The organism is Lawsonibacter sp. JLR.KK007 (assembly GCF_036941135.1).
Lineage (GTDB): Bacteria > Bacillota > Clostridia > Oscillospirales > Oscillospiraceae > Lawsonibacter.
This window is the reverse complement of record NZ_JAYWSY010000001.1, coordinates 54,993-959,132: the sequence shown is the minus strand read 5'-3', so window position 1 is coordinate 959,132 and position 904,140 is coordinate 54,993. Positions and strand designations below refer to the sequence as shown.

The 904,140-nt window shown below is 55.5% G+C and carries 969 protein-coding genes, 23 tRNA genes, 2 other RNA genes, 15 pseudogenes, 1 riboswitch and 1 other annotated feature (2 of these 1011 running past the window's edge); of the genes and pseudogenes, 369 read left to right on the top strand and 640 right to left on the bottom strand.

From position 1 onward, the window contains the following. Nucleotides 1–142, top strand: the final stretch of a protein-coding gene (gene istA, locus VV088_RS05400; protein ID WP_334599537.1) for an IS21 family transposase. The gene continues 1,082 nt to the left of window position 1, outside the view; 142 of the gene's 1,224 nt are visible here — the last part of the coding sequence; its start codon lies off the left edge, out of view; the stop codon is at nt 140–142. Further along, complete coding sequence (gene istB / locus VV088_RS05395) at nt 135–932, top strand: IS21-like element helper ATPase IstB (RefSeq protein ID WP_334599536.1); 798 nt, start codon at nt 135–137, stop codon at nt 930–932. The genes istA (VV088_RS05400) and istB (VV088_RS05395) overlap by 8 nt, the downstream gene beginning before the upstream one ends. A gap of 50 nt (nt 933–982) precedes the next feature. Here the strand turns inward: istB (VV088_RS05395) and VV088_RS05390 are convergent, their stop codons facing one another. From VV088_RS05390 to VV088_RS05330, 13 genes are all read right to left on the bottom strand, one after another. Then, nucleotides 983–1,261, bottom strand: coding sequence for a hypothetical protein (locus tag VV088_RS05390; RefSeq protein ID WP_334599744.1), 279 nt, complete (start codon nt 1,259–1,261; stop codon nt 983–985). Continuing rightward, nucleotides 1,242–1,400: a hypothetical protein gene (locus tag VV088_RS05385; protein ID WP_334599743.1), complete on the bottom strand. Its 159-nt coding sequence runs from the start codon at nt 1,398–1,400 to the stop codon at nt 1,242–1,244. The genes VV088_RS05390 and VV088_RS05385 overlap by 20 nt, the downstream gene beginning before the upstream one ends. 120 nt (nt 1,401–1,520) lie before the next feature. Further along, nucleotides 1,521–3,344, bottom strand: a complete 1,824-nt coding sequence (locus VV088_RS05380; RefSeq protein WP_334599742.1) for a ParB/RepB/Spo0J family partition protein — start codon at nt 3,342–3,344, stop codon at nt 1,521–1,523. Nucleotides 3,345–3,346: 2 nt separating this feature from the next. Next, entirely contained in the window at nt 3,347–4,102 is a 756-nt protein-coding gene (locus VV088_RS05375; protein ID WP_334599741.1) for a ParA family protein, read from the bottom strand. 30 nt (nt 4,103–4,132) lie between these two features. Next, on the bottom strand, nt 4,133–5,506 hold the full coding sequence (locus tag VV088_RS05370) for a replicative DNA helicase (protein ID WP_334599740.1): 1,374 nt from the start codon (nt 5,504–5,506) through the stop codon (nt 4,133–4,135). Next, nucleotides 5,493–6,287: a helix-turn-helix domain-containing protein gene (locus VV088_RS05365; RefSeq protein WP_334599739.1), complete on the bottom strand. Its 795-nt coding sequence runs from the start codon at nt 6,285–6,287 to the stop codon at nt 5,493–5,495. Before VV088_RS05365 ends, VV088_RS05370 begins: the two co-directional genes overlap by 14 nt. Further along, entirely contained in the window at nt 6,284–6,589 is a 306-nt protein-coding gene (locus tag VV088_RS05360) for a hypothetical protein (RefSeq protein ID WP_334599738.1), read from the bottom strand. The genes VV088_RS05365 and VV088_RS05360 overlap by 4 nt, the downstream gene beginning before the upstream one ends. A gap of 111 nt (nt 6,590–6,700) precedes the next feature. Then, nucleotides 6,701–6,967 carry a hypothetical protein gene (locus VV088_RS05355; protein ID WP_334599737.1) on the bottom strand — a complete coding sequence of 89 codons (267 nt, stop codon included), beginning with the start codon at nt 6,965–6,967 and terminating at the stop codon, nt 6,701–6,703. Continuing rightward, the gene (locus VV088_RS05350; protein WP_334599736.1) at nt 6,968–7,234 is read right to left on the bottom strand and encodes a hypothetical protein; all 267 of its coding nucleotides are present in this window, start codon (nt 7,232–7,234) and stop codon (nt 6,968–6,970) included. Between the two features lie 2 nt (nt 7,235–7,236). Then, nucleotides 7,237–7,383 carry a hypothetical protein gene (locus VV088_RS05345; RefSeq protein WP_334599735.1) on the bottom strand — a complete coding sequence of 49 codons (147 nt, stop codon included), beginning with the start codon at nt 7,381–7,383 and terminating at the stop codon, nt 7,237–7,239. Further along, a complete protein-coding gene (locus VV088_RS05340; RefSeq protein WP_334599734.1) occupies nt 7,383–7,577 on the bottom strand; it encodes a hypothetical protein in 195 nt (64 codons plus the stop codon). Before VV088_RS05340 ends, VV088_RS05345 begins: the two co-directional genes overlap by 1 nt. Nucleotides 7,578–7,579: 2 nt before the next feature. Then, nucleotides 7,580–8,188, bottom strand: a complete 609-nt coding sequence (locus tag VV088_RS05335; protein ID WP_334599733.1) for a transglycosylase SLT domain-containing protein — start codon at nt 8,186–8,188, stop codon at nt 7,580–7,582. Next, nucleotides 8,148–8,564, bottom strand: a complete 417-nt coding sequence (locus VV088_RS05330) for a hypothetical protein (protein ID WP_334599732.1) — start codon at nt 8,562–8,564, stop codon at nt 8,148–8,150. Before VV088_RS05330 ends, VV088_RS05335 begins: the two co-directional genes overlap by 41 nt. Before the next feature lie 359 nt (nt 8,565–8,923). Here VV088_RS05330 and VV088_RS05325 point away from each other — a divergent pair, with 359 nt between their 5' ends. From VV088_RS05325 to VV088_RS05315, 3 genes are all read left to right on the top strand, one after another. Then, nucleotides 8,924–9,121 (top strand): type II toxin-antitoxin system HicA family toxin, encoded by a 198-nt coding sequence (locus VV088_RS05325; RefSeq protein WP_249283307.1) that lies wholly within the window; start codon nt 8,924–8,926, stop codon nt 9,119–9,121. Between the two features lie 42 nt (nt 9,122–9,163). After that, on the top strand, nt 9,164–9,574 hold the full coding sequence (locus tag VV088_RS05320; RefSeq protein ID WP_334599731.1) for a type II toxin-antitoxin system HicB family antitoxin: 411 nt from the start codon (nt 9,164–9,166) through the stop codon (nt 9,572–9,574). A 192-nt stretch (nt 9,575–9,766) separates the two neighbouring features. After that, nucleotides 9,767–10,141, top strand: coding sequence for a hypothetical protein (locus VV088_RS05315; protein ID WP_334599730.1), 375 nt, complete (start codon nt 9,767–9,769; stop codon nt 10,139–10,141). A gap of 87 nt (nt 10,142–10,228) precedes the next feature. Here the strand turns inward: VV088_RS05315 and VV088_RS05310 are convergent, their stop codons facing one another. Then, nucleotides 10,229–10,600 carry a helix-turn-helix transcriptional regulator gene (locus tag VV088_RS05310; RefSeq protein WP_334599729.1) on the bottom strand — a complete coding sequence of 124 codons (372 nt, stop codon included), beginning with the start codon at nt 10,598–10,600 and terminating at the stop codon, nt 10,229–10,231. Between the two features lie 62 nt (nt 10,601–10,662). Here VV088_RS05310 and VV088_RS05305 point away from each other — a divergent pair, with 62 nt between their 5' ends. The 6 genes from VV088_RS05305 to VV088_RS05280 all read left to right on the top strand — a co-directional run bounded on the left by VV088_RS05305 (nt 10,663) and on the right by VV088_RS05280 (nt 16,335). Further along, complete coding sequence (locus VV088_RS05305) at nt 10,663–11,298, top strand: LexA family protein (RefSeq protein ID WP_334599728.1); 636 nt, start codon at nt 10,663–10,665, stop codon at nt 11,296–11,298. A gap of 62 nt (nt 11,299–11,360) precedes the next feature. Continuing rightward, nucleotides 11,361–12,863: a GIY-YIG nuclease family protein gene (locus VV088_RS05300; RefSeq protein WP_334599727.1), complete on the top strand. Its 1,503-nt coding sequence runs from the start codon at nt 11,361–11,363 to the stop codon at nt 12,861–12,863. A gap of 33 nt (nt 12,864–12,896) precedes the next feature. Then, a complete protein-coding gene (locus VV088_RS05295; protein ID WP_334599726.1) occupies nt 12,897–13,466 on the top strand; it encodes a Uma2 family endonuclease in 570 nt (189 codons plus the stop codon). Between the two features lie 35 nt (nt 13,467–13,501). Beyond that, nucleotides 13,502–15,010: a recombinase family protein gene (locus tag VV088_RS05290; protein WP_334599725.1), complete on the top strand. Its 1,509-nt coding sequence runs from the start codon at nt 13,502–13,504 to the stop codon at nt 15,008–15,010. A gap of 319 nt (nt 15,011–15,329) precedes the next feature. Continuing rightward, nucleotides 15,330–15,875, top strand: coding sequence for a DUF4364 family protein (locus VV088_RS05285; RefSeq protein ID WP_334599724.1), 546 nt, complete (start codon nt 15,330–15,332; stop codon nt 15,873–15,875). Beyond that, nucleotides 15,862–16,335, top strand: coding sequence for a pyridoxamine 5'-phosphate oxidase family protein (locus tag VV088_RS05280; RefSeq protein WP_334599723.1), 474 nt, complete (start codon nt 15,862–15,864; stop codon nt 16,333–16,335). The genes VV088_RS05285 and VV088_RS05280 overlap by 14 nt, the downstream gene beginning before the upstream one ends. A 35-nt stretch (nt 16,336–16,370) precedes the next feature. Here the strand turns inward: VV088_RS05280 and VV088_RS05275 are convergent, their stop codons facing one another. From VV088_RS05275 to leuC, 6 genes are all read right to left on the bottom strand, one after another. Continuing rightward, a complete protein-coding gene (locus VV088_RS05275; RefSeq protein WP_334599722.1) occupies nt 16,371–17,639 on the bottom strand; it encodes an AI-2E family transporter in 1,269 nt (422 codons plus the stop codon). A 19-nt stretch (nt 17,640–17,658) separates the two neighbouring features. Continuing rightward, nucleotides 17,659–19,095, bottom strand: coding sequence for an adenylosuccinate lyase (gene purB, locus VV088_RS05270; protein ID WP_334599721.1), 1,437 nt, complete (start codon nt 19,093–19,095; stop codon nt 17,659–17,661). 137 nt (nt 19,096–19,232) lie between these two features. Continuing rightward, entirely contained in the window at nt 19,233–20,309 is a 1,077-nt protein-coding gene (leuB, locus tag VV088_RS05265; protein WP_334599720.1) for a 3-isopropylmalate dehydrogenase, read from the bottom strand. 18 nt (nt 20,310–20,327) lie between these two features. Then, the gene (locus tag VV088_RS05260) at nt 20,328–20,975 is read right to left on the bottom strand and encodes a hypothetical protein (RefSeq protein ID WP_334599719.1); all 648 of its coding nucleotides are present in this window, start codon (nt 20,973–20,975) and stop codon (nt 20,328–20,330) included. Continuing rightward, complete coding sequence (locus tag VV088_RS05255; RefSeq protein ID WP_334599718.1) at nt 20,972–21,457, bottom strand: 3-isopropylmalate dehydratase small subunit; 486 nt, start codon at nt 21,455–21,457, stop codon at nt 20,972–20,974. Before VV088_RS05255 ends, VV088_RS05260 begins: the two co-directional genes overlap by 4 nt. An 18-nt stretch (nt 21,458–21,475) precedes the next feature. Then, nucleotides 21,476–22,732, bottom strand: a complete 1,257-nt coding sequence (gene leuC, locus VV088_RS05250; protein ID WP_334599717.1) for a 3-isopropylmalate dehydratase large subunit — start codon at nt 22,730–22,732, stop codon at nt 21,476–21,478. A gap of 365 nt (nt 22,733–23,097) precedes the next feature. On the opposite strand from leuC, the gene VV088_RS05245 reads away from it, so the two are divergent. From VV088_RS05245 to VV088_RS05235, 3 genes are all read left to right on the top strand, one after another. Further along, the gene (locus tag VV088_RS05245; protein ID WP_334599162.1) at nt 23,098–24,321 is read left to right on the top strand and encodes an IS110 family transposase; all 1,224 of its coding nucleotides are present in this window, start codon (nt 23,098–23,100) and stop codon (nt 24,319–24,321) included. 249 nt (nt 24,322–24,570) lie between these two features. Continuing rightward, on the top strand, nt 24,571–25,008 hold the full coding sequence (locus tag VV088_RS05240; protein WP_334599715.1) for a hypothetical protein: 438 nt from the start codon (nt 24,571–24,573) through the stop codon (nt 25,006–25,008). Continuing rightward, nucleotides 25,005–25,634, top strand: a complete 630-nt coding sequence (locus VV088_RS05235) for a Crp/Fnr family transcriptional regulator (protein WP_334599714.1) — start codon at nt 25,005–25,007, stop codon at nt 25,632–25,634. The genes VV088_RS05240 and VV088_RS05235 overlap by 4 nt, the downstream gene beginning before the upstream one ends. A gap of 29 nt (nt 25,635–25,663) precedes the next feature. Here VV088_RS05235 and VV088_RS05230 read toward each other — a convergent pair whose 3' ends face one another. Both VV088_RS05230 and spoIVA read right to left on the bottom strand, forming a co-directional pair. Further along, the gene (locus tag VV088_RS05230) at nt 25,664–27,307 is read right to left on the bottom strand and encodes a SulP family inorganic anion transporter (protein WP_334599713.1); all 1,644 of its coding nucleotides are present in this window, start codon (nt 27,305–27,307) and stop codon (nt 25,664–25,666) included. 79 nt (nt 27,308–27,386) lie between these two features. Beyond that, nucleotides 27,387–28,865, bottom strand: a complete 1,479-nt coding sequence (gene spoIVA / locus VV088_RS05225; protein ID WP_334599712.1) for a stage IV sporulation protein A — start codon at nt 28,863–28,865, stop codon at nt 27,387–27,389. 178 nt (nt 28,866–29,043) lie between these two features. Between spoIVA and VV088_RS05220 the strand changes: the two genes are divergently transcribed. Then, a complete protein-coding gene (locus VV088_RS05220) occupies nt 29,044–29,178 on the top strand; it encodes a hypothetical protein (protein ID WP_334599711.1) in 135 nt (44 codons plus the stop codon). Nucleotides 29,179–29,227: 49 nt separating this feature from the next. After that, nucleotides 29,228–29,377, top strand: a complete 150-nt coding sequence (locus VV088_RS05215) for a hypothetical protein (protein ID WP_334599710.1) — start codon at nt 29,228–29,230, stop codon at nt 29,375–29,377. A 51-nt stretch (nt 29,378–29,428) separates the two neighbouring features. On the opposite strand, the gene VV088_RS05210 is transcribed toward VV088_RS05215, so the two are convergent. From VV088_RS05210 to VV088_RS05175, 8 genes are all read right to left on the bottom strand, one after another. Then, nucleotides 29,429–30,946 (bottom strand): DUF3794 and LysM peptidoglycan-binding domain-containing protein, encoded by a 1,518-nt coding sequence (locus tag VV088_RS05210; RefSeq protein ID WP_334599708.1) that lies wholly within the window; start codon nt 30,944–30,946, stop codon nt 29,429–29,431. A 421-nt stretch (nt 30,947–31,367) separates the two neighbouring features. Next, nucleotides 31,368–32,288 (bottom strand): hypothetical protein, encoded by a 921-nt coding sequence (locus tag VV088_RS05205; protein WP_334599706.1) that lies wholly within the window; start codon nt 32,286–32,288, stop codon nt 31,368–31,370. Continuing rightward, complete coding sequence (locus VV088_RS05200; protein ID WP_334599705.1) at nt 32,285–32,764, bottom strand: RNA polymerase sigma factor; 480 nt, start codon at nt 32,762–32,764, stop codon at nt 32,285–32,287. The genes VV088_RS05205 and VV088_RS05200 overlap by 4 nt, the downstream gene beginning before the upstream one ends. A gap of 124 nt (nt 32,765–32,888) precedes the next feature. Continuing rightward, nucleotides 32,889–33,419: a hypothetical protein gene (locus VV088_RS05195; protein WP_334599704.1), complete on the bottom strand. Its 531-nt coding sequence runs from the start codon at nt 33,417–33,419 to the stop codon at nt 32,889–32,891. A 4-nt stretch (nt 33,420–33,423) separates the two neighbouring features. Then, nucleotides 33,424–33,921 (bottom strand): pantetheine-phosphate adenylyltransferase, encoded by a 498-nt coding sequence (gene coaD / locus VV088_RS05190; protein WP_334599703.1) that lies wholly within the window; start codon nt 33,919–33,921, stop codon nt 33,424–33,426. After that, entirely contained in the window at nt 33,918–34,475 is a 558-nt protein-coding gene (gene rsmD, locus VV088_RS05185; protein ID WP_334599702.1) for a 16S rRNA (guanine(966)-N(2))-methyltransferase RsmD, read from the bottom strand. Before rsmD ends, coaD begins: the two co-directional genes overlap by 4 nt. Nucleotide 34,476: 1 nt before the next feature. Continuing rightward, the gene (gene uvrC / locus VV088_RS05180; RefSeq protein WP_334599701.1) at nt 34,477–36,309 is read right to left on the bottom strand and encodes an excinuclease ABC subunit UvrC; all 1,833 of its coding nucleotides are present in this window, start codon (nt 36,307–36,309) and stop codon (nt 34,477–34,479) included. A gap of 65 nt (nt 36,310–36,374) precedes the next feature. Next, a complete protein-coding gene (locus VV088_RS05175) occupies nt 36,375–36,638 on the bottom strand; it encodes an HPr family phosphocarrier protein (protein WP_023347782.1) in 264 nt (87 codons plus the stop codon). Between the two features lie 418 nt (nt 36,639–37,056). Between VV088_RS05175 and VV088_RS05170 the strand changes: the two genes are divergently transcribed. Together VV088_RS05170 and VV088_RS05165 are read left to right on the top strand one after the other, a co-directional pair. Next, entirely contained in the window at nt 37,057–37,533 is a 477-nt protein-coding gene (locus VV088_RS05170) for an RNA polymerase sigma factor (protein ID WP_334599700.1), read from the top strand. Beyond that, entirely contained in the window at nt 37,530–38,957 is a 1,428-nt protein-coding gene (locus VV088_RS05165) for a hypothetical protein (RefSeq protein ID WP_334599699.1), read from the top strand. The genes VV088_RS05170 and VV088_RS05165 overlap by 4 nt, the downstream gene beginning before the upstream one ends. 28 nt (nt 38,958–38,985) lie before the next feature. Here the strand turns inward: VV088_RS05165 and VV088_RS05160 are convergent, their stop codons facing one another. From VV088_RS05160 to VV088_RS05150, 3 genes are read right to left on the bottom strand one after another with little or no spacing between them, the layout of a single operon-like run. Then, nucleotides 38,986–41,352, bottom strand: coding sequence for an endonuclease MutS2 (locus tag VV088_RS05160; RefSeq protein ID WP_334599698.1), 2,367 nt, complete (start codon nt 41,350–41,352; stop codon nt 38,986–38,988). Continuing rightward, complete coding sequence (locus tag VV088_RS05155; RefSeq protein WP_334599697.1) at nt 41,336–41,815, bottom strand: DUF6194 family protein; 480 nt, start codon at nt 41,813–41,815, stop codon at nt 41,336–41,338. The genes VV088_RS05160 and VV088_RS05155 overlap by 17 nt, the downstream gene beginning before the upstream one ends. 2 nt (nt 41,816–41,817) lie before the next feature. After that, nucleotides 41,818–42,264, bottom strand: a complete 447-nt coding sequence (locus VV088_RS05150) for a MerR family transcriptional regulator (protein WP_334599696.1) — start codon at nt 42,262–42,264, stop codon at nt 41,818–41,820. A 121-nt stretch (nt 42,265–42,385) separates the two neighbouring features. On the opposite strand from VV088_RS05150, the gene VV088_RS05145 reads away from it, so the two are divergent. Next, nucleotides 42,386–43,519 carry an aldo/keto reductase gene (locus VV088_RS05145; RefSeq protein WP_334599695.1) on the top strand — a complete coding sequence of 378 codons (1,134 nt, stop codon included), beginning with the start codon at nt 42,386–42,388 and terminating at the stop codon, nt 43,517–43,519. Nucleotides 43,520–43,852: 333 nt separating this feature from the next. Here VV088_RS05145 and VV088_RS05140 read toward each other — a convergent pair. Further along, a pseudogene (locus tag VV088_RS05140) lies at nt 43,853–43,939 on the bottom strand (plasmid mobilization protein); the annotation flags it as partial. Nucleotides 43,940–44,517: 578 nt separating this feature from the next. Further along, nucleotides 44,518–45,039 carry a GNAT family N-acetyltransferase gene (locus tag VV088_RS05135; RefSeq protein ID WP_251316562.1) on the bottom strand — a complete coding sequence of 174 codons (522 nt, stop codon included), beginning with the start codon at nt 45,037–45,039 and terminating at the stop codon, nt 44,518–44,520. A 233-nt stretch (nt 45,040–45,272) separates the two neighbouring features. Here VV088_RS05135 and VV088_RS05130 point away from each other — a divergent pair, with 233 nt between their 5' ends. Further along, entirely contained in the window at nt 45,273–45,479 is a 207-nt protein-coding gene (locus VV088_RS05130) for a MerR family DNA-binding transcriptional regulator (RefSeq protein ID WP_334599694.1), read from the top strand. Between the two features lie 15 nt (nt 45,480–45,494). After that, a complete protein-coding gene (locus VV088_RS05125; RefSeq protein ID WP_334599693.1) occupies nt 45,495–46,088 on the top strand; it encodes a hypothetical protein in 594 nt (197 codons plus the stop codon). Nucleotides 46,089–46,368: 280 nt separating this feature from the next. Here VV088_RS05125 and VV088_RS05120 read toward each other — a convergent pair whose 3' ends face one another. Continuing rightward, nucleotides 46,369–47,757, bottom strand: coding sequence for a DUF4340 domain-containing protein (locus tag VV088_RS05120; RefSeq protein ID WP_334599692.1), 1,389 nt, complete (start codon nt 47,755–47,757; stop codon nt 46,369–46,371). After that, on the bottom strand, nt 47,744–48,847 hold the full coding sequence (locus VV088_RS05115) for a Gldg family protein (RefSeq protein ID WP_334599691.1): 1,104 nt from the start codon (nt 48,845–48,847) through the stop codon (nt 47,744–47,746). The genes VV088_RS05120 and VV088_RS05115 overlap by 14 nt, the downstream gene beginning before the upstream one ends. A gap of 711 nt (nt 48,848–49,558) precedes the next feature. On the opposite strand from VV088_RS05115, the gene ltrA (VV088_RS05110) reads away from it, so the two are divergent. Next, on the top strand, nt 49,559–51,439 hold the full coding sequence (ltrA, locus tag VV088_RS05110; RefSeq protein ID WP_334599178.1) for a group II intron reverse transcriptase/maturase: 1,881 nt from the start codon (nt 49,559–49,561) through the stop codon (nt 51,437–51,439). An 83-nt stretch (nt 51,440–51,522) separates the two neighbouring features. Here the strand turns inward: ltrA (VV088_RS05110) and VV088_RS05105 are convergent, their stop codons facing one another. From VV088_RS05105 to VV088_RS05095, 3 genes are read right to left on the bottom strand one after another with little or no spacing between them, the layout of a single operon-like run. Further along, the gene (locus tag VV088_RS05105) at nt 51,523–51,888 is read right to left on the bottom strand and encodes a DUF7088 domain-containing protein (protein WP_334599690.1); all 366 of its coding nucleotides are present in this window, start codon (nt 51,886–51,888) and stop codon (nt 51,523–51,525) included. After that, on the bottom strand, nt 51,888–52,751 hold the full coding sequence (locus VV088_RS05100; protein WP_334599689.1) for an ABC transporter permease: 864 nt from the start codon (nt 52,749–52,751) through the stop codon (nt 51,888–51,890). The genes VV088_RS05105 and VV088_RS05100 overlap by 1 nt, the downstream gene beginning before the upstream one ends. After that, nucleotides 52,748–53,749 (bottom strand): ABC transporter ATP-binding protein, encoded by a 1,002-nt coding sequence (locus tag VV088_RS05095; protein WP_334599688.1) that lies wholly within the window; start codon nt 53,747–53,749, stop codon nt 52,748–52,750. Before VV088_RS05095 ends, VV088_RS05100 begins: the two co-directional genes overlap by 4 nt. A gap of 159 nt (nt 53,750–53,908) precedes the next feature. Between VV088_RS05095 and VV088_RS05090 the strand changes: the two genes are divergently transcribed. The 6 genes from VV088_RS05090 (at nt 53,909) to VV088_RS05065 (ending at nt 61,014) form a co-directional block, all read left to right on the top strand. Beyond that, complete coding sequence (locus VV088_RS05090) at nt 53,909–54,403, top strand: hypothetical protein (protein WP_334599687.1); 495 nt, start codon at nt 53,909–53,911, stop codon at nt 54,401–54,403. A gap of 26 nt (nt 54,404–54,429) precedes the next feature. After that, nucleotides 54,430–55,104, top strand: coding sequence for a response regulator transcription factor (locus VV088_RS05085; protein WP_334599685.1), 675 nt, complete (start codon nt 54,430–54,432; stop codon nt 55,102–55,104). Beyond that, nucleotides 55,101–56,327 carry a sensor histidine kinase gene (locus VV088_RS05080; RefSeq protein WP_334599684.1) on the top strand — a complete coding sequence of 409 codons (1,227 nt, stop codon included), beginning with the start codon at nt 55,101–55,103 and terminating at the stop codon, nt 56,325–56,327. Before VV088_RS05085 ends, VV088_RS05080 begins: the two co-directional genes overlap by 4 nt. 408 nt (nt 56,328–56,735) lie before the next feature. After that, nucleotides 56,736–57,197 (top strand): MarR family winged helix-turn-helix transcriptional regulator, encoded by a 462-nt coding sequence (locus VV088_RS05075; RefSeq protein WP_334599683.1) that lies wholly within the window; start codon nt 56,736–56,738, stop codon nt 57,195–57,197. An 8-nt stretch (nt 57,198–57,205) separates the two neighbouring features. Continuing rightward, a complete protein-coding gene (locus VV088_RS05070) occupies nt 57,206–58,939 on the top strand; it encodes an ABC transporter ATP-binding protein (RefSeq protein ID WP_334599682.1) in 1,734 nt (577 codons plus the stop codon). After that, nucleotides 58,939–61,014 carry an ABC transporter ATP-binding protein gene (locus VV088_RS05065; protein ID WP_334599680.1) on the top strand — a complete coding sequence of 692 codons (2,076 nt, stop codon included), beginning with the start codon at nt 58,939–58,941 and terminating at the stop codon, nt 61,012–61,014. Before VV088_RS05070 ends, VV088_RS05065 begins: the two co-directional genes overlap by 1 nt. Nucleotides 61,015–61,196: 182 nt before the next feature. Here VV088_RS05065 and VV088_RS05060 read toward each other — a convergent pair whose 3' ends face one another. The 4 genes from VV088_RS05060 to VV088_RS05045 all read right to left on the bottom strand — a co-directional run bounded on the left by VV088_RS05060 (nt 61,197) and on the right by VV088_RS05045 (nt 64,319). Beyond that, nucleotides 61,197–61,949, bottom strand: coding sequence for a DUF3021 family protein (locus tag VV088_RS05060; protein ID WP_334599678.1), 753 nt, complete (start codon nt 61,947–61,949; stop codon nt 61,197–61,199). Next, nucleotides 61,936–62,403, bottom strand: coding sequence for a LytTR family DNA-binding domain-containing protein (locus VV088_RS05055; protein WP_334599677.1), 468 nt, complete (start codon nt 62,401–62,403; stop codon nt 61,936–61,938). Before VV088_RS05055 ends, VV088_RS05060 begins: the two co-directional genes overlap by 14 nt. 279 nt (nt 62,404–62,682) lie before the next feature. Beyond that, a complete protein-coding gene (locus tag VV088_RS05050; RefSeq protein ID WP_334599676.1) occupies nt 62,683–63,732 on the bottom strand; it encodes an IS30 family transposase in 1,050 nt (349 codons plus the stop codon). Between the two features lie 440 nt (nt 63,733–64,172). Further along, a complete protein-coding gene (locus VV088_RS05045; RefSeq protein WP_297301644.1) occupies nt 64,173–64,319 on the bottom strand; it encodes an Arc family DNA-binding protein in 147 nt (48 codons plus the stop codon). Nucleotides 64,320–64,530: 211 nt separating this feature from the next. Here VV088_RS05045 and VV088_RS05040 point away from each other — a divergent pair, with 211 nt between their 5' ends. From VV088_RS05040 to VV088_RS05030, 3 genes are all read left to right on the top strand, one after another. After that, complete coding sequence (locus tag VV088_RS05040) at nt 64,531–64,671, top strand: hypothetical protein (protein ID WP_297301642.1); 141 nt, start codon at nt 64,531–64,533, stop codon at nt 64,669–64,671. 123 nt (nt 64,672–64,794) lie between these two features. Next, nucleotides 64,795–65,016: a hypothetical protein gene (locus VV088_RS05035; RefSeq protein WP_202620926.1), complete on the top strand. Its 222-nt coding sequence runs from the start codon at nt 64,795–64,797 to the stop codon at nt 65,014–65,016. A 92-nt stretch (nt 65,017–65,108) separates the two neighbouring features. After that, the gene (locus VV088_RS05030) at nt 65,109–65,288 is read left to right on the top strand and encodes a hypothetical protein (protein ID WP_161844537.1); all 180 of its coding nucleotides are present in this window, start codon (nt 65,109–65,111) and stop codon (nt 65,286–65,288) included. A 132-nt stretch (nt 65,289–65,420) separates the two neighbouring features. Here VV088_RS05030 and VV088_RS05025 read toward each other — a convergent pair whose 3' ends face one another. From VV088_RS05025 to VV088_RS04935, 19 genes are all read right to left on the bottom strand, one after another. Then, nucleotides 65,421–65,711, bottom strand: a complete 291-nt coding sequence (locus VV088_RS05025; protein ID WP_334599675.1) for a hypothetical protein — start codon at nt 65,709–65,711, stop codon at nt 65,421–65,423. Nucleotides 65,712–65,713: 2 nt separating this feature from the next. Beyond that, nucleotides 65,714–66,049 carry a hypothetical protein gene (locus VV088_RS05020; RefSeq protein WP_334599674.1) on the bottom strand — a complete coding sequence of 112 codons (336 nt, stop codon included), beginning with the start codon at nt 66,047–66,049 and terminating at the stop codon, nt 65,714–65,716. 21 nt (nt 66,050–66,070) lie between these two features. Then, a complete protein-coding gene (locus VV088_RS05015) occupies nt 66,071–67,072 on the bottom strand; it encodes a LysM peptidoglycan-binding domain-containing protein (RefSeq protein ID WP_334599673.1) in 1,002 nt (333 codons plus the stop codon). 16 nt (nt 67,073–67,088) lie between these two features. Further along, nucleotides 67,089–67,325, bottom strand: a complete 237-nt coding sequence (locus VV088_RS05010; RefSeq protein ID WP_334599671.1) for a hypothetical protein — start codon at nt 67,323–67,325, stop codon at nt 67,089–67,091. After that, nucleotides 67,322–67,657: a hypothetical protein gene (locus VV088_RS05005; protein WP_334599670.1), complete on the bottom strand. Its 336-nt coding sequence runs from the start codon at nt 67,655–67,657 to the stop codon at nt 67,322–67,324. The genes VV088_RS05010 and VV088_RS05005 overlap by 4 nt, the downstream gene beginning before the upstream one ends. 3 nt (nt 67,658–67,660) lie before the next feature. Beyond that, nucleotides 67,661–67,843 carry a hypothetical protein gene (locus VV088_RS05000; RefSeq protein WP_334599669.1) on the bottom strand — a complete coding sequence of 61 codons (183 nt, stop codon included), beginning with the start codon at nt 67,841–67,843 and terminating at the stop codon, nt 67,661–67,663. Further along, on the bottom strand, nt 67,840–68,262 hold the full coding sequence (locus tag VV088_RS04995) for an isoaspartyl peptidase (RefSeq protein WP_334599668.1): 423 nt from the start codon (nt 68,260–68,262) through the stop codon (nt 67,840–67,842). Before VV088_RS04995 ends, VV088_RS05000 begins: the two co-directional genes overlap by 4 nt. A 3-nt stretch (nt 68,263–68,265) precedes the next feature. Beyond that, a complete protein-coding gene (locus tag VV088_RS04990; RefSeq protein ID WP_334599667.1) occupies nt 68,266–68,886 on the bottom strand; it encodes a carbohydrate-binding protein in 621 nt (206 codons plus the stop codon). Continuing rightward, nucleotides 68,879–70,012 (bottom strand): reverse transcriptase domain-containing protein, encoded by a 1,134-nt coding sequence (locus VV088_RS04985; protein WP_334599666.1) that lies wholly within the window; start codon nt 70,010–70,012, stop codon nt 68,879–68,881. The genes VV088_RS04990 and VV088_RS04985 overlap by 8 nt, the downstream gene beginning before the upstream one ends. A gap of 400 nt (nt 70,013–70,412) precedes the next feature. Beyond that, nucleotides 70,413–70,886 (bottom strand): hypothetical protein, encoded by a 474-nt coding sequence (locus VV088_RS04980; RefSeq protein ID WP_334599665.1) that lies wholly within the window; start codon nt 70,884–70,886, stop codon nt 70,413–70,415. An 88-nt stretch (nt 70,887–70,974) separates the two neighbouring features. Further along, the gene (locus VV088_RS04975; RefSeq protein ID WP_334599664.1) at nt 70,975–73,452 is read right to left on the bottom strand and encodes a hypothetical protein; all 2,478 of its coding nucleotides are present in this window, start codon (nt 73,450–73,452) and stop codon (nt 70,975–70,977) included. Nucleotides 73,453–73,462: 10 nt separating this feature from the next. After that, nucleotides 73,463–74,191 (bottom strand): phage tail protein, encoded by a 729-nt coding sequence (locus tag VV088_RS04970; protein WP_334599663.1) that lies wholly within the window; start codon nt 74,189–74,191, stop codon nt 73,463–73,465. Beyond that, a complete protein-coding gene (locus tag VV088_RS04965; RefSeq protein WP_334599661.1) occupies nt 74,184–75,338 on the bottom strand; it encodes a baseplate assembly protein in 1,155 nt (384 codons plus the stop codon). Before VV088_RS04965 ends, VV088_RS04970 begins: the two co-directional genes overlap by 8 nt. Beyond that, nucleotides 75,331–75,645: a hypothetical protein gene (locus tag VV088_RS04960; RefSeq protein ID WP_334599660.1), complete on the bottom strand. Its 315-nt coding sequence runs from the start codon at nt 75,643–75,645 to the stop codon at nt 75,331–75,333. Before VV088_RS04960 ends, VV088_RS04965 begins: the two co-directional genes overlap by 8 nt. Next, entirely contained in the window at nt 75,642–76,034 is a 393-nt protein-coding gene (locus VV088_RS04955) for a phage tail protein (protein ID WP_243413931.1), read from the bottom strand. Before VV088_RS04955 ends, VV088_RS04960 begins: the two co-directional genes overlap by 4 nt. Nucleotides 76,035–76,037: 3 nt before the next feature. Then, nucleotides 76,038–76,328: a PAAR domain-containing protein gene (locus VV088_RS04950; RefSeq protein ID WP_334599659.1), complete on the bottom strand. Its 291-nt coding sequence runs from the start codon at nt 76,326–76,328 to the stop codon at nt 76,038–76,040. Nucleotides 76,329–76,458: 130 nt separating this feature from the next. Beyond that, entirely contained in the window at nt 76,459–76,869 is a 411-nt protein-coding gene (locus VV088_RS04945; RefSeq protein WP_160583904.1) for a phage baseplate assembly protein V, read from the bottom strand. 125 nt (nt 76,870–76,994) lie between these two features. Continuing rightward, complete coding sequence (locus VV088_RS04940; RefSeq protein WP_334599658.1) at nt 76,995–77,582, bottom strand: XkdQ/YqbQ family protein; 588 nt, start codon at nt 77,580–77,582, stop codon at nt 76,995–76,997. Next, complete coding sequence (locus tag VV088_RS04935) at nt 77,579–77,791, bottom strand: tail protein X (protein ID WP_300416141.1); 213 nt, start codon at nt 77,789–77,791, stop codon at nt 77,579–77,581. The genes VV088_RS04940 and VV088_RS04935 overlap by 4 nt, the downstream gene beginning before the upstream one ends. Before the next feature lie 98 nt (nt 77,792–77,889). Here VV088_RS04935 and VV088_RS04930 point away from each other — a divergent pair, with 98 nt between their 5' ends. Both VV088_RS04930 and VV088_RS04925 read left to right on the top strand, forming a co-directional pair. Next, nucleotides 77,890–78,072: a type II toxin-antitoxin system HicA family toxin gene (locus VV088_RS04930; RefSeq protein ID WP_334599656.1), complete on the top strand. Its 183-nt coding sequence runs from the start codon at nt 77,890–77,892 to the stop codon at nt 78,070–78,072. 43 nt (nt 78,073–78,115) lie between these two features. Continuing rightward, nucleotides 78,116–78,517: a type II toxin-antitoxin system HicB family antitoxin gene (locus VV088_RS04925; RefSeq protein WP_334599655.1), complete on the top strand. Its 402-nt coding sequence runs from the start codon at nt 78,116–78,118 to the stop codon at nt 78,515–78,517. 43 nt (nt 78,518–78,560) lie between these two features. Here VV088_RS04925 and VV088_RS04920 read toward each other — a convergent pair whose 3' ends face one another. From VV088_RS04920 to VV088_RS04905, 4 genes and pseudogenes are all read right to left on the bottom strand, one after another. Continuing rightward, nucleotides 78,561–80,525 (bottom strand): phage tail protein, encoded by a 1,965-nt coding sequence (locus VV088_RS04920; protein ID WP_334599653.1) that lies wholly within the window; start codon nt 80,523–80,525, stop codon nt 78,561–78,563. Nucleotides 80,526–80,606: 81 nt separating this feature from the next. Then, nucleotides 80,607–81,460 (bottom strand): annotated as a pseudogene (gene istB / locus VV088_RS04915) (IS21-like element helper ATPase IstB). After that, a complete protein-coding gene (locus VV088_RS22705) occupies nt 81,453–82,085 on the bottom strand; it encodes a Mu transposase domain-containing protein (RefSeq protein WP_442913114.1) in 633 nt (210 codons plus the stop codon). The pseudogene istB (VV088_RS04915) and the gene VV088_RS22705 overlap by 8 nt, the downstream one beginning before the upstream one ends. A 35-nt stretch (nt 82,086–82,120) precedes the next feature. Continuing rightward, entirely contained in the window at nt 82,121–82,486 is a 366-nt protein-coding gene (locus VV088_RS04905) for a DDE-type integrase/transposase/recombinase (RefSeq protein WP_334599652.1), read from the bottom strand. A gap of 394 nt (nt 82,487–82,880) precedes the next feature. Here VV088_RS04905 and VV088_RS04900 point away from each other — a divergent pair. From VV088_RS04900 to VV088_RS04835, 14 genes and pseudogenes are all read left to right on the top strand, one after another. Then, nucleotides 82,881–82,957: transfer RNA gene (locus VV088_RS04900), tRNA-Arg, on the top strand. A gap of 1,113 nt (nt 82,958–84,070) precedes the next feature. After that, complete coding sequence (locus VV088_RS04895) at nt 84,071–84,898, top strand: ParA family protein (RefSeq protein ID WP_334599651.1); 828 nt, start codon at nt 84,071–84,073, stop codon at nt 84,896–84,898. Then, nucleotides 84,852–85,814, top strand: a complete 963-nt coding sequence (locus VV088_RS04890) for a ParB/RepB/Spo0J family partition protein (RefSeq protein ID WP_334599650.1) — start codon at nt 84,852–84,854, stop codon at nt 85,812–85,814. The genes VV088_RS04895 and VV088_RS04890 overlap by 47 nt, the downstream gene beginning before the upstream one ends. 570 nt (nt 85,815–86,384) lie before the next feature. After that, nucleotides 86,385–86,714 (top strand): hypothetical protein, encoded by a 330-nt coding sequence (locus VV088_RS04885; RefSeq protein WP_334599649.1) that lies wholly within the window; start codon nt 86,385–86,387, stop codon nt 86,712–86,714. 72 nt (nt 86,715–86,786) lie between these two features. Beyond that, complete coding sequence (locus VV088_RS04880; protein WP_334599648.1) at nt 86,787–91,022, top strand: SpaA isopeptide-forming pilin-related protein; 4,236 nt, start codon at nt 86,787–86,789, stop codon at nt 91,020–91,022. A 132-nt stretch (nt 91,023–91,154) separates the two neighbouring features. Continuing rightward, the gene (locus VV088_RS04875; RefSeq protein ID WP_334599647.1) at nt 91,155–91,310 is read left to right on the top strand and encodes a hypothetical protein; all 156 of its coding nucleotides are present in this window, start codon (nt 91,155–91,157) and stop codon (nt 91,308–91,310) included. Nucleotides 91,311–91,402: 92 nt separating this feature from the next. After that, the gene (locus VV088_RS04870; RefSeq protein WP_334599646.1) at nt 91,403–92,026 is read left to right on the top strand and encodes a hypothetical protein; all 624 of its coding nucleotides are present in this window, start codon (nt 91,403–91,405) and stop codon (nt 92,024–92,026) included. A gap of 1 nt (nt 92,027) precedes the next feature. Then, nucleotides 92,028–92,309 (top strand): hypothetical protein, encoded by a 282-nt coding sequence (locus VV088_RS04865; RefSeq protein ID WP_334599645.1) that lies wholly within the window; start codon nt 92,028–92,030, stop codon nt 92,307–92,309. After that, on the top strand, nt 92,309–93,256 hold the full coding sequence (locus tag VV088_RS04860) for a hypothetical protein (RefSeq protein WP_334599644.1): 948 nt from the start codon (nt 92,309–92,311) through the stop codon (nt 93,254–93,256). The genes VV088_RS04865 and VV088_RS04860 overlap by 1 nt, the downstream gene beginning before the upstream one ends. 85 nt (nt 93,257–93,341) lie before the next feature. Beyond that, nucleotides 93,342–94,295, top strand: coding sequence for a hypothetical protein (locus VV088_RS04855; protein WP_334599643.1), 954 nt, complete (start codon nt 93,342–93,344; stop codon nt 94,293–94,295). Beyond that, nucleotides 94,292–94,597 carry a hypothetical protein gene (locus VV088_RS04850; RefSeq protein ID WP_334599642.1) on the top strand — a complete coding sequence of 102 codons (306 nt, stop codon included), beginning with the start codon at nt 94,292–94,294 and terminating at the stop codon, nt 94,595–94,597. Before VV088_RS04855 ends, VV088_RS04850 begins: the two co-directional genes overlap by 4 nt. Before the next feature lie 799 nt (nt 94,598–95,396). Continuing rightward, nucleotides 95,397–95,780 (top strand): TnpV protein, encoded by a 384-nt coding sequence (locus VV088_RS04845; RefSeq protein WP_334599641.1) that lies wholly within the window; start codon nt 95,397–95,399, stop codon nt 95,778–95,780. Between the two features lie 53 nt (nt 95,781–95,833). Further along, nucleotides 95,834–97,771 (top strand): annotated as a pseudogene (locus tag VV088_RS04840) (hypothetical protein); the annotation flags it as partial. Between the two features lie 522 nt (nt 97,772–98,293). After that, a pseudogene (locus VV088_RS04835) lies at nt 98,294–102,777 on the top strand (DEAD/DEAH box helicase family protein); the annotation flags it as partial. Here the strand turns inward: VV088_RS04835 and VV088_RS04830 are convergent. Further along, nucleotides 102,719–104,125: an IS5 family transposase gene (locus VV088_RS04830; protein WP_442913113.1), complete on the bottom strand. Its 1,407-nt coding sequence runs from the start codon at nt 104,123–104,125 to the stop codon at nt 102,719–102,721. The pseudogene VV088_RS04835 and the gene VV088_RS04830 sit on opposite strands and share 59 nt — an antisense overlap. A gap of 431 nt (nt 104,126–104,556) precedes the next feature. Between VV088_RS04830 and VV088_RS04825 the strand changes: the two genes are divergently transcribed. Then, nucleotides 104,557–105,246: a hypothetical protein gene (locus VV088_RS04825; RefSeq protein WP_334599640.1), complete on the top strand. Its 690-nt coding sequence runs from the start codon at nt 104,557–104,559 to the stop codon at nt 105,244–105,246. 51 nt (nt 105,247–105,297) lie between these two features. Here VV088_RS04825 and VV088_RS04820 read toward each other — a convergent pair whose 3' ends face one another. Further along, on the bottom strand, nt 105,298–105,654 hold the full coding sequence (locus VV088_RS04820; protein ID WP_334599639.1) for a helix-turn-helix domain-containing protein: 357 nt from the start codon (nt 105,652–105,654) through the stop codon (nt 105,298–105,300). A 181-nt stretch (nt 105,655–105,835) separates the two neighbouring features. On the opposite strand from VV088_RS04820, the gene VV088_RS04815 reads away from it, so the two are divergent. From VV088_RS04815 to VV088_RS04690, 26 genes and pseudogenes are all read left to right on the top strand, one after another. Beyond that, a complete protein-coding gene (locus VV088_RS04815; RefSeq protein WP_334599638.1) occupies nt 105,836–106,165 on the top strand; it encodes a DUF6664 family protein in 330 nt (109 codons plus the stop codon). A gap of 309 nt (nt 106,166–106,474) precedes the next feature. Further along, nucleotides 106,475–107,326, top strand: coding sequence for a hypothetical protein (locus VV088_RS04810; protein WP_334599637.1), 852 nt, complete (start codon nt 106,475–106,477; stop codon nt 107,324–107,326). 234 nt (nt 107,327–107,560) lie between these two features. After that, a complete protein-coding gene (locus VV088_RS04805; RefSeq protein ID WP_334599636.1) occupies nt 107,561–108,508 on the top strand; it encodes a DUF3991 and TOPRIM domain-containing protein in 948 nt (315 codons plus the stop codon). Further along, a complete protein-coding gene (locus VV088_RS04800; protein WP_442913112.1) occupies nt 108,505–109,437 on the top strand; it encodes a ParM/StbA family protein in 933 nt (310 codons plus the stop codon). Before VV088_RS04805 ends, VV088_RS04800 begins: the two co-directional genes overlap by 4 nt. After that, nucleotides 109,427–109,714, top strand: coding sequence for a hypothetical protein (locus VV088_RS04795; protein WP_334599634.1), 288 nt, complete (start codon nt 109,427–109,429; stop codon nt 109,712–109,714). The genes VV088_RS04800 and VV088_RS04795 overlap by 11 nt, the downstream gene beginning before the upstream one ends. A gap of 86 nt (nt 109,715–109,800) precedes the next feature. Continuing rightward, on the top strand, nt 109,801–109,980 hold the full coding sequence (locus tag VV088_RS04790; RefSeq protein WP_334599633.1) for a hypothetical protein: 180 nt from the start codon (nt 109,801–109,803) through the stop codon (nt 109,978–109,980). A gap of 138 nt (nt 109,981–110,118) precedes the next feature. After that, nucleotides 110,119–110,439: a plasmid mobilization protein gene (locus tag VV088_RS04785; protein WP_334599632.1), complete on the top strand. Its 321-nt coding sequence runs from the start codon at nt 110,119–110,121 to the stop codon at nt 110,437–110,439. Then, nucleotides 110,408–111,865 carry a relaxase/mobilization nuclease domain-containing protein gene (locus VV088_RS04780; RefSeq protein WP_334599631.1) on the top strand — a complete coding sequence of 486 codons (1,458 nt, stop codon included), beginning with the start codon at nt 110,408–110,410 and terminating at the stop codon, nt 111,863–111,865. Before VV088_RS04785 ends, VV088_RS04780 begins: the two co-directional genes overlap by 32 nt. Beyond that, the gene (locus VV088_RS04775; protein ID WP_334599629.1) at nt 111,807–112,679 is read left to right on the top strand and encodes a PcfB family protein; all 873 of its coding nucleotides are present in this window, start codon (nt 111,807–111,809) and stop codon (nt 112,677–112,679) included. Before VV088_RS04780 ends, VV088_RS04775 begins: the two co-directional genes overlap by 59 nt. Before the next feature lie 2 nt (nt 112,680–112,681). Beyond that, nucleotides 112,682–113,683: a hypothetical protein gene (locus VV088_RS04770; RefSeq protein WP_334599628.1), complete on the top strand. Its 1,002-nt coding sequence runs from the start codon at nt 112,682–112,684 to the stop codon at nt 113,681–113,683. Nucleotides 113,684–113,695: 12 nt separating this feature from the next. Next, nucleotides 113,696–113,887 (top strand): hypothetical protein, encoded by a 192-nt coding sequence (locus tag VV088_RS04765; protein WP_334599627.1) that lies wholly within the window; start codon nt 113,696–113,698, stop codon nt 113,885–113,887. Then, nucleotides 113,874–114,389 (top strand): annotated as a pseudogene (locus VV088_RS04760) (type IV secretory system conjugative DNA transfer family protein); the annotation flags it as partial. The gene VV088_RS04765 and the pseudogene VV088_RS04760, both read left to right, overlap by 14 nt. A gap of 774 nt (nt 114,390–115,163) precedes the next feature. Then, on the top strand, nt 115,164–116,978 hold the full coding sequence (ltrA, locus tag VV088_RS04755; RefSeq protein ID WP_334599169.1) for a group II intron reverse transcriptase/maturase: 1,815 nt from the start codon (nt 115,164–115,166) through the stop codon (nt 116,976–116,978). A gap of 93 nt (nt 116,979–117,071) precedes the next feature. Further along, a pseudogene (locus tag VV088_RS04750) lies at nt 117,072–118,388 on the top strand (VirD4-like conjugal transfer protein, CD1115 family); the annotation flags it as partial. Next, on the top strand, nt 118,385–118,738 hold the full coding sequence (locus tag VV088_RS04745; protein ID WP_334599626.1) for a glutamyl-tRNA amidotransferase: 354 nt from the start codon (nt 118,385–118,387) through the stop codon (nt 118,736–118,738). The pseudogene VV088_RS04750 and the gene VV088_RS04745, both read left to right, overlap by 4 nt. Before the next feature lie 70 nt (nt 118,739–118,808). Next, on the top strand, nt 118,809–119,645 hold the full coding sequence (locus tag VV088_RS04740; protein WP_334599625.1) for a hypothetical protein: 837 nt from the start codon (nt 118,809–118,811) through the stop codon (nt 119,643–119,645). Nucleotides 119,646–119,657: 12 nt separating this feature from the next. After that, entirely contained in the window at nt 119,658–120,011 is a 354-nt protein-coding gene (locus tag VV088_RS04735) for a PrgI family protein (RefSeq protein WP_334599624.1), read from the top strand. Then, nucleotides 120,008–122,347, top strand: a complete 2,340-nt coding sequence (locus VV088_RS04730) for a VirB4-like conjugal transfer ATPase, CD1110 family (protein ID WP_334599623.1) — start codon at nt 120,008–120,010, stop codon at nt 122,345–122,347. Before VV088_RS04735 ends, VV088_RS04730 begins: the two co-directional genes overlap by 4 nt. A 17-nt stretch (nt 122,348–122,364) precedes the next feature. Further along, complete coding sequence (locus tag VV088_RS04725) at nt 122,365–123,183, top strand: class B sortase (protein WP_334599622.1); 819 nt, start codon at nt 122,365–122,367, stop codon at nt 123,181–123,183. Continuing rightward, nucleotides 123,176–124,915 carry a CHAP domain-containing protein gene (locus VV088_RS04720; RefSeq protein WP_334599621.1) on the top strand — a complete coding sequence of 580 codons (1,740 nt, stop codon included), beginning with the start codon at nt 123,176–123,178 and terminating at the stop codon, nt 124,913–124,915. The genes VV088_RS04725 and VV088_RS04720 overlap by 8 nt, the downstream gene beginning before the upstream one ends. Nucleotides 124,916–125,102: 187 nt before the next feature. Further along, a complete protein-coding gene (locus tag VV088_RS04715; protein ID WP_334599620.1) occupies nt 125,103–127,748 on the top strand; it encodes an AAA family ATPase in 2,646 nt (881 codons plus the stop codon). A gap of 166 nt (nt 127,749–127,914) precedes the next feature. Further along, nucleotides 127,915–128,259: a GIY-YIG nuclease family protein gene (locus VV088_RS04710; RefSeq protein WP_334599619.1), complete on the top strand. Its 345-nt coding sequence runs from the start codon at nt 127,915–127,917 to the stop codon at nt 128,257–128,259. Beyond that, nucleotides 128,256–128,720, top strand: coding sequence for a DUF6530 family protein (locus tag VV088_RS04705; RefSeq protein ID WP_334599618.1), 465 nt, complete (start codon nt 128,256–128,258; stop codon nt 128,718–128,720). The genes VV088_RS04710 and VV088_RS04705 overlap by 4 nt, the downstream gene beginning before the upstream one ends. Before the next feature lie 2 nt (nt 128,721–128,722). Continuing rightward, nucleotides 128,723–130,756 carry an AAA family ATPase gene (locus tag VV088_RS04700; RefSeq protein WP_334599617.1) on the top strand — a complete coding sequence of 678 codons (2,034 nt, stop codon included), beginning with the start codon at nt 128,723–128,725 and terminating at the stop codon, nt 130,754–130,756. An 18-nt stretch (nt 130,757–130,774) separates the two neighbouring features. Then, nucleotides 130,775–131,422 carry a helix-turn-helix domain-containing protein gene (locus VV088_RS04695; protein ID WP_334599616.1) on the top strand — a complete coding sequence of 216 codons (648 nt, stop codon included), beginning with the start codon at nt 130,775–130,777 and terminating at the stop codon, nt 131,420–131,422. Next, on the top strand, nt 131,412–131,591 hold the full coding sequence (locus VV088_RS04690; protein WP_334599615.1) for a cysteine-rich KTR domain-containing protein: 180 nt from the start codon (nt 131,412–131,414) through the stop codon (nt 131,589–131,591). The genes VV088_RS04695 and VV088_RS04690 overlap by 11 nt, the downstream gene beginning before the upstream one ends. 83 nt (nt 131,592–131,674) lie before the next feature. On the opposite strand, the gene VV088_RS04685 is transcribed toward VV088_RS04690, so the two are convergent. Beyond that, entirely contained in the window at nt 131,675–132,037 is a 363-nt protein-coding gene (locus VV088_RS04685; protein ID WP_334599614.1) for a helix-turn-helix transcriptional regulator, read from the bottom strand. Nucleotides 132,038–132,555: 518 nt separating this feature from the next. Here VV088_RS04685 and VV088_RS04680 point away from each other — a divergent pair. The 9 genes from VV088_RS04680 (at nt 132,556) to VV088_RS04640 (ending at nt 138,883) form a co-directional block, all read left to right on the top strand. Next, nucleotides 132,556–133,053: an RNA polymerase subunit sigma-24 gene (locus tag VV088_RS04680; RefSeq protein WP_334599613.1), complete on the top strand. Its 498-nt coding sequence runs from the start codon at nt 132,556–132,558 to the stop codon at nt 133,051–133,053. A gap of 177 nt (nt 133,054–133,230) precedes the next feature. Beyond that, nucleotides 133,231–133,713, top strand: a complete 483-nt coding sequence (locus VV088_RS04675) for a type II toxin-antitoxin system PemK/MazF family toxin (protein ID WP_334599611.1) — start codon at nt 133,231–133,233, stop codon at nt 133,711–133,713. Further along, entirely contained in the window at nt 133,706–133,948 is a 243-nt protein-coding gene (locus tag VV088_RS04670) for a helix-turn-helix domain-containing protein (RefSeq protein WP_442913111.1), read from the top strand. The genes VV088_RS04675 and VV088_RS04670 overlap by 8 nt, the downstream gene beginning before the upstream one ends. Nucleotides 133,949–134,119: 171 nt before the next feature. Then, on the top strand, nt 134,120–134,686 hold the full coding sequence (locus tag VV088_RS04665) for a helix-turn-helix domain-containing protein (protein ID WP_334599609.1): 567 nt from the start codon (nt 134,120–134,122) through the stop codon (nt 134,684–134,686). Between the two features lie 2 nt (nt 134,687–134,688). After that, nucleotides 134,689–135,753, top strand: a complete 1,065-nt coding sequence (locus tag VV088_RS04660) for a site-specific integrase (RefSeq protein WP_442913110.1) — start codon at nt 134,689–134,691, stop codon at nt 135,751–135,753. Between the two features lie 105 nt (nt 135,754–135,858). Further along, nucleotides 135,859–137,409, top strand: coding sequence for an IS21 family transposase (istA, locus tag VV088_RS04655; protein ID WP_161845261.1), 1,551 nt, complete (start codon nt 135,859–135,861; stop codon nt 137,407–137,409). Beyond that, on the top strand, nt 137,409–138,194 hold the full coding sequence (locus VV088_RS04650) for an ATP-binding protein (RefSeq protein WP_334598923.1): 786 nt from the start codon (nt 137,409–137,411) through the stop codon (nt 138,192–138,194). Before istA (VV088_RS04655) ends, VV088_RS04650 begins: the two co-directional genes overlap by 1 nt. Continuing rightward, entirely contained in the window at nt 138,187–138,387 is a 201-nt protein-coding gene (locus tag VV088_RS04645; protein ID WP_334598924.1) for a hypothetical protein, read from the top strand. Before VV088_RS04650 ends, VV088_RS04645 begins: the two co-directional genes overlap by 8 nt. Before the next feature lie 166 nt (nt 138,388–138,553). Continuing rightward, entirely contained in the window at nt 138,554–138,883 is a 330-nt protein-coding gene (locus VV088_RS04640) for a hypothetical protein (RefSeq protein WP_334599608.1), read from the top strand. Between the two features lie 131 nt (nt 138,884–139,014). On the opposite strand, the gene VV088_RS04635 is transcribed toward VV088_RS04640, so the two are convergent. Beyond that, nucleotides 139,015–141,570: an SIR2 family protein gene (locus VV088_RS04635; protein WP_334599607.1), complete on the bottom strand. Its 2,556-nt coding sequence runs from the start codon at nt 141,568–141,570 to the stop codon at nt 139,015–139,017. 799 nt (nt 141,571–142,369) lie between these two features. Here VV088_RS04635 and VV088_RS04630 point away from each other — a divergent pair. Then, the gene (locus VV088_RS04630; RefSeq protein ID WP_289964698.1) at nt 142,370–143,764 is read left to right on the top strand and encodes an IS5 family transposase; all 1,395 of its coding nucleotides are present in this window, start codon (nt 142,370–142,372) and stop codon (nt 143,762–143,764) included. Nucleotides 143,765–144,208: 444 nt separating this feature from the next. Here VV088_RS04630 and VV088_RS04625 read toward each other — a convergent pair. Both VV088_RS04625 and VV088_RS04620 read right to left on the bottom strand, forming a co-directional pair. Next, nucleotides 144,209–144,985, bottom strand: a pseudogene (locus tag VV088_RS04625) (IS256 family transposase); the annotation flags it as partial. A gap of 212 nt (nt 144,986–145,197) precedes the next feature. Then, complete coding sequence (locus VV088_RS04620; protein ID WP_334599606.1) at nt 145,198–145,722, bottom strand: PadR family transcriptional regulator; 525 nt, start codon at nt 145,720–145,722, stop codon at nt 145,198–145,200. Nucleotides 145,723–145,842: 120 nt separating this feature from the next. Between VV088_RS04620 and VV088_RS04615 the strand changes: the two genes are divergently transcribed. Next, the gene (locus tag VV088_RS04615; RefSeq protein WP_334599605.1) at nt 145,843–147,219 is read left to right on the top strand and encodes an MATE family efflux transporter; all 1,377 of its coding nucleotides are present in this window, start codon (nt 145,843–145,845) and stop codon (nt 147,217–147,219) included. Here the strand turns inward: VV088_RS04615 and VV088_RS04610 are convergent. From VV088_RS04610 to VV088_RS04600, 3 genes are all read right to left on the bottom strand, one after another. Next, entirely contained in the window at nt 147,146–147,712 is a 567-nt protein-coding gene (locus tag VV088_RS04610; protein ID WP_334599604.1) for a hypothetical protein, read from the bottom strand. The two genes, VV088_RS04615 and VV088_RS04610, sit on opposite strands and share 74 nt — an antisense overlap. A 121-nt stretch (nt 147,713–147,833) precedes the next feature. After that, nucleotides 147,834–148,067: a hypothetical protein gene (locus VV088_RS04605; protein WP_334599603.1), complete on the bottom strand. Its 234-nt coding sequence runs from the start codon at nt 148,065–148,067 to the stop codon at nt 147,834–147,836. Next, entirely contained in the window at nt 148,064–148,501 is a 438-nt protein-coding gene (locus tag VV088_RS04600; protein ID WP_334599602.1) for a hypothetical protein, read from the bottom strand. The genes VV088_RS04605 and VV088_RS04600 overlap by 4 nt, the downstream gene beginning before the upstream one ends. Before the next feature lie 636 nt (nt 148,502–149,137). Here VV088_RS04600 and VV088_RS04595 point away from each other — a divergent pair. From VV088_RS04595 to VV088_RS04580, 4 genes are all read left to right on the top strand, one after another. Further along, a complete protein-coding gene (locus VV088_RS04595; RefSeq protein WP_334599601.1) occupies nt 149,138–149,836 on the top strand; it encodes a response regulator transcription factor in 699 nt (232 codons plus the stop codon). After that, nucleotides 149,833–151,062 carry a sensor histidine kinase gene (locus VV088_RS04590; protein WP_334599600.1) on the top strand — a complete coding sequence of 410 codons (1,230 nt, stop codon included), beginning with the start codon at nt 149,833–149,835 and terminating at the stop codon, nt 151,060–151,062. The genes VV088_RS04595 and VV088_RS04590 overlap by 4 nt, the downstream gene beginning before the upstream one ends. A 63-nt stretch (nt 151,063–151,125) precedes the next feature. Next, nucleotides 151,126–151,821 carry an ABC transporter ATP-binding protein gene (locus VV088_RS04585; RefSeq protein WP_334599599.1) on the top strand — a complete coding sequence of 232 codons (696 nt, stop codon included), beginning with the start codon at nt 151,126–151,128 and terminating at the stop codon, nt 151,819–151,821. Beyond that, entirely contained in the window at nt 151,805–154,165 is a 2,361-nt protein-coding gene (locus tag VV088_RS04580) for an ABC transporter permease (RefSeq protein ID WP_334599598.1), read from the top strand. Before VV088_RS04585 ends, VV088_RS04580 begins: the two co-directional genes overlap by 17 nt. A 162-nt stretch (nt 154,166–154,327) precedes the next feature. On the opposite strand, the pseudogene VV088_RS04575 reads toward VV088_RS04580, so the two are convergent. Continuing rightward, nucleotides 154,328–154,543 (bottom strand): annotated as a pseudogene (locus VV088_RS04575) (hypothetical protein); the annotation flags it as partial. Nucleotides 154,544–154,964: 421 nt separating this feature from the next. Here VV088_RS04575 and VV088_RS04570 point away from each other — a divergent pair. After that, on the top strand, nt 154,965–155,678 hold the full coding sequence (locus VV088_RS04570) for an ABC transporter ATP-binding protein (RefSeq protein WP_334599597.1): 714 nt from the start codon (nt 154,965–154,967) through the stop codon (nt 155,676–155,678). Beyond that, nucleotides 155,675–157,261: a hypothetical protein gene (locus tag VV088_RS04565; protein ID WP_334599596.1), complete on the top strand. Its 1,587-nt coding sequence runs from the start codon at nt 155,675–155,677 to the stop codon at nt 157,259–157,261. The genes VV088_RS04570 and VV088_RS04565 overlap by 4 nt, the downstream gene beginning before the upstream one ends. 380 nt (nt 157,262–157,641) lie before the next feature. On the opposite strand, the gene VV088_RS04560 is transcribed toward VV088_RS04565, so the two are convergent. After that, complete coding sequence (locus VV088_RS04560; protein WP_334599594.1) at nt 157,642–158,379, bottom strand: hypothetical protein; 738 nt, start codon at nt 158,377–158,379, stop codon at nt 157,642–157,644. A 17-nt stretch (nt 158,380–158,396) separates the two neighbouring features. Next, on the bottom strand, nt 158,397–158,894 hold the full coding sequence (locus tag VV088_RS04555) for an LptM family lipoprotein (RefSeq protein WP_334599593.1): 498 nt from the start codon (nt 158,892–158,894) through the stop codon (nt 158,397–158,399). 363 nt (nt 158,895–159,257) lie between these two features. On the opposite strand from VV088_RS04555, the gene VV088_RS04550 reads away from it, so the two are divergent. Continuing rightward, nucleotides 159,258–160,481, top strand: a complete 1,224-nt coding sequence (locus VV088_RS04550) for an IS110 family transposase (RefSeq protein WP_334599162.1) — start codon at nt 159,258–159,260, stop codon at nt 160,479–160,481. 174 nt (nt 160,482–160,655) lie between these two features. Here the strand turns inward: VV088_RS04550 and VV088_RS04545 are convergent, their stop codons facing one another. The 14 genes from VV088_RS04545 to VV088_RS04480 form a co-directional block, all read right to left on the bottom strand. Continuing rightward, on the bottom strand, nt 160,656–161,474 hold the full coding sequence (locus VV088_RS04545; protein ID WP_334599592.1) for a hypothetical protein: 819 nt from the start codon (nt 161,472–161,474) through the stop codon (nt 160,656–160,658). A 17-nt stretch (nt 161,475–161,491) separates the two neighbouring features. Beyond that, on the bottom strand, nt 161,492–161,998 hold the full coding sequence (locus tag VV088_RS04540) for an RNA polymerase sigma factor (protein ID WP_334599590.1): 507 nt from the start codon (nt 161,996–161,998) through the stop codon (nt 161,492–161,494). Between the two features lie 151 nt (nt 161,999–162,149). Then, entirely contained in the window at nt 162,150–162,308 is a 159-nt protein-coding gene (locus tag VV088_RS04535; RefSeq protein WP_334599589.1) for a hypothetical protein, read from the bottom strand. A 593-nt stretch (nt 162,309–162,901) separates the two neighbouring features. Beyond that, nucleotides 162,902–163,348 (bottom strand): DUF3795 domain-containing protein, encoded by a 447-nt coding sequence (locus VV088_RS04530; RefSeq protein ID WP_334599588.1) that lies wholly within the window; start codon nt 163,346–163,348, stop codon nt 162,902–162,904. A 165-nt stretch (nt 163,349–163,513) separates the two neighbouring features. Further along, complete coding sequence (locus VV088_RS04525; protein ID WP_334599587.1) at nt 163,514–164,413, bottom strand: M15 family metallopeptidase; 900 nt, start codon at nt 164,411–164,413, stop codon at nt 163,514–163,516. A gap of 90 nt (nt 164,414–164,503) precedes the next feature. Next, the gene (locus tag VV088_RS04520) at nt 164,504–165,214 is read right to left on the bottom strand and encodes a hypothetical protein (RefSeq protein ID WP_334599585.1); all 711 of its coding nucleotides are present in this window, start codon (nt 165,212–165,214) and stop codon (nt 164,504–164,506) included. Continuing rightward, entirely contained in the window at nt 165,211–166,644 is a 1,434-nt protein-coding gene (locus tag VV088_RS04515) for a sensor histidine kinase (protein WP_334599584.1), read from the bottom strand. Before VV088_RS04515 ends, VV088_RS04520 begins: the two co-directional genes overlap by 4 nt. Continuing rightward, nucleotides 166,641–167,300, bottom strand: coding sequence for a response regulator transcription factor (locus tag VV088_RS04510; RefSeq protein WP_334599583.1), 660 nt, complete (start codon nt 167,298–167,300; stop codon nt 166,641–166,643). Before VV088_RS04510 ends, VV088_RS04515 begins: the two co-directional genes overlap by 4 nt. A gap of 135 nt (nt 167,301–167,435) precedes the next feature. Next, nucleotides 167,436–168,431, bottom strand: coding sequence for an ABC transporter permease (locus VV088_RS04505; protein ID WP_334599582.1), 996 nt, complete (start codon nt 168,429–168,431; stop codon nt 167,436–167,438). Between the two features lie 3 nt (nt 168,432–168,434). Then, the gene (locus VV088_RS04500; protein WP_334599581.1) at nt 168,435–169,427 is read right to left on the bottom strand and encodes an ABC transporter permease; all 993 of its coding nucleotides are present in this window, start codon (nt 169,425–169,427) and stop codon (nt 168,435–168,437) included. Continuing rightward, complete coding sequence (locus VV088_RS04495) at nt 169,427–170,275, bottom strand: ABC transporter ATP-binding protein (protein ID WP_334599580.1); 849 nt, start codon at nt 170,273–170,275, stop codon at nt 169,427–169,429. Before VV088_RS04495 ends, VV088_RS04500 begins: the two co-directional genes overlap by 1 nt. Beyond that, on the bottom strand, nt 170,272–170,418 hold the full coding sequence (locus tag VV088_RS04490; protein ID WP_334599579.1) for a hypothetical protein: 147 nt from the start codon (nt 170,416–170,418) through the stop codon (nt 170,272–170,274). Before VV088_RS04490 ends, VV088_RS04495 begins: the two co-directional genes overlap by 4 nt. A gap of 158 nt (nt 170,419–170,576) precedes the next feature. Further along, nucleotides 170,577–171,647: a sensor histidine kinase gene (locus tag VV088_RS04485; protein ID WP_334599578.1), complete on the bottom strand. Its 1,071-nt coding sequence runs from the start codon at nt 171,645–171,647 to the stop codon at nt 170,577–170,579. After that, nucleotides 171,644–172,312, bottom strand: a complete 669-nt coding sequence (locus VV088_RS04480; protein ID WP_334599577.1) for a response regulator transcription factor — start codon at nt 172,310–172,312, stop codon at nt 171,644–171,646. Before VV088_RS04480 ends, VV088_RS04485 begins: the two co-directional genes overlap by 4 nt. Nucleotides 172,313–172,503: 191 nt before the next feature. On the opposite strand from VV088_RS04480, the gene VV088_RS04475 reads away from it, so the two are divergent. After that, the gene (locus VV088_RS04475) at nt 172,504–172,764 is read left to right on the top strand and encodes a hypothetical protein (RefSeq protein WP_334599576.1); all 261 of its coding nucleotides are present in this window, start codon (nt 172,504–172,506) and stop codon (nt 172,762–172,764) included. 167 nt (nt 172,765–172,931) lie between these two features. Here the strand turns inward: VV088_RS04475 and VV088_RS04470 are convergent, their stop codons facing one another. Beyond that, complete coding sequence (locus VV088_RS04470) at nt 172,932–173,135, bottom strand: HU family DNA-binding protein (RefSeq protein WP_334599575.1); 204 nt, start codon at nt 173,133–173,135, stop codon at nt 172,932–172,934. An 83-nt stretch (nt 173,136–173,218) separates the two neighbouring features. Further along, complete coding sequence (locus VV088_RS04465; protein ID WP_334600464.1) at nt 173,219–173,983, bottom strand: EFR1 family ferrodoxin; 765 nt, start codon at nt 173,981–173,983, stop codon at nt 173,219–173,221. 298 nt (nt 173,984–174,281) lie between these two features. Between VV088_RS04465 and VV088_RS04460 the strand changes: the two genes are divergently transcribed. Continuing rightward, on the top strand, nt 174,282–174,641 hold the full coding sequence (locus VV088_RS04460) for a BlaI/MecI/CopY family transcriptional regulator (RefSeq protein WP_334599574.1): 360 nt from the start codon (nt 174,282–174,284) through the stop codon (nt 174,639–174,641). Nucleotides 174,642–174,651: 10 nt separating this feature from the next. Then, on the top strand, nt 174,652–176,274 hold the full coding sequence (locus VV088_RS04455) for a M56 family metallopeptidase (protein ID WP_334599573.1): 1,623 nt from the start codon (nt 174,652–174,654) through the stop codon (nt 176,272–176,274). A gap of 180 nt (nt 176,275–176,454) precedes the next feature. Here the strand turns inward: VV088_RS04455 and istB (VV088_RS04450) are convergent, their stop codons facing one another. From istB (VV088_RS04450) to istA (VV088_RS04440), 3 genes are read right to left on the bottom strand one after another with little or no spacing between them, the layout of a single operon-like run. Then, complete coding sequence (istB, locus tag VV088_RS04450) at nt 176,455–177,252, bottom strand: IS21-like element helper ATPase IstB (protein ID WP_334599572.1); 798 nt, start codon at nt 177,250–177,252, stop codon at nt 176,455–176,457. Then, nucleotides 177,245–177,877 (bottom strand): Mu transposase domain-containing protein, encoded by a 633-nt coding sequence (locus VV088_RS22700; protein ID WP_442913109.1) that lies wholly within the window; start codon nt 177,875–177,877, stop codon nt 177,245–177,247. Before VV088_RS22700 ends, istB (VV088_RS04450) begins: the two co-directional genes overlap by 8 nt. Nucleotides 177,878–177,912: 35 nt before the next feature. Then, nucleotides 177,913–178,524, bottom strand: coding sequence for an IS21 family transposase (gene istA, locus VV088_RS04440; RefSeq protein ID WP_334598916.1), 612 nt, complete (start codon nt 178,522–178,524; stop codon nt 177,913–177,915). 140 nt (nt 178,525–178,664) lie between these two features. Here istA (VV088_RS04440) and VV088_RS04435 point away from each other — a divergent pair. After that, nucleotides 178,665–179,888: pseudogene (locus VV088_RS04435) on the top strand (alanine/glycine:cation symporter family protein); the annotation flags it as partial. Between the two features lie 186 nt (nt 179,889–180,074). On the opposite strand, the gene VV088_RS04430 reads toward VV088_RS04435, so the two are convergent. The 4 genes from VV088_RS04430 to VV088_RS04415 form a co-directional block, all read right to left on the bottom strand. Continuing rightward, complete coding sequence (locus VV088_RS04430; protein WP_334599571.1) at nt 180,075–181,349, bottom strand: MerR family transcriptional regulator; 1,275 nt, start codon at nt 181,347–181,349, stop codon at nt 180,075–180,077. An 899-nt stretch (nt 181,350–182,248) separates the two neighbouring features. Continuing rightward, a complete protein-coding gene (locus VV088_RS04425; protein WP_334599570.1) occupies nt 182,249–184,825 on the bottom strand; it encodes a hybrid sensor histidine kinase/response regulator in 2,577 nt (858 codons plus the stop codon). 522 nt (nt 184,826–185,347) lie between these two features. Continuing rightward, the gene (locus VV088_RS04420; protein ID WP_334599569.1) at nt 185,348–185,869 is read right to left on the bottom strand and encodes a DUF4358 domain-containing protein; all 522 of its coding nucleotides are present in this window, start codon (nt 185,867–185,869) and stop codon (nt 185,348–185,350) included. 325 nt (nt 185,870–186,194) lie between these two features. Further along, nucleotides 186,195–186,605 (bottom strand): peptide deformylase, encoded by a 411-nt coding sequence (locus VV088_RS04415; protein ID WP_334599568.1) that lies wholly within the window; start codon nt 186,603–186,605, stop codon nt 186,195–186,197. A gap of 180 nt (nt 186,606–186,785) precedes the next feature. Between VV088_RS04415 and VV088_RS04410 the strand changes: the two genes are divergently transcribed. After that, the gene (locus VV088_RS04410) at nt 186,786–187,142 is read left to right on the top strand and encodes an arsenate reductase family protein (RefSeq protein ID WP_334599567.1); all 357 of its coding nucleotides are present in this window, start codon (nt 186,786–186,788) and stop codon (nt 187,140–187,142) included. A 112-nt stretch (nt 187,143–187,254) separates the two neighbouring features. Here VV088_RS04410 and VV088_RS04405 read toward each other — a convergent pair whose 3' ends face one another. The 3 genes from VV088_RS04405 to VV088_RS04395 form a co-directional block, all read right to left on the bottom strand. Then, on the bottom strand, nt 187,255–187,614 hold the full coding sequence (locus VV088_RS04405) for a hypothetical protein (RefSeq protein ID WP_334599566.1): 360 nt from the start codon (nt 187,612–187,614) through the stop codon (nt 187,255–187,257). A 449-nt stretch (nt 187,615–188,063) separates the two neighbouring features. Then, the gene (locus VV088_RS04400) at nt 188,064–188,702 is read right to left on the bottom strand and encodes a hypothetical protein (protein WP_334599565.1); all 639 of its coding nucleotides are present in this window, start codon (nt 188,700–188,702) and stop codon (nt 188,064–188,066) included. A 161-nt stretch (nt 188,703–188,863) separates the two neighbouring features. Next, nucleotides 188,864–189,376 (bottom strand): cob(I)yrinic acid a,c-diamide adenosyltransferase, encoded by a 513-nt coding sequence (locus VV088_RS04395; RefSeq protein ID WP_334599564.1) that lies wholly within the window; start codon nt 189,374–189,376, stop codon nt 188,864–188,866. Nucleotides 189,377–189,605: 229 nt separating this feature from the next. Here VV088_RS04395 and VV088_RS04390 point away from each other — a divergent pair, with 229 nt between their 5' ends. Then, nucleotides 189,606–190,556, top strand: coding sequence for an ABC transporter substrate-binding protein (locus tag VV088_RS04390; protein ID WP_334599563.1), 951 nt, complete (start codon nt 189,606–189,608; stop codon nt 190,554–190,556). Nucleotides 190,557–190,646: 90 nt separating this feature from the next. On the opposite strand, the gene VV088_RS04385 is transcribed toward VV088_RS04390, so the two are convergent. The 6 genes from VV088_RS04385 to VV088_RS04360 all read right to left on the bottom strand — a co-directional run bounded on the left by VV088_RS04385 (nt 190,647) and on the right by VV088_RS04360 (nt 196,325). Then, entirely contained in the window at nt 190,647–191,588 is a 942-nt protein-coding gene (locus tag VV088_RS04385) for a methyl-accepting chemotaxis protein (protein ID WP_334599562.1), read from the bottom strand. Nucleotides 191,589–191,602: 14 nt separating this feature from the next. Next, nucleotides 191,603–192,658, bottom strand: coding sequence for an FIST N-terminal domain-containing protein (locus VV088_RS04380; RefSeq protein ID WP_334599561.1), 1,056 nt, complete (start codon nt 192,656–192,658; stop codon nt 191,603–191,605). 163 nt (nt 192,659–192,821) lie between these two features. Further along, nucleotides 192,822–193,472 carry a nucleotidyltransferase family protein gene (locus tag VV088_RS04375; protein WP_334599560.1) on the bottom strand — a complete coding sequence of 217 codons (651 nt, stop codon included), beginning with the start codon at nt 193,470–193,472 and terminating at the stop codon, nt 192,822–192,824. 6 nt (nt 193,473–193,478) lie between these two features. After that, complete coding sequence (locus tag VV088_RS04370; protein ID WP_334599559.1) at nt 193,479–194,303, bottom strand: ABC transporter ATP-binding protein; 825 nt, start codon at nt 194,301–194,303, stop codon at nt 193,479–193,481. Next, complete coding sequence (locus VV088_RS04365) at nt 194,300–195,298, bottom strand: FecCD family ABC transporter permease (RefSeq protein ID WP_334599558.1); 999 nt, start codon at nt 195,296–195,298, stop codon at nt 194,300–194,302. The genes VV088_RS04370 and VV088_RS04365 overlap by 4 nt, the downstream gene beginning before the upstream one ends. Then, nucleotides 195,261–196,325 carry an ABC transporter substrate-binding protein gene (locus tag VV088_RS04360; protein ID WP_334599557.1) on the bottom strand — a complete coding sequence of 355 codons (1,065 nt, stop codon included), beginning with the start codon at nt 196,323–196,325 and terminating at the stop codon, nt 195,261–195,263. Before VV088_RS04360 ends, VV088_RS04365 begins: the two co-directional genes overlap by 38 nt. Nucleotides 196,326–196,464: 139 nt before the next feature. Here VV088_RS04360 and VV088_RS04355 point away from each other — a divergent pair, with 139 nt between their 5' ends. Genes VV088_RS04355 through VV088_RS04345 form a run of 3 tightly spaced genes read left to right on the top strand, consistent with a single transcriptional unit; the run spans nt 196,465 to nt 200,018 of the window. Then, complete coding sequence (locus VV088_RS04355) at nt 196,465–197,265, top strand: FAD binding domain-containing protein (RefSeq protein ID WP_334599556.1); 801 nt, start codon at nt 196,465–196,467, stop codon at nt 197,263–197,265. After that, nucleotides 197,255–197,731: a (2Fe-2S)-binding protein gene (locus VV088_RS04350; protein WP_334599555.1), complete on the top strand. Its 477-nt coding sequence runs from the start codon at nt 197,255–197,257 to the stop codon at nt 197,729–197,731. The genes VV088_RS04355 and VV088_RS04350 overlap by 11 nt, the downstream gene beginning before the upstream one ends. Beyond that, entirely contained in the window at nt 197,721–200,018 is a 2,298-nt protein-coding gene (locus VV088_RS04345; RefSeq protein WP_334599554.1) for a xanthine dehydrogenase family protein molybdopterin-binding subunit, read from the top strand. The genes VV088_RS04350 and VV088_RS04345 overlap by 11 nt, the downstream gene beginning before the upstream one ends. A 90-nt stretch (nt 200,019–200,108) precedes the next feature. On the opposite strand, the gene VV088_RS04340 is transcribed toward VV088_RS04345, so the two are convergent. The 12 genes from VV088_RS04340 to VV088_RS04285 all read right to left on the bottom strand — a co-directional run bounded on the left by VV088_RS04340 (nt 200,109) and on the right by VV088_RS04285 (nt 211,777). Continuing rightward, a complete protein-coding gene (locus tag VV088_RS04340) occupies nt 200,109–200,816 on the bottom strand; it encodes an ABC transporter ATP-binding protein (protein WP_334600463.1) in 708 nt (235 codons plus the stop codon). A gap of 1 nt (nt 200,817) precedes the next feature. Then, complete coding sequence (locus tag VV088_RS04335) at nt 200,818–201,612, bottom strand: ABC transporter ATP-binding protein (protein WP_334599553.1); 795 nt, start codon at nt 201,610–201,612, stop codon at nt 200,818–200,820. After that, a complete protein-coding gene (locus VV088_RS04330; RefSeq protein ID WP_334599552.1) occupies nt 201,605–202,519 on the bottom strand; it encodes a branched-chain amino acid ABC transporter permease in 915 nt (304 codons plus the stop codon). The genes VV088_RS04335 and VV088_RS04330 overlap by 8 nt, the downstream gene beginning before the upstream one ends. A gap of 13 nt (nt 202,520–202,532) precedes the next feature. Then, complete coding sequence (locus VV088_RS04325) at nt 202,533–203,219, bottom strand: branched-chain amino acid ABC transporter permease (RefSeq protein WP_334599551.1); 687 nt, start codon at nt 203,217–203,219, stop codon at nt 202,533–202,535. Between the two features lie 987 nt (nt 203,220–204,206). After that, a complete protein-coding gene (locus tag VV088_RS04320) occupies nt 204,207–204,947 on the bottom strand; it encodes an ABC transporter substrate-binding protein (protein WP_334599550.1) in 741 nt (246 codons plus the stop codon). A 201-nt stretch (nt 204,948–205,148) separates the two neighbouring features. Continuing rightward, entirely contained in the window at nt 205,149–206,342 is a 1,194-nt protein-coding gene (locus VV088_RS04315; RefSeq protein ID WP_334599549.1) for a tyrosine-type recombinase/integrase, read from the bottom strand. 89 nt (nt 206,343–206,431) lie between these two features. Then, on the bottom strand, nt 206,432–206,635 hold the full coding sequence (locus VV088_RS04310; RefSeq protein WP_334599547.1) for an excisionase: 204 nt from the start codon (nt 206,633–206,635) through the stop codon (nt 206,432–206,434). Between the two features lie 417 nt (nt 206,636–207,052). Next, nucleotides 207,053–207,304: a helix-turn-helix domain-containing protein gene (locus tag VV088_RS04305; RefSeq protein WP_160238216.1), complete on the bottom strand. Its 252-nt coding sequence runs from the start codon at nt 207,302–207,304 to the stop codon at nt 207,053–207,055. Next, complete coding sequence (locus tag VV088_RS04300; protein WP_160238217.1) at nt 207,285–207,728, bottom strand: RNA polymerase sigma factor; 444 nt, start codon at nt 207,726–207,728, stop codon at nt 207,285–207,287. Before VV088_RS04300 ends, VV088_RS04305 begins: the two co-directional genes overlap by 20 nt. Nucleotides 207,729–208,225: 497 nt before the next feature. Beyond that, nucleotides 208,226–209,569: an LptM family lipoprotein gene (locus VV088_RS04295; RefSeq protein ID WP_334599546.1), complete on the bottom strand. Its 1,344-nt coding sequence runs from the start codon at nt 209,567–209,569 to the stop codon at nt 208,226–208,228. Between the two features lie 149 nt (nt 209,570–209,718). Then, entirely contained in the window at nt 209,719–211,122 is a 1,404-nt protein-coding gene (locus VV088_RS04290; protein ID WP_334599545.1) for a sensor histidine kinase, read from the bottom strand. Beyond that, on the bottom strand, nt 211,106–211,777 hold the full coding sequence (locus tag VV088_RS04285; RefSeq protein WP_334599544.1) for a response regulator transcription factor: 672 nt from the start codon (nt 211,775–211,777) through the stop codon (nt 211,106–211,108). The genes VV088_RS04290 and VV088_RS04285 overlap by 17 nt, the downstream gene beginning before the upstream one ends. A 381-nt stretch (nt 211,778–212,158) precedes the next feature. On the opposite strand from VV088_RS04285, the gene VV088_RS04275 reads away from it, so the two are divergent. The 5 genes from VV088_RS04275 to VV088_RS04255 all read left to right on the top strand — a co-directional run bounded on the left by VV088_RS04275 (nt 212,159) and on the right by VV088_RS04255 (nt 215,238). Then, complete coding sequence (locus VV088_RS04275; RefSeq protein ID WP_326210262.1) at nt 212,159–212,512, top strand: helix-turn-helix transcriptional regulator; 354 nt, start codon at nt 212,159–212,161, stop codon at nt 212,510–212,512. Between the two features lie 233 nt (nt 212,513–212,745). Continuing rightward, entirely contained in the window at nt 212,746–213,075 is a 330-nt protein-coding gene (locus VV088_RS04270) for a MobC family plasmid mobilization relaxosome protein (RefSeq protein WP_160234915.1), read from the top strand. Further along, nucleotides 213,036–214,388: a relaxase/mobilization nuclease domain-containing protein gene (locus VV088_RS04265; RefSeq protein ID WP_334599542.1), complete on the top strand. Its 1,353-nt coding sequence runs from the start codon at nt 213,036–213,038 to the stop codon at nt 214,386–214,388. Before VV088_RS04270 ends, VV088_RS04265 begins: the two co-directional genes overlap by 40 nt. 74 nt (nt 214,389–214,462) lie before the next feature. Continuing rightward, nucleotides 214,463–214,696, top strand: coding sequence for a helix-turn-helix domain-containing protein (locus VV088_RS04260; RefSeq protein WP_334599541.1), 234 nt, complete (start codon nt 214,463–214,465; stop codon nt 214,694–214,696). A gap of 128 nt (nt 214,697–214,824) precedes the next feature. Further along, on the top strand, nt 214,825–215,238 hold the full coding sequence (locus VV088_RS04255; protein ID WP_334599540.1) for a GNAT family N-acetyltransferase: 414 nt from the start codon (nt 214,825–214,827) through the stop codon (nt 215,236–215,238). Nucleotides 215,239–215,411: 173 nt separating this feature from the next. On the opposite strand, the gene VV088_RS04250 is transcribed toward VV088_RS04255, so the two are convergent. The 3 genes from VV088_RS04250 to VV088_RS04240 are packed head-to-tail and all read right to left on the bottom strand — an operon-like array spanning nt 215,412 to nt 216,411. After that, the gene (locus VV088_RS04250; RefSeq protein WP_334599539.1) at nt 215,412–215,777 is read right to left on the bottom strand and encodes a cysteine-rich VLP domain-containing protein; all 366 of its coding nucleotides are present in this window, start codon (nt 215,775–215,777) and stop codon (nt 215,412–215,414) included. Continuing rightward, nucleotides 215,774–215,980 (bottom strand): transposon-transfer assisting family protein, encoded by a 207-nt coding sequence (locus VV088_RS04245; protein WP_334599538.1) that lies wholly within the window; start codon nt 215,978–215,980, stop codon nt 215,774–215,776. Before VV088_RS04245 ends, VV088_RS04250 begins: the two co-directional genes overlap by 4 nt. 2 nt (nt 215,981–215,982) lie before the next feature. Next, on the bottom strand, nt 215,983–216,411 hold the full coding sequence (locus tag VV088_RS04240; protein WP_442913108.1) for a hypothetical protein: 429 nt from the start codon (nt 216,409–216,411) through the stop codon (nt 215,983–215,985). Nucleotides 216,412–216,627: 216 nt separating this feature from the next. Here VV088_RS04240 and istA (VV088_RS04235) point away from each other — a divergent pair, with 216 nt between their 5' ends. Further along, nucleotides 216,628–217,851, top strand: a complete 1,224-nt coding sequence (istA, locus tag VV088_RS04235) for an IS21 family transposase (protein ID WP_334599537.1) — start codon at nt 216,628–216,630, stop codon at nt 217,849–217,851. Next, nucleotides 217,844–218,641 (top strand): IS21-like element helper ATPase IstB, encoded by a 798-nt coding sequence (istB, locus tag VV088_RS04230; RefSeq protein ID WP_334599536.1) that lies wholly within the window; start codon nt 217,844–217,846, stop codon nt 218,639–218,641. The genes istA (VV088_RS04235) and istB (VV088_RS04230) overlap by 8 nt, the downstream gene beginning before the upstream one ends. Nucleotides 218,642–218,653: 12 nt before the next feature. On the opposite strand, the gene VV088_RS04225 is transcribed toward istB (VV088_RS04230), so the two are convergent. From VV088_RS04225 to VV088_RS04115, 22 genes and pseudogenes are all read right to left on the bottom strand, one after another. After that, complete coding sequence (locus VV088_RS04225) at nt 218,654–219,145, bottom strand: hypothetical protein (protein ID WP_442913107.1); 492 nt, start codon at nt 219,143–219,145, stop codon at nt 218,654–218,656. A gap of 3 nt (nt 219,146–219,148) precedes the next feature. Further along, a pseudogene (locus tag VV088_RS22695) lies at nt 219,149–224,188 on the bottom strand (YodL domain-containing protein); the annotation flags it as partial. Between the two features lie 122 nt (nt 224,189–224,310). Continuing rightward, nucleotides 224,311–226,425 carry a DNA topoisomerase 3 gene (locus tag VV088_RS04210; protein ID WP_334599535.1) on the bottom strand — a complete coding sequence of 705 codons (2,115 nt, stop codon included), beginning with the start codon at nt 226,423–226,425 and terminating at the stop codon, nt 224,311–224,313. Continuing rightward, a complete protein-coding gene (locus VV088_RS04205; protein WP_334599534.1) occupies nt 226,422–227,111 on the bottom strand; it encodes a DUF4366 domain-containing protein in 690 nt (229 codons plus the stop codon). Before VV088_RS04205 ends, VV088_RS04210 begins: the two co-directional genes overlap by 4 nt. Then, nucleotides 227,101–227,355: a DUF4315 family protein gene (locus VV088_RS04200; RefSeq protein ID WP_334599533.1), complete on the bottom strand. Its 255-nt coding sequence runs from the start codon at nt 227,353–227,355 to the stop codon at nt 227,101–227,103. Before VV088_RS04200 ends, VV088_RS04205 begins: the two co-directional genes overlap by 11 nt. Before the next feature lie 7 nt (nt 227,356–227,362). Beyond that, nucleotides 227,363–228,079, bottom strand: coding sequence for a phosphoadenosine phosphosulfate reductase (locus VV088_RS04195; protein ID WP_442913132.1), 717 nt, complete (start codon nt 228,077–228,079; stop codon nt 227,363–227,365). A 6-nt stretch (nt 228,080–228,085) separates the two neighbouring features. Further along, on the bottom strand, nt 228,086–228,541 hold the full coding sequence (locus tag VV088_RS04190; RefSeq protein ID WP_334599532.1) for an XF1762 family protein: 456 nt from the start codon (nt 228,539–228,541) through the stop codon (nt 228,086–228,088). Nucleotides 228,542–228,556: 15 nt separating this feature from the next. Next, nucleotides 228,557–230,608, bottom strand: a complete 2,052-nt coding sequence (locus VV088_RS04185; protein WP_334599531.1) for a C40 family peptidase — start codon at nt 230,606–230,608, stop codon at nt 228,557–228,559. Nucleotides 230,609–230,643: 35 nt separating this feature from the next. Next, the gene (locus tag VV088_RS04180; protein ID WP_334599530.1) at nt 230,644–231,594 is read right to left on the bottom strand and encodes a DNA-methyltransferase; all 951 of its coding nucleotides are present in this window, start codon (nt 231,592–231,594) and stop codon (nt 230,644–230,646) included. Continuing rightward, entirely contained in the window at nt 231,591–233,999 is a 2,409-nt protein-coding gene (locus VV088_RS04175; protein ID WP_442913106.1) for a VirB4-like conjugal transfer ATPase, CD1110 family, read from the bottom strand. The genes VV088_RS04180 and VV088_RS04175 overlap by 4 nt, the downstream gene beginning before the upstream one ends. Continuing rightward, complete coding sequence (locus tag VV088_RS04170) at nt 233,956–234,351, bottom strand: PrgI family protein (RefSeq protein WP_334599529.1); 396 nt, start codon at nt 234,349–234,351, stop codon at nt 233,956–233,958. Before VV088_RS04170 ends, VV088_RS04175 begins: the two co-directional genes overlap by 44 nt. A 21-nt stretch (nt 234,352–234,372) precedes the next feature. Next, nucleotides 234,373–235,242: a VirB6/TrbL-like conjugal transfer protein, CD1112 family gene (locus tag VV088_RS04165; RefSeq protein WP_160234885.1), complete on the bottom strand. Its 870-nt coding sequence runs from the start codon at nt 235,240–235,242 to the stop codon at nt 234,373–234,375. An 18-nt stretch (nt 235,243–235,260) separates the two neighbouring features. Next, nucleotides 235,261–235,476, bottom strand: a complete 216-nt coding sequence (locus VV088_RS04160) for a Maff2 family mobile element protein (protein WP_005928550.1) — start codon at nt 235,474–235,476, stop codon at nt 235,261–235,263. A gap of 213 nt (nt 235,477–235,689) precedes the next feature. Beyond that, the gene (locus VV088_RS04155; protein ID WP_160234883.1) at nt 235,690–235,965 is read right to left on the bottom strand and encodes a hypothetical protein; all 276 of its coding nucleotides are present in this window, start codon (nt 235,963–235,965) and stop codon (nt 235,690–235,692) included. Further along, complete coding sequence (locus VV088_RS04150) at nt 235,958–237,805, bottom strand: VirD4-like conjugal transfer protein, CD1115 family (protein ID WP_334599528.1); 1,848 nt, start codon at nt 237,803–237,805, stop codon at nt 235,958–235,960. The genes VV088_RS04155 and VV088_RS04150 overlap by 8 nt, the downstream gene beginning before the upstream one ends. Then, nucleotides 237,802–238,284 (bottom strand): PcfB family protein, encoded by a 483-nt coding sequence (locus VV088_RS04145; protein WP_066537568.1) that lies wholly within the window; start codon nt 238,282–238,284, stop codon nt 237,802–237,804. Before VV088_RS04145 ends, VV088_RS04150 begins: the two co-directional genes overlap by 4 nt. Nucleotides 238,285–238,397: 113 nt before the next feature. Further along, nucleotides 238,398–238,610: a DUF5348 domain-containing protein gene (locus VV088_RS04140; RefSeq protein ID WP_160238785.1), complete on the bottom strand. Its 213-nt coding sequence runs from the start codon at nt 238,608–238,610 to the stop codon at nt 238,398–238,400. Between the two features lie 14 nt (nt 238,611–238,624). Further along, on the bottom strand, nt 238,625–239,548 hold the full coding sequence (locus VV088_RS04135) for a DUF6017 domain-containing protein (protein ID WP_334599527.1): 924 nt from the start codon (nt 239,546–239,548) through the stop codon (nt 238,625–238,627). 438 nt (nt 239,549–239,986) lie between these two features. Beyond that, nucleotides 239,987–241,414 carry an amidohydrolase family protein gene (locus tag VV088_RS04130; RefSeq protein WP_334599526.1) on the bottom strand — a complete coding sequence of 476 codons (1,428 nt, stop codon included), beginning with the start codon at nt 241,412–241,414 and terminating at the stop codon, nt 239,987–239,989. 18 nt (nt 241,415–241,432) lie between these two features. Beyond that, nucleotides 241,433–242,800 carry an allantoinase AllB gene (allB, locus tag VV088_RS04125; RefSeq protein ID WP_334599525.1) on the bottom strand — a complete coding sequence of 456 codons (1,368 nt, stop codon included), beginning with the start codon at nt 242,798–242,800 and terminating at the stop codon, nt 241,433–241,435. A 19-nt stretch (nt 242,801–242,819) separates the two neighbouring features. Continuing rightward, entirely contained in the window at nt 242,820–243,608 is a 789-nt protein-coding gene (locus VV088_RS04120; RefSeq protein ID WP_334599524.1) for a sugar phosphate isomerase/epimerase family protein, read from the bottom strand. Nucleotides 243,609–244,085: 477 nt separating this feature from the next. After that, nucleotides 244,086–244,799: a GntR family transcriptional regulator gene (locus VV088_RS04115; protein ID WP_334599523.1), complete on the bottom strand. Its 714-nt coding sequence runs from the start codon at nt 244,797–244,799 to the stop codon at nt 244,086–244,088. 156 nt (nt 244,800–244,955) lie between these two features. Between VV088_RS04115 and VV088_RS04110 the strand changes: the two genes are divergently transcribed. The 8 genes from VV088_RS04110 (at nt 244,956) to VV088_RS04075 (ending at nt 254,603) form a co-directional block, all read left to right on the top strand. Beyond that, nucleotides 244,956–245,948 carry an NAD(P)-dependent oxidoreductase gene (locus VV088_RS04110; protein ID WP_334599522.1) on the top strand — a complete coding sequence of 331 codons (993 nt, stop codon included), beginning with the start codon at nt 244,956–244,958 and terminating at the stop codon, nt 245,946–245,948. Nucleotides 245,949–245,980: 32 nt separating this feature from the next. After that, the gene (locus VV088_RS04105; protein WP_334599520.1) at nt 245,981–247,492 is read left to right on the top strand and encodes an FGGY-family carbohydrate kinase; all 1,512 of its coding nucleotides are present in this window, start codon (nt 245,981–245,983) and stop codon (nt 247,490–247,492) included. A 149-nt stretch (nt 247,493–247,641) separates the two neighbouring features. After that, nucleotides 247,642–248,679, top strand: a complete 1,038-nt coding sequence (locus VV088_RS04100; RefSeq protein WP_334599518.1) for a hypothetical protein — start codon at nt 247,642–247,644, stop codon at nt 248,677–248,679. After that, a complete protein-coding gene (locus VV088_RS04095; RefSeq protein WP_334599517.1) occupies nt 248,676–249,530 on the top strand; it encodes an L-ribulose-5-phosphate 3-epimerase in 855 nt (284 codons plus the stop codon). The genes VV088_RS04100 and VV088_RS04095 overlap by 4 nt, the downstream gene beginning before the upstream one ends. 24 nt (nt 249,531–249,554) lie before the next feature. Next, a complete protein-coding gene (locus VV088_RS04090; protein ID WP_334599516.1) occupies nt 249,555–250,565 on the top strand; it encodes a hypothetical protein in 1,011 nt (336 codons plus the stop codon). Between the two features lie 183 nt (nt 250,566–250,748). After that, entirely contained in the window at nt 250,749–251,108 is a 360-nt protein-coding gene (locus tag VV088_RS04085) for a BlaI/MecI/CopY family transcriptional regulator (RefSeq protein WP_334599515.1), read from the top strand. Between the two features lie 4 nt (nt 251,109–251,112). Then, entirely contained in the window at nt 251,113–253,593 is a 2,481-nt protein-coding gene (locus VV088_RS04080) for a M56 family metallopeptidase (RefSeq protein ID WP_334599514.1), read from the top strand. 56 nt (nt 253,594–253,649) lie between these two features. Continuing rightward, complete coding sequence (locus VV088_RS04075; RefSeq protein WP_334599513.1) at nt 253,650–254,603, top strand: DUF3658 domain-containing protein; 954 nt, start codon at nt 253,650–253,652, stop codon at nt 254,601–254,603. 51 nt (nt 254,604–254,654) lie between these two features. Here the strand turns inward: VV088_RS04075 and VV088_RS04070 are convergent, their stop codons facing one another. The 9 genes from VV088_RS04070 to abc-f form a co-directional block, all read right to left on the bottom strand. After that, entirely contained in the window at nt 254,655–256,070 is a 1,416-nt protein-coding gene (locus VV088_RS04070) for an aminopeptidase (RefSeq protein ID WP_334599512.1), read from the bottom strand. Then, nucleotides 256,067–256,690, bottom strand: a complete 624-nt coding sequence (gene coaE, locus VV088_RS04065; RefSeq protein WP_334599510.1) for a dephospho-CoA kinase — start codon at nt 256,688–256,690, stop codon at nt 256,067–256,069. Before coaE ends, VV088_RS04070 begins: the two co-directional genes overlap by 4 nt. Next, nucleotides 256,677–257,414, bottom strand: a complete 738-nt coding sequence (locus tag VV088_RS04060; protein WP_334599509.1) for a hypothetical protein — start codon at nt 257,412–257,414, stop codon at nt 256,677–256,679. The genes coaE and VV088_RS04060 overlap by 14 nt, the downstream gene beginning before the upstream one ends. A gap of 96 nt (nt 257,415–257,510) precedes the next feature. Continuing rightward, the gene (locus VV088_RS04055; protein ID WP_334599508.1) at nt 257,511–258,599 is read right to left on the bottom strand and encodes an L-threonylcarbamoyladenylate synthase; all 1,089 of its coding nucleotides are present in this window, start codon (nt 258,597–258,599) and stop codon (nt 257,511–257,513) included. A 34-nt stretch (nt 258,600–258,633) separates the two neighbouring features. Continuing rightward, nucleotides 258,634–259,287, bottom strand: coding sequence for an HAD family hydrolase (locus tag VV088_RS04050; protein WP_334599507.1), 654 nt, complete (start codon nt 259,285–259,287; stop codon nt 258,634–258,636). A 12-nt stretch (nt 259,288–259,299) separates the two neighbouring features. Continuing rightward, complete coding sequence (locus VV088_RS04045; RefSeq protein ID WP_334599506.1) at nt 259,300–259,557, bottom strand: hypothetical protein; 258 nt, start codon at nt 259,555–259,557, stop codon at nt 259,300–259,302. An 18-nt stretch (nt 259,558–259,575) separates the two neighbouring features. Further along, nucleotides 259,576–260,634 (bottom strand): peptide chain release factor 1, encoded by a 1,059-nt coding sequence (gene prfA, locus VV088_RS04040; protein ID WP_334599505.1) that lies wholly within the window; start codon nt 260,632–260,634, stop codon nt 259,576–259,578. A 98-nt stretch (nt 260,635–260,732) separates the two neighbouring features. After that, nucleotides 260,733–261,380 carry a YdcF family protein gene (locus VV088_RS04035; RefSeq protein WP_334599503.1) on the bottom strand — a complete coding sequence of 216 codons (648 nt, stop codon included), beginning with the start codon at nt 261,378–261,380 and terminating at the stop codon, nt 260,733–260,735. Continuing rightward, on the bottom strand, nt 261,377–263,275 hold the full coding sequence (gene abc-f / locus VV088_RS04030; RefSeq protein ID WP_334599502.1) for a ribosomal protection-like ABC-F family protein: 1,899 nt from the start codon (nt 263,273–263,275) through the stop codon (nt 261,377–261,379). Before abc-f ends, VV088_RS04035 begins: the two co-directional genes overlap by 4 nt. Nucleotides 263,276–263,354: 79 nt before the next feature. On the opposite strand from abc-f, the gene mtnA reads away from it, so the two are divergent. Further along, nucleotides 263,355–264,371, top strand: coding sequence for an S-methyl-5-thioribose-1-phosphate isomerase (gene mtnA / locus VV088_RS04025; protein WP_334599501.1), 1,017 nt, complete (start codon nt 263,355–263,357; stop codon nt 264,369–264,371). A 9-nt stretch (nt 264,372–264,380) separates the two neighbouring features. Here mtnA and VV088_RS04020 read toward each other — a convergent pair whose 3' ends face one another. After that, nucleotides 264,381–265,772: a UDP-N-acetylmuramoyl-tripeptide--D-alanyl-D-alanine ligase gene (locus VV088_RS04020; RefSeq protein WP_334599500.1), complete on the bottom strand. Its 1,392-nt coding sequence runs from the start codon at nt 265,770–265,772 to the stop codon at nt 264,381–264,383. After that, a complete protein-coding gene (locus VV088_RS04015; RefSeq protein WP_334599499.1) occupies nt 265,772–266,818 on the bottom strand; it encodes a D-alanine--D-alanine ligase in 1,047 nt (348 codons plus the stop codon). Before VV088_RS04015 ends, VV088_RS04020 begins: the two co-directional genes overlap by 1 nt. 190 nt (nt 266,819–267,008) lie before the next feature. Here VV088_RS04015 and rnpB point away from each other — a divergent pair. Further along, an RNA gene (gene rnpB, locus VV088_RS04010) (RNase P RNA component class A) lies at nt 267,009–267,376 on the top strand. 35 nt (nt 267,377–267,411) lie between these two features. Here the strand turns inward: rnpB and VV088_RS04005 are convergent. From VV088_RS04005 to trmD, 6 genes are all read right to left on the bottom strand, one after another. Further along, nucleotides 267,412–268,155, bottom strand: a complete 744-nt coding sequence (locus tag VV088_RS04005) for a hypothetical protein (protein ID WP_334599498.1) — start codon at nt 268,153–268,155, stop codon at nt 267,412–267,414. 79 nt (nt 268,156–268,234) lie between these two features. Next, a complete protein-coding gene (locus tag VV088_RS04000) occupies nt 268,235–268,840 on the bottom strand; it encodes a YitT family protein (RefSeq protein WP_334599497.1) in 606 nt (201 codons plus the stop codon). 68 nt (nt 268,841–268,908) lie between these two features. After that, complete coding sequence (locus VV088_RS03995; protein WP_334599496.1) at nt 268,909–269,637, bottom strand: YebC/PmpR family DNA-binding transcriptional regulator; 729 nt, start codon at nt 269,635–269,637, stop codon at nt 268,909–268,911. Nucleotides 269,638–269,718: 81 nt separating this feature from the next. Further along, entirely contained in the window at nt 269,719–270,300 is a 582-nt protein-coding gene (locus tag VV088_RS03990; RefSeq protein WP_334599495.1) for a hydrolase, read from the bottom strand. Between the two features lie 77 nt (nt 270,301–270,377). Then, nucleotides 270,378–271,211, bottom strand: a complete 834-nt coding sequence (locus VV088_RS03985; protein ID WP_334599494.1) for a DegV family protein — start codon at nt 271,209–271,211, stop codon at nt 270,378–270,380. Nucleotides 271,212–271,400: 189 nt separating this feature from the next. Continuing rightward, on the bottom strand, nt 271,401–272,153 hold the full coding sequence (trmD, locus tag VV088_RS03980) for a tRNA (guanosine(37)-N1)-methyltransferase TrmD (RefSeq protein ID WP_334599493.1): 753 nt from the start codon (nt 272,151–272,153) through the stop codon (nt 271,401–271,403). Nucleotides 272,154–272,329: 176 nt separating this feature from the next. On the opposite strand from trmD, the gene VV088_RS03975 reads away from it, so the two are divergent. After that, the gene (locus VV088_RS03975; protein WP_334599492.1) at nt 272,330–273,679 is read left to right on the top strand and encodes an MBL fold metallo-hydrolase; all 1,350 of its coding nucleotides are present in this window, start codon (nt 272,330–272,332) and stop codon (nt 273,677–273,679) included. Between the two features lie 42 nt (nt 273,680–273,721). On the opposite strand, the gene VV088_RS03970 is transcribed toward VV088_RS03975, so the two are convergent. Next, nucleotides 273,722–274,966 (bottom strand): glycosyltransferase family 2 protein, encoded by a 1,245-nt coding sequence (locus tag VV088_RS03970; RefSeq protein ID WP_334599491.1) that lies wholly within the window; start codon nt 274,964–274,966, stop codon nt 273,722–273,724. 312 nt (nt 274,967–275,278) lie between these two features. Here VV088_RS03970 and VV088_RS03965 point away from each other — a divergent pair, with 312 nt between their 5' ends. The 4 genes from VV088_RS03965 to VV088_RS03950 are packed head-to-tail and all read left to right on the top strand — an operon-like array spanning nt 275,279 to nt 278,845. Next, nucleotides 275,279–276,391 (top strand): betaine/proline/choline family ABC transporter ATP-binding protein, encoded by a 1,113-nt coding sequence (locus VV088_RS03965; protein ID WP_334599490.1) that lies wholly within the window; start codon nt 275,279–275,281, stop codon nt 276,389–276,391. A 4-nt stretch (nt 276,392–276,395) separates the two neighbouring features. Continuing rightward, entirely contained in the window at nt 276,396–277,028 is a 633-nt protein-coding gene (locus VV088_RS03960; RefSeq protein ID WP_334599489.1) for an ABC transporter permease, read from the top strand. Beyond that, nucleotides 277,025–278,557 (top strand): glycine betaine ABC transporter substrate-binding protein, encoded by a 1,533-nt coding sequence (locus tag VV088_RS03955; RefSeq protein WP_334599488.1) that lies wholly within the window; start codon nt 277,025–277,027, stop codon nt 278,555–278,557. Before VV088_RS03960 ends, VV088_RS03955 begins: the two co-directional genes overlap by 4 nt. Nucleotides 278,558–278,611: 54 nt before the next feature. Then, nucleotides 278,612–278,845, top strand: coding sequence for a YlmC/YmxH family sporulation protein (locus VV088_RS03950; protein WP_334599487.1), 234 nt, complete (start codon nt 278,612–278,614; stop codon nt 278,843–278,845). A gap of 27 nt (nt 278,846–278,872) precedes the next feature. Here VV088_RS03950 and addA read toward each other — a convergent pair whose 3' ends face one another. The 35 genes and pseudogenes from addA to VV088_RS03775 all read right to left on the bottom strand — a co-directional run bounded on the left by addA (nt 278,873) and on the right by VV088_RS03775 (nt 317,704). Continuing rightward, on the bottom strand, nt 278,873–282,481 hold the full coding sequence (gene addA / locus VV088_RS03945) for a helicase-exonuclease AddAB subunit AddA (RefSeq protein WP_334599486.1): 3,609 nt from the start codon (nt 282,479–282,481) through the stop codon (nt 278,873–278,875). Between the two features lie 108 nt (nt 282,482–282,589). Further along, nucleotides 282,590–282,736: a hypothetical protein gene (locus VV088_RS03940; RefSeq protein WP_334599485.1), complete on the bottom strand. Its 147-nt coding sequence runs from the start codon at nt 282,734–282,736 to the stop codon at nt 282,590–282,592. Next, on the bottom strand, nt 282,729–282,860 hold the full coding sequence (locus VV088_RS03935) for a hypothetical protein (protein WP_334599484.1): 132 nt from the start codon (nt 282,858–282,860) through the stop codon (nt 282,729–282,731). Before VV088_RS03935 ends, VV088_RS03940 begins: the two co-directional genes overlap by 8 nt. A gap of 40 nt (nt 282,861–282,900) precedes the next feature. Then, on the bottom strand, nt 282,901–283,734 hold the full coding sequence (locus tag VV088_RS03930) for a pyridoxamine kinase (protein ID WP_334599483.1): 834 nt from the start codon (nt 283,732–283,734) through the stop codon (nt 282,901–282,903). 56 nt (nt 283,735–283,790) lie between these two features. Further along, nucleotides 283,791–284,879, bottom strand: a complete 1,089-nt coding sequence (locus VV088_RS03925; RefSeq protein WP_334600459.1) for a PD-(D/E)XK nuclease family protein — start codon at nt 284,877–284,879, stop codon at nt 283,791–283,793. 1,094 nt (nt 284,880–285,973) lie between these two features. Continuing rightward, a complete protein-coding gene (locus VV088_RS03920) occupies nt 285,974–287,149 on the bottom strand; it encodes a PD-(D/E)XK nuclease family protein (protein ID WP_334599482.1) in 1,176 nt (391 codons plus the stop codon). A gap of 21 nt (nt 287,150–287,170) precedes the next feature. Next, entirely contained in the window at nt 287,171–288,319 is a 1,149-nt protein-coding gene (locus VV088_RS03915) for a DUF4317 domain-containing protein (RefSeq protein WP_334599481.1), read from the bottom strand. A gap of 81 nt (nt 288,320–288,400) precedes the next feature. Beyond that, nucleotides 288,401–289,876, bottom strand: a complete 1,476-nt coding sequence (gene guaB / locus VV088_RS03910) for an IMP dehydrogenase (RefSeq protein ID WP_334599480.1) — start codon at nt 289,874–289,876, stop codon at nt 288,401–288,403. A gap of 56 nt (nt 289,877–289,932) precedes the next feature. Then, nucleotides 289,933–290,061: a hypothetical protein gene (locus VV088_RS03905; protein WP_334599479.1), complete on the bottom strand. Its 129-nt coding sequence runs from the start codon at nt 290,059–290,061 to the stop codon at nt 289,933–289,935. 39 nt (nt 290,062–290,100) lie between these two features. After that, nucleotides 290,101–290,496, bottom strand: coding sequence for a hypothetical protein (locus VV088_RS03900; RefSeq protein WP_334599478.1), 396 nt, complete (start codon nt 290,494–290,496; stop codon nt 290,101–290,103). Between the two features lie 189 nt (nt 290,497–290,685). Then, entirely contained in the window at nt 290,686–291,132 is a 447-nt protein-coding gene (locus VV088_RS03895) for a DUF6985 domain-containing protein (protein WP_334599477.1), read from the bottom strand. A gap of 30 nt (nt 291,133–291,162) precedes the next feature. After that, entirely contained in the window at nt 291,163–291,906 is a 744-nt protein-coding gene (locus VV088_RS03890) for an acyl-[acyl-carrier-protein] thioesterase (protein ID WP_334599476.1), read from the bottom strand. Next, nucleotides 291,903–292,514 (bottom strand): hypothetical protein, encoded by a 612-nt coding sequence (locus tag VV088_RS03885; RefSeq protein WP_334599475.1) that lies wholly within the window; start codon nt 292,512–292,514, stop codon nt 291,903–291,905. The genes VV088_RS03890 and VV088_RS03885 overlap by 4 nt, the downstream gene beginning before the upstream one ends. A 225-nt stretch (nt 292,515–292,739) precedes the next feature. Continuing rightward, nucleotides 292,740–294,224 carry a glycerol kinase GlpK gene (gene glpK / locus VV088_RS03880; protein WP_334599474.1) on the bottom strand — a complete coding sequence of 495 codons (1,485 nt, stop codon included), beginning with the start codon at nt 294,222–294,224 and terminating at the stop codon, nt 292,740–292,742. Between the two features lie 109 nt (nt 294,225–294,333). Continuing rightward, nucleotides 294,334–295,119 carry a hypothetical protein gene (locus tag VV088_RS03875; RefSeq protein WP_334599473.1) on the bottom strand — a complete coding sequence of 262 codons (786 nt, stop codon included), beginning with the start codon at nt 295,117–295,119 and terminating at the stop codon, nt 294,334–294,336. 469 nt (nt 295,120–295,588) lie between these two features. Beyond that, nucleotides 295,589–297,217, bottom strand: coding sequence for a gamma-glutamyltransferase family protein (locus VV088_RS03870; protein WP_334599472.1), 1,629 nt, complete (start codon nt 297,215–297,217; stop codon nt 295,589–295,591). Between the two features lie 247 nt (nt 297,218–297,464). Beyond that, complete coding sequence (gene gdhA, locus VV088_RS03865) at nt 297,465–298,808, bottom strand: NADP-specific glutamate dehydrogenase (protein ID WP_334599471.1); 1,344 nt, start codon at nt 298,806–298,808, stop codon at nt 297,465–297,467. Between the two features lie 12 nt (nt 298,809–298,820). Further along, nucleotides 298,821–300,167: an NADP-specific glutamate dehydrogenase gene (gene gdhA / locus VV088_RS03860; RefSeq protein ID WP_334599470.1), complete on the bottom strand. Its 1,347-nt coding sequence runs from the start codon at nt 300,165–300,167 to the stop codon at nt 298,821–298,823. Between the two features lie 274 nt (nt 300,168–300,441). Continuing rightward, nucleotides 300,442–300,765: a helix-turn-helix domain-containing protein gene (locus VV088_RS03855; RefSeq protein WP_334599469.1), complete on the bottom strand. Its 324-nt coding sequence runs from the start codon at nt 300,763–300,765 to the stop codon at nt 300,442–300,444. A 119-nt stretch (nt 300,766–300,884) separates the two neighbouring features. Next, the gene (locus VV088_RS03850; protein ID WP_334599468.1) at nt 300,885–302,966 is read right to left on the bottom strand and encodes a hypothetical protein; all 2,082 of its coding nucleotides are present in this window, start codon (nt 302,964–302,966) and stop codon (nt 300,885–300,887) included. Continuing rightward, nucleotides 302,963–304,711 carry an Hsp70 family protein gene (locus VV088_RS03845; RefSeq protein WP_334599467.1) on the bottom strand — a complete coding sequence of 583 codons (1,749 nt, stop codon included), beginning with the start codon at nt 304,709–304,711 and terminating at the stop codon, nt 302,963–302,965. Before VV088_RS03845 ends, VV088_RS03850 begins: the two co-directional genes overlap by 4 nt. Before the next feature lie 120 nt (nt 304,712–304,831). Then, on the bottom strand, nt 304,832–305,590 hold the full coding sequence (locus tag VV088_RS03840) for a copper homeostasis protein CutC (protein WP_334599466.1): 759 nt from the start codon (nt 305,588–305,590) through the stop codon (nt 304,832–304,834). Between the two features lie 237 nt (nt 305,591–305,827). After that, nucleotides 305,828–306,778 (bottom strand): bacteriohemerythrin, encoded by a 951-nt coding sequence (locus tag VV088_RS03835; RefSeq protein ID WP_334599465.1) that lies wholly within the window; start codon nt 306,776–306,778, stop codon nt 305,828–305,830. Between the two features lie 257 nt (nt 306,779–307,035). Beyond that, complete coding sequence (locus VV088_RS03830) at nt 307,036–308,100, bottom strand: ROK family transcriptional regulator (protein WP_334599464.1); 1,065 nt, start codon at nt 308,098–308,100, stop codon at nt 307,036–307,038. 80 nt (nt 308,101–308,180) lie between these two features. Then, nucleotides 308,181–308,546: a PTS glucitol/sorbitol transporter subunit IIA gene (locus tag VV088_RS03825; RefSeq protein ID WP_334599463.1), complete on the bottom strand. Its 366-nt coding sequence runs from the start codon at nt 308,544–308,546 to the stop codon at nt 308,181–308,183. Nucleotides 308,547–308,565: 19 nt separating this feature from the next. After that, complete coding sequence (gene srlE / locus VV088_RS03820) at nt 308,566–309,567, bottom strand: PTS glucitol/sorbitol transporter subunit IIB (protein ID WP_334599462.1); 1,002 nt, start codon at nt 309,565–309,567, stop codon at nt 308,566–308,568. A 13-nt stretch (nt 309,568–309,580) separates the two neighbouring features. Next, on the bottom strand, nt 309,581–310,132 hold the full coding sequence (gene srlA, locus VV088_RS03815; RefSeq protein WP_334599461.1) for a PTS glucitol/sorbitol transporter subunit IIC: 552 nt from the start codon (nt 310,130–310,132) through the stop codon (nt 309,581–309,583). 13 nt (nt 310,133–310,145) lie between these two features. Then, the gene (locus VV088_RS03810; protein WP_334599460.1) at nt 310,146–310,598 is read right to left on the bottom strand and encodes a transcriptional regulator GutM; all 453 of its coding nucleotides are present in this window, start codon (nt 310,596–310,598) and stop codon (nt 310,146–310,148) included. 16 nt (nt 310,599–310,614) lie between these two features. Then, nucleotides 310,615–312,522, bottom strand: a complete 1,908-nt coding sequence (locus VV088_RS03805; RefSeq protein ID WP_334599459.1) for a BglG family transcription antiterminator — start codon at nt 312,520–312,522, stop codon at nt 310,615–310,617. 22 nt (nt 312,523–312,544) lie between these two features. Further along, on the bottom strand, nt 312,545–313,345 hold the full coding sequence (locus VV088_RS03800; RefSeq protein WP_334599458.1) for an SDR family oxidoreductase: 801 nt from the start codon (nt 313,343–313,345) through the stop codon (nt 312,545–312,547). A 768-nt stretch (nt 313,346–314,113) separates the two neighbouring features. Next, nucleotides 314,114–314,938: a CFI-box-CTERM domain-containing protein gene (locus VV088_RS03795; RefSeq protein WP_334599457.1), complete on the bottom strand. Its 825-nt coding sequence runs from the start codon at nt 314,936–314,938 to the stop codon at nt 314,114–314,116. Then, a complete protein-coding gene (locus VV088_RS03790) occupies nt 314,928–315,221 on the bottom strand; it encodes a hypothetical protein (RefSeq protein WP_334599456.1) in 294 nt (97 codons plus the stop codon). Before VV088_RS03790 ends, VV088_RS03795 begins: the two co-directional genes overlap by 11 nt. A 24-nt stretch (nt 315,222–315,245) precedes the next feature. Then, nucleotides 315,246–316,073 (bottom strand): annotated as a pseudogene (locus VV088_RS03785) (phosphoenolpyruvate hydrolase family protein). Nucleotides 316,074–316,076: 3 nt separating this feature from the next. Next, nucleotides 316,077–317,312 (bottom strand): Tm-1-like ATP-binding domain-containing protein, encoded by a 1,236-nt coding sequence (locus VV088_RS03780; RefSeq protein WP_334599455.1) that lies wholly within the window; start codon nt 317,310–317,312, stop codon nt 316,077–316,079. A 77-nt stretch (nt 317,313–317,389) separates the two neighbouring features. Next, nucleotides 317,390–317,704, bottom strand: coding sequence for a hypothetical protein (locus VV088_RS03775; protein WP_334599454.1), 315 nt, complete (start codon nt 317,702–317,704; stop codon nt 317,390–317,392). A 149-nt stretch (nt 317,705–317,853) separates the two neighbouring features. On the opposite strand from VV088_RS03775, the gene istA (VV088_RS03770) reads away from it, so the two are divergent. The 3 genes and pseudogenes from istA (VV088_RS03770) to istB (VV088_RS03760) all read left to right on the top strand — a co-directional run bounded on the left by istA (VV088_RS03770) (nt 317,854) and on the right by istB (VV088_RS03760) (nt 319,961). Continuing rightward, nucleotides 317,854–318,447 (top strand): IS21 family transposase, encoded by a 594-nt coding sequence (istA, locus tag VV088_RS03770; protein WP_334599453.1) that lies wholly within the window; start codon nt 317,854–317,856, stop codon nt 318,445–318,447. Nucleotides 318,448–318,602: 155 nt separating this feature from the next. Further along, nucleotides 318,603–319,115: a Mu transposase domain-containing protein gene (locus tag VV088_RS22690; protein WP_442913105.1), complete on the top strand. Its 513-nt coding sequence runs from the start codon at nt 318,603–318,605 to the stop codon at nt 319,113–319,115. After that, a pseudogene (gene istB, locus VV088_RS03760) lies at nt 319,108–319,961 on the top strand (IS21-like element helper ATPase IstB). The gene VV088_RS22690 and the pseudogene istB (VV088_RS03760) overlap by 8 nt, the downstream one beginning before the upstream one ends. A gap of 52 nt (nt 319,962–320,013) precedes the next feature. Here the strand turns inward: istB (VV088_RS03760) and terS are convergent. The 25 genes from terS to VV088_RS03635 form a co-directional block, all read right to left on the bottom strand. Continuing rightward, nucleotides 320,014–320,706 (bottom strand): phage terminase small subunit, encoded by a 693-nt coding sequence (terS, locus tag VV088_RS03755; RefSeq protein WP_334599452.1) that lies wholly within the window; start codon nt 320,704–320,706, stop codon nt 320,014–320,016. Between the two features lie 199 nt (nt 320,707–320,905). Then, complete coding sequence (locus VV088_RS03750; protein ID WP_334599451.1) at nt 320,906–321,379, bottom strand: hypothetical protein; 474 nt, start codon at nt 321,377–321,379, stop codon at nt 320,906–320,908. Nucleotides 321,380–321,401: 22 nt separating this feature from the next. Next, nucleotides 321,402–321,734 carry a hypothetical protein gene (locus VV088_RS03745; protein ID WP_334599450.1) on the bottom strand — a complete coding sequence of 111 codons (333 nt, stop codon included), beginning with the start codon at nt 321,732–321,734 and terminating at the stop codon, nt 321,402–321,404. A gap of 11 nt (nt 321,735–321,745) precedes the next feature. After that, nucleotides 321,746–323,002 carry a ParB/RepB/Spo0J family partition protein gene (locus VV088_RS03740; RefSeq protein ID WP_334599449.1) on the bottom strand — a complete coding sequence of 419 codons (1,257 nt, stop codon included), beginning with the start codon at nt 323,000–323,002 and terminating at the stop codon, nt 321,746–321,748. 218 nt (nt 323,003–323,220) lie between these two features. Beyond that, nucleotides 323,221–324,000 (bottom strand): ParA family protein, encoded by a 780-nt coding sequence (locus tag VV088_RS03735; protein ID WP_334599448.1) that lies wholly within the window; start codon nt 323,998–324,000, stop codon nt 323,221–323,223. 45 nt (nt 324,001–324,045) lie between these two features. Next, nucleotides 324,046–324,282: a hypothetical protein gene (locus tag VV088_RS03730; RefSeq protein WP_334599447.1), complete on the bottom strand. Its 237-nt coding sequence runs from the start codon at nt 324,280–324,282 to the stop codon at nt 324,046–324,048. Beyond that, nucleotides 324,272–324,481: a hypothetical protein gene (locus tag VV088_RS03725; protein ID WP_334599446.1), complete on the bottom strand. Its 210-nt coding sequence runs from the start codon at nt 324,479–324,481 to the stop codon at nt 324,272–324,274. The genes VV088_RS03730 and VV088_RS03725 overlap by 11 nt, the downstream gene beginning before the upstream one ends. Then, nucleotides 324,481–325,224 (bottom strand): DUF5131 family protein, encoded by a 744-nt coding sequence (locus tag VV088_RS03720; RefSeq protein WP_334599445.1) that lies wholly within the window; start codon nt 325,222–325,224, stop codon nt 324,481–324,483. Before VV088_RS03720 ends, VV088_RS03725 begins: the two co-directional genes overlap by 1 nt. A gap of 323 nt (nt 325,225–325,547) precedes the next feature. Next, a complete protein-coding gene (locus VV088_RS03715; protein WP_334599444.1) occupies nt 325,548–326,036 on the bottom strand; it encodes a hypothetical protein in 489 nt (162 codons plus the stop codon). Nucleotides 326,037–326,040: 4 nt separating this feature from the next. Then, on the bottom strand, nt 326,041–326,298 hold the full coding sequence (locus tag VV088_RS03710; protein WP_334599443.1) for a hypothetical protein: 258 nt from the start codon (nt 326,296–326,298) through the stop codon (nt 326,041–326,043). A 20-nt stretch (nt 326,299–326,318) separates the two neighbouring features. Further along, nucleotides 326,319–326,927 (bottom strand): hypothetical protein, encoded by a 609-nt coding sequence (locus VV088_RS03705; protein ID WP_334599442.1) that lies wholly within the window; start codon nt 326,925–326,927, stop codon nt 326,319–326,321. Further along, the gene (locus VV088_RS03700; protein WP_334599441.1) at nt 326,924–327,373 is read right to left on the bottom strand and encodes a hypothetical protein; all 450 of its coding nucleotides are present in this window, start codon (nt 327,371–327,373) and stop codon (nt 326,924–326,926) included. The genes VV088_RS03705 and VV088_RS03700 overlap by 4 nt, the downstream gene beginning before the upstream one ends. A 248-nt stretch (nt 327,374–327,621) precedes the next feature. Continuing rightward, on the bottom strand, nt 327,622–327,801 hold the full coding sequence (locus VV088_RS03695) for a hypothetical protein (protein ID WP_302619457.1): 180 nt from the start codon (nt 327,799–327,801) through the stop codon (nt 327,622–327,624). Next, on the bottom strand, nt 327,798–328,397 hold the full coding sequence (locus tag VV088_RS03690; RefSeq protein WP_334599440.1) for a Holliday junction resolvase RecU: 600 nt from the start codon (nt 328,395–328,397) through the stop codon (nt 327,798–327,800). Before VV088_RS03690 ends, VV088_RS03695 begins: the two co-directional genes overlap by 4 nt. Beyond that, nucleotides 328,397–328,951 carry a DUF2786 domain-containing protein gene (locus VV088_RS03685; RefSeq protein WP_334599439.1) on the bottom strand — a complete coding sequence of 185 codons (555 nt, stop codon included), beginning with the start codon at nt 328,949–328,951 and terminating at the stop codon, nt 328,397–328,399. Before VV088_RS03685 ends, VV088_RS03690 begins: the two co-directional genes overlap by 1 nt. Then, nucleotides 328,948–329,115 (bottom strand): hypothetical protein, encoded by a 168-nt coding sequence (locus VV088_RS03680; RefSeq protein WP_334599438.1) that lies wholly within the window; start codon nt 329,113–329,115, stop codon nt 328,948–328,950. Before VV088_RS03680 ends, VV088_RS03685 begins: the two co-directional genes overlap by 4 nt. Nucleotides 329,116–329,128: 13 nt before the next feature. Continuing rightward, nucleotides 329,129–329,494, bottom strand: a complete 366-nt coding sequence (locus VV088_RS03675; RefSeq protein ID WP_334599437.1) for a hypothetical protein — start codon at nt 329,492–329,494, stop codon at nt 329,129–329,131. Nucleotides 329,495–329,509: 15 nt separating this feature from the next. Continuing rightward, the gene (locus VV088_RS03670; RefSeq protein ID WP_334599436.1) at nt 329,510–330,334 is read right to left on the bottom strand and encodes a rolling circle replication-associated protein; all 825 of its coding nucleotides are present in this window, start codon (nt 330,332–330,334) and stop codon (nt 329,510–329,512) included. A 340-nt stretch (nt 330,335–330,674) separates the two neighbouring features. Next, nucleotides 330,675–331,448, bottom strand: a complete 774-nt coding sequence (locus VV088_RS03665) for a hypothetical protein (RefSeq protein ID WP_334599435.1) — start codon at nt 331,446–331,448, stop codon at nt 330,675–330,677. Then, entirely contained in the window at nt 331,445–331,735 is a 291-nt protein-coding gene (locus VV088_RS03660) for a hypothetical protein (protein WP_334599434.1), read from the bottom strand. The genes VV088_RS03665 and VV088_RS03660 overlap by 4 nt, the downstream gene beginning before the upstream one ends. Then, the gene (locus tag VV088_RS03655; RefSeq protein ID WP_334599433.1) at nt 331,722–331,892 is read right to left on the bottom strand and encodes a hypothetical protein; all 171 of its coding nucleotides are present in this window, start codon (nt 331,890–331,892) and stop codon (nt 331,722–331,724) included. The genes VV088_RS03660 and VV088_RS03655 overlap by 14 nt, the downstream gene beginning before the upstream one ends. Nucleotides 331,893–331,923: 31 nt before the next feature. After that, nucleotides 331,924–332,103, bottom strand: a complete 180-nt coding sequence (locus VV088_RS03650; RefSeq protein WP_334599432.1) for a hypothetical protein — start codon at nt 332,101–332,103, stop codon at nt 331,924–331,926. Between the two features lie 4 nt (nt 332,104–332,107). Beyond that, on the bottom strand, nt 332,108–332,338 hold the full coding sequence (locus tag VV088_RS03645; RefSeq protein WP_334599431.1) for a hypothetical protein: 231 nt from the start codon (nt 332,336–332,338) through the stop codon (nt 332,108–332,110). Beyond that, the gene (locus VV088_RS03640) at nt 332,335–332,730 is read right to left on the bottom strand and encodes a hypothetical protein (protein ID WP_334599430.1); all 396 of its coding nucleotides are present in this window, start codon (nt 332,728–332,730) and stop codon (nt 332,335–332,337) included. The genes VV088_RS03645 and VV088_RS03640 overlap by 4 nt, the downstream gene beginning before the upstream one ends. A 58-nt stretch (nt 332,731–332,788) precedes the next feature. Then, nucleotides 332,789–333,118 (bottom strand): hypothetical protein, encoded by a 330-nt coding sequence (locus tag VV088_RS03635; protein ID WP_334599429.1) that lies wholly within the window; start codon nt 333,116–333,118, stop codon nt 332,789–332,791. A gap of 72 nt (nt 333,119–333,190) precedes the next feature. On the opposite strand from VV088_RS03635, the gene VV088_RS03630 reads away from it, so the two are divergent. Continuing rightward, entirely contained in the window at nt 333,191–333,412 is a 222-nt protein-coding gene (locus VV088_RS03630; protein WP_334599428.1) for a hypothetical protein, read from the top strand. A 1-nt stretch (nt 333,413) separates the two neighbouring features. On the opposite strand, the gene VV088_RS03625 is transcribed toward VV088_RS03630, so the two are convergent. The 3 genes from VV088_RS03625 to VV088_RS03615 are packed head-to-tail and all read right to left on the bottom strand — an operon-like array spanning nt 333,414 to nt 335,077. Continuing rightward, complete coding sequence (locus VV088_RS03625; RefSeq protein ID WP_334599427.1) at nt 333,414–333,812, bottom strand: hypothetical protein; 399 nt, start codon at nt 333,810–333,812, stop codon at nt 333,414–333,416. Beyond that, entirely contained in the window at nt 333,799–334,098 is a 300-nt protein-coding gene (locus VV088_RS03620) for a helix-turn-helix domain-containing protein (RefSeq protein WP_334599426.1), read from the bottom strand. Before VV088_RS03620 ends, VV088_RS03625 begins: the two co-directional genes overlap by 14 nt. Nucleotides 334,099–334,102: 4 nt before the next feature. Beyond that, nucleotides 334,103–335,077, bottom strand: a complete 975-nt coding sequence (locus VV088_RS03615) for a hypothetical protein (protein ID WP_334599425.1) — start codon at nt 335,075–335,077, stop codon at nt 334,103–334,105. A gap of 208 nt (nt 335,078–335,285) precedes the next feature. Here VV088_RS03615 and VV088_RS03610 point away from each other — a divergent pair, with 208 nt between their 5' ends. After that, nucleotides 335,286–335,921, top strand: a complete 636-nt coding sequence (locus VV088_RS03610) for a YoaK family protein (RefSeq protein ID WP_334599424.1) — start codon at nt 335,286–335,288, stop codon at nt 335,919–335,921. Between the two features lie 252 nt (nt 335,922–336,173). Here VV088_RS03610 and VV088_RS03605 read toward each other — a convergent pair whose 3' ends face one another. The 4 genes from VV088_RS03605 to VV088_RS03590 all read right to left on the bottom strand — a co-directional run bounded on the left by VV088_RS03605 (nt 336,174) and on the right by VV088_RS03590 (nt 338,828). Beyond that, nucleotides 336,174–336,455 carry a zinc-ribbon domain containing protein gene (locus VV088_RS03605; RefSeq protein ID WP_160571009.1) on the bottom strand — a complete coding sequence of 94 codons (282 nt, stop codon included), beginning with the start codon at nt 336,453–336,455 and terminating at the stop codon, nt 336,174–336,176. Nucleotides 336,456–336,514: 59 nt separating this feature from the next. Then, nucleotides 336,515–337,126 (bottom strand): sigma-70 family RNA polymerase sigma factor, encoded by a 612-nt coding sequence (locus VV088_RS03600; protein ID WP_334599423.1) that lies wholly within the window; start codon nt 337,124–337,126, stop codon nt 336,515–336,517. A 111-nt stretch (nt 337,127–337,237) separates the two neighbouring features. Next, nucleotides 337,238–338,590: a phosphoglucosamine mutase gene (gene glmM / locus VV088_RS03595; RefSeq protein ID WP_334599422.1), complete on the bottom strand. Its 1,353-nt coding sequence runs from the start codon at nt 338,588–338,590 to the stop codon at nt 337,238–337,240. 16 nt (nt 338,591–338,606) lie between these two features. Continuing rightward, entirely contained in the window at nt 338,607–338,828 is a 222-nt protein-coding gene (locus VV088_RS03590) for a helix-turn-helix domain-containing protein (protein ID WP_334599421.1), read from the bottom strand. 100 nt (nt 338,829–338,928) lie between these two features. Between VV088_RS03590 and VV088_RS03585 the strand changes: the two genes are divergently transcribed. Continuing rightward, entirely contained in the window at nt 338,929–339,186 is a 258-nt protein-coding gene (locus VV088_RS03585; RefSeq protein WP_334599420.1) for a hypothetical protein, read from the top strand. Here the strand turns inward: VV088_RS03585 and VV088_RS03580 are convergent, their stop codons facing one another. The 6 genes from VV088_RS03580 to ruvC are packed head-to-tail and all read right to left on the bottom strand — an operon-like array spanning nt 339,187 to nt 342,597. Next, complete coding sequence (locus VV088_RS03580) at nt 339,187–339,567, bottom strand: DUF5655 domain-containing protein (protein WP_334599419.1); 381 nt, start codon at nt 339,565–339,567, stop codon at nt 339,187–339,189. Between the two features lie 3 nt (nt 339,568–339,570). Continuing rightward, nucleotides 339,571–340,035 carry a GNAT family N-acetyltransferase gene (locus VV088_RS03575; protein WP_334599418.1) on the bottom strand — a complete coding sequence of 155 codons (465 nt, stop codon included), beginning with the start codon at nt 340,033–340,035 and terminating at the stop codon, nt 339,571–339,573. Nucleotides 340,036–340,044: 9 nt separating this feature from the next. Continuing rightward, complete coding sequence (gene ruvB / locus VV088_RS03570) at nt 340,045–341,109, bottom strand: Holliday junction branch migration DNA helicase RuvB (protein ID WP_334599417.1); 1,065 nt, start codon at nt 341,107–341,109, stop codon at nt 340,045–340,047. A 15-nt stretch (nt 341,110–341,124) separates the two neighbouring features. Further along, entirely contained in the window at nt 341,125–341,457 is a 333-nt protein-coding gene (locus VV088_RS03565) for a DUF6054 family protein (RefSeq protein WP_334599416.1), read from the bottom strand. Nucleotides 341,458–341,461: 4 nt separating this feature from the next. After that, entirely contained in the window at nt 341,462–342,070 is a 609-nt protein-coding gene (ruvA, locus tag VV088_RS03560; protein WP_334599415.1) for a Holliday junction branch migration protein RuvA, read from the bottom strand. Between the two features lie 5 nt (nt 342,071–342,075). Further along, a complete protein-coding gene (gene ruvC, locus VV088_RS03555) occupies nt 342,076–342,597 on the bottom strand; it encodes a crossover junction endodeoxyribonuclease RuvC (protein WP_334599414.1) in 522 nt (173 codons plus the stop codon). A 130-nt stretch (nt 342,598–342,727) separates the two neighbouring features. On the opposite strand from ruvC, the gene VV088_RS03550 reads away from it, so the two are divergent. Continuing rightward, entirely contained in the window at nt 342,728–343,231 is a 504-nt protein-coding gene (locus VV088_RS03550; protein ID WP_334599413.1) for an RNA polymerase sigma factor, read from the top strand. Further along, nucleotides 343,224–344,453 (top strand): hypothetical protein, encoded by a 1,230-nt coding sequence (locus VV088_RS03545; RefSeq protein ID WP_334599412.1) that lies wholly within the window; start codon nt 343,224–343,226, stop codon nt 344,451–344,453. Before VV088_RS03550 ends, VV088_RS03545 begins: the two co-directional genes overlap by 8 nt. Before the next feature lie 50 nt (nt 344,454–344,503). Here the strand turns inward: VV088_RS03545 and VV088_RS03540 are convergent, their stop codons facing one another. The 11 genes from VV088_RS03540 to pyrH all read right to left on the bottom strand — a co-directional run bounded on the left by VV088_RS03540 (nt 344,504) and on the right by pyrH (nt 358,519). Next, the gene (locus VV088_RS03540) at nt 344,504–345,220 is read right to left on the bottom strand and encodes a Bax inhibitor-1/YccA family protein (RefSeq protein ID WP_334599411.1); all 717 of its coding nucleotides are present in this window, start codon (nt 345,218–345,220) and stop codon (nt 344,504–344,506) included. Between the two features lie 87 nt (nt 345,221–345,307). After that, nucleotides 345,308–347,494, bottom strand: a complete 2,187-nt coding sequence (locus tag VV088_RS03535; RefSeq protein ID WP_334599410.1) for an LTA synthase family protein — start codon at nt 347,492–347,494, stop codon at nt 345,308–345,310. Between the two features lie 137 nt (nt 347,495–347,631). Further along, nucleotides 347,632–351,753, bottom strand: coding sequence for a PolC-type DNA polymerase III (locus VV088_RS03530; protein WP_334599409.1), 4,122 nt, complete (start codon nt 351,751–351,753; stop codon nt 347,632–347,634). A 16-nt stretch (nt 351,754–351,769) separates the two neighbouring features. Further along, nucleotides 351,770–352,204, bottom strand: a complete 435-nt coding sequence (locus tag VV088_RS03525; protein WP_334599408.1) for a DUF7674 family protein — start codon at nt 352,202–352,204, stop codon at nt 351,770–351,772. After that, on the bottom strand, nt 352,204–353,238 hold the full coding sequence (gene ispG / locus VV088_RS03520) for a flavodoxin-dependent (E)-4-hydroxy-3-methylbut-2-enyl-diphosphate synthase (RefSeq protein ID WP_334599407.1): 1,035 nt from the start codon (nt 353,236–353,238) through the stop codon (nt 352,204–352,206). Before ispG ends, VV088_RS03525 begins: the two co-directional genes overlap by 1 nt. Before the next feature lie 2 nt (nt 353,239–353,240). Continuing rightward, complete coding sequence (locus VV088_RS03515; RefSeq protein ID WP_334599406.1) at nt 353,241–354,329, bottom strand: M50 family metallopeptidase; 1,089 nt, start codon at nt 354,327–354,329, stop codon at nt 353,241–353,243. Nucleotides 354,330–354,350: 21 nt separating this feature from the next. Next, nucleotides 354,351–355,487, bottom strand: coding sequence for a 1-deoxy-D-xylulose-5-phosphate reductoisomerase (locus VV088_RS03510; protein ID WP_334599405.1), 1,137 nt, complete (start codon nt 355,485–355,487; stop codon nt 354,351–354,353). A 100-nt stretch (nt 355,488–355,587) separates the two neighbouring features. Next, nucleotides 355,588–356,406 carry a phosphatidate cytidylyltransferase gene (locus tag VV088_RS03505; RefSeq protein ID WP_334599404.1) on the bottom strand — a complete coding sequence of 273 codons (819 nt, stop codon included), beginning with the start codon at nt 356,404–356,406 and terminating at the stop codon, nt 355,588–355,590. Between the two features lie 2 nt (nt 356,407–356,408). After that, on the bottom strand, nt 356,409–357,155 hold the full coding sequence (locus VV088_RS03500; RefSeq protein ID WP_334599403.1) for an isoprenyl transferase: 747 nt from the start codon (nt 357,153–357,155) through the stop codon (nt 356,409–356,411). 72 nt (nt 357,156–357,227) lie between these two features. Beyond that, the gene (gene frr, locus VV088_RS03495) at nt 357,228–357,782 is read right to left on the bottom strand and encodes a ribosome recycling factor (RefSeq protein ID WP_334599402.1); all 555 of its coding nucleotides are present in this window, start codon (nt 357,780–357,782) and stop codon (nt 357,228–357,230) included. A gap of 23 nt (nt 357,783–357,805) precedes the next feature. Next, nucleotides 357,806–358,519: a UMP kinase gene (gene pyrH, locus VV088_RS03490; protein ID WP_334599401.1), complete on the bottom strand. Its 714-nt coding sequence runs from the start codon at nt 358,517–358,519 to the stop codon at nt 357,806–357,808. 168 nt (nt 358,520–358,687) lie between these two features. Continuing rightward, nucleotides 358,688–358,814, top strand: a riboswitch (FMN riboswitch). 111 nt (nt 358,815–358,925) lie between these two features. Between pyrH and VV088_RS03485 the strand changes: the two genes are divergently transcribed. Then, nucleotides 358,926–359,552 carry an ECF transporter S component gene (locus VV088_RS03485; RefSeq protein WP_334599400.1) on the top strand — a complete coding sequence of 209 codons (627 nt, stop codon included), beginning with the start codon at nt 358,926–358,928 and terminating at the stop codon, nt 359,550–359,552. Nucleotides 359,553–359,598: 46 nt separating this feature from the next. On the opposite strand, the gene VV088_RS03480 is transcribed toward VV088_RS03485, so the two are convergent. The 27 genes from VV088_RS03480 to VV088_RS03350 form a co-directional block, all read right to left on the bottom strand. After that, on the bottom strand, nt 359,599–360,018 hold the full coding sequence (locus VV088_RS03480) for a YjdF family protein (protein ID WP_334599399.1): 420 nt from the start codon (nt 360,016–360,018) through the stop codon (nt 359,599–359,601). 214 nt (nt 360,019–360,232) lie between these two features. Continuing rightward, on the bottom strand, nt 360,233–360,922 hold the full coding sequence (locus VV088_RS03475) for an MgtC/SapB family protein (RefSeq protein WP_334599398.1): 690 nt from the start codon (nt 360,920–360,922) through the stop codon (nt 360,233–360,235). Nucleotides 360,923–360,933: 11 nt separating this feature from the next. Further along, on the bottom strand, nt 360,934–361,647 hold the full coding sequence (locus tag VV088_RS03470) for an MgtC/SapB family protein (RefSeq protein ID WP_334599397.1): 714 nt from the start codon (nt 361,645–361,647) through the stop codon (nt 360,934–360,936). A 126-nt stretch (nt 361,648–361,773) separates the two neighbouring features. Next, entirely contained in the window at nt 361,774–365,232 is a 3,459-nt protein-coding gene (locus VV088_RS03465; protein ID WP_334599396.1) for a DNA polymerase III subunit alpha, read from the bottom strand. Nucleotides 365,233–365,354: 122 nt separating this feature from the next. Further along, nucleotides 365,355–365,849, bottom strand: a complete 495-nt coding sequence (locus VV088_RS03460) for a GNAT family N-acetyltransferase (RefSeq protein WP_334599395.1) — start codon at nt 365,847–365,849, stop codon at nt 365,355–365,357. A gap of 3 nt (nt 365,850–365,852) precedes the next feature. Beyond that, nucleotides 365,853–366,740, bottom strand: coding sequence for a DNA-binding protein WhiA (gene whiA, locus VV088_RS03455; protein ID WP_334599394.1), 888 nt, complete (start codon nt 366,738–366,740; stop codon nt 365,853–365,855). Between the two features lie 2 nt (nt 366,741–366,742). Continuing rightward, nucleotides 366,743–367,783, bottom strand: a complete 1,041-nt coding sequence (locus VV088_RS03450) for a gluconeogenesis factor YvcK family protein (RefSeq protein ID WP_334599393.1) — start codon at nt 367,781–367,783, stop codon at nt 366,743–366,745. Nucleotides 367,784–367,884: 101 nt separating this feature from the next. Continuing rightward, entirely contained in the window at nt 367,885–368,748 is an 864-nt protein-coding gene (gene rapZ / locus VV088_RS03445) for an RNase adapter RapZ (protein ID WP_334599392.1), read from the bottom strand. A 25-nt stretch (nt 368,749–368,773) separates the two neighbouring features. Next, a complete protein-coding gene (locus VV088_RS03440) occupies nt 368,774–369,229 on the bottom strand; it encodes a hypothetical protein (RefSeq protein ID WP_334599391.1) in 456 nt (151 codons plus the stop codon). After that, complete coding sequence (gene murB, locus VV088_RS03435) at nt 369,226–370,155, bottom strand: UDP-N-acetylmuramate dehydrogenase (RefSeq protein WP_334599390.1); 930 nt, start codon at nt 370,153–370,155, stop codon at nt 369,226–369,228. Before murB ends, VV088_RS03440 begins: the two co-directional genes overlap by 4 nt. A 111-nt stretch (nt 370,156–370,266) precedes the next feature. Beyond that, entirely contained in the window at nt 370,267–370,464 is a 198-nt protein-coding gene (locus VV088_RS03430; RefSeq protein WP_334599389.1) for a hypothetical protein, read from the bottom strand. 107 nt (nt 370,465–370,571) lie between these two features. Further along, on the bottom strand, nt 370,572–370,754 hold the full coding sequence (locus VV088_RS03425) for a hypothetical protein (protein ID WP_334599388.1): 183 nt from the start codon (nt 370,752–370,754) through the stop codon (nt 370,572–370,574). Between the two features lie 198 nt (nt 370,755–370,952). Further along, nucleotides 370,953–371,909: an ROK family protein gene (locus tag VV088_RS03420; RefSeq protein WP_334599387.1), complete on the bottom strand. Its 957-nt coding sequence runs from the start codon at nt 371,907–371,909 to the stop codon at nt 370,953–370,955. Beyond that, the gene (hprK, locus tag VV088_RS03415; protein WP_334599386.1) at nt 371,909–372,862 is read right to left on the bottom strand and encodes an HPr(Ser) kinase/phosphatase; all 954 of its coding nucleotides are present in this window, start codon (nt 372,860–372,862) and stop codon (nt 371,909–371,911) included. The genes VV088_RS03420 and hprK overlap by 1 nt, the downstream gene beginning before the upstream one ends. A gap of 316 nt (nt 372,863–373,178) precedes the next feature. After that, nucleotides 373,179–373,367, bottom strand: a complete 189-nt coding sequence (gene rpmB / locus VV088_RS03410) for a 50S ribosomal protein L28 (RefSeq protein WP_008981056.1) — start codon at nt 373,365–373,367, stop codon at nt 373,179–373,181. A 114-nt stretch (nt 373,368–373,481) separates the two neighbouring features. After that, a complete protein-coding gene (locus tag VV088_RS03405; RefSeq protein WP_334599385.1) occupies nt 373,482–374,702 on the bottom strand; it encodes an LL-diaminopimelate aminotransferase in 1,221 nt (406 codons plus the stop codon). Nucleotides 374,703–374,762: 60 nt separating this feature from the next. Further along, a tRNA-Arg gene (locus VV088_RS03400) sits at nt 374,763–374,839 on the bottom strand. Between the two features lie 154 nt (nt 374,840–374,993). Further along, nucleotides 374,994–376,202, bottom strand: coding sequence for a sodium ion-translocating decarboxylase subunit beta (locus VV088_RS03395; protein WP_334599384.1), 1,209 nt, complete (start codon nt 376,200–376,202; stop codon nt 374,994–374,996). 15 nt (nt 376,203–376,217) lie between these two features. Beyond that, a complete protein-coding gene (locus VV088_RS03390) occupies nt 376,218–376,904 on the bottom strand; it encodes an OadG family transporter subunit (RefSeq protein ID WP_334599383.1) in 687 nt (228 codons plus the stop codon). Between the two features lie 18 nt (nt 376,905–376,922). After that, nucleotides 376,923–377,324, bottom strand: a complete 402-nt coding sequence (locus tag VV088_RS03385) for a biotin/lipoyl-containing protein (protein WP_334599382.1) — start codon at nt 377,322–377,324, stop codon at nt 376,923–376,925. Nucleotides 377,325–377,507: 183 nt separating this feature from the next. Continuing rightward, the gene (hgdB, locus tag VV088_RS03380) at nt 377,508–378,644 is read right to left on the bottom strand and encodes a (R)-2-hydroxyglutaryl-CoA dehydratase subunit beta (RefSeq protein WP_334599381.1); all 1,137 of its coding nucleotides are present in this window, start codon (nt 378,642–378,644) and stop codon (nt 377,508–377,510) included. Nucleotides 378,645–378,647: 3 nt separating this feature from the next. Next, on the bottom strand, nt 378,648–380,087 hold the full coding sequence (gene hgdA, locus VV088_RS03375; protein WP_334599380.1) for a (R)-2-hydroxyglutaryl-CoA dehydratase subunit alpha: 1,440 nt from the start codon (nt 380,085–380,087) through the stop codon (nt 378,648–378,650). Between the two features lie 16 nt (nt 380,088–380,103). Beyond that, on the bottom strand, nt 380,104–380,274 hold the full coding sequence (locus tag VV088_RS03370; protein ID WP_334599379.1) for a DUF6440 family protein: 171 nt from the start codon (nt 380,272–380,274) through the stop codon (nt 380,104–380,106). Between the two features lie 14 nt (nt 380,275–380,288). Then, complete coding sequence (gene hgdC / locus VV088_RS03365; RefSeq protein WP_334599378.1) at nt 380,289–381,080, bottom strand: (R)-2-hydroxyglutaryl-CoA dehydratase activase HgdC; 792 nt, start codon at nt 381,078–381,080, stop codon at nt 380,289–380,291. Between the two features lie 17 nt (nt 381,081–381,097). Continuing rightward, nucleotides 381,098–382,846, bottom strand: coding sequence for an acyl-CoA carboxylase subunit beta (locus tag VV088_RS03360; protein ID WP_334600458.1), 1,749 nt, complete (start codon nt 382,844–382,846; stop codon nt 381,098–381,100). 246 nt (nt 382,847–383,092) lie between these two features. Continuing rightward, complete coding sequence (gene gctB, locus VV088_RS03355) at nt 383,093–383,893, bottom strand: glutaconate CoA-transferase subunit B (protein WP_334599377.1); 801 nt, start codon at nt 383,891–383,893, stop codon at nt 383,093–383,095. A gap of 21 nt (nt 383,894–383,914) precedes the next feature. After that, a complete protein-coding gene (locus tag VV088_RS03350; protein WP_334599376.1) occupies nt 383,915–385,012 on the bottom strand; it encodes a CoA transferase subunit A in 1,098 nt (365 codons plus the stop codon). 199 nt (nt 385,013–385,211) lie between these two features. Here VV088_RS03350 and VV088_RS03345 point away from each other — a divergent pair, with 199 nt between their 5' ends. Then, a complete protein-coding gene (locus VV088_RS03345; RefSeq protein ID WP_334599375.1) occupies nt 385,212–386,054 on the top strand; it encodes a helix-turn-helix transcriptional regulator in 843 nt (280 codons plus the stop codon). 105 nt (nt 386,055–386,159) lie between these two features. On the opposite strand, the gene VV088_RS03340 is transcribed toward VV088_RS03345, so the two are convergent. Genes VV088_RS03340 through VV088_RS03325 form a run of 4 tightly spaced genes read right to left on the bottom strand, consistent with a single transcriptional unit; the run spans nt 386,160 to nt 389,163 of the window. Next, a complete protein-coding gene (locus tag VV088_RS03340) occupies nt 386,160–387,038 on the bottom strand; it encodes a YitT family protein (RefSeq protein ID WP_334599374.1) in 879 nt (292 codons plus the stop codon). Nucleotides 387,039–387,050: 12 nt separating this feature from the next. Beyond that, complete coding sequence (pgsA, locus tag VV088_RS03335) at nt 387,051–387,575, bottom strand: CDP-diacylglycerol--glycerol-3-phosphate 3-phosphatidyltransferase (RefSeq protein ID WP_334600457.1); 525 nt, start codon at nt 387,573–387,575, stop codon at nt 387,051–387,053. A gap of 11 nt (nt 387,576–387,586) precedes the next feature. After that, nucleotides 387,587–388,912 (bottom strand): 30S ribosomal protein S12 methylthiotransferase RimO, encoded by a 1,326-nt coding sequence (gene rimO, locus VV088_RS03330; RefSeq protein ID WP_334599373.1) that lies wholly within the window; start codon nt 388,910–388,912, stop codon nt 387,587–387,589. Nucleotides 388,913–388,929: 17 nt separating this feature from the next. Continuing rightward, entirely contained in the window at nt 388,930–389,163 is a 234-nt protein-coding gene (locus VV088_RS03325; RefSeq protein ID WP_334599372.1) for a helix-turn-helix domain-containing protein, read from the bottom strand. A gap of 75 nt (nt 389,164–389,238) precedes the next feature. On the opposite strand from VV088_RS03325, the gene VV088_RS03320 reads away from it, so the two are divergent. Continuing rightward, the gene (locus VV088_RS03320; protein ID WP_334599371.1) at nt 389,239–389,490 is read left to right on the top strand and encodes a hypothetical protein; all 252 of its coding nucleotides are present in this window, start codon (nt 389,239–389,241) and stop codon (nt 389,488–389,490) included. Here the strand turns inward: VV088_RS03320 and VV088_RS03315 are convergent. The 22 genes from VV088_RS03315 to VV088_RS03210 form a co-directional block, all read right to left on the bottom strand. Further along, on the bottom strand, nt 389,487–390,107 hold the full coding sequence (locus tag VV088_RS03315; protein ID WP_334599370.1) for a regulatory protein RecX: 621 nt from the start codon (nt 390,105–390,107) through the stop codon (nt 389,487–389,489). The genes VV088_RS03320 and VV088_RS03315 overlap by 4 nt on opposite strands. Further along, nucleotides 390,108–391,238, bottom strand: a complete 1,131-nt coding sequence (recA, locus tag VV088_RS03310; protein ID WP_334599369.1) for a recombinase RecA — start codon at nt 391,236–391,238, stop codon at nt 390,108–390,110. A gap of 76 nt (nt 391,239–391,314) precedes the next feature. Further along, on the bottom strand, nt 391,315–391,797 hold the full coding sequence (locus tag VV088_RS03305) for a hypothetical protein (protein WP_334599368.1): 483 nt from the start codon (nt 391,795–391,797) through the stop codon (nt 391,315–391,317). A gap of 16 nt (nt 391,798–391,813) precedes the next feature. Beyond that, complete coding sequence (prmC, locus tag VV088_RS03300; RefSeq protein WP_334599367.1) at nt 391,814–392,677, bottom strand: peptide chain release factor N(5)-glutamine methyltransferase; 864 nt, start codon at nt 392,675–392,677, stop codon at nt 391,814–391,816. Between the two features lie 37 nt (nt 392,678–392,714). After that, a complete protein-coding gene (locus VV088_RS03295) occupies nt 392,715–393,686 on the bottom strand; it encodes a DUF1385 domain-containing protein (protein WP_334599366.1) in 972 nt (323 codons plus the stop codon). A 48-nt stretch (nt 393,687–393,734) separates the two neighbouring features. Next, on the bottom strand, nt 393,735–395,162 hold the full coding sequence (locus VV088_RS03290) for a sensor histidine kinase (RefSeq protein WP_334599365.1): 1,428 nt from the start codon (nt 395,160–395,162) through the stop codon (nt 393,735–393,737). A 3-nt stretch (nt 395,163–395,165) separates the two neighbouring features. Then, nucleotides 395,166–395,855 carry a response regulator transcription factor gene (locus VV088_RS03285; RefSeq protein ID WP_334599364.1) on the bottom strand — a complete coding sequence of 230 codons (690 nt, stop codon included), beginning with the start codon at nt 395,853–395,855 and terminating at the stop codon, nt 395,166–395,168. Nucleotides 395,856–395,870: 15 nt separating this feature from the next. Further along, nucleotides 395,871–397,319 carry a hypothetical protein gene (locus tag VV088_RS03280; protein ID WP_334599363.1) on the bottom strand — a complete coding sequence of 483 codons (1,449 nt, stop codon included), beginning with the start codon at nt 397,317–397,319 and terminating at the stop codon, nt 395,871–395,873. Nucleotides 397,320–397,471: 152 nt separating this feature from the next. Beyond that, on the bottom strand, nt 397,472–399,556 hold the full coding sequence (locus VV088_RS03275) for a sensor histidine kinase (protein ID WP_334599362.1): 2,085 nt from the start codon (nt 399,554–399,556) through the stop codon (nt 397,472–397,474). A gap of 2 nt (nt 399,557–399,558) precedes the next feature. After that, nucleotides 399,559–400,251, bottom strand: coding sequence for a response regulator transcription factor (locus VV088_RS03270; RefSeq protein WP_334599361.1), 693 nt, complete (start codon nt 400,249–400,251; stop codon nt 399,559–399,561). A gap of 138 nt (nt 400,252–400,389) precedes the next feature. Beyond that, on the bottom strand, nt 400,390–401,763 hold the full coding sequence (locus VV088_RS03265) for an MATE family efflux transporter (protein WP_334599360.1): 1,374 nt from the start codon (nt 401,761–401,763) through the stop codon (nt 400,390–400,392). Between the two features lie 12 nt (nt 401,764–401,775). Beyond that, nucleotides 401,776–402,795 (bottom strand): leucine-rich repeat domain-containing protein, encoded by a 1,020-nt coding sequence (locus tag VV088_RS03260; protein WP_334599359.1) that lies wholly within the window; start codon nt 402,793–402,795, stop codon nt 401,776–401,778. Nucleotides 402,796–402,861: 66 nt separating this feature from the next. Beyond that, entirely contained in the window at nt 402,862–403,212 is a 351-nt protein-coding gene (locus tag VV088_RS03255; RefSeq protein WP_334599358.1) for a YbaB/EbfC family nucleoid-associated protein, read from the bottom strand. A gap of 24 nt (nt 403,213–403,236) precedes the next feature. Continuing rightward, nucleotides 403,237–405,018 carry a DNA polymerase III subunit gamma/tau gene (gene dnaX / locus VV088_RS03250; RefSeq protein WP_334599357.1) on the bottom strand — a complete coding sequence of 594 codons (1,782 nt, stop codon included), beginning with the start codon at nt 405,016–405,018 and terminating at the stop codon, nt 403,237–403,239. A gap of 44 nt (nt 405,019–405,062) precedes the next feature. After that, an RNA gene (gene ffs / locus VV088_RS03245) (signal recognition particle sRNA large type) lies at nt 405,063–405,329 on the bottom strand. Between the two features lie 134 nt (nt 405,330–405,463). Beyond that, nucleotides 405,464–406,909, bottom strand: a complete 1,446-nt coding sequence (locus tag VV088_RS03240) for a leucine-rich repeat protein (protein WP_334599356.1) — start codon at nt 406,907–406,909, stop codon at nt 405,464–405,466. A gap of 170 nt (nt 406,910–407,079) precedes the next feature. Then, on the bottom strand, nt 407,080–408,105 hold the full coding sequence (locus tag VV088_RS03235; protein ID WP_334599355.1) for a polysaccharide deacetylase family protein: 1,026 nt from the start codon (nt 408,103–408,105) through the stop codon (nt 407,080–407,082). Between the two features lie 134 nt (nt 408,106–408,239). Beyond that, on the bottom strand, nt 408,240–409,502 hold the full coding sequence (locus VV088_RS03230; protein ID WP_334599354.1) for a murein hydrolase activator EnvC family protein: 1,263 nt from the start codon (nt 409,500–409,502) through the stop codon (nt 408,240–408,242). A 143-nt stretch (nt 409,503–409,645) separates the two neighbouring features. Then, a complete protein-coding gene (gene ftsX / locus VV088_RS03225; RefSeq protein ID WP_334599353.1) occupies nt 409,646–410,539 on the bottom strand; it encodes a permease-like cell division protein FtsX in 894 nt (297 codons plus the stop codon). Further along, nucleotides 410,523–411,212: a cell division ATP-binding protein FtsE gene (gene ftsE / locus VV088_RS03220; protein ID WP_334599352.1), complete on the bottom strand. Its 690-nt coding sequence runs from the start codon at nt 411,210–411,212 to the stop codon at nt 410,523–410,525. The genes ftsX and ftsE overlap by 17 nt, the downstream gene beginning before the upstream one ends. Before the next feature lie 254 nt (nt 411,213–411,466). Then, on the bottom strand, nt 411,467–412,558 hold the full coding sequence (locus VV088_RS03215) for a PucR family transcriptional regulator (protein ID WP_334599351.1): 1,092 nt from the start codon (nt 412,556–412,558) through the stop codon (nt 411,467–411,469). Between the two features lie 108 nt (nt 412,559–412,666). Next, nucleotides 412,667–413,386 (bottom strand): pseudouridine synthase, encoded by a 720-nt coding sequence (locus VV088_RS03210; protein WP_334599350.1) that lies wholly within the window; start codon nt 413,384–413,386, stop codon nt 412,667–412,669. Between the two features lie 80 nt (nt 413,387–413,466). Here VV088_RS03210 and VV088_RS03205 point away from each other — a divergent pair, with 80 nt between their 5' ends. Further along, nucleotides 413,467–413,946: a DUF4830 domain-containing protein gene (locus VV088_RS03205; protein WP_334599349.1), complete on the top strand. Its 480-nt coding sequence runs from the start codon at nt 413,467–413,469 to the stop codon at nt 413,944–413,946. A 40-nt stretch (nt 413,947–413,986) separates the two neighbouring features. On the opposite strand, the gene VV088_RS03200 is transcribed toward VV088_RS03205, so the two are convergent. The 5 genes from VV088_RS03200 to VV088_RS03180 all read right to left on the bottom strand — a co-directional run bounded on the left by VV088_RS03200 (nt 413,987) and on the right by VV088_RS03180 (nt 418,029). Then, nucleotides 413,987–414,811 (bottom strand): mechanosensitive ion channel family protein, encoded by an 825-nt coding sequence (locus VV088_RS03200; RefSeq protein WP_334599348.1) that lies wholly within the window; start codon nt 414,809–414,811, stop codon nt 413,987–413,989. Nucleotides 414,812–414,864: 53 nt separating this feature from the next. Beyond that, complete coding sequence (locus VV088_RS03195) at nt 414,865–415,896, bottom strand: rod shape-determining protein (RefSeq protein WP_251318766.1); 1,032 nt, start codon at nt 415,894–415,896, stop codon at nt 414,865–414,867. A gap of 147 nt (nt 415,897–416,043) precedes the next feature. Then, the gene (locus VV088_RS03190; RefSeq protein ID WP_334599347.1) at nt 416,044–416,703 is read right to left on the bottom strand and encodes a ComF family protein; all 660 of its coding nucleotides are present in this window, start codon (nt 416,701–416,703) and stop codon (nt 416,044–416,046) included. Further along, nucleotides 416,700–416,876: a hypothetical protein gene (locus VV088_RS03185; protein ID WP_334599346.1), complete on the bottom strand. Its 177-nt coding sequence runs from the start codon at nt 416,874–416,876 to the stop codon at nt 416,700–416,702. The genes VV088_RS03190 and VV088_RS03185 overlap by 4 nt, the downstream gene beginning before the upstream one ends. 439 nt (nt 416,877–417,315) lie before the next feature. After that, on the bottom strand, nt 417,316–418,029 hold the full coding sequence (locus VV088_RS03180; RefSeq protein ID WP_334599345.1) for a hypothetical protein: 714 nt from the start codon (nt 418,027–418,029) through the stop codon (nt 417,316–417,318). Between the two features lie 143 nt (nt 418,030–418,172). Here VV088_RS03180 and VV088_RS03175 point away from each other — a divergent pair, with 143 nt between their 5' ends. From VV088_RS03175 to VV088_RS03130, 10 genes are all read left to right on the top strand, one after another. Continuing rightward, nucleotides 418,173–419,036 carry a class I SAM-dependent methyltransferase gene (locus VV088_RS03175; RefSeq protein ID WP_334599344.1) on the top strand — a complete coding sequence of 288 codons (864 nt, stop codon included), beginning with the start codon at nt 418,173–418,175 and terminating at the stop codon, nt 419,034–419,036. A 12-nt stretch (nt 419,037–419,048) separates the two neighbouring features. Beyond that, nucleotides 419,049–419,552 (top strand): rod shape-determining protein, encoded by a 504-nt coding sequence (locus tag VV088_RS03170; protein ID WP_334599343.1) that lies wholly within the window; start codon nt 419,049–419,051, stop codon nt 419,550–419,552. Between the two features lie 111 nt (nt 419,553–419,663). Next, entirely contained in the window at nt 419,664–420,506 is an 843-nt protein-coding gene (locus VV088_RS03165) for an energy-coupling factor transporter ATPase (RefSeq protein ID WP_334599342.1), read from the top strand. Nucleotides 420,507–420,553: 47 nt separating this feature from the next. Beyond that, nucleotides 420,554–421,417, top strand: a complete 864-nt coding sequence (locus VV088_RS03160; RefSeq protein ID WP_334599341.1) for an energy-coupling factor transporter ATPase — start codon at nt 420,554–420,556, stop codon at nt 421,415–421,417. Next, nucleotides 421,418–422,227 (top strand): energy-coupling factor transporter transmembrane component T family protein, encoded by an 810-nt coding sequence (locus VV088_RS03155; RefSeq protein WP_334599340.1) that lies wholly within the window; start codon nt 421,418–421,420, stop codon nt 422,225–422,227. 60 nt (nt 422,228–422,287) lie between these two features. After that, nucleotides 422,288–422,509, top strand: coding sequence for a helix-turn-helix domain-containing protein (locus tag VV088_RS03150; RefSeq protein ID WP_334599339.1), 222 nt, complete (start codon nt 422,288–422,290; stop codon nt 422,507–422,509). Between the two features lie 4 nt (nt 422,510–422,513). Beyond that, nucleotides 422,514–423,266: a tRNA pseudouridine(38-40) synthase TruA gene (gene truA / locus VV088_RS03145; RefSeq protein WP_334599338.1), complete on the top strand. Its 753-nt coding sequence runs from the start codon at nt 422,514–422,516 to the stop codon at nt 423,264–423,266. Nucleotides 423,267–423,272: 6 nt separating this feature from the next. Further along, nucleotides 423,273–424,460 (top strand): DUF5711 family protein, encoded by a 1,188-nt coding sequence (locus tag VV088_RS03140; RefSeq protein ID WP_334599337.1) that lies wholly within the window; start codon nt 423,273–423,275, stop codon nt 424,458–424,460. A gap of 18 nt (nt 424,461–424,478) precedes the next feature. Then, a complete protein-coding gene (locus VV088_RS03135) occupies nt 424,479–425,174 on the top strand; it encodes a CvpA family protein (protein ID WP_334599336.1) in 696 nt (231 codons plus the stop codon). Nucleotides 425,175–425,270: 96 nt separating this feature from the next. Next, complete coding sequence (locus tag VV088_RS03130; RefSeq protein ID WP_334599335.1) at nt 425,271–427,589, top strand: ATP-dependent Clp protease ATP-binding subunit; 2,319 nt, start codon at nt 425,271–425,273, stop codon at nt 427,587–427,589. A gap of 139 nt (nt 427,590–427,728) precedes the next feature. On the opposite strand, the gene VV088_RS03125 is transcribed toward VV088_RS03130, so the two are convergent. The 6 genes from VV088_RS03125 to VV088_RS03100 all read right to left on the bottom strand — a co-directional run bounded on the left by VV088_RS03125 (nt 427,729) and on the right by VV088_RS03100 (nt 434,536). Beyond that, nucleotides 427,729–428,253, bottom strand: coding sequence for a stage V sporulation T C-terminal domain-containing protein (locus VV088_RS03125; protein ID WP_334599334.1), 525 nt, complete (start codon nt 428,251–428,253; stop codon nt 427,729–427,731). 19 nt (nt 428,254–428,272) lie between these two features. Further along, nucleotides 428,273–429,859 carry a recombinase family protein gene (locus VV088_RS03120; RefSeq protein WP_334599333.1) on the bottom strand — a complete coding sequence of 529 codons (1,587 nt, stop codon included), beginning with the start codon at nt 429,857–429,859 and terminating at the stop codon, nt 428,273–428,275. Then, nucleotides 429,859–431,553: a recombinase family protein gene (locus VV088_RS03115; protein ID WP_334599332.1), complete on the bottom strand. Its 1,695-nt coding sequence runs from the start codon at nt 431,551–431,553 to the stop codon at nt 429,859–429,861. Before VV088_RS03115 ends, VV088_RS03120 begins: the two co-directional genes overlap by 1 nt. A 1-nt stretch (nt 431,554) precedes the next feature. Continuing rightward, entirely contained in the window at nt 431,555–433,243 is a 1,689-nt protein-coding gene (locus VV088_RS03110) for a recombinase family protein (RefSeq protein ID WP_334599331.1), read from the bottom strand. 164 nt (nt 433,244–433,407) lie between these two features. Further along, a complete protein-coding gene (locus tag VV088_RS03105; RefSeq protein WP_334599330.1) occupies nt 433,408–433,632 on the bottom strand; it encodes a DUF6870 family protein in 225 nt (74 codons plus the stop codon). Between the two features lie 586 nt (nt 433,633–434,218). Beyond that, entirely contained in the window at nt 434,219–434,536 is a 318-nt protein-coding gene (locus tag VV088_RS03100) for a DeoR family transcriptional regulator (protein WP_293279676.1), read from the bottom strand. A 1,430-nt stretch (nt 434,537–435,966) separates the two neighbouring features. Between VV088_RS03100 and VV088_RS03095 the strand changes: the two genes are divergently transcribed. The 26 genes from VV088_RS03095 (at nt 435,967) to VV088_RS02970 (ending at nt 456,820) form a co-directional block, all read left to right on the top strand. Beyond that, nucleotides 435,967–437,010, top strand: a complete 1,044-nt coding sequence (locus VV088_RS03095) for a YqaJ viral recombinase family nuclease (protein WP_334599329.1) — start codon at nt 435,967–435,969, stop codon at nt 437,008–437,010. Nucleotides 437,011–437,028: 18 nt separating this feature from the next. After that, nucleotides 437,029–439,302 (top strand): SF1B family DNA helicase RecD2, encoded by a 2,274-nt coding sequence (gene recD2 / locus VV088_RS03090; RefSeq protein ID WP_334599328.1) that lies wholly within the window; start codon nt 437,029–437,031, stop codon nt 439,300–439,302. 97 nt (nt 439,303–439,399) lie between these two features. Continuing rightward, nucleotides 439,400–440,566: a hypothetical protein gene (locus VV088_RS03085; protein WP_334599327.1), complete on the top strand. Its 1,167-nt coding sequence runs from the start codon at nt 439,400–439,402 to the stop codon at nt 440,564–440,566. A gap of 127 nt (nt 440,567–440,693) precedes the next feature. Continuing rightward, nucleotides 440,694–442,316, top strand: a complete 1,623-nt coding sequence (locus VV088_RS03080) for a YodL domain-containing protein (RefSeq protein WP_334599326.1) — start codon at nt 440,694–440,696, stop codon at nt 442,314–442,316. Continuing rightward, the gene (locus VV088_RS03075) at nt 442,313–442,540 is read left to right on the top strand and encodes a hypothetical protein (RefSeq protein ID WP_334599325.1); all 228 of its coding nucleotides are present in this window, start codon (nt 442,313–442,315) and stop codon (nt 442,538–442,540) included. The genes VV088_RS03080 and VV088_RS03075 overlap by 4 nt, the downstream gene beginning before the upstream one ends. Nucleotides 442,541–442,594: 54 nt before the next feature. Beyond that, nucleotides 442,595–443,533, top strand: a complete 939-nt coding sequence (locus tag VV088_RS03070; protein ID WP_334599324.1) for a PcfK-like family protein — start codon at nt 442,595–442,597, stop codon at nt 443,531–443,533. Beyond that, a complete protein-coding gene (locus tag VV088_RS03065) occupies nt 443,533–445,527 on the top strand; it encodes a PcfJ domain-containing protein (RefSeq protein WP_334599323.1) in 1,995 nt (664 codons plus the stop codon). Before VV088_RS03070 ends, VV088_RS03065 begins: the two co-directional genes overlap by 1 nt. 67 nt (nt 445,528–445,594) lie before the next feature. After that, nucleotides 445,595–445,954, top strand: a complete 360-nt coding sequence (locus VV088_RS03060) for a hypothetical protein (protein ID WP_334599322.1) — start codon at nt 445,595–445,597, stop codon at nt 445,952–445,954. Between the two features lie 11 nt (nt 445,955–445,965). Beyond that, nucleotides 445,966–446,454, top strand: a complete 489-nt coding sequence (locus VV088_RS03055; RefSeq protein ID WP_334599321.1) for a hypothetical protein — start codon at nt 445,966–445,968, stop codon at nt 446,452–446,454. Nucleotides 446,455–446,464: 10 nt separating this feature from the next. Beyond that, complete coding sequence (locus VV088_RS03050; protein WP_334599320.1) at nt 446,465–447,592, top strand: DNA polymerase III subunit beta; 1,128 nt, start codon at nt 446,465–446,467, stop codon at nt 447,590–447,592. Between the two features lie 15 nt (nt 447,593–447,607). Beyond that, on the top strand, nt 447,608–447,829 hold the full coding sequence (locus VV088_RS03045; protein ID WP_334599319.1) for a hypothetical protein: 222 nt from the start codon (nt 447,608–447,610) through the stop codon (nt 447,827–447,829). 5 nt (nt 447,830–447,834) lie between these two features. Continuing rightward, a complete protein-coding gene (locus tag VV088_RS03040; RefSeq protein WP_334599318.1) occupies nt 447,835–448,197 on the top strand; it encodes a hypothetical protein in 363 nt (120 codons plus the stop codon). Between the two features lie 10 nt (nt 448,198–448,207). Then, nucleotides 448,208–448,387: a hypothetical protein gene (locus VV088_RS03035; RefSeq protein WP_334599317.1), complete on the top strand. Its 180-nt coding sequence runs from the start codon at nt 448,208–448,210 to the stop codon at nt 448,385–448,387. Nucleotides 448,388–448,507: 120 nt separating this feature from the next. Continuing rightward, nucleotides 448,508–450,496, top strand: a complete 1,989-nt coding sequence (gene ligA, locus VV088_RS03030; RefSeq protein ID WP_334599316.1) for an NAD-dependent DNA ligase LigA — start codon at nt 448,508–448,510, stop codon at nt 450,494–450,496. Nucleotides 450,497–450,555: 59 nt separating this feature from the next. Then, nucleotides 450,556–450,789, top strand: a complete 234-nt coding sequence (locus tag VV088_RS03025; RefSeq protein ID WP_334599315.1) for a hypothetical protein — start codon at nt 450,556–450,558, stop codon at nt 450,787–450,789. A gap of 232 nt (nt 450,790–451,021) precedes the next feature. Next, nucleotides 451,022–451,456: a DUF7659 family protein gene (locus VV088_RS03020; RefSeq protein ID WP_334599314.1), complete on the top strand. Its 435-nt coding sequence runs from the start codon at nt 451,022–451,024 to the stop codon at nt 451,454–451,456. Then, nucleotides 451,456–451,995: a hypothetical protein gene (locus VV088_RS03015; protein WP_334599313.1), complete on the top strand. Its 540-nt coding sequence runs from the start codon at nt 451,456–451,458 to the stop codon at nt 451,993–451,995. Before VV088_RS03020 ends, VV088_RS03015 begins: the two co-directional genes overlap by 1 nt. A 13-nt stretch (nt 451,996–452,008) precedes the next feature. After that, complete coding sequence (locus tag VV088_RS03010; protein ID WP_334599312.1) at nt 452,009–452,458, top strand: hypothetical protein; 450 nt, start codon at nt 452,009–452,011, stop codon at nt 452,456–452,458. 14 nt (nt 452,459–452,472) lie between these two features. Then, the gene (locus VV088_RS03005) at nt 452,473–452,688 is read left to right on the top strand and encodes a hypothetical protein (protein WP_334599311.1); all 216 of its coding nucleotides are present in this window, start codon (nt 452,473–452,475) and stop codon (nt 452,686–452,688) included. Between the two features lie 11 nt (nt 452,689–452,699). Further along, nucleotides 452,700–453,323 carry a hypothetical protein gene (locus VV088_RS03000; protein WP_334599310.1) on the top strand — a complete coding sequence of 208 codons (624 nt, stop codon included), beginning with the start codon at nt 452,700–452,702 and terminating at the stop codon, nt 453,321–453,323. Continuing rightward, nucleotides 453,316–453,930, top strand: coding sequence for a hypothetical protein (locus VV088_RS02995; RefSeq protein ID WP_334599309.1), 615 nt, complete (start codon nt 453,316–453,318; stop codon nt 453,928–453,930). Before VV088_RS03000 ends, VV088_RS02995 begins: the two co-directional genes overlap by 8 nt. Before the next feature lie 32 nt (nt 453,931–453,962). After that, the gene (locus VV088_RS02990; RefSeq protein ID WP_334599308.1) at nt 453,963–454,286 is read left to right on the top strand and encodes a hypothetical protein; all 324 of its coding nucleotides are present in this window, start codon (nt 453,963–453,965) and stop codon (nt 454,284–454,286) included. Between the two features lie 64 nt (nt 454,287–454,350). Continuing rightward, entirely contained in the window at nt 454,351–454,899 is a 549-nt protein-coding gene (locus VV088_RS02985) for a hypothetical protein (RefSeq protein WP_334599307.1), read from the top strand. 64 nt (nt 454,900–454,963) lie between these two features. Beyond that, nucleotides 454,964–455,407: a hypothetical protein gene (locus VV088_RS02980; protein WP_334599306.1), complete on the top strand. Its 444-nt coding sequence runs from the start codon at nt 454,964–454,966 to the stop codon at nt 455,405–455,407. A gap of 109 nt (nt 455,408–455,516) precedes the next feature. Then, nucleotides 455,517–456,431: a ParM/StbA family protein gene (locus tag VV088_RS02975; protein WP_334599305.1), complete on the top strand. Its 915-nt coding sequence runs from the start codon at nt 455,517–455,519 to the stop codon at nt 456,429–456,431. Between the two features lie 5 nt (nt 456,432–456,436). Continuing rightward, nucleotides 456,437–456,820 (top strand): hypothetical protein, encoded by a 384-nt coding sequence (locus tag VV088_RS02970; protein WP_334599304.1) that lies wholly within the window; start codon nt 456,437–456,439, stop codon nt 456,818–456,820. Between the two features lie 348 nt (nt 456,821–457,168). On the opposite strand, the gene VV088_RS02965 is transcribed toward VV088_RS02970, so the two are convergent. From VV088_RS02965 to VV088_RS02920, 10 genes are all read right to left on the bottom strand, one after another. Continuing rightward, the gene (locus VV088_RS02965) at nt 457,169–458,014 is read right to left on the bottom strand and encodes a hypothetical protein (protein WP_334599303.1); all 846 of its coding nucleotides are present in this window, start codon (nt 458,012–458,014) and stop codon (nt 457,169–457,171) included. Nucleotides 458,015–458,279: 265 nt separating this feature from the next. Beyond that, a complete protein-coding gene (locus tag VV088_RS02960) occupies nt 458,280–459,500 on the bottom strand; it encodes a hypothetical protein (RefSeq protein WP_334599302.1) in 1,221 nt (406 codons plus the stop codon). An 80-nt stretch (nt 459,501–459,580) separates the two neighbouring features. Beyond that, complete coding sequence (gene istB, locus VV088_RS02955) at nt 459,581–460,378, bottom strand: IS21-like element helper ATPase IstB (RefSeq protein WP_334599301.1); 798 nt, start codon at nt 460,376–460,378, stop codon at nt 459,581–459,583. Further along, a complete protein-coding gene (gene istA / locus VV088_RS02950) occupies nt 460,371–461,594 on the bottom strand; it encodes an IS21 family transposase (protein ID WP_334599300.1) in 1,224 nt (407 codons plus the stop codon). Before istA (VV088_RS02950) ends, istB (VV088_RS02955) begins: the two co-directional genes overlap by 8 nt. Before the next feature lie 142 nt (nt 461,595–461,736). Then, nucleotides 461,737–462,270: a hypothetical protein gene (locus tag VV088_RS02945; RefSeq protein ID WP_334599299.1), complete on the bottom strand. Its 534-nt coding sequence runs from the start codon at nt 462,268–462,270 to the stop codon at nt 461,737–461,739. A 21-nt stretch (nt 462,271–462,291) separates the two neighbouring features. Further along, nucleotides 462,292–462,726, bottom strand: coding sequence for a hypothetical protein (locus tag VV088_RS02940; protein WP_334599298.1), 435 nt, complete (start codon nt 462,724–462,726; stop codon nt 462,292–462,294). Between the two features lie 682 nt (nt 462,727–463,408). Continuing rightward, nucleotides 463,409–463,852 carry a hypothetical protein gene (locus VV088_RS02935; RefSeq protein WP_016304742.1) on the bottom strand — a complete coding sequence of 148 codons (444 nt, stop codon included), beginning with the start codon at nt 463,850–463,852 and terminating at the stop codon, nt 463,409–463,411. Nucleotides 463,853–463,879: 27 nt separating this feature from the next. Further along, nucleotides 463,880–464,428, bottom strand: a complete 549-nt coding sequence (locus VV088_RS02930) for an SMI1/KNR4 family protein (RefSeq protein WP_016304741.1) — start codon at nt 464,426–464,428, stop codon at nt 463,880–463,882. Nucleotides 464,429–464,463: 35 nt separating this feature from the next. Then, on the bottom strand, nt 464,464–465,264 hold the full coding sequence (locus VV088_RS02925) for a helix-turn-helix domain-containing protein (protein ID WP_120408066.1): 801 nt from the start codon (nt 465,262–465,264) through the stop codon (nt 464,464–464,466). A gap of 36 nt (nt 465,265–465,300) precedes the next feature. After that, nucleotides 465,301–466,020: an MBL fold metallo-hydrolase gene (locus VV088_RS02920; protein WP_016304739.1), complete on the bottom strand. Its 720-nt coding sequence runs from the start codon at nt 466,018–466,020 to the stop codon at nt 465,301–465,303. A 370-nt stretch (nt 466,021–466,390) separates the two neighbouring features. On the opposite strand from VV088_RS02920, the gene VV088_RS02915 reads away from it, so the two are divergent. The 5 genes from VV088_RS02915 to VV088_RS02895 all read left to right on the top strand — a co-directional run bounded on the left by VV088_RS02915 (nt 466,391) and on the right by VV088_RS02895 (nt 470,228). Next, complete coding sequence (locus VV088_RS02915; protein WP_016304738.1) at nt 466,391–466,804, top strand: cysteine-rich VLP domain-containing protein; 414 nt, start codon at nt 466,391–466,393, stop codon at nt 466,802–466,804. A 111-nt stretch (nt 466,805–466,915) separates the two neighbouring features. After that, nucleotides 466,916–467,311 carry a replication initiator protein A gene (locus VV088_RS02910; RefSeq protein WP_160203196.1) on the top strand — a complete coding sequence of 132 codons (396 nt, stop codon included), beginning with the start codon at nt 466,916–466,918 and terminating at the stop codon, nt 467,309–467,311. Between the two features lie 173 nt (nt 467,312–467,484). Continuing rightward, entirely contained in the window at nt 467,485–468,426 is a 942-nt protein-coding gene (gene mobV, locus VV088_RS02905; protein ID WP_334599297.1) for a MobV family relaxase, read from the top strand. A gap of 4 nt (nt 468,427–468,430) precedes the next feature. Further along, nucleotides 468,431–468,622, top strand: a complete 192-nt coding sequence (locus VV088_RS02900) for a hypothetical protein (RefSeq protein ID WP_430981912.1) — start codon at nt 468,431–468,433, stop codon at nt 468,620–468,622. Nucleotides 468,623–468,716: 94 nt separating this feature from the next. After that, complete coding sequence (locus tag VV088_RS02895) at nt 468,717–470,228, top strand: recombinase family protein (protein WP_160203198.1); 1,512 nt, start codon at nt 468,717–468,719, stop codon at nt 470,226–470,228. On the opposite strand, the gene VV088_RS02890 is transcribed toward VV088_RS02895, so the two are convergent. The 30 genes from VV088_RS02890 to VV088_RS02745 form a co-directional block, all read right to left on the bottom strand. Continuing rightward, the gene (locus VV088_RS02890) at nt 470,212–470,640 is read right to left on the bottom strand and encodes an SMI1/KNR4 family protein (RefSeq protein WP_334599296.1); all 429 of its coding nucleotides are present in this window, start codon (nt 470,638–470,640) and stop codon (nt 470,212–470,214) included. The genes VV088_RS02895 and VV088_RS02890 overlap by 17 nt on opposite strands. Before the next feature lie 97 nt (nt 470,641–470,737). Beyond that, on the bottom strand, nt 470,738–471,535 hold the full coding sequence (locus tag VV088_RS02885; protein WP_334599295.1) for a hypothetical protein: 798 nt from the start codon (nt 471,533–471,535) through the stop codon (nt 470,738–470,740). 43 nt (nt 471,536–471,578) lie between these two features. Continuing rightward, nucleotides 471,579–472,313, bottom strand: a complete 735-nt coding sequence (locus VV088_RS02880; RefSeq protein ID WP_334599294.1) for a hypothetical protein — start codon at nt 472,311–472,313, stop codon at nt 471,579–471,581. Between the two features lie 66 nt (nt 472,314–472,379). Next, the gene (locus VV088_RS02875) at nt 472,380–472,787 is read right to left on the bottom strand and encodes an ankyrin repeat domain-containing protein (protein WP_334599293.1); all 408 of its coding nucleotides are present in this window, start codon (nt 472,785–472,787) and stop codon (nt 472,380–472,382) included. A gap of 195 nt (nt 472,788–472,982) precedes the next feature. Beyond that, nucleotides 472,983–473,657: a hypothetical protein gene (locus tag VV088_RS02870; protein WP_251319624.1), complete on the bottom strand. Its 675-nt coding sequence runs from the start codon at nt 473,655–473,657 to the stop codon at nt 472,983–472,985. Further along, nucleotides 473,651–474,184, bottom strand: coding sequence for a hypothetical protein (locus VV088_RS02865; protein ID WP_334599292.1), 534 nt, complete (start codon nt 474,182–474,184; stop codon nt 473,651–473,653). The genes VV088_RS02870 and VV088_RS02865 overlap by 7 nt, the downstream gene beginning before the upstream one ends. 96 nt (nt 474,185–474,280) lie before the next feature. Continuing rightward, nucleotides 474,281–474,784, bottom strand: a complete 504-nt coding sequence (locus VV088_RS02860; protein ID WP_023348413.1) for a hypothetical protein — start codon at nt 474,782–474,784, stop codon at nt 474,281–474,283. Between the two features lie 113 nt (nt 474,785–474,897). After that, nucleotides 474,898–475,851 carry a hypothetical protein gene (locus VV088_RS02855; protein WP_334599291.1) on the bottom strand — a complete coding sequence of 318 codons (954 nt, stop codon included), beginning with the start codon at nt 475,849–475,851 and terminating at the stop codon, nt 474,898–474,900. Between the two features lie 28 nt (nt 475,852–475,879). Continuing rightward, the gene (locus VV088_RS02850; protein ID WP_334599290.1) at nt 475,880–476,965 is read right to left on the bottom strand and encodes a hypothetical protein; all 1,086 of its coding nucleotides are present in this window, start codon (nt 476,963–476,965) and stop codon (nt 475,880–475,882) included. Nucleotides 476,966–477,201: 236 nt separating this feature from the next. Continuing rightward, complete coding sequence (locus tag VV088_RS02845; RefSeq protein ID WP_334599289.1) at nt 477,202–477,651, bottom strand: DUF4176 domain-containing protein; 450 nt, start codon at nt 477,649–477,651, stop codon at nt 477,202–477,204. Nucleotides 477,652–477,707: 56 nt separating this feature from the next. After that, a complete protein-coding gene (locus VV088_RS02840) occupies nt 477,708–479,213 on the bottom strand; it encodes a hypothetical protein (protein ID WP_334599288.1) in 1,506 nt (501 codons plus the stop codon). 617 nt (nt 479,214–479,830) lie between these two features. Then, nucleotides 479,831–480,667, bottom strand: coding sequence for a hypothetical protein (locus tag VV088_RS02835; protein WP_334599287.1), 837 nt, complete (start codon nt 480,665–480,667; stop codon nt 479,831–479,833). Between the two features lie 41 nt (nt 480,668–480,708). Then, nucleotides 480,709–480,888: a hypothetical protein gene (locus tag VV088_RS02830; protein WP_334599286.1), complete on the bottom strand. Its 180-nt coding sequence runs from the start codon at nt 480,886–480,888 to the stop codon at nt 480,709–480,711. Nucleotides 480,889–481,095: 207 nt separating this feature from the next. Continuing rightward, nucleotides 481,096–481,218, bottom strand: coding sequence for a hypothetical protein (locus VV088_RS02825; protein WP_334599285.1), 123 nt, complete (start codon nt 481,216–481,218; stop codon nt 481,096–481,098). 37 nt (nt 481,219–481,255) lie between these two features. Next, the gene (locus VV088_RS02820; RefSeq protein ID WP_334599284.1) at nt 481,256–481,435 is read right to left on the bottom strand and encodes a hypothetical protein; all 180 of its coding nucleotides are present in this window, start codon (nt 481,433–481,435) and stop codon (nt 481,256–481,258) included. 42 nt (nt 481,436–481,477) lie between these two features. After that, the gene (locus VV088_RS02815) at nt 481,478–482,407 is read right to left on the bottom strand and encodes a hypothetical protein (protein ID WP_334599283.1); all 930 of its coding nucleotides are present in this window, start codon (nt 482,405–482,407) and stop codon (nt 481,478–481,480) included. A 19-nt stretch (nt 482,408–482,426) separates the two neighbouring features. Beyond that, entirely contained in the window at nt 482,427–482,612 is a 186-nt protein-coding gene (locus VV088_RS02810; protein WP_334599282.1) for a hypothetical protein, read from the bottom strand. Nucleotides 482,613–482,636: 24 nt separating this feature from the next. Beyond that, entirely contained in the window at nt 482,637–483,227 is a 591-nt protein-coding gene (locus tag VV088_RS02805) for a hypothetical protein (RefSeq protein ID WP_334599281.1), read from the bottom strand. Between the two features lie 19 nt (nt 483,228–483,246). After that, nucleotides 483,247–483,684 carry a DUF3879 family protein gene (locus VV088_RS02800; protein ID WP_334599280.1) on the bottom strand — a complete coding sequence of 146 codons (438 nt, stop codon included), beginning with the start codon at nt 483,682–483,684 and terminating at the stop codon, nt 483,247–483,249. A 50-nt stretch (nt 483,685–483,734) separates the two neighbouring features. Next, nucleotides 483,735–484,496, bottom strand: a complete 762-nt coding sequence (locus VV088_RS02795; RefSeq protein ID WP_334599279.1) for a DUF4367 domain-containing protein — start codon at nt 484,494–484,496, stop codon at nt 483,735–483,737. A gap of 158 nt (nt 484,497–484,654) precedes the next feature. Continuing rightward, nucleotides 484,655–484,966, bottom strand: coding sequence for a hypothetical protein (locus tag VV088_RS02790; protein ID WP_334599278.1), 312 nt, complete (start codon nt 484,964–484,966; stop codon nt 484,655–484,657). Nucleotides 484,967–485,095: 129 nt separating this feature from the next. Next, nucleotides 485,096–485,626: an RNA polymerase sigma factor gene (locus tag VV088_RS02785; protein WP_334599277.1), complete on the bottom strand. Its 531-nt coding sequence runs from the start codon at nt 485,624–485,626 to the stop codon at nt 485,096–485,098. A 137-nt stretch (nt 485,627–485,763) separates the two neighbouring features. Continuing rightward, nucleotides 485,764–486,399, bottom strand: a complete 636-nt coding sequence (locus VV088_RS02780; RefSeq protein WP_334599276.1) for a hypothetical protein — start codon at nt 486,397–486,399, stop codon at nt 485,764–485,766. Then, nucleotides 486,396–486,956 carry an RNA polymerase sigma factor gene (locus tag VV088_RS02775; RefSeq protein WP_334599275.1) on the bottom strand — a complete coding sequence of 187 codons (561 nt, stop codon included), beginning with the start codon at nt 486,954–486,956 and terminating at the stop codon, nt 486,396–486,398. Before VV088_RS02775 ends, VV088_RS02780 begins: the two co-directional genes overlap by 4 nt. Before the next feature lie 193 nt (nt 486,957–487,149). Then, nucleotides 487,150–488,256: a hypothetical protein gene (locus tag VV088_RS02770; protein ID WP_334599274.1), complete on the bottom strand. Its 1,107-nt coding sequence runs from the start codon at nt 488,254–488,256 to the stop codon at nt 487,150–487,152. Continuing rightward, on the bottom strand, nt 488,237–488,728 hold the full coding sequence (locus VV088_RS02765) for an RNA polymerase sigma factor (protein ID WP_334599273.1): 492 nt from the start codon (nt 488,726–488,728) through the stop codon (nt 488,237–488,239). Before VV088_RS02765 ends, VV088_RS02770 begins: the two co-directional genes overlap by 20 nt. Nucleotides 488,729–489,231: 503 nt before the next feature. Then, nucleotides 489,232–489,579 (bottom strand): helix-turn-helix domain-containing protein, encoded by a 348-nt coding sequence (locus VV088_RS02760; RefSeq protein WP_334599272.1) that lies wholly within the window; start codon nt 489,577–489,579, stop codon nt 489,232–489,234. Between the two features lie 318 nt (nt 489,580–489,897). Continuing rightward, the gene (locus VV088_RS02755; protein WP_160238807.1) at nt 489,898–490,197 is read right to left on the bottom strand and encodes a hypothetical protein; all 300 of its coding nucleotides are present in this window, start codon (nt 490,195–490,197) and stop codon (nt 489,898–489,900) included. Nucleotides 490,198–490,450: 253 nt separating this feature from the next. Beyond that, nucleotides 490,451–491,092, bottom strand: a complete 642-nt coding sequence (locus tag VV088_RS02750) for a hypothetical protein (RefSeq protein WP_334599271.1) — start codon at nt 491,090–491,092, stop codon at nt 490,451–490,453. Nucleotides 491,093–491,144: 52 nt separating this feature from the next. Continuing rightward, the gene (locus VV088_RS02745) at nt 491,145–492,515 is read right to left on the bottom strand and encodes an esterase/lipase family protein (RefSeq protein WP_334599270.1); all 1,371 of its coding nucleotides are present in this window, start codon (nt 492,513–492,515) and stop codon (nt 491,145–491,147) included. Nucleotides 492,516–492,693: 178 nt separating this feature from the next. Here VV088_RS02745 and VV088_RS02740 point away from each other — a divergent pair, with 178 nt between their 5' ends. The 3 genes from VV088_RS02740 to VV088_RS02730 are packed head-to-tail and all read left to right on the top strand — an operon-like array spanning nt 492,694 to nt 494,628. After that, nucleotides 492,694–493,284 carry a hypothetical protein gene (locus VV088_RS02740; RefSeq protein ID WP_300562291.1) on the top strand — a complete coding sequence of 197 codons (591 nt, stop codon included), beginning with the start codon at nt 492,694–492,696 and terminating at the stop codon, nt 493,282–493,284. Nucleotides 493,285–493,342: 58 nt separating this feature from the next. Further along, nucleotides 493,343–494,059 carry a DUF434 domain-containing protein gene (locus VV088_RS02735; protein ID WP_334599269.1) on the top strand — a complete coding sequence of 239 codons (717 nt, stop codon included), beginning with the start codon at nt 493,343–493,345 and terminating at the stop codon, nt 494,057–494,059. A gap of 11 nt (nt 494,060–494,070) precedes the next feature. Further along, on the top strand, nt 494,071–494,628 hold the full coding sequence (locus tag VV088_RS02730; RefSeq protein WP_334599268.1) for an SMI1/KNR4 family protein: 558 nt from the start codon (nt 494,071–494,073) through the stop codon (nt 494,626–494,628). Between the two features lie 128 nt (nt 494,629–494,756). On the opposite strand, the gene VV088_RS02725 is transcribed toward VV088_RS02730, so the two are convergent. The 32 genes from VV088_RS02725 to VV088_RS02570 form a co-directional block, all read right to left on the bottom strand. Further along, nucleotides 494,757–494,981 (bottom strand): hypothetical protein, encoded by a 225-nt coding sequence (locus VV088_RS02725; protein ID WP_334599267.1) that lies wholly within the window; start codon nt 494,979–494,981, stop codon nt 494,757–494,759. 116 nt (nt 494,982–495,097) lie between these two features. Beyond that, nucleotides 495,098–495,664 carry an SMI1/KNR4 family protein gene (locus VV088_RS02720; RefSeq protein WP_334599266.1) on the bottom strand — a complete coding sequence of 189 codons (567 nt, stop codon included), beginning with the start codon at nt 495,662–495,664 and terminating at the stop codon, nt 495,098–495,100. 250 nt (nt 495,665–495,914) lie between these two features. Then, the gene (locus VV088_RS02715; protein WP_334599265.1) at nt 495,915–496,214 is read right to left on the bottom strand and encodes an aminotransferase class V-fold PLP-dependent enzyme; all 300 of its coding nucleotides are present in this window, start codon (nt 496,212–496,214) and stop codon (nt 495,915–495,917) included. Beyond that, entirely contained in the window at nt 496,186–496,728 is a 543-nt protein-coding gene (locus tag VV088_RS02710) for a cysteine desulfurase family protein (RefSeq protein ID WP_334599264.1), read from the bottom strand. Before VV088_RS02710 ends, VV088_RS02715 begins: the two co-directional genes overlap by 29 nt. A gap of 134 nt (nt 496,729–496,862) precedes the next feature. Next, nucleotides 496,863–497,036 carry a hypothetical protein gene (locus VV088_RS02705; protein ID WP_334599263.1) on the bottom strand — a complete coding sequence of 58 codons (174 nt, stop codon included), beginning with the start codon at nt 497,034–497,036 and terminating at the stop codon, nt 496,863–496,865. After that, a complete protein-coding gene (locus VV088_RS02700; protein WP_334599262.1) occupies nt 497,030–499,903 on the bottom strand; it encodes an N-6 DNA methylase in 2,874 nt (957 codons plus the stop codon). The genes VV088_RS02705 and VV088_RS02700 overlap by 7 nt, the downstream gene beginning before the upstream one ends. A gap of 14 nt (nt 499,904–499,917) precedes the next feature. Next, nucleotides 499,918–500,817 (bottom strand): hypothetical protein, encoded by a 900-nt coding sequence (locus tag VV088_RS02695; protein ID WP_334599261.1) that lies wholly within the window; start codon nt 500,815–500,817, stop codon nt 499,918–499,920. Between the two features lie 104 nt (nt 500,818–500,921). Beyond that, nucleotides 500,922–501,095 (bottom strand): hypothetical protein, encoded by a 174-nt coding sequence (locus VV088_RS02690; RefSeq protein ID WP_334599260.1) that lies wholly within the window; start codon nt 501,093–501,095, stop codon nt 500,922–500,924. An 18-nt stretch (nt 501,096–501,113) separates the two neighbouring features. After that, a complete protein-coding gene (locus VV088_RS02685; RefSeq protein WP_334599259.1) occupies nt 501,114–502,157 on the bottom strand; it encodes a hypothetical protein in 1,044 nt (347 codons plus the stop codon). Nucleotides 502,158–502,274: 117 nt separating this feature from the next. Continuing rightward, nucleotides 502,275–503,174 (bottom strand): hypothetical protein, encoded by a 900-nt coding sequence (locus tag VV088_RS02680; RefSeq protein WP_334599258.1) that lies wholly within the window; start codon nt 503,172–503,174, stop codon nt 502,275–502,277. An 85-nt stretch (nt 503,175–503,259) separates the two neighbouring features. After that, on the bottom strand, nt 503,260–503,511 hold the full coding sequence (locus tag VV088_RS02675) for a hypothetical protein (RefSeq protein WP_334599257.1): 252 nt from the start codon (nt 503,509–503,511) through the stop codon (nt 503,260–503,262). Nucleotides 503,512–503,526: 15 nt separating this feature from the next. Continuing rightward, nucleotides 503,527–503,835, bottom strand: a complete 309-nt coding sequence (locus tag VV088_RS02670; protein ID WP_334599256.1) for a hypothetical protein — start codon at nt 503,833–503,835, stop codon at nt 503,527–503,529. A gap of 89 nt (nt 503,836–503,924) precedes the next feature. After that, a complete protein-coding gene (locus VV088_RS02665) occupies nt 503,925–504,173 on the bottom strand; it encodes a hypothetical protein (protein WP_334599255.1) in 249 nt (82 codons plus the stop codon). 18 nt (nt 504,174–504,191) lie between these two features. Further along, nucleotides 504,192–505,040, bottom strand: coding sequence for an XF1762 family protein (locus VV088_RS02660; RefSeq protein ID WP_334599254.1), 849 nt, complete (start codon nt 505,038–505,040; stop codon nt 504,192–504,194). 44 nt (nt 505,041–505,084) lie between these two features. Further along, nucleotides 505,085–505,543 (bottom strand): hypothetical protein, encoded by a 459-nt coding sequence (locus tag VV088_RS02655; protein WP_334599253.1) that lies wholly within the window; start codon nt 505,541–505,543, stop codon nt 505,085–505,087. 97 nt (nt 505,544–505,640) lie between these two features. Then, complete coding sequence (locus VV088_RS02650; protein WP_334599252.1) at nt 505,641–506,054, bottom strand: hypothetical protein; 414 nt, start codon at nt 506,052–506,054, stop codon at nt 505,641–505,643. 54 nt (nt 506,055–506,108) lie between these two features. After that, nucleotides 506,109–506,600 (bottom strand): hypothetical protein, encoded by a 492-nt coding sequence (locus VV088_RS02645; protein WP_334599251.1) that lies wholly within the window; start codon nt 506,598–506,600, stop codon nt 506,109–506,111. 93 nt (nt 506,601–506,693) lie between these two features. Next, complete coding sequence (locus VV088_RS02640) at nt 506,694–506,900, bottom strand: hypothetical protein (RefSeq protein WP_334599250.1); 207 nt, start codon at nt 506,898–506,900, stop codon at nt 506,694–506,696. Nucleotides 506,901–506,909: 9 nt separating this feature from the next. Then, nucleotides 506,910–507,875 (bottom strand): hypothetical protein, encoded by a 966-nt coding sequence (locus VV088_RS02635; RefSeq protein ID WP_334599249.1) that lies wholly within the window; start codon nt 507,873–507,875, stop codon nt 506,910–506,912. 10 nt (nt 507,876–507,885) lie between these two features. Further along, nucleotides 507,886–508,368: a hypothetical protein gene (locus VV088_RS02630; RefSeq protein ID WP_334599248.1), complete on the bottom strand. Its 483-nt coding sequence runs from the start codon at nt 508,366–508,368 to the stop codon at nt 507,886–507,888. 83 nt (nt 508,369–508,451) lie between these two features. Beyond that, nucleotides 508,452–509,651, bottom strand: a complete 1,200-nt coding sequence (locus tag VV088_RS02625; RefSeq protein WP_334599247.1) for a hypothetical protein — start codon at nt 509,649–509,651, stop codon at nt 508,452–508,454. Then, complete coding sequence (locus tag VV088_RS02620; RefSeq protein ID WP_334599246.1) at nt 509,648–509,878, bottom strand: hypothetical protein; 231 nt, start codon at nt 509,876–509,878, stop codon at nt 509,648–509,650. Before VV088_RS02620 ends, VV088_RS02625 begins: the two co-directional genes overlap by 4 nt. Further along, nucleotides 509,865–510,083 carry a hypothetical protein gene (locus tag VV088_RS02615; RefSeq protein ID WP_334599245.1) on the bottom strand — a complete coding sequence of 73 codons (219 nt, stop codon included), beginning with the start codon at nt 510,081–510,083 and terminating at the stop codon, nt 509,865–509,867. Before VV088_RS02615 ends, VV088_RS02620 begins: the two co-directional genes overlap by 14 nt. A 261-nt stretch (nt 510,084–510,344) precedes the next feature. Next, entirely contained in the window at nt 510,345–510,872 is a 528-nt protein-coding gene (locus tag VV088_RS02610; protein ID WP_334599244.1) for a hypothetical protein, read from the bottom strand. 183 nt (nt 510,873–511,055) lie between these two features. Beyond that, the gene (locus VV088_RS02605; protein WP_334599243.1) at nt 511,056–511,253 is read right to left on the bottom strand and encodes a hypothetical protein; all 198 of its coding nucleotides are present in this window, start codon (nt 511,251–511,253) and stop codon (nt 511,056–511,058) included. Nucleotides 511,254–511,255: 2 nt separating this feature from the next. Next, on the bottom strand, nt 511,256–511,903 hold the full coding sequence (locus tag VV088_RS02600) for a YkgJ family cysteine cluster protein (RefSeq protein WP_334599242.1): 648 nt from the start codon (nt 511,901–511,903) through the stop codon (nt 511,256–511,258). Between the two features lie 78 nt (nt 511,904–511,981). After that, nucleotides 511,982–512,218, bottom strand: coding sequence for a hypothetical protein (locus VV088_RS02595; protein WP_334599241.1), 237 nt, complete (start codon nt 512,216–512,218; stop codon nt 511,982–511,984). Nucleotides 512,219–512,250: 32 nt separating this feature from the next. Beyond that, nucleotides 512,251–512,544: a hypothetical protein gene (locus VV088_RS02590; RefSeq protein ID WP_334599240.1), complete on the bottom strand. Its 294-nt coding sequence runs from the start codon at nt 512,542–512,544 to the stop codon at nt 512,251–512,253. Nucleotides 512,545–512,747: 203 nt separating this feature from the next. Further along, nucleotides 512,748–513,587 carry a hypothetical protein gene (locus tag VV088_RS02585; protein WP_334599239.1) on the bottom strand — a complete coding sequence of 280 codons (840 nt, stop codon included), beginning with the start codon at nt 513,585–513,587 and terminating at the stop codon, nt 512,748–512,750. Between the two features lie 106 nt (nt 513,588–513,693). Next, the gene (locus VV088_RS02580) at nt 513,694–513,978 is read right to left on the bottom strand and encodes a hypothetical protein (protein WP_334599238.1); all 285 of its coding nucleotides are present in this window, start codon (nt 513,976–513,978) and stop codon (nt 513,694–513,696) included. 18 nt (nt 513,979–513,996) lie between these two features. Then, nucleotides 513,997–515,079, bottom strand: a complete 1,083-nt coding sequence (locus VV088_RS02575) for a DUF932 domain-containing protein (RefSeq protein ID WP_334599237.1) — start codon at nt 515,077–515,079, stop codon at nt 513,997–513,999. 19 nt (nt 515,080–515,098) lie between these two features. Next, entirely contained in the window at nt 515,099–515,848 is a 750-nt protein-coding gene (locus VV088_RS02570; RefSeq protein WP_334599236.1) for a hypothetical protein, read from the bottom strand. Nucleotides 515,849–516,258: 410 nt separating this feature from the next. Here VV088_RS02570 and VV088_RS02565 point away from each other — a divergent pair, with 410 nt between their 5' ends. Beyond that, complete coding sequence (locus VV088_RS02565) at nt 516,259–516,615, top strand: hypothetical protein (protein ID WP_334599235.1); 357 nt, start codon at nt 516,259–516,261, stop codon at nt 516,613–516,615. Between the two features lie 19 nt (nt 516,616–516,634). On the opposite strand, the gene VV088_RS02560 is transcribed toward VV088_RS02565, so the two are convergent. Further along, nucleotides 516,635–517,111, bottom strand: a complete 477-nt coding sequence (locus VV088_RS02560) for an immunity protein YezG family protein (RefSeq protein WP_334599234.1) — start codon at nt 517,109–517,111, stop codon at nt 516,635–516,637. Between the two features lie 201 nt (nt 517,112–517,312). On the opposite strand from VV088_RS02560, the gene VV088_RS02555 reads away from it, so the two are divergent. Then, the gene (locus VV088_RS02555) at nt 517,313–517,519 is read left to right on the top strand and encodes a hypothetical protein (protein WP_334599233.1); all 207 of its coding nucleotides are present in this window, start codon (nt 517,313–517,315) and stop codon (nt 517,517–517,519) included. Nucleotides 517,520–517,644: 125 nt separating this feature from the next. On the opposite strand, the gene VV088_RS02550 is transcribed toward VV088_RS02555, so the two are convergent. The 4 genes from VV088_RS02550 to VV088_RS02535 all read right to left on the bottom strand — a co-directional run bounded on the left by VV088_RS02550 (nt 517,645) and on the right by VV088_RS02535 (nt 520,796). After that, on the bottom strand, nt 517,645–518,043 hold the full coding sequence (locus VV088_RS02550) for a hypothetical protein (protein ID WP_155958807.1): 399 nt from the start codon (nt 518,041–518,043) through the stop codon (nt 517,645–517,647). Between the two features lie 330 nt (nt 518,044–518,373). Next, nucleotides 518,374–519,255 carry a hypothetical protein gene (locus tag VV088_RS02545; RefSeq protein WP_334599232.1) on the bottom strand — a complete coding sequence of 294 codons (882 nt, stop codon included), beginning with the start codon at nt 519,253–519,255 and terminating at the stop codon, nt 518,374–518,376. A gap of 4 nt (nt 519,256–519,259) precedes the next feature. After that, nucleotides 519,260–520,186 (bottom strand): SMI1/KNR4 family protein, encoded by a 927-nt coding sequence (locus tag VV088_RS02540; protein WP_334599231.1) that lies wholly within the window; start codon nt 520,184–520,186, stop codon nt 519,260–519,262. Between the two features lie 139 nt (nt 520,187–520,325). Next, nucleotides 520,326–520,796: an SLOG family protein gene (locus tag VV088_RS02535; RefSeq protein WP_334599230.1), complete on the bottom strand. Its 471-nt coding sequence runs from the start codon at nt 520,794–520,796 to the stop codon at nt 520,326–520,328. Nucleotides 520,797–520,960: 164 nt separating this feature from the next. Between VV088_RS02535 and VV088_RS02530 the strand changes: the two genes are divergently transcribed. From VV088_RS02530 to VV088_RS02490, 9 genes are all read left to right on the top strand, one after another. Next, nucleotides 520,961–521,287, top strand: coding sequence for a helix-turn-helix domain-containing protein (locus VV088_RS02530; RefSeq protein WP_334599229.1), 327 nt, complete (start codon nt 520,961–520,963; stop codon nt 521,285–521,287). Between the two features lie 434 nt (nt 521,288–521,721). Continuing rightward, nucleotides 521,722–522,399: a PoNe immunity protein domain-containing protein gene (locus tag VV088_RS02525; RefSeq protein ID WP_334599228.1), complete on the top strand. Its 678-nt coding sequence runs from the start codon at nt 521,722–521,724 to the stop codon at nt 522,397–522,399. 34 nt (nt 522,400–522,433) lie between these two features. Then, on the top strand, nt 522,434–523,027 hold the full coding sequence (locus tag VV088_RS02520; RefSeq protein WP_334599227.1) for a hypothetical protein: 594 nt from the start codon (nt 522,434–522,436) through the stop codon (nt 523,025–523,027). A gap of 24 nt (nt 523,028–523,051) precedes the next feature. Next, nucleotides 523,052–523,621 carry a hypothetical protein gene (locus VV088_RS02515; RefSeq protein ID WP_334599226.1) on the top strand — a complete coding sequence of 190 codons (570 nt, stop codon included), beginning with the start codon at nt 523,052–523,054 and terminating at the stop codon, nt 523,619–523,621. Between the two features lie 75 nt (nt 523,622–523,696). Beyond that, nucleotides 523,697–524,020, top strand: coding sequence for a hypothetical protein (locus VV088_RS02510; protein WP_334599225.1), 324 nt, complete (start codon nt 523,697–523,699; stop codon nt 524,018–524,020). A 4-nt stretch (nt 524,021–524,024) separates the two neighbouring features. Further along, nucleotides 524,025–524,330, top strand: coding sequence for a hypothetical protein (locus VV088_RS02505; protein WP_334599224.1), 306 nt, complete (start codon nt 524,025–524,027; stop codon nt 524,328–524,330). Between the two features lie 60 nt (nt 524,331–524,390). Continuing rightward, complete coding sequence (locus tag VV088_RS02500; protein ID WP_334599223.1) at nt 524,391–524,975, top strand: hypothetical protein; 585 nt, start codon at nt 524,391–524,393, stop codon at nt 524,973–524,975. Nucleotides 524,976–525,043: 68 nt separating this feature from the next. After that, entirely contained in the window at nt 525,044–525,508 is a 465-nt protein-coding gene (locus tag VV088_RS02495) for a hypothetical protein (protein ID WP_334599222.1), read from the top strand. A 46-nt stretch (nt 525,509–525,554) separates the two neighbouring features. Continuing rightward, nucleotides 525,555–526,874 (top strand): hypothetical protein, encoded by a 1,320-nt coding sequence (locus VV088_RS02490; protein ID WP_334599221.1) that lies wholly within the window; start codon nt 525,555–525,557, stop codon nt 526,872–526,874. A 353-nt stretch (nt 526,875–527,227) separates the two neighbouring features. On the opposite strand, the gene VV088_RS02485 is transcribed toward VV088_RS02490, so the two are convergent. Continuing rightward, nucleotides 527,228–527,542 carry a hypothetical protein gene (locus VV088_RS02485; protein WP_334599220.1) on the bottom strand — a complete coding sequence of 105 codons (315 nt, stop codon included), beginning with the start codon at nt 527,540–527,542 and terminating at the stop codon, nt 527,228–527,230. 98 nt (nt 527,543–527,640) lie between these two features. On the opposite strand from VV088_RS02485, the gene VV088_RS02480 reads away from it, so the two are divergent. Together VV088_RS02480 and VV088_RS02475 are read left to right on the top strand one after the other, a co-directional pair. Next, on the top strand, nt 527,641–527,910 hold the full coding sequence (locus tag VV088_RS02480; RefSeq protein ID WP_334599219.1) for a type II toxin-antitoxin system Phd/YefM family antitoxin: 270 nt from the start codon (nt 527,641–527,643) through the stop codon (nt 527,908–527,910). Continuing rightward, nucleotides 527,894–528,220 (top strand): type II toxin-antitoxin system RelE/ParE family toxin, encoded by a 327-nt coding sequence (locus VV088_RS02475; protein ID WP_334599218.1) that lies wholly within the window; start codon nt 527,894–527,896, stop codon nt 528,218–528,220. The genes VV088_RS02480 and VV088_RS02475 overlap by 17 nt, the downstream gene beginning before the upstream one ends. A gap of 77 nt (nt 528,221–528,297) precedes the next feature. Here the strand turns inward: VV088_RS02475 and VV088_RS02470 are convergent, their stop codons facing one another. The 16 genes from VV088_RS02470 to VV088_RS02395 form a co-directional block, all read right to left on the bottom strand. Further along, nucleotides 528,298–528,810, bottom strand: a complete 513-nt coding sequence (locus VV088_RS02470) for a hypothetical protein (protein WP_334599217.1) — start codon at nt 528,808–528,810, stop codon at nt 528,298–528,300. A gap of 75 nt (nt 528,811–528,885) precedes the next feature. Beyond that, on the bottom strand, nt 528,886–529,605 hold the full coding sequence (locus VV088_RS02465; protein ID WP_334599216.1) for a hypothetical protein: 720 nt from the start codon (nt 529,603–529,605) through the stop codon (nt 528,886–528,888). Between the two features lie 15 nt (nt 529,606–529,620). Then, nucleotides 529,621–530,916 (bottom strand): RHS repeat-associated core domain-containing protein, encoded by a 1,296-nt coding sequence (locus VV088_RS02460; protein ID WP_334599215.1) that lies wholly within the window; start codon nt 530,914–530,916, stop codon nt 529,621–529,623. A 559-nt stretch (nt 530,917–531,475) separates the two neighbouring features. Further along, nucleotides 531,476–532,876 (bottom strand): M56 family metallopeptidase, encoded by a 1,401-nt coding sequence (locus tag VV088_RS02455; RefSeq protein WP_334599214.1) that lies wholly within the window; start codon nt 532,874–532,876, stop codon nt 531,476–531,478. Between the two features lie 8 nt (nt 532,877–532,884). Continuing rightward, a complete protein-coding gene (locus tag VV088_RS02450) occupies nt 532,885–533,244 on the bottom strand; it encodes a BlaI/MecI/CopY family transcriptional regulator (RefSeq protein WP_334599213.1) in 360 nt (119 codons plus the stop codon). 227 nt (nt 533,245–533,471) lie between these two features. After that, nucleotides 533,472–534,479: an NTF2 fold immunity protein gene (locus VV088_RS02445; RefSeq protein ID WP_334599212.1), complete on the bottom strand. Its 1,008-nt coding sequence runs from the start codon at nt 534,477–534,479 to the stop codon at nt 533,472–533,474. Nucleotides 534,480–534,688: 209 nt separating this feature from the next. Then, on the bottom strand, nt 534,689–535,324 hold the full coding sequence (locus VV088_RS02440; RefSeq protein WP_334599211.1) for an ABC transporter ATP-binding protein: 636 nt from the start codon (nt 535,322–535,324) through the stop codon (nt 534,689–534,691). Between the two features lies 1 nt (nt 535,325). After that, nucleotides 535,326–536,189 carry a hypothetical protein gene (locus VV088_RS02435; protein WP_334599210.1) on the bottom strand — a complete coding sequence of 288 codons (864 nt, stop codon included), beginning with the start codon at nt 536,187–536,189 and terminating at the stop codon, nt 535,326–535,328. A gap of 2 nt (nt 536,190–536,191) precedes the next feature. Beyond that, entirely contained in the window at nt 536,192–537,022 is an 831-nt protein-coding gene (locus tag VV088_RS02430) for a hypothetical protein (RefSeq protein ID WP_334599209.1), read from the bottom strand. Nucleotides 537,023–537,027: 5 nt separating this feature from the next. Beyond that, nucleotides 537,028–538,200: a hypothetical protein gene (locus tag VV088_RS02425; RefSeq protein WP_300764890.1), complete on the bottom strand. Its 1,173-nt coding sequence runs from the start codon at nt 538,198–538,200 to the stop codon at nt 537,028–537,030. A 2-nt stretch (nt 538,201–538,202) separates the two neighbouring features. Then, the gene (locus VV088_RS02420; protein ID WP_334599208.1) at nt 538,203–539,261 is read right to left on the bottom strand and encodes a DUF4825 domain-containing protein; all 1,059 of its coding nucleotides are present in this window, start codon (nt 539,259–539,261) and stop codon (nt 538,203–538,205) included. Continuing rightward, nucleotides 539,251–539,739 carry an RNA polymerase sigma factor gene (locus VV088_RS02415; protein WP_334599207.1) on the bottom strand — a complete coding sequence of 163 codons (489 nt, stop codon included), beginning with the start codon at nt 539,737–539,739 and terminating at the stop codon, nt 539,251–539,253. Before VV088_RS02415 ends, VV088_RS02420 begins: the two co-directional genes overlap by 11 nt. 179 nt (nt 539,740–539,918) lie before the next feature. Continuing rightward, nucleotides 539,919–540,158 (bottom strand): hypothetical protein, encoded by a 240-nt coding sequence (locus tag VV088_RS02410; protein ID WP_300764896.1) that lies wholly within the window; start codon nt 540,156–540,158, stop codon nt 539,919–539,921. 79 nt (nt 540,159–540,237) lie between these two features. Beyond that, nucleotides 540,238–540,933 (bottom strand): hypothetical protein, encoded by a 696-nt coding sequence (locus VV088_RS02405; RefSeq protein ID WP_334599206.1) that lies wholly within the window; start codon nt 540,931–540,933, stop codon nt 540,238–540,240. A gap of 35 nt (nt 540,934–540,968) precedes the next feature. Next, the gene (locus VV088_RS02400; RefSeq protein ID WP_334599205.1) at nt 540,969–541,511 is read right to left on the bottom strand and encodes a sigma-70 family RNA polymerase sigma factor; all 543 of its coding nucleotides are present in this window, start codon (nt 541,509–541,511) and stop codon (nt 540,969–540,971) included. After that, a complete protein-coding gene (locus tag VV088_RS02395; RefSeq protein ID WP_334599204.1) occupies nt 541,508–541,915 on the bottom strand; it encodes a zinc-finger-containing protein in 408 nt (135 codons plus the stop codon). Before VV088_RS02395 ends, VV088_RS02400 begins: the two co-directional genes overlap by 4 nt. 311 nt (nt 541,916–542,226) lie before the next feature. Here VV088_RS02395 and VV088_RS02390 point away from each other — a divergent pair, with 311 nt between their 5' ends. From VV088_RS02390 to VV088_RS02355, 8 genes are all read left to right on the top strand, one after another. After that, nucleotides 542,227–542,577, top strand: coding sequence for a DUF2200 domain-containing protein (locus tag VV088_RS02390; protein ID WP_334599203.1), 351 nt, complete (start codon nt 542,227–542,229; stop codon nt 542,575–542,577). 36 nt (nt 542,578–542,613) lie between these two features. Beyond that, entirely contained in the window at nt 542,614–542,781 is a 168-nt protein-coding gene (locus VV088_RS02385) for a hypothetical protein (RefSeq protein ID WP_334599202.1), read from the top strand. A 26-nt stretch (nt 542,782–542,807) separates the two neighbouring features. Further along, nucleotides 542,808–543,209 carry an iron chaperone gene (locus VV088_RS02380; RefSeq protein ID WP_334599201.1) on the top strand — a complete coding sequence of 134 codons (402 nt, stop codon included), beginning with the start codon at nt 542,808–542,810 and terminating at the stop codon, nt 543,207–543,209. Then, on the top strand, nt 543,206–544,228 hold the full coding sequence (locus tag VV088_RS02375) for a hypothetical protein (RefSeq protein ID WP_334599200.1): 1,023 nt from the start codon (nt 543,206–543,208) through the stop codon (nt 544,226–544,228). The genes VV088_RS02380 and VV088_RS02375 overlap by 4 nt, the downstream gene beginning before the upstream one ends. A gap of 144 nt (nt 544,229–544,372) precedes the next feature. Then, on the top strand, nt 544,373–544,867 hold the full coding sequence (locus VV088_RS02370) for an RNA polymerase sigma factor (protein ID WP_334599199.1): 495 nt from the start codon (nt 544,373–544,375) through the stop codon (nt 544,865–544,867). Further along, complete coding sequence (locus VV088_RS02365) at nt 544,857–545,594, top strand: zf-HC2 domain-containing protein (RefSeq protein ID WP_334599198.1); 738 nt, start codon at nt 544,857–544,859, stop codon at nt 545,592–545,594. The genes VV088_RS02370 and VV088_RS02365 overlap by 11 nt, the downstream gene beginning before the upstream one ends. Nucleotides 545,595–545,765: 171 nt before the next feature. Beyond that, nucleotides 545,766–546,308 carry an RNA polymerase sigma factor gene (locus VV088_RS02360; RefSeq protein ID WP_334599197.1) on the top strand — a complete coding sequence of 181 codons (543 nt, stop codon included), beginning with the start codon at nt 545,766–545,768 and terminating at the stop codon, nt 546,306–546,308. Further along, nucleotides 546,301–547,779 (top strand): hypothetical protein, encoded by a 1,479-nt coding sequence (locus tag VV088_RS02355; RefSeq protein ID WP_334599196.1) that lies wholly within the window; start codon nt 546,301–546,303, stop codon nt 547,777–547,779. The genes VV088_RS02360 and VV088_RS02355 overlap by 8 nt, the downstream gene beginning before the upstream one ends. Nucleotides 547,780–548,100: 321 nt before the next feature. Here the strand turns inward: VV088_RS02355 and VV088_RS02350 are convergent, their stop codons facing one another. Together VV088_RS02350 and VV088_RS02345 are read right to left on the bottom strand one after the other, a co-directional pair. Beyond that, entirely contained in the window at nt 548,101–549,171 is a 1,071-nt protein-coding gene (locus VV088_RS02350; protein ID WP_334599195.1) for an SMI1/KNR4 family protein, read from the bottom strand. 234 nt (nt 549,172–549,405) lie between these two features. Next, the gene (locus tag VV088_RS02345; protein ID WP_334599194.1) at nt 549,406–549,732 is read right to left on the bottom strand and encodes a hypothetical protein; all 327 of its coding nucleotides are present in this window, start codon (nt 549,730–549,732) and stop codon (nt 549,406–549,408) included. A gap of 154 nt (nt 549,733–549,886) precedes the next feature. On the opposite strand from VV088_RS02345, the gene VV088_RS02340 reads away from it, so the two are divergent. The 3 genes from VV088_RS02340 to VV088_RS02330 all read left to right on the top strand — a co-directional run bounded on the left by VV088_RS02340 (nt 549,887) and on the right by VV088_RS02330 (nt 551,496). Continuing rightward, nucleotides 549,887–550,741: a hypothetical protein gene (locus tag VV088_RS02340; protein WP_334599193.1), complete on the top strand. Its 855-nt coding sequence runs from the start codon at nt 549,887–549,889 to the stop codon at nt 550,739–550,741. A 154-nt stretch (nt 550,742–550,895) separates the two neighbouring features. Further along, nucleotides 550,896–551,192: a type II toxin-antitoxin system RelB/DinJ family antitoxin gene (locus tag VV088_RS02335; protein ID WP_334599192.1), complete on the top strand. Its 297-nt coding sequence runs from the start codon at nt 550,896–550,898 to the stop codon at nt 551,190–551,192. After that, nucleotides 551,185–551,496 (top strand): type II toxin-antitoxin system RelE/ParE family toxin, encoded by a 312-nt coding sequence (locus VV088_RS02330; protein WP_334599191.1) that lies wholly within the window; start codon nt 551,185–551,187, stop codon nt 551,494–551,496. Before VV088_RS02335 ends, VV088_RS02330 begins: the two co-directional genes overlap by 8 nt. Before the next feature lie 34 nt (nt 551,497–551,530). Here VV088_RS02330 and VV088_RS02325 read toward each other — a convergent pair whose 3' ends face one another. Further along, complete coding sequence (locus VV088_RS02325) at nt 551,531–552,778, bottom strand: C39 family peptidase (RefSeq protein WP_334599190.1); 1,248 nt, start codon at nt 552,776–552,778, stop codon at nt 551,531–551,533. 244 nt (nt 552,779–553,022) lie between these two features. Here VV088_RS02325 and VV088_RS02320 point away from each other — a divergent pair, with 244 nt between their 5' ends. From VV088_RS02320 to VV088_RS02270, 11 genes are all read left to right on the top strand, one after another. Further along, complete coding sequence (locus VV088_RS02320; RefSeq protein ID WP_334599189.1) at nt 553,023–553,520, top strand: RNA polymerase sigma factor; 498 nt, start codon at nt 553,023–553,025, stop codon at nt 553,518–553,520. Then, a complete protein-coding gene (locus tag VV088_RS02315) occupies nt 553,504–553,806 on the top strand; it encodes a hypothetical protein (protein ID WP_334599188.1) in 303 nt (100 codons plus the stop codon). The genes VV088_RS02320 and VV088_RS02315 overlap by 17 nt, the downstream gene beginning before the upstream one ends. Beyond that, on the top strand, nt 553,775–555,115 hold the full coding sequence (locus VV088_RS02310) for a zinc ribbon domain-containing protein (protein WP_334599187.1): 1,341 nt from the start codon (nt 553,775–553,777) through the stop codon (nt 555,113–555,115). Before VV088_RS02315 ends, VV088_RS02310 begins: the two co-directional genes overlap by 32 nt. A 153-nt stretch (nt 555,116–555,268) precedes the next feature. After that, nucleotides 555,269–556,297: a virulence RhuM family protein gene (locus VV088_RS02305; RefSeq protein ID WP_334599186.1), complete on the top strand. Its 1,029-nt coding sequence runs from the start codon at nt 555,269–555,271 to the stop codon at nt 556,295–556,297. 23 nt (nt 556,298–556,320) lie between these two features. Further along, complete coding sequence (locus VV088_RS02300; protein ID WP_334599185.1) at nt 556,321–556,473, top strand: hypothetical protein; 153 nt, start codon at nt 556,321–556,323, stop codon at nt 556,471–556,473. 1 nt (nt 556,474) lies between these two features. Beyond that, a complete protein-coding gene (locus VV088_RS02295; RefSeq protein ID WP_334599184.1) occupies nt 556,475–556,879 on the top strand; it encodes an MmcQ/YjbR family DNA-binding protein in 405 nt (134 codons plus the stop codon). Between the two features lie 41 nt (nt 556,880–556,920). After that, on the top strand, nt 556,921–558,213 hold the full coding sequence (locus VV088_RS02290) for a hypothetical protein (RefSeq protein WP_334599183.1): 1,293 nt from the start codon (nt 556,921–556,923) through the stop codon (nt 558,211–558,213). 116 nt (nt 558,214–558,329) lie between these two features. Beyond that, nucleotides 558,330–559,253: a hypothetical protein gene (locus VV088_RS02285; RefSeq protein ID WP_334599182.1), complete on the top strand. Its 924-nt coding sequence runs from the start codon at nt 558,330–558,332 to the stop codon at nt 559,251–559,253. Nucleotides 559,254–559,389: 136 nt separating this feature from the next. Next, a complete protein-coding gene (locus tag VV088_RS02280; RefSeq protein WP_334599181.1) occupies nt 559,390–560,031 on the top strand; it encodes a hypothetical protein in 642 nt (213 codons plus the stop codon). Between the two features lie 145 nt (nt 560,032–560,176). Continuing rightward, a complete protein-coding gene (locus VV088_RS02275) occupies nt 560,177–560,638 on the top strand; it encodes a sigma-70 family RNA polymerase sigma factor (RefSeq protein WP_160636533.1) in 462 nt (153 codons plus the stop codon). A gap of 14 nt (nt 560,639–560,652) precedes the next feature. After that, the gene (locus VV088_RS02270; protein ID WP_334599180.1) at nt 560,653–562,014 is read left to right on the top strand and encodes a DUF4179 domain-containing protein; all 1,362 of its coding nucleotides are present in this window, start codon (nt 560,653–560,655) and stop codon (nt 562,012–562,014) included. A gap of 80 nt (nt 562,015–562,094) precedes the next feature. On the opposite strand, the gene VV088_RS02265 is transcribed toward VV088_RS02270, so the two are convergent. The 21 genes from VV088_RS02265 to VV088_RS02165 form a co-directional block, all read right to left on the bottom strand. Continuing rightward, complete coding sequence (locus VV088_RS02265) at nt 562,095–562,703, bottom strand: HD-GYP domain-containing protein (RefSeq protein ID WP_334599179.1); 609 nt, start codon at nt 562,701–562,703, stop codon at nt 562,095–562,097. A gap of 68 nt (nt 562,704–562,771) precedes the next feature. Beyond that, entirely contained in the window at nt 562,772–563,764 is a 993-nt protein-coding gene (locus VV088_RS02260; RefSeq protein ID WP_334600456.1) for an MSCRAMM family protein, read from the bottom strand. 182 nt (nt 563,765–563,946) lie between these two features. Then, nucleotides 563,947–565,827, bottom strand: coding sequence for a group II intron reverse transcriptase/maturase (ltrA, locus tag VV088_RS02255; protein ID WP_334599178.1), 1,881 nt, complete (start codon nt 565,825–565,827; stop codon nt 563,947–563,949). A 714-nt stretch (nt 565,828–566,541) separates the two neighbouring features. Next, the gene (locus tag VV088_RS02250; RefSeq protein ID WP_334599177.1) at nt 566,542–573,306 is read right to left on the bottom strand and encodes a SpaA isopeptide-forming pilin-related protein; all 6,765 of its coding nucleotides are present in this window, start codon (nt 573,304–573,306) and stop codon (nt 566,542–566,544) included. Further along, nucleotides 573,248–573,457 carry a hypothetical protein gene (locus tag VV088_RS02245; protein ID WP_334599176.1) on the bottom strand — a complete coding sequence of 70 codons (210 nt, stop codon included), beginning with the start codon at nt 573,455–573,457 and terminating at the stop codon, nt 573,248–573,250. Before VV088_RS02245 ends, VV088_RS02250 begins: the two co-directional genes overlap by 59 nt. A gap of 26 nt (nt 573,458–573,483) precedes the next feature. Continuing rightward, nucleotides 573,484–575,493 (bottom strand): M15 family metallopeptidase, encoded by a 2,010-nt coding sequence (locus tag VV088_RS02240; RefSeq protein WP_334599175.1) that lies wholly within the window; start codon nt 575,491–575,493, stop codon nt 573,484–573,486. A 162-nt stretch (nt 575,494–575,655) separates the two neighbouring features. Next, nucleotides 575,656–576,279, bottom strand: coding sequence for a hypothetical protein (locus VV088_RS02235; protein WP_334599174.1), 624 nt, complete (start codon nt 576,277–576,279; stop codon nt 575,656–575,658). 161 nt (nt 576,280–576,440) lie between these two features. Then, nucleotides 576,441–576,812, bottom strand: coding sequence for a hypothetical protein (locus VV088_RS02230; RefSeq protein ID WP_334599173.1), 372 nt, complete (start codon nt 576,810–576,812; stop codon nt 576,441–576,443). Nucleotides 576,813–576,883: 71 nt separating this feature from the next. After that, nucleotides 576,884–577,720 (bottom strand): class D sortase, encoded by an 837-nt coding sequence (locus VV088_RS02225; protein WP_334599172.1) that lies wholly within the window; start codon nt 577,718–577,720, stop codon nt 576,884–576,886. Further along, entirely contained in the window at nt 577,717–578,880 is a 1,164-nt protein-coding gene (locus tag VV088_RS02220; protein ID WP_334599171.1) for a hypothetical protein, read from the bottom strand. The genes VV088_RS02225 and VV088_RS02220 overlap by 4 nt, the downstream gene beginning before the upstream one ends. A 12-nt stretch (nt 578,881–578,892) precedes the next feature. Beyond that, entirely contained in the window at nt 578,893–580,473 is a 1,581-nt protein-coding gene (locus tag VV088_RS02215) for a S1 RNA-binding domain-containing protein (RefSeq protein ID WP_334599170.1), read from the bottom strand. Nucleotides 580,474–580,479: 6 nt separating this feature from the next. After that, nucleotides 580,480–581,946 (bottom strand): VirD4-like conjugal transfer protein, CD1115 family, encoded by a 1,467-nt coding sequence (locus VV088_RS02210; RefSeq protein WP_334600455.1) that lies wholly within the window; start codon nt 581,944–581,946, stop codon nt 580,480–580,482. 66 nt (nt 581,947–582,012) lie between these two features. Next, nucleotides 582,013–583,827 (bottom strand): group II intron reverse transcriptase/maturase, encoded by a 1,815-nt coding sequence (gene ltrA / locus VV088_RS02205; protein ID WP_334599169.1) that lies wholly within the window; start codon nt 583,825–583,827, stop codon nt 582,013–582,015. Nucleotides 583,828–584,595: 768 nt separating this feature from the next. Then, nucleotides 584,596–585,216 (bottom strand): hypothetical protein, encoded by a 621-nt coding sequence (locus tag VV088_RS02200; RefSeq protein ID WP_334599168.1) that lies wholly within the window; start codon nt 585,214–585,216, stop codon nt 584,596–584,598. A gap of 274 nt (nt 585,217–585,490) precedes the next feature. After that, nucleotides 585,491–586,627, bottom strand: a complete 1,137-nt coding sequence (locus VV088_RS02195) for a hypothetical protein (protein ID WP_334599167.1) — start codon at nt 586,625–586,627, stop codon at nt 585,491–585,493. Between the two features lie 200 nt (nt 586,628–586,827). Next, entirely contained in the window at nt 586,828–587,490 is a 663-nt protein-coding gene (locus VV088_RS02190; protein WP_334599166.1) for a DUF6100 family protein, read from the bottom strand. Nucleotides 587,491–587,492: 2 nt separating this feature from the next. Next, complete coding sequence (locus VV088_RS02185) at nt 587,493–588,020, bottom strand: DUF5697 family protein (RefSeq protein ID WP_300765538.1); 528 nt, start codon at nt 588,018–588,020, stop codon at nt 587,493–587,495. Between the two features lie 233 nt (nt 588,021–588,253). Next, nucleotides 588,254–591,154, bottom strand: a complete 2,901-nt coding sequence (locus tag VV088_RS02180; RefSeq protein ID WP_334599165.1) for a VirB4 family type IV secretion system protein — start codon at nt 591,152–591,154, stop codon at nt 588,254–588,256. 9 nt (nt 591,155–591,163) lie between these two features. Next, nucleotides 591,164–592,834, bottom strand: coding sequence for a hypothetical protein (locus VV088_RS02175; RefSeq protein WP_334599164.1), 1,671 nt, complete (start codon nt 592,832–592,834; stop codon nt 591,164–591,166). A gap of 14 nt (nt 592,835–592,848) precedes the next feature. Further along, nucleotides 592,849–593,559, bottom strand: coding sequence for a hypothetical protein (locus tag VV088_RS02170; RefSeq protein WP_334599163.1), 711 nt, complete (start codon nt 593,557–593,559; stop codon nt 592,849–592,851). A 6-nt stretch (nt 593,560–593,565) separates the two neighbouring features. Beyond that, nucleotides 593,566–593,946: a fimbrial protein gene (locus VV088_RS02165; protein WP_442913103.1), complete on the bottom strand. Its 381-nt coding sequence runs from the start codon at nt 593,944–593,946 to the stop codon at nt 593,566–593,568. A gap of 361 nt (nt 593,947–594,307) precedes the next feature. On the opposite strand from VV088_RS02165, the gene VV088_RS02160 reads away from it, so the two are divergent. Further along, nucleotides 594,308–595,531 carry an IS110 family transposase gene (locus VV088_RS02160; protein WP_334599162.1) on the top strand — a complete coding sequence of 408 codons (1,224 nt, stop codon included), beginning with the start codon at nt 594,308–594,310 and terminating at the stop codon, nt 595,529–595,531. 386 nt (nt 595,532–595,917) lie between these two features. Here VV088_RS02160 and VV088_RS02155 read toward each other — a convergent pair whose 3' ends face one another. From VV088_RS02155 to VV088_RS02145, 3 genes are read right to left on the bottom strand one after another with little or no spacing between them, the layout of a single operon-like run. Then, a complete protein-coding gene (locus VV088_RS02155; protein ID WP_334599161.1) occupies nt 595,918–596,457 on the bottom strand; it encodes a hypothetical protein in 540 nt (179 codons plus the stop codon). Continuing rightward, complete coding sequence (locus VV088_RS02150; RefSeq protein WP_334599160.1) at nt 596,447–597,349, bottom strand: radical SAM protein; 903 nt, start codon at nt 597,347–597,349, stop codon at nt 596,447–596,449. The genes VV088_RS02155 and VV088_RS02150 overlap by 11 nt, the downstream gene beginning before the upstream one ends. Then, nucleotides 597,346–597,804: a DUF6017 domain-containing protein gene (locus VV088_RS02145; RefSeq protein ID WP_334599159.1), complete on the bottom strand. Its 459-nt coding sequence runs from the start codon at nt 597,802–597,804 to the stop codon at nt 597,346–597,348. The genes VV088_RS02150 and VV088_RS02145 overlap by 4 nt, the downstream gene beginning before the upstream one ends. A gap of 296 nt (nt 597,805–598,100) precedes the next feature. On the opposite strand from VV088_RS02145, the gene VV088_RS02140 reads away from it, so the two are divergent. Together VV088_RS02140 and VV088_RS02135 are read left to right on the top strand one after the other, a co-directional pair. Next, nucleotides 598,101–598,526 (top strand): HTH domain-containing protein, encoded by a 426-nt coding sequence (locus VV088_RS02140; protein WP_334599158.1) that lies wholly within the window; start codon nt 598,101–598,103, stop codon nt 598,524–598,526. Continuing rightward, a complete protein-coding gene (locus tag VV088_RS02135) occupies nt 598,523–599,545 on the top strand; it encodes an IS3 family transposase (RefSeq protein WP_334599157.1) in 1,023 nt (340 codons plus the stop codon). Before VV088_RS02140 ends, VV088_RS02135 begins: the two co-directional genes overlap by 4 nt. Before the next feature lie 69 nt (nt 599,546–599,614). On the opposite strand, the gene VV088_RS02130 is transcribed toward VV088_RS02135, so the two are convergent. From VV088_RS02130 to VV088_RS02070, 13 genes are all read right to left on the bottom strand, one after another. Further along, the gene (locus VV088_RS02130; protein ID WP_334599156.1) at nt 599,615–600,097 is read right to left on the bottom strand and encodes a replication initiator protein A; all 483 of its coding nucleotides are present in this window, start codon (nt 600,095–600,097) and stop codon (nt 599,615–599,617) included. Nucleotides 600,098–600,610: 513 nt separating this feature from the next. Beyond that, nucleotides 600,611–602,686 (bottom strand): flagellin N-terminal helical domain-containing protein, encoded by a 2,076-nt coding sequence (locus tag VV088_RS02125; protein ID WP_334599155.1) that lies wholly within the window; start codon nt 602,684–602,686, stop codon nt 600,611–600,613. 171 nt (nt 602,687–602,857) lie between these two features. Beyond that, nucleotides 602,858–603,262, bottom strand: a complete 405-nt coding sequence (locus tag VV088_RS02120; protein WP_334599154.1) for a hypothetical protein — start codon at nt 603,260–603,262, stop codon at nt 602,858–602,860. A 203-nt stretch (nt 603,263–603,465) separates the two neighbouring features. Next, a complete protein-coding gene (locus VV088_RS02115; RefSeq protein ID WP_334599153.1) occupies nt 603,466–604,074 on the bottom strand; it encodes a recombinase family protein in 609 nt (202 codons plus the stop codon). Between the two features lie 76 nt (nt 604,075–604,150). Then, nucleotides 604,151–605,839, bottom strand: coding sequence for a DNA/RNA helicase domain-containing protein (locus tag VV088_RS02110; protein ID WP_334599152.1), 1,689 nt, complete (start codon nt 605,837–605,839; stop codon nt 604,151–604,153). A 1-nt stretch (nt 605,840) separates the two neighbouring features. Further along, complete coding sequence (locus VV088_RS02105; protein WP_334599151.1) at nt 605,841–607,754, bottom strand: DNA/RNA helicase domain-containing protein; 1,914 nt, start codon at nt 607,752–607,754, stop codon at nt 605,841–605,843. Between the two features lie 100 nt (nt 607,755–607,854). Next, nucleotides 607,855–608,949 (bottom strand): type IV pilus twitching motility protein PilT, encoded by a 1,095-nt coding sequence (locus tag VV088_RS02100; protein WP_334599150.1) that lies wholly within the window; start codon nt 608,947–608,949, stop codon nt 607,855–607,857. 16 nt (nt 608,950–608,965) lie between these two features. Beyond that, nucleotides 608,966–609,415 (bottom strand): hypothetical protein, encoded by a 450-nt coding sequence (locus VV088_RS02095; RefSeq protein WP_334599149.1) that lies wholly within the window; start codon nt 609,413–609,415, stop codon nt 608,966–608,968. Then, on the bottom strand, nt 609,408–609,848 hold the full coding sequence (locus VV088_RS02090; RefSeq protein ID WP_334599148.1) for a hypothetical protein: 441 nt from the start codon (nt 609,846–609,848) through the stop codon (nt 609,408–609,410). The genes VV088_RS02095 and VV088_RS02090 overlap by 8 nt, the downstream gene beginning before the upstream one ends. After that, entirely contained in the window at nt 609,845–610,327 is a 483-nt protein-coding gene (locus VV088_RS02085) for a DUF4860 domain-containing protein (RefSeq protein ID WP_334599147.1), read from the bottom strand. Before VV088_RS02085 ends, VV088_RS02090 begins: the two co-directional genes overlap by 4 nt. Next, nucleotides 610,324–610,644: a hypothetical protein gene (locus VV088_RS02080; protein WP_334599146.1), complete on the bottom strand. Its 321-nt coding sequence runs from the start codon at nt 610,642–610,644 to the stop codon at nt 610,324–610,326. The genes VV088_RS02085 and VV088_RS02080 overlap by 4 nt, the downstream gene beginning before the upstream one ends. Nucleotides 610,645–610,650: 6 nt before the next feature. Continuing rightward, complete coding sequence (locus VV088_RS02075; protein WP_334599145.1) at nt 610,651–611,694, bottom strand: type II secretion system F family protein; 1,044 nt, start codon at nt 611,692–611,694, stop codon at nt 610,651–610,653. Nucleotides 611,695–611,802: 108 nt separating this feature from the next. Continuing rightward, on the bottom strand, nt 611,803–612,945 hold the full coding sequence (locus VV088_RS02070; RefSeq protein WP_334599144.1) for a transglutaminase-like domain-containing protein: 1,143 nt from the start codon (nt 612,943–612,945) through the stop codon (nt 611,803–611,805). Nucleotides 612,946–613,179: 234 nt separating this feature from the next. Between VV088_RS02070 and VV088_RS02065 the strand changes: the two genes are divergently transcribed. Then, nucleotides 613,180–614,379: a BTAD domain-containing putative transcriptional regulator gene (locus tag VV088_RS02065; RefSeq protein ID WP_334599143.1), complete on the top strand. Its 1,200-nt coding sequence runs from the start codon at nt 613,180–613,182 to the stop codon at nt 614,377–614,379. A 75-nt stretch (nt 614,380–614,454) separates the two neighbouring features. On the opposite strand, the gene VV088_RS02060 is transcribed toward VV088_RS02065, so the two are convergent. From VV088_RS02060 to VV088_RS02005, 12 genes are all read right to left on the bottom strand, one after another. Then, complete coding sequence (locus VV088_RS02060; protein WP_334599142.1) at nt 614,455–614,883, bottom strand: VanZ family protein; 429 nt, start codon at nt 614,881–614,883, stop codon at nt 614,455–614,457. 53 nt (nt 614,884–614,936) lie between these two features. Next, nucleotides 614,937–615,986, bottom strand: coding sequence for a glycosyltransferase family 2 protein (locus tag VV088_RS02055; protein ID WP_334599141.1), 1,050 nt, complete (start codon nt 615,984–615,986; stop codon nt 614,937–614,939). 50 nt (nt 615,987–616,036) lie between these two features. After that, nucleotides 616,037–617,269 carry an O-antigen ligase family protein gene (locus VV088_RS02050; protein WP_334599140.1) on the bottom strand — a complete coding sequence of 411 codons (1,233 nt, stop codon included), beginning with the start codon at nt 617,267–617,269 and terminating at the stop codon, nt 616,037–616,039. A 76-nt stretch (nt 617,270–617,345) separates the two neighbouring features. Continuing rightward, on the bottom strand, nt 617,346–618,440 hold the full coding sequence (locus VV088_RS02045) for a glycosyltransferase family 1 protein (RefSeq protein ID WP_334599139.1): 1,095 nt from the start codon (nt 618,438–618,440) through the stop codon (nt 617,346–617,348). A gap of 18 nt (nt 618,441–618,458) precedes the next feature. Further along, a complete protein-coding gene (locus VV088_RS02040; protein ID WP_334599138.1) occupies nt 618,459–619,577 on the bottom strand; it encodes a glycosyltransferase family 1 protein in 1,119 nt (372 codons plus the stop codon). A 22-nt stretch (nt 619,578–619,599) separates the two neighbouring features. After that, complete coding sequence (locus tag VV088_RS02035) at nt 619,600–620,250, bottom strand: sugar transferase (RefSeq protein WP_334599137.1); 651 nt, start codon at nt 620,248–620,250, stop codon at nt 619,600–619,602. A 44-nt stretch (nt 620,251–620,294) separates the two neighbouring features. Continuing rightward, the gene (locus tag VV088_RS02030) at nt 620,295–621,314 is read right to left on the bottom strand and encodes an LCP family protein (RefSeq protein WP_334599136.1); all 1,020 of its coding nucleotides are present in this window, start codon (nt 621,312–621,314) and stop codon (nt 620,295–620,297) included. Nucleotide 621,315: 1 nt separating this feature from the next. Beyond that, nucleotides 621,316–621,705 (bottom strand): hypothetical protein, encoded by a 390-nt coding sequence (locus VV088_RS02025; RefSeq protein WP_334599135.1) that lies wholly within the window; start codon nt 621,703–621,705, stop codon nt 621,316–621,318. A 44-nt stretch (nt 621,706–621,749) separates the two neighbouring features. After that, nucleotides 621,750–622,511: a class B sortase gene (locus VV088_RS02020; protein WP_334599134.1), complete on the bottom strand. Its 762-nt coding sequence runs from the start codon at nt 622,509–622,511 to the stop codon at nt 621,750–621,752. After that, nucleotides 622,508–623,206, bottom strand: coding sequence for a CpsB/CapC family capsule biosynthesis tyrosine phosphatase (locus tag VV088_RS02015; RefSeq protein WP_334599133.1), 699 nt, complete (start codon nt 623,204–623,206; stop codon nt 622,508–622,510). The genes VV088_RS02020 and VV088_RS02015 overlap by 4 nt, the downstream gene beginning before the upstream one ends. Next, nucleotides 623,203–623,967 carry a tyrosine-protein kinase family protein gene (locus tag VV088_RS02010; protein WP_334599132.1) on the bottom strand — a complete coding sequence of 255 codons (765 nt, stop codon included), beginning with the start codon at nt 623,965–623,967 and terminating at the stop codon, nt 623,203–623,205. Before VV088_RS02010 ends, VV088_RS02015 begins: the two co-directional genes overlap by 4 nt. A gap of 67 nt (nt 623,968–624,034) precedes the next feature. After that, nucleotides 624,035–624,784 (bottom strand): YveK family protein, encoded by a 750-nt coding sequence (locus VV088_RS02005; protein ID WP_334599131.1) that lies wholly within the window; start codon nt 624,782–624,784, stop codon nt 624,035–624,037. Between the two features lie 359 nt (nt 624,785–625,143). On the opposite strand from VV088_RS02005, the gene ppk1 reads away from it, so the two are divergent. Together ppk1 and VV088_RS01995 are read left to right on the top strand one after the other, a co-directional pair. Further along, on the top strand, nt 625,144–627,378 hold the full coding sequence (gene ppk1, locus VV088_RS02000) for a polyphosphate kinase 1 (RefSeq protein WP_334599130.1): 2,235 nt from the start codon (nt 625,144–625,146) through the stop codon (nt 627,376–627,378). A 56-nt stretch (nt 627,379–627,434) separates the two neighbouring features. Beyond that, a complete protein-coding gene (locus VV088_RS01995) occupies nt 627,435–628,520 on the top strand; it encodes a 6-phosphofructokinase (protein ID WP_334599129.1) in 1,086 nt (361 codons plus the stop codon). Between the two features lie 51 nt (nt 628,521–628,571). On the opposite strand, the gene VV088_RS01990 is transcribed toward VV088_RS01995, so the two are convergent. Then, nucleotides 628,572–629,030 (bottom strand): hypothetical protein, encoded by a 459-nt coding sequence (locus VV088_RS01990; protein WP_334599128.1) that lies wholly within the window; start codon nt 629,028–629,030, stop codon nt 628,572–628,574. 144 nt (nt 629,031–629,174) lie between these two features. On the opposite strand from VV088_RS01990, the gene VV088_RS01985 reads away from it, so the two are divergent. The 12 genes from VV088_RS01985 (at nt 629,175) to VV088_RS01930 (ending at nt 640,410) form a co-directional block, all read left to right on the top strand. Beyond that, on the top strand, nt 629,175–631,157 hold the full coding sequence (locus VV088_RS01985) for a DNA gyrase/topoisomerase IV subunit B (protein WP_334599127.1): 1,983 nt from the start codon (nt 629,175–629,177) through the stop codon (nt 631,155–631,157). A gap of 9 nt (nt 631,158–631,166) precedes the next feature. Then, nucleotides 631,167–631,301: a hypothetical protein gene (locus VV088_RS01980; protein WP_334599126.1), complete on the top strand. Its 135-nt coding sequence runs from the start codon at nt 631,167–631,169 to the stop codon at nt 631,299–631,301. Between the two features lie 37 nt (nt 631,302–631,338). Then, nucleotides 631,339–633,582, top strand: coding sequence for a DNA topoisomerase (ATP-hydrolyzing) subunit A (locus VV088_RS01975; protein WP_334599125.1), 2,244 nt, complete (start codon nt 631,339–631,341; stop codon nt 633,580–633,582). 13 nt (nt 633,583–633,595) lie between these two features. Next, on the top strand, nt 633,596–634,468 hold the full coding sequence (locus VV088_RS01970) for a YitT family protein (RefSeq protein WP_334599124.1): 873 nt from the start codon (nt 633,596–633,598) through the stop codon (nt 634,466–634,468). An 18-nt stretch (nt 634,469–634,486) separates the two neighbouring features. Next, nucleotides 634,487–635,077 carry a lactate utilization protein gene (locus VV088_RS01965; protein WP_334599123.1) on the top strand — a complete coding sequence of 197 codons (591 nt, stop codon included), beginning with the start codon at nt 634,487–634,489 and terminating at the stop codon, nt 635,075–635,077. Further along, entirely contained in the window at nt 635,058–636,182 is a 1,125-nt protein-coding gene (locus VV088_RS01960) for a transglutaminase domain-containing protein (protein WP_334599122.1), read from the top strand. The genes VV088_RS01965 and VV088_RS01960 overlap by 20 nt, the downstream gene beginning before the upstream one ends. Nucleotides 636,183–636,336: 154 nt before the next feature. Next, nucleotides 636,337–637,506, top strand: a complete 1,170-nt coding sequence (locus tag VV088_RS01955; protein ID WP_334599121.1) for an S-layer homology domain-containing protein — start codon at nt 636,337–636,339, stop codon at nt 637,504–637,506. Nucleotides 637,507–637,620: 114 nt separating this feature from the next. After that, complete coding sequence (locus VV088_RS01950) at nt 637,621–637,860, top strand: DUF2508 family protein (protein WP_334599120.1); 240 nt, start codon at nt 637,621–637,623, stop codon at nt 637,858–637,860. Beyond that, nucleotides 637,857–638,123, top strand: a complete 267-nt coding sequence (locus VV088_RS01945) for a pro-sigmaK processing inhibitor BofA family protein (protein ID WP_334599119.1) — start codon at nt 637,857–637,859, stop codon at nt 638,121–638,123. Before VV088_RS01950 ends, VV088_RS01945 begins: the two co-directional genes overlap by 4 nt. Nucleotides 638,124–638,285: 162 nt before the next feature. After that, nucleotides 638,286–638,372: transfer RNA gene (locus VV088_RS01940), tRNA-Ser, on the top strand. Nucleotides 638,373–638,420: 48 nt separating this feature from the next. Then, nucleotides 638,421–638,512 (top strand) — tRNA-Ser (locus VV088_RS01935). A gap of 230 nt (nt 638,513–638,742) precedes the next feature. Next, nucleotides 638,743–640,410, top strand: coding sequence for a methyl-accepting chemotaxis protein (locus VV088_RS01930; RefSeq protein ID WP_334599118.1), 1,668 nt, complete (start codon nt 638,743–638,745; stop codon nt 640,408–640,410). 86 nt (nt 640,411–640,496) lie between these two features. Here VV088_RS01930 and VV088_RS01925 read toward each other — a convergent pair whose 3' ends face one another. Further along, a complete protein-coding gene (locus VV088_RS01925; RefSeq protein WP_334599117.1) occupies nt 640,497–641,447 on the bottom strand; it encodes an RluA family pseudouridine synthase in 951 nt (316 codons plus the stop codon). A 173-nt stretch (nt 641,448–641,620) separates the two neighbouring features. Between VV088_RS01925 and VV088_RS01920 the strand changes: the two genes are divergently transcribed. Together VV088_RS01920 and rpmF are read left to right on the top strand one after the other, a co-directional pair. After that, nucleotides 641,621–642,124, top strand: a complete 504-nt coding sequence (locus tag VV088_RS01920) for a YceD family protein (protein WP_334599116.1) — start codon at nt 641,621–641,623, stop codon at nt 642,122–642,124. A 46-nt stretch (nt 642,125–642,170) separates the two neighbouring features. After that, nucleotides 642,171–642,359 carry a 50S ribosomal protein L32 gene (gene rpmF / locus VV088_RS01915; protein WP_023345708.1) on the top strand — a complete coding sequence of 63 codons (189 nt, stop codon included), beginning with the start codon at nt 642,171–642,173 and terminating at the stop codon, nt 642,357–642,359. A gap of 38 nt (nt 642,360–642,397) precedes the next feature. Here the strand turns inward: rpmF and VV088_RS01910 are convergent, their stop codons facing one another. From VV088_RS01910 to ybeY, 8 genes are read right to left on the bottom strand one after another with little or no spacing between them, the layout of a single operon-like run. Next, a complete protein-coding gene (locus VV088_RS01910) occupies nt 642,398–642,781 on the bottom strand; it encodes an SdpI family protein (RefSeq protein ID WP_334600452.1) in 384 nt (127 codons plus the stop codon). A gap of 21 nt (nt 642,782–642,802) precedes the next feature. Beyond that, nucleotides 642,803–643,558, bottom strand: coding sequence for a DNA repair protein RecO (gene recO, locus VV088_RS01905; RefSeq protein WP_334599115.1), 756 nt, complete (start codon nt 643,556–643,558; stop codon nt 642,803–642,805). A 33-nt stretch (nt 643,559–643,591) separates the two neighbouring features. After that, nucleotides 643,592–643,738 carry a hypothetical protein gene (locus VV088_RS01900; protein WP_334599114.1) on the bottom strand — a complete coding sequence of 49 codons (147 nt, stop codon included), beginning with the start codon at nt 643,736–643,738 and terminating at the stop codon, nt 643,592–643,594. 52 nt (nt 643,739–643,790) lie between these two features. After that, complete coding sequence (locus tag VV088_RS01895) at nt 643,791–643,997, bottom strand: hypothetical protein (RefSeq protein WP_334599113.1); 207 nt, start codon at nt 643,995–643,997, stop codon at nt 643,791–643,793. A 1-nt stretch (nt 643,998) separates the two neighbouring features. Continuing rightward, on the bottom strand, nt 643,999–644,892 hold the full coding sequence (gene era / locus VV088_RS01890; protein WP_334599112.1) for a GTPase Era: 894 nt from the start codon (nt 644,890–644,892) through the stop codon (nt 643,999–644,001). A gap of 52 nt (nt 644,893–644,944) precedes the next feature. Continuing rightward, nucleotides 644,945–645,148: a hypothetical protein gene (locus VV088_RS01885; protein WP_334599111.1), complete on the bottom strand. Its 204-nt coding sequence runs from the start codon at nt 645,146–645,148 to the stop codon at nt 644,945–644,947. Between the two features lie 56 nt (nt 645,149–645,204). Then, complete coding sequence (locus VV088_RS01880) at nt 645,205–645,984, bottom strand: XAC2610-related protein (RefSeq protein WP_334599110.1); 780 nt, start codon at nt 645,982–645,984, stop codon at nt 645,205–645,207. Continuing rightward, a complete protein-coding gene (gene ybeY, locus VV088_RS01875) occupies nt 645,974–646,444 on the bottom strand; it encodes an rRNA maturation RNase YbeY (protein WP_334599109.1) in 471 nt (156 codons plus the stop codon). Before ybeY ends, VV088_RS01880 begins: the two co-directional genes overlap by 11 nt. A 133-nt stretch (nt 646,445–646,577) precedes the next feature. Between ybeY and spoVAD the strand changes: the two genes are divergently transcribed. Both spoVAD and spoVAE read left to right on the top strand, forming a co-directional pair. Next, nucleotides 646,578–647,591: a stage V sporulation protein AD gene (gene spoVAD, locus VV088_RS01870; RefSeq protein WP_334599108.1), complete on the top strand. Its 1,014-nt coding sequence runs from the start codon at nt 646,578–646,580 to the stop codon at nt 647,589–647,591. A gap of 9 nt (nt 647,592–647,600) precedes the next feature. Then, nucleotides 647,601–647,957, top strand: coding sequence for a stage V sporulation protein AE (spoVAE, locus tag VV088_RS01865; RefSeq protein WP_334599107.1), 357 nt, complete (start codon nt 647,601–647,603; stop codon nt 647,955–647,957). Between the two features lie 107 nt (nt 647,958–648,064). Here spoVAE and plsX read toward each other — a convergent pair whose 3' ends face one another. Further along, nucleotides 648,065–649,105, bottom strand: a complete 1,041-nt coding sequence (gene plsX / locus VV088_RS01860; protein WP_334599106.1) for a phosphate acyltransferase PlsX — start codon at nt 649,103–649,105, stop codon at nt 648,065–648,067. Next, entirely contained in the window at nt 649,102–649,347 is a 246-nt protein-coding gene (locus VV088_RS01855; RefSeq protein WP_334599105.1) for a helix-turn-helix domain-containing protein, read from the bottom strand. Before VV088_RS01855 ends, plsX begins: the two co-directional genes overlap by 4 nt. 72 nt (nt 649,348–649,419) lie before the next feature. Between VV088_RS01855 and VV088_RS01850 the strand changes: the two genes are divergently transcribed. Next, a complete protein-coding gene (locus tag VV088_RS01850; protein ID WP_334599104.1) occupies nt 649,420–649,644 on the top strand; it encodes a hypothetical protein in 225 nt (74 codons plus the stop codon). On the opposite strand, the gene trmFO is transcribed toward VV088_RS01850, so the two are convergent. The 3 genes from trmFO to VV088_RS01835 form a co-directional block, all read right to left on the bottom strand. Then, complete coding sequence (gene trmFO / locus VV088_RS01845) at nt 649,615–650,940, bottom strand: methylenetetrahydrofolate--tRNA-(uracil(54)-C(5))-methyltransferase (FADH(2)-oxidizing) TrmFO (RefSeq protein ID WP_334599103.1); 1,326 nt, start codon at nt 650,938–650,940, stop codon at nt 649,615–649,617. The two genes, VV088_RS01850 and trmFO, sit on opposite strands and share 30 nt — an antisense overlap. A 73-nt stretch (nt 650,941–651,013) precedes the next feature. After that, nucleotides 651,014–653,356: a type I DNA topoisomerase gene (topA, locus tag VV088_RS01840; protein ID WP_334599102.1), complete on the bottom strand. Its 2,343-nt coding sequence runs from the start codon at nt 653,354–653,356 to the stop codon at nt 651,014–651,016. A 24-nt stretch (nt 653,357–653,380) separates the two neighbouring features. Beyond that, the gene (locus VV088_RS01835; RefSeq protein ID WP_334599101.1) at nt 653,381–654,601 is read right to left on the bottom strand and encodes a DNA-processing protein DprA; all 1,221 of its coding nucleotides are present in this window, start codon (nt 654,599–654,601) and stop codon (nt 653,381–653,383) included. A gap of 111 nt (nt 654,602–654,712) precedes the next feature. Between VV088_RS01835 and VV088_RS01830 the strand changes: the two genes are divergently transcribed. Further along, nucleotides 654,713–655,948, top strand: coding sequence for an MFS transporter (locus VV088_RS01830; protein ID WP_334599100.1), 1,236 nt, complete (start codon nt 654,713–654,715; stop codon nt 655,946–655,948). Here the strand turns inward: VV088_RS01830 and VV088_RS01825 are convergent. The 3 genes from VV088_RS01825 to VV088_RS01815 all read right to left on the bottom strand — a co-directional run bounded on the left by VV088_RS01825 (nt 655,893) and on the right by VV088_RS01815 (nt 658,957). After that, the gene (locus VV088_RS01825; protein ID WP_334599099.1) at nt 655,893–656,681 is read right to left on the bottom strand and encodes a TrmH family RNA methyltransferase; all 789 of its coding nucleotides are present in this window, start codon (nt 656,679–656,681) and stop codon (nt 655,893–655,895) included. The two genes, VV088_RS01830 and VV088_RS01825, sit on opposite strands and share 56 nt — an antisense overlap. Nucleotides 656,682–656,734: 53 nt before the next feature. After that, nucleotides 656,735–657,541 carry a diaminopimelate epimerase gene (gene dapF, locus VV088_RS01820; RefSeq protein WP_334599098.1) on the bottom strand — a complete coding sequence of 269 codons (807 nt, stop codon included), beginning with the start codon at nt 657,539–657,541 and terminating at the stop codon, nt 656,735–656,737. Nucleotides 657,542–657,625: 84 nt separating this feature from the next. Further along, nucleotides 657,626–658,957: a glutamine synthetase family protein gene (locus VV088_RS01815; protein ID WP_334599097.1), complete on the bottom strand. Its 1,332-nt coding sequence runs from the start codon at nt 658,955–658,957 to the stop codon at nt 657,626–657,628. 143 nt (nt 658,958–659,100) lie between these two features. Between VV088_RS01815 and VV088_RS01810 the strand changes: the two genes are divergently transcribed. Next, nucleotides 659,101–660,360 (top strand): diaminopimelate decarboxylase, encoded by a 1,260-nt coding sequence (locus VV088_RS01810; protein ID WP_334599096.1) that lies wholly within the window; start codon nt 659,101–659,103, stop codon nt 660,358–660,360. Here the strand turns inward: VV088_RS01810 and VV088_RS01805 are convergent. Beyond that, complete coding sequence (locus VV088_RS01805; RefSeq protein WP_334599095.1) at nt 660,357–660,617, bottom strand: hypothetical protein; 261 nt, start codon at nt 660,615–660,617, stop codon at nt 660,357–660,359. The two genes, VV088_RS01810 and VV088_RS01805, sit on opposite strands and share 4 nt — an antisense overlap. Nucleotides 660,618–660,707: 90 nt before the next feature. Here VV088_RS01805 and VV088_RS01800 point away from each other — a divergent pair, with 90 nt between their 5' ends. Genes VV088_RS01800 through VV088_RS01790 form a run of 3 tightly spaced genes read left to right on the top strand, consistent with a single transcriptional unit; the run spans nt 660,708 to nt 661,972 of the window. Then, nucleotides 660,708–660,923, top strand: coding sequence for a helix-turn-helix domain-containing protein (locus VV088_RS01800; RefSeq protein WP_334599094.1), 216 nt, complete (start codon nt 660,708–660,710; stop codon nt 660,921–660,923). Between the two features lie 4 nt (nt 660,924–660,927). Continuing rightward, nucleotides 660,928–661,299: a CidA/LrgA family protein gene (locus VV088_RS01795; RefSeq protein WP_334599093.1), complete on the top strand. Its 372-nt coding sequence runs from the start codon at nt 660,928–660,930 to the stop codon at nt 661,297–661,299. Then, nucleotides 661,292–661,972: an LrgB family protein gene (locus VV088_RS01790; RefSeq protein WP_334599092.1), complete on the top strand. Its 681-nt coding sequence runs from the start codon at nt 661,292–661,294 to the stop codon at nt 661,970–661,972. Before VV088_RS01795 ends, VV088_RS01790 begins: the two co-directional genes overlap by 8 nt. A 38-nt stretch (nt 661,973–662,010) precedes the next feature. Here the strand turns inward: VV088_RS01790 and ftsZ are convergent, their stop codons facing one another. The 12 genes from ftsZ to VV088_RS01730 all read right to left on the bottom strand — a co-directional run bounded on the left by ftsZ (nt 662,011) and on the right by VV088_RS01730 (nt 675,227). After that, nucleotides 662,011–663,171, bottom strand: a complete 1,161-nt coding sequence (ftsZ, locus tag VV088_RS01785) for a cell division protein FtsZ (RefSeq protein ID WP_334599091.1) — start codon at nt 663,169–663,171, stop codon at nt 662,011–662,013. 210 nt (nt 663,172–663,381) lie between these two features. Beyond that, a complete protein-coding gene (locus tag VV088_RS01780) occupies nt 663,382–664,230 on the bottom strand; it encodes a cell division protein FtsQ/DivIB (protein ID WP_334599090.1) in 849 nt (282 codons plus the stop codon). 28 nt (nt 664,231–664,258) lie between these two features. Next, nucleotides 664,259–665,512, bottom strand: a complete 1,254-nt coding sequence (murA, locus tag VV088_RS01775; protein WP_334599089.1) for a UDP-N-acetylglucosamine 1-carboxyvinyltransferase — start codon at nt 665,510–665,512, stop codon at nt 664,259–664,261. 58 nt (nt 665,513–665,570) lie between these two features. Beyond that, nucleotides 665,571–666,689, bottom strand: a complete 1,119-nt coding sequence (gene murG, locus VV088_RS01770) for an undecaprenyldiphospho-muramoylpentapeptide beta-N-acetylglucosaminyltransferase (RefSeq protein ID WP_334599088.1) — start codon at nt 666,687–666,689, stop codon at nt 665,571–665,573. 11 nt (nt 666,690–666,700) lie between these two features. Continuing rightward, entirely contained in the window at nt 666,701–667,927 is a 1,227-nt protein-coding gene (locus tag VV088_RS01765) for an FtsW/RodA/SpoVE family cell cycle protein (protein WP_334599087.1), read from the bottom strand. A gap of 18 nt (nt 667,928–667,945) precedes the next feature. Next, complete coding sequence (mraY, locus tag VV088_RS01760; protein ID WP_334599086.1) at nt 667,946–668,932, bottom strand: phospho-N-acetylmuramoyl-pentapeptide-transferase; 987 nt, start codon at nt 668,930–668,932, stop codon at nt 667,946–667,948. Nucleotides 668,933–668,981: 49 nt separating this feature from the next. Beyond that, nucleotides 668,982–670,472: a UDP-N-acetylmuramoyl-L-alanyl-D-glutamate--2,6-diaminopimelate ligase gene (locus VV088_RS01755; RefSeq protein WP_334599085.1), complete on the bottom strand. Its 1,491-nt coding sequence runs from the start codon at nt 670,470–670,472 to the stop codon at nt 668,982–668,984. Between the two features lie 43 nt (nt 670,473–670,515). Further along, nucleotides 670,516–672,990 carry a penicillin-binding transpeptidase domain-containing protein gene (locus VV088_RS01750; protein WP_334599084.1) on the bottom strand — a complete coding sequence of 825 codons (2,475 nt, stop codon included), beginning with the start codon at nt 672,988–672,990 and terminating at the stop codon, nt 670,516–670,518. Between the two features lie 105 nt (nt 672,991–673,095). Continuing rightward, nucleotides 673,096–673,659, bottom strand: coding sequence for a hypothetical protein (locus VV088_RS01745; protein WP_334599083.1), 564 nt, complete (start codon nt 673,657–673,659; stop codon nt 673,096–673,098). Nucleotides 673,660–673,691: 32 nt separating this feature from the next. After that, nucleotides 673,692–674,627, bottom strand: a complete 936-nt coding sequence (gene rsmH, locus VV088_RS01740) for a 16S rRNA (cytosine(1402)-N(4))-methyltransferase RsmH (RefSeq protein WP_334599082.1) — start codon at nt 674,625–674,627, stop codon at nt 673,692–673,694. A gap of 3 nt (nt 674,628–674,630) precedes the next feature. Then, nucleotides 674,631–675,047: a division/cell wall cluster transcriptional repressor MraZ gene (gene mraZ / locus VV088_RS01735; RefSeq protein WP_334599081.1), complete on the bottom strand. Its 417-nt coding sequence runs from the start codon at nt 675,045–675,047 to the stop codon at nt 674,631–674,633. Nucleotides 675,048–675,053: 6 nt separating this feature from the next. Then, nucleotides 675,054–675,227: a hypothetical protein gene (locus tag VV088_RS01730; protein ID WP_334599080.1), complete on the bottom strand. Its 174-nt coding sequence runs from the start codon at nt 675,225–675,227 to the stop codon at nt 675,054–675,056. A 273-nt stretch (nt 675,228–675,500) separates the two neighbouring features. Between VV088_RS01730 and VV088_RS01725 the strand changes: the two genes are divergently transcribed. Together VV088_RS01725 and VV088_RS01720 are read left to right on the top strand one after the other, a co-directional pair. Then, on the top strand, nt 675,501–676,076 hold the full coding sequence (locus tag VV088_RS01725; RefSeq protein WP_334599079.1) for a uracil-DNA glycosylase: 576 nt from the start codon (nt 675,501–675,503) through the stop codon (nt 676,074–676,076). A 154-nt stretch (nt 676,077–676,230) separates the two neighbouring features. Next, the gene (locus tag VV088_RS01720) at nt 676,231–676,416 is read left to right on the top strand and encodes a hypothetical protein (RefSeq protein WP_334599078.1); all 186 of its coding nucleotides are present in this window, start codon (nt 676,231–676,233) and stop codon (nt 676,414–676,416) included. A 40-nt stretch (nt 676,417–676,456) separates the two neighbouring features. Here the strand turns inward: VV088_RS01720 and VV088_RS01715 are convergent, their stop codons facing one another. From VV088_RS01715 to VV088_RS01705, 3 genes are read right to left on the bottom strand one after another with little or no spacing between them, the layout of a single operon-like run. Beyond that, nucleotides 676,457–677,035, bottom strand: coding sequence for a peptidoglycan-binding domain-containing protein (locus tag VV088_RS01715; protein WP_334599077.1), 579 nt, complete (start codon nt 677,033–677,035; stop codon nt 676,457–676,459). Then, entirely contained in the window at nt 677,032–678,288 is a 1,257-nt protein-coding gene (locus VV088_RS01710) for a peptidoglycan-binding protein (RefSeq protein WP_334599076.1), read from the bottom strand. The genes VV088_RS01715 and VV088_RS01710 overlap by 4 nt, the downstream gene beginning before the upstream one ends. Before the next feature lie 10 nt (nt 678,289–678,298). Beyond that, entirely contained in the window at nt 678,299–678,700 is a 402-nt protein-coding gene (locus VV088_RS01705) for a spore cortex-lytic protein (protein WP_334599075.1), read from the bottom strand. A gap of 160 nt (nt 678,701–678,860) precedes the next feature. On the opposite strand from VV088_RS01705, the gene VV088_RS01700 reads away from it, so the two are divergent. From VV088_RS01700 to VV088_RS01665, 8 genes are all read left to right on the top strand, one after another. Continuing rightward, the gene (locus tag VV088_RS01700; RefSeq protein WP_334599074.1) at nt 678,861–679,013 is read left to right on the top strand and encodes a hypothetical protein; all 153 of its coding nucleotides are present in this window, start codon (nt 678,861–678,863) and stop codon (nt 679,011–679,013) included. After that, nucleotides 679,010–680,386 carry a DUF512 domain-containing protein gene (locus tag VV088_RS01695; RefSeq protein ID WP_334599073.1) on the top strand — a complete coding sequence of 459 codons (1,377 nt, stop codon included), beginning with the start codon at nt 679,010–679,012 and terminating at the stop codon, nt 680,384–680,386. Before VV088_RS01700 ends, VV088_RS01695 begins: the two co-directional genes overlap by 4 nt. Nucleotides 680,387–680,400: 14 nt before the next feature. Then, the gene (gene der / locus VV088_RS01690; RefSeq protein WP_334599072.1) at nt 680,401–681,726 is read left to right on the top strand and encodes a ribosome biogenesis GTPase Der; all 1,326 of its coding nucleotides are present in this window, start codon (nt 680,401–680,403) and stop codon (nt 681,724–681,726) included. 2 nt (nt 681,727–681,728) lie between these two features. Beyond that, entirely contained in the window at nt 681,729–682,370 is a 642-nt protein-coding gene (locus VV088_RS01685) for a glycerol-3-phosphate acyltransferase (RefSeq protein ID WP_334599071.1), read from the top strand. 89 nt (nt 682,371–682,459) lie between these two features. Beyond that, a complete protein-coding gene (locus VV088_RS01680; RefSeq protein WP_334599070.1) occupies nt 682,460–683,461 on the top strand; it encodes an NAD(P)H-dependent glycerol-3-phosphate dehydrogenase in 1,002 nt (333 codons plus the stop codon). After that, nucleotides 683,458–684,645: an alanyl-tRNA editing protein gene (locus VV088_RS01675; protein WP_334599069.1), complete on the top strand. Its 1,188-nt coding sequence runs from the start codon at nt 683,458–683,460 to the stop codon at nt 684,643–684,645. Before VV088_RS01680 ends, VV088_RS01675 begins: the two co-directional genes overlap by 4 nt. Further along, nucleotides 684,642–685,214 (top strand): guanylate kinase, encoded by a 573-nt coding sequence (locus tag VV088_RS01670; protein WP_334599068.1) that lies wholly within the window; start codon nt 684,642–684,644, stop codon nt 685,212–685,214. Before VV088_RS01675 ends, VV088_RS01670 begins: the two co-directional genes overlap by 4 nt. Before the next feature lie 64 nt (nt 685,215–685,278). Beyond that, nucleotides 685,279–685,494, top strand: a complete 216-nt coding sequence (locus VV088_RS01665; protein WP_334599067.1) for a DUF3221 domain-containing protein — start codon at nt 685,279–685,281, stop codon at nt 685,492–685,494. A 44-nt stretch (nt 685,495–685,538) separates the two neighbouring features. Here VV088_RS01665 and VV088_RS01660 read toward each other — a convergent pair whose 3' ends face one another. The 8 genes from VV088_RS01660 to VV088_RS01625 form a co-directional block, all read right to left on the bottom strand. Then, entirely contained in the window at nt 685,539–686,546 is a 1,008-nt protein-coding gene (locus VV088_RS01660) for an aldo/keto reductase (protein WP_334599066.1), read from the bottom strand. Nucleotides 686,547–686,555: 9 nt separating this feature from the next. Beyond that, nucleotides 686,556–688,544, bottom strand: coding sequence for an S-layer homology domain-containing protein (locus VV088_RS01655; protein ID WP_334599065.1), 1,989 nt, complete (start codon nt 688,542–688,544; stop codon nt 686,556–686,558). Nucleotides 688,545–688,548: 4 nt separating this feature from the next. Then, nucleotides 688,549–691,194 carry a valine--tRNA ligase gene (locus VV088_RS01650; protein ID WP_334599064.1) on the bottom strand — a complete coding sequence of 882 codons (2,646 nt, stop codon included), beginning with the start codon at nt 691,192–691,194 and terminating at the stop codon, nt 688,549–688,551. A gap of 24 nt (nt 691,195–691,218) precedes the next feature. After that, nucleotides 691,219–691,770 (bottom strand): YcxB family protein, encoded by a 552-nt coding sequence (locus VV088_RS01645; protein ID WP_334599063.1) that lies wholly within the window; start codon nt 691,768–691,770, stop codon nt 691,219–691,221. Further along, the gene (locus VV088_RS01640; RefSeq protein ID WP_334599062.1) at nt 691,770–692,384 is read right to left on the bottom strand and encodes a hypothetical protein; all 615 of its coding nucleotides are present in this window, start codon (nt 692,382–692,384) and stop codon (nt 691,770–691,772) included. The genes VV088_RS01645 and VV088_RS01640 overlap by 1 nt, the downstream gene beginning before the upstream one ends. A gap of 10 nt (nt 692,385–692,394) precedes the next feature. Beyond that, entirely contained in the window at nt 692,395–692,913 is a 519-nt protein-coding gene (locus VV088_RS01635) for a YcxB family protein (RefSeq protein WP_442913101.1), read from the bottom strand. Nucleotides 692,914–692,952: 39 nt separating this feature from the next. Next, nucleotides 692,953–693,163 (bottom strand) — a binding site (T-box leader). A 30-nt stretch (nt 693,164–693,193) separates the two neighbouring features. Beyond that, nucleotides 693,194–693,964: a type III pantothenate kinase gene (locus VV088_RS01630; RefSeq protein WP_334599061.1), complete on the bottom strand. Its 771-nt coding sequence runs from the start codon at nt 693,962–693,964 to the stop codon at nt 693,194–693,196. A gap of 23 nt (nt 693,965–693,987) precedes the next feature. Next, the gene (locus tag VV088_RS01625; RefSeq protein WP_334599060.1) at nt 693,988–694,635 is read right to left on the bottom strand and encodes an ECF transporter S component; all 648 of its coding nucleotides are present in this window, start codon (nt 694,633–694,635) and stop codon (nt 693,988–693,990) included. A 191-nt stretch (nt 694,636–694,826) separates the two neighbouring features. On the opposite strand from VV088_RS01625, the gene coaBC reads away from it, so the two are divergent. The 8 genes from coaBC to VV088_RS01585 all read left to right on the top strand — a co-directional run bounded on the left by coaBC (nt 694,827) and on the right by VV088_RS01585 (nt 704,031). Continuing rightward, a complete protein-coding gene (gene coaBC / locus VV088_RS01620; protein WP_334599059.1) occupies nt 694,827–696,020 on the top strand; it encodes a bifunctional phosphopantothenoylcysteine decarboxylase/phosphopantothenate--cysteine ligase CoaBC in 1,194 nt (397 codons plus the stop codon). Nucleotides 696,021–696,179: 159 nt separating this feature from the next. Further along, complete coding sequence (locus VV088_RS01615; RefSeq protein ID WP_334599058.1) at nt 696,180–696,632, top strand: MarR family winged helix-turn-helix transcriptional regulator; 453 nt, start codon at nt 696,180–696,182, stop codon at nt 696,630–696,632. A gap of 6 nt (nt 696,633–696,638) precedes the next feature. Then, on the top strand, nt 696,639–697,970 hold the full coding sequence (locus VV088_RS01610) for an MATE family efflux transporter (RefSeq protein ID WP_334599057.1): 1,332 nt from the start codon (nt 696,639–696,641) through the stop codon (nt 697,968–697,970). A 91-nt stretch (nt 697,971–698,061) separates the two neighbouring features. Then, complete coding sequence (gene rbr, locus VV088_RS01605) at nt 698,062–698,598, top strand: rubrerythrin (RefSeq protein WP_334599056.1); 537 nt, start codon at nt 698,062–698,064, stop codon at nt 698,596–698,598. Between the two features lie 198 nt (nt 698,599–698,796). Then, entirely contained in the window at nt 698,797–700,089 is a 1,293-nt protein-coding gene (locus VV088_RS01600) for an adenylosuccinate synthase (RefSeq protein WP_334599055.1), read from the top strand. 10 nt (nt 700,090–700,099) lie between these two features. Continuing rightward, the gene (locus VV088_RS01595) at nt 700,100–701,950 is read left to right on the top strand and encodes a S41 family peptidase (protein WP_334599054.1); all 1,851 of its coding nucleotides are present in this window, start codon (nt 700,100–700,102) and stop codon (nt 701,948–701,950) included. A 16-nt stretch (nt 701,951–701,966) separates the two neighbouring features. Further along, entirely contained in the window at nt 701,967–703,073 is a 1,107-nt protein-coding gene (locus tag VV088_RS01590; protein ID WP_334599053.1) for a CobW family GTP-binding protein, read from the top strand. 10 nt (nt 703,074–703,083) lie between these two features. Continuing rightward, nucleotides 703,084–704,031 carry a TIGR03943 family putative permease subunit gene (locus tag VV088_RS01585; protein WP_334599052.1) on the top strand — a complete coding sequence of 316 codons (948 nt, stop codon included), beginning with the start codon at nt 703,084–703,086 and terminating at the stop codon, nt 704,029–704,031. A gap of 86 nt (nt 704,032–704,117) precedes the next feature. On the opposite strand, the gene VV088_RS01580 is transcribed toward VV088_RS01585, so the two are convergent. Then, complete coding sequence (locus VV088_RS01580; protein WP_334599051.1) at nt 704,118–705,503, bottom strand: sodium-dependent transporter; 1,386 nt, start codon at nt 705,501–705,503, stop codon at nt 704,118–704,120. A 393-nt stretch (nt 705,504–705,896) separates the two neighbouring features. Here VV088_RS01580 and VV088_RS01575 point away from each other — a divergent pair, with 393 nt between their 5' ends. The 3 genes from VV088_RS01575 (at nt 705,897) to nrdR (ending at nt 708,590) form a co-directional block, all read left to right on the top strand. After that, the gene (locus VV088_RS01575; RefSeq protein WP_334599050.1) at nt 705,897–707,162 is read left to right on the top strand and encodes a putative DNA modification/repair radical SAM protein; all 1,266 of its coding nucleotides are present in this window, start codon (nt 705,897–705,899) and stop codon (nt 707,160–707,162) included. 11 nt (nt 707,163–707,173) lie between these two features. Beyond that, complete coding sequence (locus VV088_RS01570; protein ID WP_334599049.1) at nt 707,174–708,010, top strand: TIGR03915 family putative DNA repair protein; 837 nt, start codon at nt 707,174–707,176, stop codon at nt 708,008–708,010. Nucleotides 708,011–708,134: 124 nt separating this feature from the next. Next, entirely contained in the window at nt 708,135–708,590 is a 456-nt protein-coding gene (gene nrdR / locus VV088_RS01565; protein WP_334599048.1) for a transcriptional regulator NrdR, read from the top strand. A 25-nt stretch (nt 708,591–708,615) separates the two neighbouring features. Here the strand turns inward: nrdR and gluQRS are convergent, their stop codons facing one another. The 10 genes from gluQRS to VV088_RS01515 all read right to left on the bottom strand — a co-directional run bounded on the left by gluQRS (nt 708,616) and on the right by VV088_RS01515 (nt 722,869). Further along, nucleotides 708,616–709,524, bottom strand: coding sequence for a tRNA glutamyl-Q(34) synthetase GluQRS (gene gluQRS, locus VV088_RS01560; protein WP_334599047.1), 909 nt, complete (start codon nt 709,522–709,524; stop codon nt 708,616–708,618). A gap of 18 nt (nt 709,525–709,542) precedes the next feature. Beyond that, nucleotides 709,543–709,926, bottom strand: a complete 384-nt coding sequence (locus VV088_RS01555) for a metallopeptidase family protein (protein ID WP_334599046.1) — start codon at nt 709,924–709,926, stop codon at nt 709,543–709,545. Continuing rightward, entirely contained in the window at nt 709,923–712,580 is a 2,658-nt protein-coding gene (locus VV088_RS01550) for a hybrid sensor histidine kinase/response regulator (protein WP_334599045.1), read from the bottom strand. The genes VV088_RS01555 and VV088_RS01550 overlap by 4 nt, the downstream gene beginning before the upstream one ends. A 51-nt stretch (nt 712,581–712,631) precedes the next feature. Then, nucleotides 712,632–714,413 (bottom strand): ABC transporter substrate-binding protein, encoded by a 1,782-nt coding sequence (locus tag VV088_RS01545; RefSeq protein ID WP_334599044.1) that lies wholly within the window; start codon nt 714,411–714,413, stop codon nt 712,632–712,634. 256 nt (nt 714,414–714,669) lie between these two features. After that, the gene (locus VV088_RS01540) at nt 714,670–716,880 is read right to left on the bottom strand and encodes a helicase-related protein (RefSeq protein WP_334599043.1); all 2,211 of its coding nucleotides are present in this window, start codon (nt 716,878–716,880) and stop codon (nt 714,670–714,672) included. A 123-nt stretch (nt 716,881–717,003) separates the two neighbouring features. Continuing rightward, on the bottom strand, nt 717,004–717,945 hold the full coding sequence (locus tag VV088_RS01535) for a glycosyltransferase family A protein (RefSeq protein ID WP_334599042.1): 942 nt from the start codon (nt 717,943–717,945) through the stop codon (nt 717,004–717,006). A 3-nt stretch (nt 717,946–717,948) separates the two neighbouring features. Then, a complete protein-coding gene (locus tag VV088_RS01530; protein WP_334599041.1) occupies nt 717,949–719,646 on the bottom strand; it encodes an ABC transporter ATP-binding protein in 1,698 nt (565 codons plus the stop codon). An 11-nt stretch (nt 719,647–719,657) separates the two neighbouring features. After that, complete coding sequence (locus VV088_RS01525) at nt 719,658–720,731, bottom strand: Coenzyme F420 hydrogenase/dehydrogenase, beta subunit C-terminal domain (RefSeq protein WP_334599040.1); 1,074 nt, start codon at nt 720,729–720,731, stop codon at nt 719,658–719,660. 1 nt (nt 720,732) lies between these two features. Further along, a complete protein-coding gene (locus VV088_RS01520) occupies nt 720,733–721,737 on the bottom strand; it encodes a glycosyltransferase family 2 protein (RefSeq protein ID WP_334599039.1) in 1,005 nt (334 codons plus the stop codon). Then, the gene (locus tag VV088_RS01515; RefSeq protein WP_334599038.1) at nt 721,700–722,869 is read right to left on the bottom strand and encodes a polysaccharide pyruvyl transferase family protein; all 1,170 of its coding nucleotides are present in this window, start codon (nt 722,867–722,869) and stop codon (nt 721,700–721,702) included. Before VV088_RS01515 ends, VV088_RS01520 begins: the two co-directional genes overlap by 38 nt. Nucleotides 722,870–723,063: 194 nt before the next feature. Here VV088_RS01515 and hisD point away from each other — a divergent pair, with 194 nt between their 5' ends. Further along, the gene (hisD, locus tag VV088_RS01510) at nt 723,064–724,329 is read left to right on the top strand and encodes a histidinol dehydrogenase (RefSeq protein ID WP_334599037.1); all 1,266 of its coding nucleotides are present in this window, start codon (nt 723,064–723,066) and stop codon (nt 724,327–724,329) included. 21 nt (nt 724,330–724,350) lie between these two features. Here the strand turns inward: hisD and VV088_RS01505 are convergent, their stop codons facing one another. After that, complete coding sequence (locus tag VV088_RS01505) at nt 724,351–726,213, bottom strand: alpha-amylase family glycosyl hydrolase (RefSeq protein ID WP_334599036.1); 1,863 nt, start codon at nt 726,211–726,213, stop codon at nt 724,351–724,353. Nucleotides 726,214–726,622: 409 nt separating this feature from the next. Between VV088_RS01505 and VV088_RS01500 the strand changes: the two genes are divergently transcribed. The 4 genes from VV088_RS01500 to VV088_RS01485 all read left to right on the top strand — a co-directional run bounded on the left by VV088_RS01500 (nt 726,623) and on the right by VV088_RS01485 (nt 732,036). Then, nucleotides 726,623–727,906 carry an ABC transporter substrate-binding protein gene (locus VV088_RS01500; protein WP_334599035.1) on the top strand — a complete coding sequence of 428 codons (1,284 nt, stop codon included), beginning with the start codon at nt 726,623–726,625 and terminating at the stop codon, nt 727,904–727,906. A 20-nt stretch (nt 727,907–727,926) separates the two neighbouring features. Continuing rightward, entirely contained in the window at nt 727,927–728,814 is an 888-nt protein-coding gene (locus tag VV088_RS01495) for a carbohydrate ABC transporter permease (RefSeq protein ID WP_334599034.1), read from the top strand. A gap of 12 nt (nt 728,815–728,826) precedes the next feature. Next, nucleotides 728,827–729,669, top strand: a complete 843-nt coding sequence (locus VV088_RS01490; protein ID WP_334599033.1) for a carbohydrate ABC transporter permease — start codon at nt 728,827–728,829, stop codon at nt 729,667–729,669. 183 nt (nt 729,670–729,852) lie between these two features. After that, nucleotides 729,853–732,036, top strand: coding sequence for an alpha-galactosidase (locus tag VV088_RS01485; RefSeq protein WP_334599032.1), 2,184 nt, complete (start codon nt 729,853–729,855; stop codon nt 732,034–732,036). A 37-nt stretch (nt 732,037–732,073) separates the two neighbouring features. On the opposite strand, the gene VV088_RS01480 is transcribed toward VV088_RS01485, so the two are convergent. The 4 genes from VV088_RS01480 to glsA form a co-directional block, all read right to left on the bottom strand. Then, on the bottom strand, nt 732,074–732,934 hold the full coding sequence (locus VV088_RS01480) for an AraC family transcriptional regulator (RefSeq protein WP_334599031.1): 861 nt from the start codon (nt 732,932–732,934) through the stop codon (nt 732,074–732,076). Between the two features lie 16 nt (nt 732,935–732,950). Then, nucleotides 732,951–734,780 (bottom strand): DNA helicase RecQ, encoded by a 1,830-nt coding sequence (gene recQ, locus VV088_RS01475; RefSeq protein ID WP_334599030.1) that lies wholly within the window; start codon nt 734,778–734,780, stop codon nt 732,951–732,953. Between the two features lie 129 nt (nt 734,781–734,909). Further along, on the bottom strand, nt 734,910–735,458 hold the full coding sequence (locus VV088_RS01470) for an MATE family efflux transporter (RefSeq protein ID WP_334600450.1): 549 nt from the start codon (nt 735,456–735,458) through the stop codon (nt 734,910–734,912). 256 nt (nt 735,459–735,714) lie between these two features. Further along, a complete protein-coding gene (gene glsA, locus VV088_RS01465; RefSeq protein WP_334599029.1) occupies nt 735,715–736,635 on the bottom strand; it encodes a glutaminase A in 921 nt (306 codons plus the stop codon). Between the two features lie 204 nt (nt 736,636–736,839). Here glsA and VV088_RS01460 point away from each other — a divergent pair, with 204 nt between their 5' ends. Then, nucleotides 736,840–737,667, top strand: coding sequence for a hypothetical protein (locus VV088_RS01460; RefSeq protein ID WP_334599028.1), 828 nt, complete (start codon nt 736,840–736,842; stop codon nt 737,665–737,667). Next, nucleotides 737,664–738,257 carry a metallophosphoesterase family protein gene (locus VV088_RS01455; RefSeq protein ID WP_334599027.1) on the top strand — a complete coding sequence of 198 codons (594 nt, stop codon included), beginning with the start codon at nt 737,664–737,666 and terminating at the stop codon, nt 738,255–738,257. Before VV088_RS01460 ends, VV088_RS01455 begins: the two co-directional genes overlap by 4 nt. A 41-nt stretch (nt 738,258–738,298) precedes the next feature. Here the strand turns inward: VV088_RS01455 and VV088_RS01450 are convergent, their stop codons facing one another. The 4 genes from VV088_RS01450 to VV088_RS01435 all read right to left on the bottom strand — a co-directional run bounded on the left by VV088_RS01450 (nt 738,299) and on the right by VV088_RS01435 (nt 742,137). After that, complete coding sequence (locus VV088_RS01450) at nt 738,299–739,948, bottom strand: methyl-accepting chemotaxis protein (protein ID WP_334599026.1); 1,650 nt, start codon at nt 739,946–739,948, stop codon at nt 738,299–738,301. Between the two features lie 132 nt (nt 739,949–740,080). After that, on the bottom strand, nt 740,081–740,467 hold the full coding sequence (locus VV088_RS01445; RefSeq protein ID WP_334600449.1) for an RrF2 family transcriptional regulator: 387 nt from the start codon (nt 740,465–740,467) through the stop codon (nt 740,081–740,083). A 30-nt stretch (nt 740,468–740,497) separates the two neighbouring features. Next, nucleotides 740,498–741,187 carry a PilZ domain-containing protein gene (locus VV088_RS01440; RefSeq protein WP_334599025.1) on the bottom strand — a complete coding sequence of 230 codons (690 nt, stop codon included), beginning with the start codon at nt 741,185–741,187 and terminating at the stop codon, nt 740,498–740,500. A 20-nt stretch (nt 741,188–741,207) separates the two neighbouring features. Further along, nucleotides 741,208–742,137, bottom strand: coding sequence for a GGDEF domain-containing protein (locus VV088_RS01435; protein WP_334599024.1), 930 nt, complete (start codon nt 742,135–742,137; stop codon nt 741,208–741,210). 286 nt (nt 742,138–742,423) lie between these two features. Between VV088_RS01435 and VV088_RS01430 the strand changes: the two genes are divergently transcribed. The 6 genes from VV088_RS01430 to pckA all read left to right on the top strand — a co-directional run bounded on the left by VV088_RS01430 (nt 742,424) and on the right by pckA (nt 749,922). Then, complete coding sequence (locus VV088_RS01430) at nt 742,424–743,005, top strand: hypothetical protein (protein ID WP_334599023.1); 582 nt, start codon at nt 742,424–742,426, stop codon at nt 743,003–743,005. Nucleotides 743,006–743,238: 233 nt separating this feature from the next. Next, nucleotides 743,239–744,411, top strand: a complete 1,173-nt coding sequence (locus VV088_RS01425; RefSeq protein WP_334599022.1) for an ABC transporter substrate-binding protein — start codon at nt 743,239–743,241, stop codon at nt 744,409–744,411. A gap of 76 nt (nt 744,412–744,487) precedes the next feature. Next, nucleotides 744,488–746,197 (top strand): ABC transporter permease, encoded by a 1,710-nt coding sequence (locus VV088_RS01420; RefSeq protein WP_334599021.1) that lies wholly within the window; start codon nt 744,488–744,490, stop codon nt 746,195–746,197. 3 nt (nt 746,198–746,200) lie between these two features. Then, nucleotides 746,201–747,277 (top strand): ABC transporter ATP-binding protein, encoded by a 1,077-nt coding sequence (locus tag VV088_RS01415; RefSeq protein ID WP_334599020.1) that lies wholly within the window; start codon nt 746,201–746,203, stop codon nt 747,275–747,277. Between the two features lie 65 nt (nt 747,278–747,342). Further along, nucleotides 747,343–748,194 carry a 16S rRNA (adenine(1518)-N(6)/adenine(1519)-N(6))-dimethyltransferase RsmA gene (gene rsmA, locus VV088_RS01410; protein WP_334599019.1) on the top strand — a complete coding sequence of 284 codons (852 nt, stop codon included), beginning with the start codon at nt 747,343–747,345 and terminating at the stop codon, nt 748,192–748,194. 120 nt (nt 748,195–748,314) lie between these two features. After that, nucleotides 748,315–749,922, top strand: a complete 1,608-nt coding sequence (gene pckA / locus VV088_RS01405; RefSeq protein ID WP_334599018.1) for a phosphoenolpyruvate carboxykinase (ATP) — start codon at nt 748,315–748,317, stop codon at nt 749,920–749,922. 50 nt (nt 749,923–749,972) lie between these two features. Here the strand turns inward: pckA and VV088_RS22685 are convergent, their stop codons facing one another. Beyond that, nucleotides 749,973–750,056 (bottom strand): helix-turn-helix domain-containing protein, encoded by an 84-nt coding sequence (locus VV088_RS22685; RefSeq protein WP_442913131.1) that lies wholly within the window; start codon nt 750,054–750,056, stop codon nt 749,973–749,975. A gap of 214 nt (nt 750,057–750,270) precedes the next feature. Further along, nucleotides 750,271–750,927, bottom strand: a complete 657-nt coding sequence (locus tag VV088_RS01400) for a hypothetical protein (protein ID WP_334599017.1) — start codon at nt 750,925–750,927, stop codon at nt 750,271–750,273. A gap of 137 nt (nt 750,928–751,064) precedes the next feature. Here VV088_RS01400 and VV088_RS01395 point away from each other — a divergent pair, with 137 nt between their 5' ends. The 3 genes from VV088_RS01395 to hslO are packed head-to-tail and all read left to right on the top strand — an operon-like array spanning nt 751,065 to nt 752,992. Continuing rightward, nucleotides 751,065–751,361 (top strand): YerC/YecD family TrpR-related protein, encoded by a 297-nt coding sequence (locus VV088_RS01395; RefSeq protein ID WP_334599016.1) that lies wholly within the window; start codon nt 751,065–751,067, stop codon nt 751,359–751,361. Beyond that, a complete protein-coding gene (locus tag VV088_RS01390; RefSeq protein WP_334599015.1) occupies nt 751,358–752,110 on the top strand; it encodes a class I SAM-dependent DNA methyltransferase in 753 nt (250 codons plus the stop codon). Before VV088_RS01395 ends, VV088_RS01390 begins: the two co-directional genes overlap by 4 nt. A gap of 3 nt (nt 752,111–752,113) precedes the next feature. Next, entirely contained in the window at nt 752,114–752,992 is an 879-nt protein-coding gene (gene hslO / locus VV088_RS01385; RefSeq protein ID WP_334599014.1) for an Hsp33 family molecular chaperone HslO, read from the top strand. Nucleotides 752,993–753,031: 39 nt separating this feature from the next. Here the strand turns inward: hslO and VV088_RS01380 are convergent, their stop codons facing one another. Next, a complete protein-coding gene (locus VV088_RS01380) occupies nt 753,032–754,042 on the bottom strand; it encodes an ATP-dependent 6-phosphofructokinase (protein WP_334599013.1) in 1,011 nt (336 codons plus the stop codon). Nucleotides 754,043–754,285: 243 nt separating this feature from the next. Between VV088_RS01380 and VV088_RS01375 the strand changes: the two genes are divergently transcribed. The 5 genes from VV088_RS01375 (at nt 754,286) to VV088_RS01355 (ending at nt 754,806) form a co-directional block, all read left to right on the top strand. Continuing rightward, nucleotides 754,286–754,361, top strand: a tRNA-Val gene (locus tag VV088_RS01375). A 28-nt stretch (nt 754,362–754,389) separates the two neighbouring features. Beyond that, nucleotides 754,390–754,466: transfer RNA gene (locus tag VV088_RS01370), tRNA-Asp, on the top strand. Nucleotides 754,467–754,471: 5 nt separating this feature from the next. Continuing rightward, a tRNA-Phe gene (locus VV088_RS01365) sits at nt 754,472–754,547 on the top strand. Nucleotides 754,548–754,580: 33 nt separating this feature from the next. Then, a tRNA-Gly gene (locus tag VV088_RS01360) sits at nt 754,581–754,656 on the top strand. A 75-nt stretch (nt 754,657–754,731) separates the two neighbouring features. Continuing rightward, nucleotides 754,732–754,806 (top strand) — tRNA-Cys (locus VV088_RS01355). Nucleotides 754,807–755,035: 229 nt separating this feature from the next. Here VV088_RS01355 and nhaC read toward each other — a convergent pair. From nhaC to argC, 5 genes are all read right to left on the bottom strand, one after another. After that, nucleotides 755,036–756,487: a Na+/H+ antiporter NhaC gene (gene nhaC, locus VV088_RS01350; RefSeq protein ID WP_334599012.1), complete on the bottom strand. Its 1,452-nt coding sequence runs from the start codon at nt 756,485–756,487 to the stop codon at nt 755,036–755,038. Between the two features lie 510 nt (nt 756,488–756,997). Continuing rightward, nucleotides 756,998–758,224: an aspartate aminotransferase family protein gene (locus VV088_RS01345; RefSeq protein ID WP_334599011.1), complete on the bottom strand. Its 1,227-nt coding sequence runs from the start codon at nt 758,222–758,224 to the stop codon at nt 756,998–757,000. A gap of 61 nt (nt 758,225–758,285) precedes the next feature. Further along, nucleotides 758,286–759,167 carry an acetylglutamate kinase gene (gene argB / locus VV088_RS01340; protein ID WP_334599010.1) on the bottom strand — a complete coding sequence of 294 codons (882 nt, stop codon included), beginning with the start codon at nt 759,165–759,167 and terminating at the stop codon, nt 758,286–758,288. A 15-nt stretch (nt 759,168–759,182) separates the two neighbouring features. Then, on the bottom strand, nt 759,183–760,406 hold the full coding sequence (gene argJ, locus VV088_RS01335; protein WP_334599009.1) for a bifunctional glutamate N-acetyltransferase/amino-acid acetyltransferase ArgJ: 1,224 nt from the start codon (nt 760,404–760,406) through the stop codon (nt 759,183–759,185). A gap of 66 nt (nt 760,407–760,472) precedes the next feature. Then, nucleotides 760,473–761,546: an N-acetyl-gamma-glutamyl-phosphate reductase gene (gene argC / locus VV088_RS01330; RefSeq protein WP_334599008.1), complete on the bottom strand. Its 1,074-nt coding sequence runs from the start codon at nt 761,544–761,546 to the stop codon at nt 760,473–760,475. A 266-nt stretch (nt 761,547–761,812) separates the two neighbouring features. On the opposite strand from argC, the gene VV088_RS01325 reads away from it, so the two are divergent. From VV088_RS01325 to VV088_RS01270, 12 genes are all read left to right on the top strand, one after another. Next, nucleotides 761,813–762,718 (top strand): LysR family transcriptional regulator, encoded by a 906-nt coding sequence (locus VV088_RS01325; RefSeq protein ID WP_334599007.1) that lies wholly within the window; start codon nt 761,813–761,815, stop codon nt 762,716–762,718. A gap of 214 nt (nt 762,719–762,932) precedes the next feature. Further along, complete coding sequence (gene gdhA / locus VV088_RS01320) at nt 762,933–764,285, top strand: NADP-specific glutamate dehydrogenase (RefSeq protein WP_334599006.1); 1,353 nt, start codon at nt 762,933–762,935, stop codon at nt 764,283–764,285. 155 nt (nt 764,286–764,440) lie between these two features. Continuing rightward, a complete protein-coding gene (locus VV088_RS01315; protein WP_334599005.1) occupies nt 764,441–765,433 on the top strand; it encodes a DUF4397 domain-containing protein in 993 nt (330 codons plus the stop codon). 138 nt (nt 765,434–765,571) lie between these two features. Beyond that, nucleotides 765,572–766,645, top strand: a complete 1,074-nt coding sequence (locus VV088_RS01310) for an ATP phosphoribosyltransferase regulatory subunit (protein ID WP_334599004.1) — start codon at nt 765,572–765,574, stop codon at nt 766,643–766,645. Beyond that, a complete protein-coding gene (gene hisG / locus VV088_RS01305; RefSeq protein ID WP_334599003.1) occupies nt 766,642–767,280 on the top strand; it encodes an ATP phosphoribosyltransferase in 639 nt (212 codons plus the stop codon). Before VV088_RS01310 ends, hisG begins: the two co-directional genes overlap by 4 nt. Then, entirely contained in the window at nt 767,277–768,353 is a 1,077-nt protein-coding gene (hisC, locus tag VV088_RS01300) for a histidinol-phosphate transaminase (RefSeq protein ID WP_334599002.1), read from the top strand. The genes hisG and hisC overlap by 4 nt, the downstream gene beginning before the upstream one ends. Continuing rightward, nucleotides 768,346–768,933 carry an imidazoleglycerol-phosphate dehydratase HisB gene (hisB, locus tag VV088_RS01295; protein WP_334599001.1) on the top strand — a complete coding sequence of 196 codons (588 nt, stop codon included), beginning with the start codon at nt 768,346–768,348 and terminating at the stop codon, nt 768,931–768,933. The genes hisC and hisB overlap by 8 nt, the downstream gene beginning before the upstream one ends. After that, the gene (hisH, locus tag VV088_RS01290; RefSeq protein WP_334599000.1) at nt 768,933–769,550 is read left to right on the top strand and encodes an imidazole glycerol phosphate synthase subunit HisH; all 618 of its coding nucleotides are present in this window, start codon (nt 768,933–768,935) and stop codon (nt 769,548–769,550) included. Before hisB ends, hisH begins: the two co-directional genes overlap by 1 nt. A 13-nt stretch (nt 769,551–769,563) precedes the next feature. Next, nucleotides 769,564–770,283: a 1-(5-phosphoribosyl)-5-[(5-phosphoribosylamino)methylideneamino]imidazole-4-carboxamide isomerase gene (gene hisA / locus VV088_RS01285; protein ID WP_334598999.1), complete on the top strand. Its 720-nt coding sequence runs from the start codon at nt 769,564–769,566 to the stop codon at nt 770,281–770,283. After that, complete coding sequence (gene hisF / locus VV088_RS01280; protein ID WP_334598998.1) at nt 770,280–771,038, top strand: imidazole glycerol phosphate synthase subunit HisF; 759 nt, start codon at nt 770,280–770,282, stop codon at nt 771,036–771,038. The genes hisA and hisF overlap by 4 nt, the downstream gene beginning before the upstream one ends. Nucleotides 771,039–771,052: 14 nt before the next feature. Next, the gene (gene hisIE, locus VV088_RS01275) at nt 771,053–771,700 is read left to right on the top strand and encodes a bifunctional phosphoribosyl-AMP cyclohydrolase/phosphoribosyl-ATP diphosphatase HisIE (RefSeq protein WP_334598997.1); all 648 of its coding nucleotides are present in this window, start codon (nt 771,053–771,055) and stop codon (nt 771,698–771,700) included. Beyond that, complete coding sequence (locus VV088_RS01270) at nt 771,697–772,506, top strand: histidinol-phosphatase (RefSeq protein WP_334598996.1); 810 nt, start codon at nt 771,697–771,699, stop codon at nt 772,504–772,506. Before hisIE ends, VV088_RS01270 begins: the two co-directional genes overlap by 4 nt. Before the next feature lie 39 nt (nt 772,507–772,545). Here the strand turns inward: VV088_RS01270 and VV088_RS01265 are convergent, their stop codons facing one another. The 7 genes and pseudogenes from VV088_RS01265 to VV088_RS01235 form a co-directional block, all read right to left on the bottom strand. Next, a complete protein-coding gene (locus VV088_RS01265; protein ID WP_334598995.1) occupies nt 772,546–774,303 on the bottom strand; it encodes a hypothetical protein in 1,758 nt (585 codons plus the stop codon). 4 nt (nt 774,304–774,307) lie between these two features. Continuing rightward, on the bottom strand, nt 774,308–775,516 hold the full coding sequence (gene dpaL / locus VV088_RS01260) for a diaminopropionate ammonia-lyase (protein WP_334598994.1): 1,209 nt from the start codon (nt 775,514–775,516) through the stop codon (nt 774,308–774,310). Between the two features lie 78 nt (nt 775,517–775,594). Next, nucleotides 775,595–775,969, bottom strand: a complete 375-nt coding sequence (locus tag VV088_RS01255; RefSeq protein WP_334598993.1) for a RidA family protein — start codon at nt 775,967–775,969, stop codon at nt 775,595–775,597. A gap of 299 nt (nt 775,970–776,268) precedes the next feature. After that, nucleotides 776,269–776,694, bottom strand: a pseudogene (locus VV088_RS01250) (IS30 family transposase); the annotation flags it as partial. A gap of 78 nt (nt 776,695–776,772) precedes the next feature. After that, nucleotides 776,773–777,626 (bottom strand): annotated as a pseudogene (gene istB, locus VV088_RS01245) (IS21-like element helper ATPase IstB). Beyond that, nucleotides 777,619–778,149 (bottom strand): Mu transposase domain-containing protein, encoded by a 531-nt coding sequence (locus VV088_RS01240; protein WP_334598991.1) that lies wholly within the window; start codon nt 778,147–778,149, stop codon nt 777,619–777,621. Before VV088_RS01240 ends, istB (VV088_RS01245) begins: the two are co-directional and overlap by 8 nt. 10 nt (nt 778,150–778,159) lie before the next feature. After that, complete coding sequence (locus tag VV088_RS01235) at nt 778,160–779,497, bottom strand: recombinase family protein (RefSeq protein ID WP_334598990.1); 1,338 nt, start codon at nt 779,495–779,497, stop codon at nt 778,160–778,162. Between VV088_RS01235 and VV088_RS01230 the strand changes: the two are divergent. Next, nucleotides 779,385–780,195, top strand: a pseudogene (locus VV088_RS01230) (IS5 family transposase). The gene VV088_RS01235 and the pseudogene VV088_RS01230 sit on opposite strands and share 113 nt — an antisense overlap. Here the strand turns inward: VV088_RS01230 and VV088_RS01225 are convergent. The 16 genes from VV088_RS01225 to VV088_RS01150 all read right to left on the bottom strand — a co-directional run bounded on the left by VV088_RS01225 (nt 780,085) and on the right by VV088_RS01150 (nt 792,512). Beyond that, nucleotides 780,085–781,023, bottom strand: coding sequence for a transposase (locus tag VV088_RS01225; protein WP_334598989.1), 939 nt, complete (start codon nt 781,021–781,023; stop codon nt 780,085–780,087). The pseudogene VV088_RS01230 and the gene VV088_RS01225 overlap by 111 nt on opposite strands. 169 nt (nt 781,024–781,192) lie before the next feature. Continuing rightward, on the bottom strand, nt 781,193–782,479 hold the full coding sequence (locus tag VV088_RS01220; RefSeq protein WP_285829753.1) for an integrase DNA-binding domain-containing protein: 1,287 nt from the start codon (nt 782,477–782,479) through the stop codon (nt 781,193–781,195). A gap of 82 nt (nt 782,480–782,561) precedes the next feature. Next, nucleotides 782,562–782,750 (bottom strand): excisionase, encoded by a 189-nt coding sequence (locus VV088_RS01215; protein WP_255317386.1) that lies wholly within the window; start codon nt 782,748–782,750, stop codon nt 782,562–782,564. A gap of 68 nt (nt 782,751–782,818) precedes the next feature. Next, nucleotides 782,819–783,163 (bottom strand): hypothetical protein, encoded by a 345-nt coding sequence (locus VV088_RS01210; protein WP_217959246.1) that lies wholly within the window; start codon nt 783,161–783,163, stop codon nt 782,819–782,821. Between the two features lie 301 nt (nt 783,164–783,464). Continuing rightward, nucleotides 783,465–783,971 (bottom strand): deoxyuridine 5'-triphosphate nucleotidohydrolase, encoded by a 507-nt coding sequence (locus tag VV088_RS01205; RefSeq protein WP_217959247.1) that lies wholly within the window; start codon nt 783,969–783,971, stop codon nt 783,465–783,467. After that, nucleotides 783,968–784,789, bottom strand: coding sequence for a bifunctional 5,10-methylenetetrahydrofolate dehydrogenase/5,10-methenyltetrahydrofolate cyclohydrolase (locus tag VV088_RS01200; protein ID WP_217959248.1), 822 nt, complete (start codon nt 784,787–784,789; stop codon nt 783,968–783,970). Before VV088_RS01200 ends, VV088_RS01205 begins: the two co-directional genes overlap by 4 nt. Before the next feature lie 26 nt (nt 784,790–784,815). Beyond that, nucleotides 784,816–785,361, bottom strand: coding sequence for an AAA family ATPase (locus VV088_RS01195; RefSeq protein ID WP_217959249.1), 546 nt, complete (start codon nt 785,359–785,361; stop codon nt 784,816–784,818). A 3-nt stretch (nt 785,362–785,364) separates the two neighbouring features. Continuing rightward, complete coding sequence (locus tag VV088_RS01190) at nt 785,365–785,514, bottom strand: hypothetical protein (RefSeq protein ID WP_217959250.1); 150 nt, start codon at nt 785,512–785,514, stop codon at nt 785,365–785,367. Next, nucleotides 785,511–786,062 carry an anaerobic ribonucleoside-triphosphate reductase activating protein gene (gene nrdG / locus VV088_RS01185; protein WP_217959251.1) on the bottom strand — a complete coding sequence of 184 codons (552 nt, stop codon included), beginning with the start codon at nt 786,060–786,062 and terminating at the stop codon, nt 785,511–785,513. Before nrdG ends, VV088_RS01190 begins: the two co-directional genes overlap by 4 nt. Continuing rightward, complete coding sequence (nrdD, locus tag VV088_RS01180) at nt 786,052–788,316, bottom strand: anaerobic ribonucleoside-triphosphate reductase (protein WP_217959252.1); 2,265 nt, start codon at nt 788,314–788,316, stop codon at nt 786,052–786,054. The genes nrdG and nrdD overlap by 11 nt, the downstream gene beginning before the upstream one ends. A gap of 21 nt (nt 788,317–788,337) precedes the next feature. Continuing rightward, nucleotides 788,338–788,877 (bottom strand): 5' nucleotidase, NT5C type, encoded by a 540-nt coding sequence (locus tag VV088_RS01175; RefSeq protein WP_285829757.1) that lies wholly within the window; start codon nt 788,875–788,877, stop codon nt 788,338–788,340. Next, nucleotides 788,867–789,406 carry a deoxynucleotide monophosphate kinase family protein gene (locus tag VV088_RS01170; RefSeq protein WP_285829758.1) on the bottom strand — a complete coding sequence of 180 codons (540 nt, stop codon included), beginning with the start codon at nt 789,404–789,406 and terminating at the stop codon, nt 788,867–788,869. Before VV088_RS01170 ends, VV088_RS01175 begins: the two co-directional genes overlap by 11 nt. A gap of 1 nt (nt 789,407) precedes the next feature. Beyond that, the gene (locus tag VV088_RS01165; RefSeq protein ID WP_217959257.1) at nt 789,408–789,929 is read right to left on the bottom strand and encodes an HNH endonuclease; all 522 of its coding nucleotides are present in this window, start codon (nt 789,927–789,929) and stop codon (nt 789,408–789,410) included. Next, nucleotides 789,913–790,599, bottom strand: a complete 687-nt coding sequence (gene thyX / locus VV088_RS01160; protein ID WP_334598988.1) for an FAD-dependent thymidylate synthase — start codon at nt 790,597–790,599, stop codon at nt 789,913–789,915. The genes VV088_RS01165 and thyX overlap by 17 nt, the downstream gene beginning before the upstream one ends. A 228-nt stretch (nt 790,600–790,827) precedes the next feature. Beyond that, complete coding sequence (locus VV088_RS01155) at nt 790,828–791,394, bottom strand: cell wall hydrolase (RefSeq protein ID WP_285829761.1); 567 nt, start codon at nt 791,392–791,394, stop codon at nt 790,828–790,830. Beyond that, complete coding sequence (locus VV088_RS01150) at nt 791,391–792,512, bottom strand: hypothetical protein (protein WP_334598987.1); 1,122 nt, start codon at nt 792,510–792,512, stop codon at nt 791,391–791,393. The genes VV088_RS01155 and VV088_RS01150 overlap by 4 nt, the downstream gene beginning before the upstream one ends. Before the next feature lie 85 nt (nt 792,513–792,597). On the opposite strand from VV088_RS01150, the gene VV088_RS01145 reads away from it, so the two are divergent. Then, nucleotides 792,598–792,891, top strand: a complete 294-nt coding sequence (locus VV088_RS01145) for a hypothetical protein (RefSeq protein ID WP_334462061.1) — start codon at nt 792,598–792,600, stop codon at nt 792,889–792,891. Nucleotides 792,892–793,136: 245 nt separating this feature from the next. Here the strand turns inward: VV088_RS01145 and ligA (VV088_RS01140) are convergent, their stop codons facing one another. From ligA (VV088_RS01140) to VV088_RS00940, 41 genes are all read right to left on the bottom strand, one after another. Next, entirely contained in the window at nt 793,137–795,119 is a 1,983-nt protein-coding gene (gene ligA, locus VV088_RS01140) for an NAD-dependent DNA ligase LigA (RefSeq protein ID WP_285829544.1), read from the bottom strand. Nucleotides 795,120–795,232: 113 nt separating this feature from the next. Then, nucleotides 795,233–795,772, bottom strand: coding sequence for an ERCC4 domain-containing protein (locus VV088_RS01135; RefSeq protein ID WP_255202682.1), 540 nt, complete (start codon nt 795,770–795,772; stop codon nt 795,233–795,235). Next, entirely contained in the window at nt 795,769–796,083 is a 315-nt protein-coding gene (locus VV088_RS01130) for a hypothetical protein (protein WP_285829543.1), read from the bottom strand. Before VV088_RS01130 ends, VV088_RS01135 begins: the two co-directional genes overlap by 4 nt. Beyond that, complete coding sequence (locus VV088_RS01125; protein ID WP_217959264.1) at nt 796,084–796,446, bottom strand: DUF488 family protein, N3 subclade; 363 nt, start codon at nt 796,444–796,446, stop codon at nt 796,084–796,086. It abuts the gene before it with no gap. A gap of 276 nt (nt 796,447–796,722) precedes the next feature. Then, complete coding sequence (locus VV088_RS01120) at nt 796,723–797,055, bottom strand: hypothetical protein (protein WP_217959265.1); 333 nt, start codon at nt 797,053–797,055, stop codon at nt 796,723–796,725. A 162-nt stretch (nt 797,056–797,217) separates the two neighbouring features. Then, nucleotides 797,218–800,511 (bottom strand): PHP domain-containing protein, encoded by a 3,294-nt coding sequence (locus VV088_RS01115; protein WP_334598986.1) that lies wholly within the window; start codon nt 800,509–800,511, stop codon nt 797,218–797,220. Nucleotides 800,512–800,524: 13 nt separating this feature from the next. Further along, complete coding sequence (locus VV088_RS01110; RefSeq protein ID WP_334598985.1) at nt 800,525–800,830, bottom strand: hypothetical protein; 306 nt, start codon at nt 800,828–800,830, stop codon at nt 800,525–800,527. 14 nt (nt 800,831–800,844) lie between these two features. Further along, the gene (locus VV088_RS01105) at nt 800,845–801,024 is read right to left on the bottom strand and encodes a hypothetical protein (RefSeq protein ID WP_160265828.1); all 180 of its coding nucleotides are present in this window, start codon (nt 801,022–801,024) and stop codon (nt 800,845–800,847) included. A gap of 16 nt (nt 801,025–801,040) precedes the next feature. Further along, the gene (locus tag VV088_RS01100; protein WP_334598984.1) at nt 801,041–801,334 is read right to left on the bottom strand and encodes an SLOG family protein; all 294 of its coding nucleotides are present in this window, start codon (nt 801,332–801,334) and stop codon (nt 801,041–801,043) included. Nucleotides 801,335–801,384: 50 nt separating this feature from the next. Next, nucleotides 801,385–801,795 (bottom strand): hypothetical protein, encoded by a 411-nt coding sequence (locus tag VV088_RS01095; protein WP_160265830.1) that lies wholly within the window; start codon nt 801,793–801,795, stop codon nt 801,385–801,387. 10 nt (nt 801,796–801,805) lie between these two features. Then, nucleotides 801,806–802,927, bottom strand: coding sequence for a PD-(D/E)XK nuclease family protein (locus tag VV088_RS01090; RefSeq protein WP_334598983.1), 1,122 nt, complete (start codon nt 802,925–802,927; stop codon nt 801,806–801,808). A 35-nt stretch (nt 802,928–802,962) separates the two neighbouring features. Beyond that, nucleotides 802,963–803,919 carry a hypothetical protein gene (locus VV088_RS01085; protein WP_334598982.1) on the bottom strand — a complete coding sequence of 319 codons (957 nt, stop codon included), beginning with the start codon at nt 803,917–803,919 and terminating at the stop codon, nt 802,963–802,965. 100 nt (nt 803,920–804,019) lie between these two features. Then, nucleotides 804,020–804,451 carry a hypothetical protein gene (locus tag VV088_RS01080; protein WP_160265833.1) on the bottom strand — a complete coding sequence of 144 codons (432 nt, stop codon included), beginning with the start codon at nt 804,449–804,451 and terminating at the stop codon, nt 804,020–804,022. Between the two features lie 8 nt (nt 804,452–804,459). Next, complete coding sequence (locus tag VV088_RS01075) at nt 804,460–805,188, bottom strand: hypothetical protein (protein WP_160265834.1); 729 nt, start codon at nt 805,186–805,188, stop codon at nt 804,460–804,462. Nucleotides 805,189–805,199: 11 nt separating this feature from the next. Beyond that, a complete protein-coding gene (locus VV088_RS01070; RefSeq protein ID WP_160265835.1) occupies nt 805,200–805,745 on the bottom strand; it encodes a LemA family protein in 546 nt (181 codons plus the stop codon). Nucleotides 805,746–805,772: 27 nt separating this feature from the next. Beyond that, nucleotides 805,773–805,985, bottom strand: coding sequence for a hypothetical protein (locus VV088_RS01065; RefSeq protein WP_160265836.1), 213 nt, complete (start codon nt 805,983–805,985; stop codon nt 805,773–805,775). Then, nucleotides 805,982–806,518: a sigma-70 family RNA polymerase sigma factor gene (locus VV088_RS01060; protein ID WP_160265837.1), complete on the bottom strand. Its 537-nt coding sequence runs from the start codon at nt 806,516–806,518 to the stop codon at nt 805,982–805,984. Before VV088_RS01060 ends, VV088_RS01065 begins: the two co-directional genes overlap by 4 nt. An 18-nt stretch (nt 806,519–806,536) precedes the next feature. Then, the gene (locus tag VV088_RS01055; protein ID WP_160265838.1) at nt 806,537–808,015 is read right to left on the bottom strand and encodes a DnaB-like helicase C-terminal domain-containing protein; all 1,479 of its coding nucleotides are present in this window, start codon (nt 808,013–808,015) and stop codon (nt 806,537–806,539) included. Then, nucleotides 807,993–808,250 (bottom strand): DUF7446 family protein, encoded by a 258-nt coding sequence (locus VV088_RS01050; RefSeq protein WP_160265839.1) that lies wholly within the window; start codon nt 808,248–808,250, stop codon nt 807,993–807,995. Before VV088_RS01050 ends, VV088_RS01055 begins: the two co-directional genes overlap by 23 nt. A 119-nt stretch (nt 808,251–808,369) precedes the next feature. Then, on the bottom strand, nt 808,370–808,876 hold the full coding sequence (locus VV088_RS01045) for a hypothetical protein (protein ID WP_160265840.1): 507 nt from the start codon (nt 808,874–808,876) through the stop codon (nt 808,370–808,372). 21 nt (nt 808,877–808,897) lie between these two features. After that, nucleotides 808,898–809,161 (bottom strand): hypothetical protein, encoded by a 264-nt coding sequence (locus tag VV088_RS01040; protein WP_160265841.1) that lies wholly within the window; start codon nt 809,159–809,161, stop codon nt 808,898–808,900. Between the two features lies 1 nt (nt 809,162). Next, a complete protein-coding gene (locus tag VV088_RS01035) occupies nt 809,163–810,302 on the bottom strand; it encodes an AAA family ATPase (RefSeq protein ID WP_160265842.1) in 1,140 nt (379 codons plus the stop codon). A 16-nt stretch (nt 810,303–810,318) separates the two neighbouring features. After that, a complete protein-coding gene (locus tag VV088_RS01030; RefSeq protein ID WP_160265843.1) occupies nt 810,319–811,530 on the bottom strand; it encodes a hypothetical protein in 1,212 nt (403 codons plus the stop codon). A gap of 35 nt (nt 811,531–811,565) precedes the next feature. Further along, on the bottom strand, nt 811,566–812,126 hold the full coding sequence (locus VV088_RS01025) for an HD domain-containing protein (RefSeq protein ID WP_160265844.1): 561 nt from the start codon (nt 812,124–812,126) through the stop codon (nt 811,566–811,568). Then, entirely contained in the window at nt 812,126–812,392 is a 267-nt protein-coding gene (locus tag VV088_RS01020; RefSeq protein WP_160265845.1) for a hypothetical protein, read from the bottom strand. Before VV088_RS01020 ends, VV088_RS01025 begins: the two co-directional genes overlap by 1 nt. Beyond that, the gene (locus VV088_RS01015; RefSeq protein ID WP_160265846.1) at nt 812,382–812,729 is read right to left on the bottom strand and encodes a hypothetical protein; all 348 of its coding nucleotides are present in this window, start codon (nt 812,727–812,729) and stop codon (nt 812,382–812,384) included. The genes VV088_RS01020 and VV088_RS01015 overlap by 11 nt, the downstream gene beginning before the upstream one ends. A gap of 30 nt (nt 812,730–812,759) precedes the next feature. Then, on the bottom strand, nt 812,760–813,170 hold the full coding sequence (locus VV088_RS01010) for a DNA cytosine methyltransferase (RefSeq protein WP_334598981.1): 411 nt from the start codon (nt 813,168–813,170) through the stop codon (nt 812,760–812,762). Beyond that, nucleotides 813,133–813,633 carry a DNA cytosine methyltransferase gene (locus VV088_RS01005; protein ID WP_285829547.1) on the bottom strand — a complete coding sequence of 167 codons (501 nt, stop codon included), beginning with the start codon at nt 813,631–813,633 and terminating at the stop codon, nt 813,133–813,135. The genes VV088_RS01010 and VV088_RS01005 overlap by 38 nt, the downstream gene beginning before the upstream one ends. Before the next feature lie 4 nt (nt 813,634–813,637). Further along, entirely contained in the window at nt 813,638–814,036 is a 399-nt protein-coding gene (locus tag VV088_RS01000) for a hypothetical protein (RefSeq protein WP_217959283.1), read from the bottom strand. A gap of 18 nt (nt 814,037–814,054) precedes the next feature. Beyond that, nucleotides 814,055–815,062 (bottom strand): phosphoadenosine phosphosulfate reductase family protein, encoded by a 1,008-nt coding sequence (locus VV088_RS00995; protein ID WP_217959284.1) that lies wholly within the window; start codon nt 815,060–815,062, stop codon nt 814,055–814,057. A 284-nt stretch (nt 815,063–815,346) separates the two neighbouring features. Continuing rightward, a complete protein-coding gene (locus VV088_RS00990) occupies nt 815,347–815,988 on the bottom strand; it encodes a DNA-methyltransferase (RefSeq protein ID WP_334598980.1) in 642 nt (213 codons plus the stop codon). Nucleotides 815,989–816,267: 279 nt separating this feature from the next. Next, nucleotides 816,268–816,999, bottom strand: a complete 732-nt coding sequence (locus VV088_RS00985) for a DNA adenine methylase (protein ID WP_334600448.1) — start codon at nt 816,997–816,999, stop codon at nt 816,268–816,270. 6 nt (nt 817,000–817,005) lie between these two features. Then, entirely contained in the window at nt 817,006–817,350 is a 345-nt protein-coding gene (locus VV088_RS00980) for a DNA N-6-adenine-methyltransferase (protein WP_334598979.1), read from the bottom strand. Continuing rightward, the gene (locus VV088_RS00975; RefSeq protein ID WP_334598978.1) at nt 817,329–817,517 is read right to left on the bottom strand and encodes a DNA N-6-adenine-methyltransferase; all 189 of its coding nucleotides are present in this window, start codon (nt 817,515–817,517) and stop codon (nt 817,329–817,331) included. The genes VV088_RS00980 and VV088_RS00975 overlap by 22 nt, the downstream gene beginning before the upstream one ends. 27 nt (nt 817,518–817,544) lie before the next feature. Then, nucleotides 817,545–819,737, bottom strand: coding sequence for an RNA ligase (locus tag VV088_RS00970; protein WP_334598977.1), 2,193 nt, complete (start codon nt 819,735–819,737; stop codon nt 817,545–817,547). A 108-nt stretch (nt 819,738–819,845) separates the two neighbouring features. After that, a complete protein-coding gene (locus tag VV088_RS00965; protein WP_334598976.1) occupies nt 819,846–820,628 on the bottom strand; it encodes a DUF6273 domain-containing protein in 783 nt (260 codons plus the stop codon). A gap of 16 nt (nt 820,629–820,644) precedes the next feature. Continuing rightward, nucleotides 820,645–820,932, bottom strand: coding sequence for a hypothetical protein (locus VV088_RS00960; protein ID WP_334598975.1), 288 nt, complete (start codon nt 820,930–820,932; stop codon nt 820,645–820,647). 700 nt (nt 820,933–821,632) lie between these two features. Then, nucleotides 821,633–822,271, bottom strand: a complete 639-nt coding sequence (locus tag VV088_RS00955) for a hypothetical protein (RefSeq protein WP_334598974.1) — start codon at nt 822,269–822,271, stop codon at nt 821,633–821,635. Nucleotides 822,272–822,315: 44 nt separating this feature from the next. Beyond that, nucleotides 822,316–822,377 (bottom strand) — tRNA-OTHER (locus VV088_RS00950). A 60-nt stretch (nt 822,378–822,437) separates the two neighbouring features. Further along, nucleotides 822,438–823,376 carry a hypothetical protein gene (locus VV088_RS00945; RefSeq protein ID WP_334598973.1) on the bottom strand — a complete coding sequence of 313 codons (939 nt, stop codon included), beginning with the start codon at nt 823,374–823,376 and terminating at the stop codon, nt 822,438–822,440. Between the two features lie 215 nt (nt 823,377–823,591). Beyond that, nucleotides 823,592–824,302 (bottom strand): hypothetical protein, encoded by a 711-nt coding sequence (locus tag VV088_RS00940; RefSeq protein WP_334598972.1) that lies wholly within the window; start codon nt 824,300–824,302, stop codon nt 823,592–823,594. 158 nt (nt 824,303–824,460) lie between these two features. Here VV088_RS00940 and VV088_RS00935 point away from each other — a divergent pair, with 158 nt between their 5' ends. After that, nucleotides 824,461–824,811, top strand: a complete 351-nt coding sequence (locus VV088_RS00935) for a helix-turn-helix domain-containing protein (protein ID WP_160265855.1) — start codon at nt 824,461–824,463, stop codon at nt 824,809–824,811. A gap of 51 nt (nt 824,812–824,862) precedes the next feature. Further along, nucleotides 824,863–825,477 carry an ImmA/IrrE family metallo-endopeptidase gene (locus tag VV088_RS00930; protein ID WP_334598971.1) on the top strand — a complete coding sequence of 205 codons (615 nt, stop codon included), beginning with the start codon at nt 824,863–824,865 and terminating at the stop codon, nt 825,475–825,477. A 3-nt stretch (nt 825,478–825,480) separates the two neighbouring features. Here the strand turns inward: VV088_RS00930 and VV088_RS00925 are convergent. The 46 genes from VV088_RS00925 to VV088_RS00700 form a co-directional block, all read right to left on the bottom strand. Next, nucleotides 825,481–825,573 (bottom strand) — tRNA-OTHER (locus VV088_RS00925). A gap of 3 nt (nt 825,574–825,576) precedes the next feature. Then, nucleotides 825,577–825,667: transfer RNA gene (locus VV088_RS00920), tRNA-Ser, on the bottom strand. Between the two features lie 43 nt (nt 825,668–825,710). Then, the gene (locus VV088_RS00915) at nt 825,711–825,983 is read right to left on the bottom strand and encodes a hypothetical protein (protein ID WP_334598970.1); all 273 of its coding nucleotides are present in this window, start codon (nt 825,981–825,983) and stop codon (nt 825,711–825,713) included. A 208-nt stretch (nt 825,984–826,191) separates the two neighbouring features. Then, a complete protein-coding gene (locus VV088_RS00910; RefSeq protein WP_334598969.1) occupies nt 826,192–826,587 on the bottom strand; it encodes a beta-sandwich lipoprotein in 396 nt (131 codons plus the stop codon). Between the two features lie 26 nt (nt 826,588–826,613). Then, nucleotides 826,614–826,982 (bottom strand): hypothetical protein, encoded by a 369-nt coding sequence (locus VV088_RS00905; protein ID WP_334598968.1) that lies wholly within the window; start codon nt 826,980–826,982, stop codon nt 826,614–826,616. Nucleotides 826,983–827,030: 48 nt separating this feature from the next. Next, complete coding sequence (locus tag VV088_RS00900) at nt 827,031–827,153, bottom strand: hypothetical protein (protein ID WP_334598967.1); 123 nt, start codon at nt 827,151–827,153, stop codon at nt 827,031–827,033. 19 nt (nt 827,154–827,172) lie between these two features. Beyond that, nucleotides 827,173–827,496, bottom strand: a complete 324-nt coding sequence (locus VV088_RS00895) for a hypothetical protein (protein ID WP_334598966.1) — start codon at nt 827,494–827,496, stop codon at nt 827,173–827,175. 4 nt (nt 827,497–827,500) lie between these two features. Continuing rightward, on the bottom strand, nt 827,501–827,680 hold the full coding sequence (locus tag VV088_RS00890; RefSeq protein ID WP_334598965.1) for a hypothetical protein: 180 nt from the start codon (nt 827,678–827,680) through the stop codon (nt 827,501–827,503). Further along, nucleotides 827,680–828,372, bottom strand: a complete 693-nt coding sequence (locus tag VV088_RS00885; RefSeq protein ID WP_285829510.1) for a hypothetical protein — start codon at nt 828,370–828,372, stop codon at nt 827,680–827,682. The genes VV088_RS00890 and VV088_RS00885 overlap by 1 nt, the downstream gene beginning before the upstream one ends. 105 nt (nt 828,373–828,477) lie before the next feature. After that, nucleotides 828,478–828,819, bottom strand: a complete 342-nt coding sequence (locus VV088_RS00880; RefSeq protein ID WP_217959302.1) for a hypothetical protein — start codon at nt 828,817–828,819, stop codon at nt 828,478–828,480. Nucleotides 828,820–828,830: 11 nt separating this feature from the next. Further along, complete coding sequence (locus tag VV088_RS00875; protein WP_217959303.1) at nt 828,831–829,223, bottom strand: hypothetical protein; 393 nt, start codon at nt 829,221–829,223, stop codon at nt 828,831–828,833. 205 nt (nt 829,224–829,428) lie between these two features. After that, nucleotides 829,429–829,818 carry a hypothetical protein gene (locus tag VV088_RS00870; RefSeq protein WP_285829509.1) on the bottom strand — a complete coding sequence of 130 codons (390 nt, stop codon included), beginning with the start codon at nt 829,816–829,818 and terminating at the stop codon, nt 829,429–829,431. Nucleotides 829,819–829,822: 4 nt separating this feature from the next. Further along, the gene (locus tag VV088_RS00865) at nt 829,823–830,365 is read right to left on the bottom strand and encodes a metallophosphoesterase (RefSeq protein WP_334598964.1); all 543 of its coding nucleotides are present in this window, start codon (nt 830,363–830,365) and stop codon (nt 829,823–829,825) included. A gap of 142 nt (nt 830,366–830,507) precedes the next feature. Further along, entirely contained in the window at nt 830,508–830,942 is a 435-nt protein-coding gene (locus tag VV088_RS00860) for a hypothetical protein (protein WP_285829499.1), read from the bottom strand. Nucleotides 830,943–830,952: 10 nt separating this feature from the next. Continuing rightward, nucleotides 830,953–831,222, bottom strand: a complete 270-nt coding sequence (locus VV088_RS00855; RefSeq protein ID WP_334598963.1) for a hypothetical protein — start codon at nt 831,220–831,222, stop codon at nt 830,953–830,955. Nucleotides 831,223–831,232: 10 nt separating this feature from the next. Then, entirely contained in the window at nt 831,233–831,391 is a 159-nt protein-coding gene (locus tag VV088_RS00850) for a hypothetical protein (RefSeq protein ID WP_334598962.1), read from the bottom strand. A gap of 4 nt (nt 831,392–831,395) precedes the next feature. Then, nucleotides 831,396–832,418 carry a nucleotidyltransferase domain-containing protein gene (locus VV088_RS00845; protein ID WP_334598961.1) on the bottom strand — a complete coding sequence of 341 codons (1,023 nt, stop codon included), beginning with the start codon at nt 832,416–832,418 and terminating at the stop codon, nt 831,396–831,398. Continuing rightward, a complete protein-coding gene (locus VV088_RS00840; RefSeq protein ID WP_334598960.1) occupies nt 832,418–833,083 on the bottom strand; it encodes a histidine phosphatase family protein in 666 nt (221 codons plus the stop codon). The genes VV088_RS00845 and VV088_RS00840 overlap by 1 nt, the downstream gene beginning before the upstream one ends. 12 nt (nt 833,084–833,095) lie before the next feature. Beyond that, nucleotides 833,096–833,266, bottom strand: coding sequence for a hypothetical protein (locus tag VV088_RS00835; protein WP_285829495.1), 171 nt, complete (start codon nt 833,264–833,266; stop codon nt 833,096–833,098). Next, nucleotides 833,259–833,651, bottom strand: coding sequence for a hypothetical protein (locus tag VV088_RS00830; protein ID WP_285829494.1), 393 nt, complete (start codon nt 833,649–833,651; stop codon nt 833,259–833,261). The genes VV088_RS00835 and VV088_RS00830 overlap by 8 nt, the downstream gene beginning before the upstream one ends. Before the next feature lie 381 nt (nt 833,652–834,032). Beyond that, the gene (locus tag VV088_RS00825) at nt 834,033–834,551 is read right to left on the bottom strand and encodes a hypothetical protein (protein WP_217959320.1); all 519 of its coding nucleotides are present in this window, start codon (nt 834,549–834,551) and stop codon (nt 834,033–834,035) included. 275 nt (nt 834,552–834,826) lie between these two features. After that, entirely contained in the window at nt 834,827–835,189 is a 363-nt protein-coding gene (locus tag VV088_RS00820; protein ID WP_285829493.1) for a hypothetical protein, read from the bottom strand. Nucleotide 835,190: 1 nt separating this feature from the next. Next, nucleotides 835,191–835,922 (bottom strand): N-6 DNA methylase, encoded by a 732-nt coding sequence (locus VV088_RS00815; protein ID WP_285829492.1) that lies wholly within the window; start codon nt 835,920–835,922, stop codon nt 835,191–835,193. Between the two features lie 21 nt (nt 835,923–835,943). Continuing rightward, complete coding sequence (locus tag VV088_RS00810; RefSeq protein ID WP_285829491.1) at nt 835,944–836,126, bottom strand: hypothetical protein; 183 nt, start codon at nt 836,124–836,126, stop codon at nt 835,944–835,946. Between the two features lie 59 nt (nt 836,127–836,185). Next, nucleotides 836,186–837,265, bottom strand: a complete 1,080-nt coding sequence (locus VV088_RS00805; protein ID WP_285829490.1) for a GmrSD restriction endonuclease domain-containing protein — start codon at nt 837,263–837,265, stop codon at nt 836,186–836,188. A 63-nt stretch (nt 837,266–837,328) separates the two neighbouring features. After that, nucleotides 837,329–838,153: a hypothetical protein gene (locus VV088_RS00800; protein ID WP_285829489.1), complete on the bottom strand. Its 825-nt coding sequence runs from the start codon at nt 838,151–838,153 to the stop codon at nt 837,329–837,331. A 38-nt stretch (nt 838,154–838,191) separates the two neighbouring features. Beyond that, nucleotides 838,192–838,443: a hypothetical protein gene (locus VV088_RS00795; protein WP_285829488.1), complete on the bottom strand. Its 252-nt coding sequence runs from the start codon at nt 838,441–838,443 to the stop codon at nt 838,192–838,194. Nucleotides 838,444–838,466: 23 nt separating this feature from the next. After that, nucleotides 838,467–838,670 carry a hypothetical protein gene (locus VV088_RS00790; protein WP_334598959.1) on the bottom strand — a complete coding sequence of 68 codons (204 nt, stop codon included), beginning with the start codon at nt 838,668–838,670 and terminating at the stop codon, nt 838,467–838,469. Between the two features lie 8 nt (nt 838,671–838,678). Continuing rightward, a complete protein-coding gene (locus VV088_RS00785) occupies nt 838,679–839,125 on the bottom strand; it encodes a hypothetical protein (RefSeq protein WP_285829486.1) in 447 nt (148 codons plus the stop codon). Between the two features lie 225 nt (nt 839,126–839,350). Then, nucleotides 839,351–839,650, bottom strand: coding sequence for a hypothetical protein (locus tag VV088_RS00780; protein WP_217959328.1), 300 nt, complete (start codon nt 839,648–839,650; stop codon nt 839,351–839,353). Nucleotides 839,651–839,676: 26 nt separating this feature from the next. Then, on the bottom strand, nt 839,677–839,958 hold the full coding sequence (locus tag VV088_RS00775; protein WP_217959329.1) for a hypothetical protein: 282 nt from the start codon (nt 839,956–839,958) through the stop codon (nt 839,677–839,679). A 13-nt stretch (nt 839,959–839,971) separates the two neighbouring features. Then, nucleotides 839,972–840,193, bottom strand: a complete 222-nt coding sequence (locus tag VV088_RS00770) for a hypothetical protein (RefSeq protein ID WP_217959330.1) — start codon at nt 840,191–840,193, stop codon at nt 839,972–839,974. Between the two features lie 132 nt (nt 840,194–840,325). Beyond that, nucleotides 840,326–840,643: a hypothetical protein gene (locus VV088_RS00765; RefSeq protein WP_285829485.1), complete on the bottom strand. Its 318-nt coding sequence runs from the start codon at nt 840,641–840,643 to the stop codon at nt 840,326–840,328. A gap of 22 nt (nt 840,644–840,665) precedes the next feature. Continuing rightward, a complete protein-coding gene (locus VV088_RS00760; protein ID WP_217959332.1) occupies nt 840,666–840,905 on the bottom strand; it encodes a hypothetical protein in 240 nt (79 codons plus the stop codon). A 110-nt stretch (nt 840,906–841,015) separates the two neighbouring features. Next, nucleotides 841,016–841,348 (bottom strand): hypothetical protein, encoded by a 333-nt coding sequence (locus VV088_RS00755; protein WP_217959333.1) that lies wholly within the window; start codon nt 841,346–841,348, stop codon nt 841,016–841,018. Between the two features lie 16 nt (nt 841,349–841,364). Then, entirely contained in the window at nt 841,365–842,072 is a 708-nt protein-coding gene (locus VV088_RS00750) for a hypothetical protein (protein WP_217959334.1), read from the bottom strand. 203 nt (nt 842,073–842,275) lie between these two features. Next, complete coding sequence (locus VV088_RS00745) at nt 842,276–842,458, bottom strand: hypothetical protein (protein ID WP_217959335.1); 183 nt, start codon at nt 842,456–842,458, stop codon at nt 842,276–842,278. A 14-nt stretch (nt 842,459–842,472) separates the two neighbouring features. Beyond that, nucleotides 842,473–842,664 (bottom strand): hypothetical protein, encoded by a 192-nt coding sequence (locus tag VV088_RS00740; protein ID WP_217959336.1) that lies wholly within the window; start codon nt 842,662–842,664, stop codon nt 842,473–842,475. Between the two features lie 23 nt (nt 842,665–842,687). Further along, on the bottom strand, nt 842,688–842,969 hold the full coding sequence (locus tag VV088_RS00735; protein ID WP_217959337.1) for a hypothetical protein: 282 nt from the start codon (nt 842,967–842,969) through the stop codon (nt 842,688–842,690). A gap of 132 nt (nt 842,970–843,101) precedes the next feature. Further along, nucleotides 843,102–843,350 (bottom strand): hypothetical protein, encoded by a 249-nt coding sequence (locus VV088_RS00730; protein WP_217959338.1) that lies wholly within the window; start codon nt 843,348–843,350, stop codon nt 843,102–843,104. Nucleotide 843,351: 1 nt separating this feature from the next. Beyond that, on the bottom strand, nt 843,352–843,513 hold the full coding sequence (locus VV088_RS00725) for a hypothetical protein (RefSeq protein ID WP_217959339.1): 162 nt from the start codon (nt 843,511–843,513) through the stop codon (nt 843,352–843,354). A gap of 18 nt (nt 843,514–843,531) precedes the next feature. Next, complete coding sequence (locus tag VV088_RS00720) at nt 843,532–843,726, bottom strand: hypothetical protein (protein WP_217959340.1); 195 nt, start codon at nt 843,724–843,726, stop codon at nt 843,532–843,534. After that, entirely contained in the window at nt 843,727–844,119 is a 393-nt protein-coding gene (locus VV088_RS00715; protein ID WP_285829483.1) for a hypothetical protein, read from the bottom strand. It abuts the gene before it with no gap. Between the two features lie 110 nt (nt 844,120–844,229). Then, nucleotides 844,230–844,559, bottom strand: coding sequence for a hypothetical protein (locus VV088_RS00710; protein WP_285829482.1), 330 nt, complete (start codon nt 844,557–844,559; stop codon nt 844,230–844,232). Between the two features lie 90 nt (nt 844,560–844,649). After that, nucleotides 844,650–845,291 carry a hypothetical protein gene (locus VV088_RS00705; RefSeq protein ID WP_334598958.1) on the bottom strand — a complete coding sequence of 214 codons (642 nt, stop codon included), beginning with the start codon at nt 845,289–845,291 and terminating at the stop codon, nt 844,650–844,652. Nucleotides 845,292–845,581: 290 nt separating this feature from the next. Next, entirely contained in the window at nt 845,582–845,761 is a 180-nt protein-coding gene (locus VV088_RS00700) for a hypothetical protein (RefSeq protein WP_334598957.1), read from the bottom strand. A 303-nt stretch (nt 845,762–846,064) separates the two neighbouring features. On the opposite strand from VV088_RS00700, the gene VV088_RS00695 reads away from it, so the two are divergent. From VV088_RS00695 to VV088_RS00360, 69 genes are all read left to right on the top strand, one after another. Continuing rightward, nucleotides 846,065–846,289 carry a hypothetical protein gene (locus tag VV088_RS00695; RefSeq protein WP_334598956.1) on the top strand — a complete coding sequence of 75 codons (225 nt, stop codon included), beginning with the start codon at nt 846,065–846,067 and terminating at the stop codon, nt 846,287–846,289. 13 nt (nt 846,290–846,302) lie between these two features. After that, nucleotides 846,303–846,542, top strand: a complete 240-nt coding sequence (locus VV088_RS00690) for a hypothetical protein (protein WP_334598955.1) — start codon at nt 846,303–846,305, stop codon at nt 846,540–846,542. An 841-nt stretch (nt 846,543–847,383) separates the two neighbouring features. Next, complete coding sequence (locus VV088_RS00685; protein ID WP_217959348.1) at nt 847,384–848,148, top strand: tyrosine-type recombinase/integrase; 765 nt, start codon at nt 847,384–847,386, stop codon at nt 848,146–848,148. A 320-nt stretch (nt 848,149–848,468) separates the two neighbouring features. Further along, nucleotides 848,469–849,611 (top strand): hypothetical protein, encoded by a 1,143-nt coding sequence (locus VV088_RS00680; protein WP_217959349.1) that lies wholly within the window; start codon nt 848,469–848,471, stop codon nt 849,609–849,611. Further along, complete coding sequence (locus VV088_RS00675) at nt 849,598–851,400, top strand: ATP-dependent helicase (protein WP_334598954.1); 1,803 nt, start codon at nt 849,598–849,600, stop codon at nt 851,398–851,400. The genes VV088_RS00680 and VV088_RS00675 overlap by 14 nt, the downstream gene beginning before the upstream one ends. Nucleotides 851,401–851,457: 57 nt before the next feature. Further along, complete coding sequence (locus tag VV088_RS00670; protein WP_334598953.1) at nt 851,458–851,673, top strand: hypothetical protein; 216 nt, start codon at nt 851,458–851,460, stop codon at nt 851,671–851,673. 12 nt (nt 851,674–851,685) lie between these two features. After that, complete coding sequence (locus tag VV088_RS00665) at nt 851,686–852,837, top strand: cysteine desulfurase family protein (protein ID WP_334598952.1); 1,152 nt, start codon at nt 851,686–851,688, stop codon at nt 852,835–852,837. Between the two features lie 21 nt (nt 852,838–852,858). Further along, nucleotides 852,859–853,425, top strand: coding sequence for an HNH endonuclease signature motif containing protein (locus VV088_RS00660; protein ID WP_217959353.1), 567 nt, complete (start codon nt 852,859–852,861; stop codon nt 853,423–853,425). 14 nt (nt 853,426–853,439) lie between these two features. Continuing rightward, a complete protein-coding gene (locus tag VV088_RS00655) occupies nt 853,440–853,934 on the top strand; it encodes a hypothetical protein (protein WP_217959354.1) in 495 nt (164 codons plus the stop codon). Further along, a complete protein-coding gene (locus VV088_RS00650; protein WP_217959355.1) occupies nt 853,918–854,361 on the top strand; it encodes a macro domain-containing protein in 444 nt (147 codons plus the stop codon). Before VV088_RS00655 ends, VV088_RS00650 begins: the two co-directional genes overlap by 17 nt. A 137-nt stretch (nt 854,362–854,498) precedes the next feature. Further along, the gene (locus tag VV088_RS00645; RefSeq protein ID WP_255202686.1) at nt 854,499–855,032 is read left to right on the top strand and encodes a DNA cytosine methyltransferase; all 534 of its coding nucleotides are present in this window, start codon (nt 854,499–854,501) and stop codon (nt 855,030–855,032) included. Continuing rightward, nucleotides 855,033–855,392 (top strand): hypothetical protein, encoded by a 360-nt coding sequence (locus VV088_RS00640; RefSeq protein WP_217959356.1) that lies wholly within the window; start codon nt 855,033–855,035, stop codon nt 855,390–855,392. Between the two features lie 13 nt (nt 855,393–855,405). Continuing rightward, nucleotides 855,406–858,564, top strand: a complete 3,159-nt coding sequence (locus tag VV088_RS00635) for a hypothetical protein (protein WP_217959357.1) — start codon at nt 855,406–855,408, stop codon at nt 858,562–858,564. 166 nt (nt 858,565–858,730) lie between these two features. Beyond that, the gene (locus VV088_RS00630; RefSeq protein ID WP_217959358.1) at nt 858,731–858,949 is read left to right on the top strand and encodes a hypothetical protein; all 219 of its coding nucleotides are present in this window, start codon (nt 858,731–858,733) and stop codon (nt 858,947–858,949) included. Between the two features lie 13 nt (nt 858,950–858,962). Further along, a complete protein-coding gene (locus tag VV088_RS00625) occupies nt 858,963–859,598 on the top strand; it encodes an ATP-dependent Clp protease proteolytic subunit (RefSeq protein WP_217959359.1) in 636 nt (211 codons plus the stop codon). A gap of 14 nt (nt 859,599–859,612) precedes the next feature. Next, nucleotides 859,613–860,440, top strand: coding sequence for a PhoH family protein (locus tag VV088_RS00620; protein WP_217959360.1), 828 nt, complete (start codon nt 859,613–859,615; stop codon nt 860,438–860,440). Nucleotides 860,441–860,478: 38 nt separating this feature from the next. Further along, entirely contained in the window at nt 860,479–860,661 is a 183-nt protein-coding gene (locus tag VV088_RS00615; RefSeq protein WP_217959361.1) for a hypothetical protein, read from the top strand. A 31-nt stretch (nt 860,662–860,692) separates the two neighbouring features. Next, entirely contained in the window at nt 860,693–861,889 is a 1,197-nt protein-coding gene (locus VV088_RS00610) for a hypothetical protein (RefSeq protein ID WP_217959362.1), read from the top strand. A gap of 8 nt (nt 861,890–861,897) precedes the next feature. After that, a complete protein-coding gene (locus tag VV088_RS00605) occupies nt 861,898–862,167 on the top strand; it encodes an HU family DNA-binding protein (protein ID WP_217959363.1) in 270 nt (89 codons plus the stop codon). A 33-nt stretch (nt 862,168–862,200) separates the two neighbouring features. Next, nucleotides 862,201–862,275 (top strand) — tRNA-Phe (locus VV088_RS00600). 121 nt (nt 862,276–862,396) lie between these two features. Continuing rightward, nucleotides 862,397–862,471 (top strand) — tRNA-Glu (locus tag VV088_RS00595). A 183-nt stretch (nt 862,472–862,654) separates the two neighbouring features. Continuing rightward, nucleotides 862,655–863,404: a class I SAM-dependent methyltransferase gene (locus VV088_RS00590; RefSeq protein WP_217959364.1), complete on the top strand. Its 750-nt coding sequence runs from the start codon at nt 862,655–862,657 to the stop codon at nt 863,402–863,404. Between the two features lie 87 nt (nt 863,405–863,491). Then, nucleotides 863,492–863,568 (top strand) — tRNA-Met (locus VV088_RS00585). A gap of 210 nt (nt 863,569–863,778) precedes the next feature. After that, nucleotides 863,779–863,854: transfer RNA gene (locus VV088_RS00580), tRNA-Thr, on the top strand. Nucleotides 863,855–863,938: 84 nt separating this feature from the next. Further along, nucleotides 863,939–864,014 (top strand) — tRNA-Ala (locus VV088_RS00575). A 5-nt stretch (nt 864,015–864,019) separates the two neighbouring features. Beyond that, nucleotides 864,020–864,095: transfer RNA gene (locus VV088_RS00570), tRNA-Lys, on the top strand. 43 nt (nt 864,096–864,138) lie between these two features. Further along, nucleotides 864,139–864,225: transfer RNA gene (locus VV088_RS00565), tRNA-Leu, on the top strand. A gap of 178 nt (nt 864,226–864,403) precedes the next feature. After that, a tRNA-Cys gene (locus tag VV088_RS00560) sits at nt 864,404–864,479 on the top strand. Between the two features lie 73 nt (nt 864,480–864,552). Further along, nucleotides 864,553–864,626: transfer RNA gene (locus VV088_RS00555), tRNA-Gln, on the top strand. Nucleotides 864,627–864,647: 21 nt separating this feature from the next. Then, on the top strand, nt 864,648–864,878 hold the full coding sequence (locus VV088_RS00550; RefSeq protein ID WP_217959365.1) for a hypothetical protein: 231 nt from the start codon (nt 864,648–864,650) through the stop codon (nt 864,876–864,878). Nucleotides 864,879–864,887: 9 nt separating this feature from the next. After that, nucleotides 864,888–864,972 (top strand) — tRNA-Leu (locus tag VV088_RS00545). 99 nt (nt 864,973–865,071) lie between these two features. Beyond that, nucleotides 865,072–865,141 (top strand) — tRNA-Pro (locus VV088_RS00540). 76 nt (nt 865,142–865,217) lie between these two features. Then, nucleotides 865,218–865,640 carry a group I intron-associated PD-(D/E)XK endonuclease gene (locus tag VV088_RS00535; RefSeq protein WP_217959366.1) on the top strand — a complete coding sequence of 141 codons (423 nt, stop codon included), beginning with the start codon at nt 865,218–865,220 and terminating at the stop codon, nt 865,638–865,640. A gap of 20 nt (nt 865,641–865,660) precedes the next feature. Next, on the top strand, nt 865,661–866,716 hold the full coding sequence (locus tag VV088_RS00530; protein ID WP_217959367.1) for a hypothetical protein: 1,056 nt from the start codon (nt 865,661–865,663) through the stop codon (nt 866,714–866,716). Continuing rightward, a complete protein-coding gene (locus VV088_RS00525; protein ID WP_217959368.1) occupies nt 866,713–868,353 on the top strand; it encodes a hypothetical protein in 1,641 nt (546 codons plus the stop codon). Before VV088_RS00530 ends, VV088_RS00525 begins: the two co-directional genes overlap by 4 nt. 17 nt (nt 868,354–868,370) lie before the next feature. Then, the gene (locus VV088_RS00520) at nt 868,371–869,906 is read left to right on the top strand and encodes a hypothetical protein (RefSeq protein WP_217959369.1); all 1,536 of its coding nucleotides are present in this window, start codon (nt 868,371–868,373) and stop codon (nt 869,904–869,906) included. Between the two features lie 102 nt (nt 869,907–870,008). After that, nucleotides 870,009–871,406 carry a hypothetical protein gene (locus VV088_RS00515; protein ID WP_334598949.1) on the top strand — a complete coding sequence of 466 codons (1,398 nt, stop codon included), beginning with the start codon at nt 870,009–870,011 and terminating at the stop codon, nt 871,404–871,406. A 22-nt stretch (nt 871,407–871,428) separates the two neighbouring features. Then, a complete protein-coding gene (locus VV088_RS00510) occupies nt 871,429–872,007 on the top strand; it encodes a hypothetical protein (protein ID WP_217959371.1) in 579 nt (192 codons plus the stop codon). A 35-nt stretch (nt 872,008–872,042) separates the two neighbouring features. Beyond that, nucleotides 872,043–873,116 (top strand): hypothetical protein, encoded by a 1,074-nt coding sequence (locus VV088_RS00505; protein WP_217959372.1) that lies wholly within the window; start codon nt 872,043–872,045, stop codon nt 873,114–873,116. A 33-nt stretch (nt 873,117–873,149) separates the two neighbouring features. Then, complete coding sequence (locus VV088_RS00500) at nt 873,150–873,674, top strand: hypothetical protein (RefSeq protein WP_217959373.1); 525 nt, start codon at nt 873,150–873,152, stop codon at nt 873,672–873,674. 13 nt (nt 873,675–873,687) lie between these two features. Then, the gene (locus VV088_RS00495) at nt 873,688–874,104 is read left to right on the top strand and encodes a hypothetical protein (protein ID WP_217959374.1); all 417 of its coding nucleotides are present in this window, start codon (nt 873,688–873,690) and stop codon (nt 874,102–874,104) included. A gap of 14 nt (nt 874,105–874,118) precedes the next feature. After that, the gene (locus VV088_RS00490; RefSeq protein ID WP_217959375.1) at nt 874,119–874,886 is read left to right on the top strand and encodes a hypothetical protein; all 768 of its coding nucleotides are present in this window, start codon (nt 874,119–874,121) and stop codon (nt 874,884–874,886) included. Between the two features lie 11 nt (nt 874,887–874,897). Further along, entirely contained in the window at nt 874,898–875,389 is a 492-nt protein-coding gene (locus VV088_RS00485) for a hypothetical protein (RefSeq protein ID WP_217959376.1), read from the top strand. Continuing rightward, on the top strand, nt 875,389–876,117 hold the full coding sequence (locus VV088_RS00480) for a hypothetical protein (protein WP_217959377.1): 729 nt from the start codon (nt 875,389–875,391) through the stop codon (nt 876,115–876,117). The genes VV088_RS00485 and VV088_RS00480 overlap by 1 nt, the downstream gene beginning before the upstream one ends. Before the next feature lie 43 nt (nt 876,118–876,160). Beyond that, the gene (locus tag VV088_RS00475; protein ID WP_285829473.1) at nt 876,161–876,964 is read left to right on the top strand and encodes a hypothetical protein; all 804 of its coding nucleotides are present in this window, start codon (nt 876,161–876,163) and stop codon (nt 876,962–876,964) included. A 23-nt stretch (nt 876,965–876,987) separates the two neighbouring features. Beyond that, nucleotides 876,988–877,326 (top strand): hypothetical protein, encoded by a 339-nt coding sequence (locus tag VV088_RS00470; RefSeq protein ID WP_285829472.1) that lies wholly within the window; start codon nt 876,988–876,990, stop codon nt 877,324–877,326. Between the two features lie 56 nt (nt 877,327–877,382). After that, nucleotides 877,383–877,952, top strand: coding sequence for a RusA family crossover junction endodeoxyribonuclease (locus VV088_RS00465; RefSeq protein WP_285829471.1), 570 nt, complete (start codon nt 877,383–877,385; stop codon nt 877,950–877,952). Nucleotide 877,953: 1 nt separating this feature from the next. Next, complete coding sequence (locus VV088_RS00460; RefSeq protein WP_285829470.1) at nt 877,954–878,598, top strand: hypothetical protein; 645 nt, start codon at nt 877,954–877,956, stop codon at nt 878,596–878,598. A gap of 69 nt (nt 878,599–878,667) precedes the next feature. Continuing rightward, the gene (locus VV088_RS00455; RefSeq protein WP_217959381.1) at nt 878,668–879,075 is read left to right on the top strand and encodes a hypothetical protein; all 408 of its coding nucleotides are present in this window, start codon (nt 878,668–878,670) and stop codon (nt 879,073–879,075) included. Between the two features lie 57 nt (nt 879,076–879,132). After that, complete coding sequence (locus VV088_RS00450) at nt 879,133–879,582, top strand: hypothetical protein (RefSeq protein WP_334598947.1); 450 nt, start codon at nt 879,133–879,135, stop codon at nt 879,580–879,582. 74 nt (nt 879,583–879,656) lie between these two features. Beyond that, nucleotides 879,657–888,611, top strand: a complete 8,955-nt coding sequence (locus VV088_RS00445; RefSeq protein WP_334598946.1) for a phage tail tape measure protein — start codon at nt 879,657–879,659, stop codon at nt 888,609–888,611. Nucleotides 888,612–888,662: 51 nt separating this feature from the next. Continuing rightward, nucleotides 888,663–892,148, top strand: coding sequence for a phage tail protein (locus VV088_RS00440; RefSeq protein WP_285829467.1), 3,486 nt, complete (start codon nt 888,663–888,665; stop codon nt 892,146–892,148). Between the two features lie 12 nt (nt 892,149–892,160). Further along, entirely contained in the window at nt 892,161–892,367 is a 207-nt protein-coding gene (locus VV088_RS00435; RefSeq protein WP_217959385.1) for a hypothetical protein, read from the top strand. A 24-nt stretch (nt 892,368–892,391) separates the two neighbouring features. Continuing rightward, nucleotides 892,392–893,204: a phage tail domain-containing protein gene (locus VV088_RS00430; RefSeq protein WP_217959386.1), complete on the top strand. Its 813-nt coding sequence runs from the start codon at nt 892,392–892,394 to the stop codon at nt 893,202–893,204. Nucleotides 893,205–893,207: 3 nt separating this feature from the next. Then, nucleotides 893,208–893,582 carry a hypothetical protein gene (locus VV088_RS00425; protein WP_334598944.1) on the top strand — a complete coding sequence of 125 codons (375 nt, stop codon included), beginning with the start codon at nt 893,208–893,210 and terminating at the stop codon, nt 893,580–893,582. 35 nt (nt 893,583–893,617) lie between these two features. Then, the gene (locus VV088_RS00420) at nt 893,618–894,028 is read left to right on the top strand and encodes a phage tail fiber protein (RefSeq protein WP_334598943.1); all 411 of its coding nucleotides are present in this window, start codon (nt 893,618–893,620) and stop codon (nt 894,026–894,028) included. 18 nt (nt 894,029–894,046) lie between these two features. Further along, a complete protein-coding gene (locus VV088_RS00415; protein ID WP_285829464.1) occupies nt 894,047–894,988 on the top strand; it encodes a hypothetical protein in 942 nt (313 codons plus the stop codon). Between the two features lie 35 nt (nt 894,989–895,023). Beyond that, nucleotides 895,024–895,320 carry a hypothetical protein gene (locus VV088_RS00410; protein WP_285829463.1) on the top strand — a complete coding sequence of 99 codons (297 nt, stop codon included), beginning with the start codon at nt 895,024–895,026 and terminating at the stop codon, nt 895,318–895,320. A gap of 229 nt (nt 895,321–895,549) precedes the next feature. Next, on the top strand, nt 895,550–895,867 hold the full coding sequence (locus VV088_RS00405; protein WP_334598942.1) for a hypothetical protein: 318 nt from the start codon (nt 895,550–895,552) through the stop codon (nt 895,865–895,867). 22 nt (nt 895,868–895,889) lie between these two features. After that, nucleotides 895,890–897,029 (top strand): hypothetical protein, encoded by a 1,140-nt coding sequence (locus tag VV088_RS00400; protein ID WP_334598941.1) that lies wholly within the window; start codon nt 895,890–895,892, stop codon nt 897,027–897,029. Between the two features lie 64 nt (nt 897,030–897,093). Then, the gene (locus VV088_RS00395) at nt 897,094–897,546 is read left to right on the top strand and encodes a hypothetical protein (RefSeq protein WP_334598940.1); all 453 of its coding nucleotides are present in this window, start codon (nt 897,094–897,096) and stop codon (nt 897,544–897,546) included. 24 nt (nt 897,547–897,570) lie between these two features. Next, nucleotides 897,571–897,972: a hypothetical protein gene (locus VV088_RS00390; protein WP_334598939.1), complete on the top strand. Its 402-nt coding sequence runs from the start codon at nt 897,571–897,573 to the stop codon at nt 897,970–897,972. Between the two features lie 12 nt (nt 897,973–897,984). Next, nucleotides 897,985–900,006, top strand: coding sequence for a DUF6273 domain-containing protein (locus VV088_RS00385; RefSeq protein ID WP_334598937.1), 2,022 nt, complete (start codon nt 897,985–897,987; stop codon nt 900,004–900,006). A 213-nt stretch (nt 900,007–900,219) separates the two neighbouring features. Then, nucleotides 900,220–900,864: a hypothetical protein gene (locus VV088_RS00380; protein ID WP_334598935.1), complete on the top strand. Its 645-nt coding sequence runs from the start codon at nt 900,220–900,222 to the stop codon at nt 900,862–900,864. Next, nucleotides 900,861–901,022 carry a DUF6273 domain-containing protein gene (locus tag VV088_RS22680; RefSeq protein ID WP_442913130.1) on the top strand — a complete coding sequence of 54 codons (162 nt, stop codon included), beginning with the start codon at nt 900,861–900,863 and terminating at the stop codon, nt 901,020–901,022. Before VV088_RS00380 ends, VV088_RS22680 begins: the two co-directional genes overlap by 4 nt. A gap of 436 nt (nt 901,023–901,458) precedes the next feature. After that, nucleotides 901,459–902,868 (top strand): reverse transcriptase domain-containing protein, encoded by a 1,410-nt coding sequence (locus tag VV088_RS00375; RefSeq protein WP_334598934.1) that lies wholly within the window; start codon nt 901,459–901,461, stop codon nt 902,866–902,868. Further along, nucleotides 902,868–903,128 carry a hypothetical protein gene (locus VV088_RS00370; RefSeq protein WP_217959398.1) on the top strand — a complete coding sequence of 87 codons (261 nt, stop codon included), beginning with the start codon at nt 902,868–902,870 and terminating at the stop codon, nt 903,126–903,128. Before VV088_RS00375 ends, VV088_RS00370 begins: the two co-directional genes overlap by 1 nt. Nucleotides 903,129–903,141: 13 nt before the next feature. Next, entirely contained in the window at nt 903,142–903,765 is a 624-nt protein-coding gene (locus VV088_RS00365) for a hypothetical protein (protein WP_334598933.1), read from the top strand. Between the two features lie 22 nt (nt 903,766–903,787). Further along, nucleotides 903,788–904,140, top strand: partial view of an isoaspartyl peptidase gene (locus VV088_RS00360; protein ID WP_334598932.1) — the 5' portion only. The gene runs 58 nt beyond the window's last position; 353 of the gene's 411 nt are visible here — the first part of the coding sequence; the start codon lies at nt 903,788–903,790; its stop codon lies off the right edge, out of view.

The following is a 904,140-nucleotide window of genomic DNA, read 5'->3' as shown; positions in this document are numbered from 1 at the left end:
TGTCAATCCTCAGCATTACCGAAGGCTTACGTTGAAGCAGACGATGGACGCAGAAAATGTTCTGCTGGAACAGGGCAAAGTGATAGATTTCCCCTTGAAGCCCTCCGATTTGTCCAGATATGACGAGGTGCTGTATGACTGAATTTACTATGGACAGGCTGAGGGAAAACCTGGAAGCCCTGAAAATGAAAAACACCCTGGAGATTCTGGATAACTACCTGGAACGGGCCGTGGCTGAAAACCTCAACATTGTGGAGGTTTTGGATCACATTTTTTCAGAAGAAGCCAAATCCAAACGGAGACGGGCCTATGAGAAGCAGATCCAGATGTCCGGCTTTCCCATCAAGAAGACCCTGGACGATTTCGATTTCTCCTTCCAGCCCTCCATCGACAAGCGCCAGATCGATGAGTTAGCTACCATGCGCTTCCTGGAAAACGGGGAGAATGTGGTCTTCCTTGGCCCGCCCGGCGTGGGCAAGACCCATCTGGCCTCCGCTCTGGGCCTTGTGGCGGCACAGCACCGCTTTTCCACCTACTACATCAACTGCCATCAGCTTATTGAGCAGCTCAAGAAGGCCCATTTTGAGAACCGTCTGCCAGACAAGCTCAAGGTTCTCGCCAAGTACAGGATGCTCATCATTGACGAGATCGGCTACCTCCCCATGGACATCCAGGGCGCAAACCTGTTCTTCCAGCTGATTGCCAGAAGGTATGAAAAAACGTCTACCGTCTTTACCTCCAACAAGACCTTCTCCCAGTGGAACGAGGTCTTTGCCGACGTCACCATCGCCTCCGCCATCCTGGACCGCGTCCTGCATCACTGCACTGTCATTAACATCAAGGGCGAGTCTTACCGCCTGAAAGAACGCAAGGAATTTATGCGCCAGAAGCAGCAAATCGTGAACACTCTTTTTGAGCAAGGAAACGCTTGATTTTGTCCCCCCTTACCGCCGAAAAACTACAAAATTTCTTCGGCGTTTTCTTACAATTTCAAATTGGCGTTGACATAAGCCAGGGCAATGGGACAATCGGGGAAATCCATCATCAAGCAGTCGGAAATCTCCTCGTCGATCTCCTGGGGCGTCTCGGAGGAGAACTCCCCGCAACCGTGGAGAATACACTGGGCCTTGGCCCATTGCGTGAGGGGGACGGCCCCCTCCTCGCTGTCATGCCTGATGTGCGCCCAGCCGTCCTTGCCAAATACCAGATTGAGCATGGTCTCAAAATTCCCATCCGGGGTATCAGTTGTCAGTCGTTTCATTGTTGACTCCTTTCATTACCGCCAACAGGTCTTTTCCCTCCTGAAGCCAGCTGAGAAGCATAATTGTCTCGGAAGGCAGGCCCTCCTTGATGGGCTGCCCGCAGCAGGGGCAGAGATCTCCGGATTTCAATATCCGCATTGTCGGTCCTCCTCGGTGCCCAAGTGTCCAAGTTGGACACATCTCGCTTAATCGCCTTTTGTGTCCAACTTGAGCACAATTTACTCTTTGTTCTCTTTGTTCTCCGCCTGCCAGACTGTCTCACTCCTCTGGCGGAAGCCGCATCCAGCGGATAAGCTCAGCATCTATCTTAGCGCCCTTCCTCCCCTGGGCCCGGAAGTAAAAGTCTCCACCGTCGTAGATACACACCTGGCGGATCTGTGTCCCCTCGCCTACTTGAAAATCCGCAACTACCTCACAAGACTCTGTGGGGAACGTTCCGCCGGGCATCCAGCCGCAGATTACCAGCTGCCCTTCTGCCTGCTCCGGCGGGGCAACCTCGCAGCTCTCGCCGCTGCCAGGAGGAGGAACCTCCAGCCAGTGGGTATATTGCAGGCCGGTCAGCTCTTTCAGACGGTTCGGGGATTTGAATTTACTGCCGGTCCACACCGCCGGCAGGTACTCCGGCCCGTCGTTGGTCATCTTGTAAGTGAGGATTGTCTTGTTCATCGGCGGCGTCGCCCCTCGGCTCTCCCAACGGATACGGCGGGTGGGCTCCGGCGCGGCCACCTGGTCCAAGGTCTCTGAAATATCATCCCAGGAATCCGCCGAAGCGGTTTCTTCCTCCAGGATTTCCATAGGATCTTCCGGCTCCTCCTGGGTCGGCATCGGGTGAATATCATCGGTGAGCCCCATGAGGAAGTCGGTGGAGCAGTTCAGCAGCTTGGATACCTCTGCCAGGTGGTCGTTGCTACATCTGCCCGGAACCAATCGCGGGCCATACCAGCCAGCCGGGTCATCAAACTCGCCGGCGGCCCATTGACGGATGGTCGAAACAGGGAACCCGTCGTAATAGCTCCAGTTGATTTTGGAATCATCCGACACTCCAGCGGCGTCGATGGCCCGCAGGAGCCGCTTGGCATAATCTTGGGTCTCCTTCTGATGTTTCCGACCCTGTTTCTGCTTGCGCTTGTACTCCTCCTCTTTTTTCTTGTCGCTGGCCTCTTTCCGCTGGGCCTTGGCCTTGCTGCACATCCTCTCACAAGGAGAATAGCTGGCCTTTGCCTGATCGCATTCCAGACAGCAGGTATTTCCGCCGCAGAAGCTCCGCCAGGAGGTCTCGCAGTCCCGACGCAGGAACACGTCGCCCCGTTTACAGGCTTTGCCGTCGGGACAGGTCAGCTGCGGCTCCCACCGCCAGCCCTCGTTGTATTTGCTCAGTACCTTCTCAACGGTGGCCCCGCTGGGAATCGTGGCTTGCAGGGCGGTAAGCATTCGGTGTTGGAAGTCCCCGGGCAGACGGGCCAGGGCGTAGGCGGTCTGCTCCGGCAACTTGTCCTTTTCAAACAGGTTCATGTACTCCGGAATCAGATTTTCCCGGATCACCTTGAGCCGGGACAGCTTGGGTGCGGAGATTTTACAAGCCTGGGCCACATGGTCCCGCATACGACCTGGGAACTCAAAGCCCTCCTCTTTCAGCTGGTACAGCAGCATTTCCACCCGCTCCGCCTGTTTGGCCAGTTCGGCGGAGGAGAGCACCCGGGTGTCACTGTTGCCGTATATGAGCCGCAGCTCCTGGAGGGCGGCGGAGCCTGTGACATGCTCCCGGATACAGGGGACTTCCCGCAGGTCCTCGCGTCCCTCCTTGATCAGCAGCTTCAGTGCCGCCTGGCGGCGGTGGCCTGACACAACGACTACTTTCTCCGGGTCCGTTTCCGAGGTGCGCACCCGAAGGGGTTGCTGGAGGCCCACCACAGCAATGTTGGAGGCCAACTCCTCCAGCTGAACCAGATTGTAGAAATTGCCGGGATCGCTCTCAATCTGGCCTATGTCGATGTACTCGATCTGCTCCCGTCCGTCGGCGGTGTCCAACTTGGGCACATCTTTCAGCAGGTTGGCCAGGTCAAAGCCCTTTTTGTCGGCCATATTCAGCTCCTCCTCTCCATGTACTCCCGGACAAACTCACGGTAATCAATTCCTGCGGCGCTTCTGGGGCTGGTGAGCAGCAGCGGCTCCTGGGCAAAGGTCATAGCGTCCACCTTGTTGGTGCGCCGGATGTGGGGATACATCGGCAGGCCGCTGTCTCTCAGCGTTTTCTCCGCCTCCACAATCAGGGGACTGTTGTACCACATGGTGGGCAGGCAGCCGGACAGCCGCAGGGATGGGTTGATTTTCCGCATATTGGTAATTTGCCGCATGAGATTCCCCATCCCCCGCAGAGCAAAAGCGTCCAGCTTGATGGGGATAACCACGTCGTCCGCTGCGATCAGTGCCGCGGTGCTGGCCGCATTGAACGCCGGCGGGCAGTCCACGATACAGTAATCGTACTGGTCCTTGGCGGCCAGCTGCTGGACCATTTCCCGGAGCACCAGCGCCCGCACGCCCTGGAGCTCCACCTTGGTCAGGTCCAGGTCCATCAGTTCATCCGACCCGCACAGCAGGTCTACCCCAAGAAAATTGCTGGTTTGGATACTGGCCGCCGCGAACAGGCCTTCGTCGGCCTCATGCCGGAGCACATCCGCCAGATTGCCTTTGTTCGGGTCGCCGCCAAAAAATTCTGTGGCATTGCACTGGCTGTCAGCGTCTACCAGGAGTATTCGCTTTCGGTAACCCCTGGCCAGGATGGCCGCCATGTTTACCGCAGTGGCCGTCTTGGCTACTCCGCCCTTTAAGTTGAGTATCACGGTTGTCCTCATTGTACTCGTCCTCTCGTTTTATGTGTTCGGCGCTGCGCCGATGTGGTCGTACTCCTCCTCCCAGGGCAGCGGCTCGCCGTCTGGGAGCGGATAGAATGACTGCTGTTTATATTCCGGCTCTTTCCGCTTCGCCACTGGCCGGTCTGTAGTCAACTCTGGCAGGAATTTCTGCGTGGGGCCGTTGAAGGTGATACCCCACTGTCCCAGCAGACCCAGCTTGTTTTTGGCTAAGGTAAGGTGGCGGGGCGTTTTGCTGCTGGTTTCATCTTCTCTCCAGACGAACAGGATCACGTTGGCGTCCTGTTCGATCTGGCCGCTCTCCTTCAGGTCGGCCATGAGGGGTGCTTCCCGCTTTCCCTTCTGTGCCGGGCGGGAGAGCTGGGCCAGGGCAACAACCACAATGCCGCTGTTGCGGGCCATGTCAGCCAGAGACCGGGAGATGTCGGCCACCTCGTCCTGCCGGGTACCCCGGCCGCGGATTGCGGGGCGAACCATCTGGAGATAATCGACATAGATGACATCAAACTTTTTGGCGTGGGTCCGGGTGATGATGTCGTTGACCGTCATACCGGCGGCGTCAATGATGGTGAGCTTGCGCTTTACGATCTCGTCATTACCATCGGCCAGGAGTTTATAGTCCCGCTCATTCAGCTTTCGCCGCAGAATGTTCCGTAGAGGCACTCCAGAGACCGAGGCCTTGAGACGGGAAAACAAAGTGTTCCGGTCATCCTCCAGGGTGAAGTAACCCACGTTTTTCTGCTCCGCCTGGGCGTAGGCCATGTGGAGGGCCAGGGCGGTCTTGCCGTCTGAGGGCCGGCCGCCCAGCACCACCAGCATACCGGGTGAGACGTCCAGATTTTCGTCCAGCAGGGGGAAGCCCCAGGGGAGATAGTCGGGCGTGTGGTCCAGAAAGTCGTTGAACTCCAGAGCGGCCTTCGCCATGTCCGCCTCGTCATCCCGGCCTCGGTCAGAGAAAAGCTCCAGACCCTGTTGAAACAGACGGCACATTTCTTCTTCGGTCAGACTGGCCGCTATCTCCGGGCCGAGACTGCGGCCTTTGGTCATCCGGGTGTTTTCCCGAACCAGCTCTATGTATTCCTCCACGTTGGCCGCTGTGGGGGTGGTGTCCAAGAGCTGGAGCGCATAGGTCCGCAGCGTTTCATCTCCCGGCCCTGCTTCCTGACAGATTAAAACCGGGTCCAGCGTCTGGTCTTTGGCAAAGCGGGTCTGGAAGGCCCGAAACAGCCGCCGGTCCGCTTCCAGGAGAAAATCGGTCTCCGTGAGGCTGGCCATCACCAGACCTACCACACGGGCGTCAATGAGCATGGAGCCGACCACCGACTGCTCCGCCCAGATATTTCGGCCGTAGGCCGCGGTCTCAGCGGAATCCACAGTCTCCACCTCCCTCCCGGGCCGGGGCCGACATAGCTGCCCGGTCCGGCTGAGCTTCGTCCTCCCAGCGCCGGCCATTGAGCCAGGTGGCGGGGTAGGGGATGCCCTGGCCGCCCTCCTCCCGAATTTTTCGCTGCCACTCCGGGCTGGCCAGCTGGCGCTGGAGGGCATGTCCCATCATCGCCAGCAGCCTGTCGTCCGGACGCAGTGAGTCCCAGGCGCGTATCGCTGCCTGTTTGGACTTCTTGACGGGGTACATCCGCCAGAAGCCCTCAAACCGCTCCGGCTTCCAATCGGGCGCCGCTTTCGGTTCCCGACGCCTGCGCTGCTTTTTTGCTGACGTGCCCCCCGCCGGGGGGCTTTGGGGGGTATCTTTACTTGTATTATTTAATCTTATATTATTCTCTCCCTCAATTTTGAGGGGAGGGTCCCCTTGATTTTGAGGAGACCTCCCCTTATTTTTAAGGGGAGGGGGTACACTGCTTCCAGGCGGTCCGCAGATCCAAATTTTCCGCCGCAGGACCTCGTTGGTTTCCGGGTCCCGCTCCACCTCCAGCTGAATATGTCCCCGGTCCTTCAACTGCTTCAGAAGTCCTTCCACCGTCTTGCCCGCTACCCCCAACTGCTCAGCCAGGTAAGCATTAAAAGCCCAGCAATAGCCCTCAGCCTGGGCCAGAGCGGACAACTCCCCATACAGCAGCTTTGCGTTGGGGCGCAGAGAATGGTCATCCCGCACCCGGGCAGGGATAACAGAATAAAGGCTGCGATAGACCTCGCTCATTTTCTCCGCCTCCTCTCCGAGGGGGAGCGGCTGACAATCCCGTCCACCAGGAACACCGCTACGCCGTTGGTCAGCCGTACCCAGGGCCACCGGACGGGGTTGTCCCAGTCCTTGGGGTCGGGCATATCGTACTCCTCCGCCACCCGGAAGCCCATGCGCCGCAGGATCACACGGCGAGCCGCTGGAGTCAGACCATCCCCGGTCAGGCAGTCCGGGTATCCGCCGCCGTGGTCCGCCAGGAACAGCACTTCGGTTCTGGCTTGGACCAGCTCCCACTGTTCCCGTAAATTTTCCGGAATCACCCGCATACCCCCTTGTCAAATCCATTTTGCTGTGTTATCATAAGCATGTCCTTATTGTACTCTTTGAGTACGGGTCCCGCGTGGCTGCGCTCACAGTCATGCGGGATTTTTTTATTTCTCCTCATACAGGCCAAAATGAATCACCTCCGCCATTGTGAGGTCGAGCCACGTTTTATCGACCTGCAGGACCGGCCGCCCGCCCGCACCGGAATAGTACGCTGAATGGGGAATTTTCCCCTTGTCCACCCAACGCAGCCAGAAAGCACGACCATGCCGCTCGAAAATAGCCTGATAGATAGAGGGAACATCATAGCCCTTGGAGCGGATCAGCTTCACCATGCTGGACTTGGTGGCCTTGGGCAAAATCTTCTTTGACACCTATCCCACCTCCGAATCAAGAACAATCTGCACCAACATAATCCCATCCAGGATCGCCATGCGCTGGGTACAGTGTTCATCCTCATAGCGGCGCTCTTTAATCTCCAGAGCGTAAACGGCCGCCACCGAATCCAGTCCGCTGGTCAGCAGTAGCTCGGGGCCGCCGTGTGAGCTAGACCTTGCAGTGTTGATCTCCACCTCAACCGGCAGACGCTCTATCAGGTCTACCAGCCTCAGCAGCTCCTCTTTGCGTTGCTTTGTCTTCACGTTCATCCTATTGTCCTCCCTAAGTACACAGCCAGCGCCAGCAGGAACGCCAGCCCCGAAATGGTAAGCAAGCCCCAGTTGAAAAGGTCCTCCAGCCAGGGGTAGGCCTCAAGCAGACTGGTGCGGGTCACATGCGCAAGTATGTCCATCAGCACACCGCCTCCCGCTCCTGGATGGTGATGGAGCCGTCCTCCTCTAAGGTGGCGAAGGCCAGGCCGCCGTCGATCAAGCGGGCCCGGAACGCACCGGGCTCCACCAGCTCCACCTGGGCCACCTTGCCACGGCCGAACCGCTCCCTCAGCTTGTCTTGTACCCGCCGTTCGGTGATGATCTCCTGATACATGCTCATTCCTCCCATCTCTCCGCCGCCGCCAGGACGGCGTCAGCAAATACCCGGTCCCCGTCGTCCCAGCCCAGGTTGTAGGCCCGCAGGGCTGCCGCTGTGTCCCCGTGCCGCTCCAGCAGCTCACCCAGCCAAGCCACCCCGGCGGCAATGTTCTCCGCAGGCGTGAGGTCTGACGGGAAATACTTGGGGTTGAGCTGGCAAAGACCATAGGCGCCCTTGCTGCTGACCGCATCCAGGTGAAAATGACTCTCCTCCTGAATGAGCCCCAGGGCCAGGGAAACCGGCACACTGTGCTCCTCACAGGCTTCCCTCAGGGCCGCCTGAAGCTCCCAGGACAGCGGGACGTCCTCCCGGTAGGGAGCAGGCTCCAGCTGGAGGATGATGGCCTCCAGTAGCCGTGGCTGCTCCAGGGGAGCCTCCCAGGTGAGTTCTACTGGAGGCTTGTCCACTTTGGCAGCCCGGTATGCTGCCTCGTCCATCTCCCAGACGATCAGGTGGGCCGCCAGGAAGAGCACGATGGCTGCCGTCAGCCACTGCCCTTCCGACCATGACATCGGGGGCATAGCTTCATCCGGCTCTGACCGCCGTTTCTTTTGCATCGCCCACATCGGGGCCACCTCCTTCGTCTTTCCAATAGCAGCGGCATCCGTAGATGCGCTCCACCGCCAGCCTGATCTGCTCCCGGCCGGCTGCCCGCTCCTCCGGGGTGTAGGGCACCTCCGGCGCTCGCTCCGTCACAACCGATATCCCCAGCTTAGGCCCGGCGTCACTGACCATGGAACCCAGGGACTTCTGCTCTGGCTGATCTCCATACTTGGTGAGGTGCAGCCCGGTCCACCGAATACAGCGGGTGGGATAATCCTTGTGACGGTATGGAGTGGTCCGCTGCGTCTCCTCCACTTCCACCGGCTGATCCTCCAGCTCCCAGCGGGTAAAATAGATTTGCTGCCGTTCGTCGATGCAATAAACCTCTCTGCGTCCCATGTGTCCGCACCTCCCTTCTGTCAAGGTATGGCTTTTGGTTTGTCCACTATGTCTCCGACTCCTCCGCTGGGCTGTACTGCTCCATCAAATCCAGCACACCACGCACAAAAGCCCGCATCTCAGGCTCTGCTGAAGCAGGGAGCCTGACCACATACTCAACATGATACATAGCCCACAGAAGTGCGCCGATCCCATCCTTGACCTTGTATCCCCACCTCCTGCTCTGACGACCCGACACGGCATTAGATGTCCTGACTTACGGGCGGTTCTCCTATGTCTGACACATATAAAAATATTTGTTCTCCCTGTTGACAAATATTTTTATATGTGTTATTATAATATTGCCGGGAGGGAAGTACATGAAAAGCTATTCATCAAGGGAAGTTATAGCGATACTGAAAGCGGATGGATGGTATGAAGTGGACGTGACCGGGAGTCACCACCAGTTCAAGCACCCGACCAAAAAAGGGCGGACAACGGTAAAACATCCGGACAAGGACATCCCTCGAAAAACACTTGACAGTATCGAACGGCAGTCGGGGCTTAAATTCAGGTAAGCCCCGGCTCCCTCCCCCTAATTTCAACAGGAGGCTTTGTTTATGAAGAAAACCGAACGCTATATTTATCCCGCTGTATTCACCTATGAAGCTGGTCAGGAAATTGCGGTTGTCTTTCCTGACCTGGATGTTGCTACCAGCGGCGCAGATGACAATGACGCGCTGTTATCTGCAAGAGAACTGCTGGGCTGTGCCCTCTACGGCATGGAAGAGGATAACGAGGAAATCCCCGCGCCTACGCCGCTGTCTGATATAACAACCGCCGAGAACGAACGGGCTGTGTTGGTCGATGTATATATGCCCTCTATCCGCATGGCGAAAGTTAACCGGGCTGTTAATCGCACTGTGACATTACCCGCATGGCTCAATGCTGCGGCGCTGGAACGCAATATCAACTTTTCCCAGGTTTTGCAGGAAGCCCTCATGACGAAGATCCAGGCAAACAAAATGTAATGGCAAACAGAATGTAATGGCAAGCAATGCGCCGGTATATACCCGACGCGTGCTTGTTGGTGGCCTCCACCTCTCCTCACCCCCCTCCCCCACCACCCCTCCGGGCGGCTTTTTCACGCGCCGTCCTGCTCCCCCGCCTTGCCCCCTCCCGCCGCCTGTGCTATAATGGCGGCGGAAGGAGGTGTTTATCACATGGGTAAAAGTCTAAAAAAGCATTTGATCGAATCATTTGCTAAAGCAGCAAACATTAATGGGATCGATCAAAATCAAGTCATACTTACAACTGCTATTGGCTTGATTTCAGGAAAACTCGCATCAGTCAGCCCCATAACTGCGGATGAACTACTCGAAGAAAAAGGAAACATATCACAAGATAAAACCGCAAAGCTCTATGAAATGTTCCTAACATCCGTAAATGAGACTTATGAAGATGAAGTCGAAGGAAACGATGGATACATTTTATTGACAGACGTATCCATCCGAACTCAAAATAACACGATAAATCTCGGCACCCATGTCGTGTTTTTTGACCAAATCATTGGAATATCCATCGGCCAAATCAATTAAGACGTTTCTAGCCTGCCGCTCTTGTGTTGCCCGCACAAGGGCGGCGATTTCTTCAGGCGCTCCTCTGATGGTGACCTCCACCGCTTCTCACCCCCTCCCCCCTGCTGCCTCGGGCAGCTTTTGTGCGCTGTCCTCCTCCGCCCCGTCGCTTTGCTCCAGCGCAATCATTTCCGCTAAAGTAATTCCAAAGTGTGTGGCAAGAGATGTTGCCAAAATAATGTCCATCTTCTTTTGACGGTTTCCTGATTCGATCATTGCATAATACTGTCTGCTAAGCCCAACGGCATCAGCTACGTTTTGTTGTGTTTCATTTCGCTCATTTCTGAGCTTGACAAGGTAGTCTCTCAAATAGCTCACCCCCAAACTGCAACGCCTTGTTGCTATTAAAATAGCATACTCAAATTCAGTTGTCAACAATACGTTGCTTTTTCTCTGTTTTGCACAAAATAATGTATTCATATCGTTGCTCACATTGCAGCCGCAACGGATAGTTGCTATAATGTCAACAAGGTGGTGATTCTATGGAATATTTGAAAGAACTCCGAACCAAAAAAAGGGATTCGCAACAAGCCGTAGCTGATTATTTAGAAATCACTCGGCAGGCTTACAGTAATTATGAAAACGGAAATCGACAGCCAGACAACGAAACTCTGTTAAAACTGGCTGAGTATTTCAACATATCTGTAGATGAACTCCTGCGGGGACCAAAAAAAACGCCCGCTCCGAAGAGCGGACACGCCAGTCCGGGGGGAATATGGATACCTGTCCTTGGCTCCGTTCCCCCTGGAATTCCCATAGAGGCCGTGGAGGACATTTTAGATTGGGAGGAAATCCCCGCCTCCATGTGCAGCGGAGGCAGAGAATATTTTGCCCTCCAGGTGCAGGGCGACAGCATGTGGCCCGACTACCTCACTGGCGACGTGGTCATCATCAGGAAAACGCCCTGTTGCGAATCTGGAGAGGACTGCGTGGTTTATATCAATGGCTACGACGCCACCTTGAAACAGGTCAAGCTGGGTGAGGATGGCTCCTTGTCCATTATTCCCAGAAACCCTAATTACCCCCCCAAGACTTACACCGCTGAAGAGGTCCATGATCTTCCCGTTTCCATCGCTGGTGTGGTGGTGGAGCTCCGGCGCAAAGTAGGCCGGGGGTAACCATAAACTCATTTGTACTATTATGATAAGAGGATTTTTTAGAGAGAAAGAGAGGGACTGTTATGGATTTGTTTGGGAAAAAGGCTGCAAAAGAAAAAGAGGAACTTCAAAAAAAATATGAGGGACTACAACAAACAAGTCTATCTCTTCAAAAAAGGAACCAAGAATTACAGTCTTTATTGACTGATTGCCAACAAAAGCTAGATTCTTTAGGATATAGCGAATACGAACAAATAAGAGCAGAAATAAACCGCACTAAAGACGAAATTGCCTCTCTACGTCAAAAAGCCAAAGATGAAATAGAACAAGATAATGCAGCTATTGCTACTTTGCGCCTGCAAATAGAAGAACTGTCCCAGGTTGAGCAAAAGCTCCAGAAGCAAACCAAGACTGCTACAAATAAGCTCGCCAAATCAAAAGAATTATATAAAAGTGTTGAATATGCGATATCCTGTTTCTTCAATAGCAGTCCTCAAATGGAGGGATATAAACTTTCGGCCTCGGACTCTACTATCTATGATGAACTAGCCCCATCAGTTATTCTCAAATTACACTCAATGGATATAAAATCCTTGAGAAAAGCCTATAAGGACAACGACAAGCAAATTGAAAACATTCTGTCGAAATACGCTTCAAGATATACAACAAAAGCAAATCAAACAATATATAAACTTATGGTTATTGCTTTGCGTGCAGAACTTCAAAATATCTTGTATAACCTAAAATATGAAAAATTAGATGTGGCAATAGAACAAGTCAAAAATATGACAGCAAAATATCTATCAATCGCATCTGAAGGAAACCAGAGTATAGCTGGAACATTAACAAAATTCATTGGCGAGATTGAATATCTATTTATTAACGCTGTAAAAATTGAGTATAACTATTATGTTAAAAAGGAACAGGCACGCCAAGAGCAACTAGCAATCCGCGAACAGATGAGACAAGAAGCCGCAGAACGAAAAGCACTGGAAGCCGAGCGCAAAAAAATCGAAGCAGAAGAATCAAAGTATACCGAAGAAATAAACCGCATCAAACAGCAATTAGAAGAAGCCGCTGAAAATGATGCTGCTTCATTAAATAAAAGAATCTTAGAATTAGAGGCTATGCTCTCTGATGTAACCCTTAAAAAAGAAGAAATTGTTAATCTTCAAAACGGTAGAGCTGGCAATGTTTATGTTATTAGTAATCTGGGTTCCTTTGGAGAAAATATGTTCAAAATAGGTATGACAAGACGTCTTGACCCTCAAGATCGAATAGATGAATTGGGAAGTGCCAGTGTTCCATTCAAATTTGACGTTCATTGTTTTATATTTTCTGAAGATGCTGTTTCGCTAGAAAATCGTTTACATCAAGCACTAAATGACAAACGTGTTAATAAAGTCAACTTGCGTAAAGAGTTCTTTTTCTCAAATATAGATGAATTGGAATCTTTAGTCGCAAGTATTGACCCTACAGCAGCTTTTAATCGAACAATGTTAGCCGAAGAATTTAGGCAGTCCCAATCCGTTGATACAGCCTATACAACAGAATACACTATGGTTGAAGAAGATGATGATGAGTAAGTGTCCAATTTGGACACCAGAAAGGAGCGCCTTATGAGTAACAACTTGGCCTATCAAGAAGACTTCCGCGAAGAACTGATCGGCGGCAAGGCGGTATCAATGTCCCCCGCCTCAACCAATCACAACCGGATCAGCGGCAATATCTTCTACCTGTTCCGCACCCATCTCAAAGGCCGTAGCTGTGAACCCTTTGGTGATGGTGAAAAGGTTTTTCTCTCCAAGGCAGATCACTTCGTCCCTGACTTTATGATTGTCTGTGATCCGGACAAGATCAAACAGGACGGCGTCCACGGCGCTCCTGATCTGGTGGCGGAAGTCCTCTCCCCCGGCACGGCCAAGAATGACCGAGGCCATAAGAAGAATGTCTACGAGGCCTGTGGTGTCCCGGAGTACTGGATCGTCAGTCCCAGCGACAAGACGGTGGAGCAGTACCTCCTGAAGGACGGCCGCTATGATCTGCACGCCGTTTACGTGCTCCACCCCGACTGGGTTCTGGAGAGGATGTCTGAAAAGGAGCGGGCCGAGGTGGCCACAGAGTTCCAGTGCAGCCTGTACGATGATTTGACCATCAGGCTGGAGGATGTTTTTTACCGGACAGTGTAAATGTGTCCAAGTTGGACACCGGAAAGGAGTACCCCATGAATGGTAAGCTGGCCGGCCTGGATGCCGGCCTCTACCTCCGCAAGTCCCGCATGGAAGAAGGTCTGGACACCGACGAGGTGCTGGCCCGGCACCAAAAGGCCCTGCTGGACTACGCCAGAGACCACGGGATCCATATCATTGAGACCTACCCCGAGGTGGTCAGCGGCGAATCCCTTTACGCCCGGCCCCAAATGCTCCGGCTGCTCCAGGACGTGGAGGATGGCCGGTATGACTGCGTCCTGTGCATGGACCTGGACCGGCTCTCCCGCGGCCGGATGAAGGACCAGGGGATCATCCTGGACGCCTTCAAGGACTCCGACACGCTGATCGTCACCCCCGAGAAGGTCTACAACCTGGCCGACGAGATCGACGAGGAGTATGCGGAGCTGAAGACTTTTATGTCCCGCCGGGAGTACAAGATCATCAACAAGCGGCTGCGGCGGGGACTCCAGCAGTCCATTGAGGACGGTTGCTATGTGGCCAACGCACCCTACGGCTACAAAAAGGTCACCATCGACCGCAAGCCTACCCTGGAGATCTACGAACCCGAGGCTAAATTCGTCCGCATGATGTTCCAGCTCTACACCCAGGGCTACGGCTGCGTCTCCATCGCCCGGCATATCAACGCCCTGGGCGCTCGCCCCCATCGCTCCGCCGAGTTCAACCGGAGCAGTGTGGCCAGGATTCTGCGCAGTCCGACCTATATTGGAAAAATCGTCTGGAACCAGAAGAAGCATATCAAAAAGGGCGTCAAGGGCAGCAGCAAAAATGTCGTCATCTACCAGCCCAAAGAGAAATGGACCATCACCGACGGCCGCCATCCCCCAATCGTCGACAAGGAGCTCTTTGACCAGGTACAGGCCATATTGGACAAGCGGTATATCCCCTCCAAAAACGACGGGACCATCAAAAGCCCGCTGGCCGGACTGGTGAAGTGCGCCAACTGCGGAATGAACATGCAGCGCATGGTCATGAAGGGAACCCCTTACTTGCTCTGCACTCGGCCCGGCTGCTGCGCCTCCACCCGTTTTGCTCTGGTAGAGGAACGGGTACTGGAGTACCTGGAACGGACGTTGGAGCAGTTAACCCTTTCCCCTGCCGCTGCTCTGGCCGGACGGGATACCTCTGTCCTGGAAACTTCCTTGGAAACGGTCCGCAAGGAGCTGGCCGCCACCCAGCGGCAGAAGTCCCGCCTCTATGAGCTGCTGGAGCTGAACGAGTATGATATCCCCACCTTCCGAGAACGGATGGAGGCCGTTCGCACCAAGCAAGCCACCCTGGAACGCAAAGAGGCCGATACCCTTCGTATCCTTCAGGATGCCAAGACCGCTGATCCCGCTGCGCTCGCCGCAAAAATCAAATATGTGCTGGATCACTACTCCACCTCGGACGCGGCTCAAAAGAATGCGCTTCTCCACTCTGTGATTCAAACTGTCCTCTATCATAAAGAAAAAAAGACAAAACCCACCACATTTTACCTGGATTTTGTCCTTGTTCCCAACTAACTTTTATTTTGTAAAAAAGTATATAGAACGCTATATCTTCCTCCCGGCATGAGTCAAAGATTTTTTTCGTGTGTATGCACACGGCCTCCCGGATACTGCGATCGTCGCTGACGGGGCCGGGCACGACCTTTTCTGGCATAGAATTCCCTCCTAGATTTGGATGGTCATGGGCGGGTAAACGCCCATTAGGGGTTTTGCTTACAACTCATCTTATGTGCCCGGCGGCTTTTGGTGCGGAGCGGACGGTTTTTCTCTTGCCCTTTTTCCCCTTTGCGTCTATAATATTGGGTGTTACCTACTGTGAGAAAGGAGTCCCGCCATGCCACCCATCGGATTTATTCAGGATGATCTGGATCTGAAATTGCTGATCCTCTACATTATGGACCGAGCCGCAGGCCCCATCACCTTTCTTCAGCTGTTTGAGCTGGCCCTGTGCGACGCGGGGGTGGATTACTTCTCCCTCAACCAGGCGGTGAACCACATGGTGGCCACCGGCCAGCTCACCTTTGAGGAGGACCGCTACGCCATCACCGACAAGGGCCGGCGCAACAGCCGGATCTGCGAGAGCAGCCTGCCCCCCTCGGTGCGCTGGCACTGTGACCAGAACCTGATCCAGGTCAACGACGCCCTGCGGCGGGAGGCCCAGGTCCGGGCGCAGATCCTGGACAAGGAGGACGGCACCGCCACCCTCTGCCTGACACTGGAGGACGGCTCCTCTCCCCTGTTCCACCTGGCGCTGCTCTCCTCCAGCCGGGAGCAGGCGGAGCGATGGGGACAGGTCTTTCAGGCGGACCCCTCCGCCCTCTATTTGAGCATCATCAAGCTGCTGGACCAACCAAAGGAGGACCATCATGAGACGCAATGACCGTGCCCAGGACCGAGACTTCGCTCTGTCCCTCATCGACCGCTGCACCCACGGGGTGCTCGCTGTCTCTACCGGGGAGTCCGTCCCCTACTGCCTGCCCCTGTCCCTTGTGCGGGTGGGGGACGATCTCTACTTCCACTGCGCCCGGGAGGGCCGCAAAATCGATCTCCTGCGCCGTTTTCCCCAGGTGTGCGTCACCTTTGTGGGGGACGACCAGCCCGCCTTTGTGCCTCCCGCCATGTACACCACCTATTTCCAGTCCGTGATCGTCACCGGAACGGCCAGCGAGGTGGACAATCCCGCCGAACGGACTGAGGCTCTCCGGGCCCTGTGCCAAAAGCTCACGCCGGAGCATATGGACGGCTTCCTGTCCGCCGCGGAAAAGAGCCTGGCAGTCACCGCCGTATGGAGGGTCCGCATGGAGGACATCTCCGCCAAGGCAAAGCTGAAAACGACCTGAAAAACGCCGCTCCCGTTGGGAGCGGCGTTTTTCGTTTAATGGGAAAACGGACCGGTTTTGCCCAAATAGTCCTCCGTCTCCTGGGGCAGTCCCCGGGAGCGCAGGCCGTAAGCCGTCAGGCGGCTAATCACGCTGTAGATCATGGCGAACACCGGCACCCCCAGCACCATCCCGGCAAAGCCGAACAGTCCGCCAAACAACAGGATGGAAAACAGCACCCAGAAGGAGGCCAGACCGGTGGAGTCGCCCAAAATCTTGGGGCCCAGAATGTTGCCGTCAAACTGCTGAAGGACCAGAATGAAGATGGCGAAATACACCGCCTGAATGGGGCTGGACAGAAAGATCAGCAGTCCGCAGGGAATCGCCCCGATGAAGGGGCCGAAAAAGGGAATGATATTGGTCACACCGATGATGACCGCAATGAGGGCCGGGTAGGGAAACTGGAACAGATTGCAGCAGATCAGACAAATGATGCCAATGATCAGGGAATCCAGCAGCTTGCCGTTGATAAAGCCGCTCATGATCCTGTAGGCGCTGCGGATCTCCCCCACCAGCAGATCCGCGACGTCGGTGCGGAAGATGCTGTACACGATCTTCTTGCTCTGGGCGGCAAAAATGTCCTTCCGGGCCAGCAGGTAGACCGAGACGATCACCGCGATCAGCAGGTCCTTCACCAGCACCAGGAAGCCCACCACCACGCCGGACACCCCGGCCATCATGCCAGTGAGGTTGGGCCAAATGGTGGTGCGCAGCCACTGGAATGTGGTGGACACCGACTCCAGGTTGGGCAGAATATCGGAGTTCAGCCACTGCTCCAGGGAGGTCGCCGCAGAGCTGTAGAGGGACATAACAGAGGCCTGAATCTCCGGATTGTCCTCAAAAAAGGTCTGGAGCCAGACTTGAATCACCTCAATATAATCGGGGATGGACTGAACCAGCCCCACCAGGCTGTCATACACCTGGGGGAGCACCATGGCCAGCAGCAGATAGAACAGGAAAAACGCCAGCAGCAGACTGAGCACAATGGCCGAAAAATTGAGGAAGGCGTGGCTGTGGCGCTCGTTGCTCCGTTTATCCGGAGTAATCGCCAAAAGGAAGCGGAAAATATTCCGGTGAATGGGCAGCAGCAGAAAGGCGATTACCATCCCCATAAAGATGGGGCGCAGGATGGTTGCCAGCCGGGACAGGAAGCGGGCCACCTCTCCCAGCTGGAACAGCAGGAAAAAGAGACACAGCGACGCCGCAATCACCGCGAAGGCCGTCAGACCGGCGGCCATATAGGAGTGCTTATCCTTGCGATTCACGCGCTCCTGCCTCCTTTCCTTACACCTTCAGCTCCGTGTCGCTCCTGTTCAGGGCGCCGGCGTACTCCTTCAGCACCGGGTCGATCTCCGTCCGCAGAAACTCCTCCACCTGCTCCGGACAGCGGCCAATGTAGGCGCCGGGGTCCAGATGGGCGGACAACTCCTCCTTGGTCATCCCAAAGGCCGGGTCGGCGGCCATCAGATCGATGAGGTTGTTGGCCAGGCCCAGCTCCTTCACGTGATAGCCCGCCTCCTGGGACAGCACCCGGATGCGCTCGTGGAGTTCCTGCCGGTCCCCGCCCCGCTTGACCGCGTCCATCATGATGTTCTCGCTGGCCATAAAGGGCAGCTCCTCCAGAACGTGCTTCTCGATCACCTTGGGGTGGACCACCAGCCCGGAGGCCACGTTGGCCCAGATGTTCAGGATGGCGTCCACCGCCAGAAACGCCTCGGGGACGGACAGCCGCTTGTTGGCGGAGTCGTCCAGGGTGCGCTCGAACCACTGGGTGGCGGTGGTGACGGCGGGGTTGCCCGCGTCCACGATGACGTACCGGGCCAGGGAACAGATGCGCTCGCACCGCATGGGGTTGCGCTTGTAGGGCATAGCCGAGGAGCCAATCTGGTTCTTCTCAAAGGGCTCCTCCACCTCCTTCAGGTGGCACAGCAGCCGCAGGTCGGTGGCAAATTTGCTGGCTGACTGGGCGATCCCGGCCAGGGTAGACACCACATTGTAGTCCATTTTCCGGGAGTAGGTCTGTCCGCTGACCGGCACAACCGCTGAAAAGCCCATCTCCCTTGCGATCTTCTCCTCCAGCTGCTTCACCTTCCCGTGGTCTCCCTCGAACAGCTCCAGGAAGGAGGCCTGGGTGCCGGTGGTGCCCTTGGAGCCCAGCAGCTTCAGGGTGGAGAGGCGGTAGTTGACCTCCTCCAGGTCCATAAGCAGCTCGTTCATCCACAGGCTGGCCCGCTTGCCCACGGTGACCAGCTGGGCGGCTTGGAAGTGGGTGAAGCCCAGGGTGGGCAGGGCCTTGTACTCCTCCGCAAAGTTTGCCAGATGGGCCAGCACCCGGACGATCTTGTCCCGGACCAGCTCCAGCCCCTCCCGCATGAGGATCACGTCGGTGTTGTCCCCCACGTAGCAGCTGGTGGCCCCCAGGTGGATGATGGGCATGGCCTTGGGGCACAGCTCGCCATAGGTGTGGACGTGGGCCATCACGTCGTGGCGCAGCTTCTTTTCCCACTGGGCGGCCTTGTCGTAGTCGATATCCTCTACATGGGCCTCCAGCTCCTCCACCTGCTCCCGGGTGACGGGCAGGCCCAGCTCCATCTCCGCCCGGGCCAGGGCCACCCACAGGCGGCGCCAAGTGGAAAACTTCTTGTCAGGGGAAAAGATGTACTGCATCTCGTCGCTGGCGTAGCGGGAGGACAGGGGGCTTTCATAGCGGTTGGTAGACATAATATCGACCTCTCATCTTTTGGTTTGTTCAATCCATTATAGCGCATTTTTCCGCCCTTTGCCACCCTTGGGGGAAATTTTTACAAAACTTTAAGGAAATAAAAAGGCGCCCTCTTGGAGGGAGCCTTTTTGTCAGTCTACAACTTAGCCCGGATCAGCTCGCCCATTTTGACGGTGCTGATCACGTCCTCGCCGGGCTTGGCGATGTCGGCGGTGCGCCAGCCCTCGTTGAGGATGGCGTCCACTGCGTCCTCAATGGTTTTGGCTTCAGCGGGCAGGTTGAAGGAGTAGCGGAACATCATGGCCACCGACAGGATGGTAGCGATGGGGTTGGCCCTGTCCTGGCCGGCGATGTCGGGAGCGGAGCCGTGGATGGGCTCGTACAGCCCCGGTGCGGTGTCGCCAATGGATGCAGAGGGCAGCAGCCCGATGGAGCCGGTGATCATGGACGCCTCATCGGAGAGGATGTCACCGAACATATTTTCGGTGACCACCACGTCAAACTGGCCGGGGTCCCGGACCAGCTGCATGGCGGCGTTGTCCACCAGCACGTCCTCGTATTGGACGTCGGAATACTCCTCCGCCAGCTTGTGCATCACCTTCCGCCACAGACGGGAGGTCTCCAGCACGTTGGCCTTGTCCACACTGGCCAGCTTCTTTCCCCGCAGGCGGGCCAGCTCAAAGGCCCGGCGGCCGATGCGCTCGATCTCCTTTTCCGAGTAGGCCATCCGGTCGGCGGCCTCCTCGCCCCGGTCCTCGGTGGCGTACCGCTCCCGCTTGCCGAAGTAGATGCCGCCGGTCAGCTCCCGGACAATCATCAGGTCAATCCCTCTGTCGGCTGTCTCCTTTTTCAGGGGGCAAGCCTCCGCCAGGGCGGGCCGCAGAGCGGCGGGGCGCAGGTTGGCGTACAGCCCCAGGTCCTTGCGGATGGACAGCAGGGCGGTCTCGGGCCGCTTCTCCGCCTCAGTGGAGTGGCCCCACTTAGGTCCGCCCACCGCCCCCAGCAGGACGGCGTCGCACTCCTTGCACTTTTCGGCGGTACCCTCGGGATAGCTCTTGCCCACCGCGTCGATGGCGCAGCCTCCCATGAGGACGTCCACATATTCAAATGTGTGACCAAACTTCGCGCCAATGGCGTCCATCACCTTGACGGCCTCCCCCACCACCTCGGGGCCGATGCCGTCGCCCCGGATGAGGGCAATTTTATAATTCATACTGTTCTCTCCTTATCGTTACTCTGGCCAGACCTGGCGGCAGTCAGCCTGTTCGGCGTTGGGCTTTTCGGATACCAGTACTTGAACAGACTGAGACAGGTCGTTGCCCTCAAATTTCTCGGTTTTCAGAAGCTCCAAAATCTTAGGCCACCAGCCCTCCGCGTCCTCGGTCTTGAGCCAGACGGCCAGGATATGGCCTTCCTCGTCCACATAGTCATAACCGTTATCCTGGACCGCCCCCTGGGACCACTCCTCAATCCGGTCGGGCAGGGTGTAGCGGATATCCAGGTCCGGGTTTTCCATCGTCCGGGAGTCCATGCTGATTACGATGGACTGCATCTTCTGGAACCGCAGGCGGATCAGGCGGTTTTCCTCCAGAAAATCCTGGCGGAGCTCACAGGAAAATCCAAGGGGCTCCAACGCCCCCACCAGAGCCTGGACGGTGACTGCGCTGCCCGGGAAAAAACAGGACAGGGCCTTCAGCTCCTCCCCCACCGCAGTATCCCGAACCTGCGCGCAGAGGGACCGGTCGTCCCCCTTCAGGGCACAACCTGACAGTATCTCCGCCAGCTCAACATGCGCCCGAACAGCGGCTTCGTCAATGCCCAGGAAAACTACCTTCTCCCCCGGTTCAAAGGTCAGCGGTGTTCGTTTGGGCGTTTTCATTTCGCCACTCCCCGCTCCTTCAGGGAGTTGAGCAGGCCGCCGCTTTTGATAATGCCGTCGATAAACTCCGGGAAGGGGGCGGCCTGGTAGGTCTTTCCAGTGGTGGTGTCGGTGATGGTGCCGCTGGCGAAATCCACCTCCACCTGGTCCCCGGCCTGGATTTCCTCCGCCGCCTGGGGGCATTCCACGATGGGGAAGCCAATGTTGATGGCGTTGCGGTAGAAGATGCGGGCAAAGGAGGGGGCGATGACGCACTTCACCCCGCAGGACTTGATGGCCAGGGGGGCGTGTTCCCGGCTGGAGCCGCAGCCGAAGTTCGGACCGGCTACAATGATATCCCCCGCCTCCACGGTGGAGGCAAATTGTTCGTCGATGTCCTCCATGCAGTGGCTGGCCAGAGCCGCCGGGGAGGGGTCGTTCAGGTGCCGCGCCGGGATGATCACGTCGGTGTCCACATTGGCGCCATATTTGTAAACTTTCATCTTACTCTCTCCTTTCAGTTACGCTCTGGGGTCGGCCACGCATCCAGCAACAGCGGAGGCGGCGGCCACGGCGGGAGAAGCCAGGATAATCTCAGAGGTGGTGTGGCCCATGCGGCCCACAAAGTTGCGGTTGGTGGTGGAGACAGTGCGCTCCCCCTCGGCCATGACACCCATGTGGCCGCCCAGACAAGGGCCGCAGGTGGGGGTGGACACCGCCGCGCCTGCCTGGAGGAAAATCTCCATCAGCCCCTCCTTCATGGCCTGGAGGGTGATCTCCTGGGTGGCGGGGATGACGATGCACCGCACGCTGGAGGCCACCTTCTTACCCTTCAGAATGGCGGCGGCGATGCGCAGGTCGCTGATGCGGCCGTTGGTGCAGGAGCCGATGACCACCTGGTTGATGGGCATGCCCGCCACCTCAGACACCACCTTGGTGTTCTCCGGCAGATGGGGCAGGGCCACGGTGGGTTCCAGCTTGTCCAAGTCGATGACCACCTCCCGCTCGTAGACGGCGTCCGGGTCGGCGGTGAAGGCCTCGCAGGGGCGGGACACCCGGCCGTTGATGTACTCCATGGTCTTCTCATCCACGGGGAAGATGCCGTTTTTGCCCCCCGCCTCGATGGCCATATTGGAGATGGTAAACCGGTCGTCCATGGACAGAGAGGCGACCCCCTCCCCCACGAACTCCAGGGACTGGTACAGCGCCCCGTCCACCCCGATCTGGCCGATGAGGTGGAGGATCACGTCCTTGCCGGACACGTGGGGCTGGAGCTTGCCCTTCAGAGTCACCTTGATGGCGGAGGGCACCTTGAACCACAGCAGGCCGGTGGCCATACCGGCGGCCATGTCGGTGGAGCCCACGCCGGTGGAGAATGCCCCCAGCGCGCCGTAGGTGCAGGTGTGGGAGTCGGCGCCGATGATGACCTCGCCGGGGGCGGCCAGCCCCTTCTCAGGGATGAGGGCGTGTTCCACGCCCATGTGGCCCACGTCAAAGAAGTTGGTGATCTTGTGCTTGAGGGCAAACTCCCGGGCCTGTTTGCACAGCCGGGCGGACTGGATGTCCTTGCAGGGGGTGTAGTGGTCCAGGACGATGGCGATCTTGTCCCTGTCAAAGACCTGGGTAAAGCCCGCCTTCTCAAACTCGGTGATGGCCACAGGGGTGGTGATGTCGTTGCCCAGCACCAGGTCCAGCCTGGCCTCAATGAGCTGGCCAGCCTCCACCTTGTCCAGCCCGGCGGCCTTGGCTAAAATTTTCTGCGTCATTGTCATTCCCATAGGATAAATTACCTCGTATAATAAGATTTGCAGATGAATTTAAAGTGAATCTGCATGGTTCACTCCAATTGGCCAACAGGCTATGAGATGCCCGTGATACAATAGCTGTAGGACAGCAGGGTCAAGTTCTCAATTACCTTGTCGAGCTGAAAGGCTGCTTCAGATGGAGTCCGTTCCCCTGAACCGGAAGTTAGCTGCAAACTCATTAGCTGTTTACCGGGAGCAGGGCCGCCCTTCCAGCAGTGAGGGCTATCGCATTGGCCCGCCCCGGAATGATTCTGATAAGCGAGGTTGCGGATGCTCCGGATATCATGGGTATCTCAAAGCCTGCTGGCCTGAAATCTCCACGCGGGGAAGTGAAAATCATGAACCCACTTTTTGTAGGCATTGACGTGAGCAGTAAGAACAATGTGACCTACCTGATGAAGCCTGACGGCAGCAAGCACAGCAGTTTTTCCGTGCAAAACAACCTGGGCGGTGCTAAACTGATGTCAGAGAAGATCGTGTTAGCAATGGAGACTATGGGGCTCAACGATGTGGTGATCGGCCTGGAGGCCACATCCATCTACGGGGACAGCCTGGTCTACGCGCTCCGCGAGGACAGGCGGCTGGGCCGGTATCAGAGGAAACTCCATGTACTCAACCCCAAGCAGGTCAGGAAGTTCAAGGAATCCTACCCGGACCTGCCCAAGAACGATTGGGTAGACGCCTTTGTAATCGCCGACCATCTCCGTTTCGGCAGGATCGGCAAGGAGGTCTACATGGACGACTATCGCTATAAATCCCTGCAAACCCTCACCAGGGCCAGATTTGATGTCGTACAAAACCTGACACGGGAGAAGCAGCACTTCGCCAATTACCTGTTCCTAAAATGCTGCGGCATGGCCCAGGACAAGGATATCGCCAACTCCAGCGCCACCACCATCGCCTTGATGGAGCGGTTTGAAACGGTGGACGAGCTGGCCTACGCCGACCTGGACGAACTCACCAAATTCATTGATGAAACCGGGCGTAACTTCGCGGACCCGGCGGCCAAGGCCAAAGCAATCCAGACCGCCGCCAGAAACTCCTACCGTCTGCCCATCACTGTGAATAACTCAGTCAATCAGGCGATGGCCGTTTCTATCGCCACCATGCGGGCTTTGGGGAAGCAGATCAAGGTCTTGGACAAGGCCATTGAGCAGCAGTTTCAGATCATCCCCAACACGCTTACCTCCATCCCCGGTATCGGCAAGGTCTACTCCGCTGGTATCATTGCCGAGATCGGCGATGTCCACCGCTTCAACTCCCAAGCATCCGTTGCCAAGTATGCCGGTCTTGTCTGGACGCAGCACCAGTCCGGCGACTTTGAGGCTCAGCATACCAAGCTCATTAAGTCCGGTAACCGCTATCTACGTTATTACCTGCTGGAAGCCGCCAACTCCGTGAGAAGATGCGACTCCGAGTTCCGGCGCTACTATGACCTTAAATTCAAAGAGGTCAATCAGTTCCAGCATAAACGCGCCCTCGCTTTAACTGCCAGAAAGCTGGTTCGGTTGGTCTATCGGCTGCTGATGGACAACCGCCTGTATATCCCGCCGGAGAGTTAGGCCGATGCCTGCCGCTCTGACGTAATAGGCCCTGTTTCAAAAATTTGCAGGGACAGGGCTTGGGTTGGTGTTGCCTTTTTACCGCCAACATAGCCTTTTGTCCCCTATTTCCCTTGAAATTTTCTTGCATCACCTACTTGACTTCATACCATTAGACTCCTTGCGGTTTATGGAGAGAATGTTACCACAAGGCTTGCCAGAAGAATGTAACGTATGTTACAATGTAGAAAATTTGCGGAGGAAACGAGTATGATCGCCGTTCCTGACACCGGAGGGCAATGTTCTGCCTGGAACTATCAAGAGCAGTTTACCTACCGGGGCCGCTCCCTGGAGCTGCACTACCAGACCGAGCCGCCTCATGGGGACTTTATCTATTCTCTCTCCCTGTCCCTGGATGGGACCAGGTACCGCCTGCCCCTGTGGGTTTACGGTCGGAGTTTGTTTTTCTTCGGTGCCTCCTGCCTGCTGGCGGAGAGCGTTCCTGTCGGGCGCATCAGCGCGTTGAACAGCGTTGTGATCGAGTTGTCCCGCCCCCGATATGCCCTTCTGGACAGCTGGTATCATCAGCCGCGAATGACGGGCCAGGGGCTTCTGCTGACCCGCTTCCACGGCGGCGCGCCCCTGCTGCTGACCCGCGCCGCCGCCCTTGTCTGGGAAAACTTCGAGATCGAGGGGGCGTGCCTGTGAACCACGAGCTGGACTTTCCCGCCGGGATATGGGAGACCTTTGCCAAAAGCCGTCCGCCGGTGCGGTGCTCAACGGGCTATCTCATTTATCTCCAGGATACTGAGGCCACCTGCTTTTACTACCTCAAGTCCGGCAGGGTAAAGAGCTTTATCCAGTCTGAGGACGGGGCGGAGCGGGTCTTGAACGTCTACACCGCCGGGAACCTCTTCGGGGAGGCCTCCTTTTTTGACGAGCTGCCCCGGGTGTCCTCCGCCCTGGCGCTGACCCTCTGCGAAATCGTCCCCATCGACCGGGAGCTGGTGACCCAGGAGTTTGCCCGCAATCCGGAGCTGGCCCTGGCCATGATGAAGTATCTGGCCCGGACGGTGCGGCTGCTGTCGGAACAGGTGGACCAGATGGCCTTCCGTCCCGCCCGGTGGCGGGTGGCCAACTGCCTGCTCACCCTGGCCTCCGGAGCTGGGGCCGTCTCCTGCACCCAGGATGACATCGCCGCCGCCGTCTCCGCCAGCCGGGTAACGGTGAGCCGGGTGCTCAATGAGTTCGCCCAGAGGGGTTGGGTGGAGCTGGGCTACCGGACCATCCGTCTGGCGGAGCCGGAGCCGCTGAAAAGATTATGTCAACTATAAAAGCCATCCGGAAACCCGGATGGCTTTGCTTATACTTTTGCCTGGTCCAGCTCCATTGCCCGTTCCAGGGCGGCGTCGATGTTGGGGACAAAGCTGTCCTCCCCCACCAGATCATACAGGCCGGACTTCTGAAACACCGTCATAGGCTGCTCGTTCACGTGGGAGAACAGCACCTGGATATCTTTGGACCTGCACTCCTCATAGAACCGCCGCAGGCTGTTCAGAGCGGTGATGTCCATGGCGGGGACGGCGCGCATCCGCAGGATGAGCACATTCCGTCCGGTATTCCGCTCAATGTGGGGAATCTTATCCGCCGCGCCGAAGAACAGAGGGCCGGTAAACTCGTAGACCATCACGTGGGAAGGCACCTTTTTCAGCCGGCCCTGGTCGTCGCCGCTGTCCTCCACGTACTCCCACTCCTTGACCGTGGAGACATCGGCCATCCGCTTCATGAACAGCAGGCAGGCCAGAGACAGACCCACCAGAATGGCCACCACCAGATCGAAGACCACCGTGAGGAGGAAGGTGACCACCAGCACAGCCACGTCGCTTTTCGGGGAGTGGTTGACCACCTTCACCACCGTCCGCCAGCCGCTCATGTTGTAGGCCACCTGGAAGAGGATGGCGGCGATGCAGGGCATGGGGATCAGGGCGGCGTAGGGCATGAGCAGCACCAGCACCAGCAGCAGGACCACCGCGTGGACCATGCCGGCAACGGGCGACTTGCCGCCGTTTTTGATGTTGGCCGCCGTCCGGGCGATGGCGCCGGTAGCGGGGATGCCGCCGAACAGAGCGGAGGCCGCGTTGCCCACCCCCTGGGCCACCAGTTCCATGTTGGAGTTGTGCCGTGCGCCGATCATCTCGTCGGCCACCACGGCGGACAGCAGCGACTCGATAGCCGCCAGTACCGCGATGGTGAAGGCGTCGGGCAGCACTGCGGAGACGGTGCCGTAGGAGATTGCGGGCAGCGTGAACTTGGGAAGGGCGCTGGAGATGGTGTACAGGTCACCGATGGTGTTTACCGGCAGGCTGAGCAGCTGCACCGCCCCCGCGGTGACAATGACCGCAATCAGGGAGGCGGGGATCTTCTTAAAAAACCTGGGCCAAACGATCAGGATGGCCAGGGCCAGACAGCCCACCCCCACCGCCGTCAGGTTGACGGTGTGGAAGGTGTGAACCACCTCCTCCACCTTCTCCATGGTCTCCACCGGGGAGCGGGTAAAGGTGAGGCCGAAGAAATCCTTGATCTGACCGACCACAATGGTCACGGCGATGCCGGCGGTGAAGCCGGTGGTGATGGTGTAGGGGATGAATTTGATCATGCTCCCCATACGCAGCACACCCATCAGGACCAGCATGATCCCCGCCAGGATGGTGGCGGTGGCCAGGCCCTCCATACCGCTTCGGGCCACGATGCCCGCCACGATGGTGGCAAAGGCGGCGGTGGGACCGGCAATCTGCACCTTGCTCCCGCCCAGGGCGGAGATGAGGAAGCCGGCCACAATGGCGGTGTACAGTCCCTGCTCCGGGGACACCCCCGAGGCCAGGGCCAGGGCAATGGACAGGGGCAGGGCGATGATCGCCACGATCACGCCGGAGATCAGGTCCTTGGAAAAATCCTCCTTGGAATAGTGCTTGAGGGAATATACCAGCTGGGGTGTCAATTCTCGCATGAAGCTCTCTCCTTCCGCATATCAAAACACACCCCTATGATACTGGAAGAAGGAAAGAATTGCAAGCCCCTTTTCTCGTTTACAGGATGATGCAGATCAGCCCGCCGGAGCCCTCGTTGATGATGCGCTGAAGGGTCTCCCGCAGCTTGGTGCGGGCATCCTCGGGCATGCGGTTGATCTTAGAGTTCAGGTCCTCGTTCACTAGCTCGTGAAGGGATTTTCCAAAAATGTTGGCCTCCCAGATGCGGCTGGAGTCCCCCTCATACTCCTGGAGCAGGTAGTGGATCATATCCTCGCTCTGCTTCTCCCCGCCCACAATGGGAGAGACCTCCGTCTCAATATCGGCACGGATCATGTGGATGGAGGGGGCGCTGGCCTTCAGCCGGACGCCGTACCGGCCTCCCTGCTTCATGATTTCTGGCTCCTCCAGCACCAGGGAGTCGATGGGTGGCACCACGATGCCGTAGCCCGTCTCCTCCACCTGCTGGAGGGCGTCGGCCACCTTGTCATAGGCCCGCTTCACCCCGGCCAGCTCGGTGAGCAGGGCCATCAGGTCGCCGTCATCCCCGATGGTAAAGCCAGACTGCTGGGACAGAGTGTTGTAAAACAACCCCCGGGGCAGCTCCAGACAGGCGGCGGACACCCCCGTGCCCAGGTCGATGTTGGAGATGCGGGCGTCGCTGACCACCTCGCAGTCCCGGAAGGAGTTCACCGCGCTGTCCACATCCCGCACCCGGCGCAGCTGGGCGGTCCCCTCTCGGATGGCGCCGTACAGCGCCGCCTTGATGGGGTGCTCCTGGGGCAGGGCGTCCACCCAGGGGGGCAGGAACAGGTCCAGCTCCTTTACCGGGAACTCGTAGAGAACGCTCTTCAGCACGGCGTTGATCTCCTCCTGATCCAGCTCCAGGCAGTTGGCCGCCACACAGGTCACATCGTACCGCTGAGCGATGTCCGACCGGATGGCCCGGGCCCGCTCCGAGGCGGGGCTGGCCGAGTTGAGCAGCACCACGAAGGGCTTGCCCAGCTCCTTCAGCTCGGAGATCACCCGCTCCTCCGCCTCCAGGTAGTCCTCCCGGGGGATGTCGGTGATGGTACCGTCGGTGGTGACCACCACCCCGATGGTGGAGTGCTCGGAGATCACCTTCCGGGTTCCGATCTCCGCCGCCTCCGCCATGGGAATCTCGTGGTCAAACCAGGGGGTGGTAACCATCCGCTCCGTCTCCCCCTCCAGCTGGCCCACCGCGCTGGGCACCAGATAGCCCACGCAGTCGATCATCCGCATCTGAAAGGCCGCACCGCCGTCCACCTGGACCGCAACCGCCTCCTCGGGGACAAACTTGGGCTCCGCCGTCATGATAGTCCGGCCCGAGCCGCTCTGGGGCAGCTCGTCACGGGCCCGCTCCCGGCGGTAGACGTTCTCGATGTTGGGGATGACCAGGGTCTCCATAAAACGCTTGATAAAGGTGGATTTTCCTGTCCGGACCGGCCCAACCACGCCGATGTAGATATCGCCCTCGGTACGGAGCGCAATATCCTCGTAGATTTTGCGATCTTCCACTGCAATTCCTCCTTCGGCTGTGTGAGCCGGTATTTGTTCCTTACAGTGTATGAGACAGGCTGGGGAATATGACAGGAAAAGGGCGCGCTTTTGTCTGTCAGATGTACCTTGACTTTTTGAACGACCGATAATATAATTTATGATATAAATTGAGAATTAGGAAGCGAGGAATATTGTTTTGAAAGACTGGCAGAAATTAATTAGCGCAGTCATCATTGCGCTGGCAATTATAGGAGCGGCTTTGATTTTTGCGGATGCTATTCGCTATTCAGGTGAGGCAATCAATGCGGGATTAATAAGTTTAGGGGTATAGCGTAAGAAATGCTAAACAATATGCTTATACAACAAGGGAGGTAGCGCATATGGGAACGGAAAAGGACCGCAAGGACACCCAGCAAGCCATTCTTTATGAACTGCGCCGTTTGATTAAAAAGAGCGGCAAGGATTACACCAATCAAGAGTTGTGCGATTTGATCGACACCATCGCGGAGGCAAAGGACCAGGAAACCTGATACCGGATTCGAAAACCAAGAGGCAGGCCCAAACGGGTCTGCCTCTTAGCTTTATCGCGTGCTGGGAATCAGGAGCATCCGCCCGAAGGGCAGGGCGTCCTCCTCCAGCTCGTTGGCCTGGAGGATCTGCTCCATGGTGGTGCCGTGGGCCTTGGCGATGTCCCACAGCTCCTCTCCGGGGGAGGGCATCCGCAGCACCACCGAGGGTCGCTGGCCCTCCCCGGCATTCCGGGCCTCTCCCAGCTGGGCGCTGGTCACCGTTGGGACGGCGGTGGTCTCGGTGGTCATGCAGTGGAACTCCACTGTAAAGCGCACCTCCACACCTCCGGCGGCGGGGGCGGCGAAGACCTCCCCAGGACAGGCGCAGAAGCAGGAGCATTTGGCCCCCTCGGGGCACTCCAGCCGGCAGGTCACCGGAAGGGACCGCCGGACACACTGGACCAGCTCATTCTCGTCCAGGTAGAGCACCGTGACGCAGGCTTCTGTGGTGAGGACCAACTCCTTCCCCTCCCGGCTCTGGCGCACCTGGCCCAGGGCGAGCCGGGCGTCCACGATGGAACGGACCATCTCCCCCGTCTCCAGCAGCTCCCGGACGGCCTGGGGCCGCACCGACTGGTCGGTCAGGCTGCACAGGGGCTGGTTCTCCCGCTCCACCTCCATCAGGCTGCTGGTGCTGTACAGGTCCTGGAGGAGAGTCACCGGCCGGCGGCTGTACACCTGGGCCTGAGCCAGCAGCTCCAACGTAACGTCCAGCTCACGGCCGTCTCCTGGGATCTGGTCGCACTGGAGGGAGGCTACCTCCACCTCCACCAGACAGTCCCCCTCCTCTCCGGCGCCCGTCACCTCAATGATCTGGGAGAAGGGCATGGATTCGTGGGCCGCCGACAGCCCGCCCTCCATCTCCTGAAGGAGGAGGTACAGCTCCACCATCCCCTTAAAGATGAGCTTGGAGCCGATGAGCTTGCTCTCGGTACACACCGGCTGGGCCCGGACGGCCAGCAGCACCGGGGACTCTCCGGTCCCCTGGAGCCGCACCTGGTCGGAGAAGGTGAAGGGCTTCTCCTGCACGGCGCACAGCTGGTAGTGCTCCCCCCGGAACTGGCGCTGGCACAGGCCCTCCTCCTCGCTCCCGGTCACGCCGCCGCAAATGGGCCGTTCCACCGGCTGGCAGGCGGTGATGTCCACCGCCAGGTCCACCCGCAGCAGCACCTTCCGGGGGTTGAGGGCCCGTGCCTCGGCAGAGCGTAGCCGGGGCCGGGCAAAGACCGTCCCCCGCTCGGTGAGGCCGGGGGCCTCCGCCTGACAGGTGAAGGGCAGGCCCGCCTCCATCCGGCGCAGGCCGCCGCCCCCCTCGGGCTGGTACAGGATGGAGGCCCGCACCATGCCGGTGACCTGGGCGGAGCCCTCCCTGGCCTGCTTGCCGCTGATGGTGGCCTGTCCGCAGACGTCCACAATGCGCAGAATGTCTGGGCAGGCGTCGGGAACGATGCTCTCCAGGGTCTCCTCCTGGCACAAGGTGACCTCCGCCACCGTGTCATAGCTGATGATGGTATCACGTTCAAATTCCATGGTGTCCTCTCCCTTGTCATAATGTCAGCCTGGCTTTGTTGACACTATATGCCCGGGAATTCCTATGTATGCCCCTTATTTCACCTTAAAGATCCTGCGCAGCAGCCCCCGCAGGCACCGGGGGGAACGTACCACCACGATACCCATGAAAACGCCTCCCCTCCCTGTTGGATTTGCCTTTGACGGCTGTTTCATCCTATGTAGCTCTTGGGAAAGTGTTCCTTGCAAAACGGGAGAAAGGTACGATACGAACTGCAGGATACAAACGGAGGGGGATTGCGGAACATCCGAACAAGAGGGTTGACGGCTTTTAGGACAAGGTGCTGGAGCATGCTTTCAGGCTAAACTCATTCAACAACAGGAAAAAGCCGCCCGGCCGGGCGGCTTTTTCACGATTTGGGGCGCTGGGCTCCATTTCCTGTCAGGACTGGCTCCCGCTGCTGTCCTTTTCGCCGGGCAGAATCCCGACATGCAAACCGTCCTTTGTCTCAGTCTCGATCATCTGGACATCATGGGTCTCCCCGTCATCCGGCTGGACGGTGGTGAACCACTCCCGGTCAAAGCCGCTCTCGTCCATAAACCGCTCCACGGCGGCGGGGTCGGCCTTGCCGGCATCCAGGGGCAGAGTGAACAGGGCACGGGGGCCCTCAAAGCCATTCACAAAGGAAATCGTTCCGTCCTCCGCCATGGTAAAGGTGTCCCTGTCAGGTGCGGTGCCCTGATAGAAGGCCAGGTATACTGTGTGGTCCGCGAACATCTCCACGCTCCGGGTGTCCAGCAGGTAGTAGAGCACCCCGTCCTGTTCCAGGAGGGAGACGCCGGCGCCCAGGGTCCAGTTGTTCACCGACCAGGGGGTGAAATCGGCCACCAGCGGCGTGAAGGTGTAGTCTGTGAGCGGGAAATCCTCCCTGTTCAGCGGGGTCCCGTCCAGGCTCTCCAAAATCATCACCGCGTAGGTGCGGGCCTGATCCGCCTGGCTGGTCCAGCTGGACAGGTTCTCCCCTGACACCAGCCCCGCCAGGGTAACACAGAAGTTCTCCGTCTGCACCGACTGGTCCAGCCGGATGGCGTCCTCGCTCTCAAAAGCCTGGGCCAGCATGGGGTCCCTGTGCTGCTCCGCCACCTGGGCGGGACTGAGCCAGCGGGAGGCGGCGTAGGCGGAAACGGTAAACAGGGCCACCGCAGCGGCGATGGCAACGGCTCTGACAAGACCTCTCTTTTTCATAACAATACACTCCTTTTTTGATTGTGCCTGTTGGCGTACCAGCGCCTCCGTCCGCTCCTGGAAATCGGTGGAAAAAGGAAGGGCGTCCACAGCGCGGCGGTAATCGTCTCGGTTCATTCGATCTCCTCCTTCAGCAGCTCCCGCAGCCGGTCCCGGCCGCGGGCCAGCCGGGTGCCCACCGTGGCGGCGGGCAGACCCAGCAGCGTTCCAATCTCCTTGATGGAATATCCCTCGTAGTAGTACAGGTGGATCACCGCTCCATATTTCTCCGGAAGGCTCTGCACCGCCTGAAGCAGACCAGGCTCCGGTTCCGGGGCGGCCTGCTGGGCCGCCTCCTCCAGCGGAAGATTCCCCCGGTCCCTGCGGCGGCGGATGTCGCTGGCTCGGTGAAGGGTAGCGCGGATCAGCCACGCCTTCTCATGTCCGGCGTCCCGGAATGAGACGGGAGCGGTCAGCAGCCGCAGGAACACCTCCTGCACCGCGTCCTCCGCGTCACTGACGGAGGGCAGACGGGTGCAGGCCAGGCGCAGCAGCATATCGCTGTACTCCCGCACAAGGCGGCATATGGTCTCTTCGGTACCGGTCGGGACCATGGTCCTCAACTCCCTTCACCCTTAACACGGGACACGGGAGGGAAATTTTTCATCCCAGTCAAATTTTTAAAAAAACGGCCTGCCGCAGGCGTGTCCGCCCGCGATAGGCCGTTCGGCTGTTGGGTCAATTTCTGTCCGCATCAAATACGGTCCTGCCCCCCTGGGGCTGGCTGCCCGGGTTGTTATTGATGGTGGCCGCCGCCGCCGCCCGGAACCGGGAGCGGGACTGCTTGATCTCGTCGTAGGCCTCAGCCACCGCCTCCTCGGTGCGGCGCAGGGCGTCCTCGCAGTACTCGTTGGCCGACCGCTTCAGGGCACGGCTGCGCTCCTCCGCCTGACGGATCATGTCGTTGGCCCGCTGCTTGGCCTGGAGGGCCACCGCATCCGCCGCCAGCATCTGCTTGGCCCGCTCCTCGGCGGAGCGGACGATGGACTCCGCCTTCCGCTTGGCGTCCGCCTCCATCTCGGCCCGGCGGGCCATCATCTTCCGGGCCTCGGTCAGCTCCATGGGGAACTGGCTGCGGATATCGTCGATCAGGTCCAGCGCCCGGTCCCGCTCGATCACGCACTTATCTCCGCCGGACAGAGGGGCGTTCTTCGCCTCATCAATCATCTCAAACAGCATATCCAACAGTTCTTCCACACCGCTTGCCATGTGCTCAGCCTTCCTTTCCTTCCATCTCTCTCATGCGCCGGTTCACATCGTCCACGATCTCCCGGGGGACCAGGCCGGTCAGGTCCGTCCCATACCGGGCCATCTCCTTGACGATGGTGGAACTGAGATAGGTATACTTTTCACTGGACGCCAGAAACATCGTCTCCAGCTTGGGGTTCAGGTGCCGGTTGATGACCGCCATCTGAACCTCCTGCTCGAAGTCGGACACCGCCCGCAGGCCCTTGACCACCACATGGGCCCGCCGCCGCTTGGCGTAGGCCGCCAGCAGCTCGTTGGAGAAGTCCACCTCCACATTTGGGAACCGGGCGGTGGACTTTTTCAGCAGCTCTACCCGCTCCTCCGGGGTGAACATCCCCGTCTTTTTGGAGTTTACCATAACGCACACGATCACCTTGTCGAAACAGGCGGCGGCCCGCTTGATGATGTTCAGGTGTCCTAACGTCACCGGGTCGAAGCTGCCCGGATAGATGGCTGCGCTCATCGGTTCACGCTCCCCGCCCGGCGGCAGACGGTCAGCTTGATCTGCCCATACCGGTACTCCCGGCCCGCCTCGTAGGGGGGCTCCAGGGTGGGCGCGGACCAGTCCGTCCCACTTTCGCAGACTATTATACCATGTTCCCGCAAAATGTCAAACCTCGCTATGTTTTCTACGCACTGCTGGAGCAAGTCAGTTTGATAGGGCGGGTCCAGAAAGATCACGTCAAACCGCTCCCCACAGGAGCGGAGGAATGTCTGGGCCTCGCCCTGGACCACCCGGGAGCGGTCCTCAAAGCGGCACAGCTTGATGTTCTCCCGCACCAGACCGGCCGCCTCCGTCCGCTGGTCCACAAAGGTACAGTGCTCCGCCCCGCGGGACAGGGCCTCCAGCCCCAGCTGGCCGGTGCCGGCGAAGAGGTCCAGCACCCGCCGGCCCTCCAGCTCGAACTGGATGATGTTGAACAGGCCCTCCTTCACCTTGTCGGTGGTGGGCCGGGTGTCCATGCCCTTGGGCTCCTTCAGTTTCCGCCCGCGGGCGGAGCCGGTAATGATGCGCATATCAATTCTTCCTTTCCTGGCCAGTGTGAAAGTAGTCATACACCGCCTGGGCGGTATTTTTGGGCACAACCTCCTGGAGCTGCTCCAGGGAGGCGGCCTTGACGGCCTTCACCGTCTTGAAGTGCTTCAGCAGCTGCTGGCGGCGCTTCTCCCCCACTCCGGGTATCTTGTCCAGAACGGAGGTTTTTACGTGCCCCGCCTGGAGCTGGCGGTGGTACTCGATGGCAAAGCGGTGGGTCTCCTCCTGGATCTGGCCGATGAGGGCGAACACCGCCGGGATGGACTGGATGCCGATCTCCCGGCCGTCAGGGTGGACCAGGGCCCGAGTGCGGTGGCGGTCGTCCTTCACCATGCCGTAGGCGGGGATGGACAGATTCAGCATCTCCAGCACCCGGGCGGCCACCTTCACATGCTCGTGGCCGCCGTCAATGAGGAGCAGGTCGGGCTTGTCCCCGAACTTCTCGTCGCCGTCCAGATACCGGCGGAAGCGGCGGGTGAGCACCTGTTCCATGGAGGCATAGTCGTCGGGGCCGTCCATGTCCTTCAGCTTGAAGCGGCGGTAGTCCCGCTTGAATGGCCTGCCGTCCACATAGACCACCATGGAGGCCACTATGTCGCTGGCCCCGGTGTTGGAGATGTCGTAGGACTCCATCCGCCGGGGCGGACCCTCCAGGCTGAGCATTTTGCCCAGGGCCTCCAGCAGCTTGTTCCGCCGCTCTTCGTGGGTGGTGGCCCGCTCCACCTCCTCCCGGGCGTTCTGGTTGGCCAGCTTGATCAGGTCCATCTTGGCCCCCCGCTGGGGGGTGACCAGCTCCACCCGGTACCCCACCTGCTCGGACAGCATCCGGGTGAGGGGCACCTGGTCGGGCAGCTCGCAGGGCACCAGGATCTGCTTGGGGAGCCGGGTGCGGCCCACATAATACTCCCGCATCAGGGAGGACAGCACCGCTCCCTCCTCCTCCTCCATGGGGGTCTCCAGCAGGTCGAAGTCCTTGGCGGCCAGCTCCCCCTCCACAAAGTGGAGCACCACAAAGCAGCTCTTGGCCGTCCCCCGGAAGAAACCGGCTACGTCGGTGTCCGCCAGAGAGGCGGCGATCACCTTCTGCCGCTTGCCCAGCAGCTCGATGGCCCGGAGCCGGTCCCGGAGCTGGGCGGCCTGCTCAAAGCGCAGCTCCTCCGCCGCCCGCTCCATCTCCGCAGTCAGGTCCCGCTGCACGTCCTTGAACCGACCCTCCAGCAGAGACACCGCCTGGGCGACGGCCTGACTGTGCTGCTCCTGCAGCTCGTCCCCCCGGCAGTAGCCGTCGCACTTGCCCATGTGGTAGTTAAGACAGGGCCGCTCCTTGCCGATATCTCTGGGGAACTTCTTACTGCAGGAGGGCAGCCGCAGGGCGGTGCGCAGGGCGTCGATGATCCCCTGGGTGCTGTGGCGGCTGGCGTAGGGTCCGAAGTACCGGGCGCCGTCCTCCGCCGCCTTGGCGGCCAGAGAGAACCTGGGGTACGCCTCCTTGGACAGCCGGATATAGGGGTAGCCCTTGCTGTCCTTCAGCAGGATGTTGTACCGGGGCTGATGCCGCTTGATGAGGGAACACTCCAGCACCAGGGCCTCAAACTCGCTGTCTGCGATGATCACGTCGAAGTGGTCGATCTGAGCCACCATGGCACGGGTCTTCTCGGTGTGGCTGGCGGAGTCCTGAAAATACTGGCTCACCCGGTTTTTCAGCGCCTTGGCCTTGCCTACGTAGATGACGGTGCTCTGGACGTCCTGCATGATATAGACGCCCGGCTTCAGCGGCAGGCTGTGGGCCTTGTCTTTCAATTCGTCAAAGGTCATAGCATCCTCCTTAACATCAAAAAAGGCGCCGCAGCGCGGCGCCTTTCATGATGATGTTGCGGTGCTTACTCGGAAAAATCGGAAGAGATCATCTTGTACAGAGCTTCAACCGCTTCCTTCTCGTCGGGACCATCAGCGATCAGCTTGATAGGAGTGCCCTTCACGATGCCAAGAGACAGAACGCCCAGCAGACTCTTTGCGTTGACCTTGCGCTCCTCCTTCTCCACCCAGATGGAACTCTTGAACTCGTTGGCCTTCTGGATGAAAAATGTAGCGGGTCTGGCATGGAGACCGACCTGGTTGTTTACGACGGCTTCCTGACTATACATATCGCGTACCTCCGCCCTATTCATTAGGATGTGTGCTAAGCATAGCAGATTTATCCCGGTTTCGTCAATGGATATTTGCACAAATATTACCGCAATTTTTGCCCGCTTTTACGGGATAAATTATCGTTTTTACCCCATTTTTCCTTCACAATGCAGGGAAAACGCGATTTTTTTCTATTTTAGCTCCATTTTCGAAACAATTCCACATTTGTTACAAATATGAAATTTTTTGACGGTTTTTACTCCCTTTCTGGCATGATCCAAACAACAAATCGTCTTGTTTTCCAGTTTCATCCAATCCCGCCTCCCTCTGAGCGCCCCTGCATGCGGAAGCGGAATGGATCGCATCAACATATTTCCCGCGCCCTGTGACCATTTTCCCTCGGGGATCGTTTTATCTGTGAAAGGAGGTCAAAGCATGAACCAAACGATCAGCGCCCACCAGTTTGAGGCGGCCTATGATACTTACAGCGGCGCGGTCTTCCGGCTGGCCATGGTCTACCTGGGCCAGCAAGCCGACGCCGAGGATGTAACCCAGGAGACCTTTCTCCGCCTGCTGTACCGCGCTCCCATCTTCGCGGACCAGACCCACGAAAAGCGGTGGCTCCTTCAGGTGACGGCCAACCTGTGCCGGGACCAGCTCCGGGGCTTCTGGCGCAAACGAATCACCGAGCTGGAGGACACTCTCCCCGCCGCCGCCCAAGAGGAGCGGGACGCCCTTGACGCAGTGATACGTCTGCCGGAGAAGTACAGGCTGCCCATTCATCTCCACTATTACGAGGGCTACTCGGTGGCCGAAATTGCCGAGATTCTGAAGCTGGGCCAGTCAGCGGTGAAGATGCGCCTGAAACGGGGCCGGGAGCTGCTGAAGATCGAATTGGAGGGTTCCATATGAACATCAACGACTATCGCCGGGCGATGGATCAGCTTGTTCCAGACCCGGAGCTTAAGGAGCGTATTATGATGCAGAAACGCACAAGAAACTATGTCCCGGTCCGCCGGGCGGTCAAGGGCATTCTGGCGGCGGCCCTGGCAGTGGCCTGCCTGCTCACCGCAGCTCTGGCGGCCAGCCCGGAGCTGCGCACGGCGGTGCTGTCCTTCTTCCGCATGGAGGAGCGGGAACAGGTGCCCAGCAGCAGCGTCAGCCCGGGCGGTCCCGACATCAGCAACGCAGAGATCGGCAATCTGGTCAAGGCCCAGTACATCAAAATGGACAGCCGCCGGTACGGCTTCTCCAACGGCCTGCTCACCGACCTGACCTGGGACGAGGACTGGAAAACCCTCCTGGACGCCAGGTTCTGGGAGCCCCGGGACGGGGAGCTGATCCCGGTGGAGGTGGACATGCACACCGCCCAAGTGGATGTCACCTTCCGGGATATCCGCTACCAAGGGGAGTTCTGGTGGTTTATCTACGACGGGAGGCTGGACTTCTTTACCGGCGACAACCGCGCCTGGGACGAGGAGGGTGAGCACGCGTGGGACTGGAATCTTTCCTCCGTCCCCGGCCGCACCGATGTGCTGTTGCTCCGCCTGTCCACAGGGACACAGATGGATTATACCGAGTACCCCTTCCTCTACCATCTGGACACCGGCGAGGCGGAGGACATCCTGGCGGGCACCGGAGTGGACAAGCTGGAGTACGCCTACGGATGGGATTGGTCGGAGAACATGCGCCGAGCCATCATTCTGTGCGACAACCGGCTGGGGATGTCCCAGACCTGGTTCTGCGACCTGGACGCTAAAACCCTGGTCCAGGTGGATGAGTTGGCGGACATCGAGATTTACACCGCCGCCTTCGCAGACAATGACACCTTGATCCTCCACAGCAGCACCATAGACGAGAGTGGAGTGGCACAGGATGTTGCCTGTTATTCCTATGATATTCCAACTGGCCGTATAATTCAAACGCTGGGCCGGACCCCCTACTATCGCAGCTGGGAGGAGGGCTCCAGCGGCGTGGAGATGTCAGGAAGTCGCTGTGTACTGATCTCTGAAGACGGGCAGGCCCGGGCAGTGGACCTGAAGACCGGAGCGCAGACCCTTCTGGAGGGTCTGACCTTCCATCAAAATGACAACCTCCAGTTCAACCTCTCCGGAAACAGGCTGCTGTACTTTTCCATGGATTCCAAAACGGACGGCCTGGGTATCTCCCAGATTGGAGTGGCCGACCTGGAAAAGGGGGTTTTCTTCGCCTTCGACCGGGAGGGCTATGAGAACCTCCACGAGGGCGGCATCGGCTGGGATGACGACAGCACCGTGAGCATCCGCGCCAGCACTCTGGACGATCAGACACAGTATTTGCTTTTGTATCAGTTTTAATGAAAAAAGCGGCCAAACGGCCGCTTTTTTATTTCAGCTCCGCCACGGTGACGCCGTCCTCCCCCTCGCCGTAGCGTCCGGGGCGGAAGGTCTTCACATAGCGGCTGCGCTTGAGATAAGTCCGCACCGCGGACCGCACCGCGCCGGTACCCTTGCCGTGGACGATGGTGACCGTCTCCAGCTTGCCCATCATGGCGGTGTCCAAAAAACGCTCCAGCACGATGAGGGCCTCGTCGGTCATCATGCCCCGCAGGTCCACCTGGGAGGGGACGGCGGCGGTCCGGAGCGTGTGCTCCGCCCGGGCGATGACCCGGCGGGTCTCCTTTTGGGACTGGGTCTCCCCCTCCACCACCCGGACCTCCTCCTGCTTGGCAGAAATTTTCAAAATCCCCGCCTGGAGCTGGAGGGTACCGTCCTTGCTGACAGACAGCACGGTGGCCCTTGTCCCCATGGACAGCAGTTCCACCGTGTCCCCCTTCTTCGCTGGACGGGTGGGGGGCGGCGGCTCCACCTGGGGGGCGCTGCCTCCGATGCTCCGCTCCGCCTCATTCAGCAGGCGGCGGGCCTCCGCCCGGCCGTCGTTCACCTGCTGCCAGTCCAGGTCCTGGCGTTTTTTCAGCTCCTTCAGCTCCGAGATGGCCAGGTCGCTGGCCACCCTCGCCTCCTCGATGATGGCCCGGGCCTCGGCGTTGGCCTTCTCCACCACCTTGGCCCGCTCGGCCTCCAGCTTCTCCCGGTACTCACGAGCCTTCTCCGCCGACTGCTCCATGTCCAGCTTGAGGCGGCGAGCCTCCTCCCGCTCCCGCTCCATCTCCTGCCGCTGCTGGTCCAGACGGGTGAGCACATCCTCAAACCGGACGTTCTCCGCATCCAGCCGGGCGGCGGCCTTTTCAATGATATACTCGGGGAGTCCCAGCCGCCGGGAGATGGCGAAGGCATTGGATTTTCCCGGGATACCCAGCACCAAGCGGTAGGTGGGGGCCAGGGTCTCCACGTTGAACTCGCAGGAGGCGTTCTCCACCCCTGGGGTGGTCATGGCGTACACCTTCAGCTCGGCGTAGTGGGTGGTGGCCGCCACCTGAGCGCCGATGCCCCGGGCGCTCTCGATGATGGCGGCGGCCAGGGCCGCCCCCTCCACCGGGTCGGTGCCCGCCCCCAGCTCGTCAAAGAGGATCAGCGTCTCGTCGTCCGCCTCGTCCAAGATGCCCACGATGTTGGTCATGTGGGAGGAGAAGGTGGACAGAGACTGGGCAATGGACTGCTCGTCACCGATGTCGGCCAGCACCCTGGAAAACACTCGGACGGTGGAGTCGTCCCTGGCCGGAATGTGCAGGCCGCACTGGGCCATGAGGGTGATGAGGCCCAGCGTCTTTAAGGTGACCGTCTTGCCGCCGGTGTTGGGGCCGGTGATGACCAGGGTGTCGAAATGCTCCCCCAGCTCCAGGTCGTTGGGGACGGCCTTTTTCTGGTCCAGCAGGGGGTGCCGGGCCCCCCGCAGGTGCAAATACTTGTCGGACAGCTTGGGCTCGGTGCACTCCAGCTTGCAGGACAGCTTGGCCCGGGCAAAGATGGCGTCCAGCCAGATGAGCAGCTGATAGTCCTCGGAAATGTCCTCCTTGTGGGCGGCGCACTGGGCGGACAGCTCGGCCAGGATGCGCTCGATCTCCTTCTTCTCCTTGGCCAGTAGCTCCCGCAGCTCGTTGTTGGCCTTCACCACCCCCATGGGCTCGATAAAGAAGGTGGAGCCGGAGGAGGACACATCGTGGACCAGGCCGGGAATGGCGTTCTTGTGCTCCGACTTTACCGGCACCACGTACCGGTCGGAGCGGATGGTGATGATGCTCTCCTGCAGATATTTGGACTGGTTGGAGGAGATCAGCTTTTGCAGAATATCCCGCACCTTGGCCTCGGTGGCCCGCATGTGCCGGCGGATGGAGGCCAGCTCCGGGCTGGCGGAATCGGCCAGCTCGTCCTCCCCCACAATGGAGTTGGTGATGGTGTCCTCCAGAAAGCGGTTGGTGGTCAGCGCCTGGAACAGGTGGGAGATGGGAGTCTTCTCCTCCCCCGCCCCGTAGTCGGAGGCGGTGCGGGCCGCCCGGAGGACGGCAGCGATCTCCAGCAGCTCACGGGTGTTCAGGCTGCCCCCCATGTCCGCCCGCTGGAGGCTGGCGGCCACCGGCTTGATGCCCGCAAAGCCGGGCGTTCCCCGGAGGACCAGCAGCTTTACCGCCGCAGTCGTCTCCGCCTGTGCCCGTTTCACGTCGTCGATATCGTCCATAGGCCGTAGCTCCAGCGCCTGCTCCCGGCCCTCGTCGGTAACGGCGCACCCGGACAGCAGCTCCAGCACACGGGGCAGCTCCAGAGTGGCCATGGATTTTTCAAATAAGTCGCTCATATTCAAACTCCTGTTTTTTCACTCGTTTCTCAAATTTTTCTTTTGCAAACATATAACTCTCCCGAATGAGAAGTTTCATGCTTTCAAAGGTTTGCGCAGAAGGGTTCAGAACGCACACCCAGCCCATCCAGGCGTAAACCGGATGAGGCAGCAGGGTATCCGTCTGGGTAAAGTCCATATCCCCCTCCACTACGCCGCCTTTCGGCGGACGCTTGGGAGCCGGGCCAAACAGGTTGACATAAGTTTGCTTTCTCGGTCCCAGGTTCACCCGGTATACACCAGGGCGGTCCAACTGGGACGCCCGGTCGTTGTCCCCGTCCTTCTCTTTGACCGTGAGGACATAGACGCCCCGTTTCAAAACCTTTCCCGGGTTATAAAAGACGCCTGTCTCTCCCCAGCTGTTCACCAGAACAGTGCCCTCCAGATCAGCCAGGCACCAGTCCAGAATTTGTTTTGGTTCCATCGTCATCCCTTCTCCCACTCCGCCATCAGTGCCCGGAACCGCTCCGGGACCTGCTCCGGAGTGAGGCTGTCATGGACAGCGCAGGTGCCCGCCTCCCGGGCCGTCTGATAGTACCAGCGCTTGTAGTCCAGCATGAGGAGGGTGTCCTCCAGCTGCTTCTGCTGGTCCAGCACCGACTGGCGCTGCTTTTCCAGCAGCTCCAGCCGCTGGCTGATGGTGGCGTCCCCCTGGCGGGACCAGTCCAGAAAGCTACGGATCTCCTTCAGGGGCATCCCCGCCTTTTTCAGGCAGCCCAGCAGCCGCAGCCACTCCATATCCTCCTCCTTGAACATGCGGATTCCCCCGCTGGACCGCTCCACAAAGGGGAGCAGGCCCTCCTTGTCGTAGTACCGCAGGGTGGACGGGGCCACGTCCAGCTTCTGGGCCATCTCTCCTATGGTATAAAACATGGCGATCTCTCCCCAAAAAAAGTCTTGACTTGAAGTTAGCTTCAAGTTGTATAATCTCTTCATACTTATACCGCTATTATAGCGCCTTCCCCCCGATTCGTCAATGAAAGGATGGTCAACCATGATCTACAAGCAGTTCCAGGACCTGAAGCTGTCCGCCCTGGGCTTTGGCTGCATGCGCCTGCCCACCGTGGACGGAAACGACGCCAACCCCAACGAGGAGGAGGCCGCCCGTCTGGTGGCCAAAGCCATGGAGGCGGGAATCAACTACTACGACACCGCCTGGGGCTACCACGCCGGCAATTCCGAGCTGGTCATGGGCCGGATTCTGAAGCAGTACCCCCGGGACAGCTTCTTTCTGGCCACCAAATTCCCCGGCTACGATCTGTCTAACATGGACAAGGTGGAGGAAATCTTTGACCGGCAGCTGGAAAAGCTCCAGGTGGACTACTTCGACTTCTACCTCTTCCACAACATCTGCGAGATGAACATCGACGCCTACCTGGACCCCAAGCACCACATCTGCGAGTCCCTCATGGCCAGGAAGCGGGCGGGACAGATCAAACACCTGGGCTTCTCCGCCCATGGCGATCTGAACACCATGAAGCGTTTTCTGGACGCCTGCGGCAAGGACATGGAGTTCTGCCAGATCCAGCTCAACTGGCTGGACTGGGACTTTCAGGACGCCAAGAGCAAAGTGGATCTGCTCCGCGAGTGGGACATCCCCGTCTGGGTGATGGAGCCGCTCCGGGGCGGCAAGCTGGCCAGCCTGCCCGAGGAGTACGCCGCCAGACTGAAGGAGCTGCGGCCCAGCGAGGGAGTCCCGGCCTGGGCCTTCCGGTTCCTCCAGTCCCTGCCCTCCGTGGTGGTCACCCTGTCCGGCATGAGCACCATGGAGCAGGTGGAGGACAACCTGAACACCTTCCAGGCGGAAGCACCGCTCTCTCCTGCGGAGTTGGAGGCGCTGCTGTCCATCGCCGGCGAAATGACCAGGCGGACCAGCGTCCCCTGCACCGCCTGCCGCTACTGCACCACCCACTGCCCCCAGGAGCTGGACATCCCCCAGCTGCTGGAGCTGTACAATGAGCACGTCTTTACTGGCGGCGGCTTCATTGCCCCCATGCGCATCGCCCAGATGCCCGCTGAAAAGAAGCCCTCCGCCTGCCTGGGCTGCCGCAGCTGCGAGGCGGTGTGCCCCCAGCAGATCCGGATCTCCGAGGCTCTGGCCGACTTCTCCGCCCGGCTGGGCGGCTGAAATCAGCCGCAAAAAAGCCCCCGTCAGGGAGTGCGGATAAAAAACCTTAGAACCCTGCAAAAACGTTGAGCAGTGACCGAAACAATCCAGACTTTGCGGCAAAAACAACACTCCCGAAAAGCACGATTGCAAGATCGTGCTTTTTTACGTTCAGATGGTAAAGGGGATGCCTTTTCCGACCGCCTGACAGTAAGCTGCGAGTGCAGGAACCAGCGTTTTGATTTCTCTGCCGGATGTGTTGATGCAGAGATCATACCCTTCTTTCGCTCCCCAGGGGATCCTTGCCGTCAGCTCATGCTTTTTGGCCCGGTTCTTGTCGATCTGCCGCATCCGGCGCTCCATGAAGTCGGCGTGTTCTTCCTCGGTGACACGGGTCTTGATGATGCGGGTGCGGTGGGGCGTGTTGTAGCGTTTGGACAATCATTTTACCTCCTGTTTCAAAATTCCCTTTAGGGTATAATTCGCCCATTATACACCTTTCAAATTTTCCATATTCAGTTGTCATGGGCGATGTGTTACGCGATGGAAAAGGGAACATCAGGCTTTGGAAAACACAATGCACCCAGGTGGTCAAGACCACTTGGGTGCAGAGAATTTTACTGATATTCACTTTTTATATCGCTCATCGTTAAAGCTATTATAGAGCGAACGCAAAGTATTGTCAATGCGTTTTGGTGTCTACTTTTGTCGAATTGGCCCGATGGAACAGTACAGCCGGGTCGCGGGTGTACTGTTCCGGCGGGTGCGCCGCCCTGCGGCGATTGCGGAAACGGCTTCCGATTTCCGCCCGGTCAGGCGAGAGCGCAACGGGCAAGGCTGACGGATTTTTGTGGCGCGGCTGCGCCACAACACCGGCGCGGAGCGCTGGTCAGCAGGGTTTGGGGAAGGCACTCCCCAACAAGTAGCAGACCAGGGGAACAAACGAGCGGAGCGAAATTTGGGCCACGGGTCGATACTTGCTCTTACGTTACAGGAAGCACCGATAAACTAGAATTTTATCACTTTAATTTTTCCCATTCTTCACGCTTTATGGCATATGCATATGATATCCCATTCTTTTCATCGGGATATTCTTTCACTTTCCTCATACCGATTGCAATAGCAACAGAATACGAACCAATATTTGTATATTTCATGTAAGAATATAGACAATCGTATTCTGTATTCATAAATGCCCAATTTCTAACTGCGCTTGCGGCCTCACTTCCAAAACCTTTCCTCCAATGATTTTTATGAATGTGATACCCTATTTCAGGCAGGAATTCTCCATCAATATTCTGTATTGTCAGCCCGCAGTCGCCGATAAATTCACCCGTTTCTCTTAAAACAACAGCCCACAAACCGAATCCATATTCCTCGTAGTTTTGGAGATTCCATTCAATCCAATCCTTTGTACGTTTCTCATCAAAAGGTTTGGGATAGTGTCGCATGGTTTCTGGATCTGAAAAGATTTCAAATAATGCCGGAAAATCCTCATGAGTAAATTCTCTTAACAGTAGTCTTTCCGTTTCAATTATCATTATTGTTTCTCCTTAAATCCCGATTTATCGGTTTGTTCTGAAAAGTATAGCATAATAGAAACCAGCTTTCAAGAGGCATATTTCTTAATTCGGAATAGCGAGGGCGGCTGTCAATTCGACAAAGTTTTCTTGTGATACTTTACCGCACATGAGCATTTCCGCAGGGTTTCTTGTTTGACAGGTTTTTCAGATGATGATAGAATGAAGCATCCTATTTTGGGAGAGTTTTCGCCATGAAGAAAGAAAATCTGCTGTCCATCGGCGCTCTGTCAAAGCAGACTGGCGTTCATATCAAATCCCTCCGTTACTATGATTCTTTAGGCATTCTCCGTCCTGCCTACGTTGACCCCAGCAGCGGCTACCGCTATTACAGCTTGCAGCAAATACCGGTAGTAGACGCCATCCAGCTGTGTGTTGATCTGGATATTCCTCTCAAGTAGTTTACGGATTATTGCATGGACGGCGGCAGCCGGATTCACTACGGCAAGCTGGTTGAGCGCGGCACGATACTGGCCAAGGAGAAAATTCAAGCCATACAAGACCGGCTGGCTAAGCTGGAGAACATGCGCGCTGAAATCCAACGCAGCGAATTGATTCAAAAAAGCGATGCTATGGTGCGGTGCAGATTTCCCACTATGAATCTTTTGCTTGCTCCATATCCGGAAAATGATGCGGAAATGAAAGTCCTTGCTCTGTTCCACAGCTTAGTGCGGACAGCTGAACGCAGCGGTCTGACGATCAATTATTTTTCCGGGCGGCTGCTTCATTGCCAAGGAAGCCGGAGCGAATTGCTTTTTTACATCGGCGCAGACGTTCCGGAGGGAGTGCGGGAGCTTCCCGAAAATCTTTTGCGGCTTCCGGCGGGCGAGTATCTCTGCTGCAAACAGGCAGCGCCCGCGATTGAACATGCCGAAACTATTTTCCCGGAACAATTTGCGTTGGATTATGAAAAGTATGTGATCGAATCTGAACTATCTCTTGGAGAGTATGACTGTGCCGCACCTCCTTTTGAACTTTGCTGCTCACTCCCTAATGACCTCGCTCCCTGACAGGATATTGGACTGAAAAGGTTCATTCACCAATACGCAGGGACATCGCATTCATGATCAGCACCCAGAGCTTTAGAAGCGGTATCTGGTAGGATAGGAACAGATTAGCATCATCTTCCACCCGCTCAGCGGTTCCTTGGCGGAAATGCATTATAGGCTATCCCATTGTGGGAGAGTCAATAGGTTTTCTGATGTTTCTCTGCTTTTTTGAAACATGCAGCAGGATGAAAACAGCAGCGGCATTGAATCGTCAGATTCAATGCCGCTGTTTGCTTGTCGATCAGTTTAACACAATTTCATGAATCGCCTCGATCAGATCAACGACCTCTCCACGGTTTACCAAAGCCACGCTCTCTCCGTCTACCACCGCGAGACAATGGGTTCCATCATACCGGTACAGCCGAATCAAAACCGTCTGGAACTGCTCATTGTCAAGGTGGATGGTCAGGCCGATCTCTTCTTTCTGAGAGGGCTTTTCACCGGTGAACTCGTCCGCGCGCAGAGCCTCCAAAGTCGCTTTGAGGTCATCAATTTCCAATTCCTCCTCTTGGAAAGACCAAGTACGCTCCTTTCCCTTTTCCTCCGAAGTCAGGGTATAGGAGTCCCCTTCCAGAGAAATGTCGATTTGCCGGACATCCGCAAAGTCCGCGGTGAATATCTCCAGATGCCGGAAGTCGTCATAGGATGCGGCCATCAGATCCTTGTACTGGTCGGAGGAAATTTGATAGATGATGGGGGACTGGTCTACCCGCAGATAGGCCGTGACCGTCTCATCCTCACTGTCATCCTCATCGGACGGTTTCTTGATCTCCTCTGGATCACGGCTGATATGGAGAACAAATACTCCTGCCCTTTCCTCGTCTTTTGGCGTATACTCCACAGTGACCGTCAGCTCCGGTGTATCCAGACCGTAGGTGGTCAGCTCCTCGTCCGTCACCTTGTAGGTGACATAGTTGGTCGGATTCAAATTTGAGATTTTACGCAGATAACCATTCACCCGATCCGTATCCAGAGGCAGGGATTTTTCGCCGCGCCGGGTAAAATAGACATCCTCGGCGCAGTAGGTATTGGAGCTGTCCTCCTCGTAGGAAACGGCGTAATCCTGCGCGCCGGAGAATTGGATACTGGTTACCTGATCGAAGTCCGGCATTTCATCATGGGCAATCAAATCGCTGAGAACGGCGTCAAACTGATCCAGCGGGTCGTTCTGAACCAGGTAGACGTTGCCGTCTCCGATGGAGGCGTACCGCTGGGAATCCATCTTGCTGAAATCTCCCAGCTTGATCTCATAGGACTGTTCCTCCGTGGTCAGGTGAATGGTACACACGGGGTTGTCCAGCCCATACTGCCCATAGTCCTCCACACCCTCAATGACAAAAGCCGCGCTGAGGGGCTGGAATTGCTCCAGCAGTTCGTTGATTTTGTCCTCGCTCACCGGAAACTTCTCGTCCTCGTCATAAAGCCATGTCTCATCCCTGTGGAACGCCAGAGTTTCTCCCTTGTGTTCCCAGGAGAGGGCTTGAACGGAGTCGCTGGACAGCTCCAGGATAGGTTCGCCGCTGTTCTTGATCTGTTCCTTGCGCCCCGCTATCTGAGTAACCGCAAGGGTGGCGACACAGGCTACAACCAAAACACCCAGCAGAATATAAAGTTTTTTAGACCGGCTCATTTTGCAGCCTCCTTCTTCTCAATGCAACCACAACACCGATACCCAGGTACGCCAGCGGGAATACGCCAATCATCAGCACCTTCAGCAGAGAAGCGGTGGAATCACTGATCGTGAGGTAGTTGTAATTCAGCGACTTGCTGCGGATGGCCATGGCCTCCGTCTCGCCAATCAGGGAGGACAGGGCGTTCATGCTCAGGTTGGCGTTGGCCCCGGAGGAAACTGCGTTGTGCATATCGTCCAGGAAATGGGACGATGTGAACCAAACGATCTGCCCTTCACCGGCAGTGTCGATGGAAACGGCCAGGGCAAAGGGGCCGTCAATGTCCCCATCTTCCTTCTCGTAATCCGTCATGTCGTAGCCATCTAACTTGCTGAACGCGGATTCGGAAGTGGTCAGCAGAGCGGTCACACTCTCGGAGTCCTGGGGAACCGTCAGGCCCAGAGAGATGAACATAGTGGGGTAATAGTTTTCTTCAATCAGGGAATCTGTAATGGCATGGCTGTTCATATCAGGCAGCAGAGAGAGCGGGCCTTGGAAGGAGTAGTGTTCCCGGTTCGGCTCTACCACCACACCCTCATTGGCCTCTATGCCGTAGTCTGCCAGCAGGCTATAGAGATTGTCCAGATTACTGTCAGGCACAGGTCCGGCTGCTACAAACAGCTTGCCGCCCTCCGAGGTATAGTCCGCCAGCAGATCCCGTTCATCTTGGGAGATGTCGCTGGACGGAGCGTAGATCATGACACAGTCCGCGTCCTCTGGGATGGCGTCCACCGTCAGCAGGGAGAGGGATTCCGTTTCCATGTTTTCCTTTTCGATCTGATCCCGGAAGGAGGCGGGAAGCTCGGCCTCCCCGTGGCCCTCCAGAATGTAGATCTTGGGCAGCTCCTCGGTGGTCACGTAGTCGATAGCGGAGGTGATAGCGCCCTCGCCGTCAAAGGAGGTGCTGTAAGAGTAGGAGTAAATATCCGGTTCCTGCACAAAGATGTCGCCATAGCCGATAAAGCGGCTGCGTTCACCGCACTCCACAATGAGGCTGTTGTTCTGGACGGTTTCATCGGTGTATTGTTCGCGCGCTTTGTTCCTTGACAATCTGCGTAGAAATACGCAATAAAACAAGGCAGATTTCGCAAGAAATCTGAACTCTATGCTTGATTCGGCAGGGGCAGAACCTGCCTGACCCGGTGTGACGGGTGACCAAAACTCTGATGCTCCGACGTGCGTCCATAGTGTCATATGGAACGTGCGAAGCTCGGTAAAGAGCGGAGGCGATATCTGAGACGGTATCGCGCCGCAGGAGGCTATAAATCGGTCATGTCCAGTATGTTTTGTTGCAACCGACATATGTCCTGAGAGTACGGCTCGTAAACGCCAGGATGATTATACAGCCATCCGCCCCCATGAGGGGTGCTGCCGCCGTTGAAATTTGAATTTGTGGAAAACGGCAGAAAACCATTAAGGTCGAATGTCTTTGGCAGAATATCACACAAGTCAAAGATGGCAGCCGGGTTAGAGGGACGGGCTAAAACCGATATGTAAAGCTAAAGCATAGGGAACAAAGGAACCATGGACGGCACTTCATCTTTTTGAAGTAAGTGGAGTGGCACCTCCGCCGCGCGGGTAGGAAATGACCCGCTAATCCATGGGGCAGCAGCCCGTAGTAGCGAGGATGTCCGCAATAATAAGGCGGACGGAGCGAAGGGGCATAGTCAGTGCAGATTCGTATGTGAACAGAAGGTCGAGGAAGCCGTAGGCATACCTGACTAAAACCAGAAACACCAATTCCGAAGGGAGGCGGTGCGTATGGCACAACAATTCGACTACCCGAAAACCGAAACGGAATTACGCAAGCTCCAAGATAAACTGTATCAGCACAGCAAAAAGGTCTATGACGAGGGCGGAAGGCCAGCGCTCAAGGGACTTCTGGAAATTATGTCAGCAGAAGCAACCATCATCACAGCAATTCACAACATCAAAAGTAACCACGGCAGTGAAACCCCCGGTGTGGACTCCAAAACCATGCGCGATTACCTGCAACACTCCCATTCGTGGGTCATTCGAGATATTCAAAGCGCGTTCAAGCACTTTGAGCCGCAGAAAATACGCCGGGTGTATATCGACAAACCAGGAAAAGCCGAAAAACGTCCGCTGGGCATTCCTACCATACGGGACAGAATCGTACAAGAGTGCATGAGGATTGTGTTAGAACCCATATTCGAAGCACAGTTCTTTGCCCATTCCTACGGTTTTCGGCCCATGCGGGACGCACCTATGGCATTGGAACGCGCAAAATTGCTTGTTCATCATACTGGCTACCATTGGATTGTCGAGGGTGATATCAGCAAATGCTTTGACCGTATTGACCACGCTATTCTCCTGAAACGTCTTTATCACATGGGGATAAGGGACAGACGGGTACTGCAAATCATCAAGGCAATGCTGAAAACCGGGGTCATGGATGAATGTGAGGTAAATGAGGAAGGTACGCCACAGGGAGGGTTAATTAGTCCCCTATTGGCAAATGTCTACTTGGACATCATGGATGAATGGATTACCAAGCAGTGGGAAATAAAGAAAACAGAATATCCATTCTCAAAACCCTACCGCAAGTACAAAGGTCTGCGTAGAACGGCCTTGATTCCAGGATTCCTCGTCCGATACGCAGACGACTTCATAATCATCACAGACACACGCGCTCATGCCGAGGACTGGAAAAAACGACTGCAAATATTTCTCCACAGCAAAATGAAGCTGACACTATCCCCAGAGAAAACGCTGATAACAGATATCCGAAAAAAGTACATCAAATTCCTTGGCTATGAATACAAGGTGGTTCCGGGAAAAGCGCGAAAAGGCTATATTCCAAGAACGATTCCAGAAAGAGACAGATTAAGGCGGAAAACTGACAAGATTGCTCATGACATCAAGAAAATCCCGCACTATTACAGCCGGGAACAAATGGTGGACGCAATCAATCGCATCAACAGCCAAATCAGGGGAATTATCCAATATGATCAATGCTGTACCTGGGTGAACATTTCCATGAAGAAGTATAGCAGGAGGCTACAATTCGTTGCCAGACGCCGCCTGACGCAGTACAAGGGAAAGTGGATTCCTGCAAATCAAACGCAAAATCTTCCCCGTGTTCATCAGCAGTATAAGCAAAAGATACCCTCCATGAAATATCGCGATATTTATATCGGTTTTACCGCACTTTCCTTTTGCAAATGGGAGAAAACTATCCCCAAAAAGGAGGAAGAGACGCCCTACACTGAAGCTGGCAGGCAACTTTTCTTTGAGCGCACGAAAAAGAAGCGTATACACGCTCGCCTTGATGAAATGTACTCGGAAAAATCGGCCAGAGCAACCAGATATGGGCAATGGGGAAAACTTAACAACTTTGAGTTTATTATGAATCGGGCCTACGCGCTCAACCGTGACAAACTCAAGTGCCGGGTTTGCGGCGGCTGGCTTATTTCCAGTATGCCATGGGCACACCGGGTCAACCCAAATCTCCCATTGAATAAGGTAAATCGTGTCAACAATCTGATATCCCTGCACAAGAAATGCCTCGACGCAGTTAATAACCCGAACTATGATATAAGCGAGTTTGATGCAAAAGCACAGAAGAAAATTATCGGTTATAGGGAAAAACTGGTTCCTTCACATACACGCAACAAATAATCTGCATTGATGGAGCGCCGTGTGCGGTGAAAGTCGCACGCACGGTGCGAAGCGGGGGAAAATCCGCTCTGACTGCTGTCCTCTTATGAGGGCAGTAAAAGCGGCGGATTACCTATCGCTATCGCAAAGGCGGGATAGACGTCCGGGTTCTTTTTCACCACTGTAATATGGTCGGAGAGGCTGTCATATTTGCTCAACAGATTTTCGATGACCTGGTTCTCCTCGCCGGACTGCACCACCCAATAGATGGTCACATCCTGATCCAAGGCATTGACCACCACCTTGGTGTTGCTGGTGATGGAGTAGAGCTTGGCGGCGCTGATGTCATACCTGGTGGCGGCAGGAGGCAGAGCGGAGGCGAAGATGTTGACCACCACCAGAATGGCCAGCACCACCGCGGAGATCGCCAGAGCATAGGAGCCGCCGCGAAAAGCGTTTCGGTTTTTCATCAGTTGTACCTCCGTTTCTCCAGCGATTGGACAGACAGGAACAGGAAAAACACGGCCACGCTGGCATAGTAGACAACGGAGGTCAGATCAAAAACACCGTTGACAAAGCCGGTAAAGCGGTCAAACAGGGACAGCTTGGTCATCACGGCAGGCAGCAGGCCCTCGAATTTCGTATTGTCCATAAAGGCAGCGATGGCAATGGCCGCGATCAAGACGAAGCAGACAGCGTAAGCCAGATTTTCGTTTTTGGTCAAATATTTGATCACCGCGCCCAAGGCCAGAACGAGTACGCACAGCGCGGCAACAGAACCGAAAACCGTAGAGGAAACGTACTCCGATAGGCTCACGCTGTAATAGTTCAGCAGGATCACCGCAATCCCGATCCCGGCGGCGAAGCCCTGGTTGTCCGTCAAGGAGGAAATGAACACCCCCAACGCGATCAGCGCCGCACCCATGAGAAAGAACGCCAGAATGGAGCCGTACGAGGTCAGCAGATACACGTCCCCGAATCGGGAGAAGATCAGGGGATAGACCGCAATCACGCACAGCGGAATCAGGTAAACCGTCAGCAGCGCCAGATATTTGCCCACAATCACCTGGGTGGTGGTAATGGGAAGGGCGTATAAAAGCTGGTCGGTCCTCTGCTTGCGCTCCTCCGCAATGACCCGCATGGTCAGGATGGGAACGATGACAGCAAGGACAATGCTGAAATAGCTGAGGGCAAATTCAAAGTTGCTCACCGCCGCCTGGAGATTGTAGCGCAGCGCGCCCAGGCCAACCGCCAGGAGCAGCCCTGCGCCGAATACATAGGCCGTCAGGGAGTGAAAATAGTTCTTCAGTTCATGCTTCAATACGGCGGTCATTCCTCCGGCACCTCACTTTCCACTGGTTCTCCTTCCACCACAGGCAGTTCTGGGGCGGCGGCATCGTTGTCCGCCAGCTCCAGGAAGATGTCCTCCAGGTTGGCCTTCTTCACAGCCAGCTCCAGCAGGGTATTCCCGCTGGCGGCAAAGGCTGAAAATGCAGCGCGGGAGAGCTGGTAGACATCGCTGAGGCCGGTTTTGATGCGTGCGGTCACAAGGCCGGAATCTTGTTCCTCCAATGACAGTTCTGTGACATTGCTGATGCCCTGCAAAAGTGTCTGCACCTCGCTGGCGGAAGCATCTGTAGTCAAAATCACTTCATTGGGGGTGAGCAGGTGCTGTTCCAGATTCTCCGGCGTGTCAAAGGCCACCAGCTTTCCTTTGGCGATCATGATGATCTGGTCACAGATGGTCTGCACTTCGGAGAGAATGTGGGAGCTAAAAATAACAGTGTGGGTCTGCCCCAGTTCTTTGATCAGGTCCCGTATCTCAATGATCTGGATGGGGTCCAGGCCCACGGTAGGTTCATCCAGGATGATGACCCTGGGATTGCCCAGCAGGGCCTGGGCGATCCCCACCCGCTGCTTATAGCCCTTGGACAAGGCGGAGATGCGGCGGCGGGCCACGCCCTCGATCCCGGTCTGGCGGATGACCTCGTCGATCTGCCGCTCCAGTTCCGCCCCGCGCAGGCCCTTGGCCTCGCCCACAAACCGCAGGTACTCCTCCGGCGACTCGTTCATGTAAAGCGGAGGCTGTTCCGGGAGATAGCCGATCAGCCGCTTGGCCTGCTCCGGCTCTTCAAAAATGTCGTGGCCGTCAATACGGACGGCCCCCTCCGTGGCGGACAGGCAGCCGGTCATGATGTTCATGGTGGTAGATTTCCCCGCTCCGTTGGGACCAAGGAAGCCATAGATCTGTCCGCTGTCCACAGTGAAGCTCAGGTCGGAAACCGCTGTGTGGCCGCCATATCGCTTGGTCAAATGCTCGATTTCAATCAAGGTTGACCCCTCCTTTTTATCTTGATGGGGCCATTATAAAACAGCTACTTAAAACCAAGTTTAAAAGAAAATTCTTTTTTTCAATACAGTTTTTTTAAGTTCTTTTTGAGTTGCGGTTTTATACTTCTATAAAGACCTATGCCAAAAGGAGAATTTGCGATGGAGACTCGAAAAAAATATGTACGCGCCTTTGGCCTGCTCCTGATTCTATTGGCACTGGGCAGTTTCATCGGTACAAAAGAAAGCAAGGCCGCATTACCAGCGGAACCAGAAAACACGCTCACGATCATGGCCGAGCTTTCATGGCCGGAGGGTTCTCCTCTCCGCAGCGACATGGTGCAGCTGTCCTTCGGCGATATCGGCTCAAATTACCAGCTGGGGGCTGCCGAAGTATTTCAGATTTCTGGCCTGCCTCGCTCCGGTGAAGTGCTGATGTCGGTGCTGGACCGGCAGAAACGGCCCCTGGGGACAATGACGCTTTCCCTGTCGGAAGGCGCGGTCATCGACGCTGTGACGGGAGAGGATGGGATTGGCCACATCATGCTGCGGAAAGATACTGAGGTGCTGCCCCTGTCATTCTCTCTGACAGACAGCGGTTCCATTCAATGCGGTCTCTGGCTGACAAAACCTGGATTTATGGGCCAACCGTGGTAAAAACAGCAGAAGGTGGGGAATAACAGATGCGAATTCTGGTAGCGGACGATGAGCCGGAGATGGTCATGGCGCTGGAAGCGCTTTTGAAACGCGAGCATTATTCCATAGACGCGGTTTACAATGGTCAGGACGCGCTGGATTACGGGCTGGAGGGAAATTACGCCTGTATTGTTCTGGACATTATGATGCCAAAGCTGGACGGAATCCAGGTCCTGCAAGCCCTTCGAGCCAAACAGATCGCCACTCCGGTGCTTCTCCTGACCGCGAAGAGCCAAGTGGAGGACCGGGTGGCCGGTTTGGAAAACGGAGCGGACGATTACCTGCCAAAGCCCTTTGACAGCCGGGAGTTTGTGGCGCGGGTCCGCGCCTTGACCCGCCGGGGCGGGACATACACTCCCAGCGTCATTTCTGTTGGAAATGTTACATTAGACCGTTCCTCCTTTGAACTGAGATGCGGAGACGCCTGCATCCGGTTGGGCAATAAGGAGTTTCAGATGCTGGAGCTGCTGATGCGGCAGAAGGGGCGGCCCATTTCAACGGAGCAGTTTATGGAATCCATCTGGGGCTATGACAGCGAGGCTGAGATCAACGTGGTCTGGGCCTACATCTCCTATCTGAGACGGAAGCTGGAAGCGGCGGGCGCTGATGTCCGCATTTCCGCCCGCCGGGGCCAGGGCTATGTGCTGGAGGGATTTTCATGATTCGGTCTCTGCGCTGGAAATTTATCTGGATCGCCATGCTGTCGCTGCTGGGAACCATGACGGTTCTCTGCGTCTCCATCGGCGTGGGAAACCATTGGATCACAACCTGGCGGGCAGACCGGGCTATTTCGCTGCTGCATCAGAACGGCGGAACCTTTCTTCCCCCCGGCGCGGCCTTCGACCCCTCTGACTTCGAGTTTCAGGTTACACCGGAAACCGCCTTTGAGACCCGGTATTTCATTGTGGAGCTGACGGAACAGCGGGAAGTAAAAGCCGTAGATCTTGAGCATATCGCGGCGTTTGACCGCCACTCTGTTACGGAGACCGTCAGCAAGGTCATACAAGCGGGTGGCAACCGGGGATATGTAGATTACTACCGCTTCGGCCTGTTTCCAAGCGCGGACGGCGGCAGCACTATGATCGTTATGGACTGTTTTCTGATGCTCCAGGCGGCAGACAATATGCTGCGCATCACTGTGATTATATTTTTAGTGTGCGCGCTGATTGTGTTCCTCCTGCTGCTGTACTGTTCCGGCCGCGCCATTCGTCCCTTTGCGGAAAACCTGGAACGGCAGCGGCAGTTTGTAACCGATGCCTCCCATGAGCTGAAAACGCCCCTTTCCATTTTGTCGGCGGATCTGGATTTGCTGTCGGATTCCTGCGGGGAAAGCCAGTGGCTGGAGAGCGCCCGCACACAGATTACACGGCTGGACAGGTTAATTAAAAATCTGGTGGAACTTGCCCGCACAGAGGAGACCATCGAAGGGGATACAATAGAAGAATTTTCCGTTACAGAAATTGCACAGGCCAGTGTGGATGCCTTCCAGCCGGCAGCAGAAGCTGTTGGCAAAACATTGGTTGCAGAACTTGCAGCTGACATAAACGCCAAAGGGGTGCGGGATAACTTCTTCTGCCTGTTTTCCATTTTGCTTGACAATGCTGTCAAATACTGTGACCCGGAGGGGACGATCTGCCTGTCGCTATCCCAACACGGGAGAACTATTTGTATCTCTGTATCCAATCCATGTAAAGGGATTGACACCTCCCAGCTCTCTCGCTACTTTGATCGCTTCTACCGGGTGGATTCCTCTCGTTCCAGGTCAACTGGTGGGTATGGCATTGGGCTGTCTACTGCAAACGCAATTGTGATCCGGCATCACGGGCATATGACAAACAGCTATGCAGATGGAGTAATTACTTTCACAGCAAAGATTCCAAAGTAGGACCCGCTGCCATCATCCATTTTACATTTTATCTATGTAGATAAAGCCATACCGATTTCTCATTTCGCCAATGGTAAAGGACACAGAATCCATGCAGCCCCATATATAATAGTCTGTTGACAGACTTTTGTTCAGATAGATGATAACACATTACATCCGTCCCTAAATTTCGGGCGGCGGTCCGTGCGGCCGTCAGCTCCCGGTCCTCTGTTTGTATCATCTTTTAGCGGTTGACTTTGACACTGCGTCAGGGAGTAGAATCCCTTATGAGACCGGTCTCCTCCATCCAACTGTAAACAATTTTTGAACCCGCAGAAAACCGCTTGACAATTCCTGCCGCCCTGCTATAATAGTCAACACGTTAATCGTTAACAGGTTAACGATTTTTCCTGAAAGGAGGTTTTCCTCGTGAAAGACACATTTCACGAGATGGAACTGCTGTCCCGCCAGCTCAACCACACCCACCGCGCGGCAGTACAGTGGGAGCTGAACGCCGCTGGTCTCAGCGAGGTCAATCACCCCATGCTGCTCACCATTTTGGAGAGCGGGCGGGAGGACAAGGACCAGGCATGCCCTGCCCAGCGGGAGCTGGCGGATCTGCTGCACATCTCCCCTGCTGCGGTGGCCAATTCCTTGAAATCGCTGGAGAAAAGCGGCTACATCCGCCGGGAGCCCGGCCAGCGGGACGCCCGGCGCAACCGGGTAAGCCTCACCGACAAGGGCGTACAGGCGGTATCCGGCTGCCGGGAGGCGTTCCAGCGGGTGGCCGCCCGCATGTTGTCCGGCTTTTCTGAGGAGGAATATCAGCAGCTGGCTCAGTTTCAGCGGCGGATGCTCTGCAATCTTCTTGATTCTCAACCAAAGGAGTGATAATTACCTTGCTTTCCCTGTTTTTGACCCATTTGGAGGGGTACAAAAAAGACGCCATCAAATCCCCTATCCTGATCATTTTGGAGGTCATCTGTGAGCTCCTCCTCCCCCTGGTCATGGCGGAAATCGTGGACGTGGCCATCCCCTCGGGGGATACGGGATATATTTTCCAGCTTGGCGCGTTGATGCTGGTGCTGGCAGGCTTTTCCATGGCCTGCGGCGTGCTGGCCGCCAAATACGCCGCCTTCGCCAGCCAAGGCTTCGGCGGCAACCTGCGCCAATGCCTGTTTGACAAGGTGCAGGAGTTCTCCTTCGCCGATATTGACCGCTTCTCCTCCGCTTCCCTGATCACCCGCATGACCAACGACGTCAACGCCATGACCATGATGCTGGCCATGGGCCTGCGGATGCTGGTCCGGGCCCCGGTGATGCTCATCGCCGCACTGGGCGTCAGCCTGTACCTGAATGCCCGGCTGGCCATCATCCTGCTGGTCATCATCCCGGTCATGGCGGCCGCCATTGCGCTTTTGATGAAGGTCTGTACCAGGCTCTTCGACCTGATGCAGCAAAAAATCGACGGACTGAACAACGTGCTCCAGGAGAATCTGGTGGCCATCCGTGTGGTAAAGGCCTTTGTCCGGGAGGACCACGAGCGGAAGAAGTTCAACCGCTCCAGCGACGAGCTGATGACCGCCGCTTTGAAGGTGGGCGTACGGGTCATCGCCATAATGCCCATTATGATGCTGTGCCTTAACGGCGCCACCCTGGCCGTCCTCTATTTCGGCGGAAGGATGGTCATGGATGCCGCCTTCGACCTGGGCGACCTTCAGGCCTTTCTGACCTATATCATGCAGGTGCTGATGAGTGTCATGATGGTTGCCATGTCTCTGCTTCAGCTGTCCCGGGCCCAGGCCTGTGCCCGGCGCATTGATGAGGTGCTGGACGCCGTCCCCTCGGTCCAGGATAAACCGGAGTCCGCCTCCCTCCCCGCCCCCCAGGGCCGGGTGGAGTTTCAGGACGTCTCCTTCAAGTACGCCGCCGCCGGCTCCGGGGATGATGTGCTGTCCCATATCAGCTTTACCGTAGAGCCCGGCCGGTTTGTGGCCATTGTGGGGGGCACCGGTACCGGCAAGTCCTCCCTGGTCAACCTGATCCCCCGGTTTTACGACGTCACCGGCGGCTCTGTGCTGGTGGACGGCGTGGATGTCCGGAACTACCCCCTGGAGGAGCTTCGTTCCCGCATCGGCATGGTGCTCCAGACCAATATTCTGTTCACCGGCACCATCCGGGAAAACCTGCTGTGGGGCCGCCCCGGCGCCACCGAGGAGGAGATGATCCAGGCGGCAAAAGACGCCCAGGCCTACGATTTCATCATGAACCTGCCTGAGGGCTTCGACACCCGGCTCACCCAGGGCGGCACCAACGTCTCCGGCGGGCAGAAGCAGCGGCTGTGTATTGCCCGGGCCATGCTCCGCAAGCCGGCCATCCTTATCCTGGACGACTCCACCTCCGCCGTGGACTCGGCCACTGAGGCGGCCATACGGGAATCCTTCCATAAAAATCAGGCGGATACGACGGTCATCATTATTGCCCAGCGCATCTCCTCCGTGCAATACGCCGATGAGATCCTCATTCTGGACGACGACCACATCGCCGGCCGGGGCACCCATGACGAGCTGCTGGCCAACAACAGGATTTACCAGGAAATTTATCAATCTCAGCAAGAGGGGGTGGGCGGATAATGCCAGGACCCAATCAAGCCTTTAAGGCCGGGGCGGTAAAGCCCAAAAATCTGAAGAAGACCATCTTGCGCCTGGTGGGCTACCTCACCCGGAGCAGGCTGCCGCTGCTGTTTGTGCTGCTGTGTCTGCTGACCTCTGTGGCCACCAATCTGGGCGGGTCATATATGGTGCGGCCCATCGCCAACCTGCTGATCGACCCGAACCGGACACTGCAAGAGAAACTTTCCGGACTGGCGGTTCTGATCGCCCTGCTGGCCGGCATCTACCTGCTGGGCTGTCTGGCCACCTATGGCCAGTCCGCCACCATGGTCCGGCTGGCAGAACGGGGCGTCAACCGGCTGCGCAGGGACCTGTTTGACAGCCTGCAAAGTCTCCCCCTCTCCTACTTTGACCAACACCCCCACGGCGAGCTGATGAGCCGCTTTACCAACGATGCCGACAACGTTGAGCTGGCCCTCCAGCAGAGCGTGGTCTCCCTGCTGTCCAGCTGCCTGATGTTTGTGGGACTGGTGGGACTGATGCTGTTCATCAACTGGAAGCTGTTCTTTGTCACCGCCGTGGTTTTGGTCCTCACCATGACCCTGTTTCGGAAGCTGGGCGGCCGCAGCCGCCAGTTCTACCAAAAGCAGCAAAAGGCGCTGGGCGCTGTCAACGGCGAGATCCAGGAGGTCATCGAGGGCCTGAAGGTGGTCAAAGCCTTCACCCACGAGGAGGAAGCCAAGGCCAAGTTCCGGGAGCTGAACAACGCCTACCGGGACTCCGCGCAGAAGGCCAACTTCTACTCCACTATGATCATGCCCATGGCGGGCAACCTGATGAACATCAGCTACGCCCTCACCGCCGCCTTTGGCGGGCTGCTCTCCGTCCTCCAGGGCTTCGACCTGGGCGGGCTGGCGACGTACCTCAATTATTCTCGTCAGGTGGGCCAGCCCCTGAACCAGATCTCCCAGCAGATGACCACCCTCCTGTCCGCCATGGCGGGGGCGGAGCGCATCTTTGAGGTGATGGACACCGCCGCCGAGCTGGACGAGGGTTCCGTCACCCTGATCCCTGCTGAAAAGGACGCCAACGGCACCCTCTCCCCCTTCACCGGCCAGGGCCGTCCCCGCACCTGGGCCTGGAAGACCCCCCGGAGCAACGGCATGGAGCTGGTCCCCGTCTTTGTGGGCGAGGACGAAACGCTCACCGAGATCATTGATCCGGAAGCGGTCCCCGACCCGGCGATGCTGGCCAACCACGGCTGGGCCTGGAAGTACCCCGGTCCCGACGGGGTCGTGGGCCTCCATTTGATCCGCGGAACCGTGCGCAATGTCCCCGGCGAGGACTTTTACCTCACCGAGCTGCGGGGTGCGGTACGGTTCAGCCATGTGGACTTCTCCTACGTTCCCGGCAAACGGATCTTGAAGGACGTGTCGGTCTACGCCGATCCGGGCCAGAAGATTGCCTTTGTGGGTTCCACCGGCGCGGGCAAGACCACCATCACCAACCTGATCAACCGCTTCTACGAGATCGAGGGCGGCATGATCACCTACGACGGCATCCGGGTAAAGGCCATCCGCAAGGACGACCTGCGGCGCTCCCTGGGGGCGGTGCTTCAAGACACCCATCTGTTCACCGGCACCATTATGGACAACATCCGCTATGGCCGGCTGGACGCCACCGACGAGGAGTGTATCGCCGCCGCCAAAAGCGCCAACGCCCACTCCTTCATCCGCCGCCTGCCCGAGGGCTATCAGACCATGGTCACCGGCGATGGAGCCAATCTGTCCCAGGGCCAGCGGCAGCTGCTGGCTATTGCCCGGGCCGCCGTGGCTGACCCGCCAGTGATGATCCTGGACGAGGCCACCTCCTCCATCGACACCCGCACCGAGGCTCTGATCCAGCAGGGCATGGATACCCTGATGGAGGGCCGGACGGTGTTCGTCATCGCCCACCGGCTGTCCACCGTGCGCAATTCCAACTGCATCGTGGTCATCGAGCATGGCGAGATCGAGGAAAAGGGCAGCCACGAGGAGCTTCTGAAGGATAAAGGCCGGTACTACCGGCTGTACACCGGACAGTTCCAGCTGTCCTGAGCATAAGAAGGCCCCGCCGACCGGCGGGGCCCTCTGCGTTTATTTTTTCCATAGTTCTCGGATACATTTCATCACAATAAAGATGAGCGCTGTTAAAAAGAAGATGCCGCATGGGGCCAGTACAAGCCAAATGATAACGGAAGCGCAGATATTATAAAATGCCTGTTCCACAATGCTCCCCATTATGCATCTCCCCTTTTCGGCACCGCCCGGCGGTACATCCACCCGATCACGTTGCCCGCCAGAGCGGGGACGGCTACCATAAAGCAGTGGAACATCGCCGTATCGTTGAACAGCAGATAGACCATAGGCAGGTAGCACACAAAGCAGGCCACCGGGTACAGCGGGCACACCCCCTGCCGTTTGCCCAGGGACAGTCCGGAGGAGAACCCCGCCACTGGCAGCATCAGGTAGGGCAGGAGCAGACCGGACAGGACGGGCACATCTGGCGCGTCCAGCCAGCGCAGAGCCAGAGGCAGACCGTCGCACAGCAGTAGGACAAAGGGCAGGTAGGGCAGCGTCTCCTGCCACTTCAAGGGGGACGGTCCTGGAGTCAGCCCCAGCAGGGTACGCAGCTGCATCACCTCCACGTACCAGCCGATCCACCGGCCCAGCCAGACCACGGCGTACAGCAGAAACAGGATGGCCTCCCAGGCCAGCAGCTGTACGCCCCTCGCTCCCAGCTGGACCGCCAGCAGGAGAAACAGGGCCGCCGTCACCCCAAGGTGGGCCGCAGAGCGGAGCATCAGCGCCCTGCCGTCGTCAGCGAAGGGCAGCGTAGCCGCCCCAGCCGCCGCTCCCAGGGCCGAACACAGCAGGCAGACCACCGGCGACGGCCCCCTCGTTCCCACAGCATACGATACCAGCACCACGCTGAACACCAGTCCCAGCGCCGCCCCACCCAGGACCCGCCAGGCCCATTTAAGCTTTTTCACGGCCGTTCCTCCTTCCCCCATTCAGGGTATCCTTGATTTTTTTCACATACCGCCGGGACACGTAAGCCTTTACCGTGCCATCCAGTGTCATGCAGATGGTACCGGTCAGGGACAGATCCACCGCAGTGACCCGGTCCAGGTTGATGATCTCCCCGTTGGAGATACGGACAAACTGGGTTGGGTCCAGCCGCTCCTCCAGCTCATAGAGTCGGAGGTGGACTGTGTAGGTCTCCCCCGCCGTCTGGGCGGACACCCCCTTGCCGTCGGTGTAAAACCGGAGAAATTCCCTCTGGGGCAGAAGCAGCTTCTCATCTCCCCGGCTCACCGGGACCGGTCCCACCGTCAGCTTGGACAGACTCTCCGCCAAGCGGCGCAGCTCCTCGCTTTCCTCCCCGGCCAGAATCACGATTTTGGGCTCCTGACGGCCTGGTTCGGTCTTGATCTCTACCTCCATGGGTCTCCCCCTCTCTCGTCTTCAGTATAGCCCCTCTCCCCCGCCCTGTCTACCGTTTTGGGACAGTCGGTCATTTTTCCGGGATAGCCGGGCAAAATGTCAAGACTAAATTACAAAAAATTATAAAAAGTTTTTAATAGCCCTAAAAACGGGGGTCCCGCTCCAGGTGGGATCCCCGTTTTCCTCGCCTCCACGGCGCTGGCGGTGCAAAAATGGCGCAAAGAATTGGCCGGCTCCCCTGGGCGGTTCCGGCATGGTCGTTTTCCCGTGTTCAGCTGGTCAGGCCGCCACGGTCATGTATTCGTCATAAAGCATTTGCGGCGTTTTCCACCCCAGGATCCGGCGCGGATAGTTTGCCAGCCACTCCTCCACCTCCGCCACCTCCGCCGCGCTCACATTGTCGAAGTTGGTCCCCTTTGGAAAAAACCGCCTTATGATCCGGTTCATGTTTTCGTTGCTGCCCCGCTCATAGGCAGAATATGGGTGGCAATAAAAAATCTTTGTGCGCGGTTTCCTGGCCCGCTTGGATCGCTCCATCCCCTCGCAGTCCTGGAACTCGCACCCATTATCCACGGTGATGGAGCGGAAAACCTCCCGGAACTTTGCCCCCATGCGGCGCTCCATGCGGTCCAGCGCCCGGACCACGCTTTCCATGGTATGATCAGGCACCCGGACGATCACGGGGTAACGGGTCAGCCGCTCGGTCAGCACCACCAGGGCCGCCTTGCTACCCTTGCACCCCATAACGCTGTCCATTTCCCAGTTTCCGAAAGTTTCCCGGCTGTTGATCTCCTCCGGGCGCTGTTCGATGGTGTCCCCCTTGACCGGTCTGGCCCGGTTATTGTCGCCCGCTTTCCGCCCCTCGTTCCGCCGCTCCCCCTTATACAGCAGATCCGCCTCGGTCAAGTTCAGGAAAATGTCCCCCCGATAAATCCAGTTGTAAAGGGTGGTTTCACAGATTTCTGTATCAAACTTTTTCCCGTCGATCTGGATCTGTGCCAGGGCCGCGCCGGGGGATCGCCTTTTATTTATGATCTGGTCCTCGATGTACTCCACAAAAGCAAAGTCTTTCCCCAGCTTAATGTCCGGCCCTTTTGCCTTCAAATTCTCCTGGTATTTCCGCTCCGCCACGTCCACGCAGTATCTTTCCACAAATTCGTATTCGCTGGTCTGCTGAACGCACATTCCCCGCGCAATCTCATTATAGATCGTTTTCTTGCATACCCCTAATTCCTGCGCAATCGCCGCTGGTTTCGCCCCGGTCCGCAGGGCGCCCTCTATTTTCAGCCGTTGCTCCCACCTGATATGTTTATATCCCTTGTAATTCATAGCGGCCTCCTTTTGGCATGACAAAACCGGCGCGGTGCAATACCACGCCGGTTTCACTCTCTCCCCAGCAGCCACAACACGGAAACCTCCAAAATATCCGCTATGGTGGTCACTTCATAATCTGCCACATACCTGCTGCCGCTCTCGATCCCGCTTATGCTGTCCCGCTCCATCGGGATCCCGATCAGTTGTAATTGTCTGCATAAATCAGACTGTGAAAAGCGTTTCGCCAGGCGGGCCAGTCTTATGCGATCACCGCAAATATTCCTTTTCCCGTGAAATGTGTATGCCCTCATAGTCGCCTCCAGCCGCCGAAATAATCAAAATTTTTCTTAATATTACCACGGTTCCGTTTTCCGGCCCGTTGGAATATCCAGCAATCAAAAATTTTGTTGTTTCGGCTCTGGAGGCTGGGCCGAAAGTGTCCCGGCCCCTTTTCTTTACTCCTCGGACAGTTTGCCCATGTCCGCCTCGATCAGCGCAATAATATAGGCGTTCAGGCTTTTGCCGCTTTCCATGGCATGGGCCTTGATTTTTTCCAGCCCTCCCTTTGGAACATAGAACACGCCCCTATCCAGTTTTGCCATATACCGCTTGTTTCCCTCTAAATGTGCCTTTGTGGCCATGCTTATCACCTCGCCATTACTATACCACAATTTTATTCATGTGTATATGTAAAAAGTAAACAAATTCATGTGTATATGTTTGTAGGCTTTGCCTATTGAAATTCATGTGTATATGTACTATGATTCTTATTGTAAGGCAGAGGTAAAACCTCTTACGAAAGGAAGTGAGGAAATGGACGAAATGACAACGGCTGAACTTAACCAGTACCTTGAAAATATCGCCCAGCTTGTTGAGGAGCGGACGAAAGACAAGGACAGGGAAACCGCCGAGATTGCCATTCAGGCAATCAGAAACAGCAAAATCAAGGCATAAAAAGTGAGCGGCCCGCCCTGACAAGACAGCCGCTCACAAGCCCAAAAGGCAGGCCGGTAGCCTTACACCGGCCCGCCTCCATAATAACAAAGCAAAGATAAAAAAACAAGGGGGCAAATAAAAATGGCACAATTTGAAGTTGGCAAGGAATACAAAACCCGCAGCATTGGTGATTATGATTGCATTTTTACCATTCAGGTCACCGGGCGCACAGCGAAAACCGTTTCTTATAACTACCTGGGCCGGTCCCGCCGCTCCATGGTCCACGTTGACCAGGATGGCGAATGGATCCAGCCGGACCGGTACAGCATGGCCCCCACGTTCCGGGCCAGCCGCACAGCATGACGCAAAAGGCCCCCGGCAATTGCCGGGGGCCTCGCTGTTGCCCCCGCTGCCGCCATGTGGTAGAATTTTGGCGGGAAAGGGGGGGGATAAAATTGGATCGGGAACGTTTGATTTATGACTTGTCTCTTGCATACTCCCAGGAATGTCTCCGCCGTTTTGACGATCAGCAGCTACACAGTATCGCAGAACACGGCGAAAAAGTTTATGGCGCTTTTGAAACGGCCTGGGAATATTTTCAGGAGATAGTCCCGGCTGACGTGTTCGACAGATAGGCGGATCTCCTGACAATCCCCAGGACCTCCTCGAAGTCTGCCCACGTCAACCGCAGTTCGGCGGATATTTCCAATATCCGCCGGGCTGCGGTCTTTTTCTGTTCACATTCTTCCCGCATTTCTTTGGCAAAATTATTTTCTTTCATCTTTTCCGCCCCTTTCCTCTTGGAAGAACTTAATCCTATCTGCCGCCGGGTCGTACTCCATTACGGCCCGGCACTTTTTTTCTGGCAGCAGAAAACTTACCAGCCAGGGCAGCAGGGCCTCAAATTCCGTATAAGATGGATCCCCGGTCCTTTCGATCCGGTCTTTCCGCTCCGCCTCTATCCTGCGGTAAAACTCCCGCATAGTGGTTTCATATACTGCCCGTTTAACGCTGATATTTGTAATGGGTCTTATTCTTTCTTCCTTGCTACCCTCCATATCTATTTCCCCCGGCTCTCCAGGCGGGTGATCTGCTCCAGCATTTGCCGGAATTTATCCCACCCAAACATGGCCGCAAAGGCCACGAAAAAGCCCAGGCCGATGGCGGCGGCCACCATGTACCAGACAATGGGGACGGCCAGGATCCGGCACACGGCGAAGAACGCCAGCAGGGTCACGGCCATGGCCACGATAAAGGCCAGCAGGTTGGTGGGCACCTTGTCCCAGGTCAGTTTCTTGACCACCTCCACAATGATATTGGTGATCACCATAAGGATCAGCACCGCCAGCAGGATGGCCGAAAGAACGGCGGGAATGTACTGCAGAATGGTTTCCATGGTTATGTCCTCCCTAAATTTTTATTTCACAGCCCCGCCCAGGGCGCACAGCAGCGCGTCCAGGTGGGGGAATGTGTTGTAATTGGCCAGCCAATAGTCCGGCGTGTCAATCACGCCGGCGGCCACCAGGGCGCCCACGGCGTTGGCCACGGTGCTGGAGCGCGGCCCGGCCTTGGTGATCTTCCCCGTCGCCTTGACCAGCAGGCGGTCCAAATACTTGACCTTGCCGGACGCGGCGGCCTGCTGCCAGTAGTCCGTGGAGTTGATCACGCCCAGCCGGGCCAGCTTGGCCACAGCTGCCGCCGCCTCGGTCAAATAGATCACCTGCCCCACCCGGATCAGGTTCTTGTTTTTGATCCCGTTGATAGCCGCCAGGGCGTCCACAGTGGTGCCATAGCGGGCCGCGATCTTGCCCAGGGTATCACCCGCCACAACGGTGTGGGCGGTGCCTTTGGCCGCGCTGGAGGCCCCCGTGGTGCCCGGTGTGGTTCCGGTGGTGGTTCCGCCCATTTTCTTGGCGATTGCCGCAAAGTCAGGGCAGATAAACCCGCGAATATACCGGCCATTGATGGCCATGGTCCGCTTGCCCACCTTGCCGCCGCTCATGTTTCCCTCTGTGACCACAAAGGACCCGGCGGAAACTTTGGTCACGATCCCGATATGGTCCCCGGCCCCGGTGCAATCGCCCACACCGTTGTCCTGCCAGTCATACACGCAGGCGTCCCCGATCTTGGGCGTGTGGGCGTCGTTCTCCACCCAAATTCCCAGCTTTTGGGCCACAACGGTGTATTTCTCCACGCCGCACTCGGTCCCGGTGTACTTTGCGATCCCGGCCCGGATATAGGCCGCGCTCACCGTGGTGGCACAATAGGCGTCTTTCACCTGGACCTTGTACCCCCGCGCCAGGGGACGGTAATTGTTGTATACCTCCAAAATGTCCAGGTGCTTGGCGCTGCCCTTGGTGGCCCCCACCCATGCGTTGATGGTGTCCGCCACTTTCTGGCGCAGTTGGTTCTCTGTCATTTGTATGCTGCCTCCCTTACAGGCCCACGTCCGGGGGTTCCTCCCGCTCGGTGGGCGGGTCCATGGGCGCGGCCTGGTGGCCGCTCCCGTTTGTTTTGGCGGCCTCCGCCGCCTTTTCCTTGCTGGTCTTGATCCAGCCCATGACACCGTTTTCAATCCCGCAGACGCCGAACACGCAGGCGGTCAGGGTGGCCGGTTCGCTCCCTGTATGCCAGAACACGGCCAGCGCAGCCACCATCACGGTGCCGGTCATGCCGCCACCGTCAGCAGGTAGATCAGGCCGGCGGCCAGCGCGGTGGCCAGCGCCCCCACCAGGCCATAAAGGAACTTGTCCACCATGCCGTCCCACCGCTTTCCTGGTTTCTTTTCGATGGCGTCCACCTTTGTCCCCAGGGCGGTCACGTCGTTTTTGATCTCCGTCATGGTTTCGGTCTGGTGCCGCTGCTCCGTCGCCATGACCTCCACGGCGGTGGCCAGCCGGTTCAGGGTGTCCACCTTTTCGTCCATTTCATCCAGGCGGTGGGTGTTGGATTTGCTCCGGGCGTCCACCTCCGCCAGCTTTACCGCCATTTCCTGCTCATTCATGCCTCACACCTCCAATTTGTCAACGGGGCCGCCGGTGGCCTCCGCGTATTTCTGCCGCAGGGTGGCGATCTCCCCCGCACGGGTCAGGGCGTCATACTGGGCCAGCTGTGTGGCCTGGTCCTGAATGATCACATTCTGCTGGTCAATGATGGCGCACAGGGCCGCGATCATTTCTACCTGGTTCACCGCCGCCGCGCCCCCTTTGCGCCCACGCCGATCAGCCCGGCAATATGCCGCAGGTCCTCCACGGGGGCCTCGAAAAAGTCATGGGACCACACCCAAAAATCCGCATGATCCGCCCGCCTGTACCGGCAGGCCATGGGATCCGCCCACAGCTTTGCCCACCGCGCCCCGTGGCCCTTGTCCCGCTTGGACACGGCGGCGATAATGGCGGCGGTCAGCTTGCCGCGCTCCAGCCCGTTGCCGTCGCTGTCTCTGGCGAAATATTTATGGGCGCTTTCGCTGGTGGCGGCACACAGGCGCAGGCCGTCCCGCTCCAGGAAACCGTCCACGGCCTCCACGGTGGCGCCATAGGGGATATTTACCGGGCCGCAGATGGCATTAAACCGCGCCCGCCGGGCCGCTATGTATTGCACCCGCTCCACGGCTTACACCTCCGCCGCCTCGGTCCAGCCGTACACGCCAGGCTCCCACACGTTGCTGTCCACGGTGCTGGTCCAGTGTTTCCCGCCGTGGCTCACCTTGTCCCCGGCGTTGTAGGCGTCATGTGAGCCCACCGGCTGGGACCACTCCGGCCACTCCTCCGCCGGGTCCGCCACCCGTTTCCACAGGCTGGGGGCGGCGTCCGGGGTCCAGTCCGCCTGCGACGTGTGATCCTGCAGGCATTGGTACAGCTGGCCGTCCGTATACCGGCGAATATTCCCGGCCTTATAGGCCACCGGCACCGCCCAGGGGGCGAAAAGGTCCGCGTGTTCCGCCGCCGTGGTGGCGTCAATGCTCCCGGCCTCCGCCAGCGTAACAAACATGATCCCGCCGGTTTCCGCCGCCCTGGTGATCTCGCTGCCCGCGTCGGTTTCCTCCAGCATGACGGTGGCCACCGCGCCCTCCATATCCGGGCGGCCCAGCAGGTGGAAAACCTGGCCATTGTGGACGATCCCCGCCGCCTCCGCCTCCTGGCACAAGGTAAAGCACCCGTTTTCAGCCCTGCGGACATAGCTGGGGGCCTCGGTCATGGCCACGGTTTCCCCGTCCCTGGTGATCTTATACATGGTTTTCTCCTCCTTTGAATGTGGCATGAATGATCCGGCGCAGGTGCATGACCCGCCCGTGGTCGTCGAAATTTTCATAATAGGCGATATGCCCCTGCAGCTGGTCCTCCGCCTGCTGGACGGTCATTTCCCCGGCGTCCACCCGCTTTTTGTAAAGCCTGATTTTCCGCCGTGCCGCTTTCATTCCGTCCCTGGCCCCGTGGGTGATCACCCGCCCGGTTTCAGTCAGATAAAACTTGCATTTGCAAAAGCGGAAAGGCTTATCCAGCGGCACAATATGGCATTTGTTCCGGTTGACCTGTAGGCCCATGGCCTCCGCCCGGCGGATCGTTTCCTCCATGATCTCCTCCGCCTGGTCTATGCTGTCCAGCACCGTGGCATAGTCGTCCATGTAATGCCCCGCGCCGTGAATGGACTTTTGACATTTCAGCCAGTTGTCCAGGCTGGAGGGCAGGGCCACCATTTCCTGCTGGGACGGCTCCACGCCCAGGGGCATACCCACGCCGCCCGGAACAGACCCCACCACGGCGTCCGCTATGGCGCGGATCTGTTCGTTCAGGATCAGGTCCCGGTGCCGTTGGTAGATTAGGGCGTGGGGCGCGGACGGGAAAAAGTGGTGAAAATCCATCAGGAACACGGCGCCCTCCCGCCCGTTCTTTCTGAACTGTTTCCGCAGCTGGTCCTCCAGCAGTTTGTAATGGAAATGCAGGCCCTTTCCCCTTTGGCTGGCCCCGTTTGCATAGATCATGCTGGGGCCGTACAGCGGGATCAAGACGTTATTGCAAAGGGTCTTGTGGATCTGTCGGTCATTGATGTGGGGCGCGTCTATGGGCCGGACCTTGCCGCGCTCCCGCAGGGTGAAGTGGACATATTTGCCCGGTTTCCATTGGCCGGAAAGAACTTCCCGCCGCCGGCGGGCGGTGCCGGAAAACAGGTGGCGCTCAAAGTTTTGGGTGGACTGTTTCCACCTCACGCCGTTGCAGCATTTCAGCCCATACCGGAACATATCCCGAAAACTGAAAACCTCCGCCAGTGTGCCCAGACTGTCATTTCTGGCCTGTTTCCTGGCTTGCCTGGCCGCTTTCCGGCGTTGGTATCGCGCCTCCCGGCGCTCCTCGCTTGTCATATATTTTTATTCGCTCCCCGGATAGTTGTCTTGTCGGTGTGCGTCTAAACTACTTTGACCCGGCACATGAAACGGGTTAGCACAATAGCCCGCCATGCAAGCAGCGTCCGTGTCAGGCCGCCAGGGGCAGTTTCAGGCTTTCGCCAGGGCAGTATTTCTCCTTTTATACGGGTCCGGTTCACCGCATTGGTTACTGCATTTGACCCATGGTATAAAATCCGGGCGCCTCACCCCAGGAATTGTTCGCGTTGTTGTTGTTGGCGTTGCCGCCGTTGTTGACAAGGCAGAAATTGTTGCTGTTGCTGGAATTGACAGAACGGCACCAGTGATTGGCAGCAGTCCCGTCAAAGGCCGCCCTGCCAAACGGCACGTTTTCAGAAATACACCCAAACAAGCGATTTTACTTTTTTCTTTTCCTCCGCAGGTCCGTGTCGCTTTTCATGGTCCCTTTCAGCAGTTCGTCCTCCGCGTCGATCAGGTCCCCCAGGGTTTGGGACATGGTTTCCAGGCGCTCCTCCGCCTCCTTTTTGGGGACCTTGTTTCCTTTGGCGTCCGTAAAGCACCCCTGCGGGTTCTTCATCATGACCATGTAACAGTGACACAGCTGCACGTCCAGGGCCATTAAAGCGCCCCGCGCCAGTAAAAGGTGCTGTTTCCGCAGGTCCAGGCGCATATCGTCCGATGTAAAGAAACTTTGCGCCTTTTCCGCGTTGTCCACCACCTCCGCCGCCAGTTTGGCGGTGGGGTCCGCCAGCAGGCGGGAGTATCTGGCGGAAAGACGGCTCAAAAAATTTATCGTTTCCGTGTAAATCTCATTGGCCGTATTTACAAACTCCGCCTTGCTGGTGGTTCGCTTATTTTTCAGGACGGACACGGTTTTCTCCTCCTCTGGCTTTCTGCTCCGTGCCCCCCTCTCCGCCCATTTTCATGGGCGGGATGGGGGCGGGATACGCTGCGGCGGATTAGACGGTAAAGCCGGGCGCCTCACCCCAGGAATTGCCCGCGTTGCCGTCGCTGGCGCTGCCGCCGCCGGAGACAAGGCAGAAAGTGGTGCTGTAGCTGGAATAGACAGAACGGCACCAGTGATCGGCAGCAGTCCCGGTTTCCCCGTGCTTATACTTCACCTTGCTATTGCCGGCCTTGTAGTAGGAATATTGCAGCTGGAAATTCTTTTCCGCGCTGTTGGCGTAGGACCTGGTCCCGTGGTATTCAAACTCCGCCAGGTTGAAAAGATAGTCCGTGGTAGCCGTGACATAGCTGGCATTATCGGACCCGCCGCCGGTGTTGTCGCTGTACTTGGTAACGGGTTTCATAACGGCCCGCAGGTCGGACGGCAGGGCGGCCAGCAGGGAGTTGGCCGGGGGGCTGGAGGGGGTCCCGCTGTTGCCCAGCAGGGTCTTTCTCATATAGCTGCCATTCCACCCGCCGCTGTTGCTGTTGTTGGGGTTCATGTTGAAATAGCCGTTGCTGCCTTGGCTGGTGCCGTACTGGTTATCACACAGGCAAACGTCTTTCCCGCCGATCTTTCCGATCTGGAAATGGATCCGGTTGGTGCCCTCCCGGCTGCTGTTGTGGTTAAAGCCGATAATAAAGGCGTCAATGGCCAGATTGGAAAAAGTGAAATTCCCCACCTTGCCGTTGATGGTGATCCGCTTGGTGTCGCCCACGCTCCAGTAGTTTTCACCCTGGCCGGCGTCGGAAACTTCCTTGATGGTGGCCCATGTATTATCATTCAGGGAGGTGGTGGGCAGGGTCACGGTCACGGTGCAGGTCTTGTCCGCCGGGGCGGTGTGGTTGGTGCCCGCCGCCACCTTGATGGTAATGGTAGCGGTGCCCTTGGCCTTGGCGGTCACGGTCACGGTGGTGCCGGACACGCTCACCGCTGCCACGTTGGTGTTGCTGGAGGAGGCGGACACGGCCCCGTTGCCCTCCCGCGTCACGGAAATGGTGCCGGACATGGTGCCCGTACTCAACGCCAGGCTGGACTTGTTCAGGCTGGAGGATCCCGCCGCCTTGCCGATGGACCAGGCCACCGTCTTGGCCGCCGTGGTGCCGTCGCTCCACTGGTAATTGGAAACCGGGGTAAAGGTGGCGTTATAGTTGCCCGCGTTGGTGCCGCTGGTGGTGCCGCCCGGGGTCAGCTTGGCGGCGTCGTAGCCGTTCCAGACGGGGGACTGTTCCGCCCCGTTATAGGTCAGGCTCCCCTTTTGGCTGGGGACGCCCACAGACGCCCGCCCGATGGACCAGGCCACCGTCTTGGCCACCGTGGTGCCGTCGTTCCACTGGTAATTTGCGCCGGGGGTAAAGGTGGCGTTATAGCTGCCCGCGTTGGTGCCGCTGGTGGTGCCGCCCATGGTCAGCTTGGCGGCGTCGTAGCCGCTCCAGACGGGGGACTGGGCCGATCCGTTATAGGTCAGGGTCCCGCTCTGTTCCGGGATCCCCATGATAACGGCCCGCCCGATGGTCCAGGTCACGCTCTTGGCGTCCGTGGTGCCGTCCCGCCACTTGTAGCCCTCCACGGGGGTGAAGATGGCCGTATAGGTCCCGGCGTTGGTCCCCGTGGTCTGCCCGCTGATAGTCAGGGCGGTGGGGTTGTAGTTGTTCCAGACGGGGGCCTGCTCCGCTCCTGTAAAGGTCAACACACCGCTTTGGCTGGGCACCACGTCAATGGTGCTGGTCAGGTCTGTAACGGCTTTCTGCGCCGTTTCTGCGGCCTCCTGGGCCGCTCTGGCCGCCGCCATGGCCGCCTCCGCGTCCTCCAACGCTTTCTGGGCCGCCGCCAGCGCGGTGTCCGCCTTGCCGTCCGTTGCCTGCGCCGCCTCCAGGGCCTCCCTGGCGATCCGCAGGGCCTCCGCCACCGCCGCCGCCAGGTCCGGGTGGGCGTTTTCGTCGGTGTTGTGGGCCTCGATCAGCCCGGCCAGGGACGCCTCCAGTTCCGGCTTGATGGTTTCATTGAAGTACAGCAGCACGTCCTCCGCAGTCATCCACGCCCCCGCCGGATAGGTCAGGGTGGCGTCCACCCCGGACGTGACACGGATGGAAATGGGGAAATTCCGCACGTCCGGCGCGGTCCCCTCCACATAGGCCGCTATGGGCTGGCGCTGGTGGCCCAGGCTGGCGTAGTAGATCATAACGGGGTCCCCGGTGTCCGGGTCCTCCGCGTAAACGCCGAAACCGCCGATCCACTTGTCCTCTTTCAGCCCGCCGTCCAGGTCGCTGCGGAACTGGACGATCATGCCCACCTGGTTGCCCTTGACGGTGGGGACCGTACTGGTGCCCGCCGGTCCCGGCTCCAGGGGGGCGGTCAGCTGGCGGGCGGTTTCTTTGTCCTCCACCGTCCCCAGGTCCATGAACACGCCGGACAGTTTCAGCGTTTGCCCCGCCACCATTTTGGCCAGCAGTTGGTTTCCGGCCTCGGTGATCACAAAACCGTAAAACATTTTTTCCTCCTTACTCCGCCGCCGGTATGGTGGTGGCGGTAAATGTACTAAATGCGCCGCAGGCCACGGCGTCCGTGTCCAGGTCCACGGCCCCCTCCGGCAGCGTGGTGGTGTTGATGGACCCCACCGCGCCGATCAGGACGGCCACGGCGTTGTGGTCGTAGTCCATTGGCGCCTCCGGCAGCGTGGTCACGGAATAGCCCGGATCCAGATAGCCGGCAAAGGTCATGATCTCCTCCTCAAAGGTGGAAATGGTGATCACTTCATCCAGCCAGCTGGACAGGCGTTTCACGTTGGCCAGGACCCGCCGGAACTCCGCCAGGTCCGTGGGATCCACCTGCCCGCCGTCGCCCACATACGCCCGGAAATGGTGGGGGCCGCCGTCATAGTCAAACCATTCTTCTATGTAGCCGCTGCCGAAAATGGTTTCTATGATCTGGTTACAGGCCGCCGGGGTGCCCATGCGGGCGTAAAAGGTCAGGGTCCCCTCGATCAGCGCCCGCTTGACCTCAATGGAAAAATCCTGATTATAGGCCGGGGTCCGCAATTCCACCGCCAGCACGTCCAGGATCTTCTCCGGCATGGAGGCCACGGCGGCGTAAATATGCACCCCGTCCGCGTAGGCGCACAGCTTTTCGATCTGCCGCCCCAGGGCATAGGCAAAAGCCTGGGTTTCCAGTTGGCTGGCCAGGTTCTCCGGCATAATGTCCGTGAAACGGCTGCCCCGTAGGTCAATCATCCTCCAGCCCTCCATAGCGGACGGCCTGGCCGGTCAGCAGCGCCACGGACTTGGCGCCCACGATCTGGTGGACGGGGGCGGCCATTTCCACCCGCTTGGCCCCCGCCGCCATGACCATTTCCCCCAGCTTGGAGGGGTTAATGTCCCGGCCTATGGCCCGCTGCCATGCGGTATATTTGCCCACAGCGGCGGCCACGGCGGTCTGAATGTCCACGGCCCGGTTGCTGTCGCTCCGGTTGATGTAATAGGTCAGGTCGATGGAGTATTCCACCTCCGCCGGGGCGGCCACCCGCACCAGGTCCGTCATGGGTCTAATGTTGTTGTCCCGCAGGTAGTTTTCCAGGCCGGTGATCATTTCCTCCGGCGGTTTGCTCCCGTCCGTCATAAGGAAATAAAGATCCACGGTGCCCGCCGCCTGGTCGCTCACCACCACCACGTCGCCCACGTTCACGTTGAACTTTTTGGCGTGGTATTTGTAATTTGCCTCCGGTCCGGCGGTGGAGTAGGATCCGGGGAACAGGTAGACCCGCTCCGCCAGGTGGTCGTCGCTCTCCACCTCCGCGCAGCCGGCGGTCACGGTGATATTGGACACGCTGGCCATGTAGGGGATCGGGTCCACCAGCTTGGACAGTTCCCCCACGGCCAGGCGGTTGCCCGCCTCTCCGGTCATGGTACAGGCCGCCGGCACGTCCACCGACATGGCCCCCGCCGGGATCTCCATGTATTGGGTGGTTGTGAAGTACACGGACCAGTCCGGCACCGCCGCCCTGGTGCCCACCGGGATCCCCGTGGCCGCCTCCCGCTCCGCCGAAAGAGTAAAGCGCAGGGTGGTGGTGGCCGCCGCCTCCGGCTCCCGTGTCAGCCCCTTAAAGGCCGCCAGGTGGTCCAGGAAATTGGAATAGCTGTATTTCAAAAGGTTCTGCTTGCCCGCTCGGTCAATGTACTGCAGGGCGTGGTAGATTTGCGCCGCCGCCGCGTATAACTCCATACGGTGGGGGCTGGCCCGGTCCAGGGTCAGCGGGCGCCCGGTGGCCTGGGACATATATGCCTCATAGTCCGCCACCATTTCCCCGCGTATGTCCTCCACGGTTTTCCCGTCAATGAAACTAACGTCCGGCAGGTTCTTCACCGCCGAAATTTCAGGCACGGGTGATCACCACCTTTGGCTTGATGTGCCCTTGTTCTCCATAAATCCATGTGACTTCATAGACACGCACCCACGGAATGAACTGCGGGACCTTTTTTGTTACCTCCGCCGTGTAGAGGCTCTTTACTACCTCCGGGGGCTTGTCCACATAGTTCTGTTGGATCCCAAACTCCCGATCCAGCGGCATGGTGCCCACCTGGGTGGACAGCAGCAGGGCCAGCTGCCGGTCCAGTTCCGCCATGGCGTTGTCCTGGAACGTGTATTCCAGCTTGAAGTCATACAGCTGCAAGTTGGTCCCGTGTGTCATGTGTATTCCTCCAGGGTAATGGTCAGGTTTGCCTTGGCCAGTTCGCCGTGGCCGTACATATCCCCCCATGTTTCACTGGAGGCGGTCAGGCGGAACGGGTGGCGGCCCACCGGCCTGCCCTTTATGATCAAATATTCCGCGTCGCCGCTCTCCACCATGCGCTCCACCAGTTCCAGCATTTTGCGGGGTTTGACGCCCAGGCCGGCGGACAGGGTAATGGGCAGGGTGATCTTTTGATTGCCTGCCCCTAAAAATTCCGGTTTCGGCTTTACGCCCATGACCTCATGCTCCACCCACCGGCTGGAAACCTCGCGGGTCATTCCCTTAAAGGTCAAAACGGCGCTGTCGCTCACCTGAAAGACGATCCCGCCCAGCGATCCAATGGCCACAGCTTACCCCCCTATCCTCACATTCCCGCTGCCGTCCTGGACCGTCCCGCCGATGGAAACGGCGTCCCCGATCCTGGCGGCGGGCTTTTTGTTAATGAATACCGTGGAACTCCCGGCGGCGATCACGTCCTGGTGTCCGGGGTGTGCGACACAGCTGTGGGTTGCGTAGTGGTCCCCCACGCGGCCAGCGCCCCGTCCGTTTATGTTCACGTCCGGGCTATACTCCACCAGGGGAACAGGTGGGCAGGCGTCGTGTCCGGTGCATTGGTCCCCTTTGCGTGTTGCTGCCGGCATGGCCTCCGCCTCCTTTCGTCGTTGCAAAGTCCGCTATACTCGGAACGGCCTGCGGCCATTCCTCGCACCGCTCCCTTGCGCCTCCTCTCCCCACGCAACCCGCTGGCGCTGGGCTTGCGCGGGGACCCCGTTAGTTCAGGTCAATGGTTTTCCCGTTGATGGTGATGGCGCCGCCCGCCGTAATGTTCAGGGTCCCGTCACAGTGAATCGTCAGGTCCTTGGCCTTGCCGTCATAGCGGACCATGGCCACGCCGGGGGCGCGGTCCATGTCCAGGCGGTACAGCTTTTCCGCCCCCTCCGGGGGCTTGGTCTTTTCGCTCCAGGGGCGGCCCAGGACCACCCCGGCCTCGGTGCCATTGGACAGATGGAGGACCAAAACCTGATCCCCCACCTCCGGCATACTGTAAACCCCGGAAAAAACCGTGGACAGAATGGGGATCATGCGGGTCACGTCGTCGTCTTTTTCGTGGTACACCACCCGCACCATGCCGGCGGGGTGGTCCACGGCTGAAACCTTGCCCAGCCGGATCTCGTTTCCCATGGCGTCGTCCTCACAAACTCCTTTCCGCTCCGCCCGGCTGTTCGCCGGGCATACGCTCCATTCCGTTGCTCGTCCTCTCCCACCCGGGAACGCTGCGCTGGTTCCCGGGTGGAGTCCCGTTTTCCTCATTCCACCAGGGACAGGTCCAAGTCCATGGTGTAGCCGCTGCCGCCGATGTGGTGGGTGATCTGGTCAATGTAATATTTCCCGGACAGTTTCCCCAGGCCCACCATGGCCACGCATTGGGAGGCCACCAGAGAGGCGGTGCCCATGATGGTCACGGACATTTTGCTGGCGCCATGGTTGGCGTTGGCCACCGCCGCCTTGATCTTGCGCTCCGCGTCGGCTTTGTTGTCCGCCTTGCCGGAAACTTTCAGGATCCGGGGACCCTCTCCCACGTTGACCTTTATTTCCTCCTCGGTTCCGGGGTCCGTGTATGTGTACTCTCCGCCGGTGTAGGTGCCGGCCAGTTTCCGGTCCCAGTTCCAGGACTGGATCATGTCCGGGGTGATGGTGGCCGCCAGGGTGTCCCCGGTTTCGGGAAACCAGGGTCCGATCCACTTTCCGCCCCGGTCATGGATCGAAACGTCTATACTGTCCGCCTCTCCGCTGGCCGGGTCTGTATAGGTCACGTCTTTTTGGTAGCCGCTCATTTTCCCGGCCACGGCTGCGCCGTTCCAGGTCAGATCCACATACGCCCGCCGTGTCCTCATGCCTCGGTCCTCCATATCGGCATATTATCCGCCAGACTGTCCGCCGGCGGGTCCGGCGTCTGGAGGACCACCCCGGCCTGAAACCGGAACGTGTCCAGGTGGGGGTGGTTGTTCTCCATCAGCCAGCCGGTATATTTCACGCTGCCATAAACCCGGTGGGCGATAGCGTCCCAGGCGTCCCCCTGCCGGGTGGTATATGTGCCTGCCATGGTCCGCTCCTCCTTAAAAACTTTTTATAACTTATTGTAACTTTGTCTTGACTTTTGTGCGCATTATGCGTATAATAAAAGCATAGGGAGGAAACGCTATGACAGCACAGGAAATAGAAAAGGAAGTCAAGGCAGACGGCTGGTATTACCACAACACAAAAGGCTCGCACAAGCATTTCAAGCACCCGACAAAATCCGGAAAAGTCACAATTCCACAGCACAAAGGTGATATTCACCCGAAAACGATTGAAACAATCCGGAAACAGGCGGGGTTGAAATAAGCCCCGCCCTCCGGGGCAATATAGAGTGAATGGAGGTATTTCTGTGAAACTTGTATATCCTGCTATCTTTTCCCCGTGGGAAGATGGCGACGGCTACACCGTAGAGGTTCCCGATCTTCCCGGCTGTGTCACAGAGGGGGCCACCCTGGCCGACGCCATTTTAATGGCGCAGGACGCCGCCAGCGGTTGGGTCCTTGACGAACTGGAGGAGGGACGGCCCGCCCCTGCGGCCAGCGCCATGGAAGATATTCACGCGGACGCCGGCGGGCTTGTCAGCCTTGTTTCCCTGGATATGGACGCCTATGCCGAAAAATACGGTGATACCGCTGTGCGTAAAAACTGCACGATCCCCGCATGGCTGAATACCTTTGCGGAAACGCGGCATATCAATTTTTCTAAAGTGCTTACCGATGGATTGACTGCCCTTTATCAAGCTGCCACCTAAATTTCCTCCCGGCGCCGCCCCGTAAAAGGGGCGGCGCTTTTCCTTACCGCGTGGGCGCCCTCAAACTCTTGCGGCGCTCCTCCGCTTTCAGTTGGTTATACAGGCGCTTGAACTCCGCAAAACTCACTTTCCCGGCCTCCACGGCCTCCTCTTTGGTAACTCCCCCGTAGAAGTTGAACACGGGGGCAAAGGTGATCGTGTCCACGCCGCCGCCCGGCGGGTTTTGGCCGCCCGCCGGGGGCGGGGCGTCGTTTGCTCCGGTTGGCTGCGGCTCCGGGAAGTCCCAGCCACCGCCGCCGCCCTGGCCTGGCCCATGTGGATCCGGTTTGTTGTTCTTGGTCCAGTCGTCCAGCATTTTGGCCAGTTGGGCCAGTGGTGCCTCCTCCTGGCCGTCCTCTCGGTTCCCCAGGTCCGGGATCTCCGGCGCGTTGGCCACGCTTTGGAGCATGGCGGCCAGCTTGGACAGGGGCAGGATCGCCTCCGCCTCGCCGCCCTCGCCCGCCTCCAGGATGGTGGGGGCGGTGACAATGCCGCCGGTGGCCAGCTGGGGAATGGTTGGAATGTTAAAGCCCAGGGTGGTCCCGCCCACGCCCGGCACCCAGTCCGGGATCGTGACAGAAATGCCGTTGATCTTCTCCAGCACAAAGTTGATGGCGGAAATGACCCCGTTAATAGGGGCTTTTGCCAGGTTGACGATCATGCCGAATAGGTTCCCGAAAATGTCCACGATATTCTGCCAGGCGGCGGACCAGTTCCCGGAAAATACGTTCTGGACAAAATCAATAATTCCGCTGAAAATTGCCTTTATGTTCTCGATGGCGGCGGAAATACTGGCGGCCCAGCCGGAAAAGAGGGCGCCCAAAAACGGGAATTTTTCTTGCAGGAAAGCGGCCACGGAATTGATGGCGGCCTGCACCCCGTTGGCCAGCATATTCATGGGGGCCATGGCTATGGAGGCCACGGTGCTGAAAATCGTGCTGAAAATATTGACTATGTTCTGCCAGGCGCCGGACCAGTTGCCCGCAAAAACATTTTGGACAAACTGGATCGCGTTCTGGAGGATCACCTGGATATTGGACCACACTTTTTGAACAGTGGCCCACAGGGACCCCAGGACAGCGCCCAGCACCGGGAAACGGCTGGAAATGGCGGCGATCCCCGCCTGTACTGCGTTATCAATGGCGGGCCAGATGGAGGTGCCGATCTCCAGAATGGCGGTAAATCCGGCCACGGCCAGGTTGCCCAGCCCGGACAGTGCATTTCCAAAAATATTTTGGAGGCCCTGCAGGGCTTTGTCCCAGTCGCCCGTAAACACGCCGGTGATAAAATCGGCTATCCCGGTAAATATGCTCAGGATATTCCCGGCCACGGGGGCCAGCAGGTCCACCGCCCGCTCCAGGCCGTTCAGCAGGGCATTTCCCAGCATTTCCAGCAGAGGGGCGGCCTTTGCCCATATAGCGCCCGCCATATCGGCCAGGGCGCCGCCCAGGGCTTGCAGCTGGCCCCACAGGACCATGACGGTTTCCCGGAATTTCTCGCTTTTGTTCCACAGCAGGACAAACCCCGCCGCCACCGCCGCAATCACTCCAGCGATCAGCGCCAGCTTGACGTTTCCTATACTCGTGACTTTGTTTAACAGCCCACCGCCCTGCGCCGCCGCCTTAAAGATGGTGGACAGGTTTTTCACCGCACCCACAGCGGCAGACGCCACTTGCAGGCCCTTAAAAGCCCCCACAGCGGTCACGACCGCGCTGCCCAGGGCCAAAATAGTGCCCCGGTTTTCCCACGGTGCTTTTCCCGCATCTATCACAACTGGGACAATTTCCTCCAGCTTGCTGGACACGACGGGCAGGACATTATTGGCCAGGTACTCCAGCCCCTCCTTGGCATAGGGGGCCAGCTGTTCCCCAATACGCACCAGAACAGCCTCCGCCTGTCTCTTGACGCCCTCCATGGCGCTATCCAGGTCATTGTATTTTATGGCGTTGATCTGTTCCAACGCGTCCATGGTGTCAACGCCGATTTGAAATTGTAAGAAAACGCCGAAGAAATTTTGTAGTTTTTCGGCGGAGGGGGGGGGGTAACAAAACTAAGCGTTTCCTTGTTCAAAAAGAGTGTTCACGATTTGCTGTTTCTGGCGCATAAATTCCTTGCGTTCCTTCAGGCGGTAAGACTCACCCTTGATGTTGATAACGGTGCAGTGATGCAGGACACGGTCCAGGATGGCGGAGGCGATGGTGACGTCGGCAAAGACCTCGTTCCACTGGGAGAAGGTCTTGTTGGAGGTAAAGACGGTAGACGTTTTTTCATACCTTCTGGCAATCAACTGGAAGAACAGGTTTGCGCCCTGGATGTCCATGGGGAGGTAGCCGATCTCGTCGATGATAAGCATCCTGTACTTGGCGAGAACCTTGAACTTGTCCGGCAGACGGTTCTCAAAATGGGCCTTCTTGAGCTGCTCAATAAGCTGATGGCAGTTGATGTAGTAGGTGGAAAAGCGATGCTGTGCCGCCACAAGGCCCAGGGCGGAGGCCAGATGGGTCTTGCCCACGCCGGGCGGGCCAAGGAAGACCACATTCTCCCCGTTTTCCAGGAAGCGCATGGTGGCCAGTTCATCGATTTGGCGTTTATCGATGGAGGGCTGGAAAGAGAAATCGAAGTCGTCCAGGGTCTTCTTAATGGGGAAGCCGGACATCTCCCCGCAAGGGGGACGCGATAGCTCTAAGCGGCAAAGCCGCTAAGAGCTATCCAGTGGATCTGCTTCTCATAGGCCCGTCTCCGCTTGGATTTGGCTTCTTCTGAGAAAATGTGATCCAAAACCTCCACAATGTTGAGCTTGTCCGCCACCGCCCGTTCCAGGTAGTTGTCCAGAATCTCCAGGGTGTTTTTCATTTTAAGGGCTTCCAGGTTTTCCCTCAGCCTGTCCATAGTAAATTCACTCATACAGCACCTCGTCATATCTGGACAAATCCGATGGCTTCAAGGGGAAATCTATCACTTTGCCCTGTTCCAGCAGAACATTTTCCGCATCTATTGTCTGTTTCAGCGTAAGCCTTCTATAATGCTGAGGATTGACAACCATGTCCTTCCTTTGGTACGATATTCGGTGCAGAGCGATCTGCTTCCCCTCGTAATACGCAGCCAGCATACTGTCGAGGGCCACGACTGCAACATCTTTGCCGACATACTCCGCTGGCACGGAGTACTGATTTCCGGCATAGGAAATGAGGCAGTCTTTTTGTACCCGCCTAAGGTTGATCTTGTCGATGATGTACTCACGGGTAAGAGGGCTCAGTCTCTCTTTTTTCAGCCGCTCAAAGGGAATCTCGTTGGTGGTGGCGTGTACTTTCCCGTTCACCTTGTTGCACCAGGCCAGGGCCTGTCCGTTCAAGTCCGCCAGACTGTTGTACTGGATCCCCACCATAAAATTATCTCTGACAAACTGCACCGTCCGCTCTACTTTCCCCTTCGTCTGACCCCGATATGGCCGGCACAGAATTGGCTTGAACCCATAGAATCCCGCGAAGTCCTCAAACTGCCGGTTTAGCGTGGAGTCCTCCTGCTTCAAAAGCCGCTTGATGACTACCTGCTTTTGGATGGCTCTTAGCGGCTTTGCCGCTTAGAGCCATCGCATCCCCCTTGCGGGGACATATTGTCATACAGAATCTCCTCCGGGTAGCCTCCGAAATACCGAAACGCGTTCTGATGGCACCGAATCAGTGTATTTGTGCTCATATCTGTGACAAATTCGATGTACCGCATCCTTGAGTACCCCAGAATCATGAGAAAGCAGTACAGCTTCTTCCACTTTCCGTCCTCGTACACCAGGTGATCCTCGAAGAATCCCCAGTCCATCTGCCCTTGCTTTCCGGGCATCGTCTCAAACCGCACCGTTGCTTTCTCATTCAAATCCATCTTCCGGCTGCTCACATACGCCTTGACAATACTGTAACCTCCGTCAAACCCCATCTCCCGCTCCTGACTCCCTTTCCGGGCTCTTTTTCGCCCTGATTGGGAGTCTATCTTTTTTCCCTCCTCTCCGCCACAAAACTACATTTTTTCCTCGGCGTTTTCTTTCATTTTATCATTGGCGCTGACAGTCGTTTTTTCGTTGACAGATGGACCAAGTTAGGCTAAAATAGCATAGGCGCTTGTGCAATTCCATTTGCTCGCGCAGCTCAGTTGGATAGAGCGTCCGCCGCCTAAGTCTGCGTAGTTCGTCCGCCAGTGGCACCAAAAATTCCATATGCGTCCGTAGCTCAGCAGGATAGAGCGTCCGCCTCCTAAGCACACATAGGTTCATCCGCTTTTTTCCTTTGATGCGGATGGCACATCGTTCAAGTAAACTCGCACAAGTCAATAGGCCCCGATAGCTCAGATGGATAGAGCGACCGCCTCCTAAGCGGTAGGCCGCTGGTTCGAATCCAGTTCGGGGTGCCACGGAGAGCGTCAATTTCATTCGATTTTCGGTTTGAAAATCAAGAAATTGGCGCTTTTCTCTTCCTAAAAATCTATTGGCATTTTGGAGATAACCTGCACTTTGACGATAAGGCTTATTAGCAAGCCTATTAGCAGACCTCACCCAACCCATAAACGCATCAAAAAGGGGCAAGTCCTCTCTGTTTTGCCACAAATATCTGTTTCCGGCTCCCTGCTAATAAAATTAGCAGGGATTTTGCTTTTTCAGGGCCAAAAACCATCCTCCTGCTAATTCGAGAAAAAAGCACCCCCTTAATTTTGCTAATATCAAATGCGGACGATTTGAGTTCAACATTAGTGGGCGAATGTATCCGTAGTGCGGCAGACAAGTTCTGCACTTATTTCAAAGAGATCAAAATAATCACAAGGGAGCTGTCAGCGATGGCAGCTCTCTTTTTGCGCCTTGTAAAATTTTTTGAAAAATTTTGATTTTAACCCCTACACCCCCCTGTTTTCAGTGCATTAGGTGAAAGGCGACGGAAAGCCCTTCACCTGTTCTCCGCTTCTGCGGCGAATGGGTTTGATCTTTGAAAACTTCATACCCATTTATCAGACACATTCCCATTGCTGCAAGCTGCTTTAGCCGCTGCGCCAGGATGTGCCGGACAAGGCAGAGAACTGGAAGGCCACCCTTTATCGATTTTGGCCTGAAGTCTACTTGTCCGGCGCGGAGCGAGAACCAGCGGCTATCAATTCCGGGCGGCTCCCGGTAGGCCATGACCGGCAATGGGGCGATACTCCTGTTCAGTCACAGTCCGAGCGTGATAGCGTTTTCCAGCGTGAAGCCGTCGCAGGCAATGAGAGCAGCCGACAGAGAACCTGCCGGGGGTGAAAGTCCCGTGGAGCTGGTATGCCGCCAGCCGTCTGATGATTTCCCGATAGCAGGCCGGGGTGTCGAGGACAAATAGGCTTGCTTTGAATATAGGCCGGACAGCGTGAAGATTTTATTGAAACGGAGAGCGTTTATGCTTCGCCAACCTCAATTATAGAACCATGCTGTCCGGCCCTTTACATAGCCGTCCTTATCGTAAGATATGGGCGGCTATCACTATTTAAGGAAGGAGGAAGAACCCCATGGATAAGTGCAAAGTCATTGCCGTCACCAATCAGAAGGGCGGCGTCGGCAAGACCACTACCACGGTCAACTTGGGCGTGGGACTGGCGCAACAAGGGAAAAAGGTGCTGCTGGTGGACGCAGACCCCCAGGGGAGCCTTACGGTGAGCCTGGGCGTAAAGAACCCGGACGAACTGGACACGACCATCTCTGACCTGATGCAAGTCGTTGTGGACAATGGAAATCTTTCACCACGGGACAACGGCATCTTGAAGGACATAGAGGGTGTCGATCTTGTCCCATCCAACATTGGCCTGTCCAGTTTTGAGGTCAGCCTTGTGAACACCATGAGCCGGGAGTTTGTGCTGCGCAGCTACCTGGGCGCAGTCAAACGGGACTATGACTATGTTCTTATTGACTGTATGCCCTCGCTGGGTATGCTGACCATCAACGCACTGTCAGCGGCGGACAGCGTTCTCATTCCCTGCCAAGCCAACTACCTCTCCACCAAGGGCCTGAAGCTGCTGATGGGATCAGTTGCCAAGGTCAGACGGCAGATCAACCCGGCCCTCAAAATTGATGGCATCCTGCTGACCATGGTGGACAACCGCACCAACAACGCCAAAAGCATCATCGCCGCCCTACGGCAGACCGGGAGCAATCTCCAGGTGCTGAACACAGAGATACCCTTTTCTGTCCGGGCGGCGGAGTGTAGCGTGGAGGGCAAGAGCATCTTTGCCCACGATGGCAAGGGAAAAGTAGCAGCGGCATATACCGCGCTGGTGGAGGAGGTGAGCGCCCTTGAGCAAAGGAACCGCAATCGACCTGGGACTGAACGAGGCTTATAATGACCTGTTCTCGACTCAGGCAGAACGGGACAACGCCCAGCGCAGCTATGTGATCGACCTTGACCCCGCAGAGATCAGCGACTTTCCCGACCATCCGTTTAAGGTGCGGATGGACGAGGAAATGGAGCGTTTGGTGGAGAGCGTAAGGGAACGGGGCGTCCTCTCCCCTGTGCTGGTGCGGCCCATACCGGACGGCGGTTATCAGATGGTGTCAGGCCACCGGCGTAAAATGGCGGCGGAATTGGCGGAGTTACCCACCGTGTCGTGTATCGTCCGGGAACTGACCGATGATGAAGCCGTTATTATCATGGTGGACAGCAACCTCCAACGTGAGCAAGTCCTACCTTCAGAGAAAGCCTTTGCTTATCGGATGAAGCTGGACGCTATGAAACGGCAGGGACAGCGGACGGATTTAACTTCTTCTCCACTGGATAAGAAGTTAAAAGGAATAACAGCAGCGCAACAAATAGGAAAGGATAGCGGTGATAGTCAACCCCAAATTTACCGCTATATCCGCTTAACCAACCTTGTCCCGGAGCTGTTGGAGATGGTAGACAATTCTGTGCTGAAAGAGAAAGACAAGTTGCAGATGGCGCTACGTCCTGCCGTGGAACTGTCCTATCTGACCGAGGACGAGCAAAAGGCTTTGCTGGAAACCATGACCATTGATGATTGCACTCCCTCTCACGCCCAAGCTATCAAAATGCGTAACTTCTCCGAGAAAGGCAAACTGAACGCAGATGTGATCCTGTCCATCATGCAGGAGGAAAAGCCCAACCAGGTAGAACAATTCAAAATGCCCAAAGACCGCATCAGCAAATTTTTCTCGCCGGGGACGCCCGCGCAGAAGATTGAGGATACCATTGTGAAAGCTTTGGAGATGTACCGCAGGCGGCAGAGGGAGGTGGAGCGATGAACTTTACACCTGGGGGGCAGTATGCCCTTTTGCGGCCTTGGCACTTTCCACGCCCTCCCCCTCTCACACTCTCCCCCTCAAAACCTGCTGTACCGGCTGAAAAAAGGCACTCCATGATACTTGCAGCTTGTACCTTTGCGAAAATTGGCCCCATACTCTAAAATGGGGCCAAAGGAGGCAAAAGCCATGAAAAGAGTATTGTGGAGCATCGCAGCGGCAACGCTCATCCTAACCCTGGCTGGCTGTTCAAATGCAGTTGCACCGGCCCAATCAGAAGATTGCCCACTCCGGCCAGTGTTGGAAACGGTGCTGGAGGACGCTGAGCCTGTTGAGAATGAAACTGTTGCTTTGTCAGCCGGTAATGACCAACTTGTGGATAACGCAACGGTCAAAGAGGACACAGAGAGCAGTGCGGAGCCTGAATCCCAGGCAGAGCCGCCCGCAGTCTCTCAACCGCAGGAACCCCAAGCGACTGTAAAGGCATCCGTAACATTTGCACTGGATAATCAGAAAGAAACCGCAAAACCCTCTACGCCCAACACACCCGCACAGCCCTCGGAGCCGGAACCCGTGCCAACCCCCACTCCCCCTACGGAATCGAAGCCGACGGTGGAGCCTGCGCCGCCTGCCGCCAGTGAACCCGCTGAACCAGCGTTCAGCATCGACCACTGGATCAGCTATGCGCAGGAGTACGCCAAGACCGTAGGGCTGAATCTGGACTCCACCGCTGTTGACTGCTGGGACAACCCCATCACCGCAGGCGCACATTGCACCTGCCTGGAACGAGATATTCAAAGCCGTTTGAACCGCTATGCCAAGGACGAAACCATCCTGGATGTGTGGGTATGGGCGGAAAGCCGCTCCGACGGGAGCTATGATCTGTATATCGGTTATGCGTAAAATTCAATATTCTGATTGGACGCACCTATAAAACGGTGCGTCCTTTTTATGTCAAAAAGGAGGAAACATCCCATGAAAAAAAGCATTTTTAAGCGTGGGCTGTCGATGCTTATGGCAATGCTGCTGTGCTTCTCCGGCCTTGTCAACATCGGCACTACTACGGCCTTTGCCGCAGGAACAGAAACGGAGGTCTACCTGATCGCTTTCCCCCGCGATGGCGATGAGAACTACCACAAGGGCACCTGGGGCCATGAGAACTTGACCTATATGAACGGCTGGTCATCCAGCTCGTCCCGCCAGACCATCGTGCGCACCGTGGGAACCTATAACGGGCCTATTTGCTACTGCATCGAACCCGGCGTTCCCCTCAATATCGGCGACAAGCTGACCCAGCGGGATGAGGGCTTTTGGGACAACTACCCGTCCAGCTACAACAAAACGATCACGCCCGATGACATTAAGCTGCTGATCGGACGCATCATGCAGTATGGCTACACGGGAACAGTCTCTACAGGTTGGCGCACTCAGAAAAGCGAGGACGCGGATAAGCTGTCCCACGCCATGGCGACACAGCTTTTGATTTGGGAAACGGTGGTTGGTGAGCGTGACGCCGATTTCAACAAGGTCAACACCGGCGGTTATGCCGCAGTCCTTGACCAGATCAGTTCCGATCACCCTCTGCGCAGCCAGATCATGAGCTACTACAACAGTATCGTTGCCAGCGTTCAGGCCCACTCCAAGCTGCCCAGCTTTTTTGCCCGCAGCACAAACAGAGCGCAGGACATTGAACTGACCTGGGACGGCACAAAGTATACCGCTACCCTGACCGACACCAACAACGTCCTGGCCGACTACACCTTTGCCGCGAACAATCCCAGCATTCGCGTCTCCGTCAACGGCAATCAGCTTACGATCACCACCGACAACGCGCCGGACGGCCCCGCTGCCATCACCGCCTCCAAGAACAACTCCCAGCGCCGGGGCATCGTCACCTGGACGGATGGCCACATTGGGCCTGACAGTACGCTGCAAGACCTTGTGACCTACGCGCAGTCCGTTACCGACCCCATCAAGGGCTATATGAACATCAAGGTCAGCTACGGCAGCGTGAAGATCGTCAAAACCGCCGAGGACGGCAAGATTGCGGGAATCCCCTTTACCATTACCGGCAACGGCGTCAACGAAACAGTCCAGACCAACAGCGCGGGCGAAATTCAGATCGACAACCTTGCCCCTGGCGTCTACACCGTTTCCGAGCAGTCTTTCAACGAATATGCGCCCCAGGAAAGCCAGCAGGTCACAGTTGTTTCGGGGCAGACGGCGACCGTGACCTTCAATAACACCCTGCGCCGGGGCGATCTGGCTGTCACCAAGACCGCCGAGGATGGTCTGGTGGAGGGCGTGAAATTCCACCTTTATGGTACGTCCTTGTCCAGCGCTCCTGTGGACGAGTACGCTGTGACCGACCGCACGGGTCGCGCCTATTTCCGTAATGTGCTGATCGGCACTGGCTATACCCTGGAGGAAATGGACGTGCCGGTGCGGTACGTTGTTCCCGACAGCCAGAGCGCAGCCATTGAGTGGAACACCGTCACCCGCAAGACCTTTGAGAACCGGCTGAAGAAATGGAACGCCACTGTGACCAAGCGGGACGGTGAAACCGGCAACGCCCAGGGCGACGGCTCCCTCGCCGGTGCTGTCTATGGCGTGTATCAGGGCGACAAGCTGATCGACACCTATACCACCAATGCCACAGGCCAATTTACTACCGACTACTACCCCTGCGGCGATAATTGGAGCATCCGCGAAGTCACACCCTCCGAGGGCTATCTGTTGGACACCACCAGCCACCGCATCGGTGCGGAACCCCGCCGCTACACCGCTGAATATAACAGCACCTCTCTGGATGTGACCGAGCAGGTCATCAATGGCAACATTGCCCTTATCAAGCACACCGACAACGGCGACACGCAGTTGGAAACCCCGGAGGTCGGAGCGGAGTTTGTCGTATATCTGAAATCCGCTGGCAGCTACGAAGCGGCCAGGAAATCCGAACGCGATCACCTTGTTTGTGACGAGAACGGTTTTGCGCAGACCAAAGACCTGCCCTATGGCGTTTACACCGTCCATCAGGTGTCTGGCTGGGAGGGCCGGGAGCTGCTGGCCGACTTTGATGTTTATATTGCCAAGGATGGGCAGACCTACCGCTATCTCGCAAACAACGCCCTGTTTGAAAGCTATATCAAAATCGTCAAGGTGGACGCAGAAACCGGCAAGACTATCCCCTACGCCGGGGCGGGATTCCAGATCTTCCGCCCGGACGGTTCCAAGGTGTCGCAGACCTTCACCTACCCCACTATGACTACCATCGACACGTTCTACACCAACAGCGAGGGCTACCTCATCACCCCCGAACCCCTGGAATATGGTACGGGCTATTACCTGGTCGAAGTGGCCGCACCCTTTGGCTACGTTTTGGACAGCACCCCCGTCTATTTTGACGTGACCGAGGACAATGCCATCAAGGATGATGGCCTGATCGTGGTGGAAGTGACCAAGGCGAATATGGCGCAGAAGGGCGTCATCAAGATCAGTAAGACCGGCGAGGTGTTCTCTACCGTGACCGAGAACAGCGGCATTTACCAGCCTGTCTACGAGGTGCAGGGACTTCCCGGCGCTGTGTTTGAGATCACCGCCGCCGAGGACATCTACACGCCCGACGGCACTCTGCGCTATTCTGCTGGTCAGGTGGTGGACACCGTGACCTCCGATAAGACGGGCAGCGCGGTGAGCAAGGCCCTCTATCTGGGAAAATTCATGATCCGGGAAGTCACCGCGCCTGCTGGTATGCTGGCAAGCAAGGAGATTCACTCCGTAGAACTGACCTATGCGGGCCAGGAGGTCAAGATCACCGAAACTGCATCCAGCATCTACAATGAGCGTCAGAAGGTCGCCGTCACGCTGGAAAAGGTTATGGAGCAGAATGAGTTGTTCGGCATCGGCATGAACGGCGAGATTACCGCTGTCACCTTTGGTTTGTACGCTGCCGAGAAGCTGACCGCCGCAGACGGCACGACCATTCCTGCGGACGGTCTGATTGAGATCGTATCCGTCAACGAGAAGGGCCAGGGTGATGTCACCACTGACCTTCCTTTGGGCAGCTACTACCTGAAGGAACAGGCTACCGACAATCACTATATTCTCTCTGATGAGAAATACCCTGTTGTCTTTGAGGGAGCTGGTCAGGACGCTGCTTTGGTGGAGATCAAAGCCAACAACGGCACTTCTATCAGCAACCGCCTGATCTACGGTGAGATTCACGGGCTGAAAAAGGATGATGACGGTAAGTCGCTGGCCGGAGCCGTCATTGGCCTGTTCCGCGCTGACACCACCGAATTTACCACCGACAATGCCCTGATGACCGCCACCTCCGCAGAGGACGGCAGTTTCCGCTTTGACCACGTTCCTTACGGAAATTGGCTGGTGCGGGAGATCGAAAGCCCCACAGGTTTTGTGCTGTCCGAAACCTCCTATCCGGTGAACATTGCCAAAGATGCCGCGGTGGTCGAGGTCGAGGTGGAGAACACCCGGATTCGCGGCACGGTGCAGCTTACCAAGGTGGATGAAAACTACCCGGATAACAAGTTGTCCGGCGCAGAGTTTGATGTATACCGGGACAGCAATGGCAACAAGGAATTTGATGCCGAGGATAAGCTGATAGGTACGCTCACCGAGGTCAGCACCGGCATCTATGAGATGGCCGGTGTGGAGTACGGCGGTCATTTCGTGAAAGAGCGCACCGCACCCAATGGCTTCCGTCTGGATGAAAACGCCTACTATTTTGAGATCAACGAGCATGGCAAGACGGTCATTGTGGAGAACAAGGCCGGTGTTGGCTTTGTGAACGATGCCCAGGCGGGCAGTTTGAAGATCGTCAAGACTTCCTCTGACGGCAAGGTGGAGGGATTCTCCTTCCGTGTCACCGGGCCGAATGGCTACGAACAGGTATTTACCACTAATGCGTCGGGCGAAATCGTGATTGAGGGCCTGCGCGTGGGTGAGTACCATGTGAGCGAGGTGCTGGACGAGAAATCTTCCCCCTACGTCCTGCCTGCGGATAAGACCGCAGAAGTCCGCGACAACTCCGTCACCACGGTGAAGATGCACAACGAACTGCGGGACACGCCCAAGACCGGGGATGACAGTAATCCTATGTTGTGGGCGGCGTTGATAGGCGTTTCTGTCCTGGGGGCTGCGGCCTGCGGTGTGGCCTATTTCAAGAATAAGAAGAAGGAGGATATTGAGTAAATCTCCCGAACCGGGAAGGGACGGCCGAAAAGCCGTCCTTACATAGCGCCAGCGATCTATATCTCTGCTTGTTTGCACATTTGAAACCGCTTGTTTTTTTCTGTACTATGGTGGTGAAAGGAGCTGTTTCAAATGTTCAAACAGGAAAAGAAGGTGTACCTCAAATTGACCGGCGCGGAATATCGCCTTGTGCGGAAATATCTGCTGGACTGGTGGAACAAGCTGACCGCCCAGGGCCGCGACGCCGCGCCGGTGAATGAGCTTCTGGCAAAGCTGATAGCCTGCTGAAAATAAAATGGTTTTTTCTATATTACTTACATACACCGCCCTTTGCCTACGGAACGCAGGGCGGTGTAAATTTTGAATAAGGAGGGAATCAAATGAGCGTAGATCAGGAGAAACGCATGGCCGGTGATTATGTTATCATCCATGCGTTTCACATTGGTAACCGGGAAATCGTGCTGGGTGAAAACCCGTTAGGCGTTGATGGTGAGCGGTATATGTGCGCGTTCTGCCAGAGCAACGGCCTGATGGCGGGCTACACGGAGGTCATGGTCAGCGATGATTACCCGGAACTTGCGAAGCTGTTTGGGGAGCGCGTGGCGGAGCAGGCGGAGAAAACCCGCATCGACCTGAACGGCCCGAAAATCCAGGGCATCCCCAACACCCCCATCACCGCCGAGGGCTGTGAGGTCATCGGCTATCAGCACGACCTCCATGGGAAAATCGTTGTCATCAAACAGGAGGTGCTGCGCCCGGAATACCGCCGAGCCACCAGCCAGCTTCAGCTATGTACCGGGGGCTTTGGCGCTTCCCCCAACAGCCGGGGCACCGCCTGTTACTGCACGGAGCTGTACTCCGGCAAGACTTCCTATTTTCAGCGGAGTGATATTCTCGGCGTTATTGAGCCTGAAAAGCTGCCCAAATGGGCGAAGCATTATCTGGAAATTCTCCGGCAGGAACAACAGGCTGAAAAGAAAGCCAGGGACAGGGAGGAACGCTGATATGGCTGACAGGATCAACGAGGGCTACACCATCACCGACTCCATCCAGGTCGGGCAAACGGAATTTGTGTTCGGCAAGAGGGACGGCAAACTCCCCATGTATGTGACCTGGGCCTGCAAGGGCGGGAACAACTATTTTTGGGGCCACTACTTCTCCGACCTGCTGGAAGCGAAAAAGGACTTGCTGGGCCGCGCCAATGATGAAGTGAGGTATCAGATGGAGTGGAGGGCGAGGGCTGCTGAAAGACAGCCCAAAGAGCCGGATAAGGAGTGTGAGCGGTAATGGATATGACCCTGCGGCCCGCCACCCCCGCCGAGCGGCTTTACGCCTATGAACAGTATTCGCAGATCAGTGAACGGTGCGGAAATCCGGGCTGCTTGTGGGGTGAGTTGGATAACAGCGGCTCAATATTTCTACACCATTGGGACACTTATGTGCGTTCTCAACACACGCCGGAGTTTAAGACGGAGTTCAATATTGTGCTTGATATGCTCCGCTTTGACGAGCGGTACGGCCTTGTGCTGCAAAACCGCTCCACGATGGTTGCCTATTGCCTTGACCACCCGGAAAGCCGTTTCGGGACTGGATATGAATATGCGTTCCGGGCTGATACCCAAGACTACTCTTACCTGCTTCGCTGCTCCCCGGACGAAAGGGATATTCACGCTCATGTTTATGCGTATCGTCGGGACTTGCTTGACCAGCACATGAAACAGGCTGAAAAGGGTATCCGTTTCATCACCCCGGACGGCAAGGAGAAATTCAGGGTGGCCGATGGTGATATGGTGCGGATCACCACCAGCGAGGGCGCAAGCCTTGACCGCATGGCCCGGTATATCGACGATTGCCACGCTGAAATTGGCGGCAGCTTTTACCATATCCGTGAGTTTGCGGAATGGGTGAAAGAGAGCAGCAGCAAGGTGATCCCCCTGCGTCCAGGTTTGCCGGAAAAATGCTATGCTGTGCTGCCCAGCGGTGACGAGATCATCATTGTTAAGAAGGGTGAGAGTGGCTATTACCATACCGACAAATATGGTCACGACCGGGCGGAGGCCCTGGCGATTGTGGATGAGTGCAACGAGAGTGGCGGCGTGAGCAAGGCGCAGGCGGCGGCGATGCTGGCCGGCTCCATGTTCGGCTGGGAAGTTCCCGCCGCCGACCCGAAAAACTATGACGAGCAGGGTCAGCCCATCAAGCCCAAGCACTATGACCGGGGCGATACCCGGTAAAGGTTATAAAATCTAATAAAGCATGAAAAGCGGCTTCCAGAAAACCAACTGGAAGCTGTTTTTTCGTTAAAGGAGTGTGACATTGATGGAATTGACGTTTCAGACCGCGGCCCCAACGGAGCGGCTTTACTCCGCCCGCCAGAGTATGCAGATCGAAGGCCAGACCGGGTGCATCGGCCACCTGCGGGCCGACATGGGCGAGGACGGCAAGGGCTTTTTCAAAACGTGGAAAGGCCACCGTGAAAACCTGTCCACCGAGGAATTTCAGCAGGAGTTTGAGAGCGTCCTGAACGCCCTGGTGGGCGATGAGCAGTACGGCGGCTTTTTGAAAAGCCGTGACGCCATGCGGGACTTCTGCCAGGAATGCCCGGAGAGCAGCTTCAACGATGGCTTTGCGTTCGGTTTCCGGGCGGACACGGCGCAGTATGCCTACCTGATAAGGCTGCAACCCTACAAGGGGGAGGAAAACCTGTTCATCTACTGCTACCGCCGGGACTGGCTGGACAGCCACATGAAACAGGCTGAAAAGGGCATCCGCTTTATCACCCCGCACTATGAGGAAAAGTTCAGAATTGCGGACGGTGACAGTGTGCGGATCAGGTGTCAGGACGGGCGGGTGCTTGACCGGGTATGCCGGTATATCGACGACTGCCATGTGGAGGTGGGCACCGGCTGGGACAACCTCTACCATATCTGCCAGTTTGCCGAGATGATGGAGCGCAACGGCAACTCTGTGATCCCCCTCAGAAATTCGCTTCCGCTGATATGCTATGGCAAGGTGCCGGAGAAGCGGGCCATCGTCATGTTTGAGCGGGGCTTTGACGGCTACCGCTCCGCATCCTATGTGACAAAGGGCCGCACCAGCCAGAAGCTGGTGGACGAGCTGAACAGCGAGATGGGCGTAAGCAAGGCACAGGCAGCGGCGATGCTGGCCGGGGCCACCCAGGGCTGGGCCACCCCTGCCGCCGACCCGAAGAACTATGACGAACAGGGCCGGCCCATTAAGCCCAGGAACCAGGACAGGGGTGATGCCCGGTGAAGGGCGTACCTATTGACAAAACCCTGTGTGAGTACCTGAAAAAATACCGCCGTGGGCAAGAGAGCGCGGCCTCCAGCAAAGAGTTGGAGGCCGCGTTTCACGTCAAGGGGACGGAACTGCGGCGGGCTGTCAACCGCCTGCGCTGTGACGGCTGGCCCATTTGCAGCGACACCACCGGCTACTTCTATGCAGCGCGGCAGTCGGAGGTACAGGCCACCGTCGCCCAGCTCACCGGGCGTATCTCCAAAATTGCTGCCGCCAGAAAAGGGCTGCTTAAATCTTATGAGGAAAAGGATGGATAAATCGTGGCAAAGAAACCTGAACCCATTGTCCGGCTTGCGGCACAGACGGCCCGCCAGATTTTTGCCAACAGCGGGAACTATATGGCGTTCCTGACCACCGCCGCCCACAATTTCAAATACAGTTTCCGCGACCAGCTTTTGATTTACGCCCAAAAGCCGGACGCTACCGCCTGCGCTGAAACCGACTTCTGGAATAAGCATGGCCGGTGGGTGAACAAGGGCACCACGGGGATCGCCCTGCTGGTAGACACCGACAAGGGCTACAAGCTGCGGCACGTCTTTGATATGTCCGACACCAACAGCCGTGCGGGGCGCACCGTCCCCGTCTGGCAGATGAGGCCGCAGTACGAGGGGCCGGTGGTGGAGGCGTTGGAAAACAGCTATGGCGAGTTTTCCGACAAGTCCGACTTTGCTGCCTGTTTGCTGGAAACGGCAAAGATCATCGTAGAGGACAACTTTGGCGACTACTACGCCGACCTTTGCCGCGTCAAAGAAGGCAGTCTGCTGGAAGAACTGGACGATCTCAATACCGAAGTGTGGTTTAAGGGGCTACTGGAAAACAGCGTGGCCTATATCATGCTGACCCGGTGCGGCATCGACCCCCAGGAGTATTTCAGCGGCGAGGACTTTGCCCGCATCTACGATTTTAATACCTTGAAAACCCTTGTCATCCTGGGGGCTGCGGCCAGCGATATAGCCGAGATGCCCCTGCGGGAGATCGCCAGCACCGTGCTGCCCTTATATTGGGAGGAAGAAAAACAAAATCGCACATTTGCCCAGCGGCCCACAGCACGGTATAATGATGGCAGAACGAAACCTGAAAGGAGCATTGAACATGGAGCTGACATACAGAACCGAGGGCGATTATCAACTGCCCAACCTGGACGTGCCGGAGGCACCGCAGGTCGGAAAATATGGGATGCTGCGGCGCAGTTTCCTCGCCAATCACCGACACGGGATTTACACGGGGATGCTGCTGACCGGGGAGCTGAACAGCCATCTGGCGGAGATCGACCGGCAGGCCACCGAGATGGTGGAGCGGCTGACGGAGCAAATGGCGCGGGAACAGGGCGTGACCGAGAGCCTGAAAGCGTCCGATCAGATGAAGTGGGTCGGTCTGATGAACAACATCAAGGCATCGGCGGAGGAAATGGTGCTGGCGGAGCTGGTGTACGCCAACTGACCGACCCCCTCCCCGCAGCAGAAGAACCACCGCAGGCCCCTACCGCCCCGTCAATGGCTGGCTCTATCAGGCTTGAAGTCAAACATCACGACTTTAGCGCCCATTCTGACGTGGATTACTATTACCAGGACAGCGAGAAAAACGAATTACTCCGCACCTGCGATGCCCTGAAAGACCACCGAACTGAAATCGCCGCATTCTTTGCCGGACATTCGGACAGCAAGGAGCGCGGCGATTTTATCAAGTCCTTTTTCAACAATACCTACGTTGAGAAAATCCTGAGTAACGGACAGCGGGCCGGGTATCGGGCATGGGACGATGTGCTGACCTTCTGGCGCGGAGCCTATCTCTCCCGCGAAAAAGAGGTGTTCATGCGGTGGACGGGCGTTGCCGACACCATCTATGGGATGATCCTGCTTAACCAATGGCTTGACCCGGACGAGCGTCCTCTCCCCAGCGAAGCGGAGCAAATCTCCTTTATCGAACAGGCCGAAGCGGAAAAGGCTTCGGCTTTTACCATTCCCCAGGAGGCCATTGACTATATCCTGTGTGGGGGGAGCGGCATATCCGAGGGCAAGTACCGCATATATGAACAATTCCAGAAAAAAGAGGGCAAACAGGAAAACATCAAATTTTTGCGGGATGAATACGGTATTGGCGGGCATTCTGACGCCATCCCCGGCAGCGGTTATTGGGAGGATCACGACGGCAAGGGCATCACTATTTCCCGCGATTATGGCGATCCTGACGGCAAGTTTCTGTTGACCTGGGCCAAGGTAGAAAAGCGTATCGGGGAACTGATTGCAGCCGACCGCTATCTGAACCGGGCTGAAAAAGAACATTACCCAGTATATCAGGCCCAGGTAGAGGAACGGAAAGCGCGGTGGGCCATCGCAAAGGAAATCAGCTCCATCATCGACGATTATGTGGACTTCAAGACCCAGCTCGGTGAAAAAGAGCAATGCTCGGAAATCCTGCTTGCCAAAAGGTGCGCGGACAGCTTTGGTGTAGGAGACAAGAAATGCTATGTCCTGACGATGGAGGGCAGCTTTGTTCTCCCCACCCTGCGGGACGCCATGCAGACCATCATCAAAGACAACACCCACCTGACGGAGCGGTGCGAGGCCATGCTTGCCCAGCTCTCCGGCCCTCTGGCCGCGCCGCTGGAACCCACCTATGACGAACTGAACCCGCCGCCCCCGCCGAAGAAGGAATACCGCTTTGCTTTGGGCGACACGGTGTACCTGGGGATGCAGGAGTATGAGCTGCTGGCCTATGACGAGCAGACCGTCCGGCTCTTTGACCCGGCGTTCCCCATCATCAACAAGGAACTGCCCCGCGCCGAATTTGACCGTATGCTGGCGGAGAATCCGCTGAATGACCGTTTGCTTCAGGTGGTGGAGGATGTATCGCCCGCCGCCGAACAGGGGGAGCCGGACACCCCGCAGACCGTAGAGCAGCATCAAGAGGAACGCACCGACACACCCGGCTATGAGTTGGGCTTTGGGCACCTGGGCAACGGCGTGACGGTGTGGAACCGGCTGGAACTGTGGGACGGTGACTATAAGACAATCGCCCATATTGCACCTGACCGAACCGTGACCTATCACGAGGGCGGTCTGCCGGAGGATGTGCGGGCACGGATCGAAGAATTTGCCGCCACCTCCACCATGACTATCTCCGCCGTCCAGGACACCCCCGTGTTTTCTACCCCGCCGTTGGTGCGGGAGCCTGCCAGCGGCAGGTTTTGGGACGACTACAACTCCACCAAGGAACGTTACCACGACAGTCTTGTACTGTATCAGGTGGGCGACTTCTTTGAGTTGTATGGCGGGAGTGCGGGAGAGGACGCGCAGATTGCGGCATCCGAACTCGGCCTTGCGCTGACCACCCGCACCATCTCCGACATAGGCCGTGTCTCCATGTGCGGTTTTCCCGCCCATGCGCTGGAGGACAACGTGGTGCGGCTGACCGCTGCGGGGCATGACGTGATCGTGGCGTCGCTGGAGGATAACCGGCACAAGATCACCGCTATTCCCGCCGCGCCCACGGAGAGAGCAAAGCGTCTTATCAATGAGTTTTGCGAAAAGGAGTATAACAGCCCCGCCGATTTTTCCAATCTGCGCGATGTTGCCCTGGCTCACAGCGCCACCGGCGACGGCGAACACTTTGTTGATGTGAGCGCCGACCTTACGGTGTTTCGTCTGACTTATCAGGTGGACGGCGAATCGGTTGCTTCCATCCAATGTCACGACCTGGACGATTTGAACGGGCTTCTCGCCAACCTGGATTTTGATGAAATGATTGCCTTTGCCGAGGAACGATACGGCAAACAGCAAGAGCAGCTCCGCCAGCAGGAACAGGAAACCGATGACTTCTCTGATATTGACCCCGCTGCCATCCGCGCCGCCCTTGCGGAGAACGGTATTGTAGACGGCCATGTTGTTGACCCGGACAAGCTGGACGCCAACCCCTTTATTCAGCAGGTCATGGCCGATGTGGAGCAGATTGCCGCCAACGAATCCCCGTCCCCGGAACGCTTTTCTGTCATTGAAACGGAGGGCGGCTACGCCGTTTGGGACGATATTCGGGACGAGATATATGTGGACGGCGAGGGTGTCCGGGAGGAATTTACCAGCGAATGGCAGGCCGAGGACTATCTGAAGCAGGTTAAAAAGGCCGTGGCGGACAAGGAGATCGCTGAATGGCTGGCGGTGGAGCGGGCGAAACAGGAACCTGCTGAAAAAGCAGCGGATACGGAAAAGGGCGCGGAAAGTTTAGCAGATGGGCACGGCCATGAGGGTGAGGGGCCAGCCCCGGCCCCGCCCGCGCCCCGGCGCAGGGCCAAGGTGTCCCCCTTTGTCCTCCATCCCGAAGTCTCCAATGCAGACCGGCACGAGTACTGTATCACCGATGATGCCATCGGCGCGGGAACGCCGGGAGAACGATTTAACAACAACGTCCGGGCCATCCGCCTGCTGAAAAAGCTGGAACGAGAAGATCGTTTTGCCACGCCGGAGGAACAGGCGGTATTGGCGCAGTATGTGGGTTGGGGCGGTCTGGCCGACTGCTTTGACGAGCGCCACAGCAAGTACGCCGAGCTGAAAGCCCTACTTGACGAGGACGAATACGCCGCCGCCAGGGAATCCACTCTCACCGCCTTTTACACCCCGCCCGTGGTCATTCGCTCCATTTATCAGGCATTAGAGAACATGGGCTTCAAGACCGGCAATCTGCTGGAACCGTCCTGCGGTATTGGCAACTTCATTGGTATGCGCCCGGAAAATCTGGCGGACTCCAAAGTCTACGGCATAGAGTTGGACGGAATCAGCGGGCGCATCGCCCAGCAGCTCTACCAAAAATCCTCCATTGCTGTCCAGGGGTTTGAGAAAACAGACCTCCCGGACAGCTTTTTTGACGCCGCCATCGGCAACGTGCCCTTTGGCAGCTTCAAGGTATCGGACAAGCGGTACGACAAGCACAACTTTCTCATTCACGACTACTTCTTTGCACGGACGCTGGATAAGGTCAGACCGGGCGGCATCATCGCCTTTGTTACCAGCAAGGGCACCATGGACAAGGAAACACCCACCGTGCGGAAGTATATCGCACAGCGGGCCGATCTGCTGGGGGCTATCCGTCTGCCCAATAATGCGTTCAAGGACGCCGCTGGCACGGAAGTGACCAGCGACATTCTGTTTTTGCAGAAGCGGGACGCCCTCTCCAGCGAGGAACCGGCCTGGGTACACCTGAACACCGATGAAAACGGGCTGAAAATGAATCAGTATTTCATCGACCACCCGGAAATGGTGATGGGCGAAATGCGGGAGGTCAGCGGCCCCTACGGGCCGGAAACCGCCTGCCTGCCCCGTGAGGGGCAAAACCTGGGCGAACAGCTCACCGCTGCCATCCAAAACATCCAAGGCTCTATCACCGAGTATGTGCTGGACGACCCGGAAGCGGAGGGCGAGGACAAATCCATTCCCGCCGACCCGGAGGTGCGGAATTTCAGCTACACCGTGGTGGACGGTCAGGTGTACTACCGGGAAAACAGTCGGATGAACCCGGTGGAGGTATCGGTGACAGCGGCGAACCGCATCAAGGGGCTGATCGGCATCCGGGACTGTGTGCGGACGCTCATTGAGTATCAGACCGAGGACTGGCCCGCCGAGGATATTCAGGCCCAGCAAAAAAAGCTCAATGCTCTTTATGACGCTTTTGCGGCGAAATACGGGCGTATCAACTCCCGCGCCAATAGCGCCGCGTTCAGCATGGACAGCGCCTATTTCCTGCTATCCTCCCTGGAAGTGCTGGACGATGAGCGGAACTTTGTCCGCAAAGCGGATATGTTCACCAAGCGCACCATCAAGCAGAAGGTAGTCGTCACCAGCGTAGACACCGCGTCCGAGGCCCTGGCTGTGTCACTGGCTGAAAAGGCCAGGGTGGATATGCCCTTTATGATGGGGCTGACCGGCAAGACGGAACAGGAGGTTTTTGCCGACCTGACTGGCGTGATCTTCCTGAACCCCATGCACGGATATGGCGGCAGCACAGAGGAAAAATACCTCACCGCCGATGAATACCTCTCCGGCAATGTGCGGGAGAAGCTGCAATGGGCAAAGCGGAGCGCCGAACAGTACCCGGAGGACTATACCGCCAATGTGGAAGCCCTGGAACGGGTGCAGCCGGTTGACCTGACCGCCAGCGAGATTTCCGTGCGGCTGGGAGCCGACTGGCTTCCCGTCGAGGTCGTCCAGCAATTCATGTACGAGCTGTTTGACACACCCAATTACGCACAGTGGAATATCAAAGTCCACCATTCCCGTATGACCCGTGACTGGAACATTGAGGGCAAATCCTACGACAAGAGCAACATCAGGGCGCACAACACCTACGGCACCAGCCGGATCAACGGCTACAAGATCATTGAGGAAACCCTGAACCTGCGGGACGTGCGGATTTTTGATTACGTTGAAGATGCCGACGGAAAGAACACCCCCGTCCTGAACAAGAAAGAAACCGCCATCGCCCAGGGCAAACAGGAGCTTATCAAGCAGGCGTTCCAGGACTGGATTTGGAAAGACCCGGCCCGGAGAGAACGCCTGACGCGGCTCTATAACGACAAGTTCAACAGCACCCGGCCCCGCGAGTACGACGGGAGCCACCTGAACTTTGTGGGCATGAACCCGGAGATCACCCTGCGGCCCCATCAGGTGAACGCCATCGCCCATATCCTCTACGGCGGGAATACCCTGCTGGCCCATGTGGTGGGGGCGGGCAAGACCTTTGAAATGGTGGCAGCGGCACAGGAGAGCAAACGGCTGGGCCTGTGCCAAAAGAGCCTGTTCGTTGTCCCCAACCACCTGACGGAGCAGTGGGCGGCGGAGTATTTGCAGCTCTATCCCTCCGCCAACATCCTTGTCGCTACAAAAAAAGATTTTGAAACCAAAAATCGAAAGCGGTTTTGTGGCCGAATTGCCACCGGGGACTATGACGCCATCATCATCGGGCACTCGCAGTTTGAGAAAATCCCGGTGAGCATAGAGCGCCAGCGGTATCTTCTGGAGCAGCAGCGGCGGGACGTTTTGGACGGTATTGCGGAGCTGAAAGCCAACCACGGGGAACGGTTTTCCATCAAGCAGATGGAACGCACCAGGAAATCCATTGACGCCAAGCTGGAAAAGCTGAACAACCAAAGCCGTAAGGATGATGTGGTCACGTTTGAGGAATTGGGCGTTGACCGCATCTTCATTGACGAGGCACATTATTACAAAAACCTCGCGTCCTTTTCTAAAATGCGGAACGTGGGCGGCATCAGCCAGACCGAAGCGCAGAAGTCCAGCGACCTCTATATGAAGTGCCGCTATCTGGACGAGTTGACCGGGGGCCGGGGTGTGATTTTCGCCACGGGCACCCCTATCTCCAACACAATGGTGGAGATGTATACCATGCAGAAATACTTGCAGTACGGATTGCTGGAGCAAAAGGAACTGCTTCATTTTGACGCATGGGCGTCCACGTTTGGGGAAACTGTCACCGCTATGGAGCTGGCCCCGGAGGGCACCGGCTACCGGGCCAAGACCCGCTTCTCCCGCTTCTATAATCTCCCGGAGCTGATGAATATGTTCAAGGAAGTGGCGGACATCCAGACGGCGGATATGCTCAACCTCCCCGTGCCCAAGCCAACTACCACAACATCGTTTTGAAGCCATCGGAACAGCAGAAGGAGATGGTGGCGGCGCTGGGAGAGCGGGCCGAGCGCGTCCGCAATAAGATGGTGGACAGCACCGTGGACAATATGCTGCTCATTACCAACGACGGGCGCAAGCTGGCCCTCGACCAGCGGCTCCTTAACCCCATGCTCCCGGACAGCGACACCGGCAAGGTGAGCGCCTGCGCTGAAAATGTCTTTGAGATATGGCAGCGCACGGCGGATCAGCGGTCTACGCAAATGGTGTTCTGCGACCTGTCCACCCCCAAGGGAAACGGGGATTTTAACGTCTACGACGACCTGCGGGACAAGCTGATTGCCAAGGGCATACCAGCCGAAGAAATAGCGTATATCCACACCGCCAATACAGAGGTACAGAAGAAAGAGCTGTTCGGCAAAGTGCGTTCCGGCCAGATACGGGTGCTGCTCGACTCCACACAGAAGATGGGGGCAGGCACCAACGTACAGAAGAAATTGATCGCGCTTCACCATTTAGACTGCCCGTGGCGTCCCTCCGATTTACAGCAACGGGAGGGGCGCATCATCCGGCAAGGTAACGAAAATGACGAGGTGGACATTTACACTTACGTCACTGAGAACACCTTTGACAGCTACCTCTATCAGTTGGTAGAGGGCAAACAGAAGTTTATCGGGCAGATCATGACCAGCAAAAGCCCGGTGCGCTCTGCGGAGGACATTGACGAAACCGCCCTGTCCTACGCCGAAATCAAGGCCCTATGTAGGCTCTGCTCCGCAACGTCAGCAAAACAAACAGCAGAAGCATAAGGCAAAACAGAGCGAGAGCGGCCCTCAGGGATAAGGAAAGGTTTGAGAGCAGCAGTGTAACGCCAATCACACAGACAGCGGTTTCCTGTAGGCGTGCCATGACGCGGTCCAGGCCGTAAGCGGTCTTGACCGTCCCGAAAAGACCCTCCACAGCATTGCGGTCGCAGTTGTCCTGATACTCCAGTTTCTTTGCTTGACGGGACAGGCCGGGAGCTTTTGGCGGCTTTCCCAGGGCCGGACCGGACAGACGAATACCATGCTCTTTGCAAAAAGCCAGTGTCTGGCGGCTGCGGTAGATTTTGTCCGCCAGGATACGTTCCGGGTAACAGCCATAGCGCTCCCGATACCGAGCCACCGCCCGCCAGAGGTCTTCCGATTCGTTGAAGGGCTCGAAGTCCAGCCGTTCGATCCTGGCATAGCCATCCACCAGACTGATATGCAGTTTTGAGCCAAACTCGGTATTGGCGTGGGCTTTTCCCCGAACGATGGGCCGGACCCAGGGCTGGGCCAGACTGACGATGCGCCGGGGAATGCTGTGGGTCCCGGATTCAAACATGAGGCGCTGCTGCTCGTAGACAGTAGTCATGATATTCAGGTGGTCCGCCTGCTTTGAAGACAATTTTGCACCTTTTTGAACCAATTCAGCTATGTACCTGATATCCCGGCGGATGTATTGCAGCTGTTTGCGTATCGCGGAACGGATTGCTTTCCCACTGCGCTTCTTGCTTTTGGACAGACGGAGATAGTCCTTCCGGGCGCGCTTGCGGTACATCCGGGGCTTCTTCTGTCCTGCCGCTTTACACAGCTCGTCCACCGTTTTCTCCGCTTTCTCCCGCACTTGGTTGAGTAAATCGATGTCCTGAGGATAGGCGATGTCCGCGGGGCAGCATGTGGCGTCCAGAATCAGTGTCCCGCTGTTAGGCGGATCGTTCCCGTCATCCGAGTCATCCTGTTTCCCTGTCTCCGCTTTTGGGACAGACGCCTCCAGAATTGCTGCCAGGTCCTCCTCGCTGAACCGTTTCCGGAACGCCACCAGCGTGGACGCTCCGAACGGACACGGCCCGTACTCCTTCATGCCGATGAAATATTGCAGATACGGGTTTTCTCCAATGTGCTTCACCAGCCATTGGTCGCTGCATTTCAGCCGCCGCTGAATCAGCAGCGCCCCTAATGCCATCCGTGCCGGATGGGCCGGGTGACCATTGTTCACGAATCGCGCTGCATACCGTTCCTCCGCTATCTCCCACGGAACCAGCGCCGCCAGTTTCACCCAATCGTTTTCTGGGTCCAGTTTCCCATATGGAAAGATGAAATCTTCCATCCGAAGCTGACTGTTGTCCTTATACATCCACTCCGCCCCCTATAAGTGCACGCTTTTTCCTTGCTTTTTCCCAATTCCCTTGCACCTATTCTACCATATTTCATCCCATATTGCTTGTCTTCCAAGCTGTTTGAGGTTATGAAGCAGGCCCTATGTAAAGTGGCTATTTAGGGGGTACTCCGCAACCCCGTTCAAAAGGAAGTTGAGGGCAAAAGCGTGGAAAAGAGCCAAAAACAGGTTTTATAGCCTTATCGAAACAAGGAAATATGGGGAAAGCATGGTCCATTCCTGCCCGCATATAGAGGTGACTATAAGTCAAGTGCAAGGGTTTTGATATACTTTCTGCAAAAAACCTTGCACTTTAAACTCCCATTTTTGCCTCCTAACCCTTGCAGGGCAATGGCTTTGAGGTTGCGGAGTACCCCCTATGTACGGGCAATCCCCATATCAAGGAGAAGATGGATCTGGATATTGACGTGCAGCGGCTCAAACTGCTGAAAGCCAACCATCTCAGCCAGCGGTATGCTCTGGAGGATCAGATTATCAAGTATCTGCCGCAAAAAATAGTGTCCCTGGAACAGCGCATTGAGGGCTACACCGCTGATATGAACCGGCTGAAAGAAAACACCCATCCCAATGAGGATGGCTTTTCCCCCATGGAGGTGGAGGGCACCGTCTACACCAACAAGAAAGCGGCGGGCAGCGCCATCCTCGCCGCCTGCCATGCCATGACCAGCCCCGATCCTGTCCCCCTGGGCCAGTACCGGGGATTTGCTATGGAGTTGTCCTTTGAGAGCTTCAGCAAAGAGTTCCGAATCACGCTGAAAGGGGCGCTCACCCATACCACCGGCCTGGGCACAGACATTTTCGGTAATATTCTGCGGCTGGACAATCTGCTGGGCGGTATGGAGGAACGGCTGATTGCCTGCCGGGAGGAACTTGCAAACGTCAACGTCCAGTTGGACAACGCTAAGCAGGAGGTGGAAAAGCCCTTCCCCCAGGAGGACGAGCAGAAAACGAAGTCGGCCCGTCTGGACGAGTTGAACATTCTGCTGAACATGGACAAGCGGGAAAGCGAGATCGTGGACGGGGAACCGGGTGAGGACGCACCCGCCGCTGGCCGGGATGAGCCAGCCCCGGAACGCTGAACACAAAACGGGGACAAGCCGCAGACTTGCCCCCGTACATATTCCAAGGTATTATTGCCGCAGGTGGGCGTCCCGCCGAAGGGTGGCGATTAGCGCCTCAGTTATGTCTTTCACCATGCGGATTTCATAATCATCGCAGTCCTCAATTAGCTCGGCAATGTCCTGTTCAAACTGCGGCCTTGCGTGTATCAGGCTGTCACAAAGAAGATCGTCAACCGTGACGCCAATGGCGTTGGCTACGTTGACTATGGCCGAAAGGCTGGCCTTTGTAGTGCCGGTTTCAATGTTACTGATGTGGGTAGGGGACAGCCCCGATTTTTCCGCAACGTGTTCCTGCTTCATATCGGCTTTGATCCGGGCGATCTTGACCCGTTTGCCGATTGCCTTGTAATCAAGTTCTCGCTCCATGAGGCCCCTCCACCGCAACAAGTTTTTATCATGCCTATTGTAATCATTGTGGAGGGATATTATAATAATCTATAACCGTGGAATACGGATATAGTTCAGACGGTAGAAAAATAATTCGCACATTTGAGCTGACAGGCATGGCGGCATATAATAAGACCAACGCTTGAAGGAGGGAATCGTTATGAGTGAGCGATTTAATTTTGAAGCCTTTGCGGAGGCCCAGGGTGTGGACTTCCGGGAATATTTGAGTATGATTGCCGCAAAGCTGCCCAAGGTGGATGAAAACTCCCGCGCCATCCAGGAGCGTATCAATGCGATCTATGAGCAGTATCCCAGGGTGATGGGTCTGTTCGACCGGGAGGCTGTGTCGGCGCTGACCGAGGCGGAGTGCGCGGCGGTGATTGAGATCGCCAGCCTGCGGAACCAGCGGACGGAGATTGAAATGGAGGCGGCATATTTCCGTGGCTGCTATGATAGCGTAGGCTACCTCAGAAAAGCGGGTATTTTATGATGAAGGGCGACGCTGGCCAGCGTCGCCCTTTACGATTACGATAATTAAAGGTGTTGCATATAAAGAAAAACTATGTTACGATATAAAAAATTCTCAAAAAACATAAAGCAAGGGGATAAATATGGATAAAACTATCATTGAAGCACGCAAACAATTTTCTAAACTTATGAACATGAGCAAGCAACAGGCAAAAAAAGTGAGTGCTTATGGTGTGGAAGAAAGATAACGCGGTTTTGTAATTCGCATTCAGTTCCTCAATGTATATTAAGAAACATTGACACAGAAGGCAAACTTGATTATTTTAATTCGATGGTCGAAATTCCCATAATAAATGCTGATAAAGGAATTGGTGAGGCAGGGACATTCAAATTATTGTGCAGAGAGTGTGATGGAAAAATATTTCAGGACTATGAAAATTTAGAATCACTATGTGTTAAGCCCACCGAAACAATGCTTGAAGAAATAGCGTTAAAGAATGTTTTAATGATGCTCAACAAAAGGTATTTTGAAATCAAATTGTTCGACAATATGAAAAAAGAATCCAATATGCCATATCCATATGAAACAAAGCAAGCAGTTAATTCGTTAGATGAACGAGATTTTTGGTGGGATTTCATTCGGATAAAAAACATGATGAATTCCTCCGATAAAGAGAAAAGTAAATTCCGATTGTTTTATTGGAGAAAATTAGATTACGTAATTCCCATAGCATTTCAGGGGTTAGTAACTTTATATGGTGATTTGGATGGCAACATGGTTACAGATATATATAACACTTCGGAAGATCTAATTGTAAAACATATGCATATTTGTATGTTTCCGTTAGAAGCTTCCTCTGTAGTATTTGCATTTTATCACGAAGATGACAGCGAATATAATAACTTTGCTAATCAATTTGAGAAACTCGAAGATGATGAGAAATTGACCGTATTGAGTTACATAGTTTATGAGTACTGTGAAGATATGCTTTTTTCTAAAAAATTTCCTCATAGAACGTGGATAATTAACAAATTAGCAGAAACATTTTGTGATTTGCCAGAAATATTGGCGTTTAGTAAAGATCACGCGGAACTACAAAAAAAGTCTAATTTGAATAAATTGAAATGCAGGGATAAAAATTTTCCTTGTATTTTATTTGAAAAATATTCGGTACAAAAATAGTGGAGGCCAAATACGCATTTTGATAGATACAAATGAATTTTGCCTTTCAAAAAGGTGTTGACTGCAAAAGAATTCACCGTACATAGCCGGGGAGATTTTCAATCCGAAAGTCCCCCGGCTATTACTATCTGAAAAAGGAGCTGATACACCATGACAGGCGAAGAACTGTGTACCATGCTGCATGACTGGCAGCGATACCGGCTTTGGCCTCCGGGCCAGCGGGAGGGACGGTAGATGGGCTACGTCACGCCGGAACAGATCACCCAGGCAAAGGAGCTTGACCTGCTGACCTACCTTCAACGGTACGACCCCCATGAGCTGGTACACGTCAGCGGGAACACTTACTGCACCCGTGAGCATGACAGCCTGAAAATCAGCAACGGCAAATGGAATTGGTTTTCCCGCGGGATCGGCGGCAAGACGGCCCTGGACTATCTTATCAAAGTCCAGGGCTTTTCCTTTACCCAGGCGGTGGAGGCCCTGGTGGGCCAGAACTTCTCCCCCTTGCCCCGTGCGCCCCAGGCCCAGCCGAAAAAGCAGGAACCCAGGGCGCTGTCCCTGCCCAAGTCCAGCCGGTGCGCCACCCACATGGTCAGCTATCTCCACGGGCGGGGCATCGACTATGACGTGATCGACTACTGCATCCAGACCGGGCGCTTGTACGAAAGCCTGCCCTATCACAACTGCGTGTTCGTGGGCCGTGACCTGAAAAACCAGCCCCGGTACGCAGCCCTGCGGGGCACCGTGGGGGACTTCAAGGGCGAGGCCCCCGGCAGTGATAAGCGGTACTCGTTCACGATTGCCGAAAACCCCAGCGCCCCCGACGTCCACCTGTTTGAATCGGCCATCGACCTGTTGAGCTATGCCACTCTGCTGAAAATGAATGGCCGGGGCTGGCGGCAGGACGCTCTACTCTCCCTGGGCGGGGTGTTCAAGCGGAAACAGGAGTTTGTTATCCCCCTGGCTCTCAGCCAGTACCTCAAAGACCACCCCGGCACCAACACGCTCTATCTCCACCTGGACAACGACGAAGTGGGCCGGGACGCGGCGGTGGGCATCATGGAGGGCCTGGGAGCCAAGTACACGGTGCAGGACAGGCCCCCGCCCTACGGCAAAGACGTGAACGACCTGCTTCAGCGAAAGCTGGGGCTGGTGCAGAGAAAGGAGGAATGGAGCCGGTGAAGGACTATCAGGGCATAAAGATCATCGGCATCGACAACGGCTACGGCAACATCAAGACCGCAAACTGCTGTTTCCCCGCAGGGCTGACCGCCCATGACACCGAGCCGGTATTCAAAGACGAACTGCTGGTGTACGGCGGGCAGTACTTCCTGATCGGGGCGGGCCACAAGGAGTTCACCGCCGACAAGACCGGGGACGACGACTATTATATCCTGACCCTGGCGGCTATCGCCCGTGAGCTGAATGTGCATGGGCTGACCGACGCCACGGTGCGCCTTGCCGTGGGCCTGCCCCTGACCTGGGTGAGCCAGCAACGGGAGGACTTCAAAGCCTACCTCTTGCGGAGCCGGGAGGTGCGCTTTACGTTCCGGGGAAAGCCCTACCGGGTGGAGATCGCCGGGGCCGATGTGTTCCCCCAGGGCTTCGCGGCGGTAGCCAGCCAGATCAGGGACTTTCAGGGCGTGAATATGCTGTGTGACATTGGCAATGGCACCATGAACATCATGTTCATCAACGACCGCAGGCCCGCTGCTGACCGAATGTTCACGGAGAAGTACGGCACCCATCAATGTATGCTGGCCGTCCGGGAGAACGTCATGCGAACCCACCACGCCACGGTGGACGACTCCATCATCAACCGTGTGCTGCGGTTTGGCACGGCGGACATCCAAGCGGACTACCTGACCACCATCCGGGAAACCGCCGCAGGGTATGTGCGCGAGATTTTCCGTATCCTGCGGGAGCGTGAGTACAACCCGGCCCTCATGCGGCTCCATGTGCTGGGCGGCGGGAGCTGCCTGATCCGCAACTTTGGGGAGTATGACGCCGACCGTGTGACCATCTACGATGATATTTGCGCCACGGCCAAGGGCTACGAATACCTGTGCGAAATGGCGCTCCGCAAGGGCGGCGGTGTCCATGCAACGTAAAAAGATGACCCTCCGCTTTGACCTTGACCACCCGGAGGACAGGCAGGCGTGGGAATACCTGCAAGGGCTTCATGCGGTGTCCCTGAACAGGACTATGGTAGCCATCATCAATCAGGCGGAGCGTATCAGTCTGATGAAAGACGAGTTCCGCAGTATTATCCGGGAAGAACTCGCCGCCGCCCTTCGCCAAGTCCCTGTTCAGCCTGTGCTGGCGGAGCCGGAGGGCGACGATGGGATGGACGATACCATCATGGACTTCCTGGACAGCTTTTCGTGACGGCATTTTGCCGTCATTATTTTTGACCTCAACCGACCATGACGGCGTTTTGCCGTCACCCGCTGAAAAAAGGAGGTGCTTTTCCCATGCAGGGCAAACCGCCGCAGAGCAAGCCCCCTCCCAGGCCCGCCCGCCGTGTTTCCCCAGCGGAGTGGGCGTGGCTTGACCGCATCAACCGTCAGCTTGCCTACGACGAATATATGCAGGCCAAGCGGGAGTATTGGCTTGCGGCCCGCCCCGCCAAGGGGGAATCCGACCGGGCTTGAACCTACCCCGCACGTTCTCCCGCGCCGCAGGCGCAGAGGGCGGTATTGTCTTAACAAGCAACGAATTGTGGGGCCACAATTCAGCTTGACAGGGGCTTGCCGCCCCTATGACCCCGCATTTAGAAAGGATGATGATTTTTGAAACGAACGCTTGAAATGAAGATACGTTTTACCAGGGCCGAGCTGGACGCCCTCACCAAGAAATCCCGCAAGGCGGGCCTGTCCCGTGAGGGCTACTGCCGCCGCATCCTCAACGGCGCGGTGGTGAAGGAGGCCCCGCCCGCCGAGCTGCCGCTGCTGATCCGGGAGGTGCGGCGTGTGGGCTATAACATCGACCAGCTTTTGATGATTGCCCGCACGAAGAACTGGCTGATTGCGAAGGAGCTGGAAAAGGCCCTGGAGAGCAACCGGGCCGTGGAGAAGCTGATTGTGGACACCTACACCACCCCCTCCGACTGATATGGCCGTGACCTCCATCTGGCCCATCAAGGGGCGTGTGGACAGGGTGATAAACTACGCCCGGAACCCGGAAAAGACCACCGAGGGAAGCTTGCAGGAACAGGCGTCCCTCCACGCTATCGACAATGTGGTGGAGTACGCCGCCGATGAGATCAAAACCGAGCGCCGCTCCTATGTGTCCTGCCTGAACTGCCGGGAGGATACCGCCGCCGCTCAATTCATGGAAACAAAGCGGTTATGGGGCAAGCTGGGGGGCCGGGTGTGCTACCACGCCTATCAGTCCTTTAAGACTGATGAAGTCACGGCGGAAACCGCCCATGAGATCGGCGTCAAGCTGGCCCAGGGGCTATGGGGCGACCGCTTTGAGGTGGTGGTGGCGACCCACTGTAACACCGGCCATTATCATAATCATTTTGTGATAAATTCTGTGTCCTGCGTAGACGGCTATAAATTCTACAATTCCCCCGCCGACTATGCCCGTATGCGGGAGGTGTCCGACCGGCTTTGCCGGGAGTACGCCATTTCCGTGATAGAGAACCCAGGCGGGCGGGCCAAGCACTACGCCGAATGGCAGGCCGAGCAGAACGGCAAACCCACCCACCGGGGCACCATCCGGGCCGACATTGACCGGGCCATCCTCGCCTCCACCACCGAGCGCGACTTCCTGCGGGTGATGGGCGAGATGGGCTACCAGCTCAAAACAAGGGGCAAGGGCGGCAAGCCGTTGAAATATCCGGCGCTGAAACCGCCCGACGCTGGCGGCTATTTCCGCTTCCACAAGCTGGGCGAGGGCTACTCCCTGGACGAGATCAAGGAGCGTATTCTGCACAACCTCCAAAAGCAAGTGTCATTCCCGGAGGTAGTGCATCGCCCGCCCCGGCGTTACCGGGTGCGGGGAAAGCCCCGGAAGAAAGTTACCGGCCTGCGGGCGCTGTACTTCCGTTACTGCTATGAATTGCACATCATCGTCAAAAGACCGGCATCCGTCAAGCGGGTGTCTTTTTTGTTGCGGGAGGACATCGCCAAGCTGGACAGGCTGGACGCGGAAACCCGGTTTTTGGGGAAACACCGCATCAGCACCATCGGGGAGCTGACCGCCCACCGGGAAACAGCGTCGGCGGAGATCGACGCCCTGACCGCCCAGCGGCAGGAACTCCGTAAGGAGCTGCGGCGGCTTGACCGGCAGGGCGACCCCAAAGCCGTGGACGAGGTAAAGGGCAAAATCAGCGCCCTGTCCAGCCGGATCAGGACGGCACGAAAGGAGGTGGTCTTATGTGACGGCATCGCCCAGCGTTCCGGGCAGGTCAAGGAGAACCTGGGACGGCTGGTGAAGCAAAAGGAAACCGAAAGAAAGGAGCTGACACAGCATGAGCTATTCAGGCGACGCGGCGGAGCAGGTCGTGAGGCTGTCCCTGGAAACAGGTGAGGTGGCGGTGAAGTTGGCCGGTGAGGGTGCCAAGCAGCTTGCCATCCTCTTGTACGCCATTCTGCGAGAGCAGAAAAAAACCAAGGGCAAGACCCGGCTGACCAATATGCTCCGCAGCGGTAAGGAGCTGAAGGTGTTCGCCGTAAAGGACAGCGACCTCCAGCTCTTTTGCCGGGAGGCCAAGAAGTACGGCGTCCTCTACTGCGTCCTGAAAGATCGGGACGCCACGGACGGGCTGACCGACATCATGGTACGGGCCGAGGACGCCAGCAAGATCAACCGTATCTTTGAGCGTTTCAACCTGGCTACGGTGGATATGGCCGAGGTCAGGCGGGAGATCGAACAGAGCCGGGAGGCCCAGCAGAGCGACGCCCCGGAAGCGCCAGCGGCGGAGCCGATGACCGAGCAGGAGGTGGACGATCTGCTGGACGCCATGTTCTCCCCGCCCCCGGAGCCGGGGGAAGAACTGCCCGCCCCGGAGCGCACCGCCCCCGAACAGGACAAGGACGAGTTTTTGGAGGCGGTGCTGGGTGCTTCCCCCACCAGGGAGGAAGGACAGACCGAAAACCCCACCGAAGCCCGGAACGAGAAATCCCGTCAGTCCGGGCCTACCTCAAAGCCCAAAGAGCCAACCGCACCGGGTACTTCTGATCCGCAGGAGCGTTCCCGCCCCTCCGTCCGGCAGGAGCTGAAGGAGATTGCAGCGGAGCAGAGGGAAAAGGCGGCAAAGGGTAAGGATCAGTCCAAGCCCACCAAGGGGCCGAAACACAAGGCTCCACGAAAATATAAACCCAAACGGTTAAAGGAGCGATAACGATGCCGAACTATGATGATCTGTTTACCAGCCAGCCCGCCCAGCGGGAGGAAACGCCCTTTGATAAGGACGCATGGGCGGCGAAAAAGCAGGCGGAGCGCGAGGGCGTCTACGCCATGATCGACAGCCACGTTCACGACATGGGTGTGGACGGTGGCGTGTTTCAAGGCTATCTGGACGTACAGGCCCGCTTTGACCTCTACTCCGTGAGCAACGCCATCCTGATCGCTGCCCAATGCCCGGAGGCTACCAAGCTGGCCGACTTCGACACCTGGAAGGCCGACGGCGTGTACGTCAAGCGGGGCCAGGACGCCATCACCATCCTGGAACCGGGCAAGGAGTACAAAAAGGACGATGGCAGCAGGGGCGTGTCTTACAATGTCAAGAAGGTCTTTGACATTTCTCAGACCAGGGCCGAACAGCGGCCCGCCCCCGCCGTGGCCCGTGATGAGCGGCTTCTGCTGAAAGCCCTGATGAACAACGCCCCCTGCCGTTTCGCTATCTCCAATGAACTGCCGGAGGGCGTCAACGTGGCCTATCACGCCGAGAACAGTGTGATCTATGTGCAGCAAGGGCTGGACGCCCCCACCATCTTCCGGGGGGTGGCCCAGGAGCTGGCCCGCGCCCACATGGACAAGGGCGGTATCGCCTGTGAAAGCCCCGACTTCACGGCGTACAGCGTGTCCTATATGCTGTGCAGGCGCAACGGCGTGTCGGTGGAGGGCTTCTCCTTTGACCGCCTGCCGGAGAGCTACGCCATGATGGACGCCAAGGCGCTCCGGGCCGAGGCGGGCGTCATGCGGGACGTGGCTGGCACCATCACCGCCGATATGAACCGGCTCTTTGCCGCCCAGGAGAAAGCGCAGAGCGTCGTCGCACGCTCCACATCCCTCGCTTCGCCGCAAGCGGCAAAGCTCACTCGTTCCGCTGCTCCTCCTTCCCCCACCGAACCCGCTTCGCTGGGCTTCGGCGGAGACCCCAATAGGGACGGCGGCGCAAGGTAAGGAGGGCGCTCTATGCGTGATGAAAAACGTGTGGTCACGCTGAACGGCTTCGAGCAGCGGCTTATGGTGGCGGGTTTGGCCGACTTCCGCAACGACGCCATCCGGGACGGCAAGCCCACCGAGGACGTGGACGACCTGATATTAAAGGTGATAGACGCCCCCACCAAGCGCCAAAAAAGGAGGGCTGACCGTGAGGCAAGATAAGTTCTCCAAGGCCCACCTGACCCTCTACGCCTGCGGCATCATCCCCGTGGTGTGGCTGGCCCTGCTGCTGGCCCCCTATGTGGGCGGCGGTCTGCTGGGGCTGGTACAGTACGGCGGGGCGGCGCTGAACGATCCGTTCCACATCGTACTGTGCGGGGACAGCCTGAAAACTGTCCTCATTTTTCTGCTGTGCTATGGGCTGGGCATCGGTATCTACCTCTCCACCGACCGCAACTACCGCAGGCGGGAGGAACACGGCTCCGCCAAGTGGGGCACCGCCCAAGCCGTCAGGAAGAAGTACGCCGACAGGAAAGTGACCGAGAACAAGATACTGACGCAGAACGTAGCCATAGGGCTGGACGGACGCAAACACCGGCGCAACCTCAACATTTTGGTGTGCGGCGGCTCCGGCGCTGGCAAGACGAGATTTTTCGCTAAACCCAACATTATGAACGCCAACACCAGCTTTGTGTGCCTCGATCCCAAGGGGGGTGCGACACGTTCCTAACTGAAAAGGTTAGGCGTGGAGCCAAAAGAAGGACAGGAGATTGAAAGGAGCTTCTGGAAAGGTTTCATAGAACTGATTGTCCGACAGGTGGAATGAAGGGGTAACGCCTGGAAACGCCTGCTCTGATCCTCCGAATGGCATGGACGCTGTCAGGAGCGGAAATGTCATAAGCTCGGTGAAGTCGGCTGAGAGCGCACCCTAAAGACGCAGGAATGCGGTACAGGAACAGCGAACCAGAGGTGGTCGAGTACGTGATAGGCCGGGAGTCCAAGTAAGCATCTATGGTTAGAATCCTCCATGTTACAGCATGGCGGAGGCGTATTCTCGATTGTACGGGTCTAAATAGGGTATTGGCCGAATGGGCCAATCTCACCATCGTGTGAGGTCTGTGGGGATGAGTAAAACTCGGCTTTTATGAAAGTCCCTGCGCTGTTACAGGCGGCGGCAAGCAGACAGGCTTATAGAGAAGACCTACGGATGCTGAAAACAGGATAGGACAATCGGAACGTGGTAAGCCAGCGACGCGGAGAGCTTGACCTCTGTGAAGCGGCGGCAGGGAAAAATCTTCGGAAACAACCTGCCTTGCGCTGGTGAATGTGGCGGCACAGTACCAATGAAACGGAGCTAATAAAGCCGTGGAGGGATAGCCGCCAGTCAGTGTTTTACAATAAATCGAAGTTACAGTTCAAATGAGCAAAATCATTCTGCATAAGGTTCGAGTATGACTAAGAGAGGCAAACCCTTCAAGAAATTGGAGTGAGCCGACTTATGGCAGCCAACAAACCAAAGAAAAAGCAAGCACTCAGAAATAATGAGTATTACAGTACCCAAGCACTATTTGACGATTTATATGAGAGAAGTCAGCGCGGCGAAATCTTCACGCACCTGATGGAGCTGATTGCCAGTGAGCAGAATATCCTGCTGGCCTACCGCGCCATCAAAAAGAACAAGGGCAGTAAGACCAAAGGCGTAAACTCGACCACCATCGTTGAAATGGGAGAGAAACAGCCGGAGGAACTGATTGCCTATGTGCGAAAACGACTGCAAAATTTTCACCCTCATGCAGTCCGCCGGGTGGAAATCCCCAAACCAGATGGACGTATGCGCCCGCTGGGCATCCCCACTATGGAAGACCGTATCGTTCAGCAGTGTATCAAGCAAGTGCTGGAGCCAATCTGTGAAGCAAAATTCTACAAACACAGCTATGGTTTCCGTCCAAACCGAAGCGCCCACCATGCGGTAGCCAGGGCAATGTTCCTGGTGAATATCTCGAAATACCGCTATGTGGTGGACGTGGACATCAAGGGCTTCTTTGACAATGTGAACCATGGGAAGCTGCTGAAACAGCTTTGGACACTGGGCATACGGGACAAGCAGTTGTTGTGCGTCCTGTCCAAAATGCTGAAAGCGCCCATCCAAGGTGAGGGCGTTCCGGCAAAGGGGGTGCCGCAGGGCGGTATTCTCAGCCCGCTGTTATCCAATGTGGTACTGAATGAGCTGGACTGGTGGATTGCCAGCCAGTGGGAGGAATTTCCCCAACTGCAACGGTATCGAAGCCGGCCCCATTACAAAGGAAATGGCACGCTGAAGCAGGTGTATTTGGTACGGTATGCGGATGACTTCAAGCTGTTCTGCAAATGCCGCAGTGACGCAGTGAAAATATTTGAAGCAACGACAATGTGGCTGAAAGAACGGCTGGGGCTGGAAATCAGCCTGGAAAAATCTAAAATCGTCAATTTGAAAAAGAGATACTCAGACTTTCTCGGCTTCAAGCTGAAGCTCCGCCCCAAAAGCGGAAAATGGGTGCTGAAATCGCACATGGCAGACAAGGCGCAGAAAAAGTGCAGGGAAAACATACGCTCAGCCATTGGACGAATCGGCAGAGAGCCAAACCAATGGAGCGTGATGCAGTTCAACGCTATGGTGCTGGGCCTGCATGAATACTACAAAATCGCAACCAACGTATACCTCGACTTTGACCGCATCGCCTTTGATGTCAGAAAGACACTTTTATGCAGAACGAAAAGCCATCGAAGCAAGACCGGCCTGCGAAGCCAGGCATTTCAGCAATTCTATGGCGATTTTACCGGGAAAATATTCAATGTGGCTGGGCTGGCGCTCTTTCCAATCAACGGAGTGAAAACTACGCCGCCTATGTGCTTCTCTCCCGACATCTGCAATTACTCCGAAAAGGGACGGGCTAAAATCCATGAGCTGCAGAAGGCAATCAGCCCTGTTATCCTGCAAAAACTCATGGAGCATCCCATACAGGGGCAGAGTACCGAGTTGAACGACAACCGCATTTCTCTCTACATCGCTCAGCGGGGAAAATGTGCCATTTGCAAAGAGCCCCTGCTGTCGGGGGATATGGAAGTCCACCACATCACGCCAAAATCCAGCGGCGGAAAGGACAACTACTCCAATCTGGCGCTGGTAACGGGGGATGTTCATAAGCTCATCCACGCAACCGACCCGGTAATCATCCAAAAATATCTCGATAAGCTGAAACACTGCAAGCTCAACATGGCGAAACTCAATAAATTCCGGCTGTTGGCTGGCAACTGTAAAATCGAATATAGGTAAACATTGATGGGGCGCCGTGTGATGGGAAACTATCACGCACGGTGCTAAGCGGGGGAAAAGCCGGAGATTACTTCAAACGCTTACCTATCGCAAAAACTGCTGCGGGACACCGGGAACCTGTTGAAAGCCAAGGGGTATGACATTAAGGTGATCGACCTTATCAACATGGAAAAAAGCTACTGCTACAACCCGTTTGTTTATCTCCGCAGTGACAACGACATCCAGCGTTTGGTCACGAATTTGTTTAAGAACACCACACCAAAGGGCAGTCAGAGCCAAGACCCGTTTTGGGATCAGGCGGCGCAAATGCTCCTGCTGGCGCTGGTGTTCTATCTCCACTATGAGGCCCCGCCCGATGAACAGAACTTCCCCATGGTCATGGAAATGATACGGGCCGGGGAAGTCAGGGAGGACAACGATGAGTTTCAATCGCCGCTGGATGAACTCTTTGACCGTCTGGAAATGAGGAACCCGGAGCATATCGCCCTGAAATACTACCGCAATTACCGCTCCGGCAGCGGCAAGACCCTGAAATCCATCCAGATCACGCTGGTGTCCCGGCTGGAAAAGTTCAACCTGGAATCCCTGGCCGGTATGACGCAGACAGACGAGATGGAGCTATGGAGCCTGGGCGAGAAAAAGACGGCCATTTTTGCCGTCATTCCAGATAATGATAGCTCATTTAACTTCATCGTGGGGCTTCTCTACACCCAGCTTTTCCAGCAGCTCTACTATCAGGCGGACGTGGTACACGGCGGGCGTCTGCCCGTCCACGTCCACTTCGTCATGGACGAGTTCGCCAACGTCGCCCTGCCCGATGAATTTGACAAGCTGCTGGCTACCATGCGGAGCCGGGAGATCTCCGTGAGCATCATCATCCAGAACCTCGCCCAGCTAAAGGCCCTCTTTGAGAAACAGTGGGAGAGCATCGTGGGCAACTGCGACGAGTTTATCTATTTGGGTGGAAATGAGCAGGCAACCCACGAGTACGTTTCCAAACTGCTGGGGAAAGAGACAATCGACACGAACACCTACGGACAGTCCAGGGGGCGGAGCGGCAGCTACTCCACCAACTGGCAATTAGCGGGCCGCGAATTGCTTATGCCGGATGAAGTGCGTATGCTGGACAACCAGTATGCGCTTCTTTTTATCCGTGGGGAGCGGCCCATCCAGGACTTCAAGTACGACATCCTGAAACACCCCAATGTGAAGCTGACCACAGACGGCGGGGCCGAACCGTACCGGCACGGCGAGGACACCCACAGCATCGCGTCCATCCAATTCGACGAGGAACTGCTGAAGCAGGCGGCGAAAGCGGATGAACAAGACGCCGGACAACACCGCTTCATTCTTCTCACCGAGGAAGAATTGGAGGAATATATCAACAGTCATGGAGGTAACACACAATGAACATTTTCAAGAAGAACGAGAACCGTCTGCCCACGCCTGACAAGGTGAAAAAGGGCTTCCGTTACTACTGTTCCCTGGTGGCGACCGTGGCCCTGATGGGCTGCTGCACCATGACGGCCTTTGCCGCCGAGGGCGGCGACCCCCTCACCGTTATCAACAACCTGTCCACGTTCATCTTCGGCCTGATCCGGGCCGTGGGCCTCATTCTGCTGGGCTGGGGCATCGTCCAGGTGGGCCTCTCCCTCCAGAGCCACGACCCCTCCCAGCGGTCTAACGGCTTCCTGACCCTGGCGGGCGGCGTAATTATAACTTTTGCCAAGGAGATTTTGACCCTTATCACCGGCGCGTAAGCTCCCACTATCCACTGACACAGGGGCAGGCTCACAGGATGGGCCTGCCCCTAAAAAGGAGGTGCTTTGCGTGTCGGATAATTGGGTAGTCCAGAATTTGGAGAACGCTTTGGAGGTCTGGAACGGTAAGTTGAGCGAGATATGGCAGCTCATTACGCAGTCCCCCCAGGACTTCAAGGGCGGCGCGATCTGGAATGTGGTGTCGGACATCCACGGGGCGCTCCAAGCTATCGGCTACGCCCTGCTGGTGCTGTTCTTTGTGGTGGGCGTGGTCAAGACCTGCGGCAGCTTTGTGGAGGTCAAAAAGCCGGAACACGCCGTTAAACTGTTCGTCCGCTTTGCTTTGGCAAAGGCCCTTATCACCTATGGCATGGAGCTGATGCTGGCCCTGTTGAGTATCATCCAGGGCGTAGTGTCGTCCATTATGAACTCGGCGGGCTTCGGCGCTCCCAACTCCACCGTCCTGCCCGACGAGATCGTGACGGCCATTGAGGACTGCGGCTTTTTTGAGAGCATCCCCCTATGGGCGGTGACGCTGATCGGCGGGCTGTTCATTTGGGTGCTGTCCTTTGTCATGATTTTGAGCGTCTACGGGCGCTTTTTCAAAATGTATATGTACGCTGCGCTGGCTCCCATCCCCCTGTCCAGCTTTGCCGGGGAACCCAGCCAGAACGTGGGCAAGAGCTTTTTAAAAAGCTACGCCGCCGTCTGTCTGGAGGGGGCCGTCATCGTGCTGGCCTGCATCATCTTCTCCGTGTTTGCCAGTTCCCCGCCCGCTGTTGACCCGGACGCGGCGGCGGCTTCTATGGTGTGGAGCTATATCGGGGAATTGGTGTTTCATATGCTCATTTTGGTGGGCAGCGTCAAAATGTCCGACCATGTTGTGCGGGAAATGATGGGCTTATAGGAGGTGCTTTGATTGGAAGTCAAAATCAACCGTGAAATCCGCAATTACACGGAGAGTATGTTTTTCGGGCTGTCCCTGCGGCAGCTCGTTTTTTCTGCCCTGGCGGTAGCCGTGGCCGTGGGGCTGTACTTTCTGCTGAAACCCTACGTCGGCACGGAAACCGTGTCCTGGATGTGCATTGTGGGCGCGGCCCCCTTTGCCGCCCTGGGCTTCTTCACCTACCACGGCATGACGGCGGAGCAGTTCATTTGGGCGTGGCTGCGCTCGGAACTGCTGGAACCGAAGCAATTTCACTTTGAAGCGTCCCCTCTCTACTACGAGGCGCTGAAAGACACCATCAAAAAGGAGGGCAAGCAAAAAGCATGATGAAATCTGTCAAATCCATGCTGCGGGAGGACAAAGAGCGGTACACTGTCCCCCGCAGGGTGCAGGATGTGATCCCCGTCCGCCGTATCTGGAACGATGGCATTTTTATGGTGGGCAGCAGATTTGCAAAGACCTATCAATTTACCGACATCAATTATCTGGTAGCCAGCCGGGAGGACAAAGAATCCATGTTCCTGATCTACTCTGAACTGCTCAACAGCCTGGACTCCGGCGCGGCCACCAAGATCACCATCAACAACCGCCGCATGAACCGGGCCAACTTTGAACAGTCCATCCTCATGCCCATGCGGGGCGATGAACGGGACGTGTACCGGCAGGAGTACAATCAAATGCTGCTGGACAAGGCCACCGGCGCAAACGGCATCATGCAGGAAAAGTATATCACCATCACTGTAGCGAAAAAGGACATTGAAGAAGCCCGCGCCTATTTCGCCCGCGTGGGTGCTGACCTGACCTCCCACTTTGCCGCCCTTGGCTCCAAGTGCGTGGAGTTGGACGCCGCTGATCGGTTGCGTATCCTCCATGATTTCTACCGCGCCGGCGAGGAAGGTAATTTCCACTTTGACGCAAGGGACATGATGCGCAAGGGCCACGACTTCCGGGACTATATCTGCCCGGACAGTATCGAGAAGAACAGCGACCACCTTAAATTGGGTGAAAAGTATTGCCGGGTGCTGTTCCTGAAGGACTACGCCAGCTATATTAAGGACAGCATGGTGACGGAGTTGACCGACTTCAACCGCAATATGACGTTGTCCATCGACGTTATTCCCATCCCCACCGATGAAGCGGTAAAGGAGGTGGAGAACCGTCTGCTGGGTGTTGAGACAAATATCACAAACTGGCAGCGCCGCCAGAACGCCAACAACAACTTCACTGCGGTCATTCCCTACGACATGGAATTGCAGCGGAAAGAAGCCAAGGAGTTCCTGGATGATCTGACCACCCGTGACCAGCGCATGATGTTCGCCGTCATGACGATGGTGCTGACAGCAGACAGCAAGGAACAGTTGGACAGCGACACCGAAGCTGTCCAAGCCGTGGCCCGAAAGCATATGTGCCAGCTTTCTGTTTTGAAATTCCAGCAGTTAGATGGCCTGAATACGGCCCTGCCCATTGGTGTGCGGAAGATCAACGCCTTCCGCACTCTGACCACAGAGAGCCTTGCGGTGTTCATGCCCTTTAAGGTGCAGGAGATTCAGGACAAGGGCGGCATCTATTTCGGAGAAAACGCCATTTCCCATAACCTTATCATGTGCAACAAGGAAAATCTGTTGAACCAGTCCGCATTTCTGCTGGGCGTCCCCGGCTCCGGTAAGTCCTTTTCCGCTAAAGAATTGATCGCCTTTCTGATGCTGAACACGGACGATGACATTCTGATCTGCGACCCGGAGGGAGAATTTGCTCCTCTGGTAGAAGCTATGGGCGATTTAGGCTCCGTTGTCCGCGTGGCGGCGGGCGGCAAAGACCGGCTCAACGCGATGTATATGGTAGATGGCTACGGTGAGAACAACCCCATCGTGGAAAAATCGCAGTTTATCATGTCCCTCATTGAACAGATCGACAAGAACAGCGTCGGCCCCCAGCACAAGTCAATCATCGACCGCTGCACCGCTGCTGTGTATCAGGAGGCGTTACAGACGGGCGTTGTTCCCACCCTCTGTACTTTGCGGGAGAAACTTTTGGAGCAGCCGGAGGACAAAGCGAAGGAGATCGCCCTGTCCCTGGAGTTGTTCACCACTGGCTCCCTGGATGTGTTCGGTCATGTTGGGACGGTTGACCTGGACAGGCGTATTCTGGTGTTTGACATTCACGACCTGGGGACGCAGTTGAAGCCCACCGGCCTGCTGGTCATTACCGACACCATCCTGAACCGGGTAACGCTGAATTGGAGGAAGGGCAAGCGCACCCATGTTTTCATTGACGAGTTCCATGTGGTCTTTGAAAATGAGTACAGTGGTGCGTTTTTCAACTCCGCGTGGCGGCAGTTCCGCAAGCGCAACGCCTACCCAACGGCCATCACGCAAAACGTGGAGTATCTTCTGGACTCCGTTCAGGCCAGCACCATGCTGTCCAACTCCGAGTTTGTGGTCATGCTCAACCAAGCGGCCAGCGACCGGGAGAAGCTGGCGCGGCTGCTGAATATTTCTTCTGAACAGATGAGCTATATCACCAACGCTGACGCCGGGTGCGGCCTTATCAAATATGGCAGCGCCCTGGTGCCGTTTGTAAACCGATTCCCCCGCGACACAAAACTCTACCAACTGATGACCACCAAGCCCGGTGAGGGCGTATTTGGCGGCGAGAAAAACTAAAGGAGGACTTGAAAACCATGAATAAAAAGCAGAAGATTTTGATCATTGGGGCGGCGCTGTTTGCCGCCCTTTTCCTTTTCTCCGGCGCTATGCTGGCGTGGCAGTATGCGGACGGCAAGCAGAGTGCGGACGCCTTTGACGCGGTGGCCGACCTGATCCAGCCAGTGGAAACGCCCCAGCCCGGAACTACCCCCGGAATCGGAGACAGTACGGAAGAACCCGACCCGGAATTGATTGCCCTGGAGAAATACGCGGCAGTCCACGAGCAGAACAGCGACTTTGTGGGCTGGGTCAGCATTGACGGTACAAACATCAATTATCCCGTCATGCAGACTATTGACAACCCCAACTTCTACCTGAAGCGAGGATTTGAAAAGCAGTATAGCAACTATGGCGTTCCCTATGTGCAGGAAAATTGTGCGTTGGGTATTTCCGATAATGTGGTGATCTACGGCCACCACATGAATAACGGCTCCATGTTTGCCGACCTGTGTAAGTATGAGCGCGAGGACTTCTATCAGGAGCATCCCACCATCCACTTTGATACTCTGTCCAGCCTGGGCGAGTATGAGATCGTGGCCGTGTTCAAAACAGTGGCCTACTCCGAGGACGGCTTCAAGTATTACCACTTCGTGGATGCAGAGGATGAAACGGCTTTTGACGCTTTTATCAGCCAGTGCAAGGATTTGGCCCTCTATGATACTGGTGTAGATGCAGAATACGGGGACAAGCTGCTGACCCTCTCCACCTGCGAATACAGCCGTACCAACGGCAGAATGGTCGTTGTGGCCAAGCTGATTGCGCCGCCCTCCGTGGAGGTGGGCGGCGATGCCTGACATTAAAACCAGGGCTGTGGCGGAAAAAGCGGTTAAAACCATTGACAAGTCCGCTATAGCCGCCCAGCGCATGAAAAACGCCTATGTGCAGACCAAGGAGAAAACGGAACGCAACAGTTCCTATACCGGGGAACCCCCGGAGGAATATGCGGCGGATCATGTTTCGGATGGAACCTCCATCGCCGCCTATGAAAGCGCCCACTTGTTTGACCGGCAGGGCCGAAAAAGCGTTGAGGTCACCAAGGAGAATATCGCCAAGGCCAAAGAGTATTTTCAGCGCAAACGACTGACCAGCCAGCCGAAAAAGCAGGCTACGGAGCAGGGCGGTCATGCCCTCTCCCCTGTTGAACAAGGGCGAACCAACATGAAAACCGTTGACCGGGGCCAGAAAACAGTTAAGCAGAAAGTTAAGCCCAGCGGTAAAGCTGCGGCGAAAACCGCTAAAGGGACTATCAAGGCAGCGTCAAAATCTGTAAAAACTTCCGGGACAACAGGTAGGGCCGCTGTTAAAACATCCCAGCAGACCGAAAAGGCCGCTCGGCAAACGGCGCAAGCTGCGGTCAAAACTGCCCGCACTGCTGCACAGGCAACTCGTGTGGCGGTGCGGGCGACTGTGACCACCGCAAAGAAAGCGGCGCAGGCGACTGTTACGGCAGTAAAAGCGATTATTGCCGTAACAAAGGCCCTGATTGCCGCCATTGTTGCAGGCGGCTGGGTGGCTGCGGTTGTGATAATCGTGATCTGCCTGATTGGACTGATTGCCAGCTCTGCCTTTGGGATTTTCTTTTCTGGTGAGGACACCGGCACAGGCCAGACCATGCAGACGGTTGTGCGGGAGATCAATCAGGAGTATGAGGACAAGCTGGATGAAATTAAAAACAGCAACGCCCATGATGTGCTGGAAATGTCCGGCTCCCGTGTTATCTGGCCGGAGGTGCTGGCGGTCTATGCAATAAAGACTGCCACTGACCCGGATGCTCCCCAGGAAGTCGCAACCATAGACGATGCCAAGAAGGAACTGCTCAAAGAAATATTTTGGGCAATGAATGAAGTGAGCTATTCCACTGACACCGCGACCCATACCAATGTGACCGAAACAGACGATGGATACGGAAACATTGTAGAAACCACTGTAACCGTGACGGAAACTACGCTCTATATCACGGTCAGCCATAAGACTGCTGATGAAATGGCGGATATTTACCATTTTACCGCAGACCAGCGGCAGCAGCTTGCGGAATTACTGGCTGAAGAAAACCGCAGTATATGGAGCGCCGTTCTCTATGGCATTGGTACTGGCGATGGGGAGATCGTCACCGTGGCTCTCTCGCAGATTGGGAATGTGGGCGGTCAACCCTATTGGTCGTGGTACGGCTTTGGCTCCCGTGTGGAGTGGTGCGCCTGCTTTGTCAGTTGGTGCGCCAATGAGTGCGGGTATCTGGACGCTGGCGTGATCCCGAAATTCGCCGGATGTGTCAATGGCGTACAGTGGTTCAAAGACCGAGGACTCTGGCAGGATAACAGCTATGAGCCGCGTCCTGGCGATATTATTTTCTTTGACTGGAACGATGAGAATGGTCAGGACGGTTTGACAGATCATGTAGGCATCGTGGAGAAGGTAGAGAACGGTTTTGTCTACACTGTAGAGGGTAATTCTGGCGATAGCTGCCGGGAACGGCGGTATTCCATTGGTCATTATGAAATCTACGGGTACGGAACACCGGCCTACTAAAAACCAGCCGCCAAGCGGCGGCTGGTACATACTCTGCTATGCCAATTTCAAAAATCGGTCAGGGTAAAATAGTTGCTTTTGCTAAAACAGGAAACATCAAATATAGAACCGATTGAAATAGTGCATTATCTGTGGTATAATCAGGAAAAATGTTGCATTTCATCTGCTTTTGACGGGAGGCACAAAAATGTATCGTCTTTACAAAATTAAAGACCTTCGAGGATATAGATTCTTTCAAAATTTCAGGTGGGACGAAGCAAATTGCCGTCTCTTTAATCAAAATAATTTGATTTATGGATGGAACGGCAGTGGAAAAACTACGCTCTGTGATTTTTTCAAGGAAATTGAAGAGGGTCAACTGTCAAATGCAGACACTAAATTTTCTCTGCTTTTTGAGGATACATCATCCAATGCTCACAGCATTGTAACACAGAATACGATGCTCTCGATTCCTTATATATTCAAGGTATTTCACCAGAATTATATTCAGGACAACATTTCTACTGTTGATAGCGTAAAGCATATTTTTTCTGTGGGCAAGGAGCAGATTGAGAAAATCGAAACGATTAAAGGACTGAGAGAAAATTCTCGACATCAAAAAGAACTGGTGAAGAAACTAAAAGGCGAATTAGCGGAGAGGGAAAGTGCGTTTGACAAAGCAAAAATCGCCTGTGCAAAAACAATAAAAGATGCCGCTCAATATTCGAGCGCCTATAACAAGAATAAATTTTATAGTGAATATCGTCACCTTACCATTAGAAAATCTCTAACCGAGGACGAATATCAAAAAGCACTCACAGCTATTCGTGCAGAGCGGCTTGACAGCATTGCACTTTTCAAGAATAGTTTTATCCAGCCGTCTGTTAAAGAATATCTAAGCAATATTCTTAACCAGACTCCTGTAAATATAACGATAGAGTCGCTGAAGCAAAATGCCCGTGTAAACAACTGGGCGGAGCAGGGATTGTCAATTCATGAGCAGATGAGTTCCAAAATTTGTTTTTTCTGTGGTAGTTCAATATCTGAAGATCGTTTTGAGAAACTGCGGGCGCATTTTAACAAATCATACAAGGAATTATCTGATAAGATAGATTCTGCAATTCGATTATTACATGAAAGAGGTCAGCAATTTAGCGATACAAAGGTCGCCCTTCCCAATGCGGGATTATTGTATCCTGAATTACGGGAGCAATATAGTTCATTACAAACTGCTGCAAAATCTATATGCGATGATTATATAAGAGCAATTGATAATATCATCGAAATCCTTACCAAGAAGAAAAGTGATATGATAAATCAGCAGTATACAGATGAATTTATAGAATTAGTTGATGCATTGTCATTTGACTATACCGTTTTTGACGCAATATTAGAAATTTTTCAAAACCATAATCAAAAGACTGAAAATTTTAATCGTAGCATCAGTGAGGCTCAGAAATTGGTTGAACATCATCTTATATCGGAAAATGCCAATACGATTGCTAACTGTGAAAAGGCTGTAGAAGCAAAGAAACAGGAATTAGGCGAAAGTGAAAAATATCTCAATCAGTTGACGCAGCAAATTAATGATTTAGAACAGGAAATCAAAAATTCACAAATACCCGCAGATGCAATCAATAAAGATATAGAGTTTATAATGGGAAGGAATGAATTGGTTTTTAGCAACTCTGCCCTCGGATACCAAATCACCAGAAAGGGAAAACGAGCGAAAAACTTGAGTAAAGGGGAAGAAAACGCAATTGCATTGATTTATTTTTTCAACACTTTTTTAGATGTTGACGCTGACGCACAAAATACGATTGTCATATTGGATGATCCTATCTCAAGTTTTGATTCTAATTTCTACTACAATGCAATCAGCTATATTCGAGAAAAAACTTCTCAAGTGGGTCAAACCTTTATCTTCACACATAAGTTTTCACTTCTTAAAGATTATTCGTTGATGTATAAAGGGAATACAAATCGATATACAATGCAACGTGTTCAAGATGGCCCACAGTTGGTGGATGAGGATAAATTAATTTCTCAATACCACGATGAATACGCTTACTTATTCAAAAGGGTATATACTTTTGTAAAACAGCCCCCAAGTGATACGAGTGAATATTTGCAATATCCCAATATGGCCCGGCGTCTATTAGAAGGATTTTTAACCTTTAAGCTCCCCCTCCCAAACGATCAATGCTCCATGATCGATAAGGTCTTGGCATTAGAAGGGAACAAAAATACTGCTGAGGGCAGGGCGATGTTAAGGCTACTAAATAATCGGTCACATTTGCGTGTAATACAAGATTCTCAATTTGCGGATGACATCGACAACATTACCATTTTGCCTAACACGCTGAAATATCTTCTGGAATTTATGCGGAAGCACGATGAACGACATTATAACACTTTAGCTGTCTTGTGTGATCCTCAATATGATGAGGACGGCGATGCCGTAGAAGTAGAACAAGTTGTTGAACATACGGTTAAGCTGTATGAGATGCCAGCATCAGCCGGCCCAGGAAATTTCTTGGAAGATAATATTGATACACAGGAAATAGCTGTAACAAATCCTGATTGCTCTTTTGCTGTTAAGATTTCAGGTGATAGTATGGAGCCTAACATCATTGATGGAAGTGTAGCTTTAGTCAAAAAATGTGAGAATGTTCCCAACGCCCATGTTGGAATAGTTTGGTATCAGGGGAAATCCTATTGCAAAAAGATTGTGCAAAAGGAAGATGGATTGTTACTTGTTTCTATCAATAAAGCATATACTCCAATTGAGGTCACTTCTTACGAGGATTGGCGAGTGTTTGGTGAAGTAATAGAGGTAATTCCTCCTAATTAGGTGAAGATAAGTACGGGTGCTTGTGAACGCAGGCACCCGTGCTTGTTTTCTAACTCGATTGAGCGACGAATATATAAAGGCCATCATATATCGATTGCTGAAGTCTACGGAGCGTGGATTGCTTTCGCAGACTTTATACGATAGAATGTGACCCGAGGTGAAAAACATGGATATGAAAAGAAAACTCGAACTTTTAGAAGCATGGGAAAACCGTCACCCGGAAATGGGCGTGATTTCCTTCCGATGCAGCGCAACGGACGAAATGTTTTTGGCGACCGCCACGGACATCCCCGCAAAATTCAATCGGATTCGCTTTCAACTCTCTGCCGGGAACTGCCCCAATAAGAGATTGCAGGAACTCTGGGAGCAATACGGCGAGGACGCCTTTGAACTCCAGGTTGTGAAACGCCTGGAATATGACGACCCCAAGGAAAATCACCAGGAAGAACTGGAAACGCTCTGTGAGTTGTGCCTACTCGAAAATCCGAACGCAAGGAGGTTTTGGAAATGAACGAAAAAATTGTTGTGGCCGCAAACGGTTACGACCGATTGGATGGCCGCAATGCCTATTACTCTGACCTGAAGCGCATGACGCTGGGCGCTCCCGCCTTAAAAGAGAATCAGGCCATGCAGATCGCGGCGCAGTTGTGGACGGCCCAGGAGGACGGCACACTGAAAATGAGTGCTGAACTTCCCATCCATCAGGTTTTTGACCTGATGATCGTTCTCAGCCGCACATTGCTGTACTTCAAGGAGGCATACCGGCTCCCGCTGTTGTATGACCCTGACAATCCCACCATTGAGCGGATCGGCTTGCAGGGTGAGGCGCTGCCGGTGTCCATCTGCGCAGAGAACCCGAACATCAACAAAGATATACAAGACTTCTCCCAGGCGCTGAACGACCTGGGGGAACTGACTGGAGAGCGGCTCAGAACGCTGACCAGAATACTGAAAGAATTGGAGTGTTATTGAAAATGGAACGGAACTATCTTCTGTCACCGGCCAGACAGTTGACAGAAGATGAACAGTCCCTTGTCTGGCAAAAACCCGCATCCCATGTAGAGAGTGAGGCGGAACGGCGTATCTGCGAAGCCGTCAAACGCAACTGGAACCGGGGCGAAATGAAAATCTCCACCATTCTTCTGGAAGGTGACGCCGGTTCCGGCAAAACACAGCTTGCGAAAGCATTGTCCGCCGACTTTGGCCTTCCTTACACAAAAGTGACCTGTTTCGCAGATATGGACAAGTCTGATGTGCTGGGAGCAATCCTGCCAGTGCTGTCTGAAAAGGACAATCAAGCGGGCGGCGTAGAATATCAGTATTACCCCTCTGAAATTGTGCGGGCCTATGAAAACGGCTGGCTTCTGGAGATCCAGGAGCCGACCGTGATCCGGGATGCGGCTGTTTTAATGGCGCTCAACTCCGCATTGGAGCCGGACGGCAGTATCAACCTGCCCACCCGTATTGTCCACCGCCACCCGGACTTTATCGCCGTCATTACCACCAACCGCAGCTATAACGGGTGCCGACCGCTGAATGAAGCCTTGCGTGACCGGGTGCAGCACTCTGAAAAGATGGACTTGCCCCCGATTGAAGTGATGATGGAACGTGCTTCTGAAAAGACGGCGTTCCGGGATACTGATGTACTGCGCACCTGCGCCGAAACGATTGTCCTGCTTGACCAGATCGCCAAAGCGAACGCAATCAAAGGCGTGGCTGGTATGAGATCGTACTTCTTTTGGATCGATGCCATTTCTCAAGGAACAAGCGCCGCAGAATCTCTATATCACAAGGTTATCTATAAAATGACCACCGACACGGATGAGATCGCCATTTTGGAGCAGGCGCTGACGAAATCGGGATTGAAAATGGCGCTTGAGGGGATTGAATGCCACCACGGCCAGAGCAACGGCGAGGAATTAGAAATTCCCGCCGATGGCTCTGACAATATATCTCCTGCATCCGCAACAGATACCCCTCCAGCGGTTGCCTTGAAGAAAACAGCCGATAGCGAGGGCCACACCAACGGCCAGTCAGAATCTGCGCTTGAAACACATAGCACCGATACCGGCGATGATGGAACCCCTATGTACCACGAGTTATCCCCGGAAGATCAGGCCCGCTTGGAGGAACAAAAGCAAGCCTTCCGCAAGCGGTTGAACCAGGAGGCCCGCGAGGCGGTAAAAGGTTCTGCCCATGAAAAAGTTGGTATGATTGTCCGCCGCCCCGAATCGACCCCGGAACAGCAGCGGGAATACCGGGAGATTGCATCCGCGCTTATGCCGGTCATTCAAGAATTGACCAGAAAAACAGAGCCGCTGCTGGAACATGAAATCGCCGCGGAGTTTGCAAAAAACCGTGTTTATGGTTCCAGATTCCATGCTGAAAAAGCCGCTATGCCGGACTTTCGGTATTTTTCAAAGAAGAATCCGCCTGACGAAAATCCTTCGTTGGCCGTTGCGCTGCGTGTTGACCAGTCTGCTTCTATGAACGCCTTTGGGCGGCTGGAAGCGGCAAAAGAAGCCGCTATTGCCGTCTGTGAGTTCTGTGAAGCCTGCGGTATCCCTGTGCTAATCTATGGCGATACCGCCGACCGCTCTCCACGGGAAAAGATGTCGATGTATGCTTACTTGGATTGGGAAGAACCTGCGCTAAACGACAAATACGCGATCATGTCCATGCAGGGTATCAGCAACAACCGTGATGGAATGGCGCTCAGAGTATTGTCCGAAAAGCTGACCAAAGCACCGCAGACAACCAAGCTGCTGATCAGTCTCAGCGACGGCCAGCCAAAGGCGATGCCGGACTATACCAGCAATTCTGCGGCGGAGGATATGAAACAGACAATAAACGAGTACAGCCGCAAGGGTATTATCTTCCTGGCTGCTGCGATTGGGCAGGATAAGGATGCCATCTGTGAAATCTACGGTCAGGATCGTTTTATCGACATGAGTGACCTCAAACAATTACCTATGCGGCTGGTTCAGATCATCGCACGATACTTGTAATGGGAAGGAGGCCAGCAAATGGATTGCATGAAAGTAGGAAAACTCATTCTCCAACTTCGCACAGAAAAAGGGCTGACACAAAAACAGGTTGCAGATCAGTTAAATATCAGCAATAAGACGATCTCAAAATGGGAGTGCGGCCTGGGGTGTCCTGATGTTTCCCTTTGGGAAGAACTGGCGAATGTGCTGGGAGCAGATATCCTCAAATTGCTTCAGGGAGAACTGACACCCAACCGCCCTGATGTGGGAAAAATGGATCGGATACAATTTTATGTCTGTCCTGTCTGCGGAAATATCCTCACCAGCACAGGGGCCGCTTCTATTGCCTGTTGCGGGCGTCAGCTTCAACCGCTGATTCCGAACATAGACGCCCCAAAACACACCCCGCAGGTAGAGGAAGTCGATGCCGAGTATTACGCCACTGTACAGCACGAAATGCGGCGGGAGCATTATCTCCTTTTCGCAGCCTGTGTAAATGATGACCGCGTTTGGCTAAATAGGTTTTATCCTGAACAAAGTCCCAATTTCCGATTTCCCAATATGCGAGGTGGCGGAAGTCTATATCTGTACTGCACGGAACACGGATTGATTAAGTATGAACTTGATGTTCTGCTGAATAAGGATAGGCGGCTCCCCGAAAAGCGCAGGGATTCCTATGAGCGGTAGAGGTTTTGAATGGATATTATGTCCCACTTGTGGATGTAAAACACGAACCAGGGTCAATAAAGACACAGAATTGCGTAACTTTCCTCTTTTTTGTCCAAAATGCAAAAGTGAGAGCCTTATCAACGTGAGCAAACTGAATATCACCGTTGTCAAAGAGCCAGTCGCGTAGACGCAGAGCCGATGAACTTGTGAGATTTCTCATAGTGCATCGGCTCTTTTTCTATGTGTCTGGACAAAGCTGGGGTACAAGCATTACCCCTCTGGCAATTCCTTTGCCTGATGTATCCCTTTCACGACTGCTTCAACGATAACAAGGTCTTTGTCACTCAGCCCGTCCAGCAGCGTATCCACGCGCCGCCGCATAGAACTTTTCACATTGTCCCTGTCCTTGAATATGTGCCGGTCAAGAGAAACGTCAAACATTTCTGCAAGCTGGAACAGCAAATCCACACTGGGGGTCTGCCCCTCGTTTTCAAGGGCCTGGATGTGCCGGGGAACGTAGTCGATGATCTCTGAAAGCTGTTCCCTGGTCACTTCCCTTGCTTCACGAGCCTGTTTGATGTCCTGTCCTATTGGCATGAAATCAAGTTTGAACTTCTTGCTTCGAGTTTCCATAAGCTCACCTCTGTATATTAGAAATGTCATCACTATTTTACAGATATGTAAGCACCAGTGAAACGAGTTATAATATCCTACTACAAGAGGTTAAATTTCTTGTTTGACTCGGCTAAAAAGAAAATAGCAAGCCCACCGAATAAAAAAAACGATGTTTTGGTGGGCCGTATTGCCATACCCTGAAATCTCTCCAACGTCGTTTGGACGTTTGGAGGGATTTTTATGTGCTGTCCACGATGGCGGCACCGCTCCACAATAGAAAAAGCGACCTCGCATAGAGTGTCATGGGCCAGCAAGGATGAATCGTCAAAAAAAGCCTTGCTTGCGCATGGCACTTTTCTACTTGTGAGGTAGCTGTTACTTCTCCGCTTTGGGGAGATATATTTTCCGGCAAGTGCAAAGGGCATAGTCTCTTTGCGCCTGCACATTTATGTTCGAGTGAACCGCCCACTGGCGCAGGGTGTCGAGGCCCGCCCTCCGATCTGAATTTCCACAAAATTCAGATCGGAGGTTAAACAGTGAAGAATTATCGCAAAAGCGATTATGCCCTTAATAAATTTAGCGAGGGCATTGTGTACCAATTTTCTGACGGGACTCTGGAAATCTCAATGGAGGATTATCTGCGGGATAACCCTGACAAAACGGAGGCGGACTTTTTGGAGCTGAAAGCCCTATCCGACGAGATTTATCTGGAACAGGTACGCCTTGAAACAGCCCAGGGGAACAAAACAGTCTCTATGACCGAGTTGGAGGATACTATCGCACATCCCGCCCCATCCCTGGATGATAGTTATATTATGGCCGATGAGAACCGCCGTATCAAATTGGCGGTGGACAAGCTGTTTCAGTATGGCAAGCTGACCCCAAAGCAGAAAGAGCGATTTGTCCGGCACTTTTTCGCCGGAGTATCCCTGCGGAAGATTGCCAGCGACGAAGGGGTACATTTTACATCGGTGGATGAGTGCATCCGCAGAGCGGTAGATAAACTCCGAACATATTTTCAGGAGATCAAATAGCCTTAAAGGGGGCTGCCGGCAATGGCAGCTCCCTTTTCACTTTGAAAGGTTTTTATAGAATTTTCAAATTTTACCCCTACACCTCCTTGTTTTGGGTGCATTAGGTGAAAGGCAACGAAAAGCCTTTCACCACAGTCGGCGCAGGCCGTCTAAGTTTGCACAAGGGGGTTAAGCATTATGAGCAGGACATACCTGCGGGGTGATATGTACTATGCCGACCTGGGTCGGGGCATCGGCTCGGAGCAAGAGGGGTATCGCCCCGTCGTTATCATCCAGAACAATAAGGGGAATAAACACAGTCCCACAGTAATCGTCGCAGCCATTTCCAGTAAGGTGGGGGTAAAGCCTAAGCTGCCCACCCACTACTTTATCGACGTTGAGTGCGGTCTTGAACGACCCTCCATCGTTTTGATGGAGCAGATACGAACCCTTGATAAGCGGCGGTTGACAAAATACATTGGTCGGTTGACCAAAGAGCATATCCAGGGTATGAACCACGCCCTGGCCGTCAGCGTTGACCTAATCTACACCCCGTTCCAATCCTTGAATATGGGCCTTTGCAGCCCCTGTGCAGATGCTCTTTCTTTAAGCGGGACTGGATTGGAGCATGATACTTGTTGCAATCATCCGACAGAACATGGGGGTGCGATCAATGCCTGACAAATTGCTGAAGCAAAGGATCGCGGAACTGAACGCCAACAACAGCGCACTCCCAGCAGTATCAGATGATAAAGAGAAGCGGACTTATTCAATCGAAGAAATCCAACAAATTCTTGATATAAGCCGGTCTACTGCCTATCTGCTTATCAAGCGCAAGCTATTCAAAAGCGTAAAAGTCGGAAAGCAAATTCGCATCTCAAAAAAGAGTTTTGACGAGTGGTTAGACACTTTTTAACTGTCAATGGTGCAAATCTGGCATATCTGTGGGAGTTGCACCTTTGAGAGTTTTGCATTTCTCCACTAAACTGTACCCATGGCAAACGCCTTGGGTGCAGTTGGCGGGGGACAAATACGGGCCTGCCCAAAGCAAGGTAGCCAAATCAATGAACAGGAGGTTGCTTACATAATGGATAAGACAAGCATCTCAGTCCCAACATTACAGCGAATGCTCGGCTTGAAAAAGGGAGCCGCTTACTGGCTGATAAAGCAGGGACATTTTGAAATCATCATTGTCGGAAAGAAAATGCGGGTCATGCTGGACAGCTTTGAGAAGTGGTACGCATCCCAATTCCATTACAAGAAAGTTGACGGCCCCGCACCGGGACAGAACTACGCCAACACTCTTTCAGCCGGTGAGGTCGGAGCCGTCCTCGGCATAGAGGGCAGTCGGCTATATGAGTTTCTGAAAACGGAACCTTTTCATATTACCTGGGTTGACGGCCACCCTCGTATTGACAAGCACAGTTTTGAGGAATGGGATAGGCAGCGGGCTATTCTCGAAACAACCTTTTCTGCAACGGAGGTTGCCGCTATGCTGGGCGTTCACCGCAACACGGTATATGGCTTGATTGCAAAAGGGCTGTTCAAAACCGAGCGATACAATGACCGTCCCCGCATTGACAAAGAGAGTTTCGAGGCATGGTATCAGGGCCAGAAGCGTTATCTGAAGGTCAAGGCCCAGAAGGAGGTCTGAAAATGGCAACGATCATCAAACGCAAGAGCAAATACTCAGTTGTCTACTATGTTGTAGACGAGAACGGCGTCAAGCGGCAAAAGTGGGAAAGTTTTGATACAAATGCCGCCGCCAGAAAGCGCAAGGCCGAAATTGAGCATCAACAGGACACCAACACCTTCATTGCCCCCTCTGCCCTGACGCTTTCAGACCTGTTAGATCAGTACGTCACCATCTATGGCGTCAACACCTGGGCACCCTCTACCTATGAGGGCCACAAGTCGCTGATCGACAACTACATCCGGCCCCTTATTGGGGATAGGAAATTGGATGACATCAATCCCCGGATGATGGATCACTTCTACAAGCAGCTCAAAACGGTCAAGGCCAAAGCCCGCCCCTACGGGGTAGCCAAAGATGGCTTCATCACGCCCCGGACGATACGGGAGATTCACAAGCTGCTCCGCAACGCCTTTAATCAGGCGATTAAGTGGGAGCTGATGGCCCGTAACCCCGTTCAAAACGCCACGCTCCCGAAATGCGAAGAACACAAACGGGAGATATGGGATGCCGAAACGCTGTTCCAGGCGATTGACCTCTGCGACGATGATCTTCTCAAACTGGCAATCCATCTTTCCTTTGCTTGTTCCCTGCGACTGGGTGAATTGCTCGGCCTCACATGGGACTGCATAGACATTTCGCCGAAGAGCATTGAAAGCGGCAAAGCCTATGTTTATATCGACAAGGAGTTGCAGCGTGTTTCCAGAGAGGCTTTGAGCCAGACGGAGGAACACGGTGTTAAGCTGAAATTTCCGTCTATCCTCGCTTGTCGTCATACCGTCCTCGTTTTGAAAGAGCCTAAGACAAAGACGAGTGTACGGAAGGTCTTTCTTCCCCGTGCGGTGGCGGAAATGCTGGTTGAGCGAAAAAAGGATATAGAGGAACTGAAAGAACTCCTTGGCGATGAGTACACGGACTACAATCTGGTCTTTGCGTCCACTTCCGGGACGCCCACCGAAGGCTCCACCATTAACCGGCTGTTCAATTGCATACACCGGACCAGCAGCTCCATCTGCACGGAATTTTAGCCCCACCCTGCCGGAAGGGAGCCCCACTCCACGAAAGTAAAGAAAGGGACCTGTATAATTGGCGTAGCACAGGAAACTGTGACTATATCAATTGGAGGTCCCACCATGCCAAACTATCTGGAGATCTTGAGACTGGATAGCCTCAACCACAGCCAACGAACAATCGAATCAACGGTACATTGTTCGCGGCACACCGTCCGCAGCGTTCTGCAAGCAGCAAAGGAGAAGCAAATCGCGTGGCCGCTGGATGATGACATCACCAACGCAGAGCTGGAGGAGATTCTGTTCCCTGGTAAGTATAAGAGCGGGTGCCGGTATGTGGAGCCGGACTATCCGTACATTCACCGGGAGCTGGCGAAGCCTGGGGTGACCATGGCGCTTTTGTGGGAGGAATACTGCCGGAAGTGCCATGAGGCTGGGGAAACGCCGTACATGAGCACGCAGTTTGGGGACAAGTACCGGAGGTGGGCGCGGGTGACGAAGGCCACCATGCGCATCCAGCACAAGCCGGGAGACGCCATGCAGGTGGACTGGGCGGGCGATACCCTTCCGGTATATGATCTGGTAACCGGTAAACAGAGCCCGGCGTACTTGTTCATGGCCGTGCTGCCGTGCAGCTGCTACACCTATGCGGAGGTCTGTGAGGACATGAAGACAGAGAACTGGCTGTCCTGCCACGTCCATGCCTTCCAGTATTTTGGCGGTGTGACACGGCTGCTGATTCCGGACAACTGCAAGACAGCCACTACGGCTAACACCCGATACGAGACTGTGCTCAACCGCAGCTACCAGGAGCTGGCCGAATACTACGGCACGGCAATCGTTCCGGCTCGCGTCCGCAAGCCCCAGGACAAGAGCGCAGCGGAAGCATCTGTGCGTTTTGCCCAGACATGGATCATTGCGGCGCTGCGTGAGCGGAAGTTCTTCTCCATCCGCGAGATGAACGAGGCCATAGCGGAAAAGCTGGAGGAACTGAACAACCGCCCGTTCCAGCGGATGGCGGGCACACGCCGCAGCGCCTGGCTGGAGGAAGAGAAACCGTACATGCTGCCATTGCCTGCTGTGCCCTTTGAAGCGGCTGTCTGGTCCGTTGCCAAGGTCCCCAACGATTATCTGGTATCTGACGGCAGGAACAAGTACTCTGTGCCGTACAACCTGATTGGCGAAAAAGTGGATATTCGTGTGACAAAGACTGCGGTGGAGGTATTCTACCATGGCAGTCGTGTCGCCAGCCACCGCCGCTTGCAGACGATCCAGCGCGAGCCGCTGGTAAAGCTGGAGCATATGCCGCTGGCGCACCAGAAGTATCTGACATATAACGCCGGCGATTTCAGCCGCTGGGCCATGTCTGTGGGACCCATGACGGAGAAGGTGATCCAACACTTCCTGACCTCCGGGACAGCCCCGGAGCAGGGCTACAAAGCCTGTGCCAGCCTGACAAAGCTGGGAGAGCGCTATGGCAGAGAGCGTCTGGAAAACGCCTGTGGGCGGATCCTTGCGTACAGCGCAGCGCCCTCTGTCCGCAACATTAGCAGCCTCTTGAAAAACGGCCAGGACCGGCCCGCGAAAGCAGCCCCGCAGGACAAGCCCAACGATTCCAACCGCTTCGGCATTACACGCGGAGCCTCCTATTTCCGGAAGGGAGGCGAGGGCTGATGGTACTCCAGGCAACCATTGACATGCTGGTTGGAATGAAGATGACCGCCATGGCGGCGGAGCTGTCCAGCCAATTACAGGACTCCTCATTCAATGAACTCGGCTTTGAGGACCGGCTGGGGCTGCTGGTGACTGCCGAGTGGAACCGCCGCCAGACCAACACGGTGAAGCGGCTCATTCACAACGCCCACTTCGCCGCCCCGTTCGCTGCGGTGGAAGAGATTTCGTACTACGAGGACAGAAAGCTGGACAAGGCTCAGATGCTGCGCTTCTCCACCTGCAAATTTGTGGACGAGGGCCACCACATCATCCTCAAAGGCGCTTCCGGCAACGGCAAGACATACATTGCCTGCGCCTTGGGCAACGCCGCCTGCCGCCGGTTCAAGAAGGTCCGCTATGTCCGTATGCCGGAGCTCCTCGACGAGCTGAGCATTGCCCGCAGCGGCGGCGAATTGAAGAAGTGTCTGGCCTCCTACAAGAAGGTGGATCTACTCATTCTGGACGAGTGGCTCATCCGGCCGCTCTCCCCCCAGGAGTCCTATGACCTGCTGGAAATCGTGGAGGCCCGCTGCCAGCGCTCCATGATTTTCTGCACCCAGTACCAGTCTGAGGGCTGGTATACACGCATTGATCCCAATCCTGACTCCGGCAGCCCCGTTTCCGAGGCAATCATGGACCGCATCATCCACAACGCCTATGAGGTCCTGGTTGAAGGCCGCGTCTCCATGCGGGAACGTAATGGCCTGAAGTCTTCCCGCGCCAAAGGCGCTGAGCAGGATGCCTGACTGCCCCTTCAATCCCTCCGATTCCCCCTGTGACCTTGAATTGGATTTGATGATCCTGCGTGAAGCGGAACGGGAATCCTTGGAAATCTTCTATGCCATGCGGGAGGAATTACACTTTTACCTGAATCGCACTCAATTACTGGAGACTGTTTTGACTGCCAACGGTATCCCCATCCCCGACTGCGATCACTGATCCCTGGCTCTGCCCGCCGCCTCGGCTGGCAGGGCCTTTCCTCTAAAACTGCTCGTGGAATAGTGGGGCTCCTTTCCGGCAGGGTGGGGCTAATACTCCGTGCAGACGGGGCTCTCGGTCCGGTATATGCATCAATAAGCTGATTTCCGAAAATGATCTGCCCAAAGTGGTATTTCACAGTATCCGTCACACCAGCACCACCTATAAACTGATGCTCAGTGGCGGTGACATCAAGGGCGTTCAGGGCGATACTGGCCACGCCCAGGCATCTATGGTAACGGAGCGGTATGCACACATCCTGGACGATAGCCGCCGCATGAACGCTGAGAGATTCCAGCAGCAGTTTTACTCTGGCCCGGTGAGTGAAGAACAGGCCGCACAGCCTGACCCTCTCCAGCAGCTTGACGCTGGCGAGAAACAGGCGCTCCTTATCAAACTCCTTGCCGAATCCCCGGAGATGGCAACTATGCTAAAATCGCTTGCACAAGTTATGTAATACAAAATTGGCATAAGAGGAGATCAGAAATGGGCTTTGCCATTCCTGATCTCCTCTTATATAACTTCAATATTCCTTCCTCTGCAAAGAGTAGGCTTGGAGTTATTAAATTGATACTGGAATATAAAAGGTTACTCTTCTATATCAATATAATCCTCCTCCATAATAATGCGTGGCTTAATCTTCCAAACTTTCTCTAAACCTTCGCAATATTGGGGGATATTAAGGTGTTGGCAGTAACGCAAAAACTCAATGATGGCATTCTGAACTCTGGAGTCTATCTGCATTTCAAGCAGAGGTCTAAAAAAACTATGCAATTTCTCGCATTTCTCAATCGGAATAACCTGACCCTTCACCTGATAAAATTTCTTTACCATATCAAAGTAAGAGTGAACTGAATAACTGTAACCGCGACTGTAGTTAGGGCTGCTAATGATATTTTCCATCTCCACGCAACCTAACTGAAAGTTGTCATCAGCAGAAATTCTTCTGTGCCTTAAATCATCCAATCCAATCTCCATACGATTTTTTGCAAGTGCGTGTGCGACTTGATAAGAATTTGGTCGAATATTTTGGGCATATAAAAACTGATTATTTGCCTCTGAAAACCTTCCTACAAGTTGGAAAGATAGACCATACTGAACTCGAAAATAGCTAATATCTGTGCAATATTTTTCAAGAGACACGAACAAGTGCTCTGTTTGATCGGGGGAAAGTAATGAATAATGGCGAATACGTTTTACACGTAAAGCTTTTTGAAATATTTCGTAAGCCTCACTCTTATCCCCTTCAGTGAATAAACCAATCGTATATCTCACAAGTTGATGAAGTCCTGTTTGTAAAGTATCGCTGGAGTGGAGGGTTAGAACTTCACCCATTAAACGGCTCCTAAGCAACTTTACATAGCCGTTTTGAACTTCCAAAATATCCGGGTAGCATTCAAGAAAGTCATCAGTCCTAAAGTTAGCGGCTTTTAGGGGAACCAATTGGGGAAGGACGTGTAAGGGAACAGCAGATATTCCGAGTTTTCCCAAACCAGCTAAGACATATAAATAATCATCATAAAAAGCGCTCCGATGCCTTTTGAACCAATCAGCATAGTATTCTCGGAAAAATTTCCCTTCAGAGCTGAAGTATAGAACGTTGATAATATCTTCTGCCTTTAGCATTTCATCTAATATCCGGTACATATTATTTGTCTCAGTCGGGTGTGTCATTGGACGACAACATTTCAAATAGTTATTCAACCTCTTCTTCACGCATAGCTTGTAAAAAATCTTAGCAGCGAATTCAGGAGTAATTCTTTCAGAAACTTTGAAATCCAGCCATTCGATTTGTTCTGGCAAGTTGAGAAGATTGTGGCTGCGTCCCATGTGGTTCTGCGAAGAATCTGTAGTAATAATAACCAGATGGTTAACAATGCTAAAATGCTCATTAGCGAATATAACAATATGCTCATATTGGTAAGCGGCGTTTTCTATAAGGAGTGCAACGTTCGATTCCTCAGGTAATCTGGATAAATACAGTGAAAGACTCTCATAGACATTATGCTCCATGTGAGGTATCTCAATAGTGATATAGCCGTTTTCTTTCAAATCCATTAAACATCTTTTGGCAACTACAGTTTTTCCGTTATATGGTTTCCCAAATAATGTAATAATAGTGACAGGCGCATGGCGTTTCAATGCATTTTGAATTAGCACTTTTTGGTTTGGATATATAATGTCCCACTCTCCAAAAAAGTCATCATATTGAACCGATTTCCCAGAATATATCTCACTCATGTAGTTTTCTTGGACTGGAAGCTCATCAACAAAAACTGCACCGCGTTCTTTTAGAAGATTCCGGTCATTTGTGGTTTGTACAATCTCTTCCGATACAAATGTGAGGAACATCTCTGTATCCATTTCAACCCAATGAAAATTATCTATATTTTCAATCTTATTTCTAAGGACAATATCATTGATTCTGGGAACCACAAAAAAGTAATGACAATCGCTGTTTTTATATCCTGCTGATTCATAAAGATTAAGAACAAAAGAAATATCACTTTCTTGGAATTCAGAGCCAAGGATTACCATATCCTTGCTCAAAAAGACATGAGCGAATTCTTTTAGCAAACAGTTGTTGTCGGATGCAAATTTTGAATACTCTTCATCATCGAAAACAAAACCATCTTGGGGAGAATGTATATCGCCGTGCAGCTTAATAAGCGTTTGTGTATGGGGCCTCCGTTCTCCGTTTTCCCTGTAATTCCAAACGCAAAGCGAAGTACCTGCATCAGCAAAAATATTCTCAACTAAGTCATCAATATTCAATGTAAAAATAGTGTCCCATGCGTAACTCCTTATTTTACATTGATATTGCTTCCCGCTAAGATGGCAACCAGAGAAGATATTGGACAAATATGTGTCACGAATTTCTTGACGATTTTCAGAACGAAGAATCGAGCATATTTTCCTTAAATCTTTTTTGTAATGAGAGACATTTTCTATATAAGCAGCATCCCTTGCTGGAGGGCACTCAACATAAAAATGGTTATACAGTTTTTCTGCTAATCCTGTTCCCAAGGGTAAATCATTGCCGCCCAAATTTTTCGCACCAAACGAAAAACCTGCACCTAACAGCAATGCAGCTGATCGCTGCAATAGACGTGTCTTTAAGAATTTTGAATCTTGGATAGACATTGTAACCTCCATTAGAAGATGAGATAGTATGAAAATCATTATAATGTGGTAATATCTGCAATTTCAAAAGGGAATAATGGACTTTTCACAAGATGTCCTCTTAATCAATCACATCCACAATCATCATAATTATGCCACAATTCGACAGTTAAAGCAATATATCTCTCAAATTCAATTTAGGGAAGCTACTTATCTACACTTGGCAGTTGCGATTCGAGTTAACCGATTATCATCTGCCGCTTTTGTACCTTCTCTGCTAATAGCTTGCTAATTACGACCACAAAAAACGATGAAAATCAGCAGAAAAAAGACATACATAACAAGCAGTGTAACAACGGTGAAATCCAGCAATATCAAGGGGTTCCCACGTTTTACTGTCACTGATAAACAGTGTATTGAAGCCACTCCTAAGCGGAAGGCCAGCGGTTCGAATCCGCTCGGGCGTACCACTTTTGCCGCAAACAACGCCGTTTGCGGCATTTTTCTACGCAAAAAGTTTCGCACAAAACCGTTGACATTTACAGCGTATTGCGAAAAATATAGCATTGGCACTGGCAAAGCACTTTGAATGTAGAAAGTGGAAACAATAGGATTAAGATAGTTGCGGGCGAGAACACAAAATTTGATATTGAAATTTCTATTCAGGAGGGAGAATTTAAGGAGTTAGGTTAAATAGGGCCTGCTTCGTAACCTCAAACTGCTTAGAAGACAAGCAATATGGGATGAAATATGGTAGAATAGGTGCAAGGGAATTGGGAAAAAGCAAGGAAAAAGCGTGCACTTATAGGGGGCGGAGTGGATGTATAAGGACAACAGTCAGCTTCGGATGGAAGATTTCATCTTTCCATATGGGAAACTGGACCCAGAAAACGATTGGGTGAAACTGGCGGCGCTGGTTCCGTGGGAGATAGCGGAGGAGCGGTATGCAGCGCGATTCGTGAACAATGGTCACCCGGCCCATCCGGCACGGATGGCATTAGGGGCGCTGCTGATTCAGCGGCGGCTGAAATGCAGCGACCAATGGCTGGTGAAGCACATTGGAGAAAACCCGTATCTGCAATATTTCATCGGCATGAAGGAGTACGGGCCGTGTCCGTTCGGGGCGTCCACGCTGGTGGCGTTCCGGAAACGGTTCAGCGAGGAGGACCTGGCAGCAATTCTGGAGGCGTCTGTCCCAAAAGCGGAGACAGGGAAACAGGATGACTCGGATGACGGGAACGATCCGCCTAACAGCGGGACATTGATTCTGGACGCCACATGCTGCCCCGCGGACATCGCCTATCCTCAGGACATCGATTTACTCAACCAAGTGCGGGAGAAAGCGGAGAAAACGGTGGACGAGCTGTGTAAAGCGGCAGGACAGAAGAAGCCCCGGATGTACCGCAAGCGCGCCCGGAAGGACTATCTCCGTCTGTCCAAAAGCAAGAAGCGCAGTGGGAAAGCAATCCGTTCCGCGATACGCAAACAGCTGCAATACATCCGCCGGGATATCAGGTACATAGCTGAATTGGTTCAAAAAGGTGCAAAATTGTCTTCAAAGCAGGCGGACCGCCTGAATATCATGACTACTGTCTACGAGCAGCAGCGCCTCATGTTTGAATCCGGGACCCACAGCATTCCCCGGCGCATCGTCAGTCTGGCCCAGCCCTGGGTCCGGCCCATCGTTCGGGGAAAAGCCCACGCCAATACCGAGTTTGGCTCAAAACTGCATATCAGTCTGGTGGATGGCTATGCCAGGATCGAACGGCTGGACTTCGAGCCCTTCAACGAATCGGAAGACCTCTGGCGGGCGGTGGCTCGGTACCGGGAGCGCTATGGCTGTTACCCGGAACGTATCCTGGCGGACAAAATCTACCGCAGCCGCCAGACACTGGCTTTTTGCAAAGAGCATGGTATTCGTCTGTCCGGTCCGGCCCTGGGAAAGCCGCCAAAAGCTCCCGGCCTGTCCCGTCAAGCAAAGAAACTGGAGTATCAGGACAACTGCGACCGCAATGCTGTGGAGGGTGTTTTCGGGACGGTCAAGACCGCTTACGGCCTGGACCGCGTCATGGCACGCCTACAGGAAACCGCTGTCTGTGTGATTGGCGTTGCACTGCTGCTCTCAAACCTTTCCTTATCCCTGAGGGCCGCTCTCGCTCTGTTTTGCCTTATGCTTCTGCTGTTTGTCTTGCCGAGGTTGCGGAGCAGAGCCTAAATATTAGAATAACTGTCAACTATTACCACAATTACAACCGAATAGGTAACACAGCGTCAGAGCGTATAGAAACTAGTCTATGCGCTCTATTTTTATGTAAAGGAGCAGAGAATATAGCAGAAACCAAAACGAGCAACAGCCCCACAGTTTCAAGAGAAAGTTGGGGAATACCACTTACACCGTCAAAGTCCACCACCGAGGCGTAATCATCGGGGTAATTGCGCTGGATATAGTGGAAGAAGTAGTTTTTGGGTCCGGCAGAAAATTTTGTGTAAAAGCAGACAAGCTGTAGTCAAGGAAACAGGAGCAAATCAGAGGATTTCCCGGGTTGGACACAACCCGGCTTAACTCGGCTTATCCACCTGTGTTCCAAGCGGGGAGACGGTATGCGCGCGCAGCGTGAATGCCGTCTCCCTGCCTGGAAACACTAAGGGGAAGTCGGGTTCAGGCGGTCTGGTGGTCCTGGAACATGAGCTGGAGCTGGGACAAAACCATGTCCCAATTTCGACATCTGGCAGTCCAGTGCTCGACAATTTTCCTGCTGGCCAGGTAGAGCATCTTGCGCAGGGAATCGTCGTTGGTGAAGCTGGGCTTGTTTTTTGTGATCTGGCGGAACTGACGGTTCAGGCCCTCAATAATATTTGTCGTGTATATGATTTTCCGAATCTCGGTGGGATATGCGAAAAAGGTACTCAGAATATCCCAGTTTTCCTCCCAGCTTTTGACGCAGGAGGGGTACTGCTTCCCCCACTTTTCTTTGAATGCCATGAGATTTTCTAGAGCCTCATCCTAGGTGACAGCGGTATAGACCTTCTTCAAATCCACCATCATCGGCTTGATGTCCTTATAGCCGACAAAGCGGGTGGAGGAGCGAATCTGATGGACGATGCACCGCTGTACCTGGCTCTGGGGATAGACCGCCCCAATAGCCTCCACGAAACCCTTCAAACCGTCCACACAGAACAGATAAACATCCAAAACTCCCCTGCTTTTGAGGTCGTTCAACACATTCAGCCAGAATTTGCTGCTCTCATGCTCTCCGATCCACACGCCCAGGATGTCCTTTGTGCCGTCCATGGTGATGCCCATAACCACATACGCCGCCTTGGTTTGGTACTGGTGATTTTCCTTCACCTTGTAGTGGATGGCGTCCAGGAACACGAACGGATACACCACCTCCAGCGGCCGGTTCTCCTCCGCGCTAAGAGCCGCCGCTATGCGGCGGTTGCGCTCTGTACGCTCGCCTGCGGGCAAGTGTGCCATGCCGCAACCTCCGGCATGATCTTCTCGCTGATATGGACAAGACCACAAATTAAACTATGAAACGGGCTGCTGACATTTTGCACCTGCACTATGAAATAACCGCAAAAAGGGGCTGGAAATCACACTAATGCGTGCTTTCCAGCCCCTTAGCACATTTTGAGAATTAGCCCTTAAAATCGCTTCTTCAATTCCTCAATCCAAGTTTCAATCGTTTCAGCCAAGACAAACTGCTGACGCAAAACCGCTATACCGATTTCAGGAACCTCCGGCGCATTTTCTTTTTCCCGAAGGTTTTCTTCCAGATAGCTTTTCAAATCCTGCACATTTTTTTCAATGCTGTCAATGCAAGTTTTTTGCATTTCCAAAGGAACACTGTCCAGATTTACAATCACAGCATTAAAGTCCAGAAACATACGGATAGGCTGGGCGGAAAGCTCTCCCATGAGCCGTTCAAATTCCTGTTCACCGCTGTCTGTCAGCGAGTAAACTGCCTTTTCCGGCATATTATTCTCCCGCACAGGGACACTCTGGAGCAGACCTTTTTCTTCTAACTGAATGACCTTTTTATAGACGGAAGGTGTGCTGATTTTTACCCATTTTGAAATGTTGCGGTATTCCACCAGCTTTTGAATGTCGTAGGCACTCAACGGCTGCTTTTTAAGCATCCCAAGGACAATCAAATCTATTGTTGCCATGAAGATTTCCCCTTTCGCACTTGACAACTACTATAAATTATAGTAGTATGTGTTGACTGACGGCTACTATAAAGTATACTACTTCACATTACACTGGCTGTCAAGAGAAAGGAGCAATTTATGGATGGAAACAAAAAAATGGCGCTTCTGGGGAGTGCGCCAATTCCCAAAGTTCTCCTGGCACTGGGCATCCCAACGATGATTGGTATGCTCATTAACGCCCTCTACAATTTGGTAGACACCTATTTTGTAGGCGGGCTGGGAACCGGCCAGATGGGCGCGGTCACGGTTGCCTTTCCCCTGGGACAGATTGTTGTTGGCCTGGGCCTGCTGTTCGGAAACGGCGCTGCCGCCTATCTGTCCAGGCTGCTGGGCCGGGGCGACAAGGACACGGCGAACAAGGTAGCGAGTACAGCCATATACAGCGGCGTTTCGATTGGGGCAATCGTGATCCTATTCTCTGTCATCTTCCTGGAGCCGATTTTGGAACAAGCCGGAGCAATCGAAAGCGTTATGCCCTATGCAATCACCTATACCCGCATCTATATCGTGTTCTCCATTTTCAATGTGTTCAATGTCACCATGAACAATATCGTTTCCAGTGAGGGTGCGGCGAAAACGGCTATGTGTGCGCTGATGGCTGGTGCGGTACTGAATGTAATTTTAGACCCTGTTTTCATCTACGCGCTGAACCTCGGCGTAGCTGGCGCGGCGATTGCAACAGCGATTTCCCAAATCGTTTCCACATTGGTTTATGTGTGTTACATACTCCGGAAAAAGAGCGTATTCAGCTTCAGCATTAAAGAATGTTGCTTTGCAAAAGAGATTATGTCCGAAATTTTGAAAATCGGTATCCCTACGCTGATTTTCCAACTTCTGACCAGCCTTTCCATCAGCATGATAAACAGTGCCGCCAAGGAATACGGAGGCTCCGCACTGGCCGCCATGGGGCCGGTCACAAAAATCATGTCAATGGGGACACTGATCGTTTTTGGTTTTCTGAAAGGATTTCAGCCAATCGCCGGATTTAGCTATGGAGCAAAAAAGTTTGACCGGCTGCGGGAGGCTATCAAAACTGCTATCCTTTGGTCTACCGCCTTTTGTGTAATTTTTGGTGTTATTGCCGCTGTATTCTCTACGCAGATTGTATCCCTGTTTACAAAGGAAGACGCAGAGATGGTTCGTGTCGGTTCGATTGCTCTACGGGCAAATGGACTTTCTTTTGTCCTTTTTGGTTTTTACACAGTCTATTCCTTCCTGTTCCTTGTGATGGGAAAAGCCGCAGAGGGCTGCATCCTCGGCGCCTGCCGTCAGGGAATTTGTTTTGTCCCTGCTATTCTGATACTTCCAGCGGTTTGGGGATTAAACGGTGTTCTCTACGCGCAGCCGATAGCAGATATTATTTCAGCGATTGTCACTGTAGTTATGGCGGTTCGTCTGCACAGAGAATTGCGGATAGCAGGACCCCAGGTTTCCACTCCACCCCAGGATCATTGATAACATAAGGTGATGCAAATGAACGCAACACAAAATTATTCTCACTGGATATATGCAGCTCATGCGTTCCGATATCCTCTGGGCGCAACCTCTGATACGGCCTGTAGCCCAGAAGTTCATATCTGACAAATTTTTGGATCATGACGATTTTATAGTCCACCGTGCAGGATCTTCGGGCAATTCGGCCAGGCTCCCCTTCTTCATTCAGCGTCCAGAACGGCATGGCAGAAACCCGGTTTACTCCAAAGTTTTTCATATAGTCCCTGTAAAGGTCGCTTCTCAGGATATAAAATGGAATCCCACTGCTCCGACAGGCTGCCTCAATAAACTTGACCTGTTCCGGGACCCACGCTGGTTCGATGCCCAGGTCGCAGTAAATAATGGCGTCATATCTCGGCACCTCGGTATGTACGATCTCGCCCCTGGTCTGCTCACACGAGATCAAAGCCAGTGCGGTACTCTGCATCCCTGCTCCGCAGCTTAGTATTTTCATCAATTAGTCACCTCACAGACATCCGCGGGGGGCAGCTATACGCTGGTCCCCCGCAGTTAATTTTTACTGTTTTACGAAATAGTACGGAATACCGGCCTGAAAGGGGTAGAGTGTAAATGTATCATCCCCCCCACACTCTCATGGCGTGGCCACCACAGTTCTTTCTGATGATGACCCTCTTCGACTTTGCAAAGAGGTGCTTGATATGGTCGGCACTGTACCTGCTGTTGAGTTCTACAAGCTGGAAAATGTACGATTTCTCAGTTTCCTTTACCTCCATGACAATGGAGTATTGGGATAAAAAGTTGTCGTTGTTTTCTGCCTTATAGCGCCCCGGCGAAAGCATCGTGCTCAATCGTCATTTCCCTCCTCGTCTCCGTCCATTAGATGGTAGCTGTTATAGTAGACAGTCTCATCACTCTCTGCGCAATAGACACCGATGCACAGTTCATGGCCAGGCTCCTTCTCTAGGCTGTACTCCACGAAACACACGCGGTCTTCTGTGCCATCAGCAGCAATAAGGTCGATATTGATACACGGATACGCAGGTTCCGGGTGGGCGGTTGCCCGCAGAACCGTCCCATCAGGCAGGGACAGCGTGCATGTCTGCGGCGCTTCAATAGCTGTACTGCGCCGGCTGGTCGTAAATGTGACTGGCACAAAACCGCAGACCACACATAGATAGTGCAAACCTTCCAGTTGGACGATATCGCCCACCGACAGGCTGCGGCTGCAGTACCCGGTGGGCAGGGCATTATTGAAGATGGAAAACACCTGCTCCAAAATCACATATGTCCGCCGCTCCGCTTGTAACCGCAGTCAGCGCAGCAGAAACTGCCTCGCCGCCGGTCACAATGAAATATTTTGCATCGGCGCGGCTTGGGTATCATCGCTCTGTTCACTGTTCAGCACATCCTTTGAATGTTTTGACTGGTCATGCCGCAGGAGTTATAAGTACGCTGCCGCTTTGCTCTGTAAAACGATGGGAAAGGGCTCAGCATACAGTTTCTGCTCCTTTTCATCCGCAAAGCTCCGCTGATCAGGGAGCCTGGGACAGCGGCCGGAGGTATGCATGAAATCTCGGCGGCTTCTTTGGTGTTTGCCCAAGCACCGGCACTCGGTGTCCTTGCATTGGCCGCACTCAACTTTGCCAGATAGCGGCGGGAAATAGGGACTGCTATTTTGCTTTTCACTCATTTTGTGTTCACTCCATTTCTGCAGGATTTGTTTTGCCTGATGTTTCACAGACGGGCCTATATATAAAGCGCATGAGCAAAACTACACCTCCGATAATAAAATAAGCTATTTCTTCAAGTTTCAATTTTTAATGCAGTCTCTCATGCAGTTTACAATTTATGCCTTGTATTGTCCTCTGACTTTCCTATATAATTTGGACGAACGCTACCAAGCTCAGGAGACACAAGTATGGATAAAATTCTATTGCTGGAAGACGATGTGAGTCTGATTGATGGACTGACCTATTCCCTGCAGCGGCAGGGTTACGAAATAGACGTTGTCCGGACGGTCGCTGAGGCGCTTGCGCTTCTGCCCAACCTCAGCCAGTATGTTCTGCTGCTTCTGGATGTCACTCTGCCGGACGGAACGGGGTTTGAAGTCTGCGAACGGGTCAGGGCGCAAAATCAGCGGATCCCCATTATTTTTCTGACCGCGTCCGACGAGGAAGTCAGCATCATCCGCGGTCTGGACAGCGGCGGTGACGACTACATGACCAAGCCGTTCAAGCTGGGCGAGCTGTGTTCCCGCATCCGGGCGCTGCTGCGCCGGGCCGGTGTGGCCAAGCCGGCGTCATCGGAGATCATCCAATGCGGTGACACCCAAATCGACCTTCTGGGAAGCCGGGCCTACCTGGACGGCAGGTCCTTGGATTTGACCGGCGCGGAATACCGCCTGCTCTGCCTGCTGGTACGCAACGCCGGCCGCGTTGTTACGCGGGACACCATCCTCAGCGAGCTGTGGGACGACGCCGGAAATTATGTGGACGGCAACACCCTGTCTGTTTATGTGCGCCGCCTGCGGGAGAAGGTGGAGGCTGATCCCTCCCACCCTCTGCATCTGCTTACGGTCCGGGGCTTTGGCTACCAATGGAAAGAGGTTTCGCCATGAGCTTTTATCAAGACAGGCAGATTAGAACCTATGGACTCTTTCTGGCGTGTTTCTCCCTCTGTATTGTCGGTATGGGGCTGCTGCTGAGTATGATCCAAGTGGAACTGGCAAAGGCCAGCTATCTGTCTCACAACGCGGCTATCGCAACTGCCCTTTTTGAGCAGGATATTCCCAGCACGGTCATTGCCGCTGCGCTCACAAGTGCAGAAATCAGCGAGGAAGGAACGGCTCTGCTCGCCATGGCGGGCGTGGATGCCACGGCCGAAAGCAGCCTGCTGCCATTCCATGCACAGCTCCAGCGTACCAGTATTGCCGCCGCCCTGGGTATGGCCATACTGCTGGTCATTGCCCTCCTTGCCGGAACATGGGTGTTCTTTTCGGCGCGGAAACGCTTGTACTGTCAGGCGGACCGAGCCGTCAGCGGCTATCTTTGCGGGGATTACTCCCAGCACTTGCCCCGAAGCAGCGAGGGTGCAATTTATCAGATATTTGCCCAGGTGGAACAGCTGGCAACCATGCTCCAGGCCAAAACAGAAACCGAGCATCAGGCCAAGGAATTCCTCAAAAAATCTATATCGGACATCTCCCACCAGCTCAAGACGCCCTTGGCTGCCCTTACCATGTATCAGGAAATCATTGCGGATGAACCGGAGCATCCCGATACGGTGCGGGAATTTTCCGCCAAAATGTCCGTTTCGCTGAAGCGTATGGAATATCTGATTCAAGCCATGCTGAAAATCACCCGGCTGGATACGGGGAATATCGTGTTTGAGAAGGACTGCCTCAATGTCGCTGCGCTAGTATCCCAATCCATCCGCGAGCTGACGACCCGGGCGGAGCGCGAAAGCAAGCAGATTCTCGTTGATGGAGATGCCAGACAGCAGCTGGTATGTGACAGGGACTGGACCTGCGAGGCCATCGGCAATATCGTGAAAAACGCTCTGGACCACACCGGTCCAGGCGGAACCGTGCGCATCCATTGGGAGCATACCCCTGCCATGCTGCGTATTTTCATTACAGATAACGGCAGCGGCATTGCTCCGGAGGATATCCACCACATTTTCAAGCGGTTTTACCGCAGCAAGCGCTCTCTGGACACCCAGGGGATCGGGCTGGGGCTCCCCCTGGCAAAGTCGATTATAGAGGGGCAGGGCGGAATTATCGCCGTGCGGAGCGATCCGGGAATCGGCACAACCTTCACCCTCTCCTTCCTTACAGAACTGTAAGCTGAAATTCACCTGATTGTAAGCTGCCTCTGCTATACTCAAGTTCAAGGAGGCATTTGCGCTATGAAAATTTTGACCGTGCAGAATTTGTGTAAGACCTATGGCAAGGGCGAGACAAAGGTCGACGCTTTGAAAAACGTGTCCTTCTCCCTGGAAAAGGGCGAATTTGCCGCAGTGGTCGGCGAATCCGGCTCCGGCAAGAGCACCCTGCTCAACTGCATCGGCGCTCTGGACACCCCCACCTCCGGCGAAGTCCGGATGGACGGACAGGACCTGTTCTCCATGGGTGAAGAAAAGCGTACCATCTTCCGGCGGCGGAATATCGGCTTCATTTTCCAGTCCTTTCAGCTTGTCTCCGAGCTGAATGTGGAGCAGAACATCATCTTTCCCCTGCTCTTGGACTATAAGAAACCGAATCCCGCCGCTGTCCAGGAGATTCTGGAGCTGCTGGGCCTGACCTCCCGCCGGAATCACCTGCCCAACCAGCTCTCCGGCGGCCAGCAGCAGCGGGTGGCCATCGGCCGGGCGCTGATTACAAAGCCCAAATTGATCCTGGCCGACGAGCCTACAGGAAATCTGGACAGCAAGAACAGCCGCGATGTCATGGAGCTGCTGACCCAGGCGTCCCGGCACTATCAGCAGACCATTCTGATGATTACCCACAACCGAAACCTGACCGCTTCCGTGGATCGCGTTTTCCAGGTGGCGGACGGCGTGCTGACGGACTTGGGAGGGGAAGCGGATGAAACACTTTCTTGACCTGATCCCCATCTCAGCGAAGGTACACCGGAAACAGAACCGGATGTCCATCCTCTGCATTATCCTGTCCGTATTCCTGGTAACCACCATTTTCGGTATGGCGGACATGTTTATCCGCAGCCAGATCTTACAGGCCCAGCGGGACGATGGCAGCTGGCATATCGGCCTGAGAAACATCAGCGCTGAGAATGGGGCGCTGATGGCGGCCCGGCCCGACATTGCGGTAATTTCCCCCTATGGTACTTTGAATTTTGGCGCCAATCTGGGCTATACCATGGGAGGAAAGGAGGCGGTGATCTTCGGCAGCGAGGAAGCCCTTGTCACAAAAATTTTTCCTGATATGCTGACGGAGGGCGCTTACCCACAGGCAGAGGGCGGCGCGCTGGTCACAGAAAACGCCAGGGAGATGATGGGCCTCCACATTGGGGACGAGGTAACATTGAGCACCCCGGATGGGACTTCACTCCACTATCCGATCACTGGATTTGTAGGGAACTCCTCCGGCTTGATGCGCAGCGACGCTTATGGGCTTTTCTTGTGTATGGAAGATTATTGTGCGGTCTACCCCGGCGTCACAGAGGGGGAACCCTCCGATTTTGACATCACGTTCTATGTCCAATTCTCCCATACCCGGGATATCCAGGGAAACATCAAAAATCTCAAGTCGGCCTTCCAGCTGTCAGACGGCCAGGTATCCGAAAACACAAAGCTGCTGGGCCTGCTGGGGCAGAGCAGGGACAGCTTTATGATGTTCATCTACGCGGCGGCAGGGATTCTCTTCGTTCTGGTCATGTCAGCAGGGATTCTGATGATCGCCAGCAGCCTGAACAGCAATGTTGCACAGCGCATGGAATTTTTCGGCCTGATGCGCTGCATTGGGTCAACGCCCAGACAGGTCATGCAGATGGTGCGCAGGGAAGCGCTCGGCTGGTGCCGCCTTGCGATCCCCGCCGGTGTGGCCTTGGGGGTCGTGGTGATATGGGTCCTGTGCGCCATCCTTCGATACCTCAGCCCGGGCTACTTTGCAGAAATGCCCGCCTTCGGCCTGAGCCTGCCCAGCGTGGCCGCCGGCGTCCTGGTGGGACTGCTGACCGTGATGCTCGCGGCCCGCTCCCCGGCAAAACGCGCCGCGAAGGTCTCGCCGCTGGCAGCCGTGTCCGGAAGCGCCGGGGATACGCGTCCTGTCCGCTCTGCTGCCAACACCAGACTGACACGGGTCGATACCGCCTTGGGCCTCCACCACGCCGTCTCCAGCCGGAAAAACTACCTGCTCATGACCGGCTCCTTCGCCTTGAGCATTGTTCTTTTCCTCTCCTTCTCCGTAACCGTTGACTTCATGCGCCACGCCCTGACACCCCTGCAGCCCTGGACCCCGGACCTCTCCATTGTCAGCCCGGACCAGACCTGTTCCGTGGACCGTTCTCTGCTGGAGCGGCTGCATGAAATGCCGGCAGTGAAAGCCGTCTACGGGCGGATGTTTGCCTACGGACTTCCAACGGCAGGCAGCGGCACGGTATCCTCTCTTGATCTGATTTCCTATGAGTCAAAACAGTTCGGCTGGGCCAGGGGCTACCTTCTGGATGGCTCCATTGAGGAGGTCCAAACGGAGCCCGGCACAGGGCTGGTGGTGAAAGAGACCGCCAGCACAGCGCAGGTTGGCGATATCATCACCGTACAGGCAGGCGGACGGGCGCAGGAACTAAAAATCGCAGGGCTCCTATCCGATTGCCCCTTCAGCAACGCCGCTGGTACAGGAATCGTTATCTGCTCCGAAGATACGTTCCGGCAAATGACGGGCCTGTCCAACTACACGGTACTTGATATCCAACTGAACAGCGGAACCTCAGACAGTGAGGTAAATGCGATCCATCGGATCGTGGGAACCCAGTACACCTTCTCAGATGAACGGCTTGGAAACAGCAGCACGCGGGGCATCTATTACTGCTTTAATCTTTTTGTCTATGGTTTTCTGGTCCTGATTGCCCTGATTACGATTTTCAACGTGGTCAACAGCATTGCCATGAGTGTCGCTTCCAGAACAAAGCAATATGGTGCGTTCCGGGCCATCGGACTGAGCACCCGGCAGTTGTCCAAAATGGTAGTTGCAGAGGCGGGGGCCTACGCCTTATCAGGCAGCGTGGCCGGCACTGTACTGGGCTTGCTCGCCAACAGGCTCCTGTTCGCCATGCTGATTGGGCAAAAGTGGGGCGAGCCGTGGGGCATTCCCTGGTCTGAGTTAGGGATCATCCTCCTGATCCTCCTCTTTTCCGTAGCATTGGCAGTATATGGGCCCATAAAACGGATCCACAGCATGACCATTGTTGATACCATTTGCGCACAGTGATATAACAGGAGGCAGATAATTCCAAGCCGATTATCTGCCTCTTCAATATGAAAAGCGTCTGCCATCTCATATTCTATCGGCAGAGAGTCGGGCACCCCGGCCACCCACTCCATCAGCATGGACTGGGGCATCTGACAGGCCTGGTCCAGGGAGATGCCCCGGAGCCTGGGCGGCCTGGGTCATCCGCCTTCTCGTGTAGGTGGACAGGGCCTCCAGATAGCGCCGGGACCCCTCGGCATACAGAACACCCAGCGCCAGGGAGGACTTCCCGGAACCGGACACGCCGGCAATGGCGACAATCTGATTGAGGGGAACATCCACGTCGATATTTTTCAGGTTGTGGACCCGCGCCCCGCGTACTTTTATGATTTCTGGCATTGCCGTCTCTTCCTTGGTATCCTGGTGCATCTGCTGTTCCTTCACATATAGCCTTCCGCAGTCCGAAACACTGTCAGTATAATACCTGTCCTGGCACTATCGCAAGACCATATCGCAAACTTAACCAACAGGACTGTCGCGGAATTAAAGCTCGGCGCCGGCGGTCAGCAGCGAGAAAGCACGCTCAGACAGTGAAGCTGAAAGACAACTTCAAGAATAAAACCAAAAAACTCTTGACCTTCCACAAACCGGAAGGTGTACGATGCACATATGGAGGTAACCTATTATGAATAAGAACCGCTGAAATAGGATCGCCGGCCGCAGGGCCTCATCATCCTCGCCTTAGCCGTTGTTATTTTGGTCGTCACCTTTGTTTTCCATCTCTGACCCTACACAATACTTCAGCCGAAAGGAGACTATCATGCTTTACATCGAACACTATTCCAAAACGTACCCAGGCGGTAAAAAAGCGGTGGACGATCTTACCCTTCATGTCCAACCTGGGGAAATTTACGGCTTCATTGGCCACAACGGAGCTGGCAAGACCACCACCCTGCGGGCCGTGGCGGGGGTGATGGACTTCACCGAAGGGACCATTACCATCGACGGCCACGATATCAAGCGGGAACCGGTGGCGGCCAAGCAGGTCACCGCTTTCCTGCCCGACAACCCGGACCTTTACGAGTTTATGAAGGGCATTGACTACCTCAACTTCATCGCCGACCTGTACGGCATCCCAGCAGACCAGCGGACCGCCGACATCGGCAAGTACGCTGATGCCTTTGAGCTGACAGGGAATCTAGGCTCTCCCATCGGCAGCTACTCCCACGGAATGCGGCAGAAGCTGGCCCTGATCTCAGCCTTCATCCGCCGGCCCAGGCTGCTGATTCTGGACGAACCCTTTGTAGGCCTGGACCCCGCCGCCGCCCATCTGATGAAAGGCTATCTGGCGGAGCTGTGTCAGGGAGGCTCGGCGGTGTTTTTCTCCACCCATGTGCTGGAGGTGGCGGAGAAGCTGTGCCACAAAATCGCCATCATCAAACACGGGCAGCTGGTAAAATCCGGTCCTACGGCGGAGCTGGTGGGCGATTCCTCCCTGGAGGACGTGTTCCTGGAGCTGGAGGGGGAGAAATGAAGAAGTTTCTCGTTTTGCTGAAGGTGAGCATCCAGTCTATGCTGCTCTCCTCCACCAATTCCCGGGGCCGCAGCCGGAAAAAGGCGGCCACCGGCCTGGGCGCTGTCATGGTCATTGCCGGCCTGGGCCTCTACCTCTCCGGTTTTTACAGCTACATGCTGATGCAGGCGCTGGCCCCCTCGCATATGGAGCTATTGGTGTTCCTCTTTATGGGCATGGCCGCCCTGGTGGGCGGGCTGCTGTTTACCACCTTCGCCGTCAAGGGCGTGGTATTTGGCGGGAAGGACAACGATTTGCTGCTGAGTATGCCGGTATCCTCCACCCTGCTGATGGCCAGCCGGGTGACGGCCATCTACCTGGAAAACCTGCTGTTCTCTGCCTTTGTCCTGCTCCCTGCCGGGGTGGTCTGCACAATGCTGACCCAGAACGGCGTGGGGCACAGCCTTCTCTTTTGGGCGCGGCTTTTCATTTCGGCCCTGACTCTGCCCCTGCTGGATACGGCGCTGTCAGTCCTGCTGGGGGCGCTGGTGGCCTTTCTGTCCGCCAGGGTATCCAAGGGTGCGCTGGGACAGAACATCGTAACGGGCCTGTTTCTGGTTGTGGTGTTCTATTTTTCCTTTAACCTTAACCGAATGATTAGCGGCCTTGCCGCCAATGCCGCTGGTATAAAGGACTCCCTTAACTGGGCCGCGCCCCTGCTGTGGATGGGCGAGGGCATCCTGGGGGACTGGAGGCTGCTGCTGGCCTTCGCCGCCTGCTGTGTCATTCCCTTTGCCCTGGTGGTGTTCGGCTTAGGCCGGGTCTACCGGCAGGCAGTCACAGCCTTCGCCGCCCGATCTGCCCAGAGCAACTATAAGCTCTCCGCCCAATCCGCCTCCAGTCAGAAGAAGGCCCTTTTGCGGAAGGAGGCCCAGCGGTTTTTTGGCACGCCCATGTACTTCTGGAATGCCGGCCTGGGCCTGATTATGCTGCTGGCCGCCGGAGCGGCCTCCCTGGTGATGCGGGAGAAGCTGCTTGCCTTTGTTGGTACGGAAGATTTCCCCCTGCTGCCTATGGCTGCGGCTGTGATCTGCTTCTGCCTGTGTACCTGCCTCATCACCGCCCCTTCCGTCAGCCTGGAGGGAAAGTACCTCTGGATCCTGCGGGAAGCTCCCATGTTGGGCAGTACGCTGCTGTGGGTCAAGGTAGGGTTCCAGCTGCTGCTCACCCTCCCCTGTACTGTAATTGCCGGGGCGTGCATCTCCGTTGCGCTGGGATTCCAGCTGTGGCAGGGCGCCGCGCTTCTGATTGCCACGCTGCTCTTTGCGGTGGGCCACGCCATGTTTGGGATGCTGATGGGGCTGACCTTCCCCAAGCTGGACGCGGTCAACGAGACCGTGGTCATCAAGCAGTCCCTGGCTGCCACCCTGGCCATGTTCGTCCCTATGGCGGCGCTGGCCGCGGCGGGCGGGCTGTACTGGCTGGGCAGTCAGACGGCGGGCTGGGCTGCGTTGGCCCTCCCGATCCTGCTGTTCGCCCTGCTGACGGCGGTGTGTGCCGCTGTCCTCTCCAAGCGCGGCCCGGTCATGCTCCAGGCGCTGTAAAAGCAAGCCCCGGCGTTCACAGAGCTGTCAGCCTCTCGGACGGTTCGGGCGACCTCCAAAGCATACCCCGCTTTTTGAAACGCAGATGAAGCGATCAGCCATAGTATAATTAGGGGGTACTCCGCAACCCCGTTCAAAAGGAAGTTGAGGGCAAAAGCGTGGAAAAGAGCCAAAAACAGGCTTTATAGCCTTATCGAAACAAGGAAATATGGGGAAAGCATGGTCCATTCCTGCCCGAATATAGAGGTGACAATTTGTCAACTGCAAGGGTTTTGAGATACTGTCTGCAAAAAACCTTGCACTTTAAACTCCCATTTTTGCCTCCTAACCCTTGCAGGGCAATGGCTTTGAGGTTGCGGAGTACCCCCTAATTTATAGACTCAGGCGTATGTATGACTGGCGTAAAATGCCTCCGCACTTTGAAGATAGTATCCACCATCTGTTTGGGCCAGCAAAAAGATATTTGCTTCCAGCGATCTCGCCAGTGTATAGCTTATGGGGACAAGCCCATTTTCGTCCATCTCCTCACCGCCAATAAATTCATCATACTCGCTTATGCCACATTGGCCAGACCATCTGATCGAAAAATCCGGATACAGAAACCACATATTGTCATCAATCCCCGGAAATTGTCCAAAATAAAATCTGCACCACTCTTCTAAGTCAGCTCTTTCCGATGATACTTCTCCACTTTCAAGCAAGCCTAACGCATTGGTAATGACATCCGCTCTGGTCTGCAGAATCTGATCTGGCACCGCATAGTCCAAAATGGTAAATTGGCGCTCATTGGAATCTTCACCCATGGAGTCCAGCATGGAGGATATCAAAATCTTTGCAGCCTCATCTGGAGTAACAGCCGCACCACTCTCACAGAAAAATACTGTTCCGCACGAGAGTGGACAGGTCAAATCAATATTCAATGCTGCGGCATCCATCCACTCTAAATCATTCTCATGCAGGTCATCCCATGCACGCCAGCTAGCTTCGTCGGCACCGAAGTTCCGAATTATTGTCTCTGGTGTCGTTTCATCCGAAGGCTCGGAAACCTTCCCTTGGCAGCCGGCCAATGCAGTCGTCAAAATTATAACCGCAACCAGAAATAGGAATCGTCTTCTCATATTCACTTACCTCACCGTTAAGTTTTATCTGCCGCAGCGCCTGCGTAAGACGCAGTATCTGCTGTATCCTCCAATCCACTGCCATCATCTTCGGGAAGATCGACCAGGAACTGCTGAGCGACTTGCTGGTTGGTGCCCGCATTAGGATCATCCTCCGGGGCAATGTCCGGTATGCTATCGGCATTCTCCGGCACACCCTTGGAAGTTTCGTTCCGTTGCTTAGCACCGCCGCTGGCTGTATCGGAACTACCAGCATCATTTTTCTCGTTTCCCTTGGGAAGGTTGGCCTGGCCCTCTTCAGCACTCTGCTGGCTGGACTTTGCGCTCGGGTCATCCTCGGGAGCAAGGTCCGGCCCTGACCGGTAGTCGTTCTCGGGGTTGCCATTCATGTTAGATTCGCCAACCTGTTGGCTGGAGCTTCCGTCCGCCTCGTCGCCCTTGGGAATGTCCTGGCCGCAGGCGGCCAGAGAGAGCAGCATTACAGCCGCAAGACAAAAAGCAAAGATTTTTTTCATAATAGATTACCTCGTATAATAAGATTTGCAGATGAATTTAAAGTGAATCTGCATGGTTCACTCCAATTGGCCAACAGGCTATGAGATGCCCGTGATACAATAGCTGTAGGACAGCAGGGTCAAGTTCTCAATTACCTTGTCGAGCTGAAAGGCTGCTTCAGATGGAGTCCGTTCCCCTGAACCGGAAGTTAGCTGCAAACTCATTAGCTGTTTACCGGGAGCAGGGCCGCCCTTCCAGCAGTGAGGGCTATCGCATTGGCCCGCCCCGGAATGATTCTGATAAGCGAGGTTGCGGATGCTCCGGATATCATGGGTATCTCAAAGCCTGCTGGCCTGAAATCTCCACGCGGGGAAGTGAAAATCATGAACCCACTTTTTGTAGGCATTGACGTGAGCAGTAAGAACAATGTGACCTACCTGATGAAGCCTGACGGCAGCAAGCACAGCAGTTTTTCCGTGCAAAACAACCTGGGCGGTGCTAAACTGATGTCAGAGAAGATCGTGTTAGCAATGGAGACTATGGGGCTCAACGATGTGGTGATCGGCCTGGAGGCCACATCCATCTACGGGGACAGCCTGGTCTACGCGCTCCGCGAGGACAGGCGGCTGGGCCGGTATCAGAGGAAACTCCATGTACTCAACCCCAAGCAGGTCAGGAAGTTCAAGGAATCCTACCCGGACCTGCCCAAGAACGATTGGGTAGACGCCTTTGTAATCGCCGACCATCTCCGTTTCGGCAGGATCGGCAAGGAGGTCTACATGGACGACTATCGCTATAAATCCCTGCAAACCCTCACCAGGGCCAGATTTGATGTCGTACAAAACCTGACACGGGAGAAGCAGCACTTCGCCAATTACCTGTTCCTAAAATGCTGCGGCATGGCCCAGGACAAGGATATCGCCAACTCCAGCGCCACCACCATCGCCTTGATGGAGCGGTTTGAAACGGTGGACGAGCTGGCCTACGCCGACCTGGACGAACTCACCAAATTCATTGATGAAACCGGGCGTAACTTCGCGGACCCGGCGGCCAAGGCCAAAGCAATCCAGACCGCCGCCAGAAACTCCTACCGTCTGCCCATCACTGTGAATAACTCAGTCAATCAGGCGATGGCCGTTTCTATCGCCACCATGCGGGCTTTGGGGAAGCAGATCAAGGTCTTGGACAAGGCCATTGAGCAGCAGTTTCAGATCATCCCCAACACGCTTACCTCCATCCCCGGTATCGGCAAGGTCTACTCCGCTGGTATCATTGCCGAGATCGGCGATGTCCACCGCTTCAACTCCCAAGCATCCGTTGCCAAGTATGCCGGTCTTGTCTGGACGCAGCACCAGTCCGGCGACTTTGAGGCTCAGCATACCAAGCTCATTAAGTCCGGTAACCGCTATCTACGTTATTACCTGCTGGAAGCCGCCAACTCCGTGAGAAGATGCGACTCCGAGTTCCGGCGCTACTATGACCTTAAATTCAAAGAGGTCAATCAGTTCCAGCATAAACGCGCCCTCGCTTTAACTGCCAGAAAGCTGGTTCGGTTGGTCTATCGGCTGCTGATGGACAACCGCCTGTATATCCCGCCGGAGAGTTAGGCCGATGCCTGCCGCTCTGACGTAATAGGCCCTGTTTCAAAAATTTGCAGGGACAGGGCTTGGGTTGGTGTTGCCTTTTTACCGCCAACATAGCCTTTTGTCCCCTATTTCCCTTGAAATTTTCTTGCATCACCTACTTGACTTCATACCATTAGACTCCTGTCAGTCAGTTATTCAGTTGATGATTGTAATGTCCGCCGTACCGGTGATGATAGATGCGATGGTCTTGACTACGTCCGCCCGCTCGATCTGCTGGGCTGTCAGTTGGAAGTGCAGCCCACCCGACTCCCACTCAGCATTGATCACTTCCACCGTTCCAGCCGGCTCGCACGGACGGATACTCACACCCAAAGTGACCGCTATGCCGTCAATATCCGTAGCCTGGCGCTCCTGCTCAGGCAGAACGTAGTCCCAGTGAGGCAGTATGCCAAGCCGGGAAACTGACAGGCTTAGCCCCTTAGCGGCGTTGGTGTCCTTGTACAATTCCGGCAAGTTATCGTCCTGGAACCCAGAATAGAAATCAAGAACAGCCATGTCACTGACAATCGCGCCGTCCGCCGCTATGACCTGCTCTGCCCTGCCGTTCTGTTTCGATGGGGTCAGTCCATCCGGAAGCCAGAGCGGGGTGAGGTCCCGCTGATAATAGTCCGTAAGGGCCTGTCCGGTCAACGAGGTAATGGTGTAGACCTCTGGGTCATACCAAATATCTTCCTGTGAACCTATGGCATCGTTGAAGTAAACCTGCTTCATGTCTACGGTCACTTCCTCAGAGACGAACTCAGGCGGCTGGCTGATGTCAGGGAGCGCGACAACCGGTCCGGGCGGCGTGGGACCAACGGGGCTGCGCGTATAGAACACCGTAGTGGCAACAATCAACACCGCAAAGCAGGCCGCCATAGCGCCATAGCGCCTTAACACCGTACCAAAGGGCTTCCTCAGTGTCTTTTCCTCCGCCGCCTGGATGTACGCCTCGTCCACATGCCCTAAACCCATCAGCAGGTCTTTCCCGTTCATAGATGGATTCCCTCCTTCTCCAAGAAATTTCTCAGATTGGTCCGGGTACGCAGCAGGGTGGTCTTCACCTTGCTCTCCCCGATACCATATCGTTTGGCAATATCTTTCACGGAGTCCTCAAACCAGTACCGGCGCAGGAAAATCAACCGCTTCTCCTCAGTCAATGTCCCAAGGAATATGTTCAGCAGTTCCCCCAGCTCCCGGTTGTCAAAGGCGGCCTGGGCGGCTGCGTCCGGGATGCAGGTCTCCAACTCAGCGGTCAATTCCACAACCTCCGCCTGACGCTTTTGAGCTGTTTTCCAATCCAGCTTTCCATAGGCGGCAAACCGGCAGATCTTCGCAAGGAACGCAAAGAAATGTATGGGCCGCTGGGGTGGGATGGAGTTCCAAGCCGACAGATAGGTGTCGTTGACGCTCTCCTCCGCATCCTCATGGCTATATAGGGGGTACTCCGCAACCCCGTTCAAAAGGAAGTTGAGGGCAAAAGCGTGGAAAAGAGCCAAAAACAGGTTTTATAGCCTTATCGAAACAAGGAAATATGGGGAAAGCATGGTCCATTCCTGCCCGCATATAGAGGTGACTATAAGTCAAGTGCAAGGGTTTTGATATACTTTCTGCAAAAAACCTTGCACTTTAAACTCCCATTTTTGCCTCCTAACCCTTGCAGGGCAATGGCTTTGAGGTTGCGGAGTACCCCCTATATAAAATTTTCACAGCCAGCCGCTGGAGCCTGCCGCCATATTTTGTACTGGTTTCCTCAATGGCCGCCTGGTCGCGCGCCCAGAACAGGTCCATGATTTTGTCGTCTTCCACGGTCATGTCCTCCGTTTCGTGTTGAGGGCCTCTCACCCTTATAGTGGGATTTGGGATGGAGCAGGTTACACCTGCTGAACATATTGTTCCTGTTATTTCTCCCCGCCTTGTGGGCGAATGTCCTGTATGATATAATAGCTTGTATTTCTTTAGAATATTGAGGGATATGTAATGAGATTAGAAACATTTTTGTACTGCCCAATTTCGTATCCACTGCTGGGCTGGTGGGCTTTTTAGCAGGTTAGGAAATGGAAAAAGAAATGGAACACAGCGATACCTCCAAGATACCGCCATGTTCCTAAAAGAAGCAAAAGGGATGGCTGAGATAGAAAAAGCAAAACAAATCTATTCTTTGAGCGGCAATCATTTCATGGTGGAGCAAATAGAAATTGGACTTGATGCTATAAAGTCGCTCAATGCGAAATAAAATACTACTTTTCAACAGATAATCCAATCACCTCTTGTTCCGAATCTCCCACTTTGCGCTATGGCCAAGAAACGGCAGCACAATAACCAGCTCTATATCCTCTTTCAGCAGAGTGTAATCGCCTCCCCGCATTTGCCATCAACATTCAAATTCGGCGTTATGGTCATCATTCGGGTTTGCCCTCCCAACGCTTAAAGACGACGATTTCAGCATCAGAGCCATAGCCGCTGTACTCAGATACCATAAGGTATTGTTCGTCAGCGACGATCCCATAGCACCTGTCGCTGTCCTGTTTAGGAAGTTGATACCCCAGATAAATCTTGTCATCATCCCAAAATTTCATGATTTCACCGCTTGGCAGTGTGTACGCAATGTTGATTACAGAACCTTTCAAAGCGTAGAGTTCCGTCACTGGCGGCATATCTTGAATGCCAAGCCCGTTGAACGCTGCAATCAGCTTGTCCTTCAGCTCCTGAAATACGTTTTCACCCTTCCGGCAGCACCCCGCCACAAGACACGGTTTTCCAAAAGGAGCGCCGTCCGTTTCCGTACAGCCTGCACAGGTCTTGGTAAACTCACACTTCGCGCAATCGGCTCCACAAATAGATCCCACGATTTTTTCCTCCATAGTTTGATGTATTTTCGCTGGGTGTTTATATGATAAAAACTTTGCCGCTGGAAGTCAAGGTTTTACTGCTTCATGGAAATAAACTCCATAACCGGTCCTTTCCGTTGGCTTGGATCAAAACATCCTTTCCCACGTTTGCGTGAAACTCCATCAGGACGCCCCCTCTAAATATTCCTCCAGGCAGACGCCCAGGGAATGGATCTGCTCCGCATCCTCGCGCCCCACATAGCGGTAATGCCAGGGCTCATAGATAATACCGGTGATCTCGCTTTTGTCATTGGGGTAGCGGAGGATGAATCCATATTCCCAGCAATGCTCCATCAGCCACTTCTGCACAGCCGTGCTCTCCTGGGATTCATCCAGGTGCTGGTTATTGATGTCTACAATATCCACCGCCAGTCCCAGCTGATGCTCGCTGGTGCCGGGGACGGCCACAGACTTTCCCGCTTCCACTGCGGCGTCAGCTTCAGAGTACCCCTGGGCTATCAAGCGGCTGACTTTGTTCTGGAACAACTTCTCCTGGTATTCCTGTGTACGGTAGGCGGAGCAGATCACTGGGGACAGGCCATCCGCCCGGCAGGCATCCATCATCGCCTGCAAGTCCGGATAGCACCGGCTATCCACGGAAAGCCCATTCTGCAATTCCGTCAGCGAAAGGGTATCGTCTGCCGGCAGCGAGTTCCAGGGATTCACCAAAATCAGATTCCAACTGTCCTTGTCCGGAGCGGATGCTCTGGGGCTGCCAGAAGCCGCTGGCGGTACAGACCCAGGCTGCTGTTGATCATCGGTTATCGGCTCAGGCACCAGCAGCGAGAAGTCCGGCTCGGTCTGGGGCAGGACGTTGGCGCGATAAGAGGTGTTCTCTGCCGCCAGCGTCTTGTCTCCCTGAGCGGAAGCATCCGGTTTGAATCCCACAATACAGACCGCGAACAAAAGGCACAGCGCTGCGGCGGGGAGGAAACACCTCCTCAGCAATGCGTTTTGTCTGCGTCTGCGCCTGCGAACACGCTTGCCGCCAGGCCGCCGTACCATCAATTCTCTTTGGTTCATGATAAAGCACCTTCTTTGTTTGAGATGCCTCCATCATAGCGGGCAGGTTGAAAGAACCGTTAACATTCCGGCAACGAAACTGCATCATTTTTAATTAAATGTTGTTACGCCGTCAAGCATCCTAAGTTCCAACTCACAAAGCGCAAGCCCGTCCTGCAAATCAGCCCCCAAAGAAAACTGGAACACCACGCCTTCCGAGTCCAGTTCCTGTGAATCCTCCTTCACACTGATAATCTCCATCCCATAGTAATCCTGAAGGAATGCGTTCCAGTTTGCAAACAGAGCATGGGCGGCCTCTGTGTCCCTGGGCGTAGGGCTGCTCACCACAAGCTCCACCGCCTTACTGGTCGCATCGTCTATCAGGCACAGATATAAATCCCGCCTATCGCCGCTCCAATAGCAGTTCCAAACCAGTGCGGAGCTGCCGTCCTCCCCAATGAGAAGAATCGGCTCCGCCCAACTCTCCTTGTCTCGAATCCTTTCTATCGTACCCGAAGCCAGCAGACCGTAGGCTTCCAGCTCCACTGCCGCTGCCATAGCGGCCTCGACCGCCTCCTGTGCGGTGAGTTTTGTTTCCTCCTCCCAGGGGATACTATTACAGTTTCCGGAACTCAGGCGCAGAACCGGACCGACTCCGACCTCCTGCTGCAGTTTCAAATTGACGGTGCTCAGGGGAAACTCTTCCTGAAGGCCACTGATTCGATTGTCCTGTACCCAGGAAACAGCAAAGGGCATCGCCGCACCGGCGGCGATTAACAGGAAGGTGAGCAGCGGAAGGATATACTGCTTGACCCATTTCATCGCCGGCCTCCTCTCAGCTCCACCGTGACACAAGCGCCGCCTTCCGGCCGGTTCTCAAACCAGATTCTTCCATTGTGGAGGGCGGCGATCTCCCGGCACAAGGACAGTCCCAGGCCAAACCCGCCCTGTGCCCGGGACCGGGCCTTGTCCACCCGGTAGAATGCCTCTGTCAAATGCTTCAGCGCCTGGGGCGGGATGCCACGGCCATCGTCCAACACACAGATTTGGCACCCATCCTCCAGCATCTCCTGGCGAAACTGGATTTCCCCGCCGTGCTCCATCGCCTTTTGCGCGTTGTCCGCCAGATTCAGGAGCAGGGACCAGACCAGGTCCGCATCCATCAGGCAGACCCCCGCCTTGCATACGCAGGACAGACGAATCCCTTTGGCGGCGTACAGCGGCCGCAGTCTCTCCACCAGCGCCTCAACCAGTTCCGCCGGAGAGACTTTGGCGAAGGGCAGGTCATGCCGTTTCAGGACCAGGAGCTCCAACAGCTTGTGTGACAGGCTCTCCAGCCGTTTTCCCTCCGAATAGAGATAGTCTGCGGCTTCTGCCTGTTCTTCCGGCGTTAAGCTTCCACTGCGCAGCAGCTCCGCGTAGCCGATCAGGGAGGTCATAGGCGTTTTCATCTCATGGGCGAAGCTGCCGGTGAACTGCTCCTGCCGCTCCATCGCCTGGTGCAGCTCCTCCACAGCCCGGTTCAGCTCGGAGACGGTCTGCTCCATCTTTTCCGCCATGGTGTTGAAGTCCGTGGATACGGCTCCGATTTCGTCATTGGAGCGGACCCGCACCCGGCTGGAGAAGTTGCCTGCCGCAATGGCCCGGGATGCCCGGGACAATCCGCCCAGCGGAGCGGTCAGCAGCCGGGACACCGTGTAGGACAGCGCCGCGCACAGCAGACACATCAGCAGAAACACCTGGATATAGGTACGCTGTTGGGCCTGCCGGGCTGTGTATAGGGCAGAGACATCATGGCTGGTCGTGAGATAGAGGACATCTCCATTGGTCTCGACTGCCCCGGAAAAGGTCAGAAAGCGCGCCCCGGCCCCGTTGTCCAGCATACGGAACAGGCAGACGCCAGGCGCCGGAGCCTCAATAGCCCAGGCGTTCTGGATAAACGGTGACCGCGTTCCTCTGCTTTCATACAACACTTCCTCTCCGGTAGACAGCCGCAGGTCCGACCAGGAGGCGCTGTTCTGCTGGTATAACTGCTCCATCGTCTTGACGATAGCGTCCCTGTCCAGGTAGGTATCCATGCTGTTGACGATCTGCAGGGTGCCCCAGGCCATGCGGTAGTCCCCCAGCGCCGCCGTCTTTTCCCGCTCCAGAGAGTCCTCAAAGGATTCGGAGATCAGCAGACTGCCACCCGCTCCGAACAGGACGGCCAGCGCCGCCAGCATACACAGGGTCATCTTCAAATGGAACTTCACGGCTCCACCTCCAGCCGGTAGCCGATCTTGTTTACCGCGCGAAGACAGGTCTCCCATCCGGTCTTTTTGCGCAGCCGCTGGATATGGATGTCTACCGCCTTGCTGCCAAAGGGGTACGGCTCGCCCCATACCCGCTCATAGATGGTCTCCCGATATAGAGCCCGCCGGGGGTTCCGGGCAAACAGGAGCAGCAGCTCATACTCCGTTTTGGTCAGGCTGATCTCTGCCTCGTCCCGCCATACCTGCATGGATGCGGTGTCGATTTTCAGCCCGCCAATCTCCAGTACCATGTCCGTCTTCTGATACCGGCGCAGGACTACGTCGATGCGGGCCAGCAGCTCAATGACCTCAAAGGGCTTGACGATATAGTCCTCCGCCCCCAGCTTCAGGCCCTTTACCCGGTCTTTGACCGCCGACTTCGCCGTCAGAAAGATGACCGGAATCTCCAGCGGGCGGATGTACTCCATCAGCTCAAAGCCGTCAATCTCCGGGAGCATCACATCCAACAGGATCAGGTCATAGTGATGATCCACCAGCAGGTCCGCCGCAGCTGCGCCGTCAAAAGCGCAGGTGCAGTGGCAGCCCTCCTTGGTCAGGCTGAGACGGATCAGGTTAGAGATGGGCTTTTCGTCCTCTACAATTAAAACTTGGAGCAAGATAACCCCTCCTTGGTCAAATATGTGGAATGCTCATTAAAGCATAAGCAACATAACCGCTGCATTTCCCCTTTTATCTTATGTGGGATTTTATCGCTTGGAGGTTACATATCATGTCCAACTTACTTTTGAAGATTAGATTTTTCGAACGCAAAAAACGTACAGTGCAGGCCATACCACACAATGAACAGACAGTATGCCGGCATCTTTGATTGCTGCGCCTGTGTTTCCGGCGGACAGGGCCATAATGCCGTCGAAGGCGGGCTGGGATGGGACGAGATTGCAGAGGACCGCCGACAGCCCGCTGACCCCAATCAGAGCGCATAAAATGGGCACCGCGATAAATACCAGCATGATGATCTTGATATAGACCACACCGATCATCAAGCCCTCGGAGAGCTTGCCGGTAAACAGCCCAATCAGCGCCGCCACAAAGGACGACAGAAGGATCAGCGCCAGCATCAGCCCAAAATTCTGCCAGGACAGTTGAAAGCAAATACACGCCGTTACGACAGACGATAGACTTCCAAAGAGAAATCCCACCGCCACCTTCTGCAACATGTACTGGCTTGGCGTCATAGGCAGTATCTCATTGATAAACGCTACGCCGTCCTCTTTTTCGGAAATGATGTTCATGGCGTTGAACGTACAGCCCATAAACATAGCCACGATCAGCACGGCGGGGATGAAAATGTCTTGAAAGTTTTCCAAAATATCAGGCCGATCCAACACCTGGACTTCTGTTTGTTCAGCGTTTTCTTGCCGCTCATAGAGGGTGGGCAGGGTAGCCGCCGCCTGCCGGAAAATCTCCAGCTCGTCCCCGCTGATTGCGGTTTTGAGGCTGTCTCCGTCTGCTTTTACGCCAATCACATTGGTAGACGGTTCGTTGATGGCGGCGGTCAGTTCTTCCTGTGTCCCATAAGCTGTCACCGGCCCGTACCGCTCCAGCCATGTGATTGTCTGCGGGGGCAGGTCGTTTTCCAGTACGCCAAAGTGCAGTTCTCCCAGGCTGGACAAGTCAATGGAACCCATAAAATTCAATGCCACGGCGACCAGGATGGGCAGCAGGAAGGTCATCAGGCAGAATTTATCCCGCAGGACGCTTTTCAGTTGATATGTTAAGCCTTTCATCCCTCACCCCTCCTTTCCGATTTCCCGATGGAACGCAAGCTGCACCACCAGGAACAGCAGCGCAATCACACCGGCAGCGCCGGCATAATAGGCAGGGGAAATGTCTGTTCCGAAATAGGCATTTTTCAGGCCCATATAGACGTGATAGAACGGATGATAGCCGATCCAGTCAAGTTTGATGGAGGTGTTGGCCGACAGGAACACCGGGGTAGCAGCGAAAATGGCGATCACCAGGTAGGCCAGCGTAAACTGCCGGAAATCTTTCAGCAGCAGGGCGCAGAGCAGTCCCACCAAGGCCATCATCAGGGAAAGAATGGCCGTCTGGAGCAGGACCGCAGGCAGCACCGCCGCTCCATCGTTCAACCCTACGTTCAGCAGGGTGAGCAGCACCGCAAAGGCCAGATCAGAGAGCAGGAACACCGCCAGCTTGGACAGGAGAAACAAATCTTTTCGCACCGGGAGAATGGCGTGGACACGAATGACCCCCATGCCCTTTTCCTTGAACAGTACGGCGGCGATGCCCAAAAATCCCACAGCGGCCAGCTCAAAAAACAGCAGTTCACAGGTGATCTCTTTCCTCGCCTTTTGTTCCGGCGTGTTGGTACCAAGCACCTCCGGGGCAGGGCTGGCCGAGGGTTCCAGCAGGGACAGGGCATAGTCGGCCCGGTGGCGGTCAACGTGTTCCGCCCCCCTGTAAAGTACCACCCGCACCTCCTCGCCGCTGGCGTCCAGCCCCACGCCGTTGGCGTCGGAGAGCAGGGCGGTGTCCATAGCCTCCATGGACGGAACGGTCTGTACCAGAGAGGATTGTTCCGTCTGTGTCCCCGCCGGATCGTACAGGTACACATTGTAAGGCTCCATCTGCATGAAGCGGATATAGCCCAGATTCACATAGGCCGTATAGAGGACCAGAAAGCCAAATGCCATGAGGAAAAACTTCCCTGACGCCAGCATCCGGCAGTCCTTTTTGAACAGGGCGCAAAAGCCTTTTCCCATCAGGACAGCCCCCTCCCCGTGTACTGGATGAACATATCCTCCAAGGTCGGCTCCTGGGAGTGGATGCTGATAATCTCGTCATGGGCAAAAGGAATGCCCGCCTCCAGTTCCTGGGCCTCTATGGTTTTCGTTTCCCGTTGCCCCTGATACAGATAGTCGATCACGACCCGGTGATTGCTGTTTTTCTCTTTCAGACGCTTAGGCGTGTCCAGGGCCACCAGGTTCCCATTAGAGATGAATGCAACCCGGTCGCACAGCAGATCAGCATCCATCATGTTGTGGGTCGTCACAAAAACTGTTGTCCCTTTTTTGCGCTCCTGTTCGATAATCCTGCGAAACAGTACCGCGCCGGAGGGGTCAAGACCGCTGGTGGGTTCGTCCAGAAACAGCAGGCGGGGACTGCTTACCAGCGCCCGGGCCATACTCACCCGCTGGCGCATCCCCTTGGAGTAGGAGGACACCGGCTTTTTCAGAAAGTCCGGCTTAAATTCCAGCGCGTCCAGCAGCTCGCCTATGTCCCTCCTCTGTTCCTTGTGGTAAAAGGATGCAAAGTAGTTCAAGTTATCCACGGCACTCAGATTGGCGTACAGATAAGGAAACTCAAACAGCACGCCGATTTTCTGGAAAAATTCCTGCCCGTGAGCGGCGGAGATATCCTGCCCGAACAGCGAGACCTTGCCCCCGTGGCCCTTCAAAATTCCGGTGAGAATTTTTTGTGTTGTGGACTTCCCGGAGCCGTTTGGCCCCAGGAAGCCGAAAATCTCCCCGTCCTCCACGGTGAAGTCCAGGCCGTGGAGGGCCTGCTTGTCTTTGCCGTAGGAGAACGTCAGGTTTTTGACCTCGATCACTCGCCGTCACCCCACTTTCCCCGCCGACCCTTCTCCTGCCGGCGCTTGGTCCACCACTTCATGAACTTGATCTTGAAGGGGATGGAGATGATCAGCACCGCCCCAATCACCAGCCACCAGTACCACGCTAACCCAAAGAACATAAAAAACCTCCTTTCCTTATTTGCAGCCCCAATTTTTCTTCCTGTTCCCGCCCCCTCCGGGGACGGGAACACAGATTTGAATTGGAAGCTGTGTGATACGGAGAGATTAAATATGCGGTGTGAAGTTGGTGTGAGGCCGCTGTGAAATCCGTGTGAAATTATTCTGTGACAGGGATGGAAAACCAGAACCGTACCCCGTCCGCCCGGTTTTCCGCTCCGTAGGGAAGATTCTGCATGGACAGGATTTGCGCCACAATGGACAGCCCCAGCCCGGAGCCGCTGTATTCCGCTCCGCTGTCCCGATAGAATTTTGTCCAGATTTTTGGCAGGTCATGTTCCGGAATCGTCCTGCCTTGGTTGAAAATGGAAAAATGCAATGCCCCATCATCCACTGTCAGCTCCAGCCGCAGAACCCCGCCGGGATACACATTTTTCTTGGCGTTGACGATCAGGTTGTCCAAAACCTGCTCCATGCGCCGCCGGTCTGTCCGCACAAAAGCCTTTTGCTCCGGCAGCTCATATTGCAGTTCAAACTCGGTGTCCGGGGCGTCAATCAGAAGCCGCCCGGCCACTGTCTCCGTCAGCTCCACAAAGTCAAACCGGATGGTGTTCAGCTGGACGGCTCCGCTCTCCAGGGCGGACAAATCCAACAGGGTCACGATCAGATCGTTCATGCGCTCCACCTCGGAAACGATCACCTGGGCGTATTTCTGCTTTTTGCCCTCGTCCGTCTCGTCCTGCAAGCCCTCGGCATAGGCCCGGATAATGCCCAGCGGGGTCTTCATCTCGTGGGACAGGCTGTCCACCAGCTCCCTGCGCTCGGCCAGCAGAAGCCGTTCCTTTTCCACATCCTTTTCGAGCTGGGTATTCGCATCCTCCAGACGGACAAGGGCCTGTTGCAGATTTTCAGCCATTGTGTTCAGGCTGGCAGACAGTTCCCCAAATTCATCGGTTGAAACGAGATTGCAGGGGGCGGAAAAATCCAGTCCCGCCATGCGCTTTGCGGAGGCGTTCAGTTTGTCAATCGGTTTCGTGATAAAGCGGCCCATGAAAAAGTCTATCCCTAAAACCAGCAGCATAAGAAAACCCAACCAAATCAAGAAAGAAGCATCCTCGCTGACAGGCAGACGGGTAGACAGAATATAGGAGAAAATCAGCACAATTCCCGCCAGCTTGGAGAGCATTACAATCTTTTTCCGTACGGTACGGAGGGAAAAAGCCTCTTTCATATTGTTACCTCGAATTTATAGCCGGAGCGGATCAGTGTGACGATATGGCGGCCCTCGTCCCCCAGCTTCTGCCGCAGGGTCTTGATGTGGGTGTCCACGGTTCGAGTCGTTCCCTCAAACTCATAGCCCCAAACACGGTTCAAAAGCTGCTCCCGATTGAATATCTGGCCAGGGTTTGCCATCAGAAAGGCGAGCAGCTCGTACTCCTTATGGGTCAAGGTAATCTCCTGACCGTCCAGATAGACCTTGCGGGCGTTGGGCTGGAGCAGGATTTTACCGGCGGTGACCGCTCCGGCAGAAGCAGAGGAAGAACGGCGCAGGAGGGCGTTCACCTTGGCCAGCAGCACCTTGGGGCTGAATGGCTTTGTCATGTAGTCGTCCGCGCCGTATTCGTAGCCTTTCAGCTTGTCGTCCTCCCCGCTTTTGGCGGTGAGCATGATAATGGGCATATCGCTCATTTCCCGCGCCATTTTGCAGACAGAGTAGCCGTCCAGATGGGGCATCATCACGTCCAGGATCATCAAATCCATAGGATGATTTTTCAGCGTGACAAGGGCGTCTATGCCGTCGTCAGCGGTAAAGCAGGTGTGGCCGCCTTTCCGCATATAGTCCGCGATGATGTCCCGCATGGCTGTTTCATCTTCGACAATCAGGATATTTGCCATAGTGCCCCCCTCGTCTCCGTAAATTTATGTGACAGCCCTGATTATATTTCAAATGAAGCAAAAAGGCAAGAGACCATCAGCGCCACATAAAGCGGGCTGCCCATTTGTGGGGACAGCCCGCTTCTAATCTCTATACATATCCGGCATAAGGTGATAAAATAGAGTCACGCCCAAGAAATCGGTGGTCTGCAATGAAAACAAGTGAAGAACTGCGCGCCAGCCTGCGTGCCATCGACCGCAGAAGCTATGAAATATATGATTTAACGCATACCGGTCTTAATGAATTCAATCAACTTTTCCACATCGTCAAATTCATCATAGTCACCAAATATTCCCTCACGGTGATAAAGAATGCCTCTTTTTTCATTTGCTTCAAGACAATCCAACAGATGCGTCTCCCCATACCGTTTTGCAAACAGGGTAAAGGCGTAGGGCTTGATTTTATTCAGTAATCCTTTTTTACAGGTCTCTGTGCAGGCATAACAATGCGAAATGCCTCGTTCGGAAGAGCACTTCTTGTTTTCGCACTTATCCGCATCGGGACATCCATCCGACCCACAGCCATCGCATCTCACGTTCTCAGAGCACAAACAGCACGCAAGGCCACATCGTGCAACACCTAGTTCTCGCCGCATTTCCTCACCCCACCAAATCTTTTTCCTGGATCGCGTCCTTCAGAGCCAAACCCGACCAGCTGAACTTTATCCTCCGCCTTGCGCGCATGCTCCACAACTCCAGTAAACGCGTTCAGCGCAATTTCACAGTCCTTTTTGGGCAGGCCGCTGGCCTCAGACATCGCAGTAATCAGTTCATTTTTGTTCATAAACATTCTCCTTCTGTATAAAAAGTCGCTCGTGTATGATAGCCGCCCCATTGGGAAAAGGCAACCTACATCTCAGAAATGCTTTATTCCTTACTATACTTGTCATAGCGGCACTGCTCAAATACAGCGTTTCCCAACAGTGTAATCGCCTGTGCAGGGCATGAGCTGATGCAGCGATAACACATTGTGCAGCGATCTCCCGCTGCTGCTTTGTGATTCTTTAGGGTGATGTTTCCCATTGGGCATATCTGGGCACATAGTCCGCAGCCCACACAGGCTTCACTGATTTTCAGCTTATCAGAGTAGTCCTTCGTCTTGCCATAATACCATAGGCGTTGACCCAAGAGGCCTGTTGCTCTGTTATAAAAGTTTAAGCCATCCCTTGGGTATTTGCCTTGCTTGATCTCTTGCGCACATTTTTCAATCTTTCTGTCCGCCGCTTTTATGATCTCCCGATTTTTTTCAACAGATCTTTTCAGCAGCTTCACATCGCAAATCGAATCCGGCATACAGATATGCAGGCCGCCAACGATACTCGCGCCACACTTTTTCAATAGCCGTGCAGAACATCCTGCTCCATCCCCGCTGAACAATCCCATTGTGGCAACACAAAGCACTCTTTTGTTTTTCCAAAGTTCCGAATTGTCTTTGATAAAGTTTCGTACCATAACTGGCGCATTGGAGAATTGAACGGGGTACGCCAATACAATAAACTTGTGCTGTGATAATAAATGCACAGTTTCTTTTCCCTCAATGGGAACTGCTCGCGCAGTTTCATCCAATAAATAAATCAGCTTTTCAATGCAGTGTTTTGTGTTCCCTGTTCCACTTAAATATACGCCAATCATCGTTTTCCCCCAACGTGGATTCTTCATGCGGATACGACCAATCATTTCCCCAGCTCACATTGTAGACGCATGATCGAGAAAAAGCAATCAAAATTTCAAATTTATATGCAATCCATATCTTATTTTGATGTTGTTCATATCCTGTCCGCTATACTGGTGAAACCTCGCTTGGCCTTCTGCTCGCGTGATTTCTCCAAATTTCATTTTTTAAGACCATAGTAGTATTGACAAGTGATTAAGACTGTGGTAGTATATGACCGTAGCTACTACCACAGTCTTGAAAAGGAGGTGTTACCAGATGGACATTAAGCTGTTTGCCTCTGAACTGAAAGTGATGTCCGTCCTTTGGCGCGATGGCGATGTTCCCGCAAAACATATCGCCAAACTGCTGACCCAGGAATTAGGCTGGAATGTAAATACCACCTATACCCTGATTAAGCGTTGCATCAAGAAAGGGGCGATTAAGCGCTCCGAGCCCGGTTTCATGTGTCACGCGCTTGTGCCGCAGGAGGAAGTACAGGAGGCGGAAACAAACGAGCTGATCGACAGGGTATATGACGGCTCTGCCGACAAGCTGTTCGCGGCTTTGCTGGGGCGAAAAAAACTGAGTGCCGAGCAAATTGAAAAGCTGAAACAGATTGTTGGGGATTTGGAATGAGGTGGTGCAAATGAGCCTATTGCAAATGAGCTTTGCGGGGGCCGTGATGATTTTGGCAATCACCATCATACGCGCCCTGGCGATCAGCTTACTGCCCAAAAAGACTTTCCTGGCGCTTTGGGGGATAGCGGTTGCGCGGCTGTTGCTCCCGTTCTCACTCCCCTCCATGTTCAGCATATATTCGCTGATCAGCAATCAAACTTCTGGGATTGCCGCAACAAAAGTCCCACAGATTGACAAGGTATTGCCGATTGATACAATAGGGCAAATGGCTGCTATGCCCGGTGATATTGGGAGTACCACAAGTACTGTTTCTATTTGGGGAACTGTTTGGGCCGCTGGTACGCTGATCTGTGCTATGGTCTTTGCAATCGCATATTGGAAGTGCCGACAGGAATTTCAAACTTCCCTGCCAGTAAAAAATGACTTCATCAAAAGCTGGCTGGACACCCACCAGCAGAAACGTCCGATTTCCATTCGACAGTCCAGCCGGTTTTCTGCTCCGCTGACTTACGGCGTATTCCGTCCCGTGATTTTATTGCCAACATCCACCGATTGGGAAGACACAACGGCGCTGCAATATGTTTTGGCGCATGAATATGTTCATATCCGGCGCTTTGACAGCATTGCAAAATTGGTGTTGATTGCGGTGCTGTGTGTGCATTGGTTTAATCCCTTTGCTTGGGTGATGTATATTCTTGCCAACTGGGACATTGAGTTGTCCTGTGACGAGGCGGTTGTCCGCCTTTTCGGAGAAACCACAAAGGCGGACTATGCGCGGGTACTGATCAGCATGGAAGAAACACGGAGCGGCTTGAACCCATTGAGCAGCAATTTCAGCAAAACCGCAATAGAAGAAAGGATTACAGCTATTATGAAAATCAAAAAATCGTCTGTTCTCTCTCTCGCCCTAGCCCTGGCATTGGTTGTCTGTGTGACAACAGCCTTTGCAACTTCGGCGGCGACAAAAAATAACAATTCGATTTCCGTCCCCTCAATCATTCACAGAGATGACGCTACTAACAAAACGTCTGAATCTGCCCTGGGAGCCGAAGACGGTTATCAATCATTGTTAGCGTTAAAATCAGCAGACTACCTCAACCAGACGGTTGCCGATTTTGACAAGGTCCTTTTGGATTGGGGAAATCAACATCCAGAGGAACACGAGGATATTATCCAAAACGATATTGCAGCATATTGCTTCCCCGCGCACCTCACAGCGGAGGAGAAAAACTTTTTGGCTTTAACCATAAGAGCGTCAAATATTGAAAACGCAATATTAGTAAAGAGCTCTTATGGCAGTCCAGTGATTGATCCTGATTTGAGTTTTGAACTTGCGAGAGAAAGCCAGGAAACTGACCCGCCCACATGGGCAAGTTTGATGTATGGCGTTTCTTATCACCTTGATCCTCAAGTAGTCACAGTCGGAGAACGGGACGCGGCACTTGCAAACGCAATCAATGATATTCAATCTTTTTGGTATGATACTGACCTGGAAACTCTTGCTGAAATGACGTCGGACGAAGTGTTTTCCAAACTAAACGCAATCGCGGATAACAATAGCACAAATGCTATACAGCTTTCGATGGTAACGAATTATTATATTTTTCAAGCATCCCCCATGTTTGATTGACCAAAAAATAGAATGATTTATCCCCCAGGCAAAAAAGAAACGGCACAGCTCGCAATGAGCTGTGCCGCTCTTTTTCTCGCGGTTCGTTTTACTCCCACTGGTGTCAACGCCGATATGAAATTGTAAGAAAACGCCGAAGAAATTTTGTAGTTTTTCGGCGGAGGGGGGGGGGTAACAAAACTAAGCGTTTCCTTGCTCAAAAAGAGTGTTCACGATTTGCTGCTTCTGGCGCATAAATTCCTTGCGTTCTTTCAGGCGGTAAGACTCGCCCTTGATGTTGATAACGGTGCAGTGATGCAGGACACGGTCCAGGATGGCGGAGGCGATGGTGACGTCGGCAAAGACCTCGTTCCACTGGGAGAAGGTCTTGTTGGAGGTAAAGACGGTGGACGTCTTCTCATATCGCCTGGCAATCAACTGGAAGAACAGGTTTGCGCCCTGGATGTCCATGGGGAGGTAGCCGATCTCGTCGATGATAAGCATCCTGTACTTGGACAGAACCTTGAGCTTGTCCGGCAGACGGTTCTCAAAATGGGCCTTCTTGAGCTGCTCAATAAGCTGGTGGCAGTTGATGTAGTAGGTGGAGAACCGGTGCTGTGCTGCCACCAGGCCCAGAGCGGAGGCCAGATGGGTCTTGCCCACGCCGGGCGGGCCAAGGAAGACCACATTCTCCCCGTTTTCCAGGAAGCGCATGGTGGCCAGTTCGTCGACCTGGCGCTTGTCGATGGAGGGCTGGAAGGAGAAATCGAAGTCGTCCAGGGTCTTCTTAATGGGGAAGCCGGACATCTGGATTTGCTTCTCATAGGCCCGTCTCCGCTTGGATTTGGCTTCTTCTGAGAAAATGTGATCCAAAACCTCCACAATATTGAGATCCTCCGCCACCGCCCGTTCCAGGTAATTGTCCAGAATCTCCAGGGTGTTTTTCATCTTAAGGGCTTCCAGGTTTTCCCTCAGCCTGTCCATAGTAAATTCACTCATACAGCGCCTCGTCATATCTGGATAAATCGGAGGGCTTCAAGGGGAAATCTATTACTTTGCCCTGTTCCAGCAGAACATTTTCCGCATCTATTGTCTGTTTCAGCGTAAGCCTTCTATAGTGCTGAGGATTGACAACCATGTCCTTTCTCTGATACGATATTCGGTGCAGAGCGATCTGCTTTCCCTCGTAATACGCAGCCAGCATACTGTCGAGGGCCACGACTGCCACATCTTTGCCGACATACTCCGCTGGCACGGAGTACTGATTGCCGGCGTAGGAGATGAGGCAGTCTTTTTGTACTCGCCTCAGGTTGATCTTGTCGATGATGTACTCACGAGAGAGGGGACTCAGGCCCTCTTTTTTCAGCCGCTCAAAGGGAATCTCGTTGGTGGTGGCGTGGACTTTCTCGTTCACTTTGTTGCACCAGGCCAGGGCCTGTCCGTTCAAGTCCGCCAGACTGTTGTACTGGATCCCCACCATGAAATTATCTCTGACAAACTGCACCGTCCGCTCTACTTTCCCCTTGGTCTGACCTCGGTACGGCCGGCACAGAATGGGTTTGAATCCGTAGAATCCCGCGAAGTCCTCAAACTGCCGGTTCAGCGTGGAGTCCTCCTGCTTCAAAAGCCGCTTGATGACTACCTGCTTTTGGATGGCTCTTAGCGGCTTTGCCGCTTAGAGCCATCGCATCCCCCTTGCGGGGACATATTGTCATACAGGATCTCCTCCGGGTAACCTCCGAAATACCGAAACGCGTTCTGATGGCACCGTATCAACGTGTTTGTGCTCATATCCGTTACGAACTCGATGTACCGCATCCGCGAATATCCCAGAATCATGAGAAAACAGTACAGCTTTTTCCACTTCCCATCCTCGTACACCAGGTGATCCTCGAAGAATCCCCAGTCCATCTGCCCTTGCTTTCCGGGCATCGTCTCAAACCGCACCGTTGCCTTCTCATTCAAGTCCATCTTCCGGCTGCTCACATACGCCTTGACGATGCTGTAGCCCCCGTCAAATCCCATTTCCCGCAGCTTCTCCAGTATCCGCAGCGCTGAATACGGCGCCTCTTCCAGCCACTCGTCCACGATCTGCTTGTATGGGTCCATCTTTGTGGGCTTGGGCTCGCTCAATGTGTACTCCGGCTTCTGCGGCGATTCCGCGTACCGCTTTGCTGTTCGCGGGTCCATGTGGTACTTCCGGCCCAGCTCCACATAGCTCAGCCCTTTTTGTCTGTCGCTTCGGATTTCCATCCACTGTGCTCCTTTCATTTCCTGCCTCCCTTTCCGGGCTCTTTTTCGCCCTGATTGGGAGTCTATCTTTTTTCCCTCCTCTCCGCCACAAAACTACATTTTTTCCTCGGCGTTTTCTTTCATTTTATCATTGGCGCTGACAGTGTGATTTCGTTCAGTTCAAGCACTTCGGCGCGGCTATGAAGCAGGTCCTCGGCAATATGTTCAAAGGAACTTCTGATGGCAAGATTTCCGGTTGGCAAGACGTCACCGCAGCACTGTCCGCCACTCTGGGCACTGGCAACATTGTGGGTGTGGGGACTGCCATTGCCCTTGGCGGGCCTGGCGCTGTGTTTTGGATGTGGGTCATCGGCATGGTTGCCATGGCTTTAAAGTACGCAGAAGCCACCTTGGCCGTTCACACCCGCAGCATTGATAAAGATGGTAACATAACAGGCGGCGCCCCCCGCTATCTGGGCAATATCTGGAAACCTATGGGTATCGCCTACTGTATCTGCCAAACCGTTGCTTTCCTGATTGCTGCTGGTGTACATACCGGCTCTGTGGTTACTGGCGCTGAAAGCCTTGGTCTGCCCCGCATTGCCAGCACTGCCGCTGTCTGCGTTATCTTGGCTCTGGTGCTTTTCGGCGGTCTAACCATGCTGGTTAAGATTACTGACAAGCTGGTGCCGATTATGGCCGCCATCTATCTGGCTGCTGGATTGCTCATTATCATCCTCAACATCGGCAATCTCATCCCGGCCTTGGTCAGTATCTTTACCGGTGCGTTCTCCGGTGCCGCTCCGACTGGCGGCTTCGTGGGTGCTACTCTTGCCGCTACAATCAAAAATGGATGTGCCCGGGGCATGTATTCAAGTGATGCCGGAAACGGCTCCTCCAGTTTTATTCACGCCCAAGCTAACGTGGACGATCCTGTCAAGCAAGGCTGTTTCGGGCTGTTTGAGGTATTCTTTGATACCATCATCGTATGTACCTTCACCGCCCTGGTCATTCTATGCACCGGTACATGGACCACTGGAGCCCCCGGTTCCGTGCTGGCAATCAACGCTTTCAATGATTCTTTGGGAACTATAGGCAACATTATCGCCTCTTTGGGACTGATCCTCTTTGCTGGTTCCACTGCTTTGTCGTTCTGTACATTTGTAGGTCTGTGCATCGACAACATGTTTCACAACAAAACAGTGCGCTACATCTGCCAGGTCATCTTTGCTATCATCGCCTTTGCCGGCGGCACTGTGGGTGTAGACATCATGCTGATGTGGGCCGACTGTGCCAACGCTTTCACCGTCGGCTTCAATACGCTGGGTATGTGTATCCTGGCCGGAACACTGCGAAAGATGACCAAAAGCTACTTCTCTACTGGAAAATCTTCCGTTGACTAAGGAATTACTCTTATCCATCTCTTTCTCCCCACCTGAATGTAAGTTCCGACGCATCTGCGTCGGAACTTACATTTTACCACAGTTTTCGAAACTTAGATATGTTCACAGAAGAAGATGGACTCAGCAGAACAACAATCTGTCAATCAGATAAATGTGTTCAGCACAGGAGAAAACGCGATGGACCTGTCATCCATCGCGCTCTGGTATGGCATTATACGGCCTTGCCATAAAATAATAAATCCGCAGTGCTTCGCCCCGGACGTGGCACTCAAAGCTATATTGATAGGTCCCGCTGTCTTTTATAGACCCAACTTCAATCAAGTCGGGGCAGTACCCCAAGGCTTTATAGTCCTCTTTCAAATAGTCAGCCTGCGCACACCGGTTGCTGCACTCTGGATACTTTTTTTGCAAATTTTTTCTGGTCTTTGCCGTTTTATCATAGCTGAGCTGTGAACCCAATATCTTAACATTGCTTTTAAAATGGCGTGCTACATCGTGAAGAAAGCAATGTTTATGGTAGAGTTGGTATTCGTTTTCCCCAAAATAGCTGATATGGAGGTCTACGCAGCTGTCACGCAGGGGGAAATGTTCCCCTGCATCAGCAATGTAGAGGATGTTGAGTTTCAAATCTATCTGTTCAATTAGAGATTTGTACATTTCAAGCGTCTCCGGGTATTTATCTATCACAACGCAGATACAATCTTCGGGCAAAAGGTTCAGGTATTGATAGAGGAAAAAATACCCATTGACATTGGCCTCCAACAGGACCTTACCGTGGAGGTTGTAGCTTGCCAATTTATTGCAAATATAGTCAGCACATTTTTGCAGTGCGGAGCTGAAATCAGGGCCCATATTTCGATATAGCCCTCGTTTGAGATCAGGGGAATCGTAGGGTGCGGTATAGATGTTTCCGGTTTTGATGATACCGTTGTCAATCACAGCCTTATAGTTCTGAGGACATTCTTGATTCGAGCACCGCAGAACGCCAGAGTAGACATACTCCTCTGAAATAGAAGCATCATCAACCATCAGGGGTTTCCCGCAGTGGGGGCAGACCAATAGCTTTAAAGCAGAGAGAGGAACGCCAGTCTGATGCCCCGGCTTGACGGTCCGGCTGCGCAACTCTGAAATCTCTTGGTCGATATCCTGAATAGACTGCTGCAGCTGAATAATCTGTTTGCATATTTCGGTACGCTTTGTTTCCCAAAGTTTGAGGCATTCGCTGATTGTATCAGGTTCGATAAAATTGGAATGCCTGGTCAGAACAAGATAGTTCTGAATTTCCTTCAGATTAAATTGTTGTTGCTTCATCTTTAGGATAAGCTGTAGGTCGTGATACTCTCGCTGAGAAAAATCGTATTGTGCTCCAGCGTGATTTGGCAGCAGCATACCAATGCGGACATAATAGCGGATAGTTGCTTGAGGCACACCGCATAATTGGGCCAGCTCTCCAATTTTCATCTACATTTACCTCCAAGCAATATGGCAACCGCTCTATGAAAATTACCACCTGATAAACTCTGTTCTAACGCCAGGGGTTTCCTGAACAAGTGCGCTTTGTTCATTCCGAATTTGTTTTTCATTGTGTATAGCTGCATATTCTGGGTATAACTCGCAAATTGCGTTCAAGAGAGCCGGCAAATTAATCATACCATTAGTCCCCGTCTTCATCAGTCTCCATTTTCAATATCTCCTGAACCCCATTTTTGAACTCATATGCGTATTGGACAGTATTTGGCCTGGTATCGTCACAGAAACCAAATGGGCAAATGGTATTCGTCTGGCCGCCTTCTGCCAAACACGTCTCAAAGGAAAGAGCCAAATCAAATGCCGCATCCTCAACCACAAACTGATATCCTGCGGAATAAAATATATTAAAGTGTACCCTTTGTCAAGGACAAAATAAGAAATAGACACCCCAATATTTGGACAGTCATCAAAAAGGCCCGCAGGCTGAATGAATCTTAAGCGTTTGTCGCCCGATCATAGAATCCGAAACAGTCTCTTCCAAAATGTGTGCGCCAAGTTCACCGGGCGTTTTAAGGACTGCAGGCGGCAGGCCGCTGGTTCGAATTCAGTTCTGGGTGTCAAAACGCCGGATATAGTTAAATATCCGGCGTTTTATAACCTTTTTCCGAAAATCATTTTCACAGAGGGATGACGGACTTATTTCACGTACCGTTTTAATTTCTGAGAGACAGTCTGAATATCAATTGGTTCTGCAAATAACCATTCATTCCGGAGGTAACCGCCGCGATGCCGCCCTTTAAAGAAGGGGGCACAACCACGCTTTGTATACGTGCCCTTCTCCTCACGTTTCAATCTTGTTAGAACATACCTGCCGTTTCGTGCTCCCGCCGTCACCGCAGGCTGCTCATAAGCCGGAACATCTTGCGGATGTCCACCGGTTTTGCCAGATGTCCGTTCATTCCGGCGTCCTTTGCCAGCGCAACATCCTCTTCAAATGCGTTGGCTGACAGCGCGATGATAGGGACGGTCTTCGCGTCTGCCCGGTCCAGGCCGCGGATCACTCGGGCCGCCTCGTATCCGCTCATGACTGGCATCATCAAATCCATAAGTACACAGTCAAATGTTCCTGGAGCAGAGGACATGAAGACATCTACTGCAGCTTTTCCGTTCACGGCGGTCACCACCTCCGCATCCGCATCCCGAAGAATGAACTCCACAATTTCGCGGTTGATCTCGTTGTCCTCGACCAACAAGACACGCATCCCCGCAATATTGCTCTGCCCGTCCTGCTCCTCCTCCCCGGTCTGCCCCGCCTCGTCGATACGGATGGGCAGGGTGATTTGGACGACGCTCCCCTGGCCTGGGGAGCTGTCTACCTCAACGGTTCCCCGCATTTGGTCCACCAGCTTCTTCACGATGGACATGCCGAGGCCGACGCCGTTATATTGGGTCCTCGCATCCGGATGCTCCTGGGTGAAGGGTTCAAAAATGTGGGGCTTAAAGTCCTCCCCAATGCCGATCCCGGTATCTTCGATCACAAAACGGTAGCTTGCGCTGCCATTCCGAAATGCGGTTTCCTCTACCCGGACAGACACGGAGCCTTGGGGCCGGTTATACTTGAGGGCGTTGTCAATGACATTCATCAGAATTTGCTTCAAATGCAACGGATTTCCAATCAGCCTGCTGTGGCACACGCTGACCTCCTCCAGGGCCAGCCGGATTTCCGCTTTCTCCGCCTGATGGGCCAGGATGGTAATGCAGTCTTCCAGCGCGGCATGAAGGTCAAACGGCTCCTCCACCTCCGCCGCCGGCTGGCCGCTCTCCAGCTTGCTGACCTGCAGAACGTCGTTTACCAGGGACAGCAGATGCTCCGTCGACACGCGGATCTTCTTCCGGCACGCTTGCTGCCGCTCCGGATCGTCCGGGCTTTTTTCCAGAATGGCCAGCAGTCCTAAAATTCCATTGATCGGTGTACGGAGATCGTGGGACATATGGGAGAGAAATTCGCTCTTGGCCGAATTCGCCCGCCTCACCCGCTCCAGCAGCTCCATGATGGACTGCTCCTGTTTCTTCCGCGCCACCATGGTCTCCGTAATATCCTGATGGTAGCCGTGCAGGCATACGCCCGGTTTTTTAAACGTTTTGTCCGGCACGCCGCCGCAGCGGACATATATTTTCCCCAGCTTCGGATGCTTCCAGGGGTATATTACCTCGGCCCGGCCGGTTTCTAAAATTTGCAGTACCGCGTCCTGCACCATATCCACATAGTCTGGCTCAATATTTTCAAACCAACGCCGGTAGCACTCCTCCGGACCGATCTCATCCGGCGCGCCCAGGAGAATCCGCATCGTGCGGTCCGCGTACATCCTTGGCTGGCAGCCCTCTTCCAGCTCAATGGTCCAGATTCCGGTCCTGGCGCCCTCCAGAATGTCCTCCAGGCTCTGCCGCGCCTCCAGCTTGTATTTCTCCTCCTGCTCCACTACGGCATTAATGTCCCGTTGGGCAAAAATCGCACAGTTCTCCTCCGCCGTCTTCTCTGTGGCGGAAAAATGAAGCTCCATGTGCTTCAGTCCGGAACAGCTGTCGTTCACCTGGTATCGAACGGAGAACTTTTTCTTTGTTCTGAGCTGAGCGAGCACATAGTCCTTCTTTGTCACGGCGCGGAGCCGCTCCCGGTCCCTGGGAACCACATATTGGGCAATATACCGCTCCACCGCCGTTTGGTAGCCGTCCTTAAACTGGGCGGCCCAATCAATCCCCGTCTGTTCACTGCTCCGGTAGACCTCGCATTCGCCGGTATCGAAGTTCACCTGATAGATGCCCAAATAGTCCACGCTGAGGGCGTGAAGAACGTTATAGCTCCGCTTTTGCAGCTCCCGGAACAGATTCCGCCGCTTCAGGGAGGATACGATAAAATATGCCGCGGTCTGGAGCATATTCGACGCATACTCCAGCGACCGCACAGGGGGATTGTCCACGCCGTAAAAGCCAATGATCCTTTTGCCGTCATAAAGGGGAACCACCACAAGGGCATGAACGTCCTGCCGCTTCAGATTTTCATACTGAAGCGGCTCCGTTTCCCGGATATCCTCCAGGCGCTCAATTACGATATGCTTGCCGACCCGGAATTTCCGGTACCAGCTTGCGCATACCTCCGGAGGCACATTTTGGAGATATTCCTTTTCTGGCTCCACCCCGTCAGCTGCCCACTCATAGGTGTTATCGTCGCCGCCGGACTCGTTCTGCTCAAATATGTAGGTCCGTTCCCCATTTAACGCTTTTCCCAAGTGCTCCAGCAGCACCTCCAGAGACCGGTCGGGAGTATCCTCCAGCAGGGCGACGCGAAGGCCCTCGTTGATAACGGCCTCCAGATTCTGAACGCTCCGCATGCCGCTGTGCCGCTCCTGTTCCTCGATCAGTGGAGCTTCGTCTCCAGCCCGTTTGAAAAGCTCCCCTGAATAGTCCATAAGCCCGCCCCTCCATATAGACCACATTCCGGTCATAGCCGTTGCGGCGAGTTCCGGTACAGGGAAACAGCTCCTCACCGGAACCCGCCGTTTTGGCGGCATACCGGTTTGTTTCCGTAGTTTTGCCGCAGAAAACTAGAAAAGTTGGTGTCATAATATCACATGTCCTTACTTTCGTCAATACAAAAGTGGGGCTTGGCACTTCGGGGCCGGCAGGATGGAATCAGGAAACGAAAGCGGCACAGCGCTTTCGCCGCTCTGCTTGGGCCGCCCGGTCAAACATCTTCTGAATTAAAATTTGTAGAAACCCTGTCACATATCACATCATAACTATCACAAGAAAACAGTGCAAACGTTCACTGTTTATCTAGATTGGCAGTCCAGCGCACGAAAGTCCTGTTGGAGGGTCCTGCGCCCAATTCTCCCTTCTGGTTCCGGCATATTTTTCATTTTTTCCCACTCTGCAAGGAGGGCAGGCCGTTAAAAAAACTCCCTGACCGGATGGGTCAGAGAGTATGAGGCTCAGGAGAACTGGGCGTTGAATGCCTCCACGATCTCATCGCAGTTTTCGTGGATGATCATCATGACATAGTTCCCGCTGGAGACGATTCGGGAGTTGTTTTCCCATTGGTCCATTGCCATGGGATACTGAGCCCCGCCGGGGCCGCTGCCGTCGCCTACCATGTAGTCAACGCGGGTCTGAAAGATATCCATCACGGCGTCCACGTCCTTGCTGTCCTTCACCTGAACCAGGCCGAACTCACCGTTGTTCATAGACATCGGGCAGTAGTACACCTGCATCTGCTCGGCATCAATGTTGGACATACCAGGGTAGAGCATATCCAGGATAGCATCATCCGCCAGCTCCAGAAAGCCGAACTCGTACTGGCTGGTGGTGTCGTCGAAGAACGCCTGGAGGTCTATCTGGGGCCCGGCAGAGGCGGAGTCGCCGGCAGAGCCTCTGCCGGGAGGGTTGGCTCCGCAGGCGGCCAGAGAGAGGGGGAGGGCTGTGAGCAGGACTGCTGCGAGGATTTTCGTTCTCATTGGGGCGTTTGCTCCTTTCTGCAGGTTCATTGCTGCGGTTGGGGTATGGCTCTGTGCCAACAGAGGAAGGGCGGTTTGGCGGCGTTGCTGGCGCCACTGCACTGCCGCAAAGATGGCAGGCCCCCCCCACTGGCGGGCCAGGGGTTCGTTTCTCTCCTTCTTCCCGGGAAGCGAATGCTCCGACCCCGGGGTGTAGTTTGCGCAGAATTGGCGCATCGTATTCTTGACCTGTGGACGGCAACTCCTACTGAAACAGCCGCTGGCCCACCCGCAGAAAAATGCAGCCTTCCAGGACCGAACCGATGATGCTGGCGATCCATCTATTTCAGATCAGCACCCCTTCGCAGTGGTCGATCTCGTGCTGGATGATCTGGGCCGTCCAGCCGGTGAAGGTCTTGAAGCGGGTCTGGAACTGCTCGTTCTGGTACTGTACCTTGATGGACTGCCAACGCCGGGTTTTCCGGGTTCCGGTGAGGGAGAGACACCCCTCCTCCGCCTCGTAGGGCTGGGATCTTTTGACGATCTCCGGGTTGAACATGACCATGTACTTCCCCTCGTTGTCAAAGACGATGATCCTCTTGTTGACGCCGATCATGTTGGCCGCCATGCCAACACAGCCGTCCTTGTGGGCGGCCAGAGTGTCCAGCAGGTCTTGAGCAGCGGGGAAATCGTCCGGTGTGGCGGGCTCCGCTTTTTGCGCGAGGAAGGTCTCATCCTTCATAATATCTCGAATCATAATATATACCTCCAGTACCTACTTCCCATAACGGGAACTGTGTGGTATAATAAAATACCACAAACAAGGGAAACGTGCAAATGCGTCGATCATACAGCAGAAGACGGCATTACGGTCTGCAAGGCCATCTTTGACCATAAGGCCCGATACAATCAACAGCAATAGGAGCGTGATGAAACTATGACCTTTATTTGCTATCCCAAGTGCACCACCTGCCAAAGGGCGAGAACATGGCTGGACAAAAACCAGATTGCGTATACCTTCCGGGACATCAAAACGGAGCGCCCTGACTATGATGAGCTGGCGGAGTGGTACAAGCGCAGCGGACTGCCGCTGAAGAGGTTTTTCAACACCAGCGGACTGCTGTATAAGTCCATGGAGCTGAAGGACAAGCTGCCCGGCATGAGCGAGGAGGAGATGCTGCGGCTGCTCTCTACAGACGGGATGCTGGTCAAGCGCCCGCTTTTGATTGGGGATGATTTCGTCCTTGTGGGCTTTAAGGAGGCCGAGTGGGAGAACCGTCTGAACAGCAAATAGGACGCAGATGATACCGAAAAGGCGGGACCGGCTGGACTTCTGGCATCAGAACTGCACTCCAAAGATCCCGCCGCAGCGTGTAAATCACACCTGCGGCGGGATCTTCTTCCTCTCAATACAGTGACCACCAGTAATCGAACACCTTGCGGTAGCCGTTTCCCTTTCGAGGGAGGCAGGGATAGGAACGGACCTTTTTGCTGCTCACCCGCTTCAGCCAGCACTGGCACTTGCTGTTCTTGGGGTACTTTATGTACTTGCCTGTGTGCAGGAGGGTTTTCCCCTCAAAGCCGCAGTCCACATACCCCCGGTGGGGCGCATAGCCGGTGAGCTGGACGATGGCCAGCCGGCGGTCTGACTTCTCCTGTCCCTTCCTGCGCCGGTACTGGCGGCCCGTCCGGCGCTTGCAGCATATCGCTTTCCCAGAATGCTCCAAGAGCGCTGTAAGCTGCTCGTTTAACTCAGTTTCGGTCATATGCCTCCCGAACCTTACACATTTTCTTCCATGCAGTGGAGACAGCCACTCATGGTATCGCTCCTCGGACGCAGGGGGCATGGCGGAAGTTCAAAGCCGGTTTAGGCCCTTATCCGCCGTCTCCAGGCCGGACGGCGCCTCAAAGAGCGCCGTACCCGCCCAGACTTGGCGACTTGTCATCATTATCAGCCCGCAGGCCGAGGCCATACGGACCAAATTCTGAAAGAGGGAAGCGTAAGGGCGGTTTGACGTTCTGCGTGTTGATCAGGGAGCAAAAACGTACTTACTTAGAACGCAGGGAAAAGTGTCTGTCGTTATTCAGTTCAAAATATGTTACAGATACTCTTCAATCTGCTCTTGGTAATGTGCGGCATCATCATTCATCCGCACCTGAACCGGCCGTCACAGCTTCTCCATTCCGCCACACCCCCCGCGCCCGGGGAGGATCGTTATCCGCCCTGGCGCTGGATGAAATCGGACAAGATCACGTCAAAGTTGTCGTTGATCTCGAAGGGGAGGGCGTAGTCCACGGCGGTGTTGACCAGGCACTGGTCCAGCTTGGCGGACACCTCGTCGGCTTTGCGCCCCAACTCGGTGGCCATGCCCCGGATCTTGTTCCGGTCAAAGTTGATGGTGGTCACCCGCTTGGCGTCGCAGCGGTAGCTCACCTGATTGCCCTCGCCGTTGAACCGGTAGCCGCTGCCGCCGTTGGCAACCACCACCTCGCTGTTGCGCTGGACGGCCATCCGGCGGAAGACTTCGGCCAAACTCTGCCGGGTCCGGTTCAGGCCGGTCTCGCTGTCCATGTCCAGGGGCAGCTTCGACTTGGCGGCGCAGATGGCGGTGCTGAGCTTCTCCCGCTCCGCCAGCATAGCCATCAGAAAGGCGGCCACCTGGTTGATGTGCTCCGTGTACTCGCTGGGGGCAGAGTCCTCCACTACCACGTCCTGGGCCTCCGGCATGACCTTGCTGCGCAGATGGGTGGTGGTGACCTTCAGGGTGTTGTCCCGGTCCTGGAGGATGCAGCTGGCCTCATCCATGAGAACCTGCAGCTTGTTCTGGGCCCGGAAAGCATCTTTTAAGTTCATGGCGTTCCACTCCTTTGCTCTGTCGTTGTGGCTCTATCATACATGCTTCGGGGCGGCTTGTCATTGAACCAGTGGTTTAATTTTGGCGCAGGTATCCCCTGCTCTCAAACATGATGCTCTTTTTCATAGAGAATCACCCCTCCAAGAAAGCGGAATGTACGTCAAAACTCCACCCCCTCTCTGGCCGGGACCCCATCCTGATAGGGATGACGGTGACACGTCATCTCAGTCGAGTAGTGGGCGGCCTCCGCCATCCAGCGGGCAGGTTCCCGGCCGGTGAGCACCACCTCCCGCCCCTGCGGCCGCTTCAGGACAGCCGCCTCCAGCAGCTCCCGATCCACCATGTTCAGCTGCCATGCAGCGCATGCCTCATCCAGCACCAGCAAATCGCAGGGAAGCTCCAGCGCCCTCCGCAGATGGTCTGTGTTCTGCCGGGCCGTATCCGCCCGCTCCTCCCGAGTCATCTGCGCGGCAAATTTGCCGCAGGTTTTTCCCGCGTAAACCAACGCGCCCAGCCTGCGCAGAGGCTCCAGCTCACCGCTGGCGCCGTCCTTTAAAAACTGGACCACAGTCACCCGCCGTCCCCGGCCCAAGGCCCGCAGAGCCAGCCCCATGGCCGCAGTGGTCTTGCCCTTCCCCTCACCCCAGTAGAGGTGGATCAGCCCCTCATCCATAAGAAAATCCTCCTTGCTCCTGCAAATTTTGTCTATATCCAAGCCGTTTCGGAACTGACGGCAATTCGGGTCCACCTCCGGGTCCTTCAGGGCCAACACGGCCTCAAGCTCCCCCCGGTCCGGGGACGGCCCACCAGCATCCGCCCCTTTTCTCCTACCATCCATATTCCATTCCCATTAAAATCCTGCTATAATGGGAGCATAGTTTCAGTATCAGGAGGAACACGCTATGAATTGGAAGCGAATCCTTGTGGCGGCATGCGCCATTGGAACGCTGCTGGCGCCGGGCTGTGCCAAAGCGCCCGAACAGCCGTCCAGCCCTTCCGATCCTGGAGTGCAGACGGTATCCTTTCTCGACGGCCTGGGCCGTTCGGTCGCGGTGGAGCGGCCGGAGCGTGTCGCCGCGCTCATCGGCAGCTTCGCAGATATCTGGTGTCTGGCCGGCGGGCAGGAGACCCTCGCGGCGGCGGCGGACGACGCCTGGACCTCCTTCAACCTGGGGTTAAGCGGGGATGTGGTCAACCTGGGAGGGGTCAAGGAGCCCAATTTGGAGCTGCTGCTGTCCGTCCAGCCGGATCTGGTGCTGGCCAGCTGCAACACGGAGGCCGACGTGGAGCTGCTGGACGCCTTCGAGCAGGCCGGCATCCCGGCCGCCTACTTCGACATCCAGTCCTTTGACGATTATCTGCAGATGCTGAAACTCTGCACACAGCTGACCGGCTGTCCGGAGAACTATGACCTCTACGGCCTTCAGGTCCAGCAGCAGGTCGAGGCCGCCCTCGCCCGCCAGAACGGGGAGGCGCCGAGGATTCTGTGCATGCGGGCGACCGGTTCCAGCTGCAAGGTAAAGGGGAGCACAGATTTTCTGCTGGGCGAGATGCTGGCCAGCCTGGGGTGCGTCAATGTTGCCGACGGGAGCTCCCTGCTGGAGGACCTGAGTCTGGAGGCCATCATCGCCGCCGACCCGGACTACATCTTCGCAGTGCTCCAAGGAGCGGACCCCGCCAGAGCGCAGGCCACCCTGGAGAGTACCCTGTTGGAAAATCCCGCCTGGAACTCACTGCGCGCGGTGCAGGAGGGTCGGTTCTATACCCTGGACCACGCCCTCTACAACCTGAAGCCCAACGCCAGGTGGGGAGAAGCCTATGAAAAGCTGGCCCAGATCCTCTACCCGGAATGACGGAAGGACAGTACCAAAACAGCTCCGGGCCTGGTTCCAAAGCGGAACCAGGTCCGGAGCTTACCGTTCTGTATGAAAAGACGTCCCGGATCAGCGTTTGTGTTCGATCTCCTGGACCAGAGGAGGGATCTGCGAGATCATGTTGTCCATGTCCTCAAACATCGCGCTTTTGGTGGTGCCCAGCTGGCTGGCGTAGCTGATGTGCTTGACCACCTCCTGGTACTGACTCTTGATCTGATCAAAAAACTGGCACAGCAGCTGCAGCTCCTGCTGAGACTCCCCGATCACGCCGACGATCCCGGTCTGCACGGACACAGCTCCCTCCGCCGCCTCTGTGATCTTTTCAAAGCTGCCCTCGGTCTGGTTGACGATGCCTACGCCCTGGCCCAGGGTCTGCTGGGAGGCGGAAATGCTTCCGCTGAGCTCGTTGGCCCGCAGCTCCACCTCGCTGACTCCGCTGTCCACCTCGCCGGCCAGGTCCTTGATCTCCCCGGCCAGCTGCTTGACCTGGGACGCCACCACCGCAAAGCTGCGGCCCTCTGCCCCGGCTCTGGCCGCCTCGATGGAGGCGTTGATGGCCAGAATATTGGTCTGCTCCGCAATGGATACGATCTTCCCCAGCGTCTGCTGGATTCCCCGGATCGCGTTTTCCAGCTGGGAAAAGGTCTCCGCCATGGCGTCATAGGACTGCTGCACCTGCATGGAGGTCTGGCCCAGCGCCTCCATCTGGTCCCGGGCCTCCGACACCGCCTGGCCGATCGCTCCCCGCACCTGACCGAACTGCTCTGCCGTCGCGCCGATGCCGGAGAAGGACTCGCCCAGCTCCTGAAGCTTCACCTGAAACTGGTCGCCCTCCTCCAGAACGCCAGAAAAGGACACCCCGACCTGGCTCAGCTCCCAGAGGGAGGAGACCTCCTTTTTCACAAGCTCCTTCTGATACTCCTTCAGGCTCTCTGCGACATGCAGCACCGGATACAGGCCCGTTTCCTCCTGAACCGCCGCGGCTGGCTGATGTTTGCGTTTCAACAGCATCAAAGTCCCCTCCTTTACTCAAAGACCACACAGGTCATAGACTGATTCACAAACCGGTTATTGTAATGTTCGCCGTATCCCACAAAGCCGGCGTGGTTGCCCAGAGCCGACATATCCCGCAGATAGCCCTGCATGTAGCCCTGCTCTGAGAACAGCTTGTAGCGGAACAGGCAGTTCACCGAGAAAATGGCCGAACGACGGGGGAAGTCCCGGCAGATCTGCTGAATGGTCTCCCGCACGATGGCCTTATAGTCGCCCAGCTCCAGCAGAATCAGCACGTCGGAATCGTTCACCTGGCGGAAGCAGGCCAGGGCGTTCCCCTTGACCTCCTTGATGGAAATGATGCAGGTGTCGTCTCCGTTCAACTTGCCAAAGGGATTTTGGAAGGTTCGGGTCAGGATTTCCTCGTCGGTCACGTGGAGGATATCCTGATAGACCTGCTTCGCGCTCTTGCCGTTCAGAGAGCCCAGAACGTAGTTGGTCCGGTCGGTGTCAGCGGCGACAAAGCGGTAGTTGCCCAGCTGATGGTAGATGTTCTCCTTATAGGTCTTCACCCGGCCGTTCTGGTTGCGCACCAGCCCGTAGGCCACCGCATCCTGATAGATCCGGCCGTTGGCGGACACCTTGCCCTGGTCGCCGGTGCCGCCCACCAGAGAGATGCCCCGCTTGCACAGAGCGGTGTAAATGGTGGTGAGCACACAGGCGTCGTTGCCGGAGCAGAAATCGATGCACACGGTGTCCCGGTTGGTGCCGCCCACCGTCCGCATATCCTCCTCCAGGCGCTTTATGTACTTCACCGGCATGGTGGACGCCTGCTCCAGCACATTGGCGGCGGCCGTCACTCCCTCCGAAAAGGCAATGACCCCCACTCCGTGCTCCGCCACCGAGGTCTGGTAGCTCATTCCAATGCATCCAATGCTGGGTACGCCGGGAAAACGCCGTTCCAGAGCCGCTACATGCTCCTCAAACTGATCATTGTTGGATAATAGCATGATGAACTGGGGGGAATAGAGACCCTGGAGCGCCTCATCCAGATTCCCCCGCTGGCTCATACCATAAAACTGCTTCATGCTGTTGTCCCCTTCCAAAATAATTTCAAGGCTTGCATTATTATATTGTAAATCCATCCATCTGTCAATTATGAAAGACAAATCATTCCTTTTCTGGAAGAGATTTCCAATCAAAAATACCAGCAATTTCACCAAAAACCACCAACCCGGCCTGGGATGCCGGTCACCGCCGCAGGCAGCCCTCCAGATCTTTGAGCGCCTCAGGCGTATCCACATCCCGCAGCTCATACGGCCGCCGGGCAGACGTCAGGCGCACCTGCTCGGGGTACTCGCCCAGGATCACGCTCCCTCCCTTCCCCGGCGGCAGCGCCATCAGCCGGGAAAAGGCCCACTGTGGAAACAGAACCGGCGCTCCGGCCTCGCCGCTGTACGCCAGCCGCCAGATGTGCTCCGGGTCCTGGGCGGCGCACTGCGCCATGGCCCGCACCGACTCCCGGGACAGCAGCGGCTGGTCCCCAGGACAGAACATGCAGCCGGACAGGTCCAGCCCCACCGCTGTCAGCCCCAGGCGCACGGTGTCGCTGCGGCTGGGCAGGCCGTGCAGCACCACCGGGACCTGCCGCCGCTGGCAGAGGATCTTTATATCCGGATGCCGGGTCACCACCACCCATCGGGAAAAAATACCCTCCGCCGCGTCCAGGACCCACTCCAACATCGGCCTTCCGCCGAAGTCCGCCATCAGCTTGCTGCCGCCAAACCGCCTCCCCTCTCCGGAGGCCATGATGACGCATCCCAGCAGGGCGTCCTGCCGGTCACGGCCCGGGCTGGGAGGTCTGCCGGCCGGTCCGGCCGCATGGGTCCTGGCAGGCTTCATCCTGGTTCAGCAGCTCCTTTCCCTGGGAGGTCCAGACGGCTCCTCCTGTTCCTTCAGCATGACCAGCTGTTCCCGGCCGGTGCGGTCCAGGCATCTGGCCAGTGTAACCCCTCCGTAGATCTGCTCCAGCGCCGCCTCCATGCTGGCCAAATCGTCCCTGCCGGGCTGGAGCAGGCCGCAGGCGGCTCCCTCCTTCAGCAGGATCAGGCTGTCACAGCCGTTCAGCGCCAAACCGGGGTCATGGAGGGTGACCAGGGCGGCCCGCCGCCCTGCAAGCACCCACTGCCGCAGGAGGCTCATCAGCTGCCAGCGGTGGGGAACGTCCAGAGCGCTCTCCGGCTCGTCCAGCAGCAGAAGGGACCCGCCTCCGGCCAGAGCCCGAGCCAGGACACACAGCCGCTTCTGCCCCTCGCTGAGGGTCAGATAGCTGTCCTCCTCCCTTCCCTCCAGCCCCACCAGAGCCAGCGCCCGGCGCGCCTCCTGACGCATGGCCCGGCTGGGCCGCTCCAGCAGCCCCAGACAGGGGTTGAAGCCCATCAGGACGACGTCCAGCAGGCTGATATTGATGGCAATGCCGCAGCTCTGCGGGACATAGCCGCAGAGCCGGGCCAGCCTACGGGGGGACAGCGTCTCCAAACGTTCTCCCTCCAGCGTACAGCTGCCGCTGTGCGGCAGGATGCCGCAGACCGACTTGAGCAGGGTGCTTTTGCCGCTGCCGTTCCCCCCTAAAACGCCGGTGACCGTCCCCGCCTGGAGGGAAAAGGAGACCTCCTGAAGGACAGGCGCTCCGCCGTACCCGGCGGTCAGGCGGTCCGCACAGAAAAAGCTCATATCCCCCTCCGCTCCCTTCCCACAAGCCAGATCAGGAAGGGCGCGCCCAGCAGACTGGTAAAAATGCTCACCGGCAGCTCCACGGCGGCAGCGCTCCGGGCCAAAAGGTCCGCGCCGCACAGCAGCACGCCGCCCAGCAGACCGCTCAGCCACATGGTGGAAGCCCGGTTTTGTCCGGTGAGCAGCCGCGCCCCGTGGGGGGCCAGCAGTCCGATAAAGCTGATCAGCCCCGTCAGGCTGACCACCGAGGACACCGTCAGCGCAGCCGTCAGGATGACCAGCAGCCGCAGGCGGCTCACATGGACGCCCAGCATCCGGGCCTCCCCCTCCTCCACCGACAGAAGCACAATCTGCCGGTGAAGCAAAAACAGCGCCAGCAGACTGCCCAGACACAGCGGCAGATTCCACACGATGGCCCCAAGGCTGACGCCGTTCAAACTGCCCATAATCCAATATTCGATGGAGGCCAGCTCCCGCTCCGGGTCAGCGGTCAGCTTCAGGCACATCAGGGCGGTTTGGGCCAGGGCGTGCACCGCAATGCCAGACAGCACCACCGTGCTGTTTTTGCCCGACCGGTCCAGGCTGGACAGCCCCAGCACCACCGCCGTCCCTCCCAGCGCCCCGGCAAAGGCGGACGCCGTCACCGCCCCGGTCCCGGAGCAGAACAGGATGCCCGCCGCCGCCCCGGCGCTGGCCCCGGAGGAGACGCCGATCACATCCGGGGAGGCCAAGGGATTGCGGAGTACCGTCTGATAGACAAAGCCCGCCGTCCCCAGGCAGAAGCCCCCAAGGACCCCCATCAGCGTCCGGGAGAAGCGCAGGGTCCAGAACACCCGCAGCTGAAGAGGGTCCCCGGCCAGGAGTTTTTCCGGCGACAGCGGGTATTTCCCCACAAAGAGGCTGCACAGGGCCAGCGCCGCCAGCAGCAGACCTGCGGCGGCGCAGAGCCAGACGGGGTCACGCCTGGCTGTAAGAGAAGCCGTAGAAGGTCTCATAGTACTCCTCAATGATCTGATCGCATTCCGCCTGGGAGAACAGGTCGGGGTGCAGCACCCCGGCCAGCCAGACGGAGCCCAGAATCCCGCTGGGCACCGGGCTGTCCCAGGCTTCGGCCTTGCTGGGCATCTGGTACACGTTCCCGCTGCGCACGGCGGTACAGTTCGCCAGGCTTGGATTGCTGAGGACATCCTCACAGGTGTAGCTGGCGCCGGAGGCCAGAATGATATACTCCGGGTCCCAGGCCAGGATCTGCTCGTAGTCCACCTCCACCCAGTAGGCGTCCTCAATCTCCTGGGCCACGTTCTCCCCCCAGGCGTTGCGGATCATGCTGGTTTGATACATCTGCCCCCCGGCGGTGGAGAGAAAGCTGGAATTTCCTCCCAGATAGACCCGGGGCTGCGGGGCGCCGCCCAGCTGCTCCAGCAGATGATTGCGCTGATTGCCGATAAAGCTCAGAAGCGCCTGGCCCCGTTCCCGGCCCTGCACGGCCCGAAACAGCAGGCCGATGGTCTCCTCCAAGCGCGCCTCGTCCTCCGGGTCCACCAGCAGGACGGGGATGCCCAGCTCCTCCAGGGCGCCAGCGGCGCTCTTCAGCTTGAGGGGCAGGATCACCAGATCGGGCTCCAGAGCGGCGCAGCCCTCCAAATCCAGCTCCTTGGCGCTGCCCACGCTGGGCAGGCTGATGAGTTCCGGGGCGCTGAGGCGGTAGATGTCCCGCATGTCCGCCTTGGCCTCGATCCCCACCAGCTTGTCCTTCTGCCCCAGGGCGATGAGCATGCTGGTGGAGACGTAGTAGCCGCTGACGATGCGCTCCGGCTCCTTTTGAAGGGTGACGGTCCGGCCCGCCTGGTCGGTGAGGGTCATGGGATAGCGGTCAGGAACTGACGGGTCCTCCGCAGAGCCGCTTTGAGCGGGCCGGCTCCCGGCGGCGGAGACATCCGGGGACTGCGTGCCCGTCTGCCCGCAGGCGGCGGCGCTCAGCAGCAGGAGCAGGGGCAAAAGCAGATTAGCAATCCGTTTCATGGTCTTCTCCTTTTTCGTTGAAGTCGTAAAGATATAAGGCATTTTATCAGATAAGTCTTTCGGACGCAAGAGAATCGTGTTATAATATCGATTAATGTCGCAATTCCGCCCCGAAACTTCCACCAAGGAGAACACACCTATGATAACCATCCAACATTACATACGGGCCCAGAGCCTGGAGCAGGCCTACGAGCTGAACCAAAACCGGCGAAACCGGATTCTGGGCGGCATGCTCTGGCTGAAGATGACCTCACTCACCGTCCCCACCGCCATCGACCTGAGCGGGCTGGGCCTGGACGCCATCCAGGAGAGCCCGGAGGAATTTTCCATCGGCGCCATGGCAACGCTGCGCCAGCTGGAGCAGCACTCCGGTCTGAACCAGTACACCCACGGGGCCGCAGCCCAGGCGGTGCAAAGCATTGTAGGGGTTCAGTTTCGCAACATGGCCACGGTGGGCGGCAGCATCTTTGGCCGCTTCGGATTTTCCGACGTGCTTACCCTCTTTCTGGCCCTGGACACGTACGCAGAGCTGTACCAGGGAGGCCGGGTCCCTCTGGAGCGTTTCGCGCAGGCAGAGCCGGACCGGGATATCCTGGTCCGGCTGATCGTCCGAAAGCGGCCTGTCCAGTGTGTCTACTCATCCATGCGCGGCAGCCGCACCGACTTCCCCATCCTCACCTGCGCGGCCAGCAGGCTGGATGGGGAGTACCGCACCGTCATCGGAGCCCGTCCCGCCAGGGCCATCGTCCTCCGGGACGAGGGGCGGCTTTTGGAGGGCGGGATCTGTGAGGCATCCGCCAAAGCCTTCGCCGCATCCGTGGCCCAGCGCACCCCCACCGGAAGCAACCTCCGGGGCAGCGCCGCCTACCGGAGCCGTCTGGCTCAGGTGCTGACCCAGCGGGCCATACTGGAATTGGGAGGACAGAACGATGGAACTTAAACTCACCCTCAACGGCAAACCGGTCCGGGACAGCGTCGACCCCGATCTGCTGCTCCTGGATTTTCTCCGGGCCCACGGCTGTTACAGCGTGAAACGGGGGTGCGAAACCTCCAACTGCGGGCTGTGCACCGTACTGCTGGACGGCCGCCCCATCCTGTCCTGCTCCCTGCTGGCGGTCCGGGCGGACGGCCGCAGCGTCACCACGCTGGAGGGCCTCCAGGAGGAGGCCGCGGAGTTCACCGGCTTCATCGCCGCCCAGGGAGCCGACCAGTGCGGCTTCTGCAACCCCGGCTTTGTGGTGAACACCATCGCCCTGCTTCGGGAAATCCCGGACCCCACCGATGACCAGATCCGCGCCTGGCTGGCGGGTAATCTGTGCCGCTGTTCCGGCTACGACGGGCAGCTGCGGGGCATCCGCGCCTTTCTGGACCGCCGCGCACCGAAGGGAGGCCCCCATGGAGCATAAGTACAAGCTGATTGGAAAGCCGGTCCCCAAAAAGGACGCCGGACGCCTGCTGCTGGGCAAGCCCGTCTACATGGACGACCTGACCCCCAGAGACGCGCTGGTGGTCAAGCTGCTGCGCAGTCCCCACCCCAACGCCATGGTGGAGGACATCGACACCTCCGCCGCCAAAAGGGTCCCCGGCGTGGTGGACATCTACACCTGGCAGGACGTCCCTTCCACCCGCTTCGCCATTGCGGGCCAGACCTACCCGGAGCCCTCCCCCTATGACCGGCTGATTCTGGACCGCCACGTCCGCTTCCCGGGAGACCCGGTGGCCATCATCGCCGCAGAGGACGAACGGGCTGCGCAAAAGGCCATGAAGCTGATCCGTGTGCAGTATCAGGTGCTGGACGCCCTGCTGGATTTCCGTACAGCACTGGACAACCCCGTCCTGGTCCACCCGGAGGAGGACTGGTTCCCGCCCTGCCCGGTGGGAGGGGACAACCAACGAAACCTCATCGCCAGCGAGACCAACGGCAGCGGCGACGTGGAGGCCGTGCTGGCCGGCTGTGACGTGGTCCTTGACCGCACCTACCACACAAAAGCCTTCCAGCAGGCTATGATGGAGACCTTCCGCACCTACACCGCTCTGGACCGGTACGGAAGGCTCCACGTCATCTCCTCCACCCAGATCGTATTCCACGTCCGCCGCATCCTGTCCCGGGCGCTGGGCATTCCCAAAAGCCAGATCCGGGTGGAGAAGCCCCGCATCGGCGGCGGATTCGGAGCCAAGCAGACCGCCGTCTGCGAGGTCTATCCCGCCTTCGTCACCCTGAAGACCGGCCGTCCGGCCAAGCTGATCTACACCCGGGAGGAGTGCCAGACCGCCGGCTCCCCCCGGCACGAGATGGAGATCCGGGTCCGCCTGGGGGCCAGCGGAGAGGGAAAGATCCGGGCGCTGGACCTGTACACCCTGTCCAACTCCGGGGCCTACGGGGAGCACGGTCCCACCACAGTGGGCCTGTCCGGACACAAGTCCATCCCCCTGTACACCGGGGGGCTGGAAGCCTACCGCTTCCGCTACGACGTGGTCTACACCAACCTTCAGCCCGCCGGAGCCTACCGGGGCTACGGGGCAACACAGGGCATCTTCGCGGTGGAGAGCGCCGTCAATGAGCTGGCGGAGATGCTGGGCATGGACCCCACAGTCCTCCGGGACCGGAATATGGTCCGGGAGGGCATGGTCATGGACGCCTACTACGGCGAAACCGCCAATGCCTGCGCCCTGAACCGGTGCATGGAGCATTGCCGCCAGATGTTCCGCTGGGAGGAACGCTATCCCGTACGGGATATGGGCAACGGCAGGGTCCGGGCCGCCGGGGTGGCGATGGCCATGCAGGGCTCCTGCATCTCCAATGTGGATGTGGGCTCCGCGGTGCTGAAGCTCAGCGACGACGGCACCTACAACCTGATCATCGGCGCGGCGGACATGGGCACCGGCTGCGACACCATCCTGGCCCAAATCGCAGCCGAGTGCATGGACTGCCCGCTGGAGTCGGTGGCGGTGTTCGGGGCGGACACCGACGTCTCCCCCTACGACTCCGGCTCCTACGCCTCCTCCACCACCTACGTCACGGGCAAGGCGGTGGAACGGGCCTGCGAGGAGCTGAAGGAGACCATCCGCGCCATCGGAGCGGAGATGATGGACTGTCCGCTGGACGAGGTGGTCTTTGAGGGCTCCCAGGTGCGCCGCCTCCACAGCCAGCAGGCGGTGAGCCTGGCGGATCTCTCCTACAGGGCTCAGACCTCCAGCTGCCGCGCCGCTCAGGCGGCGGCCACCCACTCCTCCCCGGTCTCCCCTCCCCCCTACATGGTGGGCATGGCGGAGATCGAGCTGGACAGGCTCACCGGCCATGTGACCGTGCTGGATTACATGGCCGTGGTGGACTGCGGCACCCCCATCAACGAAGCGCTGGCCCGCATTCAGGCGGAGGGCGGCATCGTCCAGGGGATCGGCATGACGCTGACCGAAAACGTCACCTACAACGCCAAGGGGCGGCCGTTCGAATCCTCCCTGATGCAGTATAAGCTGCCCACCCGTCTGGATATGGGCCGGCTGCGGGTGGAATTTGAACCCAGCTATGAGCCCACCGGTCCCTTCGGGGCCAAATCCATCGGAGAGGTGGTCATCAACACTCCGCCTCCGGCCATCGCCCACGCCATCTACCGGGCCACCGGAATCTGGCACCGGGAGCTGCCCATCACGCCGGAGCACATCGCCATGTCTCAAGCAGAATTGGAACTCTGATGTTCAGACAAACCTACAGCAGACAGCGCCGCCCGCTCCTTAAGAGCGGTGCGGCGCTGTCTGTTTGACCTTGATCTGGGGCTGTGCTTCCTATTTGGCGCCCAGGTAGTCCTCCTGGATCGCCGGGTCGTGGAGCAGATCCTGGCTCTGTCCCTCCCGGATGATGGCGCCTGTCTTCATGACATAGGCCCGGTGGGATACCTCCAGCGCCAGATAGGCGTTCTGTTCCACCAGCAGGATGGTCTGCCCAAATTCCTTGTTGATCTGCTTGATCTTGTGGAACACCTCATTGATAATGATGGGCGCCAGGCCCAGAGAGGGCTCGTCCAGGCAGAGGAGCTTGGGCTTGGCCATCAGGGCGCGGCCGATGGCCAGCATCTGCTGCTCGCCGCCGGAGAGGGTGCCCGCCTGCTGATTGATCCGCTCGTTCAGACGGGGGAAGAGCTCCATCACGTCGTTCAGCTCTTTTGTGATGGTCTCCTTGGAGGTCTGCAGATAAGCGCCCAGCACCAGGTTTTCCCGCACCGTCAGGTTGGGGAAAATCCGCCGCCCCTCCGGGACCAGCGAGATGCCCTTGGCCACCGCCAGATGGGACTTGGCGGGCAGGGACTCCCCCATAAAGCGGATGGAGCCGCCCTTATAGTCCTTGTCTGCGGCGATGGTGCGCATCAGCGTGGACTTGCCGGCGCCGTTGCTGCCGATGACCGCAACAATTTCGCCCGCGTCAACGTGCATCGAGACGCCCTGGAGCGCATGAATCCCTCCATAGTATACCTGGAGGCTTTCTACATCTAACATCTTATTGCTGCTCATCGTTCTTCTCCATTCTGCTTCCCAGATAGGATTGGATGACCTTCTCATCGCTCTGAATGTTCTGCGGGATATCAATCTTGAGCACCTTGCCCAGATTCAGCACGCAGATGCGGCTGCACAGGTCAAAGACCAGATCGATGTGGTGCTCGATGATAATGATCGTCACCTGGAACCGCTTCTGAACATCCCGCAGCAGCTTGGCCAGCTCCACACACTCGTCGTTGTTCATGCCTGCCGCCGGCTCGTCCAGCAGCAGAAGCTTGGGCGAGGTGGCCAGGGCGCGGGCGATCTCCAGCTTGCGCTGCAGGCCGTAAGCCAGGTTGCCCGCCCGCATGCCGGCGTACTCGGTCAGGCCGAAGATCTCCAGCATCTCCGCAGTCTTGCGCTGGACCTCCTTCTCCGCACGGCGCACGCTGGGCAGGCCCAGAAGGGCCTCCAGCCGGGAGTACATGGGGGTGCAGTGAAACCCGATTGCAATGTTCTCGGCCACCGACATTTTGGGGAAAAGCCGGATGTTTTGAAAGGTGCGGCTGATGCCGGACCGTGCGATCTTGTCGGGAGAAAGCTTCAGCAGAGACTTCCCGTCCAGCAGGATATCGCCCTCCACCGGCGTGATACTGCCAGTGATCACATTGAATATCGTCGTCTTGCCCGCTCCGTTGGGGCCGATCAACCCGAAGATCTCGCCCTCCTTCACATCGAAGGACACATGATCCGACGCCCGTAGGCCGCCAAACTGAACGGAAATATCCTTCAGCTCGAACAGTGTTTTATCAGCCATCTTTTTTCCCTCCTGCTCTGTCTAGAATCCTCCCCAGGTTTTTCACCCGGGCCGGAATCTTCCGGACCCAGCCCACGATCCCGCGGATGGAGAACTCCTTGTAGCCCAGCAGGCCCTCCGGCTTGAAGAGCATGATCATCACGAACATGAGTCCGTAGATCACAAAGCGCCACAGGGCGAAGATCCGCAGCACCTCCGGGAAGATGATCAGCAGCGCCGCCGCAATCACCGGACCGGTGATGGAGTTGGTGCCGCCGAATACCACAGCGGCTGTCAGGTCGGTAGACTTGGTGGATGTGAAGTTCGAGGGATAGAGGCAGGTCATGTAGAAGCCGAAGAGGGCGCCGCCCATCCCGGTAAAGAAGGCGCTCAGGGCCAGGGACCAAAGCTTGGTCTTAACGGTGTCGATGCCCATCATCTCCGCCGCGATCTCCTGCTGCTGGACGGCCACCAGGTTTTTTCCGTACTGGGATTTGGTGTAGTTGTGCAGCAGGAACAGGCACACCACCACAAAGGCCGCCACTACGGTAAAGGTGGTCTTTTTGGGAATCCCGGTCAGGCCCATCGCGCCGTTGATGACCGGATAGATGTTGCTGGACAGCAGGCGCACGGTCTCGCCAAAGCCCAGCATGGCGATGGCGAAACAGTCGCCGGTCAGACGGTTCTTAATGGTCGGTACACCGACGATCAGACTGGACAGCGCGGCAAGCACTCCTCCCAGCAGGACCGCCAGCAGGAACGGGACATGCAGGTGCATATGCAGTACAGCGGCGGAATACCCGCCAATGGCCATGAAGCCTGCGTGGCCCATGGAAAACATGCCAGTAAAGCCCGTCAGGAGCGTAAGGCCGGACACGCAGATGATATTGATGCCGGCCACTGTGGCAATACTCAAAGCGTAATACATTTCGTCCCCTCCCTTAAATCTTGTCGCTCTTGCTCTTCCCCATCAGTCCGTAGGGCCGGAAGATCAGGATGACAATCAGCAGCGTGAAGGAGAACACATCACGCCAGGCAGAGGACACAAAGCCGGAAATCATGGTCTCCAGCACACCCAACAGCAGCGCGCCCACAATAGCGCCGGGCAGACTGCCCAGGCCGCCGATCACGCTGGAGATAAACGCCTTGTTGGAAATGGAGCCGAGGGTGGGATACACTGCGTACTTCAGGCCGAAAAACAGGCCCGCGCAGGCCCCCATCACCCCTGACAGGGCGAAGACGATCAGCGAGATCACGTTCACGTTGATCCCCATCAGACCGGCGGTCTTGGTGTCCACAGAGGAGGCCCGAATGGCCACGCCATACTTGGTCTTCTGGAGCAGCGTCCACAGCAGGGCCAGCAGGATAATGGCCACTGTGGCGGAGCACAGGTCCAGCTTGGCGATGGTAACGCCGCCGATCTTGATGACGCCGGAGAGAAAGGGGACGCTCAGCGGGCGCACGTTGGTGCTGAAAATATTGACGCACAGATAGGTCAGCATCAGGTCAACGCCCATAGCGGCGATCATCAGGAACAGACGGGAGGCGTTCTTGTTGCGCATGGGGCGGTATGCGACCAGCTCCGTCAGGACGGACAGGCACATTCCGAAGACGAGGACCACCACCACCGCCAGGGGGAGGGGGGGGGGGGGGAAATGGGGGGGGGGGGGGGGGGGGGGGGGGGGGGAGGGGGGGGGGGGGGGGGGAGGAGAGGGGGGAAGGGGGGGGGGGGGGGGGGGGGGGGGGGGGGGGGGGGAGGGGGGGGGGGGGGGGGGGGGAGGGGGGAGGGGGGGGGGGGAGGGGGGGGGGGGGGGGGGGGGAGGGGGGGGGGGGGGGAGGGGGGGGGGAGGGGGGGGAGGGGGGGTTGGGGGGGGGATGGGGTGGGGGGGGGGGGGGGGGGGGGGGGGGGGGGGGGGGGGGGGGGGTAGGGGGGGGGGGGGGGGGGGGGGGGGGGGGGGGGGGGGGGGGGTTTGGGGGGGGTGGGTTGGGGGGGTTGGGGGGTGGGGGTGGGGGGGGGGGGGGGGGGGGGGGGGGTTGGGGGGGGGGGTGGGGGGGGGGTGGGGGGGGGGGGGGGGGTTTGGGGTTGGGGGGGGGGGGGGGGTTATAATGGATTTTGTTTGGAGTTGTTGGAGTTGAGATGATATGATATTTGGGGTGGGGTAATTGTTTGATTTGTTTGAGTGGGGTTTATGTGGGGGAGGGTTTTTGATTGAGGGGGGGTAAGTAGATATGGGGGTTGAAATGGGGTTATAAGTGATAGGGTGTTTTGGAGATTTATTGGAGGAAAAGAAGGGGGGTAAGAGGGTGTTTGTGTAGGGATGATGGTTTTGTTATTTTTTTGATTAATAAGAGATGATAATGTATGGGGGGAGGGGGTATAATGATGGGAGTTAGTAGAGGTTATGAGGTAGAAAAGATGGATGTGGGTTAGGAGGGGGTAGGGAGGAAGGAAATGGATGTTAGTTATTTGGAAAATGTGAGATTTAGGAAGGTTGTGGGAGGGGTGGGGGAATGGGGGTGAGGAAGAGTGAATGAGGAAATGAATGGAATTAATTGTGGATAGGGGGGAGGAGGGTTAGATGTTAGAGGGTTGAAGATTGTGAGTGAAGGGGGGGTTATGTATAGAAGGGTATTGAGGGAAAATAGGGGAATAGAGTAGTTGTATATATGAAATTGATAATGTTGATGTAAATTAGAAGAGGATAATTGTTGAGAGAAGGTTGAGGATTATTTAATAGGAATAAAGTGGGAATGGGAGATAGTAATAGAAATAGAGAAAAAGTAAATGGAATGTATAGAAGAATTGAGTAGGAGATTTGTGAGGATAATAGGAGTAGGAAAATAAAGAATGTATGGGATTGGAGGGGTATTGATAATGGAGGAAAGTGTGATGTAGATATAATTAATGTAGATAGCAAGGAATAGGGTAAAAAGGAGGGTATTTGATGTGAGTGAAGAGGATAGTGGGAATTTGGAGGGGTGATAGGGGAATAGGATAAATTTTCATTATCGGCATAGCAGAGCTTGTTGACGATGTTCACAACCTCTTCGTTCTTGCCGGCGTTGTCGTAAGCGATCAGCTCGATCTGCTGGCCCAGCAGGCCGCCGTTGGCGTTGAGCTCCTCAATGCGGTCCTCCAGAGCGTAGTAGCCGGCCATGCCGATATAGCCGTCGGCAGAGGACATGTCGGTAAAATAGCCGATCTTGATGGTCTCGCCGGAGGCGCTGGAGGCGGGAGTGCTGGCATTGCCGCTGCCAGAGCCGTTCGCGGCAGGAGTGCTGGTGCCCCCGCCGCCGCAGGCCGCAAGCGACAATGTCATGGCAAGAGCGAGAACTGTGCATAGAACCTTCTTCATAGTTTTTCCTCCTACTTTTATTATAAATAAAATCCAAAGGGATTTTTGACTATCTCTTTATAAGTTCTTAAATGCCGCTAAGTCTTGATTTTTCAAGGGTTCGCGGCATTTTTGCTGTCGGGGGAAGCTCACATATACTCTCAAAAGTTTTTAGGTTTTTGCTCTCAAAGGTAGTACGAAAGTAGTAAAACCTCGTCCTGCCTATGCTGCCAGCCGTTCCATTTCAGCCCTTGCGGAAGCGTAGGTTGCGTGTGCGTAATAGTTCAGCGTCATGGTAATGTTGGAGTGTCCCATGATGTACTGCAACGCTTTGGGGTTCATGCCCGCATTGGCTAAGTCGGTGCAGAACGTGTGCCGGAGCGTGTGCGGCGTCATTACCTTTGGCAAGGCTTCTTCATGGCACTTGTTGTACTTCTTCACAAGAAGCCGGAACATGGTGTCGTAGTTCGGTGCCGTTTTCGGATTGCCGTCCCGGTTAAGGAATAGGAAACCGCTGTAACCGTCCACGACTATATCCTTTGCTCCTTTGCGATTGGCAAGCACACGCTTCAATGCTTCATAGACTTTCTCGCTCATGGGGATTTGCCGGACACCGCTTCCCGTTTTAGGCTTCTCGATGTAGTAGCCCGTTTCCTTGCTCCTAAGAAGCTGGTGGTCTACATTGATTGTCCTGTCCTCAAAGTCAAGGTCGGCGTCGGTCAGCCCGCAAAGCTCGGAAATCCGCAGCCCCGTCCCCAGCAGTATCACGATCTCGTCATAGTATTTCTCATAGACGCTATCGCTCTCCACAAAGGCCAGTAGGCTTTCTTCCTGCGCTGGCGTGAGAGGTACCTTTGGCACCGTCGTATCTTCCAGAACGGTGTTAAGCTGGAAGTCAAACGGATTCTTGCGTATGCAATCGTCCTGTATCGCCGTATAAAAGGCTGCTTTCAGAGAACGCTTGTCATTGCTGATAGTTCGGTAAGCTATGCCCCGATCTCTCATGCGTAAAGCCCATTCTTTCGCGTCGGACATTTTTACGCTCTCAATCGAACACGCGCCCAGCGGGTCGCTCTCCAATAGCTTCATCAGCCGTTCCTGGCTCTTTACGGTGTTGTGCCGCACATTTCCCCGGTGGCGGTTCTGCTTCGCATAGAGCTGGCAGACCGTCATTTTTTTGCCGATAGGGTCTATCCCGTCGTCAAGGTCTTTCTGGATTTCCTTTTCCTTTTCCCGTAGGGATATGTCCTCCCGTTTTCCGGCTGGGGTCTTGTCCGTAGGCACTAACTTCCATGCGTAGACGAATTGCGGTTTTCCAAAGGTATCAACGTATTTGTAAGCATATCGCCCGTCTTTCCTCTGGCTCTCTCCTGAACGCAAAATACGGTTTTTGCTGTCCCGTCTTTTCTCTGACATAATGCGCTGCTCCTTTCCAAAGACGGAAAGAGCCTTGATATGCTACACTTATTATAGCATATTCAAGGCTCTTTTGCACGTTCTTTTTCTTAAATCACGTCCAGCGTGTCGATGATTTTTTCAAACTGCTTCCGCTTGATCTGAATACGGTTGCCGTTCATAATCACCCAGCCAGAAGCGGGGTTTTCCTCTGCCAGCTTGCGCAGCTTGTTTTCCCCGATACGAAAATATTTTGACGCTTCTTCAATGGTAAGCGTGTACTTTTCCCAAATGGGAACATCGTTATTGCACATAGATAATCCCCTTTCAAAACTGTTAAAAGGTTGGAATCGAAAAAAAGGGGCTATCATCGGACGGCTGTTAGCGGCAACCTCACGGGAGTTTCACCCCTCCGACGGTCTGCCGGAGCTGTACCCATTGCCTGCGACGCTTTTAACGCTCGGACTGTGGCTATACAGGAGTATCATTATGTATTTTGCGCGTCGCGGCCTACAAGCTGCTATGCCTGTTTTCCGGCGTCGGTGTTGGTCGCTCGGCTTTTTCCCATAGGGAAAAGCGTCATGGCGCACCCGCCGCGTGGCTCGGCGCAAAAGGAACGTATCCGATTTGCCCTATGCTGCGCCGCCGTTATCTTGCGCCGCTTTCTTTTTCAAGGTGCAGCAGCAAGGCCAGAGCTGGGAGCAGCGGAAAGGGGGACGCTGCTTTTCAAATCAGGCCTTGAATGACAGGACAGCCCGCATGAGCTTTGACCTCAAGCGGTCGCGTATGTCCTCGTCTATGCCGTAGTAGCTGTTACCGCGCTCGTCGCGGAGCTTCCGCATAGACAGGGACGCTATGTAGCTGTCGTAATGATGTACGACGATCTCCATAGCTTCCGGGTCGCCCTTTGTTGCGGCTATGATTACCGGGTAAGGCAACAAGCCGCGCTCGTCCTGTTCGGTGTTACCAGTCGCTTGTGTCATAGGCGCGTTCCTCCAAATAGCGTTTTAACAGTTCAAAAGAGCTTGTCCGCCGATACTGGACTGTGCTTCTCGGAACGTCGCGGAGCTTTCCGATCTCCACGTCGCTCATGTCAAAGAAGTAGTAGAGCAATACGGCGTCCCGCTTTTCTTCCGGCAAGCTGCGCAGGGCTTCGGCAAGCAGCTTCGCGGTAATCTCCTTTCCCGCCACGCAAAAGGACTTTTCAGCTTCATCATCTGCAAAGTAGGTATCATAGGTGTAAAGCTGTTTTTCCTCTTGCGGGGACAAGTCAGAAAAACTAACCTCGCGGAGCTGCTGACGCTTCGTGTCCCTGTGGGCGTTGATGGCTTCGTTTTTCAACGTCCGCTTGCAAAAGCCGTTAAAGGCGCAACGGATTTGCCATTGGGTACGAATAGGCTCGTTCATGGTTTCACCTCCTTTCGCAACCGCGAAAGCGGGTGATGACTTCCCCTTTCGTAAGCCCTCAACACCAAGCGTTTTGAATACGCCGGAAACAAAGGCCGGATTTCTCAAAATCTTTTCGGGAAAACACAAAAATGCCCTCGTCCGCAAAATGCAGACGAGGGCAAAGGAATTGTGCGCAGCATAGATGTAGTCTGACAGTTCACCCTTTGGGGTGTGCTGTCCCCTGGCGGTGGCCGGGCTTTTTTTGATAAGTCAAAGAACATTGTACCCCAGCGATATATGTTGCGCTTCATGGCGGCTACCTCCTTTAGCCGCCGTAGGTTTGATGGGGTGACGTTATACTTTGTATTCCGACAAGGTAAAAACGGCGGCTTTGATTTCTCAAAGCCGCCGCGTTTGGGTATGCGGATATGGCTGCTGTACGACGGCTTTTTTTCTTTTGCCGTCGTGCGGCAGATAACTTCATATTTGTTAGATAGATGATTGGTGTTTTCTTGTTATGGCAGTTCGGGCCGTTCCTCCGTATGGTCGAAATGGACGTGCTCTGCGCTTATGGTAATCACAATGTCGTCGGTGCTGTATTCAGCAGCCAAAGAATTAAGGCAGGAAATCACATCATCTTTCGTCATAGTGAGCAGATCATCAAGCGTTGTGTCATTCCAAAACTTCTCTACGGCGGTAATCATGCCGCCGATACAACGATCTCGCTCTCCAACCGTCAGCGTTTCCTGATTTGCTATGTGGTACAAGAAGCGATAGCCAAAGTCGCACCACATAGGGGCTTTTTCGTTGGACTTATCCACTTTCTGCGGCAAGCTCTCTTGATAGGCCGGGGCTACCATAGGGTCGCCTGTGTAATTGCTTTGCACAAACTCACCATTTTCAGTTCCAGACAGAAATACTGTCAGTCGAATAAACGCAAGTTCTTCTTCGCTGAAACTCACTTGAAAATCATTACATAGCATATCAGCGTCAATCCGTTCCATTCGGCTAAAATCCTCGTTAGCCCATGCCAGCAACTTTGCGTTGAAATCTGCAACGCTCATGCTGGCATAGTCTGGCGTTTTCAAAGCCAGCAGGGATTGGTAGTCCTCTTTTGTACCATATTCGGATTGTCGGGTTTCCGTATTGGGGGCTGGTGTGTCGTTGTCGTTCGGGGTCCCATCCGGCGGATTTTCGCAGCGAAAAACATACTCAATCGTAATTTCCAGTTTTTCGCTCCCCCACGATTTCGTAAGCGTTGCAATCTCATTCCCGATTGCCGTTTGCATTGCGGCCTCGTCTTGCAGCTCGGCGGCAGCTTTGCCGCTCAAAAAGGCTTGGAGCCCATCGGTAATTCCCTTTTGCGCGGCGTTATACTCGCGGATCGTGAGAGTATTTTCATCTGCAATCGTGAGCGTATAACCGTATTCCAAAATTGCGCTGGTATCGGCTTCCGTTATGGCAGCACCATTAAAAGCCTTTGTCTGCCAGTTTTCATCGGTAAGCGGCATCAATGTGTAGAAAAGGAACGCGGCGGCTTCATCGGTATCTTTCATGTCTTGGAGCGCGACGCTTTGGGAAAGCCGTTCAAAGAGAGAGGTATATTCCTTTGTGTCTGTTGTAGCGCCAACCCTGTCCCGAAACTCGGCTACGGTCATTTCCTCGTAACCGTCAAATCGGAGTGCCAGCAACTTTTCGTATTCCTCGCTGGTAAAGGAACCGTCAGCCGGGAGCGTTGCCTGTGCGCGAATGGGTGCGCTGGAATTGTCAGGGGCCTGGGTGTTTCCCTGTTCTCCACAGCCTGCCAGCACACCCACGATCAGCAGAGCAGCGAGAACGAGTGATAGGTATTTTTTCATTGATAAATGCTCCTTTCTGTTACCCTTTCCGGGTACAGCTTTATCATACCGACCCAGCTTGAATTGAGTTTGTATTGAATATGTTTTTTATGTGGAGATGGAAAAGGGCGGCAAGCCTTTCGCTCACCGCCCGTTGAGGTCTGATATTTCTAAAATTGTACTGATACCTTTACGCCCTGTGCTGTGTTTTCGATTTTGATTGCCGCTCCATGAAGATCAAGGATTGTCTTGACAATATATAGGCCCAAACCCGTGCCGCCTGTCTGTCGGTTTCTTGACTGATCTACACGATAAAACGCCTCAAACAATTTTGGAATATCCTCGTCAGGGATATGTACCCCTGTATTCTCAATCGTCAAATGCGCTTTTTCATCGGCCTGCCATACATTAACCATTATTCGTTCCCCCGCTGGGGAATATGCGGCGGCGTTCCCCAAAAGGTTGTCCACCACTTTTTGAAGAAGCTGCAAATCGCCTGAAATGCAGACCTCCGGGGATATATCTTTTTCAACCGTTAATTCCCGCTGCATAAACAAATCTTCATTTGCTATCAGACGGTCTTGGATTAGTTTGTCAAAATGAATGGGCGAGGGATTGAACGCATACCCCGGTGTGTCCAGACGGGATATTGTCAAAAGCTCCTGTACCATTTTCTCCAAGTTATCCGTTACTTCCAGAGATTGTGCAAGATAGGTTTCCCTGTCCTTATAGCGTCCCACCTGATAAAGCATACCTTGTAGCTGGCCTTTGATAATAGTAATAGGTGTTTTTAGTTCGTGGGAAGCCGCCGAAAAAAACTCTACCCGCTGGCGTTCAAGCTGCCGCTCCATATCAATATCCGCTTGCAGTTTTTGGTTGGCTTCCTGCAAATCCGAGAGCGCAGCGCCGAGCTTTTGGGAAAGTGTATTCAGACTGATCGACAGAACGCCTATTTCATCAGTACGGGTCGTGCTGCATAGGCCGCTAAAATCCATATCGGCCATTTGCTTTGATAGCCTACTTACTTTCTTGATTGGCGCTGTCATATACCATGAATAGAAAAAGGCAGCGATTACCGATACCACCAAGACAACAATTCCCAGTATGGGAAGTGACTTTTGGAGTGCTTCTACTACTTGACTTTCTTTGCCTGCGTTTTTAGCAATCAACAGGCTATATTCCTCTCCTCCATCGAGTAAAGAAACAGCGTATGGCTTGGATAGATCACCGCTCTTAAAATCTTCAACCTTTCTGCCTGTAATGGTATCAAGATGTGGTAAAGTCACTTCTTCGCCAGAGCTGTTGAAAATCCGAATGATAAATTCGCCGTCAAATCGGTCTGCAAGCATATCATCGTAGTTTGGAAGAAAAAACGGTACTTCATCTTGCGGAATATTGGACAGCTCCGTAGCAAATAATTCCGCTAATTCCTCTGCTTCGGCTAATTCGTGAGAGTACACATAGGGAGCAAAACGGGCGATACATAAGTAAGTTACGCTGCAACAAGCAGCCACAAGTAGCAGAGTGATAAAAAACACCTTGACCGACAGCTTGCTTCTAATTTTCCTTATCAATTCTATATCCCACCCCTCTAATCGTTTCTATGTAGTCTGCGGCACCGAGTTTTTTTCGTAAGTTTTTGATATGCGTGTCAATAATCCGTTCTTCTCCGAAAAACTCATACTTCCAAAGTGTTTGCAAAAGGTTTTGCCGCGTCAAAATCCTGCCTTGGTGCATTATCAGCTCCCGCAGGATTTCAAACTCGCGGGGTGTGAGGTCGATGTTTTCCTGCTGGGTATTTACCCGATACCCCTCTAAATCCAAGGTGAGGTCTTTGTAAGTGATCGTCTGCGGTTCGCCAGACTGTTTTGCGGAGCGACGCAGGACAGCGGCGATTTTCCGCAGCAATATAGGCATTGAAAAAGGCTTTGTAATATAGTCGTCCGCCTGCATATCCAAACCTTTAATTTGGTTTTCTTCTCCGTCCAATGCCGTAAGCATGATAATAGGCACATCTGACTTTTGCCGGATAACCTCACAAACACCGTAACCGTCAATTTTGGGCAGCATAATGTCAAGCAGTATCAGGTCAAAGGATTGTTCAGAATACTTTGCAAGTGCTTCCACCCCATCAGACGCTAATGCGACGCTGTGGCCTGCTTCCTCTATGAAGTCGTGTAGTAATGCCTGTATGGATAAATCGTCCTCCACAATTAAGATTTTGCTCATAGCGCACCTCCTTATGGTGATTGTAGCAGCCTAATTTGAATCTATTGTGTAGATTTGCTTTTTTTTCGCTTATCTGCTGGCTTTTCTGCGTCCTTTGGTATCAACCACACAAAGCTAAACTTTGCCACGCCCGGTATGCGATTTTCCTCGCACAGCTTTTGTACCCGCCTTTCTGAAATGCCCCATTTGCCCGCAGCTTCAGCACAAGACATATATTCCATCATTCGCCCGCCCTTTCTTTTCAGTCTATCAGTATAATTATATGCGGAGCGCCGAATAATCGCAAGACTAAAATTATGAATTATTCTAACCATCTAAGAGAACTGTGTAGACATATCCAAGCAAGAAAGGGAACAGTAAAATGTAATAGGGTGAATTAACATGGCAAAAAGACCAGTACCAAAGTTTGATTTCAAGCCTGCTGGACAGGCCATCAAGGAAGCGCGAAAGGCACATGGGGACAGCCGCAAGAAAGCCAGCGACGAAATGTTCCTGTCCCCGCGCTACCTTGTGAATGTTGAAAATAAGGGGCAGCATCCCAGCCTGCAAGTCTTTTATGAGCTTGTCACCCGTTACGGGGTGTCCGTAGACCAGCTCTTTTTCCCGGAGCAGTCCGCAGAGAAAGGCACACAGCGTCGGCAGCTCGACGCGCTGCTGGATAATATGAGCGAACAGGGATTGCGAATACTGATAGCAGCGGCAAAAGAGATTTTGGAAGTCGAAAAGGAAAACTGAACAGGCTTTGAGAAGCGTTGCAGCCATTACAGGCCGCAGCGTCTTTTCTTTTGCGCTGTTTTGGCAGATAGGGACTTTTCGTTGTAGTAGGGATTAGGGAAGAAGTTTCGTAGCAAGCATAGGAAGCGGGTACCCACTTCCGTATTTTCGCCCTCCCGCGCTGCGGCGCGTCGGTTGAAAATTGCTTGTTGGGAAGTGTCCCAAACCCTCTAAACGGAAAGGAGCGGCGGCGCATGGACGGACGGAAAAGGACGGTGCAAGTCAAGTTTCGCGTGACGGAAGCGGAACGGGATTTGATTCTGGAAAAAATGAAGCTCATACCGACAAAGAACATGGCGGCGTATCTGCGGAAGATCGCCATAGACGGCTATATCGTGCAAGTAGACCACAGCGACATAAAGGCCATGACAGCGGAGATACAGAAAATCGGTGTGAATATCAATCAGATTGCGCGGCGGGTGAACAGTACGGGCAGCGTGTACCAAGAGGACATAGACGAGCTAAAGGGGGCGTTAGATGAAATATGGCGGTTACAAAGATTAAGCCTATTAAAAGCACTCTAAGCAAGGCCCTTGACTACATCGAAAACCCGGACAAGACGGACGGGAAAATGCTGGTGTCCTCTTTCGGCTGCTCCTATGAAACGGCAGACATAGAGTTTGGCTTTACCCTGTCGCAAGCAATCCAAAAGGGCAACAATTTAGCCTTTCACCTGATACAGTCCTTTGAACCGGGGGAAACGGACGCGCAGACCGCCCATGAGATCGGGCGGCAGCTTGCCGACGCTGTTACCAAAGGCCAGCATGAATATGTTTTGACGACGCACATTGATAAAGGCCACGTCCATAACCACATTATTTTCTGCGCCGTCAATTTCGTAGACCACCGCAAGTACGTTTCCAACAAGCGGACGTACTACGGCATACGGAACATGAGCGATAAGCTGTGCCGGGAAAACGGCCTGTCCGTCGTCGTCCCCGGCAAGGGCAGCAAGGGAAAGAGCTACGCGGAGTACCAAGCGGAGAAAACGGGAACGAGCTGGAAAGGCAAGCTGAAAACCGCTGTTGACGCGCTTATCCCCCAAGTGTCCAGTTTTGAAGAATTGTTGCAGCGGTTACAGGCGGCGGGCTATGAGATAAAGCCGGGAAAATATGTGTCGTGCCGCGCACCGGGGCAGGAGCGTTTCACCCGCCTTAAAACCCTCGGCACGGACTACACAGAGGAAGCTATCAGGGAACGGATAGCCGGAAAGCGCACCCGCGCCGCCAAAGCCCCCAAGCAGCAGCAGGGCGGCGTCAGCCTGCTTATCGACATTGAGAACAGTATCAAGGCGCAGCAGAGCCGGGGCTATGAACAGTGGGCGAAAATCCATAATCTGAAACAGGCCGCAAAGACGATGAACTTCCTGACGGAACACAGGATAGAACAGTACGCGGATTTAGTCAGCCGGATAGATGAAGTGACAGCCGCCAGCGAACAGGCCGCAGCCAGCCTAAAGGACGTGGAAAGGCGGCTTGCAGATATGGCGGTGCTTATCAAGAATGTTACCACCTATCAAAAGACAAAGCCCCTCTACGACGCATACCGCAGGGCAAAGGACAAGGGGCAGTTTAAGGCAGACCACGAGCGCGGCATTATCCTCCATGAAGCGGCGGCAAGGGCGTTACAGGCCGCGCAGATCGGCAGGAAGCTCCCCAGTGTCGCCGCCCTCCAAGCGGAGTATGAAAAGCTGCAAGTCCAGAAAGAAGCCCTTTACGCCGACTATGGCAAGCTGAAAAAACAGGTCAGGGAGTACGATGTTATCCGGCAGAACATAGACAGCATTTTGCAGCGGGAACGCCAGCCGGAAAAGGAGCGGCAGACAGAGCGTGAATAATATCCCTTTTGCCAGTAGAAAGTACGGGAAAGGCGTGGTATAATAGGGCTATCAATACATACGGGGGCTTTGGCATGGGAATGCAGAACACGCCAGATATTGAAACGATACGTGCCGCCGTTGCTGGGGAAGCGTGGGCATTGGAAAAGGTGCTTGCCTGTTACGACGACGAAATTAACCGCCTTGCGACGGTAAAGGAGCGTCAGTCGGATGGGAGCATGAAAGTCGTTGTCGATGAAGATATGCGGCAGCAGCTTATCCTAAAATTGCTTGAAGCAATCCCGCAATTCCCCATTGAGGGCAAGTAGACGCAGCTTTGCCATCAATGGAAATGCCGACTTGTGGAAAAGATACAGACGCGAAGCGGGTGTATCTTTTCCACAAGTGCCACAAGAGGGCGTAGCTCTCTTGTGAAAAAAGAAAAGGAGCTTTCAAAATGGATATTAGGATTTTAACACCAGATGATTACTTGCTGATTATGGAACTGGCACCTGATGATGAAATTATGACTTCAATGTTTTTAAGTGTTGCCGCAGCCATAAAAGCCGGATTTGACGGAATTAGCTATACATACGGGGCATTTATAGATGGAATGATAGTAGGGTTTATATACGGCTTTGTCTTACCCAATAAAACGCTACTTCCGCAATACCTATATGTTGACACTAATTATCGTGGTCAAAAAATAGGAAAACGCCTTCTTGAAACATTTGAAAAAGAATCAAAATGCACTTGTTCAATAGCATATTTTGAAAAAGGGCTATGCAAATATTATGCAGAGCAAGGCTATATTATAGGTAACTCTGTCGTTGCCCTTAAAGAATTATCGTACAACCCGAACGAGAAATAACAAAGGCGGGGCGCGGCAGCCAAGTATGGCCACCGCGCCCCGCCTTATATGTGGGTGCAGCTCTTATGTGCCTGTTACGCAGTAGAAGCCCATTTTAGAGGGCTTGAATGTAATTCCCTTGCTTCCTAAAAAACACGCCCGGAAAGCCGCATAAAATGGGGCTTATTTTGCCCCTACCGCGTAACATGGGAGCGTCGTTTCCTCATGCGCTCGGCGGCTTGCTTCCGGGTGATACGCTTCCGGCAATCGGGGCAGTATTTCACGCTGTTGGAGCTGGAAGCAAAGGCCGCGCCGCATACGGTACAGCGGCGCAAGTCCTCCCGCTGGTACAGCTCGGCTTGCAGCTCCCTATCGTCCGGCAGGACGGCGGCACGAAACCACTTGCACAGCAGCGAATAGGAAATAAGCTGCGGACAGACGCACGTTTCCCCGTCGTCCAACAACAGGCAATTCCCGTTGTCGTAGTTACAGCAGGATTTTTTCACAAGGGCGTTGACTTTCCGGCTTTGCTGCGGCGTCAGCCGTTTCAGCCCGTTCATTCGTCGTTTGCGGCGAAAACGGCAAGCCCCGCAAACTCCGCTTCGGTCAGGGCGTCGATCTTCTGCAAGGCGCGTACCGCCAGCTCTTGCATATCCCCGTCCATGAACGGCAGGGCGGCGTTGACGCGCTCGAACAGCTCCCGCTTGTTGCCTGTATTGTAAATGCTCAAAAGGTTTTCTTCCTCAACGGTCAATCGAATCATGTTCATACCTCCATTTCGTGTTTCTTCGATTTCGCCGCCGCCTTTTTCGGGGCGGCTGTTTTCTTGTCTGCGGCAAGCTGCGCCCGGATAGAGGGGCGGGGCTTACGGATTTCCCTGTCCCGGTTCTCGTCCTTGCCGATCAGCGCATACGTCCCATGTCTGCCCTCAATTTTGGAAAAGGAAAGGGTCTTATAAGGCAGCATGGAGAAAAGACGGTCGGTGTCCTTTGTAGACGCAAGCTGCATAAACGCCGGGGCGATCTCCACCATGAAATGCGTCTTGTTGGGGCTGTTCAGCCTGTCCAGCCCTTTCATGCGCTCCACAATGCGCCGCGCTTCATGCTCAATCAAACCATCGTGCAGCGCGGCGACGTGGGCTTTGAAGTCCCCCGGCGTCAGGGCGTCCCGGCTGTGCTTCTCCGCTTGCAGCACTTCGCGGAGTGCTGCGGGGTCGTTCGGCAGCGTTTCATAGCGCAGATACTTTCCAAGGCGCGGGTCGGGGGAAGCGTCGAAAAACTCCCTTGTGTCAGCGCCAATGATAAAATGAAAGAAAACGCCGAGGAAAAAATGTAGTTTTGTGGCGGAGGTGAAGGAAAAAAGATAGACTCCCAATCAGGGCGAAAAAGAGCCCGGAAAGGGAGTCAGGAAATGAAAGGAGTACAGTGGATGGATATCCGAAGCGACAGACAAAAAGGGCTGAGCTATGTGGAGCTGGGCCGGAAGTACCACATGGACCCACGAACAGCAAAGCGGTACGCGGAATCGCCGCAGAAGCCGGAGTACACATTGAGCGAACCCAAGCCAACAAAGATGGACCCGTACAAGCAGATCGTGGACGAGTGGCTGGAGGAGGCGCCGTATTCAGCGCTGCGGATCCTGGAGAAGCTGCGGGAGATGGGATTTGACGGGGGCTACAGCATCGTCAAGGCGTATGTGAGCAGCCGGAAGATGGACTTGAATGAGAAAGCAACAGTGCGGTTTGAGACGATGCCGGGGAAGCAGGGGCAGATGGACTGGGGATTCTTCGAGGATCACCTGGTGTACGAGGATGGAAAGTGGAAGAAACTGTACTGCTTTCTCATGATTCTAGGGTATTCGCGGATGCGGTACATCGAGTTTGTAACGGATATGAGCACAAACACACTGATACGGTGCCACCAGAACGCATTCCGGTACTTTGGAGGATACCCAGAGGAGATTCTATATGACAATATGAAGCAGGTAGTGATCAAACGGCTTTTGAAGCAGGAGGACTCCACACTGAACCGGCAGTTTGAGGATTTTGCGGGATTCTACGGATTCAAACCCATTCTGTGCCGGCCCTACCGTGGCCAGACGAAAGGAAAAGTGGAGCGGACGGTGCAGTTTGTGCGGGACAACTTCATGGTCGGAATCAAGTACAACAGCCTGGCAGACCTGAACGGACAGGCCCTGGCCTGGTGCAACAAGGTCAATGGCAAGGTTCACGCCACCACCAACGAGATTCCCTTTGAGCGGCTGAAAAAAGAGGGCCTGAGCCCTCTCTCCCGTGAGTACATCATCGACAAAATCAACCTGAGGCGGGTACAAAAAGACTGCCTCATCTCGTACGCCGGCAATCAGTACTCCGTGCCAGCGGAGTACATCGGCAAAGATGTGGCAGTCGTAGCCCTCGACAGTATGCTGGCAGCCTACTATGAAGGCAAGCAGATCGCTCTGCACCGAATATCGTATCAAAGGAAGGACATGGTTGTCAATCCTCAGCATTACCGAAGGCTTACGTTGAAGCAGACGATGGACGCAGAAAATGTTCTGCTGGAACAGGGCAAAGTGATAGATTTCCCCTTGAAGCCCTCCGATTTGTCCAGATATGACGAGGTGCTGTATGACTGAATTTACTATGGACAGGCTGAGGGAAAACCTGGAAGCCCTGAAAATGAAAAACACCCTGGAGATTCTGGATAACTACCTGGAACGGGCCGTGGCTGAAAACCTCAACATTGTGGAGGTTTTGGATCACATTTTTTCAGAAGAAGCCAAATCCAAACGGAGACGGGCCTATGAGAAGCAGATCCAGATGTCCGGCTTTCCCATCAAGAAGACCCTGGACGATTTCGATTTCTCCTTCCAGCCCTCCATCGACAAGCGCCAGATCGATGAGTTAGCTACCATGCGCTTCCTGGAAAACGGGGAGAATGTGGTCTTCCTTGGCCCGCCCGGCGTGGGCAAGACCCATCTGGCCTCCGCTCTGGGCCTTGTGGCGGCACAGCACCGCTTTTCCACCTACTACATCAACTGCCATCAGCTTATTGAGCAGCTCAAGAAGGCCCATTTTGAGAACCGTCTGCCAGACAAGCTCAAGGTTCTCGCCAAGTACAGGATGCTCATCATTGACGAGATCGGCTACCTCCCCATGGACATCCAGGGCGCAAACCTGTTCTTCCAGCTGATTGCCAGAAGGTATGAAAAAACGTCTACCGTCTTTACCTCCAACAAGACCTTCTCCCAGTGGAACGAGGTCTTTGCCGACGTCACCATCGCCTCCGCCATCCTGGACCGCGTCCTGCATCACTGCACTGTCATTAACATCAAGGGCGAGTCTTACCGCCTGAAAGAACGCAAGGAATTTATGCGCCAGAAGCAGCAAATCGTGAACACTCTTTTTGAGCAAGGAAACGCTTGATTTTGTCCCCCCTTACCGCCGAAAAACTACAAAATTTCTTCGGCGTTTTCTTACAATTTCAAATTGGCGTTGACACCTTGCGGGCTGCTCCCTGTCCCCGTAGGCATAGGTCAGGCGCACCATGTCGGCGGGAACCGCCTGCTCCTTGACGCGCTGGTAGTGCTGCGCATAGTCCAGCTCATACAGATTGCCCCGGATTTTCCCGTCCTCCACGCCTGTAAGCTCAATGGCATAGGCCAGAATCCTGTCGCGGGTCTGCTCCTTGTGGAAACGCCAGGTATTGTGCGGCCCTGTGTCCTTTAGGAAAACGTCGCGCTCCCTAAAGCAATACGTCCCCGACGGGCGGGAGAGCCAGAGAAGCGTTTTGTCCGCTGCGTCAGGGCTTGCCGCCGCCTTTGCGATAACCTCCTTGTCAATCTCCAAATCGCTTTGGTAAAAGCCTGTATTTTGCCGCATAAGGGCATTGAGGGACGCGAACACGTCCACATTATCAAACCTTTGCATGGGTCAACTCCTTTCCAAGTCCTGCGACTTCGTTTTTGCCGCCGTCTTTTTCTGCGCCGCCCGTTCCTTATCGGCTTTGAGCTGCGCCCGGATAGAGGGCTTCTTTTCCGGCATCCTGCCGCCGCGCTCCGAATCGGCCTTGATTGCGTCGGCAAGGTCAAGCAAGGAAATCTGTTCCCCAGCCTGTACCTTTGCTTCCAACTCGTCAACGGTGGGCGGGGGCGGGGTATTGTTGATGATACCGTCAAAGCTGTTGTCGTTCTGCTCTACGGCGTCCTCAATGTGCTTTATGGGGCTTTCCGGCTGCGTGGCGGCAACGGCAAACGCCCGTGTGCCATTCCCCATGATGAAATACTTTCCGTCCTCCGATTGGTGGTGAAAGCCATATCCGGCGGCTTCCATCTGTTCGCGGGTCATATCGGTAACATGGAAGCTGCCCCGGGGCGTCCTGATTTGCTCCCCCGTCATACGGGCGTCGGGGGTAAGCTCCTGCTGCTCCCGCAAAAACTCCGGCACCTGCTGATAGCCGATACTGTCAACATAGTGGGCGGTGTCCTGTCCGGCCTGATGAAGCACTACCACGTCGGAAACGGAAAGGCTGTGTCCCTTAAAGTCTGCGGGGTGGTCGATGTTGAAGCAGGTGAAAATATCGTCCAGCGACATATCCGGCGCAAGGGGCGCGGTATAGATCAGGTCATAATTCGCCGGGTCAACGGCAAGCCCCGCCGCCTGCAAGCGGTCGTAAGGCTCAAAACGGAAATCCCGCGTTTCGTCCCCGCGCTTTAGCTGGTAGATGGAAAAGGTGTCCTGCGTTTGCGGCTGGGCCTGCTCCGGCGCGGGGGCTTCGGCGGCGGGCTGCTCCTGCGGGGTCTGTACCGCCTGTTGCTTCTGCGCCCGGATATGCGCCCGCTGTAACTCGGTGGGCTTCTCGCCAGTAATGGGCGCAATGGCTTTCACATAATCCGCTGCGTAGTAGGCGTTTGTGGTAAGCTGCCGCTGCCATGCCCCCTCTTTGGGCGACCAGCGGAAGCCGTTGTGTTTCAGTTCTTCCCTTGTTGCTTCGTCGGGCTTGCCGTCAAAGAAGATTTGCAGACGGTTAGCGTCGGTATTCGCTTCCACCTTGCCGCCGTCAAACTCCCAGCCTACAAAGCCGATTGTCTTTTGCTGTGTGAGGGAAGCAATGCGGGTTTTCAAGCGGCGTATTTCTGCGCTGTTGTTGGATAAAGCCCACGAGGGGTAGGGTACGCGGTCATAGGAAGCCATGCCAGCCACCAGTTTTTGCCCCTGTTCCGGCGAAAGGCCGGGGCAGCCGTCAAGTGTCTTGTGCTTGCGGAAATAGGCGTTTACCGCTTTCATTTTCTCCTGCAACTTTTCCAAGCCCACCAGTTTGCTTTCCAGTTTGGGGACAGCCTGCGGGTCGTCCGCGCTGATACCGCCCATACCCGTACTGCGGATTTTATCAAGTAAGCCTTGAATATCCCGCCATTCCTCCATATTCCTATCCCGCGCCGCGTTCTGCTTTTCTTTCTGCCTAACCGGGAAATTAGAACCGCCAGTAATCAGAATAGAGGGTACGCGGGCTTCAATGGCATAGCTGGCATTTAAGTTTGCCGCCAGCTTCCGGGCATAGGTATCAAGCAGACTGTCTATTTTCTCATGGTACATCGGGTCTACCCGCGCTTTTTGACGCTCCGCGATCTGTATGGCTTCGTCAATGTAACTGCGGTAAGCTGCCGTCGCGCTGCCCGGTTTGTAGCTATCAAAGCTATTCATTTCCTTTGCGCGTCGGGCGGCGGCTTCGTTAATGGGATAATAGGTAACGGACGCTTCCGGCTTCGCTGCGGCCTGCTCCGGCGTGGGGGCTTCGGCGGCAGGGGCGTCCTGTTTCACAAGATTTCCGTCCCGGTAAGCGTAGCCCTGTGTAGCAATCGTTTCCAGCGTTTCAGCCGTAACCTCTCCGGCGGTCTGTATGTCCGCGTCGATCAGCATTTGTAGCGTGGCCTTTACCTCGCTGGAAAGCTCCTGCTGCTGTTCAGGGGGCAGTTTATCAAAGACAGGGGTTTCCGGCTCCTGCGGCTGTCCCTCGGCGGCGGGGTAAGGCTCGTAGCCTTTGGCGGCGTATTCCTCGACGGTCATTCCTGCGGCGGCGGCTTCCTGCGCGATTTCCTCCCTGACGTGTTCCTTGTACGCCTGAAGCTCCGGGTCAAAGTCGGCAAGCCGTGGCGCGGGCGGCAATTCATAGTCGCCGCTGTTGAGCTTCCCCCGGCACTCGGCAACATAGGCTTGTACGGCGGTGTGATAGGCCGTTTCGGGCGGGGTCAGGCTATCGCCGCTTTGCATTGCGGCGGTAGCGGCCTGCTCCATCTCGGAAAGGGCGCAATGGAGTTTCAGATAGGGGACAAACTCATGCAGCAGCATAGCCCGCTGTTCCTTGTCCGCTTCCAAGGCTTCCTTGCCCTCGGTGTGCAGCAAGTGGTTTTCCCAATCCGCGTTGTTCTCATAGTGGGCGTGGTATTTTTCGATATGGTCTATCAGGCTCCCGTCGCCGTCGCCCAAATCCTGCCGCCCCTCGTAGTGGTCGGCTTCGCCGTCAAAGACGCAATCAATGGCAAACTTCGTCTTGTCATAGCCGGGGCTTGCAAGCTCCGCTTCGTCAAGGGAAGCAAAAAGGGCGTTTGCGCGGGAAAGGGGCATGGTTTCTCCCTCCCGCAGCCCCGCGCTCTCGCTCCAAATAATCGTAACGGTAGGCTCGGCGGCAAGGTCGGGGGCCGCTTCCTGCGGCGGTTTGTCCTGCTCCGGCAAATACGCGGCTACATCGTCGGACGGCTCCCCCGGATTATCCGGCAAATTGTCCGGGGTGGCTGGCTCACTCCATTGCTCAAAACCGGGCTGCGGCTGCTCCTGCTGGGCGGCCTGCTCCCGCGCCTGTTGCAGCTCCGCAAAGTGTCCGTCAATGCTGTCTATGATCTCGGCGGCGGTGGTGCGGATTGTTTCAAGGGACGCTTTCAGCTCCGCAAGCTCCCGCCCGCTGCTCCACCCGGCGACGTAGCCAAAGGAATAGTCCGACGTATCAAGCCCGTAGTGCTGGCAGACGGTGTACGCCACGCTTTCGGCCTGTACCTCCCTTGTGCGGCGGTCTGGCCTGTCCGCTAAATCCTCTTTCGGGGCGTTCAAGTCAATGTCATGCAGCTTTGCGTGAGCGATCTCATGGATAGCGGTTTTAAGGGTCTGTAATTCGCTCATGCCCTCTTGAATGGCAATCCGTTTTTCTTCCAGATGGTAATAGCCGTGAGATTTGCCCTCGATGTTTTCAAAGCCAACGGGGACGGGTGAGGTCTGTTCCAGCGCGGCGAAAAAATCATTGTAGCGGTCAACGTCCCCCGTCAGCTCGTCCACCGCAATGTCGGGCAGCTCCCGCCCCTCGGTCTGCGAAACATCAAAGACAGATACCACCTTGTAGGCGGGGACGGTGATTTCCTGTTCCTCGGTGACGGGCTTCCCGTCCTTGCCGATGATGGGTTTCCGCATCTGCGGGTCTAACTTCTCCACTTCCCGCTTGACCTTGTAGGGGGACGGCGCAAAGATTTTAATGCCCTTTTCACCCCGCTTGACATTGCGCCCGTGGGTGTTCTTCCATGTATTGAAGCCCGCCACAAGGGAAGCGTCGGGGGCTTGCATGGCAATCAAGAGCGTATTCCGAAAGCTGTAATTATGGAACTTCGACATAACGCGCAGATAGTCCTTATAGCGTTCACTGTCGAACAGCTCCGCAATGCCCTGTTCCAGACGGTCGGTAATCTCCTTTATCTTCTCGGTGGGCTTCTCGGAAGTCAGGACGATAGGGACGACGGGGCGCGGCTGCGGGGGTTCGGCGGTCAGCGTCGCGGCCTGCCCTGTGCTGATAGCGTCAAAGTCCGCTTTCTCCGGGTCAGGACGCGCCGGGGGCTGGGGATAGCTCATAATGCGGTATTCCTCCGGCACGTCCCGTCCCTCGTAGTGACGCTCCCATTTGTCGCCGCTTTCCACGATATAGCCATAGGGGGTGAAGCTGCCGCGCTCCTGCTCGGCGGCATTGCGCCCAAAGGCCGCAAGGTCAATGCCCTTTTTCCATTCTTCGGGCATATCCACCATGCCGGATTTGTTCAAGTAGTAGTCACCCAAATCCCGCACCGTCTGTACTCCGGGGATATGCACGAAAAAGTCAGGGTTATAGGTGTAGTCGATGATCTGCCCGATGTTCTCAAAGCCCTTTTTCCGCTGGGCTGCGGCGTTCAGCGCGTCAAGGTCAGCGGGGGTAAGGGCTTCCAGACGCGCCGCAAGGAAATTCAGCTCGTCAATCCCGGCGGCGCGTACCATGTCATAGGGTAGCGCAAGGGGCTTATCTATGGGGTAAGAATACCCGTTGATGAAAAAATCCTGCGGATTGTCGGCGGTGATACCGACGCTCTGCATAGCCGCGTGAAGCTGCTCCACCGTCGCTGGCATGGAGAGCCACGCGCTACTTAATTCTCCCGCTTCAAAGCGGCTGCGGTTGTCAATTAAGATAGAAAAAATTTCGCTCAATCGTTCGCTCCTTTCTTCGCTCATCATGCGGTGCATAAGCTCGTAATCCTCCGCGCTCATGCTGCCGTCAAATACATAGGGGTCAAAGTCCCCCTCCCGGTAGGGCTTTTCCGAAAACGGAAGTCCTGCGGCGTGGGCGGCTTCCCTCGCTTCCTCGATCTGCTCCGGCGATAATGCGTTGTCGTGGGCTTCGATAAAGTCAGCGATATTGTTATAGCCGTTCTCATAGTGGCGGCGCACTCCGGCGGTCAGCTCGGTAAGGTTCATGTCCTCGCCCAAGTAGCCGCAGTAATAGCCGTTCAAAACAACGGCGGCGGGGTCGGTCTGCTGGATTTCCTGCAAGCGGCTCCTGTCCTCCGGCGTAAGGGTGTCGTCCATTTCAAGATAGAGATAGTCGCTGCTCCATGAACGCCCCTCCCGCCAGAACGCTATCCACGCAATGCCCGCCCGCAATTCGTCCTGATAAACCTTTACGGCGTCCCGTAAACTCGCCATAGCGTTCCTCCTTTCCGCATAAGGGTTTGGGACTATCCCAACAAGCAAAATCCCCGTCCTGCACCGTAGCGCAAGGCGGGGATTTTACGGAAGTGGGTACCCGCTTCCTATGCTTGCTGCGTAAGTTCTCTGTCCCTCGAAACCGTAGCCCGGTAGTTGACGTACTTCCCGCCAGTGTCGGCTAAAAGCACCAGCCCGTCGTAGGTTTTACCCGTTTTCGGGGAGTACAGCTTTTTCACTTTCGCCTTGCCGTCTTTCAGCAGCGCGGCGGCGATTTTCGGGGTAAAGGCGGTTTTGCGTTCCTCGAAAAAGCGGTCATTTTTCCACATGGTAAAAGCGCAATCCCGGTTCCCGCAATAGTAGTTCTTCCTGCCCTCGTAGACGCTGCCGCCGCAGCGGGGGCATTTGCCGATAACGGGCTTGTCCTCCTTGAAACGCGCCTTATCCGCGTCGGAGATATTCGGGTGGGCCTGCACCAGCTCCCGCGCCATAGCTTCAATGCCGCGCATGAAGCCGTCCGCGTCGGCCTTGCCCTTTGCGATCTGCGTCAGGGTGTTTTCCCATTCAGCGGTAAGCTGGGGAGAGGTCAGCACGTCGGGGAGAACAGCCACAAGGCCGTTGCCGTCCCCTGTGGGGATAAGCTGCTTGCCCTTGCGCTCCACAAAGCCGGATTTCACCAGCTTTTCAATGACGGCGGCGCGTGTGGCGGGAGTGCCAAGCCCGCGCCGTTCCGCATCCGGGTCAGTGTCCTCGTTCCCGGCCCGTTCCATAGCGGATAAAAGGCTTGCTTCCGTGTGCTGCTTCGGGGGCGTGGTGTCGTGGGCCGTCACCTTAACGGCGGGGCGGTCAAAGCTCTGCCCCTCGGCAAAGGGCGGCGCGTCCAGCGCAAGGGCGTTTTCCTCGCCGTCGGTATCAGGCTTCTTTTTCAGCGTCGCCCGATAGCGGCGTTCAAGCTCTTTCCAGCCCATGCAAAGCACCGTCTTTCCCTTTGCCGTAAACTCGCCGCCGGCGCATTGGAAAACCGCCGTAACCACTTCGTAGGTGTGCGGCTCGGCGGCGGCGAACAGCAGCCGCGCCCCGGCAAGGGTCAGGATATTCCTTTCGCTTTCGGGCAGCGCGGCAAGGTCGGCCTTTGCAAGCTCCATCGTGGGGATAATGGCGTGGTGGTCGGAAACCTGTCTGCTGTCAAGGATGCGGGAAACATCGGGGGAAAACTCCGCGCCCTCCATAAAGGCCAGCTTGCCGCACAGCATAGCGGCGGTGCTTGCCGCCGTTTCCCCCATGTCGTCGGTTAGATAGGTGCTGTCCGTCCTCGGATAAGTCAGCAGCTTCTTTTCATACAGGGCTTGCGCCAGGTCAAGGGTCTGCTTCGCGGTGTAGCCGAAAATGCGGTTGGCTTCCCGCTGTAAGGAAGTCAGGTCAAAGAGCTTCGGCGGGGCTGCGGTTTTCTTCTCCCGCAGAACGGAAGTACAAACGGCCCGCGACGCTTCGCAAGCCGTTTTAAGTGCTTCCGCTTCGGCGGCGTCGGGGATCTTCGCGCTTGCCGCTTCCGCGCCGGAAAGGCCAAGGCGCACATGGTAGTATTTCTCTTTCTGGAAATGGGAAATAGCCGCGTCCCGGTCAACCAGCATTTTCAGCGTCGGGGTCTGGACGCGCCCCACGTTCAAGGTCTTTCCATACAGGCAGGAGAAAAGCCGGGTGGCGTTGATACCGATAAGCCAGTCGGCCTTTGCGCGGCACAGCGCGGAAGCGTAGAGGGCTTCGTACTCGCTCCCGTCTTTCAGATTGTCAAAGCCTTGCCGGATTGCCGCCGTTTCCATTGAGGAAATCCAAAGGCGGCGCATGGGCTTCTTGCAGCCCGCCATATCGTAGACAAAGCGAAAAATCAATTCACCCTCGCGCCCAGCGTCACAGGCATTGACAACCTCGGTCACGTCGGCGCGGTGCATAAGCTCTTTAAGGGTCTTGAATTGCTTTCCCTTGTCCGGGGAAACGGTGTACTGCCATTCCTGCGGCAGAATCGGCAAGCTGTCAAGCTGCCACTTCCTGTACTGTTCCCCGTAGGCGGCGGCTTCCGCAAGCTCCACCAAATGCCCGACGCACCATGAAATGAGGTAGCCCCCGCCCTCGATATATCCGTCCTTTTTGCCGGAAACGCCAAGGGCGGCGGCAATCGCCGCCCCGACGCTGGGCTTCTCCGCAATGACTAACGCATAGCTCATTCTTCCTCGCCCTCCTGTTCCTCCGGCTCGTCCTCGTCGTACTCGTCAAAGTCGAAATCGTCAAGGTCTGTGCTGCCTTTGACGGCCTGCTTCGGCTTCATAAACTTGAAGTAGTAGAGCGCACCACCGCCGCCGATCAGGGCGACAACAAGGAACAGGACAAGCCCGCCCATGCCGCTTTTCTCTTTCGGCTGCTCGGTGGGTTCCTCCGGCTCCGCTGCCTTGCCGCTGCAAGTGGTCATGTTCGTAGCACATACGGGGCAAGCCGTATTCACCTTTCCGGCTTCGCATTTGTCGGTACAGCTACAAACGGCGGGGGCGGGCGTCGCGCTGCCGCCGTCCTCGTCGATAATAGCCAAAAGGTCGGCTTCGTCCACCTGATTCAGAAAATGGACGGTGTTATTTCCGTCGGCGGCGTTGTCAATGACGATGTAAAAATAGTTGCCGCCCTTGCTCTGCACCACGATAAACTGCTTATCCCCGGCGGCGTCGCCGCTAATGTCGTCCACAAGGGTCATGTTGCCCTCCGGGGTCAAGGGCTGCGGGTCGGGTGTTTCCACCTTTACGTTGCTGTCGTCGGTGGGGGTGTCGTCGCCCTGTGCGTAGGCGGTGACGGAAACGCTGCCAAAGCACATAACGAGGGCCAGCAGCACAAGGAAGCTGCGCACGATTTTCTTATTCCTCATTCTCTTTTTCCTCCTGTCCGTCATAGTCTGCGGGGGCGGCGGCAATGCCAGGAATACCGCCCCCGGAAAGCATAGCCGTAAGCTCCTGCGGGGTCAGGCGCATAGAGCGCACGACCTGGACGATTTGCAGATTTTCCGCTTCGGTTTTCTGCGCTTCCAGCCCTTTCAGCCTGTTTTGATACTCGGTGATCTTCTCGCGGGTCTTTTCGATCTCCTTGTCAATGCGGTCAATTTTGTTTGCCATACTGTCATTACTCCTTTCCGTAACGCTCTTTCCAAGCGTAGCTGCGCCCCAAGCCTTTCACTTTGATAAGGTGGGGCATGGCGTTTTCTTCAATGGCAATCGCCCGCTGGTACAGCGCGGGGTACTGCTCTTTCAAGGCTTCAACCTCCTGCCGCTTCATGCTGGTGCAGAAAAAGCAAGAGGATTTTCCCGGCTGCGGCAAGCCCGCCGCCCAGATTTCCCGGACGCAATCGCTCCGGCTCCACCCCCATTGTTCAATCAGGGGATAGATGTTGTGATATTTCTTATCGGCTTCGTTGTACTCGCGGGAATGTTCATACCGCTTCACTTCGCCAGCGTCATAGCCGATATAGCGGTTTACCCTTTCGCCCCGCGCCCATACCTCCCGGCATGGGGCATAGTTGTTGCAAAACTTCTCCTGCGGCCCAATCTTGTGCTTTTGGGAACACCGCTTATAGCCATAGGCGATAGAGGGCAACGTATGGGAACGCAAGCACTCCATTTCAAGGGTCAGGCGGTTGCCGTAGCGGTCTACATTCTCCACAACGGTAATCTGCGGCATACCGTGGGCGGCAAGCCACTCATTCATCGTCACAACGAATTGATAGGTGTGGGGCTGCTCCGCGCCTGTGTCCGCAAAGGTGATAAGGTCAACGGGGATATGGTGATTGTAAAGGCCAACAAGTAAGGCGGCACTATTCGTGCCGCCCCCAAAGGAAACTATATTGATTTATCGCACCTCCATTTTTGATGTTTTTTCATATCGGTATTTCATTTGCGCGGGGTACAGGTCGGCGGCTGGGCGTCGGCTTCCTGTCCAACGCTTGCCGCCAGCCAGCCCCGCGCACGTCCACCCGGCAGCGCGTAGACTTGCGCCGCTCTCGGTGTCCAGCGTGTAGGTGATGATCTTCTCGTAGCCCATAGCCCGCGCCGCCCGCCACGCTGCGGCATAGAGCATACTGCAAGCGTTTTTCGTGCCGTCCGTACAAAGGCGGTTGACTTCCAGCGTCAGGCCGTTGTCCAGATAGCGGCTGACGGGCCGCCCCACGATGGCAACGCCCACAAGCCGCCCGTCTGCGGTGCAGCCGATGGAAAACTTATGCCCGGTAACGGGCTTATGGTGGCGGTGGTGCTGGGCGACAAAGGCGTTGGCTTCCGCAAGGGAAACGGGGGTCAGGGTAAGCATTGGCTGTCCCTCCCGTCAATCCCAATTCATCAGACCGTAGCCGCGAATGACGCTGCTTCCCAGCGGATAGCTCTTGATTTTACAGGCGTCGCCGGAATTGCCCTCGACGGTGTAGACGCGCTCCCCGTCGGTGCCGATCACAATGCCTACATGGTCGGCGTCGCCGGAGTTGTCCCAGTCAAAGAAAATCGCGTCGCCGGGGGCAATGTTGGTATAGTTCCTGTCGCCCCATTGTCCATGAGAGGTAAACCACGCCATACCGCCGGACGTGCAGCCAGCAAAGCGCGGTTCGGATAAGCCCATCTGATTGTAGCACCACGAAACGAAACAGGCGCACCACTCGACACGCCCATTAAAGCCGTACCAGCTCCAATAGGGATAGCCGCCCACGTTCCCCACCTGTGACTTTGCAATGTCCACCACAGCCGTATTGCCGGGGCGCGTCCCATTGATGAAATGAACGCCGCTCAAATCCTCGGACGGGGTACTGTTCGCAGAACCGCCGCCAAAGATAAGGGGCTTGTTGCCGCTTGTTTCCAGATACACCCGGAACATATCAAGCTGCTCCGGCGTTAAAAGGCTGGGGGCCAGCGACGATATGGGCGTGTTCGTCAGGGACACATTGAGGATATAGTAGTTATAGGGTACTTGGACGGTATAGCTGTTGCCCTCGCTGTCCGTCCGGGTTTCTGTGCGGTAGCGCACTTCGACGGTGGGCGTCACAGTCAGGGTGTATTGCTTATCAAAGACGCGCTGCAATTCTGCCTGTGCGCTTGCGAGGGTATAGCTCTGCAAAAGGGCGGTCAGGTAGGAAGCCAGCTCGTGGGGATTGTGGAAAATGTCGTCAAGGTCATAGCGGTATTCGTCATAGCCCGGATAGGTGCTTTCGATGTTGTCTATCTGGCTTTGCAGCGCAGCTTCCTTTCCGGCATAACTGTTTTCCACCGCCACAAGGTCGCTGTCCTCCGACGTATAGGACGTACCCAGCACCCCGTTTATGGTGCCGGAGAAAATAGAGGAACAGGACGACAGGCCGGAGAAAATCATCACAGACAGCAGAAGCGCGGCGACGGCGATTATCACGCCTACCGGGTGCCGCGCCACAAAGGAAACGGTTTTTTTCGTTTCCTCTGCGGTCTTTTTCGCTGCCTTGCGGGTGTTCTCCGCTGCCTTTGCCGCCGCAGCCGCGCCGCCCTTTTTCATGGCCTTTGCATACTGCCGCTTGATACGCTGCTTCTGCATAAAGCGGGAAGCGGGGTTGGACGCGGCGATCTGCGGGTTATCCTGCAATGCCTTTTGGTACAGGTAGTTGACGTTGGCCTTTTCTGCCGCCCGTTCCGCTTTCGCCGCCGCCCGGTAGGGTTTGAGCTTGTGGCTGCGGTAGCCCTCCCTGACTTTCCGCGCCCCGTATTTCAAGCCCTTTTCCGCTGCTTCCTCGGATTTGTGCGCACCCTCCACGCCGGAATTGTCCTTTTCAACGGAATGTACCTTGTTGTGGACGAAAATACCCGCCTCCTGTGCGGGGCGGGAAAGAGGGCTGTGCTTGTCCTTAAAGCCGGGGGGCCTGTCGTGTTCCTCAAAGCGCAGGCGGGTCTTGCCCTTGCCTGTGGCTTCGTCAAAGGTACGCTCCCGCACCAGCTTCTTTTCTTTGGGGATAGCCGCCCTTGCAGCGTCCAGACGGTCGGCGGCTCTGTCGGATTTCTCAATATACTTGCCAAGCTCCGGCGTCGCCCGTTCTTCCTCGGTGAATTGCAGACGTGACGATCTCGCCCCCGCCGCGCCCTCCCGCTGGGCTTTCCGCACCGCCTTTTTAGACGCTTTCCGGGTCTGTGCGCCGCCGATATGCTCCATGACGCGCTCGGCGGTGGCGGCGTCCTCCTTTGCGGGGGTAACAGGCAGACGGGGCAGCGGGGCAGCGTCGGTGGCTGTGGGGTCAAGTTGCGCCGCCGCGTCCTGTGAGGCCTGCTGCTCCGGCGTTTTCTGAAAATCCGCGTCCTGCTCCCGCTGGCTGATACGCTGGGCTGTCTGCTGGGTTTCGTTGACTTCGATAGCCCCGTCGCGGGTCATTTTCTGCGTGATCTTATCGCGGGGTTTATACTGTTTTATGGTGCTTCACCTCCAATTCGCGCCCTTGCAAGGGCGCAGTATTCGCTGTTCAGCTCAATGCCGATATAATGGCGGTCAAGGGTCTTTGCCGCAAGCCCCGTCGTGCCGCTGCCGAAAAAGGGGTCAAGGACAACGCCGCCTTTGGGACAGCCTGCCAAGATACAGGTTTCCGCCAGCTTCGGCGGGAACGCGGCGAAATGCCCGCCCCTATACGGGACGGTGTTTATCAGCCACACGTCCCGCCTGTTGCGCATGGTGGGGATAAGGGCGGGGTCGTAGTAGCCGCCGCTCCTTGCCTTGTTCAAGCCCTGCACCTTGCCCTGTCCCGGTACCTCTGCGGCATATTTGCTGCTTGCGCTGCGGCTGGATTTGTACCTTGCCGCCGTTTTGGGGGCGGTCGGCTCCGCAACTGCGGCGGCGTCATAGTAATACTGCTTTGACTTCGTAAGCAGAAAGACGTGTTCATAGCAGCGGGTGGGGCGGTCTTTCACGCTCTCCGGCATGGGGTTTTCTTTCTGCCAGATAATATCGCTGCGCAGATACCAGCCGTCAGCGCGTAAGGAGAACGCCAGAAGCCAAGGAATCCCGATCATGTCCTTGTGCTTGCAGCCTGCCGCTGTCCGGGCAAGGGAAAAGCCCTGTCCGTTGCGGCCTTTGGGATATTTGGGGTCGGTGTAGCCGCCTTTGCTGCCTGTGCCGCAGTAGGTGTCCGAGATATTCAGCCAGAAAGTGCCGTCAGGACGCAGGACGCGCTTTAGCTCATGGAAAACCGCCGTCAGCCGTTCTATGTACTGCTCCGGCGTGTCCTCCCGCCCGATCTGCGCGTCAAGCCCATAGTCCCGCAGGGCGTAGTAGGGCGGCGACGTTACCGCGCAATGGACGCTTTCGGCGGGAAGCTCCCGCAGGGCGCACAGCGCGTCCCGGTTGATGATGGTGTCCGCTGTCATGCGCCGCTCACTTCCTCCGGCTTCGTCGTCATTACCCGGTACAGCTCCGTATCTTTCGGGAAGCGGTCTACAAAGGGGAGAATGACGTTGCCGTAGAACAAAAGCCCCTCGCCCGCTTCGGTGTGGGTAACGTACTTCATCTGCTGGGGGGAGATATTGAGCTGCTTTGCAAGGATAGCCCTGTCGCCCGCCGCCTGATTGAGCATGAGGACAAAATCGCTGTTCTCAAAGATATTTTCCACTTCCCGGCTGCTCAAAAGGTCTTTCACGTTCTGCGTAATGGCGGTGGGAATCCCGCCCCATTTGCGAAAACGCTTCCAGATTTCAACACTGTAAGCGGCGGTCTGTTCCTCTTTCAGCAGCAAATGAAACTCGTCCATGTAGTAGCGGGTGGACTTCTGTTCGGCGCGGTTGACGGTGACGCGGTTCCATACCTGGTCTTGGACAATGAGCATACCCAGCTTTTTAAGCTGTTTGCCTAACTGTTTAATATCAAAGCAGACAAGGCGGTTGGAAAGCTCCACGTTGGTACGGTGGTTAAAGACGTTCAAGCTCCCGGAAACATACAGCTCCAACGCCGCCGCGATACGCGCCGCTTCCGGCTCCGGCTGCTTCAAAAGCTCGTCGTACAGGTCGCCCAGAATCGGCATTTTCTCCGGGTCGGGGTCTGCAAGGAACGGGCGGTAGACGTTGCGCACAGCCCGGTCAATGACGGTCTTTTCCACAGGCTGCAAGCCCTCCTTGCCGCCTACCACCAGCTCACACAGGGAAAGAATGAAGTCGGATTTCAGCGCAAGGGGGTTGTCGTCCTCGCTGTAATTGAGGTTTATATCCATCGGGTTCACATACTGGCTGCTGGTGGGGGAAATGCGCACCACCTGTCCGTGAAGCCGCTGCACAAGGGGGTAATACTCCGCTTCGGGGTCGCAGATGATTATGTCGTCGTCTGTAATTAGGAAAGCGTTTGCCATTTCCCGCTTTGCCGCAAAGGATTTGCCGCTTCCGGGGGTTCCGAGGATTAACCCGTTGGGGTTTTTAAGTTGCTTGCGGTCACACAAAATCATGTTGTTAGACAGGGCGTTTAGCCCGTAGTACAGGCTTGCCCCTGTCTGGAACAGCTCTTGCGTGATAAAGGGGATAAAGATAGCGGTGCTGCTGGTGGTAAGTCCTCTTTGAATGGGGATAAGGTTCTCCCCAAGGGGGATAGAGGACACAAGCCCCGCTTCCTGCATATAGTCAAGGCGGGTCAGCGCACAGTTGTATTTCTGCGCGATACCCGCCGCCGCGAACACGTCATTGTTCAGCTTCCGCTTTGTGTCCGCCATATTCACCACAAGGAACGTGAGCAAAAACATTCTTTCATTCCTGCTCTGTAAATCCTGCAAGAGATTTTTCGCTTCGCTGCCGAACGTGGCAAGGTCGGACGGAATAATGTCCATGTCGTAGCCGCTTCGGACAGCTTTTTTCTGTTCCTCAATCTTCATTTTGTCAAGGTCGGTGATCTTGCGCTTGATGGTCTTGATGGCTTCGATCTGGTCGATACTGCGGATATGCAGATTGACGATCACACCCGTTTCAAGGTCGAGAATGTCCGCAAGCATACGGTCATTCAGTTCCGGCGCAAGGATTTCAAGGAAGCTCACCGCCCCCAGCTTGCGCCCCATGCGGAAATAGCGTCCCTCGCCAAAGCGGAACGAGGACGGGGCGATAAAGTCCTTTGTGGAAAGCCCGGACGGGGCCAGCCAATCCCACGAGAAGCGGAACGGTTCGCCCTCCGGGTGGAAAACGCCGTGTAGGGTCTGCAAGCGTTCATAGCCTGTCTGCGGGCGGGCGGTCACGCCCAGCACCTTAAAATTGTTCAGCACATCGGTTTCAATACGGGAAAGCCGCGCCTTTGCCGCCGCAAGGTTATCCGTTTCAATGGAGAACGTGATATACTTCTGCTTCACAAGGCCGTTGTTGCCCTTTTCAAGCTGATTTTTCAGCATATCGGCGTACTCGCTGCGGATAGAATTGAAAGCGTCGGCCTGCGGGGGAATGTCGATAGTCTGCTGCGCCTTTTCCTGCTGCGCCCCCTGATTGATGAAAGAGAGCTGTACCGATACGGAAGCGTCAAAGTAGTTGAGGAAATCGCACCAGTTTTCAAAAATGGCGGTCTTGTCGTCGGCCTGCGCAAGCTGGTAGTTTATATCCTCAAACGCGATACTCTTTGAATACCGCTTGTCCGAAACATGGCAGATACCGTCCGGGTACATCTGGATATAGGGGATAGTCTGCTGGGCGGTATGGGGCTTGCCGTCGCCCTTTGCCCTCTGGATAACGGCTGCAATCTCTTTCTTCTCTGCGCGGGTCAGCTTCCTTTTAGCCCCTGCGGGGGCGGCTGCTGTGTTTTGTGCCTTTGGCAATCGCTGATACCTCCTTTTCAAGTTTCCGCTGCTTTTCCAAGACAGCGTACAGGTTTTCGGTCTGATAGGGCCGCTCCTTTGGACGGATAAACTTTGTTTCCGCAATGTTTCGGATTACCGTTTCAAGGGGCTGCCCGTGTTTTTCGTACATGGCAAAGAGGAAACAGGGGAGCATGACGGCGCACATCAACGCCGCCGCAACGGTCGTCCCGGTGCTTCCTTTGAGCAAAAAGAAAAGCGGCAATCCCATAGCGAGGGCTGCCGCAAAGCAAACGATCTGCCGCTTCGTCAGGCTGAGTGCGACTTTCGTTTTTACTTTCGTCAGGTCTTTGGGTACGGGTACATACGCCAAGCGATAACCTCCTTTCCCGCCCTAATGGGCACTAAAGATGGATTTTGCCAACGCGCCGGACTTGAACAGGGAGAAGCAGAGGATAACGGTGTAGGCTGCAAGGGAGAAAATCGCGCTGTGCAAATTGTCCGCTATTATCATGCTGTTTACCAAAACCGCGTAAACGCCGACGCATATCATAATCAGGAAGCCCTGAAATCCGAGGGCGATAAGGGATTTGAGGTAGTTGTTTCCAATCTGCCCCCACTCCCGGTTTGTCATTGTTGCGAATGGAATAGGCGCAACCGAGCAATACAGGTATATTTCTATCATTCTGCCGTACAGGATAACCGTTATCAGCACCGACATGATTTTCATGCACAGGCTGACAAGGCTTGTTTCCATGACAAGCAATAAGAGTTCGGGGATTTCCATAGCGTCAAGCCCGGCCTGCATGGACGATAGGGCGGCGTCCACGTCTATATTTGTGTTGCCGCCAATCACGCCCGCCGCGCCGGAAACGACGTGCTGCGCCATATCGAACACAGCCATAGTAATATCAAAGGTGTGGGTGACGAGATACACCGCCACCCACGCCTTGAAAATCCACTTGAAGAACATGAACGTATCAATGTCGTGCATATTGTTCTTTTCCGTTACCATGCTGATTAGCTCGTAGCACAGGACATAGGTAATGACAAGCCCCGCAATGGGGACTATGACACTCTCCGATAGCGTCCGTATCATGGAGAATATGCCAGCGTTCCACCCTTGCGGGGTCTGCCCTACCTCTGCGGCGATTGTGCCGACTTTTTCGTTTACGTCCCCGAACATAGTTGACAGATTACCGTTGATGGCTCCTATCAGGATTTCCTTTATCCATTCGTTAATCGCGTCAAGTATGCTCTGCATAGGTTCTTACCCTGCCGCTTAACCGAACAGGCCGGACAGCAGGGGTACGAGGGTGCCACCGATCAGGGCGACACCGCCGCCCGCCATGAGCTGCTTCATGCCCTGGCTTTTGGCACCGGGATTGTCGTTGCCGTAGCCCTCAAGCAGATTGATAACGCCCCAAATGCCGAGGCCCGCGCCCAGCGCGATAACAAGGGTCTGAAGAACACCAACCGCAGAATTGAAAAATGCCATAGAAAACTCCTTTCCTGCCGCGATTCGCGGCTGCCCCACAAAGGGGGCAAAGGGCGGTCTTGCCGCCAAAAAAGCCGCCATTGCTTCCGGCGGCTGCGTGGGTATGGAAAACCGCGCCCGGTGGGGGCACGTATCATGTAGCCGATGTTTACGTTTCTGATTGTGTTACCACCTCCTCAAAATCTGCCGGATATGGGAAAGGCGCAGACGGATTTAACCGCGCTGCGCCTGCTGTTGTTCATAGAGCCTTTCGCAAGCGGCGATAAACCGCCGCATTTCAGCCTGCCGCTGGGCTTCCGTCAGGGGGAGAATCAGCGGCATACCAAGCGGATTGTCCTTGTCCAGCTCAACACGCACTCCGTACTTTGCGGAAAGCTCCTTGCAGCGTTTTTCACGCTCCGAAACCATTTCCTGATAGCAGAGGACAAGCCCGTTGACCGTCCTTGCCATTTCCCGGTTTTGCTGCTTCTTACTGATACGCTTATTCATGGCCTGTGTCCTCCTGTAATTCGTCGGCGTCGATCTCGTAGTAGTCAAACACTTCATCGGGCTTGACGATGGCGGGGCGTCGTCTTAGGTGCTTCTCCATGTCAAAGGCGTTTTTCGGGTCAGCGTCGGACAGGTGCCTATACTGCGGGTGCTTCGTTATATCAAACTTATCCGAGAAGAACGGGCGCACCCCGCGCACCTGTAAAATGCACTTGCCGCCGTCCATGACAGCGATTTCGTCCTGTGTCATAAGCTCTTTCCCCAGCTTTTGATAGTTCAGCCCGTGGGACAGCTCCCGTCCCCGCGTTTCGGACGTGTTGAAGCTGTCAATCGTTTCCTTGCCGAGTATTTCCGAGATTTCCTTTAGCGTGGATTTCTCCTTGCCACCCAAGAAAAGGGTGGTGTCGCAGTTACCGACTATGGTATCGGCGTTGTCCTTGTAAATGGCCTTTAGCTGCGACTGGCTTTGCAGGATAATCGACGCGGAGATTTCCCGGCTTCGGATAGTGGCAATGAGCTTTTCAAACTTCGGAATCTGCCCGATGTTCGCAAACTCGTCAAGCAAGCAGCGCACATGAACGGGAAGCCGTCCGCCGTACACATCATCGGCCTTGTCGCACAGGAGATTGAAAAGCTGTGTGTAGAGGATAGATACGACAAAGTTAAAAGTGTCGTCCGTGTCGCTGATAATGACGAAAAGGGCGGTTTTCCTATCCCCCAGCGTGTCCAGCTCCATTTCGTCGCTCTCCATCAGCTCGCGTAGCTCCCGAATGTCAAAGGGGGCCAGCCGCGCACCGCAGGAAATGAGGATAGAGCTTCGGGTCTTGCCAGCGGAAAGCAGAAACTTCTTGTACTGCCGGACGGCAAAATGCTCCGGGTCTTTTTCTTCCAGCCGTTCAAACATCAGGTCAACGGGGCTTTGAAACTCCGGGTCGTCCTCGCGGGCTTCGCTGGCGTTAATCATTTCAAGCAGCGTGGTAAAGTTCTTTTCGTCCTCCGGGGCTTCGTAGTGGATATAGCCAATCAGGGCGCAGTAAAAAAGCCGCTCTGACTTCACCCAAAAATCCTCGGTAGATTTCTCGCCGTCGCCTTTGGTGTTGGCGATTATGGTATTTACCAGCTTCAAAATATCTTTTTCACTCCGCAGATACGCAAAGGGATTGTACTTCATAGATTTTTTGAAGTTAATCGTATTCAGTACCTTGATACGGTACGGCTCATAAACGGGCTTCCCGTTCCGCATAATGGGTTTTCCGTCTTTTCCCAGCTTCGGCGCACCACGGGCAAGCAGCTTTCCACATTCGATTAAGACTGTGCCTTTCGGGTCTGTGACAACATAGCTGCTGTGCATTTGCATAAGCGACGGCTTGACGAAAAAGCGGGTCTTGCCGCTGCCGCTCCCGCCGATCACAAGGATATTTTTATTCCTCGCGTACTTCGGCTGCTTCGGGCGGCTGTTCATGGTGAGCCGTTCTGTCTGGGTTAAGGGGATATTGTTCTCAAATACGGAATCGACATAAGGGGCTATGTCTTTTGGCCCGCCCCAACGCGCCGAACCGTACTCCATGCCTTTCCTGTACTTCTTCGCGTTCTTGCCTTTTACATAGACGGCAAGCCGGATAAGGAGCGCACCCGCAATCCCGATTAAAAGGTCTGTCGGGTGGAAGCTGGGGGCTGCGCTGGAAAAGGCGGCGGTAAAGCCCTCGCCCATGTGCAGCAGCTTTTGGCTTGCGTCCGCACCGGGGGCAAGGCGCACCGCTTCGCCCAGCTTGTCAAAGAGGTAGACAAAGAGAAGATAGGGGGCGTTTAGGATAAGCTGCTTCTTGATTTCCGGCTTCATAGGGATTCCTCCTGCACCTTGTTTTTCACCTTTTGACGGTTGGTGTTGAGCTGCTTTGCCTTGTCCCGGAACGCTGCCAGCACCTTACGGATAGACGGCCTTTGCTCCTGTGTCAGCTTCCTTGCGGAAAACTCCTTAAAAGCGGCGGTCAGCACGTCGGCGTCCCGCCCTTTGAAAAACACAAGGTAGCGGGGCGGGGTTTCCGTGGCGTCCTTTTTCAGCGCGTAATCAATGCCGTACTTTTTCGCCGTACTCTCAAAGGCTTTGATATTGCCGTCGGTGATCTCGATATTGGAAACGCCCGCGTTCTGCTTCATAAGCTGGCGCAAGGTCTGTTTTCCGTGGGGGATTGCCTGTTTATCAACCTCTTTTTTTACTTGTGAAAGTACCTCTTTCATGGCCTTTTGCAGCATTTCGGCGGTGAGCTTCGCCCCCTTGATGGACAGGGCCACTACTTTTTCGTTGACTTCATCTTGCAAATAACCACCTCGCTTTTAGGTGGGAATGGGGCAGGATTTATCTGCCACGTTCCCCGATGTCAGTCAAAATGTTCAGATTTTTTGATGTTCTGTGCCCTGTGGGGTACAGCTCGTCAAATCCGTACCCGCAGACCGCTCAAATCCTCGGCGCGGATTCCGACAAGATACCAGTTTGCGCCGTACTCAATGCGGGTGGGCTTCCACTTGCGGCCTGTGAACACTTCCAGCGCGTCGCCGCAATGCAGCCCGCCATAGTAGTCCCCCAGCCCAAAGCGAATATCGTAGCGGTCGGTTCGCTCGTCGAAAATCAAGGCTCCCTGTTTCATGTTGTACGCTCCTTTCAGATTTGTCCCGTCGCCATATCATGGGCGACAAGGGCGGTGTAGTAGCTTCCCATTGTGCTGGGGGCATTGAACAGCACCGCCAGCAGATATTTTTTGATATTGCGGATTTTCGTAGTGTTCTCCCGCATACAGTCCATGACAAACTCAATGTGACTGCTATTGAGTTTCAGCAGCTTGGACTTTACCAGCTCGGCGGGGTAGTCGTCCCCGGCCACCCGGATAGTTTTGCGGGCCGTGCAGACGGTTTCCACCAGCAGTTCCACAATGCCGTCCAATTCCACCGGGTCAATCTTGGAGTAGCGCAGGAGATGTTCGTACTCGATATTCTCCTTAATGATCTCCCGATAAAGCTCAACCGCGCTCTGTGTTACCGCTTCCTTTCGCTTCCGTTCCGGCGGCTCTGCCGCAGCGTCCCCGTAAGGTGAGGGGTCAGGGGAAAGGATAGGAATGGAATCGGTACTTGGTAAATCCGTAATTGATTGTTCTTTTTTTGGTAAGTCAGTTCTTGATATATCTTTATTTAATTGCGTTGGATTTTCCAACGTAGGTTTATCCAATGTAGGTTTTTCCTGCGTTGGATTATCCAATGTTGGATTTTCCAACGTAGGTAAATCTGATGTAGGCGGCTGCGGCTGTTCGTAGATCACATACTCCGCGCCCCGCAAGCGGCCTTTCGCGTCACGCTCCCTTGACCGCACGATATACCCGGCGCGTTCCAACTCCCGCACCGCTTCACGGATAGCGTCGATTTTCTCCCGGTTGATAAGGGACAGGCCAGCAAGGGTATAGTCCCAATCTTCGGGGAGTGAAAGCATTTGTGACAGCAGCCCCTTTGCCTTTAGGGACAGCTCTTTATTGCGCAGATGGTGGTTTGACATGACGGTGTAGCCACGGTTGCGCTCCACGCGGAAAACTGCCATAGCTCCGATACTCCTTTGCGGTAGATTTTGTTACGCAGTAGAAGCGCGATTTTGAGGGGTAAGGTATAAACACCCTGCCCCGCCAAAACCGCGCCCGAAAAGCCGCATGGCGCAAGGCTCCTTATGCCCCTACTGCGTAACAAAGGGCATAAAAAAGCGGCGTCCCTTTTCTCCCCGCGTGGGGAGTGAAGAAACGCCGTCATGGTCGGTATATGAAATTGTCATTGTAGGGGGTTATCTGTGTGCTGCCCCGTCCGGGCGGCTGGCTCTCGCGGTGCTGCGCATATCAAGGCTCTTTCCCCAAAAGTAGTAAATCGGTAGTAAATTCGGTTGCCCATATCCGCGAAAGTGCCTGTTTTTCAAGGCTTTGCAGAGATAATCAAGGTTGTTTATATAAAACTGAACGCTCAGTTTTATATCCCCGTGTGAAACGGCGCATCAGTAATAGCCCTCGCTGGTCAGCTTGGCCAGGGGAAGGCTGGCGGACCATTCGTTCTGCGCCAGGCTGCGGCTGATGCGGCTGGCCGACTCATTGGCCTTTTGGACCACATCCGCCTCATTCTCGGTGAGCAAAACGTGGTTTTCCACCACGATCCGTCCGTTGACCATCACCAGCTCCACCTCGTGCCCCCGGGCGGAATAGACCAGGTTGGGAATCAGGTTGCGGATGGGGGCGGTGTAAATGGGGGTCAGGTGGGGATAGGACAGATCGATCAGGATGATATCCGCCAGCTTGCCCGGACGCAGAGAGCCGATCTGGTCCTCCATCATCAGAGCTCTGGCCCCCTCGATGGTGGCCATCCGGAGCGCCTTCCAGGCGGGCATCTGGGTGGCGTCCTGCGTGGTGTGCTTGGTAAACAGCGAGGCGCACTTCATCTCGCCAAACATAAAGCTGCAGTTATTGGCCTGGTCAGTGGCCAGCGCCACGGTACCTCCGTATTCGGCAAACTGCCGGGCGGGAGGCAGAGAGCCGTCCACCAGCATATTGCTGCCCATGCACAGCACCATGGCTGTGCCGGATTGGGCCACATGGCGGATCTCCTCCGGCGTGGCGCAGATCAGGTGGGCCGCGATCAGGCGGCGCCCCAGATAGCCCAGCCGGTCCAGCAGCTCGGCGGGACGGCAGCCGTTGCGCATCATACACTGCCGGTTCTCTCCGCTGCTCTGGGACAGATGGGTATTGATCCCCACTCCGTATTTGTCCGCCTGCGCCTTGATCTCCCGAAGCAGCTCCACCGTACAGTATTCCACCGTGTGCATCCCAAAGCGGCAGGTAATCCGTCCCTCATGACTCTGGTGATACTCCTCCAGCAGCCGGATGTTGCTCTTCAGCTTCCGGTCACCGACGGCGCTGTCCAGCGGGAGCAGCTCGTCGGGCGCAAGGCCGATGGTGTCCTTGGGCATCTCGTTGATCATGTCGCTGATGCAGGCGCGGGCGCCCAGATCGATATAATTCTGCACAATGGAGGACATGGGGCTGTAGAAGTCCCCAAAGGTGGTGGTGCCGGCCTTGAGGGCCTCAATGATATTCAGCCGGGACCCGATCTGATAATCCTCGTCCTGTGCCACCCCCAGCAGCGGAAGGATGCCGTGGATGCGCCAGATATCGCCGGGAATATCCTGGGCGCAGCTGCGGACGATCACGTCCCCGGTGTGGATATGGGAATCCACAAAGCCGGGCATGACGGCCTTTCCGGCGATATCGATGTACCGCTCCGCCCTGCAGTCCCGGAGCACCTCGTCCGTCCGGCCCACTGCCGCGATTTCTCTGCCCTTCACGGCCACAGCTCCGTCGTTGATCACGCCGGTACCAGGGCCCTCCATCGTAATGACAAATCCGCCGTGAAAAATAACATCAACCTTCATCTGCTGCCCTCTCTTTGATCAGATCCCGTTCTTCCGGCGGACCAGCTTGCCGTAGCCGTCCGGGACAAGGATATTCTGGCCGTCGTAGACCAGCTCTCCGCGCACCAGAGTGCTGGTAACCTTGCCGGTAAACTTCATGCCCTGGTAAACGCCCTTGCTGCTCTTCGTCTTGGAAAAGCTCTTCAGGCCGTCGTAGACCCACTCCTGATTGGGGTCGATGATTTGAAGGTCGGCGTCCGCGCCCGGCATCAGACTGCCCTTTTGGGGGTAGATTCCAAACATCCGGGCGGCATTGCCGGAGGTCAGGCTGGCCAGACGGTTCCAGCTCAGCCCCCGCTTGTGGACCCCTTCCGTAATCATCGCAGCCATGACCGCATCGTTGCAGCCAAAGCCGCAGTATTCCTTCCAGAAGTCGCCCTCCTGTCCCTTTTCCTCGTCGGTAAAGGGGCCGTGGTCGGTGCCCAGCACATCGATCGTGCCGTCGGCCACATAGGCCCACAGGGCGTCCACGTTCTCCCGGCTGCGGAAGGGCGGCGTACATTTCGCAAACGCCTTCTTCTCCCGCAGAATGTCGTGGTCAAACAGGAGATAGTGGGGGCAGGTCTCCACATAAATCCTGGCCCCCTTGGACTTCAGGTCCTTCAGGTACTCGGCGCCCTGCGTGATGGTCATGTGGCAGACCATCAGCTTGGCGTCCAGCACCTTGGCGAACAGGGTCGCCCGCTGGATGGCCTCGTACTCCACCCACCAGGGGCGGGCATCGTCGAAGCGCGCCTCGTCCGTACAGCCCTCAGCGGAAAAACGCTTGCAGCCCATGTCCGCCACCTCGGCATTCTCCGCGTGGACCGCGATCAGACCGCCGAACTCCTTCGTCCGTTTCAGTCCCTCCACCAGGTATCCGTCGGTGATCTGGGGGTATTCCTTGGTGGCAAAGCACATAAAGCCCTTATAGCCAATGCAGCCGGCCTCATTCATCTCCTCCAGCTTGTCGATGTTCAGAGGGGTGACGCCGCCCCAGAGGGCAAAATCCACCACAGAGCTGTTCTCCACCACCTGAAGCTTCTCAGCCACGCGGTCCTTGTTCAGCACCGCAATACTGGGCAGCGGCATATCAGCGATGGTCGTGATGCCGCCAGCCGCGGCGGACCTGGAGGCACAGTGCCAGTCCTCCCGGTAATTGTAGGGGCCTGGATCGGTCACGTGGGAGTGGGTATCAATCATACCGGGCAGGACCATTTTTCCTGCGGCGTCGATCACGGTACAGTCTCCGTCCGCTTGGGCGTCTAAGGTGATCCCGGTAATGATCCCATGTTCGATGACCAGGTCGGCCTGCATCGTCTGCTCCTCAAGAACCAGGTTTCCATGTTTGATAATTGTTTTGCTCACCGTTGTCCTCCTCCTTTTTCTACCCCACCGCGCTGCGAGGGGTCACCATTCCTCGTAAAGCCCGGCAGCTCTGCGTCAGCTGAAAGCGGTCTGCCCCGTCCATCTGCGCCTCGACGGACAATTCTCCCTGATAGCCGGCGTCCAGCAGCATTTCAAGGTAGGGCCGGTACCGGATGACGGTCTCCCCATCGGGCAGCCTGCGCCCATCCTGCGCGTGGGCAATATGGACGATCCCGACCCGGTCCATCGCCGGCAGGGCGTCCGCCGGGGGTTCCTTCATCATCCAGGCGTGGAAAATGTCGTATACAACGCCCACCGGCTCCTCACAGTGCTCAATCAGGGCCAGCACCTCCGGAGTGCGGTTCAGCAGATTGGTCATCTGCCTGCATATGGGTTCCAGAAGGATCGTGATCCCCCAGGGACGGCACAGCCGGGCGGTCAAATCCAAGCTCCTCCGAAGCTGATTCCAGGCGGCGTTCTTGGGGTAACCCGCCGGAACATCCCGGGACAGGGGGGCGCCCACCCCAATCCGGTCAACGCCCAGCAGCGCCGCACGGGGCGCCAGCTGCCGGATATAGTGTTCCAGCTGTTCCGGGTCATGATTCGGTCCGCACAGCTTCAGCTCCGGCGGGCAGAAATCGTTCAGAGCCCGGCACTCCAGCGCCCAGGACGCAAGCTGACCCTCCAGCTGCTTTAACTGATCCGGCGGCGTACCGGCAACCTCCTGGGCCGAGAGCGCCACCCGGTCAAAGCCGGCTTCCGCAACCATCTGACATTGACGGATCGGGGCACAGCAACTTATGTACATCGGATTTTGCGCCTCCTAATTTCGTCCTGTTCCTCATTGGATACTGGATTGTACACAATTTTGTTTTCCGTTCAATTATACCAAAGGTATAGAAAAAGTCAATTCCTTTTTTTGTTTTTGTGCAAATCCACGGTCCGGCTCGTTTTCAAAATGAAGCTTGATCGCTTTTTTCACTTATTTTGTTGAAAAACCATACAACTTTTTAAAATATTTTACGTTATCTGGTTTTGTTATTTTCTACAAGGCAAAATAAAAAACGGAATGATTTACATTCCGTTTAAAAAAATTGTTGTTTTCCATAAAAAAAGCCCGTTTTGTTTGTCTGTTCTGCCGGTTATTTCTCCCTTGCATTTTTGTTCAATAAATTGTATATTAAATTGTGTGCAATTATGATTTTAATTTCAGGCCACCGCCGCCGGCCGCGCCTGATGGGGCAGCAGTCGTCTGTGTGGCCCTGATTTTGAAGATCGGTTCACATTATGTCTGGCCTCCCTGGCGATAGGTATTTGTAATATGCGCCATAGCCAGGTTGAACTGCGGATTATACCGGGGGTCCGCCAGTACCTTTTTAAAGGTCTGCTCGCTGCGGTCCAGATGGACCGTCAGGCTCTGTACACTGGCCTCGCGGTCGTTGTCCATCAGCGCCTGATAGATGGACTCATGCTCCCTCTTGGCCTCATCCATACGGTCCGGAAGGACAACGCTCAGCCACCTGGCCCGATAGATCTGCAGCCGCATCTGGTTGGAGATATGGATCAGACGGCTGTTGTTCGCCATCGCCATAATCTCGCCGTGGAACAGGTCATCGTAGTGATAGTTCTGGATAGCGTCTGTTGTGCCCTGCAGCTCCTTGAAGATCCCAGCCAGCCTGCTCTTCTGCTCTGGAGTCCCGCCGCCGTTGTCCAGCAGGATGTTGACCGCCGCCACCTCCACCGCTTTGCGGACCTGGCAGATCTCCACAATATCGGTCAGCGTCATAGGCGACACCTGGGCTCCCATGCCTGTGGAGTCGATCAGCCCATCGTTTGTCAGCATGAAGATCGCTTCCCGGACTGGGGAACGGCTCATATTCAGCTCCTGGGCCAGCGCGTTGTCCGAAATTGCCGCCCCGGGAGGCAGCTCATAGCTGAGGATCTTGGATTTGATATAGGAATAAGCTTGCTTCGCCTGGGGCCCCTTTCTTCTTGCCATGTACATTCTCCTCCTATAACATGCCGCTCTTCTTTGCGCTGTTTATAGTATTCAATAGAATTTGGATTTTGTCAATATCCGCTTTTGCCGCCAGCTGCTGCAAAATCAGCCGATGGCGTGTTGATATCACACAAGAACAGAGAAAGGAAGATCACCATGAAAAAAATCGTATCCTTCTTCGGAGAGCCCTCCCCCGTATTTGATGAGCTGAACCGGCGGGCGGAGTCCTACGCCGCGGAAAAAGGCTTCGCCTACCGCTGGGTCCCTCAAAAGCCCTTTGACCAGGCTCAGGTCATCCAATGCCTGCAGGAGTCCGACATGGGCCTGATCGATGTAGAGCCCTACGGAGAGGAGATTTTCCGCGCCATCGACGGCAAATGCCCCCTGCTGGTCCGCTTCGGCGTAGGCTACGACAAGGTGGACCTGGCCGCCGCCACCCGCCACGGGATTGCCGTGGCCCGCACCACCGGAGCCAACGCCAGCGGAGTGGCCGAGATGGCGCTGACGCTGATCCTGGCCTGCCGCCGGGAGCTGCGCCCCAACCGCTTCCGCTGCATTGAAACCGGCCGCTGGGATAAATACATCGCCAGCGAGACGGTGGGCGGCACGGTAGGCATCCTGGGCTTCGGCGCCATCGGCCGGCTGCTGGCCAAACTGCTGCTGGGCCTGGGCTGCACCGTGATCGCCTACGACCCCTTCCCCAACCAGGCGCTGGCCCAGGAGATGGGGGTGCGTCTGGTGGACCTGGACGAGCTCTTCACCACCTCGGACGCCATCAGTGTCCATGTCCCCTACAATCCGGACACCCACCACATGGTCAACGCCGCCCGTCTGGCCCAGATGAAGCCCACTGCGGTCATCGTCAACACGGCCCGGGGCAACATCATCGACGAGGACGCCCTGTATGACGCCCTGAAGGCCAGGCAGATCCGGGGGGCTGGCCTGGACGTCTACGCGGTGGAGCCCCTGCCCGCGGAGAGCAAGCTGCTGGAACTGGACAACCTGATCCTCAGTCCCCACTTCTCCAGCCAGACAGTGGAGTCCCTGTGGAACACCTATAAAATGGCCATCGATATCACCGTCGATTTCTATGCGGGGAACCCCTCTCCCCATATCCTCAATCCCGAATATAAAACCAGAAGGGTCTGAAGGGACCGCTTGAGCAGAAAGGAGTGGCTCAAATGGCGCAATATGTGATGGGAGTGGACAATGGCGGTACCGTGATCAAGGCCGCCCTGTTCCGTCTGGACGGCACCGAGGCGGCGGTGGCCTCCCGGCACACCCCGGTCTCCTCCCCCCGGCCCGGGTATCAGGAGCGGGACATGGAGGAGGTATGGCAGAAAAACTGCGCCTGTATCCGGCAGGTATTGGAGCAGTCCGGCGTCTCCCCCCAGGAGGTAGCCGCTCTGGCGGTGTGCGGCCATGGAAAGGGGTTGTATCTGTGGGGGAAGGACGGGAAGCCTGCCCGCCCTGGCATCGCCTCCACCGACAACCGCGCCTGGTCCTACCCCCTCCGCTGGCGGGAGTCCGGCGTCTTTGACCGGCTCTACCCCCAGCTGTGCCAGCAGCAGCTGGCCTGTCAGCCCTCCGCCCTGCTGGCCTGGATCAAGGAGCACGAACCGGAGGTCTACCAAAACATTCAATGGGTCTTCTCCATCAAGGACTACATTCGCTTCCGCCTCACCGGGACAGCCCTCAGCGAGCGCACGGACCTGTCCGGCTCCGGGCTGATGGACGTGTCCCGTGCCCAGGTAGACCCGGCCCTGCTGGAGGCGCTGGGCATCGGTGAGGCGGCGAACTGGATTCCCCCTCTGTGCGGCTCCTTTGACCCATGCGGCCAGGTGACCGGCGAGGCCGCCCGGCTCACCGGGCTGTGTCCCGGCACTCCGGTGGCCGGAGGCATGTTCGACATCGACGCCTGTGCGGTGGCCATGGACATCACCTCCCCCGATCAGCTGTGCACCATCACCGGGACCTGGAGCATCAACGAGTTTATCTCCCCCCGGCCCAAGCTGGGCACCCAGGTGTCTATGAACTCCCTCTACGCCCTGCCAGGATATTATCTGCTGGAGGAGTGCAGTCCTACCAGCGCGGGGAATTTGGAGTGGGTGCTGGAACAGCTGTCCGGCAGCCTGAAGCTGCCCCAGGACCAGCCCCTTTACGACAGCGTCAACCAGCTGGCGGCCTCCATCGCTCCGGAGGACTGCCAGGTCTATTACCTCCCCTTCCTCTACGGCTCTAATGCCCACCCTCTGGCCAAGGCGTGCTTCCTGGGGCTGACCAGCTACCACACCTCCGCCCACATGCTGCGGGCGGTCTTTGAGGGGGTCGCGTTCTCCCACCGGGTCCATATCGACCGCCTCCTCACCGCCCGCACCACCCCGGCCATCGTGCGTATGGCGGGAGGCGCCGCCAACTCCCCGGTCTGGGTGCAGATGTTTGCTGATGTGCTGAACCTCCCCATTCAGCGGGTCTCCGGAGCGCGGGAGCTGGGCGCGCTGGGCAGCGCCATCGCCGCCGCAGTGGCCGCCGGACTCTATCCGGACTACACCCGCGCGATCCAGGCGATGGTACGCGTCAGCGAGCCGGTCCAGCCGGACCCGGCCGCTCATGCGGTCTATCAGAAGAAATTTGAGCTGTACCAGGCGCTCAGCGCCGCGCTGGACCCCGTCTGGGACCGGTTTACAGTGTGAGGAAAGGAGACGCCCCTTGCTTGAACCGTTTATGAACGCGGTCCCGACCGCTGATTTCCAGGCTCTTCCAGACAAGCGACGCTTGAATCAACACGGAGCCAACGCCTATTACGGACAAACGATTGCGCCTCGGAAGGAGAAGAAACAAGATGAACTTTGAAAAAACACATCTGTGCCGCCTGCCCTGCTGCTATGCCGTTTCTCCCCTCACGCTGGACGGGCGGCTGAAATATCTGCTGGCCACAGACGATCACGGTCCCTGCTACTGCATCGACGCCCAGACGCTGGAGCAGGAAACCGTCTGGGAGGAAACAGGGGGCACGATGTCGATCATCCCTCTGCCTGGGACCAACGGCGAATTCCTGGCCTCCCAGCGCTTTCTCCCCGGATTCGCCGCCCTCCACGCCCGCATCGTCCGCATGACCCGGGAAAACGGCCGGTGGACGGAGCGGCTCTGGATGGAGCTGCCCTATGTTCACCGCTTTGACCTGCTTCACCGGGGCGAGCAGCGCTATTTTCTGGGCTGTATTCTCTCCACTACCGAGGAGGAGCAGGCGGACTGGTCCAAGCCCGGCACCCTGGCAGCCGCCCCTGTGGACGCCAGCTTCTCCCCTCCCGCCGCGCTGGAGACCATCGCCGTTGGCATGAGCCGCAACCACGGCTACTGCCGGATGGAGCGGGCCGGGTATTCCGAAGCCTATACCGCCTGCGACCAGGGGGTATTTCGGGTGGCTCCCCCCGAGGCTCCCGGCGGGGCGTGGACCGTGGAGCAGCTGCTAACAATCCCCGCCTCCGATGTGGCGGTGTGTGATCTGGACGGAGACGGCCAGGAGGAGCTTGCCACCATCGAGCCCTTCCACGGCAGCGCCTTCGTGATCTACAAAAAGCTGGGAGACAACTACCGGGAGATCTACCGCTACCCCACTCCGGTGGATTTTCTCCATGCCATCTGGGGCGGACTGCTGTGCGGAGAACCGGTGTTCCTGGCCGGGTGCCGGGATCTGGACAAGGAACTGTTCCTGGTGCGCTGGACGCCGGAGGGTCCCAGGGAGGAGATCATCGAACGGGGCTTTGGACCCAGCAACGTGGCCGTCTTCGGAGACGAGGAGACCGGCTATATCCTGACCGCAAACCGCCAGAGCGATGAGGGCGCTCTGTTCACCGTACGAAAGGGGGCGGAGAGATGAAGGAGTACCGCCTTGGGCTTTATGAGAAAAGTATGCCCTCCTCGCTGACTTTGAAGCAGAAGCTGACCGAGGCGAAGGCCGCCGGCTTCGACTATCTGGAGCTGTCCATTGACGAGACCAACGCCAAGCTGGCCCGGCTGGACTGGAGCCAGGAGGAGATCGCCGGTCTGGTCCAGGCCCAGCTGGAGCAGGGACTTCCCATCCGCTCCATCTGCCTGAGCGGGCACCGAAAGTATCCTCTGGGCCACCCGGACCCGGCGGTCCAGCAGCAGAGCCTTGCCATCATGGAAAAGGCCGTCTGCCTGGCGGCGCAGCTGGGGGTGCGCACCATTCAGCTGGCGGGATACGATGTGTACTATGAACCCTCCACCCCTCAGACCCGCCGGGATTTTGCAAAAAATCTCCAGCTGTGCGTAGAAATGGCGGCCCGGGAGGGGATCATCCTGGGCTTTGAGACGATGGAGACCTCCTTTCTCAACACGGTGGCCAAAGCTATGTACTGGGTGGAGCGCATCCATTCCCCCTATCTTCAGGTCTATCCGGACATTGGCAACCTGACCAACGCCGCCCTCACCTACGAGAGCGATGTGTGTCAGGACCTGCGCATGGGAGCGGGCCATCTGGCCGCCGTCCACCTGAAGGAGACCACCCCCGGTGTGTTTCGGGAGGTCCCCTTCGGCGCCGGACATGTGGACTTCACCACGCTGGCCCCTCTGGCCCGGCAGCTGGGCGTGAGCCGGTTCGTTGGTGAGTTCTGGTACACCGGCGGGGAGGACTGGCAAAATACCCTGCGGGACAACTGCGCCTTTCTCCGCCGGGCCCTGGACACACCCGCTCCCGCATTGCTATAATAGGCTTCAAAAGGAGGAGATCCTATGAAAAAAATATCCGGCATCGCCAACCGGGACCAGGCCACCAAAACGGTCTTTACCGCCGGTCCCTTTACCTACGAGCTTATCCCGGACTACGGCCAGTTCCCGGATGGCTACGAGTTCACCATGTACCCCAGCGGCTGCTGCGACCGGGAGGACAATCTGTTCCTCACCTCCCGCAATCTGAACCACCCCATCGTCATGCTGGACGCCCAGGGCCGGTACGTGAAGGACTTCGGCAAGGGGCTGTTTCAGGAGACCCACGGCATCTGCGTCACCCCGCAGAACACCCTTCTGTGTCCCGACACGGCCCTGCACGTGGTGCGGGAGCTGACCATGGAAGGAGAACACCTCCGGGACCTGGGCACCCTGGGCGTCCCCAGCGACAGCGGCTATGACCCCAACCTCTGGCGCAGACTTCAGCGCCAGGGCAAGCTGATCCCCACCGATGTGGCCTTCGACACCGCCTGGGCCTTCAGCCTGAGCCTGCAGAGCATCCAGCGGGCAGCCCCGCCCTTCAACCGCCCCACCGGCGTGGTGGTGGGTCCCCAGGGGGACATCTTCGTCAGCGACGGCTACGGAAACGCCTCGATCCACCGCTTCGCCCCAGACGGCGCCCTGAAAAAGACCTGGGGCGGACACGGCGACGAGCCGGGCCGGTTCATCATTCCCCACTGCATCTGGTGCGACCGGCTGGGCCGTCTGTGGGTGGGCGACCGGGAGGGCAACCGGGTCCACGTCTTCGACGAGGATGGCCAGCTTCTGGCCTGCCTGGAGGACAACCTGTACCAGCCTACGGAGATCTGGGCCGACGCGGACTACGTTTACATTGCCGAGCGGGGCGGCGGCGTCACCATCGTCAACATGGATCTGGAGGTGGAGGCCCAGCTTGGCTTCTTCAACTCCCCCATTCGGGCCCACGGCATGTGCGGCAGCTCCAAGGGCGACCTGTTCCTGATGCCCCTGACCACCTACGACCGGCACTATCTCATGAAGCTGGCACGTATCCGCTGATGCAAACCAAAACGGCCGGCGCAGCTTAAAACTGCGCCGGCCGTTTTATCTGTTCTCTTACTGCGCCGCCCGCTGGAGAAGCTCCTGCTCCCCCATGGGCGCGTTCCCTCTTGACAAATTGGTCTATATACTGTAAACTCGTATTGGACTACAAGCTGTAAACCAATTCAGGAGGGGATCACTATGACGCAATATAAGCTTGGCGAGGTCGAATTTGCCTTTGCCGCCCTGATCTGGGACCATGAGCCGCTCACCTCCAGCCAGCTGGTGGAGCTGTGCGGAGAGCGGCTGTCCTGGAAAAAATCCACCACCTATACCGTCCTGCGGCGGCTGTGCCAGCGGGGCCTCTTTCAGAACGAGGGAGGAGTTGTGACCTCCCGGCTGTCCCGGCAGGAGTTCGACGCCCTGCGCAGCCAGGAGTTTCTGGACCAGACCTTTGACGGCTCCCTCCCCCGCTTTCTCACCGCCTTCGCCAGCCGGAAGAAGCTGAGCAGCGAGGAGATTGCGGAGCTCCAGCGGCTCATCGACGAGAACAGGGGGTGAGGATATGGAACGATGGCTCTCCGCTGTATTGAGCATGAGCGGAACGGCCTCCCTCGTCATTGCGGCCGTACTGCTGATCCGTCTGGCTCTGCGCCGGGCTCCCAAGCGGTTTTCCTACCTTCTGTGGGCGGTGGTCCTCTTCCGCCTGTTGTGTCCCATCTCTCTGGAGAGCGCCTTCAGCCTTCTGCCCGCCGCTGAGCTTGTGCCAGCCGCCGGGAATGGCGGGCAGGAGCGTCAGGTGGTCCAGGTCCAGACCGGCTTGCCCGGCCTGGACCGGCAGATGAACGACTTTTTCCTCCGCCACCCCTATCAGGGCGTTGCGGACCACCCAGAGCATGCGGAGGCTGCCCCCTCCCCGGTCATCCCCCAAGCAGGCAAGGTCACCCTGCCCGCCATCCTCTGGCTGACGGGCGCGGCCCTTCTGCTGGGGTACAGCGCCCTGTCTCTGATCCGTCTGCGGCGCGCCCTGGCCGAGGCGGTCCCCCTGGAGGGCGAACCCGGGGTCTGGCTGGCGGACCGGGTCCCCACTCCCTTTGTACTGGGGCTGCTGCGGCCCCGGATCTATCTGCCCTCCGCACTGCCCAAGCAGGAACGGGACTACATCCTCCTCCACGAGCGGACCCACATCCGCCGCTGTGACCATATCCTCCGGGCGCTGGCCTGGCTGGCGGTGGCGGTCCACTGGTTCAACCCCCTGGTGTGGCTGGCCTTCCGGCTGGCGGGCAAGGACATGGAGATGTCCTGTGACGAGGCGGTGCTCCGGAACATGGACCGGGACGTGCGGGCGGACTACTCCGCCTCCCTGCTGCGGCTGTCGGCCGGAGGCAGGGAAAAACTCCCCGCCGGACCGCTGGCCTTTGGGGACAGCGATCCCAAGAGCCGCATCAAGAACGTGCTCAGCTACAAAAAGCCGGCCCTGTGGGTCATGGCGGCGGCGGTGGTGGTGGTCGCCGTCACCTGTGCGGCTCTGGCCACCAACCGGGTCAGCCAGCCCGCCGGGGAGAAGGACACGCCTCCCGTGGAGGTATGGGTGGACTACTTCTCCAACCCCAGCGATCTGCCCTGGGACGAATACCGCGACCTTCAGCTGCCGGAGTTTCCCGAAAAAACCTTCCGCTGGAATCCGGGGCTTGTGGAGGTGGTCGAAACCCATTACGACCTGGTCACTCATGGCACGCTCTACTCCGGGATGCCTGTGTGGAACGTCTTCCTCTGCGACCTGAACGGCGACGGCAAGCGGGAGTTCTGCTCCACCGTCAGCTTCGGCTCCGGGCTGGTGGACAGCCATGTGGAGGTGTACGACTACGCCAACCAGCACAGATACCTCCTCTGGGACCGGGGGATTTATGATTACACCCTGTCCCTGGAGGACGGACAGCTGATGGTCACCAAGTCGGAATACATAGGGGAGGATATCGCCTCCGGGCGGCTGATCCTCACCGAGGACGGGCGGCTGGCCATTGAGGGCCAGGAGGTGAACTCCACCGCCGCCCCGGAGATCGACCTCTCCCCTGCCGCCTACGCACTGGATGACCTGTGGACCTATGTAGACATCACCGGGCTGGACTGTGAATACATCCGCTGGTACGCCCGGGAGTTGAATACCCACTCCGAGATCCCGGAAAACGCCTTGGGCTATCTGGAGATTTCGGAACCCAGGTTCCTTGGCCTTTCGGAGGATTACTACTATGTCACCGCCGTCTACAGCCCCCAAGAGGACCCGGACCGCATCTGGCTCCAGCTGGGTCCCAGGGCGCAGGGCGGCAGCAGTGAAATCCACTGCGTCGTGGACCTGACCACCGGCCAGCAGTCCCCCATCTACGGGGAGCCCTACGCTGAGCTTGACCCCCAGGAGCTGCTGTCCGCCGCTCGGGCACTGGCTCAGCTCATCGTCAACGCATCGGACTACCACGCCGCCAGCGCCGTTCCCGAGGAGGGCCCGCTCCCCTTTGACAAGCCCATGAAGCTGTGGTTCGGCAGCGGCGCGGGGGGCTGGGCCACCATTCTCACCCTCCACCCCGACGGGACCTTTGAGGGGGACTATGAAGACGCCGACATGACCATCCGGTACGTCTGCCAGTTCCACGGGCGGTTTACCGATATCACTCAGGTCTCCGACACCTCCTGGTCCATGACCCTGGAGGAGCTGGTGCTGGATACCAAATACCCCGCGGGCCGGGAGTGGGACGAGGACGGCTGCCACTACATCTCCAGCGAGCCCTACGGCTTTGACGGCAAAGATGGCAAGGCCCTGAAGCCCGGCGCGGAGTTCACCTTCTACACCCCCCAGGCCACCGGCTACGCCCCTGGCGACGACCTGTACGGAATGATGGACGAGGAAAACGCTCCCCTGCGCGAGTTCTGGTCCTGGTGGCCCGCCAAGCACGGCTGGGGCCCCAACGGCGACATCCTGGGCTGCTATGCCCTGCACAATGTCACCTCTGGACGGGGGTTCTTCGACCTGTACGCCTGGGGGCTGCTGTAGGGTTGCATTCTTCCCCCTTTCGCGCTATACTGGCCGAAAGGAAAGGAGCGCGTCTTATGGTGGAAGCAGTATTCAGCGAGAGCGCCTGCGGCAGTTTGAAGTACGCCCAATTCTTCGGCCGGGGCGAATACGGCGGCGGCCTTTTGGGGATCATTCTGGAGCCCTCCGACGGCGAGCCGTCGGAGGAGGAGATCGCCCGGCTCCAGCGCCGCGCTGAGGAGGAGCACCGCCGGAAATGGGAGCGGGCCCGTCCCATGGGCGGCAGGGCCCAGGACGTGTATGGCTTTTCCCTGGGCCTGAGCCTGGGGGATATCTCGGAAAAAATCCCCGGCCCCATCCGCCGTCAGGTCCTCTGTGCGTACTGCGGCTTCTCCCCATCGGTACCGGGCATCGGGGAGCAGCTCGACCGGTGGATCGACGGCGGAGCCGAGACGCTGCGCGCCGTTCTGGAGCGGTCTGCCGCCGGGGAGCCGGTGCGCCTGTGGTACAGCGACCAGCCCGATGAGCTGTGCGGCTTCTACTGGCTGCTGGCCCGGCTGGACGGCCTGGAGCAGTGCGGGGCCGTCAGCGCCGTCAAGCTGCCCCGCTGGGACCAGCGGGACAACAGCGTGGTGACCTACACCGCCTGGGGCGACGTGCCCCCTGGGGAGTGGAGCCGCTTTCTCCCCCTGGAACAGCCCATCTCCCCCATCCTGCGCCGGGCCTGCGCCAACCGGTGGAGGGAGCTTCAGGAGGAAAACGCCCCCCTGCGGACCGTTTTGAACGGAACGCTGGCCGGTGTTCCGGAGGATTTCTACGACAGCTTCATCCGCCGGACGCTGGCCCGGATGGAGCGGGAGTTCAACGAGTCCCGTCTGATCGGGGAGGTGATCGGCCGCTGCCAGCTGGGAATCGGCGACGGTCTGATCCACCGCCGCATCCAGGCGATGGTGGACGCCGGCGAGCTGGAGGCTCTCACCCAGGCGGCGGAGGGCGACCCTGTCTACCGCCGCATGCTGCGAAAACGGTAAAAACACACGGATACCTCCTTTGAGGTATCCGTGTGTTTCATTCCTTCAAACTTACACCGACTCGAAGATGGCCTTCATCCCCTTGAAGGTCATATAGCAGTCCAGCTTGCCCACCGTCTCGAAGGGGGCGTGCATGGACAGGACGGGTACGCCCGCATCCAGGGTGTCGATGTTCCGCTCGGCCATGTAGGCGGCCACTGTGCCTCCGCCGCCGGCGTCCACCTTGCCCAGCTCGGCCATCTGCCAGACCACGTTGGCGCCGTCCAGAATGCGGCGCGCCTTGGCCACCACCTCGGCGGAGGCGTCGGAGGCCCCCGACTTGCCCCGGGCTCCGGTGTACTTGCACAGACCCATGCCGTAGTTGACAAAGGCGCTGTTGCGCTTTTCGTAGACGTCGGCAAAGTTGGGATCGTAGGCGGCGGTGACGTCGGCGGACAGGCAGAAGGATTTCTCATAGCAGGCCCGCAGGGACACCCCCTGGGCCTGGCACAGGTCCTCCATAAAGGTGTCAAAGGCAGCGGACTTCATGCCGGTCACCCCCTCGGAGCCGATCTCCTCCTTGTCGGCCAGCATACACACGGCAGTGTACTCCGGCGCGGACAGCTGGAGCAGGGCCGCAAGGCAGGCGTAGGCGCACACCCGGTCGTCATGGCCGTAGGCCCCGATGAGGGAGCGGTCAAAGCCGATGTCGCTGGCGCGGAAGGCTGGGACTGCGCACAGCTCCGCAGAGATAAAGTCCTCCTCGGTGATGCCGTACTTCCGGTTGAGCAGCTCCAGGGCGGCCAGCTTCACCCGGTCCTTGCCCTCGTCGTCCTCCAGGGGGCGGCTGCCCACCAGGATATTCAGCGTCTCGCCGGGGATGGCCTCCCCCAGCGGCTTCTTAGACTGCTCCGTCCCCAGATGGGGCAGCAGGTCATCAATGGTGAACAGGGGGTCGCCCTCTCCGCCGCCGATGGATACCCGGACGGTCTGCCCCCCCTTGAGGGCCACCACCCCGTGGAGCTCCAGGGGGATGGTCACCCACTGGTACTTGCGGATGCCGCCATAGTAGTGGGTCTTCAGATAGGCCAGCTCATCGGACTCGTAGAGGGGATTCTGCTTCAGGTCCAGGCGGGGGGAGTCGATATGGGCCGCGCCGATGTTCGCCCCCTCAGACAGCGGCCGCTTTCCGATCACCGCCAGCGTCACCGCCTTGTCCCGGTTCACCCGGTAGACCTTGTCGCCGGGCTTCAGCTCCCCGCCCCGAATATAGGGCCGAAAGCCCGCCTTCTCTGCCAGGGCCACCGCCCGTTCCACGCACTCCCGCTCGGTCTTGCCCGCGTCCAGGAACTGCTTGTAGCCCGTGCAGTAGGCCTCCATGGCCTCCGCCTCGCCCTCGGCCAGACGGTCGTAGCCGTTTTTCTTGTCGTAGAGCAGCGCCTTGCGCAGCTGCTCGCCCCGGGTCTGTTCCTTCTTTTCCTCGCTCATGATGATAAAACCTCCTTCAAAAATGCCCGCGCCGTTTGAGAAAACTCCTCCGCGCTGGAACAGTCGTTGATTAAAGTATAGTCACAGTTTTGGATAAAATACTCGTCCGGCTTCTGAGCGTTCACTCTGGACCAGGCGTAAGCCTCCGAAATGCCCTCCCGGGCCATGATGCGGCGCACCCGGACCTCCGGCGGAGCCAGGACAGCCACTGTCAGTTGACATAATTCTTTTATGGAGCCCTCCAGCAGGGCGATGGCGTCCACCGCGGCAAGTTGCTTCCCCTGCCGTTCACAGTCCGCCAGCAGAATACGGACCTGATCCGCCACCGCCGTCCAGGCGATGTTGTTGAGGAGTTCCAGCTTGTCCGGATCAGAAAAAACCACCGCCCCCAGCCTTTTCCGGTCGATCCTCCCGGAGCCGTCCCGCAGAGGGCCAAAGGCCGCCTCCAGCTCAGACCGTAAAGCGGCGTCCTGTTCCAGCATTTCGTGGTAGACGGCGTCGCAGTCGATGACCGCGCCGCCCAACGCCCCCACCTCCCGCAGGAGGGTGGTCTTCCCCGCCCCTGTGGGGCCGGTGATGCCCAAAATCGTCATAGCCTTACCTCTCTTAAAAGCGGTCATATCCCTCCGCCGCCCATTGCCGGGCGCGGAGGCTCTTCTCCAGGCGGCCAGCCTGGACCAGTCCCCACACCGGGACCAGCAGGGCAAACCAGGGACCCGGCCGGTCCTCCTCCGCCGCCAGACGCCAGGCCCGCAGGAGCATGTACCTCCGGAGCAGCCACAGCAGTCCCAGCCCTGTCACGATGCCCGCTACACCGTCGTAATCCAGAAACCTGCGGCTCCCCGCGAGCAGCGCCCCGATGAAGAAGGAAAACAAGAGCCCCCCGGTACTCATAAACAGCACGCTCCCGGCCAGCAGAAACAGCCACAGCATCAGGAACAGGTTCAGCTCCCATCCCCGTTCCAGCAGGGCCAGCCCCTGCTTCCAGCCAGGCCCCTCCACTCTGCCCGGCAGCAGGACGCAGCCTGCCAGCAGAAGCTGAGGGAGGAAAAAAGCCCACATCGCCGGGGTGGGCGTGATCGTGTCCCCCCGCCAGAGGGCATCCACCGCCCCGCACAGGGCGGGGAGCAGTCCGGCGGTAAAGATGCGCCACACGGTCCCCTGCAGGGATGGGCGGCCCGTCCTCCCTGCCGCCGCCAGCGCCAGCCACAGCACCCCAAAGGCCCAGGCAGCCAGTCCCAGCTCCTGCACCGCCTCCAGCAGGAACAGCTCCAGCAAAGACCAGATCCCGGCGGCGGTGTGGGCCGCATAGTATAAAATCCAACCCAGATTTCCCCAATTCACAGCTTCCACTTCCTTCCGTGCATCCAGCATACCGAAAGGAGTGCAAAACTGCAAGGGGGTTGGGACAGCCGGTCGTTTTGGGAGGATAATCGGCTGTCAGGCGTCCACGACGCGGAAGCCCGCCGCCTTGTTCAGCCGGTTGACCACCGCCAGCCCCATACCGGCGGAGTCCGGGCACTGGGCCCAGATGTGCTTCACGCCGCTAGCGTCCATGGCCCGAAGGGCACGGAACAGCCGCCGGGCGTGCTCAAAGCTGTCCAGTGAGCCTCCCAGCTGCTCCACCGGGTAGTCCTGAAACCAGTGGGCAAATTCATTGAAGCAGATGACCCCATCCCAATAGCTGTCCTTTATGTGATCCAGAATATACTGCGCACTGCGCGGCGGCTCCCCCCGGACCACGGTAACCGGAGCCTTGGGGGCGTAGTGGCGGTACTTCATGCCGGGCGCCCGGGGGCGCTCCTCCTTGCCCAGCTGCCGGGTGACGGCGGGGTCCAGCTCCACGTCCTCCAGCACGAGCTGCAGCTCCTCCAGGGGGATGCCGCCGGGGCGCAGCAGCCGGGGCGGCGTGCAGGTCAGATCGATGATGCTGGATTCCACCCCCACCTGACAGTCGCCGCCGTCCAAAATGGCGTCGACCTTGCCCTCCATATCGTCCAGCATGTGCTGGAAGCTGGTGGGGCTGGGCTTTCCCGAGGTGTTCCCCGAGGGAGCGGCCACCGGCACCCCCGCCGCCTGGATGATGGCCCGGCACATGGAGTGGGCCGGACACCGCATCCCTACCGTATCCAGTCCGGCCGTCACGACATCGGGGATCACATGCGGACCGAAGTGGGTCGCGGAGCAGACAGGTCCCTGCTCCAGCTCCCTCAGCTCCTCCGGAGTCCGTTTTTTGCACCGGAGGATCATCGTCAGCGGCCCAGGCCAAAACCGCTTTGCCAGCCGCCAGGCCGCGTCCGGAATGTCCTGGCAGTAGAGCTCCAGCCAGGAGGCGTCTGGAATGTGGAGGATCAGCGGGTTGTCCTGGGGACGGCCCTTAGCCTGGAAGATGCGCCGGACCGCCATGGGGTTCAGCCCGTTGGCCCCCAGACCGTACACCGTCTCAGTAGGGATGCCCACCAGACCGCCGGCCCGGATGATCTCAGCGGCCCGGTCGATCTCATTTGCTGTGAGAAGCTGTGTTTTCATAGTGTCTGCCTCCTGAAAAGGCTTCCATTGATGTTTATGGGTGCAGAATCAGGTCCCCCAGCTCCTCCGGGGTCCCGGCCAGGAAGACGGCTCCCTCCGCCTCCAGCTCGGCCCGGGTCCGGAAGCCCCAGAGCACTCCGCAGCTGGTCAATCCGCCGTTTTTGGCGGTGCGGATATCCACATTGCTGTCCCCCACAAAGAGGGTGTTGTCCACCGAGGCCCCCATCTCCCCCATCAGCCGGTGGAGCAGGGTGGGATCGGGCTTGGTGGGCGCGCCGTCCAGCGCCCCTTGGACGCAGTCAAACACGCCGGGGAAATAGCCCTCGATGATGGATGGCACCAGGCTGTGGGCCTTATTGGACAGCACCGCCAGCTTCACCTCCGCCCCCTTCAACCGCTCCAGCAGCGCCTGAATGCCGGGATAGGGGGCGGTCTTGTCCTCCTTGTGGGCATCGTAGCGGGGCATGAACTCCGCCAAAACGGCTGCCACCCCCTCGGGCGTGCGCCAGTCCTCCGGGACGAAGCGTTCGGCCAGCTTCGCCATGCCGCTGCCCACGTACTGCTTGTACTCCTCCACGGTATGGGTGGGCCAGCCGTGGACCCGGCACACCCAGTTGCTCGCGTCCGCCAGATCGTCGATGGTGTTCAGGAGGGTGCCGTCCAGGTCAAAAATCACATTGGTATACATCACATTTCCTCTTTACTCGTAGACGCCGATCTCCATGCAGCCGATCTCCACCGTAGTGTCCCTGGGAAACTGGACCCGCTGAAGGTACGCCTTCACCGCCACTTGGGCGTGCTTGGGGTTGGCCCGCTCGTCTTCCAGGTCCAGGTCGATGCGTCCGGCCTCACCGCCGCAGACGGACCCCACATCCTCCAGCACCTCATTCAGCTCCCCGATCACGTCATGGAGGTCCTTTCCCTCCGGGAGGGATTTGTAATGAATATACATTTCCATAAAATTGGCTCCTTTTCCTTATTTCTGCTCCTTCAGCAGCTCCGCTTGATGGCTGGCAGCCAGGGCGTCGATGATCTCGTCCAGAGCGCCGTCCATCACCTGGTCAATCTTGTACAGCGTCAGGCCGATGCGGTGGTCGGTCACCCGGCCCTGGGGAAAGTTGTAGGTACGGATGCGCTCATTCCGCATGCCGGACCCCACCTGACTGCGGCGCTGCTGGGTGTATTCGTTGGAAATTTTCTCCTGCTCCGCCTCGTACAGCCGGGAGGCCAGAATCCGCATGGCCTTGTCCCGGTTCTGGAACTGGCTGCGCTCCTGCTGGCACTCCACCACCGTCCCAGTGGGCCTGTGGATCAGCCGGACAGCCGAGGAGGTCTTGTTCACGTGCTGTCCCCCCGCCCCTGAGGAGCGAAACACCTGCATCTCGATATCGGCGGGGTTGAGCTGAACGTCCGCCGTCTCCATTTCGGGCAGGACGGCCACCGTGACCGTGGAGGTGTGGACCCGCCCACCAGACTCGGTCTCGGGCACCCGCTGGACCCGGTGGACACCGCTCTCAAACTTGAATCGGGACCAGGCGCCGTCCCCCTCAACGGTAAAGACAATCTCCTTCACGCCGCCCAGCTCCGTCTCATTGGCGGAGTCCACCGCAGTATGCCACCGTTTGGACTCGGCATACATGGAGTACATCCGGTACAGGGAGTGGGCAAACAGGGCCGCCTCCTCCCCGCCCACTCCGGCGCGGATCTCTACGATCACGTTTTTCCCGTCGTTGGGGTCTTTTGGCAGAAGCAGGATCTGCAGCTCACGCTCCAGCCGGGGCAGCTCCTCCAGCGTCCGCTGATACTCCTCCTGGGCCAGCTCCTTCAGCTCCGGGTCGGACATCATCTCCTCCGCCTGCGCCTTGGCGTCCAGGGTGCGCCGGTAGGTGCGGAAGGTGTCCACCAGAGGCTGGAGCTCAGCCTGCTCCTTGTTCAGCCGGGCCACCAGGTCCGGGTCGCCGTAGGTCTCCGACGCTCCCAGCCGGGCCTCAATCTGACTGTAGTTCGCCTCAATCATAATCAGCTTGTCCAGCATGGACAGCCCTCCTTCGTATGCGCATTCATTCTGCCGCCGCACAGGCGGCGGCAGGCTCTCTTCGCAGCGGGGACTCCGCCCGCAGGGCTGAGCCCCTTCTACCGGTCGAACACAAAGGATTTCACCAGGGCCAGCGGCTCCCGGATATACATTTTCAGCCGGGAGACCACATGGCTGGAGGGGGCGGCCAGGGTGGACACGTTCTCATACCCCGCCCGTCCGGCCAGCAGTTTGGCCCGGGTGAGGTGGAAGCCGTTGGAGACGATGATCACACCATCCTTTATGTCGATGCCCGCCTCCGCCAGGTGCTGGGCGGACCAGCGCAGGTTCTGGTTTGTGTTGTGGGACTGGCTCTCCAAAATGATATTCTCCCGGCTGAAGCCGTGTTCCGCCAGGTAATCGGCCATGCCCTGGGCCTCGGAGGTGGGCTCGTTCTCCCCCTGCCCTCCGGAGACCACCACCGTCATATCCGGGTGGTCCTGCAGGTATTCCAGAGCCTTGTCCAGCCGGTCCTGCAGCATGACAGAGGGACCCCAGTCGTGGAGCTGGCAACCCAGGATCACCATGACCTTGGGGTCGCCCCGGACCTCGTCCCGCGCACCGCTGAGCACCAGGCTCAGCAGGGCGCCGAAGACCATCGCCCCAAGCAGGACAAGGGCCAGAAACGCCTTGAGCCACAGGGCAAACCGCTTTCCCTTGTAGCTGGCCACCTCCACCTTGGGCCGTCTGTGAATTTTCTGCATCATCCCCGCGCCTCCTCCAGGTCTGCCGCCAACCGCTCCCAGACGGCATACAGATGGGCCAGCTCGTCCTCCAGGGCCTCCCGCTGTTCATACAGCTCCTGGAGCTTCAAATAGTCCGCCGACGCCTCCTGGATGGCCTGCTCCAGATCAAACATCTGCTCCTCGGCGGCGGCCACCGCCCGCTCGGCGGCGTTGACCTCCTTCTCCAGGTTTTTGGTGCCGCCGGAACGTTTGGGCTTGTCCTTCTTCTCCGGCGGCGGAGGGGGGGCGGCGGCTTCCGCCAGCCTGCCCCGCTCCTTCGCCGTTTGAAATTCCTGATAGGTCCCCCGGAAATCGGTGATCGTTCCCTGCTCCAGCATCCAGATGCGGGTGGCAAAGCGGTCGATGAAGTACCGGTCGTGGGAAACGAAGAGCAGATTGCCCTCGTACTCCTCCACCGCCTCCTCGATCCACTCCCGGCTTTGGATGTCCAGATGGTTGGTGGGCTCGTCCAGGATCAGCAGGTTGATCTTGCTGTCCATGAGCATGCACAGCCGCAGCCGGGACTGCTCCCCGCCGGACAGGGCGGACACTGGCTTGAAGACGTCCTCCCCCCGGAACTTGAAGGCGGCCAGCCGGTCCCGGGCAGTCTGGGCGGTGCAGTCCAGCTCATAGAGCATGGTGTTCACCAAGTCGCGCTCCGGGTGGTCAAAGTGAATGATCTGCGGCAGATAGCCCACCTTTACCGTCGGTCCCTTCCTCAGCTTTCCGCCGTCCGGCTCCTCCTCCCCCATGAGGATCTTGATCAGGGTGGACTTGCCGGTCCCGTTGTCCCCCAGCAGGGCGATGCGCTCGCCGCCCGCCACCTCCAGGTTGACATGGTCAAACAGGGTCCGTCCGCCAAAGCCCTTGGACAGGTTTTTGATGGACAGCACCTCGTCCCCCCGAAACTCCCGCTCGCCAAAGCGGACGGACATCTTGCGGTCCTTTTTGGGCTTGTCCGTCTGACGGATACGCTCGATGCGCTTTTCCATGGACTGGGCCCGCTTGAAGATCTTGTCGTTGCCCGAGTAGGCCCAGATGCGCAGCTGCTCGGCGGCCTTCTCCAGCTGCTGGATCTTGGCCTGCTCCTTCTCGTACTGGCGCAGCTTCTCCTCATACCGCCGCTCCTTCTCCACGGCATAAAAGCTGTAGTTTCCGGCGTAAAACTCCGCTTTTCCCGCCTGGATCTCCACCACCCGTCTGACCACCTTGTCCAAAAACCAGCGGTCGTGGGAGACGGCCAGGACGGTGCCCTTGAATTTTTCCAAATACTCCTCCAGCCACTCGGTAGCCCGCAGGTCCAGGTGGTTGGTGGGCTCGTCCAGCAGAAGGATGTCGGTGTCCTCCAGGATGAGCCGGGCCAGGTTGACTCGGGTCTTCTCCCCGCCGGACAGCTGGTCAAAGAGCCGCTCCCGCATATCCTGGGGGATGGACAGGCCGCTGCACACCTTATTCTTGTTGGTGTCCGTCTCATAGCCGCCGCCGGTCTGGAAGGCGGCAGACAGCTTGTCGTACCTGGACAGTACAGCGGGATCGCTCTCCCCCTTCTCCATCCGTTGGGACAGGGCGGCCATCTCCTCCTCCATCCGATGGAGGGGCTCAAAGGCGGTGTCCAGCACATCCTCCACGGTGTAGCCCGCCGGGTAGACGGGGATCTGGGAGATCAGTCCCAGCCGCCGGTTGGGGGCAATGACCACCTCCCCCTCGTCGGGGTGGACCACGCCAGTGAGGATGCGCAGCAGGGTGGTCTTGCCGCAGCCGTTTGGGCCCAGCAGCCCCACCCGCTCGCCGGAATCCACCTGGAAGGTAAGCCCGTCCAGTATTTTTTTGCCGACCTCAAACTCTTTTACAAGGCCGGATACTGCGATATCAATCATTGTTTGGGTCCTCGCTTGTCTGCAATCGTTTCTTATGGTACAATCTCTCTCGAAATCAAATGGAAATGAGGGATTTTTTATGGAGGCGATCCGCTGGGAACGGAATGAGCTCTATCTGTTGGACCAGACCCGTCTGCCCGGCTCGGAATACTGGCTGCGCTATACCAACTACCGGGATGCGGCTCAGGCCATCCGGACCATGGTGGTCCGGGGCGCGCCTGCCATCGGCGTGGCGGCGGCCTACGCGATGGTGCTGGCCGCCCAGGAATATGCCGGTGCGGCGGACTTCACGGGGAGCATGACTCAGGCCAAGCAGACGCTGGCCGGCAGCCGCCCCACAGCGGTCAATCTGTTCTGGGCGCTGGACCGGATGGAGCGGTGCTGGCTCGCCTGCGGGCCTGACCTGCTCCGCCTGGAGGAGGAGGCCCGGACCATCCACCTGGAGGATATCCAGATGAACACCGCCCTGAGCAAAGCGGGCGCGGAGCTGGTGCCCTGTCAGGCCAGAATCCTCACCCACTGCAACGCCGGAGCACTGGCCACCGGCGGCTGGGGCACCGCTCTTGGGGTCATCCGCACGGCCCATGCCCAGGGAAAGGTCTCCATGGTATACGCAGACGAGACCCGTCCTCTGCTCCAGGGCGCCCGGCTCACCGCCTACGAGCTGGTGAACGACCGCATCCCTGTCACCCTCATCTGCGACGGCATGGCCGGGTATCTGATGGCTCAGGGGTGCGTCGATCTGGTGGTGGTGGGCTGTGACCGCATGGCCGCCAACGGGGATTTCGCCAACAAGATTGGCACCTACTCCCTGGCCGTGCTGGCCAAGCACCACGGCATCCCCTTCTACACCGCTCTGCCCTCCTCCACCATCGACCGGTCGCTCCCGGACGGGAGCCGCATCCCGGTGGAGCAGCGGGACGGCGGAGAGGTCACCTCCTTCGCGGGGGTCCAGACCGGCCCCGCCGGGGTGCGGACCTGGAACCCCTCCTTTGACATGACTCCCCACGAATTGCTCACCGCCGCCATCACCGAGCGGGGCGTTCTCAGGCCCCCCTTTGATCAAAGTCTGGCCAGATTGTTTCAAGAGGCATAAACGCCTCCCTCACACCTCTTCTGTCAGCGCCAGCAGCCTGGCGGTCAGCTCCTCCAGCTTCATGCCCCGGGACGCTTTCACCAGTACGGTGCAGTCCGGCCCGACCACCTGGGGCAGTACCGCCATGGCATCCTCCCGGGTGTGGCAGTGGATCACCTGAGCGACGCCCGCCTCCCGGGCGCCCTCAGCGATGTGCCGGGCCAGGCTGCCCACCGCCACCAGACAGTCGACGCCCGCAGTCCCCAAATATTCCCCCACCCCGCTGTGGAGCGCGGGGGCAAAGGGACCCAGCTCCAGCATGTCGCCCAGGACGGCCACCTTCCGGCTGCCCCGGCTGTCCGCCAACGCGCTGATGGCCGCCCGCATAGACTGGGGATTGGCATTGTAGGTGTCGTCCAGAATGGTGATGCCGGAACTCCGCCGCAGCACATTCATCCGCATCCGGGTGGGGACAAACTGGCTCAGACCCTCCTCGATCTGGTCGGGCGTCAGGCCGAACCGCTCCCCCGCCGCCGCCGCGATGAGGGCAGGATAGATCATGTGCTCCCCCAACGCGGGGATTCTCACATCCCGGTCCATGTGCGGAGTGGTCAGGCGGCAGTGGATGTGGCTGACGCCGTCGCCGCCGGTCACCTGGGCCCGGTAGTCGCACCCCTCCCCCTGCCCGCAGAAGACAGCGGGAACAGGAACGTTCCCCTTCAGCGAAGCCAACAGAGGGTCGTCCCCATTGAGGATCAGCAGGCCGTCCCCCTTCACATGGGGCAGCAGCTCGCACTTGGCCCGGAAAATATTCTCCCGGCTGCCCAGACGCTCGATGTGGGCGTCGCCAATATTCGTGATGATCCCCACATCGGGCTTGACGATACCGGCCAGATAGTCGATCTCGCCAAATTTGTCCATCCCCATCTCCAGCACCGCGATCTGATGGCTGGAGTTCAGCTCCAGCAGGGTCAGCGGCAGACCTATGTTGTTATTGTGGTTGCCCTCCGTCTTGAGCACCTTGTATCGGACGCCCAGAACGGCGGCCAGCATATCCTTGGCGGTGGTCTTGCCCACGCTGCCGGTCACGCCGATCAGAGGGATTGCAAACCGGTTTTTATGCCAAACGGCCAGGTCCCGGAGGGCCTGCTGGGTGTCCTCCACCTTCACGTAGAACTTTCCCGGCAGGCAGCTGTCCCGCTCCAGGGCGGTGATGCAGCCGGCGGCGCCCCCCTCCAGGGCGGAGTTGATATAGGCGTGGCCGTCGAAGCGTTCCCCCACCAGCGGGAGGAACAGGGTGCCGGGATGGATGGACCGGCTGTCCGTCTCTACCTTGGAGATGGGAGTATCCAACCGGTCAAAGCTTCCCAGCAGGCGGCCGTGTACCGCCTCCAGCAGCTGAGCCAAGGTGATGGGTTCCATTACAGTCTCTCCTTCCGGGCCTCCATGGAAATTTGAATGATGGTCTCACAGAGCTTACCGTAGTCCATGCCCACTGCGGCGGCCTCCTGGGGCACCAGGCTGGTGGGCGTCATGCCGGGCAGGGTGTTGATCTCCAGAAAATAGGGGACGCCCTCCTGGGTGACGATAAAGTCCGCCCGGGCATAAACCGACAGGCCAATGGTATGGAACACCGCCAGCGCCGCATCGCCGACGGCCTTCTCCCACTCCTTGGGGATGCGGGAGGGACACACCTCCGTTGCCGCGCCGGGCTGGTACTTGTTGGCGTAGTCGTAGAAGCCCTCTCTGGGGATGATCTCGATGGAGGGCAGAGCCCTGCCGCCCAGCACCGCCACCTGAATCTCCCGGCCTTTGATGTACTCTTCAATGACCGTGCGGCCGCCCAGCTTGACGCTCTCCTCCAGGGCCTTTTTCAGCTCCCCTTTGCTTTTCGCAATGTACACCCCGATGGAGGAGCCGCTGGCAATGGGCTTCACCACCACCGGAAGCCTGGTGCGCTCCACCAGCTCCTCCAGGGTCTCCCTGGTGACGGTAACCGTCTCCCACCGGGGGGTTTTCACCTGGTTCGCCACCAGACGCTTGGTCAGGTCCTTATCCATGGCGATGGCGGAACCCAGACAGCCCGAGCCGGTGTAGGGCACGCCCAGCAGATCCAGAGCGGCCTGGATGCGGCCATCCTCGCCGCAGGCGCCGTGGAGGGCCAGGAACACGACCTCCGCCCCGGCGCACATCTCAAAGACGCCGGGACCGATGGCGGAGGGACCGCCGCCCCGCCGGGCCTTTACCTCCTCCAGATCAGGGGCCTCCCGGGCCACCCGCTTGAAGGACTCCGGAATGGGGGCGACATACAGGTTTTCCCCGGACAGCGCGCCGTCCAGACCGTAAAACAGGTCCATCAGCGCCACCTGATGCCCCCGCTCCCGCAGGGCCTGGCAGACCATGGCCCCAGAGGACAGCGACACATTGCGTTCCGGGCTGAGTCCGCCCGCCAATACTAACACTTTCATAGCATAATACCTCACTTCATGATACGCGGCGGCCGCTTCTTTGGCCCTGCCCCCGCGCGATGGGCAGACCAATCACATTTTATCATTAGTAAGATATTCTAACACATCCCTTTCTAATACTCAACCCGAAGATGAAATTTTTTCCCTCTTTTGTTTGACATCCTCCCCATTTTCCTGTATGATAATCGGGCAAGTAAGCTGGACAGCCGCGCAAACGGGGCGAAAGGCCCGTCTGTGAGGAAAGTCCGGGCTCCGCAGGGCAAGGATAACGGGTAACACCCGCCGGGGGCGACCCTAGGACAAGTGCAACAGAGATATACCGCCGCATCCTTCCTCACAAGGGATCGGTGCGGTAAGGGTGGAAAGGCGAGGTAAGAGCTCACCCGATGGCGTGTAAAAGCGTCCATCGCTGTAAACTCTATCCGGAGCAACGCCGTGGAGGGACATACAGGCCGGCCCGGCCGTCCCGGGGAGGCGGCTAGAGCGCGTTGGCAACGGCGCGTCGAGATAGATGGCTGTCTTAAAAGACAGAACCCGGCTTACAGGCTTACTGCACCAGAAAACCGCCGTCCCATTTGGGACGGCGGTCCTGTTTATGCCTGAATGCTGATTTCCGGCGCGGGAGCCGGTTCCGCCGAGGCGGCGGCATACTGCTGAACGGCCGCGTCCACGGCGGTCTGGGTCTGAGCGGTCAGCTGCTCCATCTGGGCGCGCATCTCCTGCTTAGAGGCGGCGATATGGTCCTGCATGCGGTTATCCACCGCCGCTTCCCGCAGATACCCAGACTCCCGGATGATCCGCATGGTCTGCTTGCTCTTCAGCTGGTGGCGCAGGCGCTTGGCCTCTCGGGTGCGCTTCTCCTTCTCCAGCTTGGCCTGACGCTTGGCGGTCAGCTTCTCCTGATTGAGCTCCCGCTTCTTCTTCCCCGCCCGGTTCACCGCCTTTTGCAGTTGGTTGATGGCAGCCTGAATCCGGTCTGCGTTGTCGCTGTCGCTGCGCTTGGCGGCGCTGAGCTGGGCGATCTGCCGCCGGGCATAGCCGGAGGCGGCGTCCACATCCCCTGCAGTCCTGGCCCGGGCCAGCTTGGAGTAGGCCAAAATGGCGGCATCGCCATACCGCCGGCTGCTCTTGGGGAGCTGGAACATCTTCTCCCGCTCCGCCGCCTTCTCCTGGGCCTCCTTCATCATGTCGGCCAGGGTCGGCTGGCTCTCCTGCTCCTCCCGGAGCGCATCCGCCAGCGGCTTCTGTTCCTCCTGGACGGCGGCGGCCTGACCAGACGCAGCCGGTTTCGGATAATACGCGCTCGCACCGACACCAGAAACACTCATGCCGCTCACAGAGCTCCCCTCCTCATTTCATATGTATTGATATCGACCAAAACAGGGAGGGAAATAAGAGCATTTTTGGAAATATTTTTCAGGCCGTCCTCTCACGGGGCAACTCGATTTTCTGGATCAAGCCGATGATCTGGCCAGACAGGACCACCGTCAGCACAGACCAGCCGATGCGCCGCAGCGGGATGTAGCTGACAGACAGCGCCAGCACGGAAAAGTCAGACAGCAGATAGACCCACTGGATATCCCAATGCGTCACATGGGAGACGCACATGGCTAGGGCATCATCCCCGCCGGTGGCCCCTCCCACCCGGACACACACCCCTGCTCCCACGCCCACAAACACCGCGCCCAACACCGACGCCGCCAGGGGCATCTCCGCCAGCTGGGGCCACAGGGGCGGGAACTGCTCAAACACCTTGTAGGCCGCGGAAAAGCCCAGTGACGCCAGGGCGGAGTAGCCGATAAACTCCCGTCCCAGCAGCTTCCAGCCCATGGCGTAGCACAAGGCGTTCATGATAAAGCCAGACACCGCCGGAGAGATTTTCAGCCAGTGCTCCAGCAGCAGCGTCATGCCCAGCACGCCCCCCTCTGTCACCCCGGAGAAGGAGTGGACATGGTATAGCCCGAAGGCCAGAAACGCACTGCTCAGCGCCGCCATCATGCAGGATATCGGTTTCAGCTTCAATTCATAACAATCCTCATTTCTGCTTTGATAAAAAAGACCGCCGTCCAGTCGGGCGACGGTCTGTGTTCTTACTCCTGGTCCCAGTTGTGGTAGACGTTCTGCACGTCGTCGTTCTCCTCCAGCAGGTCGATGAGCTTTTCCATGTTTTTGATGTCAGTCTCGTCGGTGAGCTTGACGTAGTTCTGGGGCACCATCTGCACTCCGGCCTCCAGGAAGGTATAGCCCTTGGCCTCCAGGGCCTCGGTGACGGCGGTGAAGGAATCCGGATCGGTGTAGACCTCAAAGACCTCGCCGTCGGCCTGCATGTCGTCGGCCCCGGCATCCAGCGCATCCATCATGACGGTGTCCTCGTCCAGGTCCTCCGACTCAATGACAATGACGCCCTTTTTATCAAAGGACCAGGACACACAGCCGGTGGCCCCCAGGCCCTTTCCGTATTTATCCAGCAGGTGGCGGACCTCGGGCGCGGTACGGTTGCGGTTGTCCGTGAGGGCCTCCACGATGACCGCCACGCCGTTGGGACCGTAGCCCTCATAGACCACATTCTCAAAACTGTCGGTGTTGCCGGAGCCCAGCGCCTTGTCGATGGTGCGCTTGATGTTGTCGTTGGGCATATTGGCCGCCTTGGCCTTGGCGATGACGGTGGCCAGACGGGAGTTGTTGGCCGGATCGCCGCTGCCGCCGGTCTTTACCGCCACGATCATCTCACGGGCGATCTTGGTAAAAATCTGGGAGCGCTTGGCGTCCGCCGCCCCCTTGGTTTTTTGTATGTTGTGCCACTTGGAATGTCCGGACATGAAAATGTTCCCCCTCTTGTGTAATAAGCGGTGGTATTATATCACTGTTTTGTCCTGTTTGCAACCCTTGGAGCGCATTTTTTAGCCCAGCGTCGCTACGGCCTCCTCGATGGCCGTCTCCTCGGCCTGTATGGCCTTAAGGGTCATATCCAGCAGCTTGTCCAGCTCCCAGCCCAGCAACTCCGCTCCGTTGGCGATTACATCTCGGGAGCAGCCGGCGGCGAATTTCTTGTCCTTGAACTTCTTCTTCAGGGATTTCAGCTCCATATCCGCCACGCTCCTGGAGGGCCGCATCAGGGCCGCCGCACCGATCAGGCCGGTGAGCTCGTCGCTGGCGTAGAGCACCTTCTCCATCTCGTGCTCCGGCTTGATGTCCACCCGCAGGCCCCAGCCGTGGCTGGCGGTGGCCCGGATGACGGCTTCCTCCACTCCGGCCTCCCGCATCAGCTCCTGGGACTTCTCGCAGTGCTCCTCGGGCCACATCTCAAAGTCCAGGTCGTGGAGCAGACCCACAATGGACCAGAAGTCCGCCTCCTCCCCATAGCCCAGCTCCCGGGCGTACCAGCCCATGACATGCTCCACCGTGATGGCGTGGCGCAGGTGGAACGGCTCTTTGTTGTATTTGGTCAGCAGGTCCCATGCCTGCCCGCGGTTCATCGACATAACGAATTCCTCCTGGTGATAAAATAAAGAGGATGGAACAACCATCCTCTTATTATGGGCACAAACTGGCAGTTTTGTCAATAGGCCACCACGATCCCGCCGTCGTAGGCGTAGACGCTGGTGATGCCGCCGGCCTCGGTGATGATGATGTGGGCAAATTTGCACTTGGCCTCCACCATGGCCTTCACCTGAAAGGCCCGGTCCAGACAGTTGCAGTGGCAGATGGCCAGGGTGCGGCCCACATGGCTGGCGTCGGCGGCGATCTTGTCCACCATCTTGGTCAGGGCCTGCTTGATGGTGAGGGCCTGGCCCAGCTTGCAAATCTCCCCTTCGGGGGTGGCGCCCATAAACAGCTTAATCTTCAGCGCCCCGGTGATCACCGCCTGGAGCTTGGTGAGCCGGCCGTTTTTCCGCAGATTTTCCAGGGATTCCAGCACAAACATAGTCCGCATCTGGTAGATGAACTGCTCCACCTCGGTCACCACCCGCTTGAAGGGCATCCCGGCGGAGGCCAGCCGGTGGATGGCCATGGCCACCAGCAGCTCCCCGGCGGCGGCGGAGCAGGAGTTGAACACATGGACGTTGGCCTGGGGGGCCTCCTCCTCCAGCAGGAGGCGGGCCTGCTCGGCGCTGTTGTGGGAGCCGCTGAGCAGCGCGGACAGGGTCACCACATACACGTCGTCCACCCCCCGGAAGGCGTCCAGATAACTCTGAGGAGAGGGGCAGGCGGTGGAGGGGGCGTCCTCGCTCTGGCGCATGGACCACAGCAGGTCGGCCTGGTCGAAGGTTTCGTCGTCAACGAACGTGCTGCCATTGGAAAAGATGGTCAGCGGCACCTTCACAAAGGCCGGGTCCTTCAGCATAGCGGGGGTCAGGTCGCAACAGCTGTCCACTACAATCTTAAAACTCATGTATTTCATCTCCAGACGTGGTTTTTTAAATTAGATTTCACCAATAAGTTTACCATACCTTTGGGGAGATGTAAAGAGGAAATCAAAAAATTGGGCCGTCAGCCGTTTGCCGCATATAGCTTTGCCACTGCGTTGGCGGATGATACGTCCCGGCGCAAACCGGACCGTCGCGGCATCCCAAGCCCAGATTCACCGGAGTCCCCCCTCCTCCTCCAGTTCCTTGAGCAGCGTTTGGTCCTCTTTGGAGGACAAATCCAGCTTGTCGTACAAATCGGGCCGGCGCTGTCTGGTGCGGAGGATGGACTGCTTCCGCCGCCACTGGTCCACCTTGGCGTGGTTGCCCGACAGGAGGATAGGGGGCACCGCCCGGCCGTGCCACACCTCGGGACGGGAGTACTGGGGGGCCTCCAGCATTCCGTTCCAGTGGCTCTCGTTCTCATAGCAGGAGGGGTCGGACAGCACCCCGGGCACCAGGCGGCACACCGCGTCGGCCACCGCCATGGCAGGGATCTCGCCGCCGGTCATGACAAAGTCGCCCAGGGAAATTTCCTCGTCCACGCACTCCTCGATGAACCGCTCGTCGATGCCCTCATAGTGGCCGCAGACCAGGATGAGCCGCTGGTAATCGTCCTTCAAGCGCCGGGCGTCCGACTGGGTAAAGGTCTTGCCCGCCGGGGACATGTAGATGGTATGTACCCGCTCCCCCGCCTCCTGACAGATGTGCTCCCAGCAGCGGAACAGCGGGTCGGCCTGCATCACCGCTCCCCGGCCCCCGCCGTAGGGATAGTCGTCCACCTGCTTCTGCTTGTTTACGGTGTAGTCCCGGATCTGATGGCACTCCACCCGGATATACCCCCGCTCCTGGCCCCGGCCCAGAACGGATTCGCACAGCATATCTCCCACCACATCAGGGAATAATGTCATAATATCAATACGGTACATGTTCGCCCGCCTTTCTGATTGTTCAGGCTATATTATACGGGATTCGTCCCTTCTTTTCAACAGATTCCCAACAAACTGGAAAATTTTCCGCCGTTCACAAATTGTTATCGCATTTTGAAGGAAAATATGCTATGATATGGGGCGATAAAATTTCTGCACGAAAGCGAGGTTTTTCTATGTACTGTACCCGTAAGGTCACGGAAGACCTGATCTGGATTGGCGCCAACGACCGCCAGCACCCCATCTTTGAGGCCGCCCACCCCGTCCCCCGAGGGATGTCCTACAACTCCTACCTGCTGCTGGACGAGAAGACGGTCCTCTTCGACACGGTGGACCGCTCTGTTCAGACGCAATTCCTGGAGAACCTGGAGCACGCCTTGGACGGCCGGAAGCTGGACTATATCTTTGTCCACCACATGGAGCCCGACCACGCCGCCACCCTGGGCGACCTGATGCTCCGCCACCCTGAGGCCCGCATCGTCTGCAATGGCAAGGCCATCAACATGATCCGCCAGTTCCACGCCACCGACCCCAAGGGGGCCATCCTGGTGGGCGAGGGGGACACCCTGTCCACCGGCCGCCACAACTTCACCTTTGTGGCCGCCCCCATGGTCCACTGGCCCGAGGTGGTGGTCAGCTACGATTCCACCGACAAGATCCTCTTCTCCGCCGACGGCTTCGGCTCCTTCGGCGCGCTGAACGGCATTCTCTTCGCTGACGAGGTGGACTGGGAGCGGGACTGGCTGGACGAGGCCCGCCGGTACTACACCAACATCGTGGGCAAGTACGGCCCCCAGGTGATGGCCCTGCTGGGCAAAGCCTCCAAGCTGGACATCCAGATGATCTGCCCCCTCCACGGTCCCGTGTGGCGCAAGGATTTTTCGCAGATCATCGACCGCTACGTGAAATGGGCCTCCTACGAGCCGGAGGTCCAGGGAGCCGTCATCCCCTTCGCCTCCATCTACGGCCACACCGAGACGGCCGCCAACATCCTGGCCTGCCGTCTGGCCGAGCTTGGGGTCCCCGTCCAGATGCACGACGTCTCCGTCACCCACTACTCCTATGTGCTGTCCGACTGCTTCAAGTACAGCCACATCGTCTTCGCCGCCCCCACCTACAACAACGGCGTCTTTGATCCCATGGAGCACCTGCTTCGGGATCTGGCCCACCACAATCTGCAGAACCGCAAAGCGGCCCTCATTCAAAACGGCTCCTGGGCCCCCGCCAGCGGCAAGCTGATGGCCGAGATCCTGAACGGGATGAAGAACATCGAGCTGCTGGAGGCCCCCATCACCCTGAAGTCCGCCCTGGCCCCCGGCCAGGAGGCCGAGCTGGAGGCTCTGGCTCAGGCCCTGGCCGCCTCGGTCAAGGGAGAGGAACCCGCCCCCATCCAGGAGGAGGCCCCCAGGCCCAAGGGCTTTATCTGCAAGATCTGCGGCTTTATCTATGAGAGCGACACCCTGCCTGAGGACTACGTCTGCCCCATCTGCCGCCGCCCCGCCTCCGACTTTGAGCCGGTACAGTGATAGAACGACCGCCGCCCCTGTGTTGGGGCGGCGGTCTGTACTTTATCGCTCCGGCAGCTGGGGGACCATCGCGCGGGTGTGGCGGATCTCCTCCCAGACGGTGGTTTTCTTCCAAAAGCTGGCCGCGGTGATGGGCAGCCAGGTGAGGAGGAACAGCCAGTAGGCGGCCAGGCCCTTCCACAGGCGGCGGTCCCACTTGCCCTCCAGGGTGAGCACGATCCCGGCGGCAGCTGTGGCGGTGAGGGCGGCCCAGGCGAGATTGCCAAAAATTCCCACCAGGGCCAGGATCAGGGATTGCAGAACAGTCCGTCCGCCCAGCGCGGAGGTGAGGGCGGCTCCGGCCAGTCCTGCCAGGGCGGCCAGCTGGTAGGCGGGCATCAGAAGGGTAAACTCAAAGTCCAGCAGCGTCAGCCGGGGCCGGCGGGACTGAGCCTCCCCCAGAAGGGGCAGGAACCGCTGGGCCACCTGAAGGGTGCCGCTGGTCCAGCGGCGGCGCTGCTTCATGGACTGCTCCCAGGTGAGGGGCTGCTCGTCATAGGTGACCGCTTTCGGCACATAGGCCACCTTCTCCCCCGCCAGAACGGCCTGGGCGGTGATTTCCAGGTCCTCGCTGATGGTTTCGGTGTGCCAGCCGCCCAGCTTGTCCAGCAGCCTCTGGGTGACCATAAAGCCGGTGCCCCCGATCATAGCGGACGCCCCCAGCCCCGCCTTGCCTCCGTTGTGGAAGCGGTCCATCATCCAGTAGTAGATAGAGGAGCAGCCGGACACGGCGGTGTCGTAGGGATTTTTGCTGTCCCGGTAGCCCTGAGCCGCCTGAGCTCCGGCCAGCCGGGCGTTGTTCATCTCCGCCAGAAAGCTGCGGTCCACCACGTTGTCCGCGTCGAAGACCAGCCAGGCATCGTACTGCCGGCCCCGGAGCCGGTTGTAGGCAAAGTGGAGAACCTCCCCTTTGCTCTTCACCGGCACAGTGCACTCCAGCACCTTGGCCCCAAACTGCTCCGCCGCCCGGGCGGTGTTGTCTGTGCAGTTGTTGGGGAGGACCCAGATGTCATACAGCTCCGCCGGATAGTCCTGGGTGAGCAGACTGTTGATCAGAGAGCCGATGACCAGCTCCTCATTCCGGGCGGCGATCAGGACAGCGAACCGGGTTCGGGGCGGATGGAAGCCGTAGTCCGCCGGCTTCCGTACACAGGCCAGGCCAGCCGCCAAATACCACAGGCCCCAAAGCCCCATCAAAACTCCAAATGTGCCCGTCAGGGCCAGCGCGGCAGGAAACAGCCAATCCATATCCCGCTCCTCCTCTCGTTTGATCTGTCCCCAAGGATACCAGACCTTCTTTAAGGACAAAGGGGGAGTTCGATTAAGATTTTATAAAGGTTTCCTTAATGCGCCAGCCTTCGACCAGAATTTACAGTTTCTTCATTTGACAAAAATGGCAAAATCGGCTATACTATATTTAGTCAATATGCCAGACCTTTCCATTTGGCCACATCTTCGGATATGATTTCTCGGGCCGGTCCAATTCGGCCCTCTTTTTTTACTATTTGAATGGATGTGTCTGGAAAACCGGCGCGGCGCGCCCCGGAAAAGGAGGTAGCTTTGCTCAGATTCGATCATGTAAACTTGGCTTACGGAAGCCAAACCATTCTGAAGGATATTTCCTTCGAGATCCAGGAGGGGCAGTTCGCCGTCTTCATCGGCCCCTCCGGATGCGGCAAGACCACCACCCTGAAGATGATCAACCGTTTGATCCAGCCGGACAGCGGTCATATCTACTTAAATGGCCGCGACATCGCCTCAGTGGACCGCTACGAGCTGCGGCGGCACACAGGCTACGTCATCCAGCAGATCGGTCTGTTTCCCAACATGACGGTGGCCCAAAACATCTGCGTGGTGCCCAAGCTGCTGAAATGGCCCAAGGACAAATGCAGCCAGATCGTTCACGACCTGCTGGACATGGTCGACATGCCCTACGATCGGTACGCCCACAAGTATCCTGGAGAGATGTCTGGAGGCCAGCAGCAGCGTATCGGCATCCTACGGGCGCTGGCCGCCTCTCCCCCGGTGGTCCTGATGGATGAACCCTTCAGCGCCCTGGACCCCATGACCCGCCGCTCCCTCCAGCTGGAGGTGAAGACCCTTCAGCAGAAGCTGAACAAGACCATCATCTTCGTCACCCACGACATGGAGGAGGCCCTGGACCTGGCCGACGTCATCATCTTCATGAACCAGGGGGAAATCGTCCAGATCGCCCCTCCGGAGGAGATGCTGGAAACCCCCGCCACCGACCAGATTAAGGAATTTTTGGGCAAACACCAGACCGGCCCCGACCCCGCCAGCCTGACGGTGGACCAATTCATGCGCACCGGCATCATCACCGTCAAGGAAAACCGGGGGGTCAACGAGTGCGTCAGCCGGATGCAGCACCACAACGTGGACACCCTGCTGGTGGTGGACCAGGAGCGCCGCTATCAGGGCACGGTGTCCATCGCTGACATCCGCCTGACGGGACATGTGGTAAAAACCATCGGACCGCTGGTGCGGTGCACCACACCCGTGGTCCACGTGGGAGACAACGCCAAGGAGTGCTTTGAGCAGCTGATCTCCAGCGGCTTCCCCTATCTGGTGGTCCTCAAGGAGGACGAAACGGTGGCCGGCATCGTCACCAAGACCAGCATGGCCTCCGCCATGGCGGAACAGCTTTGGGGGTGATGGTATGAGCGAACTGCTGCTTTCCATCCTCCGCGCCGCCGCCGTCCATACCGGATACACTCTGGTCTGCGTGGCCGCCGGCTTTGTGCTGGGACTGGCGCTGGGCATCGGGCTGTCCCGGCTGCCCACCCTGGCCAATTATCTGATCCCTCTGCTGTCCATTTTGAATACGGTGCCCGGCATCGTCTTCATCGGTGTGCTGGTCATCCTCATCGGCATGACCCCCGCCACCGTCATCATCGCGCTATCCATTTACGCCATGTTCCCGGTGCTGAAAAATACGGTGGCCGGCCTCAACGGCGTGGACGCCCAGTATAAGGAGGCCGCCCGGGGCTGCGGCATGAACCACCTCCAGCGCCTGGTCCAGGTGGAGCTTCCATTAGCCATGCCCACCATCATCGGCGGGCTGCGGCTATCCACCGTGTATACGGTCAGCTGGGCGGTGCTGGCCGCCATGATCGGCCAGGGCGGCCTGGGCGATTTCGTCTATAAAGGGGTCAGCTCCAACAACAACGCGCTGATCCTTCAGGGCGCCATCCCCGCCGCCATTCTCGCTTTGGCGCTGGGCGGGCTGGTGGACGCCCTTCAGAAGCGGGTGGTTCCCCAGGGCCTGCGGAAAGGCAGGGCCGGGAAATGAGTATTTCTATGATTTGGGACCATCTGTCCCTGGTGCTGTCCGCCCTGATCCTGGCCATCGCCGCCGGAGTGCCTCTGGGACTGCTGGCCTATTTGTTTCCCAGAGCGGGAAAGGCCCTGCTGTGGGTCGTGGACCTGATCCAGACCATCCCCGCCCTGGCCCTTCTGGGCGTGATCATGGTCATCGCCGGGCCGGGCTCCCCCACCGCCATGCTGGGCCTGGCCCTCTACTCCCTGCTGCCCATTGCCCGGAACTGCTCCCTGGGCCTGTTCCAGGTGCCGGACCACCTGAAGGAGGCCGCCGCCGGCATGGGGATGAGCAAACCCTACCGCCTGTTCCATGTGGACGTTCCTCTGGCCACTCCCATGCTGGTCACCGGCATCCGCATCGCGGCGGTCAACGCCATCGGCACCGCTGTCTTCGCCTCCTTCGTGGGCGGCGGCGGACTGGGCGGACTGTTTTACACCGCCATCCGCCAGCGGAACATGGGCATGATCGCCTTGGGCACCGCCGTCCTCATGGGCATGGCCCTGGTGCTGGATGTGGGCCTCGGCTGGGTGGAGCGGCGGCTGTCCGGCGCCCGGCACAAGAAGCTCCCCCTCCCGGCGAAGGCCGCCGGAGGAGGCGTCCTGGCCCTCGCCGGTATCGCTCTGGTGGGGTCCATGCTCCTGCCCACCAACACCTCCGGACAGCTCACCCTCTACGACGGGGACTACTCGGAGGTCAAGCTGATGCACAGCATGGTAGAGCAGCTGGTGGAGGACAAAACCGGCCTGGAAGTGGTCATTCTGGACCAGATGACCCAGGTCAACAACCACAATGAGTTAAAGGGGAGCGATCCCAGCTGCGATCTGATGTTCAGCTATGACGGAACGGTGCTCACCACCTTCCTTGGTCTGGACACCAGCGACATTCCCGAGGGCGTCAGCCTGTATGACTTCGTCAATGAGGCCGTCAGCCAGCGGGAGGGCCTGCGGCTGCTGGGCAAGGTGGGGCTGAACAACACCTACTCCATCGGCGTGACCCAGTCTGTTATAGACCGGTACGGCGCAGAAACGATCTCCGACCTGATCCCCATCGCCGGGGAGCTGGACTTTGGCGCGGAGCACGAATTTTACACCGAAGAAGGCAGCATGAAGTATCAGCCCTTCGTGGACTTTTACGGGCTGAACTTCCGCTCCTCCAAGCCGGTGGACGTGGTGCTCAAATACAACGCTGTGGAAGGCGGCGCCTTTGACGTGATGGTGGTCTACGCCACCGACGGCCTGAACAAGCGGGCGGGCCTCACCATCCTGGAGGACGACCTGGGCTTCTTCCCCGAATACTACGGCGCCTTCCTGGTCCGGGAGGACCTGTTCCAGGACTTCTACGACGTGGCCCCCAATCTGGAGCAGGTGCTGGAGCTGCTCACCGGTCAGGTAAGCAGCGAGGACATGGTGGAGCTGACCTACGCTGTGGACGTGGACGGCCGGGCCGTGGCCGAGGTGGCCCGGGAATTCCTGGTCTCCAAAGGACTGTTGACCGCATAGGACAGCCCCTTCCTCTCATACCCTGAGATAACGAACAATGCAGGGGGAGTGCGCATGGAAACCAGGATCGCGGAGCTGCGGTACAAAGAGGTCATCAGCGTGGAGGACGGCAGCCGGTATGGATACGTAGGCGACATGGAGGTGGACCTGGAAACCGGTCAGGTCCGGGCGCTGGTGGTCCCCGGCCGCCGCCGCTTCTTCGGCCTGCTGGGCCGGGAGGAGGACAAGGTCATCCCCTGGGGAGCCGTCAAGCGGTTCGGAGAGGACATTATTTTGATCGAGAGGTAGAAAAAGCCGCCCAGCCGGGCGGCTTTTTTACAGCTCGAACGCCGAATCCGTTGCAAAGAACCACAGCACCTGCCGGCTGACGGGCTTGCCCAGGATAGCGGACAGAGCCAGGCTATAGGCGTTGAGCTGGGCGCGGTACTCCTCGGCCCGGGCCCGCTCCCCGCCGGGACGGATGCGGTCGCTTTTGAAGTCCACTACGGTGATGGAGCCGTCCGCCCCCTCGAACCAGGCGTCGATGACCCCCTGGAGCAGGACCTCCTCCCCCTTTCCCTCTGGGAAGTAGTTCAGCGCGGAGTCCAGGACGGAGAACTTGAACTCCCGGCGGCATTTGGCCCCTGCCGCCGCCATGGACCGGCCCAAGGGGCTGGTCAAAAAGGCGGACAGGCGCTCCGGTTCAACGGCCTCGCGCTGGAGCCTGGTGAGAAAGCCCGCCTCGGTCAGGCTGTCCAGCTCCTCCGTCACCGACGCCAGGCTGCCGCCGCCGTCCAGGGACAGATACTGCATGGCCAGATGAAGGGCGGTGCCTCTTTGGGCGGGGGTAAGCCCCTTCTCCTCCGCGATAAAATTGGGCCGGGTAATGGGCTGTCCCTGGCGGGAGGGGGGAGCCGCATGCTCCGCCGCCTCCTGGTCCTGGGCGCGGCCCTTGATCTGGGTGGCGGTCAGTTTGGAGGGCAGGTCCGCCGCCCCCCGATGGGGGTAGGTCCAGGCCAACTGATCCGCCAGATCCAGCCCGGCGGCCTCCATCTGGGGAAGGCTGGTATAGCGGCCCTCCACTTTCTGCACTTCGTTCAGAGACCCGCCATCCACCCACCGGATGTCCCAGGCGGGACCGGCAGATGGCTCCGACGCCTCGGGCAGTCCGGCCTGCGCCCGGAGGGTCTGCCCCTCGGGGCGGGTGAGGGCGTAGAGAAGCACCCAGGCCCCCACGCTCTGCTGCTGCTCCAGAGCCAGAGGGGAGACCGGCAGGTCCTCCCCCAGCCGCTTCAGCCCGTCTGCGCCCTCGGACAGGACCGTGGTGAGAATCAGCTTCTCCCGGGCTCTGGTCATGGCCACATAGAGCAGGCGCAGCTCCTCCGCCATCATCTCCCGTTCCAGCTGGCGGGCCACCGCCTGACGGGCCAGCGTGGGGTACTCCACCATCCGCTCCCGGTCCAGGCCCCGCGGGCCCACCCCCAGCTTGGGGTGGAAGAGCACTGGACGCATCAGGTCGTCCCGGTTGAGGCGGCGGGTCAGGCCGCACACCAGCACCACCGGCTTCTCCAACCCCTTCGACCGGTGGATGGACAGGATGGACACCCCCTCCCCCTCCCGGCCTGCGCCCGAGGAGTTCCCCAGGCGGGAGCCGGTGCTTTTCAGCCGCTCCAGCCGCAGGAGGAATTGGAACAGTGTGCGGCAGCCGCTGTCCTCCAACTGGCCGGCCAGCGCATAGAGGGACAGCAAATTGCTCTGCCGCTCCCCGCCCCCCTCCATGGCTCCGAAAATCCCCAGCAGATTGGTCTGCTCAAAGATGTGCCAGATCAGCTGGCGGCAGGTGCGGTCTCCCGCACCGAAGCGCAGCGTCTCCAGGCGTTCCAAAACGTCCTGGCACTCCCCATCGCCCTGTTCGGCGGCATGGACCAGGGCGCTGTAAAAATCGCCGCCGCTGTCCGCCCGGAGAAGGGCCAGCTTGTCCCCGGAAAAGCCGTACACCGGGGAGCGCAGGGCGGCGATGAGGGGCACGTCCTGCCGGGGATTGTCCACGATCTGGAGGATGGCCAAGGCGGTATTGACCTCGGTGGTCTGAAAGAAATTTTCACCGCCGTCGGCGGTCCAGGGAACCCCCGCCTCGTTGAGCGCCCGCAGGTAGTGGTGGAGCACCGGACCGGGGCTGCGCAGAAGGATCATCACGTCGGAGGGCCGCAGAGGCCGCAGGCCGTCCCCCTCCTCAATGAGCAGAGGGCGGTCCAGCAGCGCCCGGATGCGCCGGGCGGCCAAGCGGGCCTCCAACAGATTTTTATCCTCCTTCTCCCCCTCCTGGTCCCCCAGAAACGACAGATCGAGGACATTCAGCTCCAGTGCGTAGGGATCGGGGCCGCCGGACCGCTCCTCCTCCAGAAAGGACTTGCCCGGCGCCAGGGCCTGATCCTGCGTATAGTCCAGCTCCCCGAATTCAGTTGACATAATGCTGCGAAACAGGTCGTTGCATCCCTCCAGCACCTGGGGACGGGAGCGGAAATTTTGTGACAGCACCCGCTTGCGCGGCTGTCCCTCCTCCGCCTCCTCCCCGCTGGAAAAGCGGCGATACTTGTCTAAAAAGATGGTGGGGTCGGCCAGGCGGAACCGGTAGATGGACTGCTTCACATCCCCCACCTGAAACAGCCGCCGTCCGTTGGACGAGATGGCCTGGAAAATGGCGTTCTGCACCTGGTTGGTATCCTGATACTCATCCACCAGCACCTCGTCGTACCGGGCGCCCCAGTACTGGGCCAGCTCGGAGGGACCCCCCTCCCCGTTGGTGAGCAGCCGGACGGAGCAATGCTCCAGATCCGAGAAATCCAGCAGGCCCCGCTTGGCCTTTTCCCGGGAAAAGGCGGTCTGGAAATCCAGCACCAGATCCATCAGCGCCTCCACCACAGGCGCGGAAAGGGACAGCTCCTCCACCTGAGCGGCGGTGTTTCCGGCGAAGGGGACCGCCAGCTTGTCCAGCGTCTTTTTGCACCGGGTGCGGATGGCCTTCATGCGCTCCCCGGCCTGGGCGGCCCGCTCCTCCTCCATGGGGCTGAGTGTGACCGTCCGCTTCCGCTTCCGCCCGGCGGCGGGGAACGGGATGGGCAGGCGGGCGCAGACGCCGTCCCAGGTTGTCTCCCGAAAAAGCTCCTCCAGGGCGTCCAGCGAGGCGGAGAGGGTGGGGCCGTAATTCATCTTCAGCAGTTCGTCTGACTGAGCCAGCTCCAGGGCCTGACGGAGCCGGTCCCGGCAGGCGCGCATCTGGCGCTTGGCGTCCTCCAGCAGGGGCGCGCCCCAGGGGGTCTCGGTCAGGTCGGAGATATCCTGCAGCCTCCACAGCTCCTTCTGCTCCTCCAGCCAGCGGGCGGGGTCCGGATGGCTCTGCACCCGGCCAAAGACGTCCGCCGCGATCTGGACCAGACGGCTGTCATCCCGCCCGGCGGACAGGGTGTCCACCAGCAGCGCAAAGGGGCTGTCCTCAGCCAGGTCCTCGTAGCGCCGGTCCAGCACCTCCTCCAGCACCTGGGCCATGATCACCCGGCTCTCCCCCTCGTCGCACAGGCGGAAGTCCGGGTCCAGGTCCAGCAGATGGCCGTTCTCCCGGAGCAGGGCGGCGCAGAAGGCGTGGATGGTGGAGATCTGCGCCCGGTAGACCAGGGTGGTCTGACGGCGGAGGTGGCGGTCGTTGGGGCTGGCCGCCAGCCGGTCGGACAGCTCCTGGGCAATGCGGCCCCGCAGCTCCGCAGCCGCCGCCTTGGTGTATGTAATGACCAGGAAGCGGTCGATGTCGATCCCCTCCTTGGTTACCCGGTCCAGCAGCCGCTCCACCAGCACCCGGGTCTTCCCCGACCCCGCCGCCGCCGACACCAGCAGCTCGCCGCCCCGGTCGTCTACGATGTTTCGCTGTTCCTCTGTCAGTGGAAAGGGCATCGCTGTCGCCTCCTTTATCCTTTACCCAGCATCAAGCACCAAGGTCTTGCCATCAGGGCTATGCGCCAAAAGCTTTACTGTGCTGAATTGACTGTGTATCTCCTCAAATCATTCTGCGGGTTCACGGCTGCCGCCGCTGTCTTTGTATATGTCTGTATGGATATTGTACGCGGCTATATTGATTTCGGTCGTATCCAAAACGATTTTCGTCAAGTCCTCATCGTCCGCAACCTCCTTGCCCTCGCCGTCAGACACGTCCACCGTCCCCTCCGTTTTCCGCAGGTGCATGGATGTGGCCGACGCGCCGCCGCCGCAGGACGTCAGCAGCAGGGCCAGAGACAGCGCCAGCGGCAGCGCCGTCAGCCGGGTGTGTGCTCATGTTCTATCGTTCCCTGCGCTGTATGAGTTCCAAAAGGGACTCACTCTGTCAGCACACTGAGGTATTGTTCGATGCGGATGCCGTTGTTCCGCTCGGCCACATCCTGCTCCATAAAGATCAGCCGCTCCAGCAGCTCGACCGCCTTCCCGACCGCCTGGGGCAGGGTACTGTCCTTGACCAGCTGTCCGGTCAGCAGAGAGGTGAAAATATCGCCGGTGCCGGGGAAGTGGGCCTTGATAAACCGGTAGGGCACGGTGAAATATTCCTCTGTCCGGTGGTCAAAGCCCCACACCACATGGCGGCCAGACTCCTCCTCCCGGCCGCTGGTGACCACCACCGACCGGGGGCCGCAGGCGCGCAGGCCGTCCAGCAGCTGGCGCGCCTCCCCCTTCGTCAGCCGCGCCCGGCCCAGGTACAGGCCGGTGAGGAATTCCGCCTCCGTCAGATTGGGGACGATCACGTCCGACGCCCCGATAAAGCGGCGCATATTGTCCACCGTCTCCTGGGTAGAGCCGTTGTACAGCTTGCCGCCGTCCCCCATGATGGGGTCGGTGACCACCAGCAGGCCCTCCCTGCGCTGGCTGCGGATAAAGGACTGGAGCAGCTCCGCCTGGTCCGCCGAGGCCAGAAAGCCGGTGGTGATGCAGTCGAACTGGAACCCCAGCGACTGCCAGGCCTGAATGGTCTCCCCGATGTACTGGGTCGTGTCCATCAGGGCAAATGTTCCGTAGTCGAAGTTGTTGGACACCAGCGCGGTGGGCAGATTGTACACGCTGTGCCCCATGTTGGACAGAATGGGCAGCACAGCCGCCATCCCGATCTTCCCATATCCGGGCATATCTCCGATAATGAGAATATTTTTGCTGTTTACCATATTTTTACCTCTTTTACTCCCTTATTGAAGAATATTGAGCCGCCGGTGCTCATTTGTCACGGTTCTTTCCCCACCTGTTCCCAGAATTCCTCCGCACTCACGCTGGACAGCCAGCGCCTGCAGTCGCCGCCGCGGCCCGGCTCGAAGTGGCAGGCGGCGGCGTAGTCGCAGTAGCGGCAGGCGTTTTTCTCCGGGCCGCGCCAGAAGGGATCGGCGGCGATGCTGCCCCCGGCCAGCTCCTGGCAGATGTCCTCCAGCACCCGCTGGACGTGCTTGCCCAGCTTGCCCAGCTGCTCGGCGGAGGCCAGCGCCTCTCCGGTGACCTCCCTGCCGGCGCTGCTCACCTTCAGAGGCAGGAAGCGATAGCCCTCCCCGCCCCTCGCCTCCATAGCGTCCAGCACCTTGGGATCGTTTACCAGCAGGCCCCGGCGGGTCAGCTCCCGGTCCACCTGTTTCTGCAGATCCTCGTCGCTGATGGTGCGGCTGCCCCGGACCACCGCCTCCCGGGCCGGGAGGTAGAGCACGCCATCCCCCTCCACCGGCAGGCCGTAAAGCGCCTGGCCCGTTTTCTCCAGCGTGAACAGGTAGAGCAGCATCTGCAGCCCCAGGCCGTTCCACACCTCGGTGAGGTCAAAGGTCTTCCGGCCCGTCTTGTAGTCCACCACCCGCAGGTGGAGGCGGCCGTTCTCCTCCCAGCCGTCCACCCGGTCCACAAAGCCGGTGACGCTGATGGTCACGCCGCTGCAGGTCAGCTCCACCGGCGGCAGCGCGCCCTCCTCCCCTGTCCCAAAGCCCAGCTCAAAGGAGATAGGCTTGAATTCGGAGCAGAGCAGCTCCTCCGCCACATTGTCCACCACCGCCTGGACCGACCGGAGCAAACGGCGGAACAGGTACTTGAATCGGGGGGTCTGGCCCTCCAGTCCCCCCAGCTCCTGGGCCACATAGCGGTCCACCGCCTGCTTGGTCAGGCGGCGCAGCTTCTTCTTCCACGCGGCCAGCGCCTCCTCCCCCTCCGGGCGGGGGGCGCCCTTGCCAAACATGCGGTCCTGAAGGACCTGCTCCAGCACGTAGTGGACGAAGGTGCCATACTCCGGCGCAGTGAATCCCGCGGGCTTGCGGGGCTCCGCCGCCAGTCCGTAGCGCATGAAGTAGGAGAAATGGCAGGATTTATACTTGTCCATCCGGGAGGCGGACATCGACACCCGCTTGCCATACAGCCGGTCCACCGCCTGCCGGGACAGCCGGCCCCGCTCCCAGACAGCGGCCCGGTCCAGACGGGCCACCTGGTCCTCGAAGCCGGGCAGCTGCTCCAGCGCCCGGCGGGCGGCCTGATCCCGCCCCGCTTGCTCCAGGGCGGGCAGAGGAGCCGCCAGACGGAAGGAACCGTTCAGCTCCTCCTCCCGCACTGGCTTCAAATCAGAAAACAGCAGCCGAAGGCGGCCCACCAGAAAGCTGGGACGCCGCTCCTCACCGCCCGGTCCCTGGGCCGGCCAGGTGACGGCAAGCCTTTGGCTGGGCCGGGCGCAGATCTGATAGACGGTGGTCATCTCCCGGTAGAGCAGATCCCGCTGGGACTGGGCCAGCTCCAGGCCGCAGCCCGCAAGCAGAGCCCGGTCGTCGTCAGACAGCAGGCCGGGGGCCGTCCCTACCTGGGGCAGGGAGGCGTCGTCCGCCCCCAGCAGGAAGAGCACCTTCACCCGGTGACCGGTCTGACGGGTGGTCTCCCCCGCCGTCACCCGGTCCAGCGAGACGGGGATGGTACCCACATCGTACTGGGACAGCACCAGCCGGAACAGCAGGGCAAACTCCTCCAGCTCCATGGGGGAGGCGTCCAGCAGCCGGGCGCACTGCTCCAGGCCGCCGCACAGAATGTCCCACAGCTGGCGGTACTCCTCCGCCAAGGCGGGCTGTCCCCGCCGGGCCAGCAGGTCAACCCGCTCCTCCAGGCGCTCGGGCAGGCCGATTTCCTCCAAAAAGGTGTACAAACAGACCGCCTGCCCCCGCCCGGTCTTATCCTTGTTCTTCCGCAGGGTCTCCAGCGGAGCGGCCACCTGCCTCCGGGCCTGGTCCACCCGGGCCAGCAGGGCCTTGTCCTCCCGCTTCCACTTCAGACCATAGCCCTTGGGATGCCAGGTCCAGTCCTTCCCCTGAGTCCAGCGGCTGCCCTTGATGTCCCACTTCAGGACGTAATTCTCCAGCAGGTCGATCTCCTCCTGGGGCAGATCGGTCAGGCCGGTCTTCAGATAGCGGAAGACGTCATCGTAGCGGTATCCCCCGCTGTGATGTCCAGAGCGGCGGTGACCAGGGCCAGCACCGGCTTTTCCAAAATGTCCGTCATGGCGGAGGAAAACACCGGCACGCCGTACCGCCCGAAAACGGATTCCACCAGGTCCTGATAGGTCCCATAGCTCCGGGCCGCCACACCGATGTCCCGGAACCGGAGGTTCTCCTCCCGGACCAGCTGCAGGATGCGGGCGGCGGTCCACTCCACCTCGCTCCGGGGGGAGGCGGCCTGAAACAGCTCCACCGCCCCGCCGCAGGGGACGGGCGCGGGGGTCTCCTCCGCAAAGAGGGTCCCCTCCAGATGGACCAGCGGCTCCGCCTTGCCTGTGGCTGACGGGGCCAGGCGCTCCACCTCGCAGGGGACCCGCTCCTCCTTTGCCAGCCGCAGCAGAGTGTTGGCGGTGCGCCGGGCGGGCGAAAAAATGCCGGTCCCCCCCTCGTCCTCCTCCAGATGGTCGCAGGTGAGGGTGACGGTCATGGACTCCGACTGGACCATCAGCAGCCGCAGCAGCTCCCCCTGCTGGGGGGTGAAGTCGGTAAAGCCGTCCAGCCACAGGTCCTTCCCTCTGGCCCAGCCGCAGGAGCGCAGCTTCTCCGCCGCACGGGTGAGCCGGTCCCTGGGGTCCAGAGCAGTTTGGGCGGTGAGGGCCTCGTACTCCCCGAAAATCAACCCCAGATCCCGCAGCTTGTCCCCCTCGGGGCCGGGGGCCTCCTCCCCCGCCCGGATCAGCAGCTCGGGGGACACGCAGCAGCTCTTCAGCTCGTCCGCTGTGGCCAGCAGGGCGGTCAGAAACGAGGGCCGCCTGGAGGGCCGGCTGTACACCGTCAGCTTAGGGGAGGCGTTCTGCACCGCCCGGTACATCAGCAGCAGCCGGCCGCCGGGCTCCAGCTCCTCCACGCCCAGCCCCCCCGCCATCTGGAAGATGCGGCTGGACAGGCGGCTGAAGGACAGCACCTCGGCGTACAGACTGGCCTGGGGTCCGCCGGCGGCGCACAGGGCCCGCTCTGTCTCATGGGACTGCTGCTCTGGCACCAGCAGCACCTGGGGCCGCTCCCGCCCCGCCCGGCACATCCGGTCCAGCACTGCGGTGGTCTTGCCGGACCCCGCCCGGCCCAATAGCAGCTTGAACATGGGCGCGCCTCCTTTTCAATGTTACTGCGGCTCTTGATCCGCCGTGAAGCGGACCGCCAGGCCATTGACCTCCACGTCCTCCTCCGCCGGGACCAGGATGTACTTTCTGCCGTTGATGATCCGGGTCTCTACCAAATAGCAGTTCTCCGGTGCGACGGACACCACCGCCTGCGCAGTTTTCAGCTGAAAGCGGCCGGCGTCAATGAGATTGGCGGGACTCAGGGCCGCGTCCGCGCCAAACTGCTCATCGCACCGCTTCCGAAAGTCCTCCACCCGCTCCTGAGTCACGCCGCAGTCCTGGAGGATGCTCCCCACATCCCGGGCGGTCAGGGCCAGCGGCTCCGGGTCCTTGCTCTCCTTGTGCCGGAGAATCCGGTCGGTCAGCTGCTCATGGACGGCCTGGACAATTTCCACATTGAAGCCGTCCTCCAGCGACTCGGCCAGGGCGCTCTGGAAGGTCTCCCGCTGCTCCCCGGCGGACATGGGGGGCTCTGTGCGGAAGACGGCGTCGATGAACTCCTGGTGCAGCTCGTCCGCCTTCCGGGCATAGAACAGGGCGTTATAGATGTTAGCCGTCCGGTCGTCGAAGGCCGGGAACAGGAAGCCCAGCTCCGGCGGAGCCACCGTCTGGCTGACAGCACAGTGAAACTCGTTGTCCCCAGGGTAGTAATTCAGCTCCGGCTTGCCCAGCTTCAGCGGACAGATCCCGCAGAGCAGGTAGGTAAACACCTCCTCCGAGGCGTCCTGCTGCTCCTCGCCGTCCCGGCCCCGGCGGGGCACATCATAGGAGTCGCAGGCCAGCAGCAGCAGATAGCCGCTGCCGCCCATGTCCAGGCTGTCGGTCACAGTCTGGTAAAACTGCCGGCGAAGCTGCCCGTCCTTCAGCCTGCTGGAGCGCAGCTCCATCAGCTGGCGGTGCTCCGGGCTGTCCATAACCTGCTGGGTGGAAAAGACAATATCGATCAGGTTCTTTCCCAGCCCTCCGGACAGGGTCTTTTTCAGCAGGCTCATGTACTGCTCCCCCTCCTCCTGGGTCATCATGCCCAGGGACTCGTCCAGGTCGGCTATGATCTCCTTGTTGGCGTTGACAAAGCAGCCATAGATATGGCTGACGGCATTTTTCTCCAGCCGCCATCTGCGGCGGAGCTCGCTGACTTCTTTTTGGTTCATAGTTGTTCTCCTGTTCCTGATGTTCAAGTTGGAATAAAACAGCCCGAGGCAATGGCCCATCGCCTCGGGCTGGTGTTTGGATCAGTTGGGGCTGATCGTGTAGTTGGGCGCCTCTTTGGTGATGTAGATATCGTGGGGATGGGACTCCTTCAGGCCAGCGGCGGTGATCTGCATAAACTGAGCCTTGGAGTGCAGCTCACCGATGTTGTGGCAGCCAGTGTAGCCCATACCGGCCCGCAGGCCGCCCATGAGCTGGTAGATGGTCTCGCCCACCCCTCCCTTGTAGGGGACGCGGCCCTCCACCCCCTCGGGGACCAGCTTCTTGTTGGACTCCTGGAAGTACCGGTCCTTGGAACCCTTGTTCATGGCGGCCAGGGAGCCCATACCCCGGTAGACCTTGAACTGGCGGCCCTGGAAAATCTCGGTATCGCCGGGGGACTCCTCGCACCCGGCCAGCAGAGAGCCCAGCATGACCACATCCCCTCCGGCGGCCAGAGCCTTAGCAATGTCACCGGAGAACTTCACGCCGCCGTCGGCAATGATGGGGACCCCGTACTCCGCAGCCACCCGAGCGGCGTCGTAGATGGCGGTGATCTGGGGGACGCCGATGCCGGCCACCACACGGGTAGTACAGATGGAGCCGGGGCCGATGCCGATCTTCACGCAGTCGGCTCCCGCCTCGATCAGAGCCTTGCAGCCGCCGGCGGTGGCCACATTGCCAGCAATCAGCTGGACATCCGGATAGAGCGCCTTGATGCGCTTGACGGTCTCCAGTACGTTCTGGGTATGGCCGTGGGCGGAGTCCAGGGTGAGCACGTCCGCCCCCGCGTCGGTCAGGGCGGCCACCCGGTCCAGCACGTCGGAGGTGGCCCCGATGGCGGCGCCCACCAGAAGACGGCCCTTGTCGTCCCGGGCGGAGTTGGGATAGACCTCCGCCTTCTCGATATCCTTGATGGTGATCAGGCCCTTCAGGCGGCCCTCCTCGTCCACGATGGGCAGCTTCTCGATCTTGTGCTGGCGGAGGATCTCCTTGGCCTGGGCCAGGGTGGTACCCTCGGGGGCAGTGACCAAGTTTTCCTTGGTCATCACGTGGTCGATGAGGACGGTCATATCCGTCTCAAACTTCATGTCCCGGTTGGTGATGATGCCGATCAGCTTGCCGCCGTCACAGATGGGTACGCCGGAGATGCGGAATTTGGCCATCAGCTCGTCGGCCTCGGCCAGGGTGTGGCCGGGAGCCAGCCAGAAGGGGTTGGTGATCACGCCGTTCTCCGACCGCTTCACCATATCCACCTGCTCCGCCTGCTGGCTGATGGACATATTTTTATGGATGATGCCGATGCCGCCCTCCCGGGCGATGGCGATGGCCATGCGGTATTCGGTCACCGTGTCCATGGCCGCGCTCATGAGGGGGATGTTCAGCTTGATCTTCTTGGTCAGCCGGGTTTTCAGGTCGATATCGGCGGGCAGCACGTCGCTGGCCGCCGGGATGAGCAGTACGTCGTCAAAGGTCAGGCCCTGCTTCACAAACTTCTGGGCGGCATCTTGATTCACCATAATTCCACGTCTCCTTTTCGATATTTTACCTATTGTACCTTGCGTTTCAGGGCTTGTCAAGGCAGAAGTTTGCCGGAGGCTAACTGTGATTCGAAAGGAACCCCCTCCTCACCGGGCGCACTGATGTTCTCAAACCCCTCCGGCGGCGGGCCGATTGCTTTGATTTTCAGTACCGCTTCCTGCATGTTGGTTTCCTCCAAATCAGAATATATCCTGTGAGCCAACTATTTCGCTTTCCGGAACAGTTCCAAAATCACCCAAAATACCAAGACCGGAGCCATTATCAACACGAGGCCAACCAAAAATCTGGTTTGGAAGGACCAGGGCATGTCGTTCAAAAAGCCATAGCCAAAGCTTGACGATACCGCGCAAAAAATCCAAGTGGTTATGCTGATTGTAATCTGATACTGTTTCCTATTTTCTTTCCGGAACAGTTCAAAAATCAACCAAGATAACGAGACCGGAGCCATCATCAACACAAGACCAACCAAAAATCTGGTTCGGAAGGACCAGGGCATGTCATTCACAAAGCTATAGCCAAAGCTTGACGATACCGCGCAAAAAATCCAAGCGGTTATGCTGATTATAATCTGATACTGTTTCTTATTTTTGATTTTCATAAAATTCCTCCAAAAGCACTTATTAAACCGGCGTCTCCCCGAAAAACAGGGCGGATTCAAAGCGGCTGTCCCCCCAGGCCGCTGGTCTGGATGGTGAGCACCTCGCCGGGGCGGCACCCGGCCAGGTAGCCGATCTGCCCTTGGCCAGGCAGCGGAAGTTTGCCAAAGGAGAATCCATAAACTGGAATTTCAATATGGGTTTCTCATGTGATCCAAATAATCAGCGCCAACATAAACGACACGGCCATCGTTTATGACAAACCCAATATTCTCGCCCCAATCTCCTTCACCCTCAACAGCATAGGCTATGTCATCCTCTTTGCTCCCCATATCCACATATAACGCCATAAACCAACAATAATCCAGTACATCAAGAACATCGTCAAGCGCAGGTAATTCAAATTCTTCATTTATGCCGCCATCCTCCTTGGCACAGCTGATAAGTCTTTTGCAAATTTCATTGATCATAGACTCAGGAAGGTTATTAAATGCCTCGACACATGTTTCGGCACATTCTTCAAAGTCAGGGCTGTCGCTGTTTGCGTAAACAATCAGTTCATCCTCTTTTTCATCATTGCGGAAAAATTTACTGTTAAAGCGTCCCTCTCCATCTTCCTGGTGCAACCAACGAATCATAAAACTGTTCCTCCTTATTTTTATTATGGCTTAAAAAGGCGTTTCTCCGAAAAACAGGGCGGACTCAAACCGGGGTTTTCTCGCATCGTCCACGCCCCGGACGAACCGGCTGTCCCCCAGGCCGCTGGTCTGGATGGTGAGCACCTCGCCGGGGCGGCACTCGGCCAGGTAGCCGATTTGCAGTTCGGCCAGATAGCGGTCCCCGGACAGGCGCTCCATCCCCACGGCGTCGCAGGCAAAGTCGGCGTAGCGGGTGTTGTTCACGTGGCCGTTCAGGTCGGAGTCGCTGTACCGCATAGGACGGCGCTCCGCCTCCCGCAGGTCGCCGGGCTGACGCAACTTGGCCAGGGTCATGGTCTTGCAAAGCGCCCCGCCGCCGGTGCCCTCCAGCTCGGGGATGGCGCTCAGACGCATCAGCTTGCGGCTGTTCACATTGGCCAGCACCCAGGCGGACACCGACTCCCCCACCGGCTGTCCGTTGACTAAAATGTCGTAGTCCCGGTACATGATAGCGCTTTTGCCGCCCCGGTGCCAGGTGCGGATGGTGAGCCGGTCCTCATAGTTCAGGGGCCGGGACAGCCGGTACCAGGACCGGGCCAGCATCCAGAAGGCCCCGTACCGCTCCACCAGCATCTCCCGGGAGAAGCCTCCGTCCTCCGCCGCCAGGGTGGCGGCGTTCTGCAGATGGTTCAGCAGGGCCGATGCCTTGCACTGGCCCCGGCCGTCCACGTCCAGGCCGTTTAAGCGGATATCATACTCAAAAAACGTGCTCATTGCTCTTTCCCTCGAATCAAAATAGATGTTTTGCAGCAGAGATCGTCGATGTCGTCGGCGGTGGCGGCTGGGATGCGGGCTTTGCCGCCGCACTCCTGGCAGTACAGCTCCACCGAGCTGAAATGGACGTCGAACCCCCACCGTTTGCTGCCGCAGGTGCAGGAAATACCGCCCCGGGCGGCGATGTCCCGCAGCTCGGACAACACCTCCTCCATGACGATCCCGTCCAGAAAGGCCCCGTGTTCGGCAGCGTCCTCCCCCAGCTTGTCCACCGCCCCCTCCAGCCGGGCGGTGGCGGCGTAGACCGGACCCTCCTCCCCCACGTAGCAGCAGTCCAGCCCGGAGGCGGCGCAGGAGAAGGCCAGCGCCTTCTCCCGGATAAAGGCGTGGGAGGAGCAGGACACCGTGTGTTCCCGCCCGCAGAACAGACAGGGCACCGTCAGCTGCACCCGGTTGGGGAGAAATTCCACCCCCAGCTCCGACTTGCCGCAGGGGCACTTGATATGGGCCGGGGCCGCCGCCAGGGAAAACAGGTCCCGCTCCACAATCACCGACTGCATGCAGTGAGGGCAGATATAGGACAAAAACCGCTTTGTCTCTTGTACCATGTTCGGGTCCCTCCTTTGAGGTTTCTTGTGGCCCTATTATAGCGCGCTCCTCCGAAAAAAACAAGATGGGAGGGCCCCTGGCGGCGCTTGACAGCCAGGCTCGCATCTTGCAACGTGGATGTAACAGATGGTTTGATTGTAAGGAACCGCTTGGTCTGTGACTCAGCTATACCGTTCCCCTCCGGCCAAAGGCCGGAGGGGGCGTTTTCTCGTCTCTTGTCTCTGTCATCTGCTCCGCACCCGGTCTACCGCCTCGTGCCAGCCAGACAGCAGATCTTCCCGCTGCTTCGCCTCCATGGCGGGCTGGTAGCGCCGGTCCAGGGTCCAGCTGCCCCGGATGTCGTCCAGCCCGGACCACATCCCAACGGCCAGCCCGGCCAGATACGCCGCCCCCAGGGCGGTGGTCTCCCGGATGTTCGGGCGGGACAGGGGCCGGTCCACCAGGTCCGCCTGGAACTGCATGAGGAAGTTGTTGGCCGAGGCCCCGCCGTCCACCCGCAGCTCCCGCAGGGGGATACCGGCGTCCTCCTCCATAGCCCGGAGAACGTCGGCGGTCTGGTAGGCGATGGACTCCAGCGCCGCCCGGATGATGTGGTTGCGCCCCGCGCCCCGGGTCAGGCCCAGGATGGCGCCCCGGGCGTTCATGTCCCAGTGGGGCGCGCCCAGGCCGGTGAAGGCGGGGACCACATACACGCCGGCGGTGTCGGCCACCTTGCCGGCGAAGTACTCGGTGTCGGAGGAGTCGGAGATCAGCCCCATCTCGTCCCGCAGCCACTGGACCACCGCGCCGCCCACAAAGACGCTGCCCTCCAGGGCGTACTGCACCTTGCCGTTCAGCCCCACAGCGATGGTGGTCAGCAGGCCGTTTTTGCTGACAAAGGGGGTCTCCCCGGTGTTCATCAGCAGGAAGCAACCGGTGCCGTAGGTGTTTTTGGCCTCCCCCGGCCGGAAGCAGGTCTGGCCGAAGAGGGCGGCCTGCTGGTCCCCGGCGATCCCGGCGATGGGCACCTCCACCCCCTGGATGTTCACCGTTCCGTAGACCTCGCTGGAGGAGCGGACCTGGGGCAGCATCCCCATGGGGATATCCAGTTTCCGGCAGATTTTCTCGTCCCAGTCCAGGCTCCGGATGTCATACAGCATGGTGCGGCTGGCGTTGGTGGGGTCGGTGACGTGGACCTTCCCGCCGGTGAGCTTCCAGATCAGCCAGCTGTCCACCGTGCCGAAGAGGAGTTTTCCCGCTTCCGCCTGCTCCCTGGCTCCGGGGACGTGATCCAGAATCCACTTGATCTTGGCAGCGGAGAAGTAGGCGTCGATGAGCAGGCCGGTGCGGTCCTTCACGTAGTCCACAAAGTCCGGGTCCTGCTTCAGCTCCTCGCACAGCCCGGCGGTGCGGCGGCACTGCCAGACGATGGCGTTGTACACCGGACGGCCCGTGTCCCGGTCCCAGACGATGGCGGTCTCCCGCTGGTTGGTGATGCCGATGCCGGCAAGCTCCCGCACGTCTACCCCGCTCTGGGCCAGCACCTCCATCAGCACCCCGTACTGGCTGGACCAGATCTCCATGGGGTCGTGTTCCACCCAGCCGGGTTTTGGGTAGAACTGGGTAAACTCCTTCTGGGCCATGCCCACCATATTCTGGTCCCGGTCGAAGAGGATGCAGCGGCTGCTGGTGGTGCCCTGGTCCAGAGCGGCGATGTAGCGCTTTTCCATAAATGTTCCCCTTTTCTTTGGTTTTCCTTATTATACCGCCGTTCCGGGGAAAAAACAAGGATTGAAAAACGGCGGGCGACCTGTCCGGTCACCCGCCGCGTGGGGTTGCTTATTCGCTGTAGGGCTTGTTGGTCTCGATGTACATGCCCCGGTCCGCACTCCAGCCCACGTAGAAGTTCAGGGCCTTGCCCAGGTCGCGGAGCTTGAAGTAGTTGGAGCCGTTGATCTTGTAGACCTCGGCGGTGATTTTTTCGCCGTTGACGTAGATGGCGTCGTTGCTGGGGTCGGCGGACCTGCCGCCCTTGGCCGGGCCCTCCAGGTCGCCGGACTGCCTGTCGTAGCTCTCGCCGGTGGTGGCGGTGACGGCGTTCTTCGTGCCGTCGTAGCCCACGGAGAACTGCTTCTCAGTGCCGTTGAGCATGGCGGCCACGTCGCGGATTTTGAAGTAGTTGCTGTCGTTAATCTTGTACACCGTGGGGACAGCCACCGCACCGTTCACCTCCAGACCGTCATTGCTGGGAGAGGCGATTGTCTCAGCGGTGGTAGAGTTGTTGAATGTGACGGAAAGCCCCAGATCACGGGAAACAGCGTACCACACCTCTTTGAAGTCATCAGCGACAGTAATTCCCGGCCCGATACTGATTGAGATAGTATCACTGCCAAAAACATAGTCAGAACCATCAATAATAAAGCCCGCGTAATCGAGACATTCTATGCTATCATCCACATGATACGCTCTCAGTGTCCCTGCTCCGATATAGCTGAGCGAGCCGTTTGAATAAGCGGTAATGATAATACCATCGCTGTAGCCGTACGTATAAGATTCTGCAAAAGCCGGGATGGTCAGCCCCAGGCACATTGCCAGGGCTAGCACAAGGGAAAATATTTTTCTCATAGTTTATACCCCTTTTCTCTTTTTGAGCACCTTAGCCTTTGCAATGCAAAGGCTAGAAGGGTACCCTTCTAGCCTTTGCAATGCAAAGGCTAGAAGGGTACCCTTCTTCGCTTATCATACCACAGTCAGCCGACGATTGCAACTATGTTGTCAGCATGGTGTGAAAAAAGACCGCAGTTGTTTCTTGACCCGGCTGTCGAACCATGGTATATTTTTGTAGGGACGCTGTCCAATACAGGCGAGGCGGTTCAGCTACACCACCCGAAAGGGGGTGAGCGTATGCCAATCACAGTTACCTTTCACATCTTTGGTTGTACTGTGACCATACGTATAAAACGCTGAAAACCGCCACCCCGGAACGGTGACGGTTTTCTTGATTAAACCAAACCAAACGGGCTGAACCGTCTTGCGGACGGCATCCCTTTATAGTTACTATACCACCGCCCCGACAATTTGTCAAGGCGGCTTTTTACCACGCCGCAACCGTCCCGTCGCACCGGGGCTCAGTGCCGCCGACAAGCAGGCCGTTTTCGGTGCGCCAGATGATCTGGCCCCGGCCCATGTTGATGCGGTCGTCAATGACCTCCACCTCGTGGCCCATGGCCGCCAGTGCTTCGGCAATCTCCGGACCGGCCTCCCGCTCCAGCTGGATGTGTTTCCCCCCGATCCACTGCACCCGGGGAGCGTCCAGGGCCTCCTGGGGGTTCATGTGGTAATCGATGGTGTTCACCAGCACCTCCACATGCCCCTGGGGCTGCATAAAGGCCCCCATCACCCCGAAGGGCCCCACGGCCTCTCCGTCCTTCAGCAGGAAGCCGGGGATGATGGTGTGGTAGGACTTCTTCCCCCCGGCCAGACAGTTGTCGCTGTCCGGGTCCAGGGAGAAGTTGGCCCCCCGGTTTTGCAGGGAGATGCCCGTCCCGGGAATCGCCACCCCCGCGCCGAAGGTGGTGTAGTTGCTCTGAATCCAGGACACCATGTTGCCCTCCAAATCGGCGGTGCACAGGTAGATGGTGCCGCCGCAGGAGGGGTCCCCTGCCTGCGGGGTGAGGGCCTTGCCGGTAATGAGCGCCCGGCGGCGGGCGGCGTACTCCTCGCTGAGCAGGTCCTCCACCCTGGTCTTCATGTACCGGGGATCGGCCACATAGGTCTTCGTGTCGGCAAAGGCCAGCTTGATGGCCTCCATGATCTTGTGATAGGTGCCGGCGCTCTCCCGGTCCGGGGAAAGCTTCAGCCCGTTGAGGATGTTCAGCGCCATCAGGACGGTGATCCCGTGGCCGTTGGGCGGGATCTCGCAGACGGTATAGCCCCGGTAGTTGGCGGTAATGGGCTCCACCCACTCCGGATGGTACGTACGGAAGTCGTCCTCTGTAAAATAGCCCCCGGTCTTCCGGCTGAACGACACAATCGTTTCCATCAGCGGTCCCCGGTAGCAGCTCTCGCAGCCGGTGGCGGCCAGCTCCTCCAGGGTTTGGGCGTACTCCTCCCAGCGGAACAGGTCCCCCGCCTCGTAGGGGGAGCCGTCCGGCTTCATGAATGCCCGCCACCAGCCGCCGTGGACCTCCGGAGCCCGCTCCATGGCCCGTTTCAGCCGCCGGGCATCCTTGGCCCACTGCTTTGCCACGTTGACCGGGACGGGAACCCCCTGGCGGGCATAGGCAATGGCGGGCGCGAACAGCTCTGCAAGGGGCTTGGCGCCAAAGCGGCGGTTCAGCTCGGCCCAACCGGCGGGCGCGCCGGGGACCATGGTGGGAATCCAACCCTCCTTGGGCATCTCTGTAAACCCCAACCCTCTGACTGCCTCCACACTGAGGGCCGCCGGGGCCACGCCGCTGGCGTTGAGGCCGTAGAGCTTTTTCTCCTTCTCCACCCACACCAGGGCGAAGGCGTCGGAGCCCAGGCCGTTGCCGGTGGGCTCAAAGAGGGGCATCCCCGCCGCCATAGCCACGGCGGCGTCCATGGCGTTGCCGCCGGACTTCAAAATATCCAACCCCACCTGGGCCCCCAGGGGCGTCGAGGTGCAGGCCATGCCGTTTTTGGCAAAGACCACATTTCTTCGGGATGGGTATGTATATCTGTGCGGATCGTACTGGGGCATAACGGTCAGCTCCTTTGCTTCGGTTTGATGGAACCATTATACAGGATTTTTGGGGAAAAAGCAACCAAAGCGGCTCCCGGTTGGGAGCCGCTTGTCTGTTATGCGGAGCAGGGCTGATCCGTTGTGATATACATCCCCCGGTCCGCGCTCCAGCCTGCGCAGAAGTTCAGGGCCTTGCCCAGGTCCCGGAGCTTGAAGCAGCCGCTGCTACCGGTCTTGTACGCCGTCGGGCCGGCGGCGCTGCGGTTTACAGCCCCTGGGCGATCATGGCCTCGGAAATTTTCTTAAAGGCGGCGATGTCGTTGCCGGCGATGAGGTCGTCCCCCAGGCCGTACTGGGCGGCCGCCGCGGCGGAGGCGTCGTAGATGGAGCCCATAATCTGGCGCAGCTTGTCGTCCACCTCGGCCCGGGTCCAGTTGTAGCGGATGGAGTTCTGGGCCATCTCCAGGGCGGACACCGCCACGCCGCCGGAACCGGAGGCTTTCGCTCCCGCCGTGAGGATCTTGGGGCTGAGGCGCAGCAGCTTCATGGCCCCGGCGGTGGCCGGCATGTTGGCCCCCTCCACGTAGTAGCGCACGTCGTTGGCCAGGATGCAGATGGCGTCCTCCACGTCCAGCTCGTTCTGGGTGGCGCAGGGGATGACGATGTCCGTCTGCACCTCCCAGGGCTTTTTCCCGGGGAAAAACTCCACCCCGAACTCCCGCGCGTAGGCGGACACCCGGTCGGAGCCGTTGGCGCGCATCTCCAGGAGGAAGTCCAGCTTCTCCTGGGTGGTAATGCCGTCGGGGTCCCAGATATAGCCGTCGGGACCGGACAGGGTGACCACCTTCGCCCCCAGCTCCGCTGCCTTGCGGCACACGCCCCAGGACATGTTGCCGAAGCCGGACACGGCGATGGTCTTCCCCTCCAGGGTGTCCCCCTTGCTCTCCACCATCCGGGCCAGGAAGTAGACGGTGCCCGAACCGGCGGCCTCCAGCCGGACCTTGCTGCCGCCGTAGGTCAGGCCCTTACCGGTGAGGGCGGAGCTCTCCGCCTTGCCCAGCAGGCGCTTGTACTGGCCGTAGAGGTAACCGATCTCCTTGGCCCCCACGCCGATGTCTCCGGCGGGGACGTCGGTGTCCGCCCCGATGTAGCGGTACAGGGCGTTCATAAAGGACTGGCAGAAACGCATGATCTCCCGGTCAGACCGGCCGCGGGGATCGAAGTCGGCTCCGCCGGAGGCCCCGCCGATGGGCAGGCCGGTGAGGGCGTTTTTGTAGGTCTGCTCAAAGCCCAGGAATTTGACCACGCTCTCGTTCACCGAGGGGTGGAAGCGCAGGCCGCCCTTGTAGGGGCCGATGGCGCTGTTGAACTGCACCCGGTAGCCGTGGTTGGTGTGGGCGTTCCCCTTGTCGTCCACCCAGGGCACCAGGAAGGTGACCATCCGCTCCGGCTCCACCATGCGGGTGAGCAGATCCAGCTTCTCATAGCGGTAGTTGTCCAGGGCGGGGTCGATCATCTCCAGCCAGGTCTGGACGGACTGGAGGTACTCCAGCTCGTTGGGATATTTCCGGCGGAGCCGCTCCAATACGCGGGCTGCGTAGTTATTCATAAAGAACCCTCCTTACACCAGGCCGTAGGCCAGCATGGAGTCGGCCACCTTCAGGAAGCCCGCGATGTTGGCGCCGGCCACCAGGTTGCCCGCCATCCCGAACCGCTCGGCGGCCTGAGCGGCGTTGTGGTACAGGTCGGTCATGATGGTCTTCAGGCGGTCGTCCACCTCCTGGAATGTCCAGGAGAAGCGCATAGAGTTCTGGCTCATCTCCAGGGCGGACACTGCCACACCACCGGCGTTGGCCGCCTTGGAGGGGGCGAAGAGCACGCCGGCCTCCTGGAGCGCGTCCATGGCGTCGGGGGTGGAGGGCATGTTGGCCCCCTCGACTACGGCGAAGCAGCCGTTCTGGATCAGGGCCTTGGCTCCCTCCAGGGGCAGCTCGTTCTGGGTGGCGCAGGGCAGGGCGATGTCGCAGGGTACGTTCCAGATGTTGACACAGCCCTCGTGGTACTCCGCCCCGGCCTTGCGCTGGGCATACTCCTTGATGCGGCCCCGCTCGATCTCCTTGATCTGCTGGATCAGGGGCAGGTCAATGCCGTCCTTGTCGTAGACATAGCCGTTGGAGTCGGACATGGCCACCACCTTGCCGCCCAGCTGGGTGGCCTTCTCGCAGGCGTAGATGGCCACGTTGCCCGAGCCGGAGATAACCACGGTGGAGCCCTCAAAGCCCTTGCCGCCGTCCTTGAGCAGACAGTCGGCCAGGTAGCACAGGCCGTAGCCGGTGGCCTCCTTCCGGGCCAGGGAGCCGCCGTAGGTCAGGCCCTTGCCGGTGAGCACGCCGGTGAATTCGTTGCTCAGCCGTTTGTACTGGCCGAACAGGTAGCCGATCTCCCGGGCGCCCACCCCGATGTCGCCGGCGGGCACGTCGGTGTCGGGGCCGATATACTTGAACAGCTCGTTCATAAAGGACTGGCAGAAGCGCATGACCTCGGCGTCCGACTTGCCCTTGGGATCGAAGTCGGAGCCGCCCTTGCCGCCGCCGATGGGCAGGCCGGTGAGGCTGTTCTTAAAGGTCTGCTCAAAGCCCAGGAACTTGATGATGCTCTCGTTGACCGAGGGGTGGAACCGCAGGCCGCCCTTGTAGGGGCCGATGGCGCTGTTGAACTGGACGCGGAAGCCGCGGTTGACGTGAATATTGCCCTTGTCATCCTCCCAGGGCACACGGAACTTGATGGTGCGCTCCGGCTCCACCAGGCAGTCCATCACGCCTTCACGGATCAGCTCGGGACGGGCGTTGGCAACAGGGGCGAGGGAGGTGAGGACCTCCCGCACCGCCTGGTGAAATTCCGGCTCGGCGGGATCGCGCTTGACGACCCGCTCCATCAAACCGTTCAAATACTCATTTTGAATGCTCATGACTGTTTCCTCCCGAAAGATTATTTGTCGAAACCTGCTTTGACCCCTCTCCTGATAGGGACATATTCACCTTACCACGTTCATTTTTGCAAGTCAATGTTTTGTTTCCTTCATTTTGCATTTTTGTTTTAATTCATTAAAGCAGTAATGCAAAAAAGAAAACTTTCGTCGTTTTGACGCTTCCCTCTCCCGTTTTTCCCAACTGCCCGCCGCAAACAGAAGGACCTGCCGGAACACCGGCAGGTCCTGGTTGGTATGCATCGAAATGAGAAATTCAATCCTGGGGACCACGCTTCGCGGCCAGAAACTCCATAAAATCCATGACCGTCCCCCGGTCCACCGGCGACAGGCCGCGGAAGGAGGCGCACAGCCTCTTCAGCGAGGCCTCCTCCCGCAGGTCTGAGTAGCCCATCAGATAATCCAAACTCACCTCAAACAGGGCGGCAATCCGCTTCAGGATGATCTCATCCCGGGGAAAATGATTGCCGCTCTCATAAAAGCTGATCATCCGGGGGGATATGTCAATCGCGCGGCCCAAGACCGCCTGGGTCATTTTCTTCTCCTGCCGCAGCTGCCGGAGCCTTTCGCTGAACGTCACGGTCATCACCTCTGGCCCATTATGACGAAAATGTGTGACGAAATCATGAATTTTTTTGAAATTTGCCGAAAATTCTTGAAACAGCAGGATAGTTACTATTATAACAGGAAATATGTTCCTTAATTCACCCGCAGCCAGGGATAATAGAGGCCCACCGTGCCAAAACTGTCCCCCCAGTGGAGCAGACGGTAGAAATTCAGCTGCTCCTCCTGGTTGCCCGTCTCCCAGAAATCGCCTGGAAGGCAGTAGATGTTCCGCTCCTTCAGGGATACATAATACTCCATGGCCACCGCGCCAGACTCGTCCAGGCCGAAGATCTTATAGCAGTCGTGGTCCAGGATGACCGCCGTGCCCTCGTTGGTCAGAGTATACTGTTCCCCGGTCTCGTGGATAAAGTCCCGGTCCAGCTCCAGTTCCCGGATCATCTGGGCGCAGTAGGAGCTGGCAAAGGCCGTCTCATACAGCGCCCGGACGCTCTCCGCGTCAAAGGAGCCGTCGGAAGGGCGCCAGCGGTGCAGAACCAGCCTGCCCTCCATCATCGGCGTGCTGCACAGCACCACCTCACACACCGGCGTCTGGGCCTGGTACCACTGCTCCTGGGACAGCTCCTCCAGCAGACCGCCCAGGCTGGTGATGAGTTCCCCCGCCCCGTCTGTGGGCAGGGTGATGACAAAGGTGCTGCCAGTCTCCCACTGCTCCAGCCCCTCTTCCCGGTCTACGGTATCCACATCGTAAATCTTCCGCTCATACATAAAGTCCCGCAGAGACCAGAGCATCATCATTTCCGGAAGGTTGGTGGTGTAGCCGGGACTGCCGTTTTTCACATCCCGGTCCCCGTCCGGCCCGGCCAGAAACTGCCGGTTCGGATGGTCCTCCAAATAGAATACGTTGCTGAAGGTCTCTCTGGCGTAGTACTCGCTCATCTGGTACAGAGAGGCCACCTCCAGGCCGAAGTCCTTCTCCAGATAGCGGCACACCTGCTCCCGGGGGTCCCTGGTGGGCAGAAGGTCCCGCAGGTTCAAATCGGGCCGCGTCCGGCCCCAGGACATCACGCCCACCAGCACCGCCACACAGACCGCGCCCAGGAGGATGGACCGCCGCTCCTGCTTTTTGCTGACCTTCTCCCCCCTGGCCCGCCGCTCCTGATTACCGGTCTTCACAGCCTTCCGGATCACCCAAAAAATCCAGACCGCGCCCAAGCTGAGGGCAAGAGCCGGAAGCACCCCCAGCTTCAGTAGGGGCGGAAAGACAAAGGGGAAGGCCAACCCCAGCACAACGCCCAGGGCGGCAAGCTTCCATTCATGGGTCTTTTCATAGTTCGCCGCCTTCCAGGCGGGGAGGAGCATCTGATACAGGGGCCGCAGCTCAGGCCGGGACACCCCCTTGTCCATGCCGCAGGCCAGAAACAGGGCCAGACGGACCTCCTGGGGCAGGCTCTTGGAGCTGACAAAGTCCTCCAGGCCGAAGATCAGGTCCAAGCTGTTTTTGTTCTGCTGGAACATGGCGCTTTGGAAAAATTTTTTCCACACCTCCGGCCCAGCCTGGGCATTGTACATCATCTCAATGGTGTGGAGGATGGTCTCGGTGTTCTGCCAGTGGGACTCCTCCCGGCGGAACTGGTCCTGGCGCTCCCGATCGTAGGTATTCCGCTGCTCCTGACGCTGCCACTGCTCCCGCTTCTGCGCCCACTCCTTGGCCCGCTGGCGCTCCCGCGCCCACGCCTGAGCCTGGGCCTGGGCCCTCCGGCGCGCCTCGCCCCGGCGGCGGCGGGCCTCTGCCCGCTCCGCCTCCCCCTCAGCGAAGAGACGCTCAAAGTCGAACTCCGGCTCCTTCTCCTCCTCCCGGGGAGGCCGGGAGGGCTCGTCTCCCTCCTGAAGCAGCTCGTCGTAATCGAAGTCCTGCTCCCCCTCCGGGGGACGGCTGGGCGGCTCGCCGCCATCCTTCAACAGCTCGCCAAAGGCGAAGTCCTCCTGCGGAGGGGGCGGACTGGGCGGCGGCTCCGTCCGGGGCGCGGCGGGCTGGCCGCCCCGCTTCTGCTGGCGGGCCATGCGGCTGGCCAGCTGGTAGGCCGAGTGGAGCCGCTGGAAGCCCTCCGGGTCCTCCTCCGGGTGTGCGGTCTTCAGCTTCTCCGCGTAGGCGTGGCGGACCTCAGACAGGTCAGAGGGCCCGGGCAGGCCCAGCTGACTCCAGGGCCAGCTCATGTCTCGTCCTCCTCAGCGTCCCCCTCATCCGCCAGCGGGTCCAGGTCCAGGGGCGGCAGGTCCCCCAGCCCGATGTAAGCCTCCGCCTGGTCAAAGAAGCCGGCCACCTTGCGGCTGGCCTTCGCCACCCGCAGCGGCTCCTGGGTGGACAGCTGCATCTGGTACCAGTCCAGCATGTAGGCCACCTGGTCCCGCATCTGTCCCACCGTCATGGCGTACAGCCGCTCTCCACGGGCGATGAGGGTGCGGGGACCTTCCTGGTCCCTGGGGTGCATCTTCAGCCGCTCCAGCTCCTTCAGCCGCTGCTCCACCTCCGCCTCGCTCATGCCGGAGCCCTGGAGGACCAGACGGCCGGTCTGACCGTCCTTGGCCACCACGTCCACCTCCAGAAGGCCGTTGATGTCGTAAGTAAAGCGCACCCGGACGTACTGTTGGCCCCGGGGCGCGGGAGGCACGGCGATCTCCACATGGCCCAGGTAGGTGTTGTCGTCACAGTAACGCTGCTCCCCCTGGTACACCTTGATGTCCAGGGCGTTCTGGTTGTCGTGAGCGGTATAGTAGGTGCCCTCCTTGCTGGTGGGCAGCACGCTGTTGCGCTCGATGATGGGGGACATCAGGTCCTTGTTCTGCTCCGCATGGTTCAGCACATTCACCCCCAGCGTGAAGGGGCACACATCGGTGAGCACCAGCTCCCGCAGGTCGCTGGCCCGGGCCTTCATCCCGGAGCAGATCCCCGCGCCGATGGCGATGGCGGTGTCCGGCCGGGTCCCGGCGGCGGGCTCCCGGTCCAGGGCCTTGGCGATGTACCGGCGCACCGCCGGCATGTGGCTGGAGCCCCCCACCATCACCAGCTCGTCCAGCTCCCCCGCCCCCAGTCCGGCGTCCATGAACACCTTGCGCACCGGAGCCAGCATCCGCTGGAACAGAGAGCTGCTCTTGCGGATCACCCACTCGTGGGTCAGGGGCAGAGAGGCGGACAGCTCCTCGTCAGACACCGCCATGATCACCGGCTCCTGGGTGGTAAGGGCCATCTTGCAGGTCTCCGCCTGGCGGATCAGGGTCTCCTGCCGCTGGCGGGACAGGCTGTCGAAGTTCAGTTCGCAGTCCTGGCAGAACCCCCGGGCGATGAGCTCGTCGAAGTCCCGCCCCCCCAGGTAATTGTCCCCGCTGACGGCGGTCACGCTGACCACGTTGTCAAACCGCTCCACCAGGGAGACGTCCAGCGTGCCGCCGCCGAAGTCAAAAACCAGACAGACCTTGTCCTCATCCCCTTCACCGATGTGTCCGGCCACCGCGGCGGCAGAGGGCTCGTTCACCAGCCGTTCCACCGTCAGTCCAGCCAGGGCGCCCGCCCGCTTGGTGGCTGCCCGCTGGGCCTCGGCAAAGTAGGCTGGAACGCTGACCACCGCCTCGTCCACCACCTCGCCCAGGTAGCTCTCTGCATCCTCCCGCAGGCGGCGCAGAACAAAGGAGGACAGGTCCTCCGCTGTGAAGACCCGGCCCCCCAGCTCATACCGGCGGCTGGTGCCCATGCTCCGTTTGAACCCGGCGGCCGTCCGCTCCGGATGGGAGATCAGCCGGTCCCGGGCCGCCGCCCCCACCAGAATGGTCCCGTCGTCATCCACGCTGACTACGCTGGGGGTCAGATACTCCCCCAGGCTGTTGGGGATCAGTTCGCTCTTTCCGTTGCGCCACACAGCCGCCAGACTGTTGGTGGTGCCCAGATCGATTCCAATGATAGCCATATGCACTCACCCTGCCTTGCCGTCCCTCGGACGTTTTTTATGCCCTCCATTATAATGCGGTCCGGAAAAAAAATCAACCGGGAAGCGGCCCCCCGAAACGGGGCCGCTTCCGCGGCTGTGTCAGCTGTTTGGGAGGGCATGCACCCGTTCCGCGCAGGCCCGGAATTCCTCCTCGTCCGTCCGCCAAAGCTCGTACTCCGACAGGGAGGGCAGTCCCATGGACACCCCCTGCCTGCGATAGCGCATCCCGCTGTCCACCGGCCCCTTCCGCCCGGTGGTGTGGAACACCCGAATGCCGGTCTGCTCGTAAAGGGAAACAATGTTCTCCCTGTTTACGCCGCAGCCCGCCATAATGTCGATCCGTCCCGCCGCCTGGCGGAAGACCTGCCTCAGCACCTCCGTCCCCTCCGCCGCGCTGCGCGCCTGGCCGGAGGTCAGGATGGTCCGGAAGCCCAGCCGGACCGCCTCCTCCAGCGCCTCCAGCGGGTCCCGGGTCATGTCGAAGGCCCGGTGAAGGGTGACGGGCAGCCCTCTGGCGCAGTCGATCAGACGGGCCAGCGCCTCTCTGTCCAGCTCGCCCTCCGGCGTCAGCGCGCCGATGACCACCCCGCTGGCCCCCAGCTTCCGAAAGCGGCGGATCTCCTCCCCCATCTCCTCCAGCTCCGGCTCCGAGTAGAGGAAATCCCCAAAGCGGGGACGGATCAGAACGTTGACCGGCACCGCATAATCCCTCCGGACCTGCTGGAACAGGCTGGAAGAGGGGGTCGTGCCGCCGATGGACAGATTGGCGCACAGCTCCAGGCGGTCCGCACCCGCCCGGCAGGCGGCCGCGCAGGAGGCGTAGGAATCCACACAGCCTTCGATCAGTGGAACATTCATCTTGGATCATCCCTTCCTGTTGTTCAGAAGCCGCAGCGTCGATCCCATACCGTGATCCGCTCAGGAATCAGGGATCACAGACAGGCAACAGGCAGCAGGCCGCTTGCAGTATACCATGAACAACGTGATGAATCAAGCGGCCTCTCCACACACAGCGCAGATGAAAAATCTCCGGAAATCAGATGATTCCCGGAGATTTTTGAACCAGACGGTCAAACCGGTTTGAACCTCAGGCGCTCAGGACCGCTGCTTAGGTAAAAGAGGGCGCTCGCCTTCCATCGCATCGGAAGCCGGAGCATCTGGACACGCCATCTGATCGATGCAGAGGGCAAAGCTTTCCTGCCCCACGCGAAACAGCAGGCTGTACTGCGGGGACCGGTCCTTGAATTGCTCCAAAAACTCCTTGTGCTCCAAAAAGCATCCCTTCTCCAGCTGGAACTCATCCGGCTGACGGCCAAAGCTCACAGCCGCCCGCTGAATCAGGTTCTGTGCAATTTCCTGCAGGGCAAACCCGACGATGTCACTCTTTTCGTAAAAATCGATTCCAAACATCAGCCCCGCCGCATGAAGCAGCATCTGCTGCCCCATGACCAGTATGATCCGCAGCCGTTTCCCCTCCCGGGTACTGTAGATCAGCTCGTAGCACTGCTCATGCAGGATCATATCCCTGACCGAGAACTGGCCGGTGAATTGGATGGGACAGCCCAAAATTTCCTGTAACGGGGCGATGATCACCGCTTGGATCACAGACATCTCATCGTCAAACTGTATGGGAGCCAATTCACCGCTCCCTCCCCCCACAATCGCCCGGTCCTCCACGAGGATGTGGCCGGTCAGCCAGCCGGTGCAAACGCCAATGAACCGCTGGACCGCTTCAACTGAAAAATCCGATTCGTAAAGCAGCCGCTCCAATTCCGGCAGGGTCTCATACCTCATCCGGTCGTGAATCTTTTTGTGCGCCGCGTAGCCAGGATATCCGATCTGGTGCATATAGGCTTCCTCCTCAGCAAAGTGCTTGAGGGCGTACGCCTTAAAATATTTGATCCCTTCCACACAGGCAAATTTGTCCTTGTGCCGTTCAACGTACAGATCCATCATCTTTTGCACGATGGAAAACAGTCCATGGTGCGCCTGATCGATGATCTCCACACCAATATTAAACCGATCCTTCCATTCGATTTGCTGCATAGTATTCCCTTCTTACCCGCCGCCCGCAGGAGTGCGGAGGGCAGGAGTTCGCTTCATGTTCCGCTCCAATTGCGTAAACGCTCATCGGTTGCATTGGAGAAAACATGCCGGGCCAAGGGGACAAGTCCTCCGCAAGGGGCCCCTCCATATTCCACAGCCCAATCCATTCTATGCACAAAATCCGGCGGCGCTCCTGTGAGGAGGGAGAGGGCGGCTCCATCGGCGCCCGCTTCAGGGACTCAGAAAGAGCGCTTTTTTCATCCAAACGCGTCCCGGTCCCCTTGCAGGACCCGGGACGCGAATGTTTCCAGCGCAAAGTCGGCCGCCCCCAGGGCACAGGCATGCTCCAGCCGGGTGCAGGGAACGATGTAGTCCACATCCCGGGCAAAGTGGTCGTACTGCGCCGTTTTGACCCGCAGCTCCTCCAGGTGGGGGCCAATCTGCGCGCCCACCTGTCCGCCCACCACAAGGTCGATGTTCAGCAGCATCCGCAGATCGCTCAGCAGCACAGCCAGGTGTTCCAGGTAGCGGTCCCATCCGTCCCGCTCCAGCGCCTGGGGGGACAGATAGGCGTCCGCACACCCCTCCTTGCCGCAGTAGCACCGCCGGCCCTCCGGGATCAGCAGCATGTGGCCAACCTCCCCTGCCTGGAAGGTGTCCCCCGTCCAGAGCTGGCCGTTCAGCATGATGGCTCCGCCCACCGACTCGTTCAGGGAGAGGTAGAAAAAGCTGCTGCGGACCGGGCCGCGCTCCGCAAAGCAGGCGCAGTTGGCATCGTTGGCGAAGATGGCCGGGAAGGGTAACGCCTTGTGGAAGCGGTCCAGGCTCATGTGGGACAGTCCCAGGATGTGGGAGCGGATAACCTGTTCTCCTCCGCCGTCAATGATGCCGGGAAAGGACACCCCGCTCCCCAGGATCTGTCCAGCCTTCAGCTGGTGCTCCGCCAAAAAACGGACCAGGCTCTCGTGAAACCGGTCGTACCACTCCGGCTCGTCCCGGAAGACCAACGGAACGGAACCGGCCTGCCGGAGTTCCCCCAGCAGGTCGGTTACTGCAAATTCCACATGGCGTACCCCGATATTGACGCCCACCGCCCGGCCGGCCTCCGGACAGAGGCGGAGCAGCTTGGCCTTTCGCCCACCGTTGGACTGGGCCGTGCCGCGCTCTTCCAGGATACCGGCCTCCATCAGCTCTGTGACATACTGAAGGGTGGTAGGCATACTCAGGGACAGCGTCCCTGAGATCTCCTGCCGGGTCAGCTCCTGTCCGCTGCGGAGCAGCTGGAAGATGCGCGATGGGACCGTCTGGGTGATCTGAACCATGTTGACACCTGCTTTACAAAATCGTTTTATCTAAGTATAGCAGGAATGAACCGGAAGCACAACCGCAAGTTTTGCGGCTCTCACTCCTCCACAATCTGAAGCACGGTGCCCACCTGGATGTCCGGCATGGGTTTGTCCTCCACATAGATGGTGCCCAGCAGCTCCACTTCGGTCTGGCCGCTGAACTTGAAGGAGCAGTGGCCCAGTCCGGCCAGAGTGGTGGGGACCTCGCCGCCTACAGCGGTGATCCGGTAGCACTGGCCGTCCACCTTCAGCACCTGGCCCGGGGCGATGGTCCCATGGATGGGCGCTACATCCACCCAGTAGCAGAAATCCTTGATCTCCTCGGGGGCGCTGTCGCCAAAGAGGACAAACATATTTTCCTCTCGAAATTCCTGGGCGCACTCCCCCATAGCCTTGATGGTATTTTCATAGATGATGTTCATGAGATCGACCTCCATTTCATTAAGCATACAGCCCGAAGCTGGCGGCATAGGCCAGCAGGACCCGCAGCCAGCCGGTGGCAAAGCGGGAGTACATCACGGACACCACGCCCACCTCGATGGTCTCGGTCTCCGCCTCGGCCAGGCCCAGGCCCACGGGGATGAAGTCGCAGGCGCCCTGACAGTTGATGGCGAACAGGGCGGGGAGGGCCAGCTGGGGGGCGATATTGCCCTTGCCGATCTCCGCGCCCACCAGGGTGCCGATGATCTGGGCGATGACCGCGCCGGGACCCAGCAGGGCGGACAGGCCGGGGATGGAACAGATCAGACCCAGGGCAACCAGTCCGAAGATATTTCCTGCCAGAGGGGTCAGGATCTGGGCAAACGCGTCACCAAAGCCGGAGCCGTTGATGATGCCGATGAGCATGGACACAAAGGCCATGAAGGGGAGCAGGGTGGTGATGCAGGTCTGGATGGCGTCCCGGGCGGCCTGGTAGAAGGTGTTGACCACCTTGCCGGCCCCCAGACCGATCTTGGTGACCAGAGACTTGTTCTCCTGCTTGGCCAGGGTCTCCGAAACCTTCTGGTTGGCGGTAAATCTGGGCTCCTCCCTCCTGGCGGGCTCCGCGTTGGGGGCGGGGACGGCGCCGCCGGCAGGAGAAACCTGTTCCGAGGTGACGGCGGAAACATAAATCTCCGGGACGATGTACTGGGCCATGGGGCCCGCCTTGCCCACAGGCATGACGTTGACGGTGGGAATCCCCTTCTTGGGATAGATGCCGCAGCGCAGGGTGCCGCCGCAGTCAATGATGGCCAGGGCGATCTCCTCCTCGGGGCACTTGGTCTTAAAGCCGTTCACCGGGATCATGCCGGTGAGCTCCACGATCTTTGCCAGGCACTCGGGCTCCGCACCGCCGCCGGTGATGTACATCACCTTGTTTTTTTGCCCGGTGGGGGTGACGGTCAGCGGGCCGCCAAACCCGCCGGGTCCCCGCTCGATCCGGATGGAACGATAGTCAGCCATTTTTCTCTCCTCCTTACTCTGCGGTCTTGAACTGGCGGCTCAGGGTGACGCCCTGCTGCTTCTCCACCATCCGGGTGGTCAACTCGGTGGCCCAGCCGGAGATGAAGTTGGCCGCCAGGCCCACCAGCAGGTACCGCACTGCCAGAGGCGTGGTGTCCAGGCCCAGGGCGGTGATGCCGTTGGCAATGCCCAGCCAGATGAACAGCTCCGAGGCGTTGATGTGGGGGAACAGACCGTTGTTGGTGTGGCAGTGGTAGGTGACCGAGGCGTAGAAGCAGGGCTTGTAGAACTCGGGCATGAACTTACCCATGGACAGGGCCATGGGGTTGCCCAGCATGAAGGCGCTGACAAAGGGGAGCACCGCGTAGCGCAGGACCGGGTTGCCGGTGCAGACGGCGGCCAGCTTGTTGACCGTCTTCTCCCCGGCGATGGCCATGATGGCGTTCATCAGCACCAGGAGCATAATGATGGTGGGGATGATGCCGGTGACCCAGCTCATGAACTGCTGTCCGCCCAGGGTGAACAGATTCATAAAGCCGGAGGCTAAATTGACGATAAAGTCCATAGAAATCCGCCTTTCATAGTGTTTTGGGCTGGGGCCGGAGGGCTCCGGTCAGGGTCCGTCCCGCCCGCTGGAAGGGGGAGGGCGGCTCCGGGATGACCTCTCCGGCCATGAATTTGTTGTAGGTATTGCTGGCGTCCAGCACCGCCTTGCGCAGGTTTTTGCCGTACTTGGGCAGGTCGGCCTCGGTCAGCCCGCCCACGAATTTGCCCTCGAAGCCGGGCAGGTCCGTCACCCGGGCGAAGCAGGTGACGCCCATCAGCTTTCTGCCCTCCTGAATGACCCCGTCCTCGTCGATGCGGAACAGGACGATGGCCCCCGCATGGAACCCGCCGGACTTCCGCCCGCAGGCCACCTTGCCTTGGCGGCGCAGCTTGACGAATTCCTTGGAAAAATGCCGCATCTGGATGACGCTGAGCACTCCCTGGAGCAGGAACATGGCTCCTAAGAGCAGCGCGAGTTGAAACATGATCAATTCCTCCTGATCAAGCCTGCCGGTACAGCGCCCGGAGCAGGGCCTGGAAGCTGTTGGCAGCGGCGATCTTGTCCAGCATCTCCCTGTCCCGGGTGATGCTGATGATCTCCTCATAGACCCGTACCAGCAGAGCGTCGCTGGCGGCGTCCTGGGGCAGCCCCATGAGGAAAATGGTGCGGACCTCCCGCTCCCCCTGGCGGATGGGCTGGGGGCAAACACCCACAGCCAGGGTCAGCCGGCCGGAGGCGTACTGCACCGTATGGGGGATGGCCACCGACCGCTCAAAGACGGTGGAACCGATCTGCTCTCTGGCCCGGAGCCGGGACAGGAACTCCGGGTCCGCCTGCCCCTGGGCGGTCAGCGCCGAGGCCATCTGCTCCAGGGCCTGGTCGTAGGTCTCCACGCCGTCCAGGATGAAGAACCGGCTCTCGTCCAGCAGGCCCGCCATGACGAACCAGTTGTTGTCCAGCATGGGCACGTCCACCTGGTCCCAGTATTTGGCCTTTTCGATCTTGTGGCGCAGCTCCTGTTCGTTGAACACCTCGTGGATGAAAATCACCGGCTGGCGGGTGGAGCAGGGCAGCTCCACGGTGGTAAACACCAGGTCAAAGTCCGCCAGCAGCTCCGGGGTGACTTTGTCGCAGGACAGCAGAGTCAGCTCTGAGGCGCTGTCCAGCACCCGCCGCAGCTGAGCGGCCACCAGACGAGCGGTCACCCGGCCCGTACCGCAGACGATGGCCGCCCGGAAGGGCCTGTCATGGGCGGCGTGCTCCTCCAGAAAAACCCCGAAGTAGGAGGCCAGGTAGCTGTGCTCGTCCTCGGTGACCTGCACCCCCTGCTCCTCTTGGATCACCCGGGCGGCGATGCCCGCCATCCGCCAGGCCAGGGGGTACTTCTCCCGCAGCTCCGCCGCCATAGGGCTCTTCAGCCGCACGTGGAATCGCAGGCGGTTGACCATAAACATCAGGTGGTAGAGGAACTCCTCCTCAAACTCCGGGCTGGCCATCTGAAGGTCCATCTCCAGCTTGATCTGCCGGAATATTTTCTCCTGGAGGGGCCGCATGGCCGGGTCCAGCTGGATGGACCGCATGTCCATCACATCCGCCGGGGTACGCATCCCCACAATGGGCAGCAGGGTGAACAGCTTCTCCTCCGCCGGAACGTCGATGTGGAGGAACGCGCCAATCTGCTGGGTCAAGGCGTTGACAGCCTGAAATTCCGGCCGGGCGGCCAGACGGTAAAAGGCGGTGGGCAGCTCGCCAATGGGGTGCCCGGTGAGGAAGCGGTCCAGCATGACGGTCAAAAACCGCTGGAATCGCTGCCGGGTGGTGCGGCCCACCGGAGTTTGGGCAAAGGCGTTCTGCACCAGTGCGACAATCTCCTCCTCCAGGGGGTAGTCCCGGTAGAGGGCTTCGAAGCAGTGCTCCAGCAGGTAGTGGCGCACGTCCTGTTCCCGGCCCTGGAGGGTCAGCCCCTGGCTGGTCTTGCCCTGGATGGACAGCTGGTAGGGCTCCAGAGCGGTGCGGAGCCGCTTCAGATCGCTGACTAACGTACTGCGGCCCACGTTCATCTCGTAGGCCAGCTCGTCGGTGAGGAGAGGGGCCTCCGCCCGCATCAGGCGGCCAAATATGTAGTCCATCCGGCCTCCTGGGGAGTTCAAACCGCCATCGTCCGCCAGAATCCGGGCCCGGACGGTCTGGAAACGGGCCGCGTCGTAGATGTGGAGGGTGTACCGGCCCTGGCTGCTCCGGATGGACGCGCAGTCCTTCAGCTCGGACTCCAGCTGCTTGACGTCGTTGGAGATGGTCCGCTCGCTGACCTGGAGCTTCCCGGCCAGGGCGCTGGAGGAGACCGCCGACGCGCTGCACAGAGACAGCAAAATATACGCCAGCCGGTTGCCGCCAAATTCGGTGTTCACCGCGATCCCCTCCCTATATGTGTTACCCTCTGGACTTGCCGCCTGAGATGTTCAATGTGGTGCCCGCGATGTAGCTGGCCCGGCCGGAGACCAGGAAGGCCACCAGATCGCCCACCTCGTCCAGCTTACCGTCCCGGCCCAGGGGGATGACCTTGCTGTAGTCGGTGGACAGCTCCTCCGGCTTGCAGCCTCTGGTGTAGGCCAGGGCGTCGTTGTAGGCCGGGGAGCGCAGGCCGGTGGCCTCCATGATACCGGGGGCGCAGGCCACTACGCGGATGTTGTGCTTGCCCAGCTCCTTGGCCCAGGAACGGGTGAAGCTGTCCACTGCGCCCTTGGTGGCGGAGTAGGCGCTCTGGCCCTGGGAACCCTCCTTGCCCGACTCGGAGGACATGTTCACGATGACGCCGCCCCCCTGCTTCAGCATCTGCCGGGCGCAGGCCTGGGCGCACAGGAACACGCCCTTCACGTTGATGTCAAACATTTTGCCGAAGGACGCCTCGTTCAGCTCGTATTCGGGCCGCTCCCCGGCGGCGTCCACCAGCAGGCGGGGCATGTTGATGCCCGCATTGTTCACCAGGGCGTCGATTTTTCCGTACTTCTCCACCACGGCGTCCGCCATGGCCTGCACGCTGTCAGGACTGGTCACGTCGCACTTGACGCACCAGGCGCCGTCCAGTTCGCCGCCGGTGTTCACCGTCATGTCGGCCACTACAGCCTTGGCCCCGGCTTTTGTCAGGGTCTGCACCACATGCTTGCCGATGCCGGAGGCCCCGCCTGTGACGATGACCACCTGATCCTCCAAACCAAGCCAGCCTTTTTCCATAACAATTTCCTCCTTTACCGCCCCGGATCTCAGGTCCGGCGCTGTTTATGTCCCCATTTTAGAGGAAATCCGTGCTGGCTTTAATACCGCCTTTTTTGAAGGGCCGGAAAAGAATTGGGCTTCCATTTTTCTGAGCAGCGGAAAATATGCAGTGAAATAGTTCATATTCCGCAATACAGGCCCCTCAATTTTGTGTACTATGACTATATCATATTAAATAAAATATTTTATTAAATATAATATATAATTAGAGGTGTGAACTGTCAAGAGCCAAATCCTGTTATGATCCGATCTTGACGGCCCCCTTCGCCTGCTCCGAACGCTGGCCGGACGCTTGCAGCCTGCAAAAACAAACGCTCCTGGAAATCAATCGATTTCCAGGAGCGTTTGGAAGAAGCACGCAGCCAAATGACGCTCTTTCTATCACCACCAATCAACTGTCCACGGCTCAGAAGCATTGCTTTGAGCCGGGATCATATAGCTGGCTCCCTTCGCTTTCAGGAACCAGCCCCTCGTGGCCTAGTTCTCTTTTTTCATCTGTCTGCTTGACAGAGGGCGGTGCACATTTCAAAATGGCCGTTAAACGTTTCTGCTCATATCGGGGCATACCAATATTCTCCAATTATGTCTATACGTCTCAAGGGGCGCTCAGTTCCTATTACCTGTTTTTTATTGTAGAATTGACCCTGTTTGGGTCAGGACCCGACCCGTTTTGCATCCGAAAAAGTCCTGAGACTGCTGCAATCTCAGGACTTTTTGAACGATATGTCAGAAAACAGGAAAGCCAAACGGCTTACACGTCTCCTGCTCCGCATGGAACCCGTGCGGCAGGAGTCGCTCTTCCAGCGTGCGCACCATACGGCAGTAACGCACCTTGCACGCCTTCTTGCGTCCGGCGCGAAGATCGTCGAAGCAGGGAGCAAGATAGGCGCGCCACAACTCCTCGTAAATATGATCCCGGTCAGCATGAAAAGCGATTCGCTGAACGATTGCCGGCGCCGTACGGTAGTATTCCGCGATGAGCCGCTCTCCGTCGCGGCAGCGCTTCAGATACCCGTCACGGAATGCGCGAAAGGCTGTCAGCTCAGCGCAATCATCGCTCTTCCCAAGGTATTCGCAAGCCGCCTGCGTGATGTAGCAGCGATACCACTTTTTGTCGAAACCCGCAGAGATGGCCTCCGCCGCGGCGCTTCGATAGGCCTGCTTCGGCCATGCCGCCTGCCATTGCAGGCGCAGCGACTCGCAAAAGGTCTGCGCCAAGGGATACTCCACCTGTGCAAGCGCCGGGGAGAGGAATGTCGCCAGAAACATGCGGTAAGCGTCGTGCCGCAGCGGGCGGTCTACACGCGAGCACGTCTCGAGATCCTCCCGGATCGCCTGCAGCAAGGTGGCTGCCAGTTCCTCCGCAAACTCCTGCGCATCGTTTGAATGGTCCGCGCAGTACGCTGCAAGCGGCTCAAAAATGCCGCGCAGCTCCTCTGTGCATCCATGCAATGCAGGTGCATAGGTCTGTTTACTGAACTGTGGGAACTCCCGGCCGACCACAAGGGCAATCAGCGCCTGTTCCGCTTCATGCCGGGCGTCACTCGACATGATCCAGCACCTCCTTGATGTGCTTGACCTCTGGCCAGATGAGCCAGACCGCACCGGCGCAAAACACGGCGACCGCAGCGATCATCCACGGCAGTGCCTTACCCGGCACGTCGCTCGCCACGATCTGACCAATCAGTTGATAGACTAGATAGGCGAGGTAGAATGCTGCCAGCGTGCGGAACGCACTTCTGCGGTTGGGGGCCATCGTTTCCCGTCCCGCCGCCTTGCGCTCTTTCGTATTTCTTTCCTCTGGTACCTGTTCTTGCTGTTTTTCTTCGCCCATGCTCACCATTCCCGTTTTTCCGTATTATGACAGTGTCAAGCTCCCAAAGCGGCCAACCTGCTCACAAATTGCCTTTTCCGTCGGCAGCCGCTCCGCGCTGGATGCGCCGTAGAAGCCCACGACGCCATGCGCGCGCGAGAGCACATATTCCGCATCTTCTGGTGTTGCAATTGGGCCACCATGGCAGAGCACAAGCGCCTATGGATTGATTGCCTTCACCGCATCATGAATATCCTGCACCTTTTTCACCGCGTCGTCCAGGGTCATAATGCCCTCTCTGCCCACACCGACCATGCCGCCAACCGTCGCGCGACAGTGCGCGACCACAATGTCGGCGCCGGCCTTCGCCATCTTCTCTGCCTCCTCAATGGTGTAGGAATATGGGGTGGTCAGCAGATCCAGCTCGTGCGCGATGTGGATCATTTCAACCTCCTTATCGTAGGAGATCCCCACACTTTCGATGTTTTTCCGGTATGCGGCCGTGTAAGTGCCGACCGTGGGGAAGTTCTGCACACCGGAGAATCTCATGGTTTTGAGTTCAGTCAAAAATGTTTTCATGTCGCGGAACGGGTCGTTCGCAAACACGCCCGCAAGCACCGGCGTATCCCTGACGCGCGGCAGCACCACGCGCCCCAGCTCCTTCAAGATGGTATTGGCATCGCCCAGCGGGAAATTCCCGCACACGGACGGCAGGCCCTGCATCCGGAACGCCGGAGTTATAGACGATAATCAGGTCGCTGCCGCCGGCTTCTTCGCACTTGGCACTCAGGCCCGTACCTGCACCCGTACCAACGATTACCTTGCCCTCGCCGATTTTTTCCGCAGTCTCTTCAGGACGGTCTGTCTATCCATCATCTAATATTCTCCATTCCCTTTCAAATGATACAGTTTCAAAAAGTCCTCCGCAATACGTACAGCAAAAGCCTCGTCGTTGACCGTCACGTCCATCCGCACGACTGGGATATCGCTGCGCAGTGTCCGGCAGATCTCATCAAACATAACGCGGTTGGCCGCCTCATCGTAGAGCGGACCGCCCGGCGAATCGTAGAGCGACGTTCCCCGCTCTGGTAACAGCACTTCTACCGGTCCTGTGCAGCGGTTGATCTTCTCAGCGAAAATCCTGCCGATCTCGACGCTCTCCCGCTGGTCCGCACGCACGAGCACCAGATTCGGGTTGTGCAGATACGCCTTATTATGCTGGTATTTTTCTGGCACTGTGGACGGCGGCATGAAGTTTGCATTCGTCAGCGCCCCCGGCACCACGACCATCGGGATCCCCCGTTCAGGCCCGGCCTCTAGACGGTGACAGCCGGCTGTACAGGTTCCGCCCATATACTCCTGCCCAAGCTCGCCTGTCGTCACATCAAGCACACCGTTGAGCATGCCCTCCCGGATCATCCGTTCGAGCATCTTTCCACCCTGTCCGTTCACATGGAACACCACGACCTCGAAGCCCTGCGCCTTCAGAATAGCGCATACGCGCTCCACACAGGGCGTAGTGATTCCGAACATCGTGATGCCCACGCGGGGCTTTTTCGTCTCTCTTGCGGCCACGGCTTTTTCTGTATGCTCAACCATGCCCACGATCGCGTGTGCGGCATTCGTCATGACCATGCGGAGGATGCCGTTGCTGCCGCTGATATCGACGAGCGAGTTCATCACAACCGTGTCGTTGACCCCCTCAAACGGCAGCGTGCGCAGATTGGCGATCGTCGAAACGAGCACTTTTGGAAAGCCGACCGGCAGCTCGCGCATTACCATGACTGCGAGCAGCGTCCCCTGTCCGCCACCCATTGAGATGACGCCGTCGATCGCCCCCTTCCGGCACAGCCCGCACACGATCTCCGTGGAGCCGTGGCCGATCACCTCAAAAGCATACGTCCGCTCATGCCGGCGGATCTCCTCTGTCGAGGAACCGCCGGCCGCGATGACCTCCTCGCTGGATACGTCGCACGGGTACGCTGCCATAGACGCTAGCCCCGTGTCGATGAGCAGCGTTTTTAGCCCGGCCTCCTCAATCTTTTCTTTCAGAAAGAAATAATCCTCGCCTTTGGTATCCATCGTACCAAAAATCGCGATCACTTTTCCCATCTGCCATTTCCTCGATTCCAAATGTCAGAAAATGGCATGCAGGAGCAATGTGTTGCCTGTATGCCATTTCATGTCTCTTATACCTCGACTACGCTCTTGAGCTCGAGCGCAATGCCGCTGTTGTCAGACGATTCGTAGTAATTCACCAGCAGATCACGCACGTGTGCCTCAAACACGCAGCGGTAACCCTGTGTAGCGAGAATCTTACACATCGAGAGGTGCTCAGCGTGTTTTTCAAACGTGAGCGCGAGATGATGGAAACAATCCCCGTGCGTCTCCAGGAACTTCGTCAAGTAGGCGTTCGGGCTGTCCACTGGCTCGATCACCTCAACATCCTGTCCCGCAACTTCGATGTGGTGGATACGGATCTTCACTGGCTCACCGACCGTCATCTGCTCCTGTCAGCGCCAATGATAAAATGAAAGAAAACGCCGAGGAAAAAATGTAGTTTTGTGGCGGAGAGGAGGGAAAAAAGATAGACTCCCAATCAGGGCGAAAAAGAGCCCGGAAAGGGAGTCAGGAAATGAAAGGAGCACAGTGGATGGAAATCCGAAGTGACAGACAGAAAGGGCTGAGCTATGTGGAGCTGGGCCGGAAGTACCACATGGACCCGCGAACAGCAAAGCGGTACGCGGAATCGCCGCAGAAGCCGGAGTACACATTGAGCGAACCCAAGCCAACAAAGATGGACCCGTACAAGCAGATCGTGGACGAGTGGCTGGAAGAGGCGCCGTATTCGGCGCTGCGGATACTGGAGAAGCTGCGGGAGATGGGGTTTGACGGAGGTTACAGTATTGTCAAGGCGTATGTGAGCAGCCGGAAGATGGATTTGAATGAGAAAGCGACGGTGCGGTTTGAGACGATGCCCGGAAAGCAAGGGCAGATGGACTGGGGATTTTTCGAGGATCACCTGGTGTACGAGGATGGGAAGTGGAAAAAGCTGTACTGCTTTCTCATGATTCTGGGATATTCGCGGATGCGGTACATCGAGTTCGTAACGGATATGAGCACAAATACACTGATTCGGTGCCATCAGAACGCGTTTCGGTATTTCGGAGGCTACCCGGAGGAGATTCTGTACGATAACATGTCCCCGCAAGGGGGATGCGATGGCTCTAAGCGGCAAAGCCGCTAAGAGCCATCCAAAAGCAGGTAGTCATCAAGCGGCTGCTGAAGCAGGAGGATTCCACGCTAAACCGGCAGTTTGAGGACTTCGCGGGCTTCTATGGATTCAAGCCCATTCTGTGCCGGCCATATCGGGGTCAGACGAAGGGGAAAGTAGAGCGGACGGTGCAGTTTGTCAGAGATAATTTTATGGTGGGGATCCAGTACAACAGTCTGGCGGACTTGAACGGACAGGCCCTGGCCTGGTGCAATAAGGTCAATGGGAAAGTACACGCCACCACCAACGAAATTCCCTTTGAGCGGCTGAAAAAAGAGGGCCTGAGTCCCCTCTCTCGTGAGTACATCATCGACAAGATCAACCTGAGGCGAGTACAAAAAGACTGCCTCATCTCCTACGCCGGCAATCAGTACTCCGTGCCAGCGGAGTATGTCGGCAAAGATGTGGCAGTCGTGGCCCTCGACAGCATGTTAGCAGCATATTACGAGGGAAAGCAGATCGCTCTGCACCGAATATCGTATCAGAGAAAGGACATGGTTGTCAATCCTCAGCACTATAGAAGGCTTACGCTGAAACAGACGATGGATGCAGAAAATGTTCTGCTGGAACAGGACAAAGTGATTGATTTTCCCTTGAAACCCTCCGATTTGTCCAGATATGACGAGGTGCTGTATGACTGAATTTACTATGGACAGGCTGAGGGAAAACCTGGAAGCCCTTAAGATGAAAAACACCCTGGAGATTCTGGACAATTACCTGGAACGGGCGGTGGCGGAGGATCTCAACATTGTGGAGGTTTTGGATCACATTTTCTCAGAAGAAGCCAAATCCAAGCGGAGACGGGCCTATGAGAAGCAGATCCACTGGATAGCTCTTAGCGGCTTTGCCGCTTAGAGCTATCGCGTCCCCCTTGCGGGGAGATGTCCGGCTTCCCCATTAAGAAGACCTTGGACGACTTCGATTTCTCCTTCCAGCCCTCCATCGACAAGCGCCAGATCGACGAACTGGCCACCATGCGCTTCCTGGAAAACGGGGAGAATGTGGTCTTCCTTGGCCCGCCCGGCGTGGGCAAGACCCATCTGGCCTCCGCTCTGGGCCTTGTGGCGGCACAGCATCGCTTTTCCACCTACTACATCAACTGCCATCAGCTTATTGAGCAGCTCAAGAAGGCCCATTTTGAGAACCGTCTGCCGGACAAGCTCAAGGTTCTCGCCAAGTACAGGATGCTTATCATCGACGAGATCGGCTACCTCCCCATGGACATCCAGGGCGCAAACCTGTTCTTCCAGTTGATTGCCAGGCGATATGAGAAGACGTCCACCGTCTTTACCTCCAACAAGACCTTCTCCCAGTGGAACGAGGTCTTTGCCGACGTCACCATCGCCTCCGCCATCCTGGACCGTGTCCTGCATCACTGCACCGTCATTAACATCAAGGGCGAATCTTACCGCCTGAAGGAGCGCAAGGAATTTATGCGCCAGAAACAGCAAATCGTGAACACTCTTTTTGAACAAGGAAACGCTTAGTTTTGTTACCCCCCCCTCCGCCGAAAAACAACAAAATTTCTTCGGCGTTTTCTTACAATTTCATATCGGCGTTGACAGCCTTTTCCAACTCCCGCGCCCGGTCGCCCGTGGTGTCCTGCAAGGCCGCAATCTCCCGTTGCAGGCTTTCAAGGCGCTTTTGCTGTTGCTTCGTGGGCGGTTTTCCCTGCTGAACATCCATGTCCCAGCGCAAGGCTTCTTCTTCCGCTTGCAGGCTTGCCAGCTTTTCAAGCTGTTGATTTAATCGTTCCTGCCCTTTTGGGGTCTGTACCTCGACAACTCGATCAATAAAAAGACTTCCGCTTTCCGCACTCTCCAACTTTGCAATCTTGTTTTGCAAGTCGAATTCTTTTGCTATAAGCAACTGTAATTCGGCAAGCATATTTTTCTTTGTGTCCAGCGTAATTTTCTGAATATAAACCCGCTGTTCCGTGGTTAAATCCTCCATCCGTACCGCCGAATACGCGCCGTGTGTTTCGGCGTTCCGGTTGCCCGTAGGCGGCCCCGCTCCGACGGCGTTCTTGTTCCCCGGCTGTCCTCCGCGCTTCCGGGGCGGCTTTTGGGCTTCAAGGGCCGCGGCCCACGAATCAAGGCTTTTCCATTTTCGGACCTGTTCGGGCTTCACGCCGCCGACGGCTTCCGCAACCTGTTTCGCCGTCATTTTCCCGCCGGATTCAAGCCATATTTCCCGCGCCTTGTCGCGCTCCGGGCTTCGATCTCGCGCCATGCGCCGCGCACCCCCTTTCGTTTGTTTTTCATTTTCCGATCTGGACGGCTCCGCGGAAGCGCACACAAAAACGGACCTCGCAAAAAGCAAGGTCCGTTTCCGGTCAGCGCCGGGCGGCGGAGAATCGCCCGCCCGAATCGCTGTTTCAATTTTCCACAATAGCCATTATAGCAGAAAAAACGGGCAATAGGTGGCAATCTTATTTTTCAGGAAATTTGAATGTAAAAATTGCTTTATTCGCTGAAAACCAGCTTGTCAGCCGGTCTAAAGCCTTGTCGCGTATGTTTCGACATTGCCGCGGGCTGTAATTCAGCCGTCCCGAAATCTGTTCCCACGTTGCGCCGTCTAAATAAAACCATGTTACAACCGCTTTTTCATAGTAATTCAGACGGTCCAGTTCCCGCCCGATAGCGGCCCCGACTTCTTCCAGCCGCTTGTTCCGGCGCTGTTTTCCTGCAATCTTCTTTCGGACGTAATCGGGGACATTCGCCACCATGTTTTCAACCGGCTTTGAAACCCCGCCTTTCCCATGCGGCAAGCCGTCCATATTGACCGCGCCCAGCGCCAAATAATAGCGGTCGTTCAAGTCCTCGACGGTCGCATTGTTCATTTGAATTTCTTTGTCAATCGTGCTAAAGAACCGCAAGATTGAAATTACTTTTCCGCGCTTCATGCCCGTTCCTCCGATTTATGCTTTAGGGCGGCTTATATATCCGCCTATAAAACCTTTCCCGCTCGACGCGGTGAATCTCCGCCCGGTATCGCTGTTCTATGGCCCGCGCCCGGCTCCGCTCCATCTTCCGCCGCCGGACGCGGCTCTCTCTCCCGATTTCCTCCAACTCTTTCCGTAGATCGTCCAAAGCTTCAAGGTCAGGCGGGCCGATCTGCAAAAGAATATTTGAAAACGCCGCCACCGCTTCTTCTATGGCAATTCGCACCCGCTCCGCCCAAATCCGCGCGGCTTCTTTTATCGCTTTCGCTTCCTCTTCCGTAAATCCGCCGAAAATCAAAACTTTTTCCTGATTCATCGTCGCGGCCCTCACTCTTCCAGCTTGTCAATGGCGATATAAAGGGCTTGAACGTCCGCCGTCCAGTTCCGCGAACGGTCGAAAGATTCCGCCTTGTCCATGCAGTATTCCAGCAGATTCTTTAATTGCCGTTCGGCGCGGTCAGCGTTCATTTCCTGATCGTCCGTCTGTTCCGCGCCCATAGGCGGCGGGGAAGAGGTGGTGGGCGGTTTATCCTGCCCGGCGGTTTCCGGCTGTTCCTCCGGCTCTGTGCGGCCCTCTGTGGGCGCTTCTGCGGCGTGTTGTATCTTTTCCCGCCCGTCCGCTTCCCGCGGCCCTGTGGCGGTCTGTGGCGCGTCCTGCGGGGTCGCTGGCGATTCTTCCCGCTCCGCTTCCGGCTCTTCCGCCGGGACCTCCGCCGCGGGCGGCTCTTCTTCCCCGCGGGGGTTCAGTCCGTGACCGCATTTTTCGCCGTCCATGATCGCGCAAACTCCGCCCGCGTTCCACTCACACGCTTCAAAGTCCTTGCAGGGGAAACCGGCTTGCGGTTGTTCTCTTTTCCGCTCCCGCGCGGCCCGGATTGAAATTTCCCCGGTTTCCCGGTATTGCTCAAACGCCGCGGCCTGATCTTCCGCCGAAAGCCCGGACAGTTCATATGCGGTTGAAATGTTTATGCGGTTGGCTTTCAATTCCTCCATGAACGCCGGGCAAAGATTCCGGGTGATCGCGTCGAACCGCCCGATCTGCGCCGGGCTGGTGTTCAAGGCTTGCGCCACCAGCTTCCGCATATCGCCGGGCAATTTCTCCTGTTGCTTGATTCTCTCCAAAAGCGCGCGGGTCCGGCGGGCTTCCTCGATCTTGTCCCACGCCGTTTTCTCCCGCTGGGAGTTCGCCGCAATCAGCATAATTTCTTCCCGGATTGCCTGAACCTCCGCGTCCTCTTCGTCCGCTTCTACGGTACACGGGACAAACTCATATTCCGGTTTTCCCTCTTCCACAAGGGAAATGCAGGCGGCGCGGCGGCGGTGTCCCGAAATGACCTTGTATTTCCCGCCGCCCAGCGGAACGACGATGAAGTTTTGAAGCACTTTCCCGGCAAGTTCGATCTTGCTTTTCAGTTCTTCAATGTCGTTCATGGAATAGAAGTTATCTTCCGACGGCACAAGGTCAAAGACGCTCAACCGCTCAATCTCCGCCGGGCGGCTGGCGGGGGCTGTCTGCCCTCCGCCGCCGGGCGCGGCCCTCTTTGAAGCGTCGTTCAAAATCTGATTCAAGTTAAACTTTCCCACGATGTACGCCCCTTTCTGTCCGAATCGGACAAACTCTTTTCTTGTTCGCATTCCGGGCAAGGGTAAATCATGTCATGAAATCCCGGTTTGTTCGTCCTGTGAAAAACCCGCCGCCCGTACTTCAAGCAAATATGCGGTTCTTTTGTCCCCAGCCTTTTTTGCTGTTCTTCCGTCATATTCAGGTTTTTACAGCGATTGCAGTTCATTCCCGCGGTCCTCTATTTCTTCCCGCGGTCCAGATATTCCCGCACAAATGCGATATAGTCCATAGCGGCCCCGCTCCGGCGGCTGTATTCCGCAATGGGGGATTCCGAAAACGTGCTTTCCGCCACCTTTTCGGAATAGCGAATGTGTGTGTCGAATACCGGGTATTCCGGCTGGCTCCGCAACCACTCTTCCCCCTGCCGGTCTGCGTCCGTCCGCTGAAAGCACGTAATCAGGCAACCGGCCAGCCGCAAGCGGGGGTTCCAGTCGGCGCGTGTGTCCTCGATCTGCTCTTTCAACTCTTCCAGCCCGTCAAAGGCGTATTTGTCAATCTTGATCGGAATAATCACGTCGTCGGAAGCGACAAGGGCGTTGATCGTGGAAATGTTTATATCCGGGGCGTTGTCGATAATACAGAAATCATAGAAGCTTTCCGCGGCAATCGCGGTCAGTGCGTCCCGCAACCGGGTTTGTTGGGGGCGGGCGCTGGTGTCCAGCATGACCTCCAAATTCGCCCGAATTAAGGACATATTCGCGGGCATTACGTCGATCATGTCGAACCGGGTTTTCTTGATAACCTCCCACGGGTCCAGCCGCCGGGCGGTCAGAACGTCCGAAATGCTCTTGTCGTCGTAGCTGTGGACCCCGAACGTCTTTGACGTGTTGCCCTGCTTGTCGTTGTCGATCAGCAAAATGCGCTTTCCGTGGTAGGTTGCCAGAATGTGCGCCATGCTCCCGGCGGTAAGGGTCTTTGCAACGCCACCTTTCAGGTTGATAACCGAAATTGTTTTCACCGTGTAAACCTCCTATTTTGATTTTTTCCCGCTCGACGGGGTGGTTCAATTCCCAATTTCCTCCGCCATTTCGCGGGCTGTCCGGTTCACCGCTTCTTCCAGAGTTTCACCGCCGGTCAGTTCGTCGATCTTAACGGTCCGGGTCATGTTGACAACCCCGTTCCACGTCTGCTTCATCATGTGGACGACGATTCCGCCCGCCTTGCGGCGCAAAGGCCAGCAGTCCGATTCAACGGTTACTTTCGCCCCATTCAGGGCCGCGGCGGTGATCTCACTGTTCATCGTCGTTCCCTCCGCCGTCCTCTTCCTGTTTCTGCTGGCTGTTCCCATACACCCACGCGGAAATATAGGCTTGTGTCAGCTTCATGCACTCTTCCAGCGACGCGCCCGCCGCCTGCAACGCACGAAAGTAAATCAGCGACATTTCAGCAACCACGCCGACGGCGTTTTTCAGGCTTTCCATTTGCCCTTTTTGGTCCATTACGTTCCCCTCGCTTTCTCCATTTCGGCGCGCAAGTCCTCTTTGATGTAATAGGCGCGCCCGTGTTCCCGGCAAAGGCGTTCGGCTTCCTCTCCGAACGCGGCCCAGCCGCCCGCCTTGACGATCTCCGCCGGGGGCGCGGCGTGGTTCAGCTTTCCGATTTTGAAGAGGTCAATATACCAGCCGTTCCGAATCAGGCTGTAAACGGCATTCGGGTAAAGGACGGGTTCGCATGATACCCACGTTTGCACGCCGTTATATTTCGCCTGTTCCAGTGTCGCCAGCCGCTCCGCCGGGGGCGCGGCTTTCGGTTCCTCCGCCGCCGGGCGAAAGAGGTTGTCCGTTGTGAACGTTACCCCGAACCAATCGGACGGCCCCAGCAAATCAAAATCCCGCCGGGCGCGGTCCCCGCCCTTTGTCAGAATGCGGACGCTGTTTCCGCTGTCCTTGATTGCCTGAATGACTTCCCGCGTCTCCGTGGTGTCGATTTCTGCGGGGTAGGGGTCGCACGTGAAGCAAAGAAAGATCGTGCGCCCGCTGATCTTCTCCCGCTCCAACTGCCGCTGGACCTCTTCGACGATACCGGGCCGGGGCCGGACCTCCGCGAATTCCTCCCGGCCCCTATGCAGGACGGCTGGGGCGTAGCAGTAGGAACAACCGTGATTGCACCCGGTATAGATGTTCACCGCAAGTTCCCCATATTCACGGGCGCGCCCGCGGGGTTCGTAGATCGGTTTATTCACGCCGTTTCCCCTCCTTTTCCAATTCTTCCCGAATCTTTTTCAATTCTTTTGCGATTTCCCGCAAGGTTTCAAGAACCTGTGTTTCCAGATAGGCCACGTTTACCCCTCTTTCGTCCTTTCGATCACCCGCTCGGCTTCGTCCCCGTTCCATTCCACGGAATACCGGGTTTCGCAAGGTTTTTCCTGCCGAAACAGGCGCTTTATACTCCCGTGGCACTCATACCGCGCGAAAACCCGCGTTTGCCAGCCTTGATCTATCCGTATTTCGCTGGGCGTATTTGCCCGCCCGCAAACCTGGCATTTTACTTCAAGTGCTGTCAGGTTCATTTCCTCTTCCCGCCTTTCTTCTTTTTCTTCTTCCGCCGCGGCTTCGTAGGCGGCGGGGAAGAGGGGACCGGGGCCGGTTTCGGCGGTTTTACCTCTTCCGAAATCACTTCGATCACTTCCACGTCGCGCGGGCTGAAACAGATAACCCCGCCGGGGTCGTAGGTTCCCGCCGCCCAATCCGCCTTGAATTTTTCAAGGTCGTTTTTGTACCGGGGGACCGGGTGGACCTGTTCGGAATAGTAAATTGCCATCATCATGCGTTCGTCGTCCGGCGCGTCCCAATCTTCAAGGTGGTAACTGTCGTAATTGTCCCACGCCCAAAGGGACAGGCGGCAACGCACGCCGTCGAAATATTCCCCGGCCCGCTGTATGTTCTCGAAATCCCGGTAGGTCATGCCCTGCCCGGCGCATTCCTCCCGGATTTGCTGAATCGTCTTGCCCGCCATGTGCAAGCGGCAAAGAACAACTTTCGGTTTGTATTCCATGCTTTCACCGTCCTTTTGCTTTGTGCATTTTGCAACCGGCATTTTTCAGAAATTCCGGTTCTTCCATCCCCAGCCCTCTGTATTGCTCCAAAAAGAAGCGGTCGCATTCCGGCTGGTTCTCGCAAGTGTCGCACGTCTTTTCCTCTCTCCGCCGCTTTACTGCGAACGGATAGCGCGCCCAATATATAGCCCACATTATCACCGCTGAAACCGCCGTAAAAAGCACCAGCAGAACGGCAAGCGGAATGATTATTTCTATCATGTCGAACCCTCCCGTTTGCTCTATCCCTCAAACATTGACCCTTGATCGGGGTCCCGCTCCGCCATGCGTACCGGCGGCGGGGCGTTCAGCACCCGGCGCGATTCCCGCGCCACTTCTTCAAGCCGGTTCACGAATTTTTCTGTCACCAATCTGTAAGGGAAGATCACCGCCGCAATCAGCAAACCGGCCTTTGCCGCGACATAGGTTTGACCGTCCGGCGTGACCCGCTCGTAAAGCTGTACCACGTCCAGCACGTCCTCCAGCGGCGCAAGGTATTTTTGCTGAATGAAGATTATTCCGGTCCGGGTCTTTATCGGTTTGACTTCCGTTCCGCCGTAAATAATCGAAAAGTCGTCGTCTTTCAAAACCCGTTCGTCCGGGTCCGTGTCGCCGATGTTCAGCACGTCCGGCATTGTCAGCCGCCGAATGCTGGTGTTCTTCAACTGCTTTTCCGAAATGTCGAACACGGCGCACAAGGTTTCTTCATCCAGTATCGGAAGTCCGTTCAGCGGGTAGGCCGCGCACCCGTCACCCATCCATTGCACGATCTCCCCGTTTTCGCTTATCTTGTCGAACAGGCGGAACGTCTTTCGCTGGTGGCAAAGGGAAATAACCTTTTTCAATTTCATTCCGCGTCCCCCTCCTTTCCCGGCTCCTCTGTAAATAGAGCGTCGTCCAATGCCTTAATCGAAAATTTCATGTTCGGCAAATCGAACGACGAATAAGCAAGTTCACAATCAGACTGCGAAAGCCCATGTTGCCCTTTGTCCCAAACCAGCCAGCCCTTTGTCCCGCGGTTTAGCATAGGGGCGAAATAATTTCCGCCGAAAATAATTTGATTTTCCGACACACGTTCCAGCTCCCGGAAGTATTCAGGCGGGGGCGGCTCCTTGTCCCAGCCTTTCCGGGCGTGAAACTTCCGGTTGTGCTTCCGGTTGTTATGTACCCTTTGCCGCTGTCCGTCGTGTCCTATACCGTATGGCGGGTCGCATATAGCAAGCTGAAAGAAATTGTCCGGGATTTCTTTCATTGCTTCCATGCAATCAAGGTTATAAATGCGGTTCAGGTTGAACACGGGTTATCACCTCTTTTCGCGCCGGTCATACAGGGGCATATATCCCAGCCAGTTCCGGTTAAGAACGTATGCCCCCGGCTCTTCGTCTGCTCGAACCGGCTGTTTCATCTTCATACAGGCGGTTTTGCTCAAGAATCCCGGCGGAATATCGGCGTATGACTTATACAGGGGCTTTCCGGTCGCTTCCGCTTCCCCGCGGCGCAAGGAAACCGCCATCCGCTCCGCCGCCGTCTTATACCTTCCCACGATCAGCCGCGCCGCCCTTCGTCCTGAACACGCAAGTTCAGCATTTTTTCCCGAACCAGCTTGTCAACCACCCGGCCCGGCGTTTTCTGCCCGCTGATCTGCATAAGACGTTCAAGGTTGAACGCCGTTTGCGGTGTGACCCGGACCGTCACTTTCCGCGTTTTCTGCCGCTGTTTCTTCATGGTCCTTTGACCTCCGTTTTCAAAAATTCGTCTATGAATTCTTCACCCGTCCGGCAAAATCTCAAAAGCCCGCTTCCGTTTTTGTAGTCAAGGAAAAGAACCGCGCCATTGAAGCGAACGCGGAAGGGTTCAAGGTTCGCCGCCGTCACATACTTTCGCCCGAAATGCTCTTTCATCTCCCGCCATACGGCCCACGGAACAAAGAAAAAATTGTTCCCAATTCCGGCGCATACGGCGGCAACCGCGCCGCGGCTGTGGTGGCGTTCCAGTGCGTCCTGCTGTTCGCCGGTCAGAACGTCCCGTTTCAGCCGGTCCGTCGTGGTGTGCTTTGCTTCAAAGACGATGGAGCGCCCGCCCGCAAGGGTCCCTTGAAAATCCGGCTGGGCGTGGGCGGTGAACCGGCCCTTGAAAATTCCGCCGCCCAGCTTCTCCATGACGCGGAACGGTTCGGGGGTCTTGTCGATCTCCGCCCGGCCCTGTCTGGAATACAGGGCGCACCCGGCTTGTATGTATTCCTCGAAAGAATGTCCTTGCGCGTTGTTTACGGCGTTCTGATAACGCTGGGCAAGGTATTTCTTTTCCCATGTCACGGGCATTATTGATCGCCCCTTTCTTCCGTCCCGCTCCCCAACGCTTTCCGGCGGCTGTGTTCCTCCATGCCCGCCATCATCATTGAAAGGCGCTGTGCTTCTTCAAGGTCCATTTCGCCGATCTCCGGCACGTCGTCAATGGGCTTGTCCGGGAATAGCCGGTTCTTTTGCAGAAACGCTATATAAAACCGTTCAAGTTCCTTTTCAAAGGCGGCTTTGTAAAATTCAAAGCTGAATTCAATTTCTAACCGTTCCGCCGCCGTGCATTCGATTCCTGTTTTTTTCCGGGGCCGGTTCGTATAGGCTCCGACGCACCCGAAAGCGACGCGGCCTGTAACCGCATAAATTATCTGATTCAAAAGCCGGAGTTCAAGCGGCGTTTTATACCTGAACCACGCCATTTCCCGGCGGTCCTCCGAAAGTTCGCTTTCGGCGATTCCGTGTTGCTTCATCAGCCGTTCAAGCAATGCGGCGGCGGATTCCTTTTCCCCGCGGTCGCCGCGTTCTGCTAAAGCCTGAATCTTTTTGACTTTCTGCAAAAGCTGTTCCCGGTCCGTCATGCGTCCACCCCGCTTTCGGGAATCGCCCACGAATACGGTTCTGCGGCGCACATGGTATAAAACGGGCATTTGCGGCACGAATCATCTTCTGTCCGGCGGTTGCAAATTTCCTTGATGACCGCCGCCGCGCGGTACATTTCCCGCAATTCCTGTTCGCTGTCCAATACTTTCCCCTCCTTACAATTCCTCAATCCCGCCGATTCTGTCCACGTCTGCGGCTGTTACCGTCCGCCGTTTCAGAATGGACGCTATCACGTCCCCAAACCGCTCCCATCGGGCAGAAACAAGGGTGAAATATCGGAATCCGGGGTTGTTCCGCGCCCAATCCCGCAAGAGCGAAATTGTCCGATCTGTCATTTCTTCGCCCACCCGATAGACGGCAATATTTCCGGTTTCCGGGTCAACCTCCCGACAAATCGCAATCAGCTTCATTTTTTCGCGGGGTTGTGCGGCTCCGTCCTGCCGCTTCTTCCCGCAATCGCAAATTTCGCCCGCGTCCAAGTGTGCGCCGCACCGCGGGCATTCCCGGTAAGGCTTCCCCATGATGACCGCCCCTTTCTATTCTTTTTTCCTCAATTTCAGGTAAATTGACCACCCTGTTTGTTCGTTGTATTCGTACTGAACCCCGTAATCGTCGTCGGTCAGGGTCCAGCCCGGATACTTCTTTTCCCAAAAGGCGCGGCCCGGCCTTTCTTTCGCCCACTTCTCGATCTGCCGCCGGTTATACTTCCCGTCGTTCGCCCGGCTTGTCGGCTTCTTTAAGTTGTGGGAAGAGGACCACCGCTTTTTCCCGCCCGCCTGCTTGACAAGGTAAGTGCAAAGGGCGGCAATCCCGTTTTCGTCTGCTTGCAGGCGGTCCGCGTTGCAATATCCTATTCGGTCGCCCTTTTTCTGCCCCTTGCGCTTCCTCTTGCGCCACAACTCTTCCACAACGTCACGGTCAAGCCCTCCATTCATGACAATGTGGTGATGAATCCGGGTCGGCTTCCCGCTGTTCCGCGCTGTGGTGTAGGCCGTGACAAGGATATATTTCAAGGGCGGCAACCCCTCTTTCTTCCGGGCGTAGGCCACCCGGCGCAAATAGTTTGAAACTTCCTTTTCCGCGGCTTCCACGGTCCGCGGAAGATGTTTCGCGGAGTATGTAGCCGTTACGTGCAAAGCTTCCGGGTCGTCCCCGAAATTCAGGTTTCCCAACTGGACGAAATACCGGCGGGCATTCTTGTCATTCAAGTTCTTTTGTTTCGGCTCCGATTCCTGAACCTTTTTTGACCGCTTCCCGCGGGCGGCGGCGTTCTTTTGGGCTGTGGTATAGCCGAATATATCAACCTCCCTGTAATGATCGCCGCAAAAAATCTTCTTTTCTCTGATAAAGGTTCGCACCATGCTTCACCCTCTTTTCGTTGGATGATGAAGCGGGCGTGTTCTGTGCTTCCAGCAAACGCGGGTCAGTAGGGCGGGGGATGGAGCGGGACCGGCCCGCAACCTCCGCACCCTGTTTTCCTGTGTAAACGTGACAGGCTTTGCCAGAATCTTAATACCCATTACAAGCCCGCCACGCCGCATAAAAACGGCGCTTTTTCTTGACTTTTCCGCCGGTTTCTGGTATACTAATCATAGGTTGATAAGCTGTGTTTTTACCGGCGGATTCCGCCCCGCACCCGTTTTCGCACAACGGGCGCGGGGCGGTTTTCTTATGCAGTTTTCGGCGGCGGGGCGTGGGCTTTCAGCCCTCCGCCGCCGCGTTGTCGTTCCCGCCCTGATCGCCGGGCGTGTTGTTCAGCGCCCGCGTCGCGGCTTCCTCCTTTGCGGTGTCCTCCGCGTCCTGCTTCCACTGGAAGAGGGAAGCAACCGCGGCGGCGATAGCGTCGCCCCAAACGTCCACGGGATAGCCGTTCAAAACCTCCAGCACTGCGTCGCGGGCTTCCTCGATCATGTCGGCGCGGGGGTCCGCGGTTTCATCTTCATAAGGGACAGATACAAAGATGGACGATTCCAGATAACAAAGCGGGCGCGCGCCCCAGTGGCCGTAGTACGCGTCGTCCCAGCCCACCGCGCCGGAGGAATCGACGTAGCGGACGACGCACGAATCCGACGGGTTACAGGTCCACGGGGTCAGGGTCCAGCACCAGTCATCAACAAGGGGGATATACTGCCGGTACTTCCGGTAAAGGCCGTCAGACAGTAAAGCGATTTTGTCGGTCGCGGTCCCGTAGTCCGTCATTCCGTCGTCGGCGGTCAGGTCGCTTTCCCAATCAAGGAATGCGGCCCGGTTCGCGCCCTCCTCAATCAACGCGTCAAAGAACGGGCCGTTCAGCTCCCGGCGCAAGGACGAAACGCGCCAGTCGTTCCGGTTCTCTTCGTCGAACGCCCGGTGAAAGACGGGTTCGGCGGCAAGCGCCAGCGTCGCGCCGATCTTGTCGTTGTTTTCCAGCACCACCCATTGAACGCCGCCGTAAAAGAAATATCCGCCCTGTTTCAAATCTGCAAGTTTCTTCATGGTTCGTTTCCCTCCTTATAATCCGGCAAATAGCCGTTTTTCGTGTCTTTGACGTATCCCCGGCCCACGCCCGAAAGCAGGGCATAAAACACGGGAAGAAAGAGGGCGAAAGCTTCACCGCCCACCGCTGAATACCCGCGTACCGTCAGGGCGTAGGCCGCACCCGCTCGAAACAGGATGATTCCCGCAAGGGTCAGGCCGGTATATTTCGCAACGGTCAGAATCAGCCGGGCGGCGCTCCGCCGGGCTTGTCCCGCTCCGCGGGTGATCGTGTCAGGTGTCGGCATTGTTTGTCCCCCTTTCAATTTTTCCCGCTGGGGCAATCACCACGGCGCGCCCGTTCCGGTCCAGCAGTTCCGCCGAAATCTGAATGCGCGTACCTCTCCCGGCCTTTCGATAAATCAGCGCGGTTACTTTCTGATAGGTGATACCGGCGTAACGCACCGGGTATTCCTCCATCAAGGCCGCTTTTAGTTCAGCCCCCGTCACGTCCTGCACCTACTTTCCGCGAAATTTCGTATTCGGCCCCATACCGGCGGCGCTTGCACCACCAGCACGTTACCTTCATATTGACCCCGCCGCTGACGCGCTGAATGTTGTGTTTCCCCGCCTTTTTCAGTTCAAGGAAACAGGGCAAGCAGAATTGACGTTTCACGATCTCACCCCCTCCCGCACGTTTTCCAATGCGGAACAAAGGCAACGGGCAGTTCCGGCGATTCCTCTTCCGGGCGGGCGACGCGGCCCACGATCACCGCGTTTTCGTCGGTGTAAAACTGATCGTTCCCGCCGCCCTCAATCACGAATACGGGTTCAAGGTCAAGGGGGACAAACCGCCCGTTTTCTCCCTGCGCCCACTCAATTTCACGCCCGCACCGGCGGCAAACGCTCATACGGCGCACCCCCGTTCCGCCGAATAAGGGAAAAAGCGCCGGTAAATGCAAACCGCTTCCGGGCCGACGTTCGGGTTTTCCGGCCTGAATGAAACGACGTATTCGTGATGTGGCGCGGCCCGCCACAACTGTTCAGCAAAGGCAAGGGCGTTCCGCCATGCGGCGCGCCGGTTCGCTTCCAGCCGCGCGGCTTCCTCTTCCTCTCTGCTGTCGAACGTTTCAAAGAGGACCGAACCCCCGGCGATTTCCAGCGTTACACGGAGGGAAAGCCATTCCGCCGGTTCCTCCGTGTACGTTCCCCAAACGGCGCGGGGCTTGTCCTTTGTTCCTCCGCGGGTGATCGTCACCGCCGCCTGGCTTGTCCAGTCCGGGAACGTGATTTTCTTTTTCATGTGTCCCGCTCCTTTCTACACTTGCACGAAAACAAGTTAAAGCACCCGCCCTGCGGTATTACTGTCCGCTGTGAAACGCTTCCCGGCTTTGCTCCCGAATCAAGGCTATAAATGTTTCAACCTCTGCCGCTCCATGAAGCAAGATAGAATTTTTCCCGAACGTTCCAATTTCGATTACCCGCTTTTCCGGGTTGTTCTTTGCAAGAAATCGACGAACGGCCTTTTCCGCTTCAGTGGCTTCCATTTCTGAAATTTCTTTTTCCGTCAACTCCACCGAATCGGAAACCGAATAACGGAACATAGGCCGCGTACACTCCCGTTCCTCCGCGGTCAATGCCACTTTAGGCCCCGCCGGGTCAAGTTCGATCACATAAGTTCCCTTTTTCACGGTTCACCGCCTTTCTTTTTCTTCCGCTTTGTGGTAAAATAGAATAAAATACAAAACGGAGGTTTTCGGAGTATGGACAACAAACGCTTTCTTCAAATTCTGCGGAGAATACCGCTAACGCCGTATGAAGATGTTGGCGCTGTAATCGGGTTTGACGATATTTACGTTACATTAACCCCATATGGTGAAGTTAAAGAATCTATCGAATGGAGAATCAGGGAATTAGAGCGCGCCGGGAAGCTTGAAGTTTTCCGGGCTAATTCTGTGATTTACGCTGTCCGGCTTTTGCCCTGATTCACCCGCGTTCGTGAATCCCGATTGCCTTTGCTATGTGGATTGCCGTTGCCCATCCATAGCCCGAAATCTTTTCTTCTTTCAAGATTTCTAATGCTTTCATGGAGATTTCCAGCATTTCCCCAGCTTCCGCCGCGGAATACTGATCGACAAGGGCCGCAAGCTTTCGCGCCGCCCGCTTCGTTTCCTCGCTGGGTTCCTGCGTGTCCGTCAGGGACAGCCACCAGCGGGGATTGTTTCGAAACTCCTTGCACCGGCAATCGTCGCAATCTTTCGCCGGGCAATAGTCGCAAAACCGCTTATGAAATTCTGTGTCCCACGGCCCATCAATGACGGGCAGTGCCGCAAGGAACGCCGCCAGCACTTCCGGGCTTTCTGTGATTTTCTCAAATTGCGTCACCGTTGAAACCTCCTTGCATATCGTCCGCCGCGGTCCGCCCCCGCCGCCTGAAATTTGCCTGTACTGTCTGCTGGGCGACAACCGGGTTGTAAGCCCGCCGCCGGTTCCGGTCCAGAACCGGCGCGCCGTCCTCTCCGACGCTTTCCCCGCGCTTCAACTCCCGGTAGATCGTCGCCGTGGTAACGCCCAGCCTTTCTGCAATGTCCGCCGGTCGTGCATTCGCCTGATACAGCGCGGCAATCTCCCGCCTGTCCGAAAAAGTTATGTATTTGTAGTGTCGCGCCATGCTTTCACCCCCGTTCCCCTTTCCCCGGCGGCGGGGGTCCGGCCCCGCCGCCTGCTTTCCGTTCGGTTTCCTGCGCCCCCTGCTGGCCCAGCTTCCCGGTCGCCGCCGCTGTGGTATCCGCTCCCGCGGCGGTTGCCGCTTCCTTGCACGCGGCTTCCGTGGTCTGCTCCGCGTCCTGTTCGGCGGTGTCGGTGTCCGCCGTTACAAACTCGAATTTCCTGTAATCTTCCATCAGTTCTTCCCGCCGGGCCGCTTCCTGCGGTTTTTCATACTGTGCAAAACTAAAGCAGTTCTTGAATTTCCGCGCCGCATTGATGATCTTCTTGTCGTAATCGTATTCAAGCAACGACATTGTGCAAAGGAAGTCCCATGCGCTCTTGATTCCGTCGATCTTGTGGCATACCTGCCGAAACTGTTCCCGCTCTTCCGCGTTCATCAAAGTTTCCCCGGCTTCCAGCGCTAGCTTGTCTGCTTCCTGCTTGTGCTGGTATTCCACCGTTCCGGGAAGTTCCGCCCGGTATGTTTCCTGGTAATCCTCTTCCGCCCGCTCGTACAGGTCGTCAAAGGAAATTTCAACTTCGCCGTCATAAATCGTCGCGTCGTCGTATTCCACGCGGTAATTGTCGATCAGGCCGTTTTCATCATAGGAAACGAAAATGTGAACCTTGCCGAAATCTTCCGCCCAAACGGTGAAACCGCAAGAATCGCTTACGATGATCGCGGCGCACTCCGCTTGTTTCGGCATTTCCTTTGTTGCGATTTCCTCATATGCGCGAATACCGAAATAGCCGCCGTTCTTCGTGTAGAGGTCAGCGGCGCAATCTTCGTCGCAAACCAGCGCGTTGTTTTCGTCGCGGTACACGGTTCCCCAGCCGTCTTTCGCGGCCTGCCGGTAAGTTTCGGTCTTGCTGTACGCCTTATACACGGGAACGCTGGCAACCGCCGTCACGAAATAGCGCACTTCCCATTTTTCCTTCATCTTTTCGCCCTCCCGCTTGATTTTCCGGCCCGGTTGTGGTATAAAAAAATAAATGCGATAGAACCGAACCGCCCCGTTCGTGGGGCTTCGTGTTCTTTCGCATTTAATATTACAACCTGCGGACGAGGTTTTTGCAACGAATTTTTTCTTCCCTTTTGGACAAACCAGCGTTATAATCAGAGGACTCTAAAGATAAGGACCTGATATCATGGATCAAACTTCTCATCCCGCCGCCCAGCGTCTGCTTCCGGTGGCCCTCCTCACCCTCTCCGGCGGTCTGCAGGACACCTATACCTATCTGCGCCGGGGCAAGGTCTTCGCCAACGCCCAGACGGGCAACATCGTGCTCCTGGGCCAGAGCCTGTTCGACGGGGACTGGGCCCGGTCCGCCCGCTACCTCCTGCCCGTGGTGGCCTTCGCCCTGGGGGTGGCGGCTGCGGAATGGCTCCGGGTCCGCCGGCCCCGCTGGCAGCGGCGGGTACTCCTGTGGGAAATCTTTTTGCTGTTTCTGGTAGGCTTTGTCCCCCACTCCCTGGACCAGCTGGCCAACGCCCTGGTCTCCTTCTCCTGCGCCATGCAGGTCCAGGCCTTCCGGCAGGTGGAGGGCTTCGCCTTTGCCAGCACCATGTGCATTGGCAATTTGCGCAGCGGGATGGAGGCCCTGTGCGCCTTCCTGCGCACCGGAGATCCTCAGGAGCGGAAAAAGGCCCGGCTGTACTTTTTTGTCATCCTCCTGTTCGCCCTGGGGGCCGAGACCGGAAGTCTGGCCGTGGAGCTGCTGGACCTGCCCGCCATCTGGCTGTCCTGCGCCCTGCTGGCGGTGAGCGCCCGGCTGCTGAGCTGAATGTCAGCAAAATCGACTGGACCAAAGCGTGGAGCAAAAAGTATCCCATCCTGGCCCAGTATCAGTCCGAGGTAGACGTTCCCCGCTGCGCCGCGGAATGAAGCAGGCTGCTGGCCGAGCTGGAGGCGGCCTGCGGGTACGACCCGCTGAACGCTATGCTGGTTCTGAAGGATATTCTGGCTTCCGTTTGGAAAAACAGGCAGTGAAAAGAAAAAGTCCGCCAAAAGGCGGACTTTTTTCCTGGCTTGTTTATCAGCCCTGCTGCTCACGCATCTTGGCGAAGCAGTCGCTGCAGTAGACGGGACGGTCAGACTTGGGCTCGAACGGAACCTTCGCCTCACCACCGCAGGCGGCGCACACGGCGGTGAAGTACTCACGGGGGCCGCGGGCGGCGTTCTTGCGGGCGTCACGGCAGGGCTTGCACCGCTGGGGCTCGTTCTGGAAGCCGCGCTCCGCATAGAACTCCTGCTCACCAGCGGTAAAGGTGAACTCGTTGCCGCACTCTTTGCATACCAGGATCTTGTCTTCGTACATGGATATTCCCTCTCTTTGACTTTTTGCCCGGCGCTTGGCCTGGGCGTGTGATATTGCGATCAGCTCTCGCTGGATACGCCAGAAGAAATTTGCAGGGCCGTTTTCCGGCGGATACGCTGGATGGCGTTGTCCACCGACTTCTGTGAGCGGCCCACCCGCTGGGCGATCTCTCGGCAGGAGAGGCCGTTCAGGTAGGGGGGTAAGATCTGCGCTTCAAACTTGGATAACCGGCCCTTGAGCGCCTCCAGGCGCTCTTTTCGTTCCTCTCTGCCGATGACCACGTCCTCCGGGCTTTCGGCACTGGAAAACAAATATGCGTTGGTTCCGTCAAAAAGAGGGGGCTCGTAGGAAACACTGTGATTCAGGGGGGCGTGCTTGCCGCCCTGGGCCGCCCGGACGGCGGTATACAGACGGCTGCGGATGCAGACCTCCGCAAAGGTGCGGAAGGCGGCGTCCCGTTCCGGGGCAAAGCTCCGGATGGCGGTGAGCAGACCCAGCATGCCCTCCTGGATCAGGTCCTCGCTGTCTCCCCCCGCCAGAAACAGGGGGCGCGCGCAGGCACGGACCAGCCAGCCATACCGGCAGACCAGCTCCGTTTCCGCCAAAGAATCTCCCTGGGCTGCGCCCAGGCACAGTTCCTCATCTGAGGTGTTTGGAAATTGGTGTTCCATACTATTATCCCGGCTAACTTTCATAATAAACAAAATGTTCAGATTTGTCAAGGGTTTTCCCAAAAATCTTTGTTGATATTTTCCAATCCGCCGGCCGGTTCCTCATTTTGCTCAAAGCTGGGGGATCAAATCGGCCAAACGCTGGGCAGTTTTCTGAGCGGTCTCCTGAGTCTTGGCCTCCACCATCACCCGCATCAGGGCCTCGGTGCCCGAGGGACGGACCAGCACCCGGCCCTCGCCGGCCAGGGCCTCCTCCTCCCGCTGGACGGCCTGGGCCAGCAGGGGGCTGGCCATGGCCGCCTTCTTCACGTCGTTGTCGGCCACGGGGATGTTGATGAGCACCTGGGGGTACCGGGGACAGGCGCTGAACACCTGGCTGGCCTTTTTGCCGCTCTCCTTCATCAGGGCCAGCAGCTTCAGGGCGGTAAGCTGGCCGTCGCCGGTGGTGGCGTGGTCCAGGAAGATCATGTGCCCCGACTGCTCGCCCCCCAGGCGGTAGCCCTTCTCCACCATCCGCTCCAGCACGTTCCGGTCGCCCACGTCGGTGCACTCCAGCTTCATGCCCCGCTCCCTGGCGTAGACGTGGAAGCCCAGGTTGGACATGACGGTGGCCACCACCGTGTCCCCGGGCAGCTGGCCCTTGGCCTTCATGTCCAGGCCGCAGGCGGCCATGATCTGGTCACCGTCGATGAGGCTGCCCAGCTCATCCACCGCCAGACACCGGTCGGCGTCCCCGTCGAAGGCGATGCCGATGTCGTAGCCCCCCGCCTTGACCATGGCGGCCAAGGCATCCATGTGGGTGGAGCCGCAGCGGTCGTTGATGTTCACCCCGTCGGGATCGGCATTGATTACGTCGGTGCGCAGCTTGGAAAAGCGGTCGAACAGCCGGGCGGCGGTGGCGGAGGCCGCCCCGTTGGCGCAGTCCACCAGGATGCGCAGGCCGCCCAGGGTGGAGTCGATGGTGGACTCCAGGTGGTCGATGTAGTCCTCAGAAGCCTTGGGGGCGGCGTAGCTCACCCTGCCGATGTCCGCCCCCGTCTTCATGGGCACGTTGTTGGAGCCGAACAGGACAATCTCCTCGATCTTCTCCTCCAGCTCGTCGGACAGCTTAAAGCCCTTGCCGTTGAAAATTTTGATGCCGTTGTGCTCAAAGGGGTTGTGGCTGGCCGAGATGACAATGCCCGCGTCGGCCTCCTCGTCCACCGTCACCCAGGCCACCCCGGGGGTGGGCAGGGTGCCCAGGTCCAGCACGTCCGCCCCGGCGGTGCACAGCCCGGAGATCAGCGAGCCCTTCAGCAGATCCCCCGAGATACGGGTGTCCTTGCCGATGGTCACCAGGGGTTTGCTCCCCTTCTTCTTCGCCAGCACCGTGGCCGCCGCCAGACCCACCTTGTAGGCCAGGTCCGCGTCCAGCCCGGCGTTCACCACGCCGCGAATGCCGTCCGTTCCAAATAATTTGCCCATGTTGCCGCATCCTTCCTTACTTATTCACTTCCCGCTTGTCGGTACGTCCCAGCAGATAGTCGATGCTGACGTTGAAATACTCCGCAAGCGCATACAGGCGGGGGACGTCCGGGTAGCCTTTCCCCTGCTCATATAGTCGGTATCCACCAGCTGATAGCCCTAAATCCGCAGCTACTTCGTCCTGATTCAACCCAAACTCCTTTCGAATCGCTTTTAAGCGTTTCGGAAATTCTTCCATAAATATCTCCTTTCCCCTTGACAAAGGAGAGAATACGAATTACAATAAATTAATAGTAATACTTGTACAATAATAACTATTAATTCGGAGGGCTATTCCTATGAACACACTGCCGTCTATATTCCTCAACGACACTATTGACGCGGAAATCGAGGCGTTCTGCGCCAGTGACCCAGAATTTGTACAAGCAGAACAGGATTTTAAAGAGATCGCAAGGCAAATCGCGCAGCTGGTGGGCTTCGACTGGTATGACGCCTTTGAAAAACGATTCACCAAATATATGTACCGGACCTCCGACCTCTATTATCTCTATGGGCTGGGTCTTCGTCAAGACATTTTGCGGGCGATGGGCAAATAATTACCGCTTGGCCGCCGCAAAGTCATACGCCTCTTTCACCCAGGCCATCAACTGGCCGTCGATCTCCTCCACAGAGCCGATGACAATGTGATGGGTCCACCTTCCAGGATATGGCTCGGAGACCTGGTCAATGCGGGGGGAGCCCTCCCGGCGGTTCAGGCCCAGGGTGATGGTGATATAGGGATCAGGCCGGTTCTTGGCCTTCCGTGCCGCAAGAAAGGACACCGCCCCGAACACCCGCCGGTTCTTCAGGGTGATCTGGCTCTTCTGGGGCTGGATGACAACCCCCTCCAGCCCGGCCAAAAGCCGCTCCTCAAAGACCTCGTACAGGGGGATGGCCTCCGGCTTCTGGTGAAAAAAGAACAGGGTATTTTGATCCATGATTCAATCCTCCCGCAGCCGCTTCTCCATCACATCCCACACCAGCACACAGCCGCCCTCCGTCCTCTCGCTCTGGTGCTCCACGGTATGGTATCCACGGCGCTCGTATAGATGAACGGCAGGCAGCGAGGCGTCCAGCCGGACCGTGTCGTAATCCGCCGCGACGGCTTCCTCCAGCCGGTCCAGAATGTAACGCCCATACCCCCTGCCCTGGCGCTCCGGCCGGACAAACACCCGGGTAATGTGGTCCCCCTCCTGACTGCCTGTGCCCACCAGTTCTCCGCCGTCCAGCAGGATATGCGCCTGCCCGGCCTCTATGGCGGCGGACACCCGCCCCTGGCTGTGCCAGTTCAGAAAATAATCCACACAGCCCTGTGGGTAGTATTGGGGGTAAATGGCTCGGATGGTGTCCTGAATCAGCGCCAGCACAGCAGAAAAATCCGCCTGATCCGCTTTTCTATACTCCATACTACCTCCTCAAAAGCTCAGCTGGTCCAGCCCGCCGTCCCCGCCGGGGACGGGCAGGCCCAGGTGCTGGTATGCCTTGGGGGTGACGCACCGGCCCCTGGGGGTGCGGGTGAGGAAGCCCAGCTGCATCAGGTAGGGCTCGTACACGTCCTCCAGGGTGACCGACTCCTCGTTGATGGTGGCGGCCAGGGTGTCCAGCCCCACCGGGCCGCCCCGGTAGTTTTCCATAATGGACCGGAGCATCCGGTGGTCGATGGCGTCCAGCCCCAGGTGGTCGATCTCCAAGGCGGTGAGGGCCTCGTCGGCCACTTTTTTTGTGATCACGCCCCCCGCCCGCACCTGGGCGAAGTCCCGCACCCGGCGGAGCATCCGGTTGGCAATGCGGGGGGTGCCGCGGGACCGCTTGGCGATCTCCATGGCCCCGTCCGGCTCAATGGGCACCTCCAGAATGCCGGCGGAGCGGGTGACGATCCAGGAAAGCTCCTCCGGGGAGTACAGCTCCAGCCGCAGGGTCACCCCGAACCGGTCCCGCAGGGGGGCGGACAGCTGGCCCGCCCGGGTCGTCGCCCCGATGAGGGTGAATTTGGGCAGGTCCAGCCGGATGGAGTTGGCCGAGGGCCCCTTGCCGATGATGATGTCGATGGCGTAGTCCTCCATGGCGGGGTACAAGATCTCCTCCACCGCCCGGTTCAGGCGGTGGATCTCGTCCACAAAGAGGATATCGTTCTCGTTCAGGTTGGTCAGCAGAGCGGCCAGGTCCCCCGCCTTCTCGATGGCCGGGCCCGAGGTGATCCGCACGTTCACCCCCATCTCGTTGGCGATAATGCCGCTGAGGGTGGTCTTGCCCAGGCCCGGCGGGCCGTGGAGCAGCACGTGGTCCAGGGGCTCATTTCTCATTTTCGCCGCCTGGATGAACACCTCCAGGTTGCCTTTGGCCTTCTCCTGGCCAATGTACTCCTTCAGAGTCTTAGGCCGCAGGGAGTACTCCCCCTCGTCCTCACGGGTCAGCGAGGTGGTCACCAGGGGCTCCAGCTCCTCGGCATCCAGCCCCGCGCCGGAAAAATCGATACTCAACGCTTCACTTCCTTTTTACCATCTCTGAGCCAGACCCCGAAGAATGTCCAGAAAAGCCTCCTCGCCCCAGGTGTTGATTTTCAGCCACACGCCCTGGCTACCGCCGGCGGTGATGCCGGAGAGATACAGTTTCTCCCCGTCTCCCACCAGGGTGAGGGTCATGGACAGGCGGTTGCCGCCGGTCATACTGTAGCGCTCATAGACCCGGACGGTAACCCGAACGCCAAAGCTCTGGAAATAGCTCTCCTCCTCGAAGCTAACGGACATACTGCCGTTCAGGATTCCCTCGTGGAAGTAGCGCAGGGCCTGATCATAGTCGCCCCGCAAAGTGCATTCATATTTCGCCACAGGATCACCCCTTCACCATCTTTTTCAGCGCCTGCTTGATGATCTGCTCCAGGGGCAGGCCGTCCAGATCGATGCCCTTCAGGGCCTGGCTGATCTCCCCCTGGGAGTAGCCCAGCACAGCCAGGGCGGCGGTGGCCTCAGACAGCTTGTTCTCCGGGATGACGGTGACCCCGGTGCCGCCGTAGCTCTCCCCGGCGGCGCTGATGGTCTGGCCCTTGGCCAGCTTGTCCTTCAGCTCCAAAATGACCCGCTGGGCGATCTTCTTACCCACGCCGGGGGCGCAGGTGAGGGCTTTTTCGTCCCCGGTGATGATGGACAGGGCCAAATTGGCCGGGGTGGTGGAAGACAGAATGGACAGCGCCGCCTTGGGGCCCACTCCGGACACGGAGGTAAGCTGCTGGAACAGCCGCAGCTCCTCCGCCGTGGCGAAGCCGTAGAGCTCCATGGCGTCCTCCCGGACGTTCAGGCAGGTAAACAGCTTGCCCTTCTCCCCCTTTTTCAGGAGGGACAGGGTGTAGCTGGTGGTGCGGCAGGCGTAGCCTACCCCGCCGCAGTCGATGACAGCCAGATAGGGCTCGATGTGGGCCACTGTGCCGTTTAAGTAGTAGAACATAAGCGTTACCTCGTGTCGTATTTTTCCGGGTCAAAGACTCGATCCGTATTCAGCAGGCTGGTGGCCGACCGGGCGTGACAGATGGCGATGGCCAGCGCGTCGGCGGCGTCATCGGGCCGGGGAATCTCCTTCATGGACAGCAGACGCTGGGTCATGAGCATCACCTGCCGCTTGTCCGCCCCGCCGTAGCCCGCCACCGCCTGCTTCACCTGCATGGGGGTGTACTCGAAGATGGGCACCCCCAGCTTCTCCGCCGACAGGAGGATCACCCCACGGCCATGGGCCACCGAGATGCCGGTGGTGATGTTTTTGGAGAAAAACAGCTCCTCCACCGCCATCTCGTCGGGGTGGAAGGTGTGAATCAGCTCCTCCATGTCGTCCGAAATTTGCAGCAGCCGGTGGGACAGGGGAATCCCCGCCGGGGTGGTGATCACCCCGTAGCGCAGGAGGGTGTTTTTCTGCCGGTCCGCCCGGATGACCCCAAAGCCAATGGTGGCCACCCCCGGATCAATGCCTAAAATAATCATGCGCCTCTCCTCTGCCCACAATATTACATAGTAATTATAGCACAGGAATGGTAGAATGGGAAGAAAGTTTTTCGCCGCTGTGACACTTTGCCTCTCTTCTTTGAGTTATGGGTGAAAGGAGGTCTTGCGTATGGAAGCTCTGCCGCTGCGCGCGGGCGGTGAGATGGACGCGATTATTGACCGCTATCAGGACACGGTGTACGGTCTGGCCCTGGCCCGGACGGGCAGCCGTTCTGACGCCGACGACGTATTTCAGGAGGTTTTTCTGGCCTACTGCCAGTGCGGCAAGACCTTCCGGGACGAGGAGCACCGGAAGGCCTGGCTGCTGCGCACCACCATAAACCAATCCCGGCGGGTAACCTCCTCCAGCTGGAGGCAAAAGACCGTCCCCCTGTCGGAACGGGAGGACGTCCCGGTTCAGTTTCAAGAACCGGAGGAAAACGAGGTCTGGACCGCCCTGCAATCTCTGGCCGAGGATTACCGCCTGCCCATCTATCTGTTCTACTTCCAGGAGCTGTCCACCCAGGAGATTGCCAAGGTGCTGGCAATCCGCCCCGGGGCCGTCCGAATGCGGCTGACCCGTGGCCGGGAGCAGCTCCGGGAGAAGCTGAAAGGAGCGTATTTCGATGAATAAGGAACTTTTCCAGTCCATGCAGAAGCAGATGACTCCCTCCCCCGAGGCTCGGGCGGAGTTGAGCGAGAAGCTGGCCCAGCCGGTGAAGAAGCGGCCCGTCCCCTGGAAAAAGTACACCGCCCTCGCCGCCTGCGCGGCGCTGGTGATTGGGGCGTTCTCTCTGCACAGCTATGGTCAGGAGGACGGCCAGTGGATGTTTTTCCTGCGCAGCTTTCATCGCGATGTCATAGAGACCAAGCTTCACAGCTATGTGACGGTGGATGATTTGACTGGGTTCGTCCCGGAAAACGCCATCACCGCCACTGGTGGAAGCGAAGGGGCCGTCCGGGACCAGGACACGGGCATGACCCCGGAGGACCTGACCGCCGCCATGCTGGACGTGGGCTACACCCAAGATGAGGTCGACGAGTACCAGTCCATCGGCTACCAGATGACCTGGGCCAACTGGTGGAAGTTCGTCCATCAGCAGGAGAACAGCGAGGGGGACGACCCCTTCAACCTGGACGACCTGAAACTGTTCTCCCAGAAAGAGCTGTACGTCCGCACCGGAGCCCTCCCCGCCCCCAACACCGGCGACCTGCCCGGCGGGGCCTATATCGGCGACATCCCCGTCCAAGTGGGGGCTGAGGACTACCAGAAGCTGATGGAGCACTTCAACGGCACCTACCCCGACTGGTACGGCGGGGCCTATCTGGACGAATCCGGCCGGCTGGTGGTCCAGCTGGTGGAGGACAAGGACCCCGGGGACAAAAGTCTGGAACTGCAAGTGCTGGACTGGACGGGCAGCGACCAGGTGATGTTCTCCTCCTGCAAGTACTCCCTGGCCCAGCTGAAAGAGCTGATGGACCAGCTCAACGCCCTCCCAGGCCAGGACATGAAATGCGGCGACGTGATGGCGGGCTGGGGCATCAACGAGGAGGCCAACCGCATTGAGCTGACCCTTACCCAGGTCTACGACCCCATCCTCGTCGTTCTGGCAGAGCTGGACCCCGATGACGACGCCATCTACGTCCAGGTGGGCCAGCGGGCCACCGCCGATGTAGGGACTGAGGACCCGGCGGTCCACCACGTTATGCCCGGAGGGGTGCCGGTCCCGGACGACGAGGACCTCGCCGCTGTGGAGCCCTGCTACGTGGAGGAGCTGCCCGGGAAGCTGCCCAAGGAGGAGCAGCGCCCCGCCACCAATGTAGAAGCCCCCGCCTACGATCCCGACGCCAAATAAACGGAAAACAGCGACCGCCCCATCTCGGAGCGGCCGCTGTTTCATTTTGTTTAACGTCTCTTGTTGCCCAGGAAGCGCAGCAGGTACAGGAACAGGTTAATGAAGTCCAGATACAACTGGAGGGCAGAGAAAATAGACGCCTTGGCCAGCATGTCGGGAGACATGGAGTAATAGTTGTAGAATGCCTTGATCTTCTGGGTGTCGTAGGCGGTGTAGCCCAGGAAAATGGCGATGCCCACAAGGCAGACCACCCGGTCAAGGACGTCCAGGGCGGGGATGAACATGGACAGCACACCGAAGATAATCAGGAAAATCAGCCCGGAGAACAGGATGGTCCGCAGGTTGGACAGATCCCGCTTGGTCGCGTAGCCGTAGGCGGCCAGCGCGCCGAAATAGACGGCGGTAAGCGCGAAGCACAGCACCACAGAGGTCAGCTCAAAGACCAGCAGGTAGATGGACAGGGTAAAGCCGAACAGGGCGGAGAACAGCACGAACAGGCCGATGGCCGTCCCTACCGCCATCTTCTCCAGGCGGTGGACCATAGTGATGGAAATCACCAGCGTGGCAATCAGCACAATCAGGTGGACGTAGGGGATATAGACGATGGCGTAAATTGTGGCGTTGGTGAGCCAGCAGCCCACCGCCACGCCGAAGGTAACCAGCAGGCCAAGCACCATCCACAAAAAGGTCTTGGCGGTGTACTGGCCCAGGGTGTCCCCTTGGCTGGAGGCATAGCCGCGGTCAAATTCATAAGGATCAAAGCTCATCAAAAGCACTCCTTTCAGGCCGGACGGTGTTTGTTCTATTGTACCCGCCCGGGGATGGTTCTATTATACTGCCGGATCGGGAAAAAATCAACTGTTTCCAAACACAACGTCATAAAAGTTATGTTCCACGATCAGCGGGGTGGCGTTCAGCTTGTAGCCGACCAGCTTCTTCATGGCGGAAACGTAGCTCTCCTGCTCCTGCGCCGTCATGGAGGTCCCCTCCGCCGGGGTGAACGTCTGGGTATAGCGGTTGTAGAAGCCCCGGTCGGTCATCCAACTGTTGGAGGTGAACACCACCAGGCCCTCGCTGTCCGACAGGATGTCGCTGCCCGCCAGCATCCGGGAGTCGTACTCCAGTCCCAGCAGATTGGACACGGTGGGCAGGATATCCACCTGACAGCAGGGCTTATCCACGATGACCGGCTCCTCCATGGAGGCCGACCACAGGATCAGAGCGTTTTTGTACACGTCAAAGTCGATGCTGGACTCGTCCAGGTGCTCCATGGCCTCCGAGCTGCCGAAGGTCTGGCCGGACAGCTCCTCCAGGGTGTCCACGTTGAAGTAGGGGATGTGGTCCCCGGTGGCCACGATCAGGGTCTTTTCCAGCTTGCCCGCCGCCTCCAGCTTCTGAATCAGCAGCTCCAGCGCCCGGTCCACCTCCATGACGGTGGCCACGTAATTCTGGGTGGTCTCGCTGTAGGGCAGGGCCCGGACAGTCTCCCGGTAGGGGGCCACCACCCGGTTGTTGGAGTAGGGCATGTGGCCGCTGATGGTCAGGTAGTAGACGTGGAAGGGCTGGTCGGAGTTGATGTAGTCGTCCACGCTGGCCTCGATCATGTGGGTGTCCCGCTGGGGCCAGAGGAGCTTGCCGCTGTCGCTCACCTCCAGGCCCTCGAACTCGCTGAGCGTGCCCCGGGAGGAACTTTTAAGGTTTCCCACCTGGAACTGGTGCCAGTCGTAGCCCAGATTGGAGTGGGACAGGGCCCGGCCGTACATCTCAGAGTTGGCGTGGTAGCCCAACACACTGTAGCCCGCCCGCTTCAGCTGCTGGGGCAGTGTCAGGTAGGCGTTGTAGCCCACCGTCTGGCCGTCCTTCTGGAAGGTGACCTCGCCGGTCCGCTTCATGGTAATGGGGTTGCCGTTCTTGGGGTACAGGCCCAGCAGGGTCTGGCACTCGCCGTTGGAGGTGCTGGTATAGTGGAGGGCGGTATAATAGTTGTTGAAGACAAAGCCCTCGTGGGTCAGCTTGTAGAGGGTTGGGGTCAGCTCCGGGTCGATCGCGTAGCCGGAAAAGCCCTCGATGACCACCTCGATCACGTTGTACCCCTCGAACATACCGGTGTACTCGTTCTTCTTGGTGGGGGCCACGCTGTTGAAATAGCCGGCCAGCCACTTGATGTCGTCATTCGCCCCATTCTCCGCCAGGGCGGCCAGGTCCACGTCCATCACGTTGGGAGAGGTGTCGGTCACCGGAGTGGGGTCCGCCGTCTGGGAGCTGCTGCCGGAGGACGCGCTGCTGGAGGAACCCCCCGGCGGGGTCAGGATATCGATCCCGCTGAAGTCGCTGCCCATGGTGTTTTTCACTGGGATGATCATGTGCTTGACGTCCAGCCGCAGCATGGTCAGCAGGCCCAGCTGCTCTACCTGATCGTCCACATTGGTGTCCACCTTGTACAGCCAGGCGGGGGTGACGTCCCCCTTCCAGGGCAGCAGGGTGACTCCGATGCCCAGCACATGGCAGAGCACGCAGGCCCCCAGCACGATGGCGGCGAAGCGGATGTCAAACCGCTCAAAGCCGGGAAAGTCGTTGCCGAAGAGGCAGATCAAGACGGACGGCAGCAGCAGGACCAAAAGGATCGGGATGCTGTGAAGGACGGTGGAGACAATGACGTCGGAGTAATCGGTCAGCCGGTTGCCCGCCGCCACCTTCAGTGCGCTGGGGCCGTAGTAGGACTGGAGGATGGTCTTGGCGATGAGCTCCACCGCGTAGATCACCGACAGAAGCACCGCCAGCACCTTGGAAATGATGCTGTTGACCTTGGGCGGCCAGGCCAGGGTCAGGGCGGACAGAAACAGCCCTGCGGCCAGACTGAACACGATGTACACTGGGGCGTAGGCCAGGGATGTCTTCATATAGACGTGCAGCACCAGCTCCAGATAGAGCAGCAGCACCGGAAACAGCAGCACCCGCTCCAACGTCTGGATCATCACCGCAGCCTCGCTGCGGCGGGAACGGCTCCGGCTGCCGCTCATCCTTCTTCCGTTATAACCCATTGGGTCCGACCTCCAAACTAAAATGCCTGTTTTTGCCTATCCTACTTTACTCACTTGACCCCAGACAGTCAAGGGCATTTTCTTGAATTTTTCATAAATTCCAAAGCCCTCCTGTCCGGCAGGTCCGACGCGCTCCCCTAGCCAAACAGGGAAAACAGGTCCATCTGGCTGGTCTCGGGCAGGCCGCCGAAGGCGCCCGCCTCCTTCAGCAGCTGGATATGGGTCTTGGATACCTTGGGACAGGCGGCGGCGATCTCCTCAATGGAGACAAACTCCCGCCCCTCCCGCTGCTCCGCCAGGGAGAGGGCGGCCGTCTCTCCCAGCCCGGCCACCGAGACAAAAGGGGGCCGCAGGGTCCCTTTTTCCAGGTCCATGGTGAACCGGGTGGCCTGGGACTGGTAGATGTCCATCCGCTCAAACTGGAAGCCCCGGAGGTAGAACTCGTAGCACACCTCCAAGGTGGTGAGCATATCCTTCTCCACAGCGGTGGCCTCCTTGTCCTTGGCCACAATTTCCCGCATTTTCTTCCGGCACACGTCCATCCCACGGCACATATAAACCTCGTCAAAGGCTTTGGCCCGGATGGAGAAGAAGGCGGCATAAAAGGCCAGGGGGTAGTGAACCTTGAACCAAGCGATGCGAAAGGCCATCATCACGTAAGCCACGGCGTGGGCCTTGGGGAACAGGTAGGCAATCTTCTTGCAGGAGGTGATGTACCAGTCCGGGACCCCGGCGGCCTTCATCTCCTCCTCTGCCCCGTCGGGCAGGCCCCGGCCCTTTCGGACCGACTCCATAATCTTGAACGCCCGCTTGGGGTCCAGCCCCTTGGAAATCAGAAACAGCATAATGTCGTCGCGGCAGCCGATGACCTCGCCAACAGGAATGTTGTTCTGCAAAATCAGGTCCCGGGCGTTGCCCAGCCACACGTCGGTACCGTGGGTAAAGCCGGAAATGCGCAGCAGGGTATCAATCTGGGTGGGCTGCGTCTCCACCAGCACCCCCCGGGTGAAGGGCGTATTGAACTCCGGGATGGCCACCGCGCCGGTGGGGCCCATCACCGGGTCGTTCTCAAAGCCCAACGCCTTGGAGGAGGTAAACAGCGACATGGTGTCTTTGTCGTCCAGGGGGATATCCCGGACCTTCACGCCGGTCAGGTCCTCCAGCATCCGAATCATGGAGGGGTCGTCGTGGCCCAGCATGTCCAGCTTCAGCAGGTTGGACTCCATGGAGTGGTACTCAAAGTGGGTGGTGATGATATCGCTGTTGGGGTCGTCGGCGGGGTGCTGGACGGGGCAGAAGTCGTAGATCTCCCGGTCCTGGGGGATGACCACCATGCCGCCGGGGTGCTGGCCGGTGGTGCGCTTCACTCCGGTGCACCCAATGGCCAGCCGGTTCTCCTCCGCCTTGGAGACCGTCTTCCCCTTCTCTTCCAGATACTTTTTCACATAGCCGAAGGCGGTCTTCTCGGCCACCGCGCCGATGGTCCCCGCCCGGAAGACGTGGGTCTGGCCAAACAGCTCAAAGGTGTATTTGTGGGCGCTGGACTGGTACTCGCCAGAGAAGTTCAAGTCGATATCGGGCACCTTGTCGCCGCCAAAGCCCAAAAAGGTCTCAAAGGGGATGTTGAAGCCGTCCTTCACATACGGGGTCCCGCAGACCGGACAGACCGCGTCGGGCATATCCGCCCCGCAGCCATAGGGGTGGGCGGGGTCCTGGGCGTAGTCGAAGTCGGTGTGCTTGCACTTGGGGCAGCGGTAGTGGGCAGGCAGGGAGTTGACCTCGGTGATGCCCGACATGTAGGCCACCAGAGACGAACCCACCGAGCCCCGGGACCCCACCAGATAGCCGTGCTCCAGGGAGTTCTGCACCAGCTTCTGGGCGGACATGTAGATAACGTCGTACTTGCATCGGATGATGTCTCCCAGCTCCGTCTCGATGCGGTCCACCACGATTTTGGGCGGGTCCTCCCCGTACAGCTCGTGGGCTTTGCCCCACACCAGCTGCTTCAGCTCCCCATCGGAGTTCTCCAGCTTGGGGGCGAACAGACCCTGGGGCAGAGGCTCAATGGGGTCGCACCAGCTGGCGATGAGGTTGGTGTTGGTCACCACCACCTCCTTCGCTTTCTCCTCCCCCAGATAGGCAAACTCCTGGAGCATCTCATCGGTGGTCTTGAAGTAGATGGGCAGGCTCTCGTCGGCGTCCTCAAATCCCTTCGAGGCCAGCAGGATGTGGCGGTAGACCTCGTCCTCCGGGTCCAGGAAGTGGACGTCCCCGGTGGCGCACACCGGCTTGCCCAGCTCCTCCCCCAGCTTGACGATGGCCCGGTTGAAGTCCCGCAGCTCCTCCTCCGACCGCACCAGCCCCTTGCGGAGCATGAACATGTTGTTGCAGATGGGCTGGATCTCCAGATAGTCATACCAGGAGGCAATGCGTTTCAGCTCCTCCCAGCTTTTCCCGTCGGTCAGAGCCCGGAACAGCTCCCCCGCCTCGCAGGCGGAGCCCAGGATCAGCCCCTCCCGGTTCTCGTTGATGAGGGATTTTGGCATGATGGGGTATCGCTTGAAGTGGTCCAGATAGGACAGGGATACCAGCTTGTACAGGTTGCGCAGGCCGGTCTGGTTCTTGGCCAGCACGATGAGGTGCTTGGGCTGGCGCTTGGCCTTGCCCTTCCCCCGGATGGTGCGCATGTAAGGGTTTACCTGGGACAGGTCATGGAACCCCAGCGCCTCCAGCTTTCGAAAGAAGTGGGGGAGCATGTAGGCCACCGTTGCCGCGTCATCGCTGGCCCGGTGGTGGTTGAAGGCGGGCAGATGCAGGTGCTCGGCCACGATATCCAGCTTGTACTTGCCCAGTTCGGGCAGCAGGTTCTGGGCCAGAATCAGGCTGTCCACCGAAGGGTTGTGGAAGGGGATGCTGTACTTCTCACACCCGGCGGCGATAAAGCCCATGTCGAAGTCGGCGTTGTGGGCGGCCAGGGGCCGGTCCCCGGCAAAGGCCAAAAAGGCCCGCAGCGCCTCCTCCTGAGAGGGCGCTCCGGCCAGCATCTCGTCGGTGATGCCGGTGAGGCGGATGATCTCCGGAGGCAGCATGCGCCCCGGGGCGGCGAAGGTGTTGAAGGTATCGGTAATCTTCCCGTTTTTCAGCACCACTGCGCCGATCTCGATGATGACCTCGTACTTCTTGTTCAGGCCGGTGGTCTCAATGTCGAAGCAGACGATCTCGCTGTTGAAGGGGGCGTCTGTCTCCCCGTGGACCGCCACCCGGTCGTCCACGTCGTTGATGTAGTAGGCCTCCACGCCGAAGAGGACCTTGATTTTCTTGGCCGAGTGCTTGGCGTTGGGGAAGGCGTGGGCCACCCCGTGGTCGGTGATGGCGATGGCCGGGTGGCCCCAGGCCTCGGCCCGCTTGATCACGTTCTTGTCCCGGCCGATGGTGGAGTCGGTCTTGAAGCCCACCGCCGTCAAGGCGTCCATGGCGGACATGTTGGTGTGCAGATGGAGCTCCACCCGTTTCTCTGGGGCGGTGTCCATCCGGGGAGTGACCTCCGTCACACTGACCGCCGCCGGCTCCAGCACCATATCGCCGTAAAAACGGTCCAGGTTCAGCCGGCCCTGGACCTTGACGTGCATCCCCTTTTTGATCCCGTCCACCAGAGGCTTCCCCTCCTCGCCGGGAAAGAACTTGTTCACCCGGATGGAGCCGGTGTAGTCCGTGATATCGAAGGCCACCACCCAGGCTCCCCGCTTTTTCAGCTCCTTGTTGTCGATGGCGAAGACGTCCCCCTCCACCACCACGGCGCCCATATCCAGTTCCAGATCCCGGATTGGGACCGGGGCCTTGGTGACGGGCCGGCCGAAGACAACCTTGCCCTGGGGCTTTTTGTCCCCCTTGGGCGGAGCGGGACGGGGGGTGTGTTTCAGCGCCGCCCGGCGGATGGCCTCCGTGCGGGCAAAGGGGTCCAGCTCCTTCTCGGGCTTGGGCGGTTCCGGCGCGTCGGGAACCTCCGGGTCCGGAGGGGCAGCGGCCTCCGCCGCCTCGATCTTCACGCTGGTCAGGCCGTAGGCCCGGCACAGTGCCTCCTCCGCCTGGATGATCAGGTTCGGGCCTGCCCCGGAGGCCCCCTCCACCGTGATCTTGGCGCTGCGGCTGGCCTTGTCGATGGCGGCGGACAGGATCAGCCAGCCCTCCACCCCGTTGCACAGCTCGGTCCACTGGCGCAGGGCGGCAAACATCTGTAAAAATGGTATCTTTTGGGACATTCAGTCGCTCTCCTGTTCATGTGTTCGGTTTGGACGGCCAGTCCCAGTCGTACAGGGTCCGGCCGTTTTTATGCCAGATGCGAATCTCCCGGCGGCCCCAGTCCCTCTCAACGGACTGAGAGGCCAGCATCAGCTTCTCAGAGAAATAAGAAAAGGCGTTGCGCAAAATGGTTTCGTCATCCCCCAGGCACTCCAGAAGGGTAACTTCCACAATATTCCGCACATCGTCGTCCCCATTGGCGTACATGTCCTCCACAAAGTCAATGTACCGGCGGATGGTTTCCCTCTCCCGGTTGGTCTTCAGCAGCCGCTCCAACGCTCCCAGCAGGGTCTCGCTGCCGAAAAAGACGTGCCCTAAAAGCACCTCATAATACTCCAGGTGCTCCGCATAGGCCGTCCGAAACTCAGGGAACTGCTCTGACAGCCTCCGGGCAAAATATTCCTTGTCCATTACAGCGTCTCGATCAGGGCAAACAGCTCATCCACCAGCCGCTCCTGGGGGACCTTTTTGACGATCTCCCCCTTCTGGAAGAGCAGGCCCTCGCCCACGCCTCCGGCAATGCCGCAGTCGGCGGCGGCGGCCTCGCCGGGGCCGTTGACGGCGCAGCCCATGACCGCCACGGTGATGGGCTTGTCCACCGGCTTCAGCCGCTCCTCCACCTCATTGGCCAGGGCGATCAGGTCAATTTTTGTCCGCCCGCAGGTGGGGCAGCTCACCAGCTCCGGACCCTCCCGGCGCACCCCCGCCGCCTTCAGAATCTCCCTCGCGGCGTAAATTTCCTCCACCGGGTCGGCGGACAGGGACACCCGCATGGTGTCCCCCACCCCCAGGGCCAGCAGGCCCCCGATGCCCACGGCGGACTTGAGCGTGCCCATCCGCACCGTCCCCGCCTCGGTGACGCCCAGGTGCAGAGGGTATTCCTCCCGCAGGTGCATGAGCCAATATGCCTGCACCGCAGTCTGTACATTGGAAGCCTTCAGCGAGACGCAGATGTCCGTAAAATCGTACCGCTCCAGCAGTCGGATCTGTCGTATGGCGGACTCCACCATACCCCTGTAAGTCACACCATACCGTGCCTTTACTTCCCGTTCCAGCGAACCGCTGTTCACCCCGATGCGGATCGGGATATTATGTAAACGGCAAGCGTCCGCCACCTGTTTCACATAGTAAGCTCCCCCGATGTTCCCCGGGTTGATGCGCACCTTATCCGCCCCGGCGGCGATGGCCTCCAGCGCCAGCTTATAGTCGAAGTGGATGTCCACCACCACGGGGATGGGGCTTTGCTCCTTGATCTTCCCCACCGCCCGGGCGGCCTCCATGTCGGGCACCGCCACCCGGACGATCTCACACCCGGCGGCGGCCAGCTTCTTGATCTGGGCCACCGTGGCCTCCACGTCCTGGGTGGGGGTGTTGGTCATGGACTGAATGGTAACGGGAGCGCCCCCTCCAATGAGGACGCCGCCCACGTTGATCTGTTTTGTCATGCTTACCTCCCGAACAGCTTGCCCACGTCGCTGAGGGTGACCGCCAGCATCAGGCACATGAGGGCGGCCAGGCCGGCCAGGTGGACGTAGCCCTCGTACTTCGCATCGATTTTCCGGCGAAACAGCCCGTAGATCAGGCCGTTGAGCGCCAGAAAGAACACCCGGCCCCCGTCCAGAGCGGGCAGGGGGAGCAGGTTCATCACCGCCAGGTTGACGGCGATCAGCGCCGCCAGATAGCCCAGGTTCCAGGCGGCATCCAGGAGGGTGGGAGACTGGCTGCCCACCTCCCCCATCATGTTCACAATACCCACCGGGCCGGACATATCCCGCAGGCCCACCGCGCCGGTGATGAGGTCGCCCAGACTGATCCACCCCAGACGGACAAAGTCGACGGCGGTCTTCCAGGAATAGCCCAGCGTCCCCAAAAAGTCCGTCGGGTCGGCGGTGACCGCCATGGACAGCCCCCGCAGGCGGGTATAATTGCCATTCTCATCGGTGCGCTCCTGATAGGGCAGGTGGACGTCCTTCAGCTCCACCCGCTGGCCGTCCCGCTCCACCACGAAGTCGATGGTCTCCCCCGCCCGGTCCAGGTAAAAACGGGCGTTGCCGTAAACCAGCACCCGGTGGCCGTCCACCGACAGGAACCGGTCCCCGGCCAGCAGGCCGCAGTCCTCGGTGCCATAGCCCTCCAGGGGACCGCCAAACACCTCCACCCGGAACCCTTGGGCCGGAGCGTAGAGGACGGCGATGATGACCACCCCGGTGATGAAATTCATAAAAGCCCCGGCGCACAGGATGATGATCTTCTTCCACCAGGCCGCTTTGCCGAAGGAACGGGGATCGGCCGAGTCCTCGTCGTCCCCCTCCAGGGCGCAGAAGCCGCCAATGGGCAGCAGGCGCAGGCTGTATACGGTGCCCTCTCCTTCCCGAGGCTCCTCCGTATTTTTCCGGCTCTGCCAGATGACAGGGCCCATGCCGATAGCGAACTCGTTCACCTTCACCCCCAGCAGCTTGGCGGTGGCGAAGTGGCCCAGCTCATGGGTGGCCACCAGAACGCCGAAGATCAGAATCGCGACGATGATATAAAGCATAGGAAATACGCCTCCAAAGGTTTACATAACAGACTCCCGGGCCGCCTGGTCCGCGTCCAGGATGTCCTGCATGGTGGGGTTCTGGACCGGCGGCACCTGGGCCATGGCCTTCTCCACCTTGGCGGCGATGTCCAAAAAGCCGGTCTTCCCCGCCAGGAACTGGGCGACAGCCTCCTCGTTGGCCCCGTTGAGGATGGCCCCCGCGGTGCCGCCGGTCTTAGCCGCCTCCAGGGCCAGGGCCAGACAGGGAAAAGCCTCCAGGTCGGGGGCGCCGAAGGTGAGAGGGCCGCAGTTCCACAGGTCCAGAGGGGCAGACGGTCCGGGCACCCGCTTGGGGTAGGTCAGGGCGTACTGGATGGGCAGGCGCATATCGGGCGCGCCCAGCTGAGCCAGCATGGCATTATCACAGTATTCCACCAACGAGTGGATCATACTCTCCCGATGGACCACAACCGAAATTTTTTCCACCGGCATGCGATACAGGTGCATGGCCTCGATAACCTCCAGGCCCTTGTTCATCAGGGTGGCGGAGTCCACGGTGATCTTGGCCCCCATGGACCAGTTGGGATGCTTCAGGGCGTCCTCCACCGTTATGCCGGCCAGCTCCGCCCGCGTTCTGCCGTAAAAGGGCCCGCCGGAGCAGGTGAGGATCAGCCGCTTCACCTCGCCCCGGTCCCGGTTGGCCTCCAGGCACTGGAACAGAGCGGAGTGCTCCGAATCCACCGGGTAGAGCTTCGCGCCGTAGTCCTTGGCCTCCTCCAGGACAAGGGGGCCGGCGCAGACCAGCGTCTCCTTGTTGGCCAGGCAGACCCGCTTACCCTCCCGGATGGCGGCCAGGGTGGGCCGCAGGCCCGCCATGCCCACCAGGGCGGCAATGGCCGCGTCCGCGCTGGAGATGGTGGCCGCCTCCAGCACCCCCTCCAGCCCGCTGAGGACGTGGATGTTGGTGTCCGCCAAACGGACCCGCAGGTCGGCGGCGGCCTTCTCGTCCGCCAGGGCGGCAATGGCCGGCCGAAACCGCCGGGCCTGCTCCTCCATCAGCTTGACGCTGGAGTTGGCCGCCAGCGCCGCGGCCTCCATGCCGCAGGCGGCAATCACTTCCAAGGACTGCCGCCCGATGGAACCGGTGGAACCTAAAACTGTCACCTTTTGGCTCATAATTGTGTTCCTTTCTATGCAAACACCCCAGGATTGCATCCAAAATCCCCCCGTTGCAAAGGGAGGCTTCTGCCGCTGCGGCGGGACGGGGACGCTGTTCTCAAAACGCCGGCAGAACCTCCACCAGCAGCAGCAGCATGGGGGCCGCGAAGGTGGTGGAATCAAACCGGTCCAACATCCCGCCGTGGCCGGGCAGAAGGGCGCCGTAGTCCTTCACATGGTGCTGCCGCTTGATCAGAGAAAAGGACAGGTCCCCCAGCTCGGTGATGGCGCTGCCCAGCAGGCCGTACAGAGCCATAACCGGCAGTTTGACTGTCACCCCGCCAAAATACTGCACCAGCCAGCCGTAGAGCAGCATGCACAGGCACCCGGTGACGATGCCTCCGATGTAGCCCTCCAGCGACTTGTTGGGGCTGACCTGGGTGATCCCCCGGTGCCGCCCCAGAAAGACTCCAAAAAAGTACGCCCCGATATCGGTGGTGAAGGCGCAGATCACCGGCAGCAGCACGTAAAACTGTCCGCAGTCAAACCACTTCAGCTGCACCAGGGCGGACAAAAAGACCGGGATGCCGATGCCGCCGAAGAGGCAGACCATAATGCTGCTGAAGCTGATCTCCCCCTCCGCGCCGTACTGACGCAGGGCCGGGAGGAACAGAGCCGCCATCAGCAAAAGGGCCGCCGCCCGGGCGGTCCAGCCGCCGAAGCCCACCCCGTGTCCCAGGGGGATCAGGACGGCGGCCACGGCGGTGACGGCGTACATCCCATTGTGGTGGGGCACCTGAGCGGCCCGCAGCAGCTCGAAGGAGGCCATCCCGGCGATAAAGGCCACCAGCACCGCCAGCGCCAGGGGGGGCAGAAGGTAGAGGGCCGCCAGAAAGGCCGGTCCCAGCGCCACACCCACAAGAATCCGAGTTGCCAACGCTACACACCTCCAAACCGGCGGTCCCGGCTTTGATACGCGGCAATGGCCCGGTGGAGCTCCTCCTTAGAGAAGTCGGGCCACAGCACATCCGTGATATAAAACTCCGAATAGGCCGCCTGCCATAGCAAAAAGTTGGACAGCCGCAGCTCCCCGCTGGTGCGGATCACCAGATCCGGGTCGGGGACGCCCTGGGAGTAGAGATAGCCGCCGAACCGGTCCACCGTCAGGTGATTGGGATCGGCTTTGCCGTCGATGCAGTCCTGGGCAAAGGCCCGGGCCGCCCGGACCAGCTCGTCCCGGCCCCCGTAGTTCAGGCAGATGTTCACCTGACAGCCCTCGTAGTGCCGGGAAATTTCCCGGGTCCGCTCACACAACTCCCGCAGCTCCGGGGTCAGGGGGGACAGGTCGCCAAAAAATTCCATCTTCACCCGGTCCCGCTCCATCTGGGCGATGGCCTCCAGCAGGTACTTTTTCAGCAGGCCCATAATGGCTCCCACCTCCTCCTCCGGCCGCTTCCAGTTTTCTGAGGAGAACGCATAGACGGTGAGGTAGTCCAGGCCGATGTCCTTGCAGTAGGTGGCAATGGTGCGGAAGGTCTCCGCTCCCGCCGCATGACCTGCCGTTCGGGGCAGGCCCCGCTTCTTGGCCCAGCGGCCGTTGCCGTCCATAATGATGGCGATGTGCCGGGGCAGACGGGAGAAGTCCACCTCGGTCTGCGCTGCCATTTTTTTGGAAAAGAGGGCCATGGGCGGTCGCTCCTTTTTCATGTTTCTATGCCGGGAAACGGGCCGGTGTCCTCACCGGCCCGCTGTCTGCAGTTACACCGCCATCAGTTCCTTTTCCTTCTTGGCGGTCAGGTCGTCGATGTCCTTGCACCGCTTGTCGGTCATGTCCTGAAGCTCCTTCTCCAGCTTCTTCTGGTCGTCCTCGGTCAGCTCGGACTTTTTGGTCTTCTTCTTGATGTCATCCATGGCGTCCCGGCGAATGTTCCGCAGGGCCACCTTGCCCTCCTCGCCGTACTTGCGCACCTGCTTGGTCAGCTCCTTGCGGCGCTCCTCGGTGAGCTGGGGGAAGGCCAGACGGAGGACCCGGCCGTCGTTCTGGGGGTTGATGCCCAGGTCGGAGGTCTGGATGGCCTTCTCAATGGCCTTCAGCAGGGACATGTCGTAGGGCTGGATGGTCAGGGTCCGGGGATCGGGGGAACCGATGTTGGCCACCTGGTTCAGCGGCGTGGGAGCGCCGTAATACTCCACCATGATCCGGTCCAGCACGCCGGCGTTGGCCCGGCCCGCCCGGACGGCGGCGAAATTGGATTTAACCACCTCAATGGTCTTCTGCATTCTCTCATCATAGCTTACGATCTCAGGGCTCATGGTCATTACTTCCTTTCTTGTTTTTATCCCACAATGGTCCCAATGGTCTCGCCCATCACCGCGCGGTAGATGTTTTCCGGGTCCTTGAGTGCGAAGAGGAGCACCGGGATCTTGTTGTCCATCGACAGCGATGTGGCGGTGGAGTCCATCACCTTCAGGTGCTGAGCCAAAACGTCGTCGTAGGAAATGGCGTCGTACTTCGTGGCGGTGGGGTCCAGCTTGGGGTCGGCGGAGTAGACGCCGTCGATGTTCTTGGCCAGGAGGATGACGTCCGCGTCGATCTCGGCGGCCCGGAGAACGGCGGCGGTGTCGGTGGAGAAGAAAGGATTGCCGGTGCCGCAGCCGAAAATGACCACGCGGCCCTTCTCCAGATGGCGGATGGCCTTGGAGCGGATGTAGGGCTCGGCCACGGCCTGCATCCCGATGGCGGTCTGTACCCGGACCTCCACCCCCTTCTGCTCCAGCACGTCGGCCACGGCCAAGGCGTTGATGGCGGTGGCCAGCATACCCATATGATCGGCCCGGACCCGCTCCATGGCTCCGCCGCCGTCCTTCACACCCCGCCAGAAGTTGCCGCCGCCTACCACAACGCCCACCTGGACCCCACGGTCCACACAGCGTTTGATCACGTCGCAGACCCGGCCGATCACCTGGAAGTCCAACCCCCGGGAAGCCTCTCCTGCCAGGGCTTCGCCGCTGATTTTCAGCAGCACGCGTTTATACTTGGGCTGATCCATGAACTACCCCTCCTGTTCGTTTTCTTGCCTCTATTTTAATATATTTTTTACCGTTTGCATAGAGGGTAAGTCAAACTTTTTCAAATTGTCCACAATTTGCCCGTCCGGCGAAAATTAGGGGTTGCATTTTCTCCGCCGCTGTCGTATAATAGAGCAGACAACTGGATACGATGTCTTCAGGGCGGGGTGAAATTCCCCACTGGCGGTAAAGTCCGCGACCGGACACGGAAACGTGTCCGCTGACCCGGTGAAACTCCGGGACCAACGGTTACAGTCCGGATGGAAGAAGATGTGTGTGAAACAAAACACGCGCCGTTTTGGTGCGCGCAAGCACGCCTCCTTGTTTGTTTTGACACCTGGAAGACATGGTCTTTCAGCGGTCAAATACAAAAAAGGAGTGTTTTTTATGTCCAATCCCGCCACTGTCTCCCATTCCAGACGCGCCATCTCCACCCGGGCCATCACCGTCACCGCTATGCTCTCGGCGGTGGCCTGCGTCCTGAACATCTTCGACTTCCCCATCCCCTTCCTGATCCCCGCCTTCATCAAAATGGACATCGCTGACCTGCCCGAGCTGCTGGCCGCCTTCTCCCTGGGGCCCTGGTACGGCGTGACCGTCACCTTCCTGAAGAACCTGCTCAAGGTCATCATCAAGGGCACCTCCACCGCCTACGCCGGCGAGCTGTGCAATTTCATCCTGGGCGCCGCCTTCTCCTTTACCGCCGGGGTGATCTACCACTACAAGAAGTCCCGGAAGAGCGCCCTCATCGGCGCGCTGGCCGGGGCGGCGGTGATGGCTCTGCTCTCCATCCCCTGCAACTACTTCATCTCCTACCCTGTCTACACCAAGTTCATGGCAATCGACAAGATCATCGCCGCGTATCAGGCGATCCGCCCCGGCGTCAACGGCCTTCTGGAGTGCCTGATTATCTTCAACGCCCCCTTCACCCTGCTCAAAGGGCTGCTCACTGCCGCCCTGTGTTTCCTGGTCTACAAGCCCCTCTCCCCTATCCTCCACGGCGCCGGCAAATAAACCGGAAGCAGTCCTCCTCCTCTCTCACCAAAAGCGGGACAGGTTTTCACCTGCCCCGCTTTTTTGCGCGCTTTTTTTGCTGGCGCAGGAGGTACTTTTCCTGCCGCTCCTGCTCCCGGCGGCTTTGGACGTCCCGTTTCCGGGCCAGTCCCTCCTGCTCCCGCTGACGGCTTAGAGCCTCCTGGGCCCGGGTGCTGACGCCCCGCTCCCCGGTGGCCGCACGGGCCTCCCGCTGGACCCGTTTGGGATTCCTGTGCTCCGGAGCAGGGCGCTCCCCCTCCGCCGCCGGGCTGAACCGCAGCCTGTGCCACTCCGTTTCGATCCACTCATAGAGCTGGGCGTCGGTGGGTTCGGCTCCAAAGACGGCTCTGGCCGCCGAATACCCTGACTCGTCCCACCGCTCCGCGATCCCCACCCAGAAGGGCGGCTGGAACAGCACGGTAAAGCTGCTTGCATGTCGGTCCATATTCAGTTTCCTCCCTGATTGTGTGTCAGAGAATGGACGACCCGGGAGGGAAGGTTACTGACGGGAGCGCGGCCCGCGGACGGACTACCTACCGCCCTGTGTTTTTATCTCTGCAGTGCCATTATACCAGATCCGAACCAGCTTTGCAAATACCGCCTCCCTCTGCGATGGGAGGCGGTTTCACTTCTCTGTAAGTGCTGCTCCTGGATATCCCTTACGTCTCCACCACGGCCAGCACATCGTCCACGCTGGTCAGGGCCTGGAAGATCTCCTCCCGCCCCGCTCCCTGCCGGGAGCTGAGGGCCAGAACAGCGCAGGACGCCCCGGTCTCGTCGTTTTTCCGGTTGATCTCCAGGTCTACAATCTTCACGCCCAGCATATGGCACCGGTCCACCACCTCCTCCAGGCAGGAGGGCTTGGTATACTCCACATACACGCCGATCTCCCGGTTGCTCCGGAGCAGACGGTACTCCAGTTTGGAGAAAAACACCTCTGCCACCAGCACCAGGATGGTGGTATACACCGCCCCCTCGTAAAACCCGAAGCCGCAGCACAGGCCCACAATCGCCACCACCCACAGCCCCGCCGCGGTGGTCAGGCCCTTCACCCGCCGCCGCCGGGTCACCATGATGGTGCCCGCGCCGATAAAACCGATGCCGGACACCACTCCGGCCCCCATGCGGGCCACGTCCAGATAATAGTGCATCGTCACAAACAAATGCACGCTGGTCATGGCGGCGATGGCCGCCCCCAGACAGATCAGGATATGGGTGCGGAAGCCGGCGGGCCGGCGCTTCTCCGCCCGCTCGATGCCGATCACGCCGCCGCACAACAGCGCCAGCGCCACCCGGAAGACAACGCCGGACAGGCCCATCCCCCGCAAAAAATCCAATTCGTGCAGCATATCCCCGCCTCCTATATCTCGTCGATGGCCCGCACGTCCGGGCTGTAGGACAGATTGGCCAGCAGTTTGGTGTGGGACTGGCTTTTTGGCAAATGCAGATAGAGCACTACGCTGACTCCACCGCCGCTCTGTCCCTTCCGCTCCAGCTCCACGTCGAAGATCTGGATGCCCATGGCCTTCAGCAGGGCGATAAAGTCCCGCAGGCGCTCGGGGGACACCAGCTCCACATACAGATTCATGTTCCGGGACCGGGACAGCAGAAATTCCTCGATCCGGGGCAGCACCTTGATGCTCAGGAAAATGGCTGCGAAGCCCGCCAGCGCCCCCTCGTAGAACCCGGCTCCAATGGCCACGCCCAGGCAGGCCGAGGCCCACAGCCCCGCCGCGGTGGTCAGCCCCTTCACCTCCGACTGGTCGGTGATCAGGATGGTGCCCGCCCCCAGAAAGCCCACTCCGCCGATGGCCTTGGCCCCGATGCGGGAGACGTCGATCTTCTTCTCCAGCAGCGCCGAGACCTCCGCCCACTGGGTATTCATCATCACCCACAGATACTGACTCAGCACACCGGTCATGGCGGACCCCAGGCACACCAGCATATAGGTGCGAAAGCCCGCCGGACGCCGCTTGTGCTCCCGGTTGACCCCGATCATCCCGCCGCACAGCACCGCCAGCGTCAGCCGCAGGAGGACGGAGGGCATATTGAATTCCCGCAGAGCGTCCAGCATGTTTCTCTCCTTTGCAGTTCGTGACCGAAGCTCCTCCGCACAGTTGGAGAAGCTTCGGGGTTTGGGACCAGCAGTTTATCCCCCACCACTCAAAATCCCACCGCTCCATACAGCCGCTGCATTCGTCTACTGCACCACCACATTCTCCTGCCCCAGCCGCTCGGTCAGCTCCTGCACCAGGGCGGGGTGTATCTCGCAGCGGGAGCCCAGCAGCTTTTTGCAGTCCTCAAAGTAGAGCTTGACCTCCTGCGACCCAGGGAAGAAGGACAGGGCCAGCCGCACCTTCCGCAGGCGGGGGTCCTCCCGGCTGGGCAGACGCAGGTACAGGGTCTCTCCTTTGCCCTGGACCGCCTCCAGATGAGACAGGGGACTGACCGAGTCCACCATCAGCTGGGGTTCCTTCTCCTCCCGGACGGAGATCTTCCCGGTGGCCAGAACGGGCACGTTCTCCTTGATACAGCTCCCGCTCTCGTCCAGGACGCGGGAGAAGCACAGCAGCTCTATGGTGCCGGTGCTGTCCTCCAGGTTGACATAGGCCATCAGGGTGTTGTTTCGGGTGGTTTTGGTCTTGACGCCCGCGATGACTCCGGCGATGGACACCCGCTGGCCGTCCCGGTACTCCCGGGGACCCGCCGTCTCCTCGAAATCCTCCAGAATGGAGCCGATGGACGCCGCGCCGTGCTGCTTGGCCAGCTCCTGGTACTGGTCCATAGGGTGGCCGCTGAGATAGAGTCCAGTGGTCTCCTTCTCCATGTTCATCATCTCCTGGAGGCTGTACTCTGGCACATCGGGAAGCACCAGAGCCGGCAGGGAGATCGCCGCCTCCCCGCCGCCCAGTCCGAACAAATCCATCTGACCATCCACGTTCCGCTTCCGGGTGGCGGCGATGCCGTCCAGCGCCTGCCCAAAGACCCGCATCAGCTGGGAGCGGCGGCAGCCCATGGCGTCGAAGGCGCCGCTCTTGATCAGGCTCTCCACCATGCGCTGGTTGATGTCGTGGTCGTAAAGCCGGTCGCAGAAGTCCATAAAGTCGGAAAAGGGACCGTTCTGCTCCCGCTCGGCCAGCAGACTGTTGATAAACCCCCAGCCCACCCCCTTCAGGGCCACCAGGCCGAAGCGGATTCCCTCCTCCACCACGGTGAAGTCGGCGCCCGACTGGTTGACGTCGGGAGGCAGGACCGGGATGCCCATCTCCCGGCAGGTGGCGATGTATTTGGACACCTTTTTGCCGCTGTCCAGCACCGAGGTGAGCAGAGCGGCCATGTACTCTTTGGGGTGGTGGCACTTGAGCCAGGCGGTCTGGTAGCTGACGATGGCGTACACCAGGGAGTGGGATTTATTGAAGGCGTACTCGGCAAAGTCGGAGATGTCGTCATAGATGGCCTGAGCCGCATCCTCCGGCACGCCGTTTTGGGCGCAGCCGGCGATGTTCCGGGCGGGGTCGCCATGGAGGAACGCCTCCCGCTCCCGCTGGATGTCCTTGGCCTTTTTCTTGGACATGGCCCGGCGGACCATGTCCGCCTGGCCGACGGAGTAGCCTGCCAGGTCCTGGAAAATCTGAATCACCTGCTCCTGGTAGACAATGCACCCGTAGGTGGTGGCCAGGATGGGTTCCAGGGAGGGGTGCCGGTAGGTGATCTTTTCCGGATTGTGCTTGCTCTCGATGAATTTTGGGATGGAGGACATGGGGCCGGGGCGGTACAGGGCGATGATGGCGGTGATATCCTCAATGTCCCGGGGCTTCAGACTGACGCACACTCCGGTCATGCCCGGCGACTCCATCTGAAACACCCCGGAGGTCTTCCCTTCGGCCAGCATGGCCATGGTCTCGGGGTCGTTGTCCGGGATACTTTTGATGGCAAAGCCGGGGAGCTTTTTCCGGATCAGCCGGGCGGCGTCGTCCAGCAGGGTCATGTTGCGCAGGCTGAGAAAGTCCATCTTCAGCAGGCCCAGCTCCTCCAAGGGACTGGCGGTGTACTGGGTCACAGGCTGGCCGTCCTTGGAGGCGGCCAGAGGGACGTAGTCCACCACCGGACGGCGGGTAATCACCACCCCGGCCGGATGGACGGAGGCATTCCGAGGGGTGCCTTCCAGGGCCATGGCGGCGTCGATGAGCTTTTTTACCCGGGGTTCCCTGTCGCAGCTCTCCTTCAGCTGCTTGGACAGCACCAGAGCCTCGGCGATGGTGGTCCGGCTGTCCGGGATCAGCTTGGACAGCGTATTCCGCTCCTGGACGCTGAAGCCCATCGCCCGGCCCACATCCTGCACCGCCGCCTTGGCCTGGAGGGTGTTGAAGGTGACGATCTGGGCCACGTGGTCCTCGCCGTACTTGTTCTTGACATAGTCGATGACCTCCTGCCGCCGCCGGGCGCAGAAGTCGATATCCAGGTCGGGCATGGAGATCCGCTCCGGATTGAGGAACCGCTCAAAGAAGAGGCTGTAGCGCATGGGGTCCACGTCGGTGATGTTCAGGCAGTAGGACACCATGGAACCCGCCCCCGAGCCCCGGCCGGGACCCACCTGGATGTCCTGGTTCTTGGCGTAGGCCACAAAGTCGTGGACGATGAGGAAATAGTCCACAAAGCCCATCTGGCGGATGACCCCCATCTCGTGGCGCAGCCGCTTCTCCTGCTCCGGGGAGGGCTCCGGGTAGCGCCAGGCAAAGCCGTCGCTGCACAGCTTTTCAAAGTAGGCGTCCCCGTCGGTCCAGCCCTCGGGGAGCTGGAACTGGGGCAGATGGTATGTTCCGAACTGGAAGTCCACATTGCACAGCTGGGCCACCTTCGCCGTGTTGGCAATGGCCTCCGGGTGGTCGGGGAAGAGGGCGGCCATCTCCTCCTCCGACTTGACATAAAACTCCTGGCTGTCCATCCGCATGCGGCCGGGGTCGTCCAGGGTCTTGTCCATCTGGATGCACATGAGGATGTCCTGAAGCTGCGCGTCCTCCCGGGACAGGTAGTGAGCGTCGTTGGTGGCGATGAGGGGGATGCCCGTCTCCTGGCTGAGGCGGATGAGGCCGGGATTCACCTGCTTCTGCTTGTCCAGACCGTGGTTTTGCATCTCCAGGTAGTAGCCGTCCTCCCCGAAGAGGGCGCGCATCTCCAGGGCTGCCTCCTTGGCCTTGTCGTACTGGCCCGCCAGCAGCAGCTTGGGAATTTCGCCCGAGATGCAGGCGGAGCAGGCGATCAGCCCCTCCGCGTGCTCCCGCAGCAGGTCCAGGTCGATCCGGGGACGGATGTAGAAGCCCTCCAGATAGCCCTGGGACACCAGAAAGGACAGATTCCGGTAGCCCTCCTCGTTCCGGCAGAGGAGGATCAGATGGCTGTAGCTGGAGTCGAACTCGTGGACCTTCTGAAACCGGGTGCGCCCCCGGGGGGCCACGTACACCTCACAGCCGATGATAGGCTTGATCCCCGCGCCCTTGCAGGCCCGGTAGAACTCCACCACCCCGTACATGTTGCCGTGATCGGTGATGGCCACCGCCTCCTGGCCCAGCTCCTTCACCCGCTCCACCAGCCTGCTGATCCGGCAGGCTCCGTCCAGCAGGGAAAACTCCGTATGTAAGTGCAAGTGGACAAAGGACATGGCGGTACCTCCTCGTTCTTTACATTCAGTCCAAGCCTTCTGCTTTTCGCCTCGGCTCCCACACACCCGGCTCCGCCGGGAGTCCCCTTTGCCAAGGGGACCCTTTGGTGCGTCTGCCCGCTTTACTCCGTCTGCTCGGGCCGGGCGGCCTCCTGCAGGGTCTCGCCGGTAAGACGGTAAACCGTCCACTCATCCATGGGGACGGCGTGCATTTTCTTGGTGTAGAAGTCGATGGAGGGCTGGTTCCAGTCCAGGCAGGACCACTCCAGCCGCCCGCAGCCCCGCTCCACGGCAATCCGGGCCAGCTCCTTCAGCAGGGCCTTGCCGTAGCCCTTCCCCCGCTCCTGGGGGAGGACGAACAAGTCCTCCAAATAGATCCCCGCCCGGCCCAGGAAGGTGGAGAAGTTGTGGAAAAACAGGGCCATCCCCACCGCTCTCCCCTCGGCCATAGCGAAGATAATCTCCGCCTTCTGCTTCTCAAACAGCCACTCCCGCAGCAGCTCGGGGGTGGCCACCACCTGGCCGGACATTTTTTCGTAATCCGCCAGGGCGCGGATAAAGGTTAAAATCAATTCCTCGTCGCCGGGCGCGGCGGGACGGAAGGTACAGGTTGACATAAATTACCCCTTTCCCAGCTCCACCAGCTTGCGCAGCCGGTGGTTGAGGGCAGATTTTGTGATGGGCGGGTCGCACCGCTGGGCCAGCTGGGCCAGGGTGTCCTCGGGATGGGCCAGGCGCAGGGCGGCCGCCTCCCGGAGCTTGTCCGGCAGGGTGATCAGCGTGCCGGAGCCCTCCAACCGGCGGATGGCCTCCACCTGGGACATGGCGGCCTCCACCGCCTTGTCCAGATTGGCGGCGTCGCAGTTCACCCGGCGGTTGACGCTCCCCCGCAGGTCCCGCTCCAGCTTGGCGTTCATCACCTCCATGGCGGCCAGGGGCGCGCCGATACAGGTGAGAAAATCCTCGATCTTTTCGCTCTGCTTGAAGTAGATCACCGCGTTTCCCTTGCGCTGGGCGGATTTTGGCTCCTGGTCCAGCTCCCGCATCAGGGCCAGCACCTCCCGGCTGACGCTGTGGTGCGAGGTGGCCAGCTCCAGGTGATAGCTCTTCCAGGGGTCGGTGACCGACCCCCCCGCCAGAAAGGCCCCCCGGAGGAAGGACGCGCGGCAGCAGCTCTCCTCCAGCAGGGCGTAGTTGACGTGGAGGGACACCGCCCTGGGGTCCGCGCCGAAGGTTTGGTGGAGGACCGCCAGTTTGTCCGGGTCCTCCATGGTGAACACCTGCTTGCCGCCCCCTTCGGGCAGGCGGTCGAATGGGAGATGGAAGGCTTTTTTGAACAGGACGGGCAGCCGCTGGGCGAAGGCCCCGTTCTCGGTGACCAGTCTCGCCTCCCGGCTGTGGAAGGTGTTGCAGTAGAGCAGCGCGCCGTAGGCCTCCGCCTGGGCACAGCACTTGCGGCTCAGAGGGGCGCGGCACAGCTCGGTTTTCACGTCAGCGGCAAAGGACATGGTCACTCCTCCAGTATATACCGCCGGGCCCCCCGGAAGATGCGCACCGCCCGGCTGCGGTAAATTTCCAGAACCGCCTGAGCCAGCCGGTCCGGGTCGTGGCGGGCGAAGTCGCCGTCGGCGGAAGCCACCGGCCGCTCCACCAGCTCCAGGCCCAGGGCGGCGATGCGCTCCCGGTCCACCGTCAGGGGGACGGCGTCCTCCTCCCGGTACTTCTCCAGCAGGCCGGGCCGCACCGGGGCGGTGTTGGCCAGGCACAGGTCCACCAGCCCCGGCTCCCCGTGGGCCAGCAGGGCCTCCAGGTGGTCGGCGGCGGTGTAACCCTCCGTCTCGCCGTCCTGGGTCATGATGTTGCAGATGTACAGCTTGGGAGCCTCCGACTGGGCGATGGCATGGGCCACCCCCTCCACCAGCAGGTTTGGAATGATGCTGGTGTACAGGCTCCCCGGCCCCAGCAGGATCAGGTCCGCCTCCCCGATGGCCTTCAATGCCGCCGGAGTGGCCGCCGGACTGCGGGGGATCAGGTTGACATGGTGGATGCGGCAGTCCTGCTCCTTTTTGAAGGCAGCGATTTGGGACTCCCCCACCACGCGGGCGTCGTTGGCAAAGACGGCCTCCAGCTGCACATCGGCGCTGGTCACCGGGATCACCTGGCCGGTGATGGCCAGAACATAGCTCATCTCGGCCACCGCCTCCTCAAAGGAGCCGGTGATGCCGTTAAGGGCGGCCAGAATCAGGTTGCCGAAGGACTGGCCCGCCAGCACTCCCTCAGAGAAGCGGTAGGTCAGCAGCCGCTCCATGATGGGTTCGGTGTTGGCCAGAGCCTCCATACAGTGGCGGATGTCCCCCGGCGGGGGGATGCGCAGGTCCTGGCGCAGGGCGCCGGAGCCTCCTCCGTTGTCCGCCACCGTGACGATGGCGGTGAGGTTCTGGGTGTATTTTTTCAGCCCCCGCAGCATGGTGGACAGCCCCGTCCCGCCGCCCACCGCGACAATTTTTGGCCCCCGCTCCCACAGCTGGAGGGTGGGATATGCTTCACTCATCCGTTTTCCTTTCTTCCGGCTCCGGCCAGTCCAGCTGGCGCCGCTCCAAACCATCCAGACTGAACCGTCTCATCAGCTGGTTCAACTCCATGGGAGGCCTCCTAATTCCGCCCCAGGTCCCGGTGGCTCTCGGCCAGCGGCCAGCCCTGGGCCTTGATTTTCTCTCCCAGCGCATGGGCTATGGCCACCGAGCGATGGTGGCCCCCGGTGCAGCCGATGGAGATGACCAGAGAGGTTTTTCCCTCCTCCTCATACCGGGGGAGCAGCCAGCCTACCAGGTCCCACAGCCGGTTTAAAAATTCCGTCCCCTGGCCGTTTTGAAAAACATAGTCCCGCACCTCCGCGTCCAGGCCGGTAAGGGGGCGCAGCTTGGCGACGTAGAAGGGGTTGGGCAGAAATCGGACGTCAAAGACCAGGTCGGCCTCCATGGGGACCCCGTGCTTGAAGCCAAAGGAGGTTACCCGCACCTCCATCCGCTCCCGGCCGGTGTCCGCCCGGCCGAACATCTGCCGCAGGACCCCCTTCAGCTTGGCGGTGGACAGGTTGGAGCTGTCGATGATCTTATCCGCCCGCTCCCGCAGAGGGGCCAGCATCTGCCGCTCCAGCCCGATGGCCTCCTCCAGGCTGTCCGCCTCCTCCGCCAGGGGATGGGAGCGGCGGGTCTCCTTATACCGCTTGATGATGGTCTCGCCGGAGGCCTCCATAAACAGGATGCGGTAGGCGCACTTCATCTCCTCCAGGACATCCAGGGCATGGAACAGGCCGTCGAAGTTGGTGCCTGTCCGGACGTCGGTGACCAGGGCCACCCGGTCGTACTTCCCCGGCCCCGCCGCGCACAGCTCCGCGAATTTGGGGATCAGCGGGGCGGGCAGATTGTCTATGCAGAAGTAGTCCATGTCCTCCAGGAACGAGGCGGCCTTGCTCTTCCCCGCCCCGGACAGACCGGAAATGATGATAAATTCCATGGTATCACTCTCTTTTGCAGAACTTTTAACCGGGTTCTCCCCGTTCCTTCTCCACCAGAGGGAGCAGCGCCGCCAGGATGGCCTCTCCCAACTCCCTGGGGCCAATTCCGTCCTGGAGCACTGTGCAGGGCTCCAGCTCTGGCACAAAGCCCCGCTCGGAGCGGCCGTCCCACCGGGTAATGGACAGCTGCGTCCCTCTCAGCGTCACATCAACCGAAGAGGACGCCGCCTGAAATGCCTTCCAACTCCGGAGCCCCGGCTGGAACCAGTAGCCCTTGGCCTCCGGGTCATACTGGATGTTCCCCGCTTTCAGTTCGTCCAGCAGTTCCAGCACTGCCGCCCCCAGTTCCTCCGCCTGGGGCGGCCAGGGCAGCTTTCGGGCCTCGTGGGAGGCGCATTTGATGCCCACCGTGGGCACCAGCAGGGTGGTCTTCTCCCGGACGGCGTAAATGCTCACCGGGTATCGTTCACTCAACTTCATTTCAGCACCTTGACCTCCAGCTCCAGCTCCACGCCGGTCTTCCGGAGGACCCGCTCCTTCACCCGGTCCACCAGCGTCAGCATGTCTGCGCAGGTCGCTCCGCCCCGGTTGACCAGGAACCCGGCGTGCTTTTCCGACACCTGGGCTCCGCCCACGGAGAGGCCCTTCAGCCCGCACTGGTCGATGAGGGCGGCGGCGAAGTGTCCCGGCGGGCGCTTGAACATGGACCCGGCGCTGGGGTACTCCAGGGGCTGCTTTTCCCGGCGCTGGGCGGCCAGCTCGTCCATGCGGACCTTGATGGCGGCGGGGTCCCCCTGGTCCAGGTGAAAGCGGGCCTCTAAAATCAGGCATTTACGGTCAGAGAAGATGCTTTTCCGGTAGCCCAGGCCGCACTCCGAAGCGGGCAGGGTACATATCGCCCCCGTCTCGTCCAAAAAGGTGACCGACTCCAGCACCTGGGCCATCTCCCCGCCGTAGGCCCCGGCGTTCATGGTGACCGCCCCGCCTACGCTGCCTGGGATGCCGCCGGCAAATTCCAGGCCGCCAAGCCCCCAATGCAGTGCGGTCTGGGACAGCTTGGACAACAGCGCCGCCCCTCCCGCATCTAAGAGCGGTCTGCCGCCTTTGGGGGGCGTCTTAAGGCATATTGCCTCGAATTCCCCCGCCAGCTTGACCACAAAGCCCGGATACCCCTCGTCCGCCACCAGCAGGTTGGAACCGTTGCCCAGGAAAAAGGGCTCGACGCCCAGCTCACGAGCAGTATTGATGGATGCCTGCACCTGCTCCATGCTGCCGGGCAGCGCCATCAGCGCCGCCGGACCGCCGATGCGGAAGGTGGTGTGCTTCGCCATGGACTCATCCGTCCGCAGCTCCAGCTCCGGACTGCGCTCTGTCAGCCGTTTTTTCAGTTCCTCCAGTCGTTCCATAGGCCCTCCCAATCTCAGGATCGTTATCGTTTGATTATAGCAGATTTTTGCGGAAATTAGAATAGGGGGAATCAAAAAAACTGCTGCGGATTTGTCCACAGCAGTTGGCCTCTATTCCCCGGCGGCCTGCACCGCCTTTCGTATGTCCTCCTCGGCTTCCTGCAGACAGTTCCAGATCACAAAAAATCCATCCGCATAGGGGTCCCGCACCCGCCCCAGCCCGTACATCATCAGCTCCACTGCGTTGACTGCGCATTTCAGCCGGTGTAACGGCTCCTCCAGGTCCAGCAAAAGTTCTTTTGTATTCACGTTTTCCTCCTTGCTTTTTGCCAGAAGGAATGGTATAGTGAAATTTGCCATTCCTTTCGGCATGGTTCAATAGGGTGTTGGTACAGCTTGTCAGGGCGGCCAACACTCTATTGCTTTTCCAGTTCCTCTTTCAGCAAATCAATCCCTTGCATGATTGCATCGGTTCTTGATACCCCTAATTGCTCGGCACAATCCTGAATTTTTTGTACTTCACCTTTAGAGATGCGCAGATTAATTTTTTCTGTACGGGATTCTTCGCCTTTAGGAGGTCTTCCAGTCCGTGGAGACACCCATTATCACCTCACTTTTGGGCATACATATATCATAAATTATGTATGCCCAAATGTCAAGAGATTTAAATATTAAAAAGAGCGGCAAGGACTACACCAATGAGGAGCTGTGCAATCTGATCGACACCATTGCAGAAGCGAAGGACCAGGAAACCTGAACATGAGCAAGGCCCGGGCAAAAGCCCGGGCCTTAACACGTCACACCAGATTACACAGCAGGGCCGCGCCAACCACACCGGCGTCGTTGCCCAGAGAAGCCTTCTCGATGCGGACGCGGTGGTTTTTGTCAAAGCTGCCGTTCCAAACCAGCTCACGCAGAGGGTTCAGCAGCAGATCGTCTTCGGCATTGCTCACGCCTCCGCCCAAGCAGATAATTTCAGGCTGAAGCATGTTCACCAGGTTGATCATGCCGATGGACAACCCCTGTAAGTAGTTGTTCAGCACCCGCTTTGCGGCGGCGTCCCCCAGGCGGGCGGCCTGGAAGGGAGTGCGGCCCTGGACCTTGTAGCTGTCGCCGTCCACCAGCGTCCACAGCTCGCTGTTCCGCTCCCGCTCCATCTCCAGCCGGGTGAGCTGGATCAGGGCGGTGGCCGAGCCGTACCGCTCCCAGCAGCCCCGGCTGCCGCAGCCGCACAGGATGCCGTTGGGCTGGATGATCATGTGGCCGACCTCCATTCCGGCGTTGGCAAAGCCGGTGAACAGCTTGCCGTCCAGGATCAGGCCGCCGCCGATGCCGGTGCCCAGGGTGATCAGCATCGCCGGGTCACAGCCCTTGGCCGCGCCCGCCCAATACTCGCCCACGGCGGCGCAGTTGGCGTCGTTGCCCAGGAAAACCGGGATCTCCCACTCCTTCCGGAACATCTCCCGCAGGGGCACGTCCCGGTCCCGGAAGGGCATGTTGGGGTTCTGGACGAACAGGCCAGACTTGTTGTCCACCACGCCGGGCAGGCCGATGCCCACCGACTTGATCTGGCTGGGGTCCACCTCCCCCACCTCGCACAAGCGCTTGGCCATCCGCACCAGCTCCCCGGCGAACTGCTCCGCCGTCATGTCCTTGGACACCGGAGTATTGACCTTGTTGAAGATATGCCCCAGCTCGTCCACCAGACCGGCCACCAGGTTGGTGCCCCCCACGTCAATTCCGATATAATACATCAGTTTGCTCCTCCTTCCAGTTGCTCCTGAAACAGTTTATCCATCCGGTCCGTCAGCTCCTGGGCCGCGTTGTGGCCCATCTTCCGGTTGCGGTTGTTCATGGCCGCTACCTCCACGATGCTGGCCAGATTCCGGCCCGGCTTTACCGGGATAGTGGCCGCAGGGACCTTCACCCCCAGAATCTCCGTAAAGTGAGACTCCAGTCCAAAGCGGTCGTACACCGCCTTGTCGTCCCAGGGTTCCAGGTTGACCACCAGATCAATCTCCTGGTTCAGCTTGATGGCGCCCATGCCAAGCAGGCGGCCGATGTCGATCACTCCGATGCCCCGCAGTTCCATGTAGCCGCGGATCAGCTCCGGAGAGGTGGCCATCAGGGTGTGGCGGCTGGTTTCCTTGATCTCCACCGCGTCGTCCGCCACCAGGCGGTGGCCCCGCTTCAGCAGCTCAATTGCCACCTCGCTCTTGCCCACGCCCGACTCCCCCTGGATCAGAATGCCTTCGCCGTAGACCTCCAGCATCACGCCGGAACGGGTGATCTCCGGGGCCAGACGGCTGTACAGGCGGCTGATCAGCGAGCTCATAAAGGGGGCGGTCCGCTGGGTGGAGCGCAGCACGGTCCGGTCGTGCTTCTCCGCCATCTCCATGCACTCGCTGGGCAGGTCCAGCCCCCGGGTGAGGATCAGCGCGGGCACCGGATAGGACATCAGCCTGTCAAACCGCTCCCGCCGCTGCTCCGCAGGCAGATCGCTGAGGTAGGTGTGCTCCGTCAGGCCGATGAGCAGCAGGCGCTCCGTATCGAAATGCTCAAAAAAGCCCGTCAGAGGCAGGCCGGGACGGTTGATGTCCAAGGCCCGCAGGGGTACGTTCTCGTAATCGGGGGCGGTGCGCAGGATCTCCAGGTTGAACTCCCGGATGATCTCCCCCAGCTTCACGCTGTTGTGCTGCTCTGACATAGGTCTGTTCTCCTCTCTGCTTGTTGCTTATATTCCATCGATCCGGTCCTCCACGACCGCCAAATTCCGATTCTTCATCAGCGCCGTGAAGCCCCCATCGTTCCGCTTCACAAACGCCGTCCCGCCTACGGTCCAGAGAAGATCGCCTCCATGCGCAAGGGGCTGGAACCCCCTCCCACGATCGCAGCAGGATGACCAAATACTGATATCAGTATAATCGAAACAGGGCTTTTCTGTCAATTCCTTATCTTCGCTTCCGGCGCAAGAAAACATAAAAAATCTCCCGTGCCAGGCACGAGAGATTTTTTATGTTCCATTACACAGCGCGGGTGACCTTACCGGAACGGAGGCATCTGGTGCAGACGTAGACGTGAGTGGGAGTACCATTCACGATTGCCTTAACCCGCTTCACGTTGGGCTTCCAGGTACGGTTGGAGCGGCGGTGGGAGTGGGAAACCTTGATGCCGAAGGTCACGCCCTTGTCGCAGAATTCGCATTTGGCCATGTTGCTTACCTCCTCGCTATGAGAATCTATACATCCAGGGAAAAATCGCCTTCAAAAAAGCTTCGACTGATATCATACCAGATTTTTTTGCGAAATGCAAGCTTTTTTTTCGCGTTATTGGAACATATTCCGCACCCGCTCCACGGCGGTCCTGGTATCCTCGGCGTCCCCGAAGGTGGTGAGGCGGACATAGCCCTCTCCGCTGGGACCGAAGCCGGCCCCCGGCGTGGTAGCCACGTTGGCCTCGGCCAGAATCCGGTCAAAAAACTCCCAGGAGCCCACCCCTTCCGGCGTCTTCAGCCAGATATAGGGGGCGTCCACTCCCCCGAAGCAGGTCAGCCCGGCGGAGGCCAGGCCCTCCCGGATCACCTTGGCGTTGGCCCGGTAGTAGTCGATGTTGGCTCTGATCTGCTTCCGGCCCTCCTTGGTGTAGATGGCCGCCGCCCCCCGCTGAACCACATAGGGCACTCCGTTGAACTTGGTGGTCTGGCGGCGGTTCCACAAGGTGTTCAGCTTTACGCCGCCCCGCTCCAGGTCCATCGGGACCACCGTGTAGGCACAGCGGTTGCCGGTAAAGCCGGCGGTCTTGGAGAAGGAGCGGAACTCAATGGCGCAGGTGCGGGCGCCATCGATCTCAAAAATGGTGTGGGGCACATCCTCACTGGTGATAAACGCCTCATAGGCGGAATCGTAGAGGATCACAGACCCGTGCGCATTGGCATAATCCACCCAGACCTTCAGCTTCTCCCGGCTGATCACTGCGCCGGTGGGATTGTTGGGCGAGCAGAGATAGATGATATCCGGAATTTCCTTAGGCGGCTCGGGCGAAAAGCCGTTCTCCTCCACGCAGGGCATATAGATCAGGCGGTTCCACTTGCCCAGCGCCTCCTGGTACTCCCCTGCCCGGCCGGCCATGGCGTTGGTGTCTACATAAACGGGATACACCGGGTCGCACACCGCCACCACATTGTCCACGCCAAAGATGTCGCCGATGTTGCCGCAGTCGCTCTTGGCGCCGTCCGAGACAAAAATCTCCCCCGGCTGGACGTCCACCCCCCGGGCGGCGTAGTCACCCTGGGCGATGGCCTCCCGCAGGAACTCGTAGCCCTGCTCCGGGCCATAGCCGTGGAAGCCCTCGATGGTACCCTGCTCCTCCACGGCGGCATGCATGGCCTTGATAACCTCAGGAACTAAGGGGCGGGTCACATCACCGATGGACAGCTTAATGATCTTCGCCTCGGGGTGGACAGCGGTGTAAGCGTTGATGCGCCGGGCCACCTCAGAGAAGAGATAGCTGCCGGGCAGCTTCAGAAAGTTTTCGTTGACTTTTACCATGGAGATCCGCTCCTTTGAGAGAAAATTAAAAAGGAAGACACGCCGCAAGGCGTGTCTTCCTGGTACGGGCGAAGGGATTCGAACCCCCGACCTACTGGTTCGTAGCCAGTCACTCTATCCAACTGAGCTACGCCCGCATACCGTAAAGAGGTGTTCCTCTTGACAGCTTGGTTATTATAGCACAGCTGATTTTGAAATGCAAGAGCTTTTTTCCATTTTTCAAATTTTTTTGCAAAGAGGACCCGGCGCGTCCTTCGACGCGCCGGGCTGGATAAATGAAATCTGCGGAGATCAGCCGCCGAACACCTTGATCATGAAGCCGGCCGCACAGGCGGAACCGATGACGCCGGCCACGTTGGGACCCATGGCGTGCATGAGCAGGAAGTTGGAGGGGTTCTCCTTCTGGCCCACGTTCTGAGCCACGCGGGCGGCCATGGGCACGGCGGACACGCCGGCGGAGCCGATCAGCGGGTTGACCTTGCCGCCGGTGACCGCATACATCACATTGCCCAGGATCAGGCCACCGGCAGTGGACAGCAGGAAAGCAGTCAGGCCCAGGACAATAATGAACAGGGTCTCGCCCTTCAGGAACTGATCCGCGCTGGCCTTAAAGCCCACAGACAGACCCAGAGGGATCGTAACGATGTTGATGAGGGCATTCTGAGCGGTATCAGACAGACGCTCGGTGACGCCGCTCTCACGGAACAGGTTACCCAGCATGAGCATACCGATCAGCGGGGCGGTGTCCGGAATCAGCAGCACCACGAAGATGGTTACAGCGATGGGGAAAATGATCTTCTCCGCCTTGGACACGGTGCGCAGCTGGCTCATCTTGACCTGGCGGGCCTCCTTGGTGGTGAGGGCCTTCATCAGAGGGGGCTGAATCATGGGGATCAGCGCCATGTAGGAGTAGGCCGCAATGGCGATGGCGGGCAGCAACTCCACAGCCAGCTTGGAGGCCGTCAAAATTGCTGTCGGTCCGTCAGCGCCTCCGATCACGCCGATAGCCGCCGCGTCAGCGGGGGTAAAGGTGATGATAGGGATAAAGGGCAACATGCCGTTCAGGGCGCTGGTGATGGGGCCCACACACAGGGCCATCAGGAAGGCGGCGAAGATGCCCAGCTGAGCGGCAGCGCCCAACAGCAGAGAGGTGGGGTTGGCCAACAAGGGACCGAAGTCGGTCATTGCGCCGATGCCCATAAAGATAATCGACGGATAGATAGCGTACTGAACGCCCTGATAGAGCACCCACATGAAGCCAACGGTACCACTGTGGGTAGCGGCGTCATAGACAGGCTCAGCAAACAGGCCGGTGATGGGCAGGTTGGCCAGCAGCACACCAAAGCCGATGGGGACCATCAGCAGAGGCTCATAGCCCTTGCCGATACCCATGTACAGCAGCACACAGGCGATGAACAGCATGATAATGGTCTTGACATCCAGAGCGGCAAAGCCGGAGCCGGACGCGATGGCGCTAATTACTCGAGTGAAAAATTCCATACTTTACCCCTCCTTTCAACCAATGGTGACCAGCAGGTCATCGGTGTTGACAGCGGTGCCCACAGAAGCGGCGACCGCCTTGACGGTGCCGGCCACGGGGGCGGACACTTCGATCTCCATCTTCATGGCCTCCAGGACCACGAGGACATCGCCGGCGTTGACGGTCTGGCCCACAGTGCACTCCACCTTGAAGATGTTGCCCGGCATGGGGCTCTTCACAGCGGTCTCGCCGGCGGCGGGGGCGGCGGCCACCGCAGGGGCCGGAGCAGCCGCAGGAGCGGGGGCCGGAGCCGCAGCCACAGGGGCCGGGGCGGGCGCGGGAGCAGCAGCCACAGGAGCGGCGGCTGCGGCGGGGGCAATGTTGGTGATCTGGAAGGAGCCCAGAGGCATACCAGATTCCTCCGCCACGGCGGCCATCATCACGGCTACCAGCTCGCCGTCATCCACAGCGGGGGCCGCGGGAGCCGCAGGCGCTGCCGGTTTAGGGGCGGGGGCGGACTTCTTGGCGGCAGGCGCGGCGGCAGGCTTATGCTGGGCGTCGATAGCGGCTACCACCTTGGAGATGACCATGATGACCACCATCAGGATGGCCAGCATCATGAACACCACCAGCAGGCCGGAGACAGCCGTCAGCAGGGCCTCGGGCACGGTCAGCGGCTCAAAGGGGTGCAGGATATACTTACTAGGATCAGTACTCGGCATAGTTGAAGCTCCCCCCTATCAACCCAGGGTAACCAGCAGGTCGTCGGTGTTGACGGCGGTACCCACAGAGGCGGCCACAGCCTTGACGGTGCCAGCCACCGGAGCGGACACCTCGATCTCCATCTTCATGGCCTCCAGGACGATGAGGACATCGCCGGCCTGGACGGACTGGCCCACAGAGCACTCCACTTTGAAGATGTTGCCCGGCATGGGGCTCTTCACGGCGGTCTCGCCAGCGCCGACTGCGGCAGGAGCGGCGGCGGGGGCCGGAGCGGGAGCAGCGGCAGGCGCGGGAGCCGCAGGGGCAGCCACAGGAGCCGCGGCCACAGGAGCCGGAGCGGCGGCAGCGGGGGCAGCGGCGCCGGTCCGCTCAACGGAGACGCTGTAGACCTTACCGTTGACGGTCACATTGTAATTCATAACTTCTTCCCCTTTACATTATTTCTGTTCCGGTCCCCGGCCAGGCCGGATGCCGAAACTCATTCGCGGTCCCCCTCCCGCCGGTTGGACGGGAGGGAGGCCGAAATTGGGAACATTATACCATTTTTTCATAAGAAGTGTCAATATAACAATAGACAGCCTTCTTACAATTGAACGGTTTTTTTACAGCACATCGGCAAATGCCTGAATGGCGGTGCTGGCCTGGCCGAAGTCCCGCATCTGCTGGTCCACGCCCAGCTTGATGTGGGGGATGCCGGCGGCGTCCAGGGCCTTCTTCAGGTAGGGGTACTCCATCTCCTCGGGGTCGCAGAACTGCTGCATAAACAGCACAAGCCCCTGAGCGCCGGAGTCTTTGATCTGCTTGACCACAAAGTCCGCCCGGCGGTTCTGGTTGGAGAACTCGTCGTAGAGCAGGATGTCGTAGTCCTGGTCGGCGTACTGCTGGGCCAGGGCCATCATGGGGTCGCCGGTCTCGGCGGCGTCCACCCGGATGGGACGGCTCTCGTGGGCCACGTCGTCGGCCGCGATGGCGATCTGGTTGTCGTCAAAGATCTGGAGCAGCTTGGGATTGTCGCAGATGATACCCGAGGTGAGCACCTTCTTGCCCTTCCAGTCGCAGGCGGGCAGGGCCTTCAGCTCGGCGTTCAGGCTCTCCAGCTTGGCGGTGTGGTCGTCCTTGATCATGAACCAGGCGGAGCGAAGCACGGCGGAGCGGGCCACGGCGGACACCACGTCGGGGTGCTCTCCGGCCAGCTTGACGAACTCCCGGCGGGCGGCCCGGCTGCGGTTGTAGACCTTGATGGCCTCCCGCAGGGCCTCGTCGGTGATGGTGTTGCCGGAGATCTTCTCCAGCTCACCCTTCACGTGCTGGTACTGGTCCATCGTGAACTGCAGGCCGAAGGCGGGCTTGCGCTGCTGGGGATGGGCCAGGAAGATGCAGGGCAGCTTGCCCTCCATGGCCACACGGAAGTTCTGGCTCATGGGGCGCAGGGTGTCGCAGATGGTGGGGGTAATCAGGCCGTCCAGGCCGTCCAGGGTGCCGTCCAGCAGCATCTCCAGAGCCAGCTGGGCGATGGTGCAGTAGAAGGTGGCACAGTACTCCTTGGCCATGGAGATGGTCTTCTTGTTGCTGCCCCAGATGCCCATAGGCACCATGCCGGCGGCATAGACCAGCTCCTCGGGGGCGTAGTAGGGCAGAACGCCGATCACCTTCTTGCCCTCGGCCTTGAAGGCCTGGATCTGACGGCGGGGGTGCTCGGAAATTTCCGCAAATTCCTTCAGCAATACTTCAATGCTCATCTCTCAGCCCTCCTTCGTTTCCGCATTGGCTTCCATGGCCTCCACCAGACCCTGGACGCGGGTCTCGTACTGGGCCTCGTTGAAGTTCCGGGGATCGGCCTGGTCGCCGTCGAAGCCAGCGCAGGGGATGCCCAGGTCCTCGGTGAAGCGGCGCTGCATCTCAGCCATGTAACCCGACCAGGGCTTGCAGGAACGGTTGTAATGGACCAGCACGCCGTCCACCTTGTTGTCCTTGCAGATGCCCTCACGCCAGGACACGCCCTGCTCGATACACACGGAGTTGGGGGCCTTGTAGTAGGCGCGAACCATCTCGTCCATGTTGTTGTACACAAAGCCGAAGGCGGGGGCGTACACCACGGCGGTGACGTTGACGCCGTGCTCCTTCAGGGGCTTGAACAGGTTGGGCAGCTTGGGCCAGCAGGGGATGCCCTCGAACATGACCCGGTACTGCTCGGGGAAGGGAGTGGTGGACTTGCCCGCCTTGACGGCCTCAGCCAGGTCCTTCTCCAGCAGCTCAAAGGCCTCGGCGGCCTGGACGCGGCCCCGGGCGGTGACCACGTCGGCCATGTGGTTGAACAGGTCGAAGCCGGAGTAGGGCGCGGGCTTGTACTGGAGGTAGTCGCACACCCGCAGCCAAGCGCTGGCCGTACGGTTGGCGTTGGCGCAGGCCTCCTCGAACTTCTTCTCGTCGAACTTCTTGCCGGTCAGCTCCTCCAGCTGCTTGATGGCGTGGTCGAACTGGGCCCGGACGTAGGCCACGTTGGTGTCGTGGACCTCCACGGTGTTGTTGTAGGGGATGTCGATCATGATCAGAGGCACGTTGCACATACGGGCAATGTTCTCGTACCACTTGGTCATGCAGTTGCAGATGTTGTTGCAGCACAGCACGAAGTCGGGCTGGGGCATCTGCATCTGGCGGTAGGGCTTGATGGCGGCCCGGCGCAGGTCCTTCTCCTTCCCGTCGGGGAGGGCCTCGATCTCATGGATATCGTCCAGGACGGTGTAGGGCTGCATGGTCTTGGGGTCCTTTTTGGGCTTGCCGGTCTCGGGGTCGATGACCACCTTACCGTTCTCGTCCTTCAGGGGACGGCCGCTGGCGGGGTCGATGACGTACTCGCCGGTGGCCAGGTCCAGCTTGCGGGAGGCCCGCTTGCCGGCGGCGTAGGCCAGGGAGATGCGGGCGTAGCCGCAGATGTCGTTGTCAAAGCCCAGGTCCTCGGCGGCCTGGCACATGATCTCGCCGTCCCGGTTGGCGGCGATGCCGGCGGCCTGGTTCTCGGGGTACATCACGTCCAGGTCAAAGGCGGCGGCCAGCTCACAGGGGAACTTGGAACTGGACCAGCCCACCAGCTTGCCGGCCTTTTTGGCCTCCCGGGCGTCGGCGTAGACGTCCTCAACGACCTTGCGCAGCGCCAGTACGCCGGGGCTCACTTCTTTTGCCATGGTAAATTCCTCCTAACTAGTTTTTCGTTACAACGGGCTTCCCGTTTTCGTCCAGAAGGACTGTAAGTCCTCCGGCATGCCCGTCATGATGCCAAAGATAGTTCACGCCAGTCTGGGTATCCACCCAGATTTCAGTCACGCTGGAAAAGCCCCCGCCCTGACGGTAACCCTTTTGAAAACGGTCCATTTCCCAGCGCCTCCTTACTTCTGCGCTTTCTGGTACTTCTGATAGGCGAACAGGGCCGCGCCCAGGGCGCCGTTGTACTGGGTAAGGGGCGAGGTGTGGATTTCCCGGCCCAGGGCCTCCTGGAGGGCGTTGACCACCCCGGTGTTCTGGGCCACGCCGCCGGTCATGACTACCTGGTCCTGCACTCCGATGCGGTGGGCCAGTCCGGCCACCCGGCTGGCCACCGACTGGTGGATGCCGTTGATGATGTCCCGCTTGTCGGTGCCCATGGACAGCTGGCTGATGACCTCGCTCTCGGCGAAGACGGTACAGGTGGAGCTGATGCCCACATACTTGGTGGACTGGGCTCCCAGCTCGCCCAGCTGCTCCACGTCCACCTCCAGCACCCGGGCCATCACGTCCAGGAACCGGCCGGTACCGGCGGCGCACTTGTCGTTCATCTGGAAGTTGGTCATCACGCCGTTTTCCACCCGCATGACCTTCACGTCCTGGCCGCCGATGTCGATTACAGTCTTGACCTCCGGGAAGAGGAAGGCCGCCCCCTTGGCGTGGCAGCTCAGCTCGCTCATCTGGCTGTCGGCAAACTCCTCCAGGGAGTTGCGGCCGTAGCCGGTGGCCAGGATAAAGGCCATCTCGTCCCGGGACTTTCCGGCCTCGGCCAGCACCTGGTCAATGGCCCGCTGGGGACCGCTGGTGCCCGCCCCCACCGAGATGAGGGACTTGGCTGCGATCTCCTTGCCGTCGGAGAGCATAATGCACTTGGATGCGGTGGAACCGATGTCGATTCCCAGGGTGTAGATACTCATAGGTTTCTTCTCCTAAATTATTTGTGCCCGTCCTCGTAGTCCTTGATGGTGCGCGGCAGCAGCATCTGGTGGAAGGGGCAGATGGAGGCGGGATTCTGGTAGCAGGAGTCGGCAAAGGCCACGATGTAGTTGCGCATCATGGGCATGTCGACAACCTCGTCCACCAGACCGGCCTGGGCGCAGAACAGGGGCTGAGACTTCACGTTGTAGTCGTCGATCAGGGCGTTCATCTTGTCGATGGTGGGCTGGAGGTCCTTGCCCGCCTTCTGGTCCTTGGCCAGACGGCCGGTGTACATGGCGTTGGCGGCGGTCTTGCCGTTCATGACGTTGATCTCGGTGGCGGCGGTGCCCAGGGAGAAGGCGTTGTTGTCGTTGCCCTGGGGTCCGCCCAGGACGTAGTGGGCGGCGGCGGTGCCCCGGCGGAGGGTGATCTCCATCATGGGCAGGCCGGAGGACTGGATGGAGTAGATCAGGGACTGGCCCAGGCCCAGCAGCTCGGCGACCTCGGCGTCGTCGCCCACGTCGATGCCGGTGGTGTCCTGAATCCAGATCATGGGCAGACGGTCCCGGGCGCACAGGGTGACGAACTCGTTCATCTTGATCAGGCCCTGGCGGTAGAGCTTGCCGCCCGCGCCCATAGCCTGACCATATTTTGCCATCTTATACTCGGGGTAGTTGGGGAAAATGCCCTGCTGGTTGGCCACCACGCCCACCAGCAGGCCGTCCACCTTGGCGATGCCGGTGATCATCTCGGGGCCGTAGCCCTTCTTGTACTCCATGAACTGGCTGCCGTCGAACAGGCGGCCCAGGACGGAATACATGTCGTAGGGGCGGTTCTTGTTGTTCAGCACCAGGTCGTACAGCTCCACGTCGGACATGGCGGGAGACTGGGGGGTGTCCACCCGGAAGAACTCCAGGTCGAAGGTGGGCAGCATGTCAACATACTTCTTGATGCCGGCAATGACCCCCTCCTGCTCGGTGTACACCTCACGGAAGAAGCCGGTCTCGCCGTAGTGGATGGAGACGGACCCGGGAGGATCGGCGCGCAGGCCCTTGGTGGCCTCGATCTGAGCCAGAGCGGCCTCCATGTCCACGTGGGGCTTGGGGTTCATGCCGCCCACGATGCCCGCGCCGCCCACGGCCATGTTGGCCTTCTGGTGGGCCACCAGCACGGTGGGGGAGATGGAGTGGTAGCCGCCGCCGGCGGGGTTGGTGCCGTGGATGCCCACGATGACGGGGATGCCCATCTGGTTCAGCTCAGAGTTGCGGTAGAAGGGGGTGCCGCCGCCCCGGCGGTTGGGGTACACCTTCTCCTGCTTGTCCAGCTCTACGCCGGCACATTCCAGCAGGTAGATCAGGGGGATGCGCAGCCGCTTGGCGGTGTCGCTGCCCCGGAGCAGGTTGTCCGCCTGACCGGGCACCCAGGTACCGGCGTGTTTCTTGTTGTCAGAGGCGATAATGCAGCACCACTTGCCGTTCACCCGGCCCAGGCCCTTGACGATGGAGGTGGAGCCGTTCTTGTTGTGCTCGGGGTTGTACAGACTGTTCAGGGGGCACCAGGTGCCAGCGTCCACCAGCAGGGCGACGCGCTGCATGGCGGTGAGCTGGCCCTTGGCGTTCATGTCCGCGTCGGCCTTGCCGGAGTTGAGCGCGTCCACGATATGGGCGTGGATGTCGTCCTCAATGGCCCGCAGCTCGTTGACGTTCTCCGTGTTGGCCTTGACCGGCTTGCCCACCACGGGCATATTTTGGAAATACCGGGGCATGGAATAATTACCCAATGTAAACTCCTCCTAAATCTTGTATGGAGCCCCGCCCGGAGGACGGGGCGTCCCATCGCTATTTTTTCCGCAGATTCAATCCAATCCAGCAGCATCCGCCGCCGATCACCGTTGCCAGGTATAGAACAGGCGGATTGGTATATTGGTACACGGGACAAATTTGGATAAAAAACCATCCAATTATGGCAATGACCACAGCTGCCGCAATGGAAATAAACAGGTTTTTCATGCTTACTCTTTGGGAATCTTGATAAACGCCTGGCCGGGGTCGATCTCCTCCCGGATGATGCGCAGGATCTCCTGGTCGGGGTCGGGGAAGACCTCGGCCTTGGAGCAGTCGATCTCGAAGCCGGTGTTCTCCTGGACGATCTCGGGGGTAACGCCGGGGAACATGTAGGCGCAGTACATCCGCTTGGTCTGCTCGTCGAACTTCATGATGCCCAGGTCGGTGACCACCATCTGGGGGCCCCGGTTGCCGGGCAAGCCAACCTTCTCACGGCCCCCGGGGCCGTCCATCCAGCCGCAGGAGGTGATGTAGTCCACCTTCTCGATGAAGCGGCGCTTCTGGTGCTGCATCATGATGATGGTGTTGCAGTAGGTGGCGATGCCGTTGGCGCCGCCGGAGCCGGTGAAGCGGGTGGTGGGCTGAAGGTAGTCCCCCTTGCCGAAGATGCAGGTGGAGTTCACGTTGCCATAGGGGTCGATCTGGGCACCGCCGATGAAGGCGATGAGGCGGTCCTCATCGTGGAGCCACTCGTTGGCCTCAAAGCCGATGAAGCGGATGTTGGGCCACTGCACGGCGCAGTGGGCCATGAAGCGGTTGTCGCCCACCGAGCGGGGGACCTCCACGGGGGAGCAGTCCATCAGACCGCTCTCCACGATGGGATGGCAGGAGGGGCAAACCACCCGCTTGGCCAGGGAAGCCCCGATCAGGGGAAGGCCGGTGCCCACGATGACGATCTGGTTCTCTTTGATGTTCTTGGCGATGGCGTAAGCCTGACGCTCCTGCTTGGTAATCTTATATTCAGCCATTTTGATTTACCTCCCTGTTTATTAGTGGCGGGTGGAGTAGCCCAGGTGGGGCTCGTTTTTCAGCCGCATCAGACGGGAACCGCCGATCTTATCCAGCAGCTCGTCGTGGTCCTTCACGCTGTAGACCCACTTCTCCATGTAATCCTTGAAGGTCTCGGGGATGGCGGTTCCGGCCGCGGCGTCGTCGGCGGCCTTCTGAGCCTTGGCGGCGGCAGCGGCGGCCTTCTCGTCGCCGGGCTTGGCCTCGGCGGCCTTCTGAGCCTTGGCGGCGGCCTTGGCCAGCTGGGCCTTGGCGTCCTCGGCGTCCTGATACTTGGAGGCCTTGTCGTACTCGATCAGGGCATGGGAGTCGTTGTCGTAGTAGTTGTAGCACTGAGAGGGCCACGCGCCGTAGGGAGCATGGACCACGGCGGAGACGCACTCGCCAAAGATGCGGGTCAGGGTGGGATCGCGGCGGATGTACTCATCGCTCACCAGCTCCTCGCAGGTGACGATCACCTTGCGGGCGGCCACGGCGACGTCCACGTCATGGAACTCGTCGCCCTCGATGATGCAGGTGCCGTCGGGGCTGGCCTTCTGCACATGGATGACGGCCAGGTCCAGCTTGGGGGTGGGCACGGCCACCACCTTCTCACCGGGGTTGAAGGGGTTCTCAATCTCCACGCACTTCAGGTCGTCCACCTTCTCCAGGGTCTTGCGCTGCTCCTCGCTGATGCCCCAGTACTTCATCAGGCCGGAACCCTGCATCAGGCGCACCGGCAGGAAGGGCAGGCCCAGAGAGGCGGCGTGAAGCTGAAGCATCAGAACATCCTGAGAGTAATCCTCATAAACCAGCTGGCCCTTCTCAATGGCGGCGCGGAAGCGGCGGGAGACGTTGGTGTAGCCGGAGTTGGCGGTGTAGCAGTTGATGTACGCCTTCACCCGGCCCTCGCCGATCATCATGTCCCAGTCGCCGCCGGCGGGGCCGGCCCAGACGGTGAAGTCCTTCTGGCCCTGGCGCAGGATCTCGCTGAGCACGGCGTAGGGCTTGCGGTTGGTGGTGAAGCCGCCGAAGCAGACGCAGTCTCCGCTCTCGACGAATTTTGCCACGGCGTCGTGCATGGAATACACTTTGTTCATAGTAATACCCCCATTACAATATTTTGGTTCTCTTTCTGAATGCTTAAATTGTCAAGGTTCCACAACGCGCTTTTCTACAGTGGCTATTTTACCACAAATCTCACAATCGGTCTATACTGTAATTTAGCTTAAAGTTTGCATATCGTCTCCTGGCGTGGTATAATAGGGACAGCCCCATCAACCACAGGAGGTCCCGCCCATGATAAACGTGGAATTCCACCTGCAGCTGAACCACAACGAGACCTGGAACATGAGCCGCCTGCACTTCCATGACCACTGCGAGCTGCTGCTCCCCCTGGTCAGCCCTGGGAACATCTTCGTCAGCGACCAGGTCTATCCCCTGCGCCGGGGGACCCTGTACCTCATCGGAGAAAACACCCTCCACCGCACCATGGCGGAGGGCTTTCATGCCCGGTACGTGCTCCACATCAACAAAAGGTCGCTGACCCAGCTGTCCACCCCCCAAACCGACCTGACCCAGTTCTGCGGGGCCTCCTTCCGCCGGGCGGAGCTGTCCGGCGGCGAGATGACCGAGGTGATCGAGCTGTTTCAGGCCCTGGAGCGCAACAAAAACGACGGCTCCTTCGGCAGCGACATCCGCCAGATGGTGGCCCTGCTCAATCTGCTCATCCGGGTGGCCCCCACCCTGAACGTGGCCGATGCCGGCGAGGCTATCCACAACAAGGATTTTCTCCGGGTAGCCCCCATTCTGGACTACATCCGGGACAATCTGGACCAGCCTCTCACCCTGGATCAGATCGCCGGACGGTTCTATATCAGCAAGCACTACCTGTGCCGCATCTTCAAATCCGCCACCGGCTTCTCCGTCATGGAGTATATCATCTACAGCCGGGTGCTCCGGGCCCGGCAGCTGCTCCAGGAGGGGGTCAGTGTCCAGCAGGCCGGAGAGCTGTCCGGCTTTTCCGACAACTCCCACTTCATCCGCACCTTCGGCCACCTCACCGGCATCACGCCGGGGCGGTACGCCAGGGAGTATCAGTCCGGAGATCAGGTCCTCCTGCCCGGCGAGATCAAGCCCTGAGCCCTCCGCATTATGTCAACATTTGCAAAGCAGGCCCTTCTGCCGCTTTGCATATCTTTGCACAAAACAAGACCTCCGCCCGGCAGCTCCGGGCGGAGGTTTTTCTTAATCTCTCGGCCTTCGGTAGAACTTGCCCACCACCCGTTGGGTGCGCAGGACGTTGACAAAAGCCTTGGGGTCCGACTGGCGGATCTTCCGTGCCAGAGAGCGGACCTCGCCGTCCGACACCACCGAGTAAATGATAACGCAGGGCTCGCCGTTGTACAGGCCCACCCCCTCCATCAGGGTGGCGGTGTGGTTGGTCTCCTGAATCTGGGCGCAGACGCCGCCGGCGGTCTCCCGGCCGGTGACGATGAGCAGCGTGGCCCGCCGGCCATCCGGGTCCAGCATCTTGATCACCTGGGTGCAGGCGTACTGGTACAGCATGGAATACAGCGCCCGGTCCCAGCCGAACAGGTAGCCGGCGATGAACAGCAACACCACATTGCCGCAGAATATGTAGGTCCAGGCGTCCACGTTCTTCCGCTCAGACAGGGCGATGGCGATAAAGTCGGTGCCGCCGCTGGTCACCCGCACCCACAGGCACAGACAGCCGGCAAAGCCGCTGATCATCCCGCCGAAGACGCTGATCAGGAGAATATCCTCCGTGATCTCAAAGGCAGGCACCAGATCGGTAAAAATACTGGTGAGCAAGATGGTCAGGCAGGAGTACAGGGTGAACCGCCTGCCCACCAGCTTGAAGCTGATCACCGCCGGGATGGCGTTCAGCGCCAGGTTGATGGGGCCAAAGGGCAGCTCCACCCCGCCAAACTCCAGGGCGCACCGCTGGATCAGGCGGGCGACGCCGGTAAAGCCCCCCGGGAACAGGTCCCCCGCCGCCACGAAGCTTTTCAGGTTGATGGCTACAATCAGTGAGGACAGGGCGATCACCAGCACGCGGATGACGAATTCCTTGAGCCGGTCCTTCTGGGTCATCGTTCTCATAGCCGCTCCTTTTTATTTGGCTTCCGCCAAAATATCCACATTTTTCATAAAATATTCCACACCGGAATAGATGGTGGTCAGTACGATGACGGCGGTGCAGATCTGGTTGACCACGGCTGGCAGGGGCAGAAGCATGAGGATGACGCACACCATGGTGGCGGCGGTCTTCACCTTGCCCGACCAGCCGGCGGCAATCACCCGGCCCTTGTCGGCGGCCACCATCCGCAGGCCGGACACGGCGAACTCCCGGATGATGACGATGAGCAGCGCCCAGGCGGGCATCTGTCCCACCTCCACGAACCACAGCATGGCGGCGGTGACCAGGCACTTGTCCGCCAGGGGGTCCATGAACTTGCCGAAGTCGGTGATCTGGTTATAGTGCCGGGCGATATAGCCGTCCAGGGTGTCGGTGACGCTGGCGGCGGCGAAGATGGCCAGCGCCCAGTAGCTGGCATAGGGCACGTCTAAGTACAGCACCAGCAGAAAGGCGGGGATCATCACCACCCGCAGGATAGTCAGCTTGTTGGCGGTATTCATTGACACGTTTCTCACTCCTCGATCTCACCGGTCAGGTCCCCGTCGGCAACCCCCGTGATGCGTACGTTGACAAACTCCCCTGCCGGGACCAGTCCGGCGGCGGTAAACAGGACCCGGCCATCGATCTCCACCGAATCGGCGCAGGTGCGGCCGGCGTAACAGCCCGCCTCGGCGTCGAAGCCCTCGCACAGCACCTCCAGCGTCCTGCCCAGCCGCGCCTCGTTGTACTCGTCCATGATCCGGGACTGGAGATCCACCACCAGCTCCACCCGCCGGGCGGCAGTGTCGGGATCAACCTGGTCCTCCATGGCGGCGGCCAGGGTGCCCTCCTCTGGAGAGAACTGGAACACCCCCACCCGCTGGAGCTTCTGCTCCCGGAGGAATGCGCACAGCTCCTCAAACTCCGCCTCCCCCTCCCCGGGCAGGCCGCAGATCAGGGAGGTGCGGATCACCACGTCGGGCATGGCCTCCCGCAGCTTTGCAAACAGCGCCTCCAGCTCCGCCCTGGTGGTCCGGCGGCGCATGGCCTTCAAAATCCCGTCGTTGCAGTGCTGGATGGGGATGTCCAAGTAGTGGAGCACCTTGGGCTGGGAGGCGATGGTCTCAATCAGCTCATCGGTAATGGCCTCCGGGTAGAGGTAGTGAAGGCGGAGCCAATGGAAGCTCAGCTTACACAACTCGTCAATCAGCCGAGCCAGGGAGGTCTTTTCCTCCAGGTCCAGGCCGTAGCGGGTGATGTCCTGGGCAATGACGATCAGCTCCTTCACCCCGGACCGGGCCAGCCCCTCCGCCTCCTCCAGCACGGCCGCCATTGGCCGGCTGCGGTACCGGCCCCGGAGCTTTGGGATGACACAGAAGGCACATCCGTTGCTGCACCCCTCAGCGATCTTCAGATAGGCGGTGTAGGGCGGAGTGGTCACCAGCCGCTCCCCGTCCTCATAGGTACGGTGGATATCGCCGAAATATTCCGGCCGCTCCCCCGCCATCAGCTCCTCCACGGCGGACACCACGTCGGTGTAGCTGCCGGTGCCCAGCATACCGTCCACCTCGGGCAGCTCCTCCTGGATGTCCTCTGGGTAGCGCTGGCTGAGACAGCCCGCCACCAGCAGCTTTTTCAGCTTGCCCGCCTTTTTCAGCTCTCCCAGCTGGATGATGTTGTCGATTGCCTCGCTTTTGGCCGACTCGATGAACCCGCAGGTGTTCAGCACCGCCACGTCGGCCCCCTCCGGGTCGCCGGTGACGGTGTGTCCCGCCGCCCGGCACAGGGCCATCATCTGCTCGGTGTTCACCAGGTTCTTGGCGCAGCCAAGGGAGATAAACGCGATTTTATATGCCATGATATCGCTCCTATTTTTTACTTCCCTCTCCACGTGGGGTCGTCTGTGATACCCAGGAGGTAGTCGGTAGAAACCTGGAAAAACTCCGCCAATATAACCAGACGCTGGAGACTGGTTCCCGTCTTTCCATTCTCCATATCTCCGGCTTGTGTCGTGCTCACATTCAAGAGTTTCGCAATATCAGCAAGAATCAGGTTTTTTCCTTTTCTCAAGCTCCGGACCCGCTCACCAAATATTTTTAAATCAAGCATAAATTCACCCTTGACTTTTCCGGTTTAATCTGATATTATGTTTTCAGATAAAATCTGAAAACAGGGGGTATTCCCATGAACGAATTTTTAACTGACCTCTACAACTACATCAGCGAACGCACGCCGGGCTTGCAGGACGACCGCGACTATCAGCGTGCGGTACAAGCATACATGACGCTGGAGGGAGAAGTCAAGGAAAAGATCGGCAGCGACCTGCTATACCGGTATCAATGCGCGGAGGATGATATCTCCCGCCGGCGAAATATTGCGGTCTTTGCCCAGACCCTGCGGTTCAGTCACCGCTTCATGCTGGAGGTCCTGCGTTAGTCCCAGACCTCCATACCGTAGCGCCGCAGGGCGTCGCTGATCTCGGGCCAGCGGTAGCCCCGGCGGGCCAGAGCGTCAGAGGCCCGTTTCACGTCCTTGGGGTCGTGGCTGCCCTTCAGCTTTTTCTCCAGAAAGGCGTCGATGGCGGAGGCGCTGTCCTCCTCCTCAATCCGCTCCAGGGCCTCGTCCCACAGCTCCCGGGGGACACCCCGGCGGTAGAACTCATCCCGGATCTTCCGTTTCCCGTAGCCCTTGCGGGTGTAGAGCTCCGCCACCTCACGGGCATAGGCGGCGTCGTCCAGATAGCCCAAGTCCTCCAGCCAGCCGGCAATCTCCTGGGCTTTCTCCGGCGGACAGTTTATTTTCTCCAGCCGCTTTACAAACTCTTTCCGGGAACGAGGGGTATCCATAATCATGCGCAGGGCATGGGCGCGGAAATTTTCGTTCTCGATGGCCTGCGTGAGCCTGTCCGCCTCCTCGTCCGACAGCTCCCGGCCGGCGTAGAGGGCAAAATCCGCGATCTGATTTTTGCTCAGCCGCAGGATGGACCCGTCCTCCAGCACCGCCAGCCAGCGGTCCCGGACCCGTTTAGAGGGCTTTAATTCCTCAATAACCATTTACGCCTCGTCCGCCGGAGCGCCGTCGTCAAAGTCGTCGGCGGAGACGTCCACTGCACGGCCGGCGGCCTTGGCGGCGGTCTGGGACTGCTTGCTCATCAGCTTGTATGCATTGGCCCGGACCTGCTCCTCCACGTCGGCGGCGATGTCCGGGTTGTCCTTCAGGAACTGCTTGGCGGCGTCCCGGCCCTGACCGATGCGGGTCTCCCCCATGGAGAACCAGGAGCCGGATTTCTGGATGATGTCCAGCTTGGCGGCCAGATCCACCATCTCCCCCCATTTGGAGATGCCCTCCCCGTAGAGGATGTCAAATTCCGCCTCCCGGAAGGGGGGCGCCACCTTGTTCTTCACGATTTTGGCCCGGGTGCGATTGCCGATCACCTCGCCGCTCTCCTTGATGGCCTCAACGCGGCGCACGTCAATGCGGACGGAGGAGTAGAACTTCAGCGCCCGGCCGCCGGTGGTCACCTCCGGATTGCCGTACATCACCCCTACCTTCTCCCGCAGCTGGTTGATGAAAATGACGATGCAGTTGGTCTTGGCAATGGAGCCGGCCAGCTTGCGCAGGGCCTGGCTCATCAGGCGGGCCAGCAGGCCCACGTGGGCGTCTCCCATGTCCCCCTCGATCTCCGCGCGGGGGGTCAGGGCGGCCACGGAGTCCACCACGATCACGTCCAGCGCGCCGGAGCGGACCAGCGCCTCACAGATCTCCAGGCCCTGCTCGCCGGTGTCCGGCTGGGAGATGAGCATGGAGTCGATGTCCACCCCCAGCGCACGGGCGTAACTGGGGTCCAGGGCGTGCTCGGCGTCAATAAAGGCCACCTCGCCTCCCCGCTTCTGGGCCTCGGCCACGATGTGGAGGGCCAGGGTCGTCTTACCGGAGGACTCGGGACCGTAGACCTCAATGATGCGGCCCTTGGGCACGCCGCCAATGCCCAAGGCGATATCCAGGGACAGAGAGCCGGTGGGGATGGAGTCCACCACCACGCCGGTATTCTCCCCCAGCCGCATGATGGAACCCTTTCCATAGGCCCGCTCGATCTGGGCCATAGCGGTGGCCAGAGCCTTCTTCTTATCGGTAGCCGGCGCGGCCGACTCGATCATGGGTTTTTTACTCGCCAAGTCAATCATCCTTTCCTGCCGGCGGCATTCCGTCCGGCCCCGTTCTGTCCCATAGCATACTCTTTTAAATGTCCCATAAACCGGACTATTCTTCCACCCACTCCTGCCACCGTTTCATCCAGGGGATACCGTCCCACAGCTTGCCAGCATGGATGAAGTACGCAAGGGCGGTCATAACCGCCTCTTTGTCGGTGGTAGTGGTCTCCCGGAAGATAATGGTCTGACCGTCCGAATGGGAAATGTTGGTCTCTTCGTCCGAGTCTAAGTACTTCGGGTCGTAGGTGGACCACCAAACTTGTCCCAGATCCTCCCCGTAGCTCAGGTTGTAGAGGGTCCCGTCTGTCTCCAGCTCCAGATAGTCCCCCTCCTCGTCCGCCTCGCGGTAGAGGTAAATATCCATCCAGACTCCGCTGCGCAGGTTTTTCAAGACCCGCTTCACATTGCTTGGTGTGATTTCATGAAAGTCCCCCGGCCAACGGACGTAATAACGGGCAGCAATCCCCTCCGGCAGCGCCGCCGGGACCTGGGCCGCGGGAATCAACTCCCTGTGTTCGATACACCGTCTCATTTCGGCATCTCCCGTTCTAGTTGTTGATGGTCCCCTCCACCACCCGGAGGATGTTCTGCGTATCGGGCAGGACCTTGATGTCCTCATAGCCATTCTTGTCCAGAATGTCCTCCACGGCCCCGGCCTGACCCATTCCCACCTCAAAGATGAGGGTCCCGCCCAGGCGCAGGGCGGATTTCCACTTGGAGGCAATCACGTGGTAGTAGTCCAGTCCGTCCGCGCCGCCGTCCAGAGCCATAACCGGCTCGTAGTCCCGTACGGAGATATCCAGGTTGGGGATATCCCCGCTGGGGATGTAGGGCGGGTTGCACACAATGGCGTCGAAGTCCCAAAGCGCCGAGCTGGGGGCCTCCAGCGCATTCACCGACAGACAGGTGACCCGGGCGTTAAGCTCATTGCGGCGGACATTCTGCTTGCACACCCGCAGCGCTCCCTCGGACAGCTCCGCCAGCACCACCCGGCACTCCGGGGCGTTGGCGGCCACCGCCAGCCCCACGCAGCCGCTGCCGGCGCACAGGTCCAGCACCCGGGCGCCCTCGCCGGACTCACGGGCCTTCAAAATGCCCCGCTCGGCCAGCAGCTCGGTGTCCAGCCGGGGGATGAGCACGTCCCGGGAGATGTCCAGCGACAGGCCGTAAAACTCCCACTCGCCAATGATATAGGCCACCGGCTCCCCCGCCAGACGGCGGCGGACCAGCTCCTCCACCCGCTGCTCCATTGCACCGGAGACGTACAGGGACATGTCCCGGTAAAACTGCTCCCGGCTCTTGTCGGCGGCAAAGCAGATGATCTCCCGGGCCTCCAGCTGGGCCGACTCCACCCCCGCCTTCTTCAGCCGGGCGCGGGTGTCCAGGAATAGGTTGTTGTAGGTGGTTGCCATGGAATCACCTTCCTGTTGTATTTCGTCTTTGGTCTCGTTACCAGGCGTCCTCCCCCTGCTGCTCCGGCAGGACCAGCTCCAGGGCCTGGATGCCCACCTCGATCATGGAGTCGTCCGGCTCGAAGGTGGTAAAATTCTGCAGCCACAGGCCGGGGGCGGTCAGGACCCGGGTGACGGGGCCGTCGTGACGCCCGGCCCAGCGGTTGAACTCGTAGCTGATCCCCACAATGACCGGCAGCATGGCCAGATGGGCCAGAAAGCGCAGGAAGGGGTTGTGCACCGGCCAGATGGCGAAGACAATGGTGGACACGAGAATGGACACGGCGATGACCATAAACAGGAAGCTGGTACCGCACCGGGGGTGGTGCCGGGGCTGGAGGCGCACATTCTCCACGGTCAGGGGCAGTCCGGCCTCGTAGCAGAAGATGGTCTTGTGCTCCGCTCCGTGGTAGGAAAAGACCCGTTTCATCTCCCCCATCCGGGAGCAGATGGCCAGGTAGGCCACAAAGATGAGCAGCTTCAGCGCGCTCTCTGCCAGGTTTCGAATCAGCATGGAGTCGGTCAGGACGGTGACGGCCGTCCCCAGCAGGGTGGGCAGGAGGAAAAACAGCCCGATGGACATGGCCAGCCCCAGCAGTACCGCCAGGGTGGTGATCAGGGCGGTGAACCGCTCGCTGCCCAGGCGCTCGTTGAGCCAGCTCTCAAATTTGGAGGGTTCTTCCCCCTCCCCCTCCTCCCCGTCCTCCGGGTAGAACTCGGCGGAGTACATCAGGGCGGTGACCCCATTGTACATGGAATCGGCAAAGTTGATCACGCCCCGGATCAGGGGCCAGCCCAGGATGGGGTACCGGTCCTTGATGAACCGGAGCTCCTTCTCCTGGATCTCCAGCCCGCCGTCGCTCCTGCGGACCACCACGGCCTGCTTCCGGGGGCCGCGCATCATGATGCCCTCAATGAGGGCCTGTCCGCCGCACATGGTTTTGAATTTCTGTGGTTCTTGCTTGGACATTTAGGTTCTCCTTTGGTTTTACTTCTGTTTATTATAGCAGACCTGCCCTCAGACTTCAACGGGCAGCCGGACGGTCACCTGAAAGCCGCCGCCCACAGCGTTGTCCACCTCCAGCTTCCCCTCATGGCGGGTGACGATCTCCTCGCACACCGCCAGACCGATGCCAGAGCCCCGGGCTCTGGAGCTGCCCTTGTAGAATTTGTTCTTCAGGAAGGGCAGCTCCTCCTCGGGGACGCCGGGGCCGTAGTCCCGGATGCGGATCACCGCCTCCTCCCCCTCCTGGTGGATGGATACGTCAATGCGCTTGCCGGCTCCCCCGTGCTTGCCCGCGTTGTCCAGCAGGTTGCAGAACACCTGGCGCAGCCGCTCCGGGTCCCCGGAGATGGGCAGGGCCTCCTCCGGGCCGCCGGCATACACCACTGCGATGTCCTCCTTGCGGAAGAACTCGGTGTAGGTGTACACGGCGTCCTCCAGCTCCGCCTTCAGGTCCAGAGGCTCCACCGACAGAGTGAACCGGCCGTCCTCCATCCGGGAGAACTCCAGCAGCTCCTCCACCATGTTGGTCAGCCGCCGGGCCTCGGAGACGATGATGCCCATCCCCTTGCGGATGTCGCTGGCCGAGCGGCACTCCCCGTTCTGGATGGTCTCCGCCCAGCCGGTGATAGCGGTCAGCGGGGTGCGCAGCTCGTGGGAGACGGAGGAGATAAACTCGCTCTGGGTCTTCTCCGCCTGCCGGATCTTTCGGGACATATCGTTGATGGCGTCGGTGAGCTCGCCGATCTCGTCGTCGTACTTTTTCTCGATCTGCACACCGTAGCTGCCGTCGGCGATCACCTGGGCGATCTCGGTGATGCCGGCCAGAGGCTCCACAATGGAGCGGACAAAGTACAGGTTGGAAAAATAGACCATGGCAAAGATGCCCAGGGCGATGGCGGCGATCACCGTCATGGTAAAGATAAACTGCCGGTCGATCTCAGACAGGGAGGTGACATAACGGATCACCCCCACCACCTCCCCCTGGTAGATCACCGGGCTGGAGGCGGCCAGGATGCGCTCCCCGGTGTCCGGGTCCCGGCCGCTCCAGGAGCCGCCGCTGCGCTCGTTCAGGGCCTTTTGGATGTCCGGGGTGCTGGGTGCAGAGCCGGCGGTCAGGTCGTTGCCCGAGAAAACCACCGCCCCCGTCGTGTCCAGAAACTGCAGCTCCAGCTTGCCCTTGTCCTCGTAGCTGCTCACCGTCTGCTGGGCCGCCGCCCAGTAGTCGGAGCGGGTATACATCCGGAAGCCGTTGGCCCCGGAGGTGGCCTTGCGCAGCAGATCGTCCTCCGTGCCGGTGTAGTAGTAGCTCACCAGCATGGCGGCGAAGGCCCCCACCGCCAGCGTCAGGATCAGCATCACAATGGCCACGCTGTTCAGCAGCCACCGCCTCCGGATGCCCCGGATCTTTACCTGGTCCTGTACCTTCGTCGTCTTGGCCATTGCTCAACTTCCCCATTTATAGCCGTAGCCCCACACCGTGTTGACAAAGGTGGGCTTTTGGGCGTTGTCCTCGATTTTGATGCGCAGGCGGCGGATGTTTACGTCCACAATCTTCAGCTCTCCAAAGTAGTCCTTGCCCCAGACGGTATCCAAAATCTCCTCCCGGGACAGGGCTTTCCCCGGATTCTCCATAAACAGCTTAACGATAGAGTACTCCACCTGGGTCAGCTTCACCCGCTGGCCGTTTTTTTCCAGGGTGCGGTTGCGGGTGTTCAGCAGGAAGGGCGGGTCGCTGATCTCGTCGGGGGAGACGGAGACCTCGTCCCCGCCGGTGCGGCGGAAGAGGGCGTCCACCCGGGCGGTGAGCTCCGCCGGGGAGAAGGGCTTGGTCACATAGTCGTCCGCCCCGGTCATCAGGCCGGTGACCTTATCCATCTCCTGGGTGCGGGCGGTGAGCATGATGATGCCGATCTTGTTGTCCATGGCCCGCAGGCGGCGGCAGACCTCAAAGCCGTCGATGCCGGGCAGCATGATGTCCAGCAGGGCCACCTTGATGTCCGGGTTGTTCTTCACGGCCTCCAGGGCCTCCTCGCCGGCGCCCGCCTCCACGGTCTGATAGCCCGCCCGCTTCAGATTGATGACCACAAAACTGCGGATATTCTCCTCGTCCTCCAGGACCAGTACCTTTCGCATGGGCGTTTTCCTCCCTTACTCATTATACCAGCTGCGCTTGATGGTGTCGAACCGCTCCAGCAGGTCCATCTCGTCCAGGCCGGAGTTCCAACCGTCCTCATGGAAGCGGGCGGCGTAGGTGATGTTCTCCTCCTCCCGGAGGATGGTCCAGCCCTCCTCCTCCAGGTCGGTGGTGCGGCTGCTGGCCATGCGGTAGATGGACAGGAAGGGTTCCGGTTCCCGCTCCTGGCCCAGCCAGTGGGAGATGACCACCTCTCGCCGTCCGGTGACCTGGTCGTTGCGGGAGATGGTGATCTGGTCCCGCCAGCTCTCCGGGATGGTGAGGTACCAGCCATCGCTGACGTTGTGGTAAGTCGTGACCACATGGTTGCGGGTGCCCCGCTCGTCGTACTGGGCCCAGTCGATGAGCCAGAAGTTGCTGGAGGTGCTCTCCCCGTAGCTGGGCAGCTGGTAGGGGGAGGGCAGCTCGGCCACCATGTCGCTGTTGATGTCGGTGGGATTGATGTCGGTATAGCCCTGAATCAGCTCCCGGCTCACCCCCTCGCTCCCCATGGAGACGTTGGTCAGCGTACCGTTCATATAGGCCACCACATCAATGACCCGTCCCCCCTCCGCCAGGGTGCTGGTGACATAGAGGGCGGGCTGGTTGTGGTTTCCGGCCAGATAGTTGGTGCGGATGCGGTTGAGTGCGTTGATGCCGGCGGACAGCTCGGTGACCCCCAGCGAGGCGATGGCGCCGTCATCCCAGCCATACAGCTCCACCTGACTGCTGGCCCCGCCCGCGTCCATCCGGGCGACCAGCACCTCGATGCGGGAGTCCCGGTCCATGTCCAGCAGCCGGCAGCCGCTGGAGCCGTCGACGGCCACGCTGCACCGGGTGAGCAGCCGCTCGGTGCCCATCAGGTCGGCCCGGGTCATGGACCGGACGGCGGCGAGCCGCTCCTCCTCCTCCAGACCCTCGCTGGGCAGGTCCACGTCGTCCAGGGTATAGACCCCCAGCTGGTACGCGCCAGTGCTGATCTGCCAGTTGACCGCCAGCTCCTTGCGGCCCTCGCCGTTGATCTGGGCGTAGTCGATGGCGTAGATGGCGCTGCCCTCGCCCTCCACCACGCCGGTCACCACATACTCCTCGTCGATCTGGTTGAAAATGTAGATTTTGATCGGCTTCTCGATGCCGGGCACCCGGAAAAAGGTGACCGCGCTCTCCCGCAGGCTGTCGCCGTCCAGGTCCTGGAGCTGGATGCTGGCGGTGTTGTCCCCCGCCATGATGGTCACATCCTCCACCCGGACCCCAAACTCGGTCTCCAGCCCGGTGCGCACCGCCCGGATGGCGGCGTTGAGCTGCTCATAGCCCGGCGACTTCTCCGGCTGGCGGTACAGGTCGTCCGGGGAGCGGAACAGACAGCCGCTGAGCAGCGCCAGCGCCAGCAGCATGGGGGCCAGCATGGTCCATCGTTTCTTCACAACGCTCCGCCTCCTTTCCCGGTCCAGAATACATTACATAATGACGGTACCTATCATCATACCACAAATCCTGAAAAAAGCCATAGCTTTTTCCAATTTTCTGGGGACAAAAAATCCGCCCATCCCATTGGGGACGGGCGGACGCAGATGGGTCAATTGGCCTGGGGCAGGGTAACAATGGCTTTGAACAGGTCGCCGTCCACAGCCAGGTCGAAGGCGCCCCCCTGAAGCTCGGTGAGAGACCGGGCGATGGACAGCCCCAGCCCGGAGCCCTCGGTGGACCGGGACTCCTCCCCCCGGACGAACCGCTCCATCAGCCGCTCGGCGGGGACGTTCAGCGGCTCCCGGGAGATGTTTTTCACCGACAGGACCACCTGTCCCTTCCCCCGCTCCAGGTCCAGGTAGACCCGGGTACCCTCCATGGCGTACTTGGCGCAGTTGGACAGCAGGTTGTCGATGACCCGCCACAGGTGGCGGCCGTCGGCGTAGACCCAGGTCTCCCCCTCGGGAAGGGTGGTCACCAGGGTGAGGCGCTGCTGGGTCAGCCGCTCCTCCCACTCCGCCGCCGCCTGGTCGATGAGCTGGGCCATGCCAATCTTCTCCCGAGCCACCGACAGCACCCCCGTGGACGCTTTCGACGCCTCCACCAGATCCTCGGTGAGCTTTTTCAGCCGCTGGGACTTCCGGTCCAGCACCTCGATATACTCCGCCGCCTTGGGGTCGGTCTGGTCGGTGGATTTCAGCAGGTTGACATAATTGATGATCGAGGTGAGGGGCGTTTTCAAATCGTGGGAGACGTTGGTAATCAGCTCCGCCTTGAACCGCTCGCTCTTCATCTTCTCGTCCACCGCCGCCGACAGCCCGGCGGAGATGTTGTTCAAATCCTCCGCCTGGAGGCGCAGGTCGTAGGGCATCCGCCGGGTGTCGATCTGGTATTCCAGATCCCCCTTGGCAATGGTCTTGGTGCCTTGGCGCAGGCGGTAGTAGCCGTAGGCCCACCAGGACAGGAAGAGCAGCAAGACCATCTGCAAACAGAAATACATCAGCATAAATACACCGTCATACCTCCCCACCGCAATCAGCCAGAAGGAAAATACCACATACGCCCCGAAGCCCAGCACCAGCTTCCAGGTAAAGGGCAGGAAGCGAAGGAAGTCATGGATGGTCTTCACCATCCATGTGACCACCCTGCACAGCAGGGTGGTTTTCCCCAGACAGCCCGCCTTGAGCCGGACAGCCAAGGTGCGCAGCAGCAGCGCACCGCAGGACACCTCGGCGGCGAAGAGAGCACCGGCCCCTATCATCCCCAGCTCATAGAAGGCACCAAAATCCTCATTCATGATGGAGTAAATATTGGCCGCTCCCCAGTAGAGCTGCTCCGCCGTCCAGATCAAGCAGGCAACCAGACAGACTTCGGCAGCAATCACAACCGCGGCGTACAGGTCAAAGAATATCCGCTCCTGCCAGGTGGTGACGGTCCCCTCCGCCCCCGCCCTGTGTCCGGCGGTCCAGAGTACCCAGACCAGGGCCAGCAGGGTGAGCGCCGTCAGACTCAAAAAGCCGGTGAGGTACTGGTCAAAGGCCGCCCGGTCCATGTTCCATATGCTCCAGATCTGGCTGAACTCGTCCTGAATCGAATCGTCAATCGTTTCAGGCACCCCGTACTCCAGCACCAGCTTCAGCGGCGCGGCTTCGGTCTCCGGATTGAGTCCCGCAGTGGGAGGATCAGAATATCCTTCGCCCGTTTCCGAGTTATAGTAGGACGCATTCCCATAGATATCCTCCTCCCAAAGCTCGAAGGAGAAGTAGTGTACATTCTGGACCGCCCGGATCATGGCCTCGTCGTCGTTGAGGTTGGTGCCCAGAAGGGTCTGCCCGTTGTCGGTAAGCACCCGGAAACGGAACCAGGTGTTCTGCCGGGAAAACCGCTCCTCCACCTTGGCCCGCTCCTCCCGCAGGGCCTCCGCGTCGGCGTAGGCCAGGGAACTGGCGGTTCCCTCCCCAATCTGCTGCTCCAGCTGCTCCAGCCGCTGGGAGAGCCTGATCCCCGCCACCAGCTCCCGCCGGCGTTCGTCCACGGCGTTGTAGTACCGGGAGGAGTTCTGCCAGCTGTCGTCGGCCACCGATCCGAAGCTGAGCACCGCCCGCACCCCGAAAATCCCCGCCCCAAAGGCGGCGGCCAGCAGAACGGCCCAGGCACACAGCTTGGCGATTACATTGCCTTGCAGCTTGTTCACGGCTATGCTCCCTTCTCAATCTTATAGCCCAGGCCCCAGACCACCTTCAAGTACCGGGGCTCGGCAGGGTTGATCTCGATCTTCTCTCGCAGGTGCCGGATGTGGACGGCCACCGTGTTTTCCGAGCCGTAGGCCGGGTCGTTCCACACCTGCTCGTAGATCTGGGCAGAGGAAAACACCTGCCCCGGGTGGGACAGCAGCAGCTTCAGGATGTTGTACTCGATGGGGGTGAGGCTGATGGGCTCTCCGTCCACGGTGACCACCTTGGCCCCGTCGTCCATGGCGATGGGGCCGGCGGTGATGAGGCCAGGGCCCTTCTCCGCCCCGCCCAGGGAGGTGTACCGCCGCAGCTGGGATTTTACCCGGGCCATCACCTCCAGAGGGTTGAAGGGCTTTGTGATATAGTCGTCCGCCCCGATGTTCAGACCCAGGATCTTGTCGGTGTCCTCGCTCTTGGCGGTAAGGAGGATGATGGGCACGTTGCTCCCCTCCCGCAGCTTGACGGTGGCCCGGATGCCGTCCAGCTCGGGCATCATGATGTCCATGAGAATCAGGTGGATCTCGTGGGTCTCCGCCGCCTTCAGCGCCTCCCGGCCGTTGTAGGCCTTGATGGTCTGGTAGCCCTCGCTGGTGAGATAGATATCCAGCGCAGACACAATGTCTCTGTCGTCGTCACAGATCAGGATGGTGTACATGTCAACGGCTCCTCCCCTGTTTATTTCTGACCATAGCATATCACAGACAGTTTAAATCGCAAGTAGGAAAATCTTAAGAACTCTTAAAATTTCCCCACTGAAAAGCCCCGGAGAACATCCGCTCTCCGAGGCCGGCTGTCAGGTCTCTTTCCCAAACTCGGTTTTGAAGTAGTGGCCGGTCACGGAAGCGGCCAGTGTAAAGGCCAGCAAATCGGACACGGCCTGTGTGCGCTCCAGGCCGGCGAGGCCGAAGCAGGCCGTCATCAGATAGACCAGCGGGATGTACAGCCCCTGCCGGCAGATGGCCAGGATGACAGCCCGCCAGGATTTGCCCAGCGACTGGAAGAACATGTTGGAAAACACCATCACCGCTCCCAGGGGCAGGGTAAAGCACTGATACCGGAAGGCCCGGGTGCCGATCTCAATGACCAGAGGGTCGTCCCGGCGGAACAGGGCGATGATCCAGGGGGCCAGGAAAAAACCAATCACCGCCCCCACCGTCAGGATGATGGTGCAGCTTTTCAAGGAAAACCGCACCGCCTCCTTCACCCGGTCCAGCCGCTTCGCGCCGTAGTTATAGCCCAGCACCGGCTGGAACCCCTGGCCGAAGCCGATGACGATGGACTGGATCAGGTTGAAGATTTTGGTGACGATGGACAGGGCAGCCACCGCCGCGTCGCCGTAGATGCGGGCGTTGTAGTTCAGGGACATGGTGGCCGCCGACAGCACTCCCTGGCGGAAGAAGGAGGGCATGCCCTGCTTCAGAATGGCCAGATAGGTCCGGGGGGAGCGGGAAATGCAGGCGGGACTCACCTGCAGGCTGCTCTTTCTCCGCAGGAAGAAGGAGGCCAGAATGCTCAGGCTGACACACTGACTCAGCAGGGTGGCCGCTCCCGCCCCGGCGATGCCCATGTGGAAGCCGTAGATGAAGATGGGGTCCAGGATCATGTTCAGCACCCCGCCGGTGGCCAGGCCGAAGACGGACAGGCTGGCCTTCCCCTGCCAGCGCAGCAGGTTGTTCAGGGTGAAGGCCAGGATCATCACCGGTGCGCCCAGAACGATGTAAAAGGCATAGTCCAGCGCGTAGGGGTAGATGGTACTGGTGCTGCCCAGCAGCCAGATCAGGTCCCCTCGGAAGGCCAGTCCCAGCGCCGACAGGATCAGGCCCAGGACCAGCGCGGTGATCACACCGGTAGAGGCATAGGTGTCGGCCTCCTCCCCCCTGTCCTGGCCCAGCAGCCGGGAGGCGATGGAGCCGGAGCCCATGCCCACCGTAAAGCCCACCGCCTGAATGATGGCCATCAGGGAAAAGACCACCCCCACCGCCCCCGAGGCGCTGGTGTTCAGCTGGGAGACAAAGTAGGTATCCGCCATGTTGTAGATGGAGGTGACCAGCATGCTGACGATCGTGGGGGCGGCCAGGGACAGGATCAGCCGGTCCACCGGCGTCTCCAGCATTTTTTCGCGCTGGTTTGCCGGTTCCTTGGGGTGGCTTTGATGAAAATGGGGCAAGGATTTCGCCTCCTAATTGTAATATTTCTCAGGCCAGACGTAGACCGACAGCCCGTCCAGTTCCCCATATTCGATAAGCTGGGGGGCCAGAGTCTGAACGTCGTACCGGCGGGCCACCTCGGTATCCAGGCTGAGGCAGCACAGCCGCTTCATGGTGGAGATCACCTCCAGGCCGGTGAGGCCGGGGTTGTTCTGGAGATCCAGGACGTGGGCCCGGCAGAATTCCAGACCGGAAATGTCCCCCAGGCCGGTGTTGGACAGGTCCAGCATCCCCAGCCGCTTGCACTTGCGCAGGCAGGCCAGCGCTCCCGGCTCCAGAGGGTTGCCCCGCAGGTCCAGAACGTTCAGATTAGTCAGTCCCCGCAGAGGCTCCAGGCTGGTAATCTGATTGCCGTAAACCTTCAGCTGCACCAGCTTGTCCAGCCCCGCCAGCGGAGACAGGTCCGAAATCAGGTTGTAGGGGACCCACAACTCCCGCAGGCCGCTGAGGGTGGCCAGAGGGGTCAGGTCCTCAATGTCGTTGTCCCACAGGTCCAGCTCCTTCAGCTGGGTCAGCCCCTCCAGAAAGGACAGGTCCCGAATCCGCACCCCTCGCTGCTGAAACCGCTTGGCCTTGACCAGCTCCGCCGCCTGCCGAAACAGATGCTCCTCCTCCAGGGTCAGGCCGGCCTTGACCAGCTCCTCCCCGTCCGCCTGAATGGCCCGGATCAGACGGCCCAAGCGGGCCACCTCCTCGGGGTCGTTCCAGAAAATCCAGTCCGCCAGCGCCTTCCGCTGCCAGCCCGCTTCCGCCGCCTCCAAATGCTCCGCCCGGGAGACGTTCCACTGCCAGCCGGGCTGGCTCTGGGCCTTCCGCAGGGCGGCAAGGCGTCCGTCCCGCTCCTGGGGCAGGGGGGCCAGGGTCCGGCGCAGCTGGTTTTTCAGATACCCCGCCCACACGTCCGGGCTGGGGCCGGAGTAAAAAAAGCCGTCCGCGTCGGGGAACTGGACCCCGGAATCAGGCTGGTTTTGTTCCGTCTCTCTCCTGTTCATCCGTCTATGCCTCCTTTTTGTACGAGCAAAGGGCTGTCCGGCGGACAGCCCTTTCCGTTTGAATTCTCACAGTCCCAGGCCGCCCAGGTTCAGGCCGCCGGTGAGGGACTGCATGGTATTGGCGGCGTCGGTATCGGCGGCGCGCATGGCCTCGTTCACCGCAGCCACGATCATGTCCTGGAGCATCTCCACATCCTCGGGGTCCACCGCCTCGGGGTCGATGACCAGATTTTTCAGCTCGTGCTTACCGCTGACGGTGGCGGTGACCACCCCGCCGCCGGAGGCGGCAGAGTACTCCTTCTCCTGCAGCTCCTGCTGCATGCGCAGCATGTCCTGCTGCATCTTCTGGGCCTGCTTGATCATGTTCATGTTCATGCCGCCGCCCATGCCGGGCATACGGCCATACCCTTTTGCCATAACAAAAACTCCTTTTTTCAGGTTTTATTGAATGGTGATATTATCCAGTCCGCCGAAGGAGGACATCAGATCGTCCAGCGGGTCCTTTTCCGGCTCCTGCGCCGCGGGGGCGGAGGACGGAGCCGGCCCCGCCGGGGGAGGCGTCCCCACCGACACGCTGACCTGGGGCTCCCCGCCAAAGACGGCGGCCGCCGCCTGGGCCAGCTTTTCCAGCACCGCAGGCTTGTTCAGCATGGAGCGGGTAAAGCTGCTGTCCACCCACAGCGTGAGCCTGCCGTTCTGCCATACCCCGGTCACCTTGGCCGGGTTGTTCAGGTATGGCATCACCGTCGGAGGCACCTTTCCCCGCAGGCCCGCCGCAAAGGAGGGCCAGAAGGCACGGTCCCCGCCCCCCTGATCCGCCGGAGCGGACGTGGGCGCAGAAACGGGCGCAGGCGCGGGACCAGATTCCCGGACCGCAGGCGCCTCTGAGGCCGGTGCAGGTGCGGCACGGGGCGGCTCCGGTCTGGCTGCCGGGTCCTCCGGCAGGTCGAAGACATACTCCAGCTCCTCCTCCGGAGGCGGGGCCTGATCCTCCCAGGGGGGAGGCGGCTCCTCCGGCGAAGCGGGCTTCACCTGGACAGGCTCCGCCTTAGCCGCGGGGGGCGGAGCGGCGGGGAGTCCCTTGGCCAGCCGCTCCTCCACCCGGGCGATCCGGGCGGACAGACCGGCAAAGGACTCATCCAGCCCCTCGTCGCTGAGCCGGATAAGGCACAGCTCCGCGTCGGTGCGCCGGTTGACGCTCCGGGACAGGCCGGAGGCGGCGCTTTGCAGCTGGGTGAGCATCTGCAGCAGCCGCTGGGCGGACAGCTGCTCCCCCAGGCGGCGCAGGGTAGCCTCGTCGTAGCCCCCGGTCATCAGGGCGGCCCCTCCCTGGGGGGCGGTCTTCCGGAGCAGCAGGTCCCGGGCCAGCGTGGACAGCTCCCCAAGCACCGAGCCCACCTCCTTCCCGCTGCTGTACAGCCGGGCAAGGGTGTCTAAGGCGGCGGCGGCGTCCCGGGCGGCCAGCTGGCCCATGAGGGCGGCGGTCTCCACGTTGCCCGCCAGGCCCAGGGTGTCCAGAATGGCCCGCTCATCCACGGCAGAGGCATGTCCGGCGCACTGGTCCAGCAGGGACAGAGCGTCCCGCATGCCGCCGTCGGCCAGGCGGGCCAGCAGGGCGGCCCCCTCTTCGGTCAGGGGGATGCCCTCCTGCTCCGCCACAAAGCTGAGGCGCTGGGCAATCTGCATGGGCAGAATGCGCTTGAAGGAGTACTGCTGGCACCGGCTGCGGATGGTGGCCAGCACCTTGTGGGGCTCGGTAGTAGCCAGAATAAACATCAGGTGGGCGGGAGGCTCCTCCAAAATCTTCAGCAGAGCGTTCCACGCCTGGGTGGTGAGCATATGGGCCTCGTCGATGATGTACACCCGCTTTTTCACAGCGGCCGGGGTATAGACCGCCTCGTCCCGGAGGGCGCGGACCTGATCCACGCCGTTGTTGGAGGCGGCGTCCAGCTCCAGCACGTCCAGAATGGAGCCGTTTTCAATGCCCAGACAGGCGGGACAGGCGTTGCAGGGGTCGCCGTCCTGGGGATGTTCGCAGTTCACCGCCCGGGCCAGAATCTTGGCGCAGGTGGTCTTGCCCGTCCCCCGGGTGCCGGTGAACAGGTAGGCGTGAGAGAGCCGCCCCGCCGCCGCCTGACGCTTCAGGGTACCGGTGATGTGCTCCTGGCCCACCACGTCGTCAAAGGTCCTGGGCCGCCATTTGCGGTACAGCGCCTGGTACACGTCTCCACCTCCCAAAATATGCCGCGTCCCGGCAAAGAGCAAGACCGCACACCGGCCTTTGAAGCGCGGGACATACCCGTTACCTGGACAGCCGGCTCAAGACCAGCAACCCCACGGCACACGGGGCCATCCGCTTAGTGCTGCTCGGTTCCCCGCCTGACACGGTTCACAGCAGCCCCGTTGCGCGGGACCGGTCTATCATCACTGCTTTTCCAGGGCAGACAATACATCCTCACGTCCGGGGGCCGGGATTCATCCCCGCTGTAGCGGATTGCGGGTACAGGGCACCGCTGTCTCCCCGACTAGTGCGGCCTTGCTCCGTACCGAGACGGAACAAAAGCTTTTCCTATTGTACTATACTTTTTCCAGTTTCGCAACGATTATTTTCACGAATTTTCCCGACAACACAAAAGAGCGGCTCCCCTCAGGGGAGCCGCCTGTCCGCTTATTCGCTGTAGGGCTTGCCGGTCTCGATATACATGCCGCGCTCCGCGCTCCAGCCCACGTAGAAGTTCAGGGCCTTGCCCAGGTCCCGGAGCTTGAAGTAGTTGGAGCCGTTAATCTTATACACCTCGGCGGTGATCTTCTGGCCGTCCACATAGATGGCGTCGTTGCTGGGGTCGGCAGTCTGGCTGCCGCCGGCGGCGGCCCCTGTCAGGTCGCCGGACTGCTTCTCATACCCCTGGCCGGTGGTGGCGGTGACAGCGTTCTTGCTGCCGTCGTAGCCCACGGCGAACTGCTTCTCGGTGCCGTTGAGCAGGGCGGCCACGTCGCGGATCTTGAAGTAGTTGCTGTCGCCAATTTTGTACACCGTGGGGTTGGCGGCGTTTCCATTGACCTCCAGTTTGTCGTTGGTGGGGGAGGCGGTGGTCCCGGCGGGCTGCTGGGGCTGGGGCGGGGTGGTGGGCTGGGTGGTGCTGGGGCCGGTGCTGTTGAAGTGGACGGTGCGATTAATGTAGCTGTACCTGGCCCAGTTACTTTCTGCTACGTCCCCGCCACGCTCCTTCCACTGCGCCTTGGACCCGATGTAGTAGATATCGGTCAGGCTCGGACAACTTTCAAAACGGATGTAGCTTCCCAGGTAAACTTTGTCGCTGAGGATGGTCATGCTGGTCAGACTCGCGCACTTTCCGAATATGTTTTCTCCAAAGTTCGTGACGCTGCTGGGGATGGTCACACTGGTTAGACTCGTACAGCCTCGGAACGCATCTTCCCGAATGCTAATGACGCCATCGGAGATTGTTACGCTGGTCAGGCCCGTACAGTTCTCAAACGCACTATTTCCAATGGCAGTGACGCTGCTGGGGATGGTCACGCTGGTCAGACTTGTGCAGTTCTCGAACGCAGCACCTGCAATGGTAGTGACACTGTTGGGAATGGTCACGCTGGTCAGGCTCGTGCAGCCCTTGAACAAAGCATTGTTAATATATGTGATGCTGTTGGAGACAGTTACACTGGTCAGACCCGTGCAGTCACTGAATACACCCGTTCCAGTGCTAGTAACGCTGTTGGGAATAGTCACGCTGGTCAAACCTGTGCAGCCGCTAAACGCACCATTTTGAATGCCAGTGACGCTGTTGGGGATAGTCACACTGGTCAGGCCCGTGCAGCCGCTGAACGCATTAATTCCAATGGCAGTAACGCTGTTGGGGATGGTCACGCTGGTCAAGCCCGCGCAGTCCTCGAACGCACCAAGCCCAATGGTGGTAATTCCGTCGGGAATGGTAACCGCGCCGCCGTCGCCGTAGTACCCCACCAGCGTGTCGCCGTTGACCACAAAGTCGCCCACCCACTCCTCGCCAGGGTTCAGCGCCGTTGCGGGAACGGCCATCAGGCCCAGGCACATCGCCAGAGCCAGCGTAAGGGAAAACGCTTTTTTCAGTTTTCTCATACTTCATACCTCTTTTCTCTTTTTGAGTAACCTCAGTCTTTGCATTGCAAAGACTGGAAGGGTACCCTTCCAGTCTTTGCATTGCAAAGACTGGAAGGGTACCCTTCCGCATCCATTATACCACAATTTTTCTTTCCCGCAACTATAAAATTTAAAGCGGGCGGATCGACTCAGGGATTGGGGTAGGCGTAGACGATGGGCCGCACCTCGGGGGTGAGGGCCTCCAGGGTGTAGCCGGCGTCCCGGTAGCCCTCGATGATGGCGGGCAGGGCGGCCACGGTATTGGCGTGGCTCCGGCTGTCGTGCATCAGGAGAATCACCCGGTTGGAGGTCCCCAGCTTGTCTAGGGCGTTCCGGGTCAGCACGGCGGCGGAAGGGGAATTGCGCACCGCGTCGCCGCTCTGCCGGTTCCAGTCGAAGTAAACAAAGCCCCGGCGAGTCATCTCTGCCACGATCTCCTGATAGATGTGGCCGTTATAGGCGTTGATGCTCCCGCCCGGAAAACGGAAGATCTGGGGGGCTGTCCCAGTGGCCTCCTCAATGATGTGGTACTCCTGGGCGAAGTCGTCCAAAAAGGCCTCCACCGAGTCGTAAATGGTCCGGTAGCTGTGTGTGTAGCTGTGGACGCCGATGGTATGCCCGGCGTTCACGATCTGCTTCATCCACTGTTTGGACTGCTCCGTGTCCTTGCCCACCACAAAGAAGGTGGCCTTCACGCCGTACTCCTCCAGAATCTTCAGCACCTCCGGGGTCCGGGCGGAGGGGCCGTCGTCAAAGGTGAGGTAGCACACCATGCTTTTTTCCACCGTGCTCCACTCATGGGGCTGGGCGTAGAGCTCCGGGTACAGCGCCTGATAGGCGGGGACCTCCGGGCCGGGGCCATCGGATTCCGGCTCCTCCCGGACTGCGGGGGGACTCTCCGGAGTCCCGTCCCCCTCCGTACCCGGCCGGTACCAGACCCCTCCGTCCGCCGCCGGAACGCCGCCCGGCTGCTGCAGCTGGCTCAGTTGCGCCCGGGCCTGGGTCAGGGAGACCTCCAGCCCCAGAGCCACCCCAGTGGGGACCAGCACGGCCAGGGCCAGCAGAATGGGGACCGCCCTTCTCACCCACCCTTTGGCCGGACGCCGCCCCTTGTTCTGCCGGGACGGGACGTCCCCGGCGGACTGCGGCCGCTCCATGGTGATCTCTTCGGACATTGGCCCCACCCTCTCCAGCGTTCGACACGCTTCGACATATTCAGCTCTATTGTAGTCCCCTTCCGGCAGAATAGCAAGTGGAAATTTCACGAAAAACGTCTCCGCCCCACAGCCGGGGCGGAGACGTTTTCATGTTACATCCAATTCCACATGGCAACCTTTTTGCCGCTGCTCAGCACATAGAGCGCCTTGTCTGTGAAGTAGTTCACCGGGTCCTTGCGGGTGCTGCCCACCCGGACCTCAAAGTGGAGATGGTTGCCGGTGGACCGGCCGGTGGTGCCCACATAGCCGATCACATCCCCCTGGGTGACCACCTGGCCCTGCTTGCAGCCGATGCGGCTCATGTGTGCGTAGAGGGTACTGGTACCGTCGCTGTGGGAGACGATCACATAGTTGCCGTAGGACCAGCTGCTGCCGGTACCCTTGGCCGCGTGGATCACCACGCCGCTCTTGGCCGCGTAGATGTTGGTCCCCGAGGGGGCTGGGATATCAATACCGGCATGGTTGCCCGGCTTGCCGGTGACCGGGTGGATCCGTCCGCCCGCCAGCGAGGAGATGGTGTTATAGCTCCCCGGCAGGGGCCAGAGGAAGCCGGATTCGCTGGGCACCTTGGCGACCTGGGCGGCGTATTCCTTCTCCTTGGCCTTGATCTGGGCGTCCAGCTCTTTGGCGGCCTTGTTGACCGCTTCCTCCATCTCCTCCAGCAGGTCCTCCTGGGCGCTGATCTCCGCGATCAGCTTGTCCACCTCGGCCTCCTGGGCCTGCAGCTCCTCCTGATAGGCCATCTGCTGGGCCTTGGCCTCCTCCTGCTCGCTCTGGGCCTCCTCCAGCTCGGTCCGGTCGGCGGTCACCCGCTCCTGGAGGGCCACCAGGTCGTTGATCACCTGGTTGTCATATTCGATAATCTCCTCGATCATCATGTAGTTGTCAAGCAGCTCCGTAAAGCTGTTGGAGGAGAACAGGATGGACCAGTAAGACACCTCTCCCTGCTCCTCCATCAGCCGCATCTGACGGCAGAACAGCTCGAACTGGGCGGACTCCTCCTCCTCCGCCCGCGCCAGCTCCGCCGTCTTCTCGCCGATGAGCTGGTCATACATGGCAATCAGGTCGTTGGTGCTGTCGATCTCCTGGCGGATGATGTCGATCTGCTCCTCCAGCAGCTGCTTTTTCGTCAGGGCGGCGCTCTTGTCCGCCTGGACCGCCTTCAGCTGGCTCTGGATCTCCTTCTTCTGGCTGGCCAGATGGCTGGCGTTGTTCCGCAGGGCGTTGATTTCCGCCTGGGTCACGGCGGAGGCGTCCAGGACCATGCCCGGCCCGGTCAGGGGCAGCAGCATGGCCAGAATCAGGGCCAGCCCCACAAGGCGGCGGGCCAGCTTGTTCCGTTGTACAGCATTCACAGCAGGTCCTCCTCTCAGCGGATCATAAAGATATTGGCCAAAATGGGCAGCAGCATCAGCAGCGCCAAAAATCCCGCCAGAATGGACATCATCAGTTTTTGTCTCTTTTGCCGCTTCATCCTCGAAACCTCCCCGCAAAACCACTATACCTGCAAAAACTTCCGGATGGCGAACAGCGAACCCACCACGCCGATAAACACGCCCACCCCGCAGAACACCGCCAGGATGGTCACAGCCATGGAGCCGTAGCTGATCATGTTCACCAGGGACAGGCCGTTGCCCTGAACGGCGAACCTGGCCACCATCTGATACAGCCCCCACTGAACGAAGAAGGCGATGAGGGCTCCGGTGAGCCCCAGCAGCATCCCCTCCACCACGAAGGGCCACTCGATGAAGCCGTCGGTGGCGCCGCACATCTTCATGATGGCGATCTCCTCCCGGCGGTAAAAGGTGGCCAGCTTAATGGTGTTGGCGATGATAAACAGGGAGATCACCAGCAGGATGCCGATGAGCACCAGGGCCACGCCGGTGGCGATGTTGCGCACCATCACGAAGCCGTCGGCGATCTCCGTGGCGGCGTTGACGTAGCCCACCCCCTCCATCTGCTCCAGGGCCGCCTTGGTCTCGGCCATCCGCTCGATGTCCACCACATGGACCCGGTAGCGGTCCCGGAAGGCGTCATCCGGCAGATTGTTCAGGATGGCGGTGGTGTCGCTGTGCTTGGCCTTGAAGGCGGCCACCGCCGCCTCCTTGGTGACAAAGGTGAGCTGGGCCACATTGTCCACCTGGGCCAGCTTGGGCTGGAGCATCCGGGCCTGATCCTGGGTGAGGGCGTCGTCTATGTACACCAGCATCTCGTTCTCGTTCTCCAGGTCGCCCAGGGTGTTGTCCAGATTGACCGCCAGCAGGGTGAAGGAACCCATGATCAGCAGACACGCCACGATCATGCACACCGCCGCGAAGGACATGAACCCATGGGTGAAAATGGAGTGGAACCCCTCGCTGACATAGTATCCTGCGTTAAATTTTCTCGACATTGTAGTAACCACCTGTCTCGTCGCTGATGATCCGTCCGTTTTCAATGGCCACCACCCGTTTGGCAAAGCGGTTGACCAGATTTTTTTCGTGGGTGACCACCAGCACAGTGGTACCCAGCTCGTTGATGCGCTCCAGCAGCATCATGATCTCCAGGGAGCGCTGAGGGTCCAGATTGCCGGTGGGTTCGTCGGCAATGATCATGCTGGGGTTGTTCACCAGCGCCCGGGCGATGGCCACCCGCTGCTGCTCGCCGCCGGACAGCTGGCCGGGGTAGCGGTCCGCCTTCTGGTCCAGGCCCACCAGCTGGAGCACGTAGGGGATGCGCCGGCGCAGCTCCCGGTTGGAGGCTCCGATGGCCCGCATGGCGAAGGACAGATTTTCGTACACCGTCTTCTTCTCGATGAGGCGGAAGTCCTGGAAAATGACCCCCAGGGTGCGCCGCATCTGAGGCACCTGCCGGGGGGTGATGTTGTTCAGGTTGAACCCATTCACCATCACCCGGCCGTCGGTGGGGGCGATCTCCGCCGTGATCAGCTTGATCAGGGTGGACTTGCCCGACCCGGACGGCCCCACCAGAAAGACAAATTCCCCGTCGTCAATACGCACGTTGACCCCCTTCAGGGCCTTGGTGCCGTTGTCATATTCTTTATGTACGTCGATAAAGCGAATCATAACACGCTCTGCTCCCCATTCAGCCAAGTCTGTTTCTCAGGCTGTCAGCTGTTTAGTGTATCACAAATCAAAATCCATGTAAACAGATAATCTGTGAACGATGGCTTCCTTTTTCTGTCGTCTCGGGTCGGTTTTTACCGTTTTGTCATTTTTGTAACTTTATTGTAACCTATATCTCCGGAAATAGCAAGAGGGATTGGGAAATTTCCTCATAAAAACAGCGCCGCCCCAGAGGGCGGCGCCAGTGTACATGTTCAGGATTCGATCCCCCGGGAGATGAGGTACTTCTTGACCATCAGCGCCACCTTGAAGGTGATGGCGTCGTCAAACTCCCGCAGATCCAAGCCGGTGAGCTTCTTGATTTTCTCCAGCCGGTACACCAGGGTGTTCCGGTGGACGAAGAGCTTTCGGGCGGTCTCGGACACGTTCAGGTTATTTTCAAAGAACTTGTTGATGGTGAGCAGGGTCTCCTGGTCCAGGGCGTCAATGGGACTCTTTTTAAAGACCTCCTGGAGGAACATCTGACACAGGATGGTGGGCAGCTGGTAAATCAGACGGCCGATGCCCAGGTTTTCATAGTTGATCACGGTCTTCTCGGTGTCGAACACCTTGCCCACGTCGATGGCCACCCCGGCCTCCTTGTAGGCTCGGGCCAGGTCCCGGATGTGGGGCACGATGGTGCCGATGCCCACCACCACCTTCACCCCTAGCTCCTGGTTGACGGCGGTGACAATCTGCTTGGCGATCTTTCCCAGGTCCTTGGAGTCCGCCCCCTCGGACAGCTGCTTGATCAGGGCCACATCGGTCTCGTTGATGGAGATGACAAAATCGGTCTGCTTGTCGGGGAACAGATTTTGGATGACGTCGATAGCGGACACATCGGCGGGACCCAGCTGGCGCACCAGAAAGGCAGCCCGGGGCACCTCCGAGACAAAATGCAGCTCCTTGGCCTGGGTGTAGATGTCGCCCAGAAGAATATTGTCGGAAATGATATTCTTGACGAAGGTGGCCTTGTCGTGCTTCTCCTCATAGTAGGTCTTCGCACCGTTGAAGGCCACCACGGCCATGGCGCACAGCGACGCGGCCAACTCGTCCTCCCCCTTGACGAAGGCGGCGTAATCGAACTGGGCCCCCCAGCCCGCCAGAGGCTTGAAGGTACGGCCCTCGAACCGGGCCAGATTGTTGTCCGCACCGTTGATTGCGGTGACCGCGCCGGGCCAGTGCTCGCCGATGCAGGTAAGCTCGCTGCAGGCGACCACGATCCCCTCCGCGTCCACGACTCCTACCGTGCGGCTGATGCTGTCTTTCATTTGGAGTACGACACCCTGGAACATCCTGCTAGACACAGCGATCCCTCCTACATTGTCTTTGGTAGTGCTTCTCCTATTATAACGGTTTCCCCCCCTGTTTGGCAAGAGGTTTTTTCGATTTTTTTGTTCAAAACGACCAAAAAATCAGGTAGTCGTCCCTAACCCTCTCAGCTCAGTCCGCTCCTGCCGGGTCAAAAACCGCCATTTTCCCGGTTTTAGCTCCCCGTCTAATGTCAAAGGCCCCATGGAGAGCCGGTGCAGCAAAATGACCGGCTTCCCCCGGGCGGCCAGCATCCGCTTCACCTGGTGGTACTTGCCCTCCCTCAGGGTGACCAGACAGGAGGAGCCGTTCCCCAAAGGCTCCAGCCCGGCAGGGAGGCAGTGCAGGCCGTCCCCCAGCACCATGCCCGCCTCCAGCGCGCGGACATCGTCCTGGTCCACCCGGCCCTCCACCTCCGCCAGATAGACCTTGTCCACATGCTTTTTAGGGGACAGGAGCCGGTGGGCCAGGCCGCCGTCGTCGGTGAGCAGGAGCAGGCCGGTGGTGTCCTTGTCCAGCCGTCCCACGGGGAACAGTCCCCGGCGGCGCAGCTCCTCCGGCAGCAGGTCCAGCACGGTGGGCTGGTCCCTGTCCTCGGTGGCCGACAGCAGCCCCGCCGGCTTGTGGAGCATCACATAGACATACGGGGAGCAGTCCACCACGCCGCCGTCCACCGTCAAACAAACCGTCTCCGGGTCCAGCTTCTCCTCCGGGCGGGCGACCGAGCAGCCGTCCGCCTGCACCCGGCCCTGACGGATCAGCTCCTTGACCTCTCTCCTGCTCCACCGGCCGGTGGCGGCCAGCAGCTTGTCGGCTCGTTCCATAGGTTCCCTCTTTTCCGCATACCTCCAAAAAATCCCGCATATGGTAAAGGGAGAATGACTCACGGAAGGAGATATGTGCTGTGTTGATCGTAACTGCCAAAATGCCCAAACGGAAGCTGACGCTGGGGGTGGCTGCGGCGGCTCTGCTGTGCTGCTGCGCCATCGCCCTGAACCTCGGCCAGGGGATGATAGGGCGAGAGGTCTCCGCCTCCGCCCTGCCCAGCCCCAAGGGGGTGCGGAGCAACCAGGACCGGATCGACTACCTGGCCGCCTACGGCTGGCAGGTGTCCGAGGAGCCCCTGGTCACCCAGGAACTGCTCATCCCCGAGGAGATGGACGACAGCTACACCGAGTATCTGGCCCTCCAGACCGGCCAGGGCTTCGACCTGCAGAAATACGCCGGAAAACGGGTGAAGCGGTACACCTACGAGGTGCTCAACTACCCCACCGGCGAGACGGGGGTGCAGGCCAACCTGCTCCTCTATAAAAACACGGTGATCGGCGGCGAGGTCCTCTCCCCCCAGCTGGACGGCTTCCTCCACGGGCTCGCCATGCCCTGAAGGCCAAGGGGAACCGGCGTGGCGCTGGTCTAGCCGCCCCTCACTTCTCTACGATGTGTACGTTCAGGTGGTCGTAGGTCATTTCCACCCCATGCCGGGCGAAGGACTCCCGCACGTCCTCCATCAGGGCGTAGTAGACCGTCCAGTAGTCATCGGAGGCGGTCCACAGGCGGGTCAGATACTCAATGCTGCTGGACTGGTACTCCGACACATAGACCACTGGGGCGGGGTCCTCCAGGATGCCGGGGACGGCGGCCAGTGTCTCCTGGATGGCCGCCCGCACCTGAGCGGTGGGGGCGTCGTAGGAGGCGGTGAGCTTCAGGTCCATCCGCCGCCGGCCCAGGTGGTTGTAGTTGACGATCTTAGTGGAGGACAGCTGGCTGTTGGGGACAAAGATCTCCTTGTTGTCCGGGGTGACAAAGGTGGTGTAGGACAGGGACAGGTTGGAAATGGTCCCGCTGATGCCATCCGCCTCCACGTAGTCCCCCACCAGAAAGGGCTTGGTCACCAGCAGCACCAGCCCTCCCGCCAGATTGGCCAGCGTGTTCTGGAGCGCCAGGGAGACCGCCAGCCCTACCACGCTCAGCATGGCAATGATGGAAGTGGCCTTGATGCCCAGCGTCTCGGCCAGCATCAGGGCCAGCAGGAACCAGAGAAAAATATTCACCGCGGTGTAAATATAGGTCTTGATGGCCGCTACCGCTTTGCTCTTATCCAGCAGCCGGCCCACCATCCGCATCAGCAGACGGATCACCAGCCAGCCCACCAGCACCATGATCAGCACCCGCAGCACATCGCCCAGGGTCAGGTCCCGGATTCCTACGGTATTTCCCACCGTCTGCAGGACCTCCTCCACCGTTTCCATCAAAAATCCCTCCTTACGAGGACAGCCGGCCTGCGGCCGGCTGTCTGCTGTGCTTAATAATTCATCTGCTTGCGGCGGGACAGATTCATGGTGCCGTCCTGCATCTGGTCCAGACTGTCCAGGCTCTTGCCGGTGCCGAAGGCCACACAGGAGATGGCGTCGTCCGCCACATGGGTGTCGATGCCGGTGTGGGACTGGACCAGCTTATCGAAGCCCCACAGCAGCGAGCCGCCGCCGGTCATGACGATGCCGTTGGTGGAGATATCGGCCACCAGCTCGGGGGGGGTGCGCTCCAGCACGCCGTGAATGGCCTCCAGGATGGAGGCGGAGGTCTCCTCAAAGGCTTCAATCATCTCGCTGGAGGTGACGTTAAACACCCGGGGCAGGCCGGTCATCAGGCACCGGCCCTTGATCTCCATGGAGACCTCCTCCGGCCGGGGGAAGACGCAGCCGATGCTGATCTTCAGCTCCTCGGCGGTGCGGTCGCCAATGAGGACATTATGCTTGCGGCGGATATACTTTACCACCGCCTCGTCAAACTTGTCGCCGGCCACCTTGATGGAGGCGGACTCCACCACGCCGCCCAGGGAAATCACCGCGATGTCGGCGGTGCCGCCGCCGATGTCCACCACCATGTGGCCGTCAGGCTTGGTGATGTCGATGCCCGCGCCGATGGCGGCGGCCACCGGCTCCTCGATCAGGTAGGCCCGGCGGGCCCCCGCCTGGATACCGGCGTCCACCACGGCGCGCTCCTCCACCTCGGTGATGCCCGAGGGGACGCAGATGAGCAGACGAGGCTTGAACAGGGAGAAGGAGGTCACTTTTTTCATAAACTCCTTCAGCATGCGCTCGGTCATGTCGTAGTCGGAGATGACCCCCTCCCTCAGGGGACGCATGGCCACGATGTTGCCGGGGGTGCGGCCCAGCATGGCCTGGGCCTCGGTGCCCACCTTCAGCAGCTTGCCGGTGTTCTTGTCCATGGCCACCACGGAGGGCTCCCGGAGGACCACGCCCTTGCCCTTGATATATACCAAGACCGAGGCGGTGCCCAGGTCGATGCCAATATCTTTACTAAAGAAACCCATTCTCTGTTCCACCTTAAAAAATTATTTGTTTCAAAACCGCCCGGATGGACGGCGCTTAAATTCCACTTTTTATTATACCCCGAGCGCTCCCGGTTTTCAACCGTTTTTTCCAACAATTTTCTTCTTTTTTTCCAGTCCCTGCCGCATCTAGCCGTGCCGGGCCTGGGCCAGGGTGAGGCAGTACACCCCCTCCGCGCCTCCTTGGCGCAGCAGGGCGGCGCACTCGCTGAGAGTGGAACCAGAGGTGACCACGTCGTCCACCAATACCACCCGCCTTCCCGTCAGGTCTGCGCCGGACAGGAGCGCATAAGCCCCTCGGGCGTTGGCCCGGCGGGCGCCCTCCTCCTCCAGCTCGGACTGAGGGGCGGTGTTGCGCACCTTCTCCAGAACGGGCCCCGCCGGAATGGACAGCAGCCGGCCCACCTCCCGGGCCAGCAGCTCCGCCTGGTCAAAGCCCCGCTCCCGCAGCCGCTTCCGGGACAGCGGCGCCCAGCAGATCAGACCGGCGCCCTGGGGGAGGCGCTCCTCCAGGCACTGGGCCATCAGAAGGGCGAAGGGTTTTCCCAGCGCCCGCACCCGGCTGAACTTGTACCGGTGGACCGCTCCAGGCACCGCGTCCCGGTAGGCCAGCGGCGAGAAGCAGCGGTCTGCAAAGTCCACCCGCCGTTCCGCCGCCTTCCCCTCCAGCCAGGGCAGCCCGGGCTGGCACACCGGGCAGACCGGCGCTCTGGGGTCCTCCAGAATTTTCTGGCAGAAGGGACATTTGGGCGGAAACACCAGGTCCAGCACCTTCTCCCGGACGCTCATTTCAGCTCGTCCTCCGGAATGGGGCCGTGCTCCTTTTCAAACTCCCGAATACACTTCTGAATCAGGTATAGAATTTGACCGCTCATGGAGCGGCCCTCATATTCCGCGATATAGACCAACTTTCCGTGGTGTTCACCGCTGATCGTAATACCTAAATGCTTGTCCCGTTTCATGGATTACCACCGTCCAAAATTTCTTTTGAACGTATGGTATCCCATTTCGCCGTCTATTATCTTATTTTTAACTTGAATCAAGTCTATAAAATACTGATTCCAAGTAACCTCATGTTCTTTGCATGAACTGGTTGACAAACCGGCGGGACGTGGTATAATGAATCCATAAAAGGCGCTGCTGCATAGCAGTTAGCCCGTTCTCTCTAACGTAAAACCGTTAGCCGTCCGGGGCCTAGCCGGGCGGCTAACACGCGTTTGGGGATGTAAGGATCATCAGCAGAGCTGTTATGATCACACATACCACGAAACGCAGGACGTTGGTCCAGCGCCCGTTTCCCATCGCCTCACCCCCTCTCATCGGGGAGTGGCTAACCGCCATTTTGCAACAGCGCCTGTCCTCCAGTATAGAGGGCAGGCGCTGTGTTGTCAATTATATTTGTTATTCCTCATCAATGGGCATGGGGGCCTCGGGGCGGCCCAGCTCGGTGGCGCTGTAGGCCCGGCGCACCCCGTCCAGAGCGTCCCCCTGGCTGCTCATCAGCTCACTGAGCTGATCCAGGCTGGCCCCGGCCTTCTCCAGCTCGCTGGCCGCATGGGACACGGTGGCCTCCACCCGGCTGCACAGGGCGTCGTACTCCCGCTCCACCCGCTGGAACCACTGCTCCACCTGGCGGCGGGCCTTCTGGGCGTCCCGCTCCGCCTTCTCCTGGATGGACTGAGCCCGGCGGTGGGCCTCCAGCTCCACCCCGGCGGTGCGCTCCTTCAGCTCAATGTAGGCTTGGGCATCGGGCCGGACGGCCTCCATCTGCTGGCGCAGCTCGTCCCGGTCCCGGCGCAGGCGCTCCACCTCCCGGGCCAGCTGCTCGGCCTGTTTCCGGCTGGCGGACAGCTCCTGCTCCGCCTGCTCCAGCTGGACGGACAGGCTGTCCCGGCTCTGGCGGGCGGTCTCCAGCTCCCGGCGGACCTGCTCCAGCTGGGCGGACAGGCTGTCCCGCTCCTGGCGGAGGGCGTCCCTCTGCTGCTCCGCCTCCTCCAGCCGGGTCTGGAAGTCCTGCTGGGTCTGGGCGGCCTGCTTGGCCTGTGCCTCCAAAAAGGTCAGCACATCCTGCTTGTTGAAGCCGCCTACGGCGGCAGAGCGGAAGGGATGGTCCATAATCGCGCACCTCTCTCTGTTTCTATCCGTGCTATTTTAGCACAGCTTACTCCAAATTACAATCACTATTTCATTGACGGAACCCCTTGTTCGATGGTATACTGGTCCCAATTTTGGAACATTGCGGCAAGGAGGGCGCGGCTATGTGGCTGTCCGACAAGTGGAACGACTATGAACTCATCGACTGCAGCCGGGGGGAAAAGCTGGAGCGCTGGGGGGACCAGCTCCTGGTCCGGCCCGACCCCCAGGCCATCTGGAACACCCCCCGCAGCCACCCCGGCTGGAGGAACAACGCCGGGCGGTACGCCCGCTCCTCCACCGGGGGCGGACAGTGGCTCAACCGGTCTATGCCCGAACGGTGGACGGTGTCCTACGGACCCCTCACCTTTCATGTCAAGCCCATGAACTTCAAGCACACCGGTCTCTTTCCCGAGCAGGCCGCCAACTGGGACTTCGCCATGGACCGCATCCGGAACGCAGGCCGTCCGGTAAACGTGCTCAACCTCTTCGCCTACACCGGCGGGGCCACCGTGGCCTGCGCCGCAGCGGGGGCCTCCGTCTGCCATGTGGACGCCGCCAAGGGGATGGTCCAGTGGGCCCGGGAAAACGCCAAACGTTCCGGGCTGGAGCAGGCCCCCATCCGCTGGATTGTGGACGACTGCGCCAAATTCGTGGAACGGGAGATCAGGCGCGGAAGAACGTACGACGCCATTATTATGGACCCGCCCTCCTACGGCCGGGGACCCACCGGCGAGGTGTGGAAGCTGGAGGAGAACCTCTACCCCTTCGTGGAGCTGGTCAGCGGCGTACTGTCCGACGACCCTCTGTTCGTAATTTTGAACTCTTACACCACCGGCCTGGCCCCCAGCGTGGTCACCTACATCCTGGAGACGCTGGTGTCCAGGCAATTCGGCGGGCACACCGTCTCCGACGAGCTGTGCCTGCCCGTCACCGAGAGCGGTCTGGCCCTCCCCTGCGGAGCCACGGGGCGGTGGACCAGGGACTGAGGAGGTATCCCTATGCTAAGGCAATTTGTACTGAACCCCAACCAGCTCCTGCCCGAGGACTGGTATCCGGAATTGGCCCCTGCTCAAATCACCATACACAGCCTTAAAACCGGCAGGCAGATTCAGGAGCCCTCCCTGATTGCTGCGGCGCGCTCCCAGCCGGACAAGCTGGCCGCCGCTGGCGGCCAGGCGCTGTCCTATCAGAACGATCCGGACATGGTGGTCTTTTCCCCCTTCCGGCAGGGACAGATCGCCCACTATCCGGCGGCCCAGGCGCTGATCAAGGCGCTGTTGAAACAGGCCGGACACGGCGCTGTCTCAATTCCAAAGCCCGTCATGTGCGTCCACATCCAGGAGCGCACCACCCAGGTGGAGGAACAGGCCCTGGCTGAGGCCGCCATCCAGTGCGGCGCGGGGAAGGTTTTCTTCTATTCCGGTACGCTCTCCCAGATGGTGCAGGCCGCCGAGAGCCGCAGAGAGCTGCGGCACGCCATTCTGCTCCACATCGACCCATGAACAATACCCTCCCCATCCGCGGGAGGGGTTTCGTCTCTTTTCACATTGACGAAACTGCCCATGAAATGGTATAATACGGCGTTACTTTTTAAAAACATCGGAGGAACCGCCATGTCCGCCATCATCCGCACCGACGATCTGCACTTCTCCTATCCCGCCGCCGAGGGGGTCACCCCGGTGGTGCTGGACGGGGTCAGCCTGGAAATCGAGGAGGGTTCCTTCGTGGCCGTCCTGGGCCACAACGGCTGCGGCAAGTCCACCCTGGCCAAGCACATGAACGCTATCCTCCTGCCCTCCGGGGGAACGGTCTATGTGGATGGCATCGACACCAGCGATGAAACCCGCCTGCTGGACATCCGCCGGGCGGTGGGCATGGTGTTCCAGAACCCGGACAACCAGATTGTCGCCAACGTGGTGGAGGAGGACGTGGCCTTCGCCCCGGAAAACCTGGGGGTCCCCCCCGCCCAGATCCGGCAGCGGGTAGACGACGCGCTGAAGGCCGTGAACATGTACCACTACCGGGAGCACGCCCCCCATCTTCTGTCCGGCGGGCAGAAGCAGCGGGTGGCCATTGCGGGGGTCATCGCCATGCAGCCCCGGTGCATCGTCCTGGACGAGCCCACCGCCATGCTGGACCCCATCGGCCGCAAGGACGTGCTGAACACCATCAAGAGGCTGAACCGGGAGCGGGGAGTCACCGTGGTCCTCATCACCCACCACATGGACGAGGCCGCCCAGGCCGGCCGGCTGGTTGTGATGGCCAAGGGAAAGGTGGTGGCCGACGGCACGCCCAAGTCCGTCTTCTCCCAGGTGGAAGAGCTGCGCCGGGTGGGGCTTACCGTCCCTCAGACCACCGCGCTGCTGTGGGAGCTGCGTCAGGAGGGATACGATGTCCCCCTGGACGCCCTCAGCGACGAGGAGTGCGCCCAGGCGCTGTACCGGCTTCTGCAATAGGACGTGACCCCCTGGGGGCATGTACCACTACAATAAGGATGATCTCTATGCAGCCCATCATTGAAACCAAGCAGCTCACCCACATCTACTCCGCCGGCACCCCCTTTGAGCACACCGCCCTGGACGGCGTGGACTTCTGCGCCTATCCCGGGGAGTACCTGGGGGTCATCGGCCACACCGGGTCGGGGAAATCCACCCTGATCCAGCATCTCAACGCCCTGCTCAAGCCCACCTCGGGAACGGTGCTGTTTCAGGACACGGACATCTGGTCCGACCCCAAAATCACCAAAAAGACCCGGTTTCAGGTGGGGCTGGTGTTCCAGTATCCAGAATACCAGCTCTTTGAGGAGACGGTTTACAAGGACATCTCCTTCGGCCCCAAAAACATGGGCCTGGACGAGGCGGAGATCGACCGCCGGGTGCGCTCCGCCGCCTATTTTGTGGGCCTGCGGGACGATCAGCTGGAAAAATCCCCCTTTGAGCTGTCCGGAGGCCAGAAGCGCCGGGTGGCCATCGCCGGGGTAATTGCCATGGAGCCCAAGGTGCTCATTCTGGACGAGCCCACCGCCGGGCTGGACCCGGAGGGGGTGGAATCCATCCTGGGCAACATCCGGGAGTACCACCAGGCCCACAACGCCACCATCATCCTGGTGTCCCACTCCATGGAGGAGGTGGCCCGGTCGGTGGACCGGCTGGTGGCCGTCAACGACGGAACAATTCCCTTCCAGGGCGCTCCCCGGGAGGTCTTCCAGCACGGGGACGAGCTGGAACAGATGGGCCTGGGCGTGCCCCAGCTGACCCGGGTGTTTCACCGGCTGAAGGCCATGGGGGTGGACATCGACCCCTCGGTCTACACCCTGGATCAGGCGAAGGCCGCCATCCTGGACAAGCTGAGAAAGGGGGCGGTGTAAATGGCGCTGAAGGACATCACTCTGGGCCAGTATTTTCCCGGAACTTCTGCGGTCCACCGCCTGGACCCCCGCACCAAGCTGCTCGCTGTGCTGCTGTATATTGTAGCTCTGTTTCTGGCCAACTGGTTCGTCACCTACGCGATCATGTTCCTGGTACTGGCCGGTTCCATCGCAGTGTCCAAGGTGCCGGTGAAGTCCATCTTCCGGGGACTGAAGCCGGTGCTATTTATCGTAGTGTTCACCGCTCTGCTGAACATCTTTTACACCCCCGGCGTCACGGTGCTGGCCCGGTTCTGGGTCTTTACCATCACCCTGGAGGGGGTGTACCGGGCCTTCTTTATGGTGGTCCGGATCATGATGCTCATCTCCGGCACCTTTTTGCTCACCTACACCACCTCCCCCATCCTGCTCACCGACGGGCTGGAATCGCTGCTCAGCCCGCTGAAAAAAATCAAGGCGCCCGTCCACGAGCTGGCCATGATGATGTCCATCGCCCTGCGGTTCATCCCCACCCTCATTGAGGAGACGGACAAAATCATGTCCGCTCAGCGGGCCAGGGGGGCGGACTTCGAAAGCGGAAACCTGATCCAGCGGGCCAAGGCCCTGCTGCCTCTGCTGGTGCCGCTGTTTATCTCCGCCTTCCGCCGGGCCGACGAGCTGGCCACCGCTATGGAGTGCCGCTGCTACCACGGCGGCAAGGGCCGGACCCGTCTGCGCCAACTGAAATATAAGGCCGCCGACTATGTGACCCTGCTGCTCTTCCTGGCGATTGCCGTAGGGGTGGGCGTGTTAGGACGCTTCGGGTTGTAACGCCAATATTACCCCATGCTATACCGCTTTTAGTTGCGCATCAATAGCTCAGGAGGAACTATGCAAATTTTTTCTGAACGAATGAGAGAGCTCCGAACTGAACGCGGCCTGAAACAGCGGGAAATGGCCGAAATCTGTGGAGTAAAACTGCGCAGCTATCAGGGCTATGAATATGGGAAACATTATCCCGAAGTCCCTGGCCTGATTCAGATCGCCAAGTTTTTTGATGTCAGCACCGATTACCTGCTGGGCTTGACGGACAAACGGGAAGTCAACAGGTGAGCCCATGGAACGAAACGTTGCTTTAAAACTGATGTACAACGGCACGGCCTACCACGGGTGGCAGGTGCAGAAGAACGCCGTCTCGGTAGCGGAGACGCTGGAGAAGGCCCTGGCGGCCACGGTGGGCCACCCGGTGAAGTGTACCGGCGCAGGCCGCACCGACGCCGGGGTCCACGCCGAGACCTATGTGGCCAACTTCCGCACCACCTGCCGCATCCCTCTGGACAAGCTCCCTCTGGCGGTGAACACCCGTCTGCCCAACGACATTGTGGTCGTCAAGGCCACCCAGGTGCCCGACGGCTTCAACGCCATCGGTTCCTGCCAGAAAAAGGAGTACACCTACAAGATTTACAACTCCAGGCTGGGCAACCCCTTCTTTGTGGATCGGGCCTGGTTCTACCCCAAGCACCTGGACGAAACGGTCATGGCCCAGGCGGCCGCCCAGTTCGCGGGCACCCACGACTTCCGGGCGGTGCGCTCGATGGGCACCGAGACCAGGACCACTGTGCGCACGGTCTATTACTTCGACGTGGAGCGTTCCGGCGATCTGATCTCCTGCCGGGTGTGCGCCAACGGCTTCCTCTACAACATGGTCCGGGCCATGGTGGGCACCATTGTCTACGCCGCTGAGGGCAAGCTGGCCCCGGAGGACATCCCCGCCATCCTGGAGTCGGGCAACCGGACCCTGGCCGGCCCCACCGTCCCTCCCGGCGGGCTCTACATGACAAAATTGTGGTATGAAGAGGACGTTTTGTAAGTAAATATGGACGAGAAGAAAATCATCCCCGCCCCCAAGCGGCTGAAACAATCCAATCCCATCGTCCGGATGCTGGCCCTGCTGCTGACGGCGGCGCTGATCCTGCTGGCCATGGTGCTGGTGATCTACCGGGACACCATCAACGTGGACACCTTCAAGCGCTGGCTGACCTACCGGAACATGGAGACCGGCGAGTCGGGCGAATCCGCCCCCTTCTCCCACGCCGGGGGCGACAAGCTGTCCATCGCCTATCTGGACAGCGGCCTCGTCACCGCCTCCGCCGCCGGGGCCCACTACTACGGCCTGGACGGTGAGCAGCTGGCCGAGGAGGTCCGCTCCCTGGAGAACCCGGTGCTCACCGCCTCCCGCACCACCGCCGTGGCCTACGACGCGGGCAACCAGACCCTGTCCGCCTTCCGCAGCGGGGAAAAATACTTCCAGCTCACCCTGGAGGGCAACGCTGACCTGCTGTCCGCCCGCCCCAACGAGGGGGGCTGGCTGGCGGTTACCGCCCAGCAGAGCGGCTACAAGGGGGCGGTCACCGTCTACGACCGGAAGGGGGAGGAGATCATCCAGATCAGCCTGTCCTCGGTCTTTGTGGTGGACGCCGCCGTCTCCCCCGACGGCCAGACGGTGGCGGTGGTCACCATCGGCCAGGCGGGCGGCTCCTTCTTCAGCCGCCTGCTCCTCTACCGGGTGAACCAGAAGGAGCCCTTCGCCCAGGTGGACCTGGGCAGCATCACCGTGCTGGACATGGACTTCGACGAGGGCGTAGTCTGGCTGGTGGGCGAGGACCGGCTGGTCACCGTCTCCCTTCTGCCCGACGGCGAGACGGTGCAGACTTACTACTTCAGCCCCAACTACCTGAAGGGCTGCTCCCTGACGGGGGACGGCTTCGCCTTCCTGCTGGTGGGACGGTACCGCTCCGGCGGGGCCACCCAGGCCCTGCGGGTGGACCGCTCCGCTCAAGTGGTCCAGTCCATCCCCCTCACCGGCCAGGTGCTGGACTACGCCGCCGCCGGTGACTACTGCGCCCTGCTCACCGGCAGCCAGCTGTCCATCTACAGCGCCGCGCTGGAGCTGTGCACCACCGTGGAGAACACCAGGGCGGCCCGCAAGGTGGCTCTGGCCACCAATGGCTCCGCCCTCCTGGCCAACGACCAGCAGGCGTGGCTGTATATCCCGGATTTTTAATCGTTTGGAGGATCGCTCATGCCCTATTTTGCCTACGACCTGGCCGCTGCCGCCATTCTGCTCCTGTTCGCCCTGTGGGGCAGCCGGAAGGGGCTGGTGCTCACCCTGTGCTCCCTGCTGGCCGTCTTTGTGGCCCTCATCGGGGCCGCCTTCCTCTCCGACGCCCTGGCCGAGCCGGTGGCCAAGGCGGTGGAGCCTATGGTGGCCGCGCGGATTCAAGAATCGCTCACCGAGGCCATCCAGAGCACAGAATTTGTCTCCGCGGACGGCGGAGTGGCCCAGTCCCCGGAAGAAGTGGCGCTGGCCGGCGTGATCCAGCACCTGAAGGAAACCGAACTGTTCCAAGGGTTTGCCGACGCCTTCCAGAACGCGGTGGACAACGGCGTGGCGGAGGTCACTGCCAACGCAGCCCAGTCTCTGGCCCACTTTGTGGCCGTACAGATCGCCCGGATGGTGCTTTTTGCCGTGGCCTTCTTCGCCATTCTGATCGCCTGGTTTTTCCTCAGCCACGCCTTGGACCTGGTGGCAAAGCTGCCGGTGCTCAGCACCCTCAACCGCTGGGGCGGCGCAGCCGCCGGACTGGTGAAGGGGGCGCTGGTGCTGTTCATCCTCTGCTGGCTGCTGCGGGACAGCTGTATCCCCCGGGAGGCCGTGGAGCACTCGATTCTGCTAAAATTCTTCTGTACCGCCGCCCCGCTGTCATTTTTCCTGTAAACCCTGTATTTCTCAGGGGAAAGTTCATACCCAGTTCATAATTAAGGGGTATCATCTCCCCAAACGTGGACTTTTCCTGAAAGGAGCGTATTTACCATGCAGCCTACCATGTGCAGCCGCTGCGGCAAGAATGTGGCGGTCATCTTTATTACAAAGCTGGAGGGCGGCACCTCGAAAAACGAGGGGCTGTGCCTGAAGTGCGCCCGGGAGATGGGCATCAAGCCCATCGACGACATGATGAAGAAAATGGGCATCAGCGACGAGGACCTGGACAACCTGACCACCGAGATGATGTCCGCCTTTGGCGGCGCCGAGGGTCTGGAGGGCATGATGTCCCCCGCCAAGGACGAGGACGACGACGAGGACGACGGCCGCACCGCCACCTTCCCCTTCCTCAACCAGCTCTTTGGCGGCGGCTCCTCCTCCCCGGAAAAGCCCGGCTCCGGCGAGAGCTCTGCCCCTCCCCCCAGCCGGGGCGAGAAGAGCGGCGCCAAGCCCGCCAAGCGGAAGTTCTTGGACAGCTACTGCATCTCCCTGACCCAGCGGGCTCAGGAGGGCAAGCTGGATAAGCTCATTGGCCGGGAGCGGGAGCTGGAGCGGGTGGTGCAGATCCTGAACCGCCGGCAGAAAAACAACCCCTGCCTCATCGGTGAGCCCGGCGTGGGCAAAACCGCCATCGCCGAGGGCCTGGCCCAGCGCATTGCCAACAAGGACGTGCCCTACAAGCTGCTGGACAAGGAGGTCTACCTGCTGGACCTCACCGCCCTGGTGGCGGGCACCCAGTTCCGGGGCCAGTTTGAGAGCCGCATGAAGGGCCTCATCGAGGAGATCAAAAAGCTGGGCAACATCATCCTGGTCATTGACGAGGTCCACACCATCGTGGGCGCTGGAGACGCCGAGGGTTCCATGAACGCCGCCAACATCCTGAAGCCCGCCCTCAGCCGGGGGGAGCTCCAGGTCATCGGCGCCACCACCCTCAACGAGTACCGCAAGCATATCGAGAAGGACACCGCCCTGGAGCGGCGGTTCCAGCCCGTCATCGTGGAGGAACCCTCCATTGAGGACAGCGTCAAGGTCATCGAGGGCATCGCCCCCTACTACGAAGCCTTCCACCAGGTGGCCGTCTCCCCCGCCATGTGCCGCCTGGCCGTCACCATGAGCGAGCGGTATATCACCGACCGCTACCTCCCCGACAAGGCCATCGACCTGATCGACGAAGCCTGCTCCAACGTGAACCTCCACAACAAGTCCCTGGCCCGCCTCAACGAGGTGGACAAGGAGCTGGCCGATCTGGCCAAGGAGAAGGAGGTCATGATGGCCGCCGCCACCGAAGACTCCTACAAGCGGCTGGCTGACATCAAGAGCCTGGAGCTGCGCCTGGACGAGGAGAAGAAAAAACTGGAGGCGGAGGCCCACCTCTCCCTCACTGAGGAGCATCTGGCTAACGTCATCGAGCTGTGGACCAACATCCCCGCCAGCCGCATCCAGGAGCAGGAGTTCCAGCGGCTGGCCAAGCTGGAGGAGCGGCTGGAGGCCCACGTCATCGGCCAGGAAGAGGCGGTGAAGGCCGTCTCCGCCGCCATCCGCCGGGGACGGGTGGGCATCTCCCCCAAGCGCAAGCCGGTGTCCTTCATCTTCGTCGGCTCCACCGGCGTGGGCAAGACCGAGCTGGTCAAGCAGCTGGCCGCCGACCTGTTCGACACGCCTGAGTCCCTCATCCGGCTGGATATGTCCGAGTTTATGGAGAAACACGCCGTCTCCCGGATCATCGGCTCCCCTCCGGGCTACGTGGGCTACGATGAGGCGGGCCAGCTCACCGAGAAGATCCGGAGAAAACCCTACTCCGTGGTCCTCTTTGACGAGATCGAGAAGGCCCACCCCGACGTGCTGAACATCCTCCTTCAGGTGCTGGACGACGGCCGCATCACCGACGCTCACGGCCGCACCGTCAACTTTGAGAACACGGTCATCGTCATGACCACCAACGCCGGGAGCAGCACCAAGGGGAGCGGCTCGGTGGGCTTCGGCCGCACCGCCAACGAGCAGGGCAAGGACCGGGCCATGAAGGCTCTCAACGACTTCCTCCGCCCCGAGTTCATCAACCGGGTGGACGAGATCGTCTACTTCAACCAGCTGTCTGAGGACAACTTCAAGGGCATCGCCGTCCTCATGCTCAAGGAGCTGGTGGAGACGCTGCAGGAAAAGGACATTCACTTCACCTGGGACGACACCCTGCTGGATTATCTGGTAAAAAAATCCTACTCCGCCGCTTACGGCGCCCGGAACCTCCGCCGCCTCATCCAGAAGGAGCTGGAGGACGCCATCGCCGTCCGGCTCATTGAGGGGTATCAGAACCCGGTATCCCAGCTCAAGGCCGTCTCCGACGGGGAAAAGCTGGAGCTGCTGGCGATGTAAAGACAAAATCTGGCCCGCCCTTCATTGGGCGGGCCTCGTACATTCTTTCGGGGCGCGGCAGTTACACTCCGGCATTCGCGGCTCAAAAAGGCAAGAAACAGGGGCGGCCTGAGCCGTCCCTGCTTCCTTTAGAGGATATTCAGCTCTCCATGTGCCGCCCCAGAAAGCCGGCGATGGACTGGACCAGTTTGTACTCCACCTCGCCGCCGGTGAGCTTGTCGCCGGCACTGGCGAAGAGCACACACCCCAACACGTCTCCCTCGGAGAGGATGGGCGCGGCGGTACACAGGGAGTACTTCTCGCTGTCGGCGCACAGTGGGATGGTCTCCTCCCCCGGCTTGTACTGATAGACCTGCCGGCCCTCCATCAGCCGCTCCATCTGGGGGGAGATGGTCTTCTCCGCCAGCTCCCGGCGGGGCACCCCCGCCACGGCAATGCAGCTGTCCCGGTCGGTGATGACCGTCACCTGACCGGTGGTGCGGTTCAGCGTCTCACACAGCTGACCGGCGAAATCCACCAGCCCGCCCATCAGGGAATACTTTTTAAAAATCACACCGCCGTCCTTGTCGGTGTATATCTCCAGGGGGTCGCCCTCGCGGATACGCATGGTGCGGCGGATCTCCTTGGGGATCACCACCCGGCCAAGGTCGTCCCATTGTGTCAAGTAGGTGCAAACAATTTTTTCAATTCCCGCAAAGCCTTGATTTGCAAGGGTTTGCGGGAATCCGCCGTTGCTTTGTAACTTGAAATTTCCAGACAATCTCAATCTCGCTGGGGCCATAGACAACGATACGCTCAATGGCATCGTAAAGATGCTCTCGAAGCTGTTTTTCTGTCAGCCGGATAAAATGATCTACAGACCTCTGCCTTTCATCGGAAGGCTCCATTGTCTGCTGATTTGCTTCCTGCTGCTTTTCGCATTCTGCGATCTGCTCTTTCAAGATATTCTGCTTCAAGGTTAGCTGATCGCGGCTGGACAAAAATTCTTCATCCGTAATCCTGCCCTCTCGAAAGGCTTCATATTGTGCTAACTTTTCTCTGCCACAAGCATCATACTGTGTTCGCAGAGTTGTAAGCTGACATTGCAGGCTGCTGCCCTTATTTTGAGCAGCAGATTTGGCATTGGTGCTTTCAAGGCGAACAACCTCAATTTGGACCTTCAGGGCCTCAAAAACGGCATCTTCCAGAGCATCCTTCCGCCACCGTACTTCCTCACATGGGCTTCCGGAATGGTAACGGTGAGATGGACAGGAAAACGATATGCCGTTTGCCTTTTCCAGTTTCCGCCCGCAGTGGCCGCAAAAGTACACCCGGTCAGATTGGTCATGCCGGGAGCGGACAGTCTTTTTCCTGCGGCTGATTGCCTCCTGTGCCAGATTGAACTCTTCCAGCGTGACAATCGCCTCATGGGCATTTTCCCGAAGATACCACTCTTCCTTTGGAACGCGCCGCTGGTTCCCATCCCGGATATGCCGGCTTTCCCGTGTATGATTTACCATCGTTCCGGTGTATTTCAGGTTCTCAATGATATTCAAGATCATGTGATGCGTCCACTGTGGTGTTCCAGAGGCCGTCTGGCGTCTGATGGATTTGTGCTCGGCTGGAGTTGCGACGCTCTCACTGTTCAGTTCCTTTGCAATCTGGCTGGTCGTCTTCCCGGCAATCACATCCAAAAAAATACGGCGGACAATGACAGCCGCTTCCTGGTCGATCACCAGCTGGTGTTTTTCGGTGGGACAGATTTGATAGCCATAGGGGGCACAGCTGACGTAGCGGGCCTCCCGCTGCTTCATCCCCATAGCCGACTTCACCTTTTTGGAGAGATCTTTGCAATAGTAATCATAAATCAGGTTCTTAAACGCAATATCCATTCCGATGGTTTTCCCGGAATGTTTTATGCTGTCATAGTGATCGTTGATCGCCTGGAACCTGACGCCGAGGAATGGGAAGATATGTTCCAGGTAGTCTCCGACCTCCAGATAATCTCTGCCAAACCGGGACAGGTCCTTGACTACGATACAGCTGATTTCACCGCGCTTGACCAGCTCAATCATCCTGGAAAACTCCGGGCGGTCAAAGCTGGTGCCCGAATATCCGTCATCGCAGAACTCCAGGCGCGGAAGATCCCGCAGCGCCGGGTTCAAATCCAAGTGGCGGGTAATCAAAAGTCTCTGTGCAGAAATGCTGTTGCTCTCATCTTTTACCCTGCTGGTTCGCTTGTCAATGTCCTCCTGCGAAAGCCGCAAGTAAATAGCTACCTGCTGCTTCATTACGCACTCTCCTTCCTGATGTGTTCACAGGCATCCATAAGGGCGGCAAATTCGTCCATATAATTCAGCTGAATGTCCAGGCTGCCATCCTGATGCAGTTTTATCGTCTCAACAAAAGCCTCGACCATCTCCGGGGACAGCTCAGTGGCATTTTGATAGTTCCGCACCATATACTGCCACTTCATTTCTCCAGTCAAAAGGTCGCGTGTCTGACCATTTGCGCTTTCCTGTTCAGCCAGCTCCGCCTCAATCATACGGATGTCTGCATCCACGCTTTCCCGAGTAAATAGATAGTCTGGCCAAGACAGCAGACCCTCCTTATAATCCACATACAGACCGCTCAGGATAGACTTCTTATTTTCCAATTTTTGTTGCAGCAGTCTGCGTTTTGACGCGGCGCATCCCTGTTCCACCTTCCCTGTCTGAACTGCCAGCAAACGCTTCAACGTACTTTCCATATCGACAAACACAGCCATCTGCGCCTTGATCAAAGAGAATACTGCAATATCCAAATCTGGTTTTCGCATTTTGACATCCGAGCATCCCTTCAAGCCGTGTTCCGCATAGGTTGGGCATTTGAACATGAAATACGCCTTATCCCGCGACCTGCTGAAAGACCGATGGAGCTTTATCACGGCCCCGCACTCAGCACAGGTGAATTTCTTCCCAAAAATATTTTTCTCCCTGGGGAGATGGGCATATTTACCGGAATTCTTTTTGGTGCGTTCCGCAGTCTCCCTATTGATTTTCTGTACCGTTTCAAATAAATCCCTGCTGATAATGGGTTCATGGGTATTCTCCGCAATAATCCAGTCATCCTCGTGGGTAATATGATACGGAATACCAGCATAGAGGCATTGACTCCCCTTCTTCTGGGCAAGATGGCCGATATAAACAATGTTATTTAAGATTTCTGTGACCATGTGCTTGTTCCAGAGTACAGGGCGGCCTTTGCGGTTATTGTTGGTTTCAATCCCGTGTTCCAGCCGGTACTGCCCAGGAGATGGGATACCGGCCTCATTGAGCCGCCGGTTGATCCCCATGTAGCTGATGCCCTTAGAGCGCCATTGGAATATCTGGCGAATGACCGGGGCGGTCTCCGGGTCAATGACCAAATGATTCTTGTTTTCTGGATCTTTGCAGTACCCATGAGGCGCATAGTTTCCGATATAGTCCCCCCGCTCCATTTTTGTTTGCAGAGCAGAGGTAACTTTACGGGAGATGTCCTTTGCATAATAATCGTTTACGATGTTGGACAGCGCCATAGACAGCTCTGCCGCATTTGTGACCGCTGACGTATCAAAACTGTCATTTACCGCAATAAAACGCAGTCCATAGAAAGGGCAGATCTTCTCAACAAACTGCGATGTCTCGATATAATTCCGGCCCAGGCGGGACAAGTCTTTCACCACAATACAGTCGATCACACCAGCCTGAACCGTCTCCATCATCCGATTAAACTCGGGACGCTGGAAATTTGTGCCGGTGTAACCGTTGTCCACAAACAGCTCAACCTTACTTAAATCAGGACACCCAGAAACATATGATTCCAAGAACGCGATCTGATTTTCGATAGAATCGGCATCTTTTCCGTTATCTTCTACAGATAGTCTAACGTAGAGCGCAGTTCTCCAAATGTGGGAGGCTGTCTCATTGGTTGGGATGTTTTTCCGCTTTCTTGATACACGCGCCATACTATACCGCCTCCCTCCCAAGGGGAATGATCTTTGCATCTCGCCTTAACTGCTGCTCACTCAAAAATGCCACAATGGAGGCGAAGTGGTCCCTGTGCAGAAGACACACATCAATATCCTTATTCTCACGAATCTCAATGCGGTCAACCAAAGCCGCCACGCTGTTTCTGGAGAGCTCCTGAATGTTCTCATACTTCGCAAATTGTGCCAGCCATCCCTGCTGCTTTGCCAGACCACCCATGATGCTGTTCCGCTCCTGATCCAGCTGTGCAATCGCGTCCATAGCCGCCCGAATTTGACGTTCAAACTGTTCCGTAAAGGTTTTATAGTCCTCTCTGCTGATAAACCCATTTTTGAAGTCATCATATGCTCCGGCCTTCAGACGCCTGTTTTTGTCCACAATCTCCTCCTGGAACGCACGTTTCGACTTGATCCGCTCCAGCTCCCGATTTTCCCACGCAAGGCTGTCCACCTGCCGCAGTGCTGCCGACATATCCATAGCAGCAGCGATCTGAGCTTGTATGACAGCCAGCACAGCATCATAAACGGTGCTTTCCCGAATCATGTGGCTGGAGCAGAGATGTTTGTCAGCCTTGTTTCCACCGCAGATAAAATATGTGTATTTGTACCCATTCGTGTGAGAAGTCTTCCGCACCATCGTACTGCCGCAGTCCGCACAAAAAACTTTTCCGGAAAACAGATGCACACATTTCGCTCCTGTGGGACTCCGCGTATCATCCAGCATAAGTCTCTGAACCAGGTCAAACTGCGCCGGCGCTATGATGGCCTCATGTGCGTGTTCCGTTCTGCACCACTCCTCGGGCGCTTTGCGCACTGTCTTTTTTACCTTATGATTGGGTGAAGTCGTTTTCCCTTGGACAAGCGTGCCAATATAAACTTCATTTTTCAAGATGCGGTAAATCGCCACCGCACTCCACTGTGCAACTTCTTTTGTCTGGAAGCTGGTTCGCTGCTTTGACCCTTTCCCCTTCTTGTACTCGATTGGCGATGGGATGTGATTGCGATTGAGCCTGTCCGCGATTTGTGCTGGAGACTGTCCATCAATTTTCCAGCGGAATATATCCTGGACCACAGCAGCCGCTTCCGGGTCGATGACCAGCAAATTTTTGTTGTCTGGGGACCTCATATATCCATAGACAACCTTGCTGCCCACAAATTGACCATTCCGGCGCTTCGCTTCCAGGTTGCTTCTCACCTTAATGGAAATATCCCGGCAATAGGAATCGTTCATCAAATTTTTGAACGGCAGGATCAGCTCATTGTCCGCCGCCCCAGGCTGAGCGTTGTCGTAATTGTCATTGATTGCGATAAATCTGACCCCAAGCGCGGGAAACAGCTTCTGAATATAGGCCCCGGAGTCAATATACTCCCGGCCAAAGCGGGAAAGGTCTTTCACAACAATACAGTCTATCTCGCCTCTTTGGACCGCTTCAATCATCTTCTGAAAATCCGGACGGTCAAAGTTGGCGCCAGTATAGCCGTCGTCACAATATTCCCTGACAAATGTGATTTCCGGGCACTTTTTGAGAAAGTCCATAATCACCAATCTCTGGTTTGAGATGCTGTTGCTTTCAAGTTTCTCGCTGGAACAAGAAAAGTCGCCATCTTCCCGGGATAATCTCAGGTAGATGGCGGCTCTATAATGTCTGTCTAAAGATAATTTCAACATCAGCCACCACTCCTTTGTGATATTCCTTGCCCAATAATCGGAAAACACAAGGGTGGTGTTTCGCGTGATTTTGCCCATTTCGATGATAACATACCACTACACAAAAGTCCAGTGAAATATGAAAATCCAATCAGACAGTATTTTCCAATTACTCCACATCTAAACTACATACTCGACAGCAGATTTACAAAATTATCGTTGATTGTTGCCTGCGTATTGGCATAGGAAACACGAACCACCGTACCACCGACCTTGAACATATATGGGTTCTTAATCTGCTCCACATAAGATTTCATACGCTCCTCAACAGGCTGTGCAGGGTCAATCTTCACGGAACGAATATCGACTAGGGAAGCCAGAAGTTCCTCCCTGCTCTGTGTGCTTGCCATTGGTTCACCCCCGTTTCCTCCATCAGTATTGACCAAAATTTCCCTTTTCATTCGACGCATAACCGATTTTTCCAAACAGCTGAAACGGCAAGGCCATCGACAATTCCCTTGTTCCCAGTTCAAAATGCAGCGGGATTTGTCGATGGCCTATACCAAATTTATCTTCAAAGTGTGCCGTATTCTCAGGCGGCAGGACCGCCCTACTGCTCACCCCCGGCACAGGGAGTATGCAAGCCCGCTGGCGGCAAACCGGCGGCGCAATACCGACAGATGGCGGCGGCAGTTGACGAAGCTGCCCAGACCATTCCCACAGTATCCCCCTTTGACCCTGCGGTACGGGATGATGCGGCTGCTTCACTGCGCTTCGGGCGCTGCCTGCGCCGGTCAATGGCTCTGGGGTCCCGCTCGTACCTTTGATATGATCGTTTTGACGGAACAGAGGATGCGGCCTCGCCTCCTTTCCTGCATCCCTGTCCCGCAGGCAGTCCTTGCGTCCATAGCCATACCGCAGCAAAGTCTCACTTGCATACTGACTATGAGCGGGAGCTTGTCCCACTGTTTATCAAGGTGCAAAAGAACGGAGTTTTCAGAAAGTGAACTGGAGCAGGATGCTGTTGAGTACAATAAGGTCGTCTCCGTCCAGCTGATCTCTCAGCCGCTGAAGAAGCGCAGCCTGCTTGGGAGTAAGCGCCTTGTGGTAGAGGTAGTATCCATCCGTAACCCTGACCCCGCCGCCGTGACGGCCCCGCACTGTCTCAATGGGATAGGCGCAGGTAAGTATCTCCAGATCACGGCGAATCGTTGAATTGGCGACATGGAACTCATGTGCCAGGTTGTCGCAGGTATCGTGCCGCCTTATGCACAGCACTTCCAGCAGTCTTTGCCGGCGCTCAGTTGGGGTCATACTCTGGCCCCCCTTCCCTCACTCTCTGGAGCTAACGATAAAAGGTAAACAGCCGATTCATTCGGCGGATTAAAAATATTTTTTTGACGGGCTATGTAAACTCGCTTTCTTATCATGGTAAGACCTCCGAAAATTTGATGATGTGTCAGGGCTCAAATTTTCGGAGACGAGGCGGGGAGCGGCAGCGCGGCAGATGTTTTGCCGCCATAGAATGGCATGACGGCCTGCGGCAGTGCAGAAAAACAAAAATGACCGCATGGCAGAAAGCCATACGGTCATTGTCTTTGGGCGCTATGGGATTGTCTGACAAAATGTGAGTAATTTCGACCCTGCGGGTATTTTGCCCTGTTACTGGGGGCGGGCTTTTTTTGACAGTTTATCAAAATATAATAATACTGCTCCAAACATGGCGATACCTCCTTTAAGTCGCCAAATCTGGAGCAAAAGGCGACGGTTTATATCTCTAACCGTCGATTTAGTTAGCGAATTGCTGCTAAGTCCACAAAACACTCCCGACAATGTAACGGTTTTATATTGTTCATCTGCTGGCAGACGTTTTTATTCCTATATTTGTTTCGGCCACAGATGGCATTTTGACCGCCGCCAGTTCCCCGTTGCCATCATCGGAGGATGCAGGTATAAAGTGTTCTGTTTTCCTATGGAGTTGTTTGCGCTGCCGTTTTTGAATATCCAGGCAGTATGAGCAAACAGGAGAGATTACCCCTCATTATGTTTAACGCAACGGAGGTGCAAGTTCTCACAGAAAATCACAAAAAATCTGAAATTATTTTTTGAAGAAACTTTCTTCGACACAGCCTCTAACTATCTACTATGGATTTCTGGGAAAATACTACACGAAACGCACGATTTTCTAAAAAATTGCTGGCCCGCAGTACATTTGCCGGTGCCAACAAAATTATCAAGGCAGAAATACAAAATACACGCCATACTCTATTGACAACCACAACATATTGTGTTAGAGTAGGCTTGTAATTGATTGTTTGTGCGTTCTCCGCTGAAACGCGGAGGCAGGCCGATGGCCTGGGACCGGGGGGACACCCGCATTGCATACGTTGTTAAGGTTGTACGTTATGCCGGCAGGGCCGCTACGCAGACAGGCGGACGGCGGCTGGCAGGATTTATAGGGGGCAGTCTGCCCCAACGCTTATAGCGGGAATGACGAAAGCTCTCCAGAGTGGGGGCTGAAATGCGGCTTTACGCCGTATTTTTGTCATTCCCGCTCTTTTTTTGCCCAAATGCCGCAAGGCTTTGAGGATAAATCAAATTATGGAAGGAGCAAAAGACAATGAAGAACAAATGGAAGCGGAGGAAGCGTCCCCGCCCCTCCAACACTCCCATCCGCGGCAAAAGCCGCCAGATGTGGAAGGCGCAGATGCAGCACATGATTTCAGAGGAGGAGGAACCCCAGTATGGCACAGGATATGGCGTATCAGCCCCTTGTGCTGGTGGACACAGCACAGCTCACGCGGCTTGAATGGCTGGAGTACCGGCGGAAGGGCCTGGGCGGCAGCGACGCGGCGGCAGTTTTGAACCTCTCGCCGTTTCGGACGGCCCGGGACCTCTACTTTGACAAGCTGGGCATCGTCACAGCGGACGATCAGGCGAACTGGGTGGCCCTGGAAGTGGGCAACCTGCTGGAGCCGCTGGTGGCCCGTATCTTTGAAAAGAAAACCGGGCTGAAAATTTACCAGCGCAAGTGCATGTTTCAGCACCCCCACCACCCCTGGATGCTGGCCGATCTGGACTATCTTGCAGAACTGCCGGACGGCACAACGGCTATCCTGGAGATCAAGACCACCAACTATAACGCCAAGGACAAGTGGTGGTACAACGGCCAAGAGATTGTCCCTGTCTACTATGAGACGCAGGGCCGCCATTACATGGCCGTGATGAATCTGGATCGAGTCTACTATTGCTGTCTCTATGGCAACAACGAAGATGAAACCATCATCCGGCGCATTGACCGGGATATGGCCTATGAGATGGAGCTGATCATGCTGGAACAGGAATTTTGGGAGAACAACATACTCGCCAAAATTCCTCCGCCCTATTGGGAGAATGATGGCGACCTGATCCTGGAGAGCTTGCAGAGGGCGCTGGGCCCGGCAGACAAAGACGCGCCGCCTGTCTCATTGAATAAAGCGCAGTCTTCACGGGTCACACGTTTTTTGGAACTCCAGAAGGAAAAAGGCCAGTGTGACGCAGATGCGAAAGCTATCGAAGCCGAGATGAAACGGCTGAAAGCTCTGATTGTGGCCGACATGGGTACAAGCTGTTCCGCCATATCGGAAGATGGCTGCACCATCACCTGGAATCCCGTCCGAAAGTCGGGGGTCTCCAAAGAGGGCCTGGAACGTCTGAAAGCCGTCCACCCGGACATTTACGCAGAATATGTCACGATTTCCGAGAGCCGGAGATTCAACATCAGGCGGCCAAAATCTGACGCCGCTTAAAAGGAGGAGTGAGCCACTATGGGATTCGTAGCGGCATTTGACAAATCAATTTTTTATAACCAGGAAAACCGATATTGTATTTTTCAGCTGAAAACAGCGGACAAAATGGTTCCACCGGAGGCCCGCAGTTCCTTCAAGCAAAGAGATCATCTGATCCGTTTTGTCGCTGTGGGCTATGACCTGCCCCGTGACGATACGGTGAAGATGGAGCTGGAGGGGACCTGGACCAACGATGGCAAGCACGGATTGCGGTTTGAGGTGGAGCACTGGAAGGAGATCCTGCCCTCCACCGTCCAGGGCATCCGGGCTTACCTCGCTTCCAGGTCGCTGAAATGTATCGGTGAGAAAACGGCGGACGCCATTGTGGAACGGTTTGGCGACCGTTCGCTGGAGGTGCTGGAGCATGAACCGGAACGGCTGCTGGAAATCCGCGGTATCACCGAGGAGCGGCTGGAGGAGATCAAAACCGGCTATATGGAAAGCCGGGTCATGCGAGAGCTGCTTCTTTTGCTGGCCCCGCTGAAGGTGACGCCCAACACGGCTCTGAAAATCCTTGGCCATTTTGGAATGAAGGGTGTGGAGCTGCTGCGTGAAAGCCTGTTCCGGCTCTGCGAGGTGCCGGGCTTCGGTTTTCGCCGGGTGGATGAAATCGTGCGCAACTCTGGCGGCGATCTCCATGACCCCATTCGGATACAGGGGGCGCTGTTCTACACGATAGAAGAATCCCGCGGCAAAAATGGGCATCTCTACATTGAAGTCGAGCGGCTGCTCAGAGATGCCTTTAAGCTGCTCAACGAGGATTTAGACAAACCCCTGACCCGGGATCAGGTGGAACAGCAGCTGGCCGCCATGATCAATTTGAATGTGGTGGTGTCCAGCGGCGGCAACATCTATCTGCCCCATGTGTATAAGCAGGAATGTGAAACGGCGCTGAAGGTGGCGCAGATGGCGCTGCATGTTCCAGAGCCTGTCAACCTGATGCCCGTTATGGAGCATGTCCGGAACCGGCTTGGCATCACCCTGTCCCAACGGCAGGCCGAGGGCGTGGAAATGGTGTTCCGCCACAATCTGTCCATCATCACCGGCGGCCCCGGTACTGGTAAGAGTACCATTCTGCGGGCGGTCGTGGAGGCGTACCGTATGCTGTACCCGGAGCGCAGGATCGCACTGGCGGCCCCCACCGGAAAGGCCAGCCGCCGCATGGCGGAGACCACCGGCGTGGAGGACGCCCAGACCCTGCACAGCCTCTTGAAGCTCCACGGTGATGACAGCGGACAGAATAAGAAACAGCCGCTGGAAGCCGGATTGCTGATCGTAGACGAGACTTCTATGGTGGATATGTGGCTGGCCCATCAGCTGTTTACCCGCCTGCCCTCCGACACGAAGGTTCTGCTGGTTGGCGACGCCGACCAGCTGGAGAGTGTTGGGGCTGGGAATGTGTTTCAGGAGCTGATTGAGAGCGGTATCGTTCCGGTCACCGTACTGGACCAGATTTTCCGTCAGGCGGAGGACAGCCGAATCGCCTATAACGCTAAATTTATCAACGAGGGAAACAGTGAGCTGTACTATGGGTCAGACTTCATTTTTATTCCGGCCACTGACCAAGAGGAAGCAGCGGAGACTGTCTGCCGTATCTACAAAGAGGAAGCGGCCAGAGTAGGTATCCAGCAGCTTCAGATCCTGTCCCCCTACCGCAAAAACGGCGAGGCATCCTCCCAGAATTTGAACGAGATGATCCGGGAGGAGATCAATCCCGAAATGGAGGGCAAACCGGAAATGGCGTATGGCGGCAGAGTATTCCGTCTGCGCGACCGGGTGATCCAGCTGAAAAACAACAGCAAGATGGTTTTGTATAACCGTCAGGGCGACATCATCGGAAAAGGCGTATTCAACGGCGATGTGGGTTTTGTCCGTGAGATCAGGCCCGATACTGTCATCATCAACTTTGATGGACGGTATGCCAAGTATCCGCTGGACAGCCTGGAGGAGCTGGAGCTGTCCTACGCCATGACCATCCATAGAGCGCAGGGCAGCGAATATGATACCGTTATCATCCCTCTGCTGATGGCCCATTGGAACCTGCTGACCCGCAACCTGCTCTATACCGCCGTCACCCGCGCCAAGGGCCGGGTGCTGCTGGTAGGACAGAAAAAGGCGCTGTTTACAGCAATCTCCAAGACCCGGAAAGGAAAGCGCAATACGCTCTTGGCAGAGCGGATGCGGCTTTACCACCGTAAGTTGACCAGCCAGAGCCTGACTGCGGCGGACACGCCCATGCGGAAGGCAAGTTGAGATGCAAGCACTTATGAATTGAGTGCCTGCGTCTTTTTTTATTGCGATATAGCGGGGTCCCCGCTGTACGAATTTTTATATGAGAGGAGCTTTCTACATGAATGAGAACATGATCCTTCGCACTGTCCCCGCCGCCAAAGATCTGCACAAGGTCCCCGGATTCGACCCCATGAAGTATCTGCGCAAGGCGGTCAATGAAAAGGGGGAGACGGTCATGCGGCTGGAGCCGCGCTATCAGCGGCTCTGGTTCCGGCTGGCCTGCCCCAAGGGCCGGATGCTGCTCAACCCGCTGCGGGTCACCGACCAGATGGCGATTTTCGAGGCCAAGGTGTTCTTCCACCGGGAGGACGCCGCCCCGGCCAGCAGCTTCACCGCAACCAAGACGGCGCAGGAGACTGCCGGCTATATCCGGGCCGCTCAGGACGAGGCCCTGACGGTTGCGCTGGACAACGCCGGATTTGGCATCCAGCTGTGCGATGTGACCCACGGCCCCGGCGACGGCAAATGCAGTCCATCTGCCCCGCCCGTCCAGGAGCACGGCAGTGTGCAGGAAGCACCGCCGGCCCAGGTTCAGACGGAACAGACCCAGGAGCAGAAGACGCCCGCCGGACAGAGCCCGGGGAGATGCCCGCCGGCCCCCGAGCCGGTTCCTGTGGCCCAGAGCGCACCGGACCCCAAGCCGGTTCCTACTGTCCGGCCCGCAGAGCCGGTCCAGACAGCAGACACCTCCACTGTGGAGAATGTTTCTGAACCGGCTCCGACAGCGCAGACTGCGCCGGCCGCTGATCCGGCCCCCACAGTCCAGCCTGACCCTGCTCCGGTGGCGGAAAGCCAGCCTGTGCAGGAGGCACGTCAGGAGGCGCTGGATGCAGAGCCGCATGAGGACCCCGCGCCATCTGCCGGCCAGCAGTCCGCGCCGGTAACTGTGCTGAACTTCCCTGTTCAGAGGGACGAAGCTGCCGCGGCGCAGGAGGATGAAACGCCCGTTTCCACCCAGGACCAGGCCGAGACGCCGCCCCCGGCAGCGCCCAGCTATACGGATGATATGTCGGTGGAAGAAATCTGCCAGGTGATGACCTTGGAGGAGGCCGGCGCCATTGTGGTGCCCAGCGGCCCCAATAAAGGCTCGACGATGGCCCAGCTAGCGGAGCGCAGACCGTCCAGCCTGCGCTTCTTTATGACCCCGTTTTATAAGTGCAGCAACAGTCAGAAAGCCGCCGCCACCCTGCTGATACAGGAGCTGGATCAGAAGATAGCCGGATAAATCCCCCGCATCGCCCTTCATTTGATGGAAAGGAGTGAGGCGCATCAGTTCGTCAGATTTTCCCTTTACCATTATGGATGTGGCGTCCCTTCTCCGCCTGAATATCAGGCGGAGAGGGGGCTCCCGGGTGGTGTACGCTGACTGCCCTATCTGCGGCGACCGCCGTGGAAAGATGGGGCTGTACCTCAATATCAATACTTGGCGCTGCTGGCATTGCGGCGAGAGCGGCGGGATGCTTCCACTTTACGGCAGAGTGCATGGGATCAGCAACTCAGAGGCTTACCGGGAAATTTGTGATGCTTTGGCAATCGACGGTTTTGCGGCGGAGGGTTCTGCCCCGGTCTGCCCGGTCAAAGAGCCATCCCCCAGGGATGTACCCCCTGACAAGGCCCCGGACGAGGAGATCCACCGGACGCTGGCCGCGCTGCTGTCTCTGCTGACGCTGACGCCGGCGCACCGGGAACATCTGCGGACGGTACGGGGACTGACGGACAACGATATTGACAGCTTTGGGTTCAAGAGCACCCCAACCTCCCGACTTTGCCGGACACTGACGCAGCGCCTGATCAATCAGGGTTGCCGCGTACAAGGTGTTCCCGGCTTCTATGTAAACGACTATGGAAAGTGGACCGTCAAATTCTACACGCGCACATCGGGCATCCTGATCCCTCTGCGCGGCGTGAACGGTCTGCTCCATGGACTGCAAATCCGGCTGGACCATCCTATCCGGGACGAAAACGACCCGCCGGATAAGCAGGGGGCGAAGTATCTGCCGCTGACCTCCACTGGGAAGAATCAGGGAGTCAGCTCCGGATGCCCGATACACTTTGTCGGCAGCCCCCATGCCCGTGTAGTCTATGTGACAGAGGGGGCGCTGAAAGCGGATATTGTCCATGCTCTGACGGGCCGCACCTTTGTGGCTACCATCGGAGCGAACAACCCCAACGGTCTGGACGAGCTGTTTGCCTTTTTGAGCCGCAACGGCACCGAGGAGATTATTGAGGCTGAGGATATGGATAAATACCGCAATGTGGAAGTCAATCGCGGGGCGGCTGCGGTCTACCGGCTGGCGAGAAAACATGGCATGACCTGCCGGCGGCTGAATTGGAACCCCAACTATAAGGGAATTGATGACTGGCAGATCGCCCTGCACCGAAAGCGAATTGAAAAAAGGGAGCCAATCAAAATGAATTTCAAGGAAATGTATCTGTCCGGCCTTTGTGCGCTTGACCACATCGAAAGCTGTGCGGAGCGGTGGCATACGCTGCCCGAGGACGGAACCAGTCTGCGCGACTATTTGGGTCTGACGGAGCAGGAGATGGACGTCTACCTGCAAACCGACCTGACCACCACCTTTGCGCGTCTGCTGGACAGCCAGCGGCGCTGCCAGCGTTACCGCATCTACCAGTTGGATTTGAGCGGCGGGAAAACGGTGCCCTTTGCCTTTGCCGGCATCAGGAAGATGCAGGAAAAGGGCTACGAGCAGCCCCCCGCCTCTTTGTACCGTCTGGTGTATGACGGCGAGATTTTCTGCCCGATGGAGCAGAGTGAGCACGACATTTTGGAACGGATTTTCGCCCGCTACAATGATGTTCTGCCAGAGGGCTTTCCCGGGCGGAACGTGGCCCTGTCCGATGTGATCGAGCTGTATGGAGACAATGGGCGCGCCTATTTCTACTGTGACACAGCCGGATTCCCTGGTGTGAAATTTTCGCCCATGCTGGCAAAGCCGCTGAACATAGATAAATGACAACGGACCAGCGGCTTCAAAGCATATCGGACCTTTGCAGAGCACTGGGCGCGGATGCCCGATACCAGCCGGAATACCGGCATCTGGTCGTACTGGCCTGGGAGAACGAGGGTGAACAACGGGCCCTTTTCATCCAGCGCCAGATACAGCGGCAGACGGAGGACGATCCAAGGTTGGTGTGCTACTGTTTTGACCCGTTCAGCACGCTGATTTATACCATTTGAAAAACAGGCAGATACCGCAGGGTATTTCTGCCCACTTAACAGGAGGAACGTACAATGGGATTCTATTCGGAACAGGACATTGAGCTGCGTTATGGTGACAGTCCCTTTGAGGAGGGCGGCTCACCCCCTGACAATACCAGGATGCAGAGCACTCCCGCCTTTACGGAGGCGGACCCGGTGGAACCGGCTGTTACGCAGCCTGCGGCGGAGACCGTTGTGCCTCAGCCGCAGCAGAATACCGCCCCGGCTCCGTCCGTGTCCGAGCAGGCAGTCGAGACGCCCCCAGAGACATCCACGGATGCCGTCGCCGGGCAGGCGGCGGAAACTGCGGACGGCGCAGTGAGTGAGGACGATAAGAAAAAGGCCCACGAGGAGGCCGAGGCCAAGCGCAAGGCTGAATGGGAGGCCCGTCAGGCGCAAAAGAAGGCCGAGGAGCAGAAAAAGCTCAATGAACTGGCCGCTATGAGCGACGACGAGGTGCTGGCCGCCTCCATGAAACGGGTGAGCACCGATACCGAGAAGCTGACCCGCCGCAACATGAAGGAATGTGTGGCCGAGTACATCCAGACTATGTGCATTGAGGACCCCGCCTTTGCCCGGAAGACCATGCACCCCCGCAAGACCATGATCCGCTGCTTCCAGTACATCAGCCGGAAAGCCTGGGAGTATATCCAGGACGAATTGAAGGCCAACGGCATCCGGCCCGGCCCGGGACAGCAGGCTTACGGGAGTGACATCCCCGACGACTTTTGCTATCAGTGGGCTGTGGACTATTTCAATGACCCGGACGCCAAGGAGGACCACGAGGACGAGGAGAAGTTCATACCCAAGCCCTATATTGGCGGCAGTACCTCCAAGAGCAAGGGCGGCAAGACCGCCAAGGGCAAGACGGGAGATAAAAAAGCGGATACGTCCAAAAAGGCGGCCGCGAAAGAGCCCCCGAAGAAACCAGCTGAAGACGACAGCCAGCTCAGTCTGCTGGGGGTGGCATAATGAGCGGAATAGATAAAAAAGCCTGCCGCCAGTTTTTGGAGCCTAGTTTGGCGCCTAATTCTGACTGTGGCTTGTTCCTTGTTCCCAAGTTGAAGTACATCATCCGCACGGCTGTAAAAATTGTTGGCCACCGGCGCCTGCTGATTTTGTGCCTGTATGCCAGGGGGAATACCCCTGGCGATAGGCCGAGGTTGGCCTATACCATATTCCAGGCCAGCGACAGCTTTGTCACTTATGACCATCAGCCGGACACGAAAACTGTATGGCGGACGGCCATGCTGGAAAATCTGGAGCGGGAATACCAATTTCTGACGGAGAAATGTGCTTTTTATTCCAGACCGGACGAAGTACGGGTGATCAACTTCTGCAAGCCTCATGTGGCCGTGCAACTTTGCGACACTGGTTTCTTCGCTATTTCTCATATGCAGCAGCATCTTCGCGATAAAGAGACTCTACAGCGGCAGAAAAACCGGGAGCGGAAGATCAGGTCTCGGTTGAGTGGGCTGAACCCTCTGCCCTGTGACCTGGAGGATTGGCTGCGGCGTAAGGTACTGCCTGCCTACTTCTTTTACGATTACAGGAAAGGGAAAAAAGCTATCCGTGGCCTATGCAGTGCCTGCGGTCAGGAAATCGAACTGACCGGGGTACGGCACAACGCTGCCGGTGTATGCCCTCACTGCGACCGGGAACTTACAATGAAGGCCAACAAGAAGCGTGGGTATATATGGGATCGCGTTACCGCTACGGTGGTTCAGCGTTTTCACGGCAACAGCTTGATTATCCGAATCGTCAAGGCATATCACGACTTTCCTAAAAATGGGCCGGTGAAAATGAACTGCTATGAGGAAACCCGGATCATCATTGACCCGCAGAAAAATGGTGCTCTTGGTGAAGAAGTCTATCACAACTCGGGAGACTCCGTTGGTATTACTCGCTGGAAAAAAGGGTATCCCCCCGTGTCATATCTCTTCCAGCGAAATTTCAATGCGGAGACCTGTGGCTTTCTCTATTGCAAAAACCTGAGCAAAGCGTTGAAGGGTACTCTGTGGCAATATTGCCAGCTGCGGGAGTTTTATGAAGGTGTCCATGACCAAATGGAGGTAGGGCCTTATCTGATTTCCTATCGTAAAATCCCTGCCATAGAGTTTTTTGTCAAGCTGAAACTGTTTTGGTTGGCAACCCACGTAGTTTATAGGCACGACGGGACAAAAGACATCAATCTTGATGGTAAAAATTTGAGAGAGGTGCTTCAAATTGACCCCTCCGACCTGCCTCTCCTCCAAAAACCGGGGGCGGATATTCGTGACCTACGATTGCTCCGTATCCTGCGGATGGCAGGCCACCAGCCTAGCGAGGAATTTTTTACATGGGTGAATGCGAACGAACTCACGGAAATAAATCAGCTTGCCCTTGCTCTGAACAATACCACGCCGCACAAGCTGATGCGCTACCTCGACCAACTCTTTTCCAAATTAAAAAAGAGCACTTATCGGGGCTGTGCAGGAGTTTTGTCCGACTACAGAGACTACCTGGGATTTTGTGAGCAGCTTCAATACGATCTGAAAAACGAGTTTATCCTGTTCCCTAAAAATTTCAAAAGGGCACATGATCAGGCCAATGATTTGATAAAGCAGCATCAAGTAGAGCAGTATGACTCCCAAATTGCATCCATGCAAGAGGAACTGAAGCATCGGTATCAATTTAAGTCTGATGGTCTTATCGTGCTGCCGCCTCACTCTGCGCAGGAAATCGTTGTGGAGGGGCAAAAGCTCCGTCACTGTGTCGGCGGCTACGCCCGGAGCATGGCCGAAAGGAGAACTGCCATTCTGTTCATACGGCAGGAAGCAAAACAGAACAAGCCGTTTTTCACTGTGGAGGTACAGGGTGATAAAATTCGCCAGGTACGAGGTTCTAACAACCGCGCACCTATACCGGAAGTTACAGCGTTTTTAGACAAGTGGAAGAAGAAAAAGCACTTGGAAGATGCCGCATAATGATGAAATGACAGGGTGTACCTCGCATGAGGCGCACCCTGCCTATGTATAGAAAGGAATGAGTGACATGACTTTGACAATTCCCCAGCGCAATTCTCTGGTGCAGGAATACCTTTGGTGCATCGACAGCGTGATCAAGCAGAACTATTCCCTGCTGAAAGCGGCCCATCTGGACCGGGACGATGTGTACCAGTCCCTCGCCATGCGGCTGATCCGGGCCGTGGAGCTGTACGACTCCGACAACAAGGCCGGCAAGACCTTGAAGGGCTACATTTTCATGAGCCTGCGCTTTGCTCTGCGCACTTGCAGCAGCGCCCAGGCCCAGTACGGTTTCCGCGGTGCTCCCCACTACCTGCCCAACGCCGTTGTACCCATGAGTGCGCTGGACGAATCCGACCCCTATTGGGAAATGCGGATTGCAGCCTGAAAGGAGTGGATATGAAAAAACAGCGATTTCAGTATGGGATCAGCGGCTACCGCTGGTCTCCTGCAAGCTTCCATGTCACAAAAGGACTCGTCGGTCAAAAGAAAAAGCCGCTTCCGCTGACCAGTGAAGAGCGCAGCGAGGTTGGATACCGGGTCATCACCAAAGGATTTCAGGCCGCTATAAGCTATATCAAACAGATTGAACGAAAGCGGACGCATGAGTACGAAAACCAGCTTTATGTGACTTACGGATTTTGGCTGAAAGAAGATTCTAAGCGATATTTGTTCTGCAAGCAGGTATGTTGTCGTGCGGATGCCCCCCTTGCCGAACGGCTTGGCCTATTCAAAATGATCCGCAGCGACCTGCTACAGAGGAACTGTCAAGTGGTAACCTCTGAGCAATGCGAGTTAGACGGCTCATATCAGCCTGTCAACATCAAGACAAACACAGTTACTGCGGACCTCAGCCGGCCGCTTGTGGTCCGGCTGCGCTTCGCATAGGAGAAAGGATATGACTATGAACGATTTGCTGTATGCGGTGCGCCCCCTGCGGGCCACTGTGGATGCGAAAATCTTTTCCGAGGCGCTGAAAAGCGTTGTCCCGATTTTGAAAAAATCCGCTATTCCTGTTTTGGAGGAAGTGAGCGTCCGATTTACTGGTGGGCGGTGCATCCTCGCCGCAACGGATATGACCACCTGGATTATCAGGGAGATCCCCGCCAGCGGCGACAACTTCTCCTTTGTGTTCTCCCGGACAAAAAAGGTGGAGCGGACCTGCCGCTGTTTTGACGGCAGCCTGACGATAGAGCTGACGGAGAACGCCGACCATAAGGACAACGGCGGCTTTGTCCAGCTGTCCTGCGGTTCCAGGACCGCAGAATTTGACACCCACTCCGCAGAGCTCTGCCCCGACGTGCCGAAAGTGGAGGGCGATGTGTCGTTTACTGCCAACGCCGCAAGCCTGCTGGAACGCATTGGCCGGGTTGCATACGCGACTTTGAAGGCGGAACCGGATACCCGGGGGAACAAGACCTGCGTAGAGTTTTCCGGCTGTCAGGTTTTTGCCTTGGACGGCTACCGGGCCGCCTGGGATAACGGGGAGTTAAATTTTCCCCAGCCGTTCTTGGTTCAGGCGGCGGCGCTGCATCATCTGAAGGTGTTTGGCAGCCGTCAAGTGGAGTTTCGGCTCTCAAAGCCCTGGATGTCTGTGACAGACGGGGACACGACGGTCATCTCCCATACAACCGACAGTGAGCCGTTCCATTTGGAGAGTGCGGTTCCCCAAAAATATCTGGAGGAATTTTCGGTGTCCCCCAGAGAATTTCTCGCGGAATTGAACTATCTGAAGGATGCGCTCCCCACGACCCACAAGCCCTATGTGTATCTGCGGGGGAATGAGCTGCTGATGCAGGTACATGACCGGAAATACAGCACGGCCATTGAGATCAGCAGAACGGGCGACACGACTGTAGGCTTTAACCTGAACTATCTGCGCGACGCTCTGAACCAGTTCAAAAAGGAAGAGCGTGTCACAGTCAAAATCAGCGGTGTCCATACCCCTATCGTCATTGAGGCGGAGGGCCGGAGCGACTGCGCCATGGTTTTGCCGCTCCGTGTGGCTCTGAATGCTGCGGCATAGAATTGGAGGTACAGAATGAAACAGCTTGGTAATTTGGCGCTGGTCTGCGCCCGGCGGCCCGAGGTGCTGATGACGCTCCATGAGGGCCAGGTATCCGTTTATGTGGGCGCAGGCCCTGAGCGGGCAGTCATTAGCAGCGCCTGGGATAACGATACGGAGATCAGCCGCATCGTCCATGAGCTGAATTTTGGACGTTATGCCCCGCAGAACTTGGGCAGGTGCGGCAAGGAGGGCTGAACGCGGTGAATGTTTATAAGCAGCAGGCGGTTGAGGTGGTTGACCGTCTGCATGAGGAAAACCGCCTTGACAACAGCGACTACTGCACTATCCACGATGGCCTGTCTGAAATCGAACCTCTGCGGGATCGTGACGAGGTTCTGGAGGAGCTGTGGGAGCAGTTTGGAGCTGTCCCTATGAATCCGGAAACGGAATGTATCGAGGAGCCATTTATGGGCTGGGGCGCTGGAATCCATCGGGAAGAGATCTGGCACTGGTTTGATGTCCGGCACAGCAAGGGCGTTGCTTATCTGCTGTACCACATCAACATAAACCGGACCCCGGAGGCAGAAAAAGTTGCATTGGAGATTCAAGATGCTCACCTATAAACCAAGGAAAATGAGCGAGAAAGATGCGACCATCATCATTGAGCGCAGACATCCCTATGGTCTGTTCTTTTTGAAGGAAGGCAATGTCTATGTCGGGATCGACAACCGTGACGGCGACGCCCGGACAGAGGAGTTTCCCACGAAACACAAATGTCTGAAATGGCTTACAGACGCTGCCTACGAAATTTAAGGAAGCACGATGGAGGGCGTACATGGAAACTGTGCGCCCTCCCCACATCTGACAATCTGGTGTCCGCTGTTGCTTCAGCGGCGTGCCGGACTGTCACGGACAGATAGGAGGAAATCAAAAATGGCACAGACAGGCATTGACCGGCTGCGGGCGCTGACCGCGCAGCTGAATCGGTACAGGTACGAATACTACAGCCTCAACGCTCCCACAGTGAGCGACGAGGTGTATGACCGGCTTTTCGACGAGCTGGGCCAGCTGGAACGGGAATTGGGCGTTCAGCTGGGCAATTCTCCCACCCAGACCGTGGGGTGGCTGGCGGTGGACAAGCTGAAAAAGGTCTCCCACCCCATTCCCCTGCTGTCGCTGGATAAGACCAAGCGGATGGAGGACCTGTGTACTTTTATGGGCGACCAGCTTGTTATGCTTATGCCCAAGCTGGACGGTCTCACCTTAAAGGTGGTCTATGAGAACGGCATCATCCTGGAGGCTTCTACCCGGGGCGATGGCGACGAGGGCGAAAATATCACCCACAATGTCCGGGGCATCAGCGGTATCCCCACCAAGATCCCCTATCTGGGGCGGCTGGTGGTCACCGGCGAGGCGTTTATCCGCCCCAGCCATTTTGAAAAGATAAAGGCCACTCTGTTAGACAGCAGCGGCCAGCCCTACAAGAACGGGCGCAATCTGGCCGCCGGGTCAGTCCGGCTGCTCAGGTCCGAGGACTGCCGGAACCGCCGCGTGACCTTTATGCCTTTTAGCGTGCTGGAGGGCTTTGACGAACTGGAGAACAAATCCGACAAGCTGAAGCAGCTGACTCCCCTGGGGTTCACACACTGCCACTACCTTGCCGCCAGACGAAAGCTCACACAGGAAGAGATGGAAAAGGGTATCCAGCAGCTGCGCCAGTACGCCAAGGATTATGACATTCCTATTGATGGTATTGTCGTGACCTATAACAATATCGCCTACGCCAAGAGCTGCGGGCGCACCGGCCACCACTACAAGGACGGGATCGCCTATAAGTTTGAGGACGAGCTGTATGAAACGCGCATGACGTGCATCGAGTGGACGCCCTCCCGTACCGGTGAGATTGCCCCGGTGGCTATCCTGAAGCCGGTGGAGATCGACGGCTGCACTGTTTCCCGGGCCAGCCTGCACAACCTCTCTTTCATTGAGGGGCTGGAGCTGATGCCGGGGGATCGGGTGTTGATTTCCAAGCGCAATCAGATTATTCCCCATGTGGAGGAAAATCTGGACCGGGGCGGCTTCTGTATGGAGCGGGCTGTCATCCAGTCCTGCTCCTGCTGCCACCAGCCCACCCGCATCCATGAGGAAAATGGTACAAAGAGACTGTTCTGTGACAACCCCAACTGTGCCACCCGGCGTCTGCGGCAGTTCGTCCACTTCGCTGGGGATAAGGCGATGGACATTGCGGGGCTGTCTGAAACAACGCTGGAGAAGCTGATTGGCTGGGGCGTGCTGGATCACTGCCTGGACATCTATCACCTGGACGAGCATCGGAGCGAGATCCTGATGATCGACGGCTTTGGGGAGAAGTCCTGGCAGAACCTCTGGGGCGCTATCCAGCACAGTCGGGATACCACCTTTGAGCGGTATCTAATCGCTATGGACATCCCCCTGATCGGCAACTCCGCCAGTCGGACGCTGGCCCAGCGGTTCCACAGCAGCCTGGACGAGTTTGAGACGGCGGTCTGCGGCGGTTTCGATTTTACCCAGCTTCCCGACTTCGGGGACACCCTGCACCAGAATATCTATGACTGGTTTGGGCAGGAGGAAAACTGGTATCTGTGGAGCGAGCTTCGCCGCTATGTGCGTATCGCGCCGCCCAAGCCTGAGCAGGTCGAGCCGGTCCACGATAATCCCTTTGTGGGGCTGACCATCGTGGTCACAGGCAAGGTGGAGCCGTACACCCGCAGCGAGATCAACGCCAAGATCGAGGCCCTGGGCGCCCACGCCGGCAGTTCGGTGAGCAGTAAAACCAACTACTTGGTCTGCGGCGAGAATGCCGGGAGCAAGCTGGACAAGGCCCGGAGCCTGGGTGTGACGGTGCTGACGCCGGCCCAGTTCTTCCAGATGGCCGGAGCGTAAGAAAATGAGGGGGTGGCGTCTGTCTCCCCCTTGCAATTATATAGAAAGAGGTTATGAGTATGGCAAATATGGACTACTGCCAGTTTCAGACTATCCGGCGCGATATGGAGGACTGTCTGGACGCCCTCCGTGCTGAAAACCGTCTGAGCAGAGAGGAAGCCAATGTCGGCCGCTGGATGCTGGAGGACATTTTAAGCTACTGCCGGGACACCGGTATCATTGACTGCTACGACAACGGAATGCTGGAGGCCGTCTTTGAGGGGCTTGCCAAGGAGGACGATGATGACGAATAGCCGTTTCACACCTTTGCGGGATACAATGGAAGAATCCCGGTTTTTGTGGGAGGATTGCTGCCCGTGACAAGTTTTTTCCGCTATGCGTTTGGGCGGTAAGCTGGACAAGGCCCGGAGCTTAGAAATCACAATGCTGACACCGGCTCAGCCTTTCCAGATGACCGGAAAATGATAACACAGGGGAGGGCCGATTGGCTCTCCCCCACGCAAGATTTAGAGAGGAGCTATGCAAATGAACCAGTATCAGGAAATGAGGGACAGGCAGCAGCAGGAGTTTAACGCGCTGCCTCTGGGATTTGCCTTCGGGCAGAAGCAGTTTAACGAAATGATGCGGGGCTGGGGCCTCCACCCGGAGCGGGATGTCAAGAAGATTTGCGCCATTGGGGCCGGCGGCTACATCCAGAAGAAGGATGTGGAACTGCTGCGCCAGACGAGCGCCCGGCATAAGGAAGAGCTTGCGGCGGCCATCGAGGCGGACACGACTGGGGATGGTTTCATCTTCCAGATGTTCTACCGTGAGCTGAAAAACCATGAGTATGGTTACACCGGGGATGCGGATGACACGCTGGACACACTGAACTGCACGATGGAACAGGTACAGTCGGATCAACGGCTGTACAGAGGTTTTCAGCAAGCCTGCAAAAAGATTATGGAGGAGGAATCGTGATGGTAACACAAATCAAACGGGATGAGCATATTCGTTTGGCCGATGGACGCAGCGCGACGCTGAGTGCTGCTCAGCTCTCGGATGTGAAGTATGAAACCATGCTCCTGCTCAAGGACGGCAGCGGCGAGGAAGTCGTCTCCTATCAGAGTACCAGTGCGGATGATGCGGTGTACTTCTTTTATGAGATCAAGAACACGTACCATGTGCCCGAGCTGACCGGAAAATACAAAAAGCTGGCGGACGATTTGAAAGCGGCCCACGCCTATGGATTGGCGCACATGGGCAATGATGACGGCGGCACCTGCAACTTTGACGCTCCCGCCCTCACCCTGCCGGGCTGGGACAAAAAACTTGTCGAGGCCGCGGCAAGAGCGGCTGGGGTTGGCTGCTTTGTATGGACGCTCTGGAACGATACAACCTATGTGTTTTCTGTTCGCGGCGTCGGACAGGGATACACCCGGACAAAGGCCGCCGAGGCCATGAGCCGCTATTTGAAAGAACAGGGCTATGAGGCCGGAATGTACTATCAGATGGACTGAAGGAGGAAAACCTGTGTACTACATAAACACAATGGCAGGCAAGGCGATGGCCCGAAAGGGCCACGCCTCCTATCCTGATGACTTCCAGCGTCTGCGCCCCGGAGAAAATTTCACCGCATGGCGTGTCGGACAGGATTGGGAGATAGAAACACTGCTCACTGGAGAGATGCTTCTTGCACGGCTGAAAGCCATTGAGGAGCAGGACAACAGAGAACGGGAGCGGGCGCTTCAGTATGTCCTTGACTTTGCCAACGAAAACTGCTTCGATGCAGAACTCACCTGTAATCAGCTGCGCAGTTTGTGGACGGCGCACTGCCTGCGTTATGGCCTTAATGTGGATACCAGCGAGTATGACAAGGATTTAATGACTGTTTGGGCGCAGGCAGCTGCCGTCGAGGGCGACACCGCCTATTGGAGCGATTATAGCAGCTTTGACAGCTTTATGTGCGCCCATTTGGTCTGAGGAGGAGCTGCGATATGAAAAAACTGTTTTTCCGGCTTGGCGTCACAATGGAGCTGACCGAGGAGGAATTTGCTCTGATCTGTACCAGCAGCGATGCCGCACACGATCTTCTCAGGGAGAAGGTGGCACGGGACGAGTTTAAGCTGGATGGAGAGACCTATTCTCCGGCCAACTACACCTCCAGCGATGACGAGTTTCCCCACGAGGACGATATTGAATTTTATTTTTAGGAGGATTAAAGATGGCTGACTACAGCCGGTACAGGACCGAAACACTGGAAAAAATGCGCTCGGCCGCTCGGGAGAAGTATTATAACGAAACTATGAAGTCCGGCGGAAATTGGGGCGATGGAATGAGGCTTTCAAAACTCCCAAAGCATACGGCATGGGAAAAGGCCAAGCAGCAGTATGAAGCAATCTGCGCCGAGTTGGAGAGGAGGAAAGCTGCTGCCAATAACTGTAAGCAGAAAGACAAAAACAAGTGGGAGCACTTATTTGACCAGTTTCTGGAGACAATCGACTTCTGGCTTGTGAAGTACCCCGATGGCTGGGGCCTGATTGATCAGCAGAGAGCCAATCTGGGCAATATCGAAAGCGACCGTTTCCGTAATGCTTCCACCATCATTGACCGGCTGGACATCTATATTAAGGATTACTTTGCGGATGAAATCCAAGAAGGCATGGACGGGTGTGAGACGGAAGAATGGTCCGATCTTTTGCAGGAGGCCAGGACCACAATGCAGTCAAAGGATCTGGAAGATTACCGCTATGGCCTTGATGTGTTGGATATGGTATGCAACCATCCGCAAGAGATTGACTTGGAAAACTGCTACTTTACCGAAGAGGAGGAAGATTATTTTGAATAACAGAACACTTGTAAAAGTTTCTGCCGGCGAGTACTGCATGGGATTCAAGACTATCTCCCAGAGAAAAAAATCGCCCCAGACGTTCCTAATTACCCGCGATATGCTTGCCCAGCTGGAACAGAAGCCGGAGATTATCACGCAGGACATCTACTCTTTCGCTGCCTTGCGTCTGAACACTGCCGCCAGAACTTTGACCATCAGCTTCTCCTGGCTCCAGCGCCGCTTCGATTGCGAGCTGGCTGGCTGGGAAGAAACGGCGGTCCTGCCCTATGACGCGCTGACCTCTTTCATGGAGGCTAGCGCCCAAAAAGGCGGGCCGAAGACTTGGCGGGTTCTCTCCCTCCAGAACACTGTGACACCCCAGGTCGTATTTGTCGATACGGAGGGGCTGCGAAAGTGTCTGGAGAACCGCACCGTTCGCAGGAAGCTGGCGCGTGCCCTGCGGGACAATTTCTGGGGAGCAGACCGCGTTGTATTTTACCACGATTTTGAGTCGTATTCTTTTATGTTCCAGTCGTGTCGGGCAGGACGTCCATCCATCACAGGTGGTTTGATCCTCCACGACCAGAACGATTTGAAAAAAGCGCACTATTCCGTACACACATAAACAGAAAATATGAATACGGAGGAACATCTAAAATGAATGAACGAGCGGTTGAAATTGCCCAGAAACATATTCAACAGGCAAATCCATCTCTGTGGAACGGATCAAGTGAGCGGCCAAAAGATTTTGACAGCCGCATCTTTACATACTCCGTTGATGGGGGTACCGAGCTGGACATCAGCTTTGAGTATGAAAAGGAAGATGGATGGCTGCACCTTTGCGAATTGCGGGACCGCCATACCGGTGAATTGCTGAACATTATGCACGGGTATGGGATTGACTCCCCCCAAAACCTCACAGATACCATCGAGGACATCTGCGAGGGGAGATTAGCCCGTAACAGCAATGCGCCGTCTTAAACCATAGATTAGGCAAACAGAAAAAACCAGCCACGCCATGCACCAAACTTTGGAGGTTAGTATTATGGAATACGAACAGATTATGATGATACATCAGAAGACCGGCGACAAGAAATATGCCAAGTTTCTCTCTGATGAAGGCTGGAAGTACGATACTGAGACGGATGCCCTTGCCGGGTATGCCCGGTTGATCAAGGCCGAGCAGAAAATCCCCCTCACTTGGGAGGAATTTTGGAGCGAGCTGCAAATGGAGGGTGACCTCTCCGCCGCCCAGAAACTCTATCGGATTCTGCGCCGGCACATGGACAACGGCGCACTGAACGCCTATGAGCTCTATGGATATGCCCGGCATCGGTGGTGCGTCAGGTGTCCGGAGGCCGTTATCGCCTATCAGACCGGCCCGAAATGCTGGGCGGTGAACAACTGCGGCGAGGCGATCTCCGAGGAGCGGGCCATACAGCGGCTTAACTCCGAATGGGGCTTTGAGGCCAGCCGGATCAAGCTGCTGGGTACGCCCTACTACGACGCCACGGATTGGAACTTTATCCCCTTCCGCTGCGGACGCTATGACTGGATCATGCAGAACGGGGATCTCCACCAGATTTATCAATAGCCACATTCAGACGGCCTGCCCTTTGTGGGTGGGCCGTCTCACTATCCTGACAGGAGGACAAATCGTGACAATTATGTATCGGACGGAAACCTACTCCGGCTCTTTGGAGCGGCGCTTTGCCCATGTGCTTTGCTATGAACTGTTTACTTTGGGGAATGCGCATATTTTGAATGAATTGATCCAAAATGAACTGGTAAGAAACTCGGACTTAATCATTGAGATGGAGAGCATGGGCAGAGAATTGGAAGAAAACGGCTATGGGGATGATATGTCAGAGCTTGACCAGCTGGAGTTTTGGGAAAAAGTGCGGCTGGACATCTCTGCGCAGGCTGGCCGTGATATTCAATATGCCCTGTGGCTGGCGGATAAAGCCTGCGTACAGCGGTTTTACGGAGGGACAGACAGCGACATAGAAAGCTATGAAACCTCTGATGTGATCCTGTCGGATTTGGGACGCGGCGGCACTCTGTTTGGGTATGAGCTTGAACCGCTCCCCTGTGCTTATTAGAAAGCCCTTCCAATCACTGATCAGAAAGAAAAATATCATAAAAATAAATGCCGTCTGTTGAAAACGGCGTGTTATTTCCGTATTACATGAGTATAAGGAGGATAAAACTATGTTAATTGCAATGGATCACGGCAACAAGCAGTGTAAGCTGGTGCGGAGCGAACCCTTTATCTCCGGCCTGACAGAGAGCGAAGTGCGGCCCTTTGGACCGGATGTGCTGAAGTACGGGGACAAATACTATCAGATCTCCGACCAGCGCATCCCCTACCGCCGGGACAAAACAGAGGACGACCGCTTCTTTATTCTGACCCTGTTTGGGATTGCCAATGAGATTGAGGCATCCAGTGCCTATGCCCCCGGCATTATCCGGGTGCAGCTGGCGGTGGGCCTGCCGCCGGCCCACTACGGAGCGCAAAACGAAAAATTCATCCAGTATTTTTCCCGGAGGGGCGTGGTCAGCTTCACCTACCGCGGCAAGCCCTACTCCATCTGCATCGACGATGTGGCCTGCTATCCCCAGTCCTATGCGGCTGCGGCCTCCATTCTCCAGGCCCTCACCACCGTGCCCCTGGCGCTGGTGGTGGACATTGGCGGCTATACGATGGATTACATCCGCATCAAAAAGGGACGGGGCGATATGGCATCCTGCGACTCCTTGGAGAATGGGGTCATCATGCTCTATAACAAGATCATCTCCAAGGTTCGGGCGGCCCAGGACATCCTCTTGACGGAGGAGGAGATCGACGCCATTCTCCTGGGTCAGTCTGTGCAGGGACTCCAGGAGGTAATTCCGGTGGTGGAACGGTGCGCCCAGGAGTTTGTATCTGACCTGTTGAGTGCCCTTCGGGAACGGCAGCTGGAACTGCGCACCGCCCCGGTGGTGTTTGTAGGCGGCGGCTCCATCCTGCTCAAGCGGCACATTGAGAAATCCGGCAAGGTGGCCCATCCCCTGTTTGTGGAGGACATCCGGGCCAACGTCAAGGGCTATGAGACACTGTACCGAATCGCCCAGAACAGCAGGTGACCGGCATGGGAGAGAAGAAAAAACCGGGCCGGTTCACCCTGCAATTCAACATGGAGGACCCCCAGCAGCGGATGGCGTCGGAGCTTCTGGAACAGCAGGGGCGGCACAAGGCACAGTTTATCGCCAGCGCCGTCCTGTCCTATATCCAGCACCCGCCCCAGGGACACGGCGGCGATCCGCCCCCAATAGACGAAGCGGCGCTGGAGCGGATGCTGCTTGCCATCATGGAGAAGCACCCCCGGTTTGCGGGGACAGCTCCCGGTGAGCTACCTGAAGCGGAGGAAACTCCGATGCCGGCCGAACCTGCCAAGGGGCCGTGGAAAGCTCCTATGGGCGATGACGCGTTGAAAGCCATAAACGACACCCTGGCCGCGTTTCAGACTGGATAGCGGCCAGCATATCCCATACCAACACATTAAGGGCATAGGAACACGGAGTTGCAGCTTCCGTTCCTATGCCCTTTTCTTATGACTGAATTGCGAGGATGGTCCGGCCCATGCGTACTTCGGTCACACAGTCCGAATTGAGGAAATTATAAGCATCTTTAGCGCGGGAACGTAACACCCAGCCCACCGCCAAAACCGCCCAGACAGCGCAGGAGGGCGGCGCAGACGGGGGCGGGGCGCAAGGGTAACAGGCTTGCGGGGCGAGGCCGGGAGGGGGTACTGCCCTGCCCCGGCCTCGTTGGGTGCTGTGCCGTTCTTATATAAAATGGAACAAAGAATTTTTGGCGAGCCTTAATGGGTGGCTTCGTATAGTACACACGGATACCCAAGTTGAGTAAAATCATTTATTAAATATTGAATTGCATCTTGATTATGGGCATATATTTGTCCCGATACAGTATCAAATATGTTGTCAGGGTCAAAGTCGCGGGAAATTGAACAAAAACTATCTTGTTGGAGCCAAACCTGATCCAGCGGAGTGCTAAACCATGCTTCACGATAGCCATGCTTTAATAAAATATCCTGCAATTTCTTTGACTGCACGACAAAACCCGCATCTTCCAAAGAACTTTGATTTGTGTTTTCATAGTTGGTAATACACCAAGAGAATTCTTCGGAGGATAATTCATGTTCCTGTGCAATGCGATAGTCATATCCAACCGGAAATTGTTGTCCTCCAAATGCTAAAAATGCTTGACAACACAGATATTGCCGTAAACTATCTGCAATTTTTATGCCGATGTTTTTATCATATCGGGTCATCACAAGAGGCGTTTTATCGCAGGGAGAAGACACTGAAAATAAATAGCCCAATTTTTCACTCTCATAACTTTGTGAACCGATTGCTAAGATGTTATCCCAGTAATGTGGATATTCGAGCATAGTATGAATGTCATAATAAGAAAAGGAAATCGGTTTATAAGGAAAGTAAAATGAAAATTTGCCTCCTGCGTTCAGTAAAAAAATTTCATACTCTTTGGGTAATGTCAGAGTTTTATCATACTTCTTTAGCTTGTTAATTTCTTTTTGTTTAGCGCCTTGCAAGTTTTTACACCACCCAGGTTCGACGCAGTCAATAAATGCTTTCAGTGCTTCAAACCACACATCAGTTTGGCAATCTTCTGGAATAGCGAACATCTATGACCCTCCACATCTTTATAAGCATCTATTGAAAATTAGCTTATCACATCAGCTACTATTTTTCAATCACCACCCAGTAAATAGCCTCAAAACTTCAACCTCGCTCCTGCCAACCGGCGGGAGCGTTTTTTATGGAAAGCGCATGACGAACCGGCGCAGACGAGAGCCGGAACGGGGGCGGGGCGCAAGGGTAACGGGCTTGCGCCACTATTTTGCCATAATCTCCTTGCCAGCATAATGGCGTCTCCTCGTCTGTCAATGCTTATGGCTTCTTTTTCCGCCGCTTCTCCAAAATCAGCTGGAGCCGCCGGGCCTCTCGCTCCTTTTCCTGACGTTCCTGCTCCGCCCACTGCTGCCTGATTGCCTCATGCCGGGGTTCCGCCTGCTTCTCCCAGGCCCGCTCCTGGCTGTTCCACCGCCGGATCTCCGCCTGATACAACGCTCGGTTGGCGGGGTCCAGCTCGATCAGCCGCTCCAGGTCTCTCAAGGCCCGGTGCCGCTTTGAGAAGTCCGTCAGCGCTGCCCTGGCCCGGAGGACATAGACGTCGGTAGGCTTCTCATAGCTGCCATACACAGGCTCATAGGTGGCATAGTCCAGAAAGCCCCAGGCGATGCTTCCTCTCAACCAGAATGCGCAGAAAGCGGCCAGCACTGCTAACCGCTGACATTGGGGATCGCACTCCGGGCGGCTGACTGTCTGCCGGTGAAATCTGACCGCCTCAATGATCTCCGCCGGGTCCTTCTCCTCGAACTCGAATTCCTTCACGCCGCTCTCCTCCAGCAACCGGCGGACATACTCCTGGGACAGTGCGGAGGGCAGCCTGTCCAGCAGGGCCTTCCCCTCCGGCGGCACTTCCGTGGAGACAGGCGGCAGCTCCCGTTCCAAAATCTCCCGCAGTTTGGGATAGAGCGGCTGGAGAGGCGGAGCCTCTTGCAGCTGATCGAAGGCCCAGGGAAAGCCCAGCCGCGCCATGAAATCCGCCATCTGCCAGCAGTCACCATAGGTGAAGCGGTCATCAGGGCAGGCGGTCTCCTCCATCGCATCTTCATCCAAATCGGACCAATGAACAAGATACCGCCGCATCATGCCAGTGTCCCAGGTGGGGAGCCAGCCCGACAGCGCCGCCGGATTGCCGGTCAGGCGCTGTTTCTCTTCCGGGCTGACAGGGCCAAAATAGTCCGGAACGGTGTTGAAGTGATCCTCTTCGTCTCCGCCGTAAAAATCATAGCCCCAATAGTCGCCATCGTAAATGTACAGCAGCAGCACAGGGTTCTCCGAGACGTCGGACAGGGCCTTTGCAAGCGGAGCAAAGCCCAGGGTGTCCCCCTCTATCAGAACCTGCGTGCCCTCATAGCTCTGCGCGTATCTGCACGCTTCCAGGTCTATATAAAACACCGGATTCTTTGCCGCCGCTTCCACGGCATCACGGGCTATGGATTCATCGCAGCCCGGGAACAGGGCGGTTTGCAGGAATAGTCCCATGTAGGTGTCAACGCCGATATGAAATTGCAAGAAAACGCCGAAGAAATTTTGTCATTTTTCGGCGGTGGTGGGTAACAAAATCAGCAGTTGCCTTGCTCAAAAAGAGTGTTCACGATTTGCTGCTTCTGGCGCATAAATTCCTTGCGTTCTTTCAGGCGGTAAGACTCGCCCTTGATGTTGATAACGGTGCAGTGATGCAGGACACGGTCCAGGATGGCGGAGGCGATGGTGACGTTGGCAAAGACCTCGTTCCACTGGGAGAAGGTCTTGTTGGAGGTAAAGACGGTGGACGTCTTTTCATACCTTCTGGCAATCAACTGGAAGAACAGGTTTGCGCCCTGGATGTCCATGGGGAGGTAGCCGATCTCGTCGATGATAAGCATCCTGTACTTGGCGAGAACCTTGAGCTTGTCCGGCAGACGGTTCTCAAAATGGGCCTTCTTGAGCTGCTCAATAAGCTGATGGCAGTTGATGTAGTAGGTGGAAAAGCGATGCTGTGCCGCCACAAGGCCCAGAGCGGAGGCCAGATGGGTCTTGCCCACGCCGGGCGGGCCAAGGAAGACCACATTCTCCCCGTTTTCCAGGAAGCGCATGGTGGCCAGTTCGTCGATCTGGCGCTTGTCGATGGAGGGCTGGAAAGAGAAATCGAAGTCGTCCAGGGTCTTCTTAATGGGGAAGCCGGACATCTGGATCTGCTTCTCATAGGCCCGTCTCCGCTTGGATTTGGCTTCTTCTAAGAAAATGTGATCCAAAACCTCCACAATGTTGAGCTTGTCCGCCACCGCCCGTTCCAGGTAATTGTCCAGAATCTCCAGAGTGTTTTTCATCTTAAGGGCTTCCAGGTTTTCCCTCAGCCTGTCCATGGTAAATTCACTCATACAGCACCTCGTCATATCTGGACAAATCCGATGGTTTCAAGGGAAAATCTATTACTTTGTCCTGTTCCAGCAGAACATTTTCTGCATCCATCGTCTGTTTCAGCGTAAGCCTTCTATAGTGCTGAGGATTGACAACCATGTCCTTTCTCTGATACGATATTCGGTGCAGAGCGATCTGCTTTCCCTCGTAATATGCTGCTAACATGCTGTCGAGGGCCACGACTGCCACATCTTTGCCGATATACTCCGCTGGCACGGAGTACTGATTGCCGGCGTACGAGATGAGGCAGTCTTTTTGTACTCGCCTCAGGTTGATTTTGTCGATGATGTACTCACGGGTAAGAGGACTCAGTCTCTCTTTTTTCAACCTCTCAAAGGGAATTTCGTTGGTGGTGGCGTGGACTTTCCCATTGACCTTATTGCACCAGGCCAGGGCCTGTCCGTTCAAGTCCGCCAGACTGTTGTACTGGATCCCCACCATAAAATTATCTCTGACAAACTGCACCGTCCGCTCTACTTTCCCCTTCGTCTGACCCCGATATGGCCGGCACAGAATGGGCTTGAATCCATAGAAGCCCGCGAAGTCCTCAAACTGCCGGTTTAGCGTGGAATCCTCCTGCTTCAGCAGCCGCTTGATGACTACCTGCTTCATATTGTCATACAGAATCTCCTCCGGGTAGCCTCCGAAATACCGAAACGCGTTCTGATGGCACCGTATCAACGTGTTTGTGCTCATATCTGTGACAAATTCGATGTACCGCATCCGCGAATATCCCAGAATCATGAGAAAACAGTACAGCTTTTTCCACTTCCCATCCTCGTACACCAGGTGATCCTCGAAAAATCCCCAGTCCATCTGCCCCTGCTTCCCCGGCATCGTCTCAAACCGCACCGTTGCTTTCTCATTCAAGTCCATCTTCCGGCTGCTCACATACGCCTTGACAATACTGTAACCTCCGTCAAACCCCATCTCCCGCAGCTTCTCCAGGATCCGCAGCGCTGAATACGGCGCCTCTTCCAGCCACTCGTCCACGATCTGCTTGTACGGGTCCATCTTTGTGGGCTTGGGCTCGCTCAATGTGTACTCCGGCTTCTGCGGCGATTCCGCGTACCGCTTTGCTGTTCGTGGGTCCATGTGGTACTTCCGGCCCAGCTCCACATAGCTCAGGCCTTTTTGTCTGTCGCTTCGGATATCCATCCACTGTGCTCCTTTCATTTCCTGACTCCCTTTCCGGGCTCTTTTTCGCCCTGATTGGGAGTCTATCTTTTTTCCCTCCTCTCCGCCACAAAACTACATTTTTTCCTCGGCGTTTTCTTTCATTTTATCATTGGCGCTGACAGTAGGAGATCCTCCTTCTTTATACCTCAGATGTAAAGCCTGCCATCTCAAAAAACTTCCGTCTGCACGCTGGGCACTCCGATGGGATCACCAGCGGGCAGAGCTTTGTCTTCACATATCCGATCCGCATCTGCCGGAGGGTATAGCAGCACTCCTTGTTCCGCATTTCCTCATGCCTACCATCCGGGGCGTAGTAGGGGAAAGGCTGTCCGCAGCAAGGGCAGTGCCAAAAGAGTTTCGCCGTATGCCTCAGCCACCTGGCGAGGAAGGCCAGGGGCAGCAGCGCAAAGGATACCAGAGAGAGCAGGAACGCCATGGCTCCAACTCCCTCCAGCAGAGCCTTCTTGCCCCAGAGCAGCGCCACAACACCCGCTGGAAAGTTGCTGAGAACCAGCACCACAAAGCCTCCCCACTCTATCAGGAACAGCGCCTGGGCGAAGCGGCGGCACCAGCGAAACCGGGGCGGCATCTGCGGGTATATGTAGGAAAAGGGAGCAGCCCGGTTATTCTGTTGCTGCCTATAAGCGGCAAAATCGTCTTCTTCCCGTTTCATACGCTCTGTTCCCTCATAAGGTCAGTACTCCTCGTCTTGATTTCGCAGTTCTTCCTCAATGTCCGCCATGGCCTCCGGACTGACGAAGCCCTCCACCTCACGCTCTATGTCAAGCATTGTCTCCCGCTCAATCTCCCGGTCTGTCTGGAGAGTATTTCGGAAGAATTCTCGGTCCATAGGATCTGCCTGCCAGGGACATCCTGGTTTCTCCTGACGCTCCCGGTACAATTCCGTCTCAAATCCAGCCCGATCCAACTCTTTGAGGAGCTTCGCCATTTTCCGGTCACCCTCTATCCAAGACTTTTCCTGATCGGTTAAATAGATGTATTCATGATTTTGAACCATGGCCCGCAAATCAGATAGGGACTGATTTGGATACCATTTCCGCAGGAGCTTCAAAAGGATCACGCTGGGCGTAGTGGTTTTTAGCTTGATTCCGTCTCGGTATTCGCTCATGGTATTACCCCCTTTTCAATGTTCAATCTTTTTCAGACCATTTATAAATTCCGAAAATTTATTGCAAACTAAAATTGGATTATCTATATCACAGCTTAGGTCATTTTACAAGGAACTACACGCAGACCGTGAAACGGGCTGCTGACAACAAACAGGCGCTATGCTCCCGGCAAGGGGCATAGCGCCTGTTTGTTGTGGGGGTATCCAAAGGGGGCAACGCCCCATTTGGCACACGACTTTGCGAAGCAAAGTGTAGTGTGTTATACGCTCTGTCGGCGTTGCCGTGAAAATGCCGTTGCCGCCGGGGAGGGCAAGGGCATTTGAAGCGGCAGGAAAACAGGGCTTTGTTTGGGGCTGGGAAGCCGGAAACAAAGGGCTGGTTTCAGCAGCAGACAGGGCGTATATGAAAGCCCTCGTCCACCGTCCTCAGCCTATGGGACAAAATGTCCCAAACCTTTAGACACCGTGACTATATGTGTGGCCACACTCATTTATTTTAGTGGTCGTTCTTTTCTCAAAATTGAAATGGGCGGGAAGCCATTTTAGGGCTTTCCCGCCTTGATTGCCCATCAGCAAAGGCAGGCGGGGCTGTCAACGGCGGCGCATTTGTGCGCCGTTCATCTTGACCGTTGACTGGCTCGGCTGCCTTTGCTATCTCCCCCGATAAACTGAAAGTTTTAGATTAGTCCCACACGATTTCCAAACAATCGAAGTTATCTGGAATTGGTGGTACGCACGAATAAGTATTTAATTCAAATGCCTCTATTGTAATTACTCCATCAGAGCATAGCCATTCGCAATTTACTAATTTTTCTAATTCCGCAGGCAAAATGGTTGTGCAAATCACGATTGTATCTCCTGCAAGAACTAATTCTTCTTTCCCATTGTTTTCTACGATTTCTGTATCATCGTGGAGAGCAACACGCACCCATGCTATGTCAGGCATTAACTCAATCTTTTGTAGCATATTTCGTATTTCAGAAAGCGTTGGACGGCCAAATTCCCATTGGTTCGGAGCAATGGAATCCTCCTCTGTGTTTCCATCGAAAAATTCATCAAGCGTTAGTAATGGCAAGCGTTCTTCATTTTCTTCCAATATTTTTTTGAATGTATTCAACTCTATCATAGTCACAATTCTCCTCGCAAATCAGAATTAGTTGATTTTATCCTCTCCCCGGATTTTCTTGTTTTTCCGTTCTTCTAACTCCGCAATTTGGTTCATCAAGCAATCTGAAAAAGTCCCCTCAATCGGTGTAGCTTCTCCTGTTGTGTAGTAGTCAAGAAGGACTATGTTATTATTCTTGTCAAAACAAAATATTTCATCACCATTCCCTATAATGGACAAGAATGGGATAAAATCAGTAAAACCTTCATCGTGTAGTTCTTTCGTTTTTTCACGAATATCCAAAAAATCGGGTATTCCATTGGCAATTCCATAGACTATAATTCCTCGACAGAACGACCAAAATGGGCCTATGTCATATTGTTTCGCTTGTGGCCATATTTCTTCTCGAACCTCCATATAAAGCCCACCTAATGGGGACATAGTGAACTCTCTAAAATCAGCAGGAAGATTTATCCCATACTGATTTTCAAAATCCTTTATATCCTGCTCCGATGGCTCATTTCCCATACAAGCTACAACCTGATAAGTCTGCTTATCATAATTATGGAAATAATCATAAACTTTTTCCAATGACATAATATACCTCCTACAAAATGCGATTTTTTATTTTCTTACTTCCGTCCCCGCTGTGGGGTTGGTTTTTTCAGCAAGTCCGACTTCTGTGCAATCTTTTTCAGCCACTTCTTTTCTTCCCCGGACAGCTTCTTAAAGTTCAGCCGCAACCGTTTGCAGATAAACGCCAAAGACGCTTGCTCCGGGTCACTGTCTGGGTTGGTAATTTCGGTAGCGGCTTCCAATAATCCTTTCAGCGGGTTATCCTCCGGGACGCTGAAAAAATCCTCCCTGTGGGCTTCCCGCAGGCCGGCGGCTATCTCGTCTATGTCCTGCTGGATTATGTAACGGCAAAAGCTGTCATCATCAATATGGGCAGCGATAAGCTGTCTTAACTGCGGGTCGGTCAAGCCGGGATTGTGCTGTTTCATAATCATTGCGCTCATAGCGTCCACAATGGCGTTTGCGCTCTGTACCTGCTTCACCGCCGTTCCGTTCACATAGATTTCAAGGTCGGCCATCAGCTTGATAAAATCCGGGTGCGCCGCCAATTCGCACAGCAGAGCATTGTCCACCTGCCCGCTTTTCAGCAGGTCAATCATTCCGTCACTCAAACGCAGGTCTGCAAGATCAGCGTTTGGGTGACGCTTCATTTCAGACAGCCCCAGCAGATAGTCGGTGGTCACGCCGTAAAACTTCGCCAGCTTGATAAGAGCATAGTGGCTGATGTCCTTAAAATCGTCCGCTTCATAACTGCCCAACGCAGACTTGGAGAGGTTCGTCTGCTCTGCAAGCTGTTCCAGCGTCAAGCCACGCTGCACACGCAGGTCTTTCAAGCGTTCTTGAATGGATAAAGACATTTTCTCGCCCTCCTTGTCTGTTCGATAAATCGGAAGTTAGTGAATCGGTAATAATTCCATATTTTTTGCCCGCTTTAGATTTATTTTAAGGTCGTCATATCCAAACGGCTTGCCATGTCCCGGATATATTAGATTTGGTCTAAGTGCGATGATTGTTTCCCAAGATTTTAGGAAATCCGTTTTATCCTCCGCCCAAATAGTTATTCTGTGTAAACTTGGCAATCCGTTCATAGCAGCGTCGCCGCAGAATAGAGAACCGTCATTAGTTAAAAGAGATATGGAATCGGCGGTGTGACCGGGAGTATCAATGATTTTTCCTTGCAATAAAAGTTCCACTTGCTTACGGTTTTGTTCGGTCACTTGAATACATCTACATGAATATTCTTGCGTTATTGGAGGAAACAAATGCTTGCCCTTGCCAACAAATTTCATTAAGAAACAAAAGAGCAAGGCAATCTTGGTTGTGCAACCGCCATGAAAAGAGTTTTGCCCTTTATATAATCTTTCTAACGCCTTGTCACTCATAACGATTTGAATGTCAGAGCATTCCGAGAGTATTTCATTCAAATAGCCTGCATGGTCATCGTGAGCGTGTGTCAGAAAAATATATCGTATCTGTTGAGGGGCTATTTGCATCTTTGCCAGTTGCTTTTTGAAATGTGCAAATCCTCTTTCATACCCTGTATCAATCAGTACATAGCCGTTGTCAATAGGATATATCCAATTATTTACTATCCTGCTTCCTGCATTGAGCATAGATGTTCTCTCTTTTCATTTATTTTCATCGGCGTCAACTTTCAATTTACTGTTCTGTATTTTCTCATTATACCACAATTCCGAGAGCGTGGAAATAGCGAGTTTTCCGGGCTGATTTCCTACCTCTTGGATATACGGCACAGGCAATCAAAAAAGTATACACTTGAGATAGTTCATCGATGGACAAGCCTCTTGAAAACTAAATGACCGTCTGAAAAGGAATACCCCGGCTGGGGAAGTGTGCTGTGACCCCGCTTCTGGACACCGTGACCAGAGAGGGTGAGCGTACCAACGCCGGAACACGCCGCAGGAATGGGGCAGGAAGCCTTTTCGGGGAAAACGGCAGCAAGAAGAACAACGGAGGGAGTGCATGAAAGAAAGACCCTATCAACATTTGCCACCGCTGGAACACAGGCCGGACAGCTTCCCCTACCGCATGACCCCGGCGCAGAGGAAGCGGGCCAGCAGCCTGATCCGCCGGGAGTGCTGCAACTGTGGTGGTGGAAACTGCTTTGCGCTGGACGATGGCGACACCTGCACCTGTCCGCAGATGATTACATTCTCCGTCTGCTGCAAGTGGTTCCGCTGGGCGGTCTTGCCGCTGGATAGGACGCTGGAAGCGGAGATTTACCGTGACTGTGCTTTGAAACGCTGCTCGGTCTGCGGAAAGCCCTATGTGCCAAAATCCAACCGGGGCAAATACTGCCCGAACTGCGCCGCCAGAGTACACAGGCGGCAGAAAACAGAAAGTGAACGGAAAAGGAGGTCTGCTGTGGACAGTTAAGGCGGGGAAAAGCCTTGATTTGCAAGGCTCCGCAAGCCCAAAACCGGGGCGGGCGGTATGTTTTATCGCCCACCCCGGAAAACGGGCTTCTAACCGTCCACAAAACACGCTATGACAAACACGATTTACATTCACCAGCCGGAGAAAGTCATCAGCTTCACCCGGCTCCCCAATTTCCTTTTTGAAGCCCCATCATTCAAGCCCCTGTCCAACGAAGCGAAGGTGCTGTACGCCTTTATCCTGCGGCGGGCGGAGTTATCCCGGAAAAACGGGTGGGCGGACGAATATGGGCGGATTTACCTGTATTACCCCATCTGCGAGGTGGTCGCCCTGCTCCACTGTGGGCGGCAGAAGGCGGTGAATACCCTGCGGGAGTTGCAGTATGCGGGGCTGGTGGAAATACAGAAACAGGGCTGTGGAAAACCCAACCGCATTTACCCAAAATCCTATGAAGCGGTTCCAAACACCGACTTCAAGAAGTCCGGCTGCGGTACGCCGGAGGGCTGAAAACCGTACCCTACAAGTACGAAAATCAATCCTCTTGGAGTACGGAAACCGGACGGTATATAGAAATACAGAGATTAAAACCATTTATTTATATCTATTCCATTCCAATCCTATCAGAGATATTTTCGGTGGGGAAACCCGCCGGAAAGGAATGGAATGGGGAAAGGAGTTCAATGGCACAACACGCAATTTTGCGTTTTGAGAAGCACAAGGGACACCCGGCGGGGCCACTGGAAGCCCACCACGAACGGAAAAAGGAGCAGTACGCCAGCAACCCGGACATTGACACCAGCCGGAGCAGGTACAATTTCCATATCGTCAAGCCGGAGGGGCGCTACTACCATTTCATTCAGAGCCGCATTGAACAGTCTGGGTGCAGAACGAGGAAAGACAGTACACGCTTTGTCGATACACTGATAACCGCCAGCCCGGAGTTTTTCAAGAAGAAATCCCCGGAGGAAATACAGGCGTTTTTCAAAAGAGCGGCGGACTTCCTCATTGACCGGGTAGGCCGGGAAAATATCGTGTCGGCGGTAGTACACATGGACGAGAAAACGCCCCACCTGCATTTGACCTTTGTTCCGCTGACGAAAGACAACCGCCTGTGCGCCAAAGAAATCATAGGCAACCGGGCCAATCTGACGAAATGGCAGGATGATTTTCACGCCTATATGGTGGAGAAGTACCCCAGCTTGGAGCGTGGGGAGAGCGCAAGCAAAACGGGAAGAAAGCATATCCCCACCCGGCTTTTCAAACAGGCGGTTTCCCTCTCCAAACAGGCGAGGGCGATTGAAGCCACGCTGGACGGTATCAATCCAATTAACGCCGGAAAGAAGAAAGAGGAAGCCCTCTCTATGCTCAAAAAGTGGTTTCCGCAGATGGAGAACTTCTCCGGGCAGTTGAAGAAATACAAGGTCACGATAAATGACCTCTTGGCAGAAAATGAAAAACTGGAGGCAAGGGCAAAGGCCAGCGAAAAGGACAAGATGAAAGGCGTTATGGAACGGGCAAAGCTGGAAAGCGAGTTACACAACATTCAACGGCTGGTTGACCGTATCCCGCCGGAAGTGCTGGCAGAGTTGAAGCGGCAACCGATCTATGGAAAGGAAAGGTGATTTTATAACGAATATCAGATACAAAAAGGAAACAGAAATCGTGACTTTTCAAGGAAAGGAAATCACGCTGGAAAATCTCTCCCCGGTATTTACACCGGAGCAGGAAGCGGCCAAACGCCGGGAACTGGAACAGCAGCTTTATGAGGTGTTCCGCAAGTACGCCGACAAGCGGCAGAAAGAGGAAGCCGGGGCGTAAGTTTTTCCAGCCACATCATTGATTTACGGGGCTGTTGGCGGTATAATAAGACTGTCAGCAGCTCCGTTTCTTTTTTAAGAAAAGGAGCGACAATATGAATAATCGGATAGACGCAATCTATGCAAGACAATCGGTAGACAAAAAGGACAGCATTTCCATTGAAAGCCAGATTGAGTTTTGCAAATACGAATTGAAAGGCGGTAGTTGCAGGGAATACACAGATAAAGGATACAGCGGCAAAAACACAGACCGCCCGAAATTTCAAGAGTTGGTGCGGGATATTAAAAAGGGCCTGATAGCAAAAGTCATTGTCTACAAACTTGACCGTATCAGCCGTTCCATTCTGGATTTCGCAACCATGATGGAGCTGTTCCAGCAGTACAATGTGGAGTTTGTTTCTTCCACGGAAAAGTTTGATACTTCAACCCCGATGGGCCGGGCCATGCTGAATATTTGTATCGTGTTCGCACAGTTGGAACGGGAAACGATACAAAAGCGGGTGACGGACGCTTACTATTCCCGCAGTCAGCGGGGCTTCAAGATGGGCGGGAAAGCCCCCTACGGCTTCCATACGGAGCCTATCAAGATGGACGGTATCAATACAAAGCGGCTGGTAGTGAAGCCGGAGGAAGCGGCAAATATCCGGCTGATGTTTGAAATGTACGCCGAGCCGACAACTTCCTATGGGGACATTACCCGGCACTTTGCGGAACAGGGCATTTTATTTAATGGCCGGGAACTGATACGCCCCACGCTGGCGCAGATGTTACGCAACCCCGTCTATGTGCAGGCGGACTTGGATGTGTACGAGTTTTTCAAGAGCCAGGGGACGGTGCTTGTCAATGACGTCGCCGACTTCACGGGCATGAACGGGTGTTATCTCTATCAAGGCCGGGATGTGAAGCCGGGCAAGGCCCAAAGCCTGAAAGACCAAATGCTGGTGCTTGCGCCCCATGAGGGGATTGTCCCCTCGGATATATGGCTGACCTGCCGCAAGAAGCTGATGAACAACATGAAAATCCAGTCCGCCCGGAAAGCCACCCATACATGGCTGGCGGGGAAAATCAAGTGCGGGAACTGCGGGTACGCCCTTATGAGTATCTTCAATCCCTCCGGCAGACAGTACCTCCGCTGTACGAAACGGCTGGACAACAAAAGCTGTCCCGGCTGTGGGAAAATCATCACGGCGGAACTGGAAGCGGTGGTGTATCGGCAGATGGTGAAAAAGCTGGACAGCTACAAGACACTGACGGGCAGGAAGAAAGCGGCAAAGGCCAATCCCAAAATCACCGCCCTGCAAGTGGAACTTGCCCATGTGGATAGCGAGATTGAAAAGTTGCTGGACAGTCTGACAGGCGCAAATAATGTGCTGCTCTCCTATGTGAATGTGAAGATAGCCGAACTGGACGGACGCAAGCAGGAACTTCTGGCGAAGATGGCGGAGTTGACCGTGGAAGCCATCAGCCCGGAACAGGTCAGCCAGATTTCCGGCTACCTCGACACTTGGAAGAACGTATCCTTTGACGACAAGCGGCGGGTGGTGGATTTGATGATTACCACCATTGCCGCCACAAGCGACAGCTTAAACATCACATGGAAAATCTGACGGGCATATCAGCGCCCGTCAGACCGTTACCTTGTGTAGTCCCTTGTAAACTGTACTTTGATATCAGAAAGACCTGTTCATCTTCACTGCAATAATAGCACCCCTCGCTTTGATCTGCGGCAAATGGTATCATGCCACAAGAGATATACCCATCTCTCTTATCTCTCTCCAGCAGTGTTTCCAACAGGGGCATATATTGGGGGTACTTATATTTGATAGGGTATATTACATCTATTTCATATATTTCCGCACCCTTAACATATCCACAAAGACTAATATCCGCACAATTATATTGAATATAGTAATCCTTCAGTGCTTGAGGGAATTTAACTCCAAACCGTTCTTCAATAGCCGAAATATCGCTTTCTGACACAGAATAACCGGCATTTTTTGATACTACAAATGGATACATAGATGTTCCTCCCCATATCCAAATCTGCTTTCCAACACATCAGTCCTCTATCTGAACTGCCCACCATAGCCCGCACTGCCCCGTCTGCGCTGTTGGCTCACTCGCCAGCACTTTCGGCAAGTGGGATCTCATAAACCTTTTTCTCTAAATACTCCCAGTTTTTGTTCCCAACTGATTCATAGGATGTCCAGGCTACCCTGATCTGATTTTCTGAGAGATAAAACTTGGCACGATCCTCTACGCCGCTGCCATCCATATTGGGTTCGTCCACATAGTCAAAAGTGTAAACGGTATACGGCTCTGCCCAGTCCCCGGTGTCCCGGTAGTAGAGTTCCGCGCTTTTGGCAGGCGTTTTCAGCAGGCCAAACAGTTTTTCGCTCTCTGGCTCACCCGGCTTGTAAAAATAGCACCGCGTTTCTTTTGAAGTGATGTAACATTCATTTTCCCCCACTTCAGCCTGGAACAGAATATCTCCGGTTTCCATATCCAGCAGCAACAACGTACTCTCCTCCAGACAGCCATTGAGGTATCCAGAGTGATGGGGTGTGTTCCACAGCTCACAGCTCACCCAAACGGTATTTTCCTGATTACCCGCCTCACCGCGGACCACGCTATGGCCCAGCTCCGGGTACTCATACAACACTTCGCCGTTTTCATCCAGAACCCATAAATCATAGGAGCGGTTTTTCTCAAAATTCTCTGATTTCCCACTCGTCAACTGATAGGGCGCACCTTCCACCGGCACAACGTCTTCCCAGTCACACGGCCCGCGGGACAGGCCGGATGGGTAGATGATCTCGTAAGATGTGCCCGACTCCGGATTGCAGCCGGTCAGCAGGGCCGGGAGCAGCCCCAGAAATAAAAACAGCGGTATCCATTTGCGAAATTTCTTCATAACCGATCTCCCCTATCGAAAGAAATGCTCCCATGTTTTTGGCTCACTCGCCACGGGTGGGGAAGTCGTGTTCTGAAATGACCTCGCCGCTGTCAGCATCTTTCACGGTCACATGGACGGCCCATTCATCACCGGAAACCCCGCATAATACTTGATACCGCCCCAGCATAACCGCCGGTGCAACCGTGACCACAGCAGAGTACCATATTTCCACAGAGTGATAAGTCTCGGCGTCCACCGAAACTGTAAGCCCCCAAGGGACTCCGTTTTCATCCAAATCTGTATAATCCGCCGCCATTACAAATTCCTGCGAAATTTCAGCGGTAACAGGGTCACGCAAACAGCCCAGCCAATAATACGCCGCTTTCAGCTTTGGGTACTGTTCCGTTGTGAGATAGTAGCTGAAAGTGCCATCCTCATTTGCCAGCAGCGCATTGTAAACCGCCTGATTGGCCACTGTTGGACGCTGCTTCTTATCTTCCGCTTCCAGTTCCTCGGCGGTCTTTCCTCCCAATAGTGTCTTAGGCATAGTAATGACGATTTGACCGTCCTCATTTACCGGGGGCGTGTATGTATTTGTCGGCCCGTCCGCGCTGGACGCATCTTCCTGCGGCTTGCCCCCACAGCCTGCCAGTGAACTGAGCAGGAGCAAAAGCGACAGGGCAAGCGCGGCTCCCTTTTGTAATTGTCTTCTCTGTTTTACCATACCTGCGAACCTCTCTTTGCCTCTTTCATCCGTTGAGTGTTCATTTTCGTTTGGAGTGCGTGAATAGAACAACTGCTCATCCAGCGGTTTTATATGCTGTTTCCGTTGGCGGCTGGGGAATTATTGCAATTCTAATTATTATGGGGCCAATAATTGTATAATTTCAGATACCCCGGTTTCGATTGCGAGTTGTCTGATTGAAATATCATTCACTACATCGTCAGGATTTGCCCCATGTTTCAAAAGAGATTTTATAACTTTTATACTTCTGTCCAATGGATACGCTTTACACCGAACAACTGCCATTCGTAGAGGTGTGCCACCTGTAGATGTTCTCGCATCAATAGTAGCACCTTTTGAGATTAAGGCATCAATTACTTCAAATAACTCCATTTGTGCCGCAAAATGAAGATAAGTATATTTTCGCTTATCCGTCTGGTTTATGTCATCACAAATTTCAATTAAACTTAAAGCTGTTGTAATATCTTCGCTTACAATAGCATAAGCCAATTCTGTCCTACCAAAGAATTTATCAATTATTTTCATAGGCACTCCCGCTTTTATCTAATACTGTATTACTTTATAATACGTATCTTCGGAAATCATCAGCGACCCACTTCGGGACATTTTGAACTGCTTCCCGTCAAGTAGATAGAGAAATAAAACGGCAATTTGTTAAAACTGCCAAAGCCCTTTTACAAGGACTTTATGTTGTAGCGCCGCCTCGTCTGCGCTTTTGGCTCACTCGCCACGGGTGGGGAAGTCGTGTTCTGAAATCACCTCGCCGCTATCTGCGTCTTTCACGGTCACATGAGCGGCCCATTCATCACCGGGGACGCCGCAGAGAATTTGATACATTCCGATGTAGATAGACGGACCTACCGTTACATAGAGAGAATTTACCAGTTCCGAACTTTCGTACAGTTTTTTATCAACGGATACGGCCAGCGCCCATGGTATTCCATCCTTGTCGATGTCTGTATATTCTGTAGCTTTAACAAACTCCGCTGGGAAAGTATTTGTTGCGGCATCAATCAGTTTCCCCGACATATAGGATGTCTCTTTTATCCGCTGGAATTGTTCAGGCGTGAGTATGTAATTAAAGCTCCCGTCCTCGTTTGCGGTGATATTCGTCCAATAGAGCTTTGATATTTCTTCCTCGCTCATTCCGGCAATCAGTGCTTGATGTTGTGACTCTAATTCTTCTGCGGTGTTTCCACCAGTAAGCGTAATGGGCATTGTAACAACAATATACCCATCCCCATTTACCGGGGGCGTGTATGTATTTGTCGGCCCATCCGCGCTGGACGCATCCTCCTGCGGCTTCCCCCCACAGCCTGCCAGCGAACCGAGCAGGAGCAAAAGTGACAGGGCAAGTGCGGCCCCCTTTTGTAATTGCCTTTTCTGTTTTACCATACCTGCGAACCTCTCTTTGATTTTTTTGTGAATATCAAGACACACCACCCTAACCCATACAGCAGAACATAGGCCCCTGCCAGCGCAAGGACAGTGATATACTTTTGCCGAAGCCCTTCGGTGTAGCTCCCGGCGCTCTGCTCCGGCTCCACGGTAATGTAAGTTCCGTCTGCCGGGATACGCAGCACTCGGCGCTCCACGGTTTCTCCAGCCTCCACGACCCGCTGGCCGTGATCCTTAGAAAATGCCTCACTGCTCCATTTGTAGCCGCTGCCGTCCGTGGCCCGGTAGTAGACCATGTAGACGGTCTTGGTGGGGTTCATGCGGCGGTCACGGCTGCTGGCCCCGGTGTTCTGTACCTGAACCGGCAGAACGTCATAGGGCTGGAAGGTGAGGACGCCTATATCTTCGTAGTCCTCCGCCGGGCGGATGTCCGACAGGGCCTGCATGGCAACATACAGGGATGCCGCCGAGAGGATCAGCAGCAAGATCCCGGCTACGGGGATGATGGTTTTCAGTCTGCGCATAAGTACCTCCGAGCAGTATTGGGAACCATCCAATGGTTTTTTATACGCCGTTCCTGTTGGCAGGTGGTGATAGCGTAAATTCAATGTATCTTTAATCTATTCTTCCGTAAAAAGATATGGAACTCCTGTCCAAGTCAATTCTGGCATTTTATCTACCATGTTAAAATAGATATAAATTGTTTGTTCATCCCCCCAATATCCTGACTCCGGCAAACAGGTACATACCGTCATTTCATAATATCCATCGGGAAGTGCTATAATTTGATCTTGCGGAAAATCAGTGTTCCATTTTGACAACCAGAACAAATCGCAAAATTGTATAGACCCGCCTTGAACATCCAGTGCCAAACGGATTGAAACGGGGAACTTCTCCAATGTATCAATTGATGGATAACCCTTAAAAAAGTGAATATCAAAGCTACCACTTGACCCAGTACAAAAGGCTGTAATATCGCCCTTTTTGATATGATTTGCAATTTGCTGGGGAGATGTAAATTCAGACGTTAAAAAATCAGTATCTGGAATTACATCTTTCATCGTTTCTGCTGAAAAAAACACAATTCCCATTCCATCAATGTCCAAGTGTACTTTGTTGTTCATGTAGACATCTCCTCCTTGTTTAACTTTCTATTTCCACCTTGTCCCAAAGGGCCGAACAATCCCAAACAAAACTGTTCGCCATAGCCTGCGCCGCCCCATGCGATAAATTTTCACTACTCAGAAAACTCCGCCCATTGAACGGTAGGGGACAGCTGCCCTGTCTTTGCGAAGTAGATAGCGCACTCTGCGGCCAGAGCCAGATCATCCAGAGCAAAGCGTTTAGGTACAGGGGTCTGTCCGCCAATCTCCACAGGGGCATCCTCCTCCACGCTCTGATACTTCTCGTTAATTGGCTGGAAGTAGACAGGATCACCATTTTCATCCCAGATATTGAACGTGGGTGCGGCCCAGCCCTCCTCAATATCCATGGTGAAAAAGTCTTCCTCACCGTTTTCATTCAGGGAAAGGAGAAGCGAGTCGATCTTCCCGCCCCGGATTAGCTTGGATAGCTCGTCCAAGACCTCCTGTGTAATCTCGCTGCTGACAAAGCTCTTCCGGCCATACTCCAGAAAACGGATGGCAAAAACGCCAGATGCAGGTACAGGGATTTCCTGCGCAGGCACAACTTTATACTGCGGGAAGCTGTCATCCCGATAAGTGGGTTCGTCTGTGTATATCTTGCAGGACAGAGTATCCAGCACCTCGGTGTGGATCAGCTTCTTTCGGGCAGGGAGCGCGAGATCCTTCAGCTGGGTCAGGCCGGAGAGCAGGGAGCAGTCGGTAAAGCTGGTGAACCGCAAACTCAGTCGATACAGATTTTTCAGCTTGGGGAGGAAGGAAAAATCATCTATGACGCCGGGCGGAGTGCGCTTGGGGAACTCCAGCACCTGGAGATTCGTCATTTCTTCCAGCATGGCCCAGTCTCCGGTTCTGGACTGCAAGAAGTCCTGAATAGGAGCCAGCTTTTGCTTGGTGTACTCGCTGTGCGGGACAGGAAAATCCTTATCCGCCAGACGCTTGATCCGCCTTAATTGGCCGATGTCCGTGAGCTTCTTTGGCGTCATGGCAAGGTCGATCCAGCACAACAGATAAGGGCTGGTACGCTGAACCATTTCTTCAAATGTCATACGATCACCTCATTCATTATTCCGGCGCTCAGGCCGTCTTCTCCTGGAACGTCCACTGGGTATAGGATGCGGCATTGCAGTTGGTCAAGTCCGCCATCTTCAGCTCTGGGAGGTAGAAGCCGATGTAGAGGGTGCTGTTGCCGCCCTCCTGGACATCCTCCGGGGAGGAGACCAGCCGCTGGTTGTGGAGGATCACCGCATAGAATGTATCCAGGCACACCTGATACCGCTCCCGGTTGTCCTCCAGTTCTCCCGTGGCGTAGAGGTAGTCCGATGGACGGCTGCCGCCGGGGATGTAGCCGTTCATGTTGGCGGCCAGCACCCGCTCCAGCTCCTCCATGGTCAAGCCGTACTCGGTCATGGAGGCCACCTTGTCCATCGCGGCCTGTCCGTAGTACACTTCGTAGACGCCCTCGTAATACGGCTTTTCGTGATCCTCCGCTGAACTGTACCAGCGGAAGTCCCCGCTGTCCTGGAGGCAGAGCTGGGAGCCGTCGCCGCAGAGGAAGGTGTTCCCGCTGATCTCGTCTCTGGTTCCGATCTCAAAGGTCAGGCTCTCACACAGCTGGTTCAGAACCATCCAAACGACAGTAGGTTCCTGCTGGTCTTTATAAGCTTGGGCGTCAAAGGTCAAAACAAGATTCTTCTGCGGGGCAATGACGATCTTCGTGCAGTAGAGAACGGACTCATAGATGCCGGTGAGATCCGCCGTCAGGCATTCCACACCATCTCCGGACTGCCAGGCGGTCAGATTCTCCGGAGCAGAAAGGGTATCGAACTGACCTTCGTAATAGGCCACCAGCTCCTCAAGAAGCGCCTGGGGCTCATAGGAACCCAGGGGCGATACACCGTTGAGTCCGTAGACCTCATTTTTATCGGTGTAGAACATATCCATCCCATTCGCCTGTGTCCAGTCCGCCGAAACCTCAAAAGTCACTCCCTGGGTAGAGTGGATGACGGTGCTGCCTGTGGTGTCCTGTTCTAAGCCAGGACCTGCGGATGTGACAGGCGGCGTGGGATCGTCTGGTGGAGAGGTCTGATTGCTACAAGCTGTAAGAGACATAAACAGCGAAAGCCCCAGCGCAACAGCAAGTAATCTTTTATTCATGCTCATAGTAAATTCCCCCAAAGAAAGACAATACTTGCAGAATTACCTGCATTTATTTTTCATCAGGCCGATAAAAGCAAATTTGTTATCTCAGTCCGCAATAACTTTGCCTGTCTCGTCTGTCTTGTAAATGGATAGTGCTTCTAATCGGCCCGGAGGATTATCGTCTTTATTTTACTGATCTCCAATGCGTTTATGGATCAAGTCGCCTCACATACTCAGCCTGTTATCCAATTTTGCTTTTAGTTTTCCTTAGAAACAATTACTCCGTCCCGAATTTCCAGCTCACCCAGCTGCTCCAATTCATGCCGGTAATCTAATTCATCCTGGTCCTCATAGCCACGAAAATACACTGTTTCGATAGCGTCTCGGTTAAAGAAAAACATAGATTTCGGATCAACAATTCCTTCTGGATAGTAACAGGCGGAGTAATCATAAATGATATCTGAACCAGCCTGTGCCTGAATACGCCCGCAAATCATAATCCGTTTGTTTCCGCCTTCCAGAAGAACGACTGATCCAATCGGCAAAAATTCGTCTTCATTGTATTCAACAGAGGTATCAGATACCTCGCCTTTTGCTCCGCTTTCCGGATTACCATTCGATGGAGACTCCTGATTGCTACAGGCCGCAAGAGACATAAACAGCGAAAACATCAGCGCAACAGCAAGCAATCTTTTATTCATACTCATAGCAAATTCCCCCTAAATAAAGACAATACTTGATATTTATTTGTTTGGGCGCTTTATCACGCCCGGATATTCATCCCGCCGCCAATGGAGGTAAGGAAGTCCTGCCAACTGTTTACATACTTCTGATAGGTAGAACACTGGGACCTCGGGGTTTGGCCCGCCTGAATCAGCAGGTTATGGATTTGAGTGTCCAAACGCGAGGGTTTCCGCTCCTCCGGGGCCTTGTAGAACTCCTGCAAATAGTGTTTCATGCTGACGCCCCAGCGGGCGGCCTTTGGGGCCCTGGCGGCAGCCTGGGCGGTCAGCTTCTCCCCGGCGGAGGCCCCGGCCTGGATGGCCTTGGCGGCGTCTCCGCCGTTCTGCCGGTAGGCGCTCATGACGGCATCGTAAATCTCCCGGAACACTGTGCTGTCCACCGGGGCATAGGTTCCCTTTGGCTCACTGGTGGCACGGCTGCTCTCTCGTGTGGAAAGGGCCTGATCCAGTGCGGCAAGGGCCTTCTCATGTCCCTGGGTGCGGCTGCTCCGGAGCAGGGCGGCCATGCTGTCGCTCACCAGCCCCTTGGAGATCATAGTCTCCGCCTTCATGTCCGCCATGGCAAGGTTAAGGCCCAGCGTCACCTCGTTCCGTCCGCAGGAGGATGCGCCGTCAATCTCTGCCCGGTAATCCTGGGCGATCTGCCCGGCGGCAGTGAGGTCCTGCACCGAGTACCGGGCTGTACTCTCGCCAGCCTTGCCCGCCGCCCGGAGCTGAGAGGCGATATAGGCGTCGTGGTTCTTCAGCCATACGCTGTCCGGACCGGTCTGCTCCACGGCCTCATTCACCTGCTTCAGCGCGTCCCGGTAGGCGTTCTCTTTCTCTGTGAGGATGGAGGAGAAGCTGTCCCGGACTGCCTGGGCATCGCTGTCGGAGATACCCAGATTGTCCTGCAATAGCCGGGTATAGCCGTCGATCATCCCGGACTTCCCGGTCTGATAGACCTCCTCCAGCTTGGCACGCTGGGCGGTCAGCTCCTCGCCGCTGTAATTGCGCTCCAGCTTATCCAGTGCCGCCACATAGCGGGAAGCCATATAGTTCAGCCCATCCTCCAGCTCCTCCGGGGAGGTGGCCTGGAATGACTTCAACTCATGGGCCAGGCCGTTCCAGTCCACAGCGCCGTCCAACCCGTTCTGCCGCAGGGTATCTATGTAGGCGGAGATCACCTCGTCCTTGGTGGGGCCGCCTTGAATCCCCAAGTCCCACCGGGCCTGCATCCGCCAATTTTCCAGGAACTCCTTTGATTTTTCCGGGTCATCCAGGTCTTTCAGATGGAAGGTTTGCGTTTCCTTTCGCCACAGGCTCTCCGCCGCGTCTCGGATGGAGAAGTCCTCCCGGTAGCCTTGCCGGGCGGCTTCATCAATGCTTTTCAGAGTCCCGATACCGCTGATGTCCGTACCAGGGGCCACACTCTTGCCAGCGGAGCGCACTGCGGCGCTGGGGTCACAGCGGAAGCCCGCCTGGGGCGCGCCGGTGGTAACTTGGTTGGCAATGTTGGGGATGTTTCCTAAACTTGAGATGTTCATGGTGGTTCCTCCTAAAAATAAATTCATAGAGATTGCAGAATTGCCTGAATTTATTTTTCATCAGGTCGATAAACTGGAACATATAGAGCTATATCCTTTGCACTTTCAGAAAACCTCGGTGTGCTTAAACTCGTTTTATTTTGAAGCGGTTCTTCTGATTGCCTTTATCCCGACAGCAATGAAGAAGCCAATTATAATTCCGAGAAAGTTACAAATCCAGTCATCAATATCGAAAACTTTGTCATTCAGACTAATCGGGAAACAAAAATATAACTATCGTACTAATCACTTGAAGTATGGCAATGAACATAAGCAGATACTTTATTCCATGCTTAAACTTTGAAGAAGGCAGCAACATCCAACCAGACATTAAAATACACACGATGGAAACAACAGCACAAATTCCAAATGCAATGTATGTATTAACTTGAGCGATTTTATCCAATAGTCCAGTTAAATACAATATTATATGAGCCGCTTGCAGCGACCCTATCACAATATATATTCTTTTACTATTTTCAGATTTGAAGGAATTGCGTCTTAACAAAACAAGTAATCCGATTATCGTTAAAACAAGTAAAATTCCAATTCCTGCATGGACAGTAAAATTCATAATCTCACACCGATTCCTCCTCGTTGATACTCTGCCGAAGCATATTCCTGATGTCCTCATAGATGTCCTGGAACATGGCGGTCCGCTCCACAGTGCTGTCCTGTTCGTCAAAGCGGAGCTGGTGGTAGGGCTGATCCGCCTGTCCCCGCCGCTTTAGCTCGGCCACGATACGGGAGGCCCCCTCCCGGCACATGGAGGTTGCCTTACTGGCAGAGGCCAGGGCGCGGTCGATCTCCCCATAGATATCCTTGGCGGAAGCGTCGATGCTCCACCGGAGGTCGTGGCCGTCATCCTGATCTCCTGCGACCATCTGCCATGCTTTCCCTGTCAGATCCGGACCCTCGCTTCCCGCGCGGTTCAGCTCCTTCGCGCCCTCCTGCAAGAACTGCTCCCGCGCCGCCCTGGTCCGCTCCAGCAGCATGGAGACATCCTCCATCTTCATCTGCTGGGGCAGCGCCGCCTTGCCGTCCAGCATATCCTGGTACTCCTGGATGGTCTGGTCAAAGGCGGTAAGTTGGTCCCGGTACTCCATCAAAGCCGCCTCGTTCTGATGGCTCAGGTTGGCGGCGACCTTGTACTGGTTCAAGTAGACCTCCAGCAGCTCCTTGGGCATCTCGCTGAGGGCGGAGTCCGCCTTGCTGCCTACGGCCTCCGCCGACAGCTCCAGAGTGTCGAACCGCTTCCGCAAGTCCTGCCCCTGCTCCTGGGCCGTCAGGAAGTTCTGGGACAGCCGGTGGAGCGTGTCGCTGATCGGTGGCTGGCCGAGCTTTTGGCCCAGCGGCCGGCCCTGCTGAAAGATGCTGTTCTGCTGAAAGAGGTTGGATAAATTCGATACGTTCATGATGGTTCCTCCATTAAAATGGGTTTGCAGATAAACCGGACTTACAATATACCAGTAAATGAAATAATTGCACAGGCACAAGCAAAAATGCCCATACACAAAGAGGCTATGGCCCCTCTCTTTTTCTGCTGCTTATAGTATTCCTTTGCGGCCCATAGTTCTTTAATGCCCGCAACCAATGCTAAAAGTTGAAGTAATGTAATCATCTTGGATGTGTTCATTCAGTTTCCTCCCGCTAAATCCTGATTCGTGCGTCACACAACGTTTCGCTTTATGCTGTCATATACCACGGAGAACGGAAGCCGCCCCGAGAAAAGTCTAAAATTATATACTGTGCTGTCTTCACCAGCAAAACTGGCGATATAATCCCCATACGCCGTTGAAAACTCGACGTTCTCAAATTCCAGGCCCATTTCCTCATAATTCTCTTAAACATATTCTGCTGCGACATACCTTCCTATGCCCTTGGGGATAACCTCAGTTCCCCACAGGATGGCGATTGCAAGAACTGCCGCGACAAGGATTCCTAAGACCTTTTTCGCTTTTTTCAAAAGGAACACCTCCCGGTTTCGCGTTCTGCTCGACGGGCTACTCTTTCACAAAGAAAATGCCTGCAATGCTGACGATGATCCCCAGGACAAATAGGCCCAGCGCCAACCCCTCCGGGCCGCTCGATGTCGGTCTACTGGTAATGCAAATCCCCATAACGAACAGGCTGGCTAAAATAAGTATAATACCTATCAATGTTACTCTTAAAGCGTTGCTCATGTCATTCCCTCCGGATTTTGTTTGGATTTGTTCATTGTTTTATCACTCACCATAAATGATAAGGGCAGTCAAACCACTCCCATTCAAATACACATCCTGGCTATTCCCGACGCTCCCTTCGGTATAAAAAGTAACTCTCCAAATGTCTGCCGCGTTGTCATAGGCCAGGGAGGTTGTGTCGTATTCGATGGTACATTCATTCTGCGCCCGCTCTATGACCTGCTGTGGAGTGGCAATCACAGCTCCGGATGTGTTTTGAAAGCCATCAGTCTTTACGCCAGGATCACTTTTTCCCCACATTTGAAGAACTTCCTCGTAGGAAAATGGCAGTATTTCCACTGGAGAGAGGTCGTGGGGAATAACCGTCTGGATGATAGCATTTACAGTTTCCCGGTCTGCGTCAGACAGGCGGAGGCTCTGATTGGACTGCTCCAGCCGTTCATTGAATGTGCCGCACTCTGAATGGTAGTAGATCGTCCTGCCATCAAAGGTCAGCACGCAGTCGCTGGCGCAGTCCGTCGCATCAGACACCCAACTCCCGGCATCAAGGATTTGCTGGATCGTTTTTGCGTTCTCTTTTGACAGATCAAAGGCGCTGCCGTCCACCTGCGCCAGAGACATCTGTGCGGGCTGGGGATCTGGAGCAACTGGAGCAGTCTGCTGTTCATCATCTGCGCTGGTGACAGTGATACGCTCGATCTCCGCATTTTTGTGGTAATACACATTGACCGATGTGGTATCGTCCACCTTCCAGAAGTAGGCGTACTCCCCAGGCAGTTCGCCGTCGGCCTCGCCCCACGCTTTTTCCAGGTCTGCCAACGTACAGCCCTGCACCTGCTGAATCTGCTCACCGCCCCACTCTGCACCATTCTCTACGATCTCTTCAAGGGATGGAATTTTGTTCGACGAGGAACAGGCACAGAGGGCCAGCGCCAAAGATAGCGCAAGTAAAAGAACCGTGATTTTTTTCACATCAATGCCTCCTCGGTGCTTATTTCTTTTCCTCTTTTCTAAAACACAGAACAAGGCCAACCATGCTGACAACGACTGACAGCACAGGAATCATAACTCTCCCGAAATCTCCGCCGAGTATTAGAAGCCAAGGGTCAATTATGGTGAAGATTGCAAGCTGTATTCCAATTAAGATCAAGGCAATTCCCCGGAGCTGGTTTTTCATTGCGTCACTTCTCCTTTTTATAACTTAGTTGTCTTTTTGAGAATGGACAGCATTCTTAAACTTATCCAGCCACACCTGGTACGCTTCCGGATCAGTCTGTTGTAAATCTTTCTCCCACGCCGCGCTCCGGCTGCGGAACAACCTGATTGTCTTGAAGTAGTCGTAGCCTCCACTCTCACTCTCCTGCTTCAACTGACCCATAAGAGAATTCCAGCTTTTCATCAGCCGGCTATACATTTCATTTCGGCGTTGACTTGCCTCCAAAGCCGCATAGTCGGTAATGTCCAGCACAACCGAGGAACCGTCTCCATTGGGATCAGCTTTCAGCCATTCTTTTTCCTCAACGGATTCACCCGCAACATCCAGGGAAAGCGTATCCGTTCCATCTGCATAGCCGAGGCGGGTGAGCTTCAATGCTTGGAAGGCAGCACCCTCAGCACTGATGGACACCTTATCAAAGCGGGGGAGGGCATCGCCATGAATTTTCTCCGCAGGCTGGCCGGTTTCGGCGGTCTGATGCACAGGGTCAAAGTCAACCTGCTTGACAAAGGCTGCGTTGTTCACCAGTTCGGCGGGGAGCCGGTTCACTGGTGTCTGTGATACGATCAAAGACATTGTTTTACCTCCTATTTAATTACGCCTGCATATCCACGCCCTGCTGGTAGCCGTCCAGGATGCTGGTGTCAAAGGGCTTGCCCCAGTCCCAGCTGGGGTCCTGCTGGTGGACGTACTCGCCCAGCCGGGTGGCCTCGCTGTGGAAGATTTCATTCAGCGTCCAGGAGGCGCTGAGCCGCTGCTCCGGCGCAAGAGACATGGTATAGTCACGAATGACCTTGCTGATGTCCTCGCCGTCGCTGACCCCGTAGCCGTTCTTCATGTGGTCAAAGGCGATCTGCTTGACCTGCTGCACCACACCCTCGTCCACAGGGACGAGCTTCCGATAGTCGCCGGCGTCGTTCAGGCTCATGCCAGGCGTGCCGTAGGGGTTGACATGGGGCTTGCCCTGCTGCTTCTGGGCCAGCTCACCGATGCGCTGTTGCTGGCGGTTTTGTACCATCTGTGTGATTGTCATAAAAGTAACCTCCTAATGATTTGATGATTGCGTTTCACTGATGTTACCCATTACTCATAAATAGAATCAATCATCTGCTTCAGTTCATCCATTGTGATGTCACCGTTGATTGAACACTCTGCCGGACCGTTGGCCCAAAGAGCCACAGGCTGCCCAGCATTTGTAACCAGTAAGTGAGTGATACCTCCTACCTCATAGGAGATTGGGTCGCCCTCGTCCTTTTCAAAATGGCCAAAATTTTCTGAGTTCTTGTTTTCATCTCGCAAATATATATCTATTTGAATACCCAGTACATCCTCTCCCCGACAGTAATACGCAGCAAAAATGATAGTATCGGGAAACGTTCCGTTATCCACGATCAACTGCTCTATCACAAACCCCTCCGGCAGCCATTTCGGAACCACAGGACGATTTATACCATAGGCTGTCAGTGCCTCCTGGAGATCGGTATACTCTCCCGGTTCCTCCGGGATATGGAGGTCGTCCGGGTCTATGTATTCGATTTGCCCCGGCGCGAGGGTAATCTGCTCCGCCGTCCACTCGGCCAGCATCCTCCAGATGTCATAGCCAGCGGCGGCGGTTGCCACCGTAACCAGCATCAAAAGCGCGGCCAGCAGTGCGGCAAGCTGAACCGTCCGCAGACACCGATGCCGAACAGGGTGGTCTGCCTGTTGGATCAGCCTCTGCATCTTCTTTTCAAACTCCGGGGAAAAGTCCTGCTCCGGCAGTTCGTCTATCCAATCGCCATACTCCAAACGGGCCGCGTCCAGGATCACCCGGCGGGCCAGATCGTCCAACGCCTGATCTGTCAAACAAATCCCTCCTCTCATACTGTGCCAGCATCCATGACAGAGCTGGGATGGTTGTGAAAAGCTCTCTCATAATGCTTAACGCAGCGAGTGGCCGGATTCTCACAGGATTTTCAAAAAAAATTGAAAAAATTTTTCGCTCAGATTTTGAGGTGCAGAGTTCAGCGTATGCGCTTGTAAATATGCCCCTCCCATTCCCACTGGCAGTATAGATATTCGTCATATTCTTTGATGGAATAGATACGGAATCTCAGATCACCGCTTGTTGCGATCCCCAGGAAAGAGCCTTTATCCGTTCCGTTTACAGGCGCGGCATGGTCAAGCTCATATGCCGTTCCGTCCACAGTCAGATACTCCCATTCCGCCCCGCTGACCGTTCCGATCACTGGAGCGCCTGCCGTCTGTTTATATATGGCTCCTGAAATAATCAGCAGCAGGACAATGCCGCATAATAAAATGAGTTTCTTTTTCATGTCAACACCTCACAGCCTGAAACAGTCTCAAAAGCGAAAATCCGCCCCTCACTATGCTTAACGCAGCGAGGAGGCGGATTCTCACAAAAATAATCTGAAAACTTTTACGGCCTTTTAGGGCAGGGGCATCTACGCCTCCATCAAGAAGCCCTCCTGCTCCACGATGTCCCGCAGCATCTGGCGGCCGCGGCTGACCCGGGTGCTCACCGCCGACTTGGACAGACCCAGCTTGGCGGCGATCTCCCCGTCGGAGTAGCCCAGCAGCAGCTTCATCTCCATGACGGCCCGGTAGGTCTGGGGCAGGCGGGTGAAGCTGTCCACCAGGGCGTGGTAGTCGCTGACGGCCTCTGACGGCTCGGCAAGACCGTCCTGCTCCTCCAGCGGGGCGTCTCCCTTCCGCTTCCGCAGCAGGGAGATGCCCTCGTTCCGGGCGATGACCACGATTTGCGGAGCCAGGTCCTGGGCGGGGGTGTTCTGGAACCTGGAAAACTTCTTGATGATCTTCAAAAAGGCGTTATGTACCGCGTCCTCCGCGTCCTGGCGGTTGTGCAGGATGCTGTCCGCCACACGGTACATGAGGCCGCGGTATTTCAGATAAATCTGCTCAAACCGCACTTTTTCCTCCGGCGTGTCGAGCATTTGCAGATAATAGATCAGCATCGGCTGTACCTCCTGCTCCCAGGACGGGCGTGGTGTCAGGTATATACCTTCTTATCTATTATCGGCAAATGGGGTGAAAAGTTAAGATTTGCGGGGGTTAAGGGGGAGTTATGCGCACCTATGGCGTGTCGGGTACGCTATGAATTTGCAGGTTCGTATCGTGATTGCAGAGAATATGTTTCTCCATCTCTTTTTAGGAGGAAGTCGATTGGACTTCCTTGATACAAGACATCAATCCACTCATGATTACTTGGTCCAATAGGGCTCCTGATTCCTTCATATTTATAAAGAACCGAAATTTCTACAATCCATGTATCTGCTGAAATCTCACTCTCCTTCAAAGCGTAAATACAGGCTGTTTCGCTGTCCATCTCTATTGTGGAATGCAGGGTCACAGATAGTTCTTTATATTCGGTAACTCTATAAGTTCGTGTTTCATCCTTCGTCATCAAATCCTGCATAAACAGTTCCGCGAGTTTATACGCGGCATCCTCGGGAGGAATCCCCCCTTGTTCCTCGGAAATAATGGTGTTATCTCCAGTGAGGCAATACAACTTTGTATTCTCAATCGCGGTGGAGAAATAGTGGATTATGGCATAAGCCATAGCGGATAAGAGCATTACAGCTGTGACGATTGCCGCAATCAGCACAATCCTCTTGATTTTTTGGACAGGATGTTTTCTTATGCCGTTTTCTCCCACATAATTGATTGCCTCAATAATGTATTTATCGTTGATTTTGCCCAAAGCGTTTGAAAATTCTATTGCTGTCATAGTATCACCCCCTGTTTCGCTAAATAGTGCCGCAGTTGCTTTCGGATACGGGTCAGCCGGACGGACACGTTCTTTTCCGATAGGCCCGTCTGCGCCGCGATCTCCCCATAGCTGTCAGAGAACCAGTACCGGCGCATGAGCAGGACGCGGTTCTCCGGGGACAGGGCTTCCAGAAAATCCTCAATCAGCCGGACAAGCTCCTGTTCCTCCAGCTCCCCCCCCACGGTCCGGGGCGAGGCCAGACAGCCCTCCAGCTCCTCCAGAGCCACGGTGTAGCTCCCGCCGCCCCGCTTGGCCGTCCTGTCCGCGTGATACCGCATGAGGGAGAGATTGCGGACAATTTTGCACAGGAAGGCCAACAGCGGATTGGGCCGCGCCGGCAGGATGGCGTCCCAGGTTCCCAGGTAGGCGTCGTTCACGCACTCCTCCGCGTCCTGGCGGCTGTGCAGGATGTTGTAGGACAGGCTGTGGCAGACCTTGCCGTATTTGCCGTCCAGCTCCCGGATCGCCTGCTCTGACCGGGCGAAGAACAGTTCTATGATGGCGTTGTCATCCATCGGTGTATCCCTCCTTTCTGTCCCTCAACTGTCTACTATGGATTTTTCGGAAAATACTACATGTTGCGGCAAATTTTTTTGAGAGGATTTTTAGAGGGCAATTTCCCCACCCAGCGGATGACAGCCTGCCAGGTGAGGAAATTGCTGCATTGGATATTAAATTTTCCAGGAGATAGAGGGGAACTGCGTCAACTTACGGCTTGGTTGGTTCATCTGCGAATCCATCCAAAGGAATATCAATGCTGCCTTCTCCAATGCGTAAGGTAAGGGTCTGGAGCTGTGCAAGGTCTGTGATCTCGTTGAGCAGGAAGCTGCAATTCAGCTCCCGGTCACTCCCCGTGTTGCCCATGTCTGTCAGCGGTACAGTCTGCCCGTCCTTTGTGGTTAGCGTTACGCCGTCAACATTAAGTGCGGAGACCCAGCGGCCAAAGACCCCGCCAACAGCCTCGGGCGAATGGAGCGGAACGGGAGTCTCCCGCTCCAGCTGGAGCTGCAGCGTCATGGGGGACAGGTAGATGTTTGTCACTGCGATATTCACATCGTCCACCTGCCCGACCACCTGATCCATCTGCATACTCCGGCCCATGTCCTGCCAGGACACAGGGAATTGGCAGGACCAGTCGCCGGAGTAGACCGTAACGATGTCCTCCGCCTCCGGGTCAAACCGGATCAAGTCCACGGCGGGCATGGACAGCTCCTGGATGTCCCAATCCGGCTGAATGCCTTCGCTCAGCTCCATGCGGGACAGCAGGGTCAGATGGTTGTCCAAGGGGGCTCCATCGTCCAGCACATTTACATAATAGGTCCAGCTCTGACCCAGATCAATCGGCTCTCCAGCCGAATCAAGCAGGGAGGGCAGAGAGCCGTCCATTCCGCTGAATCCACGGAGAAGGTCTCCATTGACATCCTCGGCCATATCCAACACCGTCCCCTCGGGTGCGGTGAAGTCGGACAGGATCAGGATGGTGTAACGGTCCATCAATACCTGGGTGACATGGAGGGAAGCACCGTTGTCCTCCGTGGTAACGTCTACGGGCTGGGCGCCGGGGGCAAGCAGCTCCTGGGCCTGCTCACCGCCGCCCAAAAAGTCAATCAGTCTTTGATCAATGCCGATCACCACCGCTGCCGCACAGGTGACGAGCATCAACGCAGCCGCAACGCAGAACACAACCGCTTTTTTCAGGTTTTTCATGGGATGACCTTTCCTTTCTTCTTGGAGAAGGCGGGTCAGCTCACGCTGCATTTGCTCTGGAGTAGGTGCCAGCTGCTCAAACATCTGGTTAAGTTCTCTGGGGTCCATAGCCTTCCGCCTCCAATCGTAATTTTAGTTTTTTTCTCGCGCGAAGCAGCCAGGAACGCACAGTTGAGGGATTTTGCCTGAGTATTTGGGCAATCTCGTCAGTGGCATAGCCTTGGTAGTAGTGGAGGTACAGCACCAACCGGTATTTCTCCGGCAGAGCGGCCACCTGCTCCCAGACCAGCCCAGATTCTGGCTGGTTCCAGGTCAAAGTGTCCAGTGCTGCGGCGTCTTCCCGGCGGGTACGCCACCAGTGCTTCAGCTGCCCGCGGCACTCATTCCGCGCTGTGACGATCAGCCATGCTTTCTCATGCTCCGGATCACGAAAAGGCGTGTCCCGCTCAATCACTTTGCGGAAGACTGTTTGGGCAGCGTCCTCGGCATCAGGGGTGTTCTTCATCAGCATAAAGCAGATCTGGTACACCATCTTATACTGCCGCTGATAAATACCGGCGATTTCCTCTTGGGAGTACATCTCCGTTACCTCCTGTTCCCTGGCTCTATTTACTAAATTATCGAGGGAGGCATTTTGTTGCAGGGCATTAAAAAATTTTTTCCATCATATCGACCTTCACTATGGGCAACGCGGCCACCCAGCAGGGTGGTGGTCTGCTGGGTGACCTGGTACATTTATGGTCCAGTGTTTGTCCTGGGCGAATCATTCTCAACGATTGTCCATTCCCCGGTTTTTACATCTTCGGTCAGATAAAAATATTGTTCTGTGGGGCCATCATCTAAAAAGGTCTTAGTATGATCGTACCTCTCTGTCTTTTGAAGGTCCCTTCACCCTATAAGACAGCAAAAGGCAGGCAAACCTTACAACAGTTTTCAAAGATTTTCAAATTCTTTTTGTCCCCTGCCCTATCTTGGTTACAGAACCAGTAGAAGCAATAAATAATTTCAGAAAACAAAAAAACACAGGCGTCTGTCTGAAACAACAGCGCCTGCGCTTTTTGAGAAGAGAGCTGCAAAATGTCTTTATAGCCCCTCCAGAAGCTCCTCCGCTGACAGACCGTACAGCTTTGCCAGTGCGATCAGGTTCGAGGTAGACGGGTCCGATATGCCGTTTTCCCATTTGCTGACTGCCTGCCGGCTGACGCCAACCGCTTCCGCCACAAACTCCTGAGACATTTTACAGTGCACCCGGTTTTCCCGCAGCTTCTCTCCCAGTGTGGTTCGGACTGTCTTGGCCTCTTTTCTCGCTGGGCCGCTCTTGATGTATTTGCGTAATGCCCGGACAGCGAGAATAAGGAGATAGACAAACAGTGCGAACAGGGGGATAATGATGATAAGGGAAACCAGAACGATGCCCATTCCTGCGGCCATAAAATCACTTCCTCCTATCTGACCGGATCAACGCCTGGATCACGCGGACGATGCCATAGATGAACAGCACAAGCAGGGGAATCGAAATTAGGATAGTCCAAAATCCCGCAGCCATGAAATCACCTCCTCATGGGGCGATTTTACGGCATCAGGCCATGTTGCTGCTACCAACTATTCCGCAACTATGGGTTGCAAGCTGTGTTTTAGCCGGTTTTCACAACAAAATTGTCTCTCCAATTCCTTCACGATTTGCATCTTGTTCCTGCCGACAGTAGTCAGATGATCCAACGGCAAAATTGAGAACCAAGGCTCCTTCTATCACCGAGGCATTTTAGGCGGTTGTGTTCCCTCCGGAACAATATACCCTTCACGACACATTTCCTTTACGGATATGAGGTCACTTTCCTTCCAGAAATGTCCCGTTTCTGCAAGGCATTTATTTTGATACTTCCAGACTACCTCATTTGCGCGCTCTTCACTTATTTGTACTTGCCTTGCCTCGTCTGGTGTCACTTCAATTTCAACAATCCAGGATACGATTTCTCCAGCCATATAGCGGATATAGTACCTATTCTCTCTTTGATGTAATGATAGGCCATTTCCTGCAAATATCTCCATGTGTACCTCCAACCATGTACCTCAATACCCCGACGTTTCAAATCCGCCGCCAACCTTACATAGAACTCCCGCACATCGAAGCCCCAGATGTTCTCCCGGTTCAGATCCACCACGTCGCCGTGGGAGATATCCCACCTTCCCTCCTGCAGCTATGAAATCTCCGCCTCATGGGGTGATTTTACGGCGTCAGGCCATGTTGCTGCTGTCAACTATTCCGAAACTGTGGGTTGCAAGCTGTGTTTGGGCCGATTTTCTATGCGAAAATGTCCATCCGCATATATTTTTCCTTTAGTTCCCCAATGGCAATCTTATCCTTAAAATGGGTTTTTAGGAAAGCAACATCATCTTTAATACGTTGACATTCAGCCTCCCATCGTGAATCAGCTTCCACCAAGATTATTAGCTCACTTTCATTAGTGTTTCCCGCATCCGAAAATATAGTGTCATAGATGTATTCCGCTCCCTGTCCAACAATCACTGTAATATCAGACCAAAAGGAAGACCTTTGCAAGCCAGGCAACAATTTAGGATCATAAAAACAGCATAACGCAGAACTAAAAACTTCCAGCAACGGGTAAGCAATACTGCCCTCAACTTCAATTTCTTCATCAACCAATCGCTCGATTTTTCCGTCGATTTTATCTAAATACCGATAATATTTATCAAATTCCTGACCGTAGAGCTGTTCAAGGTTAATTTGATCCCATAGTGTATTGAAGCACGCCATTCCCCATTCTATTAGTTTGGGAGCTTTGTTCTCTAAAGCCCATTTTTCAAAAGGAGTCCATAATCGGCTCATACTAAGTCCCGCCAAAGTCAATGCTTGAACTTGATCCAACTCACTGGCTATTAAGCTAATTTTGCTATCCAGTCGAGTTAAAAGAGTATGTTTCATCGTTCAATTTTCCTCCAGAGAAAGTCTTTTAACATCCCTCAATGTATATACCTTAATACCCCCGGCGCTTCAAATCCGCAACCAGTTTTACATAGAACTCCCGCACATCGAAGCCCCGGATATTCTCCCGGTTCAGATCCACCACGTCGCCGTGGGAGATGCCCCGCTTCCCCTGTGGCTCCAGGAGGGTGAACCGCTCCCCCCACTTGGCCGACTCCACCGACACCAGCCCGTCGTTCAGGCCGTCGAAGTGCTTGACGATGGGGTAGGTCATATTCAGCGGGAGCTTGCCATGCTGGGCCTTCTTGCAGTAGGACATGACGCTCTCGTACACCACGCCGGGGACATCGTGCGTCACCTCGTTCCGGGCCAGACACGCACTCTCAGTCAGGTCTGTCACCGCTGCCAGGAAGTCCGGGTTGGGATCGCCCACCTGCTTCATCGTGGCGTTGTATGCCGCCGCGATTTTCAGCCGGGCGGCCTGGGGGACCTTGCCCAGCAGGTACTCGGCAAAGATGCAGCCCCGGTGCGGGGTGTTGATGGTGGTCAGGGTCGCCACATAGGGGGCCATCCCACAGTGGGCAATGGCGGCCCGGCTGTCCAGCCCGCCCTTGGAGTGGGCGATGATGTTCACCTTCCCACAGCTGGTATCCTCCACAATCTGCCGGATGCGCTCCGCCAGCTCTCTGCCGCTGTCCTCCACCGCCGCCGCGGACTGCTGCTGGCCGTAGTAGACCGTGGCCCCGTTGCGGATCAGTTCCCTTGGAATACGGCCCCAATAGTTGAGATAGCGGAAGTCCCGGAAGAATACGCCGTGAACCATCAGGAGGGGATACTTCGTCCTGCAGACCTCGCTCTCTGCCCGAACTTCGTCCAGCTCCCACTTCTGGGTCTCAAACTCCACCTCGTTACTGCAAATGCAGAGGATCTTTGCCAGATACCAAAGGTTCACCAAGGGAATCCAGCCGCACAGCGCCGCCAGGATGCGGTGCTTGATGCCCAGTTGTACCGAAGTGAGGTAGACCCGGATCATGCCGTTCCAGAAGACAATGGCCTCCAGGATCACCGCCAGCAGCAGGCCCATCGCGCCCCCAAAATACCCCCACCATTCAAGGAAGCTGTCCGCCGCAATATCGACACGCAGTACGTTCAGCCAGAGGAGCTGGAGCAGGACGGTGGCCGTGGCGGTCACGCAGAACAGCCACAACAGCTCACAGCCCTCTGCCAGCCGCTGGATGCGCTTGGTGGGGCCGGTCTTCGGAATGGGCCGGAGATTCACCCAGAGGAACGCCGCCTCCAGAGGCAGAAACAGCCACCCGGCACCGGAAACTGACCATTTGGCGTACAACAGCCAGACCAGCGGCAGGGCATTTGCCGCCGCCGTCAGCAACAGGCAGTAAACAATGCGCCTGACATATTTCATAAAACCGCCTCCCGTTCAACAGCGCCCACTGGCGCTTTTCTGCGTTTATAGTAGACCTTGCCAACGGGGTTGTCAAGGCGGGAGGTTGGACGGTTCTATCAGAAATCGGATTGAATTAGAAGTGGGATGCTGGTATAATCAAGATGATAAATCCTGATTTGTTGCGGAGGCAAATATTATGGATAGAAAAAACTATATTCAAGCTACAATAGAAAAATTTGGAATCGAACACCCGGAAGTGGAATTGAGAAGAACAATAATTTTAGATCAAGATATAGTTGATCTTGAAAGCAGGCTAAATATTATCATACCAAATGCAGTAAAAGATTATTTTCGGTCTTATACATTGTCCGTCCCATTTGTTACGGGGAAAATGCTGGGGGACTTTTCAATGACATATTGTGAAGAAACAGGCAGATGGCGTGAACTTGAGATAGAAGAAGAAATTGCAACGACAATTCTCCAGCTACCGTTAATGTTTCCCAATAAGGACTTGAGCGAATTTGAACGAAGCAATACGATATTTCACGGAACCGGATTCCTATACCTTGGCTTATATAACGAAGAATATTACGTTTTACTTGACTTAAAAAGTGAACAGGTGTATCAAGTGGACATGGCGCGAGTTCGCCCAACATTAGGAGAAGAAACCAGAGCGGATATTCTAAGATGGGCGCTTCCGTTCTTTAATAAATTTGAAGATTTGGTACGTTGCTTTTTCGGCGGCGAACTTTACGATGAGGATGAGTTGACATTCGATATTGAATGAGATGGAGAAAAGCAATTCCCGTTCATCGGAAAACTGACTATGAGGGACTGAACCCACCATGGAGGCTGTCAAACGCGGCTATATGCCGAAAGATACCGTTGAATTTGGCCCCAAGGCCACGTCCAAGCTGAACGCCGCCGCCCAGGAGCTGGCGTTCCTGCTGGACCGGGGCTACGACACCAAATCCGCCTCCACCTTCGTGGGCAACCACCACCTGCTCTCGGAGCGCCAGCGGCTGGCCCTGGCCCGGATGACCTCGCCCCACGCCGCCCTGGAGGAGCGGGAGCGCAAGCGTCTGCGGGAGGTGCCGGAGTCCCTGGTGCTGGACGGCTTCAACACCATCATCACCCTGGAGGTGGCCCTGTCCGGCTCTCTGCTCCTGGGGGGGATGGACGGCACCATCCGGGACCTGGCCGGTCTGCGAGGGAGCTACCGCATTGTGGACAAGACGGTGCGGGCGGTGGAACTGCTGCTGGGCCGGATGGAGGCCCTGGGGGTAAAGGATGCCCTGTTCTATCTGGACAAGCAGGTTTCCAACTCCGGCCGTCTCCGAGCGCTGCTGCTGGACAAGGCGGCGGAGCGGAGCGTCCAGGTCCAAGTGGAGCTGCACCCCAGCGTGGACGGCGTTCTCTCCCGCATGGAGAACGTGGTCACCACAGACGCTATCATTTTGGGCAAGTGTGGCAGCTGGTACAATCTGAACCGGGAGTTGATTGAGGAGGCCGTCCCGGAGGCGTGGGTGTTCCGGTTGAATGGACGGTCCGTAAAGAAGTAGGAGGCAAGAATATGCTTATATCTAAATTTGATATTTATGGTGTTTCTGACGAAATATCAACAATCGAAAGTCAGTATGAAATTGTATTTCCGGAACAATACAAGGATTTTCTGTTGCGCTATAATGGTGGCTACACACCTAAAACCAAATTCAAAGCAAAAGGGGTTTCTTCAGACATCAAAGGTTTTTACGGTATAGGTGCGGTTAGCTTTTCAGCAAGCCAAGAAATGATTTCATCATGGATACCTCAAAAGTTGTTTCCGATTGCCTGCGACTCTTTTGGGAATTACATTTTTATTGGCTTGGCCGACGATAAATGCGGAAAGATCTTTTTCTGTGACCATGAAAAAGGCATGAAACTTTCATTGCTCGCAGAAGATTTCCCTTCATTTATCCGTGTATGCAAAAGCGATAGAATACCAGAAGCCGCACTGCGCTCCATTGAGGAACGAAAAGCTGCGTTGATTGAGAGAGGACGGGGCCACATTATTACTCCCGCATTGATTGAACTGTGGCAAACGGAACTTGACAAGTATGGCAATATACAACAAGAAGAAGTGATAATATAGTTTTGAATACATCTGCGGTGTCCCCTTCGCCTGTAAATATCATATCCTAAACAACAGTCCCCGCTGGCAGGACCTTAACGGGCTTGCCAGCGGGGGTTATCATCTGCGTCCAGCACGGTCTGCCGTACTCAAATCAGGGAAATGGGGACAATCAGGTTATCCTGGTCAAAAGCTCCCAGCCTATCAGCCATGCACAGCACCGCCCCAGTCCCTCGCTCCAGGGGAGACTTGCCGATCAGCTCAAATACCTTTGTCAGCTTTTTCGGCGGAGCGGCCATTTTCTTGATCTCAATGGGGAACAGCTTCCCTTCCTGATCCAGCGGGTAAGATAGCAACGGAGCGGAGCAACGCAAACAGTCTTAACTTTCGCAAGCCAAGGTGGGCCTTGTAGAGCGCAACTCATACATGGTTGCAGACTATGTATAGAAATGCGCTTTTAATTTCTACAGGTGTTTTGTACTCCCAACACTTATAAACAAATAACATTCTTAGGATAGCTCTTTTTTCTCTGCTCGCATTTTGCCACATAAGGCTTTGCACTTTCAACAGGGTCATATATCCAACAGCCAGTACACCAGTCCAAAAGGCTTGTAAAGTCAACAAAAACAACATCTTTTGTGGGCATTTTCAAATCGTATTCTTCTTGGGTGTTGAAAGCAAAGAACGTCTCATCATGCTCCACACAATAAACATCCTCGGTCACACAATCGAGGATAATGAGTCGGTCTTTATTCATGCTACCAATACACAAGCATTTCATTTTCCAGTTTCCATTATTGAAATAAAACTCGTCATTCACTTCACTAATTTTCCACAAAGAAATCTCCACTTGCCCCACAACTTCATTGTTTGGTTCCCATAGCCACCTTTCTTCATGTGTGCTTTTTGTAGGGTCGCAAAAAGAGGGGAATGTTTCATCTTTTTGTATGACTTTTGGATAATACTTTGCACCATCGGGATGCTCCCGTAAAAATGCCTTATAGTCGGCAGGAAAAGAAAAGCCAATCCGTTCTTCTTTCGCTTCCACACTGTCCATCTTATCATTGCTCCTTTTTCATAATTCCAACCCCTCGACTACGTTGTGTTCCAACATAAACATCTGTGTGCTCCAGCATGGTGGTTTTGCCCACCCGCCGGGGGCCAGTCACCAGGAGGACAGGGTACTGTGTGGCGATCTGCTCCAGTAATCGCTCCATGTGACATTTGATATATATGTGTTCTCCTCTTTCTCCTGGTTATTTTTTATTATAGTCCTATTATAGCCGAAGTATAAGTGTTGCGCAAGCCTAAAGTGGCCGCTTGAAGGGGCTCCCGGCTCTTTTCCCCCGCAGTTCCCTCACGACTCCCGGAACCGTGCGCAGCACTTCATCCACTTCCGCTTGAGTGTTGTCCTCGCTCAGAGAGAGCCGGATCGCACCGGCCGCCACATCATGGGAGCGGCCGATTGCCAGTAGCACATGACTGGGCAGCAGAGAATGTGAGGTACACGCAGAGCCGGTGGAGGCGCAGATGCCGTGTTGGTCTAACAGCAGCACCAAGCTCTCCCCCTCGATTCCCTCAAAAGAAAAGTTTACATTTCCGGGCAACCGGCACGCCCTTTTTCCGGCATATTGCGCCGATTTCGGAGATGGGCTGAATGGAGCCTATCTCATTGTTGGCATACATGACAGTTACAAGGCAGGTGCCCTCCCGGATGGCCCGCTCCACCTGGGCAACGGAAATGATGCCACTGGAGGAAATATCCAGCAATTCGCCCTCATAGCCCTCTCGTTCCAGCTTCTTTAAGGTGTGCAGGACGGCGTGGTGCTCAATGGCCGTGGAGACGATGTGCCGCTTTCCGGTCTGTGCGCCTGCTTGGGCGGCGGAAAGGATCGCCTGATTATCCGACTCGCTGCCCCCCGATGTAAAGATGATTTCATCGGGAGAGACATTGAGGCAAACCGCAATACGCGCTCGGGCATCCCTCAGAGCTTCTGCGGCCCTTTGAGCGGGGGCATACAGGCTGGAGGGGTTGTACCAATCATCTTTCATAGACAGCAGCATGGCCTGGATGACCGCTGGAGTCATTTTTGTGGTGGCTGCGTTATCCATATAGATCATTTTATTTGTTTCCTTTCATGTTTGAAAAATGAAATTGGAAGCGCCATAAAAGCGGCGCTCCCAATCGGTAAAGTAAATCGGCCAACTTGACGCTGCGCTAATGCTGCATCGTAAACTTGATATAACAGACAAATTCACGCAATCATCTGCTCACCCCAGCGGATCTGGAATTTGCCTTCCTTGTCCACCTCCCGGCGCATCAGGAGGACCAGCAGGTTGTAATCGACGCCGAACTTCTCATAGATTTGGTCGAGGTCGGTATCCTGGCCCTTCATGAACAGGTTGATCTTCTCTTTCGCCATTACCATCTGGAGCAGATTGGACTCCAGACTGCCGGTGTAGTTGAGAAGTAGATGTCCTTATACTCCACCGAGGTATAGCGAATGAAGCGCATGTAAAATTGGCTCATGCCAGAGTTGTTGAAGTGCATCTCCGGAATCAGGATCTTGTTGACATACTCAAAGTTGACGCTGGAGGGAAGGCTCTGCTGGGTGCAGAGCAGTATCCCATTCCCGCTGTCACGCAGGGTCTTCCGCAGGGCCCGCCGCTGAGCAAAAGTCCTGGTGGAGCCGGTGAAGGTAAACAGAGGACGGTCAGGGAGATATTCACGAATCGCCTCGGCGTAGGCGTTCAGCACATTTTGATGCCGGACACCGATAGCCACGATCTCATGCTCCCATTGGGCTGCCACCTCCACCGCAGCTATGATCTTCAAAGGAGTATCACCCACATACTCATTCATAGTGTTAGGTGCGGCCGCCACCCTGAGCATCAGTGTAATCTGCTGCATCAACTTCAGCATGGCGTCCTTGCGTGAGTTGCCGGTGGAATTAAAATACTCCCACTGCACCCGATTGAAGTCCTTCATCACAATGTTATAGACATCCTTCTCCTCGGGAGTAAAGGGCAGCGGCACCTGCTGAATGCGCCGGATCTCCTTGCCCGTGACCTCCTCAAAGGTACGGGTGATGACCGTCTTGCCCAAGATGTCGTTCAGCTCGTTTGCGTTGTAGATGTCCTGGGTCCGCTCACCGATACCGAATACCGTTGGCTTTTCAGGCAGATGGCAGGAAGAGAACAGGGAGTACCCGCGCTTATAGGCGGGAATGGGATGGCCATAGTAACTGTTATAGTCGCTGCCCATATACTCACTGTCCTTATCGTAGGAGTAAACCTCCCTGCACCATGTAATCATGTTAATGGAATTGTTGTAGAGCAGTTCCAGCTGGGGAGCAAATTCGGAGATGTTGTTTCGGGTGCTGGTGCCGGTGGTCAGCAGCTTCATCCGGCAGCGGCGGAAGCAGGACAGAGTTGATTTCGCCCGTTTGGAATGGGGATTGGATATTTCATCGCTTTCATCCAGAGCCAGCATGATATTCTGATGGCGCCGTTTGACCCACTTCTTGATCTGCCGCTGGAGCATTCCCAGCTTGTTCAGTGTCACCAGGACAAAATCGCCGGGCTTGATCCGCGCCAGATCCTCCAAATTTTCCACGAACACATAGGATAGCCCATAGTTGGGCAGAACCACATCCCAGTTGTTGCGGATGGAGATGGCTGAGGAAACCACCCAAGTGGAGTGGATACCTTGGTTTTGCATTCGGTACAGGCCCATGGCGATAGCGGCCAGCGTCTTACCGCTGCCCTGCTCCCACTGGAGCATTCCATACCGCTTCTGGAGCATCCGGTTGATGTCCTGGCGCTGAATGTCATTTAGGTAGATGTACTCCTCGTTCTCAGCGTCCCATAGGGTAAACTCCTTCAGCCAGGCAGCAATGGCCGGGTCCTCTGGCATATCAGCAAAGGGCTGGCTCTGATTGTCATACTCCCGGCGCTTTCGGCGCAGCAGGCGTTCAAAGCCAGGAAACCGCTCCGGCTCATTGTCCAGCACCGCCTGATGGACGGGGACAGGTGTTTTCATGTCGTCGGTCAGCGTACTGCGGATTTTTGCACTGTACGCCTTATAGACAAAGTTATCGTTCTGTTTGACCAGAGCGATGACGTCCCGCTCCGGCTTCCGGTTCTGCTTCCGCAGCGCCCGGCGCAGGTAGGACAGCACCTTGGCCTCCGTTATCTTGGTTCGCTGCCACTCCTTGTAATCCATATCCTTCGGCATTTCCTGGGTATAGAACCGGTGCAGATACTCGCAGCACTTGGCGTACTGTTCCCTGGTAGCAGGGTGAACCTTGATCTGGTAAAGCATCTTCTGGGTCTGGTAGACAAACTCCTTGGATTCGCTGTGTTCCTTCGCCAGCTCCAGCAGCACATGGGACTTGTTCTTCTCCAGGTCGGCCTTGGGCAGCAGAAGCATCTGCTCATAGATGTGCTGTGCCTCTCTCTCCGGCTTAAATCCATTGGGGAGCGTTTTTGTCAGCTCCAGCGCATAGCGGCGGGCCTTCCAGTCCTTGGCCTCGCTTTTCTTCTGCCACAGCTGGAGCTTTGTGGGAAACGACTCCACGCCCAGACCGGCAAATGCGTCATCCGGCAGGCCAATCTGCCCCAAAAAGCTGAACTGGCGCTCCATCTCCCGGATCATCGCCTTATCTGAAAAATCATCCGCCAGGAAAGACCGGGGAACGATCAGGGCCAGGATACCCAGGGGCTTCAAAAGCTCTGCCGCCTTGTAACAGTAGTACAGCTGGGACAGGACCTCCTTGCTTTCCCCCGTCCACCAGCGAAGGTTGAACGGAGGATTGCCCACCACATAGTCAAAGCGCAGCTCCGGCTTGTAGGTTCGGATGTCGCCAGGGGTGATGTTGGCGGCGGGAAACAGGTAGCGAGCCACCTTGCAGGCTTTAGCGTCGATCTCGCACCCGTAAAGATTGGACTCCACAGGGAAGAAATTGAAGAAGCTGCCCTTGCCGCAGGTGAGGTCTGCCACCAGATCAAATTGGGAGGGCTTGAGGACTTCGGCCACCAGCTGGCAGAGATCCGGCGGAGTAAAGAACTGCCCGTTCTCGATCTCCTTTTTCGCCTCGCTGTAGCTGTGGTAGTTGTCAAAGTCCTTCCGCTCCAACCCATGCAGGCCGCCGTCACCGGTGTAGGCATTGTAAATGTCCTCGCCAGTGATGCCGGCCTGGGCAGCGGTGCCGCTGTCGATCAGGTAGAGAACCTTCTCGTTGAGCGCCCTGCGGCTCTCCGCATCGGACGGCCCGGGATGATATTCATATTTCATTTTGACACCCCCCTTCAGCTGGCAGTGCCCAGATACTTGTTGACAAACTGCTCCGCGAACTGCGGCGAATGGAATTTCAAATCCACCCGATTGTTTTTGAACAGCTTGATCTGCTTTGCCTTTTCACAGGTGGGAAACTCCACCACATTTTCCTTCAGTCCCTGATGGCCCAGCAGCAGAGAAAACCCGATAGGGAGCACGCAATAGCTGTCGGTCTCAAAATGCGCCAGCCCCCAAAGAATGTTCTGCATATCCTCCTGCACCTCCCAAATATCTTTGGACCAGCTTTTGATATTGCAGAAATAACCAGTAAAACGGATGGTGTCTTTTCTGAGTTCAAATCTCGGCTTTTGTGTGTTAGCGTCCCATGCGGCGCTATGGCATTTACAATACAGCTCGTGGAACGCCTGCTCAGAAAAGCTGCGGCCGTCCAGCTGGAGAATGATCTGATCTACTACGTCCTGATAGCGGATGGTCAGCGCCTGTATCTGTTCACGGTACTTTTCATAGCGTTCCGGATAGTCTCTCCGCCAGTCATCGTCCGGCTCCTTTGGAACCAGTACCTGGGATATTTCCCAAGACTCCACAGAAACTTGGTAGGTGGAATTGAAATGCCGGGTCAGGTTCCCAATGAAATCAATGTGCAGAGCCTTGATGTGATTGTCGATCAAACACTGCGAAATAGACGGCCCATTGCGGGAGGCTAGATAGTCATAGTAGAAAGGGCCTTCGCTGTCACCAAGCAGTTCGGTCTGGGCCCGATTCATGTCCGCCCAAAAGAACGCCAGCTCCTGAAAGCTGCTGATGGCCGTCTCATAGGCTTTTTGATGAAGCTCGCAGTATTCCTTATCCATTTCTGTAATGCGGTGGTCCGCCTGGATCTCCACCGCCGCAAATTTTTGTAATAACTCCACGGTCGTTCATTCCTCCTTAGACGCAAAAAAGGCCCGGCAGACGTTTATCGTCTGCCGGGCCTTTGTTTCAATTTACTGCATGATTATAATGCGGCGTCGCTGTTCTATTCCTGCCCACCCAATAACTCCTGGTACTTGGGCCAGTCCGTTTCGGGTACTTTCAGGGCTGTCATGGCCTGCTCAATCGGCCAGCCTGTGTTCTTCATAAGGTTTTTGATAGAAGATAAAATACCATCGGACTGCCCTTTTTCCCACACGCCTTGACTGAAGTTGCACATAACAGGTTCCTTTCATCGTCAGTTGGACTGCGCATGGCCCTTCAACGCTTCCAAATACTTGGGCCGGTCTGCATCCGGTACTCCCAACATCGACATAACCTGCTCAATCGGCCAGCCCGTATTCTTCAAGAGGTTTTTAATGGAATTGAGCATATTCTGCATAGCGCCGGCCTCCAAGCCTTCTTTCCGGCCAGCCTCCATTCCTTCTTTCCGGCCAGCCTCCACGCCTTCTTTCCGGCCAGCTTCCATGCCCTGTTCCCACACGCCTTGACTGAAATTGCACATGACATCCACCTTCCTTTCCAAAGTCTGTGTCATTGGAATATCAAAATCCTGCTGCAAAATGTGCCGCTTTTTCTCCGCGCCAGTCTCCGAGGAGAAAAGCACGTCCAGCAGTCTCAGCACATCGGGTTCGCTCCTGCTGTTTGACCCGCCCAGGCAAATCATCACGGCGGTCATCAGATCGTAGTTCTCAACCGGCTCCTCCACTGTACCGATCAGGTTCTTCTCGGTGATGGAATAGCTGGTGATGGTGTTCTCCCGGCCCTTGGGCGGTTTCATACAAACCCAGATTGACGCCACTTTTTTTATGTCCGAGTAGTTTGCGGCAACAAATTCCGTACCGTACTGGGCGGAAATCATCCGGCTGCAATAGTATATGCCCCGCTTGATGACCGGATAGCCGGGGTAAAAATTGTTCTGTCCTTCGACATTTAAGATCATGCGTATCTTTCCGCTGGACGACGGCAGGGACGCCAAAAAACGTATGTCGTAGGTGACCGTCCCCTCCGTCTGGGAGGCATCCTCTGTGTTGATCCCGTGAATAACGGTGGCCGCGTTGGTTTCGTCCGGCATCACCGGAACCTCGGACACCTGCGGTTCCCCCTCAATGTACCGGGAGGCGATGTCCTTGACATCACAATCCCGAAATTCCTCCACGCAGCTTTTGACGATCCAGGCCAGAATGATTTTCTCGGACAAAAGCCGCTTGCAGGCCGCATCATAGTTCGCCCGGTCATCCGCCGTGCGGATGCTCTTAGAAATGGTCGTTTCCAGTTCCACAATGTCACCCTCTTATATTGATATTTTAGCATAGCTGAAGAGAAAAATCCACAGCATTTTTCAGCCGCTGTCCCGCATCCAGCAAAGTTCTTACTTTTAGGCCGGCGTTCCAGCCGCTCACCAGACTGTGCCGAGGTAGCCGGACACAAATTCCCGGGCGTAGCCCTCGCCAGTAAAACGGATGTCCATGCGCCCGTTCTTAAACAGCTTGATTTTCTCCAGCTTTTTGCAGTCCTCAAACTCCCACAGGTCGTACCACAAGCAGCCCTCCTCAGACAGCAAGTCGTCTATCCCGTCCGGGTATTGACCAAAGGCCCCAGTCTCAAAATGGGCCAAAGCCTTCAGGATGTTTTTCGCGCCGTCATGGATGTGCCACTGCTCACTCCTTCTGTAATAGCCATAGTCACAGGCTCCGCTGAGGATTTTTACCAGATTCCGTTTCTGTTCAAAGTTGGCCTGATGGTCATGTTCACGCCAGGCGGCGAGATGGCACCGCTCCACCAGCTCATAGGGGGCCTGCTCCTCGAAAGTCCGTCCGTCAAACCAGGACAGGATCAGCGTTGCAATATCCTCATAACGGAGGATAACCGGGGTGAAGATAGACCAGTCCACTGTTTCCTCATATCTGGCGTAACAAAATTTCTCCAGGTGCAGACCGCTCACCACATTATTTGCGTCCACGGTCAGATGATAGGTGCCGTTCAGATAGGACACCACCGTAAAAATAAATTCCTTATGCAGCAGCGAAATATGTTCCATGATCGCGCCTACCGTGATTTCCGGCCAGCACTCGGACACAAGATATTTCCGCTTCCATTCGTCATCCTGATCCTCCGATCCAGATAACATTTTCTTCTGCCGGCTGCATATATCCGTCCAGAGCGCCGCAATCTGATAGAAGCCCTCTGCCGCGTCCTGATATGCCTCTTGCTGATGCTGGCAGAATTGACGGTCCGCCTCGGTCATGCAGTCTGCCGGCCGAATCTCCACCGCCGAAAACTTTTCCAATAAGTCCATACTGCCTCCTCTTGCCTAAAATGGCCTGGAGGGAGCGCCCGCGCAAGGCGGACGTATTCCCTCTAGGCTTCTGTTCAAACGGTACTCAGTACGGGAAGTGCCCGCCGGTGGAGTAGTTCCACTCAATGGTGCCATCCGCATATTGAATCACACCATGAGCGGTCAAACGCCAACCGTCCTTTACACGCTCCATATAGGCAATATGCTCACCCAGGGAGAGGAACCTCTGCTTCTGCGCATCGTCCACATAGAACGTGTTGCCGGTGCAGAGATATTCTCCGCCATTTCGATTGCGGTAGGTCTGGCCGGCAACTGGAATGATGTACTGCTTCTCCATCTGCCATACCTCCGCTTACAGCTCAAAGCTGCAATCCAGGAACTTGCTGGCGGCCTCATAGCCGCTGTCCTGCAAGAACTGGCTGATGTCGCCCAGGGCCTTCAGGTAGGGCGGGCGGAACTGGCGCACCTCCGAGAAGCGCAGCGTCTCGCCGGCCGTGGGGATGACCTCCACCAGCCCGTCCAGCATCTCAGGCTGCGTGGCGCACAGTGCCAGCAGGGCGTCCATCAGCGGAATGCCGCGGTCGCCCGTTACCCGGAGCACCGCGCCGCCAGACTGGTCAATGCGGTCTCTGCGGCTCAAATAATCGTAAAACTTGTCCATACTATACCAACCTTTCCATTTTCCACCGTACTTTAGATGCGTACCGTGTTAAAATTCCTTCATTTGACTGTTTCGCCGGCGGGTATCCTTTACCCCACAACGATAACAACGGTATTTTCCGGATCATACTTTTTCCCGCGATAGGGCTTCACGGCGACATTAACAAATATGCCTCGTTTGTTCTGCTGGCGGTTTATCTGGCTTATGACCTGATATACTTCCGATTTAGCCACATAATAACGCCGCAGTTTAAGCAGCCCCATAAAACTGCCGTTCCGATTTCGCGTCATTTCCCCGGACAGCCGCTCCGGGGAGCTGACTTCTTTCTCCGCGCTCATTTTATCTCCCCTGTTCTTTTATTGGATATACAGCACCCAGCGGAGCTTTCCCCCCGCCGGGTATCGGTCGGTGTCTCTGGGCCGGGAGGGGCTGTTCCAGCCGTTACGAGACGCTTTGGTAACGCCGTCCGGCTGAAAGCCCACCGCCCGGAGACTGCTTCCGCTCTCTTCCGGGAGCGTATAGGTTAGGAACCGGCGATACCCCAGCTCGCGCCCGATGCGGATAGCCCGGGCGTAGAGACAGCTGCACACGTCCGCATAACGGGGGTCGGTACAGCAGCGGTTGATCTCCAGCGTCTCGCCGTCCATCTGATGGCGGGCCTTGGGGATGCCGGCGACAGCAACGCCCACAGGCTCCGGCTCTCCGGGAACACGCAGGCAGAGGGAAAACTTGTGAAACTTCGGCCCGGCGTTGTGCCGGTGATAGCGGTCAATGTAGGCGCCGGCCTCCTGGAGCGTGATGGGGACGGCCTCCAGTCTGGTGACCAGACTGGAGGTGATGCCGTCCACACAGTAAAGCCGGCCATAGCCGTCCTCGGTATCCGCAAGCACATAATCCCCGCACTTGCGCCGCACTGCCAAGGTCTGCTGCCGCCGCTTGTCCTTCAACCGCATGGACTGGGGAGGCAGAGCAGACAGCAGGCTGTCAATGTACACTGGCAGTACCGGGGCAGCTTTCAGCACCGGGTTCTCTAACGCCCATCTGGAATCACTGGTGTGGAATGCCCGCAGATGATAGGGCATCCTCCAGTGCAGCGTGTCCATCAGGCGGTCAAAAGCGGCATCGTCCAACATTGCAGAACAGCGGTAGGACTGTCCGTTCAGTTGAGCCAGGAACACATGGCAAACCGGCCAATCGTTTGTCATTTCTCAAAACACCCTTCCTCACGTCATTCAAACCCACTTGGATTTCATTCATCCTCCTTTGGCGCAGTTTGCTCCACATACTGATTTTCACGGGCCTTATCACTCTGAAAACGAAGAAGCACCTTGACTGTCCCATCTTCCATATGGAAGAAGCAGGGCCGCAGTCCATCGTCGATCTCAATTACCTCATCGTCATAGATAGGAACGCCGAGGACCTCAGATGCAGATTTGAACTTCACTTCCTTCCAAAAATTGCGGGCAGACAGAGCGGTATGGCCGTCCGACCTGACAGCGAACTCATGACCGTTGGGCGTATTCAAAAGGCCCTTTGCTTGCAGCAGGCGGTGAAGATACCAGGCGTTCACATCCTTATAGGCATAAATCCGGTACTCCACAGGGCATTTCAGCTTGGGGCACCAGGACGGCGGGTAAATCTTTGGGTCACGGGGTTTGAACCCCCTGGTCTTTTTGCCGCCCTGGCAGTATCTCTTGCCAAATTCCAAAAATGCGCCAGGGATTTTCTTCGGAATAGACTCTCTGTAGGTGAAACAGTTGGGACAATCACTGCATCGAAAGCGATATATTTCCTCTCTCGCCATGTCATACCGTCCCTTTGCTGTCAGGTCCGGACAAACCCGCAGCCAACATAGTGACTGCGGCCTGAAAGCCGGCCGCATACGCTTTCGCCCGGTCTATGTCATTTCTCCGGGCGATCAGTGTAAAAATGTTATCAACCTGCGCCCATGCTTCTGGTGTAACCTGCGATCTGACAGCCTCCTGGGCCGCTTTGATCTCCGCTGCACACTGAACCGACTCCTCAGAATCCGGCCCATTGCTGGGGTTATAGTTCCCCCAGTACAATTCCGTCAGAAAATTCTTCGGAACCTCCTGTGTCACGCGGATGCAGGAGGGCGGAGCACTGAGAGACCCCGCAATTTTTTGCAGCGCATCGGCAATCTGTGGGAGCGTGCGCCCGTAAAAGTGCCTTCCCATCTGCGTCTCATAAAAATCCATGATATATTCCTTTCCGTCCGCTCAACCAAGCGGACTTTTTTGCACTGGAACCGCCTAAAATCCGTTCCAAATCTGCTGCCCACAGTATTCAAAACACTCCGCGTCGTTGCAGTCCTCTGGCGTCAAATCCGCAATCCGTTTCCGGCTCCTGGACATGAACAGCATGGACTTCATCGGCGGCATCGGGGTTTTGTCACAGAGCAGGTTGTCTACGCCCAAGATGGCGGCGTAGGTCTCCGACTCATGCTGCTGGACATACTGGTAGAAGTAGTTTCGATGAAAGGGACAGAAGGCACAGGCACTGGCCTTGGCGTCCAGCCCCCACTTCTCCAGAATGTAAAAGGGAATACCGGCTTCATCGCAGACACAGTGAATAAATTCCACCTGCTGCTTCACCCAGACCGGTTCCAGCCCCAGGTCACAAAAGATGATCGCGTCATAAATTGGAATGTCTGGGTACAGGCTGGTGCCAGTGATGGCCTGCTCACAGGCCATCAGGGCCAGCGCCGTGGACTGCATTCCGACGCCGCAAGCCAGAATCTTCATGTCTGCTCTACATCACGCTCCAACATTACTGTACCAATCCTCGCAGTCATGTCCGTCACAGGTACACCAGTTGATCTGTTTCTCGTTCATGTGTCAGCCTCCTTCATTTTCGGTGGAAATGGGCTCTCCATTGTCATCCACAGGCCCCACTTTGTTGTCAATCTCATGCCCACAGTATGGGCAGACATGGAAAATACGGTATCCGCCGGGAATATCCACTTTCCCATATTTGGCTTCTTCCAGCGGCACGGATTTGCCGCAGTTTTGACAGCAGCCAGGATAGTAAATCGCAATTCTCATAGACGCCTCCTATGCGGCTTCCTCTGACGCCTGGGCTGTAACAGCCTGGATCAGAGCGTTCATGCAGTCGAAAAACTTCTGTGAACAGCGGCCGCCTTTTCTGCGAAGATATTGCAGATATTCACACTTTCCGTCCTGGATGGTGGCGCTGTGCAATTTGTCATTGATCCAGCCTTGGGTACGGAGCGGAACGTCCACCTGATACTGCCGCATCAGGTAGTTGATGATGGAATAGGAGCTGGCGCTGTACCGGCTCTGATAAAATTTGACGGTCGTGTTTTTCAGTACACCGCCTTCCCGAATGACCTGAAGAGCCGCCGAAACAGCCTGCTCCGCCACCCGGTTTTTATCCCCGCAGTACGCCCGTTCCTCCTCAACGGCACGGGCCTGACGGGCGGCTTCCTCCGCCTGCCGCTTTGCCCGATAGGCCGCAGAGAGTTCCACACATTGGGCAAGTTCATTCATCACCAGTGCGCCTGTGAAATCCGGGAACGACTGACCGCCGCTCTCCTTCGATTTCAGGTAGGCGCTGAAATGGTCCTCTAACAGATTTTGGATATACTCCGTCTGCCGGGCAGGGGCTCCGCCATACCGCTCAATTTCGCTTCGTTCCTCTGCCATTGCCGCGCTGACCGCCTCACTGCCGTCGGATTCCTGGAGGGCGTTGAGCCACGCCGCCCGCTTTTCTTTGCCGCCGTACAGCTTTTGGGCCGCAGGCTCAAAGCCGCAGATTTCAGTCAGGCTAAACTCCGTCAGCCCAAGGGGGGCAAGATAGCCGTTGATCTCCACATAAAGGATGTACCGATCATTGCCGGTGCGGGGATAACTCTGATCCGGGTTCCCAGCGGCCCGCCACAGCCGATAGGTCTGTGTGCCATCCGAGATTTCCTTTTCCAATACAGCCCGCATCCTACGGCCCTCACGATTGAAATTGCCATCATAAAAGAGCGGAGTCATCAGCTTACTGTGTTCCATATGGTCCTCCTCAGTGCTTGTAGGCCAGTACAGCCCCGATGCAGTAGCGGACGCCGGGCTGGGCCTTGCGCAGAAATTCCTCCAGGGGTGTAGGCTCCATCCCATCGTCCCACAGCACATAGTCGCCGTACTTCTGGGTGAAGGTCTCGGTCAGGTCGAATATCAGCCCCTGCACCCGGTCATGGTCGTGGATAAACTGGGCCTCGTTCAGATGCTGCAACGCAGTCACGGCCTGCTGGAAGGCGGTAAAGCGGCCCTCAAAGTAGCGGTCCGCAGCCTGGGCGTCCACGGTGAACGTCTCGCTGTCCATCTCGCCCAGCCGGTTTTCGTTCAGCCACTCGCCAAAGCGGGCGATCACGCCGCTCCGGTCCTTCGCATCCTCCACAATGTCAGCGATGGGGAAAGCGTCTGGGTGCTCGTGGTATTCCCACGCCTTTGTCCATTCGTCCTCCGGGACAGGGGTCTGGAGCAGTTCGTAGATATAGTTATACATTTGTCATCCTCCTTGAAACGAGACGGACGGCTGCTGGTCAGCCGTCCGTCCCTGAATATCGCGGCATATTGCTGCCGCCTGTGTCATGCGCTGCGTGCTTCATCCTCTAAGATCGGGGACAAAGCGGCTTCTGGAAAAATACGAAACTGTTCCATAGGCATCTGGGCAGGTATGCGCTGTCCGGCGGCATGACATTGAATCAATTCGTCGATCCGGTCTTCCTCCAGCAGCTTCTCCGCCCGGCGCTTCCAGCAATCCTCCAAATCATCCCAGCCGTGGGCCAGGATCATTTTCTCGATCTTCCGAATCTTTTGCACTTTTGCTGCCGCGCGTCTTGCCCGTTTTTGCTCCTTGGCCGCTTTCAGGCTGTCCGCCGCATGGATCACTTCAATGCCGTTGGCAATATCACGAAGGTCCTGCAAAATGTCCCGCTTATCCATTCTGGCCGCCCGGAGGTTGATAATCTCAATCTCCAGGGATTTGTCAAAAAAGAGAGCGCGGTGGAATTTTGACCTGACATGCTCTTCGACACGATGCCGTCCATATTTGACGATGGCCTCGCAAATCGTCAGTGACGCTGTACTGCCCAGCAACTTGCAGCCCTTTTCCACCACGGTTTTCCGCTGATCTGGGAACAGGCCCTCGCCTTTTATGGTCCAGGATCTTCGCAGGTCGTAGAACACATTTCCCTTGTGCGTATCAAGCTCCTTTGCCAGAACGTCGCAGTAGGAGCAGCAGCCAAAGCTGGCGCAGTCTATCGGGTCGTAATACGCTTTCCAGGTTTTTGTTGTACGGCCATACCGGCTCTGTTGGCGGCATACGCGCCCCTTGTGCCGGGCCTGAAACAGTTCCCAGCGTTCACCGGCTTCTTTCCACACCCGGTCGTGGGCTTCATCCACGCTGCCCTCATAGGTGTATGGGCGGTCTGTCCGATGGCAGGCGCATTGAAGAGCCACATCATCCGAGTGTAAGTCGTACATCTCATTGCGCAAAAGCGGGTCCCGCAGCGGACAGGGGGCGGAGGGAAACACAGGACAGCAAAGCACTGGATTTCCATTCTCCGTCCGCCAGTCAACGCCTTGGTAGGACATATAGCCGTTCATAAAGTGCCTGCCGTCAGCCAGCAAACCGCAGGGTGTCTCCCAGACCATATTGCGTATCGCCTCGCCGGTATAGGTCCAGCCGCCGTAATAGTCTTTATATTCGAGCGTCCCTGGCGGTGTGTCCTCTGGCTTCCAGCCCTCCGCCAACAGCCGGCGGGTGAGCTCGTTGACCTCCTTCATATCCCTGGACACGGGATCAGGCCGAAGTGGTTCTTCATGGTGTCCCTCAACTCCTCTATAGTGATCCCATATTCTTTGGAAATACATACCTCGCAGAAAATCGCCTTGTAGCCCAGCGCCCGGCTGCACCGCTTGTCCCAGGAGTTCACCTCACCGTTACAGACGGGACAGGAGATGTCCGGATACCAGCGCAGCTTGGCAGGGTCTGAATATTTACGGCGACTCATTCCCGTTGTCCTTGGAGGTGGTGATGGTTTCTGTGACGTCCCCATCGCTGGAGCAGGTCAGGACCACCACGCCAATCCCGGGGATTTCAAACTTCCACTGATTGATGGCGGGGTTCGTATACCATTCAGCAGTTTCTGTGTACTCCTGATAATGGCTATCAAAATACCGGGAAAGCCGGCTGTTATAGAACATTTTATTTCTCACTAATAGTTCCTCCTCACAGTTTGGCAGGGATGAATACCTGCGGTCATCCATTGGAATCTTCCAGGGGCCGGTCCGACTGGTCGGTAAAGCCGTGGGCGATCAGCAGCGCGGACACTTCATCCGGCGTAAGCTCATGGTCCCTGCTCACTTGGGTCAGCTCCGTCATGACCGCCGCAAATGTATATCCAAACGTCGTTGACGCTTTCCTTCGGTCCATCGTCAATGCGGACCTCAAAATACTGTTGTTCCATTATGCTCCCCCTAAGCGGCGTCCTGCATTGGCAGAACGCTGGTATAGGCCATCTTTCCGCAGGCGTCCTGGAGCAGATGGGCCATACAGCTGTCAAAGGCGAAGCAGGGCGCCTTGTAGCCAACCAGACAGCCGTGCATATTGCTTGTCCGGTAGACAAACTGCACACCACAGCTGGTATGGAGCACCACCACCGCATAGAACGTCAGGCTTAATGTGTCGTTGTACGGCATAATCTCCGTCTCTGCCCGGCAAAAGGGGGTGTCATGGGCCGTGAGCACAGCACTGATGCGCCAGCTGTTCTCTTCCTGGTGCGCCCGGAAATAGCGAATGGCCCGCAGATGGTCATACAGACTGTTGAGGTAGTTGCGCCGGTCCAAACCGATATACAGCCTCCGGCCGCTGCCGAATACCAGCGTGTAGTCCGTATGCCCTCGGTATTTGCCGGTACAGGGCCTGCGCTCCAGCTGGTAGGAGTTCTCTCCAAACAGCTTTTGCAGTTCCAGCTCCAGCGGGCGGGCAATTTCAGTGTCAATCATGGTGTGCCTCCCTCGTTTTTCATGATCTGTTCTGCGCCGTCCCAATGGGAGCCGGCCTCGAAACAGTCTGGGGCTGTCAGGATACAGTATCCGGGAGGAAGTACGCACTCTTCCAGTCCCAGATAGAAGTTACAGCCGCCGCAGTGCATATCAGACGGTCTGATTTCATCCTCCGGCATTCGCTCACCCAGCTTTCTTCAATGAGGACGACAGAATGGTGCAGGCGTTTTCCAACACCACCCGCCAAAGTTCTGGGTGCTTTTGTCCCATGCGTACCCGCTCCAGCAGCTCAGGGCTGCCGCAGGCGGCATACCGTTTCCAAAGAATACGGGGCGATTTTCCCTCTCTCTGGACGATACGTTTTTCAAGCCAATACGTCATATTCAACCTCCTGTCAATTTCTTCAGCTGCTCCAGATTGGAAAGAAATTGGGACAGGAACGGCTGATCCAGCTCATAGTTGTAGTAGCGGTAGTAGAGGAACTGGAACAGCAAATGCTGGAATTCCTCCGTGCTCATGGCCCGGACCTTTTCACCCAGGATCGGGATAACATCGTAGTCTGCTTTCATCCCGTCTTTGGCCTCCCGGGTAAAGTTTTCTGAAATCCAGTGTTTGACCGTTACCATGCCGCCGGTAAAGTGGTGGGGCTTCTCCATACAGAGAAGATAGCGGAAGTCCCGGCCACGTTCACCCGGTGCTGCTGAAAATGGATACATCCGGCAGACCTGGGGGCGGGCCTCGTACACCGAGCACCGGCCATCCTTCAGAAAAACGCAGGCGTTCGGTGTCCCAACGGTGTTCAGCAGGTAAATAGGGAAATTGTCCGCCAGCCATGAAGCGTGGGCATACTGGGCAAGCACATCCTCCGTACCGGATACCGGCTCACCTTGTTCCCGCAAGTACCGGGCCAGACGGTAGATGTCCATAGGCGCCAGCATGATGCAGTCATTTACATGGCGGCAGCATTCGCCGCACAGCTGGCAGCGGAACGCAACCTTTTCGTTCAGCGCCACAGCCTTTATGTCAGTCAAATCATTCACCTCTTTTTGTCATAAAATGCGAGAGCGCACCAGAGGGATCTTCTCCCCATAGTGCGCTCTCGATGTCACTCAGGCCGCCATACTCAGGGCCAGGCGGCAGTCAGCCGCCTGGCTCACAGGAGTTCGCAGCAGCCGGTAGTGGGTATTCTCCGTCTCGAAACGGATATTTCCCGGCTGTACGCTGTGGATCGCCACCACCTTGGAGGTGTGGGTATAGCGCCCGCCGTGAAGAATGATGGCGCGGCAGCCGATACACAGCGGGAACAGCAGCGTTCCGCTCATAGTCGCAAATTTCTTGCCTTTCATGCTCTTACCTTCTTTCTTTTTGGCATTCCGTATTATGATTGGAGATACAATTGAAAGTAGACCCGGTACAGCTCCTTCAGCAGCCTGCGCACCCGTTTGGGCGTCATGCCGCGCTGCCGGGCCGTCTCCGCGATGGAGTAGCCTTGCAGACGCAGAACCGCCAACTCATATTGCGGCCGGCTGGCGACGGAGGCCAGGTCGTGTAAAAACAACCTGGCCTCCAGCTCCTCCATTGGGTCTTTGGGCGGCACAGTCTCCAGATAGTGTTGCTCCGCCTGCGTCCGTTGAGCCTCGGCCCGGTGGAACGCAGTGATGCTCCGCTGCATGGACTTCCACGCGACGGTGGAAAAGGCGTACTGGCGCAGCTTTGGCTGCGTCAGATACCGCCGGACTGCGGATAAGTACCCAAAGGCAGCAATGTCGTAATACTCACGGTCGTCCCAGCCCTGTTCATTCAGGAATGAGAAGATCAGGTTGTGATTGCTGGACGCAAACCGGCGCTGCTCCTCGGTCAGCGGCCCTGGGCGTGTTACAGAGGCAGCTCGTCCCGGCCGCCGTCAAACTCAGCGCCGACCTCGAAGTGGCCTTCGTTGTCAGGCATCACCCGGGGCGGACGCTCCATCTCCACGCCGTTGCCGGCCTCCGACTCAATGTTCTCGGTGCGCTGGGCCAGAATCAGCTCGATCTGCTCCTTGAAGCTGTTGGCGTAGGCACGGACCTGCGCCAGCTCCTCGCCGGTGAAGTCGTAAAGCCGCCTGAACGTGGCAACACTGTAGTCGTCTTTTCCGTTGCTCCTCTTTTTCAGCCCAATCTGCACCACGCTGCCGCAGACGCCGCGACGCCGGGCGACAAACGCTGCGTTGATAAAATCGGAATAGGGCCGGAGGCTGGTGGGGGACAAGGACAGCTGGATGGGCATGACCTCTCCGCTGCGAAGCAGATAGATGACACGCTGGTTCTTGCACGCCTTCCCTTTTCCGGTGCCCTTGGTATCGCTGCCGAATCGGTTGTAGGGGCAGTCGGCGCAGAGGCCGCCGGGGTGGCCGTAGCCGATCTTGCCGTCCGTGGACTGGCAATCGGGCGGAGTGTTGTCGTCCTCGCCCTTCCCGGCGATCCAGTAGGCGTTGGCATTGTGGCTGTAGAGGATGATGCCCTCCAAGTACCTGGCGTAATCCGGGTTGTCCGGGTCCTCGCCGGTCAGCTCGAACTGGAGCTGCCCGCCGCTGGGGATCTTCACGCATTTGAAGCCCAGCTGAAGGCCCTCAATGTCCTGCGCCAGCTCTTCCTTGGTAAAGCCGTCGTTGGAAGCCGCCACATCGGGCAGCAGGAAGGGGGTGCGCTCCATCATAGCAGTGCTCTGAGTATTCATGTATAAGTCCTCCTCATATAAATTTACAGCAAAAGGCGTTCGGCCCGGCAGGCTGTATCACAGCCGCTTTGGGTCTGCGCCTATGCTTCTGTCTGGATGTGGGCAGTTACTCTGCCCGGTTCCTGGTCTCCGCCGGAGACTGTTGCAGCCCGCCGGAGAGGATATAGGTTTTGCCCTTCCGGATTTCGGTATGGGTATCGAACCCCATCACCTTCAGCGCCTTGCGGACTTGCCAGGTGTGCTCCTTTGAGGGCTGACAGACGCCAACCGCCAGAAACATCTGAAATTCACCGTACCACGGTTCCTTCTGGAAATTGTCAGGACGGAAGAAAATGTCCTCCCTGATTTCCTCAATCGGCTTTTCCAGCAGTGCACAGCACTCGTCGCTCATACATTGGCCCTCTATTTATCAGGCGGCCATGCGGGAGACCTGGTTGATGTGCTGGAACAGCGCAGGCGACATGGTGACGATCTGATAGCCGATCTCCTCCAGCTTGGAGGCCCGGTCGTAGCTCTCCACGTCCTGGCTGTGCCGGGTGACGGCGTTGGCAAGGCCGTAGAGGGTGTAGTCTGTGCCCTCGATCAGCCGCTGAAGCACCCCGTCGCTCTCCGCCTCCGTGATCCCCATGCTGGAGCTTGCCAGCTTGACCACAGCGGGGAGGTCAGCGGTGTTCAGCTTCTTGTCTGTGCTCTCCCGCAGTTTATCCAGGATCTTGGCGAACCTGGCTTCGTCCACAGCGGCCTTTACCGTATCCTGCACCTTCATAATGAAAGCCTTGTCATCGGCCGCCAGCGTTTCCTTGGAGTAGATCAGCAGGTTTTCATCCGCGCTGCTGACCCGTCCAATGTGGTTGCGGCGGGCGCGTGCCTCATTGACTGTCATGCCGTTGGAACAGACCAGACGGTAGATCAGGGGCTGGATGCATACCGCGCCCTGGCCCGTCTCGCTGTTGGAGATAACCACGCCGGCCTGTACGATGTCGCCGGGAACCACCTCGTCGGTGAGCCGGGGATTGACCACCTTGATATACATGTAGTCATCCGAGAGATTGCAGCTCTCAAAGATGGCGTCCGGCATCGCCTCAAGAATGGGCAGGGTGATCTGGGCAATGTCGATGTTGTCAATACGCCGGTAGCGATTGCTGAGAAAGGCCCTGGCCCGTCCGTCAATGGTGCGGATCATCCGCTGCTCTGGCCCCTTCTGGAGCCAGGTGTTGACGTTCTGGGCCAGCAGGCCGATGTTCTCCTGACACATCCGGTCATAATACTTCCAGGGGATGTTCAGGTAGGCGCTCATCTGCCGGTGGGCGGTGGGCAGGATGTCCAGCGGTTCCACCCGGTCCGTACCAGACTCGTCCAGAAGCCGCAGGACGGGGATGCCGTCGCAGGTTTCCATGTGCAGATTTTCCGTGTTCACCAGATAGTCCGCCTTGGCCTCGTTCTGACGCATGATCTCCGCAGCTGCCTGCTGAATCGTCATTCCTTGCTTCACGTTGATACCTCTCTTTCTTTTACCACGTCACGGCGATGCAGTCGTTCTGCACCGCAGCCGCCAGTCCGTCCTGCTCCAACAGCTTCACCAGCTCAGGCCAAAGCGCCTTGGCCGGCAAACCGGACAGCACGCCCTGCTTGACCTCTTTGCCGTCTGCCTTGGGGCAGATGCAGATGGAACCGTCCTCCTGCACCGTCAGAGCATTGTGGCCTCTGGAATCCAGGTCGGCCACCAGCTTCCCCAGCGCATCCCGGCCCTGGGCCTCATACCATGCCTCGTGCTCCGGTTTCTCCTGGTTAGGAGCGGCAGGCTCCTTTGTCTCCTGCACAGAGACCATTTTGACCAGCGAACAGGAGAGCTTACCACTTTGATCCACGGTTACATCGGCATACTCATAGTCCTTGATGCCAAACACGCGGATACGTCCGGTGCCGCCCTGGGCCACGAACAGGGCCGGGTCGCGCATCATCCACTCCCACCGGGCGTCGGGATAGACGGCCTTCAGGCAATCGGATACCCGGTAGTTGACATGGCGGAGCAGGAGCTGGGCCAGGGAGCGGTCGAAGCGCTCTGCCTGTTCCTGCCGGCGCTGGGCCTGCAAAGTGCGGCGGAATGGGAGTACCTGGGTCCACAGGAGCCACAGGCCCCACAGCGCGAAGGTGCCGATCAGCAGCGGAAGCTGCCAGGTTCCCCGCACAAGGGCCAGAATGGCGATCACAACGCCGGTCAGCAGCCCGATGCTGCTCCAAATGGTCTTCGTCTGTTTCATTTCGTTTGCCACCTTTACAATAATTTTCGCTGGAAACAAAAAAAGAGGCATGATACCCACTCCCATTGCTGGAATATGTGGTATCATGCCTCTTCAATTCGCCGGAGCTTTTCCCCGGCTGCGTCCCGATCCGGTGGGACATGGTTCACTCTGATAAGCACGCTCTTTGCATCATCCTCTCCGCCCAATGGGCCTTTGTATATATGTAAAAAGTACCGATTTGGGCAGACTGCTCCCTTGAACAGCGCAGTCCGGTCAATCGGTACTTGCGTACAACCTTAACAACGTATGCAATGCGGGTGCCTCCCCGGTCCCAAGCCCTGTGGGCTCGGCTCCGCGTCTCAGCGGAGAACGCACAAACAATCAATTACAAGGACACTATAACACAATATATAGTGTTTGTCAACAGGTTGTTTCTGTATATTGCGTCTTATCTTGCTGACGAAATAGGACCGCAGCTTATCCAGGAGCAGGAAGAGCAGGAGCGCAAGGACAGGACAAACCGCCTCTGCAAACACATGGGGTTTATCGAGAAGCTGCTGCCCGACACCATCCCGCTGACCGAGGAGCAGTTCAAGACCTTTGTGGAGCAGACCATCGCCACCGAACACAGCCGCCGTATCCTGGACGGCTTGACCGCCCAGAACACCACCACAGCCCCGCACAGGGCGCAGGAACGGCGGGGAGGGGTAACAACCCAGCCCGCCGCCAAAACCGCCCAGACAGCGCAGGAGGACGGCGCAGACGGGAGCGCAGCGCAAGGGTAACGGGCTTGTGGAGAACGGTCTACGCCTTTAGGTATCGGTCAAGGACTTCTTTGGCCGGGGTTCCTTCCTTTGGCGCATATCCAAATGTGTCACGCGCCCATATCAGTTCCCGCACTAATTGTCCGCCATCTTTTTCATTCATCACATCATAGAGATAATTGACCTTGAATTTCCCGGACGGCTCCACCGAAAAACTCAGTTGCTCCCATGGTGCTTGTCCATTCTCAGCGAAACAGTCGTAAATTTCCAGCAAAATGTTGTTTAGTTGCGACCACTGAACCATGTAGCTGCTTTTAGGTATCTGATAGATTTTGGGCATATTGTTTGACTTAACAAACTCCCCGGTTGATATATCACGAAAATAGAACACCGAGGAATGGCTTTGTTTCCCCTTTTCGACTTCACCCAAATAGTGAAATGTGTCCCACTTCACTGGTATCATGGCAACAATGTGCTTTGCCAGTTTGTTATACAATGCCGCTAACTGTTGCTCCATAAATTTACTCTCCTTTGCAATATGCTCAAAGTTATTGGTAACAAAAGTATAGCACAATTTTTCCTATATTTCTACACCAGTCTAAAAACATTCTGCTCCTGTCAATGCCGCCACCCGGCACAGGAGGGTGGCGCAGACGGGAGCCGGAACGGGGGCGGGGCGCAAGGGCAACGGGCTTGCGCCCCTACCCTTGCTTTTGTGATGATCGGCAAGACCGCCCTGCCGGTAAAGGCATGGAAAGCGGAGTATGCCAAGCTGACCGCCGAACGGGAAACGCTCAACCGGCGGTATCTTGCGCTGAAAGGGGAAGTGAAAGAAGCCGAGCAAATCCGCAGGAGCGTTTACAACATCTTGCGGCAGGAACAGCGGGAGCAGCAGCCACGCAGGGCGCAGGATATGGAGCGGTAACGGACAGGGCGGCATAGGCATGGACATTTTGAACGCTAAAGCCTCTGTGGACGAGCGTTTACGGAGAGACATCAATGAGGAGAGATTATCAAAAGCCCATAACAATGAGCATTGGAAAAATGTTTTCAGTCCAATTCCCAAATAAGGTTATTGCTGATATTGTCATATTTCAAAAAATGTTGTAATTCTTTTATTGCGTCTTTATATGGGATTAACAAATCTCTCTCCCACTCACAATCATAAGAATCCATCCAAAACACAATGCTACCCAAAGTATGTTCTCTGATTTGTGAAACAGGATGTATAGACCCCAAGCCATCAGCAGTAGGGAAAAAATCAAGACAGCAAAGTTCGTCTGAGCTTCCGACCCCTATACATAGAGACTTTGAAGTTTCTGACTCAATTTCAACTATTACGGGCTGTTTTTGCCTATATTCTCTATCTATTTTTTCGATAAGTTCGATAATTTTTTTCGCATCAGCGCATTTTACCTTATTTGTCAAATCCCAACAAATGCTCCACATATAATCCACTCCCTTGAAACATTGAATTTATATAACAACAGCCCAAGTGTAGCACACTTTCCCGTTGAAAACGGGGGGCAGGATTTGACAACCCTGCCCCCCGCTTTCGTCCGCTTCATTTTAACGGCAAAACCGTCTGCGCTTGTGCGGCGGCTGGCGGTAGGTTTTGCGGTGGCTCTGCCCACACGCCCCCGGCCTCTCCCAAAGAACAGGATAAGGGTAAGTGTGTAACCGGCGGGCGTGGGATATGGAATGGTGACGGACAGGGCAGCGGGATTGTCACCGCCGCTTTGTTGTATCTTTTTATAAGACTGATAGCATTAGTTGTTCCTAAAATCCCACATGAAAAGCCAGACCAGTCTGTTCCTGCACCCGTTCAAGAAGATTACCCCCTGCCGCCGTCTTTGTCAGCAGCATAAAACAGACCGGTTCCTGCCCCAGAATCAGCAAGGCTTCCTGATTTTTGTGGACATATGCCATCCGTAGAGGAAAATCGCCCAGATCTATCAGTTCCGAATGATCAGAGAGAGGGTTGAAATCATCCTTGATTCGATCTGCTATGTTTTGAAAATATTCCTTTGAAAACTTTACAGGGAAGAAATCGCTGAACAGGCAGGTTGCTTCATCCGTGTGTTCATGCCACATCATTTCCTCCCATTCCCGGATCGCATGGATTGCCAGAAATAATCCATATCCGTCCAGGCTGTGGTTAAACCGGGGGCCGCAGTCCTGCTTATGGATGTTCAAAGGAGCATGGATGAAAGGGATATTCCGCCTTTTCCAATAACTCTGATAAGCCGCCACAGCCTTTCGCTTTCCATCCTCGTCCCCCGCTTCGCAGGCGGTTTCCAGTTCATCCTCATATTCCCAAGCCATTTCTTTGGGATCATTTTCTTCCCATATGTATAAATCACCAGAGGTTTTGCCTTTCTTTATCCCGATAATATCTCCCTCTCCAGGGGCAAGAAAAAATCCCAGATATTTTCCCTCCCAATGAAGAAGCTCCAATGGACGCAGATAACCACCGGTGACCAACAGGTCTGCCATGTGCCGATAAATGTCCCGGATGGGAATGGGGAGTTTTACATGGAGCCGTTTCTCTGTTGCAGAGATTTCATCCTCTGAATAACAGTTCCATTTTTTCAAGCCATCCATATGCTTTGGGCTGATGAACTGTCTAAGTATCTTTAATTCCTTTTCAATCGCATACATCGTCTCACCTTTGAAACAGGCCCGCCGCCTGCATTTCCTTTTCTTTTTCTTCCATCCGTTCCCGGCCCTGCCCGTTCCATGACCAGAACAGCATCCCGGTTTTTTCTTCCACCTGTTCGGCAAAGGAATAGGGAACCGGCTCCCTGGTGATCATCCCATAGTTTTCCTGGGCGCTAAAGGATAGAACCAGCAGGGTCTTCTCCGGATTCGTATAAGCATAGACCACATAATCCTCTGGCCCTACATTCTTTCCAAATATGTCCACCCTTAGAAGCTCCGCCTTTGACGTGATGGGAACCAGCCACTCTTCCATTCTTTGGCGGACTTTCCGCAATTCGTCTAATTTCTTTGGCAGGGAGCAGCCGATGTAAAAAGGGGACAGTTCCCCTGTCATTCGGGACTGGTGCAGATCCCACCAGTCCTGTCGTACCTTATCCAGCACATGATGGATAATAAAAATGTCCCAATAAAAGCAGGATTTCGAGAAATACTGATTACGTGCGCTTTTACTGATCACCTCTGATTTCGGCTTTTTCGCTTGCTCCTCGCCGTAGATATTGACCTCGCTCCGCCGCCAGTGATAAACGGAAAGATAAGGGTCTTTTTGGTAAATCCCCCATCCACTATTGGTTCTCTCCATAGCTGTCACCAACAGATACTTACCGTTCCAATGGAGTTCCTCCGGACGGCAGAACCAGGTATCTTTCTTATCGCATAGATAGTCGCCCAGCACCAGATAAAGTTCCCGGAGAGGTTGCGGCAGCTTAAAGTTCAGCCGTTTTTCTACTGCGTCTATTTCTTCCTCTGTGTAGATTTTGCCTGCCTCCAGTTTGGGCTGCCAGCAAAACTCCCTGATCAGTTCCAGTTCCTCACGGATGGAGTAGAGTGGGCGTACTTCAAACTTGGGTTCATCGTGTTTCCAGAACATCATAAGGGTTCCTCCTTATAAGAGAACTGATTCTATTATAGCCAAGGTTCTTTATTTTTTCAAGTAACCGGAATAGCGGAACTGGATTTCAATCCGACAAACTTTCCTAAATGTCTCTTGATGGAGGGTACATCTTTTCCTGTCAAGTGGCAAGGTTGATGATCTCCAGCCCATTCTTCCTGGCATAGTCCACCGTATAGGCCGTCCCGCCGCTCTCCCTGTTGAGGTAGCAGACACACACGCTGCTGTTGTCCACCAGATGGCGGTTCCGCTTGTGCATACAGCCCCTGGCGTACTGCTGGGCGGTATAGACCACTTTATCCGCCTGGGCCTTGATGCGCTCGTACTCCGCTATGTCCTCCGGCCTCCAGCCCCGTGTCTGCGTCAGGCAGGGCAGGACAAGGATCAGCTTCATGTCAGGGCAGCTCTCCCGTAGGCGAAGCACGGTCTGGGCGGCGAGGCAGTCGAAGCCACGGGCGCCTCCGGCCCCGTAGTATTGGATGTCCCGTTGGTATAAGCTGACGATCACACGCTCCAGCCGTCCAACAATCTCCGCCCGCCTTTCTGGCGGTATCTCCCGGTGACCGGTGAAGCAGCAGGTATGACTTCTCATAGTGAATCCTCCGTTTGAATAGTACAAAAACCAATTTTCTTTCCAATTTAATAATTATACTACCAATGCAAAGGAAGTGAAATGAGAAATTGATAATTTGACCGCTGATACTCTCTGATAATTCAAGGTACAATAATGAACAGCCAGAGAGGAGGCGGCGCAGTATGGACGAGGTTCAGCAATACGAGCGGTATTTGCGTGAGCGGATCACAGCGTTACGAAGTCAAAAAGGGGTGTCGGAGCACCGACTGAGCCTGGAGCTGGGGAAAAGCGGTTCCTATATCCGCTCCATCACCAGCGGGGCCACGATGCCCTCCATGAAAGAGCTGTTCAACATCATGGCGTATTTTGAGGTCAGCCCCGCGGAGTTCTTTGCCGGCCTGCAAGGGACAAATACGCTGCGGGCGGCGCTGACAGAGAAGCTGCGGGAGCTGAGTGACGAGGATCTGGAAAAGGTATCGCTGTTTATTGGATGGATCACGAAGGCATAGGTCTTGCGGTAAGGCGGGTTCCCGGTCAGGGAGCGGCGGTCTCACCGTGGGGCTTTTGTTTTGACATCCATAACGGTCAGGGCAGAATAAAGGGCAGGCGGTCTGGAGCGTGTGTTCCAGACCGCCTGCTTAAATTTTCGGCAAAGCTAAAGGTGAGATGGACTGTTTGATAAAAACATGATATACTCATGTGGTAACAAATCACAAATGAATGCAGTTGAGGAATGAACAACGTGCAGGGAAGCATGGATAGAAAGTTCTGGGTAAAATTTTTCAAAAAATCTTCATTTTTCTGTGAGAATCCGTCCCTTCACTGCGTTGTATATAGTGAGGGGTGGATTTTTTCAGTTTAAATACTGCACCTGGGGACGGGAGAGCATAGGGATTTCTGTATTTCAGCAGCCAGAAACAAAGAGGCGAAAGGATGCACTGCTATGCGAGACACAATCAAAAACAGAGCATATTTTGAGGAATACTTAGAAGTAAACGAAAAACGGATGGAGCGGTTCCAAAACCAGCTGCAAGATCTTCCTGTCGAAAATATTCCAGGCCGACAGGGGTGCGCCGCATTTATCGCAAGCCTCTGTCGGAGCAGGATCTGCGCTCTGTATTCCTCCGGTTCGGACATGAACGCAATCAGAGATTTATGCCCACAGTATGTCAAGTACCTTGCCCAAGCAGTCAAACCGCAGGAGGGCTATTTTGATGTAATTGATGCAGTTTCTCTCTGTACGTTGCTTGAAGCCTGGGAATGCTTGCCCGATTTGAAAACGATATTGCAGCAAACCAATATGCGCAATAAGTTGACGGATTCTCTGCTGTTCACCCTCGATTCCACTTGGGATGTGTCAGACCTGGACCGACGCTGCGCATGGTTTTCCGAGTTTTTGAAATGCTCCTCTGATAAAAGGGCCGCATATCTGAAAAGTTACATCACAAAGAAATGGTATCGGGCCCATAAAGATGCCTCCTGGTACGATAGCCACAAATCTACCGCAAATATCTACGCTGGCTGCTGGAGCTTTGAAGTTGCTGCCGTTGCGAAAATATATAGTGTACCTGACAGCGAAAAATGGCCGTACTACCCGTATGATCTGGTTCATTCCGTTTGATACGAGAGCCAATACTTCAGAGGGGAAATAATCTATGTACGATAAGATTAAAGCCCTGATTTCCAGGAACGACTTTACAACTGCCGAGAAATTATTGGACAGGCACAGCACCGATTTGAGCGAATGCCAAAAAAGAGAACTGAGGGACTTTATTGCGGAGCAGCAGCGCAACAAGCAGAGAGATGACCTAAAACGAAATAAGCGGCTAAAACTGAGCGGGCATTGGCGGGCGGTTTGGGTTATCGAAAAGATTTTGTTTCTAAGTTGGCTTATTTTAGGCTATGTCTTATATCCTTATGGAAAGATGCAGTATTTTGCTGTGCTTTCCAGTTGGGATGGACCTCCCTTTCAACACCGGCTGGGCATGGAGCTTTTATTCCTGCTGCAACTTGTTTTGATGGCGTTGTTCTTTTGCTTTAAGTCTTTTGCCGCTCGTAGGCAGATGATTGACCGCCGGGAGATAAAACGTCAGATGGAAAAATCAGAAACGCCGGACGCAGGCTCAATTCGGTTGCTAGAAAAATTGGAGAAAAGCAACGAAAAAGAGGCAAGGGGATGGCTGATTGCCTTGCTGTGTACCATGGCCGGCATAACTTTTCATCTTGCAGCCATGGCAATTTGGTTTTAGTTTTGGAATGGAGAGACCGATATTATGGGCATTGTAATAGGCATTGCAGAAATACTGCTTGGCCTGTACGAACTATGGACCGGCGCAAAATTCAGCCGTCTTCCTCTTCATCAGAAAATAAAAGGACTCTATTCCCTCGGTTTTGTCTTTATTGGGTGCGGCTGTTTCTCGGTCCTGATTTGTGCATTGACCAGCCTTCAAAATTCCATGTTGGACACTCTAACATGGTTGGCTAAGATGGGCGTCCTGCTTTTGTATGGGTCATTTCGGGATATACATAGACTGCGCTCCTGCAAGCTGGAAGTACGCGGTGTGTTTTCTCACTTTTCGCCTGCGTTGGGAATGATGCCTGTTTTCACCTATAAAGTTGGCAAACAGCAGTACCGAGAAACCTCCCAACCATGCAGCATGGAAAAATACCGCGCCCAGCTCCGGGCCGGAGAAACCTACACAATTTTTGTGAACGAGGCAAGGCCGTCAATTTTCGTGTTCCGCAAGAAAATAGAGAGATCAAATTATTTCCTTACCATTCCTCTGGGCGTAATCCTTATCATTCCATGGATCATATATTGCGGCTGGCTACTGACAAATTGATTTTATAGTCCGGCATTGCTTACCTACGCCCAGCGCATGACTTGAATAATAGGCAGGAGTTTTGGGGGGCCGAAGATGTCAGTCCAAATATATGATGTAATCAATAATGATGAACCAAGTGAAATTATAATTCCTGTTGCCACCGAGACTGTGTTTGAGTCTATCTGGGCAACTGCTCTGCAAGAGCTGAATATTGACAGGCTGGGAAACGGAGTATGGCTGCAAAGGGACAAGTTGGATCTCCTCTTAAAAGATTTTCTTAGGGTAAGGGAATGGGCCAGGGAGCATTGTTCCATCGAAAGAGCAGACAATATGGCTCGCCGTATAGATTACATTCTGGAGGAGCTTCCCCGACAGTGGGGTGAAAATCCAGATATAGGACAGTTATGGATGGGATAGACCTATGGATATGGACAAAATGATGCAGCAGCTTAGTACCCACCCCAACGGAACCTTTTTAAGAATCAGCTGGGACTTTGGAAAAGTAGTCATTGAGGGAACTCTGGATACAATCTATGAAACTGACAATGGCGCAGAAATGGACGAGGAACAGTACCAGGAATTTTACGCCTGCGCCGTTCTTGTAAAAAGAATAGTAAGGAATTTGAGCAACAGTCCCCTGGCGGTAAATTCATTGACAGAGGTTTCCGTAGAAAATCCGCCCTCAGCGATTGAATTGGCGGATGGAACAGTTATATGGAGAACATGAAGCGGGGATAAACCATAAGAAAATCTGCTGGGCCAGTGACTCATACCAAGGAGAAGCGTTATGAATATCTTTGGCAGACGCAAAACTGCGCATAAATTCAGAAGAGTTTCTAAACGAGGCCGCGCTGCATACCTCATTTTATGCTTTGAGGAATGCCTGTCATTCTATGGAGAAGATATAGGCGATTGGAAGTGGATACTGGAAGAATTGTGGGAGATCACATCAACTTGGGATATTGAGCAGTGGGTCAAACGAGTTTGTGATCTAACTCCAGAATCCGTTCTTCCCTATGTATCTTACCAGGAAATGCTTGAAAAAGTGAAAGAGCGCGGGTACTGGTACGAGTTAGGCGAGGAAAACTTTGTTTCCTTACAAAGCCTGTACCGCAAAGAGCGCCCAGGTTTTCAAGTAATCAGCAGCATGGTTGATAGGATCTATGGGGTCATTGTGGATGATTGGGGAGATTCGGAGGAGCCGTTCACGCTGTCGTGCCTGTACAACATTGACGAAGCGGAGGAAATTATGAGGTGCAGCGGCATCCCACTCCCATCTGACAGCACGGCTATGGATTTTATTATGAAGCACAGAGATAAGCACTATGGAAAGCCGTTTGAGGGCGTACAATTTTCTGCCATTGCAAAATAGAGGTAAAAAACATTTGAAAAGTCTGCACCAATTTGAAATGTAGAATTACCCCGAAAGGAACGAATGTTATGTCAGTTGATCGCGCATTTACAGTTTCAATCGCAAAAAGGGAGGGCAAAAAACCTCCTGCTGTAACAATAATCAACTGCTTTTTGAAATTTGGCTGGAGTTTATGCTCCCCTCAAAACAGAATAATCTATACCGATGTTGGGGATAGCGATGACTTCGACTTCCTAGATAGACACATTGCTGAGGACGAATATTTGCGTATCGCAGCACAGAAAGAACTGAAGGACGAAGTAATTGCGTTTGCCCTGTTTTATGCGGAAGATGGTAATACATACCGGGTCAATGTACTGATTATGCCAAACTTGTCAAACTGTGAGATTGTTATATCACCCAGCGATGAAACAAGAAAAATGTTGATGCCTGATCTGAATATCTTGGATGTTAATTGGTATTTTTGCAAAATACTGCCCCCACTTTTGAAGTCCAATATGCTGATTGAAACATTTTCGTATTCACAATATTAGTGAACGACTATCTCTTAACAACCGGGGCAGAAAAGGAGCGTGCCAAATGTCAGACTATATTAAAACACCGCTGGACATAGACAGCCCGGAGTTTCAAGGCAGCGTCCTGCGGGGCATCCTGGGGAGCATCGTTGGAATGTCCGTCTGCGTACTGGTACTGCTGCTGTGCTGGCTGGTGGACTTTAACAGACTTATGATCCTGCTCCAGTTGCTTGTGGGAGCGGTGATTGGATGGTTCTACCGCCTGTTTCATGGCCGCCGGTCCAAGCCCACCGCTTATGCCATTGTGGGCGTCTGCACCATGCTGACCTGCCTGCTCTGGATGCCGGTGCTGGTGGCAGTCCGTTTGAGCTGCGAGATCCCACTTTCCAGATTGGCGCAAATGCCGGTGGAAGCCTGGGCCGAGCTGTGGAGCCGGTTCGGGAAGCTGCCGCTGCTTTTTGCCGGACTGGGGCTGATTGGACTCGTTTTCAGCCGGGGACGGCTGCTGGCCTATGTGGATTGGCGGAAGGGGCCGTGGTACATAGCCGGGTTCAATGCTGGCGGCGCGACCTACAATATGCTCCCGGAAAAGCTCCCGGACAACAGGCCGCCGGAACGCTTCGCGGTGTCCAGCCGGTTCACCTCGGGAGAGCGAATCGTGGTAGAGGGCGATACCCTGCGGTGGACCAGATCCATCCGGAGAGATCGGGGCTTTGCCCGCCGGGACATTGCGGGTGTGGTGCTGGGGCCTTCCGGCGGCAGCAATGTCATCTTCGATCAGAACTACCAGGTGCTGGCGAAATTTGCGGGGAGCATGGAGAATTCCGATCTGCTGCTCCGCTGGCTGATGGAGCGTGACATCCCCCTCCATAACGCCCTGGACGGGTGGTGTGTTCCACCAGAGGAGGAACCTGTCACCGGGGAGCAGTTCGTCTCCAGAGAGCAGCCTGCCCTACAGCAGCGATTCACACTTCGGTTGAAGAGATCCACACGGCGGGGATTTACTGGAATCGGTGTGTTTTTACTATTGTTCGGCATCGCCTTTGCTGCTGTTTTGGTGTGGTGGGTCCAATATGACCCGATGACTCCAGCGGAGCTCGCCGTCCTGGTGGCGCTCGACCTGATTTTGCTGGTACTCAGCGTTATCTTCCTGCGTATGGGCAAGGTGTGCCGGGTGGAGGTGGACGGCGAAAGAATCCGGGCCTATTCCCGGTTCGGAGTGCCTGCGGAGTTTTCGGTGCGGGATGTAGCCGACGTCTCCAGAAGCATCGGCTGGATTGTGCTGTACGACAGGGAGTGGAAGACGCTGGCGAAGCTGGACCCCGGTCTGGAGCACTTGGAACTGCTGGAACGCTATCTTGCGGCGTATGGGGTAAGGATGTAACATCAATAGTGAACCGACTTGCGAAAATAGGGGGTATTGAAGATGACGGCGGAAGAAGTCTTTTGTAATCTTGGGGAGCAATATGGTGATGATTTTAAGTGTGCTTTAACAGTCTGATTTGCCGAAACTGAGGTGAGGGAACACCATAGAGCTTTTTATCCATGCCGATGATACGAGTCAATTTCTGTTTCAGCTAATAGAGCATATACAAGCAGAAACTGATCCCCACATGAAACAGACAGAAGATCATAATTCCATTTACATAGGCTGCCGGAATTTCTACGCTTACTGGTCTGGGAATTTTATGTGGACATTCTTGAAACACATAAGGGCTGCTGGCCCACATGACAGATTTACTTTTCAACCTTATCTTTCTCTGCTTGAAACACAGTAGCTAACTCAGCTTCGCCAAGACTTTTACAGAGGTCAATTTCTGTAACGATAGCTTCAAGCATCTTTGCCTTGCTGATGCGGTCGAGGAATACATCCCCCGCCTGCAAACCCTCAATGATATGCAGCTCGCAATAGTACTGGCCATCCACTGACTCATACCATATCTGCGTTTCAACGGGGCCAAAGCACAAGTGCTTAATGATAGCCCTTTTCCCGGTGCTGTCATACTCCTTGCTCGGCGGATCATGCAGCCAGTTCCCAACCCAGAATCCCATATTTGCACTCTCCTTTACTAATTTTAATCTGGGGGTTATAGTTTTGGAGTAATAATGATAGAATACTATCAGAATAATAACAACAAGGAGGGCTTACGATGATTATTAAGCCGTCTACCGCTCTGCGAAATGAATACGGGACTATTTCTGATTTGGCCCATAAGGAAGATGCCCCCATTTATATCACTAAAAATGGAGAAGGCGATCTGGTGGTCATGAGCATCGAAGCCTTTGAGCGCCGGGAGGAAATTTGGCGGCTCCGGGCAAAGCTAGCGGCGGCGGAGCAGTCCCGGTTGTCTGAACAGCCAACCGTTTCTATGGAGGAATCCCGCAAACGCCTGGAGGCCATCTATGGACAACAGGCGTAAGTTGGACATTCTCCTGCCAGCACAGGCGGAATTGGAGGAAATTGCGCGGGTACACATGGCCCTCTCCGGGCCGCAGTCCGCCCGGAACATAACGGATAGGATTTATGACGCGATGGATCAGTTGACCCGTTTCCCGCTGTCAGGTCCTCCAGTTCGGGATGATGAATTGAGCGCCGCAGGGTATCGGTACATTCTGGCGGGAAAATATCTTGTGTTTTACCCCCTGCTGGGGAACACGGTGGTGATCTACCACATCGCCCATGGCGCGTCAGAGTATCCAAAGCTACTTAAAACCTCATTCTTTTCCTGATATGAGCGGCCCCGGTTTTGGGGCCGCTCATATCAATGTTTATACCGGCTGGCTGGTTCTGCCCTGTTACGCAGCTGTTACCGCCGTTTTTTCGACAGTATCACGCCCCATATCACGAGATAAACCAGTATGTACGCCGCCGACAGCGCCAGGGCAAGCACATATTTCTGCCGAAGCCCGGCGGTGTAGCTCTCGGCGGTCTGATCCGGCTCCACGGTGATGTAGGTGCGGTCGCTGGGGATGCTGAGCACCCGGCGGGTGACGGGCACGCCTTCCTTCACGGTCTCCTGACCCAGCTCCCGGGTGATGGCCCGGTCGGTCCACTGGTAGCCGCTGCCGTCTGTGGCCCGGTAGTAGACCATGTAGACAGTCTTGGTGGGGTTCATGCGGCGGTCGCGGCTGTAGGCGGAGGTGTTCTGCACCTGGACGGGGAGGACTTGGTATGGCTCAAAGGTGTGGGTGCCGCCATCTTCATAGCTGTTTGCGGATGGGATTGTGAGCAGACCTTTTGCGGACAGGTAAATCATTACCACCGCCAAGATCAAAAGCATAAGGCCAGCGATTAAGCATATAGATTTAGCCTTATTCATGTGACCTCCTTTCAAGTATAACTCCCTAGAATGCAATCTTTTTATAACTTAGAAACTTTTGGCCGGAATTCTGAATCACCGTAATTTCGTCCCGGCAGGTATAGGCGGGAGCAATAATTTACCATCGCAACTCCATTTTAAATCTTCAACCTTTCCCAGGATTTCTTGGGTTATTGAAGTCCTATAATTCTCATCCTGTCGATTAGCAAATATTTTCTGTTTACAGAAATTAATTGCCTTCTCTTGTTCTTGGTTGGATAAATAGAATGCAAGGTAAAACAAATCACTTCCTTGCACGGCCCATGTCTTTAATTCGGGTTCACATGACACAAGACCACAAAATATATCTAACGGAGATTGATATTTAGTTAAAAAAGGATATGCATAGCTTTTTAAGTTACTATATACTTCCTCGGCTAATAAATGAATGTCAATATTATCATCAATTCTATGTGTATATCCATTTGGAGAAACCATATTAGGCAATCCAGTAGTCTTTGCTACGGTTGGCATTAGAGTGCAGAGCCAGATTCTACCTGTAACCCACTTGGAAGAGAAATACTCATTCCTTAGGTAGTAAATAATTCTATCAATTTCAGGAAATGATTGCCCAATAATATAAGTTTGTCGAATTGCATCCTCTCCTTTTAGCTTGTTGGTGTATAATGTAAGTCTTACGGGGTAGATTCCCTGAATTTTTTGGGTAATGGAGTTGCTCCTTTTTCTAAATCCATCTTTTTCCATTCTTTCAAATAGCAATTTAGAAAAAACACTAAACTGCGCTGTTGCACTCATGTTTCCCTCCAATTATTATGTGGGCGGTGTATATAAGACAGTTTTTTTGTTACCAAGGTATTCTATATTAACTACGCTTCCGGCATCATCAACATGCCAAACTTGCACTTCAGTAATCTGCCGTATACCAGCCTCAGTTGCGTTCTTTCCCACTGCCGGCGCTCCACCCGCTGATACAAGTGCTGCATCTTTTGCGCGCTGTCCCTGATCTCTACGTCCAGTTCCGCTCTTTACTTCGATTCCGATAGCATCCCCAGAACTCCCTATAGGAACCGCTATATCATATCGGCGGCGGGCTTCTGAACCATCTGATAAGGGTACTCTTACAGTTATTTCTGTTGCCGATCCGCCTCCCAACAAATTATTGACGCGATCTACAGCAACAGAACCAGGGGTAGTTCCAGAAGACCCAGCGAAATGACCTTGCGAATTGCGGATGCTTCCATCAGGATATCTCTTTAGGCCTCGTTCAGCTAGCTCCGCATCCGTCATATCTTTAACCGGCTTGGTATTTTGCCCATTAGAATTTGGTCGCTCTATATTTTCTGCATTAGAATTATTTGTGGCAGAAGCATACGGCTGTTCCAATGATGCGTCTGAATCATTACCAGAGGAAGTTTTTTGACCACATTTCTGCCGACTATGTCCACTTGGATCCGCATAGAAAACAGGATTGTTTTCACAATAAGAATAAAGATTTAGTCCAGATCCTAAATATGTATCCTTTTGCGTGAACCGTGCGACAACCGGGTTATAGAACCTTGCCCGCAAATAATACTGCTGGGTAATGGGATCAAGCTGCTGCCCCGTGAACTTGAAGCGGTTGGGGACGGCCTCCTCCTGGGCCGTGATATTCCCCCATGCGTCGTACTCGTAGTGGTTCTTTACTACACCCGCTTCATCAACAATATGGGTGGTTGACCCCATCTCGTCGGAAGCATAGTGGTAGTACGTCCTGGCGCTGTCGGCGCTGGAATTGGCGGCAATCAGCTCCGAGGCCCGGATCAGGCGGTTCAGGCCGCTGTTGTCCTCCTCAGACACAGCCTCCCGGTTCTGGTTGAAGATGAACCGCACCAGGCTGCCATTCTCCTCCATCTCATACCGAAGGCCCTCGGCGTCGTAGCGGTTGAGCTGGATATGGCCGTCAAAGGTCTCCACCTTCTCTGTGCGGTTGAAGCCGTCGTAGCTGTATCGGGCCTTGTCGTCCGCCAGCAGGTTGCCGGCGTGGTCGTACTGGAACATGGTGGTGACCCCGCCCTTGGTATAGGCGGTCAGCCGGTTCCGGGGGTCGTACTGGTACAGCTCCTCCACACCGCTGGCGATCCTGCGCGTGCGGTTGCCCGCCCTGTCGTAGAACAGCTCCTCGGTGTAGGAGGGATACTCCACCTTTTTCAGTTGGTTCAGCGGGTCATAGTGATAGAGGGTATCACCTCCAAGCTGACGCTTCAGCGTCCGGTTGCCGTTGCCGTCATAGAGATACTGGTTCTCCGCCAGCAGCTCCCCGCCGGACTGGACAAGCAGGCCGGTGAGATTCTTGTCCAGGTCGTACTGGAACTGCCGTTGGATCGGACCGTGGGATTCCGCGCAGATGGTGCCGTCGGCGTTGTACTCATACGCCGCCAGCCTGTGCCCATCATCTTGTTACGCTCCCATTTTAGCAAAAGGGCGTCCAAATCGCAAGCTGGAATGGATGCGCCGCCTATGTCATGGTGACACAGGCGGCACTTTTGGACTTATCTCCTATAAACGGCTCCACCAAACAGGCAGGGCCAGCGGGACTTTGCTTCCTTTATTGAATGAGGTAGCTGATGGAGAAGCCGGCACTGGTTTTCCCGATGTTTTTCACATACAGAACATACTTGCCCTTTTCTCAGGAGACTTCACTCACGGAGATCCACTGGTACTCCATACCGTTGCCCTCAACCAATTTGACTTGGTACTCTGCGCCGTCTCCCAGCATCGTGCCTGCTTCGACCTCTCCCGCCAGAATGCTTTCTATGATAGGGAGATATTTCCACTTCACACTATTGCTCCCTTTTGAAAGCAGAGATTCCTTGAGGGCAGCATTGTCCTCATCCGCCCAAAACGCCCGCTCCTCTTCCGCTGTCTCAAAGAGCAGGATTTCTCCGGCCTCGACCTTTTTCAAAATCTCAGCCCATTCCTCCGGGGTGAATTTGCGTTCGTCCCCACGGTTCACCGACGCCAAGCCGCCCAAAGCGCTGTCGGTATCCTGCGGCCCAGCCTCCTGGTTGCTGCCCTCGGAAGCCGTGGGCTGGCCGGACGGCAGGGCAGAATCGCTCTCTTTCGCCACGGCCCCCGTTGTAAATCCGGTCGCCATGCCGAGGGTCAGGACGAGGGCAAGTACGACGGCCAGCAACGATGTTTTCTTGTATTTCATAATAGCAATTATCCTTTCTTCTGCGGCGTTCTTACTAAAGTAGCTGTGCATGAAGGAGAAGGGACGGCCCCGCTCCGCCATGTCGATCAGCGAATGGGCGTAGGACGCCCGCTCTGTCCCGCCGAAATGCCGCAGAACCATTTCATCGCAGGACAGCTCCAGGTCACGGTTGAGAAGAACCAGCATCACCCAAACCAGGGGGTTGAACCAGTGGACGCACACCGCGCACAGGGCCAGCAGCTTCCACAGCGTATCAAAGCGGCGGATATGGACGTATTCATGGACAAGGATATAGCGAACCAACTGCTCATTGTCCAAATCCATCCCCTGCGGGAAGATGATGCGCGGCCGCAGGATGCCGATGGAGGCCGGGGAGCTTACCTTGTCAGAGCGGACGATTGCCAGAGGCCGGAGCAGCCGGTACTCCTCCCGCCATTTCGTGATAACGGCGTGGTCTTCCACGGGAACGGCGGCCCTGAGTGCCCGGTAATTCTTTGCCAGCAGGACGGCAAATACCGCAACAAGCACCACTGCGCCAACCATCCACAGGGCAGCCAGCGGGGGAATAGACAGGGCGGCTTCCGCCGGCCCTCCGGCGGCTTCAGGCGATGCCGGAACCTGGGCCTGACCGCCCCAGACTGTCACATAGCTGCCAGTGGGAACCGTCGTGTCCTCATGTCCCCAAAGTCCGGCAAACAGGTTGTAAACGCTCCACCTCGACGTGAGGGAAAAGGGAATCAGCAGCCTTGCGATGACAATTCCCCACAGTGCCAGAAAGCTGGCTTTAGGCAGCCGGTACAGCGTGATGGCGCGGACGAGCACGATGGCCGCGATCAGCACCCCCGCCTGCACGCTCATTTGAACAATATCCATAGGCCCCCTCATTTCAGCTTTTCCACGATCCGCCGCAGACCGTCAATCTCGTCGCTGGACAGCTTCTTCCCACTGACGTAGGCCGACAGGAACAGCTCCGCAGAGCCGTCAAAGAGCTTGTCGATCAGCTCCGTGGCCTCGCCCTGCCGGACGCAATCCTTTGTCACCATCGCCCGGCAGGTGAAGTTGGGTTCGTAGCGCTCCACCGCGCCCTTCTCAATCAGCTTCTTAATGACCGTGTATGTGGTATTGCGGTTCCAGCCGGTCTGCTCCTTCAGAATTTTCACCAGCTGGCCCGCAGTCAGATCGCCCTCCTTCCATAAGGCTTCCATCACTTTCAGTTCGGAATCAAATAATTTCATTTCCATAGCTATGTCTCCTTTGTGACTATCGCGATAGTCATATTAGGATACTACCACACCCATCTGCCATTTGTCAAGACAAAAATGACTATTCCAATAGTCACAAAAACCGGATGCCAAAATCAGGCATCCGGTGTATGGAACTATTTATTTGAGTGAACCGGAACATCCGTTCAGCCTTTGCTCCAGGCTGAAGTTTAACAGCAAATAGTGCCAAAAAACAAATTAAATTGCTAATCTAAAGGCCAAAAACGCCATTTCCCGTCCATTAAGCGTTCATTTTTATCAATGTTCCAATCGTTCTCTGCTTGGATAACAAGACACCGATACTGGGTAAAAGTAAGATCGTCACATTCACTGTAAACGTACATTTTTTTGCGAGTAACCTGCTCTACATCAACCACATGGCAATCCTGATATGGCGGAGTGGATGAATCGCAGAACGAACGTTTTTGGCCAGGGTCTACCCCGCTATATCCGTGCGTTTTGCAATAATCTAAGTACCGTTGTGTTACAAAGCGGCTTCTGAGCTGTTTTCTATCCTGGCTGGCTGCATAAAAATCTCTGACCAACTGCATGGCCTCTTCGGCTGGCTCTTTATCGAAGGACAATTTTTTCTTCCAATTTTGTCTCTGAGCCGCTCGGAACTGAGCGACACCTTCCCGGTCATGGTCACAAATGATAGAAAGCCCCCGGTTGATCGACAACTGCTGTAGGGCGGCTCCCGTCACCTTCGTGTCGCTGATATTCAAAATCAACAGTTGGGGAAAAGAGATCATCAGGGGAATATCAGAGTCCTGAATATTTGTTCCTTGCAAATGCAGACGATTAAGCGGAGAACCAGCAGCTTGTGCAATTATGGAACTTGTGCATTGAGGATTTCCATTCAAAGCAACTAATTCCAGTTTCGCTGTTCCATGGAACCATTCAAAATCACTGTCTGAAACGCCACAATTTTGGATTGTCAGGCATCGGAGCGATTCGGCTACTGACAGAACTGCCAGTGCGCCTGGCTCAAGTTCACAGTCGTTCAGATCCACAAAATCCAGTGTTTTTCCACACTGAGAGAGCGGACGAAGATCTTCTGCTCGAAACCGGACTTTTTCACATGTAATACCTTTGAGTTTTTCGGGCCAAGGAATTTCCAAGTCCTCCGCAAGACCGCTTTTCAAATGCCGGATAATTAAATGCCCACCCTTACAGCAGATGAAGGTCTGCCAATCTGGCACTATTTTTCCCATAAGCTATGTTCCTCCTACTATTCCGATTATAATAGCGATTCAAGATGACTTCAAGGGAAAAGGTGCGTCTGTGTCAATAGGACATGGGCGGCGTGTTTGGATTTATCCCTATAAATAGTTCAACTTACCTACTTGAGCAGCCTGGGATAGTCCGTTTTCCCGTTTACTGCATGACTGTATGCCTCGCACTGAACAGAACATCTAATTACCTATAACCTTGTCAGCACTCCGCCCGCCATTTTGCACACACTGTCACAGAGCAGGTCAATATCCTCCCTGTTGTGGGAGGACAGCAGGATCGTCTTACCCTGGCCCCTCAGCTCCAGCAGCAGTGCCCGGATGTCTTCAACGCCCTGTTCGTCCAAGCCGTTCAGAGGTTCGTCCAAAATCAGCAGTCGTGGGTTTTCCATGACAGCCTGGGCGATCCCTAGCCGCTGGCGCATCCCCATGGAGTATTTGGACACCCGCTTGTCCTTTGCATTTCCCAGTCCGAGCTGTTCCATACAGGCGTTCAACCGTTCTTTGGAGGCCCGGCGGTTGATAGCAGCCAGAAGCGCCAGGTTTTTCAGCCCGCTGTAATAGGGCACGAAACCCGGCGTCTCAATCAACAGCCCCAGGTCCGGCGGGAAGTCCACATCCCGGCCCACCTGGTTTCCTGCCACGATGATCCGCCCAGCGGTGGGACGGATAAAACCGCAGATGCACTTCATCAGCATGGTCTTCCCACTGCCGTTGCGTCCAATGATACCGTGGATTTGCCCCTCCTCAAACGAAACGGAAATATCCCGCAGGATTTGGGCCGTCCCAATGGACAGGCTGACATGTTCTACTGAGATCATCGCCATATCAATCAAACTCCAACATAGAATCAAAGCTGCGCCGCTTTGCGGTTACCCAGGCCAAAGCGGTCATCAGGGCGGCTCCCAGCAGAAAATAGAGGCCGCTCACCCACAGTGGGCAGACTGGAGTGCGGAAATAGGGGTTGTAGTGCAGCCAGATCAGGGCGTGGGCGCAAGGGAAGCCCCACATCCAGGGGCTGTCCAGAATGACGAAGCCAGCCCCCACCAGCAGGAGGGCAGCGTCTGCGGCGACGCCCAGGGAGTTGATCCGCAGCAGGCTTGCCGCCAGCAGGATTGCTCCCATCAGGACCAGGCAAAGGAACAGCAGAAGAAAGCTTCCGGCCACCGCTGCTCCCGGCCCCATCTGCTGATAGAGATTTTTGGGCAGGAGCCCGACGGCGCTTTTTAGAGCACTCTCCCCCAGAATATTCACATAGTCGGTGGCAACGGCGCTCCACCCTGGGCTGGTGATTGGGGCATAGGGCAGGGAACACAGCGCCGTCCCCAGCAGCACCACCCCCAGGTAGGTTCCCGCCGCCATGCACAGGTACAGTAGCTCCCCCAGCACCCAGTTCAGCCGGCCCACCCGGTAGAGCTGGAGCAGGAAGCCTCGATCCATCCGGGGAAAGCCAACCATGAGAATCAGGAAGCCGAGGGGCAGTATGAGCAGAATCAGGGTGGAATTACACAGAGCGGCCAGCGGCTCCAGCAGGTGGAACCGAACCCCAATCTGTCCGCCTGCCTGGGCCAGTGGCTGAATGACCATGGAGTGAATCAATACCAGCAGTACCAGCAGGATGGACATACGGGGATTGGTCAGCCAGAGGGAATATTCCATTCTAGCGTGCAGGACTATTTTCCTTGCGTTCATGGTCACGCCCCCTTGTCAAAGCGCCGGGCCATTGACAGCCGCAGCAGGCCATACACCGCCGCCGCCACGATTCCCCACAGAGCAAGCCGCCAGGGCTGGTGTCCGGAGAAGCATTGGAATACCGAGGTAGGATAGAACATCATCACCTGAAAGGATTTTTCCAGTTCCCCATAGTCAAACAGGCGGTTGGAGAGAGAATCCAGAAGATTGCAGTAAGTATAGAACAGAGCAAAGGCGGCGCAGAGGACAAGGCAGGCGTTTTGACTCACCCCAGCCAGCAGCACTGGCAGAAGCGCCGCCACCATGCCGAAGAAGAACGCTCCCGCCAGCTGTGCCAGGACACCGTTCCAGACCGGGGCGGCGATCCACTGTGCCGTCTCCGTTGTCAGGCCAGGGAACAGCACCCAGCAGCACAGTCCGTACAGCCCATACCCCACTGTGACTACCAGCCCACCGGAAAGCAGGGCGGACAGCCAAAGGCTGAAACACCGCCGGGTCACGCCGCACCGGGGAATCAGGAGGCGCAGGTATCCGTTCCTCCTCTCCTGGCAGAAGGCGGGGATAGACGGAAGGGCGGCGAGGATAGGGGCGAACATCAGGTTATAGGGGCCAATCCCGGCCAGAAACAGATGGTAATCGGAGAGCAGAAACCGGCCGCTGACCTCCTCTGCCGGGTAAGACAGGGCCAGCTCCAGAACCGTGATACTGCGGCCGGCGTCCCAATAGCCCTCTGCGGTGAAGCACAGGGCCCCAAAGAGCAGGGCCGCAATCCAAAAATCCGCATGGACCACCCCTCGATACAGGTCAGTCTGCAACAGGCGCATAAGCTTCATGGCGGTCACCCAGCCTGGTTGTCCAGAATTTGGACTTCGCCCGTCAGGCAGTTCACATAGAATACCAGCTCCCGTTCCTGCCGGTCCTTGGCGTAAAAAGCCCAATATGGTACGGCGTCATAGAGGTCATAGCTGGTGCGGTAACGCTGCACCACGCCCCGGTCGGGCAGACGCTCCCCTGTCTCCTGGTCCACATAGCGGCAGGTCTCCTCCGGCTGATCGGAGCCGGTGATGCTGAGACGGTATTCCAGTGCTACGTCCCGAATCTCCTGGGAGCCGTAGCCGCTGATAGTCTGGCTGAGGATACCGCAGGCAGCGGACAGGGAGACGATCTCCTTGCATACCGTTCCAGGCTCGTACAGCTCTACCATACCGTGGCCGCCGCCGAAGAAGTCCAGTTCGCCGTCGGGAGTTATGCAGGCGGTGACGGAGCACAGTTCCACATCGCCGGTCCAGTCGTTTTCCTCGCTGGGGTCGGGGAGGGTAAAGGTGGGGGAATCCGGGTAACGCCGGGCCACGTCCGAGATTGGGACCCCGTTCCAGCAGGTCTGATAGGATACCTTGGCAAACTTCTCCCCATCGTCACCGGCGCAGACATACAGATACTTGGGTCGCAGAGTGGTCTGGAGATCAGTCTGGGCCAGCCAGTCCGCCGCGAACCGTTCCGCCTGTTCTACCAACGGGCCGTCCTCGCCCACATCGTCCACATTTACATTACAGCTGTGGTCCAGCAGTCCGGGGTCATGGGAATAATGCTCCCAGCCCTTGTCACGGGCGTACATGACGGTGCCGGTACACCAGACCGCCGCATACCAGCCGTTTCCATTCTCTCCCGTCTGGTCGAAGATGGAGGAAAAGGCGTAGGCATAGGTGTCGTCCCAGCGGGATACAGATTGGTCGTCCCAAATTTTGTCGGGAATCCACCAGCGCATCAGCTTGTCTCCGTATTCCAGGTCAAAGCAGCCCACCTCCCGGAGCGTACAGCGGGCCAGGTCCTCCGGTACATATACGGAAATTTTGTCCTGGTGGAAGGTCAGGTTCTCATAGGTTCCCGGTGTGAAGCTGGCTGCCTCAGCCGCCGCCTGATCCAGCGGAGTCAGGTCAGGACCGGCCTGCGTTCCGCAGGAGGGCAGGAGCAGCAAAACCGCCGTAAGCAGCGGGAGCACTCGTCTTTTCATGGTCAGCCTCCTCTCGTAAACAGGCCGGGTCCATAGAAGGAATCCAGGACCATCAGCAGCCGCTGGAGGTCCGCCGGGGAACGGGTGTAGTCCTTGATACTGGCCTTGGGTTCCCAGTCAGCGCCGTTGGCGGCGTTGTACTCCTCCACCAGCGCGGGCAGGACCATATCATTCACGCCGTCCAGCTCCATCCCGACGTTGACGATCATACTCAGATCCCCGTAAGCGGGGCGCTTGAACAGGGAGGACTCCAGATTGTCCACCAGCGCCAGGGTAAGCAGATTATAGCAGGTCACAAGACTGAGCTGTTCGCCTGTGGGCTGCTCCCCAAACTCCAGCGTGACTTCATAAGGATGCTTGTCGGTTTGCAGACTAAACGTATAGCTGCCCAGCCGGTCAGGGAGACGCAGAATCTCCGCAATACGGGCCGACGCGGCGGGATCGCCACAGTAAGGGGCGCGGGCTTCCATCAGCTCCAGGGCCAGCGGGGAGATCACCACGCCATCCTGCCAGAGCAGCCGCCCGGAGACGCCGCCCAGCCACACCTCCTGCACCCCCTCCAGAGAGATTTCCAGATCAGCGTCTCCGCTGGAATACAGGGGCGATACCAGCACATCTCTTGCGTAGATGGAGGCAATCCCGTTTTCTGTCTCCACATGCCAGCCGTGGAAGGCGTTGCCGGACCCGACCGACATCAGGGATAGGTGAAGCGTATCCTCTACCACCGCCGTCTCCGTGATTGCCACGCTCTGAGGTTGGAGCGGTGCGCCAATGAGAAACAGCTTCGCCAGCAGAGCTGTGACCAGAACAACGGCGGTACATACTACTGCGGCGATGATCTTTCGGTTGTTCCGCAGCTTCACCCGCTTCAGATAGTCCACCTCCCTGGTCTGCTCCTCCGCCGAAGGCTCCTGCGCCCTCATAGCGGCCAAGGCAGCGGCACAGGCAGAGCAGTCGGCCAAATGTCGGTCCACTGCCTGCCGGGACTCTACACACAAAAGACCGTCTATATAGTTGGGCAGCAGGTCGCGGACCACGCCGCAGGTCAGATCATTTTTCATCCTCTGCACCTCCGTTTCTCAGTTTTTCTTTGCTTCGGTAAAAGGTCACTCTGGCCCAGTTCTCCGTCTTTCCCAGCACATCCCCGATCTCCCGGAAGCTGAGATTTCCAAAGGCCCGGAGGTAGACCACCTCCCGCTGCAACTCCGGCAGCTGGTGGATCTGCCGCAGAAGGGACAGCCGCCCCTCCTGCTCCAGCACCCCATCCTCCGCCGAGGGAACGGAGGTTTCCAGCGTCGTTTCCAGGGGAACAGGGTCCCGCTGGCGTTTTCTCAGGTGCTGATACCACAGATGCTTGGCAATCTGACACAGCCAGACCGACAGCCTGCAGGAACCGTCGAAGCGGCCAATGGAGCGCACCGCCTGATAAAAGGTTTCCTGGGTCAGCTCCTCCGCCAAGTCCGGGTCGTGGCACTGGGCCAGGAGGAATTTATAGACGGTTTGGGCATGAGCGCGGTAGACAGCATCCATATCGTCCATGAAAATCCCTCCTTTCACCCTATATATCCTATCGGACGGCCATTCGTTACATTCAGGACAAAATTTCTTCCAGGAATATTTTATCCCATTGTACAAACTGCGGGACAACTGCGCAAGACACAGACCCAATTATGAAATGCGCCGCCCATGCCATATAAGCACAGGCGGCACTATCATCCTTATACCTCCACAAACAGCCCTACCGGGCAGACATCCGCAAAGCCGGGGGTGGAGATGTACCAGCAGGCCGGGCCGGTTTCGTCCCAGCTCACCTCCAGCGTGATGTCGTGCCAGCCGTCCGGGAACAGGGCCCGGAAGCACTCGCCGGCGTGGATGCCGTAGCCGTCCAGCAGCAGGCGGGGATGGGGGTCGGTGTCATTGGGGCTGGGAAGTTTAAGCTGACTGATCTTCTTTGCCATAGGTGTGTCCTCCTTTTCCATGTTGTTTTTAGATGGTTGCAGAATAGCACATTTTCTGTGGCTTTGCGGTCGAAATTTGTCAAACCCGCTGGAAGATGATCTGCTTGCGTAGGTACAGATTGGCGATTGCCACCGTGACCCGCTCCCGGCTCTCAGCCGTCAGCATCATGTCCACGATGTTGTCGCTGGTGGTGTCGTTGTCATTGTAGAGGGCGTCCATCAGCTTTTCATCGGTGGAGATGTCCTTGGCCCCCACCTCCGCGCACTTGACCAGCTCGGCGGTAGACAGCAGGGCCTGACGGGACAGGGCCATCACCTGGGCCTCCTGCTTGTTGGGCCGGTCCCGCCGGAACAGCTCCCGCGCCTTGGAGATAGATACGCCCTTTAACACAGTCAGCTTCAGGAATGTTGCCAGCCGCAGGGGCAGGCTCGCGGACAGCGGGGTCACATACAGCCCGCCTAGGAGATCGTACAACGCCTCAAAGCCTGTCTCGCCTGTCCCGGAGGCCACCAGTCCACGGGTGCAGAGGCGGCCCAGGCAGTCCTCCAGCGTCCGGCGGGCGGGGATGATGCAGTCCTGGTCCAGCTTGTTATACTCCGCCTCGATCTGGGAAAAGTCCAGCAGCCGCCAGTTGAGGGCGGTCCATAGGGCCATCTCCTGAATATCCACGCAGTATTCCTGCTGGTTGATGATGATGACCGGGTAGCTCTGGTCCAGGGCGTTGGTCTTGCGGCGGAAGTGGCCCACCGCGGTATAGTAAGTATGAGTATTCATCAAGAAACCTCCCCAAATTTTTGTGATACTTTCTTTTACGGATTTGTGCCGCTATTTTCAACAAGAAACATATCTTTTTTCAGCTTCTGGGCTGCCCGGGAGATCCATGCCCCCACATGGTTGGGCTGAACGCCGTAGAGCTTGGCAATATCCGTCCCGCTGTACCCAGCAATCTTCAGCTCCAGCGCCTCCACACCCAGCTTTGCCACGCCGCTGTATGTCCGCTTGCCGTACTCCAGCACCTGCTCCACGAACAGGCTGCTGTCGCCGTCCCAGGCTGGCGCAATGCTCCGAACCGTCTCGACATCCTCCAGAGGCACCGCTGCAGCGGTCCGGCTCTGGACCTTCCGGCAGTAGTCCAACAGGTGGTTGTGGATGACCGAGATCGCATAGGAGTGGAACTGGGCCCCCTGCTGTTCGTCAAAGGTCTCCGCCGCCCGCCAGAGGGCGATGCAGCCCTCTTGGTACAGATCGTCATACTCCAGGCCGCAGACATTTTCATTGACATGGATGAAGCTGTGAATGACCCAACGGACACAGTTCAGATGGTCCGCGATCAGCTGATCCCGCCTGTTCATGCCGCCACCCCCTTGTGTCCGCCGGCCCTGACGAAACGGCCGCACAGGTCGATGACCTGCTCACAGCGGTACGCCGAGAAGCGCCCAATGTGGGCCTCACTCTCCGGCAGACCCAGCTGTACCTGGAGCCAGCGGTAGGCTTCCTTGCGGGTCATCAGGCCCTGCTCCCAGAGCCGGGTCAAAGCGATGTGGGCCTGACGCCGCTTCTGCCGCAGCAACTTGTCCGCCAGCGTCCCCATAGGCAGGTGGCTGTCCCGGTGAGCGGACACATAGGCGTCGCAGGCAGGGAAACGGGCGCAGACATAGACCTCCTCGCCGGGGGCGGTGTGCTTATGCACCACCGATGCGGGCCGCAGGAATGCCTGAGAGCCGCAGTAGGGACATTTGATGTTGATGCGTTTCATAGAGATACCTTCTTTCTTTTATAAATTTGTGATATGGACGAGAGCCGCCGCAGAGGCATAAGGTCCCCAAAAGCAGCTGATAACAGCCGCTTTCTGTGCGGGGAACCATATTCGATTGTGGGAATGTGCTGGGCTTGTCCGGTTTTCAACTCTCACTTCAATACGCCCCTCGAAATCAGGAAATGGGCCCTCGATTTTGTGAACTTTCTGTAAACAATAAAAGAGCCAGCCCAAACAAGGTTCAGGCTGGCTCATTGCGAAACGATATAGGGTGTGATAGAATACTATATTATCGGCAGGAGCGTGGACGTATGAACAACGACAAAGTATTTCAGATGGATTTTGGGAAGGTCTACGGGCTTCTGCTGGACAAGGCCGCCAGGAAGGGGCGGACAAAGGCCGAGGTGGATGAAGTCATCTGCTGGCTGACCGGGTACAGTCCGGAGCAGCTGGAGACATCCCGCTCCGCTGCCGTCTGCTATGGGGACTTTTTCCGCAACGCACCTCAGCCCAACCCGAACCGAGCGCTGATTAAGGGTGTTGTCTGCGGCGTCCGGGTGGAGGAGGTCGAAGATCCACTCATGCGGGAAATCCGATACCTGGACAAACTGATCGACGAGCTGGCGAAGGGGAAGCCAATGGAGAAGATACTGCGTAAGTAAGTGCAGGGGCCGCATTGTTATGTCAGGAGGAGCAAGGTGGATAGGCAGAAAGATAATATGCTTGTGGCGGTTAGAAAACTGAGCAAAGAAAGTCATGCTGGACTGTTGTTCAGCTACAAGGCATTAAAAAGATTTGACTTTGATTATCAGAAAGCGCTTGCCTATCTAAAATCTGATGCGTTCAAAACTGCCAGTAGGATGTAAGAAATAACAAAAAGGGGGATTCAGCCATGTGGGTATGTCCCAAGTGCGGGCGGTCATTCAAAAATACGGAGCAAAGCCACTACTGCGGGAAGCCCCCGGCAACGATTGAGGAGTATATCGCCGCCCAGCCGGAGGAGGCGCAGGACTATCTGCGGCAGGTGAACGCCGCCATCAAGGCCAGCATCCCGGAGGCCAAAGAAAAAATCTCCTGGAGTATGCCCACCTACTGGAAGGGCCGGAACCTGATCCAGTTTGCGGCGTCCAAGCGGCACATCGGCTTGTACCCCGGCCCGGAGGCGGTGGAGGCGTTTGCCGCCCGGCTGACAGAGTACAAGACCAGCAAGGGCACGATCCAACTCCCCTACAGCAAGCCGCTCCCGCTGGAGCTGATTGGGGAGATTGCGAAGTGGTGCGAGGAGAATAATTGAAAAGTGTGGTGAAAATAATGCGGTATAGTTTGCGTCCATTATTTACTTGTCCTCCAAACTCGGCGGAAGAACTGTTCCAAAAGATTAAACATTGTATCTCTGTTTTTAATCCAGAGTGGGTCAAAAAAATAAAACCAGATTCAGATAAAGACATACGCTATTTGGAAAAATTAGTTATGCAAATATACGGAACGCCACTGCCTGCCTCATACAAAATGTATTTGCAAGAAATGGGGACAGCAGATGGTGGACTTTTTTCAGAGTACTTAACTTATGAAATGTCAAGATTCTATGGGAGAATGGCCTGTGGCGCAGCGGACGAGATTGAAGATTTATTAGATAGATCCACCAGAGGACAAGAAATAAAAGAATCACCAAGCGAACCACCGTATTGGCATTTTGCTCTCTCACAGTTCTCAGGAGAAGGCTGGGGCTTTTCTCCTAGCACTACAATTCCTGATCAAATTATCAAAAGGAACGGCCACTTTGTTGCTTATACCAGCGACACATTCTCCAGTCTGCTATTTTACTTTGCATTTTCATATATGTTTTATAGTGCAACCAGCCACAGCACCAAACTTAATAATAAGACCTTCAAATATCTTGCAGAGTCTTATTCCCCAGAGGCATATGAATGCCATAAAGTTGAATTTTATGTAAAATACCCACAAGAATGGGCAACTCCAGGACATACTGCACTTATTGACTTTTTGAACGTCTTGGAAAAAGAATTTTCTTTTGAAGAGTGCTGGTTCAGTGGATTTAAGAAATTCAATTTGTTTGATATAAATGGTCAAGAGACTTTGTATCCGTGGGAGTTTTCACGATACATTGGATTTCACACTGCATCAGATCTAATAATCAGTATAGATAATCGCTACGCAGCTGGTGAGAATTATCCTACCAGTGGTGGAATCAGGATTATGAGTCAAGATATGCCCTGCACCAAGCAGATTATGGATACGATTTTACAAAGGCTTGAATTATATGATGAAATGTATTCAATCCAAAAATTATAGGAGTCTTATTCCTCATAATCTCCTGTAGTAGATGCCTGTCCGCCTCCCATAGAAAGCGGGCAGGCAAAAACACGCCCCCTATGAAAAAAGTCTGTAACGTTTTCCCCTCTTGTACGTTAATATGGCAGAAGGAGGTGAACGGCCATGGAATTTGAGGATGCCTACCGGCGGTATTTCCGGGATGTGTACCGCTTCACCCTGGGACTGACCCAAGACGGACCACTGGCGGAGGAGATTACCCAAGAAACGTTTTTCAAGGCGCTCAAGGCGTTTGAGAAATTCGATGGCTCCAAGGACATCCGCTCTTGGTTGTTCACCATTGCCCGAAACGGGTTCTACGACCACTGCCGCGCCCAGAAGCGCACCATCTCTCAGGAGGAACTGCCCCAAGAGTTGCCGGAGGGAGTGCGTATCGAGGAGCAGGTGGAGGACGAGGAGCGAGCGTTTGCCATCCACCAATTCCTCCACAGCATGGCGGAACCCTACAAAGAAGTATTCACCCTGCGAGTGTTCGGAGAACTGCCCTTTGAGAAGATTGGGCGGCTGTTCGGTAAAAGCGCCAACTGGGCGCGGGTGACCTTCTACCGGGCAAGGGTACAGATTACGACACAAATGGAGGAAACGGAACATGAAATATGAGGTTGAATGTGGTGTCATCCACGATTTGCTACCTCTATATGAGGACGGAGCAGCCAGTGAGGAAACCACGCAACTGGTGCGGGAGCATTTGAAAGACTGCCCCATTTGCCGGGAGGAACTGCGGAAAATGCGCGTTCCCATCTCCATGCCCGCAGAGAAGGACGGGGAACTGTGGGAACGGTACAAGCGGCGTCAGGATCAACTCCGGCGGAAAAAGAACATTAGAACCGTCTGTGTTCTGTTCCTGTTAGCTGCTGTGGTTGTGTTCTGTCTGTGCTACACCTTCATCCCCCGAAACTGGGACTGGGTGAGCGGCGTGACTGAACCGGATCGAGTGAAGGGTACCTACACCTACACTACCTTTCAAAGCGGTTCCCCTGAACTCGACATCTGGTGGCTGAACAATGCTTCCGGTGCTACCCTGACCAACGTCGTCATGGATGTGCTAAACGATGCGACCTACCGGGCGGAACTGGGTAACCTACTGAGCTATATCCCCTTTTTGCCCCAAGATACATCGGTGGAGGGGCTTGAGGGCTCAATCGTTCTGGATCTGGTAAAAGACAATGTAACTGTCGCAAATGTCATACTCTACAACGTGGGCAAGGATTGCGAGGTTCATGTCGATGTGTGGGATCAGCCATACGGCACATTCAGCTATCACACCGACCGGGAGATATTTGACCAGATTGCCGCCATAATTTGTGAATATGGGGAGAAACAATGATATAAAATCCCATCTGGCTTAATAGCAGAATAGTTCCACACTGGATGCCTGCCCGTCTTCCATTGAGAGCGGGCAGGTTTTTCTGTGCTCTTAATTTTGCAAAAAAGTTTTGTGGGATTTTGCCGTCTCCGGTGTATAGTAGGACATACGAAGAAAAAGGAGGGAGACATCGTGGAGGATACGCGGCTGGTTCACGCCCTGCAAAACCGGCAGAATGGGGCGATGGAGCAATTCCAGACGGCGTACACCCCTCTGCTTCGGTACATTATCGCCCCCATCCTCCCTGACGAGCGGGACCGGGAGGAGTGCCTGTCCGATGTGCTGCTTCGGGTGTGGGACTCCATCGATGCCTTCGACCTGGGCCGGGCCGCCCTGACCACCTGGCTCACCCATCTGGCCCGAAACGCTGCCCTCAACCGCCGCCGAGGAAATGAGCGCCGCAGAGAGAGCGGCACACTGGACGAGGCCATGCCGGACGCCGCCGACGGCCCAGAGCAGTCCCTTCTAAAAGCGGAGGCGGCGCGGGCTCTGTGGGCGGCGGTGGAGCGGCTGGGCCGCAGGGACCGGGAGCTGTTCCTGCGCAAATATTACTACTACCAGCCCACCGCCCAGATCGCAGCCGAATCGGGCATGACCGTCCGGGCAGTGGAGGGGAAGCTGTACCGCGTCCGCAAGCATTTACAGTCGGAACTGGGAGGTGTATTCCATGGATGAATTTGACCGTCTGCTCTATAAAGGCTCCGCCCAGCTGCCGCCGGAGCTGTCCGAGCTGAAGCCGCCCTGTCCGTGGAAAAAGCCCATCGGCCAGATTTGCTGGGGGCTGGCGCTCATTACCATCACTCTCAACTTTTTTGGCCTGGACACCATTCTGCCGGCGGTGGGGGCGGCGTTGCTGTGGCTGGGCCTGGCCCCCCTGCGGCGGGAGAACAGTGGATTCCGGTTCGCCTATGCCTGTGCCACTCTGTACGCCGTGCTGCGCCTGACCGCTATGTTGTTCCAGGCGACACCTTTGGATCATTGGCTTGCGGGCCTAATCGGTCAGGAGTGGAACACCACCACCGGCCCAGTGCCCCTCTACTATGCGCTGCGGACAGTCCTGATCCAGTTGGTTCTGGTCTTTGCGGTCGGCGGACTGTGGCAGGGATTGAAGGGGGTGTTCCGTCAGGCCGGACAGAAGCCTCGCACCGCTGCCGCTGGAGGGCTTGTCATTCTGGAGACCCTGCTGATTCCTATGGCCCTTATTGGACTGGAGGGCTGGCTGTTGGTGGGGCCGGTCCTGATTGTATGGATTGCTCTGCTGGTGAACCTGCGCAAGATCAGTAAATGTCTGGATCAGGCGGGCTATGCCATGAAACCCGCTCCCGTGGCCGTATCCAGCGGAATGGCCCTGGAGGTATGGCTGGGCCTCCACCTCCTGATCATCGCCGCTCTGCCCCTGCTGTTCTCCCGGCTGCCCGCCGGCGTCCAGACGCCGGTATATGGTACAACGGCCAGCGATTCCGCCCTCCGTACCCAGCTGCTGGAGCTGGGATTCCCGGAGGACATTCTGAGCCGATTGGATGACAGTGAGTTGGCCCGGTTTGAAGGGGCCTACGGAGCGAAAAAAGAGGGGTATCGCAATGACGAAAGCGACCTTCCAGACGGGATACCCAGCATTGTCACCGTGGAAGTCCCGGTGCGGGACGAGAAATACGGCTTCCGCACAGTCTATCTGGCCTATCTGCACTGGAACCCCAATGAGGCGTCCGGCGGCTATATGGAGGGAATCCAGGTCGCCCAGGACTACCAGGGCGTCACCGTCCGCACCACCGTACCGGATGGGGTGCTGAAATGGCAGGACAGCGCCGGGAATGCTTACACCATGCCACTGGATTTCTGGTTCGATACAGACAACGCTGGAACACCCTGCTATTACGCCAACTTCTCTCTGCCGGAGGACGTTATCGGCCCCACAGAAGGCTTCCTGTTCTGGGAGGCGACGCCCACTTATCCGGAAACCGTCTCGCTCTACAATTTTTCTGTGACCGCCGCCCACAAGCGCAGTGTCTGGCAGTACCCCTACACGCTGCCCTCTGAACTTCTGGCCTCCGGCTTCCATGCGCCAAGCTGGCAGTGGCGGATGTACCAGTGGACCTCCACGGGTCAGCTAGCCCCGGAAGGGCAGTATGATCCCCAAAAGTATTGAGAGCGGTGTATTCCTGCGAGGTTCAGTCTTCCGGACAAGAACACACAGCTCCGCTCCCTTACACAAAACAGCACCGCAGCCCTGTGTATGCAGAGTTGCGGCGCTGTGTTATCAATACCTTTTTCAACAATGTTACTATCTTACGCTGATAAAGAAGTGAAAGAAGCCGAGCAAATCCGCAGGAGCGTTTACAGCATCTTGCGGCAGGAACAGCGGGAGCAGCAGCCCCGCAGGGCGCAGGATATGGAGCGGTAACGGACGGGGCGCAGCGGGATATGGCAAAATGACGGTTGGTAATATTCTTCACCGTCATTTTGCTGGTCAATACTTATCTTCTTCCATATCCACATAACTCTGGAAAAATTGCTGAAAAGTAGGAAGTGCTAAACTCCAATGCGTGTCATACCCATCCCGCATGACTTTCTTTGTCCTCGCATCATAAAAACCGTGATACCGTTCATAATTCCATTTGCGGCATTTTTCAATTTCACGATAAAAATCTATCGCCAAGGGTATCTCCGATAATCCTTGTTGTACTGCTTTTTGATGATACTTGAAGAAAAAAGTGGTTTTTTCTGACAACACTTTAGGATTTGTACTTTTTAATAAACGAAAAACCTCTTTCCAATCCTGACAATCAATTGCCATTTGAAAAGCCAAAACAAGTTCCCTTTCCCAAAGGGCCTGCCGTTTTAGATCCGATGGAAGATTATCACAAAATTCTTGCGTTTTTCTTACATACTGCATAAAATACGATGCAAAGGGTTTCCAGTTTCTCATTTCCTGTGCTAAAGAAAAGTCTGGAGCCAATTCGCAAAAGTATCCCTCTCGACTAATTCCACGCACATATCCTCGGTGAGAACCGTTCAGCAACAACCCAATCTCTCCGCCGCACCCTACATCTGCCACACTAAGCAAACCATGTTCATATAAAACTTCATAAACTTCATGTTCTTCTTTGTTCCAAAGCATTTCCTCAAATGAATTGTAATCCATTTGTTCTGTTTCGGTGGTGCGACTGCAATATTTTTCATACAGTACGAATGTATTTTGGAGTTCGTATTTATACCGTCGTTTTGCCAAATCGTGAAATCGCTGTTCCTGCCCCCAAGTATATATACTTTCTTTTTGATATTCGTCTGTTAGCAGAAAAGGAAAAGGATTTACCCCATAATAAGGCCCAGCCCCTCCATTACCTAAACAAGTTAAATAACAACGATAATCCTCTGGGAGCGTGAAACCTATGAGTTCTTCCCATAGTTCCAGTTCTTCCGGGTCAACAACAGGCCGGAACAAGTGCATATGAACATAATTACCGCCAATTGGATAGCCAAATAAATCCCAATGGCTCGCTTTTCGACAAACAGCTTGAATTTTGGGTATGTCTAACATGATAATCCCTCAACTTTTTTGCTATCAGCATTTTCGTAAAATATAGCACATCCACCAACTGAAAACAATCCCCGTTCTATGTCCGGTTCGCCTTTCCAGACCGTCAAGGCCGAGTAGTATTTTTTCACACAGGGCGCGAAAAATCCACTCTGAACCCTTGACCGTCTGGATTTTTGCCGTTGCCATTTCGCCGCCGAAAACGGGGAACAGCGCCGTAACCTTTCAGATGCAGGGTCACGGCGCTGTTTCCATATTGGCTGCACAAAGCTGCCGCAAGGGATGCCCTTCCGCTGAAGAACACCGCCAGAGCAGGTACTGGGCGTACAGTGATTCAAAGCCCGCCTCGGTGAGCTGGCCGCAGCACTCGGCGGGGTCGATCCACACTCCCGTCAGCCGGTAGAACTGCTGGATGGCCAGAATGACCGGCTGGCCGTCCCGGTCTGCCGCCAGCAGATAACCAGGAGCGTCCTTTTCCTCCTGGCACTTGATGTAGATGCTGTTTCGCCAGTTGCCGGAGCAGGCGACCAAGAACAAGTAGAGTTGCTTAGTGGATGAATTCATAGTTTGGTTGTCTCCCATCTATAAAAGTATATTTGAACAAACTGTCAGCATCCTTCAGGAAGATTACAAACCTTTCCAATCTCATAAAAGGCTTGTAAATGACCTGAAAAATGAGTATAATGGAGTTGAAAACAGTGGAGAGGAGAGGCGTGATATGGCAGACATGAAATATACAGCAAAGGATAGCGTATTTAGTTTCATTTTTCGCCAGCCGGAGAACACCCGCCGTCTCTATCTCACCCTTCACCCAGAGGACTCAGATGTGACCGAGGCAGACTGCAAGCTGGTCACGTTGGAACACGTTCTTACCAACGGAATGACCAACGATCTCGGGTTTCAGGTGCGGGACAAGTTAATTTTGCTGGTAGAATCTCAATCTAAATTCTCTGTCAACATTACCCTGCGGATGCTCCTGTACCTGGCCGCAACATATAAAGAATATGTAGAGGAACAGAAGCTGGATCTGTACGGAAGTAAACCGGTCACTATCCCCCGCCCAGAGTTGTATATGGTTTATACAGGAGCACCGCGTCAGCTGCCGGAGATTCTTCGCCTGTCCGATATGTATGATGGACTTGGAGGAGCAGAAATAGAGATCAAGGTCCTGCGGGAAACTGGAACAGGAAGCATTGTAGACCAGTATATCCGTTTCTGTGAGGTGGCCGATGAACAGAGGAAACAGTACGGTTATACAATGAAAGCAGTAGAGGAAACCCTGCGGATTTGTTGCGAAGAGAACATTTTGATGCCGTTTTTGGCATCACGTCAGAAGGAGGTGCTGGACATTATGGTGACTTTGTTTGATCAGAAGCGGGTAACAGAGATCCATGAGTACAATTTGGTTCAGGATGCCCGGCAGGAAGGGCGTGAGGAAGGCATCCGTGCGCTGGTCCTCACGTTGAAAGAATTTACGGCGGATAAGGCGGCTGTCGCTCAAAAGCTGGTAAAGCAATTTGAACTGCTGCCTCAAACTGCGGAGGAAAAGGTTGCGCAGTACTGGGAATCATAAAGTCTTTGAAATAGGGCCATACCCGCCAAATGTGCAAGGTATGGCCCTAACTGCGTCCAACGATCCAGAACGGGCCGCCTGCTCCAAAAGCAACGGGTTTGTATTGACAACGCAAATACTTTGCAGTACAATAAGATAGAAAGGTTGGTGATTTATGATGCCAGGAGATTCCAACTGGTCTACCCGGCTGGATTCCATACTCAAGATGCAGGCAGAAGAAATACTGTCTGAAGTCGGACTCACAATGTCCGGAGTATTTACCATGCTGTTGAAACAAATTGTAAGGGAGAAGTCGGTGCCGTTGTCTTTGTCGCTGGACTCCAGCAACGCTGTCTATGCCGATCTGTTGGAGGCACAGTCAGACCGTCTGAATGGTTACAAAGGCCGCAACGCGCGGGACGTCCTGCGGGATATGGAGCAAGCCATTGCGGAGGTCGAGGCCGGTGAGTAAATATACGGTCATCGTATCCAGACGGGCCGATGAAATGCTGATACGTCATGCCAGATTTTTGGCCCAAGTTCGTGTGTCGGCGGCAAAGCGGATGACTGCTGAATTTGCAAAAGTGCTTGACACACTGGAGCAAAATCCATTTCAGTTCCCGGCAGAAACGGATTACAACCTGCCTGACGGAGCCTATCGAAAGGCCCTGTTCAGTAAATGGTATAAAGTAATCTTTTCCGTTTCCGGTGATACTGTCTATCTGGATGCGGTGCTGGACTGCCGGCAGGACAACACGGATTATCAGCCAAAGTAAAAAGTGTGGTACAGGGGAGCCTGTACCACATTTTTTAGCCCCCAATGATCCAGAACGGGCCTCCCGCTCCCGCTCGATTGCTGGCCTCATTGAGTATAATAGACAGATCCCACAGCTTTTGACTGCGGTTGTAACTGGCTGGGTCAGCCACCAGGATTTTCCCGTCCTGCACACCCCGGAGCACGATAAAATGTCCGCCGCTGGTAAAATGCCCCTTCAGCATGATAGCGACCACCAGCTTACCCTCCGAAAGCGCGTCCACAATGCGCTGCGGTTCCGAGGCGGTACAGCCCTCCACGTTCAGCCCCCACGCCTTGGCCGCATTGGGAATCAGGGAGTGGTAGGAACCGCTCTTGCTGCACCAGCCGCCGTTCTCATAGGCCCACTGTGCCATTTCAACCGGGTCAACGATGTCATTTGTCAGGGAGGACACCACAATGGACATGGAGGTGGGTCCGCAGCCATAGCCGCCGATATTGTCTGTGCCATAGGGCTTGTTGGCCCAGCGTTCATCCAGTTGGTTGAAGTAGACGACTTCGGTTGCGCCGTCGGTAAAGCGGACGTTCCCCAGGGATGCAATCGTATTGCCGCCATACTCCGTGTACTGGAACATCCCATCGCCCAGGAACAGACTGAGGTTCTGGGCATAGTCCCCCGCCAGTGCTTTCTGATCGTCTGTCAAATGGAACACCGTATCGGCAAAATAACCCTCGCCGTTGTAGGAGAGGGTGTAGATGTACCAGGTTTCCTCCCGTGTCTCCACCACGTCCTCGGTGTCCGGGTCGTCGTCCTCCACCGTCCGGGTCTCGCTGGTGCGGGTGTAGGAATAGAGGCTGCTCTTGCCCTGCCGGAGTATAGCCTGCATATCCGCCAGAGAGATGGTATCCCAGTTCTCCCCCTTGGCGGCGCAGTATTGGGCGATAAAGGAGTTGGTGTTGCTGGTCATGTCGCTGGCGTAGGGGTTGATGATCTCATAGTTGTCGCCGCTTGTCGCGGCAAAGTCCTGGGCGATCCGGGCCTCTGCGTCGGTAATGCCCTCGCCCAGAATCTCATTGACAGCAAAAGCAATATCGTTGGTATTCTGAATGATGGCGGCGTTGTCGTTGAGAATGGGCTGACCAGAATTACCGCTGCTGATCAGGCCGCCGAAAATCAGCGAGGGCAGCATGAGGATAAACAGCACCGGGAGCATGAGCAGGACCGCGACAGCCGCAAGGAGCTTGCCGGCGTGCCGTCCCGCTCCCAGGGCCAGCCCTGCGGCGGCTCCATAGGGTCCGCCCACCGCCGCGCCCTTGGCAGCTGCGGCGATGGCCTTGCCGGTCTTGATTGCTCCATGAATGGTTTGCGCAGTGCTGGCCGCTTGGGACAGACTGCTTTTTTCTTGGTTGTTCAGACTTGGATACCTCCTTGTGTATGGATGGATTTCTTATATAATGAGGGACAGGGCGCTTAATCAAGCCGTCTGAAAATTTTTTGATAAAGAGTGAACCTTTTACCTGGCAGAAAAGTATATCATAGCAAAGGGGGTGAGGCGGTTGATTGACCAGTACATACAGCAATATGGCCGGCGGCTTTATGGGTTGTGCCGTTCTCTGTGTTCCAGCCCCTACGACGCAGACGATCTGTACCAGGAGACTTGGCTGAGGGTAGTCAAGCACATCTCCAAATATGACCCCAGCCGGGAATTTGAGCCGTGGCTCACCCGCATCTGCGTGAACACCTATCGAAGTACCCTGCGGCGGTTAGCAAAGAGCCCGCTGCTGGACTTCTCCAACGGAGACGAGAAAGACCGGCTGCTGGCCTCCATTCCCGCTCCGGAGGAAAAAGACTATGCCCCCTTGTACGAGGCGGTGGATAAACTGCCGGAGAAGCTGCGGCTGGCGGTGGTGCTGTTCTATTTCCAGGGGGAAGACCTGGCTTCCGCCGCCCAAATCTTGCATATCCCTGTGGGGACGGCAAAATCCCGGCTGAACAAGGCCCGAAAATTATTGAGGGAGGTGCTTGCCGATGAAGCAGACCTTTGATTTTGAGCGGTTTACTCCTCCCGTCCTGAATGAGAACATTCTGCGGCGGGAGCTGGAAAAGAGAACGGAGCGGCGGCGCACCGTACTGCTGGCAGTGGCCGGGGCGCTGTTTGAGGTGGTATTCATTCTGTTGGGCCTGCTGTGCTGGAACACCGTTCCCGCGCTGACCCTGGTTGGGATTGGCCTGGCCGTGGCCTCTATGATGGGCAGCGGTGTAATCGCTATTGTCTATACACAGAAAGGAGGGGCGAGTTATGGCCCTGTCTATGAGAACAGTAATATTTAGTCTGGTGGTTCTGGTCGCGCTGCTGACCATTCCCGTCATGATTGGCGTGTATGTCTACCGAGATGCCAAACGCCGGGGGATGAACGCTATGGCATGGACGCTGATTGCTGTGGTGGCCCCCGCTCTGATCGGGTTTATCATCTACCTGCTGGTGCGGGGGAACTCTCCTGATTTGCAGTGCCCTCAGTGTGCCGAACCCGTTACAGAACAATATGTCATCTGCCCTCACTGCGGAGCAAAGCTACGTCCCGCCTGTCCCAACTGCTCGTTCCCGGTGGAGCCGGACTGGAACGTGTGTCCCAAGTGCGCGACTCCCCTTGATGGAGCAGAGATGCGCCACACCCCACCCCTGCGGCGGCAGGATAGGACATTGAGTAAAATCCTGATTGCCATTATCGTAGTTCCGGTGGCGCTGATTGCGCTGGCAGTGTTTGGCCTCACAGCGTTCCAATCCGCTGGTGGCCCCAGTACCCTGCGGGAAGCTACCTTTGACGAGTACGACCAGGAACAGGTATCGGAGACGGTGCGCGAGGCGGTACACGACTGGCTGGACAGTCTGGAGGTCCGCTCTGACCGGGCCTATGCCCTGCGGTATGACTATTCCAACGAGCTTGGGGCCGGACACGAATACTACTACCTGTTCTATGTCCCCGATGGAGGCCAGTCGCCCTCTACGAGCTTCGGAACGGATTCCGGCCTGCTTGGGACCACGCTGAACCTCCGCCTGGAGCGCACAGGATACAGCGGTTCCCTGTACTGCGTGCAGACCAGTGCGGAGAATCCCCCCAGCCCCCGCATTGTCCTGGGCGGGAAGCACATCCGCTGTGAAACACAGGTGGTGGACTATAACCCCACCCTGTTCTTCATCCAGCCCAACTATGCCCAGGCGGAGCCGGGTACGGTGGAGCTGCCGGAGCGGCTGTCCGTGGTGAAAATCGTGGGTAACGCCAACGTGGGCGCGGTTGAGGTGACAGGTTCGGCGGAAGCTGCCGCCAGCGAGAACGCAGGTATTGCAGAGGTCACCGACGAGGACTTGATGCTCAAAATTCTTTCCGCCATAGACAGCGGAGAGCGTGTGCCAATGGAGCAAATCCCTGATTACGACTTCACAGACGGTTTTGAGATCATCGTGGAGTATAAAGTTCAAGAGGATTTGATCATGCACCCGGATATGGCCCGGCATCTAGTGTTTATGGATGACGGTATCTGCTACCTCATTGATGACCGGGTAACAAATTCGGCTCATGGCAGCGCCTATCGGATCATGGGTGAGGATTTTTACGCTTTGCTGGAAAGGCTGTTCCAGTAGGGTGGTGCAGCAAGGAGAATATTTTCGCTCCCAGGGCGGGCCCCGTGTCGATGGACTGGGGCCCGTCTGCTTCTGTTTTGGATACCTTGTAAATCGAGAGCCGTTTTGCTATAATAGGATAGAAATTTGAAAACACATTGTGAGGACAGCGACATGGGTGAAGGTAAAAAACTTCAAATCCGCAATAGTACCGTTGATTTTCTGGTTTTTACCAAAGATGCGAAAGAAAACGGTATCGAGGTAAGAGTGCAGGACGAGAATGTATGGTTGACACAGAAAGCCATTGGCCAGCTCTTTGACATAGACCGCAGCGTAGTCACTAAGCATCTCAAAAAGATATTTACGGATGGTGAGTTGGACGAAAATTCAGTTTGTGCATTTTTTGCACAAACTGCGGATGACGGAAAAACGTACCGCTATAAGTTCTACTCCCTGCCCGCCATCATCGCCGTGGGCTACCGGGTCAACTCCCAGCGGGCCACACAGTTCCGCCAGTGGGCCACCAAGGTACTGGAGACGTTCACGAAGCAGGGGTATGTGCTGGATAAGCCCCGGCTGATCAACGGACAAATCTTCGATCAGGATTATTTCGACCACCTGATCTCCGAGATTCAGGAAATCAGGGCAAGCGAGCGGCGCTTCTACCAAAAAATTACCGACATCTACGCCACGGCGGTTGACTATTCCCTGGACAGCAGAATTACGAGGGATTTCTTTGCCACTGTCCAGAACAAAATGCACTATGCGGCCCACGGCAGCACAGCGGCGGAGGTCATTATGGACCGTGCCGACCATACCAAGCCGTATATGGGCCTGACCTCCTGGAAAAACGCTCCGAACGGCAAGATCGTAAAGGCTGATGTGTCTGTCGCAAAAAACTACCTCTTCCAAGAGGAAGTGCAGGAGTTGAATGAGATCGTCACCATGTATTTGGACTACGCCACCCGGCAGGCGAGGCGGCATATCCCAATGACTATGGCTGACTGGGCGGCCAAGCTGGATGCTTTTTTACAGTTCAACGGAGAAGAGGTCTTGCGGGACAAGGGGAAAGTGACAGCCGCTATTGCGAAAGCCTTTGCTGAGAGTGAATTTGAGCAATACCGCATTATCCAGGACCAGCTCTACCAGAGCGACTTTGACCGGCTGATTGCGGCCACAGATGCTTCTGATACACCAGAATAACAAAGACTGTAGGTGATAGATAGATGGTTTATGCTTGTGACAACTGCCATTTCCTTTTCAGCCGCACCAGCCAGCCGGAGCAGTGTCCTGACTGCGGGAAGTACGCCATCCGCCCAGCGGATGAAGCGGAGCGGCAGGAGAATGAGAAACGGCTGAAGGAGCCAAGGGAGATATAACATGGCCTATTCTTCACAGCGCGAGCGTATCACGCAGTACATACAGGACACCTATGGAACGCAGGCGGAGTATTTATGGGCGGATAGTCCCGGCAACGCGATATTCCGCCACTCCGCCAGCAAAAAATGGTACGCCGCCATGATGCGCGTTCTTCCAGAGAAGCTGGGATTGGCGGAAGGAGAAGCCCTTGATGTGATGGACATAAAATGCAGCACCATCATGATCGGTTCCCTGCTCGCCACAAAAGGGTTTCTCCCGGCGTATCACATGAACAAAAACCACTGGATCTCCATTGTCCTGGACAATTCCGTTTCTGACGATCAGATCATCCCCCTGCTGGAACTGAGTTATGACAGCGTTGCGCCCAAGCGGAGGAAGAAGCGTGCTCGGTCAGCGGAGGAATAGTCCCAATACGTTGGGCGAACCGGGCTAGGAGGAGAACGCCTATGAAAATGCCCTGGAATCGGGAGGCCGTCCGCATCCTCCCCACAAAAATTGATTTGGCTGGACAGCCCTGGTGCCGGGATGCTTTGCTGCTCCATATTCGCGGGATCGGCGCTTTGCGCTGGGAAACCCGCACCTTGCCGCCAGAGGCAGACTATTATGAATCGGCCCGCTGCCTCACTCTCCGGGGCACGCCGCTGCTGTCCGGGCATTTTGCCGCATGGGAAACCAGCGAAAGCCGGCTTTGCACCGGCTGGGGCCTGGATACAGCGGAGTGCCCAGAACTGGATGCCCTGCGGGAAATCCTCAACGGCGGCTTTGCCCAACTGGAGGACGCTGTCCCCTCCCTGTCGCCCCTGCTGGAGCTGCTGCCGGAGGGCGTCTATGTGCTGGCGGAGAGCGACGCCTACCCCACAGACGGCTGCGGGCAATTTTTCTGGAACGTGTCCGACCGCCTGGAGCCTAACCCCACCACCGGCCTCGTTTGTCTTGCTGACGATGACTACGACTACAAGTATGAACGCATTCCTCCGAAATTCCTCTACCCCTCCCAACGGCGGTCGCGGCTGGATTTGGAACGGGTTGACTATTATAAAGAGCGTTTTCAACAGGATGGCTCCCTGCCCCACGGGCTTGCCGTCTATGTGACGGAAGGGATGTCCGTTCTGCTGGACGGACACCACAAAGCGACTGCCGCCGCCCTGCTGGGCCGGACTCTGCCCTGCCTGACGATACTGCCGCTGGGGTATTACCGGCTGGACAATCTAAAACAGTCAGCCTGCTTCGGCCCTATTGTGGTTCCTGTTGAGGACATCAGCGGCGTGAAGCTGCCGAAGGAACCTTGGCGGTACACCAAAGGCTCCGGCCCTTTGCCCAAGGGCTGTCTGGCAGATGCGGAACTTCCGGAGGCGTTGCTGGCCGCCGGGAAGCGGTATCCTACCGCCGAGGGGTATGCCCTGGTGTCGGCGGCAGAGCTCAGCTATCCCACGGACAGGGAGCTGGAAACCTGGCTGACAGACCCCGGCCTCTACCGGCCCCAACTGCGGGGGGCGCTGGTGGTTCTGCGGAGCCGGGAAGATCCCCGCTCGAAGAACACCGCCCTGCGGTGTGCCGCCATCGGGGATGCGCATTGCAGCTTGAAGGTGGAGGCGTTTCAGGTGCTGGCGGAGTTGAAGGGGGACCCGGATGTGGAAGCCTTTTTCATAGACTATTTCGTGAGCTTGGAGGAGCCTCCCAGCGTTCACGTCAGCGCCCAGGACTATCTGACACAGATTGCCCACAGCTTTTGGGATTAAAAAAGCGTGTATCCGGTAATCCATACTCCTCAAGGTAGCGGTTTGACACTTTCATCACCTCTTAGACGAAACGCAAACAATTCTAATGTGAATATAAAAATTGTGGAGGTGCCCTGATGGCGTTAATTACTCCGGCAAAGCAAGAAATAGATTTTTGCCTTCGAACAACAAAACCCTTTCATAACAGGAAGGCTGCACAGGATTTTTTTCGATTAGTTGATGCCTATGGTCCCAATTACCGGCCCTTTAAGTACGGTAATTATGAGCCTATGAAGCAGATATTCAATAATAAAAAGGAGGATGAAATCATTCTGTCTTGGTTCGGAGGCGCAGACATTTCTCAGGAGGAACTGGAGAGCCGTCCCTGCAATGCGCAGCTTATGATGAAAGGGCGGCCTCCTGGAAAAATCGGATATTATATAGGATGGCGCAACTGGGCAAATTCTGTTCTGTTTAATATGATTTCCATAAATATTTCCAAGCCATTCTTAAAAAAGGACCCACGAAACATGGCTCAGTTTGTCCACTTTTGTGACGATTTGGTTCGTCTGTTTTCCCCTGTCCATGCCGAAATTTATGACTACACCAGTTCTATCCCCTGCACAAATACAAACAGCGCATTGATTCCGGACCGGCTTGATATTCGTTGTCCCGCATTAAAGTGGCGCACCTATTTTGGCCCACCCTATATCAAAATGTTAGGGCGCGATACGATATTAAATGCGCCCTGTTGGAAAACCGAGGAACTGGGTAATTCCATAGTTCTCCAGCTGACAGAAACCGTATATGAGGACATCTCGCCAGTGTTGCGCCAAAAAGTTGTAGACTACTTTGAGGAGAGCATAGATCCACAACTCCGAGCAGAATTAGGGGCAGGTTTTATTTTTCGCCCTTTTGATGCCTCACAAAGTTACTCAAAGACTAAAAAGCTGGTGCCTGAGTTCCAGATACAGGAGTTATTGGGGAAGAACCTGGATGCGACAACTGTAATAGAGGCGGGTAAGCCACATCTTTCTAGCGAGGGAAAATGGGAAAAATAAATAGTGAAATTGTGGAAGCGTTATGGCATTTATACCCAGAACCATGTTATTGATGTTATTTCTCACTGCCCGCCAGTTGTGGCACGCTACATCATCTAAAGGGATACATCATTAAATCACAGCTGAGGGTGGAAACATGAACCACATTGAAGTAAAACAAGCAAAAACCTGCTACGACTACCTGGAGCACTATTGGGTTATTGACGGCACCCCCATCACAATCTATCTGGATCGCCACACTCCCGATAGATTTGGTTCTTTGCTCGGCCTGATGCCTGCCTGGAACGGGGAATTGCTATCGCAGTGGGAAAATGATTTTGTGTGGGAGATGGTAGACAGTCAGGAGGAGTTGAATGTACCCATCCTCGTTTGCGAGGATGATCAGGATCTATCCTGTATTGTTATCATGGCGCATATCCGCAAAGAAAACACTGTGGTTCATTGGGATAAAATCGGTGTGCTTGACCATTCCAATTTTGACCTCCAGGAGTACAACCAAAGTGGTATTCTCTGCCTGGAGGCATACAGCAATCAGGATTGGGAACTGTATGGTTCCAACATTGCATTAGAGCGGTATGGAAGTCCAGAATACTGGGAATGGGTAAACAATAATTGTTATGAAGAACACATCCGAAGATTGCGAAATTACATGAAACCATATATGCAGGAAGAAACAAATATTGAATGGTTATGGTTCTGTAACTGGACTTTTGCGGCAGGCAATTATGCGGCGGTGGTAGAGTATTATCGGGACTTGAAGCAACAGGCTAAATGTTGATCTGCCCCTGCCGCAAAACCGGCTAAGACGGGAGACGCGCCAAAACGTCTCCCGTCTTTTGATATGCCTCGGAAAAAATTTTTTTGTAGGATAAAGGCAAAACCAGCCAGCTGCGCGTCTAATGGGCAGAAAGGAGGGAAGACACTTGACCGAACAGGAGTACATCCGCCGGGCGGAATCCTTAAAAGAACAGCTCTACCGCTGTGCAGCAGTCTACTTGGGCAGTCCTTCCGATGCTGTGGATGCAGTGGATGAAGCGTTCTACAAGGGCTTCCTGGCCTACTCAAAGCTGCGGCAGCCGGAGTTTTTCGATACCTGGCTCACCCGCATTCTGATCAATGTCTGCAACAGCGAACTGCGCCGGCGCAAGCGAGAACTGGCCGTGGCCGAACTGCCCGAAACGGCCCAGGAGGAATTTGACGCCCTGCCCTTGAAGGAGGCGCTGCGCCGCTTGCCAAAGGATCTGCGGGATGTGATCATCCTGCGCTACTTCACCGGCCTCACCCTGGAGGAGACGGCGCGAGCCTTGGACATTCCACGAGGTACTGTCTCCACCCGGCAGAAGAAGGCCCTATCCCTGCTCCGGCTGGAGCTGACTGACGAATAGAAGGAGGTTGTCAGATGGAAAATCGAACTGTAGAATTTCAGGCCATGTTGAACGAATTGGCCTCGCCTCCCAAGCAGCTGGAGGACAGCGTACAGCGCGCCCGGAAACGCGCCCGGCGCTCCAGGATGCTCCGCCGCTTCTCCGCTCCCCTTGGGACCGTTGCCTCGGTCGCCGCCTGCTTTGTACTGATGGTGAACCTTTTCCCCGCCTTCGCCCTGGCCTGCTCCAGTGTGCCGGTCATCCGGGAGCTGGCCGCCGCCGTTGCCTTCTCCCCCAGCCTGTCCGCTGCCGTCGCCCACGACTATGTGCAGTATATTGGGCAGTCCCAGACGGTGGATGGGGTAAAGGTAGATTTGGGATACGCCATTGTGGATCAGCACCAGATGGTATTCGTCTACTCAGTAGATGGGGGCAGATTCTATTCCAGCCCGGAGCTGCTTGATGAAAACGGGGATCATATTGCTGCCGCCTACTCCACATCCAACGTCAAAGGGGATATAAGCGGGCAGGCAAACGGCATGGAGTCCATGATCCTCTCCTTCAGCGCACCGAACGACCTGCCTGAGCGATTCACCATCAACATGTACTTCCTGGCGGAGCAGCAGCCGGAGACGCCAGCCATGCCCGCTCCTCCAAAGGCATCCTTGGGAGAGTCGATGGAGGACTGGACAAACCCGAGAAACGACCCCGGCGTGCTGTGCTTTACCTTTGATGTGACTCTGGATATGAACCGTATCGCCCAGCCCATCACTGTCCCAGTGAACCGCTGGATGGAGCTGGACGGACAGCGCATCCAGGTGGAGCGGCTGGAATACACACCCACCCGCACCATCCTCTATCTGGGCGAGGATCAGACCAACACCGCCTGGCTCAAATCGCTGAAATTCTGGTTTGAAGACCAGTCCGGCCGCCGGTATAATGATAAGGACGGCTCTCTGGTTTCCAGCAGCACACTGGAATCTCCATCCCAGCTCACCTACTATTTCCAGAGCTTCTACTACGACCCGCCCAAGGGACTGACCCTGTGCGTTGATAAGGCGGAGTGGCTGGACAAGGACGCGCCCCATGTGGTTGTGGACCTGACCAGCGGCGAGGCCACCGGCCTGCCTGCAGGGGTGGAACTTGTGGAGGTTCGTCCCATCGGAGGCGGTGTGGAGCTTACGATCCTGTCGCCAAAACTGCGGGAGCAGTTTGCTCAGAGCTTTTCCCACACCTATTGGGACCCGGAGGGCGGCGAGCATAAATGGCATCAGGTGTCTACCATTCGCGTGGATGCCGAGGACAGCGACAGTGGAGAAGCCATGCATAAGAAGCCATGCATAAAGAGGTCTTTTATCTGGACAACTACTCCTGGGACGCTGTGGAACTGGAATTGAGCTATACCAGCGTAGCCGAGTATGTCGAGCCTGTCCGGGTGCCGATGACGGCGGAATAACCGGGCCGTGAACTGCTGTGGTCAGGCATATACCGCCTGACAGATCGTACCGATATGCCGGGCGAAACAGGCCAGGAGCAGCGGGTCAAAATCGCCGCAGGCCCCAGCTACAATCATGCTGCTGGCCTGTTCCTGGGTAAACGCCGACTTATAGACCCGGGAATGTACCAGGGCGTCAAAGGCGTCCGCCAGCCCCACCACCTGGACCCAAGGGGTGATCTCCTCCCCAGCCAGCCGGTCCGGGTAACCGGAACCGTCCCATCTCTCATGGTGGTGGCGGCACACGTCGCAGATGGCAGGGAACGCCTCGCACTCCCGCAGCTCCGGCACCCGTTCCAGCAGGTCGCAGCCCTGGGTGGTATGGGTCTTCATCACCTCAAACTCTTCCTTGGTCAGAGAACCGGGCTTATTGAGGATCTCCGGGGGGATGGCCCGCTTGCCAACGTCGTGGAGCAGGGCCAGCGTGGAGTACAGCCGGATCTCCAATGTGGACAGGGCCGGGATCACAGCGGCGGCGGAGCAGACCCGCAGGAGGCTGTCGGTCAGGTCCTGGAACTGCACGCTATGGGGGGCGTGGTCAATGAGCAGCTGCTCCCGGCGCAGGACGGTAAAGGTTTGTTCCATGTCCATGGTCATATCACCTCACAAATGTAAAATGGGGGCGGCCCTCTTTTTGAGGACCGCCCCTTGCAAATGGATCAATAGCCCGTCTTGGGCAGGGGAAGATTTGGCGTCAGCTTGCGCACGACAGTGACCCAGCTGGCCTGGCCGGTCTGCCAGGTGCCCTGGTACTTGCCGCCCACGTCGGCCCGGTTGATGATCTGATAGCCGTTGGCGATGGTGCCCAGCACCTGGACCGTCAGCGTGGGGTTACTGGTGGACTGGAAGCCCACAGGTACCTTGCCGAAATCCAGGTAAATATCTGTGACATACTCGCCGGCCTGCATGGGAATGGCGTTCAGGCTGAAGGAGTAGCTGCTGCTGGTGATCAGGTTGGACGCCAGCACCTGATAGGCAGCGGTGTAGTTGGTCTTGTAGAGGATGCGATAGTTCAGTCGGGCGCTGTAAGTGCCGGTGGTAAACACCGTGGCCCGGGCTGCGTCGGTGGGAATGCGGTCGTGCCAATAGTAGTTGTCAAGCGGCACGTTGCTGGTGTTGCCCACAGTAAAGTCGTAGCGCATCTGGCTCCCGGTCAGCACCTCGGCGTTGCCCCGCTTGGTGATGACCACACCCAGGTTGGAGGGCTTGTCGTAGTCGCTCACCTTGATGATCTGGCCGGAATACTCCAGGGTTTCATCGAAGGTCTTGCCGCTGACCTGCCAGTAGGCGGGAGCAGTGACCTCGACGATCTTATACCGGCCCAAGGGCAGGGGCTTGGAGGCGGCCACGCCTCGGGCGTCCGTGGTGATATAGTCCACCACTTTGCCGCTGCGGGCCTCGCTGATTTCATACACGGCCCCCTGGAGGGGAGCGCCGGCGGGGGTGCCGGTGACCTCGTTGTACTCGGCGGCGAACTTGTGGATCTGGAACTGGCCCGTGATGGGAGTGTTCTTCCATTCGATTTCAATGGTCTTACCCGGCTGGACGTAAACGGTCTTGTACTCCTTGTCCAGCTCGTAGCCGGGCGCCGCCTCCAGCTCACGGATGAACAGCTTACCCTTGCCCTGTACGGTGAGGTCGTCGATGTAGATGTACCCCTCATTATCGGTGGAATACTCCCCGATGGGGTTCTTATTCTGGTCATAGACCAGATAGCGATAGGTAATCCGCCGCTTTTACTGCCCTCATAAGAGGACAGCAGTCAGAGCGGATTTTCCCCCGCTTCGCACCGTGCGTGCGACTTTCACCGCACACGGCGCTCCATCAATGCAGATTATTTGTTGCGTGTATGTGAAGGAACCAGTTTTTCCCTATAACCGATAATTTTCTTCTGTGCTTTTGCATCAAACTCGCTTATATCATAGTTCGGGTTATTAACTGCGTCGAGGCATTTCTTGTGCAGGGATATCAGATTGTTGACACGATTTACCTTATTCAATGGGAGATTTGGGTTGACCCGGTGTGCCCATGGCATACTGGAAATAAGCCAGCCGCCGCAAACCCGGCACTTGAGTTTGTCACGGTTGAGCGCGTAGGCCCGATTCATAATAAACTCAAAGTTGTTAAGTTTTCCCCATTGCCCATATCTGGTTGCTCTGGCCGATTTTTCCGAGTACATTTCATCAAGGCGAGCGTGTATACGCTTCTTTTTCGTGCGCTCAAAGAAAAGTTGCCTGCCAGCTTCAGTGTAGGGCGTCTCTTCCTCCTTTTTGGGGATAGTTTTCTCCCATTTGCAAAAGGAAAGTGCGGTAAAACCGATATAAATATCGCGATATTTCATGGAGGGTATCTTTTGCTTATACTGCTGATGAACACGGGGAAGATTTTGCGTTTGATTTGCAGGAATCCACTTTCCCTTGTACTGCGTCAGGCGGCGTCTGGCAACGAATTGTAGCCTCCTGCTATACTTCTTCATGGAAATGTTCACCCAGGTACAGCATTGATCATATTGGATAATTCCCCTGATTTGGCTGTTGATGCGATTGATTGCGTCCACCATTTGTTCCCGGCTGTAATAGTGCGGGATTTTCTTGATGTCATGAGCAATCTTGTCAGTTTTCCGCCTTAATCTGTCTCTTTCTGGAATCGTTCTTGGAATATAGCCTTTTCGCGCTTTTCCCGGAACCACCTTGTATTCATAGCCAAGGAATTTGATGTACTTTTTTCGGATATCTGTTATCAGCGTTTTCTCTGGGGATAGTGTCAGCTTCATTTTGCTGTGGAGAAATATTTGCAGTCGTTTTTTCCAGTCCTCGGCATGAGCGCGTGTGTCTGTGATGATTATGAAGTCGTCTGCGTATCGGACGAGGAATCCTGGAATCAAGGCCGTTCTACGCAGACCTTTGTACTTGCGGTAGGGTTTTGAGAATGGATATTCTGTTTTCTTTATTTCCCACTGCTTGGTAATCCATTCATCCATGATGTCCAAGTAGACATTTGCCAATAGGGGACTAATTAACCCTCCCTGTGGCGTACCTTCCTCATTTACCTCACATTCATCCATGACCCCGGTTTTCAGCATTGCCTTGATGATTTGCAGTACCCGTCTGTCCCTTATCCCCATGTGATAAAGACGTTTCAGGAGAATAGCGTGGTCAATACGGTCAAAGCATTTGCTGATATCACCCTCGACAATCCAATGGTAGCCAGTATGATGAACAAGCAATTTTGCGCGTTCCAATGCCATAGGTGCGTCCCGCATGGGCCGAAAACCGTAGGAATGGGCAAAGAACTGTGCTTCGAATATGGGTTCTAACACAATCCTCATGCACTCTTGTACGATTCTGTCCCGTATGGTAGGAATGCCCAGCGGACGTTTTTCGGCTTTTCCTGGTTTGTCGATATACACCCGGCGTATTTTCTGCGGCTCAAAGTGCTTGAACGCGCTTTGAATATCTCGAATGACCCACGAATGGGAGTGTTGCAGGTAATCGCGCATGGTTTTGGAGTCCACACCGGGGGTTTCACTGCCGTGGTTACTTTTGATGTTGTGAATTGCTGTGATGATGGTTGCTTCTGCTGACATAATTTCCAGAAGTCCCTTGAGCGCTGGCCTTCCGCCCTCGTCATAGACCTTTTTGCTGTGCTGATACAGTTTATCTTGGAGCTTGCGTAATTCCGTTTCGGTTTTCGGGTAGTCGAATTGTTGTGCCATACGCACCGCCTCCCTTCGGAATTGGTGTTTCTGGTTTTAGTCAGGTATGCCTACGGCTTCCTCGACCTTCTGTTCACATACGAATCTGCACTGACTATGCCCCTTCGCTCCGTCCGCCTTATTATTGCGGACATCCTCGCTACTACGGGCTGCTGCCCCATGGATTAGCGGGTCATTTCCTACCCGCGCGGCGGAGGTGCCACTCCACTTACTTCAAAAAGATGAAGTGCCGTCCATGGTTCCTTTGTTCCCTATGCTTTAGCTTTACATATCGGTTTTAGCCCGTCCCTCTAACCCGGCTGCCATCTTTGACTTGTGTGATATTCTGCCAAAGACATTCGACCTTAATGGTTTTCTGCCGTTTTCCACAAATTCAAATTTCAACGGCGGCAGCACCCCTCATGGGGGCGGATGGCTGTATAATCATCCTGGCGTTTACGAGCCGTACTCTCAGGACATATGTCGGTTGCAACAAAACATACTGGACATGACCGATTTATAGCCTCCTGCGGCGCGATACCGTCTCAGATATCGCCTCCGCTCTTTACCGAGCTTCGCACGTTCCATATGACACTATGGACGCACGTCGGAGCATCAGAGTTTTGGTCACCCGTCACACCGGGTCAGGCAGGTTCTGCCCCTGCCGAATCAAGCATAGAGTTCAGATTTCTTGCGAAATCTGCCTTGTTTTATTGCGTATTTCTACGCAGATTGTCAAGGAACAAAGCGCGCGAATTTCACATCATAGATCCCCTCGCCGGTAACGCTGTTCACCTTATGGATGATGATGCCCGAGAAGGGGGCGTTGGTCACAGTCAGCGTGGTGGTCTTGCCGTCCTGGATGGTGAAGTAGTGGGGGGTGCTGTCGATCTTGAAGCCCTCCGCCGCCTCGATCTCCACCGCGTAGAAATCGCCGGCGTCCATGGGCAGGAACACCCGGCCATTGTCGCCGGTGGTGATGGTGTCCACCAGCCCGCCGTCCATCTTCCGAATTTCAAAGGTCACGCCCTTGATGCGCTGGGACTTGTCCGACTCGGAGACCTTGATCAGCTCCAAACCGCCCACAGGGGTGTTGTAGAAGGTCAGGGTCTGCACCTCTCCGGACTTGATCTCAATGCTCTGCGGGGTGGAATCCAGCACATACCCGTCCAGCGCCTTGGTTTCCTTGGCGGTAATGACGGAGCCGGGCTCCAGGTCGGAGATGGTGATGCGGCCATACTTGTCGGTCTTGTAGATGCCGTTGTTCGGCCCCACGAAAGCACCGGAGCTGTCCGTCACCAGGAACTCCACACCGGCCAGGCCCTGGTCCTTGCTGCCCTCTACCAGCTTCTGAATCACTAAAGTTTGGGTGGGGGTGTTGTAGAAAGTGAGGTACTGGGTATCGTCGGCGTTGACCTTCACCGTCTGGGATTTGGTGTTGGGGGCGATGATGTAGCCGGGAATGGTCTCGATTTCGGTTGCGATGATGGTGCCGGTCACGCCCTGGACATTGATCTGCCCATTGCTGTCCGTCACATAGATGCCGTTGGTGGACACCTTGCCGCCGTCCTGATCCACGTTGGTCCCATCGGCATAGGTCAGCTTGAACCGCACCCCGGCCAGAGGCTTCTTGGACACAGCATCCAGCTTCGTGATAACGAGTCCGCCCGCCTTCTTGTTCCAGAAGGTCATGGTCTGCGCTTCGCCAACCTTGATCTTGATGCTCTGGGGCGTACCATCCAGGACAAACCCCGCCAGCGTCTTGGTCTCCCGCGCGGTCACGGTGGTTCCCGGCTCCAGGTTGGAGATGGTGATGCGGCCGTCCTTATCGGTATAGTAGTAGCCGTTGTTGGGGCCGACTACCGCGCCGGAGCTGTCGGTGACCAGGAACTCCACGCCCTTCATGGGCTGGTTCTCGGTGCCCTCCACGAATTTCTGGATGACGAGGGTGGTGGTGGGATCATTCTCAAAATCGAGATTGTTCCCGCCGCCGGTGCCAGTGCTGTTGCCGCCGGTGCTGTTGCCGCCGGTGGGGCCGCCGCTCACGCCGCTGGTCAGGGTGTTGCCCGTCCCGTTCCGAACCACGATGGTCTGGGGGGTGGGATTAAGCACATAGCCCTGGGGCACCTTGGTTTCGGTCACTACCACGGTGCTGCCGGGAATGAGGCCGGTGACGGTCACAGTCCCGTCCTTCCCGGTGGTGAACTTCCCGATCAGGCTGCCGTCGCTGTACCTGACCGTGAACTCGGTGTTGGGTACGGGCTTCCCGGTGACGGAATCCACCTTCGAGATGGTCAAACTGCACAGGGGGTCGTTGTAAAAGTAGAGCGTCTGGGTGTCGTCCGGGGCGACCTCCACGGTCTGGGTACGGTTGGCCTCATGGATGGTGTAGCCGTCGATGCTCTGCACCTCGGTCACCACCAGGGAGCCCACCACGCTGTTGAGAATGATCTGCCCGTTTTCGTCGGTGTAGTACAGGCCGTTGGAACTGATCTTCCCATCCGCGTCCGGGAGGAAGCTGCCGTTGGTGGTGGTGATCTTAAAGGTGACGCCCTCCAGGGGAACCTTCTTATCCGCAGAGCTGCGCTTATTGATAATGAGGCAGCCCGTCTTGGCGTTCTCAAAAATCAGGCTGTTGGCGACGCCCTGCTTGATCTTGATGGTCTTGGGGGTGGGGTCCTTGATGTAGCCGTTAGGGGCCTTTTCCTCCGTCACGATCACGATCTGCCCAGGCTGGAGGCCGGTGATGGTAATGAGGCCGTTGCGGTCGCTGGTGTACCGGCCGTTGTTGGTGCCGATGGCGGCGCCGTCTTCGTCGGTCACGTGAAACACCGCGCCGGGCAGCGGGGTCTTGTCCGTGCTCTGCTTCAGAATGGTGAGGGAATTATCCCTTTTATTCCAGAAGGTCAGGGACTGCACCTCGCCGTCCTTAATGAGAATCTTCTGGGGGGTGCCGTCCAGCACGAAGCCCTCTACCGTCTTGATCTCCCTTGCGATGACGGTGGTACCCGGCTCCACATCAGACAGCACGATCTCGCCGGCCTTGTCGGTATAATAGATCCCGTCGTCGGGACCTACCGCCGCGCCGCTGCCGTCGATGACCTTAAAGGCGACGCCGGAAAGAGGCTCAAAATCCGTACCCTCGATGTACTTCCGAATGACGAGGGTGGTGCCGGGGGTGTTGTAGAAGTGGAGGGTCTGAACGTCGTTGGGGTTGACTACCACCGTTTGGGTCTTCTCCGCCGGGTCGATGGTGTACCCGGGAATGGTCTTGATCTCCGTCACGACCAGCGCGCCGACCACGCCGTTGATGGTAATTTTCCCATCCCGGTCCGTCATATAGATGCCGTTGCTGCTGATCTGGCCGTTTTCATCGGGGACAAACTCGCCGGTGGCGGTGGTCACCTTAAAGGTAACGCCGGCCAGCGGTTTGTTGGTGACGGAATCCCGTTTGTCGATGACCAATGTGCCCGCCTTGGAGTTTTTCACGATGACCGTCTGGGTGTCGCCGTTGGCCCCAATGACCACATTGGTGCTGGGAGAATCCATGACGTAGCCCGCCGGGGCCTTGATTTCAGACAGTACATAGGCCCCGGGTGCGAGGTTGGTGACCCTGATTTCGCCCTGGGCGTCGGTGGTAAAAATGCCGTTCTGGGTGAGGGTGCTGGTGCCGATCACACCGTCCAGACCCACTTCGCACCCCGCCGCCGTAGTGATGCGGAACTCCGCCCCGGAGAGCGGCTTGTTGGTGGCGCTGTCCCGTTTCTGGACAATGAGCTGGCCCTTGGGCTGGTTTTTCATGGTCACGCTGACCGTCTTACCCGCCTGGATCACTACTGTCTGGGACTGGGTATCAATGAGGAACCCCGCCGGGGCCTTGGTCTCAGTCACCACGACGCTCTTGCCAGGGATCAGGCCCTCGATGCGCACCTCGCCGTTTTCGTCCGAACGGTAAACACCGTTGGAGTCGCCAATGAGGCTGCCGTCCGAGTAGGCCACCTTGAACTCCGCGTTCGCCAGCGTGACGCTGGGGTTGACGCTGCACACCTTCCGGATCAGGAGGGAGCCGGTGGGCTGATTGCGGAACTCCAGGGTCTTGGTCTCGTTGGACTCGATCTTGACCGTCTGGGGCACGTCGTCTAAAATGTACCCCGGCCTTGTCCGGGTCTCCTTGACCACCAGTGTGGTTCCCGGCATGATGTCGGACACCAAGATGGAACCCGCGCTGTCGGTGGTGAAGTAGCCGTTGCCGTTACCCACCACAGCGCCGTCGCTGGTGGTGATAAAGAACTGAATATCACTCAGCGGCTCCTTGGTGATACTGTCCACCTTCTTGACCAGTAGGGAACCGTACTTGCTGTTGGTAAAGGTGAGGGTAATGCAGTCCTGCTCCTTGCCGCTGATGTAGGCGGTCTGCGGGGCAGTATCCATGACGTAGCCGTGGGGGGCGGAAATTTCCTCGCAGACGTATGTTCCCGCGTCCAGGCCGGTGATCACGATATTGCCGTTGCTGGAGGTCTGATACTCCCCGATGATGGTACCGCCGCTGCCGGATGTCCCGCCCAGGTAGCGGACGCGGAACCAGGCGTTCGCCAGAGGCGCCCCGGTGTCCGAATCAATTTTCCGGATGACGAGAGCGGATTTGGGAATATTTTCAAAGGTCACCTCAACGGAGGTGTCATGCTCGATGTAGATGGTCTGCTCGGAGGGCTCTTTGAGCATGAACCCTGCCGGCGGTTCCACCTCGATGATTTTGTACCAGCCGGTGTCCAGGCTGTCCAGGTGGATGATGCCATTTTCATCGGAATAGTAGTAGCTGTTGGTCAGCTGCTGGTAGGTGCCGTTCTGGTTCTTGTCCTTGGACACCCAGATTTCAAATTTGGCCCCCTTGATCCCGTCCCCGACGATACTATCCACCTTATAGATGGTGAGGCCGGGTTTCTTCTCGTTCTCAATGGAGACCTCTGTGGTCTTGCCGGGGCGCAGGTAGACCTCATGGGGCGTAGTATCCAGAATGTACCCTGCCGGCGCCTGTTTTTCCGTGATGATATAATAGCCTTCGGTGAGGTGCTTCTGAGGCACAGTGATGGTGCCGTCCGCGCCTACGGGGAAGTCCCCGATTTTCACACCGGCCTTGGTCTTGACTTCAAAAATCGCGCCGGTCAGGTGCTTGCCCGCGATGTCCACCTTCACGATCTTCAAGGTGGGCCGCTGGTAATTCTGGAACTCCACCTGGGTTTCCTTGTTGGGGAACAGGGTCACAGTCTGGGGGGTGGTGTCCAGAATGTAATTTTCCGGAACGCTCTGCTCGGTGATGGTATAAACTCCGGGCAGGAGGTCGGTGATGACCACCTTGCCGTCGGGACCCGTGGGCTTGGTGGTGATGGTGGGGCCGTCCGCGCCCCGCAGCGTGAAGGTCACGCCGGGCACGGGGTCTGTGCTGTCCTTGTCCCGTTTGCTGATGACCAGGCTGGGCCGCTTGTCGTTTTGCAGATGGATCTCAGCGGTCTTGCCCGGAGACAGCTCCACATGGTACTCGGTGGTGTCCAGGATGTGGTCCGGCAGGGTGGCCGTCTCCACAACGGAGTAGATTCCCGGCTCCAGGCCCTCCACCAGAATCTCGCCGCCGTTTTGGGTGGTGCGGTCGATGGAGTGGCTGGCGTCCCCAATGGGGGTGATCTTAAAGGTAACACCGTCCAAAGCAGTCCCGTCCGCGCTGGTTTTGACCAGCCGCAGACTGGGCTTTTTTGTGTTCGTAAACACAAATTCGGCGGTGTCGTTGGCCCGCAGGTGGATGATGCGCTGGGCGTTGTCCACCACATAGCCGGGGCACTCCAGTTCCGTCACCTCATAGGAGCCGACGGGGAGCTTGCTCAGGTCGATCTCACCATTGCCATCGGTGACAAATTCCTCCGGGCCGTAGCTGCCATCAATGGCCCGGATGCTGAACTTCACGCCGGGAATGGTCTTGGAGGGGTCGGCGCTGTCCACCTTCACCAGCTTCATGCCGGGTTTGGTGTCGTTAAAGAAGAACAGCTCCTTGACGCCGCAGCCGGCGGTCAGCTCAATCTCCTGGGGGGCGGTGTCCTTGATGTGGCTGTCGTCCCCGGTGTCCACCTCCACCGCCCGGTAGGTGCCCGGCTCGATGTTGGTCAGGAGGATCTCGCCGCTGCCGTTGGTCTCATAGCGGCCCAGCGAAAGGCCGTCCCGGAAGATCTCAAAGGTGACGTTCGCCATGGGCCGGTGGCTCTGCCGGTCATATTTCACGATCTTCAATCCGACCTTCGCCAGATTTTTGAAGACCAGAGGCCCGGCAGGGATGGGATTGCCGTTGGCGTCCAGCTCCAGCTTGATCTGCTGGACCTCGGTGGTAGGCTCGTAATTGGGGGGCGGAACCAGCTCCGTCACGGCGTACTCACCGGGCTTGATGTACTTTCCTGTGGATTCCGTGGGGTCCCACCACTGCACGCTCTCCAGCACACCGGCTTCATCGGTGTCAAACTCGTAGACGCCGTTGGTGACGGAGGAGAACTTAAAGGTGGCGGGGCCGACGCCGGTGTTGGTCAGGGCGTCCCGCTTGAACAGAAGGGCCTTCCCCGGCTCGGGGATGCCGCCGTTCTCAATACCCGCCGCCGGGCCTACCTGTACCGCGCCCGCCGCCGTGGAATTATCCGGGGCCTTGCAGGTCACGGTAAAGGGCGAGGCCAGCGGAGTACAGCCGGCCGGGGCCTTGGTCTCCTTGACGTACAGGGTCACGCTCTTGCCGTCCTCCACAATGTTGGGAACGGACGTACTCGCTGTGCCGTCAGAGCCGGTGGTCATCACGGCCAGGGGTGTGCCGCTGCAAGAGGAGTCCGCATAGACTGAGAACTCCGCGCCGGCCAGGGGCTTCTTATCCTTGGCGGCGATCTTTTTGAGCTTCAGGTAAACGGGCTTCTTCTCAGTGATGGTAGTGCCGTTAGTGAAGGTCACCTTGGATGCACCGCCGCTGCTGGAGAATTTCTTGGCGGCCATATCGGCGGTACCGCCGGTGCCGGTGATGCCGGTCAGGTAGGAGGTGTCGTCCTCTGTCACATCAAACCGGAAGGAGGCATCCGCCTCAAACTCGATGCGGATGGTTTCATCAGCCTTCAGCGTAAATTTCAGGCCGCTACCAGTGCTTGTGACCTGGCTTGTGCAGTCTGTACCGTTTTTCTTCGCTGTGAAGCTGGCAGGGCTGCCCGCAGTATAGGTCACGGTAAAGCTCCAGGTCTCCCCGGCGGGGACGGAGCCTCCGGCCTTCTTGGTCACCTCCAGGGACGGCCCTGTGGGCTCAGGCCGCTCGAAGTTGAACGGACTGAGGATGTGCAGGCCATAGGAGCACCGCTCGGAAAAGATGGTGTCTCTGACCTTGGCGGCCTTCGTAATACTGTCCACGAAGCTGTCCGCCTCGGTAAAGCCGTTAGTGGAACACAGCTCCTCGCCGGTGGGGACGCCGCTGCTGTCCAAAGGGTACTCCAAAAACTGAGTTCTTCTTCTGGCGCATCCACTGGGCCATGTTGCGAATGGTGGAGGACTGATCGTAAATCAGATTGCCCTTAGTTGTGGATTCGCTGTTATAGAGGGAATAGGCCATCATCTCCCGCAGGGTGTAAGCGCGTCGGAAGACCATCCGGGTCCACGAAAACGCCGCCGGTCTCAATGATGACCCGGTACTTGGTGCGCAGGTTGCCGCTGGCAGTCGTGGACATACTCAGACCAATTTTTGATAGCGTCATCCTTGCTCCAGCCGCTGTTGCTGCTGGTTGCACTCAGGCGGCCCAGCAGATATAAAAAGGCGTCGTTGGGTTTGTAGACCTTGTAGAGATTGCCAGGAGTAACGGGCTTAGGATCGGTGCCCCACATGGAGGTATAGTCGCCATCCACCCAGCCAGTGGACCATTTGGAGCTGTTGCAGTGGAACATCTGCTCCTTCTGCGTGTCTGTAATCCCGGTGGCCGCCTGAAACTCGTCAGCGGTGGTCACCCATTTCTGGTTATAGCCGCTGGTAGCATCATAGGCATAAACTGTACCGCCCATCAATTCAGCGGCACTGGAGCCCTTGCCGTTGTACTGCATGGCAGAAGAATTGAACCAGGTGATCCGGCGGCGGCAGGTATCAGCATCCCAGTTTTCGATGCTGCCATTGCCCCAGACCACATTCAGGGGTGTACCCACCACATGCCAGGTATTGAAGTCATTGCTGTTGATGTCCTTGACTACGCCTTCCGGAAACTCGATCAAGGTAAAGCGGAGGAAGGTCCGCTCCGGATCGGTGGCCCAGTCCACATCGCTGGTGCTGGGCTTCTGACCGCCAGGGCTGCCAGGGTTCAGGCCGCCCGTACCTCCATTGGCGTAGGAGATGCCAGCATTGGCAGGAACCCGCCGGATACCGCTGCCGCTCAGCTTGGTCAGCGCCTGATAGGGGACCGTGCTGTAAGCCCGGTCAATGGTATAGCCGCCCTTGGTATTGACCGCCTCCTGACCGGAGTAGCTGCCCTTCGCCATAATCTTCGCCACATTGGGGTCATTGAAATGCCACCACTCACTGGCGAGGGGGATCAGGCCGGCGCTGGTGCAGTAGCTCTGAAGCCGTTTCGCACCCTCGGAGGCGGCGAACCGCTCCGTCCAATTCTCCAACTCATTGGGCATGGTATAGGAGCTGACAGGCTCCTGGAAGCGAATCGCGGCCGAACTCAGCTGGTGCATCCGCGTCGGCATCTCATACTCTTTCCAGTCCTCGTACTTCCGGTAAGTGGCGCCATCCAGCGTGTACTCATGCAGCTCCGCAGGATCGCCTTTGGCAAGGCTCATATCCACAGCTAGCCCCGCCTGATGGTTGGATGTGCCGTTAGAAATGAACCAGCCCTGCTCACGGGCATAACCCATGGCACTGGCCTTATCCATGTCGGCGGACACATCGCTGTCGCTGTCCCAAAGGGCGGTGAAACCGTCCCGCACTGCGGACTGCACTCCGGCGGGCCGGAAGGTCTCATAGATCACCAGCGTCTCACCGTTGGACATGGCGGACTGCTGGACCTTTGCCAGCCGCTCGGCCAGGGTGAACATACAGGGGACGACATACTCATAGCGGCTCAGCCTGGAGCTGAACTGCCGGGCGTTGTAGTAGGATTTCCCTGTAACGCCGGGAATGTCCTTCCCGTCTGCGGCCTGGAAGATGCTGCCGCTGCTGTTGGTCAGGTTGTAGGCGATGCTGGGAACAACGTCCGGCAGATTGATGAAGATATGCTCCTTATCCACCCAGCCGGTTTTCCCTAGCTGGCCGCCTTCCCAGGCGGTCACATTGCCGTTGCTGTCAACGGCGAGGCCAATCTTGACCCTATCGCCACCGTTGTAGGCCAGGATGGCGAAGGGGACGGGCTTGGAGCCGTCTGAGGCGGGAACAGATGCGGCCTGCGCCCCGCTGTTCTCGGTACTGTAGACCGGAAGCGGAAGGCAGGTCCCGTTCCAACCGGTAGCCCCGGCGATATTGACCTCAAAATCGCCAGTGGGGGCATAGGCCGCGATGCTGCTGGCCGCTTTGGCGGACGTTCCCTCCGCAGCAAGAGCGGTGGCCGGCAGCATCCCGATGATGGTGATGACCGCCAGCAGGCCGGACAGGGTGCGCTTCCAGTTGGATTTGATGCTTCGGGAGAGAGATTTCAACATGAATGCGTTTCCTCCTTTATTCATTTTGAGCATAGAAAAAGGACTGCACGAAACCGTGCAGCCCTTGGGCTGATGGTATTGAATTGACAGGCCGGGACTATTCATCCTGGGATCGGTAGTTTTTGGGGCATGAATCGCCTCCTTTGTCCTGTTTTGTCGTTGTCAGCTGCCAGAAATGGCAGGCCACGCTTCCACACTTTCACCGGTGAAGGGGACATTCTCAGGATAGCGGGTCCACACTTCAAGATGATGTGGAATACGTCCACCGCTGAAGCCAGTCAGACTGTAGCTTCTAATGTCCGGATGCTCGGTGCTGGGCCATGTGATGATTTCACCACTGTTGCCATCCGTATAGTGGAACCGCCCCTCCTGATTCGGGGACTCAAGGGCAATGACTACATGGCCCACTACTCCGTCAGGACTCACTACAAATACAATATCGCCAGGGCGCATTTCCGTGAGATCGTCCTGCTTGCGGCCCGGATTAGCCTTGTCTCCAAAAACAAGGGAGCTGACCATGGAGGCGTAGCCGCTGCACCCGTAATACTCGCTGACCCAGTAGACGTCCATAACACGGTTGGCTGCCGTGCTGGGAACCTCGTTTTTATGGGTTCCTGGCGTATTGTGCGTCCCCCAGACCGTGCCGTGGGGCCAATCCTGTTCCAGCTGGCGCAGAAGCTCCAGCACATTTTCCTCGGTGACAGGCTTCCCGTTGGACAGAAAGCCGTCCCCAGTGCTGGGAGGTACGCCTGGACGTGCGCCGGTCTGGGCACGGTAGATCAGCACCGCCATTTCGCCTCGGGTGATGGTATTGGCGTGGGCGGTGGATTCGTCGATCCAGCCCAGACCGGCGGCATAGGAGCAGGCGGTATTGTAGTTACAGATACTGCCCTCTCCATCCGCAACACCGCAGACCCGCAGGATAACGGTGCAGGCTGCCGCCGGATTTACCGGATCTGACGCCCGTAACGCAAGGTGTCATACCCGGCTACCAGATTATTTCGGACGCAGTAGCCCACAAAGAGCTTCGCCCAGGCCGGAACATCCGTGAATTTGCAGCCCTGCTCGTAGTAGCCGGTGTTGGCGAACAGTTCTTCCGTTCCGTTGCGAAGCCGCGTGAGCAGGACCGCCAGCTCGGCGCGGTTCAGTCCGGCGTCCAGATTCAGATTGCCGTTCTGGTCGCCGGTCATAATGCCCTGCTCCCGCACATAGGCCGCCGCCATCTCCAATTCGGAGGGCGGAGCGGCCGCCACGGCGGGGACTGCCATGCTCAGGCTGAGGGCGCAGGCCAGCGCCATAGATAAGAACTTTTTCCTCATTGAGAAAACCTCCATTCATTTCATTATACACTGTTATACGAAACAAAACAAAGGCTTTCAACAATATCCCTTTACTTTTTTTCGACAGCCTGGACCACGACCCGGCTTTCCGGGTGGTCTGCCAGACAGGTGGTGAGGGTGATGCGGTTGTCGGCGGTGGACTGGAGGTAGCTCCAATCGGTGTTGGAAATGACAGTTACCGTCTCCACCGCATAGGTACGGGTGCCGTAGACCGTGGTGTAGGTAATGGTATCGCCCTGCTCCAGATCCTTGATGGCCCCGATCACGTACTTAGCGCCCCGGTTGTGGCCGCACATTGCTACATTTCCATCCCAGGCGGAGGTGGAGCTGTAGTGCCCCAGCCCCTTTTTCATGCTCTCGGCGGTCTCGCCCTCCCAGACCTTCATATTGATGCTCAGGGAAGGAATTTTAATGGTGCCGATGTGGCCGTCCTTATAGGCCATCCCCTCCACGCTGGTGTAGGCGGGCTGCTGGTAGGTGGGGGTGGTGGGGAGCGTGGGGACGGTGGGATTGGTGACAGAGGTGGAGCCGCCGGCGCCGGTTCCCTCAACCAGCACCGTAATGGGGCCGCCGCCCCCGGCCACGCCGTAGCCGCCTCCGCCCGTTCCCACAGTCTGCTGGAGGCCGGGGAGGATGGTGCGCTCCATCACGCCGGTCATGGTGGTGCTCTGGACGCCGTACTCCAGCTCGGACACCTGGTAGTCCACCACATTTTTCCCGCCGTAGTTGTACTGGGAGCCGTAGACATCCTCATAGCTGGTGCTGCCGTAGAAGTCCTGGGGGGCGTCCGTGGTAAAGGAGTAGTCCGACGCGAAGACCGGGACTGTCAGGGACAGCGCCGCCGTAAGGGACAGCATCAGGCCCGCGATTTTTCTGATATGCTTCAAGTTGCTTCCTCCATTTCTTCTATATGGTTGTCCAAAGGGAATTCATGCCAATCGCCGGGATTGTCCCTAAGGACCATATACCGCTGCGCCCCGCAGGGGTGATTGACGGTAAAAATTTGATTCAGCAGCTTCTTTGCCAGCGGCTTCTTGATTTCTACCGCAAGCATATGCGCGGAACCGATCTGGTCCTCATTGACCTGGATCTCCGGCTTTTCCGGTTCTACCCGGAATTTGGCAATCAGCTTATAGTCCCGGGGCTGGTCGCCGGGGACATAGACATAGACGTTCTTGCGGTGCAGATACAGCCAGACGCCGCCGCCAGCCAGCGCCGCCAGCAGAGCAATCACCAGGAGCGTCCCGCCAATGGCGGCTGCGTTCCCGCCGGACAGAGGGCCGCCCTGCTTGACCAGCTCAGTGGGCTGCGGAGGCTCGGGTACAATCTCCGTTCCCACATAGACAACCGTGTAGGTAATGCTCTCAATGCCGGAGGCGGTCACGGTCCCCTTGTACTCCGCTGTGGAGACATAGCCGGTCGCCACCTGACTGCTGGTGGAGGCGGAGTAGGTCGCCACCGCCTGATAGCTGGAGGGGGCCAGCACGTCCCCCACCAGATCGGTGCCGATGACCTGCCACTCCACATTGGCGAGGGTCAGCGTTCTGCCATCCTTGACGGTCGTGGCGGGGATGTAGGACATATCGTTGCGGTCCAGTGGCCCGATGGTCTTGGTGGCGGTCACCTTTCCGCTCTTGGTGGTATAACCCGCCGCCTCGGTGGTGATGGTGGTATGATCCAGGGCCAGCTCGCCGGTAAATTCCCCGTCATCGTAGAGGATGCTGGGGGCCAGCTGTTCCAGGACGGTATTGAGGTCCTTTTTCCCAGTTTCCACCGTCACCGTCTCAGTCACGGCCTTGGTTTCCAGGAAGGTATGTTCGTCCTTGGTGGTATAGGCCCAAGTATAGGTGAAGCCGTCATACTCAAACGACGGCTCCTTCAAGGTCTCGGGGTCAGTGCCGGGGGGAAGCTCATAGGTCTTGACGATGCGCTGCTGGCCGTTGAGGTTTTCCACCACCAGACTGATCGGGACCTCCGCGGCCAGGGCGGTGGCCGTCAGCGACAGCACCAGCAGCACCGACAGCGCCAGATGCCTCAAATGCTTCATAGGCCCTCTCCTTTACAAATTTTGTTTGATGATTCTGGTGATGATGCCGATTGCGATTCCCTTTTCTTCGTCCAGCCGGGTAACCGCAAAGCTGACATCATCCTTCTTGCCGGGTGTGCGAAGATCATAGCAGGCGTGGGCAATAGCGTTGACGCCGTTATTGAGCCGGATGTAGACAACGCCGCCCCGCACATCGGTGACCCGCCCGGCGTACCGGCCCTGCCGCACGCATTTCTTCAGGTCGTCGCTGGCAGTGTCGGCAGAGGTGCTGCGCACGTCGGCGGTGATGGACAGGTCCTCCACCGTAGTGCCGGTGATCTTCTGCACCCGTACCAGGATGCGGTCGCCCACATGGTAGTGCTCGGCGGCGTCGCCCACCCAGGCGCGGGACAGGCCCCGGGCCAGGATGGCACACTCCACGCCGAACACCTCCACCCGGACCACCTTCTCGGCCACCGCCACCACACGAGCCTGCACTACGCGGCCCTCGTAGATCATGGGCTCGCCCCGCTCGTCCTTGTCCAGATAGAAGGTCTGGCGCTTGCGGTACATGGCGTCCCTGCGGCTGGCGACCACGCTGCGGCTCTTGTTCTCGTGGCCCTTCACGATGAAGTCGATCTCGGAACCCAGCCGGGCGGTGAGGATGCCCCGCATACGGGACATCAGCTCCTGGAACTCCGCGCCGGAGGGGACCCTGCCGGTGAACAGCAGCATCTCCTTCACCGGGATCGCCACCCGGAAGCCCTTATAGTTGACCACTGCCACGGTCATGCCGGATTCCGTCCGCTCCACGCCGTCCAAAGTGCCGGTGAGGATGCGGCGGGTCCAGTGGGCGTTCTGGATCTCGTGCCAGATGATGGCCTCCCGCTCCTCCACCGTCTGCACCTCGTCTCTGGCCTCAATGGTCAGCACCCGGTCACGGCGGGGGTCGGCGGCGGGGGTGCTCTCGGTACGGCGGGGCCGGCCTCTGGGCCGCCGGGGCGGGGCAGGCTCCTCGCCGTCCATACCGCCCTCCATCTCAGCGGGGGCGGCGGGCGGCACAGGAGCCGGGTCCTCACCGGGCGGCGGGTCCAGGGTCAGGGGGTCCTCACCGCCAGTCTCACGCTGGCCCGCCTCGCCCAACTCCTGAAGCAGCGCCCCATACTCGGGGTCGTCGCCCTCCAGCTCCATGCCCTCCTGGGGCTGCGGGGAACCGGCGGCGTCGCCCACCTCGGGGAAGGGGTTCTCCTCACCCGCGGGGAAGGTATCGCCGGGCGGCATATCGCCCCACGGCGCGTCACTGGGCAGGGCATCGGCGGGGAACTCCTCCTCAGTGGGCGGGACTTCCGCGCTGGGCATATCGCCATAGGCGGCCTCGCCGGGCATATCCTCGCCCGACGGAACCTCTCCGGCGGGGACGTCGGAAGGCAGGCCGTCAGACGGGGCCTCCCCCTCGGCGGGGATGCCGTCCCCGGCGTACTCTCCGCTGGGGGCGGTGTCCGGGAAGCCGGCGTCCTCCGGGAACTGGCCGGCGTTCTCTTCCACGCCGGACTCGGCGGCGGTCAGGGCCTCCATAGGCGGTTCATCAGGGATCACAGTTTTCTTTCTGGGCATAGTTTGTTACTCCTCCTTTTTTGGTTTTGATAAAATACTGTCTTTTGTGGCGGTGACCACCCGCTGGCCGGGCTTTTGGGCCGGCTTCGCGGTGGAGCGCCTGGGCGGGGGTGGGGGTGATGCCGGCTCCTGGGGCGGTTCCCTGGGAGCATCGGCCGGGACAGGCGGCGGGGCCTCTGTTTTTGCTGGGGCGGGTTGTTTGGCCGGCGCCGCTTTCCTGGCTGGGGCTTTGGGACGCGGGGGCTTGGGCTTGGCCGGGGTGGGAGCTGCCGCCTGCTCCGCCTTCTGTTGCTCAGACTGCCATGCGGGGATGTGGGAGGCGGCCTTGCTCGGGCGCAGCTTCTTTGCTTCCGGGTGCTTGGAATAGTCGTATTTATCAACCTCCAGTACATTTCTTCCGCGCAGGATGACCAATGCCCGGTCCACATCCATGCGCAGCACTTCATCCATAGTCAACAATTTGCGTTTGCCCACACCGCTGGTCTCCCGGTACTCTGGTGTATAGTTGGAGATGCGCCAGGTACCCAGCTGCTTGGCCTTGCTGGTGACGGCGATAGACGCTTCTCCTGTACGGTCAGAGATAAACTGTGCGGTCAGGGCATCGGTGCAGCCCAGAAACAGGGTGATGTCACAGTTGCCCAAAATCTCCTGCCACTGGTTATAGGGATAGCGGTTCTGGAGTCCGGCAAGGTTTTGGAACACGCAGGACATACTGATATTCCGGGAGCGGATGACCGAGATTTTCCGGCTCAGGTCCGGAATGACCCCGCAGGCGCACAGCTCCTCGCCCAGCATATGGACGGGGACAGGGAGCGCACCGCCGGGACAGTTCTGGTCGGCGTACCGTACCAGCTTAATGAAAATGAACGACAAAAACAGCGAGGACAGGAAATCAAAGGTGCTGTCCTGGTCGCTGGTGATGCAGTAGTAGGCGCAGGGCTGCTTGCCCGGCAGCTCCAGGTCAATTTCATCGTGGCCGGTGATGTTTCGGATGTCCTGGTTCTGAAATACCTGGAGCCGGGAACCCAGGCCAATAATGACGCCGCCCCGGACGCTTTCACTGGACTGCTTGAAAATGCTGTAGGGAGCCTTGGCCGGGTGGGAGATGGGGAGTACATCGAACAGGGCGTTCAGCTCTTTTTCGCTGCTCATGGCGAGAAGCTGGTAGACCTCCCCGATGTTGCGCCTGTCCTCCGGGTAATTCCGTTCCACATAGAGAACAAGGGCTTTCAGTAAATTCAGTTCGGCGTTGTCCCAGAAGTGGTCACCCTGCCCGTTTCCAGTATTTTTGATGATAACGTCGCAGAAAAGCTGGGCCATCAGCTCCTGCCCCTCGATCTCCGAAAGGCAGTTCCAGGAATCAGAGGCGGCGGGGGTGACCAGATTGAACACCTTGACGGTGTAGCCCTGATCCCGAAGGTAGGCGCTGCTTTTCTCGTAAAGTTTTTGCGATAGGTAAGCGTTTGAAGTAATCTCCGGCTTTTCCCCCGCTTAGCACCGTGCGTGATAGTTTCCCATCACACGGCGCCCCATCAATGTTTACCTATATTCGATTTTACAGTTGCCAGCCAACAGCCGGAATTTATTGAGTTTCGCCATGTTGAGCTTGCAGTGTTTCAGCTTATCGAGATATTTTTGGATGATTACCGGGTCGGTTGCGTGGATGAGCTTATGAACATCCCCCGTTACCAGCGCCAGATTGGAGTAGTTGTCCTTTCCGCCGCTGGATTTTGGCGTGATGTGGTGGACTTCCATATCCCCCGACAGCAGGGGCTCTTTGCAAATGGCACATTTTCCCCGCTGAGCGATGTAGAGAGAAATGCGGTTGTCGTTCAACTCGGTACTCTGCCCCTGTATGGGATGCTCCATGAGTTTTTGCAGGATAACAGGGCTGATTGCCTTCTGCAGCTCATGGATTTTAGCCCGTCCCTTTTCGGAGTAATTGCAGATGTCGGGAGAGAAGCACATAGGCGGCGTAGTTTTCACTCCGTTGATTGGAAAGAGCGCCAGCCCAGCCACATTGAATATTTTCCCGGTAAAATCGCCATAGAATTGCTGAAATGCCTGGCTTCGCAGGCCGGTCTTGCTTCGATGGCTTTTCGTTCTGCATAAAAGTGTCTTTCTGACATCAAAGGCGATGCGGTCAAAGTCGAGGTATACGTTGGTTGCGATTTTGTAGTATTCATGCAGGCCCAGCACCATAGCGTTGAACTGCATCACGCTCCATTGGTTTGGCTCTCTGCCGATTCGTCCAATGGCTGAGCGTATGTTTTCCCTGCACTTTTTCTGCGCCTTGTCTGCCATGTGCGATTTCAGCACCCATTTTCCGCTTTTGGGGCGGAGCTTCAGCTTGAAGCCGAGAAAGTCTGAGTATCTCTTTTTCAAATTGACGATTTTAGATTTTTCCAGGCTGATTTCCAGCCCCAGCCGTTCTTTCAGCCACATTGTCGTTGCTTCAAATATTTTCACTGCGTCACTGCGGCATTTGCAGAACAGCTTGAAGTCATCCGCATACCGTACCAAATACACCTGCTTCAGCGTGCCATTTCCTTTGTAATGGGGCCGGCTTCGATACCGTTGCAGTTGGGGAAATTCCTCCCACTGGCTGGCAATCCACCAGTCCAGCTCATTCAGTACCACATTGGATAACAGCGGGCTGAGAATACCGCCCTGCGGCACCCCCTTTGCCGGAACGCCCTCACCTTGGATGGGCGCTTTCAGCATTTTGGACAGGACGCACAACAACTGCTTGTCCCGTATGCCCAGTGTCCAAAGCTGTTTCAGCAGCTTCCCATGGTTCACATTGTCAAAGAAGCCCTTGATGTCCACGTCCACCACATAGCGGTATTTCGAGATATTCACCAGGAACATTGCCCTGGCTACCGCATGGTGGGCGCTTCGGTTTGGACGGAAACCATAGCTGTGTTTGTAGAATTTTGCTTCACAGATTGGCTCCAGCACTTGCTTGATACACTGCTGAACGATACGGTCTTCCATAGTGGGGATGCCCAGCGGGCGCATACGTCCATCTGGTTTGGGGATTTCCACCCGGCGGACTGCATGAGGGTGAAAATTTTGCAGTCGTTTTCGCACATAGGCAATCAGTTCCTCCGGCTGTTTCTCTCCCATTTCAACGATGGTGGTCGAGTTTACGCCTTTGGTCTTACTGCCCTTGTTCTTTTTGATGGCGCGGTAGGCCAGCAGGATATTCTGCTCACTGGCAATCAGCTCCATCAGGTGCGTGAAGATTTCGCCGCGCTGACTTCTCTCATATAAATCGTCAAATAGTGCTTGGGTACTGTAATACTCATTATTTCTGAGTGCTTGCTTTTTCTTTGGTTTGTTGGCTGCCATAAGTCGGCTCACTCCAATTTCTTGAAGGGTTTGCCTCTCTTAGTCATACTCGAACCTTATGCAGAATGATTTTGCTCATTTGAACTGTAACTTCGATTTATTGTAAAACACTGACTGGCGGCTATCCCTCCACGGCTTTATTAGCTCCGTTTCATTGGTACTGTGCCGCCACATTCACCAGCGCAAGGCAGGTTGTTTCCGAAGATTTTTCCCTGCCGCCGCTTCACAGAGGTCAAGCTCTCCGCGTCGCTGGCTTACCACGTTCCGATTGTCCTATCCTGTTTTCAGCATCCGTAGGTCTTCTCTATAAGCCTGTCTGCTTGCCGCCGCCTGTAACAGCGCAGGGACTTTCATAAAAGCCGAGTTTTACTCATCCCCACAGACCTCACACGATGGTGAGATTGGCCCATTCGGCCAATACCCTATTTAGACCCGTACAATCGAGAATACGCCTCCGCCATGCTGTAACATGGAGGATTCTAACCATAGATGCTTACTTGGACTCCCGGCCTATCACGTACTCGACCACCTCTGGTTCGCTGTTCCTGTACCGCATTCCTGCGTCTTTAGGGTGCGCTCTCAGCCGACTTCACCGAGCTTATGACATTTCCGCTCCTGACAGCGTCCATGCCATTCGGAGGATCAGAGCAGGCGTTTCCAGGCGTTACCCCTTCATTCCACCTGTCGGACAATCAGTTCTATGAAACCTTTCCAGAAGCTCCTTTCAATCTCCTGTCCTTCTTTTGGCTCCACGCCTAACCTTTTCAGTTAGGAACGTGTCGCACCACTCTTGGGGTCACAGATGATAAGACTGGACCTTCGGGCGGCGCTTTGCAGGATCATGTTCATACAAAAAGCCCGTGTCTTTTTGGAGCCGCTGGCCCCATACACCGCCAGATTACCGTTGAACCGGGTTTTCAGTGGGACACAGATCGCCTCGCCATCTATCTCACCCAGGATGATACCAGGGTGCTTGCGGATGTTGGGAACCAGGTCCAGCACGCCCTTCAATTCCTTTTTGGTCATAAAGCCCGCTGTCCCATATGTACCCTTGTTGGAGTAGATCAGGTTGCGCTCCCGGTCATATGCTCCTGTTTCGCTGTACCCCATCCGCATAACCATGAAGATCAGCACACCCAGCGCAGCCACACAGCCGCCCACACCGTACAGGCCATGAGGCCAGCGGAACACAGCGGTGATGCAGGCGAAGAAATTGCTGTCCGGAAATTCCGGCGCGGTGCCGAAGGTCCCGCCCGCCGCCTGCCACACATCGTAGTTGTAGAGGAATTGCGCAATATAGCCGCCCCCATAGAGCAGGGCGGCCAGGGCGGCGAATGAAATGAGCAGCAGCTTTACGATTTTTTTCTTCGATATTTGAAGCCCCTCCAAAAGTGCTTGCTATTGTATAGACAACAGCGTATAATTGCGGTAAAGGATGTGATTTTTACGGAAAAAGACGCTGAGGTGACGTTGCCTGTCAAAACGCCTATTACGATGGGAAGCCTGACATGCGACGAATTTTACGCTGAAATAAAGCGCGGCTATGATGATTGCGTCGCTGGCCGGATTGAACCCGCAGAGCAGGTATTTCAAAAAATCGAATCGGAGTTTGGCCTATAACAAAATTCCAGACCCAAATAGATGTGCAGGCACATTTGAAAATCTATAACTCCATATCGTTCAGCAGGGCCTTGACCTTCTCAAAGTCAAGGCTCTCTATTTTTACATGCTGGCCGCAGACCTGACGCATCGCGTCCACCTGAAAATCAAAGCAGAACAGCGTCCCCGTCCAGTCCATCTTCTCCAGAGCGGCGTGGAACCGGCGGATGCGGGGCATATCACAGGTATAGGCGAACAGCACCGGAGAATCGCCGTCTATGGCGTCGTTCTCGATGATCCAGCCGGGACGGGGCGGCTTGAAGCCCTTTTGTAAGATGCCGTCCAGAACCGCCCTTTCACCTGGGGCGCAGAGCAGCTGCAAGATGACCTCGCCGTGGTGGTCGCTGGGCAGATAGCAGAAGGGCTCAAACTCACTGGTCAGGACAAAGCAGCTTTGTCGCTTATCCACACCTACGCCCATCAGAGGGGGCATCTGCTCCATGTCCGAGGCAAATACGATGGCCGCCTGTTTTGTTCGTTTGAATTGCGCCGGGAGCCGGGTTTGACACAGCTCCATCTCCAGCAGGGCCTTGAGCCGCAGTTCTGCCTTGTTCTCCCACTTCATCTGGCCGGGACCGGTGTTGTAGACGGCAAAAATATTGCCGCCCGCCAGCAGAACGCCCGTCGAGCGGGAGCCGCGTATTTTGACGGCCTGTGCGCCCAACTCCTTGACCTCCCTGGAGCTGTAATAGGCGGGCCGGTCCAGGGCAGTCAGGCCAGCGGGCGGCGTGGGGGCGAACAGCGCCGGCTTTTCCCAGGGCAGGACGGACACATCCGCATTGAGCATCGTCACCAGCACCTCGGCCATCCGGTGAAGGCGCAGGCGGCGGACCACTTCCGATTTAAGCTGATTGGTCTCGCTACTGCCGGAGAGGTAGGGCAGAAATTGATCCGGCCAGCACTCCAACAGCAGCCGTTTTGCGGTGGTGGTCAGGCGCAGGCCGCGAACGCCATTGCGGTAGAATGTCCGCAGGAGATTGTCCCGTTTGAGCTGCTTGACCGCGTACTCCTTGTAGGTATCAGAGGCGGGGAGGCGGCTGACCAGGGCGGCGGGCAGTTCACCGGACAGAGCGGTGAGCGCCAGAACCAGGCCCGGAAATGTGTCCAGGCCGGGCAGCTCCCGCCCAACTGCATCTGACACAAATTCAGCCTCCTTCACACAGGTTTTTTACCGAGGGGTCTACAGCTTCGGTATTTTTTTCGCCGGCCCGGCACTGAAAAAGCGCCGGATTTCAAGGCTTTGCGGCCTCTCAATCCGTATCCCATTTCAAAGCCTCAAAAAAGGCAAAAATGGGATATGGATTTTTTGCGGAAAATACAACTTTTCGGGCCGGTTTCCCTTTATTCTTTCGGGCTGTCCTGAAGCTGCAATCCCCGCTCTGCCAGCCATGCCGGGAACCGGGATGTGTCCATGATGAACATACGGGTACAGTCGGCCTCGCCCAGCTCGGTGGTATGGTGAACGTCGCAGAACAGCCCGCCGTCGTCGATCAGGAGCCAGGCCGCCACCGCGTCCAGGTACTGCTTTACCTCCAGGTTGTCATAGTCCCGGACCCGGCGTTCCGGGAGGTCCCGGCAGTAGGCGTGGGAAAAACACACCACGCACCACCGGAACCGCCGGACCGTATGGCTTTTCACATATTGCTCCAGCGCGGCGGTCAGCGGGTCAATCAGGTACTCCGTACTCTGGGACTGTCTGCGCTTGGGGAGCAGGCAGGGCAAAGTGATCTCATAGATGCCGCCCCGGTGCTGGATGTCGATGCCCTGCATGGCGGCGGCGGAGGTCAGGTATTCGCTCTTTTTGGTGTTGGTGCTGGCATAGAGCAGATGGCGCAGCCGGCAGGCGATGGTCTCCGCCCGCAGAGCCGCATCGGTGGACAGCACTTCATAGTTGTCCGGGTATCGCTGGATGTCTGTGGTATTCATGGCATACAGCGCACTGTTCAGACGCTGAATGTCATCTAAAATGGATGTAATTCGCTGGGAAATGACGCTTCTGTTCACTGTCACGCTCCTTCTTTCTGATAATACTGGACCTCGCCGGCCGGGGACACGGTGCAGTAGCCGTTGACGTTGGGGATCATCAGCTCCGCAATCTGCGCCGGGTCATCCACCAGCACCAGGTAGCGGGAGGGCTGCTCCCCGGTGTCAGCCAGCACATGGGACAGCAGGACTTCTTTCCCCTGGGCCGCGTGGACGATCTCATAGACCTCTCCATCCGCAAAAAAGATGATTTTGGCCGGATAATCGCCCACCGAATGGTATTCCACCTGGTCGATGAAGTCCGTCAGCACCCAGACGGCGGCCAGCAGGCCCCGGTCCATGTTCTCCAAGCTGTCCTGGGCGGCGCAATAAAAATCGTCCACCTGCCAGACACGATTCTGACGGACGAGATAGGCCAGCAGATTCCGGGTTTTGTCCTTTTTCCCCGGATGCAGCCGCAAAAGCTGCCCTTCCGTCATGACCTGGTACATGGAAATGTCCCGCAGCAGGGCGGCGGCCTCCCGCTCATAGATCTGTGCGCGTGTTTTCATGGGCTTTCACCTCGTACAGTTTACTGTTGTGCGTATAATCGCCGTATTATTGGCGTATTGTTTGCGTTGCTTTTTGGTGCAGTTTGGGCTTATGCGTGTTAATTCAGCATTATTTCCGCATTAAAATCCGCTTGGCGCATTAACGCCGTATTACAGGCGTATTATTTTTGTCCATTTTCAAGGTTCGGCTGTTATGCGTGTAAATGCCGTATTATCTCCGCATTATTTCCGTATTAGGCGCTCTGTTCGCCGGACTTGTCCAGCAGCTCCTGAAGCTCCCGGCGGTCGGTGGTGATCAGCTCCTTTTCCATCTGGCTGCACTTGATTTCCACCGTCACATTGTTGTTGTTGGTGCTGATAAGCCCGCTGCCCCGTTCAAAGTGGGTGATCTCCATGACCTCCGCTTCGGACAGGTGCAGGATGGACTGGACCCGCCGGGCCTCCTCGTCCTCCAGGTTCAGCAGAATCTTGGTCTTGGCATTGTTGATGATGCCCTTGCCGTACTTGCCGTCCTCCAGCGCGAAGAAGTCGTTGATGTCCTGGGTGGCGCAGATGGCGGAGCCGCCGTAGCCCCGGATGATTTTGAAAATCTCCAGCACGAACTCCGCCGCCAGACGGTTGCTGTTGGCGCCGATCAGCTGCCAGCATTCGTCGATGTAGATGGCCTTTTCCTCGGTGCGGTTTTCCTTGGCCTTGTCCCAAACGTAGTCCAAAGCCACGAACATCCCCACCGTCAGCAGGTCGCCGGTCAGCTCGGAGATGTCCAGCACGGTGTACTTGTTGTCCAGGGATACGTTGGTTTGCTGGTTAAAGGTTCGGGCGGAGCCGTGAACCAGACGGTTGATGATATTTGCCAGCCGCTTGGTGTCCTGGGACTCCTTCAGCACTTCATAGAGGTCGCCCAGTACCGGCATCGTCCGGTAGCGGCTGGGGTCGTTCGGGTCTTCCAGAGTGCTGTTTTCGTGGGTGATGCCCAGCTTGGCGTAGGTGCGGATCAGGGCGTCGTCCAAAAGCTGCCGCTCCTCGTGGGTCATATCGGGAATGAGGAGGCTGAAAAAGATGTGGAGCCGCTGTATCTTTGCCGCCAGCAGGGATTTTTCCACGCCGGGGCCGTCCAGCAGCTCGTCCACCGACTTGTCCACCTTGCGGATCTCCATGACGTTGATGCAGTTTTTGGAGGCCGGGGAAATCTGGATGAACTCCCCGCCGATGTTGGAGCAGGCCCGGTGGAACTCGTGGCCCTTCAAGGGAGCCACGATAAATACCTGGATGCCCTTTCTTCTCATACGGGTTGCCATCAGCTGCATGGTAAAACTCTTGCCCGCGCCGCTGGTGCCCAGAATGGCGATGTTGGCGTTCTTGTAGACCCGGGAATCGAAGATGTCCACGATAATGAGGGAATTGTTGTGCTTGTTCACCCCCAGCAAAATGCCGTTGTCGTCGCACATCTCATAGCTGGTGAAGGGGTAGCAGCTGGCCGCCCCCAGGGTGAGGACATTCCGCTTGGAACGCTCAAAAAGGTGCTTCTCCAGGGTCACCAGGGGCAGCGAGGATAAAAAAGCCTGCTCCTGACAGAAGGAACAGGTCTGTACGTCCATGTCCTGGGACAGCAGCAGCTTTTTCATCTCCGCACACTTCCACTCCAGGTCCTCCACATTGGCAGCGGTGATAGTGACCAGCAGATTGAGGTAATAAAAATCCTCGTTGTTGCTCAGGCCGTCTTTCAGCAGATAGCCGCTGCGGATGGCCCCGTCCAGGTCGTCGAAGTCTGTGTTGGTGTCGCTGGTCTCCTTGATTTTACTGCGGTTGATGCGCAGCTGTTGGCCCAGCTTCCGTATCATCCGGTCTTTCGGCTGGCGGGTGAGAAACATATCCAGGTCGATACCGTCCCCAGCGTTCACCAGCAGACTGAGCCAGCCCGCCGGCACCTGGGTCTTGTAGCCGCCGGAGGGCACCAGCAGGTAGGCGTAGTACACACCGTCAATGCAGATATGCCGCCCGTGGGAGAGGTCGATATGGTTGGGGGCGTAAAACTCGTTCACCGGGATCTGGTCCACAGGCCGCCCGGCGGTCAGATACTCGGCCACCACCTGCTTGGCCTTTTCCTCAAAGGGCCGCTCGTTGCTCTCCTGGCGGCAGAGGATGTGGTACAGCACCTCCGCCGTGGCCTCGCTTTCATCGTCGTGGTTCAGCACCACCGTATTTCCGCACTGACGCAGGTAGTTGGCGGCGGTACGGGCGGCGGTCTGGAGGGAGGCGATAGCTTCCTCCTCCTCATGGCCCCGCTTTGTGCCTGGCAGCGGTTCATGCTCGAAAATCAGGAAGAAGCGCCGGGTAATGGCCTCCCGGGAACCCAGCTGGCGGATCAGCCGCAGATAGTCCTCCTGGAGCATCCGGCAGTGCGGGTCAGTCTCCCGCGCCAGCTCCCGGCGCACCGCCTGCACATGGCGGTCGATGTCCGCCCGCTTGGTCAGCACCTTGAACTGCACCTTGACTGGCGCGATTTTGAGGTAGCTGATAAAGGAGTAGATGATGCTGCGCTGCTCCTGGGCGCTGCGCAGGAGGAAGTTGACCGGGACTACCTCCAGAATTTTCACATAGCGGTGGTCCCCGGTGTAGATGACGCCATGCTTGATGGTTTCCACCGGCACATAGTCCGCCAGCGGATTGAGGGGCTTCACCTCCGGGGCCAGAAAGGTCTTGAACCGGTCCACCTTCCGCTCCTTGAAATCAACCTCCACGCGGTTCCGGCTTTTGGGTATTTCGCTGTCGTCCTCCTCCTTGGGGGCGCTGTGGCCCCAACTGGGAAGCAGGCTCTTTTTCCCCCGGTCCGCGCCGTCCCTGTCCAGCGTCCGCCGGTTGCGCAGGAAGCTGAAAAACTGGAGGATAAACTCGGACAGGCTCCCGCCGCCAATGCCGATCAGGGCCACCAGCACCAGAGGCAGGGTGGTCAGGCACAGGACAATGATACGGGTTGTGAGGGAAAAGGGCAGCTTTAAGACCGGCACCCCCATCAAAGCGCCCAGGATGCCGGCCTCGATTACGTTGCGGGTCTTGAACATCCCGCCCATCAGCGTACCGCCCTCAATGAAATTGGGGGGGATGATATAAACATCCCGTTCTTCTTGCCGCATAGGTCCTCCTTATATCCGATCCTTGCGCTTGGGCGGGTCGGGAAGTTTTTTGATGATGCGCTCGTGGTAGGCCACCGTATCGTCCGGGGCCATGTAGGGCTTGCGCTCCACAGCGTCCTGGGCGTACTGTTTGTACCACTGCGTTCCGTCGGCGGAGACCACCTTGGTATAGTCACCAGAAGGGGCGGTGTACTGATCCACATGGTACATGGCGAAGGAAAGCCCTTCCTTTGTGCCCGCAGCAGTTTCCACACCGGTGATACGGCCCCGGCCGATCTCCACATCAGAGTAAACGGGAGCCTCCCGGCTTCCAATACCGGGGGAAGCATAGCCCATGTACGAGGACAGGGATTGAGCGGCCATATCTCCTGTGATGCTGCCAGCCACCTCACCCCGGGCCACCGTGCCGATTACATCATTGGCAAAGCTGCCGCCGGCAGCCAGGGAACGGGAGAACACCATGCCGCCCAGAGTGGGCCGTGTCCCCGAACCTGACAGGAACCGATTCGTCTGTACCTTTTCGCTGGAAACGGCGGTATGGGCTGTCTGCACCCGCTCCGTATGGGTCTGCGTCTGCTGCCCGCCGCCAGTAACCGCCGTATTCTCGACATGGACCGTGCCATCTGTGCCGCCGCCGAATATATTCTCGGTTTGGGCCGCGTGTACGGATTGCTCGCCGCCAGTGAGAACGATCCCCTCTTGGGGCTGGGACATATCGGGCGGAACGCTTTCAGGCGGTGTGCCAACGCTCTGAGGTGCCGGGTCTGTCTGAGGAATGGCGGCGGGTTCAGTGCCATTGAGGATAACCCCTTCCTGGGGCGGCGCTCCATCGGGAATCGGGCCGGCAGGCGGCGCACTCTCCACAGCGAGCATCTGTGGAGCCGCCCCGCCGCCAGTGACAATAACGCCTTCCTGGGGCGGAGGTCCAACCGCTGCGTCGTTTTGGGTATGGCTGTGTGAACCGCCGGTATGTACCTCGCTGTTAATAGCGGAAGCAGCTTGCGGAATGTTATCCGCAGGAGCCGTCAAGGGAGCGCCGCCGCCTGTGACAATGATTCCCTCTTGGGGCGGAGTACCAGCGGGCGCGGCGTTTCCAGTATGGATAGACGAACCGCCAGTATGCACCTCACTGTTGATATTCGTATCTGCGGAGGTCTGCGCTGCAGCAGTAGAGGCCGCTGCCTGCTGCACCTGGCTCTGGGCGGTATGGACAGCGGATGTCTGGGTTGTGGCTGTCCTGACCGCGCTGTTAGTGATATGCCGGCCGGCCATTCCAATCAGGCCGCCCTTGAAGAACCCGGTCATCCCGGAGGAGCCGGACTTGCCCACCGCACTTCCAGCAGCGGAACCGGCCCGGCCAGCGCCAGCCCCATGTCCGCCGCCTACGACCATTGTGACGGCCCGCATGGCGATCATGGCCTCGGCCAGCATGGAGCCGCCGGTACGGCCCACATTGACCCCCAGTGTTGCCATAAAGCTGTCGATTTTCTGCGACACCTTCAAAAAGGCCACCGCGCACAAAAACCAGATCAGCACATTGCCGGTGACCGACTCTTTCCCGGATGCGGCTACCTGGGCCTCTACCTCGCTCTCGGTAAGGGCAAAGGCCGGAACGCACAGGGCCGAAATGAGCAGTACCGCCAGAAACAGGACGGTCAAAATTCGTTTGGTTTTCTTCATTGGGTCTCCTTCCGTCAGAGCGAAAGCGGGTTTGCGATAAACGCGCCCACCATGCTCACGAACAGGCGCAGGCACCAGGCGTTCATCAGCAGCAGAAAAATCTGCCCTGCGAACATCCGGCACCAGCTTTTGAAAATGTTGGATGTGGACTGGGACGCGCCCATAGCGAAGACCACCGGGGCGGTGAATACCATAACGCCCAGCAGCACATACCGCTCCGCCGCCTCAAACAGCAGCTTCAGATAGTTCCAGGCCAGAATGAGGAGCAAAATCAGAACGATCAGGGCCACAGCGCCGTTGGCGCACACGCCGATGATGGTCAGCAGGACGGAATTGAAGTCCGCAAAGCTCAGATTGGGGAGCGCGGCAGTCAATATCCAGTCGTAGGGCGTCCCGCCGATGTCCAGCGCCAGGTCCACGATCTGATTGGAGTAGTAGGCCAGGACGATGAACAGGATGGAGCGGATACTCAGCTTTACCGGGTCCTCCGCCTCGCCGCCCCCGCCGATGCCGAAGTTTTTGAACAGGTTCCAGACCCAGATCAAGAGGATCAGGCCGATTGCCAGGGCCACAAAGACCTCGTACATAGTCCCCGCCGCAGGAAAGTACCGCAGGAACACGCTCATGTCGCAGCCCAGCGCGCCCAAAACTGATGTGTTGATCAGATCCAGGCCGTGCATGACTTGTTCCGCGATCCATTCTACGATGCCGTCTAAGATGCCCATAGACGGTTACGGGGTCCACTGTCCGCCGGCGAAGAAGGGGGTGATATAGGACATGATGAAGCCCAGGGAGTTGAGGATGATCCAGGTGATGACGATGCGCTTGAGCCAGGCCCGGGATTCGTCCACCGTGCGGCCGGACCGGGAGAAGTTCATCATCACCAAGGCCACCGCCGCCGTCACGATGGCCGCAATGGTAGAGATGCCCAGGATCTGGGTGTAGACGTCCTTCATCACCTCGCTGGCCTTGGTCCAGAGGGTGTCGGCAGCCAGGGCGGGCTGGGCCAGCACCGCCGTCATACAGGTTCCGAGGAAGCTCGTATAGAGGATGCGCCCGTAGTCACGATGCTTTTTCTGCGGGGTTTCAGGGAGTGTGGTTTTTCGGTTCAATCAATTACCTCGTATAATAAGATTTGCAGATGAATTTAAAGTGAATCTGCATGGTTCACTCCAATTGGCCAACAGGCTATGAGATGCCCGTGATACAATAGCTGTAGGACAGCAGGGTCAAGTTCTCAATTACCTTGTCGAGCTGAAAGGCTGCTTCAGATGGAGTCCGTTCCCCTGAACCGGAAGTTAGCTGCAAACTCATTAGCTGTTTACCGGGAGCAGGGCCGCCCTTCCAGCAGTGAGGGCTATCGCATTGGCCCGCCCCGGAATGATTCTGATAAGCGAGGTTGCGGATGCTCCGGATATCATGGGTATCTCAAAGCCTGCTGGCCTGAAATCTCCACGCGGGGAAGTGAAAATCATGAACCCACTTTTTGTAGGCATTGACGTGAGCAGTAAGAACAATGTGACCTACCTGATGAAGCCTGACGGCAGCAAGCACAGCAGTTTTTCCGTGCAAAACAACCTGGGCGGTGCTAAACTGATGTCAGAGAAGATCGTGTTAGCAATGGAGACTATGGGGCTCAACGATGTGGTGATCGGCCTGGAGGCCACATCCATCTACGGGGACAGCCTGGTCTACGCGCTCCGCGAGGACAGGCGGCTGGGCCGGTATCAGAGGAAACTCCATGTACTCAACCCCAAGCAGGTCAGGAAGTTCAAGGAATCCTACCCGGACCTGCCCAAGAACGATTGGGTAGACGCCTTTGTAATCGCCGACCATCTCCGTTTCGGCAGGATCGGCAAGGAGGTCTACATGGACGACTATCGCTATAAATCCCTGCAAACCCTCACCAGGGCCAGATTTGATGTCGTACAAAACCTGACACGGGAGAAGCAGCACTTCGCCAATTACCTGTTCCTAAAATGCTGCGGCATGGCCCAGGACAAGGATATCGCCAACTCCAGCGCCACCACCATCGCCTTGATGGAGCGGTTTGAAACGGTGGACGAGCTGGCCTACGCCGACCTGGACGAACTCACCAAATTCATTGATGAAACCGGGCGTAACTTCGCGGACCCGGCGGCCAAGGCCAAAGCAATCCAGACCGCCGCCAGAAACTCCTACCGTCTGCCCATCACTGTGAATAACTCAGTCAATCAGGCGATGGCCGTTTCTATCGCCACCATGCGGGCTTTGGGGAAGCAGATCAAGGTCTTGGACAAGGCCATTGAGCAGCAGTTTCAGATCATCCCCAACACGCTTACCTCCATCCCCGGTATCGGCAAGGTCTACTCCGCTGGTATCATTGCCGAGATCGGCGATGTCCACCGCTTCAACTCCCAAGCATCCGTTGCCAAGTATGCCGGTCTTGTCTGGACGCAGCACCAGTCCGGCGACTTTGAGGCTCAGCATACCAAGCTCATTAAGTCCGGTAACCGCTATCTACGTTATTACCTGCTGGAAGCCGCCAACTCCGTGAGAAGATGCGACTCCGAGTTCCGGCGCTACTATGACCTTAAATTCAAAGAGGTCAATCAGTTCCAGCATAAACGCGCCCTCGCTTTAACTGCCAGAAAGCTGGTTCGGTTGGTCTATCGGCTGCTGATGGACAACCGCCTGTATATCCCGCCGGAGAGTTAGGCCGATGCCTGCCGCTCTGACGTAATAGGCCCTGTTTCAAAAATTTGCAGGGACAGGGCTTGGGTTGGTGTTGCCTTTTTACCGCCAACATAGCCTTTTGTCCCCTATTTCCCTTGAAATTTTCTTGCATCACCTACTTGACTTCATACCATTAGACTCCTTTGTTGTCCCGGAAAACGAAAACAGCGCCCAAAGCGTTGGGCGCTGTCCTTTGCGGCGGGAGTATGAAAAAAGACGCCCTTTCGGCGTCCTCCCGCTGTCGTTTTCACTTGTGATTACAGTTTTGAGCATACTTAGTCTAACATATATGGATTCCCGTGTCAATTCCAAAGCCGTCCCAATTTCGTCCCAAGACTGTCCCGATTTTGTCCCACAGAAGCGTAAAGTTAAATCTCTGCCTCTGAATCAGGAAAAAAGTCGGCCAGCAGTGCCAGACAGTCCTTGGAGGAGTAACCCCAGAGGATGGAACTCAGGGCCTCTACTGCCTGTTCCCGCTTCCGGTAATAAGTAGTCCGGCCAATGTCCCGGATGTGCGGACGAAGCTGCTCGATAATCTCGTTCACATTGTCCAGTTGCTGCGGGGACAAAAAGGTGTAGTACAGCAGCCAGTAGTAGGTCTCGCCGCTCTTGTGCCGGGTACGGAGGACCTCCACCGCGTTATTGAGCAGCTTGAGCATCTGGTTGCTGCGCTCAATGCACCGGGCATGGTTCTCGATCCTGGTACCGCCCAGGTCGGCCCCCGCCAGGTAGACGGACTCCAGGAAGTCGTCAATGGTGCTGCCAAACTCGATTTCAAACTCCTTCTTTACCTGTTGGACGGACAGCTCCATGCTCCATACCACATCCCGGTACTTTTTCAGCAGCCGCCAGGTGTCATGGTAGCGGGAATCCTCCGCCAGAGCTTTTTTCGTGCGTTTACCTGCCATTTCGTGTTCTCCTCCTCGTATCGTTATAGTTTTCCCAGGTGCATGAGTTATGGACGGAACGGATGTTGACCCAGCGGGCAAAGGCTTTCTGCTCGTTGGGCGGCTCTCCGCCGTCGTAGTCCCGATAGGGCTGGGCAAAGGGTGTGATCCCCATTTTCTCCAGGGCCAGCACACGCCGGTGGGCGTCGGGTACATCCTGCACCAGAACGTAGGCCCAGAGCCGGGACGGAGCCACCCCGGCCTCCCGGAGATAAGCTGCGGCCTGCTCGATGACCGGCAGCATGGCGCTGGTATCACAGGACAGACGGACAAACCGTATCCAGTGAAGGCCGGCCAGCAGTGAAGCGGTCTCTGGGGTGATCAGGCGGGCATCCAGGCCCTGGTTGAAGTCCACCCATACCGGCTCGCCGCCCATGCGCCCAATCTGCTCCAGGCCATGCCCGGAGGCCAGCACATTGTTGTCCAGAAAGACGATTTCCCGGCTGTCCGGGCGCTTTACCTGCTCCCAGGTGGCCGCCGGGTGGATATAGCCCTCCTTGCGGGGGACTATGCACCAGGGGCAACCGCGGATACAGCCCCGGGTCAGAAAGCCAACGGCCCGCTTATAGTGCGGGTAGATGCTGTAGTCCGGCGGGGTGGCCTCCACCTCGGGCGGCAGGTTGGTGTAGTCCTTGTAGCCCGTCCCGCCAGTGATGATTTCATCCGCGTCGATCACAGTATCGAAGTCTGGGGTGAACGTGAACACCTTGGACAGATACACCCGGTCGTAGTGGGTGAACCCGTTCCACCACTCCACGCTGTCACCCTGGGCTTTGTGCCAAGCCGACAGGCGCATCAAGGCCAGATTGGGGAATCCGCTGTGGCCGTCCACATCCACAAGGGCAATGTTCATGTCCCCACCTCCCAGCCCTGGGCCATGTCATGGCTGACCTGGGAAGTGTAATACTGGCCGATAGTCACCGGCGCATTGTAGAGCGCCGAGAGGGTGTAGGCCCGAACATTGACTACCTGCGTGGTATTTCGCTGCATGGACTCCATGACGTACAGGATATGTTCCCGGTCCAGCTTCAGGAACCGGCTGCGGACGACAGCGGCGGGTATGTCATCCTGATTGACCCGGACTGTCTCCCGCCCGGTACAGCAGACCTCCACCATCAGCTCCACATAGCCGTCTATCAGGTCTGCGTCGTAGGGGTGGTCACGGAGCAGATCCCCGTAGCTGATGTTCTCATGGATCAACGCTCTATAGGCGTCCATCTGTCCTATCCTATCACTGACACCCCTCCGACGGCAGGGCGGCGATGGCGCGGGGGCAGGGGGATGGATAGATAGCTCAGTATCACTCAACTCAGTCTTATTCTTATCAGTCTTATTAGCGGCGGATTTTCCGCAGTCTAGGCTTCTGCTTCCCAGAAGTGCAGACTTCGGAATTTCAGAAGTCAAGACTTCGGAAGCTTAAACTGTACCCAAGATTATGGACAGCAGGAAAAATGGAGACCCAGGTTGGTGGACAGGTTAAAAAGTAAGGACGTACCCTAAAAGTGGACGAAACAAGTAATGAAAGAAAAGGGATATAGGACAAGAGTATGTTCTAAGGGTAGGGCTGTGTGATAAAATGAGGCCAATAGAAAGGGGCATCACACATGGCACGGAAAATGTTTACCCAGGAGCAGGTGCGGGTTATGGCAGAAAATCCATACACGCTCCATGTGTCCACCACGCAGATCACCTTCACAAACGCATTCAAGGAAGAATTCTGGCGGAGATACCAGGAAGGGGATACACCCAGAACGATTATGTACGATTTGGGCTATGATCCGGAGGTACTCGGGAGGAATCGTCTCAGCGGCATCCAGAACGTAGTGTGCAAGCAGGCGGTTTCAGCGAAAGGGTTCCATGAGCGGCCGCAGCGCAGACGCGGAGAGGGGTCTGCTGAAGGCGGAGACACAACTACCCAGGCTCAGCTGCGGCAGATGCAGCATCGGCTGAAATATCTGGAGCAGGAGGTGGAATTTCTAAAAAAAATATCCTCTGCCAGAGGTGGACGAAAGCAAGGGCCGCGGCCATGAACGAGGCTTCCACCATCTTTTCCCTGATCCACCAGACGTTATCCGGCGGTGAGAACGAACTATCCGTATCCATGATGTGCCAGACAGCCGGGGTTTCCAGGTCCGGCTACTATGCGTGGTTAAACGCCGCTTCGGCCAGGCAGGTGCGGGAAGCACAGGATCGCGCTGATTTTGAGCTGGTTTTGGAGGCATACAACCGGCGGAGATATTCCAAAGGGGCGCGGGGCATCTATATGTGCCTTATCCACAATACTCCGCCGGTGGTTATGAACCTGAAAAAGATACGCCGGTTGATGAAAAAATACGGCTTGCAATGTCCGATTCGGAGGGCAAACCCTTACCGCAAAATAAAAAACGCAATGAAAACGAATCATTACGCGCCTAACCTTTTAGACCGTGAATTTGAGAGCTATGGCCCCCGGCTTGTGCTCCTCACGGACATTACTTATATCCCCTGGGGTGGGTCGTTCCTCTACCTCTGTGTGATCATGGACGCCTATACAAAGCAGGTGCTTTCCTATACCCTCAGTCCATCCTTGGAAGTTGACTTTGTGCTGGACGCGGTGGATATTTTGATGCGGGAACATGGCGTCTCGCTCCATGCAGAGACTGTGATCCACAGCGACCAGGGCTGCCATTATACCAGCTGCAAATTTATTGAACTCGTTGAACACAACGAGCTTCGCCGCTCTATGTCCCGCAAAGGAAATTGCTGGGACAATGCGCCACAGGAGAGCTTCTTCGGGCATATGAAAGATTTGATTGATTTGACGGGCGATCCCTCTTTTGATGAGGTAAAGGCGATCATTGACGATTATATGTCGTATTACAACAACGAGAGGTATCAATGGGATTTGGCAAAGCTCTCTCCCAACGAATATTTCTCCTTTGTCACTACCGGCATTTATCCTCTTGATCCCCCCAGCAAACCCTCGCCGCCTGAAATCTCTAAAACCCCCAATGAGCTTGGTGCGCACACTTTGGAGCCAGAGATAGTTTCTGATCCTTTAATTAGGTGACAAATAGTTGAGATTCATTCAGCCTGCTGTCCTTTTTGATGTCTGTCCAAATATTGGGGTGTCTATTTCTTATTTTGTCCTTGACAAAGGGTACACTTTAGCTCCCAGAAGTCCAGACTTCGGTTTTTCAGAAGTCTGCGCCGGCGGCTCCTCTGGAGCTGGGGAGGGCGTACATTTTTCGGGGTCTGGCGGCAGAGTGAAGTTCTTGACGTAGATTCGCGTCGGCTTGCCCTGGCCCTGCTTGCGGCGCTCGATCAGGCCGATACCGCCGGATTTGTCCAGTTCCTTGAACAGCCGGACAGCCTTATCCTTGCCGCAACCCAGCATCGCCAGCGCATCCTCCAGCGTGAAATAGATATATACCCGGCCCTCGCTGTCCAGCCAGCCGTTGCGGACAGACAGCCCCATACGATCCAACATCAGGCCATACAGCACCTTGGCCTCCATAGACACGCTCTTATAACGATGATCTGTGAGCAAAACTTTGGGGATACGGTAAAAGCTGTATTGCTCGGCCTCGCTGCCGTAGAAATACGCCAATTCCAGCGACATTTTCACGGCCTCCTTCCTTTTTGTGGTGAAACGCAAAAAACGCCCTGGCTGCTTTTGGTCAGCAGCCAGGGCGTTTTGCTCTTATGCGGTTTTGGCAAAAGAAAATACCCCCATAACCGTCAAAGTCGGTTACGGGGGTATTGACCCTTTGGGCCTATTCTGCTATCCTCCTTTCTATACGGCTGCAGCTCACCGTAAGTCTTCCTGCCCACGATTATCCGGCGCGCAGAAGTTGGGCAAAATCAGCGAAACACCAGTGTTTTCAAGGCTTTCCGACTTTGTACCCAATAATAACATAATCGTCAATGCGGCGCACGATTCCGGTTGCTTTCATTTCTCTCATGCCTCCTGCGGTTTTATTACTTTGACGCTGTTAGTATCCGCAGGAGTTGGAAGGATATACAGAAATTTGCTTGGCTTTGTTTTCCAAAACAAGGTCCCGGCACAAAAAACGGAGACCGGGCATTTTGCCCGGTCCCCTTTTTTGCATATTTGTCGGATGCCCGTAACGGCTTAGCCCAGCAGCTGCAGAACGCCCTGGGGGATCTGGTTGGCCTGGGCCAGCATGGCCTGAGCGGACTGCACCAGAATGTTGTTCTTGGTGTAGGACATCATCTCCTCCGCGATGTCGGTGTCGCGGATGGTGGACTCGGCGTCCTGGATGTTCTCGGTCATGACGGACAGGTTGTTGCTGGTGTGCTCCAGACGGTTCTGGGTCGCGCCCAGAGTGCCGCGGATGCTGGAAACCTGGTTGATCGCGCTCCGGATGGTGTTGATTGCAGCACCGGCGCTCTCCTGGTCGGCAATGCTGAGGCCAGCGACACCCAGAGCAGTGGCATGGACATCACCGATGTTGACCTTCAGCTGGTTGAACTCCTCAGAGGTGTCGCCAATCTGCAGGGTCAGAGCATTGCCAGCTTCCTTCTCTACAACGGTGTTGGAGGTAACACTGTCAAACTTCTGAATCTGGTGCTCAAGGCCGTTGTCAGTCTCGGTCAGGTTGGCATCACCGGTATAGGTGGTGCGCTCGGTGATGATCAGAGCTTCGCCACCCTTGACCACCTGAACGTCGAACATCTCGTTGTCCTTTGCGGCCACGGACAAACGGTCCAGAGCCTTGCGCAAATCATCCCCCGCACCATTGGCAGTAGTGCCCAGCTTATCCAGGCCGCGGATGTCCACTACATGGACATTGTCGGCGTACTCACCATTGAACACTTCATCGCTCTTGGCAAAGACGTAGTAGTCATCGCCCAGCTTCACACCCGCACCGTCTGCGAAGAACTTGGTAATGTCATTGTATCCATCATTCTTATTCGTATTGGTCGGAGTAGCGGCCTGGAAGCGAATCAAAGCCTCAGCATAGATGGTGCCGGCGGGAGTGGTGCCTTCGTTGATGTTATCGGTGGCGGGGTGGGTAGTCTCGCCGTTCACATAGTTGGTAAATGTCTCCTCAAGCGAACCAGCAGTGGGCGCACTAACAGTAGGCTTGTAGTTCAGGCCCACATTGTAGTTGCCCTGGAAATAGTTAGTGGTATTTCCATTCCTCTGAGCAACGGTCGCAGCATCATTGTAGCCCTTATCGCTCATCTCAAAGCGCAGCTTATCGCCATCTTCCAAGGTAACATTGTACTCAATGAACGTTGCTTCATCGGCGGCACCTGCAGTCGTGCCAGTACCAACCTTGAGGTATACCTTGCCGCCGTTCTTCTCGATGGTTTCCATGATAGACTGAGCAATGTTCTGGGAGGTAATACCGTCTTTGTCAGCGGTCACGTCGTATGTGACGCGCGTCCCATCAGTCTTCAAGTACAGGGCATTGTTCGTGGCACCTGTTGCACTAGCGTCTGTCGTATAGTTGCCGTCCAAACCGAGGACCAGGCCAGAGATGCTCTTGCCTGCGGTGAAGTTGCCGTTGGTGGTACCGTCCAGGTTAATAGTGAAAGCGGTCTTTCCGCCTACAGCAGCGTCCTTATGGTAGCGGATACTCTTGTCACTAGCATAGAGTTCTGTAGCCGTGGAACCAAAATTAACACCAGTCAAATCCAGGCCGCCTTCGGTATTCTTGAGGGCTGTTGTCCCATCAGCAGCTATACCGAAGGAGTTGCTGCTCATCACCATGTCATTAATCTGAGTGGTGGTGGTGGCCCGGCGGCCGTTAGCGTCCAGGGAGCCGTCCAGCAGCTTGATGCCGTTGAAGTTGGCGGAGTCCGCGATACGGTCGATTTCGGAGTTCAGCTGGTCGACCTCCTGCTGGAGGGCGGCACGGTCGGTCTCGTTGTCGTAGGTGCCGTTGGCGGACTGGGTGGCCAGAGTGACCATGCGGTTGAGCATGTCCTGGACCTCCTGCATCGCGCCCTCAGCGGTCTTCACCAGGGAGATGCCGTCCTTGACGTTCTTGGAGGCGGCTTCCAGACCGGAGATCTGAGCGCGCATCTTCTCGGAAATGGCCAGACCGGCGGCGTCGTCGCCGGCGCGGTTGATCTTGTAGCCGGAGGACAGCTTCTCCAGGTTCTTGGTGACAGCGGAAGTGTTCAGGTTGTAGTTGCGGTAGGCGTTCATCGCCGCGATGTTGTGTTGAATCCTCATTTTAAAGCTTCCTTTCAATAAAATGTTTGTCCAATCGGATCAAACTCATGCCGGTACATCCATGCTCCGGCATTTTGGGTGGAGCGCCTCCCTCCGGTATCCGGCCGGACTGCCGTCGGGCGGTGCGGGACTATATTTCAACCGGTTCGCGAAACCGGGTGAAACCGAAGGTCAAACGGCGGGGTCCTGGGCCTCTTCCCGGCGGAGGGCGGCGTTGTAAAAGGTGGCCTTGGCCATGCCGCAGGCGCTGGCCGCCTGCTGGAGGGACATCTGGCCGCTGCGCCAGGCTTGGCGGAGCTGGTCGAAGTTGTCCGGCAGGGGGGCGGCGGGCCGTCCGAACCGGACGCCCTTGGCTTTGGCGGCGGCGATGCCCTCCGCCTGCTTCTGGCGGCGGCCCTCCCGGCGGCTCTGGTCGGCGGCGGAGAGGAACAGCTGGGAGACGAAGTCGCTGAGCAGCTCCTTGCTCTGCACGCTCTCCAGGGCGGCCAGGTCGGAGGAAATTTCCCTGGCCAGTCTCTGCAGCTTTGCCTGAAGCTCCTCCCGGCTGAGTTCCCGCTCATCGGAAGCGTATGCCATAGCTGGTCCTCCTCTCTGTTACTCAAACTATACTTTGTGTGACAAGTGATTCTGAAATCTATATCGGACGTAATCCGGAAAACTTTAGCTTTTTTAAAAACTTTTTTACGCAATTATTTTTTGCTACCGAAAGTATAGTTTTTGTAACAGAAAAGGCATAAAAAAAGCTGTATCCCCGCCGGTTTTGGCAGGGATACAGTTTTTTATCCTGATTGAGCGCGCAATTGTTTCACTTTACGGAGGAAGGTCTGGTAGGAGATGCCCAGCTGGGACGCGGCCTTCCGGGAGGAGACCTGGCCGTCGATCCACTGCTGGGCCAGCTCGGAGAAGCGTTCCGGCATTTCCATGGGCCTGCGGCCGAACTGGGTCCCCCGCAGGCGCGCGGCGGCGATGCCCTCCGCCTGGCGCTGGCGGATGTTTTCCCGTTCGGTCTGGGCCACGTAGCTGAGCAGCTGAAGCACAATGTCTGCGATCAGGGTACCGGTCAGGTCGCGGCCCCTCCGGGTGTCCAGCAGAGGCATGTCCAGCACCACGATGGCGGCCTCCAGCTGTTTGGTGATCATCCCCCACTGCTCCAGGATTTCCGCGTAGTTCCGGCCCAGCCGGTCGATGCTCTTCACGACCAGCACGTCCCCCGGACGCAGGCTCTGCATCAGCCGCTGGTAGCTGGGCCGCTTGAAGTCCTTTCCGGACTGCTTTTCCACGATGATGTGTTCCTCCGCCACGCCGAACTCCCGCATTGCGTCCAGCTGACGTGTCTCATTCTGGTCCCGGGTGGACACCCGGACGTAACCGTAGGTAATCTCTCTCATATGCGGTCCTCCCCAATTTGATATACTGCATTGTACCAAATCAGGGCCGGTCTGCCCGTCCATTTCCCGCGCCGGCTCACTTCAGTCCGGCCACCTGCATAAAATGCTGCTTCACCGCCGGGTCCTCAAAATACACCCGCACCCCCCGGATGGCCCGGGTCAGGAGCACGTAATAGATCTGCCGAATATACTCGCTCAGCTCCTCAAGGGTGAAGCTCCCTTTGGGCGGCGTGCCGTTCACGTCATAGTAATGCTCCCGCGCCGCCGCCACCACACCCCCGCAGACCGTCAGGTCCCGGGCGACCACAACCCCCGCGTAGTCCAGGTCCACCCCCTGGACCGCGTGGATCGAGCCGATCTCATCCTCGCTCCCCGGCCGGGCGATCCAGCTTTCATGGGTGGAGTTCCATTTCCACTGGCCCCCGCCGTCCTCCTTCCAGTCAAAGGGGGCGTACAGCCTGTGTCCCGGCTTGTACTTGCTGACCCAAGGTCTGGCATACCCGGCCAGCACCCGGCACTGGGCGGAGGGATAATGCTGCCGCTTTCCGTCTACATACTCAAACAGTGCATGGATGGAGTCCACCACCCCAAAGTAGGCGTCCGGCGACGGGTTCTGAAACACACCGGGATCAAATCCCGCCTCCCCCAGCTGCAGGAAGGCGCAGATCCCGTTGACGTAGTCCTCCGCCGTATAGCCGGCCCCCTCGTCCGCCACCTGGACCCGGAACTGGGCGGTCAGCCGGCGCTCCTGAAGGCCGTGCTCCCGGACATACCGCAAAAAATCCCGCCGGGGAATGTCAGAGGGCCGGATCGCCTGGATGGGATCATAGAACAGGACCAGCCGCCCGCTTTTCTCGCCCAGCAGGAAGAGCTCGTGCTTCTGCGGGTCCTCCGGGTCGAAGATGTCGGACATCAGGTGGTTCTGCTTGGAGCAGTTCCAGCGCAGGCGGTGGGCCTCGTCCACCAAGATGAGATCGAAGCGCTCCGGCGACTTGATCAGCTGGTACGGAGTGCCCACCGTCACCTGGTCCTGCACTCCATAGGCGCGAAAGATTCTCCGGGCCGTCTTCACCCAGTTACTTTTGACCGCCACGCCGATGGTCTGTCTCCGCTCCCCTCCCTGGTCACAGAGCCGGGCCGCCAAATTGGTCAGCACAACGGTCTTTCCCGTCCCCGCCGTCCCGCAGACCAGGAAGCTCTGGCCGCTGGACTGGACGTCCCGGATCAGCCCCTCCTGCTCCCCGGACAGCTCGGTAAAGGGAGAATACTTGAACAGGATGCTCTGGCGCAGCTCGGCCAGGGAGACTCCGTGGCTCAGCCCGGCGGCGCGGAGCTCTCCCTCCCAAAAGGGGGCCAGCACCAGACTCAGCACCTCCTCCCGCTCCGGGTAGTCCATATGCCGGTTGCCCGCCGTCCGGTTGCGGCATACCCGCCTCTGGCCGGACGGGAGCATCTCATGGTCCGCCGTCAAATAGGTGATCAGCAGGCGCTCCAGGTCGTTGAGGGAGCTGCCGTTCACATACTGTCCAAACAGGACCATGACATGGGTGAATTCCGTATAATCCGTCCGGATCTCCCGCCGGTGCTGGTCGTGGCGCTCCAAAAACTGGTTTGTCTGGCCCACGTAAAACGCCTTTGGGCTGTAGTAAATATAGACGACAGCCTGCTGTGTCAACGTCTTGCGCATATCCTGGCCGCAGCGGGCCGTGTCCAGCCTCCCGCCGTGTACCCGAAGGAGGGCCGTGCCGTATTTCTTTCCGCTCATCTCAAATCCTCATCACCGTTCTGACGTGCTCCCTGGTCGCCGGGTCCGCAAACCAGATGTGCACGCTGCTCTTGGCCCTGGTCAGCAGCACCCGGTATGTATTCAGCACCAGCTCCAGGATGGCGTCCTGATCCGCCTGACTGTCCCGCAAAAACTCCGCCATACTCATCTGCCTGTCCTCGTACCGGACCCTCCAAGGGGGCCGCCCTCCCTCCAGCCGGCCGCCGAAGTACTCCACAATAGAGGAGACAAACTGCCGGTCCCAGCTCTCATCCAGGTCCGTGCGCCACGTCTGGCTCTCCCCATCCCAGCGGAGGTCCTTCCACCAGATCACTCCGGTGTCGTCAAACTCCAGGCCCTGGGCGGTATAGATACAGCCCACCTGATCCAGATCCTGCTTCTGCTCGCCTCGGTACCAGGCGTACTGCCCGTTCTTCGGGTTCCACGCCTTCTGAAATTCCCCTTCCCGCGTGCGGATCACGATATCCCGATGCAGGACCGACCCGGACCAATGCCAGCAGTAGGGTGCGTACCACTTTACGTGCCTGCCCTGCCGCTGCAGCTCGCCCAGATGCCGGTCCAGGTCCAGCAGAGCGTCCCAGCAGCGCAGCTCCAGCCTGGAGCTGCGGCGGATGGGCTCGTTCCGCCCCTCGTAGAGCAGCTCGTCCAGATCGGACACATAGCTGCCCAAATACCCCGCCCGCTTCTGGGTCGCCAGGGAGCAGCTCAGCAGCTCGATGCCGTGCTCTCGGGCAAAACCCTCGAACCGCTCCTGGGTCCCCTCCTCTGTCAGCCGGATTCGCTGGCGGTCATCCTGGAGCACCACCACCATGCGCGCCCGTTCAAACAGGCTGGTCATGGCGGCGTCCAGGTTTTCGATCCGGTGGGCCTCGTCCGCCACCACCAGATCCCGTCCCCTCGGAACTTGCTCCAGATAGACCGGCGCAACCCCGGAGCCCCCTTCAATCACCTGGGACAGGGTACGGCTCCGGGGCAGGGCAAAGATGCCCCCGCCGTTGTTCCGGCCGGTGGCGCCGTATTGCAGGCAGTAGGCATACAGGATGTGCATGCCCACCACAGTCTTCCCCGTGCCGGGCGGCCCTGAAATCACCACCAGCTTGGGGGGATACGCCTCGTTCCGCAGGCCGTTCAGCTCGTCGCAGATCATCCGGTTGACCTCCACCTGGTCGTCCAGCATCACCGCGTTTTCCTGGCGCGACAGCACCCGCCCCAGGGCGTCCATCCCGATCTGGCCCAGGACGTAGGTCCCGGCGAGAAACCGCTCCGCCACATCGGGCCTCGGCCGGGCAGAAAAGAGGGCCTTCAGGTCCTCCGCCAGCCGCTCCTCCTCGCCCTTTCCGTAGGTCTCATTCTGCAGCGAGCGGTACGCCTCATACTTCCCCTGGAACAGCTGCTCCTTATGCTCAAAGTTGTGGAGGAACTGACGGCACTGGACCTCCATCCTGCCCCCCTCAATGCTGCTGTGGTTCTCCCGCAGATGCTTGGCATAGGTCAGCGTCTGCTGCACCGGATGGAGCCGGTCCTCATAGCACCCTCCTGCGGAGATGGGCACCAGGACGCGGCTGGCCCAGCCCGCTGTATTTTCTCCAATACTGCTCCACTGCTTCAGCTCAATCACCAGGACCAGGGGACGGCCGGTGTCCCGCCGCTCCCCCAGCAGCAGGGCGTCGATGCGGCCGCCGGCGGGCGTCTCATATTCCAGGAGCAGCGTCAGCTCGTCCAGCCCCGCCCGGTGGAGCACACCGGCCAGCACCGGAATCGACGCGCTCCAGGACCGGCGTTCCGCCCCGGAGGAGTCCTTCCGCAGCGCCGTCAGCGCCTCCGCAATCTCCCTGCCGCTCGTTTGATGGACCTCGCCCACCGTTGTGATCAAACACGCCGCTCCATATTCCACTTGACTGCCTCCTCATCTGTTCATCCGCTGAAAAACCCTTCGTTCAATGGGGAAGGGCCATGTGCGCATTCCCCGCACATGGCACTGCGTCAGCTTCGGTTTAATAGTTCAGCATCCGGCTCATCCACTCTTTGTTGTCCGCATAGATCCGGGCGGTGTCCTCCGAGATCGTCCCCGCCTTGTACAGGTCCAGGATGTATTGATCCATCGACACCATCCCCTCCTCGTGGGCGATGGTATTGTCGATCTGATTGCTCTTGTTGTCCCGGATCAGACTGCTGATGGGGGTATCCTTCACGTGCATGATCTCATAGGCGGGCACTCTGCCGCCGTTCTTTCCGGCCACGGGCAGCAGCTGCTGAGACACCACCGTGCGCAGCACCATGGACAGCTGAGCCCTGATCTGCCTCTGCTGGTCGCCGGGGAAGGCGTCCACGATCCGGTCCACCGCGTTGGCGGCGCCCTTGGTGTGCAGGGTGGCGATCACCAGATGGCCGGTCTCCGCCGCCGTGATGGCGGTCTGAATGGTCTCACGGTCCCGCATCTCGCCCAGGAGGATCACGTCCGGGGCCTGGCGCAGGCAGGCCCGCAGGGCGGAGGGGTAGTCCTCCGTATCGATGGCCACCTCCCGCTGGCTGACAATGCTCCGTACATCCGGGTGCTCCGGGTCGTCCCCGTTGTTGTTCCGGTGCACGTATTCGATGGGGTCCTCCAGGGTGATGATGTGGCCGCCCCGCTTTTTGCTGATCTGGTCGATGATGCACGCCTGGGTAGTGGACTTGCCGCTGCCCGCCGTGCCGGTGACCAGGATCATGCCGTCCTTCTGCTGGTAAAGCTCCACCACCTCGCTGGGGATGTGCATGTCCTCCGGCTTGGGAATCCCGTAGGCCACCACGCGCACCACCGCCGCCAGTGAGCCGCGCTGGCGGTAGATGTTCACCCGGTACCGGGACCATTTTCCGGAAAACGCGAAGTCGTCGTCCTGGAGCTGGCTGTCCATCTCCCGCTTGGCCATGCCGTAAATCTGGCCAACCAGCTCCCTGGCCGTACCGGGCATGAGCCGCTCGCCGTCCACGGGGATCAGCTGATCCCCGATCTTCTCACTGACCGGACTGCCTGGCACGATGAACAGGTCAGAGGCGCCGTCCTTCACCACCTTCTCCAAATAATAGTCCAACTGCTTCCGCTCCGCCATAGCGTATTTCTCCTTCTTAAAATAGATTCATTCCGCCGTCCCACACGGTCAGGCTGGTATCCGGCTCCCACTCGCCCACCGGGACCGACTGCCAGCGCAGGACGCTCCAGCTCCCATCCGTCCTGTCCACCAGGACCTCCACCTGAAGCTCCTGGGTGTCGGAGATGGGGACTGCGTAAGTATACCGTATCATACTGGGGTCGTGCCAGGAATCCTCCCCATGGGCGGTGACCTCCACCGGTGTCTCACCGTTCCGCAGCCGGGCCAGAAGCTCCTGGGCCTGCACGTCGGCCTCGTAGTAGCCCTTTACCGCCGCCGCCGCCGCGTCCCCCAGGCGGACATCCGCCCGGACGGTGGACAGAGACAGCAGAGCGAACACCGTCAGCGCCAGCACCGCGAAGGCCACCAGCAGAGAGCTCCCCCCCAGGGCCGGAGGGGAAAAAGCCTCCTTCTTTTTCTCACCCATGGGCGCTCACCTCCTGCCAGGCGGTCTCCAGCCGGAACAGCTCCCCGCCCGACTGGTCCTCCTGCACCCAGACCTCCGCCTTGCCTAATCCGGGCACGCCGCTCTCCACCCGGCAGGCCCCCAGGGTATACCTGGGATACACATCCGGAGACTCCGGCGCAGCGGCCTTCCAGTCCTCATCGTAGAAAAGGGTCAGCGAATCCTGCTCCCCCATGGCGTCCAGCCGCTCCGCCGCCAGCTCAAAGTCCCCCCGGGTGGAGCGAATGACCTCGGCGGCGCTCTGGCACAGGGTGGCCGCCCGGTCCTGGGCCTCCATCCGCTTGGACATCTGATCCGACTTTACAAACGCCTGAAGGCACAGGGCCGCCGCCAGCGCAAACACCAGCAGCATGACCATCTGCTCCATCATGGCCAGAGGCGCTTTGCTCCTCATGCGTCCACCCCCTCCCCGCTGCGCAGGGACAGCATCAGGGTGTCCTCCTCCCCCAGCTCCGTGGTGATCTGAATGGTGAGCAGGCCGTCCTCCAGGAACCAGTCCACCTGCTCCGTCTCCACCAGCTGCTGGCCGTCGCCGGGGACGGGAGGCTCTCCGCACCAGGTGTACAGCTCCCACAGCCAGCCGTCGTAGCAGTAAAGATAAGTGACATACTCCTGGTCCGCGTCCATGACCAGGGAGGACACGCCGCCGATCTCCACCACCGCCACATTGCCGGCGGTGTCCGCCTGGCGCACCTTAGTGGCGATGTACTGAACGCAGGACCGCCGGTCAAAGGCCACCTGATCCCGCTGGGTCAGGCGGCGGTAGGCGTCCGCCCCGGTGAGCAGCACCGCCAGGACGCAGACCGCGAACACCCCAAACAGCAGCAGAGCGGCCAGGCCGTCAAAATGATGTTGGATGGCTCGTTTTCTCATGACACATTCACCAGCACCGTGATGTCCGGCATGAGATTATCCGCGAACACGTCATACATCACCGTGTACCGCGTCTCATCCACCTGGACGCCGTAGCGCTCCTTTAAGTAATCCAAATTGGGGGGATAGATCCCCTCGGAGGAGTAGCAGGCCACACAGCCCCGGCGCAGGGCCTCCTCCAGCTGGCGCAGGTCCTCCTCCTCATGGCCGCTGTTCAGGCTGTCCAGCGCGGTGGAGAAAAACACCAGCACCGCAACGCACACCACTGGCAGCAACAGTCCCCGCAGCAGGGGGAACCAGACCGATCGTTTCTTCATCGCCCGTCACCCAATGGCCGACATGATGTGCATCAGAGGCAGCATCACAGACAGCAGAATCAGTCCGACCAGGATGGAGCAGACCAGCACCAACGCGGGCTCCACCCGGCTCACCTTCTCCTCCAGGGTCTGCTCGCTGTCGTCCGACAGGCTGTCAGCGATTCTCGCCATCGCCTCGTCCCCCGCGCCGCTCCGGTGGCCCACCTCCAGCAGGCGGCAGGAGGCCGCAGGCAGCAGGCCGCTCTCCCGCATGGCCATGCCCATCGCCTCGCCCCGGTCCAGCCGGGCGCGGCAGTCCTGACACCGGGCCTGGGCCTGGGGCACCCCCGCCATCAGGTCGGAGGCCAGCTCCACCGCCCGCTCCACCGGCATGCCGCTGGCCATACCCATCGCCAGCGCCTGCGCCAGACGGGCCTCGTTCATCTTCCGGCTGATGCCCTTATCGCCCCACCTTCTCTGCCAGAAGGCGGTCAGCCTCCCCCGAAAGGAGGGCAGAGCGGCAAAGGCAGCCACAAGGACGGCCACCGCCGCCAGCACCGCCCACAGCACCGGCATCACTCCGTCCATCCACCGGCCCAGGACCAGCAGGCCCCCGGCCACGCCGGTGAGCCTCCCGCCCAGGGAGGCGTATACGTCGTCAAAGATGGGCAGCACCCGGACCAGCAGCACTCCGATGACCACCAGCATCAGCAGCATCATCACCGCCGGGTAGAGCAGCGCGTTCTTGATGCGCCGCTCCAGCCGGGCACGGCCCTCGTAGTACCGGGACAGGGCGGCCAGGGCCTCCTCGGTGCGCGCGGCCCGTTCCCCCACCTCCACCAGCTCGCAGACATAGACAGGGAAGCGCCCGACCGCCTTCATCGCGTCGGACAGGGTGGCCCCAAAGTCCACCTGTTTGGTCATTTCGTTCAGCATCGGCCGGTAGGTCCTGTCACTTTCCTCGGCCAGCAGATGGAGGGCGTTCCCTGTCTCCTCGCCGGCGTGGAGCAGCATGGACAGCTCCAGGCACAGGGAGGACAGGGCCTCGTGGGAAAGTATGTTCTTCTCCATGAAATAACTCCAATCTCCAATCTCTTAAAATGAAAAATGGGCTTACAAAGCTGTAAGCCCATTTTAGCAAAAATCCTTCTGTTCGTAAAGGGGATTTTTCCAGCGGGATCAATAAACGTATTTCACGCTGTAGTTCGAGCCGTCACCGATAAACTGCATGATCGCCTCGCTGCTGTTGCTGGAGGAGGCAAAGGTGGGGTCCATCCGGTACCAGGCGCGACCATCGAAGTAAACAGCGCCCTCTACCCATCCGGTCTCCTCGGACCAGACGCTGATCCAGGCGTGGTAGCCGGTCTGGCCGTTGCCCAGGGGGACGTAGCCCGTTACCAGCTTGCAGGGCACGCCCAGGCTCCGGAGCATGCCGGTCATCAGGGCGGCGTAATCGAAGCAGATGCCCTTCTTGGCGGCCAGCACGCTGTCCAGCTTGGGTAGATAGCCGCTCTGCACCGTGGCGGCCAGCTGGGTGTCATAGCTGATGTTGGACACCACATACTTGTAAACCACTTCCACCAGCTTCAGAGGATCGGTCTCAGATCCGGCCAGCTCCTTGGCCTTGGCCATGGTCTTCTCTGCGGCGCTGTAGTCCACATACTGATTGGGGCGCAGGAAGGGGGCGAACTCGTCGGTGAGCTGGGCGTCAAACTTGGTGGAAAGCACCTGGGCGTACTTGGAGCCGGAGGTGTTCTCCAGGATAGTCACCGTGTAGCTGCCGCTGCCGTCGGAGAGGGGGAAGGTGGTCCATGCGCCGGCCTGCAGGTCGTAGGTATACACCAGCTTGGGGGTGGGGCAGGACACCTGAACCTTCAGGCGGGTCTTGGTGGTGCCGGTGAAGTTGACCATCACATAGCCGTCCTTGATGTTGGAGTAGTCAATCTTGGCCCGGGAGTTCTCCTTCACCTGGGTGCCGGAAGCCTCAGGCATCGGCATGGGGGTCGCGGCCAGGGGCACATCGCCGTCCTCCAGCGAGACGTCGCCGTCCTCGCCGCCGTCCTCGCTGCCGTCAAGGATGATATCCTCGCCGTTGATGATGACCTCGCCCAGCTCAAACCGGTCCATATACACATCATCCAGCTGCACGTCATCGACCGGCGCGGAGGCATCCGGTGCGGAGCCATCCGGCGCGGCGGCGGACGTAGACCCGTCAGCGGAGGAGCCGGCGGAGGAGGACGCACCGCCGCCGGACTGCGCACAGCTGGTCAGCAGCAGGGCCAGCGCCAGGGTCACAGGAAGCAGACGCTTCAGAGTTTTCATAACATAGCACCTCTTTCATAGCATTCCTAGGAGCCTTCCCAAGGGGGAAGGACAGTGATCTTGTTGACAGGGTCAGTATATCACATCCTCCCATCCTTGTAAAGTATTTTTTCTAAAATCTTCTTCATAAATCTCGTTTTTGTGTATCTCACCATTTTTGAGGCGAATCCGTTGCACACTACCTGGAATTGTGATATATTGGGAGCACTTCTCCCATAGAAAGGTGTAACCGCCATGGATATTCCCCCTGTGCAGGTCCAAATGCTGGGCCGCTTCGTGATCCGAAGGGGCAGTCAGGAGGTCTCGGTCAGCGGCCGGTCCCAGAAGCTCTGCCTGCTGCTGGCCGCCCTGATCTGGGAACGGGACCGCCCCCTCTCCTACCATGAATTGACCCAGCTTCTCTGGGCGGAGACCGGTCACGGCCCCAATCCGGTGAACGCGCTGAAGGCGATCCTCCACCGGGCGCGGCTCTGCCTGGACGGGCTGGAGGAGGGCTCCGGACGGTCCCTGCTCCTGCACCGGGACGGCGGGCTCCAGTGGTCCCCCCAGGTCCCCCTCACCCTGGACGCGGAGCAGTTTTCCCTCCTGACCCATGAGGCCGGCCAGCCCCTCGGTGAGGACCAGGCCCTGGCCCTCCAGATGGAGGCCCTCTCCCTCTACCAGGGCCGCCTGCTTCCCATGCTGGACGGCTGTCCCTGGACGGCCGGAAGGGCGGAGCCGCTGCACCAGACCTATCTCCAGACCGTGTTCCGCACGCTGCCCGTGCTGGAGCGCCAGTCCCGGTGGCAGGACGCGGCCCAGACCGCCGGAGCCGCGCTGGCCCTGGAGCCCTGCCGGGATGATCTGTGCCTCTGGCAAATGAGGGCGCTGCTCCAGCTGGAGCGCCGGACGGAGGCAGTACAGGTTTATGAGTCCTTTCAGGAGCGCCTGCTGTCCCAGAGGGGGGTGATCCCCTCGGACGAGCTGCGGGCCCTCTGCCGGAAGGCCCGGCAGGACTCCGACCCCAGTCTCCTCACCCCGGACACCCTGCAGGAGCGGCTGGCCGAGCCCCCTTTCTCCGGCGCCCTGCTGTGCGACTTCGACTTTTTCCGGGTGCTCTGCCACGCCGCCGCCCGGCGGGCCGGACGGGAGGCGGCTCCGGTCCACTCCGCTCTCATCTCCCTCTCCGGGGCGGGGGACGCGCCTCTCCCCCGCTTCAGCCTGGACCGGGCGATGGATCATCTCCAGGAGATCATCACCGGCCAGCTCCGCCAGGGGGACGCGGTCACCCGGTACGGGGCCTCCCAGTTCATCATCCTCCTGCCCCAGGCGGGGCTGGAGGACAGCCGCAAGGTCTGCAGGCGCATCACCCGGGCCTTCACCCGGCAGTTCCCCCACTCCCCCGCCGTGCTGTCGGTCTCCGTACAACCCCTGTCTGCCCGCCAAACGAGATGAACACCGCAGTGCCCGGACGGTTTCGCTCCGGGCACTGCTGCTGTCCGGATTTCCGCGGAACGCAGCGGCTTGGCCTCACTTCCGCCGCCGCATGAGTCCCGTCCCCAGCATAGCCAGCACGGCTCCGGTGAACGCCCCGGCGGTATCCAGCCATACATCCTGCACCTGACCCGTCCGCCCCGCCACAAACAGCTGGATGGTCTCATCGCACAGGGCGGTCATCACCCCGGTCATAACTGCAAAGAGGAACCCGGTACGGAACCGCTGGCACCGGCTCCCGAACAGCAGTCCGGCCAGCACCCCCAGTATGGCAAACTCCGTGAAATGGGCCAGCTTTCGGACCAGCCGCATGGACAGCTCCACCGGAAGGATCTGCTGGAGCAGCTCCAGCATCCAACGGCTCTCCGCGGTGGATGCGTCCGCCGGCTGGAGCGAACGGCAGAAGATAAAGGCGATCCACAGAAACAGGCCGGTCAGGCAGATCATAACACGTCTTCGATTCATAGCGACCTCTCAAAACATGATGGCAATGACTTGGATGGCAGGACGCAAACGGCTCAGTCTCCGCCGGTGAAGCCGCAATATATGCGCCCTACCGCTATCATCGTCCGGTACATGCGAAATTTTAAGAGGTAATAGACCATCTTCTTTCGCCAAGACAAAGAGGACGGACCGATACAGCGAATCCCCTCCTGACACACCGGGCACGCGGCAAATTCCTTCAGCGTCTGTATCGCTGCACGGAAGCTGTCCGCGCTGGTGACGCCTGCACTCAGCCGCTTGGAAAAAATAATCAGGTCGTCGACAATTCTCCAGAAATAATACGGCCGCAATTCCGCTTCCACACAATGCTGTTTCATAAAGGCATTGATTTCTTCCGCGGCTCTGAGGATACACGCTTGATGGTCCGAATGAAGTGTGCGGCAGGCCGATCCGCCATGAATACGGTAGTGGTAAACAGGGACATCCAGAATGCATATTCGTTCCGCGTGCCAAACTGCAGAAAGATTAAACACAACATCCTCTGACTTTTTTAACCCCACCGGAAAGTAAATTTGATTCTCTTTTAAATAATCTGCGCGATAGATCTGTCCCCATGAAGTCCCCAGCCACACTGCCGTCCGATGATCACAGCGGCAGATCACACACTCAAAGAGAAAATCCAAGTTTTCTCGCACCAGATACTCGTTTGCTCCCGCCGCCTTCGACCGCGCTTGAATCTGCCTTCCAGTATAATTCCAATAAAACGACGCACATACAATTTCGCAATTCGTCTGAACAGCCTTTCGAACCAGTACTTCCACGGCATCCTTCTCCAGCCAATCGTCCGGGTCCACAAACATGATCCAATCCGCTTCTGCCTGCTCCATCCCAAAATTTCGAGCGGCTGAAACCCCCATGTTCTCTCGATGAAACACACGAATCCGTTTATCCTCCGCAGCGAATTGGTCGCACATCTGAGGGCAGCTGTCCGGACTGCCATCATCAACCAAAATGATATCCATCTCCTGCATGGTCTGACCGCGAATACTATCAATACACTCCTTCAGATAAGCCTCTACATTATAAATCGGGACAATGATACTTACCATCGCCGTTTCACACATACAGCCCACCAATCCCTCCTTCAGGCGAAATCGCCTTCCCGGTCCGTTCCTCATGGGACGTTCCGAAACCTTGGCCGTCTGCATACAATCCGAAGCTTTCGTTTTCTGCTTTGCCTGTTATCAGCCGCATGCCACGGTTCCCACGGTTTCAGCGACAGCAATCGCGTGGTATGCATTCCAAGTACAAACATCACATTGATTTGAAACCCCCACTCCACCTCTATGATTGCATCAATCAGATAGACCATCAAGGTGACCAGCATCAGCTTTCCAAAAAAACTTCCTGCGCTCTTGCGGACAGCCGTATGGGCCAGGAAAATTCCCACAAGAACCACTGCTGCAAGCACCGCTCCTCCCATCAGCAAAATGAACAGGAACACACTATGAGGATGAATGGCAGCAGCCCCATAAAATCCCGAAAGCTCCTGCAGGCTCTCTTCGATCAGATAACCGTACCCCAGCAAAGGCCGCTCCCTGATCAAAGAAAGCACGCTATTCCATAAATCGATGCGCCAAACAAACGATGCGCCCCGCTGCAAAAGTGCTTCAATCAGAAAAAACCACACATTCTGCAGCAAAAAAAACGACCCAAAGAGGAGCAGACCGGCCATCAGACCATTGCATAAATGAAAGGCCCTCGGCACAGCCCGGTCCTTGACGCAGTAAATCAAAACCAAAACGGAAAATACCGGAAACACAACAAGCGAACCGGCAGACCGTCCAAGCAAAAACGTTGCTGCGCTCGCAAGAAACAGTACCCATGTATGAGCTGAAATTTTCCCATTCTTCCAGTATGAGCGGATCAGCGCAAAAACCAAAACAGGCATAATGGCAAATATTTGCGTGTTTTTGTGACCAAGGAACCAGCCGCTTGTTACCAATCCATCCGGAAACACCACAATCATGATCAAATTGACATATATATACCAATTTAAAACAGAAAAAGAGTCAATCAACAGCTCTGGATTGTAGGTCATCCACAGATCAACCAGTAAGCAAAGGGCAAAACTGCGTATATTTTTTGTTACAAAGCTATCCAGCCTGCCAGGGCCGATCAGCGATGTAAAAAAAATCGTGCCGTAAAAGACGATGATCCAAACCCTGGCTTTCGACACAGGCTTTGACGTAACAGCCGCCAAAATCAGCAGCAGAGTAAAGCAGAATATACCGCTTTGGCATAGAATATTCACTGGCATATATGTAAGGATAAATTGAGGACGCATCAGAAACAGCAGCATCAGCCTCAAAAGCAATGCATTTTCATATATACTTTTTCTGTTCATGTGTAAAGCCTCTCGTCCTCCCTTTCGCGTTCACGCTTTTGCTCACTGCCGTCCCACAGAGATCCAGCGCCTCCTTCTACGGGCATTGAGCTGCCAAAAACTCATATTTCTCTGCCAACAGGGATGCCTGCTGCCCAATATCATAGCCCGCTTTTTGAATGACCGCCCGAAGCCCTGTTCGCTCTGCTTGGCGGCCATTCACAAGCTCTCCAGCCCACACCTGCGGAGCAGCATCCAACGGAACAAACACAGTCTGCCCTGTTATATCAGCATCAGAAGGCACCTGCGTACTGACGACGCATGGCAGCCCGCATGCTTGGGCTTCAATCAGAACGATACCCAAGCCTTCAAACAAGCTGGGCAGGAGGAATACATCCATCGCGCGATAAAAATCTTCAATGTTGGTCTGCGGCTTCAAAAAACGCACGGAATCCTCCAGTCCCAGACGCCGGGCCTCCGCACGGAGCTCCCCTTCCAGCGCACCTGTCCCGATCAGCAAAAGAACCGCTTCTGCCCGCAGGCTCTTTACTTCCTTGAAAATTTGAAGCAAAAACTTCTGATTTTTTTGCGGACAAAACCGTCCCACATGTCCTACAACAAACCGGTCCGCCACTCCCAGCTCGCTGCGCATCCTTGCTCTGACCTCCCCGTCCGGGCAGAACCGCTCTGCAGAGATCGCATTGTAAATCACTTGAAATTCCCTGTCTTTTCCAAACATATACCTCCCCGCCGGGATGGAACACGCCCAATATACGTTGCTGAGGTATTTGATCCACGGAATGATCCGCGCCAAGATACGGCCTTTCAGCGTCGGCTCTGTACGGATGTTGTGGCTGTGAGCGATGCGCACCGGCACGCCGCACAGCTTTGCGGCAGTAAAATAAATCAGCGCGTGGCCGGGCGGATGCCCCTGAATGATCTTATACTCCGGGTGACTCCGAAAAAATCGAATGAGTCCCGGCAGATTTTTCAGTGACATATAGTAGGTCCGGCCGCCTAAGGCTCGAATTTCCTCATCATAACCGTCTTTGCTGTGAAGCAAAAAATCAAATTGGATGCGGCTCCGGTCCAAATGCCGGTAATAATTCATGATCAGATTTTCTGCGCCGCCGCAGACCGGCATGCATTTAAAGATCTGCAGTACACGAATCGGGGGGTCTGTATGCTCCATCCTGTCTATCGTCTCCCATCAGCCCGCAAAGCGGTCCATCATAGTCTCATACGCCGCCGTCAGGGCAGCCGCGGCTTGTTGAATATCATATCCGTGCTGCCGCAGCAGCATGACCGCGTCCCGCCCCATCTCCGCCTCTACCACGGCTTCAGCCCACACCCGCGGAGAGGACCGCAGCGGCAGGAACAAAACGTCGCCCGACAAATTAATCTCGGTTGTCACCTCCGTGCTGGCCGCGCACGGAACGCCGCACGCCTGGGCTTCGACCAAAACCATAGGGAACCCCTCGAAAACACTGGGCAGCACAAAAACATCCATCGCCCGGTAATAGTCCTCAATCGCTGATTTTGTCCCGACAAACAGTACAAACTGCTCCAAATCAAGCCTCCGGGCCTCTTCCCGCAGCTCAGCCTCCAGCTTGCCCTCTCCGATCAGCAGCAATACTGCCTCAGTGCGCAGCTTTAATACCTCCTTAAAAATCCGGAGCAAAAACTTTTGATTCTTCTGCAGGCAGAACCGTCCAATATTCCCTACCACAAACCGGCCGCTGATCCCCAGTTCCTCTCTGACGGCCCTGCGCCGGACCTCATCGGGGCAGAACCGCTGGGTAGAGATCGCATTGGGGATCACCTCAAACGCGGCCTTTCCTCCATACATGTACTCCCCAGCCTGCTTGGAGCACGCCCAATGCACATTGCTGGGAAACTTGATGCTGCGGACCATCAGGTCCAACACCCGCCCCATCATCGTCGGCTCAACACCGCTGGCATGGCTGTGAGAAATCCGCCCCGGCACGCCGCACAGGGCCGCCACGGTAAAATAGACAGGCGCAAAGCCCCGCACTTGTCCATGCACAATCTGGTACTCCCGGTGTGCCCGGAAAAAGCGGAACAGGTCCACTATATATTTCAGCACGTTTTTGTCGTCCAGCAGGGAAAGATAGTAAATCCTTCCGCCCAGGGCTTTGATCTCATCGTCGTAATAGCCTTTTTCCTTTGAATGCACCAAAAAATCAAACTGGACTCTCTCCCGGTCAATGTGCCGGTAATAGTTCATAACAAAGTTTTCGATCCCACCGCAGATAGGCCCTCCCCGCAGCACCTGCAGGATGCGTATGGGCTGTTTTTCCTTCTCCATCTCTCATACATCCCTTCCGCATTCAGCGCCCATCGCGGCGGAACAGCGCGCCAAAGGTCAGAAAAATCAGCTTCCAGTCCAGCAGCCAGCTCCGCTCCCGAATATATCTCAGGTCCAGCTCTACCCAGTTGTCAAAGCTGATATCATTCCGATTGGGCTGGACCTGCCAGAAGCAGGTCAGGCCAGGCGTCACCAGCAGCCGCTGCTTCTGGTACGCGGTATGTACCGCCACCTCCCGGGTGGGCAGCGGCCGGGGACCTACCAGGGACATATCCCCCTTCAGCACATTCACCAGCTGTGGAAGCTCGTCAATGCTCGTCCTTCTCAGGACCCCTCCGATCCTGGTGATCCTGGGGTCCTTCCGGATTTTAAACACCGGCCCCTCCATCTCGTTGTCCTGCAGGACATCCTTCAGCCGCTCCTCCGCGTCCACGCACATGGTGCGGAACTTGTACATCCGAAACACCCGTCCGTTCAGCCCGGACCGGTCCTGGACAAAAAAAGGCCCTCCCTTGGGGTCGTCCGCCACGATGAGCACGGCAATCAGCAGCAGCAGCGGCGACAGCGCCACCAGCGCCAGACCGGAGAGAAGGATATCCTGCAGCCGTTTCGCCAGCAGATAGCCCCGGCTCCCGGAAACCTCCGCCTCCGTTCTGATCTCCTTGCAGTCCATGGATGTCACCTCCTTCACCAGGTTTTCTGCCTTGGAACATGGACTCAGTCCTCCTCCGCCGGCTGATAAAACACCTCGATCACCAGCCTCTGCAGTGCGGCCTCGTCCACATGGAACTCCACATAGGTCTCTCCCATCACGGTTTCCCCCTCCAGCGGCACATAGTCCTCCATCCGGAAGCCCCGGATCTCCTCCGCCAGCTGGGCCAGCTGCTCCGCCGTGCAGTCGGAGCTCATATGCTCGCTGATCTCCAGCAGGGAATCCAGCACGAACTCCTCGTCCTGATCCGCCAGCGCGGACAGCCGCTCCTGCAGTCCGCTCAGGTACTCCTTCTGCCGCTCCATCCGCTCCAGGTTGCTGCTGTCCCCCACCCACCAGCGGGCGCGGACATAGTTCAGCGCGTGCTCTCCCATAAGGGTCACCCGCTCCCCCTGCACCAGCGTGCTGTCCACAGCGGAAAAGTCGTCCCGGACCTCCACCGTGACCCCGCCGGCCAGATCGTTGAGCGCCATCAAGCCATCCATGGTCAGCGTCACATAGTGGTCGATGCTCACCCCATACAGCAGGCTGGACACCGCCTCCACCGCCGCCCGGCATGCGGTCCGCTTGTTCCCCGTATAGGCCTGGGCGTGGGCATAGGCCAGCGCCAGCTGGGCCGGACAGGTCCCGCTGGGGCGTCCATATTCGTCAAAGTCCGGGATGTCCGCCATGGTGTCCCGGTTCAGGAGCACCGGCGTACACACCCCTGCCGCCCGGTCGATTTCCAGCAGCAGGAGGAAATCCGCCTGGGCGTACGCGCCATACTCGGGGATCTCCTCCGACTCCGACCGGTCCAGACCCAGCACCAAAACGGTCTCCGAATCCGCCCGGGGGGCGTACCACTCCCCCTCATAGAAGAGCAGCGCGCCGCTCTCCTCCTCTGTCCACCCGTCTCCGGACGCCCGGCTCAAAATTCTGCCCTCTTCCCAGAAGCGAAGCAGCAGCATCCCTGTCAGGAAGAGGGCAGAAACCAGCAACACAGCCGCTGCCAGCTTGACGAGCCTGCGGTCTACACGCACCCGCATCTCAGCAGGCAGACTTCTTTCCCTTCGCCAGCGCGGCCAGGCCGCCCAGTCCAAGGACCGCCGCCGCCGCGGGCAGAGCCGCAGAGCTGCCGTTCCCGGTCACGCCGGTCCGGGGAGAGGTCACCAGCGGCACATCCTCGTCCAGGATGTACACATACTCCTCCTGCTCGGGGTCCCACACCTTCTTATACACCTTGGGCACGCCGTCCTCCTCGATGATGATCTCATCCGGGCTGTCGGGGTCGTTGGGGTCCGGCAGGCCGGGCCGCTCCGGCTCAGTGGGCGAGGCAACCGGAGCCTCCGGCACATCTGCGGGCGGGGCAGCCAGGGCGGGGCCTGTCATCAGGCACAGCAACAGGGCGGCGCTCAAACATGCAGTCAACTTTTTCATTTCAATCTTCCTTTCTGATTCTTCATTCTTCTGCAGACGGCCCTTCAAGCCGTCCGCTTGGCCAACACCAGATACCGCTGCTGATTGTCGCCCCGCAGGCACGTGGACAGGATCAGCAGCTGGTCCTCCGCTCCCACCTCCACGCTCTCATCCACGTTGGCGTTCATGGAGCGGGTCGAGCGGACCTGGTCCAAAAAGGCCAGGTACTCCTCGGAATCGCTGAAGTCGTGATAGTACAAAATATGCGCGTTGCTGTACGGGACGCCTGCAAACACCTGGTAGCGCTGTTCTCCGTCCGGGAGGTAGATCACAATCTCCCCCTGCTCCGCCATCCCCTCCTGCGTGGCGTAGGTGGTTTGGAGGCTGCCGAACATGGTCCCGTTGGTCATATAGTGTCCGTACACCACGGTCACCGGGTCGGTAAACGCCTTGCCGTTGTAGGCGCTCTCGGTAAAGATGCAGCCCCGCTGGTCCCGGCTGCCCGCGCTGTCACGGCGGAGATAGTAGCTGTCGTCCCCCTCCCGCTGAAGGATGGGGTAGCTCACCTCCGTGTCCGGAATCTGAATCCAGGCGTAGATGTCGGGGTTCAGCTCCCACAGCGCCGGAAAGTCGATTGGGCTCTCATAGAGTTCCGGCTCGGGTTCCGGGGCGGCCTCCGGCTCCGGCGCCTCCGCCTCCCGCTTTGCCAGCGCCTCCCGCACCGTGGTCTCCGCCGTCTCCCGGGGGACGGTCCGCCAGACAAACACGCCGCACAGAACGCACGCCAGCAGAAGCAGCACCCCGCCGGCTGCGTACCACCGCTTCATCCTCTCATCTCCTCCCAGCCCGGCAGGAGGGCCCGTTCGCTCTCCGCCAGCCGCGCAAGGTCCGCTTCCTCCAGCCGGGCCGCGGCCTCCCCCAGCCGGGGCGGACGCCACTCCATGTTATGGCAGTCCGAGCCCAGCAGGTGAATGCGTCCCTGCCGCAGCAGCCGCAGAGCCCTGCCTCGTGTCCGCCAGTGGAGAAAGCACTCCGCGTTGCACTGAAACCGCACCCCCGCCTCCAGAAGAGCGTCCCATACCCCGGGCCGCTCCAGCTTCCAATACCGTTCGATGTGGGCCAGCACCACCGTGACCCCGGGCCGGCCCGCCACATCCCGCACCTCGCTCAGTTGGCGCTCGCTCCACCGCGTGAAGGGCATCTCCAGCAGGAGCAGCTCCGTGTCCTGAATCCGCAACGCCTCCAATGCCTTGGAGCGGCTCATGCCCTCGAAATAGCCCACCTCCGCCCCCACCCGGATCCGGGGCAGGCCGGACTCCCAGCGGCTCAGAAGCCGCGATTCCGCCGCCTCCCGCCGGGCCAGGAACTCCTCCGGGCTGTTTTCCATGGCGTAGAAGTGCGGGGTCGCCGCAATGGCGCGGACCCCCTGGGCCGCCGACGCCGCCAGCATCGCCAGACTCTCCTCTGTGCTGCGGCTCCCGTCGTCCATCCCCGGCAGGATATGGGAATGGATGTCGGTCATTCTCCGGACTCCTTCCCCTCTCCGGCCGCGCTGCGGCTGTACCGGTAGCCGTACTGGCCCTTCCGGTAGCTCTTATACTTGCCGCCCTGGCCGTCTGTGCGGGTCACCACAAAGCCCAGCACCTTCGCCTCTGAGTAGCTCAGCTGGCGCATCGCCTCCGCCACCGACGACCGGGTGGCGTACCCCTGGCGCACCACCATCAGCATCCCATTGGTCAGCCGCGACGCCACCAGCGCGTCCGACACCTCGTTCACCGGCGGCAGGTCCAGAATGATAAACTCAAAGCGCCCGGACAGATGCTGGATCAGCGCCTTCATCTGCTCCGTCCCCAGCAGCTCCGAGGGGTTAGGCGGGATGTCCCCCGCGCTGATCACCTGCAGCTGGTCCTGGATTCCGGAGGGCTGAACCGCCTCATGCACCTCGCACAGGCCCACCAGCAGGTTGGACAGGCCCCGCTTCTGCTTCAGGCCCAGCTTCTTCCCCAGCGTCGGCAGGCGCATGTCCGTCTCCACCAGCAGCGTCTTCTTCCCCGACTCCGCCAGCATGTAGCACAGGTTCAGCGCCGTTGTGCTCTTCCCCTCGCCGCTCAGCGAGCTGGTCACCCCCACCACCCGGCACTTCCGCTCGTCCGGCAGCGCAAAGAGAACGTTGGTGCGCAGCAGGCGGTACGCCTCAGACGCCGCGAAGTTCAGCCCCCTGCCGAAGGTCTTTGCCTCCTCGTTGGGCTGCAGCAGGCGTTTTCCGGTTTTCTCCTTGTTCATGGCCCTTGGTTTCCCTCCTCCGCCGGGCGGCAGGAGCTGCCATCTTAGCTCCATAAGGTTTACGTCCCTAAATTTTTCGCTCCGCAGCCGCGTAGTAAGAGCTGTAGCCCTTACCGGACTGAGGAGACAGCATATCCGGCACCGCCGCCAGCACCGGCAGGCTGTAGGCGCTCAGCAGGTCCTCCTCGCTGTGGATCTGATCGTCCAGCAGCTCCCGCACCGTAACCAGTCCGCAGCTCAGCAGCAGGCCCACAGCCGCCCCGATGAGGACAAACTTCTTTACGCTGGGGCTGTACCAGCTCTCCGGCTCCACTGCGTAGTCCACCGTCCGCACCGACGAGCCGTCCACGATCTGGGCGATCTTGTCGGGCAGAACCACCGTGATCACGTTGGCGATCCGCTCCGCCTCCGCCGGGTCCCGGCTGGTCACCGTCACCGAGAAAATCTCTGTGTTGTTCACCGCGTCCGCCTCAATGAGCTCCAGAAGCTCCTCGTAGCTGTACTCCACCTCTGCCCGCTCGATGACCTCCTCCAGCGTCAGCCGGGTCTCCAGGATGGCGATGTAGGTGTCCACCAGCGTTTTGGAGGCCGACAGGTCCGACAGGCTGATGGAAGTGCTCCCCACCGAGATGGAGCTGTTGTTCACGTACATCAGCACGCTGGCCTGGTACTTGGGCGGAATCACCCAGTACGCCAGCCCGAAGCCCGCGCCTCCGCACAGCGCCCCCGCCAGCACGATCACCACCGCGTGCCTCCACAGCGCGCCCAGCAGACGCAGCAGGTCGATCTCTATGTATTCTCCCGTTTGCCGCTCCATTTCTCCACCTACCTTATATGGAATGCCCCTCAAAATGATCAAGATCATTTTGCAACGAGGCGGCGCCGCCTCGCAAAGCCGGGGACTCAGAACAGGATATGCATCCCGCCCTATCCCGGCCAGTCCGGGCTGCAGGCAGTCCATAGATTTTTTGTCATTATATCACAGGTCCTGTTTCAAATGCAATAGCCTTTTCGTGTGGCGCCCCGCCTTTGCGGCTCCCGAACAGGTTCCTCTGAGGACCCTCCGGGCGGCACGGGCAGAAATGAGAAAAAGTCCCTGAAAAGACTTGCGTCCGCTGAAAAAGGGTGGTACATTTATATCAGCGCAGTAAGCCGCAAAAGGAGGCGCCGAAGGCGATGAAGGATTCGAACACAGCCCCTGTGTCCGGCGGGGCGCAGGGTTACGTGAACCGGGAGCTGTCCTGGCTCCAATTCAACAGGCGGGTGCTGGAGGAGGCGGAGGACCCCGCCAATCCCCTGTGTGAACGGCTGAACTTCGCCTCCATCTTCCAGAGCAACCTGGACGAGTTCTATATGGTGCGGGTCGGCATGCTGATGGACACCCTCCATCTCACCGCCGTGGACGATAAGACCGGCATGACCAGCGCCGAGCAGACCGCCGCCGTGCTGGACCGCACCCGGGAGCTGATGGCCGGCCGGGACCGTATCTGTAAATCCCTCCTGTCCGAGCTGGCGGGCCAGGGGGTGGAGATCTGCCGGTTCCACAGCCTGTCGGACAAGCAGCAGTCCTTTTTGGAAAAACATTTCACCTCCAACGTCCTGCCCCTGCTGTCCCCCCAGATCATCGGGCGCAAGCAGCCCTTCCCCTTCCTGCGCAACAAGGCCATCTACGCCGTGGCCATCCTGAAAACAAAAAGCGGCAGCGAGCGGATGGGCATCGTCCCCTGCGGCGGAGGCGTCCTGCGCCGGCTGGTTCCCCTGTCCGGCGACGGCCAGCGCTTCGTCCTGGTGGAGGACCTGATCGCCAGCTTCCTGCCCCAGATCTTTACCCACTATAAGGTGGAGGGCACCGTCCTCATCCGCCTGGTCCGCAGCGCCGACATCCACATGGACGAGCGGTCCTCCGAAATGAGCGAGCTGCTGGCGGAGGAGTACCGAAAGAGCATGGAGAAGCTGATCCGCCGCCGCAAGCGGCTCCAGCCGGTGAAGCTGGAGTACCAGGGAAAACTGTCCGACACGGTGCGGGACGCCCTGTGCGCCTGCCTGGGGCTGTCCAAAAAGCACCTGTTCTCCTGCGAGCCCCCCCTGGACCTGTCCTTTATGGGCGCCCTGCGGGACATGCTCCGGGACAGGCCCCAGCTGTTCTACCCCCGCCGGGTGCCGCAGAACTCCCCCAACGTGGACCCGCTGGTCCCCATGACCAAACAGATCCGCAAGCGGGACCTGATGCTCACCTACCCCTATGAGAGCGTCCGCCCCCTGCTGCGGCTGCTCCAGGAGGCCGGGCAGGACCCGGAGGTGGTCTCCATCAAAATGACCCTCTACCGGGTGGCCCACAACAGCAAGATTGTGGAGGCCCTGGTGGACGCCGCCGAAAACGGCAAAGAGGTGGTGGCCCTGGTGGAGCTGCGGGCCCGGTTCGACGAGGAGAACAACATCGGCTGGTCCCGGGTGCTGGAGCAGGCCGGCTGCCGGGTCATCTACGGCCTGGACGGGCTGAAGGTCCACTCCAAGCTCCTCCTCATCACCCGGATGCACCACGATCAGGTGGAGTATATCACCCAGATCGGCACCGGCAACTACAACGAGGACACCGTCCGGCTGTACACCGACTTCGCCCTGATGACCGCCGACCCTGGAATCGGGGCGGAGGCCGCCCAGGTCTTCAACTGCCTGTCCATGGGCGAGGTGGTGGAGGACAGCCGCCGCCTGATGGTGGCCCCCGCCTGCCTGCGCGGCAAGGTACTGGCCTTCATCGACCGGGAGATCGAGCAGGCCAAGCAGGGCAGGCCCGCCTATCTGGGCTTCAAGCTCAACGGCCTGACCGACAAGCTCATTCTTGATCAGCTCATCCGGGCCTCCCAGGCCGGGGTGAAGATTGATCTGATCATCCGGGGCATCTGCTGTCTGGTGGGCGGCGTACCCGGACTGACCGAGAACATCACCGTCCGCAGCATTGTGGGCCGGTATTTGGAGCATGCCCGCATCTATATCTTCGGCGCCGAGGAGCGCAGGCAGGTCTATATCTCCTCCGCCGACTTCATGACCCGCAACACCACCCGCCGGGTGGAGGTGGCGGTCCCCGTTCAGGACCGCGCCCTCCGGGAGCACGTGGAGGCCATGTTCCGGGACCAGCTGCGGGACACCGCCAAGGGGCGGGTCCAGCAGCCGGACGGGACCTATGTACGCGCCCAGGGGGAGGCGTTCAACTCCCAGGAGTACTTCTGCCAGCAGGCTTACGCTGGCGCGTGGGCCCTGTCCCAGCCCAGACAGGAGGCCCCCAAGCTCCCCGCCGCCCCCAAAGCAGACAAGGTCAGGCCCGCCTCGGCCAAGCCCGCGCCGAAGCAAGCGCCCGCGCCTGTCCGGAAGACCCGCCGCACCCTGCTGGGACGCATCATCGGGCGGGATTAGTCCTGTTTTCCAAGCCGGAACGGCTGTCATATATTTCTCTGAAAGGAAGTAATGTTATGAAACGGATCGGACTTCTCACCAGCGGCGGCGACTGCCAGGCGCTCAACGCCACCATGCGGGGCGTGGCCAAGGGCCTGTACAACCTCTACGGCAGCGAGGTGGAGATCATCGGCTTTATCGACGGCTACAAGGGCCTCATCTACGAGGACTACAAAAAGCTGTCCCCCATTGACTTTACCGGCCTGCTCACCCGGGGCGGCACCATCCTGGGCTCCAGCCGCCAGCCCTTCAAGCTGATGCGGGAGCCGGATGAGAACGGCCTGGACAAAGTGGAGGCCATGAAATACACCTACCGCCGCCTGCGGCTGGACTGTCTGGTTGTCCTGGGCGGCAACGGCAGCCAGAAGACCGCCAACCTCCTCAGCGAGGAGGGGCTGAACGTCATCGGCCTGCCCAAGACCATCGACAACGACCTGTGGGGCACCGACATGACCTTCGGCTTCCAGAGCGCCGTGGACATCGCCACCGATGTCATCGACTGCATCCACACCACCGCCGCCTCCCACAACCGGGTATTCATGGTGGAGATCATGGGCCACAAGGCGGGCTGGCTCACCCTGAACGCCGGCATCGCCGGCGGCGCGGACATCATCCTCATCCCCGAGATCCCCTACGACATCGAGTCGGTCATCGCCAAGATCAACCAGCGGGCCGCCTCGGGCAACGGCTTCACCATCCTGGCGGTGGCGGAGGGCGCCATCTCCAAGAAGGAGGCGGCCATGTCCAAGAAGGAGTACAAAAAGCACCTGGCCGAGGTGCTGGAGAAATACCCCTCCGTGTCCTACGCCATCGCCGACAAGATCCTGAAGAAGACGGGCAAGGAGGTGCGGGTCACCGTGCCCGGCCACATGCAGCGGGGCGGCGCGCCCTGCGCCTACGACCGGGTGCTCTCCTCCCGCCTGGGCACCACCGCCGCTTTGATGATCTCCAAAGGCGAGTTCGGCAGCATGGTGGCCATCCACGACCGGGTGATCACCTCCGTCCCCCTGAAGGAGATCGCCGGCAAGCTGAAGACCATCGATCCCAAGTCCGATATCATCACCGAGGCCCGCCTGCTGGGCATCAGCTTTGGAGACGACTGATTGTTCCCCTGCAAAAACCGCCTCTCCCCACGGGGAGAGGCGGTTTTTCTGTCAGCCGGGAGGCGGGCCCAGCTTCTCCGGCGGCACCCCCAGCAGAAGCAGCGCCCCCGCCGCAGCTAAGGCGGCCAGCTCCCCCTCCCCCGGCTCCAGGGCCAGAGGAAACTCCTGCCGCTCCACCACCTGGCCGTCCACCGTCACCAGCTCCCGCTGGAGGGCCGCCCACAGCAGCTCCCCCTCCCGGCTGGAGATGGTCAGGCTGTCCCGGGGGGACACCCCGTAGCTCACCGCGCTGGCCGCCTGGAGCGGCGCACCCCCCATCTCCCCCGGCAGCAGCACTGTGCGGCACTGCCGGGGCAGAGGAATCCCCTGCTCCGCCGCCTTCGGCGACACCACCAGAAGGGCCGGATGGCGCTCGCTCACCCTCCGCTCCTGCCCCGCCCGGGCGGGCAGGGCGCGCAGAATGGCCCCCTCAATCCCCTCCCCGTCCTCGATCACCTGAAAAAGTTCCATATTTCCATCCCCTTTCCCCTCAGTTTTCGCTTTTTTGCAGAATTTATGCGCCTCCCTTCGCCTTGACTTTCACCCCCGGTTTTTGGTAATATATAAACTGATAAATTGGGTTGTTATACCCAGTGGAAAATGTGAGGTATCACCATGGCACAGAAGAAGGGCTACGGCAACGACTCCATCTCCGCCTTGAAGGGAGCCGACCGGGTGCGCAAGCGTCCGGCGGTCATTTTTGGCTCCGACGGGCTGGAGGGCTGCGAGCACGCCGTATTTGAGATCATGTCCAACTCCATTGACGAGGCCCGGGAGGGCCACGGCTCTCTGATCACCGTCACCCGCTTTGAGGACGGCTCCATTCAGGTGGAGGACCAGGGCCGGGGCTGTCCGGTGGACTGGAACGAGAAGGAAGAGAAATACAACTGGGAGCTGGTCTTCTGTGAGCTGTATGCCGGCGGCAAGTACGGCAACATCACCGGGGAGAACTACGAGTTCTCCCTGGGCCTGAACGGCCTGGGCTCCTGCGCCACCCAGTATTCCAGTGAGTATATGGACGTCACCGTGTGGCGGGAGGGAAAGAAATACTCCCTCCGCTTTGAGAAGGGGGAGAACATCGGCGGCCTGCAGTCCGAGCCCACCGACCGGGGCAAAAAGACGGGCACCACCATCCGCTGGAAGCCAGACCTGGAGGTCTTTACCGATATCAATATCCCGGTAGACTACTACCTGGACGTGATGAAGCGCCAGGCGGTGGTCAACGCCGGGGTGATGTTCCGCTTCAAAAATCAGGTGGGGGGGAAGTTTGAGACCACCGACTTCCAGTACGACAACGGCATCGTGGACTATGTGACCGAGCTGGCCGGGGAGGACGCCCTCACCGCCCCCGTCTTCTGGCAGGCCGAGCGGAGGGGCCGGGACCGGGCGGACAAGCCGGAGTACAAGATGAAGCTTTCGGTGTCCTTCTGCTTCTCCAACAAGGTGCAGGTCATGGAGCACTACCACAACTCCTCCTGGCTGGAGCACGGCGGCTCCCCGGAGAAGGCGGTGCGCTCCGCCTTTGTCTCCGCCATCGACGGCTATCTGAAGCAGCAGGGCAAGTACACCAAAAACGAGAGCAAGATCACCTTCCCCGACATTCAGGACGCCATGGTGCTGGTGAGCAGCAATTTCTCCACCCAGACCTCCTACGAGAACCAGACGAAAAAGGCCATCAACAACAAGGGCGTACAGGAGGCCATGACGGAATTTCTCCGGGCTCAGATGGAGGTCTACTTCATCGAGAACCCCGCCGACGCCCAGCGCATCGGTGAGCAGGTGCTCATCAACAAGCGGGCCCGGGAGAACGCGGAGAAAACCAGGCTGAATATTAAGAAGAAGCTCACCGGCTCCATGGACATCTCCAACCGGGTGGCCAAGTTCGTCCCCTGCCGCACCCGGGACGTGAACCGCAGCGAGTTGTATATCGTCGAGGGCGATTCCGCGCTGGGCAGCGTGAAGCAGGCCCGGGACAGCGAGTTCCAGGCCATCATGCCCATCCGGGGCAAAATCCTCAACTGCCTCAAGGCCGACTACGGAAAAATCTTCAAAAGCGAGATCATCACCGATCTGCTGAAGGTGCTGGGCTGCGGGGTGGAGGTCCAGGACAAGCGGGCCAAGGACCTGGCCGCCTTCGACCTGAACTCCCTGCGGTGGAACAAGGTGGTCATCTGCACCGACGCCGACGTGGACGGCTTCCAGATCCGCACTTTGGTGCTCACCATGCTCTACCGCCTCACCCCCACGCTCATCCAGAAGGGGTACGTCTACATCGCTGAATCCCCCCTGTTTGAGATCGCCTGCAAGGAAAAGACCTGGTTCGCCTACTCCAATAAGGAGAAGGACGACATTGTGGCCCAGCTCCAGGGGAAGAAGTACGACGTGCAGCGGTCCAAGGGCCTGGGCGAGAACGAGCCGGAGATGATGTGGCTGACCACCATGTCCCCCGACACCCGGCGGCTCATCAAGGTCATGCCCGAGGACGTGGAGCGCACCGCCTATATGTTCGACCTCCTTCTGGGCGACGACCTCCCCGGCCGGAAGACCCACATTGCCGACCACGGACACGAGTTTCTGGAGCTGGCGGATATTTCGTAGGAGGTTCCCATGAAAAAAAGAGTTCTGTCTATTCTCTGCGTTCTGCTTCTGGTTTTTCAGGCCGCCGCCCAGGAGGGATTGGACGGCTCCAACTGGCCGCTGCGGATCAATGAGCTGCGGAACTTACTGGAATACGGATCATAAAAGAAAACGGATTATTTTTTAGATAGGACGGAACCAAATGGCCAAGAAAAAAACGTCGAATGAAACAAAGAACCGCGTCGCCGACCCCAACGTGATGGGTCTGCGGGCGGAGGTGCTGGAGCAGCCCATCACCCAGACCCTGGAGATCAACTACATGCCCTACGCCATGTCGGTCATCATCTCCCGGGCCATCCCGGAGATCGACGGCTTCAAGCCCTCCCACCGCAAGCTGCTGTACACCATGTACACCATGAAGCTGCTGGGGGGCGCCCGGACCAAGTCGGCCAACATCGTGGGCCAGACCATGAAGCTCAACCCCCACGGGGACGGCCCCATTTATGACACCATGGTCCGTCTCAGCCGGGGCTACGGGGCCCTGCTCCACCCTCTGGTGGACTCCAAGGGCAACTTCGGCAAGGTCTACTCCCGGGACATGGCCTACGCCGCCAGCCGGTACACCGAGGCCCGGCTGGACGCCATCTGCGCCGAGCTGTTCCGGGACATCGACCAGGACACCGTGGACTTCGTGGACAACTACGACGGCAAGCTGAAGGAACCCACCCTGCTGCCCACCACCTTCCCAAACGTGCTGGTGGCGGCCAACAAGGGGATCGCCGTGGGCATGGCCAGCGACCTGTGCGGCTTCAACCTGGGGGAGGTGTGCGACACCACCATCGCCTTCTTGAAGGACCCCAATCACGACATCATGACCACCCTCAAGGCCCCCGACCTGCCCACCGGCGGCGAGCTGCTCTACAACGCCGCCGCCCTGTCGGATATTTACCGCACCGGACGAGGCTCCTTCAGGGTCCGGGCCCGGTGGCGCTATGTGAAGGAAGAAAACCTCATCGAGGTCTACGAAATCCCCTACTCCACCACCTCCGAGGCCATCATTGACAAGGTGACCGAACTGCTCAAGGCGGGCAAGCTGAAGGAGATTGCCGACATGCGGGACGAGACCGACCTGTCCGGCCTGAAGCTGACCATCGACCTGAAGCGGGGCGCCGACCCGGAGAAGCTGATGGCCCGGCTCTTCAAAATGACCCCCCTGATGGACAGCCAGTCCTGCAACTTCAACATCCTCATCGCCGGACAGCCCAAGGTACTGGGCGTGCGGGAAATCCTGGAGGAGTGGACCGCCTGGCGGATGGATTCGGTGCGCCGGCGGGTGTACTTCTCCATGAACAGGAAGAAGGAGAAGCTCCACCTGTTAAAGGGCCTGCGGCGAATCCTGCTGGACATCGACCGGGCCATCCAGATCATCCGGGACACCGAGGAGGACGCGGAGGTCATCCCCAACCTGATGATCGGCTTCGGCATCGACCAGGTTCAGGCGGAGTATGTGGCCGACATCCGGCTGCGGAACATCAACAAGGAGTACATCCTCAAGCGCACTCAGGAGGTAGACACGCTGGAGGATGAGATTGCCGACCTGGAGGATACCGTCAACTCCCCCAAGCGGATTCAGAAGATCATCGTGGACGAGCTGACCGAGGTGAAGAAGAAATACGCCGTCCCCCGGCGCACGGAGATCGTCTACGACCACATGGACGAGCCCGTCATGACCGTGGAGGACGAGACCCCCGACTACCCCGTCCACCTGTTCTTCTCCCGGGAGGGGTATTTGAAAAAGATCACCCCCCAGTCCCTGCGCATGGCCAGCGATCAGAAGTACAAGGAGGGGGACGGCCCCTTCCTCGGCTGGGAGGCCAATAACAGGGACGAGCTGCTGGTGTTCACCGACCGGCAGCAGTGCTACAAAACCCGCCTGTCCGACTTCGACGACACCAAGGCCAGCGTTTTGGGGGACTATCTCCCCTCCAAACTGGGGATGGACCCGGAGGAGAGGGCGGTCTGGGCCTGCATCCCCGGGGACTTCTCCGGCCAGCTGCTGTTCTTCTTCGCCAACGGCAAGGCCGCCCGGGTGGAGCTGTCCGCCTACCAGACGCAGACCCGGCGGAAAAAGCTCACGGGGGCCTACTCGGACAAGTCGCCCCTGGTGTCCGCCTTCCTGCTGCGGGAGGACTTTGAGGCGGCAGTCATCTCCACTGAGGGCCGGTGCGTGGTCTTCCACACCGCCAGCCTCAACCCCAAGACCACCCGGAACACCCAGGGGGTCAGCGTAATGACTCTGAAGCCCAAGTTCACCGTGGAAAAGGTGCTGCCCCTGGACCGCACCCACATCCAAAACGCCGCCCGCTACCGGGCCCGCTCCCTGCCCGTTGCCGGAGCCCTCCTGAAGGATGAGGACCGGGGGGAGGAGCAACTGACACTTTTGTAACAGGAGGACCTCTATGAAACAAGCAAACCTCACCCGCATCGTGCGGGATTACCTCTGGATCACCTTGGGTTCGGTGATCTACTCCATCAGCTTCAACTGGTTTTATGTGCCCAATCAGATCGGCTTCGGGGGCCTCACCGCCCTGGGCATGATCCTCAACCACTTCTCCCCTGTCATCCCCATCGGCACGGTGGTGCTGGTGCTCAACATCCCCCTCTTCCTGCTGGGCTGGAAATTTTTAGGGTGGCGCACCCTGGTGTCCTCCCTGTTCGCCATGACGGCCACCTCCCTGCTGGTGGACCTGATCGCCGCCCTATACACCTTCCCGGCCATGGACCCCATGCTGGCCGCCATCTTCGGCGGGGTGCTGCTGGGCGTATCCATGGGGATGATCTTCTCCAAGGGGGCCACCACCGGAGGCACCGACCTCATCTCCCGGCTGCTCAAGCTGCCCTTCGCCTGGCTGCCCATGGGCAAGATCATCATGGTCGTGGACCTGGTCATGCTGCTGGCCACCGCGGCGGCTTTCCAAAGCGTGAACAGCGCTATGTACGGCATCATCGCCCTGTACATCTCCACCGTGGTCATGGACAGCATGCTCTACGGCCTGGACAAGTCCAAGGTGGCCTACATCATCACCGCCACCCCCCGCATCATGGCTGAGGAGATCGACCGCCAGCTGGGCCGGGGCGTCACCTTTCTCCGGGGGGAGGGCAGCTTCTCCGGCAAGGAAAAGCTGGTGCTCATGTGCGCCTTCAAGCAGCGGCAGATCGTCCCCCTCAAGGCGCTGGTCCATGAGCTGGACCAGGATGCCTTTCTCATCGTCTGCGAAGCCCACGAGGTCCTGGGCCAGGGCTTCCGGCGGTATCAAAAGAATGACATATAAGAAAAAGGAGTGTTTTGTATGACAAACTGGACCAAGCTGACGGAACGTCTGGAAAAGCGGGGGTTCACCCCCAAGGTCTTCGCCACCGCGGCGGAGGCGGCCGACTATCTGGATCAGGAGATTGACGGGGTGAGCGTGGCCTTCGGCGGCTCCATGACGGTGCAGGAGATGGGCCTGTACCCCCGGCTGGCAGCCCACAACAACGCCCTCTGGCACTGGAACAAGGATGCCCTGGAACAGGCCGCCGCCACCGACGTGTATCTCTGCTCGGTCAACGGCCTGTCTGAGGAGGGAGAGATCATCAACATCGACGGGGTGGGCAACCGGGTGGCCTCCACCATCTTCGGCCACAAGCGGGTCTACTTTGTGGTGGGCCGGAACAAGATCGCCCCCGATTACGATCAGGCCCTGTGGCGGGCCCGGAATATCGCCGCCCCCAGGAACTGCCAGCGTCTGGGGCTGAAGACCCCCTGCGCCGTCAAGGCGGACAAGTGCTACAACTGCTCCAGCCCGGAGCGCAGCTGCCGGGCTCTGGTGGTGCTTTGGGAAAAGCCCCGGAACGTGGAGCGGATGGAGGTCATCCTCATCGATGAGGAGCTGGGCTATTAAGCGGACGGGGGAACGCCGTCTGCTGGCGGGGGGGCTGGTGCTGTCCCTGCTGTTGTCCGGCTGCTCCGCCCTGCTGGAGCGGGATTACGCCTCCGTCACCCCTCACAACGCCGTCCCCGCCACCGAGGGAGACCCCTCCATCCTCCGGGCGGACAGCTATCAGGAGCTGGTCAACGCTCTGATCTACTTCGTCTCCGGCGGCATGGAGGAGGGCACCGTCCGGCTGTACACCAGCGCGGAGGATGTGGAGCCCTTCCTGTCCGACGCCTGCCTGGAGGTGATCCAGGAGGACCCTCTGGGGGCCTACTGCGTGGAGTTCATCAAGTATACGGTGGACCCGGTCGTCGCCTACTCCGAGGCCCAGGTGAGCATCACCTACCGGCGCACCCGGGAGCAGGTGGCCTCCATCGTTCAGGCCACCGGCGTCACCGCCATCCGCAGCGAGCTGAAGTCGGCCCTGACCTCCTTCGCCTCAGAGCGGGTGCTGCGCATCAGCTACTTTGAGGAGGACGAGACCTATATCCAGGACCTGGCCCGCCAGACCTACTACGACGTCCCCGCCTGCGCCCTGGGGATGCCCGACATCTCCGTGTCCATCTACCCCAGCGCCGGCCGGCAGCGGATCGTGGAGATCCTGCTCAGCTATCCCCTGGACCGCTCCGAGCTGGAGCGCCGCCGGGACGCCCTGGCCGGCGTCCTGGCGGATCTGGCCTGGGACCTCACCGGTCTGCCCGGCCTGCCTGCCGCCGCCGCCCACGCCCTGCTGGAGCTGGGGACCTACGATCCCGAGGGCGGGAACACCGTCAGCGACCTCTTCGACACCGGCTCCGCCAGCAGCGAGGGGCTGGCCTTGGCCTACGCCGCCCTGTGCCAGCAGTTGGAGCTGCCCTGTCAGGTGGCCCGGGGCACGCTGGAGGAGGAACCCCACTTCTGGAACGTGGTCCAGACCGGCGAGGGCTGGCGGCATATTGACCTGTCCGCCATGGGCCGGGCGGAGGCCCCCGGCGAGGAGCCGGAGGGCGGTCTGCTGTACACCGACCTGGCCCTTCAGGAGCGGGGCTACCAGTGGGAGGAGGGTTCCCTCCCCTCCTGCGCCGAACACTGAGCATCAGGCCGTCCGAACGGGCGGCCTGTCCTGTATTTGCGGGCTCCTCCATGCCAAATTCTTACTGTTGTGTTACAGCCCTTGTCAACAGAGGAAAATTTCAGTATAATATCCTTAACCCTAACCCAAGCGTCCCCAGAAAGGAGCTCGCTCTATGAACGTCTTGAACCGACTCACAGCCGCCGCGCTGTCTCTGGCCCTCGCCGCCTCCCTTTCCGCCCCCTCCGCCCTGGCCCTCACGCCGGCGGAGCCCTTTGCCGATTTCCGCATCGACGCCGCCGACATGGAGGTCCCGGACCGGACCATTCGCATCTCCACCTACCGCCAGGAGGAGGACGGGGCCTTCCAGTATGAGCAGGACGACGCTTACGACTGCAAGGTCAACCGGGTCACCGGCGACGCCAGCCTCTACATCCAGTCCAAGGCAGAGGGCGTCTGGGTGACGGTGGACTACCTCACCGATGTGGACGGAGACGGCCTCTATGAGCGGCTGGAGGGGGGCGAGGAACCGTCCTGGGATTCCCTGACCGCCCAGGGCAGGCTGACCCAGGGCGGGAACGAGGCCCTCACCCCAGGACAGACCTACATCCTGTCCGCCGAGGACCTGGCATCCCGCTTTGACGAGCGGGAAACGGCCCGGGCCCAGCTCCTGGGGGCGGAATCCTCTGTGACCAGCTGGCCGCTCTGCCAGATCACCCTCAGCCGCACCGAGCCCGCCGACGGGCAGACCTATGAGCAGCTGTATTACCTGGAAATTTTTGGGGACGATCTGATCCCCTGGGACGTCCCCCGGAACGCCCCCTACCGGGAGGCCATCGAGTACAGCCTGACCCAGGGCTGGTTTTCCGGCCTGGAGGACGGCCGCTTCGGCCCCGACGAGACGCTGAACCGGGCGCAGCTGGCCCAGGTGCTGTGGGCGGTGGGCGGCAGCCCCTCTGCGGACCCGGCCAGCTTTACCGACGTGGAGCCCGGCATCTGGTACTATCCGGCGGTGTGCTGGTGCCAGCAGGAGGGCCTCATCGCCGGCTACGCCGACGGCTCCTTCCTGCCGGAGGCCTCCCTGACCCGGGAACAGCTGGTTTCGATCCTGGCCCGCTCTGCCAAGCCCGCCGGCTCCAACCTGTACGCCGCAGATCTGTCCCGCTACACCGACCATGACGAAGTCTCCTCCTGGGCCTACGACAGTATGTGCTGGGCCCTCTCCCACCGCCTCCTCGTTCCCGACGGCGGCGAACTGCGGCCCGGCAGCGCCGTCACCCGGGCGGAGCTGGCCCAGGCCCTGTACGCCCTGCGAAGCCCTCAGTCCTCCCGCAGCATGTGGTAACCCCTCCTGCGCCCGGTAGTCCGCCGGGCGCTTTTTCTTGGTTAGCGGCTGGAATATTTGTCCAAACTATCCATAGAATGTACCAACCGCCCAACTGAGAAAGGAGTCTACACTATGCCCCAGTCCACCAAGCGAGCCTCCCTCCGCCGCGGAAGCCCCGCCCAGGAGGAGGAGCGCCGGGAGCTGATGCAGTCCCTGGCCCACACCCGTACCCTGATCAACCAGGCCTATGGCGGCTTCAACAACGCCAGCGACAGCGATCTGATCGAGTCCTACGTCTTTGAGATCAACTCCCTCCATGCCCGGTACAATTACCTGCTGCGCCGCGTGAAAGAGCTGGAGAGCATCACATGACCCCCATCCCTGGATACATGGCCTGGTGCCTGGCCGGACTGCTGCTGTGCGCCGCCCTGCTCCTCCTGCACCGTCCGGCGGCCCGGCTGCTCCGCCTGACCCTGCGCTCCTCCGTGGGCCTGGCGGTCCTGGCCCTGTTCTCCCAGGTGAGCCATCTCATCGGAATCCAGCTGGGGGTCAATCTGGTGAACGCCCTGGTGCTGGGCCTGCTGGGCGCGCCCGGCTTCGGTCTGCTGCTGATGCTCCAATGGGCCCTGCGGTAACAGGGCCGGGCCCGCGCCCCTCCCCTGCTGTGACGCGGCATGGTTGCAGGCTCCCCCCGAGGGAGGGGCCGCCATCCCAACGAGAGGAATTTTTTGCAAAAGCACTTGACAAATCAGGAGACAAGTGGTATGATAACGAACGTCTCTGATTGGAGTACGGTTGGAGAGATGTCCGAGTGGTTTAAGGAGCTGGTCTTGAAAACCAGTGACTCGCAAGAGCCGTGGGTTCGAATCCCACTCTCTCCGCCACTTTTCTCTCCTCCGGCAAATCAATACAACCTCTTTACTTGCAGCCATGCAGAAGTACCCAAGTGGCTATAAGGGGCTCCCCTGCTAAGGGAGTAGGCGGGTAAAACCGTGCGGGGGTTCGAATCCCCCCTTCTGCGCCAAACAAGCCATGAAATCCTTTATGCGAGGGTTTTATGGCTTGTTTTGTGTTGTATGATTTGATCCAATCTTGTTGTCCCGGAGATACCGATAAAGTGCATGAAAGAACGCGCCTGCAGGGAAGAAAAACAAGCGGAAAAATGACTTGCAAAAATCATTGTGTCTGAGTATAATTTCCCATGTGGCTGAACGCTGCTTTTTAATTCTAACAGACAAATGGAGTTAGATCGCTATGAAAAGAAATGAAGTTTCAACCAGAGCCCTGGAAGGGAAGCAGACCCGCATCGGCAAGAAGGTAGGCAATGTGGTCATCATCATGCAGATGATCTCCGTAGTGTTGGCGGTGAGCATGTGCGTGATCATGTTCCGCTCCCTGACCACAGAGATGCTGGAACAGCGATGCACCAATGGCACCAACATGCTCAATTATGTGCTGAGCCAGTCTGACGGCACAGGGGACATGAATCAGCTGCTGGACGAGCTGAAAACCCGCATGGGCTGTGAGTTTACCATTTTCGAGGGGAATACCCGGGCCTATACCACCGTGATCCAGAACGGAAAGCGGGCCGTGGGCACCACGCTGTCCTCCTCTCTGTCTGAGATCGTGCTGCAGCAGGGACAGAGCTACGTGGGCAAAGCGACCATCCTGGACGAGGAGTACCTGTGCTCCTACGTCCCCACCAGGGACGGTTCCGGAGCGGTCAACGGCCTGATCTTTGCCGGTATTTCCTCCGCGGACGCCAACCACCAGATCATGATGACCATCCTCTGGTCCTCCCTGGTGAGCCTTGCCGTCATTGTCGCATGCGTCTTTTTCATGGCGGCCTATCTGAAAAAGACGGTCTCCAATCCCCTGGCTGAGATCACCCAGGTAGCCAGCCGCCTGGAGCAGGGGAACCTGGGCCTGAACGGCAGCGGCAGCAGCGGCATCACCATCCACTCCAACGACGAGATCGGCTGCCTGGCCCATATGTTTGAGCGGACGATCCAGCTCCTCCAATCCTACATAGGGGAGATCTCGTCCATCCTCAACGCCATCGCCTCGGGAGACCTGACCGCCTCCACCCAGCAGGAATACGTGGGCGACTTTATGTCCATCAAGACCTCCCTGGACAGCATCCAGTCCAAGCTCAACGATACCATGCGCCAGATTCGCGAGAGCGCCGAGCAGGTGTCCTACAGCGCCGAGCAGGTGTCCAACGGGGCCCAGGCCCTGGCCCAGGGCGCCACAGAGCAGGCCAGCTCCGTGCAGGAGCTCTCCGCCACCATCAACAACATCTCCGGAATCGCCAAGCGGACCGCCCACGCCACCGAGGAGGCTGGCCAGTTCGTGGAGCAGGCGGGCAGCCAGCTGGGCGTCAGTATGGAATACGTCCGGCAGCTCAACACAGCGATGGGCAAGATCTCCAGCTCCTCCGAGGAGATCGGAAAGATCATTGCCACCATTGAAAACATCGCCTTCCAGACCAACATCCTGGCCTTGAACGCCGCCGTGGAGGCGGCCCGGGCCGGAACCGCCGGAAAGGGCTTCGCTGTGGTCGCGGACGAGGTCCGCAACCTGGCCAACAAGTCTGACGAGGCCGCCAAGGCCACCAAGGACCTGATCGAAAGCTCCATCGCCGCCGTGACCGAGGGCAGCAGCGTCGTGACCGAGGTCACGCAGGCTCTGGAGCGCACCAGCGTCAGCGCCGGAGGCGTGACGTCGCAGATGTCCATCGTAGTGGAAGCGGTGGGGAAGCAGACCATCGCCCTCGACCAGGTCACCGGTGGCATCGACCAGATTGCCAGCGTGGTCCAGACCAACTCCGCCACCAGCGAAGAGAGCGCCGCCGCCAGTCAGCACCTCTCCTCGCAGGCCAGCCGCCTCAAGAGCCTGGTCGCCGCCTTCCGCCTCAAGTAATTCCCTGGACTGCGGCAGACGGAACACTGAAACAGCGAGAGCATTGGGCCTGCCCAATGCTCTCGCCGTCATATTCCCGGATACCGTCAAAACAGCGCCGCGAAGTCCACATCCTCCACCTGAAACGTCCGGCCGTTCAGCGGCTCCAGCGGCCCGGCCTCAGTGGTAAAGTGGAAGGTCAGCTTGTAGGAGTACAGCGCCTGACCGTGGCGGCCGTACTTCCGGTTCTCCCGCTCGCTGCCGTACTTGCCGTCCCCGATCAAAGGGTGCCCCGCGGCGGCAAACTGGGCGCGGATCTGGTGGGTCCGGCCGGTGATCAGGTCGCACTCCACCAGGGACAGGCCGTCCTTCACCGCCAGGGTCCGGTAGAGGGTCACCGCCGATTTGGCCCCCGGCTCAAAGGCTTTGCGGACGTAGACCTGCTTTTTCACCTCGTCCTTAAAGATCCAGCCCTCCAGCTTCCCCTCCGGCGGGGACATGCGGCCCTGGACCATACACAGGTAATACTTGCTCAGCTCCCGGTCCCGGATCTTCTGGTTCATCACCCGCAGCCCCTCGGCCGTCTTGGCCGCGATGACGATCCCGCCGGTGTTCCGGTCGATGCGGTTGCACAGCGCGGGGGCGAAGGAGTTCTCCCAGTAGGGGGACCACTCCTTCTTCTGGTAGAGGTACGCCTGGATGTGGGTGAGCAGGGTGTTCACCCGCTCGGACTCGTCAGGGTGGACCACCATGCCGGGGCGCTTGTCCACCAGCAGGATGTGCTCGTCCTCGTAGAGAAGATTCAGCCTGGGCTGGTAGAGGGACAAAAAGGCGTTTTCCGGGGTGGGCCGGTCAAAAAATTCGTCGTTGATGTACAGCTGAAGCACATCCCCCGCGCTGAGGCGGACGTCCCGCTTGGACCCCTTCCCGTTTACCTTCACCCGCTTGAGCCGGATGTATTTCTGGGCCAGGGGCGCGGGGAGCAGGGGCAGCGTTTTAGCCAGCCAGCGGTCCAGCCGCTGCCCGGCGTCGTTCTTTCCGATGGTAAATTCCTTCATGGGGCGGCCCTCCTTCCATCGACACGGAATATTTCACCATATTCCGCCGCCGGTGTCAATAAATTTCGTGGAGAAATTTGTGAAAAGTATTTGACATTTGGAGCGAAATTCTTTATAATATCCTGCGTACCATTCTGCGAGTATGGGGGACCGCTCCCCCGGGGAGGAACGCCATGCGCCTGGATCTGCGCGATATCATCCATGTCCCGGACGCGAAAAAGGCGTTTCAATTCCAGCTGGACCTGTCTCAGGAGGACTTTTTCGGCAGCAGGCCCATCGTCCATCCCGTTCAGGTGGAGGGCTGCGTGACCAACCACGCCGGCGCCCTGGTGCTGGAGGGGACCGCCCGCTCTGTTCTGGAGCTGGCCTGCGACCGCTGCGGGAAGTCCTTTTCCCGGGAAAAGACGGTCGTGCTGGACAACCTGGCGGCCCAGGAGCTGGAGGACGAGGAACACGACGACATCCTCCTGCTGGACGGCACCGATCTGGACCTGGACGAGGCGGTGACCACAGCCTTTGTGCTCGCGATGGACACCAAAAACCTTTGCTCAGACGACTGCAAAGGGCTGTGCGCCAAGTGCGGAGCCGATTTGAACCTCGGTCCCTGCGGGTGCAGACCTGATGTCGATCCAAGACTGGCGGCCCTTGCGCAGCTGTTGGATAAGGAAGCTGAGTGAATGCTCAAACGTGCCCTGACCGGCACGGCCGAAGGAGGTGTCACCCATGGCGGTCCCCAAGGGAAAAGTATCCAAGGCCCGGCGCGATAAGCGGCGCAGCTCCCACTGGAAGCTGGAAACTCCCGGTATCGTGACCTGCCCCAAGTGCGGGGCTTACCGGCTGCCTCACCGTATGTGCAAGAATTGCCTGACCTATAACGGCCGTTCCTTCGGCCAGGTCGAGGCCCAGCAGTAATCTTTGAAAAGCCCTCCGGCTCTGCCGGAGGGCTTGTTTTACGCTGTTTTCCGTCTTCCGTCCCTGTCAAAGGTCCGCCGCAGCGCCAGCTCCGTGGGGACAATGGCCCCCACCATGGGGACAAGCTGGGCAAAGCAGATCACCGTACCAACCCGTCCGATGTCGCCAATCTCTCCGTCAAGCACAAGCGCCATTGGAACCACGGTCAGGGGCAGCATGATCAGGCCCAGCCAATACCACAGCCTTCCGCAGTAGCGGTGGGCAAACTGCCAGGTATCCTGATTCTTCATGGACATCGTGGTCCGGTAGCCAAATGTACTGTTGATCGACTTTGGCGCCTTGTTCAAAAACAGCCTCCCGAAGCCAATCATACACAGCGGGATCAGCAGGTCCGCTGCCAGCGTAAAGAGCCAAAACCAAATCATCCGAACACCTCCTAACGTTCAGGAAAGCTGCAGGCTCTTATAATAATCCAGCGTGGAAAAGCCCCGCTCCAGCTGGGTGTGGAGGTAGGCTTCGGCGGCGTCGGCCAGCTCCTTCAGCGGCTCCCCTTCCAGGCGGAAGGAGAACAGCCGCTTGGGGTCGCCGTGGACGATGTGCTCCAGCGCCGCCAGCGCCGGGAGGGACAGGGGCATGGAGATGCCCTCCCCCACCTCGCCCCGGCATTTCGCGCAGTGGAGCACCCCCTCCCGCAAGTGGAAGCGGGGATTTTCCGAGGGATGCGCTCCGCAGACGGCACAGCCGTCGATGAGGGGCTCATACCCCGCCAGGGCCATGGCCTTCCACTCAAAGGCGGCCTTCACCAGGGGAAGCGGCTTTTCCGGCAGCTTATCCAGGGCGTGGAGGCTGTTCAAAATCAGGGAGAGCAGCTCGGGATTCTCCTCCCCCTCCACCGCCAGCAGCTCGGTCACCTCGGCGAAGTAGCAGCCCAGGGCCAGACGCTCAATGTCGTCCCGCACCCCCTGAAACAGCCGCTCCACCGCCGCCTCCTTCACCGACCAGCGGCCCTGATAATCGTAGAGTACTACCTCCGCCCAGGCCAGCAGCTGGCACCCGGCGGCGATGGCGCTCCCTTTTTTCCGGCACCCCCGGGCGGAGGCGGTGAGCTTGCCCTGGTCCTGGGTGAGCAGGGTCAGGATCTTGTCCGTCTCCTTGTAGTCCACCGTCCGCAGGACCAGGGCCATTGTGGTGATGTGCATGGGCAGCACTCCTATGTAACGGGCCTTCGCCCGTCAGACTTGCTTGATCTTGGGCTGGAAGGCCGTTTGGACCGGCTCCTTCCAGCGCGCTTCGTTCTCCTGCCGCTGGCCCGCTGCCGCCAGCCATGCCGCCGGCAGGCCGGTTTTACAGAACAATTCCCAAAGTCCCTGCTCGTTCACAGTACAGCCCTCCCTTTCCTTCTGTGGTTAGGCTGTCCGGTTTTCCAAGGGGCTATGAGCGGTAAATATTTGCTTCCCGTTCGATCAAAGCGTTCGCCAGCTCAAAGGCGCGGACCCTCCGCTCCGCCAGGGTGATCTGCGAGCGGTACCGCGCCGGGTTCTCCTTGGCCTGAAGGGTCTTGATGGCCTCCCGCAGCTTGTGCAGGGTGGAATCGATCTGACGCTTGGCCTCCAGCAAATCGTCTTTTGTATACTCCATGTTACTCCTTCGCGTAGCCGAAATTCTGGATGGCCGCCGGGTTGTCCCGCCAGTTCTCCTTCACCTTGACCCAGGTCTTCAAAAAAACCTTGGTCCCCATGAATGTTTCCATGTCCTGCCGGGCCAGGGTGGACGCCTTTTTCAGCATCCCGCCCCCCTTGCCGATGATGATGCCCTTGTGGCTGTTTTTCTCGCAGTAGATGGTGGCCTCCACATCTACAATTTCATCGTCCCGCTCAGAAAAGCGGGTAATCTCCACGGCAGTGCCGTGAGGGATCTCCTTGTCCAGCAGCAGGAGGAGCTTCTCCCGCATGATCTCCGCCATCATCTGCCGCTCGGGCTGGTCGGAGGTCATGCCGTCGGGGAACAGCTGGGGGCCCTCGGGGAGGCAGCCCTCCAGCACATCCAGCAGCTCCTCCACCCCCTGGCCGGTTTTGGCGGAAATCGGGACCACAGCGTCAAAGTCGTGCTCCTGGCTGTAGACCTGGATTACCTCCAGCAACTTGTCCTTCTGCGGGACGGTGTCCGCCTTGTTGATGGCCAGCACGGCGGGACAGCCCAGGGTCTTGATGCGCCCAATGAGCTGCTGTTCCGGCTCCCCCACGCTGGGGATGGGTTCCACCAGCAGCAGGACGGCGTCCACATCGGCCACGCTCTCCTTCACCACGTTGACCATGTAGTCCCCCAGACGGGTGCGGGCCCTGTGGAGGCCGGGGGTGTCCAAAAAGACGAACTGGCTCTCGCCCCGGTTCTTGATGCCGCAGATGCGGTTGCGGGTGGTCTGGGGCTTGTTGGTGACAATGGCCACCTTCTCCCCCACAAAGGCGTTGGTCAGGGTGGACTTGCCCACGTTGGGCCGTCCGCAGATGGTAATCATACCGGATTTTTTTATCATAGGTCATCCTCACTTTCATTCCGGGCGTGAGCGGTTCCCCGGACGGTTTTGGTTAATGAAATTTCTTGTACAGGTCCTCGTGGAACACATGCTTGCGCACAAAGCGGGTCACAAACAGCATGCCGCAGGCCATGGCACAGGTGATGAGATAGGGGGTCAGGTCGAACTCAAAGTTCCAGCTTCTCCCCTCCTGACGGCCCAGGTCCTCATAGTTGTCAAATTCGTCCTCAATGGCGGTCAGTCTGATTTTTTTCATGATAATCTCTCCTTCTTATGATAATCTTATTGGATATGGCAACTGTAGGGGCGGCTCTATCTTGTCTCGCCGTGATAGTTGATATCCTCCCACTTCATGCGCGCCTCAAAATACTCCTCCTCCGGGTCCAAAGGGTATTCCTCTCGGAACACCTCGGTCAGTTCATCGTTGATCCGGTCCCGTACAGTCAGAACGAAGGGGCTGTCATAATCACTATAATCCTTGGCAAACAGCTCAATCCGCCGCACACACACCAGCTCGCCGTCCACCCACCGGTGAATGGTGCTGACTCCATCTCCTGCGCCGCTTGCCCGGTTCCAGCCGAAGATCGACCGGGTCTCAGGGTCCAGCACAGGGGACGAGATCGCGGCGTACTCCGGCTCCTCCACAAACAGCCCCTGTTCCTCGTCCCAGCGCATACAGTGGTACAGCTCCGCCTGGATGCCTCGGGCAAACAGAATGGTAAAATCCGGGTAGCCGTCGAAGTTGACGTCCAAAATCTGGTGTTCGTTGGGAAACCCGCCCTCCCAATCCACCGATTGAAGGGGTTGGTCCATGTGCGCCGGGTCCCAGACAGCAACATGCTGATAGGTAGCCAGCTCCAACGGCTCCTCATAGGGGACCGCCTCGGCGGTCACAAGCAGGGTTCCCATCCGGCCTCCGGTGTCCACCAGGAAGGCGTTGTGGGTGTCGTCGATGGGCTGCTCCTCCAGCAGCTCCTGGGCAGTTTTGGGCTGCGGAGGAGGTTCCACCGGAGAAGACGCCTCTCCTCCGGCCTCCTGACACCCAGCCAGCAGAAGGGCAGACAGGACCAAAAGCAACAGCTTAATCCGCATCGGATGCCTCCCTCTGAATGCCAAGTCCGCCCAGGATGGCCTCCTCTCTGGCCCGCATCTGGGCTTTCATAGGACCCTCGTCCAGGTGGTCGTAGCCCAGCAGGTGGAGCACCGAGTGGACCGCCAGGTAGCACACCTCCCGCTCCGGGGAGTGGCCGTACTCCGCCGCCTGAGCGCGGGTCCGCTCCAGGGAGATCATCATGTCCCCCAGCAGCACCTTTCCGGTATCCGGGTCGGCCCAGTCCGCCTGGGGCTTCTCTCCGGGGGACAGCTCGAACATGGGGAAGGACAGCACATCGGTCGGCCGGTCCACCCCCCGCATGTCCAGGTTGGTCTGGCGAATGCCCGCATCATCGGTGACGCACACCTCCACCACACAGGGGACCTCCACCCCCTCCCCCTCCAGGGCGGCCAGGACGGCCCGGCGGATCTGCTCCTCCACCAGCGGGGGCGTGTCCACCTCGGCTCCGATATAAACTTCATGGTCTATAATGGGTCATTCCTCCTCTCTGTCCGTTTATTATACGAAAAATAACAGGAGAGGTCAAACATATTTTCTCCGTCCTGCGGAAAAATACCCAGGAGGTGAGACTATGACGACCAAAAAAATCGGCGCGCAGACGGCGGCTCTGGCCAATCCCCCCTCCTTCGCCGGCTGGGCCAACGTTGCCGGCAAAAAGGAGGGGGAGGGTCCCCTGGCGGACACCTTCGACTATATCGACGGCGACGACACCTTTGGGGAATCCACCTGGGAGAAGTCGGAGAGCGCCATGCAGAAGCAGGCCCTGGGCCTGGCCCTGAACAAGGCGGGGCAGGCGGCGTCCAGCCTGGACTGGCTCTTCGCCGGGGACCTCTTAAATCAGTGCATCGGCTCCTCCTTCGCCGCCCGGGGGCAGGAGATCCCCTTCTTCGGCCTGTATGGGGCCTGCTCCACCATGGGGGAGGGGCTGGCTCTGGCCTCCATGACCCTGGACGGCGGCTTTGGGGAGTGGGCAGCGGTGACGGCCTCCTCCCACTTCTGCTCGGCGGAGCGGCAGTACCGCAATCCCCTGGAGTACGGCGGACAGCGCACCCCCACCACCCAGTGGACCGCCACCGCCGCCGGAGCCGCCGTGCTGGCCCGGGAGGGTCCGGGACCCTATATCACCCATGTCACAGCGGGCAAAATCGTGGACAAGGGAATTACCGACACCAACAACATGGGTGCGGCTATGGCCCCCGCGGCCCACGCCACCATCACCGCCCACTTCAGCGACACGGGCCGCTCTCCCAGCAGCTACGACCTGATCGTCACCGGCGATCTGGGCGTTCTGGGCAGCGAGCTGCTCATCGAGCTGCTGCGCAAGGACGGCATCCAACTCCACAACCACGCCGACTGCGGGGCCATGCTCTTCGACCTCCAGAACCAGGACGTCCACTGCGGCGGCTCGGGCTGCGGATGCTGTGCCTCGGTACTCACCGGACACCTGCTCAACAGCATGAAGGCGGGCAAGTGGAACAACATTCTTTTCTGCCCCACCGGGGCCCTCCACTCCCCCATCTCCGCTTTCCAGGGGGAGAGTATCCCCGGTATCTGTCACGCCATTGCCATCTCGACCACGAAATAGGGGGATTTTATGGAATATCTGAACGCGTTCCTCTGCGGAGGCATTCTGTGTGTCATCGGGCAGGTCCTCATCGACAGGACCTCCCTCACCCCCGCCAAGATCCTGGTGGCCTACGTCACCGCCGGGGTGATCCTCAGCGGCGTGGGGGCGTACCAGTACCTGGTGGACTGGGGCGGCGCGGGGGCCACCGTGCCCCTCACCGGCTTTGGCCATCTGCTGGCCAAGGGGGTCAAACAGGCGGTCAGCCAGGACGGCCTCATCGGCGCGCTCACCGGAGGCTCCACCGCTGCTGCCGGGGGGATTACAGCCGCCATTTTCTTCGGCTTTTTCGTTGCCCTGATCTGCAAGCCAAAACCAAAGACGTAAGATGGAACACAAACGGACGCCACCGCTGCGGTTGTGACGTCCGTTTGTCATGGATGGATTGTAGCTTCAGCACAGGAGCCGATCAGACGGCAGATAGGCCGGCAGGCTCACTCTTTCTCCGCGGCGGCGGGGGTGTCCAGCCGCATCAGGTCGATATTGTTGGTGATATCCTCAATGATGCCGGAGGCAATATACTCTTTGGTCTTGGCGATGGCGCTGCGGATGGCCTTGGCGTCGGAGGAGCCGTGGGCCTTGATAACCGGCTTGGAGATGCCCAGCAGGGCGGTGCCTCCCACCTCGCTGGAGTCCATCTTCCGCTTGAACTCCTTCAGCCCGCCAGACACCAGCAGGGCGGCCAGCTTGGTGAACAGGTTTTTCATAAACATGGCCTTGATCTCCCGGGCCAGATACAGGCCGGTGCCCTCCATAGTTTTCAGAAAAATGTTCCCGGAGTAGCCATCGGAGACAATCACGTCCACCGCCCCCTGCACCGCCTCCCGGGCCTCCACATTGCCCACGAAATGGATGCGCCCGGCGTCGGAGGCGGCCTCCAGCATGGGGTAGACGGTGGTCTGGAGATCCGTGCCCTTGGAGGGCTCCGCGCCGATGTTCAGCAGGCCCACCTTGGGCTTCTCCCGGCCCAGCACCTTCTCGGCGTAGTAGGAGCCCATGTAGGCAAACTGGAGCAGATACTCCGGGGGACACTCGGCGTTGGCCCCGCAGTCGATAAGCACCGCCCCGCCGTTTCCGGTGGGGACCACGGGGGCCAGGGCCGCCCGGCGGATGCCCTTGATGCGCTTGGTCACCAGGGTGGCGGCGGACAGCAGCGCCCCGGTGGACCCGGCGGAGATGAAGGCGTCCCCCGCGCCGTTTTTCAGCAGGTTCAGGCCCACGGTGAGGGAGGAGTCCTTCTTCTTGCGGAAGGCGGTGGCGGGGTCGTCGCACATCTCCACCACCTCGCTGGCGTGGGCGATCTCCATCCCGGAGGGCAGGTCGCTGATGCCGTTGTCGGCCAGGGTTTTGAGAATGTCCTCCCCCCGGCCCACCAGGATGACCTCCACCCCGTCCTCTTTGTTGGCCTGGATGGCCCCCATCACCGGGGCCTGGGGCGCATTGTCCCCGCCCATGGCATCTACGATGATTTTCATAGTGGTCCTTCTTTCTTCAGCGGTCTTGGCTCATCAATGAGGCCCAGTAAATAGTCGGCGGATACGTTGTAGTGCTGGCAGATCATGGTCAGCTTTTCAAATGTCGTGGTCTTACGGCCGTTTTCCATCTCGACGATTTGATTCGGCTTTACACCCAGCAGCTCTGCAAGGTCGGCTTGTTTCTCCCCGGCCTGATTCCGAAGCTTTTTCAAGCGGAGCCCATATAAATCTTTATGAAACATAGCCTACCCCCTTGACAACCACACTAAAAGAGTGTATATTGAATATATCCTTTTAGTGTGGTGGTGCTGCATATGGACGAACAGCTGAAAGAGTTCTTCTTCGACGAACAGGACCGGGGACGCCTGATCTTTGAGGATTCCCCGGAATATGACGGCCTGCTTCGTCAAAGCCTGTCCCTCTTCCCGGACGGCGACCTGCCCCAGCCAATCTTCGACCTGATTGAGACCGCCAGCTGCCTCTCCTTCGCCCACGGGTTCAAGCTGGGGCTAGGTCTGCGGGAATGGGCGGCACGATAGCTCCAGCTTGTCCAGCGCCTCCAGCGCCCGCTGGGAGATAGCGGCGTTTTTGTTCCGCTTGCCCTTCACCCGATAGCCCAGCGGGGGGATCAGGCCGAAATTGATATTCATCGGTTGAAAGTTTACCACACTTTGGTCACTGATGTAAAGAGCCAACGCGCCCATAGCCGTCTCCTGGGGGAAATTGGCAGGTTCTTTTCCCTCCAGCCGCCGGGCCAGCTCCACCGCCGCCAGACACCCGGAGGCGGTGGATTCCACATACCCCTCCACCCCGGTGATCTGCCCGGCGAACATCAGCCGCTCCGCCCCCCGCACCCGGTAATACCGGTCCAGCAGCCGGGGGGAATCCAAAAAGGTGTTCCGGTGCATCACGCCGTAGCGGACATACTCCGCATGGTTCAGGGCGGGAATCATGGAAAACACCCGCTTCTGCTCCGGCCACTTCAGATGGGTCTGGAAGCCCACCAGATTGTAGATGGACCCCTGGGCGTTGTCGCGGCGCAGCTGGACCACAGCGAAGGGCTCCCGCCCTGTTTTGGGGTCCTTCAGCCCCACCGGCTTCATGGGGCCATAGCACAACGTGTCCCGCCCCCGGCGGGCCATTACCTCCACCGGCATACAGCCCTCAAACACCCCCGCGTCCTCAAAGCCGTGGACCTCCGCCTCCTCCGCCTGGGTCAGCGCGGTCCAGAAGGCGTCGTACTCCTCCGCCGTGAGGGGGCAGTTGATATAGTCCGGGGTACCCCGGTCGTACCGGGAGGCGAACCAGGCGCGGTCCATATCGATGCTGTCAAAGGTGACCAGAGGGGCGGCGGCGTCGAAAAAGTTCAGATATTGGCTGTTGGGAAAGAGCTTGGCGATCTCCTCCGACAGCGCCACCGAGGTCAGCGGCCCGGTAGCCAGGATCACGTTCCCCTCGGGGGGGATCTCGGTGACCTCCCCCTCCACCACGGTGATGCAGGGGTGGGTTCTGATCCGCTCCGTAATGGCGGCGGCGAAGGCGTGACGGTCCACCGCCAGGGCGCCCCCCGCCTCCACCCGGTGCTCGCCGGCGCAGGACATGATCAGGGAATCGCACCGCCGCAGCTCCTCCTTCAGCAGACCCGCTGCGTTTTCCAGCTGGTCGGAGCGCAGCGAGTTGGAGCACACCAGCTCCCCAAAGAATTCACTGTGGTGGGCGGGGGTCATTTTGCGGGGCTTCATCTCCCGCAGCTCAACGGGAATCCCCCGCCTGGCCAGCTGCCACGCCGCCTCGCTCCCCGCCAGGCCGGCGCCGATCACGATGACTTGTTCCATGCTTCCTCCTTCGTCCCCCCAGGGGAACGGCCCCCTTCGAACATGCCGCCTCCCTTTGCGAAGGGGGGGCTTTTTACGTCTTCTTGGCCGCCGTTTTCTTGGCCGCCGTTGGTTTTTTCACGGCGGTCTTCTTTGCGGTTGTCTTTTTCTCCGCCCCTGCTTTCGCGGCGGTTTTTTTCGTCGCTGTCTTCTTGGCGGCGGACTTTTTGGGCTTCTCCTCCGTCCCTTCCGTCTCGGCGGGCGCGGCACCTTCCTCCGCGGCGGAGGGCTTTTTCCAGCCGCCCCGCTTCTCCTCCGGGGTAAAGTTGGAGCATGCTTCGTTGATGCAGAAGGGCTTCTTGGCCCCCCGGCCCGACTTCTTGAACATGGTCTGGCCGCAGACCGGACAGTTGTCCTTCACCGGCACGTCCCAGGTAATGAACTCGCATTTGCTGGCCTCATCCTTGGCGGAGCGGTGCTCACAGCAGTAGAAGGTGTACTGCTTGCCCGACTTTTTGGACTTGCCGGTGCGCTTGAACAGCCGTCCGCCGCACTGGGGACACTTGCCCGGCATTTCCACCACCAGGGGCATGGTGAAGTCGCACTCCGGCCAGCCGGGGCAGGCCAGAAACCGGCCAAACCGCCCCGACTTGATGACCAGGTTCTTTCCGCACTGGGGACAGATCTCCTCCGACACCTCGGCAGGCACCTTGATCCGCTCCCCGTCCAGGTCCTGCTCGGCCTGGGTCAGCTCGGCGGAAAACTCCTTGTAGAAGTCGGCCAGCAGCGCCTTCCAGTCGGTGGAGCCCTCCTCCACCTTGTCCAGCCGCTGCTCCATCTGGGCGGTGAAGTCGTAGTCCACAATGTCGTGGAATTTGTCCTTCATCAGGCCGGTGACCACCTCCCCCAGGGGGGTGGGACGGAGGGCTTTGCCCCCCTCCTTCACCACATACTCCCGGTTCATGATGGTGGAGATGGTGGGGGCGTAGGTGGAGGGCCGGCCGATGCCCTGCTCCTCCAGGGCCCGGATGAGGCTGGCCTCGGAGTACCGGGCGGGGGGCTGGGTGAAGTGCTGGTCCTTTTTCAGGCCCTTGTGGGTGAGGGGCTCCCCCTCCTTCAGGTCGGGCAGGGGGGAGGTCTTTTCCTCCTCCTCCTCGTCCTTCCCTTCCTCGTAGACGGCGGTGAAGCCGGAAAACTTCAGCGACGAGTGGCTGGCCCGGAAGATATAGCCGGAGTTGGCCGCGTCGATGGACAGGCTGTCGTAGACGGCGTTGGCCATCTGGCAGGCCAGAAACCGGGACCAGATCAGCTTATACAGCTTGAACTGCTCGGCGGTCAGGTCCTTTTTGATGTCCTCGGGGACCAAGGTGACGTCAGAGGGGCGGATGGCCTCGTGAGCGTCCTGGGCGTTGCCCTTGGTCTTGAACTTCCGGGGCTGGGCCGGGCAGTAGGCGGAGCCGTACCGCTGGCCGATAAAGCCCCGGGCAGCGTTCACCGCCTCGTCAGACAGGCGCAGGGAGTCAGTACGCATGTAGGTGATCAGGCCCACCGCCCCTTGTCCGGCAATGTCGATGCCCTCGTAGAGCTGCTGGGCCACCGACATGGTGCGGGCGGGAGACATGTTCAGCTTGCGGGACGCCTCCTGCTGGAGGGTGGAGGTGGTAAAGGGGGGGGCGGGCTGGCGGTTCTTCTCCTGTCGCTTCACCCGGGATACCGACCAGGCTCCGGCGGCCACGGCGTCCATCACCGCCTGGGCCTCCGCCTCGCTGTGGAGCTCCATTTTCTTGTCCCGACCGTGGAACTGGGCCTTGAAGGAGCCCAGGTTGGGGGCCACCCGCTCCAGGTCCGCCTCAATGGACCAGTACTCCTGGGGCTGGAAGGCCCGGATCTCCAGCTCCCGCTCCACCACCAGCCGGGTGGCCACCGACTGCACCCGTCCGGCGGACAGCCCCCGGCGGATCTTCTTCCACAGCAGGGGGGACAGCTGGTAGCCTACGATCCGGTCCAAAATGCGCCGGGCCTGCTGGGCGTCCACCAGGTTCTGATCGATGGCTCTGGGGGCGGCGATGGACTGCTGCACCACATGTTTGGTGATCTCGTTGAAGGTCACCCGGTAGGTCTTGTCGTCGGGGATGCTGAGCAGCTCCTTCAGGTGCCAGGAGATGGCCTCCCCCTCCCGGTCAGGGTCGGTGGCCAGATAGACCTTATCCGACCGCTTGGCCGCCTTCTTCAGGTCGCTGATCACATCCTCCTTGCCCTTGATGGGCTGGTAGTCGGGCGTAAAGCCGTGCTCGATGTCCACGCTCAGCCTGCTTTTTGGCAGGTCCCGGACATGGCCCATGGACGCCTTTACCTCATAGCCCGGCCCAAGGTATTTGCCGATGGTCTTGGCCTTGGACGGGGACTCTACAATCACTAAATCTGTCTTATTTGCCACGTTGGATTTACCTCCAGAGATTGATTACGGTTCCAGCTCCACCAGGGCGTAAAACCGCCGGCCGGGGCGCTCCTCAACGGCCCCCTGGACCTGGAGCATGGTCAGTGCGGACAGCGCCCGCTTCATGGGGATCTGGGTCTGCTCCACCACCTCGTCGGCGGAGAGGGCCCTGCGGGCCGTGGCGGCCAGAATGGCCAGCTCGTCGTCGGTGAACCGGGCCTTCTGCTGGCCGCTGGAGACCCGCTCCCGCAGGGGGGCGGCCTCCGGCTCCGCCGGGGCGGCGGACTCCTTCCGGGGCTTGTCCCGCACCTCGGACAGCCGGGCTCTGGCCACCTCCGGAGGCAGAGGCGCGGCTCCGCCCAGCTTGAGGGGGAACTGACCGGCAAAATCCTCCAAAATGTCCTCCGCCCGCTCCACCAGCCTGGCCTTGTAGTCGTGAATCAGGCGGTTGGTTCCCCGGGCGCCCAGCTCGTCCAGGCCCATGGGGATGGCGTATACCTCCCGCCCCTGCTCCAGGGCGTGGTTGACGGTGAGCATAGTGCCGCCCCGCGGCTCGCACTCCACCGCCAGCACGCCCAGGCAGAGGCCGCTCAAAATGCGGTTGCGCTGGGGAAAGTGATCCCCCTTGTGGGGCGTGCCCGGCGGGTACTCCGAAACCAGCGCCCCCATGGCGGCCACATCCTCATACAGGCCCCGGCTCTCCCGCGGAAAGATCCGGTCGGCTCCGCCCGCCAGCAGAGATACCACCGGCTTGCCGGCCTTCAGCGCCCCGGTGACGGCGCAGGAGTCGATGCCCTCCGCGATGCCGGACACCACCAGCGCCCCCTTGGAGGCCAGCTCCATGGCGAACCGCTCCGCCCGCTGGCAGCTCCGGACGCTGGGCTTCCGCATGCCCACGATGCCGATGGCCGCCTCCTCGTCAAAGCGGAAGGGTTTTCCTTTGAGATACAGCACCACCGGCGGAACGGCAATCTCCCGCAGGCGCTGGGGGTAGCCGGCGTCCTGATAGGTCATGATCCGCATGGACAGCCGGTCGCAGTCCCCCAGAATGCGGTTGGGAACGTCCAAGCTCTTGTCCAGCAGGGATTCCTTGGCGGCCGGCGGCAGGTTCAGGGGTTCAAAGTCCTCCTTCACGCCGTAGAAGGCCCGCTCCGGCGTGGTCAGATGGTCCAGCACCATCAGCGCCCCCGCCGCGCCCAGCCCCTTCCGGGTGGTCAGCCACAGCCAGTATTTCAGCTCCGCCATGGTTCTATCCCCTCTTTGCAGAAATTATTCTTTACAAACCAACATCGTTTCAGGTATGGTTATAGTGACGGAGAATTTCTCGGTCAAAATCCAATCAGAAGAAGTGATCATATGTCTGTCCGCCGCCGTCCCCACCGGGCCTGGATGATCTGTCTGGGCGGAGCCCTGGCCCTGTTTGCAGTCATGGGCCTGGGGGTGAATGTCTTCTCCATCTATCAGCCAGAAATCATCCGGCTCAACGGCTTCACCGACGCCCAGGGCTCCTGGATCACCACCATCCGCAGCCTGTTCATCCTGGCCGCCCTGCTGTGCGTCAACCAGCTGTGCGAAGCATTCGGCCTGCGCCGCATCATGAGCGCCGGCGTGCTTCTGGTGGGACTCTCCTGCATCTGCTTCGCCTATGCCGGCAGCTTTCTCATGTACGCCCTCGCCGCCGCCCTCACAGGGGTGGGCTACTGCTGGGCGGGGATGGTCCCCCTGTCCATGGCCGTGGGCCGGTGGTTTCAGGACCGGCGGGGACTGGCCCTGGGGCTGGCCTCGGCGGGCAGCGGGGTGTCCACCGTGTTCGCCCCGGTGCTCCTCACCAAAATCATGGCCTCCGCCGGAATGCGGGCGGCCTTTCTTTGGGAGGGAGCGGTGATCGTTCTGTGCGCCGCGCTGGTGTGGCTGCTGGTGCGGGACCGCCCCGCCTGCCTGGGTCTGGAGCCCTACGTTCAGCAGGGGGCCTCCTCCGCACCGGTCCAGACCGTCCAGCACGGACCGGGCCTGTCCAGAGGCCAGCGGGGACTGCTCCTGCTGGCCGCCCTGCTGATCGGAGCCACCGGCGGGCCGGGCTTCTCCCACCTGACCATGCTCTATACCTCCAACGGGTACAACTATCTCTTTGTGGCCGCCCTGCTGTCCTGCTTGGGGGCCATGATCAGCATCGGCAAAATTCTGTGCGGCCAGGTCTACGACCGGCTGGGCAGCAAAGGCGGCAACCGCTTTGCCTTTGGAACCCTTCTGCTGTCCCTCGCCTTGTGCTGTCTGGCCCCTCTGGGGGGACGGCTCCCGCCCATTCTGGCCATTGCCGCCTTCGGGCTGGGGATGTCCATCACCGCCGTCTCCCCCGCCCGGTGGGCGGCAGACCTTTACGGTCCCGGGGAGTACGAAAGCGGCGTGCGCACCATTACGGTATTCTTCACCGGAGGCATCTTCGTCTTCGGGCCGCTGCCCGGTCTTTTGGCCGGCTGGCTGGGCAGCTATGTCCCGGCCTACGCAGTATTTTTCCTGCTTCTGCTGGCCGCCTTCCTTATTGTTCAGGGCCTGTACCGGCAAGCGTTTCCCGGGCCATCTCCCAGAGGATGACCGCCGCTGCCGCCGCCGCATTCAGGGATTCGCACCGGCGGGACATGGGGATGCTCAACGTTCCGGAGCACACCTCCAGTACCGCCTGAGACACCCCCCGGCCCTCGCTGCCGATGACCACCGCCGCGTTGGACAGGTTCAGCGCCCGCACATCGGCGGTATCCTTCCCCAGGGCGGCGGCGTACATGGGAATGCCCGCCCCCTGGAGCAGGGCGGTCAGCTCCTCCAGGGTACATTGATAGATAACCCGGCGGAAGTGGACCCCCATAGCGGCCCGGATGGTTTTCGGGCTGTTGATATCGGCGCAGCCGGGGAGGAGAAATACCTCGTCACAGTCAAAGGCGTCCGCCGTGCGCAGGATGGCGCCCACGTTGCCAGGGTCCTGGACCCCGTCCAGCACCAGATACCGTCCCGGCTCCAGACGCTCAGGCGGCTGGTGTCCCATGGACATACAGGTGAACACCACCCCCTGGGGGGTCTTCATGGGGCTGACCGACTCCATCACGCTCTCGGTGACCTGGATGATGCGGGTCCCGCGGTCATCGAAGGGGGGCAGCTCCACCCCCTGGGTGTACAGGAGGGTTTTGATGCCAAAGCCCCACAGCTCGGCCTCCTCCAGCAGCTTGGGGCTGTCGCACAGCATCTCGCAGGTCTCCTCACGGTAGCTCCTGGAGGCGGCCAGCTTTCGGAGATGGCTACAGATGGGATTCTTTCGACTGGTAATATACTCCACAGCAAAACCTCCTCCAGGCGATTCTTATATCATAAAGGTATCCCCCCAGGTTGTCAAGGCTTGATTTTTCCCGGCTCCGGGATCTCCCCCTCGAACACGGTCCGGGCAGGGCCGGTCATGAAGAGGCGGTCCCCCCGCCGCTCCAGGGTGAGCCTTCCCCCGGGGAGGACCGCCTCCACCCGGCGCTCACAGCGGTTTTCCCGCAGGGCGGCGGCAAAGGAGGCACAGGCTCCAGTGCCGCAGGCCAGGGTGATCCCGCTCCCCCGCTCCCACACCCGGATCATCAGGCGCTCCCGGTCCGGAAGGGAGACGAACTCGATGTTCCGCCGCTCCCCCAGGGCGGGGTGGGTCTCCAAGAGGGGCCCCAGCCGCTCCAGGCCGGCCTGCGCCGGGTCCCCGCAGAACACGACCCCGTGGGGATTGCCCACGTCAACCGGGACCACAGAAAAGGTCCCCCCCGCCGCCTCCAGGGTGACGGGGGCGTCCACCCTCGCCTGCCCCATGTCCACAGTGACCTGGTCCACCCGGCCCCCCAGGACATGGAGCTCCAGCGACCGGGGTCCTGCGCCGGTGTCGATGGTCAGGCAGGTCTTTCGGGTCAGCCCCCTGTCGTAGACATATTTTCCCACACAGCGGATGCCGTTGCCGCACATGGCCCCCTGGGAGCCGTCAGCGTTGTACATCTCCATGGAAAAATCGCCGCCCCGGCCGGGGCCGATACAGATGATCCCGTCCGCCCCCACGCCAAAGTGCCGGTCCGACAGCCGGACCGCCAGACCGGGCAGGTCCTCGGGCCGCCCCTCCAGGCAGTTGAGGTAGATGTAGTCGTTTCCTAAGCCTTCCATTTTGGTGAACCGCATTGGTCAACACCCCTTTCGGTGTCAGCCTATGCGCCGGCGCGCACAGAAAGACCGGGGACGGCAAGGGCCGTCCCCGGCTGGGGGTTAATAGATCACCAGATATTTTTCCAGCTCCCAGCTGGACACACGGGTCTGATATTCCTCCCACTCCTTCATCTTGCCCTTGACATAGTGCTCAGCCACGTGCTGGCCCAGCACGTCCAGAATCAGAGCGTCCTTCTCCAACTCCTCCAGCGCGTCCTTCAGGGTGTCGGGCAGGCAGTAGATGCCGTGCTTCTGCCGGGTGGCGTCGTCCATGGCGTAGATGTCGCCGGTGATCTCGGGGGGCGGGGTCAGGCCCCGGGCGATGCCGTCCAGACCGGCGGCCAGACAGACGGCCACCGCCAGATAGGGGTTGCAGGCGGGGTCGGGGGAACGCAGCTCCACCCGGGTGGCCTGGCCGCGGGCGGCGGGGATGCGGATCAGGGCCGACCGGTTGGAGGCCGACCAGGCCCGGTAGCGGGGGGCCTCATGGCCCGCGCCCAGCCGCTTGTAGGAGTTGACCAGCGGGTTGGTCACCGCCGTAAAGCCCTGGACGTGGTCCAGCAGTCCGGCGATGAAGGAGTAGGCCGTTTTGGACAGCCCCCGCTCCCCGCTGGGGTCGTAAAAGACATTTTTCCCGTCCTTGAACAGGGACATGTTCAGGTGCATGCCGTTGCCCGCGATGTCGTAGATGGGCTTGGGCATAAAGGTGGCGTGGAGGCCGTTCTTCTGGGCGATGCTCTTGGCGGTGAGCTTGAAGGTCATGATCTTGTCGGCGCCGTCCAGGGCGTTGTTGTACTTGAAGTCGATCTCATGCTGGGCCACGGCGCACTCGTGGTGGCTGGCCTCGATCTCAAAGCCCATTTTCTCCAGGTTGAGGCAGATCTCCTGGCGGGTGGACTCCCCGTGGTCCAGGGGGCCCAGGTCAAAGTAGGCGGCCTCGTCCTTGGTGCGGGTGGTGGCCCGGCCGTTCTCGTCGGTCTCAAACAGGAAGAACTCCAGCTCGGGGCCGATGTTGAACACGTCGTAGCCCATGCTCTCCGCCCGGCGGAGCACCCGGCGCAGCACCCCCCGGGGATCGCCCACGAAGGGGGTGCCGTCGGTGTTATACACGTCGCAGAACATGCGGGCCACCTTGCCCCCGGCCACCTTCTCGGGGACGATGAGGAAGCTGTCCAGGTCGGGGTACAGGCACTGGTCCGACTCATGGATGCGGGTGAAGCCCTCGATGGAGGAGCCGTCGAACATGATCTGGTTGTTCACCGCCTTCTCCACCTGGGAGGCGGTGATCGCCACGTTCTTCATCTGCCCAAAGATATCGGTGAACTGCATCCGGATGAACTCGATCTCGTTCTCCCGGACCGCGCGGATAATGTCTTCCTTGGAGTAGGCCATAAGCAAAAACCCTCTCTTTCCTGATTTCGGCTTTTAGTATCGCATTGTTCCCCCCACATTGTCAAGGATTTTATTGACAAATCGGCAGAAAGAAGTTAGACTGACTGTTGCCTTATAGACTAAAAAAGGAGCTGACCGCACCTATGAAAACACCCTTCGTCACCCTGGAGCAGCTCCAGGAGATCGTTCGGGACTACCCCACCCCCTTCCACCTGTACGACGAGACGGGCATCCGGGAAAACGCCCGCGCGCTGTACCGGGCCTTCGCCTGGAACCCCGGCTTTCAGGAGCACTTCGCCGTGAAGGCCACCCCCAACCCCCAGATCTTAAAGCTCCTCCGGGAGGAGGGCTGCGGCGTGGACTGCTCCTCCCTCACCGAGCTGATGATGTCCCAGCGCTGCGGCTTCGCCGGCGATGAGATTATGTTCTCCTCCAACGACACCCCTGCGGAGGAGTTCGCCCTGGCCGCCCAGCTGGGGGCCACCATCAACCTGGACGACATCACCCACATTGACTTTCTGCAAAAAACCATCGGTTATATTCCCAAAAAAATCTCCTGCCGGTACAATCCCGGCGGCGCATTCACCCTGGGGGAGAGCGAAGAGGGCTTCCAGGTGATGGACAACCCCGGGGACGCCAAGTACGGCCTCACCCGGCCCCAGATGACCGAGGCCTTCCGCCGCCTGAAGGAGCTGGGGGCGGAGGAGTTCGGCATCCACGCCTTCCTGGCCTCCAACACCCTGTCCAACGACTACTACCCCGCTCTGGCCGCCATCCTGTTCAAACTGGCCGTGGAGCTGAAGGAGGAGACCGGCGTCCACATCACCTTCATCAACCTGTCCGGCGGCGTGGGGGTGCCCTACCGCCCCGAGCAGTCCGCCAACGACATCGCCGTCATCGGCGAGGGGGTGCGCAGGGCCTTTGAGGAGATCCTGGTCCCCGCCGGGATGGGGGACGTGGCCATCCACACCGAGCTGGGCCGGTTCATGCTGGCCCCCTACGGCCACCTGGTCACCCGGGCGCTCCACCAGAAGCACATCCACAAGGAGTATATCGGGGTGGACGCCTGCGCCGCCAACCTGATGCGCCCCGCCATCTACGGGGCCTACCACCACATCACCGTGATGGGCAAAGAGACCGCCCCCTGCGACCACAAGTACGACGTAACCGGCTCGCTGTGCGAAAACTGCGACAAGTTCGCCGTGGACCGGATGCTGCCCGAGATTCAGGTTGGCGACCTGCTGGTCATCCACGACACCGGCGCTCACGGCCACGCCATGGGCTACCAGTACAACGGCCGCCTGCGCTCGGCGGAGGTCCTGCTGTGCCAGGACGGCTCCACCCGCCTCATCCGCCGGGCGGAGACCCCGGAGGACTACTTCGCCACCGCGATCTGGGACTAACCCGCCAGGGCGCTCAGCTCCCGGAGCAGGTCCAGCGTGGACTGGAACAGATGCTCCTTTTCCACGCTGTCCCGCTCCAGCATGCAGTCCAGGAAGCGGTCCAGCTCCGCTTCCTGCTCCCCGCTTAAGCGGGAGCGCACCCGCTGTTCCTGTAATAACAGCCCCGAATTGCACGCTTTGTATTCTTCGTCCTCCCATATGCGCCCCATGCGGGTTTCCATCAGAAATTCATACAGGCACCGTGTCAGGTCATCCATAGTGATTCCCCCATTCAGATTACTCCATTCAGATTACTTTATCTCCATTATAATTACTCCAAACAGACCTGTCAAGAGGAAATGATAAAAATGACAACTTTGTCCGAACGTTTGTATACTCTGCGCAAGGAACGAAATCTGACCCAACAACTTGCCGCAGAAGGAATGGGCATTCCATTCAGCACCTACCGCCGGTACGAAAAAAAGGAGCGGGAACCTGATGCCTCCATCCTGGTGCAGATGGCGGATTTTTACAATGTATCGCTGGACTATCTGGTGGGACGGTCCGACAAACGGGAGGGGTAAACCAATGAACATCATGGCGGAGATCGCCATTCTCTGCGGCGTCTGCCTGGTCTCAGAGGGGATCACGGCGCTGATCCCGGTGGCCTTTCCGGCAAGCGTAATCGCTTTACTGCTGCTGGGACTGCTGCTGTTTACAAAGATCCTCAAGCCGGAACACATCCAGCGGCTCAGCGGCTTTCTGGTGGCCAACATGGCGTTTTTCTTCCTCCCCTCCTGCGTGGGGGTGATGGAGCACGCCCCCATCATCCTGCGCCAGCTGGCTCCCTTTCTGCTCATCAGCTTCCTCACCACGCCGCTGATCTATTTTGTCACCGCCTGGTCGGTCCAGCTGCTGATCCGCCGCTCTAAGGGGAAGGAGGCAAGGAAACATGCTTGACGCCCTGCTGAGCTCCCCCTTTTTGGGCCTGACCCTCACCGCCGCCGCCTGGTGCTTCGGCTGCTGGGTGCAGAAAAAGACGGGCTTCCTGCTGTGCAACCCCCTGCTCATTGCGGTGGCGCTGATCATCGCCCTGCTGGTCCTGTTGGACATCCCTTACCAGACCTACTCCGCCGGCAGCGATTTCATCAAGCTGATGCTCAGCCCGGTCACCGCCGTGCTGGCCCTGAACATCTACAACCAGCGCAGCATCCTGCAAAAGTACTTTTTCCCGGTGCTGGCGGGCTGCCTGGTGGGCAGCCTCACCAGTGTGGGCAGCACCCTGGCCCTGTGCCGCCTCTTTCACGTGGACGAGGCGCTCACCGCCTCCCTCATGCCCAAGAGCGTCACCACCGCCATCGCCATGGGCATTGCGGAGAGCCACGGCGGAGTGGCCGGCATCGCGGCGGCGGCGGTGATGGCAGCAGGCATTGCCGGAGCGGTCTTCGCCCCCATCTTTGCCAAGCTGTTTCACATTACAGAGCCTGTGGCAGAGGGCTTGGCCATCGGCGCCTGCAGCCACGCCCTGGGCACCACCCGGGCCATCGAGATTGGCTCCGTCCAGGGGGCCATGAGCTCCATCGCCATCTGCGTCTGCGGGATCTTGACGTCCGTCCTGGCCCTGTTCCTATGAAAAAACCGCCCTGCCGTCATCCGGCAGGGCGGTGATTTTTACCGCTTTTTGCTGAAAATTTTCTCCAAAATATCCCAGTCGTCGTCATTCACGGCGGGCTTGGGGGGTTCCGGCACGGCGGGCTGCTCCACGGCGGGGGCCTCTGCCCCAGCCGGGGAGACGGCCTCCTCCTCGGGAGCGGCGCTGGCCGCCTCGGGGGCCGGGGCGGGCGTCTCCACCTGATTGGGGAAGGGGACGGTCTGGTTCTCCTCAAAGCCGGTGGCGATCACGGTGACCCGGATCTCATCCTCCAGCGTCTCATCAAAGGCGGCGCCGAAGATGATGTTGGCGTCGGGGTACGCGGCCTCCTGGACCAGGTTGGCGGCGGTCTCCACCTCCTCCAGGCCGATGTCCATGGAGCCGGTGACGTTGATCAGCACGCCCCGGGCGCCGTTGATGGAGGTCTCCAGCAGGGGGCTGGAGATTGCCATCTTGGCGGCCTCCTCCGCCTTATTCTTGCCGGCGGCCCGGCCGACGCCCATATGGGCCCGGCCCGCGTCCTTCATGACGGCGGACACGTCGGCAAAGTCCTGGTTGATGAAGCCGGTGTTCTTGATCAGGTCGGAGATGGACTGGACCGCCTGCTGAAGCACGTCGTCGGCGATCTCGAAGGCGTTGAGCATGGTGATCTTCTGGTCGCTGGCCAGCTTCAGCCGCTCGTTGGGGATGATCACCAGCGAGTCCACCTTGGCCCGCAGCTCCGCGATGCCGGCCTCCGCCTTGCGCATGCGCAGCGAGCCTTCAAAGCGGAAGGGCTTGGTGACCACGCCGACGGTCAGGATGCCCTGTTCCTTCGCGATATCCGCCACAATGGGAGCCGCGCCGGTTCCGGTGCCGCCGCCCATGCCGGCGGTAATAAACACCATGTCGGTGCCCTCCAGCACCTCGGAAATCTGCTTGCGGTTCTCCTCCGCGGATTTGCGGCCCACCTCGGGGTCCGCGCCGGCGCCCTGGCCGTTGGTCAGCTTTTCGCCAATCTGGATCTTGCTGGTGGCGTTGGAGGCTTCCAACGCCTGCTTGTCTGTGTTCACGGCGATAAACTCCACGCCCTTGGTTCCAGTGCGGACCATGCGGTTGACCACGTTGTTGCCGCCGCCGCCGACGCCGATCACTTTAATGTTGACAACGCTCTCAGGGCCCATATCCAATCCGAACGCCATTCTGTTTCCTCCTATGTATGTACACGTGGGGTCCCGCAGCGAAGCTTTGTGGGGTGGTCCCAAGTCTGGACAATATTATGCTTTATTGTACCGCAGTTTCCGGTTTAGGTCAAGAGGGAATCCCAAATCGACCAAAGTTTCCATTATTTTCTTGTCAATCATTGGCGGCGCAGGCGGCCTGTTTTTCCTCCTGGCCAGGGGGACCGGCCCTCACCGCACCCCCTGATCCCCGGCCTCTGAGAAGACCGCGCTGTATTTCTCCTGGGTCAGGTCGATGGAGCCGGCCACTTCCTCTCCCCGCTCCGCCTCCATCCGCTGGCGGACGCTCTCCATCCGGCGCACGTCGTAGTTGAAGTCCGCGTTCAGCCGCATCTTGACGTCGAAGCGTCCGGCGTACCGGGCCACCAGGTAGGTGGACTCCAGCCGGATTGCGGACACCTCCCCCCGGACTTCCCGGACCTCCAGCGCCTCCAGCAGGCCGGTGAGGGCCTCCAGCTTGGTCAGCTCCTCCTCCGGCACCTCCAGGAAGCTGCCCGCCTGGGGGGCCAGCGGCGTCAGGCCGGTGACGGCGATGGCGGTGGAGTTGGCCGGAGCCGGCTCCAGCAGCTTGCCCTTCACGCTGATCAGCCACGGCTCCTGAGCGGTGGTCACCGCCTTCTCCCCTGCCTCCTCCTGATAGGCGGTCACCTGCTCCACGCCGGGAGCCGCCACCTGGGCCACCGCCTCCCACTCGGTGACGGTGATGACAACGGTGCTGGGCAGGGAGCGGTTGATGGTCAGCTCCCCGATGTAGGGCAGCGTTGTGCGGAGGTTCCGGTCGATGCGCACCTTGTTCAGACTGTAGAGGTTGCTGCCCAGCTGGATGCCGGAGGCGGCGATGATCTCCTCCTCTGTGTATCTCTGGTTGCCGGTGACGGTCACCTGTTCCACCCGGAAAAACACCGTGGCCCCCACCGTCAGCGCCACGATCACTGCAATGACGCACAGCAGCTTGAACAGCGGCCCGAACCGGCCTCTGTTTCGCCTGCGTGTTCTGCTGCGGTGGCTGTATCTTGGCATGGTGTTCTCCTCTGTGCGGGTAGTTCGGTCAGGGCGTTTCGCAGATGTCCGCTCCCAGGGCGCGCAGATTCCGGTCCAGCGCCTGGTAGCCCCGCTTGATGTGGCGCAGCTCCGAAACCTGGGTCGTCCCCTCCGCCCCCAGGGCGGCCACCACCAGCGCGGCCCCGCCCCGCAGGTCGGTAGACCGGACGGCCGCTCCGTGGAGCCGCCCCACGCCGGACACCATCGCGGCCCGGCCGGCCAGCTGGACGTCCGCCCCCATGCGGCGCAGCTCATCCACGTGGCGGTAGCGGCTGTCAAAGATGTTCTCCACAAAGAGGGTGGCCCCCTCTCCCCCCGCCAGCGCCGCCATGAGGACAGCCTGGGCGTCGGTGGGAAAGCCGGGGTAGGGCGCGGTGCGCACCGGCGAAATGCCCCGCAGAGGAGCGGTACAGGTGAGGACCATCCGGTCCGGCCAGGTATGTAGGGTGCAGCCCGCCTCCTCCAGGCAGGCGAGCACGGCGGAAAGGGTATTGGGGGACACGCCGGTCAGCTCCACCTCCCCGGCGGCGGCGGCGCAGCCGCACAGGTAGGTGGCGGCGGCAATGCGGTCGCCCATCACCTGGTACTCTGCCGGATGGAGCGGGACCCCACCCCGGATCATGACCGTGGATGTTCCCGCCCCCTCGACCTGCGCCCCCATCGCCCGGAGGAAGCCCTGCAGGTCTCCGATCTCCGGCTCCCGGGCCGCGCCGATGATGGTGGTCAGGCCGGGACAGCCGCAGGCGGCCAGCATGGCGTTTTCCGTGGCCCCCACGCTGGGGATGGACAGGCAGATCTCCCGGCCCTGAAGCCCGCCGTTCTGGCAGCACAGCACCCCCTGCTCCTCCAGGATCACAGCGCCCAGGGTCCGCAGGGCGGTCAGATGCAGGTCGATGGGCCGGGGACCCAGCTCACAGCCGCCAGGGTAGGACAGCTCCGCCACCCCCAGCCGCGCCAGCAGCGCACCCAGGAAAATGACGGAGGACCGCATTTCCCGCATCAGGTGCTCGGGGACATCGGACCGGTTCAGAACAGACGCGTCCACCAGGACGGCGTCCCCCTCCCGGTCCACCCGGCAGCCCAGCAGGCGCAGGATATCGATGGTGGCGGACACGTCGGACAGGTCGGGAACATTGCGGAGCACGCACTGGCCTGGAACCAGCAGGCAGGCGGCCAGCATGGGCAAAACGCTGTTCTTCGCTCCGTGGACGGCCAGGGAGCCGGACAGGGGACGTCCGCCCGTAATCTTATAACAGCTCATGGGACAGCCTCCAAATCATTGGGATTTGGGCTATCCTATGCGCAGCGGGGGCGTTTGGTTATTTCATAATCTCCCGCAGGGTCTCGTAGATCTTCTCCGCCGCGTTGGGGACGGCCATGGCCTGAAGGGCCTTTACCATCTCCTCCCGGCGGTCCCTGGAGTTGAGCAGGATGGCGGCCTTGTCGAAGAGGGTGTTCTCCACGCAGTCGGCCTCCCGCAGGAGGATACCCGCCCCTTGGCTGGCCAGCACCTGGGCGTTTTTCTCCTGGTGGTTGGCGGTGACGTTGGGGGAGGGCACCAGCACCGCCGGCTTGGCGATGGCGGTCAGCTCCGATATGGTGGACGCCCCCGCCCGGCACAGGACCAGGTCGGCCGCGGCCATCACCAGAGGCATGTCGTAAATATACTCCCGCACCTCGATGCCGTTGTCCCCCAGCTTCAGTCCCCGGCGGAGCAGCTCCTCCTGCATCCAGGGGAAATCCCGGCCCGCGCCGTGGATGTGCCGCCAGGGAGCGCCCTCGTAGCACTCCTTGGCGAGGAAGTCCACCATCTTCTGGTTCATCACCTCCGCCCCCAGGGAGCCCCAGTAGGACAGCAGCAGGGGCCGCTCGTCGGAAAAGCCCAGCTTTTCCCGGGCCTCCGCCTTGGTGTACTTGAAGAAGTCCCCCCGGACAGGGGTGCCGGTGACCACCACCTTCTCCGGATGCTCGTAGTGCGCCCGGCTCTCCTCAAAGCCCACCATCACCCGGTCCACCACCTTGGACAGCGCCTTGGTGGTCAGGCCGGGGACGGCGTTGGACTCGTGGACGGCGGTAGGAATGTGCCGGTGGGCGGCCTCGTTGACCACGGGGAAGGAGGCGTAGCCCCCAGTGCCCACCACCAGGTCGGGCTTGAACTCGTCCAGGATGGCCTTGGCCTGCTTTTTGGACCGCTGCATGTTCACCAGCGTGCCAAGGTTGTGGGCGATATCCGCCGGAGCCATGGAGCGGTGAAAGTTGGTGATGGTCACCGTCCGGATCTGGTAGCCCTCCTTGGGCACCAGCTTGTTCTCCATGCCGTTGTCCGCCCCCACAAAGAGGACCCGGCAGCCGGGATGCTTCTCCTGGAACACATGGGCCAGCGCCACCGCCGGATTCACATGTCCGGCGGTGCCGCCGCAGGTAAACAGTACGTTCATCGCTGCACCTCTCAATCTTTTCTCGGGGCCGGTATCTGCCGTGAAATACTTAATATGATGCCCATTTCCCCCAACTGGATCACCAAGGCAGTGCCTCCGTAGCTGAAGAAGGGCAGGGAAATTCCGGTGTTGGGGATCAGGCCGGTGATCACGCCCACGTTCAAAAACACCTGGGCGGCCAGCAGAGTGATAATGCCCACCGCCGTCAGCATACCGAACTTATCCCGGGCATGGAGGGCGATCCAGTAGCCCCGGAGGATGAGCAGGGCGAACAGGAGCAGGATCAGGCACGCCCCGACCAGTCCCAGCTCCTCCACCACGATGGAGAAAATCATGTCGTTCTCCGGCTCGGGGACGAAGCCGTACTTCTGGTTGCTGTTGCCCAGGCCCCGGCCCAGCAGGCCGCCGGAGGCGATGGAGTAGATGCCCTGACGGAACTGATAGCCGCCGCCCTGGGGGTCCACCGACCAGGGGTCCAGCCAGATGGTGATCTTCCGGTGTACATAGCCCACCGTGTGGTACAAAATAAAGAGCAGGCCCGCCGCCGCGCCGCCCAGACCGGTGAACCACCACAGGCTGATGCCCGACACAAACAGCACCGCCGCCGCGCCCACCGTCACCAGCATGGCTCCAGACACATGGGGTTCAAAAATGATCAGGCCCAGCACCGCCACCAGGGTCACGCCGTAGGGCACCAGCTCCAGAAAGCCGATCTTTTCAAAAAAATTCATGGTCCGGCCCCAGCGGGTGCGCTTGGTGAAACGGCGCTTGTGCTCCTTGTCCCGCAGGGCCAGGCGGGAGGAAAAATAGAGCACCACCGTCACCTTGGCGATCTCCGAGGGCTGGAAGGTGGGGCCCGCCACCAGAAACAGGTTGAGCCAGCGGGTCACGCCGTTGATCTCCACCCCGAGGGGGGTGTAAATCAGCACCAGCAGGACGATGGATATCCCCAGGAAAAAGGGGGACAGCAGCCGCAGGTAGCCGTAGTCAAAGCGGGAGGCGGCATACATCCCCCCCAGCCCCGCCGCCGCAAAAGCCGCCTGACGGATGATGTAGTAGTAGGGGTTGTTGCTCACTGGAGGCTTGGAGTCCCGAAAAGCCGTGTAGTAGGACGCGGAGAAGAGCATCACCAGTCCGATGCCCAGCAGGAAGAGCACCAGCATGAGAAAGGGCAGGTCCAGCGGGCCCCGGGCCAGCTGCTCATCCACAGTAAGGTCACGTTTTGCTTTACGGGCCAAGGGACCGCCTCCTTCATATTACATCGGGTACCGGTACATGACCCCCAAAAAGCCCAGACAGCACAGGACCAGGGTAATGCCGGAGAAGACGCAGAACAGCTTGGTCTCGCTCCAGCCGCCCATCTCCAGGTGATGGTGAAGGGGGGCCATGCGGAAAAACCGCTTGCCGTGGGTTTTCTTAAAGTAGGCCACCTGGATGATGTCGGAGAGCACCTCGGCCACGTAGACCAGCCCGATGATGGGGAGCACCAGGGGGATATCCAGGGCAAAGGCCAGGCCGCACACCATCCCCCCCAGAAACAGGGAGCCGGTGTCCCCCATGAAGACCTTGGCGGGGTGGAAATTATACAGCAGGAAGGCGGCCAGTCCCCCCGCCAGAGCGGCGGAGAGGATGGCCAGATCGTTCCGGCCGAACCAGGCGGAGGCGGTCATGTAAAACAGGGCCACGGGGATGGTCACCCCGGTGGCCAGCCCGTCGATGCCGTCGGTGAGGTTGACCGCGTTCACCGTCCCCACCATGACAAAGGCGGCAAAGACCATGTACACCACCCAGGGCAGAGGGATGGTCACGTTGAGAAAGGGGATAAACAGGTTGGGGGTCAGGTAGCCCTGTCCCCGCATGAGTACCGTAAAGGCGATGGCCGCCGCCAGCTGCAGCAGGAATTTCTGGGCTGCGGTGAGGCCCTCGTTGGCGTGGTGGCGCAGCTTCTGGAAGTCGTCCACCATCCCGATCACGCCGAACACCAGGGCGAACAGAAACACATACAGGTGGTTGCAGTTTCCGGCTAAGATCTCCTCCCGCCCGGCCACCAGCGCAGCCGCGGCGATGGCGATGATAAACATGACGCCCCCCATGGTGGGGGTGCCCTGCTTGGCCATGTGCCAGGTGGGACCGTCGGAGCGGATGGACTGCCCCGCCTTCAGCCGGCGCAGCAGGGGGATGAGAATCTGCCCCACAATGGCGGCCACGCCAAAGGCGATGATAAAGCTCAGGATGAATGTCATATTGGAACCCTCCCGGTTTTTTCTCTTTTGAAGCACATAAGGCAGTCGATTATATCACATTTGCCGGGACTTTTCCAGTCCTTTCTTGTCGGGCCTCTCCGGGAGCAAAATATGCCGCCACCACCTCCCGCTCGTCCAGGTGGTGCTGGACGCCGCCGGTCTCCTGATAGGTCTCGTGGCCCTTGCCTGCCAGCACAATCACGTCCCCCGGCCTGCCCTGCTCCAGCGCCCAGGCGATGGCCGCCTTGCGGTCGGGCTCCACATGCAGGGCGGCCTCCGCCTGCTCCATGCCGGCCAGGATCTCACCGATGATGGCCTCCGGGTCCTCGGTGCGGGGATTGTCGGAGGTAACCACCACCACATCCGCCAGCTCCCCGGCGACGGCCCCCATGATGGGACGTTTTCCCCGGTCCCGGTCGCCGCCGCAGCCAAAGAGGCAGATCAGGCGGCCCGCCGTAAAGCCCCGGGCGGTGGTGAGGATGTTCTCCAAGGCGTTTGGGGTGTGGGCGTAGTCAATGATCACGGTGTAGGCCCGTGGGACGGGCACCACCTCCACCCGGCCCTTCACCCCGTGGACTGCCGGCATGGCGGCGGCCATTTTCTCCAGGTCCAGCCCCAGGCACAGCCCCGCCGACAGCGCCGCCAGAGCGTTGTAAATGGAAAACCCGCCTGGAATGGGCAGATGGACCCGGAAAATGCGGCCCAGGGTGAGCGCCTCAAACTCCACATGGCTGGGGAAGAGGCGGATGTTTTTCGCGGAGAGGTCCGCCCCGTCCTTATTCTCCGAGTAGGTGAAGACAGGGCAGTCCACCTGGGTCCGGTACCACCGCCCCGCCTCGTCGTCCAGGTTGAGGACCGCCCTCCGGCACTGCCGGAAGAGCAGTCCCTTGGCGGCGCGGTACGCCTCCATGGTGTGGTGGTAGTCCAAATGGTCCTGGGTCAGGTTGGTGAACACCCCCACGTCGAAGGTCACCCCCGCCGTCCGGTGCTGGACCAGGGCGTGGGAGGAGACCTCCATCACCACATGGGTGCAGCCCTCGTCGGCCATCTGCCGCAGAAGGGACTGGAGTTCCCAGCTCTCCGGGGTGGTGCGGTGGGCGGACAGCTCCCGCTGGCCGATCATGTTCCGGTTGGTGCCGATCAGCCCCACCTTGGCCCCGGCCGTCCGCTCCAGCAGCTCCTTCAGCAGGTTGGTGGTGGTGGTCTTTCCGTTGGTGCCGGTGACGGCGGCCAGCGTCATGGAATCCCCCGGATGGCCAAACCAGTTGGCGGATACCAGCGCCAGCGCCAGACGGCTGTCTCCGGTGGTCAGCCAGGGGCCGGGTTCCCGGGGAGCCTGCTGGCACAGAACGGCGGCGGCCCCCTTGTCCAGGGCCTCCCGGATGTGCCGGTGGCCGTCGGTTCTGTCCCCAGTCAGCGCCACGAAGAGGGCGCCGGGCTGTAGGGTCCGGGTGTCATAGGATATGGAAGAAATTTCCATGTCCAGGTCGGGGCTCCCCCCGGTGAGGGGGACGCCCGCCAACAGCGCGTGCAGTTTCATGGTGTCACCCCTCATGGGTGCGGTTTCATTCTCTATAGATGCGCTAGTTGTCCTCCACCACGTTATAGAACTGGACGTTGATCACCGAGCCGACTGCGGCCATATCGCCCGCATTGACGCTCTGGCTGGCGGCGGTGGTGGAGTTGCTGTAGTAGACGGACACACCGGAGGCCCGCATAAAGAAGCCCTCCCGTTCCAGTGCGTTTTTCGCGGCCTCATAGGTCATGCCGGTGACGTCCGGCACCTCCGCGCTGGAATCGGGCACGGCGTCGCCCAGATACAGGATGACGGTGGAACCCCCGGGGATGCTGGCGCCCGAGCTGGGGACCTGCCGGGATACGATGTCTCCGGTGCCGATGGTGCGGCATTTCAGGTTCTTCTTCTCCAGCGCGTCCTCAGCGTCACCTACGGTCATGCCGGTCACCCTGGGGGTGGGTACATCCACGGCGGCGGACTCGTCGGCGCTGTAGATCTTTTCCACGCCCAGATAGTCCAGGATCTCCGCGATCAGGGGGCCCGCCATGGGGGCGGCCATGTTGCCGCCGCTGATGTAGGTGCCGTCAGCGATGTAGTTGCAGTGCGTCCCCAGCTCTCGGGGCAGGGGGCGGTCATAGGCCAGCAGGACGATAACCTGGGGGTCGTTGGCGGGGGCGTAGCCCATAAAGGAGACCAGGGTGTGGTCGCCCGCGGTACCCACCTCGGAGGAGCCGGTTTTCCCTCCGATGCGGTAGCCCGCCACATAGGCGTTGCCGCCGGTGCCCTCCGACACCACCTTCTCCAGGATGTTGGCAGCCCGCTGGCTGGTCTCAGCGCTGATCACCTGGCGGACGGTCTCCGTCTCGGTGTTCTGGATGACGGCGCCGTCCCCGGTGCTGATGGACTGGACCACATAGGGTTTGACCAGGTTGCCTCCGTTGATGACGGCGGAAAAGGCGCAGATCATCTGCAGGGGGGTGATCTCAAACCGCTGGCCGAAGGAGGCGGTGGCCAGCTCCACCTCGCCCATTTTGTCCCGATCCCAGATGGCTCCGGCCAGGCTGGCCTCGCCGGGCAGGTCGATTCCGGTCTTTTCCATCAGGCCAAAAGCCTCGAAATACTCATAAAACTTATCCTTGCCCAGCCGCTTGCCGATCTCCATAAAGGCGGGGTTGCAGGAGTTGCCCACGGCTTTGGTCAGGTCCTGGTCCTTGTGGCCCCGCGTGTTGGAGCACTTGATCTCCCGGTCGGCCACCCGGAGGGAGCCGGAGCAGTAGAAGCGGTCGCTCTCGGTGACCAGCCCCTCCTCCAGGGCGGCGGCCAGCACCACCGCCTTGAACACCGATCCCGGCTCATACCGGGAGTCAATGGCCTTGCTGCGCCACTGGGTGTTTTGGGCGTCGGACAGGGCCTGGCTCTCCGCTTTGGCCATCAGCTCGCTGTCGGAGAGGTGTTCGGTGTTACCCGCCTTCAGCTTTTCATAGATGGCGCCGGCGTTCTCGTCCATCTGAGACAGGAGCACGCCGTCAATGATCGTTGAGTAGTGGTTCAGGTCGAAATCCGGGGAGCTGCCGATGGCGTAGATGGCTCCGGTCTTGGGGTTCATCACGATGCCGAAGGCGCCGTCCTGGATGTCGTACTTTTTGATCCCCTCCTCCAAGGTCTTTTCCAGGTAGGACTGGATGGTGGCGTCGATGGTGAGGGTCAGGTCGTAGCCGTCCACGGCGTCAATGTACTCGGCGTAGGTGTTGTACCGCTCGGTGCCGCCGGCCGTCTTGTTGGTCAGCACCCGGCCGGGGGTGCCCTCCAGCACGTCGTTGTACACCGCCTCGATGCCGTAGGCCCCGCCGTTGGCGTTGACAAAGCCCAGGGCCTGGGCGGCCAGGCCGGAGTAGGGGTAGTACCGCTTGGTGTCGGGCAGGAGGTACAGGTAAGAGGCGGTCTTGTGCTCGGTGAGGTACTCCCGCAGGACCTCGGCGTCCTCCTCCTCAATGTTGGTCTTGACCTCCCAGTAGGCGGAGTTGGTGGCATGGACCTTCTTGCTCACCTCTTCCCGGTTCAGGCTGGGGATCAGCTCCATCAGCTCGGCCACCATCTGGTCCTGGCGCAGGGCCACATTGGCCTGGTAGACCTCGCTGTCCAGGTCATTGCCCTCGCTGTCCTTTTTGGGTACGGTGGCCAGCAGGTCCCGCGGGGACAGGATCAGCTTATACACGGTAGCGGACATGGCCAGCACGTTGCCGTTGCGGTCGTAGATATTGCCCCGCTGGGCGGAGATGGAAAAGTCCAGGGTCTGCTGGTCGCTGGCCCGCTTCTGATACTCGTCGTGGTGGAGAATCGCGATGTCGTACAGCTTCCACACCAGGGGGCCGAACATCATAATGCCGCACACGGTCATCAGCAGCAGCGTCCGCCGCAGGATGGACAGCTTGGAGTGGGTGCCCCGGGTGGCGCTCGTGGGAGCGCCGGCCCAGCTGATCCCCTGTTCGTACTTGCTTCGCGCCGGGGCCCGGCCCGGACGTTTGCTTCTTGGTCTGCTCAATGTGCCCCTCCTTTGCTTGGAAAAGGGCGCAAGAAAGCCCCTTTCTTGCGCCCGGATCTCTCTATTTACCGGTGTCCAGCTGGCCCGTTTTACACTATGTGCGCCTCAGCGGAAATATTCTATGATGCTGCTGAAAATGTCGCCCGCGCCGTCCAGAAGGGTCCGCAGGGGCGAGGGGGTCATGTCCTTGTAGACGGTGACGGTATCCGGCTCGGACAGGTCGATATACACCACCTGGTCGCTGGTGGGACGGACCATGGTGTCCCCCACCGCCTCCTGAAGGGCGGCCAGATCGAAGACCTTTTCGTACTGGGCGGTCAGGGTGGCGTTGTCGCTCTTCAGCTGGGACAGCTCGCTGCGCAGCCGGACCATCTCGTCGTTGGCCACCGTGAGCTGGGCGTAGCTGGTGACCAGCATGGCGGCAAAGAGGGCCACCGCCAGAAATCCGATCACCGCGAAGGGGGCCACCGCCCCCGCCTGCCGGACCTGAATCTTGGCCCGCTCCCGCTTCCGGACCTGCTGCTTCCGCTGGGGGTAGGGCGCCGGAGCCCGCCGGAGTTCCTCCTCCCGCCGGGGCGCCCGGGCGGCGCTGCCGTCGTAAGCCGGAGCGTAGGCCACGCTGCCGTAGGTACCGTATGTGGTTGTATTTCGGCGGCGGTAACTGGCCATAGTGTTCCTCCTTGTCCGGTGCGCTTGTCAGCTCATAATCGTTCCGCCGTCCTCAGCTTGGCGCTGCGGGCGCGGGGATTTTCTTCCATCTCTGTCTCACTGGGGACGATGGGTTTTCTGTGTACCAGCCTGACTACTGGCTTTTTCCCGCAGACGCACACGGGAAAATCCGGCGGACAGGTGCAGCCCTTCGCAAAACCGGCCAGACTGGTTTTGACGATCCGGTCCTCCAGGGAGTGGAAGGTGATCACGGCCAGCCGTCCGCCCCGGTTCAGCCGGGGCACGGCCCGCTGAAGCATCCGCTCCACCGAGGCCAGCTCGTCGTTGACGGCGATGCGGATGGCCTGAAAGGTGCGCTTGGCGGGGTGCTGCTTCTCCCGCAGGGCTTTTCCGGGCATGGCGCTTTTGATAATCTCCACCAGCTCCAGGGTGGAGGCGATGGGCCTGTCCGCCCTGCGGCGGACGATGGCCCCGGCGATCTGAGGCGCATACCGCTCCTCCCCATAGCGGGAGAGAATCCTGCGCAGCTCCTCCTGGGACCAGGTGTTGACCACGCTGGCGGCGGTGAGCCCCTCCTCCCGGTCCATACGCATGTCCAGGGGGGCGTCGGCCATGTAGGAAAAGCCCCGGCTGCCGTCGTCCAGCTGGGGGGAGGAGACGCCCAGATCAAAGAGCATCCCGTCCACACCGGGCAGGGACAGCTTGTCCAATATGCGGTCCACCTGGTCAAAGTTGCAGTGGACCAGGGTCACCTTGTCCATCCAGGGGGCCAGCCGCTCCTGAGCGGCGTCCAGCGCCGCCTGATCCCGGTCCACGCAGATGAGCCGTCCGCCGGCCAGCCGCCGGACGATCTCCCGGCTGTGGCCCGCCCGGCCCAAGGTGCCGTCCAGATAGATTCCATCGGAACGGATGTTTAACGCTTCGATGCACTCGTCCAGCAGGACGGGGCAGTGGGTAAATTCACTCATAACTCAGAACCCCAGCTCGGCCATACAGGCGGCCATCTTCTCGGGGGTCATCTCGTCCTCCTCCTGGGCGTTCCAGGCGGCGGCGGACCAGATCTCCGCCCGGTCGTGAACGCCGATGATAACCGTCTCCTTCTCCAGCCCGGCGTACTTGCGCAGCTTCTGGGGGATGACGATACGGCCCTGGCTGTCCGGCTCGCACTTGGCGGCGTTGGCAAACAGGGGGCGCATGGCCTTGGACTGGCTCATGGGCAGGGAGGCGAATTTTTCGGTGAAGCGGTCCCAGGTGGACTGGGGGTAGATGGCTAAGCAGGCGTCCACTCCCATGGCCAGATAGAAGGCGGAGCCCAGCTCCTCCCGGAGCTTGGCGGGGATGAACAGGCGGCCCTTGGCGTCGATGCTGTGCTCGTATGTGCCGGTCACCGTCCCTCACCTCTCCCCCACTTCAATGCTGTTTTCAGGGAAAACTCCCCACTTCGCTCCACTCAGCCTCTCCAGTATAAATGCTGTTGACATAAAAAGCAAGAGGTTTTTTTCTGTTGATTTTGCCTCAAACTCTCCAATTTCTACAAAAAACTTGCGAATTTTGTTTTCAAAACGCATGTTCTATTCCCCGGCGGAACTTAACTTTTGGGTCGGGCCGTACAAGATATGTGTTAGATTCTTCACATTTTCATCAACATCTTGTACCCCCTGCGGCGGATTTCCGCCGGACCCTTCGGTTGGAAATCCGAAAAAAAGTTGAAAATATTTTTTTGAGTTGGATTTTTTCCGTCAAAAAGCCTTTCCCGGCCCGCCGGATTGTGGTATACTGTACCAATCGGTCGAATCCCGCCGCTCCCAGGGCGGACGCCAATCAAGATCGGAGGAAACGCTATGCTTTACAACAATTGGCAGGAACTGGAACAAGCCTGCCTGTCCTGTCAGAAATGCGCCTTGGCAGACACCCGCACCAATGTGGTCTTCGGCACCGGTCCCCGGGACGCTGAGATCCTGTGCATCGGCGAGGGGCCCGGCGAGAACGAGGACCTGCAGGGCCTGCCCTTCGTGGGCCGCGGGGGCAAGCTGCTGGACGATATGCTGGAAATGATCGATCTGAGCCGGGAAAAGAACGTGTACATCGCCAACATGGTCAAGTGCCGTCCGCCCAAAAACCGGGACCCCCTGAACACCGAGCAGGAGGCCTGCATCGACTATCTGCGCAGTCAGGCGGCCCTGCTCCGGCCCAAGATCATCATCTGCCTGGGCCGCATCTCCGCCTGCAAGATCATCAAGGAGGACTTCAAGATTACCAGGGAGCACGGGCTGTGGTTTGAGCGGAACGGCGTGTGGATGACCGCCCTGTTCCACCCCGCCGCCATCCTCCGGGACCCCCGCCGCCGGCCCGAGACCTTCGAGGACCTGAAAGTCATCCAGGCCAAGATCAAAGAGGTCTGCGACCACACCTATTAAGGAGCAAGGCACGCCGCTTGATCGTGCAGCCGCCCGTTCTGTCCTGTGAATGATCGAAACAAGTTACAGGCGTTTACCGGCACGCGAGGAAAAAGGGTGAATTTGATGGTATCATCCCCTCCTTGGCGGGGCATACTGACGTCGAGGTGATTTGATGGACGTCAACATGAACGCGGCGGTGACCTTCGGGGAGCTGCTGCAAAAGAACCCCCAGGCCGCCGCCTACTACGACCGCTGCACTCCGGAACAGCGCAGCGCCATCCTGCTCCAGATGGGGCAGATGACCAGCCAGGCCCAGCTGCGGGCCTTTGTGGACAACCTGCCCAGCGCGTCCCTGTAAGCGCGGACCGCCCGCCCCAGTTTGGGACGGGCGGTTTTTTTCAGCCCCAGCCGCCGGTGAATTCCGGGATGCAGTCGATGTCCTGGACCACGAAGATCTCGTAGAGGTGGGACAGGGCGTCCCAGGTGGCGGTATCCATGCACCCCGTCTGGGGCAGGCCCGCCGCCTTTTGCAGCCAGCGGATGTTTTCCGCCGAGGCGGGACCGTTGCAGCCGTCCGCCTCACAGGGGGCGATGCCCTCAAACTGCTTGGCCAGGATATTGAACATGGTCTGCGGGACGATCAGATACTCCTTCGTCTCCCCCTCGTGGACCTGGATGCCCTCCGAGGGGAAGATCCGGGTGGCCCGGGAGTAGCTGGTCTTGGGCTGCTGGGACAGCCAGGCGTCCCGGATGGCGTTCCAGGTGGCCTGGTCCACAACGCCGGTCACGGGCAGGCCCGCCTCCCGCTGAAAGCGCATCACCGCCTCCAGGGTGCGCTCGCCAAACACCCCGTCCACCACCAGCCGGGGGAGAAATTGATAGGTCGCTGACAGCTGGCGCAGCATATACTGCAGGCCGCTCACCGGATTGGCCAGCATCTCCCGCTCCAGCAGCTCCTGCCCTAGATCTGCATTCATACGCTCACTCCTCTCCTTCCGTTTGCTCCGCCGTCCGCCTGGCCCGGCTTCAGGGGACTGCCCTGGTACTGGCCCAGCCGGGGGGTATCCGCCCAGCGGTCCGGCGGCTGGACCGGGGCGGCCGCCGCCAGAACCGGGACGGCGTTCTCCCCCAGGGACTGGGCCCGCACGGTGTCCCGGCTGAGGGAGTAGTTGGCGGTGACAAAGCTGTCGTAGATGGAGTTCCAGGTCCGTTCGTCCACCAGGCCGGTGGGGGTGATCCCGGCCCAATTCTGATAGGTGCGCACCGCACGGCCGGTGACCGGGCCGAACTGGCCGTCCATGGCCGGGGCGTACAGGGTGTCGGAAAACTGGGCCAGCAGGGACAGCATATACTGCAAAACCTCCACCTCCGCTCCGGCGTCCCCCTCCTCCAGGTTGCCGGGGAACTGGAACTGAACGGCGTAGTAGGTCTGGCCCTTGCTCACTAGCTCCGCCAGCTGGAGCACCCCCACATAGAGGTACACCATCTTGTACCAGGTGGCCTTGCCCACCACCCCGTCCACCGCCAGGCTGAAGATACTCTGGAAGGTGCGCACGGAGGTCTCGGTGGCCTCCCCGAAGGCCCCGGTGGCGGGCACCTTGGGGATGGCCGGGTAATTTTGAGAGATGCGGTTGAGCATGGCCTGGACCACCGCCACATCCGGCCCCGCCGACCCCCGCCGCAGAGGGGTGCCGGGATAGGAGGAGGTCAGGTCCTGAATGGGGGCGTCCACCACCAGCTCGATATCACTGCCGTAGTAGTGGTACAGGATATCCATGGAGTTGTATCCCTGCTGGGCCAGTTCCTGGCTGCCCCACTGGGACAGGCCGTCGCATTGGGAGGTGGTGCCGTTGCAGAATTTGGCGATCAGAGGCTCCACAAAGCCCTTGCGGCGGATATAGTCGTTAAAAATCTCGTCCACCACCTGGCTGATGTTCTCAAAAATGTTCCGGCCCCGGACGAACGCCTGGTCGTACTGGGTAGTGGAGGTGATCTGGAAGTCGTAGCCCTGGCTGGGGTAGAACTCCGTATACACCCGGTTCAGGGCGAAGGAGATGATGGCCAGGATGTTGGCCCGGATGGCGGCGGGCTCCCAGGTGGGGTAGATCTCGCTGGAAGCCACGTTCTTCACATAATCGGGGAAGGCGACGGTCACATTCTCCGCCCACTGGCTGGGCAGACCCAGGTGTACCGTGATGGTGCGGGGGACATATGGAATGATAATGGGCATGGCGTCCCCCTCACAGGCTCTGGGAGGGGATATCCCGCTCGTCCCGCTGCTGAAGGCTGCACAGCCCCTGGGGCAGGGGGATGAGCTCCATGGCCTGCAGGGTCTCCACATCGGGGAAGATCTGCACCCCCGCCACCTGGAGCATGGCATAGCCCGGCTGCTCCGCCCACACATCGCACAGGGCGAAGGGGCGCCCTGTCCCAGGCAGTCCGCCAGGGGAGGTGCTCTCCCCCAGGGCGGGGGCGTCGATGGTCACCGGGCAAATCTGTCCGCTGCTGTCCGTGTTCTGGATGGAGAGCAGCTTATATTTGCCCTCCTCCCCCGGCGCGGCCACCACCACGGTGGCCCCCTCCAGGGGGATCTGCGCCTGGGAGGTGTACACCCGGACGCTTAAGGTTCCTGTTGCTTGCATGTAAATACCTCCTGCGGCAGTTCTCTGCTGAGCCCTGCCGTCCGCTTCATCCTATGCCGGAACGCCCCCCGCTGTCCCCGCCCTCCTCCCAGGCCGCAGGCTTGAAATCCTCCGGCCGGCTGTGGTATAATAGAGAGACATGCAAAAAGGAGTGAGACGTATGGCACTGCCCCAGGAAACACCCTGTCCCGATGCCGGTTTACGGTCCTGGGATGGCGATGTCTGGTATGAATGGAGCCGGGGCAAACCGGCTATGCCGGCTCCCGGACCGTCCTCCATGCACCAGGCTGTCCTGAAGGAGGTGCGCCCATGAGCATGACCGCCGTGAAATCGGTGGACCCCCGCAGTCCGGCTCACCGGGCCGGGGTCCGCGCCGGCGAGACGCTGACCCACATCAACGGCCATGCTGTTGTGGACGTGCTGGACTACAAGTTCTACAGCTACGACCCCCGGCTGGAGCTGACCCTCAAGGGGCCGGACGGAGCGGTCCGCTCCCTCCGGGTGCGCAAGCGCGAGGGGGAGGACCTGGGGCTGGAGTTTGAGACCTATCTCATGGACCGGGCCCGGTCCTGCGCCAACCGCTGCATCTTCTGCTTTGTGGACCAGATGCCTCCGGGGATGCGGAAGAGCCTCTACTTCAAGGACGACGACGCACGGCTGTCCTTCCTGCTGGGCAACTACCTCACGCTCACCAATCTCTCCCCCCGGGAGGTGCAGCGGATCATCGACCTGCGCATCTCCCCCATCAACATCTCCGTCCACACCACCGACCGGACTCTGCGGGCGGAACTGCTGAACAACCCCAGGGCCGGAGAGGGCATCGACATCATGGAGCGGTTCGCGCAAGCCCACATCACCATGAACTGCCAGATCGTCTCCTGCCCCGGCATCAACGACGGCCCCGCCCTGGACAAAACCCTGAAGGACCTGGCCGCCATGTATCCGGCGGTGAACAGCATCTCTGTGGTGCCAGTGGGGGTGACCAAATACCGGGAGGGGCTCTACCCGCTGCAAACCTACCGCAAAGAGACGGCCGCCGCCCTGGTGGGCCAGGTGGAGGCTTTTGCGCAAAAGCGCCTGGAGGAGTATGGGACCAGACTGGTGTGGTGCTCTGACGAGTTCTACCTGCTGGCCGGACAGGACTTGCCCGGCGAGGACTACTTTGAGGACTTCACCCAGTTGGACAACGGGGTGGGGATGCTCACCCTGCTGTCGCGGGAGTTTTCCAGGGCGTTGGACCTGATGGAGCGGTCAGAGCTGGAGGGCGCGGTCCCCTTCTCCATCGCCACGGGAGTGTCCGCCGCCCCATTTTTGGCAAAATTGGTGGCGCAGGCCAAGGAAAAATGTGATACAATAAGAGGAACCGTCTATCCCATTGTCAACCACTTTTTTGGCGAGACCATCACCGTGGCCGGGCTGGTCACCGGAGGGGACCTCATTGACCAGCTCCGGGGCCGGGATCTGGGAGAGCGGCTCCTCATCCCCGCCAATATGCTCCGGTCCGGGGAGAACGTCTTTCTGGACGACGTATCCACGGCCGATGTGGAGCGGGAGCTGGGGGTGCCGGTGGTCCCCGTCCCCCAGGACGGCTATGAGCTGCTGGACGCCATGCTGGGCATCCAGCTCACCCCCGAAGCCCAGCGGGCCACCTGGGAAAACGAGGAATTTTACCGGTATAATCCGTAAAGGAAGTGAAGCCTATGAAACCCTTAGTCGCCATTGTGGGCCGGCCCAACGTGGGCAAGTCCATGCTCTTCAACAAATTATGCGGACAGCGGCTGTCCATCGTGGAGGACACCCCCGGCGTCACCCGGGACCGGCTGTACGCCCCGTGCGAGTGGAGGAACCGCACCTTCGACATTGTGGACACCGGCGGCATTGAGCCGGGGACGGACGACCAGATCCTGTCCTTCATGCGGGAGCAGGCGGAGATCGCCATTGGAACCGCCACCGTGATCGTCTTTGTCTGCGACATCAAAACCGGCCTGACCGCCTCCGACCAGGAGGTGGCCAACCTGCTGCTGCGCTCGGGCAAGCCGGTGGTGCTGGCGGTGAACAAGTCCGACCAGACCGGCCGGGAAAACCCGGACATCTACGAGTTCTACAACTTAGGGCTGGGCGACCCCATCGCGGTGTCCGCCATCCACGGCCACGGCACCGGCGACCTGCTGGACGCCTGCTTTGAGCACTTCCCCCCCCAGGAGGAGGAAGACGAGGAGGACGACGTCATCAAGGTGGCGGTCATCGGCAAGCCCAACGTGGGAAAATCCTCCCTGGTGAACCGGATTCTGGGGGAGGAGCGGGTGATCGTCTCCAACGTGGCGGGCACCACCCGGGACGCCGTGGACAGCTATTTTGAGAACAAGCAGGGCAAGTACCGGTTCATCGACACCGCCGGGATGCGGAAGAAGTCCAAGGTGGACGACCGCATCGAAAAATTCTCCGTCCTCCGGGCCACGATGGCCATTGAGCGGTCCGACGTGTGCCTCATCATGATCGACGCCCAGGAGGGGGTCACGGAGCAGGACACGAAAGTGGCCGGGCTGGCCCACGAGGCGGGGAAAGCCTGCATCATCGTGGTCAACAAGTGGGACGCCATCGAGAAGGACGGCAAGACCATGGACAAGATGCGCCAGGACGTGATGCGGGACCTGTCCTACATGACCTACGCCCCCATCGTGTTCATCTCCGCCCTCACCGGCCAGCGGGTGGATAGGCTCTTTGAGCTGATCAACTACGTGAACAACCAGGCCGCCATGCGGATCACCACCGGGATGCTCAACTCCCTCCTGGCCGACGCCACCGCCCGGGTCCAGCCCCCCACCGACAAGGGGAGGCGGCTGAAGGTCTACTATATGACCCAGGTGGGGGTCAAGCCCCCCCACTTCGTCTGCTTCTGCAACGACGCCCGGCTGTTCCACTTCTCCTACCAGCGGTATCTCGAGAACCAGATCCGCTCCACCTTCGGCCTGGAGGGCACCCCGGTGCGCCTCACCGTCCGGGAGCGGAGCGAGAAGGAGGGGTGAAAATGCTTGATTATCTACCCGCCAACGCCCCCTTTTTCTTTGTTACCATTGCATTTTGCGCCTACCTCTGCGGCTGCTTCAATGGAGCGGTCATTGTGTCCAAATATATTCTCCGGGACGACATCCGTACCCACGGCAGCGGCAACGCGGGACTGACCAACTTCTACCGCACCTTTGGCGGACCGCTCACTTTGGGCGTCATTTCCTGCGATGTTCTGAAAGCGATACTTGCCATATGGATCGCTTCGGATATCGTCAATACGCCCTCAGAAGCGGTCAATCTGGCCAAATACTGGGCGGGATTGTGGTGCCTGCTGGGGCACATGTTCCCCTGCATGTTCCACTTCAAGGGGGGCAAGGGCATCCTGTCCGGGGGGACCATCGCCATCATGATCGACTGGCGCATCGCCCTGGTGGTCTGGGGGGGCTTTCTCGTGCTGGCGGTGGTAACCCGGTATGTCTCCCTGGGCTCCTGCTGGGCGGGGGCGTCCTTCCCCTTCGCCACCTGGTTCGTCTACCAGGATGCGGTGCTCCTCATCCTGTCCATCATCATCGGCGGGCTCATCCTGTACATGCACCGGGCTAATATCCACCGGCTGCTCACCGGGACGGAAAACAAGTTCAGCCTGCATAAAAAGAAGTAAAGCAAAACGAAGTTTTGCGCAAACGTTTTTCTTTTGTTTCTTTTCTTTTTACAAAAAGAAAAGAAAAAACGATCAAGGAGGAAAAAGCTATGAAAATCACGGTCCTTGGCAGCGGCGCCTGGGGGACGGCCCTGGCGCTCTTACTGCTGGAAAACGGTAGCGACGTGACCCTGTGGTCCTACACGGAGGAGGAATCCAGAGTTCTCCGAGAGACGAGGGAGAACCCCATGCTGAAGGGGGTTCCTCTGCCTGAGGGGCTGAAGCTCACCACCGACATGGCGGCGGTGAAGGGCTGCGGGCTGGTGGTGGTGGCCACCCCCTCCTTTGCGGTGCGCAATACCGCAAAACAGCTCAAGGAGCTGGCCGACCCGGGGACCATCCTGGTGTCCGTGTCCAAGGGCATCGAGAAGGACACCTCCCTCCGCCTGAGCCAGGTCATCGAGGAGGAGGTCGCCGGCAAGTGCCCGGTGGTGGTGCTGTCCGGGCCTTCCCACGCCGAGGAGGTGGGCCGGAAGATTCCCACCGGGGTGGTGGTGGCCTCGGAGGACCTGGCCGTGGCCGAACAGGTCCAGGACCTGTTCATGAACCAGCGGTTCCGGGTGTACACCAGCGACGACAAAATCGGCACCGAGATTTGCGCCGCTCTGAAAAACATCATCGCCCTGTGCGCCGGCTGCTGCGACGGCATGGGCTGCGGCGACAACACCAAGGCCCTGCTCATGACCCGGGGCCTGGCGGAGATGGCCCGGCTGGGGGTGGCCCTGGGGGGCAGGAAGGACACCTTCACCGGCCTGGCCGGGGTGGGCGACCTGATCGTCACCTGCTGCTCCATGCACTCCCGCAACCGCCGCTGCGGCATCCTCATCGGCCAGGGCAAGCCGGTGGACGAGGCGGTGAAGGAGATCGGCGCGGTGGTGGAGGGCTACTACGCCGCCGCCAACGCCCGCGCCCTGGCTCAGAAGGCGGGGGTGGAGATGCCCATTGCCCAGGCGGCCTACGAGGTCCTGTACGAGGGCCGGGACGTGCATACCGTCATCACCAACCTGATGCAGCGGGCCAAGCGGTCCGAGCGGGATGAGAGCTATCTATGACGGAAAAACTGTACGAACAGGACCCCTTTCTGATCAAATTTGAGGCAAAGGTCCTCTCCTGCGAACAGGGGAAGAAGGGCTTCGACATCATTCTGGACCGCACCGCCTTCTACCCCGAGGGGGGCGGGCAGCCCTGGGACACCGGGCGGCTGGAGGCCGCTGGGAGGCAGGTCAAGGTGCTGAAGGTCCACAGCCGGGCGGGCGAGATTGTCCACACCTGCAGCCACCCCCTGGAGCCGGGGACGGCGGTCACCGGGGTAATCCACTGGGACCGGCGGTTCGACCTGATGCAGCAGCACTCGGGGGAGCACATCGTCTCCGGGCTGGCCCACTACCTCTGGGGCTGCGAAAACGTGGGCTTTCACATGGGGGCGGAGGTGGTCACCATCGACTTTGACCGCCCCCTCACCCAGGAGCAGCTTGCCACGCTGGAGGAGGCCGCCAACCGGCACCTCTGGCAGGTGGATCTGCCGGTGAACATCACCTATCCCTCCCCCCAGGAGCTGGAGCACATCCGCTACCGGAGCAAGAAGGCGCTCACCGGTCCGGTGCGGATTGTGGAGTTCCCCGGGGCGGACTGCTGCGCCTGCTGCGGCACCCATGTGCGGCATCCCGCTCAGGTGGGGCTGATCAAGCTGCTGTCCATGGAAAAATTCCGGGAGGGGGTCCGCATTCAGCTGGTGTGCGGCGGCCGGGCCTTCCGCTATCTCAGCCGCTGCATGGAGCAGAACGCCCAGGTGTCCCATTTCCTGTCCGCCAAGCCCTTTGAAACGGCGGAGGCGGTGGCGAAGCTGCTGGCAAAAAATGAGGAGCTCAAGGCCCGCCTTACCGTGCTGGAGGAGGACCGCTTTGCCCAGCTGGCCGGGCAGTACGCCGGGGCCGGGGACGTGCTCCTCTTTGAGCCCGGCCTTTCCCCTGACAGCCTGCGGCGGCTGTGTGACGCCGTCCTGCACACCTGCGGCGGCCGGTGCGCCTGCTTCTCCGGCACGGACGGGTGGGGGTATAAGTACGCCATCGGCCAGGCGGGCGGCGATCTGCGGGGCTTCGTGAAGGAGCTGAACCAGGCCCTCCGCGGCCGGGGGGGCGGCAAGCCCGATTTCGTCCAGGGCTCGGTCCAGGCCGCCTGGCAGGAGATCGACGCCTTCTTTCAAGCGGTCACCCGGGAAGGGACGGTGCCGTTATGAGCCGTGTCTTCTGTCTGGTGGGCAAGAGCTGCTCGGGTAAGGACACCCTCTATGCCCGCATTTTGGAGCGGCACCCGGAGCTGATTCCTGTGATCCCCCACACCACCCGCCCCCGGCGGGCGGGCGAGGTAGATGGACAGAACTACTGGTTCGTCACCGAGACCCAGCTGCGGCAGTATGAGGCCCAGGGGGACGTCCTCGAAAAGCGGGAGTACCGCACCGTTCAGGGGCTGTGGACCTACTTCACCCTCCGCTTCGACCTGGACGCCGACCACCTGCTCATCACCACTCTGGAGGGGGCCAGCGCCCTGATGGACTGCTGGGGCGTTCAGGCGGTGCGGGTCGTCTACCTCAGCCTGGACGACCACACCCGCCTTCTGCGGTGCATTCAGCGGGAGGAGGAGCAGAGCCATCCCGATTATACCGAGGTCTGCCGCCGGTTTCTGGCCGACCAGGAGGATTTTTCCCCGCAAAAGCTGGAGTCCTTCCCCCACCTTTGCCAAATCGACACCCAGGACACCATCGAGCACTGTCTGGACCGCTTCGACGCACTGTACCGGGAGGCGTAAGGCACCCTTCCGGCCCGGGGCGCATAGAATGTCACGGACTCTGATCCAACAGGAGGTGACTTCTATGGTAACTATGATCGCTACCGTCGTCCGGGCCTGGGGCTCTCAGGTGCTGGTCACCGACAACGCCAACGGCCAGGAGGTGCTGGTGAACACCAATCATTCCACTTCCAACCTGATGACTGGGGAACAGGTGCGCATCGTCTATGATGGCATCATGACCGCCAGCCTTCCCCCTCAGATCAGCGCGCAGTCCATCTGTGTGCTGCGGGTGTACTAAATAAGAGACCGCCGCGGACCGAACGGTCCGCGGCGGTTTTTCGCTTAAAAGTGGGTCCAGTATTCCTTGTAGTTTTCCTGGAGGAGCTGGGGGGTATTCAGCCCGTAGGGGCACTTGGAGGCGCACTTGCCGCAGTGCAGGCACTGCTCGATCTTCTTCATCTCCCCCTGCCAGTAGTCGTTGAGCCAGTCTGCGGCGGGCGCCCGGCGGACCATCAGGTTGATCCGGGCGCACTGGTTGATCTGAATCCCCACCGGACAGGGCATGCAGTAGCCGCAGCTCCGGCAGAAGGCTCCGGTCAGCTCGGCCCGGTCCCGGTCGATGACCGCCTGATCCTCCGCCGTCAGCGCGGGGGTCTCCTTCACGCAGGCCAGGAACTGGTCCAGCTCCCACTCGTGCTGCACCCCCCAGATGGGGGCCACCCCCTCCTGCCGGGCCATCCAGGCGGCGGCCACGGAGCCGTCCTGGAGCAGACCCCCGGCCATCCCCTTCATAGCCACAAAGCCCATGCCCTTGGCCCGGCATTTCTCCACCAGCTCCTGCTCCTGGGGGCCGGACAGATAGCTGAAGGGGAATTGCAGCAGCGCGTACAGCCCGGAGTCAATCGCCTCATGGGCCACCGCCAGGCGGTGGTTGGTGATGGCGATGTGGCGGATCTTCCCCTGCCGCCGGGCCTCCAGGGCGGCGTCGTACAGGCCGTCCTCCCCGCCGGGCCTGGGGCAGAAGGCGGGATTGTGGAACTGGTAGACGTCAATATAGTCGGTCTGCAGGTTTCGCAGGCTGGTCTCCAGGTCAGCCCACATGCCCTCGACGGTCTGAGCGCCCGTCTTGGTGGCGATCACGATCTTGTCCCGCATCCCCGCGAAGGCACAGCCCACCTTCTCCTCGCTGTCGGAGTAGGCCCGGGCGGTGTCAAAATAGGTCATGCCGCCATCCACCGCCTTGTGGAGCAGATAGGCCGCATCCTCTTTGGAGATGCGCTGGATGGGCAGGCAGCCAAAGCCGTTTTTCTCAATGGTGATGCCGGTGCTTCCCAGTTGAATGCGCGTCATAAAAGCCTCCTATCCTTTGTTGTTGAGCTCCAGCTCGTACAGGCGGACGGTCCCGTCCCCCGTGCCGCTGGGGTCCAAAATTTCCAGCCAGAGGTTTTTCGTGGTTACCGGACGCACCTTGCAGGTGGTCACGTCCTGGGTATTTCCTGACACGGTATCCAGAGTCTTCCACTGTTTTTTCTCGCTGTCGTAGTACTTCAGCCGCCAAGATACGGTGTTCTGCTGGCTGTCTTCCCCCTGGCTGCCCGCGTGATAGAGGACGTAGGTATCGAAGACTACAGGCTTGGACAGGCTGATACAGAGGTCATGCTGAGCGTCCCTGCTCATATGGTCCCGGTTTGTGGCGTCCGACTGGGCAGCCTGCCATTTGGTGCTCAGGTTGCCATCCACCAGATGGTCCGCAGCCGTCCCGCTGGAAGCCTGGCCGGAGACCGCATAGGTATACGCTCCCGCGCAGAGGCTGAGACCGTCCACCGTAGGGTAGGTGGGGTTGGGCACGCCGGGAATGTTTTCGGTGATGTAGTTGTCGGCATAGCCGCCAAAGCCGTTAAAGGCCCAGGTGCCTGCGTCCAGCTCCTTCACATACTGCTGGCGGACCTGTTCAATGCTGCTCAGCCCGGTCACCCTTTTCACCACAGCGTTCAAATTCGGATCGTTGATATTATCGCTGGTGATCTGCTTGGAGGCCATGGCGAAGTGAATGGAGTCGATCAGGCCATAGCCCTGGGGCGTGGTGGGGTAGCGGCTGTCCATATAGGCAAAGAACCAGTAGGCGGTGTAGTAGTCGTTCTCAAAGCGCCAGTTCCGCAGGCCCTGATCGTCTCCGATGTAACGTAAGGCTCCCCGGGCCAGAACCCCGTCATCCGCATAGAAGCAATAGCGGAAGCTGGCATAGGACGCCAGCGTCTCGATCCACCAGCTGCTGTCCAGACCACTATAGATCTGTACCACATGGCCCAGTTCGTGGGCGAAGCACGGAGTGGGCGCGACATCCTTAAAATTCGCTGAAATCTCGATGTTTCGCTCCCAAAGCTGCTTTTGGTGGTCGTAGTTTGTAGACCCCGTCCACATTGGCGCCTCCTTGCGGTCGCCGCTGAGCGGAAGTATTTTCTTCACGTTGACTGTGATTTCCTTCTGGGCGACGTCCCCGCCCCAACGGGCCCACAGGCGGGGATAGACGGTGTTGAAGGTCTCCTCGACCTCATTCCAATAGGCCGGGTCGGGGATCAGCTCCCAGCCCTCGCCCTTGGTAATGCTGAACTTTGACGCTGTGCTGGGCGGCGTCGTTGTGCTGGGGGGCGTCGTTGTGCCAGGCTGGGACAGCTTGTCGGCCAGCTTGGTGTAAATCACCGCGGCGGCTCCCCGGGTGACGTAGCCAGCCCCGTCGAAGGTACCCCTGTCGTCCACGCCGGAGATAAGCCCGGCGGCCACCACGGCGGAGACATAGTAGGGCCAAGACTTGTGGTCCGTCCCCACCTTGTCCCAGTCGGCGATTTTGGCGGCCGCCGCGGCCCGCTCATTCTCCGTGGGCAGGGCGGCCCCCTTGTCCTCCAGCAGTTTGACCAAAATCCAGGACATGTTATAGCGGTTGATGGAAGCGTCCGCGTACTTGTTCATCAGGTCGTCCTGGGAGATATAGGTCAGTTGGCGGCTGGAGGCCACCTGAATCGCCGGGGCGTACCAGGGGGTCCGCACCGTGACCCGCGCCATTTCCTCCGGGTAAAAGGCGCTCATCAGCATGGTGAGGAACTGGCTGTAGGTCATTTTGGCGTCCGGGTCAAATACCCCGGTCCCCTTGGCCGGGTCGCCGCCGGTGCCGGAGATGGCCCTGTCGCTGTAGGCCCGCTCCACATAGGAGTAGGCCCAGTGGGTGGAGGGTACGTCCTTAAAGTGGGCGGTACCGGCAGCCGAGGCCCGAATGGGCACAAGGCCGAGGGTCAGCACCGCCGCCAACAGCAGGGCAGTCAGCTTTCCACCGTATGAATGTTGCTTTCTCATGCTGTCACATCCCTTTCTGTTGGGCTTCCAGCTTGGCCACCAGTTCGGCAAGCTGTATAGCCCGTTCTTTTTCCGCCTCCACCACATGGGCGGGGGCCTTGTTGACAAAACCTGGGTTGTTCAGCTTGGCGTTCAGCTTTTCCAGCTCGGCGGACTGCTTTTTCAGCTCCTTCTCCACACGCTGCTTCTCCTTCTCCAGGTCCACCAGCTCCCCCAGGGGGATGGACAGCTGGGCGGCGTGGGTGACGATGGACACCTGCCCGGCCTGGGCGGCGGCGTCATCGGCCTGGGCCTGGGCGAAGGGGACAATCTCCACCTCGCTGGCGTAGGCCAGCTTCTTCAGGAAGGGCACGCCCAGGGTGAAGATCTCCGTCTCCATGGTGGCCACGGTGAGGCGGGCTTTCTTGGAGGGGGGCACGTTCATCTCGCTGCGGCGGCCCCGGATGGCCCGGATGGCGTCCATAATCAGCTCCATGGCCTTTTCCTCCTGGGGGAAGTTCATGGTCTCAGAGGCCACGGGCCAGTCCCGCATCATCAGGAAGTCCCCCTCGTGGGGCAGGGCCTGCCAGATTTCCTCCGTGATGAAGGGCATGAAGGGGTGGAGCAGCTTGAGCATTTCTGTCAGCACCCAGCACAGCACCTGCTGAGCCCGGACCTTGCTGTCCTCGTCCTCCCCCTGGAGGCGGGTCTTGGTCAGCTCGATATACCAGTCGCAGTAGTCGTCCCAGATGAAGTCGTAAATCTTCTGGGCGGCGACGCCCAGCTCATACCGGTCCATGTTCTCGGTGATCTCGGCCACGGCCCGGTTCAGCTTGGACAGAATCCACTTGTCCTCCAGCTCCAGCTTCTGGGGCAGCTCGCACTTGTCGATGGTCAGGTTCATCATCAGGAAGCGGCTGGCGTTCCAGATCTTGTTGGCGAAGTTGCGCATGGCCTCGCACCGCTCCGTGAAGAAGCGCATGTCGTTGCCCGGGGAGTTGCCGGTGACCAGATTGAAGCGCAGCGCGTCGGCGCCGTATTTGTCGGCAATCTCCAGGGGATCGATGCCGTTGCCCAGAGACTTGGACATCTTCCGGCCCTTGTCGTCCCGGACCAGGCCGTGGATGAAGACGGTGTGGAAGGGGGGCTTCCCCGTGTGCGCGCAGGCGGAGAAGATCATCCGGGCCACCCAGAAGAAGATGATGTCGTAGCCGGTGACCAGCACGTCGGTGGGGTAGAAATACTTGAAATCCTCGCTGTTTTCGTCCGGCCAGCCCAGGGTGGAGAAGGGCCACAGGGCGGAGGAGAACCAGGTGTCCAGCACGTCGGGGTCCCGCTCGATGTGCTGGGAGCCGCACTTCTCACAGCGGTCGGGATCGGTCTCCGAGACGGTGACGTGGCCGCAGTCCGCGCAGTACCAGGCGGGGATCTGGTGGCCCCACCACAGCTGGCGGCTGATGCACCAGTCGTGGACGTTCTCCATCCAGTTGGTGTAGGTCTTGGCGAAGCGGTCGGGGACGAAGTTCACTTCCCCCTCGTTGACCACCCGCAGGGCCTCCTTGGCCAGGGGCTCCATGCGGACAAACCACTGGGCGGAGATCAGGGGCTCCACATCGCTGTGGCAGCGGTAGCAGGTGCCCACGTTGTGGGAGTAGGGCTCGATCTTCTCCATCAGCCCCAGGGCCTCCAGGTCGGCCACCACCGCCTTCCGGGCCTCGTAGCGGTCCATGCCCTCATACTTTCCGCCGTTGGCGTTGACCACGCCGCTGTCGTCCAGCACCCGGATGGTCTCCAGGTTGTGGCGCAGGCCCACCTCGAAGTCGTTGGGGTCGTGGGCGGGGGTCATCTTCACGCAGCCGGTGCCGAAGTCCATCTCCACATACTCGTCGGCCACAATGGGGATCTCCCGGTCCATCAGGGGCAGGATGCAGGTCTTGCCCACCAGGTGCTTGTACCGCTCGTCGTTGGGGTTGACGGCCACGCCGGTGTCGCCCATCATGGTCTCGGGCCGGGTGGTGGCCACCACCAGATAGCCGGAGCCGTCAGCCAGGGGGTAGCGCATGTGCCACAGGTGGCCGGGCTTGTCCTGATACTCCACCTCCGCGTCGCTCAGGGCGGTGACGCAGTGGGGGCACCAGTTGATGATCCGGGAGCCCTTGTAGATCAGGTCCTTCTGATAGAGGGAGACAAACACATGGCGCACCGCTTGGGAGAGGCCCTCGTCCATGGTGAAGCGGGACCGCTCCCAGTCGGCGGAGATGCCCAGCTTCTTCTGCTGCTGGACAATCCGGGCGCCGTATTTGGCCTTCCAGTCCCACACCCGCTCCAGGAACTTCTCCCGGCCCAGGTCGTAGCGGCTCAGCCCCTCGTTGTTGCGCAGCTCCTCCTCCACCTTCACCTGGGTGGCGATGCCCGCGTGGTCGGTACCAGGGAGGTACAGGGCGGCATAGCCCTGCATCCGCTTATAGCGGATGAGCATGTCCTGGAGGGAGTCGTCCATGGCGTGGCCCATGTGCAGCTGGCCCGTCACGTTGGGGGGCGGCATGACGATGGTAAAGGGCTTCTTTTTCGGGTCCCGCACCCCCTTGAAGCAACCCGCTTTCTCCCAGGTCTCGTAGACGCGGGCCTCCACCTCCTGGGGTTCATAAACCTTGGGCAGTTCTTTTTTCATCTCAAATTCTCCTTTATCCTTGAATTACAGCTTATTGACTGGTTTTCCGCACTTTTCATCCATCAGGCGGCGGAACGCCCCCGGCTCGCCGGTCATGAAGCAGTCTTTTTGCAGGATCAGGAACCGGCCCCCCTCCATCTGGAGGAAAAAGGCCCGCCTGCCCTCATACACATCCCGGACCGCCTCATAGGGACAGCTGGTGCGGATCATGTCCCGGCATTCCTCCATATAGCCGAGGTAAAACCGGGCGTTCTGCTCCGTGCGCCGCAGCCGGAACAGGCGGAACAGGGCCGCGGGCAGGCGGACCAGCCCGGTCCAGCTGGTCCCCCACAGCAGCAGCAGCAGGTTCAGGGGCGCCATGAGCACCATACCCAGCTCCTCGTCGTCCGTCAGCGGCTCCCGCAGGGTCAGAAACATGCCCAGGGTGAAGGTGACCCCCAGGAACAGAATCCATGCGCCGGGAAGCTGCAGCAGCCTGCCCAAACAGGTTTTTCTGCGGCTCTTCCCCAGCACCCGGCCGTACTCCCAGAGCAGTCCTGGCGCGAACAGGCCGTTCTGCTCCACGGCAAACAGCATCAGTCCGCCACCTCCTGCCCTGTCACCGCCGCCTTCAGCTTTTCCGGAATGGGACAGGTGTACCAGATGGCCACGTAGGGCTTCAGCCAGCGGCGCAGGTCGCCGGGGGAGCCCTCCAGCTGGGCCTTGGGCAGGGGCAGGCCGGCCATCCGCTTGCCGGTGATCCACACGATCTCGTCGCACTCGACCGCAGTGCGGAAGGTCCGGCAGTCGAAGATCTGATGGGGCTGGCTGCCGTCGAAATAGATCCGGCACTCCTTCCCCTCCAGCTCGATGCGGAAGGGCAGCTCGCCGTTGTACCGGCCCGCCTCCGCCGCCTTCTGCCGGGCCTGCCGGTTGGCCTGCACCGCCGCAGCCGGGTCGCCGCCGCTGGTCTTCCGTATGATCGTCATGCCCACGTAAAGCGTGAGGATCATGTAGAGGAAAAACATGGACGGATTTCCCTCCCGAAATTGGACAAACCCGGCCAGCGCCAGAAAGATGGTCACCATCGGTCCCATAATCCGGCCGATGCGCATCATGCGGGTGTAGCTGAGCAGGATCAGCCAGTCGCCGGCTGTCTCCAGCTGCTCGGTGGTGCCTCGAAACATCAGTGTTCCCTGTGGTGCGTTCATTCCATACCTCCTATCGAATGTATTGTATCTTCAGTCCTGTCTTCGTTCGGATCAGCGCCCGGAACTCCTCCTCGCTGCCCCAGGCGATGCCCTGTTTGGAAAAAACCTGGCCGTGCTTCCGGTCCAGAAGCAGGGCAAAGTAGTGCCTGGTCTCCACCGCCGCCTGAATCTGGCTGTAGGGCCACCAGCGTTCCCCCAGCTGAGCCCGGCAGACATAGCAGCTCTCCTTCTCCTGAAAGGCGGCGTTCACTTCCCGGCCCCCGGGAGGGGTCCGGCGCAGGCCGACGGCCCCATTGACCCGGTCCTCGCTGAGGATGCACCCCAACATGACCGCCCCCAGCAGTGCATTGGTCTGCCAGCCGCTCACCCCGGCCCGGAGGTAGATGGCGGCGAGAAACGCCTCCAGCAGCACCACGAACCAAGCCAGCAGCCGCACCGGACCGTTCCGTCCCCGGCGCATGGTCTTGCGGGTCATTTTCGCCAGGGCGGTCATGGCCTTCTGATCGATGGTGGTCTGTATCACGACCAAATCAGCTCACCTCACAAAAAACGCCCCGAGTCCAAACGGACTCAGGGCGATTATAAAACCGCGGTACCACCTGAATTTCCCCGGACGGGGACGCTCCTGCCTTCTGTAACGGGAAGCTCCGCCGCCCCTTACTGTTCTTCAGGGGCAGGGCCCGAAAGCCACCTTCCCCAGGCCGGACCAGGGACTCGCACCGACCGTCCCCTCTCTTTGGCGTCCGCACATGGGTACTCCTCTTTCGCATTGCCTTATACCGGAATTATATGCAAGATCCGGGGCGTTGTCAAGGCTTTTTGTTCTTCTGATAGAGGATATTCAGCCCCTTCAGCAAAAGGTCCTTCTCCAGCCGGATTTCCCGGCGGCACAGGGGGACGATGAATTTGGCCATTCCGCCGGTGGCCACCACGGTGGTGGAAAAGCCCAGCTCCTCCTCCACCCGGTCCAGCATGCCGTCCAGCATGGCGGCGGTGCCGTACATAATGCCGCTGCGCATGCAGTCCACCGTGTTCTTGCCGATCACCCGCTTGGGCTGGTCCAGGCTGATGCCCGGCAGCTGGGCGGTGCGGGAGGTCAGCGCGTCCATCGAGATGCGCACGCCGGGGATGATGCACCCCCCCAAATATGTACTGCCCTTGCCCACCACCTCAATGGTGGTGGCGGTGCCCAGATCCAGCAGTGTGAGGGGCGGCTCGTACTCCGCCAGGGCGGCTACGGCGATGACAATGCGGTCGCTGCCCACCTGGGAGGGGGTGTCCATCTGGATGTTCAGCCCGGTCTTGATGCCGGGGCCCACCACCATTGGGGCCTTGCCGATCACCTTCATCACCCCGGTCCGCACCGAGTTGAACACCGGCGGCACCACCGAGGAGATGATGCAGTCCTCCACGTCGCTTGGTCTCACGTCAAAGAGGCTGAGCATACTCTTGATCTCGGAGCCGTACTGGTCGGAGGTCTTGATGCGGTCGGTGGCGACGCGGGCCTCAAAGGAGGTTTTTCCGCCGTCGATGCCGCCGATGACGATGTTGGTATTGCCGATGTCGATTGCCAGGAGCATGGCGCTCACCTGATTTCTGAAAATTACCCGACCTGGGGCTTGGTCCGGAAGACGGGCACATGGAGCAGGGCCTTGCCGATTGCGGTGACCAGCACCAGGGCCACAATGGCCTCCAGCACGCTGGAGCCGGTGATGACGCCCATCACCAGGCCGAACACGGCGTCGGTGGCCACGCCCATGGCCTGGGCGTACTCAGGCCGCAGCAGAAAATAGATGCTGCCCATGACGCACACTGTATTGGTCATCGCCCCTGCAAAGCCCACCACCGGCAAGGCGATGTAGTCGCTCACCCTGGCCTTTTTCAGCCCAATCCAAAGCCAGCCGGACACCACGCCGATCATAATCCGGCACCCAAAGGCGACCCACAGGGCCTTCAGCGCACCCACCGCTCCCGTATTGTTCGCGGCCATAACCGGGGAGAAGGCAAAGGACAGCACCGCCGGGGCGATGGTGTTGTTAATCATGGAGCAGATGCCAAACACACCGCCCAAGATGCCGCCTGCCAGAGGGCCCAGCAGGATTGCGCCTACAATCACCGGAATATGGGTGGTGGTGGCCTTGATGATGGGCAGAGGGATCAGGCCCAGGGGGGTGTTGGCCAGCAGGACCACAATGGCAGCCATCAGCGCCACGCTGACCATCCAACGGGTGTCGTACTTACGGGTTTTCATACAAATTACCTCCTGCTGCCGCTCCGCCATCTGCGGATGCAGCGCATTTATTAAGAGGGCGAGGACGCGCCCCGTCCTCTCAGCCGCTTATTATACAGGATACCGGCCCAAGATGCAAGAAAAAACTTTACGGCTTTACAGCCGGGGGCCAGGGAGGGTATAATGGAGAAAACACAAAGGAGGAACCCGCCATGTTACAGGGAAAAACCATTCTGCTGGGGGTCACGGGGGGCATCGCGGCCTACAAGGCGGCGGCGCTGGCCTCGGCGCTGGTGAAGCAGCGCGCCAATGTGGAGGTGGTCATGACCCCCCACGCCACCCAATTCATCGCCCCCCTCACCTTTGAGCAGCTGACGGGCCGCCGCTGTATGGTGGACACCTTTGACCGGAACTTTTCTCATCAGGTGGAGCACATCGCCCTGGCCAGCCGGACGGATTTGGTCATGATTGCCCCCGCCACCGCCAACGTGTGCGCCAAGCTGGCCCACGGACTGGCCGACGACATGCTCACCACCACCGTGCTGGCCTGCACCTGTCCCAAGCTCATCGCCCCGGCCATGAACACGCAGATGTTCGAAAATCCCGTCACCCAGGACAATCTGAACGCCCTGCGCCGCTACGGCTGGCAAGTGATCTCCCCTGCCAGCGGGCGGCTGGCCTGCGGAGCGGTGGGGGCGGGCAAGCTTCCCGAACCGGAGGCGCTGCTCCAGCAGATCCTGCGGGCCGCCGCCCTGCCCCACGACCTGGCCGGGAAGCGTGTTCTGGTCACAGCCGGTCCCACCCAGGAGGCCCTGGACCCGGTGCGCTATCTCACCAACCACTCCACCGGGAAAATGGGCTTCGCCATCGCCAAAATGGCCATGCTCCGGGGGGCGGAGGTGGTGCTGATCTCCGGACCCACAGCCATTCAGCCCCCCCCCTTTGTGGAGGTGGTGGACGCCGTCTCCGCCCAGGACATGTTCGAGGCCGCAGCCGCCCGGCAGGAGTGGGCCGATTTCATCTTCAAGGCCGCCGCCGTGGCCGACTACACCCCCGCCCAGTATTTTGACGACAAGGTGAAAAAGAAGGACGGCGACCTGTCCATCCCCCTGAAGCGCACCCAGGACATCCTCCAATACCTGGGGGAGCACCGCCGTCCGGGCCAGGTGCTGTGCGGCTTCTCCATGGAGACCCAGAACATGCTGGAAAACAGCCGGGCCAAGCTGGAGAAAAAGAAGGTGGACATGATCTGCGCCAACAACCTGAAGGTAGCCGGGGCTGGCTTCGGCACCGACACCAACGTGATGACCGTCATCACCAAAGACGGCGCGGAGGAGCTGCCCCTCATGTCCAAGGAGGAGGCCGCCTCCCGCATCCTGGACATTGCCGCGGGGCTGGCAGATTGAGGCCGGCGGCGAGCTGTACAACCCGGAGGAACCGTGAACCAAACGGAGAGGGACATCCCTCTCCTTATTATTTTCGCAAAGCCCCTTGACAAAAGTCCGAAATCAGACTACAATGGCCAAAGTCTGATTTCGGACTTTCAGGTTCAGGGAGGGGCCGCCATGAAGTTTACCCAGTTCAATGAGGAATACAACCGCCTGTACAAGGAGGAGGACAGTCTGTATCACCGGCTGGCCCGGCATTTTCACCTGTCCAGCTCCGCCTTTTGGGTGCTGTACACCCTGGAGGCCGCCCAGAAGCCCCTCACCCAGACGGAGCTGTGCGGCCTTCTCTGTTTCAGCAAGCAGACCATCCACTCCGCTCTGAAGCAGCTGGAGCGGGAGGGCTGCCTCCGCCTGTCCGGCGGGTCCGGGCGCAACAAGAACATCCACCTCACCGAAGCGGGCTTGGACCTGGCCGCGCGCACCGTCCGCCCGGTCCTGCGGATGGAGGAACTGGCCTTCCTAGACATGACCGGGGAGGACCGGGAGCGCCTGCTGACCCTCCACCGCCAGCGGATGGAACTGCTGCTCCATTACGCGGAACCCCTATTCCATTCATCCCAGGAGGAATAAATTTTGATGCCAGTCCAACTTTCTGACCACTTCACCTACAGCAGACTGCTGCGCTTTACCCTGCCCTCCATCGTGACCATGATCTTTACCTCAATCTACAGCGTGGTGGACGGGCTGTTCGTCTCCAACCTGGTGGGGGAACTGGCCCTGTCGGCGGTCAACATCATCTTCCCGGTGGCCATGATTTTGGCGGCCTTCGGCTTTATGCTGGGGTCCGGGGGCAGCGCCATTGTGGCCCGCACCATGGGCGAGGACAAGCCGGACCTGGCCAACCGGTATTTTTCCATGATTATCCTGTGCGTCCTCGGTCTGGGGACGGTCCTGTCCATCGGCGGCGCGCTGCTTGTGGAACCCATCGCCCGGCTGGCGGGGGCCAGCGACCTGCTCATGGACGACTGCATCGCCTATGGCCGGGTCCTGCTGGCGGGGACCGCCCCCTTTATGCTCCAGATCTCCTTCCAGGTCTTCTTCGTCACGGCGGAGCTGCCCAAGCTGGGGCTGGCGGTGTCGCTGGCCTCCGGGTGTACCAACATTGTGATGGACTACGTCCTCATCGCCCTGTGCGATCTGGGCATCGCCGGGGCGGCCTGGGGAACGATACTCAGCTATGTCATCGGGGGCTTGCTCCCCCTGCTGTACTTCCTGCGCCCCAGGCGGGGCCGGCTGCGGCTGTGCCCGACCCGGCTCTACCCCAGGGAGCTGAAAAACGCCTGCTCCAACGGCTCTTCCGAGCTGATGAGCAACCTGTCCTCCTCCCTGATCGGGATTCTCTACAACCTCCAGCTGATGCGCTTGGTGGGGGAAGCGGGCGTGGCGGCCTACTCGGTGATGATGTATGTGGACTTCGCCTTTGCCGCCGTCTTTTTGGGCTTCACCATGGGGGTAGGCCCGGTTATCGGCTTCCACTTCGGGGCGGACAACCGGGCGGAGCTGAAAAGCCTGCTGCGCAAGTGCCTGACGGTGGTTGTGCTCTGCTCGGCGTCCATGGTGGTTCTGTCGGAGGCGCTGGCCCGGCCCCTGGCGCTGGCCTTTGTGGGCTACAGCCCCGCCCTGATGGATCTGACGGTCCATGGCTTCCGGATCTTTGCCCTCAGCTATCTGTTCGTGGGCTTTGGCATCTTTGGCTCCGGACTGTTCACCAGCCTGTGCAACGGACCGGTATCCGCGCTGATTTCCTTCCTGCGCACCTTTTTGTTCCGGGGCGGGATGGTGCTGCTTCTCCCCCTGCTGCTGGATCTGGACGGCATCTGGCTGGCCGTGGTGGCCGCCGACGGCCTGGGCGCCGCCGTGGCCCTGTTCCTCACCTGGAATTACCGCAAGCGGTACCACTATTGGTAAAAAAATCCCCCGGTTCCATTGACAACCCCTCTGGAATCTGATATGATGGCTTTGCCAAAACGCGAATAATTATTATTAAGGAGGAATACCCATGCCTGAACTGAAGGGAAGCAAGACCGAGCAAAACCTGTGGACCGCCTTTGCCGGGGAGAGCCAGGCCCGAAACAAGTACACCTACTTCGCCTCCAAGGCCAAGAAGGAGGGCTATGTCCAGATCGCCCAGCTCTTTGAGGAGACCGCCGCCAACGAGAAGGAGCACGCCAAAATCTGGTTCAAGCTGCTGGGTGGCATCGGCACCACCGCCGAAAATCTGGAGGCCGCCGCCCAGGGGGAGAACGCCGAGTGGACCGACATGTACGCCAAAATGGCCCAGGAGGCCCGGGAGGAGGGGTTTTTGGACATCGCCTTCCTCTTTGAGGCGGTGGGCAAAATCGAAAAGGAGCACGAGGAGCGCTACCGCAGGCTGCTGGCCAACCTGGAGGGCGGGCTGGTCTTCTCCCGAGAGGGCGACATGATTTGGCAGTGCGCCAACTGCGGCCACATCTGCGTGGGCAGGCAGGCCCCGGAGGTCTGTCCCGTCTGCCGGCACCCCCAGGCTTACTTCCAGATCAAGGCGGAAAATTATTGATCCCTTCCCCCGGGACCCCAGCCCATGGTTCCAGAATATGTGCGGTCCCCGCTCTGCAGCCGGAGCGGGGACCGCCGCATTTCTGTCGCTTTTGCCCTTGCAAGCCCGCACAAAAAGAGGTATAATACCCCCGTTACGGGGGGCTGGAAAAGGCGGACCCTGTTCTGGCCGCGAATCCCGGTCCCCGGAGGCAGCAATATGGTAAAAGCAATCGTAGGCGCCAACTGGGGCGACGAGGGCAAGGGCAAGGTCACCGACCTGCTGGCCGAACAGTCCGACGTGGTCATCCGCTTTCAGGGCGGGGCCAACGCGGGCCACACCATCATCAACGGCTACGGCCGCTTCGCCCTGCACACCCTCCCCTCGGGGGTGTTTTACCCCCACGTCACCAATGTCATCGGCAACGGCGTGGCCCTGGACATCGCCAAGCTGGCCGGCGAGCTGGAGGAGATTCAGGCCCAGGGGGTGCCCGCCCCCAACGTGATCGTCTCCGACCGGGCCCAGCTGCTCATGCCCTACCACATCCTTCAGGACACCTATGAGGAGGCCCGCCTGGGCGGCAGGGCCTTCGGGTCCACTAAGAGCGGCATCGCCCCCTTCTACTCGGACAAGTACGCCAAAACGGGCATCCAGGTCTGCGACCTGTTTGACGAACCCCGGCTGCGGGACCGGCTGACGGCGGCGGTGGAGCTGAAAAACGTACTCTTCCAGCACCTGTACCACCAGCCCCCTGTGGACGCGGAGCAGCTGCTGGCCCAGCTCCTCGTCCAGCGGGAGCAGATCCGCCCCTACGTGGGGGACACGGTGGCCTTTGTCCACCAGGCCCTGAAGGAGGGCAAAACCATCCTGCTGGAGGGTCAGCTGGGCTCCATGAAGGACCCCGACCTGGGCATCTTCCCCATGACCACCTCCTCCCACACCCTGGCCGGATACGGCTGCGTGGGGGCCTCGGTGCCCCCCACCGCCATTGAGGATGTGATCTGCGTCACCAAGGCTTACTCCTCCTGCGTGGGCTCCCAGACCGAACCCTTCGTCAGCGAGGTCGCCGGCGAGGCGGGGGATGAGCTCCGCCGCCGGGGAGGCGACCGGGGCGAGTTCGGCGCCACCACCGGCCGGCCCCGCCGGGTGGGCTGGTTCGACGCCGTGGCCACCCGGTACGGCTGCATGGTGCAGGGGGCCACCCAGGCGGCCCTCACCTGCCTGGACGTGCTGGGCTACCTGGACGAGATCCCTGTCTGCGTGGGCTATGACATCGACGGCACGGTCACCGATTCCTTCCCCACCACCCCCGCCCTGCTCCGGGCCAGGCCCGTCTTCCAAACCCTCCCCGGCTGGAAGTGCGGCATCCGGGGCTGCACCGACTACAGCGCCCTCCCCGCCAACGCCCAAGCCTATGTGGATTTCCTGGAGCAGCGCATCGGCGTGCCCATTACCATGGTCTCCACCGGCCCCAAGCGGGAGGAGATGACCTGCCGTACACCCAAGATTTAAGGAGAATACCATGAAAAAACTGCTTTCCTCTCTGCTGGCCCTGAGCCTGGGCCTGTCTCTGACCATCCTGCCCGCCTCCGCCCTGACCCTGGAGGACGCCAAACAGCTGCTGGCCGACAACTATGTGGACGGAGTGCCTCCGGAGATCCTGGAGCTGGACTCCCTGGACGCCATCCTGGAGGCGCTGGGCGATCCCTATACCTTTTATATGACTCCGGAGCAGTACACCGCCTTCAACCAGTCGGTCAACGGCTGGACGGTGGTGGGCATCGGAGCCACCGTGGAGACCGCCTATGACAACGGCTACCGCATCATGTCCATCCTGCCCGACTCCCCCGCTCTGGAGGCGGGCGTCCAGCCCGGCGACATCCTCATCGCCGCCGACGGCGTGCCCATGTCCCCCGAGGTGGACCCCCGGATTCCCATTGTGGGCGAGGAGGGCACCCCCCTCACCATCACCGTCCGCCGCGGCGGGCAGGAGCTGGACTTCTCCATGGTCCGCCGGGCGGTGGACATCCCCATCGTCACCTATGAGCAGGTGGGAGACGCCGGCGTCATCGAGTGCATCAGCTTCGGCTCCACCACCGCCCAGTCCTTCCTGAACGCCATCCGGGAGCTGGAGGACGGCACCTCCGTGTGGGTGGTGGACCTGCGGTCCAATCCCGGCGGCGACAGCGGAGCCACCTCCCTGTCCGCCGGACTGTTCACCGGCGGGCGGATCATGCTCTACTTCCGGGACGGCAGCGGGGACTACTATTACCGTCCCGGCATCGCCGCCGCCACCGAAAAGCCGGTGATCGTGCTCACCAGTGAGCACTCCGCCAGCGGCTCGGAGCTGTTCGCCGGCGACATCCGCACCTACCGCACTGGCATCGCGCTGGGCCAGCGCACCCTGGGCAAAGGCACCGCCCAGATCGTCATCGACGACACCAACAGCTACGCCATGGAGCCGGGCGAAGCCATGAAGATCACCGCCTACCGCTTCTTCGCCCCCGACGGAGCCACCAACCACATCCTGGGCGTGCTGCCCACCCTGCTCATCTCCCCGGAGAACACGGAGACGGCGGCCATGCTCCTCACCAGCGCCAAGCCCACCCGGGCCGCCGGCTGCCTGAAGCTGGAGATTGCGGACCAGACCTTCTATATCAACGCCGCAGAGGCGGTGAAGCAGGACAACAAGGCCGCCTTCACCGAGCTGCTGGAGGCGCTGCCCCCCTCCGCCATGCTGTACGAGGGCAGCGGCACCCTGACCTGGACGGAGATCACCCCCGCTCAGCTGGCCCGGAAGCAGGGGCTCTCCTTCACCGCCCGAACCTTCTCTGATGTGGCCGGCAGCCCCTACGCCCGGGAGATCAACACCCTGGCCGCCTACCTCATTCTGGACAGCAGCGCCGGTTCCTTCCAGCCCGCCAGCGACATCACCCGGGGCCAGTTCGCCGCCATGACCGCCTCCGCCCTGGACCTGCCCGCAGGAAAGAGCGCCAAGTTCTCCGACGTCCCCGCCGGGCATCCCTACGCCGACGACATCAACGCCATGACCGATCTGGGCTTCCTCTCCGGCCGGGGGGACGGCACCTTCGGCCCCGAGGACACCATCACCGTGCAGGAGGCGGTGACTGTTCTGTCCAGCGTGGCGGCCTGGACCAGCATGGACGGCTTTAACCTGGACCGCACCGATCTGATGCTGGAGGAGCTGCCCGACTTCTACCACTGGGCGGAGTGGGCCCGGGTCCCCGCCCGCAACCTGACCATTCTGGAGGCCCTCCCCGACGGCCTCACCCCCACCGCCAACCTCACCCGGGAGCAGGGCGCGGCGATGCTGTGCCGCCTGATGGAGAGCATCCACCTGATCTGGGATTAAGAAAGGAAGGACACACATGACCAAGATCGACATTATTTCCGGCTTTTTAGGCGCAGGCAAAACCACCCTCATCAAGAAGCTGCTGGAGGAGAGCTTTCAGGGGGAGAAAATCGTCCTGATCGAAAACGAATTCGGCGAGATCGGCATCGACGGCGGCTTCCTCAAGGACGCCGGGGTGGAGATCACCGAGATGAACTCCGGCTGCATCTGCTGCTCCCTGGTGGGCGACTTCGGCGCCGCCCTCAAGCAGGTGCTGGCCGACTACGCCCCCGCCCGCATCGTCATCGAGCCCTCCGGCGTGGGCAAGCTGTCCGACGTTGTCGCCGCCGTGGAGCGGGTGCAGGCGGAAACCCCCGATCTGCACCTGAACAGCTTCGTCACTGTGGTGGACGCGGGCAAGGCCAAGGTGTATATGAAAAACTTCGGCGAGTTCTTTAACGACCAGGTGGAACACGCCTGCGCCATTATTCTGTCCCGCACCCAGAAGATCAGCGAGGACAAGCTGAATACCGCCGTGGCCCTGCTGCGGGGGAAGAACCCCAAGGCCGCCATCCTCACCACCCCCTGGGACCAGCTCACCGGCGCGCAGATCCTCACCGCCATGGAGGGCGGCCGGGACCTGGCCTATGAGCTGATGGAGGAAATTGAGCAGCACCACCATGAACACGAGCATCATCACCATCACGACCACGAGCACGGCCATGAGCATCACCACGACCACGACCATCACGATCATGAGCACGAGCACCATGAGCATGAGCATGACCACGAGCACCATCATGAGCACGATGCGGACTGCTGCTGCGACGCCTGCTGCGGCCACGATCACCACCACGATGCTGACGAGGTGTTCACCTCCTGGGGCCGTGAGACCCCCCGGAAGTACAGCCGGGAGGAGCTGCAGGAGGCGCTGTCCGCCCTGGCCATGACCGAAGACTACGGCTATGTCCTCCGGGCCAAGGGGATGGTCCCCTGCGACGACGGGGAGAGCTGGCTCCACTTTGACCTGACCCCCGAGGAGTTTGAAATCCGTACCGGCGCCGCCGACTACACCGGCCGCCTGTGCGTCATCGGCTCTGAGCTGAAGGAGGACCAGCTGGAAACGCTGTTCCTCCTGGCGTGAGGTGAGCGCCATGCCCGATTCACGCATCCCGCTGTATCTCATCACCGGCTTTCTGGACGCCGGAAAGACCACCCTCCTCTGCGACACCCTGAACATGGACTACTTCAACGACGGCCAGCGCACCGTCCTGCTGCGGTGCGAGGACGGCGAGGAGGAGTATGACCAGCAGTTTCTCTCCCAGCGCAACTGCCGCCTGATCCCCATCGAGGAGCCGGAGCAGCTGAACACCGAGTTCCTCAAAGAAATCGACCGCCGCTACCAGCCCGAGCGGGTTCTGCTGGAGTTCAACGGCATGTGGCCGGTGAACGTGCTCCGAACCTGCCGCCTGCCCAAGACCTGGGGCCTGTACCAGGCCATCCACGTGGTGGACGGCTCCACCTTCGAGACCTATCTCAACAACATGCAGTCCATGTTCATCGACATGGTCACCGAGGCGGACATGGTCCTGTTCAACCGCTGCACCGAGGATATGCCCCTGTCCGGCTGGAAACGCTCCGTCCGGGCGGTAAACCGGATGTGCGAGATCGTCTTCGAGACCGAGCAGGGGGATGAGCTGGCGGTGGAGGACATCCTCCCCTACTCCCTGGAGGAGTCCCACATCACCCTGGAGGACCCCGACTACGGCATCTGGTACCTGGACATCCAGGAACACCCGGAGCGGTATGTGGGAAAAACCATCACCTACAAGGCCCAGGCCATGACGGGCATGAAGCTGCCCAAGGACGCCTTCGTCCCCGGCCGCAACGCCATGACCTGCTGCGTGGAGGACATCCGCTTCTTCGGCTTCCTCTGCAAGTACGCCAAGGCCCGCTCCCTGCGCAAGGGGGAGTGGATCACCGTCACCGCCGAGATCCGCTGGGAGCACGCCGACGTCTACGAGGACGAGGGCGTGGTACTCTACGCCCAGTCGGTGGAAAAGGCCCCCGCGCCAGAGGACCCTTTGGTATATTTCCGATAAGCCGCCAGCGGCCCCCGCACCAGCTATGGTGCGGGGGCCGCCTGTGTGTTTGACGATATGATACAAGCTTTTTTGCCCTCGATCTGTTATGATGGCCCAAACTGGTTCCAGTAGCCCATCACAAAGATGAACAGCACGATCAGGGGCAGGATATAGCTGACATAGAACCGCACCGCCTTGGGGAAGGCCAGGCCGTCGCCGGTGTTGGCCTCCGCCAGGAAGCGGTCCCAGCCCCAGCCCTTTTTGCTGGTGCAGAACAGCAGATAGACCAGCGACCCCAGAGGCAGGATGTTCTGAGACACCAAAAAGTCCTCAATGCCGGACACGTCCATCCCCAGCACAGTGAACCCGGACCACAGGTTGGACCCCAGCACACAGGGCATGGACAGCAGAAAGATGCCCACCAAATTGATCAACACCGCCTTTTTCCGGTCCAGCCCCCACCGGTCCATGGTAAAGGAGATGATGTTCTCAAACACGGCGATCACCGTGGACAGGGCGGCAAAGGACAGGAACAGGAAGAAGGCCCCTCCCCACAGCCGGCCCATGGGCATCGCGTTAAAAATGTTGGGCAGGGTGACAAAGACCAGCGCCGGCCCCTCCCCGGTGGACACGCCGAAGGCGGAGCAGGCGGGGAAGATGATCAGCCCGGCCACAAAGGCCACGCAGGTGTCCAGCACGCCGATGCGCAGGGCCTCCCCGGCCAGACGGTGCTCCTTGCCGATATAGCTGCCAAAGATGGCGATGGCTCCGATGCCCAGAGACAGGGTGAAAAACGCCTGTCCCATAGCGGCGAAGACCGTCTCGCCCAGGATGAACCGGCCCTCCCCGTCGTAAACCAGATTGCGGAAGTTGGGCTGGAGGTAGAACCGCAGGCCCTCCCCCGCCCCTTCCAGCAGGACGGAGTTCACCGCCAGCACCACCATCAGGGCCAGCAGGCAGAGCATCATCACCTTATTCACCCGCTCCACGCCGTTGCGCAGGCCCTGGGCGCACACCAGCATGCCGATGACGATGACGATGGTCATATATACCGTCATGGTCACCGGCTGGCTGAGCAGGCTGCCGAACACTCCGGCCACCCCCTCCGCGTCCAGTCCGGAGAAGCTGCCCCGGAGCATTTCCACAAAGTAGTACAGCAGCCACCCGGCGATGACGGTGTAGAACATCATCAGCAGGTAGTTGCCCGCGAAGCCCACATAGCTGTACCAGTGCCATTTGCTCCCCTCAGGCTCCAGGCGCTGGAAGGACAGGGCAATGCTCCGCTGGCTGCCCCGGCCCACGGCCAGCTCCATCACCATGACGGGCAGGCCCAAAATGACCAGAAACAGCAGATACAGCAGCACAAAGGCCGCGCCGCCGTATTTCCCCGTGATGTAGGGGAAGCGCCACACGTTGCCCAAGCCGATGGCGCAGCCCGCCGAGATGAGCACAAAGCCCAGGCGGGAGGAAAATGTCTCTCGTTTCTCCATTGACAAACCAAAACTCCTTTGCTATAATACACGCAAGAGGGGCTGACCTGGTGTGCACAGGTCGCACGGCTCTTCCTCAAAGATTTATAATCTGGAGAAATGCCGGTTTCCTATGCTAGGGGGGCCGGTTATTTCTTTATATTGAGAATGCCAAAAATAACAACGGCAATCAGGTTAAGTAGTGCCAAGACTTCTAACACCGACATTTTGTCACCTCCTTGCGGAGGTCAAGCCGTTCCCCTCTTGCTTGCAGGTATTATACCACATAGAGCAGGCTCTGTCCAATCCCTCCATTTTCCTGAAATTTCCCCCTTGACAGGGGGATTTTTTGCGCTATAATGATAGTACATCAGTTCTATCGAACGTATTTTCGTAAGCACCGAGGAGGTCCCCATGGAGCTGTTAGACAAGCTGAACATCCTGGCGGACGCCGCCAAGTACGACGCCGCCTGCACCTCCAGCGGACTGGACCGCTCCGGGCGGCCGGGGACCATCGGGAGCACCACCCTGGCGGGCTGCTGCCACTCCTTTTCGGCGGACGGCCGGTGCATCTCCCTGCTGAAGGTGCTCCAGACCAATTTCTGCGTCTACGACTGCCAGTATTGTGTCAACCGGCGGTCCAACGACGTGCCCCGGGCAGCCTTCACCCCGGAGGAGCTGTGCGAGCTGACCATGGGATTCTACCGCCGCAACTACATCGAGGGGCTGTTTCTCTCCTCGGCGGTGATCCAAAGCCCGGACTACACCACCGAGCTGATGATCCGCACCCTGCGCATCCTCCGGGAGACCCACCGCTTCGGCGGCTATATCCACGCCAAGGCCATCCCGGGGGCGGACCCCCTCCTCACCCGGCGGCTGGGCCTGCTGGCCGACCGGCTGAGTGTGAACATTGAGCTGCCCTCCTCCCCCAGCCTGGCCCTGCTGGCCCCGGACAAAAAGAAGGAGGCCATCCTTTCCCCCATGGGCCAGATCCGGGACGGCATCTCCCAGTCCAAGCAGGAGCTCGCCGTCTGCCGCCACGCGCCCCGGTTCGCTCCGGCGGGACAGTCCACCCAGATGATCGTGGGGGCCACCCCGGAGAACGACCGGCACATTCTCACCCTCACCCAGGCCCTCTACGACCGCTACCAGCTGAAGCGGGTGTTTTACTCCGCCTATATGCCGGTGTCCTCCAGCCCCCTGCTGCCAGTGCCCGAGGGCTTCCAGCCCCCTCTGCTCCGGGAGCACCGGCTGTATCAGGCCGACTGGCTGCTGCGGTACTACCACTTCCGGGCGGAGGAGATCCTGGATGAGGCCCAGCCCGACCTGGACCCCCGGATGGACCCCAAGTGCTGCTGGGCTCTGCGCCATCTGGAGTTCTTCCCGGTGGAGGTAAACCGGGCGGACTACGAGGCCCTGCTCCGGGTGCCGGGACTGGGGGTGCGGTCGGCCAAGCGGATTTTGAGGGCCCGGCGGGTAGGGCCGCTGAATTTCGAGGGGCTGAAGCGGCTGGGCGTGGTCCTCAAGCGGGCCCAGTACTTCCTCACCTGCTCCGGGCGGATGATGCAGGGCCTGCGCGTCAGCGAGGACGGCCTCCTCCGCCACCTGGTCTCGCTGGAGGCCCCCGCCCTGGCCGCCCCCGCGCCAGAACAGCTGTCTTTGTTTGACAACGCCGTGTAGGAGGTGCTTTCATGGCTTGGACACAAATCTGCTGCCAGTACGACGGCACCTATCCCGGGTTTCTCTCCGGCGTGTTTGACTGTTATGTCAACCGGGAGGAGCCGGTGGAGTTCCGCACCCCGGAGGACATGTGCTGCTCCCTCTACCCCCTGCGGACGGTGGAGACGGACGAGGCCCACGCTCAGCGGGTGTATCGGTCCTTTGAAACCTTCGGCCGGGAGGGCCGGGAGATGGCGGTGCGGTGTTTTCTCACCTGCCTGCCGGACAAGGAGCTGTGGCTGTGGCGCTTCCTCCGCCTGGGCTACCGGCTGGGCCCCCAGATCAGCCGCTGCCTCACCGACCCCACGGTGGACCGGGTGCGCAAGGCGGTGTGGCGCCTGGAGCACGAAGCCCACCAGTACAAGGGCTTTACCCGGTTCTCCCAGCTGAACGGGGTGCTGGTGGGGGAGATCGAACCCAAAAACCGGGTGCTTCCCCTGCTGCGGCCCCACTTCTGCGGACGGTATCCCCAGGAGCGCTTCGTCCTCCACGACCGCACCCACGCGGAGGTCCTCTTCCACCAGCCCGGCCCCAAGGGCTGGGCCATCCTGCCGGTCGAAGACTTCCAAGCCGGTCCCGCCGGACCGGAGGAGCTGCAGTACCGCCAGCTGTGGCGGGCCTTCTATGACACCATCGCCATTGAGGGCCGGTACAACCCCAAATGCCGCATGACCCATATGCCCAAGCGGTACTGGGCCATGATGACCGAATTCCAGAAGGACTGGGACGCCGCTCTGCCCGAGGTCCGCACCTTGCCCGGCCAGCCAAGAGAACCCGGCTGCAGCGGGTGTACTCCCCCCCGGGGCTGAGCCCTGCAGCCGGCGGGCCTTTTCATTTTCTTCCTAAAAAATGACAAAGGGACTTGTCTGTTTCCTGTATCGTGTGGTATAATAGCATAGAAACCGCCCCCGAACACAACAGGAGGTATGCGCCATGAAATGTCCCTACTGCGGCTATCTGGAGAGCAAGGTGGTGGACTCCCGGCCCGCTGACGAATGGGCCAGTATCCGCCGCCGCCGGGAGTGCCTGTCCTGCCACAAGCGGTTTACCACCTATGAGACCGTGGAGAGCCTGCCCCTTATGGTCGTCAAAAAGGATGGGAGCCGCCAGAGTTTTGACCGGGGCAAGGTGATGAGCGGCCTGATCCGGGCCTGTGAAAAGCGGCCTGTGTCCTACCAAACCCTGGAGGGGCTGGTGGCCGAGATCGAGCAGGTCCTGCAGAACCAGATCGACCGGGAGATCAGCTCCTCTCAGATTGGCGAGCTGGTGCTGGAGCGGCTGAAAACCATGGATGAGGTGGCCTACGTCCGTTTCGCCTCGGTCTACCGGGAGTTCAAGGATATCAACTCGTTCATGGCCGAGCTGGATCAGCTGATGAAACATAAATAACCGAACACAAAAAACAGACCGCCCTTCAGTGGATGCGGTCTGTTTTTATGTCCTGCTTTGGCAGCTTGTCCCAGGAAAACAGCGGGATCAGCTCCCGCGGTGAAATGGCCTCGGGGCGGTCAATGAGGCGGGCGGCATGGGCCAGCAGGCCCACCAGCTCCGGGGCGGCGTACCGGTCCTGCAGCTGTCCCAGCTCCTGATCCCGGTCCCGCTTGGCCAGGCGGCGGCCATCGGGGGCCAGCAGCAGGGGCAGATGGCCGTACTCCGGATGGGGCAGGCCCAGCCGGTCCTGCAGCCACAGCTGGCGGGGGGTGGAGGACAGCAGATCGCTCCCCCGCACCACCTGGGTGACCCCCATGGCGGCGTCGTCCACCACCACGGCCAACTGGTAAGCGTACACCCCATCGGACCGCCGCAGGATAAAGTCGCCGCAGTCCCGCCCCAGGTTTTCCTCAAACACGCCCTGAAGCCGGTCGGAAAAGGAGACCGTCTCCTCCGGCGTCCGCACCCGCCAGGCGGGACGGCGGAGCTTGGCGCGCACGGCACGCTCCTCCTCCGACAGCCGCCCGCAGCGGCCATCGTAGACCGCTGTGCCATCCGACCGGTGGGGGGCGGAGGCCGCCAGCCGCTCCGCCCGGCTGCAGAAGCAGGGGTAGATCAGCCCCTGCCCCTCCAGCGCCCGGAAGGCCGCGGCGTAGAGCTCGGTCCGCCGGGACTGATACACCGGCTCGCCGTCCCAGTCCAGGCCCAGCCACTCCAGGTCCCGCATCACCTGAGCGCAGTATTCCGGACGGCACCGGTCGGGGTCCAGATCCTCCAGCCGCAGGACCATGCCCCCGCCTTCGCTCCGGGCCGCCAGCCAGGCCAGCAGGCAGGACCACAGGTTGCCCAGGTGCATCCGCCCGCTGGGACTGGGCGCAAACCGTCCTGTCATAGCGCGTCTCCTTTCCCTTCACTCCGCTCCCTGGCCGTACTCCTCCATGGCTTCCCGCAGAAACTCCAGGTCCTTGTCGTCCAGGGCGTGGAGGCCGGCGGTCTCCTCCAGGTGGTGGGTAAACTCGTGGGCCACGGTGGCGAACATCTCGTCCTTCCAGACCGCCTCGTCCTCCTCCTGCAGCAGGGCGGCAAAGGAGCCGTAATACAGCAAAATATACCGCCCCAGCATGTCGTGGACATACTCCCCCATGACATACATCTCCCCCGGAGGGAAGGCCGGGTCGGGGAATTCCCCCTCCTCCAGCTGAATGCCGCCGTCCAGGTCCTCAAAGAAGGCGTCCGGAAAGTGCTCCGCGATCTCCTCCAGCCAATCTCCCATCTGGTCATAGGATGGTATCATAGCGCGCCCTCCAATGCGGTCTGAACGGTCTGCTCCAGCACCCTCATATCCACAGGCTTGGCCACATGGGCGTTCATCCCGGCGGCCAGGGCGTCCCGGATGTCCTCCGCAAAGGCGTTGGCGGTCATGGCCACGATGGGGATGGTCCGGGCCAGGGGGTGGTCCAGCCGCCGGAGGGCCCGCGTGGCCTCATAGCCGTTCAGAACGGGCATCTGCACATCCATCAGGATCAGCTGGTAGGCCCCTGGCTCCGACTGGGCAAAGGCGTCCACCACCAGCTGGCCGTTCTCAAAGATGTCGCAGCTGGCCCCCACGATCTGAAGCAGCTCGCGGAGGATCTCGGCGTTGATCTCGTTGTCCTCGGCCACCAGGATGTGCATGCCCTGGAGGACGCTGGCCTTTTTCTCCTCCGCCCGCTCTGAGAGCGGGGGGGCCGTCCGGTTGAGGATCGAATCCACCTTCTGGCGGAAGCTGGTCAGGAAGAAGGGCTTTGGCAAAAAGGCGTCCACCCCGGCTGCCCTGGCCTCCTCCTCGATCTCGGGCCAGTCGCAGCTGGTGAGCACCAGGATCGGGGGACCGTCCGGATCTGCCTGACGGATCCGCCGGGCGGTCTCCACCCCGTCCATGCCGGGCATCTTCCAGTCCAGCAGGACGATGTCGTACCGCCCCGCCCCGCCGCCGGCCTGCCGCACCAGCTCCACGGCGCTCTGGCCGTTCAGCGCATAGTCCACCGCCACGCCGGTACCCTCCATGGTGAGCTGGATATTTTGGCAGATGACCTCCTCATCGTCCACCGCCAGCATGCGGGTGATGCCCTGCCTGCGCCAGAAGTCCTGGTCAATGGCCTCGCTGCCGGCCTGCAGCTCCAGCTCCACCGTAAAGGTGGTGCCCTTCCCCTTCACGCTGTCCACCGCGATGGAGCCGCCCATCAGGTCCAGCAGATTTTTGGTGATGGCCATACCCAGGCCGGTGCCCTGGATCTTGTTGGTCACGCTGTCCTCCTCCCGGGTAAAGGCCTGAAACAGCTTTTTCTGATACTCCTCGCTCATACCGTAGCCGTTGTCGGCCACGATGAAGCGGAACCGGACCAGCTGCCGGGTGTGCTGCGGCAGCTCCTGCACCGTCAGGGTCACCCTGCCCCCGTCGGGGGTGTACTTCACCGCGTTGGACAGCAGGTTGAGCAGGATCTGATTCACCCGCAGCTTATCCATCACCACCTGCTCGTGCTTCAGCTCCCGGCTGTACACCTCAAACCGGTGGCCCTTGGCCCGCATCTGGGGCCGGATGATGGAGTCGATCCCCTCGATCAGCTCCACCATGTTCTCGCTGGACAGGTTCAGGGTGGTTTTGCCCGCCTCGATCTTGCTGATATCCAAAATGTCGTTGATCAGTCCCAGCAGGTGCTGGCTGGAGGCGGTGATCTTTTTGGTGTACTCCCGCACCTTGTCCGGATACTCCGCGTCCCGGGCCAGCAGGGCGGCGAAGCCCACAATGGCGTTCATGGGGGTTCGGATGTCATGGCTCATGTTGGACAGGAAGGAGCTCTTGGCCCGGTTGGCCTCCTCCGCGATCTGAAACGCCTGCTCCGCGGACTCCTTGGACTGGGCCAGCATGGCGTTGTACTCCTCCAGCTGCTGGTTCAGCTCCTCCTGCTGGCGCAGGTTGGCCTGCTCCTGGAGGTACAGCCGGAGGCTGCTGCGCCGCCGCAGCACCGCCGCCGCAGCCAGCACCGCCAGCACCAGCACCACCACCCCCAGGAACAGCAGCATGCGGATCACCATCCCCACCATGTGAACCGTCTCAGCGGCCACAAATTCCGCTGGGATCAGGAACAGCAGCAGGGTGTCGTAGTCCTCCAGGGCGGTGACGCAGTAGTAATACTCCCGCCCGTCCAGCCGGAAGTTGGCGCTCAGGGTGCCGGTCTGCTCCATGGCGGCCCGGATGTCCGGGTACCGCTGGCTATCCATCTCCTCCAGCACCTTCAGCACATTGTAGGCCTGGATCGTATTGTCCTGGGTGATATCGTCGTACATCCGGGTACCGTTGCTTTTCAGGATATAGGTCTCGCTCTGGCTGCCGTAGGCCGAGCTGTCGTAATACTGGGTCAGCGTATGGACGTCCGTCAGCAGCACGACGTGGGTGAAGCAGGCGCCATCCCCGGCCTGAAGGGGCTCCTCCAGGGTCTGCACAAAGGCCCAGGAGCTGTCCTCATACAGGTAGCTGTCCGAGACAAAGGTATACCGCTCCTGGTCTCCGGTCACCAGGTTGATGTCCGTCCAGACGCCGTGCTTGCCGTTGGCGTCATAGCAGCTGCCCTGGCTGTCCAGCAGCATCAGGGCGGAGCTGCTGCATTCCGTCTCCAGCAGCTGCTCCAGCCGGCCGATGGAGCGCACCGCGTCCTCCTCCCCGGCAAACTCCTCCGCCTCCAGCAGGTTGACGGCGGCGGCCAGGTAGTTCCAATGGGGGTCCAGCGCGTTGTTCAGGCTGGCCCGCACCTGGGTGGTGATCTCCACCAGCTGGGTGGTGCGCTCCACAAAGATCTGTTCCTCCAGATATTTGATGAAGAACGACCCGCCCAACAGCAGAAACATCAGCAGGCCCAGGACCAGCACAGCCGGAAGCACCATGTTCTGTTTTTGTCCTTGGGAGTCCATTGTGTTCGCCTTCTCTCTCGCTGTTATGCCTCCATACGGCCCTGGAGCGGCTCAGCTCCAGGGATTGCCGTCCGGGGATACGGTCTTCTGCCTGGTGAGCCACTCCCGCAGGAAGAGGCTCACCGACCCCTTCTCCACCTGGGCGCTGAAGCGCTCCCCAACCTCCTCGGTATAGCTGTTCATCAGGAAGGCCACCCGGTAGGTTTTGTCCTCCTCCGGCTCGCCGCCGCCCTTGACCACCAGAAGATAGGGGTAGGGGTCCCCGTCTCCGGCCAGGTCAAAGCCCCTGGCCTCCAGCTCCTTGGCCTGCCCGCCCGTCATGGTCAGGATGGCGTACTCCCCGTCCACCCCCGGCAGGATCGTACTGCTCACGTCGGTGTTGATCCGGTCCTGGTAGAGCTTTCCGGTCACGCCGGCGCTGGGCTTTGCCCCCGGCTTACTTGTCTCCGCATAGAAGATCATCGCCGCGTCCGCGCCCACCGCGCTGCCCAGGGCCTTGCCCACCAGCCGGGCGGTCTCCTCCAGGGTGAAGCTGGCGGTGCTTTCGCAGAAGTAAACGGTGTTCTGTGTGCTCAGATAATTGCTCTGCAGCTCATCCATTCGGGCGATACAGCCGGGGCCGTCCATGCCGTTCTCCCCCCGGAACCAATCCTTATAAGCCTGGCCGATGTCCGCCAGAACGTTCTCCCAGCGGGCATAGGTCATGGGGAAGGCCCGCCCCTTCCGGAGGGCCATCCAGGCGTCGTAGATCATCGAGTCCTCCGAGATCCCCGCGCTGTCCAGCACGCTGAGCACACAGGGGGTGCTCTCGGTCTGGAAGGCCGCCTGTCCCTCCGGGGTATAGATCAGCGACAGCAGCTTGAGGGCGTCCTCCAGCTTCTGCTCATTGCCGGGCTGGGTCAGCCGCTTGCTGATCCCGATATAGGAGGAGGGGTTGTACATATAGATGTTCTTGCTGCCGTCCTCCCCAATGTAAGGCATCAGCCCCAGCTGGTCCCCGGACTCCAGCTCGGTAATGGAGGAGGCCCAGGTGGCGGTGCAGAACACGGCCTTCCGGCCGCCCAGGTACTCCCGGACCAGAGCCGAGTTGCTCAGGGCCCCTGGATCGGTCTCAAACATCCCAATATCAATATACTGCTGGACATAATCCATGGTGTCTTCCCACATCCCGGCGGCGGTGGCGTCCCCGGTCAGAAACGCCTGCTCCCAGGCCCGCCCCTCCGGCGTGGTGAGCCAGCTGGTCTTGGCCAGATTGAACACGGCGGAGAAGGTGTTGCCCGTCAGCTCGGTCCCCACCACGCCCGGGATCAGCCCCGCCGCCCGGATCTCTTCGCACAGCGCCTTCAGCCCGGCAAAGTTTTCCGGCACCTGCCAGCCGTGCTCCTCCATCAGTGTCTTGTTGTAGTAGATGCCGTACATGGTGTTGTTCACCGGCAGAAGATAGACGCCCCCGTCAATGGCCACCTGGTCCAGCAGGGAGGTGGAAAAGCGGTTCACAAAGTCGCAGCCGGACAGGTCCGCCAGCCGCTCCTTGGCCAGCTCCTTGTCCAGGATCTGCGAGGTGATGAAAATGTCCGGGATATCGTCCCCCCGCATTTGGGCCCAGCTGTAGCCGGTGCGGTTGCTCCCCGCATAGGTGCTGATCTCCAGGGAGATGTCCGGATAGGTCTCAGCCGCCAGAGCCAGAAAATGGTCATACCCGCTCCAGTCAAACCAGGTCAGCGCATCGCTGCCGGACTGGACCTCCGGGGGCCGCTCCCCCGAAGCACAGCCGGACAGCAGCAGCAGTCCCATAGACAGCGCCAGTACGCGCCGGATCAGTCTCTGCTTCATGGAATGGACCTCCTGTTCCTCATTTCAATCTATGGCAAAAAAAGCACAAAAGTCCATACGGATATTTTATCCACGGGTCCGGAAAAAGTCAAGCATTCCCATGCGATAGATTGCTCTCCACAAACGCGGAAAAACCGCCTGCTCAGACGGTTTTTCCCAAGTGATCCTATGCTGCTGTCCTGATTCCGGTTCCCCAGCCGCTGTGAACAAAATTCCAGCCCGCCCAAGCCCGGCTCCCGCAGGCCGGAGCGCGGCGTTACGTCGTCCGCCGCTCCCGCCGGTAGCAGGCGCTGCACAGCCTGCCCCGGTGGTGCAGGGGCAAAGCCTGATTGCAGCGGGCGCAGAAGCGAATGTTGCTGCGCAGCTTATGCAGCAGGATCTCGTTGATCTCGTCCGCCACCCGCTCCCGGGTGTCGTAGAGCCGGTCCTCATCCACGGGACACCCAAAGGCTTTGGCAAAGGAGAAGTACAGGTCCAGCTTTTTGTAAAACAGCTCCAGCTCCGGCAGGGTGGGCTCCTCCTCGGGCAGGCCGGGCTGGTCCACCCGCTCCCCCTGCTGCCAGCGGCGGAGAAACTGGAAAAACAGCTCCCGCAGCCCCTCGTCCGTCTCGTCGAAGGGGATGTTGGCCGCCCGCAGCTCCTGCTCCCGGGTCAGGAGAAACCCCTTCTCCCGCAGCTTGGAGATGATGGCGATATACCGGGAGACATCCAGCTTCCGGTAGGGCTCCACCGTCGGCATCTGGCTCCATTGGGTGAGCACCTCCAGCAGATCGAAGTCCACCTGAAGCACCAGATCGGAGAACCCCGCCACGGCATACTCCAGCGGAGGCGCCGCCGCCTCCAGCCCCGCCTTGATGGCGGGCAGATTCTGGGTGGCCCCCACAAACCCCCGGTTGTACATCCCAAAGCGTCCGGCCCGCCCGGCGATCTGCTTGATTTCCTCCGCCTTCAGCTCCCGGCGCTCCACGCCGTCAAACTTCTCCGTCTCCATGAAGATCACCCGGCGGATGGGCAGGTTCAGCCCCATGCCAATTGCGTCGGTGGAAACGATATACTTCATCTGTCCGCTGAGGAAGCCCTCCATCTGCCTGCGGCGGGTGGAGTAGGGCAGGGCCCCGTAGATGATGGCCGGTTCCTTTCCGTTCTGGCGCAGGTCCTCCGCCACGCTGAGCACCCCCACCTTGGAGAAGGTGATCAGGGCGTCTCCCGGCTGGACCCGCTGGTAGTCCACGGTGTGGGACATACAGATCAGGGGGGTGGTCCGCTGGTGGACCTCTACCTCCACGCTGTCGCCGCAGCTCTCGATCAGGCGGATGAGCAGGTCCTTCGCCTCCGGAGCCGCGCACAGGTGGACCTCCGGGGCCAGCACCCCCAACACCGCCCGGGTCCAGGCGTACCCCCGCTGCCGGTCCGCGATCATCTGGCACTCGTCGATCACCGCCACGTCATACCGCCGCTTCAGGTCCAGCTTTTCCGCGGTGGCGGCCATGTGGGTGTCCTCCTCCCGCAGGTCCTCCTCCTCCCCGGTGGACAGGGAGCAGGCCACCCCGGCGTCCAGCAGGGTCTCCTGGGCCTCCAGGGCCAGCAGACGCAACGGGGCCAGATAGATTCCCGTCCCCGCCCGCATCAGCCGCTGGAACCCGGCGTAGGTTTTCCCCGTGTTGGTGCCGCCCAGGTGGAGCACAAACCGCCGGTGCAGGCGGCGGGCCTCCGGGTACTCGTCCTTGGGGTTCAGCGCGATGAGCAGGGACAGGCTGGTACGGATGGCCTGGGGCACGTACCACACGGACCACACCGCGGCCAGCCCCTCCTGCAGCAGCTGGGCGGCCGGAAAGCCCTCCAGACTCAGCATACGGTCCAGATCTGCCTCCGGCTGAGCGGCGGCAAACTCCTCCAGCGCCTGCCTGGAGGCGCCGGCCAGCACCTGGGGGTACCGCTCCAGGACCCGCCTGGCCAGGGCGCTGTCCGACTGCTCCCCCAGCCAGGGGAGAGACAGCAGGAAATTCTTCAGCACCGCCGTCAGCTGCTTTCCGGTGCAGCTCTGCTCCAGCGCCAAAAACTCCTTCATCTGTCCCTTGGCCTGGGACGGCCCAAAGGCCCGGCTCCTGGGGATGACGGTGAGCCGGGCCATGAGGGCGGCGTGGCAGTACCCCGCCATCCGCCAGGGGGCGGAGCCGTCCCGCTCCGCCTCCTCCCACGCCTGGGACAGCAGGCTGCGGGCGTGCTTCACCCCCGGCGCGGAGCCCTTCTGCCCGCCCCGCGCCGCCTTGGGGTCGATCCGCCCGTTGGAAAAGGGCAGGCTGCTCTCCGCCCGGCTCACATCCTCCTTGCTCCACATGCGGACGGGGTGGCCGTTGGACATGACAAAACGGGGCTTTGGCAGCAGCTGCTTCATCAGCTCGTTGGTCCACCCCCGCCCCTTCAGCACCGAAGCCGGCCAGTATGCTCCGCCCCCCCGTTTGGACATCGCGCCTCTCCCCTTTCCAGGCAAATCATTCATGCATCACAGAGTTAGTATATCCCAAGAACGCGAACCCTTCAACCCCAGATCAAACAAAAGCTCCCGCACCGGTGGGGTGCGGGAGCTTTTCTACCGATGGAACCGCCTCTCCAGCCGCTCCTGGAACCATCCGGACCGGATCCCTCCAAAGCGGGCGATGGCCAGCAGCGCCCCAAGGGCCCGGAGGTTCTGCTTGTATCTTCTGGCCAGCTTGTACCGCTGGACCGCCTTCCACAGCTGGATCCGGCGCAGCTCCTCCCGGTCCCGAATCCCGATGACTGCAGTCAGCTCGTCGATCAGCCGCTCAAAGCCGGCGCTGCGGGCGATCTCCTCCTCCCGGTTCCGCAGCCGCCTGGAGTGGCTGTCCGCGCGGACGCAGACGTGGTAAAGCGCCTCCGGAATGGTGGGGCATGGCCAGCGGTACAGGACGGGCAGCAGCATCTGAAAGTTCTGCCCCACCTCGTACTCCGGGATTCTGCGCCGGGGGTAGAGGTCAAACAGCGCCCTGGTCCGCAGCATGTAGCAGCCGCAGCAGACAAAGGTCTGCCCCTCCAGAACGGGAAAAAACAGCCGTTCCTCCTTCAGGTCCCCCAGGTTCTCCCAGACCGGCAGGGACCGCCCCGCCTCATCCCAGCAGCGCATCAGCGAGCGGACGCACTGATACTGGGGATGGCTCTGAAGGAACTCCGCCCGGACTCGGACCGACTCCGGCTCCAGCGCGTCGTCGCTGTCCGGCCAGATCAGAAATTCTCCCCGGACCCAGGGCAGGCCCAGGTTGATGGCCGCCGAGGCGTTCTGATGGGGACCGGTCACCACGCGGTAGTCAAAGCCCCGCGCCCGAAACCGCTCCCGATACGCCTCTGCGATCTCCAGCGTGGCGTCCTGGGACCCGTCGTCCACCAGGATCATTTCCACCTGGCCCCAGGTCTGGGCCAGAACGGAGTCCAGCAGCCGGGCCAGGTACCTCTCGCCGTTATAGACCGGCGTGACGACCGACACCAGCCCAGCGGCAAACTCAGCTTTTGCGCTCACAGCTCACCGCACCTTTCTCAGCTTCCGGTCCTCAATCCGGTATACGTGCTCGCAGGCGTCCGCCAGGCTCATATGATGGGTGACCATCAGCAGCGTCTTGTCCCCCTTCACCTCCCGGATCGCGTCCAGCACCGCCTGCTCTGTCTCCATGTCCAGCGCGGCGGTGGCCTCGTCCATGATCAGGATCTCAAATTGTTTGTACAGCGCCCGGGCCAGGGCGATCCGCTGGCGCTGGCCGCCGGAGATGGCCGTTCCGTTCTCCCCGATCACCGTGTCCAGCCCGTCCGGCATCTGGCACACGTCCTCCCAGATCTGAGCATGCTTCAGACAGGCCGTCACCCGTTCCTCATCCGCTCCGCCCTCTTCCGCCATGAAGACCACGTTCCCCCGCACCGTGTCGTTGTCCAGGTAGATGATCTGGGGAATGTAGCTGACCAGCTCCCCCAGGTCCGTCCTGCAGGGACCTTCTCCGTCCGCGCTGTCCACGATATCGTAGTCGTCGTACCAGATGTGTCCCCCTTCCGGGTGGAGCAGCCCCAGGATCAGGTCCAGAAAGGTGGTCTTGCCCTCTCCGGAGGGGCCGATCACCACGGTGGACTCCCCCGCCGGAACATCCATATCCGCCTGATCCAGGATCAGCGGGCCCCCGGGATAGCGGAAGGTCAGCCCCCGCACCCGGATGCCCTCCTTCAGGGTCACGCGCTTCACCCGAAGGCGCTCCCGCTCCTCCTCTGCCCGCTTCAGCTCCTGGTACCGCCCCAGGTTCGCCAGGACCTCGTCCATGCATTTGCGGCCAAAATTGAGGGCGGTCAGCCCGTCCACCGTCCCCTTGGAGACGGGGATCATCCGGAGCAGCAGGACCAGAAACACCATCGCTCCAGGCAGGACCTGGGAGATGTCCGCCCCCGCCGCCAGGACCAGGGCCAGCAGGAAAAACAGCCCCGCCTCCATCATGTTCTCCAGCACGATCCCCTGAAAGCCCACCACATAGGCGTAGTTTTTCTGGGCCTGGGCAAATTCCATGCTGACGTGGGTGTATTTTTCCAGCAGGCGGTCCCGTCTGGCGTCGATTTTCAGCTCCTTGTAGGCGCTGTAGGCCGCGGAGAGGATGCCGCTGGCCTGGATCTCCAGCCGCCGCCGCTCGCTCCCCAGCCGGACCGCCTTCACATGGTTCCGCTGGTACAGCACCCCCAGCATGACCACCACCGCCCCGCAGCTCACCGCGCCGACCCCCCGGGCGATGCAGATCAGCACGCAGAAGTAGGCGGCCAGCATCAGAACGTTGACCGCCAGCCGGATCGCCGTTGTGATCAGCTCGGAGGCGGCGGTCACGTCATAGCGGGCCCCGGCCCTGGCCTGGTCGGAGGTCCTGCCGTTGTGGCCGCCCACATCCTCCAGGGTATACAGCTCGTAGATCCTTGTGGACCAGCTGTGGGCGATGTCCATGACCAGTTCGGTGGCAGTCCGGCTTTTCCACAGCTCAAACCCGCCGATCAGAAGCAGCAGCACCCCCATGAACACCACCTGCTTCAGCAGTTTTGCGGTGACCTCCCCCTCGCAGGCCCGGGTAAAGATCGGGACCAGCAGAGAGGCGCTGAACAGCTCCACCGCCGGGCTGACCAGGGACAGCAGGCTGTACCGGTACAGCTTGGTTCGCTCCTCTGGCTCCAGATGCGCCAGAATCCTTGAGATTTTTCCCATCCAAACGCCTCCTATCGGACCGCCAGCCGGAGCCACAGCGGAAAGGGAATCCGGCCATACAGCCCCATCCACAGCCCCCGCCTGGACGAGGGCCGGGTGGGGGTGCGCAGCCGGGGCTGGCTCTCATTGGCCGCGTCCTCCTCCCGGCAGGCAAACCACCGGGTCTGGTCCCTGACCTGCTCCCACAGCTCGGTCCCCGCCCTTGTGTGGCAGAGAACCACAGAACAGCCCCGCCTGTCGTCAAAGCCGGGCCGCACCCCTTCGACGCCCCAAAAATCGCCCAGGGTAAGATCACTGGTCCGCTCTGCCGCGGCGTAGCCGCAGCGGAAGCAGGAGGGGCGGAGATTGACATTTTTGAAATAAGTCCGGCAGAACAGGTCTTTGCTCAGCGGCCAGACCAGCTCCCGTTCCCCTACGCGCAGGGAACAGGCCCGCCCATACTCCGCCCGCTTATCCCGAAAGGAAAAGCCCCGAAAGACGCCCCTGTACCTGCGCTCCAAATAGCGCACATACCGTTCCCAGACGCCCGGCGAGGGGACGCCGTAGCAGATCAGATCCACCAGAACGATCCCCGCCCGGTCCTCCCCCAGGAAGGCGCGCACCCCGTCGGTCTGACAGGGGGTCCCGCAGAACAGCACCGGCCCCTCCTCCAGGCGGGGGCGCAGCTGCCCCCACACCTGGGACAGGTCGCTCTGGACGTATTTCGTCCGGGTGATCCGGGGCAGCTCCTCCCGCCGCCGGACGCAGATATGCCGCACAGAGCCGTCCTCCAGCAGGGCCGCGCCAAACACCGCGCCCCCCTGGGCCAGGACCCGGGAGGCCAGCAGGGGGAACAGTCCCCCGGAGGAGCCCATTCCCCGCAGCTCCTCCGACTGGGCCCGCGCGCCAAAGCAGCTGCGCTCCCCCCCGCGCCGCTCCCTCCGGGAGACGGGACACACCGCGCCGCACGCTCCGCAGCCGGTACACCGCGCAGGGTCCAGCTCCGGATACAAAAATCCCTCCCGGTCGGGCCGCATGGCCACCGCCTTTTCGCTGCAGACCGCGCCGCACGCCCCGCAGCCGGTGCAAAGCTCTTTTCCGACCACGCTATCCCCTCCTTTTTCCCTCTTTCACCATCAGCCATCCCCTGCGCAGGAGCCGGTAGAGCGGATAGCAACGCAGCGCCAGCTCATACTTCAGCCTCACCCCGCTGTGCCAGGGCAGCAGGGAAAACTCCGGCCGCCGCCGCTCCTCCCGAAGCAGCTTGTTCCATGCGGAAACGGTCTCCGCCCCCTCCTCGCGCCGGCTGCAGCCGTACCCTTTGACCAGACTGTCCACCGCGCGCCGCTCCATCTCCGCCCCATTCGCCCTGTTCCCTGCCGCCAGCTCAGACATGGCAAGATACCGGCTGCAGCGATATTGGTCACAATAAGACGCTGCGCTATGCCTCTGCGATACGCTCTGACGGCGGCATCTGTAATAGTACCACTTTGCATCCCAAACAACGATGCTCACACCCCGCTTCAAGATCTGATACATCAGCTTGGTGTCCTCACCGTTGCTCATGGAGCCGTCAAATTCCAGCGCCCCTACCGCGCTCCTGCGCAGCAATTTCGACCCGCACATGCCAAAAATCGCGCCGTTTTTCTTGGCAGAGAACAACAGGTCCAGGGCCTCCCGGCTGTCCAGACGGACGGCTCTGTGCTCCTCCGCCCCATGAGGCTTTGGAATGGCGTCCCCGTCCTCGATGCGAACAAAATCCGAGGCGGCCATGGCCGCTCCGGTCTCCTCCGCCAGCTGGCACAGCCGCTGAAGCAGCTCCGGGTGAATGCCGTCGTCGCTGTCCAGAAAAAACAGGTACTCCCCTCGGGCGGCCCGGAGGGCCGCGTTCCGCGCGGCGGACACCCCCCTGTGCTCCAGCCGCAGCACACGGATGCGCCCGTCCTCCTCGCTCAGCCGCTGGCACAGCGCTCCGCTGCCGTCCTCCGAGCCGTCGTCGGCCAGGATCAGCTCCAGCTCCGTCCAGGTCTGCTCCAGGACCGACCGCACGCACGCCTCCAGATAGGGCGCGGTATTATACACCGGCACGATGACCGAAATCAGCGCCGCCACCGCCATCCCCTCCCTTCAGGGTCTGCCGGAGAAAGGCCAGCGAGCCCTCCCGCTCCTCCTCCAGCCGCCTGGACACCTCCAGCCAATGGGACGGCTCCCAAACCGACTCCTCCCAGGCCGGGGACCGTTCCGTCACCAGCCTGTCCTGGAGCCCCAGCTTGTTCAGCAGGTTCTCCACCCTGGCGCTTGTCGTGCTGTGGGGAAACGCCAGAAACGGTTTCTCATACAGGATTGAAAACACGGCGCCGTGGAAGGAGTTGGTCACCACACAGGCCGCGTGCCGGACATAGCCAACGAACTCCGCCGGTCCGATATCCGCCCGCCGCTCCGCCCAGGCCGGGGTTCTGTCCCGCCGGTAATAGCTCACGCTGACCACCGGCCGCCCCCGCTTCTGGGCGATCCTGCGGGCGCACTCCAGCAGCGGCTCGCTGTACTCGGTCTGATACACCAGCACATAGCCCTCCTCCTCCGGCGGAACGGCGATCTCCTCCCACTCCTGGCGGGTCAGCAGCAGCGTCGGGTCCAGCACCGCCGCCGCCTTGCGGTGAAGCGCCTGCTCCACAAAGGGGACCGCCTCCTGCTCCCGCAGCGACAGGTCCGCAAACCCCCTTCCCACGCAGGCGGAGAACCGCTCCCGGTACGCCTCGGGCAGCTCCCTGCCGCCCAGGCTGGCCGCGTAGGCCGTCAGCCGGCAGCGGCCCGGACCGGGGACCGCTCCGATATAGGCGTCATCCAGTCCAACGGTGATCTCCGGGTTCCAGATCTGGTCGCTCCCCACAAAGACGCTGGAGTACCGCTCCAGCGGGATGTCCCGCGCCTTGCGCAGGGAACAGTCCGCCGCCAGGTACCTCTGGCGGAACCGGGCCATCGCCCTGCGCCGGCGCACAAAAACCGGATCGGGAATGGGGCGCCGCAGCCAGCTCAGCGCACTCCGGAGCATTTGGAACCGTGGCTTTGCGTCCACAACCTTGTATCGCAGGGCAAACCAGTGGTACCGTCCCTTCAGCCGCAAAGGCGCGTAGGGGATCACCTCCACCTGGCCGGCCAGCTCCTCCAGCCGGCGCTTCAGGGCGTAGGCCTGGAGCAGCGCGCCGTAGTCGTCCGCCCAATGGAAGGTCAGCAGACCGGTCATATCGCCATCCCTCCCCCAACCATCCGCTGGTCACATTCCCTGCTCCAGCTGTGATTCATAGTCTAAAAATTATAGCAAAGCCCCATCGAAAAAGCAACCTCAAATTAAGGGCTTGACCCCGCCCGCCCTTCAGGCTTATGATAGAATGGTCAAAACACAGCGGCATAAGCGGCATATGAAGGAGGACATCCCCTATGGAATATCTCAAGCAGGCGGCTCCCCGTCCCGCAGGCGAGGCGGAGGCCCGCGCCCGGAGCGTGGCCGGGATCATCCAAAGCATCCGGGACCGGGGCGACGAGGCGCTGATCGAGTACAACACCAAATTTGACGGCAGCTCCCGCACCGCCCTGCGGGTCACCCGGGAGGAGATCGACCGGGCCTGCGCCCGGATGACCCGGCAGGAGCTGGACGACCTGCGCCGGGCGGCGGACCACATCCGCAGCTTCGCCCTGGCCCAGAAGGGCTGCCTGACCGAGCTGAGCGGCTTTTCCACCATCCCCGGGGCGGAGCTGGGCCACCGGGTCATCCCCGTGGACTCCTGCGGCTGCTACGTTCCCGGCGGGTCCTACCCCCTGTTTTCCACCGCCCTGATGCTCATCATCCCCGCCAGAGCCGCGGGGGTGAAACGGATCGCGGCCTGTGCGCCGGCGGTGAAGGGGACCTCTTCCATCCACTATAAAACGCTGGCGGCCATGGATCTGGCCGGTGCGGACGAGATCTACACGGTGGGCGGCGCACAGGCCATCGCCGCCCTGGCCTGGGGCACGGAGCAGATCCAGCCGGTGGACGTCATCGTGGGGCCCGGCAACCAGTATGTGGCCGAGGCCAAGCGCCAGTGCTTCGGCCAGGTGGGCATCGACTTCTTCGCCGGTCCCAGCGAGGTGCTGGCCATTGCCGACAGCAGCGCCGACCCCCGCATCCTGGCCGCCGACATGCTGGCCCAGTCGGAGCACGACCCCATGGCCAAGGGCATCCTGATCACCACCAGCCGGTCTTTGGGGGAGGCGGTGCTCCAGGCGGCGCAGGAGCAGCTGTCCGCCCTGTCCACGGCGGACATCGCCCGGGCCTCCTGGGACACCTTCGGGGAGGTCATCCTGGCGGACAGTCTGGACGAGGCGGCAGACCTGGCCAACCAAATCGCCCCCGAACATCTGGAGGTCATCCTCCAGGACGAGAGCATCCTCCCCCGCCTGGTCAACTTCGGCTCGCTGTTCATCGGCCAGGAGACCGGCGAGGTCTTTGGCGACTACGCCTCGGGCACCAACCACACCCTGCCCACCGTCCGGGCCGCCCGGTACACCGGCGGCGTTTGGGTGGGCACCTTCCTGAAGGTGTGTACCTGGCAGCGGTGCCAGTCCGCCGCCATGAGGGAGATCGCTCCCCTGGCGGCCCGCATGGCCCACGGCGAGGGGCTGGAGGCCCACGCCCGGGCCGCCGAGCTCCGTCTGGAGCTGCTGTGATCAAACCAAGAGCGCCGGCATTCAGCCGGCGCTCTTCGCATCCCCGCCATCCCGCAGCAGCCAGGCAAAGCCGTTGGGCCACAGCTGGATGGAGCGGATCTCCTCATAGCGGGTGCCGTACATCAGCTCGGTACCGCCCCCCTCCCGGTCCACGCCGGCCTGGACAAACTGGCTGCTGAAGTTGAACAGACAGATCAGCTCCCGGTCCCCTGAGCGGCGGCTCAGGGCCAGGACGCGGCGGTCGCCGCTGTCCAGCACCGCAGTCTCTGCCCCGGCGTCGAAGCAGGGCTCCCCGGCCCGGATGGCCTCCAGCCTCCGCAGCCCCTGGAACAGCTTGCCCTGGTATGTGTCCGGGTCCGTCCGGCGCTCCGCCAGCCCCCATTGGAAGGCGCCCCGGTGGAGGTACCGGCTGTCCTCCCGCCGGTCCGGGTCGCTGTGATAGGTATAGTCGTTGAACTGGCCGATCTCATCCCCGCTGTAAATGACGGGGATGCCGCTCTGCGACAGCATCCAGGCGTGGAGGGTCAGGTCGCAGGCCACCGCCCGCTCCAGCTTGAAGGGGTCCCCCTCGAACCCGGCGGCCTCGATCCCGCACAGCGAGGCCGTGGTGCCGCACAGCCGGGCGTCCCCCAGGCGGGGGTCGTCGTTATACAGCTCCCCCCGGCTGACGCTCCCCGGCCAGTGGCCGGTGAACCAGTCGTTGAGGTACCGCTTATGGGGCACCTCCTCGATGCCAAACTCCCGGCTGAGCCAGGGGTAGTCCAGCCCCCAGCCGATGTCATCATGGCAGCGCAGATAGTTGAGGAAGACAAACTCCTTGGGCAGGGAGCAGACGGTCTCCATCTGCCGCTTGAGCAGGGAGGCGTCCCCGGTGGCCAGGGTGTGCCAGGTGGTACACATGGTGGTCACGTTATAGAGCATATGGCACTCCGGCTTCTCCGGCGTGCCAAAGTAGGGGACCACCTTCACCGGCTCCATCACCACCTCCCCCAGCAGCAGGACGCTGGGACAGACAATCTCACACACCATGCGCAGCATCCGGGCCAGGGTATGGACCTGGGGCAGGTTGCGGCAGTTGGTGCCCAGCTCCTTCCAGATGTAGGGGATGGCGTCCAGACGGATCACGTCAATGCCCTGGTTGGCCAGGAACAGCAGGTTTTCCGTCATGTCGTGGAAGACGGCGGGGTTGGCGTAGTTCAGGTCCCACTGGTAGGGGTAGAAGCTGGTCATGACGATCTGGCCGTCCTCCAGCTGGGTAAAGCTGCCCGGCGCGGTGGTGGGGAACACCTGGGGAACGGTTTGCTCAAATTGCCGGGGGATGTCCCAGCTGTCGTAGAAGAAGTAACGGTCCCGGTACCCCGGCTCGCCAGCCCGGGCTTTTTTGGCCCACTCATGGTCCTCGCTGGTGTGGTTCATCACAAAGTCCAGGCACAGGCTGATCCCCGCCCGGCGGCAGGCGTTGGCCAGCGCCTCCAGGTCCTTCATGGCGCCCAGCTCGGGCTGGACCGTGCGGAAATCGCTGACGGCGTAGCCCCCGTCGCTGCGCCCCTTGGGGGACTCCAGCAGGGGCATCAGGTGGAGGTAGTTCACTCCGCACTCCTTGATGTACTTCAGCCTGCCCTTTACGCCGTTCAGGTCTCCGGCGAAGGCGTCCACATAGAGCATCATCCCCAGCAGGTCCCGGCGGCGGTACCAGTCGGGGTCGGCCTCCCGCGCATCGTCCTGGTCCCGGAGCGGCTGCTTCCGCTGGTCCCAGCACCTGTTCAGCATCCCGCAAAAACAGGTAAACGCCTGCTCGTCGTGGTAGAGTTCCTGATACAGCCGCTTCAGTTCCTCACAATGCCGGCTGAGGCGGCTGCTGAAGGCAGTGTTCCGAAATTTCATCCCTGTTTCCTCCCTCGTTTCCGGACAGACAGCCGGTTTGGGATACTATATCACAGCCCCCGCCCAACACGCAAGGGGCAAATCCCGCACCGGACGCGCCGGGGGCCGTCCAAACCCCGCAAAACCGCACATAGAGACATATCGTTCCGTCCTTATGCCCCTGTTCGGAGCCCTCAAAATTTGTTTTTTACGTTTTGCACAAAGCGAAACCCTTGCAGCTGTGCAGATTCAATGAATTTTTTGGAAACCTACCAAAATGTTGCCCCCAAGTGTACTGGAAACGTTATAGGCGACATTTGAATATATTTCGTAAAATCCAGTCCATTTACAGAAACAGGCGGGACGTTTATGATTGGTTCATAGTTACGTAACGTTTCTGAGTGCGACAAACAAGCAGAGGAGTGGAGTTATGAAACAGATACCCCGTATTGTATCCCTTGTCTTAGCCATAACGCTGCTGCTGTCCCTGAGCGGGTGCGGCGCGTCAGACGGCAAGACCCATCTTACCTTCCAGATCTGGGATGTGTTCCAGCGCCCGGGAATGCAGGCCGTCTGCGACGCCTACACCGCTCAGCACCCCGATGTGGTCATCGAGGTCCAGGTCACCAGCTGGAGCGAGTACTGGACCAAGCTGGAGGCCGCCGGTGAGAGCAACACCATGCCCGACATCTTCTGGATGCACACCGACCAGATTCTGTACTACGCCGACTTCGGCATCCTGGCCGACCTCACCGACCTGTATGACGAGGTGGACCCCAACTTCTGGACGGAGCACTACTCCCAGGTCTCCATCGGCAACGCCAGCGGCTCCGACGGCCGGATGTATGGCGTGCCCAAGGACAAGGACAACGTGGTCCTGGTGTACAACATGGAGATGTTTGATGCCGCCGGAGTGGCCTACCCCGACGAGACCTGGACCTGGGACGACCTGATGGACGCCTCTCAGAAGGTTTACGACGCCACCGGCAAGTACGGCTACATGGCCTACAACGACGAGCAGCTGGGCTACTGGAACTTCGTCTACCAGAACGGCGGCTACATCCTGGACCCGGAGACCAACCTTCACGCCGGCTATACCCAGCCCGCCACGGCGGACGCCATCAAATACTACGTAGACATCCAAAAGAACGAATGGTGTCCCGACCAGACCTTCTTCGCCGAGACCTCCCCTGGCACCGCCTTCTTCTCTGAGATGGGCTGCATGTTCTTTGAGGGCTCCTGGAACCTGCTGCCCGAGTTGATCAACTACCCCAATATGGTAGGCAAGTGGGACATCGCGCCCCTGCCCAAGTGCCCCAATCCCGCCTCGGGCGACGGCCGCGGCACCATCTCCAACGGCCTGTGCTACGCCACCGCCGCCAACGGCAAGAACCTGGACGTTGTAAAGGATGTGCTCCGCTTCTTCGGCAGCGAGGAGGGCCAGCGCATTCAGGGCGAATCGGGCGCGGCCATCCCCGCCTACCTGGGCCTGGAGGACTCCTGGACCACCCAGTTCCAGAACTACGACTATCTCATCAACACCCAGGTCTGTTACGACCAGTTTGACTCCGCCGTGCAGTACATCAACAACGCCAGCCGCCGCAAGTGGAAGTCCAACGTGGCCGACGAGATGGTCAAGGTCTACAACGGCGCGGATCTCGGCGCCCAGCTGGCCGTTATGCAGAGCATCGCGGACCAGTACGTGACCGACTGATGGAGAGAGGAGGCATTTTTGTGAACAACAAGCTGTCCCCCGCCGCCCGGCGGGAAGAAAACTGGGGCTGGATTATGGTGGCCCCCACAATTATAGGTCTGGTGATTCTGAACCTGTGGCCCTTCGTCCAGACCATCTACACCGCCTTCTGCGAGCACCTGGGCTTCGGCCGCTACCAGTTCGTGGGCCTGGCCAACTTCACCCGCATGTTCCAGAACGCCGAGTTCTGGAAGGCCACCTGGAACACCATCCTGTTCTGTATCCTCACCGTCCCTGTGGGACTGTTCCTGTCCCTGCTGGTGGCCATGCTCCTCAACGCCAGGATCAAGTTCAAGGGCGGCTTCCGCACCATCTTCTTCCTGCCCCTGGTGTGCGCCCCCGCCGCCGTCACTATGGTGTGGCGCTTCATCTTCAACGGGGAATACGGCATTCTGAACCAGCTCTTCGGCACCCACATCGGCTGGATCACCGACCCCAAGTTCGTCATGATCTCCTGCGCCATCGTGGCCATCTGGAGCAACATCGGCTATGACGCCGTCCTCCTGCTGGCCGGCTTGCAGAACATCCCAAAAACCCTGTATGAGGCCAACAGCATCGACGGGGCGGGCAAGGTGAAGCAGTTCTTCACCATCACCCTGCCCATGGTGTCCCCCACCCTGTTCGTGGTCATGATTATGCGCCTGATGTCCGCCGTGAAGGTCTACGACCTGATCTACATGATGGTGGAGGACACCAACCCCGCTGTCACCAGTGTGCAGAGCCTGATGTACCTGTTCTACCGCTCCTCCTTCATCGCCGGCGAGCGCGGCTACGGCTCCGCGATCGTGCTGTGGACCGTTCTGCTCATCGGCCTGGTCACGGTGATTCAGTTCTACGGCCAGAAGAAGTGGGTCAACTATGACGTGTAAGGAGGAATTTTGATGAAACACACTTCTTTGGAAGCCTCCCAGAAGCGGATGACCATCCTCACCTACGCGGTGCTCATTGCGGCCGCCGTTATCATGGTCTTCCCCTTTCTCTGGATGATTCTCACCAGCGTCAAGACCGTGGGGGAGAGCAACGCGGTGCCCCCCATTATCTTCCCCAGAGAGGGCCTTCAGTGGAAAAACTTTGTGGAGGCCACCGCCAGCCTGCCCTTTCTCAAGCTGTACCTGAACACCGCCCTGATGATTCTGTTCCGGGTGATCTGCGCCGTGGCCTTCAGCTCCATGGCGGGCTACGCCTTCGCCATGCTGAACTTCCGGGGCAAGAAGCTGCTGTTCGGCATCGTGCTGGTGCAGATGTCCCTGCCCTCCCAGATTTTTATCATCCCTCAGTACCAGATGGTGGCCAAGATGGGGACGTCCAACACCATCTTCGCCCTGGTCTTCCCCGGAATCGTCAGCGCCTTCGGCGTGTTCTTCCTGCGGCAGACCTACATGGGCATCCCCAAGGAGATCGGTGAGGCCGCATACTTAGACGGCTGCAACCAGTGGCAGACCTTCTACAAGGTCATGTTCCCCCTGACCGGAACCTCCGTGGCCGCCCTGACGATCTTCACCGCCGTCTTCGCCTACAGCGACCTGATGTGGCCCCTGGTGGTCAACTCCGACCTGAACATGATGACCCTGTCCTCCGGCCTGGCCACCCTCCGCGGCCAGTTCAGCACCAACTTCCCGGTGCTCATGGCCGGTTCCCTGCTGGCGATGCTGCCCATGGTGATCCTGTACCTGATCTTTCAGCGCCAGTTCATCGAGGGCATTGCGTCCACCGGCGGCAAATAACCTCCTTTTCTCTTCCTTTGGGAACAGCCCCGGCAATTTGACGTGCCGGGGCTGTTTCCCTGAACAAAATCCGGCGGAAAACACGCCCGGAATTTGTCGTTTATTTTTTCAACTTTTTCTTGTTATTTGGTCCAAAATCCCGTACAATCAGCCCAAGAAATCTTTATTCAGGGGGTATCCCTCATGATCGTGATCAACAAGGAACACAGGGTCTTTACCCTGCACACCAAAAACACCACTTATCAGATGAAGGCCGACCGGCACAATGTTTTGATTCACACCTACTACGGCCCCAGGGTCGGGGACTGCGACCTGTCCTATCTGGTCCGCTATGCCGACCGGGCCTGCGCGCCCAATCCCCATGAGGCCGGGACGGACCGCACCTACTCCCTGGACACCCTCCCCCAGGAGTACTCCACCTGCGGCGTGGGGGATTTCCGCCTGCCCTCCATTGAGGTCGAATATCCTGACGGCAGCCGTGTGGCCGATCTGCGCCTGACCGGCTGGAAGGTGGAGCGGGGTAAGTATGAGCTGGACGGCCTGCCCTTTTTCCGCGGAACGGAGGGGGCGGAAACCCTCCGGATCACCCTGGAGGACCCTGCCGCCGATCTGGCGGTGGAGCTGGCCTATGGCGTGTTTGAGGACTGCGACCTGATTACCCGCTCGGTCCAGGTACGCAACTGCGGAAGCGCGCCCGTCCGCCTGCGCCAGTGCGCCTCCCTGTGTCTGGACTTCCAGCGCTCCGATTTGGACCTGATCACCTTTGACGGCTGCCACATGATGGAGCGGGCCCCCAGCCGCGCCCCTCTGCGTTCCGGCGTCCAGGGGGTGGGCAGCGTCCGTGGGACCTCCAGCCACCAGCACAACCCCTTTGTGGTCCTCTGCGACCGGGAGGCCAACGAGAACTACGGCCTGTGCTACGGGACCATGCTGCTGTACAGCGGCAATTTCCAGGCCCAGGCGGAGGCCAGCCAATATGACAACGTCCGGCTGGTGATGGGCATCAACCCCTACCAGTTCTGCTGGACCCTGGAGCCAGACGCCACCTTCACCGCCCCGGAGGCGGCGCTGGTCTGCTCCCCCAGCGGCCTGGGGCAGATGAGCCGCCAGTTCCACCGGGCCATCCGGGAGCACCTGATCCAGGACCCCCTCCGGGGCGCCCGCCGCCCGGTGCTCATCAACAACTGGGAGGCCACCTACTTCAGCTTTGACGCCGAAAAGCTGGCGGACATCGCCAAAACCGCCGCCCCTCTGGGCATCGAGCTGTTCGTCATGGACGACGGCTGGTTCGGCAAGCGGGACGACGACAACAGCGGCCTGGGGGACTGGGTGGTGAACCACAGCAAGCTGCCCGGCGGGCTGGAGGCCCTGGTCCCCCGGCTGAAGGAGCTGGGCATGTCCTTCGGCATCTGGATCGAGCCGGAGATGGTCAGCGAGGACAGCGATCTCTACCGGGAACACCCCGACTGGGCGCTGCGCATCCCCGGCCGGGTCCCCGCCCGGGGCCGCAATCAGCTGGTGCTGGACTTCTCCCGCCCGGAGGTGCGGCGCCGCGTCTATGGACAGATCAAGGCCGTTCTGGCCAGCGCGGACGTCTCCTATGTGAAGTGGGACATGAACCGCAGCCTCTCCGACGTGTGGTCCGCCGCCCTGCCCCCCCAGCGCCAGGGAGAGGTGTTTCACCGGTATGTCCTGGGCGTGTACGAGATGCTGGACCAGCTCCGCCGGGACTTCCCCCACATTCTCATCGAGGGCTGCGCCGGGGGCGGCGGGCGGTTCGACGCCGGGATGCTCTACTACACCCCTCAGATCTGGTGCAGCGACAACACCGACGCCATCGACCGCCTGCGCATCCAGTACGGCACCTCCTTCGGATACCCGGTCAGCGCCATGGGCGCCCACGTTTCGGTAGTCCCCAACGAGGAAAACGGCCGGATCACCCCCATGGAGACCCGGGGCGTGGTGGCCATGTCCGGCACCTTTGGTTACGAGATGGACCTGAGCGCCGTCCCGCAGGAGGAGCAGGCGATCATCCGGCGGCAGACCGCCTTCTTCAAGGAACACTACGACCTGATCCAGCAGGGGGACTACTACCGCCTCACCGACCCCTTCCAAAACGGCCCCTATACCGCCTGGGAGCAGGTCTCCCCCGACCGCCGGGAGGCGCTGGTCTCCCTGGTCTTCACCTCCCTCCGGGCCGCCCAGCCCTTCCGGACTCTGCGCCTCAAGGGCCTGGACCCCCAGCAGACCTATCAGGTCAACGGCGGCGGCTCCTGGCCTGGCGACGTACTCATGGCCGCCGGATACCCCCTGCCCATGCTCAGCGGGGACTACCAGTCCCTCCAGCTGTATCTCCGCGCCCTGTAAAACAGGTTCCCGCCTCTCCGGAGGCGGGAACTGCGTTTCAGACCTGTTTTCGCTTGACCTGGTTCTGGACCCGCCACTCCCGCGGGGACAGGCCGTACCGCTTGCGGAAGGCCCGGGAGAAGTGGAGCTGATTGGGGTAGCCGCACCGGGCGGCAATCGTGCCGATGGAGTTGCCGGTCCCCTTCATCAGGTCGGCGGCCTTGGCCAGCCGCAGGCGGATCAGGAACTCCTGGGGCGGACAGCCCATGTTCTCCTTAAAAATCTTACTGAAGTAGCTGCGGTTCAGCTTGCACACGTCGGCCACCTCCTCCACGGTGATCTCCCGGGAGTAGTTGTGTTCCATAAAGGTGATGGCCTCCTGGATATAGAAGTCCTTCAGCTGTCCGCCGTGGAGCTCACGGCGGGCAGCTGAGCTCTGGATGAGGCCATCCAGAAACAGGCACAGGTGGCCCACCAGATGAAGAGGAGAGCGGTCGGAGTGGTCCGCGATATAGACCATGGTGTCCCCCACAGACCGGCCCTGCTCAGGGGACAGGGGGCGGTAGATGGGCTGGCCCAGGCTCAAACCGGCGCTGTCCACATACTCCGCCACCCGCAGGCCGTCAAACTCCAGCCAGGTGTACTTCCAGGGATCGCTCTCATGGGCGCTGTAGGTGGTCACCTGCCCGGGGAACACCAGAAAGCCCTGGCCCGGCCCCAGCTGGTACTTGTGGCTCACGCCGTTCCCGTCCGCGGCGTCCAGCTGGCCCTGGCCGGAGAGCACATAGTGGAACAGATAGTGGTTGCGCACAAAGGGACCAAAGGAGTGCAGAGGCGCGCACTGCTCCCAGCCGTACTGGTACAGCCGCAGGTCCAAAAAATTCTCGTTGGGAAAAATGGAGAAGGAAAAATCGTCCACTGGGGAACACATCCTTTCAGTTCGCACTGCATTCCTGAATCACACGCAAAAAAGCTTCGCCATACTTGGCCGTCTTCACCCGGCCCACGCCGGACACCTCCAAAAACGCCTCCATAGTCCGGGGCGCACGGCGGGCCATGTCGGCCAGGGCGGCGTTGGAAAAGACGATGTAGGCGGGGACCCCCTCCGCCTGGGCCAGCCGGGCCCGCAGCGTCCGGAGGGCGGCCAGCAGCCGCTCCTCCCTGGCCTCGGGGAGGGCCGTTCCCTTCGAGGCGGGCTTCTTCTCCCGCACCCGGTCCTTCCGCAGCGGCATGGACAGCGTTTCCCCCGCAAAGAGGAGGCTCCGGGCCTTCCCGGCGGGCTCCAGGGTGGAGTGGGCGGGGTTGGTCCGAAGAAAGCCCTCCAGCTCCAGATACTCCATCAGCTCCCGCACCCGCCCGGCGGACAGCTGGGCCATCAGGCCGAAGGTGGACAGCTTGTCCAGCCCCAGGTCCCGGACCCGCTGGTCCCTGCTGCCCCGGAGGACCTGGACAATCAGCGTCTTGCCCACATAGTACCCCAGCTTCTCCCGGACCCGGACCACGCAGGACAGGATCATCTGGGCGGAGACGGTGATATCCTCACTGGCAAACTCCCCCCGGCAATTTCCGCAGCTCCCGCAGGAGGCATCATGGGACTGGCCGAAGTAGTCCAGGATGCGGCCCCGGAGGCAGGCGGTGGTCCGGCAGTACCCGGTCATGGCGCTGAGCCGCTGGTAGTCGTGCCGCCGGACCGCCTCCCGCGCCTCGGGGGTCAGCTCCTCATTGCCTCCGTTCTCGATGAGGAACCGGGCGGTGGCAATGTCCCCCGCCGAGTACAGGAGGATGCAGTCCGCCGCCTCGCCGTCCCGCCCGGCCCGGCCCGCCTCCTGGTAGTAGGCCTCCAGGCTTTTGGGCATGTTGTAGTGGACCACGTAGCTGACGTTGGACTTGTCGATGCCCATGCCGAAGGCGTTGGTGGCCACCATCACGGCTTTGCGGTCGAACTGGAAGTCGTCCTGATTCCGCTGGCGCTCCTCCGGCTCCAGCCCCGCGTGGTAGCGGGTGGCGGACACCCCTCGGGCCTCCAGCGCCTGGCACACCTTCTCCACCCCGCTGCGGGTGGCGCAGTAGACGATGCCGCTGCGGCCGGGCCGCTCCTCCACCAGCTTCAGCAGGGCGGCCAGCTTGCTCCGGGGGTGCTGCACGTCAAAAAAGAGGTTGGGCCGGTCAAAGCCGGTGACCTCCCGCACCGGGTCCCGCAGGGCCAGCAGCTGGACGATGTCCTGCTGGACCGGTCCGGTGGCGGTGGCGGTAAAGGCGGCCACCGCGGGGCGGCGGGGCAGCCCCTCCAGAAAGGCGGAGATCCGCAGATAGCTGGGGCGGAAGTCCTGCCCCCACTGGGAGATGCAGTGGGCCTCGTCCACCGCCACCAGAGGGACCTCCAGCTCCCGGACCAGACGGTCAAAGCCCTCCCCCTCCAGCCGCTCCGGGGCCACATACAGCAGCTTATAGGCCCCCTGCCTGGCCCGGCTGTACACCGTGCGCAGCTGCTCCAGGCTCAGGGCGCTGTTGAGGCAGGCGGCGGGCGCTCCCGCCGCCTGCAGGGCCGCCACCTGGTCCTTCATCAGGGAGATCAGCGGGGACACCACCAGCGTCACCCCCGGCAGCAGCAGGGCCGGGACCTGGTAGCACAGGGACTTCCCCCCGCCGGTGGGCATGACGCCCAGCACGTCCCGCCCGTCCAGGACGGCGTCGATGAGCCGCTCCTGCCCCGGACGGAAGGCGCTGTGGCCGAAATAGTGCCGGAGCGCCTCCTGTTTGTCCATGCCATCACCACCAGATTGGGATTATATGCCAGCGTTTCGGCTATTATATCACAGTCCCTGGAAAAATCAAATGCCAAACTGCGCAAAAATACCGCAAAATCCTCTGATCTTGCGGTATTTTTTCCGGTTTCAGCTGTGTGAGAGCCGCTTCAAGCCGCCGTATGCCAAGCTGGTCCAAAACGTGACCACACCCATCCAGCCCAAGCCGGTGGCCAGGGCCATGGCGGGCAGCCCGGCCGCCAGGGCCTGCGCCAGCACGGTGGCCAGGGCCGCCCCCTCCACCCCCATGGACAGCCTGGCCACGAAGGTCCAATCCAGCGCCAGGTTCACCCCCATGGACAGGGCCAGGAAGAAGAGGGCCGCCCGGGTATTGCCCACAGCCCGCAGCACGCCGGAGGCCAAATGGTACGCGAAGGCGGCGGGGAAGCCCAGGAAGATGATCCGCAGATAGTCCGCTGCGTATCCAGCCACGCCGGGCGGGGTCTGGAGCAGCTGTAGCAGCCCCGGAAGGACCAGCAGTCCCAGAGCGGTCAGCGCCAGCGACGCCCTCGCGCCGAACACGCCGGACAGGTAAAACTCCCAGCGAAAGGTTCTTCCGTCCGACCCCCCGTAGAACTGGGACAGCAGAGCGCCCACGCCGTCACAGCCGCCGCTGATGAGAAACAGGAACAGGTTCATCACCGAGCCCGCCGCCCTCCCCCACGAACCAGCCCACGATCACGGCGTCCACCGTGTTGTACAGCTGCTACAGGATATTGCCCGCCAGCAGCGGAGCGGACAGGGCGATCAGCTGCCGGCTGATGGGGCCCTGAGTCAATTGGCGTTGATCCGTCATCAAAACTCCCCCTGCAAATTACTGTCACCAGTATAGCAGAGGGAGTTTTTGATGTAAAATGCTGCTTTAGCGGCTTTCATATAACGATCCCGTTATATTTCAGAAGATGCTCAGCCCCATATTGTCGGACAGATACTCTAACATCTTCAGGCCGCCGATGCTGTTGCCCTTGTCGTCCAGCGAGGGGCCGTAGGTGGCGATGCCGTACTTGCCGATGGCGCAGGAGATGATGCCGCCCCCCACGCCGCTCTTGGAGGGCATGCCTACCGTGGCGGCAAACTCCCCGGAGTAGTCATACATCCCGCAGGTGACCATGAGGGACCGTACCAGCCGCACCACCCGGGGCTGGATGAGCCGCTCCCCGGTCATCGGGCTGACGCCGTTGTTGGCCAGCGTGGCGGCAAAAAAGGCCAGGTCCCTGCAGTTGCAGGCCAGGGCGCACATCAGGAAATAAAGTTCCAGGTGCTCCTCGCAGTTGCCCTCAATGATGCCGTTGGACCGCATCAGATAGATAATGGCCCGGTTCCGGAACCCGGTTTCCGACTCGGACAGGAACACCTCGTAATCCACCCCCAGGTCCGGGTTGCCGGTGAGCTTCCGGGCGCAGGCCAGGCAGGCCTCCTTGCGCTCCTCCAGGGTGGCCCCCCGGATCGTGCTGGTGACCGCGATGGCCCCCGCGTTGATCATGGGGTTGAAGGGTTTGTTGTTAATCAGATGGTCCAGCCGGACCATCGAGTTGAAGGCGTCGCCGGTGGGCTCCATGCCCACCTTGCTGAACACATTGTCAAAGCCATTCTGCTCCAAAGCCAGGATCAGGGCCATCACCTTGGAGATGCTCTGCATGGAAAACTTCTCCTTGCAGTCCCCCGCCGTGATGACGTTCCCCTCCATGTCACACACCGCGATCCCCAGCTTGGACGGGTCCTTGGAGGCCAGCTCCGGGATGTAGCTGGCCGGCTTGCCATACCGCACAAACCGGCGGCCGTGGGTCAGGGCGCATTGAATCAGCTCCTGCTTCATTTGCTCTTCCTCCCAAAAACGCGGCGGTCGTCCGCATATATTTTGTCGAACTTATTATAATACAGGTTGGCCCTTTTCGCAACCCTGAAGAAGAACAAATCCCTCTCCCCGTCAGCTTTGGTACTATTTCCCCTTGCGCCTCAGCGACTCCTGTGATATACTTCTCCAACACGAAACAATCTTCCACTGCAGGAGGTTTTTTCTATGTATTTAGAGGAATATCGCAAGGCCCGGCAGATGGGCCTGAAGGAAGCCAAACGCTCCCAAAGCCGGGGCGCCTCGCCCTACCTGCCCGTGCTGGACGAGATCCTGGCCGCGGAGACCACCTGCGGCGAGGTGAGCCTGGGCCTGGTGGAGATCCCCATCGAGCTGATCGTAGGCACCCGGTCCGCCGGGCGCAGCCAGGCCTTTTCCCACTCCTTCCTCCCCCTGATGGAGGAGGACTCGGAGTTCTGCCACAAATGGACCAATCTGTGCAAGGCCCACATGGACGCCGGCATCACCGATCCCATCAAGGTCTATGAATACATGCACACCTTCTACGTGGTGGAGGGGCACAAGCGGGTCAGCGTTCTGCGCTGGTTCGGCGCGGTGAGCATCCCCGCCGAGGTCACCCGCATCCTCCCGGCCCGGGACGGCTCCAAAGCCAGCGACATCTACTATGAGTTTGTGGACTTCTACCAGTGCTCCAAAATCAACTACCTGTGGTTCAGCGGCACAGGCCGGTTCGCCCGCCTGCAGGAGGCGGTGGGCAAAGGCCCGGACGAGGTCTGGACCGAGGATGAGCGCCGGAAATTCTACAGCTTTTACGCCCGTTTCGCCGCCCTGTACGGCGACAAGGACTCCAAGGAGCTGTCCACCCGGCTCACCGTGGCCGACGCCATGCTCCTCTATCTGGAGTTTTTCGGCTACGATCAGGTCAAGAGCTTCACCCAGTCGGACCTGAAGGACGGCTTCCTCCAGCTCCACAAGGCTTTCTCCGTGAAAAAGAGTCAGGGACTCAACCCGCTGAAAGGACTGCTGAGCCGATGAAGATTTTGGCGTTGTCCGACCACGAATGCCCCTGGCTGTGGGACTATCTGGACCGCCGCCGGCTGGAGGGGGTGGATTTGATCCTCTCCTGCGGCGACCTGAAGCCCCAGTATCTGTCCTTTGTCGTCACCTTCGCCCACTGCCCGGTGCTCTACGTCCACGGCAACCACGACGACCGGTACGCCCAGACGCCGCCCGAGGGCTGCATCTGCATTGAGGATAAGCTGTACGTCCACCAGGGGGTCCGCATTCTGGGGTTGGGGGGCTCCGTCCGCTACAAGCCGCAGGGGGAGCACCAGTACACCCAGCAGCAGATGGACCGCCGGGTGCGGCGGCGCTGGCTGGACCTGCGCCGCAAAGACGGGTTCGACATCCTGCTGGCCCACGCCCCCGCCCTGGGGCTGAACGACGGCGAAGACCTGTGCCACACCGGCTTCGACGCCTTCAACGGCCTGATGGACAAATACAAGCCCCGGTACTTTATCCACGGCCACATGCACATGAACTACGGCCAGGACGTACCCCGCCGGGCCGCCTATGGGGAGACCCAGGTCATCAACGCCTATGAGAGCTATCTCTTTGACTATTAAAACGTCCCCACCCCGAACTCCGGGGTGGGGACGTTTGCATGTTACGCTTTCAGCTTGAAGCGGCGGGTCTGCTCCTCCATCCGCTGCACCTGGGTGAACAGCTCGGCGCTGACGGCGGCCGACTCCTCACTGCTGGCGGAGTTGCTCTGGACCACGGCGGAGATCTGGCCGATGCCCTCGGTCACCTGGGCGATGGACTCGGCGTCGCTCTCCACCGCCTTGACGATGGCGCCGATGGCGGTGTTGGACTGCACCACCAGCTCCAGCGTCTTATTCAGGGTCATGGAGACCTCGTCAACGATCCGGCTGCCCCGGCTGGTGGCCTGAACGGAATTCTCAATCAGCCCCTTTGTGGCCTTGGCCGCCTCATCCGACTTGGAGGCCAGATTGCGCACCTCGTCGGCCACCACGGCGAAGCCCTTGCCTGCGGCCCCCGCCCGGGCGGCCTCCACGGCGGCGTTCAGGGCCAGGATGTTGGTCTGGAAGGCGATGTCCTCGATGGTGGCGATGATCTTTTCGATCTGCTGAGACGCCTCGGTGATGTCCTTCATCGCAGCGACCATCTGCTCCATCTGCTGGCCGCTGATGGTCACCTGCTCTCCGGTCCGGCGGGCGTTGTCCTGGGCGAGGGCGGCGGTCTTCACGTTCTCCGTGGCGCTCTGGGACAGGGTATCCAGCGTCGCATACAGCTCCTGCACGGCGCTGGCCTGCTCGGTGGCCCCCTGGGCCAGGTTCTGGGCGCCGTTGGACAGGTGCTCCGCGTTGCCGGACACCTTGCCCTGGGCCTGACAGATGCTGCTGATGGTGGCGGACAGCCCGGTGGTGAGCACCTCAATGGACTGCTCAATGGAGCGGAAGTCGCCGATAAAGGGGGTGGCGGTCTTCACATTGAAGTCGCCCTTGGCCAGCTGCTCCATAACCCGGTTCAGGTCCCAGATATAGCCCCGGATCAGCTCCATCGCCTTTTCCAGGGTGGTGGCCAGATCGCCCAGCTCGTCGTTGCTGTGGTGCTCCAGGGCCAGGTCCAGCGTGCCGTCGTGGAGGGGCTCCACCTGGCGGGTGATATGCAGAATGGGGGCCAGGATGTGCTTCAGGACATACAGCACCAGGCTGATCAGGCAGACCAGCGCCAGCACCAGGCAAACCGCCGTAATGCCCTGCATCAGCATGATGGTGGAGTTCATCTCCTCGGTACTGGCCTCGTTCAGGGCGGTGCCCAGGGCGATGACATCGTCCAGCTTGCCCACCAGGGTGGTCAGGTTGGCCTGGATGGTCTCCTGATAGTAGCTCCGGGCCTGGGACGGACTGGACGCCATCAGGTCCAGCACGTAGTCCGCAGACTCGTGCAGCGCCTTATGCAGCGGCTCCATCTCGCTGCGCAGGCGGAGGATCTCGGCGTCGTCGGTGCCCGCCTCTCCGTAGATCCACTTGCCCAGCACACAGGTGGTGGGGTCCTTACTGCCGGTGAACTCGGTACCGGCGTACAGGGCGTTGCTCAGGTTCGAGGACCATTTATAGTGGGCCGCCTCAGCTGCCTGAGCCCGGCTCAGCAGGGCGACCACGTTCTCGTTCTCCTTCTGCATCCCCTCCACACGGATCAGGTTGTAGGTCGTGACTCCGCTGAACAGCATAATTGACAGCAATGCTGCAGCGACCCGGTAAAAGACCATCTTTTTGATACTTTTGCGCATAAACACAAACCTCACTTTTCGTTCGGTACCGCTCAGGGCGGCCAGAATTAACTCCAGTATAGCATACCGGCCGGTCTTATTTCAATACTTTTCTTGGGATTCCAGAAAATCCCCCGGCGCGGGGGCGCGCCCTCAGAACATGGCGCTCAGCGGGGTCTGGCGCAGCTCCCTGTCCAGAACGGCCTGAATCCGGGTCAGCTCCCGGCAGATGCCGCAGCCGTCCTCCGGACGCGCCTCGCACTGGTAGCCGGACCGCTGGCAGCGGTTGACCAGGACCGTCTCGCCCAGGGCCTGGAACAGGTCCCACAGATACAGCTCCTCACAGGACCGCTCCAGCAGGTAGCCGCCGCTGCTCCCCCGGCGGCTGGAGACCACTCCGGCGGTGTGAAGCTTTTTCAGGATCTTGACTGTGATCGCCTTTGGGATGGACTCCCTTTGAGCGATCTCGGCGGCGGACAGCTGCTCCTCCCGGTGCAGAGCCCGCAGAATCCGCAGCGCATAGTCCATCTCCCGGGTCATCAGCAAGGGGAACACTCCTTTTCCGCATTCTCAATACAGCCCGTGATACAGCGCGTACACGGCCCGGAACAGCCGGCGCTCCACCTGCTCCTCCAGGTCCAGAAAGCGGCAGCCGTACTCAAAGCTGCCCGACCGGCGCAGGTCGATGCGCAGCACCTGACAGGGCAGCAGGGTGTCCTCCAGCTCCAGGAGGCCGTCCACCCGCAGCATGAGCCGGTCGCCCACATCCCGGCGGGCCTGGGCGCCGATGCACACGCCCCCCATGCCGATGTTCTTGACCGCACAGCGTTCCAGCGGCACGCCGGGCCGGTCCGGGAGGGTGAAATCCCCCTCCAGACGGGTCTCCACCCGGGTATTCGCCCGGTTGTCCGTCTGATCCATCAGGGCCAGATGCTCCACCTGCCAGAGCTTGCCCGGTCCCATGCGGATCATGCCCCGCATGCTCACGGTGCGGTGTTCCAGGCTGCTGCGCCCCCGGAGGGTCACCTCCAGCGGCTCGTCGGTCCGGGTCATCAGGCTGCCGTTGGCCCCCGGCTCCAGCTGAGCCCGGTCGCCCCGCAGCTCCAGCAGCTTGGCCACCAGAAAGACCCGCCCGTCGCCGCTGGTCACCTCCACCCGCATGCCGGAGTAGACCTCCAGGTCCTCCCGCATGGCCCGCCTGTGCGCCTGCTCTGCACGCCGCTCCTTGGGGCTCTTTCGAAATGCGTCAAACAGTCCCATCTGCCCTCGCTCCTATTCCGTCATTCAAATTCGCCCAGCTCCTCCATCCGCGCCGTGGACCAGACCACCCGGTTGCGCCCGAACCGCTTGGCGTCGTAGAGCATGGTATCCGCCACCTTCAGATACGTATCGTAGGAGTCCTCCCGCTCCGGCACCAGGGTGACGCCGCCGATGCTGATGGTCACCCACTGGCCGGCCTCCGGCGTGTGGGGGATGTGCAGGTTTTCCACCGCCTGGCAGATTTTTTTCATCTGCCGGCAGGCGGTCCGGGCGTCGCTGCCGATGATGATCGACACAAACTCCTCCCCGCCGTAGCGGGCAAAGTAGTCGGTGCTCCGTCTCAGATACTCGGTAACCGTCTGGGCCACCGAGCAGATCACCCCGTCTCCGGCGGGGTGGCCGAAGGTGTCGTTATAGGCTTTGAAGCGGTCGATGTCAAACATGCACAGCGAGATGGGCTGCCGGAAGCGGATGGCCTCCTGCCATTTGTTGTGGCAGTTCAGGTCGTAGCTGCGCCGGTTGGGGATGCCGGTCATGGGGTCCACCATGGACTGCCGCTCCAGCTGGGTCCGGTAGCGGTAGAGCTTGACGTGGGTGTTCACCCTGGCCCGGACGATAGGCGGATGGTAGGGCTTTGTAATGTAGTCCACCGCCCCCAGGACCAGGCCCCGCTCCTCATACTCCGCCTCCGCCAGGCTGGTGATCAGGATCACCGGGACATGACTGGTGACCACCTCCTCCTGCAGCTTGCGCAGCAGGCCGAAGCCGTCCATCCCCGGCATGATCACATCCACCAGCATCAGGGCAAAATCCCCCACCCTGGCGTAATGCAGGCCCGACTCGGCGGTGTGGGCAACGGTGACGTCATAGTCCCCCTCCAGAATGGAGCGCAGCATATCAGCCTGGACTGAGCTGTCGTCAATGATCAGAATTTTTTCCCGGTTCCCCATATCTCCAACTCCTTATTCCTTGAACGCCGTCTGGCGGCCGGCCAGGCAGTCTTGGGGAGTATTATATCAAATCTTTTCCAAAAGCGGAAGACTATTTTGAAATTTAACGGCCTTTTTTCCAAACTTCAGGGCGGTCCTCTTCTGGAAGAACTGGAAGGCGGTCCAGCAGTATAGCATACTTTCCTGCCAAAGTCGAGAATTGGAATGTTCCCCGCAGAATGCTGATTGACTTCCAAATCAAGCTATGATACCATAAGAGTACCGATACAGAGAGCGGGTGTATAATATGGCGAACACAGTAGACGAAATGCTGGCGGAGCAGCTGGCCAGTCCGCAGCCCGAGCAGCCGGCCGCGCCGGAAGCCGGGCCGGTACCGGAGGCGGAGGCCGGGCTTCCGGTCCCGGCCGAGGACTCCGGACCCAAACAGCGGCGCAGCATCCTGCTCCCGCTTCTGACCATCCTCCTGATCCTGCTGGGCCTGGGGGAGGCGGGCTTCTGGGGCCTCTTCGGCCTGTCCGCCTACCAGAACAGTCTGGCCAGGGAGCGTTACGAGGCCCAGCAGCAGGCCCTTGAGGAGGAGCGGGCGGCGGGCGGCGCCGCCGGGAGCAGCTCCTTCGGCCCCAATTTCAAGGTGGAGAACGGCTCCGTGATCTGGCAGCGGGAGGACGTCCGCCTGTCCTCGGGGACCGGAACCTCCGGCAGCTCCACCCCGTCCCAGGGGAACGGCGGGGAGGAAAAGCGGCTGTCCAGCCTCTCGGTCCCCAAGGTCCCCTACACCCTGGCGGATATGGACCCGGAGGACTCCCTCCCCCCATCGGAGCAGGCCCCTGAGTCCCAGAACGGCGGGACCGCCCCCGCCAGCGCCTGAACCAGGCAGTCAAACGATGCGCACCCGCTGCGCATCGTTTTTTATGTCCTTTTCCCCCTCCTCGCCCCGGAATTCGGGATTTACTTTGCAAAATAGCCAGTTTTCCACAAAATACAAAAAGTTGTTTTGGGCATATTGACTTTTTCTCCCTAAAGCTTTACAATAGAACAGTCCTTTGGGCAGAGGCAGCCGTCTCCGCTGTGGGACAAGTTCAAACAATGGAGGAATGAAACGTGAAAAAACTGTTATCCATGCTGCTGGCCTCGGCCATGGTGCTGTCCCTGGCCGCCTGCGGCGGCGGCGGCGGTGGAAAGTCTGCCGCCAGCACGCCTGCTTCCAGCACGCCCGCTTCCAGCACGCCCGCTTCCAGCACCCCCTCGGACGACCCCATGGCCGAGCTGATCGAGGCCGCCCAGGCCGAGGGCGAGCTGGTGGTCTACGGCTCCTGCGAGGAGGACTACCTGGCCGCCGCCTGCCAGAAGTTCCAGGAGCTCTACGGCATCAAGACCACCTTCCAGCGCCTGTCCACCGGCGAGGTCCAGGCCAAGATCGAGGAGGAGAACGGCAATCCTTCCGCCGACGTCTGGTTCGGCGGCACCACCGACCCCTACAACGTGGTAGCGGCCGAGGGCCTGCTGGAGCCCTATGAGGCCATGAACGCCTCCCACATCACCAAGGACGTGTATAAGCACTCCGATAACATGTGGTACGGCATCTACACCGGCATTCTGGGCTTCATGGTCAACAAGGACCGTCTGGACAGCAAGGGCCTGGAGGCCCCCAAGGACTGGCCCGATCTGCTCAAGCCCGAGTATGAGGGCCTGATCTGGCTGTCCAACTACAACACCGCCGGCACCGCCAAGCTGGTCATCAACACCATGATCCAGAAGTACGGCCACGACGAGGGCATTCAGTTCCTGGTCGACCTGGACAAGAACATTGAGGTGTACACCAAGTCCGGCTCCGGCCCGTCCAAAAACGTGGGCACCGGCGAGTGCACCATCGGCATTGGCTTCCTGCATGACGGCATCACCCAGATCCTGGACAACGGCTATGACAACATCGAGCTGATCATCCCCTCCAGCGGCACCTCCTGCGAGATCGGCGCCACCGCCATCTTCAAGGGAGCCAAGCACCCCAACGCCGCCAAGCTGTGGATTGAGTACGCCCTGTCCCCCGACTGTGTCAACCAGGCCGACGAGGTGGGCTCCTACCAGTTCCTGGTTCTGGACAACGCCGAGCAGCCCCAGGCCGCCTATGATTTCGGTCTGGACCCCAACAACGTGATGGACTATGACTTCGACGACGCCACCAAGAACATCGGAACCTATGTGGAAGAGGTCATGACCGCTCTGGCCTCCGCCGGCTCCAACACCGGCGACACCGGCCGCTTCCAGACCGAGTAATACACCCCAGCCAGCGGGGGGACGGCGCACACCGCTGTCCCCCCGCTTCCAATCTGAACAAAAGGAGGGCTTCTCCATGGCAAAAAGCCAGAGCGCGGCGCTGGACCGGAAAAAGCTGATGGCAGACCCCGTTATGGTGGGCACCATCCTCGTCCTCATCGCGTTTTTGACCCTGTTTATCCTCTACCCCCTGGCGATTCTGCTGGTGGACAGCTTCTACGGCGGGAACGGCTTTACCCTGTCCACCTTCCAGCGCATCATGGCCATGCCCACCTTCACCAAGGCCATCGGCAACACCCTGAAGGTGGGATTCCTGGTAGGGATTCTGTCCACCGTGGTGGGCCTGCTCTTCGCCTATGTGGAGGTCTATGTCAAGATGGGCAGGGCGGTGGGCGGCCTGTTCAAGGTGGTGTCCATGCTGCCGGTGGTGTCGCCCCCCTTCGTGCTGTCCCTGTCCATGATTATGCTCTTCGGCAAGGCGGGCATTATCACCTACTTCCTGCTGGGCATGGAGGACAACAGCGTCTACGGCTTCTGGGGCATTGTCATCGTCCAGTCCCTCACCTTTTTCCCCGTGTGCTACATGATGCTCAAGGGCCTGCTGAAGAATATTGACCCTTCCCTGGAGGAGGCCGCCCGGGACATGGGGGCCAGCCGGTCCAAGGTGTTTACCACCGTCACCCTGCCCCTGCTCCTCCCCGGCCTGGGCAACGCGTTTCTGGTCACCTTCATCGAATCCATTGCCGACTTCGCCAACCCCATGATCATCGGCGGCTCCTACGACACCCTGGCCACCACCATCTACCTCCAGATCACCGGCGCTTACGACAAGGAGGGGGCGGCGGCCATGGCTGTGGTGCTGCTGTGCATTACGCTGGGTATGTTTATCGTCCAAAAATACTACCTGGAGGCCAAAACCGCCGCCACCCTCACCGGCAAGGCCAGCCGGGGCCGGATGCTCATTGAGGACAAGAGCGTCACCATCCCCCTCACCATCCTGTGCTCCCTGGCGGCCTTCTTTGTCATCCTGATGTACGTCTGCGTGCCCATCGGAGCTCTGTTCCCCACCTGGGGCTACAAGTTTACTCCGCTGACCTTCAAGTGGTTCGGTCAGGTGTTTACCCGGTACCACGGCCTCCAGGCCTTCCGGGACTCCTTTGTCCTGTCCCTCATCGCCTCCCCCATCACCGCCCTGCTGTCCATGATTATCTCCTACCTGGTGGTCAAGCGGAAGTTTAAGGCCAAGGGCTTTATCGAGGCGGTGTCCATGCTGGCCATGGCCGTGCCCGGCACGGTGCTGGGCGTGGGCTACATCCGGGGCTTCTCCGGCGGCGTGTTCCGCACCGGATTTTTGCAGGGTCTCTACGGCAGCGCGGCCATTCTGATTATCGTCTTTGTGGTCCGCTCCCTGCCCACCGGAACCCGCAGCGGCATCTCCGCCCTGCGGCAGATCGACAAGTCCATTGAGGAGTCGGCCTACGACATGGGGGCGGACAGCTTCAAGGTGTTCATGACGGTCACCCTACCCCTCATTAAGGACTCCTTCCTCTCCGGACTGGTGACGGCCTTCGTCCGGTCCATCACCGCCATCTCCGCCATCATCCTGCTGGTCACCCCCAGCGTCTACCTCATCACGGTGCAGATCAACGAGTTTGCCGAGAAGGGCGCTTACTCCATCGCCTGCGCCTTCGCCACCATTCTGATTTTGATCACCTACGGCTCGGTGCTGCTGATGAACCTGTTTATCAAGTATTTCGGCACCAGCAAGAAAATCAAGGAGGATTAAGCCATGTCAAAAGTCAAAAAGGGGGTCCGTCTGGACCACATCTCCAAAATCTATCAGGACCCCAAGACGGGCAAGGACTTTTATGCGGTAAAGGACACCTCCCTGACCATCGAGCCGGGTTCCTTTGTCACCCTGCTGGGTCCCTCGGGCTGCGGAAAGACCACCACCCTGCGGATGATCGCCGGCTTCGAGAGCCCCGACGAGGGGGAGATCTACCTGGGGGAGGAGGCCATCAACGCCCTCACCCCCAACAAGCGGGACACCGCCATGGTCTTTCAGAGCTACGCCCTGCTGCCCCACTACAACGTCTTCGACAACGTGGCCTACGGCCTGAAGTTGCGCAAAACGCCCAAGGATGAGATTCAAAAGCGGGTGATGAAGATTCTGGACCTAGTGGAGCTCACCGGCATGGAGGGCCGCATGACCAACCAGCTGTCCGGCGGACAGCAGCAGCGGGTGGCCCTGGCCCGGGCGCTGGTGATCGAGCCCTCCGTCCTCCTCTTCGACGAGCCTCTGTCCAACCTGGACGCCAAGCTCCGGGTGTCCATGCGGACGGAGATCCGCCGCATCCAACAGGAGGTGGGCATCACAGCCATCTACGTCACCCACGACCAGAGCGAGGCCATGGCCCTGTCGGACAACATCATCATTATGAACAAGGGCGTGGTGGCCCAGATGGGGTCCCCCCAGGACATCTACTACCACCCCAGCAGCGAGTTTGTGGCCGACTTCATCGGTGAGGCCAACTTCCTCAAGGGCTCTCTGGAGCGCCTGGACGGCAGCCACGCCATCCTCAACGTGGAGGGCTCCCCCACCCGGGTCCCCGCCAAGGCGGGGATGACCCCGGGGACGGAGTATACCGTGGTGCTGCGGCCCGAGTCCGCCCTGCTGAAGGACGAGGGCGGCCTGCCCTGCACCGTGACCCTGTCCTGCTTTATGGGGTCCTACCAGAATTACCACGTGAAGGTGGGCAATACCCTGGTGAAGCTCACCGACTACAACCCCAAAAACAAGCGCATCTATCAGGTGGGCGAGAACTGCTCCCTGGTGTTCGACCCGGAATCGGTGCATATTCTGTAAGCAATACAAGCCCCCCTGCCAAAGAGGGGGCTTTTTAATGCGTTGACGCCGAAAGGAGCAATGGAATGAACCTGTGCGATATCAACCAGATCAAATCCCTGCTGGCCCGCCATGGCTTTCGCTTCTCCAAGTCCATGGGGCAGAATTTCCTCATCGCCGACTGGGTCCCCCGGGAGATCGCCAAAGCCTCCAGGGCCCACCCGGATACAGGCGTGCTGGAAATCGGCCCCGGGATCGGCTGTCTCACCCAGGAGCTGGCCGGGCGGGCGGGCAAGGTGGTCAGCGTGGAGCTGGACAAGGCCCTGCTGCCCATCCTGGAGGAGACGCTGGCCGGCCGGGACAATGTAGAGATCGTCCCGGGCGATATCCTGAAGCTGGATATCCGCCAGATGACACGGGACATGCCCTGGCTTTCCGGGTTTGCCGCCTGCGCCAACCTGCCCTACAACATCACCACCCCGGCCATCACCGCCCTCATCGAGGCCCAATGCTTCTTTGCCATCACGGTGATGATCCAGAAGGAGGTGGCCCAGCGCATCTGCGCCCAGCCGGGGACCAAGGACTACGGGGCCTTCTCGGTCTTCTGCCAGTACCACACCGCCCCGGAGCTGCTCTTTGAAGTCCCGCCCGACTGCTTCCTCCCCGCCCCCAAGGTGACATCGGCGGTGGTGCGGATGGTCCCCCGGCCTGTCCCGGCGGAGGTGGACGACCCGGACCACTTTTTCCGGGTGGTGAAAGCCGCCTTCGCCCTGCGGCGCAAGACCCTGCTCAACAGCCTGGCCGCCAATCTGGACCGCCCCAGGGAGGACATCCTCCGGGCCCTGGAAGCATGCGGAGTTCCTCCGGATACCCGGGGGGAGCGGCTGTCCATTCCTCAATTTGCCCAACTGTCCAAGGCTCTGCGGGGCTTGATTTGAGGCTTTTGCCCATTCCGTCATTTTCGCTCACTTATCTCTTGCAAAGCCCAAAAAATTGGGGTAAAATAGGCCATGATCGGAATGGATAACCACTTTAACTATTTTAAGGAGGAATTCATCATGGAAACCTACGGATTGGAAAAATACGGCATCACTGGCATTCAGGAGGTCGTATACAATCCCACCTACGAGCAGCTCTTCGAGGCTGAGATGGACCCCGCCCTGGAGGGCTATGAGAAGGGTCAGATGACCGAGCTGGGCGCGGTCAACGTGATGACCGGCATCTACACCGGCCGCTCCCCCAAGGACAAGTTCATCGTCATGGACGAGAACTCCAAGGACACCGTGTGGTGGACCTCCGACGAGTTCAAGAACGACAACAAGCCCGCCTCCCAGGCGGCCTGGGACGCCTGCAAGAAGCTGGCCATCCAGGAGCTGTCCAACAAGAAGCTGTATGTGATGGACGTGTTCTGCGGCACCAACAAGGACACCCGCATGGCCATCCGCTTCATTATGGAGGTGGCCTGGCAGGCCCACTTCGTGAAGAACATGTTCATCGCCCCCACCGAGGAGGAGCTGAAGAATTTCAAGCCCGATTTCATCTCCTATAACGCCTCCAAGGCCAAGCTGACCAACTATAAGGAGCTGGGCCTGAACTCCGAGACCGCCGCCATCTTCAACATCACCAGCCGTGAGCAGGTCATCATCAACACCTGGTACGGCGGCGAGATGAAGAAGGGCATGTTCTCCATGATGAACTACTACCTGCCCCTGAAGGGCATCGCCTCCATGCACTGCTCCGCCAACACCGACATGAACGGCGAGAACACCGCCATCTTCTTCGGCCTGTCCGGCACCGGCAAGACCACCCTGTCCACCGACCCCAAGCGCCTGCTCATCGGCGACGACGAGCACGGCTGGGACGACGAGGGCGTGTTCAACTTTGAGGGCGGCTGCTACGCCAAGGTCATCAACCTGGACAAGGACGCCGAGCCCGACATCTACAACGCCATCAAGCGCAACGCCCTGCTGGAGAACGTCACCGTGGACGGCGCGGGCAAACTGGACTTTGCGGACAAGTCGGTCACCGAAAACACCCGCGTGTCCTACCCCATCGACCACATTGAGAAGATCGTCCGGCCCGTCTCCCGCGGTCCCGCCGCCAAGAACGTGATCTTCCTGTCCGCCGACGCCTTCGGCGTGCTGCCCCCGGTGTCCATCCTGACCCCGGAGCAGACCCAGTACTACTTCCTGTCCGGCTTCACCTCCAAGCTGGCGGGCACCGAGCGGGGCATCACCGAGCCCACCCCCACCTTCTCCGCCTGCTTCGGCCAGGCCTTCCTGGAGCTGCACCCCACCAAGTACGGCGAGGAGCTGGTCAAGCGCATGGAGAAGTCCGGTGCCAAGGCTTACCTGGTGAACACCGGCTGGAACGGCACCGGCAAGCGCATCTCCATCAAGGACACCCGCGGCATCATCGACGCCATTCTGGACGGCTCCATCCTCAAGGCCGAGACCAAGACCATCCCCTACTTCGGCTTTGAGGTGCCCACCTCCCTGCCCGGCGTGGACCCCGCCATCCTGGACCCCCGGGACACCTACGGCGACGCCGCCGAGTGGGACGCCAAGGCCAAGGACCTGGCCAGCCGCTTCGTGAAGAACTTTGTCAAGTACACCGGCAACGACGCCGGCAAGGCCCTGGTGGCCGCCGGCCCCAAGGTGGACTGATTCCATCCCAATACGCGAAAACAGGACGCATAAAGCGTCCTGTTTTTTGTCTACTGTTCCCGCACATACTCTACAATATCCGATACATCGCAATCTAAAATAAAGCACAGTGTATCCAGGGTCTTCATTGTGATATTCTTTATATATTGAGTATAATTGGTGTGAGGTGATGAAAATGTCGGAATATCACGACTACAAAGAAATGTATCTCACTATGGTAAGAGAGACGGAAACGGCCAGTCAAAGATTGCTCAAAGTCCAGCAAAAGTGCGAGGAATGATATCGCGAGGGAACAGGACCTACTATCCAACGACTTGATTTTGAGGGACAGGGAGATAAATCACATCACTAATTTCCGTATTTCTCCAGCGGCAGGGTGAACACCGGGCATCCCTCCGCGGCGGGGGAGGCGGCGCACTGGGGGAGGGACACCTCCACCCCCTCCTCCGTCAGGCACCAGCTCCGGAGGGGGCGGGCCTTTTTGGCCTTTTGGGGCCAGTCCCCGTCCAGAAAGCAGTCCCCTGCCTGACGGCGCGCCTCCCCCTGCCGGACCAGGGCCTGCCACAGCCCCTTCCGCCAGCCCTTCTCCCCGGCGAACAGGCTCCCCAGGGGCTTGGGCGCCCCTTCCCGGACGTTCCACACGTCCCCCCAGCGCACCCGGGCGGGACGGCCGTCCCCCCGGACCTCCGCGCCCCAAAAGCGCAGGCTGAGCACCCCGTCCCGGAGGAGGGCCGTCTCCCCGGCCAGCTCCCCGGTCCAGGGGGTGAAGGGCCGCGCCCCCTCCCGCCGGGCGGCCAGCTCCAGGCAGGCGGACCAGTAGACCTCCCGCTCCCACCGCCGCCGCCAGCTCTGAGCCAGCCGGGCATAGTACCCGCTGATCCACCTCCCGCCCAGCCCGGCCCCCTCCACACGGGGCCAGCTCAGGGTGTACTCCAAAACAGGCTCGCTGCACAGGGTTAAGGTACGCCGCTCCTCGGTCCAGAGGACCTGAACCTCCTTCGCCACACCACACGCCTCCTCTCCCAATTTCTCCATCCTATGCCCGCCCCCGGCATTGGTGCGTTTCTTTGCTTTTTTTCGTTTACTTTTTCCCGTCAGCATGGTAAAATAGACTAAAATACGAGAGAGGCAGGTAGACCAGCATGTCAAAATTTTTGGATAAGCAGAGCAGCGACGCCCTGTACCGGGCCATCGTCAGCATCCAGAACGAAGAGGAGTGCCGCCGTTTTTTGGAGGATCTGTGCACCGTCTCCGAGCTGAAGGCCATGGCCCAGCGCATGGACGTGGCCCTGCTGCTGGATGAGGGGCTGATCTACAGCGAGATTCTGGAGCGGACCGGGGCCTCCAGCGCCACCATCAGCCGGGTGAACCGGTGCCTTCACTACGGGGCGGGGGGCTATCAGACCATCGTGCCCCGCCTGCGGGAGCCGGAAGCATGAGCAGCTACCGCGTTCTGGCCAGCTGCTACGACCGCTTCACCTACGACGTGGACTACCCCGCCTGGGCCAGCTACATCCAGGCCCACTTCGCAAAAGCCCCCCTGCCCGGCAGCACCGTGCTGGACCTGGCCTGCGGCACCGGCTCCCTCACCCGGGAGCTGGCCCGCCGGGGCTACGAGATGATCGGCGTGGACCAATCCCCGGAGATGCTGGCCGAGGCGGCGGAGAAAAACCGGGGCGCGGCCCCCATCGAGCCCATCTTCCTGTGCCAGAGCATGGAGAAGCTGGACCTGTACGGCACCGTCGACGCCTGCGTCTGCTGTCTGGACAGCGTCAACTACGTCACCGACCCCAAAAAGCTGCAAAGGGCCTTCGGGCGGGTCCACCTGTTCCTGACGCCGGGCGGGCTGTTCCTCTTTGACGTCAACTCCCCGGAAAAGCTGGAGGGGCTGGACGGCCAGGTCTTCCTGGACGAGACGGAGGACGCCTACTGCGTGTGGCGGGCAGAGTTCTCCCGGCGCAGCCGGGTGTGCTCCTACTTTATGGATCTCTTTCAGCTGGACCCCTCCACCGGCCAGTGGGACCGGGGGGAGGAACTCCACCGGGAGCGGGCCTACACGGTGGAGGAGCTCACCGCCATGCTGGAGCAGGCCGGCTTTTCCCAGGTGCGGACCTACGGCGAGCTGAAGCTGCGTCCCCCCAGGCCAGGCGAACAGCGCATCTTTTTTACCGCAAGAAAGGAACCGTAATTCATGACCAACGAGATTGTAAGAGCCATCACCGGCAACGGTTTGGTAAAAGCCGCCGCCATTACCGGCCGGGACATCGTGGAGCGGGCCCGGAACATCCACAAGCTCCTGCCCATGGGCGCCGCCGCCCTGGGCCGCACCCTGCTGGGGGCCTCCCTCATGGGGGACATGCTCAAGGAGGAGCAGGGTTCCCTTACCCTCCAAATCAGGGGGGGCGGGCCGCTGGGGACCATCCTGGCCGTCTCCGACTGCGGGGGCAACGTGCGGGGCTACGTCCAGAACCCCCAGGTGGAGTTGATGGAGAAGTCCCCCGGCAAGCTGGACGTGGGGGCTGCCGTGGGGCTGGACGGCACCCTCACCGTCATCAAGGACATCGGCCTGAAGGAGCCCTACGTGGGGTCCATCGGTCTGTTTTCCGGGGAGATCGCCGACGACCTGGCGATGTACTTTGTGGAAAGCGAGCAGATCCCCACCGCCTGCGCCCTGGGGGTGCTGGTGGGCCTGGACCAGTCGGTCACCGCCGCCGGAGGCTACCTCATCCAGCTTCTCCCCGGAGCGGGGGAGGACATGATCGAACGGATCGAGGCGGGGGTACGGGCGATGGGTTCGGTCAGCCACGCGCTGGCTGGCGGCCTGGACGGAGAGGGCCTGCTGCGGGCCGTCCTGCCGGGCTTCCAGCTGGAGATTTTGGAAAAACATCCGGTGGAGTACCGGTGCTGCTGCTCCCGGGACCGGGTGAGCCGGGCCCTCATCAGCATAGGCCGGAAGGACCTGACCGAGCTGATCCAGGAGCAGGGCCAGGCGGAGCTGACCTGTCAGTTCTGCGACCAGGTGTACCGCTTCTCCCGGCAGGAGCTGGAGCAGCTTTTGGCCGAGATGTAACAGGACCGGGCGGCTGAGCCGTCCGGTCCCTTGTTTTGCTTATTTCAGCTTGCTGCCTCCGTTGGTCAGTGCCTCCAGCAGGCGGTAGCGGTCCATGTGGAACTCCTTTGTCATCTGCAGCGCCTCCTCCATCTCAATGCGCATGGTGCAGCCGCTCTGGACCGAGATCACACAGTTCTCATCCCCCTCCACCAGGGACATAACCGCCTCGTAGCCCATACGGCTGGCGGTCTCCCGGTCCTGGACGCTGGGGCTGCCGCCCCGCTGGATGTGGCCCAGCACGGTGACGCGGGGATCGATCCCCAGCTCCTGATGGATGCGGTCACCGATCTCCACGGCGCTGCCGCAGCCCTCGGCCACCACCACCATGTAGTGGGTGGTGCCCGCCAGACGGGCCCGGCGGATCTTGTCCACAATGTCCCGTTCAAAATCCAGCTCCCGCTCGGGGATCAGCACGGCGGTTGCGCCCACCGCAATGCCCACGGCCAGGGCCAGATAGCCGGCGTGGCGGCCCATGACCTCCACCACCGAGCACCGCTCGTGGGACTGCATGGTGTCCCGCAGCTTGTCGATGCACTCGATGGCGGTGTTGCAGGCGGTATCGAAGCCGATGGTATAGTAGGAGCAGCCGATGTCATTGTCGATGGTGGCGGGGATGCCCACCACCTGCAGGCTCATGCCCCGCTGGGCCGCCTGGCGGCTCAGGGCCAGCGCCCCCCGGAAGGTGCCGTCGCCGCCGATGGCCACGATGCCGTCCAGCCCCAGCAGGCGGCAGGTGTTCAGAGCCTTGTCCCGCCCGGCCTCCTCCATAAACTCCTCGCTGCGGGCGGTGTACAGCAGGGTGCCCCCTTTGTTGATAATGTGGCTGACGCTGCTGCCGGTGAGCGGGACAAAGTCGCTGTTGATCAGGCCGTTCCAGCCCCGGCGGATGCCGACGCACTCGATGCCCTGGCCCACCGCCGTACGCACCACAGCCCGGACGGCCGCGTTCATGCCCGGCGCGTCTCCGCCGCTGGTCAGCACGCCGATCCGTTTGATGTTATCCCCCATAATGCAGACCTCCTCATCATTACACGCCCCACAGGTGGACGCCGCTTGTTATTATACGCTACAATTATGTCATCGATTTTTTGGAATGTCAAGCGCCAGGGACAAGACCGGCCTGGTAAACCCCGCCAAATTTTTCAAAAAAGACGCCAAAAAAATTCTCGGTAAAAAATCTCAATTTCCTGTTGACAAGTCGGCCTATGTCGAGTATAATAATCAAGCCGTCGCAAGTGAGGCGGCACACCGGGGAGCATAGCTCAGCTGGTAGAGCACATGCCTTACAAGCATGGGGTCACAGGTTCGAGCCCTGTTGTTCCCACCACTTCGATCCCATCCCCCCCGGACTACCTGGCGCGGTAGTTCAGTTGGTTAGAACGCCGGCCTGTCACGCCGGAGGTCGAGGGTTCAAGTCCCTTCCGCGTCGCCATTTTTGCCTCTGTAGCTCAGTTGGTAGAGCAGGGGACTGAAAATCCCCGTGTCGTTGGTTCGATTCCGACCGGAGGCACCATCCTCCGCAGGGCAACCTGCGGAGGACCCAAATGCGAGTGTAGCTCATCTGGTAGAGCGCCACCTTGCCAAGGTGGAGGTAGCGAGTTCGAGCCTCGTCACTCGCTCCAAACGGGGCAAAGCGTGTTTGCCCCGTTTTTTCCTCATAACATTTCTTCCCGGGTCCGCGTATCCCAACCCAAGCCGGTGCCATAGCCAAGTGGTAAGGCAGAGCTCTGCAAAAGCTCCACTCCCCAGTTCGAATCTGGGTGGCACCTCCAATCAGATGAAGGACACCGCATGTTAATGCGGTGTCCTTTCTGTTTCGCTTCCCTTTCCCCGGGGGTTCCCTTCTGCCCGGGCGGTTCCCGCCGTTGTTGGCCCTTGCCGGAGTACAAAGACGGGCGGCGTCTTGCTGACACCGCCCGTGTTCTGCGTTCCCTGCCTTGCGCCGCACTGCGTTTCACAGCGCCGCCGTCAGACAGCGGACGTCTCTGCATGCAGTCATGCTCAGGCTTTGGACTTCTGCTTTCTGTAGGGCTGGCCCTCCAGGTTTTTCAGCGTGAGGCCGGTGATCGCAAACAGGATATTCATCAAAGGCATCATCCAGTTGAACAGCGCGAAGGGCGCGTAGGAGGCCACATTGATGTCCAGCGTCTTGGAAATAAAGGCGCCGCAGGTGTTCCAGGGGATCAGAGCGGAGGTCACCGTGCCGGCGCCCTCCAGCGCGGAGGACAGCACGGTGGGATGCAGGCCCATCTTGCGGTACTCCTCGGCGTACATACGGCCGGGGACCACGATGGAGATGTACTGCTCCGGCATGGTCATGTTGGAGAAGACGCAGGTGGCCTCGGTGAGGGTGACCAGGCCGACGGGGCCCTTGGCCAGCTTCTTCAGCTGATCCACGACGACCTCCAGCTGGTGAGTATCCTCCATGATGCCGCCGAACATCATGGCGATGATGGTCATGGAGACGGAGAACATCATACCCAGAATGCCGCCGCTCTCCAGCAGGCGGGTCATGGTATAGGCGGTCTCCTCCGACAGGGTGGCGTCGAACATCGCCAGCACTTCGTCGCTGAAGGTGTAGCCGTTGATGCCGAAGTCAAAAATACTGCCCAGGTTGCAGGCGGGCTGGAAGATCATGCCCAGCGCGCCGCCGACTACGATGCCCAGCGTGATGCCGGGGATGGCGGGTACCTTCATGGCCACCGCCACGATGACCACCACGGGGGGCAGCAGCAGGATGGGATTGATGTGGAACACGCCGCCCTCTGCGGCGTTCAGAGCCATCGCAAACTCATTGACCCGGCTCAGGTCGGCGTCGCCGCCATGGTACTGGACCGCGCCCATGATGCCGAAGATGACCAGCACGATGCCGTAGGTCACGGCAGTGGGCATCAGCATGGCCTTGACATGGCTCATAACGTCAGTACCGGCCATGGCGGGAGCCAGGTTGGTGGTGTCGGACAGGGGAGACATCTTGTCGCCGAAGTATGCGCCGGACAGGATCGCGCCGGCAGTCATAGCAGGATTCATGCCCAGGCCGTAGCCAATGCCCATCAGAGCCACGCCCATGGTGCCCATGGTACCCCAAGAGGTGCCGGTGGCCAGGGAAGTGATGGAGCAGATCAGCACGGTTGCGACAAAGAAGATGGCGGGGTGCAGGATCTTCAGGCCGTAGTAGATCATGGCGGGCACCACACCGGCGTCGATCCAGGTGCCGATGAGGATGCCGACGATGATCAGGATGCAGCAGGACTGGAGGGCCTTATAGATGCCGTCCATCATGGATTTTTCGATCTCTTCCCAGGTGTAGCCCAGATACATCGCCATCAGGGCCGCGGCGCAGACGCCTACAAACATGGGAACATGGGGGTCGACCTCATAGTGCATGATGCCCACCGCCAGGGCAAGGATCAGAACCGCCAGGGTAATCAGGGCCTCCCAAAGCTTTGGCATGCGGCCTTTACTGGCTTTCTTGTTTTCACTCACTGATGTTACCAACCTTTCTTCATGCATACACTCCCCTGTCCGGGAGCCGGTCCGGCTCCCGGGCAAACAAATGCATCTGTTTTGGATAACGTTACGTTTTCTGGTAATCCGTGGGTACTCTGCGCAGGGTCAATCGCAACACCTCTCCTCCCCGTTTCCTCTCCTCTTCCGCCGTGTCCGGACGCGGCGGACGGCCCAACCTGGGCCGTGGTTTTATTATACTACAGTGTCAGCACAAATGCAAGCCTTTTTCCTTTTGTATTCAATTCCGGAACGTAAAACCCCATATTCTCCGGCTTTTATCAGCGTTTTTCGCCAAAAGAAATCGGGAAGTCCCCGTTTTCGCTATGCGTTTCTGACAATGCGCGGCGGCATCCGCAAAAAAGCTGCAGGAATTCCTGCATGCAGGTGCATAACTGCCCCCTGGCAGACAGACGTCCCGGGGAGGGGCTGTCTGCCAGGGGCGGAAGGGCTTTTTTACTTGCCCAGCTCGGTGAGGGCCTTGTCCACGGCGGCCGCCACGATGTCGCACTCCGCCTCAGAGGCGATCAGAGGCGGGATGAAGCGCAGCACGTTGCCGGCCGTGCAGTTGATGAGCACGTCCTGCTCGAAGCACTTGTCTACCACCTTGGGCCCGATCTCGTTGTCGGTCAGCTCCACGCCGTTGATCATGCCCATGCCCCGGACCTCTTTCACGGCCCCGGGATGCTTCTCGGCCACCTTGCGCAGCGCGGCGCGGAAATACTCGCCGGTTTTGGCGGCATGCTCCATCACGCCCTCGTTGAGCATGGCGTCCAGGGTGGCGGCGGCCAGGCCGCAGGCCAGAGGACCGCCGGCGAAGGTGGAGCCGTGGGTGCCGGGGATCAGGGTCTTGGCGGCGTCGCCCCGGGCGCAGACCGCGCCGATGGGCACGCCGGAGCCCAGCGCCTTGGCCATGGAGCAGGTGTCGGGCTCCACACCGTAGTTCTGGTGGGCGAACAGCTTGCCGGTGCGGCCGGAGCCTACCTGCACCTCGTCGAACATCAGCAGGATGCCCCGCTCGTCACAGATGTCACGCAGGCCCTGGAGGAACTCCTGGGTGGCGGGACGAACGCCGCCCTCGCCCTGGACGGGCTCGGTGAGGATGGCGCACACCTTGTCGTCCAGCTGCTCCTTCACGGACTCCAGGTTGTTGAATTCCGCATAGCGGAAGCCCTCGGGCAGGGGGGAGTACCACTTGGGGTTGTGGACAATCTCCTGGCCGGTGGCGGTGGCGGTGGCCAGGGTGCGGCCGTGGAAGCTCTTCAGCATGCTGATGACCACGTAACGCTCGGGGTGGCCGTGGTCCACGGCGTACTTCCGGGCCAGCTTGATCTGACCCTCGTTGGCCTCCGCGCCCGAGTTGGCGAAGAGCACCTTCTCAAAGCAGCTGTTCTCCACGATCATCTTGCAGACCTGGATGGCGGGGGCGTTGTAGTAGTAGTTGGAGCAGTGGAGCATGGTGTGAGCCCGCTCCTCCATGGCCTTCACGATGGCGGGATGGCAGTGGCCCAGGCCGTTGACGGCGATGCCGCCCACAAAGTCCAAAAACTTGCGGCCGTCCAGGTCCCACACGTAGCAGCCCTCGCCCTTGTCCATGACGATGGGCATACGGGCGTGGTTGCCGTACAGATACTTGTCGGCGTCGGCAATGGCGGCGGCGTTGCTGGTATAATTCTGAAGCATAGAGATGACCTCCTAAAATAAATTTTATACTGCTCCCGCCCCCGCGGGGGCGGGAATTGGATCACTTATTCCACTTGATGCCCACGCTGGGCTGGGCGGTACCCACAGTGGTTCCGGTGCCCTCGGTGGAGAAAGCCTCGTACAGCATGCTGTGGGGCTGGCGCCCGTCGATGATATGGACGCTGGTGACCCCCTCCTCAATGGCCTGCACGCAGCAGTCCACCTTGGGGATCATGCCTCCGGCGATGGTGCCCTGGTCCTTCAGGCCGGGGACGTCGGCCACGTTCAGGTAGGAGATGACGTCCCGGACCTTGATGTCGTTGCACAGGCCCTCAATGTCGGTGAGGATCATCAGCTTTTCGGCCTTCAGCGCCCCGGCCAGCTTGCTGGCGGCGGTGTCGCCGTTGATGTTGAAGCTGTTCCCCTGGCCGTCGGCGCCCACGGGGGCCACCACCGGGATGAACCCGGCGTCCAGCATGGCCAGCACCGGCTCGGCGTTGACCTTCACCACGTCGCCCACATAGCCCAGCTCCTCGCTGCGCTGGACGCACTGGAACAGGTTGCCGCTGATGCCGGACAGCCCCACGGCCCGGCCGCCCTGGGCGCTGATCCGCCCCACCAGCTCGCTGTTCACCTGGCCGATGAGCACCATCTCCACCACCCGGATGATCTCGGCGGAGGTGTAGCGCAGGCCGTTGATGAATTTTACAGGGATGTCCAGCTGCTCCAGCATCTTGTTGATGCCGGGGCCGCCGCCGTGGCACAGCACGGGCTTCAGGCCCATGGCCTTCAGGAGGACCACGTCCTTGATGACGTTGGCCTTCAGCTCCTCGTTGATCATGGCGTTGCCGCCGTACTTGATGACCACAATCTTCCCGGCGTACTTGCTCAGGTAGGGCAGCGCCTCCAGCACGGTTTCCACCTTATTGGCGATCTCGTTCATACGGTCCCCTCCCCATTAAGAGCGGTAGTCGCCGTTGATCTTCACGTAGTCGTAGGTCAGGTCGCAGCCGAAGGCGGTGGCCTGGCCGTCGCCGCTGTGGAAGTCCACAACGACGGTGATGTCGTGCTCGGTGAGGACGGCCTTGGCCAGCTCCTCGCTGAAATCAGCGCCGAACCCGGCCTCCATCACCACCACCTCGCCGGCGGCGCTCTTCAGGATGCAGTCGGCCTTGGTGGGGTCCACGTCCGCCCCGGAGTAACCGGCGGCGGCCATGATGCGGCCCCAGTTGGCGTCCCGGCCGAAGACGGCGGCCTTGAACAGGGTGGAACCAGCGATGGACCGGGCCACCAGCCGGGCGTCCTGCTCGGTGGGCAGGCCCTTGGCCTCCACGATCATCAGGTGGGTGGCGCCCTCGCCGTCGGAGGCGATGCGCCGGGCCATGTCGATGCAGATGTCGTCCAGCAGGGCGGCGAAGGCGGCCTTGTCCTCCTCCGTCTCGACGGCCACCCCGGAGGCCCCGTTGGCAAAGAGGAACAGGGAATCGTTGGTGGAGGTGTCGCCGTCCACGGTGAGCATGTGGAAGCTCTTGTCGGCGGCGGCCTTCAGCAGGGGCTGGAGGACCGCGGCCTCCACCTTGGCGTCGGTGGTGACGTAGCTGAGGGTGGTGGCCATGTTGGGGTGGATCATGCCCGAGCCCTTGGCCATGGCCCCGATGCGGATGGTACCGCCGGACAGCTCCAGCTCATAGGCCACCTCCTTCTTCACCAGGTCGGTGGTCATGATGGCCCAGGCCGCGTCGGTGCCCTTGCCGGCGGAAAGCTCCGGCACGATGCGGCGCACGCCCTCCAACACCTTGTCCACGGGCAGCTGCTGGCCGATGACGCCGGTGGAGCTGACGAAGACCTCGTCCTCTCCCAGGCCCAGCAGCTCCTCCGCCAGGACCTCCACCTTCTTGGCGTTGGCCAGGCCCTGCTCGCCGGTGGCGGCGTTGGCGTTGCCGCTGTTGATGACCACGGCCCGGGCCTTGCCCTTCTTCAGCACCTCCCGGCCCAGCAGGACGGGGGCGGCGCAGAACTTGTTGGTGGTGAACAGGGCCGCGCAGGAGGCCGGCTCCTGGGAGTAGAGGATGCACACGTCGGGCTTTTCACTCTTGCGGCTCTTCACGCCCACGTAGCAGGCTCCGGCCAAAAATCCCTTCGGGCTGGTAATGCTGCCGCCCTCGATCACTTTATATGCCATGATGGTTTGCTCCTTTCCAAATCGTGATTGCTTCACCCGGCCCGCAGGCCGGACCTGACGGACCGGTCAGGGGTACATGGGGGGGATCATCAGGCCGGTGGTCTCAGGCAGGTCGAAGATGATGTTCATATTCTGGATGGCCTGGCCGGCGGCGCCCTTGCCGATGTTGTCGATGACGGAGCTGATCACGGCTCTCTTGGTGCGCTTGTCGAAGGTGGGGGTGATGCAGCACAGGTTGGTGCCGGCGGTCCACTTGGTCTGAACCGGCTTGCTGGCGGGGAAGACATGGACGAAGGGCTCGTCCTTGTAGGCCCTGCTGTACAGCTCGAACAGCTCCTCGTCGCTGGTGTCCTTGTTCAGGGTGGCGTAGAGGGTGACCTCGATGCCCCGGATCTGGGGGGTGAGGTGGGGCTGGAAGTTGATGAACTGCCAGGTCTCGGGCTTCATCAGGTCTTTCCCCGTGATGTAGGCGATGTTCTGCTCGATCTCGGGGGTGTGGCGGTGGCTGCCGCCCAGGGCGTAGGCGCAGAAGCTGTTGCTGGCCTCGGCCAGCAGCTTGTTGGGGGCGGGCCGGCGGCCGGCCCCGGTGAAGCCGCTCTTGGCGTCCACGATGATGGTGTTCTCCACCACCATGCCCTCCTTCAGGATGGGCATCAGGCCCAGGGTGGAGGCGGTGGGGTAGCAGCCGGGGTTGGAGATCAGGCTCTTGCCCTTGGCCAGATCGCGCATGACCTCGGGGATGCAGTAGACGGCGTCCTTGGTCATCTGGTGATCGGGATGCTCCAGGTGGTACCACTTCTCCCAGGTCTTGGCGTCCCGGAAGCGGATGTCAGCGCCGAAGTCGATGAACTTCTTGCCCCCGGCCAGCACCTTGGCGGCAATGGCGGGCACGGTGCCGGCGTCCACGGCGGTGAAGACCACGTCGCTGTCCCGGACGATCATGTCCAGGGTGGCGTCGTCCAGGGGGAGGATCTCCTGGTCGTAGAAGCCCACCAGAGCGGGGTGCTCGTCCTGGATCTTGCGGCCTGCGGCGAAGCTGTCGGCCAGATGGGCCACCTGGGTCTCCGGATGGTTCACCATCAGGCGGAGAAGCTCACCCAAGGCGTAGCTGGCGGCGCCGCAAACAGAAAAACGGATCATGATACATTACCTCCTTGAATATTCTGCCCGCATTTTTTGCGGACTTTAGGAAACTTTTTGGCGGGGAAACCCCCTACTCTCGCAACCTTTACCGGCTTTTCCGCCCCTGTTTGACGGGTCCCGATATAGATTGTGTTGAATTTTTCCGCTTCTTATTATATAATTATTAGACAGAATATACAAGCCAGGATTTTTTCTGCCAAACATTCCACTTTTGAATGGAAAAAACGTACTTAAACTTCGTATTGTGGGAGGCAGCGATTCACATGAGCATCCAGAAGTACATCGCCTATCTGAAGACCATCGAGACCGGCAGCATCACCCGCGCCGCCGCCCAGCTGGGCTATACCCAATCCGCCGTCAGCCGGATGATCGCGGACCTGGAAAAAAGCTGGGGGGTCACTCTCCTCACCCGGAACCGCTCCGGCATCGAGATCAGCTCCGAAGGTCTGATCCTGATGCCCAAGCTGCAGGTCATCTGCTCTGGCTACGAATCCCTCAACCGCACCGTGGCCGAGCTCCACAGCCACACCTCCGGCTCCATCCGGGTGGGCACCTTTTCCAGCTTCTCCTGCGGACTGCTCCCCGCGATCATCAAGTCCTTTCAGGAGACCTACCCCCACATCAACTTCAACCTCCTCAACGGGGAGTACAACGAGATCGCCGGCTGGCTGCGCAAGGGGCTGGTGGACTGCGGCTTTGTGGCCCTGCCCACCGCCGATGATCTGGAGGCCGCCTTTCTGGTCCAGGACAGCCTGGTGGCCGTCCTCCCCCAGGGCCACCCCATGGCCGACGCCCCCTACTTCCCGGTGGACATGCTGTCCAACGAGGATTTCATCAACGTCAGGGAAGAGCAGGACTACGAGATCGCCAAATTCCTGGACGAGCTCCAGCAAAAGCCAAAAATCCGCTACGAGAGCAGCGACGACTACGCCATCCTGTCCATGGTGGAGGCCGGCCTGGGCATCAGCGTCATCCACGACCTGATGCTCATCCCCAACCGCTACCACGTGGTGGCCAAGCCCTTCGACGTCCCAATCATCCGGGACATCGCAATCGCCGTCAAAAAGGACGCCGCCCAATCCACCATCACCCAACTGTTTGTGGACCACACCAAAAACTGGGCCAGGCAGCAGTTCCTCTCCTCCATCCAGGGGGGCGCTTCTGACTGAGTTCTTGCACTTTGAACAAAAAGCGCAGGTGTTTTTTGTGCCCCTTACCACCTTCCACAGCCATTCAGTTGTGGCAGCCCCCACAAAACATTTGCTTTACTTAAGCGGATTTTCTGGTATAATGTACATATCAGAGCACAAGCGGGACCTGCTGATCCCAAATATGAAAGTGTCCCGTCAAAAACACGATATATTTTATAGGAGGAATGCCGCTATGAACCAGTACATCGAGAGAGTCCTGAACGCCACCAAGGCCAAGAACGCCAACGAGCCCGAGTTCCTGCAGACCGTGGAGGAGGTCCTCTCCTCGCTGGAGCCCGTCATCAACGCCCATCCCGAGTACGAGAAGGTCGCCCTGCTGGAGCGCATGGTGGAGCCCGAGCGTCTGGTGGAGTTCCGCGTGACCTGGGAGGACGACAACCACGTGTGGCAGGTCAACCGGGGCTACCGCGTGCAGTACAACGGAGCTCTGGGTCCCTACAAGGGCGGCATCCGCTTCGACCCCTCCGTCAACCTGTCCATCATCAAGTTCCTGGGCTTTGAGCAGGTGTTCAAGGACGCCATGACCGGCCTGCCCATCGGCGGCGCCAAGGGCGGCTCCGACTTCGACCCCCGGGGCAAGTCCGACGCGGAGGTCATGCGCTTCTGCCAGGCCTTCATCACCGAGCTGTACCGCCACATCGGCCAGGACATCGACTGCCCCGCCGGCGACCTGGGCTGCGGCGGCCGTGAGATCGGCTACATGTACGGCCAGTACCGCCGCATCGTGGGCGCTTCCGAGTTCGGCGCTCTGTCCGGCAAGGCGGTGTGCACCGGCGGCTCCCTGATGCGTCCCGAGGCCACCGGCTACGGCGCGGTCTACTATCTGGTCGAGGCCCTGAAGCACGACGGCGAGGACATCAAGGGCAAGCGGATCGCCATGTCCGGCTACGGCAACGTGGGCTGGGGCATCATGAAGAAGGCCGCCGAGCTGGGAGCCAAAGTCACCTATTTCGCCGGCCCCGACGGCTACATCCACGATCCCGACGGCGTGGACACCGAGGAGAAGCTGAACTACATCCTGGAGATGCGGGCCAAGGACCCCATGCACTGCGCCTCCTACGCCGAGAAGTTCGGCTGCGAGTTCGTGCCCGGCGAGAAGTGCTGGGGCGTGAAGGACGTGGACATCTACATGCCCGCCGCCACCCAGAACGACGTGAACATGGACTGGGCCGAGAAGATCGCCGCCTCCGGCGTGAAGTACTACATTGAGGTGGCCAACATGCCCACCACCAACGACGCCCTGGAGTTTCTGAAGAAGCAGGCTCACATGGTGGTGGCCCCCTCCAAGGCCGTCAACGCCGGCGGCGTGTCCGTGTCCGAGCTGGAGATGGCGCAGAACGCCGAGCGCCTGTACTGGACCGCCGAAGAGGTGGACGAGAAGCTGAAGGGCATCATGAAGAACATCTACCACTCCTCCGTGGAGGTGGCCGAGCGCTACGGCCTGGGCTACGACCTGGTGGCCGGCGCCAACATCGTGGGCTTCCAGAAGGTCGCGGACGCCATGATGGCGCAGGGCATCTTCTAAAAATCCCCAATCCAACCGCACGCCAGCCGCAGGACCCTTTTGGGCCCTGCGGCTTTTTTGCCGGGCAGCAGCAGGCGCACCTTCAGGGGTCCGCGCATAAGCTGGTACAGCACCATCTGAAAGGAGGCTGCCGGAACTATTGTTCCGATTCATATATGGACCCTAACCGCTTTTATTACGTGATCGCCTCCGCCGGGCGTTCTGCCTCCGGCTCGGAGCCAGTGATCCCTCTGCCCTACCCCGGCGAAGGAGGCCCCGTCTACCCCGGAAACGATCCGGCGGGCGAGCCTGTCATCCCCCTCCCCTACCCCGGCGAGGGCGGCCCCGTCTACCCCGGAAACGACCCGGCGGGCGAGCCTGTCATCCCCCTCCCCTACCCCGGCGAGGGCGGCCCCGTCTACCCCGGAAACGACCCGGCGGGCGAGCCTGTCATCCCTCTCCCCTATCCCGGCGAGGGAGGCCCCGTCTACCCCGGCGGCGGGACGGTGATCCAACCTGTACCGCCCAGCACCGCCCGGGTCCGCTTTCTCAACGCGGCCTACAACTACCCCGCGCTGCGGATTCTTGTGGACGGCAGCCGTTTTGCCGCCCGGATGCGCTACGCCTCGGTCACCGGCTGCGGCCTGGTCCACTCCGGTCACCGCACCATAACGGTGACCAACTCCAATGGCCGGGTCTATCTGCGCAAAACCATCCCCTTCCAGGCCAACAGCGATTCCACCGTGGCCGTCATCAACACCGCCAGCGGGCTGGACCTGCTTCAGATCGCTGACCGCTGCTGTCCGCCCTCCAACGGCTGGTCCAGCTTCCGGGTGGTCAATCTGGCCTACAACAGCGGTCCTCTGGACGTGATCATGAGCGACGGCCGGGTGGTCTACAGCGACCTGCGCTTTAAGGAGGCGGCCGCCTTCAAGCGGATTGTCCCCGGCACCTACCAGTTCTTCTACGCCGACACCAACCTGGCCCCCATGTCCCCCACCCTGGCCATCGAGCGGCTGGACCCCGCCTGGCTGGGAGTTTACCCGCCCCAGGAAACCTTTGGCTCCCTCCTTTTGAACATAAATCAGGGGGAGATTTACACCGTCTGCCTGCTCCAAAACGGCTCCGGACGCAACAACATTCAAAATCTGATCCTGGTAGACCAGTAAGATCCCCGGCCGGTTCCTCTTTTTTCATGCAAACCGTATATCCTGCCCCCAGATCCGGGGGCAGGTTTGTTTATTTTGTCGGTTGACTTTTCTTCTCTATTGCACTACTATACGAAAGTAAGCGGAAGGAGGGAAAGCATGGGACAACTTGAAACAGAACAGGCGGCCCGGCAGCTGTGTGAGCTGTACCGCCGTTACGGATATACCCAGTACAAAATGAGCAAATTCGAGCCGTATGACCTGTACGTTCGCAACAAGAGCTTTCTGGTCAGCGAGGACATCCTCACCTTCACCGACGCGGACGGGCGGCTGATGGCGCTGAAGCCCGACGTGACCCTCTCCATTGTGAAGAACGTCAAGGAGGGCGCCGGGCCGCAAAAGGTCTATTACAACGAAAACGTCTACCGCACCTCCCCCATGACCAAAGGGTTTCGGGAGATCATGCAGACGGGGCTGGAGTGCGTAGGGGCCATCGACCTGGTGGCCATGGGAGAGGTGCTGCTGCTGGCGGCCAAAAGCCTGGAGACCATCAGCGGACAGTATCTGCTGGATGTGAGCCATCTGGGGTTTGTGGCCGGACTGCTGGACCGGGCCCTGGTGGCGGAGCGGCACCGGAGCCGCCTGCTGGCCCTGATGGGGGAGAAAAACGTCCCCGCCCTGGGGGCCTGCTGCCGGGAGCTGAACGTCAACTCGGAGGCGGCCGACTTTTTGTGCTGTCTGGCCACCCTCTACGGCCCCCCGGAGGAGCTTCTGCCCCAGCTGGAGGGGATGGTCCGGACCGAGCGGATGGCCGCCGCCCTCCAGGAGCTGCGGGAGATCTGCGCCCTCCTCCCCCAGGAGCACCTGCGGCTGGACTTCTCCATCGTCAACAACATGGACTACTACAACGGCCTGATCTTTCGGGGCTACCTGCCCGGACTGCCCAGCGGCGTGCTGGCCGGAGGACGGTACGACAACCTCCTCCGCCAGATGGGCCGGGACGGCGGAGCCATCGGCTTTGCCGTTTACATGAACCTGCTGGAACGGCTCCAGCGGCCCGAAGCGTCCTGCGACGCCGACCTCCTGCTGCTCTACGACAGCGGCGCTCCTGCCGCAGCCGTCCTGGAGGAGGCGGAGCGGTACCGCAGGGCGGGACAGTCCGTCCGGGTGGAGCGGAAGGCTCCGGAGGGGCTGACCTTCCGGACGGTGCGAAAGGCGGGTGAGCCGGCATGATCGACATTGCGCTGCCCAAGGGGCGGCTGGGCGAACGGGTCTATCAGCTCCTGGAGGAGGCCGGTTACCCCTGCCCCTCCATCCGGGAGGAAAACCGGAAGCTGGTCTTTGAAAATGAGGAGGCCGGGGTGCGCTACTTCTGGGTCAAGCCCAGCGACGTGGCCATCTACGTGGAGCGGGCCGCCGCCGACGTCGGCATCGCCGGAAAGGACATCCTGCTGGAGTACCAGCCCGAGGTCTACGAGCTGGCCGACCTGGGCGTGGGCCAGTGCCGGATGTGCGTCGCCGGGAAAAAGGGGGCCCGGGAGGTCCGGGACCAGACGCTGCGGGTGGCCACCAAGTTCCCCAAAATCGCCAAAAGCTACTACAGCGCCCTCAGCCGGGACATTGACATCATCAAGCTCCACGGCTCCATCGAGCTGGCCCCCCTGCTGGGGCTGAGCGACGTCATCGTCGACATCGTGGAGACCGGAAAAACCCTGCTGGAGAACGATCTGGAGATCCGGGACACGGTCGTGCCCATCAGCGCCCGGCTCATCGCCAACAAGGTGAGCTACAAGTTCAAGCACAAGGAGATCACCCGGCTGTGCCGGCGGGTGGACAGCCTGTGCTCCAAAAAGGAGGCGGCCCTATGAGCCGGTATATGAGTTCCCGCTTCGACGGCCTGGAAGCCTACGTCCCCGGGGAGCAGCCCCAGGACAAGCGGTATGTGAAGCTGAACACCAACGAATCCCCCTTCCCCCCCTCGCCGGAGGTGCTCTCGGCGGTGAACGCCGCCGAGACGGAACGGCTCAACCTCTACCCCGACCCGGAGGGCCGGCTCCTGCGGGAAAAGCTGGCGGACCGGTACGGGGTCAGGCCGGAGCAGATTTTTCTGGCAAACGGCTCCGACGAGCTGCTGGCCTTCGCCTTTATGGCCTTCTGTGACCGGGAGCGGCCCGTGGCCTTCCCCAACATCAGCTACGGCTTCTACCCCGTGTACGCCAACCTGTTCCAGATCCCCTTCACCGAAATCCCCCTCCGGGAGGGCTTCACGCTGGACCCCAGGGACTACTGCGGGCTCCGCCAGAACGTGGTGATTGCCAACCCCAACGCCCCCACCGGGCGGGCCATTCCGGTCAGCGCCATTGAGGAGATCCTCCGCACCAACCCCAACCACGTGGTGATCATCGACGAGGCTTACGTCGACTTCGGCGGCGAGAGCTGCCTGCCCCTCGTCCAGCGGTACGACAACCTGCTGGTCTGCCAGACCTTCTCCAAGTTCCGCTCCCTGGCGGGGGGACGGCTGGGCTTCGCCCTGGCCGGCGAGGGGCTGATTGCCGATCTGGAAAGGATCAAGTACTCCTTTAACTCCTACAACATCAGCCGCCTGACCATGGCCGCCGCTCTCGCCACCCTGGACAGCCACGACTATTACGTGGAAAACAGCAAAACAATCCAGTCCAACCGGGCCTATACCACCGAGGAGCTGGCCAAGCTGGGCTTTGAGACCCTCCCCAGCCTGACCAACTTCATCTTCACCCGCAGCCCCGCCGTGGCGGGCGGCACCCTCTACCGGGAGCTGAAGGCCCGCGGGGTGCTGGTACGGCACTGGGACAAGCCGGAGATTACGGACTGGTGCCGGGTGACCATCGGAACCCGGGAGCAGATGGACATTTTCCTGAACCAGGTCCGGGAGATCGTAAAGGGGGCGGAGACCGATGCGTAAGGCGGAGCTCACCCGCCGGACGGCGGAGACCGACATCACCCTGTCGCTGGAGCTGGACGGCTCCGGAGTGAGCCAGATCGACACCGGCTGCGGCTTTCTGGACCACATGCTCACCCTCTTCGCCCGCCACGGGCGGTTCGACCTGACCGTCACCTGCAAGGGGGACACCTGGGTGGACAACCACCACACGGTGGAGGACATCGGCATCTGTCTGGGGGACGCCTTCGCCCAGGCCCTGGGGGACAAGCGGGGGATCGTCCGCTACGGCTCCTGCACCCTGCCCATGGACGAGGCCCTGATCCTCACCGCCGTGGACATCAGCGGCCGGGGGATGCTGTGCTACGGGCTGGACATCCCCACCCAGAAGGTGGGAACCTTCGACACCCAGCTGACCAAGGAATTCCTCACCGCCTTCGCCCGGCGGGCGGACATGACGGTCCATGTCACCCAGCTGGCCGGGGAGAACAGCCACCACATCATCGAGGGGGCCTTCAAAAGCCTGGCCCGCTCCCTGGGAGCCGCCGTGGCCATCGACCCCCGGTTTTCCCAGGAAATCCCCTCCACCAAGGGGGTGCTGTGATGCTGGCCATTGTGGACTACGGGGTGGGCAACCTGTTTTCCCTGAGCAGCTCCCTGCGCGCCGCCGGCGCGGAGGTGACCATCACCGGGGACCAGGCCGTCCTGGCCCAGGCGGACCGGATCATTCTCCCCGGCGTGGGGGCCTTCGGGGACGCGGCGGACGCTCTGTGCCGCTCCGGACTGGACCGGGCTGTCCTCCGGGAGGCCGCGCAGGGAAAACCCCTGCTGGGCATCTGTCTGGGAATGCAGCTGCTCTTCGACTTCAGCACCGAATACGGCTTTCACGGCGGCCTGGGCCTGATCCCCGGCTCCGTCCAGCCCATCAAGCCGGTGATCCCCGCGGGGTACAAGGTGCCCCACATCGGCTGGAACGCCCTGCACTTCCCCAAAGACAGGGCGGTCAGCCCCCTGTTCCGGTACATCCAGGAGGGGGACTGCGTCTACTTTGTCCACTCCTTCTACGCGGCAAACTGCCAGGCGCATACCATCGCCACCGCCGAGTACGGCCCCGAGCTGACGGCGGCGGCGGCCCGAGACAACATATACGGCGTCCAATTCCACCCGGAGAAGAGCGGGCAGGTTGGACGGAACATTTTAAAGGCGTTTTGTGAATTATAAGGAGGAACACACCATGATCATCATCCCCGCCATCGACTTGAAGGACGGCAAGGTCGTCCGTCTCCTGAAGGGCGATTTCAACACGGTCCAGCAGGTGGCCGGCGACCCCGTCGCCACCGCCAAGACCTTCTATGAGGCTGGAGCCCGGTACCTCCACGTGGTGGACCTGGATGGCTCCAAGGACGGCGTGCGCAAACATTCGGAGCTGGTCCAGGCTGTGGTTCAGGTCGGGCTGAAAACCGAGCTGGGCGGCGGCATCCGCTCCATGCAGGACCTGGAGGAGGTCTTTTCCCTGGGGGTGTGGCGGGCCATCCTCGGCTCCGCCGCCGTCCGCGACCCGGACTTTGTCAAGGCCGCCGTGGACCGGTTCGGCCCGGAGCGCATCGCCGTGGGGGTAGACGCCAAGGACGGCCTGGTGCGCACCGACGGCTGGGTGAAGGAGGAGGGCATCCACTACCTGGACTTCGCCAAGTCCATGGAGGCCCTGGGGGTCAAGAACCTGATCTTCACCGACATCGACACCGACGGCGCCCTCACCGGCCCCTCCTTCGCCCGGCTGAAGTTCCTGCTGGAGGGGGTCAGCTGCTCCGTCACCGCCGCCGGCGGGGTGTCCTGCAACGCGGACATCCAGTCGCTGGTCCGCATGGGGGTGGACGCCGCCATCGTGGGCAAAGCCTGGTACGTGGGCGCGCTGGACCTGAAGCAGGCCATTGAGGAGGCGGGGCCCCAGTGATCACCAAGCGGATCATTCCCTGCCTGGACGTGAAGGACGGCCGGGTGGTGAAGGGGATCAACTTTCAGGGGCTGGCCGACGTCAGCTCCCCGGTGGAGCTGGCCAAATTCTACAGCGCCTGCGGGGCAGACGAGCTGGTGTTCTATGACATCACCGCCTCCGCCGAGGGCCGGTCCCTGTTCACCGGTATCCTCCGGGAGGCGGCCTCCTCCGTCTTCATCCCCCTCACCGTGGGCGGCGGCATCCGCACCGTGGACGACTTCGACCGGGTGCTGAAATGCGGCGCGGACAAGGTGAGCGTCAACTCCGGGGCGCTGGAGGACCCCTCCCTCATCCCGCAGGCGGCCAAGCGGTACGGCAACCAGTGCGTGGTGCTCAGCGTGGACGCCAAGCGGGTGGACGGCCAGTTCCGGGTGTTCGCCAAGGGCGGCCGGGAGGACACCGGGCTGGACGCCATCGCGTGGATTCGCTCCGGGGTGCAAAACGGGGCCGGGGAGATCGTCCTGAACAGCATCGACACCGATGGCGTGAAGGGCGGCTTTGACCTGGAGATGCTCCAGGCCGTCTGCAGCGTGGTGGACGTGCCCGTCATCGCCTCCGGCGGGGCGGGGTGCGTCCAGGACTTTGTCACCCTGTTCCAGACCCTGCCCAAGGTGGACGCCGGCCTGGCCGCCTCCATCTTCCACTTCGGCGAGGTGAGCATTCCCGACCTGAAGCGGGCCCTGGCGGAGCAGGGAATCCCCACAAGACTGTAAAAAGGTGTGATACCATGCTGAACATTGACGAGCTGAAGTTTGACGAGAAGGGCCTGATCCCCGCCATTGTGGTGGACGCGGAGAGCAAACAGGTGCTCACCCTGGCCTACATGAACCGGGAGAGCCTGGAGATCAGTATGAACGAGGGCCGTACCTGCTTCTGGTCCCGCTCCCGGCAGGAGCTGTGGCGCAAGGGGGAGACCAGCGGGAACGTCCAGCACATTGTGGACGTCACCGCCGACTGCGACCGGGACGCCCTGGTGATCCGGGTGAACAAAACAGGGCCCGCCTGCCACCTGGGGACGGACTCCTGCTTCAACAGCCCGGTCTTCTCCTCCGGGGCGGCGGAGCCCTTCTCGGTGAACGGCCTGTACGCTCTGCTGGAGGGGCGCAGGGAAACCCTGCCCGAGGGGTCCTACACCACCTACCTCTTCCAGAAGGGGCTGGACAAGATCCTCAAAAAGGTGGGCGAGGAGTGTACCGAGGTCATCATCGCCGGCAAGGCGGGGGACAAACGGGAGACGGTCTATGAGATCGGCGACCTGATGTACCACGTGATGGTGCTGATGGTGGAGATGGGCATCTCCGTGGATGACGTGATGGCGGAGCTGGCCTCCCGCCACGTCATCGACCACAAGGTGAAGCAGGAGAAGATGACATGATTCAGAATCTGCACACCCACGTCACCTTCTGCGACGGCAAAAACACCCCCGAAGAGATGGTCCATGCGGCCATCCGGATGGATATGGACGCCCTGGGCTTTTCCAGCCACGCCCCCCTGGCCGGGCAGAGCGGCTGGACCATGTCCCCGGAGGACGTCCCCCGCTACCGGGCGGAAATCCTCCGCCTGCGGGAGCGGTACACTGGCCGGCTGGAGATCTTTTTAGGTCTGGAGCAGGACTATTACTCCCCGCCCTCCGGAAAGGGGTGGGACTACCAAATCGGTTCGGTTCACTGCGTGGAGAAGGAGGGCAGGCTGCTCCCGGTGGACTACCTCCCCGAGGACTTTGTCCGCAGCGTGCGCCAATACTACGGCGGGGATTTTCTCGCCTTCGCCGAGGACTACTACCGCCTGGTTGGAGCGATTGCGGAGCGGACCGGCTGTCAGATCGTGGGCCACTTCGACCTGATCACCAAGTTCAACGAGGGGGACAGCCTCTTCGACACCGGCCACCCCCGGTACGTCAGCGCCGCCCTGGAGGCCCTGGACCGGCTGGCCCAACACGGCGTAATCCTGGAGATCAACACCGGGGCCATGTCCCGCGGATACCGCTCCACCCCCTACCCCGCCCCCGCCCTGCTGCGGGCCATGCGGGAGCGGGACCTGCCCATCTGCATCACCAGCGACTGCCACGACCGCGCCAACCTGCTCTTCGCCTTCCCCCAGGCGGAGGAGCTGGCCCGCTCCTGCGGCTATCGGGAGCAGATGGCGCTCACCAGCCAGGGCTTTGTTCCAATCCCCCTCTGACAAAAAAACTCCTGCGGCGTGTTTGCCGCAGGAGTTTTTTCAGCTGTCCAGTCCCAGGCAGGCGTAGTAGACCGCGCCCACGGCCTGGGCAAACTGGGCCACCGTATAATCGGGGTGAGCGTCCAGCTGCTTCATCAGGGCGGTATTGGCCAGATCGCTTCCGGCGGCGTACTGGCGCAGCTCCGGCTCCCGCCGGGCCGCCCCCTCGCACAGCAGGCGGAAGCAGGCGGGCCGCTTCACAAAGCGGCCAAAGAGGGTCCGGTCCTTAGCGTCGGGCTGGAGGATGAAGTCCGTCTCCCGCCAGGTGACGGCCAAATACTCCCCCACCGTCCGGAAGATTTTTTCGCACTCCGGCTGTCCGGCCGCGGCCCGCTCCATGAAGAACTCCAGACACTCCTTCCGCCGGTCCTCCGGCTGGGTGGGGACCAGGAGAAGGTCCCCCTCCCGCCGGAACAGCCCCCTGTCCAGCCCCTCCTGAAGGGTTTTTGGCACCTGTCTGGCCGCCAGGCGGAAGACGGCGGACTGGCCCCCGTACTTCTGCAGCGCCCCAGGCAGGCCGGTATTCACGCTGCAAACGCTGCGCACGTCCTCCGGCGGGAACCGCCGCTGGCCCCAGCTGCCCAGGTCGATGATGAAGTTGTACACCTCCAAGGGCATCTCGGGGATGGAGCCGTCCGCCCGGACCCAGCCGGTGCCCAGGTCGGTGCCCAGGCTGTGGGCGAAAAAGCCCCTGGACAGGTCCCCGCCCGCCGCCGCCTGCTCCACCGCGGCGGTGAAGGCGGCCATGGGGCCGTCGTTGATGTTCAGCACCGGCCCGCCCTCCGCCGCATAGGCGGCCAGCCCCTGGGTCAGGGCGGTCAGCTTGGAAAACTCCGCCTCGTAATCCAGCTCCGGGTTGTCCCGCAGGCCGCGGGTCTTGGGGGTCTCGCCCCCCACGATCCGGTTTTGGATCACCACGTCGGGGAAGCACAGACCGATGGCGTCGAAGCCCCGCAGGCTGTCCCCGACCCGCCGCTCCATAGCCTCCGCCCCCCGCTCCATCTCCGCCAGGGTGGCGCGGCGGTCCAGGGCGGCCCAGTCCAGCTCCCCCTCCCGCCCGGCCCGGCACAGGCTGCCCGCCGCCCGCAGCAGACGGGCCAGCAGCAGCAGGGGGCCGGTGATCTCCTCCGCCCTGGTGCAGGCGGAGGGGAGCCAGTCAAACTCCTTGCACAGCGCCAGCCGGCCGTCCACGCTGACGGCCAGCTTCACATCGGTGCCGCCCACGTCCATGCCCAGCACCATCCGCCCCGCCGTCCGGGCGGGCAGACGGGCGAAGACGGGCTGTCCCTCCGCCGCCCCGGGCGGCTGGACGGAGGGTTCCTCCTCCAGGCTGTGTACCCCGAAGGCAAACCGCTCCCGCCCGCCGGACAGGGCGGACAGCACCCGCTCGTTCACGTTGAGGCAGGTCCCATAGCCCGTCCGGGCCCGTTTGGGCAGCGCCAGCTGAAAGACCTGCTCCAGGCTCTCCGCCAGCTGCACGGTCTCCCGGTCGGAGGGGTCCAGGTAGACGTCCACCCGCAGCCCGCCCAGGGCGGACAGCAGATTGTACACGGTGGCATAGACGTACTCCGCCGCGAACCGCGCCTCCTCCTCCCCCGCCGTCTCCGGCAGGCGCAGGGGGCAGACCCGGACCGAACGGTCATAGAGGGTGACGTGGAGGTGGAAGGGCCGGGTCCCCTCCGCCTGAAAGGCGGCCCGGACGTCGGTGAGGTAGACGCTCTCATCCCGGGCGGCTTGCTCCAAAAATGGCTTGATCATCCGCTCACTCCTTGACGCTGGCGTAGGCCCCGTCCCACACCACGGCCCGGTACCGCTCCGGATCGGTGTCCCCCTCGGTGGAGATGAGGAGCACCTGGCTGGAGCCGTCCAGCTCCAGGAACTGGCGCAGGTCCTGATAGGCGGCGTCCTCCATAATCGCGGCCACCGCCCCCATGCCCACCGCTCCGGATTCCCCGGAAACCACCGCCGGGTCCCCCTTTACCGGCGCGGCCAGCATCCGCATCCCCTTGGCGCTCACCCAGTCGGGGCAGGAGAGGAAGGCGGCGGCACGGGCCCGCAGAATGTCCCAGGAGAGGAAATTCACCTCGCCGCAGGCCAGCCCGGCCATAATGGTGTTCAGATCGCCCCCCACCGCACGGGGCTGGCCGTCCCCGGCCAGGGCGCTGCGGTAGTGGCAGTCGGCCCCGCTGGCCTCCACCACGACGATCTTCGGGGGCGCGTCGGGATACAAATTGGCGAAGTAGCCCGCCACCGCGCCGGCCATGCTCCCCACCCCGGCCTGGAGAAAGATGTGGGTGGGCCGCCGGCCCAGCTGACCGGCGGCCTCGCTGGCCATGGTGCCGTAGCCCTGCATGATCCAGGCGGGGACCTCCTCGTAGCCCGGCCAGGCGGTGTCCTGGATCACCACGCCCCGCTCCGTCTCCGCCGCCTCCGCCGCAGCCAGGCGGACGCAGTCGTCGTAATTCAGCGCCTCGATGGTGACCTGGGCGCCCTCTCTGGCGATGTTGTCAAACCGGGAGGGCCGGGTTCCCTTGGGCATGTGGACCACCGCCCTCTGGCCCAGCTTGCTGGCCGCCCAGGCCACCCCCCGGCCGTGATTGCCGTCGGTGGCGGTGAAGAAGACCGCCTGGCCGAACTCCTGCCGGAACGGCTCGCTGGTGAGGTAGTCGAAGCTCAGCTCCGACACATCCCTCCCCAGCTCTCCGGCGATGTACCGGGCCATGGCGAAGGAGCCGCCCAGCACCTTGAAGGCGTTCAGCCCGAAGCGAAGGCTCTCATCCTTCACGTACAGCCCGCCCAGGCCCAGGTGCTGCGCCATCCCGTCCAGCCGGGCCAGAGGGGTGACCGTGTACTGGGGAAAGGACTGGTGAAAGGCCCGCGCCTTGGCCGCATGGTCCAGGGACATGATCTCCCTGTACCGCTCCCGGCCGGCGGGCATGGTGTTTCGGGTCCATTGGATGGAATCGGACATGTTTTTGCCTCCTGACATAGTTTTGAGACCGGAAACGCCAAAGAGGAGCCCTCTTCCGCGTTTTTGCAGGTTCTCCGCTCACTTCACCGCAACCGCCTCGATCTCAAACAGAGCGCCCTTGGGCAGGGCGGCCGCCTGCACGCAGGAGCGGGCCGGGGCCTCGCCGGTAAAATAGTTGGCGTAGATGGTGTTGATGGCGGCAAAGTCCCGGATGTCCGCCAGGAAGACGGTGGTCTTCACCACATCCTCCAGCCCCATGCCGGCGGCGGAGAGCACAGCCTTCAGGTTGTCCAGCGCCTGAGCGGCCTGGGCCTCCACCCCTTGGGGCAGCTCACCGGTGGCGGGGATCAGTCCCAGCTGGCCGGAGGTGTACAGCGTATTGCCCGCCAGCTTGGCGTGGCAGTAGGGGCCCACGGCGGCGGGGGCGTTGACGGCGGTGATGGTCTGGTTCATGAAAACATCCTCCTCAAATCAAAATCGAGCGAACTCACCCCGTATTTTACCATAAAGGAACCGGGATTGCAACGTACCACGGCGGTATCCTGTGCCAAAAACCGCCCCTTCCTTTGGCCAGACCCACTGAGTTCAGCTCGTCCAGGAAGAGGGCGCCCCCGGCGCTCTCCTCCTGGCAGCCGGCCTTCGAGGCCCACATGGCTCTGGTGCTGCCGGACAAGGGCAAGGCTTACTGCCACCTCCGCCGAAAATTTTCGGAAATGTCAAGAGTAAATGCGAAAAAATTTGAAATATTTTTTTCATAGGGCGGCGACGGCTTCACGGAAGAGCATTTCAGACGTTTTCCAACCTAAAATTTTACGTGGATAGTTGGCAATCCAGCTTTCCGCGCGCTTGACTTCTGCGGCGGTCACTTTCCCGAAGTCCGTTCCTTTCGGGAAATGCCGCCGTATCATTTTGTTTTCGTTCTCATTGCTTCCCCGCTCGTAACTGCTGTATGGATGGCAATAGTAAACCTTCGTGCGCTTGCCCTTCGTCAGCGCGGAACGTTCCAGCCGTTCCACGTCCGCAAATTCCCCGCCGTTGTCAACAGTGATCGTGCGGAAGATCAACCGGAAGAGGCGCGAACCGAAACGCCTTTCTATGCGATCAAGAGCGGCAACCACGCTGTCAGCTGTCCGATCCGGCATTAGCTCCATAATGGGAAGGCGGCTTTTCCGTTCGGTTGTCAACGCCGATATGAAATTGTAAGAAAACGCCGAAGAAATTTTGTTGTTTTTCGGCGGTAAGGGGGGGGGACAAAATCAAGCGTTTTCTTGCTCAAAAAGAGTGTTCACGATTTGCTGCTTCTGGCGCATAAATTCCTTGCGTTCTTTCAGGCGGTAAGACTCGCCCTTGATGTTGATAACGGTGCAGTGATGCAGGACACGGTCCAGGATGGCGGAGGCGATGGTGACGTCGGCAAAGACCTCGTTCCACTGGGAGAAGGTCTTGTTGGAGGTAAAGACGGTAGACGTTTTTTCATATCGCCTGGCAATCAACTGGAAGAACAGGTTTGCGCCCTGGATGTCCATGGGGAGGTAGCCGATCTCGTCGATGATAAGCATCCTGTACTTGGCGAGAACCTTGAGCTTGTCCGGCAGACGGTTCTCAAAATGGGCCTTCTTGAGCTGCTCAATGAGCTGGTGGCAGTTGATGTAGTAGGTGGAGAAACGGTGCTGTGCTGCCACCAGGCCCAGAGCGGAGGCCAGATGGGTCTTGCCCACGCCGGGCGGGCCAAGGAAGACCACATTCTCCCCGTTTTCCAGGAAGCGCATGGTAGCTAACTCATCGATCTGGCGCTTGTCGATGGAGGGCTGGAAGGAGAAATCGAAGTCGTCCAAGGTCTTCTTGATGGGGAAGCCAGACATCTCCCCGCAAGGGGGACGCGATAGCTCTAAGCGGCAAAGCCGCTAAGAGCTATCCAGTGGATCTGCTTCTCATAGGCCCGTCTCCGCTTGGATTTGGCTTCTTCTGAGAAAATGTGATCCAAAACCTCCACAATGTTGAGCTTGTCCGCCACCGCCCGTTCCAGGTAATTGTCCAGAATCTCCAGGGTGTTTTTCATTTTAAGGGCTTCCAGGTTTTCCCTCAGCCTGTCCATAGTAAATTCAGTCATACAGCACCTCGTCATATCTGGACAAATCGGAGGGTTTCAAGGGGAAATCTATTACTTTGCCCTGTTCCAGCAGAACATTTTCCGCATCCATCGTCTGTTTCAGCGTAAGCCTTCTATAATGCTGAGGATTGACAACCATGTCCTTCCTTTGATACGATATTCGGTGCAGAGCGATCTGCTTCCCCTCGTAATATGCTGCTAACATGCTGTCGAGGGCTACGACTGCCACATCTTTGCCGATGTACTCCGCTGGCACGGAGTACTGATTCCCGGCGTAGGAGATGAGGCAGTCTTTTTGTACCCGCCTCAGGTTGATCTTGTCGATGATGTACTCACGGGAGAGAGGGCTCAGGCCCTCTTTTTTCAGCCGCTCAAAGGGAATCTCGTTGGTGGTGGCATGAACTTTGCCATTGACCTTATTGCACCATGCCAGGGCCTGCCCGTTCAAGTCCGCCAGGCTGTTGTACTGGATCCCCACCATAAAATTATCTCTGACAAACTGAACCGTCCGTTTGTTGTTCAAAAGGATGCTTTTAGATTCTACCAACAAATCGAAAATAAATTGTGATCTCCTGGCATCGTATGCCGTCCTCTTTGTAGCTTTCGCCGATCTCGATACGGTCAATAAGCCTGTGTATCAGGTCCCGGTCCAGTTCGGTTATATCGGCATACTGTTCAGCCAGTTCTACAAATCGGGTTGCGTTGTCCGTCTCTTTCATCAAGTCCGCGATCTGCTCCGTGACGGTTTCAAGATGTGCGGTCAACTCGGCGCGTTCCCTGGTGTAGCCGTCTGTCAGGCTTTTATACACATCATCGGGCAGGTCACCCAGGACGTTTTTTTCAAACGCTTTACGAATCAACTCCCCGATTTCGGCAAGCCGTTTTTCCGTCTTGGCCTGGGTTTTCCTGGCTGCGGCAAGGGCGGCTTGCTGCTGCTTCTGGCCTATCCCGGACAGCTTCGCTATTAGGCCGTCACGATCTCGGCGGGCTTCTGCGGTCACTTCCTGGACACTTGCCAGCACCGAAGCATATAACAGCTTGTACGGTATGCGGTGGCTGCTGCATCCGTTTTCACTCTTGCCAAAAGCCCGGTATCGCTGGCAGATAAAAGCCTTGTCAGCTTGGGCGATTGACGAGCCGCAATCTTGACAAAACAGCAGGCCGGAGAAGATATGCGTCTTCCCTGTGCGGCTGCTTTTCCTGTGCCTGTTGGCAATCTCATTTGCAAGATTCCATACGTCTTGATTGACAATCGGCTCATGGGTCCCCTCGGTGACAATTAACTGATCTTCTGGCGAGGCGATTTGCTTCTTGCTCTTATAACTGACTTTGCGGCTCTTGCCATACACCAGCTTTCCCAGATAGGCGGGATTTCGGATGATGCCGTTTATTGTTGTTGCGCTCCAATCTGTGGGGCGGGTCGTTTCCTTGCGGGGCGATACACCTTTTACCGCCGCTGGGGTTAAAATACCCTCGCTTGACAATGTTCGAGCAATAGCGCGAAAGCTGATACCGCTGACAGTCATGGAGAAGATACGGCGGACAATGGGCGCTGTCTCGGGGTCCGGTATCAGCTTGTTTTTGTCGTGGGGGTCTTTGGCGTAGCCATATACACCGGAGGAAAGATACTTCCCCGCCCTGGCTCGGGCGGCTAGGGCTGAACGGGTCTTGTTCGATATATCTTTAACGTAATAATCGTTAGGGCTTGTTTGAAAAATATATATTGCACAAATCGATGGTAAGTGCGAAAATAGAGGAATGAAGAGATATGAATTGACAAAAGGACAATGGGAACGAGTGAAAGCAGTGCTTCCGCCCCCAAAGACAGGGAAACGAGGCCGGCCTCGGAAAGAAGACCGAAAAATGCTCAATGGAATGCTATGGATTGCCCGCAGCGGAGCGCAGTGGCGGGAACTGCCGGAGGTGTATGGCCCCTGGCAGTCCGTTTATGCCCGATTTGCCAAATGGCGGGATGATGGTACATTGGAAGCGATATTTCACGCCTTGTCCGAAGATGCGGATATGGAGAATCTGAGTTTGGACTCTACTTGCGTTAAGGTTCACGAAAGCGCCAATGGAGGGGGAAAAAACGGCGAATAAGGCAATTGGGCGAACCAGAGGTGGGTTAAATACAAAGCTGCACACAATTGTGGACGGGCTGGGGAACCCGGTTGAATTTATGCTGTCTGCGGGGAATGACCATGATTCAGTCCATGCCGTTGAACTGCTGGAAAAGGTCACGATCAGAGGTAGTAATGTATTGGCAGATCGTGCTTATGGGGCAAAGAATATTCGAACTTACATTTCAGAACAAGGAGCCTGCTATGTGATCCCGCCGCAGAGCAATGTTTCTGAGCCATGGCCGGTAGATTGGTGGTTATACAAAGAGCGCCATTTGGTTGAATGCTTCTTCCAAAAGCTTAAATGGTTTCGCAGAATTGCCACCAGATATGACAAGTTAGATGCTTCTTTTCTTGCCTTCGTTTACTTGGGCTCTGCTCCGCAACGTCAGCAAGACAAACAGCAGAAGCATAAGGCAAAACAGAGCGAGAGCGGCCCTCAGGGATAAGGAAAGGTTTGAGAGCAGCAGTGCAACGCCAATCACACAGACAGCGGTTTCCTGTAGGCGTGCCATGACGCGGTCCAGGCCGTAAGCGGTCTTGACCGTCCCAAAAACACCCTCCACAGCATTGCGGTCGCAGTTGTCCTGATACTCCAGTTTCTTTGCTTGACGGGACAGGCCGGGAGCTTTTGGCGGCTTTCCCAGGGCCGGACCGGACAGACGAATACCATGCTCTTTGCAAAAAGCCAGTGTCTGGCGGCTGCGGTAGATTTTGTCCGCCAGGATACGTTCCGGGTAACAGCCATAGCGCTCCCGGTACCGAGCCACCGCCCGCCAGAGGTCTTCCGATTCGTTGAAGGGCTCGAAGTCCAGCCGTTCGATCCTGGCATAGCCATCCACCAGACTGATATGCAGTTTTGAGCCAAACTCGGTATTGGCGTGGGCTTTTCCCCGAACGATGGGCCGGACCCAGGGCTGGGCCAGACTGACGATGCGCCGGGGAATGCTGTGGGTCCCGGATTCAAACATGAGGCGCTGCTGCTCGTAGACAGTAGTCATGATATTCAGGCGGTCCGCCTGCTTTGAAGACAATTTTGCACCTTTTTGAACCAATTCAGCTATGTACCTGATATCCCGGCGGATGTATTGCAGCTGTTTGCGTATCGCGGAACGGATTGCTTTCCCACTGCGCTTCTTGCTTTTGGACAGACGGAGATAGTCCTTCCGGGCGCGCTTGCGGTACATCCGGGGCTTCTTCTGTCCTGCCGCTTTACACAGCTCGTCCACCGTTTTCTCCGCTTTCTCCCGCACTTGGTTGAGTAAATCGATGTTCAAAGGATTTAAGAAGATATTCTTCGTTGTTCTATAACCGTCTATAAGTTTCTAAACAGCCCTATTTTGTAGGCATTTTTGCGGTTTTGGTTGAAGAAACATTTTATTTTTCTACCATGTCCTACATCGTCCTGAGAAATCAGGTTGAAATGGTGTAGGTTTTGGTGTAGATTCAACCAATCTTAATCTTGCCTTCAAGGTTGGCAAAACACTTTTTCTTCTGCTCCATAGTGGCTTCGTTGTATACATCCATCGTAGTAGAAATATTGGCGTGACCCATGATTTCTTGAATGATCTTCAGATTAGTTTCATTTTCGCAAATGCGTGTGCAGAATGTATGACGTAAATTGTGGACTGAAAAGTGCGGGAGTAAAATAGGCTCTCGCCTTTCTTTTTTCGCCCGGTCAACTTCCATAGTGTTATAGGCATTGATGATCCGCTTGAGAGTTTGATTGATACTGGTAGGATGATGGATAGTTCCCCTGTTACCAACAAAAACAAAGCCAGAATAACCGTCAATTTCCTGCTGACTGAATCCTGTCTGCATCTGTCTAAGACGTTCATCCAGCAAGGCACGTTTCACTTCCTTGAACATAGGAATGTCTCTTGTGCCAGCATCAGTTTTGGGAGTAGATATATAGAACCTACGTCCTTTACCTTTTTCGACTTCGGTATAAGAAACACTATGATTGATAGAAATGATGTTCTCTTGAAAGTCACAGTCCTCCCACCGTAAGCCAATAGCCTCACCTATACGACAACCAGTTCCAAGTAAAAATGTGATCAAGCCAAGCCATTTGTGATACACGGATGAATTACGAAGGAAATCGACAAATGCTTCTTGCTGCTGTTCTGTCAATGCGTGGCGTTTATCCTGTCCCCATCCATTCTGCTTTTTGAGTTCCGCATAGACTTGATAAGCTGGATTAGACCTGATATACCCATCACGTACTGCCAGAGTAAAGATAGGATGTAAAATGGTATTGACAGCATGGATCGTGTTAGGTTTCATTTCCTTATCAAAATACAAAGAAAGATAGAACTGTTTAATATCACTGTACTTGATTGAACCGATTGGACAAAAACCAAGTTCATTTCTGATCCAGTTGTCATAAGTGTTTGCATAGGTAAATCGTGTAGAGGGTTTCAATTCTTTCTTCATGCTCATGTACTTTTCATAGAAGTCATTAAGCGTTTTCTTGTTTGCTACAAAACTTTGAATCCCATCATCCGTATCACGTGTAAGCTGTTTTTCAATCTCTCGCAAGGGTTCACAAGCCCGTTTGTGTGGCGGTAATTTATCAGTTTCTACAAGCCGCCAACTATAAATTGTACGTCTAACACCTCCTGCATCGTTAAAGCGGTACATATACATTCCGTCAGATCGTTGAGTTTCACCGTTCCTTAAAACTCTGCCTTTTGAATCACGCCGTTTTGTTTCAGTTCTTTTTTCGGACATTGCACACTCCTTTCTTATCCGAAAAAGACCCTGATGTGGTTGCTTTAATTATACCACATCGAGAGTCTTGATTCAAGGCAAATTACAAGATATTTAACTTATCAATGTAGTTTTCAAATTTCTTACGTTTAATTTGCGCTCTCGTTCCATTCCACAAAATGAAATCTGCGTCTTTGTTTTCAGAAACGATTTTGTATAATTTGTCTCTGCCAATTCTGAAATAAGCTGCCGCTTCATCAATCGACAAAGTGTATTTCTCCCAAAATGGGATTTGACGTGATAATGCTACTGCTTCATCTATAAATCAATCACCTCTTTACAATCTATTCCTATCATCAATCACGTTTTGGTAAATCCACCTTTATTCCCAAGTTCACGTTCAGATTGCAACCAAATATGATCACTTATATATCTTTCAGTATAAGTTTCAGGAGGAACAGGTTTTCTTAACCACCATGTTGCATTGATATTAACTTTGTTATATTTTTTCAACATTCGCTTTAATTCAAGTTCTTTAAATTTGTAAGCAAAACATATTGCGCCAGTCCAAAGTAGACCAATAATATTATCAACAATTCTTGGCTGAATTTCACCATAGATTAGCAATTCAAGTATTTGCCAAGAAACATATATACAACCTTCAATACAAATAAGCCATATGTAAAACTTGTGATTCATTTTCATTGTGACTATCTCCTTTTATTTCGATAGTTAGAGTATCGTTCAGCAAATCCTTTCTCAAACTGTCTAATCTGACCATCGAATAGAAAGCACCTATACCACGGCAACTCATCTTCTTCGTGATCTGAAAAATCGTAATCATACACTCCATCAGTCCACATAAAATGGCACATTTGAAATTTACCATTATGAAATCTTGGCTTGCAGAAATATATTTTTATATTGGAGCCGCCAAAGAGTTTTGCTTTAGCGGCCTCAATGAAGCAGTTTGATTTATAGGTGTCTGTTATGTACTGAAAATTGTTCATACCGATGTTGAACCCATCCCACCAGTTCGGATAGCAGTAGCATCATCATTGTCTGTAACGTCATATCCTATAATAATGCCTTGTGCAAAAGCATCTCCAACATTGACTTCAAGTGTCTTGCCTGTCTTGCTGTCGTTCGTGATCTTAATGAAAATATGTCCTTCATTACTTTCATTGTTATAGTAGTCACCGTCAACGACACCAACAGTATTATCGAGTTGCATCCGATATTTAAACCCATAGCTGCTACGGGGATAGAGCATGAGAACTCTGCCGTGGCTTAATTGAGCCTTGACAAATGTAGGAACTTTAATAGTCTGTCCCGGCTTTAGCTTAAAAGAGATGGGAGAAAAGAAATCGTACCCAGCACTCTGCACTGTGGCTCTATGTGGAAGTTTAATATTCTCATAAGGTGTAACACAAATTACACCGTTTTTGGCACTACAATCGCTTGCCAATACCTTGCCATATTCTGTTTCAGATACACGTTCAAACTTATTCATATAGCCCTCCAAATGTGATATTTCTCATATGCTCTAAGAATGTGCTGCATGAGTATTGCTCTTGTCAAAAGGCCAACACCGCCCGGAACAGGAGTTATCAAGATATTCTTTGTGTTAGTTTTATCAATAGATATATCTCCGCACAATCTATCTTCAGTACGGTTAATACCTACATCAATAATTATCGCTCCTTTTTTGAAAAGACTACTGCTTATAAAATCTGGTTTACCAACTGCGCTTACAAAAATGTCTGCTTTCTTAGCAAGTTCCTCAAGTTGCTTGCGATCCGTAAAGGAGTGGCATAAACATACTGTAGCATTTGCATCTGTCATAAGACGTGCCATAGGTTTACCAACAATATCGCTTCTACCAGCAATGACACACAATGCACCTTCAGTAGATACACCAATTTCATTAAGCATTTGCATGATACCGTCAGGTGTACAAGGGGCGAAAGGAGAATCAGTTAAGAACCCGTCTACATCTTTATCAGGATTCATATGATCTTTAAAATCATCCATCGTCAGGCCAAAGGGTAAAGGCAACTGGAGAATAACACCGTCCACTTCCATGCTGTATTTCAGTTCTTCAAGTTTCATACTAACTTCATGATAGACCTGTTCACGTGTTATAGCTGGAATATGAACGTGTACACATTCAAACCCAACCTCTTGAGCATCCTTAATCTTGCCTTTTATATAGGCAGTTGATGCAGGATCATCACCAACTTGAAGTACATAAAATTTAGCTTTTATACCATGTGCTTTAATCTCATCTTTCCATTTCTGAGCAATAGACTTACAATCAATATACTCCATTCAGTCCTCCGAAGTTGTATTTATTGTTATATGCCATAACTTCTACCGGGGCATTTAAGCCTCTCCATAATGTCTGCAATAAGAACCTTATACCCATCAAGACTACCATCATAGTGACGGCAAACGATACCATGCTTATTCAGAAACGCAAACAGATCAGCCGCCAACTGGTCGCTCTCGCTTTCTGTCTGGAAGCGTCCAACAGGATTGTAAGGTTTAACACGGTTGACAAACACATTCATTGAGTCATAAGAGTTAAACACCTTAGTACAAAGGGTATCAAACTCATCACCAAGCACAGGATCGTTAGCATAGAAAGGTGACAGAATGATGGGGGAGTCAGTCACTACAACATCAACCTTATCCTGAAGGCGACTGATACGGAAATACTGTTTACCAAAGATATAGGCTTGATTCTGGAACACGGCCTTGCTCTCTTCCCAAACTTTATCCTTGGCAAATTCCGTAACCAGTTCTGCATTAATACCAGCCATCTTGAGTTGCGAGAAGATATACGCTGCACCAGTAGACTTTCCTGCTCCGGGCGCACCAAAAAGATTTACAACAAGCATTAGTTACCCCTCCCTAATTTTTACTTTTGGATTGTCTGTCATAGAATAATTTGCAATTACATCTTCTACATCATGACGAATATCCTCAACCAGTTCACTTTCTTCTGGATCAAGGTCATCTGTTTCAAATTGGACTTCAAGAATATATTTCAAGCATTGCCTCCATTCATGTCATTCCATAAAACTGTTTGATTGGCTTTTAAAGATTTTTGCACATCAATAATTCTTTGATTGCTTGAACCTATAAATTGCAATGTAATATCTCTTTTGTCAATTTTAAATTCGCCATCGACAATTACATTGCATAGCTGAACAATTTTTTGAATTAAACGTTCGTTGTCCGTTGTAGGAACATTAAAAGCAAAATCTTCAAAATTGTAACCCGTATATAACCAAATCTTTTTATATGGAAAAACAGATTTGAATTTGAGAATTACATTAAAAGTTAATTCAGGATTTGCTAATGGATCACCACCTGAAAGTGTTAATCTGCTGGCATATGGAACATCATAGTAGTATTGAATTAGTTGATCTAATACTGAATCAGTGAATTTCATGCCACCATCCTTACTCCACGTTTGGGGATTTTGGCACTCTGGACATTGGTGGGGACAGCCTTGAGTAAAAAATACTGCCCCCAAGCCAATACCATTTGCTACATCGTCATATTCAATACCAGCGTATCTTAAATTAAGATTCATCTGATCCGTCATGATTAATTTGTGGAGTATATTTGCTGTGCTGCTCACGTTCAAGCACTTCACGCTGTTTGCCATCATTGAAATTACGATAGTCTGTCGTAAGATACCCTGTCACACGGCGAAGCTGCTGAATGTTTTCGCTGCCACACTGAGGACACCTATCATTGAACTCACCCTGATAGCCACAATTCAAACAACTATCAATAGGGAAGTTAAAGGCCAGATACGGAATATCAAGAACCTTGAACGCATAATCAATAATATCCTCAACGGCTTTTGTATTCTTTACGAATGTACTATCCAATTCAACATAAGTAATGCAACCGCCAGTAGGATACTTGCAGAACGGAGCCTCACATTCTAACTTCTGCTGGATAGACACCTTCTCCCAAACAGGAACATGATGAGAATTTGTCAGGTATTCGTGTGATGTAACATCTTCAATAACGCCATACTGATCACGGAGTCCCATCAATGCTGTGCGGCAAAGACCCTCGGCAGGAGTAGCATAACAAGAGAAGTTCAGATTATTGCGCTCCGATGCTTCAGCAGCGTATTCATTGATACGCTTGACAACAGATAAGGCAAAAGCATGAACGTCTGCGTCATGAACATGATTCTTACCAAAAAGTGCTTGACACATTTCAGCAATACCAATATATCCAATCGCCAGTGTATTGTGTTTCAGCGCATTAAACACGTCCTTTTCACAATTCCTTGCATCCTGAATTGTATTGTTCTGATACATAAACGGCGCAGACTTAGGAGATTGCCGTATCATGATTTCAAAACGCTCCAAAAGTCCACGCTCTGTCAGCTTTAAGGTTTCTTCAAAAGCCTTCCAGAATCCATCCAAATCAGGCTTATCACGCTTGCCAAGACAGATGCCAAACTCAATACCCAATTTAGGAAGAATGATTGTGTTAGGAACGTTATTACCACGTCCCTGACGAATATAACCAAGACCATGACGGTCATACCCAATCAATGTGCGGCAACCCATCGTAGCAAAGTATGTATCAGGATTATTCTCATCCTCATGAGCCTGTGACCAGTCGCAGTTACACCAGTTAGGATAAATACGCTTACTCATAGATTTAAGAGCAAGCTGTTTGAGATCATAGTTTGGATCGCCAACATTAGCATTAGTTCCTTGCTTATACTGGAAAATACTAATGGGGAAGATACTTGTAAGGTGATGCCGTCCAATGCCGTCAATGCTGGCCTCCATGATCCACTTAGTTACCAACCGTCCCTCAAAACTGGTATCACGTCCAAGGTTGATGCTTGTAAAAGGAACCTGTGAACCCTGTCGAGATTCAAGTGTATTCAGATTATGATAAAGTCCTTGTGCTGCTTGTTTGCCCTCACGCTCCAACATATCCATAGCATACTGATAAACAGTTTCATTGAATGACTTCTTGAAATATGGATCATCAATAGACCGCTTACTGTTCTTCCACTGATCTAAAATCCAGTCTGCATCTTCTCTGCTATAATGATCCAAGTACACAATACCATCTGCAAAATGTTTATAAAAACTAAGTTTTACGAACGGTGCAAGATCAAGGTCGGTATGAATACTACCAACACCGCCAAACTGTACTTGACTTTGACATTGGAACGCCACAGCATACAACTGACAAGCTGTGCTAAAAGAGGAAGGCGGTCTTACATCACCATTGCGTGTCCTAAAACCATAAGTAAAAATCTCTTGGAAATTCAGATTAAGACAGTTATGAATACCATAGATTGCCTTTTCAAGATCATGCTGATATACCAACATTTCCTTATGAGCATTGGCAACATCTTGAGACAGGCCATCAAAATCCAATGCAATCATCTTGCCAATATCAGCCGAAGCCTCTTTTTCACGTCCAGAGAATGAGGACTCATCAACATTCGCATTAGAGTGAAAATTGACTTTTGAATCAGCACGTACCATAATTTTCTTGACAAGATTGCTATTCCTATCACGGATTTTAGTTCTTTCATTTCGATACAAGATATATGCCTTTGCAATGTCTTTGCGATAACTAAGCATAAGTTGAATTTCAACCATATCTTGAATCTGCTCAACTGTCAAATTAATACCTTTGTTTTTTGACTCAATACGATCAGCAATATCATATGCAAGCTGCTTTGTATCATCTGCTAAAGAGCCATCGACTTCTACAATCGCTTTGCAAATTGCATCACTGATTTTTGTTTTGTCAAACTCAACTTCTCTGCCGTCACGCTTTATTACAGTCATTGAACCACTCCTTCCAATTTATTAAAGTAGAATTTTGCCAATCTCATCCCACCCATGAACTCGAATAAGGCCATTTTCTTCAGCATTAAAGTTTTTGTTATGAGGTTGACTCATTAAAATTCCTTTATAAACACCGCCATCAAAGTTGTGTACCCCATCATCAATCAACCAGTCACCATACACTAATTGCTTTCTTTCTGTAATAATGAATTGCGACCATTTGAGAAACGGATACATTTCAAGTATTCTTTCAATCTTTGTATCACAAGTTTGATAGTTGGTTGCTGTGATGATATACAATTCATCTCGCTTGTTAATTTCTTTAAGAACCTTATAACAGCCATCAATAGGATTGATTTCTTTCCAAAAATTTTTATTGAAAATCGGATCATAAACCTGTTCTTTTGTCAGTGATGGAAAGAATAGACTTACATTCCAATCAACAATCTCACTACTATGTACAGTAGTTCCATACATTCTATTGAGATATGTTACCCATGTCTGACACAGATTCTCAATAGTATCATCTGCATCACACAGAATGATTCTCTTATCCCGCATTTAGACCTCCGATAGTCTTTAAAATTTCCGGGACTTTATTTCTTAGGTCTTGCAGACCGCCATCATTAACTACGTAACAATCAAACTTATAATCATCAAGAGCAGTTTCGGAAGGATGTGATAACTGCTGCGGTGTCAGGCCAGAGTCGTAGTTTGGACGGTAGATACGTACAAGACTTGAATCAAAGTTCCCATTGAAACACTCTACCTCATTAACAAACCTTGTATCAGGAATAAGAACATAGTCCCATTCATGGCTAAACATCGTCAGAATGTCTTTGATAAAGTTCGCCCAAAAATCTTCATTCTGTTTACGAACAATATCTGTACCTACATACTGTAAAAGAGTTCTGCCAGCCTCGTCTTTATTACCATCCCAATCAAAGAATTTCTCACAGACGTACTTAACCAAATCGCCATAATGTGCAATCAGCACACGATAACCCTCATCTTCAAGATAATCTTTAAACATTCCTGCAAGAGTATCCTTGCCATGTCGAGCCTTCCCGGAAATCAAAATTACTTTCATTTCATGCCCCCTTACAATTTTTACTTAGGCAATACATTAATTTGCTTTCAAAATCCATTCGTTCTTGATATGCTCTTTCTGGAGTGTCAAATAGTCCAAGATTAAATTGCTTTCTATCAATTTTAATGTACGCCTTGTATTTACCACTTCTCACATCAAACGAAACACCTTTATATCCAGTCAAAGAGTTTCTTGGAGGATTTCTGTTCAAAGAATTGATTTGACTATCAGCAATCCTCATGTTTGAACGGCGACAATCAAGTTTGTTTCTATTGATATGATCAATTACTGTTTCTTTTGTTGTTTGAGTAATGTGTTTATGTAATAAAACATCTTTGCCTGTTGATGGATTTTTGCCTCTGGCATAGCCATATTCTGTCTTTCTCCAAAAGATTTTTTCTGCTATCTCTTTATCACTTTTGGAAATAAGAGCGTAGTCACATACCCTATTGGTGCGGGGATAATACAATTCAATTTTGTAGTAATCCCCACACTCAATATATCTGTTACTCCGTCTTGGCATCTGTCACATACTTTTTGTACAGATCATCAAAGACAACAGGAATCATCGTCTTAAACGCTTTCAGGAGCATAATGGCAATCTCTCTCATCTGCGGATGTGCTGCGGGAGAACAACGTAAGTCAAAGAAATGCCTCCACTCCCTGATATTCATAGTGATGCAAATTTCGGTCTTGGTAGAGTTGTTGAGAACGCTTCGAGCAATTTGAGGTGTAGCACCAAGCGAAATCATTTTGTTGTAATGCTTCTCTGCATCTAAACAAGCATCTACCCACTCATCATAGATTTGAGACTGAATGGCAACATCCAACTTGCTAACCTTTGGATCGAGTTCCATGCCGCCCCGAATGTCGATGTATGTAATCTCATTACCGAATTTATCCTTGGCATAATTACAATACCGTGTAGACTCTTGAGCATAACTGGCAATACGGTGACGTACTTCTTCATGGGAAACGCCTCGATCATTTGTCAGCCGAACAGTAATGTTGTAGTGTTCAATTACAGCCTCATGTCCACGATTGATAATGCCCTGTACAAAATTAACACAAGAATCATCAGTGATTTTATCTTCACTCTTATAGCAAGTGCGGCCTACTGCCTCAATGGTTTTCAAAATTTCAATACCATCAATAGGTGTAAGAATTTCAAATGCCGGGGAAACAACTTTCATAAATCAGCCTCCTATATTGTTGTATTTGTTGTTATTAGGATTCATTGTCAGCCTGATAGTCGGCAAAACAATACTCGCAAAGATACCCTCTCTTGCCATGATCGTTAATCTTTCGCATGGTTCCGTGAGAACTCCCACACTCCATACAACTGATCTTAACAACCTTCTTTGGCTCATCCATCTGCTCAGAGTTTTTACGCTTGGGATAATTATTGCGTTTCATTGTTGTTAGTTTCCTTTCTGTTTTTCATAAGATTTTGTAGAATAACAAAAATAATGATCTCCAATCTTTTCATAAAGCAAATCATTATATTGTTTCGTTGAAAAGAACAGCACATTTGTATTCAAAACTGGATAAATCTCAGATAAAACTTCATCAACTACGTCATATTGAATTTGAGTTGGAATAGTTGTTTCAATGTATTTTGCAGGAGAAAACTGATTCTTTTGATATATTACATCGTCAATCGTGTTAGGAAATTCATCACTCAATACTCTATTCAATACAACTTCTACAACCGCCTTTTGACCAAGATAAGATTGTCCTCTGGCTTCCAGATATACAAGTCGTGCAAGCGTTTCACGTTCGTTCTCTGTAATATGATTTGCTATTGTGGTATAGAAAGGCTTTATTACAGGAATAGTTGAATCAATATAAACTAATTGACATTTCTCACTTGATTGAATTGGTTGCACTTCTTTGGCCTTGTTTTCTTGAACCGTTGTCAGACCCACCACAATAATGCCGAATATTAAAACTAAAAATGCGATTGTAATTGTTAAAACTTTTTTCATGTATCTCCTTTGTTCTCATAAGGTATTCCTAAGTAATCCATTACTTCACGATAACCAAGACCACCTTCCTCACGACTTTTCATCACAAACTTATAAGTGTTTGGCTCAATATCAGCTAAACGCTGAATACGATTTGGCTCTTTCTCTAAATGACAACCAAACAAGCACAATTTACATCCTGTATTATGTTCTTTAGTAAACTCGAATTTACCATTTTCAAGTTGAACTATCTCGCCATATGGAGGTGCAATAGGAATATTAAAATCATGTAGGTATCTTAATATATCCTGTCGAGTCCAAAATCCCATAGGAGTTGACTTACCGTGACCATCTTTAAAAGCATTACAGCCTGTTTTTAAGTAAGCATCTCGCCGCATTTGACTATCTTCGGCTAAAGTTCCATAAATAGGATTAGCTTTTACTTCCTTTTGAACAAGTTTAATCGGTTGCTTTTTAAGAATATCACAACAATGTTCACTGATTGGAAATGGCGCATTGATTAAAAATCTCCATTTCTTTGGAATTGACCATGTTTTTGAGATGTTGTTATCTCTGGTATATCCAGAAAGTCTTAATACGATAGTCGCAGGACAGTTAATAGAGCGCAAATAGTTTGCTGTTTCAATTCCCTGATCAAGATACGGTTCAATATCGTCCTCATATTTCAAACCTCTCTCATCAAGAAAATTCTTTACGTCACGGATCATTCGAGCAACTTTCTTGCTTGCCACTGGATACCCTTCAGTTTTTACAACATCAAAGAAAGTAATCTTGCTTCGTACAATGTGTAAATCAATTTTTATATCATATTTGTTTTCAATATATTCGCAAAAGAATTTAACGTGTTTTGGCATAGACGCAAATTCGTTGCTTGTATTTGCATAAATAACAAGCAAGGGTTTATTACCATGCTGTTTACGATGCAATGACCAAAACTTTGCAAACATATCTAACAAAACTGAACTATCTGCCCCCCCCCCCGAAAATGAGAGGGAAACATTATATTTAGTCTTTTGACAAAACTCAAGGAACTTTGCAGTTGTTACTTGCAGCTTTGTATTAAAAGGACGTGATTGCATTTTAATCAAGTCCTCATTGGTATAAGTGTATTCTCCCATTAAATTTTTCACCTTTCATGTTTACAAATTAAAAGAAGTGTGCTATAATTCAAATGCCATATTTTGAGATAAGGAGTGATCTATAATGGCAGAAGCCGAAAACAAACAGCGCAAGTTAGTTCGCCGCCCAGCAGAAGAACGTATTGCCGAGATTGACAAAAAGATTGCTGGACATAAGGACGCTATTCAAAAATTAGAGGCAAAGAAAAATGCAATCCTTAATCCAAAGCCACGTGCTTCTAAAGCCGCTGGCCTGAAAGCTCTTATTTCAAAGGCAAAAGATGCTGGAATGAGCAATGAGGAAATTGCTCAGAAATTAGGGATTTCCCTTGACGAGCCTGAATCAACACCCGTTGCTGATACGGAGAAAAAGAAATAATTTACTTGATGAGGACGTGTGTTTTGGCGCACGTCCTCGCCTTTATTTCATCATTCTTGATTTAATCCTCTGATCTTTATGTAAATCCCTGAGTAATTTATCTCTATATGCTTCGATTTTTTCATAGCAAGACTTGCAGCATACAATATATTCGTCTTTAACAGTGTTTGGGGTACGCTGCTTGGTGCTGAATTGAAACCAACGTCCACATATAGGGCAATATCCTAAGAGCCGATGTAAAATTTTCAACTAATCATCTCCATGAATTTTTGTTCAGTCAAAACCATTACGCCGAGTTGCTGCGCTTTTGCCATTTTTGATCCAGCTTTCTCACCAGCAATAAGATAATCTGTTTTCTTAGAAACTGAACCAGCAACTTTTGCTCCAAGTTCCTCTAACTTTTTAGTAATACCATCTCTGGTGAAGTTATGTAGTGTGCCAGTTGCAACAACAATTTTGTCTTTGAATGGATTACTTTTGACAACTGTAATCTCAGGCTTTGAAATCGTAATGTAGTCAAGAAGTTTTGCAAACAGAGCAACATTCAAAGAGTCCTCGAACCATTCTTTGATACTATTGGACATTACTTCTCCAAAATCATCAAGTACAGTCCAATCGAAATCATTTCCTACTAAATCTTCAAACCTTGCAATATCATATTCACAATACTTTGCAATGGCCTTAGATGCTGTCTTACCAACATTAGGAATACCCAAAGAAACAAGGAACTTATCAAATGAAACATTTCTTGATGCTTGAATAGCATCCCACAATTTTTCATAGGAACGTGTACCAAAGCCATCCATTCGGACAATCTCATTTTTATACTGATCAAGACGATACAAGTCTGAAAAATCATTTAGCCATCCATTTGAGATAAAACGCTCCAGCGTTGCTTCAGACAGTCCATCAATATTCATAGCTGGTTTACTTACAAAGTGTTCAAATGCACCTAATTTCTTTCCAGCACAATGAGGATTCTTACAATACAATGTTTCTGTATTGTTTACCTTTTCAACGACAAGGCCATATCCACATACAGGGCAAACATGAGGATATTCCACACAAATATTGTCTGTTCTGCTTTCAGCAGAGAGATTTTTTAATATCTGAGGAATAATCATATTGGCTTTATAAACCCTGATGCTATCTCCAACACGCAGATCAAAGTCCTTGATGTAACTCAAATTATGTACGCTGGCTCTTGTTACTACTGTCCCATCCAGATCAACAGGATCAAAAATTGCTACAGGAGTAAGTTGCCCCGTTCTACCAAGCGACCATTCAATATCCCGCAACACTGTATCTGCGGTTTCATCTTCAAATTTAAAGGCAATACCGTCATTGTTATGATGAGAAGTACCGCCTTTCTGTTTTGAGTAAGAGATACTATCATATTTCATAACAAGGCCATCAATGGGAATACCTTTATTTTTTGCGCTGGCCTTTAATGACTCAATCATCTCTGAAAGATTATTTTGATGAACTTCTAATGTAAAAGGAAGAAAATCAGGTGCTTCAAATCCTATATTTACACAATAATTCATTTTTGCTTCTCTGGAGTCGCTAATGGGAATTACATCATCCAGTCCTTCGAGTACATCCCAAAGCATCCAAGCAATATTACGCTCTGCACAAATACCGCTATCAAGCTGCCTAACCGATCCTGCCGCCAAATTACGGGCATTTGCATATGGTTTTTCACCAGCAGGAAGATTGTCGTTGATTGCCTTAAAATCGCTTTCATGAATGATAGCTTCACCAACAACCCTAAGAAATCCCCTATATGGAATATTTAAAGGAATGTTTTTGAATGTTTTCGCATTATGAGTAATATCTTCTCCAACATACCCATCACCACGGGTTGAAGCCTGAATTAACTCACCGCCATCATAAATCAACTCTACTGTTAGGCCATCATACTTGAACATCAACAGGCATGGATTTTCTTTTGCGAATTTATTTAGTTCATTTTCGTCTTTAGTTTTGTCAAGCGAGAGCAAAGGAATATCGTGTTGTACCTTTGCCAACTTGCTCTTGACTTCATATCCAACAGTCTGTGTAGGTGAATTACTTAGGATAATCCCTGTCTCATTCTCAAGCCGCTTTAACTTATCAAATAAGAAATCATATTCCGAGTCAGGAATAAGCGGATCAGAACGATTATAATAAGCATCACGACACTCATTGAGTTTCCGTACAAGGTCAGCAATTATTGAACTATTCATGCAATCCCCTTTCGTTATTGTATTTGTTGTTATACACTTTCTGGTAGATGGAGCATCCGAGGAATGCCCCATCTATTATTAGTATAGTTGTATTTCTTGTTATTGTCAAGCAGTTACCGCAAAATTTTTCTGAGAAAGTATGTGAACACTCCATACAGAAAATATCCTGAATACTGTGGATCAGGCATGAATATCATCTGAAGATCATAACGATGGTTAAATGTATGGAGGCTTGCAAGATACGCTTTTGCCGAAAACTTTGTATCATAGTTCCCCGTGATAATATCTTGGTAGTTTGCGTTCTCGATCAGTAAATACTTCTTGCCCGGATATGTAGCCATTTCTTCCTCAAACCTTGCCCGTTGTTGCGAAAGATTGCCGCTTAGTTCCTCCAGTGATCCTTTACGTTCTACCATAATTTCTTTATCAAAGAACAAATCTCTATCAATATTCAGATCAGGATTGGCAGGAACATAAAAACTATAATCTCCATTTGACAATGCTTTTGTCTTATGGGGAATTTTCTTTTTATCAAACCAATCAAGAATATGTTGGTTCTTCTGTTCTCTGGTATCAGTAAGAATTACAATAGACCTAACAAGCTGGTCAATTTCTTTATCAGTATATTTGTATAGTTCTAAAATTCCAATCACCTCACAGATAAACCCAAAGCTATTAAATTGTTGGCAGCACCATAAGGAATCCTTTTACCATTGCAATACCATGCCAACTGTTTAGCCATTTTTTTAGAATAACCTTGTTTTATTAGATTATGAACAAATTTCTTGCGGCTCATTTTTAAATGTTTGAATGTTGCTGTAAATGAACAATTTCTGTTTTGTGGAAAAGTGCCGATTATATCACCACCATCTACACATGAATCAAACGTTATGGGAGGCATCTCACTTATATTAAGTAATGGCCTACCATTATAGTATAAAACACTACTTTTATCTTCTCCCATTTAGACACTCCATTCTTGGACATTATAGCCATTCTTTTGTAACCATTCCGCTACCAAATGTCTATGGCAAAAATCTGTCGGCTTTTCATAGCATATTAAAGCAACATCACGTCCTGCTGCCATTGCAGTTAAATCAGCAACTACCTGTGTAGGATTAAGCACAGAAAGAACTTGATTATCAAAACAACAGATATAATAGTCGTTATCATGATTCTCTTTCCATTTCATAAAGAAATCATATTTTGGTGCAAGTTTTTTATACTGAAGGCCATTGTAGCTATTTGGAGCCTTGCCACAAATGCTAATTGGCACAATATCTTTAGGTAACGATTTCAATTTTGCAAAATATGTAGTATAAATCATTTCAAAACACCTTCTTCCACAGACTGATTTCACGGCAACATCTACGCATGAATTGTTTTAGTCTTTGAACATCTCCAGTATTATCTTCTCCATACTTATAGAACAATGAATCTTCCCGCCTAATATACAAACATTTGCGGTATAATGATAATGAACCATTATATCTGCCAATGCTATGCAAATTGGATTCAGCATAATCAATAAAATTCAAAATTGAATTGGCAGCATAATAACTATCAATCTCTTTCGTTTTAAATCTCACCATTGCATTTTAACCTATTTTCTATTTAAAGCAAGATTAGCCAAGGTGATTTGTTTGATTTCTTCCCAGCGATTTGCAAACGCATTTTTAAATTCAACTGGAGGTGTGTTTTGAAGAATTTGAATGACACCAAGCATATATAGGGTTGTCATTTGCTCATTAAAATTCGATTCAGGAATATCAGAAAATTGCAAATTCCTACACCAAATATTGAAATTCTCATCCATTCTGATTTGTAAATCAGTAAGCCCATTATTGAATGTTATAGTATGCTTTTCACTCATAAAAAGATATTGAAGTAAAGTGGAAACTTCTCCAAGCATGAATAGTTCGTCTTTAGTCCTCACTTTCTATCCTCCTATGTCCAGTACAAAAGTATACGTCATGAACAGCTTTTTGAGCATCTTCACACTCATAGCAATGAATACAATATCCCTTCTCACAACCATCGTACTTTGCGTTGTCTGTGCAATCAGCGCACAGACAACATTCGTTTCCATAAGGACATTTCATGCTGGTTCCCCTCCCTCAGTAGTATTGTCCCTGACGAAAGACCATTTCTTCAAGATACATTCGTGATCTGTCTGGCTCTGCTGCCAGTCACCATTTTCATCCTTAGACCAACGGCCTTCATCTGAACATTCCAGCGTTTTGATAATGTCCCCAACATTGATTGGTGCTTCATCATACTTTTTTCGGCGCACCTTAACAACCTCTGTAGAGCCATCACAAAGTCGATATAGCGTCAGTTTGGGATTCTTATACTTACACTCATACTCTTGTACAAAGGCGTAATCAGGCAACATATCAGGCATTATGGTTTTAACATAGCCAATGTTGTTAAGTTCATACTTTAAGCGTTCATTAAATGAAATTTCAGTATCATCTAAGTCGTTCCAAATTTCATTGAGTGCTGCATCATAATCAAACTTTCTATACTGTTTGTCTGTGGCCTCAGAATATTTCATGATATAAGAGATAAATTCATTCGGAGGATCAGACTTACTAAATTGTGAACGTTCATATAGCTTATCAAGGATTTCAACAAATCTTTTGATTTTACCAATCGAACCAAAATCATCAAAATAGCCAATCTCAATAAGCGTATTGATTTTTGCACTATTTAGACTCTTTTTCTTTTTAAGTTCTTTCCAAAGTTCATAAAAATTCTTAAACTTCTTTTTGCCAAGAGAATATAAGTCATTCGCACACCCTTGGCTCAGTCCCTTAATAGACAGCAGCGAAGGATAGATAGTGTGATTGTCTGGATCAGCAACAAACTTTCTGTTATCAAGGCCAAACCGAAAATCGCCCTCTCGAATACCAAAGGCTTTATTCATCTCTTGTTTGAGTTCTGCAACCTTATCTTTCTTTCCCTTATCTGAATATGTCTGAAGAAGAACTTCATAGAACTCATATGGATAGTGGGCTTTGAGATAGGCATTGTAAAGGCTGTCCAGTGCCATACAATAGGCGTGGGCTGAGTTGAATCCATATCCACAAGAGTCTGAGATGATCTGCCATACCCTTGCACTATCCTCTTCTGCCTTTTCTGCCGACACGCCCTCATCTTGCATAATCTTATCTCGGAAACCATTAATAAACCGTTCCTTCAGAGGCTTAACCTTTTCAGGGTGTTTTTTTGCAATAGCCTTGATAATACCATAGCACTCATCAATAGGGAATCCAGCATAGTTCAGAGTATTCATAGTCTGCTCTTGGTAGAGAATGAAACTCTGCGGTAATTCCTCTGTCTGAAGAATCTTGTCAAATGCAGGAATATCATAGGAAAAGTCCTCACGATTCTCTAATTTAGAATACATAGACTTAAATGCTGGACGAATAGCTGCAATAAACGCTGACAACTCAGAAACGTTCTTGGGCTGATACTTCATAGACTTTCTGGTGGTTGAGGCTTTCTCAACCTGATTTACACCCATCGTATATCCATTGGCGTAAATATTCCATACAGCCTGATCATTTTTGACTAATTCCATAAGCCTATTAACAGTATGTGGTGTAATGCCTATACGCTTATAGATCATATCAACCAGAAGCACAACATCGACCTTGAGAATATCATTCTTCAAGAACTTATAATTTTCAGCAATCGCACCGTCAATTACAGCGGTCATGTACTCTTTCTTTGTGGTATCACTCTTACACTTGATTAAACCTATTTCCTCACGAATACTGCCAGCATACAAAAGGTAAGCACATGGAGCCTTTTTCTTGTCAGTAATAATGCCCTGATACTTTTTGCTTGCGTCAATGTAGGAATGGTATTCTTCATCTACATAATCATAAATGCTAATATCGTCCTTTTCATCATCGTCAGCATATTTCATGGCCTCATCATACTTCTCTATCTGCGTAGAAATAGTATTTGCGAGTTCAAAATCCATGTTCTGTGAACGTGCATATAACTTAAACGCACTCTTTTTCTTGCACGTACCAAAGGCGATCATAGGATAAGCATGATCCTTACCCAAGATTTCTTCCTGCGCCTCCGCTGCAATTTCTGGTGTACCCCAATTCAGGTCAATATCAGGTAACGACTTTGTTTCAAGAATACGACTCTTACTGATAAATCGCTCCGGGTACAATTTAATAGGACTCTGGAAACGATCAACCTTTGAGAATCCAAGGAGAGTATTGGTGAAATAACCAACCGAACTGCCACGGCCTGAGTTTGTCAAAACGCCCCCTTTTTCAATGGCACGTTTCACCATATAATAGTCAATCAGGAAGTAATCAGACATATTTGTATCCTTAATTACCTGAACTTCTGTCTTTACTCCTTCAAAATACTCATCATACTGTTCTTTAGGAACATCCTTGACATATTCCTTGAATAACCGTGTAATCAATTTGCTATATTCTTTATTGCGTTCATCCTGTGTCAGTTTTGGAAGTAATACACCATCAATGATGTGTTCACCGTCATACAAAGTAGGTAACTTAATGTCCTTGGAGAAAATCGGATTATGTGTTCCATCTGGCAAAACATCATAATCATCAAACGTTAATAATAGATCAGTATTGTCCATTGCTTTCTGAATCTGCGCTCTTGTAAATACATCCTGTTTCAGAAAGCGATTCATAGTAGTTTCATCATCGGGGTAATCCATGTACCAACCATCTTCATCTTCATATCTGGTTGGATTTGTTGCAAGCATATAATTACGTTCTGCCTCTTGTTCTGGATAAATGAAATGACTATCCATGCCCACAATCATTTCAATACCATACTTTTCAGACAATGCCAAAATTCGTTTATTGAGATTGATTTGTGCTTCTGTTTTGTGATACTGAATTTCAAGCATAAAGTTGTCTTTGAAATGTTCGTGAAGTTTGACAACAATATCTTCAATGTCATCGTAATGCCAGAAAGCAATACAAGCAGTAGTAACAAATACATCATCTGCTGGGAGACTCAACAACAATTCAGTATCAAGACGAGGACGGAAATAGTATCCATCTTCACTCGCTGTCGATAAAACAGAATTGATTGCTCTACGTCCGTTTTCATTCTTGGCAAGCAGGATAATATGAGAATTTGTACGATCCTTTTCATGCCTATCCTTAACCCAATACGCTTCACAACCGAAGATGAATTTCAAATCATACTTCTTAGAAAGTTCATACGTCTCAAAATAATAGCCTTGAAAACCATGCTCAACGCTCGAAATAACCTTATGACCAAGTTCAACAGCACGTTTTGCGTAATCTTCATTTACGGCAGCAGAGTCCTTAAAGCCCCAAATATTGCTGTATGATGTATGTCTATGATAATTCTGCATCTATTCACCTCTTTCAAATACAGATAATGTCCTTTTCTTCACCAAAATAACAACTTCCATACAGAATATGTTCTAATACATTTTTATCAATGTCTCTGTCACACAAAAGGCGACCACATTTGACTCCACGAACACCGTTAAGTAAAGCATTATGCCAACAAATCTGTGTACCATCTGAAAATAGAACGCATAATTCGTTTTTACTTATTCTTGTTCTATCTACTGTCCCCGGATCACATAACACAAGTAATGTTTTAATAATGGCTTCTGCTTTTTGTCTGTCGTTTGTAATAATAGCCCAGCTTTTTTCAGCAATCATATATCAACACCCAATTATTCTTTTACAATAGTCCAATAATCAGCATAGTCCGAGCAAACTTTTATATCCTCATCAAATCCGTCACACGCACCACCAAGGAACAGGTCACAGTCAAAACAAGTGTTTTTTCTATGCTCAATCGTTGGTTGATTCCATTTCATAGGGCTTTCATTTTTCGTAACTACTTGCATCATAAACCTCCAAATACAACTAAATATAGTTTTTTACTCTTATCTTTAATTTATATCTTTCAGCAGTTTTAATCATATGCTGTGTTCCACGACTCTTGCCATTCCAAAAGGCCACAAGCGCATCTGCGTTTTGAGCCATCTCTTCATTACGAACAAAACCAGCGGATTTACCAAAGCTGCTCCAATCTGCTGGAAAGCAGAATACCTTATATCCTTTCTCATTAGCATACCGCTTCCCCAGTAAATCAGCACCTTTTGCCATGCCACAAACAATACCAATTTCACTTGTAATATTTGAAAGCAAATGATCCATAGTCAGCTTCAGAAATTCATAGTCGCTAAAATCTCTACCTCCAGCTATGATTACTTTGAACATCTTACATAAAGGTCGTAGATTGCAATACCATTTCTTTCAGAGACATGGCATTTCTCATCTTCAAATTCTTGCAAATACTTTAATGACAACTCCATATTTGCAAACTGATATAGATTTTCATTACTAATACAAAGTGGAGAACCAAAAATCCAATCATCAGTTCCGCAATGAAACATACCGCCAACCATTGCATTATGCTTAATTCCATTCCAAGGTTTTTTTGAACAAACAGAGTAATATGTATCTTCATCTTTTACACAAGTCATTACAAAGTAATTTTCTGATACACATTTGACAGTCATAGGATCAGTCCAATTATTAACCAGAATTTCATCACCAACTTTAATGGTATCAAGAATTTTACGTGTAATGTCTTTGTAATGGACAAAACCGTTCATAATAACCTCCTTAAAACAAATCAGCATCCTCATCTGCATCTTTCTTCCGTAATTCCCACTGATCATTGAACCGTTTAAGATGAACACAAGTTTTTCGGAAATTACAAAGGTTATTGCAGAAGAATGTATCTTCAACCTCTTTACCAGTCTTACTAATCTTTGTAAACTGTCTTGGAGGCCACTGACTATCATCATCCTTATCAAGAGATTCAAATAAATCGGCGGTTTTATTAACATATTCCAAAGTTTCCCGCTTGAGTTCATCAGTAATTTCATACTGGCGAACATATGGCTTGATGGTATACTTTGACTTAATTTCCTCTGGCAAAGAATCCAGAGAATTTTCATCCAATGCTTTCTTGAGCATGATTTCAATGTCAATCTCATCATAGCCAAGTTCAGTCAAATCACTTTCAATGTGATGTTTTAATTCGCTCACCAACTTGCCACGATTCAAAACTTTAACAATTTCGGTTTTGGCCTTTGAATTTGCACGTTTCTTACCCATGAATTTGACTTCGCAATACTTCAGCATAATCCACGCCACATCCCGTACTGTATATCCATCTGCCTCTTTTGCAAGAGCATAGAGAACAAGTTGCCGCCCGTGATGCAGCAGATCAGCAGCCTTAAAGTCTGTTGATGTTTTCCAATCGTAGATTGAAATGGTTCCATCATCATTTTCACGAATAAGGTCAATGTAACCCTGAATATACCTATCTTCAGACAAAGGATAAATTATCAGTTGCTCCGTCTGGAACTTACCCTTTGGAGGCTGAAATGTCTGGCAGAAATGCTTCATATCTGCAATCCAGTTGTCGCGAATAGTATCGTTCCCTTTGAAATCTTTTGGAAACTCAATCCCCAGCATATCCAAATCCAAAAGTTCCTGATTTAGAGTATCGGGAAGTTCATCAACCGTTGCTTCTCCATTGATGATTTCCTCCAACTTGTCGTGGATTTTTGTTCCAAGAACACCATAAATACCGTTTGTACCCTTGTCATGCTCAATATATGACTTAAAAGTTTCATACAAACATTCCTCTATAGTATTACATTTGGAAATACTGTACACATTTTTATTTGCCTTAAACAATTCTTGTAACCTTGGGTCTTTATCACGCTTTGCCATTTACATCCTCCCCTGCTGTTTCGTTGTATTTGTTGTTATGAAAGCCAAATAACGTGCTTTTTTATTAGTTCTGTAAATGCAGCTTTCCCCATATCAGATGGGCTTGCTTTGCTTCCTTTTGGCAGAATCTCATTGTTTTTATCAAATACATACCCTACACTGTTCTTGAACACAGCATTGTTAAGAGCCAATTTTTCAGCCTGTAATCGTATTTGTTCTTCCTCAAGTCCCTCATCATAGGCCAGAATAATCTTGTTAGTCATAAGAGCCTTAATATGTTTGGCTTGAATTTCACTTACATCACAGCCGCAAGTAGCTAAACCAATACCGCTCCCCATTGAATGAAGTTGCTGGACAAACTTTTCAGATTCACCAATCACAACTATGTTCTTTTGTTGGATTGTCTCATAGTTATAATGGTATCCGTATAATGTGAGGCTGCGTGAACAAGGAATGATAGGCAACCAACGTTCTTCTTTGGCGCACTTACTGTCATTCAACCTACCCATAATCCCACATAATTTACCATCAAGTGTATATTCTGGAACTGTGATCCGCAAAGTCTCTATGTCAAACCCTACATTAAAATGCTCCTGTGTCTGAAAGTTGATACCGTCTCGAAAGAACATGAGATTATACTTCCCAGCATATTCATCAAGAATAGAAGTATCGTATGTTTGCATCGAGTATTCAGGCTCTTGAATCTCTTTCATTAATCCTTTATAGAATCCACCAAAAGGATATTTGACCTTTCTGCTGAACTGACTTTTTTGTAATCCAAGTTCATCTGCAATAAAGTGTAATGCTTCAGGAAAAGTCATATTCTCATATTTCATTACAAGAGAATACAGATTTCCATGTGCATTGATAGAAAACCCATCAAACTTTAGCGTATCAAGTTTAAGCCTCATTGCTGTTGGATTATGGCCTTCGTCACGACTAAACCTGATTTCATTTTTGTGTTGCCTGTATGTGATCTGCGTAAAACCCATACATTCAAGAAGGGTAATACACGCATCTACATTATTTGTTAAGTAATTCGATAATGATAAGGCATTGACGATAGTATCACCCTCCTTTCAAATTACTTTTTTACTCTAAACAGTAACTATATTGACCAAATTTCAATAAAGATTGCCAACCCTTACCAACATCAACATATACGGCATCATCGTAATCCTTCGGAATGTCACAGACTGTGTATATATGTCCAGAATAAAGACCGATTCTGGCATTGGTAATTAAACACCTTACTTTATCGCCAATCTCACGTTTAGATTTTTTGTAACTATTATTATGTGAAATTCTTGTGTTGTTGATATAATTCAGAATCTTCTTTGCACAATCAGAACACACTTCCATTCTTTCAAGTAATGTATCATTATCATTGATAAAAGATGACTTTTCATTTGGATTCTGAATACTAACAATTTTAGTGTCGCAAGGAGAATCAATGTACATACCGTCTTTCGGTTGATAATCATATAGTTCCTGTCCACATATATCACAAAAATGTTTCAGCATATATCCTCCTAATTCTCAAGCCACCTGTTGTCAATGTAATAAAACCCATACACAAGTCCACTAATCAGTAAAATCCAAAAAACCCAAAATACAATCAACTGCCATTTAACTTCTAAAGAATCAATCGTTTCTTCAATAGAACGATTACAATAAAAGGTTGTATTAGAAATTGTATTATCTGACAAAACTGTGTAAATGGTTCCTTCATACTCCAGATCAGAGCCATAATATACATCTCGCAGATGTGAGGTTTGATAAATTGTCGCAACATTATGTTCCGGGAAGTAGTCGATTGTTCCGTATGGAAATTCTACGCCAAGAAACGAAATGCTATTGACATGGATATAATCTCTATCAATAGTGTCCCACGTCCAGTAATGTTCTGTTGTGGTATAGGTTTGTGTTTTACCATTGACAGTGCGTGTTTTGGTCACTGTTCTTGTGTGCATAGTATATCGCTCAGTTACTTTTGTCATTGTGGCATACTGGCCTTCAACTTCTGGATATGATACTGAACCAACCGCTGCCAAGTTCCCATGAACAAACGCATTACCAATATTTGTTCTCATTCCATACTCAAACAACTCAGAATCATCATTGATTTGTAATGTCGTATTATACTCTTGATATGAGTTCATCAAGCTATCATTAATTTTGTCTGATAACACGATACCCAAAATCAACATTGCTGCAACAATGACAACACTAAATATGGTTTCTCGTTTGGTAATTTTCATTTGAATGTCCTTTAGTCAAATAAATTAGTGGGAGCATCTGAAGAAACATTATAATCAAGGTATTCGTAACTAATAACCTCATATCCCAGCATCCCAAGAATCTGTCGGTTCGGGAATTTCCTTACATATTGATTGTAACTTTTAACCCATTTATTGAAGTTGCTACGGTAATTCGCAATCAAATTTTCAGTAGTCGCCAACTCATTCATCAACTCTCGATAGTTTTCACTACTCTTGAGTTCAGGATATGCCTCTGCAACAGCCTGAATCATCGTCTGAATCTCTTGAACACTTTCATCGGAAGAACTACCACGTGCGTTAATAACATCCATCAAAGTCTGATACTCATGTTCATCATATGCCTGAACACAATCAACCAGATTAGGAATCAGGTCTGCCCTACGCTTCTCCTGCACCTTAATCTCAGATTGAGCGGTGCTTATCTGTTCCTCCAGTGAAATAGCCTTGTTCTGAACCCCTTGGAACGAAAAGATACACAGCATCACAACCGCAATTACAACAGCGGCAATAATTAAGGGAAACTTCCAATTCTTCATTTCTATCACTCCTTGTTGTATTTCTTGTTATTTATTTTTAATTAAATCATGATACAGTTCTGCGATTTCTTTCATTTTCTCAGGAGACATATCGGCAAAGGACATTGCACCTACATAAACATCACAGCCTATATCATTTGGATTTACCCACTGACTATATCTGGTACAACGAATTTTATTATCATTGCGCCTATTACAATCTGAAAAATTGCAATGAGAACATAAACAACCTACACTCATGCTGCGTATTTCCTCAATCTTTCCCGAATTTTGTTCATTAACTGACCAATACGCTGGCGACTAACACCCATTTTTTCTGCAATTTCAGCCTGTGTAAATCCATTAGCCAATAACTTGATGACTTCTTGTTCCTGTGGATGATTAATTTGATTACACAAGAAAGATACATAATCTGTTTCTACAGTGTCTTTTTCAATGTCTACATCAGCAGGAAACAAATCACCGTATTCTACAACACCATTTCCATCATCAGAAATCATTTGAGTATTCATTGATACAAGATTCTGCTCTGGAATAACCATGTATGTTTTATTATGCCGTAATACCGCATTATACTCATTAAGCATGGTAACATATGCAAAAGTTGAAAACTGTCCTTTTGTTTCATCAAATGTCATGGCTGCTTTACACAGCCCAATCGCCAAAACGTCATAATATTCGTCAAGATTGATTTTATACTTATGAGCCATTCCATAAATGAGATTGTGATTTTCTTCTACCATTTTCTGTTGTGTACTTGTTAAATGTTCCATTACTTTTACTCCTTATGATTACTTGTGTTCATTAAATACAGAACAATATCCAATCTCTTTCCAACGATTAAATCTACCATTGAATTGGTAAAGGACTTGAATCTTATCATCATCGTTTCTTGTTTTATCAAGAAATGCAACAATATATTTCTTATCCCGATCCAATGGAATTGTTTTTCGTACATTCGTATACTTGCCGCTGCTGTCTTTCTCCAGTTGATATGGCTTTACATCAAATTTTTCTCCGGGGTATTCATCATCCCATAACGGTCTTGCGTATACCATCTCAGAAAAGACTTCCTTAATTTGCTTGGCATTAGAAAGACAACTGGCATCCAAATACCGTTTATTCAAAGTATGTAAGGCAAGCTGGTAAGTGCAGATCAGAGAAATGTTTTCACGACTTGTAATCTGAAACAGCTTACGACTATGTATAAGAAGTTGCTGCCACATAGCCTCATCAATCTCATCCTCAGATTTCATCGTGTCAAACATGATTGTCTGATAGCCTAATTTGGCAAGTTTCTTAATAATTCGTTTGACTTTGTTCATATCATTGTCAAATAACTTAACAAATTGAATATTTCCGTACTTTTCATGAGAAATCTTTTTGGCCTTGCGCAGATATTCCCACTGTTCATCTGTGAAGTTGCCAATTTTTAATTTCTTTCTGGTTAATCCCCAATAATCAAGTTCTGTTGTCATGATATGGACAAGTAACAGTTGCTTAAAATCTTTTGACCGCTGCTCGTTACTAATTACAGCACACTTCACGCCGCTCTCTGTCATTGGCAGTATCATATTCTCAAATACAAAAGAGGTTTTACCAACGCCGCTATGACCAGCGAACATATACATATCACCAAGAGGTGTACCAAGTGTTAGATAATTCAGGATCGGACAATGCGCTCCATAACTAATTCCTTGAGCAGAACCTTCATCACATTCTTTCAGAAACTTATCGTCAATCTCTAATGTTTCAACATCAATATCATGCGTATTCTTAATGCTCACACTATTCAAAATGTAATCGTAGTAATCATACACTTCTTGATTGGTCATTTTTGCAAACTTTTCAATGTTGTCGATTACGTTAAACCCTTTATCATGCAATGTCATTAAAGTATTCATTTTTGCAATCTTGTCGTAATACGCATCAACGTTTTCGGGATTAACTAATGAACAAAGTTCGCTGACTGTTGCATAACCGCCAAGTTCATCAAAATGCTTTTTTACAGTAGGCTTGTTTTCGAGGAACGTGTAAATTGTAACATTGTCAAAAGACTTGAACCCCTGATTGTACATTTGTCGTCCAAATGAGAAATAAAATATACCATCATCAGTTTTTAGAGTTTGATCATCATTAGTATTAATTCTCTGAAAATCGTCAAATAAATCTGGCTGCTTCCACAAGCAAAACACAAATGTTGCTTCCGCACTCTCTCGCCCTTTAACTAATTCCTGCGGATAATCTTTAAGACTTATTTGTATCACCATCCTTAATTGTCACTCGGAGTTCTACAATGCGCCCATCTTTCAGTGTCCATTCATAGCCGCTGGATGATGCTTTAGTACAATTAAGACCACCAAGTAACTCCTGCACCATATAATCACGAACTGCATTTATGGCTTCATCTGTACACTCGGTTTTGTTTTGCCATAAATCACCCTTCTTGTTTATTGTTCCGGCATATATGCCAAAACAACCCGCACCGACATGATAATCAGCCATCAGTGTCAATCTCCAATTTCTTACAGATTTCATCTAACGTCATGCCAGCGGCGAGTGCCTTATTGATAATCTTTTCTACCGCATCGAAATATTCACGTTCAGTCATGATCAGTTCCTCCTTATAGTTCATCATCATTAAGAAAGCTGCTTATGTCCTTTCCTCTGTGCTTTGTACCAAGACTGGACAAATCACCACATTCGATTTCGGTTTTCTTTGTATTTTCACTCTGCTTTTCTCTACGAACACGATCAGAGTGTACATCAGAGAGTTTACTTTTTACCATTGCAAAGATGTAAGATAACTTTCCATATTCTGTTTCAAACTGTTTATGTTCTATCCAATAGCAAATATCGTCATGACACTTTTGAAAAGTTTCTAAAATGGTTTCATAATCGTAGAAAGAAAGTTCTTTAATTTTTTTGGGAAGGGATGTGGGGAAGGGCTGACCATCCCCATATCCCAAAAACTCATAGCATATATAATCAATCAGAGATTTATAAATTTCCTTTTGCCTTTGCTCTGCGTCATATATCTCTTGACTTTTGTAATAATACTTCCCAATCTTTACAAAGGTATCAGTTGTCCCGGTTTCACCCGTGATATGGCATTTACACGACCTTGCCATAACTGACTGTCCTCCTTTGAATTAGTTGCTACTGTTGCTTACACGTGTCTTGAAGAAACTTCCGATTGTTGCAAGTGTACCGCAAGCCAGAGGGATAATGTCTGGTGTAAATCGTGTCGTGTCAAACATCAGATTCAGACCATTTGCAACTGTAGAGCCAATACACATCTTCAGAATCCAACCGCCAAAATATGCAAGACCAAAATAAAGAACAGGCTCAAAGATACAGAGCAGAACAATGCAAACGATCCATCCAATCAAACTACCATCATTGTATTTTCTCATCTTACTCGTCCTCATTCAGCATGGCGACAATGGCCTCAAGGTTTGCAGTAGGGATTTCATCTGCGTTTTTGAAATTCGGAATGTCATGCTCTGCCATAAAAGCCTTTACCTTTTTCTTAGTTGCAGCATTTGCATCAGAGAACTTATTCTGAATGGTACTAACCAACTCAGCGTTCTTTTCCTCATCAACCTTATTCGCAGCATCATGCTCCAACTTCTCGGCAACTTCGGCTTCCTTCTGCTTACGTGCCTTCTCTAAGTCTTTCTTAGACTGTTCAACAGTCTTATCACCCTTGCTGTGTTCAGCCATAATCGCATCAGTAAGTGCCTTGATGAAAGCATCAGAGTCCAGAGGAATTTCATCAACAATGTCTGCAAAGCGAGACTTAGAATCAACACTGTAGTTATCATCACGGAAAGAAATACGGCGGCTCTCGCTCATGACCTTACCCTTAACTTCCTCCTGCTTAGTAACAACATTCTTCTTACCTGTTTTCTGCTTAACAATCTCACGGTCAATGTAAGCAACACCAAGAAAATGCAACTTGGTCTTGAGAGCATTAAAGTAACGCTGGCTCATGTTAGTAGTCAGAATGGAATAAGACTCACCAGTAATCGGATCATCAACATCCTTCTTCTTGGTATGACCAATGGCGATAAACGATACGCCCACACTCTTGAGTTCCCACAGCTTGTCAAGAACAATCTGAATTGCCTTATCTTCTCCAGCCATAAAACCACCGAACGCTGCCTTGATGGAGGTAATCTTAGGCTTATCAGGATTAGCCCTGTTGTGCATACGGATAACTTCAGGCTCGGCAATGTCAAGCAACTGATCGAATGTATCAAGAACAATGACACGCAAATCCTTATAATCTGTCAGTTTGTTATCAATCACATCATCACAGAACTCCTTAAAAGTAGCCCAATCAGGAATCTTGGCAGATACAATTCCGTTGATTGCATCATGACCATCTTCCTTGCCAATATCGAGGGCAATATATCCCTCATCACCAGCCAGCTTCTCGCATACCTCTTTAATTACAGTAGACTTACCAATACCAGACTCACCAATCAGGCCAATGTTATAAGCCAGCGGATCAATACAAATCTCTCGTTTCTGTCCAAACTTTCTTGCCATATTATCTTACCTCCAATCAAAACAGATCATCGTCTGCTACGCTACCATCGTCAGACTTCTTCTCATCCTCATCGAACGGAGGATCATCGTCATTGGACTCAGTATTCTTAGCCTTCTTAGAGTTTTTCTTAGCCTCTTCCATAGTCTCATCCTGCGGAGGCTGATAAATCTTTTCCTCAAACTCATCACCCTTATCATCGGCAAACCGACAATATCCGTCCTTGAAATCGTCAGAAGAAATAATAACGTCCTTCAGCCTAAATTCATCAACACGATCACCAAAGACATTGCCTTTCGGACGGAAATCATCAACAGTACGAATACCAAGTTCAACCTGTTCACGCTGCCGCTCAGTCAACATGGACTCGTCAAAGTCAACCTCTTCAGCACCACGCAGAAGAACAATCTCCCAAGGGATATGAACATACTCATCACCCTTTACAGTAACGATTTCATCCTGATCGTTCTGAACCTTCATCTTGGCAACGTTAAGATAACTCATCTTGTTAGCCAGCAGCTTCTTATGACGCTCATTCTCAGGATCATACTTTGCGCCGGAGAACACACACTGAATAGGAACAAACTTCCTGCCCTCATCCTTGTTGATGTACTGTTCAATATAGCAATCCAAAGTCATCTTTTTATTTTCTGCATAATCAGAATCATCCAGACTGGACTTGTTATAGAACAAATCGGCGGTAATCAGCAAACGACTTTTACGCTCTTCAGGAGCAGCAAAGACATTCTGAATACGGAACTTGCTGAAATACATCTTCTTCTTGGCGTACCAATCACGGGTAAACTGACCTGTAACCACCACACGCCCATCATACTGAGGAAGATACTCTTGCAGATGCTTGATCATATCATATACAGTGATAAATTCCTGCCGACCACCATATTCCTCGCCAAGATCGACAATGTACTTTCTGTAATTGGCGACCTTCTCAATAATATCCTCATCAAAACGGTCATCCCAATCAACATCAAACTTCTCATTGTCGGCATCCATTGTCTTAATCGTAGACTGAACACTATCGAAAGCCTCAACAAAGGCCATATTAGAGTCCGTCTCCTTAACGCCGAATGTCATAGAAAGCGTCTTGCGCTTCTTCTTTGTCTGCTTATCAACATACTCTCCCTCTTTGCAGAAAGGACGCTTGGTGTCCGACTTCTGCTTGGGAATAACGGGAGTACCAACAAAACTAAATCGTGCCTGATAACTCATTTGCATTTCTCCTTTACTGTTAATATTTTGCTTGTTCAAATAGATTCAAAATCAAATTCCAAATACTTTCGTGATGCAAGATAATCACAAAGATGAACATATTTTTGAAACTTATTCTTTGGCTTTGGCAACTCAACCTTAGAATACTTTGATGTATTCCATTGACCCATATGAGATTCAATGGCATTTACTACAAAGGCTTCCTGCTCATCAGTCAATAACTGGCTCTCAAAATTACATCTCTTTACAAAATTTGCTGCAAGAATTGGATGATCAAATACCGTCCTCTTTCCATTACCATCACCTTGTTTTAAGCCATCGTGCAGAATAAGACTTAGAATAATTAAATCTTGTTCATCGTTAGTAAACGGAAACATTTCAAGGTCGAACAGTTCATGGGCAATAGACACAGCGGCCTTAGTGTGCCGAACAAGGCCACCATCTCCAAGGGCATAAGAGGGATGATATTTACCACTTGACGATGCAGGAACCGTAAAGAAATAAGCGGGAAGATTATTTACACAATATGTAGCAAACTTTGCGATTTTCTCTGAATGAATCCAACCGATTTCTTTCTCAAACGTGTCTCTGCTCATTAGTCCTCCAAAAAGTTCTTAAACTTCTCAATGATCTTAGCATTATGAGAGAACTGCTGCTCCATAGACCCGTCCAAACGCTCAAGTTCGGCCTTGTAAGACTCAATTTCCTGACGAGTAGTATTGATACGATCATTCACGCTTGCCAACCTATCAATCGTTATAGTGATGACAGATACTGCGTTCTCAGAGTCCTTCATTAGACTGTTTAACTGAGCGGCCTTTTCGGTCAAAATAGTGGAATTGTTCTGTGACTTACGCATCATTTTCATTCTCCTTTTCAACGGTATTATTATTTGTTGTTTCTTGTGTTGTGCTTTCTGTGTCTACGCCATTATTACTTTTACTGCTAATTGACAGATTGTGATTACACCACTGACGCAAAAGCATTAACTGTTTCTGCGGATTAAGATTCTTATTCTGTTTCATCTTCTCAAGAACAGAACCACACATGGTTTTCATACCAGCGGACAATCCAAGTACATATGCTTTCTGCATCAATCGCTGAATCATTTCCTCTGTCTCATTCTTTGCTGCCTGTTTCGGATCGGTAATTTCTTCAACAGGATCAACGCCACTTTCCAGTTCTACAATCTTTGCCATACCTTACCTTCTTTCTTGTTGTATTTATTGTTATAAGCCCTTAAAAATATGCTTTATAACCTCTTTTGTCCACCCATTTCCACAAAGAGTGCGGCGAACGTTATCGCTGTATCCCTCAGTGAATCCATCGGGCAGAGTTTGTAGCCGCTCATATTCTACTGGTGAAAGTTTCCGTATGCGACCTCGATCCCAAACTTTTTTCTCCTGATAACCACCATTTACACAAGTCAATGTAGCACATTTGAAATTTGGATTATACACTCTTTTCAACATATCATGTGTATTAACTTGTAATGTAGCGATTACTTTTTTATCTTCACCATGAAAGATATATGGTTTATCATAATAATCTTTCTCTGGCGCATCTGATACCATTATATCTTTCAGGACGGTTGTGTTTAATTTAGGCAGCGAACCAATATGAATATTCGTCCAATACAATCTCTCCCTGTCTTGTGCAGAAAAGAGATTTGAATTTATCAACTGAGGAATTTGCCCCCCCCAAGTTATCGGTAATAATATTCTGATCAGTCTTGCTTTTTGGAACTACATTCTCCAACAGGAACCATTTTGGCTGAATTTCTTTGACGGCTCTTGCATACTCAAAGAAAATGCCAGATTTGCCCTTCAGTCCTGAACATACTTGATTGTTTTCTTGCCGGACTACCGATAAACTCTGGCAGCACGTACCAGCCATCACCAGATCAAAACCTTTAAACTGTGAAAAATCTGCTCCAATAACATCTCCATGATGAATAATTTCAGGAAAATGCCTTTTACTAAGTTCGATAGCTGGTTCAAAAATTTCATAAGTATGGTATTCATCAACTGGTATTCCTAATTCTTTTAAAGCCAGCAATCCAGTTTCAAGACCACCACAAATTGATAAAACTCTTAATCCCATCACATCACCAACATGGAGAATTTACAACGGCGTACATTCTGTTATCACCACGGAAAATAAAATCACGAATTCCATGCTCAATAAAATCTGTGTAACTTCTAATTTCAATACATTCAGTTCCGTCAAGCTGATATACTTTCTTTCCAGCATTAAAAGCATAGATGATTTCATTAAATACTCCATGTCCGATCATTCCTGAAAATGTAGAGAACACAATAGCCTCACAGTCATCGAGTGCTTTATATGCGTAATCAAGAATGACGCTTTCTGGTTGATCTTGCGGGATGGTTGTGCGAGGATTTACAATAACTGCATCTTTAAATTGCCGTTCAATACACTTGATTTCAAAATTTTCTATAGGCGTATCGTACTTCCAAACATGATGAGCATAGTAAATTTTCATTAGCATCTCTCCTTATAATCAAAATAGTCTGCATCCTTGATTTTTGAATTCATTAACTTGTTTATTCCATTGTTCTTGAGTCCATCCAAACTCTTTCATTAAACACTTCTTGCATTTGAATTTCTCAATATCACGACCAAACATCTTCATGTTCATTGCTAAAGTGTTTTTATCTTTTATTTTTAATGGCTGACTTCGCTTGCTAATACAGCCATTTGAACAATATCGGTTGAAATACTTTTTCGCAACTTCTATATCTAACCCGGAATGTTCTGCATATTCCTGAATGACCTCATCTGTTGGCTCTGTACGAAAGACACCACCTGTCCATGCTTTTGTAACATATTCTTTAATTGTGCAATTCATAATCAGCCATTTATTGTTACTGACAAAATCATTACGAAGAATATCTCTCCAACGATTATAAAGATATGGATACCAGAACTTATCAAGAACCCATGTGTATTTTGTATAATACGGACAAGCAATTCCACATCCAACTCTTGTATATCCATATTTGTATTTAGGATTTACTTCAATATCTTCTGCAAGAATATAAAGCCAAATATCTAATTCTGACCACTTGCGAATAGGTAAAACCCCTATCCAATCACGATTACCCCATAATGGATTCTTTATAATATCCTCATAGTTTGATCGCTGATTACTTTCTCCGTTACGAATACCAAACATAAACAAAAGTTTGTCATCTGCGTTGAAATAATCTATTGTTGGCCTTTCCTTGAAATATTGACAACAAAATCTTGTAAATCTATTTGGTATCATTCTGCTATTATGAACATATTGATAAAATCCACCGTATTGAGGATCAGGAAAGATGTGCTGATACCCATTGCGCTTTGCCATTTGATTACTTTCTGCTACATCAAGTGTTGTGACATTAAAGAATGTTTCAAAATTCAATTCAGCTTTTTTAGCAAGATGAGTTACCACCATACTATCTTTACCAGTAGAATTTGTATTGATAATTCTTCGATCTGTATGTAAACCATATTGTTGCAACAAATTTATACTTTCTTGTTCTATCTGGTAAAGCCTATTTCGATTTCTCTGAATTGCTTCTTGCCACGTTTCAAAGTCATCAAAGTTTTTATTCTGCTTATGCTTAGTTAAAGTCAGATGTAAATTATCATCAACCGATACACGGTATAATAAAACTACTTGCCCCCCCCCGTCTGAAGGCTTTTACAATGTTGTTATCAAGCCAAAAAGTGTTTTCATGGAACCAATCTACATCACAATTATGGCTTTTCAAAAATTGTATATATTCCGGGAAAATAGGCTGCATTTCAACACCCTTTCATTTCTTGATCTACTCGTTGACAAGCAACTTCATAATACTTTTCATCAAGTTCATATCCAATAAACTTGCGTCCTGTATGTAATGCTGCCAATGCTGTTGAACCACTTCCCATAAAAGGATCACAAATTATGTCTTTTTCATTGCTATGTATTTTTATCAAATCTTCAATTAGGGTTGTCGGTTTTTGCGTAGGATGAAATCTTTGCTTTGCAGAAACGATTGGATAAACGAAAATTGTATTTTCATATGTTTCTCTTTGCCTATTAAAAGTCCAACCCTTTCCTTTTGTAGCCCAAATTGCAAATTCACAAGTAGTTACATAAAGTCTATCTCTATTCCGTGGCATTGGATTTGTCTTTTGCCATTGAATCATTTCTTTTATTAAACACCCATTTTGTTCGAGCATATCTGCAATTTGTCCCATATTTCTCCAAGCATTAAAAATAATAATGTTTCCACCACTTTTTAAAATACGAATCGCATTAGGTATCCAACCAGTTAAATCAAATCCTTTATCCCATTCTCCAAAATCAATCCCATGTCTACCTTTTAAAGTATGGAAATTATTTTTAACGCTTATATTGTATGGAGGATCAGTCAGAATCAAGTCAACCGATTCATCAGGCATCAATGACATTCCTTTGATACAATCATCATTGAATATTACGTTTGTTCGTAAAGAACCTTTATCAAGTGGTAGTGCTTGCCCCCCCAAGTTTTAGCTACTGTTGCCATTCTGTACCCCCTCAACCAAATGCGGGAACAGGGTGCATGGGAGCAGTACAACAAGCAAGGATACAGGCCAAAGCAACAACCATCACAGCAATGCTTAAAAGTCGAATTTTATGTACTCTTTTTTGTTCCATACGTGTCATGCTATTATCATCTCCAATGTTTGTATTTCTTGTTATTTATCAAAAATATATAGTTGTTCCATAATGTCAATCCGTGACGCATTATCCAGCGTTCGCTTAACTGGTTTCGACCAGATTGACTTCCATCCATCCGGGGATGCCTGTTCTGATACCAGAACGATGTTGTCTCTTGAACATTGTTTAGCCCACGCCCAAAACTCATCATGATTGAATGTCTGCTGATAGCCTGTCGTGTTCTTATACGGAATATCACAGTAGATCACGCCACCTTTGAACTTAGACATATCAAGCTGCTGGTAATCAAACTCATCAAATTCAATCCCTGACAAATTTGGGATTTGTGCCAACAGGTTTCGCTTTGCTTCGTCATAGTAATTTCTAATCGTGCCAATCTTTGTCCTTACTGTACCAGCCCTACCACCGAAAAACTTTCCGTTATATGATGCAAGAAAGCCAACTGCACCGATATACCAATCTGGATATTTACCGTCTTGATCCTGCCACGACTTTCTTACATCACTATATTCTTGCTTTGAAATGTCATCTGGCAATTCATCTATCATGTCCAAATGTTTGAATAACTCAATCAAGTAATGATTAATGTCATAACCAATTTTTCTCTTGCAAGAAATTTTGTCAATTACATTTGCCCCCCCCCCGATAAAAGGCTCTAAGTAAAAATTTGCGTCTGTCTTGTCGATGTATGACTGAATAATAGGAACAATATGTTTGGCAATCCGGGACTTGCTGCCAACATATTTAATTTCACATCACTCCTTTAATTTAATCCAAAACCCAAGGTCTGAAAGACCTTTGATTTCTTTGTCAAAGTTGTCTTGAGTGAAAACAACAACTTCACTTGGGAACGGTGCTGGATCAGCACCATCGTTGAACTTTAACCGCCCTCTAACAAAGCAGATATACTTTGCATGAGCAAACACATATTCGTGTTGTGGCTTTGTATCTGTTCTTGCTGGTATAAGCATGACCGCTGTGATCTTGTTGTTTTCACTCTCTGAACAACATTTCTCAATCCAATCCTCTTGTCCGGGATTATCCTTCGTCCTACGACTGTACGGTGGATTACAGAAAACTACTTGCCCCCCCCCCCCCAATTTTGCGAGAGGCCATCATCCTGCACAGTGTAGAATTTATCGCACTTATGATTGTTTTCGTCTGCACACGGATCAAGAGTGAAACGGAATACTTGATTCAAGCGGTCAAAGAACTTCTGCGGAGTTCCCCAGCTATTATTACCAGTGCTTAATAAAACTCTGTCCATTCTTTAACCTCATTATTGTATTTCTTGTTATTTGCTTTCAATCAACTGTTGCATGAACATATCACGCAACGGAATAATATGATTGGGATGTTCCCGATCTCTAATTTCCTTACAGAAGCCATAGAACTTATTTTCAAGCGGAGTAAGTAGCGATCCCATACGGCGATACTGTCCGCTTCTGAATACTTCCTGTGCAACAGACCGCATATGTTTCCACAAATGATAGTAATAGCACTTGAATTTTACCATGTACCCAGCATTGTCCTCAACAACAAAACCTTCAACTACATTGCCATCATAAAGATATTCCTCATCCATGATTTCAGTATACCAGTTACGGAAACTCTGCCAATCTATAAACTGATATGCACGTGTCTTAACTTCAAATCCGAACTCTTTACCGATCTGAACAAGCTGCTGATAAGGCAATTTCTCATATTCAAGTTGATTTTTTACAATATCCAATAGGAACAAATGTGATTTGTCGTATTTGATAATGTGAGGATCATTTTCCATGTCTACACACTCAAATACCATTGTGACATTCTTCCGTTTCAGATATTCATTCAGGCCAGCAACGTCATTTACATTCTCATAGAACATTGCCTTCAACCATGCTGAAAACTCGCTATCAGGACTGGACTTGCTGGTAATAAAGAAATCATCTGTATCAGGATTATATGACACCATGCCAAGGAATCCATTCTCTTTTACATATGCAGTAACGGGGAACTTCAACTTATGCTGGAGCATACTAAACTTTGTTTCTGCTCTTTCATTAACATTAAAGAATTTTGGGTAAGAACGGGCAACTACAGTTCCATTTGCTGTATTAATAAACAAACCTCTGGCCTTAGTAGTCTGCTCATTCCACTTCTTATCATAAAAAGCCTCACGGGTAAAGTTGAAAGAGGAAATGTCGCCATACTTCTTTTCGTAAATGTATTTGTTCTGACGCATTTTATCCACAACTTCCATAACGTTTTGCTCTGTTTCAGTATATTCAGTTGGTACAACTGCTTCCTCGTTAGTCTGCTCTTTAAACACTGTGTTTCTGATCATTACAGGATGAAAACCGTCTGCATCCAAAACTACAGCCCGAAGATTGCCACCGAACTCAACGCTACCTTCCAGATCAAAACACCGTTTTGACACCGTAATCGGAGAATCCTCAGTGTTACGATGACCAAACACCTGATATGTATTCTCAGGCATAATTTCATCAAATGTTTTTGCAACATCTAAGTATTCACTATACCGTCCAACTCCACGAATCATCTGTTCAGATGCAATCTCTGTCAGATTATCAGGAATTACACTTAAACCAGCATGAGTAACCAAAACAATTTTTTCATTGTATGTATAATACACACACTGATTAAATTTACGATACAACATTCGAGCAATTTTAGAATCCAACCCCCCAGCCTCAAGCTGCTTGCGGGTAACTTTCTCAAACTCTGCTGATTTAGATGTACCACCATGCGCCCAATACCAAAGCCAGCGTTCATGATTTCCTTCCAGCAATATTACATTGGGACGATTCATGTTTTCATACAGGAAGTTGATTACTTCTACATTTTCAATACCACGATCAATATAATCACCGCAGAAAATATACAATTCATCATCTTTGAATCCATCATTCAAATACTCTTTCAAGACGGTATAGCATCCGTGAATATCTCCAATATGATGAATCCTCTTATAATGAGAGAAATCGCTTGGCTTATACCAAATTTTATCCAGTTCGTCAGGCTGAATTACAGTCACACCAGCCGGAATAGATTGTGTCTCAAAACGAGCATACATCTTTTCGATGACTTCATCCGGGACTTGCTTGTAAATCGGCCTCAGTTTATTACGCCGTTTACATTCTTCCATAGGAACACCAGTCATATCAACGCAATACATCCGATACCGATAAGTTTTAGCCATATCTTTATAGCGGTTGATTTCTTGTGTCTTAGAATTTGTTGCATCAATCACTACAAATTCTCCACGCTGCATCCTTGCCTCAAGCATCTGAAATAACAACGACCATACTAACCTTTCATTCGATTGACTAATTGCAAGAGTTCCGTTTGTTTGCATTACCGGGGACTGACACATCATACGAATATTATCTGCTGACAACGCATACGGCTCAAGCCCATGCTCTTTGATATATGTGGACTTACCAACACCAGCCGATCCACGCAACAAGAGCAAAACCCTCATAATTTATCATTCCTTTCCTTTTGTCTCAGTTCTGACGTTTTGTTTTATCCTCTCCTATCTGTCCCGGCTTACGCCTTAGACGAGATAGGAGGGATAAAACGATCAACTTTACGAACAGAAGCCCGGGGCGACCCCACTGGAAATGCCAGAGTCGGCGTAGCTCGGAGAACCGTCAGTGATGACAAGGCAGAAATAGCTCGTGTAGCCAGCAAAGACAGAACGCAGCCATTGCCAGTCCTTCTCATTGTCGCCGTTCAACTTAAACCACGGAAAGTTCTCCTGCATAAACAACGCATACCAATAGCCTTCACCATCATTGGAATAGAATGTACGTCCATACAGTTCCTTTTCAGACTTCAGCCAGACATAATCCTTGGACTTTACAATCTCACCGTTCTTGTTGGCGGTCAACTTCCATACAGGCTTAACAATGGCACGAAGTTCATCAGACATATTATCGTAAAACTCACCATTCAGGAATGTACGTCCGTCACATTCATCCCAGCAAGAGGATTCACTATTACGCTTCATATAAATCTCATCCTTATAAAGCGCAACCATATCCCAACTGATAGGAGCCTTACCGCTGTCATCAGCAAGATCGTCATGGTCAAAGTCCATAATCTGATACTCGGCAACAAATCCATTCTTCATATAGTCCTTCTTAGTTGCACCAAGAGCAAAAAACGTTCTGGCCTTACCAGCACGACCAATCTCATCAATCTTGCTCCAAGAAAGACTATCGAGATTATGCAGCGGGAAATTCAGGGGAAACAGAAAGTCAGAATTACCATTGCCCTCATTAAACTTAACTGTAACCACATCGTTCTCCTTAGTGACATTCAGATTAGGAAACCGATCCAAGACATTCTGATCAATACGAAGTTCCATTTTATATTCTCCTTTTTTAAAATTTAATACAGTCTCGAATAATACCTTTTTTATCAGGGTACTTCTTCCAACAAATAACATTATATTGGCCTGTAACTTCCCCTGTTATATCGTAAAGCCGCTTTTCAATTTCTACAACAAAGTGATTCTCTAAAGGATCATACATGATAATAGAATTTGAAAACCTACTATGCAAAATATAAGCAAACCAATAACAGCAACCTTGCGTAAAAGTTGTAATTGTATCTTTTAGTTTGCCGCCAGATGTAAACCTATTGATAAACGCAATTACTTTCTTGTGCAATCAATCACTCCTTACATCGGACACTCTGTACAAAACTTATCATGGTGTGCTATTACGCCAAAAGAGGGTCAGTCCTTACCAGTTACGGGGTGACGTTCCACTTCCACATTTTCCCGCCAGCACATCACTCCATGTTGCACTTATAACTTAGTACGCAACTTGAGCATTTCGCACTTAGCGGTGCTTCGCTCTACTCTTTAAATGGTGGCTGCTTCTAAGCCAACATTCCACAATAAGTTTTGAACAGAATGTCCGATAGTATCTATCAGACATTCTATTTATTTTATATCAACCTCGCTACATAGCAGCCTTGTGGATCACTAAAGGACAAGCATGACAATTCCTAAAACCATTTACAAGGATTTTGACTACCTTTTAACTTTGTTGCCTAACCTTTCACCTTTGACAAGTCTAAACTTTAAGTATTGAGCCTTCAGCTTTCAACTTTCAGCCTTGAACTTTACAGTCATCTTTTAAGTTCTATTCTGTGGCGAACTGTCATAATGTAGTTCCCACTTGATAGAATTTATAATTTTTATATAATAATCATATTCCAATTTGATTATGTATTAAAAATTACGATAACCGTAATTTCAGAAGGTGGGTAGAGTTTTTATTAATTTACACCTCAGAACTCTTTCCCAAAAACTCAGGCGTGTCATGGTTTATAGTTTTCGCCATGCAGCGAAGGAGATATGCTTTAGTAAGTAATCTCGATGGTGGTCAGAGCATTACTGACGGACAGGGCGGCATCAATCTCGGTCATGAACGCCGTAATCATACTGTCCAGTTCCTCGATCCGCTTCTCAAGTCCAACGGGATCAATCAACTCCATAGAGTTTGACTTAATGTAAGTCCGAACAGAGGCATCAAACTCATCTCCATTAGTCTTGGCATCCTTATTACCCATCAGGCCAGTTACAAACTGCTCTGCCTTCTGCTGGAGGCTATCGTTATTGCGCTCAAGATCGGTCTTTGCTTTGGCAAGTTGCTCTACCATAGTGTCACGCAAACTCTTGAAGAAATCCATACCATGATTCTTCTTGTCAATAGCCTGAACCACAGTGTACTCCTGATCATCAATCTTGACAGTGGTATTGGCATTAGACACATTCACAGCATCTTTAATAGCGTTACGCCGCTTAATAAGGTCAGTTGCCTTATCATAAGCAGACTTGGCATCAGCGGTGAACTCTGCAACGGTCTTGCCACGTACCTTATCCTGATTATTCTTCTTAGTAGTGATAAGGTTGCAAGCACCAATGGCGACAAGAATACGATCATCCAGCACCTTCAGTTCTGCAAGAGCCTTGTGAACAGTCATCTTCTCAGTAGTCATTTTACATACTTCCTTTCTAAACTTTGATTTTTGAAAAATGATGTTCGCACAAGCTGGACTCGAACCAGCATCTCCTTACGGTGTTCTACCATTGAACCATTCTGCGATAGTTGTATTTATGGTTATTAGCCAAGTTTTAAGAGGCCACGCCCCTTAAAACTGAAATTCAAGAATACATATGCTCCTTAAATTCCTGATATTCTTCAAATTTTCTTGCCATATCCATTTTGTGTTGAGAAGTTGGTTTCAAGTCCGGCTTTCCAAAGAAAACTTTTAGCTTATCAAAGTCAGACCTTGACAAATCACCATGCTCTTGTTCATACTGGTACATCCTATTATATATACCATTCAGATAAATCTTATTCCACTGAAATGTCTTGCCAATTTCTTCAGCCGCACGATTTGCGGAACTTGATATATTTGTAATTTGCGCTGTTGTAAATTGAGCATTTTTATAACTCCTGAATAAGAACTTGCTTTTAGCATAAGTCATAACGCTGCCGCCAAACTTACTTGAATCATAGGTGTCTGAGTCACGATAGTTTATAAGAACATACATAGCCAATGGAGGTAGCATAATTTTTTCTTTTGTCTCTGGATGAACTACATACCCTTTATCCTCATAAATATCTTCTTTTAGGATGTTTGAAAGGTATTTAATTTCAATCCCAAACCACACCAACACAGCAGCAGACCTGAATGTATCAAACTCTGATCCACGCTCTGAAAAGGCTTCATCCATCGTATTATGAAGTTCTTCATAGTCTCGAAAATAATACCTATCATACAAATGGGAACGGTCAAGATCAAAAAATGTAATATCACCAAGAATTTTTAATGGCTCATCTGTTCCGTAGCCTTCCTCAACCATCCACTTCATAAAATCATTCATCTTGCTCTTTTCAGAGTTAAAAGTGATGATAGATGTAGCATTAAAAGCAGAAAGCATTTCAATTAAATCTTGTCGAGTCAGGTCATTATAGGCCACGTCAGGCTTCATTCCAAAGAATTTTGTCAATAAAGTTCTGATATGTTGCTTGCTTTTTTCATTCATTTTTAGCGAGGATTCTTCAACATATCTGTCCATCACCAAGTTATTTACCATTATAATCACCTCACACTATTATAATAACATAGTTAAACGCACTTGTCAAGAAGATTTTTGCATTTATTGTTATTGTGGAGAAAGAAAATCAATGGATTGAGATGGCCTTAACTTCTTGTTGCTGGACGTTGATCCAGCGTCCTTACCAGAGCATTTTGTATCACTCACTTCCGTTGTTGTATCTATTGTTATTATAGTCGGCTTGCGCCGATTTGTCAAGCCTTATTTTCAAATTTCCCTAAGTTTTTCATAAATTCTTTTGCATGGTTCTGAAATGCTCGATGCTTTGCAAGAATATCATCTGGCATATCGACAGACATATATTCCTCAAAAATTTGCCTACTGGTTATAGAACAACCACGCTCCAGATCAAAGATACCAGCATAAATACGGTTACGATCATCATGCAGCCGGACTTGGAAACAAACAGTTCTGCACATCTGCATGGCTTGACCTTTTCCATATAAATATACATTAATAATGCTCTTGATCTGTGCTTGTTCGGTAATTGTAAGTTTCCCTAATAAAACAGGATGGATAGGAAGAATCAACAAATCCAGTTCTGGAAAGTACATATTATAGTTATCGTCCACATACTTTAAATCCATCAAATCTTCAATCTGGCTAAACTTACGCCGTCCACGCTTGACAGGCTCTTTTCTGCCATATACTGCTTTTATAGTATATGTGGTAGTAGAAGTCTTACAAATCGCCACAGTCTTAGACACATACTTAATGCCAATAACAGCATTATCAGTGTACACAGAGGACGCAAACAATCGCCGAAACTCCAGAAAAACGCCCATGTTACTAACGATTTCTGTAGTCATAAACTCAATGCCCTTATCTGTTGTAACCTTAAACATCCCAAACTGACCCAAATTCTCTACCAACTTATTTATTTCCTGCTTGCTGCTGTAAGGCATTATGAATCATCCTCCTAAAAAGTCTTGACATTTTAGATAATTTACCTTATAATCAGTGTAGATGAGATAACTTTCTCAGCCACGGTCTTTATAATACCAGATAGTTTTCTCATTGTCAAGGGAAAAATGAGATAGTTTTCTAATTGGAGGTATTTTCTATGGAATCTACGCTATATGAAAGAATCCGTATGCTGTGCGAGAAAAAAGGTATTTCAATCGCTAAACTGGAAAATGACTGTGGGTTTGCTAACTCAACCATCAAGAAATGGAAGTCCACAAGCACCCCCGGCGTAGATAAAATCAAAGTTATTGCACGTTACTTTGGCGTAACCGTTGACTATATCCTTGGTTTGACTGACATTCCTACACCAGCCGATGAATTAATTGGTGACGATGACATTATATCCATCCAAAGAGCAAGATCAAAAATGGTAGGAGGGGATAGGCAAAAAATGATGCAAATGCTCCGTATAGGTTTTGAATATGCTTTTAAAGACGATAATCAGTAAGTCCGTTTTATGGGACACTATTTATGATACAATCCAAGTGAGGTGATGGCCTTGATTAGATACGCCTATATTTGTAATCAAGTCTTGCAACTTTACAAAAAGCTGCCAAGCATCAAATTTCCTCTTGATCCACGACTATTCTTTGAACAGATGGATAACTGTAAAATAATGACGTACAATAAATTTGCAGAACTCAATCAATGCCCTTTACAAGAGGTCTTTGCTCTATGCGAAAGTAAAAGCGGTTGTACACACTATGACGTAGGGAAAAATCGGTATCTTATTCTATTCAATTCATCCAGAGAAAACCATAATGTTTTAGGACGTATTCGCTGGACTCTGGCTCATGAACTTGGTCATGTTACGCTCAACCACCTTCCATATATTGCTGAACCTCATATTGCAGAAAATAATTTCAATAATCTATCTAATCCAGAACTTGAAGCCGAGGCTGATCATTTTGCTGCGCTCTTGTTATGCCCTATGCCTTTGTATGAAATGCTAAACGTGGAATCGGCACAGGATATTCAACATATCTTTGGCCTGTCATGGGAGGCTTCTAACGTTCGCTGGAATGAATACATCAAATGGAAACGCAATCATAGAAAGACCGCTTGGGAAAACGATATGAAAAGATTAGTTAATCAACGTTTAGAACTAAAATAATTTTGGCTGGAGAAGTAGGACTCGAACCTACAAAGAAGGCTGCGCTACCTTCTCCGCTCCATAGTACGGTGTGTCTACCAATTCCACCATTCTCCAATATGGCGGCAGCGGTGGGATTTGAACCCACGGACGATTATTAATCGCCAACGGTTTTCAAGACCGCCTCATTAATCCACTCTGACACGCTGCCATATCCCTCCCTCACCACAAACGTAGTGAGGGAGATTTTTGTTTTACAAACACGCTTCAAGTCCAGCAATAGCCTTTTCCATTTTTGTAATGCGCCCACGTAATGAGTCAATAGTGTTTTTGATTTCCTCTTTATCAGTTGCTACATAATAACCCTTTTGACCAGAACATATCGGGCTTCCATTACTTCGAGCAGCATTAATCATATGCCGGATCATAGTTCTTGGAACACCAAATGCCTCTGCCAATTCGCTGCTACAAATTGGATAATCTTTGCCATTAGAATGTTCACGCAGATATTTTTCGATTAAATCCATATGTCTCACCTATTGAATGAATTACTTACGTTTACTGCACCACGATCCATCAATCTTTCTCATTGAATAATCGGACAGTTCGCCATTATAAGATGCAGTAACTTTTACATCTTCGTTTGTGACTATGATCCTTACGCTGGTTGCACCCGGAAACATTTTCTTTGTGTTTTCAAGAATCTCATGCAGAAAATCATCCATTCAAATCACCTCAATCGTTCATAGTAACTGTAACAGGAACAATCATTTCAGGCAGGAAGTTCACTTCATAATGATACTTGTCAACATAGGCTCCGCTAACATCCTCAACAACATAGATAGTCCACTCATTGAGATAAACCATATGTTTCTTATAAACACCCTGACCAACCTCAACCGTAACTTCCAATTCATTTGTTGAGTTATTAGAAATCGCAAAATTTCCAATCAACTCAAACACAGGTTTGTCGGTACGGGCGTTGATAACCTCCAGCCGCCGTGTGACATTAAAGTTATCTGCCTCTTTTGAAATATTATAGGCAACACGATCCGACTGACGCTGACACCCACACAGCATACAAGCCAATGCTGCAATGAACATTAAAATAATAGCCGCTCTCTTTTTCATTTTATGTTTATCCCCTTTACTATTCTTTAATAATTATCAGGAATTGACCAATCCTCACAAAGACGAGCGTCCATCTTAGTCTGACTTACACTGATCTCACTCTCAACATATGTCGGTGCAATTTCACCAGAATCATTTGTAGTAAGAATCCAAGTAGCCGTAGTCACAACACTTTCTGTATACAGTCCATTCGGCTCTGCAAGAGGTACAATGTTCCAATAACTACCTCCACCACGGGCCTCTTGCGAAGATTCAGGGGCGGTAATTGCTGCTCCATAAGGAATACCATACCCAATACAAGTCCCCTGATAAATCCATTTGCCTGTGTACTCATTTTTAGTATACCAATAACAAATAAGATTAGGATTATCACGCATTTCATAGATTTCTTTCAACTGAGAATACTCAAAGAAATTTGTGATATTTGGAAATCCAATACTATCCTAAATCTGATCTTTTAACTCATTGATATATTGAGTTTCCTCACTATCATACATACAGCCAGCCAAGATACCCGTCATAAGAACCGTACAAAGGGCAATAGCCACAATTTTAAACTTCTTCATTTTCAAATCTCCTTTATTATTAATGATTAAGACACTGGTTGTAAAAACTCCGTAAGGTTACATTATCAATGGAATCAGTATCCAAATTGGGATACCGCATTACAACATACTCCATAATTGTGTTCTTATCCGCATCTGTTTCGGCATTGTTATACTGCTTATAACTATCTGCCAAGAACGATGCAGCAGCCTCAGAATATGTCGTGGTCTGCTTAAAGACTTCTCGATCTGCTTCTGTTTGCCACTTGTCAACAATCATATCCCACTTAATAGCGGCATATGTTCCACCAACAACAATCACTACAGCCAGCAAAGCAAGGAGAACATTTTTGACAGTTTTCATTTTATCAATTCCTTCCCTTTAATGTTTCCATCAGCACTTCTTGAAACGACTGAAGAACTTTTTTACTTTTGTTTTTCTTATACAGCACTACTTTTGGCTTATTGTCAAGGCTATCGCATATATCTAAAACCCTGATTTTATCGCCATTTTTGTTTTGATATGTGCTGCCGATTGCCAAATCCATCACGGCCTCTTTTCGTCAGGCCAGATCACGACAGGAACATCATTCTTACCAAGCATCCGATACATCAAGAAAGACGTATACCCATCAAACAGGTTCAGCTTCTCATCAACAAAAATCTCAGTCTCAAACTTGTGAGCCTTACGCCACTCATCCAGCCGCCGCATCAACTTTTCGTTACAAGGAATGGTCTTTGCGAAAGATTGTGGAATCTGGATACACTCAATAGGAACCAGCCGCCGTTCAAGATTCATGAAGTCGCATTTTCTCTGAGCCTTATCACGATCCAACCAAATCTCATCATCGGTCAGTTTACGGGGAGTAGAACCATTGCCATCTTCACTAACAGCGAACATCATATTTGCCCCATTGGTATTCGCAATCATATTGATTGCAACAACTGTTCCTTCTCCGACTTCATATTTCGGGGACATGGCCTTCACCATACCCTTGCCACCACATTCAGGACACTTATACTGCTTAATGTTTCCGATAACTGCATCCCGATAATTCTCTGCAAATTGATGAACAAGGGACTGAACAAACTCGCTGGGGCTTTCGTAACCATCCTCCACATTCAGGGGCTTACCAAGAGAGATGTGACCAGTGCCGTTGCACAGGCTACACTTAACCTTGCGGATCGGTTTCAGAAAATAAACCTTACTGCCAATTTCTTTGCTCGTTTCGATGTACATAACCTTGCTCCTTTATTGTTGTATTTGTGGTTATTTCCACTTATTCATTGCCAGCTTTTCGCTGGCTCCTTACACTACCTATTATAGTTGTATTTCTGATTATTGTCAAGAGGTTTTTGAAAATTTTTTAAAAAACTTTCCTCCAGCCTTTTCAATATCGTCATACGAGGTTACTGATCCCATTGAACTTACAAACCACAATAGTTTGTTCTCATACCGTACTCGAACTGGAATAAGTTTCTGATCAATTTCAACATAGATATGTTGACCGTCCATTCGTATCAAATCATAATAGAACAGTTCTTTTCTATGTTTGCAACCATCATGAGGAAACGGACAAGTAGCACACTCAGTTGGATCGCAAAACACACTCCCATCATTATGTGTTAAAGCATATATTACATAACCAATGAGAAATACTACTATGCAAAATAAAACATATTGCATATAATTCTCCTTTACCAAGATTCAATATCTGTTATATCTTCTTCAGCACCGCAAATTGGACACTTTATCTTTACAACTGTGCCAATGCCTGTTCCTTGAAGATCATAAATAAAGCGACTTCCATTTTTACAAAGTTGATAATGACGATCTCGAAAAGCCTTGTCTCGCTCATATTCTTTTGGAGAAAGAACAGTAATAGCCCGCTGCTGGATAGATCGAATTTCATCTTCTTTGGCCTTAATACCAGCCTCTTTGTCATAACGATTTAATGTAGCACGTAGAGCCTTGTTATCCCGTACAAGATAATTAACCGCTTGTTTGATTGAATTCAAACTTTGCTGTATATTTTTTTCTGGATCATTAAAAGCAATAATATTACCTTCTTCATCAAGTACAAACGCCATAAGTCCTCCTATATAAACAATGAGATAACACCTATAATCGGCAGACCAATAAAAAGCGTCAATATAAGACTAATTATAAGTGCGCCTAAAACTCTCGCAAAAAAGTTATTAGTAGGAACACCATTATATGAAATCACCAACTTCGGATTAAAGAAAACAATGACATACGCCAGAACAAAAAATCCCAAAACGAATTTCATTATTATCACCTCAAATCAACTTCAAGTTTATATGCACCGTTTCCATAATAATCAATATCATAATCCTTCATTTGATTATCATTTTCTTTAGAGTTTGGATTATAAGGCATTGAAAACCCAAGACGCAGAACATGATTAAGAACTCTACGTACAGTAGTGCTACGGCTGCAACGCTCTTCAAAAGCAAGAGAACCATTATCCAAATTTACAAGCGAACAATACGATGTGGTATTACTACCATTGTATTTGTTTTTATTATCACGGAATGATACAACCATATAAATGCCAGTTATAGTATCTCTTTGTTTGACAATAATCAGCGATCCATTGTGCAAGTTCAACTTGCGATCTAAATTCAGGTCAGGAATTTGCCCCTTGATAAAGACGTTATTCATTAAATCACTCCTTCAAAAATTCTAAGTCAATCACATTTTTGAAAAGCATCTGTGATTTATCGTTGATTAAACGGTCATCATGAAAATGTCCAAATAACCAATAACGATAATCCAAATTCCTTTCAACTTCCGCAAGCCAATGTTCTGTAGAATTATCAACACTGTTCTGGTCTATGCCAGACAAAAACAAATCAAAAGGTTGCCACTGATACGGGCAAGTATGAGACAGAACCAGATCAACTTTGCCAAGTTGCTTTACATTTTTCAGAATACTCTTTCGCCGTTGTTCTGGTATCTGCTCATCCTCAAACCAATGGTATCCACTTTGCAGACGATACCACTTATCTACACTATATGCACCACCAAGCACAAGCGTCTGTAATCCCTCAAGATCAAACACCTCTCCATCTTGTGCAAAGATAAGATTAGAGTATTCGTCCTCAATATAAACCGCTCCACCATGCCAAACATCAGAATGATATGTAGCAAGGCTTTCTGGCCTACGCTCATGATTGCCATGAATACAGAAATATGTTCGGTTTTCCATTTTTACTTGCAAGTTCTCTCAATTCTTTTAATATGACATAAGTTCTTGCATCCCATTTCCCATCTTTACGGCGTTTTCCAATTATTACAGAACCATCAAGCCGAAGTTCCTCCCAAATCAACTGAACATTCATAATAAATCCTCAACAACTCAACCCCAGCAATACCTTTTCCTCTGCCGTAAGTTTTGCCAATGCAACTTCTCGTTTATCTTTTTCCAAATTTTTTCTACTCAAAGTAACAGAAGCATATGCAGAACCTTTAGATACAAAGGTATTTCTATCTTGAAGCATATTTCGGAAAAATCCAATTCGATCAATCGGAGAAAGTTTCCATGTTTCAGAATTAATATCAAGCGTTACATTTACTTCATCTAAAACTCTTTTTGGAACAGGAATATCAGTACAAACTTTTTCAAATTCCAGCGAATAGCAACACTTTTCAGCTAATGCAAAAGCTATATCGTCAATATATCCTTGAAATACTCCAAGATGCCTTGTTGATCTACCTTCGCAATCTCCTTCTGTAGTAACTATCCAAATTCCATAAGGATTTTTATAATCTTCAGCAGTAATCATATTTTCCTCCTTACTCTCCTACTACAATAAACAGAAACTTCTTTCCCCACTTAACCATCATACAATCTGGCCTATCCAGCGTAATATTTAGCTTTGGGTTATTTTTCCGCACTTCATTAGTTGAAGAAACTATACCAGCTTCTTTAAGTATCGCTGGTAAATATCTTGTTTCTGTAAATAAGGTTTTCTGTCTTTCATTGGTGTTCCAATCATCAAGATTGAACGCCAATAATTCCTCTGGAGCAACCAAAGGTGTTCCAATCACTACATTCAAAAGCATATATTTCTCCTTAGTTCTCAAACCAATCATTATGCCACGAATTACCATGCCACGTTTGATGAATAAAAACAAATTCCAGCCATCGCCATTCTCCATTAGCTTTAATTGGCAAAAATGCGAATTTTCTTATGACCTGTTCTTCACCAACAAAATTTCCAAGCCACCGCATTCAGTTATCCTCCTGTAATCTTAATTGCTTCGCTGTTCACATACAAAACAAATTCCTCAATGCGCTTGTAATTCGGCTTCGGCGGGAGAACCGTATGTTCCTTTGCATACTGCATCCGTTTTTCCAGATCGCTTACCATATCAAAGAACTCCTGCTCATAAGTCCCATCCTCTTTCTGATATTTTCCGTTACGAATAGACATGAGCAGAGGAATATCTTTCTCTCGATATGTCGCAAACTCTCCACCCTCCAGCAGATCAATACACGTCAGATACAAACGGATCAAGTGCATAGCGTGTTTATTCAGGTGTTCATCGTCTTTCTTGTGATTACGGTGATTCAACTTCTCATATGTGCCAATGACATTGCTAAGTTCATTCATAATGCTATTGAAATCACGTGCTGGATAATGATTCAGATGAATGTTAGCAAAAACCTCAGTATCATATTCCTCCCGTTGGCTTTCCGCTGTGTAAAGAACAATGCTGCCCTTATCAAACTGTGTATACTTTTCCTCAAAGTGTTTCATGGAATTTTTCATGGAGTTGAGTGTATGTTCCTCTTTCTTGGACTGAGAAACACGATCACGGGCAACTGCACACTCCAATCTCCGAAGCTGCTGGTTCGCATAACCGCCAAAAGACTGTACTGCCTTTTGAGACAAGAACATTTTACGCTCATCTACCATCATTTTTCCGATAGGATGATAAAACACGTAAGTTTCAGGCCGACAGAAAAGTAACTCTACAGTATTTGGATTGCAATTTTCCAGTAGGCTTACCAACTTGTTAAAGGAATAAATTGTAGTATCCGTTTCATTGTCAATGACTTGCTCAAAATTAGATCGTCCAAGCAAGTCCCTTCGTGAATTAAGAGCGCAACCACGAATGTCAACATCAGATGTGGGTTTATTTGTACCGTATGCGTGACTACCACCAAATGTTGCAAACAGCATCGACCCCCCAAGATGAGGGTTTGTCTGAATGAATTGGTACTCCGGGCGGCTCAAGACTTCTTTAATATCCATTAATTTTCCTCCGAATTACCATAAATATATCCAAAATCAATATTTGTTCCATTATCAAGCAAAATAGATTGAATACTACAATTTCCGGGGTTATGTTCCATTGCATACCATTCATGATTATAATGAAATATAGCTTTACGCAATATAGTTAATGCTGCACCATGTCCAACAATGATAATATTGTCAGGACAACCATTATGTATATCTCGGAAAAGAGTATCAAGAAACAATTTCTGCCTAATTTCACAATCAAACGGGCTTTCTCCACCGGGCCTACGAGCATAAAATTTTCCATTGAATTTACGATTATTTTGATACCGCTCCCAATCTTCGGGAAAAAGTTCTGGAATTTTTTCTTTTGGAATGGCATCAAAAATACCAAACTGTAATTCTGTGAGCATATCATCTTCTTTAACTTTACTTACATTAATATGCTTTAAAATTGCTCCTGCTGTTTCACGTGTTCTTTTATATGGAGAAACCCACATAACAATGTTTGATGACGGCACACCATCCAAATGTTGTGCAATAAATTTTCCAGCATTAGACGCTTGTTGCATCCCTTTTTCTGTCAAATATATTGCATGATCTGGCATACGCAGTTCCTGATTAATTCCAACATTTTGAATAGATTCACCATAACGAACAAGATAAAGTCTTTTCATAAAATTTCCTTTCTAAGCAATCTGCTTAATCGAAATATTAGTAACAAAGAATGCCCCATCTGCTTTCAGCTTTTCAACCGCAAACTGTCTGGCCTTTCTTTCAGTATTTGCCTTTACAGTTACAGTCTTATATCTGGAGGCATCCATATTTATTTCAGCCCTTACTTCCCAAGTTTTAATCATGATTTTTCCAGCTTTCTCTAAATCCATTTACATATTTGCCGTCTTTCTGAACACAAGCCAAACGAAATGCAGAAAGAATTGCTTCTGTATCAATGTCCATGCAGTTATCACGTTCAGCATATTTCTTGTGCTGCTCTGGAAAAACGTCTTTGAAGTTTTCCTGCTGTCGTTTTGCATCAAAGTATTGCCACACATCAAACGCTGGATTATCTGCCGTTTTCAAATAGTCCACAAAAGAATCTCGAATTATCCGTACCAGTTCGTTATCAGAATAATACTGCTTTGGTGTTCCAGTATATTCAGAAAGAAAACCAATGATAGATTCTTTTGCAGACTTTTCACTATGCTTTACAGCATAGATAAGACCAAGTGTTAAATCGTTCATATCTGTTTGCTCCTTTTAGGCCATTAGATATTCACCACGAAGTAACTTCCGCTGCCATCCGTCCCCAACATCAATATAAATTGTTCCGGGATCGTTTTTTACCAACGCACATACTGTATATGTTTTTTCCAAATTCTGTTCTATGCCATGTATCTGTTGTAAGCAGACACTTGACCTTATCTCCTATCTGCGGATTAAGATTGGCATAGGGAGCATAGCAGTTTTGGCACAGCAACATTTCTCCAATCTGTTTCCAGCCATTTATATGTAAATCAGCCCAACCACGTTTGTTTTTAACAACCTTTCCACACTTACTACACGTACATTCAAAATATCTGACCTCTTTGATATTATCCACGGCGTTTAATCATTCCTTTGTAATTATTTTTCCGCTTTAAATTTATAAATCTGCTCCATTTTTGCAGTAACTTTCTGATAGCAATATTCTCTGGCTTCCGCTACTGTCATGCGCTGCCGATCAATCAGCACAATTCCATTACGAAAATCTTCACGACAATCTTTATCAAACAGTTTTTCCAGTGTAGGATCAATATACATCTCATGACAATCCAAGATGTAGTTTTCCACATTATCCAAATCAAATGTGATTTTTCCCGTATGCTTAATTTCTCCATCGACTTTTGTAATCTTCCAATCATCAATGGGAAATACTCCAGATTCAAGCCTATCCAAAAATCCAATCACTTCATCGTAATGCCAATCTTTCAGATTGTAACTTCCGAATTGAAAAGTGTCCCAATTCATTTTATGCAAAGCATCAAGATAAAACTTCCACTTTTCCTCTGTTGAGGTTTTCTCCCATGCAGCATTGCCTTTACTCTCTCTGATCTTTGGAATAATCCAGATACCCAGCAGAACAAGCAAACAAACTGCAAACATTGTAAATCACCTACACAATCAGATTATTCTATATCTTTATTATACTTGTATTTGTGGTTATTGTCAAGCCCTAATTTCTGTTCTGGCAATGTTTTTTCTCTCTTTAGCAATCCTACGCTGCCGCCAATATTCATGATTCTCAAACCGCTTCAGGTGTCGGCACTGTTTCCCAAGACAATTTTTCCGCTTCATTTCCTTGACTGTCAACAGGCCACAATGCAAACAACAATAGCCGACTGGATTATTAGGCTTACCACCATAAATTGTTTTTTCCATCAATACTCAACCTTCTTTCCATCAGGGAGGCAAGCCATTACATATTCATAAAGCCAGTGATACAGAATATCTACACTCTCATGAAACGCATTATACTTACCATTAAACGTGTTCAAATCCTGCGTCATGTACTTAAAAATTTCTGTACGATGAAACTGCTGCTTTGCCAGTTCAGGATTTTCCACGCACGTATATACCCATATACGCTCACACTTTGGTCTAAACTCATCAACCTTGACTCGCATCTTTCCACAATCAGTATCAAAGTGATATGCTCCATACCGATCCTGCTCTGCTCCAAGCTGGCGCATCAACTTGTCAACTCGCTTTACCAGACAATTATAATCACGTTTGTACACCATCTTATTTATCCTCCTTGAAAAGCTGCTCCACCTGTTTGATCATCCTGCGAGTTTTCCATACTTCGGAAAAGTACATTGGAGTGAACCAATAATTTTCCAGTGTGTCATCTACTGCCATAGGCTTTGAGATTGCATCGTCAATCTTGATATAGGCCGCTACACCAAGCAAGGATAACTGAATGTAGCACATAAGTCCAACAGTCAAATCAATATCCTGCGCCGCTACAAGCAAGTGATTCTGGAAGTTCAACCTCTGTTTTTCCAGTATGCTCTTAATTGTATTGACTCCGGCAATCAGTGTCGATCCTGCGCCGCAACAATCATCATTGAGCGTTATGTACCCTTTCTCCTTGACCTCCTGCGCTACATTCTCCATCGTGATTTCTGCCATAAGGCGACTCACATTATAGGGAGTGAAAATCTGTTTGTGTTGCTTGTTGACAAGGCCAAGTTCAGTATAGATAGTCCCAAGAAAATCTTGATCAGGATTTTCCTCTAAAGCCATTACTGTATAAGCCAACAACTTCGGGAAAGCCGCCTGATCCTCTTTGTCATACTTTTTGATTGTATCCATATACAACTTTTCCCGTTCATCATAATGGCTTTTATCCAGCGCATTAGAGAAAGAACACGAACACATAACCACAAAGTCTTTCCAAACTTCCCACGGAGATAACTTGTGTGTCAACTTATTAAAGGTGTCCACAAACTCTTTTCTTATTGTTGTGTTCATAACCGCTTTCCTTTCTGGCTGTTAGCCTTTGATTGTCGCCCACGCAAAAGGATAATTCCTTTTGTAGTAGACTTTGTTGTTTGACTTCCAATTTTCCACATCTACATCCAGCTTTGCCTTTGCCTCATCCAAAGTGTTATACTCTCCAATGACAAAATATCTGCGGAATGAAACAATATCGGGAGAAATAATGTTTTGATACATCTTGTTTTCCTCCATCCCCGTATAGCCGATAGGTCAGCTTATGATTTTTCCAGTATGATTTACTCGGCCTGATCCTCTTCGCCTTCGTCCTGCCTATTACACGTGCCGTTGTTCACGCAACTCTCACAATCATACGTGCCATTCTCGCAATTTGTGTCCTCACCAACAAGGGCTTTCATAATGTCACGGCGCATCTGAACAGAGGCGGGCTTTGCGCTGCCAGAAGTTACGGTCTTATTGTAGTCATCAGAGGTAGAGGGATTTCCGCTAAAGAAGTCTGCCAAAGTATTGTTGATTTCATCCTGAGACTTTTCCGCTTCAACCGCCAGATAGCAATAGTAAACTGCGCTAATAAAATGCGTTCTTGCCTTAATAGTCTTAATAAGCTGTTTGTCATTCTTGCTATCCAAACTATCCAGAAATTCCTTGTAAGCGTTCAGGCCAGAATCGAGGCGGCTAATAACCTCATTGTCAATCTGAACGTCCTGCGCCCACTCACGGAAAGACTTTGTACCAAAATCAGGATTTTCCACTGTGACAATATGGTACAACTGCATAGCGATCATTTCATCAGTGAACCGCTTTTTTCCGGCCTCTGTAACAACTGCCTGAATTGTGTCATGTCCAGCCAATTCCTGAAATACTTTCAGATTTGCCGTGTTTACTCTGGTCAACTCGATAGAGGACAGAGGTTTGCCATTGTTAAGCCGCCTGAAAAACTCCCGTACCTCATCTTCCGTCATATCTTCATAGTAGTAAATAGTAAGGTTATAATCCTTAATCCTATCCTGCGCCCACTCCGGCAACTGTTCAAACGTCATGCCGCTGAAGTCCTCTGTGTTTCCATCATCATCTGTCACGGCGGGGAAGTCAGTAGCCAGTGCATAATCCCCATTCAAAAATCCACTAATGGCATTGCTGCGCTGCTTTCCGTCCAGACTGTCATACACTCCGTTCTCATCCCGTGTAAAGTACATAGCGGGAATGGCATAACCATAAAGCATACTGTGAATGAGAAGGCTCTTTTTCCCATTGTCCCACACAAGCCCACGCTGCACCGCATTGTCGAAGTTTACCTTGCCCTTGTTCATCTGATTAGTCAGAGTCTTTGCCGTCCACTGAATATTAAAACGTGTCATTTTTATTTCCTCCTAATAATTTATGTTGTATTTGTTGTTGTTTTCCGGCTTACTAAAACTGGTCTATTTCTGTGTTTCTTTCTGATTTTCCGCTCTTACGATCCTTACCAACTCGAACAAACAATCAAAAACTTTTTCCGAACACTTTCCATTCTTTGTTTTCCAAAACCGCACATTGACGGTGCCTTCTGGAGTGACAGTAACTTGTGAAAGTCTTTCATTGATCCAACCTTGAGTCTTAATCGGACAATTTATACCATGCTGCCGGAACAGATAATTGACGATCTTGTAGGTATGGGAATTATAACGGCTTTCATAGATTGATACATCAGAGTTTTCCAGTGTACCGCCATTACGGATAACCTCATATGCCGCCGCAATCTGCTTTTCCATTTCTGCGTTATGCTCTGCCACATACTTTTGATCCTCTGCATCCCTCTGTGCTTTTCGCTCCTGTCTGATCTGTTCACGCTTTTCTGCAAAGGCTTTCCGACTTTCCCAACAAGCGTCAATCAAAGTAGGACGGATATATTTTAGATACTCAATCCATGTCAACTGAATGTGATCCTGCACCTCAATTTTCCGCTTGACACATTCAATAAATGCGTCCTGTGTTTCAATGCCGTTTTTCTTGACCACGCCAACCGCTTCTTCTACATTGTAGTCCGCATTGACTGTACCAATTTCCATTGCCACTTTCTGATCTGGATAGCGTACATAAAGCATACAATAGCTATTCCACTGGCTTTCTGCCTCTGGCTCTCCACAATACAGACAACCTTCTACAAGCCGCATATCCTTATTGTGATACGTGATTGAATTGCCGTCTTTCTTGTAACAAATTGTCCGCTGATTTTCCAACATGGTATCCAACTCTTTCAACTTCATCTTGCTTTACCATCCTTTCTTGCATTTCTGCAACTATTTTATCGTGTCATTCCGATCAATGTCGCTGCTGGAATATCAATTATTGCAATGAATTTTCCAGCATCATAGTTAAGTTTCTCAACTGGCAAAGAAAGTATAGCATCATAAGAACACATTACATTTGTCAACTCAACACGGGATTTTCCACTATTGTCATGCGTTGATTGCATAATGATATTGTTGTCCCGTACAATCAACTCTCCATTACATACCGCATTACGAAGCTGCCGGATTGTCATTTTGCTTTCCATTTTTCAATTCTCCTTTTGCGTTATCAAACGCCACAATCAATGCTTTCAAGAATTTCCTTTATCGTTACAATCTTGTAATACTGCGCCTTATTGTAATTCTTGTTATGGTTTTCTAACCACTCCACTAATGACTTAATGTAATAATACATATCGCTCCAACTTTCAAAACTCAATCCACACTCTTTTAACTTTTCGTGATTGATTGATAGCTTAATTTGTTCGTTCATATTTCCTCCTATGCCACTCTGCAAATTTCCATGTAGCAACCTTTATACCGCTTGCCGCCACTCTGCCTTATGTCATATCCCATACTAAAAGGAATAAGGATTTTTCCTTCTGCTTTCAGTTTTTCCAGTAAAGCACCAATATCCACATAGCCTTGTGCAAAACCCGGAACAGAAATATCATCCAGACGATCCAATTCACACAACCGATCATGATATTTAATCTTGTTCTTTCTCTGTGCAAACCATTTTTCCCAATGAGAATTGCCGCAATGATAATGTGCGTGTTTAAAAAGCATTTCAATTCTCCAGCGGACTTCCTGAAGGCTGCGCTCTGTACTTTTCCAGCCGTTAATAGCAAGCATAAAATCATTGACTGTTCCGGCTTCCCAATTCTTTTTGCTACAAGGCATTAGCTTGTAACCGTCTGTATTGATAACTGCCTGATAACGTGCCATTTTATAACCCTCCCTTAATGCGCTCTGCTATAGTAAATCGTCCTGCCATAGTCTGAATTTCCAACATTGTAAATGTAGCTGCCGCATTTCACAAGCAAGGCATTTTTACCATAAAACTTGTCTTTCATTCCCTTTATTGATCCACTGGCAGAAAAGTTAGGAAAGGCCTCTATGTGCAATCGCCGTCCTTCCGCAACTGGCAGATATTTAACCCTCATTTTTCCGTTACCTCCCGTATAGTCCTGCAATAATATTTTGACCTACACTTCCATGTGTCTTTTCTGTTCTGATACTGTAAATCTGTTCAATGAATTTTGTAACCCTGTCTCTGTCTGCCGCTGTTTGATCTACAACTGATACAAACCGCTCTGTGTTCATGCCTTCCAGAATTTCCACTAATGCCGCAAACTTCCCCATATTGTACTCTGCGTTGAGAATACGTGTTTCCAGCTTTCCGCTGCCTGTTACCGCTTGCATTGCTTTCTGAATGGCCTCTAATGCCGCCGCTTCAAACTTATCAAGCATTTTCCGTTACCTCCTTAAAAATGATATTATGCGTAATAATCAAACTCTTTCCAGCCTCCACTTGCATAAACAAATCTTTTTAATCCATCAGCATTTATTGCCATTGTTTCAAAATCATATGTTGGAAAAAATTCTGACGAAGAATCTTCTGTTTCACTTTCAAATAAAAGCAAAACCATAATTATTAGATTTTCCAAATCTGTTTTTGGTTTATATCCATCCTCCATAATCATATTTGCAATAATATCCATATCACAATTTGCTGGTTGATCTGGAGTATGCGTCCATTTTCCTAAACAATTAACCATTTTCTTAACCTCCTTAATACGCTTCCACTTGCAAAAGTGGATTGTATAAACCGCCGTTGTTCCTGATCCTATACCGCTTTCTATTGAATGTGATATATGATCCGTTGCTATCCTCTTTTGTTGTTACAAACCGCCTTGTTTTTCCATCACTAACAAGCAACTTTCCATAGGCAAAAATCCGCTTGTTACCAAATAGAGGAATTGTCCAACTAATAACTTTTTCAATCGTTATCATTTTTCCGGCCTCCTTAATCGTCTGCATTGTAGTCTGATAGTTTCACAAAATATCTTCCCTTGTAAAAGAACGATTTACAATGATCACTTTCCATACTTAATTCAATACACTTTTCGCCGCCAATAATATAAATCATTTTTCCACCTTCCTATTGTATTTATTGTTATATGTACGATTGCCGCCAAACGCTTCCCATACATGGAAAGATATAATTGCAATTCCCATATAGATAAATGTTGAAGGGAAAATTTCTTCCATAGGTGCGCCGCAATCTGAAGCCCCGGCTTTTCCCAAAACCAGAAAAAACATAATTGCCGTTGTCCAGCCTGCCGCCGTTCTGATTGCTGCTCTAATGCGCTTATAATGGGCTTTCCATCTGGCCTGTGTCCTGCATCCCATAAAAACCGCTTGTTTTGTCTGTGTTGTCCTTTGTACGTTTGTGTATGCCATTTTTCCGGCCTCCTATATGTGTTTATGCCATAGCTGCCAAAACTAATTGATATGTTGTCATTTTCGCATAGAGGGGATTTTTCCGGCTATGCAAGTCACTTTTCCATTGTGCTAATACTCTGATCAATACCGTTACTGTTTCTGTCAAGCTAATTTCTCCTGCCTCTATATCCTCTATATATGTCCAATAATCACCATTAGGATCATTGTGCTGCATGAATTGAAATATAATGATTAGGTTTTCTTTATCCTGTCTCTGCATTTTTTCTGCCTCCCGTCTTTCTGATACTCATTCAAGCGGACAAACAAGCCTTTATTTATCCGCTTGATCAATACCAGAATTGCCGCCTCCTTCATTGTTTTTCCAGCTTACTAAATTTCCATGTTTGCAAACTCTTTCATTTCTGCCGCTAAACTGTCTGGATCATAAGCAAATTTTTTCATCCATGCGGGAAAATGCTGTTCAAGATAAAACTGTAAATTTTCCAGATTTTCCGGCTTGCTTGCTAATGTCTTAATAGCTTCTATGAAGTCCGCTGCCGCCTTTTCTTTCCGGCTTTCCTCATACTCTGTTCTGATCATCAAGTCTGCACATTCTGAAATTTCCATACTTTCCTTCATAGCGTCATAAAAGCATTTATTCATTGCCCTTATATCATCCTGATCCAAATTTGCCGAAAATGTGATAGTATGCCATTGTTTCATTTTTCTACCCTCCATGTTAAGCTATTCTATAAACTGGAACACTAACAGAATGATCATAAGCATACATAATAATTTCTTCTGGCTCTACTCCTGCCGCTTCTGCTAACTCTTTCTTGATCCCCTCATCATTCCAACTAATGCAATACACTGAATAGCCGCTAATATCTTCCGGGCTTTCTGGCTCTGTTTCCTCATCGTGAATAACCCATTCCGATCCAGTGTTAAAATACATTGTTTCAAAAGCATCAAGCCCTTCTTTCGTCCAATACTGAACAGGATAATAAACATAATTCCAGTCACTTTGGCAACAACCGTTAATCTGCCTATAGTCCCATTTTTCCGCTGTTACAATAGAAAGAACGTCAACCAAAATTTGATCCTCTTCGTTGCTTCGGCAATCACTATACTTCAAAACAAGCTGTTTCAATTTTCCGATTTGCCTTGTACCATAGGGCTTTCCGTCCTCCCGCCACAAAAGATCATTTATGGCCTGTGTAACATTTTCATAAAAGCTGGAATAATAACCGCCTGTTTTAATATCCTCTATGGCCTCCGCTAATTCTCCATTGTCTAAACACTCTTTTACCCTATCAAAAAGTTTGCTTGTGCGGCTCTGAAAATCCTTGTTTCCACATACGTTAATATATTCCGTTCCCATTCCATCGTCATCAAATAAATAACTTTCCTGATATTCCGGGTTAATCTGTTTAGCGTAAACTTTCATTTTCAAAACCTCCAAAAGATTGTATTTGTTGTTATAGGCTTGTTTTTGTCTCTTGCCTGTTTTCCGCTGCTGTTATTCTATGTTCTTATTGTACCACACAATAACCAGAAATGCAACTATTTTCTGCCCGTCATAGCCGCCAAATTACAAGCGGCTATTTTGTCTATATTGTATTTCTTGTTATATGTTGTTCTGATCCATTGCTAATTCTTTTTCATTGCCTCCCATTCTTCCCACGTCATAACCTTCACAACGGGATAAACCCGCATACCATTCTTTTTCCGCTTGTATGTTCTGGCTGCTGCCTTGCAAGCGTTTAATGTGCCAGTGGTAAACGCTCTAACATAACCCGCAACGTCAAAACCGATAGCTACATAATCAGTCATTTTTCCAGCCCCCATTATCTATATTTAAGAAATTCTTGTGCAAGTTTAACCGCTTCTTTTTTGTTGTTTACTGATCCAGTTATTTCAACCCAACCAAAATCTTCAATATAATACATAAGTATATATTTTGATTTACAGAAAATTCCTTTACCATCATTCAAATGAAATTTTGCGCCGTTAATTTCAAAATCACGATTTACTTTCATTTTCCCCGCCTCTTTTTTAATGCTCAATAATAGCAACGTTTTTGCAAATATTCTTTTCCGGGCAATGGTAAAAGGAAGTCACCGCCTGAATACCGATCCGCTTTTACTGGCCTTAAAACCTTGTAGCCGTTATTTTGTAAGTGTGCCTTTATTGCCTTTATTCCGGCTTCGGCTTTATTGTGTTTTACCTCTTGCATAGCCTTAAAAGTGCCGTTCTGATCTGCTGCTATCAACTGCCGCTTCGTCTGGTAGATATAAGCCGCTTTTATTCCGTCTGGCGTGGTGAATGTCGTGTAAAATGTCATTGTAAAAACTCCTTCCGGTTTTGCCCTATCCGTTACCGCTTGTCAAGCTGCCACAATGGGGAGACTATAAAAGCATAGCCTGAATATTTCCGGGCTTCTCCCCGTTGTGGATCACTTGATTTTTCCAGCTTGTCAATATTGCCCTTCAATAGCATATTTCAGCCGCTTTACAACCGTTTCTAATTCTGCCGCACAAGTTTTTAATGTCTGGCGGTTTACTCCTTCCATCTGTTGAAGTTTTGCCTTGTATGCGTTTCCTGTCCCGTCCTCTTCCGGCTCTATCATGCGGGAAATTTCCGCTAAATACTGCCGCATATAGTCATATACTGCCGCCGTTGTTACCGTGTTGTATGCGCTGGCCTTTGCCTTGTTAATAGTCATTTTATTTTACCTCCCGTTTTTCCGTATCATCAAAAATGATTTTTCCAATTTTATTCCCGCAATCAATGCGGATCACGCTTTTTCCGTTCTCTGTCACAACCTCAAAAGGAATATTGTCATATTCCAAATTTGAAAGAATATCATTAAATACTTTTTGAAACATTCTTTTTTCTCCCGTCTGTTATCGTGCTAAATATGTATGATTTATTGCGTTACATTCCGCATAGCAACAATATTGCTTGATCTCTGGCCTGTCACCGCCTTTAATATATAGGCAGTTTTCCATATTGTGAAATTGTGCTTCATTTTCTGCTCTTTCTAATAGCTGCCGCAATTCTTCCAGCGTGATTTTTAACCCGTATTCTGTATATTTCATTTATGCCGCCTCCCCATTTTTCACGGCTTCTCGCCATGTGCTGATCTCATCTATAACGGGCTTCAATGCTTCATCAAGTGTAAAGCCGTATTGATCCAAATACTTTTTTAATTGTGCGCTTGTGCAAGTATACTTCCGGCTTCCTGTCTCATTTTCTAAATAGTCATTAGTCATAGACTGAAACGCTTCCCAAACAAGGGATTTAATAGAACGGCGCGTATTTTCAAGATTGATCTGTAAAAGGCTTTTACCGTTACCGCCGTTTGTGTTCCGCTCTGTTACGTCAAAATATGCTGTGATACTGTCCCGCAAATAACCGATATTTAGCTTCATGCTGCCAGTGTTCAAGAAATAAGAATCAAGCGTGTTAAAAGTCAAATTTTGATTTGTCATTTTGAAAACCTCCATATTTTGAAAGAATGGGTTTATAGTTTCACGGGATAGGGTTTTATTTGTAGCGGGAAAAACCCTTCAGAAAACCGCCGCTTTTGTATTTGTTGTTATTATGCCGCCTTCTTGATAAAATCATCTAACAAGGCATTGACAGCGGCTTCTTGATCCTCATATGTGCGGGAGTAGTCCCGCCAAATTGCTTCGGCCTTTTTGTCATATTCCCGGATCAAGTCATAATCAACCTTCGCCCCGATAGGATCATAACCCGTGGAAATAATGGTATTATTGATCTGGTAGTAGTCACAAGCCCAACCTTCCCGCCGTTCTGAATAGGCGAAGGGGCTTTTATGTCTCAAAAGGTTTTGAGCGTTGCAATAACCAATCTTCAAAACGTTATAACCGCTGTTTCTAATGGCCTTTTTTGTCGCTTTCAGTTTCATAATAAACCTTCACTTTCTCCCCGTGTTACCGATAGGCCAGCATTTAAAATTGATTGTATTTGTTGTTATTTGTGCCAGTGCTGCCGCCTTTTATACCCTCATAACCTCATCAAGATAAATCTTGATTTTGCCATACTTGAAATATTGCCGCCCTTTTGCCGTGTCGTATATTTTCGCCTTGTGCCATTTTTGCGGCTTTTCACTGTCCACAATAGACAACCGCCACATAATGAAGGGATCATAGCCTTCTTCAATATGGACTTCAAGACAAGCGCAATTTGCCAGACTGTAAAGGCCATGAATTTTTACGCTTTCATTTTCCGGGTTTTCTGCCGTTTCCTTTTCTGTGACCTGTTCCGGCTCTTTTTCAGGGGCTTTAATTTCAGTGTGAAAGATGGTAAACAGGCCGGAAGGATAATCGGCGGTTTTGTCCTCTTCCTTTTGTTCTGGCGTTCTGCCCTTTAAATCTTGATATGCGCTGATCTCATATGTTTTGCCGTTGTCAAGTTCTACCACAAAATAAGCGCATTTAATAATTTTGTTACGGTTGAATCTGGAAACGGTGAAGGACTTAATGGCCGGACGTGTTCCACAATAGGGAATATGTCTATAGAGAATTTCAAGCACTTCTTCTTCCGTGGGCTTGCTTTTACTTTTGGGGTTTGCATACCGCACAAGCAAGGCAGCGTTTTCTTTATTCTTTTTGATCCGCTTCATCATGTCTCTTGTCATTGTGTTACCTCCCAGCTTGCGCCTTAATTGTATTTGTGGTTATTGCCTCTTGACTTTTGGGAAGGCTTGCTTTTGTGTTCCCTCCCTTAACTGTCTATATTGTACCACACAATAACCAGAAATGCAAGTGTTTTTTATTGAAATATTGCACAAATAAAGGGGGTTGTTTTTGTGCAAATTGTGGTTGTATTTCTGGTTATACTGGCGGGATCATGTGGACGGCTGGCGGCTGGCCTGAAGGCTGGCAGTATCTTTTATTATATGGTATACTGAACTGGCACTTTTATTTATTAACTATCTATACATGATCTTATATATTGCAATAATGCGCCCGATACTGTCAAGCCGTGATCTTCTGCCCATTGCTTAAATAATTCATACTCTTTTATATTTAATTTACATGAAGCTACTTTTGTATTTTTTGATTCCCATTTTGCACTTGCCCTTTTTTGTGCCTCTGTCCTTGCCATAATATAAAACCTCCTTAATAATTGTATTTCTTGTTAATTAGATATAAATAAAATGACTTTTGAATCGCCTATATTGTTTGTTTAGTTTGTGTATTGATTATATGGTTTACATGATATATAATAGGAACATAGAAAAGAGGTGACAAGCCCAAATGAAGTTATAGTGTGCTGTCAATCTTGACAGGGACGGGCAGCACACTATAAAACCAGACAAGCCGAAGCCGTCTATAAATATTATAATATAGTTTGGCCTCCTTGTCAATGCCTGATTTTACACAGATTTTTACAATGGAGGTTTTAACAATGAATAATATACGCCGTCAAGAATTGCGCCGGATCGCTGCCGCTATGAAGTCTTTGTCTGCTGATCTGGCGGCTGTCCAGTCTGCCGAAGAAGTAGCTAATAGCCGTATGGCAATCAATACAGACAATGAAATTTATAGTTATCATGCTCTTGACGCTATGGATCATGCTGCCGTTGCCGCTGCTGATATGTTGAAGGCCATTGTAGCCGCTGCCAGTTTTTAAGGAGGTATAAAAAATGATTAGTCCAAGAATTATAAAAGAGATTGAAGGCTATACAGTAGAAGCCTGTACATATAGCGCAGACGTTAGCGCAACAGGAAAACCGCTGACCATGTACGAAGTATATAATGATAATGGCGATATGTTAGAGGCTTTTGACTGCTTGCAAGAGGCTATTGACTATGTTAATAATCAAATAGCATGGGATCGCATGATTGCAACGTTACCGCAACATGAAGCAATAGCAAGATATTAAATAATATAACCGCTTTGGCCTGAATGGTTGAAGCGGTTTTTTATTGTTAATTATAAAGCCGTATAAATGGCCCTGTAAGGCTCTGTAAAGCGTTTATTTTGTGTGTATGTGGTTTATATTAAAGAATGGGTAAAGCCTTGTTATAGCGGTTTATATGCGCTCTGGCTGGCGTTGTGTGCGCTGGCTGCTGATCTGGAATGTGGACGGGATAGCACGAAGGCGAAAAACCGCCCTATAAACGATTGACAGAACGGATCAAAAGCAAGGCCGGAACACTGGCAGAAATGGACGGCGGGAAGCTGGCGGCTCTGGCTCTGGCCTGCTCCCCGCATGAAGCCCCGCTTTTGTTCGCTTTTGGCTGCTCTGGCTTTTGTTCGGTTTTTGGAGTATGCCGAACAAAACCGCCTTAAAACAAGGGGCTTTTGTGCTGCCGGAAGTGTGCGGATCATGTGGGGGGTACTTTACACTTTTTCGGGAATTTGAAAACGCCCAGCCGCCAGAGTACATCTACTCAACATCCAAACCGCAAATCAGCCCACTAACCCCAAAATGTCATCGTAAATGTCATCGTGAAAACTCCTATACTCCAGCACCTTTCAGCCGACCACGCAGATCACCAAAACATCAATCTCGCTGCCGAAACCTCTCCAAAACTCCTATATATAAATAGGTATTACGATGACCCTGTAATTGCCTCGAAAAACTATAACAAGAAATACAAAAATCTGTTGACAAATAGAGTTCCGAAGCGTATAATAGATAATAGAGAAAGGACTTAAACACAGAGTTTTTCAATCGTGTTCGCAAAATGAACAGGATAATAAAACTGGAGGTTTTTACGATGACACAAAATATGAAGTTGACTGATGGTGAGTTTCAGGTAGCACTTGCTCCTTGGGTTCAGCAGTTTATGGAGGCCAAAGCCGCAAAAATTCATTCTCCGGCTGTTAAGGTAGCTGCTCCTATTATGGATCAGGAATACAATGAACAACAGCATTGCAACCATAATCCTACCGATCCTATTTATCTACTGGAGGATGTGGAGCGGTTCAAGCAATTCTTCCTGACCAGAAAAGGACACAAGAACGTCAATATCCGGGACTATGCTTATTTTGTGTTTTCTTTGAATATGAGCCGGAGGGCGGGGGATATTTTACACTTGCACGTATATGATGTATTGAATCCTGATGGCTCTTTTAAAACACACGTGACATTTGAGCATGAGCAAAAAACAGGCAAGAAGTCTATTGTGCTGTTGAACAGTAAAGCAAGGGATGCTCTGGCTATGTATTTTAATAGCCTTGATGAGTATAGAATGTCTGATTGGTTGTTTCCGAACTCTAAAAAGCCTGATGAGCCGATGAGTGTTGATGGGATGAGGCGGATGCTTCAGAGGGCAACTAAAGCATTGGGAATTGATATGCACATGGGAACACACTCTTTGAGAAAGACCAATCCTTATCATATGATTTCAAGCAGCACGAACACGCAGGATGAGGTAATGGTGTCGCAGCTTCTCAAGCATAACGACATTAAAACCACCTACCATTATATTAAGCGGAGTCAGGCTCAGATGGATGCTTTTGTGGAGTCACATGGACTGTAAGCGGTGAGAGTAGGGCAATGTGCTTTTGCCTACGGCAACGCCCATTGTTGTGTCCTTGCTGGCGCAAGTCCACAAGAATAATATATCAAAAGGTCTGTGTATAAGCAATTTCATTCAGTTGCCCTCCAGAGAAAGTGGCTGGAAACTGTTTGAATACAGTGTGTTTGACGGGTTTTCTGTATGTACCACTTTGGCATAATATTATATATATTTAATTATGGCAAAAAAGTACATAGGCAAAACCTTTGAAACTCTTTGTAACACAGAGGTTTTCGGGCATTTTTTCTGGAGGGCAACTAAGGGAGTCTTTTTAGAGGGAGGTGAGGAAAATCGAAAGCAAAGAAGTAAAATTGAAACGTGGAACATATAACGAGAGTTCTTTGGTTGACAAAGTATGCTCTGAGGCGCAGCGGAGATCATACCATCATAAAGAGAAATTCGCCAGCGGTAAGCACCAGAGTATGTTCTTGGATACATTGGCAAGATACTGTGATTATGAGTATGATCCTGAAACTAAGAAGTATAAGGTGTTGGAAGTCTACAAGTATCCGAAGTCGCTGTATGATTCTAAGATACATAAAGGCATTTATCAGTATCTCGCTCCGCTGATTTTATATCAGGTTGTGTATGGCAAGGATAGTAAGGCCAAGAAAGATCGGATGGCTGTGATTACCTCTCTGGACTTGGCTCATATTACGAACCTTGTTAATTCAAACTACAATAATATGAAATACAATCAAGATGCAGCACATACGGATTTGGACTTTGATCAGAATGTATTGACTGAGTATTTTAATAAAGCCGATAACAGAATTGATGATTACATTCGGAGATGTATCAAATATCTTTCAGCTATGAACTGTGTAATCTACAATGAAACACATATGATTGGTATTATGCCAAAAACAGCGGAAATCAATAATGGTCATGTAATTATTGAGCCAGCGCAAGTTCGTAGAGCAACTGACGAAGAAATGGAATTGTATGCCAAGTTAGTAGAACAGGCAAGCAAAAAAGCGAAAATAACCTATGACAGTGAAAAGTGGTATGGGAAAAAGGCATTAAGGTATAATACCGAATTAACAAGGTTGATGCGAGAGAACGGGATTATTTTTGTATGCAGAGCGTTTGAACTTTGGCGAGTAGACGAAAAGCAATGTAAAAGCATTTTAAAAAGTTTTGCGGATAAAACCATAACTCAACGGCAGAGAGAAATTGGTATCGTGTTCAAGCAAATCATGGACACAAATGCTGAAAATAGATTTGCAAAGAATCCGAAGTTGGTAAGTAATTATATAGAACAATTTAAGAGATTGTCTGACATAACGCTGCCATATGACTCTGAGGACATTTTACCAGCGTTACCGTCAGCGAAAAACAAAGATTATCAGGAAAAATTGCAAGAAAAATATGGTTATGAAATTGAATATGGCATAGGAGGACATGAAAATGAATCTAAGTAAGGTTCAGCAAGAAGCGGTAGACTTTTACACTGGATGTTGTAATGTCATTGCATCTGCTGGCTCTGGTAAAACAAGAGTGTTGGTTAATCGAATTGTGAGTTTGATTAATGATCATGATGTTGAGCCAACGAATATTTTAGCGATCACTTTCAGCAAAAAGGCAAAAGAGAACATGATGAAACGGCTGAAAGAAATGATACCTGAATATGCTTCACGCATAAATATTGAGACTTTTCATTCTTTTGGGTATCGTATTATTAGAAAATTTAACAAAGATGAATTTGAAATTCTGGATCAGGATTGGAAAAAGGTAAAAATCATTGAGGAAGTCATTCAGCATACATTTGGTGAAAAAGAGCCTGATGGACAAGAAATTGCAGATGTTCTAAGTTTTATTTCTATTCAGAAGAATCAGATGAAAAAGCCAGATAAAACCACAAGGTATGGCAAAATTTATAGTCAGTATGAAAAATATAAAAGCGCACATAATCAGTTAGATTTTGATGATATGCTGGTAAAGTGTTATGAAATTTTAAGTTCAAATGAAAAGGGGTTGGCTTATTGTCAGGAGCAGTATCAGTTTATCTTGGCAGATGAGATGCAGGACACCAATGCAGTACAGTATGAAATCCTACGTCTGATTGGAAGTAAATATAAGAATGTGTTTGTCGTGGATGATCCTCTTCAGAACATTTTTATGTGGCGTGGTAGTGACAATAAGTATGTGCTTGGGTTTGACCAAGACTGGCCTGAAGCGAAAATTATCCATTTAAATAAGAACTATCGCAGCAGCCAAGATATTGTTGAGGCAGCAAACCTCTTTGCAAGATGTATTCCAGAATCCAAGCATCCTCATTATGTAGAAAGTATTTCTGATAAGGGTAAGTTTGAGAAGCCAGTGTATGAAAGGTATCTGAATGAAACAGCAGAAGCAGATAGTATAGCGGCAAAGATTAAAGAGTATTCGGAAGCTGGGTATGAGTACAAAGATATTGCAATATTGACAAGGACAAATGCACAACTACAAAATTTTGAAGCATCTCTTTATCGGCACAATATTCCTTACTCTATCGTTGATGGACTGTCGTTCATTGACCGCCGAGAGATTAAGACTGTGCTGTGTTATCTCAGACTTATTTGTGATATGAATGATGATGAGGCTTTTGAATACATATATAACCGACCTAATAGATGGCTTGGTCAAGCCTTTATTCAGGAAGTACGGCGGCTTGCACGTAGAGAAAAGATTTCTATGTACTGTGCAATGTTTACAGTAAGTAAAGCAAATTGGCGGTACAAGAACGCCGTCAATAATATATATGCTACTATTAAAACTGTAGGTGACGAGAAGTATAAGACCGTTGCTGACATTATTAAAAACTTACGTGACTATCTAAATCTTGATTCTTATGTTTCAAAAGATTTGTGCGAAAATGATGATAGTCGTGTTGAAAATTTGAATACGCTTGAACGAATGGCTTCAGACTATGACGATCCGAAAAGATTCATTGCCTTTATGACAAGGCTTTCAAAGGAAAAGAAAACCAATCCAAATTCTGTTCAATTAATGACAATCCATAAATCTAAGGGACTGGAATTTCCTGTTGTATTTGTCGCCGGTGTGAATCAAGGGCTTTTGCCTCATGAAAAGAGCGAGAATCCTGATGAAGAAAAACGACTCATGTATGTGGCTATGACGAGAGCGGAGAAACTTTTGAACATATCCTCCACAATGCAGTATAATGGGAAAGAGGTTGATGAAAGTGAATTTATTTCACATATTTTTTAGAGCAAATAACCATAAATACAACAATATAAGGGAGGAATATAAATCAGATAGGAGTAGATGTTTGAAATGGAATATAAAAGCGAAAAGCCTTCGTGCTTAGAATGTATCTGGCGTGACCAGTGTGAAAGTGACGAAATTTGTGATTTTTTTGATCCCGGCAGATTGCCTACGGATGAGGAAATTGAATTAGAGATTGAGATTCAACGAAATCAATACAGGTTGGATTTTCATAAATATGCTGATGAATATGGAGATGGTCGTAATGACCAGTAAGGAGTGTTGAAATTGATTTACTTAGATAATGCAGCTACAACAAGAATCTCACATGAAGCATTTGAAGCTGCACTATGGGCTTTGCATGATGATTATGGTAATCCGAGTAGTTTACATCAAGCCGGAGTTAGTGCAGCAAAAGTAGTGGGAAAAGCCCGTAGCCAGATTGCAAACTACATTGGTGCAAGTCCTGATGAAATTGTATTTACGGCTGGAGGAAGCGAGGCTGACAATCTTGCGTTGCGTGGCATGGCTCCATACCTGAAGAAGATTGGAAAGACTACAATTATTACCAGTATGATTGAGCATCATGCGGTGCTTCATACTTGTCAATCCTTAGAGACAGATGGATTCAAGGTAATTTATATGCCAGTAGATCAGGATGGTCGTGTCGATATTGAGGAACTGGATCGTGTGATGCAACAGTTCAAGGATTCGTTGGGTATGGTGTCGATTATGGCTGTGAACAACGAAATCGGGTCTATTCAGCTTATTGATGATATTGGCGATTTGTGTCAGGAATTTGGGGTTATTTTTATGACTGATGCAGTTCAGGCGTTGGGGCATATTCCTTTGGATGTGAACAAGAGCCATATTGATTTGATGGCAATGTCTGGACATAAAATTAATGCTATGAAGGGTGTTGGAGTTCTTTATGTACGCCGTGGGCTGAAAATTGATCCAATTATCACAGGGGGCGGTCAAGAGCATCATCTTCGTGCTGGAACAGAGAATGTTCCCGGTATTGCATCTATGGGTGCTGCTGTAGAACTTTTGCATAAACAAAGCACTATGGATTATCGAGAGGGCATTTATAAGAGTTTGCGTAAGGTATTCTTGGATGAACTTGATAGACTTGGTGTGGTGTACCATGTTAATACAGACGGCGGTGTTCCGGGAATTATCAGTCTTACGCTGCCTCATTGTGAGAGTGAAGCTATGTTGTTATTGCTGAATGAAAGAGATGTGTGTGTGTCCGCTGGTTCTGCGTGTACTGCTGGTTCACTTGATCCTTCTCATGTTCTGAAGGCATTGTATCTTGATGACCATGATGCGAGTTGCACAATTCGTATTTCAATGGGACGAGATAATAGCAGCGAGGATATGTTAAAAGCAGCACAGACCATTGCTGAGTCTGTTAAGCAACTTCATGCAATGTTATGATTGTAGAGCAAAGGAGTGATTGTGCTGGAACAATGGGCTGGTGCTTGGTATGACGGAGAAGATTTGTCATGGCGTTTCGAGATTTCTACATATGGCAGGATTCGGAACGCCATAACAAAAAGAGTATATAAACCCCATATCGGGACAAGTGATTATTTACAAATTTGCACTTCAATTTGTGGACGAAATAAAAACATCCGAATACATAGATGTGTAGCAGAAACATTTTTGCCGAACTGGTTCAATGATGAGATTGTTAATCACATTGATGGCAACAAACAAAATAACCACCTTGAGAATTTGGAATGGTGTTCGAGGAAATACAATTATGCACACGCCGCACAAATGGATTTGATTGATACTGATAATATGTTTCAGTTTGAAATGAGTTCAAGGGGTGGTCAGTATCAAGGGAGTAATAATGGAATGTCTAAATTAACTGAAAATGATGTGCGCTATATTCGGGAACATTATATTCCAAAAGGTAAAGGGCAAAAGTGTAATCGTCAAGAACTGGCTGTGTGTTTTGGAGTAAGTGTGGGTCTTATTTCAAGAATTGTGAATAATCAAATTTGGACACACGTTTGAAAGGAGAACATCTTTTGGAAAAATTTTATACAGTAAATGAAGGTTCGGCATTATACGAAGATTATTGGGCTTGGCAAAATAGTATTGAACCTAATCGAAAAATTGTAGATGGCTTTTTTAAAGAATTTGGAATTGAGTCAACTTTGTTTTGCCCGTTTTCAACGGTTATTGGTATTGTTCCTACAGAAAATGATAAAGTTAAATTTGCAAAACAACTTTGTTCTAAAGAGACAAATGAGGGGTTACGATTTTTTAAGAAAAACTCTTTCATTAATAAAGAATGGGTAAAACGTGCTGTCGATTTGAAAAATGTGCGTAAGCCTTCGCCAGCATGGTATAACAACTATATGATGGGGCATAGTTCATCACGATTGTTTGATTATAAAGGTATTGTGTATTGTTCATTTAGTGCAGATCAGATTAAAATGCCGTCAGAGACATTTACAGAAATTAAAGGCAGCGAATTTTATAAGGTTATGGAGGAAATTGAAAATGGTAAGAGTGATTAATGGTGATTTACTGGAGGCCAACGAAACTTATATTGTTCATCAAGTGAATTGCTATGGAGCAATGGGGCGTGGTGTTGCTGCTCAAATCAGAAATAAATATCCTGATGTATACCGCCGCTATCAGGAGTATTGTGCAGATCACTTTGCTAAGAAGTTGCTTGGTAAGGTTTTGTTGGTTCCTACAGATGACGGAAAGGTGGTTTGCAATGTCTTTGGACAGGAGCGGTTTGGTGTTGGTAAGATGCACACTGATATTGTAGCACTGAGTAAGGCGTTGACGAGCCTTGCAAAGATTATTCCTTACAACGAGCCTATTGCTATGCCATATATGATTGGTTGTGGTCTTGGTGGAGCAAGCTGGGATATTGTTTATCCTGTAATTCGTGATATTTTTGCAAAGCATACTGTTATTCTTTACAGAAAATAACAAGAAATACAATTATAGGGAGGAAATATGAAGGTATTAGAATTGTTTGCTGGAACACGTTCAATCGGGAAAGCCTTTGAGCGGGGGGGCATGAGGTTTTTAGTATAGAGTGGGATAAAAGATTTGAGAATATCGACTTGTATGCTGATATTGGTACAATAACCGCTGATGATATTTTGAAGAATTTTGGTAGACCTGATGTAATTTGGGCTTCTCCAGATTGTACGACATATAGCATTGCTGCTATATCTCATCATAGGCGTAAAGAGGATGATGGAAATTTAGCACCTGTTTCGGAGTATGCTAAGTTTTGTGATAATGTTAATCAACACGTATTGAAATTAATTCATGAACTTAATCCTAAGTATTGGTTTATTGAGAATCCACGTGGAGGACTTCGTAAAATGAGATTTATGAAAGACTTGCCTCGATATACGCTTACATATTGTCAGTATGGAGATACACGAATGAAGCCTACAGATATTTTTACTAATCATCCTAACCCTCGTTTTAAACCGCCATGTCATAATGGCGATCCATGTCATGTAGCTGCTCCACGTGGAGCAAAAACAGGAACACAGGGCTTAAAAGGACACATTGAACGTTCTATTATTCCTGATAGGTTGTGTGATCATATTGTTGATATTTGTGAAAATGAAAGGGGCGATTGAGTGAAATGTGTGATATGCGGTAAGGAAATAGAAAAGAGTCAATATTCAAATGCTGTGTTATGTAGTGGAACGTGTTTTTATAAGAATTTTTGGAATGAAATTGTTGCCGAGAAAGAACAACACATTATAATTAATGGTGAATGTTATCGTGATGGTGGAAATGTAGATAATCCAAACTATTATGATTTTCTTGGACATTCTGGCAGACGATTTTGGATTAGGTTCTTTGATGGGAGAGAGATAACTACTAACAATCTTTGGTATCAGGGTAAAATACCAGATGAGTTTTTGAGCCAGTTACCTAATACTGCTGAGTTCTTTTATCCTGAACAGCCAAAAGGCGAGAAGTTATTGTTTTGAATGGAGTGATTAAATGCTTGAGAATGGGGTGAGAATACCGTCCCTTGATGGAAAGGACATTTTTGTATCGAATAATTGTGTTAATCAAAAGATCAACGAAAATGGAAAGCCAATCGGATATAGGCTCAGAAGCCAAGCAGGAGTTTTGAATCTTGGACGGTTTATCAACACATTAGATTACAGCCTTGATCTTATTAAGATGCAAGAAGTGTTTGCTCAGATATGTCCGAGTGAACAATTTTCGTTCTACCAAAACAAAAAAGATTATACTTACAGGGTCATTAATGTGACATTTAAGTATAGCAATAAACAATATAACAAGGTTCAAAAAGGCGATAAGACATTTTACATTTTACATAAGTATACTTATGATGATTTAGTATTCCATGATTGTGTGGCTTTTGCAGATGGAGAGTTGGCAGGAGTTGAGGTTGGTTCCCCTGTAGAAAATGCTATTCCAGAAAGTGTGTATGGTACAGCGTTTCAATTTGATGGTAAAACATATAAGGCCAACAGCAATATTCAGACAATTAACAGTGTTGCGAATATTCGAGAAGAATTGTACAAAAACGGATTTTACTGTGACGGTATTAAGTATGTGAGATTTAAGCGCAGCGCCGGATCGAGTCGTGTTGGTAAATGTCTGTTTATAGATGAGCGGTTGTATCCTAAAATGCACAAGTGGGAAATGTGTGGAATTAAGGTGAAAGAGGGACAAGACATTGATCTGGCTGCGCTGGAGCCTTATATTGCACTCACGCTGAGTAGTATTGTAGATACAATTCAACTTCGTCCAGAAAACATTTTGGTGGTCGATGATTACAAGAGTGTATTCCATGATAAAGCTGCTGCTACTCGTTTTGTTGATGGAAGGCTTGTAACCAACATTGAAGATGTTGAGATTTCAAACAGCATTTGGGATGGACAATCGTTGATGGATCGGAGTGTGTTCTTGAAGTTTCAAGAACGCCAGCGGCAGAATATGCCAGAGGCCAGAGAACATGGTATGCTCTTGTTGCGTAGTAGATTTTTTAAGTCGTGCTGTTTTAACTCTAACATTCAAAAATGGTTTGCTGATAACGGGATTACTAATGTAAGTCAGCTAAATGGAAAGACAAGGGCAACACAAATTGAGGATATTAAACTGATCACTACCCCAAGTTCTATAAAGTATGTCAAATTTGGAACATTAGATGAGTGGTTAGATATTTTGGAGCCTACGTTTGGTGTTGTAAAATATGAAAAGCCGACACACTTTTTTAATGGTAGGATGGTACAGACACATTATCAGTTGTTGAATACGCTCCAGATGACATATGAGGAAGTTGAAGCACTGGTTAAACCATCTCTGGATTTTGCAAGATTAATTAAAACTGATCCTGCTGCTCTTAGATTTCAAATTAGCTATGCGTATCGTTCTCCTGATCAGATTCATTATACTGAAAGCATGGCTTCAAAGAATGATGTAATCTATACAATGCTTGGTATTACTGATAAGTTTACAAAAACTAAAATGTATGTCGAGTTTTGTAATGATTTAATCAAAGCCTTTATTAAGAATTTAAGATGTGGACATATTCTCATTCAAGGAAACTATAGTACATTATGTGGTAATCCTATTGAGATGTTAAAACAAGCGATTGGTACGTTTGATGGAACTTCTGTTATTGAAAAGAAAACAGTTCATTCAGTTCGTTTTAATGATGGGGTAGAACTGCTTGGGTGTAGAAGCCCACACGTAACAATGGGTAATGTTCTTTTAACCAAAAATGTATTACGTGATGAGATCATACGTTACATGAATCCCACAAATGAGATTGTATATTTGAACAGTATTGAAGAAAATATACTGGAACGATTGTCAGGTGCAGATTTTGACAGCGATACTATGTTGCTATCAGATAATCAAATTTTAATTAAGGCAGCGAAGCGAAATTACGATAACTTCCCCGTTCCTACTAAATTGGTAGAGGGAGAAGCCCATAAGCGAAAGTATACAGATGCGGAAAAAGCTGATTTGGATATTAAAACAAGTGTAAATAAAATTGGTGAGATTATTAATCTTTCACAAGAGTTGAATTCTATTTTGTGGGATAGATTGCATAATGGAGCAAGTATTGAGTCCGTAATGAGTTTGTATTGTGATATTGCTCAGTTAGATGTTATGAGCAATCTGGAAATTGATTCAGCAAAAAGAGAAAATCCGGCAGACAATACGTTCGAGTTACAGTGTTTAAAGAAAAAGTACGATGTAAGAGATAATAAGAATAGACACGTCAGACCAATGTTCTTTAAATATATTGATGGATACAAAGGGTATCGGGATGATTATTACATATATCGTGAAGAAGATGATGAATTTGTCAAAAAGTGTGTAGTTGGAAGTTATAAAGAAGTTAGAGCAATTAAAGAGAATGATGAGAGTATTTGTGTTGAACGTGGAAGAATGTCATATGTAAAGTACGCAACAAGCATGGATTATTTAGAATCTTGTATTAACAAGTTTAAGATGCCAAGAAAGCGCAAGAAATTAATGTCTTATATTCTGGTAGATGAAAGTGAAGTGGATGGAAAGTATAGCAAGTTGCAAGAAACAAGGATCGTAGATAGCGCAAGACAACTTCGTGAAGATACGAAAGGCGTTTGGGGTGATGAAAATTATTCAAGTAAGGAAAAAAGAGAACGTACTATTGATTTAAGAAATAAGTGGATTGCAGATGTTCAGCAGATTGCAATTTCAGATAAGACTATTCATCATATTCTCTTTCATCTTGAAGAGGACTATAGCGATATAGAACGACATTTGTTTTTGCTCATGATGGATGGAGAAAACTATCGAATGAAGCGTAGCGTATATAATGTTCTTCAGGATAGTAGTACACCAATTCCTCTTTTGAGTGAGTGTAAGAATGGGGAAATTCAGATTTATGACTATACATTCAGAAAGGAGTTAGCGTCCATGCCTTATGATGATCAAGATAATTTCAGAAAGTACGTTAAAGACTTTCTTGATGAATATGGATTGCAAGTTGCTTGGTTTGCAAATCATGTAAATTATGTTCCGAGACATTTTAGTTCATTTATAAATGGAAACTTGAATATTTCAAAGTCAAAAAGGATTGAGATATATCGTAAGATAATTGAATACAAGGATAGAATTAGCGGATTTTGATTTTGTGGAGTTTGAAGTCCATAAAATACTTTTGCAAACCCTTAGAAAGTGCTGTATTATAGAGGTTTTTGATTTCTACTAAGTGTGCAGAAGGGATAAGAACGAAAATGACTGTATTACAGCACTTTCTTAAATCCTCAAATTTATATGAAAAGGACTGAGAAAATTGATTCCTATTACAAAACCTGAGTCGCAGCGGGTGCGTGAAGTGTACCCAAGGGCAGAGATTGTCCGTACTTGTGTTCAGAAAAGTAAGCGTCATCATTATTATCTGCCAGAAGCAGAAAAATATCTGCGTCTGATCATGGATTCTAATGCACGTGCTGCTTCTATTTGTGAGCAGATTGATAAAGAGCGTGAACGCAAGCGCAAATATCGTCATTGATTGGAGGGACAATATGACTAAGGGATTTTACGACTTTGACTTTGATGTGGATGATGGTGTAATCGCCAAAAATTGGGGGGTCGATGAAGTTTTCTATCTGCGTAATTTACGTAGTAGGAAATTGTACTTATCTGATGACATTGACGAGTGCATTATTGATTCGATTGTTCGCCATATTTTACAATATAATGCGGATGATAAGGATATTCCTGTGGAAGAACGCAAACCAATTTTACTGTATGTATCGTCTAATGGAGGTTCGATTGATCCGGGATTTGAACTGGTGGATGTGATTCTTGAGAGTAAGACACCTGTTTATACAATCAATCTTGGCTATCAGTATTCTATGGGATTCTTGATTGGCCTCGCTGGACACAAGCGTTATGCTTCTAAGACAGCTAAGTTCCTTATGCACGATGGTACAAATTTTGTTGTCAATTCTGGTGCAAAGGCACAGGATCAGATGGAGTTTAATAAGCGAATTGAGCAACGAATTAAAGAGTATGTGCTTTCTCGCAGTAAAATTACTTCTGATGAATATGATAGCAAGTTGCGTGTTGAGTGGTATCTTTTTGCTGATGAAGCTAAAGAGAAGGGCTTTTGTGATTATATCATCGGAGAGGATTGTTCGCTTGACGATATTGTGTAAGGGTGGTTGATTATATGGATGAATACCGTGGATTTCAGGAGATAACTTCTGATGATGAACGGTTGCCTACTTTTTATAGTGATTTAACCAATAATATTTTTGGTTGCCGCCAAAATGAACATATTATTGTTTATGACACAGATGGAGTTGCGAAAGATTTCTACCGCTGGGATGGAACAAAGTATGCTCTGGTTGGATATAAGGTGATCAAGAATGATTATACTGGCAATGTTAGGCCAAGAAATCCGCAACAGCGGTTGGCTATTGATATGCTATACAATCAAGATATTACAGTGAAAATTCTTGTTGGCAAGTTTGGAACTGGCAAAGATTATCTTATGTCATCTGTTGCATTGGATTTGGTAATGCAAGGTAAGTTTGATAAGATTATGTGGGTTCGGAATAATGTAGAGGTTAAGAACTCTAAGCCTCTTGGATTTTTACCCGGAGATGCTTTTGATAAGTTACTTCCTTTTGCTATGCCTCTTGCAGATCATGTTGGTGGTAGAGATGGATTAGAGAGATTGATTAGCAACCAGCAGATTGAGGTAGAGCATTTGGGATTCATTCGAGGCCGTGACATAAAGAATACCATTATTATGTGCAGCGAGGCAGAAAATATGACTAAGGAACACGTTCAACTGCTTCTTGGTCGTGTGGGCGAAGGTTCTGCACTATGGCTTAATGGTGATTATAAACAGACAGATCATAAGGTATTTACAGAAAATAATGGGCTTATGATTGCTGTTGACCGTCTTAAAGGCCATCCGAAATTCGGCTTTGTCAAATTGGTTAAGACAGAGCGAAGTGAAACTGCTGCAATGGCAGATTTACTTGATTGATATAACCATAAATACAATTATGAAAGAGGTATGCTAATATGATTAAGAACTTTATTTGTGATAATTGTGACCACTATCTTGTTTGTGAGAAGTTAAAGCCTCTTATGAAGTTTCATGATAGTGCAAAGAAAGACCTTTTGATTACCTTGACTATGGAGGACTGTGCCGATTATGCCCCGGACGCAGATTCTAAAGGCAAGGAGTCTGAAGATACAGAGTAAATATTTTGGATGAAAAATCATCCAGAAGGGAGTGGTAGACATAGAACAGGCAGAATTTTTAAGCCGACAGTTTGATTTACTCCTTGCTCGTTTGGATGATCCTGCTATTGAATGGCAGGATATAGCCGATTTACGCTCTGAGTACACGGGTGAGAATGAACACCGTGATACAATTCGCAAAGGCTCAAAATTATTTTATGAGTATTTGCAAGCTGGTTGGATTAAAAATCCTGAAGAGAGTTCTACGACCGCTACATCAAAAGTTACTAACCAGCTTCGAGAGTTGAAAAAGGAGCGTACAAAACTCCAAACTGAGAAGTTGGAATTAAATCGTTGGTTGCGTGAAAACGCACGTGATGAATTGATTGTTGAGCATATTTGTCAGGCAATCAATGAGTTGAAGCCATTGAGTATACCAGAGGCAATTCATGCAGAGCCGTCTGATCGGGCTGGTATTCTTGTGTTCGGCGATGAACATTATGGAACTGAGTTTGAAATTCGGGGGTTGGGTAATGAGATAATTAATGCCTATAGTCCAGAAATCTTTGAAAGTAGGATGTGGAATTTGCTTGAGCAAGTCGTTGGCATTGTACGAAAAGAAGGATTTTCAAAGATATATGTATATTCAATGGGAGATTTTGAGGATGGCTTATTGAGAGTCAAGCAACTGATGCAACTTAGATATGGAGTTGTTGAGGGGACAGTTCGTTATGCTGATTTTATTACTAATTGGTTGAATGAGTTGACAAAGTATGTTGAAGTTGAGTTTCAGATGACTAACGGAAATCATACTGAACTTCGTATGCTTGGACAGCCAAAGGGTACGTTTACAAAAGAGAATATGGGTCTTGTAGTAGACGCTATGATCAGCACTCGTCTTGCTAACAATCCTAACTTTACTTTTGTCAAAAATCCTACTGGATATATTTATTCAAATATTGTTGGGTTTAATGTGATGGGTATTCATGGCGAAGTAAAGAATATGGAACAGGCTATCAAAGACTTTTCTCATATTTATAATGTCCAATTAGATTTTTTGATCGCTGGACATAAACATCACGCTTGTAGCGAGACAGTAGGCATTAACAAAGAAGTGGTCAATGTACCAAGCATTATTGGGGTTGATGATTATTCCATATCTATTCATAGAACGTCAAACGCTGGTGCAACATTCCTTGTATTGGAAGCAGAAAAGGGTAAGACCATAGAATATGCAATCAAATTATGAGGTGTGCTATGAATAGAAATGACTTGATTGCTGATATTGCTGTACGTACAGGAAAAACAAAAAAGGATATATCTGAGGTAGTGGCTGCATATGAGGATTCTATTGTGGCTGCTGTTAGCCGGGGAGATTCTGTTTCTTTACATAAGTTTATGAAAATTGAACGTAAGATGAAGAATAGACATTCGGCGTATGACTTTAAGAATAAGCAGCCTATTGTTATTCCTGAACAGGAGTGTATTGAGATTCGTCCGGGTACGGCACTTACAGATTGTTTATGATGGGATGGGAGGCCAACAACCTCCCTCCGATACGGGGAGATAGCTTAACGAGTAGAGCATTTGGTTGAAGCCCAAAGGGAGATGGTTCGAGTCCTTCTTTCCCCACCAAAAAATTTTTGAGAAATTTTCAAAAAGCCCTTGACAATAACAAGAAATACAACTATAATAGATAATGTCAGGAGGACAAAGACCTGACAAAAGAAAACGCCTAATAACAACAAATACAAATGGCGCATTGGTCAAGTGGTTAAGACACCGCCCTTTCACGGCAGTAACACGGGTTCGACTCCCGTATGCGTCACCAGAGCCGTTTTGAGAGCAAATGTTCAGTTGGGTCAGCTAAACTTGAGATGTGCCGTATGGGTTATCGTTAAGCCTTATGACTGTGGATAGACACTAAAATGTAATATCATTCCGATGTGATGCCGTGTCGGTTAATGCAGAGAGAAACTGTACGGCGTAAAACAAAATAAAAGGTAGATGTAGAATGACTCCGATTGCAAATATGAATGTTTATAATGACGGAATGAGAAAGAGTATGTTGGATAAGATTTGGTTCTTGGACAAAATTGATGGCGGCATTGATACAATTTATGATTATGGATGTGCAGATGGATCATTGTTGAAGATAGTTGGAGAAATTTGTCCAAGCATGAAATTGATTGGATATGATATTAGTCAGGAAATGATTGATATTGCCAAACAGAATGTTCCTAATGCTGATTATCTGTCAACTAATCCAAAATCAGATTTGCATAATACTATTCTTAATGCTTCGTCTGTATTTCATGAAATTCATGCGTATTCATCTGACATTGAATGGGATTATGGAAATATTTTTAATAGTGGTGCTACATATATTGCAATTCGTGATATGTTTTATTCCAAGCGTTCCTGTCATCCGACAAATTCTATCCAGTTAGCAAAGGTTCTTCAGCATGAAAACCCAAATAAAGTATCAGAGTTTGAGGCGTATAATGGCCTGTTGGTAAACAATAAAGATTTTTTACATTACTTACTGACATATCGGTATGTTGAGAATTGGGATAGAGAAGTTCGTGAAAACTATTTTCCTCATAGTATTGAAGAATTTCTAAGCAAAATTCCTCGCCAGTACGAAATCGTGTTTTATGAACATTATACATTACCATTTTTGCGAGATAGAGTTTATGAAGATTTTGGATTTACATTGAATGATCCTACACACGCCAAGATACTATTAAGGTTGATTGGATAGGTGTTGATATAGAGCAGATGGATATATAGGACATGAAAGTTTTGTGGTATCTAATCATGTAGCAATAAACCACCATCTGCTAAATACTGCGGGGTAGAGAAGTTGGTCATCTCGCCATCCTCATAAGTTGGAAATCACTGGTTCGAGTCCAGTCCCCGCAACCAGTATGGTATGATCAACCAGCCTCCCACCGAAATTTGCAATAGAACGGGAGAGCGGTGTGGGAACTATATAGTGCCAATTAAATGTAGCGTAGTTTAAAATCTGATGTAATTCTTGGGGTGGGTGTGGTGTGGTTAAAGTACCGTTCGATTCGGTTGTCAAACATCAGGAGTTTAGTTAGACCACATGAATGACTAAATACTATGCTATATGCTGCTGTAGCACAATAGGTAGTGCAACGCACTTGTAATGCGTAGGTTGGGGGTTCGAGTCCCTTCAGCAGCTCCACTCAAGTATTAAGGGTCTGGATTTTTTACGGCAGTTAGTCAGACTTAAATAAGGAAACGCCGCTTTACTTAATACTTGATTTATGGGGTCATAACTCAGTTGGTAGAGTGTCTGCTTTGCAAGCAGGAAGTCCGGGGTTCGAGTCCCCGTGGCTCCACCAGATATACGCCAGTAACTCAGTTGGTAGAGTAACGGCCTTTTAAGCCGTGAGTCGTGGGTTCAAGCCCCATCTGGCGTACCATTAGGTGTTTCGCTGCCTGAAATGCGAGACTTTAATCCAAGATGCTGGTATGATGGAATTGGCAGACGTGGCAGACTCAAAATCTGTTGGTAGCAATACCGTGTGGGTTCAAGTCCCACTACCAGCACCAGATAAAGAAAACTCTGTGGTCAGCAGAGTGCGCCGGGTTGAACGAAGGGCGCAGTTGTGGGAGTAGCGGAGAAATACTTTGGACTACAAATGCCGGGAGGTGAAGAAGCCAAGGGAAAGCGGCTTCAATCGACAATGCGTAATCTCAAGTAATTAATAGTCCTGAAAAATCAGGACATGACATTGTAGCCAAGATTGGTAAGGCAGTAGTCTGCAAAACTATGATCGTGGGTTCAAATCCCACCAATGTCTCCATATCCCGTATAACAATGGTCTTGGTTCATCTCACTTTTAGCGAGGGCGGCTTGCAACGCAGCGGGATTTATATAGGGGTATAGCCAAGCGGTAAGGCTGGGGACTTTGACTCCTTGAGCGTAGGTTCGATTCCTACTACCCCTGCCATAATTTTGAGGTGGTTGAGTTATGAGAAAGAAAATAGAAGAAACGACTGAAAAGATTGTGAAAAGTATTCCTGCATCTGATAATGGTGCTGGTGTATTATGTGTAACAAATTCTGGTCAGAAATATCAAATTAGTCAGAATGTAGAAAGAAAGAAGTTTACATTATGGCAAGTGGTTAATAAGGGGTTTATAAAGATTAAAACTGCAAATTCGCCAGTTGATTTATACGACCTTGTTCCTTGGGAGAAATAAAGTAAATATGCTGCTGTGGTGGAATTGGCAGACACAAGGGACTTAAAATCCCTCGCTATTAGGCATACGGGTTCGATCCCCGTCAGCAGTACCAGCCGCCTTGGGTAAGCGGCAAACAAATCTCCTTTCTTTGCTTTTCGGGTGCTGACGGTGGGAATAGACCACTACTGCCGTGTAAGTGCGGCTTTATATAGAGGGTGTAGTGTAATGGCTAACACGCTTGCCTTGGGAGCAAGAGTAGCGGTTCGAGTCCGACACCTTCTACCAAAATGCCAACGTTTTTACTGATCGAAAGATATGGTAAGAGCGTTGGTATCTTTATTTATAAGGGGATGAAAGATGAATAGTAAACGAATTGGAAATATCGGAGAAGCAAAAGTTCTCGCTAAATTTGTTGAAATGGGTATCCCTATTTATATTCCGTTTGGTGATGATGAGAAAGCTGATCTGATTGCTGAGTTTGATGGAAAATTAAACAAGATTCAGGTGAAAACATCCATTAAATCAAAAAATGGATGTTCAATTTTTGATTTAACATCATCAACGGCGCATAGAACAAATGGTGAAAGAAGGAAGTATTTAAATTCCGAGATTGACTATTTTGCTTTATATAGTCTTGATAGAGACAAAATATATTTAATGAAGGTTCCAGATAATCCTATGTCAGCAATTACTATTCGATTTGAGGATACAAAAAGTGGGATGAAAAGTAGAGTTAATTATGAATCTGACTTTTTGATTGAAAATGTTCTAAAAATATAAATTTCAAGTGAGGTGGCAGTATGGCAAACAGATCAGGCAGTTTAACTACTGCCAAAAAAATATGTTCTACTTGTGGAGAAGAAAAAACTTTAAAACGAGGGTTTTATCGAAGCTACAATCCATTACATAAAGATGGGTATATACCTATGTGTAAGGAATGTGTGATTAAAGCGTGTGCTAATGAAGATGGAACTGCAAATGATGAAAAAGTTTATCTCATTATGCGTCAATTAGATAAGCCTTTTATAAAAAAGGAATGGGATCAAACTGTTAGTCAATACGGTATTGATTCGTCTGCAAGTTTAATCGTTGGAAAATATCTTACAAAGATTAATTCGTTACCCCAATTTAAAATGTTAGATTTTGAACAAGGTGAGAAATATAGTCAAGCGGCTCAAAGCGATAATGCTGTTGGAAGTTCTTGGCGTAAAACAAATCAAAACGAAAAAGTATATTATTTGAACGATGAGGAATTTGAAGTAAGCGAGGAAATGATTAGGTTGTTTGGAGAAGGATATACCTCAAAAGAGTATCAAACAATGCAACGAATTTATGATGATACTAAGCAAGATTATCCGAATATTTCAAGCAATCAGAAAAACTTACTTTTACGTTATGTTCGTTTCGCTGCAAAGGAAGAAATCGCAACAAATTCCGGCATTATTGCTGATGCTGAGAAATGGTCTAAACTGACTACCGAAGCACTCAAGCAATTAAATTCCATTGATGTACAAGGTGGTGTGACGTGTTTTTCTGAGTTCTTTCAAAAATTTGAACGTGTAAAAGACGTAACAAGGATTTTGCCACAGTTTAAATATCGACCAAGTGATGCGCCAGATTTTATTATTTGGTGCTATATAAACTATTGTCGTAGGTTGGAGGGAAAACCAGAAGTCCCATATGAGGATGTTTACAAATTCTATGATGAAAAGGTAGCCGAGTATGTTAAGCAATATGGTGATCCGAACCATATTTTTACTGATGATCCAACACTAACTAATCGTGAAAAAATTAAGGAGTTTATTGAGTTGCCGCCAGATTATTATAGCGACAATGATGATCAAATCGAATTATGACATTAGAAGAAATTAAAAAATGTGATGATTTTGCAAGTTGGTGGATGTGGTATCCAGACTTGGCATTAGATTTGATGGCTCCCGCAGAGGGAAGTATTAAATTACATTTAGATCAGCGAGTTTTTATGAGGGCTGGCGCACGATTTTTTAGTGAACATGGTTGTTTTAATCGAGGCTATGGAAAGACGTTTTTAGAATTTGCAACGATGGTCGTAGTTGCAATTCGTTATCCTAATATTGAACTGTCTTTAACAGCACAAACAAAAGAGAACGCTGCCGCATTGTTGAAAGATAAGTATACGGAGTTAATTCGTTATTACCCAATGCTGGAAAATGAAATAAAGAAGTCCAGCTTTATTAAAGGTGACGCTCTGATCGTTTTTAAGAACGGTGCAAGAATTGATGCTTTAGCTAACGCACAAACCAGCAAAGGCCAGCGTAGAAAGCGTATTAGCATCGAAGAATCTAACTTGATGGATAATGTTATTTTTGAAGATGCTCTTGAACCTGTTGTTGAAGTTGGTCGTACTACTTGCGGTAAATTAGCAATCGTCAATCCAGAGGAAATGAATCAGCAGATTAATTTTTATACTACTCCCGGATTTAGGGGTTCAGATGAATTTAACCGAAACCTTGCAATGTTCCACGATATGCGGGATATAAAGGGTAAAATTGTATTAGGTTCAAACTGGATGCTTGGTTGTTGGTATGGTCGTGGTTCAAGTAAAAGAACTATTTTAGAGAAAAAGAAAAATATGTCCTCTATTGCTTTTGATATGAACTACGGTGGGAATTGGGTAGGTAGTTCAACAGGTGCGTTGGTAAATATCAACCGTTTTATGAATTGTCGGACTCTTACAGAGCCAATATTAAGCAGCACAAGTGATGACGATGAGTTCTATTTGGCAATGGACGTTGCACGTTCTCAGAACAAGAATAATAACCAGTCATCTATTGCAGTTGGTAAGGTTATAAGAAACTCTGATGGTAAAATTACGGAGATTCAGTTAGCAAATATCATTCATGTTTCAAATATGCTGAACTTTGGAACTCAGGCTTGTATTGTCAAGCGTGTCCGAAAGAGATATAACGCCAAGATTGCTGTTGTCGATGGCAATGGCTTGGGAACTGGATTGATTGATAAACTGATGGAAGAAACATACGATCCTTTAACTGGAGAAACATATCCAGCTTGGGACACGATCAATACTGATGCTGTTCCTGATGCAAAGAAAGCCGATAAATGCCTTTATGATCTCAAGGCTCAGTCTTGCCAAACAATGATTTTGACAAATTTCATTGATATGATTGATTCTGGCATATTGAGATTTTTAGAGAGTAAAAATGGCGGCGACTATGCTATTAAGGATAATGATGATTTAAATTCAAAAGTTATGCCTTTTGTACAGGAGGAATTGTTCTTCCAAGAGGTTGGTAATTTAAAACTTCTTCAGAGTGGTAAGAATCTGTCCGTTGAGAAAGTTGTAAGTAAGTTTGATAAAGACCGTTTCTCTGCGGTTGCTTATTTGCTTTACTATATTGTAAAAGTAGATGATAGTGGAAGTAAATCAAATGTTGACATTAAATCATTTGCCGAACGGTTAAAAGCGTTGAATCGTAGGCCAAGAATGTATTAAGAAAGGACGGTGATATAATGCCAGTAACAAAAGTAATTTACTCAAGTTTGGATTATGACAAAGATGTAAAACGTTTTGAGGAAACCGAAAATGGCAAAAGCCGTCTTGACTTAGCGGGATTCAAACGATTGATGATTCATGATTTGTGTACAAATACTGATGTTCTGAAGTCTCATAAAATTAAAGGCTATTCTTTAGAACGAATTGCTGATGCGCTTGAAAATCCAACAAGCAATCCTATGATGTTAATTGAGATAAGCCATTATCTCATGTATACTTCACAATTCTATATGCGTTTGAATAACTATTTTGGGAAAATGGGACTGTTTAATTACAATATTGATGTGTATGACGTTAAAGAGAGCGAATTGGATAGTGAAGAAAAGCAAATGAAATTGAGGGACGCATATGCAAATGTGTGTTCTGAATTTGAAAAGATGGGTTTCAAACATGAAATGTTAAAAATCATGAGTGTTCTACCCATGCAGGATGTATTTTATGGATTGATTTTTGAAGATAGTTCAGACTTTTTTGTTTTGTCAATCAATCCGTCTATTTGCAAGATTTGTCAGGTACAAGATGGCGTGTTTAATTTCAAGATACAATTAAGCGGAATTAACCCGTTGCATATTGGTTCATATCCTGATTATGTCAAACAGGCATATTTAGATTACCGAAATGGAAATTCTTATTTTGATGGATGGTTTGTCCCACCAGCAGATAAGCAGATGTGTTTTAAGTTTAATGAAAACTCTATTACTCCGATGCCATTTTTGCTTGGACTTATTAAGGATATTTTGGACTTAGATACATACAAGAAATTGAAATTGCAGAAAGCAAGGGTTGATAATTATAAGGCTATTGTTATTGAAATCCCTATTGATGAGGATGCTGTAGACAAACCGTTGCTTACAGATGAAACTTTGGCTGTATTTGCAGAAATGAACAAAGCAAATATGCCAGAAGATGTTGGATTGATTCATGCTCCCGGAAAGGCCACAGCAGTTAGCTTTAAGGACAATGCGAATACTGCGAATAATCTGAGTGATGCTATTACTAATTTATATGATAATGCTGGTGTCACAAAAGAGTTGTTCAATAGCGGATCATCTGCGACGGCAATGAAAATGTCGATTGAGAATGATGCCGCTTTTATTTATGGCTTTTATCGGCAAGTAGAACGTGTATTTACACGGTTCATTAAACTGCGTAAGTTCAATAAGCCACAATTTAAATTTGCATTGAGAATACAAGATTCTACTGTTTTTAATCGAAATGATGTGGCTGATGCTATGCTGAAAGCGGCTCAAAATGGAGAGCCGTTTAAGATTGATTATGGTGTTGCTCTTGGTAAAAGTCCGAGTAGAATTATTGGTTCACTCTTATTAGAAAATACTGTACTCAAGTTGCATGAGAAATTTGTACCATTGCAAACTTCTTATACTGCTACTGGAGATGAAATTACAGGTCGCCCTACAAATGAGAGTAAGGGGCAGGATATTGATGAGAGTGGTGAAATTACAAGAGATAATGAGACAAATCTTAATCGTTAATACCGTCCATTGGGCGTTATTAAAATATAAAGAAAGGCGGTGATGGGGAAAGTGGGTCATGAACGAAATAGGTTGCCAGTGTCGTTTACGATCAATAGCTGTGTGGATACTGAAGATTCTCGTTTTCTTGCCATAACGATTGATGTATTACACACAGGATTGAATTTTAATGGCAATATTTTTGACAAAGAAGTGGTTGATGCAAATGCCGATAGCATCATGAATACTCCAGTGTTGGGGTATATCGCTCTGAATCCAGACGGAGAGTTAGACTTTCAGGGTCATGAGTATAAAGCTGTTAAGAGTAATGATGGTACAGATTATGTATATGCTGGTTCTGCCTATGGTGTAATTCCAGAGTCATGTAACTATCGTTGGATTGAAAAAGTTTGTTCCGATGGAATTTGCCGTGAGTTCTTTCAAGTTGATGCCCTATTGTGGACTAAATTTGATGATGCAATTACAATTTTTAATCGTGATGGCGGTAAGCCTCAGAGTATGGAACTTGAACTTTCTTCAATCACTGGCGAGGAAAACGATGATGGGACATTTACATTCACTGGCTTTAAGTTTGATGGATGTTGCCTGTTATCTTCAACAGATGATCGTATTCAGCCAGCAATGATTGATAGCAAGGCTGTTCCAAAGGAATTTACAGCGCATACTATCGCACAAGAGATTAAGGATAAGCTGACTGAGTATAGCATGACTGTTGAAAAGTTAAATGAAAATAGTGAAAAGGAGGCTGGAGAAATGCCTAAAATTCCTGATACAAATTTCACTTTGAATTTAATGGAGCAGATTGATGAGATTTATGCTGTGCTGGGCGAGAAGAAATATCGTGACAGTTGGGGTTATGAATGTTCTCAATATTGCTTTGTTGATGTTCAGAGTGATGAGATTATTGTGATGGATCGTGCTGACCATTATGGATTGTATGGTATGAAGTACACTATGGATGGCGACAAGATTACTATTGATTTTGCGTCTGCTTGTCGTAAAAAGACTACTTATTCTGATTTCGAGGAAGGCGCAGAAGATGCGGAGCAGTTTGTGTTTGAAAAAGCAATGTCCGATTTTGCTACATATATGTCTGCACAGATTGATGCTGCAAATGAAAGTAAAGATACTGCCGAGGCTAATTATAGTCAGGTTAAGAATGACTATGATGAGATGAAACCTAAGTATGATGCTTATGTTAAGGCAGAGGCCGAGCGTGAGAAGGCTGCTGTGGATGCCGCAAAGGATGCAGAGTTTAAGCAGTTTGATCAGCATTTAAGTGATGTTGCTGAATACACCACACTCAAAGAAAAGCGGGATGAGTATTCTTTGGAGGAAATTCAGGCTCAGTGTGCCGTGATGTTTACAAAGAAGAACTTGAACGCTAATTTCAGTCGTAAGACTAAAGAGGCCGCTCCTATGGTAGCGGATGTATTTGAGCAGACCCCTAAGGCAGAAGTTAGTTCTCGCTATGGTGTGCTGCCTACAAAGAAACAATAATTGAAAGTGAGGTAATATGACTATGGATAAGAATTATACTGTTGTGGAAACTTCCAAGATTGCTGCTGTTCGTGGTGGCGGTCATTTGCACAGTCTGATTGCCGATGTGGATGTGGAGAATGGTCACATTTGTTATGTGGGCGATTTGGCTACTGATATTGATGGTGTAGAAACTCATGAATATGAGGCTCCTACTACTGCTTTGATTAATAAGCGCAAAGTTGTTCTGGTTGCAAATCCTGAGTGGGATTATGATGAGAGTCGCAAGAGCAATCAGGCTCTTTCTAATTATATTAATGAGGCTGGGCGTCCTTTTAGGGCTTATGACTTATTTGCTGAGGATCAGTATTCTGTTTCTGTGGGTGCTTTTGACGTTGCTGATGAGTCTGAAATTGCTGTTGGTAAATATGTTATTGCACAGCATGGAAAGGATACGTTGAAGGTTGTCGATGAGTCTGGTATTGCTGATCAGGGTTTCTACGCTCAGATTACAGGCGTAAAACTTCAGCGTGGTTTTGGTTTTACTACTAAGAATGGCACTACTTATGGTCGTTCATATAATATGTATTTGCTGCGTGTCATTCGCAACGATATTGTTTAATTGAATGTTTAATTTAGAAAGCGAGGTATGTGAATATGGCTTGTGATATGAGTAAGCTGGCTAATTTCTCTACTGAGAAGCAGCAGTTGATCGCCCTTGGTGTTGATCATTATACTGGTGATCTTGGTAATTATGTTGCTGGGAATGTGGATACCAGTAATCGGAGCATGGATGATGAAATCCGTGACCGTTTTGAGAAAGAAATTCTGCATGGTGAGAAGTACAATTATCGTACTTATCGTAAGTATAAGAACGATATTTATGAAATTCTTGAAACCACTCTTGATCAGACTTTGCCGGAGGGCTGGAAAGAGAATGAATTCTTTGATCGTTTTGTTGAGACTATTCGTGTTGACTTAGGTGATAAGAATGAGTTCTACGCCGAGGACAATGGTTACTTTGTGGTATCTAAGTTTAGCGGTAATCATTGGGATACCAACCGTGAGCGCATGGATTTAGGGGCTGAGTTTAGTGTTGAGACTACTTGGTGGGACGTGCATTTTTACAATGAGTTTGAGCGGTTCATGAAGAACATTGACTCTTGGGCTAAGTTGCTGGATAAGGCTCGTAAGTCCTTCTTGCAAGCGTTCCAGAGTGCAGCGTATGTGGCATTTACCAATATGAGCGATCTTGTGCCTGATGGTTTTACTGGTCGTGGTGCGTTGTCCACCGATACTGAGCGTGATGAGCTTCTGACATTGCTGGATAAGGTGTCTGCTGCCAATAATGGTGTGAAGCCTATTATTGTTGGTACTGGTGCGGCTTTGCGTAAGTTGCAGAAGAATATTGATGAGAATTGGATTCCTGAGTCTGCCAAGGAGCAGCGTAATCGTAATGGCGTTATTTCCAGTTGGGAAGGTTACGATCTGATGCCTATTCCGCAGGTATTTAAACAGGGTACGTTTGACTTTGCTCTGTCCAGCACTCGCTTGATTTTGCTGGCAAATAATGCAAAGCCCATCAAGTTTGTGTTTGAGGGCGATTCCCGCCTGAAGGAAATTACCGATAGTCGTGAAAACATGGATATGACTCTTGAGGGTCAGATTCAGGTTAAGGCTGGTCTGGCTGTTATCTATGGCGGGATTGTTGGTGATTGGGAGTTGGCTTAATCTAATAATAAATAAAATTTGGGAGGCGTTTTAATGGCACAGGATATTGAGAATAAGGTGAAAACCGAAATTCCTGATGGGGCAGCTTCAAAGAAAGTTGCTCCTGCCACTTCTACCACTTTGAATGATGATACAAAGGTTTCTGTCAAGTCGCTTGTTCCTGCGGTATACTACACTTGTACAACGACTTTTGAGAGTTTTGCTTGGGTGGAAGTCGGTGATATTCAGGAGATGACTTACAAGCAACTTAGGATGATGAAAACTAAGCATCCAAGGTATTTTAATGATAAGTGGTTGCTGCCCATTGATAAAAATGTTGTTAAGAAATTAGGTCTTGATAAGGTTTATGCAAACAACATGAATCGTGGGGATATGCGGAAACTGTATGGGTCTGATGTGAAAGAGGTCGAGGAACTGCTTTCCGGGTTGAGCAATGATGCTAAGACTGGATTGACTCATAAGGTTGAGGATGCTGTTAAGAATGGTAAAATTGAGAACGTAAAAATCATTCGTTGCCTTGAAAAGCATTTAGGTGTTGAGTTAATGCAGTATGTGTAATGGGAGGTGAGCCATGAAAGGTACACCTTTTACAGTTCTTTACGAAAGTGTTCTATCAAAAATTAAAGACTATGACTTCTTGAATCTGGAAGAAACCGATATTTATGAGGTTCTTTCAGATTATTTGCGTCCAGCGATTGCATCTTTTAGGGGATGCAAACAAGATTTGAGTAAAAGGAACAAAAGGAAGTTTGAAGTCACGTTGACGGATACTGAAATTGAAATATTGGCTAATTACATGGTAATTGCTTATCTTGACAGTAACTATATTCGTGTTCCTCTTGCACTTAAACAGACACTTTCAAGTAAGGACTTCAATGCTTTTTCGCCAGCAAACCAATTAGAAAAAATGGTTGCTATGCGTGAAATGTATCGAAAAGATAACGAAACCTTATTGTCTCGTTATCGTTGGATTAAACAAGATATGTAAGGAGGTGATTGTCTGTGGGAGGTTATCAGAATTTTCTTCGTAGAATGAACGCTGGTGGTAATACTATGCGAAATGAGCAAATTGAAAACTCGTTGCACTTGGTACGACATACTTTCGCAGACGATCCTTCTTATATTCCAGATGGGGTACAAGTCTGGAATAGTGAACGAATTTTGCATCCAAGGATTTATCAGGAAACATATCGTTCAACTTCTCCTGAACAGGCACAAATTCAAACGATGATACATGAGCCTATTTATAAGGGTGATGTAATTCCTTGGCCTGAACATGGTTATTGGATGTGCCTTGAGGCTAACAATTTACATGGTATTCAGTTTGAGGGGACTTTACGATTCTGCAATCACTATATAAAATTCTACTCTCCGCTGAATCATGAGATTGTTGAATACCCTGTAAGCATCTTGAACTCTACACAGTATGGCAGCGGCGAAACTGAGCGTTATGATGATGAATTGAAAATGACGGTTGGTACAACGCAGATGCTTATGTACATTACATATGATAAGCATACTATTTTGATTGATAATGGTGTTAGGTTTTTGGTTGACCGTAATCAAGTCAATCCTACAGCATACGTTGTCAAACAGGCTGACACTGTATCATATTCAGATGCTAACGAGCATGGATTTATTGCGTTCACTTTGTATGAAGATCAGTTTAATCCGAAGGTTGACAACAAAGAATTGATGATTGCAGATTATGTTCCTGATCCTGTTGGAACAGGCGCAGAGTTAGAGACAAAGACCGATATGTGGATTTGAGGTGAAATGATATGGCTTTATGCAAAGAATTGACCGAGTACAGAAGCAAGATTATGAAATTGCTTTGCAGCGATCAGGAAATTGTAGACCTGATAACTGATACGCCTAATTCTGCAATTCCAGATCGGTCTTTGATGTACAAAAATATTTTTCCATATGCTTATACTCCTGATGTAACGAAAGATACAAATAACTACATTTGTTTTAGGATTTATATTCCAGAAGTGCAAAACAAGACATTTAAAACTGTAAATATTGTTTTCTATATTTTTTGTCATCAAGATAATATCCGCACCAGTAATGGGCTGCGGCCTGATTTAATTGGAGAAAGATTAGAGACATTGTTTAATGGTTCGATGGATTTGGGAGTTGGTCGAATGAAGTTGTATGGAATGGATGATATTAGTCCTGCTTCAACTTTTCATGGTATTGCTCTGGAATATACGGTGTCGGAGTTTAATCGTCCGACAATCAATGGTGATCTGAGGTCTGGTGCTAAGTAATGGTACAGAAACCTAATTTACTTCGTATCAGCGATTATGAGATAAATGATAAAATCGCAGTTCATGTACCAACCGTGAATGAGATTTTTGACTTTGGAGATCAGAAGTATTATAGCATTGTGCAAACATTGATAGCTACGCCATTTGATTTAATGGTGGAGTTAGATGATATAGGGATTGATTATGAATCAATTACTAATTATCAGTTATTTCTTTTGATGATGGAGTCTATTGCGGCAAATGAGGAAAATACAGAAATCCTATTTGGCAATTTGGATTTGAAAAATTTCAAAGCTGCCAAAAACACAAAAAATGGCGAACGTGTATTTTATGATCCTACGAATGATATTGTGATTGACCAAATGATTGCGCTGGAGATATGTAATGCAATTCGCAAAATACATTTTTGGGAAGCACCTCTTGGACAGGCTGGTAATAATGAGGCGAAAAGGTATCTGATTGAACGCAAACGACTAAAAAAACAACGACTTGCAAAGAAACCATATAAATCTTTTCTGGAGGGTATCATTATTTCTTTGGTGAATACTGAGGAATTTAAGTATAACTATGATACTGTGATGGATTTGAGTATATACAAACTAAATGCGAGTTGGCGACAAATTCAGAAGAAAAAGCATTGGGAACAAACAATGAACGGTGCTTATTTTGGTACGGTAGATTTGAACAAAATTGATCTCGAAAAATTAAGTTGGCTGTCACCAGATTAATGTCTGGTGCTTTTTTATTACAAAAATAAAGGAGGACGATAATATGTCTGTTAATGTGAATGACCTGTCTATTACAAGTCTTGAGACTATTATGGCTTTCGGTATCAACGGTGGTACTCATCGGTTTACTCTGGATGAATTGCAGAACGCTACTATTGCCAATAGTCAGGACAACACCGCTCTGACTGGTAAGGGTGGTCGCACCATTGGTCAGTTGAAGCGTAATAAGTCTGTTACTGTGTCTGGCACAAATGGTATGGTGTCTATGGGTCTGGTTGAGGTTGAGGTTGGTTCTGCTGGCGAACACAAGACCGCCACTCCTGTCAAGATTCCTGATTATCTTACTGTGAATAGCAACAAGGCTACTACTAATTTTAAGGCCGTGGGTACTGCTGGCAATGAGATTCAGGAAGTCATTGTTAAGAACGCTGATAGCACTATCAATAAGCGTCTGACTCAGGATGCTACTGCTGCTACTGGTAAGTTTGCTTACGATCCTGCTACTAAGGAACTGACTTTTGCTGATGGTGAGATTGCCGATGGTACGTCTATTGTTGTGTACTATACTCGCAATGTCGAGGGTGATGTTGTTTCCAACATCTCTGATAATTATTCCGAGACTGTTGAGATGTATGTAGATGCTCTGGCTGAAGATAAGTGTCACAATATTTATCATGTTCAGTTCTACATTCCTTATGCTGACTTTACTGGCTCTTTCGATCTTGCTATGGGCGATAGTCAGACTACTCACGGTTTCGAGGCTACCAGCTTGGCTTCCGCTTGTACTAATGGTGGCACTAAGTTCTGGGATATGACTGTGTTCGGTGAGCAGGAGGACGCTGCGTAATTTGATTTGTGAGGTGATTTGACATGGCGGCACGTGCTATTCCATGTAGGGTATGTGGCAAAATGTTCGTCCCTTGTAATAAACCAAGTGCTGTGATTGGTGCTTTTAATTATCATAGTCTTGCGTGTAGTCCTGAGTGCGGCGCAGAATACTTGCGCCGTGTTCAGGCCGCAAGGCAGGAGTTCGCTGTCGAGAAAGCCCCGGACGCAATAGTGTCTACGGATGAAGCAAAGGCAGAGGATGAGACTGTGAAAGAGACACCAAAGCGCACACGTGGCAAAAGACGTGAGGCAAACATTATTGAAGATGCCATGAATATTGACAAGCAAACTGTCGAGGATGTTTTAAAAACAGAAAATTAAAAATGTGGGAGGGTGAGTATAATCCCCTCCTTCATTTACTCTTATGGAGGAATGAGATGACTTTAAATTTGGTATCGGAAATTCCCCCATCTGTAAATCATTATTTGGCATATCGTGCAATTATACGAAATGGTAAGCCACTGGCTATGAGTTATAAAACGCCAGAAGCTACACGGTATCAAACAAGATTCGCAAGGTATGTTACTAAGCAAGTAAAAGAACAAGGATGGGATTTGATTCCGAATAAAACACAACATTTTTATGTGGATTGTGTATTTTATTTCCCACGTGTTGACATGGATTGCAACAATTATTTTAAGTGTATGCTTGATGCTATTACTGATAGTGGGAAAATTTGGGTTGATGATAATGTTGTTTGCGAACGTGTAAATGGCATTTATTATGATGCAGAAAATCCAAGAGTAGAAATACAAATTACGCCAGTTGACTACATAGGTATATTTGATAATATATCTCAATTAGAAAAATTTGAATCTAATTGCATCGGTTGTAGTAGATACAAACGAAATTGTAGTATTTTGCAAAAAGCGAAAGACGGAAAGATTCAAGCCGAAATTCAAGATTTCACTTGTTGCAAATATAAATCAAAATTGAAGGAGAATTGATATGAATAAAATTACAAAGAAGTCTGTTAATGCGCTGATGGACATTTATAAGAATCATAAGACTAATGTTGTACTTACACTTACTGATCCTGATAATAAGGATGCTGTTTTGATGGAGATTCCCATTAAAAATGAAATGAGCGTAGATGAGCAAGGTGCTTTTGTTGATCGTGTCGTAAATGCTTGTTTTGATTCAAATGGCGATTTTATTCCTCAAATTTTGGATGCTGTATTTATGATCACTTTACTCCAGATGACTACGAATGTACCCGTATTTGAAAAGTCTCTTACTCTTGATGATGGTAGCACCGAAGATGTTCTGGATATTGATAAGACGTATGAACTTTGTAAGGCAATCAATCTTGTTGCCAATGTCAAGGATAATTCGTATCAGCAGTTGATTCAGGGGCTTCGTCAGATGGTATGTGATAAGTTGGAATATCGGAAGCAGATGCAGTTTAGTCAAGAGCGGCAGATTTTGACTAAGGCCAGAGAGGAAATTGAAAACGGTGTTGCCATGTTGGTTGCTACTGGTCAGCAACTTATGGAAACAATTTCTCATGTTGGAACGGCTGCGGATATGACTGAGGCACTGAAGAATATGAACTATTCTGAGTTGGTGTCTACTGTGTTGAGTTCAACATAACAAAAAATACAATCATATATTGACTTCGCTTGTTTTTGATGATATAATAGCATCATGGAGGTGCTTATTATGTTTAAAAGAATTTTATCTGCGATATTTGTGGTTTTTGTATGTTTCTCGTTTGCTGGCTGTAGTGGAAATGATGAAGATAACATTGTTGGCACATGGGTAGTTTCGGAGTATAGTGATGGAGAAAATATTATAAGTACAGATGAGATTGGTGATATATACGGGGAAACAACCTATGAGTTTAACAAATATTCTTTGATATTCACTAAATCTGGAAATCTAAAAATAATTAAGCCAGATTTTCAGGGAGGAACGATTGAAACAAGTTGCTCTTATACAGTACAAGATGGATATGTTGAAGTTGTTGATCCAGATAATTCGATAAATTTTGAACTTGTAGAATATAATAACGGAAAAATATTTTTTGAGGTAACAACTGGATTAATTGTGACATTGACAAAAAAATAAATTTTATTAAGAGTAATCGTCTTTGGCGGTTGCTCTTTTCTTATGTGGAGGTGTTCTATGTCTTTAGATAAGATAGTTGCTGGCCTCGATCTCACAAAGATTAAAGCACCTTCAGGACTAACATATGCACAAGAACTTGTTCGGGCTGCAAACCTATTGCGAGATTGTATCCAGTCAAGAATAAATCGTGGTAGTATGGGTAGTTGTTTATCAGCTGCTGATATTGCTGATATTAAAGTTGATGGTATGAGATTATCTTGCACATTAAAAGTTCAAAATGCAATTCGCCCATCTATTTTTAATAAATGGAACCAGTCAAATGCAAATGTTTTTTGGCTGTTGAATGATGGTTATACAGTAAAAAAGCCAGTTTGGTTCAAGAATATACCGAATTTTGGCTATCGTGTAGCAGAGAGATTTGTAGAAGAAGGAATACAAGAGTTCAACTCAAAAAATGATCTTGGGATTGAAATAACGGTTATTCGTCCGCTTATGTATTACGGATAAGATAAAACAATAGCAATTAACAGCCCTCGTCAGAAATGGCGAGGGCTTATTTATATGGTATGGAGGTGAAATATATGGCTGCTGATGGTCAGATTGTACTTGGTCTAAATATATCAGAGACTACATCACAAATTAGTGCTGATTTAAGTACAATTTTGAATGGGCTTAGGACAAAACAACTTATTCTGAAAGCCGCAATAGAAAAGTCTCAGGTTGAAAAAGGCGTTGCATCTCTTGTTAAGGAAATTAATCAGGAAACGGCAAAAATCGGAATTGAAGTTGATCCTAAAAGCGTTTCTAAAGTAATTACTCAACAGCAGAAAATGGCCTCTATGCAAAAAGAACTTGTTCAACAGATGGAGAAGTATAAGCAAGCGGCTTCTGATGTTGGACTTACTTTAAAAGGTGCAACACAAAATTCTTTTAAGTCTGCTATTGATGCAAATGATTTTAAGGCTGCGAAAGAAAGTTTGCGTTCTGTCAAAAAGGAGATTGACGAATATAATACCGCAATTAAGAAGATGAATGAGGACACAAAACTTGATTTTGATATTCAGAATATTCAGAGCAAGTTTAGTGTGTTGAAAAATCAAACTGATTCTGTAAAAACACTTTTTAAGCAATTAGAACAGTCTCAGGAGAATTTCAATAATGCAACGAGCAATCCTCAAAAGTTGCAGTATTATAATGAACTCAAAGGAGTTATTGGACAGTTAGAAGTTGAGTATCAAGCATTAAAACAATCCGAAAGTGCATTAGCTATAGATTCTGGAATTAAAAAGCAAATGCAAGATATGGATACGTATGTGAAAAATCTTAAAGCTACGTATTCTACGATTGGTGATAGTGCTGGTGCTGAGAAATTGAAAAACGCCATTCAGGAACTTGATACTGTTTTGCAAAATGTAGATCGTAATGCTGTTGGCGGCAAGTTAGCTACTGAATGGGAAGCAGTTACAGAAAAAGTTAATGCCGCAAAACGTGCGGTTTCTGAATATCGGGCAGAACAGTCCGTGATTAGCAAAAAAGTTGATATTCTTGATTCGATTTCAGAAAAAGCAGGAACCATGAAATTGAACATTGATACTTCTGGTATTGCTGGTTCTGGAATTACTGAACTTTCAAAGAGGTTTGATGAATTAAGCAGCAGAGCAAAACAACTTAAATCTGAATTGCAAGACCTCGATCCTTCTAACGGTGAAGATGTTCAAAGGCTTACACAAGAAGTTAGAAAATTGCAAGATGAATTTAATAACTTGTCAAAAAGTTCTAATGTATTTAAGGATACAGCGTCAATTCAAAAGTTTACTGGCGATATTGAAAAAGCTCGGTCAAAAGTTTCCGATTATGCCGCTACATATAGCGCAATTAAATCAAGACCAGACCTTGTACGTGAATTAGAACAATTACAAGCTGCCGCTGCAAATATTTCTACTCCTGCTGAATTAAAGAAATTCAATTCTGAATTTGATACATTTAATTCAAAAGTTGTTCAAGCGGGAGTCCATTGCAAATCGTTTGGAGATCAGATTAAGCAAGCATTTCAGAATTTTTCTGCATTTTTTAGTGCAAGCCGTGTAATTTATCAAGTTATTGATTCTATCAAGCAGATGGTAACTAATGTAATTGCTCTTAATACAGCAATGGTTGAATTGAAAAAAGTTACCGATGGAGCAGAAAATCAATTTAATACTTTTCTCAAAAATGCTAAAAGCAATGCTGTTGAATTGGGAAGTACAGTTACAGATTTGGTCAATGCAACATCGGCATTTTCACGCCTTGGATATTCTTTAGATGAATCAGAAGAACTTGGGCGAGTGGCTACAATTTATGCTAATGTTGGTGATGATATTGATAATATTGATCAAGCAACTACAAGCCTGATTTCTACAATGAAAGGTTTTGGCCTTGAGGCTGGAGATGCTATTAATATTGTTGATAAGTTTAATGAAGTTGGTAATAAGTTTGCTATTTCATCAGGCGGTATAGGTGATGCGCTCCAGCGTTCGGCTGCTTCTTTTGCTGCCGCTAACAATACTATTGATGAATCAATCGCTCTGGTAGTTGCCGCTAATAATGTTATTCAAGACCCTGATACGGTTGGTACAATGTGGAAAACAGTTACTATGCGTATTCGTGGTGCAAAGACCGAACTGGAGGAAGCTGGACTTGAAACTGAATATATGGCTGAAAGTACAGCGTCTTTACGTGATGCTATTAAGGGATTGACAAATGTTGATGGGCTTGGCGGCTTTGACATTATGAAAGATGAAAAGACGTTCAAGAGTACATATGACATTATTCTTGGAATTGGTGAAGTTTGGGAGAAAATGTCTGACATTGATCAAGCCGCATTACTTGAGTTGGTCGCTGGTAAAAGACAGGGTAACGCTCTTGCTGCTACATTAACTAATTTGGAAGATTTAAAAGCAGCACTTGAGGCTTCTGAAAATTCTGCTGGCTCTGCTATGAAAGAACAAGAAGTATGGCTTGGTAGTTTAGAAGCTAAGATTAATCAGTTTAAAGCGTCTTTTGAGTCATTGTCAAGTACGATTATTAGTGATGATTTGGTTGGCGCAATTATTGATTTTGGAACTACGTTCGTTCATACCATTGATAATATTATCAATTCTCTTGGTGGAATGGGTAATTCCTTGTTGATTTTGCTTGATGTTATTGCTTTATTCAATTTCAATAAAACAGTTGGATTGGTGCAAAGCATTTGGAATAGCTTGCAAACAGGGTTTGGTATTATTCCTAAGATTACGTCTATGTTCGGTAATTTGAAGGCAGCTTGGGATTTAGGCAAAGAATCTGGTGGCGGTTTTATTACTACATTAAAGGGTGCAGCCAGCGCACTTACTGCTACTGGTTCTGCCGCTACAGTTGCTACCGCTGCAATTATGGCTGTTGTGGCTGTTATTGCTATTGCGGTTGTAGCATATAAAAACTGGAAACAAGCACAGGAGGAAGCACGAAAGGCAGTTATTGATGCTGGTAATGCTGCGTCTGAAAAAGCAACCAATATCGCAGAACTTGCAAATGCTTATTTAGATTTATGTGAGGCCGTGGATGCTGGAACCGCATCAGTTGAAGATGCGTCTGCCGCAAGAGATGCCCTTGTAAATGCTCTTGGTATGGAAGAAAGTAAACTTGATAGTTTGATTGCAAAATATGGAGATTACAAAACCGCCATACTTGAAGCAACTATGGAGGCATTACGTACTGAAACAAACGCTTCTGTTGCTGGTGCGAACGCTGCTAAAGATCAGGTTGTTGAGGATTTAAAAACTGGTTATTTTGGTGGGAATAGTAAATTCTTTAGTGCTATTGGCGAAGAAGCTGGTAAAGCTATGGACTACCTTAAAGAACTTGGATATGAAGGTATAGATAATACAGGCTCTAAAGGTGGAGGTACAATATTCCTGCCAAGTGTTGAATTAACTGGTGGAGATACGGCAAAAGCTACTTTTGATGACTTAATGGCTGATTATAAGTTCATCGAAAGTGCAATGAATGATGTTATTGAAGAATTTGGTGCCGATAATCCTGTTGCGGAAGAACTTGCGAATTTGTATAGTGAATATTCCGATGAGTTAAGTGGTGCTATTGAACAGATTGAAACAGCAAACAAGAACATTGCTTCTCAGTTAATGTTGGCTGAAAGAATTTCAAATGATCCAACTACGCAAGATGGGTTTGAAAAATTCAGAAAAAATATTATTTCAAATCTTGAAGGCGATTCACGTTTTGACGATAGCATTGGTTCTGCTGAAGAATATGTTGATGCTGTTTTGAGGGAAAATGAACAGTACGCAAAATATCTTGATGCTATGCAAAAGCAAGAACAAGTAGCACTTCAAGTTAAAACGAAACGGGACGAAATAAAAAAAGCATTTTTTAATTCTGATGCTGTACAAAATACAGATTGGATTTTAGCCGAGCAAAAATTAAAAGATTTTGCGGAATATGTTGATGGATTGTCAGATGAAAAAATCGAACTTGTTTATGATTTAGTTGTTAATGCAAATGTCGATTCATTAAGTGAGATTAAAAATGCAGTCGATGCCGCTGACTTAGAGAAGAAACTTTTAGGTGACAAACTAAAAGAATATGAAGAAATCTATAATCAATATAATAAGATTGTAAATGAATCAAAACTTCTTGGAGTTGATTTATCTCAAACGATATTTGGAAATATTGACACAAATAATCGACAAGTATTAGAGTGGACAGACGAAAATCTTGCAGCTTATAAAGATGCTATTGAATCTTGGGGGTCTACAGTAGATGAACTTCGTGGATCGTTTTCGACAGTATTTGGTGGTGCAGAGGAATTTGATGGTGTAGAGATTGCGTTTAGTCCTATTCTTCAGACAGATGATGGTGCTGTTTTATTAAGTCGAGATACCGTGTATGATTACATCAATGGATTGATTGATAAAGCAGGAGAGGGCTGGACAAATGAAGATTTGTTTAGGCTTGATACTGAAGGGCTTGACGTTGATGGTCAACACATTAAAGGGTTGCTTGCAGATATTGGTGAAACTGCAATTTGGACTTCTGAGGCCATGCACTTTACTGGTGATACTGGTGCTATTTCTGATATGTATGCCGAACTTGAAGCCGCTGCGGAAAAGTACGGAGTTTCGGTTGAAGCATTACTTACATATCTTGATGCACAACGTTTTACCACTAAGGCCAATGATATTCGTACTGCGTTGTCAGATTTGTTTGTTGCAGAAGATTTTGCTGATACCAGAAAGTCTATCATTGAAATGTCAAAAGCAGTTGATGGTATCACAGCGGACAACGTTGAGGAATTGGCACAAGAGAGTGCTGGCTTGAAAACCATTCTTGATCAGGATGGTATGAGTGCAAAATTCCTTGCAAATATTCTGCAAAATGTCGCAGAAGGCAAAGACGGATTTGCACTTATTACAGACAATGCTTTGTTGCTCAATCAGGCTCTTGAAGGAATGGAGCGTAGTTTTGATAAGGTTACTGAGGCAAAATCTCGTTATGACGCTGCAATGTCGGTTCCTGAAAAGGATGAGGATTTTAAATCTTATGCAGAAGCGTTTAAGGCTTTGAATGAACAGTTTGAGGCTGGAACTGTCAACAGTAACGCATTTTGGGCTGCGGCTGAGTTCTTGTTTGGCTCTGATCAGTTGAATGAATGGGGTTGGAGTGATGGCCTTGATGAAATTTATCAAGCCATGCAAAAAAATGTTGATATATTTGAAGATGCTGATTCTGCTGGTGCTGGGTTCTTAGAGAGACTGAATGAGATTGCAGAGAACGGGCAAGTGCTTGACGATGACGGCAATATTATTGCTGAAATTGAAAAGTTTGCCGATGGTTCTTATGAGTTTAATATTGACTCTACGTCTGTTGATATTCTTGCTGAAAAGTTAGGCATATCTGAAGATGCTGCTTTGGCCTGTCTGAAAGCACTGTCTATGTGGGGAGAGGTTGACTTTTATAATGTCGATGAAGTGTTGGACGCAATCGACCAAATTGGGTTATCCTCTGATTCACTTGAAGGAACTGCGATAAATATTTCTGCATTGACTGATCAACTTATTTCTTTGGGTTATACGGATAAAGAGATTCATGATTTGCTTACAACTTTACAGAGTGTCGAAGGCATTTCATTCTTGAGTGCATCTGCTGATGTTGATACATTGACAAATAGCTTAAAGAATTTGGGTCTTGCTTCGGGTGATGGGCTTGAGGTAAAAGTTAATACTGAGAGTCTATCTGTTCTCATGGAACAATTAGGTTTTACAAAGGATGATGCAGAAACTCTTATTGGAAAACTTGGCGAAGTAGATAGTATTACATTAACCAATGCACAAGGTCAAGCACAATCTCTGGATGAAGCATTAGATTTCCTTGATACGCTTGATTTCGCTCCAGCTTCGACAGGACTTGATGATTTAAAAACTGGAATTGAGGAAGTTGATGGTACAGGAACGGACAATGCTCAAGCATCATTAGATGCTCTTGGAACATCGGCTGATACAGCAAAGGGAAAAGTTTCAAGTTTACAAACATCAATTAATAATTTAACTGGCAAAACAGTGACAGTTAATGTAGATGTAAAGCGTAAAAGTGGAATTTTAAGTTGGCTTGGTTTTGCCAAAGGTACAAAGAACGCTCCAGATGGAGATGCTTTGGTTGGCGAGGAAGGCGAGGAACTTGTTAAGTCTGGTGATCGTGCTTATTTGGTTGGTACAAATGGCCCTGAAATTGCTCATTTAAATAAGGGTGACACAGTTTATACGGCTGAAGAAACCAAAAAGATTAAGCGTGGCGGTGGACTTATCACTGGCCTTATCCCCGCATACTCTGGTGGCTATAATGGCGGTGCATATGGTAGAGTAAATCCAAACAAAACATATAAGCCTGTGATAGACACTGGCAAAACTACAAAGACAACAACAAGTCAAGTTAAGGATGCTACAAAAGCCGCTGAAAATTTAGAAGAACAACTTAAAGATACTCTTGACGAATTAAAAAAGACAATGGATGGTGTCTTGAACTATTTCAATCATGAAATGTTCTTGATGGAAAAGAAAAACAAGATTGTTGTCCGTGTTGTCCCTGAATTAGACGATAAAAACTTCAATACTGGTATAAACAAAATTATGGATTTTGATGCTTATTCAAAGCAGCAGATGGATTATGCAAGTCAAGTGGTTGCTATTTATAAGCAAATGCAAGAAACCGTCCATAATCAGGCAGAAGAATATCGTAAGTTAGGGCTTGATGATACATCGTCTGAGATCATTGAATTACAGCAGAAATGGTGGGAGTATAGCGATAGTATTACTGATGCTGTTGTTAATGCCTATGACACTATTGTTGGCGAACTTGAGAACGCTGTAACATTAACCGATAACTGGTTGAGTAATGCTATTGATACCCATGATTACAGGGGCATTGTGCAGTATACTCAAGATACAGTTGAATATTATCAGCGTATGCAGGATGCCATTCATGAACAAGCAGAGTTCTATCGTTCAAAGGGATATTCTGATGCCTCTGATGAGGTTAGTAAACTTAGCGATTTATGGTGGGATTATGCTGAAAAGATTAAGGAAACTTCTGCAAACGCTTGGCAACAAGTCGTAGATAATGCAAACGAAGCAGTTGATCAGATTACGGGGCTGTATGATACACTCCATGCTGCGGCTGATGAGTTTGCTGAAAGCGGGTTCATTACCATTGATACCTTGCAAGAAATCCTTTCTTGGGGTGTACAGTATCTCCAGTATCTCAAAGATGAAAATGGTATGCTTGTTATCAATGAGGGAAGTATACGAAAAGTCATTGCTGCCCGTACAGAGCAAATGGCGATTGAACAAGCACTTGCTTATGTTGCTCAAATTCGTACTGCGGCAGAGGCCGGAAACATTGAGTCTTTGAATAACCTTGCTTTTGCTACTGAAACCGTTACTGGTGCTACATGGGATTTAGTGTATGCTCAGATTCAGGCCATGCAAATGGCTGGACAAATCTCTGCGGCACAGGCTAATGCTTACATTGAGAATATCAATCGCATGAGGGCATTGGCTGATAGTGCAAAATCTGGAATTGGTCAAGTGAGTGGTGCAATTAAAGAGGCCAATGAAGCTGCAAAGAAAACACTTGAGGATCAAGAAGATGCACTGAATGACTTGCTTAAATATGTCGAGGAAATGATTAAGCAGGAGGTCAAAAATCAAGTAGAAGCATTAGAGGATCAAGTTGACGCAATGAAAGAAATTGTTTCGTTGCAGAAAAAGTCGCTTGATCTGGAGAAAGAAAAAGATGGGTATACTAAAGCGGTTACTGATAAGGAAGAGGCTATTGCCGATTTGCGTAAGCAAATTGCCGCTTTGGATTTGGATGATAGTCGTGAGGCGGCGGCTAAGAAAGCCAAGTTGCAGGAGGAATTGTCTGAAAAGATAAATGATCTTGCTGATTATCAGTCAGATCATGCTTATGATGCCGCCAGCGATATGCTTGATGATATGGCTGATGCTTATGAGAAGGAAAAGCAAAAAGAAATTGACATTCTTGAAAATAGCATTTCTTCTGAGGAAAAAGTATATCGTCTTGCTATTGACCGCATTAATAATCATTGGGACACGCTTTATCAGGATTTGATTAACTGGAACTATGAATATGGTTCAGTTACCAATGACGAAATCACAAAGGCGTGGGAGGGCGCAAGTGCAGCAGTAAATCAATATGGTAGTTACCTTAATGCCATACTTGAGATACAAAAGCAGATTGCGGCCTATGAAGCCAGTATGGGTTCATCTTCTAATGGTGGTGCAAATTATATTGTTGGTGGTAGTGGAGAGTATGATACCTCTGGCGGTAAGTACAATCCCGGTACAATTATCAGTCGAATGAAGGAAAACTCGTCTAAGTGGCATGGGCTTAAAGCCGCTAATGATCAAGCTGGGTTAGATGCTCTTGAGCGTGACCAGCAGAACTTGGCACAGCAGTTACGTCAAGCACTTCCCGGTATGAAGATTGAGCGTAAGCCGAATGGCACATGGTATATCAATGGCGAAGAATTATATAAGTCTAAATATGCCGTGTATCATAAAGGTGGTGTTGTGGGTGACGATCCAACTTTAAAAGGTAATGAAGTCATTGCTAAGTTGGAGAAGGGTGAAACGATCTTAACAGAAGATAACACAAATCGACTGTATCAGGTCTTGAACCGTGACGATACAATGCTATCTAAGTTTGGCAAATTGCTTGTTGCATTAGGAGAAACAGACCTTATGACTCCACGGATGCAAGAACAAATCAAGCATGATAGTCAACAGGCTCAGAACATCATTCAAACTGGCGGTGATACTATTGAAGTGACCGCTCCAATTCAGGTGTATACTGTTCAGAAACTTGATGAGGCTGAAATTCGTCAACTGACAAGGGATATTTCTCAACATACGATTACTGCATTAAATGACTCTTTTATTAAACGTGGTAAGACAAGAACCAGTAATCCGCTGAAACCATAAAGGGGAGGCTCAATGCCTCCCTTTCATATATCATGAAAGGAGGTCTGACATTTGGTTATTGATTTTTCAAAAATTGATTTCACAAAACGTCCTAAGTTTATCTTGAGGAATTTGGATGATTCTGCGATAGGCTATTTAAGTAATGTTCTAAAACCAAAAGGAACGTTCTGTTACAATGAAATTTCGGAGATTTCTTTTGAATATCCATCACAGATTAACGGCGAAAAATTGGACGAATATGACCTCTTGACAGGAATGAGAGTAATTGACGTTCAGGGCTACGGTCAGTTTATTCTTAGAAATCCAGAAGAAACAGATGATGGAGTTGTTAAGATAAAATCATGTAAAGCATATTCTCTTGAACATGAACTGACTAATAAGAATATTACGTTGGAGGAAGGAACTTATTGCTTTTGGAACCCATTTGCAGTTGAAAGTTCAATACTTGGCATTATTATGTCAGAAGTTCCGTCATGGACTATTGGAACAGTATCTAATGATTTAATTGGGAAATATCGTACATTCAGCGTAAGTACAAAGAATATTTACGATTGGATTAAATCTGATTTGCAAGAAGCATATGGATGTATTTTTGATTTTGATACATATAATCGAAAAATAAATGTGCGTAGTATTAACGAGATTGTTAATACAAAGCCTGTATATCTATCTACAAAAAATCTTATTAAAGAGATCGAGATAGAGGAAAACACAGATGAACTTGTAACTGCACTTGATGTTTATGGTGCGGATGGTGTTACAATTCGTAGTGCTAATCCAATGGGATTAAATCGCATTTTTAATCTTGATGCTTATATGAATATTAAATACTTTTCTGATGAAATAATTGAAAAGTGGAGTCGATGGAAGAATACATTCGAGAGTTATCAGCAGCCTTATTATCAGTTGATAATTGCTCAGAATATGCAAATAAGCAGATATACAACAGAAGAAAGTGTTTTAGCAGAATTGAATGGGGAATTATTGGCTTTGGAAACGAGGCAATCCACTATTCATCAAGCAATAGCGGTAGATCAAGCATTGCAATCAGAACTTAATTCGATAAATAGTCAAATATCTTCAAAGAAAATTCAGATTACAACGCAAGAGAATTTGCTTAAAAGCATCCAGTCACAGATTGATAGTTATACATCACAACTGAAAAGCATTAACAAGAGAACTGCGTTTGATTCATTTTTTACATCTGATGAATTGAAAATTTTAGATAGGTATTTCAGATGCGGTTCATTAACTGATAGCACTTTTGTTGCAACTTCAACAGACGCATATGCTGTTGATACTAAGACTATTAGCGGAATATCTGCTATATTCAATTTGGAAAACCTTACTTCTATGACACAAGCACCATATGGTAATGATATGACATTTTATATTATTCGTGGTGGGTCGATTGGCGCAAGTACATCAAATGCAGTATTAAACGCACAGATCGTTAATGGAACATTACAAGTTAATTCTGACAGATCATTTGTGTTCTCATTGTATTTGAATAAGGGGACGTTTAATGGAGTAGAGTTCCCAAGTGGTAGTCTTGCTATGACAGGTACATTAAGTACAAGTGTTTCAAGTTCTGCATCTTCTTTGCAATTCAAGACTTCATCTGCAACTTTATATTTAACACAAGATGTTACAGAGTATCAGAAAATGTCTATTGAATGGGAGTTGTTTGAATATGGATTTGAGACTTTGGAAAAGTTATCATCTCCTGACTATTTTTTCTCTACATCCGTTGTCAATTTCCTTGCATTAGAAGATTACATTGATTTTGCCAAAGAGTTGTCATTGGGCGAAAGAGTATATCTTCAAATGGAAAAAGGAGTTGTTACACCTATTGTAACAAGTATTGAAGTTGATTTTGATGATTTAACAGATTTTACGATTGATTTTGGAAATGCTTATAAATTGAATGACGCTTCGTTCAAGTTTGAGGATTTGTTGGATCAAAGTATCTCATCTGCAAGTTCGCTTGATTTTAATAAATACAACTACAGCAACTTTGTTACCAGTGGCGCAAAAACTCAAGTCAAGGACTTTATGACTTCTGCGATTGACACTATGAAAAATATGATTATGTCTGGTACAAATAACGAGTTGACGATTGATCAGACAGGATTGAGATGTAGGAAATACATTCAGGCCAGCGGTGACTATAGCCCGAAACAGTTATGGCTTGCTCATAATGCCATAATGTTTACAAATGACAACTGGAACTCTGCAACAATCGGTATTGGTGAGTTTGTTGACAAAAATCTTGGCAGTATATTTGGTATCGTTGCTCCTGCTATTGTAGGCACTATTCTTGCTGGTACGTCTTTGGTGATCGAAAGTGAGAAGCAGGATGGTGGTGTAGCTGTATTTAAAGTTGATGCTGAAGGTGCATCATTACACAATGCCTCTTTTAATCTTTATGGCAGCACTGGAGGTCGCATTGACCTTGGGGCTATTTATGGCATTGTAGGTGGAGCGAACAAAGACACATTGTTTTATTACGATAGTAAAGGACAGCCTTCAGGTGTTCGTACAGTGAACAATAGGAGCATTAAGAAAGTAACCGACATTTCATCTGGTGATTCTCCTAATGCGAATTTCTGGCTTGATATGGATGGTAATGCTTATTTAAAGGGTAAGTTAATTGCTACATCAGGCGAGATCGGTGGATTTACTATTGCGTCCAGTTATTTGTATTCTGGCAGCGGTAGCACACGTGTTGCTATTAATGGTGGTACAAGTTATTATTCAGCATACGCATTTTGGGCTGGTGCTGAAAATCCTGCCAATGCTCCATTTTGGGTTAAAAAGAATGGTGATATGAGAGCCAATAATGCTACTATTAGTGGCAAATTAGTGTCTCCATCTTTGTCGGGAACGCTTTCTGCTTCAACTGTTGTTGGCGATAGTCAGGCGTGGCTTGAAGGTGTTGGTATTAGAGTAGGTAGAAATTCGTATGCAACAAAGGGTTACAATTTCTATGTTGATCCAAATGGTAATGTGTGGATGCAAGGAAATCTTACTTTAGCAAATGGTGTAATCACATGGAACAATTTGAATAGTGGTGTACAAAGTAAATTTACTGAATTGGATAATGATATAACAAATATGAGTTGGAATATTGATCAACGTCTATATAATTTTAATCAACGTTTGGATGGTGTTGACCAAGACATTAACTGGCTCAGTCAAAATATGTGGACACAACAGGAAATTAAGAATATTGCAAGTACACAAATTACACAAGACCTTATTGCTTCACCACGTATATATGGCGCATACATTCAGGGCGGTACGGTTAATGGTGCAAACATATTGTTTGGTTCTTATGGCTCTATGTATGATGGATATGGTAGTGATGGTGTAAACATAACTGATCTTGTTATGATTAACTCATATAGAGGAATGAGAATTTCTGCAAGTGAAGGTTTAGGAATTGATGCTGGTGGTGGACTTTGGATTACTGCACGTGTTCATATTAAAGTCAATGGCAGTTGGGTTTGTATTAATGACGCTATTAATAAATAAAGGAGTGTTTGTATGAAGGAAATTACAAATAAAGATGATGTATGTCAGGCTATTGCTGCTGTTATGCGAACATTAGATACTGGTATTACTGTAACTGGAGTTCAGAACGCAGGAAATCTTTCAGGTAGCTTTATGATTCTGCAAGAGGTGTTGAATTATTTGGCAGAATGTAATATTGAACCAGCGAAGAAACCAGAAGTTCCAGATTCGGAAAAATAAAATTTTAGATTGCGAGGTGAGTAGATGGGTTTTATTGCAAAGAAGTTTTCTTACAATCGTGTTCCTTGTGAGGAATATGGACTTCGGATTTATGATATTGATGGCAATGACAATGAGGCTACTCCCTTTGCCAGCGCAGGAGAAATACAGACCGATGTAATTCCGTCCGTGGGACGGAATTTTTTATATGGTCGGACTTACGAAGAACCTCTTGAATTTAGGCTTGTGTTTGGCCTTGATCCGCTCATGTTGAAAATGGATGAACACCTTGATCGGTATGAGATGGATGCAATAGCTAACTGGCTAACGGGGCCGACACAGTATAAATGGCTTGAAATAGAACAACCCGATTTGGAAATTGTTAGGTATCATTGTGTGTTTAGTGAACTTGAGCCGATACAACTCTCTTGGCTTCCTTGGGCGTTTACGGCAAAGGTTACTTGTGATTCTCCATATGCATATATGTTCCCACGAAAATTTCATTATCCTTGTAATGGAACGACAAATATCAATTTAATTAGTCGCTCCACAATTAATCAACTGTATTATCCAAAGTTGGAAATTCAGCTAAATGGCAGCAATACAATTTCAATTATCAATAAGTCGTGTGATGATATTGAAATGAAATTTACAAATTTGCCACAAAGTTATTTTTTGAAAATTTCTATTGATAATGCTCTTGGAAAAATCAAATCTTCAGATAGTAGCTATTCAAATTTGTATAAGTATTTCAACTTTAACTGGTTGCCATTGAAAAAAGGGATGAACAAATTACAGGTAAAGGGAAATTGCATTTTAGATTTTGTTTGTGAATTTCCTGTGAATTATGGAGGGTGATATATGAGACATGATATTTATACATTACCAGAGGTAATGTTTGTGTCAGGCCAGTCACAAACCCTCCGCTGGAGGCTTTGGACAATAAAGAATGTTCCTTTCAATGCAGATGGTTGTATAGGTGACTTTTCTGTTGTGGACTATTCTGATAAGACTGGCGATCCATTAATAAATAAACCTCTAAAGTTCAGCATCGGTGATGATGAGACAGGCGCAAAGAATATTGCTTCTGTTGATCTACTTCCATCTGATACATTAGGGCTGGAGGGAAAGTACATTTATCAAATTACTATCAAAGATATAGATGGCGAAGCTGAAATCCCTAATCATGGGATTCTTTTAATTTCTCGCAATATCAATGAGAGTTTTTTGAGATAAAATTTATCTTTTAGGAAAGTGAGGGTGAACAGTATATGACTTCTACATATTTTCTGAACTGTATTATGGGTAATGTGTTTATGACTAAGTTAAGTCCTACATTGCCTAAGAAGGTGTATCTTGGCTTGAGTTCTACTGCGCCGCAAGTTGATGGCACTGGTGTTAGTGAACCGCTTGCATCTGCTGGTTATCAGCGTGTCGAGTTGACAAATTTGGGCGAACCTGTGAATGGTGTCGTTTCAAATGACGGCGAAATTCAATTTGATGAGAGTTCTGCGAGTTGGGGAACTATTACACACTTTGTTTTGTTTGATAGTCCCACTGATGGCAACTTGCTTATGTTCAATCAATTATCTCAATCTCGTAGCGTCGAAACTGCAACTATTGTTATGGTTAAGACAGGGAGTTTAAAACTGACACTGGCTAATCCAACGGTTACTCCTTAAATAACATGAAGAAAGTAGGTGAGAGAATTGGAACTGTATGACGTTTATTTGAAACAGCGGCTCACCGAAATTGATGTTATTATCACGCAGTTGGTTCAAAGAGATGCGTTTTCGATGTACGATTGGCTTAATATATTTGCTACTATGGATGATATTGAGATTAGAAAAGCGTTAAAGATTGAATCAGAAATGTTTATTGATGTTTCCATGCACGATATTCTTAAAATTGTTCATGAGCAAATTGTAAGTGAAATGTATTTAGGTACAGATGTTGATTTGTTAAAACAGATTATGGCAAGTGGTGAATCAGAAATAGTTTTGTCTGCTGATGAAATGGACATTCTTGAAAAAAGTTTCATTAGTGGTGATTCTGCTCTGGAGATTTATGCTTCTCCACTTGATTATTATGTCGCACTTTCACTCGGCAATGCAAAGTTCGACATGACGATGTTTGCAGAAGAATTAGATACATTGAAATATAGCATTGATAAGTTTGAAAATGAATTATATATATCTGCCGATGCTGAAATGGCAAGCAAGAAAATGATTGATGTAGATGAAATTGCAATGTTCTTGGATGTTGCACCAACTGACATTTTCTATTTGCTCCATATCAGTGGTGAAGCAATGACATATTTGTATGCAGATATGGTTGATGATCTTGTGCTGAAAAATGTTTTACATGATCCTGAGTTTGAAACATGGCTTGATATTGATACGGAACAAGATTTTTTGCTGAAGAAGTTTACTGGAATGGAAGATGTGCTTAATGTCTTTGCTAATATTGTAGAAACTATAATTCAATTTATTCAACCTATAACTGCCGATATGTATTTAGATTGTGAGGCAAGCGCAGGATTAAAGAGGTATCGGTTGTTATATGAAATGGACGATTTAACTCTGAGTGATTTTGACAATATGACTTTGGAAGAGGTCGATTATGTGATAATTGTAGAATAACATAAAGAACTCTATTTATAAAAGGTGGTGAAATAATGGTAAGAAAACAAGGTGGATTATTACACGCCAACTTTGCTGCAAATGAAAATGTCGTTGAACGTTGTTTGGCAGAAGTTAAAAAGGTTGAGCCGAGTTCACTTGCAGACAAGTTATATCACATCACCATTAAAGCAGCGGCTTATACAGAATTTTTTATGGATGGTTTTGAATACACGACAGATGGATTAGGTAATTTCTCAAGTATTGCGCTTGGTGGTACAAATACTGCGGAAATTCGCAATGTGAAATTCAAAAAGCCCGTAAATGACTGTATCATTTGCTTTATTTATTAAGGCGGTGGTGCAGCTATGTCTATGGCTTATGGTTTCTATTGGGGTGTATTCTATCCTGTTCACAGTCCTCCGTATGAGCCGCCCGGAGGCGGTGATGAGCCTGTTGTTGCTGGTAGCTGCTTTGCTCCAGTAGGACAGCCAGAGGACTATAAAGGATTCCTTTTTGATACCGCTGCGTTATGTTCAGATTATATTCTGTATGCTTAAAAAGGGAGGCGGTGACTGATTAATGAATTTTGTTTATGAGTTGTTGAGGGCTGGTACGACACAGGCCAATTCGGATTCTGGTGCAGAAGTCGCCCGAAAGATTAACGACAACTTTAAAAAGGTTCAGAATAAATTTGCGGATGTAGACAAATTAATCAAAGAGGGTGTCGCTGCTGACGTTCCTATTGGTGATGAAACTACGGCTGGTATAGTAAAATCCAGCAAATCCGAAAACAAAATTACTATTGGTGGAGATGGCACAATGGAAGTCAATTCGCTGAATGTAAACAAATTAGAGCAAGATGATGGTGATTACATTATTCTTGACGGTAACATTTAAAAATATTAGGAGGTAATTGATTATGGCTACTACTAAGACTATGAATGTCCAGTATAAACTTCGTGGCGATACTCTGGCAAATCTGGAGGCTAAGAATGCTGTTTATGGTGTGAACGAGCCTATCGTGGTGCTGGTTCCTGCCGATACTGATACTGGCACTAAGTCTGCTACTTTGCTGAAGCTGGGTGATGGTACTACTGCTTTTAACGATCTGCATTACATTACTGCTTTGGCTGGTGATGTGTCTGAGTGGGCAAAGGCTGCAACTAAGCCTGAATATAACGCAAATGAGATTAAGAACATTGATAGTTATATTGCGGGTAAGGTACAGGATACCGATACTCAATATAAGCTGGAGCAGGACGCTACTGATCCTCACATTCTGATTTTGTCTGCAAAGGCTTTGGATGATGCTGATTATACTGAGGTCGTGCGGATTACTACTGCCGATACTACTTACACCGCTGCTGATGGTGCTGTGACCGTTGATGCAGATGCTAAGACTATCGGTGTGAACGTGTCTGCTGACGCTGACAACGACTTGCAGAAGAAGGCCGATGGTCTGTATGTTAAGGATCACACTGTTGATGTGGTGAAGAAGGCAACTGCAAATGCTGGCTATATTGCTTCTTATCAGGTGACAGTGGATGGCACTGTGGTTGGTGCTGATATTAACATTCCGAAGGATTATCTGGTGAAGTCTGCCGATATTAAGGTGGTTGCCGCTGCTGATGATCCTTACACTGGTGCTGCTGCGGGTGACAAGTACATTGATTTTGTTGTAAACACTGTTGGCGGTGATGGCAATGAGTCTCACATTTATTTGTCCGTTCAGGATTTGGTTAATGAGTATACCGCTGGCGATGGTATTGAGATTTCTGCAACCAATGTCATTGCTATTAAGCTGGGTACGAATGCCAATGGCTTGAAGGTTGGTGCGGCTGGTTTGGAGTTAGATGAGGCTACTACTACTGCTGCTGGTGCTATGTCTGCTACTGATAAGACTAAGCTGGATGGTGTTGCCGAGGGTGCAACTAAGGTTGAGGCTTCTACTACAAACGGCAATGTTAAGATTGGTGGCACTGAGACTACTGTTTATACTCTGCCTGATACTGTGGTGCATGATACCGATACTATCATTCTTGATGGCGGTAATGCGTAATTAAAAGCTAATTGGGGGAGGTGAAAACCTTCCCCTTTTTATTCTAAAAGCGGAGGTGAAGTGAATGGCTGAAAAGGTCGTAAGGGTATCCGCAATTCAACAGCGGCGTGATACTGTTGCAAATTGGACAGCTAAAAATCCTATTTTGCTGGATGGCGAACAAATTACAGTAATTTTTACAGATGGTAGTACACGTCATAAAACGGGATATGGTAATAAACGATATAACGAACTGCCTTTTGATGGGGCTGAAAGTTGTGAGCCAAGTACAACAGTAAATGCAACTTTGCTGGCGAGTGCTTGGGTGAATGGGCAACAGACCGTATCTGTGTCTGCTGTAATGGCTGATCAGAATGGTTATGTGACTTTACCACAAGCGTTCAGTGATGCACAGTATGAAGCTGTGGTTGGTGCTGAAATGTTTGTAACTGCTCAAACGGATGGTTCTATTACAATTTCTTGTCGTGGAGATACGCCACAAATTGATATTCCTATCCTCATCACTCTGCTTGGTTAATTCAAGGAAGGGTGGTGTTTTATTTTGAGCGCAACGAAAAACTATGATCTGGCACTCACAGATAATGACCAGACAAAATTTAAAGAATGGCGTGAAAGCATCAATGGCAACTCAAACTCCAATATGGAAAAAATTGATACCGCCCTTGGTGAAAAAGCCAATCTTAGTGTAGCAATCAATGCTGTTTTGCTTATGTCTGCATGGAGTGACGATTCTCCGTATGTTCAAACAATTTCTGTCGAAGGACTTAACGCAGACCAAAATGGCATTATTACTATCGGGCAAAATATCACAACGGAACAGCTTGAAGATGTTGTTGCTGCTGATATGCGTATTAGCGATCAGGCAGATGGTTCTTTAACTGTTACAGCATACGGTGATAAGCCTACATGTGATATTCCTGTGACAATTATTCTTCTTGGTTAAAGGAGGTTATATATGCCTATTGTTTCTATTTTCCCAACTGGTAGCGGCGGTTCTGGTGGGGGTGGTGGTATCCCTCTGGCTCCTGTGACTGGCCTTGCTACGTTGGCTGCTTCAGGTAAAGCATACTTGAAATGGACTGATCCTGTTGATACGGTTGTTGGTGATGCTATTCTTGCGGCATGGGCTGGCACATTGCTGGTTCGTAAAGCGGGTTCTATGCCAGCAAGTCGCCGTGATGGTACAGTTGTTCTTGACAATAAAACTCGTGACGCATATAAGACACAATATTTTTGTGATAGTGGTTTGAGTGATGGCGTGACATATTATTACAAGTTCTTCCCATATTCTACCACAAATACTTATGCCGATGATCCTGCAAATGAGGTAACGATTACACCCAATCCTGTGCCTACGGGTGATATTTCTAATCTGACTGTTGCGGCTCAGTTAAATGGTCGTGTTCAGCTTAAATGGAATGATCCTGCCGCAACAAAGGTTCAAGATGGTGTGACGCTCTCTACATGGGCAAGTACAAAGGTGGTTTATAAGACTGGTGGTTATCCTACATCTCCTGAAGATGGCACACTGGCCTTGAATAGTACAACTCGAAATGCACACGCAAGTAGTCCACTGGAGGTAACTGGCCTCACAAATGGGACTACTTATTATTTTGCCCTGTTCCCAATTTCTACTGAAGGTGCAGTAAACACAAGTACGGTTGGTAGAATTACTGCAATTCCCAATAAGACCAAATTGACCGCTGTTCCTGCTCAGAGTGGTACGTTGACTTATACAGGGGCAGAACTTACACCTACATTCAGCAATTACAATACAGCACAGTTGACCATTGGCGGTGTTACTAAACAAACTGCCGCTGGTACATATAAGGCTACGTTTACTCCTAAACCTGATTACTGTTGGAGTGATGGTTCTACTACTGCCAAGGAAGTGTCTTGGACAATCGGTAAGGCGGCTGGTAGTTTGAGTCTGAATAAGACTTCTGTGACATTGAACACTGATAAATTGACTGATACTGTGACTGCGACACGTGCTGGTGACGGTAAGATTACTGCCACATCCAGCAATACCAACGTTGCTACGGTTTCCATTAGTGGTAATGTGATCACTGTTAGTCATGTTAATAAGAAGTCTGGTACAGCGACAATTACTGTTGCGGTGGCGGCTGGCACTAATCATAACGCTCCAGCAAATAAGACCTTTACTGTGAATGCGGAGTTTATTCCTGCTTCTGGTAAGGCACTTAATGAGTATACTTGGGCGCAGATTAGGCAAGTGTCTGATGCTGGTGTGGCTTCGACTTATTGGAATGTTGGTGATGGCAAACAGATTTTAGTAAATGGTACTGTTAGTTCAACTGCTATTAACATGAATGTTTGGGCGTTTATTTTGGGCTTTAACCATAATAGCGCAAAGGAAGGTGCAAACCGCATTCACTTCCAGATTGGCAAGGTCAGTAATAAGGGCAATAATATTTGCTTTGTTGATGCTCAGTACGCTAACTGGAATGGTACGTTTACCATGAATGGTTCAACATCTGGTAATAGTACAAATGCTGGTGGTTGGAAAGACTGTTCTATGAGAAATAATTTGTTGGGTCAGAATCCAACAAGTCCTGCGGCAAAGACATTTATGGCGGCATTGCCGAGTGATCTTCGTGCGGTCATGAAGTCTTGTTCAAAGTATTCTGATAATACTGGTGGAAGTTCCAACGCAGCAAGTGCAATAACTAAGACAGATGATTATTTATTCTTGCTTGCTGAGTTTGAAGTACAAGGGGCAAGGTCATACGCCAGTCAGTATGAGCAGAATTCACAATTACAGTATGATTTTTATAAAGCCGGGAACAGCAAAGTGTTCTACCGCCATAATGCTACAACATCAACTGCGTATTGGTGGCTGCGTTCTGTCTGTGCTGGCTACACGTACAATTTCTGCATTGTCTACACTGACGGTTCTCCGAGCACCTACACCTCTGGCTTTTCCTATGGGGTCGCCCCGGCCTTCTGTGTTTAAGCTAATCAGTGAATCCCCCTATCTTGTCTAAGGCGCAAGCCGGGACAGATAAGGGGGATGAACGGTTTACCCTTAATCTTAGAAAATTTTCTCAATTTGCCCTTGACAATGAGAAACTAATCTGCTAACATAAAGGGCGGGTTGAGAAAACAATCTCATATCTGCTTAGATGTGGGGCAAATAATCTAAATATGATAAATAGGAGGATCATCAATGTCTGTCTACGCTTCTAAGCGCAATGAATCAAAAGCTGAATTCATTCGAGTGGCGCAACAATTAGCTACATATACACTGGAACAAGTTAAGAAGTTCCCAAAATCTTACAGGTTTTGTCTGACCAACGATATTACCCGGCTTGCGTTGGAAATTCATGAGGATGTATTACGGGCTAACTCCATCTATATTCATAACAATATGATGGAAACAGAATTTAATCTTCGAGAAGAATATTTCGCTAAAGCACGATCCGCAATTTTTGCATTAAGTGGTTTGCTTACTGTGACATTTTCGTTGGTGCTAAAAGGAAATAATTTTCTTGGGGACAAAAAGAAAACTTCTGGAATCTTTAAAGAATGGGCAAGGCTTTTGAATTACGAAGCGGCTCTGGTAAAAGGAATCATTGAATCTGATAAGAAACGTTATAAAAAGTATCAGAGCAAGAAATCTTGGAGTAAGATCATTAATTTCAAATTCTTCTGCGAGTTCTTAGATTATCTTAAACAGGAACTTTGGGAATACATCAAGCGTGACGGTAATCCCAAGCCAAAGAAGAAAGATGAAACAAATGAGATTGCCAATGAAAGTGAGGTAGTTTTACCAGAAGATATTTTTGACATAGAGGATTCTACAAAAGAATAATTGCCGACAACGGTTACATCCTGATAAAACCCCCTGCGAATTGGTGGCTGCGTTCTGTCAATGCTGGCAACACGAACAATTTCTGCAATGTCAACACTGACGGTTCTCCGAACAACAACAACTCTGGCAATTCCAATGGGGTCGCCCCGGATTCTTGAAGCTGTTTGTGGTGCATCAAATTTAGTACACAAACTTGGATTAGACTTAGTAGCCCTTAATGGCTTGAAATAATACTGGCCTTTACTGGTGAAAACAATATCCGTTATTTCAGAAGGAGGATGTATGCCGTGGCTCTGCCTGATGGCATCCTAAAACACTTTTTCGATACTTGCATCTGGACGCTGCTTGCATGGTTTATTGACATTTTGCTGATTTGAGCGGTGTGTCGGAAGGAGGTAGCATCCCATTTCCTTCTTGCGGTAATTGGCTTCGGCTGATGATCCGTGGCACGTTGCTCCCTTAAATTTCATAGGTGCATAGTTACGTAGCTTAGTAAATCAGCATCGGAAGCTGTCAACGGATACGGTTGTGATGCGTAGACGTATTCGCCAGTGAATGATAAGGCTATACGGAAAGGATTTGTTCTTTGGCAATATGACAAGTGAGGAAAGAAAACAGAAAAGATACGAAAGACGTAAAAGAGAACGAGAAGAAAAAGCAAGACCAGTCTGTGGTAAGGCACTTGAGGATGTGTTTGATTTTGATAAAATGTGGGACGCTGGCGAAAACTGCTGTGAAGGAGTGAACTGGAAAACCTCTACTATCAATTTCAAGTCAGTGCTTTTAACACAGACTGACTCTTTGCAAGAACGAGTTCTCAACGGTAAATATGAGTTTGGTGGGTTCAAACATTTTAAAACGATTGAACATGGTAAAGAACGTGATATTAATTCTTTAGTTATTCAAGATCGTAGTGTTCAAAAATGTTATTGTGATGAACTCATGACAGAAGCCTATTCCAGAAGTTTTATTTATGATAATAGTGCAAGTCTGCCTGACAAGGGTATGGATATGACTTTAAAAAGACTTGTTGAGTTCTTGCATCATCATTATCGTTTGTTTGGTCTGGAAGGTGGAATTTATCAATTTGATTTTCATGGATATTTTGCTTCAATACCACATGATAAAGCAAAAGAACGTTTAAAAAAGCATATCCTTGATCCTAAGTTACAAGAAATTGGTTGTCAGTTAATTGATGATTTTTTAGAATTGGGCGGCGTTGAACACGACCCGGACAATCCCCGTGGTGTTGGATTAGGCAGTCAAGTTTCTCAAAATATTGCTTTAGATTATGCCAGCCCGATTGATCATTATATCAAAGATAAACTTGGCGTTCATGGATATGCGAGATATATGGATGATGGATATGTAATAAGTGATTCTTTAGAATTTTTAAGAGGATTGCATGATACTTTAGTTGAACTTTCTAATGAAATGGAAATTGAACTAAATGAAAAGAAATGCAAAATAACTCCATTTAAAAATCACAGTTTTAAATTTCTTAAAATGCGTGTTCGCTTAGAACCTACAGGAAAAGTTGTTATCAAATTGAGCCGTAACAGCATTAAGGCAATTCGGCGCAAGTTAAAAATTTTTCGTGGATGGGTTGATGAAGGAAAAATGAGCGCAGAAGATGTGTTTACCTCTTATCAATCTTGGCGTTCACACGCTGCAAGGTGCGATAGTTATAAAACAGTACATGATATGGATTTATATTTTATAAGCCTCTTTGAACAGGAATTGGCTGAATGGGATAAGAAATTTAAATGTACTTTAGATGCAAAATGGGACTATGAGATTGGATGGTTCTATTTTACATCTCCTAAAGAGTATGAAGCCAAAATGGAAGAATTGGATCGTACACGAAATGAACGTTATATGAATGGTTTTATTCCTTTGGTTAATCGCTGGGACTATCGTATGAAAAATAGAAGCAAAAGCGCCGAAGCCTTTGATTTATTGAGGGAGATTCGTGAGACTTTTTATGATAAGGAGGATGAATAATGTATAAATTAATGTCTGGCGACAAACTGGTTGGGGTATTTCAGAAATTAGTTTTTATTCGGAAAGTTGCCGAAACTAATACGAACATTGAATGTCCTAAAGGCGAAGCAGATGCTATTGTGGCTGGTGGTATTGTATACGCCATTACTAATTCAACCGATTATCAGGATTGCGAACAAGTTGCGGTTTTTGAATTAGATAGTGAAGTAGAACGTACTGCTGAACTTGATTATATGCGAGTAATGGCAAATCTTATTTAAAGGAGGATGGAATATGACAATTTTAGAAATGGTACAGAAATACTATCCTGCTTTGTGGTGCAAAGAACAGGTTGATGAGTTACTTACAAATTGCAAGATTACTGTTGCTGATTATTTGACTGTCTTTCCTATTAGCGAAGATAATCCTGTGACAGATGAAATGATGAATTTATTGCGGACAGCTAAATTAAATGAACTTCGTAATTATTGTAATGGTGCAATCGAGGCTGGTGTTGATGTGTCTACGTCTAATAGCGGCGATACCACTGAACATTTCTCCTTAGATAGTTATGATCAGAATAACATTACTAATATGTTCTATTCTGTAATGGCTGGCGTGGAGGAATATCCTTATCATGCAGATGGCAAAGAGTGTACCACATATAGCAAGTCCGATATTGTGGCGATTTATGTTGCCGCTCAGTCTACGATTACTTATCATACCACATATAACAATATGCTTCGTGTTTTGGTAAATCGGACAACTAATATTAACGATTTGGCTGGTATTGTTTATGGCATGGAGTTGCCAGAAGATTTGAATACTTTGATGCAAAGTAATATTACTGCTGCACAAGCACAGATTCAAAAGATTCTTGCTACCCTTTCTGGTGGTTCAACAGAGGTGCTTGATTAAAAATATAAAGGAGATTGTTTAAATGCAGATTTATAACAAATACATTGTAATAATGCGATATAAAAAACTGGCTCAATGTGGTAATGTGAATCTTCCTTATGGAACCGAATGTGTTGTTATAGACAAACACATTATTTGTGATAAGGGAATTATTTGTTATGTTGCAAGTCAAGATGCTTTTAATTACTTTTCGCAAAACGATGATGGCAATGGCCTTGAGAGAGGCCGTTTAACTCAAGCAATTATAAAACGTCTGGATCGAAAAGAATATGATCCCACATATCAAGATAGATGGGATAAAGTTTGGAGTGATCCTGTATGCCAAAAATATAAACGTTCTGATTTTGCAGACCATTGGCTTTGGAATTATGATTT

What these genes read in the sequence shown, in the direction of transcription:
- istB (WP_334599536.1), top strand. Translation starts at nt 135, where the DNA reads ATGACTGAATTTACTATGGACAGGCTGAGGGAAAACCTGGAAGCCCTG.
- VV088_RS05390 (WP_334599744.1), bottom strand. Translation starts at nt 1,261, where the DNA reads ATGAAACGACTGACAACTGATACCCCGGATGGGAATTTTGAGACCATG.
- VV088_RS05385 (WP_334599743.1), bottom strand. Translation starts at nt 1,400, where the DNA reads ATGCGGATATTGAAATCCGGAGATCTCTGCCCCTGCTGCGGGCAGCCC.
- VV088_RS05380 (WP_334599742.1), bottom strand. Translation starts at nt 3,344, where the DNA reads ATGGCCGACAAAAAGGGCTTTGACCTGGCCAACCTGCTGAAAGATGTG.
- VV088_RS05365 (WP_334599739.1), bottom strand. Translation starts at nt 6,287, where the DNA reads ATGAGCGAGGTCTATCGCAGCCTTTATTCTGTTATCCCTGCCCGGGTG.
- VV088_RS05345 (WP_334599735.1), bottom strand. Translation starts at nt 7,383, where the DNA reads ATGGACATACTTGCGCATGTGACCCGCACCAGTCTGCTTGAGGCCTAC.
- VV088_RS05340 (WP_334599734.1), bottom strand. Translation starts at nt 7,577, where the DNA reads ATGTATCAGGAGATCATCACCGAACGGCGGGTACAAGACAAGCTGAGG.
- VV088_RS05335 (WP_334599733.1), bottom strand. Translation starts at nt 8,188, where the DNA reads ATGTGGGCGATGCAAAAGAAACGGCGGTCAGAGCCGGATGAAGCTATG.
- VV088_RS05330 (WP_334599732.1), bottom strand. Translation starts at nt 8,564, where the DNA reads ATGGGACGCAGAGAGGTTTATTGCATCGACGAACGGCAGCAAATCTAT.
- VV088_RS05325 (WP_249283307.1), top strand. Translation starts at nt 8,924, where the DNA reads ATGAAAAGCTATTCATCAAGGGAAGTTATAGCGATACTGAAAGCGGAT.
- VV088_RS05320 (WP_334599731.1), top strand. Translation starts at nt 9,164, where the DNA reads ATGAAGAAAACCGAACGCTATATTTATCCCGCTGTATTCACCTATGAA.
- VV088_RS05315 (WP_334599730.1), top strand. Translation starts at nt 9,767, where the DNA reads ATGGGTAAAAGTCTAAAAAAGCATTTGATCGAATCATTTGCTAAAGCA.
- VV088_RS05310 (WP_334599729.1), bottom strand. Translation starts at nt 10,600, where the DNA reads ATGAATACATTATTTTGTGCAAAACAGAGAAAAAGCAACGTATTGTTG.
- VV088_RS05305 (WP_334599728.1), top strand. Translation starts at nt 10,663, where the DNA reads ATGGAATATTTGAAAGAACTCCGAACCAAAAAAAGGGATTCGCAACAA.
- VV088_RS05300 (WP_334599727.1), top strand. Translation starts at nt 11,361, where the DNA reads ATGGATTTGTTTGGGAAAAAGGCTGCAAAAGAAAAAGAGGAACTTCAA.
- VV088_RS05295 (WP_334599726.1), top strand. Translation starts at nt 12,897, where the DNA reads ATGAGTAACAACTTGGCCTATCAAGAAGACTTCCGCGAAGAACTGATC.
- VV088_RS05290 (WP_334599725.1), top strand. Translation starts at nt 13,502, where the DNA reads ATGAATGGTAAGCTGGCCGGCCTGGATGCCGGCCTCTACCTCCGCAAG.
- VV088_RS05285 (WP_334599724.1), top strand. Translation starts at nt 15,330, where the DNA reads ATGCCACCCATCGGATTTATTCAGGATGATCTGGATCTGAAATTGCTG.
- VV088_RS05280 (WP_334599723.1), top strand. Translation starts at nt 15,862, where the DNA reads ATGAGACGCAATGACCGTGCCCAGGACCGAGACTTCGCTCTGTCCCTC.
- purB (WP_334599721.1), bottom strand. Translation starts at nt 19,095, where the DNA reads ATGTCTACCAACCGCTATGAAAGCCCCCTGTCCTCCCGCTACGCCAGC.
- leuB (WP_334599720.1), bottom strand. Translation starts at nt 20,309, where the DNA reads ATGAATTATAAAATTGCCCTCATCCGGGGCGACGGCATCGGCCCCGAG.
- VV088_RS05260 (WP_334599719.1), bottom strand. Translation starts at nt 20,975, where the DNA reads ATGAAAACGCCCAAACGAACACCGCTGACCTTTGAACCGGGGGAGAAG.
- VV088_RS05255 (WP_334599718.1), bottom strand. Translation starts at nt 21,457, where the DNA reads ATGAAAGTTTACAAATATGGCGCCAATGTGGACACCGACGTGATCATC.
- leuC (WP_334599717.1), bottom strand. Translation starts at nt 22,732, where the DNA reads ATGGGAATGACAATGACGCAGAAAATTTTAGCCAAGGCCGCCGGGCTG.
- VV088_RS05245 (WP_334599162.1), top strand. Translation starts at nt 23,098, where the DNA reads ATGAACCCACTTTTTGTAGGCATTGACGTGAGCAGTAAGAACAATGTG.
- VV088_RS05240 (WP_334599715.1), top strand. Translation starts at nt 24,571, where the DNA reads ATGATCGCCGTTCCTGACACCGGAGGGCAATGTTCTGCCTGGAACTAT.
- VV088_RS05230 (WP_334599713.1), bottom strand. Translation starts at nt 27,307, where the DNA reads ATGCGAGAATTGACACCCCAGCTGGTATATTCCCTCAAGCACTATTCC.
- VV088_RS05215 (WP_334599710.1), top strand. Translation starts at nt 29,228, where the DNA reads ATGGGAACGGAAAAGGACCGCAAGGACACCCAGCAAGCCATTCTTTAT.
- VV088_RS05210 (WP_334599708.1), bottom strand. Translation starts at nt 30,946, where the DNA reads ATGGAATTTGAACGTGATACCATCATCAGCTATGACACGGTGGCGGAG.
- VV088_RS05205 (WP_334599706.1), bottom strand. Translation starts at nt 32,288, where the DNA reads ATGAACCGAGACGATTACCGCCGCGCTGTGGACGCCCTTCCTTTTTCC.
- VV088_RS05200 (WP_334599705.1), bottom strand. Translation starts at nt 32,764, where the DNA reads ATGGTCCCGACCGGTACCGAAGAGACCATATGCCGCCTTGTGCGGGAG.
- VV088_RS05195 (WP_334599704.1), bottom strand. Translation starts at nt 33,419, where the DNA reads ATGGCAAGCGGTGTGGAAGAACTGTTGGATATGCTGTTTGAGATGATT.
- coaD (WP_334599703.1), bottom strand. Translation starts at nt 33,921, where the DNA reads ATGAGCGCAGCCATCTATCCGGGCAGCTTCGACCCGGTGACGTTAGGA.
- rsmD (WP_334599702.1), bottom strand. Translation starts at nt 34,475, where the DNA reads ATGCGCATCATTACCGGCTCCGCCCGCGGGCGGAAACTGAAGGAGCCC.
- uvrC (WP_334599701.1), bottom strand. Translation starts at nt 36,309, where the DNA reads ATGACCTTTGACGAATTGAAAGACAAGGCCCACAGCCTGCCGCTGAAG.
- VV088_RS05175 (WP_023347782.1), bottom strand. Translation starts at nt 36,638, where the DNA reads ATGTATAGTCAGGAAGCCGTCGTAAACAACCAGGTCGGTCTCCATGCC.
- VV088_RS05170 (WP_334599700.1), top strand. Translation starts at nt 37,057, where the DNA reads ATGAACCAAACGATCAGCGCCCACCAGTTTGAGGCGGCCTATGATACT.
- VV088_RS05165 (WP_334599699.1), top strand. Translation starts at nt 37,530, where the DNA reads ATGAACATCAACGACTATCGCCGGGCGATGGATCAGCTTGTTCCAGAC.
- VV088_RS05160 (WP_334599698.1), bottom strand. Translation starts at nt 41,352, where the DNA reads ATGAGCGACTTATTTGAAAAATCCATGGCCACTCTGGAGCTGCCCCGT.
- VV088_RS05155 (WP_334599697.1), bottom strand. Translation starts at nt 41,815, where the DNA reads ATGGAACCAAAACAAATTCTGGACTGGTGCCTGGCTGATCTGGAGGGC.
- VV088_RS05150 (WP_334599696.1), bottom strand. Translation starts at nt 42,264, where the DNA reads ATGTTTTATACCATAGGAGAGATGGCCCAGAAGCTGGACGTGGCCCCG.
- VV088_RS05145 (WP_334599695.1), top strand. Translation starts at nt 42,386, where the DNA reads ATGATCTACAAGCAGTTCCAGGACCTGAAGCTGTCCGCCCTGGGCTTT.
- VV088_RS05135 (WP_251316562.1), bottom strand. Translation starts at nt 45,039, where the DNA reads ATGATAATTGAAACGGAAAGACTACTGTTAAGAGAATTTACTCATGAG.
- VV088_RS05130 (WP_334599694.1), top strand. Translation starts at nt 45,273, where the DNA reads ATGAAGAAAGAAAATCTGCTGTCCATCGGCGCTCTGTCAAAGCAGACT.
- VV088_RS05125 (WP_334599693.1), top strand. Translation starts at nt 45,495, where the DNA reads ATGGACGGCGGCAGCCGGATTCACTACGGCAAGCTGGTTGAGCGCGGC.
- VV088_RS05120 (WP_334599692.1), bottom strand. Translation starts at nt 47,757, where the DNA reads ATGAGCCGGTCTAAAAAACTTTATATTCTGCTGGGTGTTTTGGTTGTA.
- ltrA (WP_334599178.1), top strand. Translation starts at nt 49,559, where the DNA reads ATGGCACAACAATTCGACTACCCGAAAACCGAAACGGAATTACGCAAG.
- VV088_RS05105 (WP_334599690.1), bottom strand. Translation starts at nt 51,888, where the DNA reads ATGAAAAACCGAAACGCTTTTCGCGGCGGCTCCTATGCTCTGGCGATC.
- VV088_RS05100 (WP_334599689.1), bottom strand. Translation starts at nt 52,751, where the DNA reads ATGACCGCCGTATTGAAGCATGAACTGAAGAACTATTTTCACTCCCTG.
- VV088_RS05090 (WP_334599687.1), top strand. Translation starts at nt 53,909, where the DNA reads ATGGAGACTCGAAAAAAATATGTACGCGCCTTTGGCCTGCTCCTGATT.
- VV088_RS05085 (WP_334599685.1), top strand. Translation starts at nt 54,430, where the DNA reads ATGCGAATTCTGGTAGCGGACGATGAGCCGGAGATGGTCATGGCGCTG.
- VV088_RS05080 (WP_334599684.1), top strand. Translation starts at nt 55,101, where the DNA reads ATGATTCGGTCTCTGCGCTGGAAATTTATCTGGATCGCCATGCTGTCG.
- VV088_RS05065 (WP_334599680.1), top strand. Translation starts at nt 58,939, where the DNA reads ATGCCAGGACCCAATCAAGCCTTTAAGGCCGGGGCGGTAAAGCCCAAA.
- VV088_RS05055 (WP_334599677.1), bottom strand. Translation starts at nt 62,403, where the DNA reads ATGGAGGTAGAGATCAAGACCGAACCAGGCCGTCAGGAGCCCAAAATC.
- VV088_RS05050 (WP_334599676.1), bottom strand. Translation starts at nt 63,732, where the DNA reads ATGAATTACAAGGGATATAAACATATCAGGTGGGAGCAACGGCTGAAA.
- VV088_RS05045 (WP_297301644.1), bottom strand. Translation starts at nt 64,319, where the DNA reads ATGGCAAAACTGGATAGGGGCGTGTTCTATGTTCCAAAGGGAGGGCTG.
- VV088_RS05040 (WP_297301642.1), top strand. Translation starts at nt 64,531, where the DNA reads ATGGACGAAATGACAACGGCTGAACTTAACCAGTACCTTGAAAATATC.
- VV088_RS05035 (WP_202620926.1), top strand. Translation starts at nt 64,795, where the DNA reads ATGGCACAATTTGAAGTTGGCAAGGAATACAAAACCCGCAGCATTGGT.
- VV088_RS05025 (WP_334599675.1), bottom strand. Translation starts at nt 65,711, where the DNA reads ATGGAGGGTAGCAAGGAAGAAAGAATAAGACCCATTACAAATATCAGC.
- VV088_RS05020 (WP_334599674.1), bottom strand. Translation starts at nt 66,049, where the DNA reads ATGGAAACCATTCTGCAGTACATTCCCGCCGTTCTTTCGGCCATCCTG.
- VV088_RS05015 (WP_334599673.1), bottom strand. Translation starts at nt 67,072, where the DNA reads ATGACAGAGAACCAACTGCGCCAGAAAGTGGCGGACACCATCAACGCA.
- VV088_RS05010 (WP_334599671.1), bottom strand. Translation starts at nt 67,325, where the DNA reads ATGACCGGCACCGTGATGGTGGCTGCGCTGGCCGTGTTCTGGCATACA.
- VV088_RS05005 (WP_334599670.1), bottom strand. Translation starts at nt 67,657, where the DNA reads ATGAATGAGCAGGAAATGGCGGTAAAGCTGGCGGAGGTGGACGCCCGG.
- VV088_RS04990 (WP_334599667.1), bottom strand. Translation starts at nt 68,886, where the DNA reads ATGTATAAGATCACCAGGGACGGGGAAACCGTGGCCATGACCGAGGCC.
- VV088_RS04985 (WP_334599666.1), bottom strand. Translation starts at nt 70,012, where the DNA reads ATGACAAGCGAGGAGCGCCGGGAGGCGCGATACCAACGCCGGAAAGCG.
- VV088_RS04975 (WP_334599664.1), bottom strand. Translation starts at nt 73,452, where the DNA reads ATGTTTTACGGTTTTGTGATCACCGAGGCCGGAAACCAACTGCTGGCC.
- VV088_RS04970 (WP_334599663.1), bottom strand. Translation starts at nt 74,191, where the DNA reads ATGATTGACCTACGGGGCAGCCGTTTCACGGACATTATGCCGGAGAAC.
- VV088_RS04960 (WP_334599660.1), bottom strand. Translation starts at nt 75,645, where the DNA reads ATGACACACGGGACCAACTTGCAGCTGTATGACTTCAAGCTGGAATAC.
- VV088_RS04950 (WP_334599659.1), bottom strand. Translation starts at nt 76,328, where the DNA reads ATGCCGGCAGCAACACGCAAAGGGGACCAATGCACCGGACACGACGCC.
- VV088_RS04945 (WP_160583904.1), bottom strand. Translation starts at nt 76,869, where the DNA reads ATGGGAAACGAGATCCGGCTGGGCAAGGTTTCAGCCGTGGACCACCCC.
- VV088_RS04940 (WP_334599658.1), bottom strand. Translation starts at nt 77,582, where the DNA reads ATGAGGACACGGCGGGCGTATGTGGATCTGACCTGGAACGGCGCAGCC.
- VV088_RS04935 (WP_300416141.1), bottom strand. Translation starts at nt 77,791, where the DNA reads ATGGCAGGCACATATACCACCCGGCAGGGGGACGCCTGGGACGCTATC.
- VV088_RS04930 (WP_334599656.1), top strand. Translation starts at nt 77,890, where the DNA reads ATGACAGCACAGGAAATAGAAAAGGAAGTCAAGGCAGACGGCTGGTAT.
- VV088_RS04920 (WP_334599653.1), bottom strand. Translation starts at nt 80,525, where the DNA reads ATGGACGCGTTGGAACAGATCAACGCCATAAAATACAATGACCTGGAT.
- VV088_RS04905 (WP_334599652.1), bottom strand. Translation starts at nt 82,486, where the DNA reads ATGGGGTTTGACGGAGGTTACAGTATTGTCAAGGCGTATGTGAGCAGC.
- VV088_RS04895 (WP_334599651.1), top strand. Translation starts at nt 84,071, where the DNA reads ATGGATAAGTGCAAAGTCATTGCCGTCACCAATCAGAAGGGCGGCGTC.
- VV088_RS04880 (WP_334599648.1), top strand. Translation starts at nt 86,787, where the DNA reads ATGAAAAAAAGCATTTTTAAGCGTGGGCTGTCGATGCTTATGGCAATG.
- VV088_RS04875 (WP_334599647.1), top strand. Translation starts at nt 91,155, where the DNA reads ATGTTCAAACAGGAAAAGAAGGTGTACCTCAAATTGACCGGCGCGGAA.
- VV088_RS04870 (WP_334599646.1), top strand. Translation starts at nt 91,403, where the DNA reads ATGAGCGTAGATCAGGAGAAACGCATGGCCGGTGATTATGTTATCATC.
- VV088_RS04865 (WP_334599645.1), top strand. Translation starts at nt 92,028, where the DNA reads ATGGCTGACAGGATCAACGAGGGCTACACCATCACCGACTCCATCCAG.
- VV088_RS04860 (WP_334599644.1), top strand. Translation starts at nt 92,309, where the DNA reads ATGGATATGACCCTGCGGCCCGCCACCCCCGCCGAGCGGCTTTACGCC.
- VV088_RS04855 (WP_334599643.1), top strand. Translation starts at nt 93,342, where the DNA reads ATGGAATTGACGTTTCAGACCGCGGCCCCAACGGAGCGGCTTTACTCC.
- VV088_RS04845 (WP_334599641.1), top strand. Translation starts at nt 95,397, where the DNA reads ATGATGGCAGAACGAAACCTGAAAGGAGCATTGAACATGGAGCTGACA.
- VV088_RS04830 (WP_442913113.1), bottom strand. Translation starts at nt 104,125, where the DNA reads ATGTATAAGGACAACAGTCAGCTTCGGATGGAAGATTTCATCTTTCCA.
- VV088_RS04825 (WP_334599640.1), top strand. Translation starts at nt 104,557, where the DNA reads ATGGATCTGGATATTGACGTGCAGCGGCTCAAACTGCTGAAAGCCAAC.
- VV088_RS04820 (WP_334599639.1), bottom strand. Translation starts at nt 105,654, where the DNA reads ATGGAGCGAGAACTTGATTACAAGGCAATCGGCAAACGGGTCAAGATC.
- VV088_RS04815 (WP_334599638.1), top strand. Translation starts at nt 105,836, where the DNA reads ATGAGTGAGCGATTTAATTTTGAAGCCTTTGCGGAGGCCCAGGGTGTG.
- VV088_RS04810 (WP_334599637.1), top strand. Translation starts at nt 106,475, where the DNA reads ATGGTCGAAATTCCCATAATAAATGCTGATAAAGGAATTGGTGAGGCA.
- VV088_RS04805 (WP_334599636.1), top strand. Translation starts at nt 107,561, where the DNA reads ATGGGCTACGTCACGCCGGAACAGATCACCCAGGCAAAGGAGCTTGAC.
- VV088_RS04795 (WP_334599634.1), top strand. Translation starts at nt 109,427, where the DNA reads ATGCAACGTAAAAAGATGACCCTCCGCTTTGACCTTGACCACCCGGAG.
- VV088_RS04790 (WP_334599633.1), top strand. Translation starts at nt 109,801, where the DNA reads ATGCAGGGCAAACCGCCGCAGAGCAAGCCCCCTCCCAGGCCCGCCCGC.
- VV088_RS04775 (WP_334599629.1), top strand. Translation starts at nt 111,807, where the DNA reads ATGAGCTATTCAGGCGACGCGGCGGAGCAGGTCGTGAGGCTGTCCCTG.
- VV088_RS04770 (WP_334599628.1), top strand. Translation starts at nt 112,682, where the DNA reads ATGCCGAACTATGATGATCTGTTTACCAGCCAGCCCGCCCAGCGGGAG.
- VV088_RS04765 (WP_334599627.1), top strand. Translation starts at nt 113,696, where the DNA reads ATGCGTGATGAAAAACGTGTGGTCACGCTGAACGGCTTCGAGCAGCGG.
- ltrA (WP_334599169.1), top strand. Translation starts at nt 115,164, where the DNA reads ATGGCAGCCAACAAACCAAAGAAAAAGCAAGCACTCAGAAATAATGAG.
- VV088_RS04745 (WP_334599626.1), top strand. Translation starts at nt 118,385, where the DNA reads ATGAACATTTTCAAGAAGAACGAGAACCGTCTGCCCACGCCTGACAAG.
- VV088_RS04730 (WP_334599623.1), top strand. Translation starts at nt 120,008, where the DNA reads ATGATGAAATCTGTCAAATCCATGCTGCGGGAGGACAAAGAGCGGTAC.
- VV088_RS04725 (WP_334599622.1), top strand. Translation starts at nt 122,365, where the DNA reads ATGAATAAAAAGCAGAAGATTTTGATCATTGGGGCGGCGCTGTTTGCC.
- VV088_RS04720 (WP_334599621.1), top strand. Translation starts at nt 123,176, where the DNA reads ATGCCTGACATTAAAACCAGGGCTGTGGCGGAAAAAGCGGTTAAAACC.
- VV088_RS04715 (WP_334599620.1), top strand. Translation starts at nt 125,103, where the DNA reads ATGTATCGTCTTTACAAAATTAAAGACCTTCGAGGATATAGATTCTTT.
- VV088_RS04710 (WP_334599619.1), top strand. Translation starts at nt 127,915, where the DNA reads ATGGATATGAAAAGAAAACTCGAACTTTTAGAAGCATGGGAAAACCGT.
- VV088_RS04705 (WP_334599618.1), top strand. Translation starts at nt 128,256, where the DNA reads ATGAACGAAAAAATTGTTGTGGCCGCAAACGGTTACGACCGATTGGAT.
- VV088_RS04700 (WP_334599617.1), top strand. Translation starts at nt 128,723, where the DNA reads ATGGAACGGAACTATCTTCTGTCACCGGCCAGACAGTTGACAGAAGAT.
- VV088_RS04695 (WP_334599616.1), top strand. Translation starts at nt 130,775, where the DNA reads ATGGATTGCATGAAAGTAGGAAAACTCATTCTCCAACTTCGCACAGAA.
- VV088_RS04690 (WP_334599615.1), top strand. Translation starts at nt 131,412, where the DNA reads ATGAGCGGTAGAGGTTTTGAATGGATATTATGTCCCACTTGTGGATGT.
- VV088_RS04685 (WP_334599614.1), bottom strand. Translation starts at nt 132,037, where the DNA reads ATGGAAACTCGAAGCAAGAAGTTCAAACTTGATTTCATGCCAATAGGA.
- VV088_RS04675 (WP_334599611.1), top strand. Translation starts at nt 133,231, where the DNA reads ATGAGCAGGACATACCTGCGGGGTGATATGTACTATGCCGACCTGGGT.
- VV088_RS04670 (WP_442913111.1), top strand. Translation starts at nt 133,706, where the DNA reads ATGCCTGACAAATTGCTGAAGCAAAGGATCGCGGAACTGAACGCCAAC.
- VV088_RS04665 (WP_334599609.1), top strand. Translation starts at nt 134,120, where the DNA reads ATGGATAAGACAAGCATCTCAGTCCCAACATTACAGCGAATGCTCGGC.
- VV088_RS04660 (WP_442913110.1), top strand. Translation starts at nt 134,689, where the DNA reads ATGGCAACGATCATCAAACGCAAGAGCAAATACTCAGTTGTCTACTAT.
- istA (WP_161845261.1), top strand. Translation starts at nt 135,859, where the DNA reads ATGCCAAACTATCTGGAGATCTTGAGACTGGATAGCCTCAACCACAGC.
- VV088_RS04650 (WP_334598923.1), top strand. Translation starts at nt 137,409, where the DNA reads ATGGTACTCCAGGCAACCATTGACATGCTGGTTGGAATGAAGATGACC.
- VV088_RS04645 (WP_334598924.1), top strand. Translation starts at nt 138,187, where the DNA reads ATGCCTGACTGCCCCTTCAATCCCTCCGATTCCCCCTGTGACCTTGAA.
- VV088_RS04635 (WP_334599607.1), bottom strand. Translation starts at nt 141,570, where the DNA reads ATGTCTATCCAAGATTCAAAATTCTTAAAGACACGTCTATTGCAGCGA.
- VV088_RS04630 (WP_289964698.1), top strand. Translation starts at nt 142,370, where the DNA reads ATGTATAAGGACAACAGTCAGCTTCGGATGGAAGATTTCATCTTTCCA.
- VV088_RS04620 (WP_334599606.1), bottom strand. Translation starts at nt 145,722, where the DNA reads ATGGCAACAATAGATTTGATTGTCCTTGGGATGCTTAAAAAGCAGCCG.
- VV088_RS04615 (WP_334599605.1), top strand. Translation starts at nt 145,843, where the DNA reads ATGGATGGAAACAAAAAAATGGCGCTTCTGGGGAGTGCGCCAATTCCC.
- VV088_RS04610 (WP_334599604.1), bottom strand. Translation starts at nt 147,712, where the DNA reads ATGAAAATACTAAGCTGCGGAGCAGGGATGCAGAGTACCGCACTGGCT.
- VV088_RS04595 (WP_334599601.1), top strand. Translation starts at nt 149,138, where the DNA reads ATGGATAAAATTCTATTGCTGGAAGACGATGTGAGTCTGATTGATGGA.
- VV088_RS04590 (WP_334599600.1), top strand. Translation starts at nt 149,833, where the DNA reads ATGAGCTTTTATCAAGACAGGCAGATTAGAACCTATGGACTCTTTCTG.
- VV088_RS04585 (WP_334599599.1), top strand. Translation starts at nt 151,126, where the DNA reads ATGAAAATTTTGACCGTGCAGAATTTGTGTAAGACCTATGGCAAGGGC.
- VV088_RS04580 (WP_334599598.1), top strand. Translation starts at nt 151,805, where the DNA reads ATGAAACACTTTCTTGACCTGATCCCCATCTCAGCGAAGGTACACCGG.
- VV088_RS04570 (WP_334599597.1), top strand. Translation starts at nt 154,965, where the DNA reads ATGCTTTACATCGAACACTATTCCAAAACGTACCCAGGCGGTAAAAAA.
- VV088_RS04565 (WP_334599596.1), top strand. Translation starts at nt 155,675, where the DNA reads ATGAAGAAGTTTCTCGTTTTGCTGAAGGTGAGCATCCAGTCTATGCTG.
- VV088_RS04560 (WP_334599594.1), bottom strand. Translation starts at nt 158,379, where the DNA reads ATGAGAAGACGATTCCTATTTCTGGTTGCGGTTATAATTTTGACGACT.
- VV088_RS04555 (WP_334599593.1), bottom strand. Translation starts at nt 158,894, where the DNA reads ATGAAAAAAATCTTTGCTTTTTGTCTTGCGGCTGTAATGCTGCTCTCT.
- VV088_RS04550 (WP_334599162.1), top strand. Translation starts at nt 159,258, where the DNA reads ATGAACCCACTTTTTGTAGGCATTGACGTGAGCAGTAAGAACAATGTG.
- VV088_RS04545 (WP_334599592.1), bottom strand. Translation starts at nt 161,474, where the DNA reads ATGGGTTTAGGGCATGTGGACGAGGCGTACATCCAGGCGGCGGAGGAA.
- VV088_RS04525 (WP_334599587.1), bottom strand. Translation starts at nt 164,413, where the DNA reads ATGAACCAAAGAGAATTGATGGTACGGCGGCCTGGCGGCAAGCGTGTT.
- VV088_RS04520 (WP_334599585.1), bottom strand. Translation starts at nt 165,214, where the DNA reads ATGAAATGGGTCAAGCAGTATATCCTTCCGCTGCTCACCTTCCTGTTA.
- VV088_RS04505 (WP_334599582.1), bottom strand. Translation starts at nt 168,431, where the DNA reads ATGAAAGGCTTAACATATCAACTGAAAAGCGTCCTGCGGGATAAATTC.
- VV088_RS04500 (WP_334599581.1), bottom strand. Translation starts at nt 169,427, where the DNA reads ATGGGAAAAGGCTTTTGCGCCCTGTTCAAAAAGGACTGCCGGATGCTG.
- VV088_RS04490 (WP_334599579.1), bottom strand. Translation starts at nt 170,418, where the DNA reads ATGTTCTTTGGGTTAGCGTGGTACTGGTGGCTGGTGATTGGGGCGGTG.
- VV088_RS04485 (WP_334599578.1), bottom strand. Translation starts at nt 171,647, where the DNA reads ATGAAAGAGGCTTTTTCCCTCCGTACCGTACGGAAAAAGATTGTAATG.
- VV088_RS04480 (WP_334599577.1), bottom strand. Translation starts at nt 172,312, where the DNA reads ATGGCAAATATCCTGATTGTCGAAGATGAAACAGCCATGCGGGACATC.
- VV088_RS04475 (WP_334599576.1), top strand. Translation starts at nt 172,504, where the DNA reads ATGAAAACAAGTGAAGAACTGCGCGCCAGCCTGCGTGCCATCGACCGC.
- VV088_RS04470 (WP_334599575.1), bottom strand. Translation starts at nt 173,135, where the DNA reads ATGAACAAAAATGAACTGATTACTGCGATGTCTGAGGCCAGCGGCCTG.
- VV088_RS04465 (WP_334600464.1), bottom strand. Translation starts at nt 173,983, where the DNA reads ATGATTGGCGTATATTTAAGTGGAACAGGGAACACAAAACACTGCATT.
- VV088_RS04460 (WP_334599574.1), top strand. Translation starts at nt 174,282, where the DNA reads ATGGACATTAAGCTGTTTGCCTCTGAACTGAAAGTGATGTCCGTCCTT.
- VV088_RS04455 (WP_334599573.1), top strand. Translation starts at nt 174,652, where the DNA reads ATGAGCCTATTGCAAATGAGCTTTGCGGGGGCCGTGATGATTTTGGCA.
- istB (WP_334599572.1), bottom strand. Translation starts at nt 177,252, where the DNA reads ATGAGTGAATTTACTATGGACAGGCTGAGGGAAAACCTGGAAGCCCTT.
- istA (WP_334598916.1), bottom strand. Translation starts at nt 178,524, where the DNA reads ATGAAAGGAGCACAGTGGATGGAAATCCGAAGCGACAGACAAAAAGGG.
- VV088_RS04430 (WP_334599571.1), bottom strand. Translation starts at nt 181,349, where the DNA reads ATGAAAATTGGAGAGCTGGCCCAATTATGCGGTGTGCCTCAAGCAACT.
- VV088_RS04425 (WP_334599570.1), bottom strand. Translation starts at nt 184,825, where the DNA reads ATGGACTATTCAGGGGAGCTTTTCAAACGGGCTGGAGACGAAGCTCCA.
- VV088_RS04420 (WP_334599569.1), bottom strand. Translation starts at nt 185,869, where the DNA reads ATGAGAACGAAAATCCTCGCAGCAGTCCTGCTCACAGCCCTCCCCCTC.
- VV088_RS04415 (WP_334599568.1), bottom strand. Translation starts at nt 186,605, where the DNA reads ATGATTCGAGATATTATGAAGGATGAGACCTTCCTCGCGCAAAAAGCG.
- VV088_RS04410 (WP_334599567.1), top strand. Translation starts at nt 186,786, where the DNA reads ATGACCTTTATTTGCTATCCCAAGTGCACCACCTGCCAAAGGGCGAGA.
- VV088_RS04405 (WP_334599566.1), bottom strand. Translation starts at nt 187,614, where the DNA reads ATGACCGAAACTGAGTTAAACGAGCAGCTTACAGCGCTCTTGGAGCAT.
- VV088_RS04400 (WP_334599565.1), bottom strand. Translation starts at nt 188,702, where the DNA reads ATGAACTTAAAAGATGCTTTCCGGGCCCAGAACAAGCTGCAGGTTCTC.
- VV088_RS04395 (WP_334599564.1), bottom strand. Translation starts at nt 189,376, where the DNA reads ATGGATGAGGGGCTGATCCACCTCTACTGGGGTGAGGGGAAGGGCAAG.
- VV088_RS04390 (WP_334599563.1), top strand. Translation starts at nt 189,606, where the DNA reads ATGAATTGGAAGCGAATCCTTGTGGCGGCATGCGCCATTGGAACGCTG.
- VV088_RS04385 (WP_334599562.1), bottom strand. Translation starts at nt 191,588, where the DNA reads ATGCTGTTGAAACGCAAACATCAGCCAGCCGCGGCGGTTCAGGAGGAA.
- VV088_RS04380 (WP_334599561.1), bottom strand. Translation starts at nt 192,658, where the DNA reads ATGAAGCAGTTTTATGGTATGAGCCAGCGGGGGAATCTGGATGAGGCG.
- VV088_RS04375 (WP_334599560.1), bottom strand. Translation starts at nt 193,472, where the DNA reads ATGAAGCCTGCCAGGACCCATGCGGCCGGACCGGCCGGCAGACCTCCC.
- VV088_RS04370 (WP_334599559.1), bottom strand. Translation starts at nt 194,303, where the DNA reads ATGAGCTTTTTCTGTGCGGACCGCCTGACCGCCGGGTACGGCGGAGCG.
- VV088_RS04365 (WP_334599558.1), bottom strand. Translation starts at nt 195,298, where the DNA reads ATGAGACCTTCTACGGCTTCTCTTACAGCCAGGCGTGACCCCGTCTGG.
- VV088_RS04360 (WP_334599557.1), bottom strand. Translation starts at nt 196,325, where the DNA reads ATGAAACGGATTGCTAATCTGCTTTTGCCCCTGCTCCTGCTGCTGAGC.
- VV088_RS04355 (WP_334599556.1), top strand. Translation starts at nt 196,465, where the DNA reads ATGATAACCATCCAACATTACATACGGGCCCAGAGCCTGGAGCAGGCC.
- VV088_RS04350 (WP_334599555.1), top strand. Translation starts at nt 197,255, where the DNA reads ATGGAACTTAAACTCACCCTCAACGGCAAACCGGTCCGGGACAGCGTC.
- VV088_RS04345 (WP_334599554.1), top strand. Translation starts at nt 197,721, where the DNA reads ATGGAGCATAAGTACAAGCTGATTGGAAAGCCGGTCCCCAAAAAGGAC.
- VV088_RS04340 (WP_334600463.1), bottom strand. Translation starts at nt 200,816, where the DNA reads ATGTTAGATGTAGAAAGCCTCCAGGTATACTATGGAGGGATTCATGCG.
- VV088_RS04335 (WP_334599553.1), bottom strand. Translation starts at nt 201,612, where the DNA reads ATGGCTGATAAAACACTGTTCGAGCTGAAGGATATTTCCGTTCAGTTT.
- VV088_RS04330 (WP_334599552.1), bottom strand. Translation starts at nt 202,519, where the DNA reads ATGTATTACGCTTTGAGTATTGCCACAGTGGCCGGCATCAATATCATC.
- VV088_RS04320 (WP_334599550.1), bottom strand. Translation starts at nt 204,947, where the DNA reads ATGAAGAAGGTTCTATGCACAGTTCTCGCTCTTGCCATGACATTGTCG.
- VV088_RS04315 (WP_334599549.1), bottom strand. Translation starts at nt 206,342, where the DNA reads ATGTCAGAGAAAAGACGGGACAGCAAAAACCGTATTTTGCGTTCAGGA.
- VV088_RS04310 (WP_334599547.1), bottom strand. Translation starts at nt 206,635, where the DNA reads ATGTGCAATAACGATGTTCCCATTTGGGAAAAGTACACGCTTACCATT.
- VV088_RS04305 (WP_160238216.1), bottom strand. Translation starts at nt 207,304, where the DNA reads ATGACACAAGCGACTGGTAACACCGAACAGGACGAGCGCGGCTTGTTG.
- VV088_RS04300 (WP_160238217.1), bottom strand. Translation starts at nt 207,728, where the DNA reads ATGAACGAGCCTATTCGTACCCAATGGCAAATCCGTTGCGCCTTTAAC.
- VV088_RS04295 (WP_334599546.1), bottom strand. Translation starts at nt 209,569, where the DNA reads ATGAAAAAATACCTATCACTCGTTCTCGCTGCTCTGCTGATCGTGGGT.
- VV088_RS04285 (WP_334599544.1), bottom strand. Translation starts at nt 211,777, where the DNA reads ATGAGCAAAATCTTAATTGTGGAGGACGATTTATCCATACAGGCATTA.
- VV088_RS04275 (WP_326210262.1), top strand. Translation starts at nt 212,159, where the DNA reads ATGGCAAAAAGACCAGTACCAAAGTTTGATTTCAAGCCTGCTGGACAG.
- VV088_RS04270 (WP_160234915.1), top strand. Translation starts at nt 212,746, where the DNA reads ATGGACGGACGGAAAAGGACGGTGCAAGTCAAGTTTCGCGTGACGGAA.
- VV088_RS04265 (WP_334599542.1), top strand. Translation starts at nt 213,036, where the DNA reads ATGGCGGTTACAAAGATTAAGCCTATTAAAAGCACTCTAAGCAAGGCC.
- VV088_RS04260 (WP_334599541.1), top strand. Translation starts at nt 214,463, where the DNA reads ATGGGAATGCAGAACACGCCAGATATTGAAACGATACGTGCCGCCGTT.
- VV088_RS04255 (WP_334599540.1), top strand. Translation starts at nt 214,825, where the DNA reads ATGGATATTAGGATTTTAACACCAGATGATTACTTGCTGATTATGGAA.
- VV088_RS04250 (WP_334599539.1), bottom strand. Translation starts at nt 215,777, where the DNA reads ATGAACGGGCTGAAACGGCTGACGCCGCAGCAAAGCCGGAAAGTCAAC.
- VV088_RS04245 (WP_334599538.1), bottom strand. Translation starts at nt 215,980, where the DNA reads ATGATTCGATTGACCGTTGAGGAAGAAAACCTTTTGAGCATTTACAAT.
- istA (WP_334599537.1), top strand. Translation starts at nt 216,628, where the DNA reads ATGAAAGGAGTACAGTGGATGGATATCCGAAGCGACAGACAAAAAGGG.
- istB (WP_334599536.1), top strand. Translation starts at nt 217,844, where the DNA reads ATGACTGAATTTACTATGGACAGGCTGAGGGAAAACCTGGAAGCCCTG.
- VV088_RS04225 (WP_442913107.1), bottom strand. Translation starts at nt 219,145, where the DNA reads ATGCAAAGGTTTGATAATGTGGACGTGTTCGCGTCCCTCAATGCCCTT.
- VV088_RS04210 (WP_334599535.1), bottom strand. Translation starts at nt 226,425, where the DNA reads ATGAGCTATGCGTTAGTCATTGCGGAGAAGCCCAGCGTCGGGGCGGCG.
- VV088_RS04205 (WP_334599534.1), bottom strand. Translation starts at nt 227,111, where the DNA reads ATGAGGAATAAGAAAATCGTGCGCAGCTTCCTTGTGCTGCTGGCCCTC.
- VV088_RS04200 (WP_334599533.1), bottom strand. Translation starts at nt 227,355, where the DNA reads ATGGCAAACAAAATTGACCGCATTGACAAGGAGATCGAAAAGACCCGC.
- VV088_RS04190 (WP_334599532.1), bottom strand. Translation starts at nt 228,541, where the DNA reads ATGCTTACCCTGACCCCCGTTTCCCTTGCGGAAGCCAACGCCTTTGTC.
- VV088_RS04185 (WP_334599531.1), bottom strand. Translation starts at nt 230,608, where the DNA reads ATGACCCGCGACGGGGCTATCGAAGTCAACGAAACCCAGCAGACAGCC.
- VV088_RS04180 (WP_334599530.1), bottom strand. Translation starts at nt 231,594, where the DNA reads ATGACAGCGGACACCATCATCAACCGGGACGCGCTGTGCGCCCTGCGG.
- VV088_RS04165 (WP_160234885.1), bottom strand. Translation starts at nt 235,242, where the DNA reads ATGCAGAGCATACTTGACGCGATTAACGAATGGATAAAGGAAATCCTG.
- VV088_RS04160 (WP_005928550.1), bottom strand. Translation starts at nt 235,476, where the DNA reads ATGGCATTTTTCAATTCTGCGGTTGGTGTTCTTCAGACCCTTGTTATC.
- VV088_RS04155 (WP_160234883.1), bottom strand. Translation starts at nt 235,965, where the DNA reads ATGAATAAGCGTATCAGTAAGAAGCAGCAAAACCGGGAAATGGCAAGG.
- VV088_RS04150 (WP_334599528.1), bottom strand. Translation starts at nt 237,805, where the DNA reads ATGAAGCCGGAAATCAAGAAGCAGCTTATCCTAAACGCCCCCTATCTT.
- VV088_RS04140 (WP_160238785.1), bottom strand. Translation starts at nt 238,610, where the DNA reads ATGAAACAGGGAGCCTTGATTTTCGACGAGCGAACCGACCGCTACGAT.
- VV088_RS04135 (WP_334599527.1), bottom strand. Translation starts at nt 239,548, where the DNA reads ATGGCAGTTTTCCGCGTGGAGCGCAACCGTGGCTACACCGTCATGTCA.
- VV088_RS04130 (WP_334599526.1), bottom strand. Translation starts at nt 241,414, where the DNA reads ATGAAGGTTGATGTTATTTTTCACGGCGGATTTGTCATTACGATGGAG.
- VV088_RS04120 (WP_334599524.1), bottom strand. Translation starts at nt 243,608, where the DNA reads ATGTACATAAGTTGCTGTGCCCCGATCCGTCAATGTCAGATGGTTGCG.
- VV088_RS04115 (WP_334599523.1), bottom strand. Translation starts at nt 244,799, where the DNA reads ATGGCAAGAAGAAAGGGGCCCCAGGCGAAGCAAGCTTATTCCTATATC.
- VV088_RS04110 (WP_334599522.1), top strand. Translation starts at nt 244,956, where the DNA reads ATGAAAAAAATCGTATCCTTCTTCGGAGAGCCCTCCCCCGTATTTGAT.
- VV088_RS04105 (WP_334599520.1), top strand. Translation starts at nt 245,981, where the DNA reads ATGGCGCAATATGTGATGGGAGTGGACAATGGCGGTACCGTGATCAAG.
- VV088_RS04100 (WP_334599518.1), top strand. Translation starts at nt 247,642, where the DNA reads ATGAACTTTGAAAAAACACATCTGTGCCGCCTGCCCTGCTGCTATGCC.
- VV088_RS04095 (WP_334599517.1), top strand. Translation starts at nt 248,676, where the DNA reads ATGAAGGAGTACCGCCTTGGGCTTTATGAGAAAAGTATGCCCTCCTCG.
- VV088_RS04090 (WP_334599516.1), top strand. Translation starts at nt 249,555, where the DNA reads ATGAAAAAAATATCCGGCATCGCCAACCGGGACCAGGCCACCAAAACG.
- VV088_RS04085 (WP_334599515.1), top strand. Translation starts at nt 250,749, where the DNA reads ATGACGCAATATAAGCTTGGCGAGGTCGAATTTGCCTTTGCCGCCCTG.
- VV088_RS04080 (WP_334599514.1), top strand. Translation starts at nt 251,113, where the DNA reads ATGGAACGATGGCTCTCCGCTGTATTGAGCATGAGCGGAACGGCCTCC.
- VV088_RS04075 (WP_334599513.1), top strand. Translation starts at nt 253,650, where the DNA reads ATGGTGGAAGCAGTATTCAGCGAGAGCGCCTGCGGCAGTTTGAAGTAC.
- VV088_RS04070 (WP_334599512.1), bottom strand. Translation starts at nt 256,070, where the DNA reads ATGAGCGAGGAAAAGAAGGAACAGACCCGGGGCGAGCAGCTGCGCAAG.
- coaE (WP_334599510.1), bottom strand. Translation starts at nt 256,690, where the DNA reads ATGACCGCTTTTAAGAGAGGTAAGGCTATGACGATTTTGGGCATCACC.
- VV088_RS04055 (WP_334599508.1), bottom strand. Translation starts at nt 258,599, where the DNA reads ATGAAAACACAGCTTCTCACAGCAAATGAGATCGACCGGGCCGCTGAG.
- VV088_RS04050 (WP_334599507.1), bottom strand. Translation starts at nt 259,287, where the DNA reads ATGTATACCAATGTGATTTTTGACCTGGACGGCACCCTCCTGAACACC.
- VV088_RS04045 (WP_334599506.1), bottom strand. Translation starts at nt 259,557, where the DNA reads ATGGAAATGTATATTCATTACAAATCCCTCCCGGAGGGAAAGGACCTC.
- prfA (WP_334599505.1), bottom strand. Translation starts at nt 260,634, where the DNA reads ATGCTGGACAAGCTGATTATGATTGAGGCGAACTACAGTCAGATTGAG.
- VV088_RS04035 (WP_334599503.1), bottom strand. Translation starts at nt 261,380, where the DNA reads ATGATGCAGAAAATTCACAGACGGCCCAAGGTGGAGGTGGCCAGCTAC.
- abc-f (WP_334599502.1), bottom strand. Translation starts at nt 263,275, where the DNA reads ATGATTGATATCGCAGTATCCGGCCTTGTAAAAGAGTTTGAGGTCGGC.
- mtnA (WP_334599501.1), top strand. Translation starts at nt 263,355, where the DNA reads ATGGAGGCGATCCGCTGGGAACGGAATGAGCTCTATCTGTTGGACCAG.
- VV088_RS04020 (WP_334599500.1), bottom strand. Translation starts at nt 265,772, where the DNA reads ATGGAACCCATCACCTTGGCTCAGCTGCTGGAGGCGGTACACGGCCGC.
- VV088_RS04015 (WP_334599499.1), bottom strand. Translation starts at nt 266,818, where the DNA reads ATGAAAGTGTTAGTATTGGCGGGCGGACTCAGCCCGGAACGCAATGTG.
- VV088_RS03995 (WP_334599496.1), bottom strand. Translation starts at nt 269,637, where the DNA reads ATGTCCGGACATTCCAAGTGGCACAACATACAAAAAACCAAGGGGGCG.
- VV088_RS03990 (WP_334599495.1), bottom strand. Translation starts at nt 270,300, where the DNA reads ATGTCGATGAACCGCGGGCAGGCATGGGACCTGCTGACCAAATACAAC.
- VV088_RS03985 (WP_334599494.1), bottom strand. Translation starts at nt 271,211, where the DNA reads ATGAGTTTTAAGATTGTAGTGGACAGCTGTTGCGACCTGACCCCCGCT.
- trmD (WP_334599493.1), bottom strand. Translation starts at nt 272,153, where the DNA reads ATGTACCGTATTGATATTATGACATTATTCCCTGATGTGGTGGGAGAT.
- VV088_RS03975 (WP_334599492.1), top strand. Translation starts at nt 272,330, where the DNA reads ATGTACTGTACCCGTAAGGTCACGGAAGACCTGATCTGGATTGGCGCC.
- VV088_RS03970 (WP_334599491.1), bottom strand. Translation starts at nt 274,966, where the DNA reads ATGGATTGGCTGTTTCCTGCCGCGCTGGCCCTGACGGGCACATTTGGA.
- VV088_RS03960 (WP_334599489.1), top strand. Translation starts at nt 276,396, where the DNA reads ATGAGCGAACTGCTGCTTTCCATCCTCCGCGCCGCCGCCGTCCATACC.
- VV088_RS03955 (WP_334599488.1), top strand. Translation starts at nt 277,025, where the DNA reads ATGAGTATTTCTATGATTTGGGACCATCTGTCCCTGGTGCTGTCCGCC.
- VV088_RS03950 (WP_334599487.1), top strand. Translation starts at nt 278,612, where the DNA reads ATGGAAACCAGGATCGCGGAGCTGCGGTACAAAGAGGTCATCAGCGTG.
- addA (WP_334599486.1), bottom strand. Translation starts at nt 282,481, where the DNA reads ATGCCCTTTCCACTGACAGAGGAACAGCGAAACATCGTAGACGACCGG.
- VV088_RS03935 (WP_334599484.1), bottom strand. Translation starts at nt 282,860, where the DNA reads ATGAGCACACACCCGGCTGACGGCGCTGCCGCTGGCGCTGTCTCTGGC.
- VV088_RS03930 (WP_334599483.1), bottom strand. Translation starts at nt 283,734, where the DNA reads ATGGTAAACAGCAAAAATATTCTCATTATCGGAGATATGCCCGGATAT.
- VV088_RS03925 (WP_334600459.1), bottom strand. Translation starts at nt 284,879, where the DNA reads ATGCGCTACGGACTGGCGGCGGAGCCCCGCAAGCCCGCGGGATTCACT.
- VV088_RS03920 (WP_334599482.1), bottom strand. Translation starts at nt 287,149, where the DNA reads ATGTTCAAGCTGCTATTGGGCCGGGCGGGGTCCGGCAAGACCACCGCA.
- VV088_RS03915 (WP_334599481.1), bottom strand. Translation starts at nt 288,319, where the DNA reads ATGAACCAAAAAGAAGTCAGCGAGCTCCGCCGCAGATGGCGGCTGGAG.
- guaB (WP_334599480.1), bottom strand. Translation starts at nt 289,876, where the DNA reads ATGGTGAATCAAGATGCCGCCCAGAAGTTTGTGAAGCAGGGCCTGACC.
- VV088_RS03905 (WP_334599479.1), bottom strand. Translation starts at nt 290,061, where the DNA reads ATGCAGGAAGCGGTACTGAAAATCAAAGCAATCGGCCCGCCGCCGGAG.
- VV088_RS03900 (WP_334599478.1), bottom strand. Translation starts at nt 290,496, where the DNA reads ATGAAAATCAAAAATAAGAAACAGTATCAGATTATAATCAGCATAACC.
- VV088_RS03895 (WP_334599477.1), bottom strand. Translation starts at nt 291,132, where the DNA reads ATGATTCGTTGGTTGCACCAGGAAGATGGAGAGGGACGCTTTAACAGT.
- VV088_RS03890 (WP_334599476.1), bottom strand. Translation starts at nt 291,906, where the DNA reads ATGAGCACGTTTTTTGAGTATGATATCCGCTTAAACGGCCTGGACGTG.
- VV088_RS03885 (WP_334599475.1), bottom strand. Translation starts at nt 292,514, where the DNA reads ATGGTACAAGAGACAAAGCGGTTTTTGTCCTATATCTGCCCTCACTGC.
- glpK (WP_334599474.1), bottom strand. Translation starts at nt 294,224, where the DNA reads ATGGAAAAGCGCTACATCGCCGCTCTGGACCAGGGCACCACCAGCAGC.
- VV088_RS03875 (WP_334599473.1), bottom strand. Translation starts at nt 295,119, where the DNA reads ATGAGAAAAATATTTTCCCTTGTGCTAGCCCTGGCAATGTGCCTGGGG.
- VV088_RS03870 (WP_334599472.1), bottom strand. Translation starts at nt 297,217, where the DNA reads ATGCCCCAGTACGATCCGCACAGATATACATACCCATCCCGAAGAAAT.
- gdhA (WP_334599471.1), bottom strand. Translation starts at nt 298,808, where the DNA reads ATGAATAACTACGCAGCCCGCGTATTGGAGCGGCTCCGCCGGAAATAT.
- gdhA (WP_334599470.1), bottom strand. Translation starts at nt 300,167, where the DNA reads ATGAGCATTCAAAATGAGTATTTGAACGGTTTGATGGAGCGGGTCGTC.
- VV088_RS03850 (WP_334599468.1), bottom strand. Translation starts at nt 302,966, where the DNA reads ATGAGCTGGCCCTGGAGTCAGCTGGGCCTGCCCGGGCCCTCTGACCTG.
- VV088_RS03845 (WP_334599467.1), bottom strand. Translation starts at nt 304,711, where the DNA reads ATGGCTATCATTGGAATCGATCTGGGCACCACCAACAGTCTGGCGGCT.
- VV088_RS03840 (WP_334599466.1), bottom strand. Translation starts at nt 305,590, where the DNA reads ATGAATGTTCCACTGATCGAAGGCTGTGTGGATTCCTACGCCTCCTGC.
- VV088_RS03835 (WP_334599465.1), bottom strand. Translation starts at nt 306,778, where the DNA reads ATGCAGCAAATCGAATGGAAGGATCGGTTTAATATTGGTGTGGAGATC.
- VV088_RS03830 (WP_334599464.1), bottom strand. Translation starts at nt 308,100, where the DNA reads ATGGTTCAGATCACCCAGACGGTCCCATCGCGCATCTTCCAGCTGCTC.
- VV088_RS03825 (WP_334599463.1), bottom strand. Translation starts at nt 308,546, where the DNA reads ATGAACATCATCTATGAAAATACCATCAAGGCTATGGGGGAGTGCGCC.
- srlE (WP_334599462.1), bottom strand. Translation starts at nt 309,567, where the DNA reads ATGGCTGACTATCGTTCCATCCGGATCGAGCGGGGACCCGGCGGGTTT.
- srlA (WP_334599461.1), bottom strand. Translation starts at nt 310,132, where the DNA reads ATGGACTTTATCGTCAATTTAGCCTCCGGCTTTATGAATCTGTTCACC.
- VV088_RS03810 (WP_334599460.1), bottom strand. Translation starts at nt 310,598, where the DNA reads ATGTTTCAACTCGCGCTGCTCTTAGGAGCCATGTTCCTGCTCCAGGGA.
- VV088_RS03800 (WP_334599458.1), bottom strand. Translation starts at nt 313,345, where the DNA reads ATGGAAAAAGGCTGGCTTGGTTTGGAGGATCAGGTGGTCATCGTCACA.
- VV088_RS03795 (WP_334599457.1), bottom strand. Translation starts at nt 314,938, where the DNA reads ATGTCGAGTGACGCCCGGCATGAAGCGGAACAGGCGCTGATTGCCCTT.
- VV088_RS03790 (WP_334599456.1), bottom strand. Translation starts at nt 315,221, where the DNA reads ATGGGCGAAGAAAAACAGCAAGAACAGGTACCAGAGGAAAGAAATACG.
- VV088_RS03780 (WP_334599455.1), bottom strand. Translation starts at nt 317,312, where the DNA reads ATGGGAAAAGTGATCGCGATTTTTGGTACGATGGATACCAAAGGCGAG.
- VV088_RS03775 (WP_334599454.1), bottom strand. Translation starts at nt 317,704, where the DNA reads ATGACGGTCGGTGAGCCAGTGAAGATCCGTATCCACCACATCGAAGTT.
- istA (WP_334599453.1), top strand. Translation starts at nt 317,854, where the DNA reads ATGGAAATCCGAAGTGACAGACAGAAAGGGCTGAGCTATGTGGAGCTG.
- terS (WP_334599452.1), bottom strand. Translation starts at nt 320,706, where the DNA reads ATGGCGCGAGATCGAAGCCCGGAGCGCGACAAGGCGCGGGAAATATGG.
- VV088_RS03750 (WP_334599451.1), bottom strand. Translation starts at nt 321,379, where the DNA reads ATGAAGCGCGGAAAAGTAATTTCAATCTTGCGGTTCTTTAGCACGATT.
- VV088_RS03745 (WP_334599450.1), bottom strand. Translation starts at nt 321,734, where the DNA reads ATGAATCAGGAAAAAGTTTTGATTTTCGGCGGATTTACGGAAGAGGAA.
- VV088_RS03730 (WP_334599447.1), bottom strand. Translation starts at nt 324,282, where the DNA reads ATGAACAGTGAGATCACCGCCGCGGCCCTGAATGGGGCGAAAGTAACC.
- VV088_RS03725 (WP_334599446.1), bottom strand. Translation starts at nt 324,481, where the DNA reads ATGGACCAAAAAGGGCAAATGGAAAGCCTGAAAAACGCCGTCGGCGTG.
- VV088_RS03715 (WP_334599444.1), bottom strand. Translation starts at nt 326,036, where the DNA reads ATGGAATACAAACCGAAAGTTGTTCTTTGCCGCTTGCACATGGCGGGC.
- VV088_RS03710 (WP_334599443.1), bottom strand. Translation starts at nt 326,298, where the DNA reads ATGATAGAAATAATCATTCCGCTTGCCGTTCTGCTGGTGCTTTTTACG.
- VV088_RS03705 (WP_334599442.1), bottom strand. Translation starts at nt 326,927, where the DNA reads ATGAAATTGAAAAAGGTTATTTCCCTTTGCCACCAGCGAAAGACGTTC.
- VV088_RS03695 (WP_302619457.1), bottom strand. Translation starts at nt 327,801, where the DNA reads ATGAAGAAACAGCGGCAGAAAACGCGGAAAGTGACGGTCCGGGTCACA.
- VV088_RS03690 (WP_334599440.1), bottom strand. Translation starts at nt 328,397, where the DNA reads ATGCCCGTGACATGGGAAAAGAAATACCTTGCCCAGCGTTATCAGAAC.
- VV088_RS03685 (WP_334599439.1), bottom strand. Translation starts at nt 328,951, where the DNA reads ATGACGGACCGGGAACAGCTTTTGCAGAAAGTCAAAAAGATTCAGGCT.
- VV088_RS03675 (WP_334599437.1), bottom strand. Translation starts at nt 329,494, where the DNA reads ATGGGGAAGCCTTACCGGGAATGCCCGCGGTGCGGCGCACACTTGGAC.
- VV088_RS03670 (WP_334599436.1), bottom strand. Translation starts at nt 330,334, where the DNA reads ATGGTGCGAACCTTTATCAGAGAAAAGAAGATTTTTTGCGGCGATCAT.
- VV088_RS03665 (WP_334599435.1), bottom strand. Translation starts at nt 331,448, where the DNA reads ATGAAGAAACTTGCAGATTTGAAACAGGGCGGATATTTCTTTTACGGC.
- VV088_RS03660 (WP_334599434.1), bottom strand. Translation starts at nt 331,735, where the DNA reads ATGCCGACACCTGACACGATCACCCGCGGAGCGGGACAAGCCCGGCGG.
- VV088_RS03645 (WP_334599431.1), bottom strand. Translation starts at nt 332,338, where the DNA reads ATGAGCGTTTGCCGCCGGTGCGGGCGTGAAATTGAGTGGGCGCAGGGA.
- VV088_RS03640 (WP_334599430.1), bottom strand. Translation starts at nt 332,730, where the DNA reads ATGAAAAAGAAAATCACGTTCCCGGACTGGACAAGCCAGGCGGCGGTG.
- VV088_RS03630 (WP_334599428.1), top strand. Translation starts at nt 333,191, where the DNA reads ATGGACAACAAACGCTTTCTTCAAATTCTGCGGAGAATACCGCTAACG.
- VV088_RS03620 (WP_334599426.1), bottom strand. Translation starts at nt 334,098, where the DNA reads ATGGCGCGACACTACAAATACATAACTTTTTCGGACAGGCGGGAGATT.
- VV088_RS03615 (WP_334599425.1), bottom strand. Translation starts at nt 335,077, where the DNA reads ATGAAGGAAAAATGGGAAGTGCGCTATTTCGTGACGGCGGTTGCCAGC.
- VV088_RS03610 (WP_334599424.1), top strand. Translation starts at nt 335,286, where the DNA reads ATGGATCAAACTTCTCATCCCGCCGCCCAGCGTCTGCTTCCGGTGGCC.
- VV088_RS03605 (WP_160571009.1), bottom strand. Translation starts at nt 336,455, where the DNA reads ATGTACGAAGACAAGATCCTGGTATGCAAAGAGTGCGGCAACGAGTTC.
- VV088_RS03600 (WP_334599423.1), bottom strand. Translation starts at nt 337,126, where the DNA reads ATGGAACACCAATTTCCAAACACCTCAGATGAGGAACTGTGCCTGGGC.
- glmM (WP_334599422.1), bottom strand. Translation starts at nt 338,590, where the DNA reads ATGGGCAAATTATTTGGAACGGACGGCATTCGCGGCGTGGTGAACGCC.
- VV088_RS03590 (WP_334599421.1), bottom strand. Translation starts at nt 338,828, where the DNA reads ATGGAAGAATTTCCGAAACGCTTAAAAGCGATTCGAAAGGAGTTTGGG.
- VV088_RS03585 (WP_334599420.1), top strand. Translation starts at nt 338,929, where the DNA reads ATGAACACACTGCCGTCTATATTCCTCAACGACACTATTGACGCGGAA.
- VV088_RS03580 (WP_334599419.1), bottom strand. Translation starts at nt 339,567, where the DNA reads ATGGATCAAAATACCCTGTTCTTTTTTCACCAGAAGCCGGAGGCCATC.
- VV088_RS03575 (WP_334599418.1), bottom strand. Translation starts at nt 340,035, where the DNA reads ATGGAGTATAGAAAAGCGGATCAGGCGGATTTTTCTGCTGTGCTGGCG.
- ruvA (WP_334599415.1), bottom strand. Translation starts at nt 342,070, where the DNA reads ATGTTCTACTACTTAAACGGCACAGTGGCCCACATCGAGCCCTATCTG.
- ruvC (WP_334599414.1), bottom strand. Translation starts at nt 342,597, where the DNA reads ATGATTATTTTAGGCATTGATCCGGGGGTGGCCACCATTGGCTTTGGG.
- VV088_RS03550 (WP_334599413.1), top strand. Translation starts at nt 342,728, where the DNA reads ATGGAAGCTCTGCCGCTGCGCGCGGGCGGTGAGATGGACGCGATTATT.
- VV088_RS03545 (WP_334599412.1), top strand. Translation starts at nt 343,224, where the DNA reads ATGAATAAGGAACTTTTCCAGTCCATGCAGAAGCAGATGACTCCCTCC.
- VV088_RS03540 (WP_334599411.1), bottom strand. Translation starts at nt 345,220, where the DNA reads ATGAGCTTTGATCCTTATGAATTTGACCGCGGCTATGCCTCCAGCCAA.
- VV088_RS03535 (WP_334599410.1), bottom strand. Translation starts at nt 347,494, where the DNA reads ATGGGTTATAACGGAAGAAGGATGAGCGGCAGCCGGAGCCGTTCCCGC.
- VV088_RS03530 (WP_334599409.1), bottom strand. Translation starts at nt 351,753, where the DNA reads ATGTCCCAAAAGATACCATTTTTACAGATGTTTGCCGCCCTGCGCCAG.
- VV088_RS03525 (WP_334599408.1), bottom strand. Translation starts at nt 352,204, where the DNA reads ATGGACAAGGAATATTTTGCCCGGAGGCTGTCAGAGCAGTTCCCTGAG.
- ispG (WP_334599407.1), bottom strand. Translation starts at nt 353,238, where the DNA reads ATGACAAAACAGATCAACGTGGGCGGCGTCCTCATTGGAGGGGGCGCT.
- VV088_RS03515 (WP_334599406.1), bottom strand. Translation starts at nt 354,329, where the DNA reads ATGCTTTATATCATCGTCGCGATTCTGATCTTCGGCGTTCTGGTGGCC.
- VV088_RS03510 (WP_334599405.1), bottom strand. Translation starts at nt 355,487, where the DNA reads ATGAGCCAAAAGGTGACAGTTTTAGGTTCCACCGGTTCCATCGGGCGG.
- VV088_RS03500 (WP_334599403.1), bottom strand. Translation starts at nt 357,155, where the DNA reads ATGGCCCTCTTTTCCAAAAAAATGGCAGCGCAGACCGAGGTGGACTTC.
- frr (WP_334599402.1), bottom strand. Translation starts at nt 357,782, where the DNA reads ATGAGCCCTGAGATCGTAAGCTATGATGAGAGAATGCAGAAGACCATT.
- pyrH (WP_334599401.1), bottom strand. Translation starts at nt 358,519, where the DNA reads ATGGATCAGCCCAAGTATAAACGCGTGCTGCTGAAAATCAGCGGCGAA.
- VV088_RS03485 (WP_334599400.1), top strand. Translation starts at nt 358,926, where the DNA reads ATGTCCAATCCCGCCACTGTCTCCCATTCCAGACGCGCCATCTCCACC.
- VV088_RS03480 (WP_334599399.1), bottom strand. Translation starts at nt 360,018, where the DNA reads ATGGACCGACATGCAAGCAGCTTTACCGTGCTGTTCCAGCCGCCCTTC.
- VV088_RS03475 (WP_334599398.1), bottom strand. Translation starts at nt 360,922, where the DNA reads ATGCTGCACGAATTGGATTTTTTGCGGGGGATGGGCCTGTCCGGCGTT.
- VV088_RS03470 (WP_334599397.1), bottom strand. Translation starts at nt 361,647, where the DNA reads ATGCTGGACGCTCTGCGGGAATTCAATATGCCCTCCGTCCTCCTGCGG.
- VV088_RS03465 (WP_334599396.1), bottom strand. Translation starts at nt 365,232, where the DNA reads ATGTCCTTTGTCCACTTGCACTTACATACGGAGTTTTCCCTGCTGGAC.
- VV088_RS03460 (WP_334599395.1), bottom strand. Translation starts at nt 365,849, where the DNA reads ATGTCAACCTGTACCTTCCGTCCCGCCGCGCCCGGCGACGAGGAATTG.
- whiA (WP_334599394.1), bottom strand. Translation starts at nt 366,740, where the DNA reads ATGTCCTTTGCCGCTGACGTGAAAACCGAGCTGTGCCGCGCCCCTCTG.
- VV088_RS03450 (WP_334599393.1), bottom strand. Translation starts at nt 367,783, where the DNA reads ATGAGTGAAGCATATCCCACCCTCCAGCTGTGGGAGCGGGGGCCAAAA.
- rapZ (WP_334599392.1), bottom strand. Translation starts at nt 368,748, where the DNA reads ATGGAATTTATCATCATTTCCGGTCTGTCCGGGGCGGGGAAGAGCAAG.
- VV088_RS03440 (WP_334599391.1), bottom strand. Translation starts at nt 369,229, where the DNA reads ATGAAGTTGAGTGAACGATACCCGGTGAGCATTTACGCCGTCCGGGAG.
- murB (WP_334599390.1), bottom strand. Translation starts at nt 370,155, where the DNA reads ATGGAACGACTGGAGGAACTGAAAAAACGGCTGACAGAGCGCAGTCCG.
- VV088_RS03420 (WP_334599387.1), bottom strand. Translation starts at nt 371,909, where the DNA reads ATGTATTATATCGGAATTGACGTGGGGGGCACCAACCTGGTGGCCGGT.
- hprK (WP_334599386.1), bottom strand. Translation starts at nt 372,862, where the DNA reads ATGTCAGAGCAGCACAACAGCGTGAAGCTGGGGGAGATCATCCGGGAG.
- rpmB (WP_008981056.1), bottom strand. Translation starts at nt 373,367, where the DNA reads ATGGCCAAATGCGAATTCTGCGACAAGGGCGTGACCTTCGGCATCAAG.
- VV088_RS03405 (WP_334599385.1), bottom strand. Translation starts at nt 374,702, where the DNA reads ATGGTAAAAGTCAACGAAAACTTTCTGAAGCTGCCCGGCAGCTATCTC.
- VV088_RS03395 (WP_334599384.1), bottom strand. Translation starts at nt 376,202, where the DNA reads ATGGAATTTTTCACTCGAGTAATTAGCGCCATCGCGTCCGGCTCCGGC.
- VV088_RS03390 (WP_334599383.1), bottom strand. Translation starts at nt 376,904, where the DNA reads ATGCCGAGTACTGATCCTAGTAAGTATATCCTGCACCCCTTTGAGCCG.
- VV088_RS03385 (WP_334599382.1), bottom strand. Translation starts at nt 377,324, where the DNA reads ATGAATTACAATGTGACCGTCAACGGTAAGGTCTACAGCGTCTCCGTT.
- hgdB (WP_334599381.1), bottom strand. Translation starts at nt 378,644, where the DNA reads ATGAGCATTGAAGTATTGCTGAAGGAATTTGCGGAAATTTCCGAGCAC.
- hgdA (WP_334599380.1), bottom strand. Translation starts at nt 380,087, where the DNA reads ATGGCAAAAGAAGTGAGCCCCGGCGTACTGGCGCTGCGCAAGGTCGTT.
- VV088_RS03370 (WP_334599379.1), bottom strand. Translation starts at nt 380,274, where the DNA reads ATGGACCGTTTTCAAAAGGGTTACCGTCAGGGCGGGGGCTTTTCCAGC.
- hgdC (WP_334599378.1), bottom strand. Translation starts at nt 381,080, where the DNA reads ATGAGTATCTACACCCTGGGAATCGACATCGGTTCCACCGCATCCAAG.
- VV088_RS03360 (WP_334600458.1), bottom strand. Translation starts at nt 382,846, where the DNA reads ATGCCCCGGTATTTCCAAAATATGCCCGTGGTGGGCAAGCCGGTCAAG.
- gctB (WP_334599377.1), bottom strand. Translation starts at nt 383,893, where the DNA reads ATGGCTGAATATAAGATTACCAAGCAGGAGCGTCAGGCTTACGCCATC.
- VV088_RS03350 (WP_334599376.1), bottom strand. Translation starts at nt 385,012, where the DNA reads ATGAACAAAGTGTATTCCATGCACGACGCCGTGGCAAAATTCGTCGAG.
- VV088_RS03345 (WP_334599375.1), top strand. Translation starts at nt 385,212, where the DNA reads ATGATAAACGTGGAATTCCACCTGCAGCTGAACCACAACGAGACCTGG.
- VV088_RS03340 (WP_334599374.1), bottom strand. Translation starts at nt 387,038, where the DNA reads ATGAGAACGATGACCCAGAAGGACCGGCTCAAGGAATTCGTCATCCGC.
- pgsA (WP_334600457.1), bottom strand. Translation starts at nt 387,575, where the DNA reads ATGAATACCGCCAACAAGCTGACTATCCTGCGGGTGGTGATGATCCCC.
- rimO (WP_334599373.1), bottom strand. Translation starts at nt 388,912, where the DNA reads ATGGCATATAAAATCGCGTTTATCTCCCTTGGCTGCGCCAAGAACCTG.
- VV088_RS03325 (WP_334599372.1), bottom strand. Translation starts at nt 389,163, where the DNA reads ATGCTTGATTTAAAAATATTTGGTGAGCGGGTCCGGAGCTTGAGAAAA.
- VV088_RS03320 (WP_334599371.1), top strand. Translation starts at nt 389,239, where the DNA reads ATGAACGAATTTTTAACTGACCTCTACAACTACATCAGCGAACGCACG.
- VV088_RS03315 (WP_334599370.1), bottom strand. Translation starts at nt 390,107, where the DNA reads ATGGTTATTGAGGAATTAAAGCCCTCTAAACGGGTCCGGGACCGCTGG.
- recA (WP_334599369.1), bottom strand. Translation starts at nt 391,238, where the DNA reads ATGATTGACTTGGCGAGTAAAAAACCCATGATCGAGTCGGCCGCGCCG.
- VV088_RS03305 (WP_334599368.1), bottom strand. Translation starts at nt 391,797, where the DNA reads ATGAGACGGTGTATCGAACACAGGGAGTTGATTCCCGCGGCCCAGGTC.
- prmC (WP_334599367.1), bottom strand. Translation starts at nt 392,677, where the DNA reads ATGGCAACCACCTACAACAACCTATTCCTGGACACCCGCGCCCGGCTG.
- VV088_RS03295 (WP_334599366.1), bottom strand. Translation starts at nt 393,686, where the DNA reads ATGTCCAAGCAAGAACCACAGAAATTCAAAACCATGTGCGGCGGACAG.
- VV088_RS03290 (WP_334599365.1), bottom strand. Translation starts at nt 395,162, where the DNA reads ATGGCCAAGACGACGAAGGTACAGGACCAGGTAAAGATCCGGGGCATC.
- VV088_RS03285 (WP_334599364.1), bottom strand. Translation starts at nt 395,855, where the DNA reads ATGCGAAAGGTACTGGTCCTGGAGGACGAGGAGAATATCCGCAGTTTT.
- VV088_RS03270 (WP_334599361.1), bottom strand. Translation starts at nt 400,251, where the DNA reads ATGTACACCATCCTGATCTGTGACGACGACAGAGACATTGTGTCTGCG.
- VV088_RS03260 (WP_334599359.1), bottom strand. Translation starts at nt 402,795, where the DNA reads ATGAACAGGAGAGAGACGGAACAAAACCAGCCTGATTCCGGGGTCCAG.
- VV088_RS03255 (WP_334599358.1), bottom strand. Translation starts at nt 403,212, where the DNA reads ATGGCAAAAGGGTATGGCCGTATGCCCGGCATGGGCGGCGGCATGAAC.
- VV088_RS03240 (WP_334599356.1), bottom strand. Translation starts at nt 406,909, where the DNA reads ATGAGAAAACTGAAAAAAGCGTTTTCCCTTACGCTGGCTCTGGCGATG.
- VV088_RS03235 (WP_334599355.1), bottom strand. Translation starts at nt 408,105, where the DNA reads ATGTCCGAAGAGATCACCATGGAGCGGCCGCAGTCCGCCGGGGACGTC.
- ftsX (WP_334599353.1), bottom strand. Translation starts at nt 410,539, where the DNA reads ATGTCGAGAAAATTTAACGCAGGATACTATGTCAGCGAGGGGTTCCAC.
- ftsE (WP_334599352.1), bottom strand. Translation starts at nt 411,212, where the DNA reads ATGATTCGCTTTATCGACGTACATAAAGAATATGACAACGGCACCAAG.
- VV088_RS03210 (WP_334599350.1), bottom strand. Translation starts at nt 413,386, where the DNA reads ATGGAACGAGCCGACAAGCTGCTGGCCGCCACCGGCCGGTGGAGCAGG.
- VV088_RS03200 (WP_334599348.1), bottom strand. Translation starts at nt 414,811, where the DNA reads ATGGAAACGGTGGAGGAGGTCCTGCAGACGGTGGGAAATACCGTAGGA.
- VV088_RS03195 (WP_251318766.1), bottom strand. Translation starts at nt 415,896, where the DNA reads ATGGGTTTCTTTAGTAAAGATATTGGCATCGACCTGGGCACCGCCTCG.
- VV088_RS03190 (WP_334599347.1), bottom strand. Translation starts at nt 416,703, where the DNA reads ATGAGCGTCCGGGAGAAGGTGCTGGACCTGGTGTTTCCGCCCAAATGT.
- VV088_RS03185 (WP_334599346.1), bottom strand. Translation starts at nt 416,876, where the DNA reads ATGAAACGGGACAAGCATTTAGGTATTACGATCAGCGGTGAACACCAC.
- VV088_RS03180 (WP_334599345.1), bottom strand. Translation starts at nt 418,029, where the DNA reads ATGGACCATCCCTTCCGCTCTGCCGCCGTAGGCGGCTTCAACAAGCAG.
- VV088_RS03175 (WP_334599344.1), top strand. Translation starts at nt 418,173, where the DNA reads ATGTGGCTGTCCGACAAGTGGAACGACTATGAACTCATCGACTGCAGC.
- VV088_RS03170 (WP_334599343.1), top strand. Translation starts at nt 419,049, where the DNA reads ATGCTAAGGCAATTTGTACTGAACCCCAACCAGCTCCTGCCCGAGGAC.
- VV088_RS03165 (WP_334599342.1), top strand. Translation starts at nt 419,664, where the DNA reads ATGTCCGCCATCATCCGCACCGACGATCTGCACTTCTCCTATCCCGCC.
- VV088_RS03160 (WP_334599341.1), top strand. Translation starts at nt 420,554, where the DNA reads ATGCAGCCCATCATTGAAACCAAGCAGCTCACCCACATCTACTCCGCC.
- VV088_RS03155 (WP_334599340.1), top strand. Translation starts at nt 421,418, where the DNA reads ATGGCGCTGAAGGACATCACTCTGGGCCAGTATTTTCCCGGAACTTCT.
- VV088_RS03150 (WP_334599339.1), top strand. Translation starts at nt 422,288, where the DNA reads ATGCAAATTTTTTCTGAACGAATGAGAGAGCTCCGAACTGAACGCGGC.
- truA (WP_334599338.1), top strand. Translation starts at nt 422,514, where the DNA reads ATGGAACGAAACGTTGCTTTAAAACTGATGTACAACGGCACGGCCTAC.
- VV088_RS03140 (WP_334599337.1), top strand. Translation starts at nt 423,273, where the DNA reads ATGGACGAGAAGAAAATCATCCCCGCCCCCAAGCGGCTGAAACAATCC.
- VV088_RS03135 (WP_334599336.1), top strand. Translation starts at nt 424,479, where the DNA reads ATGCCCTATTTTGCCTACGACCTGGCCGCTGCCGCCATTCTGCTCCTG.
- VV088_RS03130 (WP_334599335.1), top strand. Translation starts at nt 425,271, where the DNA reads ATGCAGCCTACCATGTGCAGCCGCTGCGGCAAGAATGTGGCGGTCATC.
- VV088_RS03120 (WP_334599333.1), bottom strand. Translation starts at nt 429,859, where the DNA reads ATGAAGCAGCAGGTAGCTATTTACTTGCGGCTTTCGCAGGAGGACATT.
- VV088_RS03115 (WP_334599332.1), bottom strand. Translation starts at nt 431,553, where the DNA reads ATGGCGCGTGTATCAAGAAAGCGGAAAAACATCCCAACCAATGAGACA.
- VV088_RS03110 (WP_334599331.1), bottom strand. Translation starts at nt 433,243, where the DNA reads ATGTTGAAATTATCTTTAGACAGACATTATAGAGCCGCCATCTACCTG.
- VV088_RS03105 (WP_334599330.1), bottom strand. Translation starts at nt 433,632, where the DNA reads ATGGCAAGCACACAGAGCAGGGAGGAACTTCTGGCTTCCCTAGTCGAT.
- VV088_RS03100 (WP_293279676.1), bottom strand. Translation starts at nt 434,536, where the DNA reads ATGACCCCAACTGAGCGCCGGCAAAGACTGCTGGAAGTGCTGTGCATA.
- VV088_RS03095 (WP_334599329.1), top strand. Translation starts at nt 435,967, where the DNA reads ATGGCACAGGATATGGCGTATCAGCCCCTTGTGCTGGTGGACACAGCA.
- recD2 (WP_334599328.1), top strand. Translation starts at nt 437,029, where the DNA reads ATGGGATTCGTAGCGGCATTTGACAAATCAATTTTTTATAACCAGGAA.
- VV088_RS03085 (WP_334599327.1), top strand. Translation starts at nt 439,400, where the DNA reads ATGAATGAGAACATGATCCTTCGCACTGTCCCCGCCGCCAAAGATCTG.
- VV088_RS03075 (WP_334599325.1), top strand. Translation starts at nt 442,313, where the DNA reads ATGACAACGGACCAGCGGCTTCAAAGCATATCGGACCTTTGCAGAGCA.
- VV088_RS03070 (WP_334599324.1), top strand. Translation starts at nt 442,595, where the DNA reads ATGGGATTCTATTCGGAACAGGACATTGAGCTGCGTTATGGTGACAGT.
- VV088_RS03065 (WP_334599323.1), top strand. Translation starts at nt 443,533, where the DNA reads ATGAGCGGAATAGATAAAAAAGCCTGCCGCCAGTTTTTGGAGCCTAGT.
- VV088_RS03060 (WP_334599322.1), top strand. Translation starts at nt 445,595, where the DNA reads ATGACTTTGACAATTCCCCAGCGCAATTCTCTGGTGCAGGAATACCTT.
- VV088_RS03055 (WP_334599321.1), top strand. Translation starts at nt 445,966, where the DNA reads ATGAAAAAACAGCGATTTCAGTATGGGATCAGCGGCTACCGCTGGTCT.
- VV088_RS03050 (WP_334599320.1), top strand. Translation starts at nt 446,465, where the DNA reads ATGACTATGAACGATTTGCTGTATGCGGTGCGCCCCCTGCGGGCCACT.
- VV088_RS03045 (WP_334599319.1), top strand. Translation starts at nt 447,608, where the DNA reads ATGAAACAGCTTGGTAATTTGGCGCTGGTCTGCGCCCGGCGGCCCGAG.
- VV088_RS03035 (WP_334599317.1), top strand. Translation starts at nt 448,208, where the DNA reads ATGAGCGAGAAAGATGCGACCATCATCATTGAGCGCAGACATCCCTAT.
- ligA (WP_334599316.1), top strand. Translation starts at nt 448,508, where the DNA reads ATGGCACAGACAGGCATTGACCGGCTGCGGGCGCTGACCGCGCAGCTG.
- VV088_RS03025 (WP_334599315.1), top strand. Translation starts at nt 450,556, where the DNA reads ATGGCAAATATGGACTACTGCCAGTTTCAGACTATCCGGCGCGATATG.
- VV088_RS03020 (WP_334599314.1), top strand. Translation starts at nt 451,022, where the DNA reads ATGAACCAGTATCAGGAAATGAGGGACAGGCAGCAGCAGGAGTTTAAC.
- VV088_RS03015 (WP_334599313.1), top strand. Translation starts at nt 451,456, where the DNA reads ATGGTAACACAAATCAAACGGGATGAGCATATTCGTTTGGCCGATGGA.
- VV088_RS03005 (WP_334599311.1), top strand. Translation starts at nt 452,473, where the DNA reads ATGAAAAAACTGTTTTTCCGGCTTGGCGTCACAATGGAGCTGACCGAG.
- VV088_RS03000 (WP_334599310.1), top strand. Translation starts at nt 452,700, where the DNA reads ATGGCTGACTACAGCCGGTACAGGACCGAAACACTGGAAAAAATGCGC.
- VV088_RS02990 (WP_334599308.1), top strand. Translation starts at nt 453,963, where the DNA reads ATGAATGAACGAGCGGTTGAAATTGCCCAGAAACATATTCAACAGGCA.
- VV088_RS02985 (WP_334599307.1), top strand. Translation starts at nt 454,351, where the DNA reads ATGGAATACGAACAGATTATGATGATACATCAGAAGACCGGCGACAAG.
- VV088_RS02975 (WP_334599305.1), top strand. Translation starts at nt 455,517, where the DNA reads ATGTTAATTGCAATGGATCACGGCAACAAGCAGTGTAAGCTGGTGCGG.
- VV088_RS02970 (WP_334599304.1), top strand. Translation starts at nt 456,437, where the DNA reads ATGGGAGAGAAGAAAAAACCGGGCCGGTTCACCCTGCAATTCAACATG.
- VV088_RS02965 (WP_334599303.1), bottom strand. Translation starts at nt 458,014, where the DNA reads ATGTTCGCTATTCCAGAAGATTGCCAAACTGATGTGTGGTTTGAAGCA.
- VV088_RS02960 (WP_334599302.1), bottom strand. Translation starts at nt 459,500, where the DNA reads ATGGGACTATTCCTGCAAACCGCCCTGTTCCCGGGCTGCGATGAATCC.
- istB (WP_334599301.1), bottom strand. Translation starts at nt 460,378, where the DNA reads ATGAGTGAATTTACCATGGACAGGCTGAGGGAAAACCTGGAAGCCCTT.
- istA (WP_334599300.1), bottom strand. Translation starts at nt 461,594, where the DNA reads ATGAAAGGAGCACAGTGGATGGATATCCGAAGCGACAGACAAAAAGGC.
- VV088_RS02945 (WP_334599299.1), bottom strand. Translation starts at nt 462,270, where the DNA reads ATGAAACGGGAAGAAGACGATTTTGCCGCTTATAGGCAGCAACAGAAT.
- VV088_RS02940 (WP_334599298.1), bottom strand. Translation starts at nt 462,726, where the DNA reads ATGAGCGAATACCGAGACGGAATCAAGCTAAAAACCACTACGCCCAGC.
- VV088_RS02935 (WP_016304742.1), bottom strand. Translation starts at nt 463,852, where the DNA reads ATGATAGAGTTGAATACATTCAAAAAAATATTGGAAGAAAATGAAGAA.
- VV088_RS02930 (WP_016304741.1), bottom strand. Translation starts at nt 464,428, where the DNA reads ATGTCATTGGAAAAAGTTTATGATTATTTCCATAATTATGATAAGCAG.
- VV088_RS02925 (WP_120408066.1), bottom strand. Translation starts at nt 465,264, where the DNA reads ATGTCTTTATCCATTCAAGAACGCTTGAAAGACCTGCGTGTGCAGCGT.
- VV088_RS02920 (WP_016304739.1), bottom strand. Translation starts at nt 466,020, where the DNA reads ATGCTCAATGCAGGAAGCAGGATAGTAAATAATTGGATATATCCTATT.
- VV088_RS02915 (WP_016304738.1), top strand. Translation starts at nt 466,391, where the DNA reads ATGAAAGAAAGACCCTATCAACATTTGCCACCGCTGGAACACAGGCCG.
- VV088_RS02910 (WP_160203196.1), top strand. Translation starts at nt 466,916, where the DNA reads ATGACAAACACGATTTACATTCACCAGCCGGAGAAAGTCATCAGCTTC.
- mobV (WP_334599297.1), top strand. Translation starts at nt 467,485, where the DNA reads ATGGCACAACACGCAATTTTGCGTTTTGAGAAGCACAAGGGACACCCG.
- VV088_RS02895 (WP_160203198.1), top strand. Translation starts at nt 468,717, where the DNA reads ATGAATAATCGGATAGACGCAATCTATGCAAGACAATCGGTAGACAAA.
- VV088_RS02890 (WP_334599296.1), bottom strand. Translation starts at nt 470,640, where the DNA reads ATGTATCCATTTGTAGTATCAAAAAATGCCGGTTATTCTGTGTCAGAA.
- VV088_RS02885 (WP_334599295.1), bottom strand. Translation starts at nt 471,535, where the DNA reads ATGAAGAAATTTCGCAAATGGATACCGCTGTTTTTATTTCTGGGGCTG.
- VV088_RS02875 (WP_334599293.1), bottom strand. Translation starts at nt 472,787, where the DNA reads ATGAAAATAATTGATAAATTCTTTGGTAGGACAGAATTGGCTTATGCT.
- VV088_RS02870 (WP_251319624.1), bottom strand. Translation starts at nt 473,657, where the DNA reads ATGGTAAAACAGAAAAGGCAATTACAAAAGGGGGCCGCACTTGCCCTG.
- VV088_RS02865 (WP_334599292.1), bottom strand. Translation starts at nt 474,184, where the DNA reads ATGCGCAGACTGAAAACCATCATCCCCGTAGCCGGGATCTTGCTGCTG.
- VV088_RS02860 (WP_023348413.1), bottom strand. Translation starts at nt 474,784, where the DNA reads ATGAACAACAAAGTACACTTGGACATTGATGGAATGGGAATTGTGTTT.
- VV088_RS02855 (WP_334599291.1), bottom strand. Translation starts at nt 475,851, where the DNA reads ATGACATTTGAAGAAATGGTTCAGCGTACCAGCCCTTATCTGTTGTGC.
- VV088_RS02850 (WP_334599290.1), bottom strand. Translation starts at nt 476,965, where the DNA reads ATGAGCATGAATAAAAGATTACTTGCTGTTGCGCTGGGGCTTTCGCTG.
- VV088_RS02845 (WP_334599289.1), bottom strand. Translation starts at nt 477,651, where the DNA reads ATGAGTATGAATAAAAGATTGCTTGCTGTTGCGCTGATGTTTTCGCTG.
- VV088_RS02840 (WP_334599288.1), bottom strand. Translation starts at nt 479,213, where the DNA reads ATGAACATCTCAAGTTTAGGAAACATCCCCAACATTGCCAACCAAGTT.
- VV088_RS02835 (WP_334599287.1), bottom strand. Translation starts at nt 480,667, where the DNA reads ATGAACGTATCGAATTTATCCAACCTCTTTCAGCAGAACAGCATCTTT.
- VV088_RS02830 (WP_334599286.1), bottom strand. Translation starts at nt 480,888, where the DNA reads ATGAACACATCCAAGATGATTACATTACTTCAACTTTTAGCATTGGTT.
- VV088_RS02820 (WP_334599284.1), bottom strand. Translation starts at nt 481,435, where the DNA reads ATGAGCAACGCTTTAAGAGTAACATTGATAGGTATTATACTTATTTTA.
- VV088_RS02810 (WP_334599282.1), bottom strand. Translation starts at nt 482,612, where the DNA reads ATGAAAAACCAGCTCCGGGGAATTGCCTTGATCTTAATTGGAATACAG.
- VV088_RS02805 (WP_334599281.1), bottom strand. Translation starts at nt 483,227, where the DNA reads ATGTCTTTGATCGTATCACAGACACCAGTGAACCGGCTCCCCGCCGAA.
- VV088_RS02800 (WP_334599280.1), bottom strand. Translation starts at nt 483,684, where the DNA reads ATGACAATCACACAGATGGTACAAAACCGCCAGCAACAGCGCATCGGT.
- VV088_RS02790 (WP_334599278.1), bottom strand. Translation starts at nt 484,966, where the DNA reads ATGAAAAAGAAACTCATTTTATTATGCGGCATTGTCCTGCTGCTGATT.
- VV088_RS02785 (WP_334599277.1), bottom strand. Translation starts at nt 485,626, where the DNA reads ATGCTGATCTATTATCTGCAAATGCTCGACACGCCGGAGGAAAAAGTG.
- VV088_RS02780 (WP_334599276.1), bottom strand. Translation starts at nt 486,399, where the DNA reads ATGACAGCAATAGAATTTTCAAACGCTTTGGGCAAAATCAACGATAAA.
- VV088_RS02775 (WP_334599275.1), bottom strand. Translation starts at nt 486,956, where the DNA reads ATGGATGACAACGCCATCATAGAACTGTTCTTCGCCCGGTCAGAGCAG.
- VV088_RS02770 (WP_334599274.1), bottom strand. Translation starts at nt 488,256, where the DNA reads ATGGACCCCAGAGAACTTAACCAGATGTTTGAGCAGCTGGCACCTACT.
- VV088_RS02765 (WP_334599273.1), bottom strand. Translation starts at nt 488,728, where the DNA reads ATGTACTCCCAAGAGGAAATCGCCGGTATTTATCAGCGGCAGTATAAG.
- VV088_RS02760 (WP_334599272.1), bottom strand. Translation starts at nt 489,579, where the DNA reads ATGGCCGCAGGAATGGGCATCGTTCTGGTTTCCCTTATCATCATTATC.
- VV088_RS02755 (WP_160238807.1), bottom strand. Translation starts at nt 490,197, where the DNA reads ATGGAGATATTTGCAGGAAATGGCCTATCATTACATCAAAGAGAGAAT.
- VV088_RS02750 (WP_334599271.1), bottom strand. Translation starts at nt 491,092, where the DNA reads ATGAAACATACTCTTTTAACTCGACTGGATAGCAAAATTAGCTTAATA.
- VV088_RS02745 (WP_334599270.1), bottom strand. Translation starts at nt 492,515, where the DNA reads ATGAAATATGTCAGGCGCATTGTTTACTGCCTGTTGCTGACGGCGGCG.
- VV088_RS02740 (WP_300562291.1), top strand. Translation starts at nt 492,694, where the DNA reads ATGGATAGAAAAAACTATATTCAAGCTACAATAGAAAAATTTGGAATC.
- VV088_RS02735 (WP_334599269.1), top strand. Translation starts at nt 493,343, where the DNA reads ATGGAGGCTGTCAAACGCGGCTATATGCCGAAAGATACCGTTGAATTT.
- VV088_RS02730 (WP_334599268.1), top strand. Translation starts at nt 494,071, where the DNA reads ATGCTTATATCTAAATTTGATATTTATGGTGTTTCTGACGAAATATCA.
- VV088_RS02720 (WP_334599266.1), bottom strand. Translation starts at nt 495,664, where the DNA reads ATGGACAGTGTGGAAGCGAAAGAAGAACGGATTGGCTTTTCTTTTCCT.
- VV088_RS02710 (WP_334599264.1), bottom strand. Translation starts at nt 496,728, where the DNA reads ATGATCTATATGGATAACGCAGCCACCACAAAAATGACTCCAGCGGTC.
- VV088_RS02705 (WP_334599263.1), bottom strand. Translation starts at nt 497,036, where the DNA reads ATGGTAATGGCGAAAGAGAAGATCAACCTGTTCATGAAGGGCCAGGAT.
- VV088_RS02700 (WP_334599262.1), bottom strand. Translation starts at nt 499,903, where the DNA reads ATGAAATATGAATATCATCCCGGGCCGTCCGATGCGGAGAGCCGCAGG.
- VV088_RS02690 (WP_334599260.1), bottom strand. Translation starts at nt 501,095, where the DNA reads ATGTGCAACTTCAGTCAAGGCGTGTGGGAAAAAGGGCAGTCCGATGGT.
- VV088_RS02680 (WP_334599258.1), bottom strand. Translation starts at nt 503,174, where the DNA reads ATGGACTTATTGGAAAAGTTTTCGGCGGTGGAGATTCGGCCGGCAGAC.
- VV088_RS02675 (WP_334599257.1), bottom strand. Translation starts at nt 503,511, where the DNA reads ATGGAGAAGCAGTACATCATTCCAGTTGCCGGCCAGACCTACCGCAAT.
- VV088_RS02670 (WP_334599256.1), bottom strand. Translation starts at nt 503,835, where the DNA reads ATGGACAAGTTTTACGATTATTTGAGCCGCAGAGACCGCATTGACCAG.
- VV088_RS02665 (WP_334599255.1), bottom strand. Translation starts at nt 504,173, where the DNA reads ATGAGCGCGGAGAAAGAAGTCAGCTCCCCGGAGCGGCTGTCCGGGGAA.
- VV088_RS02660 (WP_334599254.1), bottom strand. Translation starts at nt 505,040, where the DNA reads ATGACAAACGATTGGCCGGTTTGCCATGTGTTCCTGGCTCAACTGAAC.
- VV088_RS02650 (WP_334599252.1), bottom strand. Translation starts at nt 506,054, where the DNA reads ATGGATTTTTATGAGACGCAGATGGGAAGGCACTTTTACGGGCGCACG.
- VV088_RS02645 (WP_334599251.1), bottom strand. Translation starts at nt 506,600, where the DNA reads ATGAAGATTCTGGCTTGCGGCGTCGGAATGCAGTCCACGGCGCTGGCC.
- VV088_RS02640 (WP_334599250.1), bottom strand. Translation starts at nt 506,900, where the DNA reads ATGAGAATTGCGATTTACTATCCTGGCTGCTGTCAAAACTGCGGCAAA.
- VV088_RS02635 (WP_334599249.1), bottom strand. Translation starts at nt 507,875, where the DNA reads ATGGAACACAGTAAGCTGATGACTCCGCTCTTTTATGATGGCAATTTC.
- VV088_RS02630 (WP_334599248.1), bottom strand. Translation starts at nt 508,368, where the DNA reads ATGTATAACTATATCTACGAACTGCTCCAGACCCCTGTCCCGGAGGAC.
- VV088_RS02625 (WP_334599247.1), bottom strand. Translation starts at nt 509,651, where the DNA reads ATGAAGGAGGTCAACGAGCTCACCCGCCGGCTGTTGGCGGAGGGCTGG.
- VV088_RS02620 (WP_334599246.1), bottom strand. Translation starts at nt 509,878, where the DNA reads ATGAGTCGCCGTAAATATTCAGACCCTGCCAAGCTGCGCTGGTATCCG.
- VV088_RS02610 (WP_334599244.1), bottom strand. Translation starts at nt 510,872, where the DNA reads ATGATTGACACTGAAATTGCCCGCCCGCTGGAGCTGGAACTGCAAAAG.
- VV088_RS02605 (WP_334599243.1), bottom strand. Translation starts at nt 511,253, where the DNA reads ATGACGTATTGGCTTGAAAAACGTATCGTCCAGAGAGAGGGAAAATCG.
- VV088_RS02595 (WP_334599241.1), bottom strand. Translation starts at nt 512,218, where the DNA reads ATGAAAGGCAAGAAATTTGCGACTATGAGCGGAACGCTGCTGTTCCCG.
- VV088_RS02590 (WP_334599240.1), bottom strand. Translation starts at nt 512,544, where the DNA reads ATGCAGCGGAGCATCACTGCGTTCCACCGGGCCGAGGCTCAACGGACG.
- VV088_RS02585 (WP_334599239.1), bottom strand. Translation starts at nt 513,587, where the DNA reads ATGAATACTCAGAGCACTGCTATGATGGAGCGCACCCCCTTCCTGCTG.
- VV088_RS02580 (WP_334599238.1), bottom strand. Translation starts at nt 513,978, where the DNA reads ATGAGCGACGAGTGCTGTGCACTGCTGGAAAAGCCGATTGAGGAAATC.
- VV088_RS02570 (WP_334599236.1), bottom strand. Translation starts at nt 515,848, where the DNA reads ATGAAACAGACGAAGACCATTTGGAGCAGCATCGGGCTGCTGACCGGC.
- VV088_RS02560 (WP_334599234.1), bottom strand. Translation starts at nt 517,111, where the DNA reads ATGGAGCAACAGTTAGCGGCATTGTATAACAAACTGGCAAAGCACATT.
- VV088_RS02555 (WP_334599233.1), top strand. Translation starts at nt 517,313, where the DNA reads ATGATCGGCAAGACCGCCCTGCCGGTAAAGGCATGGAAAGCGGAGTAT.
- VV088_RS02550 (WP_155958807.1), bottom strand. Translation starts at nt 518,043, where the DNA reads ATGTGGAGCATTTGTTGGGATTTGACAAATAAGGTAAAATGCGCTGAT.
- VV088_RS02545 (WP_334599232.1), bottom strand. Translation starts at nt 519,255, where the DNA reads ATGTATGCGATTGAAAAGGAATTAAAGATACTTAGACAGTTCATCAGC.
- VV088_RS02540 (WP_334599231.1), bottom strand. Translation starts at nt 520,186, where the DNA reads ATGATGTTCTGGAAACACGATGAACCCAAGTTTGAAGTACGCCCACTC.
- VV088_RS02535 (WP_334599230.1), bottom strand. Translation starts at nt 520,796, where the DNA reads ATGAGAAGTCATACCTGCTGCTTCACCGGTCACCGGGAGATACCGCCA.
- VV088_RS02530 (WP_334599229.1), top strand. Translation starts at nt 520,961, where the DNA reads ATGGACGAGGTTCAGCAATACGAGCGGTATTTGCGTGAGCGGATCACA.
- VV088_RS02525 (WP_334599228.1), top strand. Translation starts at nt 521,722, where the DNA reads ATGCGAGACACAATCAAAAACAGAGCATATTTTGAGGAATACTTAGAA.
- VV088_RS02520 (WP_334599227.1), top strand. Translation starts at nt 522,434, where the DNA reads ATGTACGATAAGATTAAAGCCCTGATTTCCAGGAACGACTTTACAACT.
- VV088_RS02515 (WP_334599226.1), top strand. Translation starts at nt 523,052, where the DNA reads ATGGGCATTGTAATAGGCATTGCAGAAATACTGCTTGGCCTGTACGAA.
- VV088_RS02510 (WP_334599225.1), top strand. Translation starts at nt 523,697, where the DNA reads ATGTCAGTCCAAATATATGATGTAATCAATAATGATGAACCAAGTGAA.
- VV088_RS02505 (WP_334599224.1), top strand. Translation starts at nt 524,025, where the DNA reads ATGGATATGGACAAAATGATGCAGCAGCTTAGTACCCACCCCAACGGA.
- VV088_RS02500 (WP_334599223.1), top strand. Translation starts at nt 524,391, where the DNA reads ATGAATATCTTTGGCAGACGCAAAACTGCGCATAAATTCAGAAGAGTT.
- VV088_RS02495 (WP_334599222.1), top strand. Translation starts at nt 525,044, where the DNA reads ATGTCAGTTGATCGCGCATTTACAGTTTCAATCGCAAAAAGGGAGGGC.
- VV088_RS02490 (WP_334599221.1), top strand. Translation starts at nt 525,555, where the DNA reads ATGTCAGACTATATTAAAACACCGCTGGACATAGACAGCCCGGAGTTT.
- VV088_RS02485 (WP_334599220.1), bottom strand. Translation starts at nt 527,542, where the DNA reads ATGGGATTCTGGGTTGGGAACTGGCTGCATGATCCGCCGAGCAAGGAG.
- VV088_RS02480 (WP_334599219.1), top strand. Translation starts at nt 527,641, where the DNA reads ATGATTATTAAGCCGTCTACCGCTCTGCGAAATGAATACGGGACTATT.
- VV088_RS02475 (WP_334599218.1), top strand. Translation starts at nt 527,894, where the DNA reads ATGGACAACAGGCGTAAGTTGGACATTCTCCTGCCAGCACAGGCGGAA.
- VV088_RS02470 (WP_334599217.1), bottom strand. Translation starts at nt 528,810, where the DNA reads ATGAATAAGGCTAAATCTATATGCTTAATCGCTGGCCTTATGCTTTTG.
- VV088_RS02465 (WP_334599216.1), bottom strand. Translation starts at nt 529,605, where the DNA reads ATGAGTGCAACAGCGCAGTTTAGTGTTTTTTCTAAATTGCTATTTGAA.
- VV088_RS02455 (WP_334599214.1), bottom strand. Translation starts at nt 532,876, where the DNA reads ATGGATATTGTTCAAATGAGCGTGCAGGCGGGGGTGCTGATCGCGGCC.
- VV088_RS02450 (WP_334599213.1), bottom strand. Translation starts at nt 533,244, where the DNA reads ATGGAAATGAAATTATTTGATTCCGAACTGAAAGTGATGGAAGCCTTA.
- VV088_RS02445 (WP_334599212.1), bottom strand. Translation starts at nt 534,479, where the DNA reads ATGGGAAAAATAGTGCCAGATTGGCAGACCTTCATCTGCTGTAAGGGT.
- VV088_RS02440 (WP_334599211.1), bottom strand. Translation starts at nt 535,324, where the DNA reads ATGGCGATGATCTCAGTAGAACATGTCAGCCTGTCCATTGGGACGGCC.
- VV088_RS02435 (WP_334599210.1), bottom strand. Translation starts at nt 536,189, where the DNA reads ATGAACGCAAGGAAAATAGTCCTGCACGCTAGAATGGAATATTCCCTC.
- VV088_RS02430 (WP_334599209.1), bottom strand. Translation starts at nt 537,022, where the DNA reads ATGAAGCTTATGCGCCTGTTGCAGACTGACCTGTATCGAGGGGTGGTC.
- VV088_RS02425 (WP_300764890.1), bottom strand. Translation starts at nt 538,200, where the DNA reads ATGAAAAGACGAGTGCTCCCGCTGCTTACGGCGGTTTTGCTGCTCCTG.
- VV088_RS02420 (WP_334599208.1), bottom strand. Translation starts at nt 539,261, where the DNA reads ATGAAAAATGATCTGACCTGCGGCGTGGTCCGCGACCTGCTGCCCAAC.
- VV088_RS02415 (WP_334599207.1), bottom strand. Translation starts at nt 539,739, where the DNA reads ATGGACGATATGGATGCTGTCTACCGCGCTCATGCCCAAACCGTCTAT.
- VV088_RS02410 (WP_300764896.1), bottom strand. Translation starts at nt 540,158, where the DNA reads ATGGCAAAGAAGATCAGTCAGCTTAAACTTCCCAGCCCCAATGACACC.
- VV088_RS02405 (WP_334599206.1), bottom strand. Translation starts at nt 540,933, where the DNA reads ATGAATACTCATACTTACTATACCGCGGTGGGCCACTTCCGCCGCAAG.
- VV088_RS02400 (WP_334599205.1), bottom strand. Translation starts at nt 541,511, where the DNA reads ATGAACAGGCGGGATCAGCTGATCGCGGACCATCTGAACTGTGTCCGT.
- VV088_RS02395 (WP_334599204.1), bottom strand. Translation starts at nt 541,915, where the DNA reads ATGAAACGCATCAACATCAAATGTCCCTACTGCGGCTCTCAGGCATTC.
- VV088_RS02390 (WP_334599203.1), top strand. Translation starts at nt 542,227, where the DNA reads ATGAACAACGACAAAGTATTTCAGATGGATTTTGGGAAGGTCTACGGG.
- VV088_RS02380 (WP_334599201.1), top strand. Translation starts at nt 542,808, where the DNA reads ATGTGGGTATGTCCCAAGTGCGGGCGGTCATTCAAAAATACGGAGCAA.
- VV088_RS02370 (WP_334599199.1), top strand. Translation starts at nt 544,373, where the DNA reads ATGGAATTTGAGGATGCCTACCGGCGGTATTTCCGGGATGTGTACCGC.
- VV088_RS02365 (WP_334599198.1), top strand. Translation starts at nt 544,857, where the DNA reads ATGAAATATGAGGTTGAATGTGGTGTCATCCACGATTTGCTACCTCTA.
- VV088_RS02355 (WP_334599196.1), top strand. Translation starts at nt 546,301, where the DNA reads ATGGATGAATTTGACCGTCTGCTCTATAAAGGCTCCGCCCAGCTGCCG.
- VV088_RS02350 (WP_334599195.1), bottom strand. Translation starts at nt 549,171, where the DNA reads ATGTTAGACATACCCAAAATTCAAGCTGTTTGTCGAAAAGCGAGCCAT.
- VV088_RS02345 (WP_334599194.1), bottom strand. Translation starts at nt 549,732, where the DNA reads ATGAATTCATCCACTAAGCAACTCTACTTGTTCTTGGTCGCCTGCTCC.
- VV088_RS02340 (WP_334599193.1), top strand. Translation starts at nt 549,887, where the DNA reads ATGGCAGACATGAAATATACAGCAAAGGATAGCGTATTTAGTTTCATT.
- VV088_RS02335 (WP_334599192.1), top strand. Translation starts at nt 550,896, where the DNA reads ATGATGCCAGGAGATTCCAACTGGTCTACCCGGCTGGATTCCATACTC.
- VV088_RS02315 (WP_334599188.1), top strand. Translation starts at nt 553,504, where the DNA reads ATGAAGCAGACCTTTGATTTTGAGCGGTTTACTCCTCCCGTCCTGAAT.
- VV088_RS02310 (WP_334599187.1), top strand. Translation starts at nt 553,775, where the DNA reads ATGGCCCTGTCTATGAGAACAGTAATATTTAGTCTGGTGGTTCTGGTC.
- VV088_RS02305 (WP_334599186.1), top strand. Translation starts at nt 555,269, where the DNA reads ATGGGTGAAGGTAAAAAACTTCAAATCCGCAATAGTACCGTTGATTTT.
- VV088_RS02300 (WP_334599185.1), top strand. Translation starts at nt 556,321, where the DNA reads ATGGTTTATGCTTGTGACAACTGCCATTTCCTTTTCAGCCGCACCAGC.
- VV088_RS02295 (WP_334599184.1), top strand. Translation starts at nt 556,475, where the DNA reads ATGGCCTATTCTTCACAGCGCGAGCGTATCACGCAGTACATACAGGAC.
- VV088_RS02290 (WP_334599183.1), top strand. Translation starts at nt 556,921, where the DNA reads ATGAAAATGCCCTGGAATCGGGAGGCCGTCCGCATCCTCCCCACAAAA.
- VV088_RS02285 (WP_334599182.1), top strand. Translation starts at nt 558,330, where the DNA reads ATGGCGTTAATTACTCCGGCAAAGCAAGAAATAGATTTTTGCCTTCGA.
- VV088_RS02280 (WP_334599181.1), top strand. Translation starts at nt 559,390, where the DNA reads ATGAACCACATTGAAGTAAAACAAGCAAAAACCTGCTACGACTACCTG.
- VV088_RS02270 (WP_334599180.1), top strand. Translation starts at nt 560,653, where the DNA reads ATGGAAAATCGAACTGTAGAATTTCAGGCCATGTTGAACGAATTGGCC.
- VV088_RS02265 (WP_334599179.1), bottom strand. Translation starts at nt 562,703, where the DNA reads ATGGACATGGAACAAACCTTTACCGTCCTGCGCCGGGAGCAGCTGCTC.
- ltrA (WP_334599178.1), bottom strand. Translation starts at nt 565,827, where the DNA reads ATGGCACAACAATTCGACTACCCGAAAACCGAAACGGAATTACGCAAG.
- VV088_RS02245 (WP_334599176.1), bottom strand. Translation starts at nt 573,457, where the DNA reads ATGGTCTTCCGACGCGCTTACACCCTGCGGGAGATGATGGCCTATTCC.
- VV088_RS02240 (WP_334599175.1), bottom strand. Translation starts at nt 575,493, where the DNA reads ATGTTGAAATCTCTCTCCCGAAGCATCAAATCCAACTGGAAGCGCACC.
- VV088_RS02230 (WP_334599173.1), bottom strand. Translation starts at nt 576,812, where the DNA reads ATGAGGAAAAAGTTCTTATCTATGGCGCTGGCCTGCGCCCTCAGCCTG.
- VV088_RS02220 (WP_334599171.1), bottom strand. Translation starts at nt 578,880, where the DNA reads ATGAAGCATTTGAGGCATCTGGCGCTGTCGGTGCTGCTGGTGCTGTCG.
- VV088_RS02215 (WP_334599170.1), bottom strand. Translation starts at nt 580,473, where the DNA reads ATGCCCAGAAAGAAAACTGTGATCCCTGATGAACCGCCTATGGAGGCC.
- ltrA (WP_334599169.1), bottom strand. Translation starts at nt 583,827, where the DNA reads ATGGCAGCCAACAAACCAAAGAAAAAGCAAGCACTCAGAAATAATGAG.
- VV088_RS02185 (WP_300765538.1), bottom strand. Translation starts at nt 588,020, where the DNA reads ATGAAAACACGCGCACAGATCTATGAGCGGGAGGCCGCCGCCCTGCTG.
- VV088_RS02180 (WP_334599165.1), bottom strand. Translation starts at nt 591,154, where the DNA reads ATGCGGCAAGAAGAACGGGATGTTTATATCATCCCCCCCAATTTCATT.
- VV088_RS02175 (WP_334599164.1), bottom strand. Translation starts at nt 592,834, where the DNA reads ATGAAGAAAACCAAACGAATTTTGACCGTCCTGTTTCTGGCGGTACTG.
- VV088_RS02170 (WP_334599163.1), bottom strand. Translation starts at nt 593,559, where the DNA reads ATGGGCATCTTAGACGGCATCGTAGAATGGATCGCGGAACAAGTCATG.
- VV088_RS02160 (WP_334599162.1), top strand. Translation starts at nt 594,308, where the DNA reads ATGAACCCACTTTTTGTAGGCATTGACGTGAGCAGTAAGAACAATGTG.
- VV088_RS02155 (WP_334599161.1), bottom strand. Translation starts at nt 596,457, where the DNA reads ATGGCAGGTAAACGCACGAAAAAAGCTCTGGCGGAGGATTCCCGCTAC.
- VV088_RS02150 (WP_334599160.1), bottom strand. Translation starts at nt 597,349, where the DNA reads ATGAACATTGCCCTTGTGGATGTGGACGGCCACAGCGGATTCCCCAAT.
- VV088_RS02140 (WP_334599158.1), top strand. Translation starts at nt 598,101, where the DNA reads ATGGCACGGAAAATGTTTACCCAGGAGCAGGTGCGGGTTATGGCAGAA.
- VV088_RS02135 (WP_334599157.1), top strand. Translation starts at nt 598,523, where the DNA reads ATGAACGAGGCTTCCACCATCTTTTCCCTGATCCACCAGACGTTATCC.
- VV088_RS02130 (WP_334599156.1), bottom strand. Translation starts at nt 600,097, where the DNA reads ATGTCGCTGGAATTGGCGTATTTCTACGGCAGCGAGGCCGAGCAATAC.
- VV088_RS02125 (WP_334599155.1), bottom strand. Translation starts at nt 602,686, where the DNA reads ATGAGGATTCAACACAACATCGCGGCGATGAACGCCTACCGCAACTAC.
- VV088_RS02120 (WP_334599154.1), bottom strand. Translation starts at nt 603,262, where the DNA reads ATGGCATACGCTTCCGATGAGCGGGAACTCAGCCGGGAGGAGCTTCAG.
- VV088_RS02115 (WP_334599153.1), bottom strand. Translation starts at nt 604,074, where the DNA reads ATGAGAGAGATTACCTACGGTTACGTCCGGGTGTCCACCCGGGACCAG.
- VV088_RS02110 (WP_334599152.1), bottom strand. Translation starts at nt 605,839, where the DNA reads ATGAGCGGAAAGAAATACGGCACGGCCCTCCTTCGGGTACACGGCGGG.
- VV088_RS02100 (WP_334599150.1), bottom strand. Translation starts at nt 608,949, where the DNA reads ATGGCGGAGCGGAAGCAGTTGGACTATTATTTGGAGAAGGTGGTGAAG.
- VV088_RS02095 (WP_334599149.1), bottom strand. Translation starts at nt 609,415, where the DNA reads ATGGGTGAGAAAAAGAAGGAGGCTTTTTCCCCTCCGGCCCTGGGGGGG.
- VV088_RS02090 (WP_334599148.1), bottom strand. Translation starts at nt 609,848, where the DNA reads ATGAGGAGCAAAGCGCCTCTGGCCATGATGGAGCAGATGGTCATGCTG.
- VV088_RS02085 (WP_334599147.1), bottom strand. Translation starts at nt 610,327, where the DNA reads ATGAGAAAACGAGCCATCCAACATCATTTTGACGGCCTGGCCGCTCTG.
- VV088_RS02080 (WP_334599146.1), bottom strand. Translation starts at nt 610,644, where the DNA reads ATGAAGAAACGATCGGTCTGGTTCCCCCTGCTGCGGGGACTGTTGCTG.
- VV088_RS02075 (WP_334599145.1), bottom strand. Translation starts at nt 611,694, where the DNA reads ATGGAGAAGAACATACTTTCCCACGAGGCCCTGTCCTCCCTGTGCCTG.
- VV088_RS02070 (WP_334599144.1), bottom strand. Translation starts at nt 612,945, where the DNA reads ATGAAAACTCTGAAGCGTCTGCTTCCTGTGACCCTGGCGCTGGCCCTG.
- VV088_RS02065 (WP_334599143.1), top strand. Translation starts at nt 613,180, where the DNA reads ATGGATATTCCCCCTGTGCAGGTCCAAATGCTGGGCCGCTTCGTGATC.
- VV088_RS02060 (WP_334599142.1), bottom strand. Translation starts at nt 614,883, where the DNA reads ATGAATCGAAGACGTGTTATGATCTGCCTGACCGGCCTGTTTCTGTGG.
- VV088_RS02055 (WP_334599141.1), bottom strand. Translation starts at nt 615,986, where the DNA reads ATGTGTGAAACGGCGATGGTAAGTATCATTGTCCCGATTTATAATGTA.
- VV088_RS02050 (WP_334599140.1), bottom strand. Translation starts at nt 617,269, where the DNA reads ATGAACAGAAAAAGTATATATGAAAATGCATTGCTTTTGAGGCTGATG.
- VV088_RS02045 (WP_334599139.1), bottom strand. Translation starts at nt 618,440, where the DNA reads ATGGAGCATACAGACCCCCCGATTCGTGTACTGCAGATCTTTAAATGC.
- VV088_RS02040 (WP_334599138.1), bottom strand. Translation starts at nt 619,577, where the DNA reads ATGGAGAAGGAAAAACAGCCCATACGCATCCTGCAGGTGCTGCGGGGA.
- VV088_RS02035 (WP_334599137.1), bottom strand. Translation starts at nt 620,250, where the DNA reads ATGGACTGCAAGGAGATCAGAACGGAGGCGGAGGTTTCCGGGAGCCGG.
- VV088_RS02030 (WP_334599136.1), bottom strand. Translation starts at nt 621,314, where the DNA reads ATGCGGGTGCGTGTAGACCGCAGGCTCGTCAAGCTGGCAGCGGCTGTG.
- VV088_RS02025 (WP_334599135.1), bottom strand. Translation starts at nt 621,705, where the DNA reads ATGAAAAAGTTGACTGCATGTTTGAGCGCCGCCCTGTTGCTGTGCCTG.
- VV088_RS02020 (WP_334599134.1), bottom strand. Translation starts at nt 622,511, where the DNA reads ATGAAGCGGTGGTACGCAGCCGGCGGGGTGCTGCTTCTGCTGGCGTGC.
- VV088_RS02015 (WP_334599133.1), bottom strand. Translation starts at nt 623,206, where the DNA reads ATGACCGACATCCATTCCCATATCCTGCCGGGGATGGACGACGGGAGC.
- VV088_RS02010 (WP_334599132.1), bottom strand. Translation starts at nt 623,967, where the DNA reads ATGAACAAGGAGAAAACCGGAAAACGCCTGCTGCAGCCCAACGAGGAG.
- VV088_RS02005 (WP_334599131.1), bottom strand. Translation starts at nt 624,784, where the DNA reads ATGGAGCGGCAAACGGGAGAATACATAGAGATCGACCTGCTGCGTCTG.
- ppk1 (WP_334599130.1), top strand. Translation starts at nt 625,144, where the DNA reads ATGAAGGATTCGAACACAGCCCCTGTGTCCGGCGGGGCGCAGGGTTAC.
- VV088_RS01995 (WP_334599129.1), top strand. Translation starts at nt 627,435, where the DNA reads ATGAAACGGATCGGACTTCTCACCAGCGGCGGCGACTGCCAGGCGCTC.
- VV088_RS01990 (WP_334599128.1), bottom strand. Translation starts at nt 629,030, where the DNA reads ATGGAACTTTTTCAGGTGATCGAGGACGGGGAGGGGATTGAGGGGGCC.
- VV088_RS01985 (WP_334599127.1), top strand. Translation starts at nt 629,175, where the DNA reads ATGGCACAGAAGAAGGGCTACGGCAACGACTCCATCTCCGCCTTGAAG.
- VV088_RS01980 (WP_334599126.1), top strand. Translation starts at nt 631,167, where the DNA reads ATGAAAAAAAGAGTTCTGTCTATTCTCTGCGTTCTGCTTCTGGTTTTT.
- VV088_RS01975 (WP_334599125.1), top strand. Translation starts at nt 631,339, where the DNA reads ATGGCCAAGAAAAAAACGTCGAATGAAACAAAGAACCGCGTCGCCGAC.
- VV088_RS01970 (WP_334599124.1), top strand. Translation starts at nt 633,596, where the DNA reads ATGAAACAAGCAAACCTCACCCGCATCGTGCGGGATTACCTCTGGATC.
- VV088_RS01965 (WP_334599123.1), top strand. Translation starts at nt 634,487, where the DNA reads ATGACAAACTGGACCAAGCTGACGGAACGTCTGGAAAAGCGGGGGTTC.
- VV088_RS01960 (WP_334599122.1), top strand. Translation starts at nt 635,058, where the DNA reads ATGAGGAGCTGGGCTATTAAGCGGACGGGGGAACGCCGTCTGCTGGCG.
- VV088_RS01955 (WP_334599121.1), top strand. Translation starts at nt 636,337, where the DNA reads ATGAACGTCTTGAACCGACTCACAGCCGCCGCGCTGTCTCTGGCCCTC.
- VV088_RS01950 (WP_334599120.1), top strand. Translation starts at nt 637,621, where the DNA reads ATGCCCCAGTCCACCAAGCGAGCCTCCCTCCGCCGCGGAAGCCCCGCC.
- VV088_RS01945 (WP_334599119.1), top strand. Translation starts at nt 637,857, where the DNA reads ATGACCCCCATCCCTGGATACATGGCCTGGTGCCTGGCCGGACTGCTG.
- VV088_RS01930 (WP_334599118.1), top strand. Translation starts at nt 638,743, where the DNA reads ATGAAAAGAAATGAAGTTTCAACCAGAGCCCTGGAAGGGAAGCAGACC.
- VV088_RS01925 (WP_334599117.1), bottom strand. Translation starts at nt 641,447, where the DNA reads ATGAAGGAATTTACCATCGGAAAGAACGACGCCGGGCAGCGGCTGGAC.
- VV088_RS01920 (WP_334599116.1), top strand. Translation starts at nt 641,621, where the DNA reads ATGCGCCTGGATCTGCGCGATATCATCCATGTCCCGGACGCGAAAAAG.
- rpmF (WP_023345708.1), top strand. Translation starts at nt 642,171, where the DNA reads ATGGCGGTCCCCAAGGGAAAAGTATCCAAGGCCCGGCGCGATAAGCGG.
- recO (WP_334599115.1), bottom strand. Translation starts at nt 643,558, where the DNA reads ATGCACATCACCACAATGGCCCTGGTCCTGCGGACGGTGGACTACAAG.
- VV088_RS01895 (WP_334599113.1), bottom strand. Translation starts at nt 643,997, where the DNA reads ATGGAGTATACAAAAGACGATTTGCTGGAGGCCAAGCGTCAGATCGAT.
- era (WP_334599112.1), bottom strand. Translation starts at nt 644,892, where the DNA reads ATGATAAAAAAATCCGGTATGATTACCATCTGCGGACGGCCCAACGTG.
- VV088_RS01885 (WP_334599111.1), bottom strand. Translation starts at nt 645,148, where the DNA reads ATGAAAAAAATCAGACTGACCGCCATTGAGGACGAATTTGACAACTAT.
- VV088_RS01880 (WP_334599110.1), bottom strand. Translation starts at nt 645,984, where the DNA reads ATGCGGATTAAGCTGTTGCTTTTGGTCCTGTCTGCCCTTCTGCTGGCT.
- spoVAD (WP_334599108.1), top strand. Translation starts at nt 646,578, where the DNA reads ATGACGACCAAAAAAATCGGCGCGCAGACGGCGGCTCTGGCCAATCCC.
- spoVAE (WP_334599107.1), top strand. Translation starts at nt 647,601, where the DNA reads ATGGAATATCTGAACGCGTTCCTCTGCGGAGGCATTCTGTGTGTCATC.
- plsX (WP_334599106.1), bottom strand. Translation starts at nt 649,105, where the DNA reads ATGAAAATCATCGTAGATGCCATGGGCGGGGACAATGCGCCCCAGGCC.
- VV088_RS01855 (WP_334599105.1), bottom strand. Translation starts at nt 649,347, where the DNA reads ATGTTTCATAAAGATTTATATGGGCTCCGCTTGAAAAAGCTTCGGAAT.
- VV088_RS01850 (WP_334599104.1), top strand. Translation starts at nt 649,420, where the DNA reads ATGGACGAACAGCTGAAAGAGTTCTTCTTCGACGAACAGGACCGGGGA.
- trmFO (WP_334599103.1), bottom strand. Translation starts at nt 650,940, where the DNA reads ATGGAACAAGTCATCGTGATCGGCGCCGGCCTGGCGGGGAGCGAGGCG.
- VV088_RS01835 (WP_334599101.1), bottom strand. Translation starts at nt 654,601, where the DNA reads ATGGCGGAGCTGAAATACTGGCTGTGGCTGACCACCCGGAAGGGGCTG.
- VV088_RS01830 (WP_334599100.1), top strand. Translation starts at nt 654,713, where the DNA reads ATGTCTGTCCGCCGCCGTCCCCACCGGGCCTGGATGATCTGTCTGGGC.
- dapF (WP_334599098.1), bottom strand. Translation starts at nt 657,541, where the DNA reads ATGCGGTTCACCAAAATGGAAGGCTTAGGAAACGACTACATCTACCTC.
- VV088_RS01815 (WP_334599097.1), bottom strand. Translation starts at nt 658,957, where the DNA reads ATGGCCTACTCCAAGGAAGACATTATCCGCGCGGTCCGGGAGAACGAG.
- VV088_RS01810 (WP_334599096.1), top strand. Translation starts at nt 659,101, where the DNA reads ATGAAAACACCCTTCGTCACCCTGGAGCAGCTCCAGGAGATCGTTCGG.
- VV088_RS01805 (WP_334599095.1), bottom strand. Translation starts at nt 660,617, where the DNA reads ATGGATGACCTGACACGGTGCCTGTATGAATTTCTGATGGAAACCCGC.
- VV088_RS01800 (WP_334599094.1), top strand. Translation starts at nt 660,708, where the DNA reads ATGACAACTTTGTCCGAACGTTTGTATACTCTGCGCAAGGAACGAAAT.
- VV088_RS01795 (WP_334599093.1), top strand. Translation starts at nt 660,928, where the DNA reads ATGAACATCATGGCGGAGATCGCCATTCTCTGCGGCGTCTGCCTGGTC.
- VV088_RS01790 (WP_334599092.1), top strand. Translation starts at nt 661,292, where the DNA reads ATGCTTGACGCCCTGCTGAGCTCCCCCTTTTTGGGCCTGACCCTCACC.
- ftsZ (WP_334599091.1), bottom strand. Translation starts at nt 663,171, where the DNA reads ATGGCGTTCGGATTGGATATGGGCCCTGAGAGCGTTGTCAACATTAAA.
- VV088_RS01780 (WP_334599090.1), bottom strand. Translation starts at nt 664,230, where the DNA reads ATGCCAAGATACAGCCACCGCAGCAGAACACGCAGGCGAAACAGAGGC.
- murA (WP_334599089.1), bottom strand. Translation starts at nt 665,512, where the DNA reads ATGAGCTGTTATAAGATTACGGGCGGACGTCCCCTGTCCGGCTCCCTG.
- murG (WP_334599088.1), bottom strand. Translation starts at nt 666,689, where the DNA reads ATGAACGTACTGTTTACCTGCGGCGGCACCGCCGGACATGTGAATCCG.
- mraY (WP_334599086.1), bottom strand. Translation starts at nt 668,932, where the DNA reads ATGACATTCATCCTGAGCTTTATCATCGCCTTTGGCGTGGCCGCCATT.
- VV088_RS01755 (WP_334599085.1), bottom strand. Translation starts at nt 670,472, where the DNA reads ATGAAACTGCACGCGCTGTTGGCGGGCGTCCCCCTCACCGGGGGGAGC.
- VV088_RS01745 (WP_334599083.1), bottom strand. Translation starts at nt 673,659, where the DNA reads ATGGCCAGTTACCGCCGCCGAAATACAACCACATACGGTACCTACGGC.
- rsmH (WP_334599082.1), bottom strand. Translation starts at nt 674,627, where the DNA reads ATGAGTGAATTTACCCACTGCCCCGTCCTGCTGGACGAGTGCATCGAA.
- VV088_RS01730 (WP_334599080.1), bottom strand. Translation starts at nt 675,227, where the DNA reads ATGCGTTTTGAAAACAAAATTCGCAAGTTTTTTGTAGAAATTGGAGAG.
- VV088_RS01725 (WP_334599079.1), top strand. Translation starts at nt 675,501, where the DNA reads ATGCTTTACAACAATTGGCAGGAACTGGAACAAGCCTGCCTGTCCTGT.
- VV088_RS01720 (WP_334599078.1), top strand. Translation starts at nt 676,231, where the DNA reads ATGGACGTCAACATGAACGCGGCGGTGACCTTCGGGGAGCTGCTGCAA.
- VV088_RS01715 (WP_334599077.1), bottom strand. Translation starts at nt 677,035, where the DNA reads ATGAATGCAGATCTAGGGCAGGAGCTGCTGGAGCGGGAGATGCTGGCC.
- VV088_RS01710 (WP_334599076.1), bottom strand. Translation starts at nt 678,288, where the DNA reads ATGCCCATTATCATTCCATATGTCCCCCGCACCATCACGGTACACCTG.
- VV088_RS01705 (WP_334599075.1), bottom strand. Translation starts at nt 678,700, where the DNA reads ATGCAAGCAACAGGAACCTTAAGCGTCCGGGTGTACACCTCCCAGGCG.
- VV088_RS01700 (WP_334599074.1), top strand. Translation starts at nt 678,861, where the DNA reads ATGGCACTGCCCCAGGAAACACCCTGTCCCGATGCCGGTTTACGGTCC.
- VV088_RS01695 (WP_334599073.1), top strand. Translation starts at nt 679,010, where the DNA reads ATGAGCATGACCGCCGTGAAATCGGTGGACCCCCGCAGTCCGGCTCAC.
- der (WP_334599072.1), top strand. Translation starts at nt 680,401, where the DNA reads ATGAAACCCTTAGTCGCCATTGTGGGCCGGCCCAACGTGGGCAAGTCC.
- VV088_RS01685 (WP_334599071.1), top strand. Translation starts at nt 681,729, where the DNA reads ATGCTTGATTATCTACCCGCCAACGCCCCCTTTTTCTTTGTTACCATT.
- VV088_RS01680 (WP_334599070.1), top strand. Translation starts at nt 682,460, where the DNA reads ATGAAAATCACGGTCCTTGGCAGCGGCGCCTGGGGGACGGCCCTGGCG.
- VV088_RS01675 (WP_334599069.1), top strand. Translation starts at nt 683,458, where the DNA reads ATGACGGAAAAACTGTACGAACAGGACCCCTTTCTGATCAAATTTGAG.
- VV088_RS01670 (WP_334599068.1), top strand. Translation starts at nt 684,642, where the DNA reads ATGAGCCGTGTCTTCTGTCTGGTGGGCAAGAGCTGCTCGGGTAAGGAC.
- VV088_RS01665 (WP_334599067.1), top strand. Translation starts at nt 685,279, where the DNA reads ATGGTAACTATGATCGCTACCGTCGTCCGGGCCTGGGGCTCTCAGGTG.
- VV088_RS01660 (WP_334599066.1), bottom strand. Translation starts at nt 686,546, where the DNA reads ATGACGCGCATTCAACTGGGAAGCACCGGCATCACCATTGAGAAAAAC.
- VV088_RS01655 (WP_334599065.1), bottom strand. Translation starts at nt 688,544, where the DNA reads ATGAGAAAGCAACATTCATACGGTGGAAAGCTGACTGCCCTGCTGTTG.
- VV088_RS01650 (WP_334599064.1), bottom strand. Translation starts at nt 691,194, where the DNA reads ATGAAAAAAGAACTGCCCAAGGTTTATGAACCCCAGGAGGTGGAGGCC.
- VV088_RS01645 (WP_334599063.1), bottom strand. Translation starts at nt 691,770, where the DNA reads ATGCTGTTTGCCGTGGAGCAGAACGGCCTGTTCGCGCCAGGACTGCTC.
- VV088_RS01640 (WP_334599062.1), bottom strand. Translation starts at nt 692,384, where the DNA reads ATGAACGCACCACAGGGAACACTGATGTTTCGAGGCACCACCGAGCAG.
- VV088_RS01630 (WP_334599061.1), bottom strand. Translation starts at nt 693,964, where the DNA reads ATGCTCCTGGCAATCGACATCGGCAATACCAACATCGTCATCGGCGGC.
- VV088_RS01625 (WP_334599060.1), bottom strand. Translation starts at nt 694,635, where the DNA reads ATGAAAACCCGTAAGTACGACACCCGTTGGATGGTCAGCGTGGCGCTG.
- coaBC (WP_334599059.1), top strand. Translation starts at nt 694,827, where the DNA reads ATGTTACAGGGAAAAACCATTCTGCTGGGGGTCACGGGGGGCATCGCG.
- VV088_RS01615 (WP_334599058.1), top strand. Translation starts at nt 696,180, where the DNA reads ATGAAGTTTACCCAGTTCAATGAGGAATACAACCGCCTGTACAAGGAG.
- VV088_RS01610 (WP_334599057.1), top strand. Translation starts at nt 696,639, where the DNA reads ATGCCAGTCCAACTTTCTGACCACTTCACCTACAGCAGACTGCTGCGC.
- rbr (WP_334599056.1), top strand. Translation starts at nt 698,062, where the DNA reads ATGCCTGAACTGAAGGGAAGCAAGACCGAGCAAAACCTGTGGACCGCC.
- VV088_RS01600 (WP_334599055.1), top strand. Translation starts at nt 698,797, where the DNA reads ATGGTAAAAGCAATCGTAGGCGCCAACTGGGGCGACGAGGGCAAGGGC.
- VV088_RS01595 (WP_334599054.1), top strand. Translation starts at nt 700,100, where the DNA reads ATGAAAAAACTGCTTTCCTCTCTGCTGGCCCTGAGCCTGGGCCTGTCT.
- VV088_RS01590 (WP_334599053.1), top strand. Translation starts at nt 701,967, where the DNA reads ATGACCAAGATCGACATTATTTCCGGCTTTTTAGGCGCAGGCAAAACC.
- VV088_RS01585 (WP_334599052.1), top strand. Translation starts at nt 703,084, where the DNA reads ATGCCCGATTCACGCATCCCGCTGTATCTCATCACCGGCTTTCTGGAC.
- VV088_RS01580 (WP_334599051.1), bottom strand. Translation starts at nt 705,503, where the DNA reads ATGGAGAAACGAGAGACATTTTCCTCCCGCCTGGGCTTTGTGCTCATC.
- VV088_RS01575 (WP_334599050.1), top strand. Translation starts at nt 705,897, where the DNA reads ATGGAGCTGTTAGACAAGCTGAACATCCTGGCGGACGCCGCCAAGTAC.
- VV088_RS01570 (WP_334599049.1), top strand. Translation starts at nt 707,174, where the DNA reads ATGGCTTGGACACAAATCTGCTGCCAGTACGACGGCACCTATCCCGGG.
- nrdR (WP_334599048.1), top strand. Translation starts at nt 708,135, where the DNA reads ATGAAATGTCCCTACTGCGGCTATCTGGAGAGCAAGGTGGTGGACTCC.
- gluQRS (WP_334599047.1), bottom strand. Translation starts at nt 709,524, where the DNA reads ATGACAGGACGGTTTGCGCCCAGTCCCAGCGGGCGGATGCACCTGGGC.
- VV088_RS01555 (WP_334599046.1), bottom strand. Translation starts at nt 709,926, where the DNA reads ATGATACCATCCTATGACCAGATGGGAGATTGGCTGGAGGAGATCGCG.
- VV088_RS01550 (WP_334599045.1), bottom strand. Translation starts at nt 712,580, where the DNA reads ATGGACTCCCAAGGACAAAAACAGAACATGGTGCTTCCGGCTGTGCTG.
- VV088_RS01545 (WP_334599044.1), bottom strand. Translation starts at nt 714,413, where the DNA reads ATGAAGCAGAGACTGATCCGGCGCGTACTGGCGCTGTCTATGGGACTG.
- VV088_RS01540 (WP_334599043.1), bottom strand. Translation starts at nt 716,880, where the DNA reads ATGTCCAAACGGGGGGGCGGAGCATACTGGCCGGCTTCGGTGCTGAAG.
- VV088_RS01530 (WP_334599041.1), bottom strand. Translation starts at nt 719,646, where the DNA reads ATGGGAAAAATCTCAAGGATTCTGGCGCATCTGGAGCCAGAGGAGCGA.
- VV088_RS01515 (WP_334599038.1), bottom strand. Translation starts at nt 722,869, where the DNA reads ATGACCGGTCTGCTGACCTTCCATTGGGCGGACGACTACGGCGCGCTG.
- hisD (WP_334599037.1), top strand. Translation starts at nt 723,064, where the DNA reads ATGGAATATCTCAAGCAGGCGGCTCCCCGTCCCGCAGGCGAGGCGGAG.
- VV088_RS01505 (WP_334599036.1), bottom strand. Translation starts at nt 726,213, where the DNA reads ATGAAATTTCGGAACACTGCCTTCAGCAGCCGCCTCAGCCGGCATTGT.
- VV088_RS01500 (WP_334599035.1), top strand. Translation starts at nt 726,623, where the DNA reads ATGAAACAGATACCCCGTATTGTATCCCTTGTCTTAGCCATAACGCTG.
- VV088_RS01490 (WP_334599033.1), top strand. Translation starts at nt 728,827, where the DNA reads ATGAAACACACTTCTTTGGAAGCCTCCCAGAAGCGGATGACCATCCTC.
- VV088_RS01485 (WP_334599032.1), top strand. Translation starts at nt 729,853, where the DNA reads ATGATCGTGATCAACAAGGAACACAGGGTCTTTACCCTGCACACCAAA.
- recQ (WP_334599030.1), bottom strand. Translation starts at nt 734,780, where the DNA reads ATGGACAAACAGGAGGCGCTCCGGCACTATTTCGGCCACAGCGCCTTC.
- VV088_RS01470 (WP_334600450.1), bottom strand. Translation starts at nt 735,458, where the DNA reads ATGAACCTGTTCCTGTTTCTCATCAGCGGCGGCTGTGACGGCGTGGGC.
- glsA (WP_334599029.1), bottom strand. Translation starts at nt 736,635, where the DNA reads ATGAAGCAGGAGCTGATTCAATGCGCCCTGACCCACGGCCGCCGGTTT.
- VV088_RS01460 (WP_334599028.1), top strand. Translation starts at nt 736,840, where the DNA reads ATGTATTTAGAGGAATATCGCAAGGCCCGGCAGATGGGCCTGAAGGAA.
- VV088_RS01455 (WP_334599027.1), top strand. Translation starts at nt 737,664, where the DNA reads ATGAAGATTTTGGCGTTGTCCGACCACGAATGCCCCTGGCTGTGGGAC.
- VV088_RS01450 (WP_334599026.1), bottom strand. Translation starts at nt 739,948, where the DNA reads ATGCGCAAAAGTATCAAAAAGATGGTCTTTTACCGGGTCGCTGCAGCA.
- VV088_RS01445 (WP_334600449.1), bottom strand. Translation starts at nt 740,467, where the DNA reads ATGACCCGGGAGATGGACTATGCGCTGCGGATTCTGCGGGCTCTGCAC.
- VV088_RS01440 (WP_334599025.1), bottom strand. Translation starts at nt 741,187, where the DNA reads ATGGGACTGTTTGACGCATTTCGAAAGAGCCCCAAGGAGCGGCGTGCA.
- VV088_RS01435 (WP_334599024.1), bottom strand. Translation starts at nt 742,137, where the DNA reads ATGGGGAACCGGGAAAAAATTCTGATCATTGACGACAGCTCAGTCCAG.
- VV088_RS01430 (WP_334599023.1), top strand. Translation starts at nt 742,424, where the DNA reads ATGGCGAACACAGTAGACGAAATGCTGGCGGAGCAGCTGGCCAGTCCG.
- VV088_RS01420 (WP_334599021.1), top strand. Translation starts at nt 744,488, where the DNA reads ATGGCAAAAAGCCAGAGCGCGGCGCTGGACCGGAAAAAGCTGATGGCA.
- VV088_RS01415 (WP_334599020.1), top strand. Translation starts at nt 746,201, where the DNA reads ATGTCAAAAGTCAAAAAGGGGGTCCGTCTGGACCACATCTCCAAAATC.
- rsmA (WP_334599019.1), top strand. Translation starts at nt 747,343, where the DNA reads ATGAACCTGTGCGATATCAACCAGATCAAATCCCTGCTGGCCCGCCAT.
- pckA (WP_334599018.1), top strand. Translation starts at nt 748,315, where the DNA reads ATGGAAACCTACGGATTGGAAAAATACGGCATCACTGGCATTCAGGAG.
- VV088_RS01395 (WP_334599016.1), top strand. Translation starts at nt 751,065, where the DNA reads ATGTCAAAATTTTTGGATAAGCAGAGCAGCGACGCCCTGTACCGGGCC.
- VV088_RS01390 (WP_334599015.1), top strand. Translation starts at nt 751,358, where the DNA reads ATGAGCAGCTACCGCGTTCTGGCCAGCTGCTACGACCGCTTCACCTAC.
- hslO (WP_334599014.1), top strand. Translation starts at nt 752,114, where the DNA reads ATGACCAACGAGATTGTAAGAGCCATCACCGGCAACGGTTTGGTAAAA.
- VV088_RS01380 (WP_334599013.1), bottom strand. Translation starts at nt 754,042, where the DNA reads ATGGGGGATAACATCAAACGGATCGGCGTGCTGACCAGCGGCGGAGAC.
- nhaC (WP_334599012.1), bottom strand. Translation starts at nt 756,487, where the DNA reads ATGCCAAAGCTTTGGGAGGCCCTGATTACCCTGGCGGTTCTGATCCTT.
- VV088_RS01345 (WP_334599011.1), bottom strand. Translation starts at nt 758,224, where the DNA reads ATGCTTCAGAATTATACCAGCAACGCCGCCGCCATTGCCGACGCCGAC.
- argB (WP_334599010.1), bottom strand. Translation starts at nt 759,167, where the DNA reads ATGAACGAGATCGCCAATAAGGTGGAAACCGTGCTGGAGGCGCTGCCC.
- argJ (WP_334599009.1), bottom strand. Translation starts at nt 760,406, where the DNA reads ATGGCATATAAAGTGATCGAGGGCGGCAGCATTACCAGCCCGAAGGGA.
- argC (WP_334599008.1), bottom strand. Translation starts at nt 761,546, where the DNA reads ATGATCCGTTTTTCTGTTTGCGGCGCCGCCAGCTACGCCTTGGGTGAG.
- VV088_RS01325 (WP_334599007.1), top strand. Translation starts at nt 761,813, where the DNA reads ATGAGCATCCAGAAGTACATCGCCTATCTGAAGACCATCGAGACCGGC.
- gdhA (WP_334599006.1), top strand. Translation starts at nt 762,933, where the DNA reads ATGAACCAGTACATCGAGAGAGTCCTGAACGCCACCAAGGCCAAGAAC.
- VV088_RS01315 (WP_334599005.1), top strand. Translation starts at nt 764,441, where the DNA reads ATGGACCCTAACCGCTTTTATTACGTGATCGCCTCCGCCGGGCGTTCT.
- VV088_RS01310 (WP_334599004.1), top strand. Translation starts at nt 765,572, where the DNA reads ATGGGACAACTTGAAACAGAACAGGCGGCCCGGCAGCTGTGTGAGCTG.
- hisG (WP_334599003.1), top strand. Translation starts at nt 766,642, where the DNA reads ATGATCGACATTGCGCTGCCCAAGGGGCGGCTGGGCGAACGGGTCTAT.
- hisC (WP_334599002.1), top strand. Translation starts at nt 767,277, where the DNA reads ATGAGCCGGTATATGAGTTCCCGCTTCGACGGCCTGGAAGCCTACGTC.
- hisB (WP_334599001.1), top strand. Translation starts at nt 768,346, where the DNA reads ATGCGTAAGGCGGAGCTCACCCGCCGGACGGCGGAGACCGACATCACC.
- hisH (WP_334599000.1), top strand. Translation starts at nt 768,933, where the DNA reads ATGCTGGCCATTGTGGACTACGGGGTGGGCAACCTGTTTTCCCTGAGC.
- hisA (WP_334598999.1), top strand. Translation starts at nt 769,564, where the DNA reads ATGATCATCATCCCCGCCATCGACTTGAAGGACGGCAAGGTCGTCCGT.
- hisIE (WP_334598997.1), top strand. Translation starts at nt 771,053, where the DNA reads ATGCTGAACATTGACGAGCTGAAGTTTGACGAGAAGGGCCTGATCCCC.
- VV088_RS01270 (WP_334598996.1), top strand. Translation starts at nt 771,697, where the DNA reads ATGATTCAGAATCTGCACACCCACGTCACCTTCTGCGACGGCAAAAAC.
- VV088_RS01265 (WP_334598995.1), bottom strand. Translation starts at nt 774,303, where the DNA reads ATGATCAAGCCATTTTTGGAGCAAGCCGCCCGGGATGAGAGCGTCTAC.
- dpaL (WP_334598994.1), bottom strand. Translation starts at nt 775,516, where the DNA reads ATGTCCGATTCCATCCAATGGACCCGAAACACCATGCCCGCCGGCCGG.
- VV088_RS01255 (WP_334598993.1), bottom strand. Translation starts at nt 775,969, where the DNA reads ATGAACCAGACCATCACCGCCGTCAACGCCCCCGCCGCCGTGGGCCCC.
- VV088_RS01220 (WP_285829753.1), bottom strand. Translation starts at nt 782,479, where the DNA reads ATGTCCGAAAAAAGAACTGAAACAAAACGGCGTGATTCAAAAGGCAGA.
- VV088_RS01210 (WP_217959246.1), bottom strand. Translation starts at nt 783,163, where the DNA reads ATGAAAATGAATCACAAGTTTTACATATGGCTTATTTGTATTGAAGGT.
- VV088_RS01205 (WP_217959247.1), bottom strand. Translation starts at nt 783,971, where the DNA reads ATGAATAAGTTTGAACGTGTATCTGAAACAGAATATGGCAAGGTATTG.
- VV088_RS01200 (WP_217959248.1), bottom strand. Translation starts at nt 784,789, where the DNA reads ATGGAGTATATTGATTGTAAGTCTATTGCTCAGAAATGGAAAGATGAG.
- VV088_RS01195 (WP_217959249.1), bottom strand. Translation starts at nt 785,361, where the DNA reads ATGCTTGTTGTAAATCTTTTTGGTGCGCCCGGAGCAGGAAAGTCTACT.
- nrdG (WP_217959251.1), bottom strand. Translation starts at nt 786,062, where the DNA reads ATGAATCTTAATTTAAGATACGCTGGTATTGAATATGACGATGTAGCA.
- nrdD (WP_217959252.1), bottom strand. Translation starts at nt 788,316, where the DNA reads ATGACTGTAATAAAGCGTGACGGCAGAGAAGTTGAGTTTGACAAAACA.
- VV088_RS01175 (WP_285829757.1), bottom strand. Translation starts at nt 788,877, where the DNA reads ATGCGGGATAAGAGAATCATTCTGTGTGATGCAGATGATACTATTGAG.
- VV088_RS01170 (WP_285829758.1), bottom strand. Translation starts at nt 789,406, where the DNA reads ATGAAAGTAATTTTGATTTCCGGGAAGGCTCGACATGGCAAGGATACT.
- VV088_RS01165 (WP_217959257.1), bottom strand. Translation starts at nt 789,929, where the DNA reads ATGCCAAGACGGAGTAACAGATATATTGAGTGTGGGGATTACTACAAA.
- thyX (WP_334598988.1), bottom strand. Translation starts at nt 790,599, where the DNA reads ATGAAAGTTGTTTCCCCGGCATTTGAAATTCTTACACCTATTGATGGT.
- VV088_RS01155 (WP_285829761.1), bottom strand. Translation starts at nt 791,394, where the DNA reads ATGAAAAAAGTTTTAACAATTACAATCGCATTTTTAGTTTTAATATTC.
- VV088_RS01150 (WP_334598987.1), bottom strand. Translation starts at nt 792,512, where the DNA reads ATGGGAGAATACACTTATACCAATGAGGACTTGATTAAAATGCAATCA.
- VV088_RS01145 (WP_334462061.1), top strand. Translation starts at nt 792,598, where the DNA reads ATGGCAGAAGCCGAAAACAAACAGCGCAAGTTAGTTCGCCGCCCAGCA.
- ligA (WP_285829544.1), bottom strand. Translation starts at nt 795,119, where the DNA reads ATGAATAGTTCAATAATTGCTGACCTTGTACGGAAACTCAATGAGTGT.
- VV088_RS01130 (WP_285829543.1), bottom strand. Translation starts at nt 796,083, where the DNA reads ATGGGAGAAGATAAAAGTAGTGTTTTATACTATAATGGTAGGCCATTA.
- VV088_RS01125 (WP_217959264.1), bottom strand. Translation starts at nt 796,446, where the DNA reads ATGATTTATACTACATATTTTGCAAAATTGAAATCGTTACCTAAAGAT.
- VV088_RS01115 (WP_334598986.1), bottom strand. Translation starts at nt 800,511, where the DNA reads ATGCAGAATTATCATAGACATACATCATACAGCAATATTTGGGGCTTT.
- VV088_RS01110 (WP_334598985.1), bottom strand. Translation starts at nt 800,830, where the DNA reads ATGATTGCTGAAAAAAGCTGGGCTATTATTACAAACGACAGACAAAAA.
- VV088_RS01105 (WP_160265828.1), bottom strand. Translation starts at nt 801,024, where the DNA reads ATGATGCAAGTAGTTACGAAAAATGAAAGCCCTATGAAATGGAATCAA.
- VV088_RS01100 (WP_334598984.1), bottom strand. Translation starts at nt 801,334, where the DNA reads ATGGATCATTTGCTTTCAAATATTACAAGTGAAATTGGTATTGTTTGT.
- VV088_RS01095 (WP_160265830.1), bottom strand. Translation starts at nt 801,795, where the DNA reads ATGAACGGTTTTGTCCATTACAAAGACATTACACGTAAAATTCTTGAT.
- VV088_RS01090 (WP_334598983.1), bottom strand. Translation starts at nt 802,927, where the DNA reads ATGGCAAAGCGTGATAAAGACCCAAGGTTACAAGAATTGTTTAAGGCA.
- VV088_RS01085 (WP_334598982.1), bottom strand. Translation starts at nt 803,919, where the DNA reads ATGGGTTTTACGCAGATCACATACAGGCAACACAAAAATGAAATCAGG.
- VV088_RS01080 (WP_160265833.1), bottom strand. Translation starts at nt 804,451, where the DNA reads ATGCTGAAACATTTTTGTGATATATGTGGACAGGAACTATATGATTAT.
- VV088_RS01075 (WP_160265834.1), bottom strand. Translation starts at nt 805,188, where the DNA reads ATGAAAATTACCAAACGAGAAACCATATTTAGTGTTGTCATTGTTGCA.
- VV088_RS01070 (WP_160265835.1), bottom strand. Translation starts at nt 805,745, where the DNA reads ATGAAGAATTGGAAGTTTCCCTTAATTATTGCCGCTGTTGTAATTGCG.
- VV088_RS01065 (WP_160265836.1), bottom strand. Translation starts at nt 805,985, where the DNA reads ATGAGTGTAGGTTGTTTATGTTCTCATTGCAATTTTTCAGATTGTAAT.
- VV088_RS01060 (WP_160265837.1), bottom strand. Translation starts at nt 806,518, where the DNA reads ATGGAACATTTAACAAGTACACAACAGAAAATGGTAGAAGAAAATCAC.
- VV088_RS01055 (WP_160265838.1), bottom strand. Translation starts at nt 808,015, where the DNA reads ATGGTGATACAAATAAGTCTTAAAGATTATCCGCAGGAATTAGTTAAA.
- VV088_RS01050 (WP_160265839.1), bottom strand. Translation starts at nt 808,250, where the DNA reads ATGGCTGATTATCATGTCGGTGCGGGTTGTTTTGGCATATATGCCGGA.
- VV088_RS01045 (WP_160265840.1), bottom strand. Translation starts at nt 808,876, where the DNA reads ATGGCAAGGTCGTGTAAATGCCATATCACGGGTGAAACCGGGACAACT.
- VV088_RS01040 (WP_160265841.1), bottom strand. Translation starts at nt 809,161, where the DNA reads ATGAGAAAATACAATGATGGTAGTTTGATTGGATGGATCGTTTGCATT.
- VV088_RS01035 (WP_160265842.1), bottom strand. Translation starts at nt 810,302, where the DNA reads ATGGCAAGAAAGTTTGGACAGAAACGAGAGATTTGTATTGATCCGCTG.
- VV088_RS01030 (WP_160265843.1), bottom strand. Translation starts at nt 811,530, where the DNA reads ATGAGTTATCAGGCACGATTTAGTTTTGTTGGTACTCCCGTTATTCCC.
- VV088_RS01025 (WP_160265844.1), bottom strand. Translation starts at nt 812,126, where the DNA reads ATGAGCAGAGACACGTTTGAGAAAGAAATCGGTTGGATTCATTCAGAG.
- VV088_RS01020 (WP_160265845.1), bottom strand. Translation starts at nt 812,392, where the DNA reads ATGATGCGTAAGTCACAGAACAATTCCACTATTTTGACCGAAAAGGCC.
- VV088_RS01015 (WP_160265846.1), bottom strand. Translation starts at nt 812,729, where the DNA reads ATGGCAAAGATTGTAGAACTGGAAAGTGGCGTTGATCCTGTTGAAGAA.
- VV088_RS01005 (WP_285829547.1), bottom strand. Translation starts at nt 813,633, where the DNA reads ATGGGATTAAGAGTTTTATCAATTTGTGGTGGTCTTGAAACTGGATTG.
- VV088_RS01000 (WP_217959283.1), bottom strand. Translation starts at nt 814,036, where the DNA reads ATGAAAATTTACTATGCTCATCATGTTTGGAAGTACGATACGCCTATA.
- VV088_RS00990 (WP_334598980.1), bottom strand. Translation starts at nt 815,988, where the DNA reads ATGCCTGATGAATCGGTTGACTTGATTCTGACTGATCCTCCATACAAT.
- VV088_RS00975 (WP_334598978.1), bottom strand. Translation starts at nt 817,517, where the DNA reads ATGGACAGAGTTTTATTAAGCACTGGTAATAATAGCTGGGGAACTCCG.
- VV088_RS00970 (WP_334598977.1), bottom strand. Translation starts at nt 819,737, where the DNA reads ATGAGGGTTTTGCTCTTGTTGCGTGGATCGGCTGGTGTTGGTAAGTCC.
- VV088_RS00965 (WP_334598976.1), bottom strand. Translation starts at nt 820,628, where the DNA reads ATGGAACTTCGTATTGATCAGAATGTCTTGGATCGGTTTCCTAATCTG.
- VV088_RS00955 (WP_334598974.1), bottom strand. Translation starts at nt 822,271, where the DNA reads ATGACTACTGAGAAGATGACTGTTCACAAGGCTCTTGCAGAACTGAAG.
- VV088_RS00945 (WP_334598973.1), bottom strand. Translation starts at nt 823,376, where the DNA reads ATGGTAAATAACTTGGTGATGGACAGATATGTTGAAGAATCCTCGCTA.
- VV088_RS00940 (WP_334598972.1), bottom strand. Translation starts at nt 824,302, where the DNA reads ATGCCTTACAGCAGCAAGCAGGAAATAAATAAGTTGGTAGAGAATTTG.
- VV088_RS00935 (WP_160265855.1), top strand. Translation starts at nt 824,461, where the DNA reads ATGGAATCTACGCTATATGAAAGAATCCGTATGCTGTGCGAGAAAAAA.
- VV088_RS00915 (WP_334598970.1), bottom strand. Translation starts at nt 825,983, where the DNA reads ATGGATTTAATCGAAAAATATCTGCGTGAACATTCTAATGGCAAAGAT.
- VV088_RS00910 (WP_334598969.1), bottom strand. Translation starts at nt 826,587, where the DNA reads ATGAAAAAGAGAGCGGCTATTATTTTAATGTTCATTGCAGCATTGGCT.
- VV088_RS00900 (WP_334598967.1), bottom strand. Translation starts at nt 827,153, where the DNA reads ATGAAGAAGTTTAAAATTGTGGCTATTGCCCTTTGTACGGTTCTTATG.
- VV088_RS00895 (WP_334598966.1), bottom strand. Translation starts at nt 827,496, where the DNA reads ATGAAAACTGTCAAAAATGTTCTCCTTGCTTTGCTGGCTGTAGTGATT.
- VV088_RS00890 (WP_334598965.1), bottom strand. Translation starts at nt 827,680, where the DNA reads ATGGATTTGGCAATCGGCAGCACATATCAAAACAAAAATGGCGATAAA.
- VV088_RS00885 (WP_285829510.1), bottom strand. Translation starts at nt 828,372, where the DNA reads ATGTACATCGAAACGAGCAAAGAAATTGGCAGTAAGGTTTATTTTCTG.
- VV088_RS00880 (WP_217959302.1), bottom strand. Translation starts at nt 828,819, where the DNA reads ATGCAATATGTTTTATTTTGCATAGTAGTATTTCTCATTGGTTATGTA.
- VV088_RS00875 (WP_217959303.1), bottom strand. Translation starts at nt 829,223, where the DNA reads ATGGCGTTTGTACTTGATGAAGAAGGTAATATTATTGCTTTTAATGAT.
- VV088_RS00870 (WP_285829509.1), bottom strand. Translation starts at nt 829,818, where the DNA reads ATGAATAACGTCTTTATCAAGGGGCAAATTCCTGACCTGAATTTAGAT.
- VV088_RS00865 (WP_334598964.1), bottom strand. Translation starts at nt 830,365, where the DNA reads ATGGAAAACCGAACATATTTCTGTATTCATGGCAATCATGAGCGTAGG.
- VV088_RS00860 (WP_285829499.1), bottom strand. Translation starts at nt 830,942, where the DNA reads ATGATTACTGCTGAAGATTATAAAAATCCTTATGGAATTTGGATAGTT.
- VV088_RS00855 (WP_334598963.1), bottom strand. Translation starts at nt 831,222, where the DNA reads ATGCTTTTGAATGTAGTGATTGGAACACCTTTGGTTGCTCCAGAGGAA.
- VV088_RS00850 (WP_334598962.1), bottom strand. Translation starts at nt 831,391, where the DNA reads ATGCGGTGGCTTGGAAATTTTGTTGGTGAAGAACAGGTCATAAGAAAA.
- VV088_RS00845 (WP_334598961.1), bottom strand. Translation starts at nt 832,418, where the DNA reads ATGGATATTAAAGAAGTCTTGAGCCGCCCGGAGTACCAATTCATTCAG.
- VV088_RS00840 (WP_334598960.1), bottom strand. Translation starts at nt 833,083, where the DNA reads ATGAAAAGACTTTATCTTGTTCGTTATGGTGAATCTATTCAAAATGTT.
- VV088_RS00835 (WP_285829495.1), bottom strand. Translation starts at nt 833,266, where the DNA reads ATGATTAAAACTTGGGAAGTAAGGGCTGAAATAAATATGGATGCCTCC.
- VV088_RS00830 (WP_285829494.1), bottom strand. Translation starts at nt 833,651, where the DNA reads ATGAACGATTTAACACTTGGTCTTATCTATGCTGTAAAGCATAGTGAA.
- VV088_RS00825 (WP_217959320.1), bottom strand. Translation starts at nt 834,551, where the DNA reads ATGTTTGCAGTTTGTTTGCTTGTTCTGCTGGGTATCTGGATTATTCCA.
- VV088_RS00820 (WP_285829493.1), bottom strand. Translation starts at nt 835,189, where the DNA reads ATGGTGTACAAACGTGATTATAATTGTCTGGTAAAGCGAGTTGACAAG.
- VV088_RS00815 (WP_285829492.1), bottom strand. Translation starts at nt 835,922, where the DNA reads ATGAACACAACAATAAGAAAAGAGTTTGTGGACACCTTTAATAAGTTG.
- VV088_RS00810 (WP_285829491.1), bottom strand. Translation starts at nt 836,126, where the DNA reads ATGTATCAAAACATTATTTCTCCCGATATTGTTTCATTCCGCAGATAT.
- VV088_RS00805 (WP_285829490.1), bottom strand. Translation starts at nt 837,265, where the DNA reads ATGACACGTTTTAATATTCAGTGGACGGCAAAGACTCTGACTAATCAG.
- VV088_RS00800 (WP_285829489.1), bottom strand. Translation starts at nt 838,153, where the DNA reads ATGAAGTTGAAAGAGTTGGATACCATGTTGGAAAATCAGCGGACAATT.
- VV088_RS00795 (WP_285829488.1), bottom strand. Translation starts at nt 838,443, where the DNA reads ATGGAAAGCAAAATGACAATCCGGCAGCTTCGTAATGCGGTATGTAAT.
- VV088_RS00790 (WP_334598959.1), bottom strand. Translation starts at nt 838,670, where the DNA reads ATGAACGAACAAATTAAGCTATCAATCAATCACGAAAAGTTAAAAGAG.
- VV088_RS00785 (WP_285829486.1), bottom strand. Translation starts at nt 839,125, where the DNA reads ATGGCACGTTATCAGGCAGTTATCAATACAGACGGTTACAAGCTAATG.
- VV088_RS00780 (WP_217959328.1), bottom strand. Translation starts at nt 839,650, where the DNA reads ATGCTTGATAAGTTTGAAGCGGCGGCATTAGAGGCCATTCAGAAAGCA.
- VV088_RS00775 (WP_217959329.1), bottom strand. Translation starts at nt 839,958, where the DNA reads ATGGTTAATTGTTTAGGAAAATGGACGCATACTCCAGATCAACCAGCA.
- VV088_RS00770 (WP_217959330.1), bottom strand. Translation starts at nt 840,193, where the DNA reads ATGATAACGATTGAAAAAGTTATTAGTTGGACAATTCCTCTATTTGGT.
- VV088_RS00765 (WP_285829485.1), bottom strand. Translation starts at nt 840,643, where the DNA reads ATGGCATACACAAACGTACAAAGGACAACACAGACAAAACAAGCGGTT.
- VV088_RS00760 (WP_217959332.1), bottom strand. Translation starts at nt 840,905, where the DNA reads ATGCAGAGACAGGATAAAGAAAACCTAATCATTATATTTCAATTCATG.
- VV088_RS00755 (WP_217959333.1), bottom strand. Translation starts at nt 841,348, where the DNA reads ATGAAACAATGGCATACTATCACATTTTCGGCAAATTTGGATCAGGAT.
- VV088_RS00750 (WP_217959334.1), bottom strand. Translation starts at nt 842,072, where the DNA reads ATGAAAGTTTACGCTAAACAGATTAACCCGGAATATCAGGAAAGTTAT.
- VV088_RS00745 (WP_217959335.1), bottom strand. Translation starts at nt 842,458, where the DNA reads ATGACTGATTATGTAGCTATCGGTTTTGACGTTGCGGGTTATGTTAGA.
- VV088_RS00740 (WP_217959336.1), bottom strand. Translation starts at nt 842,664, where the DNA reads ATGAAAGTAAATCGTGATTTTGAAATTAACGGCGCAAAATTTCATTTG.
- VV088_RS00735 (WP_217959337.1), bottom strand. Translation starts at nt 842,969, where the DNA reads ATGACATTTTACACGACATTCACCACGCCAGACGGAATAAAAGCGGCT.
- VV088_RS00730 (WP_217959338.1), bottom strand. Translation starts at nt 843,350, where the DNA reads ATGACTATTAACAAGGCAAAGGCCAGCGCATACAACACGGTAACAACG.
- VV088_RS00725 (WP_217959339.1), bottom strand. Translation starts at nt 843,513, where the DNA reads ATGTTTCAAAAAGTATTTAATGATATTCTTTCAAATTTGGAATATGAC.
- VV088_RS00720 (WP_217959340.1), bottom strand. Translation starts at nt 843,726, where the DNA reads ATGAAATATACAGAATACGGGTTAAAAATCACGCTGGAAGAATTGCGG.
- VV088_RS00715 (WP_285829483.1), bottom strand. Translation starts at nt 844,119, where the DNA reads ATGACAAATCAAAATTTGACTTTTAACACGCTTGATTCTTATTTCTTG.
- VV088_RS00710 (WP_285829482.1), bottom strand. Translation starts at nt 844,559, where the DNA reads ATGAAACTGAAAGCGACAAAAAAGGCCATTAGAAACAGCGGTTATAAC.
- VV088_RS00705 (WP_334598958.1), bottom strand. Translation starts at nt 845,291, where the DNA reads ATGACAAGAGACATGATGAAGCGGATCAAAAAGAATAAAGAAAACGCT.
- VV088_RS00700 (WP_334598957.1), bottom strand. Translation starts at nt 845,761, where the DNA reads ATGGCAAGGACAGAGGCACAAAAAAGGGCAAGTGCAAAATGGGAATCA.
- VV088_RS00695 (WP_334598956.1), top strand. Translation starts at nt 846,065, where the DNA reads ATGAATAATATACGCCGTCAAGAATTGCGCCGGATCGCTGCCGCTATG.
- VV088_RS00690 (WP_334598955.1), top strand. Translation starts at nt 846,303, where the DNA reads ATGATTAGTCCAAGAATTATAAAAGAGATTGAAGGCTATACAGTAGAA.
- VV088_RS00685 (WP_217959348.1), top strand. Translation starts at nt 847,384, where the DNA reads ATGACACAAAATATGAAGTTGACTGATGGTGAGTTTCAGGTAGCACTT.
- VV088_RS00675 (WP_334598954.1), top strand. Translation starts at nt 849,598, where the DNA reads ATGAATCTAAGTAAGGTTCAGCAAGAAGCGGTAGACTTTTACACTGGA.
- VV088_RS00670 (WP_334598953.1), top strand. Translation starts at nt 851,458, where the DNA reads ATGTTTGAAATGGAATATAAAAGCGAAAAGCCTTCGTGCTTAGAATGT.
- VV088_RS00650 (WP_217959355.1), top strand. Translation starts at nt 853,918, where the DNA reads ATGGTAAGAGTGATTAATGGTGATTTACTGGAGGCCAACGAAACTTAT.
- VV088_RS00635 (WP_217959357.1), top strand. Translation starts at nt 855,406, where the DNA reads ATGCTTGAGAATGGGGTGAGAATACCGTCCCTTGATGGAAAGGACATT.
- VV088_RS00625 (WP_217959359.1), top strand. Translation starts at nt 858,963, where the DNA reads ATGACTAAGGGATTTTACGACTTTGACTTTGATGTGGATGATGGTGTA.
- VV088_RS00620 (WP_217959360.1), top strand. Translation starts at nt 859,613, where the DNA reads ATGGATGAATACCGTGGATTTCAGGAGATAACTTCTGATGATGAACGG.
- VV088_RS00615 (WP_217959361.1), top strand. Translation starts at nt 860,479, where the DNA reads ATGATTAAGAACTTTATTTGTGATAATTGTGACCACTATCTTGTTTGT.
- VV088_RS00605 (WP_217959363.1), top strand. Translation starts at nt 861,898, where the DNA reads ATGAATAGAAATGACTTGATTGCTGATATTGCTGTACGTACAGGAAAA.
- VV088_RS00590 (WP_217959364.1), top strand. Translation starts at nt 862,655, where the DNA reads ATGACTCCGATTGCAAATATGAATGTTTATAATGACGGAATGAGAAAG.
- VV088_RS00550 (WP_217959365.1), top strand. Translation starts at nt 864,648, where the DNA reads ATGAGAAAGAAAATAGAAGAAACGACTGAAAAGATTGTGAAAAGTATT.
- VV088_RS00535 (WP_217959366.1), top strand. Translation starts at nt 865,218, where the DNA reads ATGAATAGTAAACGAATTGGAAATATCGGAGAAGCAAAAGTTCTCGCT.
- VV088_RS00530 (WP_217959367.1), top strand. Translation starts at nt 865,661, where the DNA reads ATGGCAAACAGATCAGGCAGTTTAACTACTGCCAAAAAAATATGTTCT.
- VV088_RS00525 (WP_217959368.1), top strand. Translation starts at nt 866,713, where the DNA reads ATGACATTAGAAGAAATTAAAAAATGTGATGATTTTGCAAGTTGGTGG.
- VV088_RS00520 (WP_217959369.1), top strand. Translation starts at nt 868,371, where the DNA reads ATGCCAGTAACAAAAGTAATTTACTCAAGTTTGGATTATGACAAAGAT.
- VV088_RS00510 (WP_217959371.1), top strand. Translation starts at nt 871,429, where the DNA reads ATGGATAAGAATTATACTGTTGTGGAAACTTCCAAGATTGCTGCTGTT.
- VV088_RS00505 (WP_217959372.1), top strand. Translation starts at nt 872,043, where the DNA reads ATGGCTTGTGATATGAGTAAGCTGGCTAATTTCTCTACTGAGAAGCAG.
- VV088_RS00500 (WP_217959373.1), top strand. Translation starts at nt 873,150, where the DNA reads ATGGCACAGGATATTGAGAATAAGGTGAAAACCGAAATTCCTGATGGG.
- VV088_RS00495 (WP_217959374.1), top strand. Translation starts at nt 873,688, where the DNA reads ATGAAAGGTACACCTTTTACAGTTCTTTACGAAAGTGTTCTATCAAAA.
- VV088_RS00485 (WP_217959376.1), top strand. Translation starts at nt 874,898, where the DNA reads ATGGCTTTATGCAAAGAATTGACCGAGTACAGAAGCAAGATTATGAAA.
- VV088_RS00480 (WP_217959377.1), top strand. Translation starts at nt 875,389, where the DNA reads ATGGTACAGAAACCTAATTTACTTCGTATCAGCGATTATGAGATAAAT.
- VV088_RS00475 (WP_285829473.1), top strand. Translation starts at nt 876,161, where the DNA reads ATGTCTGTTAATGTGAATGACCTGTCTATTACAAGTCTTGAGACTATT.
- VV088_RS00470 (WP_285829472.1), top strand. Translation starts at nt 876,988, where the DNA reads ATGGCGGCACGTGCTATTCCATGTAGGGTATGTGGCAAAATGTTCGTC.
- VV088_RS00465 (WP_285829471.1), top strand. Translation starts at nt 877,383, where the DNA reads ATGACTTTAAATTTGGTATCGGAAATTCCCCCATCTGTAAATCATTAT.
- VV088_RS00460 (WP_285829470.1), top strand. Translation starts at nt 877,954, where the DNA reads ATGAATAAAATTACAAAGAAGTCTGTTAATGCGCTGATGGACATTTAT.
- VV088_RS00455 (WP_217959381.1), top strand. Translation starts at nt 878,668, where the DNA reads ATGTTTAAAAGAATTTTATCTGCGATATTTGTGGTTTTTGTATGTTTC.
- VV088_RS00450 (WP_334598947.1), top strand. Translation starts at nt 879,133, where the DNA reads ATGTCTTTAGATAAGATAGTTGCTGGCCTCGATCTCACAAAGATTAAA.
- VV088_RS00445 (WP_334598946.1), top strand. Translation starts at nt 879,657, where the DNA reads ATGGCTGCTGATGGTCAGATTGTACTTGGTCTAAATATATCAGAGACT.
- VV088_RS00435 (WP_217959385.1), top strand. Translation starts at nt 892,161, where the DNA reads ATGAAGGAAATTACAAATAAAGATGATGTATGTCAGGCTATTGCTGCT.
- VV088_RS00430 (WP_217959386.1), top strand. Translation starts at nt 892,392, where the DNA reads ATGGGTTTTATTGCAAAGAAGTTTTCTTACAATCGTGTTCCTTGTGAG.
- VV088_RS00425 (WP_334598944.1), top strand. Translation starts at nt 893,208, where the DNA reads ATGAGACATGATATTTATACATTACCAGAGGTAATGTTTGTGTCAGGC.
- VV088_RS00420 (WP_334598943.1), top strand. Translation starts at nt 893,618, where the DNA reads ATGACTTCTACATATTTTCTGAACTGTATTATGGGTAATGTGTTTATG.
- VV088_RS00410 (WP_285829463.1), top strand. Translation starts at nt 895,024, where the DNA reads ATGGTAAGAAAACAAGGTGGATTATTACACGCCAACTTTGCTGCAAAT.
- VV088_RS00405 (WP_334598942.1), top strand. Translation starts at nt 895,550, where the DNA reads ATGAATTTTGTTTATGAGTTGTTGAGGGCTGGTACGACACAGGCCAAT.
- VV088_RS00400 (WP_334598941.1), top strand. Translation starts at nt 895,890, where the DNA reads ATGGCTACTACTAAGACTATGAATGTCCAGTATAAACTTCGTGGCGAT.
- VV088_RS00395 (WP_334598940.1), top strand. Translation starts at nt 897,094, where the DNA reads ATGGCTGAAAAGGTCGTAAGGGTATCCGCAATTCAACAGCGGCGTGAT.
- VV088_RS00385 (WP_334598937.1), top strand. Translation starts at nt 897,985, where the DNA reads ATGCCTATTGTTTCTATTTTCCCAACTGGTAGCGGCGGTTCTGGTGGG.
- VV088_RS00380 (WP_334598935.1), top strand. Translation starts at nt 900,220, where the DNA reads ATGTCTGTCTACGCTTCTAAGCGCAATGAATCAAAAGCTGAATTCATT.
- VV088_RS00375 (WP_334598934.1), top strand. Translation starts at nt 901,459, where the DNA reads ATGACAAGTGAGGAAAGAAAACAGAAAAGATACGAAAGACGTAAAAGA.
- VV088_RS00370 (WP_217959398.1), top strand. Translation starts at nt 902,868, where the DNA reads ATGTATAAATTAATGTCTGGCGACAAACTGGTTGGGGTATTTCAGAAA.
- VV088_RS00365 (WP_334598933.1), top strand. Translation starts at nt 903,142, where the DNA reads ATGACAATTTTAGAAATGGTACAGAAATACTATCCTGCTTTGTGGTGC.